This window comes from Achromobacter mucicolens (genome assembly GCF_029866465.1).
Classification (GTDB): domain Bacteria; phylum Pseudomonadota; class Gammaproteobacteria; order Burkholderiales; family Burkholderiaceae_B; genus Achromobacter; species Achromobacter mucicolens.
The window spans coordinates 796,598-1,700,804 of sequence record NZ_CP123364.1 but is presented as its reverse complement, the minus strand read 5'-3'; the positions used below and the strand labels follow the sequence as shown (position 1 = coordinate 1,700,804).

The window sequence follows — 904,207 nt, the reverse complement described above, 5'->3', positions numbered from 1 at the left end:
GGGCGGATGGACACGTGCACTTCCATGCCCAGCGGCTCGCTCACGCCGTGGTTCACGTAAAGCGGCCGGGTCAGCTCGGCGCATTCGATGGCGACGTGGTCGGGCTCGTCGACCACGATGGTGCCGGTGAACATGTTGGTCGACCCGATGAAGCTGGCGACAAAGCGCGAGTTCGGGAACGCGTAGACGTCCTGGGGCGTGCCGCACTGGACGATCTGGCCTTCGGTCATGACGGCCAGGCGGTGCGCCATGGTCATGGCTTCTTCCTGGTCGTGGGTGACCATGATGCAGGTCACGCCGACCTGCTCGAGGATCTTCACGAGTTCGATCTGCGTCTTCTGGCGGATCTGCTTGTCCAGCGCCGACATGGGCTCGTCCAGCAGCAGCAGCTTGGGACGCTTGACCAGGCTGCGCGCCAGCGCCACGCGCTGCTGCTGCCCGCCCGAGAGCTGGTTGGGCTTGCGGCGCGAATAGCCCGCCATCTGCACCAGGTCCAGGGCCTCGAACACGCGGTCATGGATTTCCGCGCGGTCCACGCCTTCCTGCTTCAGGCCAAAGGCCACGTTGGCCTCGACCGTCATGTGCGGGAAGAGCGCGTACGACTGGAACATCATGTTCACGGGCCGGCGGTACGGCGGCACGCTGGTGATGTCCTCGCCGTCCAGCAGGATCTGGCCCGAGGTGGCTTCCTCGAAGCCCGCCAGCATGCGCAGCAAGGTGGACTTGCCGCTGCCCGAGCTGCCCAGCAGCGCGAAGATTTCATTGCGTTTGACGGACAGGTTGACCGAGCGCACGGCCACCACGTCGCCAAAGATCTTTACCACGTCGGAAACCCGGACGAACTCGTCCGGGTCCGCCGCGTGCTGCGCCGAGTAACGGCTATCGTTCATGATGACTAATTTCCCAACTTCAGCTCGGACCACAACTTGTTCTGCAGACGTGAAATGTTCAAGGGCAGCGCCTTGATCACGTACAGGGTCTTGGAGACCTCGGGGGGCGGGTAGATCATGGGATTCTCAGCCACATCCTTGTTCACGTACTGCCGCGCCTCTTTGTTGGCGTTGGGATAGAACATGGTGTTGGTGATGGCCGCATGGACCTTCGGCGTTTCGATGTAGTTGATGAAGGCCAGCGCCTCTTCGGGATGCGGCGCATCCTTGGGGATGACCATCAGGTCGAACCACGCCGGCGCGCCGCCCTTGGGAATGAAGTAGTTCACTTCATAGGGCTTCTTGGCGTCCTGCGCGCGCTTGCGGGCGATCATGACGTCGCCGGAAAAGCCGTAGACCATGCACAGGTCGCCCACGGCCAGCTCGTCGATGTAGCCCGACGAACTGAACTGGCGGATATACGGGCGGATCTTCTTCAACACTTCCATCGCGGCCTGGTAGTCGGCGGCGTTGGTGCTGTTGGGGTCCTTGCCCAGGTACTTGAGCACGGCCGGGAAGACCTGCGCGGCTTCGTCCAGCATCGAGATGCCGCACTCCTTGAGCTTGGCGGCGTTCTCGGGCTTGAAGATCATGTCCCAGCTGGCCAGGTCCACGTCGTCACCCATGATCTGCTTGACCTTGGTGACGTTGTAGCCCAGGCCGTTGGTGCCGTAGCCCCACGGAATGGCGTGTTCGTTGCCGGGATCGACCGTGGCGACCAGCGCCATGATTTCCGGATCCAGGTACTTCCAGTTGGGGATCTTGGACTTGTCCAGCTTCTGGAACAGGCCGGCTTCGATCTGGCGCGAGGCGTAATGGGTGGACGGGACAACGACGTCGTAACCCGACTTGCCGGCCAGCAATTTGGCCTGCAAGGCGTCGTTGCTGTCATAGACGTCATAGCGGACCTTGATGCCGGTTTCCTTCTCGAAACCCGGGATCGTGTCCGGGGCCGTGTATTCGGCCCAGTTGTAGACATTGACGACCTTGTTCTGCGCCACCGCCGCCGATGTCGCTGCCGCAGCCAGCACCGCGCCGAGCGCCCAGCGCATTCCCGCCTTCAGTTCCATTATGTCCAGCCCCCTTGCTCTATGCCGTTTATGACAGGAGTACCAAAAGGCGAAATGATAAAGCCTTTTAGCGCTGACCTGCCCAACTTTGCGGGGTAATTGGCGCAATTGCCCCCGTGGCGGCCGCGCCCGGCGGGCCGGCGGTCAGGGCTGGATGCCGATGCCCCAGGCCGTCCAGTAACTGTCGCGCAGGCGCATCCAGAATCGGTCGCCGGCCTCGCCAGCCACCTTGCGCAGCGACCGGCGCAGCCGGTCCAGATTGGCCTGGCGCTGACGCTCGGACAACGCGCCCTGCGTGCCGCGGTCGAAGTCGATGAGCCAGACCCGGCCGTCGTTGCCGATGAGGATGTTGAAGGCGTTCAGGTCGGCGTGCCAGACGCCCGCCCGGTGCATGCGGACGATGGCGTCGGCCACCGGCTGCCATAGCGGTTCGGTCAGCGCCTGCGCCAAGGGCCGCACGCCGGGGATGCGCTCGACCACGATGGCGGCGCGGTAGATCGGGCCCTGACGCCAGTAGGCCGCCGCCAGCGGGGCGGGCACCGGCAGCCCTTGCGCGCGCAGCGCGGCCAGCAGGCGGTATTCGCGGAAGCTTCGGGTGCGCGACTCGCCGTTCCACAGATACGCGTCGCGGCTGATGCGGGCGATCATGCCGCCGCGGCGGTAGCGCCGCAGCACGCCCTGCCAGCCCTGCCCCTCCACGAACCACGCGGCCTGGCGACCGCCGGCGTCCACGGGCCGCGCCCGGTCGCCGTAGTGCGCGGGATTGAAGACTTCCGGCCCCGCGTCGGCCACGCGCCGCGTGTCGCTGAGCATGGCCCCGGCCAGCGGACCCTCCCAGGCGGTGCGCCGCGCGCCGGATCGATGGTCACCCTGCACGATTGCGCATCCAGTCGGCAACGCCGTAGAACGATTCGAGCAGGCGCTCGATCAGGACGGGCTCGATGCCCTCGTCTTCCATCGCGCGTCCGATGCAGGCCACCCACTGGTCGCGCTCGACCTCGCCGATGGAAAACGGCAGATGGCGGGCCCGCAGGCGGGGATGCCCGAAGCGCTCGATATAGTGGTCCGGCCCGCCGAAGTACCCGCACAGGAACCAGAAGAGCTTGTCGCGCGCCTCGTCCAGGCTGGGGCCGTGGGCGGCGCGCAGTTCCTTGAGGTCGGGCTCCATGTCCATCAGGTCATAGAAACGGTCGACGAGGGCGCGCACGCCAGCTTCGCCGCCAAGAAGGTCAAACATGGTGCGGGAGTTTTCCACGGGTTCTGTAATGGTGTGGACGCGGGACGTCATCAGGTTTCTCGAAGGGTGACAAGCGGCGGTGTGCGCAGCACGCCGCGCAGGGCAAGCGCGCCGCCCGCCCAGGCGCCCAGCATGCCTGCGCCGATGCCGGCCAGCCATGGCCAGAGGCTGAGGGTAATGGTGAAGTCGAACACCTGCGTTGACAAAACCCAAGCGATCGCCGTGGCGCCAGCCGCCGCCAAAAGGCCGGCCAGCCCGCCCACCGCCCACAGCTCGATGCGCTGGGAACGGGCAAGCTGACGGCGCGTGGCGCCGAGCGCGCGCAGCACCGCCGCCTCACGCATCCGCTCATCGCGCGTCGCGGTCAGCGCCGCGGACAGCACCAGCACGCCGGCGGCCAGGGTGAACAGGAACAGGAGCTGCACCGCGCGGCCCACTTCATTCAACACGGATTGCAACTGCTGCAGGATGGCGCCCACGTCGAACACCGTCAGGTTCGGAAACTCCCGCACCAGCGCGGGCAACACCGCCGCCTTGTCAGGCGGCAGGTAAAAGGACGTGATCCAGCTTTGAGGCATGTCGGCCAGTGCGGCGGGGGTCAGGATGGCGAAAAAATTGACGCGCATCGTATCCCAATCCACCCGGCGGATGCTCGACACGGCCACTTCGACCTGCTGGCCGGCCACATCGAACGTCATCTTGTCGCCTAGCCCGATGCGCAGGGACTGCGCCAGCCCCGCTTCCAGCGAGACCTCGGCCGAACCCGGCGCCAGCCAGCGGCCCTGCTCGATGCGGTTGGAAGACGGCAGCTCGTCGCCATAGGACAGGTTGAATTCGCGGTCCACCAGGCGCTTGGCGCGCGGTTCTTCGTAGTCGTCCGGTCCCACCGGCTTGCCGTTGACCGCGATCAACCGGCCACGCACCATCGGCGATAACGTGATGCGGCCCAGCCCTTCGCGCGTCAGCGCATCGGTCACGGCCTGGCGCTGGTCTGGCTGCACGTTGATCAGGAACCGGTTGGGCGCGTCCGGCGGCATGGTGCGCTGCCACCCCTGGATCAGATCGGTGCGGGTCATGGTCAGCAGCAGCAGCGCCATCAACCCGACAGCCAGCGCGCAGACCTGCGTGATCGTGGCCGCACGGCGGCGCACCACGCCCGCCAGGGCAAAGCGCAGCGCGGGAAACCCGGCCGCCAGGCGGCGCACCCGCGCCAGCCCCAGGATGCACAGCCAGGCAACCAGCGCAAACACGCCGAAGGCGCCCAGAAAGCCGCCCGCCACCACGCCGCCCAGCTTCGCGTCGCCCGCGAACCACCAGATCAGGAGCGCGAACCCCGCCGCGCCCAGCACGTAACCGAAGGCGCTACGCGCGCTGATCGTGTCCGCATCGCGCCGCAGGACGCGGGCGGGCGGCACGTGCCGAAGCTGCGCCAGCGCGGGCAGCGCAAAGCCCAGGAGCAGCAGCAGCCCGGTCAACAGGCCCTGCAGCGCCGGAATGGCCGATGGCGCCGGCAGCGTGGTGTCGATCAGCGACCCCAGCAGCATCACCAGCACCTGGTGCACGCCAAAGCCCAGCAGGCAGCCGGCCGCGGACGAGAACAGGCCAACCAGCGTGAATTCCAGCGTCAGCATCCGCGCGACCTGCGACTGCACGGCGCCCAGGCAGCGCATGACCGCGATGCCGTCGCGGTGCCGCGTCATGTAGCGCCCCGCCGCCAGCGCCACGGCCACGGCCGAGATCAGCACCGCCAGCAGCGCCACCAGCGACAGGAAACGCTGCGCGCGGTCCAGCGTGCGGCGCACTTCGGGGCGGCCAGACTCCAGCGTGGCGATCTTCTGGCCGCGCTTGAGGTTCTGGTTCAGCCAGGCGGAATACCCGGCCACGGCGTCCGGCTGACCGGCGATCAGCATGGCATACCCGATGCGGCTGCCCGGCGCGATCAGGCCGGTGGCCGGCAGGTCGCTGGCGCGCAGCAGCACGCGCGGGGCCACGTTGACAAACTGCATGCCCTTGTCCGGCTCATAGGTGATGACGCGGTCGATGCGCAGGTGGGCGTCGCCCACATTGAGCGTGTCACCCACCTTCAGGTTCAGCAGCGCCAGCAATTGCGCGTCGACCCACACCGCGCCTTCGGGCGGCACGTCGCGCGTGGGCGCGTCGGGCGCGAACGGCGCATCCGCCACCCGCAGCGCCCCGCGAAGCGGGTAGCCGGGTTCCACGGCCTTCAGGGCGGCAAGCTGAGCGCCGTCGCCGGCGCCCACCATGGAAGGAAACTGCCACGTGCTGGACACGGTGAGGCCGCGCTCGCGCGCCTGATCCTTGAAGGCGGCCGGCACGGGCTCGTCGGCGTCCAGCACCAGATCGGCGCCCAGCATCTGGCCGGCGTCGCGTTCCAGCGCGCGTCCGACACGGTCCGCCAGAAAGCCCACGCTGGTGACCGCCGCCACCGCCACGACCAGGGCCAGCACCAGGAGGCGCAGTTCGCCGGCACGCGCATCGCGCATCATCATCCGGGCGCCCAGGCGCAGGGTGGACCAGAAACCGGGGCGCTTGGCCTGTGACATATCAGGGAAATCCATCATTCAACTATGTTAGCCAACGGTAAGAAAGCGATCTGATTCCCGATATCATCCCGGGGCGGGAGGCAAAGCCGCCCCTAAAGATAACCAATTCCGGAGAAGACAATGCGTAAATCCTGGCTTGCGGCCACGATTCTGGCCGCCTGCGCGGCCGCAACATCCCTGCCCTCGGCGGCGCAGACCACCCTGAAGATGGCCTACGCCCTGTCGACCTCGTCGCACTACGGCGCCGGCGCCGACGCGATGGCCAAGTCCATCGAGGCCTCTTCCAACGGCAAGTTCAAGGTCCAGCAGTTCGCCAACAGCGCGCTGGGCGGTGAACGCGAGGTCATCGAGGGCCTGCAGATCGGCACCATCGATCTCGCGATCGTTTCGACCGGAGCAACCCTCAATTTTGTTCCCGAAACCGGCGTTTTCGATATTCCCTTCCTCTTGCGCGACCTGCCGCACGCCCGTGCCGTGCTCGACAGCAAGATCGGCCAGGACATGCTGGCCAAGTTCCCCAGCCGCGGCATCGTGGCGCTGGCCTGGGGCGAACAGGGCTTTCGCCACCTGACCAACAACGTGCGTCCGGTCAAGACCCCGGCGGATGCCAAGGGCCTGAAGATCCGCACCACGGAAAACCCGATCCACATCACCGCCTTCCGCCAGATCGGCATCCTGCCCACGCCGATGGCCTGGCCCGAAGTGGCCACCGCCCTTCAGCAGGGCACCATCGACGGTCAGGAAAACCCGCTGTCCGTGATCACGTCGGCCAAGCTGTCGCAGATGCAGAAGTACCTGTCGCTGACCGGCCACGTGTACGGCCCGGCCCTCGTGCTGATGTCGGCCAACGTCTATGAAGGCCTGTCGGCCGCCGACAAGGCCAACTTCGACAAGGCCGGCAAGGAATCGGCCCAGGCCATGCGCGCCTACGTCGACAACATCGAGAAGACGGGCGTCGAGCAGCTGAAGAAGGAAGGCATGCAAGTCACCGAAGTGGACCGCGCCGCCTTCGCCGCCGCCGTGGAACCCGCCTACCCCGAGTACTACAAGAAGTTCGACAAGAAGCTGATCGACTCGATCCGCGACACCAAGTAAGCCGGCGCGGCCCCCGTGGCGGGGCCGCTCGCCTGACGGCGGGGCCGGCTTTCGCCGCGCGCCCGCCCTATTTTTTTCGCGACTTTCGCCAACGGAATTCACCATGCGTTTGCTCTGCGCCTTCGACCGCGGCCTGTTCAAGCTGGTCTCGGCATTCGCCCAACTCCTCTTGGTCGCCGCCGCAGCGGCCGCGTTCTATCAGGTCATCGCCCGGTTCGTGCTGCATTCGCCGGCCGACTGGAGCGAGGTCCTCACCCGCGCGCTTCTCATCTGGACCGTGCTGCTGGGCGTGGCCCTGGCCTTCCGCCACGGCGCCATGATCAGCGTGGAACTGCTGCGCAACATGCTGGGCGGCAAGCGGCGCCGGGTACTGGAAGCCATCATCGGCCTCATCTGCGCCGGGTTTCTCGGCTTTCTGGCCTGGATTGGCGGCAACATGACCTACCGCGTGCGTTTCCAGAACGTGCCGAGCCTGGACATCTCGATTTCCTGGATCTACCTGGCGATCCCCGTGGGCGCCACGCTGGCGGCCATCGCCGTGCTGGCCCGCTGGTGCGCCGGCGACGAAGAAGACGTGCCCGTGCGCAACGACGCGCAAGGCTGAGCCGCCCCTTATCGAACCTGAGCAGCAGAAATCGCCATGTCCCAATTAATGATTGTCTCGATGCTGATTTTCTTCGGGCTGTCCGTGCCGGTCGCCGTGTCGATCGGGCTGGCCAGCCTGGCGGGCGTCGGCGCCGCGGGCCTGCCCTGGCTGGTCGTCGCGCAGCAGTTGTTTGCCGCGCTGGACAAGTACCCGCTCGTGGCCATTCCCTTCTTCATCCTGGCCGGCAACCTGATGGAAGCCGGCGGCATCTCCGAACGCATGGTGGAATTCGCCAAGAGCGTGGTGGGCGGCATCCAGGGCGGCCTGGCCTGCACCTGCGTGCTGACCTGCATGATCTTCGCGGCGGTCGCCGGCTCCAGCGTGGCCACCACCTTCGCGGTCGGCGCGATCCTGATTCCCGCCATGATCCGGCACGGCTATCCCGCCCCCTTTGCGGCGTCATTGCAGGCCAGCGCGGCGGAACTCGGCGTCATCATTCCGCCGTCGATCCCGATGATCCTGTTTGCCGTGTCCACCGATACGTCCACCGGCGAGCTGTTCATCGCCGGTGTCATGCCCGGCATCCTGATCGGGGTGGCGCTGATGTTCTACGTCTGGCTCTACGCCAAGCGCAATAACCTGGGCAAGCGCGACGGCGAAGGCCGCCTGCCGCTGTGGCCGTCGTTCAAGCGCGCGTGGCTGGCGCTGCTGATGCCCGTCATCATCCTGGGCGGCATCTACGGCGGCATCTTCACGCCGACCGAGGCCTCGGTCGTGGCCGTGATGTACGCCGTCTTCGTGGGCAAGGTCATCTACCGCCGCCTCACGTTCCGCCAGTTGTCCGCCACGCTGCACAAGTCGGTCGTGTCGACCGCGGTCATCATGTTCGTGATCGCCAACGCCGGCCTGTTCAGCTTCCTGCTCAACCGCGCCGGCATTCCGGACGCGCTGGGCACGTGGCTCGCCCAGATTTTCGACACAAAGTTGGGCTTCCTGATGGGCGTGAACGCAGCGCTGTTCGTGATCGGCATGTTCATCGAGACCTCGGCATCGATCGTGGTGCTGGCCCCGCTGCTGCTGCCGGTGGCGCTTCAGTTCGGGGTGGACCCGGTGCACTTCGGCATCATCATGGTGGTCAACCTGGCGCTGGGCATGATCACGCCGCCGTTCGGCGTGAACCTGTTCGCGGCCTGCGCGGTGGCCAAGCTGCCGCTCGAGCGTATCGTCAAGCCGCTGGTGCCCTTCGTCGGCGTCGTGATCCTGTGCCTGATGGTCATCACCTATTGGCCCGGGCTGTCGCTGGGACTGCGCGACCTGGTCTACGCCAAGTGATATGCCTGCCGCCGTGCGGGCCAGCGCCCGCGCGGCGGGTAGCGCCCGGCCCGCCCGATGGGCGTGCCGGGCCGCAGAATGAGAAAAGCGCCCGGTTGGGGCGCTTTTTCGTTCTGGGGGCCTAGATTTCGCGTTCTTCCGTCTTGAGGTTGTTGTCGCGGGCGAAATCCACCACGAACTTGTAGGCCAGCGGCTCCAGATCGCGCAGGCGCAGGTCGACCACGATCCCGCGCACGCCATCGATCACGACGGGCAGCACATAAGGCGAATAAGTGAGGTGGTTACCAGCACAGCCGGCCGGCCGGAACTGTGCCATTACGCCGGCGAGCCGTTCTGCCCAATCGCTGGGGCGGAAGCGGCTACCGCTTTCGGTAACGCCATGAATTACGAATTGTCTGACGCGAGTTGCCATGTGTTCTTCACTGCGGGACGCCTTTCACGAAAGCCGGATCTTCGGCGTGATCAAACATGCGTGCCGCGCCGCGAATTGTATATGATTGATCCTTTGCCCTCTTTCAAACCGCGATTCGCCCCCGATTCGCCCCTTGGAAGCGGGCACGCTGTCGATGCCATTCCCCCAGGAGGATCCGCGATGAGCTCGCCTCTGGCCAATATCTATGCCCGGCTGCCGGTATCGTTCACGCACGGCCAGGGTGTCTGGCTGTGGGACGCCGACGGCCGAAAGTACCTGGATGCCCTGGCCGGCATCGGCGTCTCGTGCCTGGGCCATGCCCATCCCAAGCTGGTCGCCGCCATCACCGAGCAGGCCGCCCGCGTCATCCATACCTCCAACATCTACGAAATCCCCCAGCAGACCGCGCTGGCCGCCCGGCTGACGGCGCTGTCCGGCATGCAGGAGGTCGCGTTCAACAACAGCGGCTCCGAAGCCAACGAAGCGGCCATCAAGCTCGCCCGCTACTACGCGTACCAGCGCGGCAACAAGCACGCCCACATCATCACGATGGATTCGTCCTGGCATGGCCGCACGCTGGCCACGCTGGCGGCCACCGGCAGCGACAAGGCGCGCAAGGGCTTCGAACCCCTGCCCAGCGGCTTCATCCAGGTGCCGTACAACAACCTGGACGCGGTGCGCGCCGCGGGCGACGCCGAGCCCCGCACCACCGCGGTGCTGCTGGAAGTCCTGCAGGGCGAAGGCGGCATCCGCCCGTCCGACATTGCCTACCTGCAAGCACTGCGCCAGTTGTGCACCGAGCGCGGCTGGCTGCTGATGATCGACGAAGTGCAGTCCGGCATCGGACGCACCGGCAAGTGGTTCGCGCACCAATGGGCCGATATCCGTCCCGACGTCATGACGCTGGCCAAGGGGCTGGCGGGTGGCGTGCCCATCGGCGCGATGCTGGCGGCAGGCCCCGCCGCGGGCGTCTTCACGCCGGGCAGCCACGGCACCACGTTCGGCGGCGGGCCGCTGGTGTGCGCCGCGGGCCTCGCAGTGCTCGATGCGCTGGAATCCGAAAACCTGCTTGAAAACGCCCATGCCGTGGGCGAATACCTGAAAGACCGCCTGGCCGGCGCGCTGGCCGGCACGCCCGGCGTGGCCGACATCCGCGGCCGCGGCCTCATGCTGGGCATCGAACTGGCCCGCCCCTGCGGCGTCCTGGCGCTACGCGCCCTGGAAGCGGGCCTGCTCATCAACGTCACGCGCGACCGCGTCATCCGCATGCTGCCGCCGCTGATCCTGACCCGGGAAGAGGCCGACCAGATCGTCTCCCTCCTGGTTCCGCTCATCCAACAGTTCCTGGCCGAAAAACCATAATCAACGTCCCTGCCGGGCCACGAGCCTGGCCGGGCCCAATGACCTGCGACATCAACATGACTCCTCCCACGACTCAAAATGGCCCGCTGCGGCACTTTCTGCAGTTCAAGGACTTCTCGTCCGCCGAGATCGCCTACGTGCTGGACCGCGCGCGCCTGATCAAGGAAAAGTTCAAACGCTATGAGCCCCACATGCCGCTGCACGACCGCACGCTGGCAATGGTGTTCGAAAAGGCCAGCACGCGCACCCGCGTGTCGTTCGAGGCCGGCATGTACCAGATGGGCGGCTCGGTCATCAACCTGACGTCCAACGATTCGCAGCTCGGCCGCTCCGAGCCCATCGAGGACACCGCGCGCGTGATCTCGCGCATGGTCGACATCGTCATGATCCGCACGTTCGAGCAGACCCGCATCGAGCGCTTCGCGTCGCATTCGCGCGTGCCCGTGATCAACGGCCTGACCAACGAATTCCACCCCTGCCAGATCCTGGCCGACATCTTCACCTACATCGAGCACCGCGGCCCCATTGCCGGCAAGACGGTCGCCTGGGTGGGCGACGCCAACAACATGGCCTACACGTGGCTGCAGGCGGCCGAAATGCTGGGCTTCACGCTGCACGTGTCCACGCCGGCCGGCTACGAACTTGAAGCCGCCCGCATCGGCACGCCGCCCGACAAGGTGCTGCGCCAGTTCAAGGATCCCATGGAAGCGTGCAAGGGCGCGCACCTGGTCACGACCGACGTCTGGACCAGCATGGGCTACGAGGCCGAAAACGAAGAGCGCCGCGCCGCGTTTGCCGACTGGTGCGTGGATGCCGAAATGATGGCCGCCGCCGACCCGCAGGCCGTCTTCATGCACTGCCTGCCCGCCCATCGGGGCGAGGAAGTGACCGGCGAAGTGATCGACGGCCCGCAGAGCGTGGTCTGGGACGAGGCCGAGAACCGCCTTCACGTGCAGAAGGCGCTGATGGAATTCCTGCTGCTGGGTCAGGTCGACTGACGCCCTCCCGCAGGTAAAAAGGGGCCCGGACATCGCGCGATGTCCGGGCCCCTTCACTTTTGTGGCGCAACGGCGCTACAGGATCTTCCTGAACATCGTGCGCCGCGTGTTGCGAAAGGACGGCCGCACGCGGCTGCTCCAGTCGGTCGCGCGCACGGCCAGCCACGGCGGGCTGCCGAAGGTTTCCTGCGTGTGCAGGTCGTAGCAGGCCAGGTACCGCGGCGACGCATCGCGGCATTCCCAGCGCTGCGCGCGCACCGTGCCGGGCACCGACGCCAGGCCGGGCAGGTGCTCCTGGTCGTACCAGGCGTTCAGGTCGGCCTCGGCCTCGGGCAGCACGTCGGTTTCGACGATGTAATGCCACGGCGCCTCCTGTCCCGCCGACGCGCCCGGCAAATCCAGCGTCAGATGCAGCACCCGCGCGTGCGCGCCGGGCGCCAGTTCATTCAGGCGGGCCTGGATCTGCGGCAATGCACGGGCCCCGCGCACGTATACGTAGGTGTCTTCGGCTCCCAGCGCGGCAAAGGCGCTGATCTTCACATCCTCCAGGCCGTCCGCGAGACGCCCGGCCAGATCCTGAATGCGCGTCTCGTCAAACCGCTCGCCCAGCGACACCAGCAATATCGTTTCCTGCACAGCGCTCTCCTTTCAATGTCCGACGCGCAAGGCGACCAGGAAGCGCGACACCATGTTGTACGCGCCCACCGTCGCAGCCAGTTCCACCAGTTGCGCGTCGTCGTAGCGCGCGCGCAGCGGCGCGAACACCGCGTCTGGCACCTCGATATCGCGCGTCATGGCGTCGGTCAGCGCCAGCACCTCGGCCTCGCCAGGTTCCAGGCCCTGTACCTGATCCGGAGCGGGATTGCCACGCAGCACGTCGATGACAGCCTGCGGCATGCCGCCCGCCAGCGCGTGCGGCACATGCGCCTCGAATTCGTACGGCGCGTTGTTCAAGGTCGCCACGCGCAGGATGATCAGCTCGCGCAGCCGCGGCGCCAGCGACGTCTTCTGCCGGATCGCGGTCAGCATGGCTTCCCAGCCTTCGACCACGGCCGGACTGTTCAGCAGCACCTGATACAGCGGCGAGATGCGGCCGCGGGCGGCGGCAATGCGCGCCTCCAGCACAGCCAGTTCCGGGCGCGTGCCCGGCACGACGGGTTCGATTCGGCTGGCGCTCATGCTTACTCCGGACGAATGTTCTTGCGCTGGATCAGCGCGGTCCACTTCTCGCGGTCGGCGGCGATCAGCGCGCCCAATTCCTGCGGCGTGCTGGGCGCGGCCTCGGCGCCGAACTTCTCCAGGCGGGCGCGCACGGTTTCGTTGCCCAGCGCGGCGCGCACGGCCTGGTTCAGCTTGTCCACGGTGGCGGCAGGCGTGCCCGCCGGCGCGACAAGGCCGTACCAGTTATTGGACTCGACGCCGGGGATGCCCTGCTCGGCCAGCGTCTTCACATCGGGCAGCAGCGGATGGCGGGTCGGCGCCGCCACGCCCAGGGGCTTGAGCTTGCCGCCCTGGATGTGGCCGATCAGGCCCGGCACGTCGCCGAAGAACCCGGACACCTGATTGCCCATCACGTCGTTGATGACGGGCGCCGCGCCCTTGTAAGGCACGTGCAGCACCTTGGCCTTGCTGGAATCGGCGAACATTTCCAGCGTGAGGTGCGGAATGCTGCCGATGCCCGACGAGCCGATGGCGACCGACTGCGACGCGGCTTGCGACTTCTTCACGAAGTCGGCCGCATCGGTGGCCGGATTGGACGGGTTCACCACGAACACCGTGGCGTTGTTCACCACGCGCGACACCGGCGCGAAATCGCGCGCCGGATCATACGGCAGGTCCTTGTACAGCGCCGGGCTGATCGCCACCGCGCCAACGCTGGTCAGGAACAGCACCGAGCCGTCGGCAGGCGCCTTGGCCACGTAAGCGGCCGCGATGTTGCCATTGGCCCCCGCCTTGTTCTCGACGATGACGTTCTGCTTGAGCTCCTTGCCCAATTGCTCGGCCAGCACGCGGCCCACCAGGTCCACCGGGCCGCCCGGCGGGAACGCGATGATGAGGCGCACGGGACCGTCGGCATGGGCCGCACCCGCGGCGGCCAGGCTCAGCACGGCGGCCGAGATGATTTTCTTGAACATGGTGTCTCCTCGTTGATGGGGGTGTGCTTGCGGCTCGGGCATCCTGGCCCTCGTTCCGCGTTCTCGGTACTACTGAAATCCGTAAAGCCGTGCGGGGTTGTCCACCAGCACGCGCTGACGCAGCCCGGCGTCCGGGCAGGCCTCGAAAAACATGTCGACCAGCTCACCGTCGTCCGGCATGTCGCCCGCCACATTCGGATGCGGCCAGTCCGTGCCCCACAGCGTGCGGTCCGGCATGGTCTGAACGAGCGCGCGCACGAACGGAATACCTTCGGCGAACGGCCGCCGGCCGGCGGCAATGCGGTCGATGCCGGACACCTTGACCCAGGCCGCGTCGACGTCGGCCAGGCTGAGCAGCGCCCGCATCGCCGGCGAATCGAGCCCGTCCGATGTCTTCAGCCGACCCATGTGATCCACGACGAACGGCACCGGCAACGCGAGCAGGCGCGGCAGCAGTTCCGGCAGCATCGCGCCGTCCACGTGCAGGCACAGGTGCCAGCCCAGCGGCGCAATCAGCGCGACCACATGGTCGAACACGGCCGGATCGGGCGCGCCGCCCAGATGCGGCACGAAATTGAAGCGCGCGGCCCGCACGCCGCCTTCATGCAGCGCCTTGACGCTGGCCGCAGTGGCGTCGGCGCCCAGCAACGCCACGCCGCGATACCGCCCGGCGCTGCGCGCCAGCGCGTCCAGCAAGGCGCGGTGATCCGACCCATGGCAATTGGCCTGTACGACGACGGCCCGCTCGATGCCCAGATGGGCATGCAGCGCCGCCATGCTGGCGAACGGCGCGTCCGGCGGCGTGTAGGAGCGGCCCTGCGCGTACGGAAACACGTCGTCCGGCCCAAAGATGTGGCAATGCGCGTCGCACGCGCCCGGCGGCAGCGCGTGGCGGGGACGGGACGGCGAGGCGAGCGGCGGACGGCAATCGGGCACGGGGGGACTTCCTCATTGCAAAACGCCATCCTCGCGGAATCTGGCCTGGCAAACAATGCTATACCTGATATTTCTGATATCGAAAAAGCTAATATCCGATGGATCTCAAGCAGATCGAATACTTCGTGCGGGTGGCCGAGCGCCGCAGCTTCTCGCGCGCCGCAGAGATGCTGGACGTCGCGCAGCCCACGCTCAGCCGCCAGGTGCGGCTGCTGGAGGTAGAGCTGGGCCAGCACCTGCTCTACCGCAACGGCCGCGGCGCCGAACCCACGGAGGCCGGCCTGCGCTTTTTGGAGCACGCCCGTGCCTTGCTGACGCTGGCGGAACGCGCCAAGGAAGATCTGCAGACGCTGCGCGAAACGCCCACGGGCAAGGTCATGATCGGCCTGCCACCGCGCATCGCGCGCGTGCTCACGCCCCCGCTCGTGCAGGCGTTCCGCCAGGACTTTCCGGATGCCTCCATCGCGGTGGCCGAAGGCTTGAGCGCGCAGGTCCGCGAATGGCTGCTCGCCGGCCGGGTGGACCTGGCCTTGCTCTATGACCCGGCCCCGTCTCCGCAGCTGGCCTACGAATCGCTGTTTCGCGAAGATCTCGTCCTGGCGGCCGCCGCGGGCCATCAACCGCCCCTGCCCGATCGCGTGCCGGTCGCGCGGCTGGGCGACTATCCCTTGGTCCTGCCCAGCCTGCCCAACGCCATCCGCACCCTCGTGGAAAGCGTCTGCCGCGCGCAGGGCGTGCGGCTCAAGGTGGCGGCCGAGGTCGACGCCGTGCAGACCATCGTCGAACTGGCGGCGCAGGGCGACCCCTACGCCATCCTGCCCCGCTCGGCCGCGCGCGGCCCGGCCGCCGAGCATGAACTGTCCCTGTGCGCCATCGGTTCGCCCACGATCACCAACAACCTGGTGCTGGCCAGCCCGCGCCATCGCCCGGCCACCCGGCTGGCCGCCGCCACGGGCCAGCTCATCCGCGAACTGCGGCTTGCCGATCTGTTCGCGCCCGAGGCCAGCCCCCCTCAAAAGAGTTAAAATGGCGGGCTACTTTTCTTGTTTGGCGGCTCGTTGCTGTCAAAGTCCTGTTGGCGTCTCACCTCAAACAATGACCACTATCCTCCCGAACCTGCCCACCGGCCAGAAAGTCGGCATCGCCTTTTCCGGCGGCCTGGACACCAGCGCGGCGCTCCTGTGGATGCGCAACAACGGCGCCATTCCCTACGCCTACACCGCCAACCTGGGCCAGCCCGACGAATCCGACTACGACGAGATTCCCCGCAAGGCCATGGCCTACGGCGCCGAAAACGCCCGTCTGATCGACTGCCGCGCGCAGCTCGTGGCCGAAGGCATCGCCGCCCTGCAATCGGGCGCCTTCCACATCTCGACCGCCGGCATCACGTACTTCAACACGACGCCCATCGGCCGCGCCGTCACGGGCACGATGCTGGTCGCCGCCATGAAGGAAGACAACGTCAACATCTGGGGCGACGGCAGCACGTTCAAGGGCAACGACATCGAGCGCTTCTACCGCTACGGTCTGCTCACCAACCCGGAACTGAAGATCTACAAGCCCTGGCTGGACCAGCGCTTCATCGACGAACTCGGCGGCCGTTCGGAAATGTCCGAATACATGCGCCAAGCCGGTTTCGACTACAAGATGTCGGCTGAAAAGGCCTACTCCACCGACTCCAACCTGCTCGGCGCCACGCACGAAGCCAAGGACCTGGAGCACCTGAACTCCGGCATCCGCATCGTCAAGCCCATCATGGGCGTGGCGTTCTGGCGCGACGACGTCGCCGTCAAGGCCGAGGAAGTCACGGTGCGCTTCGAAGAAGGCCAGCCCGTCGCCCTGAACGGCGTCGAATACGCCGATCCCGTCGAACTGATGCTCGAAGCCAACCGCATTGGCGGCCGTCACGGCCTGGGCATGAGCGACCAGATCGAAAACCGCATCATCGAGGCCAAGAGCCGCGGCATCTATGAAGCCCCGGGTCTGGCCCTGCTCTTCATCGCCTACGAGCGCCTGGTCACCGGCATCCACAACGAAGACACCATCGAGCAGTACCGCGAAAACGGCCGCAAGCTGGGCCGCCTGCTGTACCAGGGCCGCTGGTTCGATCCGCAAGCCATCATGCTGCGCGAAACCGCCCAGCGCTGGGTTGCCCGCGCCGTCACCGGCGAAGTGACCATCGAACTGCGCCGCGGCAACGACTACTCGCTGCTCAACACCGTGTCGCCCAACCTCACGTACGCGCCCGAGCGCCTGTCCATGGAGAAGGTGGAGAACGCCCCCTTCACGCCGGCGGACCGCATCGGCCAGCTCACCATGCGCAACCTCGACATCGTCGACACGCGCGAAAAGCTGTTCACGTACGTCAAGACCGGCCTGCTCGCCTCCAGCGGCACGTCGCTGCCCCAACTGAAGGACGCGACCTCGAAGAAGTAATGCTTCAAGGCCCAATAAAAAACCCTCGGTTTTCACACCGAGGGTTTTTTTTCGCCTCATCGCGGCGCGGCGCGGCGCGCCTAGAGTTCGACCTGCATGCCCATTTCCACAACCCGGTTCGCGGGGATCTTGAAGAACTTGGTGCTGCGGGTGGAGTTGCGCGCCATGAACGAGAACACCGCGCGCCGCCAGCGCGACAAGGCCGGCTTTTTGGCCGCCACCACGGTCTGGCGCGACAGGAAGTACGACGTGCGCATCGGTTCCAGATCCAGTTCGGGGTAGCCCTCTGCGATCAGGCGCAGCGCCTCCGGCACGTCCGGATCTTCCTTGAACCCGTAGTTGATCGTCGCGGCCCAGCTCGATGCGCTGAGCCGGTTCACCTCGAAGCGCTCTTCCGGCGCGATGTACGGCACGTCGGCCGACAGGATCGTCAGGAACAGCACCTGGTCGTGCAGCACCTTGTTGTGCTTCAGGTTGTGCAGCAGCGCCGACGGGACGTTGCCCGAATTCATCGTCATGAAGATCGCGGTGCCCGGCACCCGCGACGGCGGGTATTGCTCGAGCTGCTCCATGAATTCCTTGAGCGGCTGGCGGTCGCGCTGCTGCATGTCGGACAGCAGGTGCCGGCCGCGGCGCCACGTCATCATCAGCGTGAACACCACGATCGCCACCACCAGCGGCAGCCAGCCGCCCTCGTGGATCTTGAAGACGTTGGCCGAAAACAGCAGCACGTCCAGCAGCAGCAACAGACCCAGCACCAGGAACCACATCATGCGCTTGACGCCCGTGGTGCCGCGCGGCAGCACCGCGAACGCCAGCACCGACGTCGTGAACATCGTGCCCGTCACCGCGAAACCATAGGCGGCAGCCAGGTTGTCGGAGTTGCGGAACCACAGCACCAGGACAAGCACCGCGCACAGCAGCAACGCGTTGACCTGCGGCAGGTAGATCTGGCCTTTTTCGATGGCGGACGTGTGCAGGATCTGCATGCGCGGCCAGAAGCCCAGCTGCACCGCCTGGCGCGTCACCGAATAGGCGCCCGAGATGACCGCCTGCGAGGCGACGATGGTGGCGACGGTGGCCAGCGCGACCAGCGGGGCAAGCCCCCATTCCGGGGCCATCAGGAAAAAGGGATTGCGGATCGCGGTGGGATCGCGCAGCAGCAGCGCTCCCTGGCCGAAGTAGCACAGCGTCAGCGCCGGCAGCACCATGCTGAACCAGGCGCGGCGGATCGCCGGGCGCCCAAAATGGCCCATGTCGGCATACAGCGCCTCGGCGCCAGTCAGCGCCAGCACCACCGCGCCCAGCAGCACAAAGCTCACCCACGGCGCTTCCACGATGAAGCGCAGCCCCCATATCGGATTCAGCGCGGCCAGAATCTCGGGCGTCTGCCAGATCTGCCAGCCGCCCAGCGCGGCCAGCGTGGCGAACCACAGGAACATCACGGGGCCAAACAGCTTGCCCATCGTCGCCGTGCCGCGCGACTGGATCGCAAACAGCGCGATGAGGACCACCAGTGCGATCGGCACCACCCAGCGGTCCAGCGTGTGCGACACGATGCCAATGCCTTCCAGGGCCGACAAGACGGAAATTGCCGGGGTGATCATGCTGTCGCCGTAGAACAGCGCCGCACCGAAGATGCCCAGCACGATCAGGATCCAGCGCAGCTTGCCCTCGCGGGCACGCACCGCCAGCTCCAGCAGCGCCAGCGTGCCGCCCTCGCCGCGGTTGTCCGCGCGCAGCACCAGCATGACGTATTTCAGGGACACCACCACCATCAGCATCCAGAACAGGATGGACAGCACGCCCAGCAGGTGGGCCGGTTCCAGATCGGTATGCACGCTCAGGCCGGTCAGGCAGGCGCGCAGGGTGTACAGCGGGCTGGTGCCGATATCGCCGTACACCACGCCCAGGGCGCCCAGGATCAGGGCGGCGCGCGACGACGGCGCGTGCGCGCCGCCGGGGTGGCCGGGGGGCAAAGAAGCAGCGCTGACCGTGCCTTGGCTCATGATGCAGGTTCTTGGCGAGTGAGTTGAGCCCCCTTGCGGGGGCCGGGGAACACGACGGACAGCCGCGTTCCGGAAAAATCGGGCCGGCTCGTGAGCTTCCACCACGCGCCGTGCGCATGCGCGATCTCACGCACGATGGCCAGTCCCAAACCCGAGCCGCCGGCCGTGGCCGTGGGCGACCGGTAGAACGCCTCGAACACGCGGTCGCGCTCTTCGGGCGGGATGCCGGGGCCGTCGTCTTCGACGGTCAGCGAGGGGGGATTGGCGCCGACGATCAGCGTGATGCGGCCCGTGGGGTTGCCATAGCGCAGCGCATTGTCGATCAGGTTGCCCAGCAGTTCGGCCAGCAGCAAGGGATCCGCGTCGATCCAGATGGGCGTTTCGGGTGCGGCCAGGTCCAGTTCGTAGTGCGCCTCGCGCACGCGCGGAAACCATTCCGCGCCATGCACGCGCACCCATTCGCACAGGTCGATGCGCACGAAACTGTCCTGGGGCCGGGCATTCGGGTCGGCGCGCGCCAGCACCAGAAGTTGCTGGCCCAGCCGGATCATGCGGTCGCTGACGGCCTTGATGCGCTCGGCGCGGGCCCGGACATCGTCGGGCAAGGGACGCGCCAGCATGAGTTCGGATTCCAGCCGCAGCCCCGACAACGGCGTGCGCAGCTGGTGCGCGGCATGGCCGATGAAGCGGCGCTGCGCGGCCAGCGATGCATCCAGCCGCAGCAACAGGTCATTGGTGTGGGTAACCAGCGGCTCGATCTCCACCGGCACGCCGGCGACCTCGAGCGGCTGCATGTCGTCGATGGAGCGTTGCCGGATTTCTTCGGACAGGTGATTCACCGACCGCAGCCCGGAGCGCACGCCCTGCATCACCACCCAAGCGAACAGCGCAATCAGCGCCACCTGGCCCACGACCATCAGCCAGAAGAAGTCTTCCAGCATCCACAACGACATGTCGATCTTGTGGGTGATGACCCAGGTGGCCGCCAGGTCCAGCAGGACGAGGAGCAGGATGGGCGGCATCAGGCGGATGACCAGATGCCGGGCCAATGAACGGGAGGGAAGCATGGGAGGCCGCGCAGCCGGAGACGGTTGGGGGGTGCGTTCCTGCGTCATGGCGCGAAGCCCTTAATGAGGCGGATGAATGCGCGCGGCTGGCGGTCGCCGGCCGCGGCCGGCCTGTCAAGCCGCTTCCACATCCAGCATGTAGCCAAAGCCGCGTACCGTCTGGATGCTGGCGCCCGTTCCTTCCAGGCGCTTGCGCAAGCGGTACACATAGACTTCGACCGCATTCTCGCTGAAATCCGCATCCCAGGCGGACAGGGAATTGACGATCTGGCGCTTGGTCACGACGCGGCCCACGCGGGCCATCAGCATTTCGAGGACGGAAAGCTCGCGCACCGACAGCGACAGGCGCTGGCCGTTGGCGCGCACTTCGCGGCCGACGGTGTCGAACACCAGCGGACCGACTTCGATGAGCGGCTGGGCCTGGCCCGCGCGGCGGCGGCCGAAGGCGCGCACGCGCGCGGCAAGCTCGGGCAGTTCAAAAGGCTTGGTGACGTAGTCGTCCGCCCCGGCATCCAGACCGGCGACGCGGTCTTCGATGCCATCGCGGGCGGTAAGGATGAGCACGGGAACCTGATTGCCGTCCTGGCGCAGCTGGCGCAGCACGTCCAAGCCGCTCATGCCGGGAAGGTTGAGGTCGAGCAGCATCAGGTCATACGGCTGGCCTGCCAACGCGCCCAGAACCCGGTCGCCGTCGGTCAGCCAGTCGACCGCATAACCCTGGTCGGCCAGGAATTCCTGGAGCGCATGGCCCAGGGTGGTGTCGTCTTCGATTACCAGAACTCGCATGCCGCGATTCTAGCGCGATCCAAAAAAAAAGGGGCGCGAAATGCGCCCCCCTTTCCGGATTCGTTCACCGGCCGGACGGTGCCGCGGCGGGCGCCGTCGCCCCTGCCGGCGCACCGGCCGCCGGGGCGCCGCCAGAGGGCGGCGTCGTGACGAAACCGATCCGGGTCATGCCCGAACGGCGCGCCGAGGCCATGACCTTGGCCAGCGTTTCGTAACGGGTGTTCTGATCGGCGCGGATGCGGATCTCGGGCTGCGGCTTGGTGCCGGCGATCGACTTGAAGCGATTGGGCAGGTCGTCGATATTGACCGGCTTCTCGTCCCAGAACAGCGCGCCGCTGGCATCGATGGCCAGGTCCACGGTCTTGGGCTCTTCCTCGATCTGCTCGGCGGCCACCTGGGGCATGTTGATCTTGATCGAGTGCGCCAAGAGCGGCGCCGTGATGATGAAGATCACCAGCAGCACCAGCATGACGTCGATCAGGGGCACCATGTTGATCTCGGACACCGCATGGCTTCCGGACCCTTTACCCTCAAAGCTGCCAAAGGCCATCATTCGCTCCCGCGTTGGACCGCGTGGCCATTCTGGCGACGCAGCGCGCGCACCTTGCCGTCGGACAGCGCAACCTGCTGGCCGGTGGTCAGGAACGCAAACAGATCATGCGCAAAGGCATCCAGGCGCGACAGGAACACGCGGTTATTGCGCACGAACGTGTTGTACGCCAGGACGGCCGGAATTGCCACCGCCAGGCCCAGCCCCGTCATGATGAGGGCCTCGCCCACCGGACCGGCGATGCGGTTGATGGTCACGCCGTCGGACAGACCGATACCGACCAGTGCGTGATACACGCCCCACACCGTACCGAACAGGCCGACGAACGGCGCCGTCGAACCCACCGAGGCCAGCACGGTCAGGCCGTTTTCCAGCTTGGCGGTTTCTTCGTCGATGACCTTGCGCATGGTGCGCGTGACGAAATCCGAATTGCTGCCCGACTCTTCCAGCTTGGTTGCGCCGAACTTGTTGTGGTGCGCCTGCGCGTGCATGGCGTGGCTGGCCAGATGCGAGAACGGATCGCGCGCGCCGTGCGTGTTGATTTCGTGCTCGACCTGTTCCAGCGAGCTGGCGTTCCAGAACTTGTTCAGGAAGTCGGCGGAACGCTTGCGCATGCTGACATTGCTGGCGGCCTTGACCAGGATGAGATACCAGGTCACCAGCGACATGAGGATCAGGATGACGAACAGGCTCTTGCCCACGAAGTCGCTCTGCGCGACGAAGTGCAGGAAGCCCATGTCGGGGACCGGCGCCGGCGCGGGCGGAATCGCGGCGGCGGCGCTGTGCAGCGCGTCGGCCGACTGCTGGACGGCGCCAGCGGCCTGCTGAACGGCGCCGGCGGCTTGCTGGGCGACCTCGCCGCCCGTCGTGGCGGCCTGCTGGGCTGCGGGCGCGGCGGCGGCAGCCGGCGCTGCTGCCGGGCTGGTGGTCGCCTGCGCCACCAGGGTGGCGCTATGCAGTGCGTTGGACATCTCAGTTCCTCATTACGAAATCGAACGGAATTTTTGCTTTGGCGGGATAGGCCACGCCATTGCGGGTATACGGCTTGAAACGGCCTTTGCGCGCGGCTGCCAGCGCCGATTCGTCCAGGCGCGGAAACCCCGACGAAGCGTCGATGGTCGCGCGCTCGACCAGGCCCTGGGTGTTGATTTCCACCAGCACCACGACACGCCCCTCTTCCCGCATGCGGCGCGATGCCATCGGATAGTTGGGCATCGGACGCGCGCCCTGGAATTCAATGCTCGAGACCAGCACGGGCTGATCGGGCGGCGGGCCCTGCGTCGGGCCTTGCGGCGCCTGCGTGCCTTCCGGCGCGCCGCTGGGCGGCGTCTGCTGCGGCGGCGTCTCGGGCTTGGGCTCGGGCTTGACCTCCTGCTTGGGCTGAGGCTTGGGCTTGGGCTTCGGCTTGGGTTTGGGCGGAGGCGGCTTGGGCGCCGGCATGGGCGGCTTTTCGACCACCGGCTCGGGTTCGGGCTCCGGCTCGGGTTCCGGTTTCAATTCCGGTTCGGGCTCGGGTTCGGGCTCGATCTCGGGTTCCGGCTCGGGCGGCGTCTCGGTGACCGGCTGCGGCACTTCGGGCGTAGGTTCGGCTTTGGCGATCTGGGGAACGGGTGCATCCACCACGCTCACCATGATCGCCTCGGGTTCCTCCAATTCAGGACGACTCTCCGGCGCCATGAAAATGGCGCCGATCACCGCTGCATGAAGCGCAACGACCGCCAGGCCAGCGCCTGCGCGAATACCAAAAGAAGACCGCGAAGAAGAATTCCAACCGGGTTGAAGACTAGGCATGAATCAGCCAGGGTGCATTGACTTTTCCGGCCTGCCAGGAAGTTGACGCGCACAAGACCGCGGCGCCGGCTGACCGGTACAAGCCCGTCATAGTATCTTAAATGCGAATGATTCGCACGTTGTATTTCGAATGGAACAGCGTAACACTGCTGATCGGAATCAAGGCAGCATCAATAAAACGCTTATGACAAGGCGGGCAGCATGAGGCATGCCCGTGACGGCGCGTTGGCCACGCGGGTCAGCGCAATGCGGGTCAGACCCATGTTGGCCAAGCGTTCAATTCGAAGAGACGCGCCGTCGCAATCTGGCCCGGAAAACAAAAAACCCGCCACGTCGCCGGAGGCGGGATGTGTGCGGGTTCGATGTGAACTGCGAGGGCTTCTGGTGGGTGCTACAGGGGTCGAACCTGTGACCTACGCCGTGTAAAGGCGCCGCTCTACCAACTGAGCTAAGCACCCATTTCGGTGCAATCGCCCGGCGCATTTGCGCGGGGACATTGCCAATTTGGGGTACTCAAAAGCAATACGCGGGCCGGAGTATACCGGACCGCGTACTTGTGGGCAAATCGCAGCGCCGTGCGCCATGCGATCGGCTGCCGTCCTATCAGTTGACAGCGTCCTTCAGGGCCTTGCCCGGACGGAACTTCGGCACCTTGGCCTTCTTGATCTTGATGGTTTCGCCAGTGCGCGGGTTGCGGCCGGTGCGCGCGGCGCGAGCCGACACGGCAAACGTGCCGAAACCGACCAGCGTGACCGTACCGCCCTTCTTCAGCGTGGTCTTCACGGCACCGATCAGGGCGTCGAGCGAACGGCCGGCTGCAGCCTTGGAGATATCGGCCTTGCTGGCGATGTGATCGATGAGTTCGGTTTTGTTCATGCAGGTGTACCCCTCACAAGGTGTGGAGTCTGCCCGGGGCGGCAGTTCATGGCCGTCAGGAAGGAATGCCAGAAATGGACGCGAGACCAGGCAAACGACGAACAGACAGTGGATAAACTTTTTTCTTGCGCTGCAAAGCACAACTTTTAAACTGCTGCGCCGCCTAGGATTTGCTGGCTTGATGCCTGCAAACCGTCAGCGACGCAGACGTGTATTAGGCCTTGGCGTAGAGCGGCTGTCAAGCGAAAACCTCACGGCAACCCGCGTCAATACTAGCTTTTAGCCGATTCCGCAATAAACAAAAACGCTCATTTGGGGTTTGCGCGACACCCGCAAAAAAACACTTTAAGCTTCATCAAACGTCGGCCCAGCGGCGCAGCAGATTGTGATAAATGCCGGTGAGCTGAACAATTGAGGCATGTCCTGCCACATCTTGATTCAAGCGTTGGATGGCGACGTCCATGTCCAGCAGCAGCGCACGCTGGCTGTCTTCGCGCACCAGGCTCTGCATCCAGAAAAATGAACTGACGCGCGCGCCGCGCGTTACGGGATTGACTTTATGCAGGCTCGTCCCCGGATACAGCACCATGTGTCCGGCCGGCAGCTTCACGGCACGCGGGCCATAGGTGTCGTCGATGACGAGCTCGCCGCCGTCGTAGCTGTCGGGGTCCGAGAAGAACAGCGTCGCGGACAGGTCGGTGCGCACACGCTCGGCCGAGCCGGCGATGCCGCGCACGGCGTTGTCCACGTGATAGCCGAACGCCTCGCCGCCTTCGTAGCGGTTAAAGAGCGGCGGGAAGATCTTGCGCGGCAGCGCCGCCGACATGAAGAGGTTGTTTGCCGACAGGCGCTGCAGGATCAGCGTGCCGAGCTCTTGCGCCAGCGGATGCTGCTCGGACAGTTGCCGGTTGCGCTTGACCTGGGCCGACTGATGGCCTGCGGTCACCTTGCCGTCCACCCAGTCCGCGGCATCCAGCCGCTGGCGGATGTCGGCAGCCTCTTGCGGCGTAAAGACTTCTGCGATCTGAATAAGCATGGGTTCCTGCCCGATTGCGTTGCTGGCGCCCCTGCCCGGAGCGCCGCGGCTGCCGAATTATCCCTTCAGGCAACCATTGAGCGCCTGATCGAAATCAAACAGCAAATCGGCCTCGTCCTCGATGCCGACCGACACGCGGATCAGGCTGTCCGCAATGCCCATCTGCTTGCGGCGCTCCGCGCCCATCTCGTAATAGATCGTGTGCGCCGCCGGCAGCGCCAGGCTGCGCGTATCGCCCAGGTGCGTCGCCATCAGCACCACGCGCAGGCGGTTCAGGAAGTCGAAGCAATCGACGCCGTCCGCCAGTTCGACGCCCAGCAGACCGCCGAATCGCGACCCGAACAATGCCGCCGCCCGCTCATGCTGGGGGTGGCTGGCCAGGCCCGGATAATGCACCTTCGCCACGCCAGGATGCGCTTGCAGCAAACGCGCCAGCGCCAGCGCGTTGGAACAATGTTTGGCCATGCGCAGCGCCAGCGTCTCGGCGCCCACCGCGATGCGGTGCGCGGGCTCGGCGGCCAGCGTGCCGCCCATGTCGCGCAGGCCCTTCTTCTTGATCTGCGTAAGCCCCCAGCCGGTGGACGCGCCCTTGCGATAGGCTTCGTAGATGTTGTCGTTGCCGGCCCAGTCGTACAGGCCGGTGTCGGTCACGGCGCCGCCTAGCGCATTGCCGTGTCCGCCGATGTACTTGGACAGCGAATTCATCACCAGCGACGCGCCGACCGAGGCCGGCCGGAACATCCACGGCGAGGTCAGCGTGTTGTCCACGACATAGACCAGCCCCTTCTCGCGGCAGATCTCGCCGATCACGGCCAGGTCGGCCACCTGCGTGCCCGGGTTGGCGATGGTCTCGGTAAAGACCATGCGCGTATTGGGCTGGATGGCGGCGCGCACCTGCGCCGAATCCGTCGCGTCCACGAAGGTGATCTCCACGCCCAGTTCCTGCAGCGTGCCGAACAGGCTGTTGGTGTTGCCGAACACATATTGGCTGGACACCAGGTGATCGCCCCGGCGCAGCAGCGTGGTGAAAATGGCGGCCAGCGCGGCCATGCCCGTTGAAAAGCTGACCGTGCCCTTGCCGCCTTCCATCTGGCTGATCTTGGCCTCAAGCGCCGTCGTGGTCGGCGTACCCTGGCGCGCATACGTGAAGCCCGCCTTGCCCTGGAATACGGCAGCCAGCTCGCGCGCGTCGTCGTAAGCGAATTCGGACGACGGGTGCATCGGCTTGTGCACCGCTCCGTGCTCGACGGATTGATTGCGGTCGGAATGGAGAATCGTGGTGGTAAAGCCGTTCTGGTGCATGATGGGCTGACGCAATTGAAGAAGGGAATCTACAGGGTGGGACGGGTCACGATTGGCGCTGGCGCACGGTCTCGTACAGGCAGACGGCGCTGGCGACGCTGACGTTCAGGCTTTCCACCGAACCCAGCATCGGGATGTTCACGAGCTGGTCGCAGGTCTCGCGCGTGAGGCGGCGCATGCCCTCGCCTTCCGCGCCCATGACCCACGCCATCGGCTGGCGGGCATCGACCTTGTGCATGCTGTCGGTGGCCTGATCGTCCGTCCCGACGAGCCACACGCCCCGGTCCTTCAGGCTGCGCATGGTGCGCGCCAGGTTCGTCACCATCAAGTACGGCACCGTGTCCGCCGCGCCGCAGGCGACGCGCTGCACGGTAGCGTTCAGCCCCACCGCCCGGTCGCGCGGCGCGATCACCGCATGCACACCCGCCGCGTCGGCGGTGCGCAGGCAAGCGCCCAGATTGTGCGGGTCGGTCACGCCATCAAGGATCAGCAGCAGCGGCGGCCCTTCGATCACGTCGAGCACTTCGTCGACATCCACCGCCAGTTGGCGCTCGTCGGCCAGCGCCACGACGCCCTGGTGACGCGTGCCGCGCGCCAGGCCGTCCAGGCGTTCCATCGGAACCGGGTGAAGCCGGCAGCCGGCGCGCTCGGCCTGCTCGATGAATGTCTGCATGCGCTTGTCGCGGCGCGAGGCCTCGACGTAGATTTCCTTGATCGACTCGGGCGCGTGCCGCAGCCGCGCGACAACCGCGTGAAACCCGGCCAGGACTTGGGTCGACGCCATAAAACAATACCTTTAGATAAACGAATACCCGCCCCAGAGGGGGCGGGCCACCGGACAGCGCCGGCACTAACCGCAATGTTACCCCCTTAGGCCACGCCGCCAAACGACCGCATGGCCATAAGGATCCGCGCCGCCGGTCAGTGGCGCTTGCGGGTGGCCTTCTTGGCGGGCGCGGCCCGCTGGGTGGCCTTGGGCGGCTTGCCGGCCTTCTTGGCCGAGGCGCGCCGTTCCTTGGCGGTCTGGCCCTTCAGGCTGGCGGGCTTGGGAGAGGCTGCCTTCTTGACCCGGCGCACGGGTTCGTCGGGCCCGCGCGCCGACGCCTTGCGCAGCGCGTCGAAGCTCGTGCCCTGGACCAGGCGGAACTCGATGCGGCGCGCTTCCAGGTCCACGCGCGCAACCTGCACCTGCACCTTGTCGGTCAGGCGGTAACGCATGCCGGTACGCTCGCCGCGCAGTTCGTGCAGGGCGTCGTTGAACTGGAAGTATTCGCCGCCCAGTTCCGACACGTGCACCAGGCCCTCGACGTGCAACGTGTCCAGCGTGACGAAGATGCCGAAGCTTGCCACGCCGGTGACCGTGCCGCTGAAGTCTTCGCCCACGCGCTCCTTGACGAACCAGCACTTGAGCCAGGCCTCGACATCGCGCGACGCCTCGTCGGCGCGGCGCTCGCTGGCCGACAGCACCAAGCCCATCTTTTCCCAGATGGCCTGCTCGTGTTCGCGCTGGCTGCGGCCGATGACAACCGCGTGATCGTCCAGGCTGGGCACATACCGCTGCCCCGCGAGCAACGCTTTGATGACCCGGTGCGTGAGCAGGTCGGGATACCGGCGAATCGGCGAGGTGAAGTGGCTGTAGCCCGGATAGGACAGGCCGAAGTGGCCCATGTTGTCGGGGCTGTAGACCGCCTGCTGCATCGAGCGCAGGCACATGGTCTGCAGCAGCTGGTAGTCGGGACGCCCGCGCACGGAATCCAGGAAATCGCCGTAGTCCTTGGCCGTGGGCATGTCGCCCCCGCCCAGCGACAGCCCCATGGTGCGCAGGAATTCGCGCAGCGACTGCAGGCGCTCGGGCGTGGGACCCTCATGGATGCGGTACAGGCCGGGATGCTTGCTGCGCGTCATGAAGTCGGCCGCGCAGGTGTTCGCGGCCAGCATGCACTCTTCGATCAGCTTGTGCGCGTCGTTGCGCACGGACGGCACGATCTGTTCGATGCGGCCGAGCTCGTTGCAGACGATCTTGGTTTCAACCGTGTCGAAATCGATGGCGCCGCGCTTCTTGCGGCCTTGCGACAGCAATTGGAAGAGCTCGTACAGGTGCTGGACCTGCGGCATCACGCTGCGCATCGCATGCGCAGCCGGACCGCCCGGCTGCTGCAGCGCCGCCCAGATGTTGGTGTAGGTGGTGCGGGCGTGCGAGTGCATGACCGCGTTATAGAACTGGTACGCCGTGACCGTGCCGGCCTTGGCGCCGCTGGCCGGGATGACCATGTCGCACACCAGCACCAGACGGTCGACGTCAGGGTTGAGCGAGCACAGGCCGTTGGACAGCGACTCGGGCAACATGGGGATGACCCGGCGCGGGAAGTAGACGCTGGTGCCGCGCTCCATCGCATCGTCGTCCAGCGCATCGCCCGGACGCACGTAATGGCTGACGTCGGCAATGGCAACCAGCAGGCGCCAGCCCGGACGCTTGCGTTGACCCGTGCCCAGTTCGACCGGCTCGCAGTACACCGCGTCGTCGAAGTCGCGCGCGTCCTCGCCGTCGATCGTGATGAGCGGCACGTCGCGCAGATCGACGCGGTCTTTCAGGTCGGACTTGCGGACCGTGTCGGGCAGGCGCGCGGCCTGCTTCAAGGCGCCTTCGGTGAAGTCGACCGGCACGTCGAACTTGCGCACGGCAATTTCGATTTCCATGCCGGGATCGTCGATCTCGCCCAGCACCTCGGCCACGCGGCCGAGCGGCTGCGTGTGGCGCGTGGGCTGCGCCATGATTTCCACCGCGACCACCTGCCCGTGCTGGGCGCCGTTGGTGTCGCTGGGCGGAATCAGGATGTCGTGCTTGATGCGCTGGTCTTCGGGCACGACGATGGACAGGCCGTGCTCGTGCAGGAAGCGGCCCACCAGCTTGTTGGTGCGGCGCTCGATGACTTCGACGATGGTGCCTTCCGGCTTGCCCCGGTATTCGCCCGACGGCTTGACCAGCACGCGGTCGCCGTGCAGCACCTTGAGCATTTCGCGAGGCGACAGGAACAGATCCGGCCCGCCGTCATCGCGCAGCAGGAATCCGAAGCCGTCGCGATGCCCCAGCACCTTGCCCGCCACGAAATCGAGCTTGGTCGCCAGCAGCAGCACCCCCTTGCGATTGGGCAGCAACTGCCCGTCGCGCTCCATCGCACCGAGGCGGCGCTCAAAGCCCACCATCGTCGCCTCGCGCTCGACGCCCATGCGTTCGGCCAGCTCAGCCGGCGACAACGGCGAACCCGCGGCGCGCAGCGCTGTCAGGATGGCTTCACGGGACGGAACATCAGGGTCGAAGTCCGGCGGCGCTTCGGGCAAGGGTGTTGATCTGTTGTTATTCGATTCGTTATTCGATCGTTTTGCCAAAGCTAAATTTTCCGTATATAATGCGCAGCTTCTGTGGTTCGCCCAAGGCTGAACACTGAAGCAGAAATGGTCAGAAGAGTTAGAAGCCGAATTAAAAAGCTGATAACTCGGGTTGAAAAAAACCCATTGTAAAACCAACTGCATTCGGACGCATGGATTAGTTCAAGGCTCAGAACTTGAATCAAGTCACGCGACTGGAACGCAGCGTAGCACATAGTTCTGACAGTATCTTTCAGTGCCCAGGTGGCGGAATTGGTAGACGCGCATGGTTCAGGTCCATGTGCCGCAAGGTGTGGAGGTTCGAGTCCTCTCCTGGGCACCACGGAATTCTAATCAAGGCAGTTTCAAACTGGCTTGATCAAAAGGCTAAGAGCCCCGGAAATCGAAAGGTTTCCGGGGCTTTTGCTTTCCGCGGGGCTTTTGCTTTGCCGGGGGATTTACGTTGCCCCACGCGTTTTGCTTTCCCCGGTCAGCGCCAAGGCACCTTGCGATTCAGATGATGACGCGCGTAAAGGTCCGCGCCCATGCCGTCGATCTGCCCATCGATCAACGCCTCAAATGGCGCCAGCAGCGCGTCGAAGTTGCGCGGCGCCTCGATGGCATTGAGCGCGTGCGTCACGGCCTCGATGGTGGACAACGCGCCCGGCACATCGGCATGGCGCACACGGTAGCGCGTCGACAGGCCCGGCGGCAGCATGACGCGCGGCAGCGCGGCAAGCGCCGGGTTGATGTGCAGCAGCTTGCGCGCATGCCCCCACGTGCCGTCCGGCACGATCAGCCGGATGGGCGAGTCCATGTCCTGGCCATAGCCCGGCGTCAGCACGTCGGCGCCCTCTCCCGGAAACAGCAGGCGCGGCGCGTACCCGGGCGCTGCCCACTCCGCCTCGGAAAAATATTCACCGACGACACGGCGCGCGCCCGCGATTCCCAGCACTGCCAGACGCGCCGTGTTCAGCGCGTGGCGCGCTTCGCTGGGATGCTGCAGGACCACCACGCTGGTGCGGCAGGACAACGACGAGATCAGGGCGCAAAGGCAATGCGACAGCGGGCGCAGGCAGCGCGTACAGAGGGATCGAGACATGGCCGACACTATATCGAAAGCGGACCGCACAAAAAAAGTGAAAAAAATGCAGACCAAGTTGCACACTTCAAAAAAAGTGTGCATAATCTCGTTCCTCTGCTGCTGAACACGAAACGGAAGCGAAAGCGACGCAACATGTAAAGCAACAGCGCCCAGGTGGCGGAATTGGTAGACGCGCACGGTTCAGGTCCGTGTGCCGCAAGGTGTGGAGGTTCGAGTCCTCTCCTGGGCACCAATTACTACATCACGAGGTACCTGTCGTGATGCGCCAAAAGAAAAACCCCGAATGCGAAAGCGTTCGGGGTTTTTGCTTTGTGCGCGCCACACTGCGCAGGGCGAGGCGCCGCCGCGCATCGGCTGCGGCGCACGCCCACAGCGCGGCTCCCTACTTCAACGTGCGCGTCATCACCACGTGCGGGATGCCGGCCTCGACGAACTCTTCGCCTTCGGCCTTGAAGCCATGCGCCTCGTAAAAGCCCGCGGCGTGCGTCTGGGCATGCAACACCAGCATGCGGTGGCCGTCGCCGTGCCCCTGCCCGATCAGCGCATCGAGCAACTGCCCGCCCACGCCCATTCCGCGCGCGCGCTTGTGAACCGCCATGCGGCCGATGTGACCGTCGGGCAACAGGCGCCCCGTGCCCATCGGCGTGCCATCGGGTCCATACGCCACGGCATGCACCGACACCGCGTCGTCGTCATCCATCTCGATTTCCGGCGGCACGTTCTGCTCGACCACGAAAACCGCGTGGCGCACCGAATAAGCGTCGTCGCGCAAGCGATCCCAGGTTCCCAGCGCAATACGCACCGTTGCTTCTTTGTTGGCCGACATGTCCTACCCCTACATTGCAGCAAATGAATAACTGAATCCTACGCCGCATTTTCGCAAGGATGAAGAAGGCGCGAAAAGGGGTACGATCGCGGCTTGCCCTTGCCGCCCTTGGTCCGCCATGACGCCTGCCGCGCCCCCTGCCTGGTTGAAAGCCGCACCCGCGCTCTTTCTTATGCTGTGGTCCAGCGGCTTTGTCGTGCTCAAGGTGGGCCTGGCCTATGCCGATCCGCTGACGTTCCTGGCGTTGCGCTACGCGTGCGTTGTCTTGATCCTTGCGCCGCTGCTGCTGGCGCTTCGGCCGCCGCTGCCCACGCGGGCCAGCGCATGGGGGCACCTGGCGATGGTGGGCCTGCTGCTGCAGGCCGGCTACTTCTGCTTCACCTACCTCTCGCTCAAGCAGGGAATGTCGGCGGGCGGCGTGGCCCTCATCACCTCGCTTCAACCCATCCTCATCGGCCTGCTGGCGCCCGCGCTCGCGCATGAACGCGTCGACGCCCGGCGATGGGCCGGCCTGGCGCTGGGCGTGGCGGGCGCCGCGCTCGTGATCGTGGCCAAGGCCTCGATCGACGTGCTGGCGCCGCTGGGGCTGGCGTTCGCGGTCGGCGCGCTGCTCTGCCTCACGGGCGGCACGCTCTACGAAAAGCGCTTCGGCACGCAGATCCATCCCGTCGCCTCCAACTTCGTCCAGTATGGCGTGGGCCTTGCCGTGTCCGCGCCGTTGGCATTCTGGCTGGAACCCATGCGCATCGAATGGACCGGCCCCTTGCTCGGCTCGCTCGCCTATCTGGTCGTCGGCAACTCCCTGGTCGCCATCACCCTGCTGCTGGCCATGATCCGCCACGGCGAGGCCTCCCGCGTGTCCGCGCTGTTCTTCCTGGTGCCGCCCTGCACGGCGATCATTGCGCTGCTGATCCTGCGCGAACCCATTCCCCCGCTGGCCTGGCCGGGCATGGTGCTGGCCGCGCTGGGCATCCTGCTGGTGACCCGCAAGCCCGCCAGCGACGCCAAGTAGAATGACCGCCTTTCCGCCCTTGCGCCCTCGCCCATGAACGCCGTCGTCACCGCCGCCCTGCCGGTCTTTGCGCTGATACTGACCGGCTGGCTGGCCGCCCGCTGGCGCATCCTGGGCACCCACGCGACCGACGCGCTGAATCGCTACGTGGTGTACCTGTCCTTGCCCGCGCTGCTGTTCCGCGCCATGACGCAGGTGGACCTGGCGCAGATGGCGCACTGGGGCTTCGTCGGCGCGTTTGCGGGCGGCATCGCCATCACGTTCGTGGTTTCGTTCCTGGCGCGCGGGCGCCGCGCGCAGACGCTCACCGACCGCAGCATCGAAGGCCTGGCGGCGTCCTACGCCAACGCCGGATACATGGGCATTCCGCTGTGCCTGGCGCTGCTTGGCGCCGACAGCCTGGCGCCCGCCACTTTCACCACGCTGCTCACCGCAAGCGTGCTCTTCGGATTTGCCATCGCCCTCATCGAGTTCGATCGGCAGCAGACGCCCAACCTGCCCGCGACGCTGCTGAAGGTAGGCCGCGCCCTGATCCGCAATCCGCTGCTGGCGGCCCCGGTCCTCGGCCTTGCCTGGGCGGCAACCGGTGCCCGTCTGCCCGAAGGCGTCGACCGCTATGTGGCCTTGCTGGGCGCGTCCGCCAGCCCGTGCGCGCTGGTGACCATCGGCCTTTTTCTGGCGCAAACGGAAACCGCGGCCTCCGGACCGGGCGTGATGCGCCTGGTGCTGGGCAAGCTGCTCCTGCAACCGGCCGCGACTGCGGTGCTGGCGTTCTACGTGTTCTCGATGCCGCCGCTGTGGGCCTGGACGGCCGTGCTGATGAGCGCGCTGCCCATCGGCACCGGACCGTTCATGCTGGCCAAGATGTATGGACGCGACGCCCGCGTGACCTCGCGCGCCATCCTGGTCAGCACCGTGGCATCGGTGGTGACGGTCAGCCTGCTCGTCGCGTGGATCAGCGCGCACCCCGTCTCGTGAACTCACCAGCGGCACTATATAACTTGAAGTTATTGCTAAAGCACGAATCCTTGGTTTGAGATATTTACTGACAGGACTAGACTGACGTCCATTCCCACGGGTGCGCCTTTCGCACCCGTTTGCATTTACGACTTGATCCTCGGGATTTTCATGAGCGCCAACGCCTCCTCCCTGCCGCTGCCCTCGGCCCTGCCGCCCATCCACATCAATCGCAAGCCGCTCTGGATTGCGGTGCTGCTGGTCCTGGCCGGCGCCCTGTACCTCAACCAGACCGTCAGTTGGCGCCAGGGCGCGCTGTGGGTGGTCGGCGCACTGCTTGGCGTCACGCTGTACCACGCGTCGTTCGGTTTCACGCAAGCCTGGCGCGTGTTCGTATCGGACCGCCGCGGGGCCGGCCTGCGCGCGCAGATGCTGATGCTCGCCGTGGGCGTGCTGCTGTTCTTCCCCTTTCTGGCCGCCGGCACGCTGTTCGGTCAGCCGGTCAACGGCTTCGTGTCGCCCCCGGGCGTCTCGGTCCTGCTGGGCGCGTTCCTGTTCGGCGTCGGCATGCAGCTGGGCGGCGGATGCGCGTCGGGCACGCTCTTCGCGGTGGGCGGCGGCAACACCCGCATGGTGGTGACGCTGCTGTTCTTCATCGTGGGTTCGGTCATCGCCACGGCCAACTTCGGCTGGTGGTCCAGCCTGCCGGCGCTGGCGCCCACGTCGCTCATCAAGACCTGGGGCCTGGCGCCCGCGATCCTCGTCAATCTGGCCGTCTTTGCGCTGATCGCCTGGGTCGCCACCACGCTGGAAAAGCGCCGTCATGGCCACGTGATTTCCTTCGCCTCGCGCACGGCTCGCCCCGTTTCGCTGCTGCAGGGTCCGTGGCCCCTCGTGTGGGGCGGCGTGGCGCTCGTCGTGCTGAACTTCGCAACGCTGGCGTTGGCCGGACGCCCCTGGGGCATTACGTCCGCCTTCGCCTTGTGGGGCGCCAAGACGCTGGATGCCCTGGGCGGCGACGTCGCCACCTGGGCCTACTGGGCCAAGCAGCCGTCGCTGGCCGCGCCGCTGCGCCAGGATGTCACCACCGTCATGGACATCGGCCTCATGCTCGGCGCGCTGGCCGCCGCCAGCGCGGCCGGCAAGTTCGCGCCCGTCTGGAAGGTGCCGGCGCGCTCGCTCGCGAGCGCCGTGATCGGCGGCCTGCTGCTCGGCTATGGCTCGCGCCTGGCCTTCGGCTGCAACATCGGCGCCTACTTCAGCGGCATCCTGTCGGGCAGCCTGCATGCCTGGCTGTGGCTGCCTGCCGCGTTTGCCGGCAGCGCACTGGGCGTGCACCTGCGTCCGCTGTTCGGCCTGGCCGTCGAAAAGACACCGCCGGCATCCAGCTGCTGAGAATCAGTGTTCCAACAATGGCCTCCTGATGCAGGAGGCCATTTTTTTTGCCCGGCCGCCAAGCCATTGAACATGCGCCTTTCAGCCTATCCTCCGGCTGCGCAAGGCACGCGCCGGCGCACGCGCACGCGGCCCGCCATTCATCCGGCAGCCAGCGGCCCTGGTGTATGGTTGCTGCATTCCGAAAAGCGGAGACGGACATGAACTGGATTGCCGGCCGATTCACGGCCTTTCTGTTGACCCTTGCAGGCGCGGCCATCACCGCGGCCCTGGCCGCCACCGCGTCGTTGTGGTGGCTTGCGGCAGCCGTGCCGCTGGCGCTGCTGGGCGCGCTGGGCGTGTACGACCTGATCCAGCCTCGGCACGCCATCCGCCGCAATTATCCGGTCATCGGCAACCTGCGATTCCTGTTCGAATTCATCCGCCCCGAGATCCGGCAGTACTTCCTGGAGGACGACACGCAGGCCTCGCCGTTTTCCCGCGCGCAGCGTTCCATCGTCTACCAGCGCGCCAAGCGCGAGATCGACAAGCGCCCCTTCGGCACGCAGGAAGACGTCTACGGCGACCGCTACGAATGGATCAACCATTCGATGTCGCCCTCGCATATCAACGACACGGACTTTCGCGTCACCGTGGGCGGGCCCGACTGCACGCAGCCCTATTCCATGTCGGTGTTCAACGTGTCGGCCATGAGCTTTGGCGCGCTGTCGGCCAACGCGGTGCTGGCCCTGAACGAAGGCGCGCGGCAAGGCGACTTTGCGCACGACACCGGCGAAGGCGGCATCAGCCGCTACCATCGCCAGCCGGGCGGCAGCCTCGTCTGGAACATCGGCTCGGGCTATTTCGGTTGCCGCGACGAGCACGGCGCGTTTTCGGAAGAAGCGTTTGTGCGCAACGCCTGTACGCCGCAGGTCAAGATGATCGAGATCAAGCTGTCGCAAGGCGCCAAGCCGGGCCACGGCGGCATCCTGCCGGCGGGCAAGGTGACGATCGAAATCGCCGAGGCACGGGGCGTGGCGCCTTGGCAGGACTGCAATTCGCCCGCCAGCCATTCCGCGTTCGACAGTCCGATCGGCCTGATGAAATTCGTGGCGCGCCTGCGCGAGCTCTCCGGCGGCAAGCCCGTCGGCTTCAAGTTCTGTGTGGGGCATCCCTGGGAGTGGTTCGCCATCGTCAAGGCGATGCTTGAAACCGGCATCACCCCGGACTTCATCGTGGTGGACGGCGCGGAAGGCGGCACGGGCGCAGCGCCCGTGGAATTCGTGGATCACGTGGGCACGCCGCTGCGCGAGGCGCTGCGGCTCGTGCACAACACGCTGATCGGCGTGAACCTGCGCGACCGCATCAAGCTGGGCGCGTCCGGCAAGATCATCACTGCGTTCGACATGGCCCGCGTGATGGCGATGGGCGCCGACTGGTGCAACGCCGCGCGCGGCTTCATGTTTGCCATCGGCTGCATCCAGGCCCAGGCCTGCCACACCGGCAAATGCCCCACCGGCGTCACCACGCAGGATCCGCTACGGCAACGCGCGCTGGTGGTGCCCGACAAGGCGCAGCGCGTGGCCAATTTTCACAAGAACACGCTGCATGCACTTGCAGAACTGCTGGCCGCAGCCGGCCTGACCCACCCGGGCCAGTTGCGCCCGCACCATATCGCGCGACGCATCTCGCCCAGCGAAATCCGCCTCTTGTCCGCGCTGTTTCCGGAGCTGGCGCCTGGCGAGTTGCTGCGCGGCGAGTTCCGGCACCAGGTCTTCCGCGCAGGCTGGGCGATGGCGCAGGCGCAGTCGTTTCAGCCCACCCACGACATCACCACGGCCCTGGCGCGCGAGCACGCCGCACAGGCCGCCGCGGCCGGCAACTCCTGAACGGCGCTGACGGGCGGCGCGGACAGGATCCGAGCCGCCCGCGCACCCGCTACAACCAGCGCTCGAACATGCGCGAGAACGACTCCATGAAGCGGTCGTCCAGGCCGCGCTCCTTCCAGGCCTCGGGCGTCACTTGCTCGGCATCGGCCACGTCGCGCTGGAACAGCGCCTCCATCTCGGCCGCGAACTCCGGTCCCAGCACCACGGCGTTGATCTCGTAGTTCAGCGCAAAGCTGCGCCAATCCATGTTGCTGGACCCCACGGTCGACCAGACGCCATCGACCACCGCCGTCTTCGCATGCAGCAAGGCGTCACGGCGTTCGTAGATCTTCACGCCCGAGCGCAGCAGATCGGTGTAGTGCGAACGCCCGGCATGAAACACCAGCGACGAGTCGCTGAAGCCCGGCAGCACCAGCACCACGTCCACCCCGCGCCGCGCCGCGGATTGCAGCACCTCGATGAACGCCGGATCCGGCACGAAGTACGCCATCGTGATGTGGATGGATTTCTGCGCGCTTTCGAACGCCGACATCAACGTCAGATAGACCGTGTAGCCGTCGCTGCGATCGGGCTGGTTCGCAAGGATGCGGACGGCGGTGTCGCCGACCGCAGGCGCAACGTGCGAATCGCCGCCCTTGATGGGCTCCTTGGCCTGCGATGCCCAGCCGGCCTGCAACACCTGTTCCAGCTGCGCCACCGCCGGCCCTTCGATGCGCAGGTGCGTGTCGCGCCAGGGCGCGGAGTCGGCATCCTTGGCGGGCTCGCCCGCCTTGGCGCCCGAGCCGCCGCCGGATCCCGACGACCCGGAGCCGCTTCCGCCCGAGAACGAAGACGACTCGTACACGCTGCTGACGTTGATGCCGCCCAGGTAGCCCACCTTGCCGTCGACGACCAGCACCTTGCGGTGGTTGCGCTGATTGGGTGACCAGCCGGCGCGCGCGTTGACCGGATTGACGGGATTGAAGACCGCCACCTGCACGCCCGCGTCGCGCATGCGCTGGAAAAGGTCATCGGGCGTCTTGATCGTGCCGACCGCGTCCACCATCAGCGACACCTCGGCGCCGCGGTTGCGCGCCGCGATCAGCGCGTCTGCAAAGCGATTGCCCTCCGCATCGTCGTCGAAAATGTACGTTTCCATGTGCACGTAGCGGCGCGCCTGGGCGATGGATTGGAGCATCGCCTTGTACGTGCTGGGCCCGTCGGCAAGCAGGCGCACCCGATTGCCCTTGACCAGCGGCGCGCCGCTGACCGCCTGCTCCACCGCCAGGTGCCGTGCAAGAAAATCATCCTTGGGGGTTTGAGGGTCCGCAGCAATGCCTTGCCCGCGACGATAGCTGTCCTGTGCCGCATCCGCGGACAGGCCTGCTTGCGCGGCGCGCGCGTGCCGCTCCTGCGCGTCGGGGACGCTGGCGCAGGCGGCGAGCACGGATGCGACGCACGCAAACAGGACGGCGCGCGCCCAGCGGCGCGCGTCGGTCGTCAGTGCTTGCAGGGCATTGCGCGGCCCACCCCGGCTCAATGCCGGTAATGGGCTCATGATGCGTCTCTAGCGTCGATTACCCGCCACGAAAATGCAGCCGAGCACGGCGCCCACTATCGCCGCCACGCCGACCGACTTCCATGCATTCTCATGCACGTATTCGTCCGCGTAAGCGGTGGCCCGGCGGGCTCGTTCGCGGGCGACGCCTTCCCAGCCGCCAGCGGATTCACGCGCATCGGCGAGCTGGCGCTTCAAGCGCGCGCGCGCCGCTTCGATTTCGGAGCCCGTATACGAGGCGGTCGAACGCAAAAGGTCTTCCGTGCCGGCGAGCAGCTCGTGGAAGCTGTCATTCACGCGTTCACGATGCAAAGCCATTTCAGCGCGCTGGTGCTTTCGATTCATGCTAGCTCCTTCGATTTTTTCTTGGAAGTCCCATTGTCCACACCAACGGCCCAAAACTGCCCGAGCTTTCGCAACCAGCGGTAAACCGATATTTCAGCGGCCCGAAACTTGCTGATGGCGGAGTCGGAACGCCTGCGCGTGACCTCGCGGCCCCTTCCCGTATTCCGCCAAACGCGATTTCGATTTCGTAAAAGTCCATTGCATTCAGAGGCCTGGCGCTTGACACGCAAACCCCCCCAGCCGCCACAATGAGTCTTTGCAATGCGCTTCAACCGCCCCAAAAAGGAACTGAACGCATGGTTTCTCCTTCCGCACTCCTCGCCGCCGTCGCCCCCGAATTCATCGCGCAGGAGCCGCAGCACCCCAGCGCCGAGCAGATCGAATTGCACGAAGGGCTGCTCGACAGTGCCGCCCACATCGATCCCAAGTTCCTGTACGACGCGCTCGGCTCGTCGCTGTTCACGGCCATCACGCAGCTGCCCGAATACTATCCAACGCGTTGCGAAGACGAGATCTTTCAGCGCCACGGCATCGATATCGCGCGCCACGTCGGCCCCGTGCAGGCCATGATCGACCTGGGCGCCGGCGATTGCGTCAAGGCCGAGCGGCTGTTCGCCAGCCTGCGGCCCAGCCACTATGTGCCCGTCGATATCTCGGCCGACTATCTGCAGGCAGCCGTGCGGCGCCTGAAGCTTTCGTATCCGGACATGCGGATCACGGCTGTCGGCCAGGATTTCTCACATGAACTGGCGATGCCCGAAGGCGTTCCGGGACAGCAACGCCTGTTCTTCTATCCCGGCTCCAGCATCGGCAATCTGGGTCCCGAAGCCGCGTACGCCATGCTGCGGCGCATCCGGGAAGCCTGTCCCGGCGGCGGACTCGTGGTCGGCGTCGATCGGGTCAAACCGAAGAGCGTGCTGGAACCGGCGTATGACGACGCCCTGCACCTGACGGCCGCGTTCAACCTGAATCTGCTGCGCCACGTGAACACCGTGCTCGGCAGCGATTTCAATGTCGATGACTGGCGCCACGTGGCGCTCTTCAACAGCGAACGTTCGCGTGTCGAAATGCACCTGGAGGCGCAGCGCGCCGTGCAGGTTGCCTGGCCCGGCGGCCACCGCGAGTTCAAGGTCGGCGAACGGATCCACACCGAGAACTCCTACAAATTCACGCCGCAAGCCTTCAGCGATCTGCTCCACCGCGCGGGCTTTCGCGACATCGCGCACTGGTCGGACGCCCGCGACTGGTTTTCTGTTTTCAGCGCCCGCGCCTGACGCAGGGCGCCCACGATTCTGGAGATATCCCCATGGACCCCGCATGCCTGCTGACTCATCCCGCCATCGGGCCTTATGCCAGCGGACAAGCCGGACAGCACGACCGGTACGACGCCGTACGCTCCACCACCGCCGCCTTGGCCGCGCCCTTGAGCCCGGAGGATTGCCAGGTGCAATCCATGCCCGATTGCAGTCCGGTCAAATGGCATCTGGCGCACACCACCTGGTTCTTCGAGACCTTCCTGCTGGCGCGCTATGACGCGTCCAGTCCGCCCTTCCATCCGCAATACCGGATGCTTTTCAACTCCTACTACAACGCCGTCGGCGCAAAACATCCGCGCCCCCAACGCGGCCTGTTGTCGCGCCCGCCGCTGTCGGAAGTGCTGCAATACCGGCAGCATGTCGACCAAGCGATGCACGCGCTGATCTCGCGCCTGGGCGGCAACGATCCCGAATTCGACGCGCTGCTCGAGCTTGGACTCAATCATGAGCAACAGCATCAGGAACTCATCCTGACCGATCTGAAGCACATGCTGTCGGCCAACCCGCTCAGGCCTGCTTACGTCGCGCCGGGCCAGCCCGCGCAGCCGCCCGCTACCACACCGGGCTGGACCCGGTACGACGGCGGCATCACGCGCATCGGCCACGACGGACGCGGGTTCGCCTTCGACAACGAAGGGCCGGCCCACGACGTCCTGCTGACGCCCTTCTCCCTGTCCGATCGCCTCGTGACACAGGGCGAATACCTGGCCTTCATGCAGGATGGCGGGTACCAGCGGCCCGAACTGTGGCTCTCGATGGGGTGGGACATGGTGAGCGCACAAGGCTGGCGCGCTCCGCTGTATTGGGAAAGCTCGGACGATGCGTGGCGTGTCTTCACGCTGCGCGGCATGCAGGACCTGGAGCTGCACGCCCCGGTCACGCACGTCAGCTACTTCGAGGCCGACGCCTACGCCCGCTGGGCCGGCGCGCGCCTGCCGCGCGAAGCGGAATGGGAATACGCCGCGCGCCAGTTGTCGGAAGACACCTATTCGGCCCGCGCGAACATGCTTGAAAACGGTCACCTGGACACGCGCCCCGCCCCGGCGCGCCACAGCCAGGGCGGTCCCGTGCAATTGTTCGGCGACGCGTGGGAATGGACCTCAAGCTGCTATGACGCCTATCCCGGGTTTCAGCCCAGCGCGGGCGCCGTCGGCGAATACAACGGCAAGTTCATGTGCAACCAGTACGTGCTGCGGGGCGGCTCGTGCGCAACGCCGCGCGACCACATCCGGCCCAGCTACCGCAACTTCTTTCCGCCCGAGGCGCGCTGGCAGTTCTCGGGCATCCGCCTCGCGCGGGATGCCTGAAGGGCGGCGCGCGACCGCACCAACGCTGGCTGAACAAGTTGTCCAGACCGGCCGAAAAAATTTGGCTGGCGCCCACTTGCACTCCAAAAAAACTTCGTGCTAGAATTTCGTTCTTCGTTGATCGGCACTTGCAACGCAAACCGAACGGCGAAAAAAGGATGGCGCATTAGCTCAGCCGGTTAGAGCGACGGAATCATAATCCGCAGGTCCCCTGTTCGAATCAGGGATGCGCCACCAAGGAATTTAAAAGGGCCCGCACACTGTGCGGGCCCTTTTGCATTCGGGCGGATTATCTACACCCGAAGCACCACATTAAACCCGATAGACCGCATCGCGGCGGCGGCCGCCCCAGGTGGCAGCCAGGCTCGCCACGAACGCGCCGATCAGCATCGATGCAAAGCCCCACAACGCGAACGCCGCGGCAGCCTTGCGGGCTGCGTCTGCAGCTTCCTTGGCCTTCACCTTGGCTTCTTCCGCGGTCTTCTTGGCGTTCTGGATCGCCTCGTCGACGCGGCGCTGCGCGACGGCGGGTTCCACACCGGCCTGGGCGGCCACGACCTTCACCACGTAGTCGCGATCGGCCGGCGTCATGTCGCCGCGGGTGATGCTCATGGCGACGATGCGGCCAACTTCGGCACGCGCCGCTTCAGGATCGGTGTTGGCCTCGGGACGTTCCGAGCGCATCAGGGTGTCGGTGAGATAGTCGGTTGCGCGCTCCATGCCACCGCCACTGCTCGCACCGGTCGCGCCGGCCGTCGCCGCCGCGGTTGCCGCCGTGCCGGCCGTGGCCGCCACCGAAGCGCCGGCCTTGGCAACGCCGGAAGCCATCGACGCGAGCGCGGAGCCCAGCAGCGCGGCGCTGACCACGGCGCTCAGCGCCCAGACCAGAAAGCCGTGCGCGGTGTCGCGAAAGTAGACCTCATCGGAATGCACGTCGACCCATTTCGTCCGCAGGCGCCCGGCGACATAGCCGCCGATGCCGTACGAAATGATCTGCGTGAGCAGCATCCAGACAATGATGCCAATGCCGATGGCGGGCGCCGACACGCCCTCCTCACCCCAAGGCGAAACGGACAGAAAACCGAGGCCGGTGCCGCCGGCAAACAATGCAAGCGACAGCGCCGCGGCGATCACCGCGCCGGCGAATACCGCCGCCCACGACACGGCCGAAATGGCGGACTCACGTGGAGGCACGCCATCGGCATAAGGTTGGCTCAATGAAGACGTATTTTGCATGATCGATCCTTGTCCAGAGACTTACGCAGCCGCGCACACGCGGGTGCCAAAGCGGAAATGACGCACCGGCCTTCAGTGCCAGAACAGAGCCAGCAGGATGATGATGGGAATGGGCACGCCGAGCAGCCACAACAGGATTGAGCGCATGGAAACCTCCTTGCTTCGATGAAGGGATCGGAATTGAAGTAATGCTGGCCGCAATCAGGCCAGGTCGATGGTGCCGGGCGCGCGGGGATCCGGCGCGGGCGGCGTGGGGTCGATGACGTCGGGGTTGTCCGTGGGACGGCCCGGGTCCGGACGCGGATCGTCCGCAGGCGGGTTTCCCGGGAGCGCCGGATCGTCAGGCGTGAGATCGTCCGGCTGACCGGGCTCTCGATGCGGGATCTGGGACATGATTGCCTCTCCTCAAGCAGCGCAAGATGCGCCTTGCATGAGCATCAGCAAATGGCGTGCCCAAGACCGCTCAGCGGCCGGGCGCCATGGAAGGACGGCGCGCGGCGTCAGTCCTTGCGCTTGCCGCCGCTTGCGGCCGGCGCGCGTTCGGACGTGTCGTCCGCGAGAAATGCAAGGACGGCGGCCTTGCCGGCCGTCGACGCTTCATCCTGGCTGGGATATCGCCTGTCCGAATAATTGGTGCTGCGCACATTGCCGGATTCGGGATCGAGCAAGGTAATGATCCACGCAAACTCGCCGGGCGAAAGCTGGCGGACCTGCAAGGTGGCGCGCGTGCCAGGGCGTAGTTTTTGCGGCATCTGGCGGCCTCTCCGGTGTTTTGATCACGCCATCGTAGCGCAATCGCGCCGGGTTGCCGAAGCCTGTTCCGCCGTCGGAAATTGCTGCGTCCGCACACGATTTTCATGCTGCACACTGCGCGGCAAATACGCCACAAAGCCGCCCGCCGGCAAGGAAAACCCTAGGGTGCAGTCTCGCAATACAGGCGCACAATCGACACAAACATCAAGACCGCACAGCGGCGCCGCATCCCCTAAATCAGGCGAGGACGGAGACAACATGACTTACGTAGCAGTTTTCATGAGCTGTTTGATGGTTATGGGTATCGTCGCGTTGGTGGTTCAAACGATACGAAGCGCAGGGCCCGAGCCCTTGCTGAAGATATCGGCGGCGATTGTCAGTTCCACTTTTGCCTCGTTGCTGCTGGTTCCCTTGGGGTTCGCAGTCGCCCTGACGATGCTCGTCGAGTAAATCTCCCCCTCTCACGACACGGCCCGGACTATCCGTTGCGGGCCGGTCTGCCGCGCGTCGCTGCCCAGCACAACAATGAACCGGCGGTGACCATTGCCACGCCCTGCCAGAACGACAGGGTGAGCGGCGTGGATAGCCACAGCGCGGCAAAGAAGGTGGAGAAGACCGGCGTGAAGTACGACGCGGTAGCCAGCAGGGTCAGGTTGCCCCGCAGTATTCCGACGTTCCACAGTGCATAGCCGCTTGCCATGGCGCCAGCGGCCACGCACAACTCGACCGTGGCGGGCGCGGCAAACACCAATGCGGGTTCCGCGCTGAACAGGTACTTGATCCACAAGACCGCTGCCGTGAGCATGAAAAACAGCGCGACGCCATTCTTGCCGTCCGCAAAGCGCTTGGTCACGTTGCAGTAAACGGCCCAGATGATGGCGCCGCTGAAGGCCAGTCCATAACTCAGAGGATTGCTCGACACATTCGCGGCGGTGCGTTCAATTGACAGCCCGCCCGTTCCGCCCACGACCCAGACGATGCCGCAAACCGACAACAAGATGCCCGGCGCCACCCACCAGCTCGCCCGCTGCCCATTGATGAGCATGGCGAACACCACCGTCAGGCATGGCCACAGGTAATTGACGATGCCCAGCTCGATGGCTTGCGCACGATCGGCCGCGAATCCCAGCGACAGCGACAGGCATATCTCATAGGCGACGAACAGCAGGCTGCCCACGATGAGATACGACCGGGGAAACGTGCGCAGCTTGGGCAATCCCAGCAACAGCACCAGGAAGATGGACCCTCCCGTATAGATCAGCGCGGCGCCGCCAATGGGGCCGAAGTTTTCACTGACGCCCCGGATCAGGCCGACGACCGTGCCCCACAGCAGGATAGCCAGCAGACCCAGGGTAGTGGCCGCGTTCCGGCCAGGATTCAATTGCATTACCGTTTCCGATTGCGCGCCGCGCATGCCCGGCAATCAGACCGGACCGGCGCCAAGGCGGCAAGTTTAGCGAAAACCCAACGGAGAAATAGCGGCATGGCCATTTCTACACGCAGGATGAGCGACGTGCTGGCAAGCACGGATTCGGGGCGCCTTTACCGCATTGAAGTGTTCTTGCGGGCGGACGACGCGGGCGCCAGCCCCATGCCGCTTGCCGCATCGCGCTACATACTCAGAACCTCCGAAGGCGACCCTGTCGTCGCGCTGGACAACAGGCGCTATCGCTTGAAATCGGGCGAGGTCCTGACCGCACTGTCGCCGCGCCAGGATATGTGACGCGCATGGCGACCGGCGGCGGACCTACTGGTCCTGCGCCACCCGGCGCTTGCCCAGGCCCTTGGCGCGGTACAACGCCACATCGGCCCGCTCGAGCAACTGCAACATGGTGGCGCCCGATTGGGGATACACCGCGATGCCGATGCTTGCCGACACCGCGACGCGCACATTGGGGTACGGTAAGGACAGGCTCTCGACCAGGGCTTCGGCCACCAGCCGCGCGTTCTCCTGGTTGGCGCCCAGCAGCAGCACCGCGAATTCGTCGCCGCCCAGCCTTGCCGCCACGTCCGAGACCCGGATGGCGCTGGCCATGCGATCGGCCGCCTCTTTCAGGACCGTGTCGCCGGCCGCGTGCCCGTGCATGTCGTTGACCGCCTTGAAGCCGTCCAGGTCGATCGCCAGGATCGAGAACGAATCGCCGCTGCGCTGGGCGACCGCCAGTTCACGCAGCACGAGTTCGCCGAACAGCACCCGGTTGCACAGGCCGGTGAGCGGATCGTAGTGCGCCAGGTGCTGGGCGCGCGCCAGCTTGCGCGACGCCTGCAGCATGGCGGCGCCCACCTCCTGGGCTTCCTTGATGCGCGTGGCGGGCAGTTCCACGGTCCGGCCTTCGCCCAGCGCGAGCGCCGGCGCGACCAGCCCCTGCACGGCCGACGTGAGCCGGCTTGCAAGCCTGAGCGCCAGCCACAACCCCAAACCGAACGCGAACAACGTGCCCAGACCAATCCACGCAATGGATCGGTACAGGTCCGTGGTCAGCAATTGCATGGGCGCGCCGGCGGCGACTGTCCAGCCCGACAGCGTCGACCGGCTGAACGCGGTGTAGACGGGCGTGCCTTCCTTGGTGATCGTCTCCAACGAGCCTTCGCCTTCCTGCTGCACGGCGCGGGCCAGCGCCGGCACCGCCTTCTGCCCCACAAATTTGGAGGTGTCGCGGGTGCGGGCGATGATGGTTCCCGAGCCGTCCAGCACGGCGGCCACCCAGCCCTCGGGCAGGGCGCGGCGGCCCAGGACGTTGCCGATGCGCTCGGGCGACAGTCCCACGTTCAGGCTGTACACCACCTCTCCGTCCCGCAAGACTGGCACGCCGAGCGCGATGGTGGGGTCCTTGGTCAGACCGCCGGTGAACAGGCTTGTCAGCACCGGCATGCGCGTCAGGAAGACGCGACCCAGTTCATCGGGCGCCCTGCCGGTTGGCAAGGCCGAGCCGTAGGGCACCTGCGTGTTGATGATCTGCCGGCCTTCCTTGTTCGTCAGCACGTAAGTGTCGGCGATCTGAAAGCGCACGGACTCGCGCGCGCGCCGATGGAAACCGGCGAGATCGCCCTCGACCAGATCCGGCGAGGACGCCAGCATCTGCAGACCGGCTTCGACGCCGGTGAGCTCGCGATCCAGGATCGCCGTGAGATTGCGCGCCAGGAAGATCGTGTCGCGGAAGATCCGCTCTTTCTGGATGACGTAGCTTTCGTAGACGGCGACCGTCGCCACGATGAGCGCCGGGGTAATACAGGCAAAGACGAGGGCAAGCAGACCCGTCCGCATGGAATAGCGGCGCGCCCGGCGGCGGCGCACGCCAGCAACCGTTTCGCCGTCAGCCATGGCGCGGCCTGCCCCTCGGTCTGCCCATCGCCCTGCTATCTCTCTTCCAGGTCGGGCGTGCCTGAAAACTGGCTCTTGAGCAGCGTCAGCGCGCCTTTTTCAGCCAGCGCTTCGTTGGGGAACACGTGCTTGGTGTCTTCAAGAACCGGAAAGCCGAAGACGCGCACGCGCGTGTGGTATCCCTCGGGCGTTTCGGCGAACTCAATGTCGAAGTTGCGTTCCTCGATCCAGCCCGACCGATGCAGTTTCCATTCCATATCCGGCGCGCTCCTGTTTGGCGAAGTTGACACGAAAGGCCGGCCGCGGTTCGGCCGGCGCTGCTACACCTTACACCCGGCCGGGCGCACGCGGGCGCCCGGCGAGATCATTCGTCGCGGGACTGGCGATCCCTGGCAAGCGCTGCCTGCGCACGCACGCCGGCGCCCCCCGGTGCCGGCGGCGAGCCGGCCACGGGGTTGCCCGGCAGCGGCGCGCTCACTGCGTGCACACCGCCCGGGTCGCCTGCCGCGGGCGAAAACAGATCCCAGCTTGCCATGAACAATGCCGCGATGAGCGGACCGATCACGAATCCGTTCAGCCCGAACAGCGCCATGCCGCCCAACGTGGAGATCAGGATCACGTAGTCCGGCATCTTCGTGTCCTTGCCCACCAGAATGGGCCGCAGCACGTTGTCGACCATGCCGATGACCAGCACGCCGAACGCAATGAGCACCGCGCCCTTGACCACGGCCCCCGTCAGCAGGAAGTACACGGCCACCGGCGCCCAGATCAGCCCGGCCCCGATCGCGGGCAGCAGCGACAGGAAGGCCATGATGACGCCCCACAGCAGCGCACCCTGGATCGAGAGGATGGAAAAGATGATGCCGCCCAGTGCACCCTGCGCCGCCGCGACCGCGACGTTGCCCTTGACGGTGGCGCGCACCACGGTCGTGAACTTGCGGAACAGGTGCTGCTTGTGCGTGTCGCTCAGCGGCACGGCACGGCGCAGTCGCGCCGACAGCAGCGGACCGTCGCGCAGCAGGAAGAACAGCAGATACAGCATGATGCCGAAGCTGACCACGAACTGGAACGTGTCCTGCCCGATGTTCAAGGCCTGGGTGGCCAGGAACTGGCTGGCCTGCATTGCACCGGCCGTCAGCTTGTCCTGCAGGCTTGCGATATCGGCCAGGTCAAAGCGCGCCAGCAATGCGTGCACGGACGGCGGCAGTGCGTCCATCGCCTGCTGGAAGTACGCGCCAAAGTTGATTTGCCCGGACTTGATGCTTTGGTAGAAATTTGCCCCTTCGTTCACGAGCGACCCGCTGATCACGACCAGCGGAAGAATCACCAGCAGCAGCACGAGCAGCAGCGTGATGAGCGCGGCCAGATTGCGCCGCCCGCCAATGCGCGCCACCAGACGGCGCTGCAACGGCGCAAAAAGGATGGCAAGAATGGTGCCCCAGAAGACGGCGCCATAGAACGGCCACAACAGCCAGCCGAACGCGATGGTGACCACCACGAGCAGGAGCACGAAGGTCCTGTAATGCACGCCTGAAGAATCGCTCATAGTCAGTCCAAGGCACGGCATGCGCCGCAAGAGCCGCATTGTACAAAGCGCGGCCGGGCGCCGCTGGGATCGCGACGGGGCTGGCGCATGGCTAGGGCGCGGCCGAGCCCGCGCTGGCAGCCTGCAGCAGCGTTGCGCGCGCGGCTTCCAGCCCACCCGACTGCGCGTTCAATGCTTGCAACCGCTGGTTCAGCTCCTGTTGCAAGGTCGGCTTGGCCACCTTTGTTTGCCCATCTTCGAACTGGATGTCCGCGGCATTGGCCGCCACGAAGTCCGCAATGGCCAGCGCATCGCGGGCAATCGCATCCATCCGGGATGCCGCGTCGATCAATTCCCCAGCCGGCGCCGTCACCGCCTCGTCATAGACGCCGTCATAAACGGGCGCCAGGTCGGCGGGCAAGGCAAGATCCGCGCGCGCCTTGTCTGCCTTGCCGCGTGCCGCCTGGACCTGGGCGGCACTGCCGGCCAGCGTCTTGCGTGCGGCCTCCAGGCTGCCACGGCGCGCCACGATCTCTTCAACGGACTGGATCGTCTCCACCGACAGCACCTCGCGCAGAGGCGCCGCCGCCTTGGCCAAGGCCTCCTGGAAATCCGTCATGACCTCGTACGCGTCGTCGTAGCCGCCAATGGCTTCCTTTTCCGACTTGTCGAGCATGCCGATCGGCACGAGCGTCACGTTGTTCATCCGACCCTGCAGCAACTGTATGAATGCGGCGCGCTCCTGCGGTTCCTTGTTGACGCACGCCGCCAGCAATATCGAGACGACCGCCATACCTGTCACCCACGCGCGAACCCAAACCATGCGCATCCTGTTAGCACTCCGATTCCGCAGATTACGGCCGCACGGGGCGGGCCATTCCGGCAGATTATCCGGTAGCGCCGCCAATGGGGCCAGAAGGGGCGGAATTTGTTGCCATCGAAGCGAGTTGACACAGTGCGCGCCGCGCCGCGCGCCCGCGTCGCAGCCTTTACGCATCCTCTAGAATCGAACATTCGGCGGCCCGTTGCCGCCTCCTCTCATTGCCTTGGCTGACGACATGACTCAGAACGCTTCCCCCCTGCCCTGGGGCTTCACCCTGCCGGACTGCCGCGGCGCAAACGCCCTGCTTCATTTCATGAATGACCTGGCGCGCGTGGTCAATCAATACCTGGGCCACGGCAAGTTGTCGGAGGAAGCGCTGGCGGATGCGCAAAAGGCGGTCAATGCCTTGCTCGAGCGCTACGTGGAAATCCAGGCGGCCCCGGAGGCCTTTGACGACGAACGTATCGAACTCGCCCTGGAAACCCAGCAGCAGCCCGATGGCACGACCGGCGCCCAGGTGGCGCTGCGCATGTCGCCACGCCTGGAAGGCCTGATCATCGAGGCCCAGCGACAAGCCCGTCCCGCAACGCACTAATCGGCAAGGGCGCACGTCCTGCGCCCTCTTTTTAGAAAATGCTTGCATAATCGCTCAAATGTCGATAATATCGTCGGTTGGATCTGAAAGAGCAGACCTTTGAGGGTCAGCCCGGCCAAGCTAAACGACTGTGGCCACCCCCTGCCAAGATCCGCCCGACAGCGCTGGCGTCCTAGCGAAGTACAACGCAAAAAACGCAACCCCAGCGCCGCATCGGGAACGCCTTCACCCGTCCGCCAGTCCGGACCGGCATGAAGCAAACCCAACCCAAATGATGGCTTCACCCGCTACCACGCGGGCTTACGCCAATGCGCGGGCAATCTTGTCTTTCGCCGCGCAGCCCGAATCGATGCCCTCCAAGACTGGACGAAGGCATCACTTCGCCGGACCCGGCGCGCAAAAAACATGAGAATGCGCAAAAGGACGGCAGCAGCAATGCGTTAGTGTCATGTAGCGCGTGTCCAATCACATCCGGCGGACGCAGCGCATCACGCACACTCATGGCGGCAATTTTCCCGCCCGGTGCGTTCACCATGGCAAGACGCAGCTTTTCCTATAACTAGAACCTAAAGAGAACACAACATGAACACTCGTTTCACCACCACCGACCTGATCCGACGCCCGGCCCACACGCAGCTTGACGACATGCCTATCCACATCGGCGACATCGTCTATCTGCAACCGGCCGACGGCCCCGAGATTCGCGCCACGGTCATCTTCAATGCGCCGATCAACGGCACGACGACCTACACCACTGAAGTCGTGCCCTGCGGATCGGCCGTACAGAAGGCGCCGGGCCAACGCATCCGGTTCCGCCACGAGCACGTGCATCGCATCGAACCGGTGCGCCGCAACGCTCGCTGATCTGCCTCAAAACCGCCGCCTGACCAGTGCGGCGGTTTGCTTTGTGCGTGATAAAGTCCGGGCAACTCCCGTCCGCCGATCTCAACATGCAGAACAATCGTCTCGCGGTCCGTATCTGGGACCTCCCCACCCGACTCTTTCACTGGGCCCTCGTCGTCTGCATCGTCGGCGCGTTCGTCAGCGTCAAGATGGGCGGCCTGTACATGGACTGGCACGTGCGTTTCGGCTGTACGGCGCTGGGTCTGATCCTGTTTCGCCTGATCTGGGGCTTTGCCGGACCGCGCTATGCCCGCTTCGCGCATTTCGTGCGCGGCCCGGGCGCCGTGGTCCGCTACCTGAAGGGCGCCGCCGCGCCCGCCGGCCACAATCCGCTGGGCGCGCTGTCGGTCATGGCCTTGCTGCTGGTCGTGGGCTTTCAGGCAGTCAGCGGCCTGTTCACCACCGACGACATCATGACGCAGGGCCCCTTGTTCGGGTATGTCTCGGAAGCCACCGCCAGCGCGATGACGTCCTGGCACAAGCTCAACGAGTGGGTCATCATCGGCCTGGTCGCGTTGCACCTGCTGGCCGTCATCTGGTATGCGGTCGTGCGCCGCAAGCGTCTGGTGCGCGCCATCATCACCGGCAACGTCGACGCCAAGGATGTCCCGGCCGGCACGCCGCCCGCGCAGGATGGGCTGGCGGTCTGGCTGCGCGCCCTGGTGCTGGGCGCCTGCGTGACGGGACTGGTGCTGTGGATACGATCGCTCGAGATCGTGTCCGACATGTCCTTCTCCTGATCGCGCACCCATGAAAAAAGCCCCTTGACGGGGCTTTTTGCTTGGTGGGCGGCGGACCGGCACGGCCGGCCCGGCACCTTACTTCTTCTTGCGGTACGCGTCGTGGCAGGCCTTGCAGCTGGCGCCCACGTCGCCGAAAGCCGCGCGCAGCTTGTCCAGATCGCCTGCGTCGGCAGCCGCCGACAGCTTCACGATGTTGTCCTGAAACGCCTGCTGCTTCTGCTTGAAGCCCGCGGCATCGCTCCAGATTTCCGGACGGGCGTCGCCGCCTTCCGTACCCGGACCGAAACCCGCCCAAGGCAATGCCGACAGCGTCTTCAGCACATCGACGTTGGCCTTGATCTGCGCGGCGTCGTAGGGCGCCTGGCCCTTGACCACCGGCGCCATGCGGCCAAAGTGCGAGCCGATCAGCGAGAGCGCCGACTGGCGGTACTTGACCGCATCTTCGGGCTTGGCGAATTGCGCGGAGGCGGACGTCGCCAGCAGCGGACCCACCGTCATACAGGCCAGCGCTGCGAGCGTGGACAACTTCTTCATTGCGATCTCCCGTAGGTACAACGTGAAAGCCGCGCGCATGACGCGCGCGGCACGGCGACTATACCGCCCGGGCCAGCTCGGCCGCCAGGCCGATGTAGGAGCGCGGGGTCATCGCCAGCAGGCGGGCCTTGGGCTCTTCAGGCAGCGCCAGGCCCTGGATGAATTCTCGCAGGGCCTCTTCGGTAATGCCCTTGCCGCGCGTCAAGGCCTTGAGCTGTTCGTAGGGCTGCGGCAGACCGTAGCGGCGCATGACGGTCTGCACCGGTTCGGCCAGCACTTCCCAGCACGCGTCGATATCGGCGTCGATGGCGGCCGTGTTGACTTCCAGCTTGCCCAGGCCGCGCATGCAGGCATCCCATGCCACCAGGCAGTAGCCCAGGCCCACGCCCAGGTTGCGCAGGACGGTGGAATCGGTCAGGTCGCGCTGCCAACGGGAAATGGGCAGCTTGTCGGCCAGATGGCGCAGTACGGCGTTGGCCAGACCCAGGTTGCCTTCGGAGTTTTCGAAGTCGATCGGGTTGACCTTGTGCGGCATGGTCGACGAACCGACCTCGCCTTCCTTCAGGCGCTGCTTGAAGTAGCCCAGCGCCACATAACCCCAGATGTCGCGATCCAGGTCCAGGATGATGATGTTGGCGCGGGTGATCGCATCGAACAGCGCGGACATCCAGTCATGCGGCTCGATCTGGATGGTGTGGCGGTTCTGGGTCAGGCCCAGCCCGGACAGCACGCGCTTGCTGAATTCGGGCCAGTTGATTTCCGGATAGGCGGACAGGTGGGCGTTGTAGTTGCCGGTGGCGCCGTTCAGCTTGGCCAGGGGCTCGACGGCCTCGACGGCGGCGATGGCGCGGTTCAGGCGCGCGGCCACGTTGGCGAATTCCTTGCCCAGCGTGGTCGGGCTGGCCGGCTGGCCATGCGTGCGCGACAGCAGCGGCTGGTCGGCGTTGGCGATGGCCATTTCATTCAGCTTGGCGGCCACTTCGCGCAGGCGCGGCACCACGACCTGGTCGCGGGCGCGCGACAGCATCAGCGCGTGCGAGGTGTTGTTGATGTCTTCGGACGTGCACGCGAAGTGGATGAACTCGGCCGCGCGGGCCAGTTCGGCGTCATCGGCGACCTTTTCCTTCAGCCAGTATTCAACGGCCTTCACGTCGTGGTTGGTGACGCGCTCGATCTCCTTGATGCGGCCGGCGTCGGCCTCTGAGAAATTGGCGACCAGCTGAGCCAGACGCGCGCGGGCGCCCTCGGAGAAGGCCGGCAGCTCGGGCAGGCCGGCGTCCGACAGCGCGATCAGCCAGGCGACCTCGACTTCGACGCGGTGCGCCATGAAACCGGCTTCGGACAGCAGACCGCGCAGCGCGTCGCCCCGGGAAGCGTAGCGGCCATCCAGTGGCGAAAGGGCATTAAGTTGGCTCAGCTGATCGGCGATTTGCATGGTCTGGTAGAGAAAAAACGACGGATGGGAAAACCCGGCGATTTTATCATCCGGGGCGGCCCGACATTGTGGCAAACTGACGAAGATTCCGCCCTGCGGACAATTCCGGCCGTCATACAGCCTGCTATACTTCGGCCGCTTTCCGACTCCGCTTGTGACTCCATGAAACTGATCGGCTCGCTTACCAGTCCCTACGTGCGCAAAGTGCGTATCGTCATGGCCGAGAAAAAGCTGGACTACCGGCTTGAACTCGAAAACGTCTGGTCCGCCGACACGCAGATCCAAACGTACAACCCGCTGGGCAAAGTTCCTTGCCTGGTCATGGAAGATGGCGGCGCCCTGTTCGACTCGCGCGTCATCGTCGAATACCTGGACACCCTGTCTCCTGTCGCCCGGCTGATTCCGCAGCCCGGACGCGACCGCGCAGCCGTCAAGTGCTGGGAAGCCATCGCCGATGGCCTCCTGGACGCGTGCGTGACCATCGTCAAGGAAAACCAGCGCCCCGAAGCCCAGCGCAGCCCCGAATGGATCGAGCGCCAGTACGGCAAGATCCACGCCAGCCTGGACGCCATGAACAAAAGCCTGGGCGACAACGCGCATTGCATGGGCATCAACTACAGCCTTGCGGACATCGCCGTGGGCTGTGCCCTGGGGTATCTGGACCTACGCTTCCCCTCGCTGGACTGGCGCACTGGCCAGCCCAACCTGGCCCGCCTGTACGACAAGCTGTCTCAACGCCAGTCGTTCATCGACACGGTGCCCAAGACGGCCTGACGCCTCAACAAAAACGCCCGGCATGGCCGGGCGCTCGCTTTTACCGGCCGCTTTCCGCGGCCGGTTTTCATTTACGCGATCAAACCGTCCAGGTCTGCCAGGCCTTGAACAGCATGTAGGCCGCCAGCGCAAACAGCAGTGCGGCGAACACGCGCTTGAGCGTCTGAACCGGCAGGCGATGCGCCATGCGCGCCCCCAGCGGCGCGGTCAGGACACTGGTGCAGACCAGCGCCAGCAGCGCCGGCCAATAGATGAAGCCGAGCATCCCCGGATAGGTCTGGGCCTCGTTCAGGCCCGAGACGACATAGCCCACGCTGTTGGCCAGCGCAATCGGAAAGCCCAGCGCCGCCGACGTCGACACCGCGTTGTGCAGGGCCACGTTGCACCAGACCATGAACGGGACCGACAGGAACCCGCCCCCGGCGCCGACCAGGCCCGACAGAAAGCCGATGCCCGCGCCGGCCGCGCTGGTGCCGACAACGCCCGGCATCTGCCGCGTGGGCTTGGGCTTCTTGTTGCGCAACATGCTCCAGCCGGAATACCCCACGAACAGGGCGAAGAACAGCGACAGCCACAACGTGCTCAGCGCCGCAAACACCGCGCCGCCGGAAAGCAGCCCGCCGACGATGATGCCCGGCGCCATCGCGGCGACGATGCGCCACTTGATGGTGCCTCGCTGCTGGTGGGCCCGGACGCTGGAGATGGACGTAAAGAGGATCGACGTCATGGACGTGGCGATCGCCGCATGCACGACCAGATCAGCCGGCATTTTCTGCCAGGTGAACAGCATCGTCAGGAACGGCACCAGCAGCATCCCGCCGCCAATGCCAAGCAGGCCCGCCGCAAAGCCCACCACGCCGCCCAGGACCAACAGGCAGATCACCATCGTCACATCCACAACCCTCTCCTCGCTTTTATTGTCATGAACAAGGCCCCACGGATATTGCACCCGGGGGCCTTGGTTACGTGCGGCAGGGCATTCCTAAAGAATGATCCCGCCGCCCAGGCAAACCTCGCCATCGTATAGCACGGCCGACTGGCCGGGCGTCACCGCCCACTGGGGGTCGGTAAATTCCAGTGAAAAAGTCTCTTGCGCCGCGTCGGCCAGGCGGCACGCCGCATCGGCCTGCCGGTAACGCGTCTTGGCGCCGTAGACGCCGGCGGCCGGCGGGCGGCCCGCCACCCAGCTCGCGTCCTGCGCCTTCAAGTTGCCGGACAGCAGCCACGGATGGTCGTGCCCCTGCACGACGTACAGCACGTTGCGCTCCAGGTCCTTGCGGGCCACGTACCAGGCCTCGGCCGTGCCGTCCTCCCGTTGCCGGCCCTTCACGCCGCCCACGCCCAGCCCCTTGCGCTGGCCCAGCGTGTAAAACGACAAGCCTTCGTGGCGGCCCACTTTCTGCCCTTCGGGCGTCAGGATGGGGCCCGGCTCAGTCGGCAGGTAGCGGTTCAAAAATTCCCGGAACGGGCGCTCGCCGATGAAGCAGATGCCGGTGGAATCCTTTTTGGCGGCATTGTGCAGGCCGATCTCGTGCGCGATGCGGCGCACTTCGGACTTGTGAATCTCGCCCAGCGGAAACAGCGTGCGCGACAACTGCGCCTGGTTCAGCCGATGCAGGAAGTAGCTTTGGTCCTTGGAAGCGTCCAGCGCCTTGAGCAGCTGGAACTGCGTGCCGCCGCCCTCGGCTGGCACTTCGCGCACGCGCGCATAGTGGCCGGTCGCGATGTGCTCGGCGCCCAGCGCCATGGCGTGGTCCAGGAATGCCTTGAACTTGATTTCGGCATTGCACAGCACGTCGGGATTGGGCGTGCGGCCCGCGGAGTACTCGCGCAGGAACTCCGCGAACACGCGGTCCTTGTATTCGGCGGCGAAGTTGACGAATTCGAATTCCACGCCGACCAGATCGGCCACGCTGGCGGCGTCCAGCAGATCCTGGCGGGTGGAGCAGTATTCGGAATCGTCGTCGTCTTCCCAGTTCTTCATGAACAGGCCGACGACCTCGTAGCCTTGCTGCTTGAGTAGCCACGCGGTGACCGAAGAATCGACCCCGCCGGACATGCCGACGACAACGCGGCCTTTCTTGGTGGATGTTTGACTCATGATGCGGCTATTTTAGATCGGACACGGCGTCTTCCCGCGGCTGGGGCTCGGCGGCGCGCGACACTTCCATCAGCCAGGCCCGGAAAGCCTGCAAGGTGGGCAGATTGGCCTTTTGCTCGGGATAGCACAGGTAGTAGCCCATGCGCGCCCGGATCGGCAGCTGGATGGCGATAGCCAGCTTGCCGTCGCGCAGTTCGTCCTCGATCAGGCAGCGCGGGATCAGCGCCACGCCAAAGCCCGCGGCGGCTGCCTGCGACAGCAACGCGTACTGGTCGAAACGCGCGCCTTCCAGGCTGCGGCGCGTGTCGCAGCCGGCCTGCTCGAACCAGTCGCGCCAGCCCTCCAGGGCCGACGTATGGTGCAGCAGCGGATAGGCCAGGAGCGCTTCGGGCGACGTGCACCCGCCCGGGATCAGGCGGGGACTGCAGACGGGAAGAATCTCGCGGCCGACGATGTAATCGGCCCCGCTGCCGGGCCACAGGCCCTCGCCGAAGCGCACGGCGGCGTCCAGCTCCGGCGTGGAGAAGTCGTAGCCCTGGCGGTGCGGCAGGAATTCGACGTGGATATCGGGACGCAAGCGCATGAAGGCGGTCAGGCGCGGAATCAGCCAGCGCGCGCCGAACGTGGGCATGCAGGTCAGGTTCAGCGTGCCGCCCCGCCCCTGATGCGCAATCAGTTCGACGGTGGCCGCTTCGATCTGGCCGAGACCGGCCTGGATCTTGGCCAGGTAACTGCGGCCCGCTTCGGTCAACACCAGGCCTTGCCTGATTCGCAGGAATAGTTCGACTCCAACGAACTCCTCCAGATGTTTCACCTGTTTACTCACCGCGCCCTGCGTCACGCACAATTCCTGCGCGGCGCGCGTGAAACTGCTGTGTCTGGCGGCGACTTCAAAGGCCTGAAGATCGGTTAAAGAGGGACAGAAACGCCTCATTTGCAGCCCCCACCCGTCGTGGGGCTCCCTTGCCATCGCGGGCGTGATGTCGGCACAGGATGCACGGCGAATGTTACATAAAAGTAACCGCGGCGAAGCCCTGCCGAGTAAGAGGTATGAAAAAAAGTCATAGCTTACGGAGAATCTTTCGTTTGCGCAAACCCGCCCGCCAGGAAAGAATCGTCGGGTTTGCGACTGCTTTCATGCAGCTGCTTTCCATTCATTAGTAGGGGAATTCATGCAACGCCGTAATGTAGTTCTGGGCCTGTGTGTCGCTGCCGCGACCCTGGCCACGCCGCTGACCTCGGGTATCGCGCACGCTGAAGACGCGTATCCCAGCAAGCCCATCCGCCTGATCGTTCCCTTCCCGCCCGGCGGCACCACCGACATCGTCGGCCGCCTGTTCGCCGACAAGCTCGGCAAGGAACTGGGCCAGACCGTCGTCGTGGAAAACCGCGGCGGCGCCGGCGGCTCGATCGGCAGCGCGTTCGTCGCCAGCAGCGCGCCGGACGGCTATGTCCTGGGCATTGCCACCGTCAGCACGCACGGCATCAACCCGGCCATCTACCCGAACCTGCCGTTCGATGGCGAGAAGGACTTCACGCCCGTCTCGAACCTGGCCGCCGTGCCGAACATCATGACCATCAACCCGAAGGTCCAGGCCAAGAACATCGCCGAGTTCATCACGCTGGCCAAGAGCCAGCCGGGCAAGCTGACGTACGCGTCGGCCGGCAACGGTTCGGTCTCGCACATGATGGGCGAACTGTTCAAGATGGCGTCGGGCACCGACCTGATGCACGTGCCGTACCGTGGCGTTGGCCCCGCGCTGAACGACGCGCTGGCCGGCCAGGTCGACGTCATGTACGACAACCTGCCCTCCACCCTGCCGCACGTGCAGTCCGGCCGCCTGATCGCCATGGCTGTCGCCGCCCCGCAGCGCGTTGCCGCGCTGCCTGACGTGCCCACGTTCGCCGAAGCCGGCCTGCCCGCCGTGAACGACGCGTCGTGGTTCGGCCTGGTCGCCCCGGCCAAGCTGCCCGCCCCCGTGCTGGCCAAGCTGAACGCCGCTGTCCAGAAGGTCAGCGCCGAAGAGGACGTCAAGAGCCGCCTCGCTGCCCTGGGCGCTTCGCCCGCGGCCAACACCTCGGCCGAATTCGGCGCGCAGATCTCGGCTGAAATCGCCAAGAACAAGCGCATCGCCAAAGAAGCCAACGTGAAGATCGACTAACCGGTCTTCGGTCCTCGCGCGCCGCCGGCACGCGAGGACCTCCGATTCACGAACGCAGTACCCCCCCTATGCGAATTACCCAACCCCTGTCCTACCGCCTCGACCTTCCGCAGCAATACCCCGATTCGGATATTTCGGCCCCCCTCGTGCTGGATTCCCCGCACAGCGGCACCGCCTACCCCCCCGATTTCGCTGCCGCGGTGGACTTTGGCGCATTGCGCACCGCCGAGGACACCTGGGTTGACGATCTGTGGGGCGACGCCATCGAGATGGGCGTGCCGATGATTGCCGCGGCCTTCCCGCGCGCCTACATCGACGCCAACCGCGCCCGCGACGAAATCGACGAACTGCTGCTGGACCAGGCTTGGCCTGACGCGCTGAATCCTTCGCCCAAGGTCAAGCTTGGCAAGGGCCTGATCTGGCGCATGCTCGATGACGGCACGCCGCTGTACGACCGCAAGCTGACGGTCGAGGAAGTGCGCCACCGCATCGACGCCTGCTGGGCGCCCTATCACGCCGCACTTGGCCAGGTGCTGGACAACGCGCATCGCAAGTTCGGCAAGGTCTGGCACATCAACTGCCATTCCATGCCCAGCGTCGCCGGTGAATTCGCCACCGACCGCCCCGGCCTCGTCCACCCCGATTTCGTGCTGGGCGATCGCGACGGCAGCACCAGCGACCCCGCCTTCCGCGAATTCATCGCAGCCTGGCTGCGCGAGCGCGGCTACGACGTCACCGTGAACGATCCCTACAAGGGCGTGGAACTGGTGCGCGCGTTCGGCCGCCCGCAAGAAGGCCGCCACAGCCTGCAGATCGAAATCAACCGCAAGCTCTACATGGACGAAGTGTCGCTTCGCCCCACCGAAAACTATGGCCGCCTCAAGGCCGATCTGCGCGACCTCACCCGCGCGCTGATCAACTGGACGCGCGCGCAGACGGCTTGACGCCGGACGTCTGTTCGCCGGCGCCGGCCAGCGACGTGTTCATACCGGCCGGCGCATTCGGGTTGCAAGACCCCTGCCCCATGGTTCGCCATGGGGTTTTTTTTGCCCGCGCGAGATGCGGACAAACGGGGGAAGCGTCAGAGCGCACATTCCGTGTATAACTACGGCGAACCTTCTGAGGAGAGGCGTCGATGCACATCGGGATACCTAAAGAAACCCGAGACGGGGAAACCCGTGTCGCAGCAACACCGGAGACCGTCAAGAAGTACGTGGGCGGCAAGCACACCGTCGTCGTGGAGCGTGGTGCGGGCGCCGCGGCCCGCTATCCCGACGATGCCTACGTTGCCGCGGGCGCCACGCTAGGTTCCGCTCAGGATGCCCTGGGCGCCGATCTGGTCATGAAGGTTCGCGCGCCCTCCCCTGAAGAATTGCCGCACATGAAACCGGGCACGGTGGTCATCGGCATGCTCGATCCCTTCGACGCCGAAGGCCTGGCGCAACTGGCCGCCGCCGGCCTGACCGGCTTCGCGCTGGAAGCCGCGCCGCGCATCACCCGCGCCCAGAGCCTGGACGTGTTGTCCTCGCAGGCCAACCTGGCCGGCTACAAGGCCGTGCTGCTCGCCGCCCATCACTACGGACGGCTGATTCCCATGATGATGACGGCCGCCGGCACGCTGAAGGCCGCGCGCGCGGTCATCCTGGGCACTGGCGTCGCTGGCCTTCAGGCCATCGCCACGGCCAAGCGGCTGGGCGCCGTGGTCGAGGCGTCGGACGTGCGCCCCGCGGCCCGCGAACAGGTCGAATCGCTGGGCGCCAAGTTCATCGACGTGCCCTTCGAAACCGACGAAGAACGCGAGATCGCACAGGGCAAGGGCGGCTACGCGCGCCCCATGCCCCCGGCCTGGATGGCCCGCCAGGCGGCGCTGGTGTCCGAACGCTGCAAGCAGGCCGATATCGTGATCACCACGGCGCTGATTCCCGGCCGGCCCGCCCCCATGCTGGTTTCGGCGGAAACGGTGGCGGCCATGAAGCCCGGTTCCGTGCTGGTGGACCTTGCCGTCGAACGCGGCGGCAACTGCCCGCTTTCCGAGAAAGGCCGCATCGTCGAAAAGCACGATGTCACGATCATCGGGCTGACCAACCTGCCCGGCCTGGTCGCCACCGACGCCTCGGCGCTCTACGCGCGCAACATCCTGGATTTCCTGAAGCTCATCATCAATGCGGACGGCGCGCTGGCGATCCAGCGCGACGATGAAATCGTGGCGGCCTGCCTGGTGTGCGAAGGCGGCAATGTGACGCGGAGGACGTAACCATGGAAGCGATCAATCCCACCCTGATGAACCTCATCATCTTCGTGCTGGCCATCTACGTCGGCTACCACGTCGTCTGGAACGTCACCCCCGCCCTGCACACGCCGCTCATGGCAGTCACCAACGCCATTTCCGCCATCATCATCGTCGGCGCGATGCTGGCCGCCGCGCTGACCGAAGGCGGACTGGCGCGCGGCATGGGCGTCTTTGCCGTGGCGCTGGCCGCCGTGAACGTCTTTGGCGGATTTCTCGTGACGCGGCGCATGCTCGAGATGTTCAAGAAAAAGGACCGCAAGCCGGGCAAGGAGGAAGCGAAATGATCTCGCTGAACCTCGTCACGCTGCTTTACCTGATTGCCTCGGTCTGCTTCATCCAGGCGCTCAAGGGCCTGTCCCATCCCACCACCTCCCGCCTGGGCAACGCCTTCGGCATGGCCGGCATGGCGATCGCCGTGGTGACCACCGCGGCGCTCATCGTGGGCCTGGCGCGCAGCGGCACGGCCACGATCGGGCTGGGCTGGGTCGTGCTGGGGCTGCTGGTCGGCGGCTCGATCGGCACGCTGATGGCCAAGCGCGTCGAGATGACCAAGATGCCCGAACTGGTCGCCTTCATGCACAGCATGATCGGCCTGGCGGCGGTGGCGATCGCGGTGGCCGTTGTGGCCGAGCCGCACGCCTTCGGCATCGCGCCGCCCGGCATGGCCATCCCCACCGGCAACCGCTTTGAACTGTTCATCGGCACGTTCGTGGGCGCCATCACGTTTTCAGGCTCCGTCATCGCCTTCGGCAAACTGTCCGGCAAGTACAAGTTCCGGCTGTTCCAGGGCGCGCCGGTGGTGTTCGCCGGCCAGCACATGCTGAACCTGGCGCTGGCGCTGGCGATGCTGGGCTGCGGCGTCTGGTTCATGCTCACGCAGGAATGGACGCCCTTCATCATCATGACGCTCATCGCCTTCGTGCTGGGCGTGCTGATCATCATCCCGATCGGCGGCGCGGACATGCCCGTGGTGGTGTCGATGCTGAACAGCTATTCCGGCTGGGCGGCGGCGGGCATCGGCTTCTCGCTGAACAACCCCATGCTGATCATCGCCGGATCGCTGGTGGGCTCGTCGGGCGCGATCCTGTCCTACATCATGTGCAAGGCGATGAACCGCTCGTTCTTCAACGTGATCCTGGGCGGCTTCGGCGGCCAGGCGGGCGGCGCCGCGGCCGCTGGCGACACGCCGCAACGCAGCGTCAAGTCGGGCAGCCCGGATGACGCGGCGTTCCTGATGACCAACGCCGAAAGCGTGACCATCGTGCCGGGCTATGGCCTGGCCGTGGCGCGCGCGCAGCACGCGCTGAAGGAACTTGCCGAAAAGCTCACCGAGCGCGGCGTGACCGTCAAGTACGCGATCCACCCGGTTGCGGGCCGCATGCCCGGCCACATGAATGTGCTGCTGGCCGAGGCCGAAGTGCCGTACGACCAGGTCTTCGAAATGGAAGACATCAACAGCGAGTTCGGGCAGACCGACGTGGTGCTGGTGCTGGGCGCGAACGACGTGGTCAATCCCGCCGCCAAGAACGATCCAAAGTCGCCCATTGCGGGCATGCCCATCCTGGAGGCCTACAAGGCGCGCACGGTCATCGTGAACAAGCGCTCCATGGCCTCGGGCTACGCCGGCCTGGACAACGAGCTCTTCTACATGGACCGCACGATGATGGTCTTTGGCGATGCCAAGAAGGTGCTCGAGGACATGGTCAAGGCCGTCGAATAGGCGGCGCGCCAGCCGCCGCGCGGGCCTAGCCCTGCGCGGCGCGGCGCAACTGCTCGTCCACCACCTCGACCCAATGCCGCACCGGCGTGTCGGTGCCGCTTTGCAGATGGCCGATGCAGCCGATGTTGGCCGACAGGATCACATCGGGACTCGCCGCCGCAATGGCGCCCAGCTTGCGGTCGCGCAGCTCAAGCGCGATGTCCGGATTCAATACCGAGTACGCGCCGGCCGACCCGCAGCACAGGTGCTTGTCGGCAAACGGCTGCAGTTCAAAACCCAGGTCGGCCAGCAACTGCTCGGACAACGGCCGCAAGCCCTGCCAGTGCTGCAAGGTGCATGGCGGATGAAAGGCCGCCCGCATGCCCGCCGGCAGCCGCGCGCGCAGCAGCCCGGCATGCGGCGCAACGATTTCGGCCACGTCCTTGACCAGCGCCACGATGTCCGCGGCCTTTTGCGCATAGGCCGCATCGTGCCGCAGATGGTGCGCGTATTCCTTGACCATGGCGCCGCAGCCCGACGCGTTCATCACGATGGCCTCGACCTTGCCGTCCTGAACGAGCGGCCACCACGCGTCGACGTTGGCGCGCATCTGCGCCACGGCTTCGTCCTGCGCATCCAGATGGAAACTGACCGCGCCGCAGCAGCCGGCGCCCGGCGCAATGCGCGCGCCGATGCCAACGGCATCCAGCACGCGGATGGTGGCGGCGTCGATGGTGGGCATCATGGCCGGCTGCACGCAGCCGGCCAGCATCAGCACCTGCCGTGCGTGCTGCCCCACCTGGGGCAGCGGCCCCGCGTCGCGGCGTTCCGGCACCTTGCGCCGGAGCGCCTGCGGCAGCAGCCCGCGCAGGCTCTGGCCCAGCCGCATGGCGGGCGCGAACATCGGCGACAGCATCGCCTTGCGCAGCAAGGTGCGCCGGGTTCTATCGCCCCATGACCGCTCCACGCGCTCGTCCACGATCTTGCGGCCGATATCGACCAGATGGCCGTACTCGACCCCCGACGGGCAGGTGGTCTCGCAGTTGCGGCAGGTCAGGCAGCGGTCCAGATGCTGCTGCGTGGACTGCGTCGGTTCCTTGCCTTCAAGGACCTGCTTGATGAGATAGATGCGGCCGCGCGGGCTGTCCAGCTCGTCGCCCAGGACCTGGTAGGTCGGACAGGTTGCCGTGCAGAATCCGCAATGCACGCAGCGGCGCAGGATGGCGTCCGCCTCGTTGCCCAGATCGGTGCCGCTAGCCCAGGATGCCAGATTGGTTTGCATGATGTCCTACAGCTCCAGGACCAGGCGGCCGGGGTTGAACAGGCCGGCGGGATCAAGTTCCTGCTTCAGCCGGCGGGTGATCGCGCCAATGCCCGGCGCGAGCGGGTGAAACACGCCATCGGCCGGCGGCGCGGTGTCCGCAGGCCGGAACAGCGTGGCATGGCCGCCATGCTGGGCCGCCACGTCGCGCAGTTGGGCCGCATCGTGCGGGCCGCTCAGCCATCGCTGCCCCCCGCCCCACTCGATCAGCGTCGGCCCCAACTCGAGGTCGGCCGTGGTGGGCGGCAAGGCAAGACGCCACAGGGGCTGCCCGGGCGAAAAGAACGCGTGGGTCTGCTCGCGCAGCGACTGCCACCACGCCGCCGCGGCCTCGGGCGTCATCAGGTCGCCGCCGATCAGCCCTCGGGCGCTGGCGAGCGCGGGCGGCGCGCCCGACAGACGCACCATCGTCATGCCGTCGGCCCCACCGCTTTCGCTTGTCCAGCTCGATGCGGAGATCGGCAACGGCTTGCCGCGCCAGAAGGCAAAGTTCACCAGCGCCTGCGCCTGCGTGGCGGGCAGCGTCAGCGTAATCTCTTCCATCGGCTTGGGCACGACCTTGAGCGACACCTCCAGGATGGCGCCGAAGATGCCGTGCGAGCCGGCCAGGAGGCGCGACACGTCATAACCCGCCACGTTCTTCATGACCTCGCCGCCGAAGGACAGGATGCGCCCTTCGGAATCCAGCAGTTGCGCCCCCAACACAAAATCCTTCAAGGCGCCGGCGCTCATGCGGCGCGGCCCCGACAGGCCGGCAGCCACGCAGCCGCCCACGGTCGCGGTGGACGCGAAATGCGGCGGCTCGAAGGCCAGCATCTGGCCGTGCTCGGCAAGCGCGGCTTCCAGTTCGGCCAGCGGCGTGCCGGCGCGCACGGTCACCACGAGTTCGGACGGGTGATAGCTGACGATGCCGCGGTAAGGCGTCATGTCCAGCAGGCAATGGCCATCCTGCGGCCTGACCGGACGATAGTTGCCGTAGAACCGCTTGCTGCCGCCGCCCATCACGAACAGGGGTTTGTGACCGGCACGCGCCGTCATGACCTGGTCGCACAATTCCGACAGGACAAAATCCATAAGGGATACGTCCTAGAAACGGGCGAGATCGGGGAAGCGCAATTCTCCCGCATGGACGTGCATCTTGCCGTATTCGGCGCAGCGAGCCAGCGTGGGGATGACCTTTTCAGGATTGAGCAGGCACGGCGGATCGAAGGCCCGCTTGACTGCCAGGAACGCGTCGAGTTCTTCGCGAGAGAATTGCACGCACATTTGATTTATTTTCTCCATTCCCACACCGTGCTCTCCAGTCACGGTTCCTCCCACCTGCACGCACAGCTCAAGAATGGCCGCACCGAATTTTTCGGCGCGTTCCACCTCGTCCGGCTTATTCGAATCGAACAGGATCAGCGGGTGCAGATTGCCGTCCCCGGCATGAAAGACGTTGGCGCATCGCAGGCCGAATTCGTCTTCCATCTGTTCGATGGCGCCCAGCACGCGCGCCAGATGACGACGCGGAATCGTGCCGTCCATGCAGTAGTAATCGGGCGACACACGCCCCGCGGCGGGAAACGCGTTCTTGCGTCCCGCCCAAAATTTCAGCCGTTCGGCCTCGGACGCCGACACCTGGCAGCGCGTGGCGCCAGCCTGGCGGAACACCGCTTCCATCCGCGCGATCTCGTGCGCCACCTCTTCGGGCGTGCCGTCCGATTCGCATAGCAGGATGGCCTGCGCATCCATGTCGTAGCCCGCACGGACAAACGGTTCCACCATGTGCGTCGCGCGGCGGTCCATCATTTCCAGGCCAGCGGGGATCATGCCCGCCGCGATCACCTGCGTGACCGCATTGCCCGCGGCCTCGACGCTGGAAAAACTGGCCATGACCACCTGCTGGCACGCCGGCTTGGGGATGAGCTTGACGGTCACTTCGGTGACCACGCCCAGCATGCCCTCGGATCCGATGAACACCGACAGCAGGTCCAGCCCTGGCGCATCGGGCGCGTGCGATCCCAGTTCGACCACATCGCCGTCTATCGTGACCACGCGCACGCGCAGCACGTTGTGCACCGTGAGGCCGTACTTCAGGCAATGCACGCCGCCGGAGTTTTCCGCCACGTTGCCGCCGATGGAGCACGCAATCTGGCTGGACGGATCCGGCGCGTAGTACAGCCCGTAGGGCGACACCGCTTCGGAGATGGCAAGGTTGCGTACGCCGGGTTCGGAGATGGCGGTCGCGCTGGCCAGGTCGATATGCTTGATGCGGTTGAACTTGGACAACCCGAGCAGCACGCCCCGGCTGTGCGGCATGGCGCCGCCCGACAACCCGGTTCCGGCGCCCCGCGCCACGATCGGCGCATTCAGACGCTTGCACACGCGCATGATGGCCTGCACCTGCGCTTCGGTTTCGGGCAGGGCAACCACCGCGGGTATGGAGCGGTAAAGGGATAGGCCGTCGCACTCGTAAGGACGTGTGTCCTCTTCGCGATACAGCACACAGTGCGCGGGCAGCACGGCCGACAACGCCTCGATGAGCTGTTGCTGCGAATAAGGCGCCTGCACTTGTGCCAGGCCAGTTTCGACCAGTGAATTCATGAGCGCAACAATAGCGCGAGTGCCCCGGTTAATCAGGCCGGGATTTACCCGCACCTGACGTATTTACGGGGCTTGGCGGCCGATGCATACGTAACCGACCGTAAACCGGGCAGGCGCCTGTCGCTTAAATGCAGCAGGGGTGCCCAAGCGAGGCGGCGCTGCCGCCCCGCCCGCCGTTTACCAGGAAACGATCTTGCCCGGATTCAGGATGTTGTTCGGGTCGAAGGCGTGCTTGAGGCTGCGCATCAGGTCGAGCGCGTCGTCGCCATGCTCTTCGGCCATGAACTGCATCTTGTGCAGGCCGACGCCGTGTTCGCCCGTGCAAGTGCCGTCGGCAGCGATGGCCCGGCGCACGAGATTGTGGTTGATGGCTTCCGATTCCTGCCACTCCTGCGGGCTATCGGCATCCAGCAGCATCAGCACGTGGAAGTTGCCGTCGCCCACGTGGCCGACGATCGTGTACGGAAAGCTTGCGCGGTCCAGTTCCTCGACGGTGTCGCGCACGCAATCGGCCAGGCGCGAGATCGGCACGCAGACGTCGGTGGTGCTGGCGCGGCAGCCGGGACGCAATTGCAGGCCCGCGAAGTACGCGTTGTGGCGCGCGGTCCAGAGACGGCTGCGGTCTTCGGGACGCTCGGCCCATTCGAAGTCCATGCCGCCGTGCTCGGCCGTGATGGCCTGCACGGTTTCCGCTTGTTCTTGCACACCGGCCGGACTGCCGTGGAATTCAAACACCAGCAGCGGCGTCTCGCGCAGGGTCAGCTTGCTGTGCAGGTTGACGGCGCGAACGCTCGCGGCGTCCATGAACTCGACACGCGCGATCGGCACGCCCATCTGGATGATTTCGATCACGCTTTGCACCGCGGCGTCCAGCGTCGGGAAATTGCAGACCGCGGCGGACACGGCTTCGGGTTGCGGATATAGCCGCACCGTAACTTCCGTGATGATGCCCAGCGTGCCTTCGCTGCCCACGAAAATGCGCGTGAGGTCGTAGCCGGCCGACGACTTGCGGGCGCGGCCGGCCGTGCGGATGACGCGGCCGTCAGCCGTGACGACGGTCAACGACATCACGTTTTCGCGCATCGTGCCGTAGCGCACGGCGTTGGTACCCGAGGCGCGGGTGGCGGCCATGCCGCCCAGGCTGGCGTCCGCGCCCGGATCGATCGGGAAGAACAGGCCAGTACTGCGGATTTCTTCGTTGAGTTGCTTGCGCAGCACGCCGGCCTGCACCGTCGCGGTCAGGTCTTCGGCGTTGATGGCCAGGACCTTGTTCATCTGCGACAGGTCCAGGCTGATGCCGCCCTGGATGGCGAGAATGTGGCCTTCCAGCGAAGACCCCGCGCCGTACGGGATCAGGGGAACGCGATGCTCGTTGCACACCTTGGCGACGTACGCCACGTCTTCGGTGGACTGCGCGAACACCACGGCGTCAGGCAGCATGGCCGGATAAGGCGATTCGTCGCGGCCGTGATGCTCGCGAACGGCGGCCGATTCCGACAGGCGGTCGCCAAAGTGCGCGCGCAGCGCATCCAGGCAGGCGGCCGGCACCGCGCGGCGCAACGATTCGGCGTGCAGGGGAGCGTTCATGATCTCGTGGTTTCCCGGGTTCGATAATCCAAATATTCTACGCCGCCCCGCGTGCTGCGCCGCACACTCCGACAAGCGCAGGGTGCGCGGCGCGCATCCCCTTCACTTGCCGGAGGTCAGCGCGACGCGGCGGCGTTCACGCACGGCCTGCGCCAGGCGCTCCAGCACAGCGACCGAAGCGTCCCAGTCGATGCAACCGTCGGTGATGCTTTGGCCATACACCAGGGGCTGGCCCGGCACCATGTCCTGGCGGCCGCCCAAGAGGTGGCTTTCGACCATGACACCGACCAGGCGGGCATCGCCGGCTTCCATCTGGCGCGCGACGTCCTCGACGACGAGCGGCTGGTTCTCGGGGTTCTTGCTGCTGTTGGCGTGGCTGGCATCGACCATGATGCGTTGCGCGAGACCGGCCTTGGACACGTCCAGGCAGGCGGCGTCAACGCTGGCGGCGTCGTAGTTCGGGGTCTTGCCGCCACGCAGGATCACGTGGCAGTCCTCGTTGCCGGCGGTGGACACGATGGCCGAATGGCCACCCTTGGTCACCGACAGGAAATGGTGCGGCTGCGAGGCCGCCTTGATGGCGTCGACGGCGATCTTCACGTTACCGTCCGTGCCGTTCTTGAACCCCACCGGACACGACAGGCCGGACGCCAGTTCCCGATGCACCTGGCTCTCTGTCGTGCGCGCCCCGATCGCCCCCCAGGAGACCAGATCCGCGATGTACTGCGGCGTAATCATGTCCAGGAACTCGCATCCCGCCGGCAGCCCCATGCTGTTGATGTCCAGCAGCAATTGACGGGCCACGCGCACCCCCTTGTTGATGTCGAAGCTGCCATCGAGGTCGGGATCGTTGATGAGCCCCTTCCAGCCCACCGTCGTGCGCGGCTTCTCGAAATAGACGCGCATCACGATTTCCAGGTCCGCGCTCAGGCGGTCGCGCACGGGCTTCAGGCGCTTGGCGTATTCGATCGCGGCACGCGTGTCGTGAATCGAGCACGGACCAATCACGACGATCATGCGGTCGTCCATGCCGTGCAGGATGCGGTGCATGCCTTGCCGCGCGGCGAAGACGGTCTCGGACGCCTCCTTGGTGCAGGCGAACTCCCGCATCACGTGCGAGGGGGGATTCAGTTCCTTGATTTCTCGAATACGAAGGTCATCGGTGTTGTGCGACACGGTACTGCTCCTGGGTTGCCCGCCACGGCGGCATAAAAAAAGCCGCCAGATTCGCTGGCGGCTTTTTTGGGGGGATTCTTTCCAAACTTCAGATTGAGCGCGTCCCTTCCTCCGCCAGCGGCTTCAGAAAACCAAAAAAATAAAAATAAAAGGCGGGGGACGCGAATTTCATGGGGACTGACTCTAGCACAGTTTTTTGAGAGCGTCACGCCAGATTTTTTTGGCGTGCCGCCCCCATTTAACGCATCAAGCCGTGCCGCCGACCGTCAGGCCTTCCATGCGGACCGTCGGCATGCCCACCCCGACCGGCACGCTCTGGCCGTCCTTGCCGCAGGTGCCGACGCCGGAATCCAGCTGCAGATCGTTGCCGATCATGGTCACGCGGTTCATGGCGTCGGGGCCGTTGCCGATGAGGGTTGCCCCCTTGACCGGGTAGGTCACCTTGCCGTCCTCGATCATGTAGGCCTCGGACGCCGAGAACACGAACTTGCCGTTGGTGATGTCGACCTGGCCGCCGCCGAAATTGACGGCATACAGGCCCCGCTTGACCGAGGCCACGATTTCATCGGCAGGCTTGTCGCCGGCCAGCATGTACGTGTTGGTCATGCGCGGCATGGGCAGGTGCGCGAACGACTCGCGGCGGCCGTTGCCGGTTGCGGCGGTTTTCATCAGGCGGGCATTGAGCGTGTCCTGCATGTAGCCGCGCAGGATGCCGTCTTCGATCAGCACGTTGCGCTGGGTGGCATTGCCCTCGTCGTCGATGTTGAGCGATCCGCGGCGATCCGGAATGGTGCCGTCGTCGACCACGGTGACGCCCTTGGACGCCACGCGCTCGCCGATGCGTCCGGAAAACACGCTGGACCCCTTGCGGTTGAAGTCGCCTTCCAGGCCGTGACCGACGGCTTCGTGCAGCAGGATGCCCGGCCAGCCCGACCCCAGGACCACCGTCATTTCGCCGGCCGGCGCCGGACGCGCTTCCAGGTTGACCAGCGCCTCGTGCACCGCGCGCTCGACATAGCCCTGCAGCATCTCGTCGGTGAAGTAAGCCAGACCCAGGCGGCCGCCGCCGCCGGCATGGCCCATTTCACGGCGGCCATTGCGTTCGGCAATCACGGTCAGCGACAGGCGCACCAGCGGACGCACGTCCGCGGCCAGACGGCCATCGCTGCCCGCAACCAGCACCACGTCATATTCCGCGCCCAGGCCCGCCATGACCTGGATCACATGGGGATCGCGCGCCCGCGCCATGCGTTCGACGCGTTCGAGCAGCGCGACCTTTTCGGGCGCGCTGAGGCTGGCGACGGGATCGATGTCCGCATAGAGGCTGCGGCCGATCTCGGCCTCGACCTGGGCGGCGACCTTGACCTTGCCTGCGCCGCGGCGGGCAATACCGCGCACGGCATGCGCCGACGACAGCAGCGCCTCGGGCGACAGCGAATCCGAATACGCGAACGCGGTCTTTTCACCGCTGACCGCGCGCACGCCCACGCCTTGGCTGATCGAGAAACTGCCCGTCTTCACGATCCCTTCTTCCAGGCTCCAGCCTTCACTGCGCGTGTACTGGAAGTACAGGTCGGCGTAATCGACCTTGTGGGTGAAGATTTCACCCAGTGCCCGCGCCATGTCCGCTTCGGTCAGACCCCAGGGGTCGAGCAGAAGGGATTTGGCGGTGGCCAGGGAAGCAATGGCGGGATCGATGATTTTCATAGGCTCAGTTCAGGAACGGCACCGGGGCCGTGCATGCGCGTCGTGGCGCTCAAGACCGTATCGTACCGCCGACACGGGCCCGGCGTCCCGGCAAACGCCAAAAGTCGCGGCTTACCGCAGCGGCAAATGCGGGACAAAATGGTCTCGCATTATCTTGCCGCCATAGATGGAGACGGCATACCGGGTATCAAGTTAAGTACCCAATTACCTATCAAGTTAAGCAATTGTGCTCAGCCCGAATCGCAAGACTGGCACTTTTCGTGTTGTCGTATGACCTGACGGAAAAATGAAAACTCGGGGACGGAACACCGTGGCGCCCGGGTATATCACCGCAGGTGGGATGCAACGCCATAATGTATGGCACCTGCTTTCGCGACGATTTTCCGCCTGAAGAAAATTGCGAGAATTTGACGCGCATTGCACGCGCAGTCGTCCAGGATGATCGGGCATGCAATGCCGGCCAATCACACGCTAGGCCCGTCATTACAAGGTTGTCCGACAATTGCCCGCCCGCACCGCCCGCCCGTAAACCAAGCAAGCGCATGTTTCAGTTTGTCCCAAATTTAAGATTTTCCTTCCTAACTGATGGAAATTGCGGCCAACCGCAAAGCGGAGAGCCGGTGGCGCTTTTGATACAAAGTAATTAGTCCGACAATTGAGATACCACCTCGTAAATTCTGTATTATGCGAGGCACAACAATTAAACATAACTTCGCCGGCGATTAAAGCAGTTCCATAATCAGGAATAAACATGGCCCGAGAAACCTACGCAGCTCTGCAAGCAAAGATCGAAAAGGAAATCAACAAGCTCCAGAAGAAGGCGGAAATCCTTCAGACGAAGCGCCGCAAGCCGGTCATCACCTCCATCATCACGTCGATGCGCGAGTACGACATTACGCCTGACGAGATCATCGCCGCCTACGGCGCAGGCAAGCCCGCGCGCGCCGCCACGAGTGGCCGCCGCAAGGCCAGCGGCCCCGCCCGCGCAGCCGGCGCCGCCAAGCGCGCCGTGGCGCCCAAGTACCGCCATCCCCAAACCGGAGAAACCTGGAGCGGCCGCGGCAAGGCGCCGCGCTGGCTCGCCGCTGAAGAAGCCGGCGGCGCCACCCGCGAGAGTTTTCTTATCAAGGAATAAAACCTATTCTTCAGTAAGAAAAAAAGCGGCGCACCATGATGGTGCGCCGCTTTTTTATTTTAAGCAGGCGCCGCGAGGCGCCTGCTTTCGTCAACGTGCCGGGAATTGAATCTCTCGCTCAGCGCCATTATTGCCTGGGAAATTGTCGAATATGGCACGCACCAGATAGGGCATGGTGCGAATCAAATCGTCACGCTCGCTCAATATGAACGCCGTCGAGCGGTAAACTTCCGCGCCGCCGTTCTGGGTATCACGAATGAAGAGCGAGAGGGAATTGCGCTGGACGACCATGGGCACGTCCACCCAGTCAGGTCCCCAGAATCCCGCGCCCATGCCCCAGGGGCCCGGCCCATAGAAGCCGCCGTAGCCGCCGTAGAAATACGGGTCGTACGGACGGCGCACCATCACCTGCGTCTGGGTTGTGCCATAGCGGAACGACACCTCAAACCGCCCCTTCACGCCAGGGCGCGCCTCGACCAGTCCCGTGGCCCCGATCCCCGCGCGCACCATATCCTGAAATGACTGATATTCCAGATTATTGATTTGGGATGGGTCGGCAGGAACAAACTGGTAGGTCTGGCCCTCGACACCGGTTGGCCATTGCTGAAACGACGTCACACGGGCGGAGACGGTGGGCGCGGCGCAGCCTGTCAGCATCATGGCTGCAAGCACCGAAAAAATACCGGCCCATCGGCCCAGACTGTTGATCCAAGACATCCTGGACATTTGAGACTCCTGTTCGCACGACGGCGCCATCATAACGAGCTTTGACATAAGCGCTTGCCAAAAGTTTTCAGGCTAGCCCGTACGCCCAAGGTACCGCTCAACCGCCAGCCACTACAATAGCCTTCTTGTTCATACAGGACTGCAAATCCCCATGCGCACCGACACGCCCGTTACCGTATACCGCAAGGATTACCAGCCCTACCCCTACGAAATTCCTGAAGTCGCCCTCGCCTTCGATCTCGCGCCCGACGCGACCGAAGTGCGTTGCACGATGCACGTGCAGCGCAGGCAAGACGCCAGCGCTGACGCCGCCCTGATCCTGGATGGAGAAGAGCTGGAACTCGTGTCGGTAGGCGTGAATGGCGAGCCGCTGCCGGCGGCCAGCTACCAGTTGACCGAACACACGCTCACGCTGCGCGGCCTGCCCGCCGATGCCACCGTTGAAATCGTCAGCCGCTGCAAGCCTTCCGCCAATTCCACGCTGATGGGCCTGTATGTGTCTGGCGGCAATTTCTTCACGCAATGCGAGGCCGAGGGCTTCCGGCGCATTACCTGGTTTGCCGATCGTCCCGACGTGATGTCGCGCTACCGCGTGACGCTGCGCGCGCAGCCCGAGTATCCCGTGCTGCTGTCCAACGGCAACCTGATCGCCTCGCGCCAGTTGCCCGACGGCCGCAATGAAGTCGAGTGGGAAGATCCGTTCCCCAAACCCTGCTACTTGTTCGCGCTGGTCGCGGGCAACCTGACGCATCGCGAAACCACGGTCAAGACGGTCAGCGGCCGGGACGTGCTGCTGCAGGTCTACAGCGACCCCGGCTCCGAAACCAAAACCGAATGGGCATTGGATTCCCTGGTGCGTTCCTTGCGCTGGGACGAGAGCCGCTTTGGTCTCGAACTGGATCTGGACCGCTTCATGATCGTGGCCGTCCATGACTTCAATATGGGAGCCATGGAAAACAAAGGCCTGAATATCTTCAATGCGGCCTACGTGCTGGCCGACGCCGAAACCGCCACCGATGCCAACTACGAAGGCATCGAGTCGGTCATCGGGCATGAATACTTCCACAATTGGACCGGCAACCGCGTCACCTGTCGCGACTGGTTCCAACTGAGCCTGAAGGAAGGTCTCACGGTCTTTCGCGATCAGGAATTCAGCGCCGACATGATGGCCCGCGACATGGACGCGGCCGCCGCGGCCAGCGCCCGCGCCGTCAAGCGCATCGACGACGTCGTGGCGTTGCGCGCCGCGCAGTTCCCGGAAGACGCCGGCCCCATGGCGCATCCGATCCGCCCCGAGAGCTACCAGGAGATCGGCAACTTCTACACGGCCACCGTGTACGAGAAAGGCGCCGAGGTCATCCGCATGCAGCACACGCTGCTGGGCGAGGCCGGGTTCCGCGAAGGCATGGACGAATACTTCCGCCGCCACGACGGCCAGGCCGTCACGTGCGACGACTTCGTCGCCGCGATGGAATCCGTCTACGTCAAGCAGCACCCGGGACGCGACCTGTCCGTGTTCCGCCGTTGGTACCGGCAGGCCGGCACGCCGCGCGTCACGGTCAGGCTCGACCACGACGCGGCCACTCGCCTCTGCACGGTGACGCTTACCCAGGCCTGCCCGCCGGTCGGCGTTGAAAAGAAGGCCGGCCCCGACTACGTGAAGGCGCCCTTTCACATTCCGTTTGCGATCGGCTTGCTGGACCGTGAGGGCAACGCGCTGCCGCTGCGTCAGGACGGCGCGGTCGTGGACACCGCCCTGCTGGAACTGACCACGCAAAGCCAGCAATGGGTGTTCGAAGATATCGCCGACCGCCCCGTGCCCTCGCTGCTGCGCGACTTCTCGGCGCCGGTCATCGTGGACTACGACTGGTCCAACGAGGAACTGGCGCTGCTGTCCGCGCACGATGGCAATCCGTTCGCACGCTGGGAAGCCGGCCAGGAACTGGCCACCCGCCAGATTCTTGCATTGGCCGACGCCAGCCAGGCGGGCCGCCCGCTGCAGGCCGACGCCGCCTTCCTTGAAGCCTGGCGCGCGTTGCTGACCGATCCCGCCCTGGACGCCGCGTACCGTGCGCGCGCATTGGCGCTGCCTTCGGAAAAGACGCTGGCCGAGCGTATGCAGCAGGTCGATCCGCCTGCTCTGGCCGTGGCGCGCGATTTCCTTCGCGCCGAACTCGGCCGTCAGCTCCATGCCGAATTCCGCCGCGCCTTCGACGAGAACCAGACGCCGGGCGAATATAGCCCCGCGCCGATTCCCGCCGGCATGCGCGCATTGAAGAACCTGGCGCTCAGTCACCTGATGGCCGCTGGCGAACCCGAAGCCCAGCGCCTTGCCGAAGCGCAGTACGCCACCGCCGGAAACATGACCGACAGCATGGCCGCGCTGGCCGCCTTGATCAACTTCGGGCAAGGCGACTACCCGAAAGAGGCGCTGGCCGCTTTCTACACCAAATGGAGCGCCAATCCGCTGGTGGTGGACAAATGGTTCGCGCTGCAGGCCACCGCCCGCTCGACCACGGTGCAGACCGCCCGCGAGCTGATGAAGCACCCGGCATTCACGCTGCGCAACCCGAACCGCGCCCGCGCGCTGATCTTCCAGTTCTGCCTCAACAATGCCCGCGGCATGCACCAGCCGGACGGCTCGGGCTACACGTTCTGGGCGGAGCAGGTGCTGGCATTGGACGCGCTCAATCCGGAGATCGCCGCGCGGCTGGCGCGTGCGCTCGACAACTGGTCTCGCTTCGTCCCGGCGCTGCGTGTCCCCATGCAGGCCGCGCTTGAAAAGGTGCGCCAGCACGACGGCCTGTCGCGCAACGTCCAGGAAATCGTATCCAAGGCTTTAGAATTCGCTGCATAGGGAGATCCTTTTGAAACGTAAAACACTCACTCAATACCTGGTGGAGCAGCAACGCTCCGCCCAAGCCCTGGCGCCCGAAGTGCGCCTGCTCATCGAAGTCGTGGCGCGCGCGTGCAAGGCCATCAGCCACGCAGTCAGCAAGGGCGCGCTGGGCGGCGTTCTGGGCAGCCTGGAAAGCGAGAATGTCCAGGGCGAGGTCCAGAAGAAGCTCGACGTGCTCTCCAACGAGATCCTGCTGGAAGCCAATGAATGGGGCGGCCACCTGGCGGCCATGGCGTCGGAAGAGATGGAAACCATCCATCTGATCCCGAACCGCTACCCCAAGGGCGAATACCTGCTGCTGTTCGATCCGCTCGATGGCTCGTCGAACATCGACGTGAACGTCTCCATCGGCACCATCTTCTCGGTGCTGCACGCGCCGCACGACGTGTCGGGCGCGCCCGTCTGCGAAGCCGACTTCCTGCAACCGGGCAACAAGCAGGTGGTGGCCGGTTACGCGGTGTACGGTCCGCAGACGATGCTTGTGCTGACCATCGGCAACGGCGTCGTGGGTTTCACGCTGGATCGCGAAATGGGCTCGTGGGTGCTCACGCACGAGAACATCCGCGTGCCGGAAGACACCAAGGAATTCGCCATCAACATGTCGAACAAGCGCCACTGGGCTGCCCCGGTCAAGCGCTACATCGACGACTGCCTGGCCGGCTCGACCGGCCCGCTCGGCAAGGACTTCAACATGCGCTGGATCGCCTCGATGGTGGCCGACGTGCATCGCATCCTGACCCGCGGCGGCATCTTCATGTACCCGTGGGATGCGCGCGAGCCGGGCAAGGCTGGCAAGCTGCGCCTGATGTATGAAGCCAATCCCATGAGCTTCCTGATCGAACAGGCCGGCGGCGCGGCCATCAACGGCGTCCAGCGCATCATGGACATCCAGCCTGACACGCTGCACCAGCGCGTGAGCGTCATCCTGGGCTCGAAGAACGAAGTCGAACGCGTGGGCCGCTATCACGCCGAGGACGCGGGCAAGTAAGACGCCCGCCGCGCTTTCGGCGCGCCAATGCAAAAGCCCCCGGCCATCATGGCCGGGGGCTTTTTTCAAGGGTACAGGCAAGCAGGGGGTGCGTTACTTGACCTCTTCGATGGACTTCACGTCGTCCTTGTTGATCTGCATTTTCTTGCCGTTCTGTTCGTATTCATACATGCCCGACTTCTTGTCGTATTCGGGCTCGTCGGGCGCTACGGTCGAAGATCCGTCGCGTTGGTGAATAACCGAGGGCGACGAGCATCCGGCCAGCACACCAACGCCGGTCATCACCAGGGCCAACGTCATGGTCTTCAGCTTCATGGTTGTGTTCTCCGAGTGTTGAATGGGTGATTTCACTCTATCCGAATCGCTCCCCGAAATCGTGTCGGGTTGTCGGCAAAATGCATAAGAACGTAATCGTCCCCGCCCCCAATAATGAAAAACCCCTCGCAGGACGCGCCTGGGAGGGGTTGCAACCGTACACAAGCGGCAATCGTGCTTACACCTTGGCGTGTGTCTCGATGAAACGGCGTACGGCGGCCTCGCTGCAGTCCATGACTTCGACGCGTTGCGGCAGCGATTCCAGGTCTGCGAGGTTGCCCGGCGGCGTGGCCGGACGGCCAAGCGCTTCCTCGATGGTCTCGGAGAACTTGGCCGGCAGCGCGGTTTCCAGCACGAGCATGGGAACGCCCGGCTCGACGAATTCGCGCGCGACCTTCACGCCGTCGGCGGTGTGCGGGTCGACCAGCACGCCGGTGGCGTCGTAGACGGACCGGATCGTGGCCAGGCGATCCGTATGCGAGCTGGCGCCCGACACGAAGCCATAACGCGACTCGAACTGGTCCTTCATGTCGGACAGGTCGAACGCGCCGTCGCGTGCCATCGTCGCCCACAATTCCTTCACGCGGTCGGTATCGCGGCCCGTCAGGTCGAACACGAAGCGCTCGAAGTTCGACGCGCGCGAAATGTCCATCGAGGGGCTGGACGTGGCGTACGTCTGCGCAGCCGCGCGCGGACGATACACGCCAGTGCGGAAGAACTCCTCCAGCACGTTGTTCTCGTTCGTGGCAAGCACGAGGCGGCGGATGGGCAAACCCATGCTGCGGGCGATGTGGCCCGACAGGATGTTGCCGAAATTGCCCGACGGCACGGCGAACGACACTTCTTGTCCCGCGCGCTCGGTGGCGCGCAGCCAGCCATGGAAGTAGTAGACGACCTGGGCGGCGATACGGGCCCAGTTGATCGAATTGACGGCGCCCAGACGGTACTTCGTCTTGAAGGCCAGATCGCCGGCCAGCGCCTTGACGATGTCCTGGGCTTCGTCGAAGACCCCGCGCACGGCGATGTTGTGAATGTTCTCGTCTTGCAGCGAGTACATCTGCGCGCGCTGGAAGGCGCTCATGCGGCCGTGGGGCGACAGCATGAACACCGCCACGCCCTTCTTGCCGCGCAGCGCGTATTCAGCGGCCGAGCCCGTGTCGCCGGAGGTGGCGCCCACGATGTTCAGCGTGGTGCCGCGCTTGGAGAGCACGTACTCAAATACCTGGCCCAGGAACTGCATGGCCATGTCCTTGAACGCCAGCGTGGGACCTTCGGACAGGCCCAGCAGCGACAGCCCGCCATCGAGCGGACGCAGCGGAACGATGTCCTCGCTGTTGAAGATCTGCGGCGTGTAGGCGGCACGGGTCAGACGGCGCAGGTCGTCCGAGGGGATGTCCGTGGCAAACAACGACAGCACTTCGAAGGCCAGATCGGCATACGACAAGCCGCGCCACGATTCCAGCGTTTCCGCGGAAACCTGCGGCAGCGTCTGCGGCACCGCCAGCCCGCCGTCGGGCGCCAGGCCTTCGAGCAGGATGTCGGAGAATTCGAGCGGGGCCATGCCGCCGCGCGTAGAGATGTATTTCATGTCAATTGCTCCACGATGCACCGGGCGCCCCCGATCACGTCAGGTTCTCCACGCGCAGGCGCGTCACCTTGGACCGCACGAACGGCAGCGACTCAATGCGCTCGATGGCCTGATTGACGTTGCCTTCGACGGCTTCGTGCGTGAGGAAGATGATGTCGGCGCCGCCGATGTGCGACGGCTGCTGGATCATCGAACCGATGGAAATGCCGCGGTCGGCCAGGATGCGGGCGATGTCCGCCAGCACGCCGGGCTGATCGTCCACGCGCAGACGCAGGTAGTAGGACGTGCTGACCTGTTCGATCGGCAGGATCGGGGTGTCCGACATGGCATCCGGCTGGAAGGCCAGGTGCGGCACGCGGTTGCCCGGATCGGCGGTGTGCAGGCGCGTCACGTCGACCAGGTCGGCCACGACGGCCGAGGCGGTGGGCTCTTCGCCCGCGCCCTGCCCGTAGTACAGCGTCGGGCCGACGGCGTCGCCCTTGACCAGCACGGCGTTCATCGCGCCTTCGACATTGGCCAGCAGGCGCTCGGACGGCACCAGCGCCGGATGCACGCGCAGCTCGATGCCGTCGGGGCGGCGCTTGGTGATGCCCAGCAGCTTGATGCGATAGCCCAGGCGCTCGGCGTGTTCGATGTCTTCGGCGGCCAGTTGCGAAATGCCTTCGATGTGGGCGCGGTCGAATTGGACCGGCACCCCGAATGCCAGCGAGGCCAGCAGCGTCAGCTTGTGGGCCGCGTCCACGCCTTCCACGTCGAACGTGGGGTCGGCTTCGGCGTAGCCCAGGCGCTGCGCTTCCGCCAGCACGTCGGCAAACGGCAGCCCGCGCGAGCGCATTTCGGACAGGATGAAATTGGTGGTGCCGTTGATGATGCCGGCCACCCACTGGATGCGGTTGGCGGTCAGGCCTTCGCGGATCGCCTTGATGATGGGGATGCCGCCCGCGACGGCGGCCTCGAAGTTCACCATCACGCCGCGTTCGGACGCGGCGGCGAAAATCTCGTTGCCATGCTTGGCCAGCAAGGCCTTGTTGGCCGTGACCACATGCTTGCCGTTGGCGATGGCTTCGAGCACCAGCTCGCGCGCCAGCGTGTCGCCGCCGATCAGTTCCACGACGATGTCGATGTCGGGATCGCGCACCAGCGCGTGCACATCGGTGTCGACCAGGATGGAGTCGCCCACGCGGGCACGCGCCTTTTCCACGTCGCGCACGGCGGCGCGGGTGACTTCAATGCGGCGGCCAGCGCGGCGGGCGATTTCCTCGGCGTTGCGAGACAACACGGTCCACGTGCCGCCGCCAACCACGCCAAGACCAAGCAGACCCACCTTCATGGGTTTCATCGCGCCGCCCTCTGCGGGCGGGCGTTGAGGGGAATTCATTTCACTTCTCCATAATCCTGTGCATGAAGCTGTTGCCACCCGATCGCGATGCCGCGGATCCGGCTCCGCCGGTCCGCAGGCATGCCCCCTCAGAGGGGGAAGCGCGCAGCGCTGCGGGGGTGGGCACCCATCACTTCAGCAATCCGTCCTTGCGGAACATATCTTTGATGCCGCGCACCGCTTGACGCGTGCGCTGCTCGTTTTCGATAAGCGCGAAGCGGACGTATTCGTCGCCATACTCGCCGAAGCCGATCCCGGGGGACACGGCCACTTTCGCATCCGACAGGACACGCTTGGCAAATTCCAAAGAGCCCATCGCCCGGTAGGGTTCGGGGATCTGCGCCCAGATGTACATGGACGCCTTGGGAATCTCCACATTCCAACCTGCTTCATGCAGGCCGCGCACGAGCACGTCGCGGCGGCTCTGGTATTGCGCCACGATTTCGCTCACGCAGTCCTGCGGGCCGTCCAGCGCGGCGATGGACGCCACCTGGATCGGCGTGAACGTGCCGTAGTCGTGATAGCTCTTGATGCGAGCCAGCGCGTTGACCAGCTCGCGGTTGCCGACCATGTAGCCGATGCGCCAGCCGGCCATGTTGTAGCTCTTGCTCATCGTGAAGAACTCGACAGCAACGTCGCGCGCGCCGGGCACCTGCATGATGGACGGCGCCACATAACCGTCGAACGTGATGTCGGCATACGCCAGGTCATGCACGACGAGAATGTCGTGTTCCTTGGCAAGCGCCACCACGCGCTCAAAGAACGACAGGTCCACGCACTGCGCAGTCGGGTTGCTGGGAAAGCCCAGCACCATCATCTTGGGTTTCGGGATGGATTCGCGCACGGCGCGTTCCAGCTCCTCGAAGAAGTCAACGCCCGGCGTCATGCGCACGGAACGGATGTTGGCGCCCGCGATGACGGCGCCGTAGATGTGGATCGGGTAGCTGGGATTGGGCACCAGCACGGTGTCGCCGCGGTCCAGCGTGGCCAGCATCAGGTGCGCCAGGCCTTCCTTGGACCCGATGGTGACGATGGCCTCGGAGTCCGGATCGAACTCGACCGCGTAGCGGCGCTGGTACCAGTCGCAGATCGCCTTGCGCAGGCGCGGAATGCCCTTGGACACCGAATAGCCGTGGGTGGTGGGACGCGTGGTCGCCTCCACCATCTTGTCGACGATGTGCTTGGGCGTCGCCCCATCCGGATTGCCCATCGACATGTCGATGATGTCTTCGCCACGCCGACGCGCCGCCATCTTGAGCTCGCCGGTAATGTTGAAAACGTACGGGGGCAAACGCTCGATGCGAGAGAACTTCCTCATGATGGGAATCCTTAGGGGCGAAAAGGCAAAAAGACCAGGGCGCGGTCGCGCGAAGGGGAAAGGGGCTCTGAGCCGCGCCAGTTCACGATTGCAGCGCAGCAAAACCCTGTAATCTAGCGCAACGACGCCTTGGCGGCAAATGGGGCAAAAAAGCCCCTTTTTCCCCGTGGATACGTTGCAACATGCGGCGTGTCCGATGCGCTATTATCAAGCACGTAAAGCCGGAGTTTTTATTGAAGCTGCATACCGATCCTGCGACGGCCGCTCTAAACACTGTCACCGCCTACGGCGATGGCTACATCGAGGTCAACCAGGTACGTTTTTCCTCTTCGGTCGCTTTCGGCCCCGAAGGCGAAGTGACCATCTGGCCTGTTGAGTCGACGGCCGACATTACCTCCTCCCTCTTGCTCCTGGCAGCCGGATTGTCCGAGCCCGCCCGCAATCCCCTGGATTTTCTGGATGCCCCGGAAGCCGCGCCCAGCCGCCCGGCCAACGCCCCCGAAGTCCTGCTGGTGGGCACCGGCGGCAAGCAACAGTTCCTGCGTCCCGACGTGCTGCGTCCCCTTTTGGCGATCGGCATCGGCGTCGAAACCATGGACACCCACGCTGCCTCGCGCACCTACAACATCCTGATGGCTGAAGGCCGGCGCGTGGTCGTCGCCCTCATCCCTCCCCACGGAGCCACGAATTAATGACGCCGAGCATAGGCAAACCCGCCCCGTTGTTTACCGCCGAAAGCACGATCGGCCCCATCAGCCTCGAGCAATGCCAGGGGCGGGCCGTGATCCTGTATTTCTACCCCAAGGACAACACGCCCGGCTGCACCACCGAAAGCCAGGATTTCCGCGATCTGCACGCCGACTTCCTGTCGGCCAGCGCAATCGTGATCGGCATCTCGCGCGACTCGCTGAAGTCGCACGAGAATTTCAAGGCCAAGTACGAGCTTCCTTTCCCTCTCATCTCCGACGCCGACGAAACCGTCTGCAATCTGTTCGGCGTCATCAAGCAGAAGAACATGTATGGAAAGCAGGTGCGCGGCATCGAACGCAGCACCTTCTTGATCGACGCCTATGGCGTGCTGGTGCAGGAGTGGCGCGGGGTGAAGGTCCCAGGCCACGCCAAGGAAGTCCTGCAAGCCGCCAAAAGCATCGGTTAGCCGCACAGGAAACCCGTCAGGCGCTATAGCCGGCCCAAACAGGAGAGTGACGCATATGCCGCTTCCGAAGTTGCCTACCCGCCCCGCAGCCATCCTGACCTTCCCCTCGGGCGAATCCGCCCGGGCGCAGGCCCGCACCACCAAGACTGCCGCTGCGCGGTCCAACACCCAGGCAGCCCTCGCCGAAGACGAGGACGAACTGCTGGTACAGCCAGAACTTGAAGGCCTGGCGGCGCCGGCACGCAAGGCCCACACGCCGTCGCCCGCTCACCAGGCGCCGCCCCCCGCCGCGCCGGCCGCTCGCGCCCCGGCGCGCCAGCAGGCCAAGGCTGCGCCCGCCCCCGCCAAGCGCGGCAAGGCGCGCGCCCAGAATGAACCTCGCAAGCTGTTCGTGCTGGACACGAACGTGCTGCTGCATGATCCCAGTTCGCTCTTCCGCTTCGAAGAGCACGACATCTTCCTGCCGATGATGACGCTGGAAGAACTGGACCACCAGAAAAAGGGCATGTCGGAAGTCGCGCGCAACGCGCGTCAGGTCAGCCGGTCGCTCGATTCGCTGGTGCAGGACGCCACGCACCTGGACGAAGGCCTTGAGCTGGCCAAGCTGGGCAACAAGGATGCCACGGGCCGCCTGATGTTCCAGACCACGGCCATCCACAGCACCCTGCCCTCGGACTTGCCGATGGGCAAGGCCGACAACCAGATCCTGGGTGTGGTGCGCGCCCTGCAGGAAAAATACCCGCAGCGCGAGGTCGTGTTGGTGTCCAAGGACATCAACATGCGCCTGAAGGCGCGCGCGCTGGGCATGGCCGCCGAAGACTACTTCAACGACCATGTCCTCGAAGACTCCGACCTGATGTACTCGGGCGTGATGCAGTTGCCCGAAGACTTCTGGAACAAGCACGGCAAGGACGTCGAATCCTGGCAACAGGGCGGCACCACCTTCTACCGCATCCACGGCCCGCTGTGCTCGCAATTCGTGGTCAATCAGTTCGTCTACTTCGAAGGCCAGATGCCGCTGTACGCGCAAGTGCGCGAAGTCAGCGGCAAGATGGCGGTGCTGGCCACCCTGCGCGACTATACCCACGGCAAGAACAATGTCTGGGGCATCACGGCGCGCAATCGCGAGCAGAATTTCGCCATGAACCTGCTGATGAACCCGGAATGCGATTTCGTGTCGCTGCTGGGCCAGGCCGGCACGGGCAAGACGCTGCTGGCGCTGGCGGCGGGCATCACGCAGGTGCTGGAGACCAAGCGCTACACCGAGATCATCATGACGCGCGTCACGGTGCCCGTCGGTGAAGACATTGGTTTCCTGCCCGGCACCGAAGAGGAAAAGATGCTGCCCTGGATGGGCGCGCTTGAAGACAACCTCGACGTGCTGAACATGGGCGAAGGCGAAGGCAACGGGGACTGGGGCCGCGCGGCCACCATGGACCTCATCCGCTCGCGCATCAAGGTCAAATCCCTGAACTTCATGCGTGGTCGCACCTTCCTGAACAAGTACCTCATCATCGACGAGGCGCAAAACCTGACGCCCAAGCAGATGAAGACGCTGGTGACCCGTGCTGGCCCTGGCACCAAGGTGATCTGCCTGGGCAACATCGCGCAGATCGACACGCCCTACCTGACGGAAGGCAGTTCGGGCCTGACCTTTGTGGTCGACCGCTTCAAGGGCTGGCCGCACTCGGGCCACGTCACGCTGCAGCGTGGCGAGCGCTCCCGCCTGGCCGACTACGCGGGCGACGTGCTCTAGGCTTGTTCTCGCACCGACAAACAAAAAGCCCCTTGATCGCTCAAGGGGCTTTTTTTCACTACCGCGCGCCGATTATTTGTCGGCTGCGTTGGTGATGGCATTGCCTGCCCGGGACATGTCCTTGCCCATGCCGGCGACGGTATTGCAACCGGCCAGCACGAAACCGAACACGACAAAGGCAGTCAGCACAATCTTGCCGCGCATGCTGTGACTCCAAAATGAAAAAATGAAAGCGCCTGCGCTCAGGCGATCTGCACGCGCAGTTCGCCCAGGCCTTCGACGCCGCCAGTGATCACGTCACCTTGGCGCACGGCGCCCACGCCCTCGGGCGTGCCGGTGAAGATGATGTCGCCGGGCTGCAGTTCAAACAGGCCCGACAGATACGAAATGCTTTCCGGAATATTCCACAGCATCTGCGAAATGTCGCTGGATTGCTTGCGCTCGCCATTGACGTCCAGCCAGATGGCGCCCTTGTCGAGCGTGCCGACCACGCTGCGCGGGTGGATGGGGCCCAGCGGCGCCGACTGATCGAAGGCCTTGCCGATTTCCCAGGGGCGGCCCTGCTTCTTCATTTCGCCTTGCAGGTCGCGGCGGGTCATGTCCAGACCCAGCGCATAGCCCCACACGCATTCGTTGGCCTGGTCGACGGGGATGTCGCGGCCGCCCTTGCCCAGCACCACGACCAGCTCCATCTCGTAGTGCAAATTGGAAGTCTTGGGCGGATAAGGCATCTTGCCGGTTTCGCCGTCGGCCACGAACAGCACCGCGTCAGCGGGCTTGCAGAAGAAGAACGGATCTTCACGGCCCGTGAAACCCATTTCCTTGGCATGTTCGGCGTAATTGCGGCCGACGCAATAGACGCGGCGCACGGGGAACAGCGCGGCGCTGCCGGCAACGGGGACCGCGACGGGCGGCTGGGGAGGCAAAACGTAGTCCATGAGCTATCAACCTATGACAAATACGTGACCGGAATATCCGGGAAAAATGTTACCCCGACGCCGCGCGCGCTTGGCATGCCCTGTGCCCCCGCGATGGGGCGTTGTTGTTGTTGGGCGGCCGGGCGTTTGAAAAAGCACTCGCGAGTGTAGCCCTTTCTGCGGCCAATGCGAGGACCGCACGGAACGGGCGCCTGCAAGACAACGGCGCGGCGGCGACAGGCCACGGGCCGTCGCGGCCGCGCCGCCGGTAGGCGCCGGCCGGCAAGATGCCGGCTGGCGTGTAGCCCGATCAGCCCTTGGTGTAGCGCTCGGCGCTGCGCACGATTTCCTCGTGAGCGGCGTCCACGCCCTTCCAGCCCTTGACCTTGACCCACTTGCCCTTTTCCAGGTCCTTGTAGTGCTCGAAGAAATGCTGGATGCGGGAGATGTCTTCCGCGGGCAGATCCTCGTAGGACTTGATGTTGCGGTACGGGGGGTAGAGCTTTTCGATCGGCACGGCCAGCAGCTTGGCGTCGCCGCCCGACTCGTCGTCCATTTCCAGCACGCCGATGGCGCGGCAGCGCACGACGGCGCCGATCTGGATGGGGAACGGGGTCAGGACCAGCACGTCGGCGGGGTCGCCGTCTTCGGACAGGGTCTGGGGGATATAGCCGTAGTTGCACGGGTAGTGCATGGCCGTCAGCATGAAGCGGTCGACGAAGATCGCACCGGAATCCTTGTCGACCTCGTACTTCACCGGGTCGGCGTTCATGGGGATTTCGATGATGACGTTGAAGTCTTCCGGCAGCTTCTTGCCAGGGGAGACGCGATCAAGACTCATGGTTCAACCTTGTTTGTCTGAAAGGATATTCAAATCGAGCCGTCGTCCTTGAACGGCGGCTTGGTGGTCGGCACGAGCGCCGCGGGCGGCGCAGGCTTGGGAGCAGGCACGGCCGGCGCCGGCGCGTACGTGGGCACGGGCTCGTCGAACGCCGCCGCCGGAATGGGCGCGCTGTCGAAGTATTCGTCGATATCGGACGTTCCGCGAGCCAGCGGCGCGTCTTCGGGCGCCAGGGCGCGGTCTTGCTGGGCCTTGCTGGCGCGGGCATCCGGATCCAGTACGTAGTCCGAAGCCGATGCGGCAGCCGGCGGCAAGGCCGGGTAATCGCCACCGGTGTCCTCATCGCTGTCCGTGTCCGACAGGCCGACGGCATAGCCGCCTTCGGCATCCACGCGATAAGGGTCCGAGCCGGTGTCTGCGGCGGGAAGCGCCGCATCCGAGGCCAGCACCGGCAACGCCATGCTGGCGGCCGTGGCCAGGCGCCAGTGGCGCACGGCATCTACCGGCCGGTCCAGACGATCGTACAGACTGCCCAGCAGCGCGTGCGTCTGCGCATCGCTGCGCCGCGCCAGGCTACGCAAGAGGTAGCGTTCGGCCTGTCCCCAGAGCTGGCCATTCAGGCACAGCATGCCCAGGGCGGTCAGGAGGTCGGGATCGGTCGGGCGTTGATGCAGCCAGGTCTCGGCCTTGGCCAGGCGCCGCGACACCTGCTCGGCTTCGCAGCGGGCGTAGGCCGCCACCAGGGCGGGATTGAACTTGACCGCGATGGCCGATTCCAGGACGCGCGCCGCTTCGTTGGGCTCGCCGGCGGCTTCGAATGCGGCGGCGCCCGCCAGGGCAATTTCCGGGAGCAGGCGCTCTTCGGCCTTGAGGTCTTTCCAGATGGGACGCCAGGCATCGTTGGCCGCGGCGGCACGCAAGCGCGCGGCGCCCGCGGCATCGATCAGGCCGTCGGCTTCGGGGCGGCCCAGCGCATTGCGGCGCGACAGTCCGCGCGCCAGCGTGAAAACCTGTTCCTGATGATTCAGAGCCGTGTGCGCCCGCAGCAGCAGGCGCATGGTGTGCAAATGACGGGCGCCGCCGTCGGCCAGCGGGCCCAGCACGGTCAGTGCGCGTTCAGCGCGGCCCTGATCGAGCAGCATGTCGGCCGAGACGGTGGCGGTGGCTTCAATGAGGCCGGGCTCGGTGCCGGCCTGCTCTTGCGCGTTGGCCAGCAGACGATCGCGCCGGTCGAATTCGCCCAGGCCATGCGCGGCACGAGCAGCGGACAGGGCAGCCAGCACGCGCCGCGTGCGGACCTTGGTCTGGTCCAGAAGCTTGGTCAGGTCTTTTTCGGCGTGGGCGTAGCGGCCTTCAAGCAGGCCAATCCAGCCGCGTTCGAGCAATTCGTGGTCGCGAGCCTGCGCGCGCTTGCCGCGCCAGGCCCGGACGCGATCGGGAATGGCGAGCAGCCAGGCCAGAAGCCGCAGGCCCACGTACAGGATGATGAAGGTGGCGACGATGAGCAGGACGGCGAGGGTCAGCGACATCTCGATGCGCCACGGCCACACCAGAAGCAGCACGTTGCCCGCGTGCGAGCGCAGGACCACCGCCAGGGCGACGGCGACGACGGCGAGCAGCAGGGTCCAGAACCAGGTACGCATGGGTTCAGTCCTGGTCGCTGGTCTTGAAGCCGGCGGCGCGCAGGGCCGCCACGGCGTTCAGGCTGTCCGCCACATCCGGCATGCGCACGGCGATGTCGGTCTGGGCCAGTTCGCGCGCAAGCGTCTGCGCGGCGACGGTGTCAGGCGAGCGGCCATCGAAGTACTTGGAAAGCGTGGTGCCGACGTTGTCGAGTTCGCTCTTCCAGACCGAGGGCTGGCGCATCAGCATCGCGAGCTGCGCGGTCAACAGGCGCTGGCGCAGCGTGCCGCGCACCTGATCGGCCTGTTCGGGCGACAACAGCAGCGCGGCCGGTTCGTCCACGCGCTGGATGGTGATGAGACCGCCAAGCTCGTGAGCCAGCGCGGAGCCCGCGCGGCCAGGCCATGAAGCCACTTCGGCGCGCCAGCGCTGCCACCAGGGCGCGTCGGCGGGCAGGCCGGCCAGCGGATCGATCGTGGGGGCCGGCGCGGGCGGCTGGGCTTGACCGACCGGGGACACGCCCGGCGACACGGTGTCCGGCACCAGCAGCGGCGCCTTGCCGATCAGCGCGACCAGGCGTTCGATGCGGCCCGATTGCGCGGGGATGTCGACGGTGGACACGGCACGCAGGCGGTCCAGGTCGCCATTGATGGATTGCTGCAGGCTGGAGAACCGCGGGCGGTCGGCACGCGCCAGACGCGATTGCGCGGTTTCCAGGGCGACGATGGCGTTGGAGACGTTGCCGGCCAGGCGCAATTGCTGATTGGCGATGGTCAGCAGGCGTTCGACGTCATTGGCCAGCAGTTCGTCGCTGGCGCTGTCGTTGAAGTTCTGCCAAGCCTGTTGCAGGGCGTTGTATTGGCTTTGCGTTTCGCGCAACGTGTCTTCGAGTTCGGCGACGCGGCCGGTCTGCGCCTGCGCGAGGGCAAGCGCTTCGCGGGTGTCCTTGCGGGCTTGCGCCACATCGGCGCTGAGCGTATCCAGGCGCGTTGCCACTTCGCGGCCTGCGGAGACGAACTGGGTGCGTTGCTTCCACAACGCATATCCCAGGCCCACGGCCAACAGGATGACGATTATCAGTGCGGTGGCCAAAGGACCACTGCCGCGCTTGGCCGGACGGGCCTTGACGGAGTCGGCCGGGGCCGATGCGGACGCGCTTGCGTCCGGGGCGGCCGGATGAACGGCCGGATCGGTAGCGGGAGTCTTATCTGTCATGACGCGATTGTATTCGGTGTCAGTCCGAACCAACGAATCAAGCAGCAACAAAAGCCTGGAAAATCGACTCGTCGTTGGGCACGCAGATTTTTACCATCGCCGGCTCGGGCGCGCCAATGCGGGGCTGCGGCAGGCGGCCAACCAGCGAGGGGTGCGTGGCGACGAAGCGGCAGCGCTGCCACCACCCGGTCAGACCCGCGGCGCTGAGCTGACCATAAATGGCGTCGACGCCCTCTCCGCTGGTGACCAGCCAGGTGGCCGTGACGCCTGCATCGGCCCAGCGCCTGAGGGTGGCAAGCTGTTCCGCGGTCCAGCCAGCCGGTTGCCGGCGGTAGGCTGCGTGGCGCGTCACGTGCGCACCGTGTGCCTCGAGCGTATCGCCGAGCCAGTCCCGCCCCTGCGTGCCCCGCACCACCAGCACGCGCGCGGGCAACTGAGGCTGGGCGGCAAGCACGCGCCAAAGCGCCTCGGAATCATGGCTGGGGGCCGATTCGTCCGGATGCAGAACTGTTGTATTCACGCCAAAACGGCCGGTCTCGTGCAGCGCCTGGGCACTGGCGGGCCCGACCGTGGCGACCGCGACGCCCGCAGGCCAGTCCGCGGCGCCATCGGCGCGCGCGAGCTGATCCAGGTATTGGCGCGCGGCATTGCCGCTGACGAACACGACGAGGTCGTAGGCCGACGGCCGCGGCAGGTCTTCGGCAGCGACAGACAGGGGGTGGATTTCAAGTGCGGGCAGGATGCACGGTTGCCAACCGGCGCCCTGCAGGCGGCCGGCCAGCGCTTCGTTGCGCCCTGCGGGCCGCGTCAGGATGGCGATGCGCGGCCCGTCGGCGGCTGCAAACGCCGGGTCCATCAGTCGGACCCGGGGTTTTGCAGCAGTTCGCGAAGAATCGTCTCTGCACCCGCCTCCAGGAGTTCGGAGGCGGCCGCTTCGCCGATGGCTTCGGCTTCGGTCATGGGACCGCTGTGCGTGGCATGAACGACACGGGTGCCGTCGGGCGAGGCCACCAGCGCGCGCAGCGACAGCGTGTCGCCGGCGAGCTGGGCAAAGGCGGCCAGGGGCACCTGGCAGGAACCGCCCAGCTTGCGCGACACCGCGCGCTCGGCGAGCACGCAGGCGGTCGTGTCTGCACTGACCAGCGGTGCAAGCCACGCGCGCATGTCGTCGCGGTCGTCGCGGATTTCGATGCCGAGGGCGCCCTGCCCGGCCGCCGGCAGGCTGTCGGCGGGATCGAGCAGGCTGCGGATGCGCTCGCCCATGCCAAGACGGTCCAGGCCGGCGGCAGCCAGCACGATGGCGTCGTAGTCGCCCTTGTCGAGCTTGGAGAGGCGCGTATCCAGATTGCCGCGCAGGGGCTTGACCACCAGGGCGGGAAACCGGGAACGGATCTGGGACTCGCGGCGCAGGCTGGACGTGCCGACCACGGCGCCCGCGGGCAGGTCCGCCAGCGAGGCATATCGGTTGGACACGAAGGCATCGCGCGGATCCGCGCGATCGAGGACGGCGCAAAGCTCAAACGGCGCCTGCAGATCCACCGGCACGTCCTTGAGGGAGTGGACGGCGAGATCGGCACGGCCGTCGAGCAGCGCGTTTTCGAGTTCCTTGACGAACAGACCCTTGCCGCCCACCTTGGACAGCGTGCGGTCGAGGATCTGATCGCCTCGGGTTGTCAGGGTAAGAAGTTCAACTGCGCACGCTGGGTACAGCGTGCGCAGCCGATCGCGCACATGCTCGGCTTGCCACAGGGCAAGCCGGCTTGCGCGGGTCGCAATGACCAGACGTTGCGGTAGAGACACGTGACGCCATCAAACGAAGTTGGAGACGATGATCGTCGCGACTACCCCGAGGATGGCCAGCACGAACAGACCCTGAAGAAGGCTCAGGCCCGATTCGGATTGCTGGGGATCGGTGGATCTACGCAGACTCATGTGCTGATTCCTTGGAAGCGTTCTTGCGGCTTGCAAGCCACCGTCCAAGGACAACAACGAGCAAGGCGCCAATGATTTCAGCGGCGATTTTAACCGTAGTCGGCTGAACGCCAAATTGACGCTCGACAATAACGTCGGTGACCAGCATGCCGCCAGCGATCCAGCCCAGCAGGCCCGCGCCGAAGGTGACGACCAGCGGATAGCGGTCGATGAGCTTGAGCACCAGCGTGCTGCCCCAGATGATGATCGGCACACTGACGACCAGGCCAAAAATGACCAGGCCCAGCTGATGGTCGGCATGCGCATTCTGCGCGGCGCCGGCGATGGCGATCACGTTGTCCAGGCTCATCACGAAGTCAGCAATGATGATGGTCTTGATCGCGGCGACGATGGATGTGCCGCCCTTGATGTCGCCATGCGCATCTTCTTCGGGAACCAGAAGCTTGACGCCGATCCAGACGAGCAGCAGCGCGCCCACGACCTTCAGGAACGGGATGTTCAGAAGCTGCATTGCGAAGGCGATCAGCACGACGCGCAGAATGATTGCCCCTGCGGTGCCCCACAAAATGCCTTGCATCCGTTGCTTGGGCGCCAGGTTGCGACACGCCAGCGCGATCACGACAGCGTTGTCGCCGCCGAGCAGGATGTCGATAAGGATGATCTGAAATACCGCTGCCCAACTCAGCGTCTGAAAAAACTCAAGCACTTTGAACCCCCGAAGGCATTTATGAAAAGAATGGCCGGTCCCGGCCCGGCCGCCCTGCCGCGCGCCTTCGCGCGGCAGGTTTATTTAGAAAAACATATTATTGTAGTTCAGCTTTCAGTCAGCTTTCCGACGCGCAAGCAAAACTTTACCAATCAGTAGCACCAGCACTGCGCCCAGCGCGCCCGACATCAGTGCGAAGCTGTGCTGAGTAACGCCCAATGCGGCATCGATACGCGCCACCGGCTCCTGCAACGCCGGGTCGCCCACCAGCAGCTCGCCTGCGATGAAACCCAACAGCGCCGCCCCAACCCAGACAATGAGCGGGAAGCGTTCGATGACCTTCAAGAGCAGCGTGCTGCCAAAGATGACCAGCGGAATACTGATGGCCAGGCCGAGCACCAGCAACGTCGTGTCGCCCATCGCAGCGGCGGCGACGGCCACCACGTTGTCCAGGCTCATGACCAGGTCGGCGATCATGATGGTGCGGATGGCGGTCAACAGGTTGCCATGCGACTTGCCGGCACCGTCTTCTTCGCCTTCGGGCAGCAGCAAGGTGACGCCGATGTAGACCAGGAGCAGCGCGCCGATCAGCTTGAGCCACGGCAGCAACAACAGCTTGGCCGCGACGAGCGTCAGTACGATACGCATGATGATCGCAGCGGCGGAACCGACCACGATCGCTTTTTTCTGTTGTGCCGGAGGCAACGAGCGCGCTGCCAGCGCAATAACCACGGCGTTGTCGCCCGATAGCAGAATGTTGACCCAAATGATCTGGAGCAACGCGATCCAGAATGCCGCTGAACTGAGTTCCATGCCTCTCTTTCCTAGGTGTGATCCCCCTAGGACAAAACCAAATTAATGGATGAATTGAACGCAAAAACGTACTGACCGTCTTGGTGCGAGCCCGACGGCATTCTTGCTGGTACGCGCAAAATTTCTTTCATTATAGTTTCGTTCAGCTTTCCGTATGATTCACCCGGCCGCTTCCTGGACGCGGGATTTCCCTAAGAAAGCCTGAATAAACGGCGCCCAAAAAAAAAGCCCGCCGAAGCGGGCTTTTTATCGCGCGTTGCTGAAACTTATAGCACCGACTTGAGCAGCTTGCCCATTTCAGAGGGGTTGCGCGTGGTGCGGATGCCGCAGGCTTCCATGACTTCCAGCTTGGCGTCGGCCGTGTCGGCGCCGCCGGAGATCAGCGCGCCGGCGTGGCCCATGCGCTTTCCGGGAGGGGCGGTGACGCCAGCGATGAAGCCGACGACCGGCTTCTTCATGTTGTCCTTGGCCCACTGCGCGGCATTGACTTCATCCGGACCGCCGATTTCGCCGATCATGATGACGGCGTCGGTGTCGGGATCGTCATTGAACAGCTTGAGCACGTCGACGTGCTTCAGGCCGTTGATGGGGTCGCCGCCGATACCGACGGCGCTGGATTGACCCAGGCCCAGTTCGGTGACTTGCGCCACGGCTTCGTACGTCAGGGTGCCCGAACGGCTGACGATGCCGATGCGGCCCTTGCGGTGGATGTGACCGGGCATGATGCCGATCTTGATTTCGTCCGGGGTGATCAGACCGGGGCAGTTCGGGCCCAGCAGCAGCGTCTTGCTGCCCTTGGCCTTCATGCGGTTCTTGACTTCGAGCATGTCGCGGACCGGGATCCCTTCGGTAATGCAGATCACCAGATCCAGTTCGGCTTCGACGGCTTCCCAGATGGCGGCAGCGGCGCCGGCGGGCGGCACGTAGATGACCGAGACGGTGGCGCCGGTGTCGGCCTTGGCGTCCTTGACCGACGCGAAGATCGGCACGCCTTCGAAGTCCTCACCCGCCTTCTTGGGGTTCACGCCGGCCACGAAGGCGGCCTTGCCATTGGCGTACTCACGGCACATGCGGGTGTGGAACTGGCCCGTCTTGCCCGTGATGCCCTGGGTGATGACCTTGGTGTCCTTGTTGATCAGAATCGACATTGTGAATCCTTGATTTTTGCTTTACTTGACGGCGGCTACGACGCGGGTGGCAGCTTCGGCCATCGTGTCGGCGCTGATGATCGGCAGGCCGGAGTCGGCCAGCATCTTCTTGCCGAGTTCTTCGTTGGTGCCCTTCATGCGCACGACCAGCGGCACGTTCAGGTTGACGGCCTTGCAAGCGGTGATGACGCCTTCGGCGATCACGTCGCAGCGCATGATGCCGCCGAAGATGTTGACCAGGATGGCCTTGACGCTCTTGTTGGCCAGCATGATCTTGAAGGCTTCCGTGACCTTCTCGGCCGTGGCGCCGCCGCCGACGTCCAGGAAGTTGGCCGGCTCGCCGCCGAACAGCTTGATGGTGTCCATCGTGGCCATGGCCAGACCGGCGCCGTTCACCAGGCAGCCGATGTTGCCGTCGAGCTGGATGTACGCGAGGTCGAACTTGCTGGCTTCGATTTCAGCGGGATCTTCTTCGTCCAGGTCGCGGTAGGCGACGATTTCCGGATGACGGAACAGGGCGTTGGAGTCGAAGTTGAACTTGGCGTCCAGGGCGATGATGTTGCCCTTGCTGTCGCGGTTCAGGGGGTTGATTTCGACCAGGGAGGCGTCGGTGTCCATGTAGCACTTGTAGAGCTTCTGGAACACGTCAACGGCCTGGGCGGTCGAGTCGGCGGGCAGGCCGATCGCGTTGGCGATCTTGGTGGCTTGCTCGGCGGAAAGGCCAACCAGCGGGTCGATGTATTCGGTGATGATCTTTTCGGGCGTGGAGTGAGCCACTTCCTCGATGTCCATGCCGCCTTCGCTGGAAGCGATGAAAGCGACATTCTGCGTGGCGCGGTCGGTGACCAGCGACACGTAGTATTCCTTCTGGATGTCGGCGCCGTCTTCGATGTACAGGCGGCGGACCTTCTGGCCTTCGGGGCCGGTCTGATGCGTGATCAGCTGCATGCCCAGGATTTCGGATGCCAGCTTGCGGACGTCGTCCAGCGAGCGGGCCAGCTTGACGCCGCCGCCCTTGCCGCGGCCACCCGCGTGGATTTGTGCCTTGACGACCCAAACCGGTCCACCCAGCTTTTCAGCGGCAGCCACGGCCTCGTCGACGGAAAGAGCGGGGATCCCGCGCGGCACGGGGACGCCAAATTGCTTCAGCAGTTCCTTGCCTTGATACTCGTGGATTTTCATGTGTTACCTGTCAGGACGTATGAGAAAAAGAAGGTGAATCGGAGGACGACTCGGCCGATGCCTCAGCGCTACCCCCGGTGTACCACTCGGGATAATGCTCAGCCACCACAGGGCCGCCAGTGCTGAGCGCATGGCAGCCGTCCAGTTGGAATGGACGCCGGTTCGGGTTGGGTTCCTGCCGCCGGCGGTTGGCCATGGTCTGGACCGCCGCGGTGGGAAGCACCTGCGACAGTTCGGTCATGTGCGTACAGCCCTCCACATGCCCGAACCGCTCTTTGACCTGGCGGCGGAACCCCTTGAGCAGGTTCATGCCGATCAGGTCAGTGTACGCCGGCTCGATGGCCTTGCAATGCTCGCCATAAGGCGCCGCATCATAGACGGCCTGAGCCGCCACGATCGAGAATTCCTCGTCGATGGTGATGCGCAGGTGCATATGGTGGATGGGCTGCCCGGCCTTGAACATCTCGCCGTCGCGCTTCGGAAAATCGTACGCTTTCACGTCGATCAGCTCGGCTTCCAGGTCCCAGTTGCCGTCATCGCGCGCGTACGACTGCACACGTATGGAACGCGTATGCAGCGGTTGGCGAGGACAATCCGGCGGTGGCAAGGGCATGCGAGGGGGCCTGCGGGGCAAAGATGGCCTGCGCGTATGGTGCGCGGCAACAAAACCTTCAAAGTATAGCGCAGGCGGCATTCGCGCAATCGTATTAATTGGGCGGCGGATGCCCCGCTGTCCGGTCCGCTGACCGCGCCGCCGTGACTTCCCTCCTTCCACGCGGCCCCTGCCGGTTTCGCCGCGCGGCTCGGCGTGGGGCTGGTAATGGCGTCTGCAGCAGGCAAAAACCCGGCGTGCGCGTGGCGCGCGGCCGGGTTGGAAATGCAGGAGGCCCGGCGCGCGTGCGCCGGGAACGCCATCGGCCGTCAGGCCGCCTCGCGCAGCGCGCGCGCCGCCTGGACCATGCCGATCAGCGCGGCCTCCGTTTCCGGCCAGGCGCGCGTCTTCAGGCCGCAGTCGGGATTGACCCACAGGCGTTCCTTGGGCAGGCGGGCGGCGGCCTTGTTCATCAGGTCAACCATCCAGCCGACCTCGGGCACGTTGGGCGAGTGGATGTCGTACACGCCCGGGCCGATGTCGTTCGGGTACCGGAAGTCCTCGAACGCCTTGAGCAGCTCCATATTGGAACGCGACGTTTCGATCGTGATCACATCGGCGTCCATGGCGGCAATCGATTCGATGATGTCGTTGAATTCCGAATAGCACATATGCGTGTGGATCTGCGTCTCCTCGCGTACGCCGGCGGTCGACAGGCGGAAGCAGTCCACGGCCCAGTCCAGGTATGCCTGCCAATCGGCGCGGCGCAGCGGCAGGCCTTCGCGGATGGCCGGCTCATCGATCTGGATGACGTTGATCCCGGCCGCTTCCAGGTCCACGACTTCGTCGCGCAGCGCCAGCGCCAGCTGGCGGCAGGTGGCTTCGCGCGGCTGGTCGTCGCGCACGAACGACCACTGCAGGATGGTGACCGGACCGGTCAGCATGCCCTTGACCGGCTTGTCGGTCAGCGACTGGGCGTAGGACGACCAGCCTACCGTCATGGGCGCGGGACGGGCGACGTCGCCGAAAATGATCGGCGGCTTCACGCAGCGCGAACCGTAGCTCTGCACCCAGCCGTTTTTCGTGAAGGCAAAGCCGGCCAGCAGCTCCCCGAAGTACTCGACCATGTCGTTGCGCTCGGGCTCGCCGTGCACCAGAACGTCCAGGCCCACCTTTTCCTGGAAGCGGATGACTTCCTCGATCTCCTTGCGGATGGCGGCTTCGTACGCGGAATCCGTCAAGGCGCCCGCCTTCCAGTCGCGGCGCAACGCGCGGATCTCGGCCGTCTGCGGGAACGAGCCGATCGTGGTGGTGGGATAGGCGGGCAGCCCCAGCTGCTCCTGCTGGCGCGCGATGCGGCCTGCAAACGGCGCCCGGTCGCGCGACATGCCCTTTGCTGCGGCCATGCGCTCGGCCACGGCCGGGTTGTGGATGCGCACCGAGGCGCGGCGCGCGGCCAGCGCCGCGCGTTGGCTGGCCAGCCCCTGCTGCACCGTGGGGTCCGTGGCGCTGCTCAGCGCGCGGCCCAGCAGGCTCAGCTCGTCGAGCTTCTGGGCGGCAAAGGACAGCCAGCTCTTGAGTTCGGCGTCCAGTTCGGTTTCGTTTTCCAGGTCGACGGGCACGTGCAGCAGCGAGCACGACGGCGCCAACCACAGTCGGTCGCCAAGATGGCGCGCAAGCGGGGCGAGCGCGGCAATGGCGGCGTCGAGATCGGTGCGCCAGATGTTGCGGCCGTTGATGATGCCGGCGGACAAGACCTGCCCGTCGTTCAGGCCCGCCACCACGTCGGCCAATTGTTCGGGGGCACGCACCAGGTCCACGTGCAGGCCGGCCACCGGCAGGGCCTGCGCCGTCGAGAGGTTGTCCTTCAGACCGTCGAAGTAGGTGGCGACCAGCACTTTAACCGCACTGGCGGACAACGTGGCATAAGCCTGCTTGAAGGCATCGCGCCAGGCTTGCGGCAGATCGAGCGCCAGGATGGGCTCATCGATCTGCACCCACTCGACGCCCAGCTTGGCAAACCGCGCCAGCACCTCTTCATAGACCGGCAGCAGCGCTGCCAGAAGCTGGAGTTTCCCGGCATCGGCGGCGCCGCCGGCAAAGGCGTCGCCCTTGCCCAGGAACAGCCAGGTCAGCGGGCCGGGAATGACCGGCTTGACCTCAAGACCCAGCGCCTGGGCCTCCCTGACCTGGTCGAACAGGCTTTCGCGGGCAATGCGGAAGGTTTGGCCGGGCACCAGTTCCGGGACGATGTAGTGGTAGTTGGTATCGAACCACTTGGTCATTTCGCAGGCAGCGGCGGGCTTGCCCGACGGCGCGCGGCCGCGGCCCATGCGAAAGAGCGTGTCCAAGGACACCGGCTCGCTGTCCTTCTGGCCGAAGCGCGCTGGCACCGCGCCCAGCAGCGTTGTCCATTCCAGGATCTGGTCGTACCAGGCGAAGTCGCCCACCGGCACGAACTTCAGGCCGGCCGCGGCCTGAAGGCGCCAGTGGCGGGCGCGCAGTTCACGGCCCGTATCTTCCAGGGCGTCGGCGGTCTGCTTGCCGGCCCAATAGGCCTCGACCGCCCGCTTGAGTTCACGCTGGGCGCCGATGCGGGGGAAACCCAAATTATGAATCGTAGTCATGTTCTAGCCGCCATCCACAAAATTTGTTCAAGTGGCGATCATTCTGAGGCCAAATCAAAATGAATCAAAATCAATGTACGCATTCATAAGATGAGGAAACCTCATAGAATAGCTAGCCATGCCAACCCGCCGGGGTTTGGCGTCCTTATGCCGCCCCCGGATCCCGACCCGCTCAGCCGCCCTCAATGCTAGAAATCCGCCACCTCGAAACTCTGACCGCCATCCGGGATGGCGGCAGCCTTCAGGAAGCCGCAGAACGCCTGCACCTGACGCAATCCGCGCTGTCGCATCAGCTGCGAGATCTCGAAACCCGCCTGGGCACGCCTCTGCTGAACCGGCGCACACGGCCGGCCCGGCTGACCACGGCTGGGCTGCGGGTGCTGGCGCTGGCCGATGAGGTCCTGCCGCGCATTCGCGCCACGGAACGCGACCTGCAACGGCTGGCGGCCGGGCGCACAGGTCGGCTGCACCTGGCGATCGACTGTCATTCCTGTTTTCAATGGCTGATGCCGGCGCTGGACGCCTTCCGCGTGCAATGGCCCGATGTGGCGCTGGACCTGTCCGCGGCGTTCTCGTTCGCCCCCCTGCCCGCGCTGGTGCGCGGCGACCTGGACCTGGTCATCACGTCAGACCCGCAGCCGCTGGACGCGGTGGAATACCTGCCGCTATTCAAATATGAGCTGGTGCTGGCTGTGTCCGAATCCAACCCATTGGCGGGCAGCAAATTCATCCTGCCGGAGCAGTTGGCGGACCAGACCCTGATCACCTACCCCGTGGACAAGCAGCGGCTGGATGTCTTCACCGCCTTTCTGGACCCGGCCGACGTGGAGCCCGCCGCGGTCCGCAAGGCGGAACTCACGCCGATCATTGCGCAACTGGTGGCCAGCAATCGGGGCGTGGCGGCCCTGCCGAACTGGGCGCTGACGGAATACATGAATCAGGGATGGCTGCGGCTTTGCCGCCTGGGCCCGCAAGGCGTGTGGCGCACGTTGTATGCGACCGTGCGCAGCGAGGACACGGACGCCTCGTATATCGACGAGTTTCTGACCATTACCCGCGACGTCTGCTTCAAGACGCTGTCGGGCATCAAGTCGGCGAAGTGACGACCGAAGTGAAGACCGAAGTGAAAACGTAAGGAACAACGACGGCCGCAGCGGCGCCGGCTGGGTAGACGCACGTGGAAAACCACGCCGCCGGGCGTCAGTCTTCGTCGCCCTCGCCGAGGATGCGCCGGATGACGTCGTGCGCGAACCCCCGGCTGGCCAGAAAACGCGCCTGCTTTGCGTAGGCCGCGCGATCTTCGGGCTTGGCGCTGAAGCGCTTTTTCCAGACCTCAAGCGCCCGGTCGTATTCGGTGGCGCGAAGCTGTTCGCGCAGTTCCGCGACCTGGTTGTCGTCCACGCCATGCTGGCGCAATTCCTGCACGATGCGCGCCGCGCCCTGCCGCGAGGCGCGCCGATGAACCAGGCTTTGGGCAAAGCGTTCGGTGGACAGCCAGCCTTCTTTTTCAAGCGCGTCCAGTACCGATTCGACCTCGGCCGCATCTTCGGCATAAGCAGCCAGCTTGCGCGCCAGTTCTTCGCGCGCGTGCTCGCGCCGCGACAGATACCCCACTGCCCGCATCTTCAGTGACGGTCCCTTGCGCGCCTGCTTGCCGTCGGACGTTGACGCCTCGTCGGCGCTGGCGGCGGTGTCGGCACGCCGGCCGCGCGCGGCGCCGCGCTGATTGGAACTTCGCTGCTCGGAACTGCGCTGCCACAGGCCGGAAGATTCAGCGCCATCGGCCGAATCGTCAGACGCTGCGGGTTCGCGTGCCACCCGCGCATCGGACGTGCGCCGCAAGCCTTGCGGCTTGGCGACCGTTTCGAATTCGTCGTCCAACCGGGCGCGTTGGCGCTCGGCGGACGCGGGAGTCGATTTCCAGCTCATGCGCTTTCCTGCTTGCTAAACAAAACGGCAGGCCCATCTTGGCGCCTGCCGCAGTTTCCCAGCCCAGCCGGGCCGGCGATGGGACTTGCCTGAACCGCGGCGAGCCCTGCCGAATGTCCGGGATTATTCGGCGGTGTCTTCCGCCGTGGGCACGAATTCAGCGGCGCGGCTGACGATGCCCTGGTTTTCGCGGACGCGGTTTTCGATTTCGATGGCCATGTCCTTGTGCTCTTTCAGGTATTCGCGCACGTTGTCCTTGCCCTGACCGATGCGGTTGCCGTTGTAGCTGTACCAGGCGCCCGACTTGTCGACGACGTTGGCGGCCACGCCCAGGTCGATGATTTCGCCTTCGCGCGAGATGCCGGCGCCATACATGATGTCGAACTCGGCCTGCTTGAACGGCGGCGCAACCTTGTTCTTGACGACCTTGACGCGGGTTTCGTTGCCGACGACCTCGTCGCCCTTCTTGATGGAACCGATGCGGCGGATATCCAGGCGCACGGACGCGTAGAACTTGAGCGCGTTGCCGCCGGTGGTGGTTTCGGGGTTGCCGAACATGACGCCGATCTTCATCCGGATCTGGTTGATGAAGATGACCATGCAGTTGGTCTTCTTGATGGTGGCGGTCAGCTTGCGCAGCGCCTGGCTCATCAGGCGGGCCTGCAGGCCGGGCAGCGAATCGCCCATTTCGCCTTCGATTTCGGCCTTGGGCACCAGCGCGGCCACCGAGTCGACGACGATCAGGTCGACCGAACCCGAGCGCACCAGCGCGTCGGTGATTTCCAGCGCCTGCTCACCCGTGTCCGGCTGCGAGATCAAGAGGTCGGCCAGATTGACGCCCAGCTTGGACGCATATTGGACATCCAGTGCGTGTTCCGCGTCTACGAAGGCGCAGGTGCCGCCCAGCTTTTGCATTTCGGCGACGACCTGCAGCGTGAGGGTGGTCTTGCCCGACGATTCCGGACCGTAGATTTCGACGACACGGCCGCGCGGCAAGCCGCCGACGCCCAGCGCGATATCCAGACCGAGCGAACCCGTGGAAACCACCTGGATGTCGTGCGAGACCTCGTTGTCGCCGTAGCGCATGATCGAGCCCTTGCCGAACTGCTTTTCGATCTGCGAAAGCGCTGCGGCGAGCGCCTTGGCCTTTTCCGAAGCGGCGGCCTTGGTGGTTTTGTCGTCCATGAGGAGTCCTGTCTGTAACGTATCTGGAAGTCGGAAAAACTGCGGGTCTGAGCTGGCCGGGTCTGAGCTTGCCGGATTTGATGCCTGTCCTACGGCCTGACGTGGAGCCTTGAGCTACGGATCAGATTATGGCATCGGATTGTACTGTACAAAAACCCAGTGTGCCAGCTTTTTGCACGTATACCCTGAGTGGCAAGCCCGGCGCCGTATGACAGAATCCGGAGCGATTCCGGTATTTTCGCCATTCTCCGTCCCCCGGGCCGGCGTGTATCTTCCTAGCAGCAGCCCATGCGTATCCTGATCGCCGAAGACGACAGCATCCTGGCCGATGGCCTGTCCCGCTCGTTGCGCCACAACGGCTATGCAGTGGATGCCGTGCGCGACGGGCTTGCCGCCGATTCCGCGCTGGCCGCCCAGGCCTTCGACCTGCTCATCCTCGATCTCGGGCTGCCGCAACTGGCCGGCCTGGAAGTGCTGCGCCGCCTGCGTGCCCGCAACTCCGCCCTGCCCGTCCTCATCCTGACCGCCGCCGACAGCATCGAGCAGCGCGTCAAGGGCCTGGACCTGGGCGCGGACGACTATATGGCCAAGCCCTTCGCGCTGTCCGAACTCGAAGCCCGCGTGCGCGCGCTGACGCGGCGTGGCGCGGGCGGCGGCGGCACGATGATCAAGCACGGCAAGCTGCTCTTTGACCAGACCGGCCGTGTCGCCATCGTGGACGACCAGACGCTGGACCTGTCGGCCCGCGAGGTCAGCCTGCTCGAAATCCTGCTGACGCGCAGCGGACGCATGGTCAGCAAGACCCAACTGGTCGACCATCTGTGCGAATGGGGCGAGGAGGTCAGCACCAACGCCATCGAGGTCTACGTGCATCGCCTGCGCAAAAAGCTCGAGCCCAGCGGCGTGAAGATCGTCACCGTGCGCGGCCTGGGCTACTGTCTTGAGCGGGACCAGGGTGCGGCGTACCTCGCAAGCTGAGCCCTCACCAGAGCCGCTCAACCAGGAAGCCCTGGATATCATGCAAGCCGGGTCCAAGGGCCCGAGCTTTGCGCCGCCCCAACGTTCGCTGCTGGGCGAAATCCTGGACTGGATGCTGGCGCCGCTATTCCTGCTCTGGCCCATGAGCGTCGCGATCACCTATGTGGTCGCGCAGAACATCGCCAACGTGCCATACGACCGCGCACTGGCCAACAACCTGCACGTGCTGACGCGCCAGGTCCACGCGCAGGACGGCCGCGCGGTGCTGAAGATGACCGACGCCGCGCGCGACGTGCTGCGCGCCGACGAGACGGATAGCGTGTTCTGGCTGGCGCTGGGCAGCCGGGGCGAATACCTGGGCGGCGACCGCGCGCTGCCGCTGCCCACCACCGTGGGACAGCCCCGCCCCGGCGAGGTCCAATACGAGGACGACACGTTGCGCGGCTTTGGCATCCGGCTGGCGTTCACCTGGGTCGACCTGCATCTGCCGGGCACGCAGCCGGCGCTCCTCATCGTGGCCGAGACCGTCGAGAAGCGCACGCAATTGGCCAACGACATCATCAAGGGCGTCATCATCCCGCAGTTCGTGGTGCTTCCGATCGCCGTGCTGCTCGTCTGGTTCGGGCTGTCGCGCGGCGTGGCGCCGTTGAATGCGCTGCAGCAGCGCCTGCGCGCCCGCCGCCCCGACGATCTTTCGCCGATCGACGAGCGCGCCGCGCCCTCCGAGATCGCGCCGCTGGTCGCGGCCATGAACGACCTGCTGGACCGGCTGTCCGCCAACGTGCAGGCGCAGCGCCGGTTCGTGGCCGACGCCGCGCATCAATTGAAGACCCCGCTCGCGGGACTGCGCACGCAGGCGGAACTGGCGCTGCGCGACGCCAGTCCCGAGGAAATGCAGTCCAGCCTGCGGCAACTGGTCACCGGCTCGGAACGGGCGACCCGGCTCGTCAATCAGCTGCTGCTGCTGGCACGCGCCGAAAATCCCAGCGCCATCGGCATGACCCGCACCGACATCAACGCCATCGCCTACGAGCAGACCATGCACTGGGTGCCGCTGGCGTTGTCGCTGAACACGGATCTCGGTTTCGAGGGGTCGGACACGCCTGTCGAGATCAACGGCAATCCGCTGCTGCTGGCCGAACTGCTGAACAATCTGGTGGACAACGCCCTGCGCTACACCCCTCGCGGCGGGCATATCACCGTGCGCGTGCTGCAGGCGGACGGCGAGGGGCTCCTGGAGGTCGAGGACTCGGGACCGGGCATTGCGCCCGAAGAACGCGAGCGCGTGTTCGACCGCTTCTACCGCGTGCTGGGCACGTCCTCGGACGGCAGCGGCCTGGGCCTGGCCATCGTGCGCGAGATCACGCAAAAGCATCAGGCCAGCGTCGTGATCAGCGACCATCCCACCGAACACTCCGACCTGCCCGGCACCCGCATCCGCGTCGCTTTTCCCCTCTACACGCCCCCGCCCGAGCCCGCCGAAAGCTAAGGACTATCCCTAGCCTTCCCCGGAGCGCTTACCATTTGTTTCAATTTTAAGATTCAAGTAAGGGTCCCGTCAGAACCTCGTCAGCGTCGCGCCCCAATGTGACGCTTAGCTCGATGTCGGCCGCGCCGGCGGAGGGTCAAGCACGGCGGAAAACCGCCGGCCTAAAAACGAGGAGACATCATGAGCACAACTACCATGGCAGGCCGCGGTCCATCCGCGGATCCGCGTCCGATGACCAAGGAGGAGCGCAAGGTCATCTTCGCGTCTTCGCTCGGCACGGTGTTCGAGTGGTATGACTTTTACCTGTATGGCTCGCTCGCAGCCATCATTGCCCAACACTTCTTTTCCGGCGTGAACCCGACCGCGGGCTTCATCTTCGCGCTGCTGGCCTTCGCGGCGGGTTTCGCGGTGCGGCCGTTCGGCGCGCTGGTGTTCGGCCGCCTGGGCGACCTGGTCGGACGCAAATACACCTTCCTGGTCACGATCGTGATCATGGGCCTGTCGACGTTCCTGGTCGGCATCCTGCCCAGCTACGCCAGCATCGGCCTGGCCGCTCCCGCCATCCTGATCGTCCTGCGCCTCTTGCAAGGCCTGGCGCTGGGCGGTGAATACGGCGGCGCGGCGACCTACGTCGCCGAACACGCCCCGCACGGCCGCCGCGGCTTCTACACGTCCTGGATTCAAACCACCGCGACGCTGGGCCTGTTCCTGTCGCTGCTGGTCATCCTGGGCATCCGCACATTCATGGGCGAAGACGACTTCAAGGCCTGGGGCTGGCGCATTCCGTTCCTGATCTCGGTGGTGCTGCTGGGCATCTCGGTCTGGATCCGGCTGCAGCTGAATGAATCCCCCACCTTCAAGCGCATGAAGGAAGAAGGCAAGGGTTCGAAGGCGCCGATCGCCGAATCGTTCGGCCAATGGAAGAACCTGAAGGTCGTGCTGCTGGCGCTGCTGGGCCTGACCGCCGGCCAGGCCGTGGTCTGGTACACGGGCCAGTTCTACGCGCTGTTCTTCCTGACGCAGACGCTGAAGGTCGACGCCAACACCGCCAACATCCTGATCGCCATCGCCCTCTTGATCGGCACGCCCTTCTTCGTGATCTTCGGCGCGCTGTCGGACAGGATCGGCCGCAAACCCATCATCATGGCGGGCTGCCTGATCGCCGCGGCGACCTACTTCCCGATCTTCCAGGGCCTGACCCACTTTGCCAACCCGGCGCTTGAAAAGGCGCAAGCCACCGCCCCGGTCACGGTGATCGCGGATCCGAGCACCTGCTCGTTCCAGTTCAACCCCGTGGGCACGGCCTCGTTCACCAGCTCTTGCGACGTGATCAAGTCGTTCATGGCCCGCAACTCGGTGAACTACCGCAACGAAGCGGCTCCGGCCGGTTCCGTGGCCCGCGTCAAGATCGGCAATGAAGAGTTCACCTCCTTCGACGGCCGTTCGCTGGCGCCGGCCGAGTTCAAGGCCAAGGTCGCCGAACTCGACAAGACGCTGACCGCCTCGATCCGCAGCCACGGCTACCCGGCCAAGGCCGATCCGGCCCAGACCAACACCGTGATGGTCGTGGTGCTGCTGACGATCCTGGTGCTGTACGTGACCATGGTCTACGGTCCGATCGCCGCCATGCTGGTGGAGATGTTCCCGACGCGCATCCGCTACACGTCGATGAGCCTGCCCTACCACATCGGCAACGGCTGGTTCGGCGGCTTCCTGCCTCCGGTCGCATTCGCCGTGGTCGCGGCCACCGGCAACATCTACGACGGCCTGTGGTATCCGATCATCATCGCGGTCATGACCCTGGTGGTCGGCACGCTCTTCGTGCGCGAATCCAAGGACAACGACATCAACGCCTGACAAACCATCCCCCGCCGGGCGGGACTGCTGCGCCTGCCCGGCCTTTCAAAAGCTCCTCGCGGAGCTTTTTTTTTGTGCCGCACTTTCAGGACCATGTCAGACCTGCGCCAGTAGACTGAGCGCTCAGATTACGGCCTTGCGCAAGATTGCCTGACGATTGATCCCCCTGTCAGACGATTGCAGGGCTGCTGATCTGACACCAATGCCGCGTTCCCCGCGAGCCTTTTATGACGCGGCATTGCGTGCTCCCGTACCGGCCCGACTCTTTATTGAGCCGGGCCGCTTTTTTTGCGGCGGCCCGCAAAAGACTAAGGGCGGCCGCAGCGCGACCGCCCTCTTCATGCTGCACGGCCGGCCTTGCGGCCGGCTCATATCAACGACGCATGCCCACGCCGATGGCGACCACACCCGCCACGATCGCGGCAATGCCTGCCCACGTCGGGATGGGCACCGACTTCTCGGTTTCCGCCGTGGCCTTCACAGATCCGATCTGCAGAACCGTTTCTTCGGACTTGTAGCTAAAGCCCTTATAGGCCAGGGCAACCACGCCCAGGACAATGAGGATCGCGCCAATGATTTTCATCTTTTCACTCCAATCTCACGTTGGTGCGCGGGACATTACCGGATAGGCTGCCCCCTGTCAGTGACAGAACGTGTCGCCTGTTGCCAGCGTGCCTGCCCCCTTCGGCAAAGCCGCCGCGTCGTATAGAATCAACCCTTTTGGCCGACGCTCATGTGGTTCAAGAATCTCAAGATTTACCGCCTCTCCTCGCCCTGGACCCTGACCGGCGAGCAGCTTGAAGAAACGCTGGCGCGCCATGCCTACCAGACCGGCAACAACCTCGAAATGCAAAGCCTGGGCTGGGTGCCCCCGCGCGAGAACGGCGGCCTGGCCCACGAAGTGAACGGCCAGATCCTGCTCAGCCTGCGCGCTGAAAAGAAACTCTTGCCGGGCACCGTCATCAACCAGGTCGCCAAGGCGCGCGCCCAGGAAATCGAAGAGCAGCAAGGCTACAAACCTGGCCGCAAGCAGATGAAGGAAATCAAGGAGCGCGTCACGGACGAGCTCCTGCCGCGCGCCTTCAGCGTCTATCGCGACACGCGCGTGTGGATCGACCCGAAGAACAACTGGCTCGTCATTGACGCGGCCGCTTCGGCCAAGGCCGACGAAGTCATCGGCCTGCTCGCCAAGTGCGTCGATCCGTTCCCGCTCGAAAACCTGTACGTCGCCCAATCGCCCGCCTCCGCCATGACCGGCTGGCTGGCCGAGGACGAAGCGCCCACCAACTTCACCATCGACCAGGACACCGAACTGCGCTCGTCCGGTGAAAGCGGCGCCGCGATCCGCTACGTCAAGCACTCCATCGACGCTGACGACGTACGCCGTCACATCCAGTCGGGCAAGCAGTGCACCCGCCTGGCCATGACGTGGGCAGACCGCGTGTCGTTTGTCCTGACCGAAGGCCTGGACGTCAAGCGCGTGGCGCCGCTGGACGTGCTGAAGGAAGGCAACGAAGGCGTGGCCGCGAACGACGACGAAAAGTTCGATTCCGACATGATGCTGATGACCGGCGAACTGGCCAAGATGATGGCCGAACTGGTCGAAGCGCTGGGCGGCGAAAAGAAGATCTAAGCCGCCTTTGACCGGCAGCAACACCAGGGGCCGCTCTTGTCGAGCGGCCCTTTTTCATGCCTCGACGCTGCGGTCGCGGCCGGCCTGCTTGGCCTTGTACAGCGCCTTGTCGGCGCGATCGATCAGGTAGGCGTAGTCGGGATGGCCGTCGAAGGTCGCCACGCCGATGCTGGCTGTCACATGCATCGCGCCGGCCTCGGCGATCACGAAGCGATGCCGGCGAATCTCGGCGTTGAGCTTTTCGGCGGCGGCCAGCGCAGCGCCCGGCCCCGTGTCCACCAGCACGACAAGAAATTCCTCGCCGCCATAGCGGAACACGAAGTCGCTGGATCGACAGGTCTGATGCACGACTTCGGCAAACTGGCGCAGGATCTGGTCCCCGCCCGCGTGGCCGTGCGCATCGTTGATGGCCTTGAAGTGATCGATGTCCAGCAACAGCACCGAAAAGCTTGACCGCTGACGCTGCGCCAGCGAGATTTCGCGGCCGATGACGGACGGCAGGAAACGCCGGTTGAGCACGTTGGTCAGCGGATCGCTGCCGCTTTCGATCTCGGCCACCATGTCAAAGAGGCCGTTGAGCAGATGCTTGATGCGCGCCACCAGCTCCTGCAGTTCGCGCACCTGATTGGGCAGCGATTCCGGCGCCTGACTGGCGCTTTGCATCATCCCCGGCAGCACCGTGTCATCCAGCCGCGCCACGGCCTCGACGATCTGCCGCAGCGCAGGCGCGCTTTCGAACAGCACCGCGCCCTTGTGCTGCAGCCAGAGTCCGAACTCCGAGGCGGCCAACCGCGGCAGCGCCTGCTCCGGCGTGCGGTAATGCAGGCCGATCAGCACCGCCTGGCTCCATTCCAGCAAGGCGGCGCGTTGCCGCTCGCGTTCGGTCGAAATGTTCTGGCCCAACGCAAAGAGGCGATAGGCCTCGTCGTTGCGGGCGCCCCGATTGATGTCGCGCATGAACGCGCGGCTCATCTGTTCGATGGCCAGGTCGAACAGATTGCACACGTACTGCGTTGCGACGGAAGCCGCCTGGCCTTCCAGGCCGCCGGCGCGCAGGCGCTGCGCGATTTCGTTCTTCAGGATGCGGGCGCCGGCCATCACCAGATGGATCGGGATATGGACGCGCGCGTGAACCTCGCCGACCTTCTTCTGCGTGGCCATCAGCACGTCGATATCGCCTTGCTCGCGCACGCAGAGCAGGCCTTTCAGCCAATGCGTCATGCCGCGGTGCAGGCGGGTCGAGACGATTTCGTGAGAGAGCCGCGGGCCGGCTTCGGCATCGGCAAGCAAGGTGGAATAGAAGGCATCCACCAGTTGCGCGGCATGGTCGGACACCAGCGCCGCAACCTGGCCGCGCGTATTGGCGTCGACCGATTGATAGACCGCCTCCCAGGCCTGCGCATTGGAGGCGCTCAGGTAGCACGCCTGGCCGCTGGCTGCATCGGCGGTGGCCGCGGAAGGAGGAACATCGGAACTGCTCGAAGACATAAGATCATCCGCCCAAGAACGGCGTGCGCGCCTGATAGCGGCACTCGCCCGTAAAACCAGCGCGGATTATGCTTGAATTCCCCGTGACGGGACCGCTTTCGCGGCGCCGCCACGGGCGTCTGGCCTCAATCCAGGCCGTGGAAGACCGAATCGTCGGGACCGACATGCGACGGATGTTGCCACGTCACATCGCGCAGCGAATGCTGCACCAGGCCTTCGACGCCCAGCAACACCGCGAAGATCGCCATGCGGATGGGAATGCCGTTGTCGGTCTGGCGGAAGATCGCCAGACGCGGATCGTGGTTCAGATCCACGCTCAGGTCGTTGGCGCCCGGACGGCTGTCGCGCGGCAGCGGGTGCATCACGATTGTCTCGGGGCTGCAGTAGGCGTCGATGATGGCGCGGTTGACCTGGAAGTCGGGCGTATAGCCTTCGTTTTCTTCGTTGGCGAAACGCTCTTTCTGCACGCGCGTCGCGTAGATGACATCGGCGCCCGCCAGGCCCTCGGCCAGCGAGGACTTCTGCTCGATGATGTTGCCGTTGCGGCTGGCCTGCTCGACGATGTAGGTCGGCATCTCCAGGCCCTTGGGCGAGATCAGCGAGAACTTCACGTTCTTGTACAGCGCCATCAGCTTGATGAGCGAGTGCACGGTGCGGCCATACTTCAGGTCGCCGACCATGGCGATGTGCGCGCCGTCCAGCAGTTTGCCCAGGCGCGAGAACTCGGTCAGGATCGTGTACAGATCCAGCAGCGCCTGGCTGGGGTGCTCGCCGGGGCCGTCACCGCCATTGACCACGGGAATGTTCGTCGCACGCGCAAATTCCGCGACCGAACCCTGGTCGGGATGGCGAATGACCATCGCGTCCACGTAGCCGCTCATGACGCGGCTGGTGTCGTAGATGGATTCGCCCTTGGCCATCGATGAAAACGTGAAGCCGGTCGTGTCGCACACCGACCCGCCCAGGCGGCAGAACGCGGATCCAAAGCTCACGCGGGTGCGGGTGCTGGCCTCGAAGAACAGGTTGCCCAGCACGGCGCCTTCCAGCACCCGCGACACCTTCTGGCGGCGCGCAATGGGCTGCATCATGTCGGCGACGCGGAACAGGTCTTCGACGGAATCGCGGGTGAATTGGTCCACCGACAGCAGCTGATTCTTGCCTTCGACGGCAATGCGGTCACGCAAGGGGCCGTCTTGTACGCTTTGCGTATATTTTTCGAGCAGCACGCCGTTTTGCACGATTTCGCTGACGAACCGCTGCACCACTTCCGGCATGGCCCGGAACTCCTGCGAGCCTTCAGGCAACAGCCAGGTGTCCAGCGCGCGGCGTTTGACGCCGATGCGGGTGGCGAACACGTCGCGGGTGAGATTGAGGCGGCGCATGGCGTCGCGCAGAAAGGCTTGCTGGGAGATGCTCATGACGGGCCCCAAGAAGAGGAGTTATATACGCAGTGCGCATATTATTCCGTACGTCTACACAAGTCCAATATTTTTGCGCATACGGGTTTACCCGCGTTTTAACGCTGCGCGTAAGCCGCCGCCTTTGGGGCGTCCGCCACTGCCTGCGACGCCGCAAACCAGCAGGCGCCGCAGAATGCCAGCGCGCTGGCCACATAACAAAGTAGCGCCAGCAACTGCGCCGGCCAATGGCCGCGCGTCAGATGGCCGTTGTAGCCTTGCCGCAACAGGCTGACCTGCGCAAGGTAGGCAAACGCCACACCCAGGCACGCCAGCATGAGGCCGCCCAAAAAAAGGATGAGGGGAATCTGGAGATCGGGCGCGGCAATGTCCCCGCCCACGATGCCTAGCGAGAAACCCACCAGGACGAGGGCGGCCGCGCCGTTCAGCCACCCCAGGAACCGGAACGCGCCTGCCAGCAGCGCGAACGACAGGCCGTTGGCACGGATCTGCTGGGCGCGGGGATCCATGTATCAGCCGCCGCTGGCGCTACGGCAGGTCGGCGTCGCGCTCTGGATCGACTTGCGCGCCGCCGCGATTTCGGCTTCGTCCCACCGGCCTTGGCCCAGGACCGTCACGGTCACCTTGGCGTTGGCAGGGCCTGCGGGTTCCGCGGAAATCAATTCCAGCACCGTCGCGGGCTGACCGACCTTGTAGAGCTGGATCTCGTCTGGCGCCCCCTTCTGGCCCAGCGTGTGGCGCCAGGCATAGGAGACGCCGTACGGATGGCTGACCTGCGTGTGGCAGGTGCGCACGTATTCGCCGGCGCGGCGGAAGGCCGCCTGGTAATTGGTGTCGACGCTGAAGGTCTCTTTCTTTGCGGTTTCCGACTCGTAGACGCCGGTGCTGGCGCATCCGGCCAACGTAGCCGCCAACGCGACACCCACCCATACAGACTTGCGCATGATTCTTCCCGCCATTGCTATTCGGACTTCCGCGATTATGCCAGCGGCAGCAAAAAGGCCACGCTGGAAATGCCAATCTCGTGGCACTTCTGGCGTGGCCTTGCGCCGCCCGAACGGCGGCGAACCAGACGCACTACCGCTTTTCCGCGGCCCCCTCGATCTTTTCCCCGCCTCGCTGGATATCCTTACCGGCCCCGGCGACGGTGTTGCACCCGGCCGTCAACGCAGCAATCGAAAGCATCATGACGAGAAAGACTCTGTTCTTCATAAGACATCTCCTGTCTGGGCATGGAAAAAACGAAACCCAGCATACCTCAAAGGCCCCGTTTTTTGCGTGACACGAGCGCGCCACCTGTAACAACGCTGCCAAGAAACCGTCACCCCCCTTACGCGCCGGTGACATTTGCGAGGCATTCTCGGCTGTCGCGTATTTGCCGCCAATGGATTAGGATGCGCACATGACGAAGACACAAGCATCACAACCCGCTGGCGCCGGTCCGCAAGGCTGGGGCTGGCAACAGCCTCAATGCCGTGGGCAGGCCGCATTGGCGCTGTTCATCGACGATCTGCATCGCATTTTGCAGGCGCACGCCGCGGGCAAGCTGGCTGACAGCAGCACGCTGGCAGACGCGCAGGCCCAGGTCAATGAACTGCTGGCGCGGTACAACGAAATTTCCGCTGCCCCGGATATATTCCAGGGGCAGTCAGTCCAACTCAAGGAAGGCATCGACCGCAGCGGCGTATCGCACACGGTGCCGATTTTTTCGCCGCGCCTGAAGCAGTCGCTGGTGTCGATGCTGGGACAGTGACCGGGATGACTCCCCGGAAACTGGCGCCCCCGGCGATCGAACAGAGCAGCCCCCAAAGGAAGGAGACCACAAGATGAGCACGGACAACGTTGTTGAGTTTCTCCGCCTGCTTTCCCTGGACGTGACGCTGGGCACCGCCGCTCAGCATGCCGCCAGCCAGGCCGACGCGCCGCTGGCCCTGGCCCGGCTCGCCACGTCTCATGGCCTGCCCTGCAATGCTTCCGATTGGTCTTCCTTTGCGCGTAACTGCCTGGACAACCTGGACCTGACTGAAGGCGACACCGGCATGGGAAACGCCACGATCTGGCAACTGGTGCAGGATCCCGCGCACGGCACGACCATTCCCGCCAGCGCCATCACCCGCGTGATCGGCATCATCTCGCAGCCCGAGGGCGGCCCGCCCGTGGTGGGCCACGTGGTCGGCGATCTGGCGCCTCGCGCGCCGGTCGGCATGGCCCCGCACACGACGGGCTCCTGATCGCCGCTTGCCAGGCAGTCCGCAGAGGACTGCCGGTTCAGGATTGCGGATTCAGGAATTCCATGACGCCCGCCGCGCCAGCCACGCCGCTGGCCATGCAGGCCGTCAACAGGTAGCCGCCTGTCGGCGCTTCCCAATCCAGCATTTCCCCCACGCAGAAAACGCCGGGCACCGCTTTCAGCATCAACCCGGCGGTCAAGCCGTCGAATGCCACCCCGCCCGCGGTGCTGATCGCTTCGTCGATCGGACGAGTCCGCAGGAGCGTCACGGGCAAGGCCTTGATTCGCTGGCCCAGCCGCTCCGGATCCTTGAAGTCGTCGGCACTGGCGCACTCTCTGAGCAAGCCCGCCTTCACACCCGTCAACCCCAGGCGGCTTTGCAAGTGGCTCGACATCGAGCGCGCGCCGCGCGGATGCGTCACTGCGGCCATCACCTTCTCGTGAGGCCAGTCCGGCGCAAGGTCCAGCAAGGCCACGGCGCTGCCGCCGGTGTCGATCCGGTCGCGCAGGGCGGCCGACAAGGCATAGACGAGGCTGCCTTCGATCCCGGTTTCCGATACGACGAACTCGCCCTGGCGGCGAAGTCCGCCGCAGGCCATGGACACCGACTTGACCGGCTGACCGGCAAAGCGGCTGCGGAAGTTATCGGACCATGCGACGTCGAACCCGCAATTGGCGGGCCGCAATGCCGCAACCGGCACACCGTGCGACCGGAGATCCGGCACCCAGGCGCCATCGGATCCCAGCTTGGCCCAACTGCCGCCGCCCAGCGCCAGCACAACGGCATCCGCCGCATGCTGCGTCTGGCCGGCGGGCGTCTCGAAGCGCAACGCGTCCACACCGGGCTTGCCGCCGCGCCAGCCGAGCCAGCGGTGCCGCATGTGAAAGCGCACGCCCTGTCCGCGCAGCCGGGCGAGCCAGGCGCGCAAAAGCGGCGCGGCCTTCATCTCCTGGGGAAACACCCGGCCCGATGAACCTACGAAGGTCTGGATGCCCAACGCGTGCGCCCACTCGCGTAGCGCGGCGGCGCCCATCTTGTGCAGCCACGGCTGCACGAAAGGGGCACGATCGCCGTAGCGGGCAAGAAAGGGTTCGGCGGGCTCGCTGTGCGTCAAGTTCAGGCCGCCCCGTCCCGCCATCAAGAATTTGCGTCCCACCGAGGGCATGGCGTCGAACACGTCGACCTGCGCCCCCGCTTCGCTCAGCTTTTCGGCAGCCATCAGGCCGGCCGGGCCGCCCCCGATGATGGCAACGCGTTTGGCGGACAGGCTCATGGCGCCGTCGCCTTGGTGACAGGACGCGGAAGGGGAAAAGCGGAACGCATGCGGGAGAAAACCGGGACGAAGATGACGTTCGGACGTCGGGCCGTGGGGACGCAGATTGTCTCATGGCTGCGCCGGCTGGCAGCGGGATCGCCCGCTTTGACCGCCCGGAAAGCGCAACGGCGGCCACTTCTTGACCGCCGACGCCAAGCCCATGTTTTTGCTAGAGAAATTGCATATACGCAGCAGCTATCCCAAGGGTTTTCCACAATCCCTGTGGGTAACTGCCGCGGCGATTCAGACAATAATCAGGCGCGCTCGGCCGCCTGCATCGGGCCGGACCAGGGCTCGGCATCCAGCTGGAAACGCAGTTCCTGGTACTCGCCATCGACGGCGACCGTGCGCAGCAGCCCGGCATCCAGCGCCTGCCCCAACGCGCGGCGGCACAGGGTTTCGGGGTCGTCCGGCAGCGACTGGAAGACGCCGTCCGGAATGCGCAGTCTCAGCAAGGCATGGGGATCGCCGCGGTCGGCCGGACGGCCGATATGGATGTGGGCGGGATACCCGTGCGGGCACCAGATGCCCACGTGGTACTTGCCCTCAGCGCCCGTATCAGCAACGTAGCCGGGATGATCGTATTTTGCGGTTCCCATGGACACTCCTTTTGTGCGGCAATGTAGCGCGCGTGACCCATGGTAGCGCAGGGTGGCGGCCGTGTCCGGGCGCGGCTATCGGGGAAACTCCGAACGCACGCGCGGCATGACCCAGCGCAATCGGCAGACGAAAAAAAGCCGCGACGGCGTCGCGGCTTTTTTGCTGTGGACTTGCCGGGGCATGTGAAACGCGCCGCTTGCAAGACCGGGTACTGCTTGAAACTGGTTGCGGGGGCAGGATTTGAACCTACGACCTTCGGGTTATGAGCCCGACGAGCTGCCAGACTGCTCCACCCCGCGTCTGATGTGTGAATCATACATCATTTTGAAATCTTGTGCAGCGCACCCAGGCGAATGTTTCCGTTTTTCGACACGAAACGATGAAAAAAGCCCGCTGCCCGGCGCAGGGCCGAAGGCAAACGGCCTTCGGCATCCAGGCATATCACCTGTGCGCCGCCCAGCGCGCTCACGCGCACCGCGCCCCCGTTCGTCACGCCGTGAACCTCCCCTGCGTTCAGGCGAACCGGAACGATGCGATGCAGACCGTTCGCGGCTTCCAGGCCGTTTGCGCCCTCTTCGACGCGCACGCTGCCTTCAGTGCAGACGACGGCGGCGCCTGCGCGCAGCACGAACATCCGGCTGGCGCCGGCGGGAAGATCCAGGCGCTGGCCTGGGAAGTCGGGGGTGGATTGCGGGGTCATGATGGTCTCCAGAAGCACCATGACAGGCTACGCGCGCCCTGCTTTGCGCAACAGCCACACAAATCGGCTTTCTGTACCGATGCAGAGGCTCGATTTTGTCGCTGTTATGGTGTACTTTGCCCTCATCTGTGCCTACCCACGGCCCAACGCAGGGGAGCAAGATCGGCGCATGGAACCCCAACCGCTGTACCTTCGCCTGGCCAACCACTACCGGCGCGCCATCCAGACCGGCGTGCTTGCCCCCGCGCAGCGCATGCCGTCCGTCCGCACGCTGGTGCGCACGCATCATGTCAGCCTGTCCACGGCCCTGCAGGCCTGCCGCCAGCTCGAGGACGATGGCCTGATCGAGGCCCGCCCCCGCTCCGGCTACTTTGTCCTCAAACCCCGCCGCAACAGCATTCCACCCGTGTCCGAGCCGGACATCCGCCAGACGCTCGGCGCGGCGCAGTATGTCGGCATCCACGACCGCGTCTCGGACTTCATCGCCAAGTGCGAGGCCCACCCTGTCAGCGCCAACTTCGCCCTGGCTGCGGCCGTGCCGCAGGCGTATCCCATGGAGGCGCTCAAGCAGGCAATGACGCGGGCGCTGCGGCAATCGCCCGAGGTGCTGGTCAGCCCGGTGCCGCCCCAAGGGCATCCCGATCTGCGCGGGGTGCTGGCCCGCCGGGCGCTGGCCAATGGCATCAACGCGACGCCGGACGACGTCATCGTCACGCATGGCTGCATCGAAGCCCTGAATCTGGCGCTGCGCGCCGTCGCCCGGCCCGGGGACACCATCGCGGTGGAGTCGCCCGCCTACTTTGGCTTGCTGCAGATCCTGGAAAGCCTGGGAATGCGCGCGCTCGAGATCCCCACCAGCCCGCAGCATGGATTGTCGATCGAAGCCTTGGACCTGGCCTTCCAGACCCACGGCAACATCCGCGCCGTGGTTGTGGTGCCGAACTTCCAGAACCCGTTGGGCTGCGTGATGCCCGACGCGCACAAGGCGCGGCTGGTGGCCCTGTGTGAGCGCCAACAGGTGCCGCTCATCGAGGACGACACCTACGGCGCCCTGACCGACGACGACACGCCGCTGGCGGCCGCCAAATCCTGGGATGCCACCGGCAACGTCATCTATTGCTCTTCGATGCACAAGACGCTGGCGCCGGGCATGCGGCTGGGCTGGCTGCTGGGCGGCCGCTGGAAAGCCCGGATCGCCATGCTCAAGTTCGCGCAAAGCCGCCCCAACGAACCGCTGGCCCAGATCGCAGTGGCGGAGTTCATGGGGTCGCGCGCCTACGACCGCCACCTGGCCCGGCTGCGCCGCGAGTTAAAGACACAGCGCGACCTGACCGCCGAGGCCATCGCCGCGCACTTCCCGCGCGGCACGCGGCTGAGCGTGCCGCAAGGCGGCATGCTGCTCTGGGTGGAAATGCCCGCGGGCGTGTCCGGCATGGACGTCTTCGAGACCGGATTGCGGCAAGGCATACGCGTGGCGCCCGGCGCCATGTTTTCGAATGGCGCCCGTTACGACCACTTCCTGCGTATCAGTTGCGGGCAACGCATCACCCCGGAAGTCTCGCACGCACTGGTGGCGCTCGCGCGCATCGTTGAAGAAAGGACAGGATGAACGCGGCACTGCATCAATTCATCGCGGACTACGGCCTGTGGGCCGTGCTGGGCGGAACCTTCCTGGAAGGCGAAAGCGTGGTGGTGTTTGCGGGTTTCCTGGCGCACCAGGGACTGTTCCACCTGCCCTACGTCACGCTCTGCGCGTTCGCTGGCTCGTTCATGGCGGATCAGGTGCTGTTCTACGTGGGACGCCGCTACCGAGACCACCGCTACGTGCAGCGCATCCGCGCCAAGCCGGCGTTCCACAGGGCGCTGTCGGCCATCGACCGGTATCCCAACGGTTTCATCCTGGCGCTGCGCTTTCTGTATGGCTTGCGCACGGTCGGCCCCGTGGCGCTCGGCATATCCAAGGTGCCGGCCCTGCGCTACCTGGTGTTGAATGCCATCGCGGCCATGATCTGGGCGGTCTGCTTCAGTTTGCTGGGCTTCGTATTCGGACGGACGATCGAGGCGCTGCTTGGCCGCCTGCACGGCGTGGAAACCAAGCTGGCCGTCGCGGCGGCGCTAGGCGTGCTGGTGTGGCTGGCCTATCGGCTCCATGCGCGCCGCCGCGGATAGCGGCCGGCGCTCAGAAGACCAGCTTGCCGCTGGCCCGCTGCACATGGCGGCGGCGCGCCTTGCGGTACAGGGCGCCGATGACCGGCAGCCGCGCAAGGCGGCGCAGGATCGGGTGGCGCTGGTCGAAGTCGTGCCACGCCTTGAAGCCGTGGCCCATGCGCTCCCAGCTTTCCCTCGCCTCGGGGGAAAGCTTGCCGGGGTCGAACGCCGCCAGCTTTGCCGCTTCCGAAACGCGCGCCGCGAGGGCGTGGCTCCGGCCTTCCAATGAATACTGATTCCGCATGGGGCCGCATATTACCCGGGCTTGGCCCGTCGTGGCGGCCGTCCGGCTGCGCACCGCGCATGCGCCAGGGAGCCGCTTTTGACCGCTCCGCGCAAGCCGTTGTAATTAAAGGAATTTGGGCATCTATGCCCGCACTATCCCAAGGCTTGTCCACAGAACTTGTGGGTAACTGCCGCCGCGCACATCACTTCAAGGCCGTCACGACCATGTCGCGCACGCTTTCGAAACCCGCGACGTATTGCGGGTTCTCCGAGCGCGCAAGCAGGCTGGAATAGTTCTGTTCGAGCTGCGCCTCGATGGCCTCGCGCAGCCCCGGCGAACTCTTCACCAATTGCAGCACCGACAGCAGCGTGGCATTGAGCGCATCGATGCGTCCGCCCTGATGCGAGATGGTGTGCACGACGACGGCGATCTGTTCCTGGATATCCATGGTGTAAGCCTCCTGGCAATGAAATTTGGCGCAAATCCTAGCACGGCGCCCGCGCACGTCGGACGGGGGGCGCACGTGGCGTACCCCCTGCCGCGGCTAGGCAAGCACGGGGGTCGGCGCTAGCATGAAGCGTAGCCGCAAGGGCACCGCGGCGCACGCCGCCGGCGCTGCCTTCAGACGCCCGGCAAAACCGGAGCGCGCTCATGAAAACGATCCAGAATTACGTCCCGCCCAGCGCCCAGTCGCTGCAACGGCTGCAGGACAGGCTGGGCTACAGCGATGGCAAGATGGCCGAGCTGGCCGGGCTGGACGCATCGACGCCCTGGCCCAGTTATGTCGGCGGCGCCGAGCCGCGCACGCTGGGCCGGCAGCGGCTGTTCTACATGATGGCGCGCCTGACGCTGCAGGAGTCCGAATGGCAGCGCGTGCTGGCCGCCATGCGCGAGGCCGGCGCGCACTTCGATTGCCAGGATCCGCACGCTGGCGACGCGCCGCCGCCGCCCGAACCCATGGCGGACGAAGAGCGCAAGTTCGGCATGCTGCTGGTCAGCCGCAACGGCTCGTTCCACGAAATGGAGCAACTGCGTGAATTCGCGCATTTCGCCCATGAGGCGGATGTCAGCCGTTTCGTGCACAGCGCGTTCTATGACAGCGACATCGACCTGTGCCGTTTCAGCTTCGCGGACCACGACGGCCTGGACGACGCCAGCCGCGACCGCATCTTCGACGCAGCCCAGAAAACGATCACGCGCTTCGAGTTCGACGGTCGCATCTATCACGGCGGCATTCCGCCCGAGTCCGACGGCTAACCCCGCCGCATTGACGCGGGCAGGCCGGCGCCTGTACCGTCGCCACTTCGCCATCCGCCCGACGCCATCGCCCACCGCATGAACGAACGACTCGACGCCATCGACCGGCAACTGCTGAGCCTGCTGCAGGCCAATGCGCGCGAACCGGCCGCCATCCTCGCGCGCAAGCTTGGCCTGGCGCGAACCACCGTGGTGGCGCGCATTGCGCGGCTCGAGCGCGAGCGCATCGTCGCGGGCTATGGCGTGCGCCTGGGCCGGCTGCTGGAAGAGGCAGCGGTGCGGGCCTACTGCTTCATCAGCGTGCTGCCCAAGACGCCGGCGGCCGTGATCCGCGAGCTGGAAAAGATGCCCGAGGTCGAAGAGGTGTCTTCCGTCAGCGGCCCCTACGATTACCTGATCTTCCTGCGCTGCGAGACCCACGAGCAGCTGGACGCCCTGCTGGACCGCATCGGGCTCATCGACGGCGTCAAGCAGACCCAGACCTCGATCGTGCTCAGCCGCAAGGTCGACCGGCGCAGCGCGGTCGCCGCGCCCTGACCGGCGGCCTTTGCCCGGCCTGTCTTTCCGGCGGGCGCAACATGGTGGTGTAATGGGAGCCTGTCGCGAATCCTGGATTTTTCATGCTTGCTCGCCTTGCCCCTGCCGCCGCCCTCCTCGTCCTGTTGACCGCGTGTTCCAGCATGAGCGAGGTCAAGCCCCTCGAAAAAGACCAATACAGCGTCACCTACAGCTCCGGCACGCAACTGCTGAGCTGGGTCGAGATCAAGATCAAGACATTGGAGCGCGCGGACGAATACTGCCAGTCGCTTGGCCGCAAACTGGTCAAACCCAGCGTGACGTCCAACCACGCCACCGGGCTGGGCTCCAAGCGCGCCACGGTCACCTTCGAATGCGCGCCGATCGACCCGCCCAAGCCCGCCGCCCAGTAGATGCCCCCGGCGCCGTCCGGCTTCGGGTGTAGCATTTCCGCATTCCCCCTCTCTCTGCCTGCATCGTGAATACTCTTCTGCCCGTGGGCATCACCATGGGCGATGCCGCCGGCATCGGTCCCGAAATCGTCGTCAAGGCCTGCGCGCAGGGCTTGGGCGCGCCCTGTGTGGTGTATGGCGACGCGGGTGCGCTGCGCCAGGCGGCCGCGCAGCTTGGCGCCCGCCTGGACATCGTCGAGATCGCCGGCATCGGCCAGGCTCGGCCCGATGCCGGCTGCATCCAGGTGGTGGCGTGCAGCCCCGCCCTGCCGGCGGACCTGCCGTTGGGACGGGTCAGCGCGCTGGCCGGCCGCGCGGCTTACGATTACGTCTGCGCCGCCATCGACGATGCGCTCGCCGGACGCATCCGCGCCATCGTCACCGCGCCGCTGAACAAGAAGTCCATGCACGAGGCCGGCATCGATTTTCCGGGCCACACCGAAATCCTGGCCGACCGCTCCGGCACGCAGAATTTCGCGATGATGCTGGCCAATGATGAGCTGCGCGTGCTGCTGGTGACGATCCACGTCGCGCTGGCCGATGTCATGGCGCGCATCACCCCGGAATCCGAACTGACTGCGATGCGCCTGGCGCACCACGCCTGCCGCCAGATGGGAATCGCGCAGCCGCGGGTCGCCGTCGCGGGACTGAATCCGCACGCGGGCGAAGGCGGCAAGTTCGGCCGCGAAGACGTCGACATCATCGAGCCGGCCATCGCTGCCGCCCGCGCCGAAGGCATCGATGCCAGCGGCCCCTGGCCGGGCGACACCATTTTCATGCGCGCCCGCCGCGGCGAATTCGACATCGTCGTGGCGCAATACCATGACCAGGGCCTCATCCCGGTCAAGTACCTGGGCCTGGATCATGGCGTGAACGTCACCGTCGGACTGCCCTTCGTGCGCACCAGCGTTGACCACGGCACCGCGTTCGACATCGCGGGCAAGGGCCTGGCCGACCATGCTTCCCTGGTCGCGGCCTTCGACCTCGCGCTCGCGATGACGCCCTGAGCGCGTAAAAAGCCGCCGGTTGCCTCAGCGCGCGGACGATTCGCGCGGCCGCGCCACGGCCCCGCCGCGCGCCGGGTCTACAATACGCCCCGTTTCCGGCGCCCTGCGCCACCGCTTTCCGTTCTTCCCTCCCTTCCCATGTCCCGCCTCGTTCGACTCCTGCCAGACCGCTTCACCCTCTACCTGATCTGCACCGTCATCATCGCCAGTTTCCTGCCCGCGCACGGGCAAGGCGTCGTCGTGTTCGGCTGGATCACCAACGTGGCCGTGGGCCTGCTGTTCTTCCTGCACGGGGCGCGCCTTTCCCGTGAGGCCATCATCGCGGGCCTGACGCACTGGAAGCTGCACCTGACCATCTTCTCGGCGACGTTCCTGATGTTCCCGCTGCTGGGGTTGGCGCTGCAGCCGGTGCTCGAGCCGCTGGTCACGCCCGAGCTGTACCTGGGCATCCTGTTCCTGTGCTGCCTGCCGGCCACCGTGCAATCGGCCATCGCATTCACGTCCATGGCGCGCGGCAACGTCCCGGCCGCCGTGTGCAGCGCGTCGGCGTCGAGCCTGCTTGGCATCTTTCTCACGCCCCTGCTGGTTGGCACGGTCGTGGCCAACGCCGGCAGCGCGCCGATCTCGTTCGATGCGGTCGGCAAGATCATGCTGCAACTGCTGCTGCCGTTCGTGCTGGGCCAGTTCGCGCGGCGCTGGATCGGCGCCTGGGTCCACAAGCGCAAGGCCATGCTCAAATTCGTCGACCAGGGCTCGATCCTGCTGGTGGTCTACACGGCATTTTCCGAAGCCATCAACGAAGGCCTGTGGAGCAGCACTCCCATCCCCGCGCTGGTTGGCCTGGTCGTCTGCTGCGGCGTGATCCTGGCGCTGGCGCTGGGCCTGTCGGCCCTGGCCGGCAGGATTTTTGGATTCAGCATCGAAGACCGCATCACGCTGCTCTTTTGCGGCTCGAAAAAGAGCCTGGCCAGCGGCATTCCGATGGCTCAGGTGCTTTTCGCCGGCCACGCCGTGGGTGCGGTGGTGCTGCCGCTGATGCTGTTCCATCAGATCCAGTTGATGGTCTGCGGCGTGCTGGCGGCCCGCTACGGCAAGCGGCCGGATGCGCAGCACTGATCGCTGTCCAGAATGAAAAAAGCCGCGCTTACACTGCGCGGCTTTTTTATTGGGCGGCAGCTGTCGCCAGAGGATCAGTACATGTCCCGCGGCTGCGCGCCGGAGAAGTTCAGGAAGCGCGTGCTGGAGCCCTGGAACGTCAGGCGCACCGTGCCGATGGGACCGTTACGCTGCTTGCCGATGATGATCTCGGCCGTGCCCTTGTCCGGCGAATCCGGGTTGTAGACTTCGTCGCGATAGATGAACAGGATCACGTCCGCGTCCTGTTCGATAGCGCCCGATTCACGCAGGTCGCTCATCACGGGACGCTTGTTGGGGCGCTGCTCCAGGCTTCGGTTCAGCTGCGACAGCGCGATCAGCGGGCAGTTCAGTTCCTTGGCCAGACCCTTGAGCGAGCGGCTGATTTCCGACACTTCGGTGGCACGGTTTTCGCCGGAGCCGTTGCCCGACATGAGCTGCAGGTAGTCGATGATGATGAGGCCGAGCTGGCCGCACTGGCGCGCCAGACGGCGAGCGCGGGCGCGCACTTCCATCGGGCTGAGCGCGGGCGATTCGTCGATGTAGACCTGCGCGTCCTGCATGAGCTGCACGGCGTGGGTGACGCGCGGCCAGTCTTCGGCGATCAGCTTGCCGGTACGCATGCGGTGCTGGTCCAGCAGCCCCACGGAACCCAGCATACGCATGGCGAGCTGAACCGCGCCCATTTCCATGGAGAACACCGCCACAGGCAGGCCCTCTTCGATGGCGACGTGTTCGCCGATGTTCATGGAGAACGAGGTCTTGCCCATCGACGGGCGTCCCGCCACGATGATGAGGTCCCCGCCCTGCATGCCGGACGTCATCTTGTCCAGGTCGGTAAAGCCCGTGGGCACGCCCGTCACGTCGGACGTGCTCTCGCGGTGATAGAGCTCGTCGATGCGCTCGACCACCTGGGTCAAGAGCGGCTGGATCTCCTGGAAGCCCGCGGCGCCGCGCGCGCCTTCCTGGGCGATCTTGAACACCTTGGACTCGGCCTCGTCCAGCAGTTGGCGCGCTTCCTTGCCCTGCGGGTTCATGGCGGCCGAAGAGATTTCGTCGGCGATGGACACCAGCTTGCGCAGCATGGCGCGCTCGCGCACGATCTCGCCGTAGCGGCGGATGTTGGCGGCGGACGGCGTGTTGTGCGCCAGCGCGTTCAGGTACGCCAGCCCGCCGGACTCTTCGGCCTTGCCCGCGCTGACGAGGGATTCGTGCACGGTGATGACGTCGGCCGGGCGCGCCAGACCGATCAGGCGAGCGATGTGGTGCCAGATCAGCCGGTGGTCGTGCCGGTAGAAGTCTTCTTCGAGGAGCACGTCCGCGATGCGGTCCCATGCGGCGTTGTCCAGCAGCAGTCCGCCCAGGACCGACTGCTCGGCCTCGATGGAATGGGGAGGGACGCGCAGGTACTCGAGCTGGGAATCGGCGGGTGTGTTCATGGCTTCAATAGTAACGGCTGCAGGATATCCGCGACGCGGAAAAACCCTTGGATATCGCGCGAGGGAAAGCGGGCGAGGACCGGGCGCAGGGGCATGGCGATGCCGCACAGCACGCGCGCCAGCCGCTTCAAGCGGATGCGCACTTCGGGATCCGGATTGCTCTCCAGGTAGACGTCCAGCGCCAGCTTGCCCAGCGACCTGGCGTCGTCGTCTTCGAGTTTACGCAAGGAGACCAGCGAGGCCAGCATCTGGAACAGGTCATACGCTTGCGCAAGCGGCCGGGACAGCGTCGCGCCGATGTTTTCCTCGAAGTCGATGCGCCAGATCTCGCCGTCGCGCAACGTCACGTTGCGGATCTGCGCCCCGCCATGCCACATGCCGCGCACATGGAAAGCGGCCAGGTCGGCCGCGGCGGCGCGCGTGAGCCACAGGCGCGAGGTGGAGTCTTCGTTGCGGATGAGATCGGCCAGGTCTTCGCCCACGAACTCCAGCACAAGCAGGTTCTGCTCGCGCCACCAGACTTCCGGGACACGGGCCCCGGCTTGCAGCAACTGCGCCAGACGCTGCCCTTCGTGGGCCAGGCCATTGCGCAGCAGCACGCTGGGGCGCGGAAACTCGCCCAGGAACACTTTGCAGCCCACGGCGAGGAACAACGCGCGCACGTAGCGCAGGACATAGCTCACGCCCTGCAGGATGCCGGGCCGGCGCCGCTTGATGATGCAGCGCACGCCATCTATCGTCACATCGCGCACCGAAGGTTCACGCGACGCATCCACGCTGTCGAGCCAGGCTCGCAATCCGGGCGGGGCGTTGTGGTGGACAGGCGGATGAGTCAAGAGGTCCTCGGGAATGACAGCGTACAGCGAGGGTGTGGGGCCACGCACCCTTCAGCAGAAAATGGGCCCATTGCCGCGAAAAGAAAAAAAGCCGGCGCGCGGGCCGGCTTCTTTTTACCGCGACTGCCGGATCAGGACAGTTCGCCTTCGACCAGCACCGTGATGTCGACCACGACGTCGGCGTGCAGGGCGACCTGGACCGGGTACTCGCCGATGGCCTTGAGCTGACCATTGGGCAGACGGACCTGAGCCTTTTCGACGGCTTCGAACGAAGCCTTCTTCAGACCTTCGGCGATGTCGGCGTTGGTGACCGAACCGAACAGACGGCCGTCGACGCCGGCCTTCTGAACGATCTTGAGCTGGTAGCCGTTCATGCGCTCGCCCAGCGCTTGGGAAGCGGCCAGCTTTTCAGCCTGGGCCTTTTCCAGTTCGGCGCGGCGGGCTTCGAATTCCTTCAGGGCGGCGTCGGTTGCGCGACGGGCCTTCTTCTGGGGAATCAGGAAGTTGCGGGCGTAGCCATCACGCACGCGCACGACTTCACCCAGGTTGCCCAGGTTGACGACTTTTTCGAGCAGAATAACTTGCATTTCAGTGCCCCGGATTAGTTGTGGTTGTCGGTGTAAGGCAACAGAGCCAGGAAGCGCGCGCGCTTGATGGCGGTGTCCAGCTGGCGCTGGTAGATTGCCTTGGTGCCGGTCAGGCGAGCCGGGATGATCTTGCCGTTTTCTTGCACGAAGTCGCGCAGGGTGTCCAGATCCTTGTAGTCGATCTCTTCGACGCCGGCTGCGGTGAAGCGGCAGAACTTACGACGCTTGAAGAGCGGGTTCTGCTGCGTGAATTTGCGTTTTTCTTTGCGTTTTCCGAAGAAAGCCATGATATGTGCCTTTATGTTTGAGGGGACTGGGTCATTGCCCACTTCCCCATAACCTATCCGTATTCAGAAGGCGCTCTCGCACCCTGGGTCTCATTCGCTTCAAGCCACCTGCGGATCGCGTCCGGCGCTTGCCTTGATCTTGCGTGCCTGCTGCAGATGCAGCTTGATCTTCACCGAGTCCTTGCGGGTGGGAGCCAAAAACCCCTGCACCAGCAATTCGGACCCTAACGCGGTGTCCTTCAACAGCAGCGCCAGATCTCCCAGTGCCACGGCGGCGATCGTCAGTTCGACACGGCGCGGGTGGCCGGCTTCGATGACCTCCGACTCGTGCGCCAGCAGCATTTCGAGTGCTGGCAGACCGGCGGGCGTGTGGCGCAAAGGCTCGCATTCGAGAACGCGTGCGCTGAGTTCCAGCTTGTTCATCCTGCCTGGTACCGAGGGGACTTGATGCGATGAGCTCTGCGTGAGCGTGCTTACTCGGCCTGAGCCGGGGCAGCTTCCGCCGAAGCCTTGCGGGCTTCTTCGCGCTCGACCGACTTCATCATGATCGACGGGGTGGTCTGGGCCTTCTTGGTCTTGATGACCAGGTGGCGCAGCACGGCGTCGTTGTAGCGGAACGAGTGTTCCAGCTCATCCAGCGTGGCTTGGCCGCACTCGATGTTCAGGCAGACGTAGTGAGCCTTGACGAGCTTCTGGATCGGGTAGGCCAGTTGACGGCGGCCCCAGTCTTCCAGGCGATGGATCGAGCCGCCTTGGCCCGTGACCAGTGCTTGGTAACGCTCGACCATGGCGGGCACTTGCTCGCTTTGGTCGGGGTGAACGATAAACACTACTTCGTAGTGACGCATGGGTAAAACTCCTTGAGGATGTCTTGCTGGCAGTTCGTCTTGCACCCGCGCTTTCCATCATGGGTGGATCAAGGATCATCGACGATCGCCGCAAGGGGCAGCCCGCTACCCAAAAACCATGGGCGGTCGAGCAAGAAAGCTCTCGATTATCACCGATTGAGCGATCCCGTGCAAGCCGATGAAAGCTCAGGAAATAAGGGACGCGTTACCGGCAGACGCCTGCCCGTCGGCGGCGGGCAGATCGGCCTGGCCAATGGGCCGCGGCCGGTTCACGGCGCTGACCATGACGTAGCTGATGATCATCAGCAGGAACCACGAGCCCAGCTTGGCGATGGACACCACCTGCCACACGTGCGACTGGTTGGGATAGCGCCACGCATTGGCGAAGGTGCCGATATTCTCGGCGAACCAGATGAACAGCGCCACCAGCACGAAGCCCAAGAGGAGCGGCATGCGCCGGTAGACCTGCCAGATCCGGAAATACACCCACGTGCGCGCGAACAGCATGGCCGTCATCGCGAACAGCGCCCACCGGAAGTCCCAGACGTAATGGTGCGCGAAGAAATTCAGGTAGATCAGCACCGACAGCGCCACCGTCGCGGCCAGCGGCGGATGCGCCCGAAAGCGAAAGTCGAAGAGGCGCCACACACGGGCAAGATAGCTGCCCACCGCGGCATACATGAAACCCGTGAAGAGCGGCACGCCGCCAATGCGCAGCACGCTCGCCTCGGGATAGATCCACGAGCCGGCGGCGGTCTTGAAGATTTCCATGCAGGTGCCGACCACATGGAACATCAGGATCACGCGGGCCTCGCTCCAGGTTTCCATGCGCAGCGCGAGCAACGCGGCCTGGATGCCCAGCGCGGCAAGCGTCAGGAAGTCGTAGCGCGCCAGGGCGGCATCCTTGGGATACCACCAGTGCGTGCCCAGCAGCAGCGCGCACATCAGGCCGCCAAAAAGACAGGCCCACGCCTGCTTCACGCCAAAGCGGAAGAACTCGTACAGCGCCACGCCAAGGCGGCCCCGGCTGGCCAGATTGCTGGCCAGCCGCGCTTCCCATTGCTGCAGACCGGCAATGAGCGGCCAGTCGCTGGCCGCCGGATGGCGCATCGGCGCTCAGCCTTCGACGACGGCGTATGCCGAGTGGTTGTGAATGGACTCGAAGTTCTCGGCTTCGACGCGATAGCGCGCGATGCCGGGATGGGCGTTCAGGCGGGCGGCCACGTCGCGCACCAGGTCTTCGACGAACTTGGGGTTGTCGTAGGCGCGCTCGGTGACGAACTTTTCGTCGGGGCGCTTGAGCAGGCCCCACAGTTCGCAGGAGCCTTCGTCTTCGATCAGGCGGATCACGCCGTCCATCGAGATGTCTTCGTTCAGGATGGCCGAGACCGTGACGTGCGAACGCTGGTTGTGCGCGCCGTACTCGGAGATGGCCTTGGAACACGGGCACAGGCTGGTGACGGGCACCTGCACCACGAGCTCGAACTCGACCCGGTCAGCCTGTGCGCGCGCGATCCACTGGACCTCGTAGTCGAGCAGACTCTGCACGCCTGAGATCGGCGCGGACTTGTTGATGAAGTACGGGAACGAAGCCGTGATGTCGCCGCGCTCGGCATGCAAGAGAGGCAGCATGTCGGCCGCCATGGTGCGGAACAGCGCCGGCGTCATGGGCGTGCTGCGGTATTTTTCGAGCAGGGCCACGAAGCGGGACATGTGCGTGCCCTTTTCTTCGGGCGGCAGGGCCACGGTCAGCGTCCAGTTGGCGACCGTGCCTTGCGCCGAGCCGTCGCCGCTTTGAACCAGCATGGGGTGACGCACGCCGCGGATGCCGACGCGCTGGATCGGGATATGCCGCGTGTCCGTGGCGCTCTGGACGTCGGGCATCACGATGGCGGGGTCGATCGGAGAATTCATTTCGGCTTACCTGTCCGGGCCCGGTGCGCCGTGGAGCGACCCGCCCAGTTGTCTTGAAAGGGGCTAATTATCGCCCACCCGCAGGCGATCGGGAGCGGTAACCCTGTGGCCCGCATGCCCGAGGGGCCGGAACAGTGTGTTTCATCCTTGCGGCTGAGGGCGCGCGCCCTCGGCCGCAAGCATGAAGCCGGCTCAGGCCAGCAGGCTGGCGTAACGCGCGCGGATCGACTGTTCGATGCCGGCGGCATCCAGACCCAGGCCGGCCAGCAGGGCCGATTGTTCGCCGTGGTCGATGAATTCGTCCGGCAGGCCCAGTTGCAGCACCGGGATCAGCACGCCGGCCGCGCTCAGCACTTCCAGCACCGCGCTGCCCGCGCCGCCCATGATGCAGGCGTCTTCCACGGTGACGAGCGCGTCGTGGCGGCTCGCGAGATCCAGGATCAGGTCGCGGTCGATCGGCTTGACGAAACGCATGTCGGCCACGGTGGCATCCAGCTTGCCGGCGGCGCCCAGCGCTGCCTGCACCAGCGTGCCAAAACCCAGGATGGCGATCTTCTTGCCTTCGCGCCGCACGATGCCCTTGCCCAGTTCAACGGTATCCAGGGCTTCGGCTTCCGCCGCGCCGCAGCCCGCGCCGCGCGGATAGCGCACCGACGCCGGACCCGGGTACTGATAACAGGTGGACAGGAGCAGACGGGTTTCGTTTTCGTCAGAGGGCGTGGCCACCACCATGTTGGGCACGCAGCGCAGGAACGCGATGTCGTAGTTGCCCGCGTGCGTGGCGCCGTCCGCGCCCACGATGCCGGCGCGATCCAGGGCGAAGGTCACGTCCAGGTTCTGCAGGGCGACGTCATGGATGAACTGGTCGTAGCCGCGCTGCATGAAGGTGGAGTAGATGGCGACGACGGGCTTCTGCCCCTCGCACGCCACGCCGGCCGCGAACGTGACGGCATGCTGTTCGGCGATGCCCACGTCGAAATACCGCTGCGGAAAGCGTTGTTCGAATTCGACCAGGCCACTGCCTTCGCGCATGGCCGGCGTGACGGCCACCAGACGCGCGTCCTCTTGGGCCGTGTCGCACAGCCACTTGCCGAACACCTGCGTGAAGGTGCGCTTGCCCGGCGCCTTGGACTGCAGGATGCCGACGGCCGGATCGAACTTGCCGGGACCGTGATAAAGCACCGGGTCGGCTTCGGCCAGTTTGTAGCCCTGGCCCTTGCGCGTGACGACGTGCAGGAACTGCAGGCCCTCCAGGGCCTTCAGGTTCTGCAGCGTGGGGACCAGCGCGTCCAGGTCGTGGCCGTCGATGGGGCCGACGTAGTTGAAGCCGAATTCCTCGAACAGCGTGGCGGGCGTGACCATGCCCTTGGCGTGTTCCTCGAAGCGGCGCGCCAGCTCCAGCACCGGGGGCACATGCTGCAGCACTGCCCGGCCCACATTCTTGGCCGTGGCGTAAAAGCGTCCGGACATCAGGCGCGCCAGATACCGGTTCAGCGCCCCCACGGGCGGCGAGATCGACATGTCGTTGTCGTTCAGGATCACCAGCAGGTTGATGTCGGGCGTGACGCCCGCGTTGTTCATGGCCTCGAACGCCATGCCGGCCGACATGGCGCCGTCGCCGATCACCGCGATGTGCTGGCGCTGCACGCCCGCATTGCGCGAGGCGACCGCCATGCCCAGTGCCGCCGAGATCGACGTGGACGAGTGCGCGGTGCCGAAGGCGTCGTACTCGGATTCGCTGCGCTTGGGGAAACCGGAGATGCCGCCCTGCTGGCGCAGCTTGGCCATGCCGGCCCGGCGTCCCGTCAGGATCTTGTGCGGATAGGACTGATGGCCGACGTCCCAGACGATGCGGTCATGCGGCGTGTCGAACACCTGATGCAGCGCCAGCGTGAGTTCGACGGTGCCCAGGTTGGACGACAGGTGACCGCCCGTTTTGGATACCGACTCCAGCACGAAGCCACGCAGTTCGTCGGCGAGCTTTTTCAGTTCGCGACGATCCAGGCGCTTGAGGTCAGCCGGCGATTGAATGCGGTCCAGTAAATCTGTCGTCATGCTTTTATGGGGTTCGTTGGCCCGGCCTACCAGGAAGGCCGGGCTGATCTCGGATCAGCGGTCTCGAAGAACGATGAAGTCGGCAAGCTGGGCCAGTCGCCCGCCGGCGTCGCCCAGCGGCGCCAGGGCGGCCAGCGCCGTCACGCGCAGTTCCTCGGCGAAGGCCCGCGCTGCGTCAAGGCCCAGCAGGGAAACATAGGTGGGCTTGTTTTCGGCGGCGTCCTTGCCGGGCGTCTTGCCCAGGCTGGCGCTGTCCGCGGTGACGTCCAGAATGTCGTCGACCACCTGGAACGCCAGGCCCATGGCCTGCGCGTAGGCATCCAGCGCCTGGCGCGAGGCCGAGCTGGCGCCCGCCACGATGCCGCCCAACGCCACGCTGCACGCCAGCATCGCGCCGGTCTTCATGCCGTGCATCGTCTGAAGTTCGTCGCGCGACAGCGCGCGGCCGACGCTGAACAGATCGATGGCCTGCCCGCCCGCCATGCCACGGCTGCCGGCGGCGCGCGCCAGCGACTGGGTGGCCTGGACGATCAGCGCCGGCGCAATCGGCATGGAGGCGACCAGCTCGAACGCCAGCGGCTGCAACGCGTCGCCCGCCAGCATGGCGGTGGCTTCGTCGAACTGCACGTGCGTGGTGGGCCGGCCGCGGCGCAGCGTGTCGTCGTCCATGCAGGGCAGATCGTCATGGATCAGCGAGTAGGCGTGGATCAGTTCGACGGCGGCCGCCGCACGGTCCAGCGAGGCCTCGATGGCCAGCACGCTGCCACTGACGGGGCAGGCCTGGCCGGCGGCATAGACCAAAGCGGCCCGCACGCGCTTGCCGCCGCCAAGCACGGCGTAACGCATGGCTTCGTGCAAACGGGCAGGCGCCAGGTCCGCCGGCGGCAGCAGGTCGTCGAGCACGTCTTCGACATGCAGCGCACGGCCTTGCAACCACTCGGGAAAAGCGAGTTGAATTTGCTTCATCGGCTTCTTATTCGTCGTCCAGCGCCGCGGGATCCAGCGGCCGGAGCAGGCCGCCCTCGAGGACCTTGACCTGCTGCTCAGCCTGGGCCAGTCGTTCCTGGCAAACCCGTGTGAGCGCCACACCGCGCCGGTAGGCAGCCAGCGACTGCTCGAGCGGCAACGATCCGTCTTCCATGGCCGCGACCAGCGATTCCAGTTCGGCCAGCGCCGTTTCGAAATCCTGGGGCAAGGGACGATCGTCGTTCTGCGGATCAGCTTGAGTGGGTTTGGCCAAACGGGCCTCCGGGGCACTAGGGGGTGGATTAATCCGTGAATTGTACGAGATAGCCAAGCGCGGCCCGCAAGGGCCCCGCGCGCTAGGCCGGCGCCCCCGCCAGGCCTGCCACGGCATCCAGAAGCGCCGGGGCCACGCGGTCGCGAAGGAGCGAGGCCTCGAGCAGGCTGGCCGGTCCGCCGCAGCTCATGACGAAGACGCCCTCGCCCGTGATCGACGTGAACGGCACGGCGACGGCGTTGATGCCGGACTGCCATTCGCCGATTGCGAAGCAGCAGCCGGTTTGCGCGATTTCGGCGCGCGCCCGCGCAATGGTCTCGGCGGCTGGGGCGCCCTGGTCCAGACGCGCGAGGACGGCGTCGCACTCGTCGGCGGGCAGACTGGCGAGATAGGCGCGCCCCATGGCGCTGTCCAACGTGGCGCGGTAACCCACGGGCAAGCGCAAGTACAGCGCCGACGAGCCGTGGATGGCTTCGACGTAGGTCATGGCATCGCCGTCGAAGGCGCCCAGGGCCACGGCGCCACCGGTCTCGCGCGCCAGGTCGGTCATCGAAGCCTTGGCAAGCTCACGCACCTCGAGTCCCGCAAGCAGGCCGAATCCCAGCGCCAGCACACCATAGCCAGGCGAGTACTTGCCGGTGTCGGGGTGGTAGCGCAGATAACCCAGTTCAGTGAGCGTGTAGGTGATGCGGCTGATGGTGGGCTTGGGCAAGCCGGTCAGGCGCGCCAGGTCCAGGTTGCCCAGCGCGGCCACGCCGTGCCGGAAGCACCGCAGCACGTCCAGGCCCCGCGCCAGCGCCGTGATGAAGTCGGGCGAATGGGCGCCTTCTCCCGAGCCGGCGGCGCGCTTGCGGCGCGCGGGCAGGCTCAATTCAAGCTTCTGGTCCGGCTTGGACGGCGGGAGGGCGGCGCGCTTGCCGCCAGAAAATGATTGCATTTCTATACGCTTCGTTTTTATAGTTTATTTCGAATGACAAAATTAAATTCCATATGACGGAATTTAGAGCATCCAAGGAGACCTGGCAAGCGGCCCGATGTTCGCACCCGGCGTGCGTATCAAGTCAGCCAAGCCAGGCCCGTCGATCCACTCTGACCACGCGATTTCAAGGGGAAAACATGATTCGCAACAGCTTCAAACTGCTCGCCACCCTGATGCTCAGCGCTGCCGCGCTGGGCGCGCAGGCCGATACGTATCCGGCGCGGCCGATCAAGGTGATTTCGCCCTTCCCGGCCGGCGGCGCCACCGACGTGCTGACGCGCGTGCTGGCCGAGCGGATGGCCAAGAACCTGGGCCAGTCGATGATCGTGGAGAACAAGGCTGGCGCGGGCACGTCCATCGGCGCCGCCTACGTCTCGCGCGAAGCGCCGGACGGCTACACCATCCTGATGGCCACGAACTCCACGCTGGTGACCAACCGCTATCTCTATAAGGAACTGCCCTACGACCCGGACAGCTTCGCCAAGATCGGCATGGTCGGCGTCGGCCCGCTGGTCCTGCTGTCCACGCCGAAGCGCCCGTTCAACAACACCCAGGACGTGGTGGCCTACGCCAAGCAGAATCCGGGCAAGCTGACGTTCGCCACGTTCGGTCCGGGCACCTCGTCGCACCTGGCCGGTGAACTGTTCAAGGAACGCGCTGGCATCGACATCCTGCACGTGCCGTTCAAGGGCGCCACGCAGGCCCTGCCCGCCCTGATCAGCGGCGATGTGGACCTGTTCTTCGACATGGTGGCCACCGGCATGCCGCAGGCCGACGCCGGCAAGGTCAAGGTCTTCGCGATCACCAGCCCCAAACGCCTGGCGACGCAGCCCAACCTGGGCACGCTGGCTGAACAGGGCTACCCGTCGTTCGACATGACCGCCTGGTTCAGCTTCGTTGCACCCAAGGGCACGCCGGCCCCCGTGGTCGAACGCCTGCAGGCCGCACTGACCGAAACGCTGCAGGACGAAGCCGTGAAAAAGCGCCTGCTGGACATGGGCATCGACCCGCGTTCGGGCACCGCCGCCGAACTGGACAAGCAGATCAAGACCGAGCAGCCCATCGTGTCGCAGCTCATCAAGCAGGCCAACATCGTCCTGCAGTAAGCCTCGACCCGCCGGTTTCGTGACAAAACGTTCGCGGACCGCCGGCCCGCGATCGGCCTGCCCGCGGCTCAGCTGCGGGCAGGCCCCTTCCCCCCGACAGCGCCCTCCCGGCCCTGTCGGTTTTTTACGCGCGGGTTAACCCCTGGATACAGAAATCGGCGTGGCGCCGCTGATAAGGTAAGGCGAGAAGAAGCCGAACCATCCGGGAGCCCGATGCCTCACTCCGAAGACCGATACGCCCGCCTTGACTCAGCCCGATGGCTGGCTGCGCTGGCCGTCGTTCTGCTGCACAGCGCGGCACTCATCGTCAGCGATCCCGCCGCGCACGGCCGCGGCGCATGGCTGGCTGCCAACCTGTATGACTCGGCCGCGCGCTGGTGCGTGCCCGTCTTCGTGATGGTGAGTGGCGCCCTGCTGCTCGATCCCGACAAGCCGCACGATGCGCGGCGCTTCTACAGCAAACGCATGGCGCGGATCTGCGCGCCGCTGCTGTTCTGGACGCTCTTCTACCTGGCGTGGCGCACCGGCCTGGATTGGTGGGACGACGGACGCGTGGACTTTTCGTTCTGGCCGCGCAAGGTCGCGCAGGGCGAGCCCTACTACCACCTGTGGTACCTGTACATGATCGTCGGCCTGTACCTGTTCGCGCCGCTGGTGCGGGTGCTGTATGCGCGCAGCACGCCGAAGGCGCGCGCGTTGTGGGTCGTGGGCATCCTGGGGGTGGCAATCCTTGACGCCCTGTATCGCCGCGCGCTGGGCGCGCCGCATGGTTTTTTCCTGACGTGGTTCCTGCCCTATCTGGGCTACTTCGTCGCCGGCCGCCTGATCTTTGACGGCGAGATGCGCGTGCCGCGCCCGGGCCTGATGCTTGCCGCCACCGTGGCCGCGACGGCGATGGGCGTGACGATCATGTCCAACGGCCACGTGCTGGACACCTACTTTTACGACTACTTCAGCCTGACGGTCCCGTTCATGTCGCTGGCCGCGTTCCAATGGATCGTGTCCTCGCCGCGGCTGCCCAGGCTTGCCGCGCTGGCCCCGCTGACCTTTGGCGTCTATCTCATCCATCCAGTCTTCCTGGATGTCGCGCGCCGCGCGGGCGCCTTTTCCGGCGGGGACCGCGATGTGTGGGCAGTGCCCTTGCTGACGATGATGGTGTTTGCGTTGTCAGCCGCCAGCAGCTGGCTGCTGCGCCGTCATCCGGCCACGCGCCGCCTCGTCTGAAAGACCTACGGATTAAGGGGTTAATCGCGCTTTGCGCCGGGTCAACGCCACCCGCAGATTGCCTCGATAAGCCGGGGGGATTGCCCCGGGCGTCGCACAGGCCCTTGGGGTACAATTCACGGCTTACTTGATCGGCCAGACACCGATTTTTCTTCGCGCCAGAACGGATTCAACCAGGCTCGAATTCACGAACAAGACCCGCCGGAACCGCCGCCGGGATCCTGGACTTGAACAAAAGCACCTGGCAAGGCTCAAACCGTCCTGGCTTTTTTATCCGAGCGGAGGGAATCATGACCGACATCGGTCGGATGGCACATGTCGTGCCAGCTCGCACCCAGCTACCCGTCAGCGCATATTTTGACGAAGCCCTCTTTGCCCGCGAGCAAGAACTCATTTTCAAGCAATCCTCGCTTTATGTCGGCCACCAGAAATTGGTGCCCGAAATCGGGGATTGGCGTACGTTGGTCCAGGAAAACGGAGGGCGCTCGCTGGTTCGCAACCAGCACGGCGTCGAACTCATCTCAAATGTCTGCCGCCACCGTCAGGCACTGATGCTTGGCGGCCAGGCCGGCAACGTGGCCGGCAACTGCAACACGCACGGCAACCTGAAGGCCACGGGCGGCAATATTGTCTGCCCGCTGCATCGCTGGACGTACAACAACCAGGGTGAGTTGTTGGGCGCGCCGCAGTTCGAGACCACGCCCTGCATGAACCTGCAGAAGTTCCGCCTGCGCGATTGCCACGGGCTGCTCTTCGAAGGCCCGCGCGATCCGGCCGCCGACATGGCGCCGCTGTTTGCGCGTCCCGAATTCGACTTCGGCGACTACGTGCTGGACCACGTTGAAGTGCATCAGTGCAACTACAACTGGAAGACCTTCATCGAGGTCTACCTCGAGGACTACCACGTCGGCCCGTTCCATCCCGGACTGGGGCGTTTCGTCACATGCGACGACCTGACCTGGGAGTTCAACGACTGGTACAGCCTGCAGAAGGTGGGCGTGCACAATGCGCTGGCGCAACCCGGCTCGGACGTCTACAAGCAGTGGCACGACCGCCTGCTGTCGTTCCGCGAAGGCGACGCCCCCGACTTCGGCGCCGTGTGGGTCACGTACTTCCCGACGCACATGATCGAGCTCTATCCGCACGTGCTGGTGCTGTCCACGCTGTACCCGAAGGGCCCGCAGGAAACGGTGAACGTGGTCGAGTTCTACTACCCCGAGGAAATCGCCGCCTTCGAGCGCGAATTCGTCGAGGCGCAGCGTGCGGCCTACATGGAAACGGCCATCGAGGACGACGAAATCGCCGAACGCATGGACGCTGGCCGCAAGGCATTGATGCTGCGCGGCGTGAACGAGACCGGTCCCTACCAGTCACCCATGGAAGACGGCATGCAGCACTTTCATGAGTGGTACCGCCGCATCATGCAAGCGGTGTAGTTCCCCTGCCCCGGCTTGCAAGACAAAGGGCCTCGCGACATCGGTTCCGATTCGCGAGGCCCTTTTTTCGTCTGGACGCGTCAGCGTGCGTCAGCGTCCGATGACACCAGCGATCGTCCTTTCGCCGATCGCCAGCCCCACCGTCATGCCGACGCCGGAGTGCATGACGGCCACCGTGGTCGCCGGATCCACCGGCATGACCGAGAACGGCGCCGGCCCGTGCGCGCCGTAGACGCCCTGCCAGCGCTCCACCACGCGCAGCCGCGCGCCCAATGCCTGCGACGCAAGGTCCAGCATCGCGTTGTCGACGGCCTCGTCATTGAACGGCAGCGCGTCCTGCCCATAGCGATGCGAATCGCCGATGATCAGTTCGCCGTAGGGCGTGGGGCTGATCAGCAGGTGGATGCCGTTTTCCAGCAGCATGGGCGTGCGCGCCTGGATCACGCCGCGCAGCGCCTGCGCCGTGGGCAGGTCCGAGAACGCGCCGTAATGCACGCACGACAGCCCGGTCAGCAGCGGCCGGTCCAGCGCGATGGGATGCGTGTCGAACACCGCACGCAGCATCTGCAGGCGCGTGACCTCCAGATCCAGCGGCGCGAACAGTTCCGGCAGCAGGGTCAGGTAGTCGTGGCCCGGGCACACGAACACGTGCGTGCCCGTGAAGTCGCCCGCCGACGTGCTGACTTCGCCCTTTTCCACGGCGCGCGCGAGCGTTCCGGTGATGAAGTCCACGCCCAACGAAGACTGCAGGTAGTGCGTGATGGCCGGCAGCGCCTCGCGCGAATAGATCTGCAGATCGTCGTGGCCGCGCAGCGCCAGGCAGTGATGCGCGAGCCGGCCGCCATAAAGGCCGGTCACCTCACGCGCGGAAAGCAGATCCGCGCGATACCCTTCCTGCCGCAGGCGCGTGTCCGCGAACTCCTGCAGCACGTCGGCCTCGTCGCCGTTGCGGGCCAGCACCAGCGCCCCGTTGGCGCGCACATGAAAGCCCGCCTTGTCCGCCAGGTCGAGCCACAGCTCGCGCGACTGCTGCGCGTGCGACAGCATCGTGCCAGGCGCCTGCCCCGTCACGATGACCTGTCCGAAGTTGCGGATGGTGGCGCCGTGGGCCTGGCGGCTGCGCTCGATGACGGCCACGGACAGGCCGCGCTTGGCGGCCGCCCAGGCATGCGCGATGCCGAGCATGCCCGCGCCCACCACGATTACGTCGTAAGTCTTCATCGCCGGGACGCCGCCTTACTTCTTCTTGGGCTCGGACTTGCCGTCGTAGCGGCGGGTCCACTCGGCGATGATGCGGTCGCGATTCGTGGCGGCCCACGTGAAGTCGTTCTTGATCATGCGCGCGGTCAGGTCGGCGGGCAGGTTCGGGTTGGCCGTGGCGATCGACGGAATCGCCAGCACCGCGAAGTTGGCCTTGTACAGCTCATTGGCCTCGCGGCTGGCCGAGAAGTCAGCCAGCTTGCGGGCGGCTTCCAGGTTCTTGGTGCCCTTCATGATGGCGGTGGCCTCCACTTCCCAGCCCAGGCCTTCCGAGGGGAACACGGCTTCGACCGGCGCCCCATCAGCCTTCAGCTTGGCCGCGCGGTAGTCGAACGAAATGCCGATCGGGAATTCTCCGGCGGCGGCCATGTTGCACGGCTTGGAACCCGAGTGCGTGTACGAGCCGATGTTCTTGTGCAGGGCGTCCATGTAAGCCCAGCCCTTTTCTTCGCCAAACATCTGCAGCCAGGCGCTCACGTCCAGAAAGCCCGTGCCGGACGAGGCCGGGTTGGGCATGACGATCTTGCCGGCATACACCGGCTTGGTCAGGTCCTGCCACGACGTGGGCTTGGGCAGCTTCTGCTTATCGGCTTCGATCGTGTTGAAGCAGATGGCGGCGGCGTAGCCGTCCATGCCGACCCAGGCGGGTTCGGCCTTGGCGTCGCGCATGTTGGCGGCGATCTGGTCCAGGCCCTTGGGGGCGTAGGGCTGCAGCATGCCTTCCTTGTCCATCAGGCCCAGCGCCGTGCCGGCCAGGCCCCAGATCACGTCGGCCTTGGGGTTGTTCTTCTCGGCCAGCAGCTTGGCGGCGATGATGCCGGTGGAGTCGCGCACCCACTGGATCTTGATGTCGGGATTGGCCTTTTCGAAGGCGGCCTGGTAGGCCTTGATCTGGTCGGCTTCCAGCGCCGTGTAGACGGTCAGCGTGGTCTCGGCCGAGGCGGCGCCCATCACGCCCGTCAGGGCGGCGGCCAGTGCAAGCAGCTTGTAGCGATTCATGAACAACTCCGTGCGTGAGCGAAAAACAGGATGAACGAGGTCCCCGCGGCCGGCGGCTGCCGGCTGCGGATCGCGGTGAGTCAAAGGTTTAGGGGTGGCCCGGGACGCCGGGCGGAAGGGTTTAGATCAGGGGCGTTCGCCTCGCGCCAGACGGGCTTCGATGTCGTCGACCACGGCCGGCAGATCAGCCACCGTGTCGATCACGTAATGCGGGCCGGCCGGTACCAGCTCCGCGCGCGCGGCGGCGCGTGCTGCGTCACGGGCGGGGCCGGCAAGGCCAAGGTATTCGTCCAGCGTCAGGCCCGCGGCGTTGCCCGACAGCAAGAGGCCGACGGTCCACATGCCGGCGCGGCGGCCTTCTTCGATGCCCGGCGCGGTGTCGTCGACCTTGATGCACGCGGCCACGTCGGACAGGCCCAGCTCGACCACGTTCTTCAAGGCCATCGCGGGCGCCGGACGCGCGCGCGGGACCTCGTCGCTGGCGACGATGCAATCGGGCGTCAGGTTATCGGCGGCCGCGCGCTCGACGACGCGGCGCATCACACTGGCGGGATAGCCGGAGCACGACCCGATCTTCAGGCCGCGCCCGCGCAAGGCGCGCATCACGTCGGCCGCGCCGGGAATGGCGGCCGAATACTGCGCCACCTTCTCCAGCTGCATCGGCAGGAAGCGCTCGTAGATGGCGGTGACGTCGTCGTCGCTGGGCACGCGGCCGAAGCGGGCCTGATACTGGGCGGCGATGGCCGGCTGGTCGCACAGCGTACGGATGTGGTCCCACTTGCCCATGCCCATCGGGCCGCGCGCCTCCTTCAGCGACACGTCCATGCCGAACTGCGCGAACGCGTCCACGAACACCTTGGTGGGCGCAAAGGAGCCGAAGTCGACCAGCGTGCCGGCCCAGTCGAAGATCACCGCCTCGAGGCGGACGGCCAAGGGTTGAACTGTCATGGAAGTCATCCTGAAAAATTGGCCGGTCAACGGGTCGCCGGGCGCCGCCAGGCCTGCGTGCGCGCCACCAGGGCACGGCTGGCCAGGTGCAAGACCAGGGCGGCAACGGCGGAGCTGGCCATGATGACCGTGCACATGGCGGCGGCCGGACCGATGAAGCCGGCGTCGTCCATGTTAAGCACGGCCACGGCGGCCAGCACCGTCGACGGGCTGTAGAGAAACACCACGGCCGACACCGTCGTCATGGCGGATACGAAAAGGTAGCGGGCAACATCCAGCGCCGCGGGCAGGCACATCGGCAGCGTCACGCGCAGGAAGGTCGTCAGGCGCGGCACCTTCAGCGACGCGGAGGCGGCCTCGAACTCCGGGTCGAGCGCATTGAGCGCCGTGGCGGCTGTCAGGTGGGCGCTGGTGTAGAAGTGCACGACCGTGCACAGCACCAGCAGCGGCATCGTCCCGTACAGCACGTTCAGGGGGTTTGCCAGGCTATTGAAAAAGAAGATGTAGCCCAGGCCCAGCACCAGCCCCGGCACCGCCATCGGCATCAGCGCCAACATGCCGGCCATGCCGCGCAGGCCGCGCGCCATCGCGCCGCGCGCTGGCACCTTCTCCATCATCCACGCGCCCACAAAGACCACCACGGTGCCCGCGAGCGCCGTGAAGAACGCGAGCTGCAGGCTGTTGCGCCAGGCGAGCCAGCCGCCGCCGTCCATGTTGTCGAAGTCGTAAGAACGCAGCGACATCGACAGGTTGTACGGCCACATCTTCACGAACGACGCCCACACCGCCACACCGATGATGAGCAGCAGAAAGGCAGCCATCACGCCGGACAGGGCCAGGAATGCCGCGTCGCGGCGGCCGTTCACGCCGGCCGCGTAAGGCTGCGCGCGGCCGCTCATCTGGGCGCCCTGGCGGGCCCGCAGCCGGCGATCCAGCACGAAGGTCAGCAGCGCCGGCAGCAGCAACAGGATGCCGATGGCCGCGCCCTTGGGGAAATTTTGCTGCCCGACCACCGCCTTGTAGGCCTCCATGGCAAGCACGTTGTAGTCGCCGCCCACCACCTTGGGCACGCCAAAGTCCGTGACGGTCAGTGTGAACACCACGCAGCACGCCGAGAACCCCGCGTAACGCGTGCCGGGCAGCGTGACCGTCATGAAGGTGCGCCACGTGCCCGCGCCCATGGCGCGCGCCGCGTCATAGAGGCGGCCGTCGGCCAGCGCCAGGCCCGTCAGCAGGATCATGAGCGCATGCGGAAACGTGTAGAACGCCTCGCCCACCACGATGCCCCAGAAGCCATAGATCGTGGCGCCGCCAGTCAGGCCCTTGAGCAGTCCCTGGTTGCCCAGCAGATAGACCAGCGCGATGCCGGGCAGCAGCGACGGCGCAAGCAGCGGCAACAGCGCGATCGTGCGCAGGATGCCCTTGCCCGGCAGGCGGGTGCGCGTGAGGCCATAGGCAAAGCCGTAGGCGCAAGGCACGACCAGCAACGTCGTCACGATTCCCACGGCAAGGCTGCGCCCCACCATGTCCAGGAAACCATCGGCGCCGATGATGCCCGCGATGACAGACAGGCCGGCCCAGCCGCCATCGGCGTCCGTCACCGATTTGACGAGGATCGCCGCCAGGGGCAGCGCCAGGAAAACGAGCAGGCCGAGCGCCAGACCGCCCTGCCCCAGCGCCAGGCCCAGCGCGCCGATCCAGGCGGGCAGCGGGCGGCGCCCCAAGGCGGGCAGCGGGGCGAAGGCGGCGGGAGCCGGGGAATGGGGCACGGTCTGACCCACGGCGCGCGAATCGTTCATGGCCGGATCAAGCGTAGGCGCGTATCGCATGGCGCGGCAGCTCCACCCAGCAACGGCTGGCAGCGTGAGGGCCCAAGAGGGCATCTCCGGTTTCGGGGGACACGATGGAATGCACGGTGGCGCCAGGCACGCCTTCCAGGCGCAGGGCAAGGCGGTAGCTGCGCCCCAGGAACACGCCGTCCAGCACGTCGGCCAGCATGGCGTTGGGCTCTTCGGGCTTGGCCATGCTGACGCGCACGGCTTCGGGCCGCACGAAGAGTTTGCCCGAGCGGGCCTCCAGCGCCGCGTCAACCGCCAGCTCCTGCCGCCCCACCCGGGCGCGATGCGTATCGATGCGTTCGAACGGCAGCCAGTTGGCTTCGCCCACGAAGTCGGCGATGAAGGCCGATCCCGGCTGGCGGTAGAGTTCGCGCGGCGTGCCGTACTGCTCGATCACCCCGCCATTCATCACGGCGATGCGGTCGGCCATCACCATGGCCTCTTCCTGGTCATGCGTCACCATCAGCGTGGTGATGGACAGGCGCTTTTGCAGCGCGCGCAGTTCGATTCGCAGGTGTTCGCGCACCCGCGCATCCAGCGCCGACATGGGTTCGTCCAGCAACAGCAGCGACGGAGACGGGGCCAGCGCGCGCGCCAGCGCCACGCGCTGTTGCTGGCCGCCCGAAATCTGGCCGGGATACTTCTGCGCCGCGCCGGCCAGGCCGACCAGCGTCAGCATTTCCTCGACGCGGCTGGCGACGTGGTTGCGATGGGCGCGCTTGCCGCTCAGGCCATAGGCCACGTTCTGGGCCACGGTCAGGTTCGGAAACAGCGCATAGGACTGGAACAGGATGCCGTAGTCGCGCGCCTGCGGCTCGGCATGCGAAATATCACGACCGGACAGCACGATGGTTCCGCTGTCCTGGCGCTCCAGGCCGGCGATCGCGCGCAGCAGCGTCGTCTTGCCGCACCCCGACGGCCCCAACAGGCACACCAATTCTCCGGCGCGGATATCCAGCGAAACGTCGGCCAGCGCCGTGTGGCTGCCGAATCGCTTCACGAGATTCTGCACGGAGAGAAAGGCGGTATCGCGTTGGGGCATGGGGCCTCCGGTCTGGGAACGAAGGCAGTATGGGAGCCGCGTATTGAGCGTTTATGACACTTCGCGCAAATGCAGTAATAAAAACATCAAATTATTTTGGTGTACTGGCGGTCTTGCGCATTGCGTCCAACCTTCGCCCCCCGACCGTGCTCGTCGCCGAACTCAAATCCTTCTATGCCGTGGCCCGCTGCGGAACCGTCACCAAGGCCGCCGCCCAGCTGGGCGTCAGCCAGCCCACGGTGACGGGGCAATTGCGCCAGCTTGAATCGCGCTACGGCATCGAGCTGTTTCATCGGCAGGGGCGCGGCATGCGGCTGTCGGACGCCGGGCAAAACCTGATGCCGATGGTCGAGAAGCTGGTGCAGCAGGAGACCGAGATCGACTTCCGGCTGCGCGACGCGAGCGACCTGCGCGAGGGCAACCTGCGCATTGGCGCGACCGGCCCCTACTACATCATGGATACCGTGCGGCGCTACAACCAGCGCTATCCCGGCATCGACCTGACGGTCACGATCGGCAATTCGCAGTCGATGCTGCAGGCGCTGCAGGATTACCGCATCGAGATTGCCACGTCTTCCTTTCTGATGGATGACAAGCACCTGTACCGCCGCAAGATCGCCGCGGACCCGATCCGCGTGGTGGCGCATCGCGATCATCCGCTGGCCCGGCGCGGCCAGGTGCGGCTGGCCGATCTGGCCGAGCATGCGCTGCTGCTGCGCGAGCCCGGCTCCATGACGCGCCAACTGACCGAAGACGCGCTGCGAGCGGCCGGCGTCACCGTGCGCCGCACGCTGGAGATCGGCAGCCGCGAGTCGATCCGCCAGGCCATCCTGTGCGAACTGGGCATCAGCCTCATCCCGTCACGCGAAATTCCGTCCCATCCCGATCTGGCGGCCCTGGACATCCAGGACGCCGGCATCGTGATGAATGAATACCTGTACTGCTTGCGCGAGCGCCAACCGGTGCAACTCATCGCGCGCTTTCTGGAGATGGCGCCGGCAGCCGGCTGACCGTCGCGGTCACTGTCCCGCCTCTTCCCCTTGCGGCCACTCAGGAGACAACCATGGCCTTGACCCTGCAAGACATCGAACAGCTTTTCCTTGAACGCGGACACCGGTCCTATGACGGCGAATCCGTCAGCCATCTGCGCCATGCGCTGCAAACGGCCGCACTGGCCGAACAACACGGCGCCAAGGCCCATCTCATCACGGCCTGCCTGCTGCATGACCTGGGCCATCTGATCGCCGACCGGCCGGGCACGCCCACGCTGCGCGGCATCGACGACAAGCATCAGTATTTCGTGCTGCCCTTCCTGCGCGGCTTGTTCAGTTCCGCCGTGCTGGACCCCATTCGGCTGCACGTGGAAGCCAAGCGCTACCTCTGCTACGTGGAACCGCAGTACGAAGCGAAGCTGTCGGACGATTCCCGCCGAAGCCTGGCGCTGCAGGGCGGCAGTTTCGACGCGGGCCAGGCGGTCGACTTCGCCAGCATGCCCGGCGCGCCGGACGCGATCCGTCTGCGGCGCTGGGACGACATGGCCAAGGTGCCGGGGCTGGCCACCCCGCCGCTCGACCACTTCCTGGAGATCGCCGAAAGCGTGTCCGGCCGCGTCAAGCTGGCCGCCGTCTGGTAATGGCCGCGCACCGCCCATGAAAAAGCCAGGGCGCGTTGCCCTGGCTTTTTGTTCGTTTAATCGCCCTTGGCTACCGGCCGGGCGGGATCGCTGCACCATTCGCTCCACGACCCCGGATAGAGGCGCGAGCCCGTCAGGCCGGCAATCTCCATGGACAGCAGGTTGTGGCAGGCCGTGATGCCCGAGCCGCACTGGTGGACGACCGAGGCTGGGTCGCGCCCGGCCAGCAGGCTGCCGAACTCCGCGCGCAGCTGCTCGGCCGTCTTGAAACGGCCATCGGGCTGCAGGTTTTCGCCGTTCGGGCGGTTCAGCGCGCCGGGGATATGGCCGGCCACCGGGTCCATGGGTTCGACTTCGCCGCGATACCGGTTGGCGGCGCGCGCGTCGACGACCGTGAACGACGGCTGGGCGATGTTGGCCAGCACCGCCTGGGCATCGACCGTGCCCGCCAGGGACTTGCCCGGTTCGACAGGCGTGCCCGGCTGCACCGCCGGCGCCGGATCGTGGCTGACGGGCAGCCCCGCAGCCGTCCAGGCCTGCCAACCGCCATCCAGCACGGCGACCCGGTCATGGCCCAGCCAGCGCAGCATCCACCACAGATGCGCGGCGTACATGCCGCCGCTGGCGTCGTAGGCCACCACCAGCGTGCCGGGCGTCACGCCATGCGCGGCCATCAGGGCGCCGAATTGCGCCCGGTCGGGCAGCGGATGCCGTCCGTTCTTGCCGGTGCGGGCGGCGGCCAGCTCGGTTTCGTGATCTAGGAAGCGGGCCCCGGGGATGTGGCCTGCGTCGTAGGCCTGGCGGCCCGCCAAATGATTGGTCAGGTCATGGCGCACGTCGAACACGCGCACGTCGGGCGAGTCCAGGCGGGCCGAGAGATCGGCAGCGGTGATCAGGGTCGTCGTCATGCGATGGGGCTCCTGTGTGAAAAGCGGCGGGCGCCGGGATCAGCCCGGCTTGGGGTCGCGCATGGTGCGCCACACCGACAGCAGGCCCGCGAAAATGATGAGGCCCATGCCGGCCCAGGCCACGACGTCCAGATGGTCGCCCCAGAAGCCCATGCCGATCAGTGCCGCGAAGATGATGGTGCTGTATTGCAGGGCGGCGGTCAGCAGCGCCGACCCCATGCCGAACGCCCGGGTCATGGCCAACTGCCCGAACAGCCCCGCGACGCCCACGCCCAGGAGCGACAGGTAGCCGGTCCAGTCCGCGTAGCCCCAGCCCTCGAAAGCCAGGCCGCCAGCGCTGGAGGCGCACACGGCCACCGAAAAGAACAGCACGGTACGCCATTCGGGTTCGCCAATGCGGCCCAACTGGCGGATCTGCATCATCGCAATGGCGGACATGGCCCCCGCCCCCATGCCGAGCAGGGCGGCAAGCCACTGGTCGTCGTTGATGCTTGGCCGCAGCACGGCGATCACGCCCAGAAAGCCCAGCACCACGGCCAGGATCCGCACCGGGTCGCGCTGCGCCCCGCCCCATCCCAGCATCCAGCAGGCGATGAACAGCGGCGCCGTGTAGTTCAGGCTGGTGGCGGTGGCCAGCGGCAGATGGGAGATGGCAAAAAAGCCCAGCCACATCGAAGTGACGCCGGACAGGTTGCGCCAGATGTGCAGCTTCCAGCTGGTGGGAATGATGGACTGGCGGCCGGCGCGCGCCCAGAGCAGCAGCAGGATCACCGAGGGCAGGCCGCGAAAGAGCACGACCTGCGGCAGCGATGCGCCGTGTTCGGTGCCGAGCTTCACGAACGACCCCATGATGGCGAACATGGCGGACGCCACCAACATCCAAAGTGCTTGCATGCGGGTCTACGCTAAGGGAAAAGAGGGAAGGAATAAGGGAAAGCGATACTATACTCTCCGTCACCGGGCGAGGAGCCGGCGAGTCGGGGAACTGGCAAGGCTCCGCCATGTCGAAATCCGGGTATTTGCCGCTCGCAGAGGAATATAAAAAACATGAAACGCATTGTTCTGTTCGTCATCACCAACCTGGCCGTCATGCTCGTGCTGTCGGCCACGCTTCGCATCCTGGGCGTGGACCGTGTCATCACGGCCAACGGGATCAACTTCAACGCGCTCCTGATCTTCTCGGTCGTGGTCGGCTTCACCGGCGCCATCATCTCGCTCCTCATGAGCAAGCCCATGGCCAAATGGAGCACCGGCGCGCAGGTGCTGGATCCCAACTCGCCCCGCAACCAGCGCGAGGCCTGGCTGGTCGACACCGTCCACCAACTGGCCGACCGCGCCGGCATCGGCCGCCCCGAAGTCGCCATCTACGAAGGCGCCCCCAACGCATTTGCCACGGGCGCATTCAAGAACGACTCGCTGGTCGCGGTGTCCACGGGCCTGCTCGAAAGCATGACCGAAGAGGAAGTCGCGGCCGTGCTGGCGCACGAAGTCGCGCACATCGCCAACGGCGACATGGTCACCCTGACCCTGATCCAGGGCGTGGTGAACACCTTCGTCATCTTCCTGGCGCGCGTGGTCGGCTACTTCATCGACCGCGTCGTGTTCAAGAACGAACGCGGCATCGGCCCCGGGTACTTCGTCACCGTGCTGGTCTGTGAAATCATCTTCGGCGTGCTGGCCTCGATCATCGTGGCCTGGTTCTCGCGCCAGCGCGAATACCGCGCCGACGCCGGCTCGGCCCACCTGATGGGCGCCCGCGAACCGATGATCCGCGCGCTCGCCCGCCTGGGCGGCCTGGAACCGGGCGAGCTGCCCAAGTCCTTCGAAGCGTCCGGCATCACCGGCAAGGGCGGCCTGGCGGCCATGTTCGCCTCGCACCCGCCGATCCCGGCCCGCATCGCCGCGCTGCAGAATGCCCGCGTGATCTGACCGGTCACCGGCCGCAAAAAAAGCCCGCTTCGGCGGGCTTTTTTGCGTTCAAATCCGACGCCGTTGCAGGGATGGGTGTCTGACACCCGCTGAGATGTTGCGACACGCCCGAGATCATCTCCCCTGGGTGTCAGACACCTTGCCGCGGGTGCGTTGCAGCAACAACGACCTCGGCATCACATCGCTCAGCACTCGACGATATTCACCGCCAAACCGCCCCGCGCCGTTTCCTTGTACTTGGTTTTCATATCCGCGCCGGTTTCGCGCATGGTCTTGATGACCGAATCCAGCGACACGTAGTGCTGTCCGTCGCCGCGCAGCGCCATGCGGGCGGCGTTCACGGCCTTGACCGAGGCCATGGCGTTGCGTTCGATACAGGGAATCTGCACCAGCCCGCCGACGGGATCACAGGTCAGGCCAAGGTTGTGCTCCATGCCGATCTCGGCCGCGTTTTCCACCTGCTCCACCGACCCGCCCAGCGCCGCCGCCAGTCCGCCGGCCGCCATCGAACAGGCCACGCCGACTTCGCCCTGACAGCCCACTTCCGCGCCGGACAGCGACGCGTTGTACTTATAGAGCAGTCCGATCGCCGCCGCGGTCAGCAGGAATTCGCGCACGCCCTCGCGGTTGGCGCCCGGCACGAAGCGGTCGTAATAGTGCAGCACGGCCGGAATGATGCCCGCCGCGCCGTTGGTCGGCGCCGTGACCACCCGGCCGCCCGCGGCGTTCTCTTCGTTGACGGCCATCGCGTACAGGTTCACCCAATCCATGACGGAAAGCGGGTCGGACAACGTGCGCTCGGCCCGCTGGGTGAGATTGCGGTATAGCTCGGGGGCGCGCCGGCGCACGCGCAACGGGCCAGGCAACTCGCCGTCCGCCTCCGGATAGTTGATGCCGCAGCCGCGCGCCACGCAGTCCTGCATGACCTGCCAGATGCGGTCCAGGCCGGCATTGACCTCCGAGGTTTCGCGCCAGGTCAGCTCGTTCTGCATCATGACCTGCGCCACCGTCAAACCGTTGTCCTGGCACATGGCCAGCAGTTCCCGCCCCATGCGAAACGGGTACGGCAACTGGTCGTGCGCCGCGATGACCTGGCTGTTGGAGGCGCCGGCTGTGACGACGAACCCGCCGCCCACCGACAGGTAGCGGGCCTCGCGCAGAGACTGGCCGTCGGCGTCGAATGCGTGGAATTTCATGCCGTTGGGGTGTTCGGCCATGGCTTCGCGGCGGTAGAACATCATGTGTTCCTTTTCCACGAAGGGCAGCGGGTACTTGCCCAGCAATGGCAACTGCCGGCTGGCGCGCACCGAGGCAATCATGCCGGCGATGGCCGCGGGGTCGACCGTATCCGGCGCCTCGCCCATCAGGCCCAGCAGCACCCCCTTGTCGGTGCCGTGCCCCTTGCCGGTGGCGCCCAGCGATCCGTACAGTTCGGCCCGCACGCTGGCCACGCGCGGAACAAGGCCGTCGCGCTCCAGCCCTTGCGCAAACAGCAGCGCCGCCCGCATCGGGCCCACGGTATGAGAGCTCGACGGGCCAATGCCTATCTTGAACAGATCGAAAACGGAAACGGCCACGCCAAACTCCAATACATCCACCAACGATCAGGCAATGATACGCGCGAGCCCGGGCGCACGCAGCAAAGCCCCGCCCGGCGTATCCTGTATCTTCGCGCCGGGTGTCAAAGCCTGCCCCGGCATGCGATCATTACAGAATTATTACTTGTCATAAAAAGAACGGAAAAACGCCTGCATGTCTGGACTCATTACCCTGCTTGACTTCGCCGGCTACGTTGCGCTGCTGCTTTGGGGCGTGCATATGGTCCAAACCGGCGTGCAGCGCGCGTTCGGGGCGGCGCTGGGCGCGGCCTTGGGACGCGCCCTGGGCACGCGGTTGCGGGCCTTTTTTGCGGGCCTGGGCATCACGGCGGCGCTGCAAAGCAGCACCGCCACCGGCCTGATGATCACCGGTTTTGCCGCGGGCGGCGTGGTCGGCCTGGTGCCGGCGCTGGCGGCGATGCTGGGCGCCAACGTGGGCACCACGCTGATCGTCCAGCTGCTGTCCTTCGACCTGACCGAGCTCGCCCCGATCCTGATCCTGGCCGGTGTCTGGATGTTCCGGCGCTACCCGCCCGGCCGCACCCGCGACCTGGGCCGGGTCTTCATCGGCCTGGGCCTGCTCCTGCTGTCGCTGCACCAGCTCGTCGAACTCTTCGCGCCGTTTCAGACCGCCCCCATGTTGGGGATGATCCTTGCCGCCCTGTCGACCCAGCCGGTCGCCGCGGTCTTGCTGTCCGCCGCATTCACGTGGGCCGCGCACTCCAGCGTGGCCGTCGTGGTGCTGGTGATGTCGCTGGCCAGCCACAACATGGTCGCGCCGCACGTGGCGTTTGCGCTGGTGCTGGGCGCCAACCTGGGCACGGCGATCAACCCGATGATCGAAGGCGTGACGGGCGACGACCCCGCCGCCCGCCGCCTGCCGCTGGGCAACCTGCTGACGCGGGTGCTGGGCGTGCTGGCCGGGCTGCTGCTGTTGCCTTTCCTGGAGCCCTGGATGAGCGATCTGGCGAGCGACCCCGCCCGCGCGGTCGCCAACTTCCACACCCTGTTCAATGCCGTCATCGCCCTGGCCTTCCTGCCGATCCTGACGCCGTACGCCGCGCTGCTGACCCGCTGGCTGCCCAAGCGCGCCGACCCGAACGACCCGTCCCGCCCCCAATACCTGGACGAATGGGCCCACGACGTGCCCGCCGTGGCGCTGGGCAATGCCGCGCGCGAGGCGCTGCGCATGGCCGACATGCTGCAGACGCTGCTGCTCTACGCGCGGGCCGGCTTCAAGCGCGACAACCGCCACCGCATGGTGCAGGCGCGCCAGCTGGACGGCGCGCTGGACAAGCTGGAGAACGCCATCACCACCTACCTGGCGACACTGGACCAGGAGAACATGACGCGCGAGGACCTCCAGCGGCTGGACGACATCCTGGCGTTCACCAGCAACATCGGCCACGCGGGCGATATCGCGCATCACGGCTTGCTGAGCCACGTGGCCAAGCTGCGCAAGCAGGGCTGGACGTTCTCGCCCGAGCAACGCGCCAGCCTGGACGACACCCTGGGCCAGCTCATCGCCAACCAACGCACGGCGGCCGCGCTCTTCGTGAACGACGACCTGCGCCAGGCGCGCTCGCTGGCCGGCGAAAAGGCGCGCTTTCGCACGATCGAAACCCATGCGGCCGACACTCACCTGCAGAAGATCAAGTCCGGCCAGGTCGACGCCGCGGAAGTGGGCGCGCTGTACCTGGACATCCTGCGGGACATGAAGGGCATCAACTCGCACCTTGTGGGCGCGGCGGCGTACCCCTTGCTGGCCCGCCACGGCGAGCTCCTGCCCAGCCGCCTGCGCGAGGCGGGCAATTGAATGGTGAATAGGTAAGCCCCCAGCGCGGGTGTCTGACACCGTCCCAAGCACGCTGACGCACGAAAAAGCCGACCCACGGGTCGGCTTTCGTTTGCATCGGGCAAATCCGGCGGGCCAACCTGGTGGCTCACCCTCCCCGCCTTACAGATACCGCTTGAACCACTCCAGCATCCGCTTCCAGCCATCCTTCGCGGCCTCGGGGTGGTAGCTGGCCCGGTAGTCCGCCAGGAACGCGTGATCGGCTTCGGGGTAGACCACGATCTCGGACTGCTTGGCGGCGGCGTTGCCGGCGGCCAGTTTCGTCTTCATGGTTTCCACGTCCGACAGCGGGATGCTGGCGTCACGGCCGCCGTAAAGGCCCAGGACGGGGCCGTGCAGCTCGTGGGTCACGTCCAGCGCGACGCGCTTGATGAGCGGACCGTGGCCCACGCTGAGCTTGCCGTACCACGCCACGCCCGCCTTCACGTCCGGATTGTGCGCCGCGTACATCCAGGTCAGGCGGCCGCCCCAGCAGAAACCCGTCACCGCCACGCGGCGCGCGTCACCGCCATTGGCGGCGGCCCACGCCACGCTGGCGTCCAGATCGGCGTACACCTGTTCGTCAGGCACCTTGCTGACGATTTCCGAAATGAGCTTCGGGATGTCGGTGTAGACCGACGCGTCGCCCTGGCGTTGATAGAGGTTGGCGGCGACGGCCAGGTAACCGACCTTGGCCACCCGGCGGCAGATGTCCTTGATGTGTTCGTGCACGCCGAAGATTTCCTGGATCACCAGCACGACCGGCAGGTCACGCTGGCCTTCGGGCGCGGCGTAATACGCGTCGATCGAACCGTCCGTCACGGGAAGCTTGAAATCCCCGTGGACCAGGCCCTGCGTGTCCGTGTGGATCACGGTGGGGGCGACATTGCCAGCGGCGGTGGAAAAACTCATGGAGAACTCCTTGGTTGGGTCGACGAAAGCCGGCCATCCCCGCCGCGCCACCTGCGCTAGTGCCGGTGGCCGTGCTCCGCCTGGGACACGCCTTGATCCGCGTGTGCCTCATGGTCGTGCCCGTGGTGCATCAACGTCGTGACGCTGTAGATCAGCGCCACGCCCACACCGACCAGCAGCAATTGCGGAACGGCATCGGACAGGGATACCCGCTCGTGCATCTGCGGCATCAGGTCGGCCACCGAGATGTACAGGAAGCTGCTGGCGGCAATCACCAGGATGTACGGCGTCCACTCCTGCGCCTGCTGCAGCACGAAGTACCCTATTATGCCGCCGACCGCTGAACACAAGCTGGTGAACAGGATCAGCGCAAAGGCGCGGCGGCGGCGCAGGCCGGCGTTGAGCAGCACCACGAAGTCGCCCAGCTTGTGCGGCACTTCGTGGATGATGATCGACGCGGCCGTCAGTACGCCCAGCAGCGGATCGGTCAGGAACGCCGCGGCGATCAGCACGCCGTCACACAAGTTATGCAGCGAACTGCCGATCAGGATCAGCATCCCGCCGCGCCCCGCCTCGTGGCGGTCGTGGCCCTTGTGATGGTGGTGGCCGTCGCCCTCGTGGTGATGGCTGTGGCGCAGCAGCGCAATCTTCTCCAGCACGAAAAAGCCGATCAGCGACGCCAGCATCAGTCCGAAGAGCACGTGGGCGTTGCCGACCCCCGTCTCGAATGCCTCGGGCAGCAGATGCAGGAGCGCCACGGACAGCAGCACGCCGACCGACAGGCTCACCATGTGATGCAGGTATTTGGCAAAGACCTTGTACGCGAGCCAGCTCGCGATAAGGACGGCAATCAGGCCGCCAGTGATGGTGGCGAGCAGAACCCAGAGCAGCAACATGAGGGGGAGAATTAAGGCGGGGGGAAGCGCAACATTATATTGTTTCAAACCAAAAACCGGAAATGGGCCGTCAGAAGACGGCCCAGCCCCATCAAAGCCTAGTGCGCCTGCTCCCAGTTCTTGCCGACGCCCACTTCCGCCACCAGCGGCACGCGCAGCGTCGCCACGTTGCACATCAGGCGCGGCAGCGCTTCCTTGACCACTTGCAGCTCGTCGTCGGGCGCTTCCAGCACCAGTTCATCGTGCACCTGCATGATCATGCGCGTCTTCAGGTTTTCGGCGTCCAGCCAGTCCTGCACCGCCACCATCGCCATCTTGATGAGATCGGCCGCCGTGCCTTGCATGGGCGCGTTGATCGCCGCGCGCTCGGCGCCCTGCCGGCGCGGACCCGACGCCCCCCGGATTTCCGGCAACTGCAGCCGGCGTCCGAAGACGGTTTCCACGTAGCCCTGCTCGCGCGCCAGGCGCCGCGTGTTCTCCATGTACATCGCCACGCCCGGATAGCGCGCAAAGTAGCGGTCGATGTAGGCCTGCGCGGCGTCGCGCGTGATGCCCAGGTTGGATGCCAGGCCGAACACGCCCATGCCGTAGATGAGACCGAAGTTGATGGCCTTGGCGGCACGGCGCTGATCGGTCGTCACGCCTTCCAGCGGCACGCCGAACACTTCGGAGGCGGTGGCGCGGTGGATGTCCTCGCCCGCCGCGAAGGCGCTTTGCAGGTTGGCATCGTCCGAGACGTGCGCCATGATGCGCAGCTCGATCTGCGAATAGTCCGCGGACAGCAGCATGCCCTGCTCGGCAATGAACGCCTCGCGAACGCGCCGGCCGGCCTCGGTGCGCACCGGAATGTTCTGCAGGTTGGGATCGGATGACGCAAGGCGCCCGGTGATGACGGCGGCCTGGGAATAATGCGTATGCACTCTGCCCGTCGCCGGATTGATCATGCGCGGCAGCTTGTCGGTGTACGTCGACTTCAGCTTGGACAGCCCGCGGTACTCCAGCAGCACCTGCGGCAGCGGGTAGTCCAGCGCCAGCTTGCTCAGCACTTCCTCGTCCGTGGACGGCGCGCCGCTCGCGGTCTTGCGCACCACCGGAAGCTGCATGCGGCCGAACAGGATCTCGCCCAGCTGCTTGGGAGAATTCAGGTTGAACGGCTGGCCCGCCAGTTCGTAGGCCTTCTGCTCGAGCTGCAGCATCTCTTGCCCCAGCTTGTTGCTCTGGCGGCCCAGTTCCGCAGCATCGACCTTCACGCCGTTGCGCTCGATGGTGGTCAGCACCGCCGACACCTGCATTTCCAGGCGATAGATGCGCTCCAGCCCCGCGTCGGCGGCGACCATCGGGCGCAGCACCTGATGCAGTTGCAGCGTGAAGTCGGCGTCCTCGGCCGCGTAATGCCCGGCCTTGTCGACCGCCACCTCGTCAAAACCGATCTGCTTGGCGCCCTTGCCGCACAGATCCTCGTACGACACGCCGCTGCGGCCCAAAAAGCGCTGCGCCAGGTCGTTCAACCCAACGCCGCGATGCGACTCCAGCACGTAGGCCTGAAGCATGGTGTCTTCGGCGGCGCCCGCCAGGCGGATGCCTTCGTTGGCGAACACGTGCGTGTCGTACTTGGCGTGGTGCAGCAGCTTTGCGCGCGCCGGGTCTTGCAGCCACGGCTTGAGCCGTGCCAGCACCTCGTCCTTGGGCAACTGGACCGCGCCATCCGGCCCCCGATGCGCGACGGGGATGTAGCAGGCCACGCCAGGCGCCACCGACATCGACAAGCCCACCAGCCGGGCCTGCATTTCGTCCAGCGACGTCGTCTCGGTATCCAGCGCAACCAGCGCAGTCTGCTGCACCAGTTCCATCCAGGCGTCGAACGCCGCCCAGTCGGAAATGATGCGGTAGTCGGTGGTCTCCGGCGCGGCCGGCGCCTCGTGCGCGATGCGGGCGTCGCCCGCGGGCACGCGCTCGGCGTCACCGGTCAGGTCGCGCAGCCAGGTGCGGAACCCGTAGCGTTCGTACAGTTCGGTCAGCGTCGCGTCGTCGCGCGCACGCGGCGTCAGGTCATCGACGCCGTCGACGTGCCCGGTCAGATCGCAATCGCACTTGACCGTCAGAAGCTGGCGCGTCAGCGGGAAATTGGGAATGGCCTCGCGCAGGTTGTTGCCGGCCACCCCCTTGATGCCCTCGGCGCCTTCGACCAGTTTGTCGATGGAGCCAAATTCCGTAATCCATTTGGCGGCCGTCTTGGGGCCCACCTTGGTGACGCCCGGCACATTGTCGACCGTGTCACCCACCAGCATCAGGTAATCCACGATACGGTCGGGCGGCACGCCGAATTTGTTCACGACGCCGGCCTCGTCCAGGACCTCGCCGCTCATCGTATTGACCAGGGTGACGTGGCTGTTCACCAGCTGCGCCAGGTCCTTGTCGCCCGTAGAGACGATGGTGTGCACGTCGTGCTGCGCGGCACGATGTGCCAACGTGCCAATGACGTCGTCGGCCTCGACACCCTCGATGGCCAGCACCGGCCAGCCCAGCGCGCGCACCGCGCGATGGATGGGATCGATTTGTGCTGCAAGGTCTTCGGGCATGGGCGGACGGTGCGACTTGTACTCCGGATACAGGTCGTCCCGGAAAGTCTTGCCGCGAGCATCGAAAATACATGCGGCATACTCTGCCTTATAGTCCGATACAAGCTTGCGCAGCATATTGACCACGCCGTAAATCGCACCCGTAGGTTCGCCTTGCGCGTTGCGCAAATCAGGCATAGCGTGGAAAGCGCGGTACAAGTAACTTGAACCGTCGACCAGTAATAAGGTTTTTTTCATGGTTACAAAGGCAGATATGGATACACCCGCCGGCAAACAAATTCCGCTGATTATGTCAGAGATAAGGACGGCGGCAGACAAGCTCGCACACATCGGGCCCGCAGTCAGCATTTTTGGTAGCGCACGAGTCAGCCGTAATTCCCCGTACTATGAAACCACCATCGCGATTTCCGCGGCCCTGGCCGAAGCAGGCTTTGCCGTCATCGCGGGTGGCGGCCCCGGCATCATGGAAGCCGCCAACAAAGGCGCATTCGAATCAGGAGGCACGAGCGTCGGCTTGAACATCAGCCTGCCGCACGAAGCGCACAACAACGAATACCAGACCATCAGCCTGTCCTTCGAGTACTTCTTCCCTCGCAAGGCGGCATTCTTCATGCACAGCTTCGCCTACGTGGCGATGCCGGGCGGCTTTGGCACCCTGGACGAACTCTTCGAAGCGTTGACGCTCATCCAGACCGGCAAGGTCCCCCCGGCCCCCATCGTCCTGGTCGGCAGCGAGTACTGGTCGGGCCTTGCCGAATGGCTTGGCGATCAGGTGCTCGGCAATGGCATGATCGGCGCGCATGACCTGGATCTTTTCATCATCGAAGACGATCCCGTGAAGGTTGTGCGCAAGGTAGTCGAGTTCCACGAACGCGTGATGTCCGACGAGCAGTACGCCCCTTCCCTTCCCGCCTGATCCCGCACGCCCGCCCGGGGCCGCATGCCCCGCGGGCGCGGCTGGCCATCGTCAAGGCAGTGACTTAGGTCATCGCCTTGACGATGGCCTCGCGCGCCAGCCCCACGAACTCGCTTTCGCCGGGGCGGGCCGCGAGCAGCCGGAATTCCACCGACGGCAACGCCGGCAGGCCAGGCGCCTGCAGCCGCGCCATGCCGGCGCCAAGCGCCGATTCGTTCAGGCACGCCACGCCCAGTCCCGCCGCCACCGCCAGCTGCAATCCCGCCACGCCGGACGCCTCGTGCGACACGACATAAGGAAGACCGCGGCGTGACAACAGCCGCTCAACGTATTGGCGCAAGGCGCACGTCTCCGGCAGGGCCAGCAAGGGCAACGGTTCGGCCAGCGGCGGCGTCGCGCCCTCGGCTGCCATCCACAGCAGCGGTTCGCGCCGCAGTAGCGCGCCATCGGCCCGGCCGCGCGCCGCGCCCCGCTCCTGGATGACCATGGAGATGCCGACATCGATCTCGCCGCGCTCGTAAGCGGCCTCGATCGCCCCGCTCTTCATGATGGTGACGTGCAGCCGCACCTGCGGGTATTGCTCGTTCAGCCGCCGTAGCAGGCGGGCGACGTCGCCGGGGCGGAAGTAATCCGTGATGCACAGCCGCAGTTCGCCGCGTAGCGCCACGCCGCGCAGGTCGCGGTAGGCCTCGTCGCTCAGGGCCAGGATCGTGCGCGCATGCGCCAGCAGGCGCTGGCCGGCGGGCGTTGCCCGCACGCCCGTCTTGCCGCGCACCAGCAGCGGCTGGCCCGCCCTGTCCTCCAGCTTGCGCATCTGTTCACTGACCGAAGACTGCGACAGGAACACCTTGGGCGCGGCTGCCGTCAGGCTGCCCGCATCCAGCACGGCAACCAGGGTGCGCAGTTGGTCCAGGTCAAATCCGCTCATGGCCTATCCAACGGCAAATACGATGGGTGAGATCGTAAATTCCCGCTTTTCCGATGTCAATGCGCTTTCTACACTGGCGCCGTACCTACCCACCCGGAGAGCCGTCATGCCCCACATCGTCATCCATCGTTCCGGCACGCCCGACGCCGCCACCGACCACCGCATCGTCGAATCCGTCGCCGGGCTGACCCAGTCTGTCCTCGGAAAAAAGCTGCCCGTCATCGCCATCACGCTGCAGCACATTGCGCACGACCTCTGGTTCATCGGCGGGCGTCCCTTGTCGGAACTGGGCAAGAACGCATTCCATCTGGATATCAGCGTGACCGACGAGACCAACACCAAGGCCGAGAAAGCGCGCTTCATCAAGGAGATCTACGCGGCTTTCTCGGACATCCTGGGCGAGCTGCACGAATGCTCCTATGTGCACGTCATCGACGCGCGCGCGGCCGCCTACGGCTATGGCGGACGCACGCAGGAATACCGGCACCAGCACAGCGCCTCGTAAGCCGGTAGTGCCACGTCCCGCGATGTCGGGCACCCGCCCAACATGCAAAAAGCCGCGCACCGTTGGGTGCGCGGCTTTTCATTGGCCGGGCTTGTTGGCGGCAGGCTGCCGTCGGCAAGCTTAGACCGCGGATTCGCGCGCGGCGCGCTTGCGCTCGTTTTCGAGCAGGTAGCGCTTGCGCAGACGGATCGACTTCGGGGTGATTTCGACCAGTTCGTCGTCGTCGATGAATTCCACGGCGTATTCCAGCGACATCTGGATCGGCGGAACCAGGCGCACGGCTTCGTCGGTGCCCGAGGCGCGCACGTTGGTCAGCTGCTTGCCCTTGATCGGGTTCACGACCAGGTCGTTGTCGCGGCTGTGGATGCCGATGATCATGCCTTCGTACAGCGCATCGCCCGGGTTGACGAACATGCGGCCGCGATCCTGCAGCTTCCACAGTGCGTAGGCCACGGCGTCGCCGTTGTCCTGGCTGATCAGCACGCCATTGCGGCGCTCGCCGATGGAGCCTTCCTTGATGGGCGCGTATTCGTGGAAGATGTGGCTCATCAGGCCCGTGCCGCGCGTCAGCGTCAGGAACTCGTTCTGGAAGCCGATCAGGCCGCGGGCCGGGATCAGGTATTCCAGGCGCGTACGGCCACGGCCGTCCGGCTGCATGTCCTGCAGGTCGCCCTTGCGGCGGCCCAGCTCTTCCATGACGCCGCCCTGGTGGGCGTCTTCGACGTCAACGGTCAGCGATTCGAACGGCTCGCACTTCACGCCGTCGATTTCCTTGAACACCACGCGCGGACGCGACACGGCCAGCTCGTAGCCTTCACGGCGCATCGTTTCCAGCAGAATGGTCAGGTGCAATTCGCCACGGCCCGACACTTCAAACACGGTGTCGTCGCCCGTGTCGCGCACACGCAGCGCCACGTTGGACTTCAGCTCGCGGTCCAGGCGGTCGCGCACTTGGCGGCTGGTCACGAACTTGCCTTCGCGGCCGGCCAGCGGCGACGTGTTCACCATGAAGTTCATGGTCAGCGTCGGCTCGTCGATGCGCAGCATCGGCAGCGGCTCCTGGTTGGCCGGATCCATCACGGTGCAACCGATGCCCAGGTCTTCAATGCCGTTGATAAGCACGATGTCGCCGGCTTCGGCTTCGTCCACCACGATGCGCTCCAGGCCATGGAACTTCAGCACCTGGTTGATGCGGCCGCGGCCACCCTGGCCGTCGGGACCGAACTTGTAGGCCACTTCCATGCCCGGGCGCATACGGCCACGGTTGATGCGGCCCACGCCGATCTTGCCGACGTAGCTGTTGTAGTCCAGCGAGATGATCTGCATCTGCAGCGGACCGTTGGGATCGTCCTCGCGCTGCGGCACGTGCTGCAGGATGGCTTCGAACAGCGGACGCATGTCGCCTTCGCGCACATCCGGCGTGAGGCCGGCATAGCCGGACAGGCCCGACGCGTACACGACCGGAAAGTCCAGCTGCTCGTCGGTGGCGCCCAGCTTGTCGAACAGATCGAACGTGGCGTTGATGACGAAATCCGTACGGGCGCCCGGACGGTCGACCTTGTTGACCACGACGATCGGCTTCAAGCCCAGGGCCAGCGCCTTGCGGGTCACGAAAATGGTCTGGGGCATCGGGCCTTCGACCGCGTCCACCAGCAGCAGCACGCCGTCGACCATGGACAGCACGCGCTCGACTTCACCGCCGAAGTCCGCGTGTCCCGGGGTGTCGACGATGTTGATGTGGGTACCTTCGTATTCCACGGCACAGTTCTTGGCCAGAATCGTGATGCCGCGTTCCTTTTCCAGGTCGTTCGAGTCCATGACCCGTTCGGTCAGCGCCTGGTTTTCGCGGAAGGTGCCGGATTGGCGCAGCAGCTGGTCGACCAGGGTGGTTTTACCGTGGTCCACGTGGGCGATGATGGCGACGTTGCGCAAGGCGCGAGTCATAGCGAGTCCTTTAAGGTCAGGGTGGAGGGCAGCAAGCCCTCCGGCAATTCGTTCAGTGCAAGCAATGCCTGCTTCGGGTCTGGCATGGCCTGCAAGGCTTCCAGTTCAACGGCGCGTTCCAGAGAGAAGGGCCCGACGTGCGTGCGCCGCAGCGCCGTCAGGTGGGCGAAACAGCCCAGCACGCGCCCGATGTCCTGGGCCAGTGTTCGGATGTATGTGCCTTTACTGCAAGCCACATCGATCTCTGCCTGCGTCCCTGTGAGGGACAACAGCTCGATGCGGTATATCGTGATCTGGCGCGGCGGCCGCTCCAGTTCGATGCCCGCGCGGGCGTACTCGTACAGCGGCTTGCCGTCGCGCTTGAGCGCGGAGTACATCGGCGGAATCTGCTCGATGGTGCCCGAGAAACGTGACAGCGCGTCGCGCAGCGCCTGTTCCTCGACGGTAAAACCGGGTTCGGCGGTCGCCGTGACGTTGCCCGTCAGGTCGCCGGAATCGGTTTCCGATCCAAATTGCAGCGTAGCGCGATATGCCTTGTCGGCGTCAAGCATCGCGCCGGAAATTTTGGTGGCGCGACCCATGCAGCACACCAGCAAGCCGGTGGCAAAGGGGTCCAGCGTGCCGGTATGGCCGGCCTTGGCCGCATCCATGGCGCGTTTGGCGCGCTGCAAGGCGTGATTGCTCGACAAACCCACGGGTTTATCAAGCAACAGCACACCGTCGAGCGCAAGCCCGCGTCGTTTAGCCATCGTCGGAATCCGGAAAAAAATGAAGCAGTGACGACAGCCCGATCAGGACTGGTCTTCTGGCTCGTCGGGTACGCCCGAGTGCGGGCCGGGGCGGTTTGCGCGGTCGATGAGGATCGACATCTCGATGCCACGAGCGACTTGCTCGTCGTGGAAGAAGCGCAAAGTGGGGACGGTATGGATGTGCAAAAGCTTGTAGAGCTGCGAATGCAGCCAGCCGGCCTTCTCGTTCAGCAAGGTGGCGGCGGCTTCGGGCTCGGCGCCCAAAACCGTGAACCACACCTTGGCATGCGCGTAGTCGGTCGACAGTTCCACACCCGAAATCGTGATCAATCCAGCGCGCTTGGTGTCGATCTCGCGCTGGATGATCCCGGCCAGATCCTTCTGGATCTGGTCGGCCAGCCGCAGATTGCGGCCGGGAATGGCTTTGGACTTGTGACGGCTCATTAACAATGCCTGGCGCCTGCTTTACAGCGTGCGCGCAATTTCCTTGATTTCAAAGACTTCCAGCTGGTCGCCCACCTGGATGTCGTTGTTGCCGCGCAGCGTCAGGCCGCAATCGAAGCCCGACTTGACTTCCTTGACGTCGTCCTTGAAGCGGCGCAGCGATTCGAGGTGCCCCGTCCAGTGAACCACGTTGTTGCGCAGCAGGCGGACCTGGGAATCGCGGCGCACGATGCCATCGAGCACCATACAACCGGCGATGTTGCCGAGGCGGGAGATGCTGTACACCTCGCGGATCTCGACCAGGCCGATGATTTCTTCCTTCTTCTCGGGCGCCAGCATGCCCGACATGGCGGCCTTAACTTCATCCACGGCGTCGTAAATGATGTTGTAGTAGCGCACGTCGATGCCGTTGTTCTCGGCAAGCTTCTTGGCGCTGGCGTCGGCGCGCACGTTAAAGCCGATGACGACGGCGTGCGAGGCGATGGCCAGGTTGATGTCGGTTTCCGAGATGCCGCCCACGGCGGCGTGCACGACCTGAACGCGCACTTCGTCGGTGGACAGCTTGACCAGCGATTGCACCAGCGCTTCCTGCGAACCCTGCACGTCGGTCTTGACGATAAGGGTGAGGGTCTGGGTGCCTTCGCCGAGGTTGTCGAACATCGATTCCAGCTTGGCGGCCTGTTGGCGGGCCAGCTTGACGTCGCGGAACTTGCCCTGACGGAACAGCGCGATTTCGCGCGCCTTGCGCTCGTCGGACAGCGCCATCAGCTCGTCGCCGGCGGCCGGCACTTCGGTCAGGCCCTGGATCTCGACGGGGATCGACGGTCCGGCCGTCTGGATCGGCTTGCCGTTTTCGTCGAGCATGGCGCGCACGCGGCCAAAGCTTGCACCGGCCAGCACCACGTCGCCGCGCTTGAGCGTGCCGCTCTGCACCAGGATCGTCGCGACCGGGCCGCGGCCCTTGTCCAGACGGGCTTCGATGACCAGGCCCTTGGCGGGCGCGTCTTCCGGCGCCTTCAGTTCCAGCACTTCGGCTTGCAGCAGCACGTTTTCGAGCAGATCGTCGATGCCTTGGCCAGTCTTGGCGGACACGCCCACGAACGGCACGTCGCCGCCGTATTCTTCCGGCACGACCTCTTCGGCAACCAGTTCCTGCTTGACGCGGTCCGGGTTGGCGGCGGGCTTGTCGATCTTGGTGACGGCCACGACGATGGGCACACCAGCAGCCTTGGCATGGTGGATGGCTTCACGCGTCTGGGGCATCACGCCGTCGTCGGCGGCAACCACCAGAATCACGATGTCGGTCGCCTTGGCGCCGCGGGCACGCATGGCGGTGAACGCCTCGTGGCCCGGGGTGTCCAGGAAGGTCACCATGCCGCGCTCGGTGCGCACGTGATAGGCGCCGATATGCTGCGTAATGCCGCCGGCTTCGCCCGCGGCAACCTTGGCGCGGCGGATGTAGTCCAGCAGCGAGGTCTTGCCGTGGTCGACGTGGCCCATGACGGTCACGACCGGCGCGCGCGGCAGCTGTTCGGCTTCGGATTGCGTGGCGGATTCGTCCAGGAAGGCTTCCGGATCGTCCAGCTTGGCGGCGATCGCGACGTGGCCAAGTTCTTCGACCACGATCATGGCCGTTTCCTGGTCCAGCACCTGGTTGATGGTGACCATCTGGCCGAGCTTCATCAATTGCTTGATGACTTCGGCGGCCTTGACGGACATCTTGTGGGCCAGGTCGGCGACGCTGATGGTTTCCGGCACGTGGACTTCACGTGCGATGAATTCCTGCGGCGCCGGCTCGTTGCGGCGGTCGTTCTGCTGGTTGCGGCCACCACGGCCGCCCGACTTGCCACCGCCCTTGCCGCCTGCACGCCAGCCATCGCGGCTGGCCGGGGCTGCCGGCTTGTCGGCGGGCTTCTTGCGCGACGAATCGTCCGACCAGGTCGACGACACTTCGGCGGTCTTGATGGTCTTCTTGGCGCCAGGCGCGGCCGGCTTGGCGTCCTTCTTGGCCGCGGGCGCGGCGCCGGGCTTGCCGGCGGGCTTGTGCAGCGTGCCGGAGATCGGCGCGGCAGCGGGCGCTTCCGGTTCCGGCGCGCGCAGCACCTTGCGGGGACGGTTCAGCATTTCGCGCAGCGCGGCGGCCTCGGCCTCGGCGGCGCGGCGGGCTTCGTCACGGCCAGCGGTCGTGGCGGAAGCGGCCAGCGGCGGCGCAGCGCGACGATTGTCGGCGCGCGAGGCCACCTTGGGCGCAGCGGCGGGCGCGGCGGCCTCGGGCTTGGCGGCGGGCTTCACGGATTCGGATTTCGCGGCAGGCTGCGCCTGGGCAACAGGCGCGGCGGCCTGGAAGGAAGATGTTTCGGACTTATTGGCTAGCACAGCAGGTTCCGGCTTGGCTTCTTCAGCCTTGGGCTCGGTGGTTTCAGTCTTGATTTCGGGCTTGGCCTCTTCGGCCACGGGCTCGGCAGGAGCAGGCGCCGGCGTCGGTTCGGGTTCAGGCTGGGCCTGAACTTCGGGCGCTTTGGCCTCGACGGGGGCGGGCGCTTCGGCCGCGACGGATTCGGTTGCCGCGGACGCTTCAGCCGGGGCGGCAGCTTCGACAGCGGCGGGCTCCTGCTGCGGCGCTTCGGCCTGGGCGGGAGCTTCGGCCTCTACAGGCGCCGTTTCGCGAGGTTCGGCGGCGGCGGGCGCCTCGGGCACTGCGGGCGCAGCCGGAGCGGAAACCTGCGGAGCGGCTTGCTCGGCAGCTTCCTCTTCGGGACGGGCCGAGGCAGCCTGCTCCAGGGCGAGTTCGGACGGGTCGCGCTTGACGAAGACGCGCTTCTTGCGCACTTCGACCTGGATCGTGCGCGAACGGCCCGTGGCGTCGGCTTGCCGGATCTCGGAAGTCTGGCGGCGCGTCAGCGTGATCTTCTTGCCTTCGGTTGCGCCGTGTGCGCGACGCAGCGATTCGAGCAATTTCGCCTTGTCGCTGTCGGTGACGGAATCGTCAACCGATTTGAGGTCAACGCCAGCCGAACGCAGCTGATCCAGCAGCACGTTGGCAGGCATTTTCAGCTCGGTAGCGAACTGGGCGACGGTATTACTCGACATTAGGCTCTCTCTTCCCTATAGGCAGCTATTACAAACAACGTGAACTTGCGGTGGACGAAGCGGCAGCATCCTCCACCGCAGACCCGTGTCCTTATGGTTATTCTTCGTCGAACCAATGGGCACGGGCACGCATGATGAGATCGCTGGCTTCCTGTTCGGTCAGACCGGCGATTTCCGCCAGCTCGTCCGTTGCCAATTCGGCCAGATCATCACGCGTATGCACTTGACGCTCGGCCAGCTTGGCGGCCAGTTCCGGCGTCATGCCTTCGAGTTCTAGCAGATCCTGTGCGGTCTCAAGGCGCTCTTCCTGGGCAATTGCCTCGGTCAGCAGCGCATTGCGGGCACGGGCGCGCAACTCATTGATGGTGTCTTCGTCAAACGCCTCGATTTCCAGCAGTTCCTGCATGGGCACGTAGGCGATTTCCTCGATACCGGTAAATCCTTCGTCGATCAGGATGTCAGCGACTTCCTCGTCGACGTCCAGCTTGCTCATGAACGTGGTGCGCAGACCCGAACGCTCGACTTCCTGGCGGTTCAGGCTTTCTTCCGGCGTCATGATGTTGATCTGCCAGCCGGTCAGTTCGGACGCCAGGCGCACGTTCTGGCCCTTGGCGCCGATGGCCTTCGGCAGGTTTTCCTCGTCCACCACGACGTCCATCGCATGCTTGTCTTCATCGACGACGATGGATTCGACGTTGGCCGGCGCCAGCGCGCCGATGACGAACTGCGCGGGGTCTTCCGACCACAGCACGATGTCGACCTGCTCGCCGCCGAGTTCGTTGCGCACGGCGGTCACGCGCGAACCGCGCATGCCCACGCACGTCCCGATGGGATCGATACGCTTATCGTATGCCACGACGGCGATCTTCGCACGCACGCCGGCATCGCGGGCAGCAGCCTTGATCTCGAGCAGACCCTGCTCGATCTCGGGCACTTCGTTCTCGAACAGCTGGCGGATGAACTCGGGCGAGGTGCGCGACAGGATGACCTGCTGGCCACGCGCGGCGTGGTCCACACGCAACACGAAGGCGCGCACGCGATCGGCAACCCGAAGGTTTTCCTTGGGGATCATTTCGGAGCGCGGCAGGCGCGCTTCGATCTTGCCGGTTTCAACGATGGCGTCGCCCTTGTCCATGCGCTTGATCGTGCCGGAAACGATGGTTTCACCACGATCCAGGAAGTCGTTCAGCACCTGTTCGCGCTCGGCGTCGCGGATCTTTTGCAGGATCGCCTGCTTGGCGGCCTGGGCACCGATGCGGCCGAATTCGATGGGCTCCAGGGGCTCTTCGATGTACTCGCCTTCCTTGATGCCGGGGACGATTTCCTCCGCGTCCGACAGCATTTCCTGCTTGTCGGGTTCTTGCAGGCCGGCCTCATCGGGCACGACCAGCCAACGGCGGAAGCCTTCGTGGTCTCCCGTTTCCCTATCGATGGAAACACGAATGTCCGCATCATCCTTGAAGCGCTTTTTCATGGCCGAGGCCAGCGCACTTTCGAGAGCGCCGAACACGACGTCACGCGTGACGTTCTTTTCACGCGCCAAGGCATCGACCAACAGAAGAATTTCGCGACTCATCGCTTTTTGCCCTTGAAATCCAGAACGGGATCCAGTTTTGCACGCTCGATGTCTTCGACCGTGAAATTCAACACCTGGACTTCGTTCTTTTTTGCCTCAAATTCGAGACCGAACACGGTCTTGTGCATGCCAGCAGCCGCGTCGGAAGCAGCGGCGTCGTCTTCCGGCACGGTCAACGTGCCCGAGAAGACCTTGCGGCCGTCCAATGCTTCGCGCAGCTTGATTTCGATGCGCTCGCCTGCGAACCGGCGGAACTCGGCCTCGGTGCGCAGCGGGCGATCCACGCCCGGCGACCCGACCTCGAGGCGCTTATAGTCGATGTTCTCGACCTCATAGACCCGCGACAATTGGCGGGACACCTGCTCGCAGTCTTCGATGCGCACACCGCCGACCCGATCGATCGTGACGCGCAAAAGACCCAGGGCGGCACGTTCCACGTCGACGAGTTCGACGTCCATGCCGGCCAGAGCCTCTTCGGTCAATGCGAATAAATCAGCCATATACTCAAAAAAAATGGGCTGCACGCCCAGCCCACCGATATTGCACAGAGCCCAGCCGCTTCCCTACTGCACGTAAGGAGCAATGCTGGGCAGTGCCCTATATTGCGACCTAATTTTTGGCTTGCGCCGTCCTGACTGCCCGTCCCGGTCTGGCCGGGGTCGGGATCAATGCCGTGGCGCCTGTGCGCCGTCCGCAGATAGCGGCTCGCTCCAACGAGACTGCTGCAAGCAGCGCCCCTGGGCACGCCAACACGCCAGCACAAAGCCGAGCGCCCGGTCGGCACACATGCAGCCGACGTGCTTTTTGCGGTAAAGCGCACTTGATAAACCAGTGCATCCAGCAAAAAGCCATGACGCGAAGCCATGAAAACCATTGATTTTACCAGATAAACGGGAAAATCGCCTGATTCGTCACGGGCTTACGTTTATATGGGACGGATGCGGGGCGGCAGCGCGTTCAGCGGGCCGCCCTGCAGGGATCAGCGCCCCTGACGTCCCCGGCCGCCGCCCACGACACCCAAGCGGGATTCGTGCGCCGACGCACTGCGCGGCTGCCAATCGTCGCCCCGCTGACCGCCTTCGCTGCGAGCGCCGCCCGCACGCGGCGTGCGCGGCTTGCCGCCCGCGCCGGGACCCTTGTTGTTGCCGCCGGCGCGTGCGCCTTCGGCCTTGTTGCCGCCGCGGCCGCCGGCAGCCGGCTTGCCGCCGCGCGCCGCATTGCCGCCACGCGCGCCTGCCGGTTTGTTGCCGCCCGGCTTGCCGCCGCCCGGCTTGCCACCGGACTTGCCGCCAGGCCTGCGGCCCGCGCCAGCCGGCGCTTCCGCCATGCCGCCAACCGCCGGGTTCACGCCTGCGACATTGCCGCCCGCCGGGCTGCTGGCCATCGGGTTACCCGGGCCGGCGTTCGCCGCAGCGCGAGGCCCGCGAGCATTGCCGCCCGAGCGTCCACCTGCCTTGCCGCCCGGCTTGCCGCCCGCCTTGCCACCGGGCTTGCCGGCGCCAGCGGGCCGCGAACCCGGTTTGCCCTTGCGATTGCCGAAGCCGCCCTCGCCCGAGAGCGGGTGGCCGTTGGCATAGCCGCCAGCAATCATCAATCCGGTGCCGAACGGATCGGACGGACACGCCGCGGCCTGACCCGCGCTGCCCACACCGCCGCCCTGCAGCTTGCCGCGGCGCCCGATGCGGGCGCCATTCATGCCATTGCGGTCCAGCGTCCCAAACCCCGGGGGCAGCGCGCTGTCATGCGATTGCGGCTGCTTGGAGCGGCGGCGGTTGCCGGACGAATCGTCGTCGTCACGCAACAGCCCCAGTTGCACCATCAGCGCGGTCACGAGAGACGCATCCAGTTCGTCCCAGCGGCCACGGCGCAGCGTGCGCGGCAGCACGACATCGCCAAAGCGCGTACGGATCAGGCGGCTGACCGTGACGCCAACCGCTTCAAACATGCGGCGCACTTCCCGGTTGCGGCCCTCTTGCAGCGTGACGCGATACCAGCGGTTGCTGCCGTCGCCGCCCAGATAATCCAGCGCGCCGAACGCGGCCAGACCGTCTTCGAGTTCGATGCCGTCCACCAGCGACTGGCGCTGCGCTTCGTCCATTTCGCCCAGGACACGGACGGCGTACTCGCGTTCCGTGCCATAACGGGGGTGCATGATCCGGTTGGCCATGTCGCCCGACGTCGTGAAGATGAGCAGGCCTTCGGTGTTCAAGTCCAGGCGGCCCACCGAGAGCCACTTGCCGGTGCGCAGCTTGGGCAAGCGCGCAAACACGCTGGCACGGCCGCCGGGGTCGTCGTGGCTGACGATCTCGCCGGCGGGCTTGTGATACAGGATCACGCGCGGCGGCTTCTTGGTGTTGGCGCGCATGATGGGCTTGCCGTTGACGCGCACCTGGTCGTTGGGACCCACGCGCTGGCCAATATGCGCCGGCTCGCCGTTGACGGACACGCGGCCCGCCACGATCAGTTCTTCCATTTCGCGGCGCGAGCCGATGCCAGCATCCGCCAGCACCTTGTGCAGCTTGGGCATGACCGCTTCGCTGTTCAGGTACTTGCCCAGGCGCTGCTCCATGCGGTCAGCCGTGTCCAGGTAGGACAGGGCCTGTTCGGCCTCCTGCTCGCCGCCACGGTTGTCCGCGGACTCGACCGGTGCGGCCGGCGCGGCAGCCTGGCCTTCGGCGGCGGGGGCCTGTTCGGCAGCGGCATCGCCACGACGGCGGCGGAACGGCGTCCTCAGCTTGCGGCCGCGGCCGCGGGCGCCGGCATCGCCTTCGGCGGCCGGTTCGCGCGCGGCGGAGGATTCCGGCGCGCCGGCAACGGCGTCATCCGAACGGGGGGTGTCGTCCTGTATTGCTGTATTCGTTGTCACTGGGACAGCTCCGAATTTCAAACTTGGGTAGGCCTGCCGGGAGCAGGCTCGTCATCATCTGGGGACGCCGAATCCCGTCCAGACCCGGACCGTTCGGGGTCCGCCTCTTCCGGTGCCGCGTCGGCGGCTTCGGCGTCGGGCTGAACAGCCCCGCCAAGACCATGAACGGGCTCACGCCTGGCGTCGCCAGGGGCCTCGGCATCGGTCTTGTCAGTCGGGTCAGTCGGTTCCGCGTGTTTTGCGTTCTCGACTCTTTCCTTTGCAGCACCGGCCTCGGAGGCATCGGCGGCCATATCGGAAGTGTCGTTGCCAGCCCTGTCGTCGGGAAGATCGGACGAGAGCGGCGTATTGGACAAGCCTTCGGCTTGCTCCCGGACGGTGGATTCGTCGGCGGGATCCGCGCCTTCTTCTGTGCGCGAAAGCTGGGATTCTACGCTATCGATGGCCGCCATGGGGGCCTCGTCTTCCGAAACAGACAATTCCGCAACAGGGAAGTTCTCGCGGTTTTGTTCGTCGAGGCCGGCCAAGGACAGATTTTCGCCTTCGGGGGCCGCCTGGTCCGGATCAACATCCGAGCCCGGCTCTGCGACATCGGCGCCGGACGTGGCGCCTTCTTGGGCAGCCTCGCCCGCGGGCGCGGCGCCCTCGCCTTCGGCCGGTTCCGGCCCCTCGCCCAGCACCTGCTGCACTTCGCCCAGGTCCAGCCCGGCGAGTGCGGCGGCCGCGTGCGCGGTTTCCAGCGGCGGCAGCTCGTCCAGCGCGCGCAGCCCCAGATCGTCCAGGAACTGACGCGTGGTGCCGAACAGCGCGGGGCGTCCCGGCGCGTCACGATGGCCGATCACCTCGATCCAGCCACGGTCTTCGAGGGCCTTGACGATCTGCGACGACACCGTCACGCCCCGGATGTCTTCGATATCCCCGCGCGTCACGGGTTGGCGCCAAGCCACGATGGCCAGCGTTTCCATCACGGCGCGGGAATATTTAGGCGGCTTTTCCGGGCTTAGACGCTCCAGATAGCGCTGCATGCTGGGGCGGCTCTGGAAACGCCAGCCGGAGGCAAGCTGCACAAGTTCCAACCCGCCGTCGGCCCAGTTGGCCTGCAACGTCTCCAGCAGCCGGCGCACGGCACTGTTGTCGAATTGTTCATCATCCCCGAACAGCTTGCGCATATCGGAAATCTGCATCGGCTGCACCGCGCACAGCAGCGCGGTTTCCAGCACGAGTATTGCCTCGCTATCGTTCATCGACATCCAAATTCAAAAAGGGGCTAACTTGCGCTTGGTTTAAAATAAGGTTAATATTCTTTTCTCAGACGCGGGGTGGAGCAGTCTGGCAGCTCGTCGGGCTCATAACCCGAAGGTCGTAGGTTCAAATCCTGCCCCCGCAACCAATTCGATGAAGGCTCGGCATTCGCCGGGCCTTTTTCATTTGCGCGGCCAAATTGAATGCGCGAGAAACCGGCATTCGAATTGCGGACGAACCCGCGACAGCAGGCATCTTCGCGCGCAAACACCCGGGCCGCCGCATGAGCGGCGGCGCAACAGTCGATGTTGGCTTGCGAAATTGTCACTGGGTTCCTGTTTACCGCCGCGCGCCGGCGCCCATAAGGCGGAACGCCTGCCGCTGCTGCGCAGCAGCGGCAGGCGTCTAAGCAAAATCCGGTCTGAGCAAAATCTGGAAAAGCTGGCGCCAGCTATGCCGACGCCGGTCGCCAATATGGCTGCGGAACGCGCCGGAACCACCGACACCAAGCGTTATCCGCGAAATTATTGATAGCAAAGACTAGAACCAACAGGCATCGGCCACAGCCGCGCGACGCAATAGCGCCACTGCCAGACAGACACGCCCACTGGCACACCCCCATGCGCAAACCGAGCCGTGCCGCGGATTGCGCCGACCTGCCACCAGGCCGGAATGATTCTTAGGTTTTTTAAGGTCAAATGCCGGCAAATTATACCGCCATATATTGCGCTCTCAAGCTGCGGCGCACCCGGAGCCTAGGTTGCCGGCCTGTCCCACGGCGCCGATCCCAGCCGCTCGGCAAGATAATCCAGCATCGAGCGCAAAATCAGCGGCATTTGCCGGCGCGAGGCATAAACGCCATAAATGCCAAGCTCCTGAGGCTTGCACTCGCGCAGGATGACCTGCAGCTTGCCGGACGCAATGTATTCGGCCGCGTAATAGGTGGGCAACATGGCGATGCCCGCCCCCTCCACCGCCGCGGACGACAACACCGACACTTCATTGGCGCTGATGTTGCCGCCGACCGGCACATCGACCGGCTCGCCGTCGCGTTCGAAACGCCAGAGGCTTTTACCGAAATAGGAATGCGTCAGGCAGTTGCGCAATGACAGATCTTCGATGCGCGCCGGCACGCCTTCGCGCGCCAGATATTCCGGGGATGCGCAAACCACCGAGCGGCACACGGCCAGCTTGCGCGCAATCAGGTTGGGATCGAGGTCATTGGTGATCCGCACGGCAAGATCCACGCGCTCTTCCACCAGATTGACCGCCCGCTCCACCAGCATCAGGTCGACCGACGTGCCGGGGTGCCGCTTGACGTAGTCGGTGACAGCCGGCGCCAGGTGACGGGCGCCAAAGGACATGCTTGTGGTGATGCGCAGCAGGCCGCGCGGCGTGTCTTCGGGGGTGGCGACGGCGCTATGCAGGTCGCCGACCATATCCAGCATCTGGCGGCAGCGCGGCAGCGTTTCGGCGCCGGCCGGCGTCAGGCTCAGGCGCCGCGTGGTGCGATGCAAAAGACGCACGCCGACCCATTGCTCCATCTCGGCCAGGTAGCGAGACACCATGGCCCGCGACATGTCCAGATGGACGGCGGCCGCCGACAGGCTGCCCCGGTCGGCAACCTCGACGAACACCTGCATGGCTTTCAGTCGATCCATCTTCGTCTCGGCACGGGCATCAGACCGTACCGGTTATACCGTATTTCCGCGCCGCATCCGCAACGGAATATCGATCAATGAAACGGGGTCCTTCGAAAGGATCAGGCCGCGGGCTGACCCAGCGCCTCGCGCACGGCCCCGGCCACTTTCGTCTCCGCCACGCCCCGCACGATGAGCACCAGCCGCGACGCGCGCGATTCGTCCGGCCACGCGCGCAAGGCCTGCAGCGGGTACAACTCGCCATGAACGCCATGCACCTCGCAGGGCGTCGATTCGCCCTCGAAGCAGATCAGCCCCTTCATCCTGAGCAAGCCCTGCCCATAGCGCTCCTGGATCCGGGCGATGCCCGCTAGAAACGCTGCCCGCCCAACGGGCGCCTGCAACGTGATCGACACACTGCCCACGCCCGCATGCCGAGCGCCCGGCGGCGTGGAAAAGGCAGCAAGCCAATTGGCGGCAATCACGCCGTCCTGCCGCGCAAAAAGATCCGGCGCCTCGCGCAGCATGAGCGCAAGCGGCTCGTCCGGGTGCTGCACGCACCGCCGCGCGCCGGGATTGACGGCGGCAATCGCCCGCTCGACCTGCTGCACTTGCGCGTGATCGGCCAGGTCGGACTTGCTGACCACGACCGTGTCGGCGAGCGCCAGCTGCCGGGACGCCTCGGGCTGCGTCTGCAACTGCCCGGCGCCCTGCGTCGCCGACACCACCACGATCGCGCCCCGGTACACGTAGCGTTCGGCCAGAAACCGGTCATGCTTGAGCGTGAAGAGAATGGGCGCCGGATCCGCGAGGCCGCTGGTTTCGATGACGACGTGCCGAAACGGCTTGATCTTGCGCCCGAGCGCCGACATGAACAGATCGCGCAAGGTGTCGACCACCGAGCCGCTGACGACGCAGCACAGGCAGCCGCCCTCGACCAACACGACATTGTCCGGGGCGAGCCGGACCAGATGATGATCGACCCCGATATCGCCGTATTCGTTGACGATGACCACCGCGCCGGCATAGGCAGGCTCTTGCAGCAGGCGATTGAGCAGCGACGTCTTTCCGCTGCCCAGAAAGCCGGACACCACGGTCACGCCCACGCGCTTGTCGTCACTCATGCCGATTCGACCCTTTGATGGACGCGCAACGGCGCCACGCCGCAAAAACCAAAAGGGCCGCTCACTTGCGTGAGCGGCCCAACATTCTTTTGGCTCCCCGAGCTGGGCTCGAACCAGCGACCTGCGGATTAACAGTCCGTCGCTCTACCGACTGAGCTATCGGGGATCTGCCAAGACCGAAATTATGAACTAAAAATTCATCGCGTGCAAACACCATCTTTTTCCGGATTTTTTTTCACTCCTTGTTTCCCATCGCGAAAAAACTCTGATATGATTTCGGTCTTTCCAGATCGGGCCCCAAAAAAGGCATCGAACGGGAAAGAAAAAAGATGTTTTGCTTAGCGCTTTCCGGCTTGGTCCAGAAACAAAAGCAAATGGTCTTGCCGGCATAGCTCAGTTGGTAGAGCAGCGCATTCGTAATGCGAAGGTCGTAGGTTCGACTCCTATTGCCGGCACCAGATTTCCAAAAAGCAGCCCTCTCGGGCTGCTTTTTTCATTTCCGCCCCCGATCCTCGTCCCGCCCGCGCCTCCCCCAGCCGGGAACTCGGGCTGATCGCCGCGCGTCCAACCCCCTTGGACCACCCCAGCGGAAAAAACCATGCGCATTCTTCTCGTGGAAGACGACATGATGATCGGCGAAAGCGTGCTGGACTGCCTGCGCGCGGAACACTACGCCGTTGATTGGGTCCGGGACGGCAGCGCGGCGGACTCGGCGCTGCGCACCGACCCCTACGACCTTGTCCTGCTCGACCTGGGCCTGCCCAAGCGCGACGGGCTGAGCTTGCTGCGCGACATGCGCACGCGCAAGGACCGCACGCCGGTGCTCATCGCCACCGCGCGCGATGCGGTCAGCGACCGGATTGCGGGGCTGGACGCCGGCGCCGACGACTACATCGTCAAGCCCTACGACGTGGACGAACTGCTGGCTCGCATGCGGGCACTGATCCGCCGCAGCGCGGGCCGGGCCGAACCCATCTTCGAACACGAAGGCATCACCATCGACCCGCAGTCCCATGCCGCCATGGTCGATGGCTCGCCGGTCACGCTGACCGCCCGCGAATGGGCGGTGCTGGAACCCTTGATCGCCCGGCCCGGCATGATCTTCTCGCGCGCCCAGCTCGAAGAAAAGCTCTACAGCTGGAAGGAGAGCATCAGCAGCAATGCCGTTGAGGTTTATATTCATGGCCTGCGCAAGAAACTGGGTCCGAACCTGATCCAGAACGTCAGAGGCGTCGGCTATGTCATCCCCAAAACATGAGCATTCCGCTTAGCTACTCGCTGAGAGCCAGGCTGCTTTTCTTTCTGCTGGCCGCCATCGCGGTCGGCGCGCTGGTGCAAGGCGCAATCGCCTACCGCAGCACCTTGACGCAAGCCGACGACATCTTCGATTCGCTGCTGCAGCGCACCGCGCTGTCTCTGGGCACCGGCGACGGCTTGCTCAGCACGGGGCCGACGCACGCGCGCGGGGCGGGTTCGCCGGTTGCCGACGATCTCATCATCCAGATCTGGACGCCGGACGGCCTGCGGGTCTTCAATTCGCGCTCCCGCCTGCGCCTGCCCAGCCAGATCGTGCTGGGGTTTTCGGATGCCAGGCTCGAGGGCGAGACCTACCGCGTGTATTCGCTGGCCACGCCCTTCCAGGTGATCCAGGTGGCGCAGGATATGCGCGTGCGCAAGAACATGGCCAGCGCGCTTGCCCTGCGCACCGTCGCGCCGATCGCCGCGGCCGCGCCGCTGCTGATGTTGATCATCTGGTGCGTCGTGAGCTGGTCGCTGCGGCCGGTCAAGCGCGCCCGCGCGCAAGTGGCCGCGCGCCAGCCCGAAGACCTGTCGCCCGTGAGCGTGCGGGGGCTGCCCGATGAAATCCGCCCGCTGGTGCAGGAACTGAACCTGCTGCTCGAACGCATGCGCGGCGCCTTTGCCCAGCAGAAGCAATTCGTGGGCGACGCGGCGCACGAATTGCGCTCGCCATTGGCGGCATTGCGCCTGCAGATGCAGGCGCTGCAGCGCGCAACCGACCCAGAGGCCCGCCAGGTTGCCGAGCAGCGCCTGGCCGCGGGCATCGATCGCGCCACGCGGCTGGTCGAGCAGTTGCTGTCGATGGCGCGCCAGGAAGGCGCGCAGGCGCAGACGCCGCTTGCGCCCGTGGATATTGCCGACGTGCTGCGCCAGGCCATATCCGAGACCCTGCCGCAGGCGAACGCCAAATCCATCGACATTGCGCTGGACGGCGAGGCAGAGGCACAGGTGCGCGGCAATCGCGATGCGCTGGTGCTGCTTGCCCGCAATCTGCTGGACAACGCGATCAAGCACTCGCCTGCCGGCGGGCGCGTCGGCATCCGCCTTGACCGCACGCCGGACCGGGTCTCGCTGCTGATCGACGACGCGGGCCCGGGCATCCCCGTCCACGAACGCGAGCGCGTGTTCGACCGCTTCTATCGCGCCGAAGGCAACACGACGCATGGCAGCGGGCTGGGGCTGGCCATCGCGCGCACCATCGCCGACCGCCACGGCGCCACCATCACTTTGGAAGATCCGCCTGCCGGCCAGGGCCTGCGCGCGCGCGTGGATTTTCCTGCTTAAGTTTCCCCTAAGTGTCGGACCTGAAGATAGCGCCATGTCCCCAACATGATCGCAGGAGCCGACATGAAGACCACGCAAATCAAACCCTCGCGCCTCATCATGGCGCTGCTGGCCGCCGGCGCCATTGGCGGCGCAGGTGCCACTGCCTTGACCGGCAGCGTTTCGATGGCTGCCGACGCCCCCACCGCGGCTTCGCAGCCGATCAGCGCGTCCGTGCCGCCCAATTTCGCGCAGATCACGCGCGAATCCGGTCCGGCCGTCGTCAACATCAGCGTGAGTGGCACACGCAAGGTGTCCGCCGACGAGAGCGACGACCCGTTCGCCCAGTTCTTTGGCCAGATTCCCGGCTCTCGCGGCCGCGCGCCGGCCCGTGAAGTGCCGATGCGCGGCGAAGGCTCGGGCTTTATCGTCAGCTCGGACGGCATCATCCTGACCAACGCGCACGTGGTCCAGGACGCCAAGGAAGTGACCGTGAAGATGACCGACCGCCGCGAGTACAAGGCCAAGGTCCTGGGCGCCGATCCGCAGACCGACGTTGCCGTCATCAAGATCGAGGCGAAGAACCTGCCGGTGGTCAAGGTGGGCGACGTCAACAAGCTGCAGGTGGGCGAATGGGTGCTGGCCATCGGCTCGCCCTATGGCCTGGAGAACACCGCCACCGCCGGCATCGTCAGCGCCAAGGGCCGCTCGCTGCCGGACGACACGTCGGTGCCGTTCATCCAGACCGACGTGGCCGTGAACCCCGGCAACTCGGGCGGCCCGCTGTTCAACGACCGCGGCGAGGTCGTGGGCATCAACTCGCAGATCTACAGCCGCACCGGCGGCTTCCAGGGTCTGTCGTTCTCGATTCCCATCGACCTGGCTTACAAGATCAAGGACCAGATCCTCGAGCACGGCAAGGTGCAGCATGCGCGCCTGGGCGTGACGGTCCAGGAAGTGAACCAGGACCTGGCCGATTCGTTCAAGCTGGATTCGCCGTCGGGCGCGCTGGTGTCCAGCGTCGAAAAGGGCAGCGCGGCGGATAAGGCCGGCCTGCAGCCGGGCGACGTGGTGCGCAAGATCGACGGCAAGACCATCGTGTCGTCGGGCGACCTGGCTTCCACGATCACCATGGCCGCCCCCGGCGAGAAGATCAAGCTGGACGTGTGGCGCAATGGCGGGCAGAAGGAAATGGTCGCGACGCTGGGTGGCGTGCCCAAGGACAAGACGCAGGCGTCGGCCGACGGCCAGGAAGTGCAGCGCGGCCAGCTTGGGCTGGCGCTACGCCCCCTGAGCCCGCAGGAGCAACAGGAGGCCGGTGCGGAAGGCTTGCTGATCGAACGTTCGGCCGGCCCCGCCGCCAAGGCTGGCATTCAGCCCGGCGACGTGCTGCTGTCGCTCAATGGTGTGCCGGTGCACAACGTCGGCCAGGTGAAGGCCGAGTTGTCCAAGGCGGGCAAGACCGTGGCCTTGCTGGTGCAGCGGGGCGAAGACAAGATCTTCGTGCCGGTGCAGATCGGCTGACCGGCCGCTGTGTCACTCCGCGTCGGGCTGGTTGCCCGGCGCGGCCTTTTCGAAAGCCGGCAAGGCCCGGCACGCCGCATCGATGCGCAGCACATTGGGCATGGCCGACAGGTCACACTCGAAGCGCTGCGCATTTGCCACTTGCGGCACCAGGCACAGGTCCGCAATGGTGGGCGTGTCGCCGTGGCAGAACTGGCCCGTGGCGCTTGATTCGGCCAACTGGGCTTCCAGGGCTTCGAGCCCCTGATGCACCCAGTGCTTGTACCAGGCGGTCTTGGCCGCTTCGTCCACGCCCAGCGTGTGCTTCAGGTATTTCAGCACGCGCAGGTTGTTCAACGGATGCGTGTCGCAGGCAATGCCCAGCGCCAGATCGCGCACCCGGGCGCGGCCGATGGCGTCGGCCGGCAGCAGCGGCGTCTGGGGATGGGTTTCTTCCAGGTATTCGATGATGGCCAGCGATTGGCCGATGACCGCATCGCCGTCGACCAGCGCCGGAACCAGCGCGGTCGGATTCACCTTGCGGTAATCGGCCGACAGCTGCTGGCCGCCGTCCTTCAGCAGATGGACCGGCACGTATTCGTAGGGCAAGCCCTTCAGGTTCAAGGCGATGCGCACGCGGTAAGCGGCCGAGCTGCGGAAGTAGCTGTAGAGCTGCATGAAGTCTCCTCGGTGTTCTTGTGGCGCCGCCCGCACGGGCGGCGCTTGTTCATTCCAGCGATTCGGTCTGGGCCGCCTTGCGCGACAAGCCCTTGGGCAACGGGAACGCGACGTTTTCTTCAAGCCCAGGCATCTTGCGCACCGAGACGGCACCCAGTTCCTTGACCCGCGCAATCACCTGCTGCACCAGCACTTCCGGCGCCGAGGCGCCCGCGGTCACGCCAATGCGCTTGCGGCCAGCCAGCCAGGCCGGATCGATGGAATCCGCGCCGTCGATCAGATAGGACGCGACGCCCTTGCGCTCGGCCACTTCGCGCAGCCGGTTGGAGTTCGAACTGTTCGGGCTGCCCACGACCAGCACCAGGTCGCATTCGGGCGCCATGACCTTGACCGCGTCCTGCCGGTTCTGCGTCGCATAGCAGATGTCGCTCTTCTTGGGCTCGGCAATGTTGGGAAAGCGCGCCTTGAGCGCCTGCGACACGGCGGCCGCGTCGTCGACCGACAGCGTGGTCTGCGTGACGAAGGCCAGGTTTTCAGGGTTTGCGACATCAAGGCCGGCCACGTCCTCGACGGTTTCGACGAGATACATGCCGCCCTGCGCCTGCCCCAGGGTGCCCTCGACCTCGGGATGGCCCCTGTGGCCGATCATGATGATCTCGCGGCCGGCCGCGCGCATGCGTGCGACTTCGATGTGGACCTTGGTGACCAGCGGGCAGGTGGCGTCAAACACTTGCAGGCCGCGCGATTCGGCTTCGGCGCGCACGGCCTTGGAGACGCCATGCGCCGAAAACACCACGATGGCGCCCGCCGGGGCGTCCTCGAGCTCGTCAATGAAGATGGCGCCCTTGGCGCGCAGGTCTTCGACGACATAGCGGTTGTGAACGATCTCGTGGCGCACATAGATGGGCGCGCCGTGCAGCTCGATGGCCCGCTCGACGATATCGATGGCGCGATCCACGCCTGCACAGAAGCCGCGCGGCTGCGCCAGCAGGACTTCGGCGTCGGAGGCGGTGACAGCCTGGCTCATCAAAGCACTCCCAGCAGCGCGACGTCCACTTTCAGGCTGATGCCCGCCAGCGGGTGGTTGAAATCGAACAGGGCCGAGTCGTCGTTGATTTCCTTCAGGACGCCCGAGTAGCGGCCCCCGTTGGGCGCGGTGAATTCGACCAGGTCGCCGGGTTCGAAGGTGGCATCCGGACCCGCGTGTTCGGCCAGCATGGCGCGCGTGACGCGCTGGATGAGTTCGGGATTGCGGTCGCCGTAGGCATCGGCGGGCTCGATGGTGACGCTGAACTTGTCGCCTTCGGCGCGGCCGACCAATGCGGCCTCAAGGCCGGGCGCCCACTGGCCGCTGCCCATCTGCAGCGTGCCGGGCCGGCCATCGAAGGTGTCCGTGAAGATGGAGCCCGCGCCCGGGCCGGACGCCAGCGTGATGCGGTAATGCAGCGTCAGGTAGGAATCCGGACGGACCAAAACGTTCACTTCATTAGAGGCGATGCTCACGATCTGCCACCGTATGGGTATTTGAGTAAACCCTGATTTTAGAGCCTCTTATGAAATTGTCCGTCCGGCTGCCAAAACAAGACCGTCCCCGAGAGCGCATGCTGCGCCACGGGGCCGCATCCATCCAGGACGCCGAACTGCTTGCCGTCGCCCTGCGCACGGGCATTCCGGGGCTGAATGTGGTGGATCTGTGCCGCCAGTTGCTGGACCGGTTCGGCGGCCTGCGCGGCCTTTTAAGCACCTCGCCCGAGGAACTGATGGCCGTCGCCGGCCTGGGCTCGTCCAAGGCCTGCACCCTGGCGGCCTTGCTGGAACTGGCGCGCCGGGCGCTGGAAGAAGATCTGGTCAGGGACATCGCCATGAACCACCCGACCCGCGTGAAGCAATACTGCAAGGCGGCGCTCGGGCATCGCCAGGTAGAGCACTGCATCGCGCTCTACCTGGACGCCCAACTGCGTTTGATCGCCACCGGCGAACTGGCACGGGGCACGCTGTCGCAGGCGGCGGTCTACCCCCGGGAGGTCGTGCGCGAAGCCTTGCGCCACCACGCGGCGGCCCTCATCGTGGCGCACAATCATCCATCGGGCGTGGCCTCGCCAAGCGCCGCTGACCAGAGCTTCACCCGGCACCTGAAGCAAGCCCTGGCGCTGGTGGACGTCCGGCTGGTCGACCACCTGATCGTCGCGGGCGGCTCGGCGCTGTCGATGGCCGAGCTGGGCTGCCTCTGACCGCAACGCGGGCCGGAATTCCGTTAGACTACCGCCCGATATTGTTTTAGGCTTAACCTAATTTCGGCCCTCGCGACCCTTCTTGCCTGCCATGAAACGCCTGTGGGACATTTCCCCGCCCGTCTCGACGGCATCGCCCGTGTTTCCGGGCGACACGCCGTACCGCCAGCAATGGAAGTGGTCGCTCACGCCTGGCTGTCCGGTCAATGTCAGCGAAATCACGCTGTCGCCGCACATCGGTGCGCATGCCGACGCCCCGCTGCACTACGAAAACGGGGCCGCAGCCATCGGCGCGGTCTCGCTTGAACCCTTTCTGGGCCCCTGCCGCGTCATCCACGCGATCGACTGCGGCGCGCTCATCACCATCGATCACCTTGCCCATGCGGCGCACAACCTGCCGCCCCGCGTGCTGGTGCGCACCGCCAAGCATGCCGCGCAGGACTGGTGGACGGACGACTTCTCCGCCTACGCGCCCCAGACGATCGAATGGCTGGCCGAACGCGGCGTCATGCTGATCGGTCTGGACACCGCCAGCATCGACCCCGCTTCCAGCAAGACCCTGGACAGCCACCACACGATCTTGCGGCATGACATGCGGGTACTGGAGAACCTTGTGCTCGACGACGTGCCGGAAGGCGATTACGAGTTGATCGCCTTGCCGTTGGCGCTGGTCCAGGCCGATGCCAGCCCGGTCCGCGCGGTCCTGCGCGAACTGTAGGCTGATTTGCCTGCCTGGGAGCGGCTGCGCGACTGCAGCCGCCCCGCCCGGAGAATCGACCATGCAACTGCTTTTCGCGCCCCACTGGCGCGCCCTGCCCGCATCCGCCCGCCGCGCCGCCCCGCCCTGCCCCGGAGGCCGCGCATGAACCAGAACGAACGCCCCGAAGACATCGTCCACCAGGAAAAAGCGCAGCTCGATTTCGCGCGCGACATGACCTACGGCGATTACCTGCATCTGGACGAACTGCTCGGCGCCCAGCATCCGATGTCGCCCGAGCACAACGAAATGCTGTTCATCATCCAGCACCAGACCAGCGAACTGTGGATGAAGCTGATGCTGCACGAGCTGCGCGCGGCGATCGCCAGCGTGGCGGCAGACCGTCTGCAGCCCGCCTTCAAGATGCTGGCGCGTGTCAGCAAGATCATGGAGCAGCTCGTTCACGCCTGGGACGTGCTGGCCACCATGACACCCCCCGAATACTCCGCGTTGCGTCCCTATCTGGCGCGGTCGAGCGGATTCCAGAGCTACCAGTACCGCCAGGTCGAATTCCTGTTGGGCAACAAGAACGCGGCAATGCTCAAGCCGCATTCGCACCGCGCCGACCTGCTGGCCCAGGTGCAGAGCGCCTACGAGGCGCCGTCCCTGTATGACGAGGCGCTGCGGCTGCTGGCGCGAAATGGCCTGGACATTCCCGCGGACTACCTGGAGCGCGATTGGACGCAGCCCTATCAGGCGTCTGCGGCGGTTGAAGCCGCGTGGCTGACGGTCTACCGCGACACGGACCGCTACTGGGCGCTGTACCAGCTGGGCGAAAAGCTGACCGACCTGGAAGATGCCTTCCGGCTGTGGCGCTTTCGCCACGTGACGACGGTCGAACGGGTCATCGGCTTCAAGCGCGGCACGGGCGGCACGTCCGGGGTGGATTACCTGCGGCGCATGCTGGAAGTCGTGCTGTTTCCGGAAATCTGGAAGCTGCGCACGGATCTCTGACGTTCTCTCGCGTCAAGGCGCCCGGGCCGCAGGCTGGCCCAGGCGTCCACTTACGGCTGGCCGAGGGCAATATCGCGTGCTAGAATGCGGGGTTACTTTTTGGATACGTGGCTAGCGCCTGTCGCGCCATTGGGTGTAGGCAAACCCAACCCAGGCAGCTGTAGCTGGCGACCCTAACTCTTGAAAAAGACTCGACCGAGTCTAGGAAAGCACCATGAAAGAAGGCATTCACCCCGAATACCGCGAAGTCGTCTTCGCCGACCTGCAAACGGGCAACAAGTTCATCACCCGTTCCACCGTCCAGACGCGCGAAACCGTCGAACTCGACGGCAAGACGTACCCGCTCTTCAAGTGCGACGTGACCTCCGAATCGCACCCGTTCTACACTGGCGCCCAGACCCGCATCGTCGAAACCGGCCGCGTGGAAAAGTTCCGCGCCCGCTTTGCCCGCACTGCTGGCACGGTCAAGTCCGCTTCCTGATCCTGTTGCTCCTACGGGAGTCACAGCAAAAAGGCAGCCTTCGGGCTGCTTTTTTTTCCCCCCTTGACGCCGGACAATCGGTCAGGGGGTGGCGCATTCCGACCACTCGGTTACATTAACGCCCGTGTCCCCACTTTCCATTTCCACCCCGGCCCGGCTGACGTCGGTCGCCACCGCAAAACTGCCCCGCCTCATCCTGCTGGGCCTGTCCCTGGCCTACATCGTGGCCGGGCTGTTCATGCGCGACCCGTGGAAAACCGACGACGCCGTCGGACTGGCGACCATGATCACCGCGATCCGCGAAGGCGGCCTGACCTGGCTGCTGCCGCAGGTGGGGCATCTGGCGCACGCCGAGGAAGGTCCGCTGATCACGTGGGTGGGCGCGATCAGCATCTGGCTGTTTGGCCCGTTCATCGGCGACATCACCGCCGGCCGCCTACCCAACCTGCTGTGGTTCGGGATCACGGCCTCAAGCGTCTGGTACGGCACGTACCTGCTGGGCCGCCGCGCCGAGGCCCAACCGCTGGCGCTGCCCTTCGGCGGCGAACCCGAACCCCGCGACTATGGCCGCATGCTGGCCGACGCCGCCCTGCTGCTGCTGCTCGCCACCGTCGGCATCCTGCAGCGCACCCATGAAACGACGGTCATGCCCGCGATCATGGCCTGCCAGGCGCTGGCGTTCTATTCGCTGGCCCGCACCGTGGACCGCCCCGTCACCGGCTCCACCACGCTGGGCATCGCGCTGGCCGCCAGCTTTCTGACGCGCGGCTGGGTCGGCGCCCTGCCCATCATGATCGGCGCGGCGCTGGCCTTCTATCCGCGCAGCCCGCTCTGGAAATGCAAGCGCTGGCTGCTCTGGGCCGCAGTGCTGGCCGCCGGCCTGATCCTCGCCTGGTGGATCCCGGCCAGCCAGGGCAGCGAATACTGGATCCGCAACTGGAAGACCTGGAACCTGTCGTCGTTTGCCATCCCGGGCCTGCATGACGCCGCCCGCACGCTGCGCGACCTGCCGTGGTACCTGTGGCCGACCTGGCCGCTGGCGCTGCTGGCCATCTGGCGCTGGCGTGCCTGGATCCATGCCCCGCACATCTGGGTGCCCCTGATGCTGCTGGCGTGCTCAACCGTCATCCTGTTCTTCGTGGACGAGGCCGGCGACTCCGAATTCGTGTTGCTGGCCGTGCCGTGCGCGGTGCTGGGCGCGTTCTCGCTGCCCACCCTGCGCCGCGGCGTGGTGAACACGCTGGACTGGTTTGCCGTCATGTGCTTTTCGCTGACCGTGGCCACCGCCTGGCTCGGTTGGGTGGCGCTGCATTTCCATTGGCCGGCGCAGATTTCCCGCAACATCGCCCGCCAGACCACCGGCTATGAGCCCGTGATCTCGTGGGTGGCCTTTGCCCTGGCCGTCCTTTTCACGCTGGGGTGGATCGTCCTGGTCGTATGGCGGCTGCGCGTGCGCCCGCAGGCGCTCTGGCGCGGCACGGTGCTGTCGGCTGGCGGCCTGACCGTGACCTGGATCCTGCTGGTGCTGCTGTGGCAACCCGCGGTGGACTACGCGCGCAGCTATCGCACCGTGTCGGGCCAGCTGGCCGAGGCCATCGCGCAGCACAAGCGTCCCGGCGAGTGCATCCGCGGCCTGAGCCTGGGCAGCGGGCAACGCGCCTCGTTCCTCATCTTCAACAACCTGTCGTTCCCGTTCGACACGCGCTGCACGCTGGTCCTGCAACAGACCACCAATCAAAGCCTGCGCGACGGCACCGCTGCCTACAGCGAAGGCGCCGAAGTCCTCTGGCAAGGCGGCCGCCGCGCCGACCGTTCCGAAACCTTCCGCCTGCTGCGCACCGGCGCCAAGCCATGACCCCTGCCTTGACGGCGCCGATGACCTTCGGCGCCACCCTGCGCGGGATCCTCAAGCAGGCCTGGCCCGTGCTCATCAGCCAGTGGGCCAGCATTTCGTTCGGCGTGCTGGACACCGCCATGACGGGGCATTCCAGCCCCGACGACCTGGCGGCGATGGCGCTTTCCGCTTCCATCTACATCACGATCTTCGTCGGCCTGATGGGCGTCGTGCATGCCCTGATCCCGATCCTGGCGCAGCAATTCGGCGCCGGCAACAACCTGGAAGTCGGCAAAAGCTGGGGCCAGGGCGTGTGGCTGGCGCTTGGCCTGTCGGTCGTGGGCGCGGTGCTGATGCTGTTTCCGGACATGTGGCTCTTCATGTCGGGCGATGTTGCCCCCGGCGTGCGCGACCGCATCGCGTCCTACCTGCAGGCGCTGGTCCTGGCGCTGCCCGCCGCGCTGGTGTTCCGCACCATCTATGCGCTGGGCACCGCGGTGTCGCGGCCCAAGCTCGTCATGGCCATCAACCTGTCCATCATCGGCTTCAAGGCGCTGTTCAACTGGATCTTCATCTACGGCAAGCTGGGCCTGCCCGCGATGGGCGCGGCCGGCGCGGGGCTGGCCACGGCCGTGGTGTCCTGGATGAGCCTGGGCCTGGGCCTGTGGGTGATCACGCACGACCGCTACTACCGCCGTTTCCAGCTGCGCATCGGCAAGCCTGACTGGAAGGCGCTCAAGGAACTGCTGCGTCTGGGCGTCCCGATGGGCGGCTCTTACCTGGTCGAGGTGTCGGCGTTCACCTTCATGGCGCTGCTGGTGGCGCGCGAGGGCACCTTCGTGACCGGCGGGCATCAGATCATGTCGAACCTGGCCGCGCTCTGCTACATGATGCCGATGGCGCTGGGCGTGGCGACCGCCGCGCTGACGGCGCAGGCCATCGGCGCGGGCAACTACGCGCATGCGCACCGCACCGGCATGGCCGGCCTGGCGCTGGGCCTGATAGGCGCGCTGCTGACGGCCGCCGTGCTGCTGATCGGCCGACCGCTCATCCTGGCCGCGTACACGGACGACGCCGCGGTCGCTGCCGTGGCGACCACGTTGCTCGCCGTCCTGCCGCTGTTCCATCTGTTCGATTCGATGCAGTGCATCAACTCGTACCTGCTGCGCGCCTACAAGATCGCCGTCGTGCCGCTGATCCTGCAGACGGTCGCGCTGGCCGGCGTGGGACTGGTGGGCGGCTGGTGGTTCGGCTTCGGTCCCGGCCAGGGCGGCATCGACGGCCTGCGAGACCTGCTGGTGCCGGGATCGCCGCAAGGCGCCGGCAGCATGTGGCTGATGGCCATGTTCGGCCTGGCGTTGTCGGCCGCCCTGCTGCACTTCTGGTACCGGCGGATCCTGCGCACCGTGGGTCAGTAGTGACGGCGCAATAAAAAAAGCAGCCTTGCGGCTGCTTTTTTTTTACTTCGGACGCTTGTCGATCACCCGGCGCGCCTTGCCGGTCAATGTGCGTTCCACATGCCCGGCATCCGACACCTGGATGCGCGCGCTGACGCCAATGTGCGTCTTGACCGCGTGCTGCAACTGCTTGCCCAGGTTGGCGCGCTCCGCGTCGGAAAGGCCCGAGAACTCGGCGCGCACTTCGGTCAGGATCTCCAGCTCGTCCATGTTGCCCGTGCGGCTCAGCACCAGCTGGTAATGCGGCGCAAGCTGCGCGATCTTCAGGACCAGTTCTTCCACCTGCGTGGGGAACATGTTCACGCCGCGCACGATCAGCATGTCGTCGCTGCGGCCCGTGATCTTGCCGATGCGGCGCATGCTGCGCGCCGTGGGCGGCAACAGGCGGGTCAGGTCGCGCGTGCGGTAGCGCACGATGGGCATCGCTTCCTTGGTCAGCGACGTGAACACCAGTTCGCCCGGTTCGCCGTCGGCCACCGGTTCGCCCGTGTCCGGGTTGATGATCTCGGCGTAGAAATGATCTTCCCAGACGACCGGACCGTCCTTGGTCTCGACGCATTCGCTCGCCACGCCCGGGCCCATCACTTCGGACAGGCCATAGATGTCGACGGCGTCGATGCCGGCTTCGGCCTCGATGTCGGCGCGCATCTGGCCCGTCCAGGGTTCGGCCCCGAAAATGCCGATGCGCAGCGAGCTTTGACGCGGATCGATACCCTGGCGGCGTTGCTCTTCCAGGATGTTGCAGAAATAGGAAGGCGTGACCATGATGATGTCCGGACGGAAATCATTGATCAGCTGGACCTGCTTTTCAGTCTGTCCGCCCGACATCGGAATGACCGTGCATCCCAGGCGTTCGGCTCCGTAGTGCGCGCCCAGGCCGCCCGTGAACAGCCCGTAGCCGTAGGCCACGTGAACCGTATCGCCGGGCTTGCCGCCCGCCGCGCGGATCGAACGGGCCACCAGGTTGGCCCAGTTGTCCAGATCGCCCTGCGTGTAGCCCACCACGGTCGGCTTGCCGGTCGTGCCGCTGGACGCGTGGATGCGCGAGATGCGCTCGCGCGGCACGGCAAACATGCCGAACGGATAGTTCTCGCGCAGTTCTTTCTTGGTGGTGAACGGGAACTTCGAAATATCGGACAACTGCTTCAGGTCGTCCGGGTGCACGCCGGCTTCGTCGAACGCCTTTTTGTAGTGCGGCACGTTTTCGTACGCATGCTTGAGGGTCCACTTCAAGCGGTCCAGCTGCAGCGCCCGCAGCTCGTCCTGGCTGGCATGCTCGATAGGATCCAGTCCCGGCTTGCTCATGGTGTTGGGCATGATGATGTCTCTCTTCTCTTTGGTTCTGTAATGCAGTCAGGCGTCCGCGGGCGTCCCGACGATCTGGCCCTTGATGCGGTACGAACGTCCCCGGAACAAGGCCACGTTGCGGCCGTCCTGGTTGGTCACGGTGACGTCGTAGACGCCGGTGCGGCCAGCGAGCGAACGCTCCTGGGCCACGGCGGTCAGCAGGTCGCCCTCGAATCCCGGCGCCAGATAGTCGATCGTGCAACCCGACGCCACGGTGCTGACATTGCGCGAATTGCACGAGAACGCGAAGGCGCTGTCGGCCAGGGCGAAGATGAAGCCGCCGTGGCAGGTCTTGTGGCCGTTCAGCATGTCGGGCCGCACCCGCATGGTCAGCCGCGCGTAGCCCGGCGCCATTTCCTCGACCTTCATGTCCAGGCCTTGCGAGGCCGCGTCGCCGGCATACATCACCGAGCCCACGGCCTGCGCCAGTTCCTGCGGATCGGCCGGCACTTCAACTGGGGGAACGTGGACGCTCATCATTGCCCCTTGAACTGCGGTTCGCGTTTGCCCAGGAACGCGGCCACACCTTCGGCATAGTCGGCGCTGCGGCCCAGTTCGCGCATCATGTCGCGTTCCAGATCCAGCTGCGTGGACAGGTCATTGCCCAGGCTGGCCTGCAGCGCCCGCTTGGTGAACGCCAGGCCCTTGGTGGGCGCGGCCGCGAAATGCGTGGCCAGGCGCTCCAGCGCGGCGTCGAATTCCTCGTCGGCCACGCATTGCCAGATCAGGCCCCACTCTTCTGCCTGCTTGGCGCTCAGCTTGTCGCCCAGCATGGCCAGGCCCATGGCGCGGGCGCGACCCACCAGACGGGGCAGCGCGAACGTGCCGCCCGTATCCGGAATGAGCCCCAGGCGGCAGAACGACTGGATGAAGTTGGCCGACGCCTTGGCGATGACGATGTCGCCCGCAAACGCCAGATTGGCGCCCGCCCCCGCCGCCACGCCGTTCACGCCCACCACGACCGGCATGGGCAAGGCGCCCAGCCGGCGCACCAGCGGCGCGTAGAACTTGTCGACGGTCTCGCCCAGATCGGGCGGCGTGCCGTCGGGCGCGGGCTTGCGCTCGCTCAGGTCCTGGCCGGCGCAGAAACCGCGGCCGGCGCCCGTCAGCACCAGCACGCGCGCGCCTTCGGTTTCGACGCGGGTCAGCGCGTCGGCCACTTCCGCGTGCATGTTGGCCGTGAAGCTGTTGAGCTTGTCCGGGCGGTTAAGCGTCAGGCGCGCGATGCCGCCCGACAGGTCGAATTGAATATCCTGGTAGGTCATGTGCGATCGCCCGGCTTAGATGTGACGGCGGGTTTGCACCACGCGGAAGCGGTTGGAGACGAACGCCGTGTCCGACAGCGCCGCGTTGGCCGCCGGGTTGGCGCCGGTGCCATGGAAGTCGCTGAAGGCCGCGGTCTGATTGACGAACACCGCGCCGGTCAGGTTCAGCGACAGCGATACGCCCGACACTTCGGCGGCGTCCTGGATCTGCTCGGCCACGCGCTCGTCCGTGGTGTAAGCGGACAGGGACAGCGCGCCGTGCTCGATGACGCTGTCACGCGCCAGCTGGATGCTGTGCGCCGTGGAATCGGTGGCCACGACAAACGCGATGGGACCGAACCACTCCTGGCTGAGCGCCGGGTTGCCGGCCTCGGTGCGCAGCAGCAGCGGCGTGCGCACGCGCGCGTTCTCGAACTGCGGATGGACCAGCGTCTTGCTGTCGGCCACGACCGGCAGACCCAAGGCGCGCGCCTTCTCGATGCGCTCGACGATGCCTTCGTTCTGGATGGCGCCCGTCAGTTCGACGGCCTTGGCGGCGTCGGCGCCGACCTTTTCCAGCGCCACGCCCAACGCGGCGGCCACGTCGTCGAAGCTGACCCGGCCTTCGGGCGTGTTGATGCCGTCGCGCGGCACGTAGATGTTTTGCGGCGCCGTGCACATCTGGCCGGAATACAGGGCCAGCGAGAACGCCAGGTTACGGGCCACGCCCTTCAGGTCCGAGGTCGAATCGATGATGACCTGGTTCACGCCGGCCTTCTCGGTGTAGACCTGGGCCTGGCGCGCATTGTTCTCCAGCCAGTCGCCGTTGGCGGTGCTGCCGGTGAAGTCGACGATCTTGACCGCGGGGTCCAGCGCCAGCTTCTGCGCGGTGTCGTCGCCCGCTTCATGGGCGGCAAGCTGCACGACGTCGGGATCGAAGCCGGCTTCCTGCAGCACTTCGCGCGCCACCTTCACGGTGATGGCCAGCGGCAGGATTGCGCCCGGGTGCGGCTTGACGATGACGGTGTTGCCCGTCGCCAGGCTGGCAAACAGCCCGGGGTAGCCGTTCCACGTCGGGAAGGTCGAGCAGCCGATCACCAGCGCGACGCCGCGCGGCACGATCGTGAAGTGCTTTTCCATGCGGATGGGATCGTTCTTGCCCTGCGGCTTTTCCCAGACGGCGACGCCCGGAATGCGCGACATCTCCTGCCAGGCGTAGGTGACGGCTTCAAAGCCGCGGTCCTGCGCGTGGGGGCCGCCGGCCTGGAAGGCCATCATGAAGCCCTGACCGGTGGTGTGCTGGACCGCGTAGGCGATCTGGAAGCTGAGCTTGTTCAGGCGCGCCAGGATTTCCAGCGACACGCCCACCCAGGCGTGGGGACCGGCGCGGCGCCAGTCTTCGAGGGCGCGCTTGGAAGCGGCGATCAGCTTGTCGGCCGGCACGCGCGGATAGGTGATGCCCAGGTCGAAACCATAGGGCGATTTTTCGCCGCCCACGACGCCGTCGGCATCGTGCAGGTTCAGCGGAAAGGGCTTGCCCTTGAGGGCTTCAAAGGCGGCGCGGCCCTCGTCGTTGGCGGTCTCGCCATAGTTGCGCGGGCTGGGCGACTCGGCAAACGGGCTCCAGTAGCCGCGCAGCGCGGCGGCTGCCAGGGATTGTTCCAGCAGGGGCTGGTGGCGTTCGAAGAATTTCTGGGACACGCTTGTCTCTCCAATAAGATTTGAATGCTTGCCTGGCGCGCGCCGGGTCAGGTTTCCTGGTCGAAGTCGATGACCAGCCGGTCGCTGACCGGGAAGCTCTGGCAGCTCAGGATGAACCCGCGCGCGACCTCATAGTCTTCAAGGGCGAAGTTGGCGTCCATGTCCACCTCGCCTTCAATCACCTTGCAGCGGCAGGTGGAACACACCCCGCCCTTGCACGAATACGGCAGTTCGATGCCCTGCGCCAGCGCCGAATCCAGCACGCTGTCCTTGTTCTTGTCGATGACGAACATGCGGCTATGCCCGTCCTGCACCACGGTGACCTCGCACTGCCCCTTGCCGGGCGCCTGGCGGGCGTCCTGGCCGGTGCGCAGCGCGCGCGGGCCCTTCGGCGCGCCGAAGAGTTCGAACTTGATGTTCGACTTCGGGATGCCGCGCGCCTGCAACCGTTCGACCACGCTCTCCGTCATGGTCTGGGGACCGCACACAAAAGCGTAATCGATATCTTCCGGGCTCATCCAGGCCGACATGAGCTGGTCGACCTTGTCCCCGTCCAGGCGCCCGTTGAAGAGCTCGATGTCCTGCGTCTCGCGGCTCATGACGTAGACCAGCGAAAAGCGGTCCATGTACAGGTTCTTCAGGTCTTCGATTTCCTCGCGGAACAGCACCGCGGACGACGCGCGGTTGCCGAAGAACAGGGTGAACTTGCTCTTGGGTTCGGTCGACAGCGCCGTCTTGACCAGCGAAAAGACAGGCGTGATGCCGCTGCCCACCGCGAAGGCCACATAGTGGCGCTGGTTCTCGGGAGAGAAATCCACCGTGAAGTTGCCGGCCGGCGCCATGACTTCGAGCGTCTGGCCAGGCTGCAATTCGTGATTGGCCCAGCTGGAGAACACGCCCTCGTCGACCTTCTTGATCGCCACGCGCAGGAGCTTGTCGCGCGGCGCCGAACAGATCGAATACGAACGGCGCAGTTCTTCGCCGTTGAGCTGCGTGCGCAGCGTCAGGTACTGGCCGGGCTGGAAGGCAAATTCTTCCGTCAGCGCCTCGGGCAGGTCGAAGGTCACGACCACGGCGTCGCGCGTGTTGCGCGCGACGGACGCCACCTTCAAAGCATGGAATTGGTTCTGGCTCATCTCGAAACCACTCTTTAGTGAGTCTTGAAATAATCGAAGGGCTCGCGGCACGAGACGCAGCGATACAGCGCCTTGCACGACGTGGACCCGAAATTGCTGACCAGGCGCGTGTCGCGCGACCCGCAGCGCGGGCAGGCGATGGCCGGCGCGGCCTCGCGGCGGCTGATGCCCGAGATGTCGATGGCGCGTTCGGCGGGGGCCGCGATGCCGTAACCCTTGAGGGCCTCGCGGCCTTTTTCGGTCATCCAGTCGGTCGTCCAGGCGGGCGCGAGGCGCGTTTCCACCCGGACCTCGGGCACGCCGTGGCGTTCGAGCGTCTGGCGGATGTCCTGCGTGATTTCGCGCATGGCGGGGCAGCCCGAATAAGTCGGCGTGATGACGACGACACAGGCGTCGCCGTCCCACGACACATCGCGCACCACGCCCAGGTCCACCACGGACAGCACGGGGATCTCCGGATCGGGAACCTCCTGCAGCCAGGCGTAGACCTGGTCGGCGGAAATGGGCGCGAGCGCGTTCACCACGTGGCTCCCGGGTAGGCGCGGGGCAGGTATTGCATTTCAGCCAGCACGTAGCCCAGCGCCTCGGTGTGCTTGCCCTGGCGGCCGCCGCGGTGCGCCGCGTGGTTTGCGGCCGCCTCGTCGGGCACCGTCAAGGTGGCTTCTTCCAGCACTTCGCGCACGTGCGCAAGCCAGGGCTGGCGCAGCGCGGCCAGCTCACAGCCGATGCCGCGCGCCGCGAGGTCCTGGTCGATGGCGTCATCGGCGAAGAGCTCGCCGGTGAAACGCCACGCGTCGTCGATGGCGGCCTGCATCTTGGCGTGGCTTTCGGCCGTGCCGTCGCCCAGACGCACCACCATGTCGGAGGAACGCCGCACGTGATAGGTGACTTCCTTGAGCGACTTGGCCGCGATGGCCGCAACGCGCTCGTCGGCGGACGTCTCCAGGCGCTGCAGCAGGAAGTAATGCCACACGTCGAACAGGAATTGCCGCGCCATGGTGTCGGCGTAGTTGCCGTTGTCGCGCTCGACCAGCAGCGCGTTGCGGAATTCGTGCGCGTCGCGCAGATAGGCCAGCGCGTCCTCGTCGCGGCCCGCGCCCTCGACCTCGCCGGCCAGCGTCAGCCACATGCGGGCCTGGCCCAGCAGGTCCAGCGCCGTGTTGGTCAGCGCCAGGTCTTCTTCCAGGATCGGACCGTGGCCCGTCCAGGCGCCCAGCCGCTGCGACAGGATGAGCGACGTGTCGCCCAGACGCAGCAGGTATTCAAAGAGTGCTTTATCCATGTCTCCCCCACCCGCCTTACATGTGCTTGATTTCTTCAGGCATCGGGAAGAAGGTCGGATGCCGGTAGACCTTGCTGTTGGCCGGCTCGAACAGCGGATCCTTGTCGCCCGGGCTGCTGGCCGAAATATCGGAGGCGCGCACCACCCAGATGCTCAGGCCCTCGTTGCGGCGCGTATACACGTCGCGGGCATGATTGATCGCCATTTCCGCATCCGGGGCATGCAGGCTGCCCACGTGCTTGTGCGCCAGGCCGTGCTGGCTGCGGATGAAGACTTCCCACAGAGGCCAGTCTTTGCTCATGATGGATTTCCTCTAATGCCGGGGCGCATGGCGCCGACGGTCTGCAATAAATGAAATTGGGAACTGCGAATGCCAGAAATTTGACCGATCCCGAAGCGCCAGCAAGGGCCAGCGGGGCCGCGCGGATCCGGGCTCCGCCGGTCCGCTGCGGCGCCCCCCTGGGGGGGAAGCGCGCAGCGCTCCGGGGGGGGGAACCACCTCAAGCGGCTTTACGGGCGGACTGCTTTTCGGCGTGGGCGACCAGCGCGTCGCGCACCCAGGCGCCGTCCTCGTGCGCCTTGACGCGCGCGGCGAGGCGTTCGCGGTTGCAGGGGCCGTTGCCCTTGAGCACGGCGTAGAACTCGGTCCAGTCGATTTCGCCGAAGTCGTAGTGACCGCGCTCGGCGTTCCACTTCAGGTCAGGATCGGGGACGGTCAGGCCCAGGTATTCGGCCTGTGGCACGGTCTGGTCCACCATCTTCTGGCGCAGCTCGTCGTTCGAGAAGAGCTTGATCTTCCAGGCCATCGATTGGGCGCTGTTGGGCGAGTCCGCGTCCGACGGGCCGAACATCATCAGGGCCGGCCACCACCAGCGGTTCAGCGAGTCCTGCACCATCGCCTTCTGTTCGGGCGTGCCGTGCAGGCACATCTGCATGAGCAGGTCATAGCCCTGGCGCTGGTGAAAGGACTCTTCCTTACAGACACGCACCATGGCCCGCGCGTAGGGGCCGTACGAACAGCGGCACAGGGGAATCTGGTTGATGATCGCCGAGCCGTCGACCAGCCAGCCGATCATGCCGATATCGGCCCAGCTGAGCGTGGGGTAATTGAAGATGCTGGAGTACTTGGCGCGTCCGGCGTGCAGGTCGTCGATCAGGTCGTCGCGCGACACGCCCAAGGTTTCCGCGGCGCTGTACAGGTAGAGCCCGTGACCCGCTTCGTCCTGCACCTTGGCCAGGAGGATGGCCTTGCGCTTGAGGGACGGCGCGCGGGTGATCCAGTTGCCCTCCGGCAGCATGCCCACGATTTCCGAGTGTGCGTGCTGCGAGATCTGGCGAACCAGGGTCTTGCGGTAGGCCTCGGGCATCCAGTCCTTGGCCTCGATGCGGACGCCGTCGTCGATGCGCCGCTGGAACGTCTGTTCCAGGCCTTCGAGCTGGTCCGCGGTCTTGACCTGCTTCACGCCGGTTTCGACGAGTTGAGCGTACATAGTTGTCTCCTTGAGACGGTTTGCGAAAACGCAAAGCAAACGCTGCGCAGTGCCGTCATGTCATGGATCGATTATTTAATACAAAAAATTCATTGTCAAACTCAAATCTGTATCACATTGGATTTATGTATCATATCCAGCATCCCGATATCGGCCGTCCGCGGCCCTCCCTATGGCAAACCCTCAGTCGCCCCTGGAACGCGCCCTGTCCCGCTTATTGAAAAGCGATCCGCCCCGCGCGAAATCGCTCTGCGTCAGCGTGCTGGGCGATGCGCTCGCGCCCCACGGCGGCGCCATCTGGCTGGGCAGCCTGATCGAGCTGCTCGCCCCGTTGGGCATCAACGAACGCCTGCTGCGCACCAGCGTCTTTCGCCTGGTGGCGCAGAACTGGCTGCAGTCCGAACGGCACGGCCGGCGCAGCCTGTACCTGATCTCCGAGCAAGGCGCGCGATATACGTCGCACGCGTCGCAACGCATCTACGAAGGCGGCGCCAAGGAATGGAACGGGGAATGGACGCTGGTCGCGTTGCCCCGCACGGGCAACGGACTGGCTGAGCGCGGCGAGTTGCGCCGCGAATTGACCTGGGAAGGCTTCGGCATGATTGCGCCGGGGCTGTTTGCGCATCCGCACACCGAGGCGCGCGCCGCGCACGAGATTCTTGAGAAGCTGGGCATTCCAGACCGCGCCCTGGTGCTGTCGGCCCGCGATCTGGCCGGGGCCGGCGGGCTGCCCATCGCCAGCCTGGCCACCCAGTGCTGGAACCTGGACGACGTGGCCGAGCAATACCGGCAGTTCTCGCGCAATTTCGGCCCGCTGGAAAAGCTGCTGGACGACGCGCCCTCGCCCGCAGACGCCTTTACCGTCCGCGTCATGGTGCTGCACAGCTGGCGCCGGATCGTCTTGCACGACCCGCAGCTTCCCGCCCCCATGCTGCCGGACAACTGGCCCGGCCACGCCGCCCGCGACCTATGCGGCCGGCTCTACTGGAAGGTATTCGATCCGTCCGAGATCCACCTGGATGCCCTGGCCGGCCAGGACAACGAACGCTATCGCCCACTGTCGCCCGAGGTCGAAACCCGGTTTGGCGGACGGCCGGCCTGACGGCCCCCCGTGCGGCAGCTCAGCGGTCTGCGCTGTCGGCGGGCATGACGACGCCCAGCGTATCGACGTGGCACTCTCCGGCGGCCGCGCGTCCCGCGCAGGGAAGCGACAGCCCGCGGCTGACCGCAATGAAAGATAGCGTCCAGCGCGCCTGAATCGGGCGGCCCAGCGCCGCCCCGCTGTCGGCCTCGATGCCGCTGGGCACATCCAGCGCCAGCACCGGCACCTGCAAGGCATTGACCGCATCGATCAGGGATTGCCATTTGGCATCCAAGGGACGGTTCAGGCCAATGCCGAACAGGCCGTCCATCACCAGATCAGGGGACGGTCCTTCAGGCAGGTCTTCATGCGTGCGTGCTTGTCCGCCTGCGGCCAGCCAGCCGGCCCAGGCACGGGCAGCGTCGGCGGGCAGCTTGCCGGGGCCGGAAGGCAGCACCACATGGACATCGAAGCCCCGCGCCAGCAGCAGCGTGGCCGCTTCCAACGCGTCCCCGCCGTTATTGCCGGGACCGGCCAGGGCAAGCACCGAGGCCTTAGCGGGAACCCGCGCGGTAACGAAGTTGGCGGCCGCGGCGCCGGCAAGCGGCATCAGGGTGCGCCCGGATGCCAGGGCGCGCTGCTCTGCAAGACGGATCTGCGCGACGGAGTAGGACGGCATAAGCGAAGCGCGGCGGCAAGGCCGTGTGACGTTTGGAACCCGGCGGTCCGCCGCCGGTCTCAGACCTTCAGGAAATGCTCGCGGTAGTACTTGAGTTCGTCGATGGACTCGTAGATGTCGGCCAGCGCTTCGTGGCGGCTCTTTTTCTCGAATCCCTTGTAGACGGCGGGGGCCCAGCGGCGCGCCAGCTCCTTGAGCGTGCTGACGTCCAGGTTGCGGTAATGGAAGAACTGTTCCAGGCGCGGCATGTACGCAAACATGAAACGGCGGTCCTGGCTGATGGTGTTGCCGCACATCGGCGATTTTCCGGCCGGCACATGCTGCGCAAGGAACGCCAACAGCGTATCCTCTGCCTGCGCCTCGGACACCGTGGAGGCCTTGACCTTGTCGATAAGCCCGCTTTTGCCGTGGGTGGATTTGTTCCAGTTGTCCATGGCGTCGAGCAGGCTGTCGGATTGGTGCACCACGATCACCGGCCCTTCGGCCACGACCGTCAGGTCAGGCTCGGTCACCACGACGGCGACCTCGATAATCCGTTCTTTCTCGGGGTCCAGCCCCGTCATTTCCATGTCGAGCCAGATCAGGCGGTTTTCGTTCGCAGCCATATAATTTGCCTTTAAAACACGCGATTTTCGCACATCCCTTCTTGAGCAAAACGCATTGCCCATGTTCACACTGCTGTTCGTTGCCTTCCTGCTGACCGATATTGCCGTGCGCATGTGGCTGGCGTCGCGCCAGATCCGCCACGTCGCCCGCAATCGCGACCAGGTGCCTGCGGAATTCTCCCATCGCATCGGGCTGACCAGCCACCAACGGGCGGCCGATTACACCGTGGCGCGGGTCAGGCTGGGCATGCTCGAACGCACCTACGACGCACTCGTGCTGGTCGCCCTGACGCTGTTGGGCGGGCTGCAGTTCATCGACCTTGCGGTCAGCCAGCTTACCAGCAACGACTTCGCGCGGCAGATGCTGCTGCTGGTGACCGTGGCGCTGGTGCTGGGGTTGCTGGGCCTGCCCTTCACGCTCTGGCGCCAGTTCAAGCTGGAAGCACGCTTTGGCTTTAACCGCATGACGCCCGGGCTGTTCGTGGCCGATGCCCTCAAGGGCCTCCTGGTCGCCGCCGTGCTGGGCCTGCCGCTGGCCGCCGCCGTGCTGTGGCTGATGGGCAGTGCAGGCACCTACTGGTGGATCTGGGCCTGGGCGCTCTGGACAGTGTTCAACCTGGCGCTGCTGATCATCTACCCGATGTTCATTGCCCCCCTTTTCAACAAGTTCACGCCGCTTTCCGACCCCGAACTGGCCGGCCGCATCCAGCGCCTGGCCCAGCGTTGCGGCTTTGCCTTGAACGGGCTCTTCGTCATGGACGGCTCGCGCCGCTCGGCGCATGGCAACGCCTACTTCACGGGCTTCGGAAAATCCCGCCGCATCGTGTTCTTCGACACGCTGCTCGCCCGCCTGAACGCCGACGAAATCGAAGCTGTGCTGGCGCACGAGCTGGGGCATTTCGCCAAGCGTCACATCATCAAGCGCGTGGTCTTCAGCTTTGCCGCCGCGCTGGTGTTCTTTGCCATCCTGGGCTGGGTCGCCCAGCAACCGTGGTTCTATGTGGGCCTGGGCGTGCTGCCGCAACTGGGTGGCCGCAACGACGCCATGGCCCTGTTGCTGTTCTTCCTGGTCATTCCCGTATTCACCTTCATGTTGACGCCGCTTGCCAGCTGGTATTCCCGCCGCGACGAATTCGAAGCGGACCGCTATGCCGCCGAGCAAAGCTCGCCGGACCGCCTGGTTTCCGCGCTGGTCAAGCTATACGACGACAACGCCGCCACCCTGACGCCCGACCCCGTGCATTCAGCCTTCTATGACAGTCACCCGCCTGCCGCCGTGCGCATCCGCCACCTGATGGCGGCCGCCGCATGAGCGCGCCAATGGAAGGCCGCATCATCGCCGCGCATGGCCGCCACTACACCGTGGAACTGGCCGACGGCGCGCTACGCAAATGCTTCCCGCGCGGCAAGAAGACCGGCGCCGCAGTGGGCGATCGGGTCAAGATCACGCCGCAAGGCAAAGACGAAGGCGCCATCGACGCCATCCTGCCGCGCAGCAACCTGCTCTATCGTTCCGACGAAATGCGGTCCAAGCAGTTTGCGTCCAATGTGGACCAGCTGTTGATCGTCGTGGCCGTGCGGCCCACCTTTTCGGACGACCTGACGGGCCGCGCCCTGGCGGGCGCATGGAGCGCGGGCATCGCGCCGCTCATCATCCTGAACAAGACGGACTTGGCCGACGAGCTGCCGGCCGCCCGCGCGCGGCTTGCGCCCATCGCGGCGCTGGGCGTGGACGTCATCGAACTGAGTGCGCTCGAGCCCGAAAAGGTCCACACCCTGCTCGCGCCACGCCTGGCTGGCCGCACCAACCTGCTGCTCGGGCAAAGCGGCATGGGCAAGTCCACGCTGCTGAACGCCCTGGTGCCAGACGCCGCCGCTGCTACGCGCGAGCACTCCACCGCGCTGGACATGGGCAAGCACACCACCACCAGCACCCGGCTCTACCATCTGCCGGCGCCGGGCGGCGACCTGATCGATTCGCCGGGATTCCAGGCGTTCGGGCTGCATCACCTGACCCGTGACGACATCATTCGCGGTTTTCCGGAGTTCACGCAGCCCATCGAGGAATGCCGTTTCTACAACTGCACCCACCGCCACGAGCCCGGCTGCGGCGTGATGGCGGCGTTGCAGGCAGGCAGGATCGATCCTGCTCGCTACGCGCTGTACGAACGCATCCTTGAGGAAAACCTGGCGGGCCAGCAACGCTACTGACGCTTGGCGCCGCTCCATTGAAAACGGCCCCAATCGGGGCCGTCAGCGTGTGCGGGTCACGAAAAGCCCTGCCCCAGGCGCGTCAGCGCGGCGTGAATCCGTGGCGCAGCAGGTGATAAAGATTGCGCAGCATTCCCGCGGTCGCGCCCCAGATGAAATGCTTGCCATACGGCATGCCGTAATACTGGCGCACCCGCCCATCATCCAGCCGGGCTTCGTACAGGCGGTGATTGGCCGGGTCCATCAGGAACGACAGCGGCACCTCGAACACCTCGGCCACCTCGAACGCATCGGGCGCCAATTCGAACCCCGGCCGCACCAGCGACACGACGGGAATGATCGAAAAGCCGGTCGCCGTCAGGTACGGCGGCATGCTGCCCAGGACTTCCACGTGATTGGCCGGCAAGCCGGTTTCCTCTTGCGCCTCGCGCAGCGCCGCCGCCACGGGCGTGGCGTCGCTGGTCTCGATGCGGCCACCGGGAAAACTGATCTGGCCCGCGTGATCATGCAGATGCGCCGCGCGCTGCGTCAGCATGATGTTCACGCCCTCGTCACGGGTCACCAGCGGAATCAGCACGGCGGCAGGCACCGGCGCGCCCTCTCGCCCGGGATAGCGCAGGTCGTTGTCACGCGACAACTCCAGCGTCCAGGTGGACGGCTGGCTCAGCGTGCCTCGCAGCGAGTCCGGCGTGAGCAGGCGGGTCGGCACGGGCGGCAGCGCTTCGTTGGCCACCACCCACGGTTGCGTCGCGGGATCGAAGCCGGGACGCGCCAGCGGCCGTCGGGGCCGCGCGGAAGACGAGGAATCAGACATACGGCTCAGAAATAAGAAAAAAGGCACCCTCGCAGGTGCCTTTTTAACCCGGAAACCCGTGCCGGACGGAAACGCGGGTTGGCGTGTACGTCCAACACTGGCAGGGCCGTGTACCGATAAGCGATCAAGCCGCGTTGGCTTGCTTGCTGACCAGCTTTTCCTTGATGCGAGCCGACTTGCCCGAGCGCGAGCGCAGGTAGTACAGCTTGGCGCGGCGCACGTCGCCGCGGCGCTTCACTTCGATGCTGGCGATTTGCGGCGAGTACAGCTGGAACGTACGTTCCACGGCTTCACCCGACGAAATCTTGCGCACGGTGAACGCGGAGTTCAGACCGCGATTGCGCTTGGCAATCACAACGCCTTCGAAAGCCTGCACGCGCTTGCGGGTGCCTTCGACAACGTTGACGCTCACGATGACGGTGTCACCAGGAGCAAATTCAGGCTTGGCTTGACCGCCGGTCAGACGGGCAATTTCTTCCTGTTCCAGGATAGCGATGAGGTTCATGTGAACTCCTAGATCATCATGCCTTTGCGGGGTAATACTTTTGCCGTTCAGTATTGTGAGTGCTATGCCGCAAGCAGAGGATGAGATTTGGCAAACCGATGATTCTACACCAAAATTCCGCCAGGCCTCGGGTAACATCTGCGGCTTGAGCATGGTTTGCGGTACCCTTCCAACTCCCTGTAACAAACACGTCATCTGACGCTGTTCCCTCATGTCGTACTCGTCCCTGTTATTGGTCGTCCTGGCGGCGATGGCCCACGCCACGTGGAACCTCCTTGCCAAGCGCGCGGCCATGGTGGGCGCGCCCTTCGTGTTCGCGTACGGCCTGTGCGCCTCGGTGCTGTATGCGCCCTGGGTGATCTGGGTGTTGATGCACGACGGCATGAACTGGACCTGGCCCGTCGTCGGGGCAATCCTGGCGTCCAGCCTGTTGCATCTGGGCTACAGCCTGTGCCTGCAACGCGGCTATCAGGTGGCCGACCTGTCCGTGGTGTATCCGATTGCCCGGGGCACCGGCCCGCTGCTTTCCACCACGGGCGCCTTCCTGCTATTGGGCGAGCCAGCCACCCACACCGGGATTGCGGGCATGCTGTGCGTGGTCGCCGGGGTGCTGCTGATCGCCACCCAGGGACGGCTGGCCATCTTCAAGCAGCCGCAGGCGTGGATCGGCGTGCGCTGGGGTGTGGTGATCGGCCTGTTCATCGCCGCTTATACGGTGGTGGACGCGTACGGTGTGAAAGTGCTGCTGATCAGCCCGGTGCTGTTCGACTGGTTCACCTGTGTAACCCGCACCGCGATGATGACGCCCCACATGCTGCGCCGCCCCACGCATTCGTGGGAATCCATGCGCGGACATTGGCATCTGGCGCTGGCCGTGGGTTTTCTGTCGCCGCTGGGGTACATCCTGGTGCTGTATGCATTGCGCAACGGCGCGCCGCTGAGCCTGGTGGCGCCTGCCCGCGAAATGTCCATGATGCTCGGCACCCTGGCCGGCATGTTCCTGCTGCGTGAAAAAGTGGGCGTCGGCCGTCTGGCCGGTTGCGTGTCCATTCTGGCGGGCGTGATCCTGTTGGGATCGAGCTGACCGCCGCGTGGCAGCGTATTCAGAATCCGCCCGCCACGCCCAACCACATCAGGCCGGGAATCATTGCGCCCCAGGCCAACACCAGCACGACGTCCGTGATCATGGCTTTCATGGTGAGCTGGTTGGCAACGGGCTGAGCCTTGGCGTCACCGATGCTGTGATCACGCGCGCCCGAGGCGGCCGGCACGGCTGCGGGAACGGGAGCGGCGGCCGGAGCCGAAACGCTCGCCGGGGTGTCGACCGCAGGATCGCCTGCCGCAGGACTGATGGCCACTTCCTCAGGCGTGGGCGCCGGCGGGAACGGCCAGCGGGCGGGCATGCGGGTGGCACGCGTGCGCGGGCCAGAGGCCGAACCGCTCCAGGGCAGGGCCATGCCAGTCAGGCTGGCGCAGAACGCGCGGGCGCGGTTGGCGCCGCGGCGCAGCGGGTTCAGGGAAACGGCGAGCTCATCCTGCAGGACGGAAAAATCAGCGGTGTTCATGGGAACTCCTTGGATAAACGTTCCAGCGCCGAGGCGATTCGCCCTGGCATGCACCCGAGGCAACAGTAGCCTGCGGTCAGTCGAACAAAGACAATTGGCCGGCGGCCATGGCGCGCAACTGGCGCGCACCGCGCCCGTACGCGCCGCTGACCGCGGGCAAACCACCAGGAAAAGGGACCCCTGAAGACGCTTTCGCGCCAGCCGGGGATGGGAAATCGGAGTCGGCACCGCCGGCATCACCCGGCGGAACCGCGGCCGGGCCCGCGGGAGCCGCAACCGCAGCCACGGCCGCAGCGTCGAAAAGCGACGCTGAAGCGCCAGGCCCCACAGGGGGCGCAAAGCGGCTGCAATCGAGCGACAAGCGGGTGCGGTTGAGCCCCAGCTTGCGCGTGGCAACCGCAAAACGCTGGCGCAGCAGGTCGGCCCAGATGCCCGTCCCACGCATGCGTGACCCGAAGTTGGGATCGTTGCGGCGGCCGTTGCGCAGGTCTTCGATGCGATGCAGGACGCGCTGCGCGCGGTCGGGATAGTGGGCGTTGAGCCAGTCTTCGAACAGGGTCTTGACCTCCCAGGGCAGGCGCAGGACCGTGTAGCTGGCGTAGTGCGCGCCGGCGGCCTTGGCCTCCTGGAGGATGTGTTCCATGGATTCGTCGTTGATGAACGGAATGACCGGGGCCACCAGCACGCCCACCGGCACGCCGGCGTCGGTCAAGCTGCGCACCGCTTCAAGGCGGCGCCACGGCGCGGCGGCGCGGGGCTCCAGCGTGCGGGCCATGCCGGCATCCAGCGTGGTGATGCTGATGTAGACCACCACGAGGTTCTGCTGCGCCAGGGCGGCCAGCAGGTCCAGGTCGCGGGCGACCAGCGCGTTCTTGGTGACGATGGTGACCGGATGCCGGGTTTCGAGCATGAGCTCGAGCATGCCCCGCGTCAGGCGCCAGTCGCGTTCGATGGGCTGGTAGGCGTCAGTGGCCGAGCCGATGTTGATGGGCGACGGCTTATAGCCGGGCCGGGACAGTTCGGCGCGCAGCGCTTGCACGGCGTTGGCCTTGGCGACCAGGCGGGTTTCGAAGTCCAGCCCGGGCGAATAGCCCAGGTAGGAATGCGTGGGCCGGGCATAGCAATACACGCAACCGTGCTCGCAGCCGCGGTACGGATTGGCGGCGACGTCGAAGGGGATGTCCGGGGAATCGTTGCGCGACAGGATCTTGCGCGCTTCTTCCGCAGTGACCGTGGTCTTGGGTGGGGACGGCGCGCAGCGGGTGTCGGGCAGGATGGGGATAACGGGGGAGCGGACCGCCTCGCTGGCGTCCGGCGCGTTATCGGGGACGGGGTCGATGAAATCGGCCGGCAGACCGGACGCGGACCAGCCGTCGTCGACCTGCACGCGGTCATCGCGCTGAAAGCGATGCCGAACATTAGTAACCGCACCCCGACCGCGCAAGGCGGCGGGGGCGGCAGCCGGGGACCCAGAACCGGCGGGAAAAGAATGATCGGTGCGTGCCATAAAAACTACTGTACAAAAACACAGTGGTTTTGACAAGCACCAAAAGCCTTTTCGTAAGACAGCCCAACTTTACCGCAAGAAGAAGACATCGTCTGAACAATTCGATTTCATCTTGCGATATCGCCCGGGAACCCGCGCCAACATTAGGTTTGGACGAAAAACAACACGAAAATCCGGGGCGAAATTCAGCGATTTCGCCCCGGATTGCGGCTTACCGCAGCATGCCGGCGGCAGCCGTCTGATGCGTGGCCTCGTCGATCAGAATGAACGCGCCGGTTGCCGCCACATCGTCGTAGCGATCGACCGCGAGCGACTCGCGCGTGGTGAGCGTCACGCGTCCGATGTCGTTCATGCGCAGCGTGCCTTCGGTGTTCTCGACTTCCTGCAGTTCGTGGATGTCCCGATGCGACAGCACCGCACGCACCTTCGCCGACGTCAGTCGCGTGCCCGACTTGAGCAGATACTTGCGCGCCGGATTCAAGGCCTGCGCGTCCAGCCAGCACAGCTCGGCTTCGAACTCGCGCGACACCTGCGCCGGCGCGGCCGTGTGCACGATCACGTCACCGCGCGACACGTCGACATCGCGGTCCAGCACCAGCGTGATGGAGTCGCCCGCCACCGCTTCGTCAAGCGTGCGGTCGAATGCGCGCACTTCCTGCACCACCGCCGTCACGCCAGATGGCTGCACCGTCACCGCGTCTCCCGGGCGCACCACGCCACTGGCGAGCCGGCCCGCGTAGCCGCGGAAATCATCGGCGCGCTCGCCGCCATGGCGCGCCACCCACTGCACCGGAAAGCGCAGCGGCAACGCGCGGCCGTCGCCCGACAAATCCAGCGATTCCAGGAGCGCGAGCAGCGGCTGCCCGTCGTACCAGGGCGTCTTGCCGGACAGCGTGACGACGTTGTCGCCGCTCAGCGCCGACAACGGCAATGCGTCGAAATGCGCGATGCCCAGCTTGCCGGCCAGGTCCGCATAGGCGTCGCGGATGCGTTCGAATACGGCGCGGTCCCAGTTCACCAGGTCCATCTTGTTCACCGCGACGACGATGTGACGTATGCCCAAAAGGCGCGCGATGGTGCTGTGCCGCTTGGTCTGCGGCAGCAGCTTGCCGTCGGCGGCGCGGGTCGCGTCGATGAGGATGACCGCGACATCCGCGGTCGATGCGCCAGTCACCATGTTGCGCGTGTACTGCTCGTGCCCCGGCGCATCGGCGATGATGAATTTGCGCGTCGGCGTCGAGAAGTAGCGGTACGCCACGTCGATGGTGATGCCCTGCTCGCGTTCGGCTTCCAGGCCGTCCGTCAGCAGCGAGAAATCGATGCCGTCGCCCGCGACGCGCTTGTGCTTGGCGCGCGAGATCGCATCGAGCTGGTCGGCAAACACGCCCTTGCTGTCATACAGCAGGCGGCCGATCAGCGTGGACTTGCCATCGTCGACGGAGCCCGCCGTGATCAGGCGCAGCACGCCGGTGTCGGCGCCGGAAAGAAAGGAATCGTTCAGTGCGTTCATGTGGTTCCCCAGACGCCGGCGTGCGCCGGCGCGTCTTTTCGTTCAGAAATAGCCTTCCTTCTTGCGGCGCTCCATGGAGGCCTCGGAAGTCTGGTCGTCCATGCGCGTGGCGCCGCGCTCGGTGATGTCCGTCACGGCGGTCTCGGCGATGATGGCCATGGTGTCGCCGGCGTCGGAGGCGACCGGGCACGTGCACGAGATATCGCCCACCGTGCGGAACCGGACCGACAGGCGTTCGACCTGTTCGCCCTCGGCCGGCGGCGTCAGGCGGGTGACGGGCACCAGCAGACCCTTGCGGCGCACCACCTCGCGCTCGTGCGCGAAGTAGATCGACGGCAGCGCCAGCTGTTCGCGCTGGATGTACTGCCAGACGTCCAGCTCGGTCCAGTTCGAGATCGGGAAGACGCGCATGTTCTCGCCGCGATGCACGCGCGTGTTGAACAGGCTCCAGAGCTCGGGACGCTGGGCCTTGGGATCCCATTGGCCGAACTCGTCGCGGAACGAAAAGATGCGTTCCTTGGCGCGAGCCTTTTCCTCGTCGCGGCGCGCGCCGCCGATGCAGGCGTCAAAGCCGAATTCCTCGATGGCTTCCAGCAGCGTCACCGCCTGGGCCGCATTGCGCGAGTCGGTCTCGCGGCGCAGCACGACGCTGCCGCGCTTGATCGAATCCTCGACGCTGCGCACGATCAGCGTCTCGCCCAGCTCGGCCGCGCGGGCATCGCGAAAGGCGATCACCTCGTCGAAGTTGTGGGCGGTGTCGATGTGCATCAGCGGAAACGGGAAGCGGCCCGGACGGAAGGCCTTTTCGGCCAGGCGCAGGAGCACCACGGAATCCTTGCCGCCCGAAAAAAGCAGGACGGGCTTTTCGCATTCGGCCGCGACTTCACGCAGGATGAAGATCGCTTCCGATTCCAGCCAATCCAGGTGGCTGCGTTGAATAACAGCAGACATAGGTTTTCCCCTAAAACGATTTTGAATTCATGGCCGCGCTCAATCGGCGCGCGCCGCAATGGTGATGACCCGGTTGCCCGCGTGCAGGCCGCATTCCTTCGAGTCGGACGATTCCCACCACCACCGCCCTGCCCGCAGGTCCTCGCCGGGGCGGATGGCGCGCGTACAGGGTTCGCAACCGATGGACGGGTAGCCCTGGTCGTGCAGCGGGTTGTAGGGAATGCCGAGCGCGCGGATGGCGGACCAGATGTCGTCCTCGCTCCACTCGGCCAGCGGGTTGAATTTGTAAAGGCCGAAGGTCTTGTCGTCCTCTTCGAGCAGCAGCTCGCCGCGCGTCGTGGACTGCGCGCGCCGCTGTCCGGTGATCCAGGCGCCGCGGCCGGCCAGCGCGCGCTTGAGCGGCTCGACCTTGCGAATCTGGCAACAGGCCTTGCGCAGCTCGACGCTTTCGTAGAAAGCATGGGCGCCATGCGCGGCGACGTGTTCGTCGACCGCCGCCTGCACGGGCCGGAACACCGTGATCTCGCGGCCGTAGCGTTCGCGCACCGCATCCAGCACGCCCAGCGTCTCGGCATGCAGCCGCCCCGTGTCCAGCGTGAAGACCTCAAGATCCAGGTCCGAGCTGTAGATGGCATGCGTCAGCACCATGTCCTCGGCCGCCAACGACGAGGCCAGCGCGGCGTCCGGGTAACGCCGGCGGATGTCCGCCAGCCGCCCGGTCAGGTCGCGCCAGCGCGCCGCCAGGGCGGGTTCAAGTTCTGAAGTGAGTTCCGTTGTGGTCATGGTTGCACCGCGAAAATACGGGCGCGCCGGGGACGCGCCAGCAGGATCTCGCCATCCTGCAGATTGAGTTGCTGATAAAGGGATTCGGGCACCTCGGCCTCGATGATGGCGTCCGAGTCCTGGCGCGCCAGTTCCAGGTATGCGCTGGGGCCTGCCAGATAGGCGTGAGACAGCCGAACGGCAATGCCCTCGGCGCCGGCGCGGTAGCGCTCGACCTCGAACTCATGCGGCCGCACGTAGGCCGTGGCGCGCTGCGCGTCGGCCTGCGCCAGCTCCGGGGCCGGTAGCGACAGGCCGGCGCCTTCCCACACCCCGCGCGTGGCGGTGCCTTGCAGTTGATTCACGTCGCCCAGGAATCCGTAGACGAACGGCGTGGCCGGACTTTCCCAGACCTCGCGCGGCGTGCCCACCTGCTCGATGCGGCCGGCGTTCATCAGCACCACGCGGTCCGAGACTTCCAGCGCCTCTTCCTGATCGTGCGTGACGAACACGCTGGCCACGTGCAGTTCGTCGTGTAGCCGCCGCAGCCAGCGGCGCAGCTCCTTGCGCACCTTGGCGTCCAGCGCGCCGAAGGGCTCATCGAGCAGCAGCACGCGCGGCTCGACCGCCAGCGCACGCGCCAGGGCGATGCGCTGGCGCTGCCCGCCCGACAGCTGCGCCGGATAGCGGTCGGCCAGCCAGTCCAGTTGCACCAGGCTCAGCAGGTCATGCACCTTGCGCTTGATCTGATCCTCGGACGGACGCTGCGAGCGGTGCTTGACGCGCAGGCCGAAGGCCACGTTCTCGAACACCGTCATATGCTTGAACAGCGCGTAGTGCTGGAACACGAATCCGACCTGGCGCTGGCGCACGTCCACGGCCGTGGCGTCTTCGCCCGCGAACAGCACGCTGCCCGAATCGGCCGACTCCAGCCCGGCGATGATGCGCAAGAGCGTGGTCTTGCCGCAGCCCGACGGCCCCAGCAGCGCCACCAGCTCGCCGGTCTCGATGTGCAGCGACACATCGTTCAGCGCCTTGAACTGGCCGAAGCGCTTGGATAGATTGCGTACTTCGATACTCATGCCTATGTCTCCTTGCCCGGCTCGTCAGGCGGCCGCCGGGTTGATGGCAACCGCGGGGCCGGGATACTCCACCGGCTGGTCGGCGCCCTGCAGAAGGCGCGCGTTGCGCCACTCGACCACGTTCTTCGCCACCAGGGTCACCAGCGCCAGCAAGGCCAGCAGCGAGGCGACGGCGAACGCCGCGGAATACTGGTATTCGTTGTAGAGAATCTCCACATGCAGGGTCATCGTGTTGGTCAGGCCCCGGATCTGCCCGGACACCACCGACACCGCCCCGAACTCGCCCATTGCCCGCGCGTTGCACAGGATGGCGCCGTACAGCAGGCCCCACTTGATGTTCGGCAGCGTCACGCGCCAGAAGATCTGCCAGCCGCTCGCGCCCAGCGTCAGCGCGGCCTGCTCTTCCTCGCTGCCCTGCGCCTGCATCAGCGGGATCAGTTCGCGCGCCACGAACGGGAACGTCACGAACAACGTCGCGAGAATGATGCCGGGCACCGCATAGACGATCTTGATGTCGTGCGCCTGCAGCCACTCGCCAAACCAGCCCTGCGAGCCGAACAGCAGCACGAACACCAGGCCGGCCACCACGGGCGAGACCGAGAACGGCAGGTCGATCAGCGTGATGAGGAACTGCTTGCCGCGGAACTGGAACTTGGTGATGGCCCAGGCCGCCGCCACGCCGAACACCAGATTGACCGGCAAGGCGATTGCCGCGACCAGCAGCGTCAGACGGATCGCCGCCAGCGCGTCCGGTTCGACGATGGCGTCCAGGTACAGCGCCCACCCCTTCCGGAGGGCCTCGGCAAACACGGCCGCCAGCGGCACCAGCAGAAAGAGCGCCAGAAACCCCAGCGCGATGAACAGCAGAACGCCGCGCACCCAGCGCGGCTCGGTCAGATGCGCGGGACGATCCGGTGCGCTCATGACAGCCTCCCCAGGCCGCGGCGCGCCTGCCAGCCCTGCAACAGATTGATGACGAGCAGCAGCACGAACGACAGCACCAGCATCACGGTCGCGATGGCGGCCGCGCCGGCGTAGTCGAACTGCTCCAGCTTGGAAATGATCAGCAGCGGCGTGATCTCGGACACCATGGGCATGTTGCCCGCAATGAACACCACCGATCCGTACTCGCCCACCGCGCGCGCAAACGCCAGCGCAAACCCCGTCATCAGCGCGGGCGTGATGGTCGGCAGCAGCACGCGCCGGAAGGTCTGCCAGCGGTCCGCGCCCAGGCTGGCGGCGGCCTCTTCGATTTCGCGCTCGACGTCTTCAAGCACCGGCTGCACCGTGCGCACGACGAACGGCACGCCGATGAAGATGAGCGCGATGACGATGCCCAGCGGCGTGAACGCCACCTTCAGGCCAAACCATTCCGACAACGGCCCGCCCAGCCAGCCCTTCTGCGAGTACAGCGCGGTCAGGGCAATGCCCGCCACAGCCGTCGGCAGCGCGAACGGCAGGTCGACCAGCGCGTCCAGGATCTTCTTGCCGGGAAAGCGGTAGCGCACCAGCACCCACGCAACCACCGTGCCGAACACCAGATTCACTAGCGCCGCAATGAACGACGCGCCGAAGGTCAGCTTGTAGGAGGCCAGCACCCGCGGCGCGGTGACCGCGTCCCAGAAGCCTTGCCATCCCAGGCCGGCGCTCTTGATGGGCAAGGCGGCAAGCGGGATCAGCACGAGCACGCTGAGATACAGCACCGCGTAGCCCATGGAAATGCCAAATCCGGGCAGCACGCCCGGGCTGTTGCGCCGAGCGGCAAAAGGCGCTTGCGCGCCGTTTGCCACCGGGTTCGAGGCTGAAGTCATGGCCGTCGTCCGAACGTGATGCCGTTATTTCTTCTGCGGCTGGTAGATCTGATCGAAGGTGCCGCCGTCGCTGAAGTGGTCCTTCTGCGCCTTGCGCCAGCCGCCGAAGATCTTGTCGTCGATGGTGACGAGCTTGACCTTGGGGAACTTCGCCTCGTATTTGGCGGCGACCGTCTTGTCCAGCGGACGGTAGTAATTCTTGGCGATGATTTCCTGGGCGGCCGGGGTGTACAGGAATTCCAGATAGGCCTGCGCGGCGGCGCGTGTGCCCTTCTTGTCCACGACCTTGTCGACGATGGCCACCGGCGGTTCGGCCAGGATGGACAGCGACGGCACCACGATGTCGAACTTGTCCGGGCCCAGTTCCTCCAGGGCCAGGAACGCTTCGTTCTCCCAGGCCAGCAGCACGTCGCCCACGCCGCGCTCCACGAACGTCGTGGTGGCGCCGCGCGCGCCGGTATCCAGCACCGGCACGTGCTTGAGCAGGTCGCCGACGAAGGCGCGCGCCTTGTCCTCGCTGCCGCCGTTCTTTTCCAGCGCGTAGGCCCACGCGGCCAGGTAGTTCCAGCGGGCGCCGCCCGAGGTCTTGGGATTTGGGGTGATGACCTGCACGCCGTCCTTGACCAGATCGTCCCAGTCCTTGATCTGCTTCGGGTTGCCCTTGCGCACCAGGAACACGATGGTGGACGTGTACGGCGAGCTGTTCTGCGGCAGGCGGGTCTGCCAGTTCTCGGGCAGCAGGCCGCGGTCGGCAATGGCGTCGATGTCGTAGGCCAGCGCCAGCGTCACCACGTCGGCTTCCAGCCCGTCGATGACCGAACGCGCCTGGCGGCCGGAACCGCCGTGCGACTGGCGGATCGTCAGATCGACGTTGGCCTTTTCCTTGTACTGCTTGACGAAAGCGTCATCGATGGCGCGGTAGAGCTCGCGCGTCGGATCGTAGGACACGTTCAACAGCGTCTGCTTCTGCTGTGCCTGCGCGGGCGCCATCGCGGCAAACGACACCGTGACTGCGGCCAAGGCGGCCAACCAACCGGCTTTCCTGAAAGACATGCCCTGCTCCCTGTGATCTGCAATGTGGAGGCAAGTTTGCGGGCAGGCCGATCTGAACGGAACGAATCATTTTTTGATTGCTCATCGCCAAGAGGCATATAGGACGCGCGTCCCAGCAACGAAAAACCGCCGCAATCCTCTATGAAGATTGCGGCGGTCCAGGTGGTTATCGGGCGCGCTGAAGCGGCAGCGCGCACCCCCTGTTTTTCGTATTTACTTATTCGGTTGCGGCGTGATGCGCAGGTACGGACGCACGGCCTTGTAGCCCTTGGGGAACTTCTCCTTGATGACCGCTTCGTCCTGCAGGGAAGGAACAATGATCACGTCGTCGCCGTCTTCCCAATTGACCGGCGTGGCCACGCTGTGGCTGTCGGTCAGTTGCAGCGAATCGATGACGCGCAGGATCTCATTGAAATTGCGGCCCGTGCTGGCGGGATACGTGATGGTCAGGCGGATCTTCTTGTTCGGATCGATGACGAACACCGAACGCACGGTCGACGTGGCGCTGGCATTCGGGTGGATCATGTCGTACAGCTCGGAGACCTTGCGGTCCTTGTCGGCGATGATCGGAAAGTTGACCGTCGTCGATTGCGTGTCGTTGATGTCTTCGATCCACTTGGCGTGCGAATCGGCGCCATCGACCGACAGGGCCAGAACCTTCACGTTGCGCTTGGCGAACTCGTCGGCCAGCTTGGCGGTGTAGCCCAGCTCGGTCGTGCAGACGGGCGTGAAATCGGCCGGATGCGAGAAAAGCACCCCCCAGCTGTTGCCCAGGTACTCGTGGAAGCGGATCTTGCCAGCCGAGGATTCCTGCTCGAAATCAGGGGCGGTGTCGCCCAGGCGTAGTTGACTCATGATGTCTCCTGTACGGGATTCAGTTGATGGGACCGGCCGCCGGTCCGGCTTGGACCGCAGCGGGCAATCGCGTTTCGGGGCGGCGGTGACCGCGTGTGAAACGATTCTTCCATCAAACCAACAGGCGGGGAAATACGCAAGTCATATAACCTTATGCAATATTCGCAGCAGGCTTTGCGCCATCCCGCCCCCGACCGAATACCCTCAGCTCAGGTGGTACGCCAGCGACACGATGATCGGCCCCAGCACCGGCAGCAGCACGTTCGCGATGGCGTACGTCACGGTGTAACCCAAGAGGGGCACCGAACTGCCGCTGGCCGTCAGGATGGCGCTGATGGCCGGCGTGCTGACATGCTGCCCGGCAATGGCGCCCACCAGCAGCGGCCCTTCGATCTTCAACAGCTTGTGTCCCACCCATAGCGACAGGCACGCGGGCCCCAGCGACACCAACAGGCCGATCAAGGGCAGCACCGCGCCATGCTCGCGGATCAGCGACAGCGCATCCGGCCCGGCCGACAGGCCCACGCAGGCCACGAAGATCGCCAGTCCCAGGTCCTTGAGCAATTGCACGGCATGGGCCGGCATGTGTCCGATCGACGGCCGCTTCGCATTGATCCAGCCGCACACCAGGCCGCTGACCAGCGCCCCTCCCCCGCTGCCCAGCGATACCGGAATCCCCCACAGCCTTGCCCCCAGGCTGCCGATCATCAGCCCGGCAAGAATGCCGAACGCCAGAAAGACCAGGTCGGTCACGCCGCTGCGGCGCAGTTCGGATCCCAGCGCCGCGCCAGCCTCGGACAGCTCCGGCTCCGCGCCCACCAGGGTGACCAGATCGCCGTATTGCACGACCGTCGCGGGGGTCAGGGGCAGCACGTGCCCCGACCGCGTAATGGATTGCAGGAACACGCCACGCGCGCGCCGGGCGTTGGGGCGCTTAGCCAGCTCGCCCACCGTGTGACCATTGATGGTCTTCTTGCTGACGATGACTTGCAGCTCGCTCAATTGCAGGTCGTCCGCGTGCGCCTCGGGCAACTGGATTTCCGGGCCGATCACCGATCCGGCCCGCAGCGCAAAACGGCGCTGTCCCAGCACCACCACGATGTCGCCGGTCGCCAGCACATAATCGGGCGTGGCATCGACCGCCTCGCCATTGCGCAGGACGCGGCTGACCACCGTGCGCCCGCCCAACTCGGCCTCCACGTCGGCGACCCGTTTGCCGTCCACGTCCTTGACCACGTGGGCGCGTCCCACCAGCCGCGGCAGCGTCGGCAGGCTGGCTTCGTCGTTGTCGCCGGGCGTGGCGCCCAACTGGGCCTCCAGCGCCTTGGACGCCTCGCGCAGGTTGATGCGCAGCAGCGCGGGCGCCACCTGGCTGGTGAAGAACACGATGCTGATAAGCCCCACCAGGTAGGTCAGCGTGTAGGCCGTCGCGATGTTGGCCTCCATGCGCTGCACCTCGGCATCCGGCAGCCCCAGGTGCTTGAGCGCCTCGGCGGCGGTGCCAACGACAGCCGATTCCGTCGCCGCACCGGCCGCCAGGCCCGCGGCGGTGCCGGCATCCAGCCCGAACAGCGGCACGGCCGTCAGCACGATCGTCAAGACCAGCACCGCCTCGATGAGCGGCAGCGCCACAAAGCGCAGGCTGGACCGGTTGAGGTTGGCGAAGAACTGCGGGCCGCCGGAGTAGCCCATGGCAAAGATGAACAGGGCGAACGCGACCTCCTTCAGGTCGCCGCGCATCTGGCAGCCCGTCTGGCCGATCAGCAGGGCGACGATGAGCGTGCCGCACACCCCGCCTAGCTGTATCGGCCCGACCTTCAGCTTGCCGATCAGGTATCCCAAGCCCACCGTGACGAACAACACCGCGATGGGGACGCTATTGAAAAACCCGACCGAACACGTCATGAGTTCACGCCGCCCTGTTGTTGCCTGCGTTGCGGCCGCCTACTTCGCGGCGGCCTTCTTGGCCGACTTCGCAGCCGTGTCGGCCTTCTTCACCGCCTTCTTCACGGCCTTCTTGGCCGCCGTCTTGCCAGCCGGGACGCGCTTCTTGGCGGCAGAGGCCTTGACCGTCTGGCCCTTGCCCGCGGTGGGGCCGGAACGCACCAGTTCAGACGACTTCCACGCCTCGACATATTCGGTCGCGGATTCGACCATGTACTTGCCGATCTTGGCGTAGTCCCCGTCGTCCAGGTTGGCCAGCGAAATCCGGATCGACCACGGCGGGCCGCCGAAGCCGCCGCCGTCCATCAGCACGACCCCCGACTTCTCCGCCAGGCGGAACAGGAAGTCCACCGGTTCGTAGTTGTCGATCATGTATTTGCAGAAGGCGTCTCCATACATGACCTTGGCCCAGACCATGAAGTCCAGTTCGACGTAGTACCAGCCCCGCATCGGATCTTCCGGCGGCATCGGAATGCCCAGCCCCCGCCACAGCGCGTCGCGCCGGCTGCGCACGATCTGCATGGTCAGATGCTTGTAGGCGTCCTTCAGGTCCAGCAGATGCGACAGCGCGAAAAAGCCCATCTGCACCTGCTGCGGCAACGACAGCCCCGCCGTGTGATTCAAGGCGACATCCCGGCTGTCCGCGACCAGGCGGTCGATGAACTTCAGTTTCTCCGGCTCCATCGTCATGGCGCTGTAGCGCTTGTCCAGCCGCTTTTTCCAGGCTGCGGGCAGCTCGGCGATGCGCCGGTCCATCGTGTTGTTCTCGTGCGTGGCGATGACGCCCAGACGCCAGCCGGTGCAGCCGAAATTCTTTGAAAAGGAGTACACGCAGATGGTGTTCTGCGGCACCTCGGCCATCAGCGACCGGAAGTTCGGCACGAAGGTGCCATAGACGTCGTCGGTCACCAGCACCAGGTCGGGATTCTTGCGGATCAGGCGCACGATCTGCTTCATCTCGACGGGACTGAACGCGACGGAGGGCGGGTTGCTCGGGTTCACCGTGACCGCCAGCTTGATCTTGGGATCCTCCAGCTTGGCGATTTCCGAGGGCGGATAGTGCCAATCGTGCGTGCCGTCGGCGCGCATGCTGCTGGCGTTGATGCCGACGATCTTGAACTGGAAGCGCTCGAGGTGCGCGATCTCGATGTAGGGCGTGAAGGTGGGCAGGAACAGCGCGATGGTGTCGCCCTGCTTGAGCAGACCGTTGACCATCAGCGAATCGAAGATGTAGCACATGGCCGCCGTGCCGCCTTCCACCGGGAAGAGATCGAACTTGCCCTTGGGCGGGCGGCCATCGCACATTTCCTTGACGAGGTAGTCATGGATGATCTGCTCGATGTGCACCAACGCCCGGGGAGGCACGGGATAGTGGTCGCCGATGATGCTGTCGGTCAGTTCATGGATCCATTCGTCCGGATCAAACCCCTTGATCTTCACGCCGTATTCCAGCACCCCGACCAGAAAGTCGTAGCCGTCTTCACCCTTGTGCTTGGAGAGGAACTTGCGCAGCCGGTCGGCGCATCCCTTCTTGGCCGGCATGCCCGCCAGAATGCCTTCGTCGCGCACCCGGCGCGCCTCTTTCATGGCAAACCGGCCCAACAGGAAAAACGCATCCCGCGGTTCCGTGGCGATCCAGTTGGGATTGCCCCGGCCCGCATTCAGCATGGAGGCGGCGGCCGATTGCTGGCTATCCTTGGCCAGCGTGATCAGATAGTCCTTCAGTTCAAACGGAGACAACTGTTCCAGGTCGCGCTGATGGGAACGCGTGGTCTTCAAGGCCGAGGCCAGGCTGACGGTGACGGGCGCAGTGGAAGCCATTTTGTGTACTCCTGATGAGCTTGTTGGCCGACGCCGTGAAGACCGGCGCCGTTACGATTGCCGCGCTTTTCTGCTCTGTAGCACCCGCACGCCGCGGCTTTGCGGGGCTGTCCTGCTAGGCCATGAGCATGACGATGACAATGCCCCAGATGATCAGGAGGGTATTGCCGATGGCATAAGGCACCGTGTAGCCAAGCGCCGGGACCTGGCTTTTCGCCGTCTCGGTGATCTGGCCGATGGCCGCGGTCGTGGTCCGGGCGCCGGCGCAGACCCCCAACGCAATGGCCGGGTGGAACTTGAAGACATGACGGGCGATCAGCACGCCCAGGATCATCGGAATGCTGGTGGCGATGACACCGGCGATGAAAAGCTTGGCGCCCAACTGCTGAAAACCCTGTACGAACCCCGGTCCGGACACGATGCCCACGACGGCGACGAACGCGGTAAGGCCGACCGATGTCAGGAACCAGTGCACCGGCTCGGGCACACGCCCGAACGTCGGATGCACGGAGCGCAGATAGCCGAACACCAGCCCTGAAATCAGCGCGCCGCCGGAGGTCGACAGCGTGATCGGAATTCCGCCCACGGTCAGCACCAGCGTGCCGAACAACCCGCCCAGCAAAATGCCGAAACCCACGAACACCATGTCGGTCTGGTTGGTCGCGCGGTCCACGTAGCCCAGCTTGCCCACGACCCGTTCGACGTCGCGCTTGGCGCCCAACATGAAAAGGCGGTCGCCGCGGTCCAGCTTCAGGCCCCAGTTGACCGGCATCTCGTGGCCGCCACGCACGACCTTGCGCAGGAATACGCCCCGGCCCAGTTGGCGCACAGTCTCGTTATCGGCAAGCTCCTTGATCGTCTTGCCGGCCACGTTCTTGTTGGTCAGCACGACTTCGACGACTTCGGCGGGCAGGTTGATGACGTCACGGTCCTCGACCTCGGTGCCAATGAGACCCGAGGCCTGCAGCACCAGCGCGTCATGGCGTCCGGTTACGCCCAGCACGTCGCCCGCCTGCAATGCGGTGGTGGAGTCGGCATCGATGATCTGGTCGCCGCGGCGGATACGCTCGACAAACACGCGGGCGTCGACGAACTTCGCCTCCAGGTCGCCCACCGTCTTGCCCACGTATTCCGTGTTGTCCAGCCGGTATGCCCGCGCCGTGAATTTGCGGTAGCCCGACAGTTCCATCGAGTCCGCCCCCCCGGACATCTTGGCCTCGTACTCCTGGCATTCCTTGACGATGTCCACGCGCATCAGCTTCGGACCCAGGGACGCCAGCAGCCAGGCGCTTCCCACCGTGCCGTAGATGTAGCAGACCGCGTACGCGACGGGGATGCTGTCGATCCACTGCTTCTTGGTGGCGGCGTCGACGGACAGCCCGTTGATCGTATCGGTGGCCACGCCCATGACCGCCGAAATGGTCTGCGCGCCCGACAGCAATCCCGCGCCTGTGCCGGCGTCAAAGCCGAACGCAACCGCGGTCCCCCAAGTGACCAGCAGGCAGAGCACGCAGATGACGACGGCAAAAATGACCTGAGGAAGGCCATCGCTTTTCATGCCGCGGAAGAATTGCGGTCCTACGCCGTAGCCAAGACCGAAGAGGAAAAGCAGGAAAAACACCTGCTTGAGAATGGGGGCAATCGATATGTTGAGCTGGCCGACCAGCACGCCCACCAACAGAGTTCCCGTTACTGCGCCCAGATTGAAGCCGAAGATCTTCTTGGCGCCGATCCAATAGCCAAGACCCAAGGTCAGGAAAATCGCCAGCTCCGGGTACTTACGTAGTGTGTCAAAGAACCATTCCATCCCGAATCTCCTTCGTTCTGTACAGGTCAAGCACATTCGCAAACAGGGGGTAGCGCGCCGGTTACGTTAGCAGAGTCTTTGCGAAAATCAAACGTTTTTGACAGTTTTGCGGCGCGGATAAACCGAAAACAAACCGCGCAAAAAAAAACCGCGGGCGTCATGCCCGCGGTTCTGATTGACGCCTGCGCTGCGGTTTACAGCGCGTTGGTCAGTTCGGGAACGACCGTGAACAGATCGCCCACCAGGCCGTAATCGGCCACGCCAAAAATCGGCGCCTCGGCGTCCTTGTTGATCGCGACGATGACCTTCGAGTCCTTCATGCCGGCCAGATGCTGGATGGCGCCCGAGATGCCGACGGCCACGTACAGTTGGGGCGCGACGATCTTGCCGGTCTGGCCAACCTGCCAGTCGTTCGGCGCGTAGCCGGCGTCGACCGCGGCGCGCGAAGCGCCCAGCGCGGCGCCCAGCTTGTCGGCCAGCGGATCCAGGATCTTGAAGTTTTCGGCGCTGCCCAGACCGCGGCCGCCCGACACCACGACGCGGGCGCCGGCCAGTTCGGGACGATCGCTCTTGGCGACTTCGCGGCCCACAAACGTGGACAGGCCCGAGTCGGCGACAGCGGCAGCGTCTTCGACCGAGGCGGAACCGCCTTGCGCGGCAACCGCGTCAAAGCCGGTCGTACGCACGGTGATGACCTTGACGGCGTCGGCCGATTGCACGGTGGCAATGGCGTTGCCGGCGTAGATCGGGCGCTGGAACGTATCGGCGGATTCGACGCCGATGATGTCGGAGATCTGCGCCACGTCGAGCTTGGCGGCGACGCGCGGCGCCACGTTCTTGCCCGAGGCCGTGGCCGGGAACAGGATGTGGCTGTAGCTCGAGGCCACGGCCAGCACCTGCGCGGCGATGTTTTCGGCCAGGCCGTCAGCCAGATGCGGGGCATCGGCCAGCAGGACCTTCGCCACGCCGGCGGCCTGGGCGGCCTGGTCGGCCACGGCGCGCGCGTTGGCGCCGGCGACCAGCACGTGCACGTCGCCTCCGATCTTGGCGGCGGCGGCGATGGCGTTCAGGGTTGCGCCCTTGAGTTGAGCGTTATCGTGTTCGGCAATAACCAGCGTCGTCATGATCAGACCACCTTCGCTTCATTCTTGAGTTTGTCCACCAGCGCCGCGACATCGGCAACCTTGATGCCGGCCTTGCGGGCGGGCGGCTCGCTGACCTTCAGCGTCTTCAGGCGGGGTGCCGGATCAACGCCCAGGTCTTGCGGCGTGACGGTGTCCAACTGCTTTTTCTTGGCCTTCATGATGTTCGGCAGCGTGACGTAACGCGGCTCGTTCAGGCGCAGGTCGGTGGTCACGATGGCGGGCAGCTTGAGCGACAAAGTTTCCAGGCCGCCGTCGACTTCGCGCGTCACGGTGACCTTGCCGTCGGCCAGTTCGACCTTGCTGGCGAACGTGGCTTGCGGCCAGTCCAGCAGCGCGGCCAGCATCTGGCCCGTCTGGTTGGCGTCGTCGTCGATGGCTTGCTTGCCCAGAATCACGAGCTGGGGCTGTTCCTTATCGACCAGTGCCTTGAGCAGCTTGGCGACAGCCAGCGGCTGCAGTTCGGCATCGGTCTGGACCAGCACGCCGCGATCGGCGCCGATGGCCATGGCGGTACGCAGTGTCTCCTGGCATTGCGCAACGCCGCAAGAAACCGCCACGACTTCAGCGACCGCGCCCTTTTCCTTCAGGCGGGTGGCTTCTTCGACGGCGATCTCGTCAAAGGGGTTCATGGACATCTTCACGTTGGCGATATCCACGCCGGTCTGATCAGACTTGACGCGCACCTTGACGTTGTAGTCAACGACGCGCTTGACAGGTACCAACACCTTCATCCCGCTGCCTCCAATTGGAAAATAATGACCCGGCATGCGCCGGGATCGCATTGCACAATTTTTTCCTGATTCTACAGCTTCGCCAGCGCCCGTATGTGCGCGACCACGCTGCGGCCCAAGGCGGACAAGTTGTAACCGCCCTCGAGCGTGCTCACGATCCGGCCCTGACAATGGCGATCGGCCACCTCGACCAGCTGCTCGGTGATCCAGGCGTAGTCCGCCTCCACCAGGCCCATCTGCCCCATGTCGTCCTCGCGATGAGCATCGAAGCCCGCGGACACAAGGATCAATTCCGGACGGTGGGCCTCCAGCCGCGGCAGCCAGGTGTCCGTGACGATGGTCCTGACCGCGGCGCCAGCCGTGTAGGCGGGCACGGGCACATTGAGCATGTTGGCGGCCGGATGGTCCGCGCCGCTATTGGGAAAGAACGGATGCTGGAAGAAGCTGCACATCAGCACCCGATCGTCCCCGGCAAAGACATCTTCGGTGCCGTTGCCATGATGGACGTCGAAATCGACGATCGCCACGCGCGTCAGGCCGTGAAAGTCCATGGCATGCTGCGCCGCAATGGCGACGTTGTTGAAAAAGCAGAAGCCCATGGCCTGCGACCGGCACGCATGGTGCCCGGGCGGACGCACGGCGCAGAAGGCCGTTCGGGCCTCGCCGCCCAGCACGGCATCGACCGCCGCCACCCCCGCTCCCGCCGCGTGCAACGCCGCCTCGAAGGTGTGCGGGTTCATGAGCGTATCGGGATCGATAGGGTAATACCCTTGGTCCGGCGTATGTTTCTGCAAACTGTCCAGGTACTGGACAGTGTGCACGCGCAAGAGGTCATTGCGGGACGCCTGCGGCGCCTGCCGGTCATCCAGATAAGGCATCAATCCGCTTGCGAGCAACTGATCGGAGATGGCGTCCAGCCTCTGGGGGCTTTCCGGATGCCAGCTTCCCATTTCATGCAAGCGGCATGCCGGGTGGGTAAGATACATGGTCTCCATAAGGAAGATTATGTTCATCTGTCGGCGAATACTGCAACTCGGCGCGCTTTCCGCTCTGCTGGCGGGGTGCTCCACCACCACTCCCACCGCAGCAACCTCCACTCCTTCCGCTTCCCAGACCGCTCAGGCTTCAGGGACGCCTGCCATCCGCATCGGGCCCAGCACGCCGACGCTCGGCCCCGAACTCGCGGACGACGCGCCCGCCACGCTGACGCCATCCGGCGCCTTGCGGCCCGACGTCCGCACCTTCGTCGAAAACCTGTCCGCCGAGCGTCAGCTGCCGCTGGCGCCGATGGTCCAGGCGCTGGAAAGCTCACGTTACAACGCCACGGTGGCGCGGCTCATCGCGCCCTCCCCACCCGGCAAGAAGGTCTGGCGCAGCTGGCTGACCTATCGCTCCCGCTTCGTCGAACCCAAGCGCATTGCCTGGGGCGTCGAGTTCTACAACGAAAACCGCGACCTGCTGAATCAGGCGGCGCAACGCTTTGGCGTGCCGGCCCCGATCATCGCCTCCATCATCGGCGTCGAAACGCTGTATGGCCGCAACATGGGCAATTTCCGCGTGCTGGACGCGCTGGCCACGCTGGCCTTCGACTACCCGGACCCGGCCAAGCCCGAGCGCGCCACGATGTTCCGCACCCAGCTGGCCGACTTCCTGACGCTCGTCATGAACGACAAGCTGGAACTGGAAACCAAGGGGTCTTACGCCGGCGCCATCGGCATGCCGCAATTCATGCCGACCAGCGTGATGCATTACGCCGTGGACGGCGACGGCAATGGCCATATCGACCTGACCAACAACACCCAGGACGCCATCATGTCCGTGGGCAGCTTCCTGGCACAGCACGGCTGGCAGCGCGGCCTGCCGGTGTTCGCGCCGGTGGTGCTGCCCGCCGACCCGACCGCCTTGGTGGACGGCGGCCTGGAGCCCAAGCAAAGCTGGGCCACGCTGACGGCGGCGGGCTCGCGCCTGCAGCCCGGCGCATCCAGCGATGGCTGGGTCAGCCAGCCGCTGGGCGTGGTGGATCTGGTCGAGGAAATGCGCGGCACGGCGCAGTATCGCGTGGGGACGCCCAACTTCTTTGCGCTCACCAAGTACAACCGCAGCTACTTCTACGCCACGTCGGTGGCCGACCTGGCCACCGAGATCGAGGCCCGCGTGACGCGATGATCGCGCGCGCGCCGATTTTCCCCGCGCGGTGACTGCTGCCCGCGCGGATGGACAAACGCCCCGGCGGATGCAACCGCCGGGGCGTTTTTTCATTCAAGCGATGGCCGCCTCGTCCTGGGCGGCGCGCCGCGCGTCCCGCGCGGGGGCCAGCCAGCAGGTCAGTTGAAGACGCCCGTGGACAGATAGCGGTCGCCGCGGTCGCACACGATGAACACGATGGTCGCATCGTTGACGCGCTCGGCAACGCGCAGGGCCGCGACCAGTGCGCCGGCCGACGAGATCCCGCCGAAAATGCCTTCCTCGGCGGCCAGCCGCCGCGCCATCACTTCGGCTTCGGACTGCTGGATGGACTCGTAGGCGTCCACGCGGCTGCGGTCGAAGATCTTGGGCATATAGGCCTCGGGCCATTTGCGGATGCCCGGGATCTGCGATCCTTCGGCCGGCTGCGCACCCACCACCTGCACGGCGGGGTTGCGCGACTTGAGGTACGTGGATACGCCCATGATCGTGCCCGTGGTGCCCATCGCGCTGACGAAGTGCGTGATGCGTCCTTCCGTCTGATTCCAGAGTTCCGGGCCAGTGGTTTCAATGTGCGCGCGCGGATTGTCGGGATTGGCGAACTGGTCCAGCACCAGCCCCCGGCCATCGGCCTGCATCTCGGTGGCCAGGTCGCGGGCATATTCCATGCCGCCCTTGTCGGCCGGCGTCAGGATGAGCTCAGCGCCATACGCCGCCATGGCGGCACGCCGCTCGACGGACAGGTTGTCCGGCATGATCAGGATCATGCGGTAGCCCTTCATGGCGGCCGCCATGGCCAGCGCAATGCCGGTATTGCCGCTGGTGGCTTCGATGAGGGTGTCGCCCGGCTTGATGTCGCCGCGCTCTTCGGCGCGCTGGATCATCGACAAGGCCGGGCGATCCTTCACGGATCCCGCCGGGTTGTTGCCTTCCAGCTTGGCCAGGATGACATTGCCGCGCGCGTCGCCCGCCGCCCCGGGAATGCGCTGCAGGCGCACCAGGGGCGTGTTGCCGACGGTCTGCTCGATGGTGGGGTAGGTAGTAGTCATGCGGTCGATCATAACTCCGCCCGGCGCCGCGCGGCCCCAAAAGCCGCGCACGCGCCAGGGGCTCCCCGCATCGCCGGGATGCGGGGATGCGGGGATGCCGGATCGTCGGATCGCCGGATCGCTGGACCTCGGGATCGCCCGATCGCCGGATCGCCGGATCGCCGGATCGGCTGATCGGCTGATCGCCGGGCTCAGGGCTTGGCGCGGGCCGGGACCGGCGCGCCGCCCGCCGTGGACGCTCCGGCAGGCTTTGCCGCAGCCGCCTTTCCTGGTGCCGCGCGGGCCGCAGGCGCGGCACCCGCCGCAGACCTCGGCGCGACGCCCGCCGCACCGATCGTCATACCCGCCGCCTGCAGCGCCTGAGCCTTTTTCTGTCCGATGCCCCGCACACGCTCGGTCAGGTCGTCCAGCGATTCGAAACGGCCGCCGCGTTCGCGTTCGCGCACGATGATGTCGGCGGTGCGCGGGCCGATGCCCCGCAGGCCTTCAAGCTGGGCCGCGGTGGCCTGGTTGATATCCACGGCCTGAGCGGGCGGCGCGGCAACGCCAAGGCCGGCGGACAGCAGCAAGGCGCCAAGCGCCTGCCGCAGCGCACGCTGGCCCGCGCGCGGGCAGGCGGGCATGGCGGCCGGACGCGCGCGGCGCCACGGCGCCAGCGGCAGATGGCGGGCAACGGTGGAATGGACGAAGGGATTCATGGGCTCTCCTGACGGGTCGGAGCGCAGCGGTTGCCGCGCCTTGTTCCCATCATCGGGCCCCGCCCCGCGCCGCGGCCGGCGAGTGAATCAATTCATCCAGCCCGGCAACCACGCAGGCGAAAAAAAGCCACCGCATGGCGGTGGCCTTGTCGGATCGGCTGCCGGAAGGATTACTTGCGGGCGCGCCAGTAGCGCACGTATTCAGCCACGCCCGTCTGCACATCGCGCATGGGCGCCGTGAAGCCGGCGGCGCGAAGCTGCGTGACATCGGCCTGCGTGTAGCTTTGGTAGCGGCCCTTGAGGTCGTCCGGGAACGGGATGTAGCGGATCAGGCCCAGTTCGGCCAGCTGCGCCAGCGTCAGCTCGGCCTCGCCACGCTCGGCGCGCAGCGTGTTGACCACCGCGGCCGCCACGTCATTGAACGGCTGCGCCTTGCCGGTGCCGCAGTTGAAAATGCCGGATTGTTCGGGATGATCCAGGAAATGCAGGTTCACCGCGACCACGTCTTCGACCGAGATGAAATCGCGGCTCTGGCCGCCATCCACGTAGCCGTCCCAACCCGCGAAGAGGCGCACGTGCCCGTGTTCCAGGAACTGGTTCATGTTGTGGAAGGCCACCGACGCCATGCGGCCCTTGTGCTGCTCGTGCGGGCCATACACGTTGAAATACCGCAGGCCGACGACTTGCGCCGTCAGGCTGTCCATGCGCTTGCGCAGCACCTGGTCGAACAGCAGCTTGGAATAGCCGTAGACGTTCAGCGGGCCTTCGTTGTCGGGATGCTCGACGTAGGTCGTCGACCCGCCGTACACGGCCGCGGAGGACGCATACAGGAACGGCACGCGGCGCGTCTGGCAGAACTCGAAGAGCTCCAGCGTGACGCGGTAGTTGTTGTCCAGCATGTAGCGGCCGTTGCGCTCGGTGGTGTCAGAGCACGCGCCCTGATGCAGCACAGCGCGGATATCGGGCAGACTGCCGTCGGCGACGCGGCGGCGGAAGTCGTCCTTGTCCATGTAGTCGGCGATCTTGCAATCGACGAGATTGACGAACTTATCGCCTTCGGTCAGGTCATCGACGGCAATGATGTCTTCGATGCCGCGGCGGTTGAGCCCGCGAACCAGGTTGCTGCCAATGAAGCCCGCGGCTCCGGTAACGACGATCATGAGGATTCTCCTGCCAATTCCGCGGCGGTGACGACGGACGTGCCCAGCTTGCCCACGGCGATCCCGCCGGCCTTGTTGGCCCAGCCCATGGCTTCGGCCCAGGGCAGCCCGATGGCGCGCGTGACCGCCAGCGTGGCAAGCACGGTGTCGCCCGCGCCGGACACGTCGAACACTTCGTGCGCCTGCGCATCGGTGTGATCGCGTCCCGCATCGGAAAACAAAGTCATGCCCTGCTCGGACCGCGTCACAAGCAGGGCTTCAAGGTCCAGATCCGCGCGCAGGCGCTGCGCGCGATCGGTCAATTCAGCCTCGGAATTCCAGCGGCCGACCGCCTGCTGCATTTCCGAGCGGTTGGGCGTGACCAGGGTCGCGCCGCGATAACGCGAGTAGTCATCGCCCTTGGGATCCACCAGCACCGGGATGCCTGCGCTGCGCGCCAGCGCAATCAGCGACTCCACGCGGGTCAGCACGCCTTTGGCGTAATCCGACAGCACGACGATGTCGTGGCTGGCCAGATGGCGCGCCAGGGCCGCGTCCACGGCGTCCAGCGACGCCTGCGAGGGATGCTGTTCGAAATCCACGCGCAAGAGTTGCTGCTGGCGGCCCAGGACGCGCATCTTCAGGGTGGTGTGCAGCTCGTTGTCGGCGATCAGGTCGCCCTGGATGCCGGCCTCGGTGGACAGGCGCCGGACGCTGTCGCCGGCCTCATCCTGACCCAGCACGCCGACCAGCGTGACATGGCCGCCCAGCGCGGCCACGTTGCGCGCCACGTTGGCGGCGCCGCCCAGACGATCTTCGCGGCGGGCGACCCGCACGACCGGCACCGGCGCTTCGGGGGAGATGCGCTCCACTTCGCCGAACCAGTAGCGGTCCAGCATGACGTCGCCAACCACGAGCACGCGGCTACGCGAAATGGCTTCGGCGGGAAAAGAGTTCATTCAAGTTCTTCCAGACGGCGCGGCGCATAGGTTTCCCAGGCGTTGCAGCCGGGACATTGCCAGTAGAAGCGACGCGCTTGAAAACCGCAATTGCGGCATGCATAGCGATCGAGCCGTTGCGTGTGTTTGTGGATCAGGCTGCGCAGCAGGGTCAGGTCCGCGCCCGGCACCGGGCCGTGGTCGCCATCGCTGTCGCCGTTGGCCAGTTCGGCCTCCAGGAGGCGATCTAGCCCCAGCAGCGAAGGATGGCTGCGCAGCGCGCCGCGCGCGAAGGCCCATGCCGTCGCCGCGCCCTGCTGCACGCGCAGTTCCCGGAACACCACGTTGAACAGATCCAGGGACGCATGGCGGCCATACTGCTTTTGCAGGAAGTCCAGGCCTGCGGCGGCCTGGTTGGCGTTGCGATAGTTCGCCAGCAACTGCTCGGCCACCAACCCGGCGTACTCGGACGCGTCGGTCATGACCGATTCCAGGTACAGCCTTTCGCGCTTGGGATCCTGCTCGATCAGCGCCAGGCGCGCGCGCAGCATGGCGGTGCGCACCTTGGCGCCCTTGCTCGAGGCGGCCTCGGTGGTGGTCAGCGCGTGGTCTGCGGCGTCCAGCGCCTTGTGCGCGCTTTCGACGTCGGCGGGCTTGGCCGCCAGCGCGGTCTGCGCCTGCTCGCAGTAGTAGTGCACGATTTGCGGGACGGGCTCGTCGACCAGGCCCTGCAAGGTCTTGACGGCCTCGATCGCTCGCGGCCAATCGTGTTCGGATTCATAGATGCGGATCAGCGAGCGCAGCGCAGGCAACGCATAACGCGTGTCCTTGAGCTGCTCGAAACCGCTTTCGGCCCGGTCCAGCATCCCGGCCTTCAGGAAGTCCTGCGCCAGTTCGTGCTGCGCGTGTTCACGCTCGGCCTGCGGCAGGTCGGAGCGGTTCAGCAGGCTTTGATGCACGCGGATGGCGCGCTCCATTTCGCCGCGGCGGCGAAACAGGCTGCCCAGGGCAAAGTGCAGCTCCGTGGTTTCCGGGTCCAGCTTGGCGACCTCGACGAACGCGTCGATGGCGCGGTCCGGCTCTTCGTTGAGCAGGAAGTTGAGCCCGCGGAAATAGGAGTCAGGCAGGCTGCGCGTTTCCCGCAGCATCTGCCGGATATCGAAACGCGCGGCCAGCCAGCCCAGCGCGAACAGCACCGGGACGAAAATCAACCACCAAGGTTCAAAATCCACTATTCGGACTCATGCGGTAATTCGGTGCAAAAAAGCCGGCGCGATGTCACAGCGGCGACATGGGAGCGACGGCTTCGGGGGGCACGACGGGCGTGGTGCCGTTGGCGGCGGCCTGGATGCGATCCAGTTCGCGGCGCAGGCGGATGGCCTCGCGGCGGCGGCGCAGCGCTGCGGGAACGGTCAGCAGCAGCCCGAACAACGCGCCAAGCACGAATACGACCAGCATGACGACGATCAGCGGGACGTCCTGGATGACGTAGTCGGCGTAGAACTTCACGGCGACGGGGTCGGTGTTCTTCAAGGCGAACATCAACACCGCCACAAAGACGAGCAATCGCAGGGCCCAGACGAGATAGCGCATGGCGCATGCTCCAGATGATTCGAGACCGTCAATTGTAAGCGACGTCTTCACGGCGAGAGAAAAAAAAGCCCCAAGGCGGAGCCCGGACAGCGAATGCGAAGGTGGGACGAACGCGTGAACGGGCGCCACAAAAACAAAGCCCCTTGATTTCTCAAGGGGCTTCGTTCGCGGTCCGATCTGCCCGAAGGCAGCTCTGCCTGGCCGACGCGTCAATGCATGGCGTGCAAACCTGCCATGGAAGACGGCATCGACTCGCTCGATCCGGAGGATTGAGCGTCCTCGTCATTGCCGCCGACCAGGTCCACCCGTTCGCGCAATTCCTTGCCTGCCTTGAAGTGCGGCACCTGTTTGCCAGGCACCAGCACCTGCTCGCCGGATTTGGGATTGCGACCGATGCGGGGAGACCGCTGCGACAACGAAAAACTGCCAAAACCGCGGATCTCGATGCGCTGACCCGAGGCAAGCGCCTGGGTCATTGCATCAAGTACGGTCTTGACCGCGTAATCGGTGTCGCGGGCGGCCAGCTGAGGATAGCGGGCCGCCAAGGCGGCGATCAGCTCCGACTTGGTCACGAATTAACCGTCGTTGCGCTGTTGGTCCAGCTTGGCCTTCAGCAGCGCGCCGAGGTTGGTGGTGCCGGACGAAGCGCTGGCGTCGGACATGCGCTGGATCGTGTCGGCGGTTTCGGCGTTGTCGCGGGCCTTGATCGACAGCTGGATCGAACGCGTCTTGCGGTCGATGTTGACGATCATGGCTTCGATGTTCTCGCCGGCGGACAGCACGGTGGTGGCATCTTCGACGCGGCCCGAGGAGATCTCGGAAGCGCGCAGGTAGCCTTCGACGTCCACGGACAGCGTAACCACGGCGCCCTTGGCTTCGACCGACTTGATGGTGCCCGGAACCACGGCGCCCTTGTCAAACGTGGCGACGAAGTTGTTGAAGGGGTCGCCTTCCAGCTGCTTGATGCCCAGCGAGATGCGTTCCTTGTCGGTGTCGATGCCCAGAACCACGGCTTCGATTTCGTCGCCCTTCTTGAAGTTGCGCACGGCTTCTTCGCCAGCTTCCGTCCACGACAGGTCGGACAGGTGGACCAGGCCGTCGATGCCGCCGGGCAGGCCGACGAACACGCCGAAGTCGGTGATCGACTTGATGGCGCCGCGGACCTTGTCGCCACGCTTGAAGTTCGTGGCGAACTCTTCCCACGGGTTCTGGCGGCACTGCTTCATGCCCAGCGAAATGCGGCGACGGTCTTCGTCGATTTCCAGGACCATGACTTCGACTTCTTCGCCCAGGGTCACAACCTTGCGCGGGTCGACGTTCTTGTTGGTCCAGTCCATTTCGGACACGTGGACCAGGCCTTCGATGCCGGCTTCGACTTCAACGAACGCGCCGTAGTCGGTCAGGTTCGTGACCTTGCCGAACAGGCGGGTGCCTTGCGGGTAGCGGCGAGCCAGGCCCACCCACGGATCTTCGCCAAGCTGCTTGACGCCCAGGGAGACGCGGCTCTTTTCCTGGTCGAACTTGAGGACCTTGGCTTCGACTTCCTGACCCACTTGCAGGACTTCGGAGGGGTGACGCACACGGCGCCAGGCCATGTCGGTGATGTGCAGCAGGCCATCGATGCCGCCCAGGTCGACGAACGCGCCGTAGTCGGTGATGTTCTTGACCACGCCCTTGACCACGGCACCTTCGTGCAGGGTTTCGAGCAGCTTTTGACGCTCTTCGCCCATGCTGGCTTCCAGCACCTGGCGACGCGACAGCACAACGTTGTTGCGCTTGCGGTCGAGCTTGATGACCTTGAATTCGAGGGTCTTGCCTTCGTACGGGGTGGTGTCCTTGACCGGACGCAGGTCCACCAGCGAACCCGGCAGGAACGCGCGGATGCCGTTGGTCATGACGGTCAGACCGCCCTTCACCTTGCCGGTGATGGTGCCGGTAACCAGTTCGCCGTTCTCCAGGGCCTTTTCCAGTTGCAGCCAGGCCGACAGGCGCTTGGCGCGGTCACGCGACAGGATGGTGTCGCCGTAGCCGTTTTCCAGGGAATCGATGGCCACCGAGACGAAATCGCCGGGTTGCACTTCGAGCTCGCCCTGGTCGTTCAGGAACTCTTCCAGGGGGATCAGCGCTTCGGACTTCAGGCCGGCGTTGACGACGACGAAATTGTGGTCGACGCGCACGACTTCGGCGCTGATGACCTCGCCGGACTTCATGTCCTGGCTCTTGAGGCTTTGTGCGAAAAGGTCGGCGAAGCTTTCGCCGCCGGTGGCGGTAGTGGAAACGGAAGACATGGGGTTGAAATCCATTGGGCCGAAATGGCCGTTAAGAACACACCGCAGCGGATTGCCCGCCACAGTGGAGTCAAAATACCTGCCGGCTGGCTGACCCTTGCGGGGTGGCCCGTGGGGGAGTCGCCTGGCTTGAGCAGGGCCTAATCAAAAAACTGCTTTAAGTGCTGCGTCGCGGATCACTGGCTGGCTTGCTGCCAGAAATCCAGTATTGCCTGCACCGTTTCTGCGATTGTCAGGTTGGACGAATCCAGCACGTGTGCATCTGCTGCGGGAGCGAGCGGCGCGGTGGCGCGCCCGGTATCGCGCGCATCACGCTCGCGCATATCCCGCAAAAGGTCGTCTAGATTAGCAGAAATTCCCTTTTCGATCAACTGCTTACGCCGCCTCTCCGCCCGGGCAACGACGTCGGCCACCAGGAAGACCTTCAGGGACGCATCCGGGAACACGACGGTGCCCATGTCCCGGCCGTCCGCGACCAGGCCCGGCGGCAGCCGGAAGGCGCGCTGGCGCTCGAGCAGCGCCTGCCGCACGCCGGGAAAGGCAGCCACGCGGGACGCGAAATTGCCCACTTCCTCGCGGCGGATGTCATGGCCCGCATCGGCGCCCTCGAGGTACACGTGGGGCCCCTCGAAACGCACATCCAGCGTCTCGGCCACGCGCGCCACGGCCGGCTCGTCCTCGGCGGCAACGCCCCGGTTGATGGCGGCCAGCGCGGTCAGGCGGTACAGCGCGCCGCTGTCCAGCACGGCCCAGCCCAGCGTCTTGGCGACGCGATGAGCCACGGTGCCCTTGCCGGACGCGGTGGGGCCGTCGATCGTGATGACCGGGGCCGGTGAGGCGGAAGTTGAAGCTGTCGAAGTCATGGATGCCATGCAGCGCTAGGCCGACACCAGGCCGGCGTAGACGTCAAAGTAACCCGGGAACGTCTTGCTGACACAACCGGGGTCGAGAATGCGGACCGCCGCCGGGCCAAATGCCGCCAGCGAGAAGCACATGGCCATGCGATGGTCGTCCCAGGTGCCGATGTGCGCATCGCGCCAGGCGCCCTGCGCCGGCGGCGTCACCTGCAGCCAGTCGGGGCCGGATTCCACCCGTGCACCCAGCTTTTCAAGCTCGGTCTGCATGGCGTGGATGCGGTCCGTCTCCTTGACGCGCCAGCTGCCGATGTTGCGCAGCCGGCAGGGGCCGTCGGCATACAGGGCCAGCGCAGCGGCCGTCATGGCGGCGTCGGGAATCAGGTTGAAATCGGTGTCGAAAGCCTTCAGGCGCGCGCCGTCAGCGACCTGCACACCGGAGACTTCGATCCAGCCCGGGCCGTAGGTGACCTGGGCGCCCATGTCGGCCAGGGTGCTCGCGAATCCCACGTCGCCCTGGATGCTGTCGGCGCCCACGCCGGTCACCCGCACGGGGCCGCCGCCGATGGCGCCCAGCGCCAGGAAATACGACGCCGTCGATGCATCCCCTTCCACGGCGATCTCACCCGGGCTGCGGTATGCCGCGCCCGCCTCCACCACGAAGCGGCTCCAGCCGTCCCGCTGCACCAGCACGCCAAAGCGCGCCATCAGGTTCAGGGTGATTTCGATATAGGGCTTGGAGATCAGCTCGCCGACGACCTCGATGGTCACCGGCTTGCCGCTGCGCGCCGCCTGCAGCGGCGCGGCCAGCAGCAATGCGGTCAGGAATTGGCTGGACACCGAACCCTGCACGCGCGTCACGGCGTTCTCGGCGATGTCGCCGCGGCCGATGTGCAGCGGCGGATAGCCCGGCTGCCCCAGGTAGTCGATGCGCGCGCCCAGCGCGTTCAGCGCGTCGACCAAGTCGCCGATGGGGCGTTCGTGCATGCGCGGCACGCCGGACAGGCGGTAGTCGCCGCCCATCAGCGCCAACGCCGCCGTCAGCGGGCGAATCGCAGTGCCGGCATTGCCCATGAAAAGGTCGGCGCCTTCCACCGGAAAGCGGCGCACGCCCTGCACCGTCACGCGGCCGGCGTCCAGGTCGGACACCTGCACGCCCAGCTGGCGCAACGCAGCCAGCATGACGCGCGTATCGTCGGAGTCCAGCAGGCCGGTGATGACGGTCGTGCCCTCGGCAATGGCCGACAGCAGCAGCACGCGGTTGGAAATGCTCTTGGATCCCGGCAAGGCCATCATGCCCTGCGCGCGCCGCACACGCGGCAGATCGAGGTAAGGCAAAGCGCCCATTGAACTACTCCTTGCGCCAGCCGCGGCGCGCACGCGCCGCCGTCTCCAGCAACGTCAGCAAAGCCTCGCCGTCGCCATCGGCAATAGCGCGCTCGGCACGGTCCAGCACTCCGCGCACCGCAGCCAGTTCGGCCAGCATCGCGTCGCGGTTGGACAGAAAGATGTCGCGCCACATCTCGGGCGATCCGGCGGCGATACGGGTGAAGTCGCGAAAGCCGCTGCCCGCCAGGTCAAGCCGGGTCTGGGCGTCGGCGGCCGTGGCCACCTGTTCCATATACACCGCGGAAAGCAGATGCGGAAGATGGCTGACCGACGCGAGCACACGGTCATGCGCGCCCGCCTCCATGTCGATCACGTCCGCGCCGCAGGCCTGCCAGGCCCGGCGCACCAGCGTCAGGGCGGCCGCGTGGTTTTCCGGCACGGGCGTAAGGATGACGGTGCGCCCGCGATACAGGCTGGCGTCCGCCGCCTCCGGCCCGGTACGCTCGGCACCCGCGATGGGGTGGCCCGGCACGAACTGGCCTATGCGGTCGCCCAGCGCCTCGCGCGCGGCGTCGACCACCTCGGCCTTGGTGCTGCCGCCATCGGTCAGGATGGTATTTGGGGCAAGGTGCGGCCGCATCTGCGACAGCACGTTGGTCAGGCCGCCAACCGGGGTGGCCAGCATGATGAGATCCGCCTGGGCGGCCGCGGCTTCGGCCGGCACGGCCTCGTCGATCAGGCCCAGCGCGACGGCGCGTTCCAGCGACTGCGCATTGCGTCCCACGCCCAGCACCTTGCCGACCTGCCCGGCTTGGCGCAAGGCCGCCGCGAACGAACCGCCGATCAAGCCGACGCCAACCACTGCCAACACAGGAATCAGGGGGCCCGCGGCCCCCTGATCGGAAGAAGGTAACGCGTCGTTCATGCGGTCAGGATGGCGGTCAGGGCGTCGATGAATCGGGCGTTTTCATGGGGCAGTCCAATGGACACGCGCAACCACTCCGGCAGGCCGTCGCCGGCCACCGGACGCACGATGACGCCACGCTTGAGAAGTTCAAGATTGATGCGCGGCGCGTTGCCCACGTGGACCAGCACGAAGTTGCCGTAGCTGGGCACGTAACGCAGGTTGAGCTTGTCGAACGCGGCGCAGAGCTGAGCCTTGCCCGCCTTGTTGGAGGCGTAGGCTTCTTCCAGGTAGTCCGCATCGCCGAGCGCGGCGATGGCCGCGGCCTGGGCCAGCGTGTTGACGTTGAACGGCTGGCGCACGCGGTTCAGCAGATCGGTCAGGCCGGGCTGCGCGACCGAGAATCCGACACGCAGGCCCGCCAGGCCATAGGCCTTGGAGAACGTGCGCGACACGATCAGGTTCGAATAGCGGCGCACCAGCGCGGTGCTGTCAAAGCGCAATTCGGGGTCGAGGTATTCGTTGTAGGCCTCGTCCAGCACAACGGTGACGCGGTCGCCGTGGGCGGCCTCTACGCGTTCGAGGAATTCGGCGACCTTCTCGCCCGGCACGAAAGTGCCGGTCGGGTTGTTCGGGTTGGCGATGAACACCAGCCGCGTGTCGTCGGCGATCGCCTCGAACATCGCATCCAGGTCATGGCCGTGGTCGACGGCGGGCACCACGATGTGGCGCGCGCCGCGCGCCTGCGTGGCCAGGCGATAGACCGCAAACGAGTGCTGTGCGTACACCGCCGAAGTGCCCGGTTCCAGCAGCGCGAGCGCGGCGATTTCCAGGATGTCGTTGGAACCGTTGCCCAGCGTGATCCAGTTCATCGGCACGCCATAGCGTTCGGCAAGCGCCGCCTTCAGGTCGAAACCGTTGGGGTCCGGATAGCGCGCCAGCGATTCGGCGGCGGCCAGCATGGCCGCGCGCGCCGACTTGGGCATGCCAAGCGGGTTTTCATTGGAAGCCAGCTTGACGATGGTGGCCGGATCCAGCCCGAACTCGCGGGCCAGTTCTTCAATCGGCTTGCCGGCCTGGTACGGGGCAATGGCACTGACGTGCGCGGGGGCAACGAGGGGCTTGGATGCGTGGGTCATGATGTGGGATTCACTGCGCCGGGTATGAGCCCAGCACTTTGAGATAGGCAACCTGCGCCTGCAAGGCTGCCAGGGCGCGCTCGACATTCGGGTCGTTCCGGTGGCCCAGGACGTCGACGTAGAAATAGTATTCCCACTGGCCGGTACGCGCCGGGCGCGACTCGAAGCGCGTCATCGACACGCCGTTGGCGGCCATGGGCGCCAGCATTTCATAGACGGCGCCCGCGCGGTTGGGCACGGCCAGGATCAGGCTGGTCTTGTCCTTGCCGCTGACAAGCGGCTCGATGTTGCCGATCGCCAGAAAGCGGGTGCGGTTGTGCGGGTCGTCCTGGATGCCGGCGGCAATGATCTGCAGGTTCCAGGCAGGCGCCGCGACATCGCCGGCAATCGCCGCGATGGTCGGATCCCCGGCGGCAGCGCGCGCCGCTTCGGAGTTGCTGGACGCGGCCACGCGCTCGACGTCGGGATAGTTGCGCGTCAGCCAGCCCTGGCACTGGGCCAGCGCCTGCGGATGCGCGGAAATGGTCTTGATGCCGTCCATGCTGCCCGATTGCGACATCAGGCAATGACGAATCACCAGCGAACGCTCGCCCAGGATCTTGAGCGGGGTGTTCAGCAGCAGGTCCAGGCTGCGGTTGACGGCGCCTTCGGTCGAATTCTCGACAGGCACCATGCCCACGTCGGCCTGCCCGGCCTCAACGGCCCGGAAGACTTCGTCGAACGAGGCGCAAGGCAGCTTCTGCACCGCATGCCCGAAGTGTTCCAGCGCGGCCTGTTCCGAAAACGAACCCTGCGGGCCCAGGAACGCGACTGTCATGCCGCGCTCGAGGCCGCGGCATGCGGAAATGATTTCGGTCCAGACCGACGCCACGCCGGCATTCGGAAACGGACCCGGATTGATCTGCTGCAGGCGGCGGATGACTTCGGCCTCACGCTCGGGCCGCAGCACGGGGCCGTCTGCGTGCGCCGCGTGTTTGGCCTCGCCCACTTCCAGCGCGGCGCGGGCGCGCTGCGACAGGAGATCAAGGATTTGCGCATCGAGGTCGTCGATACGCTTGCGCAGGGGAAGCAGCTTGCGCTGCAGCTCTTCATCCATGGCGGCGCTCGAAGTCCTTCAGGTACTCGACCAGCGCCTTCACGCCTTCGAGCGGCAGCGCGTTGTAGATGGAGGCGCGCATGCCGCCCACGCTCTTGTGGCCCTTCAGCTGCGTGAGGCCCGCTGCCTCGGCGCCCTTCAGGAAGGCGTCGTTGAGCGACTCGTCATGCAGCACGAACGGCACGTTCATGCGCGAACGCACGGGCGCGTGAATGGGATTGCGGTAGAAACTGGTGCTGTCCAGATAACCGTACAGCAGGTCGGCCTTGGCCTTGTTGGCCGCTTCCATGCCCGCCACGCCGCCGTTGGCCTTGACCCACTTGAACACCAGGCCCGCGATGTAGATCGCGAAAGTGGGCGGGGTGTTGTAGCGCGAGTGTTCGGCGGCCACGTTGGCGTAGTCGAACGCGGACGGGCAGATCGGCAATGCCTGGCCGATCAGGTCGCGGCGCGCGATGACCATGGTGACGCCGGCCGGACCAGCGTTCTTCTGCGCGCCGGCGTACATCATGCCGCAGCGCGTCACGTCCATCGGGCGCGACAGGAAATGCGAGGAAGCGTCGATGACCAGCGGCACGTCGGGCGCGCCCAGGTCGGCGGTGTCGGGCCAATCCAGGAACTCGACGCCGCCAATAGTCTCGTTGCTGCACAGGTGCAGGTAGGCCGATTCCTTGCGCACCTGCCAGGTATCGGCAGCCGGCACCCAGGTCAAGGGCGCCTGCTCGCGGCCGTCGATCTGGGTGGCGTGGTCGGAGCTGGCCGCGATATGCGTGCTGCCGTAGCGGCCGGCTTCCTTGTACGAGCGCTTGGACCAATGGCCCGTCACGACGAAGTCCGCAGCCGGCGCGCCGCGGCGTCCCATGAGATTCATGGGAACGATGGCGTTTTCCCCGGAACCGCCGCCTTGCATGAACATGACGGCGTAGTCCGCCGGCAGGCCCAGCAGGTCGCGCAGATCGGACTCTGCTTCATCGCAGATCTGCACGAAATGCTTGCCGCGATGGCTCATTTCCATCACGGACATGCCGCTGCCGTGCCAGTCCAACATTTCTGCAGCGGCTTGCTGCAGCACCACCTCGGGCAGGACCGAGGGGCCGGCCGAGAAGTTCCAGGGGCGGGCCATTATTGCTCCGTAGGTTCCGTCGAATCTGCTGCGTCGCTGCTCTCGTCGCCACCGGCTTGCTGGCCGTCTTCGTCCAGTTCGCCGTCGTCGTCCGCATCGCTTTCCACGACACGGCGCACGCCGGACAGCGTGCTGCCGTCGTCGACGTTGATCAGCGTGACGCCCTGCGTCGCGCGGCCCATTTCGCGGATTTCCGCGACGCGGGTGCGCACCAGGACGCCGCCAGTGGTGATGAGCATGATTTCATCCGTGGGCGTGACCAGCACCGCCCCTACGACCTTGCCGTTACGCGAGGTGGTCTGGATGGCGATCATGCCCTTCGTGCCGCGGCCGTGGCGCGTGTACTCCGCGATCGGCGTACGCTTGCCGTAGCCGTTTTCGGTGGCGGTCAGCACCGTCTGCGTTTCGTCGCCGGCGACCAGCAGCGCAATCACGGTCTGCGTGTCTTCGAGCATCATGCCGCGCACGCCGCGGGCATTGCGGCCCATCGGACGCACGTCGTTCTCGTCGAAGCGCACGGCCTTGCCGGCGTCCGAGAACAGCATGACGTCATGCTTGCCGTCCGTGAGGTCAGCGCCGATCAGGTAGTCGCCATCGTCAAGGTCGACGGCGATGATGCCGGCCTTGCGCGGGTTGGAGAAGTCGGACAGCGGCGTCTTCTTGACCGTGCCGCGCGAGGTCGCCATGAAGACGAAGTGGTCTTCGCTGAATTCCTTGACCGGCAGCACCACCGTGATCTTCTCGCCGTCGGCCAGCGGGAACATGTTGACGATCGGCTTGCCGCGCGAATTACGCGTGCCCTGCGGCACTTCCCAGACCTTCAGCCAGTAGACGCGGCCGCGGTTCGAGAAGCACAGCAGGAAGTCGTGCGTATTGGCGATGAAGAGCTGGTCGATCCAGTCGTTTTCCTTCATGGCCGTGGCCTGCTTGCCGCGTCCGCCGCGCTTTTGCGAACGGTATTCGGACAACGGCTGGCTCTTGATGTAGCCGCCGTGCGACAGCGTCACGACCATGTCGGTCGGCGTGATCAGGTCTTCGGTATCCAGTTCCGTCGCGTTCAGTTCGATTTCCGAACGGCGCGAATCCTTGGCGCCGGTCGAGAACTCGGCCTTGATGGCCTGCAGTTCTTCGCTGATGATCGTCGTAATGCGCTCGGGACGGGCCAGGATGTCCAGCAGGTCGGCGATGGTGGACATGATGTCCTTATATTCGCCGACGATCTTGTCCTGCTCCAGCCCGGTCAGGCGTTGCAGGCGCATGTTCAGGATTTCCTGGGCCTGGGTGTCGCTCAGGCGGTACAGGCCGTCTCCCTGAAGGCCGAACTCGACGCCCAGGTCGTCCGGACGGAAGGCCGCGCGGCCTCCCGGCGTGTCGCCGTCGGCGCGCGACAGCATTTCGCGCACCAGCGACGAATCCCAGGACTTCGCCATCAGTTCCTGGCGGGCCACCGGCGGGGTCGGCGCTGCCTTGATGATGGCGATGAAATCGTCGATGTTGGCCAGCGCCACCGCCAGGCCTTCCAGCACGTGGCCGCGCTCGCGGGCCTTGCGCAACTGGAACACCGTGCGGCGCGTGACCACTTCGCGGCGATGCTGCAGGAAGTAGTCGATCATCTGCTTCAGGTTGAGCAGGCGGGGCTGGCCGTCGACCAGCGCCACCAGGTTCATCCCGAAGGTGTCCTGCAGCTGGGTGTTCTTGTAGAGGTTGTTCAGCACGACCTCAGGCACTTCACCGCGCTTGAGCTCGATGACAAGGCGCATGCCGTCCTTGTCGGACTCGTCGCGGATGTCGGAGATGCCTTCGATCTTCTTGTCGTTGACCAGCTCGGCAATGCGTTCCTGCAGCGTCTTCTTGTTGACCTGGTAGGGAATCGCGTCGATCACGATCGCCTGGCGATTGCCCTTCTCCATGTCTTCGAAGTGCGTCTTGGCGCGCATGATGACGCGGCCGCGACCCGTGCGATAGCCTTCGCGCACGCCGGACATGCCGTAGATGATGCCGCCCGTGGGGAAGTCCGGCGCCGGGATGAGCTCGATCAGCTCATCGACCGTGCACGCCGGATTGCGCAGGCAGTACAGGCAGCCGTCGACCACTTCCTGGAGGTTGTGCGGCGGAATATTGGTGGCCATGCCCACCGCGATGCCCGAGCTGCCGTTGACCAGCAGGTTGGGCAGGCGCGACGGCAGGAGCAGCGGTTCCTGTTCGCTACCGTCGTAGTTGGGTCCGAAATCGACGGTTTCCTGGTCGATGTCGGCCAGAAGCTCGTGCGCGATCTTGGCCAGGCGGATTTCGGTGTAACGCATCGCGGCGGCGTTGTCGCCGTCGATGGAACCGAAGTTGCCCTGCCCGTCGACCAGCATGTAGCGCATGGAGAAATCCTGCGCCATGCGGACGATGGTGTCGTAGACGGACTGGTCGCCGTGGGGGTGGTACTTACCGATGACGTCCCCGACGATACGCGCGGACTTCTTATAGGCGCGGTTCCAGTCGTTGTTCAGCTCGTGCATCGCGTAGAGCACGCGCCGGTGGACGGGCTTCAAGCCGTCCCGCACATCCGGTAGCGCCCGACCGACGATCACGCTCATCGCGTAATCGAGGTAACTGCGGCGCATCTCTTCTTCCAGCGATACCGGAAGCGTCTCCTTGGCAAAGGAATCCATATATATAACGACAGAATCGTGTAAGGAGGAACCCGGGCCGGGTAAACAGGAAATTCTATCATTCGATTGAGGGACCGGTCGGATGGGCCGTCGGAAGGCGCCGCAAGCGGACCGCGACGGATCGATTGGAAACGCCGCCCGGCCAAGCCCACCCGCGCCCCGCGGCCCTGTTGTCAAAAACCAACATGGGAAACGGCAGGAGTGCCGAAAACGTCATATCCAGCATTAATGCGCCTGTCCAGGGAAGCCAAAGCCCCCCAAATGCCTTAAGATTGTTTCCAGCACGCAGGAAACCCAGTAGCTATTCCTTTGAACCAGCTCTTGGCGTTGCTATACTGGCCCCGTTTTCCTGATATGCGGCGGGGGTTCGCTGCGAGTCACTTATCCAGCTTCAAGCTCAACGAGGAGAAACATGAACAAACCCTCCAAATTCGCTCTGGCGCTCGCCTTCGCCGCCGTCACGGCCTCTGGTGTAGCTTCCGCGCAAACCGTGGACAACTGGCGCAACCCGTTCGGTAACGTTTGGAAGAACGGTACGAACGAACTGTGCTGGCGCGATGCCTTCTGGACCCCGGCCACCGGCATCCCCGGTTGCGACGGCGTCCCGGTTGCCCAGCAGAAGGCGAAGCCGGCCCCGATGGCGGCAAAGGTCGTGTTCAATGCTGACACGTTCTTCGACTTCGACAAGTCGACCCTGAAGCCCGAAGGTCGCCAACTGCTGCAGCAAGTCGCTCAGCAAGCCAGCACCATCGATCTGGAAACGATCATCGCCGTCGGCCACACCGACTCGATCGGTACCGAACAGTACAACCAGAAGCTGTCCGAGCGCCGCGCCGCTTCGGTCAAGGCTTACCTGGTCAGCCTGGGCATCGACCCCAACCGTATCTATACGGAAGGCAAGGGCGAACTGCAGCCGATCGCTTCCAACAAGACGAAGGAAGGCCGCGCCCAGAACCGTCGCGTTGAGATCGAAATCGTGGGTAGCCGCAAGTAATTGCTGGACTAGCTACAATAAAGGGGCCTCGCATAGCGAGGCCCTTTTTTTCGCCTGCGCCGCGCCCATCGGGTGCGGTGCCGAGCCCTCTCCTCGCCTAGCGCGCTGGACCCCTCTATATATAGAGCAGCCTTACGCCGGACCGCCCATGAACACGCAAACTCACGACACCGCGCAAGCCTCCGTCAACGCCGACCAGGCCGAAATCGACAAGTTCAGCGCCCTGGCCAGCCGCTGGTGGGATCCCGAAAGCGAGTTCAAGCCGCTGCACGCCATCAATCCGCTGCGCCTGGAGTGGATCCAGGAATGCGCGGGCAGCCTGGCCGGCCGCAAGGTGCTGGACGTGGGCTGCGGCGGCGGCATCCTGTCGGAAGCCATGGCCCGCAGCGGCGCCGAGGTGACCGGCATCGACCTGGCCGACAAGTCCCTGAAGATCGCGCGCCTGCACGGTCTGGAATCGGGCGTGAAGGTGGAGTACCGCAAGGTGCCCGTCGAGGAACTGGCCGCCGAGCAACCCGGCCAGTACGACGTGGTGACCTGCATGGAAATGCTGGAACACGTGCCGGATCCCGCCTCGATCGTGCGCGCGTGCTCGACCCTGGTGAAACCGGGCGGTTGGGTGTTCTTTTCGACCCTGAACCGCAACGCCAAGTCCTTCGTGTTCGCCATCATCGGCGCGGAATATGTCCTGCGCCTTCTGCCGCGCGGCACGCATACCTACGACCAGTTCATCAAGCCGAGCGAACTGTCGGCCGCGGCGCGCGGCGCCGCGCTGGAGCCGGTGAGCATGCGCGGCATGGAATACAACCCGATCACCCAGATCTACTCGCTGTCGTCCGACACCTCGGTCAACTACCTGATGGCTACCCGTAAATGAGCGCCCTGATCCTGTTCGATTTCGACGGCACCCTGGCCGACACCGCCCCCGACCTGGCAGCCGCCGCGAACCGGCAACGCACCCGCCGCGGCCTGGAGCCAATGGCTTACGAGGCGCTGCGTCCCGTGGCGTCCCAGGGCGCGCGAGGCCTGCTGCGCGTGGCGCTGGACCTGCAACCGGGTCATCCGGACTACGAGCCCACCCGCCTGCAGTTCCTGGAAGACTACGCCGCCAGCTCGACGGTGCACAGCAAGCTGTTCCCGGGCATCGAGGAGCTGCTGGCCGATATCCGCAATCGGGGCATGTCCTGGGGCATCGTCACCAATAAGGTCACCTACCTGACCTTGCCGATCGTCGAATTCCTGGACCTGACGCGCGACAGCGCCGTGCTGGTTTGCGGCGACACCACCGCACACGCCAAGCCCCACCCCCTGCCCCTGCAGCACGCCGCGCGCGAAGCGGGCTTTGAGATCGACCGCTGCGTCTACGTCGGCGACGACCTGCGTGACATTCAGGCTGCCCACGCCGCCGGCATGCCCGCCGTGGCGGCTGCCTATGGCTACGTGGGCGAAGAAGACAACGTCATCGCCTGGCAGGCGGAAACCTGCGCCAATTCGCCCACGGAATTGTGGGCGGCCATCGAGCCCTTGCTGCCGCGCGATCTGCGCTGACCGTCGCGCACGGGCGGCCCGGCGGCTGCCCGTCCCGCCGGGGCGGCGCCCGCACCTGCCGGGTGCCCGCCACTGTTCGGCCTTATTAGCGCAACTGACCGAACAATCTATCCGGACGCCGGGGCTTTATCCGCCCCGCAATCTCCCCTAAAGTGTGAACCGTACACCGCGCTCCGGTTTTTTCGGATCGCTTCGCTACCGGCGCATGCCGGCGTCGTGGCCCGAGCAGGCCGCGGCGATTTCCCCGTGCTGACGGCCCTCAGCGTCCCGTCGCACCGTGCCCCGCCCGCCTGGCGTGGCGCACGCCAGACCTTTTAGACCTTGCCTTCAACTCCCTGCACGCGCGGCGACTTCCGGCCTCGCGCCCAAGGAATGCCTATGCTTTTGCCCATCCTGCTTCTTTCCGCCGCCGGCTTCACCATCCTGACCACCGAGTTCCTGATCGTGGGCCTCCTGCCCGGCCTTGCCCGCGACCTGAACGTGACCGTTTCCCAGGCCGGCCTGCTGGTGACCCTGTTCGCCTTCACCGTCGCGGCGACCGGCCCCCTGCTCACCGCCCTCATGGCCAACATGGAGCGCAAGCGCCTGTTCATCGGCGTGCTGGTCCTGTTTGGGCTGTCCAATGCGCTGGCGGCGGTGGCGCCCAACATCTGGATCATGGCGATCGCCCGCTTCGTGCCGGCGCTGGCGCTGCCGGTGTTCTGGTCGCTGGCCAGCGCCACCGCCGTGGAACTGGTGGGACCGGCACGCGCCGGACGCGCCATCTCGACGGTGGCCTTCGGCATTGTGGCCGCCACGGTGTTCGGCATTCCCATCGGCGTGCTGATCTCGGACGCCTTCGGATGGCGCGCCGCATTCTGGGTGCTGTCCGCGGTGGCATTCGCCAAGGCCCTGCTGCTGCTCCTGACCTTTCCCAGCACGCGCGTCAGGGCCGACAGCGTGCGCCTGGTCACGCAATTGCGCATCCTGCGCGATCCCATGGTGGTCAGTCACGTGTTGCTGTCGCTGCTGGTGTTCACGGGCATGTTCACCGCCTACACCTACCTGGCCGACATGCTCGAGCGCATGGGCGGGTTTGACGGCGAGACCGTCGGCTGGACAATGATGGCGTTCGGCGCGGTCGGACTGGCCGGCAACACGCTGGGCGGGCGCCTCGTGGACCGCAGCCCGCTGGGCGCCACGGCCCTTTTTTCGGCGCTGATGGCCGTGGGCCTGACGTTCGTTGCACCCGCCATGCAGTCGCATGGCCTGCTGGCCGTGGCGCTGGGAATCTGGGGCATCGCCCAGGCCGCGCTGTTCATCGTCTGCCACGTGCGGCTGATGAAGTCCGCCCCCGAAGCGCCCGCCTTTGCCGCGTCGCTGAACATCTCGGGCGCCAACATCGGCATCGGCCTGGGCGCCGTGGTGGGCGGGCACGTGATCGACCACTACGGCCTGACGGCGCTGGGCGGCGCAGCCGCCATCATCGTGGCGGTTTCCGTGGGCCTGGCCGCGCTGATGATGGCGGCGGCGCGCGGCCGTCGTCAGTCCAAGGCGGCGTGCGCCAACGCCGTCTGAGCCGGCGCCGGTGTCCAGGCCGCCACGCCGGTTCCGGCGGGCAATTGCGCGATGGCAGGCTATTGCGTTTGACAGTACAATAGGAAGTTCTTGGGGCCGATCCGGATTCGACGTGGGTCGCGAAACAACTCAGGGCATGCCGAGCACCAGTACGCTCGTTAAACCACTGGAACACTACAAACGCCAACGACGAGCGTTTCGCTCTCGCCGCTTAAGCGGTGAGCCGCTGCACTGATCTGTCCTTGGGTCAGGCGGAGGAAGGCAACTTCCTAGGGGGGTAACCCTCGAACCGCAGCAGCGACATTCACAAGGAATCGGTCTGCGCTGGGGTCACACGGCTCAGATTTAAATTACGTGAATCGCTTTGGTCCGGCCTGTCGGTTGGCTAAGTCCAAAGTTAAAACCAAATAAATCGACTACGCATGTAGAACTGGTTGCGGAGGGCTTGCGGACGGGGGTTCAATTCCCCCCGGCTCCACCAAATTCCGTTCAGCAACGTCAGCTGAAACCAAAAATCCTCAAGGGTGCAAATCCTTGAGGATTTTTTTCGTCTGGGCCCGGCTGGCGCGCCGGCATTGCGGCGTCACTGCCGGTTGATCCAGTCTTGCGCGCCCTCAATGAACCACGGCAGATTCAAGCGTTCGCCCTCGCCGGACTGGATGGTCAGGCGCTGACCGGACGGGTTGGATTCTGCCCCTGCGGGGGAATCCAACGGCCGGCTGCGGTAGTCCACGTTGCTGCGCGGTTGCTGCGGCGTGTCGGCGCAGGCTGCGAGGGAGGCGAGGGCTGCTCCGGCAAGGAGCAGCCGCATCGCTGCGTGATGTGTCTTCATGGTGTGCGGGTTCCTGCTGGCGGCACAGGCCGGTGTGCCGGGCAATAAGGCCTTCCCCGTACCTTACTCGCATTGGGCTGCCCGCGTCAGCCTGCCCCCATCCGGCTGCCGCATCGACGACCAGATCAAGCTGCACGGCTACCGCATCGAACTGGCGGACTGGACGCACACGCTGGGCCGCCGGTCCTCGTTTGTGCGGGCGATCAATCCGCACGTGAATCCGCTGCAGGCGCAGGTCGCCCAAGGTCCGGTGCAGGAGATCGGCCCAGACCGGCAAGCCACCACCTACGCCATCGTGCAGGGGCAACCAGCCCTTTGACGTGCGCATCGACGGCAAGCTCGCCGGCACGCTGCAGGTGGCGCCCGACACGTTCAGCACGCTGGTGCCGCGGCGCGACGGCGGCAGGCTGTCCTTCAGCGCCATCGACGACAGTGCCGGCCTTGCAACCCAGTCACGCGCTTCATTGCCAGCGAGATCGCACCCCACTATGCCGAGTAGGAAGCCGGTGGCGTGACTCCGCGCGCGCTGTGGCGGCGCTCGGGTGAAGAGGGGTTGCTCAACTGCGCGCTGCCGGACCCCTATGGGGCAGGCGGCGACTTCGGTCATGCGGCCGCGTGATCGACTACCAGAACACCCGCTTCAACAGGCGAATGCGCGCGCGCTGCGCATCTTCGGGGGCACGAGCGAGGTCATGCTGGAAATCATCGGCCACAGCTTCAATTGACGCGGCGCGCGTCAGACGCGCGCGTCCATCCAGGCCTGCATCAAGGCCTGCGCCTCGGGCGTATCGCCGATCACCCACGGGTCCAGCGCGAAAGCCACGATGCGCTTGGCGCCATAGCCGCGCGCCACTTCCCATTGCTCGTACACCCGGGGAAAGTCGGCCGAACGGGCCTTGAACGTCGAGCCGTCAGTCGACCCCGACGGCAGTTCCTCGAAGAGCTCCAGGATCAGGTCGAACGACGCACGGCGTTCCAGCAGCATGTCGTGCAGCGGCGCCAGCGCGCGCAGATTGTCCATTCCCGCCACGCCCACGCCATCCTGGATCATGGGATGGATACCCACGTGGTCAAGAATGCGGCTCCACAGTGTCGCCAGCGACCCGTTGCCCGGCAGCCGGCTGAAATAGGTGGAGATGCAGGGCACGTTGCCGCTGGTCTCCTGCGCCGCGCGCGATAGCGCGTCCAGCCACGGCAGCAAGAGCGACTGCCGCTCGTCGGACGCCCAGTTGTACTGTTCCAGCTCATACGGCAGATACCATCCGCGGAAGGCGCGGCGCTGGTTCCAGCCGGATTCGCGCATGTACGCGCTGCCGCGCTCGCGTGTCTGGTCCAGGAAGGCGGCCAGCGCGGGGGTGTCGCCCCGGGCCAGCACGTCCCACCAGCGCTGGTCGTACGGCAGGCCGACGTGGATGCCCAGGCCCTGGTGCGCGGCTTCGTCGAACAGCGTGTCCAGCAGCGCGCCGGGCGCCATCCAGTCGTCTGGCCGCCCGCCTTCCAGGCCGGTCCATTGCAGGAAGATCTCGCGGCTGCCCAGCCGGCGGAAACTGCGCAGCCGCAGCCGCCAGTCGTCAGGCGTCAGGTCCGCGTGGCTGCGCCAGAGCTGCAGGAACGTGGCATTTACGGAAACTGGCGGCGAGCATGCCGCCAAGGGCGCCAGCGCGCCGAGGGCCAGCGCCTGAAACAGGCGCCGGCGCAGGGGGGACTTGAGCCGCGGATGTTCCAGAAGACTGCCCTGCCCTTATCCGCGGTTGCCGAAAATGCCCGAAAGCGAACCCAGCAGATCGGCCGGGTTGAAGGATTGGCCGGGTTGCACCGCGCCGTCAGGCGTGGCCTTGTCGACCAGTTGCGGCAGCAGGGCCGACAGGGAATCCAGCACGGCGCTCTCGTCTTGCCCCGTCTTGGCGGCCAGTTCGTTCACGACGCCGGGATCCAGCACGGCGCCGAGCTGGCTCGGGCTGACGGGCAGGTTCTGACCCGTGCCCACCCATGACGCCACGACTTCGCCCAGTCCGCCCTTCTGGAAGCTGGCGATCAGCCCGGTCAGGCCGCCGGGGTACTTGTTCAGTTGTTCGATCAGCGCGGGCAGCAGCGAGGCCGATCCGCCTTGCTGACCGCCGCCGGCCATCGAGGCCAAAGTGTCCAATAGGCTCATTGCCGCGCTCCTGAAAAAGTCGGGAAATCAGTATAGGCCCATGAAAAGCGCGGTGTGCGTCAATGCTGTTGCCGCCGGCGACGACTTTGCAAAAGTTGTAAATCGCGCGCGTGGCCACGCGATCCGGTTCATCCTTTGGCCGGGGCCGCCGATGCCCGCAGCGCCTTCAACGCCTTCTGGCCCGCGCGCCCGTCCGGCGGCAGTCCCAATTCGCGCTGGGCGGCCTGCAAGGCCTGGCGCGTACGGGCGCCGATCATGCCGTCGGGTTCGCCCAGGTCGTAACCCCGGGCGATCAATAGGCGCTGCAGTTCGCGCCGCTCGGCGCGTGACAGGCCAGGATCGTCCGTCGGCCAGGCCTGCAACAGCGGACCGCCGCCCCGCAAACGGTCCGACAGATGCGCGATCGCCAGCGCGTAGCTTTCGGCCGCGTTGTACGAGTACAAGGCGTCGAAGTTGCGCGTGACGAGGAACGCCGGGCCGTTGCGGCCGGCCGGCAGCAGCAGTCCGGCAGGGGTGTCGCCCGCCGGCAACGCCTGCCCGTCGGCGCGCGTCACGCCCTGTCTGGCCCACGCGGACATCGGGCGTTTGTTCTTGCGGCCTGCCCCGGCTGTATCCAGCCCGGCCGGCAGCTTGACCTCATAGCCCCAGACCAGTCCCGGATTCCAGCCCGCGCGCTTGAGGAAATTGGCCGTCGACCCCAGCGCATCCGGCACGCTGTCGACCAGATCCCGGCGGCCATCGCCGTCAAAGTCCACCGCCAGCCGCAGGTAGGTGGACGGCATGAACTGCGTCTGGCCGAAGGCGCCCGCCCAGGATCCGACAAGACGCTCGGGCGCAATGTGCTCGTCCTGGATGATCTTCAGCGTGGCAAAGAACTCGCCGCGGAAATACGCCTGCCGCCGGCCGTAGCACGACAGCGTGGACAGCGAGGTCAGCAACGGCCGGCCGCCCAGCGTGCGGCCGAAATTGCTTTCCACGCCCCACACCGCGGCGATGGTGGCCGGGTCCACGCCATAGCGCACCGAGGCCCGGTCCAGCTCGGCCTGCCAGCGCGCCATGCCGGCCTGCCCGTCGGCCACGCGCTCGTCGTCCACCAGGCCCGCCATGTAGTCCCAGATGGGCGTCTTGAATTCCGGCTGCGCGTCCAGCAGATCGATCACCGCCATGTCGGGCACAAGCTGGGCGGTATGCGTGTCGAACGTCGCGCCCGAGACGCCGGCCTTCAAGGCGGGCGCCCGCAGTGTCGACAGGCAGGCGGCAAAGGAGTCGGCCGCCAGCGCCGCAGGCGCGGGCAGGATCAGCGCGGCGGTCGTCATTGCGGCGGTCGTCACCGCGGCGCGGGCGCGCGCGCCGCTCAACAGGGATTTCATGCTTGGGATTCCTTGGGAGGTGCGATCGCGGCATCGCCTTGCAGGCGCCGCGTCCAGTCTTCGACTTCACCGGCACGGGCGCGCTTTTCAAACAGGGCACGCCAGTTGGGCGACAGTTCGGGCAGCGCGGCAAGGGCGTGCAGCACGTCGGGAGCGAGCACCCGGCGGTTCAGGATGTCCTGCACGCGCGCCAGCGTCCATTGCGGATGCAGCCGCTGCGCAAGCGTGAGGGTGTCGCCAGCCGACAGCCAGCCCGTCTGCAGCACGCGGTAATACCAGCCCGTCATGCCGCTGGCCTGAACCTGCGCGGCCATGCCCTTGTGCTGGAACCGGTGGTCCAGTTTCCAGCATGGCTGGCGCGCCTGCGACACCTGGATCAGCGCCGTGCCCGCGCGATAGATGTCGCCCACGCATACGTCGCTTTCGGTCATGCCGGTCGTGGAAAGATTTTCGCCGAAGGCGCCGGGCGCACGCAGCACGGCGCGTTCGCCCAGCGCCTGGCGCCACGCGGGATAGTGGTCGCGCGCATAGTGATGCAACGCCTTTTCCGGGCCGCCATGAAAGCGCCGGTCCGCCTGTTCGTCCCCGTCCAGCCCTTCCAGGCCCAGCCAGCGCCGTTCGGCAACCGGCTGCTTGTCGATGCCGCTATCGCGTCCCGAATCGCCCAGCGGCCGCACCGCGCCCGTCAGCAGGGCCTCGATCGTGATGTTCATCTTTCCGTCTTCCAATCAGCCGGCCTGTAGCGCGGCAAGCTCGTCGTCGTCGAATCCAGCGGCGCGCCGCGCCTCCAGGTTGAAGGGGCCACGCAGGCGGGGCGCCTGATAGCGCGCCGCCAGTTCCGCGTAGCAGGCAACCGGCTCCTTGCCCGCCAGCGCGCACTGCTGCTTGTACCAGTGATTGCCGATCGCGACATGGCCGATCTCGTCGCGCAGGATGATGTCCACGATGGCGGCGCTTTGCGCATCGCCCGCGCCCGCCAGCTTGTTCCGGATCATGGGAGACGCGTCCAGACCGCGCGCTTCGAGCGTGCGCGGCACCAGCGCCAGGCGCGCCAGCAGGTCGTCCCGCGTGCGCTCGGCCATGTCCCACAAGCCGTTGTGCGCGGGAAAGTCGCCATAGGCGAATCCCAGCGCGTCCAGCCGCTGGCGCAGCAGGTCGAAATGCAGCGCCTCTTCGCGCGCCACGCGCAGCCAGTCGCGGTAGAAGGCCTGGGGCATGCCGGCAAAACGCCACATGATGTCCAGCGCCAGGTTCACGGCGTTGAACTCGATGTGGGCCAGCGCGTGCAAGAGCGCCGCGCGGCCCTCCTGCGTGGCCATGGAACGCTGGCTGACCTGGGCCGGCGGGACCAGTTCGGGCCGCGGCGGGCGGCCGGGCAATCCCGCGACCGGCGCAAAGACGCGTGCGCAATCGAGCCGCGCATCGTCGGCAATGGCGTGCACGCGCGCCAGCTTCTCGGGCCATGCCGTGGCGGCCAGCGCCGCCAGCGCCTGAGCGCGGATGCAACGCGCATCGTCCTCCTGCCCGCCGGGGGCCGTCTTGCTGCTGTCCATGTTGCCGTCGTTCCCGGGCGCCGCCTGGGCGCCTCAAATCCCTGTCATTGCCATGGCTTGCACGCCAGGCATTGCCGAAGACTTTATCATTCGCGGATGGATCCCTTGCGCCTTACCTTGGAAACCGATCTGTCCCGCATCGACGCCCGCCAATGGGACGCGCTGGCCGGGGATCAGCCTTTTCTGCGCCACGCCTTTCTGCTGGCGCTGCACGAGACCGGCTGCGCGTCGCGCCAGACGGGCTGGGCGCCGCATTTCATGGCGCTGTGGCGGGACGATGTGCTGGCCGGAGCGGTGCCGCTCTACCTGAAGTCGCATTCGCGCGGCGAGTATGTGTTCGACTACGCGTGGGCCGACGCCTTTCAGCGGCACGGCATGCGCTACTACCCGAAGCTGTTGTCGGCCATCCCGTTCACGCCGGTCACCGGCCCGCGGCTGTTGGCGGCCAACGACGAAGACCGCGCGACGCTGGTGCGCGGGCTGGTCGCGTTTGCCGAAGAGGTCAACGTGTCGTCGCTGCACCTGCTGTTCCCCATCGACGCCGACGTGCGCGCGTTGCGGGATGCTGGCTTCATGATCCGCGAGAGCGTGCAGTTTCACTGGACCAATGCGGGCTACGCCGAATTCGACGCGTTCCTGTCCGCCATGAGCCACGACAAGCGCAAGAAGATCCGCCAGGACCGCAAAAAGGTCGCGGCAGCGGGCCTCGCGTTCCGCTGGCTGCGCGGCGGCGAAATTGGCGTGGAGGAACTGGATTTCTTCTACAGCTGCTACTGCCGCACCTACTTCAACCACGGCAACCCGCCCTACCTGAGCCGCGAGTTCTTCGAGCAGGCTCATCGCGACCAGCCCGACGCCTTCGTGCTGATCCTGGCCGAACGCGACGGCGAGCCGGTGGCGTGTGCCCTCAACCTGGCGGGCGGCGACGCCCTGTACGGGCGCTACTGGGGCGCGACGGAATACGTGCCGGGACTGCATTTCGAGACGTGCTACATGCAGTCGATCGCGTATTGCATCGCGCATGGCATTGCGCGCTTCGAAGGCGGCGCGCAGGGCGAACACAAGATGGCGCGCGGGCTGCTGCCTACGCCGACGTGGTCAGCGCACTGGGTGGCGCACCCGGGTTTTGCCGAGGCGATCCAGAACTTCCTGGACGAGGAAACCGCGGCAGTGACGGACTATCTGGGCGAACTGGAATCGCATACGCCGTTCAAGGGGCCGGGTGTCTGACACCGACTTTAAAAAGCCCGCCTGAACCGTCAGAGAAACCGGTCCAGCAGCTTGCGGCTGTGCTTGTCCAGCGACTGGATGTCGCGCACCAGATAGAAAATGCCGTGATTGTCGGCGATGAGCAGCGTCTGCGCGGACAGGCGGCGGATGTCTTCTTCGCCGCGCAGCGTGAACGAGGTGGCGCCGCGGTCGGTCTCGACCTTCCAGACGCTGGGCGTGGCGTAGGTGGACACGCTGGTCAGCTTGCGGATCTCGGGCATGAACTCGCGGCTGGCGAGTTCTTCTTCGATCAGGGCGCGCGGCTCGGCGGGGACGTCGGACAGGTGTTCGATCCACAGCAGCTCATGCCCGTCGCTGGTCACCAGCGACAGGCCGCGGCCCGCCTCGCTGATCGGGAAGGCGCGCACCGGCAGGACGCCTTCATGCGATTCGCCGTCGGCGGACTGGAACTCCAGCCGGCCAAAGGCGTTGCGGCGCAATTGAAAGAACGGCAAGGTCATGGCGAGGTTATTCCGTTTCCGCGTCAGGCCACGGCGGCCATGTCTTCGCTGCCCGACGCCTGGGCGTCGGCTTCCGCCTGGCGCGCCTGCGCCTGATAGAGGCGGTAGTAGGCGCCCTCGCGGGCCATCAGTTCTTCGTGCGGGCCCTGCTCCACGATCTGGCCGCGGTCCAGGACCACCAGGCGGTCGGCCTTGCGCAGCGTGCTCAGGCGGTGCGCGATCGCAATCGTGGTGCGGCCGCGCACCAGGTTGTCCAGGGCCTTCTGAATCTCTTTCTCGGTCGTGGTGTCCACCGACGACGTCGCTTCGTCCAGGATCAGGATGCGCGGATCGATCAACAGCGCGCGCGCGATCGAGATGCGCTGGCGTTCGCCGCCCGACAAGGCCTGACCGCGTTCGCCCACCAGCGAGTCGTAGCCGTGCGGCAGGCGCAGGATGAACTCGTGCGCATGCGCGGCGCGCGCCGCGGCCACGATCTCGTCACGGGTGGCGTCAGGCCGGCCGTAGGCGATGTTCTCGGCAATGGTGCCGAAGAACAGGAACGGCTCCTGCAGCACCAGCCCGATATTGCGGCGGTAGTCGGCCACGCGGACCGAACGGATGTCGGCACCATCGACCAGCACCGCGCCTTCGGATACGTCGTAGAAGCGGCAGATCAGGTTGATCAGCGTGCTCTTGCCGGAACCGCTGTGTCCCACCAGCCCGATCATTTCGCCCGGCGCGATAGTCAGGTTCAGCCCGCGGATGACCTGGCGGTTGCCATAGCGGAAACCGACGTCGCGCAGCTCGATGCGGCCATTGATGTGCGGCAGCTTGGCGGGGTTTTGCGGCTCGGGCACGCTGGACACATGGTCCAGGATGTCAAAGATGCGCTTGGCGCCGGCAGCGGCCTTTTGCGTGACCGACACGATGCGGCTCATGGAATCCAGGCGCATGTAGAAACGCCCGATATACGCCAGGAACGCGGCCAGCACGCCCACGGTGATCTGCTTTTGCGAGACCTGCCAGATGCCGAAGATCCACACCACCAGCAAACCGACTTCGGTCAGCAGCGTGACGGTGGGCGAGAACAGCGACCACGTGGTGTTGACGCGATCGTTGACTTCCAGGTTGCGGTTGTTGGCTTCGCGAAAGCGCGCGACTTCGCGTTTTTCCTGCGCAAACGCCTTGACCACGCGAATGCCGGGAATGGTGTCGGCCAGGACGTTGGTGATCTCGGACCAGATGCGGTCGACTTTTTCGAAGCCGTGGCGCAGGCGGTCGCGCACGGCATGGATCATCCAGATGATGAACGGCAGCGGCACCAGCGTGACCAGCGCAAGCCACGGATTGATGCTGATCAGGATGACCGCCGTCATCGCGATCATGAGGATGTCGGTGGCGAAGTCCAAGAGGTGCAGCGACAGGAACACGCAGATGCGGTCGGTTTCGCTGCCGATGCGCGAGATCAGGTCGCCGGTGCGCTTTCCGCCGAAATACTCAAGCGAAAGCTGCTGCAAGTGCGCATAAGTGGTGGTGCGCAGATCGGCCCCGATACGTTCGCTGACCCAAGCCAGAATGTACGTGCGCGCCCAGCCCAGGCCCCACGCCAGGATCGCCGATCCCAGCAGACCGCCCAAATACAGGCGCACCAGGCTGTAATCGATGGGTGCGCCGTTCTGGAACGGGATCAGCACGTCGTCCATCAAGGGCATCGTCAGGTACGGCGGCACCAGCGTGGCCGCGGTGCCCAGCAATGTCAGCAGAAAGCCGGCAAACAGCGGGCCGCGATAGGGCCGCGCAAACCGCCACAGCCGCAGCAGCGCCCAGGTGGTCGACGGCGCGGCCTGTTCCTGGTTGCAGGTCGGACATTCTTCCTCGCCCGCGGGAATGACGTTATTACAGATGGTGCAGGTGCGCTCTTCCAGCGCTTCGGCCTGTTTGCCCGACAAACGGATGGACTGCTGGGTTTCAAACTGCGCCAAAAGCCGTAACGCCGCGGGATTGCACGCCAGCGTGAACCGCCAGACGGCTAGGCGCGCGCTGTCATCATGCAGTTCCAGCACGGCGGCGCCGGCATGGTCGGTGAGGGATAGCTTCAGTTGGGGGCCATATGGCCAGGATTCCCAACCGGAATCGTCGGGAAGGCGGGCGATCAGCCGTTTATCGGTGACGGCGACCAGTCCCGGCTGGAACTTCAAGCGCTGATCGAGGTCTATTTCGACCCAGGCCAGAAGGGTTTCGTCATCCGCCAGTTCGGTGCGGATTTCATCCCGCCAGCGGGCAGGAAATGCGTCGGCAAGGCCGGAAAGCAGGTTTGGTTTTTTCATTGGAACGCATACCGGGCCAGGACTCTGCCCTACTAGGCGGCAACCGGTTTGACGCCAGGGGCGGCAAACGTGTCCCTTCCTTACAACACCACGAGTTCACGCCATGAAGGCGTCGTATAGTATCAGCCGATTTTTCTAATTAGGAACATCTGGGATCCCCCACTCGTTGGCATTATTCTTAAGGCGCAACCCCAATAAAATCGCGGTCTTGCATAGGGGCGTCCGCGCGTGCCAACCTGCTTCTCGAGCGAATTAAAACATGAAAAAGAAAGACATTGAATTTATCGATGTCGTGGCTTTGCGCGGCCCGAACATTTGGACGTATCGTCCCGTCCTTGAAGCATGGGTGGATATCGGCGAACTGGAGGACTACCCCTCCAACACGATTCCCGGATTTTATGAGCGCCTGACCGAATGGTTGCCGACCCTGATCGAGCACCGGTGCAGCCCCGGCGTGCGAGGCGGTTTTCTGGCACGCCTGAAGGAAGGCACCTGGCCCGGCCACATTCTCGAGCACGTCACGCTGGAACTGCAGAACCTGGCGGGCCTGCGCGGCGGCTTTGGCAAGGCGCGCGAAACCTCCAAGCGCGGCGTCTATAAAGTGGTGGTTCGCGCCTGGCAGGAACAGGTCACCCGCACCGCGCTGAATGAAGCGCGCGACCTCGTCATGGCCGCCATCGAAGACCGCCCGTTCGACGTGTCCGCCACCGTCGCCAAGCTGCGCAGCCTGGTCGACCGCCATTGCCTCGGCCCCAGCACCGCGTGCATCGTGGATGCGGCCGACGACCGCGACATTCCGTATATCCGCCTTTTTGAGGGCAACCTCGTCCAATTCGGCTACGGCTCGGCGCAACGCCGCATCTGGACGGCCGAGACCGATCGCACCAGCGCCATCGCCGAGGGCATCTCGCGCGACAAGGACCTGACCAAGGAGCTGCTGTCGACCTGCGGCGTGCCGGTGCCCGAAGGGCGCCTGGTCGACAGCGAGGAAGACGCCTGGGACGCCGCCGAAGACATCGGCCTGCCCGTGGTGGTCAAGCCCTACGACGGCAACCATGGCCGCGGCGTCTTCACCAACCTGACGACCCGCGAGGAAGTGGTGTCGGCCTACCGCGTCGCCGTGGACGAAGGCAGCGGCGTCATCGTTGAACGCTTCGTGCTGGGCAACGAACACCGCCTGCTGGTGGTGGGCAACCGCATGGTCGCCGCTGCCGCCGGCGAACCGGCGTGGGTCACGGGCGACGGCAAGTCCACGGTCACCGAACTCATCGATAGCCAGATCAACACCGACCCGCGCCGCGGCCGCACCGAGAACCATCCGCTCAATTTTGTGCGCCTGGATTCCGCCGCCCGGCTGGAAATCGCGCGCCAGGGCTTCACCGAAGACAGCGTTCCACCCGAGGGCCAGCGCGTGCTGGTGCAGCGCAGCGGCAACGTCGCATTCGACGTGACCGACCGCGTCCACCCCAGCGTCGCGGCCACTGTGACGCTCGCGGCACGCATCGTCGGCCTGGACATTGCCGGCGTGGACCTGGTGGCCGAAGACATTACGCGCCCCCTGGACGAACAGCGCGGCGCCATCGTCGAAGTCAACGCCGGCCCGGGTCTCCTGATGCACCTGAAGCCCGCCGACGGCGCGCCGCGCCCGGTGGGCCGCGCCATCGTCGATCACCTCTTCCCGGAGGGCGAGGCTGGCCGCATTCCCATCGTCGGCGTGACCGGCACCAACGGCAAGACCGTCGTCGCCCGCCTTGTGGCGCGCCTCTTGCACCTGTCGGGCAAGCGCACGGGCCTGGCGTGCAGCGAAGGCCTGTATCTGGACCGCCGCCTGGTGCAAAAGGGCGACCGCGCCGACTACGCGTCGGGCACGCGCCTTCTGATGAACCGCAACGTGGACGCCGCCGTCATCGAGAACGACAGCGGCGTGATCCTGGGCCAAGGCCTGGCCTACGACCGCTGCCAGGTCGGCGTCGTCACCAACATCGATGACGGCGACCATCTGGGCGACTACGACATCAACGAAACCGAGCGCCTGTTCAACGTGTTCCGCACGCAGGTCGACGTCGTCCTGCCCGATGGCGTGGCCGTGCTGAATGCACGCGATCCGCGCGTGGTCGAAATGGCCGAGCTCTGCGACGGTTCCGTGATCTTCTTTGGCATCGACCCCGCCCTGCCCGCCATCGTGCAGCACCTGGCCCAGGACGGGCGCGCGGTATTCGTGCGCGACGGCAGCATCGTGCTGGCCCGAGGCAGCCATGAGGAACGCCTGGCCGACGTCGCCGCCATTCCGCTGACGCATGGCGGCCGCGTGGCCTTCCAGGTCGAAAACGTGCTGGCGGCCGTGGGTTCGGCCTGGGCGCTGGACATTCCCGTTGAATTGATCCGCGCCGGCATCGAGACCTTCGACATCGATCAGGCGGATGCCCCGTGGCAGTTCACGCTGTTCGAGCGCAATGGCGCGACCGTCGTCGTGGACGACGTGCACAACGCGTCGGCGCTGCGCCCGCTGATCGCCGCCATCGAGCAGTTTCCTTCCGCCAAGCGCGCCGCGGTCTACTCGGCCGGCGCGGACCGCCGCGACGCAGACCTGATCGAGCAAGGCAAGCTGCTGGGCGACGCCTTCGACCGCGTGGTCCTCTACGACGACGCGACGGTGCGCAGCAAGCGACCCGAGGGCGAGGCGCGCGCGCTGCTGCGCCAGGGCCTGGCGCAGGGCAGCCGCGTCAAGGACATCCAGGAAGAGCCTGACCACGGCAAGGCCATCGCCAGCGTGCTCGATGGCATCGGAAGCGGCGACTTCGCCCTGCTGCAGTCCGACGAGGCGTTCTCCGGCCCGACCATCGACCTGGTCCGCCGCTGGATCCAACAACACTGACACTATTGCGCACGCGTCCGCCCCCCCGTGGCGGACGCGCGCCAGACGACAGGAAACCCTGCCATGGAAGTCTCCCGTATCCGAGCATTGCGCGGCCCCAACCTGTGGAGCAAGAACACCGCCATCGAGGCCATCGTGTCTTGCAGCGATGCCGAATGCTCCATCGATAACCTGCCCGAGTTCGAAGCCCGCCTGCGCGCGCGCCTGCCGCAGACCGGATTGCTGCGTCCCGAAGGCCATCAGGGCGCGGTGTCGATCGCGCATGTGCTGCAGATCGTCGCGCTGACGATGCAGGCGCACGCCGGCTGCCCCGTCACGTTCGGCCGCACCGCCTCCACCATCGAGCCCGGCGTGTTCCAGGTCGTGGTCGAGTACAGCGAAGAAGAAGTCGGCAAGCTGGCCATGGAACTGGCCCAGGACCTCGTGCGCGCCGCGCTCGATGACACGCCGTTCGACATCGCCGACGCCTTGAAGCGTCTGCGCGAACTGGACGAAGACGTCCGCCTGGGACCCAGCACCGGCTCCATCGTGAACGCCGCCACGGCGCGCAACATCCCGTACCGCCGCCTGACGCAAGGCAGCATGGTGCAGTTCGGCTGGGGCAGCAAGCAACGCCGCATCCAGGCCGCGGAAACCGATCTGACCAGCGCCATCTCGGAATCCATCGCGCAAGACAAGGACCTGACCAAGATGCTGCTGGACGCCGCCGGCGTGCCGGTGCCGATGGGCCGTTCCGTAACCAGCGCCGAAGAGGCCTGGGAAGCGGCGCAGGAACTGGGCGGTCCGGTCGTGGTCAAGCCGCGCGACGGCAGCCAGGGCCGCGGCGTTGCGGTCAATATCGAGACCCGCGAGCGCGTGATCCAGGCCTTTGAAGTGGCCGAGGAAATCAGTTCCGAGGTCATCGTCGAACGCTACATTCCCGGCCACGATTTCCGCCTGCTGGTGGTCGGCGGCGCGCTGGTGGCGGCCTCGCGCCGCGATCCTCCGCAAGTCACGGGCGACGGCCAGCACACGATCCGCCAACTGGTCGATCAGGTCAACGCCGACCCCTTGCGCGGCGATGGCCACGCCACGTCGCTGACCAAGATCCGCTTTGACGACATCGCCCTGGCGACGCTGAAAAAACAAGGCTTTGACGCCGATTCCGTGCCGCCCGCCGGCACGCTGATTTTCCTGCGCAACAACGCCAACCTCAGCACGGGCGGCTCGGCCACCGATGTGACCGACGAGGTCCATCCGGAAATGGCGGCGCGCGCAGTGTCCGCGGCCCGCATGATCGGCCTGGACATTTGCGGCGTGGACGTGGTGGCCGAAAGCGTGCACTACCCGCTCGAAGAGCAGCACGGCGGCGTGGTCGAGGTCAACGCCGCGCCCGGCCTGCGCATGCACCTGAACCCCTCGTTCGGCAAGGGCCGCGCGGTGGGCGAAGCCATCATCGCCAACATGTTCGCGGACGGTGAGGACGGCCGCATCCCGGTCGTGGCCGTCGCGGGCACCAACGGCAAGACCACCACGGTGCGCCTGACCGCGCATCTGCTGGGCGTGGCCGGCAACCGCGTGGGGATGACGAACTCCGACGGCGTGTACGTGGACAACCTGCGCATCGACACCGGCGACTGCAGCGGCCCGCGCAGCGCGCGCAGCGTGCTGATGCATCCGGACGTGGACGCCGCCGTGTTCGAAACCGCGCGTGGCGGCATCCTGCGCGAAGGGCTGGCGTTCGACCGCTGCAACGTCGCCATCGTCACCAACATCGGCATGGGCGATCACCTGGGGCTGGGCTACATCAGCACGGTCGAGGACCTGGCCGTGGTCAAGCGCGTGATCGTCCAGCATGTGCATCCGAGCGGCATGGCGGTGCTGAACGCGGCCGATCCGATCGTGGCCGAAATGGCGTCGAGCTGCCCGGGCGCGATCACCTACTTTGCCGAAGACCGCAATCATCCCGTGCTGGCCACGCACCGGGCGCAGGGCCTGCGGTCGGTGTATCGCGATGGCGATGCCATCGTGGCGGCGCAGGGCGCCGACGAAGTGCGCTTCCCGCTGGCCGAGATTCCGCTCACCCGCAACGGCACGATCACCTTCCAGGTCGAGAACGCGATGGCGTCGATTGCTGCGGCATGGGCGCTGAACCTGGGCTGGGACGTGGTGCGCCGCGGGCTGGCCACGTTCGTCAACGATGCGCAGACGGCGCCAGGCCGCTTCAACGTGTTCGATTACCGCGGCGCGACCGTGATCGCCGACTACGGCCACAATCCCGACGCCATCCAGGCGCTGGTGCGTGCGGTGGACGCCATGCCGGCCAAGCGCCGCTCGGTCGTCATCAGCGGCGCGGGCGACCGCCGCGACGAAGACATCCGCATGCAGACCGAGATCCTGGGCGCCGCCTTCGACGACGTGCTGCTCTACCAGGATCAATGCCAACGCGGCCGCGAGGACGGCGAAGTGCTGGCCTTGCTGCAGCAGGGCCTGGTGGGCGCCAGCCGCACCACGCACATCGACGAGATCCACGGCGAGTTCCTGGCCATCGACACGGCGCTGTCGCGTCTGAACCCGGGCGATCTGTGCCTGATCCTGGTGGATCAGGTGGAAGAAGCGCTGGCGCACATCGCCCAGCGCATCGCGCAACCCTGACCGGGTCGCGGGATGAAGACGGGGCGCTCAGGCGCCCCGTTTTTTTGTCCTGACCGCCTTAGCCCTGCGGCGCGGCCACGGGCGCCGAAGCCTGATACCTGTCGGTCACATGGGTGCATCCCACGGCAGCCATGGCGCCCAGCGCCAGCAAGATCGCGCTGCAAAGTCGTTTCGTCATGCGGGCTTTCTCCCTTCGGATGTGTCGAACCGCCAGCCGGTTCCCCGTGGACTATACCGGCCCGCGGATCGCCCGGCCACCCGCGCCATTGCTGGCGTTCGAGCGGATCGGTTACTAGCCGCGCTCAAAAGGGGTCAAATCGTTGCTCAAATGTAACTCGGCACCCTTGCTCCGGGGACGCGATTTCTCGTCTCAAACACGGGGCTTTTTCCACATTGGCGCAGTTACATTTCTCCACAGCGTCGTTTGACAGCCCCAGGGGGCGACTCGTAGCTTAGAACCTAGCTGATCAGTACCCAACACACCGCGTCACGGCAGCTTCATAGGCCATGAACCTGCCGCCGCACGTAACCAGAGAGAGGTCACCATGAACAACGACATCATCGCCGGAAAGTGGAAGCAACTGACGGGCAAGGCCAAGGCGGCTTGGGGTGAACTCACCGACGACGAGCTGACCCGCACCGAGGGCAATGCCGAACGCCTGGCTGGTCTGATCCAGGAGCGCTACGGCAAGACCAAGGACGAGGCGCAAAAGGAAGTCCGGGATTTCTTCGACCGTAATCCCTGATCTACATAAACACCAGGAGAAGCTGTCATGTTGCATTACGCCGTAGTTTTCTTCGTCATCGCGATCATCGCGGCTGTCCTGGGTTTCGGCGGCATCGCCGCCGGCGCCGCGGGGATTGCCAAGATCCTGTTCTTCGTCTTTCTGGTTCTGGCACTGCTGTCCATTCTGGGCGGCGCCTTCCGCAAGAAATAGAACGAGCACCTGAACGTTTTTAGTTAGTCATTGCGTCTCGAACGCGCTGAACACCAATAAAAAGGAGCATTACTATGGAAATTCGCAAGCTGATCGCCGCCGCCGCACTGGGTACGGGCGCTGTCTTCACTTCCATGGCTTTTGCCGCCGACGACGGCAAGCCGAAACAGTCCGTGGGTGAATACGCGTCCGACGCCACCGTGACCACCAAGGTCAAGGCCGCCTTCGTGGCCGACAAGCAGCTGAGCGCGCTGGAAATCGCTGTTGAAACCAACAACGGCGTTGCCACGCTGACCGGTACGGTCGGTACCGCTGCCGAAGCGGATCATGCCGCGACGGTCGCCCGTGGCGTCGAGGGCGTGAAGCAGGTCAAGAACAACATCAAGGTTGATCCGGCCAAGAACCGCAAGTAATCAGGCATCGAACTTTCGACGCCGGATTTGAAAACGGCGCCTGTGAAAACACAGGCGCCGTTTTCACGTTCGCGATCCGGAAAACGCCAATGCTATAGCGTAACGGTCCCTCGCCCGATTTCCAGCGCGCGACCGCCCACCAGGATGCGGCCGTCCGCCGGAACATCGAGCAGCAGGCGGCACGGACGGCCGGTCCGGTCGCCCTGCTCGACCAGCACGCAGGCCGGCAGCGCCGCCTTGCGATGCAGCAGCCAGCCGCCCAGGTTGGCGCAGGCCGAACCGGTGCCGGGGTCTTCGTTGATGCTGCCGCCGGGCTTGGCATAGAAGTAGCGGGACACCACCACCTGCCGCCCCGCCTGAACATTGCCTTCGTCGAAGGCGAACAGATACATCGTCTTGCGCCCCAGGGCGCTGGCCTGCCAGCGGTTCAGCAGCGACACGTCCGGGACCGCGCGCCGCACTGCATCCACGCTGGCAACCGGCACGAGCAACTGGTCCGCGCCGGTGTCGACCCAGATCGGGTCGGCTGCCAGGTCTTCCTCCGACAGTCCCATCAGTTGCGCGATGCCCGCGCGGTCCAACGCCGGCGTGGCCGTGCGCACGCCGTCCGGACAAGGCGCGGTGAAGGTCCAGGCATCGCCCTGCGCCGTCATGGGCACGACGCCCGCCTGAAACTCCAGCGTCACCGCGTCTTCGGCCTGCCGCAGGTCACGCACGACCTGCGCGGTTCCGATGGCCGGATGCCCGGCAAACTTCATTTCAAAGCCCGGCGTGAAGACGCGCACGCGCGCGTCCGCCCGCTCGGACGGCAGGATGAACGTGGTTTCGGACAGATTGAATTGCGCCGCGAGATTGAGCATGGTGGCGTCGTCCATGCCGCGGGCGTCTTCAAAGACGCAGAGCTGATTGCCGCTGAATGTCGAATCGGCAAAGACGTTGAGAAGTCGGAACGCGTAAGTGGCCATGGCGAAAAGCTGAAAGGGATGACGCCGGCAACGCCGGCGCGGTTCCCAACTTTATCGCAGCGCTGGCACGCCCGCTTACCAGACCGCGAAGAACAGCACCCACGCGATGCAGAACGGCGCCAGACCTGCCGCCAGCACCAGGCCCGCGCCGAGCTTGCGCGCCATGCCAACCGGACGCGCGTTCAGCAGGCGGGCGTAGAGACGCAGCGTCCACAGCACCGCCAGCGTCAGCAGCGTGAACCGGACCGGCGTCGCCCATGCCGCCTGCACGCCTTCATGCTTTAGCAACGTGATCGTCGTGGCGGACAGGCCCAGGAACACGCCAATGCCGGCCGACGGAATCAGCGCCTGCGCCAGCTTGTGCAAGCCGGCCCGCCCCCAGCGCGATACCGGTGCATGGGCAGCATGGGAATTAAGGGGCGCCTGCGGCACGGGTGCGGCGGGCGCAATGCGGTCCGCAATCCACAGCGACAGGAATGTCGCGCCACCCACGCACACCGTGGCGCCGACGACAAAAAGCAGGATGCCGGCGCCGTCCAGCCACGAGAAGCTGTCGTTCACGTCGGGGTAATGGGTCAGGATGAACCACGGCGCGTTGTCCATCAGCGGCCACAGGATGTCGTGCTCGACCAGCCACGTCGCGGCCCACTGCTTGGACGTCACGAACCAGGGGCTGGCGCTCCAGAGGAACGCGCCGATCGCAATGCCCATCAGGCCGAAGCACAGCAACGCCGTTTGCCACGGATCGCCATCGGCGACGTGCACGATCTCTTCCTCGGGCGAACGCGGCGTCAGCGCGATGGCGCCGCGATAGCCGCTGCAGCGGCCACAGACGTGGCAGTCGCCCGCGCCCTTCATGTGGCGCAGCGGCACCAGCGGCGCACAGTTGATGGGCTCGATGCGGATGACCGGATGGCGCCACTTTTCTTCGTCGACCTTGAAGTGCCACGGCGCCAGCTTGGCCAGAAGATTGAACACGCCATTGACCGGGCACAGGTACTTGCACCACACACGCTTGCTGCGGCCGTAACGCCAGCCGACGATCATGGCCGCCACGGTGGAGCCGCCCAGCACGGCCAGCACCGCCAGCGGGTACTGGTAGACGCTGACGAGCTGCCCGTAGATGGTCGTCAACGCGAAGGCCACGAACGGCCAGCCGCCCCAGCGCATCCATTTCGGAATGGCGCGGCCCTGGCCGCGCTCGCTGGCCCATTCGGTCAGCATGCCTTCCGGACAGAGCCAGCCGCACCAGGCGCGTCCCAGGATCGGCATGGAGATCAGCACGAACGGCCACCACACGCCCCAAAACGCAAACTGCGCCACGACGGTCAGGTTGTTGAACATCGACGCCGCGTTGTCGGGCAGCGGCAGCAGCGCCGGCACGATCAGCAGGAACGCGTACAACGCGACAATGCCCCACTGCAGCTTGCGCAACAGCGGGGCATGGTCACGGAGGAAGTCGGCGATGCGGGAGGTTGCCCTCCCGAGTGCAGCAGCCATGGTCAAACCTTCAAATATTCAGTCCGGAAAAAAACCGGAATCAGGATGCTCCCCGGGCGGCGGCCACGGGTGCGGGCCGTCCGCCCGCCCAGCGCAGGAGCGCCCAGACGATGATCCAGTAAGCCACCCACAGCAGCACCGAGGTCAGCGCCGGCAGTGCGCGGTAACCCGCGAAGTCGGCCAGCACCTTGCCCACGCCCGTGCTGTCGCTGAGCAGCCAGGAACTGTCCCACACCGGGTCCACGAGGGTCGGCAGGACATCCAGGGAAATCAGGTGATCCAGCCCGCCCACCAGCAGCGAGCCGGCCAGGAGCAGCAGCAGGATTTCGGTCACGAAGAAGAAGCGGCGCCACGTGATGAGCTTGCCGCCCAGTTGCAGCAGCCAGAACGTCAGCAGCGCCACGGCGAAACCCGCGATGCCGGCGACGGCCAGCATCAGCATGTCGCTGCCGCCCTCGCCCGCCGACACCGTGCCGTACAGGAACACGACGGTCTCGCTGCCTTCGCGGGCGACGGCGATGGCAACCAGCACCAGGAGGCCCCACCAGTTGTCGTTCGCCACGGAGGCGCGCGCCCCGCTCTCGAGCTCGCCCTTGAGCGTGCGGCCGTGCTTTTTCATCCACACGACCATCTGCACCACCAGCGCGCACGCCGCCAGCGACATGATGGCCTGGAACCATTCCTGGCCTTCATCGCTGAGCCACGAGGACACGCCCAGCAGCACCAGCGCCAGCGCGACGGCCAGCGCCAGCCCGGCCGCGACGCCGCCCCACAGGTAGGGCAGCCCGCGCTTGCCTTCCGGCGTGGCGCGCAGCCAGGTGTACAGGATGCCCACCACGAGCAGGGCTTCGACGCTTTCGCGCCAGACGATGAAAAGTACCTGTTCCATGCTTTGGTGCCGCGTTATTCCTTGGGCTTGACGACCAAGGTGCCTTTCACGCTCTGGTGAAAGTCGTCAAAAAAGGGATACTCGCCCGGACGCGAGATGGTGATGACCACGAAGGATTTCACCCCCGGTCCCAGGACTTTTTCCTTGCGCAGCGGAATGCTTTCGAATTCCACCGGCTCATTGCTTTCATTGATGAGTTCGATCTTGAAGCGGCCCGCCGGGACTTCGAGCGTGGCAGGCTCGAACGTGCCGTCGGGCTTGAACCGCAAGGTGAACGTGGGCAGCTCGTCCGCCTGCGCGGGCGCCATGCCCGCCACGCCGGCCAGGCCGATCAGCATTGCGGCAAGTACGCGAAGCAGGCGGCGCACGATCAGTAACCGCCCTTCTTGCCGGTGCCGGCGTACACAAATTCATATTCCAGGTCGAACGGCTCGAACCAGTCGGCCACGCCGGTTTCCTTGTCGATGTGGCGGCCGAAGTGGCTCATCTTGTTCGCGGTCGGCGGCAGGATCGTGTACTTGAGCTTGTACTTGCCCGGGCCTTCCAGCTTGATGTTTTCGCCGTAGTGCGGGCCGTCGTTGGCGACCATCGGCATGAACGTACCCTTTTGCACGTTCTGGCTGCCGACCTTCTGGATCTCGTAGTTCACGACCAGGTAAGGCACCCATTCGCCTTCCGGAAAGCCCGTCTTGTTGCCGGCGGTGGCGTGGATGTCGGCCTCCAGGTGCACATCGGAATCCTTGGCCGGACGCATCATTCCGGGCGGATCCATTTCGATCGGCTGCAGGTACACCGCGCCGATTTCCATTCCGCCCTTCTCGACAGGCTTGCCGATGGGGTATTCGGCGGCATGGGCGGCGGACACGCTCAACGCGACAATGGCCAGCGCCAAGGCTTTCTTGATCATGTGCATAATCCTTGAGACACAAAAGAAATAGCGGCTCTCAAAACACAAACAAGAACCGTTTTCATTAATTTAGTGGATTTTGCTGACACAACCCTGAACCTGGGCCGGCTAAAAGTGCCAGATCATTGCGTTCAGTCAATTGGCAAAAAGCCGCCTGGCATTCGCCAAGGCGGCTTTTTTGCACTACGGCGGGCCACATCGGCCCGGCATCTGGCGGGATTACTTGCGGCCGGAGCCCGGGTTGCTGCCCGGCGTGAACGGGAAGGTCGAGAACATGGCGCGGGTCTGATCCTGCATCTGGTCCTGCATCTGCACGAACAGATTTTTGCTCTGGTCGATGTAGTTGTTCATCATGTTCTGCAGCATCGGCGTCTGCACATTCATGAATTGCGTCCAGGCTTCCGGCCCGAACTGGCTGCCGTACAGGCCCTTGGACTGCTCGGCCATGCGCTGCTGGATCTCCATGAAGGCCTGGATGTTCTTCTCGAGGTAAGAACCCATGATGCCTTGCATGGCGTGGCCGTAGAAACGGATGATCTGCGACAGCATGTTCGAAGAGAACATGGGCATGCCGCCGCTCTCCTCTTCAAGAATGATCTGCAAGAGAATGCTGCGCGTGAGGTCTTCGCTGCTCTTGGCGTCGACGACCTGGAATTCCTCGTTGGCCAGGACCAGTTGCTTGACATCTGCCAGGGTGATGTAGGTGCTGGTCCGGGTGTCGTATAAGCGACGGTTGGGGTATTTTTTAATCAGGCGCAGGCTGGCGCCGGGTTGTGCTTGCGTCATGGTTGTCCCCGGATCGGGCGATCTCTTTAGGCTTCGAATAATGTGAGTGTAATGCCGTACGGCCCTCTGCCCGAAGCCGTACAGCGCCAGCGGGCCGCCCGGAGGCGGCCCACGTCGCGTCAGCCCATGTGCAGGCCGCCGTTCAGCGAGAAATCCGCGCCGGTCGAAAAGCCGGATTCATCGGACGCCAGCCACGAGGTCATGGAGGCGATTTCCTCCGGCGTGCCAAGGCGGCGCACCGGAATGGTGGCAATGATCTTTTCCAGCACGTCCGGCCGGATGGCGCGAACCATGTCGGTGCCGATGTATCCCGGCGAGATCGTGTTGACGGTCACACCCTTGCTGGCCACTTCCTGCGCCAGCGCCATCGTGAATCCATGGATGCCGGCCTTTGCCGTGGAGTAGTTGGTCTGGCCGAACTGCCCCTTCTGGCCGTTGACCGAGCTGATGTTGATGATCCGCCCCCACTGGCGCTCGACCATGCCGTCGATGACCTGTTTGGTCACGTTGAACAGGCTGTTCAGATTGGTGTCGATGACCGCGCGCCAATCGTCGGCGCTCATCTTCCGGAACAACCCGTCGCGGGTGATGCCCGCGTTGTTGACCAGCACGTCCACCGGCCCGAGGTCGGCCGTCACCTTTTCAAAGGCGGCTACGGTGGAGTCCCAATCGGACACATTGCCCACCGACGCGTAGAACGTAAAACCCTGTGCGGCCTGCTCATCCAGCCATTGCTGGTAGTTGCGGCTGGGGCCGCAACCTGCCACGACGCGAAAGCCATCCTTGGCCAAGCGCTGGCAAATAGAGGTGCCGATCCCGCCCATCCCGCCTGTTACGTAAGCCAGTTTTCCGCTCATTGGACTTCCTCCTGTGTGCGACGGACGCCTCGTTGATTAAACATCTTTCTGCCGGGGACCGGACCGCGGTGCGCGGTATCAGGCCGCCCGGACCTTTACATATCTGCCAGGCGCCGGCTCGATCGGCCGATACTTGGCATTGCCTGCCTTTGCCCTCGCCTTGATCTGCTTGCCCGAATGTCCTGCCAGCCAACCGGTCCAATCGGGCCACCAGCTGCCGGGATGCTCCACCGCCTGCGAAAACCAGGTGTTGGGGTCGCCGGGCAGCGGCTGGCTTTGCTGTTCGAGCGCATCGGCCACCCAGTAACTGCGGCGCTTCTTGGCGGGCGGATTGACCACGCCCGCGATGTGGCCGGAAGCGCCCAGCACGAAACGCTGCGGACCGCGAAGCACCTGCGTGGACGCGTAGGCCGACACCCAAGGCACGATGTGGTCCTCGCGCGAGCCGAATATATAGGCGGGCATGCGCAGGCGCGTCAGGTCCAGCGGCAGGCCGGCGGCCTGCGCGCGGCCCGGCACCTTGAGATTGTTCTCGAGGTAGGTATTGCGGAAATACCAGGAAAAGAAAGGCCCCGGCAGGTTCGTGCTGTCGCCATTCCAGAACAGGAGGTCGAAGGCCGGAGGCTTTTGCCCCTTGAGGTAGTTGCCCACCACGTAGTTCCAGACCAGTTCGTTGGGCCGCAGGAACGAGAAGGTGGTGGCGAGATCGCGGCCCGGCATCAGGCCGCCGTTGCCCAGTTGATGATCGCGCATCAGCGCGTGGGCCTCGTCGACGAACACGTTCAGGATGCCGGTGTCGTGGAAATCGAGCAGCGAGGTCAGCAGCGTCAGCGACGCCACCGGGTGCTCGCCGCGCGCTTCGGCCAGCGCCAGCGCCGAGGCCAGCATCGTGCCGCCCACGCAGAAGCCCAGCGCATTGACCTGCGGCTGCTTGGTGATGTCGCTGGCCACGCGCAGCGCCTGCAGCACCGCGTCGTCCAGGTAGTCGGACCAGGTGGCGCGGTCCACGCCGTCGGTATCGGCAGCAACCGGATTGCGCCAGGAAATCAGGAAGACCGTGTAGCCCTGCCCCACCGCGTGGCGCACGAAGGAGTTCTCGGGCTGCAGGTCCAGGATGTAGAACTTGTTGATGTTCGGCGGCACGATGACCAGCGGCCGGTCGTACACGGTGGCGGTCGAGGGCGCGTACTGGATCAGCTGGAACAGCTTGTTTTCGAACACCACGTCGCCGGGCGTCGTGGCCACGTTGCGGCCGATCTCGAACTGCGACTCGTCAGTCTGGGTGATGCGGCCCTTCTGCACGTCGCCCAACAGATTGGCCAGCCCTTCGTTCAGTGCGCGGCCGGCGCTTTCGACGATGGATTGCTGGGCATCGGGATTGAGCGCCAGGAAGTTGGCCGGCGACAGCGCGTCGACCCACTGCATGATCGAGAAGCGAAGGCGGTCGCGCATGGGCTCGCTGACCTGCGCGGCATCGACCATGCGCTGCATGGCGCGCGCGGACAGCAGATACGTGTGCGCCAGGAGCAGGTGCGAAGCATTCGCCGCCCAGGCGTCGCCGGAGAAACGGCGATCGGACGGCGGCGCCAGCGCGCCACGCCGGGCATCGTCGCAAAGGCGTTGCCATTCGCGCGAGAACTCTGCCTGGATGTCAGCCAGGACTTCCGGTGCCACGCTCACCGGAATGGGACCTGCGGAGAGATTGGCATTCACTTCGACACCTTGTTATCGAAACTTCGCGATTGATGTTGCATTCCGGGTTCAGGACTGTCAATGCGGGTATACAAGGAGGCTTACTACGGTAAAACGCAAGCCCGGCGCTGGCCTTTGCGCGACGTCAAACCGGGCTTAACCAGGCCAGCAGCGCCATGCGTCCGGTCACGCCGTCACGGCGGTAGGAAAAGTACCGGTCCGCGCGGGTCACCGTGCATTCCCCACTGAGGGACACTTCTTGTACCCCGGCACGCCGCAGCCGGAAATCGGCCAATCCGGCGAGGTCGGCCAGCCATTTGCCGGCAAGGCCGGGGCGCGGCGCAAAAAAGCGTGTCGTCGCCGGATCGTCGGCGGTGAACGCGTCCAGCACGTCCTGTCCGACTTCGAAGTGCTGCGGCCCGATGCCGGGTCCGACCCAGGCGCGCCAGCCGGACGCCTGCGGCGCCTTGGCCCGCATGGCCTGCAGCGTGTTTTCAAGCACCCCGCCCGCCAGGCCGCGCCAGCCGGCGTGCGCCGCACCCAGCACGGTGCCCTCGGCATCGGCAATGACCACCGGCAGGCAATCGGCCACCATGACGGCCAGCACGCGGCCGGGTTGGGCGGTGACGCTGGCGTCGACCGCGGGCTCGGCCGGCACGTCCGGCGCGTCCGCGTCGACGACCTCGCTGCCATGAACCTGGCGCAACCAGAGGGGATCGGCGGACACTGCGGCGCAAACCCGGCGCCGGTTCTCCGCCACGGCCTCGGGGTTGTCCTCGGCACGCAGGCCCAGATTGAGGGTGTCGTGCGGAGCCACGCCCACGCCGCCGGCGCGGGTCGTGCAAAAGTAGCTCACGCCCTGCCAGTCGGGTCCCGTCACGACGGGCAGGCCTGCGATCAGGCGTTCCATGCAATGTTCTCCTGGACCTGCGCCATGTCGGCGGGCACGGGCGCGGCGAACTGGACGTCGCCCTTGCCGCCCGGGTCGTCGAAATGCAGCGCGCGGGCGTGCAGCATCTGGCGCGCTGCCCCCGCGATGTTCTTGCCGCCATAGATCGTGTCGGCCAGCAGGGGGTGTCCCAGGCTGGCCATGTGCACGCGGATCTGGTGGGTGCGCCCCGTTTCCAGCCGGCACACCACTTCGGTCACCCGCCCGCCCGGATCGACCGAGCCGCGGCGGGCCGGCGCGTAATTGGTGATGGCCGGCTTGGGCGCGACGGGGCGCTCGACGCTCATGCGCACCGGCACGCGCGCATCGCGCCCGATGGCGCGGTCGACCTTGCCCGCAGCGGCCAGCCATCCGTGCGCCAGCGCCACGTACTCGCGGCCCATGGTGCGCGCCTGAAGCTGGCGCACTAGGTGAGTCTGGGCGATTTCGTTACGGGCCACCACCATCAGGCCGGAGGTGTCCTTGTCCAGCCGGTGCACGATGCCCGCACGGGCGACCTGTGCGAGTTCCGGATAACGATGCAGCAGGCCGTTGAGCAGCGTGCCGCTCCAGTTGCCGGCGCCCGGGTGGGTAACCAGGCCCGCCGGCTTGTTGACGACGATCCAGTCGGGGCTTTCGGCCACCACGCCGAATTCCACGGGTTCAGGCATGAAGGCCTGCGCGTCGGGCGCGGGCTGGGCCCAGATGGTGAGTTCGTCGCCAGGGCCGACTGTTTGGCGGATCTTGCCCGGCGTCCCGTTGACCAGGACGTTGCCGGATTCGATCCAGCCTTGCAGGCGATTGCGGGAATGGTCGGGCAAGAGGCCCGCCAGGACCTTGTCCAGCCGGTCAGCGCGCGTGGCCGACGGCACGGTTACAAATTGCGGCTCGGGGCGGCCGGATTCGTCGAGATTTTCGTCGGCGCTCTCGTCGGAAACAAGATCTGCGCGGGCGGCTGTATCAGACATGGAGACAAATCATATAATCAGCCTGCCATGCTAACACCAAGGATACGATTCTCGTGATTCACCACCCTGCAGCTCCCTCGAACCCCGCATCCCGCAGCGGGTCGGTTTTGCGCGTGGTCATCGCGCTTTTTGCCGTCATCGTCATCGCTGGTTGCAGCGGGGCGGACAGCAAGTACGACAAGACCACCAACTGGAGCGCAGAACAACTCTACGCGGACGCCAAGGCCGAAATGTCGTCGGGCGGCTGGAAGGAAGCGCGCGAGCGCCTGACCGCCATCGAAAGCCGCTACCCCTTCGGCGTCTACGCGCAGCAGGCCCTGCTTGAACTGGCCTACGTCAACTGGAAAGACGGCGAGAACGAACAGGCGCTTGCCGCCATCGACCGCTTCCAGCAGCTGTACCCCAATCACCCCGGCACCGATTACGCGCTCTACCTGAAGGGCCTGATCAACTTCACGCCGGCCAGCGCCTTCATGAGCAACCTCACCGGCCAGGACCCGGCCGAGCGCGACCCCAAGGGCCTGCGCGCGTCCTATGACGCCTTTACCGAGCTGATCAAGCGCTACCCGGAAAGCAAATACAGCGTCGACGCCGAAAAGCGCGTGGCCTGGCTGGTCAACACCATTGCCATGAACGAAGTCCACGTGGCCCGCTATTACTACGAGCGTGGCGCCTACGTGGCCGCCGCCAACCGCGCGCAGACCGTCATCACCGACTTCGAGGGCGCCCCCGCCACCGAAGAAGCGCTCTACCTGATGGTTCAGTCGTACGACAAACTCAACATGACGGACCTGAAGAACGACGCGCAGCGCGTCTACGACAAGAACTTCCCGAACAGCGAGTTCCGCACCAAGGGCCTGAAGGCCGACAAGAGCTGGTGGAATCCCTTTAACTGATTCCGCTCGCATGGGAAGAGAAAAGCCCTTCAAGATTGAAGGGCTTTTTTTTGCCTGCGCGGCGCGGACGGCGCCGCCTGGAGCCGCGTTCCTTGCGCCGGTCTATTCGTCGTCCGGTCCGCGCTTGCGACGGTAGAACGCCAGCACCTCTTCCAGCTCGCGCGTGCGCGCAAATGGCGGCAGACCGCGCCACAGGCGCTTGCCGTAGGGCTTTTCCACCAGCCGGGCGTCACCCACCATCAGCACGCCCCAATCCGATTCCGTGCGGATCAGCCGGCCCGCGCCCTGCTTGAGCGAGATGGCGGCTTCCGGAAGCTGGTATTCCGCAAACGGGTTGCCGCCCTGCGCGCGGCAGGCGCGCAGACGGGCCTCGATGACGGGATCGTCGGGCGGCGCGAACGGCAGCTTGTCGATCGCCACCAGCGTCAGCACGTCGCCCGGCAGGTCGATGCCTTCCCAGAAGCTGGCGCTACCCACCAGCACCGGGTGCTTGAGCTTGCAGAAGCGGTCGAGCAGATCGCGGCGCGTGCCCTCGCCCTGCTTGAGCAGCGGCCAGTCATGGCCCGCATCGTCAAAGGCATCGGCCAGCAGATTGGCCACCTTGTCCACGGCGCGCAGTGTCGTACAGAGCACCAGCGTGCCGCCCGGACTGGCCTCCAGCAACGGCATGAGGGTCTGCACGAAGCGGTCCAGGAACTGCGGCGATTGGGGTTCGGGCATGCCGCGCGGCACGAACAGCAGCGCCTGCTCGGGGTAGTCGAACGGGGACTCCCACTTGCCGGTGCGCGCGGACTCCAGGCCAAGCTGGCTGGTGAAGTGCGTGAATTCACCGTTCACCGACAGCGTGGCCGAGGTCATGATCCAGGCCTGGCCAGGCTTGCGGAATTTGGAAAAAGCCTGCGCCACCGACAGCGGCGCCGAATGCAGGCGCACGTGGTGCAGTCCGTGCTCGACCCAGCGCACGGCCGGGCCGGTCCATTGCTCGGCCAGCGCCGCGCCTTCGAGCAGGGCCGCGGGGGTGGAGGGACCGTCGCCGAGCGGGCTTTGCACGGGCGCCTGGTCGTCGCGGCCCCAGCCCTCGTCGTCGTGCACGCCGGTACTGCGGCCGGGCGTTGCCCAGCGCTTGAGCTTGACCGAGATCTCGGCCCCCATGCGCGCAGCCGCGAGCAGGTCCGGGTGTTTTTCGGCCACCGCGCCCAGCGCCTTGGTGGCGCTGTCCACGGCCTCGCGCAGCGACAGCAGCGCGACGTCGAATTCCTCGGGGTTGGGAATGGCCTCGAACGTGGCCTTGCGGCCCGGCATCTTGTCCAGCGGCGCGCAGACCAGCCGCAATTCGCGCGCGGCGGTTTCCAGTTGGCGGCTGACGTCGCTCCATTTGGCGGCTTCGCGCGCGTAGGCCAGCCCCGCGACTTCCAGCGCGCGGCCAAAATCCATGAGCTGGTGCGTGGACACGCTGCTGCCCAGAAAGCGCGTGGCGGTATCGGGCAATTGATGGGCTTCGTCGAAGATGACGGTGTCGGCTTCGGGCAGCAGATCCGTGACGCCTTCTTCGCGCAGCATCAGGTCGGCCATGAAGAGCGCGTGGTTGACGACGACGACGTCGGCCTCTTGTGCCTGGCGGCGCGCCTTGACGACAAAGCAGTCGTGGATGCGCGGACATTCCTGGCCCAGGCAGTTTTCGCGGGTGGATGTGACGCGTTGCCAGATGTCGGCGTCTTCGGGCACCTGCGCCAGGTCGCCGCGGTCGCCCGTTTTGGAGATGCCCGCGAACACCTGGATCTGGCGCAGCTGCTGGATCTCGGAGCGGGATTTGAGCGCGCGTTCGTCGCCCTGCAGGCGCTCCAGGTGGTAATGACACACGTAGTTGCCGCGGCCCTTGAGCAGCGCGGCCGTCACGGGCGCGGCCAGCGCCGCGCGCACGCGCGGCAGGTCGCGCGCAAAGAGCTGATCCTGCAGGGTGCGTGTGCCGGTGGAGATGAGCACCTTGCCGCCCTGGATGAAGGCGGGTACAAGATACGCCCAGGTCTTGCCGATGCCGGTGCCGGCCTCGGCCACCAGCGTGGCGCGGTCCTGGATGGCCTGGCCGATGGCCTGCGACAGTTCCACCTGCGATGGACGTGGCTTGTAGCCGGGCAAGGCCGTGGCCAGCGGCCCGTCCTCGTCAAAGAATTCGGATATGTCCAGGTCCAGCATTACAGCAGCCTTGTGTAGGGCCCCAAATGATACCTGCTGCCGCGTCGTTTTCCGGCTTGCGGCCTGCCGCAACGCCGCTGGCAGAGGGACGGATCAGTCCCTTCTGCCACGTTCCGTAACAACGGCTTATGGCACAATCCGCCCCTTGTTTTCCCTTTTTGCCGTCGTATAGAGATGTCTGAAACTTCCACTATCACGAACGTCGCCGCCGGCGTCGACAACGCCCGCATCGTCGCGCAGCTCGCCACCGAGCTGGGCGCCCGCGCCTCTCAAATCGCTGCGGCGGTGGAACTGCTGGATGACGGCGCGACCGTGCCCTTCATCGCCCGCTACCGCAAGGAAGCGACCGGCGGTCTGGACGACACCGTGCTGCGCAACCTGGAAGTCCGCCTGGGCTACCTGCGCGAGCTCGAAGACCGCCGCGGCGCCATCCTGGAATCCATTTCGCAGCAAGGAAAGCTGACGGCCGAACTGCAGCAGGAAATCGCTTCGGCCGACACCAAGCAGCGCCTCGAAGACTTGTACGCGCCGTACAAGCCCAAGCGCCGCACGCGTGCGCAGATCGCCCGCGAAGCCGGCCTGGAACCCCTGGCCGACGCCATCCTGGCCGATCCCGCCTGCGATCCCGCAGCCCTGGCCGCGCAGTACCTGAATCCCGAAGCCTCCATCAACGACGCCAAGGCGGCGCTCGATGGGGCGCGCGACATCCTCGCTGAACGCTACGCGGAAAACGCCGACCTGCTGGCCGACATGCGCGAGCACCTGTGGTCCACCGGCCTCGTGTACTCGAAGATGATCGAAGGCAAGGAAACCGAAGGCGCCAACTTCCGCGACTGGTTCGACTTCAACGAGCCGCTGCGCACCCTGCCCTCGCACCGTATCCTGGCGCTGCTGCGCGGCCGTCAGCAAGGTGTGCTTGAACTGCGCCTCGGCCTGGAAGCCGACCTCGAAGCGCAGACGCCGCATCCGTGCGTGGCCCGCATCGCCAACTTCCTGAAGCTGGGCAACGGTCTTTTCGCGCTGGACGCCACGCCGCGCGCGCGCTGGCTGGGTGAAGTCTGCCGCTGGACCTGGCGCGTGAAGCTCCTGACCGCCTTCGAAAGCGAACTGATCGGCCGCCTGCGCGAAAGCGGCGAAGCCGAGGCAATCCGCGTGTTCGCCGCCAACCTGAAAGACCTGCTGCTGGCCGCCCCCGCCGGTCCCAAGGCCGTGCTGGGCCTGGATCCCGGTATTCGCACGGGCTGCAAGGTCGCGGTCATCGACCAGACCGGCAAGGTCGTCGACACCACCACCGTGTACCCGTTCGAACCGCGCCGCGACCGCGACGGCACGATCAACACGCTGGCCGCGCTGGTGGCGCGCCACAAGGTGGACCTGATCGCCATCGGCAACGGCACGGCTTCGCGCGAAAGCGAAAAGCTCGTGGGCGACATGATGGAGCGTTTCCCCGACCTGAAGGTCACCCGCGTCGTCGTGTCCGAGGCAGGCGCGTCGGTGTATTCGGCATCGGAAACCGCCGCCCAGGAATTCCCCGACCTGGACGTCACGCTGCGCGGCGCCGTGTCCATTGCACGCCGTCTGCAGGATCCGCTGGCCGAACTGGTCAAGATCGACCCCAAGGCCATCGGTGTCGGCCAGTACCAGCACGACGTCAACCAGCGCGAACTGGCGCGTTCGCTGGATGCCGTGGTCGAAGACTGCGTGAACGCGGTGGGCGTGGACGTGAACACGGCATCGGCCGCGTTGCTGGCCCGCGTGTCCGGCCTGAATTCGCTGCTGGCCAAGAACATCGTCGCCTTCCGCGACGAGAACGGTGCGTTCCCCACCCGCGACATCCTGCGCAAGGTGCCGCGCTTTGGCGACAAGGCGTTTGAACAGGCCGCGGGCTTTCTGCGCATCCCCAACGGCGACAACCCGCTGGACGCGTCGGCGGTGCACCCGGAAGCCTATCCCGTCGTCGAGCGCATCGTCGCCAAGATCAAGACCGAGGTCAAGCAGATCATCGGCCAGCGCGAGGCCCTGAAGGGCGTGTCGCCGTCCGACTTCACCGACGAGCGCTTCGGCCTGCCCACCGTGAAGGACATCTTTGCCGAACTCGAAAAGCCTGGCCGCGACCCGCGCCCGGAGTTCAAGACGGCGCAGTTCAAGGAAGGCGTGGAAACGCTGAACGACCTGTACCCCGGCATGGTGCTGGAGGGCGTGGTGACCAACGTGGCCAACTTCGGCGCGTTCGTGGACATCGGCGTGCACCAGGACGGCCTGGTGCATATCTCGGCGCTGGCCGAGAAGTTCGTGAAGGATCCGCGCGATGTGGTGCGCGTGGGCCAGACGGTCAGCGTCAAGGTGCTGGAAGTGGACGCCGCGCGCAAGCGCGTGGCGCTTACCATGCGCCTGAACGACACCGCCGCGCCGGCCCGCCGCAGCGCCGATGCGCCCAAGGGCGGTGACCGTCCCCGCCGTCAGGGCGATGGCGGCCGCAACGCCGGTGGCGCGGCCGGATCGATGAACAGCGCCATGGCCGACGCGTTCGCCAAGCTCAAGCGCTGATCCGCCGATCCGCTGCACTGCCCAGATCCCGGCGCCCGATGCGCCGGGATTTTTTTTGCACTGTTAATGGAGCAAGCAGCTGAACTGCATGCGCGACGGCGCGGATTGCCCGCGCCGTCTTCGGCTGCCGTTTATTCCCGCGCCAGCGACAAGAGCGCTTCGCGGGTGCGGGCGAGGCGCGCCGCGGGCTCGCCCTGCATGCCCTCGGGCGCGGTGGCGACGGTCACGCCATCGATCACCGCCGCATAGCCCTCTGTCTGCGCCTGCAGGACGCTGTCAGCGGGTTCGGACTGCAACCGGCGCATCAAGGCGCCCGCTTCCTTGGGATCGGCAAAGCGCTGCGACAACAGCAGTTCCTCGCCGTCGGCCGCCAGCAGGCGGAAGCGGAAGCCGCCGTCCTCGTCACGGAAGCTGACGAAGCGCGCGCCCTTGGATTTTTCCTTCTTGCCCTGCGCGCCCTTGCCGGCCGTGGCGGCTGCGCTCAGGTTGCGCAGGCCCACGGCCTCGCGCAGTTCCTGCATGAAGGGCACGGCAAGCTTGCGCGCCTTGGCCGCGCCGGCTTGCAGGATGTCTTCGATGCGGCCCGGATTGGCCATCAGGTCGACGTACTTTTCGCGCATCGGCGCAAGCAGCGCTTCCAGGTGCTCGAACAGCGCCTGCTTGGCGTCGCCCCAGCCCATGCCCGCTTCGAGCTGCTGGCGGAACGCCGCCGATTGCTCGGACGTGGCGAACGCGCGGTACAGCGTGTACAGGTGGGAGGATTCGGCATCCTTGGGTTCGCCGGGTTCGCGCGAATCGGTCACGATGCGCATCACCGAGGCGCGCAATGCGCTCTTGCCGCCTTCGAACAGCGGAATGGTGTTGTTGTAGCTCTTGGACATCTTGCGGCCGTCCAGCCCCGGCAGCGTCGCCACGTCTTCTTCGATGACCACTTCCGGCAGCGAGAAATAGTCGCGTCCGTACAGGTGGTTGAAGCGCTGCGCGATGTCGCGCGCCATTTCAAGATGCTGGATCTGATCCCGGCCCACCGGCACCTTGTTGGCGTTGAACATCACGATGTCGGCCGCCATCAGGATCGGGTACGAGAACAACCCCATGGTGATGCCGTCGTCCGGATCCACGTTCTTGGCCACGTTCTGGTCGACCGACGCCTTGTACGCATGCGCCCGGTTCATCAGGCCCTTGGCGGTCACGCAGGTCAGCAGCCAGCTCAGTTCGGGGATTTCGGGAATGTCCGACTGGCGGTAGAACGTCACGCGTTCGGCGTCCAGGCCGACCGCCAGCCAGGTGGCGGCGATTTCCAGGCGCGAGCGCGCCACGCGTGCCGGATCGTCGCACTTGATCAGCGCGTGGTAGTCCGCCAGAAAGAAGAATGCGTCGACGCCGGGCTGCGTGCTGGCCTGCACCGCCGGACGGATCGCGCCCGCGTAGTTGCCGAGATGGGGGGTTCCAGTCGTGGTGATGCCGGTAAGGACGCGGGTATTCATGAGGCGAGAAGGCGGTTGCTAGGGGAAGCCGTCAGTGTAACGTGCCGCAGCGCGGCCCTGCCCGCCCGCCACGCAGCCTGCGCCTACCAGACCGCCAGCACGGGCGCGGCCAGCGCGCACAGGCCGCCCGCGGTCAGCGCCGCGCGCGGACGGAAGGTCAGGAACCAGATCAGCAGCAGGCCGGCAATGCTGAGAATGCCGATCCATTCGACCGTCCCGTAGCTCCAGCCCCAGACCGCCGCGGACGCCCACAGCGACAGCGCAAGCGCCGTCCAGCCGAACAGCCGCAACGGCAACCGATGACGGCGCGGCAAGGCGCGGTCGAACAGATCTTCGTAGTGCCGGTCCATGGCCAGGCACAGAGCGGAAAACCCGGCATAGGCCAGGCAGAAGGCGGCAAGCGTCATGGCGTATCACCTCGCGGTTCGAAAGCGGTGCGGTGCACGGCGGCCGGAACGGCGGGGTCGTTCGGGGCGGGCGCAACGGCAGCGGACTTGACTGCCTGGGCGCGCGCGGCGCGCGGCTTGCCCGCGGATCTGGCGGGCGCCTTGCGGGCCCGGGCAGCCTTCCGCGCCATCCATGCAAAAAACAGGGCGCTTGCCAGGCACGTCAGGTCAAAACCCGCCATCACCCAGTCGCCCTGCGGCAACGAGACGCCCAGGTGCCGGTGCGTGGTCAGCGCATTGACCACGGGCACCAGGGCCAGCGCGGCCGCGGCCACCGCCAGCAGGTCCTGCCATTTGCGCCGCTGGAAGAGAAACGCATAGACCAGCGACAGGCCCCAGGCGATGAAGAACGCGCGCACCTCCCACACTTGGCGGCCGGGCATGTCGGCGGGCAGCAGCCGGTTGGCCAGGAACACCGCCGCCACGCCGAACACGACCCCCGTGATGGTGCCCGCGTTCAGGCCGTCCACCAGCCGCAGCGAGAACGCCTCGCGCGCGTCGCCCGGCCGGGCCTTCTGGCGGCGCTTGGCGATCCACAGCACCAGGCCCGTGGCCACCATGGCCGTGCCGGCCAGGCTGACGATGAAATACAGCCAGCGCAGCACCGGTTCGGCGAACAGGCCAAGGTGCAGGCCGGTGATCACGCCAGCGGTCAGGGCGGTCGCGCTGCGGCCGGCCTCGGACTCCTGCAGCGCGCCCGTCACCCCGTCAAAGCGCATGAACGGCGCCATCAGCCCGTACGACACGCCGTCGCCCACGTGGCGGCTGATGGTGATGGTGGCGCCCGCGTCATTGGGATTGTTGACGGTCACCCGGCCGACGCGGCCTTGCCACTGCTGCTCGGCCTGCGCCACCAACGGGGCAATCGGAACCAGCGGCGCGGGCTGGTTCAGCGGCGGCGTGACCTTGAAGGCCTTGAAGACCTCGTTGGTGTAATCGCGCGGATTGTCGTAAACGGCCTGGATGCCGGCCGGCATCAGCATCACCATGAACAGCACCAGGCCGCTGAAGGTGATCATCAGGTGAAACGGCAGGCCCAGCACGGACAGCACGTTGTGGCCATCCATCCATGCGCGCTGGCCGCCCTTTCCGGGCCGGAACGTGAAGAAATCCGTGAATATCTTCTTATGCGTGATGATGCCGCTGATGATCGCCACCAGCATGAACATGCCCGCGATGCTGGCCAGCCAGCGTCCCCACGGAAACGCGGTTTCCAGCTCGAAATGGAAGCGGTAGAAGAAGTCGCCGCCGCGGGTCTGGCGCGGCGTCACGGCCTGGCCGGTGGCCGCGTCCAGCTTGACGCGCACGAATCCGCGCTCGCCCGGCTTGGGCTTGGGGGTCTGGTACAGCAGCTGGATCAGGGGCTCGCGGTCCGAAGGCGGCGTGATGAACCAGCGCTTGGCATCGGGCGCGTTTTCCGCCAGATAGCGCTGCGCCGTGGCGACGGCCTGAACGGCGGGCGCCGGCTGCACCTGGATCTCGGGCTGCATCCAGCGCGTGATCTCGGGCCGGAAGAACGCCAGCGAGCCGGTCAGGAACATCGCGAACAGCACCCAGCCGAAAATCAGCCCGGCCCACGTATGCAGCCACGACATCGACTGGCGCAGGCCCTCTTCGCCGGGATGCCTGGTCTTGGCCGCCTTCATGCCGCCCCCACGAGCCGGTGCGCGAGAAACATGCCGCCCAGCAGCGCGGCGGGGACCAGGATGCCCGCCCAGGCGCGCCAGGCGTTGCGCGTGGCGAACACCCAGATCACGCCGCAGGCATAGACCACGAAGGACAGCAGCTGCGCCGCGGTCACGGCATCGGGCCGCCCCAAAGGCAGCCAGACCGCCAGGCAGGCGGCCGCCGCCGAGGCCAGGGCATAGCCGCCCAGGATGGCGGCCGTCGCGCGGGAGAAGACGGCCAATCGGTAGCGCATCATGCCTGCGCCGGCTGCGGGAGCTTTCACGGGAGTTCTAGGTGGTTGCGGGGACGTGGCCGGCCTGAATTATAACGATTCTCGTTAATACAGGAACGGCCAACCTGCTTACCAGCGATATCGCAGGCTCGCCTTGATGGAGCGCTGGTAGCCGAACCAGCACCAGGACTCGCCGGAGCACGACGCGATGTACTCCTTGTCGAACAGGTTCTGCACGTTCAGCGCAACCTGCATGCCCTTGAGGGCGGGCGAGGCGCGGCCCAGGTCATAGTCCAGCATCAGGTCCACCAGCGTGACTTTCGGCACCTTCAGCGTGTTGGCCTCGTTGGCGTACGACGAACCGATGTACCGCACGCCGCCGCCCACGCCAAGGCCGGCCAGCGGGCCTTCCTGAAGCTGGTAGCGCGCCCAGGCCGACGCCTGCTGCGACGGCAGCGCGGCGGGGGTCTTGCCGGTCAGGTCAAAGCCCGCCGCATTCGGATAGGCCTTGGTGTATTCGTTGTTCATGACCGAGTAGGCGGCAATCAGCGACAGGCCGCGCATCGGCTCGGTCTTGGCCTCGAGTTCGATGCCCTGCGTGCGCAGCTCGCCCGCCTGGATCGAGCAACGTCCACCCGCCGTGCCGCACAGGTGCGTCGGGTCCGGGTCGGTGGTCGTCATGTTCTCGCGGCGGATGTCGAAGGCCGCGAAGGTCAGCATCGTGGCCGAGCCCGGCGGCTGGTACTTGATGCCCACTTCGTACTGCTTGCCCTCGATCGGCTTGAACGGCGTGTTGTTCCAGCCCGTGCCCGACTGCGGCTCGAAGGATTCCGAGTAACTGAAGTACGGCGCCACGCCGTTGTCGAAGTTGTAGATGGCGCCGAACCGGCCCGAAAACGCTTCGGCGTTCAGCTTGGACGGGGTGACGCGGCCCGAGGCGATCGCCGTCGTCTCGCCCACGTTGCGCGACCAGTCGTAGCGCCCGCCCAAGAGGAACGACAGACGGTCGATCTTGATCTGGTCCTGGAAATACACGCCGGTCTGGTACTGCGTGGTGGTCGCGTCGCTGGAGAATGCCGGCACGGGAATGTTCTGGAAATTGTCCGGATTCTTCACGTAGAGCGCCGGCGCGGAACCAAATCCCGACAGCGTGTCGGTCTTGACGTGCTGGTAGTCGAATCCCACCAGGACGTCGTGGCCGATCTTGCCGGTGTTGAAGCGGGCCTGCAGGTTGTTGTCGATGGTCAGCGCCCCCACATCCACGTCGGTCGCGATCGAGGCGCGCTGATGGTACAGGTAGGTCCTGTCCGTATAGCCGTAGTAGTTGGTCATCGCGCCATAGACGCTGCGGTACTTGGCGTCCGAGTGCGTCCAGCGCAGGCTTTGCGAGGCCTTGAACGTGTCGTTGAAGCGATGGTCCAGGATGTAGCCCAGCGAGTAGCTCTTGCGGTCGCTCTTTTCGAAATTGGCGTCGCCATCGTAGTAATCGGCGGGCAGCCGGAAGCCGTCGGGCGCGCGCAGCAAGGTGCGCATGGCCGGCACCGCGCCGTACGACCCCATGTCGGGATCATGCTGGAAATTGGTCAGGATGGTCAGCGAGGTATCGGCATTGGGTTTCCAGGCGAACGCGGGTGACACGAAGTAGCGGCGTTCCTTGGTGTCCTGCACCTGGCCGTCCGACATGTAGCCCGATCCCACCAGGCGATACAGGTACTTGCCCTCTTCGTCGATGGGGCCGCCGAAGTCGAAGTTGGCGCGGCGGAAGTCATAATTGCCAACCTGCAGTTCCACCTCGCGCAGCGGCTCGTCCAGCGGCCGCTTGCTGACCTGATTCACCACGCCGCCCGGACCGCCCTGCCCGTACATGACCGACGCCGGCCCCTTGAGCACGTCCACGCGCTCAAGGCGGAAGGCATCGACCTGCGGCAGCGCATCGCGGCCGCCGAACACGCGTAGCCCATCAAGGTACGTGGACGCCGAGAATCCGCGCACGTTGAACTGGTCCAGGCGGGTCGCCGTGGCGCCGCGCGACTCGGTGGCCACGCCCGCTGTGTAGCGCAGCACCTGATTCAGCGTCTGCGCGCCCTGCTCGGTGATCTGCTCGCGCGTGACCACGGACACCGACTGCGGCGTCTCGATCAGCGGCGTGTCCGTCTTGGTGGCGCTGGCGCTGGCGGTAGCCACGTAGCCCACCGTGGGCGCATAGGCGCTGTCCGACATGCCCGTGACCGTCACGGGCGCCAGAGTATGCGTATCGCCCGCGGAGGCTGGCGCGGGCGCCAGCGTCCACGTGTTGCCCGATTGCGCGCGCGCCTGCAGGCCGCTGCCCGCCAGGATGCGCGAGAAGCCCGCGCCCACCGTATACGCGCCGTTCAACCCGTCCGAACGCCGCCCCCGCACCAGCGCCGGATCGAACGACAGCACCACGCCCGCGCTGCGCGCGAACTGCGTCAGCGCATCGGCCAGCGGCCCTGCCGGAATCTGGAAACTGCGCTGGCCATTGGCGGCTGCCGCCGCGTCTGCGGCTGGCGTGGACTGCGCCCAGGCCGCGGGCGCGCCGGCGGCCAGCGCCCCGGCGCACGACACGGCCAGCACGGCTTGACGGCCGGCGGTCAGCGGTGCGCGCAGGCGGGTGTGGATTGAAGCGGACACAAACATCTCCCTGTACGGTGGTTTCTTTCTGCTTTCCGTACGGGGATGCAAAACCTGCAATGCGCCGGCAAGAAAATTTGTAACGGTCAGGCGTCGCGCGGTCCGACCTGCAGCCAATAGTGCGTGTGGCGCGTGACGGTGATCGGCAGGGAGTGTTCCAGCGCCTTGAGCGCGCGCTCGGCGTCGTCCAGCGGAAACACCCCGGAAAGCCGCAAGGCCGCCACCGCGGGATCGACGCGGATGACGCCCACGCGCTGGCGGGCCAGGTATTCGGCAAAGTCGTCCAGCCGCCATTCGTTGGCCACCACCATGCCGTCCACCCAGGCGAGCCGGTCCGGGTCCGTCGCGCCGCGCTGAAGTTCTCCGTCTTCGGCAGGGAACAGCCGTTCACCGGCGGCAAGCTGCGTCAGGACGCCATCGCGCAGCAGCGCCACGCTGCCTTCGTACACGCCCACGCGCGCGCCTTGCGCCGTTCGCCGCAGGTCGAACCGCGCGCGCTCGGCCTGCACTTGGCCGTCGCCGGTGTCCACGCGCAGCGTCCGCGCGCCCGGATACGGCTCGGCCTGCACCAGCATCTCGCCGCGCAAGAGCGCAATATCACGTACGTTGCCGCTGACGTTGACGCGCACGGCAGAATCGCTGTTCAGGGTGACGCGCAACCCGTCCGCCAGCGCAAGGGCCTGGCGTTCGCCCACGCGGGTGCTGTAGTCGGCGACCAGCCGCTGCCAGGGCGCATGACGGTAGCCGGCCCACCCGGTGGCGGCCACGCCGGCCACGGTCAACAGGCTGCGCAGCGCGGCGCGCCGGCTGCGCGAGGCGGGCGCGTTCAGCGCCGTGTGCGCCAACGCCGCCGGCACCCGGCGCGCATCGCGGCCGATGTCCTGCAGGCGGTCCCACGCGACGCGATGCGCGGGATCCTGCGCAATCCAGGCGCGGCACGACTCGCGCGTTTGCAGGTCCGCCACGCCCGATTGCAACCGGGTCCACCAGACAATGGCCTCGCGCACGACGGCCTCCGAAGGGGCGGCATCCGAGGACCTGCCTGCGGGGGGCATGAGCTTCAGCGCGTCAGGCATGGATCGCCGCATAGCACGCGGACATCGCGCGCACCATGTATTGCTGCACGGAGCTCAATGACACATCGAGGCGTTCGGCGATCTCGGGATACGTCAGGCCGTCAAGCTGCGACAGCAGGAACGCGGCGCGGGCCTTCGGCGGCAACCCGTCCAGCAGGCGATCCAGTTGCACCAGCGCCTGCAATTGCTCGGCCTGCGCCTCGGGCGACGGCGCATAGGTTTCGGGCACGCTGGCCAGATAGGCAAGGTACGCGTGTTCCAGCGCGGCGTGGCGCTGGTGGTCGACGACCAATCCCTTTGCGATGGTGGTGAGGAGCGCCCGGGCCTCGTTGACCCGCACCTGCTTGCGGCCCTGGATCACCCTGACGAAGACGTCCTGCGCCAGATCCTCGGCGCGATGTTCGCAACCCAGCCTGCGGCGCAGCCATCCGAACAGCCACGGGCGGTGATCGCGGTACAGGCCATCGACAGGCGCGACCTGGGCGTCGACGCACGGGGCCGATGAGGAAAGCAAGGTGGAAGACACGGATGAGACTGCGGCGCGGGACCAAAAGTCTCAAAATCTTAATTGATAATGACTTGCATTAACAATGATTGACCTCACCCGGCCCCGAAATTGCGGGCCGGGTGACGCATTACTACAACGTCACAGCCAGGCGGCGTTCGGATTCCAGGTATTCGCGCGACTGCATTTCCATGATGCGCGAGACGGTCCGGTGGAACTCGTTGGCCAGCGCGCCTTCCGTGTAGATCTCTTCGGGCTCGCATTCTGCCGACATGATGAGCTTGACGCGATGGTCGTAGAACACGTCGATCAGCCAGGTGAAGCGGCGCGCCTCGGACGCCTGGCGCGGGCCCATGCGCGGCACGCCCGACAGGATCACCGCGTGGAAGCGGTTGGCCAGTTCCAGGTAGTCGTTCTGCGAGCGCGGACCGCCGCACAACGTGGCGAAGTCGAACCACACCACCGAGCCGCCCAGCGCCAACGCGCGGATCTCGCGATGCTCGATGTGCAGCACGGGCTCTTGCGGGGGGGTGTCGGCCAGCGCGTCGAAGGCCGCCTGCAGCGCCTGCTGCGCATGCTCGTCCAGCGGCGTGTGATAGCTCTGCACCTGCTCCAGCGAGCGGCGGCGGTAATCGATGCCCGCATCCACGTTCATCACGTCCATGCGCGACTGGATCAGCGCGATGGCGGGCAGCACGCGGTCCCGGTGCAGGCCGTCGGTGTACAGCGTGGAGGGTTCGTAGTTGGACGTCATCACGAACGACGTGCCGTATTCGAACAGCTTGAGCAGCAGGCGGTGCAAGATCATTGCGTCCGCCACATCGGACACATGGAATTCGTCAAAGCAGATCAGCCGGTAGCGCTTGGCCACACGCTTGGCGACCTCGTCCAGCGGATCCTGCATGCCCTTGACTTCCTCGAGCTCGCGATGCACACCGCGCATGAATTCGTGAAAGTGCAGGCGCGTCTTGCGCACCACCGGCACGGTGGCATAGAACGCATCCATCAGGAAGCTCTTGCCGCGGCCCACACCGCCCCACAGGTACACGCCGCGCGGCACGTCGGGACGGTTCAGCAGCTTTTTCAGCGCGTTCGAGCGCATCGACTTGAACTTGACCCATTCGTCGTAATAGCGCTGCAAGCGGTCGATCGCCTTCTTCTGCGCGTCGTCGGGCTTGTAGCCGCGTTCGGCCAATGCGTGTTCGTAGTAGTCGCTGACGTTCATAGGGGAACCGGATCAGGCTGAAATGGTAATGGCGGTAAAGAAAAGGGCGGGTCCTGGAACCCGCCCCCGGTCTTGCAGCAGTCAGTCGCGGCTTAGAAGTTCAGCGCGCGCTTGTCCACGGCCAGCGCGGCTTCCTTCACGGCTTCCGACAGGGTCGGGTGCGCGTGGCAGATGCGGGCGATGTCTTCGGCGGCGCCGCGGAATTCCATGATGGTCACGGCTTCCGAGATCAGTTCCGAGGCCATCGGGCCCACGATGTGCACGCCCAGGACTTCATCGGTCTTGGCATCGGCGATCACCTTGGCAAAGCCGGTGGTGTCGCCCAGCGCGCGGGCGCGGCCGTTGGCCAGGAACGGGAAGCTGCCCGCCTTGTACTCGCGGCCTTCGGCCTTGAGCTGCTGTTCGGTCTTGCCGACCCAGGCGATTTCCGGCGAGGTGTAGATGACCCACGGCACGGTGTCGAAGTTGACGTGGCCATGCTGGCCGGCGATACGCTCGGCAACCGCCACGCCTTCTTCTTCAGCCTTGTGCGCCAGCATCGGGCCGCGCACCACGTCGCCCACTGCCCAGACGTTCGGCAGGTTGGTCTTGCAGTCGCCGTCCACGGCCACGAAGCCGCGTTCGTCCAGCTTCAGGCCCACGGCGTCGGCGTTCAGGCCGCCGGTGTAGGGCACGCGGCCGATCGAGACGATCAGCTTGTCCACGACCAGCTTCTGCTCGGCGCCCTTGGCGTCGACGTAAGGCACGGTCACGGACTTGGCGGTCGCCTTGATCTCGCCGATCTTGACGCCCATCTGGATGTTCAGGCCTTGCTTGGTGAAAGCCTTCAGGGCTTCCTTGGCCACTTGCCCGTCGGCGGCAGCCAGGAATTCCGGCATCGCTTCCAGGATGGTGACTTCCGAACCCAGGCGGCGCCACACGCTGCCCATTTCCAGACCGATCACGCCAGCGCCGATGACGCCCAGCGTCTTGGGCACGGCGCCGATGTTCAGTGCGCCGTCGTTGGACAGCACGACCTTTTCGTCGAACGGCAGGCCGGGCAGTTCACGCGCCGACGAGCCGGTGGCGACCACGACGTGCTTGGCAACCAGGTCTTCCTCGGCGGTGCCGGTGACCTTGATGGCCCAGCCGCCTTCCACCTGGCCGCTGAACGCGCCCTTGCCGTGGAAGAACGTGACCTTGTTCTTCTTGAACAGGTAGAGGATGCCGTCGTTGTTCTGCTTGACCACCGTGTTCTTGCGGCCGATCAGCGTGTCGAGCTTCAGGCTGACGCCCTTGACTTCGATGCCGTGCTCGGCGAAGTGGTGGTTGGCTTGCTCGTAGTGTTCCGACGATTGCAGCAGCGCCTTGGACGGGATGCAGCCGACGTTGGTGCAGGTGCCGCCGGGAGCCGGGCCGCCCTGGCCGTTCTGCCAGGCGTCGATGCAGGCGACCGACATGCCGAGCTGCGCGGCGCGGATGGCGGCGATGTAGCCGCCGGGGCCTGCGCCGATCACGACGACGTCAAATTGTTTGGACATAGTGTTCTCGCGAATGAGGGGTGAAGAAGCGCACTTGCTGCCCAGCGGGGTCGTGCTGCGGGCCGGCGGGGAGCCGGCCCGGGCGCCGCGCGACTTGCGGGTCGCGCTCGGCGCCGGCCAGGGGCGTCGAGATTACAGGTCCAGCAACAGGCGCTGCGGATCTTCCAGGGCGTCCTTCATGGCGACCAGGCCCAGCACGGCTTCGCGGCCGTCGATGATGCGGTGGTCGTAGGACAGGGCCAGGTAGTTCATCGGGCGGATGACGATCTGGCCGTTTTCGACGACGGCGCGATCCTTCGTGGCGTGCACGCCCAGGATGGCCGATTGCGGCGGGTTGATGATCGGGGTCGACAGCATCGAGCCGAACACGCCGCCGTTGGAGATCGAGAACGTGCCGCCGGTCATCTCTTCGATACCCAGCTTGCCGTCAGCGGCGCGGCGGCCGAAGTCGGCAATGGTCTTCTCGATGTCGGCGATCGACAGCTGGTCGGCGTTGCGCAGGATCGGCACCACCAGGCCACGCGGGCTGCCGACAGCGATACCGATGTCGAAGTAGCCGTGGTAGATGATGTCCTTGCCGTCGATCGAGGCGTTGATCAGCGGGTACTTCTTCAGCGCGGCAACGGCGGCCTTGACGAAGAACGACATGAAGCCCAGCTTGATGCCGTGTTCCTTTTCGAACTTGTCCTTGTACTTGGCGCGCAGGTCGATGACGGCCTGCATGTTGACTTCGTTGAACGTGGTCAGGATCGCGTTTTCCTGCTGCGATTGCAGCAGGCGCTCGGCGATGCGGGCGCGCAGGCGGCTCATCGGCACGCGCTGTTCCGGACGGCCGTCCAGCGACAGCGTGGTCGGGGCGGGCGCGGCGGCAGCCTTGGCCGGCGCGGCCTTGGGCTGGGCGCTGGCGGCCAGGGCGTCGCCCTTGGTCACGCGGCCATCGCGGCCGGTGCCCGACACGGAAGCGGCGTCAACGCCCTTCTCGGCCAGGATCTTCGAGGCGGCGGGCGAAGCGACGCCGGCAGCGGCGGTCGAGGCTGGGGCGGCAGCGGCGGGCGCCGGCGCGGCGGCGGCTTGCTCAGCGGCCTTGGGGGCTTCGGCCGGTGCGGTGGCGGCGGCGGCAGCCTTGGCGGCGGTGTCGATGCGGGCCAGCACTTCGCCGGAGGTCACGGTGCTGCCATCGCCCTTGACGATTTCGGACAGCACGCCCGAGGCGGGGGCCGGCACTTCCAGCACGACCTTGTCGGTTTCGACTTCGATCAGGATTTCGTCGGCTTCAACGGCAGCGCCCGGCTGCTTCTTCCAGGTCAGCAGGGTGGCTTCGGAAACGGATTCGGAAAGTTGGGGAACGACGACGTCGGTAATAGCCATTTTGTTTATTCCGTAGAGAGTGTGTTCTTGTCACGCGGCGCGGCAAGGTTCGAAACGGGGTTCCGGAACGCTTGCCGCCCGCGGCGCGTGCATCAAGCAAGAGTTACTTCGTCAACATGACCTTGAACTTGGGCGCGAAGGCCGTTTCGATCAGGGCCTTCTGCTGCTCCTGGTGCTTGGCCAGGTAGCCCACGGCCGGCGATGCCGACGCGGCACGGCCTGCGTAGCCAAGCTTCTGGCCTTCGACCATGTTCTCGTACACGTGATGCTGAACGTAGAACCAGGCGCCTTGGTTCTGGGGTTCGTCCTGCACCCAGATCACTTCGGTTGCCTTGGGGTACTTGCGCAGTTCGGCTTCGAACGACTTGTGCGCAAACGGATACAGCTGCTCGACGCGGATGATGGCGACGTTGTCGGCGCCACGCTCGCGGCGGGCGTTGACCAGGTCGTAGTAAACCTTGCCCGAGCAAGCCAGCACGCGCTTGACCTTGCTGGCGTCGATGGCCTCGTCGACCTCGCCGATGACCGGGCGGAAGCTGCCGCCGGCCAGATCGGTCAGGGGCGAACCGGCGTCCTTGTTGCGCAGCAGCGACTTCGGCGTGAACAGCACCAGCGGCTTGCGGAACGGACGGATCATCTGGCGGCGCAGGACGTGGAAGATCTGCGAAGCCGAGGTCGGCTGAATCACCTGCATGTTGTTGTCGGCGCACAGCTGCAGGAAGCGCTCGATGCGGCCCGACGAGTGCTCGGGGCCCTGGCCTTCGTAGCCGTGCGGCAGCATCAGCGTCAGGCCCGACTGGCGGCCCCACTTGGCTTCGCCGGAGCTGATGAACTGGTCGATCACGACCTGGGCGCCGTTGACGAAGTCGCCGAACTGGCCTTCCCAGATGACCAGCGTGTTCGGTTCGGCGCTGGAGTAACCGTATTCAAAGCCCAGCACCGCCTCTTCGGACAGCACGGAGTCGATGACGGTGAACGGCGCCTGGCCTTCCGACACGTTCTGCAGCGGAATGTAGGTGCCGTCGTTCCAGCGTTCGCGGTTCTGGTCGTGCAGCACGGCGTGGCGGTGCGTGAACGTGCCGCGGCCCGAATCCTGGCCGGTGATGCGGATGGCGTAGCCCGAGGACACCAGGGTCGCGAAGGCGAGGTGTTCGCCCATGCCCCAGTCCAGGTTCATTTCGCCCTTGGCCATCGTGCGGCGGTCGTTCAGCAGCTTGGCGACCAGCGGGTGCACCGTGAAGCCTTCCGGCACGGTGGTGATGCGTTCGCCGATGCGCTTGAGTTCAGCCAGCGGCACGGCGGTGTCGGCCTGGTCGGTCCACTTGGCGCCCAGGAACGGCGACCAGTCGATGGCGTACTTGCTCTTGTAGTCGGTCAGCACCGGTTCGATGGTGCGTTGGCCGTCTTCCATGAGCTGGCGGTAGTCCTTGACCAGCTGATCGGCTTCGCCGTCGGCCAGCACGCCTTGCGTGGTCAGCTTGTCAGCGTACAGCTTGCGCGTGCCGGGGTGGTGGCCGATGCGCTTGTACATCAGGGGCTGCGTCAGCGACGGGGTGTCCTGCTCGTTGTGGCCCAGCTTGCGGAAGCAGACGATGTCCACGACGACGTCGTGGCGGAACTGCAGACGGTAGTCCAGCGCCAGCTTGGTGACGAACACCACGGCTTCGGGATCGTCGCCGTTGACGTGGAACACCGGGGCTTCGATCATCTTGACCACGTCGGTGCAATACAGCGTCGAACGCGAGTCACGCGGGTCGGACGTGGTGAAGCCGATCTGGTTGTTGATGACGATGTGCAGCGTGCCGCCCGTACCGTAGCCGCGCGTCTGCGCCAGGTTCAGGGTTTCCATCACGACGCCCTGGCCGGCAAAGGCCGCGTCGCCGTGCACCAGCACCGGCAGCACTTGCTTGCCTTCGGCATCGCCGCGGCGTTCCTGGCGGGCGCGTGCGCTGCCTTCGACGACGGGGTTGACGATTTCAAGGTGCGACGGGTTGAACGCCAGCGACAGGTGGACGGGGCCGCCGCGCGTGGACAGGTCGCTCGAGAAGCCGTTGTGGTACTTCACGTCGCCGTCGGTCAGGCCTTCGGCGTGCTTGCCTTCGAACTCGGCGAACAGGTCGCCGGGCATCTTGCCCATGATGTTCACGAGCAGGTTCAGGCGGCCGCGGTGGGCCATGCCGACCACGATTTCCTGGACGCCGTTTTCACCGGCGTGGTTGACTACTTCGTCCATCGAGGCGATGAAGCTTTCGCCGCCTTCCAGCGAGAAGCGCTTCTGGCCGACGTACTTGGTGTGCAGGAAGCGTTCCAGGCCTTCGGACTCGGTGAGCTGCTGAAGGATGTGGCGCTTTTCTTCCGCGGTGTACGTGGGCGCGCCCAGCGTGGTTTCCAGGCGTTCCTGGATCCAGCGCTTGGCGGCGGGGTCGGAGATGTGGGTGAATTCTGCACCGATGCTGCGGCAGTAGGTGTCGCGCAGCGCCTTCAGGATGTCGCGCAGCGTCATCGTGCTGGCGGTCGTGAAGTAGGTGTTGGTGGCCGAGTACGTCTGGTCCAGATCGGCTTCGGTCAGGCCGTAGAAGGCGGGATCGAGCTCGGGGATCGGCGGACGTTCCTGGCGCTTGAGCGGATCGAGGTCGGCCCAGCGCGAACCCAGCGAACGGTAGGCGGCAATCAGCGATTGCACCGAAACCTGCTTGCTGGCCACGCTCAGGTCGGGTTCGGCGCAGCGTTGCACGAAGGCATTGGCCTTGGCGCGCTGGGCGAACGATTCGACGATGGGAGCGTGGGCCTGGTCGCGAGTGGATTCCTGGCCGTCGGTTGCGGGAGCGTGCTGCAATTGGTCGAAATATTCGCGCCAGTTGTCAGGTACCGAACCGGGGTTATCGAGGTAGGCTTCGTAAAGCTCCTCGACATACGGGGCATTACCCCCAAAGAGGTAAGACGTGGATAGAGATTCTATTTCCGAAGACATATCGCTTCACCTTTACGAGTGCTTCACTCGAGACGATGCAGGAAAACCTTCCGCGACACGGGCTTCCCGTTAGGCGGATAGCAGGGGCAGAAGGCGCGTACAAGCCTTGAAAGCCTATGGTCGAGAAGTATAACCCTTTGAGTTTACGGGCGTCTTCCCGCATTTCCGTGACGCGAAAGCCCTTTCGGAATGCCGTCATGCAGCAACGGAATGTCCGTCCAACCCCTTCCAATGCGCCGTCTACGCGCCACCAAAATCGGTCAATGCAAAATGCCGCAGCGCGTCATTTTGAATAGCAGAAAAGGCAAGTGTTGCATTTACGCCGCGTCAAACAGGCAGCGCAGTGGTCGACATGATCTCTTTCAGTACGAAAAAGGTGCGAATTTGGCGTACGCCAGGCAGCTTGATGATCTCGCCCGCATGCAGCTTGTTGAATCTTTCCAGATCGCGGATGCGCAGCATCAGGAAGTAGTCGAATTCGCCTGCCACCAGGTGGCATTCCAGGCAGCCGCTGATGCTCTTGGCCGCTTCCTCGAAGTCGGTGAACGAGTCGGGTGTGGAACGGTCAAGCACCACGCCCACGATGACTAGCGTGGCCATGTCCACGTCGGCAGGTTCCAGCAGCGCGACCGTCTTTCGGATGATGCCTTCGCTTTTGAGCCGCTCGACGCGCCGCAGACACGCCGCCGGACTGAGATGCACGCGCGCGCTCAGGTCCAGATTGGTGATCTGCGCGTCGTCCTGAAGAATGCGCAGGATCTGGCGGTCGATGCGGTCCAGCGTGAACACGGCGGTCATGGAATGCGTCCCTGAAAATTAAATTTGGTCGCGGTTTTTAATTTAGAAATATTAATTGCATAAACACCAATAAACGAGGTTTCGATTTGGCAGATTGAAAAAATACGCAATTGACCCCTCAAGCCCATGATTTCTATGATTTTTGCGAACCCTGCCAAAAAGCGCAGGCCGCCCGAATCATCAGGAGCCACCATGGATCTGCAACGCTTTCCCCGTCATCGCCTGACCTTCGGCGATACCCCGATCGAAAAGCTGGACCGCCTTTCTCAGCATTTGGGCGGCAAGGTCGAGATCTACGCCAAGCGCGAGGACTGCAACAGCGGCCTAGCGTTTGGCGGCAACAAGCTGCGCAAGCTTGAATACCTGATCCCGCAGGCGCTGGAACAAGGTTGCGACACGCTCGTCACCATCGGCGGCATTCAGTCCAACCACACGCGCATGGTCGCGGCGGTGGCCGCCAAGCTGGGATTGGCCTGCGTGCTGGTGCAGGAAAACTGGGTGGATTATTCGGATGCGGTCTACGACCGCGTCGGCAACATCATGATGAGCCGCCTCATGGGCGCGGACGTGCGGCTGGTCGACCAGGGTTTCGACATCGGCTTTCGCCGCAGTTGGGAAGAGGCGCTTGAAGAAGTGAAACGCCGCGGCGGCAAGCCCTATGCGATTCCCGCGGGCGCATCCGACCACGAGCTGGGCGGGCTGGGCTACGTGGGCTTTGCCGAAGAGGTGCGCCACCAGGAAGCCGATCTGGGATTCAAGTTCGACTACATCGTCGTCTGCGCGGTCACGGGCAGTACGCAGGCCGGCATGGTCGTGGGCTTTGCCGCCGACGGCCGCGCCGACCGCGTCATCGGCATCGACGCATCCGCCACGCCGGAGCAGACGCGCGCCCAGGTCCTGCGCATCGCGCGGCGCACCGCCGACCTCGTCGGGCTGGACAGACCCATCGAAGACAAGGACGTGGTGCTCGACACGCGTTACGCCTATCCCGCGTATGGCCTGCCGTCAGCCGAAACCAACGATGCCATCCGTACCTGCGCCCGCCTGGAAGGCATGATGACCGACCCCGTGTACGAAGGGAAATCCATGCAGGGGATGATGGACATCATCCGCAAAGGCGAGATTCCCGCCGGTTCGAAGGTCCTGTATGCGCACCTGGGAGGGGTGCCGGCGATCAACGCCTACAGCTTTCTCTACCGCACCGGATAGCGGCGGCTTCGGCGTCATGGGGTGGCCTTGCGGGGATTTGCGGTGACGCCAAGCCCCCCGTAGGGCAACCCAGGATGGCGCGGGAGGGACAATTGATGTACATACTTTGTATACACAAATCCACACGCGAATCCTGTGTTGCCTAGCCACGGTTTCGCGTTCCCCCGCCCGCCCATGCCCGCCTACGATTCCACCAAGCCTTACCCCCGCGACCTCGTCGGCTACGGCCGCAATCCGCCGCACGCGCAATGGCCAGGCACCGCGCGGATTGCGGTGCAGTTCGTCCTGAATTACGAGGAAGGCGGCGAAAACAGCGTGCTGCATGGCGACGCCGGCTCCGAGCAGTTCCTGTCCGAGATGTTCAGCCCCGCCAGCTATCCGGACCGGCATCTCAGCATGGAAGGCATCTATGAATACGGCTCGCGGGCGGGCGTGTGGCGCATCCTGCGGGAATTCGAAAAGCGCCAGCTGCCGCTGACGGTGTTCGGCGTCGGCATGGCGCTGCAACGCCATCCGGACCTGACCGCGGCGTTCGTGGAATTGGGGCATGAAATTGCCTGCCACGGCTGGCGCTGGATCCACTACCAGAACGTGGATGAAGCCACCGAGCGCGAGCACATGCGCCTGGCTATCGACGCCATCACCACGCTGACGGGCACACGGCCGCTGGGCTGGTACACCGGCCGCGACAGCCCCCGCACCCGCACGCTGGTCGCCGACGATGGCGGATTCGAGTACGACAGCGACTATTACGGCGACGACCTGCCCTTCTGGATGCAGGTGCGCAAATCGGATGGCGCCACGGCGCCGCAGCTCATCGTGCCCTACACGCTGGACTGCAACGACATGCGCTTTGCGCTGCCGCAGGGCTTTTCCCACGCCGATCCCTTTTTCCAGTACCTGAAGGACAGCTTCGACGCGTTGTATGCCGAAGGCGACGAGGCGCCCAAGATGCTCAGCATCGGCATGCACTGCCGCCTCTTGGGCCGGCCCGGCCGCATCGTTGCCCTGCAGCGTTTCCTGGATCACATCGCGCGCCACGATCGCGTCTGGGTGTGCCGCCGGCTGGACATCGCGCGGCACTGGAAAACCACCCACCCCTACCTCTCCGACCGTTGAACAGGACGACCATGACCAACAATCTGAACGAGCCGAACGTCGAGCCGCGCCCGCACAGCCGCCACGGCGAAACCGGCATGGGCAGCGACATCTGGGACTGGCACGAGGCGCTCAGCGTCTACAGCGATCCGGGCTACGCCGAAAAAGGCCAGCTCACGGTCACCTACCTGACCGACGCGCACCGCGCCTGCGCCGCGCGCATCTCGCAATGGATGCGAGACTGCGGCTTTGACGAGGTCGGCATCGACGCCGTCGGCAATGTGGTGGGACGCTATCGCGCCGCCCAGTCCGGCGCGCCGGTCCTCATGACCGGCAGCCACTTCGACACGGTGCGCAACGCCGGCAAGTACGACGGCCGGCTTGGCATCTTCGTGCCCATGGCCTGCGTGCGCGCGCTGCATCGCGAGAACCGGCGCCTGCCGTTCGACATGGAGGTGATCGCCTTCGCCGAGGAAGAAGGCCAGCGCTACCGGGCCACGTTCCTGGGCTCGGGCGCGTTGATTGGCAGCTTCAATCCCGACTGGCTCGCGCAGAAGGATGCGGACGGCATCACCATGCGCGAGGCCATGATGCACGCGGGCCTGGACATCGACGGGATTGCCCGCCTGCGGCGCGATCCGGCCGATTACCTGGGCTTTGTCGAGGTGCACATCGAGCAGGGTCCGGTCCTGTATGAAATGGGGCTGCCGCTTGGCGTCGTCACGTCCATCAACGGCTGCGTGCGCCATCAGGTGCAGATCCTGGGCCTGGCCAGCCATGCCGGCACCACGCCCATGAACCGGCGGCGCGACGCGGCCGTCGCGGCCGCCGAGCTGGCGCTCTATGTTGAACGCCGCGCCGCCCGCGATGGCGATTCGGTCGGCACGGTAGGCATGTTCGAGGTGCCCAGCGGATCGATCAACGTCGTGCCGGGCGAGTGCCGCTTCAGCCTGGACCTGCGCGCTCCCAGCGATGTGCAGCGCGACGCGCTGGTCGATGACGTGCTGGCCGAGCTGGCCGCCATCTGCGCGCGGCGCGGTCTGCGCTATTCGATTGAAGAAACCATGCGCGCCGCCGCCGCGCCCAGCGATCCTCGCTGGCAGCAGCGCTGGGAGCGCGCGGTCGACGCGCTGGGCGTCCCCGTGCACCGCATGCCCAGCGGCGCCGGCCACGACGCCATGAAGCTGCACGAGATCATGCCGCAGGCGATGCTCTTCGTGCGCGGCCAGAACAACGGCATCAGCCACAACCCCCGCGAATCCACCACCAGCGACGATATCGAACTTGCCGCGCAAGCCATGCTGGGCTTGCTCGACGCGCTGGCCAACGAAACCTCGACATAACGCCATGACCGATTACGCCCGACTCGACGCCTGGGTGGACGCCCATTTCGACGAAGAAGTCCGCTTCCTGCAAGCACTGGTGCGCGTGCCCACCGACACGCCGCCCGGCAACAACGCGCCGCACGCCGAGCGCACCGCGCAACTGCTGCAGGATTTTGCCCTGCACGCCGAAGCGCACCCCGTGCCGGCCCAGGCCGTCGCGGACTACGGCATGCAGTCCATCACCAACCTCATCGTGCGCCGCGAATACGGCGGCGCAGGCCCGCGCATCGCGCTCAACGCGCACGGCGATGTGGTGCCTCCCGGCGACGGCTGGAAGCACGATCCCTACGGCGCCGAGATCGAGGACGGCTGCCTGTACGGCCGCGCCGCAGCCGTCAGCAAGAGCGACTTCGCCAGCTTCACGTTTGCGCTGCGGGCGCTGGGAGCCGTCGCCATGCCGTCGCGCGGTGCGGTGGAGCTGCACTTTACGTACGACGAGGAATTCGGCGGTCTGCTGGGTCCGGGCTGGCTCCTGGAGCAGGGATTGACCCGCCCCGACCTGATGATCGCGGCCGGCTTCAGCTATGAAGTCGTCACCGCGCACAACGGCTGCCTGCAGATGGAAGTGACGGTGCACGGCAAGATGGCCCACGCCGCCATCCCAAGCAGCGGCGTCGACGCCTTGCAAGGCGCCGTCGCGATTCTGAATGCGCTGTATGCGCAGAACGCGCATTACCAGGCGATCACGTCGCAGGTCCCGGGCATTTCGCATCCGTACCTGAACGTGGGGCGGATCGAAGGCGGCACAAACACGAACGTGGTCCCAGGCAAGGTCAGCTTCAAGCTGGACCGCCGCATGATTCCCGAAGAAAACGCCACAGAGGTCGAGGCCGACATCCGGCGCATCATCGAAGAAGCCGCGGCTTCATGTCCCGGTATCCGCGTCGAGATCAAGCGGCTGCTGCTGGCCAATTCGATGCGCCCGCTGCCCGGCGCGCAGCCGCTGGTGCAGGCCATCCAGCAACATGGGGAGGCCGTGTTCGGCGAACCCATCCCCGCGATGGGCACACCGCTCTACACCGACGTGCGCCTGTACGCCGAAGCCGGCATCCCCGGCGTGATCTACGGCGCGGGCCCGCGCACGGTGCTGGAATCGCACGCCAAGCGCAACGACGAGCGCATCAATCTGGAAGACCTGCGCCGCGCGACGAAGGTCATTGCACGCACGCTGGCGGATTTGCTGCACTAAGCCAGCCGCATCACCCGCCGCCAGAACAGCACGGCCACCATGACAAACACGGCCAGCCCGAGGTAGGACGCCATGCCGGCGAACGCCTCTCCCGCGATCGCCAGCGGCGCCTCGGAGCCCGTGCCGCCGATGATGGCCGCCATCAGCACGCCCACCAGGCTCTCGCCCACGATCAGGCCCGAGGCGATCAGCACGCCGCGGCGGTTGGCCGCCTCGGCGAAGCGGTCGTAGGGCTGGTTGGCGGCGGCGGCGCGGCGGCGCAGGGCGCGCTCAAGCAGCCAGGCGAGCAGCGCGCCCGCCACGATGGGCGCGGCGACGGTCGGCGGCAGGTAGATGCCGATGCCGACCGCCAGCACGGGAATGCGCGCCACCTTGCAGGTGCGCTTCATGATCTCGTCCACCACGATCAGCCCCACGCCCACCGCCATGCCGATCAGGATCATCGTCCAGTTCAGCTGATGGGTGAAGATGCCGCGCGTGATCGCCAGCATCAGCGTGGCCTGCGGCGCGGACAGCGCCTGCGAGGCGTCCATGCCCTCGCGCGGCATCGCGTCCGCAAACCCGTATGCGTTGTACAGCAGCTCCAGCACCGGCGAAATCACCGCCGCGCCCACGACGCAGCCGATCAGCAGCGCGACCTGCTGACGCCACGGGGTGGCCCCCACCAGCCAGCCGGTCTTCAGGTCCTGCAGGTTGTCGTTCGAAATCGACGCCACCGCCACCACGGCCGAGGTGCTGAAGATCGCCAGGGCAATCGCCATCTGCACGCCGTTTTCCAGCGCCATCAGCTCGCCGCCCACGCCCAGCATCAGCACGGACACCAGGACGATGGCGACGATGCCCACGCCGGAAATCGGGCTGGTCGACGACCCCACCAGGCCGGCCATGTAGCCGCAAGCCGCGGCCACCAGAAAACCGAACACAAAGGCGAAGAGGACCGCGTAGGCGACCAGCTTCCAGATGGCGCCGGCCGACAGCGGCGTGCCCGACAGGAACACCTGGAACGTGAAGACCAGGATTGCCACCAGCACCAGCGTCACGGCCGAGATCCAGCCCGCCGACAGGTCGCGTTCGGTGCGCGGCGCGGTGCCCGCTCGGGCCGCGCCCTCCTTGGTCAAGGCCGAAAACGAGGCCTTCACGCCGCGCGCCATCGGCACGAACAGCGTCGCCAGCGTCCAGATCGCGCCCACGCCGATCACGCCCGCGCCAATGAAGCGCACCTGCGAGGACCACAGCCCCGTGGCATAGGATGCCAGCGTCGCGCCCGCGGGCATGTCGCCCATGGCGGTCAGGATGGGCACCGCGATGCCCCACGCAATGACCAACCCCGTCAACATCGCCAGCCCGGCGACGATGCCGATCAGGTAGCCCGCACCCAGCAGCGCCAGCGAAAAGCCCATCGGCAGCCTGAACACGGCGCCGCCCAATGCAAACCAGCCGCTGACGCTGTCGCCCAGCACGCGCAGCCCGCTGGCGGCAAAGCTGACCACGGCCGCCGCGACGCCCCCGGCGACGATGTCGCCCATGCCGGTGGCGGCGGGTTTGGCCGACGCGTGCGCGCCGGTCTGCGGCGCGTCCTGCGCGCGCTCGGCGCTGCCCACCCGCAGAATCTCCGCCGCCGCCACGCCTTCCGGATACGGCAGGTTGCTCTGCACCACCATCACGTGGCGCAGCGGAATCGTGAACATCACGCCCAGCATGCCGCCGGCCGCGCAGATGCCCAGCGTCTGCCAGAACGGGAAGCCCTGCCAGTGGCCCATCATGACCAGCGCCGGCAGGATGAAGATGATGGCCGACAGCGTGCCGGCCGCCGAGGCCTGCGTCTGCACCATGTTGTTTTCAAGGATGTTGGCGTCCTTGAACATGCGAAGGACCGACATCGAGATCACGGCCGCCGGAATGGCCGACGAGAACGTCAGGCCCACTTTGAGCCCCAGGAACACGTTCGAGGCGGTGAAGATGACGGTGATCAGCGCGCCGAGCAGGACGCCCCGGACGGTCAGCTCGGGCAGCGTGACCTCCGGCGGAACGCGGATGGGCTGGGTCATGGGTTTCTCCCTATTGATAGCCGCGCATTCTAGCGCCAGACCGTCCACCCCGTGGTCACCAGCGGTAAACGCGATCGGGCAGTGGAACCTGCCGTGCAGCAGGATCCTGACGAAAGATTATGCTGAAAGCGCCGGATTCCCCTGGGGAATTTGATGACTCATGCCTCGGGCATGGGTCTAGCATGAGCAGTAAAAACAGGAGACGACTCACCATGCTCGACCCTCGCCAGCCCCTTTCCGGATCGGCCCTCCAGGACGACGCCGACCCCGCCGAAACCGCCGAATGGCGCGAAGCGTTGCAGTCCCTGCTGCAGGCCGACGGGGCCGAGCGCGCGAGCTACGTGCTGGACAGCGTCCTGGGCCACGCCGCCTCGCTCGGGCTGCGCGCCAACAGCCAGACCCGCACGGCCTACCTGAATACCATTCCCGCCGACCAGGAACCGCCCTTCCCCGGCAACCTGGCCGTCGAAGAGCGCATCGCCCGCATCAACCGCTGGAACGCGCTGGCGATGGTGGTGCGCGCCAATCAGGCGCATGGCGAGCTGGGCGGCCACATCGCCAGCTACGCGTCGGCCGCCGACCTGTTCGAAGTCGGCTTCAACCATTTCTTTCGCGCCCGCACGGACGGCAACCCGGGCGACATCGTCTACATGCAGCCGCATTCCGCGCCCGGCGTCTACGCGCGCGCCTTCCTCGAAGGCTTTCTGGGCGAAGACGACCTGGCGCATTTCCGCCAGGAAATCACCGCCACCACGCGCGGCTTGCGCGGCCTGTCCTCGTACCCCCATCCGTGGCTGATGCCGGATTTCTGGCAGTTCCCCACCGGCTCGATGGGCATCGGCCCCATCAACGCCATCTACCAGGCGCGCTTCATGCGCTATCTGGAACATCGCTCGCTGGTGCCCGGCGCCGATCGCAAGGTGTGGGGCATCTTTGGCGACGGCGAAATGGACGAGCCCGAATCCATTGCGGCGCTCACGCTGGCCGCGCGCGAAAAGCTCGACAACCTGATCTTCGTCGTCAACTGCAACCTGCAGCGCCTGGACGGCCCGGTGCGCGGCAACGGCCGCATCATCGACGAACTCGAAACCCTGTATGCCGGCGCGGGCTGGAACGTCATCAAGCTCGTCTGGGGCAGCGACTGGGACGCGCTGCTGCGCCGGGACACCGGCGGCGCGCTCGCCCGCGCCTTCGCCAACACCGTGGACGGCCAGTTCCAGACCTTCGCGGCCAACGATGGCGCGTTCAACCGCGCCCATTTCTTCAACCAGAATCCTGAGCTGGCGGCGCTGGTGGCCGACTGGTCCGACGACGCCATCGACCGCCTGCACCGGGGCGGCCATGACATGGTGAAGATCCACGCCGCCTACCACCGCGCCGCGAACCATCGCGGCCAGCCCACCGTCATCCTCGCGCAGACCAAGAAGGGGTTTGGCATGGGGACGGCCGGCCAGGGCAAGATGACCACCCATCAGCAAAAGAAGCTGGACGACGAAGCGCTGCTCGCGTTCCGCGACCGCTTCGCGCTGCCGATTTCCGACGCCGACTGCCTGGCGCTCAAGTTCTACCGCCCCGCCGACGACAGCGCCGAAATGCGCCATCTGCAGGCGCGCCGCGCCGCGCTGGGCGGCTATATCCCGCGCCGCAACGCCGAGGCCCCGCGGCTCGCGCCCCCGGACGCCGACCAATGGGCGCGCTTTGCGCTGGCGGCCGACGGCAAGGAGATGTCGTCCACGATGGCCATCGTGCGCATGCTGACCGCGCTGCTCAAGGACGCCACCGTGGGCCCGCGCATCGTGCCCATCGTCGCGGACGAGGCGCGCACCTTCGGCATGGCCAACCTGTTCCGGCAGATCGGCATCTATTCCGCGCAAGGCCAGCTCTATGAACCCGAGGACATCGGCTCGGTGCTGTATTACCGCGAGGCGCGCGACGGCCAGATCCTGGAAGAAGGCATCACCGAGGCCGGCGCCATCTCGTCCTGGACGGCGGCCGGCACCAGTTACTCGGTCAACGGCCTGCCGATGCTGCCGTTCTATATCTATTACTCGATGTTCGGATTCCAGCGCATCGGGGACCTGATCTGGGCAGCCGCCGACCAGCGCGCCCGGGGCTTTCTGATCGGCGCCACGTCGGGCCGCACGACACTGGGCGGCGAAGGCCTGCAGCACCAGGACGGCTCCAGCCACATCATGGCCGCCACCGTGCCCAATTGCCGCGCGTATGACCCGGCCTACGCCTTTGAGGTCGCCGTCATCGTCGAACATGGCATGCGGCGCATGCTGGACGAGCAACGCGATGAATTCTTCTACCTGACCGTCACGAACGAGAACCTGGCGCAGCCCGACATGCCCCGGGATCCCGCGACGCGCGAAGGCATCCTGCGCGGCCTGTACCGGCTGCGGCACGCGCGCGGCAAGGCGCAGGTCCGCCTGCTCGGCGCCGGCCCCATGCTGCGCGAAGCCGAGCTGGCTGCCGCCCGCCTGCAGGACGAATTCGGCGTGGATGCGGAAGTCTGGAGCGTGACCAGCTTTTCGGAGCTGGCCCGCAGCGGCCGCCAGGCCGAGCGCGCACGCGTGCTGGGCCTGGAAGCGCCGCAGGACCAGGACTGGGTGCACACCTGCCTGGCCGGCAGCGACGCCCCGGTGATCGCGGCCAGCGACTATGTGCGCGCCGTGCCCGAACAGATTCGCGCCTACGTAAAAGCGCCCTACCGCACGTTGGGCACAGACGGTTTCGGGCGCAGCGACACGCGGGCGCGCTTGCGCGATTTCTTCGAGGTCGGCGCCGACTGGATCGTGCTGCATGCGCTGGACAGCCTGGACAGGCAGGACGATGCGCGCACCTTGCGCCGCGCCTTGAACGCCGGCAGCCGCCAGGCGCCGCCGTGGGAAATCTAGGGTCTCATCCATTTCACCTCGTCCATCGGGGCGGCGCCGCACACGCGTTTGCTTGATCAAAAGCGAACGCTCGCTGCACTGCAGCAACCAAGCACCCGCGCTTTCTGGTGAAATACGGGTGTTCCCTAAGCATTTCGCGATGAATACGGCGGGCCGCGAGCCCGCTTTTTGCATCCCTGTTTTTTTCCGTTAGCCCTTTCAGGCCCCGATCCCATGGACGAAACTCTCACCAAACTGGCGTTGGACTACCACGCCTATCCCACTCCCGGCAAAATCTCGGTCACCCCGACCAAGACCCTGGCCAACCAGGACGACCTGTCCCTGGCCTACTCCCCCGGCGTGGCTGCGGCTTGCATGGCCATTTTCGACCAGGGCGACGACGCCGCCTCCAAGTACACGTCGCGCGGCAACCTCGTGGGCGTGATCACCAACGGCACCGCCGTGCTGGGCCTGGGCAACATCGGTCCGCTGGCCGCCAAGCCCGTGATGGAAGGCAAGGGTTGCCTGTTCAAGAAATTCGCCGGCATCGACGTATTCGACATCGAACTCGCTGAAAACGATCCGGACAAGCTGGTGGACATCATTGCCGCGCTCGAGCCCACGCTGGGCGGCGTCAACCTTGAAGACATCAAGGCGCCCGAGTGCTTCTACATCGAAAAGAAGCTGCGCGAGCGCATGAAGATCCCCGTCTTCCACGACGACCAGCACGGCACCGCCATCATCTCGTCGGCCGCCATCCTGAATGGCCTGAAGGTCGTGAACAAGGACATCGGCTCGGTCAAGCTGGCCTGCTCCGGCGCCGGCGCCGCGGCCATCGCCTGCCTGGACCTGCTGGTTCACCTGGGCATCAAGCGCGAAAACATCTTCGTGGTCGACTCGCGTGGCGTCATCTGGGACGGCCGCGACGAGAACATGGAAGCCAACAAGAAGCGCTACGCGCAAAAGACCGACGCGCGCACGCTGGCCGACGTGGTCAATGGCGCCGACGTGTTCCTGGGCTGCTCGACCGCTGGCGTGCTGACCGCCGACATGGTCAAGTCCATGGCCGACCGTCCGCTGATCCTGGCCCTGGCCAACCCGGAACCCGAAATCCGCCCCGAAGTCGCCAAGGCCGCGCGCCCCGACTGCATCATCGCGACGGGCCGTTCGGACTACCCGAACCAGGTCAACAACGTCCTGTGCTTCCCCTTCATCTTCCGCGGCGCCATGGATGCGGGCGCTTCGCGCATCACCGAAGAAATGAAGCTGGCGTGCGTCAAGGCCATCGCCGACCTCGCCCAGGCCGAGCAGAACGATGAAGTGGCCCGCGCCTACGCTGGCCAGGAACTGTCGTTCGGTCCCGAGTACATCATCCCCAAGCCGTTCGACCCGCGCCTGATCGTCCAGATCGCGCCGGCCGTCGCGCAAGCCGCCGCCGACTCCGGCGTTGCCGCCCGTCCCATCGAAGACATCGAGGCCTACCGCCAGAAGCTGATGGGCTTCGTGTACCACTCGGGCCAGCTGATGCGCCCGCTGTTCGCCCAGGCCAAGAAGGCGCCCAAGCGCGTCATCTACGCCGACGGCGAAGACGAGCGCGTCCTGCGCGCCGTGCAGACGGTTGCCGACGAAAAGCTGGCGTTCCCGATCCTGATCGGCCGCCCCGCCGTCATCGAGATGCGCATCCAGAAGGCCGGCCTGCGCCTCATCGCCGGCCAGCACTTCGAGATCGTGGATCCCGAAGACGACAGCCGCTTCAACGAAACCTGGAACGCGTACTACCAGCTGAAGGGCCGTGAAGGCGTGACGCCGGCCATCGCCAAGGCGATGATCCGCAAGCACAACACGCTGATCGGCGCGATGCTGCTGCGCCGTGGCGATGCCGACGCACTGCTGTGCGGCGTGGCCAGCAAGTACGACAACCAGCTCAAGTACATCGACGAAATCATCGGCAAGAAGGAAGGCCAGACCTACGCCGCCCTGAACGTGCTGATGCTGCCCGACCAGACGCTGTTCGTCACCGACACCCACGTCAACGAAAATCCGACGGCTGAGGAAGTCGCCAGCATCACGATCCAGGCCGCCGACGAAATGCTGCGTTTCGGCGTGGTGCCCAAGATCGCGCTGCTATCGCACTCGAACTTCGGCAGCCGCATCACGGAATCGTCGCGCAAGATGGCCGCCGCGCGCCAGATCGTGCAAGACCGCGCCCCTGACCTGGAAGTCGACGGCGAAATGCACGCCGACGCCGCCCTGTCCGAAAAAATCCGCGTCCTGGCCTACCCGGACAGCACGCTGAAGGGCCCGGCCAACCTTCTGGTCATGCCCAATCTGGATACGGGCAACATCACGTACAACATGCTGAAGATGACCGGCAGCAATGGCGTCGCGATGGGTCCGATCCTGCTGGGCGCCGCGCGTCCCGTGCACATCCTGACCACCAGCGCCACCGTGCGCCGCATCGTCAACATGACGGCCCTGGCCGTGGTGGATGCGCAGCAGGAAGCCGCGGAAGAAGCCAAGAAGCGCCGCCGCTGATCGCACCCTCTGGCTGCACGCTCACGGGCGCCCCTCAAACGGGGCGCCCGTTTTCTTTTTTGGATGGTAAAACCTAGCTTGACCTTTACCTGGAGACGACATGCTGGCCGATGCAATGTATGCCTGGTTCCACTACCTGGCGATCTTCGTTCTGGTGGTGGTGCTCACCGCCGAAGCCGTATTGCTGCGCCCCGACCTGACGCCCGCCGGCGTCAAGCGCCTCATCATCTACGACCGGCTCTACGGCGTGAGCGCAGTCCTCGTCCTCGTCACCGGGGTGCTGCGGCTGACCGCCGGCGCCAAGGGCGCCGCGTTCTACATGGGCAATCCCTGGTTCCACGCCAAGATTTCGCTCTTTGTCGTCATCGCGCTCTGTTCCATTCCGCCCACGTTGACTTTCCTGCGCTGGGCAAAACAACGGCGCCAGCAACCGGAGTTCGTCCCGGCCCTGCCCGAGATCAAGCGCGCGCGCCGCTGGGTGATGATCGCTTCGCACCTGTTCATCTTCCTGCCGCTCTTCGCGGTGCTGATGGCGCGCGGCATCGGCTACTGATGCCTGCGGCTATGGGCAGCGGGCGCGCGCCGGGCGCGCCGGCTCCTTGCCATCGACGACGAACGTGTCAAAGCGGAACACACCCGCCGCTTCGTTGCTGACGATCTTGATGAACTCGCCTTGCGGCGCATGCATCACGGACATGCCTTCGGGCACGTCCTCGTGGCCGGGCCGAACCGCGGCCTGCCCGTTCCAAGGACTGAAGACGAGGACGCCCGGGTACGGTTCACGATCCTCCTCCGCGCCCCGCCGCGCGGTCTTGAACTGTGTGCCAGCGGGGTACGTCAGGCCGCCGAACTGCGTGCGGCACGCCAGCTCCGCGTCCGTGACGCGCAATACGTTGCGCGACGCATCCAGATAGAGCGTGGGCCGGCTGAGAAACAGCCCGAACAGCGGCACGGCCGCCTCGCTCTCCACCTCAAGCCGCCAGCGGTCGGCGTCCCGCGAACCATCCGTGTAGACCGTGCCGCTCGATCCGCGCAACGCCGTGCCTGCCGCGATGGCCAGGCCCGCGGCCTCGTTGCCCGGCGCCAGCACGCATTGTTCGAACGCCTTCATGGCGCCGTCCGGTTTGACGGCGAACTCGATGTCGTGCGCGCCGTCGCACGCCCAACCTTGCACGGTCTGCACGCCCGCGCCCCGCAGGATGACCGTGCGCGGGTGCCGGCCAAGCGTGGCATAGGTTTGCGCTTCGTACTCGGTATCCAGGTAGCGCCGGGCCGACGTTGCCTGAACGCCCAGCATGGGCACCGCTTGCGGAAAACTGGCTTCGACGTAGGTGTCGAGCTTGCCCTCGTCCTGCAGCGTCAGGCGCGTGCCGGCGGGCATAACCACGCCCCCGACCGTTGCCGACTCCTGCAATGTGACGCGCAGCGCCGCCTGCTTGCGATCGATGTCCCGGCCCACCTGCCACATCACCGCGTGGAACCAGGCATAGAAGCTGAACGGCGCGGCCAGCGCCAGGCAAAGCACGAGGGACGTCTTCCAGTACTTGCGGACGGTGCGCCGGGCGCGGCCGCTGATGGCCAGGGCGATGCCCCAGCCCAACAACAACAGGCCGGCGAAGAAGCCGGCCGTGAGCAGAATGAAAAAACTGGCGCTGGGAAGTGCTATCGGAATCATGGCGGTGATGCTATCCGCAAAATTACTCACTAGCTAATTATCAGAATTTTATTAAAGACACCACTTCTCGGACCGACTGTAATCACACATGTCGCCGAGAAGTACGCCATAAACCTCTGAAAAGCACCGTCGGCGCATTGCATTTCAGCCAATTTGATAGACATCAACTTATGAAATCCAAAGTAATCATCGCGCTGGCCATCGGCGCCCTCGCTTCCACGTCGCAGCTGGCCTTTGCCTCGGACGGCACGATCAATTTCACGGGCGCCATATCCGCCAACACGTGCACCATCGATGGCAACGGCACCGGCAGCAAGAACTTCAACGTGCTCATGCCCACGGTCGGCGTCGATTCACTGACGGCCGCGGGCCAAACGGCCGGCACCACACCCTTCACCATCCGCCTGACCGCATGCACCCCGGGTACGGGCATGGTCCACACCCTGTTCGAACCCGGCGCCAACGGCAATGCCGCCACCGGCAACCTGACGATCGCCGCAGGGGGGGCCGCCAACGTCGAGATCCGCCTCCTGAATGGCGACGCGACGCCCATCAGCGTCACCGTCGCCGACGAGGCCCAGAACTCCAAGGCCGTCTCCCTGGCCAACGGCGAGGCCACGCTTCATTACCAGGCTCAGTACTTCGCGCTCGGCCAGGCAGGCGCGGGCAACGTGAACGCCACTGCCAAATACACCATCATTTATCAATAAGCCGCCCGGCTTGGCCTTGCGCTCGTTTGCAGCCGCCCGGATCAGTAGTCAAGCCCCCATTTACAGTCCGAGGAAACCGATGAACCCATTCAACGTAGCTCTTGCAGCCGGTGCATTGGCAGGCTGTATCTTCGCCGCCGCGCCGGCGACCGCATCCGTCGTCATTGGCAGCACCCGAATCGTCTATGAGGCCGGCCAGGCGGAAGTCAACGTCAAGCTCAAGAACGAGGGCGACCAGCCCGCGCTCACCCAGACCTGGATCGACACGGGCGACGCCAAGGCGGCGCCGGGGTCCATCCAGGTGCCCTTTATCGTGACCCCGCCCGTGTCCCGCATCGACCAGGGCAAGGGCCAGACCCTGCGCCTGATGCACACGGGCGAACCGATGCCTCAGGACAAGGAGTCCGTGTTCTGGCTCAACGTGTTGGAAATCCCGCCCAAGGACAAGGCCAATCAGAACCTCTTGCAGATGGCGTTCCGGTCGCGAATCAAGCTGTTCTACCGGCCCAAGGACCTCAAGGGCAAAGCCGAAGACGCACCCGCGCAGGTCAGCTGGCGCCTGGTCAAGTCCGGCAACCGCACCGCAATCGAAGCCACAAACCCCACGCCGTATCACATCACCTTCATCGAAATCAATGTGGCAAGCAACGGCAAGCGCGCCAAGTTCACCGACGGGGACATGCTGGCCCCGGGCGAAAAAAAGGTCCTTCCCCTTGTGGGCGACGTGGTCCAGGGCGCAGACGCCGAAGTCACGTACCGCTTCCTGAATGACCACGGCGGCGCAGTCAAAGGCACACGCGCCCTCAGCCCCGCCTAGCGCGGCATCAGCATGACCGGCCCGCACTGACCGGCCGGCGGTCCGCTTACCAAACCACCACCCGACGCCTGCAGGGGCGGCGCCATTGGCAGGCATCAGCCAGCCGATAGCGCCGCGCCTCACCACGCACCTGCCCATCATGGAACGTCTCGCCACCACGCCGCATTTCGCGCTCGCCGCGATCACGCTAAGCCTGCTCAGCGCAGCTGCCTGGGCCGCCAGCAGCACCGAGCTCGCCGCGTTGGAAGCGGACGTGGAGTTCAACGACGCCTTCCTGAGCGGCGCGGAGGTGGACGTCAGCCAGTTCTCGCGCTCGAACAGCGCCATCCCGGGCTCCTACCGTCTCGACGTGCTGGTGAACGACCGCTGGCTGGGGCGTTCCGACGTGCGCATCGGCAAACCTTCGACCTCAAACGCGCCGCTTCAAGCCTGTTTCGACCCGGCGCTGGTCGAACTGGTGGGCATCGACCTCGCCAAGATCGACGCCGCGCGAGCCGGGCAGCTGACCGCCGGCCAATGTGTCCCGGTGACCGACCTGGTGAAGGAAGCGCATGCGGAGTTCGACGCGGGCGAACAGCGGCTGAACGTGACGGTGCCCCAGGCCTCGCTGATCCGGCAGGGCCGCGGGTTCGTGGACCCCAAGCATTGGGACGAAGGCGTGCCGGCGGCGCTCTTGAATTACAACGCGAACTTCTACACCTCCCGCGCCGATGGCAAGACGTCGACGCAGAGCTTTGCGGGTCTGAACGCCGGCGCGAACGCGGGCCCCTGGCGCTTGCGCCACACCGGCAACGCAACAAAGGGCAGCAAGAGCGGCCTGCAGTATCAAAGCGTGCAGACCAATCTGCGGCGCAACATCACCGGCATGAAGAGCCAGCTGGTGATCGGCGATGCCTTCACGGACGGGTCGACTTTCGACAGCGTCGGGTTCCGCGGCGTGCAGATGTCCAGCGACGATCGCATGTATCCCGAATCGCAGCGCGGCTTTGCGCCGACCCTGCGCGGCATCGCCAACACGAACGCGCGCGTCCAGGTGCGCCAGAACGGCAACATCATCTACGAAACCACCGTCGCCCCCGGTCCGTTCATCATTGACGACCTGTATGCCACCGGCTACGGCGGCGACCTGGAGATGGTGGTCAACGAAGCCGACGGCCGCGTCCTGGTGTCACGGGTTCCTTTCTCCAGCACGGTGAATTCGTTGCGCCCGGGTGTGACCCGCTACAGCGTCACCGCGGGCCAGTACCGCACGCCGCAGACGGCCGATCGGCCCCTGATGGCGCAAGCGACCGTTCAGCATGGGATCAACAACCTGGTGACCGCCTATGGCGGCCTGACCGGGGCTCAGGGCTACGGCGCCGTGTTGGGCGGCGCTGCGCTAAACACGGATTTTGGCGCGTTTGGCCTAGACGTCACGCAGGCGGCCACGCGCCTGCCCAAGGAAAAAAACCGCAATGGGCAGAGCGTCAAACTGGGCTACTCCAAGTTCCTGGAGCCCACGCGCACCAACCTCACGCTTGCGGCCTACCGCTATTCCAGCCGCGGCTACCTGAGCATGGCCGACGCCATGGAACTGAGATCCCGGCAAGAGCTGGGGCAAGGCGCTGGCCCGTATGGAACGCAACGAGGCCGTCTGCAGGCGACGATCAATCAAAACCTGCCGGCCGGTTATGGATCCCTGCATTTCACGGGTTCGACCCAGGACTACTGGGACAAGTCCGGCCGCGACACGCAGATCCAGGCGGCCTACAGCAACAGCTACAAGCGCGTGAACTATAGCGTTTCGGCCACCCGCCAACTCAACGTGGGCACCCAGAAATGGGACAACCAGGTCATGCTCAACCTGGGCATTCCGCTGGGCCGCAACCAGAATCCGGTCTACGCATCGACCAGCCTGCAGAAGGGATCGGATGGATCTGGCAGCGTCCAGCAATCCGTGGCGGGCTCGCTCGGCGCGGACAACGCGTTCAACTATGGCGTCAGCGCCGGCCGCGGCGTGTCGTCAAACAGCCCGGCCAACACCAACATCGCAGCCAACGCCTCGTACCTCACGCCAGTGACCGCCGTGACCGCCAACGCCAGCACCAGCGCGAACTACACACAATACGGCGCGGGCATTTCCGGCGGCGTCGTGGGCTATGGCGGCGGTGTCGTGATGACGCCGGTCTCTGGCGAAACGATCGCCATCGTCGAAGCGAAAGATGCTGCCGGCGCGCGGGTGCTCAACAGCAGCGGCGTGCGCCTGGACGCCAAGGGCCGCGCGATCGTATCGACGTTGACACCCTACGCCAGAAACGGCATCGAAATCGATCCCAAGGGTCTGCCGTTCAATGTCGAGCTCAAGGCGACCGAACAACACGTGGCCCCTACCGCCGGCGCGGTGGTTCGGCTGAGCTTCGAAACCGAAAACGCCGGCAGTGCCGCGCTGCTGACCGTGGCAACGCCCGGCGGCGAACCCCTTCCGTTTGGCGCCGACGTGCGGGACGCCGACGGAAACAGCGTGGGCGTCGTGGCGCAAGGCGGCCGCGTCCTTGCGCGCGGACTGAAGGACACGCAGGGCATCCTGACCGTGAAATGGGGCGCGAACGATGGGCAAGCCTGCACGTTCGGCTACGCCCTTCCCGCGCAGCCTCCCAAGGACGCAGCGCTGCCGCGGGTAAGCGGACTGCTCTGCGAGGGGTCGGCGCTTACCCGGATAGCCATCAACTGATGATGAGAACACTGATGAAAAAAGCCATCCTGCATGCGGCGATTTTGCTGCTTGCCTTGCTCGGTTCCACGTCTTCGTGGGCCGCCTCGATCTGCACCCAGACGACAAGCTCGGTTGCCGTGAACACACCGCCCCACATCACGATTCCCCGGGATGCGACCAACGGCACCGCGCTGACCGGCTGGCTGGAAACCGACGCCACCACCAATTGGTTCAATTGCAATGTTCCCGCGGGCATCGGCACCGGCACGAGTATGCGCACACTCATTCCCAGCTCGGGTTGGACCAAGGTGGTTGATGGAATCACCTACACGGTTTACGCGACCGGCGTCGATGGTCTAGGCATCATCCTGGGTGGCAGAGGCTACATCAACGGCTGCGGGTGGGCAGCATTCCAGGCCCTGACGCCGATCTGGAGAGGCGGCGCATGCAACACGGCAGGCGCCGTCACCAACGGCGGCCAGCTACGCGCGATGTTCGTCAAAATCGGACCGGTGGCCACCGGCGTTCTCGCACCGATCACCCTTGCCGCCGCGGCGTCGTCATCGAATGAAGGGGGTGGCGGTATCGTCACGAATCCGAACCTCGAAATCCAGTTCGTCACGATGGCGATGGCGGTGACGTCACAGGCGTGCACCACGCCCGACGTTTCCGTATTCCTCGGAACCCCCAAGTCCTCGGATTTCACGGGCAAGGATTCGTCCAGTCAGGTTGTTGCATTCGATATTTCGTTGAATGGCTGCCCGGCGGGGATGAGCACCATCCACTACCGGATCGACGCCGTCACTCCCGTTGTGGACGCCGCAAATGCAGTCATCGGTCTGGACGCGAGTTCATCGGCAACGGGCGTCGGCGTCCAGTTGCTGGACGCCGATGGCAATCCGGCCGTTCTGGGAAGGAGACTGCCGTTTGCTGCATACAACAGCGCAGCCGGCGGCAGCTTCAAGATCCCCTTGCGGGCGAGATATCGTCAAACCGGCGACAAGGTCACGCCGGGCTCGGCAAACACGGCAGTCACCTTCACGATGAACTACCTGTAGCCGGAAAGAAAAACGCCAGTCGGCGCAAGGCTGACTGGCGTTTTGCCGGAAGGCGTTGCCTTCCGGATGCGCATTGCGAATTAACGCTTGTCCATCGGGGGCACGTCGCGCGTGACCGAACCGGTGAACAGCTGACGCGGACGGCCGATCTTGTAATCGGGATCCGACAGCATTTCGTTCCACTGGGCGATCCAGCCCACCGTGCGAGCCAGCGCGAAGATGGCCGTGAACAGCGAGGTCGGGATGCCGATGGCGCGCTGGACGATACCCGAGTAGAAGTCCACGTTCGGGTACAGCTTGCGCTGCACGAAGTACGGATCTTCCAGGGCGATGCGTTCCAGTTCCATGGCCAGCTTGAACAGCGGGTCGTTTTCCAGACCCAGGGCGGCCAGCACTTCCTTGCAGGTTTCCTGCATCAGCTTGGCGCGCGGGTCGTAGTTCTTGTAGACGCGGTGGCCAAAGCCCATCAGGCGCACGCCCGAGTTCTTGTCCTTGACCTTCTCCATGAACTCGCCGACCTTGTCGATGCCGCCGTTGGCTTGCAGTTCTTCGAGCATCTGCAGGCAAGCTTCGTTGGCGCCGCCGTGAGCCGGACCCCACAGGCAAGCCACGCCAGCCGAGATAGCCGCGAACGGGTTGGTGCCCGACGAGCCGCACAGGCGGACGGTCGAGGTCGACGCGTTTTGCTCGTGGTCGGCGTGCAGGATGAAGATGCGGTCCAGCGCGCGCTCGACGACTTCATTGACCTTGTAGTCTTCGCACGGCGTAGCGAACATCATACGCAGGAAGTTGCCCGTGTAGGACAGATCGTTTTGCGGGTAGATGAACGGTTGGCCTTGCGAGTACTTGTACGCCATCGCAACCAGCGTCGGCATCTTGGCGATCAGGCGGATGGCCGAGATGTGGCGATGCTGCGGGTTCGTGATGTCGGTCGAGTCGTGGTAGAACGCGGACAGCGCACCCACCAGGCCCGTCAGGACGGCCATCGGGTGGGCGTCGCGGCGGAAGCCACGCAGGAAGAAGTGCAGTTGCTCGTTGACCATCGTGTGATGGGTCACTTGCGAGTCGAAATCGGCCTTTTGTTCCTGGTTCGGCAGTTCGCCGTTCAAGATCAGGTAGCAGATGTCCATGAAGTCGCAGTTCACGGCCAGCTGTTCGATCGGGTAGCCGCGGTACAGCAGTTCGCCCTTGTCGCCGTCGATGTACGTGATGCCGGATTCGCACGCGGCCGTCGACATGAAGCCGGGGTCAAACGTGAACATGCCCGTCTGGCCGTACAGCTTGCGGATGTCGATCACATCCGGACCGACCGTGCCCTTGTAGACAGGGAACTCAATGGGTGCGCTGCCATCCGAGAAGGATAGAGTGGCTTTTTTGTCAGACAGGTTCATGTTTATTCCTCTCAATTAATCAGAGCGAGCGCATCTGGCCAATAATCGCCCGAAGCTTGGGGGTGTCCAATTCGCCTTCGAGTTCCTTTCTGGCCAGCAGCAGATCGAGAAGATCGTTGTCTCCCATCTCGAAAAGCTGGGTCAATGCGGCCACGTCATCATCGGTAAGCTCAGCTTCGTGGGCATCCAGATACCGAGTGATGATCAAGTCGTTTTCGAGCAGGCCGCGGCGCGCCCGCCAACGCAGTCGCGCCCGCTCCAGTTCAGTCAGCCTGCTCATTCGTACACCTCAAATACACAAAAACTAGACCGTGCGGCGGACCATCAGTTCCTTGATCTTGCCGATCGCCTTGGTCGGGTTCAGTCCCTTGGGACAGACGTCGACGCAATTCATGATCGTGTGGCAACGGAACAGACGGTACGGGTCTTCCAGGTTGTCCAGGCGCTCGCCGGTGGCTTCGTCGCGGCTGTCGGCGATGAAGCGGTAGGCTTGCAGCAGGCCGGCCGGGCCGACGAACTTGTCGGGATTCCACCAGAACGACGGGCAGGAAGTGGAACAGCACGCGCACAGGATGCACTCGTACAGGCCATCGAGTTCCTCGCGCGCCTCGGGCGACTGCAGGCGCTCTTTTTCGGGCGGCGGCGTGTCGTTGATGAGGTACGGGCGGATCGAGTGGTACTGGTTGAAGAAGTGCGTCATGTCCACGATCAGGTCGCGGATGACCGGCAGGCCAGGCAGCGGACGCAGGACGATCGGTTCCTTCAGTTCGCGCAGGTTCGTGGTGCAGGCCAGGCCGTTCTTGCCGTTGATGTTCATGGCGTCCGAACCGCACACGCCTTCACGGCACGAGCGGCGCAGGGCCAGGCTGTCATCGACGTCGTTCTTGATGCGCACCAGCGCATCAAGCAGCATCTTGTCGGTGGGCTGGAGTTCGACGTCCAGCTTCTGCATGTAGGGACGCTCGTCCTTGTCCGGATCGTAGCGGTAGATTTCGAACTTGACGATTCTCTTGGTGCTCATAGTAGGCTCAATCCGGACTTAGAAGGTACGCGCCTTGGGCGGGAAGGACTCGACCGTCAGCGGCTTCATCTGAACAGGCTTGTAATCCAGGCGGCTGCCTTCGGAGTACCAAAGCGTGTGCTTCAGCCAGTTCTCGTCGTCGCGGGTCGGGTGGTCGTCAAGCGCATGCGCGCCGCGGCTTTCGGTGCGGGCGGCGGCCGACTTGATGGTGGCGCGGGCCACTTCGGTCATGTTCGCCAGTTCCAGCGCCTCGACGCGGGCGGTGTTGAACACCTTGGACTTGTCCTTGAAGTAGATGCTGTCGGCTTGCTTGGCCAGATCTTCGATCTGGGTCACGCCTTCGTTCAGCAGCTCCAGCGTGCGGAACACGCCGCAGTGGCGCTGCATCGAGAAGCGGATGGCGTTGCCGATGTCCTGCGTCTTTTCGCCGGACGTGCGCGACTCCAGCTTGTTGATGCGGTCCAGCGAGAATTCGACGGCCTGCTGCGGCAGGTCCTGGTGCGCGCGCTGGCGCTCAGGATGCGAATTCACGATGTGGTTGCCGGTGGCGCGGCCGAACACGATCAGGTCCAGCAGCGAGTTCGTGCCCAGGCGGTTCGCGCCGTGGACCGACACCGCGGCGCATTCGCCGATGGCGTACAGGCCGTTGACGATCTTGTTCTCGCCGTTTTCGCGCGTCAGCACCTGGCCGTGGTAGTTGGCCGGAATGCCGCCCATCTGGTAGTGGATGGTCGGAACGACGGGGATCGGTTCCTTGATCGGGTCCACGTTGCCGAACTTGATGGCGATTTCGCGGATCGAGGGCAGGCGCTTGTTGATGACGTCGGCGCCCAGGTGGTCAAGCTTGAGCACCACGTAGCTGCCGTCCGGACCGCAACCGCGGCCTTCCTTGATTTCCTGGTCCATCGAGCGCGACACGAAGTCACGCGGCGCCAGATCCTTCAGGGTGGGCGCATAGCGCTCCATGAAGCGCTCGCCATCCTTGTTCAAGAGGATGCCGCCTTCGCCACGCACGCCTTCCGTGATCAGCACGCCCGCGCCGGCCACGCCGGTCGGGTGGAACTGCCAGAATTCCATGTCTTGCAGCGGGATGCCGGCACGGGCAGCCATGCCCAGGCCGTCGCCGGTGTTGATGAACGCGTTGGTGGAAGCGGCCCAGATGCGGCCCGCGCCGCCGGTGGCCAGCACCGTGGTCTTGGCTTCCAGGATGTAGATCTCGCCCGTTTCCATTTCGAGGGCGGTCACGCCCACGACGTCGCCGGCTTCGTTGCGCAGCAGGTCCAGCGCCATCCATTCGACGAAGAACTGGGTACGCGCGGCAACGTTGCGCTGATAGAGCGTGTGCAGCAGGGCGTGGCCGGTACGGTCGGCAGCGGCACAGGCGCGCTGGACGGGCTTTTCGCCGAAGTTCGCGGTATGGCCGCCGAACGGACGCTGATAGATCGTGCCGTCGGGGTTGCGGTCGAACGGCATGCCGAAGTGCTCGAGCTCGTACACGGCGTTCGGGGCTTCACGGCACATGAATTCGATGGCGTCCTGGTCGCCCAGCCAGTCCGAACCCTTGACGGTGTCGTACATGTGCCAGTACCAGTTGTCTTCGCTCATGTTGCCCAGGGAGGCGCTGACGCCGCCCTGCGCGGCAACGGTGTGCGAGCGCGTGGGGAACACTTTGGAGAGCACCGCAACGGACAGCCCCGCTTGGGACAGTTGCAGCGAACAACGCATGCCGGCTCCGCCGGCGCCAACGACCACCACATCAAACTGGCGGCGCGGCAGGGATTTCATGACAGAGACCACGGCTTAAATGCTCCAGAGGATTTGCGCGAAGTAAACGACCGAACCGACCAGCCAGAGGATCGTCAGCACTTGCAGCAGCAGGCGCACGCCCACCGACTTGACGTAGTCCATCCAGATGTCGCGCACGCCAATCCAGGCATGCCAGGCCAGCGCAATGAATGCAAGGGTGGCCAGGATCTGGCCAACCGGAAGAACGCCCACGTAGAAATTGAACAGCGCGGTCCAGTGCTCGTACGTGAAGGCAGGCATCATGAGGATGCCGATGAGCAGCACCAGCGTGTACACGGCCATAATGACGGCGGTGATGCGCTGGATGATGAAGTCCATGACGCCATAGTGCGCGCCGACGACCAGGCGCTTGGGTCCGTAGTTTTTAGCGGCGGCCATTTACAGCACTCCGAACAGTTTGAGAGCAAACACCAGGGTCAGCGCGAGGCTGACGCCGAACACCACGCCGGCGCTCTTCTTGGACGATTGCTTGTCGATGCCGATGTGCAGATCCAGCATCAGATAGCGGATGCCCGCACAGAAGTGGTGCAGGTAACCCCACACGAGGACGAGGAAAACGAGCTTGACGATCGGGTTGCCGGCGTACGCGGCCACGGCGGCGAACGTCTGGGGCGCGGCCACGCTGGCCGCGAACAGCGGCAGGATGACCAAGGGAAGACAGAGGAACAACAACGCGCCGCTGACGCGGTGCAGAATGGACAGCTTGCCGGCCAGGGGCAGGCGGTAACTGGCAAGTTGCGCAATACCAATATTGCGAAACTGCGGACGTGGCTTGGCAGCGGTGTCGGACATGACGGCCTCGGTGTTTCGGAACTAGGGAATCGTTACGGCAAAATTGCCGCGGCCCTTGCGGGCAAACGCGGTATTTTCGCCCAGAGACGGGTTGGTATCAAATCGTAGGTAAAAAGCTCATCAATTCAGACTATTGCGGTAGTGGTATCGATCGGTCAAGTACAACCCCCGGCGGATTTCCATGGGGCGGTCACCGTACGTGTAAGACACCCGGTCTACCTGCAACAACGGCGTTCCGGCGGCAACATTAAGCAGCGTACAGACTTCGGCCGGCGCGGCGACCGCGCGCAGCTTCTCGTCCGCGCGCACCATGCTGACGCCGAACTCGGATTCAAAAAGGCCATAGAGCGGCGCCTTGTTGGCGGTCAGCAGCTCCAGGGTGAGACCACGGAAGATCGAACCGGGCAGCCAGATGTCGTCCAGCACGGTGGGTGTCTGCCCCATGGACAGCAGGCGGCGGATCATGACGACGGTTTCGCCGGCGCGCAGATCGAGCGCGCGGGCGATCTCGGCGGGCGCGCGCGTGCGGCGGCATTCCAGGATGCGGCTTTCCGCCCGGCCGGCCTCGCCCTCTTCGTCGGGGGCCAGGCGCAGGAAACGATAGCGCACGCGGGCTTCGTGGTGGGTGGCGACAAAAGTGCCCTTGCCCTGGCGGCGCAGCAGCATGTGCTCGGCCGCCAGCTCATCGACCGCCTTGCGCACCGTGCCCTGGCTCACCTGGAAACGGGCGGCCAGATCGATTTCGCTGGGGATGAGCTCGCCGGGCTTCCATTCGCCGCGTTCGAGGCTTTGAACAAGCAGATCCTTGATCTGGCGGTAGAGCGGACTGAAAGCGGCTCCCTCGCCCGTCGGACGGGCGGCGCGATTGCGTAAGGAGGTTTCGGGCCGAGGCTCTGCCATGGATCTTCTTGAGAGTGTCATGTTTATCCGGATGAATGAGAAGACAACGCCAGGGATGCAAACTCATCCGCATGCGCTGCTGCCGCCGGTCTTCAGGCTTGATGCAGACGCACGGCCGAGCGGGGCCGCGGCGCATTCGAATAAACGCTCTATTGTGGCATATCGGGAGGCGAGCTGTCCAACGTCTTATGTCTTATATAAGATAGAAGAGCGATTGACGCTTACGTTAATTCGAACTAGGATTCAAAGCTGCCCGCGCGACGCGCGGCGGCCCTGCCGGCCGCCTGAATTTCCGCGCCCAACGATTACACTGATTGGTGAGATTTCTTTCTCGCCAAACCATTACGGAGAACGTTCATGTCCAAGCCTGCCTTGCGTGTCGCCGTCACCGGCGCCGCCGGCCAAATCGGTTACGCACTGCTCTTCCGCATCGCCTCGGGCGAAATGCTGGGTAAAGATCAACCCGTCATCCTGCAACTGCTGGAAATCCCCGACGAGAAAGCGCAAAAGGCCCTGAAGGGCGTCATCATGGAACTGGATGACTGCGCCTTCCCGCTGCTGCAGGAAGTGACCGCGCACAGCGATCCGCGCACCGCTTTCAAGGACGCCGACGTGGCCCTGCTGGTGGGCGCCCGCCCCCGCGGCCCGGGCATGGAGCGCAAGGACCTGCTGTCCGTCAACGCGCAGATCTTCACGGCGCAGGGCAAGGCCCTGAACGACGTCGCCAGCCGCAACGTCAAGGTGCTGGTCGTGGGCAACCCCGCCAACACCAACGCCTACATCGCCATGAAGTCGGCGCCGGACCTGCCCGCCAAGAACTTCACCGCCATGCTGCGCCTGGACCACAACCGCGCGCTGTCGCAACTGGCCGCCAAGTCGGGCAAGGCCGTGGCCGACATCGAAAATCTGATCGTCTGGGGCAACCACTCGCCCACGATGTACCCCGACTACCGCTTCGCCACCGTCGGCGGCGAATCGCTGTCCAAGCTCATCAACGACGACGCCTGGAACCGCGACACGTTCATCCCCACCGTGGGCAAGCGCGGCGCCGCCATCATCGAAGCCCGTGGCCTGTCCTCGGCCGCTTCGGCCGCCAACGCCGCCATCGACCACGTCCGTGACTGGGTCCTGGGCAGCAACGGCAAGTGGGTCACGATGGGCATCCCGTCGGACGGCTCCTACGGCATCCCCGAAGGCATCATCTACGGCGTGCCGGTCACGACCGAAAACGGCGAATACAAGCGCGTCGAAGGCCTGGAAATCGACGCCTTCTCGCGTGAGCGCCTGGACTTCACGCTGAAAGAGCTCCTCGAAGAGCGCGACGGCGTCAAGGACCTGCTGAAGTAAGCAGCGCGCAGTAAAGGTTTGGGCCCGTTCATGCGGGCCCATTCCTTAGGCGGGCCGCCACGCGCGGCCCGCCATGCAGGCAGCACCGGGAAATACACCTGTCTCTTTGCCAAGCCGCAAAGGTACGCGCCGCGGGATTGTCGCGCAGGGGACAGATTTATTTTTCGGACCCGCGATAACGTCGTGGGCTACCAAGAACAGGAGACAACCATGTCCAGACCCGACTCGCCCGGCGCCCTCTTTCGCCGCGCGCTCGCCGAAGAAAATCCCCTGCAGATCATCGGCGCCATCAACGCCAACCACGCCCTGTTGGCCAAGCGCGCCGGCTATCGCGCCATCTACCTGTCCGGCGGCGGCGTCGCGGCCGGTTCGCTGGGCCTGCCGGACCTGGGCATCAACACCATGGACGACGTCCTGACCGACGTGCGCCGCATCACCGACGTGTGCGATGTGCCGCTGCTGGTGGACATCGACACCGGCTTTGGCCCGTCGGCGTTCAACATCGCCCGCACGGTCAAAAGCCTGATCAAGTTCGGCGCGGCCGCCTGCCACATCGAGGACCAGGTGGGCGCCAAGCGCTGCGGTCACCGTCCCGGCAAGGAAATCGTCACGACCGAGGAAATGGCCGACCGCGTGAAGGCCGCCGCCGACGCGCGCACCGACAGCGACTTCTACCTGATCGCCCGCACCGACGCGATTGCCTCGCACGGCGTGGACGCCGCGATCGAGCGCGCGCTGGCCTGCGTGGAAGCCGGAGCCGACGCGATCTTCGCCGAAGCCGCCTACGACCTGCCCACCTACGACCGCTTCGTGAAGGCCGTCAAGGTGCCCGTGCTGGCCAACATCACCGAATTCGGCAAGACGCCGCTCTTCTCGGTCGAAGAACTGAAGAGCGTCGGCGTGGGCATGGTGCTGTACCCGCTGTCGGCCTTCCGCGCCATGAACAAGGCCGCCGAGGCCGTCTACACCGCGATCCGCCGCGACGGCCACCAGAAGAACGTGGTCGACCTGATGCAGACCCGCGAGGAACTGTACGATCGCATCGGCTATCACGAGTTCGAATCCAGACTGGATGCGCTCTTCCAGAAGGGCAAGGCGTAATCCCGCAACGTCCAGGCGCCGCCGCGGCAACCCCGCGGCGCCGTCCGCCACCCATTGCATCTTCCATCGCGTAAGGAAAGGAGTAGAGACATGAGCACGGCTCCCAAGAAGCAAGAAGCCAAATCGGACGCCAAGCCGGAAGAAAAGGCCGGTTTCAAGCCCAAGAAGTCGGTTGCGCTGTCCGGCGTGGTCGCGGGCAACACCGCCCTGTGCACGGTCGGCCGCAGCGGCAACGACCTGCACTATCGCGGCTACGACATCCTGGACATCGCCGATACCAGCGAGTTCGAGGAAATTGCTCACTTGCTGGTCCATGGCAAGCTGCCCAACAAGGCCGAGTTGAAGGCCTACAAGGAAAAGCTGCGCAGCCTGCGCGGCCTGCCCGCGCAGCTGCAGGTCGCCCTGGAAGCGCTGCCCGCCGCCAGCCATCCGATGGACGTGATGCGCACGGCCGTGTCGGTGCTGGGCTGCGTGCTGCCTGAAAAGGACGACCACAACACCCCGGGCGCGCGCGACATCGCCGACCGCCTGATGGCCAACCTGGGCTCGGCCCTGCTCTACTGGTACCACTACAGCCACAACGGCCGCGTCATCGACGTGCAGACGGACGACGACAGCATCGGCGGCCACTTCCTGCACCTGCTGCATGGCGAAAAGCCGAGCGACGAATGGGTCAAGGCGATGCACATTTCGCTGAACCTGTACGCCGAGCACGAATTCAACGCCTCCACGTTCACGGCCCGCGTCATCGCCGGCACGGGTTCGGACATGTTCTCGGCCATCTCGGGCGCCATCGGCGCGTTGCGCGGCCCCAAGCACGGCGGCGCCAACGAAGTGGCGTTCGAGGTGCAGAAGCGCTATGAAACCCCGGACGAAGCCGAGGCCGACATCCGCCGCCGCGTGGAAGCCAAGGAAGTCATCATCGGATTCGGTCACCCGGTCTACACGGTTTCCGATCCGCGCAACAAGGTTATCAAGGACGTCGCCAAGAAGCTGTCCAAGAAGGCCGGCACGACCAAGATGTTCGACATCGCCGAACGCCTGGAAACCGTCATGTGGGACGTCAAGAAGATGTTCCCCAACCTGGACTGGTTCTCGGCCGTCAGCTACCACATGATGGGCGTGCCCACCGCCATGTTCACCCCGTTGTTCGTCATCGCGCGCACCGCGGGCTGGTCGGCCCACATCATCGAGCAGCGCATCGACAACAAGATCATCCGCCCCACCGCCAACTACGTGGGCCCGGAAGACCAGAAGTTCGTGCCCATCGACAAGCGCAAGTAAGACGCGATCGAGGGCGCGGCATGGCCACCTGTATTCACTTTTCCGAAGAGGTACTGCTATGTCTGCCCCGATCTCGAACGTACGTCCCGAGCCCGACCAGGTCCTGGCCGATATCGCGGACTACGTTCTGAATTTTGAAGTCCGCAGCGACCTGGCCTACGAGACGGCACGCAACTGCCTGATCGACACCCTGGGCTGCGGCCTGGAAGCGCTGGAGTATCCGGCGTGCCGCAAACTGCTGGGCCCGGTCGTGCCGGGCACCGTGGTGCCCCAGGGCGCCAAGGTGCCCGGCACGCAATTCCAGCTCGACCCCGTCCAGGCCGCGTTCAACATCGGCGCCATGATCCGCTGGCTGGACTTCAACGACACGTGGCTCGCGGCCGAATGGGGCCATCCGTCGGACAACCTGGGCGGCATCCTCGCCACGGCCGACTGGCTGTCGCGCACGGCGGTCGCGTCGGGCAAGCCCCCGCTCACGATGCGCGACGTGCTGACCGGCATGATCAAGGCGCACGAGATCCAGGGCTGCATCGCCCTGGAGAACTCCTTCAACAAGGTGGGTCTGGACCACGTCGTGCTGGTCAAGGTGGCCTCCACGGCGGTCGTGGCACAAATGCTTGGGCTGTCCCGCGACGAAGTCATCAACGCCGTGTCGCTCGCCTGGGTCGACGGCCAGAGCCTGCGCACCTACCGCCACGCCCCCAACACCGGCAGCCGCAAAAGCTGGGCCGCCGGCGATGCCACCAGCCGCGCGGTGCGCCTGGCGCTGATCGCCCGCACCGGCGAAATGGGGTATCCCTCGGTGCTGACCGCCAAGACCTGGGGCTTTTACGACGTGCTCTTCAAGGGCCAGCCGTTCAAGTTCCAGCGGCCCTACGGCAGCTACGTGATGGAAAACGTGCTGTTCAAGATTTCGTTTCCAGCCGAATTCCATGCGCAGACAGCCGTCGAATGCGCCATGCAGATCCACGGGCAGCTCAAGTCGCTGGGCAAGACGGCCGACGACATCAAGCAGATCCGGATACGCACGCACGAGGCGTGCATCCGCATCATCGACAAGAAGGGTCCGCTGAACAATCCCGCCGACCGCGACCACTGCATCCAGTACATGGTGGCCGTGCCGCTGCTGTTCGGGCGCCTGACGGCGGGCGACTACGAAGACGAGATCGCGCAGGATCCGCGTATCGACGCGCTGCGCGCCAAGATCGTCTGCGTCGAGGATCCGGCCTTCACCAGCGACTATCACAACCCCGCCAAGCGCTCGATCGCCAATGCGCTGACCGTGCAGTTCAACGATGGCACGGCGCTCGACGAGATCGTCTGCGAATACCCGATCGGCCACAAGCGCCGCCGCGCCGACGGCATCCCGCTGCTGGAAGCCAAGTTCCGCACCAATCTGGCCCGCATATTCCCGCCGCGTCAGCAGCAGCGCATCCTGGACGCGTCGCTGGCGCAGGCAACCCTGGAGTCGATGCCGGTCCATGAGTACATGGACCTCTATGTGATCTAAGGGGCGCCAGCCCCCGACGCAGCCGCCCAATCTGACGCCGCGCGCACGCGGGTGTCAGACACCGGCGGCCACGGGTATCGGCCACCGGCGCGCATACAATGCGGCTTTCCTCAATTGGATCGCGCCATGGCCATGCTCTGGGTCAAGACCTTTCACATCGTCTTCATCGCCTCCTGGTTTGCCGGCCTGTTCTATCTGCCGCGCATCTTTGTGAACCTGGCGCAGCAGTCGGATCCCGCCGTGCAGACGACGCTGCTCGGCATGGCGCGCCGGCTGTACCGCTTCACCACCATTCTGGCGGTCGTGGCCATCATTTTCGGGATGTGGCTTTACGTGGGTTACCGTATCGGCGTGGGCCCCGGCAATGGCTGGATGCACGCCAAGCTCTTTTTCGTGCTGCTCGTCATCGGCTACCATCACGCCTGTGGCCTCATGCTGCGCAAATTCGAACAGGGCAAGAACACCCGTTCGCACAAGTTCTATCGCTGGTTCAACGAAGTTCCCGTCTTGCTGCTCTTGGTGGTGGTGGCGCTGGTCGTCGTCAAACCCTTCTGATACCCCTACCTTTGCACATTCGCCAGGATCCGTATGTCCTCTGATGAACAGGACCGCCCGCGCAAGACGCTGACGATCAAGAAAACGGCCCGCGACGCCCAAGCCGAAGGCGCGGGCAAGCGCACCCGCACGGGCGCCCGCGCGCGCCTGGTGGCGCAGATCGAGCGCACCCGCGAAAACACCGAACGCCAGAAGGACCCCGCCGGCTACCAGCGGCGTCAGGAAGAAGAGGCGCGCGGCGCCCGCAAGCCCGCCCGCGGCACGTCCTCGCGCCCCGGCCAGTCTGAACGCGGCCAGTACGACCGCGGTCCCGCCAACCGGGGTCCGTCCGACCGTCCCGCGCCGCGCCGTGGCGCTCCCGACCGCGACCGCGCGGGCGACGCCCGCCGCGATGACGCCCCCGGCCCGCGCGCCGGACGCACGCCGCAGCGCGCGCCGCGCCTGGACGACCAGTACATCGCGCCGGCCACGCCTGCCGGCCGCTTCTACGACCCATTCGAAGACGACGGTCCCGCCCCCGAATTCGCGCCCGAACCCGAACACGCGCACGACACCGAGTTTGCGGGCGAGTCCGATTTCGCTCATGAGCCGGATGTACGAAGCGAGCGCGCTGCGCCCCGCGTCGACGTGCGCAGCCGCCGCCCGCGCGAACCGCGCCAGGCGGAAACCTTCACGGTATTCGCGCCCTGCCCGCAAGGCCTGGAAGAAGCGCTGACCGCCGAAATGCAGGCGCTTGGCTACGAAGACGCCAAGGCCGGCCGGGCGGGCTGTTCGTTCACGTCCGACTGGTCGGGCATCCAGCGCGCCAACCTGTATTCGCGGCTGGCAACCCGCATTCTGGTGCAGGTGGCGCATGCCGAGATTTCGCACGAAGACGACATCCTGGATCTGGCCCGCGACACCCCCTGGGAGCGCTGGTTCGGCGCCGAACAGACGCTGCGCGTGGACACGTCGGCCATCAAGAGTCCGGTGCAAAGCCTGCAGTACTGCAATCTGCGCGCCAAGGACGGCATCTGCGACCGCCTTCGCGAGCTCGAAGGCGAGCGCCCCAGCATCGACACGGTGCGCCCGGACGCACGCGTGCACCTCTTTCTGACGGGTCACACGGCGACGCTGTATCTGGACACGTCGGGCGAATCCCTGTTCAAGCGCGGCTGGCGCCTGGACAAGGGTGAGGCCCCGCTGCGCGAAAACCTGGCGGCGGGCATGCTGGCGCTGGCGGGCTGGGATCCGGCCGCGCCGCTGCTGGACCCCTTCTGCGGGTCCGGCACCATCCTGATCGAAGCGGCCTGGATTGCCCTGGGCGTGCCCCCGGGCATTTCCCGCCCGTTCGGATTCGAGCGCCTGCGCGACCACGATGCCTACCGCTGGCGCGACCTGAAGGACGACGCCCGCGCCCGCATCCTGCCCCAGCTCGATGCGCCGCTGGTCGGATACGACCTGAACCCCCTGGCCATCGAATACGCCCGCAACAACGCCGAGCGCGCCTGGCTGACGGCCGATTCGATCCGCTTTGAAGTGGGTGATGCGCGCGAGGTGACGGCGCCCGCCGACCACGGCTGGATCGTCACCAACCCGCCCTACGGCGAGCGCATGGGCGCGGAGCAGGACGCGGACCTGTGGCGCGACTGGGCCAGTTGCCTGAAGCGTAATTTCGCGGGCTGGCAGCTGCACGTCATCACCAGCGACCTGACGCTGCCCAATCAGATGCGCCTGAAGCCCAAGCGGCGCATCCCGCTGCACAACGGGGCGCTCGACTGCCGCCTGTTCGGCTTTGAACTGGTTGCCGCCGGCTACCGCGACGCCTGAGCACGTTGTAAAAGCGCCGCAACATGGCGCGCCTATCTTTGCTTATGGTGCCCCGCCGCGCGGTTTTGGGGCATCATCAGCACCAAGGTGTTGCCAAGTTGCACCAGCCTGCATCGGCCACTTGCATAGTTTCAGGGTAAACCCCTATAATCCGGGTTATCCCTAGTAGCAAACAACTGTGCAAGCCCGTGGAGGCTATAGTGATCAACCCGAACAACACCATTCGCCTGACCGACGAACTCGAGCGTCAACTGATGCTCCAGGCTATCGAAGAACAATTCCGCCCGCATCCGATGCGGGCGTTGGCTGCAGGCCTGCGCAAGCTGGCCCACGGCATCAAGGCCCTGGCTGGCAAGACGAGCGCCAAGAACGCGCATTCCGCTGCCTAAGCAAGGCCTGGGCCGCTGGCCCAACGATTTTCCCCTTGGGGGCTGCATAGCCCCTTTTATAGACCCGCCCTCAACGGCGGGTTTTTTTTCGCGCGCACACCGAAGGTCAGCGGCGGCGCCCCGCCGCCCGGCCGCCCGAAGGCGGGGCAGCAACATTTTATGGATAATACCGGTCCATGAATGACGCCACCCTCGACCAGACTCCGAACCGGCTGCGCCGGTTTGCCTGCATGATGTACGAAGCCGTGCTGCTGTTCGGCGTCGTGTTTCTGGCGGGCTACCTGCTGGACACGCTTACCCAGAGCCGCAACGCGCTGGAATTGCGGGCCGCCCGCCAGGCGTGGCTGTTCGTGGCGATCGGTGCCTATTTCGTGTTGTGCTGGCGGCGCCGGGGCCAGACGCTGCCCATGAAGACGTGGAACATCCGGCTGGTGGATCGCCACGGCAACACTCCGTCGACCGGCCTGCTGATCCTGCGCTACATCCTTGCCTGGCCGCTGGTGCTGGCGGGCGCCGCGCTGGTCTGGGCGGCGGCGCTGGCCACGGGATGGCCATCGGTGGACATGTTCATCGTCGCCGCCCCCTTTGCCATCTTCATCTGGTCCTGGCTGGATCCCGACGGCCAGTTCCTGCACGACCGGATCCTGGGCACGCGCCTGCGCAATGCGCCGCAGGCCAAGGGCAAAAAGACCCGCTGAACCGCGCCGCCGCTGCACCGGCATGCTGGACCCGGTTTGATGGGGGCCAAGGCGCAGACCATCTAGCGCCCCCCTGTTCAGAAAGATGACAGCCGCACGCCGGGACAATGAGGCCCCAATTAATTTACGGCTTCATCATCACCATGCGCGCATTCCTTTCCCGCCTGCCGCTGGCCTTCGCCAGCGCGCTGTTGTTCCTGCACGCAGGCGCGTCCGCCCAGAACGCCTCGGCCCAGCAGGAGATCGAAGCGGCGTCCAAAGCCGCCTTTGCCGCGGCCCGGCAAGGTCCTGACGACGTAACGCTTGGCGACCAGGCAACCCTGAAGCTGCCCCACAACATGTTTTTCGTGCCCCGCCCGCAAGCCGAGCGGCTGATGCAGGCCTACGGCAATGGCAAGGATCCCTCGCTGCTGGGCGTCGTGATGCCCAAGAGCGACGATGAGGACTGGGTCGTCACCATCAACTTCGACAAGGCGGGCTATATCAAGGACGACGACGCCCGGAACTGGAACGTCGGCGAGTTGCTGGACAGCCTGCGTGAAGGCACCGAGGCGTCCAACGAGGAACGCAAGAAGCGCGGCTTTCCCGAACTGACGGTGGACGGCTGGGTGGAGACGCCCAAGTACGACAGCAACAACCAGCGCCTGGTCTGGTCGGTGGCTGCCAAGCACAAGGGCGCGGCTGCGGACGAAGACGGCACGGTCAACTACAACACCTATGCGCTGGGCCGCGACGGCTACATCACGCTGGATTTGATCACCGAAAAGAAGAAGGTGCCCACGGACAAGGCCGCGGTGCTGGCCCTGCTGGACAACCTGCATTACGTGCAAGGCAAGCGCTACGCCGATTTCGACGCCTCGAGCGACAAGGTTGCCGAGTACGGTCTGGCGGCCCTCGTGGCGGGCGTGGCCGCCAAGAAGCTCGGGCTGTTCGCGGTGATCGCGGCATTCCTGGCCAAGTTTGCCAAGGTGGGCATCCTGGCCGCGGCCGCGCTGGGCGGCGCGGCCTGGAAGCGTCTGAAGGGCAAGAAGGGCACCGAACAGTCCTGATCCGCGGGACCGGCGCGCGCGGCCCCTGCCCGCGCGCGCCGTCACAACCGTGTCACGGATCCGTCACGCACACGTCATCGCGAGATGGTCTCATGCTCAAGCATGACCACTGCCCACAGGGAAGCGACCGTGAACGAAATCCAACCCGCGCATTGGCGCGCCCTCTGGATTTCCGATATTCACCTGGGCACTGCCGGGTGCAAGGCGGAATTCCTGCTCGATTTCCTGGATCACAACGATTCGGACACCCTCTATCTGGTCGGCGACATCGTCGACGGCTGGCAGCTGCGCAAGCACTGGCATTGGCCCCGCGCGCACAACGACGTGATCCAGCGCATCCTGCGCAAGGCCCGCAACGGCACCCGCGTGGTGTTCATCCCCGGCAACCATGACGAGTTCGCCCGGGAGTTCGCGGGTTTCGCCTTCGGCGACATCGAGGTCCTGGACGAGGACGTGCATGTCACGGCCAAGGGGCTGCGGCTGCTCGTGCTGCACGGGGACCAGTTCGACGGCGTCATCCAGCACAGCCGCTGGCTGGCGCACCTGGGCGACGGGCTCTACCAGCTTGCTCTCTGGATCAACCACCACTTCAACCGCCTGCGCCACCGGCTGGGCCTGCATTACTGGTCGCTGTCCCAGTACCTGAAACACAAGGTCAAGAACGCGGTGTCGTTCATCACCGACTTCGAGGAGGCTTTGGCCGGCGAGGCGCGGCGCCGCGGCCTGGACGGCGTCGTCTGCGGCCATATCCACAAGGCCGAACTGCGCGACGTCGGCGGCATCCTGTATTGCAATGACGGCGACTGGGTGGAAAGCCTTACGGCGCTGGCCGAAACGCACGACGGGCAGCTCCAGCTCCTGGACTGGGCCGTATTGCAAGCCGAACGCCAGCGCGACCCGGCCAACCGCCCGCCCCGGTCGCTGACCTTGCCGGCCCTGCCGTCCGCCCTGCGCCGCCAAGGCAAATACCCGTGATAACCCTTATGCGTCCCCGTTACGCAACGCGGATATTGCAGTTCAAGCCCCTCTAGGTCATGCTTGCAACTGGTTAGCGGGCGTCATGGCCCGTTCACGCTGCAACATGCTCACAACATAGGGCCATGAACGACCAATATCAGGCGCTCTACCAATCATTCCGCTGGCTGGTGCCCACCCAGTTCAACATCGCGGAAGCGTGCTGCCACCGCTGGGCATCCAGTAGTCCGGATGCGCGGCGCATTGCCATCTACTACGAAGATGAGTCCGGCAACCGCGAGGTCTGGACCTTCGCCCGACTGGCGGAAGCCGCCAATCAGCTGGCCAACGGCCTGGTGAAAATGGGCGTCGGCCGGGGCGACAGGGTCGGTGTGGTATTGGGACAACGCCCTGAGACCGTAGTCGCCCACATGGCCATCTACAGCGTGGGCGCGGTGGTCCTGCCCCTGTCCGCGCTCTTCGGTCCCGAGGCGCTGCAAAGCCGCCTGTGCGATGCCGAAGCGCGCGTTGCCATCGTCGACCACGCCTCCAGCGCCAATCTGCTTGCCGTCACTGAAAACTGCCCCGCCCTGCAACAGGTCATCGGCATCGGTTTCGCCGACGAACGCGTGCTGCCGTGGCGCAGCCTGCTGGCCCGCCAGCCAAACGAATTCAAGGCCGTCCAGACCCGCTCGTCGGATCCGGCCATCCTGCTCTATACCTCCGGCACCACCGGCGCGCCCAAGGGCGCCCTGCTGCCCCACAGCGTGCTGATCGGCAACCTGCCGGGCTTCGTCGCCTCGCAGGACTGGTTCCCCAAACCCGCGGATGTGTTCTGGTCGCCCGCGGACTGGGCCTGGACCGGCGGCATGATGGACGCGCTGCTGCCCACCCTGTATTTCGGCCATCCCATCGTCGGCACGCGCGGGCGTTTCTCGGTCGAGCGTGCCTTCGAGCTCCTGGAACGCTATCAGGTCACCAACACGTTCCTGTTCCCCACCGCCCTGAAGATGATGATGAAGGCGGTGCCCGAGCCCCGCCAACGCTACCAGCTGGCCCTGCGTTCCATCATGAGCGCCGGGGAAAGCGTGGGCGATACGGTCTTCGAATGGTGCCGCACGGCCCTGGGCGTCACGCCAAACGAGATGTTCGGCCAGACCGAGATGAACTACGTGGTGGGCAACAGCAACAAGCGCTGGCCCGCCAAACCCGGTTCCATGGGCCGCCCGTATCCGGGCCACAACGTGGCGGTGCTGGACAGCGACGGTGTGCCGGTTCCCCCGGGCGGAACCGGCGAAATCGCCGTGAACCGGCTCGACATCCACGGCTTTCCCGACCCGGTGATGTTCCTTGGGTACTGGCGCAACGAAGCGGCCACGCAGGCCAAGTTCAAGGGCGACTGGTGCCTGACGGGCGACCTCGCCACCATCGACGAGGACGGCTACCTCTGGTACGCCGGCCGCGCCGATGACGTGTTCAAGTCGGCCGGATACCGGATCGGTCCGGGCGAGATCGAAAGCTGCCTGGTCGGCCATCCGGCCGTGGCCAACGCGGCGGTCGTGCCCAAGCCGGATGCCGAGCGCGGCGCGCTGGTCAAGGCCTACGTGGTGCTGACGCCGGAATTTGCCCAGCGGGACCACGGCGAAATCACCGAGAACCTGCAGGAGCACGTGCGCGAGCGCCTGGCGCCGTACGAGTACCCCAAGGAAATCGAATACGTGGACGAACTGCCCATGACCACCACGGGCAAGATTCAGCGGCGCATCCTGCGGCAGCGCGAAGAAGAACGCGCGCTGGCACACGCGCCCCAAACCGACGCTGGCGTGCCCGTTGCCGCCCCCGCGCGACAAACGGAGACATAGCATGGCCATTTACCAACTGGGCGACCTGATTCCCCGCATCGACCCGCAAGCCTACGTGGCCGACAGCGCGGATCTCATCGGCAACGTCACGCTGGAAGCCGGCGTCAGCATCTGGTCGCATGTCTCCATCCGCGCCGACAACGACGCCATCCTGATCCGCGAAGGCACCAACATTCAGGAATCCAGCGTCCTGCACGTCGACGAGGGCTGTCCCATGACCATCGGCCCGAACGTCACGGTCGGTCACCAGGCCATGCTGCACGGCTGCACCATCCATGAAGGCGCGCTGGTCGGCATGCAGGCCATCGTGCTGAACAATGCCGTCATCGGCCGCAACTGCCTGATCGGCGCCGGCGCGATCATCCCCGAAGACCGCGTCATCCCGGACAATTCGCTGGTCATCGGCATCGGCAAGATCGTGCGGGAGCTTTCCGCCGACGAAATTGCCAACATGCACAAGAACACTGCCCATTACGTGGCGCGCGGCCAACAGTACAAGACCGCCCTGAAACGGATCGGCTGACGGCTCCCCCGAGGGCCCCCTCACCGCCTTCGCAACCGTCCCAACCCCTGCTGCCAGCAGGGGGAATACCCCACCGCGATCGGCTAACATTCCGCTATGACCGATCAGCTCAAGAAATACCTCACCGAAGACCGCAGCGTCCGCGTCCAAGCGGTGCGCCTGTCTGACACGTGGAAGGCCGTCCAGGCCAACCACGACTACCCGCCCGCCATCACCGACCTGTTGGGTGAACTGGTGGCGGCATCCACCCTGCTCGCCGCCAACATCAAGTTCGATGGCTCGCTGGTGCTCCAGATCCAGGGCGATGGCCCCATCGCCCTGCTCGTGGTGGAATGCCGCTCGGACCTCAGCCTGCGCGCCACCGTCAAGATGCGCGAAGGCCACGAGGTGCCCAGCGCCGGCGACATGCAAAGTCTGTTGAACCCCGGCGGCAACGGGCGCTTCATCGTGGTGCTGGACCCGCAGCGCAAGCTGCCCGGCCAGCAGGCCTACCAGGGCATCGTGCCGCTCGAAGGCGACACGGTCGCCGAGGCGCTGCAACACTACATGAAGGCCTCCGAACAGCTCGACACGCGTCTGTGGCTGTCGGCCGATGCCGATCACGCCGCCGGCATGCTGCTGCAACGCCTGCCGCATCACGGCGGCGGAGAAACCGACCGCGCCCTGACCGAACAGGTGGCTGCCGAAACCTGGGAGCGCATCAATGCCCTGGCCGGCACGCTCAAGCGCGACGAAATCCTGGCCACGGACATCGACACGCTGATCCACCGCCTGTTCTGGGAAGAAACGCTCATCGCCTTCGACCCGCAGCCCGTCAGCTGGCACTGTCCGTGCACGCGCGAGCGCGTGGCCAACATGCTGCGTTCGCTGGGCGAAGCCGAGGTCAACAGCATCCTCGAAGAACGTGGACAGGTCGACGTGGCCTGCGACTTCTGCGGCAAGCCCTACAAGTTCGACACCGTCGACTGCGCGGCGCTTTTCTCGGCAAACCAGCCGGCAGCCGGAGACGAACCTCCCACCGTGCATTGATGCCCCCCGGCGGCAAGCCCGCCGGGACGGTTTCGTCACACCGGATTGTCCTCATCGACGGGCGGTCATGGGCGCGCCACACTGCGCAGCCATGACCGCCTTTATTTTTCCTGCCGTGTTTCGCGCCGTCCGCCGACAGCATGGCGCGTCCGCCCTTGAATTTGCCGTGGCGGGCGCCGCGGTGCTGCTGCTGGGTCTGCTGTGCATCGAAGCCGTCCAGTGGCACGGCGCGCGCCAGATGGCCCATCTGGCGCTGACAGAAGCAGCGCGCGCCGGCGCCACGGGCCACGGCGACCCGGCCCGCATGCAAGCCGCCTTTCTGCGGGCGTTGCTGCCGTTGCACGCCCACGCCGAGGGCCCGTCGGGCGCGCGGCGGCGCCTGGACACCGCGATGGCCAATCTGAAGGCGTTGACGGGCGTTGCGCCCTGGCGCATCGAAGTGCTGATGCCGGACGACCAGTCGTTCCGCGAGCACGGGCACGCGGGCTTGCAGGTGGCCGCCGCGCCCGGCTTGCGCGCCATCAACAACGGCTACCAGGACCTGCAACACGCCCGCCGCCCGCCACGCCCTGGCGGCCAGGACATCTTCCTGGCCAACACGCTCAGGCTGCGTCTGACGTATCTGCACAAACCGCTGCTGCCGCCGTTGCGGGCGCTGCTGGCGGGGCTGGGCCGGCAGGACGGCAGCTACGCCGGGCACGCGCTGGCCAAGGGCGTGTTGCCGATCGTGGTGGAGCTGGATCAGGAAATGCACACGCATCCGGTGGACTGGGCGCGCAGGCGCCCCCATCCCGAAGGCGTGGTGTATGGACCGTGCCGCCAGATGCGTTGCGGCCCGGGATAAGCCGGGCCGCCGCTGGCAAGGCTAAAAAAAACCGCCGGGCATCACTGCCGGGCGGTGGAATTGGAATGGTTGGCGCCGGTGGCGGCGGGCCTGGCTGGCGTTGCCGCCGCGGGCCGGGATGGGGTTGCTGCAGAGGCCGGCCGGGTGGCGGGGGCGTTGGCGCGTGCGGGCGTGCCGGTGGCGGCAGGCTTGGGCGGCGCCTCGGCGGAGAGCGAGGCGCCCGCGGGAGGCTGGGTGTTCTGGGGCAGGATGTGCACGAACACTTCGCCGTCGCGCATCATGCCCAGTTCACCGCGCGCCCGTTCCTCGATGGCCCCCGATCCGCCTTCCAGATCGCGCACTTCCGCCTCAAGGGCGGCATTGCGCGCGCGCAGGCCTTCGTTGGTCTCGCGCTGCTCGGCCACCTGGCGTTGCAGATCCCAGACCTTGAACCAGCCGCCCTTACCCAGCCACAGCGGGTATTGGATCAGGCCTAGCAGCACGAACAGCACCAGGAACAACAGGCGCATACGCGGGAACCTCAACTGTCGTGGCGTGGATGCGGCCCAGGCAACACGCCAGGGCCGCGCTTTTTATCAACGCAGGTTGTAGAAAGCTTCCAGGCCGGGATACGACGCGACTTCAGCCAGCTCTTCTTCGATGCGCAGCAGCTGGTTGTACTTGGCCATGCGATCCGAGCGCGACAGCGAGCCGGTCTTGATCTGCATGGCGTTGGTCGCCACGGCGATGTCGGCAATGGTCGAGTCTTCGGTTTCGCCCGAGCGGTGCGAGACGACGGCGGTGTAGCCGGCGCGCTTGGCCATTTCGATGGCGGCAAACGTTTCCGTCAGCGTGCCGATCTGGTTGATCTTGATGAGGATCGAGTTGGCCACGCCCTTCTGGATGCCTTCACGCAGGATCTTGGTGTTGGTGACGAACAGGTCGTCGCCCACCAGCTGGACCTTCTTGCCGAGCTGGTCGGTCAGGAGCTTCCAGCCTTCCCAGTCGTTTTCGGCCATGCCGTCTTCGATCGAGATGATCGGGTACTTGTCGCACCACGTGGCCAGGAGGTTCGTGAATTCTTGCGAGGACAGCGAGATGCCGCCTTCGCCGGCCAGCGTGTACTTGCCGTCGCGGTAGAACTCGGAGCTGGCGCAGTCCAGGCCCAGGGCGATCTGCGTGCCCGGCTCGTAGCCGGCTTCGGTGATGGCCTTCAGGATGAGCTGAATGGCGGCTTCATGGCTGGGCACGTTGGGCGCGAAACCGCCCTCGTCGCCCACGGCGGTCGACATGCCCTGGCTGTGGATCAGCTTCTTGAGCATGTGAAAGACTTCGGCGCCCCAACGCAGGGCTTCGCGGAAGCTGCCCGCGCCCACCGGCAGAATCATCAGTTCCTGCAGGTCCAGCGTGTTGTTGGCGTGCGCGCCGCCGTTGATGACGTTCATCATCGGGACGGGCATGCTCATGGGGCCGCTGCCGCCGAAATAGCGGTACAGGGACAGGCCAGACTCGTCGGCGGCGGCGCGGGCCACGGCCATGCTGGCGGCCAGGATGGCGTTGGCGCCCAGGCGCTCCTTGGACTCGGTGCCGTCCAGTTCGATCAGCGTGCGATCGACGAACGTCTGTTCCTGAGCATCCAGGCCCATCAGGGCTTCGGAGATTTCGGTGTTGAGGTTTTCCACGGCGCGCAGCACGCCCTTGCCCAGATAACGGCCCTTGTCGCCGTCGCGCAGCTCGATGGCTTCGCGGGCGCCGGTGGATGCGCCCGACGGCACGGCCGCACGGCCCATGGCGCCGGATTCCAGCAGCACATCGCATTCCACGGTGGGGTTGCCGCGCGAATCCAGAATCTCGCGGCCGATGATGTCGACGATTGCACTCATGACTTTACATTCCCTGAACGATAAACATATTCATGACGGCCGCGCCTTCGCGGGCATTGCGGGCACGGCGGTACTGCCAGGAATCGTAGAACGCCTGCGCCGCGGCCATGGACGGAAATTCCATGACGACGGTGCGGCCGGGTTCACGCCCCTCGAGGTGCTTCGATTCGCCGCCGCGCACCAGGATCTTGGCATCGTACGCGCGCATGGCGAGCGTGGACAGACGCTTGTAGTCCTCGTACTGCGCGGGCTTGGTCACTTTGACGTCGGCGATCAGATAGGCACTCATGGGGTTCCTTCAGAGCAGTTGCGTTGGTTTCGGTCTGACGCCGGATACGGCGCCGCCGCCAGTGTCGCGCAAGGCGCACGGGCGACGCATATCCGATGCTAATCGGTTGTATCCGAAAGAAGCGCCGCCGTATAGGGCGGCGCTGGGGAATCGGCCCGCGGCCCCGAGGATCCGCTTACGGAACTCAGGACCGCGGACACGCATCAGGCCTCCTGGCCGCGGCGAGCCTTCTGCTCGATGGCGGCGCGGATGTAGCTGGAGAACAGCGGGTGGCCGTCGCGCGGGGTGGACGTGAACTCCGGGTGGAACTGGACGCCGACGAACCACGGGTGGTTGGGCAGTTCCATCATTTCGGGCAGGTTCTCGGTCGGCGTGCGGGCGCTGATCACCATGCCGGCTTCTTCGAGGCGCGGCACGTAGACGTTGTTGACCTCGTAGCGATGGCGGTGACGTTCGTTCACCTCGTCGCCATAGATGGCCTGCGCGCGGGTGCCGGGCTTGATCGGCACGCGTTGCGCGCCCTTGCGCATGGTGCCGCCCATGTCGGACGACGTGTCGCGCTTCTCGACCTTGCCTTCGCGGTCCATCCACTCGGTGATGAGTGCGACCACCGGGTGCGGCGCGGAGGGATCGAATTCCGTGCTGTTGGCGCCGCCCAGACCCGCGACGTGACGCGCGAATTCGATGACCGCCAGCTGCATGCCCAGGCAGATGCCCAGGTACGGCACGCCGTTTTCGCGGGCGTAGCGGATCGCGGCGATCTTGCCTTCGGTGCCGCGCTTGCCGAAGCCGCCCGGAACCAGAATGGCGTCCAGGTGCTTCAACTGATCGGTGCCGCGGGTTTCGATGTCTTCCGAGTCGATGTACTCGATGTTGATCTTCGAGCGCGTGTGGATGCCGGCGTGAACCAGGGCTTCGGTCAGCGACTTGTACGACTCGGTCAGGTCGACGTACTTGCCGACCATGCCGATGGTGAGCTGGTGCTCGGGGTGTTCCAGCGCCTCGACCAGGTTGTCCCACATGGACAGATCGGCCGGCGGCGGGGTCAGGCCCAGGGCCTCGCAGACGATGTTGTCCACGCCCTGCTTGTGCAGCATGGCCGGGATCTTGTAGATGGAGTCGGCGTCCCAGACGGAAATGACCGCGTCCAGGGGCACGTTGGAGAACAACGAGATCTTGGCGCGCTCGTCGTCCGGAATGCGGCGGTCGGCGCGGCACAGCAGCGCGTTCGGGTAGATGCCGATTTCGCGCAGCTTCTGCACCGAGTGTTGCGTGGGCTTGGTCTTCAGTTCGCCGGCGGAGGCGATGAAGGGCACGAGCGTCAGATGGACGAAGGCCGCGTTGTTGCGGCCCATGCGCAGGCTCATCTGGCGGGCGGCTTCGAGGAACGGCAGCGATTCGATGTCGCCCACCGTGCCGCCGATTTCCACGATGGCGACGTCGGTGTTGCCATTCCAGCCGGCTTCGGCGCCACGGGCGATGAAGTCCTGGATTTCGTTCGTGATGTGCGGAATCACCTGGACGGTCTTGCCCAGGTAGTCGCCACGCCGTTCCTTGCGCAGCACGGATTCGTAGATCTGGCCGGTGGTGAAGTTGTTCACCTTGTGCATGCGAGCGGAAATGAAACGCTCGTAGTGGCCCAGGTCCAGGTCGGTCTCGGCGCCGTCTTCCGTGACGAACACCTCACCATGCTGGAAGGGGCTCATTGTGCCCGGATCGACGTTGATGTAGGGGTCGAGCTTCAGCATGGTGACTTGCAAACCACGCGACTCAAGGATGGCGGCAAGCGACGCGGCGGCGATGCCCTTGCCCAGGGAAGACACCACACCGCCGGTGACAAATACGTATTTGGTCATCGTAATGAGCACCCGGGACGAGCGGGCGCGTGCGGGAAATTTGGATTATAGCCGGGCGACGCGACTTGTTTGGGTTTTCCCCTAGCTCTGTGCGGGTAACAATTGGCTGCACTCGGCAAGCCCATTGCCACAAGCCCCACGGCGCCCGCATGGTATGGTCGCTCCCTAATTTTGAACCGCTGCCCGTGCGGGCGGCGCCCTCCCATCCCCGCCCCCGCGCCGATGACCGCCCTTTCCCGCCCCGTTCCCTCCCTTGCCTGGCGCATCGCCGTCGCCGCCGTCCTGCTGCGGCTGACGTATATCGCGCTGGTGCAGGCCTACACCTTGTTGAGCCCGACGCCCTATGTGGAGCAACTGCGTGAGAGCTACACGCAGCCGCCGGTGCTGGCCCCGCTGCTGGCCAACATCGTCTCGACCCTGCTCATCGTCGGGCTCGCGGCCTGGGGCGCAACGCGCCAGTGGCTTGCGCGCCGCGATGCGGCAACCGTGGACCAGCCGGGCAGGCTGCTGGGCACGTTCCTGGCTTTGCAGGCGCTCTACACGCTGTGCCTGTCCAGCGGCATGGCCTACGCGCAGCACCTGTTGATGAGCGGCCTGATCAAGGAAGGTTCCTGGCTCCAGACGGCCCTCGGCCTGGATGTGGCCGGACGTTTCATCGTCATGAACCTGGGGATCCGCGTCGTCACGGTGGCGCTGGAGATCGCCGGTATCTGCCTGGCGCTGCGCATCGCCGCCTGGACCACCACCCCGGCCGTCCCGGGCGCCGGCTCAGCGCTGACCCGCCGGCATGCGGCATGGATCAGCGGGCTGACCATCCTGATCTGGCAGTCCAGCGTGTCGCTCATGCTGGGCGGCTATCTGCAGATGCAGACGCTGGAAGCGGGCTGGGCCCAGTATGCGCTGGGATATTGGGTGCTGCCCATCGCCCTGCTGGCGCTGACCACGCTCGTTTGCCTGAAAGTGCTGCCGCGCCCGCTGGAACGTTTTGGCATCGGCCGCGCCGTGGCGCTGGGCAGCGTGGCGTTCTGGATCGCCCAGGTGCTGGGCATTGGCCTGGGTATTGCCGTGCTCAAGTCCATGACCTGGGATCAACTGGCCTGGGCCGTCCAATCGCACGCGTCCGCCGCGCTGGCGCTGCTCGCTTACGGCGCGCTGCTGGCGCTGGGTTGCCTGACGGCCACACGCCTGCTTCACCGCAAGCAGGACGCGCCGGCGCGGTAACCGGCGGCGCGCCGCGCCATGAAAAAAGGCCGTGGCGTCATTGCGCCGCGGCCTTTTTTTGCGCCGGCCCTGCCGGCAATACTGTCAGGTCAGATCGCCGCGCAGCGCAGCGTCAGCCACGCCAACGCCTCGCCCTCGACCAGCGGCGACAGGCGCTCGAACACCGTCTTGTGATAGTCGTTCAGCCAGTCGATCTCGTCCTCGCGCATCAGCGAGGGCTCGATGCAGCGCGTGTCGATGGGGCACATTGTCAGCGTCTCGAAGCACAGGAATTCACCCAGCTCCGAGGTCAGCCAGCTGCGGTTGGCGACCAGGTTCTCGATGCGCACGCCCCAGCGTCCCGGGCGGTAGATGCCCGGTTCGTTCGAGGTGATCATGCCCGGCTCCATGGCCGTGTGCGGACCCGGCATTGCGCGGTAGGAAATGACCTGCGGGCCTTCGTGCACGTTCAGGAAATAGCCCACGCCGTGGCCCGTGCCATGGCCGTATTCCGCGCCGCCTTCCCAGATGGGCGCGCGCGCGATGGCATCGAGCATGGGCGAAGGCGTGCCGCGCGGGAACGACGCGCGCGACAGCGCGATCATGCCCTTGAGGACCAGCGTGAAATCGACCTTCTGGTCCGCGCTGGGCGTGCCCACCGCCACCACGCGCGTGATGTCCGTGGTGCCGCCCAGATATTGGCCACCCGAGTCGATGAGCAGCAGGCCATCGCCTTCGATCGTGGCGTGCGATTCCGGGGTGGCGCGGTAATGCGGCATGGCGCCGTTGGCGTTAAAGCCCGCGATGGTGGCAAAGCTGGGGCAGACGTACGCCGGACGGCGCGCGCGGGCGGCCGTGATCTGCTCGTCGATGGTCAGTTCGGTGATGGTTTGCTTGCCCAGTGCGCCTTCGAACCAGGCGAAGAATTCGCACAGCGCGGCGCCGTCCTGCGCCATCGCCTGACGCACGTTCGCCAGTTCGGCGTCGGTCTTGCGCGACTTGAGCAGCGTGGACGGATTGATGGCTTCCACGCGCGGCACGGCCGGATCCATGGCGTGGAACACCCCGCAGGTGACGCGGGCCGGATCGATCAGCAGCTTCTGGTCCACTTCCAAAGAGGCCAGCGCATCCGCGGCCTGGGCGTAGTCCGCGACTTCGACGCCATCGGCGGCCAGGATGGCGCGCAGGCTGTCGTCGATCTTGCTGTCTGCCACAAAGAGCGTGGCGTGGTCCAGGCCGACCAGCGCGTGGCCAACAAAGACCGGGTTGTAGTCCACGTCGGCGCCGCGCAGGTTGAACAGCCAGGCGATGTCGTCAAGCGTGGAAATGAAATGCACGTCGGCGCCATGCTTGCGCATGGCGTCGCGAACCTGAGCCAGCTTGTCGGCGCGGGTCACGCAGGCGTCGGGCGCGACATGTTCGTAGATCTTGGCGTCCGGCAGCCCGGCGCGATCGGCCCAGACCTCGTCCAGCAGGTCTTCGCGGATCTCCAGCATGGCGCCAGAGGCGGCTGCGGCAGCGGACAAGGCGCGGAAAGCGCCCAGGCCCAGCACCTGGCCGTCCACCCCGATGACGTCGCCCGCGCCGGTGTTGGCGGCCAGCCAATCGACATGGCCCGGCGTCGTGGCCAGCGCAATCTTCATCAGTTGCACGCCCGTGCCCGCAAGCTGGGCTTCGGCCTGAACCCAGTAGCGGCTGTCCACCCACAGGCCGGCAAAGCTTGGCGTAACCACCAGCGTGCCCACCGACCCCGTGAAGCCCGACAGCCAGCGCCGCCCCTGCCAGCGGGCCGGCAGGTATTCGGACAGGTGCGGGTCCGAAGAAGGAACAACGTAGGCAGTCAGACCGCGGCGGGTCATGGCCTGCCGCAATTGGGCAATACGGGCGTCGGTGCTAGACATGGAAGATGGGATCCTTAGCGCAACATGAAAGACATGGCGGCCAGGCTGTTCAGCGTGCGGATGGCGGACTGCATGCTATCCGTGGTGAATCGCAAGGTGACGCCGTCCACGCGTTCGAGCGTGGGCCACATGCAGAACAGATCGGCGAGCGCCGAGCTCTGCGTCTGCAACCGGCATTCTATAGGCGCGGGAATGCGGAAAGGAACGGCTTTCTTGTCGCCGCCGCGCTTGAAATTGCGCACCGCGCTTTCGGCGGCCGCGGCAATCGCGCGGCGCGAGGCGGCGGGCGACAACGTGATGCCGCTGCCCTGCCCGTGCGCAACCTTGGTCTGCACCCATTCGGCGCCAGGAAAGGTGTCGCGGGTTTCCTCGATGAACACGTCGTCGCCCGTGCCCAGGATGACGGGCACGCCCAACTCGCCGGCCAGCGCGCCGTACAGGCCCGCTTCGCCCAGCTCCATGCCGTTGATGACAACGCGCGCGAACGCGAAGCTGTTGATGGTGTGGGCCAGGATGCCGCGGCCTTGCGAGCGCGAGTGGTAGCCGATCATGAAGACGGCGTCGCACGCCTCTTCCAGCCCGCCCATCATGCCCAGGTAGCGCGGCTTGCCCAGCACCAGGCGGGCGCGCTCGTCCAGGCCATCGGGCAACAGGTTGCGAAAGCCGCCGTGCGAATCGTTGACCAGGATCTCTTCGGCGCCGCCCGCGATGGCGCCTTGCACGGCCGCGTTGGCCTCGGCGGTCATCCAGGCGCGGGCCCGCTCGTACTCGCCGTTGCCGGCACGGACCTGCTCGGCATGGAAGACGCCGGCGACGCCTTCGATATCGGTGGAAATAAGGATCTTCATGAAAGGGGCCTTGAAAATGTTCAGAGTTCGGTGTCGGACAGCCACTGGCGCCAATCGGGCGCGGCCTGGCGGATGCAATCGCGGTGGTTCCCGTCGCGCCCGGTCACGCTTTCGGCGTGCCACAGCGCGGCAATGATGGCCTGTTCACAGGCTTCGGCGGCGGCTTCGAAAAGCGGATCGATGCGGGCCTCGTGCAACATGGCGATCGCGGGCATGGGCGACTCGGCCAGCTGCGGAATCGTGTATGCCGTCGAAAACGCCAGCGCAATGTCGCCGCTGCCGTGGCCGAACACCGAGCCGGTGCGAGCCAGCCCCGCGCCCGCGCGCAGCGACAGCCGACGCAACTGCCGCGAATCGAGCGGCGCGTCGGTGGCCACCAGCAGGATGATCGATCCCTTCTCGGGCGCGATCACCGCGTTTTCGCCTTGCTGCGCCAGCTTGACGTCAAGCTGGTCCGCCAGCCGGCGGCCGAACGGCCTGCCCGCCACCGTCAGGTTGGGCAACCGGCCGAAGTTGGAAAGCACCAGCGCGCCCACGGTGTACTGCGGTCCGTCCTTGATCCGCGCCACGCGCGAGGCCGAGCCGATGCCGCCCTTGAACGAAAAGCTGGACATGCCCCGGCCGGCGCCAACGGCGCCCTGCGCGAAACGCTTGCCGGCGGCGGTCAGCGCGTCGGCGTAATGCGATTCCTGAACCGCCATCGCCTGGATGTCGTTCAGGAACCCGTCGTTGCACTCGAAGACCAGCGGATTCACGGTCGCCATGCCGCGGCCGATGCCGGGGTTGGCGGCGACCGCGGCGCGGATCTGCGCATTGGCCACCGTGCCCACGCCGAACGTATTGGTCAGCGCGATCGGCGTTTCCAGCACGCCCAGTTCCTGCACCTGAACCAGACCCGTGCTCTTGCCGAAGCCGTTCAGCACGGTGGCCGCGGCCGGCGTCTTGTCCAGGAAGGGATCGCCGCCATGCGGGCGCACGACGGTCACGCCCGTCTGCAGCGGGCCATCGGCCAGCGTGCAATGACCGACGGTGATCTCGCCCACGTCGCAGATCGAGTCCAGCGGGCCCGAGGGCAGTACGCCGATCCGCGGGATGTCCAGCGCTTGTTTGTCCATGTTCGTCTACGTGTCGCCACGCTCCAGAATGCAAAACGCCGCCACCCTGGGTCCGGGACACGCGCGGGACAGCGCGTGGCGGACGGAGGCGGCGGCGGAAGAATCGCCCTCCACGCCGGCCTGGGCAAACAGGCCGGCGGCAGGTTTACTTGCGGTCGATCTTGGGATCGAGCGCGTCGCGCAGGCCGTCGCCCAGCAGGTTGAACGCCAGCACCGTCAGGAAGATGGCAAGCGCCGGGAAGATGGCGACGTGGGGTGCGATGACCATGTCGGCGCGCGCTTCGTTCAGCATCGCGCCCCACTCCGGCGTGGGAGGCGAAGCGCCCATGCCCAGGAACGACAGGCTGGCCGCGGTGATGATCGAGGTGCCGATCCGCATCGTGCCGTACACCACGATCGGCGAGATCGTGCCGGGCAGGATGTGGCGCATGATGATCGTCCAGTCGGACGCGCCCACGCTCTTGACGGCTTCGACGTACGTCATCTGCTTGATCGACAGCGTGTTGCCGCGCACCAGGCGGGCAAACGCGGGCACGCTGAACACGGCCACGGCCACGATCACGTTGACCATGCTGGAGCCCAGGATGGCGACCACGCCGATGGCCAGCAGCATGCCGGGAAATGCCAGCAGCACGTCGGAGATACGCATCGTGATGCGTTCCCACCAGCCTTCGTAGTAGCCGGCCATCAGGCCCATGAACGTGCCGACGATGGCGCCCATGGCGACCGACAGGAAGCCGGCAGCCAGCGAGATGCGCGCGCCCATGATGATGCGGCTGAAGATGTCGCGGCCCAGCGAATCCACCCCCAGCCAGTGAGCGAGGGACGGACCGGCGTTCAGCGCGTCATAGTCGAAGAAGTTCTCCGGGTCGTACGGCACGATCCACGGCGCGAAGACCGCGACGATGACCAGCAGCAGGACGAAGAGGCCCGCGCCGACGGCAAGCTTCTGCTTCTTGAATTTGCGCCAGAACTCGGTGGCGGGCGTGCGCACGTCGTTCTTGGGAACGGCGGCGATGGTTGCGGCGGGTGTCGTATTGCTCATGGCCGCCTCACTTGTAACGGATGCTGGGATTGATGACGCCATACAGCACGTCGACAATCAGGTTGATCAGGATGAATTCCAGCGAGAACAGCAGCACGAGGCCCTGGATCACCGGATAGTCGCGCTGGGTCACGGCGTCCACCAGCAGGCGGCCAAGGCCGGGCCAGTTGAACACGGTCTCGACCACGATCGAGCCGCCCAGGAGGAAGCCGAACTGCAGGCCCATCATGGTCACGACGGGAATCAGCGCGTTGCGCAGCGCATGCTTGATGATGACGCGGCGCTCGGACAGGCCCTTGGCGCGGGCCGTGCGCACGAAGTCTTCCTGCACGACTTCCACGAACGACGCCCGCGTGAAGCGCGCCATCACGGCGGCCACGGCGGCGCCCAGCGTGATGGAAGGAAGAATGTAGTGTTGCCAGGTCGAGGCGCCCACCGTAGGGAGCCAGCCCAGGTTCACCGAGAAGATCTGCATCAGCATCATGCCCAGCGCGAACGCGGGGAACGAGATGCCGGACACCGCCAGCGTCATGCCAAGACGGTCGGGCCAGCGATTGCGCCATACCGCCGACACGATGCCGATGATCATGCCAAAGCCAACGGACCACACCATGCTCGCAAGGGTGAGCCACAAGGTGGGCATGAAACGGTCGGCGATTTCGGTCGAGACGGGGCGCTTGGTGCGCAGCGAGGTCCCGAGGTCGCCCTGCAGCATGTGGCTGAAGTAGCGCACGAACTGCTGCGGCAGGGGCAGATCCAGCCCAAGTTCCTTGCGCACGAGCTCGACGGTTTGCTGGTCGGCTTCGGGCCCGGCGGCCAGTCGCGCCGGGTCGCCCGGAAGCATGTGCACAAACAGGAACACGACCACCGCTACCAGCAGCAGCGTGGGGATCATGCCCAAAAGACGTTTGACGATGTAGGTCAGCATTGAAATTCCTGCAACATCGGCGGGGACACCGCGTCCCCGCCGTATGTGGCCTTACAAGGGCCCGAAGGCCCCGAGAGTTACTGCTTGGTTTACTGCTTCAGGTCGATGTCGCCGAACCAGAACGAGGTGTCCGGTTCCACGTACACGCCCGACAGGTTCTTCGACTTGACGTACAGGTTGTTCTGGGTCACCAGGAAGGCCCACGGGGCGTCCTTCCAGATGGTTTCCTGAACATTCTTGTAGATCTCGGTCTTCTTGGCGCGATCGGTCGTGGCCAGCGCTTGCTGGACGCCGTCGTCAACCGACTTGTTCGAGTAGTACGACACGTTGTTCAGCACCGGCGGGAACGCGGCGGTGGTCAGGAGCGGACGCAGGCCCCAGTCGGCTTCACCGGTCGAGGACGACCAGCCGGCGTAGTACATGCGGACCTTGGCGTCTTCAGGCTTTTGCACCTGTTGAACGCGCTGCACGCGCTGGCCGGATTCCAGGACTTCCACGGAAACCTTGATGCCGACCTGGGCGAGCTGCTGCTGCAGGAACTGAACGACCTTCACCGAGGTGCCGTCGTTATAGGCGGACCACAGCGTGCTTTCGAAGCCGTTGGGGTAGCCGGCTTCGGCCAGCAGGGCCTTGGCCTTCTTGATGTCGTAGGGCCATGCACCGATCTTGTGCGCGTAGTCCACGCCTTGCGGCACGACGCCGTCGATGACGGTGGCGTAGCCCGAGAACGCGACCTTGGCCAGGGCGTCCTTGTTGATGGCGTAGTTGATGGCTTCGCGCACCTTGACGTTGTCGAACGGCTTTTGCTGCGTGTTCATCGACAGGTAGCGGGCCATGATCGAGTTCTTGTGATCGACCACGTCCAGCTTTTCGTTCTTCTTCAGCACGGCGGCCTGCTCGAACGGCACCGGGAAGGCGAAGTGCGCTTCACCCGTCTGCACCACGGCGGCGCGGGTGTTGTTGTCGGTCACGGTGCGGAAGGTCAGCGTGTCGACCTTCGGGTAGCCCTTCTTCCAGTAACCGTCGAACTTCTTGACCTTCAGGTATTCAGCCGGCTTCCATTCGACGAATTCGAACGGGCCCGTGCCGACCGGGTGAAAGCCGATTTCCTTGCCGTACTTGGCCAGGGCAGCGGGCGAGATCATCATGGCGGCCGGGTGCGCCAGCGCGTTGATGAAGGCCGAGAACGGCTTCTTCAGCGTGATCTTGACGGTCATCGGATCGACCACTTCGGTCTTCTCGATGACGCTGAACTGGATGTAGCGCGACAGGCGGTTGTCCGGGTTGGCCGGACGATCGAAGTTGATCTTGACCGCTTCGGCGTTGAAGTCGGTGCCGTCGTGGAACTTCACGCCGGGACGCAGCTTGAACGTGTAGACCAGGCCGTCTTCGCTGACCGTGTAGTCGGTCGCCAGGACCTTCTGCACCTTCAGGTCCTTGTCGAACTCGAACAGGCCTTCGTAGTAGGCCTTGCCAGCCGCCTGGTTCAGCGTGCTGTTGGTGTTGTAGGGATCAAGCGTTTCCAGCGCGATGGAAACGGCGAACGTCACGTCCTTGGCGGCATGGGCCATCGGCGCGGCGAGCACGCCGAAGGCCAGCGCGGCAGCGGCCATCAGCTTGGTGGGGCGCAGAACTTTCATCATTGCAACTCCTGGTTCCAAAAAAAGGTCAACTACTGAGTCAATACGCGCCGCCGACGGGATGGCGGGCTACAAAATGATCCGTACCGACCTGCACCAGCGGCTGCACCACCGGTTCGTCGTTCAGTTTGCGGATCGGGCTGGGGATTTCATCGGACAGCAAGGTGCGCTTCATGTGACGGCGCGCCGGATCGGCGATCGGCACGGCCGACATCAGCTTCTTGGTGTAGGGATGCTGGGGATTCTCGAAGATCGCGCGGCGCGGGCCGATCTCGACGATCTGGCCCAGGTACATCACCGCCACGCGGTGGCTGACGCGTTCGACCACGGCCATGTCGTGCGAGATGAACAGGAACGAGATGCCCATGTCGCGCTGCAGGTCGATCAGCAGGTTCACGATCTGCGCCTGGATCGACACGTCCAGCGCCGACACGGATTCGTCCGCGATCACGACCTTCGGATTCAGGGCCAGGGCGCGCGCAATGCAGATGCGCTGGCGCTGGCCGCCCGAGAACTCGTGCGGATAGCGCTGCGCCATTTCCGGCGGCATGCCCACGCGCTCGAGCAGTTCGGCGACGCGGCGCTCGGCATCCTTGCCCTTGGCCACGCCGTGCACCAGCAGCGGCTCCATGATCGAGAAGCCCACGGTCACGCGCGGATCCAGCGACGCGAACGGGTCCTGGAACACGAACTGGATGTCGCGGCGCAGGGACTGCAGTTCGCTGTTCTTCAGGCGCACGATGTCGCGGCCGCCGAAGCGGATTTCGCCGCCCTGGCTTTCCACCAGGCGCAGCAGCGAGCGGCCGGTCGTGGACTTGCCGCAGCCGGACTCGCCGACCAGCGACAGGGTCTCGCCCGGGTACAGATCGAAGCTGACCTTTTCCACGGCGTGCACGCGGCGCTGGACGCGGCTCATGATGCCGCCGCGCAGGTCAAAGCGCGTCACCAGGTTGCGCACGCTCAGGATGGGCTCGCGCTTGCCGGCGGGCACTTCCTGCGTGCTGACGGCGCCGGCCTCGGCCACGGGCTGGGCCTTGCCATCGACCTGCAGCAGCGGGAAGCGCGCGGGCAGGTCCGTGCCCTGCATGGCGCCCAGCTTGGGCACCGCCGACAGCAGCGCCTTGGTGTAGCTGTGCTGAGGCGCGGCGAACACGCGGTCCGACGGGCCTTCCTCGACCTTGTCGCCGCGGAACATGACCAGCACGCGGTCGGCCACTTCGGCCACCACGCCCATGTCGTGGGTGATGAACACCACGCCCATGTGCATTTCATCTTGAAGCTGGCGGATGAGCTGCAGGATCTGGGCCTGGATCGTCACGTCCAGCGCGGTGGTCGGTTCGTCGGCGATCAGCAGCGCCGGCTTGCAGGCCAGCGCCATGGCGATCATGACGCGCTGGCGCATGCCGCCCGACAGTTGATGGGGATAGCGGTCCAACACCGACTTGGCTTCGGGAATGCGGACCTGTTCCAGCATGCGCAGCGCTTCGGCGCGCGCCGAGGCGCCATCCATGCCCTGGTGCTCGCGGATCGATTCGGCGATCTGGTCGCCGGCCGTGAACACGGGATTCAAGGAGGTCATCGGCTCCTGGAAAATCATGGCCATGTCGGCGCCGCGCACATCGCGCATCACGCGCTGGCTGGCATTGGCCAGGTCGATCACGGAGCCGTTGCGCCGGCGCAAGGCCATGCTGCCCTGGGCGATGCGGCCACCGCCATGTTCCACCAGACGCATCAGCGCCAGCGACGTCACCGATTTGCCCGAACCCGATTCGCCCACGATGGCCAGGGTCTCGCCCCGGTCCACATGAAACGACAGATTGCGCACGGCTTCGACCGTGCGCTCGGAACCCACGAAGCGCACCGTCAGGTCGTCGACCTGGACCACGCGGTTATCCGGCAGCGCCAGGCTGTTTGCGCGATCAACCATCTCTTCTCATTCCCAAAATAAACCTACTGATCCAAACCGCCGCCGCTCATCGGTAGATGGCGGTTACCGGCTTCTCGCCAACGCGGGCGTAACCCCGGTACATGCCTTCCGTGTTGAACGGCAAGGCCACATTGCCCTGGGCGTCGACGGCCACCAGGCCGCCCTTGCCGCCGATGGTGGGCAGTTTTTCCATTACGACGCGGTCCGCCGCCGCTTCCAGCGAGGCGCCGCAGTATTCCATCTGGGCGGCCACGTCGTACGCGGCAACCATGCGGATGAACATTTCGCCCGTGCCCGTGGTGGACACGGCGCAGGTCTTGTTGCTGGCATACGTGCCGGCGCCGATCAGGGGCGCATCGCCCACGCGGCCGACCTGCTTGTTGGTGATGCCGCCGGTGGAGGTGGCGGCGGCCAGGTTGCCCTGGGCATCGACGGCCACGGCACCCACAGTGCCGAACTTCTTGTCGGCGTCCAGCGGATCGGCGGGCGCGGGCTGGCCGCGCGCGACCATGGCCTGGCCGTCGTGATCCAGCACGGCGGCGTCCGGCGTTTCGCGCTGCACGCGCAGCAGCTGCTCGCGGCGGGCGTCGGTCGAAAAATACGAGGGGTCCACGAGTTCCACGCCTTCCTGGGCGGCGAACGCTTCAGCGCCCTCGCCCACGAAGAACACGTGCTTGCTGTTTTCCATGACCTTGCGCGCGGCAAAGATGGGATTGCGCACGCGGTTCACATTGGCGATGGCGCCGGAACGCAGCGTGGCGCCGTCCATGATGGCGGCGTCCAGTTCATGGGTGCCGGCACTGGTGAACACGGCGCCGTGGCCGGCGTTGAACAGGGGGCAGTCTTCGAGCAGGCGCACGGCCTCGGTGACGGCGTCCAGGGCGCTGCCGCCCTTGGCCAGCACGGCCTGGCCGGCGGTCAGGATCGACTCCAGCGCCGCGAGGTATTCCTGTTCTTTCTCGGCAGACATGGCCGCGCGGGACATCGCGCCGGCGCCACCGTGAATGGCAATCACGGGTTGAATCATCGTTTACCTACTCCATGGATGAGCCACGGCATCACGGACTGGGTCACCCCAGCGGCGGCCGCAACGGAATTCTTGGCCCGATAGGCCACCGCCGCGGACAAGGCTTCGATGAGCCCCAACGCGGCGGTTTCGGAATTGGGAATGAGCTGGCGCGCCGAGAAGGCGTACAGCACGACGGACGCCGTGGGCGCCAGCGGCGAGGTGGGCTTGTCCGTCAGCACCAGCACCGGCACCCCGGCCTGCTTGGCCGCGCCGGCCAGCGTCACGGTGTCGGCCAGGTAACGCGGAAAACCGATGGCGATCACCAGGTCGTTGCTGGTCATGCGCGACATCTGACGCGCCGCGTGCGACACGCCGCCGGGACCGGCCAGCGATTCGACCGAATGCAGGTGCATGCACAGGCCGCGCTGCAAGAGGCCTGCGAGGAACCCGCTGGCGCCGAAACCGATGATGAAGACGCGATCGGCGGCCAGGATGGCGTCGACCGCCTGTTCACAGGCCGCGGAATCCAACGCCTGCAGGTTGCGCTGCGCGTTGCGGATGTCTTCTTCGAGGGTTGCCGCAAAGATCTGGACGGCGCTGGCCGAGTGGGCCAGCTCGGTGCGCAGCTTCTCGACCGGTTCCAGCGCGGCTTCGAAGCCGCGGGCCAGTTCGGCGCGGAACTGCGGATAGCCCGGCAGGTCCAGGGCGCGCGCAAACCGGTTGGCCGTGGCGACCGACACGCCCACTGCCGCCGCGAACTCATCGATGGTCATGGTGGCGACGCGGAACTGGTGCGCCAGCACGTACTCGGCCATCTTGTGCTGGGTCCGGCTCAGCGCGGGCTGGGCCCGGGCGATCCGATCAGCGATCGTAATGGCGGACTTGGTCATCGAACAGCGTGGTGGAAATCGGGCGGCGGGTTTATGTAAATCTGTTTACACACAAATTTTAGTTAAGAAAATAGATTTTCATACTAAGGGTATACCCGTGAATAGATGTAACAATCGGGCCTGAGGAATCGGGGCCGGTTTGCGTTACGCTAGTTGCCCTGTTTTTGTCCCGCTATCTGGAATGACCCGCATGACACCCGCCTGGATCTGCAAGCCCCACGCCGACCTGACCCCCGCTGAGCTCTACGCCATCCTGCGGCTGCGCTCGGAGGTGTTCGTGGTGGAACAGAACTGCGTGTTTCTCGACATGGACGGCAAGGACCTGCAAGGGCAGACCGAGCACCTGATGGCCTGGCACGACGGCGAACTGGTGGCCTATTGCCGCCTGCTGGAGCCGGCCCTGAACGACGGCCGCGCCGTCATCGGCCGCGTGATCACCGCCCCCGCCGCCCGCGGCACGGGCCTGGGCCACGAACTCATGCGCCGCGCCAAGGAAGAAGTGCAGCGTCTGTGGCCGGATCAGCCGGTGTACCTGGGCGCGCAGGCACGATTGAAGGGTTATTACGGCGGCCACGGTTTCGTGCCGGTCACCGAGGAATACATGGAAGACGGCATCCCGCATGTGGGGATGCTGTTGCAGGAGACGGCGTAGCGCGCGGCGCCCCGCCTCTGCATCAAGCAGGAACAAAAAAAAGCGCCCGTTTGAACGGGCGCTTTGATTTTGGCTGCCGGCGGCCGGCATCATCAGCCGGCCTGACCAGCCTGGCGTTCAGCAGCGTTACTGCACCGCAGACACGTCCAGCTTCGCCGCCGTCTTGGACTTGATCTCGTCCACCGTCACGCCGGGCGCCGTTTCCAGCAGCTTCAGGCCGTTTTCGGTGACTTCCATCACGCCCAGGTCGGTGATGATGAGATCGACCACACCCACGCCGGTCAGCGGCAGGTTGCACTCGGGCAGCAGCTTGATGTCCTCGGTGCCGTCCTTTTTCTTGGCCACGTGTTCCATCAGCACGACCACGCGGCCGACGCCGGCCACCAGGTCCATCGCGCCGCCCATGCCCTTGACCATCTTGCCCGGGATCATCCAGTTGGCCAGATCGCCCTTCTCGGAGACCTGCATCGCGCCCAGGATCGCCAGGTTGATCTTGCCGCCGCGGATCATCGCGAACGAGTCGGCCGACGAGAAGATCGAGGAGCCGGGCAGCGTCGTGACGGTCTGCTTGCCGGCGTTGATGAGGTCGGCGTCGACCTGATCGTCGGTGGGGAACGGGCCGATGCCCAGCAGGCCGTTTTCGGATTGGAGCCACACTTCCACGCCCGCGGGGACGTGGTTGGCAACCAGCGTGGGCAGGCCGATGCCCAGGTTCACATAAAAGCCGTCTTGCAGCTCGCGCGCGGCGCGCGCCGCCATTTCATCGCGGGACCATGCCATGTCGTCTTCTCCTTAGGCCGGGCGAGTGGTGCGTTGTTCGATGCGCTTTTCGGGCGTGGCGTTCAGCACGATCCGTTGCACATAGATGCCGGGCAGGTGGATCTGATCCGGGTCCAGGCTGCCGGTGTCGACGATTTCCTCGACTTCGACCACCGTGAACTTGCCCGCCATGGCGACGTTCGGATTGAAGTTGCGGGCCGTCTTGCGAAACACCAGATTGCCGCTGCGGTCGGCGATGTGCGCCTTGACCAGGGACACGTCCGGCACCAGCGAGCGTTCCATCACGTACTGCTGGCCGTCGAACTCACGGATTTCCTTGCCCTCGGCCACGATGGTGCCCACGCCAGTGCGGGTGAAGAACGCCGGAATGCCAGCGCCGCCGGCACGCAGCTTTTCGGCCAGCGTGCCCTGCGGCGTGAATTCAAGCTCGAGTTCGCCCGACAGGTATTGGCGTTCGAATTCCTTGTTCTCGCCCACGTAGGACGCGATCATCTTGCGCACCTGGCGCGTGTTGAGCAGCTGGCCCAGACCAAACCCATCGACGCCTGCGTTGTTGCTGATGCAGGTGAGATCCTTGACGCCCGAATCGCGCAGCGCGGCGATCAGCGCCTCGGGAATACCGCACAGGCCGAAACCGCCCACGGCGATCATCTGACCGTCCTTGACGATGCCTGCCAGCGCCTCCTGGGCGCTTGCATAAACCTTGTCCATCGCTCCAACTCCTAGTTAAGGTCTAACCAAAGTGAGCCCGCCCCGCCGCTACCCGCGCACGGGTCCCGGAAAAATCGGGGAATCGGGACAAGCCCAGTCGTTCCTTGGGGCGCGGCTGTTGGCGCCCGCTACCCGGGCATCGCGGCGAAGCCCGATTTCCGTGAAGCGGCGGCGCCGAGGGTGGCGCGCCCTCATTGCTTTTTTGATTTTGCGCTAGATTTTACCGGCATGACCGGCCAAAGCACGCGCTATTTTGGCCGGTGCGCGGCCCGTGGCCGCGCGCGCTTACTCGGCCGGCGTGAACTGCGTGGCCATCTGCGCCAGGACTTCGGGCGGCCACGGTGCGGACGTATTGGCCACGTAATCCATCCAGACCAGCACATTGCGGCCGCGCGCATAGGGGCCAGCCTCATCGCCGACCTTCTCGAGCAGCAGCTCGAATTCGGCGCTGGAGCGGCCGATGCGCGTGACCTTGTGCGTCACGCGCACGGTGGCAGGATAGGTCAGCGGACGCAGGAAATCGCACGACGCATGCGCCAGGATCGCGCCATCGTCGGCCGGCAGCTTGAAGCCCGCGTTATACAGAATCTGCATGCGGGCCTCTTCCATGAGGCGGAAATACAGCGTGTTGTTCAGATGGTTCAAGGCGTCTGAATCGCCCCAGCGCAAAGGCAATTCGAGCTGATGGGTGTCGCCCACCGATAGCAGCCGCGCAGACAGATTGTCCGGGTTCACCAATAACTCCTGAAGGCTAAAAGAAATGCGAAGGCATACAGGACCCTCGCCTGCAATACAATCGCCGATAATACTTCCAGCCATATATGGAATACATACGGGGAGCTTTGCAAATGTCTGAACGCGAGTCGATGGAATATGACGTGGTCGTGGTTGGCGGTGGTCCCGCCGGCCTGGCCACAGCAATCCGTCTGAAGCAGCTGGCTGCTGAGAAGAATCAGGAGATTGGCGTCTGCGTACTTGAGAAGGGTGCGGAACTGGGCGCGCACATCCTGTCCGGCGCCGTGATGGACCCGCTGGCGCTGACCGAGCTCATCCCCGACTGGAAGGAAAAGGGCGCGCCGCTGAACGTGGCCGTCACGCAGGACAAGTTCCTGTTCCTGTCCGAGACCGGCGCGCGCGCCACGCCCAACTGGCTGCTGCCCCCCTGCTTTCACAACGAAGGCAACTACATCGTCCGTCTGGGCGACGTCGTCAAGTGGATGGGCGAGCAGGCCGAAGCGCTGGGCGTGGACATCTTCCCCGGCTTTGCGGCCGTCGAAGTGCTGTACGACGAGAACGGCGCCGTCCGCGGCGTGGCCACGGGCGACATGGGCGTGGCCCGGGACGGCAGCCACACCGACCACTACCAGCCGGGCATGGAATTGCACGCCCGCTACACCGTGTTCAGCGAAGGCTCGCGCGGCCAGCTCGGCCGCCAGCTCATCGAGCGCTTCAAGCTGGACGACGGCCGCAATCCGCAGTCGTACGGCATCGGCATCAAGGAAATGTGGGAAGTCGATCCGGCCCAGTCCAAGCCCGGCCTGGTGATCCACACCGCCGGCTGGCCGCTGGATTCGGACACGTACGGCGGCTCGTTCCTCTATCACCTGGACAACAACCTCGTCGCCGTGGGCATGATCGTCGGCCTGGATTACGCCAATCCGTGGCTGTCGCCCTTCGATGAGTTCCAGCGCTACAAGACGCACCCCGCCATCCGCGGCACGTTCGAAGGCGGCAAGCGCATCGCTTACGGCGCCCGCGCCATCACGGCGGGCGGCCTGCTGGCGCTGCCCAAGCTCACGTTCCCGGGCGGCGTGCTGGTCGGCTGCGAAGCCGGTTTCCTGAACGCCTCGCGCATCAAGGGCAGCCACGCCGCCATCAAGTCGGGCAAGCTGGCCGCCGAAGCCGCGTTCGACGCCCTGGTTGCGGACCGCCGCCAGGACGAACTGACTGCATACCCCAAGGCCTTCGAGGCCTCGTGGCTGCACGCGGAATTGAACAAGGCCCGCAATTTCAAGCAGTGGTTCAAGAAGGGCCGCACGGTCGCAACACTGATGACCGGCATCGAGCAACTGCTGCTCAAGGGCAAGATGCCCTGGACGCTGCGCCACAACAAGCCCGACCACGCCTGTCTGCAGCCCGCGTCGCAATGCGCGCGCATCGACTATCCCAAGCCCGACGGCAAGCTCACGTTCGACAAACTGAGTTCGGTGTTCATCTCCAACACCAACCACGACGAGAACGAACCCGTCCACCTGACCCTCAAGGATCCGTCCGTGCCGGTCAAGGTGAACCTGGCCAAGTACGGCGGCCCCGAGTCGCGCTATTGTCCGGCCGGCGTGTACGAGTTCGTCAAGGACGACCACGGCGACGACCGTCTGCAGATCAACGCGCAGAACTGTGTGCATTGCAAGACCTGCGACATCAAGGACCCCACGCAGAACATCGTCTGGGTGGCGCCGCAAGGCGGCGAAGGGCCGGTCTACAGCGGCATGTGATACCCCGGGCGCATTGCGCCCGCCCGAAAGGCGCCCCGCGGGGCGCCTTTTTTCCGACTGCCTGGAGCGACACCATGCGCGAACGCGTACTTCTCATCGGCTGCGGCGACCTGGGCCAGCGCGCGGCGCAACGCTTTCTGGCGCGCGGCGACGAGGTCCATGCCCTGCGGCGCCATCCCCCCGCCGACGACACGAGCGGCATCCAGTGGCTGCAGGGCGACATCACCCGCCCCGACACGCTGAACGCGCTGCCGCAAGGCGTGACCCGGCTCATCCACCTGCCCACGCCTGGCGCGCGCGATCCGCAGGCCTACCGCGGCGTGTTCGTGGAGGGGCTGGCAAACGTGCTGCACGCGCTGGATCGATCCCAGCTCAAGCGCATCGTGTTCGTCTCGTCCAGCGCGGTGTATGGCGAGCATCATGGCGCCTGGGTCGACGAGGACACGCCGCCTGCACCGCAAGGCTTCAACGGCCGCGTGCTGCTCGAAGCCGAAGCTGCGCTGGCGGCGCAGCCGGTCTCGTCGACGGCATTGCGGCTGGCGGGCCTGTATGGGCCCGGCCGCATGCAGCTCATCGAGCGGTTGCGCAGCGGCGCGGCCGGCGCGCCGGTACAGCCCGAACACTGGGCCAACCGCATCCACATCGACGACGCGGCTGCCGCGGTGGCACATCTGGCGCTGCTGCCGCAGGTTGCGCCGGTGTATGTGGGCTGCGACGACACGCCCCTGCCGCTGCACACGCTGTATGCCGAACTGGCCGCGCTGATCGGCGCCCCCGCGCCGCGCGAGGCGCCCGCGCCGGCCAACGTGGGCAGCAAGAAACTCAGCAATGCCCGGTTGCGCGCCAGCGGCCTGTCGCTGCAATGGCCGGACTCGCGCCAAGGCTACGCCGCCCTGCTGGCTGAGGACGGCGCGTCGCAGGCATAGTTCGGCCCTCGCCGAATCGTTGCCGCCGGCGCGGGCGGATACTGGTGGCCGTCTCCATTGCCCGCCGTCACCATGCCGCCCGCCCATCCCCTGGCCGCCGTCACACACCCCGATCCGAATCCCTACTATGCCCAGCTGGCGCGCGAGCGTCCGCTGTACCGGGATACGGCACTGGGCATGTGGATCGCCTCGCATCCCGACACCATCGCGGCCATCCTGCGGCATCCCGGCGCACACGTGCGTCCCGCGGATGAGCCCGTGCCGCGCGGCTTGTGCCCCGGCCCTGCGGGAGACCTGTTCGGCCGGTTCGTGCGCATGAACGACGGCGCGGCGCATGCGCGCTTGAAGCCGCTGCTGACGGGGTTCATCGCGCACCGGGCGTCGGAACCGGTGCAAGCGCATCACGAAGGACCATTGCCGCGCCTTCCGCTGCAACCAGCCGTCCCGGCATCGCAGGATTGGCTTGCCGCCGCGCCGCACGCCCCCGCCGCCGTCGACCGCTATCTGTACACGGCGCCCGTGCACGCGCAGGCAGCATTCCTGGGACTATCCAAAGCCGTTCATGCGGATTGCGCGGCCGATATCGCCGCTTTCCTTTCCGCCCTGCCCGCCGATGCGGGCGCAGACCGGACCTCGGCGGGCCATGCCGCCGCCGCGCGCCTGCAAGCCCGCATGCAGGCGCATCTGGCGGGGCCCGAGGCCACCCCGGCACTGCGCGCATTGCATGCAGACGCACTGCAAGCAGGCATTACGCCCGAACAGCTGGCCGCCAACCTGGCGGGCCTGCTGTTCCAATCTTGCGAAGCGGGCGCGGGACTGCTGGGCAATGCGCTCATCATGGCCGGCCGGCGCGGCGCGGCGGGCGTGCAGACACGCGAGGACGCCCTACGTCTCATCGACGACACCGTGCGCCGCGATCCGCCCTTGCACAACACGCGGCGGTTCATGGCCGCGCCGATTGATGTCGGCGGACAGCGCATCGAAGCCGGCCAGACCGTCCTGCTGGTGCTCGCCGCCGCCGCCATGATCGAACCCGAGGCGGGATGGATCTTTGGCGCGCACCGCCATGCCTGCCCCGGCGCGTCGCTGGCGCGAAGCCATGCAGCCGATGCGCTGCTGCGCGTGTTGCGGCAGGGCATGGGCCCTGCCCCGCTGGCGGCGCGCTTTCGCCATCGTCCGCTGCCCAACGCCCGCGTGCCCCAATTTGATTTTCCCGAGGACCACAACCGATGATTGCCGTGATATTCGAAGTCGAGCCCGCCCATGGCGATCCTGCCCCGTACCTGGACATCGCCGCCGGCCTGATCGATGAACTGCGCACCGTGGACGGTTTCATTTCCGTCGAACGCTTTCAAAGCCTGTCCACGCCAGGCAAGCTGCTGTCGCTGTCATTCTGGCGCGACGAAGCGGCAGTCAAGCGCTGGCGTTCGCTGGAATCGCACCGCCGCGCCCAGCAGGCCGGGCGTGGCGGGGTGTTTCAGAACTACCGCCTTCGCGTTGCGCAGGTGGTGCGCGACTACGGCATGCAGGAGCGGGACGAGGCGCCCGCCGACAGCCGCCAGCGCCACGGGTGAAACCGCCGGGACGCGTTAGTCCGGGACGCGTTAGTCCGGGACGCGCTCGTCCGGGAGGCCATCCCTTTGCCCCCTGACCGCCTACCGCAGCAGACGGCCCACCGTCTCGACCACGCGCCGCACGTCCTCGGCCGACACGTCCAGGTGCGTCACCAGGCGGGTCGGACCGCCGTAGACGGCGCGCATCAGGATGCCTTCCTTGCCCAGCGCCTCGGTCAGCGCGTCGCAGCGCGACGGCTCGAACCGCGCGAACACCATGTTGGTGTCCTGGCTCAGCACGTCCACGCCCGGGATGGCGCGCAGGCCTTCGGCCAGCAGGCGCGCATTGTCGTGATCCTGGGCCAGCCGTTCAACGTTATGCTCCAGCGCGTACAGGCACGCGGCCGCCAGCACGCCCGCCTGGCGCAGCCCGCCGCCCAGCATCTTGCGCCAGCGATGCGCGCGTTCGATCAGTTCCTTGCTGCCGACCAGCACCGACCCGATCGGCGCGCCCAACCCCTTGGAAAAGCAGATGGACACCGTATCGAAGGGCGCGCAAAGCTCGGCCACGGGCTTGCCGCTTGCGACCGCCGCATTGAACACGCGCGCGCCGTCCAGGTGCGTGGAAAGCCCCTGCTCGCGCGCCCACGACGTGGCCGCCTGGATGTAGGCCGCCGGGATCAGCTTGCCGTGAAAGGTGTTCTCCAGCGCCAGCAGACGCGTGCGCGCAAAGTGCGGATCGCCTTTGGGCTTGACGGCCGCGGACAGCTTTTCCAGCGGCAGGGATCCGTCGGGCGCGTGCTCGATGGGTTGCGGCTGGATGCTGCCCAGCACCGCCGCGCCGCCGCCTTCGTATTTGTAGGTGTGCGCAAGCTGGCCGACCAGGTATTCGTCGCCCCGCTCGCAATGCGCCATGAGCGCGGCCAGGTTGCTTTGCGTGCCCGACGGAAAGAACAGGCCCGCGGCCTTGCCGGTGCGTTCGGCCAGGGTTTTTTGCAGGCGGATCACGGTGGGATCGTCGCCCATCACGTCGTCGCCCACGGGGGCAGTGGCCATCGCCTGCAACATGGCGGCGCCGGGCCGGGTGACGGTATCGCTACGCAGATCAATCATGAGGGTTCCAGGAAAACGGGAAAACGGGAAGTCGGAAGGGTCAATCGGCTTTCGCTGCCGGCGCCGCGCGGCTGACGACAAAAATGCCCGCCAGGATCAGCGCCATGCCGCCCAGCTCGACCGGCGTGGGCCGCTCGGACAGGAACGCCCAGGCCAGCAGCATGGCCACGACCGGCACACCGAGGCTGGACAGGCCGGCGATCGACGCGGGCACGCGGCGCACGACCTGCAGCCACAGCAGCCAGCCTGCCGCGGTAGCGATCAGCACAATGTATGTCATGCCGGCCCAAAGCTGCCAACCCCATTGGGCGGGCATCTGCGGCACCAGCCAGGCCACGGGCGTCATGACCAGGCCGCCGAACAGCATCTGCCAGGCCGTGAACGTCATCACATCCGGCGCGTGGCGATCGAACATGCGCTTGGACAACACCGTGCCCACGCCCCAGCACAGGCCGCTGCCCAGGCCCAGCAGCACGGGGCGGATGTCGCCCAGGCCGTTCCAGGGCTCGACGAAACAGACCAGCCCGACAGCAGCCAGCGCGATGCCCGCCGCGTGGCGCGCGGTGGGCCGCTCGCCCAGCAGCCACCAGGCAAACAGCACGACCCAGAACGGCATGGTGTACGCCATGAGCGACACCTTGCCCACCCCGCCGTCCACCAGCGCGGTCTGCACGAAGCCCTGGAATCCCGCAGTCTGCGTCAGGCCGATCAAGAGGGTCAGTTTCCAGGGCGGCATCGACAGCGGCCGGCGCGTTGCGATCGCCAGCGCGAAGAGCACCAGGCTGCCCACCACGTAGCGCAGCGCCACGAAGTCGAAGGGGCCGATGTAGGGGACGATCAGCTTCATCGCAATCCAGCTACCGGCCCAGACCAGGATGGTGCTGAACATCAGGGCAAGCCCTGCGCGATCGAAACTGCTGCTCACGGGTGTGGCTCCATGCAAGGGGATCTGGCGATCAGGAATGAAGACGCCCGTGCCGCAACATGCCGGCACGGGCGTCTTCATTATGCGCCTGTCGCGATGCAAATGGCCGGTGGGATCCGGCCCGATGCGACTACAGCGGCTTGGAGAGCTGCTCCAGGATGGCGGGATTTTCCAGCGTCGAGACGTCCTGCGTCACTTCCTCGCCCTTGGCGACCACGCGCAAGAGGCGGCGCATGATCTTGCCCGAACGCGTCTTGGGCAGATTGTCGCCAAAGCGGATGTCCTTGGGCTTGGCGATGGGGCCGATCTCGCGGGCCACCCAGTCGCGCAATTGCTTGGCGATGGCCTGGGCCTCCTCGCCCTCCGGACGCGAACGCTTGAGCACCACGAAGGCCACCACGGCCTCGCCGGTCGTGTCGTCGGGACGGCCCACGACGGCGGCCTCGGCCACCATTTCGTGCGCCACCAGCGCCGATTCGACTTCCATCGTGCCCAGGCGGTGGCCCGACACGTTCAGGACGTCGTCGATGCGCCCCATGATCCAGAAGTAGCCGTCCGCATCGCGCTGCGCGCCATCGCCCGCCAGGTAATAGCCGCGCAGTTCGGCCGGGAAGTAGCTTTTCTTGAAGCGCTCCGGGTCGCCCCAGATGTTGCGGATCATGGCCGGCCACGGACGCTTGATGACCAGGAAGCCGCCATTGCCCTTTTCGACGTCGCCGCCGGTTTCATCGACGATGGCCGCGGCAATGCCCGGCAGGGGCAGCGTGCACGAGCCCGGCTTGGTGGGCGTGGCGCCCGGCAGCGGCGTGATCATGTGGCCGCCGGTCTCGGTCTGCCACCAGGTGTCCACGATGGGGCAGCGTTCGCGACCCACGTTCTTGTGATACCAGATCCACGCTTCGGGATTGATGGGCTCGCCCACCGTGCCGATGATGCGCAGCGAGTCCAGGTCGAAATTCTTGGGGTGCGCTTCCGGCGTGGCCTCGGCAGCCTTGATCAGCGAACGGATCGCGGTGGGCGCGGTGTAGAACGTGGTGACCTTGTGGCGCGCGATCATGTCCCAGAAGCGGCCGGCGTTCGGATAGGTGGGCACGCCTTCGAAGACGATCTGCGTCAGGCCGGCGGCCAGCGGACCGTACGTGATGTACGTGTGGCCGGTGACCCAACCCACGTCCGCGGTGCACCAGTAGACGTCGTCCTTGCGCGCGTCGAAGGTCCATTTGACCGTCAGCAGCGCCCACAGCAGGTAGCCGGCGGACGAATGCTGCACGCCCTTGGGCTTGCCGGTCGAACCGGAGGTGTACAGGATGAAGAGCGGGTGCTCGGCGTTGACCGGAACCGGCTCGCAGGTGTCGGGCTGGCCGTCCTCGACCTCGTGCATCCAGAGGTCGCGGCTGTCGTTCCATTGCACCTTGCCGCCCGTGCGGCGGTACACGACGACCTTCTTGACGGCCTCGCAGCCGCCCATGGCGATGGCCTCTTCGACGGCGGGCTTGAGCGGGATGGTCTTGCCGCCGCGCACCTGTTCGTCGGCGGTGATGATGAGCGAGGCGCCCACGTCGACGATGCGCTCCTGCAGGCTCTTGGCCGAGAAGCCGCCGAACACCACCGAGTGCGTCACACCCAGGCGCGCGCAGGCCTGCATGGCCACCACGGCTTCGATGGACATGGGCATGTAGATGATGGCGCGGTCGCCCTTCTTGTAGCCCAGCGCCGCCAGCCCGTTGGCGAAGCGGCACACGCGCGCCAGCAGTTCGCGGTAGGTCACCTTGTTGACCTTGCCGTCGTCGGATTCGAAGATGATGGCGGTCTTGTCGGCGTTGCCGTTGGTCAGGTGGACGTCCAGGCAATTGGCCGAGACGTTCAGTTCGCCGTCGCCGAACCAGCGGTAGAACGGCGCGTCGGATTCGTCCAGGACCTGCGTGAACGGCTTGGTCCATTGCAGATTGTCGCGGGCCTGGCCGGCCCAGAATCCGTCGAAGTCGTTCTCGACCTGCGCGCACAGCGCGTTATAGGCGTCCATGCTGGGAATCGCGGCGCCCTGCGCGGCGCGCTCGGGCGGCGGAAACACGCGGTTTTCCACCAGGACGGACTGAATAGCGTTCGACATGATCTTGTCTCCAAACGGTGATTCTGTTGTTTATGCTGCTTTTTTATTACCCACCTGCAACCGTATCGCCGCGCTCTTACGGGCACCTTACGCAAAATGCGGGCCGGAGCCCGCAGATTGACTAGGCCCAAGGCGATGCGTCTGCGCCGGATCTGGGCAGGAAGACGCCCCAAGGCGCCAACCGGGCAGCATGCACAAGCCAACGGCGCGCCGTCACGCGGCGCGCCAACAATGCCAAGCAATCAGCATGCGCCGCCGCATCGAAACGCGCCGGCGCAAGGCAGTCCATAAGGATAGCAGCCGCATCAGGCTTGACGAATACGGCGTTCAGCCGGTCTGCCGGGCGAGGCCGCGTTTCATGTCCACCCGCGACAACAGGGCCAGTCCTCCGACGAAGAACAACCCTGTGACGAGGATGGCCAGGCGGTGATTGCCGTCCGTGCCCCACGTCACCAGCCCGTACGTCAACGGACCGATCACGGCGGCAAGCTGCACGGCAAAGGTCCACAGCGAATAGAACTCGGCCAGCCGGCCCGCGGGCGCCAAGGCGCCGGTCATGGCGCGGCCCGCGCTTTGCGTGGTGCCCATGCACAGCCCGGCCAGCGCGGCCGCCACCCAGAACACGGGCGCGGTGACGGCCGAGTAGGCCACCAGCACCATCACGATCCACCCGGCCAGCGTGATGGCCAGCGCCGGTTTGTGGCCGATGCGGTCCTGCACGTAGCCGAACGAAAACGCCCCCGCCGCCGCGCCGATGTTCACCGTGAACACCAGCAGCATGATCTGCGGCGTGGTGAAGCCCATGACTTCGGACGCATACACGGCCGCCAGCGTGATCACGACGGAGATCCCGGCCTGGTAGCAGGCAATGCACATCAAGAGGCGGCGGAATTCCGGAAAGTGCAGGCCCGTTTCACGCCAGGCGTACGCCAGCCGCTTGAGCATGTGCAGCGCGGCCGGATTGCCCGGCTGCGGCCGAGCGCGCTCGCGCAGCAGGAAGAACGACGGCATCGCAGCCAGCGCAAAGACAGACGCCGTGACCACGATGACCCACGGCACGAATTCTTCGGCGGTGGCGCCGCGGGCCTCGGCCAGCGTCACCACGACGAGCGACAGGCCCAGCGTCAGCATGCCGCCGCAATAGCCGAAGCTCCAGCCCCAGCCCGACACGCGGCCCAGCGCCTGCGGCCGGGCGAGTTCGGGCAAAAAGGCGGCGACCACGGACTCGCCGACGCAATAGCAGTAGTTGGACACGACGATGGCGGCCAGCGCGAGCCACACGTCGCCCGGACCAGCCTGCGTGAGTACCAGCGTGGCAGCCACGCAGCCGATCGTGCTGGTGTAGAGCAGCCGCCGCTTGCTGGCCCGCGCATCGGCGCGCGCGCCCAGCGTGGGCATGGTCAGCATGATGAGCAGGTACGACAGCGACAGCGCCGCCGTCCAGGCCAGCGTGGCCCACGAGGCGCGCCCGCCTACCACGCCGACGAAATAGGTGCTGAAGACCGCCGTGAGGATTACGGTGGTGTAGCCGGAGTTCGCGAAGTCGTACATGGCCCAGGCCAGGACTTCGCGCCGCGTGACGCCCGGGTTCAGCGGACCGTCGCCCGCCCCCCGGGGGTCCAGCGCGGAAACGCCGGCCGGCGTTTCCGGCGGCTGCGCCTGGCTCATAGGCCCAGCGCGGCGATGCCTGCTTGTGCAATCTGCACGTCTTCGGTCGACTTCACGCCCGAGACGCCCACCGCGCCGATGACCTGGCCGTCGGCAATGACCGGAACGCCGCCCTCGAGCATGCCTTCGATCAGGGGCGCCGACAGGAACGAGTAGCGGCCGTTGTTGATGAGTTCTTCGTAGATGCGCGATTCGCGGCGGCCCAGCGCGGCCGTCTTGGCCTTGGCCGGCGCGATGTGCGACGAGATGGGAGCCGCATCGTCCAGTCGCAGCATGCCCAGCAGATGGCCGCCATCGTCGGTCACGGCGATGGTGACGGCCCACTTGTTCTGCAAGGCGTGTGCTTCGGCCGCGGCCAGGATCTTTTTGACGTCGTCGGCGCTCAGCACGGGTTTGGTTTTCATTGCAGTGACTCCTTGATCTGTTCGAGGGCGTTAGGGTCTTCCATGGTGGTCAGGTCGCCGGGATCGCGCGACTCGCATACCGCGACGATCGCGCGGCGCAGCACCTTGCCGGAACGGGTCTTGGGCAGCGCGCCCACGAACCGGATCCTGGCCGGCCTTGCCACCGCCCCAAGCTGTTCTTCCACCAGGCGCATGATATCGCCTTCCAGCTGCTTTGCCGCTTCCGGCGTGTCGGCGCCGGCGGGATTCTTCAGCACGGCAAACGCCATGGCGACCTGCCCCTTCAACGGGTCGGACACACCCACCACCGCGCACTCGGCAATGCCGCTGTGGCTGTTGACGGATTCCTCGATTTCGCGCGTGCCCAACCGGTGTCCCGCCACGTTGATCACGTCGTCCGTGCGGCCCAGGATGAACCAGTAGCCGTCGGCGTCCACCCGCCCCCAGTCGAAGGTCGAATACACCTGCCGGCCCGGAATCGACGTGAAATAGGTCTCGACGAAGCGCGCGTCGTCACCCCAGATGGTGGACATGGCGCCGGGCGGCAGCGGCGGCACGATGGCCACCACGCCCTTCTGCTCGGGGCCCAGGTCTTCGCCGGTGGACTCGCTGACGATGCGCGCGTCAAAGCCGTAGACCGGGAACGAGGGGCTGCCGAACCGGGTGGGCACTTTTTCGATGCCGGGTTGCGCCGACAGGATTGGCCAGCCCGATTCCGTCTGCCAGTAGTTGTCGATGATGGGCTTGCCCAGCCCTTCGGAGATCCATTGCGCGGTCGGCTCGTCCAGCGGCTCCCCGGCCAGGTAGACCGCGCGCAGGGTGGACAGGTCATGCCGCTTGAGCAGTTCGGGATCCTGGCGCTTGAGCACGCGTACGGCCGTGGGCGCCGAGAAGAGCGTATTCACGCCGTACTGCTCGACCAGCTTCCAGAGGATCGCGCCATCCGGGCGCACGGGCGTCCCTTCGTACAGGATGGTCGATTGCCCGCCAATGAGCGGTCCGTAGACGATATAGGAATGCCCCACCACCCAGCCGATGTCGCTGGTGCAAAAATAGGTGTCGCCAGGTCGGCCGTCGAACAGGTATTCCATGGACGAGGCCAGCGCCACGGCGTAGCCGCCGGTGTCGCGCTGCACGCCCTTGGGACGGCCGGTGGTCCCGGAGGTGTAAAGGATGTAGCTGGGCTCGGACGATTCCAGCCATTCGACGGGCACCCGGGCGCCGCGGTGGCGTTCGCGCAGCGTCGCGTAATCCAGGTCGCGCCCGGCCACCGGCTCGAACGGCGCCAGACCGCGATCGAACACCACCACCGACGCGGGCGGCGACTTGGCCAGGCCCAACGCACGATCCAGCAGCGGCTTGTACGGCACGACCTTGCCGGCGCGCGAGCCGCCGTCCGTGCACACCACCACCTTGGGCGCGGCGTCGTCGATGCGCTGCGCGAGGTTCACGGATGCAAACCCGCCGAACACCACCGAGTGGACCGCGCCGATCCGGGCGCACGCCAGCATCGTGAATACCGCTTCGGGCACCATGGGCATGTAAAGCAGGACCCGGTCGCCGCGCCCCACCCCCAGTTCGCGCAGCATGGCGGCGGCGGCGTTCACTTCTTCAAAGACGTCCTGCCACGTATAGACCTGTTCGCGATCCACTTCCGTGGACACCCAGATGAGGGCCGGCTTGTCCGCCTGCGTGGGCAGCCAGCGGTCTACCGCGTTGTGGCACAGGTTGGTGCGCCCGCCAACGAACCACTTGGCGAAGGGCGGACGCGAGAAGTCCAGCACACTGTCAAATGGCGTTTCCCAGTGAATGCGCGTGGCCTCTTCGCGCCAGAACGCGTCGCGGTCATGAACCGAGCGATAGTGGAAATCCCGGGTTCTTTGCATGTTTGTCTCCTGGTATTGTTCATAGGCCTTAAGGCTGATTGATTTTTTGTCTAATCTTTTCAGCCATTCTGGTAGGCAAACCTTGCACGAGGCTTGCCGCAAGTCAAAAAATTCTTCCAGATGTCCACGCTGCATGGATATTTAGGGCCGTTACGTCACGAATCGGCCTTAAAAGTTTGGTAGAATCCCCGCGAAGTTGCACATAATTGTTGAATTTGCTGACATTTCGGCCCCATCCGCGGCTAAAGCGCGGGTTTTTGCTGTCATTCAGTGATTCATCCCCAGGCGAATGCATCGACACTCCAACCCCGCGCGATTCAATTCAACCACTGGCCATGCAAAGGGCGGTCTGCGCATGCTCGCGTTGGTTGCTTGCTTTGCGGGTCTGGCCGGTTGTGCAAGCACTAGTCAAAAGTCAACCGCCCATACGTCCGAGATCGATCCCTACGAGATGGAATGGGTTGCCACCGCCGATGACCCGATCGGCATGCTGGTGGTCCAGAAATTCAAGCGTGAACGCCAGCGCACCCATTCGGGTGTCGGCAGCGACAACGCCATGGTCAGCGAAGCCCTGAATCACCTGGGCATCCGCTACCGCTTCGGCGGCAGTACCCCCGAAACCGGCTTTGACTGCAGCGGCCTGGTCGCTTACTCGGCCGAACGCGGTCTGGGCCTGAAGCTGCCCCGCAACGCCGCAGAAATCGCCCAGCAAGGCGTGGCCGTCGCCAAGAACGAACTGCAGGTCGGCGACCTCGTCTTCTTCAACACCATGGGCCGCCGCTATTCCCACGTTGGCATCTACCTGGGCGACGACCGCTTCGTGCATTCGCCCAGCGCCGGTGGCGTGGTGCGCGTCGAAAGCATGACCATGGCCTACTGGTCCAAGCGCTACAACGGCGCCCGCCGCCTGGACAACACCCTGATGGCGTCGGCCCGCGCGTCCAACTGACCGCCCTGCCGGACCCTGCCCGTCTTCTGGGCAACATCTTCGCACGCAGGCCAACCTGCCGCCATCGTCCAAATGCAAAACGCCGCCCGACTTTCCGTCCGGCGGCGTTTTTGTTTTTTCTCTTCGCGGCGATCAGGCCGCAGGCCGTATCGGCCTCCCCAGTTTGTCTTGGATGCGCGGCAAGACGCGTCCCGTCAATGAACGGTGCCGGCGCGCGGGCACAGGCCGCATTGCTGCAGGGCTTGCTGCATGCTGCACACGGAACGGCGACAAGCCACGACCCGGATGCCGCCGCGCTGCGCCGCGTTGCGGAAGGTCTTCATGACATTGTGGCCAAGAAAATCGGTCAGCAGAATGACCAGTTGCGTGCCGGAAGGTAGTTGCAACGTCTTCTTTTGATGCGAGGGATCGCGCCCGCTGATGTGGTGCGTGATCGAGATGTTGTGACCTTTTAGCAGATCGGGAATATTGCCGAGGCGGTCGGCGCCCACTACCACTGCACTAAGTCCTGCCGTCATGATTTACCTCACTGGGTCGTTGAGCCTGGATGTAATGATAATGATTCCTATTTTTTCGTCAACTTAAATGAGATCAGTTCTTATTTAATTATTTTTATGAGCTTGTCGAATGGGATAGCCGTCTCACCCTCCCCGCCTGAATCGCAGGCAAAAAAAACGCGACGTCGTAAGGACGTCGCGCTTTTTCACGCATGCTGCGGCGATGCGGGCTACTTCGGCGTGCCCTGCACCGCGTCGGTGACGACGGCCCGGGTCAGCGACGGCGCCAGCATCTCCAGGAATGTGTAGACGTAGTCGCGCAGGAACACGCCGGCCTTCACGCCCACGCGCGTGGTATGCGTGCCGAACAGGTGTCCCACGGGCAGGCCGACCAGATTCGAGTCGCGGCGCGGATCATAGGCAACGCCTGCGATGATGCCGATGCCCAGGCCCACGTCCACGTAGGTCTTGATCACATCGGCGTCGATCGCTTCGAGCACGATATCCGGATGAATGCCCTGGTTGGCGAAGATCTCGTCGATCGTGCTGCGGCCGGTAAAAGCCCGGTCGTAGGTCACGATGGGGTATTCGGCCAGTTGCGCCAGCGACAGGCGCTTGGCGGCGCTGGAGGTCAGCTCGGCCAGCGGATGATCGGGCCGCACCACCACCGTGTGCTCCCACGCGTAGACCGGCAGCGTGGCCAGGCCCGGCGTCAGCGCCAGCGATTCGGTCGCCAGCGCCAGATCCGCCTGTTCATGCAGCACCATTTCGGCCAGCTGGGCGGGGCTGCCCTCGGCCAGCGACAGGTGAACCTTGGGGAACTGCTTGCGGAACGCCGGGATCACGCGGGGCAGCAGATAGCGCGCCTGCGTGTGGGTGCAGGCAATGACCAGGCCGCCTTCGTCGCGGCGTGCGAATTCGTCGCTGACTTTTTTCAGGTTGTCGACCTCGCGCATGATGCGGTCAATCACCTGCGACACGGCCAGGCCGGGCTTGGTCAGCCCCTTGATGCGCTTGCCATGACGTTCGAAGATCTTGATGCCCAGCTCGTCCTCGAACTCGATGATGGCCTTCGAAACGCCGGGCTGCGACGTGTAGAGCATCCGGGCGGCTTCAGTCAGGTTGAAGTCGCGCCGGATGGTTTCACGCACGAAACGAAATTGCTGGAGGTTCATTAATTGGCCCCTGATAGACCGGCCAATTATAAGTAATAAGAACGCCTTGCTATATGAATTATCGATATAAGCTTAGGAGCAAGGCGTCCCTCTTTCAGCGCATCGAGATCGTGGTGTTCACGGTCTTGGCGTGTGCCGACCAGCGCGCGGTCACCGTCTTGGTCTGCGTCCAGAACTGCACCGCCTGCTTGCCGTTGGGGCCCAGGTCGCCCAGCTTGGAGCCGCGCGAACCCGTGAAGCTGAACCACGCCACCGGCACGGGGATCGGCACGTTGATGCCCACCTGCCCCACGTCGATGTTGTTCTGGAAGTAGCGCGCCGCGCCCCCGTCCTGCGTGAACAGCGCGACGCCGTTGCCGTTGGGGTTGCGGTTGATGAACGCCACCGCGTCTTCCAGGGTCTCGACACCGACGCAGCACAGGACCGGCCCGAAGATCTCTTCCGTGTAGATAGTCATGTTCTCAGCGACGCCGTCGAACACGGTCGGGCCGACGAAGTTGCCTTCCTCGAAGCCGGCCACCTTCAGGTTGCGGCCGTCCAGCAGCAGCTTGGCGCCTTCGTCCACGCCCTTCTGGATCAGGCTTTCGACGCGCTTCTTGGCGTTGGGCGACACCAGCGGACCCAGGTCGGCTTCGCGATCCGTGCCGGCGTTGACCTTGAGCTTCTTGGCGCGCTCGACGAAGTCGGGCAGCCAGTTGCGGGCTTCGCCCACCAGCACCGCCACGGACGAGGCCATGCAGCGCTGGCCGGCCGCACCAAAGGCGGCGCCCAGCAGCTGGTTCAGCGCCACTTCGGGATCGGCATCCGGCAGGACCACGCAGTGGTTCTTCGCGCCCATCATGGACTGGCAGCGCTTGCCGGCGGCCGACGCGCGGTTGTAGATCTCGGTGCCCACGCGGGTCGAGCCGATGAACGACACCGCCTTGATGTCGGGGTGCTCGCACAGGCCGTTGGCCGTTTCAGGACCGCCGTGCACCACGTTCAGCACGCCCGGGGGCAGGCCGGCTTCCAGCGCCAATTCCGCCAGGAACAGCGACGACGTCGGATCCTGCTCAGAAGGCTTCAACACGAACGTGTTGCCGCACGCCACGGCGATGGGAAACATGAAGCACGGCAGCATGACCGGGAAGTTGAACGCGGTGATGCCCGCGCACACGCCCAGCGGCTGGATCAGGGTGTAGACATCGATGCCGGACGCCGCGTTCTCCGCGTACTCGCCCAGTTGCAGGTTGGCGATCGAGCAGGCGTGCTCGACCACTTCCAGGCCACGGCCGACTTCACCCTCGGCGTCCGGCAGCGTCTTGCCGTGTTCGCGGGTGATCATCTCGGCCAGCTTGCCGGTATTGGCGCGCAGCAGTTCCTGGAACTTGAGCATGACGCGCATGCGCGTGCCCTGCCCGGCGTTGCGCCAGGTCTTGAAGGCCTCCTTGGCGTTGGAGACGGCCAGGTCCAGTTCTTCGCGCGTGGCGAAGGGCACCTTGGCAACGACCTCCTGGGTGGCGGGGTTGATCACGTCTCGCCATTCGGTGGTTTTGGACTGCACAAGCTTGCCGCCGATCAGTAGCGGAACGCGCGGGACTTCACTCATTTTGTTGCTCCTCACACTGCGTAGTCGATGCGGATGAAAATCCGCGTTCTTGGATCGAGCCGCGCCCGCGGGACAGCGCCCGCGGGCTTGGCGCTATTTCTTCACCAGCGGGCAGGTCGAATCGGCCAGGGGCTGGAAGGCTTCGGCCGCCGGAATGGTGGCCACCAGCTTCGAATAGTCCCAGCCGCCCTTGGAGTCCGCGGGCTTCTTGACTTCGTACAGGTACATATCGTGGATCACGCGGCCGTCCGGGCGGATCGACGCATTGCGCATGATGGGATCCTTGATGGGGATCTCGCGCATCTTGTCGGCGACAACCTTGCCGTCGGTGCTGTTGGCGGCGGCCACCGCGCGCAGGTAATGCAGCACGCTGGAATACACGCCCGCCTGCGTCATCGTGGGCTTCAGGCCGCGGAACGCCTTCTCGAAGCGCCCCGACCACTCACGCGTGGCGTCGTCGTAATCCCAGTAAAAGCCATCCACGTAAGACAGCCCCTGCGCGTTCTCCAGGCCGAGCGCACGCAGATCGGACAGGAAGATCAGCAGGGAAACCAGCCGCTGCCCGCCTGCCACGATGCCGAACTCGCGCGCCTGCTTGACCGCATTGACGGTGTCCTGGCCGCCATTGGCCAGCGCCACCACCTGCGCCTTTGAGCTCTGCGCCTGCAGCAGATAGGACGCGAAGTCGGGCGCGTTCAGCGGGTGGCGGACATTGCCGGCCACCGTGCCGCCCAGTGCCTTCACCGCCTTGGCCGTGTCGGCTTCCAGCGAGTGGCCGAACGCGTAGTCGACGGTGATGAAGAACCAGGACTTGCCGCCCTCGCGCACGGTGGCCTTGGCGCCGCCCGCGGACTGCGAGTAGGTATCGAACATCCAGTGAAAGCCGACCGGCGAGCAGTCCTTGTTGGTCAACGCCGTGGTGGCCGGGCCGGAGAACATCACGACCTTGTTTTTTTCGCGGGCAATCCCCTGAACGGCGAGTGCGACTGCGGAATTGGTGAGGTCGGCAATGGCGGTGACGCCGTCGCGGTCGAACCATTCGCGCGCCCGGGCGGCGCCCACGTCGGCCTTGTTCTGGTTGTCCGCGGACACCAGATCGATCTTCATGCCCTTGCACTGCGCGGCAAGGCAGTCGTCGATGGCCAATTGCGCCGCCGCGACCGAGCCTGCGCCCCCCATGCCGGCGTAGGTGCCGGACATATCCGTCAGAATGCCGATCTTCACTGGCGGCTTGTCCGCCGCATGGGCCTGCCCAATCAAACCGGCGCCCAGACACAAGCCTGCGGCGAGCCCGCGTGCGTGCAATTTCATGGATTTGTCTCCTGAGTTTTTATGCGCTGAGTAGTAGCGTTGTGGCGCCGTCTTCGCGGCTTGCGGTCCCAGGGCATAGCCCAAGGCCAGCCGAACCAGTGTAGATGTGTGAAAATCAACAAGCAACACCAGAAATGCACATTCCTTGTGCATTCATGCACATACAAAAATGTCGCCGGCGCAACGTGCTGCCGGGGGCCTGGAGCGACGGATCTTGCTTGATTGGGACAGCCTGCGGTATTTCCTGGAAGTGGCCCGCACCCAGCGCGTCAGCGCCGCGGCGCGCAAGCTGGGCGTGGAGCACACCACCGTGTCGCGCCGGATTCGGGCGCTGGAAACCGAGCTGGATACGCTGCTATTCGAGAAGTCGCGCAGCGCGGGGTTCGTACTGACGGACGACGGCCAGCGCCTCTTCGTCCACGCCGAGCAAATGGAAAGCGTGGTGCACACGGCGCGCGAAAACCTGTCCGGCATCGGACAGGCGCTGTCGGGTCACCTGCGCATCGGCGCCACCGAAGGCTTCGGCAGCTACGTGTTGACGCCGCTCGCGGCCGACTTCCAGCGGCGCTATCCGCACATCACGCTGGACATCCTGCCCGTGCCGCGCTTTGTCAGCCTGTCCAAGCGCGAAGCCGACCTGGCCATCACCATCGAACGGCCGCAGCGCGGCCCGTACGTGTGCAGCAAGCTGTGCGACTACACGTTGCGGCTGTACGGCACGCCGGGTTATCTGGCCAACCATGCGCCCATCACTCGCCGCGAAGACCTGGCGGATCACACGTTCATCGGCTATGTGGACGAGCTGTTGTTCAGCGAGCGCCTGCGCTATCTGGAAGACCTGCTGCCGGCAAGCAAGGTGGTGTTGCGCAGCACGAGCGTCGTGGCCCAATACCACGCGGCGCTGCAGGGGCAGTCGCTTGCCATCCTGCCGTGCTTCATCGCGGCACAGGATCCGCGGCTAAAGCCAGTGCTGGAAGACGAGATCGCCATCACTCGCTCGTTCTGGATGTATTGCCATGAAGACCTGCGCAAGCTCAAGCGCGTGACCGCGCTGTGGGAGTTCATCCGCAAATCGGTCTTGAGAAACGCCGACCTGCTGGCAGGCCGGCGCGGGACGATGAAATATCTGCCCTAACAGGCGCGCCCTGACACCGCCTGTCTTGCTAGGTGTTGTTCTTGGGCGCCTTGACGCGCAGGCGGCGCATCAGCAGGAAGACGGTCAACAGCGCGACGGCGCCGTGGATGGCCCATACCCCCAGACCGAAACTGAGCTTGCCGTTGGAGATCCAGGCGCGCGACAGGTTGATCAGGTTCATGTAGAGCAGACCGACCAGACCGGCGATGAGCAGGTCGCCCGAACGCCCCAGCCGCGGATTCACCGCGCCAAGCGGAATGGCCAGCAGCGCAAGATTCAGCGCCGCAAGCGGCAGCGAAATCCGCCACATCACCTGCGACCAGCTGCTGTTGGTGTTGTCCTCGATCAGTTGCGGCGTGCTGCGCGCCTTCGAGGATCGCTCTGCCGCCGCGCGGGCCTCGGCCACCGGGTCGCCGCCCCCCTTGCTTTCCAGGCGCAGACCGTATTTTTCGAAGTGCACAAGGCGCAGCTCGGGCGTGCCAGGCTTCAGGTCGTAGCGATGCCCTTCGCCCAGCACCAGAAAGCGGTCGCCGTTGGGCAGGGTTTCGATATGCGCGCTGCTCGCGGTCAGCACGCTCAGCCATTCGGGACCGATCTCGCGCGCGAACACATTGCCAAGTTCGTCGGTGGGATTGACCGGGTCTTCGGCAAAGAACACGCGGTTGCCGCCCGAGGACTCGGCGAATTGGCCAGCCGTGACCTTGGACAGGTCCGAGCGCTGCTCGAAGCGTTCGTGGTATTCGCCGATCTGGCGGTAGGCCCAGGGCGAGGCCACCAGCGTCAGCCCCGCCACGGCGATCGCGACGGGCACCGCCACGCGCAGCACCGGCTTGAGCCAGTCGGCCAGCGACAGGCCGCTGGCAAACCACACCACCATTTCGGATTCGCGGTAGTTGCGCGTGACCGTGGTCAGCACGGCAATGAAGATCGAGACCGCCAGAATGGTCGGCAGCGCAGTGATGGTAGAGAGCGCGGCAAGCACCACCACCACGTCCGCTCCGATGTTGCCTCCCGCGGCCTCGCCGAGCAGGCGCACGAGAAGCACGCTGAGCCACACGACGAGCAACGTGGAAAAGACAACGCCAGCGTGACTGGTGATCTCGCTGACGACAGAGCGTTTGAATAGAGACATGGGAGAATATGCGGGATAATCGACCGCATCATACACAGACGCACACGGGAAACCCTCATGGAATTTAGCACACAGACCACTGCTTCCCTGCACCAGGTCAAAACCGCCGCCCTCGCCGTCGGCGTGTACGCGGACGGCGTGTTGAGCCCCGCCGCCGACATCATCGACCGCGCTTCCAATGGCGCCGTCCGTGCGGTGGTCAAAAGTGAATTCCGCGGCCGCGCCGGCTCGACCCTGACGCTGCGCACGCTGCCGGGCGTCTCCGCGCAGCGCGTCGTCCTGGTTGGCCTGGGCAAGCAGGATGAATATTCGGCCCGCACTCACGCGTCGGCCGAACAGGCATTTGCCTCGGCCTGCGTCTCGGCCCAACTCACCGAAGGCGTGTCCACGCTGGTCGCCAATCCCATCGCCGGCGTCGACGTCATTACGCGCGCCCGCAGCGCCGCGATCGCGGCCGGCGGCGCGGCCTACTACTACGACGCAAGCTTCGGCAAGCCCGACCGCGACGCGCGCCCCAAGCTCAAGAAGATCGTGCAGGTCGTCGAGCGCGCCGATGCCACGCAAGCCCAGAAAGGCCTGCGCGAAGGCAGCGCCATCGCCAACGGCATGGAGCTGACCCGCACGCTGGGCAACCTGCCGGGCAACATCTGCACCCCCACCTACCTCGGCGACACCGCCAAACGCCTGGCGCGAGAATTCAAGTCGCTGAAGGTCGAGGTCATGGACCGCAAGCAGGTCGAAGCGCTGGGCATGGGCTCGTTCCTGTCCGTCGCCCGCGGCTCCGAGGAAGCGCTGCGCTTCATCGTCCTGCGCCACGCCGGCGCCAAGACCGCCAAGAAGGGCGCCAAGTCCGCGCAAGGCCCGATCGTGCTGGTCGGCAAGGGCATCACGTTCGACGCCGGCGGCATCTCGCTCAAGCCCGCGGCCACCATGGACGAAATGAAGTACGACATGTGCGGCGCCGCCAGCGTGCTGGGCTCGTTCCGCGCCCTGGCCGAACTGGAACTGCCGCTGGACGTCGTCGGCCTGATTCCCGCTTGCGAGAACCTGCCCAGCGGCAAGGCCAACAAGCCGGGCGACGTCGTCACCAGCATGGCTGGCCTCACCATCGAGATCCTGAACACCGACGCCGAGGGCCGCCTGGTCCTGTGCGACGCCCTCACCTACGCCGAACGCTTCAAGCCGTCTGCCGTGATCGACATCGCCACGCTGACCGGCGCCTGCGTCGTCGCGCTGGGCAACGTCAATACCGGCCTGTTCTCCAAGGACGACGCGCTGGCTGACGCCCTGGCGTCGGCGGGCCGCCGTGCGCTGGACACCGCCTGGCGCATGCCCATGGACGACGCCTACCAGGAACAGCTCAAGTCCAATTTCGCCGACCTGGCCAACATCGGCGGTCCGCCGGCCGGCGCCGTCACCGCGGCCTGCTTCCTGTCCCGCTTTGCCAAGGCTTACCCCTGGGCGCACCTGGACATCGCCGGCACGGCCTGGCGCGGCGGCAAGGACAAGGGCGCGACCGGCCGTCCGGTGCCGCTCCTGATGCAATACCTGCTGGACCAGGTTTGAAGCGACTGACGCCAAAAGCCCCATGACGCGCATCGATTTCGCATTCGGCGCGCCCGACCGCCTGCGCATGGCCTGCCAGGTCGTGCGCAAGCGCGTCCTGGCAGGCCAGCGGCTGGTGGTGTACTGTAAAGACGGTTCGCGCCTGGCGGCGTTCGACCGGATGCTGTGGGCGTTCGACGACACGGCGTTCGTGCCGCACGTGTTGGCAAACGATCCCCTGGCCCCTGAAACGCCGGTGGTGCTTACCGCAGGAGAGCCGCTGCAGGCCTTGCAGGCGGCAGGGCAGCCCGATCAGCCGCAGCCCTGGCTGCTGAATCTGGACGACGATTGCCCGCCCGGCTTCGACGCTTTCGAACGCCTCCTTGAAATCGTCTCGGACGATCCGGACGACAAGCAGGCGGCAAGGCAGCGCTGGCGCACCTACCAGACGGCCGGTCATGTACCGCAAAGCCACGACCTGAGCCGCAAGGCCCAAGGCGGCTGAACCGTCCCCCACGCGCGCCCGCGCGCCGCGTCCACCAGAATCTCGGGAGTTTCCATGCCCGCTCGCACACCCGACCCCGGCATCCCCACCCTGACTCATCGCGCCGAGCCCTCGTTCCACGACCCGGCGGACGACGACGCCGATGCGCCGCTCTTGACCGAACTGGCCGACGAGGCCGGCCCGGTTTACGAGCACGACCCGTTTCCCGTGCTGACGGATGTGGCCGACGACGACGGGCCTGCTGCGCCAGCCGCCAGCCCGGCGCCGACCGCGTGCCAGCCGCCGCCCGCCGCCCCCGCACTACGCGCCCTGCCGGACGCCACCGTGCTCGCCGCCCGCTTGCAGGCCGAGGTGGAACAGGTCATGCGACAGGCGCTTGCCGACGCCGTGGCGCAATTACAGGCACGCATGGATGCGGAATTGCCTGCTATCGTTTCCCGTGTGCTCAATGAGGTCAGGCAAGGCTGACTGGATTCTTCAGGGAACTGTAAGGTATCCTTCGCATCTAAGCCTTCTAGGCAATCACCATACTTGCCGTATACAGGAGTTCTCCATGAACGAATATCGTCCGTCCCCTTTTAACCGTTCCGGCGCGGTCGCCGGCGCGCCGGGCGAGGTCGCTCGCAACCAGGTCCTGCGCAATACGTACTGGCTCCTTGCCCTGTCGCTGATCCCGACGGTCCTGGGCGCGGCCGTCGGCCTCTACACCGGCATCAACCGCGTCATGGGCGCCAGCCCCGGCCTGTCGGCCATCGTCTTCCTGGTCGGCGCCTTCGGCCTGATGTTCGCCATCGAGAAGAACAAGAACAGCTCGCTGGGCGTGGTCCTGCTTCTGGCGTTCACGTTCTTCATGGGCGTCATGCTTTCGCGCCTGCTTGGCTTCGTGATGGGCATGAGCAACGGTTCGCAGCTCGTCATGACGGCGTTCGGCGGCACCGCGATCGTGTTCGGCACCATGGCCACCCTGGCCACGACCATCAAGCGCGATCTGTCGGGACTGCAGAAATTCCTGTTCATCGGCGCGGTCGTGATCCTGGTGGCGGCACTGGCCAACATCTTCCTGCAACTGCCGGCCCTGATGCTGACCATCTCGGTGCTCGCCATCGTGATCTTCTCGGCGTTCATGCTGGTGGACCTGCAGCGCGTGGTCAACGGCGGCGAGACCAACTACGTCTCGGCCACCCTGGCCATCTACCTGGACGTCTACAACGTCTTCTCGAACCTGCTGATGCTGCTGGGCATCTTCGGCGGCAACCGCGAGTAACGCGCCGTCGTCAGACCAGCACCGAAAGGGCCTGCATGCACATGTAGGCCCTTTTTCATTGGGCCGCCCCCTTTCCTCTTGAATAGCCGGAGCCTTGCCATGCCTGACCGCCGCCGCTTCCTGCAGACCACCGCCAGCGCAGCCCTAATGGGGGCCGCGTGGCCGGCATGGGCAGCCACGCCGGGGCAGGCCATGCTAAAGCGCCCGATTCCGTCGTCGGGCGAGACCCTGCCCGTGGTGGGACTGGGCACCGCGGACACGTTCAACGTGTCGCCCGGCGACGCCGCGGCCATGGCGCCGCTGGCCCAGGTGCTTGAAACGCTCATGAAGGCGGGCGGCAACCTGATCGACACGGCGCCCAGCTATGGCCAGGCCGAAGCCGTCACCGGCGCCCTCCTGGCCCGCGAAGGCGGCCTGCGCAAGCGCGTGTTCCTGGCGACCAAAATCAGCACGCGCGGCCACGAATCCGCGATGCGCCAGGTGCGGGAGTCGCAACAGGCGCTGCGCAGCGACAAGCTGGACCTGATCCAGGTCCATAACCTGATCGACACCCGCAACCAGCTCGCCTTGCTGCGCGATCTGAAACAGCAGGGCGTGACGCGCTATATCGGCATCACGCATTACACGGACCATGCGCACGACGACCTGACCGAGCTGGTCGAAAAGGAAAAGCCCGATTTCCTGCAGGTGAACCTGTCGATCGCCTCGCGCAGCGCCGAAAAACGCCTGCTGCCCGCGTGCCAGGCCAACGGCGTCGCGGTATTGATCAACCGGCCGTTCGAAGACGGCGCGCTGTTCCGCCAGGTCAAGGGCGTGGCGCTGCCCAAGCTGGCCGCCGAGATCGATTGCACCTCCTGGGCGCAGATCTTCCTGAAGTTCATCATTGGCCATCCCGCCGTCACGGCCGTCATCCCCGCCACGTCCAAGCCCGCCAACATGGCGGACAACGCGCGCGCCGGCTTTGGCCGCCAGCCCGACGCCGCCCTGCGCGACCGCATCGCCGCACTGCTCGCCTGACGCGATGGCGGCCGCCCCTCTGTCCTGGCGTGCCCGTGCCGCACGGGCGCTGGGCATCCAGGAAACCGAGCTCGCGCCTGCCGCGTGCGGCTTCGCGTTCTTCTTTTTCCTTTTCTGCGGTTATTTCATGCTGCGCCCCATCCGGGAAACGATGGGGATCCAGGCGGGCGTGAACCAGTTGCAATGGCTGTTCACCGCCACCTTCCTTGCCACGCTGGCCGTCGTGCCGCTGTTTGGCTGGATATCCAACCGCGTGCCGCGTGCCACGCTGGTGACCTGGGTCTACGCCATCTTCGCGCTGACGATGGTGGGCTTTGCCGCCCTGCTCCACCTGCAACCCGGCAGCGTCTGGGCCGCGCGCGCGTTCTACGTCTGGCTATCGGTGTTCAACCTGTTCGTCGTCTCCATCGCCTGGAGCCTCATGGCCGACGTGTTCCGCATGGAATCGGCCAAGCGGCTGTTCGCGCTGATCGCCGCGGGCGCCAGCGCGGGCGGTCTTTGCGGCCCGCTGCTTGGCGCCCTGCTGGCGGGCGTGCTGGGCCCGGCGGGCTTGCTGGTGCTGTCGGCCCTGCTGCTGACCGCCACGCTGCCGCTCAAGCAATGGCTGCTGGCCTGGCGCGCCGCATCCCGGCCCGACGTCGGCCTTGCAGACATGCAGCGTCCCATCGAAGGCGGCATCCTGGCCGGGCTGTCGCGCATCTTCCAGTCCCGTTACCTCTTGGGCATTTCCCTGCTGGTCGTGCTGCTGGCCACCTTGAACACCTTTCTCTACATGGAACAGGCGCGGCTGGTCGCCGACGCGTTCCCCGACACCGCTCAGCGCATCCGGGTCTTCAGCGCGCTGGATTTCACCGTGCAGACGCTCGCACTGCTGTCGCAGATCTTCATCACCGGGCGCGTGGCCGCCCGCCTGGGATTGCGGTTCCTGCTGACTGCCGTCCCGCTGGCGGTGGCGGTCGCCTTTCTGGCGCTGGCCGCCTTGCCCGTGTTCGCCGTGCTGGCAGCCGCCATGATCCTGCGCCGCGCCGGCGAGTATGCGCTGATCCGGCCAGGGCGCGAGATGCTGTTCACGGCAGTCACGCCCGAGGACAAGTACAAGACGAAGAACGTCATCGACACCGTGGTCTATCGCGGCGGCGACGCTGCCAGCGGCTGGGTGAAGGCCGGCATCGACACGCTGGGTTACGGCGCGGCACTGATCGCCCTGTTGGGCGCGGTCGTGGCGCTGTGCGCGGCTGCGGTGGGCCATGGATTGGGCAAACAGGCCGATCGGCGAAACGGCGACAGTAATTAGATTTAGGCAAACAACCATGTGATTCAACCAAACGGCAGCTGCGTCGTGCAGTCGCACAATGGCGCAGCCCTCAACGCCTCGGGAATCGTCATGAAACGCTCTGCCTGCCTTGCCGCCCTGTTGCTTTGCCTCGCCGCGCCTCACGCGCACGCCGACTACCCCGAACGCGCCATCACGCTGATCGTGCCAGCTGCCGCGGGCGGCAATGCCGACATCACGGCCCGTCTCATCGGCCAGGAAATGAGCCGCCTGCTTGGCCAGCCGGTCGTCGTTGAAAACCGCGTGGGCGCCGGCGGCCGCATCGGCACGCAAGCCGTGGTCCGGGCCCCCGCGGACGGCTACACCATCGGCTATGCCCACGTCGGCACGCTGGTGCTGCACCGTTATCTCTTCAAGCAGCAGATGTACGACCTGGACCGTGACCTGAAACCCATCGGCCTGGTTGCCGAGACGCCCAACGTGATCGTCGTGAACGCCGCCTCGCCGTATCGGGACCTGAAAGGCTTCATCGAGGCCAGCCGCGCGCAGCCAGACCGCCTGACCATGACCTCGGCGGACCCGGGCACGACCAGCGAAGTGGGCGTCAAGCTCTTCATTGCCCAGACCGGCGCCGCCGTGCGCCAGATTCCGTACAAGGCCACCGCCGCGCAGCTCTCGGACCTGCTTGGCGGCCATGTGGATTCCATGATGGAAAACCTGCCGCCGTTGATCGGCAATCTGAAGGACGGGCGCCTGCGCGCGCTGGCCGTCACAACCCGCAAGCGCGCCGCGTCCAATCCCGACGTGCCAACGGTGGCCGAACAGGGCTATCCGGATTACGAGCAGTCCGCGTGGAGCGCGCTGGTGGCCCCGGCAGGCACGCCGCCCGCCGCGATCTCGCGGCTGAACGCCGCGCTGAATCAGGCGCTGCGCTCCGACGCCGTGAGCCGGGAGTTGCGCAGCCGCTCTCAGGAGCCCCTGGGCGGCACGCCGCAGGATGTTCAGGCCCAGATCAAAAAGGAGCTGCCCAAGTGGGAAAGCATCATCAAGGCCGCCACGCTGGACTGACCCGCGCCCCCGCGCGTCCGACACCTTTCCCCGGAGCCCCCGCATGGCCAGCGTAACTCGCGAGGATTTTTCCGTGGCCGCCGCCACCAACGCGTCGGCATACCGTCGCATCACGATCCCCGTCCTGCGGATCGAGGCAGGCCCGGGACCCGCCGTCGCGCTGATCGCCGGCGTGCACGGCGACGAATGGGAAGGCCAGGCCGCCATCCTGGATTTGTGGCATCAGTTGCCGGACATCCTGCAGCGCGGCACCGTCTATCTGCTGCCCGCGGTCAACGCGGAAGCATCGCTTGCCGGCACCCGGCTGTCCCCGTCTGACGGCGGCAACCTGAACCGCGCCTTCCTCGGCGAACCAGCGCGCGGCTATACCGAAAGCGTGGCAGCCGCCCTGGAAGCGCGGCTGCTGCCCCGCGTACAGGCCCTGGTGGACGTGCACAGCGGCGGCGCGTCGCTGCGCTACCTGCCGTCGTCGGTCATCACCCGCTACGGCAACGATCCCTACGACGAACGCCTGCCCGCGCTCGCGCGCGCGTTCGGGCTGCCCGACTGCGTGTTCTTTCGCGGCGGCGAAGCCGGTTCCATGCCCGCCGCAGCCAGCCGGCACGGCGTGCTGCGCCTGTCTGCCGAGATCGGCGGCGGCCGAGAGACCAGCCAGTTACTGGCGGACCGTTGCCGGGACGGATTGCTGGGCTGCCTGGCCGAATTGGGGCTCCTGCATGGCCGGGCGCCCGCCTCCGCCGCGCAAGTCCGCCTCTACGACCTCGACACGCCCGCCGCGACGCTGCGGTCACGTGAATCCGGCGTCTTCGTCCCCGCCGTGGAACTGGGACAATCCGTGGACGCGCACCAGCGCATCGGCCGCCTGATCGAACCGGCACGGCCCGACGCCCCGCCGCGCGCCCTGCTCAGCCCGCAGGCCGGCACGGTGGTGTGCCTTCGACCCATCGCGCGCAGCGACGACGGCGATTGCCTGCTGCAGGTCGCCCCCGCCCTCCCCTTGGACGCTCTTGCAACAAGATACTGACTCATGCAGATGAACCCCAGATTGACCGGCCTGCGCTGCATCCGCTGCGCAACCCTTTGGCCCGCAGGCGACTACCCCGAAGGCTGTCCCGCTTGCCTGGCGGCCGGCCACCCCGCCACGCTGGAGTGCCAGTATGACGCGCACGCGGTGGACGAGGTCATGCCCCTGCCCGTGCTGTCGCCCGTGACGTTGGGCGAAGGCGGCACGCCTTGCCTTGCCGCGCCCGACCTGGCGCGTGAAGAAGGCGTGGGCGCGTTGTGGCTCAAGTGCGAAAGCGCCAATCCCACAGGCAGCCACAAGGACCGCATGTCGGCGCAGCTGGTCTCGCGCGCGCGGCTGGCTGGCGCCACCCGCGTGGCGGCGGCTTCCAGCGGCAACGCGGGCGTGTCGCTGGCCGCCTACTGCGCCGCGGCAGGCCTGGAGGCCGACATCGCCATCACCCGCAACTGCCCGCCACTGCAACGCGAAGCCATGGAGCGCTTCGGCGCCCGGCTGCGGGCGTTCGAAGACAGCCTGGGCCGGTGGCCCTACGTGGCCGACCTGTGCCGCAACCACGGCGCGTTCGCGGGCACGAACTACCTGAATCCGCCGGTGGGCACGCACCCCTATGGCGTTGAAGGCTACAAGCCCATCGCCCAGGAGATCCTGGACGACTGCGGCGTGCCCACGGACATCATCGTGCCGACGGCGCGCGGCGACCTGCTGTGGGGCATCTACCTGGGCTGGCAGCACCTCTTGGCGGCTGGCCGCATTACGCGCCTGCCGCGGCTACACGCCGTGGAACCCTACGCCCGTCTGTCACGCGCACTCACGACCGGCGATGCCCGGGGCCAGTGGGAAAGCGCGACACAGCAATACTCCATTGCGGGCGGCACGTGCACGCTGCAGGCCCTGGAGGCGCTGTCGCGCTCGGGCGGCATGCCGGTGGAGACATCCGATGCGCAAGCCGGCGACGCGCGCCTGCGCCTTGAACGCATGGGCCTGGGTGCGGAATTATCGTCGGCCGCCGCCCTGGCGGCCGTGGCGCGGCTCAGGCGCGCCGGCAAGCTCGACGCGGAGTCGGCGGTGGTGTTGATGCTGACCTCGGACGGGCGCCGGGGCTGACCGCCACCGCTACACGCCGAATCGATCGATCAGCGGGGCCAGGGCGGCGCGCAGGCACGTCGCCCAGAACTTGCCGGCTTCGGACAAGGGGCGGCTGCCATGCACGATCATGTGGCATTCGAAATGCACGGGGGCTTGAAGCGGCCGGAAGCTGAGTCCCGCAGCCTCCATGCCTAGCGCCGTTGCCGGATTGGCGATGCCCACGCCATGCCCCGCCAGCGCAAGCTGACAGACCGTGCTGGAATACGGCGTCTCGATCGCGACGCGCAAGCTTTGGCCGGCCTGGCGCAACAGCGCATCCAGCCGCTTGCGCGAGCCGTCCTCGGCGTTCAGCGCAATCACATCGACTTCGGCCAACTGCGAAAAATTCACCGACTCCAGCCGCGCCAGCGCGTGTCCGGCCGGAAACACCGCCACCGCCCGCAAGCTTGCCAGACGATGCCCGCGCAGCCCTTCCAGTTCGGACTCGTCGGCCACTGCCGCCAGATCCAGCTCACCGGACACCACCATGTCGCGCAAGGTGTTGGAATCGCGTATCTGCAAGTAAAGCGGCGTATCGGGGTAGCGCACGCGAAAGCGCGAGATGGCATCGGTGACGATGGCGCCGCTGTAGGCGTGGATGCAGCCGATCCGCAGCCGCGGCTGCGCGGCGCCGCGGATCGCCCGGATCTTGCGTCCCAGGCTTTCCAGTCCGACATTCAGGCGGCGGATCTCTTCGTACAGGAGGGTAGCCTCGGGCGTGCGTTGCATCCGCTGGCGCACGCGCTCGAAAAGGCGCAGCTCGATGCTGGCTTCCAGCGCGGCCAGCGTCGCGCTGACGGTTGCGGGCGACACGTCCAGACGCCGCGCGGCAGCGGTAACGCTTTCGGTTTCGTAGACCGTGCGGAAGGTTTCGACCTGCTTGAGCGTGAACGTCATGAGGCCGGGCCGCAATCAGATGCGCTGGAGGTCCAGCAGCACGCGCCGCGTGGAAAGCGGACGGCCCGCCAGAATTTCGGCCAGGCGCGCGCGCAGATCGCTGCGCAGCGCGGGCTCGATCACCGGATCATCGAAATCGGGCGGCGCTTCGTCCACGCCGTAGCCCGTCTCGCGCAGCAGGGTCCACTCAAAGCGGCGCAGCGCACCGGCCGCGCGGGTGCCAGCGGACAATTGCTGCAGCGCCATGTCATACGCATCGAACAGCAGCGGGTGGGCGTCCTCGCGGGGCAGAAGGCGCAGCAGCAGTTCGTTCATGTACCACGCCGACATCAGCGCGGCGCCGGCCAGCGGCCGGATGCCGGCGATCTCGGCGCGGGTCAGCGTCTTGACCTCGCCGTTGCCGGTCCATGACAGCAGCAGCGGCTGAAAGGCTGACAGGACGGGGCGCAAAACGGAATAAGGGCGCTTGGCGCCCTTCGCGACCATGGCCACGCAGCCGTGATCGCGAGAGAAGGTCTGAACAATCAGAGAGGTTTCGCGCCACGCCGTGGCGTGGAGCATGAACCCCGGGCGATCCTGGACGCGTGGCGCCCGTCTACTCATAACCCAGATCGCGCAGCGCACCCTCGCGGTCAGACCAGCCCTTGCGCACCTTGATGTAGACCTCCAGATGCACGGGCTTGTCCAGCAGCTTGGCGATGTCCTGCCGCGCCTCCGTGGCGATCCGCTTCATGTGCATGCCGCCGGTGCCCAGCAGGATCGGCTTGTGGCTGTCGCGTTCAACGACGACACAGGCATTGATGGTGGCGCCCTTGGCGGTCTCTTCCCATTGCTCGATGACGACCGTGCAGCCATACGGCAGTTCGTCGCCCACCAGGCGGAAGATCTTCTCGCGCACGAGTTCGGCCGCGATGAAGCGCATGGGACGATCGGTGAGCGTATCTTCCTCGAACATCGGCTCGCCTTCCGGCAGGCGCGACGCGATTTCGTCGAGCAGTTGATCCAGTTGCTGGTTCTTGGTGGCGCTGACAGGCACCACCGCGCCGAACGGATGCTGCGCCATGATCTTGGAGACGAACGCGAACAGGTCGTCGCGGTTCTTCAGGGCGTCGATCTTGGACACCACGAGAATCGTGCGCTCGGGATTGGGCAGGAGCGGCAGCAGCTTGGCGTCGCCCTCCGACCACTTGCCGGCTTCCACCACATGCACCACCACGTCGACGTCGGCCAGCGCCTGCGTCACGACGCGGTTCATCATGCGGTTCATGGCCCCGCCGTGGCGCGTCTGGAAACCCGGGGTATCGACGAACACGAACTGTTCGTGCTCGCGCGTGAGCACACCGTGGATGCGGTGGCGGGTGGTCTGCGCCTTGCGCGAGACGATGGAGATCTTGGAACCGATCAGGGCGTTCGTCAGCGTGGATTTGCCCACATTGGGGCGGCCAACGATGGCAACGAAGCCAGTACGAAAAGGGGTATCGCTCATTTAGTCTCTTGAGCCACTGCCACGGGCAGCGACAATTGCGCGGTTTTGCGCGCCTTGCCCGATTTGCGGGCAGCCTTGGCGGCCGGGCTGACGGCCAGCGCGGCCTCGAGCGCCAGCTTGGCCGCGGATTGCTCGGCGGCGCGACGGCTGGCGCCAGGCGCCATCACCTTGATATCGAGCGCCGGAATGGCGCATTCGACTTCGAACTGCTGGCTGTGGGCCGCGCCGTGCGTGGCCACCACCGTATACAGCGGCAGGGCCATCTTGCGGCCCTGCAGAAATTCCTGGAGCAAGGTCTTGGCATCCTTGCCAAGCGTCTTGGGGTCCACCGACGCCAGCACCGGCTGGTATTGGCGCACGATCACGCGTCGCGCCGCGTCAAAGCCCGCGTCCAGGAAGACGGCGCCGAAGATGGCCTCGACCGTGTCGGCCAGGATGGAAGGCCGGCGGAATCCGCCGCTCTTGAGCTCGCCCTCGCCCAGGCGCAGGTACTGGGACAGCTCCAGCCGCTGGGCGATGTCGGCCAGCGATGCCTGTTTGACCAGGTTGGCGCGCAGGCGCGACAGATCGCCCTCGTCGATCTTCGAGTAGCGTTCGAACAGCATCGCCGCCACGACGAAGTTCAGCACGGAATCCCCAAGGAATTCCAATCGCTCGTTATGGCGCGCCCCGTGGCTGCGGTGCGTCAGCGCCTGTTCAAGCAAGGCTGGATCACCGAAGTGGTGATCCAGGCGGTTTTCTAGCGTGGCTAGCGACATAATCAGTTGAATCGGCCGATGCGGCTCAGATCGCTGAAGTTCATCCAGATGAAGAAAGCGCGGCCGACGATGTTGGCTTCCGGGACAAACCCCCAATACCGGCTGTCCGCGCTGTTGTCCCGATTATCGCCCATGGCGAAATAATTCCCTTCGGGTACTTTGCAGCGTACCCCATTGTGGCTGTATTGGCAGTTTTCGCGGTAGGGAAAACGCCACTCCTGCGGGGTATAGCGCTGCGGAACGTTCTCATCTAGCAGAATCTTGTGCTCAACGTCGCCCAACTTCTCTTTATATTGCGCGATATAAGACACACGATCCGGCTCGAAATAGTCGCCATCGCGCACATGCGGCACCAGTTCGCCATTGACATACAGCTTCTTGTCGATGTATGCGACCTCGTCGCCCGGCAAGCCCACCACGCGCTTGATGTAATCGACGTCCGGATCCACCGGATACCGGAACACGAACACGTCGCCGCGCTGCGGCGAGCCGATGGGGATGACCTTCTTGTCGATCACCGGCAGGCGAAGGCCATAGCTGAATTTGTTCACCAGAATCAGATCGCCCGATTGCAGCGTGGGCAGCATCGATCCGGACGGAATGCGAAACGGCTCGACGACAAACGAGCGCAGCATGAACACGAACAGAATGACGGGGAAAAAGCTGACCGCGTACTCGACCCACCAGGGCACGCGCCGGGCAGCGTCGCCAGCTTCGCGCCGCAGACGCTCGGCCTCTTGCGCGTCGCCCACCAACGCCGTGTCGTACTGCGCCATCGCGGCCTGCGCCCGGCGCTCTCGCCCCTTGCGCAGCACGGCCAGATCGAGCGCCCAGATGACGCCGGTAACCACCAGCAGAATAAAAAGGATCAGGGCAAAGTTCCAACTCATCAGCTAATCGCCTTCTGGGGTTCTATTTGTCTTCCACTTGCAGGATGGCAAGGAACGCCTCCTGCGGAATTTCCACGCTGCCCACCTGCTTCATGCGCTTCTTGCCCGCCTTCTGCTTTTCAAGCAGCTTCTTCTTGCGCGAGATATCGCCGCCGTAGCACTTGGCCAGCACATTCTTGCGCAGCGCCTTCACGTTCTCGCGCGCAATGATTTCCGCGCCGATGGCCGCCTGGATGACCACGTCGAACATCTGGCGCGGGATCAGGCCGCGCATGCGCGTCACCACATCGCGCGCGCGGTGGCGCGCATTGCTGCGGTGGACGATGACGGCCAGCGCATCGACGCGGTCGTTGTTGATCAGCAGGTCGACACGCACCACGTCCGCGGAGCGGTACTCCAGGAATTCGTAGTCCATCGACGCATAACCGCGCGACACCGACTTCAGCTTGTCGAAGAAGTCGAGCACGATTTCGGCCAGCGGGATCTCATAGACCAGATGGACCTGGCGGCCGTGGTAGCTCATGTTGACCTGCACGCCGCGCTTGTTGTTGCACAGCGTCATGACGGGGCCCACATAGTCCTGCGGCATGAACAGCGTGACCTTCACGATGGGTTCGCGAATGTCCTGGATCTTGCCGATCTCGGGCATGCGCGAGGGGCTTTCCACGGTGATCACGGACCCGTCGCGCTGCTCGACCTCGTACACCACCGACGGCGCGGTGGTGATGATGTCCATGTCGAATTCGCGCTCCAGGCGCTCCTGCACGATTTCCATGTGCAAGAGGCCCAGGAAGCCGCAGCGGAACCCGAAGCCCAGCGCTTGCGACACCTCGGGCTCGAACATCAGCGCGGCGTCGTTGAGCTTGAGCTTTTCGAGCGAATCGCGCAGCTGGTCGTATTCGGAGCTCTCCACCGGATACAGGCCGGCGAACACCTGCGGCTTGACTTCCTTGAAGCCCGGCAGCGGGTTGGCGGCCGGCTTGTTGGCCAGCGTCACCGTATCGCCGACCTTGGCGTCTTCCAGTTGCTTGATGCCGGCGATGATGAAGCCCACCTCGCCCGCCGACAGATGCGGACGCTGCTGCGACTTGGGCGTGAACACGCCCGTCTGCTCGCACAGGTGGGTGGCGCCGGACGCCATCAGCAGGATCTTGTCCTTGGGCTTGAGCACGCCGTTGATGATGCGCACCAGCATGACCACGCCGACGTAGTTGTCGAACCACGAATCGATGATCAGCGCCTGCAGCGGCGCGTCGGGATCGCCTTTGGGCGCGGGAACGCGGGCAACGATGGTTTCCAGGATCTCGTCGATGCCCATGCCGGTCTTGGCGCTGGCCAGCACCGCGTCCGAGGCGTCAATGCCGATCACGTCCTCGACTTCCTGGCGCGCGCCTTCGGGATCGGCCTGCGGCAGGTCCATCTTGTTCAGAACCGGCACGACTTCCACGCCCAACTCGATCGCGGTGTAGCAGTTGGCCACGGTCTGCGCTTCCACGCCCTGCGACGCGTCCACCACCAGCAGCGCGCCTTCGCAGGCGGACAGGGAACGGCTGACTTCGTACGAGAAGTCCACGTGCCCCGGGGTGTCGATCAGGTTCAGGTTGTAGATCTTGCCGTCCTGCGCCTTGTAATGCAGGGCAGCCGTCTGGGCCTTGATGGTGATGCCGCGCTCGCGCTCGATTTCCATGGAATCGAGAACCTGCGCCGACATCTCGCGATCCGCCAGTCCGCCGCAGCGCTGGATCAGGCGATCAGCCAGGGTCGACTTGCCATGATCGATGTGGGCAATGATGGAAAAGTTGCGGATATGCTGCATGCTTGAATTTATAAGGGACGGAACAGACGGCATATTGCCGGGAGACACCGCCGCCGGAGTGTGCACGGCCGAGGTGTGAGGCGCTGACGGGCTGGGCCCGGACAAAACTGAGGGGGCGCCTGGCGCCCCCTCTTGCGGCAACCAGCCATTTTAGCCGGTCTTGAGCCATTTTATTTGTCACGGCTGCGCCCCGGGACAAAAAGCGCCCTGAGATGCCAGCGCCCGCCGGTGTCCGGCCGAGCCGCCGGCCGGACCTGGCGCCCGAGGGCACCGGCCGGCAGGGCCGTCACATCACTTGCCAGCAGGTACCGCCACCCACTGCGTCTGGTCGCCGCGGCGCACCAGCAGACCCGTCGCGCGGCTCTTGTCCAGCTTGGCGACCAGCTCGCCGAACTGCTTGGCGCCGGTCACGTCGGTGTCGTTCAGGGCCAACACGATGTCGCCTTCCTGCAGGCCCGCCTTCCCGGCCGCGCCATCGGCAACCTTCACCTGGACGCCGCCCTTGATGCGCAGCTTCTTCTGGACATCGGCCGGCACGTCGATGACGCTAAGGCCCAGCGCGTTCGTCACTTCGGGCTCGGGCGCGGGCTTCTTGCCGGCGCCTGCCGCCTTCTCGGCCGGGATCTCACCGACCTTGACCGACAGCGTCATGCTCTTGCCCTTGCGCCAGATTTCCATGTCGGCGCGCGTGCCCGGCTTGGTCTCACCGACGATGCGCGGCAGATCGGACCAACGCTTGATGGGTTCCTTGTTGAACTTCAGGATCACGTCGCCCGGCTGCACGCCCGCCTGTTCGGCAGGACCCTCGGCTTCGACGCTGCTGACCAGCGCGCCTTCCGCCTTGGGCAGGCCGATGGCCTCGGCCACATCCTTGCCGACTTCGCCGATCTGCACGCCAACGCGGCCGCGCGTGACCTTGCCCGTCGTGCGAAGTTGCTCCACGACGCGCATGGCTTCGTCGATCGGAATGGCCAGCGAAATGCCCATGAAGCCGCCGCTGCGCGAGATGATCTGGGAGTTGATGCCCACGACCTCGCCGTCCAGGTTGATGAGCGGCCCGCCCGAATTGCCGGGATTGACCGCAACGTCGGTCTGGATGAACGGCAGGTATTCGCCGGTATCGCGGCCGATGGCGCTGACGATGCCGGAGGTCACGGTGGAGTCCAGGCCGAACGGCGAGCCGATGGCCAGCACCCACTGACCCTTCTTCAGCGTCTTCGGGTTGCCGATGACCAGCGGCGTCATGTCCTTGGCTTCGATCTTGATGAGCGCCACGTCCGTGCGCTCGTCCGTACCGATGACCTTGGCCTTGAACTCGCGTCCGTCGGTCAGCGTGACATAGATGTCCGTCGCGTCGACCACGACGTGGTTGTTGGTCAGGATATAGCCGTCGGCTGAGATGAAGAAGCCCGACCCCACGCCGCGCGGCACGGTGCGCTCTTCAGGCGGCGTCGGCTGCGGACGCTGGCGCGGATTGGGCGATTGGCCGGGCGGCTGGAATTCGGGGCCGAAGAACCAGCGGAACAGTTCGTAGGGATCGCTGCCGCCGGGACCATTGCCCCCGCGCACGGGCACGGTGGCCGTGGTGCGGATGTTGACGACGGCCGGATCGGCCTTTTCAACGATAGCCGTGAAATCGGGCAAACCGACCGCGGCGGGCGCCGTCGTCTGCGCCACCGTCACGGGCACATAGGCGGTGGACAGCAACGTCCCCGCCGCGACAGCCGCCAGAAAGCGCCGGAAAAAAGCGTTCGAGACCGTCATTGCTTTCATATGTCACTCCGAAATTGCTGCTTGCGGAACGGCGGGAATCATTTGGCCCCGCCCTCCGCGGGTGCGGCTGCCGCGGGTGCGGGCGGCACGTACTCAGTGGCTTGCGCAAGTTGTTCCAGCGTGGCGGCGGGCACTTCGCCAACCGCCGTCAACCAGAAGTCCGCGATGCGCGCGCCATAGACGTTGATCGCGCCGCGCTGCGACGCGCCATGCAACGGCTGGTGATTGCGCTGGCTGTCGTAGGGCTCGATGAAGACCGAAATCGCCGCCAGGCCGTCGGACAGTACCATCTGGCTGACGGGCGATCCGCGCTTCATGGCGCGCGACACCTGCATGATCGTCTTGAAGCCATCGGGCGCCGGAATGCGCCACCCCTGGGCCGCAAGGTCCACGGGCTTCATGTTGGCCTCGAGCACCTTCCAGTCACGCGTGTTCCAGCGCGAGGACAGCGACTGCGGATCCACTTCGGAACCCAATCGCAGCGAAGTGAACGACACCTGCTCGACCACGCCGCGCGCGGCGTTCAGCGTCTGGGCCTTCAGCAGCAGATTGGTTTCGACGTCCGCGCACAGGCGATAGCCATAGCGCAGCTTGTCCAGGGGTTCGATCGTGATGAGCCGGCATTCGCGGCCCGCGACGCGATGCGGCGTGGGTTCGGTGCGGATCATGTAGTGTTCGGACAGATTGGCGGCGTCGCCCAGCAGCAGGCCGGGAAAGCGATCACCGCGGCGACGCTCGATCAGCACCGTCTTGCGCTCGGGGATCAGGCACTGCACATCGTCGTTGTGACGCAGGTATTCGCGCGGCTGGCCGTCAAGAATCTCGAGGCGTTCGCGCTCACCAGTGCCGTCAAGGACATGCACCAGGCGCGAGGACTGGATCACATCGCCCTGCTGATACATGAAGACGCCGGCGTAATCCTGCTTGCGGGCCGCCTGCTGGATGCGCGTGAGCAGTTGCACCACGTCCTCGGTCTGGCCGGCCGGCGTGGCGCCGGCGGCGGCCGCGGGACCGTGCGCGGCAAGGAAAGCAGTCAGGAGCGTGGCGGCGAACCAGCCGGCGCGGTGAGCGTGCCACGAGGCAGCGCGTCCCAATACGGGCCAGCGTGATGCAAGCACAAGCGCCATCAGCGTCCCGCTCCGCCATCGAACGACACCTGGCGGACCGCGCTGGGGCCGGCCATCTGGCGATGGGCCTCCAGGTAATCACGCAGGCCCGAGTCGTCGGACGCCGAGGCCGAACCCGACGAACTGGCGTCGGCCAGCACGCGGACGTCCGTCGAAGGCGAGCCGGTGACGTACGGCTGCGCCACCCATGCGACCGTGGCCACGGCGGCGGCGACGGCCAGGCCCGACAGGCCCATGCGCAAAGGAGAGCGGCGCCGAGGCGCCGCTACGATGGGCAATTCCGCATCCAACGCGCGCGCCAGCCGGGCCGAAAAGGCCGCGCTGGGCGTCAGCGCCAGATCGGCGTTGCGCAGGGAATCACCAATCAGATGATAGGTGTCCCAAGTCTGACGTCCCTCTTTGGACAACAGACTGGGAAGAATATCGTCGGAATCCTCTCCGTCCATCCAGGCGGAAACCGATTCTTCCCAGGAAGACTCGGTGATTTCAACGGATTTGGCTGCTATTTGCATGACTGCCACTCCTTACCAGCGACGCTCGACATCGGTGTCGAGCAGTGGACGCAACTTGGTGGCAATGGCTTCACGCGCACGAAAAATGCGGGAGCGCACCGTACCGATCGGGCAGTCCATGCTCTGGGCGATGTCTTCGTAACTCATACCTTCGATTTCACGCAGGACAATTGCGGTGCGCAATTCTTCAGGCAATTCCTCAATGGCCGCGTTCACCGTCTCGGCGATTTCGCGGCTGGCAACCATGGATTCCGGCGTGCTTATATCCGTTAGGTTGTCGGTTTCGTTAAAAGTTTCACCGTCTTCCGTTTCAATCGCATTGGGTGCGCTGGGGCGGCGTCCCTGCGAGGCAAGCCAGTTGCGCGCGGTGTTGATGGCGATGCGGTAAAGCCAGGTGTAGAAGGCGCTTTCGCCACGGAATTGGGGCAAGGCGCGGTAGGCCTTGATGAAGGCTTCCTGCGCCACATCCTCGATTTCGGCCGGATCGCGGATCATGCGGGCGAGCAGGCGGAGGATCTTGCGCTGGTATTTCAGCACCAGGAGATCGAAGGCCTTCTTGTCGCCCCGCTGCACGCGCGCTACGAGCTCTGCGTCGACTTCGCGTTCGCTCATGAGGCCTCCCGCAAACGACGCGCAGGTTGTGCCTGCCGCGCCGTGGCCGCGACGAGGCGCAGACGGCGCCAGGATTCGGGTCGCAACGTGTGCTTCCAGACGGTGAGGGTGATTTTGCTGGTGGTAAAGGCCGTACTCCCGGTGGGCAAGGGCTGCAAGACAAGCGTCAGCCACGCTGGCCCCCTTTGCTGATCCAGCAGCAGCGCATCCTGCCAGCCTTGCGGCCAGCGTAGCTGCCAATGGTCAGCCCCGGTCGCGGTGCGTAGCGCCGTTACCGGGGACGGGGTGCTCCGTGCCGAGTGTAACAGCCCGGCCAACAGAAACAGAAACGCGAGCAACGCGGCGGCCATCCAGGCATGACCGTGCCAGGACGCCGCCGTCAACACGCAGGCCACGGCCGCGGCCAGGGCCAGCCCGAAGAGCGCGACGGCGCTCCTGGGCGGCGAGACTGGCACGCGGAATGACCAGCGCCCCCCGACCGAGCCTTCCAAATCAGACCCGGCGAACGGCCATCGAGCCGTTGGTGCCGCCAAAGCCGAACGAATTGGACAGGCCCACGTCGATCTTCATCGGCCGCGCCTCGTTGGCGCAGTAATCCAGATCGCATTCCGGATCCTGATTGAAGATGTTGATCGTCGGAGGCGAGACCTGGTTGTAGACGGCCAAGGTCGTGAACACGGCTTCGATGCCGCCGGCCGCGCCCAGCAGGTGGCCCGTCATGGACTTGGTCGAGTTGACCACCAGCTTCTTGGCGTGATCGCCGAACGCCAGCTTCAGCGCATCGGTTTCGTTCTTGTCGCCCAGCGGCGTGGACGTGCCGTGCGCGTTGACGTACTGGACGTCTTCGGGATTCAGGCCGCCGTTGCGCAGCGCGTTGATCACGCCGCGGCGCGGGCCGTCCTTGTCCGGCGCGGTGATGTGGTGAGCGTCGGAGCTCATGCCGTAGCCAGCCAGTTCACCGTAGATGCGCGCGCCGCGCTTCTTGGCGTGCTCGTACTCTTCCAGAACCAGGACGCCTGCGCCCTCGCCCAGCACAAAGCCGTCGCGATCGCGGTCCCAGGGACGCGAAGCGGTCTGAGGGTCATCGTTGCGGGTCGACAGCGCGCGCATGGCGGCAAAGCCGCCGATGCCCAGCGGCGACACGGTCGACTCGGCGCCGCCGGCCACCATGACGTCGGCATCGCCGTATTCGATCAGGCGGGCAGCATCGCCGATGCAGTGCAGGCCGGTCGTGCAGGCCGACACCACGGCGTAGCTGGGGCCCTTCATGCCATAGGCGATCGACAGATGCCCGGAAATCAGGTTGATCAGCGAACCCGGCACGAAGAACGGCGAAATGCGCCGCGGGCCCTTGGCAAGGTACTCGACCTGGGTTTCTTCGATGCGCGGCAGACCGCCGATGCCGGACCCCACGATCACGCCGATACGCTCGGCGTTTTCTTCGGTGACTTCCAGGCCGCAATCGCGCCAGGCCTGCATTCCGGCAGCCAGGCCGTAATGGATGAACGTATCCATCTGGCGGGCTTCCTTGGCCGAAATATAGGTACTGATGTCGAAGTCTTTGACTTCGCCAGCAATGTGGGTGGTGATGGCCGAGGGATCGAAACGGGTGATGCGGCTGATGCCAGAACGTCCGTTGACGATATTGTCCCAAGCGGTGGTCAGATCATTTCCTACGGGGGAAACGATACCCAGGCCGGTGATGACGACACGTCGCTTCACGGATGACTCCTCAAACAGACAAAAGAAAGGCGGTTTTCGGGATGCGCTGCGCGTGTGGACCACATGAAGGCAGGCGAGGCGTTATAACGCCTTGCCTGCCGGTGGACCACACGGCACTCCTGAAACCGCCCTGATTCCAGGTTGGCCGACGATATCGGGCAACCAGGACGATATAGGCTGAGCTTACTGCTTACCGTGCGAATTGATGTAGTCAATCGCTTGTTGCACGGTCGTGATCTTTTCGGCCTCTTCGTCGGGGATCTCGGTCTCGAATTCGTCTTCGAGGGCCATGACCAGTTCGACCATGTCGAGCGAATCGGCACCGAGGTCGTCAAGGAAGGAGGACTCGTTCTTGATCTCGGCTTCGTTGACGCCAAGTTGTTCAGCGACGATCTTCTTGACGCGCTGTTCGATGCTTTCCATGCAGATCTCCAATTGGGAAAAATCCCGCGAATTATAGCCAAGCGCGGAGTGATGCAACGCCTGACCGTGACAAAAATAACACCGCGCATTTGTTCTGTCGCCGAGAGCGGCGCGGGAAGACCATGTGCGGCGTTTCCGGAGAATCGCGCCCCGCCTTGCCGGTTGCCCGGCGGCGACGCGCGATTCGTGATTTATTGCATGTACATCCCGCCGTTGACGTGCAGGGTGGTGCCGGTAATGTAACCCGCCTGAGGCCCGGACAAAAAGGCCACGGCATGCGCAATGTCAGTCGGAGAGCCCAGACGGCCCAGCGGAATCTGCTGCAGCAGCGCCGCGGTCTGGTTTTCGCCCAGCGCACGCGTCATGTCGGTATCGATGAAGCCAGGGGCCACGCAGTTCACGGTGATGTTGCGGCTGCCCAGTTCACGCGCCAGCGCACGGGACATGCCTGCCACGCCGGCCTTCGCGGCGGCGTAGTTGGCTTGGCCCGCGTTGCCGCTGGAACCCACCACGGAAGTCACATTGATGATGCGTCCCCAACGAGCCTTCATCATGCTGCGCAGCACGGCGCGCGACAGGCGGAAGACCGACGCGAGGTTGGTGTCGATGACCGCCGACCAGTCGTCGTCCTTCATGCGCATCGCCAGCGTATCACGGGTGATGCCGGCGTTATTGACGAGGATGTGCGGACCGCCGCCTTCCTTACCCAACGCGTCGATCAACGCGTCGCAAGCGGCAGCGTCGGTCACGTCGAGCACCACGCCGCGGCCGCCAAACGGCGCCAGCGCTTCGGTGATGCCCGCCGCGCCCGATTCGGACGTGGCAGTGCCGACGACGGTTGCGCCGCGTGCGGCCAGTTCCAGGGCGATCGCCCGGCCAATGCCGCGCGTGGCGCCCGTGACGAGCGCGATCTTGCCCTGCAGTTCGGTCGAGGTGTTGTCCATTGATCAGTTTCCGTTGACGGCAGCCAAAGCCGCTTCCAGCGAAGCGGGATCGGTGATGGCCAGGCCGGTGAGTTCGGGGTCGATGCGTTTGGTCAGGCCGGCGAGCACCTTGCCGGGACCACACTCGATGACGTGCGTGACGCCTTGCGCCTTCATGGCGCGCAGGGTTTCGACCCAGCGCACAGGATGCCACGCCTGGCGCACCAGCGCATCGCGGATTGCCCCGGGTTCCGTGGGCGAGGCCACATCGACGTTGTTGATGACCTGCACCTGCGGCGCGGACACGGCGGCGCTGGCAAGCGCGCCAGCCAGCACGTCGGCGGCCGGCTTGAGCAGGCTGGAATGGAACGGCGCGGAAACGGGCAGCAGCAAGGCGCGCTTGGCGCCGGCGGCCTTGGCCAGTTCGCAGGCGCGTTCGACGGCGGCCTTGTGGCCGGCGATCACGACTTGCGCCGGCGCATTGAAGTTGACGGCTTCGACGACTTCGCCTTGCGCGGCTTGCGCACACGCGGCGCGCACGGCATCGTCGTCCAGGCCGAGGATGGCGGCCATGGCGCCGGTGCCGACCGGCACGGCGGCCTGCATGGCATCGGCGCGCACGCGCACCAGGCGCACGGCGTCTTCCAGCGTCAGCGAGCCCGCGGCAGTCAGCGCGGCGTATTCGCCCAGGCTGTGGCCGGCCACGACATCAGGCTTGCGGCCGCCCGCGGCCACCCATGCGTTGTAGAACGCCACGCCAGCGGTCAGCATGGCCGGCTGGGTGTTGGTGGTCAGGTTCAGTTGTTCCGCGGGCCCCTGCGCGATCAGCGCGCCCAGGTCCTGCCCCAGGGCCTCGGAGGCACGCGCCACGGTGTCGGTGACCGCCGCCACGCCGGACCAGGCGTCCAGCATGCCGACAGCTTGCGAACCCTGGCCAGGAAAGACAAAAGCGATTTTCATGATTGAGCGTGTGGATTGATTCAGTGTCTGAGTGGGATGCCAGGCGCGCTCTCAGGCCGCCGGCGGCACACGTGCCGCCGCAGCCCGGGCACGCCCTTACATGCGGGCCAGTACCGAGCCCCAGGTGAATCCGCCGCCGACGCCTTGCATCAGGATGAGCTGGCCCGGCTTGACGCGGCCGTCGCGGCGCGCGGCATCGAGCGCGAGCGGCACGCTGGCCGCGGACGTGTTGGCGTGACTGTCGACGGTGATGACGACCTTCTCGACCGGCACGTCCAGCTTGCGGGCAAGGAAATTCAGGATGCGCACGTTGGCCTGATGCGGGATCAGCCAATCGACGTCGGCAACGGTGACGCCGGCCTCGGCGCAGGTGTCGCGTGCGGAGCGGTCCAGGACGGTGACGGCTTGCTTGAAGACGGCCTGGCCGTCCATGCGCAGGAAAGGATCGCCCGTGACGTCGCCATAGGCCACGTTGCCGGCCGCGCTCAGGATCTTCATCTGGCTGCCGTCGGCATGCAGTTGCGCGGCCATGATGCCGGGCTTGTCGGACGCCTTGAGCACCACGGCGCCTGCGCCGTCGCCGAACAGCACGCAGGTGCTGCGGTCGTTCCAGTCGAGGATGCGCGAGAACACTTCGGCGCCGATCACCAGCGCGCAGCGCGCGCGGCCCGCGCGGATGAAGCTGTCGGCGGTGGTGAGCGCGTAGACGAAGCCGCTGCACACGGCCTGTACGTCGAACGCGGCCGAGCCCTTGGCGCCGAGGTTGGCCTGCACCAGGCAAGCCGTGCTGGGGAACACGAAATCGGGGGTGGACGTGGCCACGATGACGAGGTCGATTTCGGAAGCGTCGACGCCCGCATCGGCCAGCGCGCGGCGCGAGGCCTCGGTGGCCAGCTGGCTGGTGGTCACCCCACGCTCAGCCAGATGGCGCTGACGGATGCCCGTGCGCTCGACAATCCATTCGTCCGAGGTGGCGATGTCGCGCGTCGCCAGTTCCGCAGCCAGTTCGTCATTCGAAACCACGCGTTCCGGCAGGAAGCTGCCGGTGCCCGCGATCACGGAGTATTTCATTGCGGTATCCATCAAGCGGTATCCCCAGCCACGTTGGGCGACGCCGCCGAGGGGCGATCGCCGGATTGAACGCGCTTGGTAATTTGAGCGACCGTCTGCGCGGTGCGCTCCAGCAGTTTACTCACTACGGCTTCGCGGGCGCGTTGCAAGGCAAAACCGAAGGCGTAAACGTCCGCGGAACCGTGGCTCTTGATGACCACGCCGCGCAAGCCCAGCAAGGCTGCGCCGTTGTAGCGGCGGTTGTCCACGCGGTTGCGCAGGCGGTTCAGCACAGGCTTGGCCACCGCGCCGGCGATCAGCGTGATCAGATTGCGCTTGAACTCTTCGCGAATGATGCTGGACAGCATCTTCGCCAGTCCTTCGACGGACTTGAGCACGACGTTGCCGACAAAGCCGTCGCAGACGACGACGTCGACCGTGCCCTTGAAGATGTCATTGCCTTCGACGTTGCCGTAGAAGTTCAGCGGGCTGCCGCGCAGAAGCTCGGCGGCTTCCTTGACGACTTCGTTGCCCTTGATGACTTCTTCGCCAATGTTCAGCAAACCCACGGTGGGGTTGTCGCGATGGTCCACCGCCTGCGACAGCGCGGCGCCCATGATGGCGAATTGCAGCAGGTGCTCGGCCGTGCAGTCCACGTTCGCGCCAAGGTCCAGCACCGTGGTGGCGCGGCCCGTCTGGTTCGGAATGGACGTGGCGATCGCCGGGCGGTCAATGCCGTCCAGCGTCTTGAGCACATAACGGGAAATGGCCATCCAGGCGCCGGTGTTGCCCGCGGAAACGCAGGCGTCCGCCCGCCCATCCTTGACGGACTGGGCAGCGAGGCGCATGGAGGAGTCTTTTTTGCGGCGCAGGGCGACCTCGACCGGGTCGTCCATGGTGACGACTTCGGAAGCCGCCACGATCTCAATGCGATCGCGCGCCACGTTGCGGTGCTCGGCGAGCGCCGCTTCGATGGCGTCGGGAAGCCCGACCAACAATAGCCGGGTGTCCGGAAATTGCCGGGCGAACTCGATCGCAGCCGGAATCGTGACGGGCAGACCGAAGTCTCCGCCCATACAGTCTATGGCGATGCGTATCACGGGTGCCAGGTATCAGCGCTCAGCCGAAATGGTCCGAGTACGAGTTCGGCCCGGGGGCCTTATTCGTCGGCCTTGGTCTTCAGGACCTTGCGGCCACGATAGAAGCCGTTGGGGCTGATGTGGTGACGCAGGTGCGTTTCACCGGTGTTGGGTTCGATGGCGGTCGACGGGGCCACCAGAAAATCGTGCGAACGGTGCATACCGCGCTTGGAGGGGGACTTCTTGTTTTGTTGAACGGCCATGATGACTCCTAGAAACGGGGCGCATTGTACGCGATGCGGCCCGATGTTGATCTCAATCTTTGTGCTTCAGTTGTTCCAGCACCGCAAACGGCGACGGACGCTTGACAGCGGGCTCCTCTTCAGGAGCTTCGCTGGCCTTGGCCTGCGCGCCCGGGCATACATCATGCTTGGGCACATACGGAATGCTCAGAATGAGCTCATCTTCGATCTGGGCCAACAGATCAAAATGATGCGAACCCACCACCTTTTCAGGCAGGTGGGCCACAGAATCCCTTCCTACGCCTTCGTCGCCCTCGTCGTCGTCATCGTCGCCGTGATCGGCAAAGGAATGATCGTCGTCGAGGTCGTCTTCGGATTTGACCAGTTGCAGCACGACTTCGCTGTCCACCGGATAGGCAAACGGCACATTGCACCGCTGGCACATCACCACCGGATTGGCCCGCACATGCAGGCGCAAAATCGGCTGGCCCAACAGCAAGCCGGTCTTGCCTTCTTCGCCTTGCACGGACCAGGTCACAAGCCCGGCTTCGCCCAGCGGTTGCTCGGGCAAGCCGTCAACCACGCGGCCAAGCCGCACCAAGGCGATGGCGCCCTGCGCGCTCTTGCCCAGTCGAGCAAAGGCAAAGGCGTCGATGCGCTTTACACCGGTATCCACGGGCGCGGCTTCCAGTGCTTTGTCGGCTAAGGCTTTGTCGGCCAGAGCTTTGTCCGCCGGTGCTGCATTCACACGAGCACCGGCCGATCCGTCCGCGCGGCGACTCAAGTCGCCAGGCTTTCCCTTCGGTGTCATGTTGATGTTCCTGCAAAAATGCCGCAAAACGTTAGATAATACTGTGACTTACGTATTACCGTCAAATGCCGCATGCCCTCAAAGCCTAGCCTGATCCTCGCGTCCAGCTCGCGATACCGCAAAGAACTGTTGTCGCGCCTGCGCCTGCCCTTCACCGCGATTTCCCCCGATGTAGACGAAACGCCACAATCCGGCGAAACCCCCGAGGCACTGGCGCTGCGCCTGTCCGTTGCCAAGGCAATGGCGGTGGCCACCAGCCACCCGGGCAGCATCGTGATCGGCTCTGACCAGGTGGCGACCGTGGATGGAACCCCAATCGGCAAACCGGGCGACTTCGCGCGGGCACAGGCGCAGTTGCGCGCCCTGTCGGGCCGGATGGTGGAATTTCACAGTGCGCTTGCCGTGACCGATGGCGACCGGGTGGCAAAGGCCGACGTCATTACCCGCTGCCGCTTCCGCCAGTTGTCCGACCATGCCATCGACGCCTATCTGCGGGCCGAGGAACCTTACGATACCGCAGGCAGCGCCAAGGCGGAAAGCCTGGGCATTGCCCTGATGGAAAGCATCCAGAGCGACGATCCCACCGCCATCATAGGCCTGCCGCTGATCGAACTGACGCGCATGCTGGCCACTTTCGGACTGGATCCGCTGGACGCCCCCGGAGCGCCCGCATGACCGGCGCCCTGCACCTGATTCCCGTCAGCCTGGGCGAAGCCCCGCCCGAGCGCTGGCTGCCCGCCGACGTGCGCGCGCTGGCCGGCCGGCTGGACACGTATATCGCCGAGAACGCCAAAACGGCGCGGGCCTTTCTGAAGCTTGTCGGAACCACCCGGCCGCTGCAGGAAATCACCATCCACACCCTGACCGACATGGCTGATGCCGCGCAGATCAAGGCATGGCTCGAGCCGGCCAGGCGGGGCGCGGAAATCGGGCTGGTTTCCGAGGCGGGCTGCCCGGCCGTCGCCGACCCCGGCGCCAAGGTCGTGGACGCGGCCCATCGCCTGGGGATCCCCGTCAAGCCTTGGGTGGGACCCTCTTCCATCCTGCTGGGCCTCATGGCAAGCGGCCTGGACGGGCAGCGCTTCGCCTTTCATGGCTACGCGCCCGTGGACCCCGGCGAACGCGCCAAGCAATTGCGCGCCTGGGAGCAGCACTCTGCCCGCCACAACCAGACGCAGCTCCTGATCGAAACGCCCTACCGCAATGCCGCGATGTTCGCCACGCTGATCGCCACCCTGAAGGGCGACACCAAGCTCTGCGTGGCACGCTCGATGACGACGGCGGACGAATGGGTGGTCACGCACACGGTGGCCGACTGGAAAAAGCTGCCCGCGCCCCAGCTGGACAAGCTGCCCACGCTGTTCCTGTACCTGGCCCGCTGACCATGATCCGCCTTTCCTGCACGCTGCTTGCCGCGGCGCTCCTGGCGGGCTGCGCCGCGCGCGGCCCCGCCGGCCTCGATCTGGACACTTCCATCACCGCCGCCAGCCAGAGCAGCCGGGTGCGGTCCGTGGTCGTGCACTACACCACGGTCGACGATGCCGAGTCGCTGCGCCTGCTGTCCAAAGGCAAAGTCAGCGCCCACTACCTGATCGACCTGGACGGTCGCGCGTACCGGCTGGTCGACGAAAACCGCGCCGCGTGGCACGCCGGGGCCAGCTCCTGGTACGGCAACATCGCGATGAACAGCACGTCCATTGGCATCGAGATCGTCAATCCCGGCTGGACCGAGGGCAGCAACGGCGAGCGCGTCTGGCATCCCTATGACAGCCGCCAGGTCCGGGCGCTGACCATCCTGTTGCGCGACATCGTCCAACGGCACAACATCGCCCCGGAAAACGTGGTGGGCCACAGCGACATCGCGCCGCAACGCAAGGTGGACCCCGGCCCCCTCTTTCCCTGGAAGTCGCTGGCGGATGCGGGGATAGGACGCTGGTACAACGAGGCCGGCGCGGCCGAGCACCTGGCGCGCCTGCAGACTCAAGGCGTTCCGGATATCGCGTGGTTTCAGAAGCAGCTTCAGCGGCTAGGCTACGCCTGCCCCCAGGACGGCGTGCTGGACCGCGCAACGATCAACACGTTGGCCGCCTTCCAGATGCACTATCGCCCTGCCCTGCACGACGGCCAGCCCGACGCAGAAACCGCGGCCATCATGCTGGCCATCCTGTAGCCTCGCTGCCGCCCTATGCCCGCCGCCGCCACCAGGTGGCGAGGCGCCACCCCAGCAGCACCGCCAACACGGCGGCGTAGATTGCCGGCTCTGTCAGGTCATTCTTGCCGGCCTTATGCCACCAGTAGTGCAAGATGGCTAGCAGGCCAATCGCGTAGATGGCCCGATGCAGCGTCTGCCAGTGTTTTCCCAGCCGGCGCATCGCCCACTGCGTCGACGTTGCAGCCAGGGCCGCCATCAACACGAAGGCCGAAAATCCCACCATGATGAAGGGACGTTCGGCGATGTCACGCACCATTGCGGCCGGATCGAAACCACGATCCCACCACACCCAGGCCATGAAATGGAGCGCGGCGTAGAAGAATGCAAACAGCCCGCACATGCGCCGCACGCGCACCAGCGCGGGCTGGCCCGTCAATCGCCGCAGCGGCGTGATCGCCAGCGTGACCAGCAGGCAGACCAGCGCCCAGGTCCCCGAGGATCGGGTCAGAAATTCCACGGGATTGGCAGTGAGCCCATTGTTCACGCCCAGCCATATCCAGCGCGCGAAGGGCGCGATGCCCAGCAGAAACAGCAGCGGCTTGAAGCGCCCGACGGTGCGGGCCGATAGCTGCGCCTTCGGGTAAGCCGCAGCCGAGGCCGCGCGGGGCGTCACAGACATGGAGGCGCCCTCAGTAATTGGCCTTCAGGTCCATGCCCTGATAGAGCGATGCCACCTGGTCGCCATAGCCGTTGAACATCAAGGTCTTGCGCTTGGGACTGAACAGGCCGTCCTCGCCGATGCGCCGCTCGGTGGCCTGGCTCCAGCGAGGATGCGCGACGTTGGGGTTCACATTGGCGTAGAAGCCGTATTCCTGGGGCGCGGACTTCACCCACGAGGTCACCGGCGGCTTTTCCACCAGCCGGATCTTCACGAGCGACTTGCCGGACTTGAAACCGTATTTCCAGGGCACGGCCAACCGCAGCGGCGCACCATTCTGGTTGGGCAGCACGCGCCCATAGACCCCGAAGACCAGCATCGCCAGCGGGTGCATGGCCTCATCGAGGCGCAGTCCCTCCACGTAGGGCCAGTCCAGGATGGCCGTACGCACGCCGGGCATGTTTTCCCGCTGCACGGCAGTGACGAACTCGACATACTTGGCGTTGCCGGTCGGCTCCACCTGCTTGAGCACTTCGGACAGGGAATAACCCACCCACGGAATGACCATCGACCAGCCTTCGACGCAGCGCAGGCGATACACGCGATCTTCCATTGGCGCGAGCTTGAGCAGATCTTCGATGGTGAAGGTGCGGGGCTTGCTGACCTCGCCCTCGACGCTGACGGTCCACGGCTGCGTCTGCAACTTGCCGGCATTTTTGGCCGGATCACCCTTATCTACGCCGAACTCGTAGTAATTGTTGTAGGACGTGACATCCGACAGCGACGTCTGCTTGTCCATGACGCTGAACGCGGGACTGGGCTTGCCGGGCAGCGCACCGGCCTCCTGGGCACGCGCGGCGCGCGTTGCCCAGCCGGATAACCCTACAGCCGCTGCGGCGGCGCCGGCCCGCAGCATCAGGTCGCGGCGGGATCGCCACACCGCCTCGGAGGTGATCTCGGAAGGGAGAACGTCGTCGGGTTTGCGTATCAGCATCGTAATCTCCGGTATGGCAGCGCGCCTTGCGCGCGCCCCGCATCAATCATGGACGATGGACGGGACCAAGTTATTCCACGGCGCCGGCCTGCAACATGAAACACCCACGCAATGCACGCGGCGAACCTTCCAGATAGACTTGCCTGCCGGGCGGACGTTCCTGCCGCCCCTTGCCTGCAACCGGCTAGCCGCGTGCGACAACTCGCGGCATCAGCCACTCACGCATCAGCGGAACCGAGTCGAGCACGGCTTGGGGGGCACACCCCTGAAGCTCTTTCAAGGTATGCGCGCCATAGGTAACGCCCAGCCCGTGCACGCCGGCATTGCAGGCCATCTGCAAATCGTGCGAGGTATCGCCAACCATGATGACCCCCGACGGATCCACGTCCAGCTCCTGCATCAATTCGTGCAACATGGCCGGATGCGGCTTGCTGAAGGTCTCGTCGGCGGTGCGGGTGGCGTCAAAAAGGGGGCCCAGGCCGGTGGCGGCCAGCGCGCGCGTGAGACCGACGCGGCTTTTGCCCGTCGCGACCGCCAGCCGCACGTTCTGGTTGGCCAGGTCGGTCAGCAACTCGTTGATGCCCTCGAACAGGCGCAATTCGGGATCGCGCAGCAGGTAGTGGGTGCGATAACGCTCAAGAAAGCGCGGCAACATGGCCTGCGTCAATTCGGGGACAGCACGTCGCAATGCGCTTTCGAGGGAAAGGCCGATGACCCAGCTGGCCTCGGAGGCGGACGGCACCGCCAGCTCAAGGTCGCGGCACGCGCCCTGGATGGCGGCCACGATGCTGTGCGTGGAATCCATCAGGGTGCCATCCCAGTCAAAAACGACCAGCGAATACGACATATCAGGCAGACTCCAGTGATTTCAGTATGTTCCGGCAAGCAGGCGGCAGCTCGGCGGTCAGTGTCATGACCTCGCCCGTCAGGGGGTGAGGAAGGGTGAGGCTGTGGGCGTGCAGGAACATGCGGTTGAAGCCTTGGCGCGCAAATTGCGCCCGCACGTCGTCACTGCCGTATTTGTCGTCGCCGACGATGGGAAAGCCGCTTGCGGCCAGATGCACGCGGATCTGGTGCGTGCGCCCGGTGCGCAGCTCGGCGTCGACCAGACTGTAACCGCCAAAACGTTGCTTGAGCGTGACGATGGTGTGCGCCGCCTGCCCGTCCGGGTCCACCTTGACGCGGCGCTCGCCCGACTGCGTGGTCCATTTGGACAAGGACAGCTTGATGTGCTGGCGATCGTTCACCCAGTCGCCCTCGACCAGCGCGAAGTAATGCTTGTCGCTCCGGCCCTCGCGCAGCATGGCGTGCAGGGCCAACAGCGCGCTGCGCTTCTTGGCGACCATCAGCAGCCCGGAGGTCTCGCGGTCCAGCCGGTGCACCAATTCCAGGAACTTTGCCTGGGGACGGGCCGCGCGCAATTGCTCGATCACGCCGAACGACACGCCGCTGCCCCCGTGGACCGCCACGCCGGCGGGCTTGTCCACCACCAGCATCGCATCGTCTTCAAACACGATGGGGAATTCGGCCGCGGGCACGGGCCGGGGCTTGCCGGGGTCGGGCAGGCGCAAGGGCGGAATGCGGACCACATCGCCCTCTTGCACCCGGTAATCGACCTGGATGCGTCCCTTGTTGACGCGCACTTCGCCGCCCCGGATGGCCTTGTAGATATGCGTCTTGGGCACCCCCTTGCACAGCCGCATGAGGAAGTTGTCCAGGCGCTGGCCGGCGTGCTCGGCGCCCACTTCGACCATGCGGACGACGGGGGCTGCTTTAGAGGCGGATACAGGGGAGGAAGTTTCTTTGCGCATTGCGGAAAGCGACATATAATCGGGACAGCCTAAAGGGGCTGAACAAGCCGCCTGGCGTAGAGATGCAACCAACACGCAACTCCGTCGAGCGCGCGGGCCGCCATTGTACTGCCTGCTCATTCAACCCCTGGGTCTCTTGGTCGCCGGCGCAACCGAGCCCTGTGGAATAGTGGTGTGGCATTCATCTTGCCCGCTTTTCCGGCAGGTCCGTTGCATGCCGCAAGCGGCTCTGAAGCACTGCAAGAATCGTCGCATATTTAAAGCACCAGCTGCGTGTAGGCAACCAATCCGACCGCAGCTGCCGTTCCCCAGCACAACTCCGTCAAACCACATTCAGTGAAGCTGACCCTCCTGCTGAAAGAACCCCGTGCCCCACGGCACGACGTGCCCGCCTGACCCGCGGCGGATACGCCTGGGCGCCGCCCAGGTACGGTCCGCATCTTCTTGCCCGCTTCAGCCGCAGCCCGAGTGGCCCGAGGTCACGCGCCGATATCGGCGCGTCATGACAACGGAGAAACCCTCTCATGAAGCGCATGCTGTTTAATGCGACGCATCAGGAAGAATTACGCGTCGCTATCGTCGATGGGCAAAAACTCATCGACCTTGACATCGAGACTGCCGGCCGCGAACAGCGCAAAGGCAACATCTACAAAGGTGTCATTACCCGGATCGAACCCGGCCTCGAAGCTTGCTTCGTCAACTACGGCGAGGATCGCCACGGCTTTCTGCCCTTCAAGGAAGTCGCCCGCAGCTTCTTCAAGGAAGGCGTCGATGTCCGCACCGCCCGTATCCAGGACGCCCTGCGCGAAGGCCAGGAACTGATCGTCCAGGTCGAAAAGGAAGAACGCGGCAACAAGGGCGCTGCCCTGACCACGTTCATCTCGCTGGCCGGCCGCTACCTGGTCCTGATGCCCAACAACCCCCGCGGCGGTGGTGTTTCGCGCCGCGTCGAGGGCGAGGACCGCCAGGAACTGCGCGACACGATGGAGCAGCTTGACCTGCCCCAGGGCATGAGCATCATCGCCCGCACCGCAGGCATCGGCCGCAACGTCGAAGAGCTGCAATGGGACCTGTCCTATCTGCTGCAACTCTGGACCGCCATCGACGGCGCCGCGCGCGACAACTCCGCGCCCATCCTGATCTACCTCGAATCCAGCCTGGTCATCCGCGCGATCCGCGATTACTTCTCGCCGGAAATCGGCGAGATCCTGATCGATACCGACGAGATCGCCGACCAGGCCACCGCCTTCATGAGCGTGGTGATGCCGGACAACGTCCAGCGCGTCAAACGCTACCGTGACGACATCCCCCTCTTCTCGCGCTTCCAGATCGAACACCAGATCGAGACGGCCTACTCGCGCACCGTGCAACTGCCCTCGGGCGGCGCCATCGTCATTGACCACACCGAAGCGCTGGTGTCCGTCGACGTGAACTCGGCCCGCTCGACCCGCGGCGCCGACATCGAGGAAACCGCGCTGCGCACCAACTCGGAAGCGGCAGACGAAGTGGCCCGCCAGTTGCGCCTGCGCGACCTGGGCGGACTGATCGTCATCGACTTCATCGACATGGAAGACAGCAAGAACCAGCGCGCCGTCGAACAGCGCCTGCGTGATGCCCTCCATTTCGACCGTGCCCGCGTCCAGATGGGCAAGATCTCGCGCTTTGGCCTGATGGAACTGTCTCGCCAGCGCCTGCGCCCCGCCCTGAACGAAGGCTCGCACATCACCTGCCCGCGCTGCAACGGCACCGGCGTGATCCGCGACGCCGAGTCCAGCGCCCTGCACGTGCTGCGCCTGCTGCAGGAAGAAGCCATGAAGGAGAACACCGCGGCGGTCCACGCCCAGGTGCCCGTCGACGTGGCCACCTACCTGCTGAACGAAAAGCGCGCCGACATCACCAAGATGGAAGCCCGCCTGAAGGTCAACCTGATGCTGATCCCCAACAAGCATCTGGAAACGCCGCACCACCACATCGAGCGCCTGCGCCACGACGACCCCCGCCTGGAAGAAGTGAAGACCAGCTTCGAACTGGTGGAAGCGCCGGCCACGGATGCGCCCTGGCAGCCCCGCGAAAGCGAAATCAAGTCGCGCCCGGAAGCCCTGGTCAAGGGCATCACGCCCTCGCAGCCCGCTCCCGTCTCCACGCCCGCAGCGCCGGCCGCGGCACCTGCCGCGCCCGCAGCAGGCGCCGGTCTGGGCGGTCTGTTCAAGCGGTTGGTCGGCTGGCTGACCGGCGGCTCCGAGCCCGCCAAGCCCGCGCCTGCCGCCGCCGAGGAAACCGCCAAGCGCGCCGCCCCGGCCCGTGGCAAGGGCCGTAACGGCCATGACGGCCAGGACCGCCGCGGTGAACGCCACGGCTCCGACCGCAACCGCAATCGCCGTGGCGAAGGCCGTGGGGAAGGCGCCGAGGCCACCGAAGGCGGCCGTCACCACGTGCGTGGCAATCGCCGCTCGGACGCCGAGCGCGGCGAACGCAACAACCGTGGCGAAGGCCGCGGCGAGCGCGACGCGCCGGCCGCCACCCAGGCAGCCCTGGCGTCCGCCCGTCCTGAACAAACCCCTGAGCTCAATGGCGAGGACACCGGCGCAGGCCGCAACCGCCGTCGTGGCCGTGGCCGCAACCGCCGCGAGGAAGGCCAGGCCGACGCGCCGATGAGCGAACAGGAAAGCATGGTCGCCGCGCTGGCCCAGACGGTCGCCACCGCGCTGCCCGACACCAAGTCGGATGCCAAGCCTGCCGCCGAAGCTGCCATGGACACGGCTGACGCCGACGATCTGTCCGCCGAAGCGATCCCGGGCGTTGAAGGCGCCGAAGGCGCGGCCGATCCGGAGCGCAAGCGCCGCCGCCGCCGCAGCCGCCGCGGCCGCCGCAGCCAGGACGAAGCTGGCGTGGCCGGCAGCGACGAGCAGCAGGAAGACGGCGCCGAAGACGCTGGCGAGCAGCAGGCCGAAGGCATCGACGCCCAAGCCGCCGAGCCGGTTCAAACCGCAGCCGCCGAGGCAGCGCCCGCCGCAGCCCAGCAGGTTCAAGCGCCGGCCCAGCCCGTGCAGACCGCCGCGCAGCCCGAGCAAGCCCCGGCCGAGCCGGTTCAAGCGCCCAAGGCTGAGCCCGTCCAGGCCGCAGCAGAGCCCGCCGTTGAGCGCGCGGCTGAGCCCGCGATCGAGCCCCTGACCCAAGCCGCGGCTGAACCCGTCGCGCAACCGGTCCAGACGGCGCCCGAAGCGACCCCGCCCGTCACCGTGCAACCCGCAAGCGAGGCTTCGGTCCCCGCCGCGCCGGTGCAGGCGCCGGTGGAAGCGCCCGCCGTCGAACCGGTCGTCCCGGCCCCGGCAGCTGCGCCCGCCCCCGCGCCCGTCGCGCCGGCCCCCGCGCCGGTGGCTCCGGCCAGCGCGCAGCAGCCCATCGTGGTGCCCGCCGCTGCCCCCGCCGCCAAGGCGCAGGCCTTGCACGACGTGGTCAACGCCGCTGGCCTGAAGTGGGTGGAAACCGATCCGGAACGCCACGAACAGACGCAGCAACGCATTGCCGCCTCGTATGCGCCGGTCCGCCTGGGCCGCGAGCGCAAGCCCGTGACGCCCGTCTCGAACGAGCCGCTGGTTCAGGTCGAAACGCGCCACTAAGCCGCTAGGCCGCCAGGCCCCCAGGGCCTGGCCCTGAGATGCACAACACCCCGCACACCGGAAACGGTCTGCGGGGTGTTTTTTTACCTTGAGCGGCGTCAGTCGCTTGCCGAATGGCGCGCCTGCGGATCGAGGGCGCGGCCCGCTTCCTCCACAAAGGCTTCCGCCAGGGCCGAATGCGGCATGTGACGGGCCCACAGAATGCCCATCCGGCGCAGTGGCGCTCGGCCGGGCAGCAGCACACGCTTGACGCGGCGGCTGTCGAGCCAATCCGGCGCCCAATCCGGCACCAGCGACACGCCCAGCCCCTCCGAGACCATGCAGGCAATGCCCATCAGGCCGTCGACCTCCAGCCGCTCGCGCGGCGCAATGCCATGCTGGCGCAGGTACTGGTCGGCCAGCCGCCCGCCCCAGACATTGCGGTCGTAGCGGATGAAGGGTTGCGTGCGCATCAACTCGTGCGCGTCGTTGCCCGGCGTGTCGGGCGGGGCAAGCACGACCAGCGGCTCCTCGGTCACCTGCTTCCAGGCGTAGCCCTTGGACAGGTTGAATTGCGGCTTGACGATGAACGCCGCATCCAGGTCTGCATTGATGACGCGGTGGTACAGATGATTGGAAGTGCCGGGTTCCATGAAGACCGCCAGCTTGGGCATGCGCCGGTACAGCCGGGCCAGCACGATGGGCATGATGCCGGTCAAGGCCGACGCCGAGACGCCCAGGCGCAGCTCGCCGAGCGGCGCGTCGTCCGCGGCGCTGGCCCGCAGGTCGCGCACCTCGCGCAGCACGCTGCGGGCGCGCTCGAGCACCTTCAGGCCGGCTTCGGTCGCCTTGACGCTGCGGCCGACACGCTTGATCAGCGTGGCGCCCAGCTCTTCTTCCAGCGTGCGCACGCGCGCCGCGATGGCGGCGGGAGTCAGGTCCAGCCGCCGCGCGGCCTCGGCGAGCGAGCCGCTCTCGATGACCGACACAAAGCTCTGCACATAGCGCGTATCCACGGTCTCCCCCTTTTCTTGACGTGTGGCAAACCACAACAATTTTATGGATTGAAGCCATTAAACAGCAGATGTTCGCAGGACAGATCAATGCCAGAATCGGAAATCGCAGCCGCGCGACCGCGGCGCGCTTTTTCCATCCTTCCAATAACGAGTAGAGACATGACGACCCCTGCCCGCATTCCCGGCGTTTTTTCTCCTGTCCTGACGCCGTTCGACGAGCGCTACCGCCCGGCACTGGGGCGTTACGTGAAGCACTGCCGCTGGCTGCGCGAACAGTCCGTCGGACTGGCCATCTTCGGCACCAACTCCGAGGCCAACTCGCTGTCGCTGGAAGAGAAGCACACGCTGCTGGACGCGCTGCTCGAAGCGGGGGTGGAACCGTCGGCGCTGATGCCGGGCACGGGCGCCTGCGCGCTGCCCGATGCCATTTCGCTGACGCAGCATGCCGTGCGCAGCGGCAGCATGGGTGTGCTGGTCCTGCCGCCCTTTTATTACAAAGGGGTCAGCGACGAAGGCCTTTTCCGCTACTACGCCGAGCTGATCGAGGGAGTGGGCGACGACAAGCTGCGCATGTATCTCTATCACATCCCGCCCGTGAGCCAGGTGCCGCTGAGCCTGGCCCTCATCGAGCGTCTGCTCGATCGCTATCCCGGCATCGTCGCCGGCGTGAAGGACAGCGGCGGCGATTGGGCCAACACTGCCGCGATGATCGAGCGATTTTCGCCCCGCGGATTCCAGGTCTATGCGGGCAGCGAGGCATTCCTGCTGCAGACCCTGCGCGCGGGCGGCGTGGGCTGCATCACGGCCACGGGCAACGTCAACCCGGGTCCGATCGTGGCGCTCCAGCAGCGCTGGCAAGAGGCGGATGCCGACGAGCGTCAGGCGGGCCTGAACGCCACGCGCAACGTGTTCCAGCAGTTTCCGATGATTCCCGCCATGAAGGCGGCCATCGCCTGGAAGTCCGGCGATGCGGCGTGGGCCACGGTAAGGCCGCCGCTGGTGGAACTGAATGCCTCGCAGACAGAGGGGCTGAAGGCTGCGTTGCAGGCCAATGGGTTTGAGATGCCGGGCGCCGCCACGCTGTCCGACGCCTGAGCGTTTCTGCACCACACGCGCAGGGTCAACACGCGGACAATCCCAAACGCGGACGGTCGAATACGCTGACCGTCCGCGGTGCCGCCGTCTTGCGAGGCGGTCAGCTCACCACGCCGATATTCCAGGGCACGAATTCGTGGTCCCCCAGGCCCAGCAACTCGCTCTTGCTGCGGTCGCCGGAGGCCACCCGCAGGATTTCCTCGAAGATCCGCTGCGCCACCTCTTGCAGCGTTGCCGTGCCGTCCAGGATGTCGCCGCAGTTGACGTCCATGTCTTCAGTCAGCCGGTCGAACATCGGCGTATTGGTGGCCAGCTTGATCGAGGGCACCGGTTTGGCGCCGAACATCGAGCCGCGGCCGGTCGTAAAGCAGATGATGTTGGCGCCGCCCGCGATCTGCCCCGTCGCCGACACGGGATCGAACCCCGGCGTGTCCATGAACACCATGCCCGGCTGCCGGACAGGTTCCGCGTAGCGGTAGACCTCCATCAGCGCCGTGGTGCCGCCCTTCATCGACGAGCCCAACGATTTTTCAAAGATGTTGGCCAGGCCGCCCATCTGGTTGCCCGGACTGACCTTGCCGTTGATCTGCACGTCGCGCCCCGGCGAATACTCTTCCTTCCACCAGCGGATGCGCTGGACCAGCTTCTCGCCGACTTCGCGATTGCGCGCCCGTGACGTCAGCGTATGCTCGACGCCATAGATTTCCGGCGTCTCCGAGAGGATGGCAGTGCCGCCATGCCGCACCAGGATATCCATGGCCGCGCCCAGCGCCGGATTGGCGGTGATCGACGAAAAGCCATCCGATCCGCCGCATTGCAGGCCGATCTTCAGGTGCCGCGCCGGCACCGGCTCGCGTCGCACGTCGTTCGCGGCCGGGAGCATCGCCTTCACCGCGGCGACGCCGGCCTCGATCGTTTTTCGGGTGCCGCCCGTCTCCTGCATGATGAAGGTCTGCAGCCGCGCGCCCGCCTCCAGGCCCTGGTCCTTGAGCAACGCATCGAGCTGATTGCGTTCGCACCCCAGGCCCACGATCAGCACGCCCGCAAAATTTGCATGACAGGCGTATCCGCCCATCGTACGCCGCAAGAGATCCATCGGCTCGCCGGACATCTCCATGCCGCAGCCCATGCCGTGACTCAACGCCACCACGCCGTCCACGTTGGGATAGGCGTCCATGACATCCTGTGTGAACGCGGCCGCAATCCGATGCACCACCGTCGCCGAACAGTTCACCGTGGCAAGAATCCCGATGTAGTTGCGTGTGCCCACCTGCCCGTTGGCGCGCACGATGCCCTGGAATTGCGCCTGCTCCGATTCGGGCAGGATTTGCGTCGGGACGTAGTCCCGCGCGTGGGCATAGTCGCGGTCGAATTCCTGGAAATCCATGTTGTGCGAATGCACGTACGTGCCCGCCGGGATGTCGGTGGCGGCAAAGCCGATGCAGACGTTGTATTTCAGGATGGGTTCGCCCGCGCGCAGATCGCGCGCCGCGATCTTGTGGCCGGCGGGCACCTGGCTGCGGCTGACAAGGTTTTCGGAGGGCACGGCAGTGCCGATGCCGATGGGCACGCGCGCCACCACGACGTTGTCTGCGGAATGCAGCCGGATGACGGGGCCGGCGGCGCGTTTTTCGGTGAAGTCGATCATGTCATTGTCTCGGGTGAATGAAAGGGAGCCGCCGGTGAACGGCTCCCGCTGACGCCCGCCCAGGGGCGCCAGCACGTGGTGACCGCGTTATTCCGGCTTGATGCCGATGTCGCGGATCAGCACCGACCAGCGCGGCAGTTCGGCGCCCACGAATTGGCTGAAGGCCGCCGAATCGCTGCCCACCACCGTGAACCCCTGCTCGCTCAGCTTGGCCTGCATGTCCTGTTGCGCCAGCGCGGTGCGGATGGAATTGGACAGCTTCTCGATCACCGGCTTGGGCGTCTTGGCCGGCGCGAACACGCCATACCAGGTCGACACCTCGAAGTCCTTGAAGCCCGATTCGGCCAGCGTGGGAATCTGCGGCGCCTTGGGATCGCGCTTCAGGCTGGTGATCGCCAGCGGACGCACCTTGCCCGAGGCGATGTGCGGCAGCGCCACCGGCAGGTTCGCAAACATGTAGGGCACGTGTCCGCCCAGCACGTCGGCGATCGCCGCCGATTCGCCCTTGTAGGGCACGTGCGTGACCTTGGTGCCGACCCGGTGTGCATACAACTCACCCGCGATGTGTTGCGGGCCGCCCTGGCCGGAGGACGCATAACTGACCGCGCCGTTGCCCGCCTTGCGGATGTGCTCGGTCAGCTCACCGACGCTTTTCACATCGATCATCGCGGGGTTGACCACGAGGATGAGGGGCATCGTCACGATCTGCGATACCGGTTCGAAATCGGTCTCGGGTTTGAACGGCAGCGTGGGGAACAGGGATGGCGCCACGACCATGGTGGATTGCGATCCCAGGAACAGCGAGTAGCCATCGGCGGGCGAGCGGGCCACGTTGTCGGCCGCGATCGTGCCCGTGGCGCCGGCGCGGTTTTCCACCACCACCTGCTGACCCAGGCTGTCGGCCATCTTGGCGCCCACCAGCCGCGCCACGATATCCGCGCCGCCGCCCGGCGCGAAGCCCACGACCATGCGCAGGGGCTTGGCGGGAAATTCGTCGGCCAGCACGGCGCCCGGGGCGGCGGCCAGCGACAGGACAAGACCGGCGGCGCCGGCAATGCGCGCCAAGCGGCGCGCCTTCGTACAGGGGTATTTCATCTGCGTCTCCGTGTGCCGCCTGCCGGGCCCTGCCCCGATCACGCATGCGGCGGCGGATCGAAGCCTCCCACGACGGCTCGTTGTGGTTTTGGGTGTTGCCAGGGCATTCTGGCCATTGCACTCAACACCAACAAGTACGTGAACACACAGTCAAACGATAATTTTTTTGTGGTTTTAGCGGTGGCCCCGGGATGACCGGCGGCCCAGGCGACGCACAAAAAAAACCACCCGTGAACGGGTGGTCTTCAAGATCTGCGCCCGGAACGTTCCGGCAGGCGGGAACGCTCAGGACGTCACGATTCGATCAGAACTGGTACGTGTAGGTGAGTTGCACCACGTCCAGGCCCGGGTTCGGGCGCTTGATGCTGGCATTCGAGAAGTGCGAATAGCGCACGCCGATGCGGTTATTCGGCGTGAGCAGGAAGCCAACGCCGACGTGGTCGCCGAACTGGAAGGCCGTGCTGATATTTTCGTCGGCAAAGCGCGTGCTGGAGAACAGCGTGGCGCCGATACCCGCTTCGATGTAGAAGCGTTCGCCGGTCCACCAGCGGAACATCGGGATGGCGCTGAACTGCCACACATGGCCGGGCGAACGCGAACCGTCAGCCTGCCAGTACGAGGCGCCGAATTCCGGCGTCAGGTCCAGCCGGCCCCAGTTGCCGCCGAATTGATAGGTCCAGAGCGAGGCAGTTTCGTAGTTCAGGGTCAGGCGCTTGTAGTGATCGCCGATGCCGTAGTGCAGGCTGACGCCGCCCTGCGTGCCCTCGGACGACTGGGCGCTGGCAAAGGTGGCAACGCCTGCCAGGGCCAGGCCGGCAAGGCGCGTCAGCATTTTCTTCTTCGTCGACTGCATGGGATTAACTCCATCTATTTCTGGACTAACGGGGAACATTAGCAAAATCCGGACCAACCCGCCTTACGCATGTCGCAATATGGCAACAAACGGACATGAAAAAGACTGTTCCGGACCACGCGTAATTCAAGCTTGCGATTTTGCGCTAGGCCGCCTTAGCAAGTGGCGTGCCCGGGCTTTGACGCTGAGCGCAAAAACAAAAATGCCGCCCGAAGCACGAAGCTGCTGGCGGCATTTTCCGAAGCCGGCGGCCGTCATGCGGCAGCCCGGCGCCGGCAGCATTGTCAGGCAGTCACCACGTCGGCCGGCTGATTGGTCAGCAGCGCCAGCAGGCGGGCGATTTCTTCGCGAAGCTGGCGGCGATCCACGACCATGTCGATGGCGCCCTTTTGCAGCAGGAATTCCGCGCGCTGGAAGCCTTCCGGCAGCTTTTCCCGCACGGTCTGTTCGATCACGCGCGGGCCGGCAAAGCCGATCAGGGCCTTGGGTTCGGCAATGACGACGTCACCCATGAACGCAAAGCTGGCCGACACACCGCCCATCGTGGGATCGGTCAGGACGCTGATGAACGGCAGGCCGGCGGCCGACAGACGGGTCAGCATGGCGTTCGTCTTGGCCATCTGCATGAGCGACAGCAGGCTTTCCTGCATGCGCGCGCCACCCGAAGCGGCCACGCAGATGAACGGCGTCTTGTTGTCCAGGGCTGCCTGCGCGCCGCGCGCAAAGCGCTCGCCCACCACCGAGCCCATCGAGCCGCCCATGAATTCGAATTCAAAGCAGGCCAGCGTGGCAGGCACGCCGCGGATCGAGCCGCTCATGACCACCAGCGCGTCGGATTCGCCCGTGGCCTTGACGGCCTCTTGCAGGCGCTCGGGATACTTGCGCGTGTCCTTGAACTTCAGGGTGTCGACCGAACGCGTGGTCTGGCCGATTTCGACGCGGCCTTCCATGTCGAGCAGCGAATCGATCCGGGCGCGAGCCCCGATCCGCATGTGGTGGTCGCACTTGGGGCAGACGTGAAGGTTGGCTGCCAGGTCTTCGCTATACAGCACCGATTCGCACGACGGGCATTTCACCCAAAGGCCTTCGGGAACGCGGCGGGCGCCGCTGTCGCTGGTTTTGTTGATGCGAGGCGGCAGGAGTTTATCGATCCAGCTCATTGAGTATTCATCCCGTTTGAGATCGCGACCCGGCCGCTCAGGCCGACGCGTTCTCTCGTTTTACTTGATCCAGCGCCTGCCGGATGGTGCGCAGCCAGCCGCTGGCGGCGGCGACTGCGGCGTCGGTTTGCTGGGCAGCCGGCGCGTTGGCGACCGCCTGCTCCATGGTTTCAATCAGTTTGCTGCCAATGACCACGGCATCGGCCGACCGGGCCACGCGCTGGGCGCTTTCGGCATCGCGGATGCCGAATCCCACGCCGACCGGAATGTCGCGCACGTGGCGGCGAATCAGGGCCACGCGGTCGGCGACGTCGTCGGTGTTCAGCGAACCCGCGCCCGTCACACCCTTGAGCGACACGTAATACACGTAGCCGCGCGCCACCGTGGCGACGGCCTTGATGCGTTCTTCGGTGGACGTGGGTGCCAAAAGGAAGATGGGCGCAATGCCGTGCTCACCCAGGGTGGCGGCGAACTCGATGACTTCCTCGGGCGGATAGTCCACGACCAGCACGCCGTCCACGCCGGCCTGCGCGGCGCGGCTGGCGAATTCTGCCTGCCCCATGCGTTCGATGGGATTGGCGTAGCCCATCAGCACCACCGGCGTCGCGGTGTCGCGCTGGCGGAAATCTGCCACCAGTTCGAGCACGCGGGCCAGGCCCACGCCCTGCGCGATGGCGCGGTCGGCGGCGCGTTGGATGACGGGGCCATCGGCCATGGGATCCGAGAACGGCACGCCCAGTTCGATGACGTCGGCGCCGGCATCCACCAGCGCGTGCATCAGCGGCACGGTGGCGCCGGGGGAAGGATCGCCGGCGGCGATGTAGGGAATCAGGGCCGCGGCGCGGCCGGACTCTGCGGTGCGCGCGAAAGCCGCGGCAATGCGATCAGTGCGGGTTGTCATGTTCAGAGCTCGATGCCGGCGCGTTCGGCGACGGTGTGCATGTCCTTGTCGCCGCGGCCCGACAGATTGACCAGGATCACGGCGTCGCGCGGCAGCGTGGCGGCCATCTTGACGGCTTGCGCGATGGCGTGCGAGGACTCCAGCGCGGGCATGATGCCTTCGATGCGGCAGCAGTCGTGAAAAGCCTTCAGGGCTTCCTCGTCGGTGATGCCGACGTATTCGGCGCGGCCCGAATCCTTGAGCCACGCGTGTTCCGGGCCGACGCCCGGGTAGTCCAGGCCGGCGGAGACGGAATGCGTTTCCTGAACCTGGCCATCCGCGTTCTGCATGACGTAGGTGCGGTTGCCGTGCAGCACGCCCACCTGGCCCGCGGCCAGCGATGCGGCGTGCTTGCCGCTGTCCATGCCCTCGCCCGCCGCTTCGACGCCGATCAGGCGCACTTCTTCGTGGGGGATGTAGGGATGGAAGATGCCCATGGCGTTGGAGCCGCCGCCCACCGACGCCACGACGTAGTCGGGCTGGCGGCCGATGGCCTCGGGCATCTGCGTCAGGCATTCGTTGCCGATGACGGTCTGGAAATCGCGCACCATGCGGGGATAGGGGTCGGGACCCGCCACCGTGCCGATGATGTAGAACGTGTTTTCGATGTTGGTGACCCAGTCGCGCATGGCTTCGTTCAGCGCGTCCTTCAGGGTGCGCGAACCGGAAGTCACGGGCACCACGGTCGCGCCCAAGAGCTTCATGCGGTAGACGTTGGAGGCCTGGCGGCGCACGTCTTCGCTGCCCATGTACACCACGCATTCCATGCCGTAGCGGGCCGCGACGGTGGCCGTGGCCACGCCGTGCTGGCCCGCGCCGGTTTCGGCGATGACGCGCGGCTTGCCCATGCGCTTGGCCAGCAGGGCCTGGCCGATGCAGTTGTTGATCTTGTGCGCGCCGGTGTGGTTCAGGTCTTCGCGCTTGAACCAGATCTGGGCGCCGCCGACCAGCTCGGACCATCGCCGGGCGTGGTAGACGGGGCTGGGCCGGCCCACGAAATGCTTGAGTTCGTAGTTGAACTCTTCCAGGAAGGCGGGATCGACCCGATAACGGTCATAGGACGCGCGCAGTTCATCGAGCGCGTGCATCAGCGTTTCCGCCACGAAAACACCGCCATAAGGCCCGAAATGGCCCTTGGCATCCGGAAAGTCGTAAGGTTTCACCAAAGCATCTCCCCCGGCATCGCGGCAGGCCACTGCCGGCCGCAAATCCGGTTTGCAACCCGTCATTTTACCTGACGCGGACGGCACCGGCGTGCCGCCCGCCCCCAGGAGGTCCGCTCGTCAGAGCGACTGCCCCATGCGGCGCAGGAAGGTTTCGCAGGCGGCAAGCTGGTCCAGCGCCACGTATTCGTTGGGCTTGTGGGCCTGTTCGATGTGGCCGGGGCCGCAGACCACCGTGGGAATGCCGATCCCCTGGAAAAGCCCCGCCTCGGTGCCGTAGGCCACCTTGCGCGTGGCGCGGTCTTCGGTCAGGGCGCGCACGAGCTGGGTGATGGCGGCTTCTTCCGAGGCTTCCAGGGCGGGCGCGGCGGCGCCGGTCTCGATTTCGATGCTGGCGCCGTCGAATTCGGCCTTCATCTTCGGCAGCAGCTCTTCGCGCACGTATTTTTCGACTTCGGCCTGGATGTCGTCGGGACGCATGCCCGGCAGATTGCGGAATTCGTAGGTGAATTCGCACAGTTCGGGAATGGTGTTGACCGCGATGCCGCCCCGGATCTGGTTGGTGGTCATCGTGGAGAACGGCACGTCGTAGAACTGATCGTAGGGGCCGTTGGCCTTGAAGCTGTCCGCGAGGTCGCGGATGCGGCAGATCAGGCGGGCGGCGTATTCGATGGCGTTGCAGCCGCGCGGCGTGAGCGAGGAATGCGCCGCCTTGCCGTGGACCTTGCAACGGAAGAGATTGATCCCCTTGTGGGCCACCACGACCTGCATGCCGGTGGGTTCGCCCACGACGCAGCCCTCGGGGCGGATGCCGCGTTCGTGCAGGTCGGCCAGCATGTACGGCGCGCCCGCGCAGCCGACTTCCTCGTCGTAGGAGAACGCCAGGTGGATGGGCTTCTTGCGCGGCATGGCCATGAATTCCGGCACGAGGGCCAGGGATCCGGCAATGAAGCCCTTCATGTCGCAGCTGCCGCGGCCATAGAGCAGACCGTCTTTTTCGACGAGTTTGAACGGGTCCGTGCTCCAGTCCTGGCCATCCACGGGCACCACGTCGGTGTGGCCCGACAGGACGATACCGCCCTGCTGGTTGCCGTCTTGCGCCGGCAGCGTGGCAAAGAGGTTGGCCTTGGTGCGCTCGGGGTTGTGCGCCAGCCATGCCTCGACGCCCTGGCCCTTGAGCCAGTCACGGACGGTTTCGATCAGGGCAAGATTGGAATTGCGGCTGGTGGTGTCAAAGCCAACCAGCGTTTCCAGCCAGGTGCGCGCGTTCATGTCACTACTCTCGTGGGGAAAAGACGCAGTGTAAAGCCAGGCAGCGGCCGCGTCTCGGCCCCCATCCGGACGATTGCCGGGACGGCCGGGGCGGCACCGCCTAGAATGTCGGCCGGATTTTAAAAAGCCCCCAAGGAGATCCCGTGCAGCACAAAGCAGTTCCCACACGCAACATCGTGGCAGCGGTAATCGGCAACGCCCTCGAATGGTATGACTTCCTGGTGTTCGCGTTCATGACGCCGATCATCGCCAAATTGTTCTTTCCCACGGACCCCAGCGTCCCCGGCAGCGAACTGAACGCCATCCTCATGACCACCGCCATCTTCGGCGTCGGGTTCTTCATGCGCCCGGTGGGCGGCATCATCCTGGGCCTGTATGGCGACCGCAAGGGCCGCAAGGCCGCCATGGTGCTGGTGACCTCGCTGATGGCCGTGTCCATCGCGCTGATCACGGTGGCGCCCACCTACCACGCGGCCGGCATCCTGGCGCCGATCTTCATCCTCATCGCTCGCCTGCTGCAAGGCTTCTCGGCCGGCGGCGAGTTCGGCACGTCGACGGCGCTGCTGATCGAAATGGCGCCCAACGGCAAGCGCGGCTTCTATGGCTCGTGGCAGATGGCGGGCCAGATGCTGGCGCTGCTGATTGGCGCGGCCTGCGGCACGCTGATCACCGAGTTCTTCACCGAGCAGCAGATCGCCGACTGGGCGTGGCGCCTGCCGTTCGCCTTCGGCCTGGTGATCGTGCCGATCGCCATCTATATCCGCCGCAACGTCGACGAAACGGACGCCTTCAAGCAGATGAAGGAAGCCGACCGCCAGGCCGCCGAGCGCGGCGAGGTCAAGCGTCTGTCGCTGGGTCAGATGCTGCGCACCCACACGCGCGAGACGCTGATCGGCGTGGGCCTGGTGGTGACGGCCACGGTGTCCATCTACATCACCTTCACGTATCTGGTCACCTATTCGACCAAGGTGCTGATGCTGCCGCTGAACCAGACCTTCCTGGTGCAGATGGCGGGCGCGGCGCTGATGGTGGTGCTGACCCCGTTCATGGGCGCCTGGTCCGACCGCATCGGCCGCCGTCCGCTCGTGATCGGCTCGCTGATCGGCTACCTGATCGTGCTGTACCCGCTGTACTTCTGGCTGTCGGACGCGCCGTCGATCGGCCGCCTGCTGACCGTGCAGGTCGTGGTCTGCATTTTCGTGTCGGCGTTCTTTGGCGTGTTCAGCACGGTGATGGCCGAGCTGTTCCCGGCGCGCGTGCGTTCGGTGGGCCTGTCGCTGGCCTATAACGTGGCCGTGATGATCTTTGGCGGGTTCGCGCAGTTCATCGTGACCTGGCTCATCAAGACCACCGGCTCGCCCATGGCGCCCGCCTACTACGTGATGTTTGGCGTGGCCCTGGGTCTGGTTGCCGCGTTCTACATGCGTGATCGCGCGCATGAAGACCTGGAGCACTGAGGCCTGAACCGCCCCCGCCCCGCGTTGTTCAGCGCGCGGGGCGATCTCCGGCAGCGGCGCCGCTGCCGGACACCCCGCTAGCGGCGCGTCGCCGACGACACGCCTGGCACTTCGGCCAGCGCATCGAGCGCGCGCGACAGCGATTCGCCGCCGCGCACTTCCACCGTGAACACCATGTGAGCCAGCGACTGCTTGCTCTGCGTGTTCACGCCCACCACGTTCAGACGCAGGCGCGCAAACACTTCCGACAGGTCGCGCAAGAGGCCCGACCGGTCGTGCGCGCGCACGCTGATGTCGACCGGATAGAAGGTATCGGCGGTTTCGCCCCACGCCACCTCGATGACGCGTTCGGGCTCGCGCGCCGAAAGCGCCAGGTAGCTGTGGCAGTCGCGGCGGTGGATGGACACGCCACGGCCGCGCGTCACGAACCCGGAGATCGCATCCGGCGGCGCGGGACGGCAGCAGCGGGCAAGCTGCGTCAATAGCGACCCCACCCCGACCACCAGCACACCGCTCTTGCCGCTTTTCTCGGCGCTGCCCGCGCTGGCGTGGCGCAGCGCGGCCGGCGTGGGCTCGGCCGCGGGCGCCGGCTGCTGGAACACCGCATCGATCTGGCGCAGGCTGAATTCTTCCTTGGCCGCGGCAACATACAGGTCGTCGGCGCGGGCAAAACCCAGGTTTTGGGCCAGCTGTTCCAGGTTGATGGCCGTCTTGCCCAGGCGCTGCAATTCCTTCTCGACGAGCGCCTGGCCCTGCGTGATGCGCTGCTGCAGTTCAATGGCGTTGAACCACATGCGCACCTTGGCGCGTGCGCGGGGGCTGGCTAGAAAGCCCAGCTGCGGATTGAGCCAGTCGCGCGACGGGCCGCCGGACTTGGCGGAGATGATCTCCACGGTCTGTCCGGTGGACAGATGCGTCTGCAGCGGCACCATCTGTCCATCGACGCGCGCGCCCCGGCAGCGGTGACCCAGGTCGGTATGCAGGTGGTAGGCAAAATCCACCGGCGTGGCGCCGGCGGGCAGCTCGATCACGCGCGCCTGGGGCGTCAGCACATAGATGCGCTCGTCGGTGTGCGCGGGCGCCGCCACCGCACCGCGGCTCTTGCCCGCGGCGGCCCTGCCCGAGGCAGGCTTGGCCGGTTCGGGCGGCGTGTCCGCGCCGCCCTCGACTTCGCTGTTCCAGGCCAGCAACTGGCGCATCCAGGCAAGCTGCCGGTCGTATTCGCTGGAGGCGGCCACCTGGCCGCCCTTGGCGCCCGCTTCCTTGTAGCGCCAGTGCGCGGCCATCCCGTATTCGGCGAACTGATGCATCTCGCGCGTGCGGATCTGCACTTCGAAGGGGCGGCCATCGTCATCGGTGACCACCGTGTGCAGGGACCGGTAGCCGTTGGGCTTGGGCCGCGAGATGTAGTCGTCGAATTCCTCGGACAGCGGCGTCCACATCTCATGCACCATGCCCAGCGCCGTGTAGCACGCGCGCACGTCGTCGACGATGACGCGCAGCGCCCGCAGGTCGTACATCTGCGAGAAGTCCAGACGCTTGACGCGCATCTTGTTCCAGATGCTGTAGATGTGCTTGGGCCGGCCGCTGACCTCGGCCTGGATGCCGCTTTTGGCCAGGGCTTGTTGCAGGCGAGCGATGGCGCCGGCGATGAAGGCCTCGCGCTCGACCCGCTTTTCTTCCAGCAGGCGGGCGATGTGCTTGTACTTTTCGGGCTCAAGAAACCGGAAGGACAGGTCTTCCATTTCCCATTTGATCTGCCAGATGCCCAGCCGGTTGGCCAGCGGCGCGTACAGGTCCAGGGTCTCGCGGGCAAAGTCGGGCGAGCACGGGGCCTTGGTTTCGGCGTGCCAGCGCAGCGTGCGCAGCCGCGAGGCCAGCCGCATCAGCACGATGCGCAGGTCGGCGGCCATGGCCAGCAGCATCTTGCGCTGCATTTCCTTTTGCGAGCCGCTTACCGCGGCGGCGTCGCTGGCCTGGCGGGCGACCACGCCCAGGCGCAGCAGGGCGTAGGCGCCCTGCACCAGCCGCGCGACCTCCGTGCCAAAGGCAGCGGCGATGGGGTCGTTTCGCAGGGACGGCGCGGGGGCCATCAGGTCGGTGGGCAGCGCGGCCAGGAGCGCGGCGGTGCGCGTGGCCGCGTCGGTGTGCATGGCGGCCAGGATACGGACCACGCCGGCGCCGTGGCCGGCCAGGGGCTCGCCCGTCAGGGCGTTCTGGCCGTGGAAACGCGGCTCGGCCCAGGCGACGGCCCGGTCCAGCAACGTCAGGCCATCGGCATCCAGGCCCGCCCCGGCTTCCTGCCGCCAGGAAGCGTCGAATGGCGAAGGCGCATCGGGAACAGGCGGGGCGGACATGACGGGCGTAGCACAGGTGTCTGGTTGAATATCCCGACACTCTACACTAGGGTTCAATCACCCTGAACACCCTGCCGCATCCCGGCATATGGAAGGAACCAAAGCTTATGTTGCGCTGGCTGAAGGGGCGCGGCGCCCGCCCGTCCGAGGTCGCCGAAATGCAGGCCCGCATCCCGCCCGAACTGTGGCGGCAGGTGCTGGACACCTATCCGTTTCTGGCCGTGCTGACGCAGGGCGAAGCCGCCCAGCTGCAGTCGCGCGCCGCGTGGCTGCTCGCCAGCAAGACCATCAACGGCGCGCAGGGACTGGAGGTCTCGGACTTCATGCGGCTGTCCATCGCCGCGCAGGCCTGCATGCCCATCCTGAACCTCACGCCCGAGCTGTACGAAGGCTGGGACGAGATCATCGTGTATCCCGCCAGCTTCCGCATTCCGCGTTCGCGTCAGGACGAGGACGGCGTGGTCCACGAGTACATCGAGGACGCCGCGGGCGAAGCCTGGGAAGGCGGGCCGCTGGTCCTGTCCTGGGAGGACACGCAGTTGTCCGAAGGCGGCTTTAACGTGGTCATCCACGAATTTGCCCACAAGCTGGACCTGCGCTCGGGCTTTGCGGACGGCATGCCGTCCCTGTCGGCGCATCCCGAGATCCAGCCGCGCGCGTGGCGCCAGGTGCTGGACGACAGCCTGGACCGCTTCATTGCGGCGGTCGACGCCGTGGAGGCGGCGATCCCGCGCGACGTGGATCCCGAGAGCGAGGAAGCGGACGCCTGGTACGGGCAGCTGCCGATGGATCCCTACGCGGCCACGGACGAAGGCGAGTTCTTTGCCGTCAGTTCGGAGCACTTCTTCGTGGATCCCCATCCCATGCAGCAGGCCCTGCCCGAGTGGTATGCGATGCTGCGGGCGTATTACCGGCAGGACCCGGCGGAGCGCTACGCATGAAGGAATTGCTGATCGTCTGGCATTCGCGCACGGGCGCGGCACAGCAGATGGCGCGCGCCGCCGCGCGCGGGGCCACTGAAGCCGCGGCCGCGCTGGAGCAACCGGACGATCTGCGCGTTACGTTGATGCGCGCGCAGGATGCCGGCGACGACGCTTTGCTGGCCAGCCACGGGTTCCTTTTCTGCGCTCCCGAAAACCTCGCCAGCCTGAGCGGCGAGATGAAGGAGTTCTTTGATCGCAACTACTACGCGGTGCTGGACCGCCTGCAGGGACTGCCCTACGCGGCCATGATCAGCGCGGGCAGCGACGGCGCGGGCGCCGCCCGGCAGGTCGAACGCATCTGCACCGGCTGGCGGCTGACCCCGGTCGCGCCCGCCGTCATCGTGAACCTGGGCGCCCAGACCGCCGCGCAGATCCTGGCGCCCAAGACCGTGCCGGCGGCGGATCTGGCGCGTTGCGAGGAACTGGGCGGTCTGCTGACGGGCATCATGCTGATGGGCGCGTAACGCGGCGTGGGTAGCTGACATCCGCGCAAAGAAAAAGCCCTCGGCGTAAGCCAGAGGGCTTTTCAGGTTGCCGGACGAGGCCGGCATTCAGCGTGCGTGCATCACAGTGCAGCCGTCACCACGATCTCGACCTTGTAGTCGGGGTTGGCGAGGCGGGCCTCGACGGTGGCGCGGGGGGGCGAGTTGCCGTCGGCAACCCATGCGTCCCAGGCCTTGTTCATGCCGTCGAATTCCTTCATGTTGGCCACGTAGATCTGGGCCATCAGGATCTTGGTCTTGTCGGTGCCGGCTTCGGCCAGCAGACGGTCGATCGTGGCGAGCACTTGCTCGGTCTGGCCCGTGATGTCCAGCGTGGCATCGTCCGGCACCTGGCCCGCCAGGTAGGCAACGCCGTTGTACACGGCCATGTCCGACAGGCGCTTGGTCACGTGAAAGCGCTTGATGCTGCTCATGAGAATTCCCCTAGAGTCGAGTGGTTTGGTTGGAACTGGGTAACGCTGCCCGCGCGCGACGCCCGGGCGTCGTCAGGCAGGCGGCAACTGGAAAACCTGGCGCAGATAGGCCAGGTAGGCGGGATCGTCGCACATCGTCTTTTCGGGCGCATCCGATACCTTGGCCACCGGCTGGCCATTGCAGCGGACCATCTTCATGACGATCTGCAGCGGCTCGTGGCCCAGGTCGTTGGTGAGATTGGTGCCGATGCCGAACGACACCTTGCAGCGGCCCGAGAACTGGCGCGCCAGCTCGATGGCGCGCGGGAAGGTCAGCGCATCCGAGAACACCAGCGTCTTGGCGCGCGGATCGACGCGGTTCTTGCGGTAGTGCTCGAGCAGACGCTCGCCCCAGATGAAGGGATCGCCGGAATCGTGGCGCGCGCCGTCAAAAAGCTTGCAGAAATACATGTCGAAGTCGCGCAGGAACGCATCCATGCCGTAGACGTCCGACAGCGCGATGCCGAGGTCGCCGCGGTATTCCTTGGCCCACACTTCCAGCGCGAACACCTGTGAATCGCGCAGCCGCGGACCGAGCGCCTGGCAGGCCTGCAGATACTCGTGGCCCATGGTGCCCAGCGGCAGCACGTCGTGTTCCTTGGCCAGCAGCACGTTGCTGGTGCCCGCGAAATGCGGGCCCATCTCGGCTTTCATGGTGGAGACGATTTCTTCGTGCCAGGCCTTGGAGAAGCGGCGCCGCGTGCCGTATTCGGCCACGCGGAAATCCGCCAGCGCGGGATCGTCCAGCACCAGGTGCATCTTGGACTGCAGGCGCTTGCGGCCCTCTTCCCAGTCCGGATGCTTGCGGGTGTTTCGGAAATAGACCTCGTTGACGATGGCCAGCACGGGGATCTCGAACAGGATCGTGTGCAGCCACGGCCCCTTGACCTCGATGCTGATTTCGCCGGGGCCTTCGCCTTCGCTGATGTGAATGCAGCGCTCCGGCATGTGGAACAAACCCAGGAAATCAACGAAGTCGCTTTTGATAAAGCGCAAGCTGCCGAGATATTTAAGCTCGTCTTCCGTGAAGCGCAACTGGCATAGCTGATGCACTTCGTCGCGGATTTCGTCCAGATAGGGGCGCAAATCCACGCCTTGCGTCCGGCATTTGTACCGGTACTCGACCTGGGCAGCCGGGAAGTGATGCAGCACCACTTGCATCATGCTGAATTTATACAGGTCGGTGTCGAGCAGCGAAGTAATAATCATGATTGCGCGTTTCGTTTCGCGACACCATAGCATGAAGCAGCGGGCCTTCGACACGATGGGCCACGCTGTCAATACGGGTATTGCCGGCACATCGGCGCGGCATTGGGTAAAATCCGCCCATTAAGACACATCTGCCGCCGATCCCCGGAGTTCCTGAATGACCCACGTAGTCACCGAAAACTGTATCAAGTGCAAGTACACCGATTGCGTCGACGTGTGCCCGGTGGACTGTTTTCGTGAGGGTCCGAACTTCCTCGTGATCGACCCGGACGAATGCATCGATTGCGCGGTCTGCATCCCCGAATGCCCGGCCAACGCGATCTACGCCGAAGAAGACGTGCCGCAGGACCAACTCAATTTCATCGCGCTGAACGCCGAACTCTCCCCGGAATTCGCCAGCATCAGCCGCGCCAAGAAGCCCCTGCCCGACGCCGACGAATGGAACGGCAAGCAGGACAAGCTGCAATACCTGGAAAAGTAATCCACGGGCGCCGGCCGCACGCCGGACCGGCGCTTTCCGTGCGATGTCCCGATGACCGACGACTCCAAATACACGCGCCAGACCATCACCAGCGTCCACACCTGGGTGCCGGACAAACTGTTCTCCGTGCGCGTGACGCGGGACGAGGCCTTCACGTTCGTGCCAGGCCAGTTCGCCCGGGTGGGTCTGCCCGGCGCTGAAGACCCTGATGGCGCGCCCACGATCTGGCGCGCCTATTCCATGGTCTCGGCCCCGCATGAGCCCTGGCTGGAGTTCTATTCCATCGTTGTCCCGGACGGTCTGTTCAGTCCGCGCATGGCGCGTCTGCAGCCTGGCGATGCGCTTTACGTCGAAAAGGCCCCCTACGGCTTTCTCACGCTGGAGCGCTTTGCGCCCGGCGGCGACCTGTGGCTGCTGGCCTCGGGCACCGGTCTGTCGGCCTACCTGTCCATCCTGCGCGACCCGGCCGTCTGGCGCGCTTACCGCCGCATCGTCCTGGTGCACGGCGTGCGCACCGCAGCCGAACTGGCCTATCGCGACGAAATCGAGTCCTGGCGCCGCGATCCGGCCCTGGCCGAGATGTTTGCCGCCGACCCCGGCAAGCTCGTCTACCTGCCCATCGCCACGCGCGAAGCCATGCCCGGCATGCCGCAAGCGCGCATCACCACGCTGATCGCCGATGGCCGCCTGGAGCAGCTGGCCGGCCAGCCGCTGGATCCCGAGACCGCCAAGGTCATGCTGTGCGGCAACCCCGCCATGCTGGCGGAGGCACGAAAATTGCTGGGTGATCGGGGATTCAAGCCGGGACGCCGCGGCATTCCGGGCAACCTGGCAGTCGAAAACTACTGGTGATCCCGCACTGCATGGCGTAGTGCATAAATCCACCTTTTGGCGTCACCGCAAGGCATGAACGCGGCCCTAAACTGGTGCGAAACACATGACGGGTCGCTTTTTAGCAACAAAATCAGGCACTTTGCCTGACATTCTTCAGTCTGATTGGAAATATCGTTACGCCTCGGAGCAATAATCGGGGCACACGCTCGACCCAGAAGGACTTCCCCGAAATGCTGTACCAATTGCACGAAATGCAGCGCGCCTTCCTGACTCCGTTCGCTGCATTCACGGACGCCGGTTCTCAGCTGTTCTCCAGCCCCTACAGCCCGCTCGCCTATACCCCGATTTCGCGCCAGATGGCCGCCGGGTATGAGCTGATGACCCGTATCGGCAAGGAATACCAGAAGCCCGCCTGGAATCTTCCCACCACCCAGATCGGCGGCAAGTCCGTGCGCGTGATCGAAGCCGTGGCCATGGACAAGCCGTTCTGCCGACTGGTGCACTTCCAGCGCGACGTGCGCCTGGCAGGCAAGAACGATCCCAAGGTGCTGCTGGTGGCACCACTTTCCGGGCACCACGCCACCCTGCTGCGCGACACCGTGCGCGCCCTGCTGCCCAACCACGACCTCTATGTGACCGACTGGGTCGACGCGCGCATGGTGCCGCTGTCGGCCGGGCCGTTCCATCTGAACGACTACGTGCGCTACGTGCAGGACTTCATCCGCCACCTGGGCCCCGACGTGCACGTCATTTCCGTGTGCCAGCCCACGGTGCCGGTGCTGGCCGCCGTGTCCCTGATGGCCTCTGCCAACGATCCCTGCCAGCCGCGCAGCATGGTGATGATGGGCGGTCCCATCGACCCGCGCCAGTCGCCGACGCAGGTCAACCGCCTGGCCACGACCAAGCCCTACGCCTGGTTCGAGAACCAGGTGATCCACCCCGTTCCGCCCCGTTATCCGGGGGCCGGCCGCCGGGTTTATCCGGGCTTCCTGCAACATGCGGGATTCATGGCCATGAATCCGGACCGCCACATGAAGTCGCATTACGACTTCTACCTGGACCTGCTGCGTGGCGACGACAGCGATGCCGAAGCGCACCGCCGTTTCTACGACGAATACAACGCCGTGCTGGACATGCCGGCCGAGTTCTACCTGGACACGATCCGCATGGTGTTCCAGGAGTTCGCGCTGCCCGGCGGCACCTGGGAAGTGGACGGCAAGCTGGTGCGCCCGGCCGACATCAAGGACGTGGCCCTGTTCACCATCGAAGGCGAACTGGACGACATTTCCGGCCAGGGCCAGACGCGCGCGGCCATCACGCTGTGCAAGAACATTCCGGCCGACCGCAAGGCGCACTACACCGCGCCGAACTGCGGCCACTACGGCATTTTCTCGGGCCGCCGGTGGCGCGAAATGATCTGTCCTAAAATTGCCGAGTTCATCCGGCAATCGGCTTGAGGACGGCGCCGCGCCGTCCATCCGGCGGGGCACGGGCGCAAGCCCGGCGCCGCCAGCAGCCTGATCCGTATCCCCGGGGCCCAAGCGGCCCCTTTTCATTACTGGCTTTACATGTCCTGTCGCTCATTAGCCGACCGCGTTGATGCCTTGCTGCCTCAGACGCAATGCACCAAATGCGGTTACGACGGCTGCCGGCCCTATGCCGAGGCCATCGCCCAGGGCGCCGCCCCGATCAACCGCTGTCCGCCCGGCGGCGAGGACGGCGTCGCCGCCTTGTCCGCGCTGCTCGGCACGCCCCTGCTGCCGCTCGATCTGTCGCGCGGGGAACCCGGCCCGCTGCTCGTCGCGCGCATCGACGAATCGCATTGCATCGGCTGTACGCTGTGCATCCAGGCCTGTCCGGTCGACGCCATCGTCGGGGCCAACAAGCACATGCACACCGTGCTGGACGACTGGTGCACCGGCTGCGACCTGTGCGTGGCGCCCTGTCCCGTCGACTGCATCGAGATGGTGCCGGCCGGGCGCGCATGGACCAGCGAGGACGCCGCCGTCAGCCGCGAGCGTCATCGCCGTCATCAAGCGCGCGCCGAGCGCCTGGCTGCCGACAACGCGCGCCTGATGGCACCAGAGATGCCCGAAGCGCCCGCGCCCGTGGCGCCCGCCGCCGAGGATGCGCAAAAGGAAGACCGCAAGCGCTCCGCCATCGAATCCGCGCTGGCCCGCGCCCGGGCCCGCCGCAATCCCACGCAGTCATGAACGCCGCCAAACGTCGAGAGATCTTCGCCCGCCTGAAGGCGGCCAACCCTACCCCCACCACCGAACTGGAATACGCCACGCCGTTCCAGCTGCTGATTGCCGTGCTGCTGTCGGCACAGGCGACGGACAAGTCGGTCAACATCGCCACGCGCAAGTTCTTCCCGCAATACGGCACGCCCGAGGCCCTCTTGGCGCTGGGCGAGGAAGGGCTTGCCGACTACATCAAGACCATCGGCCTGTTTCGCACCAAGGCCAAGAACGCGATCGCCACCTGCAAGATCCTGATCGAGCAGCACGGCGGCCAGGTGCCGCAAACACGCGAGGCCCTGGAGGCCCTGCCCGGCGTCGGCCGCAAGACGGCCAACGTGGTGCTCAACACCGCGTTCGGACAAGCGGCCATGGCGGTGGACACGCATATATTCCGCGTCTCGAATCGCACCGGCATCGCGCCGGGAAAAAATGTGCTGGAAGTCGAGCAAAAGCTCATGAAGTTCGTGCCCAGCGAATATCTGCTGGATGCGCATCACTGGCTTATCCTGCACGGCCGCTACGTTTGCGTGGCGCGCAAGCCGAAGTGCCCGCAATGCGGCATTTCCGACCTCTGCGAATTCAAGCAGAAAACGCCTGCCTGAAACCCGCGCGCGGGTATTCACCTGCGATTATGCGAGCGGAAAACCGGGTTTTCCCTCGCCTATTGCCGCGTGACATCTTGATGACGATCAACGCGTAATTGCTGCAACGCATTTGCATATCGGGCGCCCTTTCTCCCCATATGCGCACTGCATTGTCGGCATGCCGACAATTGGCCTTTCCGCAGTGCAAAACCTATGACAAACCCTCATGGAATTTTGATTGCGACGTCCGCATACTCGCCGGCAACTCATAAGAAAACTGCGCACGCAAACAGTTTTCCAACCCTGCGGGGGCCCGACGCAATAACGTCAGGCAGAGACCATATAAATACAACGCTGGTGCAGCGAACATGGATGACACAATCCTGGAGACAAAAGGCCTCACCAAGGAGTTCCGCGGCTTTGTCGCGGTCAACGGGGTCGATTTGCGTATCAAGCGGGGCGAGATTCATGCCTTGATCGGGCCTAACGGCGCGGGCAAGACCACATGCTTCAACCTGCTTACGAAATTCCTCGCTCCCACGTCGGGCAGCATCAGGTTCAATGGCATCGACATCACCGGCGAGCGGCCCGCGCAGATCGCGCGGCGCGGCATCATCCGGTCGTTCCAGATCTCGGCGGTGTTCCCGCACCTGACCGTGCTCGAGAACGTGCGGATCGGCCTGCAGCGCAAGACCGGCCTGTCCTATCACTTCTGGCAAAGCGACAAGCGGCTCGCCTCCTTGAACGAGCCGGCGCGCGCGCTGCTTGAACAGGTGGACCTGGGCGACTTTGCCGATGAAACCACCGTCAACCTGCCGTACGGCCGCAAGCGCGCGCTCGAGATTGCCACCACGCTGGCGATGGAGCCCGAGCTGATGCTGCTGGACGAACCCACCCAGGGCATGGGCCACGAAGACGTGGACCGCGTCACGCAATTGATCAAGCGCGTGAGCGCCGGGCGCACCATCCTCATGGTGGAACACAACATGAACGTCGTGTCCTCCATCGCCAACACCATCACCGTGCTGGCGCGCGGATCGGTGCTGGCCGAAGGGTCCTACGCCGAAGTCTCCCGCCATCCGGCCGTGATGCAGGCTTACATGGGCACGACCGACGGCGAACTTCAAGGAGCGCACGCATGAGCACCCCCGCACTCGAAATCTCGGGCTTGAACGCCTGGTACGGGGAATCGCATATCCTGCACGGCGTGGACATGCGCGTTGGACAAGGCGAGGTCGTCACGCTGCTGGGCCGCAATGGCGCCGGCCGCACCACGACGTTGCGCGCCATCCTGGGCCTGACCGGTTCGCGCAAGGGCTCGGTCCGCATCCATGGCACCGAGGCCATCGACCTGCCCACTTACAAGATTGCCCACCTGGGCGTGGGCTATTGCCCCGAGGAACGCGGCATCTTCGCCAGCCTGTCTTGCGAAGAGAACCTGCTGCTTCCGCCGGTCGTGGGTTCGCTTGGCGGCGGCATGTCGCTGGCCGAGATCTACGACATGTTCCCCAATCTGCAGGAACGCCGCAATTCGCCGGGCACGCGCCTGTCGGGCGGCGAACAGCAGATGCTGGCCGTGGCGCGCATCCTGCGCACCGGCGCAAACCTGCTGCTGCTCGACGAGATCTCCGAAGGCCTCGCGCCCGTCATCGTGCAGGCGCTGGCCCGCATGATCACGGCGCTCAAGCAGCGGGGCTACACCATCGTCATGGTGGAACAGAATTTCCGCTTCGCCGCACCGCTGGCCGACCGCTTCTACGTCATGGAGCACGGCCAGATCGTCGAGCACTTCGAAGCTGCCGAACTTTCAGAAAAACAGGACACGCTCAACGAACTGTTGGGCGTCTAAAGCAACCTGTGTCATCCGCCGGAACCCCGGCAAACACCACACCGTAGGGAAGAGGAGTCATCCCATGAAGCTGCACACCATCACTGCTGCACTGGCCATGGCGGGCCTGGGATTCGCGGGGGCAACCGCCCACGCTCAAGGTATCTCCGACGATGTCATCCGCATCGGATTCATCACCGACATGTCGGGCGTTTACTCCGACATCGACGGCAAGGCGGGCCTGGAAGCCGTGCGCATGGCGGTCGAGGACTTCGGCGGCACGGTCAACGGCAAGAAGATCGAAATCGTCTCCGCCGACCACCAGAACAAGGCCGACGTCGCTTCGGCCCGCGCCCGCGAATGGTTCGACCAGCAGAAGGTCGACGTCATCATCGCCGGCACCAACTCGGCCACCAGCCTGGCCATGGCGGCGGTGGCCGCTGAAAAGAAGAAGCCCTTCATCGCAGTGGGCGCCGGCTCGTCCGACCTGACCAACGCCCAATGTTCGCCTTACACCGTGCACTACGCCTACGACACCGTGGCGCTGGCGCGCGGCACCGGCTCGGCAGTCGTGAAGGACGGCGGCAAGAGCTGGTTCTTCCTGACCGCGGACTACGCGTTCGGCCACGCGCTGGAACGTGACACGATGGCGGTCGTCAAGGCCGCGGGCGGCGAAGTGAAGGGCCAGGTGCGCGCACCGCTGGGCGCTTCGGACTTCTCGTCGTTCCTGCTGCAGGCGCAAGCCTCCAAGGCGCAGATCCTGGGCATGGCCAACGCCGGCGGCGACACCATCAACACGGTCAAGGCCGCCAACGAATTCGGCGTCACCAAGAGCATGAAGCTGGCCGGCCTGCTGGTGTTCATCAACGACGTGCACTCGCTCGGCCTGGACGCAACCAAGGGCATGTACCTGACCGACGGCTGGTACTGGGATCAATCCGACGCCTCGCGCGCCTGGTCCAAGAAGTTCGAGTCCAAGGTCGGCCGCAAGCCGTCCATGCTGCAGGCGGGCGATTACTCGTCGGCGATGTTCTACCTGAACGCCGTCAAGGCCACCGGCTCGGATAACGGCGACGACGTGATGAAGTGGATGAAGTCGAACAAGGTGAACGACTTCTTCGCCCAGGGCGGCGTCGTGCGCGAGGACGGCCGCATGGTCCACGATATGTACCTGATGCAAGTGAAGACCCCGGCCGAATCCAAGGGCCCGTGGGACTACTACAAGGTGGTGGCGACGCTGCCTGGCGACGAGGTCTACACCAAGTTGTCCGAGTCCACCTGCAAGCTGGTCAAGAAATAAACCGGCGCATGTGATCCCGGATGCGGTCCGGGCCGACAGCCCGGCCGCATCCTTCCTGACTAGCTCGCTTCCTTCCGTACCGCGCAGGACTTTCACACGATGACTGACATTTTCGGCATCCCCATACAGGCCTTGTTCGGCCAGCTGTTATTGGGCCTGGTCAACGGTTCCTTCTATGCAATGCTGTCGCTCGGACTCGCCGTCATCTTCGGGCTGCTCAACGTCATCAACTTCGCCCACGGCGCTCTCTACATGCTGGGCGCCTTCGTCGCATGGATGGGGCTGTCGTACTTTGGCCTGAATTACTGGATCATGCTGATCCTGGCGCCGCTGATCGTGGGCCTGTTCGGCATCATCATCGAAAAGCTGCTGCTCAAGCACCTTTACAAGCTCGACCACCTGTACGGGCTGCTGCTCACCTTCGGGCTGACGCTGCTGATCGAAGGGCTGTTCCGCAGCTTCTACGGCGTATCGGGCCAGCCCTATCCCACGCCCGAGGCCCTGCGCGGCGCGACCAACCTGGGTTTCATGATCCTGCCGAACTACCGTGGCTGGGTCGTGGCGGCATCGATCATCGTCTGCTTTGCCACGTGGTACGTCATTGAACGCACCCGCCTGGGCGCCCTGCTGCGCGCCGGCACCGAGAATCCTCGCCTTGTCGAATCCTTCGGCGTGAACGTGCCCCGCATGATCACGCTGACCTATGGGTTCGGCGTGGCGCTGGCGGGCTTTGCCGGGGTGCTGGCCGCGCCGGTGCTGCAGATCTCGCCGCTGATGGGATCGAACCTCATCATCGTCGTGTTCGCGGTGGTCGTGATCGGCGGCATGGGCTCCATTCTTGGCGCCATCGTCACCGGGTTGGGCCTGGGCGTGATCGAAGGCCTGACCAAGGTGTTCTGGCCCGAAGCGTCCAGCACGGTCGTCTTCATCATCATGGCCATTGTTCTGTTGATCCGCCCGGCCGGGCTGTTCGGAAAAGAAAAATGAATCGTCAATTCCTGGGCTATGCGGTCTTGGCCATCGTGGTGGCCTTGCTTCCCTTCGCAGGCGTGTATCCGATCTTCGCCATGAAGGTCATGTGCTACGCCCTCTTCGCGTGCGCCTTCAACCTGCTGCTGGGCTTCACGGGGCTCTTGTCCTTCGGCCACGCCGCCTTTTTGGGCAGCGCGGCCTATGCGGCCGGGCACAGCATGAAGGTCTGGGGCCTGCCCACCGAGCTGGGCCTGCTGTTCGGCGTGGCCGTGGCGGCGCTGCTGGGCCTGGCCATGGGCGCGCTGGCCATCCGCCGCAGCGGCATCTACTTCGCCATGATCACGCTGGCGCTGTCGCAGATGGTGTTCTTCTTCTTCCTGCAGGCCAAGTTCACGGGTGGCGAGGACGGCCTGCAAAGCGTGCCGCGCGGCACGCTGTTCGGGCTGGTCGACCTGTCCAAGGACATCAACCTGTACTACCTGGTGATGGCCATCTTCATCATCGGCTACTTCATCATCTGGCGCACGGTGAACTCGCCCTTCGGGCAGGTGCTGCAGGCGCTGCGCGAAAACGAGCCGCGCGCCATCTCGCTGGGTTACGACGTCGACCGCTTCAAGCTGGTGGCCTTCGTGCTGTCGGCCGCCCTGGCGGGCCTGGCCGGCGCCACCAAGACGCTGGTGTTCGTGTCGGCCACGCTGTCGGACGCCACCTGGCAGATGTCCGGGCTGGTGATCCTGATGACGCTGATCGGCGGCCTGGGCACATTGACCGGTCCGGTGCTGGGCGCGTTCATCGTGGTGCTGCTGGAGAACAAGGTGGGCGACTTCGGCCAGATGATGGCCAACCTGACCGGCGTCGAATGGTTCCTGCGCCTGGGCGAGTCCGTCACCATCGTGAGCGGCATGATCTTCGTGGTCTGCGTGCTGGCGTTCCGGCGCGGCATCGTGGGCGAACTGGGCGCGCTCTTCAACCGCCGGCGCGCTGCCCGCGCTTGATCCGATTTATCGGTTGATTGACCCCGGGGCCGCGCAAAGCGGCCCCGTTGCATTGGGGCGCGCGGCAGCGCCCCGTACAATGGCAGGCACCCTACTACACAGGTGCCGACCATGCGCATCACGCATCTCGTTCCCGGCCTCGGCGCGCTCGCGCTGGCCGCCGCCCTGCTGTCCCCCGCCGCGGCCCAGGCCGCGCCCGCCGCCCCCGTTTGCGAAGTCGACCGGCCCGTCCGTTTCAGCGGACTGAACTGGGAATCCAATCTTGTCCTGGCCGGCATCGAGCGCTTCGTGCTGGAACACGGCTACGGCTGCAAGACGTCTGTTGAAATCGGCGAAACCCTGCCCATGCTGGCCGCGCTGCAACGCGGCGACGTCGATGTCACGCCCGAGGTCTGGCCCGGCCAGATCGAAGGCGCCTGGAAGAAGGCGCTGGCCAGCGGCAAGGTGCTGGGCGTGGGCCACGTCTATGACGCCGGTGAAGGCTGGTACGTGCCGCGCTACACCGTCGAGCGGCACCCGGAGCTCAAGTCCGCCGCCGACCTGGCGCGCTTCAAGGAGGTGTTCGCCGACCCCGAAGACCCGGGCCGCGGCCGCATCTACGGATGCCCGGCCGGCTGGGCCTGCGGCACGCTGAACGACAACCTGCTGCGCGCGCTGAAACTGGACAAGGACTATTCGCTGTTCGCGCCCGGCTCCGGCGCCGCGCAGAAGGCCGCCATCGTGTCGGCCTACAAGCGCAAACGCGACATCGTCTTCTACTACTGGACGCCCACGTCGCTGGTTGGCGCGCTGGACCTGGTCAAGCTGGAACTGCCCGCGTTCGACCAGGCGGCCTATACCTGCATGACCGATCCCAAGTGCGCGGACCCCGTGCCCACGCAGTTCAAGCCCAATCCGGTCGTCACCGGCGTGAACGCCGATTTTGCCAAGCAGGCGCCGCGCGTGACCGAGTTCCTGTCCAAGCTGACGGTGCCCGACGAAGCTATCGACGCGACGCTGGGATGGCTGGAAAACGAGGGCAAGGAACCGGAGGACGCCGCGCGCTATTTCCTCAAGCAGTACGCGCCCGTCTGGCGGCAATGGATGCCCGCGGACGTCGCCGATCGCGTGCAGGCGGCGCTGGCCAAGGAATAGCAGTCCGGCTCATGTATTCTGGCGATTCGGCGTTCTGGACCCGCTTCGCGCCCGATCGCCAACCCGATTCAAGCTAAGGATGACAATCATGGATGCCTTGTTCTGGCACAACGGTCACTGGACCACTGAAAACCCCAAACTGCTCGGCCCGGCCGACCACGCCTTCTGGATGGCCAGCATGGTCTTTGACGGCGCGCGCGCCTTCCGCGGCCTGACGCCCGACCTGGACCTGCACTGCCAGCGCGTCGTGCGCTCGGCCGAAAAGATGCTGATGAAGCCGCAGATGGCCTGGGAAGAAATCCAGGACCTGTGCCTGCAGGCCGTGGCGCGTTTCCCCGAAGGCGCCGAGCTCTACATCAAGCCCATGTTCTTCTGCGCCGACGGCTTCCTGCTGCCCGACGCCGACAAGACCCAGTTCGTGCTGCATGTCTTCAAGGTGCCGATGCCGGGCGACCAGGGCTTTTCCGCCTGCTTCTCCAGCTTCGCGCGCTCGTGGCCCAACATGGCGCCCACCGACGCCAAGGCCTCGTGCCTGTACCCCAACGGCCAGCGCGCCATCCGCGAAGCCGCCGAGAAGGGGTTCGACAACGCCATCATGCTGGACGGCGCGGGCAATCTGGCCGAGTTCGCCACCAGCAACCTGTGGCTGGCCAAGGACGGCGTCGTATCCACCCCGGTGGACAACGGCACGTTCCTGAACGGCATCACGCGCCGCCGCGTGCTGGCGCTGCTGAAGGCCGATGGCATCGAGGTCCAGGAACGCAGCCTGACGCGCGCCGACGTCGAAGCCGCCGACGAAGTGTTTTCGTCGGGCAACTACGGCAAGGTGGTGCACGTAAACCGCGTCGAGGACCGTGCGCTGGAATACGGCCCGATCGCACGCCGTGCGCACCAGCTATACATGGAATACGCGGAAAGCACGCGCCGCTGACAACGCAGCCGCAAGCCCGCGCGCACCCCGCGCGGGCCGTCAGGCAAATAACAGCAAGGCGGCGTACGCTGTGGGCTTCCGACCGTGAGGCCCGATCATGCAAAGCAGACGCGAATTCCTGCGCCACAGCGCCACCCTGACCGGCGCCGCCGCCGCCCTGTCGCTGTTTCCCCCCGCGATCCGCCGCGCGCTGGCCATTCCGGCCGACCGCCGCACCGGCACGATCCGCGATGTCGAGCACATCGTGGTCTTCATGCAGGAAAACCGCTCGTTCGATCACTACTTCGGCGGTCTGGCGGGCGTGCGCGGCTTTGGCGACCGCTTTCCCATCCCGGTGCCGGACAGTCCCGATGCGCGGCATCGCACCGTCTGGGCCCAGTACAACGACAAGCCGGATGAAGGCGCGCCGCGCACCGTCCTGCCGTACCGGCTAGATACGCGCGAAGCCTACGAGGCCATGCGCGTGGCGAGCACGCCGCACACCTGGTCCAACGCGCAGGACGCCTGGGACGCCGGCCGCATGGGCAACTGGCCCGCCGCCAAGAAGAATCATTCGATGGCCTACTACACGGAAGGCGACCTGCCCTTCCAGTACGCCATGGCCCGCGCCTTCACCGTCTGCGACGCCTACCATTGCTCGTTCACCGGCGGCACCAACACCAACCGCCTGTTCCTGTGGACCGGCACCAATGACGGCCTGGCGCGCGGCAATGGCCCGGCGATGGGCAATGTCTACAACAAGCTCACCGGCGGCGACCCGGCCGGCGCCTACACCTGGACGACCTATCCCGAACGGCTGGAGCGGGCCGGCGTGAGCTGGCGCATCTACCAGAACATGGCGGACAACTATTCCCTCAATCCCACGGCGGGCTTCAAGGCCTATCGCGATGCGTACCAGGAACTGCCGGGCGCGCTGGCGGCGCTCAAGCACAAGGCGCTGGCCACGCGCGACCTGGACCTGCTGCGCCAGGACGTGCTGGACGGCACGCTGCCGCAGGTGTCCTGGATTTGCGCGACCAAGGCGGGCTCGGAACATCCCAGCCCGTCCAGCCCCGCGCAGGGCGCCGACTACACGGCGCGTGTGCTCGACGCACTGACCGCGAATCCCGCCGTGTGGAGCAAGACGGTGCTGCTGCTGATGTTCGACGAGAACGACGGCTTTTTCGACCACATGCCGCCCCCGGCGCCGCCATCGCGTCTTCCCTCCGGCGAGCTGGCCGGCGCCTCCACGGCCGACACCGCGGGCGAGTATCACGAACATCTATCCGGCGTTGAAAAGGACGACACGCCGGCGCATCTGCATGGCGCCTACGGGCTGGGGCCGCGCGTGCCCATGTATGTGTTGTCGCCGTGGACCAAGGGCGGCTGGGTCAATTCGCAGGTGTTCGATCACACGTCGGTGTTGCGCTTCATCGAGCGGCGCTTCGGCGTGGCCGAGCCAAACATCTCGCCATGGCGGCTGGCGGTCTGCGGCGATCTGACCAGCGTGTTCGATTTCGCGGCGCCCGACGACGGCGACCTGTTGCGCGGCCTTCCCGCCACGGCCGAACGCGCGGCCCGCGCCGCCGCGTTGGACGGCACGGTCAAGCCGCCCGCCCCGCTCGACCCCGCGCCCGCCCGCCAACACGCCGGCACACGTCCGTCGCGCACCCTTCCCTATGCGCTGCAGGTACACGCCCGCGTCCAGGACGATGGCGTCACCCTGCGGTTCGAAAACGTGGGCACGGCGGGCGCGGTGTTTCACGTCTACGACCGGCTGGACCTGGAGCGCGGGCCGCGCCGGTACACCGTGGAGGCCGGCAAGACGCTCGACGGCACGTGGCCCGCCGCGCCAGACGGGCGCTATGACCTGTGGGTGCTGGGCCCCAACGGCTTTCACCGGCACTGCGCCGGGCGTATCGGGCAGCCGTCGCTGGCGGTCGTGGCGGCTTGCGACGGCGCGGGCGCGCGGCTGCGCGTGTCATTGCATAATCCGGGCACCCAGCCGCGCGTCTACCGCATCGACGCCAATGCCTATGGATACCCCGGCGACACCGAAGCCGAGCTGGCTGCCGGCGAATCCCGCGAACTTGCCTGGGAAATGTCACGCAGCGGCGGCTGGTACGACATCAGCGTGCGCGACAGGCAGGATCCGTCCTTTCTGCGCCGCTTTGCGGGGCGCATCGAAACCGGCGCCGACTCGACATCGGATCCCGCAATGGGAGAGGAATTGATCGTGCGATGGACGCCTGTGCCTTGACGCCGCCCTCTGAAAAAACGGCGCCGCCGCGCCATTCGTCGGCAAGCCGCGCCGTAAAAGAAAACGCCGGCCCCTCGCGGCAGCCGGCGTTCTGGTCTGGCGCGTGGCGTCAGGCCGCTTCGGCGCCCTTGCCCAGCCCCAGGTAGCTTTCGATGACCTTGGGGTCACCAGCCAGCTCGCGCGCCGGGCCGTGCAGGATGACCTCGCCGGTTTCCAGCACGTAGCCGTAGTCGGCCACCTGGAGCGCCGCGCGGGCGTTCTGCTCGACGAGCAGGATCGCCACGCCGGTCTCGCGCAGGCGCGCAATGATGTGGAAGATCTCGCGCACGATGCGCGGCGCGAGGCCCAGGCTGGGTTCGTCCAGCATCAGGAGTGTGGGCTTGGCCATGAGCGCGCGGCCCACGGCCAGCATCTGGCGTTCGCCGCCCGACAAGGTGCCGGCCTGCTGGGCGCGGCGCTCGCGCAACCGCGGAAACAGGTCGAAGACTTCGTTCAGCGTGTCGCGCCAGCCGCTTTCGCGGGCGCGATACCGGCGAAAGCCGCCGAGCAGCAGGTTGTCTTCCACGGACATGGTGCCGAAGAGTTCGCGGCGCTCGGGCACCAGCGACATGCCGGCCGCCACGCGGCGCTCGACCATCCAGCCCGACACGTCCGCGCCGGCGTAATGCACGGCGCCGGCGGCGTGGCCGGTCTGCGGCAGCGAGCCCATGATGGCGTTGAGCATCGTGGACTTGCCGGCGCCGTTGGCGCCGATCACCGTGACGATGCTGCCGGCCGGCACGCTGAGCGAGGCGCCAGCCAGCGCGCCAACCTTGCCGTAGCGGGCCGACAGGTTGCTGACTTCCAGGACGGGGGAATTGGTTGCGCTCATCACACCCCTCCCGCGGGCACGGCCTTGGCCTGGTCGGCTTCGGGCAGGTCGTCGTCGATGCCGCCCAGGTAGGCCTCCAGCACCGCCGGGTTCTTTTGCACGTCGGCCGGCACGCCTTCGGCCAGCTTCGTGCCGAAATCCATCACCACGAGGTGGTTGGTCAGGCGCATCACAAAATCCATGTCATGTTCGACGAGCAGAATGCTCATGCCTTCCGCGCGCAGCTGTTCCAGCACGCGCGCCAGGTCCTGCTTTTCCTTGTAGCGCAGGCCGGCGGCCGGCTCATCGAGCAGCAGCAGCAAGGGATCGCAGGCCAGCGCTCGGGCGATTTCCAGGATGCGCTGTTGGCCCAGGGCCAGGTTGCCGGCCTGTTCGTACAGATATTCACCCAGGCCCACGCGCTTGAGCTGCTCGGCGGCCTCGTGCAGCAGCTGCGCTTCGCGTGCACGGTCCGAATGCAACGCGCCCGACAGCACGCCCACGTCCGAACGCAGGTGCGCGCCCAGCGCCACGTTTTCCAGCACGGTCATGCCCGGCAGCAGCTGCACGTGCTGGAACGTGCGCCCCACGCCCATCTTGGCGATTTCACGCGCCGAACGGCTGTCGATGCGCTGGTCCATGAACGTGACCTGGCCACGCGTCACCGGCAGCACGCCGCTGATGAGGTTGAAGGTGGTGCTCTTGCCGGCGCCGTTCGGGCCGATGAGACCCATGATCTCGCCCGAACGCACCTTGAAGGTGATGTCGTTCACGGCCACCAGCCCGCCGAATTCCTTGCGGATGGCATCGACTTCCAGCACGACCTGGCCGGGCTGCGGGCGCTCGCGCGTCGGCAGGGCCGGGGCCGCCGCGGGCGGCGCCAGGTTGCGGCGCGAGCCATCGGCGCCGGTGATGCTGCCCCACCAGCCCGACAGGATCGGCCACAGGCCGTTGCGCGCGTACTGCAGCATCAGGATCAGCAACACGCCGAAGACGATCATCTCGAAGTTGGCGTTGGTGTCCAGCAGCTTGGGCAGGAGGTTCTGCAACTGGTCCTTCAGCACCAGGATGACGCTGGAACCCAAGAGGGCGCCCCAGACGTAGCCCGCGCCCCCGACCACCGCCATGAACAGGTATTCGATGCCGTAGTTCAGGCCGAAGGGGCTGGGGCTGACCGCGCGCTGCATGTGCGCATAGAGCCAGCCCGACAGGCAAGCCAGCAGCGCCGCCCAGACGAAGATCACGATCTTGTACGCGGCGGTGTTCACGCCCATGGACTCGGCCATGCCCGCCCCGCTCTTCAACGCGCGGATGGCGCGGCCCGGACGCGAGTTAAGCAGGTTGCGCGTGGCCCACAGCGCCAAGAGGACGCAGACCCAGATCAGGTAGTAGATGTGGCGGCCGCTGGCCAGCGACATGCCGAAGATGCTGATGGGCTCGATGCCGGCAATGCCGTCATGCTTGCCCAGCCAGTCGATGTTGCCGAACAGGTAATACAGCGACAGGCCCCAGGCGATGGTGCCCAGCGGCAGGTAGTGACCCGACAGGCGCAGCGTGATCGCGCCCAGCAAGTAGGCCACGACGGCGGTCAGGATGAGGCCCGCGGGCAGCGCCAGCCAGGGCGACACGTCGTATTGCGTCGTCAGGTAGGCGGTCGTGTAGGCGCCCAGCCCCACGAACGCGGCCTGGCCGAACGACGTCAGACCGCCGACGCCGGTCAGCAGCACCAGGCCCAGCACGACCAGGCTGGCCAGACCGATATAGTTCAGTTGCGTCACCCAGAATTCGGGCGTGGCCGACACCATCGGCAGGCCCGCCAGGACGACGAGAAAAACGGCAAGCAGAATGCGGTTCATGGCTTATTCCTCTTCGTCCGCGTGATGGGTGCTGAACGAACGCCAGACCAGAACCGGGATGATCAGGGTGAAGACGATCACTTCCTTGTATGCGCTGGCCCAGAACGACGAGAAGGATTCAAGCACGCCGACGAGCAGCGAGCCGGCCGCCGCGATGGGATAGCTGGCCAGACCGCCAATGATGGCGCCGACGAAGCCCTTCAGGCCGATCAAAAAGCCCGTGTCGTAGTAGACCGTGGTGATGGGCGCGATCAGCATGCCGGACATGGCGCCGATGCCCACGGCCAGCGTGAACGTCAGCGAACCCGACATGTTGGTGCTGATGCCGACCAGGCGCGCGCCGCGGCGGTTGACGGCGGTGGCGCGCAGCGCGCGGCCGTACAGCGTCTTGCCGAAGAAGATCCACAAGGCCAGGATGAGCAGCGCGCACGTGGCGACCACGAACAGGCTCTGCGCGGACCACGTCATGAAGCCCAGGTCGACCTGCCCGCTCACGAATGCGGGCGTGCGCCAGCCTTCGGCGCCAAAGAACACGAGCGCCAGGCCCATCAGCGCGAAGTGCACGGCGACGGAAACGATCAGCAGCACCAGCACGGTGGCTTCGGCGAGCGGCTGGTAGACAATGCGGTAGACCATCGGGCCCATCGGAATCACCAGCAACAGCGTCAGCAGCATGTTGAGCCACAGCGAGTTCTCCGGACCGGTATAGCTACGGGTCAGCCAGAACAGCGCCAGCGGCAGCACGACGCAGGTCGCAATGGTCTTGGGCAGGTCGGCGGCGCTACGGGTGCGCACGGCGCGCATCAACTCGAGCGCCAGGCACACCAGGCCCAGCAACGGCAGCAGGTAGGCAGTGCCCGGCACCTTGCCGTCGACCAGCATGGCCAGGGTCAGGGCGCCAAACGCCACGAACTCGCCCTGGGGAATGAAAATGACGCGCGTGACGGCGAAAACCAGTACCAGAGCCATGCCCAGGAGGGCATAGATGGCGCCGTTGACGACACCGTCTTGCAGCAGGATCAGCGCAATTGATGAATCCATCTAACAACTACCTTGTGGTTTCTTGGTGTTCCGGCCCCACCCGGAACACTGATACGACACACCGGCCGGAAAGGCCGGTGCGAAGTCCTGCCGGGCGCGGCGCGGCGGGCGGTGTGCCGCCCCCGCGCCTCGGGCGCCCGCTATGGGCAGCCCGCGCTCGGGCGATCCTGGGGGATTACAGGCCGGGCTGGTAGACCCACTTGCCGTTTTCCACCTTGACCATGACGCGCGAGCGCTCGTCAAAGCCGGCGTGGTCCGTGGGCGACATGTTGAACACGCCTTGCGACACGGCCAGGTCCTTCACGCCTTCCAGCGCGTCGCGCATCGCGGCACGGAATTCGGGCGTGCCGGGCTTGGCGCCCGTCTTGAGCGCCACGGGCAGCGCGGCGACGACCAGTTGGCCGGCATCCCACATGTGGCCGCCGAACGTGTTGGTCGAACCGGCGCCATTGGCCTTTTCGTAGGTTTCCACGTAGGCCAGGGCCGACTTCTTGACCGGGTTGCTGTCAGGCAGTTGCGCGGCGACCAGCAGCGGGCCGGCCGGCAGGTACATGCCGTCGCAGTCCTTGCCGCAGACGCGCAGCACGTCGTTGTTGGCGGCGCCGTGGGTCTGGTAGATGGTGCCGCCGTAGTTGCGGGCCTTCAATTCCTTTTGCGGCAGCGCCGACGGGGTGCCGGCGCCGGCGATCAGGATGGCGTCGGGCTTGGCGCCGACCAGCTTGAGCACCTGGCCCGTCACGCTGGTGTCGGTGCGGCCGTATTTTTCGATGGCGACGATCTCGATGCCCTTGGCCTTGGCGGCCTTCTGCATCACGTCCAGCCAGCCGTCGCCGTAGGCGTCGGCAAAACCGATGAAGCCCAGCGTCTTGACCTTGGACTTGGCCATGGCGTCAGCCAGGGCGCCGGCCATCAGCGCGTCGTTCTGCGGGGTCTTGAAGACCCAGCGGCGCTTGTCGTCCACGGGTTCGACGATCTTGGCGCTGGCGGCCACGCTGATCATCGGCACCTTGGCTTCGGCGGCCACATCGACCATCGCGAGCGAGCCCGGGGTGATGGACGTGCCGATCAGCACGTCGACCTTGTCGTCGGAAGCCAGCTTGCGCGAGTTCTTGACGGCCTGCGTGGTGTCGGTGGCATCGTCCAGCACGATCCATTCGATCTTCTGGCCGGCGACTTCCTTGGGCAGCAGGGCCACGGTGTTGCGCTCGGGGATGCCCAGCGAGGCGGCGGGGCCGGTGCTGGCAACCGTGACGCCAACCTTGACCTGTGCGCTCGCCAGAAGCGGCAGAGTCAGGGCTACAGCGGCGGCGGCCGCGGACAAGCCGAAGTGCTTGCGCATGTTTTTGTCTCCTGTGGTTGGCTCTTATGTGCCTCGAACGAGGCGAAGCGAGCCTGTTTAAAGTTATACAGAAAAAAATATTATATGGTTAAAACAGTATCAGATGACGTAGCGCAACTACGGTAATTCCCTGATGTGCTATGGAAATCGTGATTTGGCAAACGCATTTGTTAATGGCGAACTTGTACTTGAAAGGGCCGCAGGCGTCATGTTGGGGGATTCCCTTGGGGCGACTGGGGTTTTCAAGGGGGGCTCAACGGCCCAGCATCGGCCACACCCGTTCGACGCGCGACGCAACCCAGGCGGCCACCACGGCCTTGACCAGATCGCCCGGCAGGAACACCGCGACCGCACCGGCGGCCTTGGCCATGTCCATCTTCGCCACCGCCGCCAGCCACGGCACGCCAAACGCGTACACCACCGCAATGCCGCCGACGACGCAGGCGGCCACGTAGCCCGCCAGCCCCATCCACGTGCCGGATGCGCGCGCGGCCAGGCGGCGCGTCAGCCAGCCCGTCACGAATGCGCCGGCCACCATGCCGACCAGGAACCCGCCCGTCGGACCGAAGAACGCGCCCAGTCCGCCGCGGCCGCCGGGCAGCACGGGCAGGCCGACCGCCGCCAGCGCCAGATACAGCAGGCACGCCAGCGCGCCACGCACGGGGCCGAGCATGGCGCCGGCCAGCATCGCGCCAAGCGTCTGCAAGGTGATGGGCACGGGAATGCCGGGCATGGGAATGGGCGGCATCAGGCTCAGGACGACGATCAGCGCCGCAAACAACGCGACCAGCACCGTATTGTTCGATTTCATGGGGTTCCCCTCGGATATGAATGTTGGGCGCGTGCGGTCAGAAGCTGCGCGCGTCGATCGCTTCGGACACTTCCTGGGCCCGCTTCAAGGTCAACACGATCAGCGGCACGATCAGCGCGACCGGGTTTGCGCCCAGACCGCGCGCGGCCTGCGCCTCGCGGATCTCCTGGAAATTGCGCCAGATCTCCGGCACGAAGCGCAGCGCCAGCGCAAGGGCCAGCGCCACCTTCTCGGCATCGACCAGCCCCGTGCGCTCCAGCGGCCGCAAGGTCCGCTCGCAGACGGCAATCAGGTCGGACGTGCGGGTGGACAGGGTCACGGCAAGGGCCAGTCCGACCATTGCCGCCACACGCAGCACGACGGCCAGGGCCTCGATCGGCCCCTGGAACCAGCCGGTGAACAGCGCCACGGCCAGCAGCACCCAGAGCAGCCCGCGCACCTGGCGCCACACGACCGCTGCCGCGACGCCCGTGGACCAGACCATCGCCACCGAGACGCCGAAGGCAAACGCCAGCCAGAGCGGATCGCGAAGCAGGAACAGGCCCGCGCCCGCCGCCATCAGCGCCAGCAGCTTCACCCATGCCGGCAGCCGGTGCAGCGGTGTGTTGCCCGTGACGTACAGCGGCTCCATCATGCGCAGTGCTCCCGGTACCAGCGCAGCGCGGCGGCAGGCGTGTCGTCGGCGGCGATCGCGCCGTCACGCACGACCAGCACGCGGTCAAAATCCTCGAGCAGTTCCAGGTCATGGGTCACGACGATGGCGTCGTGGGGCAGCCCGTCGATGGCGGCGCGCACCCGGTTGCGGTTGCGCAGGTCGAGCTGCGTGGTGGGTTCGTCAAAGACGATGAGCGCGGGCTCCATGACCAATACGGCGGCCAGCGCCACCAATTGGCGTTCGCCGCCGGACAGCGTGTGGCTGCTGCGGTCGGCCAGATGGCCCACGCCCAGCCGGTTCAACTGGCTGTCGATGCGGGCCTCGCGCTCGTGGCGGTCGGGCGCCAGGCGCTTCAGGCCGAACGCCAGGTCTTCGCGCACGATGGGAAAGACGATCTGGTTTTCCGGGTTCTGAAAGACGAAGCCGACGCGCGCACGCACGGCCTTCAGCTCTTGCCGCGTATCCAACCCATCCACGCGCACGCTGCCCGACGTGGGCGCCACCAGGCCATTGACCAGCCGCGCCAGCGTGCTCTTGCCGGCGCCGTTGGGACCGACGATGCCGACGCGGCGTTCGGCCAGGGTGACGCTCACCCCGCGCAACACTTCCGCCTGGGGCGTCGACACTACCGCCTGGTCAAACTCGATTAACATGGGGCGGGATTATGCCCGAACCATTTCGGGCATCGCGACTCCAAGAGCTCATATGGAAAAAGTACGCAAAACCGACGCCGAATGGCGCGCCCAGCTTTCCCCCGAAGAATACGTGGTCACCCGCCAAAAGGGTACCGAACGCGCATTCACCGGGCGCTACTGGGATACTTTCACCCCTGGCATCTACCGTTGCGTCGGCTGTGGCACCGCGCTGTTCGCATCCGACACCAAATTCGACGCCGGCTGCGGCTGGCCCAGCTATTTTCAGGCGCTGGACCCCGAACTGGTGCGCGAAGAGCGCGACATCAGCCACGGCATGGTTCGCACCGAAGTGCTGTGCAACGTCTGCGACGCCCACCTCGGCCACGTCTTTCCCGACGGTCCCGAACCCACCGGCCTGCGCTACTGCATCAATTCCCTGTCGATGACGTTTGAGCCCCTAGAAGACTGATGAAGAAGTTCCTGTTCGACCTCTTTCCGCTGCTCCTGTTCTTCATCGCCTACAGGTATACGGACATCTTCACCGCCACGGGCGTCGCCATGGCGGCCGCGGTGGCGCAGATCGTCTGGCTCAAAGCCACCGGACGCCCCACCGAGGCCATGCACTGGATCAACCTGACGGTCATCCTGGTGTTCGGCGGCGCCACCATCTGGCTGCACAGCGACGTCTTCATCAAATGGAAGCCCACGGTGCTGTACTGGATGTTCGGCGGCGCGCTGGTCTTTGCCCGCCTGTTGTTCAAGCGCAACCTGATCCGCCGCCTGATGGAAAAGCAGATCCAGCTGCCGGACGCCGCGTGGGACAAGCTGAACATGATCTGGGCCGCCTTCTTCCTGATTGCCGGCGCGCTCAATCTGTATGTCGCGTTCTCGGGTCACTTCACCGAATCCCAATGGGTCAGTTTCAAGGCCTTCGGCCTCATGGGACTGATGATCGTCTTCGTGATTGGCCAGTCCCTGTGGCTGGGCAAGCACATCCAGACCGAGGAAAACACGCCGGCCAACCCGGGCGCCACGCCGCCCGGCAAGCCCTGAGCTTCCCATGCCAGAAACCACCGACCGTATCGCCCTGATCCGGGAGCGCCTTGCCGCCCTGGAACCCGTCAGCCTGGACATCCTGGACGACTCCCATTTGCATGCCGGCCACGAAGGCAGTAAAAACGGCGCCGGCCATTACCGCGTCATCATCGTAGCGCCTTGCTTTACGGGGCTCTCCGCCGTTGCGCGGCACCGGCTGGTGTATCATCATTTGCAAGATTTGATCCCCTATCCGATTCATGCGCTTGCGCTTGACGCCCAGGCTCCCAAATAGAAAGTAAAAGGATATTCATGAAACGCATCGTCATGCTGGCTGCGGCCTGCGTCATCGCCGTGCCGGCTTTTGCGCAAAACGTGGCAACCGTCAACGGCAAGGCCATCCCGCAAAAGAGCCTGGATCAATTCGTCAAGCTCCTGGTCGGCCAAGGCGCCACCGATTCGCCCCAACTGCGCGAACAGGTCAAGCAGGAAATGATCAACCGCCAGATCTTCGTGCAAGCCGCCGAATCCAGCGGCATCGCCAAGCAGGCCGACGTCCAGACCGAAATCGAACTGGCCCGCCAAGGCATCCTGGTCCGCGCGCTGATGGCCGACTACCTGGCCAAGCACCCGGTCACCGACGCCCAGGTCACCGCCGAATACGAGAAGATCAAGAAGGAACAGGCCGGCAAGATGGAATACAAGGTCCGCCACATCCTCGTCGAAGACGAGAAGAAGGCGAACGACCTGCTGGCCCAGTTGCAGAAAAACAAGGGCAAGTTCGACGACCTGGCCAAGAAGAACTCGAAGGACCCGGGCAGCGCCGAAAAGGGTGGCGATCTGGGTTGGGCGCCCCCGACCAACTACGTGCAGCCGTTCGCGCAAGCCGTGACGCAGCTCAAGAAGGGCCAACTGGTCGACAAGCCGGTCCAGACCCAGTTCGGCTGGCACATCATCATGGTTGACGACACCCGTCCGGTCGAATTCCCGCCGATGGATCAGGTCCGCCCGCAGCTGGAAGAAATGCTGCGCCAGCAAACCCTGGCCGACTACCAAAAGCAACTGCGCGAAAAGGCCAAGATCCAGTAAGGTCTGCGCTGCTCAAAAAACTGCCCGCCGATCGCGGGCAGTTTTTTTTGCGCTCGGCTCAGGTGTCAGACACCCCTTGAAACGCTACCTCAAGCTGAAGACCATCTCTGCAGGGTGTCTGACACCGCCCCCCCCCCAGCAAACAACAAGAAGGGCTGCACGCCGGTGGCGTGCAGCCCTACTTCGTTAGCGCGCGGCAGCGTCCAGGCTAGGAAACGCCCAGCAGCGCCTTCAGTCCGTCCTCATCCAGCACCGGCACGCCCAGTTCCTGGGCCTTGGTCAGCTTGCTGCCGGAATCTTCGCCCGCGACCAGATAGGCCGTCTTCTTGGACACCGAGCCGCTGACCTTGCCGCCTGCGGCCTGGATGTGCATCGAGGCCTCTTCGCGCGTCCAGTTGGGCAGCGTGCCGGTCAGCACGAAGGTCTTGCCGGCCAGCGTGGTGTCTTGCGGCGCGGCTTCGGCCACCGGGTTCACGCCCTGCGACTTCAGTTGCTCGATGACGTCGCGGTTGTGCTGCTCGGCAAAGAAATGCCGGATCGACGCGGCCACCACGGGCCCCACGTCCGGCACCGACGACAACGCGTCTTCATCCGCGTCCATGATGGCGTCGATGCTGCCGAAATGCCGCGCGACGTCCCGCGCCGTGGTTTCGCCCACGTGGCGGATGCCCAGCGCGAAGAGCAGCCGGGACAGGTTGGGCGAGCGCGCCTTCTCGATGGCGGCCACCAGGTTGTCCGCGGACTTCTGGCCCATGCGGTCCAGGCCCACGAGTTCCAGCGGACGCAGGCTGTACAGGTCTGCCAGTGTCTTGACGCGGCCGCTGTCCACCAACTGGTCCACCAGCTTTTCGCCCAGGCCTTCGATGTCCAACGCCTTGCGGCTGGCCGCGTGCCACAGCGTCTGCTTGCGCTGGGCGCCACAGAAAAGGCCCCCGGTGCAGCGCGCGATGGTCTCGCCTTCCAGGCGCTCGATGGCCGATTCGCAGACCGGGCATTGCGTCGGCATGACGAATTCCCGCGCATCGTCGGGCCGCTTTTCCAGCACCGGGCCCAGCACTTCGGGAATCACGTCGCCCGCACGCCGCACGATGACGGTGTCGCCAATGCGCACGTCCTTGCGGCGGATCTCGTCTTCGTTGTGCAGCGTGGCGTTGGTGACGGTAACGCCGCCCACGAACACGGGCTTGAGCCGCGCGACCGGGGTGATGGCGCCGGTGCGGCCCACCTGCACCTCGATGTCCACCAGCGTCGTGGTGGCTTCTTCGGCCGCGAACTTGTGCGCCAGCGCAAAGCGCGGCGCGCGCGCCACGAAGCCCAGCACCTTCTGCGCGGGCAGCGAATCAACCTTGTAGACCACGCCGTCGATGTCGTACGGCAGGGTGGCGCGCAAGGCGCCCACCTTGGCGTAGAAGTCCATCAGGCCTTGCGCGCCGGTTGCGCGATGGTTGTGCACCACATTGACCGGCAGTCCCAGCGAGGACAGCCACGCCAGCATGGCGCCGTGAGATTTCTCGGGCAGTTGCGACGCCTGCGCCGCGCCCGCGGAGGCTTCGTCAAACAAGCCGCTCTGCGAGCCGGGCAAGCCCTGGACCTCGCCCCAGCCGTAGGCAAAGAAACGCAGCGGCCGCTTGGCCGTGATGCGCGGATCGAGCTGGCGCAGGCTGCCTGCCGCCGCATTGCGCGGGTTGACGAAGACCTTTTCGTCGCGCTTGGCCTGCGCGGCGTTCAGCTTTTCGAAGTCGGCGCGGTTCATCAGCACCTCACCGCGCACCTCCAGCACCTTTGGGGCCGCGCCCTTCAACTGCAGGGGAATCGCCTTGATCGTGCGGATGTTGGACGTGACGTCCTCGCCGGTCTGGCCGTCGCCGCGGGTGGCGGCCTGCACCAGGCGGCCGTCCTCGTAGCGCAGGCTGATCGCCAGGCCGTCGAGCTTCAGTTCACAGAAGTAGTCCGGCTGCTGCGCGGGTCCCAGCATGCCGGCGCCGCGCAGCGTCTCGGTGACGCGGCGGTCGAAGGCGGCCACCTCTTCCTCGGAAAACGCATTGTTCAGCGACAGCATCGGCACCACGTGGTGCACGCTGCCAAACGCGGAGACTGGCGCCGCGCCCACGCGCTGCGTGGGCGATTCCGGCGTCACCAGTTCCGGGTGCTCGGCCTCCAGGGCCTGCAATTCGCGCATCAGCCCGTCGTACTCGGCGTCCGAGACGGAAGGCTCGTCGTAGACGTAGTAGCGGACGTTGTGCTGTTCGATTTCGGCGCGCAGGCGCGCCGCGGCTTGCGCCGGGTTCTCGCCGGACCTGCTTGCCATCAGGCAAACACCCGCTGGGCGCGCTCGCTGCCGGCGGGCAGACCCGCTTGTTCGAGTTGGCCGAAGAGAACCTGCAGGCGCTCGTCGATGACGGCTTCAGAGCCATCGGCCAGGGGCTTGCCCTGATCGTCGACCAGCTCGGCGCGCAGGCGCGACGCCAGGTCGCGGCCCACGTCGACCATGCGGCCAAAGGCTCGGGTGTCGGCCGGGCTGCACGGCACGTCCAGCAGCAGGTACAGGCGTTCGATGCCGCCCATGCCCGCGTCGAACGCCGCGCCGTCTGCGCGGGCCAGCGTGAAGCGGGCCACGCCGTTTTCGTTGGGCCACGCAAGGCGGTTGCCGTCGGCGACGAAACCGACGTCGCGCGCCACGGCCAGGACTTCGGCTGCCGGTTGGGCCGAGCCCAACAGCAGCGTCAGGCCAACCTGGGTGTCCAGTGCGGCGCAGGTGTCGTCCAGTCGGGCGCCCTGCTCCAGCACGGCCTGCTGGTCGGGGCCTTCGATCGTGGCGTCGAAGCGCTCGGCCATGTCCTGGGCACGCGCCCAGGCTTGCGACCATTCGATGGCGGTCAACGGGCCGCTGCGGTTGGCCAGCAGCACGGCCAGCTGCATGGAGGCATAGGATTCGCCGGGATGGACGCGCGCGCGGTGGCGGCGCTGGTCGGTTTCAGCGAACACGCGCATGGGCTTGCGGCCCACGTTGCGCAGGCTCTGCATGTAAGGCAGCAGATCCGCGCCGCGCACCGCGTCGGCAAAGTTGATCTCGATGACCACTTCGCACGCGGGATCGGGTTCTTCCGCGTCGTCGGCATCGCTGCCGGGATCGACGGGGGCCGGTTGGCCGGGCTGCGCGCGCGCGGGCTCACCGCCCATGCCGGGCTCGCGCCGGGCCACATTGGCCGTGGCGGCGCCCGCCGCCCCCGCGCCCAGCAACGGATCCTGTTCGGACGTGGGGAAGTGGCTCTGCATCTTGCGGCGCACGCGCCGGTCCTGCCACCAGTTGAATCCCAACACCAGCAGTATCAGCAAGACGCCCAGGGCTATCAGCCCGATCTGCAAATCACTCATGTATAAATCCCGCGCCTGGAAGGCGGCGCCTTTCTCAATATTGGGTTTATGCCGCTTCGGAGGCCATCATCTGGACGGCCGAATCTATGTCTACCGCAACGATACGCGAAACCCCTTGCTCTTGCATGGTTACACCGATCAATTGCTTTGCCATTTGCATCGCGATCTTGTTGTGCGAGATGAAGAGGAACTGTGTCTGCTCGCTCATGTTGGCGACCAGATTCGCATAGCGTTCGGTGTTGGCGTCGTCCAGCGGCGCGTCCACCTCGTCGAGCAGGCAGAACGGCGCGGGGTTCAGCTTGAACAACGCGAACACCAGCGCCGTCGCGGTCAGCGCCTTTTCGCCGCCCGACAGCAGATGGATCGTGCTGTTGCGCTTGCCCGGCGGCTGCGCCATCACCTGCACGCCGGCGTCGAGAATTTCTTCGCCGGTCATGCTGAGCTTGGCCTCGCCCCCGCCGAAGAGCTTGGGGAAGAGATCGCCGAAGTGGCCGTTGACGATGTTGAAGGTCTCTTGCAGCAGTTCGCGCGTCTCGCGGTCGATCTTGCGGATGGCGTCTTCGAGGGTCTCGATGGCGGTCATCAGGTCCTGGTGCTGGGAATCCAGGAAGCCCTTGCGTTCGCGCGAGGTGTTCAGCTCGTCGAGCGCGGCCAGGTTGACCGAGCCCAGCGCTTCGATCTGGCGCGAGATGCGGCCGACTTCCTGTTGCAGCCAGCTGGCGCGGCGCCATTCGTCGGGTTGGTTGGCCAGGAACTGGGCCAGCTCCTCGCGGTCGACTTCGCGCGCGTTGAGCTGCTCCGTGAACTGTTCTTCAGCCAGTCGCGCGGCCTGCTCCTGCAGTTGCAATTCCATGATGCGCGCGCGGCGCGGTTCCAGCGTCTGCTCCTGTTGCTGGCGGTCCTCGTCGGCGCCGCGCAGCAGGGCTGCCAGGTTTTCGAGTTCCTGGCGGGCGCGCGACAGCGCTTCCTCGCGCTCGGCGCGCATTTCCAGGGCATCCTGCAAGCCGGCCTGCGACGCGGACGCGTCAAGCTCCGCCAGGTCGCCCATCAACTGTTCCAGCTCGACCGCGCCGCGCTGGCTCTGGTCTGCGGCCAGCTGCTGGTTGCGCTGCAGGTCGGTGATGCGGACCTGGATGCCGCGTTCGGCGAATTCGGCTTCCTGGGCAGCGCGCTCCAGTTCGCGCAGACGGGTGCGGGCCGCCTCGGCTTGCGCCGCCAGCGTCTCGCCGTCCATCTCGGCATCGGCGAACTTGGACTGGTGCTCGGCGAGTTCTTCGTCCAACGCTTCGAAGCGGGCCTCGGCCTCTTCGCGCGTGGCGCGCAGGTCTTCTTCGTGCGCCTTGATTTCTTCCAGGTCCTGACGCAGGCGCGAGGCGCGTTCGCCGGACTGTTCGGCCTGCTGCTGCAGCCGCGAATGTTCCAGCTGAATGTCGTGCACGCGGCGCGTGACTTCGGCCACACGCGTGCGCGCCGGCGAGATGGCCTGGGACACCTGCTGCCAGGCGGCTTCGGCGCGGGCAACCGCGGCGCGGGCCTGGTCGGCGATCAGTTGCTGGGCCTTGATCTCGCGCTGCAGGTTTTCGATTTCCTGCTGGCGCGCCAGGAGGCCAGCCTGTTCCGAGTCGGGCGCATAGAAACGCACGCTGTGCGCGTCGATCAGGTGACCGGCCTTCACCACGCAGGCAGCGCCGGCGGGCAAGGTGGCGCGCAGGGCCAGGGCCTGGGTCAGGTCATTGGCCGTGTAGACGCCCGCCAGCCATTCGTTCAGCAGCGTGCGCAGGTCGGGATCGGTGATGCGCAGCAGGCTGGCCAGCGGCGTGAAACCTGCCGGCGCCGGCGGCGTGGGCGCGGCGGCGGGCAGTTGATAGAACGCCAGCCGGGCGGGCGGCGCATCGTCGGCAAAGGCGCGCGCCCAATCCAGATTGCGCACTTCCATGGAAGCCATGCGTTCGCGCAGCGCCGATTCCAGGGCGGTTTCCCAGCCCGGTTCAACGTGCAGCTTCTGCCACAGGCGCGACAATCCGGCGAGTTCGTGCTTGGCCAGCCAGGGTTCGAGCGCGCCCTGCTTCTGCACGTCGTCCTGCAGCTTGACCAGCGCGGACAGGCGGGCTTCCAGGCGGGCCAGGTTCTGGGCTTCGGTCTGGGCGGCGGCCTGGGCGCGGCTGCGCTCGGCGTCGGCCTCGGGCACGCGGCCCTCCAGGACGGCCAGTTCTTCCTGGGCGGCTTCGAGCTGGTCTTCGCCCGCGGCGCGGTCGCCGGCCAGTTGTTCCAGGCGCTCGGGGTCGGGGCTGTGCAGTTCGCGCAGTTCCTGTTGCAGGCGCTCGCGCCGCTGGTCCAGGGTCTGCATCTGGCGGTCGGCGTCGCGCTGGGTCTGCGCGACCAGCGCAAGGTTCTGCTCGACACGGGCCAGAGCCGCGCGCATCTCGTCGCGGCCGGCGGCGGCTTCGCGCACGCGCTGCTCGACCGAGGGCAGGCCCGCCTGCGCGTCTTCCGCGGTGGCGCGCGCCTCTTCGGTGCGCGCGGCGGCCGCGGCCAGGTCGTCTTCGGCCTGGGCGATCTGTTCGGTGCAGTGCTCGCGCTGGCTGGTCCATTCGGCGATCTGCTGCTGAAGCTGATCACGACGGGCCTGCAGGCGGTTGCGGGAATCGACGACGTGGCGGATCTCGGCTTCCAGGCGGCTGACCTGGGCGTTGGCCTCGTACAGGGCGCCCTGCGCGGTATGGACGGCGTCGCTGGCGGCGTAGTGGGCCTGGCGCCGGGATTCCAGCGCGGCCTCGCCCGCACGCAGCCCGGCAATGGCCGCTTCCAGTTCGTTCTGGGCCTGCGCCATTTCCTGCGCCTTCTTGGCGCGTTCCTCGCGGGCCCCGGTTTCCTTCAGCAGCCACAGCGAATGCTGCTTCTTTTCGCCGTCGGCCTGGAGCTCGCGGTAGCGGGTGGCCACTTCGGCCTGGGCTTCCAGCTTTTCGAGCTGGCTGTTCAATTCACGCAGGATGTCTTCGACGCGGGTCAGGTTCTCGCGCGTGTCGGACAGGCGGTTTTCGGTCTCGCGGCGGCGTTCCTTGTAGCGCGACACGCCGGCCGCTTCTTCCAGGAAGACCCGCAGTTCTTCGGGGCGGGCTTCGATCAGGCGGTTGATCATGCCCTGCCCGATGATGGCGTAGCCACGGGCGCCCAGGCCCGTGCCCAGGAAGATGTCGTGGATGTCGCGGCGGCGGACCTGCTGGTTGTTGACGAAATAGCTGCTGGTGCCGTCCCGGGTCAACACCCGGCGCACCGCAATTTCGGCGTAGCTGCTCCATTGGCCGGCAGCGCGCCCCTCGCTGTTGTCGAACACCATTTCGACCGAAGCCCGGGCGGCGGGCTTGCGGTTGCCCGAGCCATTGAAGATGACGTCCTGCATGGACTCGCCACGCAGTTCCGATGCCTTGGCTTCGCCCAGCACCCAGCGCACGGCGTCGATGATGTTCGACTTGCCGCAGCCATTGGGTCCCACCACGCCGACCAGCTGGCTGGGCACGGGGATGACGGTGGGGTCGACGAAGGACTTGAAGCCGGCGAGTTTGAGCTGAGTAAGGCGCACAGTACGATGACGACGGGGTGGGTTGAACGAAAGGCGTTAACGGACCTGCCGCACAGATTGCAAACCGGCCCAAGAAGGGCCGGCTCTCATATGGGTCGTATGATACCGCAGGCGGTCTCCACCCTGACCTTGGCGCCGGGCAACCCGCGGGCAAACGCGCAATGGCTCGGGGCAAGGGTCCGGCTATACTCCCTGACACTTTTTGGCACGACACATAATTTTCACGCGGACTGGCCAGCCTCTGGCCAAAGATCGGGGACATTCTTGAAACGTGGTTTCTATCTGGTCATGGCGGCGCAGGCCTTCTCGTCATTGGCGGACAACGCGCTGTTCATCGCAGCGATCGCGCTGATACAGGAGCTGCACGGTCCTGACTGGCTGGCCCCGATGATGAAATGGTCGTTCGCGCTGGCCTATGTCGTGCTGGCCGCGTTCGTCGGCGCCATCGCGGACTCCTACCCCAAGGGCCGCGTGATGTTCTCCACCAATGCCCTGAAGGTGGCCGGCTGTCTGCTGATGTTCTCGTACGCCAGCATCGGCGTCGCCCCCCAGTACCAGACCTGGCTGGTCTGCGCCGCCTACGGCGTGGTGGGCATCGGCGCGGCGGCCTATTCCCCCGCCAAGTACGGCATCGTGACGGAAATGCTGCCGCCCACCATGCTGGTCAAGGGCAACAGCTGGATCGAGGGCCTGACGGTCTTCTCCATCATCCTGGGCACCGTGCTGGGCGGCCTGCTGATCTCCTCGTCCGTTTCCACCGCCCTGCTCAGCCACTCCTTCATCGGCAAGCTGGTCCACACGCCGGCCGAGGCCGCCATCCTCGTCATCGCCTTCGTGTACCTGCTGGCGGCGCTGTGCAACCTGATGATTCCCCGCACCCACGTGCGTTATCCGCCGCAGCAGAAGAACCCCGTGCGCCTCGTGCGCACGTTCTGGGGCTATGTCTGCGTGCTGTGGAAGGACAAGCTGGGGCAGATCTCGCTGGCCGTCACCACCCTGTTCTGGGGCGCCGGCGCCACGCTGCAGCTCATCGTCATCGAATGGGGCCGCAGCCACCTGGGCTACCAGCTCGACAAGGCCTCGATGCTGATGGGCGTGGCCGCGCTGGGCACGGTGGTCGGGTCGATCCTGGCCGGCCGCATCCCGCTGCGCCGCGCGCTCGCCGTGCTGCCGGTCGGCGCCATGATGGGCCTGGTCGTGCTGCTGATGCCGCTGGTCTACCAGCCCTGGAGCGTCTATCTGCTGCTGTTGCTGACGGGCGGCCTGGCCGGTTTCTTCGTGGTGCCCATGAACGCCCTGCTCCAGCACCGCGGCCACGTGCTGCTGTCGGCGGGCCATTCGATCGCCGTGCAGAACTTCAACGAACAGCTCAACATCCTGCTCATGGTGGCCATGTACACGCTGCTGCTGTGGCTGGAACTGCCGATCAACGTGATCATCGTGATCTTCGGCTCTGTCGTGGCCGTGCTGATGGTGGTCTTCATGCGCTGGAGCAAGCGCAACATGCAGGCCAACCCCGACCTGCACGACCAGATCGGACAGGAAGGCCACGGCCGCGCACTGGATACCACCCACTAGGCCGCGCGCGCCAACCACTTGATCTTCCAGCAAAAAACCGGGCTCTCGCCCGGTTTTTTCATTTGCCGCCGGTCCGCTACAGTTCGCGGGCGGCCAGCTTCAGGTCCTGCCAGGCACGCGCCTTTTCTGACGGGCTGCGCAGCAGGTAGGCCGGGTGGTAGCTCACGACGACCGGAATCTGCGCGCCCTCGTCCGTCTTCAAGTGATGGACGCGGCCCCGCAGGCTGCCGATGGTGGCGTCCGTGCCCAACAGCGTCTGCGCGGCAAACCGCCCCAGCACCAGGATGCGCTCGGGTTTGAGCAACGCGATCTGCCGCATCAGATACGGGCTGCAGGCGGCGATTTCCTCGGGCTTGGGATTGCGGTTGCCCGGGGGACGGCACTTGATGACATTGGTGATGAAGACGTCCCGCTCGCGGCTCATGCCCACCGCCGCCAGCATGGCGTCCAGCAACTGGCCCGACCGGCCCACGAAGGGCTGGCCCTGGCGGTCTTCCTGTTCGCCGGGCGCTTCGCCCACCACCAGCCAACGGGTCGGCTGAGCGCCCTGGCCGACCACCGCATGACGGCGGCCCTGGCACAGGCCGCAGGCCGAACACGCCACGACCTGCGCGGCCAGCTGTTCAAGATTGGCGTCCTTGACGGCCTCGGCCACCGGAATGGGCGGTGGCGCTTCCTCCTGGACTTCGACCTTCGGCGCCGGCCGCGGCGGCGGGCCGGTGCGGTTCAGGATCGAGGCCGGAATGGCCGATGATGCGCGCCCGGATGGCGGCTCTGCCGGCGTGGCGGCGGGCTCGGAAACCTGGGCAGCCTGCGCGGGCGGCGCAATCGTTGGAACCGCAGAGGGCGATTCGGCCGGGGCCGGCGCGACGACGGCGGATTGGGGTGCCGCAGCGGGCGCGCCGCCGGACAGGGCCGAGGGCGCCGCCACGGGGGCCGGCGCCGATGCGCCGACAGCGGGCGCAACGGGCGTCTTGATGGCCGGCGCGGCAGGCGGCGTACGCAGCCACAGCCGCTCCATGCCGAGCTCGCGCAGCCAGATGCGCTGCAACGGGTTGATGCGGGGCGGCGCAGGGCGCGCCGCGGCGTCCACCGGGTTCATGCTTGGGCTCCGTCGGCGTGGCCAAAGCGCTTTTGCATGACGATGGCATCCTCGCGGCCGCCCTTGTCAGCCGGGTAATAACCACGGCGCACACCGATCTGCAGGTAGCCGTGGCCCTTATAGAAACTGATGGCCGAGGCGTTGGACGGCCGCACTTCCAGCAACAGCCCTTCCAGCCCCCGTTCGCGCGCCTGCTGTTCACACCAATCGAGCAGCACGCCGCCGAGCCCCTGGCGGTGCAGGTCCCGCGCCACCGCAATCACCAGCAGGTGCGCCACGTCGGGCGCATACATCAGCACGCAGAATCCGGCCAGTTTGCCCTCGCGCCGCAACGTCCAGGCGCCGTAGCCCGACGCCAGGGCGTCAGCGAAATTGCCGCGCGTCCAGGGAAACGCCTGAACTTGCGCCTCCAGCGCCACGACTTCCTCCAGGTCCGCCTGCGTCATGGGCTGCGGCACCGGCGTGGCGAGCGATGGCTGGGCTTTGGGATTGCCGCCCTCGCCACGCAGGCGCTCGGCGGTGGTGAACGCCACCTTGTCCCGCACATACAGGGGCGCGGCCAGCTCGGGCGCCAGGGTTTCGCCCCGCAGCCAGCCCTGGCGGGCAAGGCGCGCCACGCTGGCTGCCTGCGGCCGCTGGGCATCGACGGCACGGCGCCATTCGGCGGGCGCCGCCATATCGGCGGCGTACGCGTCCCAGGCATCGCCTGCCAGCAGCGGCGCGATCGGCTGCCCGGCCCGCGCCGACCAGATCGGCAAATGGTGCGCCGTCCAGGGCACGACCTCGGCGGCGGCGATCAGCATCGGCGCCTGCAGGGTTTCCCAGACGGATTCATCACCCGCCGCAGCGCTGCGGCGGTAGACTGCGAGATAGACCTCGTTCATGCGGGCGTCCAGCGCCACGACCAGGGCCTCACCAGGGGTGCCATCGACGTCCGCGGCCACGGCCTGGTGCGAAACAATAGGCAACACCGGGATGCCCAGCCCCAACGCCATTCCCTGGGCGACGCCGCAGGCCACGCGCAGGCCGGTGAAGCCGCCGGGCCCCTGCCCGAACGCCACGGCGTGCAGCCCCGATGCGGCGATGCCGGCCTCGGCAAGCAGCGCATCGGCCATAGGCAGTAGGCGCTCGGCGTGTTCCTGGGAACCTTCGTGTTCGCGGACGCTGATCTCCAGGCGGCCGTCGACCGCCCGCAAAAGGGCCACGCCACATCGTGACGACGAAGTTTCCAGTGCCAGCAGGTTTAGTTCCATAGATGCAGATTGTACGAAATAAGGCGCTGTTACCCCCGGGTGTAAGGGGGATTTCAACCAGGGATCGCAATGTGTAATATCTTGTGAACGCCCTCTAGCCCCCGGTTCTTGTCACTGTTACATTTCCGGCCATGAATACGCAAAACACCACCCCCACCCGAAAAATCCTCGTCGTTGACGACGATCCGCGCTTGCGCGATCTGCTGCGCCGGTACTTGTCCGAACAGGGATTCAACGTTTTCGTCGCCGAAGACGCCAAAGAGATGGGCAAACTCTGGCAACGTGAGCACTTCGACCTGCTCGTGCTGGACCTGATGCTGCCCGGGGAGGATGGCCTGTCCATCTGTCGCCGGCTGCGCGGTGGTCACGACAACACCCCCATCATCATGCTGACGGCCAAGGCGGAAGAAATCGACCGCATCGTCGGCCTGGAGATGGGCGCGGACGACTACCTGTCCAAACCCTTCAACCCCCGCGAACTGCTGGCCCGGATCAATGCGATTCTGCGCCGCCGCGGCACCGAAGAACATCCCGGCGCCCCCAGCCAGGAAAACGAATCCATCGCCTTCGGCCCCTACGTGCTGAATCTGTCCACCCGCACGCTCACGCGCAACGGCGAACAGGTGCCCATCACCACGGGTGAATTCTCGGTGCTCAAGGTCTTTGCGCGCCATCCGAAGATTCCCCTGTCGCGCGACAAGCTCATGGAACTGGCTCGCGGCCGCGAATACGAAGCCTTCGATCGCAGCCTGGACGTCCAGATCTCGCGTCTGCGCAAACTGATCGAGCCAAACCCGTCCAAGCCCGTATTCATCCAGACCGTTTGGGGTCTAGGATACGTGTTCGTCCCGGACGGTGGTAGCTGATCGGCTGGCCCGCCCCGGGCAGGAGCGCAGCGTCGTGCCGCGCCTGCGCAGAACATTCAGGAACCTGACATCACGTTTGCGGCTGGGCTTGTTCGGCCGCACGTTCCTTTTGCTCGCCGCGCTGATGCTCGTCAGCCTGGGCGCGTGGCTTCAAGTATTTTTCAGCATGGAGCTGGGACCGCGCGCCAATCAAATGGCGCAGCGGGTGATCACGGCCGTCAATATCACGCGCACCGCGCTGATCTATTCCCATAACGGCGAACGCAGCAAGCTCCTGCTCGACCTGGCCACCAACGAAGGCATTCAGGTCTATCCGCGCGAGGTCACCGACTTCGCCGAAGCCCTCCCCGACGACGACTACTGGCAGCGCGTGGCCCAGCACATCCGCACGCGCTTCGGCCCGGAAACGCAGATTGCCTGGGGCGTGAACCAGGTACCCGGCTTCTGGGTCAGTTTCCAGATCGAAAAGGACCTGTACTGGCTGGTATTCGAGCGCGAGCAGATTGGCCTGACAGGCGGCATTGAATGGCTGGGATGGGGCGCCACCGCGCTATTGCTGTCTCTGGTCGGCGCCGCGGTCAGTGTGGGATTCGTCAACCGGCCGCTCTCCCGTCTGGCGCGTGCGGCCCAGGTGCTGTCGCGTGGTGAAACACCCGCGCCGCTGCCCGAGCAGGGCCCGCTCGAGATCCGCGACCTGAATGCGTCGTTCAATCGCATGGCCAAGGATTTGCGGCAGGCCGAGGCCGATCGCGAACTCATGCTGGCCGGGATCTCGCACGATCTGCGCACCCCGCTTGCGCGCATGCGGCTGGAAATCGAACTGAGCGGCGTGTCCGAGGACGCGCGGCAGGCCATCGACGAAGACCTCGGCCAGATCGACCACAGCATCGGCCAGCTCATGGAATACGCGCGCCCGGCGGGCACGCTGCCGCAACTGGCCACCGACATTTCCGCCGTGCTTGCCGAACTGTATGAACGCGAGCGCAGCCATACCGCCTCGCTCGGCGGCGAACTGGAAGCCTCGCTCGAACCTGGCCTGCGCGCCCGCATCACCGCGCTGGACTTGAAGCGCATCGTCAGCAACCTGATCGAAAATGCGCGCCGCTATGGCCGCTCGCCCGACGATGGGATGGCGCACCTGAACATGACGCTGCAGGCCGAAGGCAGCATGATCGTCATCGAAGTGTCCGACCGCGGCCCCGGCATCGCGCCCGAAGACGTGGACCGCCTGCTGCGCCCGTTCTCGCGCGGCGAGGCCGCCCGCACCGGCGTCAGCGGCGCAGGCCTGGGTCTGGCCATCGTCGAGCGCCTGCTCAAGCACGTCGGCGGGTCGCTGCGCATGCTGCCGCGCGAGGGCGGCGGACTCACCGCACGGATAGAGCTGCCCAAAGCCAAGTTTAGGAATTATCAATTAGACAACGATAATCCATAGCGTAAAATTTGGGGTTTGAGGCGCTGCCTTATCTCCACCCAACAACTACGGGAGTAAACATGAAAACTGTTGGCGACAAACTCGAACCCTTCAAGGTCACCGGCGTCAAGCCCGGCTTCAACCAACACGAAGAAAACGGCGTGTCGGCGTTCGAAGACATCACCGAAAGCTCGTTCCCCGGCAAGTGGAAGGTGATCTACTTCTACCCGAAAGACTTCACGTTTGTGTGCCCGACCGAAATCGTCGGCTTCAACAAGCTGGCCAAGGATTTCGAAGACCGCGACGCCGTCCTGCTGGGCGGTTCGACCGACAACGAATTCGTCAAGCTGGCCTGGCGCCGTGAGCACCCGGACCTGAACAAGCTGGGTCACTACCAATTCGGCGACACCACCGGCGCCCTGATCGACCAACTGGGCGTGCGTGAAAAGGGTGCTGGCGTTGCCCTGCGCGCCACGTTCATCGTCGACCCGGACAACACGATCCAGCACGTTTCGGTGAACAACCTGAACGTCGGCCGTAACCCGGAAGAAGTGCTGCGTCTGCTCGACGGTCTGCAAACCGACGAACTGTGCCCGTGCAACCGTACGGTTGGCGGCGCCACGCTGTAATTTCCAGCCCGGTCCGGGGCCTGTCCGCAGGCCCTGCGCCGGGCATTAATTGCGCTAGATTATAGGTAAAAACTATGGAATTTCTTACGACCATTAAGGAACAGCTGCCGGATTGGGCCAAGGACATCCGCCTGAATCTGGACGCCGTGATTGCCCGCTCGACGCTGGCTCCCGAAGACGCCGTGGGCGCCGCCCTGTCCGCCGCGTACGCCGCGCGCAGCCCGGTGCTGGTCGAGGCCTTCAAGAGCGGCCTGTCGGAAGGCGACGCCAATGCCGCGCTGACCGCCTCCGCCCTCATGGGCATGAACAACACCTGGTATCCCTACGTGGAGATGACCGGCGACGCCCAGTTGAAGAGCCTGCCGGCCCAGTTGCGCATGAACGCCTACGCCACCCACGGCGGCGTGGAAAAGAAGCGCTTCGAGCTCTTCGCCCTGGTGGCTTCCATCATCGGCAAGTGCCATTTCTGCGTGGCTTCGCACTATGAGAACCTGAAGAACGACGGCCTGTCGACCGAACAGCTGCGCGACGCCGGCCGGATTGCCGCCGTCGTCAACGCCGCCGCGCTGGCGCTGGCCGCCCAAGGCAAGTAAGCGCCCCTCGCTGGCAAAAAAAAGCCCGCCTGCATGATGCAGGCGGGCTTTTCCTTTTGGCTGTCGTGTAGCGCGCTATTTGCCGGCGGCGGGCTTGACCGGCGCGGTCGGCAGGCCGTTGGCGGTCCACGCCTCCATGCCGCCCCGATACCAGTAGGCGCGCCAACCCAGGGTCCCCGCGCGCAGCGCCGCGTTGTAGGAGGATCGGTCGTTCATGCCCGCGCCCATGAACACGATGGGCGTGTCGCGCCGGTCTCCGGTGTTCTTCTTCAGCCAGGCGTCCAGCGCGCCTTGCAGGTGGTCCGCGACGCTGCCGTCCGACCCGGCGTCGGACAGCGGATAGGCGATGGGCAGCGTCTCCCGTAGCCCGCTGGTGTCGATGATGAGAATGTTCTTATCGTTGTTGATCAACCGCACCAGCTCCGGCGTCGTGATGATGTCGGCGCGCGTGTGCTTGTTGGGCGTTGGCCCCCGATACGGCGACGAGAACAGCAGGTTCGTCGGCGGCACGCCGTAGTCCTTCAGCTCGTCGAAGGCGCCGGCGGGCAGCGCCGGCATGCCCTGCCCCGCCGCGGGCGGTTGCCGCGGCGCAGTCGGCGCGCCGCCATCCTTGGCGACGACCTCGCCGCCCACCGTGCCCATCTCAATGTCCGAAACCATCACCGCGATGTTCTCGATGAGGTCATAGCACATCGTGATCGACCCCTCGCGCGGGTTGTACCAGGCGTTCAACTGGCCGCAATCCTTGAACACCACGTTCACCGGCCTCGGCAGCACGTAGGTCTGGCCGAGCAGCTTGATGTTGTTGGTGATGGCCTCGGACAGGTTGTTCGCGAACAGGTTGCCGATCTTGCGCTTGGATGGCTCGAACACCACGTTGACCGGCGCGCCGGGCGCGTTGGCCGGCTGCAGGCCGTCGGGCGTCCAGGCGCCGACCCGCGTGTGCGGTGCCAGCAGCCGGCGCCACGCGCGGTTCTGCTTGTTGAATTCGTCCGTGCACCGCGCTTTGGTCCGGTCCTCGAAGCCAACGTGCTTGGCCACCGGTTCGAACACCGCGGGATTGCCGCCGTACATGATGCACAGCATGTTGCGAAAGCGCTTCAAGTCGCCCGTGTGCTCGTCCTGCCAGGCCGAATTTGCCGAGGCGCCGCGCTTTTCCGCCAGCTTGCCGCTGTAGTACCACTGCAGCGCGGCATAGGTCGCGGCCTCGCGGGCCATGGTGTTCAGGTCCTCGTCCTTGGTCGGATACATGGTGGGCTCGACGATCTGCAACGCCGAGTACATGTCGACCGCGTCTTCCTCGGCGCCCGTCGCCGGCAACTCCAGCTCGCCGATCAGCGCGTGGCCAAACTCGTGCAGGAAGATGCTGCGCATGATCCCGACGTAGACCCCGACGATGCGCAACGTATCGCCGCCAAATCGCGGATAGGGGCCCGCGCCCGGCAAGCCGGGGGCGTTGTTGGCGGGCGTGCGGGTGGCGGGCGTGTTGTTGGCTGTCGTGTTATTGGCGGGCGCGGGAGGCGGCGCCGCCGACGGCACGCGCGGCGCACCCGCCCCCGCGCCGCCTTGCGCGCCGGACCCGGCGGGCTTGGCAGCCACGTCCGACACGATCATGAAATCGGCAATGCCGAACGTGCCTTCGTCGTACGCCATGATGCCGATCTCGCTGCCCAGCGCGGGCTCGTTCTCGATATCGGCAATTTTCTGGCCATTGACCAGGAAACGCGCGGCGCCGGGCACTTCCACCACTCTGATGCGGTCGGTGCCGTCCAGCTTGGCCACGTTGGGCACGGAGGCGATGTCGCGGCGCGTCTGGCCCTCCAGACAGAACAGCATCGTGTTGCGGTCCGCCCGGATCTCCAGGAGGCACAGGCTCTTGCGCGCGTTGTTGTTCAGCGCAATGCCGATGGACGCCTTGGGACTCTTCGAGTTGACCATCACGTTGACATCGGTGATGCGGCCCGTCTCGGGCGCGGGCCCCGGATTGATGTAGAACGTCTGCTCGCCGCCGGGCACATCGCTATTGCGCAACGTGAACCAGCCGTCCTGCTCTCCGACGTGCCAGCCCTGCAAAAGCTGCTGTTTGACGGTGCCTGCCAGTGGGCCGAGCTGCTTCTCATACGCCGCGTGCGCGGTGGTAGCAAAAGCGGCCAGCACGAAAAATAGCCCCGCGCCACGGAATCGCATCTGAATGTCCCTGATTAGTCAGATTTCAAGTCGCGCAGCGTATGTCAGATCAAACCGGTCCGCTTATTCATTTGTTAAAGATGTATTCCAACGTAAAAGCCGCCCGGGCTGGCGGCACGGACGGCTTTCGATTTGGGGGCAGGCGTGGCGTTCGCGCCACGGAACCGGTGGCGCGTCAGGAATCCGCGCGCGCCAGCAGCGCGACCACCGTCGCCGCGATGCCTTCCTTGCGGCCCAGAAAGCCCAGCCCTTCGTTGGTCTTGGCCTTGATGTTGACTTCGGTCTCTGCCAGCCCCGTATCGGCGGCAATGTTCCTCACCATGGCCGGCGCGTGCGGGCCGATCTTGGGCGCCTGCGCATGCAGCGTGGCGTCGATATTGACCGGCGCCCAGCCCGCCTGGCGCACGCGCGCCATGGCTTCGCGCAGCAGGACGCGGCTGTCGGCCCCCTTGAAGGCCGGATCGGTGTCGGGAAAGTGCCGGCCGATGTCGCCCAGCCCCGCCGCGCCCAGCAGCGCGTCGGTGATCGCGTGCAGCAGCACGTCCGCATCGGAATGCCCCAAAAGGCCGTGCGTATGCGGAATCGTGACCCCGCCGATGATCAGCGGCCGGCCTTCGACCAGCGCGTGCACGTCAAAGCCCTGCCCGACGCGAAAAGGAATGCTCATAGCCATTTTTCCATCAGTTCAAAATCGTCCGGCCAAGTCACCTTGAAATTGCGCATCGACCCCGTGACCAGCAGCGGCGCATAGCCGGCGGCCTCGATGGCCGAGGCCTCGTCGGTGACGATGACGCCATTCACGGATGCCGCGGTCAGCGCATCGCGCAGCACGCCTGCCCGGAACATCTGCGGGGTCTGCGCCAGCCACAGGCCATTGCGGTCCAGTGTGCGCTCGACCCGCTGGTGCCCGCCCTTGACCGTGTCGGCCACCGGCAGGGCCAGCAAACCGCCCACCGGATCGGCCAGGCAGGCATCGATCAGCCGCGACAGCGCCTCGGCAGGCAAGCCGGGGCGAGCCGCGTCGTGTACCAGCACCCAGGTGTCGTCAGCGACCTCGCTGTCGGCAAGCGCGCCGGCGACCGTATCGGCGCGCGTCGCGCCGCCGCAGGCACGCCAGACAGTGCGCGGCAGGCCAGCAAGCGCGGCATTGACCCAGCCGTCGCCCGGGCTGACCGCCACCCGAACCTCGGACACGCGCGCGTCGGCCAGCAACGCGCTGACCGCATGCCGCAGCATGGGCTGTCCGGCCAATGGACGGTATTGCTTCGGAACGGCCTCGTGTCCGGGCCGGCTGGCGCGGGCGCCGACACCGGCGGCGGGCACGATTGCGATGATTGCGTCAGACATGGTGCGGAGATTTTATAATCGTTCGCTTGATGTCCGCTTCCAGCCTGATGCCCGCCCCTTCCTCCTCCGCCACGGCCGCCCCTCCCGTCCCCGCCACGGTTCCCACCCTGTCCGCGCTGAAGCCCGGCACGCGCTACGCGCAGCCCAGGCCGCCGGGTTCCGGCGACGCCTGGCTGCTGGCGGATCTGGCCCGCCAGGCCGGCGGCCCGCTGGTCATCCTGACGGCCGAGCCCCTGGAAGCGCAGCGCCTGGCCGAGGAAATCCAGCTGTTCGCGCCCGGTCTGCGCGTGCGGCAGCTGCCCGACTGGGAAACGCTGCCCTACGACGCGTTCTCGCCGCACCAGGACCTGATTTCGGAGCGCCTGCACACGCTGCATTCGCTGATGATGAAGACGGTGGACGTGCTGACCGTGCCCATCACCACGGCGCTGTACCGGCTGGCGCCGCCCTCGTTCCTGGCCGCTTACACGTTCTCGTTCAAGCAGAAGGACCGCCTGAACGAAGCGGCGCTGCGCGCGCAGCTCACGCTGGCCAATTACAACCACGTCACCCAGGTGACCGCGCCCGGCGAATTCTGCCTGCGCGGCGGCCTGATCGACCTGTTCCCGATGGGCTCGGTGGTGCCGTACCGCCTGGACCTGTTCGACGACGAAATCGAGACCATCCGCAGTTTCGACGTGGACACCCAGCGCAGCCTGTACCCCGTGCGCGAGGTCCAGCTGCTGCCAGGCCGCGAATTCCCGATGGACGAGGACGCGCGCAACCGGTTCCGCGCGCGCTTTCGGGAAATTTTCGAAGGCGATCCCTCGCGCGCCCTGCCCTACAAGGACATCGGCAACGGCATCCCCTTTGCCGGCGTCGAGTACTACCTGCCGCTGTTCTTCGAAGAGACCGCCACGCTGTTCGACTACGTGGCCGAAGGCACGGTCATGGTCACGGTCGGCGACATCGACGACGCGATCCAGCGCTTCAACCAGGACACGGCCAGCCGCTACGGCTTCTTGAAGAGCGATCGCGAGCGTCCCGTGCTGCCGCCCTCGGCTTTGTTCCTGGATAACGAATCGCTGTATGGCCGGCTGAAGGCCTTTCGCCGCCTGTCGCTGACTGCCGGCCAGCCGCACCCCGACTTCCGGGCCGCGCCCGATGTCAGCGTGGCGCGCCGCGCCGAGGATCCGATCGCCAAGCTGCGCACGCTGGTGCAGACGGGCCAGACCCGCGTGCTGCTGTGCGCCGATTCCGCGGGGCGCCGCGAAACCTTGGTGCAGATGCTGCACGAGTTCGGCGTCACGCCTGACGCGCAGCCCGAGACCATCGAGGCCTTCCTGGCGTCGGACGCGCATTTCGGCATCGTCGCCTCGCCGCTGGGCGTGGGCTTCCAGCTGCCGGACGCGAACCTCGCCTTCCTGACCGAAAACGACCTCTACCCCGGATTGGCAACGCCGGGACGTCGCGGCAAGCGCGACCAGGAGCGCGCCAGCAACGTCGAAGCCATGGTGCGCGACCTGTCCGAGCTGCGCGAGGGCGATCCCGTCGTCCACGCCCAGCACGGCATCGGGCGCTACCACGGCCTGGTCAACATGGACATGGGCGAAGGCGAGATGGAGTTTCTTCATCTTGAGTACGCCAACGGCAGCACGCTGTACGTGCCGGTGTCGCAGCTGCACGTGATCGCCCGCTACAGCGGCGCGGATCCGGAAGCCGCGCCGCTGCACCAGCTGGGCTCGGGGCAATGGGACAAGGCCCGCCGCAAGGCAGCCAAGCAGGTGCGCGACACCGCCGCGGAACTGCTGGCGCTGTATGCGCAGCGCGCCGCGCGCGAAGGCTTTGCGTTCAACCTGCCGCTGAACGACTACGAGGCCTTTGCCGAGGGCTTCGGCTTCGAAGAGACGGCAGACCAGGCCGCCGCGATCCAGGCCGTCATCAGCGACATGACCTCGGGCCGCCCGATGGACCGCCTGGTCTGTGGCGACGTCGGCTTCGGCAAGACGGAAGTCGCGCTGCGCGCCGCCTTCCTGGCCGTCGCCAATGGCAAGCAGGTGGCGCTCTTGTGCCCCACCACCCTGCTCGCCGAGCAACACGCCCAGACCTTCACCGACCGATTCGCCGACTGGCCCGTACGCGTGGTGGAACTGTCGCGCTTCCGCTCGGCCAAGGAAGTGTCGGCCGCCATCGAAGGCATCAACGACGGCCGGGTCGACATCGTCATCGGCACGCACAAGATTCTGTCGAAAGATGTGAAGTTCAAGCGGCTGGGTCTGGTCATCATCGACGAGGAGCACCGTTTCGGCGTGCGCCAGAAGGAAGCGCTCAAGTCGCTGCGGGCCGAGGTCGACGTCCTGACGCTCACCGCCACGCCCATTCCCCGCACGCTCGGCATGTCGCTGGAAGGCATCCGCGACTTCTCCGTCATTGCGACGGCGCCGCAGAAGCGCCTGGCCATCAAGACCTTCGTGCGGCGCGAAGATGGCAGCACGCTGCGCGAGGCCCTGCTGCGCGAACTCAAGCGCGGCGGCCAGTGCTACTTCCTGCACAACGAGGTCGAGACCATCCACAACCGCCGGGCGCGCCTGGAAGAACTGGTGCCCGAAGCCCGGATCGCCGTCGCACACGGCCAGATGCCCGAGCGCGAACTCGAACAGGTGATGAAGGGCTTCTACCAGCAGCGCTACAACGTGCTGCTGTGCACCACCATCATCGAAACCGGCATCGACGTGCCCAGCGCCAACACCATCGTGATCCATCGCGCCGACCGCTTCGGCCTGGCGCAGCTTCACCAGTTGCGCGGACGCGTCGGGCGCTCGCACCATCAGGCCTACGCCTACCTGCTGACGCCGGGCGAGGACGCCATCACCAGCAACGCCAAGAAGCGGCTGGAAGCCATCCAGGCCATGGAAGAGCTCGGCTCGGGCTTTTACCTGGCGATGCACGACCTCGAAATCCGGGGCACCGGCGAAGTGCTGGGCGACTCGCAGTCGGGCAACATCCAGGAAGTGGGCTTCTCGATGTACAACGAGATGCTCAACGAGGCCGTGCGCGCACTGCGCGCTGGCGAAGAGCCCGACCTGGACGCGCCCTTCAACCTGGCGTGCGAGGTCAACCTGCACGCCCCGGCGCTGCTGCCTTCCGATTATTGCGCCGACGTGCATGCGCGCCTGGCCATCTACAAGCGGCTGGCGCACGCCGCCGACGAAGACGACCTGATCCACATCCAGGAAGAACTGATCGACCGCTTCGGCAAGCTGCCGGAAGCGGCCCAGACCCTGCTGGCCACGCACCGCCTGCGCCTTGCGGCCCAGCCGCTGGGCATCGTCAAGATCGACGCCAGCGAAGCGCAGGCCCTGATCCAGTTCGGCCCCAAGACCTCGGTCGATCCGGCCCGCATCATTGACCTCGTCCAGCGGCAGCGGCACATCAAGCTGGCCGGACAGGACAAATTGCGCGCCGAGATCAAGGCCCCCCTCATTCCCGCCAGGGCCGACGCCGTGCGCGCCGTCCTGCGTGCGCTCAAGTAACCCCGACTCTCCTTCCCATCCGCCATGACTACCCACAATCTCGTCGTTCAATCCCCCGGCCTCGCCATCGAACATGCGGAGCAGCTTGCCGCGCTGGCCCAGGCCCAGGGCGTGGCGCGCATCAGCAACACCGCGGCGCGCCTGCTCGACGTACAGCACGACGACGAGACGCGCGCGGTGGTTTGCGCCTTCGCCGAGGCGCGCGGCGTGGACGCCGCCTTCGTGCCTGCCGGACTAAAGCTTGCCCACTGCAAGGTCCTGGCCATGGACATGGACTCGACCCTGATCAACATCGAATGCATCGACGAGATCGCGGGCGTGGTCGGCGTGAAAGACAAGGTGTCGGAGATCACCGAGGCCGCCATGCGCGGCGAGATCAAGGATTTCGCCGAAAGCCTGCGCCGGCGGGTCGCGCTGCTGAAAGGCGCGCCGGCTGGCGCGCTGGACCAGGTCTACGAGGAAAAGCTGCGCTTGAACCCGGGCGCCGAACGCCTGATCTCCACGGCCCAGGCCGCCGGCATCAAGGTGCTGCTGGTGTCGGGCGGTTTCACCTTCTTCACGGAGCGCCTGCGCGCGCGCCTGAACCTGGACAGCGCCCACGCCAACACGCTGGAAATCGAAGACGGCGTGCTCACCGGCCGCGTGCTGGGCGACATCCTGGACGCCGACGCCAAGGCCACCCACCTGCGCGACTTCGCGCGCACGCACGGCGCCTCGACGGATCAGATCATCGCAATGGGCGACGGCGCCAACGACCTGAAGATGCTGGCCAACGCCGGCTTTCCGGTGGCCTACCACGCCAAACCGCTGGTGCGTCAGCAGACGCGCTACGCGCTGAACGTCTCGGGATTGGACGGCGTGTTGAACTGGTTCGAGAGCTGATCCTGCCTCAAAGGTCTCCCCAAAGGTGTCTGACACCCTGGGGAGATGGCCGTCAGCTTGCGGCAGCGTCCCAACGGGTGTCAGACACCGTGCTCACACCGCGCTGCAACGCGAGCAGCCACCGCCCAAAAGCAAAAGCCACCTCACAACGAGGTGGCTTTTTTCATGCAAGCAGGCGCCGCTGACGCGGCGCCCCGCCATCAGTACCGCACGCGCAGGGACAGCAGCGCCGCCCGGCCCGTGCCCAGCGCCGCGTAGTGCGCGGCGTAGGCCTTGGTGTAGTACGTTTCGTCGAAGATGTTCAGCACGTTCAACTGCGCCGAGAAGTGCTCGTTGAACTCATAGCCGGCCATCGCGTCGAAGCGCCAGTACGACGGCACCCAGCGCGCCTTGGGCGTGCCGTCGGCGTTCTTCGTGGCGTCCGAGTTGCCGTACACCTTGTCGACGTAGTACGCGCCGCCGCCGACCGTCAGCTTGGGCAGGACCTTGTAGGTCGTCCACAGGCTGAAGGCGTTGCGCGGCGTGTTGGGCAGGTCCTGGCCGACGGCGCCGCTGTTGTAGGCGCCCTTGGTCATTTCGCTGTCCATGAAGGTGTAGCCGCCGAACACATTCCACTTCGGCGTGATGGCGCCCGAGAATCCCAGCTCGATGCCGCGCACCTTGGCTTCGCCCACTTGCGCCACTTCGGTCGCCGACACCGCCACGCTGGTGTTCTTGCGGATGTCCTGGAACGCCGCGGCCGACAGCGTCAGCTTGTCATCGAACACCTGCCACTTCGTGCCCAGCTCCACCGTGCGGCTCTTTTCCGGTTCCAGCGAAGACGTCGACAGCGAGGTCGCATCGCTGATCGCTCCGCCAGCAATGGCGGACGGCGTCGACGAGGTGCCGTAGGTCGCGTAGATCGTGCCGTTGGGCACGGGCTTGTACGCCAGGCCGACCTGGTAGTTAAAGAGATTGTCCTCACGGCTCGTGCTGTAGAACGCGGGGGTGCTGGACGGATCGTTGCGGCCGCGCGCGATGTTGCTGCCGCTGGTGCGGTAGTTGTCCCACCGTGCGCCCACGCTGGCTTGCCACTGTTCGTTGAACTTGATGGTGTCAAAGCCGTAGAGGGCCAGCGTGTCCGTGTTGTAGACGGCAGGATTGTTGTTGCGGGTCAGCCTGCCGGTGTAGTCGTCGTGGGGATTCGGATCCCACAGCGACGTGCACAGCGCCGGGTTCGACAGGTCCGTGGCGCTGACCTTGCAGTTCATCGGGCCTCGCGCGATCGTCTGGGTGTAGCTGTCCTTGTCCTGCTTGATGTTGCTGTACTCGAAGCCCAGGTCGAACGAGTGCTTCAGGCTGCCGGTCTCGAATTCGCCCGTCAGGTCCGTCTGGTTGGCGAACGTCTTGGTGACGTAATAGCCGGACTTGAGCGCGCGATACACCAGCCCGTTCGGGATGTTGCCCTTGCTGTCGTCGGGATTGGTCGCCGCGAAATCCGTCGTGCCGCGGCCATAGCGCGTTACGTTGCGCAGTTGCAGCTTGTCCGAGAAGTCATGCTGGAAGTCCACGGTGGCGACATCATCGCGGGTCTTCATGAAGTCGCGGCCGGTCAGGCCGTAGAACGACTTGCGGCTCACGCCCATGGTCTCCGTCACCGGCTGACCCGACTTCGGGTCATACGGAATGGAGTAATCGGGCATGCTGTCGTCCTGATAGTGGTAGTAGCTCAGCGTGATGCGCGTCGGCGTGCCCACGCCCAGCATCAGCGACGGCGCCACGCCCCAGCGCTCGAAGTCCACTGCGTCATCGCGGCCCGGCGTGTCGCCCTTGTTGCCCATCACGTTCAGACGGAAAGCCGCCTTCTCGCCCAATCGCCAGTTGCTGTCGATCGTGGCGCGGTAGTTGTTGTCCGTGCCGATCTGCGCCGTGGCTTCGGTGAAGTCCGTGGCCTTTGGCGTCTTGCTGACCATGTTGATGCTGCCGCCCGCGCCGCCGCGGCCGGAGTACACCGAATCCGGTCCCTTGATGATCTCGACCTGCTCCAGATTGAAGGTATCGCGCACCTGCGTGCTGCTGTCGCGGATGCCGTCCAGGAAGATGCTGCCGGCCGAATTCTGGCCGCGAATGATGGGCAGGTCACCGCCTGGACGGCCGCCCTCACCCGCGCCGAAGGTGATCCCCGGCGAGTTGCGCAGCACGTCCTGCAGCGTGGATGCCGCCTGATCCTGGATCACCTGCTGCGGCACAACCTGCACCGTGCGCGGCGTGTCCAGCAACGGCGCCGTCATCTTGGGAGACTGCGCGGTCGACGTCTGGTACGACGAGCTTTCGCCCTCCACGCGGACGGGCGACAACTGCGTCACGCCGCTGTCAGCGGACTGCGCTGCGGCATAGGGACTGACGAACAACGCTGGGGCGGCAATCGCAGCAGCCAGCGACGTGGCGAGCGTATTCAGCGAATACGAATCTTGGGGCTTCAATCCAGCTTCTCCAGAATGTAAATAGCAACGATTCTTGTTTTTTTGTCGTTTGCGATTCTGAACCCTGACGCTGAATGAAACCTGAATGACAGGCTGTTGATGATCTAAAAGATGAAAAAACAACAGAGTTGATCTGCCGCAAATGCGAAACGGTCGGAGATTCGAATCGGGGGCAGATCAACGGTGGGATCCGGAAGCGTCACAAGCCCCTGCCGGCATGCGCAGGACAAAAAAACGCCCCGAAATCGGGGCGCTATTTTGTGCTGGGCAGAACTCAGACCCGAAGGCGAGGATGCCGCTTGAAGAGGTACCGGTACACGAATCCAGGATAGGCCAGCACCAGATACAGGCTGAGCGTGATGGCGTAGAACTCCCAGGTCTGGGCGAAGCGGTTGCCCAGCGTGGACTCGAACGCAAAGCCCAGTGCGCCAACGATGGCGTAGAACACCAGCACCTCGACCAGCCGCAACCAGAACGGCTTGACCGCCACCGCCCCACCCTGCTTCCAGGGCAGCACGGCGAAGACGCGCTCGGTCAGGAAGGGAAGATTCGCGCTGACAAGCGCCAGCGCGATCAACAGCCACACCGCCAGCGTCTGGTTCATGGCTGTTATCCGTTCCTTAGAGGCTCAGCGACGAGCGGATGGCCTGCACGCACAGGGCCATCAGGCCACCCGGCAACAGACCCAGCACCAGGATCAAGGCGCCGTTGATCGACAGCACGCCGCGCTGGCCGACCGTGGCCACCATCGGGGCGGCGTCGGCCGCCGGTTCGTCGAAGTAGACGACCTTGACCACGCGCAGGTAATAAAACGCGCCAATCAGCGAGAACAGCACCGCGACCACCGCCAGCGTCACGTGACCGGCGGAAACCAGCGCCTGCAGCACGGCCAGCTTGGCGTAGAAGCCCACCAGCGGCGGGATGCCGGCCAGCGAGAACATCAGGAGCAGCACGATGGCGGCATGCCAGGGGCTGCGGCGGTTCAGGCCCTTCAGGTCGTCGATGTGCTCGCACTCGAAGCCCTGGCGCGACAGCAGCAGCACGATGCCGAAGCTGGCGAGCGTGGTCAGCACGTAGGTCAGCATGTAGAACAGCGAGGCGCCGTAGGCGGCCGACGACAGTTCCGGCTTGCCGGCCACCGATCCCGACATCAGGCCCAGGAGCACGAAGCCCATATGCGAGATGGTCGAGTAAGCCAGCATGCGCTTGAAGTTGGTCTGGGCAATGGCGGTCAGGTTGCCGATGGCCAGCGAGAGCACCGCCAAGATCATCAGCATCGGCTGCCAGTCGGTAGCCAGGCCGTGCAGGCCGTCGACCAGCAGGCGCAGCGTGATCGCAAAAGCGGCCAGCTTAGGCGCGCCGCCCAGAATCAGCGTGACGGCGGTGGGCGAACCCTGGTAGACGTCCGGCACCCACATGTGGAACGGAACGGCGCCCAGCTTGAACGCAAGGCCCGACACCAGGAACACGATGCCGAACACCAGCGCCATCTTCTCGGCCTTGCCGGCGGCGATGACGTTGGACACTTCGGTCAGGTCAAGGTGACCCGTCGCGCCGTAGATCATGGACATGCCGTACAGCAGGAAGCCCGAGGCCAGCGCGCCCAGCACGAAGTACTTCATGGCGGCTTCGGTGGCCACGACGTTGTCGCGGCGCAGGGCGATCAGCGCGTACAGCGCCAGCGACATCAGCTCCAGACCCAGATAGATGGAGATCAGGTTCCCGGAGGAGATCATGACCATCTGGCCCAGCAGGGCAAACAGCGTCAGCACGTAGAGTTCGCCGCCGCGCACCATGTCGCGAACCTGCGCATACACGCGGCCGTAGATCAGCGTGACGCCGACGGCAAGGTACGAAGCGATCTTCAGCAGGTGCGACAGCTCGTCCGTGACGTACAGGCCGTTGAACGTCGAGCCAGCCACGCCGTTCTTCCACTGCACGGCCGACACGACGGTCAGCACGCCCAGGGCAAGCATGGTCAGCAGAAACGTCGGCTTGCGCTCGGGGTGATTGCTGACCGCGTCGATGAGCAGGATAGCCAGGCCGAAAATCAGCAGAAGGATTTCCGGTGTCGCCAAGGCGAAATCGATTTGGGATTGCATCATTGTCTTGTCTTACAGTTTCGAGACGGCAACGTGTTGCAGCAGGGCCTCGACCGACACGTGCATGACGTCGGTAAAGGGCTTGGGATAGATCCCCATGTACAACACGGCGATCGCCATCACGCCAAGAATCACGAATTCGCGGCGGTTGATATCGGTCAGCTCGCGCACGTGGTCGTTGGCGACATCGCCCAGGACGACGCGCTTGACCATCCACAGCGAATACGCCGCGCCCAGGATCAGGGCAGTGGCTGCCAGCAGGCCGATCCAGAAGTTGTGCTCGACCGCGCCCATGATCACCATGAATTCGCCGACGAAGCCGCTGGTGGCCGGCAGGCCGCTGTTGGCCATCGAGAACAGGATGAAGAACGTGGCAAAGCGCGGCATCACGTTGACCACGCCGCCGTAGTCGGCGATGCGGCGCGAGTGCATGCGGTCATAGAGCACGCCAATACACATGAACATGGCGCCCGACACGAAGCCGTGCGAGATCATCTGCACGATGGCGCCTTCGACGCCGGCCGTGTTGAAGATGAAAAAGCCCAGCGTGACAAAGCCCATGTGAGCGACCGACGAATAGGCCACCAGCTTCTTCATGTCGTCCTGCACGATCGCGACCAGACCGATGTAGATCACGGCAATCAGCGACAGCGTGATCATCAGGCCGGCCAGGCTGTGCGAGGCGTCAGGCGCGATCGGCAGCGAGAAGCGCAGGAAACCGTAGGCGCCCAGCTTCAGCATGATCGCGGCCAGCACGATGGAGCCACCCGTGGGCGCTTCCACGTGGGCGTCCGGCAACCACGTGTGGACTGGCCACATCGGCACCTTGACCGCGAAAGCCGCGAGCAGCGCCACGAAGATCAGGATCTGCGGGGTGTAGCCCAGCTTGGTCTGCTGCCAGGTCAGGATGTCGAACGAACCGCCCGAGACATTCCAGAGGTAGACAAACGCGACCAGCGTCAGCAGCGAACCCATCAGGGTGTACAGGAAGAACTTGAACGCCGCATACACGCGGTTCGGTCCGCCCCAGACACCGATGATGATGTACATCGGGATCAGCGTGGCTTCGAAGAACACGTAGAACAGCATGCCGTCCAGCGCGCAGAACACGCCCACCATCAGACCCGACAGGATCAGGAAGGCGGCCATGTATTGCGCGACGCGGCTCGTGATGACTTCCCAGCCGGCGAGCACCACGATGATGGTGATGAACGCGGTCAGGAGCACGAACCACATCGAGATGCCGTCGATGCCCAGGTGGTAATTGACGTTGAAGGCCTCGATCCAGGAGGTCTTCTCCACGAACTGCATGGCGGCCGTGGAGGAATCGAAACCGGTGTAGAGCGGAATCGTGACCAGGAAGCCGGCGATCGCGCCGACGAGCGACAGGCCGCGCGTCAGGCCGGGACGGTCGTCACGGCCCACCGCCAGCACCAGCAGGCCGAATACGATCGGGACAAAGATCGCAAGCGTGAGCCAGGGAAAAGTGTTGGATGCCATCTCGCTTGCCATCATTGGGGAATCAGCACAAAGAAAGTCACCAGCGCCATGACGCCGATGATCATTGCGAACGCGTAGTGATAGATGAAGCCGGACTGCAGGTGGCGGCTGATGGCTGCCACCCAGCCCACGACACGGGCGCTGCCGTTGATCAGGATGCCATCGATGATGCCGCGATCACCGGTCTGCCACAGGCCGCGGCCCAGGCAGCGCAGACCGCGCGCGATGACCTGCTCGTTGAACCAGTCGACGTAGTACTTGTTCTCGAGGATCTTGTTCACGCCCGACAGGTTGGCCTTGATGGCGGCCGGCACCTTGGGGTTGATCAGGTAGCAGTACCACGAGATGACGAAGCCAGCGACGACCAGCCAGAACGGCAGGGTCTGGAAGGCATGCAGGCCGTAGGCGACCCAGCCGTGCCATTCCTCGCTCAGCACGTGCATGGCGGGATGCTGCTGCGGCAGCACCTTGATGACGCCGTCGAAGAACTTGCCGAACACCATCGGGTCGACCGCCCAGGCGCCGACGAACACCGACGGAATGGCCAGCAGGATCAGCGGCAGCGTGACGACCCAGGGCGACTCGTGCGGCTTGCCGCCGTGGTGGCCGTGGCCGTGGTCGTCATGGCCGTGAGCATCGTGGCTGTGATCGTCATGAGAGTGCGCGTCATGGCCGTGGCCGTGATCGCTGGTGTCGAAGCGTTCCTTGCCATGGAAGACCAGGAAGTACACGCGGAACGAGTACAGCGACGTGACGAACACGCCGATCAGCACGGCATAGTAGGCAAAGCTCGCGCCCCAGACGTTGGCCTGGCCGGCGGCTTCGATGATGTTTTCCTTCGAGTAGAAACCCGAGAAGAACGGCGTGCCGACGAGCGCCAGCGTGCCAAGCAGGAAGGTGATCCAGGTGATGGGCATGTACTTGCGCAGGCCGCCCATGTTGCGGATGTCCTGGTCGTGGTGCATGCCGATGATGACCGAACCCGCACCCAGGAACAGCAGCGCCTTGAAGAACGCGTGCGTCATCAGGTGGAAGATCGCGACCGAGTAGGCCGACGCACCGAGCGCGACAGTCATGTAGCCCAGCTGCGACAGCGTGGAATACGCAATGACCCGCTTGATGTCGTTCTGGATGATGCCCAGGATGCCCAGGAACAGCGCACCGATGGCGCCGATCACGATGATGAACGACAGCGCGGTATCCGACAGTTCGAACAGCGGCGAGAAACGCGCGACCATGAAGATGCCGGCCGTCACCATGGTGGCGGCGTGGATCAGCGCGGAAATCGGGGTCGGGCCTTCCATCGAGTCGGGCAGCCAGGCGTGCAGCGGAACCTGGGCCGATTTACCCATGGCGCCGATGAACAGGCAAATACATGCCACCGTCAGCAGCATCCAGTCGGAACCGGGCAGCGTCATGCCGGCCAGCTTGTCGGCCTGCGCGAAGACTTCACCGTAGTGCATGGTGCCGGCGTAGGCGAACAGAAGGCCAATGCCCAGCACGAAACCGAAGTCGCCGACGCGGTTGATCAGGAACGCCTTCATGTTGGCGAAGATCGCCGTGGGGCGCGTGTACCAGAAACCGATCAGCAGGTAGGACACCAGGCCCACCGCTTCCCAGCCGAAGAACAGCTGCACCATGTTGTTCGACATCACCAGCATCAGCATGGAGAACGTGAACAGCGAGATGTACGAGAAGAAGCGCTGGTAGCCGGGATCGTCAGCCATGTAGCCGATGGTGTAGATGTGCACCATCAACGACACGGAGGTCACCACGACCATCATCATGGCCGACAGCGGATCGATCAGGAAGCCGATTTCCAGCTTGGTCTGGCCGATCAGGCTCCAGGTGTAGACCGCGCCGTCAAAGCGCAGGCCGTTCAGCACGTCGCCCAGCACCACCACCGAACCGATGGCGGAGATGAGCACGCCCAGGATGGTGATGACGTGCGAGGCGCGGCGGCCGATGGGACGGCCAAGGAACCCGGTGCCGAAAAGGCCCGCGAGAATTGCTCCGGCCAGCGGCGCCAGCGCGATGAGCAGGTAGAGATTGGGTGAGCTAGACATTTTCTTCCAATACCCCGTCAGCCCTTCAGGCGATCGAGTTCGTCAACGTTGATCGTGTTCAGGTTGCGGAACAGCAGCACCAGGATGGCCAGGCCGATCGCCGCTTCGGCGGCGGCCACGGTCAGGATGAAGAACACGAACACCTGGCCGGCGGTGTCGCCGAACCAGCTGGAGAACGCCACGAAGTTCATGTTGACGGCCAGGAGCACGAGCTCGATGGACATCAGGAGAATGATCAGGTTGCGGCGGTTCAGGAAGATGCCGAAGATCCCGATGGCGAACAGGATTGCGCCAAGGATCAGATAGTGGGCCAGCGTCAGCGTCATTGTTTTTCTCCTTGGGGCGCGGCACCGTTCGACGCGTCACGCTTGGCCTGGGCGCGCTCGCTCTGGGCGGGCATGCTCACCATGCGGAAGCGGTCCTTCGCACGCACGCGGACAGCGGCGACCGGGTCGTTGTACTTCACGTCGCGGCGGCGGCGCAGGGTCAGCGCGATTGCGGCAACCATGCCGACCAGCAGCAGCGCGGCGCCCACTTCAACGGCGTAGACGTACTGCGTGTACATCGCCTCGCCCAGCGCGCGGGCGTTGTTGTAGTCGCTGGGCAGTTGCGCCTGCGGACCGGAGCCGTACCAGATGGTGCCCAGCACGAAGGACACTTCCAGCACCAGCACGAGACCGATGACCAGGCCGAGCGGCAGGTAGGTCTTCATGCCCTGGCGCAGGGTGTCCATGCGGATGTCGAGCATCATCACGACAAAGAGGAAGAGCACCATCACGGCGCCCACGTACACCAGCACCAGCAGCAGCGCGAGGAACTCGGCGCCCAGCAGCATCCAGAGCATGGCCGCGTTGGCAAACGCCAGGATCAGGTGCAGAACGGCGGTGACCGCGCTGCGCGCGGTGATCACGCGGAAGGCCGCGATCACCAGCACGGCGGCCAGTATGTAGAAAAGGACAGTGGTAAAAGTCATGGATCAGACCCTGGGCTTCAGCGGTAAGGCGCGTCTTCGGCCCGGCGGCGGGCGATGTCGGCTTCGTAGCGGTCGCCCACGGCGAGCAGCATGTCTTTGGTGAAATACAGGTCGCCGCGCTTTTCGCCGTGGTATTCGTGGATATGCGTTTCCACGATGGAGTCCACGGGGCAGCTTTCCTCACAGAAGCCGCAGAAGATGCACTTGGTCAGGTCGATGTCGTAGCGCGTCGTGCGGCGGGTGCCGTCGTCGCGCTGATCCGACTCGATCGTGATCGCCAGCGCCGGGCACACGGCTTCGCACAGCTTGCACGCGATGCAGCGCTCTTCCCCGTTGGGGTAGCGGCGCAGCGCGTGCAGGCCGCGGAAACGCGGCGACGCAGGGGTCTTTTCCTGGGGGTAGCGCAAGGTGACCTTGCGCTTGAAGAAATACTTGCCCGTCAGGCGCATGCCCTTGAGCAACTCGGTCAGCATCAGGCTGCCGAAGAAATCCTTGATCGCTTCCATATCCTGCCTCTGCTTGGCGCTTAGCGCCAAATGTTCCAGGGCGTCTGCATCCAGATCGCCACCACGACCAGCCAGACGCCGGTCAGCGGGATGAAGATTTTCCAACCCAAACGCATGATCTGGTCGTAGCGGTAGCGCGGGAACGAGGCCCGGAACCACACGAACAACGAGACCACGACGAACGTCTTGAGACCCAGCCAGATCCAACCCGGAATCCAGGTCAGCGGCGCGATATCGATCGGGGAAGCCCAGCCGCCCAGGAACATGATCGACGCCATGCACGACAGCAGGATCATGTTGGCGTATTCGCCCAGGAAGAACAGCGCGAAGGCCATGCCCGAGTACTCGACCATGTGGCCGGCCACGATTTCGGATTCGCCTTCCACCACGTCGAACGGGTGACGGTTGGTTTCTGCGACGGCCGAGATCACGTAGATCACGAACAGCGGCAACAGCGGCAGCCAGTTCCAGGACATGAACGTCAGGCCCTTGTCGGCAAACCAGCCGCGGTTCTGCACGTTGACGATCTCGGACATGTTCAGGCTGCCCGACACCAGCAGCACCGTCACAAGCACGAAGCCGATGGCCAGTTCATACGACAGCATCTGGGCCGAGGCGCGCAACGCGCCCAGGAACGCGTACTTGGAGTTGGACGCCCAGCCAGCGACGATCACGCCGTACACGCCGATGGACGTGATGGCCATGATGTACAGCAGGCCGGCATTGACGTTGGCCAGCACGACGTCGGGACCGAAGGGCACGACCGCCCAGGCAGCCAGCGCGGGCATCAGCGTGACCACGGGGGCCACGACGAACAGCACCTTGTTGGCCTGGCTGGGAACGACGACTTCCTTGGTGAGCAGCTTGAAGACGTCTGCGAAAGGCTGCAGCAGCCCCTTGAAGCCGACGCGGTTCGGACCCATGCGCACGTGCATGGCGCCGATCATCTTGCGCTCCCAGTACGTCAGGTACGCCACGCACAGGATGATGGGCACGGCGATGACCACGATCTTGATGAGGGTCCAGAGGACCATCCAGACCGTCGGGCCCAGCAATGCCTGACCGTGGCTTTCAAGAACATTGAGCCATTCCATCAGGCACGCTCCACGCTGATTTGACCAAATGCGCCACCCAGGGCAGCGGTAGTTTCGAAGGCGGCGGAAATGCGTACGGCACGATCGGCCACGGCATCATCCTGCACGGTTTCCAGTTCGACGGCGCCCTGCCCGGCCGAGACGCGCACCTTGACGCCGGCCGTCAGGCCGAGGCTGGTGAGGGTACGGCCGTTCATGGCGGCGGCGGGCTTCTTCGAAGCCGGCGAGGCCTGCAGCGGTTCCGAGCGGCGCACCATGGCGTCGGTGCGGTAGATCGGCACATCGGCGACGCGTTCCAGACCGGTGAGGACCTGGCCCAGACCCAGCGGCGCCTTGACGTCGTTGGACAGGCGGCCTTCGACACCGCTAGCCAGCACGGCGTCGCGCACGGACTCGGAGGTCTCGTCGTCGAAGCCGGCCAGATGCAGGACGTTGCCCAGCACGCGCAGCACCTTCCAGCCCGGACGGGTCTGGCCGAACGGCGTGACCGTGCCCTTGAAGCTCTGGGCCAGACCTTGGGCGTTGACGAACGTGCCCGAGGTTTCCGTGAACGGCGACACCGGCAGCATCACGTCCGCCCATTCGGCAGCGGCCGAACGGTAAGGCGTGAGCGCGACGGCGAACTGCGCGCCGCGCAGCGCGGCGATGGCTTGCTGGCCGTTGTCGGCGTCGAGCAGCGGTTCGGCGTGCAGGACGATGTAGGCCTTGAGCGGTTCGGCGAGCATGGCCGCGGCGGTCTTGCCGCCCTTGCCCGGGATGGCGCCGGCGAGGTAGCCGCCGACGGTGTTGCCGCCCGAGGTCAGGAAGCCGAACTTACCGCCCGACAGGTCAGCCACGGCGCGGCCGTTGGCGGCCAGGGTGGTGGCCTGAGCGCTGGCGACGGCCAGGTTGCCCATCAGGACGGCCGTGTTGGCGCCCGAGGCAAGGCTGGCGGCGATGAGCTTGGCGTTTTCGCCCGGCGTGACCGAGGCGAATTCGGCCGGCACGGCCTGTTCCTTGGCCTGGGCCAGCGCGACGGCCACTTCGGCCAGCGCGCGCGCCAGTTCCGAGGGGGCCACGGTGATGCGCGCGGTCACGGGCATCAGGGGATCGTCGGCGGCGCTGTCGACCATCAGGATCTGCGTGCCGCGCTTGGCGGCCTGGCGCAGACGCTGGGCCATCAGCGGGTGGTCCTTGCGCAGGAACGAGCCGACGACCAGGACGCGGTCCAGGTTGTCGAGTTCGGCGATGGGCATGCCCAGCCACGGCGCGCCGGTCAGCGCGGCGTCGAAGGCCGGGTCGGTCTGACGCAGGCGGAAGTCGATGTTCTCGGAACCCAGCGCGCGGACCAGGCGGCCCAGCAGCGCGTATTCCTCGGTCGTGGCGTATTCGGACGCCAGGGCGCCGATCTGGCCGGCGCCGAAGCTGTCACGCACGCGCGACAGGCCTTGGGCCACGGCCTGCAGGGCATCGGCCCAGGAGGCTTCCTGCCACTTGCCGTCGGTGCCCTTGATCATCGGGGCGGACAGGCGGTCTTCGCTGTTCAGGCCTTCGTACGAGAAGCGGTCGCGATCGCTGATCCAGCATTCGTTGACGGCTTCGTCCTCGAACGGCACCACGCGCATCACGCGGTCGCCCTTGACCTGGACGACCAGGTTGGCGCCCAGGCTGTCGTGCGGGCTGACCGAACGGCGGCGAGCCAGTTCCCAGGTGCGGGCGCTGTAGCGGAAGGGCTTGGAGGTCAGCGCGCCCACCGGACAGATGTCGATCATGTTGCCCGACAGTTCGGACTCGATCGAACGGCCGACGAAGGTCGTGATCTCGGAGTGTTCGCCACGGCCCAGCATGCCCAGTTCCATGACGCCGGCGATTTCCTGGCCGAAGCGCACGCAGCGGGTGCAGTGGATGCAACGGGACATTTCCTCGGCCGACACCAGCGGGCCCAGGTCCTTGTGGAACACGACGCGCTTTTCTTCCTGGTAACGCGAGGAAGAACCGCCGTAGCCCACGGCCAGATCCTGCAGCTGGCATTCGCCGCCCTGATCGCAGATCGGGCAGTCGAGGGGGTGATTGATGAGCAAGAATTCCATCACCGACTTCTGAGCGGCGCGAGCCTTCTCCGAGCAGGTGTGGACGACCATGCCGTTGGTCACGGGCGTGGCGCAGGCGGGCAGCGCCTTGGGCGCTTTTTCCACTTCAACCAGGCACATCCGGCAGTTGGCCGCGATGGACAGTTTCTTGTGGTAGCAGAAATGCGGCACGTAAAGCCCGACTTTCTGGGCGGCATGCATGACCATGCTGCCTTCGGGCACTTCGACCTTGTTGCCGTCGACGGTTAGTTCAACCATTGCTGTTCCTGAGACCTACAGATATTGCGGGACCACACAAGACTTGTGCTCGATGTGGTGCGCGAATTCGTCGCGAAAATGCTTGAGGAAGCCACGTACGGGCATGGCGGCGGCGTCACCGAGGGCGCAGATGGTGCGGCCCATGATGTTGGCGGCCACGTTGTCCAGCAGCTCCAGATCTTCCGGACGGCCTTGACCGTTCTCGATGCGGTGCACCATGCGGTACAGCCAGCCGGTGCCTTCGCGGCACGGCGTGCACTGGCCGCAGCTTTCTTCGAAATAGAAGTACGACAGACGCAGCAGCGACTTGACCATGCAACGCGTCTCGTCCATGACGATGACCGCGCCGGAGCCGAGCATCGAGCCGGCCTTGGCGATGGAGTCATAGTCCATCGTGCATTCCATCATGATGTCGGCGGGCAGGACCGGGGCGCTCGAGCCGCCGGGAATGACCGCCTTCAGCTTCTTGCCGCCGCGCATGCCGCCTGCCAGTTCCAGCAGGGTCGAGAACGGGGTGCCCAGCGGAATCTCGTAGTTGCCGGGACGTTCGACGTCGCCGGTGATCGAGAACAGCTTGGTGCCGCCGTTGTTCGGCTTGCCGACTTCCAGGTAGGCTTGGCCGCCATTGCGGATGATCCACGGCACCGCCGCGAACGTTTCCGTGTTGTTGATCGTGGTGGGCTTGCCGTACAGGCCGAAGCTGGCCGGGAACGGCGGCTTGAAGCGCGGCTGGCCCTTCTTGCCTTCCAGCGACTCCAGCAGCGCGGTTTCTTCGCCGCAGATGTAGGCGCCGTAACCGTGGAACGCGTGCAGCTGGAAGCTGAAGTCGGAACCGAACAGGCGGTCGCCCAGGAAACCGGCGGCGCGCGCTTCTTCCAGGGCTTCTTCGAAGCGCTCGTAGACTTCGAAGATTTCGCCGTGGATGTAGTTGTAGCCGACGCTGATGCCCATGGCGTAGGCCGCGATCGCCATGCCTTCAATCACGATGTGCGGATTGAAACGCAGGATGTCGCGGTCCTTGAACGTGCCCGGTTCGCCTTCGTCGGAGTTGCAGACGAGGTACTTCTGGCCGGGGAAGGCGCGCGGCATGAAGCTCCACTTCAGGCCGGTGGGGAAGCCCGCGCCGCCACGGCCGCGCAGACCCGACGCCTTGACCTCGGCGATCACGTCTTCCGGCTTCATGCCGGTGGTGAGGATCTTTTTCAGGGCTTCGTAGCCGCCGCGCTTGACGTAGTCGGCCAGGCGCCAGTTGGCGCCGTCGACGTCGGCCATGATCTGCGGCTGCATGTGCCGGCCGTGCAGGCACATCGAGTTGGACAGGTCGTTCAGGGGGTTGGGGTCCAGCCCCTGCGCGAACTGCTTGTACAGGTCAGGCGCATTCATGCCGACTCTCCTTGCTGCTTGAGGGCCGCGACCAGCGCGTCCAGCTTCTCGTCGGTCATGCGCACGCACATATGCTTGTTGTTCACGATCAGCACGGGGGAGTCGCCGCAGGCGCCCATGCACTCGCCTTCGACAAGGGTGAACTGGCCGTCTTCGGTGGTCTGGCGGTAGTCGACGCCCAGCTTGCGCTTGAGGTATTCGCCGGCACGGTCGCCATCGCGCAAGGCACAGGGCAAGTTGGTGCAGACGGCGATCTTGTTCTTGCCGACGGGCTTGACGTCGAACATGTTGTAGAACGTGGCGACTTCCTGGACCGCGATGGGCGGAACGCCAATGTAGTTGGCCACGTCTTCGATGACTTCGGTAGCCAACCAGCCCTTCTCTTCTTGCGCGATGGCAAGCGAGGCCATGATGGCGGACTGCCGCTGGTCGGCCGGGAACTTGGCCAGTTCACGGTCGATTTTCTGGTAGGCCTGTTCGGAAAGCAGCATAGTTTGAATCCGGGTTATGCGGGCGTGCTCGTGACTGTCTGGGGCGGATGATCAGCGATCGATCTCGCCGAAAACGATGTCCTGCGTGCCAATGATGGTGACGGCGTCGGCGATCATGTGGCCGCGCGACATTTCATCCAGCGATTGCAGGTGGACAAAGCCGGGCGCCCGAATCTTCAGGCGGTAGGGCTTGTTGGCGCCGTCGGACACCAGATAGATGCCGAATTCGCCCTTCGGATGCTCGACCGAGGCGTATGCCTCGCCCGGGGGCACGTGGAAACCTTCGGTGAAGAGCTTGAAGTGATGGATCAGCTCTTCCATGTTGGTCTTCATGGCGGTGCGCGACGGCGGGGCGATCTTGTGATTCTCGATCATGACCGGGCCGGGATTGTTGCGCAGCCATTCCACGCACTGGCGGATGATGCGGTTGCTCTGGCGCATCTCGGCGACGCGGACCAGATAGCGGTCGTAGCAATCGCCGTTGACACCCACGGGGATGTCGAAATCAAGCAGGTCGTAGACTTCGTAGGGCTGCATCTTGCGCAGGTCCCATGCGACGCCCGAACCACGCAGCATCGGGCCGGTGAAGCCCAGTGCCTTGGCGCGATCGGGATCGACCACGCCGATGCCGACCAGACGCTGCTTCCAGATGCGGTTGTCGGTGAGCAGGGTTTCGTACTCGTCGACGCAGGCCGGGAAACGGTTGGTGAAGTCTTCGATGAAATCCAGCAGCGAGCCCGAACGCGCATCGTTCATGGCGCGGATTTCCTTGTCGCCACGGTACTTGCTGGAGTCGCCGTACTGCGGCATGGAATCCGGCAGGTCGCGGTAAACGCCGCCCGGACGGTAGTAGGCCGCGTGCATGCGCGCGCCCGACACCGCTTCGTAGCAGTCCATCAGGTCTTCGCGTTCCCGGAAGGCATACAGGAACACCGCCATGGCGCCCACGTCGAGCGCGTGCGAACCCAGCGACATCAGGTGGTTCAAGAGGCGGGTGATTTCATCGAACATCACGCGGATGTACTGCGCGCGCAGCGGGGCTTCGACGCCCAGCAGCTTTTCGATGGCCATGACGTAGGCGTGCTCGTTGCACATCATGGACACGTAGTCCAGGCGGTCCATGTAGGGCAGCGCCTGGATGTAGGTCTTGTGTTCGGCCAGCTTTTCGGTGGCGCGATGCAGCAGGCCGATATGCGGGTCGGCGCGCTGGATGACTTCGCCGTCAAGCTCGAGCACCAGGCGCAGCACACCGTGCGCGGCCGGGTGTTGAGGACCGAAGTTCAGGGTGTAGTTCTTGATGTCTGCCATGATTCAACGCCCCATGCCGTAGGTGTCTTCGCGCACCACGCGCGGGGTGATCTCGCGCGGATCGATCGTGACCGGCTGGTAAATGACGCGCCGTTGTTCGGGGTCGTAGCGCATTTCGACGGTGCCCGACAGCGGGAAGTCCTTGCGGAAGGGATGGCCGATGAAGCCGTAGTCGGTCAGGATGCGGCGCAGGTCCGGGTGGCCTTCGAAGACGATGCCGTACAGGTCGAAGGCTTCGCGCTCGAACCAGCCGACCGCGGGCCAGCACTCTATCAGAGAGGCGACCATGGGAAACTCGTCGTCGGGCGCCCAGGTGCGCACACGCAGCCGCCAGTTGTTCTCGATGGAGAGCAGGTGCGCCACGACAGCGTAGCGCGAGCGGTGGATGCGGACGTTCGTTTCCTCGGGCAGCTGGCGCGTGCCGTTGCCCCAGGTCAGGTAGTCGACGCCGCAGAGGTCGATACAGGTTTCAAAGCGCAGGCCGGCTTCGGTGCGCAGCTTGTTGCAGACGGAGAACCACTGCTCCGCGGGCACTTCGAGCGTCAGCTCGCCCAGCGCCTCGGTCAGCGCGATGTCCGCGCCGAGGGTGGTCTGCAAATTGTTTTTCAGGGATTCGAGCCTGGTCATCATCTTGTACGCTTAGGTGAACCGATACGCTGGTTTCGCAAGGTTCGCGGCGGCTAAAGGCCTGCCGGCGAACCGGACGAAGCATCAGCGCGCAATCGTGTTGGTCAGACGGATCTTGTTCTGCATTTGCAGCAAGCCGTAGACCAGCGCCTCGGCCGTGGGCGGGCAGCCCGGCACGTAGACGTCTACCGGTACGATGCGATCGCAGCCACGGACCACCGAATACGAGTAGTGGTAGTAGCCGCCGCCATTGGCACAGGAGCCCATGGAAACCACCCAGCGCGGCTCGGGCATCTGGTCGTAGACCTTGCGCAGCGCCGGCGCCATCTTGTTGCACAAGGTGCCGGCCACGATCATGAGATCGGACTGGCGGGGACTGGGCCGGAAGATGATGCCGAACTGGTCCAGGTCGTAGCGGGCCGCGCCCGCATGCATCATCTCAACCGCGCAACAGGCCAGACCGAAGGTCATGGGCCACATCGAACCGGTCTTCGCCCAGTTCAGGAACTTGTCGGCGCTGGTGGTGATGAACCCTTGCTTGAGAATGCCGTCTATAGCCATATTCGTCTCTGATAGCGTGCTGTGAAATGAACCCGGAGGTCACTCCCAATCCAGCGCGCCCTTTTTCCATTCGTAGATGAAGCCGACGGTCAACACGGCGAGGAAAACCATGACCGTCCAGAAACCGACGAGTCCGACGGTGCCCTGGGCGATGGCCCACGGAAACAGGAACGCGATTTCCAGGTCGAAAAGAATGAACAGGATCGCCACGAGGTAGTAGCGCACGTCAAACTTCATGCGTGCATCTTCAAACGCTTCGAAGCCGCACTCGTAAGGCGAGAGCTTCTCAGCGTAAGGACGCCGCGGACCAAGGAGGGAGCCGGCCGTTAGAAGCGCGAACCCGATAAGGGTGGCCACTACGATAAACAGCAGGACGGGAAAATACTGTTGCAGGTTCATTCAGGCGTCCGTCAAATGCGCAAACCTTAGGATTGTAGCATTCGCGCGGTTACTTCCGGCTGAACTCTGTAGCTTGAATAGCAGGCGAAAGACTGCATTCCTCAAATGGAACAATCGCAGCTTTCGTCGGCGCACTTCGAAGGATACACGGCTTGATGAGCACGAAGCCGTAGTATGCACGAATTCAGTCAGCAGACGAAAAAAAACCACCCCCAAAAGGGTGGTTTATGCGAACGGGCCGAGGCCCGTTCGACTTTGCTTTAAATCCAGACAGGGCTTGCACCCTGCGTTGGATTAGAAGCGGTGACGGACACCGACGCCGACAGCGGTCGACTTCAGGTCGTTCAGGAACGCGTAGTTCGTGGCGTACGAACCGTAAGCGTACAGGTTGGTACGCTTGGACAGGTCGTAGGTGTAACCCAGCGAGTAGATGTTCATGTTGGCGTCGTCACCCGTCAGGTTGGCGTTCGACGGATCAACGCGCTGCCACGAACCGAACAGGTTCGAAGCGCCGCCGATCGGGGCCGACAGACCGACCATGTACGAATTGGCCTTGAAGCCGTCAGCAAACAGGTTGCTGCCGAAGTTCACGGAGCCAGTGCCACCACCGATGGTGCTGGTGGCGGTGCCTTGGCCGGCGAACCAACCGTCGGTCGTGCGAGCGTAGGCCAGGGCCAGCTTCACGACTTCAAAGTCGTACGAACCGCCGATGGCGTACATACGCGGGGTGGCGTCGGTCGACTCGGTCGGCAGACGGTTCGAGGCGTTCAGCTGGTCGTACGACAGAGCGACGTTCAGCGGGCCGTTGACGTAGCGCAGACCGGTCGTGATGGCGCGGGTGTTGTCGGCGGTCTTGAAGCCGGTTTCGGCACCCTTGGTGTCGTCAGCGCTGAACGAGTAGCCAACGCCGAACTGGAAGCCGCTGAACGACGGGGTCTGATACATGACCATGTTGTCGTAGCGTTGCGTGTTGGCAGCGCTCATGCCGACGCCGATGTTGGCTTGACCGAAGCCAGCGCCGAACGGGTCGATCGAGCCGAAGTACTTCGACGCGATGTTGGTTTGACGACCGAAGTCCAGTTGACCCCAGCTGTCGCTGGCCAGACCGACGGTGGCTTGACGGCCGAACAGACGACCACCTTGGGCGGAGTTGCCGTTACCCGAGTTGAAGCCCGATTCCAGTTGGAAAACAGCGCGCAGGCCGTCACCCAGATCTTCCGAACCACGCAGACCCCAGCGCGAACCGTTCTGGACGCCGTTGATCATGCCAAAACGGCTGCCGTTTTGGGCATCAGTACCGCCGCTGATCTTGTTGTAGCCGAGGCCCGTGTCGATGATGCCGTACAGGGTGACAGACGTTTCTGCCTGGGCGACACCGGCGAAACCGGCGAGCAGGGCGGCAGCGAGCAGAGTCTTTTTCATTTAAGAAATCTCCGTTGATTTGAGTGACAAGAGCAGCAATCCAGCAAACCAGCCTGCCGCCCCCCTAACTCCGCGAAGGGAAGTTGACGCTATTGCATCAAAAATCGGGGGGGCTGGCTATGGTCGGCATCAGAAAAGTGCAGGTTTGCGACAGGCTTGTTGGGAAGTTGCAACATCCCGCTGATGCTTGCCCGGCAACGCTAGGGCTTTCCCTTACCGAAAAGCCCGAGCGCGCAACCATGCGACTTTCGGCCCTGCCCCCAATTTTCCGGGCAATTGCAAAACTCATTTGTCGCGCAACTTTCTTCACGGATCCGGCGGCCATCCGGCGAAAAACGGAGGCGGCCGCGATGACGCCGGCCCTGCTGATCATCGTAGTCAAGTCCCGGCTGGATAACATTGTTATTAATAAAAATCGTCGATATGATCGGTGGCATCGAACAGACGCCCAGCCCCATGTCCACCCCCTCCCCGCGCGCCGACCGAAACGAACGACTCAGCGCCCTGCGCCGGCAGATCATCCTGGACGCCGCGCAGCGCGTCTTCGAGCGCGACGGTCTTGAAAAAACGACGATCCGGGCGATTGCGAAGGAAGCCGGCTGCACGACGGGGGCCATCTATCCGTGGTTTGCGGGCAAGGAAGCGCTTTATGGCGAACTGCTGGACGAATCGCTGCAGCGGCTGCACGCGCATCTGGAGCGAGCCGAACAGGCCGAAGCGCCGGAATCGGCCGCGCGCGGCGTGATCCGCGCGTTCTTCGGTTATTACGCCGAGCGGCGCACGGATTTTTCCCTGGGGCTGTATCTGTTCCAGGGACTGGGGCCGCGCGGATTGGGCCGCGACATGGACGAGAAGCTCAATTCACGGTTGAGGCAATCCATCGATCTCATCGGCCAGGCGTTGTCGCGCACGAAAGGCTGGCGCGGCGAGGCCGTGCAGGCCGAGCAGATGAACGTGTTCACCTACCTGATGGGGCTGTTGCTGCTGCTGCACACGCGCCGTCTCAAATCCCTGGGCCAGCAGGCCGACGCGCTGCTGGACAACTATTGCCTTGCCCTGGAGCAACGATGACTGCAACCGCCCTAGCCGCCAACGGCCACGCGCCGCTGATCAGCCTTGCCGACTTTCACGTGCTGCTGGCCGACCAGCACCCGTTCTCGATGCTGCTGGGAATCGACGTGCTGCACATCGGCCACGGCACGGCGCACGCCGTGCTGCCCGCCCGGGACACGCACCAGCGGCTGGGCGGCATCGTGGCCGGACCGATGTTGATGGGGCTTGCCGACCTGGCCATGTATGCGGCGGTCGTGGGCGCTACCGGCCAGGCGCATGCGGTCACGGCCAGCCTGACCATCAATTTCCTGCGCAAGAGCCCGGCGGGCGCCATCCATGCTCATGCCCGCCTGCTGAAGGTGGGCCGGCTTAGCGCGGGAGAGGTCGTGCTGACGGGAGAAGGCTCGGACGAGCCGGTTGCCCATATCGTGAGCACGTGGTCGGTGCCCAAGCCATGAGTCCGCGCGTCAGCATCGTCGGCATGGGCAGGATCGGCACGCTGGCTGCGCGGCGGCTGCTGGCTGCCGATCCCGACATTGCGCTGACGCTTTATGACATCGAGGCGGACCGCTGCGAGGCATTCCGCGGCAACGCGACGCTGGCGACGTCGGCGCGCGAAGCCTTGGCGGAATCCGACACCATCGTGCTGGCCCTGCCCCGCGAGCGCGAGATCGATCGCACGCTGGAACGCTTCAGCGACGGGCAGGTCACGGCGCCCATCGCCGGCAAGCTGATCATCGACCTGGATCCGCCGCCGGCCGACCGAATGCGGCAGCTGGACCGGGCCATTGCCAGCGCGGGGGGACGTTATGCCAGCGCGCCGCTGAAGGCGTGCGATTCGGCCAGCGTGGAGTCTTGCTTACTGGACGCGCTGAGCCCACCGGCCTGACACGTGCAGCCGCTCGACGGCCGCCACGCACAGGACCAGCCAACCGAGGCTGACGGCAAATCCGGCCACGACGTCGCTCGCGAAATGCACCTGCAAGAGGATGCGGCTAAGGCCGATGGCCATGATGAGCGCGGCCATGAACGCCACGCACGGCAGGCGCCACGCGGGCGGGGAAAACCGCCACATCAGGTAGCACGCCGTGCCGTAGACGGCCATGGCGGCAGAGGCGTGACCGCTGGGAAAACTCCAGCCGGTCGCCATGGCATAGCCGTGGTCGTGATCGGGGCGCACGCGTTCGAAGGTGTGCTTGAACAGCCAGTTGAGCGCGCCGTTCAGGCCGGTCGCGATGGCGCAAAAGAGCGCAAGCTGCCACAGCCCGCGCCATAACAGCGCAATCGTCATCAGCACGGCGACGACGGTGAGCAGGTTGCGGTCGCCCAGATACGTGATCCAGGACAGCAGCCACAGCATCGACGTGCACATGGACATGCTGAGCGCATCGGCCAGCGCGCCGTCGAACTGCACCACGGCGCCGCGGCTTTCGACAGCCAGGGCCAACGTGAGAAACAGAACGAAGGACACGCCGGCCACGCCGGCAAACAGCGCGGCGCGGCCATTGCGGGACAACCGCCCATGGCACCGCATGAACAGCAGCGCCGCGCCGCCGGCCAGCAGCGGCAGCGCGATAAACAACGAGAGGGCATGGGCCGCGGCCCATGCGGCGTAGACATCGGTCATGTGTGCGCCATCAAAAAAATTTCGCGCGGACGAGCGCGCGCACTACTACAGCGAGACCAGCGTCTTGTCGACGGGTGCGAACGCGTGCGCGCCGGCCGCGTAGTCCCAGCGCTCGACGTGGCAGACCTGCTGGCCGTCCTCTTCGGTGCGGGTGATCACGCCCAGCGAATTGGGCACGGTGCCCCGGACGCGGTGCGAACAGGTCGTTCCGGCCTGGACGATCCAGCCGGCCGGCCCCGTCGACGCGGTCAGCGGCAGCACGTAGGGCAAGTGTATGTGACCTCCCAGCACCAGGTCGACGCCCGCCTGCGCCCACGCCGCGAGCGCGCGCTCGCGGCCGATCAGCAGGTTGGACAGGTCGGATTCGACCTTGGCGCGCACCGGATGGTGCGCCACGACGATCCGCAACTGCCCCGGCCGCGCCTGGCGCAGCCGCTGGGCGACCCGGGTGATCTGGGCATCGGAGATCTCGCCGTCCTTGTGGCGCCTTGGCCGCGTGGTGTTCACGCCGATTGCCAGCACGCCGTCGTTCTCGAACACGGGTTCGAGGATTGGTCCGAGCGCGCGCTTGTAGTTGCCGTACGGATTGAGCACCCGCAGAAACACGTTGAACAGCGGGATATCGTGATTGCCGGGCACCGCCAGCACGGGCAGCGCCAGGCGCTCGATGAAACGGCGTGCGGCGGCGAACTGGCTGCGGCGCGCGCGCTGGGTGATGTCGCCGCTGAGGACCACGAGATCGGGCGACAGTTGCCGTGCCAAATCCAGCACAGCTTCAATGACCGCCTTGCGCTCGGTGCCGAAATGGGTATCGGACAGATGCAGGATCCGCGTCATGAGCGGTCCAGGAACTCGGGATCCGCCGGCACCACGAGAGGTAGACGATCAGTCGCCACCTTGAATTCGAGCGGCGTGTCCATCCAGGAGATTTCGCCGTCCATCGCCACCTTGACCCGGCGGCGCCCTCGCACCCCCACCGTGAGCTTGTCGAAGGCGAAATTGATCACGTTCTCAGCGTCGCCCAGCCGGCTTAGCAGGCCGCGCACCAGCAGGCCATAGAGCGCCAGCGTGCCGACGGGCCGCGCCGCCATGGCGACCAGTTGGTTCCGATCGAGCCCGTCGTTTTCGATGCCGATATGTTCAAGCTGCAGTTTGTTGTTGCCCACTACCAGCGTGGGCGACGTCAAGCTGCGCGACTTGCCTTCGAATTCAAGTTGCAGGCCGAGCTGGCGCGGTTGGCGCCACAGCGTGACCAGGCCCGACCACAGCGCGACCCAGCGCCGGCGGCCGTAGCGCTGCTTGTAGGCTTCGCGGTCTTCCAGCAGTTGCGGATACAAACCAAGGCTGGCGTTCACGAGGAACAGGCGGCCGTTCAGCAGGCCGACCTGCACCGGCCGGATGGTGCCTTGCAGGAAGCCGCGCAGCGCAACGTCTGTCTCTTGCGAAATGCCGTAGGTGCGGCCGAAGTAGTTGAAGGTGCCTTGCGGCAGGATGCCGAAGGGCACGCCTTGTCCCAGCACCGCGCCCGCGACGGCATTGAGCGTGCCGTCGCCGCCCGCGGCAATGACGACGCCCTGCTCGTCCTGCGCGCGCTTGACCGCCTGGCGCGCCACGTCCGTCAGCCGCGACGGATCGTCGACCGGCATGAGTTCGTAGCGCCGCCCGGCCTCGTCGAGGATCTGCCGGATGGTGTCCTGCAGGACCTGCGCGTCGCCGCGCCCCGATCCTTTATTGAGGACGATGAATAAGGGTTCTGTTCCCGTGAGGGGTCGAGCCGCTGTTGCCGGGCTCTGCTCGGATGGCGTCATGCGACAAACATACCCTAAGCGGGCAAAGCGCCGCAAGACGCGGTGAAGCGCGGGCACGCACGCTTTGTAAGCAAGCGTGCGTGCGACCGGTCAACGCCCGATGGCGTAGGCCTGCATCAGGCGCGGCGTCGCGGCCGCATGCAGCAGTCCGTCGGGATCGCGCGATGCCGCGGTCAGCCGGCCGACCGACCATTCGGGCACTTCCTCGATCTGGTGCCCGCGCTGGCGCAGGGCCTCGATGACCTCGGCGCCAAAGCTGGCCTCCAGCGCGAGATGGCCCGGCTTGCGGTCACGGGGATAGAACGAGGTGGGAAAGTGCATGGTGTGCGACATGGGCAGGTCGATGGCTTCCTGCAGGTTCAGGCCGTGATGCACGCGACGCAGGAAGAACAGGAGCTGCCATTGCTCCTGCTGGTCGCCGCCCGGCGTGCCGAACGCCAGATAGGGCTTGCCGTCGCGCAGCGCCAGCGACGGGGTCAGCGTGGTGCGCGGGCGCTTGCCCGGCGCCAGCGTGCCGGGCAGGCCTTCTTCCAGCCAGAACATCTGGGCGCGGGTGTTCAGGCCGAAGCCCAGTTCAGGGATGACCGGCGAGGACTGGAACCAGCCGCCCGACGGCGTGGCCGAGATCATGTTGCCCCAGCGGTCGATCACGTCCACGTGCGTGGTGTCGCCGCGCTTGGCCGAGGCGCGCATGTCGGCAAGCGTCGGTTCGTTCGTGGCGCTGCCGGGCGCGGTGACCGGCGACAGCCGTTCCAGGGTGTCCATGACCCGCGCCACCTGCGCCTCGAAGCCGGGCACCTGGCCGGGCAGCAGGTCGCGCGACGCGCCCTCCCCGATCAGCTGGCGGCGTTCGGCGTTGTACGCGTCGGACAGCAGATGGGCCAGCGGCACGTCGATGAACGCGGGGTCGCCGTAATACGCTTCGCGGTCGGCGAAGGCGAGCTTCATGGCCTCGGTGACGCGATGGATGAACTCGGCGCTGGTGGGACCGACGCCTGCCAGGTCCATGTCCTTCAGGATGGCGAGGGTCTGCAGAAAGACCGGTCCCTGGCTCCAGGCGCCCGCCTTGGCGACCGTGTAGCCGTGATAGTCGTAAGTCAGCGGCTTGTCATAGCTGGCGGACCAGCCGGCCAGGTCGTGCGCGGTGATGACGCCGCGGTGGGTCGTGCCGCTTTCGTCCATGACGTCGGTGTTGCGGGCGAAGCGGTCGATCTCTTCAGCGATGAAGCCGCGGTAGAACGCGTCGCGCGCGGCCTCGATCTGGCGGTCGCGGTCGGCGCCAGCGCCTTCGGCGGCTTTGAGGACGCGGGTCCAGGTGCGGGCCAGCGCCGGATTGCGAAACAGCTTGCGGGACTGCGGCACCTGCCCGCCCGGCACGTAGACCTGGGCGGTCGTCGGCCAGTGCGTCTCGAAGAAGTCTTTCAGGCCAGCGATGGTGTTGGAGATGCGCGGCATCAGCGCATGGCCATGCTCGGCGTAATAGATGGCGGGTTCAAGCACGTCGCGCACCCGCATCGTGCCGTGGTCGCGCAGCAGCAGCATCCAGGCGTCGAACGCGCCCGGGATCACCGTCGCGAGCAGGCCGTTGCCGGGGATGAGCTTCAGCCCTTCGGCGCGGTAGCGTTCGAGCGTGGCGGCGGCGGGCGTGGTGCCCTGCCCGCACAGCACCTCGACCTTGCCGGTGCGGGCGGAATAGAACACGGCGGGCACTTCGCCGGCCGGGCCGACCAGATGGGGCTCGACCACCTGCAGCACGAACGCCGAGGCAACGCAGGCATCGAACGCATTGCCGCCGCGCTCCAGCAGCGACATGCCAGCCGCGCTGGCCAGCCAATGAGTGGACGTCACGACACCGAAGGTGCCGAGAATTTCCGGGCGAGTCGTAAACATGGTGGGTCCTGGTGTGGGAGGGGTGTCTGACGCCAAAGTGCGGCTATCGGCCGGTGTCAGACACCCGTGGGGCATCGAGATGTACAGCGGTCATTGCGTACGGGTGTCAGACACCTGGGAAGGAGAGACCCGCCGCCAGCAACTGACGCCATCCGGGACACCGCGGATCCGGCTCCGCCGGTCCGCTGGAGTCGCCCCCTTGAGGGGGGGCCCGCGTCAGCGGGCTGGGGGTGGGCCTTACCTTCCGGTCCGCTGGTGTCGCCCCCTTGAGGGGGCCCGCGTCAGCGGGTAGGGGGTGGGCCTACCTCTAGGGGTGGGCCTACTTCTTCTCTACCCCTTTCAACCGGATCAAGCCGTCCGGATACGGAACGAAGCCTTGCAGCTTGGCCTGCACGCCGAACGTCCACGGCAGGTAGAACAGGTAGATGATGGGACGCTGGTCCTGCATCGCGGCCAGCACCTGGTCGTACAGGGCGCGGCGCTTGGCGGTGTCGGCCTCGGCGCGGGCGTCGTTGAGCAGTTTGTCGACGGCGGCGTCGCAGAACTTGCCGTCGTTCAGGTTGCCCTTGCAGCTCAGGTATTGGTGGATGTTGCCGCTGGGATCGACCCGGCCCGACCAGCCGCTCTGGCCTACCTGGAAGTCGCCGCGCGCGAGCGAGGACTGCAGCGAGGCGAATTCGACAGGGCGCAGGGTGATGTCAAAGCCCGCTTCGGCCCCCATGGCCTGCACCAGTTCGAAGACCTGCTGCATGGTGGTGTTGTTGCCGAAGGTGATCTCGACCTTCACGCGGTCGTAGCCGGCTTCCTTGAGCAGGGCCTGCGCCTTCTTGGGATCGCGGCCCGGGCGGTCGAAGGACTTGTTGTAGGCAAAGCTGGCGGGCGGGAACGGCTGGTGGGCAGGCTGGAACATGCCTTCGCCGATCACCTGGTTCAGCACGTCGCGGTCGATGGCCAGATCCAGCGCCTGGCGCACGCGCTTGTCCTTGGCCAGCGGATGATCGGCGCGCGCGCCGTTGGCAAGGTTGACGGAGATGGACTGGAAACCCAGGCCGGTAACCGGGGCCAGACGCAGGCTGGGGTCGTCCTTGACGGCCTTGGCGTCGCTCGGCGCCACGCGCTCGATGATGTCCAGGTCGCCGGCGCGCAGGTTGTTCAGGCGCACGGTGTTGTCCGGAATCGGCGTGAAGACGAGGCGGTCGAAATGGTAGTTGGCCGCGTCCCAGTACTTGGGGAATTTCTCGAGCACGATGCGGTCGTTCTGCACGCGCTCCTTGAACTGGTAGGGGCCCGAGCACACGGGCTTGCCGCCGGGATCCTTGTCGAAACTGGCGGGCGAAATCATCATGCCGGCGCGGTCGGACAGCTGCGACAGCAGCGAGGCGTCCGGTTCCGACAGGTTCAGCACCACGGTCCGGTCGTCCGGGGCATCCACGCTGGCCACCGTGGCCAGTTCGCTCTTGCGGTTGCTGTCGGGCAGCGTGCGGGCGCGGTCGAGGTTGGCCTTGACCGCGGCGGCATTGATGGGAGTGCCGTCATGGAAGACGGCATCCGTGCGCAGCTTGAAGGTCAGCGTCTTGTTGTCGGGGCCGACGGACCACGATTGCGCAAGCTGGGGCACGAACTTCAGGTCGGGCGTGATGTCGACCAGCCGGTCGCACAACGAGGCGAACACGATGCGGCCGACAAAGGTGCGGGCGCGCGCCGGATCCAGCACGTCCGGGTCATCCTGCAGCCCGATACGCAAGGTGGACTGGGCTTGCGCCAATCCGGTGGCGAGCATTCCCGCCATGGCCATGGCGAGGCAAAGTTTACGCATGAAAGATCTCCGTCGATTCCGCGGGGGACCGTGCCTCGTGCGGGGGCGCACCGCCTGGCAGGGAGGAACAGACCCCGGGTCGTGCCGCATCGCCGGGCCCATCCCCCTCGTGCGCACGTTGTTGCTGGATTCTGCGCCAGGCGCGCGGCGATTGTATAGACCGGCGCGGGGCGCGCCGCCCACTATACGCCCGTGGCGGCCGCCTTGCGGACGAAAGCCTCAGGGCAGACGGCACGGCGCCGAGAAATCGGCCGAGGCGGCAACCGTGTCGCGCAGCAGGGCGACCAGCGGCCGGGCGTCGTCGCGCCGGTACTGGAACGCGTAAGGCAACGCGGCCAGCTCGGGATCGCCGTGCAGGACACGCAGGCTGCCTTCGGCCTGGAGCTTTTCGGCCCAATGCCTGGGCAGCAGCCCCACCCCGGTGCCTTCGATCAGCAATCCCACGATGGCGCCCCAGTTGTTGCAGCACAGGCGCTCGCCCGCGGCCTGGCGCCCGCCCAGCCAGTCGTCGATGATGCGCGTGGTGCCCGCGCCCTCGGGCAAGGTCACGAGCGGCAGCCGGGCCAAGAGGGCCATGGTCATGCCGGTTTCGCCGGGCTGCAGCACCGCGGGCGCGGCAACCCAGGAAAAGCGCGCCTCGCCGATGGGCAAGGACGCAATGCCGGCGCGGGACGACCGGCCGGCGATCACGGCGAAATCCAGTTCCCCGTCCGCGACGCGTTGCTCCAGCACCTGGCCGATGTCGACGTAGGGTTCCAGCACCAGCTCAGGGTAGGCGGCGCGCACGGCGCGTATCAGCTGCGGCAGCCAGGTCAGCGCCGTGAGTTCGCCCACGCCGAAACGGCAGCGGCCGCGCAGGCCGGGCGTCTCGGTCATGGAAGCGCGGATCTGGTCCGCGGCGGCGAGCAAGCCGCGCGCCTGCGGAACCAGGCGCTGGCCGGCGTCGGTCAACACGGCCTTGTGGCCGCTGCGGTCAAAGAGCGGCTGGCCCAGCGCTTCTTCCAGTTCCGTGATGCGCTTGGAAAGCGAGGACACCGACAGGTGAAGCCGCTCGGCCGCCACGGCGAAACTGGCGCAGGTGGCGGCCCAATAGAAGGCTTCGAGCTGCTTGAGCGTCATGGCTGCTTGCTGACGCGATAGGCGCAGCGCCGCGCGCCGGCCAGGATATGTTCTTCGCGGTCGACCTGCACGCCCTCGCCCAGCACCTTGCGAAACAGTTCCAGCTCGCTGCGGCAAAAGCCCATACAGGCCTTGGCGGCCGAACAGATGGGGCAATGGTTCTCGATGAAGACGAATCCGGCTTCGTCCTCGCGCAGTTCCGCCATGTAGCCCTCTGCGCTGCGCACGTCGACCAGCCGTTCGAGCCGCGCCTTCAGGTCCGGCGCGTCCTGCATGGCCTGCTGGTAGACGTTGAGCATGGCGTTCTCGCGCACCTGCACCAGCTTGTCGATGCCCTCGTCGCCAAACACCTGGCGCACCGCCGCGATCATCTGCACCGTCATCTCGGCGTGCGTGTCCGGAAAGCGCCCGTGGCCGGCGGCGGTCAGGAACCAGATCTGGGTGGGCCGGCCGCGGCCCGCGCTGCGGCTCTCGGCGTCGACCAGCCCGTCGGCGTGCAGCCGCGTCATCTGCTGGCGCACCGCCTCGGCCGTCACGTCCATGGCCCGCGCGATGACCGCGATGGATTGCGGCCCGCGGGTCTTCAGGGTCATGAGGACGCGGTCCGCAGGCTGGTGCGGCAGCGCGGCGGCCGGTTGGGACAGGCTGTCAGACATGAGGGGTATCGATGCTCCGGATGAAGGTTCCTATGGTGCCACGGCCAGCCGCGTCTGGCCGGCCTCGTCAGCCTGCCAGCCGCCGCCCAGCGCCTTATAGAGCGCCACGAGGCGCGTATAGGACTCGGCTTCCGCCACGGCCACGGCGTCCTGGGCGCGCAAAAGCGTACGCTGCGCATCCAGCACGGTCAAATAAGGCGTGCTGCCCTCGCGGTAGCGCAGCCGGGCCAGTTCGGCGGCCCGCCCGCTGTGGGCTGCGGCCTGCGCCAAGCTGCCCAGGCGCTGCTGCGTCTGCCCGTATTCGGCCAACGCCGACTCCACTTCCTCGACCGCGCGCAGGACCGCCTGCTCGTAGCGCGCCGCCTCGCCATCCAGGCGCGCCTCGGCCCCGCGCTTGCGGGCAAGAGCCGACGGCAGATGGAACGCGGGCCAGTTGGCGTTTGCCGCGACGCCGAACCCGCGGCTGGCGGCCGAGCCGAAGTCCGCGCCGCGCAGCGCGACGAATCCCAGGAAGCCGCCCAGATCGATGCGCGGGTACAGCTCGGCCGTGGCCACGCCCACGTCTGCGTTGGCGGCAGCCAGGTTGCGTTCGGCGGCCAGCACGTCCGGGCGCCGCGACAGCAACGCGCCCACGTCGCCGATGGGCAGGCGCGCGGTCAGCGGCGCAAGCGGCTGGGCGGCGTCCAGCGCACCCAGCTCCGCCGGACGCAGCGCCGCCAGCACCGCGATCCGGTAGCGCGCCAGCCGGCGCGCGGTCTCCTGGACCGGGACGCTGGCCCGCACGGTGTCGAGTTCGGCCCGCGCGCTGGCGAGGTCTCCTTCGTCGCCACGGCCGGCCGAGACCAGCGCCTGGGTCACGCGCAGGCTGTCCTCCTGGCTGGCCAGGTTGGCGCGCGCCACAACCAGCCGCTGCTCGGCGCCGCGCAGTTCGAAATAATTGCGCGCCACTTCGGCCGCGACCACGATGCGCGCCTGCGCCAGGTCGGCAGCCTGCGCCTCGCTACGGGCCGCGGCGCTCTCGGCCGCGCGGCGCAGTCTGCCAAAAAGGTCCAATTCCCAGGCCGCGTCAAAGCCCGCCCGGTAGCTTTCGGCCAGATTGCGCTGGCCTGCGACGCCGGGATTGGCCTGCGACAGGCTGCGCTCGTAGCCGCCGCCCAGCGTTACGGCCGGCAGCTTGTCCAGTTCCTTTTCGTCGAGCACCGCGCGCGATTCGGCAAGGCGGGCCTGGGCGATGCGGATGTCCAGGTTGCGGGCGAGCGCCATGTCGATCAGGCGGTCCAGTTGCGGGTCCTGCAGTTGCTTCCACCAGTCGCGCTGGACCTGATCGGTGGAAAACAGCGCCTGCTCGGGGCTGGTCAGCACCACGGGCGCCGGGCTGGGCCGGCGGTAGTCGGGTCCGACGGCGCAGCCCGCGGCGGCCAAAGCGGCCAGCAGCACGGCGGCGCCGCGGAAAAGGCGGGGAAAGAAATGCGGTTTATCCATGATCGATTCCTCAGTGCTGGACGGCGGCGCGCGCGTCCTCGGCGTCGGCCTGCGCCAGTTCGCGGGCGCGCGGCGTATCGTTGGCGGCGCGGTGGTCCCGGGCAAACACGGTGTAGACCGTGGGCAGCACGAACAGCGTGAAGAGCGTGCCGACCAGCAGCCCGACCACGATGACCAGTCCCAGGCTGTAGCGGCTGTGCGCGCCGGCGCCGGTGGCGAACAGCAGCGGAATCAGCCCCATGACCATCGCCGCCGTGGTCATCAGGATGGGACGCAGGCGGATGCGCGCGGCCGCTTCCATCGCCGCGCGACGGTCCAGCCCGTGGCTGACCTGCATCTCGTTGGCGAACTCCACCATGAGGATCCCGTGCTTGCTGATCAGGCCGATCAGCGTCACCAGGCCGATCTGCGTATAGATGTTGACCGTGGCCATGCCCAGCGCCAGCGGGATCAGGGCGCCGCAGATCGACATGGGCACGCTTACCAGGATGATGAAGGGATCGCGCAGGCTTTCGTACTGGGCGGCCAGCACCAGGTAGATGACGATGATGGCGAAGATGAAGGTGATCATCAGCGCCGAGCCTTCCTGCGTGAACTGCCGCGCGTCGGACTGCCAGTCGTAGCTGAAGCCCGCCGGCAGCGATTGCGCCTCGCGCGTGAGGAACTGCACCGCATCGCCCATCGTGACGCCCGGCATGGGAATCGCCTGGAACGTGGCGGCGTTCAGCTGGTTGAACTGCGTGAGCTTGTTGGGCTCCACGCCCATCGACACCGATACCAGGTTGGACAGCGGCACCTGCGCCCCCGAGGCGCTCTTGACGTGGTACTGCGCCAGCGCCTGCGGCGAGATGCGCTGTTCGCGCAGGCTTTGCGGAATGACGTCATAGGAACGCCCGTCCATGCCGAAGCGATTCACGTAGTTCTCGCCCACCAGCACCGCCAGCGTGTCGCCGATGGCCTTCATGGTGACGCCCAGGCTGTTGGCCTTGCTGCGATCCACCTTCAGCTGCACGACGGGGTTGTTGTAGTCCAGGTCGCTGTCCACCACCATGAACAGGCCGCTTTCCCTCGCCGCCTGCTTCAGGCTTTCCATGGCGTCAAAAACCACGGCATAGTCCGACGCGCTCATCAGCACCATCTGCACCGGCAGCCCGCCCGTGGAGCCGGGCAGCGACGGCAGCTGGAACGCAAAGATGTTGCTGCCTTCGACCTGGTTCGCCATCGACTGCATGTCGGCCTGGATCTCGTCGGCCGAGCGCGTGCGGTCCTGCCAGTCCACGAAGTCCACGCCCCCGATGCTGTTGGAGACGCCGTCGGACCCGTTGATCAGCCAGCGCCCCTTTTGCTCGGGCAGCGTCTTCATGACGTCGTCCCACTTCTTGCCGAACTTTTCCACGTAATCGATGTTGGCCTGCTGCGGCGACTTGATGGCGGTGAGCACCGTGGACTGGTCCTCGACGGGGGCCAGCTCCTGCTGCGCGGCGTTGTACAGGAAAGGCAGGCTGGCCAACACGGCCACCGCCAGCACGCCGGTGACCCAGCGGTGATGCAGCGACACGTCGAGCACGCGGCCGTAGGCCTCGCCCAGGCGGCCGAAGAAGTGCTCGGCCTTGCGCGCCATCCAGCCATCGGCGACCCGGCCATTCAAGAGAAACGAGCTCATCACCGGCGACAGCGTCAGCGCGATCACGCCGGACACCACCACCGCCCCGGCCAGCGTGAAGGCGAATTCCTTGAAGAGCGAGCCGGTCAGGCCGCCCATCAGCCCGATCGGCGCATAGACGGCCGCGAGCGTGATGGTCATGGCGATCACCGGACCGGCGACCTCCCGCGCGCCGATCAGCGCCGCCCGCACGGGCGACTTGCCCTCCTCGATGTGGCGGTGCACGTTCTCGACCACGACGATGGCGTCGTCCACCACCAGGCCGATGGCCAGCACCATCGCCAGCAAGGTCAGCAGGTTCACGCTGAAGCCAAAGAGGGCCATGATGGCCGCGCCGCCCAGCATGGACAGCGGAATGGTGACCACGGGAATCAGCACCGCCCGCAGCGAGCCCAGGCACAGGAAGATCACCGCCACCACGATGACGATGGCTTCGAGCAGCGTCTGCGTCACGCCGTCGATCGAAGCGCTGATGAAGCGGGCCAGTTCGAACGGCACCTGCACGCTGGTGCCGGGCGGCAGGTTCTGCTTGATGTTGGGCAGCAGCTCGTTCAGGCGCTTGACGATGACCAGCGGATTGCCGACCGGCGTGGCGTTCAGGCCGAAGTACACGGCCGGCTCGCCGTCCATCAGGCCGCTCGAATCGGTGGACGCCGCGCCCAGTTCCACGGTCGCCACGTCGCCCAGCCGAACGACGGCGCCGCCTTCGTGCTTGACCACCAGGTCCCGGAACTCGGCCACGTTGACGAGGTCGGTGTTGACCTGGATGTTGGACACCACGTACAGCCCCTTGGCCTGGCCGGGCGCCGCCTGCACGTTGTTCTGGCGCAGCGCGTCGGCCAGCTCGCCGGCGGAGATGCCGCGAGCCGCCATGCGGTCCGGGTCCAGCCATACCCGCATCGCCAGCTTCTGCCCGCCGTACAGCTCGACGCTTGCCACGCCATCGATGGACGAGAGCTGCGGCTGCACCACCCGCGACAGGTAATCCGTCAGCGCGGCCAGCGACAGGTTCGTGCTGGAAAAGCCCACATAGGCGACGGCCGTCGCCTCGCCCGCGGACTTGACCAGGACCGGGTCGTAGACGTCCTGCGGCAGGCGGTACTTGACCTCGTTGACCTTGGCCATCACCTCGGTCATGGCCTTGTTGGAATCGGCGTTCAGCTTCATCCGCACGGTGATCACGCTGCGGCCCTGGGTCGACGACGACGACAGGTAGTCGATGCCCTCGACGGTGGCCACGGACTGCGCGATGGGCTGCGTGACGAAACCCTGCATCAGATCGGGCGAGGCGCCCGGATATTGCGTCGTGATGGTGATGGTGGTGCTTTCGGTCAGCGGGTATTGCCTGACCGGCAACCCGCTCAAGGCCTTGATGCCCAGCAGCAGGATGAGGGTGCTGACCACCAGCGCCAGCACGGGGCGGCGCACGAACAGATCGGTGAACTTCATGTTGGCCTCCGCACCTTACCGGGCCTGCGCCACGGCGTGTCCCGGCGCGGCCAGCGCCACGGTGTCGTCCGGCAGGATCTCGACGGCGGCGCCGTTATGCAGGCGCAACTGGCCCGACGTCACGACCCGGTCGCCCGCCTTCAGCCCCTCGGTCACCACCACCCGGCCGCGCAGGCGCTCGCCGGTTTTCACATAGGCCTGCCTGACAGTCGGCGCCGCCGCAGCAGCTTCTGGCGGCGTCACGACGTAGACCGAATCGCCATAGGCGCTGTAGCTGACGGCCGTCTCCGGCACGGTGATGACATCCGGGCGGTCGGGCAGTCCGATCCGCCCCTGCGCGTACATCCCCGCCGACAACGCGCCGTCAGGATTGGCCAACAGGGCCTGCACGCGGACCGTGCGGGTGCCCGGGTCGACCTGCGGCTCCACGGTGGTGACCTTGCCCGGGAACTCGCGGCCCGCGTGCGCGTCCACCGTCACCGCCACCGGCTGGCCCACCCGCAGCGCACCCAGCGCCTGCTCGGGCAGCGTCAGGTTGGCGTACAACGAGGACGCATCCGTCAGCGACACCAGCGGATCGCCCGCGCGGGCAAATTGGCCCAGGTTCACGCGGCGCACGCCAAGCACCCCGTCGAACGGCGCCTTGATGCGCTTCTGGTCGATCAGCGCCTGCACGCGCCGCACGTCGGCGGCCGCCTGTTCATGGTCGGCCACGGCCTGGTCGAGCTGTTCACGCGTGGCGGCCTGCAGCGGCACCAGCCGGCGCGTGCGATCCAGCAGGGCCCGCGCATTACGCGCCTGGGCTTGCAGCCGTGCCAGTTCGCCCTGCTCGGGCGCGTCGTTCAACTGCACCAGCAACTGCCCCGCCTTGACCGCCTCGCCCGGCGTGAAGAGGATCTGCGCCACACGTCCGTCGACTTCCGCCGCCACCATCACCTGGCGCGTGGCTTCCAGCGACCCGATGCCGGCAAGCATCACCGGAAAATCCGCCTGCACGGCGGGCGCCACCGCGACCTTGGCCGGCGGCATCGACCACCCGCCGCCAGGCGCGGCCGCCTTCGATTTCCAGTACATCGCCCCGCCGGCCAACGCCGCCGCCACTGCCAGGGCGACGACCGCCCCTGCCCTGCTTCTCGCCTTCATGATTCGCTCGCTTTTTTATTTAAACAAGAATTTGCTTGGATAATCCACGAATCGCGGGATTTCGTCAAAGCAGCGAAAGCAATGAAGGGGATAGCGCCGGCCTATGGGCCAAAAAAAAGCCGCGCGGACAGCGTGGCTTGGGAATATGAGCAGGCGCCCGCCGGCGCGCCGACTAACCGCGAACCATGTGCAGGTAGTGGCGGTGCCGCTCGTATTGGTCGAGGATGTCGCCAATGACGGCGTCGCGGCTCCAACCCATGATGTCGTAGTCCTGCCCGCCCTCGCGCAGATGGACTTCGGCGCGGAAGTACTTGCGCTCGTCTTCGTCGGCGGCCTCGTCGGGCGTCAGGCTGGGGCGCACGAAGGCCTGGGGCTGCACGGCGTAGGAAAAGTCCAGGTGTTCGCCATGCGAGACCTCGAGGATTGCGCCGCCCTCGTTTTCGTCTTCGCGCACCTGCACGGCGTAGCCTTGCTTGCGCAATTCGTCGGCCACGTCTTCCAGCGCGGGCCGCACCACATCCGCGATGAAGCGCAGCACATGGGCGCGGCGCGGCATCATGACCATGTTGCGCAGACGCCGCTCCCAGGATTGGCCGCCGCGCGCCGGCCGCGACAGCGTCAGGGATTGATAGCGGATGCCGCGTTTGGTGGCGTCCAGCTTGAGCGCCTTGAACAAACCCCAGAGCGACAGCAGCAGGATGATCGAGAACGGCAGCGCGCTGGCGATGGTGGCCGTCTGCAACGCGGTCAGGCCATCGGCCAGCAGCAGCGCGATGGCCACCGCGCCCATGGACAGCGACCAGAAGATCCGCTGCCATACCGGCGTGCGGTCCGCGCCGCCCGAGGCCAGCAGATCCACCACCAGCGCCCCCGAGTCGGCGGAGGTGACGAAGAACACGGCCACCATCGCAATGGCGAACACAGAGATCACGCTGCTCCAGGGCAATAACTCAAGGAATGCGAACAGGGCCAGCGAACTGTCCGCATCCACGGCCTTCGCCAACCCCTGGTCGCCGCCGACCAGGATGTAGTAGATGGCCGTGTCGCCGAACACCGTCATCCAGAACAGCGTGAACCCGGCGGGCACCAGCAGCACGCCGCAGACGAATTCACGAATGGTGCGGCCCCGCGAAATGCGGGCAATGAACAAGCCCACGAACGGCGACCAGGCGATCCACCACCCCCAGTAGAACAACGTCCAGCCGCCCAGCCAGTCGGTCGGCTCGTAGGCGTACAGGTTGAAGGTCTTGTTGACGATGTCGGACAGATAGGCGCCGGTGTTCTGCACGAACGTCTGGAAAAGGAACACGGTGGGGCCAACAGTCAGCACGAACAACAGCAGGACCACCGCCAGCACCATGTTGGCTTCCGACAGGAAGCGGATGCCCTTGTCCAGCCCGCTGGCCACCGACAGCGTGGCCAGTCCGCAGGTGATGACGATCAGCACGATCTGGGGCACGACGCCAACCGGAATGCCGAACAGATGGTTCAAGCCGCTGTTCATCTGCGCCACGCCCAGGCCCAGCGATGTGGCCACCCCCAGCACGGTGCCGATGATGGCGAAGATGTCGACCGCATGGCCGATCGGGCCATGGATGCGATTGCCGATCAGCGGATACAGCGCCGAGCGCAGGGTCAGCGGCAGGCCGTGGCGGAAGCTGAAGAACGCCAGCGTGAGCGCCACCGCCGCGTAGATCGCCCAGGCGTGCAGTCCCCAATGAAAGAAGGTGATCTTCATGGACTCGCGCGCGGCTTCGACGGTGCCGCCCTCGCCCACAGGCGGCGACACGAAGTGCATGACGGGTTCGGCCACGCCGAAGAACATCAGCCCGATGCCCATGCCGGCGGAAAACAGCATGGCGAACCAGGTGAAATTGCGGTAATCGGGCTCGCTATGATCCGGGCCGAGCTTGATGTCGCCATACCGGCTGATCGCCAGGAACGCGACCGAGATCAGGATGATGGCGACGACCAGGATGTAGAACCAGCTTGCATTGCCGATGATCCAGGCCTGCATCGATTCGAAGAGGGTCTGCGCGGCCTTGGGCGCAATGATGGCGAAGGCCACCAGCAGCAACGTAAAGACGGCCGCGGAATAGAAGACGGGCCGATGGATGGTCGTGCTTGGTCGGGGTTCCGAAGTCATGGATGCACTCCTTGTGCCCGAGGGTGATGGAACGTGGCGTTGGCCCCCTCAGCACGACCGGTGCGCCGCCGGTATTACTATCACGGGCGCACCCAAGCTGACAATCACCTGAGTTTGAAATCGGACCGTTCAGCGACGGTCCCGCGGCCTCAGTTCGGCTTCGCGTCGCCGAACACCACGCGGCGAAAGAACCCGGCCAGCACGGCCTCGGTCATCTCGGCCGTGACGGCCTGGGGGTCGAAGGCAACGCTGAACTGCATGCCGTCGGACAGGGCCAGGAGGCCCACCGCAAGCTGCTCGGCCGGCAGCGGCAGCGGCGTGCCGACCTGGGCCGAGAACTGGCGGATGTATTCGGTGGTGGCCGCGCGCAATTCGCGCAGACAGGCGACAAAGCCCACGCGGAAGTCCGGATCGCGCGCCGCCTGCAGCTTGCCTTCCATCCACAGCAGGAAGCAGTCGTTTTCGCGAAAGTGCTTGCTGTAGTAGTCGAGCACGCGCGCTTCCATCTGCGACCGGCTCTCGCCGCCTTCGAAAATGGCGCGCATGTCGGCCATGACGTTTTCGTGGTCGCGCTTGAGCAGTTGCAGGAACAGCTCGGACTTGCTGCTGAAATTGGAATAGAACGCGCCGCGCGTGTAGCCCGCCTGCTCGGCAATGTCTTCGACGCTGGCGGCCACGAAACCCTTCGCCAGAAAAATCGCCTGCGCGGCGTCAAGCAGGCGCTGGCGCGTCTGATCTCGGCTTTGCTCTCGGGTCAGGCGGACTTTGGACATGGCGCGAGTTTAGCACCGGCGCGCATTTCAGATTCAATTTTGTATTCAGATACAAGACTGTATTAGAATTCAGTCCGTATCGAGTCTGACTCGTCCCTTTCCTGTCCCATTTCCGCGCAGCGAGGTGTTTCGTGAATTGTTTTGGCCCGGGCGCGCATCCCATCGCGCGCCATGCCGTTGCTGCTGCAGCACGGATCGTTCCCGCCGTTTCGCCCCGCCGCGGCACGCGCCTGTTGGCCCTGTCCGCTGTCATCGCAATGGCCGCCGCCATGGCCGGCTGCGGCCGTGACGAAGCGCCCGCCCCCGCGCCGCGCCCCGTCGTCGCCATGCCCGCGCAGGCGGACGAAGCCCTGCCGGCCTGGACGCTTCCCGGTGAGGTGCAGGCGCGCTACAGCACGCCGCTGTCGTTCCGCGTGGGCGGCAAGATCGTGGAACGCAAGGTACGGCTGGGCGACACCGTGTCCCCCGGCCAGGTCCTGGCCAAGCTGGACCCGGCCGACGCCACCAAGAACGCCGCCGCCGCGCGCGCGGCGCTGTCGGCGGCCCAACACCAGCTGGACTACGCCCGCAAGCAACTGGATCGCGATCGCGCCCAGGCGCGCGAGAACCTGATCGCCGCCACCCAGCTCGAGCAGACCCGAAATGCCTATGCCTCGGCCCTTGCGCAGCGGGACCAGGCCGCGCAGGAGGCGGCGCTGGCGGCCGACCAACTCAACTACACGACGCTGCACGCCGATCACGCGGGCGTCATCACCGCCGAACAGGCCGACACGGGACAGAACGTCGCCGCCGGCACCCCCGTCTATCAGTTGGCCTGGGCGGGCGACATCGACGCGCTGTGCGACGTGCCCGAAAGCGTGCTGGCGGGCCTGGAAATCGGCCAGCGCGCCACCGTCACGCTGGGGCCCTTGCCCGGCCAGACGTTCACGGCCGTGCTGCGCGAGATCGCGCCGGCCGCCGATCCGCAAAGCCGCACCTACCGCGCCAAGCTCACATTGGAATCGCCCTCGCCCGAGGTCCGGCTGGGCATGACGGCCAACATCAGTTTCGATAACCGCCAGGCCAACGGACGGACCACCTATACCGTGCCGGCCACGGCCCTGTTCCATGACGGCCGCGAGCCGGCGGTGTGGATCGTCAAGCCCGAGGCCGACACGCTGGAACTTCGCCGCGTGCAGGTGCTGCGCTACGACGCGCGCACCGTCACGCTGTCTCAAGGGTTGGCGGCGGGCGAGCGCGTGGTGTGGCAAGGCGTGCACACCGTGTCGGCCGGCGAAAAGGTGCGCCCGGTGCCGCCGCTGCATCCCGAGGATTTCGCGTCATGAGCGCCCCCGGCCAGGACCCCGGCCAGCAGGCTGACCAAGACGCCCATCGCCACGAGGAAGGCCGGTTCAACCTGTCGGCCTGGGCGCTGCGGCATCAGCCGCTGGTGATCTTCATCATCACGCTCGTCACGCTGTTCGGCGTGCTGTCGTATTCGCGGCTGGCGCAGTCCGAAGACCCACCCTTCACCTTCCGCGTCATGGTCATCCAGACCCTGTGGCCGGGCGCCACGGCGCAGCAGGTCCAGGAGCAGGTCACCGACCGCATCGCCAAGAAGCTCCAGGAGACCGCCAACACCGACTTCCTGCGCAGCTACTCGCGGCCCGGCGAATCCCTGATCTTCTACACAATGAAGGATTCGGCGCCGGCCAGCACCGTGGCCGACCAGTGGTATCAGGTGCGCAAGAAGGTGGGCGACATGCGGGCCACGCTGCCGCAAGGCGTGCAGGGTCCGTTCTTCAATGACGAGTTCGGCGACGTCTACACCAACATCTACACGCTGCAAGGCGACGGCTTCTCGCCCGCGCAGCTGCGCGACTATGCCGACAAGCTGCGCACCGTGCTTTTGCGCGTGCCGGGCGTGGCCAAGGTGGACTACTTCGGGGATCAGCCCGAACACATCTACCTCGAGATCCCGAACACGCAGCTCACCCGGCTGGGCGTGTCGCCGCAGGAGATCGCCGAGGCAATCAACAGCCAGAACGCCGTGCAGGGCGCGGGCACGCTGACCACGGCGGACGACCGCATCTTCGTGCGGCCCACCGGCCAGTTCCCGAACAGCCGCGCCCTGGCGGACACCCTGATCCGCGTGAACGGCAAGTCCGTCCGGCTGGGCGACATCGCCACCCTGCACCGCGGCTATGACGATCCCCCGGCGCAGCAGGTGCGGTTCCAGGGCGAAACCGTGCTGGGCATCGGAATCACCATGCAGCCGGGCCACGACGTGGTGCGCCTGGGCAAATCGCTGGACGCCAAATTCAAGGAACTGCAGGCGGAACTGCCCGCGGGGCTCGCGCTGACGGAAGTGTCCAGCATGCCGACGGCGGTGTCGGAGTCCGTCGACGAATTCCTGCGTTCCGTGGCCGAAGCCGTGGCGATCGTGCTGGCGGTAAGCCTGGTGTCCCTGGGGTTGCGCACGGGCATGGTGGTGGTGATCTCCATCCCTGTGGTGCTGGCCATCACGGCGCTGTTCATGGAGATGTTCGGCATCGGCCTGCACAAGGTGTCGCTGGGCACGCTGGTGCTGGCGCTGGGCCTTTTGGTGGACGACGCCATCATCGCGGTCGAGATGATGGCGGTGAAGCTTGAACAGGGCTGGAACCGGACACGCGCCGCCGCGTTCGCCTACACCAGCACCGCTTTTCCCATGCTGACCGGCACCCTGGTCACCGTGGCGGGATTTCTGCCCATCGCGCTGGCCAAGTCCAGCACCGGCGAATACACGCGCTCGATCTTCCAGGTGTCGGCCATTGCGCTCATCACCTCGTGGTTCGCGGCCGTGGTGCTGATTCCGCTGCTGGGCTACCGCCTCCTGCCCGAGCGCAAGCGCGAAGCGCATCTGCCGCACGACCACGAGCACGACATCTACAACACCCGCTTCTACCAGCGCCTGCGCGGCTGGGTGGCGTGGTGCGTGGACCGGCGCTACCTGGTGCTGGCCGGCACGGTGCTGGTGTTTGCCGTGGCGATGGCGGGTTTCAGGTTCGTGCCGCAGCAGTTCTTTCCCAGCTCCGACCGCAGCGAACTGCTGGTGGACGTGCGTCTGCAGGAAGGCGCGTCCTTTGCCGCGACGCTGCGCCAGGTCGAGCGTCTGGAAAAAGCGCTGGAGGGCCGGCCCGAGATCGCGCATTCGGTCAGCTTCGTGGGCACCGGCGCGCCGCGCTTCTACCTGCCGCTGGACCAGCAGCTTGCCACGCCCAACTTCGCCCAGCTCGTCATCACCACGCATTCGGTGGAAGACCGCGAAAAGCTCGCGCAGTGGATGGCGCCGATGCTGCGCAGCGACTTCCCCGCCATCCGCAGCCGCCTGTCGCGCCTTGAGAACGGGCCGCCGGTCGGCTACCAGGTGCAGTTCCGCGTCAGTGGCGACAAGATCCCCGAGGTGCGGGCGGTGGCCGAAAAGGTGGCGGCCGAGGTGCGGGCCGACAAGCGCTCGGCCAACGTGCAGTTCGACTGGGACGAGCCTTCGGAAAGATCGGTGCGCTTCGAGGTCAACCAGCAGAAGGCCCGTGAACTGGGCATCACTTCCAGCGACATCTCCAGCTTCCTGGCGATGACGCTCTCGGGCTACACCGTGACGCAGTACCGCGAGCGCGACAAGCTCATCAACGTCACCCTGCGCGCCCCGCGCGAAGAACGGGTCGACCCGGCCCGCCTTGCCACGCTGTCCATGCCCACGGCAAACGGCCCCGTGCCGCTGGGCACTATCGGCCAGGTCCGCTACGACCTCGAGTACGGCGTCATCTGGGAGCGCGACCGCCAGCCCACGATCACTGTCCAGGCCGACGTGACGGGCGATGCGCAAGGCATTGACGTCACGCACGCCATCGACAGGAAGCTGGACGCCCTGCGTGCCGAGCTGCCCGTGGGCTTTCGCATCGAAGTCGGCGGGCCCGTGGAGGAAAGCGCGAAGGGCCAGACGTCCATCAACGCGCAGATGCCCCTGATGGCGGTGGCCGTGCTGACGCTGCTGATGGTGCAGTTGCAAAGCTTTTCCCGGGTGCTGATGGTGGTGCTGACCGCGCCGCTGGGACTGATCGGCGTCGTGGCCGCCCTGCTGCTGTTTGGCAAGCCTTTCGGCTTTGTCGCGATGCTGGGCGTGATCGCCATGTTCGGCATCATCATGCGCAACTCGGTCATCCTGGTGGACCAGATCGAGCAGGACATCCGCGCGGGCCACAAGCGCGTGGACGCCATTGTCGGCGCCACGGTGCGGCGTTTCCGGCCGATTACGCTGACCGCTGCCGCCGCCGTGCTGGCGCTGATCCCGCTGCTGCGCAGCAACTTCTTCGGCCCGATGGCGACAGCCCTGATGGGCGGCATCACCATCGCCACGGTGCTGACGCTGTTCTTCCTGCCCGCCCTGTATGCGGCGTGGTTCCGCGTGAAGCACGACGAACGCGACGAGCCGGAAGGCGTGCCGCCCGGCGCCAACGCGGGCGACACGGTGGAACGAGGAGCCTGACCATGCGCATCCCCTTCACTTTTCAACGCGTTCGGTTTGCGGCGCTGCCGCTGATGCTGGCACTGGGCGGCTGCGCCTTCGCGCCGGACAGCAAGCCGCCTGCCATGGCGCAACCCGCGCAATATGGCGTCGAGGCCGCGCCCCCCGCGGGCGCCACCGCGCAGGGCGTGGCGCAACGCTTCGAGCGCGGCGCGCACCCCGTGCCGCAGTGGTGGAAGCGCTACGGCTCCGAGGCGCTGAATGCACTCGTCGAGGAAGGCCTGGCCAACAGCCCGGACCTGGCCGCCGCCGAACGCAACCTGGCCGGCGCGCGCGAGCAATTGCGCGGGCAGGTCAATTCCTCGTTGCTGCCTTCGGTGGACGCGGGCGCCAGCGCCACGCGCAACCGCGCGCTGACGATGCCCGAACTGCCCGAACCCACGGCGCTCTTTAACGTCTTCACGGGACAGGTGCAGGCCAGCTACAACCTGGACCTCTTTGGCGCGGCGCGCTTTGCCAACACCTCGCTGGCGGCGCAGGTCGCGCAGCAGGCCTATCAGCTTGAAGCCGCCCGGCGCTCGCTCGCGGCCAACATCGTCACTGGCGCGATCACCTCGGCCGCGCTGGCAGAACGCGTGGCGCTGACGGAAAAGCAGGCGGTGCTGCTGCGGCAGGTGGCGCATGACACGCAACGCCGCTATGAATACGGCTCTGCCTCGCAGAACGACGCGCTGGCCGCCGACCAGGACGCCGCCACGCTGGAGGCGTCCTTGCCCGGACTGCGCGCGCAGTGGCACGCCACGCGTCACGCGCTGGCCGTGCTGCTGGGCCGCAGTCCGGACCAGGCGCCCCCCGACCTGGCCTTCGACACCCTGGCCGTGCCCGAGGCGGTGCCCGTGGTGGTGCCGTCGGAACTGCTGGCCTCGCGGCCGGACATCCGGGTCGCCGAAGCGGCGCTTGAGGCCGCCGCTGCGGACGTGGGCCTGGCCACCGCGCAGATGTTTCCCAGCCTGTCGCTATCGGCCTCCATGGGCAAGGGCGGGTTCTCTTGGGCCGACGCCTTGTCAGGTGGCGGTTCGATCTGGGCCATTGGCGCGTCGCTGACGCAGCCGATCTTCCATGGCGGGCAATTGCTGGCCGAACGCAACGCCGCGAAAGAACGGTACGAGGCCGCCGTTTTGCAATACAAGCAGACCGTGCTGACCGCGTTTCGTGATGTGGCCGATACGCTCTCGCGCCTGGATGCGGGCGGACAGGCGCTGGCGTCGGCGGAAGCCTCGCGGCGCGCGGCCGAACAGTCCTATCGGAACACGGCCAGCCGGGTCAAGTTGGGTGCGCTGGCGCCCTACACCGAATACGCCGCCGAACAGCATTACGTCGCTGCGCGCCTGCGCGAACTGGAATACGCCAACAGCCGCATGACGGAAACGGCGGCGCTGTTCCAGGCAATGGGGTCGCCGGTTGCCGCCGCACCGCAAAGGTAGCGATCCCGCGCGCCGGTCTTCGTGGCGCGCCGGGACCGGCTGGCGCATCAGCCTTTCTTGAAAAGGCGCTTGACCAGACTCACCGCGCCCAGCACGACCGCGCCGGCGACGATGCCGAACAGGGCATTGAGCAACGTGGACACCAGCGCGTGCACGACGCCGCCCCCGCCCACCGCGGCGGCGGCGTGTTCGATGGCCGCATGCACGGGGGGAATGCCGTGGGTCAGGATGGCGCCGCCGACCATGAACATGGCGGCCGTGCCGACCACGGACAGGGTCTTCATCAGGTAAGGCGCCGCGCGCACGATCCGCTCGCCCAGCCAGGCCACCGCGCGCGACGATTTCTGGCTCAGGTGCAAGCCCAGGTCATCGAGCTTGACGATGCCCGCGACCAGGCCGTAGACGCCCACCGTCATCGCAATGGCAATGATGGACAGCACCGCGACCTGCCGTGTGAAGTCGGCGCCCGCCACCGCGCCCAGGCTGATGACGATGATTTCCGCCGACAGGATGAAGTCGGTGCGCACCGCGCCTTTGATCTTGGTCTTCTCGAACGCGACCATGTCGACCGACCGGTTCTGCAGCGCCTCGGAGAGCGCGGCGTGATGCCCTTCCGGGGATTCGCCGTGCGACAGGAACTTGTGCGCCAGCTTCTCGACGCCTTCGTAGCAAAGAAAGGCGCCGCCCAACATCAGGAGCGGCGTGATCGCCCAGGGTGCGAAGGCGCTGATGAGCAGCGCCGCAGGCACCAGGATCAGCTTGTTGATGAAGGAACCCTTGGCCACCGCCCAGACGACGGGAAGCTCGCGGTTGACGGGCACGCCGCTGACCTGCTGGGCGTTGAGCGCCAGGTCGTCGCCCAGCACGCCCGCCGTCTTCTTGGCGGCCACCTTCGTCATGACGGAAACGTCATCCAGGATGGTGGCGATATCGTCGAACAACGCGAAAAAGCTGCTTCCGGCCATCAAGATCCCCAGGCGCCTAATAAGGTGCTCCGAGTGTACAGGCGGCGGCCGGCGGATTCATGCAACCGAGCTGTCGGTTTTCATTCCGTTTGTGTCCGGATCGGGGCGGGTTGCGCGCCGTGCGCGCCGCCGCGTCTGAAGCGTCTGGCGGGTCTGGCGCTACATCGCCTCGATGCGGGGATAGAGATCGCGGTTTTCGCGCTGCATGCGCTCGTGCACCCGGCGCAGCACGGTGTTGGCGTCGTCGCGAAAACCCCGCTCGTCCAGTTCCAGGCTGCGCGCATTGTTCCAGCGCTTGGCGAAGCCTTCGTAGGCGGCGGCGATGGCGTCCATCTCTTCCTGGAATTCGCGTCCCTTTCGCGCCAGGTCGGCGTCCGCGCTGCGCGCCACTGCGGGATACAGCGCGCGGTCCTCGACCGCCAGATGCAGTTTGATGGTGGCGCTCATGGCGACGATGCCCTGGGCGATCTCGGCCGCGTTGCGCGCCACGCCGGCAAGGGCCAGCTTGCGCAGCGACGCGATGCCTTCAAGGATATCCACGTGCTGCTGCTTGAATTTGTCGATGTTCATACGGACCTTCCCTGCTGATGCCGCGGGGCCGGCAGGCCCCGCCCTTCCTTGCCGCGCGCCGTCAGGCCGGCGCGCGCGCTCCTGCGTTCTCGAAGAGGATGTTGTTTTCCAGGTGGATGTGCGCCATCAGATCTTCCTTGAACTGGCGAATGCCCAGGTAAAGCGCGCGCCAGGTATTGCAGGCCGCACGCGGCAGGGTCACGTTGTTGGTCAGCGCCATCAGGCGTTCGAGCGCCACGCCGTGGTCGTCGTGTTCCGTGCGCATGACCATGATCGGCATGGTGGCCATGGCGCCGTGGCCGCGCGCCAGCATCGGGAACAGCACCTGTTCCTCTTTCTGCATGTGGCTTTCCAGTTCCTGCTGCATGGCGCGCAGGTGATCGGCCAGGCCCGCCGGGCAGTCCGGGCTGTCGGCGTGCACCTGTTCCACCTTCAAGGCCAGGCGAATGAGTTCCGGCAATTGCTGACGGTGGACCTCGTGGTAACGCGCCAGGATGTGATCGACCAGCTCGGCCGGCGAAGCGAGCCCCCAGTCCGTTTCCTGCGAGGGGTTCTGCGCCAGGGCGATCAGGCGCGCCTCGATCTGCGCGGGATCCAGCGAACGCTGGGCTGCCGCCTCGGCCAGGCTTTTCTTGCCGCCACAGCAGAAGTCCAGTTCGAATTCGTGAAACACCTGCGTGGCGCCGGGAATGCTGCGGGCCAACTGGCCCAGGGATTGCTCAACCATGCTCATCGCGTCTCTCCATAGATCATGACGGTGCTCCTCTACTTGCGAAATCCGTGCCAGGAAAAACTTGCGATTTATCAACCACCTGCGTTTTAAAGGGTAGATATCACCCTTCGGCGGTAGGGTTCTATTCACCTTGCAACGGTAGAATTCACCCATGCAAAATCTCCTGCTTGCCGACCTGGTCGCCGACCTGCCGCCCGCCATTCGTCTACAGCGCCTGGTCTCCAGCCTTCGAACGCATTTCCGCTGCGGCGCCGTCGCGCTGCTGCAGCTCGAAGAAGATCATTTGCGCCCCATCGCGGTGGACGGTCTGACGCAGGACGCCCTGGGCCGCCGCTTCGCCGTGCAGCAGCATCCGCGGCTGGCGGCCATCCTGGCGCGGCGCGGCGTCACCTGTTTTCACCACGACAGCACCCTGCCCGATCCCTACGACGGACTCATCAACGGCATGGCCGGCGAACCGCTGCCCGTGCACGACTGCATGGGCACCAGCCTGCACATCGAAGGCAAGACCTGGGGTGTGCTGACGCTGGACGCGCTGGAGGTCGGCACGTTCGACATGGAGGCGCAGGCCGATCTGCGCGACTACATCGTGCTGCTCGAAGCCGCGCTGCGCACCACCCGCCTGGAAGCCGAGATCCGCGCCCTGCGCGTGGCGCGCGGGCAGGCGCCGGCGGACAGCGCCGCGCCCGCCGCCAGCGAGATCCTGGGCCAGAGCGAGTCCATTGCTCGCCTGCTGCACGAGATCGAAGTCGTGGCCGATTCGGAATTGCCGATTCTGCTGCTCGGCGAGACGGGCGTGGGCAAGGAATTGTTTGCGCGCCGGGTGCACGGGCTGTCGCGCCGCCGCGACCGGCCGCTGGTGCACGTGAACTGCGCCGCGCTGCCCGAGTCCCTGGCCGAAAGCGAATTGTTCGGCCACGCAAAGGGCGCGTTTTCCGGCGCGGTGGCCGACCGGCCCGGCCGCTTTGAAGCCGCCAACGGCGGCACGCTGTTCCTGGATGAAGTCGGCGAACTGCCGCTGCTGGTGCAGGCCAAGCTGCTGCGCACCCTGCAGAACGGCGAGATCCAGCGCCTGGGCGACGACCGTCCGCGGACGGTGGACGTGCGCATCGTGGCGGCCACCAACCGCAGCCTGCGCGACCTGGTGCGTGCGGGCGATTTCCGCGCCGACCTCTACCACCGGCTGTCGGTCTATCCGATTCCCATCCCACCCCTGCGCGATCGCGGCAATGACATCCTGCTGCTGGCCGGCCGCTACCTGGAACTGAACCGCGCGCGCCTCGGGCTGCGCAGCCTGCGGCTGTCGCCGGAGGCCGAGGAAATGATGCGCCGCTACCGCTGGCCCGGCAACGTGCGCGAACTTGAACACGTCATCAGCCGGGCGGCCATCAAGGCGGTCAGCCACGGCGCGAGCCGCAACGAAATCGTCACGCTGGGCGCCAAGCTGCTGGACCTGTCCGACGGCGACATGCCCGGCGCGCTGGAAGACGATGCGGATGAAGCGCCCGCCCGCCAAGCGCCGGCGCAGTCGCTACGCGACGCGGTGGACGCCTGTCAGCGGCAGGTCATCCGCCGGGCGCTGGACACCCACGACGGCAATTGGGCCGTCGCCGCGCGCGCGCTGGATGTTGACCCCAGCAACCTGCACAAGCTGGCGCGGCGGCTGGGGTTAAAGGGCTGAAGCGTGACGCCGCGTTGGGCGCAAATCAAGCAATCCGGGCGTGCGAATCGACCACCAGACGACCGTGGGTGATTGCGGCGTCGACCGCCATTCCGGGCGTGGCAACAAACCCGCCGGCAACGAAAAGCGGCACGGCATGGGGCTCGCCAAGCCGGTCCTGATCACCCGCCAGTTCCACTGCCACGGTGGCGGTGAACGCTGGCCGATGCGCGTTCCCGACGGAAACCCGGGAGACGCTGGCGGTAAGCCGATAGCCCTTGTAGACCATATTGTTCTGATACATGGGACCTCCAATGTTCGGCGGCAGGCCTTGCGGCCCGCCACTCACAGCGCGCGGATCTGCGTCGCGTGAGGGCCCTTGGCGCCTTGCGCGGTCACATAGCTGACCCGCTGGTTTTCCAGGAGCACTTTGTGTCCGTCGCTGACGATCTGCGAGAAGTGCGCAAACAAATCCTTGCCGCCGTTCTCGGGCATGATGAAGCCAAATCCCTTGGCATCGTTGAACCACTTCACAATTCCGGTTTCCATTGACGCTTTCCTTTAAATGCGGACAGGCCGCGTAGGGAGGCCTGTCAAGGAAAGGATCGCGAACAATGAGGCGCCCCGCAAAGGGTGCAAGACCGGACGAAAATCACGATGCTCGAAAAGCTTCGGGACCACTATGGGTGCCGGGCCGGGGGAAGTCAACGCGCTTTGTGCTTATTGCGTAACCAATCAACTCAATCCTCGGGACGGCCGCGAAAAGCGCGTATGCTGGCCGCGTGGTGCTTGAAACGCGCGTTGCCTCGCCGTATCGCCATGAGGAGCAAGCCGTGATCAACCATCGCCAGAACGTCCCGCCCATCCCCCGCCCAGGCCAAGTCACCGCGTTGACCGCTGACGCCACGTGAGCCTGATCGGCAGGTCCATCGCCCGATTCGCCAAAGCGTGCGTTAAGCGCCTTCCCCCAGCGCCGGCCCCGTCCCGTGGCCCTGTCGAATCGGGACGCGATCGGCATCCGCGCCACGCCGCGATTTCATCGCCCTGGCGGATCTACCGCATCTACGCCCGCCCTGGCCATCTGCTGTTGCGCAACGAACAAGGCCAAATCCTGGATCTGGGCGTGATGAAAGGCGCCGAACCCAATCTCCGGTACCGGCTCTTTGCCCGGGACCTGCAAGGCAGGGGGTTCGCCACGCGCACGCAATTGCTTGACGACATTGCGCGGCGCATCGAGGCCGGGGAAGTCAGCCAGGAACTGCAGGTCCTGCCCGCCTGGGACAGGCCGCTGGGCGCCGATCTGGACCGGGGCACGCACACGGATGTGTCGATGAAATTCGCACGCTAGCCGGATATGCTCGCCAGTCCGCTGATGCAGGCCGACGTGACGGGGTTCGACGCACCCTCGCGCTGACGCGTGAAAGGCAATTGCATTCGGTAACAGGGCCGTGCTACAAGACGGCCCTTCCCTGTCATCCCTCGCCCGAATCATGTACACAGCCTCGACCGCCAGCCTGTTTATCGCCGGCGTCGCAGTCATTCTCGCCATGCCGGGCCCGACCAATACGCTGCTTGCCGCCGCCGGCCTGCGCCAGGGCTTTCGCCAGTCCGCGCCGCTGACGCTGGCCGAGCTTGCGGGCTATCTGATTTCAATCACGGTGTGGGGCCGCTTTCTCGGTGAAGCGGCGCAGGTGCTGCCCTGGTTGCCGGGCGTAGTCCGGGCCACCAGCAGCCTGTACATCGCCTGGCTCGCGTGGCGCATGTGGCGCGCGGCCAGCGCCGTGCCTTGCGCGGCCAAGCAAGTGATCGGCATGCGCACGCTGTTCGTTGCCACGTTGCTCAACCCGAAGGGCATTCTGTTCGCCAGCGCCATCTTTCCCGCACTGGCTTTCCAGAACTTGCCCGCGTATCTGACGGCGATGGGCGTCTTTGCGCTGCTGCTGGTGCCCATCGGCCTGGCCTGGGTGCTGTTTGGCGCGACGCTGGGCGGCGAACGGATGAAGTGGATCGATCCGGCAAAAATGCAGCGCGGCGCGTCGATCGTGCTGGGCGTGTTTTCCGCGACACTGGCCTGGTCGGTGTTTCGCTGAGCACATGTCGCACCGGCTTGAAAACCCATAGGATCCCTCGGGCGCGGCGGACCGAGCCCGCCCGCCGCCGCGGCCATCAGCCCTTGGGCATCTCGCGCTTCAAGCAGGCATTGACCACCTCGGTCACGCTCTTGCTCAGCCTTTCGCTGTCCGGCGTGGCGCTTTTGGTCGCCAGCAGTTGGTCCAGCTGCTTGAATTCTTCGTACGGCACGGATTTCTGCAAACCGTCGACCATGCAATTGCAATAACTGGCGGCCTTCGCGTCCACTTCCGGCGAGGCCTGGACCCGGGACTTGAAGCCCGCGACGCACGAACTATAGGTTTCGCGCTGGACCTCGGGCGGATAGGCCTCTTTCTTGCCGCACGCGGCAAGCGCCGCCAACGACATCAGCCCCACGCCCGCCGCGACCCGCAATGACGTTCCAGCCATGAGCCCCGCTCCTGATGAATTGAAAGCGGACCATTGTGGCATAGGCGAAACCCGCCATTGCGCCCCAGCCGCCGTGCTCAGCCCATGCCCGCTGCGCAATCCAGGATGGCGCGCCGGAATTCATGCATCAACGGCGACCAGGCGGTCCCCTGCCGCGAAATCAGCGCAATGGCGCGCGGCAGCGGCCGGCCCAGCGCCACCGGCAGCGCGACGACGTCCGCCTCAGCCTCCAGCGCGCTTTGCGGCAGCAGCGCCAGCAGGTCCGTCTGCGCCAGCAACGCCAGCGTACCCTTGGAAAAGTGTTCGACTTCCAGCGCCGCGGCGGGCAATGGCAGGTTGCTTTCCGCGTACCGCGAATCCAAGGCCTTGCGGGCAATCGAGGAAGGCTTGGGAAGAATCCACCGCAGGTCCGCCAGATCGCGCAACGCCAACTTGCGGCGCGCGGCCAGCGGATGATGACGGCTGGCCGCCACGCACAGCCGGTCTTCCATGATCGGTTCATGGTGCAGGGTCGAAGGCACGTCCGCATAGATGGGCGTCACCGCCAGGTCCAGCTTGCCGCTGGCGACCTGCTCGTTCAGGTCATCGGATAGCCCCTGCGTCAATTGCACCCGCAGCGCCGGTCGGCGCGGCAGCAGGTGCCGCATCGCGGGCATCGCCACGCTGTCGATGGTGGCGCCCGTCACCCCGACGCGCAGCAATCCCGCCTGCCCCACGCGCAATTCCGCCGCGTGACGCATTGCGTCCAGGTATTCGGCCCAGAGACGCTTGGCATGGTCCAGAAACACCAGTCCAGCCGACGTCAGGCGCAGCCCACGGCCGCTGCGGTCCAGCAACGCAAGACCCGTATCGGCTTCCAGCCGCTGCAGCGACTTCGACAGCGCCGGCTGGCTGACGCCAAACGACGCCGCGGCGCGTTCCAGGTTGCCGTACTCGACGGCGGCCAGGAAATACTCGATATCACGCAGCGACAGATTCATAACCAAAGTTCATTCATTTACGTACTTTCAGGAATATAACGGCCACCCTGCCCTCCTAGAATCCTGGGATCAACCCGAGCATTCACCGAGGCGAGAGCACAATGGAACACAAGCCGAACATCGTCTTGATCGTGGCCGACAACCTGGGATGGGGCGAACTTGGCTGCTACGGCGGCGGCGCCCTGCGCGGCGCACCCACCCCGAACATCGACCGCCTGGCCGCCGAGGGCCTGCTGCTGCAGAACTTCAACGTCGAAAGCGACTGCGTGCCCACGCGCTCGGCGCTGATGAGCGGCCGTCACCCCATCCGCACGGGCTGCCTGCAATCCGTGCCGCCCGGCCTGCCGCAAGGGCTTACGCGCGACGAGATCACGCTGGCGCAACAACTATCGGGCCAGGGCTACGCCACCGCGCATTTCGGCAAATGGCATCTGGGCGACATCCCCGGCCGCTATCCCAGCGACCGCGGCTTTGACGAGTGGTACGGCATTCCGCGCACCACCGACGAAAGCCAGTTCACGTCGTCGATCGGCTTCGATCCCTCGGTGGCGGACATTCCGCACATCATGCAAGGCGAAGCCGGCGAGCCGTCGGAGAACGTCAAGGTCTACGATCTGGATACGCGGCGCGGCATCGACGCCGAACTGGTGGACCGGTCGATCGGATTCATGCGCAAGCACGCCGAGGCGGCGCGCCCGTTTTTCTTGTATCTGCCGCTGGTGCATCTGCACTTTCCCACCCTGCCGCACCCCGACTTTGCCGGGCGCACGGGCGCGGGCGACTTTGCGGACTCGATGGTCGAAATGGACCACCGCGTCGGCCAGATCGTGCAGGCCGTGGACGCGCTGAACCTGCGCGATGACACCGTGTTCATCTTCTGCAGCGACAACGGCCCTGAATACCGCAAGCCTTATCGCGGCACTGCAGGGCCCTGGAGCGGCACCTACCATACCGCCATGGAAGGCAGCCTGCGCGTGCCCTTCATCATCCGCTGGCCCGGCCGCGTGCAGCCGGGCCAGGTGTCCAACGAGATGGTCCACGTGACCGATCTGTACACCACGCTGTCCCGCATCGGAGGCGCCGGCATTCCGCAGGACCGGCCCATCGACGGCATCGACCAGACCGACTTCTTTACCGGCGCCAGCCCGAAATCGCTGCGCGAGGGATTCCTGTTCTACATCAAGGGCGACCTGCGCGCCGTGAAATGGCGCGACTGGAAGCTGCACTTCTACTGGGAGCCCGAGGTCAACGAGGGCAAGGGAAAACTGGAATCCCCGTATCTGTTCAATCTGATTCAGGACCCGAAGGAGGAAAGCGACATTCTCATCTTCAATACCTGGGTGCTCGGCCCCATCCTGAAAATGGTGCAGGCGTTCAACCAGTCGTGCGCTGAACATCCGAACACGCCGCCCGGCAAGCGGGATCCCGGCTGAGCGCAAGACGAATCACCGATAGCAGAAATCAAGGGGAAAACATGAAATTCGCTATCCAATGCTGCGCGATGCTCCTGAGCATCGCCCTGCCCGCCGCGGCCGCCACGGCGGCCGACAGCAATTCTCAATGGCCTGCCAAACAGATCACGTGGGTGGTGGGCTTCGTGCCCGGCGGCACGGCGGACGTGCTGACCCGGATCGCGGCGCAGGAACTGGCGCGCCAGACCGGCCTGAATGTCATCGTGGAAAACCGTCCCGGCGCCTCGGGGGCGATCGCGCTTCAGCTGGTTGCGCGCAGCAAGGCCGCCGACGGCTATCTGATCACCGTGCCGGGCCCGCTCATCTACCCCACGCCGCAACCCGACATCGGCCACGAGCTGGCCCCCGTGATGCTGATGGCGCAAGGCCCCATGGTCATCGTCGGCCCCGCCCGCAACGCCAAGAACAGCCTGCAGGACGTGCTGGCCGACGCCCGCCGTCAGCCCGATGCCTGGAGCTATGGCAGCTCGGGCAACGGCACCTCGCAGAACCTCGCGGGCGAATTGCTGAACCAATACGCCGGCACCCGCATCGTGCATGTGCCATACAAGGGCGGCGGTCAGGCGGTGGCGGACGTTGCCGGTGGACAGATCCCGCTGGCCATCCTGGGATCCGCGCCGGTCATGCCGCAGATCAAGTCCGGCGCGCTGAAGGCTTACGCCGTGACGACGCCCTACCGCCTGGACAGCCTGCCCGACGTGCCCACGGTGGAGGAATCGGGCTTCAAGGGCTACGCCGCGACGCAATGGTTTTCAGTGGCGGCCAGCAATGCCATCACGAGCGAACAGCTAGAACCCATCAACGCCGCGCTGCGCGCCGCGGTCGCCACGCCCGCGTTCAAGGCGGCGGTCGACAACGCCGGCATGCTGGCCGGCGGCGGCTCGCGGGAAGACCTGCTGAAGTTCATCCAGGCGGACAACGCCAAGTGGAAGGCCCTGATCGACAGCGGCGCGGTGAAACTGGCGAACTAAGGGGCTGGCGAACTAAGGGGCTGGCGCACTGCGGGGCCGGGCATCAGCTCATGTACACGCCGCCATTGATGGCGTAGTTGGCGCCGGTGACGAACGCCGCCTCGTCCGAGGCCAGCCACGCGCTCAGCCCGGCCAGATCCTGCGCGGTGCCCAACCTGCCGACCGGCACGCTTTCGACGATGCGGTCCAGCAGCGCGGGCGGGAAGGCGCGGACGGTGTCGTCGGCGATGAAACCCGGCGACACCAGGTTCACCGTCACGCCGCGCGCCGCGACTTCCTGCGCGAGCGAACGGGTGAAGCCGATGACGGCGCCCTTGGCGGTCGCGTAGTTGATCTGGCCGATCTGGCCTTTTTCGGCCGCCACCGATCCGATGTTGATGATCCGCCCCCAGCCTCGGTCCGCCATGCTGTCGACGACCTGCTTGGTGCTGTTAAAGAGCGTGTCCAGATTGCTGCGCAGGACGGCCGACCAGTCGGCGTGGCCCATCTGCCGAAAGCGCATGTCCAGCATGGACCCGGCGTTGTTGACCAGCACATCGATCTCGCCGACCTCGCGGCGGACCTTGGCGAACGCGGCCTCGGTCGAGGCCCAGTCGGTGGCGTCGCCTTCCGAGGCGATGAAGTCGTAACCCAGCGACTTCTGTTCCTTCAGCCAGTGGTCCTTGCGGGATGAGCGCGGACCGCAGCCGGCCACCACGCGATGGCCGGCGCGGTGCAGCGCCTGGCAGATCGCGGTGCCGGTATGGCCCATGCCGCTGGTGACGTACGCAATGCGCAAAGCCATGGTGCTTCCTTTGAATGTCGTGCGGCAGGCGCCGCGGGAATCAGGCGGCGGCGCCGACCAGCGGAAACAGGCCGAACGCCAGCGCGGCCGCCAGCATCACCAGGCAGACCATCGTGGCCCACTTCAGCGAATAGCGCTGGTGATCGCCGAATTCCACCCCGGCCAGGCCGACGAGCAGGTAGGTCGACGGCACGAGCGGGCTGAGCAGATGGACGGGCTGGCCGATCAGGGAGGCGCGCGCCATTTCCACGGGCGAGATGCCGTAGCCCTGCGCCGCTTCGCTCAGGATGGGCAGCACGCCGAAGTAGAAGGCATCGTTGGACATGAAGAACGTGAACGGCAGGCTGACCAGCGCGGTGATGCCCGCCAGGTACGGTCCCAGCGCGTCGGGAATCACGGCGAGCAGGCTGCGCGACATGGCTTCGACCATGCCGGTGCCCGACAGGATGCCGGTGAAGATGCCCGCCGCGAAGATCAGCGACACCACCGACAGCACGTTGCCGGCATGCTGCGCCACGCGGCGGCGCTGCTCGGCCAGGTTCGGGTAGTTGATGATGAGCGCAACCGCGAACGCAATCATGAACAGCACGGGTAGCGGCAGCACGCCCAGCACCAGGCTCACCATCAGCGCCAGCGTCAGGCCCGCGTTCACCCACAGCAGCTTCGGACGGCGCAGGTCGTGATCCACTTCGATCTCGGGCAGGTTCTTGGGGCCGTCCTCGTCGTACCCGGCGTGCAGGGACGCGCCATCGGGCAGCGACAGCACACCGAGGCGGCGGCGCTCGCGCAGGCCCAGGAAGAACGCCAGGATCAGGATAGCCACGATCGCCACGCCCATCACCGGCACCAGCGGCACGAAGATGTCGCCCGCGTCCACATGCAGGGCGCTGGCCGCCCGCGCGGTCGGGCCGCCCCACGGCGTCAGGTTCATGACGCCGCTGGCCAGCATCGCCAGGCAGGTCATGGACAGCGCGTTCATCTTCAGGCGCCGGTACAGCGGCAACATCGACGCCACCACGATCATGTAGGTGGTCGACCCGTCCCCGTCCAGCGAGATCACCAGCGCCAGCACGGTCGTGCCCACCACGATCTTGAGCGGATCGCCCTTCACCGCGCGCAGGATGCGGCCGACGATGGGGTCGAACAGGCCCGCGTCGATCATCACGCCGAAGTACAGGATGGCGAACATCAGCATCACGCCGGTCGGCGCGATTTTGCGGATGCCGTCCAGCATCATCTTGTCGATGCCGCCGCCAAAGCCGCCCAGCAGCGCAAAGATAATGGGGACAAGGATGAGGGCGACCAGCGGCGAAAGGCGCTTGGTCATGATCAGCGTCATGAACGTGATCACCATGCCGAAGCCAAGCAGGGTCAGAAGCATGAGGGTTATCTCCAGCTAGTTGTTGTTATGTGCTGCCTCCGGCGGGGGGAAGCAGGATCGCAAGACTAGGAAGAAAAGCTGTCTGGAACCTGTCGTTTTTTGCTATGCGACAATCGCGCCATGCGCATTCTGGTAATCGAAGACGACGAGGATCTTTCCGACGCACTCGTGCGCCGGCTGCGCCGTCTTGGCCACGCGGTCGACAGCCAGAATGACGGCCTGAGCGCCGATGGCGTCCTGCAGTACGAGACCTTCGATCTGGTCATCCTGGACATCGGCCTGCCTCGCATGTCGGGCTTTGACATCCTGCACCGGCTGCGCGACCGCGGCAGCAAGACGCCCGTGCTTGCGCTGACCGCGCGCATCGACATCGAGGACCGCGTTCATGCGCTGGATACCGGCGCGGACGACTACCTTGCCAAGCCTTTCGATTTCCGCGAACTGGAAGCCCGCTGCCGCGCGCTGCTGCGCCGCCCCAGTCCGCAGGCCACGGGCGTCGTGCGATTCGGCGACCTGGTCATCGACAGCGCCGCGCGGCAGGTGACGCTGGCGGGCCGGCGCATCGAGCTGCCCAAGCGCGAATTCAGCCTGCTGGAAATCCTGCTGGCCGGCATGAACCGCGCCGTCAGCAAATCGGAAATCGCGAACAAGCTGTTCGCCTTCGATGACGACGCCGCGCCCAACGCCATCGAGGTCTACATCGCGCGGCTGCGCCGCAAGCTGGAAGGCTCGCCGCTGCGCATCGAAACGCAACGCGGCACCGGCTACCTGCTGACGGCCGCCGGCGGCGCGCAGGACGAGCCCCCTACCCCGCCGTCACCGTAGCGGTCCCGCGCCACCATGATCTGGCCGCGCCCCGAGCAGCCTCGCCGCATTTCCGTCCGCCGCCGGCTGCTGACCGTGCTGGGGATGCTGTTCGCGGCCGGGCTGGCTGCGATCTACCTGCTGCTGCGCGGCTACGCGCACCAGACCGCCGACACCACCTACGATCAATTGCTGCGCGCGTCCGTGCTGTCCATGTCCGACAGCCTGCAGCTCGTGCAGGGCGAGTGGCAGATGGACATGCCCTACGCGGCGCTTGCCCTACTGGAGCAGGCGCCGCGCGATCGCGTGTTCTACCGGGTGGCCTCGGCGCGCGGCGCGCTGATTTCCGGTTACGGCGACCTGCCCGCGCCGCCCGCGCGCGGCAACGCCGACGCCAGCACGCCGCAGCTTTACGCGGCCGAATACCAAGGCGAACCGGTGCGCGTCGCGTGGATGGAACGCAAGGTGGCGGGCCCGCAAGAGACCGAAACCGCGATCATCCAGGTCGCCCAGACACGCGAGGCGCGCAACGCGCTGGCCGAACGCATTCTGTGGCAAGGCACGCTGGCGCTGATCGGCTTTACCGCCGCCGCGCTGGCGCTGGCCTATTGGGGATTGCAGCGGTCGCTCTCGCCGATCCAGCGGGTCGAGCGCGAGCTGGCTGGCCGCTCGGCGTCGGACCTGCATCCCATTGCGGCGCCGGTGCCTGAAGAGCTGGACATGCTGGTCCAGTCGCTGGACGGCTTCATGGCGCGGCTGTCGGAAAACCTGGACACGCTGCGCCTGTTCATTGCCGAGGCCGCGCACCAGCTGCGCACGCCGCTGGCCGCGCTGCATGCGCAGATGGAAGTCGCGCTGGACGAGGACGACCCGATGGAGCAGCGGCGCAGCCTCGCGGCCGTGCTGCGCAACGCCGAAAAACTGTCGCGGCTGGTCAACCAGCTGCTCAGCGACGCCAGCGTCATCCATCGCAGCAACGTCAGGCAGTTCCAGCCGGTCGACGTGGCCGAGCTGCTGAGCCAGGCCGTCTACGACACGGTTCCGCAGGCCGATCCCCAGCCCGACGTCCGGCTGCACCTGCCGTCCCCTGGCGACGAAACGCCCCGCGTGCAGGGCGACAGCCTGATGCTGCGCGAAGCGTTCAAGAATCTGATCGACAACGCCTTGCGCCACGGCGCCAACGAGGACGGCTACATCGACGTTCGCCTGGAACGGCATGACGGCGGCTGGCGCATCACGGTGTCCGATCAGGGGCCGGGCATCCCGCCGGCGCTGGCCAACACCGCCTTCGAACGCTTTGCGCGCGGTCCCAATCCGCGCGCGCCCGGCGCGGGCCTGGGCCTGTCGATCATCAAGCGCGTCGTCGACATCCACGGCGGCACGCTCAGCCTGAGCAACCGCGTGGGCGGCGGGCTGGACGCCGTCATCACATTGCCTGGAGGCCCCGGTCATGCGTGACGCCCTGACCTTCCTGCGCGGCCTGGCCGCAAGCGCCGCGCTGACGCTGGCCGCGATCGGCCACGCCGCCGAAGTCAGCAGCAGCGGCCTGACCCTGGGCCCCGCCGACAGCAGCAACGTGCTGGTCGTGCATGCGTCCAACAGCGTGCAGGTGTTTCGCGGCGTGCTGGAAGACTTCAGCCGGCTCAACCCCTCCGTGCGGCTGGAGTACACCGAGCTGTCCACGCAGGAGCTCTACCGCGAGACCGTGGACCGCGCGGCGAGGTCGCCCGGCGTTCCGTCCGGGCCCGACATCGTCATCAGCAGCGCGATGGACCTGCAGACCAAGCTGGTCAACGACGGCTACGCCCGCGTGCACCTATCGCCGCAGACGCGCGCCCTGCCCGGCTGGGCCAACTGGCGCGACGAGGTCTTCAGCATCGGCACCGACCCCATCGTCATGGTCTACAACACGCAAAAGCTTGACGCCGCGCGCGTGCCGCACACCCGCCGCGAACTGCTGTCGCTGCTGCAGGCGCCCGACCAGCCGCTGGCCGGCCGCATCTCCACCTACGACGTGCAGGGCAGCGGCATCGGCTATCTGGCGGCCACGCAGGACACGCGGCTCGACAGCATGGCCGGCGCCCTGCTCGCCGCCTTTGGCCGTAATGGCGTGTCCATCCACGAGTCCACCGAACATGCGCTGGACAAGCTGGAAAGCGGCGAGGTCACGCTGGCCTACAACCTGCTGGAATCCTATACGCGGCACCGCATCGACAACGGCGCGCCGCTTGCGATCATCTACCCGCAGGACTACACGCTGATGCTGTCGCGTTCGGCCATCATTCCGCGCCAGGCGCCGCGCGGCGACCTGGGCGCGCTATTCCTGGACTACCTGCTGTCGGCGCGCGGCCAGGACGCGCTGGCCCGGGAATCCGGCATGCGCCCGGTCAGCGCCTCGGTCGTGCCCTCGGCCGGCGTCCGGCCGGTGGCGTTGGGCGTCGGCCTGCTGGTGTACCTGGACCCGCTCAAGAAACGCCACTTCCTGGACCTGTGGCGCGCGGCGATCTTCCCGCCGCGCTGATACCGCGCCGGCAGCCGGTCTAGCGCAGGGCGACGCTCATGCCGCCGTCGGCCATCACCACCGCGCCCACGATGTAGCTCGCCTTCTCCGAGGCCAGGAACGCAATCACCTCCGCGATCTCGCGCGGCTCGGCGGCGCGCCGGATTGGCGCGTTGCGGCCATGCTCGGCCAGGAACCTCGGCCCGTCGGCGTGGATATGGTTGGTGATGTTGGTGACCACGTCGCCCGATCCCACGGCGTTCACGCGGATGCCATGGTCGATGGCTTCCAGCGACAGCGCGCGGGTCAACTGCGCCAGCGCCCCCTTGGACGCCGCGTAGGCCGCGATCGTCGGAAACGCCTGATAGCACGCGTAGGATCCGACGTTGACGATGGCGCCGCGTCCGGCCGGCGCCATCACGCGCATGGCCTCGCGGGAAAACAGGAAGGCGCCCGTGGCGTTCACGGCCAGGATGCCGTTCCAGTCGTCCAGCGTCATGTCGATCACCGGCTTGTTGATGATGATGCCGGCGTTGTTCACCAGAATGTCCAGCCGGCCGAAGCGGTCGATGGCGGCCGCCACCGCCTGCACGGCGCTGTCTTCCTTCGCAATGTCGGCCACCAGCGGTTCGACGCCGGGCCGGGCCAGCGCGCGCACGGCCTCGTCCCGGTCCACCGCCACGACGCGCGCGCCCTGCGCATGCAGGAGTTCCAGCGTGGCCAGGCCGATGCCGCTGGCGGCTCCGGTCACGATGGCCGTCTGGCCGGCAAAGGGTTGCGACGCGGAAATCGTTGTCGTCATGATGGGATTCCTTATGGTTGGGTTCAATGCGGGCTGGCCGTCGGGCGCACCACCACTTCGCTGACGTCCACGTCATCCGGTTGTTCGATGGCGTAGGCAATGGCGCGGGCGATGGCGTCCGGGTGCAGGGCGACGCGGCGGAACGACTGCATCGCCACGCGCGCGGTGTCGTCGGTGATGGTGTCGGCCAGTTCGGATTCGACGACGCCGGGGCAGACCACCGTCACGCGGATCTTGCTGGTCTCCTGGCGCAGGCCGTCCGAAATCGCGCGCACCGCGAATTTGGTCGCGCAGTACACCGCAGCCGTGGGCGACACGCTCAAGCCGCCAATGGAAGACACGTTGATCACCTGCCCGTGCCCCTGGCGTTCCATGCCCGGGAGCACCGCGGCGATGCCATGCAGCACGCCGCGGATGTTCACGTCGATCATGCGGTCCCACTCGTCCACCTTCAGCGAGGACAAGGGCGACAGCGGCATGACGCCCGCGTTGTTGACGATCACGTCCACTTGCCCGAAAGCTGCCTCTGCACCGCGCACGAAGGCCTGCATGTCTTCGGCGGATGTGACGTCCAGCGCGCGGAACGCCGCCGTGCCGCCCTTTGCCCGAATCTCTTGCACCAGCGTTTCCAGGCGGTCCGTGCGCCTCGCGCCTACATACACGCGGTGGCCTTGGGCGGCCAGCAACCGCGCTGCCGCCTCGCCGATCCCGCTGCTGGCGCCGGTGATCAGCACTACTTTGGATTGCCGTTCTTGCATCGAAGTCATGGTCGTTCTCCAGGTTGTTTTCCGTGACTGAAATGCTACGGACCCGGCTGCCGCGCGCGAATACCCGCGTCTATCGCACCTTTGCCTATTTCTATCGCCCGCCATGTTCCCGCCGGGAAGACGCCGGTAGAATGTGCCGCACCGGAACCGAAACACGGGATGCCCCCCCATGACGCTGCCGTCCAGTCCGCAGTCGCGCGAAATGATTGCCCTCATCGAACGCCTGGCGCCCAACGAGGGCTACAGCCTGTCCGCGCTGGACGGGGTGCGCTTCATGCGCTCGGACCGTCCGCTCGGCCGCACGCCGGTCCTGTACGAACCCGGCATCGTCATCGTCTGCCAGGGCCGCAAGCTCGGCTTCCTGGGCGATGAGGTCTACGTGTACGACGCGCAGCACTATCTGGTGCTGTCCGTTCCCCTGCCCTTTTCCACCGAAACGCAGGCCAGCCGCGAAGAACCCTTGCTGGCCGTGTCCATCCGGATGGACCTGACCACCGTGGCGGACCTGGTGGTGGCGATCGACGCGCTTGCCGGTGGGCGCTCGGGCGACGGCCAATCCGGCGACGCGCCGCTGGGCATTGCTTCCACCCCGTTGTCGATGGAACTGGCGGACGCCACCGTGCGCCTGCTGCGCGCGCTGAGCAACCCGCTGGATGCCGAGATCCTGGGCCCGGCGCTCGTGCGCGAGATCTGCTTTCGCGTCCTCACCGGCGCGCAAGGCGACGCCCTGCGCGCCGCGCTGGCGCACCCGGGCCGCTTCGGCCGCGTCGCCCGGGCGCTGCGGCGCATCCATACGGACTTTTCACAACCGCTGGACGTGACGCACCTGGCGCAGGAAGCCGGCATGAGCGTGCCGGCCTTCCATGTCAATTTCAAGGCGGTCACGCAGACCTCGCCGATCCAGTACATCAAGTCCACGCGCCTGCATCACGCGCGGCTCATGATGATCCGCGACGGCCTGACGGCGGCGTCGGCCTCGGCGCGCGTGGGTTACGAGAGCGCCTCGCAGTTCAGCCGCGAATTCAAGCGCTTTTTCGGCCGCACGCCCATCGAGGAAGTGCGCGACATGAAGGCCTCGTTCGCGCTGTCGCCCGCGGCCGCCATCGGAGATTTCGCGTCCCGGCATTGAGACGGGCGCGGCGCCGCATCGTGTAGCATTCGGCGCAATTGCCGCAATGTTCACGCCTCAGGATGTCCGACGTATCCCGCCCCATTGGCCTGCATCACAAGACCGCCCAAGCGATCCAGGACGAAACGCTGGCCGCCATCCACCGCTGGTTCGACACGCTGCAAGCGCGCGACGACATCGATGCCATCGTGGCCCGCACGCCGCTGCAGGTCGGCATCCACAGCGAGATCCTGCTGGAATACGAGCCCTCGCGCATCGTGTTCGACGTCATGCCCAGTTGGGAGCCCGACGACCAGGACGGCCTGCTCGCCGAAGGGCGCAACGGGCCGCTCAGCCCCGACGCAGTGCACACGTCGCTGGCGCCCGTGCTGCGCGAGGCCGTGCGCGAACGCATCGCCCGGCTGGCCGGCACGCCCTATCTTGACCACCACTTCCGTTTTCGCGCGCAGTTTCCGACCACCGAGGGCCGGCTGCGCCTGACGCTGGTGGATCACACCGACGAGGTCAAGCAACAGACGCTGCGCGATCGCGTGACGCACTACGTGGACCAGGCGGTGCTGAACGGCAGCCATCCCACCGACCGCCTGCACGTCAGCCTGCTGTGCCGCCACCTGCTGGATGAGCGCCTTTTCCCGCACCCGGACCATTCCTGGCTGATCGCCGTCTTCACGCGCATGCTGGCGCTGAACGCAGGCCAGGAATCGCTGGCAGAACAACGCGGCTCGATCATTCACGCGCTGCGCGGCTGGGCCGAGGCGCAGTATCTGCCGCGCTACTTCGACATCTCGCAAGACGTCTTCCGTCAGAACACCTACTCGCCCAAACCAGGCGCCTCGCTGGATCCCGACGACCGCAGCATCGACCTGCTGCTCTACGCCGCCACGCTGATCCTGCGTCACGAACCGGGCTATGCGCGTCCCACGGGCCTGACGTTTCTGGAACTTGCCCGCGGCCTGGGCAGCGCGCGCGCCGGCGCGATGCTGGCCAGCGGCAGCGGCGCATTGGCGCCCGAGCTCACGCGCCTGTCGACCGACCTGGCGGACGGCGCCGCCAACGACGTGCTGGCCACGGTGACCATCACCATCCGGCAGGAATCGCCGGCCGCCTATGTGCAGGCGCTGGACTTCCTGGCGGCCCTGCTGCGCGCGGGTTTCCCGGCCGGCTACCGTGTCGCGTTAAAGAGTCAAGCGCGTCACTATCTGCCCGTCAAGGGGCTGGCCAAGTCAGAGACGCATCGCTTCTTTGCCAACGCCGCGCAGCACCCCGCGGCGCACGACGCGTTGGCGGCCTATGCGCACGCCGCCATCCAACCCTACGAGTGGTACGCCGACGCGGAGGCCGAAAAGGCGTGTCTGTCCGGCACGTATGCCGCCTTTGCCCTGGGCCTGGCCGGCCGCCGCCATTTTGCGCTGCTGCGTCACTACATGGACCTGGTGGATGACGAGCACCAGTCCGTGCAGGACCGCTACACCACCGTGTTTCTCGAGCAGCATGGCCTGACGCCGGACACCCTGGCCACCGCCATCGCCTGCCTGCGCGTCTGCACCGATGCCTTCAAGTTGCCCGCGAAATTTGCGCTGGAAGACGCGGCGACGCTGGACCAGCTGGCCGCTGCGCTTGCCGGGCTGCCCGAGCACGACAGGGCCCCGGTGCGCGAGCGGCTCTTCGGGTCGGACAAGAAACTTGCCGCGTTGGCGCGCAAGGCCGACGGCCCGCACAAGGCGCGGCTGATGCGGCTGCTGGAATGCTAGACGGCGGCATGGGCGCGTTTGCGCAAGACGGTTGAATTAGCCCGGTATCGCCGCATCAACGCCGCATTTGCCGCGTGAAAATGCGCGGCAAAATGCGCCTTGCGCGCAAGTTTGCGACGATAATCGGCGCTGGGCCCACCGCCGTTGCCAACCTGAAATGCGCGGCGCGCCCGCCGCTTTGATCCGCAGCAGCGGTGCGCCGCCCACTTGCCAGCCGGCGCCACCTACAACCATCTGTGACACGTAGCAGCGTTTACGTCTGAACCAGAGTTGGAGGCACGCCATGCCCGATCATCGAATCGCCTTGCGCCGCGCCGTCGAGGCCGTGGACCATCTGACCGATCCCGAGCCGCCGTGGCGGGACATCCTGGGCACGGCCCGCGATCTGATCGGGGCCGACAGCGGAACGCTCATCGTGTTCGACGCCAGGAACAAGCTGTTGACGCTGTCCGCCATCGGTTTCTCCGACGCGTGCGCGTCGGACTACCAAGCGCATTTCTACAGCTGCGACATCCTTGAGCAGGACGGGCGCCATGCCCCGGCCGGCACGTGGCTGGACACCGCGCGGATGTACGACGCCGCCCAGTTGCACCGCACCGAGTTCTATGCGGACTTCATGGTCCGGCATCGCATGGCGCAACTGCTGTCGCTCATCATCGAATCGAACACCGTCCTGCACGCGGCGATCGGCTTTCAGCGTTCGTCCGTGGATGCAAAGGCCGGCGACCGGCTGCAATCCGGCGACTTTGGCCGGTACTTTCGCGTGCTGCGTCATCAACTGTCGCAGCGCGAGCGCAATCGCGCCATCGGCTGGAAGTCGCTGGAAAGCGCATTTTCAGAAGTCCACGAAGCGGTGCTGCTCATCAGCGTGGATTGCATCGTCGACAAGCTGTCGCCGTTGGCGGTGGGGTTCCTGGACGACGTCAATGGCTGGACCCTGCATGGCCGCAGGCTGCGCCACGCCGACGCCAAGGTGCAGCGGCTGTTCGACGCGCACTGCGCGGCGGTGGCGCGCGACGGCCAGATGCGGTCGATGGCCACCGCGTCGGGGTGGGGGGAACTCTTCTGGGTCGATATCAGCGCGGCGCCGCCTGCGCTCAGCCTCATCGGCGGCCGGATGCTGCTGATGCGCATGCGCAAGAAGAGCGCCTTTGCAATGCCGGACGTCACCAAGCTGCAATCGGTGTTCTCCATCACGCATGCCGAGGCCGCGGTACTGGCGGGATTGGCGGCAGGCCATAGCGTCGAGGAGGTTGCCACCCTGCGTCATGCCTCCGTCCTGACAGTGCGCAAACAGGTGGCGTCGCTGCTGACCAAGATGGAATGCAGCCGGCAATCGGAACTGGTCCGTCTGGCCTCGCTGCTGTAGCGCAAGGACGACGCGGCGTACTCAATCTTGAGTATGTGGTCTGCACCCATGCGGTCCTACGATGAGCACGAAGGCATGAGCACCGGGCGGCCACGTGTCCGCCGGATGCCTTCCCCCGGCCTGCGCCGGCCTCATCCAAAAGCCTTTGCGCGAGAGAGCCCGAGCCGCGGTCCGGCGCCCCTGTTCGTCACCAGGAGTTCCCACATGAAGCCCCTACTTCCCTTACGCGCCCTCGTTCCGGCCGCGCTGGCGGCTTTTGCCCTGCTGTCCGGCCCTGCCGGTGCGCAACCTGCGGCCTCCGCCCCCGCCACGGCCGCGCCGCCGTCCAACTACACCCCTACCCGCGCTGAGGTCGAACGCGATCTGGCGGCGTGGAAGGAGTCAGGCGTCGAAGCCCAATGGGCCGGCGAAGAAACCCCCAACATCAACAGCCCGACCTATATCACCGACTACCAGAAATACGTCAGCTCGGTGCGCGGCGACGACATGGCCCAACCGCCCGCCAGCCAGACGGGTTCGCAGCGACGGTGGTGATTGCCGCGGCGCGTGGCCCGACTCTGCGGGTTGGGCCACCCCCGATGTCGTGACGAAAAATGTCATCACATCGCGCACGTCCAGGCCGGGCGGCCGGCCGGCAGCGCGTCCCCGGCGAACGGCTTGCACCAAGGCGTTACAAGTCCTGCCAGAATTAATCAAATAAAACACTTCTCCCCGCGCTTCTGCTTTAGTTCTAGCCGTTGCATGGTGTTGCGTTTGGCGCGGCTGCCTGCGTCTTGCGTACCGCCGGCATAGAAAAGATCAATAACCCGGAGGAGAAGTCTATGCGTACGTTCAAGCGCAGGGCCGCCGCATTGCTGGCAAGCGGCCTGATCGCAGTGCTGGCGGGCTGCGCCTCGCCAGGCGGCAAGAAGGAAACGATCGCCATGGCGGGGCTGTCGCAGCCCGTGGAAATCGTCAGGGACAAGCACGGCGTGTCCCACATCTACGCCAAGAATCAGGCCGACCTGTTCTTTGCCCAGGGCTTTTCCGCGGCGCGCGACCGCCTCTGGCAGCTGGACCTGTGGCGCCGCCAGGGCGAAGGCAAGATGGCCGAACAGTTCGGCCCGCGCTTCATCGAGCAGGACCGCGCGGCGCGGCTTTTCCGCTACCGGGGCGACATGCAGGCGGAATTCGCCAGCTACCACCCCGACGGCCAGGCCATCCTGACGGCGTTCGCCAATGGCATCAACGCCTACGTGAACTGGGTCAAGGCCAATCCCGACCAGATGCCGCCGGAGTTCAAGCTGACCGGCACCGAGCCCGGCTACTGGAGCCCGGAGACTTCGCTGATCCGCATCTACGGGCTGACGCGCAACGTCAGCGAGGAAGTGCGGATGTCCGAGCAGATCGCCGCACTGGGGCTGAATGCCGTGCAGGGGCTGACCACCTTCGAGCCGCCCCTGGCGTTGCAGGTGCCCGCCGGTCTGGACGTGCGCCAGATCAACAAGTCCGTGCTCGCCACCTACCGGCTGGCGCGCGACGGTCAGAAGTTCGAGGCGGGCGACTTCCCGCGCAGCCCGCTCGCCGCCGACGAACGGGCCAAGCTGGCCAGCGCCTTGTCCGAGGGCCGGCTTGCCTCGCTGGATCCGGCCTTCGACCCGCTGGCGCCGCGCTATGAAAGCAACAACTGGACGCTGAGCGGCGAGCGCACCGCGACCGGCAAGCCCATTCTGGCGGGCGACCCGCACCGGTCCATCACCATGCCGTCGCTGCGCTACATGGTTCACCTGAATGCCCCGGGCTGGAACGTGATCGGCGCGGGCGAACCGGCGTTGCCCGGCGTCTCGATGGGACACAACGACCGCATCGCATTCGGCCTGACCATCTTCGCCTTCGGCGACGAGGAAGACCTCTACGTCTACGACACCAACCCCGCCAACCCCAGCGAATACCGCTACCAGGGCGGCTGGGAAAAGATGCGCCAGATCGACGAGACCATTGCCGTGCGCGGCGCCTCGCCTGCAACGCGCAGCCTGAAATTCACGCGCCACGGGCCGGTCATCCATGAAGACCCGGTGCGGCGCAAGGCCTACGCCCTGCGCGCCGCCTACCTGGAATTTCCGGGGACGGCGGCCTACCTGGCCAGCCTTCGCCTGAACCAGGCGCAGAACTGGAACGAGTTCGTGGCGGGCATGGAAAAGCACTACACGCCCAGCGAGAACATGGTGTACGCCGACGTGGACGGCAACATCGGCTGGTTCGGCGGCAGCATCGCGCCGATCCGTCCGCGCAATGACTGGTCCGGCATGCTGCCTGTGCCCGGCAACGGCGACTTCGAATGGCGGGGCGTGCTGCCCGGCAGTTCCCTGCCGCGCGTCTTCAATCCGCCCGAAGGCTATGTCGCCACGGCCAATGAGTACAACCTGCCCGCCAACTACCCGTACAAGGACATGTCGGCGCGCACGTGGGCCGAACCCTTCCGCGTGCAGCGCATCCGGGAGGTGGTGGCCGACGGCCGGGGCCTGACCGTGCAGCAATCCCAGGACTTGCAGTTCGACAACCTGTCGATCCCGGCCCGCACGCTGGGCGGTTACGCCAAGTCGTTGAACTCGGCGGACCCGAACGTCGGCGCGGCGCTGAGCCTCTTGAAGGACTGGGATTACCGCATGGAGACCGACTCCCGGGCGGCGACCGTGTACGCGTTCTGGCTGCCCGAAGTCGTCAAGCGCGTGACCGACCTGTACGTGCCGGCTAACGGACGCGCGGCGTTCGGCGACCTTTCCACCCGGCGGACACTGGAAAAGCTGGCCACGCCCGACACCGCTTTCGGCCCCCGGCCTGAACAGGGCCGCGACGCCCTGCTGCTGCAGGCGCTGGCCGACGGCCTGACGAAGCTCACCGCCAAGATGGGGCCGGATTCGACACAGTGGCAGTGGGGCAAGCTGCACCACATCCAGTTCGATCACAGCCTGGCCAGCCTCTTGCCGCCCGACACGGCCAAGGCTTGGGCCACGCCGCGCTATCCGGTCGGCGGCGACAACGACACCGTGCACCGCGCGACGTTCCGCAAGAGCGACTTCCGCCAGACCAGCGGCGCATCGTACCGCCAGGTGATCGACGTGGCCGACTGGGACAACTCGCGCGTGCAGAACGTGCCGGGCCAATCGGCAGATCCGCGCAGCCCGCACTACCAGGATCTGCTCAAGGGCTGGGCGACGGGCGAGTATTTCCCCATGGCGTTCAGCCGCGCCAAGGTGGACAGCCAGCGCTCGGATACGTTGACGCTGCAGCCTGCGGGCAAGTGAGCTGACATCCCGGCTTTTTGATCGGGCTGCTTGCCTGGTACGGTGTCAGACGGGGCCCCGCCCCCTTGATGTTTGTCATTTCCCGCCGCCATCCGGCGGCGGAGAATACCGCCATGACCCTCTATCCCGTGCTGCTCATCCTGCACCTGCTTGCCGCCTTCCTGTTCGTCGGCACCGTCGCTTTCGAGGTGCTGTTCCTGGAACCGGTGCACCGGCGCCTGCCGCCGGACGTGCGCAAGGCGCTGGGCAGCCAGCTTGGGCCCCGGGTGCGTTCGGTGGTGCCCTGGTCGGTGCTGGTGCTGTACCTGGCGGGATTGGGGCTGGCATGGCAGCATCGCGGCGCGCTTGCCGCGCCGCTGGCCTCATCGTTCGGGCTGCTGCTGACAGTGAAGATCCTGCTGGCCGTCAGCGTGCTGGTTCACGTCGTGACGGCGTTGGTACTGGCACGCCGGCGCAAGCTCACCGGCGCGCTGCAAAGCCGGCTGCACACCAGCGTGTTCTGTCACATGGTCGCCATCGTCGTGCTGGCCAAGGCGATGTTCTACATCACCTGGTGACCCGGCGCTGGCAGCTATCGCTTCGCTGCCTTGCCCGACGCATCCTGCTCGACCACCATGTCCAGCACGTAGACCTTGGACGGCGCATCGGCGGGCGGATTCTTCCAGTCATAGCGCTTGACGCGCAGCACGGTGCGCACGCCATCCTGGTGCTCGAATCCCTCGATCGACTGATACAGCGGCTGCCATTTGTCCGGCGCGGGCAAGGCGATGCCCGCCTCGTTGAATTTACGCTCGCGCACCATCAGGCACTGGTAGTGCGGAATCATCGGATGGCTGCACTCGGCACGCTTGGCCGCCACTTCCAGAAACATGATCTGGCCCGTGCTGCCATACAGGGTTTCGGGCGTCGGTTCGCCGATGAACGTCAGGACGCTGCCGTCCTGCGCGGCCAGTTCCAACGCGGGCTCGGCCTTGTCGCCCGACAGCGTCACGCGCAATTGCCCTTTGAGGCGCTGGGCGATTTCCGCATCGAGCTGCATCAGGCTTTGTTCGCACGCCTTCATCGTGGAGGCCAGGTTCGCGATGGTCAGCACGCCATTCTTGTACGTGTACCCGCCGAACTGCGCGTTGCAGCCGCCGCGGACATTGACGCCATCGTCCTTGAAGGTCAGCCGCACCTGATGTTCGACCCCCTTCTGCAGCGCCGCGATGGCCTTGCCCGCGGGGTCGGTGGCGGCGGTCAGGCGCCAGTGGTAGGCGGTGAGGCCTGCTTGGGTGGCGGCTGACGTGGCGGCGGAATCAGGCATGGCGGACGATCCTTCACGGGGAGAGGTCGCGGGCGCGCAGGCAGACAGCAGCGCGGCGCAAACGGATGCAAGAAGGAGGGTTTTTTTCATGATTGGTTCCTGTCAGCCGCTGGCCGGAAAGAAAAGCGGCATTCTACGTCCGTGGTGTGGACGAAATGGCCAGCGCGCCGGCCATACCGTTTCCAAATCTTGCGAGCGCGGCGCGCGAATTACAGTCTGACACTTTCGTCTGCCGTCCGCGCCGCCGCAGGCGTCTGCGCGCGCTACTTTCCGTCGGGATAGGCCGGACTGGCCAGGCAGGCCTGCGCCCATTCGTAGTCGTCGGTATCGAAGATCTCGCCGTCGATCTTTGGCAGCGGCTTGTCGGCATACGCGAAATCGGGCTTTGCCGGCGACCGGTTCCAATGGGTCTTGCCATTGCCGTCGCTGCACGCCTCGTCGGCGCTGCTGAACGAGCACGACGCGATGACCTTGGGCCTGCCGTTCTCGACGTTGGCCACGTAGCGCTTCGTGTAGACGCCGCCGGACGCCCAGTACTCGTCGATCGTGCAGACGCGGTCGTTGTTCTGGTAATGGCGGGTGGCAAAGCAGGCGTAGTTGTTGTAGTCGGGCGGCAGCACGTCGCACGACGACGCGAAGCCGGCAAACGGGCCACCGGTGAACTGCGCCCGGAACTTGCGCTGTTCCAGCGCCCGCGCGATCAGGGCCGGGGTGTCGGACCCCTTGGCCTTTTCCTTGAGCTGGGCGCTACGCGCAAGAATCAGGCTGCGCGCCGCCTGTGCGGGGGTCTTGCCGTCGGGCAGCAGGTCGGGCGACTCGATCAATCTTTCCAGTGCGTTGTCGCGCGCCGCCAGCCAACGCTTCTGGCCCTCGACCAGCATCGTGCGGATCTCGGCATCGGGCGCGGATTTCAACAGGGCGCTGTAGCTGCGGTTCAATTCCGCGTCGGCGGATACCGCGCCGCGGTCGGCGCAGATCAGCTTCTCGACGCCGGTGGCGGCCTTCTTGCAATCGATGGCCAGCGCAGGCGCGGACAACGCGAACAAGCCAGCCAGGGACAGCAACCGTAGTGCGGGAATTCCAGGTCTCATCGGATTCTTCTCGGGTTCGATGGCGGGTGAACAGCGTGCCATTCTGGCATGAATCCGGGGACGCCCTAAAAACGGCAAACCCGCCGTCCGCCCTGGTCTTGGGCGAGCGGCGGGCCGGGCGATGCGCGCTACAACGCCGAGGCCATCGCCAGGCGCTCTGCGTAATGCGGTATCGACAGGCGCTCGATGACGGCCTGCTGCTGCGCCCCGAACACGTCGCGCTCGTCGGGCGAGGCCGAAATGTTCGGGCGGTCGATCGTCAGCTTGATGGCATTGCAGCTGTCCACGAAGAACGTGCCCACCACGCGCTCAGGCGCCACGCCCAGCACACGCGCCACGTTGGCCGCGCAGAACACGTTCGAGCGCAGCGCGGCCTCGTAGTCGGCGGCGGAATTGAACACGATGTCGAACGTCAGCCGGTTGATGCCGGCGTCCTTGCTGCGCACCACCACGGCCATGTCCAGCAGCGGCTGCTCGCGCTGCGGCGTTCCTGCAGGCGGCACGTCGGCGATCAGGGACAGCGTGCGATCGTCCAGGTTGCCCTCGTAGCCCGTGATGCCGATGTCCGCGTACCGCGGCCGGTCGGATCCGCTTTCCGTCCACGCCGCGCCGTTGATGCGGAAGTACGTGATCGGGAACATGCGGTTCTTGATGATGTCCTCGTTCTGCAACAGGTGATAGAGCGTCCATTCGTAGGCGTCGCCCGCGTCCATGTTCAGGCGCGAGCCGTCACGGGCGGGGGCCAGCGACAACAGGCGTTTCAGGTCGGCCTGATGCCGCTGGGCAAGCTGCGCGGGATCGCGGTCAATGGTGCGAACCAGCGCCACCGGCCGGCTGGCGTCGGCTTCGTGGATCTTCCACGTTGCGGCGCGCAATGCGTCCGCAAACTCTGCCTGCACCAGCTTGAGCACGGCGTCCTTGATCATCGGGTAGTTGGCCTGGAACACCGGATCGCGCGTGCCGCTGGGAACCACCGCGCCATACTGGCCGTCCTCGCGCTGAAAGCTCACCAGGTTGGGCGACAGCGGATAGGCGATGTTGCCCGCGGTGGCCTTGCGGCCGGCATAGCCGTAGTGGATCAGGTAGTGGGTCAGGAGGCTGGCCAGCGTTTCGGCCGCCTGCGGCGTGGCCGCGCAGGTTTCCACGATCAGGCCCAGCTCCGCTTCGCCCTCGCGCAGCGGCACGGTCTGCACCCCGTTGCGGCCGTAGACCAGCACGTCGGCGGGCACGCGCGGCAGATCCGCGGGATCCAGGTGGACCAGCGACACCTTGCGCTTGCCCAGCCGGCGCGCGCCTTCCAGCTTGATGCTCCACGGCCAGGGTTTGCCTGCCCGCACGAACTGGCTGTTGCGGATGCCGGCGGTGCGCGCATCGCGCGCGAAGAATTCGGTGTGCTCCATCGCCAGGATCCCCTCGGGATAGAACTGGAGCTGCGGATGGCTTTCCTCGTAGAGCGAATGCGCGGCAATCGAATACGGCGTGCAGCGCCGTCCCGGATCCGGCGCCACGAAAAGCGCGGTGCCGTCGTCGTAGATTTCCGCGACCAGGCAATCCGACGGCGAGCCCGGGTCGCAGGCCAGCGCGCCGCATTCCAGCACGTGGCCGACGTGATAGGCCAGCCCCGGGTCGATGCCGCGGCGGATCATGTCGGACGCGAACAGCGCAATGTCGCACGACCGGCCGGCCAGCACATACTTCGCGCCGCTGTCCAATGCCGTGATGAGGGGATGCACGCCCATCTGTCCCACGATGGTGCTCTCTTCCAGCGCCGCGGCGTCCAGCTCGGGGCCCGCGCCCGTGGGCCGCAGTGTGCCCGACCGGAATTCCCGGATCACGCTGGCCGGGTCCAGCTCGGACCGGATGACGGCCACGGTGCGGTCCTTCACGCCCAGCTCGTCAAAGACTTCCTTGGCGACGTCGATCATCCAGTCCAGGTTGCGGTTGCCGCCGGCCATGCCGCAGCTGCCCAGGATGACCGGTCCGTCGATGCGCTCGCCCGCCTCGACCATGTGGCGAAAGTCCGCCTTCACGGCCTCGCGTTCGAAGTATTCGGTGCCCGTGCCCAGGTAATACGGGCCGGCGTCCATCGACCCCGCATCCGAGATCACGGCATCGATACGCCCTTCCAGCGCCTTTTGCAGCGATTCACGGGGAAATCCATATCCCAGCGCGCCGCACGCGGACACCACGCGATAAACCAGCTTTGCCATCGTCACTCTCCTGTTTGCAGGCCGCGGACATTGCGGTTGCTGCCTGGGAGTGCACTTTGCGCCGGCGTCGGCGGCAGGAAAAATACTATGTCGATATGCGGGTATCGGCCGCCGATATGGCTGCCTGGCCTGTTGGCGGCGCGTCAGGACGCCAGCGGTTCCGCGCCGGCCAGTCCGTTATCCGCGACGTGGCGCATGACGAATTCGCTGAGCAGCGTGCGCACCGCCTCGGCCGGCGGCGCCAGCGGCACGTCGCTGGAGGCGATGACCGCCGCGGTCAGATAGACGGGCGGCTCGATCATCGCCGCCGACACCTGGGCATGCCCGGGCGCGCGCGAGAAGTCGCCCAGCGGCAGGATGGTGTGGCCGATGCCCGCCTGCACTGCCGACAGCATGCCCGAGAAGACCTCGGTTTCCGCGACCACCTGCGGCACGATGCCGGCTTCGGAAAACAGCCGGTCCAGCAGGTTGCGCGTCATGTTGGGATGGGCGGGCAGGATGAGCGGCATGCCGGCCAGCTGCTCAAAGCGCATGGCGCAAGGCCGGCGCCCCGGCTTGCGCGGGCTGACCACGAACAGCCGTTGCCGGAAGAGCGGCTGGCGCGCAAAGCCGGTGGTGGGCTCGTCCTCGAACACCAGCGCCAGGTCGAGCGAGCTGTCGCGGATGCGGGCGCCCAGCTGGCCGCTTGCGTCGCTGCTGAAGCGCAGGCTGATCTTGGGCAGCGATGCCCGGCACTTTTCCATCAGTTCGCCCGCCAAAAACGACGCCAGCGTGGACGACATGCCGATCCGCACGACGCCCTGGATGTCGCCGCCCAGCGAGCGCACGATCTGCGGGATGCGCTCCATGCGGCTCAGGATGGACGCGGCTTCCGTGTACAGCGCGGCGCCGGCGGCCGTGGGACGCGCGCCCCGCGCACTGCGGTGCAATAGCGTCACGCCCAGCTCTTCTTCGAGCGCCGCGATCTGCTGGCTGAGCGCCGGCTGCGCCACCGGAATGAGCGCCGCCGCACGGGAGAAACTGCCCGCTTCGACGATCTTCACGAAATACCGGAGATGGCGCAGTTGCACGGACGCGCTCCGTTCAGAACGTCACCGTGACGGACGGCGCGCTGCGCCGGGCTTCGCCGTGGAACACGGCTTCGATGTTGTTGCCGTCCGGATCCAGCACGAATGCGCCGTAGTAGCCGGGGTGGTAATCGCGAAATCCCGGCGCGCCGTTGTCCTGGCCGCCGTGGGCCAGCGCCGCCTTGTAGAACGCGTCGACCATCGCCTGGTCGCGCGCCTGGAACGCAAGATGGTGGCGACCCGTCAACTGGCCCAGCGCGGCCTGGCTGTCGGCCGTCGACACGAACAGTTCGTCCGCCCAGAAGTAGTCGGCGGCCGTGCCGCCCATGGGCACCTCCAGGGCGTCGAACACTGCCTGGTAAAAGCGCTGGCTGGCGGGCAGGTCCCGCACGACAAGCTGGATGTGATCGATCAGGCGGCCGCGATGGATCTCATTGGTCTGCATGACGTCTCCTTTCGGGTTGACAGGGCTCAGTCGACTATAGCGCCATAAGCCGCCCGAAAATGACAAAGCCCGCATGGCTCTGTCGAGCAATGCGGGCCTGAAGACCGCGGTCCTGCCGGGCGCGCGCGGCGCGCCCGAGGCGATCAGCCAAACACGCGGAAGCGTTCGGCGTCGTCCATGAACGGCTTGTCGCCGAAACCGGCTTCGTTCGAGCCGAACGGCATCTGCGCGCGCAGCTTCCAGTAGGCGGGGACGTTCCACTCACGCGCCACGGCGGCGTCGATCAGCGGGTTGTAGTGCTGCAGGCTGGCGCCGACGCCGGCGTTGGCCAGCGCGGTCCAGACGGAAAGCTGGGCCATGCCGCCCGACTGCTCGGACCACACGGGGAAGTTGTCGGCGTACAGCGCAAACTTTTCCTGCAGGCTGCGCACCACGTCCTGGTCTTCGAAGAACAGGATCGTGCCCACGCCGGCGGCAAAGCTCTTGAGCTTGGCTTCGGTCTTGTCGAAACCTTCGGCCGGCGCAACCTTGCGCACTTCTTCCGTGGTCAGGTTCCAGAGCTTTTCGCTTTCGGCGCCAAACAGGATCACGGCGCGCGAGCTTTGCGAGTTGAAGGACGACGGGCTGTGCTTGATCGCTTCCTGGATCAGCGTGGTCAGTTCTTCCTTGGAGGCCGACAGGTTGCGGCCCAGCGAATACTGCGTGCGGCGCTGCTTGAGCGCTTCGAGATATGCGTTGTTCATGTTTTGACCTTTCGACCAGTAGATAGAGATGACGATGGGAGGCATTCTACCGGCTGGACCATGACGCGAATACCCGTTCAACCGCACTTCGGCTGGAACAAACTGTTCCACCGGTGAGATCAAACGGGTGAAATCGGTGCGCTGGGGCGGTCAATTCAGTCGGCGCGGAACCCGGTCGCCTTCACCACCTCGGTCCAGCGCTTGGATTCGGCGGTCAGCAGCGCCTGCAGGGCCTGGCGGTCCGAACCCACGACGACGAAGCCGGCCTCGCCCAGCGTCTTCACGGCGGCGGGCTGGCGCAGCGCGGCCGCGCTGTCGGCCTGCAGGCGGGTCAGCACGGCGTCGGGCGTGCCGGCCGGGGCGAATAGCGCGAACCAGGCGCCGAAGTTGACCGCTGGCAAGCCGCGCTCGGCAAAAGTCGGCACATCGGCCAGGGCCTGGGTGCGTTGCGCGCCCGTGGTGGCCAGCGCGCGCAGCTTGCCGCCCTGCACCTGGGGCGCGGCCAGCGCGGTCGTCACGAACGCCGCCTGCACGCCGCCGGACACCAGCCCGGAGACGGCGTCACCGGTCGAACGGTAGTGGATGGCTTCGATCTTCAGGCCGGCCTCGCGCGCAAAGAGCTCGGCGCCGAAATGGCCCGGCGTGCCCGCGCCGAAGGTGGCGAAGTTCAGGCGGTCCGGCGCCTTTTTCGCGGCGTCGATGAATGCCGCCAGGTCCTTGTAGGGCGACGTGGCCGGCACGACCAGCACGAAGTCGGCGCGCACCACCTCGGAAATCGGGGCGAAATCGCGCGGCGGATCGTAATTCAGGTTGCGGTACGTGGCGGGCGAAATGCTGATCGACCCGACCTCGCCCAGCAGCAGCGTCTGGCCGTCGGCCGGACTGCGCGCGACGGTCTGCGCGGCGATCTGCCCGCCCGCGCCCACCTTGTTTTCCACCACCACGCTTTCGCCCAGCAGCGGCCCCATGTGCTGGGACAGGGTGCGCGCCACGATATCGGGCCCGGTGCCGGGCGGAAAGCCCACGTTCAGGCGCACCGGCCCATTGGGAAATTGCGCGGCGGCCGCAAGCGGCACGCACAGCAGTAAGCCGCCCAGCAGGCGGCGCAGCATCGTTTGCATGGTTGTCTCCTGGTTTTTTTAATGCCGCGGCGGCTGCCGCGGGGTCAGCAAATGCGATAGAAGCGCAGCTCGACGCGATCGGGATAGCGCGCGCCGGTGCCGATGAAAAGGCTTTCGTTCATCCAGCCCAGCGTGGGCGAGGACGTCTCGAAACGGGGATAGCTGCGAAAGTAGATGCGCGCCGGATCGACGGCTTCGCCGCGCGCCAGCCGCGCAATGTCCTCGGCGCTGCCCGTGCGGATGCCGGTGTTTTCGACATACACGCGTTCGCCCGAGGGCGTTTCGATGACGTAGCGCGCGTGGATGTCCGTGAAGGTGGCCGACCGGATGATCTGGAAGTCCGCGCCGCCGGGCAGCACCTTGCCCGACAGACGCGGTCCCTGGACCGTGCCGCCGGTGATGGGGATCACGCGGCGGCGCCCCTGCGGCGTATCGCCCACTTCCTGCGGCGCGCCCACGTCGACCACGACGGTGGCCACGTGTTCAAGCCGGGGGGCCTGCGTGTCGTTCATGGCATCGGCGCCGCTCATGGTTTCTCTCCGCGGGCAAGGCGCAGCGCCGCCGGGTCAAAGCCCGCTAGCTGCTTGTAGCGCAGCGACACCGCCGCCAGCTCCTCGCCCGAAATCACGTCGTTGATGTTCGCGAACCCCGCGGGCGCGCGTTCTTCGGCCATCTGCATCACCTGCTCGGGGCCGTTCAGGCGGTTGCGCAGCACGATGCCCGCGGTGCGCGGCAGGCGTTCGGCTTCGTACTCCAGCAGCGCGACCTCGGCCGAGCGCGCCTTGCCGCGCACGGCCTGATCCAGCCAGTCGGCCAGGCAGCGCGCGTCCAGGATGGCCTGCGCCGATCCGTTGGAGCCGATCGGGTACATCGGATGCGCGGCGTCGCCCAGCAGCGTGAAGCGCCCGCGCGTCCAGCGCGGCAAGGGGTCGCGATCGACCAGCGGAAATTCGTAGATCGCCTCGGCGCCGTCGATGATGGCCGGGATGTCGATCCAGTCCCAGCGCCAGTCGGCAAAGCGGTCCGCGAAGACGGACTTGTCGACCTTGCGATTCCAGTCGGTGGCGGGCAGTTCCGCGCCCGGAATGGACAGCTCGGCGATCCAGTTGATGAGCGAGCGGCCTTGCCGGCGCAGCGGTTCCGAAATCGGGTAGCAGACGAACTTCTGATCCTGGTGCCCCGCCATGAACATGCTGCGCCCGTCCAGATACGGCGGCGCCTCGGTCACCGCGCGCCACAGCATGCGGCCGGAGAACCGGGGTTCGTCTCCCACGGGATGCAGCTGGCGCCGCAGCGCGGAATGAATGCCGTCGGCGCCCACCAGGATGTCGCCCTGCACGGAATGCAGCGTGTTGTCCGCGCGGCTGCGGAACTGCGCCTGCACGCCGTCCGCGTCCTGGGTGGCGGACTCCAGCACCATGCCGGGGACGATGGCATCCGGGCCCAGGCGCTCGCGCACGGCCTGCGCAAGCAGCATCTGGAACTCGCCGCGATGCACCGAGAACTGCGGCAGCGGATAGCCGGCCTCGCGGCCGCGCGGCTCGCGCCAGATCGGCTGGCCCAGCTTGTTGTAGTAGTGCAGCTGCGAGGTCTCGATGGCGCGTTCGGCCAGCGCGGGCATCAGGCCCAGCCGTTCGATCTCGCTGACGGCGTGGGGCAGCAGGTTGATGCCGACGCCGAGCGGGCGCAGTTCCTGCGCGCTTTCATAGATGCGGCAGCCGATGCCGCGGCGGTGCAGCATCAGCGCGAGAGTCAGCCCGCCGATACCCGCGCCGGCAATGACGATTTGCATGTCCACTCCTGGTCTTATTTGTTATGCAACATAACAAAATCGCCCCGCCTTCCGCACGAGGGATTTCCCGCAATCCGGTGGCGCGGCGACAATGCCTGCATTAGTGTTGAGGCCCCGTCCGCGATCCGCCCCCATGTCCAGAGCATCCGTCCAACGCCCTCGCCGCCCCGCGGCCCGTGGCGAACACTTCGATCCGCACGTGCCGGGCGTTCAGTACGGCGCGCTGGACGACCTGGTCGGCTACGCGATCCGGCGCGCGCAGATCCTGATCTACGAGGACTTCCTGGCCGCGCTGGCGCCGTGGGACATCACGCCGCAGCGGTACTCGGCGCTGACGCTGATCGCCGCGAACGAAAACCTCAAGCTCACCGACCTGGCCCGCATCCTGGGCATTGCGCGGTCGGGCGCGGTGCAGATCGTGAACCAGCTGCAGGACCTGGGCTACGTGGAACGCCAGGAGGCCGAGCACGACCGGCGCGCGTACGCGCTGGCCATGACGCAGACCGGCCACGATGCGCTGGCCGCCATCACCGAAGCCGTGCAGGCGCACGACGCGCGCATCAGCGCCAAGCTGGGCGCGGCAGAGCGTCGCAAGCTGATTGGCTTGCTGGGCAAGCTGGGCTGAAGCAACCGCCCGCATCGCGCGGCGTCCCCGATTCGCGCGTCCGCGCCCCATTGCGTGCTTTTTGCCCCGATGCGGGCTTTCCCCTATTACCCCCGCCGCGTCAAAAAACTATCGTATTCGAGAATTATCAAATAAGAGAATTCTCGCTTCCGACAAAATGATTGCTGAAACCCTATACGATTTTGCCGTGATCGGCGCGGGCATCGCCGGCGCCTCCGTGGCCTACCGCCTGAGCGCCTCGGCGTCCGTGGTGGTGCTGGAACGAGAGTCCCAACCCGGTTATCACTCCACCGGCCGTTCGGCGGCCATGTTCATGGAGACCTACGGCACCACGCAGATCAAGGCGCTTACGCGCGCCAGCCGCGCGTTCTACGAGCATCCGCCGGAAGGCTTCTGCGAACATCCGCTGCTCAGCCCTCGCGGCGTGCTGTACATCGGGACGCCGGATCAGAAGGATCTGCTGCAGGACGCCTTCGAAGACTTCCACCGCCAGTCGCCAAACGTCACCCTCATCGACGCCAGCCAGGCCGTCAAGCGCGTGCCCTGCCTGCGCGAAGACCAGCTGTGCGGCGCGATCGAGGAACCGGATGCGCGCGACATCGACGTGCATGCGCTGCACCAGGGTTTCCTGCGCGGGATGAGCCGCCAGGGCGCCGTGCTGCACAACAACGCCGAACTGGCGGGCGCCGCTTTCGAGAACGATGTCTGGACGCTGACCCTGGCCGATGGCCGGCAGATCCGCGCGCGGGCCGTCGTCAACGCCGCGGGCGCCTGGGCCGACCACACGGCCGGCTTGTGCGGCGCCGCCCCCGTTGGCCTGCAGCCGTGCCGCCGCACCGCGTTCACCTTCAGTGGCCCGGAAGACGTCGATTTCTCGCACTGGCCCGCGGTAGTGGGCGTGGACGAAAGCTACTACTTCAAGCCCGACGCGGGGCAGTTGCTGGGCTCGCCCGCCAATGCCGATCCGGTCGATGCGCACGACGTGGTGCCCGAGGAACTGGATGTCGCCACCGGCATCTACCGCATCGAAACCGCCACGTCGCTGACCATCCGCCGCCCGAAACACACCTGGGCCGGCCTGCGCTCGTTCGTGCGCGACGGTGACTTCGTGGTGGGCTGGGACGCGGCCACGCCGGCGTTCTTCTGGCTGGCGGCGCAAGGCGGCTACGGCATCCAGACCGCGGCGGCCACGTCCGAGCTGGCGGCCGCATTGCTGACGCACCAGCCCATTCCCGATCACCTGCAGGCGCACGGCGTCAATGCCGACGCCGTGCGGCCCGAGCGCCTGCGCTGACCTTATTGCCTACGACACCGAGATTGCCCAAATGACCGCCATTACCCGCTACCCCAGCACCCTGCCCCTGCCTTTCTCGCGCGCCACCCAGGCGGGCGGCTTCCTGTTCCTGTCCGGCCAGATCCCGATGGATGCCGCCGGCCAGGTGGTGCGCGGCGACGTCGCCACCCAGACGCATGCCGCCATCGACCGCATCAAGGAAACCCTGGCCCTGGCCGGCGCAAGCCTGAAGGACGTCGTGCGCGTGACCGTGTGGCTGACCGACCTGGCGCATTTCGCGCAGTTCAACGAGGCCTATCGCAGCCATTTCTCTTCCGATTTCCCCTCGCGCTCCACCGTCGAGGCCAAGCTGGCCATGGACGTGGACGTCGAGATCGAAGTGCAGGCGTGGCTGGGCGATGCCCAGTCCACGACGCCTGCCGCCTGAACGCTGTCCCGTTCGATTGCATGACACCGCCAGGCGCAGCGCCTGGCGGGGCGACACCCCCAAGCGCGCGCCCCGATGCCCGCGCCCTAAAGCCCCACTTTTTGCGCGGAGCGTCATTCATGAAGATCTTTTCCGGGTCCCTGGCGACCGAGACCAACACCTTTTCTCCCATTCCGACGGGCCTGGCCTCCTACCGGGCGCGCGGCTACTTTCCGGCCGGCCAGCATCCGGACCGCATGCAGATGTTCTCGGGACCGCTGTGGGCGGCGCGCCAGCGCGCCGCGGGCAAGGACTGGACGCTCATCGAAGGGCTGACGGCCGGCGCGACGCCGGCCGGCATCACGACCCGACAAGCCTACGAGACGCTGCGCGACGAGCTGCTGGACGATCTGCGCCGCGCGGGCAAGGTCGATATCGCCCTCTTTGGCCTGCACGGCGCGATGGTCGCCGACGGCTATGACGACTGCGAAGGCGACCTGCTGCGCCGCGCGCGCGAGATCGTGGGCCCCGATACCGTGATCGGCGCGGAGCTCGACCCGCACTGCCACCTGACGGACACGATGGTCCAGAGCGCCGACTTCCTGGTCTGTTTCAAGGAATACCCCCACACCGACATCCTGGAGCGCGCCTTCGACCTGGTCGACCTGTGCGTGGCGCGCGCCGAGGGCCGCATCAAGCCCGCGCGTGCGGTCTTCGACTGCGAGATGATTTCCATCATGCACACCAGCCGCGAGCCGATGCGCAGCTTCGTGGACCGCCTGCTGGCCATGGAGGGCAAGGAAGGCGTGCTGTCCGTGTCCATCGCCCACGGCTTTCCGTGGGGCGACACGCCGGACATGGGCTCGAAGGTGCTGGTCTATACCGCCGGCAACCCCGCGCAGGCCGAGGCGCTGGCGCGCACGCTGGGCGAAGAGATCATCGGGTTCCGAGACCAGCTTGCGCCGCCCTACCCCGGCGCCGACGAAGCGCTGGACCAGGCGCTGGCGCACACCGAATTTCCCGTGGTGCTGGCCGATTCGGCCGACAACGCGGGCGGCGGCGCGCCCAGCGATGCCACGTTCATTCTGGAACGCGTGCTGGCGCGCGGCATCACCGATGTCGCCACGGGCCCGTTCTGGGACCCGGTTGCCGTGCAGCTGTGCTTTGAGGCCGGTGAAGGCGCGCAGATCAAGCTGCGCGTGGGCGGCAAGGTGGCGCCGGTGTCCGGCCAGCCGCTGGACCTGGACTGCGAGATCCTGGCGCTCAAGCGCGACGCCGTCATGACCGGCCTGGCCGGCACGCCCGCGCTGCTGGGCGACGTTGCCGTCGTGCGCACCCGCGGCGTGACGCTTGTGATGACCACCTCGCGCACCCAGGCGATGGGCACCGACCTCTTTACCCAATTCGGCGTGGACCTGGCCGCGATGAAACTCATCATCGTGAAGTCCTCGCAGCATTTCTACGCCTCGTACTCCAAGGTGGGCCGCCACGTCATCTACGTCGAGACGCCCGGCGCCATCACGAATGACCTCAACACGCTGCCGTTCGTCAAGCGCCAGCTGCCCAAGTGGCCGTTCAAGCAGTAAGACCCGAGGCCCAGGACCAACCACCCAAGCCGCCCGTGATGGGCAGACCAGAATCAACAAGGGGAAATCCATGATCAGACGTTTCAGCCTGCTGGGAGCCGCCGCGCTCCTGGCCATGAGCGCCGCAACCGGCGCGCTCGCCCAGACCAAAACCCTGCGCCTCGTGCCGCATGCGGACTTGAAGACGCTGGATCCGCTCTTTAACACCGCCTACATCACGCGCAACCACGGCTACATGGTGTTCGATACCCTGTTCGCCCAGGACAGCCAAGGCCAGGTCAAGCCGCAGATGGTGGACACCTGGACCAAGTCCGAGGACGGCAAGACCTGGACGTTCACGCTGCGCCCCGGCCTGAAGTTCAACGACGGCACGCCGGTGACGGCCGAGGACTGCATTGCCTCGATCCAGCGCTGGGCCAAGAAGGACACGTTGGGCCAGGCCATGATGGCGGCGGGCGCGGAACTGGCGGCCACCAACGAGAACACGTTCACGCTGACCCTGAAAGAGCCCTTCGGCCTGGTGCTGGATGCGCTGTCCAAACCCTCCGGCATGCCGCCCTTCATCATGCCCAAGCGGCTGGCCGCCACCGATCCGAACACCCAGGTGACCGAGATGGTCGGGTCGGGTCCGTTCCTGTTCAAGCGGGATGAATGGGTACCCGGCAACAAGGTGGTCTACGTGAAGAACCCGGCCTACGTGCCGCGGTCCGAAGCGCCGGACGGCCTGGCGGGCGGCAAGAACGTGAAGGTGGACCGCGTGGAGTGGGTCTACATCCCCGACGGCAACACGTCCACGGCCGCACTGATGAACGGCGAGGTCGACATGATCGAACAGGTCACGCCCGACTTCCTGCCGGTGCTCGAAACCAATCCCGACATCACGCTGAGCACGTCGGTTGCCTCGCAAGGCATGGTGATCCTGAACTCGCTGCATCCGCCGTTCAACAACCCGCTGGCGCGCCAGGCGCTGTATCACCTGGTCAGCCAGAAGGAAATGCTGACCGCGATGGGCTACCCGGACAAGTACCGCGTCGACTACTGCCCCACCATGTACATCTGCGGTTCGCCCCTGGCCACGGACGCGGGCGCCGCGCCCTACGCCAAACCGGACGTGGCCCGCGCCAAGCAACTGCTGCAGGAATCGGGCTACAAGGGCGAGAAGGTCGTGCTGCTGTACCCCACCGATCACCTGAGCGCCCCCGCCGTGATGGTGCTGGCGCAGAACATGAAGAAGGCGGGCGTGAACGTGGACCTGCAGTCCATGGACTGGGCCTCGCTGGCCGGACGCCGCCTGAAGAAGGATCCGCCCGCGCAAGGCGGCTGGAACATCTTCCTGACCTGGGGCGGTTACTTCGACGCCAGCACGCCGGTGACCAACCCGTGGCTGTCCGCCGCCTGCGGCAACAGCCTGCCGGGCTGGCCCTGCGACAAGGAACTGGACACCCTGCGCACCAGCTGGATCCGCGAAACGGACGCCGCCAAGCGCAAGGACATCGCCGCGCAGATCCAGGCGCGCGCCTACCAGACGGTGCCTTACGTGATGTGGGGCGAGTTCAAGCCCGTCTTTGCCGTGCGCGGCCTCAAGCACACCGAGCTGGTCAAGTCCGGCATCCCGGTGATGTGGAACATCGAAAAACCGTAAGGCCGACGCCGGGCGCCGCGCGCGCCCGGCCGCAAGCCGGGGGGAATCCAGCGTGAAATTCATCCTGCGCCGCATCGCGGCCGTCATACCCGTCATGGCCGTCGTGGCGGTTGTGGTGTTCCTGCTGATACACCTGTCGCCGGGCGATCCCGCGGCGGTGATCGCGGGCGACAACGCAACCGCCGACGACGTCGAGAAAATCCGCCAGAACCTGGGCCTGGACAAGCCGCTGTTGCAGCAGTTCGTCATCTGGGTCAGCCACATCGCCACGGGCGACCTGGGCACGTCGATCTCCACGCAGATGCCCGTCTCGCAGCTCATCGCCCAGCGCATGGGCCCGACGATCTCGATCGCGCTCTTCACGATGCTGTTCGCCGTGCTGGCGGCAATTCCCCTGGGCGTGCTGGCTGCATGGAACGCCGGCAAGTGGCTGGACAGGCTGGTGATGGTGGGCGCGGTGTGCGCGTTCTCAGTGCCCGTGTTCCTGATCGGCTACAGCCTGGTATACGGCTTTTCCATCAAGCTGGGCTGGCTGCCGGTGCAGGGCTACAAACCCCTGGCCGATGGCCTCGTGCCTTACTTGCGCCACCTGGTGCTGCCCTGTCTGTCGCTGGGCCTGGTGTACATGGCGCTGCTGACCCGCATGACGCGCGCCACCATGCTGGAGGCCCTGTCCGAAGACTACATCCGCACCGCGCGCGCCAAGGGCCTGTCGTCCGGTCCCATCGTCTGGCATGCGCTCAAGAACGCCGCCAATCCCATTGTCACGACCATCGGCGTCGGCGTGGCGCTGCTGATCGGCGGCGTCGTCGTGACCGAGACGGTGTTTGCGATCCCCGGCCTGGGCCGCCTGACCATCGACGCCGTGCTGCGCCACGACTATCCGGTCATCCAGGGCGTGCTGCTGGTGGCCTCGGGCATCTACGTGCTGATCAACCTGCTGGTCGACCTGAGCTACCGGCTCTTCGATCCCCGCATCCGCTATTGAGAAGAGGCCACGCATGAACACGACCACCCTGCCCCTTCCCGCCACGCGGCCGCGCCTGCGGCGCGCGTTCCGGTCGGTGCGCCGCCATCCCATGCTGTACGCCGGCGGCGCGATCCTCATCATCCTCGCGGCCATCGCGCTGGCCGCGCCGTGGCTGGCCACCGTCGACCCGCAGGAAATCAATCCGCTGGCGCGCATGAAGCCGCCCTCGGCCGAGCACTTGTTCGGCACCGACGCGCTGGGCCGCGACGTCTATTCGCGCACCGTCTGGGGCGCCCGCATCTCGCTGCTGGTCGGCATCGTGGTCGCCATCGTCTCCACCGCCGCCGGCGTGGTGCTGGGCATGATGGCCGGCTACTTCCGCCGCATCGACGCCGTCATCATGCGCATCATGGACGGCCTGATGGCCATCCCCGGCGTGCTGCTGGCGATTGCGCTGATGGCCACGCTGAAGGGCGGGCTGGGCACCGTCATCATCGCCATCGTCATTCCCGAGGTGCCGCGCGTCGTGCGCCTGGTGCGCGCGCTGGTCCTGACCATCCGCGAGCAGCCCTACATCGAGGCCGCCGTCTCGGTCGGCACGCGGGTGCCGTCGATCCTGGTGCGCCACATCCTGCCCAACCTGTTTGCGCCGCTGATGGTGCAGGCCACGTTCATCGCGGCCTCCGCCATCCTGACCGAAGCCGTGCTGAGCTTCCTGGGCGTGGGCATTCCGCCGCACATCCCGAGCTGGGGCAACATCATGGCCGAAGGCCGCAACTTCGTGGCCGTGGCGTTCCACATCATCCTGTATCCGGGCCTCTTCCTGGGCGTGGCCGTCCTGGCCGTCAATCTGGTCGGCGACGGGCTGCGCGACATGCTCGATCCCCGCCTGGCCAAGAAGCTGTAGGAGCGCACATGCAACCCCATCCCGTCCTGCGCGTGCAAGACCTCACCACGTGTTTCGACGGCGACGACACGACCGTGCTGGCCGTCGACAAGCTCTCGTTCGACCTTCTGCCCGGTGAAACCCTGGGGCTGGTTGGCGAATCGGGCTGCGGCAAGAGCGTCACGTCGCTGTCCATCATGCGGCTGCTGCGCGCCCCCGGCCGCGTCGCCAGCGGCAGCATCGAGTTCGACGGCAGCGATCTCCTGGCCCTGCCCGAGAAATCGATGCGCGCCATTCGCGGCAACAAGATCTCGATGATCTTCCAGGAGCCCATGACCTCCTTGAATCCCGTGATCACGGTGGGCAAGCAGATCAGCGAATCGCTCATGCTGCACCAGGGCCTGTCACGGCGCGAGGCGCTGACGCAGGCCGAGGCGCTGCTGGACCTGGTGCAGATCTCCGACCCGGCGCGCCGCGTGCGCGAGTACCCCTATCAGCTCTCGGGCGGCATGCGCCAGCGCGCCATGATCGCCATGGCGCTGGCCTGTCAGCCCAAGGTCCTGATCGCCGACGAGCCGACCACGGCGCTGGACGTCACCATCCAGGCGCAGATCCTGCACCTGTTGCGCGATATCCAGGCGCGCCTGGGCACGGCCATCGTGCTGATCACGCACGACCTGGGCGTGGTCGCGCAGATGTGCCAGCGCGTGATCGTCATGTACGCCGGCCGCAAGGTCGAGGAAGGCAGCGTGGACGACGTGCTGGACCGTCCGCAGCACCCGTACACGCAGGCGCTGATCCGTTCGCTGCCCGACTTCGTCGACGGGCAGGACCACACCGCGCGGCTGGCCGAGCTGCCCGGCATCGTTCCGGTGCGCACACCCGCCTCGCGCGGCTGCGCCTTTGCGGCGCGCTGCCCCGAGGCCCTGCCGCGCTGCACCGAGGAAGCGCCCGGCGCCACCGACGCGGGCGCCCGCCACCGCGTCTGGTGCTGGGCCCGCCAGGACGCACCGGCACCCGCCGCCCTGACCGCCTGAGACGCATGAGACCCGCCATGAACCTGCACGACATTCCCCTCGCGTCTTCCGTGCCCGCCGCCACCGCGGTGCCCATGCTGGAAGTCATCGGCCTGAAGAAGCACTTTCCCGTGGATAGCGGGCGCGGCGCCAAGGTGCTGCGCGCGGTCGACGGCATCTCGCTGTCGGTGCCCCGCGGCCAGACGCTCAGCCTGGTCGGCGAGTCCGGCTGCGGTAAGTCCACCACCGGCAAGTGCCTGATCCGCCTGACCGATCCCACCGAAGGCCGCATCCTGCTGGAGGGCGAAGACCTCGCCAAGATGAACAGCAGCCAGCTGCGCGCCATGCGCCGCCGCATGCAGTTCATCTTCCAGGACCCGTTTTCGTCGATGAATCCGCGCATGCGCGTGCGCGACATCATCGGCGAGCCGCTGCGCAACTTCGGCCACGACCGCGAGGCCATCCGCGAACGCGTGTCGCAGTTGCTGGCGCGCGTCAGCCTGCGGCCCGACGCCGCCGACAAGTATCCGCACGAATTCTCGGGCGGCCAGCGCCAGCGCATCGTGATCGCGCGCGCCCTGGCGCTGGACCCGGGGCTCATCGTCTGCGACGAGCCCGTGTCGGCGCTTGACGTGTCGGTGCAGGCGCAAGTCATCAACCTGCTGATGGACCTGCAGCGCGACCTGGGGCTGACCTACGTGTTCATCTCGCACGACCTGAGCGTCGTGCGCCACATCAGCCACCGCGTGGCCGTGATGTATTTGGGCAAGATCGTGGAGATCGGCACCCGCGATGCGATCTTCGACCGTCCGGCCCACCCTTACACCCGGGCCCTGCTAGCGGCCGTGCCGTCCGCGCGCCACGGGGAGCGCAACCCCGTCGAGGTGCTGAAGGGCGAAATCCCCAGCCCGCTGTCGCCCCCGTCCGGATGCGCGTTCCGTACCCGCTGTCCCATGGCGCAGCCGCGCTGCGCCGAAGAAACGCCCCAGCCGCGCCAGGTCGCCGCCGAACAGCAGGTCGCCTGCCACTTTGCCTGATCCCCCATTGCCCGATCCCACCTTGCCGGAGAACCGCATGTCCCAGCCCGACGCCACCCCGTTTGACTACATCCTCGCCGGCGGTACCGTCATCGACGGCACCAACGCCCCGGGCCAGCGCGCCGACGTGGGCGTGCGCGGCGACCGCATCGCCGCCGTGGGCGACCTCAGTGGCAGCGCCGCGCGCCGCCGCATCGACGTATCGGGCAAGGTGGTGGCCCCCGGGTTCATCGACTCGCACACGCACGACGACAACTACCTGCTCAAGCGCCGCGACATGACGCCCAAGATCTCGCAGGGTGTCACCACCGTCGTCACCGGCAACTGCGGCATCAGCCTGGCGCCGCTGGCCCACGCCCACGCCAGCCCGCCGGCGCCGCTGGACCTGCTGGACGAAGGCGGCTCCTACCGCTTCGAACGTTTCTCCGACTACCTGGATGCGCTGCGCGCCACGCCCGCCGCCGTCAATGCCGCCTGCATGGTCGGCCATTCGACGCTGCGCGCGGCCGTCATGTCCGACCTGCAGCGCGCCGCCACGCCCGACGAAGTGCAGGCTATGCAATCGCTGGCCGACGACGCGCTGTCCAGCGGCGCCATCGGCATCTCCACCGGCACGTTCTACCCGCCCGCGGCCCAGGCCACCACCGAGGAAATCATCGAGGTCTGCCGTCCGCTCAACACGCACGGCGGCATCTACGCCACGCACATGCGCGACGAAGGCGAACACATCGTGCAAGCGCTGGAAGAGACCTTCCGCATCGGCCGCGAACTGGACGTGCCCGTCGTGATCTCGCATCACAAGGTCATGGGCCAGCCCAACTTCGGGCGGTCCGCCGAAACCCTGCCGCTGATCGAAGCCGCGATGGCCAAGCAGGATGTCTCGCTGGACGCCTACCCCTACGTGGCCGGATCCACGATGCTCAAGCAGGACCGCGTCCTGCTGGCCGGCCGCACCATCATCACCTGGTGCAAGCCGTATCCGGAGCTGAGCGGCCGCGACCTGGACGAAGTGGCCGCCGAGCGCGGCAAGTCCAAGTACGACGTCGTCCCGGACCTGCAACCGGCCGGCGCCATCTATTTCATGATGGACGAGCCCGACGTGCAGCGCATCCTCAAGTTCGGCCCGACCATGATCGGCTCGGACGGCCTGCCCCACGACGAGCGCCCGCATCCCCGGCTGTGGGGCACCTTCCCGCGCGTGCTGGGCCATTATTCGCGAGACCTGGGGCTGTTCCCGCTGGAAACCGCCGTCTGGAAGATGACGGGCCTGACCGCCGCCAAGTTCGGGCTGGCCGAGCGCGGGCAGGTGCAGCCCGGCTACTTTGCCGACCTCGTCGTCTTCGACCCGGCCACCGTGGCGGACGCCGCCACCTTCGAACGCCCCACCGAACGCGCGGCCGGCATCCATTCGGTCTACGTCAACGGCGCGCCCGTCTGGGAGGAGCAGGCCTTCACCGGCCAGCACGCCGGCCGCGTTCTGGCCCGTACCGCCGCCGGGAGCGGCGCATGAGCGCCCGCAAGCTCCACCTTGCCGTCGCGCAGCTGGGCCCTGTGCAGCGCAGCGACACCCGCGTTCAGGTCGTGCGCCGTCTGATCGACCTGCTGGAAGACGCGCACAGCCGCGGCGCCGCCTGGGTGACGTTTCCGGAACTGGCCCTGACCACCTTCTTTCCGCGCTGGTCCCTGGACGAACCCCGCGAAGTGCAGGAATTTTTCGAGACCGAGATGCCGGGCCCGCTGACCCGCCCCCTGTTCGACGCGGCGCGCGACAAGGGCATCGGTTTTTACCTGGGTTACGCCGAGCTCGCGGACGGCGCGCAGTACAACACCAGCATCCTGGTGGGCCGCGACGGGCAGATCGTGGGCAAGTACCGCAAGATCCACATCCCCGGCGACGCGCAGACTGTCGACGGCGCGCCCTTGCAGCACCTGGAAAAGAAGTACTTCGCCGTCGGCGACCTGGGATTTCCCGTGTGGCAGACCCCGGACGCCGCCATCGGCATGTGCATCTGCAACGACCGCCGCTGGCCCGAGACGTTTCGCGTCATGGGCCTGCAGGGCGTGGAGGTCGTCATGGCCGGCTACAACACGCCGTCGGGCTACGTGCAATGGAACGAGCCGATCCACCTGCGCATGCACCATCACCTGCTGTCGCTGCAGGCCGGCGCCTACCAGAACGCCTGCTGGGTGGCGGCGGCAGCCAAGGCCGGCGTCGAGGAAGGCAACCCCATGATCGGCGGGTCCTGCATCGTCGCGCCCACCGGCGAAATCATGGTGCGCACCTTTTCCGAGGACGACGAGGTCATCAATTTCGTCTGCGACCTGTCGGTGTCGGATCACTACCGCGCCAACATCTTCAATTTCGCCGCCCACCGCCGGCCCGAGCATTACCGGATGATCGTCGAACGCACCGGCGCCCAACCACCCGCCTGATCCGGCCCACCCCTTACAATCCGGCTACACGCGGCGGGGCTTGCGGGCCCTGCCCCTGCCTTCAACCCTATCAGCCAGACCGCTACATGGCCCCAACCGGCAACACATCCCCGCCAGAGATCGTGGGCAAGGAAGAAATGGGCGCCCGCCTGCGCGCCGAGCGCAAGGCCAGGAAAATGACCTTGCAGGCGCTGTCCAAGGCCAGCGGCATCGCGGTATCGACCCTATCGAAGGCTGAACTCGGCCAGATCGCCCTCAGCTACGAGAAATTCGCCGCCCTGGCCCGCGCGCTCGACATCGACATGACCCGCATGTTCATGCTGCGCGACGCCGCGCAGGCCGCGGTTGCCCCCACCTTCGTCAAGAACCGGCTCAGCGACGCCCGCGACTACATCACCGAGAACTATCACTACCGCCTGCTGATGGGCGAATACCCCGGCAAGAAGATGCTGCCGATGGTCGCCATGATCGACTCGCGCAAAGTGGTGGAATTTGAGGACTACATTCGCCATCCCGGCCAGGAATTCGTCGTGGTCCTGTCGGGCAAGGTCCGCATCCAGTTTGAAAATGGCGACAGCGTCGTGCTGAACCGCCTGGAATCGGCATACTTCGACAGCAGTATCGGGCATGTGTATCTGTCGCTGAGCAGAAAGCCGGCCGAGGTGCTGGCGGTGTGCAGCGACATGGACGACGTGCCGGACAGACTGAAGGGCTGAGCGCCTAAAGGCGCCGCGCGCTCGCGGCCAGCAGCTTTTTCGTCATCGTGTCGTAGCGGCGCAGGATGCGCCGGCCATTGAGCGCCTTGCTCCACGAATACACGGGAATCAGCTGCTTGGAGCCGTAGCCGTCCACCAGATAAAGGCCTTCCCGGCCTTCGGCATTGAAGCCTACGACGATATTGCTGGCGCTGACGTCGTTGAAGATGACGTGCGCATCGATCAGCGCCATGATGAAGTCATGCACGCGATGCCGCAGTTCTGGGGAAAACCCGTGCCGCGCCACCACCTCTTTCAGGGTGGGCGCCAGGTTACCGTGGGCGTCGACGATGCGCTCGACCACCAGCCCCAACCCCTTCGAGGTCAGCACCAAACCAAAGATGCGCGCCATGAGCACATTGCTCACATGCGCTCCTTGGCGAGCGGACGTGGCGATGTACTCGACGGTCTCCATGATGAACACCCGGTGCGCGTCATCCCGCTGAAAGCGCTTGTACCAGGCCCGCTTGCGGTCCGGCTGGCTGCGGCGCGCGCCATTGATGATCTTGATGAGCAGCGAGCTGTCGGCCGGGTGCAGATACACGTCCCGTTCGCTGCCTGCCGCGGCGATCGAGAGCGGTCTCATGTCCAGGACGTCGAAGGGACTGGCCGCCCACGCGGCATGAAACGTCATCCGCGGCAGGACGCTCAGATCATTCGATAGCGGGGTCAGTTCGGCAATATCGCGCCGGACGGACGCATTTAGCATGGCAATCTCTGGAGACGACTGCTGCACTGTGTCGTTGAAAACTTGCGGGGTAGCGCGGCGAACCGTTCTATCCAAACGAACGGATGCAGGATGGCGCAGGCGCGTGGTGGCCATATGGTATGCGGGCATCTGCCCGCGCACAAGCGCGCGTTTGGCACGGCCGACCCGCGGATTTCGCCGGAATGGGCCCGGTTTCCTAGACGATCCCGGGCGGCGGCCGATTGTTTCCCAACATGGAAATCTGTTTTCCAGGCCAATCCGGAAACATTTTCCGGATTGGCTGGCCGATACGCCTCAATTATTGAGAAACACGTTCGCGCGATCCGGGGCCTGGGATTTCTCGGCAGCGGCCGATGCGCGCTTCGGGGCGGGCCTGGCAGCCGCCGGCGCCTGCACCTTCTTGTCGGTCTTGCGCACGATGTAACTGCCGCCTTCGCTCAGGGTGCCCGACGCCATCTTCAGGAAAGAGAACTTGGGCTTGACCTCCGTGACGCGCCCCACCCCGACTTCGGATTCCATCGCCCCCAGCGATTCCCCGCTCTGCGGATCGCGCAGTTCTTCGCCCACCAGGAAGACCGCATAGGTGTCGCCCGCTGCGATGCCGCCTTCTCCGCGATTGATGATGGCCGTATCGCCCATCACCTTGATGACCTGCATCGGATAGATCGCATCCACCATGCGGGCAACCAGCTTGTCGGCGGCGCCGCCGATCAGCTTGTTCAGGGTATCGGCGCCCACACTGGTGGCGCCCGCATAGTTGCCGCCGAACTTCTGCGACCCCGACCATTTGATCTTGCGGGAAGAGAACTCGATCACTTGCAATTGCAGCGTGCCGCTGGCGCTGCTGTTGACCAGGACTTCGCCCGTCATGGCAATGGTTTCGCGCTGGTTGTTGCTGACGCCAAGACTCTGCAACTGGGCCACCACGAGATAATCGGCGCCACTGGCCTGCGACAGGCGGGCGACCTCGGGATTGGCCGCCGCGTCGCCCAGGATGAACTCCTTCTCATCCTGGAAGAGCCTGTCGTTTTCCCGATTCAGCACATCGAAGCGCCGCGTGCCCACCAGCGATTCGCCGACGGTCTGGATCAACTGAGGACGAAACTGCCTGCTGTTGCTGACCACGACCACGCTACGGCGGTTGCTGTCCGCGCCCAGACGTTCGTACTTGGCGTAGCGCAGCGTGACGGTGGCTTCCCAGCCGCGGCCCGGAAACTCAGCCACGTTGTTGACGTCGTAACCGAGTATCGGCGCATTTTGCGGCGTATTGAGCGTCTGGCGAATGTTCTTGTTCATGGCGCTGACGACCGTGGAATGATCCTGATTGTCCACGGACGCATCGACAGACACGTTCTGCGTCACGAACTGCGCCGACAGGCGCACGCCAAACGCCTGCCCGGCCGCGCTGACCAGCGCGGCCTGAATGGCCTCTTCGCGGCTCATGCCCTGGCCATCGGCCGTCACGGTAGCCTCCGTGACTTGCGCCTGGGCGCTCGGCATCAGGCCAAGACAAATTGCCAACGAAACCAGCAGGGTCGAAAGAACGGCTTTCATGCAGTGATCCTGTAGGGGCGGTCAACCGCCGTTAAAAGTCATGCTTGCTGTTGATGGACTTCGACGAGCGGTTCTGGTCGGTAGCCGTGGCGGCCGCGCCGTTCGGCTGCGCGCCGTTGCCGCGCCCGCGCATCTGCGCGTCGATGGCGTTGGCGTTCTCCAATTGCCCGTACGTCCACCCCACCACGGTTCCCACGTGTTCGACGCCGTTGCCGTCCTGGGTGGACCAGCGCTTGACGATGCTGGTGCCACGCAACTCGCCGCTTGCCGACGCCGTGCCGGTGCGCGACCGCTTCTGGATCGTTTCGGCGATCTGTTCCTTGATCTGCTGGCTCTGGCCAACCTTGCCGTTCTCGATCTCGGTCACCTGGCGGGCCAGGTCTTCGTTGACGTCGCCCGTCTCCGTGTTCTCGGAGATCCGGATGTTGTTGTTCATGAAGGCAACGATGTTCGCCTCGGCCATCGCCTGCGCGATACCCTGGGCCGTCTGCTTGGCGCGAATCGCGCGCGACGCGCTCCAGCTCGGGTCCATCGGCACCGATGCGCGGCCATAGGACAGCAGCATCGGACGACCGGCCTCGTCGTAGGTAAATCGCAGGCCGACCTCGTTCAGATAGCCCTTTTCATTGGCGGGCAGCAGATCCTTGAGCACCTTGGGGTCGCCCTTGACCAGCGTCGGCCGCTTGCGCGCGATGTCCTGCGCAAATTGCCGGGTCTTTTCGGACTGCACCGCAATGACCGCCACCAGCATGGCCTTCTTGCCATTTGCCGTCTGCGAGAAGATGCGCGTCTGCACCGGCACGAGGCCTTGCATGTTCTGGTAGGCCGACTTGGTCACGCTCTTGCTCAGATTGTCCTTGAACAGCGTTTTCTTCTGTTCCACGGTCATCTTCTTGACGTCCTCCGCCGGGACGCCCTCCTCGACCAATGCGTTATCGAGTTTCTTGTCGAGCAGCGTCAGCGCCTTGTCGATCAAGGCTTCCAAGCGTCCGCCACCGGCTTTCAGCGCGGCTTCAAGCTCCACCGGATCGAAGACGTCCTTGTTGCTGGACTGGTCCTCAAAACGCGTCAGGATCGTCTGGGTGGTCAGGCGGCCATAGGTCGACAGGATGTAATCGGCCTGCATGTCGAACACGGCGCGCTCGTAGGCCAGGGCCAACTGCGTGCCGTAATGCGGATTGGCCGCACTGTCGACCGACAGCGGCGCAAAGCCGGCGTAGAAGACTCGCCCATCCTGGGCCTTGCCCATCGCCTGGCCGAACTGCTCTTCGAATTCGGCCACCCAGTCTTCGTAGCTCTGGACGGGCTCATCGCCCATGGCATTGGCGCCGGTGGCCTTGTCAAGCAACGCCTCCGGCGCCTGGCCGGGAACGGGGGTCACGGCGTGCGCGCCCGCTGCGGGTTGTGCTGCGGGCTGTGCTGCGGGCTGGGCCGGGGTTTGCGCCCGCGCGGTTTGCATCGGCGTGCCGGCTGCGGCAAGCAGGGACAACGCCAGGACGATCGGGGTGAATTTGAACATGACGCGGCCTCTTACCAAGCGAAATTCTGATTCGGCCCCAGCTTCTCGATGGGGATCAGGGATTGGAAAATTTCCAGGCCGGTATCACGCTCAACCACGCGGAAATCAAATTCGTACTCCAGCTGCTGCTGCTTCTGCGCCCCGTCGACAACCGTGCGCTGACGGATCGCGCCCCCCATTTCCAGATCGGACGCGACCACGGTGCCATTACGGGCGACCGTCTTCTGGTTGAACATCTTGGACTTGCTGAGTTGACGCGAGTCCTTCACGAAGTCCGTGCGTTCGGCGCCCGTCGCGCCGGTAAAGATGAACTGACCGGTCTTCGTCAGCGCGATCTTCATGCGCGAGGTCATGCTGGCGGTGTCGATGCGGAACGTCGTGTCGTTGACCACTTCGCCCATCTGCACGACCCAGCGGCCGCCGCCCGGCTTCTTGGCGTAGGGAGATTCCAGAAACTCCTGCACGGCCTTCTTCGACGCGTATTCAAAATCCGTGTTCTGCAGACCGAAGGACACCATGCCCGGCTGGCCGGTGCGGCTGAGATCGCCATTCGGGTTGCTGGAAACCACTGCCATGTTCTGGCAGCCCGCCAGCGACAGCGCCAGGAGGGCGATGAGAGATGCTTTTTTCATGGATGTTTGATGCTCAGTTTTCAACGTATATGCGCACGATGGCGCGCGTGGCCAGGGGATCCATGGCCGTGGACTGGATGATTTCCTGACGCCGAGGGTCCAACGCCAGGCCATCGACGACCTGGGCGCCGTTGACGACGCGGCGCCCGCAATCGTCAAACCACTGGACCGCGTATCGGACGCGCAGAATGACGCCGAAGGGCTGGGGGTCGCGCGCGTTGCGGACAGAGAACTGCACCGCCTTCATGCCGTTGCGCAGGTCTATCAACGCCGCGCCCTCCACCGCCGCCCCTTGCGGGCTGGCCTCATCCACGACCTGAAGGGCCGTTTCGGGGGCCAGTGTCATGTCGCAGGTGATGACCCGCGGCGCCGCGAGCGGCACCCGTGTTTCCCCCTGCACACCGCCAGCAATCCCCGCCAGCAGGACGATGGCCAATCCTCGAACAAGCGGCTGCATGTCAGAGACCACCGGCAACTTTGACCGGCGCGGCAGCTTGGGTGACCGGCGCCTGGGCCGGCAGCGGCTGCACGTACACAGCCGGCTTGCCCGCCGTGCCGGACGCTTTCACCAGCACCAGCGTATTGACGTCTTCCTGCAGCGGAATCTGTGCAAGGGATTCGCCCTGGGCAGCGGCCAGCGTCAGCAAACCGTCTTTCGGGCGGTCGACCACCACCATTTGCAGCGTGTCAGGCAGATTGGCCCAGGCGCGAACGTCCGCCTTGGTCAGGGCGTACTGCACGGCGCCGGTTCCCAGCTTCAGCAGCCCGGCCACCAGCGGATCCGCCTTCTGCTTGTCGATCTGGTTGTTCACAGCGGCCTGGGCGGTGGTCTTCAAGACCGTGGAAATCACGGCTTTGGCCACCACGCCCTTGTAGCCGGCATCGAACTCCAGCCCGGCCACTTCGTTCAGGTCGGTCAGGACGGCGGTTTCCTGCTGCGTCTTGCCCGAACCCACCTTCAGGCTGCCGTAGGCGGCCTGTCCGCGAACAAACTGGGGCAGCGCGATGCCGCTATAGGTGACCTTGTCGCTGACGATGAACAGGGGCAGGTCAATGCGAAACTCCTTGAACCCGGGTCCGACGCCGTCTTCGTACAGCACGATGACCTTGTTCTTCAAGACGCCCTTGCCCTGCTGCAGCTCCCGGCTCAGGTAGGCAAGGACCGCATTGCCGCCGCGCGTGGCGCTGGCGGCGTTGGCGCTTTTCAACATGTCCCGGGACACGTTCGAGCGTTTGTCGGACGTGGACGAGGACGTCGCACGGAAGACGGCGCTCATTGCGTCACCGGCCGACAGGCGGATCTTCGACGACTTCAATCCACTAGGCAGATCTTTCACGCCGTCGGCGATCTTGGGGCCCACCTCGCCCAGGCTTTTCTTGGCGCCTTCGCTCTTCTCGTCGGCCAGACCGGTCTTCACCGACGCGTTGACGGTATCGGAATAGGCCTTGAGCTGGGTCTGCGCGTTGCCCTGCCGGACCTGCAAGCGGTTGAAGTCCACCCGGGCATTGCTCTCGTCGCCCAGCATCAGATGGTTGATGGCCTGGTAGTAGTCGACGAGCGAGCCTTGGTAGATCTTGCCCTGATAGGCGCCGAACGCGCTGCTGGTCAGGGTCGTGCCGATCAGGTTGGCGACTTCGGCCGGCGTTTCGACCGTGTCTTCCTTCCAGTTCAACTGGGTGGCCGCGGCGTTGAAGGCGTCGCGGCTCAGCGCCCACATGCCGGCGTCGTTGAACGCCTTGCCCGCTTCCAGCGCGTCCAGCAGGCTGGCCGGGTCATACGTCGGTTGGCCCTTCGCGTCCAGGTAGCGCGCGGCATAAGCCTGGTAATCCGACGCGGCGAGATGGATGGAAGCGTCTTTCTCGCTTACGGTCCGCGTCCCCGCGCAACCTGACAGCACGGCAACAGCCGCAACCAGCACCCCCTTTCCCACCCACCCCATGCAGCGCATCCTGCTCTCCTTGTAGTTAATTCAAATACTTGGTTACATAGATCGGCTGCGATGGTAACACATGGTTATTTTTCAGCACATTTCAAGCGTAGTTTGTATCCCGCTTGTGACAGGTCGGGGGCCTTCAGCGCGCACGCTCAGGGCGTGAGCGGTTTGCGGAGATCGGGAAACGGACGGGGAGTCACGAGGGAATCGCGCCATCAGGACGAGCAGGCGGATAGCGGATCGAAGGGGATGTCGCCGGGGAGATCGGCGAAGATGACGACGGGATGCAACCGAGCCAGGCGGAGCCCGGCCGATGGGGTGCCGAGCCCGACGGAGCTTGATGCCGAGCCCGGCGCCATCTGAACAACAAAAAACCCGCATCCTCAAAGAGAGATGCGGGTTCATTGCGAGGAATTTCTTGGTGCCGACGGCGAGACTCGAACTCGCACAGCTTTCGCCACTACCCCCTCAAGATAGCGTGTCTACCAATTTCACCACGTCGGCTTGACCACTCCAACAAGGCGAACCTTGCTGGAAAGTCGAGCATTCTATCACGTAATTTTGAAAGCGGGAAAGCCGTCCCGCTTTATCCGTGAAGCGGCTGACGCGAGGGTCATCGCTGCCCTCGCCCCCTGCCCCGCCGATCAGTTGATCTGCAGATTCGTCGCCTTGACCACGTCGCCCCACTTGCGGGTTTCGCTTTCCATGAACGCCTTGAACGCCTGCGGGGTGTTGGGCGGCGGGGGAAGCAAAAAGCCGTTGGTCTGGTAGCTGGCGGCCAGCGCCGAATCGGAGGTCAGGGCCTTGTTGATGGCAGCGTTGACCTTCTGCACGATCTCCGGCGGGGTGCCGGCGGGCGCGAAGAGGCCAAACCAGGCCGCCACGTCAAAGCCCGGCACACCGGACTCGGCGATGGTCGGGATCTCGGGCGCGAACGGCACGCGGCTGGCGGTGGTGACGGCCAGGCCCGTCAGTTTGCCGGCGCGCACGTGTGGCAGGAGCGGCGGCAGGTTGTCGAAGATGGAGTCCACCTGGCCGCCCAGCAGGTCGGCCACGGCCGGACCGCTGCCGCGGTACGGAACGTGCAGGATGTCGATGCCGGTCTTCATCTTGAAGAGCTCGCAGCCCAGGTGGGCGGACGAACCGTTGCCGGGCGAGGCGCAGGTCAGCTTGCCGGGATTCTTCTTGGCGTACTCGATGTATTCCTGCACGGTCTTGACCGGCACGTTCGCGTTGACCGCGAGGATGTTGGGCACCACGTTCAGCAGCGCGACCGCGTCCAGGTCCTTGAGCGCGTCATAGGACATCTTGGAATACAGCGACTGGTTGATCGCCGTGGAGATAGATCCCACGAAGAACGTATAGCCGTCCGGCTGCGCGCGGACGACGGTCTCGGCGCCGATGTTGCTGTTGGCGCCCGGCTTGTTCTCGACCACGAAGGTCTGGCCGAATTCCTTGCCCAGCACGTCCGCGATCATGCGGGCGCTGATGTCGGTCGTGCCTCCCGGCGCGTAGCCCACGACCAGCCGCACGGGCTTGGTGGGATAGCCGTTTGCCTGGGCCAGGGCGGGGCCGCCCACGACACACGCGAGCGCCGCGGCAACGCCAGCCAGCTTGGAATAGATTTTTTTCATGTTTCCTCCTGTTGAAAGCGGTGGGGCGCGACGTTACGCCGCGCCATTTCTTGTTGTTGTCCGGGCCGGGCGGCCCGGTGGGAATCAGACGGCCGGCCGGGAACTCCAGGGTCCGGCCGGTTGCACCGGCGCGATCAGGTCCGGCGTGACGTCGGCAAGCGTGCCGCAGCCCAGCAGCGCCATGTTCGTGGAAATCTCGCTGTGAAAGATCCGCGCCACCTTGCGGATGCCGGCGGCGCCCGCCACCGCCGCGCCAAAGAGCTGCGGGCGGCCGGTGAACACCATGCGCGCGCCCAGGGCCACGGCCTTGAGCACGTCGGCGCCGCGCCGGAAGCCCCCGTCGACCATCACGGGATAGCCTTCGGGCACCGCGGCCACGACATCGTGCAATGCCTGCAGCGGCGAAATGCAGCCGTCGAGCTGGCGGCCGCCGTGGTTCGACACGATCACGCCGTCCGCGCCCGCCGCATGCGCCATCCGCGCATCGTCGGGGTGCATGACGCCCTTGAGCACCAGCTTGCCCGGCCAGTTCTCGCGGATCCAGCGGATGTGTTCCCACGACAGCTTGTCGCGCTCGCCGCGAAAGCCGTTGGGCGGGTCCTGCGTGATGGGCGGGCCGATCTCTTCGTACAGGTTCGAAAACCGGGGCACCCCGCTGCCCAGCAGCGTGCGCATGAAGACGTTCAGCGTCCAGCGCGGATGCAGCATGCCGTCCAGCACGACGCGGCCGCTCATCTTGAACGGGACGGTGAAGGCCAGCCGTTGCAGGTTCTCGCGGTTGGCGCCCACGCAGGTGTCGATGGTGACCACCAGCACGGGGATGCTGGCCGCACGCAGCCGCGCCAGCAGCTTGCCGATGCGATCGATGTTGCCCGGCAGATAGGCCTGGTACCAGCAGCGGTTGCCGGTCGCCGCCTGCAGGCGTTCGAGCGGCACGCTGGAGGCGCCGCTGATGATGAACGGAATCCGTGCCTCCTGGGCCTCGCGCGCCAGCGCCAGATCGCATTCGTGCATAACGATGGCCGAGAAGCCGGTCGGCGCGAAGCCCACCGGCATGGCGTAATCCTGGCCAAACAGGCTGACCTGGCTGCTGCGCTGGTCCACCACGCGCAGCCCGCGCGGCCGAAAGCCGATGTCGCGCGGGGCACGCACGCTCTCGGCCAGCGACGCGCCGTCTTCCGTGCCGCCGCAGATGTAGCCTTCGACGCAGCGCGGCATGATGCGCCGCGCCTCGCGTTCGAAGTCACCCACCGACAGGCAGCGATCCAGCCGGCTCATGCGTCCACGGGCGCGGCGAGCGCCTGCAGGCAGGCCTCGAGCGAGCGCGCCTGCGTGTCGTCGTAAAGCGCCAGCTCATCCAGCACGCGGGCGCCCAGCGCGGCTTCAAATGCCGTCTGGCTCGCATTCTGCGCGTACTCGGCCTGCGCCTTGTCGCCCAGGTTCGACTGGAAGATGCCGGCCGCGCTGACCGGCAGGAAGTCTTCGTACACCAGCGGTTCGTATTGGATGAACCCCGCGTCGATCAAGGCGGACAGTTCGGACGTCTCCGGCGTGCCGGCCTTGCCCGTCAGGAAGTATCGGAAGTACGCCAGCCCCTGGTCATGCAACGCCGCGTAGTTGTCGGGAAATGCCGCAAAGCAATCCTGCAGGTTCTGCATGTAGGCGGCCGCGTTGCCTTCGTTGGGTGCGCCGCTGATGCGGCTGCGGGCCAGATCCAGCAGCTGGTCGTACAGCGCACGGCCCTTGCGGGTCAACGCCACGCCACGCTGCTCGATCTCGCCAAAGCGGGCCGTGTGGCTGCCCACCGCACTGGCGCCGTCGGCGCCCGCAAAACGCACGGGCTCTTCCAGCGCCTTGAAGCTGGTCTGACGCAGCAGGATCGGGCACTTGCGCGGCGGCGGGCCTTCGATGACGGCCTTGGCCGACACGCCGCGCCGCGGCATCTCGGCCTGCGCTTCGTCGATGTCCAGCGTGCGCGGAGTCAGGTGATTGATGTGCGGGCCCTTGAACGCCACCACGTCGGCGATCAGGCGATGCTGGCCGTGCAGCTCGCGGTAGTCGTCCAGGCTGACCGTGGACTCGCTGTGCCAGCGGAACGTATGCAGCGCCTCGGCGACAAACTCGCGGGCGTCGGCCTCGGTGAGGCCGCCTTCCGCCTCGAAGCGGGCGGTCAGCGCCAGCGCGCGGTCCGTGAAGATCTGGCGCGCCGCCAGGATGCGGGCGGCCTTCTCGCGCAGCGCCACGTCATCGATCAGTTCCAGGCGCAGCAGCGACGTGAAAACGCGGAACGGGCTGGCCTGCAGCGCTGCCTCGTGCGTGGCGCGAAAGGCCGTCGAATGCACGGGCACGCCCGCAGGCGACAGATCGTAGTAGCCGACCGGCTGCATGCCCATCACGGCAAACACGCGGCGCATGTTCGCCAGTTCCTCGGGCGTACCGACGCGGATCGCGCCGTGGCGTTCGATGTCCAGGCGTTCGATCTCGCCGGTGCGCGCCAGTTGCGCGGCCAGTTCCGGCTGCTCGGACATCGTCCGCGCATTGACCTGCGCTACAAGATCCAGCAGGGTGTCGTACAGCGGGACTTCCTGCTTGTACATGTCGGACATGGCGCGCGAAAACCAGGCGCGGATCTGATCGGGATTGACGAAATTCTGACTCATGGCGGGCTCGGCACATCGGTAAACAAGGATGGCCCGCATGAGATCACGCCCGCCGGGGCTCGATCAAATGAAAAAAATCGGCTTAATCAGTCCGTTTTTTCATGGACTGCCCGCGCGTGCCGCCCCGCGCCTCCTGCTGGCGCGCCTCGTCGCGCACCCACGCGACGAACTGCTTGATCTTGGGCACCTCGGCGGAGTGTTCGGAATACGCCACAAAGTACGCGCCGTCACTGGGCTGCACATAGCCCCATGGGATGACCAGCTTGCCGGCTTGCAGCTCTTCCTCGGCCAGCAGACGCGGCGTCAGCGCGATGCCGCAGCCGCCCTCGGCCGCCCGCACGCACATGTAGAACGTGTCGAACCGCGGACCGTGATAGCTGCTGTCCGACTGATACTGCTGATGCGAGAAGTAGTCGTGCCACGCCTCGGGACGCGACGCGCACTGGATCAACGTCTGTTGGCTCAGTTCGTCCAGGTTGGCAATCCGGCCGCCGCGCAGGAAACCGGGCGCGCACACCGGCACGACGTCGGCCTCGAAGAGTTCCAGGCACTGCGCGCCGGGCAACGTGCCGTGGCCAAAGAAGAACGAGATGTCGATCTTGGCCTGCATCAGGTCGAACGGGCGGGTTTCGCTGCGCACCTTGACCTGGATGTCCGGATGCGCGGCCATGAAGCGCTGCAGCCGCGGGATGAGCCAGCGCGAGCCGAAGGTGGGCTGGGTGCCGATCGTCAGCACCTGCGTTTCACTGCCGTAGGTCAGGATGTACCGCGAGGACATGTCCACCTGGTTCAGGATGGTCCTGACCTCGGATTGGTACAGCGCGCCGGCCGGCGTCAGTTGCAGCCGGCGGCGCACGCGCAGGAACAGCGGATTGCGCAGCAACGCCTCAAGCTGCGCAATCTGTTTGCTGATCGCGCTTTGCGTCATGTGCAGCTCTTCGGCGGCACGCGTGACGCTCATGTGCCGCGCCACCGCCTCGAAACACTGGAGCGCCATCATCGACGGCATCAATCGCTTTTCCATGGTTTCCCCACGCGGATCGCTTCAATATCGCAAGCATAAAAAAAGCCGGCTTGCGCCGGCCTTTCTGCTGCAGTCCCTTACTTTGCCGGAGCGGCGGGGGCTTGCGCCGGCTTTTCAGCGGCAGGCGCAGCCGGCGTGGCCGGGGCCGCGGGCACGGAGGCGTCGGGCGTGGCGGGAGCCGGGGTGGCAGGCACCGACGACGCGCCCGGCACGGACGATGCGCCCGGCGTGGCGGGCACCGAGGAGCCCGGGGCCTGCGGGACCGAACGGTCGGCCGGGAAGCTTTGCATCACGCCGGAATCCACGGCGGGACCGCTGGTGCCCTTGTGGCTGAAGTAAGCCAGGCCAGCGGTGGAGGCAAAGAACACGACCGCGGACCACTTGGTGGCGCGCGACAGGAAGTTCGCCGCGCCAGTGGCGCCGAACAGGCTGCCCGACGAGCCGCTACCGAAAGCGGAGCCCATGTCGGCGCCTTTGCCCTGCTGAAGCAGGACCAGGACGATGATAGCCAGCGCCGAGATCACTTGGACGGCCAGCAGAATTTTGAGCATCAGGGGCATTACAGACTCCGGAACGGAAACTTAGATGGCGGCAATTCGCAAAAACTCTTCGGCCACGAGCGACGCGCCGCCGACCAGGGCTCCGTCGATATCAGTCATGGCGAACAAACTGGAGGCGTTGGCGGCCTTGACGCTGCCGCCGTACAACACCTGAACCTGCGCAGCGCCGAGCGCGCGCAGGGCGGCGCGGATGGCGCCATGGACTTCCTGGGCCTGCTCCGGCGAGGCCGTGCGGCCGGTGCCGATGGCCCAGACGGGTTCGTAGGCGAGAACCATGCGCGAGACGGCGTCGGCGCCCAGCGCCAGCACGGGCTTGAGCTGCCGTTCGATCACGGCCAGCGTGTTGCCGGCTTCGCGGTCAGCCAGGGATTCGCCCACGCAGACCACGGGCGTCAGGCCGGCGGCCAGCGCCGCCTTCGCCTTGGCGGCCACGATCTCGTCGGTTTCGCCGTGCAGGACGCGGCGCTCAGAATGGCCGGCCAGCGCCCAGCGGCAGCCGAACTCTTTCAGCATCGAACCGGAGACTTCACCCGTGTACGCACCCTTGTCGTGCGCGCTGACGTCTTGCGCGCCCCAGGACACGCTGCTGCCGGTGAGGGCCGACGCGGCCTGCGCCAGGTAGGGAAACGGAACGCAGATGCCGATTTCGCAGTGGCCCGCCGCATCCGCGGCACGAAGCTCGGTCAGCAACGCGGCGTTCTCGGCGAGATTGCCGTGCATCTTCCAGTTGCCCAGCACGAGGCGGGCGCGATTTTCGACTGAAGTCATGGCGAATTTGTCTGACGATTGGGTCTGAGGTGGGAGGACCTGTTACAGGGGCTTTGTGCAGCAACCGCCCACGGGCCTGCCTGGAAAAAATTCCAGGCGAAACCCGAGATTGTATCCTGTTGCGCGGCGATACGCCGAACGCCGCGCGTTTCTTACATGGTCAGGATGATTTTGCCGATGTTTTCCCCGCCTTCCATCATGGCGTGCGCCTTGGAGGCCTCGGCCAGCGGGAAGGTGGCATGGACGATGGGCTTGATGGCCCCTTTTTCCAACAACGGCCAGGCGTGCTCGCGCAGGGCACGCGCGATGGCGCCCTTGAAGGCCACCGGACGGGGACGCAAGGTCGAGCCGGTAATGGTCAGGCGGCGGCGCATGACCTGGGCGGCATCCACATTGGCGTGCGAGCCGCCAAGCTGCGCAATGATGACGATGCGGCCGTCATCGGCCAGGCACTGCATGTCGCGGGCGATATAGTCGCCGGCCACCATGTCCAGGATCACGTCCACGCCGCGTCCGCCGGTGGCGTCCAGCACTTCCTTCACGAAATCCTGCGTCTTGTAGTTGATGCCCTTGTCGGCGCCCAACGCCTCGACGGCGCGTGCGCGATCATCGCTGCCGACGGTCGCGTACACCTTATGCCCCATCGCACGCGCCAGCTGGATGGCCGTGGTGCCGATGCCGCTGGCGCCGCCGTGAACCAGCAGCGCCTCGCCCTCGGACAGGCGGCCGCGATCGAACACGTTGCTCCACACCGTGAAATACGTCTCGGGCAGGCCCGCGGCCTCGATGTCGGACAAGCCCTTGGGAATCGGCAGGCACTGCGCCACGGGCGCAACGCAGTATTCGGCATAGCCGCCGCCGGCCACCAGGGCGCAGACCTTGTCGCCCACGGCAAAACCGCTGCCAGCCACGTCGCCGCCGACGATCTCGCCGGCGACTTCCAGGCCCGGCAGATCGGACGCGCCACGCGGCGGGGCATAGTTGCCCTTGCGCTGGAACACGTCGGGGCGGTTGATGCCCGCAGCGGTCACTTTGATGAGAACTTCGCCGGCGCCGGCCTCGGGCGTGGGACGTTCCACGGGGACGAGAACCTCGGGGCCGCCGGGGCGGGTGATTTCAACAGCGTGCATCGCGTGCCTCCTTTGCAGCAAATGGATTATTATTGCGCCCTTTGCGGCATATCGTGGCTTCGATCGGGCAGAATGTTTGCCTGGCGGCCGCGATACCTGGGTGACCACCCAGGCAAGCCCCCCCGGAAGCGTGGCAGAGTGGTCGATTGCACCGGTCTTGAAAACCGGCAACGGGCAACCGTTCGTGAGTTCGAATCTCACCGCTTCCGCCAGAATCAACGGCAACCGTCCCCTTCGGGCGTACCATGGACGGGAGATTCCCCCTGGAGGTTGCCATGTACAAGCACATACTCATCCCCATCGACGGATCCAGCCTGGCCAATTCCGGCCTGGAGCAAGCGCTTGCGCTTGCCCGCGAGTTGGGCGCCAGCGTCACGGTCCTGACCGTGTACAGCCCTTTCCAGATGCCTTCCATGGAAACCGTGCAGTTCGAAGGCATGCGCGGCGTCTACGAGAACCAGGCGCGCGAACTGGCCAGTTCCTATTTGTCCGAAGCCGCCGGCAAGGCCAGCACCGCGGGGGTGGCCTGCGTCACGGAACTGCGCGAAAGCGAGTCGCCGTACCAGGTGATCGTGGACGTGGCCATGACGCGCAATTGCGACCTGATCGCCATGTCCTCCCACGGCCGCGGCGGCATGGCCGCGCTGCTGCTGGGCAGCCAGACCCAGAAGGTGCTGGCGCACAGCACGCTTCCAGTTCTGGTGTATCGCTGAGCTACGCGGCCGCGTAGGTCTTGGGAATGCCGGCGGCGGCCACGCCGCTGCGCAGTCTTTCCTGCGGCAGTGAATCGGCCAGGAGCGGGCGCGCCGCCAGCAGGCGGGACAGGTCGACACCGGTCCGAAAGCCCATGCTTTCCAGCATGAACACCAGATCTTCCGTGACGATGTTGCCCGAAGCCCCCGGCGCGAACGGGCATCCGCCCAGCCCGCCCAGGCAGGAATCGAAGGCGCGGATGCCCTCGTCCAACCCCGCCAGCGCGTTGGCCAGGCCCAACCCCATCGTGTCGTGCAGATGCAGCTTGGTCAGCCGTGCCCCCACCGCGTCCTGCGCGGCCCGCACCGCCTCGCGCACCCGTCCGGGGTGGGCATAGCCCACGGTATCGGCCAGGGCGATTTCGTCGGCGCCGGCGCTCGCCACCGCTTGCGCGACGTCGGCCACGCGCCGCACGGGCACCTCTCCTTCCATCGAACAACCGAACGCCGTGGCAACGGCCGCATCGATGCGCATGGGCCGCGCCTGTGCGCGAACCCAGTCGACGATGGCGGCCAGCATGTCGACCTGCGCGTCGGTGCCTTTGCCGACGTTGGCGCGGCTATGCGTGTCGCTGACCGACACCGGAAACGCCAGCACATGCGCGCCCGCCTCATATGCCGCGATCGCGCCCTTCAGGTTGCAGGCCAGCGCGCACACGGTCAGCCCGTCGATCTTCAGGACCTCGGGCAGGATGTCGCCGGTGTCCGCCATCTGCGGCACGAGGCGCGGCGACACGAAGCTGCCCACCTCGATCTCTCGCAGGCCGGCGTCGGCCAACTGCCGGATCCAGCGCAGCTTGTCGGCGCCCGCCATCATGCCGTTGGCCATCTGCAGTCCGTCGCGCGGCCCGACCTCGCAAAGCCTGACTTCCTGGTTCATATGGGTTCCCGTGATCCTATTGCTGAATGACGATGCCGGCGCTCTTGATGGTTTGCCGCGCCTTGCCGATGTCCGACTGGATCAGCGCCGCAAACTGCGCGCTGGACACCGGATCGGTCTCCAGTCCCTGTGCCGCCAGCGCGTCCTTCACGTCCTGCCGGGCAAGCAGCTTGTTGAAGTCGGTGTTCAAGCGAGCCACGATGGCGTCCGGCGTCTTGGCTGGGGCAAGCACGCCGTAGTAGGTCACCACGCTGAAGTCCTTGTATCCCAGCTCGGCCACGGTCGGCACGTCGGGCAAGGCGGGATTGCGCTTGGGTGAAGTCACCGCCAGCGCGCGCACCTTGCCGGACTTGATCAGCGTGGCCGCCGAGGAAATCGACGAACCCGCGAACTGCAAATGGCCGCCCATCAGGTCGGCCAACGCCGGGGCGGACCCTTTGTAGGGCACGTGCTGCATCTTGAAGCCGGCTTCGTGCTGCAGCATCTCCATGGCGATGTGCACGCCGCCGCCCGTGCCCGACGTGCCATACGAGATCTTGTTGGGTTCCTTCCTGGCCGCCTCGATCACCTCGGGCAACGTCTTGTAGGGCGATCCCTCGGCCACCAGCAGCACCATCGGCGTGGTGGCCACCAGCGCCACGGGCGTCAGGTCCTTGACGGGGTCGTAGGCCACTTTCATCAGCAGCGGAATCAGCGTGACGTTGTCGGACTGACCGATCACCAGGTCATAGCCCTGCGCGGGCGACCGCGCGGCTTCCGCCAGGCCCAGCGCGGTGCCAGCACCAGGTTTGTTCTCGGGCACCACCGCCCAGCCGTTCAGCTCGTGCAGCTTGGTGCTCATCAGGCGGCCGATGTAGTCGGTGCCGCCGCCTGGCGTGGACGGGATGATGATGCGGATGGGCTTGCTGGGATAGTCCTGCGCGTTTGCAGCACATGCCACGGCCAATGCGGCCAGCGCAACGAGTTTGCGGATCATGGTTGTCTCCTCTTTGATGGATGTCTTGGCGGTCTGGCGCCGCCTCGACAGGGATCGGGCGCTACTGCCCGTCGTTCATGCAATCACTCCCGAAGCGCGCAACGCGTCGATGCGCGCGGCATCCAGCCCCAGGCCCTGCAGAATCGCGTGAGTCTGCGCGCCCTGCGTGGGTGGATCGAACCGCTTGCCCGCCTTGCGGCCGTCGAACTCGATGGGCAGCGCGGCGGCCGAGATTTCGCCGCCGTCCGGCAGCCGCGTTTTCAAGAGCGCCCCGCCAGCGTTCAAGTGCGCATCGTCGAGCAGGTCGTGCGGCTGGCGGATCGGGCCATACGACAGGTTGGCCTCTTCCAGCGCGGCGCACAGGTCGTCGGTCTTCCAGGCCTTCAGGATCTCGCCCACGCCCGGCACCAGCCACGACCGCGCGGCTTCGCGATCGACGGCGGTCGCCAGGCGCGGGTCCGCGGCCCACTCGGGCGGCAGGAATTTCTGCGCGAAGTTGCGCCATTGCGCATCGCCCACCACCGCGACGAACACGCGGCCATCCGCCGTTTCGAAGACGTCGTACACGCCCCATGGCGGCTTGCGCTCCGCGCCCATGGGTTTGGGCGCCGTGCCCGTCAGCTGGAACTGCGCGATGAACTGCGCAACGAGCAGAAGATTGTTTTCAAAGAGCCCGGACCGGACATGGCGTCCGCGGCCCGTCGCGTGGCGGTCGTGCAGCGCGGCCAGCGCGCCCACCACCCCGAACGTGCCGCCCAGGATGTCGTTGACCGACGCCGCCACCCGTTGCGGCGTGTCCGCGCCGCCGTTGATGTAGGCCAGCCCGCCCATCATCTGCACCACCTCGTCCAGCGCCGTGCGGTGCTTGTAGGGCCCGGACAGAAAGCCCTTGAGCGACACATAGATGAGCCCCGGATTCTCGGCTGACAGCGATTCATAATCCAGGCCGTATTGCGCCAGGCTGCCGTCGCGGAAGTTTTCCACGATCATGTCGGTCTGAAGCGCCAGCTTGCGCACGACCTCCTGCCCCTCCGGCGACTTCAAGTCGATCGCCAGGCTCTGCTTGTTGCGGTTGAAGACAGGAAAGTAGCCGCTGCCGGATCCCTTCAAGCGGCGCGTGCGGTCGCCATCGATGGGTTCCACCTTGATGACGTCGGCGCCCAGGTCCGCCAGCGACAGGCCGGCGGCCGGCCCCATGATCATGTGGGACAGTTCCAGGACCTTGATGCCGCGCAGGGGCAGTTCGGTGCTGTCCATGAAGGGTGAAGCCGGTGCTGCTGTCATCTCGGGTTCCTCTTGCCAGCCTGTTCGATGGAAGCGCGGCGGCGGCCAGGGAAACGCGCCCGCCGCCGCCCGCATGCCTGCATGATCGCGGGCGGGCGAGAAGGACGGGTAGCGGTCTTTCAGCACGGGGGCATTCTCGATTGGGAACGTCCGGGTTACCCCTGAGACGCCCGTCAGCTGCCCAGCACGCCCAGATGCGCCAGCAGCGCACGGGCGGCCGGCGACAAGGCGTCTGGATCCCGCACCGCGACACACAGCGGCGTGCTGGACCAGGGCCCCTCCAGCGGAATGAATCGGATGTCCAGGTGCGCCAGCCGCGCCTTCAGGTAATGCGGCACCACGGCCACGCCCATGCCGCGCGCCACCAGCAGGCAGATGGTCTCGTGCGAACTGACCCGCGCGCTGATGCGGCGCGACACGCCCGCGTCGCGCGCTGCCTGGTCGAACACGCTGCTGATGCCGTTGTCCCGGTTCAGCTCGATCAATTCGAACGGCAGCAATTGCGCGTACCCCAGCGTTTCGCGGTCGGCCAGCAGGTGCCGGCCGGGCACCACCGCCGCCAGTTCGCAATGGCCAAAGGGAAATACCTGAAGACCGTCGTGGCCGAAGTCCGATCCCGCCGCCACGTCCGCCTGCCCTTCCAGCACGGCACGAAAGGCCGTCTGCGTGGTGTCCTCTTCCAACGAAATGTCGATCTGCGGGTTCGCGCGGCGAAAAGACTGGATTTGCGCCGGCAGGTCACCCGACAGTGCCGCGAAACTGACCGCCAGCCGGATATGCCCGCGCACCCCGGTCGCGAATCCCGCCATGTCGCGGTGCATGCGGTCCATGTCTTCCAGCACGCGGCGCACGTGCGCGGCCAGCGCATCGCCCGCCGGCGTCGGCTGCACGCCCTTCACGCCGCGCTCGAGCAGCGGCACGCCAAACGCGTCCTCCATCTCCGACATGCGCTTGCTGACTGCGGACGGCACGATGTTTTCACGGGCGGCGGCGCGCGCCAGGCTGCCCTCTTCCAAGGCCGCCAGGAACAGGCGCAGGGAAACGGGGTCGATGTCGCGGGACGGCGGGGCGGGCGGACTGGGTTTCATGGCGCAAAGTGTCGTCCGGAGTCCGGGCCCGCAGGGATCGGGGTTTACCCGCGCGTGGCCGCGGCAACAATTCGCCGCCGCGCGCGCGGCCATGCGGTCTAGATGGTATAGTCTCGCCCGCTGCCGGCTCCACGCGGACCGCGCATCGCCCGAGTGGTGAAATTGGTAGACACAAGGGACTTGAACAAATTTGAGCCCTTTGGAGGAAACTCCAAAGGTGTAGCCCGTCAAACTCGGTGAAGGCCCTGGACCCCGTCCGCGCTAATGCCGAGCCAAGCCCCGGTGGCCAACCGGGGAAGGTGTAGAGAGCAGACGGCGGGCACCTAAGGCCGGCAAGGCTATGGTGAAGGCGTGCTCCAGACCACGAACAGCAAGCCTGTGCTGGCGGCGAAAGCCGAAGTGGTAAGAAAATCCCTCGGCCTCGCGGCCGTACCGGTTCGATTCCGGTCTCGGGCACCACCCCTCGCATCACCCCCGCACTGGACAAACCGCGCACCGGCGCGGCAAGCTTGGACTTCGAGACGCGCTCCCAGCGCGCCGCCCGTTACACCGGGAGCCGTCCATGTGTTCGCACTATCAGACGCTGAAAGACGCCGAACTGCTGCTGCAGAAGTTCGGCGTGCGCCGCAAACCTACCGCCATCGGCAAGTACGACATGTGGCCTCGTTACGAAGGGCTGTTCGTGCGCCGCCCACCCGAACACGACGCGGGCGACGATGCCGTCCCGGAACGCGAGGCGGTCACCGGCCGCTGGGGCTTGATCAGCGCCATGACCCGCACGGGCGGCCTGGACCGCGCCAGCAAGCTGTCCACCTTCAACGCCCGCGCCGAGACGGCCGCCGCGTCCTATACCTTCGGCAACGCCTGGCGCCGCGCGCAGCGCTGCATCATCCCCGCCGACGCGATCTTCGAACCCGACTGGACCTCCGGCAAGGCGGTGGCCACCCGCTTCACCCGCGCCGACGGCAAGCCGATGGGCATCGCAGGGCTGTGGGACCGGTATCGCGATGCGGCGGGGCAATGGCACGAGACCTACACCATGCTCACCATCAACGCCGACCTCGATCCCCTGTTCAGCCGCTACCACCAACCCGGCACGGAAAAGCGCATGGTCGTGATCCTGCCTGAAGGCGCATACGGCGACTGGCTGACCGCCGCAGCGGAGCGAAGTCGCGAAATGCTGGTCCCGTTTCCGGCGGAACAGCTGACGGCCACTCCGCTGGGTTGAACGCGCACCTTGCCCCGCCCGGCAGCGCGTCCAAAAAAACACTATCCTTCTGCCTCGCCTTCCATTTTTCCGCCCGCCCGGGCGTCCGCGGCGCGCAGCGTGTGCGCGTTTTCCGGACCCGCGGCCGTACCGATCTTGAGCCTGCCCCCTCCTTCTCCCCCGTTCATCGTCCTGGACGCCTGCGTCCTCATGTCTGGCATCCTGCGCCGGCTATTGCTGCGGCTGGCCGAGGCCGGTGTGTTTCAGCCCGTGTGGACCGAGCGCATTGGCGAGGAATGGCGCCGCAACGCCTGCCGGATCTGGGATATTCCGCCCGAGGTGATGGCCGATTTCTGGGCGGACATGAACGCGCGGTTTCCGGCGGCCCTGGAATCCGACACGCAGGTCTATGAGGCGTCGTTGCGCTATAGCGACCCCAAGGATTTCCATGTGATCGCGGCCGGACTGGCGCGGCGCGCGCGCTGCGGGCTGCCGCAGACGCCGACAGTCCAGGTGCTGACGTGGAATCTGAAGGACTTCAACCGTTCCGAGCTGCGCCGCCAGGGCCTGGACGTCTACAACCCGGACCGGATGCTGGTGCAGTGGTGGCATGCGGGGTCCGAAAACATGCAGGATGCGATCGCGCAGATTCCGGCCGACTATGTCGCGCTGGGCCGCGACCCGGAGCCGTTGACGGCAACCCTGCATCGGGAACGCCTGTACGGCCTGAAGAACCTGGTGGCCAGGCAATAAAAAAAAGGGTCTGGCCGGCTTGTGCCGAACCAGACCCGGAGCCAACCGGATCCAAAAAAAGTCAGTCGACCTCGACGAAGGCTTCTTCGCGCTTCTTGCGCAGCGCGGGCAATGCCACCAGCACCAGCAGGATCGCGGCAAGCGCGAGCAGCGTGGCCGACAGCGGGCGCGTGACAAAGGTGGAGAACTCGCCACGCGACAGGAGCAGTGCCCGGCGGAAGTTTTCTTCCATCATGGGCCCCAGCACCAGGCCAAGCAGCAGCGGCGCGCCTTCACACCCCAGCTTGCTCCACACGTAGCCGATGATGCCGAAGATGGCGAACATGAAGATGTCGAAGGCGTTGTAATTCAGTGAATACACCCCGATCGTGCAGAAGACCAGGATCGCGGGAAACAGCATGCGATACGGCACGCGCAGCAGCTTGACCCAAATGCCGATCAGCGGCAGGTTCAGCACCACGAGCATCAGGTTGCCGATCCACATCGAGGCGATCAGCCCCCAGAACAGCTCGGGGTGGCTGGACATGACCTGCGGACCGGGCTGGATGTTGTGGATGGTCATCGCGCCGACCATCAGCGCCATCACCGCGTTGCCCGGGATGCCCAGGGTCAGCAGCGGGATGAACGAGGTCTGCGCGCCGGCGTTATTGGCCGATTCGGGACCGGCTAGACCAGCCGGGTGGCCCTTGCCGAAGCGCTCCGGCTCTTTCGAGAGCTTCTTTTCCAGCGTGTAGGACGCGAACGCCGACAGCACCGAACCGCCGCCCGGCAAGATGCCCAGGGCCGAGCCCAGCGCCGTGCCGCGCACGATGGCGGGCGCGGCCTCGCGGAATTCCTGGCGGTTGGGATACAGCGAACCCACCTTGTCGGTGATCTCGACCCGGTTTTCCTTCAGTTCCAGGTTGCTCATGATTTCCGACAGGCCGAACACGCCCATGGCCACGATGGCAAAGTCGATGCCGTCCTGCAGTTCAGGAATGCTGAAGTCGTAGCGCGCAACGCCCGAGTTCACGTCGGTGCCGACCATGCCCAGCAGCAACCCGAGCAGGATCATGCAGATGGCCTTGGGCAGCGAGCCCGACGCCAGCACCACGGCGCCGATCAGGCCCAGTGCCATCAGCGAGAAGTACTCGGCCGGCCCGAACGCAAAGGCCACTTCGGCCAGCGGCGGCGCAAAGGCCGCAATCAGCACGGTGGCGACGCTGCCCGCAAAGAACGAGCCGATGGCTGCCAGCGATAGCGCGGCCCCAGCCCGCCCGTTTCGGGCCATCTGGTGCCCGTCCAGCACGGTCACCACCGCCGAGGTCTCGCCCGGCAAGTTCACCAGAATGGCCGTGGTCGAGCCGCCATACTGCGTGCCGTAGTAGATGCCGGCCAGCATGATGAGGCCCGCGGTGGGCGGCAGCACGTAGGTGATGGGCAGCAGCATGGCGATGGTCGGCACCGGTCCGAGTCCCGGCAGCACCCCCACCAGCGTGCCCAGCAGGCAGCCGATGAATGCGTAGGTCAGGTTTTCGGGGGTGAATGCCACCGAAAAGCCCAGCATCAGGTTTTGAAGCAGTTCCATGTCCGGTACCTCAGTTGGTCAGCACGCTGGGCCACAGCGGAAAGATGAGACCCAGCCCGCGAATGAACGCGAGGTAGGAGAACGCCACGAGGAACAGGCCGTTGGCGACGGCGACCTTCCAGTTGAATTCGTGGCTGGCAACGCTGCTGATCAGGACGAGCAGGAATACCGAGAGATACAGCCCGAGATAGCGCAGGGAAAAGCCGTACAGGAACACGGACCCGACGACGAGAAAGAGGATGCGAAAGTCATAGCGGCCGATGGTCGTGGTTTCGGCGCGGGGGGACAAGGCGCTCATCAGCACCGTCGCGCCCATCAGCGCCAGCACGATGCCGAGCCAGAACGGAAAGTAGCCGGGGCCCATGCGCGCCGCGGTTCCCATGGAATACGTGGTCGCCTGCAAGGCGAAGCCTCCTCCCACCACGATGAACATCACGCCAGACCAGAAATCCTGTCTGTTTCTTATCAATCTGCTTTCTCCCTAATTCGTCGCAGCCAGCAAAAGACAGCCTCAACTGCGAACGTTTCTCTTTCGACGAAGCCGCTTCAATGGGCGGCAACGACATGAACGCGGGATGGTAAATCGTGGAACGACATAATCCATATCGGTATCAACCATGACTTCCCGGGGGATATCCCTAGAACACGGAATGGACGCCGGGCGGTCGAGGGCCGGTATGAATATGGTGATGCAATCCAGGAACATCGCCCGAAAAGACCGTTTTTCGGGGAAGTTAGCCGGACGCCAAAAAGTTCCATGAAAAATTCAACGCCCGAAGTCCTGAAATATGCAGATGCATTTTTTCGGGGTCAGAGGTGCGCGTGGGACCAAGTCAGTCGTACCGACGCCGCAAACGATTCGGCCCTTGAACCGCTCAATGCGTGGGCCTCGCCCATGAAAAAATCGCTCCCGCCAAAGCTCGGCGGGAGCGACAGTTTTATGACAGGAACTTGAAAGCAACGGCGGCGTGTCGACGCCGCACGGTGGATCAGTGGTCGTGGTTGCTGGCGGCGAATCCCGCCGCGTTCAGGACGTCGATCACTTCCTGGATATGCTCGGGGCCCCGTGTCTGGAGGACAAAATCCACCTCGACATTGCGCACCGGCAGCGACGTGAACGCGCGCTGGTGATGCACTTCCGTGATGTTGGCTTGCGCGTCCGCAATGAGCTTGGTGGCGTGGGCCAGCGCGCCCGGCAGGTCGCGCAGGTCGACGCGGATGCGCGCCAGGCGTCCGGCGCGGACCATGCCGCGCTCGATCAATTCGCCCAGCATCAGCGGATCGATATTGCCGCCGGTAAGCACCAGCCCGATGCGTTTGCCCTTGTAGCGGTCGCTGCCCTCTTCCTGCGCGCGCAGCAAGGCGGCCAGGCCAGCGGCGCCGGCGCCTTCGACGACGGTCTTTTCAATTTCCAGCAGCACGACGATGGCATGCTCGATGTCCGCCTCGCTGACCAGCTCGATCCGGTCGACCAGCCGGCGCACGACGGGCAGCGTCAGATCGCCGGGTGATTTGACGGCGATGCCTTCGGCAATGGTGTACTGTCCCGGCGGCATGGTGGCGCCCTGGACGGCGGCGTACATGGCCGGAAAGCGCTCGGTCTGCACGCCCACGATCTCGATGGCGGGGTTCACGGCCTTGGCGGCCGTGGAAATCCCGGAGATCAGCCCGCCGCCGCCGATGGCGATGACCAGGGTATCGAGCTGGGGCTGGTCTTCCAGCATTTCCAGCGCGACGGTGCCCTGCCCGGCCATGACGGCTTCGTCGTCATAGGGGTGGATCATGATGAGGCCACGCTGCTGGGCCAGTTCGTAGCCGCGCGCCTTGGCGTCATCGAAGGTGTCGCCCGCCAGGACGACTTCGGCACCGAAGCGGCGGGTATTGGCGACCTTCACCGTCGGCGTGAACCGCGGCATCACGATCACCGCCGGCACCCCCATGCGCTGCGCATGGTAGGCCACGCCCTGGGCGTGATTGCCCGCCGAGACCGCGATCACGCCCTTGGCGCGCTCGGCATCCGACAGCGTGAGCATGCGGTTCAGCGCGCCGCGCTCCTTGAAGGACGCGGTGAACTGCAGGTTCTCGAACTTCAGCCAGATCTCTGCGCCGAAGATGTCGGACAGCGTGCGGGACAGGGTGAACGGGGTCTTGAGCACCTGCCCGCGCAGGTTCTCGCGGGCGGCCTGGATGGATGCGATATCGATCACGATGGAAATCCTGTTAACGCACAGGCAGGAAGTTGAAGAGCAACAGGCCCTGGGCGTAGTTGATGCCGATGCGCCGGGAGTTTTCGCCGAGCAGGTTGGCGATCAGGTCCAGCCGGCCGATGATGGCGCCGAACTCGCGCTCGAAGCTGAGATTCGTGGCGTTCGGGGAAATCTCATTGGCCAGCAGCAGCAGTTCGCCCTGGTTGTTGCGGCGCGTGGCCAGCAGCCAGGCCGCGGCCTCGACGTTCCGAGCGGCATTGTAGACCCGCTGGCCATCCAGGGCGTCGGTGGCGTACAGGCGTGTCTTGCCGTTGTGCGCGGCGATGATGGTGTCGGCCAGGCCGTAGATGAAGGCGCCGACCCGGTCGCCCGGATAGTTGGGATCCAGCGCAACCGCCAGGATCTGGATGTCGCGCAGACCGGCCAGGTCGCCAGGAGGCACGCGCACTTCGATGGAATGCTTGACGCGGTTGACCGCCGTGGCCAGGTCCGGCACGCCGGTTTTGCGCCATTCCCGGGGATTGCGGCGGTACAGCTTGTCGAGCAGCGAGTACAGGCTGGTCAGGTTGTCTCGCACCTCCAGCGTGACGGTGCGGTTGAAGTCCGTCTGCGCGAACTGGTCCGCCGTCATGTCCTCGCCCTTGGGGCCGCGCTGACCCGGCCCGGGGGGAGTCATGCAGCCCGTCAACAGCGCAGCCAGCAGCGCCGTGGTGACTGCGGTTATCGGCCACGCCGTCATGCCTTGCTCATCCGTCTGCCCCCTTAGATCAAGCGTGAAGCGCGCCGCATCGGGGCGGCGCGTCTCTCGCGCAAGACTTTACAGGAAGGCGGGCGAACTGGGGAGCCGCGGGCCTTCCCGCATGGCTGCCAGGGCGCAGGCAAAAAAAACGACGCCTTGCGGCGCCGTCTTTCAATCAGGAGGCTGCAGGCTTATTCAGCTTGCGGTTCCGATTGGGGAGCGGCTTCGGGTGCGGAAGCGGCTTGCTGCTGCTCGATGCCGCCGATCGCCTTGATGGACAGGCGCAGGCGGCCCTTGTCGTCGGCCTCGATGACCTTGACGCGGACTTGCTGGCCGACCTTCAGCACATCGTTGATGTTCGCGATGCGGTAGTTGGCGATTTCGGAGATGTGCAGCAGGCCGTCGCGGCCCGGCAGCACTTGCACGATGGCGCCGAAGTCCAGCAGACGCAGGACCGAGCCTTCGTAGATCTGGCCCACTTCGACGTCGGCGGTCAGCTCGACGATGCGGCGCTGGGCTTCCTTGGCCTGCGCTTCGTCGACGCTGGCGATCACGATCGTGCCGTCGTCGGAGATGTCGATCTGCGTGCCGGTTTCTTCGGTCAGCGCGCGGATGGTGGCGCCGCCCTTGCCGATCACGTCGCGGATCTTCTCGGGGTTGATCTTGATGGTCAGCATGCGCGGCGCGAAAGCCGACAGCTCGCCGCGCGAACCGTCCAGGGCTTCCTTCATCTTGCCGAGGATGTGCAGACGGCCTTCACGGGCCTGGTCCAGCGCAACCTGCATGATTTCCTTGGTGATGCCCTGGATCTTGATGTCCATCTGCAGTGCGGTAACGCCGTTTTCGGTGCCCGCAACCTTGAAATCCATGTCGCCCAGGTGATCTTCGTCGCCCAGGATGTCCGTCAGCACGGCGAACTTGCCGCCGTCCAGGATCAGGCCCATGGCCACGCCGGCCACGTGATCCTTGATGGGCACACCGGCGTCCATCATGGCGAGCGAGCCGCCGCAGACCGAAGCCATCGACGAAGAGCCGTTGGATTCGGTGATTTCCGACACGAGGCGGATCGTGTACTGGAAGTCTTCGGGGGCCGGCAGAAGCGGCACCAGCGAGCGCTTGGCCAGACGGCCGTGGCCGATTTCGCGGCGCTTGGGCACACCGATGCGGCCGGTTTCGCCGGTGGCGAACGGAGGCATGTTGTAGTGCATCATGAAGCGGTCACGGTACTCGCCCATGAGCGCGTCGATGATCTGTTCGTCTTGCTTGGTGCCCAGCGTGGCCACGACCAGCGCCTGGGTTTCGCCACGGGTGAACAGCGCGCTGCCGTGCGCGCGGGGCAGCACGCCCAGACGCACGCTGATCGGACGCACGGTGCGGGTGTCGCGGCCGTCGATACGCGGTTCGCCGTTCAGGATCTGGCCACGGACGATGGCCGATTCCAGCGAGAACATGATGTTGTCGACCGTGACGGCGTCGGGAGCCGATTCGCCCTTTTCGGCGGCGGCGGCGGCCAGCTTGGCCGACACTTCGGCCGACACTTCACGCAGCTTGGCCGAGCGGGCCTGCTTTTCGCGGATCTGGTAGGCGGCGTTCAGGCCTTCCTGGGCGGCGGCGGTGACCGCGGCGATCAGGGCCTCGTCCTTGGCGGGAGCCTGCCAATCCCAATCGGGCTTGCCGGCGTCCTTCACGAGGTCGTGAATGGCGTTGATGACGGTCTGCATTTGCTGGTGGCCATAGACCACGCCGCCCAACATGACTTCTTCGGACAGCTGGTCAGCTTCCGATTCGACCATCAGCACGGCGTTTTCCGTACCGGCGACAACCAGGTTCAGCTTGGAGGACTTCAGTTCCGATGCGGTCGGGTTGATGGTGTATTGACCATCGATGTAACCCACGCGCGCGGCGCCGATCGGGCCATTGAACGGGATGCCCGAGATGGCCAGCGCGGCCGAGGCGCCGATCATGGCGGCGATGTCGGGATCGATTTCAGGATTGACCGACAGCGTGTGCAGGACCACCTGGACTTCGTTGTAGAAGTCTTCGGGGAACAGCGGACGCAGCGGACGGTCGATCAGGCGCGACGTCAGCGTTTCCTTTTCGGAGGGCTTGCCCTCGCGCTTGAAGAACCCGCCCGGGATGCGGCCGGCGGCGTAGGTCTTTTCGATGTAGTCGACGGTCAGCGGGAAGAACGTCTGACCCGGCTTGGCCTTCTTGGCAGCCACGACGGTGGCCAGGACGACGGTGTCCTCGATCGACACCACAACGGCGCCGGAGGCCTGGCGAGCGATCTCGCCAGTTTCCAGGACGACCGTATGCTGGCCGTACTGGAACGATTTAGTCACTTTGTTGAACATGACGATTATTCCTTACAAATGAAAAACCGTGGCCGCTGCGACATGCGTCGCACCGACCACGGTTGCGTCATGGGGAGCCAGCCCCGTCGATCACTTGCGCAGACCGAGTTTTTCGATCAGTGCGCGGTACGAATCGGGATTGCGGCCCTTGAGATAGTCGAGCAGCTTGCGGCGACGGCTGACCATACGCAGCAGACCGCGGCGCGAGTGATGATCCTTCATGTGTTCTTTGAAGTGACCGGTCAGCTCGTTGATACGGGCGGTGAGCAGAGCCACCTGAACTTCGGGGGAGCCGGTATCGCCCTGAGCGCGTTGGAATTGCGCAACGATATCGGATTTCTTGATGTCAGCTACAGACATTGATGACCTCTTCGGACATGCGACAGGGCCGAGGCGCCCTGACGTGGTTTGGAAAAAATTTGCGCGAGCCAGGCTTGAATTCGCTTTCTCACTGCTGCCATTGGCGGGATCGGGCAGGACCTGCAAATAAGGCGTGACGCCGTGTTGCGGGCACTGCGACAAGCCACCAGCGGCTGGCGCAAAGGATCTTGCAGAATCAATACATTTGATAAAGCTCGGCGATTATAGCTGATTCGCTAGAATTACCCCAGCAAGGAGACTGGACCCGGCCAATGGCCGGTCGAGGCGGCAACGCCCACCCCACAGGAGCAAGGACATGATCAGCCCAAACCGAATGGTCCGCTTGGCCGCCGCATCGATCGCACTGGCCGGTCTGGCCGCCTGCGCCAACATGACCGAGGTGCCGCCCGGCACCCCGCTGTCGCAAGTCCAGGCGCAATTTGGCGCGCCCAACTTCGAATGTCCCCAGGCCAACGGAGGCCGGCGCGTCATCTGGACGCAGCAGCCGATGGGCCAGTATGCGTGGGGCGCCAACGTCGGTCCCGATGAACGGGTCGACCGGGTGATGCCGCTTCTGACCGACGCGCATTTCAAGGTGCTGGAGACGGGAGATTGGGGGCCGGATCGCGTGCGCTGCGAATTCGGACCGCCCGCGCGCATCGACCAGGCCGGGCTGGGCGAAAAGCGCGAAGTCGTCTGGTCGTACCGCTACAAGGAAAACGGCGTGTGGAACTCGCTGATGTACGTCTACATGAGCCGCGACGGCAGCAAGGTAACGCACTTTCATCCCGGGCCGGACCCCATGTACGACGACGACCGGTTCAACTGGTGGTAGATGGCCCGCCCGGGCTGTCTGCGCCCCGGACCTGAAGGCCCGCCAGAATGAAAAAACCCGCCGGTTTTGCATCGGCGGGTTTGTTTTTGGGCGTCCTCAGGAGGAATGGCCCCGGCGCTCCTGCTGCAGGCGGCGCACCTTGTTCCAGCGCCAGACCCACGTGACCCAGCCCGACAGGCCGTACAGCACGAACAGGCCGAACAGCACCACCGGAGGATCGCTGGACACGAACACGAACACCGCGACGACGAGCAGGATGCCCCAGAACGGCACGCTGCGGCCCAGGGCGAAGCTCTTGCCGCTGAAGAACGGCGCGTTCGACACCATGGTGATGCCGGCGTACATGGTTAGCGTGAACGCCACCCAGGCCATCAGGCTGTCATGGATGGGCAGCTTGTTGTCCACGGCCAGCCACACAAAACCGGCCACCAGCGCGGCCGCGGCCGGGCTGGGCAGGCCCTGGAAGTAGCGTTTGTCGACCACGGCGATGTTGGTGTTGAAGCGCGCCAGACGCAGCGCCGCGCCCGACACATACACGAAGGCCGCCAGCCAGCCCCAGCGGCCAAGGTCGTTCAGGATCCATTCGTACATGACCAGCGCCGGCGCCACGCCGAACGACGTCATGTCGGACAGCGAGTCGTATTGCTCGCCGAATGCGGACTGGGTGTTGGTCAGGCGGGCCACCCGGCCGTCCATGCCGTCCAGCACCATGGCGACAAAAATGGCGATGGCGGCGACTTCGAAGCGGTCGTTCATGGCCTGCACAACGGCATAGAACCCGGCAAACAAAGCGGCGGTGGTGAACGCGTTGGGGAGCAGGTAAATGCTCCGGTGGCGGTTCTCGGAATCGCGCATGGAAAAATTGGGCATGGTCTCAATAACTTACGACGGACTTTGAAAGGTTAACCTATCTGGCCCTGCTTGCGGGCTACAGCAAGGATCGTGCCCGGCCCAATTGGCGCCAGGGGCCGTAAATAAGCAGGAAAAGGCCAAAAAAAGCGGCATGCCCTTGCGAGGCATGCCGCTTCGATCCTGACCGGCGGGGCCCAAAGCCCCGCCTGCCCGGGGATCAGTTCTTGGACTTGTCCACCAGCTTGTTGGCGGCGATCCAGGGCATCATGGCGCGCAGCTTGCCGCCCACTTGCTCGATCTGCGATTCCGCGTTGATGCGGCGGCGCGAGGTCAGCGTCGGGGCGCCGGCGGCGTTTTCCAGGATGAACTTCTTGGCGTATTCGCCGGTCTGGATGTCCGTCAGGCACTGGCGCATGGCCTTGCGGGTTTCGTCCGTGACGATCTTCGGACCCGTTTCGTATTCGCCGAATTCGGCGTTGTTCGAAATCGAGTAGTTCATGTTGGCGATGCCGCCTTCGTAGATCAGGTCGACGATCAGCTTGAGCTCGTGCAGGCACTCGAAGTAGGCCATTTCGGGCGCGTAGCCGGCTTCCACCAGCGTGTCGAAACCGGCCTTGATCAGTTCGACGGTACCGCCGCACAGCACGGCCTGTTCGCCGAACAGGTCGGTTTCGGTTTCTTCGCGGAAATTGGTTTCGATGATGCCGGCACGGCCGCCGCCGTTGGCGCTGGCGTACGACAGGGCCACGTCACGCGCGGCGCCCGACTTGTCCTGGTACACGGCCACCAGGTGGGGCACGCCGCCACCTTGCTTGTACGTGTTGCGCACCGTGTGGCCGGGGGCCTTCGGGGCGATCATGATGACGTCGATGTCTTCGCGCGGCACGACCTGGCCGTAGTGCACGTTGAAACCGTGGGCAAACGCCAGGGCGGCGCCCGCCTTGATGTTGGCGTGGACTTCGTTGTTGTAGACCGAAGCGATATTCTCGTCGGGCAGCAACATCATGACGATGTCGGCCGACTTGACGGCGTCGGCGACTTCCTTGACTTCCAGGCCGGCGTTGGCGGCCTTGTTCCACGAGGCGCCGCCCTTGCGCAGGCCGACGATGACCTTCACGCCCGACTCATGCAGGTTCAGCGCGTGCGCGTGGCCTTGCGAGCCGTAACCGATGATGGCGACGGTCTTGCCTTTGATGAGGGACAGATCGCAGTCTTTGTCGTAGAAAACTTTCATGTTGTGCTCCAGATTCCAGTATTTGGATATTCGTTTGATTCAGATGTAGGGTGAGGCAGGCCTGGAAGGCCGGTCAAATCTTCAAAATCCGTTCACCGCGTCCGATGCCGGACACGCCGGTGCGCACGGTTTCAAGGATGGCACTGCGGTCCAGGGCCTCGAGGAAGGCCTGTACTTTTTCCTGCACCCCGGTCAGTTCGATGGTGTAGGACTTGTCGGTGACGTCGATGATGCGGCCGCGGAAGATGTCCGCCATGCGCTTCATTTCCTCGCGTTCCTTGCCGACGGCGCGCACCTTCACGAGCATCAGCTCGCGCTCGATGTGGGCGCCTTCGGTCAGGTCCACCACCTTCACGACATCGACCAGGCGGTTCAAATGCTTGGTGATCTGTTCGATGACCTCGTCCGAGCCGGTCGTGACGATGGTCATGCGCGACAGCGTGGAATCCTCGGTGGGCGCCACGGTCAGGGTTTCGATGTTGTAGCCCCGCGCGGAAAACAGGCCGACCACGCGCGACAGCGCGCCGGGTTCGTTTTCGAGGAGGACGGAAATCACGTGTTTCATTGCGGGGCCTCCTTACAGGTCTTCAGAGCCGAGCAGCATTTCGGTCAGCCCGCGGCCGGCCTTGACCATCGGCCACACGTTTTCGGTGCGGTCGGTGATGAAGTCCAGGAAGACCAGGCGCTCCTTGTGCTTGCCAAACGCCTCGCGCAGCGCCGGTTCGACGTCGGCCGGGCGCTCGATGCGCAGGCCCACGTGGCCATAGGCCTCGGCAACCTTGACGAAATCGGGCAGCGAATCCATGTACGACTCGGAATAGCGCGAGCCGTAGTCGATCTGCTGCCACTGGCGCACCATGCCCAGGAAACGGTTGTTCAGGCAGACGATCTTGGGCGTCAGGCGGTACTGGTGGCAGGTCGACAATTCCTGGATGTTCATCTGGATCGAGGCTTCGCCGGTGATGACGGCGACGTCCTTGCCCGGATTGGCCATCTGCACGCCCATGGCGTACGGCAGGCCCACCCCCATGGTGCCCAGGCCGCCAGAGTTGATCCAGCGGCGCGGCTTGTCGAACTTGTAGTACTGCGCTGCCCACATCTGGTGCTGGCCGACGTCCGAGGTGACGAAAGCGTCGCCGCCCGTCACTTCCCAGAGCTTTTCCACCACGTACTGCGGCTTGATGACTTCGGTCGAGTTGGCGAACTTCAGGCATTCCTTGCCGCGCCACGTCTCGACCTGGTCCCACCATTTGGCGAGCGAGGCCGGCTTGTGCTCGGCGGCGGCGATCTCGAACTGCGCGCTGAGGTCGGCCAGGACGTCCTTGACGTTGCCCACGATCGGGACATCCACGCGCACGCGCTTGGAGATCGACGAGGGATCGATGTCGATATGGATGATCTTGCGGGCGTTCTGCGCGAAGTGCTTGGGGTTGCCGATCACGCGGTCATCGAAACGGGCGCCGATGGCAAGCAGCACGTCGCAGTGCTGCATGGCCATGTTGGCCTCGTACGTGCCGTGCATGCCGGGCATGCCCACGAACTGGCCGCTGCTGGCCGGGAAGCCGCCCAGACCCATGAGGGTGCTGGTGCAGGGCGCGCCCAGCTGCGTCACGAGCTTGTTGAGCTCGGGCGCGGCGTTCGACAGGATGACGCCGCCGCCCGTGTAGATCATGGGGCGTTCGGCGGCCAGCAGCATCTGCACGGCCTTCTTGATCTGTCCTTGATGGCCCTTGTTGACGGGCGCGTAGGAACGCATCGAGATCTCGCCCTTGGGCGGCACGTACTTGCACTGCGCGACGGTGATGTCCTTGGGGATATCCACCAGCACCGGGCCCGGACGCCCCGTGCGCGCAATGTAGAACGCGCGGCGCATGGTTTCGGCCAGGTCCTTGACGTCACGCACCAGGAAGTTGTGCTTGACGCAGGGACGCGTGATGCCGACGGTGTCGCACTCCTGGAAGGCGTCTTCGCCAATGGCCGCAGTGGGCACCTGCCCGCTGATGATGACCATCGGGATGGAGTCCATATAGGCGGTGGCAATGCCGGTAACGGCATTGGTCACGCCCGGACCGCTGGTCACGATGCAGACGCCGACCTTTTGCGACGAGCGCGAATAGGCATCGGCCGCGTGCACGGCAGCTTGCTCGTGACGAACCAGGATATGCTGGAATTTGTCTTGCTTGAAGATTGCGTCGTAGATATAGAGCACCGCGCCGCCAGGGTAGCCGAAAACGTGTTCCACGCCTTCATCGGCCAGGCAGCGCACGACGATGTCGGCGCCATTCATTTCCATGTTGTAGTTCCTTTCAGTACCGGCCCTGCAACCCTGACTGCTGCGCGCCCGGATACGGCGGCAACTGAACCCATACCGGTTACGACAACATGATCCGGCGCTTAGCGGCTCACGGAGCCACGCCACCCGGACACCTTGCCGACCCGGCACACGCTCGACAGAACGCAGTGCAAACGCCCCTTGGGGACGCTGGAGGTCGAAATGGAAGCCTTGGCAACACACGCTTGTGGCGCGGCCAACGGCAGGTGTGACTTGCTGCAGGACGGCTGGGATGTGACCCTGGCCGTTCGCATCAACGCTCCGGTTTCGGATAGGCAGACCGAAGCAAGTGTGGCAATTTACCGCGTTGCGTCAAAGGTGGCAAATCGGCTTTTGCCGACCGTTGCAAGGAGGGTTCGGTAACTATCCGGCCCCAAAACCCGCGATGGCCTCTCTATACTTGTTGCGTCGTCCAGAACCGAGCCGCCGCCCATGGATTTACGCATTGCCAGCATCCGCCGCTTTCTCTATAGCCACTACTTCTTCGGAGGGGTGCGCCAGGGGGTTGGCATGCTCTTGCCCGTGCTGGTGCTGGGCGGCATCTTCGGCAATTACACGACCGGCCTGGTGGCGACCTTCGGCGCCCAGTGCCTGGCCATCATCGACCAGCCGGGCGGTCCGCAGCGGCACCGCACCAACGAAATGCTGGGCGGCGCGGCGCTGGGCACGATCACGGTCATCATCACGGGGCTGGCGTCCACGAATCCGGTGCTGATCTGGCTGGTGGTCATCGCGCAGTGCTTCGTCTATTCCATGTTCACCGTGTTCGGCAAGCGCGGCGGCCTGATCGGCTTTGCGGGCCTCTTGCTGATGACGCTGACCATGCATTCGCCGCTGGCGCCGCACGAAGTCCTGTCCCATGCCGCCGCCACGCTGGGCGGCGCGCTGTTCTATGTGGTGTTCAGCTTGGGGTTTTCGCGGCTGTTCTGGCTGCGCGAAGAGCAGCAGGCCATGTCGGTGGCGCTGTTTGCCACCGCCGACTACGTGGCCGCGCGCGCCAACTTCTACGACGAAACGTCCGATCTGGACGAGGCCTACCGCAACCTGATCCAGCGCCAATCGGTCATGACCGAGAAGCACCAGGCCGCGCGCGACATGGTGTTGCGCGCCCTGCCCCGCGGCAAGGGACTGGGCGACCGCCAGCGCGTGATGATCTGGAACATGTTCGTGGACATGCTGCAGCTGCTGGACACGCTGGTTGCCACGCATACCGACTACGCCGCGCTGCGCCGCACGCTGGCCGGCAACGACTGCCTGATCTTCATGCGCGACGCGCTGTTGAAGATGTCGCTGGAGCTGAACCGCATCGCGCTGGACGTCTCGCGCGGGCGCGAGGTGCAGTACCGCAGCAGCGCCAAGGCCGAACTGCGCGCCATCGAATACGAGATCGAACAATTGAAGCAGCAAGGGCTGGGCGAGCGCGATCCGGAGATGCTGGCGCTCATCGTCCAGGTGCTGCGGCGCCTGCGCAATTCGGCGCGCATCGTGGACCGGCTGGCCGATCACACCGCGGCCTCGCCCGACGCCAAGCCGACCGATGTGCTGCGCATCAACAAGTCGCTGACGCGGTTCATTTCGCGCCAGGAGTTCCGGTTTGGCCTGTTGACCAGCAACCTGCGGCTGGATTCTCCGCATTTCCGCTACGCGCTGCGCGTGACGGCCGCCGCGGCCATCGCGATGACGCTGGCCAGCCGCTGGCTGTCGCCCGAGTTCTCGGCGCACAACTACTGGATCATGCTGACCATCGTCATCATCATGAAGCCGGGCTTCGCGCTGACGCGCCAGCGCAATGGCTGGCGCTTGATGGGCACCCTGATCGGCTGCATCGCCGCGCTGCTGCTCTTTAACGTGACCGACGAGCCCAGCATCCTGTTCGCCGTGCTGCTGGGCGCATGCATCATGGGCAACAGCCTGGTGCAGCTGAACTACATGGCCAGCGCAATCTTCAACACCTTGTTCGTGGTGCTGGTGTTTCACTTCGTGTCGCCAGGCACCGTGTCCATGTCGGTGATCGGCGAACGCGCCATCGACACGCTGCTGGGCTGCGCGCTGGCGCTGGTCTGCAGCTACATCCTGCCGTGGTGGGAGGCGCGTTACCTGAAGCCGCTGGCCTCGGCCGCGACCCGCGCCAACCGCGAGTATCTGCTGGCCGGCCTGCGCTACGTCGAAGCCATGCAGGCGCACGGCGCGCCGGTGGGCGAAGCCGCTGCCGAGACGCCGGCCGTCACCGACGCCGACCTGGCCTGGCGATTGGCGCGCAAGAACGTGCACATCGCCTTCAGCAATTTCGCCGAGGCGTTCTACCGGATGATGAGCGAACCCAAGTCGCATCAGGTGGACGTGCCGGAACTGAACAACCTGCTGATTCAGAACCACGTGCTGGCCTCGCAGATCACCGCCGCGATTCCCATTCTGGCGGCGCTGCCCGCCACGCCCGAGCCTATCAAGCAGGCCCTGGACGGCATGACCGTCCTGCTGGACGAAAGCAGCCCGCGCGTGCCGCTGGACCTGCCCACGCAGTTCGACACCGCCGGCGACCAGGCCGCGCTGGTCTATCCCGTGAAGCAGATGCTCAAGGCCACTCACATGATCCGCCAGGAACTGCTGGCGCTGGCCGACCCGCTGCATGCGCCGCCCGTGGCGGCCGCGGCTTCGTAAGCTGGCGTTCGCCGGTTCCGCGGGCAAAAAAATGCCGGCCTGGCGCAGATGCCAGGCCGGCATTTTTTTGTGAAAAGGCGAAGCCCGAGCAGCTCCAACCAGGTGTCTGACACCCCAACGAGACAGTCTTCAAGCGACCGCACCGCTTCCGGGGTGTCTGACACCCTCCCCGCTCGACAACTCCGTCAGTCCAGCTTGCGGCGGAACACCAGCTTGTCTGCCGACGACGCCGATGCGTCGTACGCGTAGCCTTCCAGATCAAAGCCCTGCAGCCCTTCCGGCTTGGCGACCTTGTGCTGGATCGCGTAACGCGCCATCAGCCCGCGTGCGCGTTTGGCATGGAAGCTGATGATCTTCCAGGCGCCGTTCTTCCAGTCCTGGAACACGCATTGCACCACCCGCGCCTTCAGCACCTTCTGGTCCACCGACTTGAAATACTCCTCGGAGGCCAGGTTGATGATGACCGGCGACTTCTGGCCGGCCTGGCGCTCGTTCAGGTAGTCCGCGATGGTGCTGCCCCAGTATTCATACAGGTTCTTGCCCTTGGGGGTCTCCAGCCGCGTGCCCATTTCCAGCCGGTAGGGCTGCATCAGGTCGAGCGGGCGCAGCACGCCGTACAGACCGCTCAGGATGGCGACGTGCTCCTGAGCCCAGTCGAGCTGCTTGGCCGACAGGGTGGCGGCGTCCAGGCCTTCGTAGACGTCGCCATTGAAGGCCAGCACGGCCTGGCGCGAGTTGGCCTGCGTGAAGCTGCGCTTCCAGTGCGCGTAGCGCTGGACGTTCAGCTCGGACAGGGCCGGGCTCAGGTTCATGAGTGCCGAGATGTCCTCGGCGGTCTTGGTCTTCAGAACCTTGATCAGGCCCGCGGCCTGATCCACGAACATCGGCTGGGTGTGCGTCTCGATGTGCAGCGGCGAGTCGTAGTCCAGCTTCTTGGCGGGGGAAAGCAACAACAGCATTCAGGATTTCCTTGATTTAGCGCGCCGTCCAGCCGCCATCGACGGAGACGGTCGTGCCGGTGATTTGCGCGGCGGCATCCGAGGCCAGGAACACGGCGGTGCCGCCCAGTTGTTCCGGCGTCACGAATTGCAGGGACGGCTGCTTTTCGCTGAGCAATTCGCGGGCAGCGGCTTCCTGGTCGACGCCATTCTTTTCGGCCAGCGCGGTGATCTGCTTTTCGACGAGCGGGGTGCGCACCCAGCCCGGGCAGATCGCGTTGGCGGTGATGCCCTGCCCGGCCGTTTCCAGCGCCGTGACCTTGGTGAATCCCACCACGCCGTGCTTGGCCGCGACATAGGCCGACTTGCTGGCCGAGGCCACCAGACCGTGCGCCGACGCGATATTGATGATGCGGCCCGAGCCTTGCTTCTTCATGTGCGGCAAGGCGGCGGCGGTGCCGTGGAAGACGGCGGACAGATTCAGCGCCAGAATGGCGTCCCACTTTTCGGTCGGGAAATCTTCGATCAGCGCCGTGTGCTGGATGCCGGCGTTATTGACCAGGATGTCGATGCGGCCCAACTGGCGCACGGTGTTCTCGACCAGCTCGCGCACGGCCGCTCCCTTGGACAGATCCGCGCCGTCGTAGATGACCTTCACGCCATGCTTGCTGGCCAGTTCCGAACGCAGCTTTTCAATGTCGGCCGCGTCGCCGAAGCCGTTCAGGACGATGTCCGCACCCTGCTGGGCGAAGGCCGTGGCGATACCCAGGCCGATGCCGCTGGTGGAACCGGTGACAAGCGCTACTTTTCCTTTGAGCATGAGCTTTCTCCTGTGAGCGGGCGCATAAGTGAGGAAAACGAAAAGGGGGCAAACGAACAGGGCTACAAGTGTAGCTGCCCGGCAAGGCACAAATCATGCCATGCCCTCACCCGCCGCAGGGTCAAGCGGCCGGCGGCTTGTCCGCCGGCGCGGACCGCGACGCCTCGACGGGCTGCGCGGTGTCCGAGACCGGCGGGGTTTCCATCACGGGCAGGTCCGCCATGCCGCCATATTTCTCCGGCACGCGCTCCAGCACCTTGATCAGCACCGGCACCACGCCCATCGACACGGCGACGATCACCGACAACACGTCGCGCTGCTCCAGGTTCACAAGATGGTTGTCCCACGCTTCGTTGAAGATGGCGAAGCTGAACTCGCCGCCCTGGGCCAGCACCAGCGCAAACAGCAGGCGGTGATAACGAGGCAACCCCAGAAAGCGGGCAAAGCCGTAAAGGATGACGGCCTTGACCGCCAGCAGGGCCAGCACGCCGGCGCAGATGAACATCCAGTGATGGGCCACCACCTTCAAGTTGATGGACATGCCGATGGCCACGAAGAACAGGCCCAGCAGCAATCCCTTGAACGGGTCGATCGCCTTTTCGAGTTCGTGCCGGTAGCGCGATTCGGCCATCAGCACGCCCACCAGGAATCCGCCCAGGCCGGCCGACAGGCCCGCATAGTCGAACAACTGGGCGGCGCCCACCACCATCAGCAGCGCGGCGGCGGTAAACAGTTCGTTCAATTCCGCCTTGGCTGCCCAGCCCAGGAGACGCAGCCGGTAGGCCAGCGCCACCACCGCCACGGCGACCAGGGCTTCCTTGAAGGAGGGAGCCGACGTGCCATCCGAACCCAAGAGGCCGGCAGCCACCAGCATCGGAATTGCGGCCATGTCCTGAAACAGCAGCACCCCCAGCGCCGAGCGCCCCAGCGGCGCGCGGGTCAACTGGCGCTCGTCGAGCAGCCGCAGCGCCACCGCCGTGGACGACAGCGCCAGCGACAGGCCGCACAGCACAGCTGCCTGCCATTCCATGCCGGCCAGATGCCGCAGGGCCGCGCCGAACACCACGCCCAGCAGCAGGCCGCACACCAGCATCTGCAGCGAACCCAGGACAAAGACTTCGTTGCGCATCGCCCACAGGCGCTTGGGCGACAGCTCCAGCCCGATGATGAACAGCATCATCACGACGCCCCACTGCGAGACGCCGATCATCGTGTCCACATTGGTGACCAGCTTGAAGCACGATGGGCCGACCAGGATGCCTGCGATCAGATAGCCGGGAATGGCGCCCAGACCCAGCATTTGTGTGACGGGCACGCACAGCACCGCGGCGAGCAGCAGGATGAGGATGAGGTCCATGGGATGGCCAGAGGGCGGAATGGGAAGAATTCTGGCCAAAGATTGCCCCGGCTGAAAGCCGGATGAAACCCGTTGTGGTCCTTTTACCCTTCCTTTTATCCGCCCCTTTACACAAAAGAAAAAAATCCTGTAGAATTGCGGGCTTCGCTGCTCCGACAACGAAGATCCTTCCGACCAGGGATCTTTAGTGAAGTCTTGTTAAACCGAAACTTCACCGCTGCGGAACCCAGCCACGGAGAGGTGGCAGAGTGGTCGAATGTACCTGACTCGAAATCAGGCGTACGGTATCCCCGTACCGTGGGTTCGAATCCCACCCTCTCCGCCAAGTATTAAAGAATGAAGCCCCTGAGAAATCAGGGGCTTTTTTCTTTGTGCTGTCTTTGGTGTGGGCTTATCGGTGTGGGCTTTTCAATAAGCAGCCAGCCGCCGCGGCGCCGGCGTTTCGCCAGCGTGGACGGACGACACCGCCTCAACCGCCAACACCCGCTCCGCCCCGCCCGGCAACCTGAACGCGCTCACCGCCCGCGTCAAATCTGCCGACTGATCCTGCATCGATCCCGCCGCCGCGGCGGCCTCTTCGACCAGGGCGGCATTCTGCTGGGTCACCTCGTCCATCTGCGCCACGGCGCGGTTGACCTGCTCGATGCCGTCAGCCTGTTCGGCCGAGGCCGCGGCGATTTCGCCCATGATGTCGGTCACGCGTTGCACGGAACTGACGATCTCCTGCATGGTCGCCCCGGCGCGTTCGGCGCTGCCCGAGCCCTGGCCGATCTTCTGGACGGTGTCTTCGATCAGCACCTTGATCTCCTTGGCGGCCTGGGCGCTGCGCTGCGCCAGCGTCCGCACCTCGGCGGCCACGACCGCGAAGCCCTTGCCCTGCTCGCCAGCCCGCGCGGCTTCCACGGCGGCGTTCAGGGCCAGGATGTTGGTCTGGAATGCAATGCCGTCGATCACCGACACGATGTCCGAGATCTTCACCGAGCTGGCGGAGATCGCGTTCATGGTGCTGACGACTTCGGACACGGTGGCGCCGCCGCGCGATGCGGTTTCCGAGGCCGCCGCGGCAAGCTGGTTGGCCTGCTTGGCGCTATCGGCGTTCTGCTTGACCGTGGAGGACAGCTGTTCCATAGACGCGGCCGTTTCTTCCAGCGAAGCGGCCTGCTGTTCGGTGCGGGAAGACAGATCGGTATTGCCTGCCGCGATTTCGCCGGACGCGGACGCGATGCTGTCCACACCGGTCCGGATGCGGGCGACCGTGGCGGCCAGGTTGGCGTTCATGGACTCCAGCGCCATCATCAACTGGCCGATCTCGTCACGGGATCGCACGACGATCGCGCTGGTCAGGTCGTTGGCGGCGACGGTGCGCGCCACGCGCACGGCGTCGGACAGCGGACGGGTGATGCTGCGCGTGAGCAGCACGGACATCAAGAGACCGCACACCACCGCGATGGAGCCGATCACGATCATCCACAGGTTCGCGTTGCCGTAGGACGCTTCGATCTCCACGGCCCGCGCATCGATGTCGGCGCGTTGCAGCGCGGACAGGCGATTGATGTTGTCGATGAACTGACGCGTCGCGGGCAGGAACTCCTGCGTGAAGATCTTGTTGGCGGCCTCCACGTTGCCTTCCTGCTTGGCCTTGAAGATGCCGTCGCGGGTGCGCAGGTAGTCCGCCCGCGCCTTGCCGATTCCCTGCCACAGCGCCTTTTCCTCGTCGGTCTCGATCAGCGGCTCGATCTTCTGCTGCAAGGCCGACGAGTTGCGGGTCGAGGCCGCCGCTTCCTCGGTGAAAAAGCCCGCCAGACTGGCGTCGGCGCTCTTGGCGATCGCGGTGGTCCGGGTGACCCCGGTCTGGATGTTGCGCGCCCAGTCGTTGATCAGGCGCTCCTTGGTCAGTGAACGTTGCGTCAGCGTGTCGACCGAATCGTTGATGTTGGCCAGGCTGACCAGCCCGACGACGCACATGACCATGATCATGGCCAGCAAGATGGCGAAACCACCCGCCAGGCGGGTTCCAAGCTTCATGTTTTTCATACTGCCTCCGGCGGCTTCCAGGGCAAGTGTGAATGCGGGCTCGGGCGGATGCCTCGGCGGCGGAATTGCGCCGCCTCCAAAACAGGCCAGATGCTCGCAAGCCCCTGGTTATCCGCCCCCAATAATGGTGTCCGTTGTGTCTGAGAATTGCCGGCGGAGAGGTCGAATTGTCGAGGGTTCTCGCGACGGTCGAACGGATGCTAGCAGTCCGGATTTGGGGGGCATCGGGGGAAATGAAGGCGTTATTGACGCAACCTCGACGCATTGCGCCAAATCGCCGGCGGCGTTGTAAAAAAGCCGCTTTCCGGCCGCAAACGCACGGGAGAGGACCAGGCGGGTTTTGCTGCAGGCTTCGTAAGTCGCCCGCCGCGGCGGCAATCGGCATTCGGGCAGAGGGGCGTCGTCGCGGTGTGCGCTGCGCGCTGGCGGGGTGTTGTGATTCGGTGTGCTGTTGGCGTCCGGTTGGATGTCTTACTTTTGCGCAAAAAAAACGGCCCGAAGGCCGTGGTCAGATCAATCCGGCGTTGTCGGCCGCGCAAGCTGGAAGGTGTCCGTGCTGCGCGCGTACCAGCCGCCGCCGTGCATGCGGGCAATCAGCCCGAGCGCCGGCGTGTCCACGTGGCCGCGCTCGGCGTCGCGCACATAGGCGTCCTCGACGTGCGCGCCCAGGACGCGGCCGATGACGACGATCTGGCGCGGGCCGGTCACGACCGTTGCCTGGCTGACGCATTCCAGCGCCACCGGGCTGCCCTGGATGCGGGGCGGCCGGACATGCGTGGACGCGAGCGCCGTCAGGCCGGCCGCGGCCATCTCGTCCACGTCGGCCGGGTAATCGGCGCAGGTCTGGTTCATTTCGCGGACCAGCGACTCCGGCACCAGATTCACCACGAACTCGCCGTTCTCGATGATGTTGGCGCCCGTGTCCTTGAAATCGCCATCGGGATGGCGCATCAGGCCGATCGCGACCGTCGGCGGCTGATGCCCCATCACGTTGAAGAAACTGAAGGGCGCCGCGTTGACCACGCCTTTGCCCGACACGGTGGTGACCCAGGCGATCGGACGCGGCGTGACGGTCGAGGTGAGGATGTTGTAGACCGTCTGCGCCGGCAAGGCGCTGAAATCGAACTCCATCGATCAAGCCTCCTGCTGCGGCGCGGCGGGGCCGGTCGCCGACACCGCGCGCTTCTCGCGGGTGTCCACCTGCAGCTGGAAGACGTCGGGGCGGGCGTAGTGTCCGGACACGTCGAAGTCGTATTTGCCGCGCAGGATCTGGTTGGGCTCGATGTCGGCGTACAGGATGGTCTCTTCCGAGAAATCCGGGCCGGCCAGCACCTCGCCGAGCGGGCCGATGATGGCGCTACCGCCGCGCATCAGCACCGTGTCCGGCGCATCACCCAGGGCGCATTCGAAGTCTTCGGGATACGCGCTGCGGCGCAGGTGCTGGCACGCCGTCAGCACGTAACAGCGGCCTTCCAGCGCAATGTGGCGCATGCTGGGCACCCAGGTGTCGCGGTCGTCCGCGGTGGGCGCGCAGTACAGCGCCACGCCCTGGCTGTACATGTACATGCGCAGCATGGGCATGTAGTTCTCCCAGCAGATCACCGCGCCGATCTTGCCGTAGGGCGTGTCGATGACGGGTAGGGTGGACCCGTCGCCAAAGCCCCAGATCAGCCGCTCGCCCGCGGTGGGCATCAGTTTGCGGTGCTTGCCCGCCAGGCCGGCCTGGCCATTGAAGTACAGCACGGTGCAATACAGCGTGCCGCCGTCGGCCTCGATGCAGCCCATGACCACGAAGCTGTCGGTATCGGCCGCGGCCTGCGCCACCAGCGCGACCTCTTCGCCGTCCAGGCGGATGGCCTGCCGATGGTATTGGGCGAACGCGTCGCGGCCCTCCGGTTTGCGTATGCCGATGGGCGCGCCGAAGGAGTTGCCCTTGGGATATCCGCCCAGGAAGGCCTCGGGAAACACCTGCACGCGGGCGCCCTGCTCGGCTGCCTGCCGGACGAGCCCGGCCGCCTTCTGGGCGCAGGCCATGCTGTCGGTCGGAATGGACGCCGCCTGGATGACGGCGGCCTTGAAGGTGGTTTGCACGGACATGTCTCTGCTCGCTTCCTTGTCGCGTTGTTGTTAGTGGGCCGGGTCTTCGTCGATGGCCTTCGCACGCGTGTTGGGCAGCAGCAAGCTGCCGATCACGCCCACGATCACCATCACCGTCACCGGGTACATCAGGCCGCCGAAGATATTGCCGCTGGCCTGCGCCAGGTAGGTGGCGGTAAAGGGCACGATACCGCCAAATATGCCGGCGCCGATGTGATACGGAAAGGACAGCGCCGTGTACCGGATGCGCGCGGGGAACAATTCCACCAGATAGGACGCGACCGGACCATAGACCATGGCGACGACGGCGGTCATGAGCACCAGGATCAGGATGATGGTGGCGCGGTCGATCCGCGCCGGATCGGCCTTTTCCGGATAGCCGGCTGCGGTCAGCGCCTTGGCGTACGCCGCGCGGTCAAAGCCGTTGACGGTGGCGCCGCCCACGCTCATCGCGATCTCCTGTCCCGGAATCGGCGCAGCGTATTCGAAGTTGATGCCCTTGCCGACCAGGAATTTCTTGGCCTGCACGCATACCTTCTTGTGGTCGGCGTGGCTGCCGATCATGGCGGCCTGCAGCCCAAAATCGCAGGCGCCGCCGGTGGTGTCGGCATGCACGCGGACGGGCGTCGTCTGCATCGCCTGCGCCAGCGCCGGATTGCCGGCGTTGAGCAGGACGTTGAACATGGCGTGGTAGCCCACCGCGCCGATGAACAGGCCCGCCATCATGATCCACTTGCGGCCCACCTTGTCCGACAGCCAGCCGAACAGCACGAAGGTCGGCGCGCCGATGATGAAGCCGATCAGGATCAGCGTGTAGACGGTGGTCTGATCAAGCTGCACGGCCTGCTGCAGGAAGATCATGACGTAGAACTGGCCGGTGAAGTACGTGGCGCCCTGGCCCGCCGTGACGCCGATCAGCGCCAGCAGCACGAGCCGCAGGCTGGGCCATTGGCCGAACGTTTCCTTGACCGGGTTCTTGGACAGGCGGTTCTGCTGCTTCATGCGCGTGAAGACCGGCGATTCGTGCAGCTTGGCGCGGACGTAGATCGAGATGGCCAGCATCACGATCGACAGGATGAACGGCAAACGCCATCCCCACTGGCGAAAGTCCTCGGCGCTCATCGAGGCCTGGACGCACAGGATCACGACCAGCGACAGGATCAGCCCCGCCGACGAGGTGATCTGGATCCAGCCGGTCAAGAGGCCCCGGCGCCGCGGCTCGCAATGTTCCGCGACGTAGATCACCGCGCCGCCGTATTCTCCGCCCACGGCCAGCCCCTGCACCACCCGCAGCGTCAGCAGCAGGATCCAGGACAGGTGCCCCGCGGTTTCGTAGGTGGGCAGGCAGCCGATCAGCACGGTTGCGCCGCCCATCATGACGACGGTGATCAGGAAGGTGTACTTGCGGCCCAGCTTGTCGCCCAGGTAGCCGAACATCACCGCGCCCAGCGGCCGGATGATGAAGCCCACGGCCAGCGCGCCCAGGGCGGCCAGCAGCGCGACAGTCGGGTTGTCCTGCGGGAACAGGACCTGGCTCATGAAGACGGCCAGCGTCCCGTAGATGAAAAAGTCGTACCACTCGAACAACGTTCCCAGTGTGGAGGCCACCACGACCTGGCGTTCTTCCTTGCGGCTCAGCGTCGGCCCGGCGTCGATCCCGGGCATTGCGACATTCGCTTCCATGCTTGCTTTCCCCTGATGTTTTAGATTGATACTGCTGTATGCATTAACTATTATCAAAGCTAAGACGTCGCCGGCAAAAGCTAGGGGAAACCCGGCGCGGCGGTCCAAGCGGCAAAAAAGGCCGCTGCTACACTGCCGCCACGCACACAGTGGAGGCAGCAATGGCAAGGCCCGCCGGCAAGGCTGAGAAGAATTCGGAACAGGCGCCTGCCACGGCGCGCAGGGGCATCCAGTCGATCGAAGTGGGATTCCGGATCCTGGACGTCATCCGCAAGACCGGCCGCCCGATGCCGCTCAAGGAAATCGCGGATGCCTGTGCGCTGACCGTTCCCAATGTCCACTATTACCTGGTGAGCTTCCAGAAGGTGGGCGTGGTGCAGCAGCACGCCGACACCGGCCATTACGGGCTCGGTCCGTACGCGCTACGGCTGGGGCTGGCCGCCCTGGAACAGTTCGACGTGTTCACCACGGCGCGCCCGATCATGGCGGAGGTGGCCGCGGCCACCGGCCATACCGTGTTCTTGGGGGTGTGGGGCAACAAGGGGCCCACGATCGTGTACCGCGTCGAGGGCAGCCGCAGCCGGCCCCTCCTGGAATTGCGCGTCGGCACGGTGATGCCGCTGCTGTCATCCGCGCTGGGCCGCAATTTCCTGGCGCACCTGCCGGATGCGCTGACCCGCGAGCTGCTGGAACAGGAGATGGCCTCGTCCGTGCCGGAAAGCCACGGCGGTACCGCCGGCAACGCCTACACGATGGCGGATGTGCAGGCCATTCGCGACGAGGTCCGCAAGCACCACATCAGCCGTTGCCGCCACGCGCTGCTTCCGCACTTCACGTCGCTGTCGGCGCCCATCTTCGACATGCTGGGCGAAATGAAGGCGGCCATCACGCTGATGGGGCCGGTGGGCGCCGTGGATGACGACCTGGAATCGGCCACCGCGCGCCTGCTCAGCGAAAAAGCCCGCTCGATCTCGGCGACGGCGGGCTGGGTGGATCCGGAGGCGGCAGCCATCTGAGTTACGTGGTGTCTGGCTTTATCCCTCAGCCACGATCTTCGCGTCCTGGATCGTCTTCGCGTACTTCTGCTGCTCGCTCTTCATGAATTCGGCAAAGCGCTGCACGCCCCCGCCGCCGTCTTCCGCGCCCACCTGCGCCAGCTTTTCCTGCACGTCGGGCATCGCCAGCACCTGGTCGATGTCGCGGCTCATGCGCTGGACCATGGCGGCGGGCATGCCGCCCGGCCCGACCATGCCGAACCAGATGCTGGCCTCGAAGCCCGGGTAGCCCTGCTCCGCGACCGTCGGCACATTGGGTTGGCTCTTGGAGCGCTTTTGCAGCGTCTGCGCCAGCGCGATGACCTTGCCGGACTGAATCAACGGCGTGGCCGTCGTCATGCCTTCGAAGCAATACTGCACGTGGCCACCCAGCAGATCGTTCATCAGCGGCGCCGATCCCTTGTAGGGCACGTGCAGCACGTCAATGCCGGCGCGTGCCTTGAAGATTTCCAGGGCCAGGTGCTGGGCCGATCCGCTGCCTGCTGAGCCGAACACGATCTTGCCCGGCTGCGCGCGGCACAGCGCGACGAGGTCGGGCAACGTCTTGGCCGGTTGCCCGGCGCCCCCGATCAGGATGGTGGGCGTCTTGCCGACCAGAGCGATCGGCGTGAAGTCCTTGTCCACCGAATACGCAAGCTTGGGCTGCAGGCCCGGCGCAATGCCGTGACTGTTCACATGCGCCATCAAAAGCGTGTTGCCGTCGCCCGGCTGGCGCGCAACCTGTTCGGCCGCGATGATGCCGGCCGCGCCCGCGCGGTTCTCGATGATGACGGGCATGTTCCACAGCACGCCCAGCTTCTGCCCCAGCAGACGGGCCAGCACATCCGTGCCGCCGCCCGCGGGAAACCCGACCACGATCTTCACCGGACCGGACGGCATCTCCTGCGCCCGCGCTACCGCGGGCAGCACCAGCGCCGCTCCCAGCGCCGCGGCGCCGGTCATGAATTGCCTACGTTGCATTGTTGTCTCCTCGCGCGCCGGTCCAAAGGCCGGCAACTGGTTATGTGGACACTGCCTGCCTCTGTGGCATCCGGCCATCTGGCGCGGCCTGGATGCGGACCTTCGGAACGACACCTGCGTGAACCGGCGCCGCTGCCGCATGCGCACTGCATGTGACGTTTTGCGCGGCGCCTCGCGAAAGGCCTAGCGGCCGACGCGCGTCCACTTGCCGAAGCGTTCGACCATGCGCTCGTCAAAGCCGAATCCCAGCCCCGGCTCCTGATGCAGGATCACGCGGCCCTGCTTGTGGGTCAGTTGGCGGTCGACCAGCTTGCGGAAGTTCAGCACCTGGTCGTCCCAGAAGAATTCGACATAGCGCGCGTTGGGCGTGGCCGCGACCAGCGGCGCATGCACGTCGTGGAACCAGTGCGGGCACACCACCACGCCGTAGCTGGCCGCCGTGGCCGCGATGCGCTTCCACTCGGTGATGCCGCCGCAGACCGCCGCGTCCGTCTGCAGGATGCCGGCCGCGCCCTTGTCCAGCAGTTCCTTGTGATACCAGCGGCCGTAGCCGATTTCGGCCGTGGCGATCGGCAGATGCGTCAGCCGCGCCAGCTTGGCATGGCTGTCGATGTCGTCCGGGCCGAACGGTTCCTCGATGAAGTACGGTTCGTATTGCTCGAAACGGCGGATGTACTGCATGGCCTGCGTCACGTCCTGCCAGGCGTTATTGCAGTCCATCATCAACTCGACATCCGGCCCCACGGCTTCGCGCGCGGCCTTCAGACGCGCTTCTTCCTCGCGGGGCGAGAGGCGGCCAGTCTTCATCTTGACGGCGCCAAAGCCCTTGGCAACATAGCTGGCCATCTCCTCGCCCAGGTGCTGCGGGGTCTTGCCATCCAGGTAATAACCGCCGCTGGCATACGCCGGCACCGATTCCAATTCCATCGCGCCCAGGAATTTGTGCAGCGGCAGGCCCGCGGTCTTGGCATTCAGGTCCCACAACGCGATGTCCAGCGCGCTCAATGCGCGCATCACCGTGCCCTGCCGGCCCTGCAACAGCGCTTCCTGATACATCGCCTGCCACAGGCCTTCGACCGCATGCGAATCCTTGCCCAGCAGCACAGGTCCCAGCAGGCTCTGGACGGCGGCCTCGAAAATGGCGCCGCCGGCGCTGCCCACGTAGCAAAAGCCGATGCCTTCGACGCCATCGGTAGAGCGCACCTTGACCAGGCCATAGTGGCGGGTGGACACGGTGCGGTTGGAGAACGAGGTGACTTTATCCAGAGGCACCGCCGCGGCGCATACGTCTATGGATTCAATGATGGGCACGGGCAAGCTCCTTGATGACAGTGAAATCGGCTGGACCGATCGGCGCGCCGCGCGCTGCCTGATCGCCTGGACGTATTCTTCCCCTGCCCAAAGAAAACAACAATTATCTTCACGCATCTTTAGAATACGGAAAAACCATCTTCCCGATAGGCAGGCCGGTGTGGACTCACGCTTTTTGCAGACGTATGTGCATGTGGTGGAACTGGGTTCCATCGCCCAAGCCGCCCGCCACCAGGGGCTGACGCCAGCGACGGTGCAGCAACGGCTGCGCGCGCTGGAAGCCGACGTGGGCAGCGCGTTGATCGCACGCTCGGGCCGTACGGTCAAACCCACGCCTGCCGGCGTGCGCATCCTGGAGCGGGCGCGCGCCATCCTGCGCGACGTGCGCGACCTGCGCTCGGCCGCGTCGGACACGGATCTGCCTGCAGGGCCCTTGCGGCTGGGCGCCACGCCCACCGCCCTGACCGGCATCATGCCGCCCGTGCTGCGCACCTGGGTGGCGCGGCATCCAGGCATCGAGATCTATATCGAGCCGGCGCCGACCACGCTGCTCTACAGCAAGGTGCTGTCGGGCGAACTGGACGGCGCGCTGCTGGTGCATCCCCTGTTTCCCATTCCCAAGACCTGCGCGTGGCGCGACCTGCGCCGCGAACCGCTGGTGCTTGTCACGCCTGCGCAGATGAAGGTCGACGACCCGCTGGCCGTCATCGCCCGGGAACCGTACATCTGCTATGACCGCAGCGTGGTGGGCGGCAAGATGGCGGACGACTACCTGCGCGCGCGCAGCCTGCGCCCCCGGGTCCGCTTTGAACTGGATGGGATCGAATCGATTGCCAAGCTGGTTTCCGAGGGGCTGGGCGTGGCGCTGCTGCCAGACTGGGCCAGCACAGGCGCGCCGCTGGCGCACGTCAAACGCTGGCCGCTGCCCGAGCCCTGTCCGGTACGAACGGTGGGCGCCATCTGGCTGCGGTCAGGCGTGCGATCGGAATTGATGCGGGCCTTCGTGGAACTGGCCGAATCGCAGCTGGGGCTGGGCGGCACGGCCGCCCAGCGCACCCGCTAGGCGATGGCGTCTTCGCCGTTGCGCGCCACGACCACGCCGCTGGACACCACCAGGCGCCGCGGCGAACGCTGCACCACGGCTTGGGCGATACAGCCCGCATCGGCCAGCACCAGATCGGCACGCGCGCCGGGCGCCAGGCCGTAGTCCGCAAATCCGCAGGCGCGGGCGGCGGCGCGGGTCACGCAGTCGAATGCCCACTCGATCTCGTCGTCGCGGCGCAGATCGTTGCGCAGCCCGATCAGCGCGGCGCGCTCCAGCATGTCGGGGCTGCCGTAAGGCGTCCAGGTGTCCCGGATGCCGTCATTGCCGCCAAAAAGCGTCACGGCCGCCTCGCGGCAGGCGCGTAGCGAGGGCACCGGACGAGACGCCGGCGCGGTGGTCAGCAGCGCGACGTCCAGCAGCGCCAACCGCCGCAGCAAGCCCTCCAGACGGCGGGCGTCGAGCGCGCCCAGGCAGAAGGCGTGGCTGATGACGACCTTGCCTTTCATGTCCAGTGCCTGGACGCGGTCCAGAATCAGCTCCAGCGTAAAGGCGCCCAGTTCGCCGGGCTCATGCAGATGGATATCCACCGGCTTGCCGTGCTTGTCGGCCAGGCCAAACAGCACATCAAGGGATTTCACGGGATCACGGTCGATGGCGGACGGGTCCAGCCCGCCGAGCACGTCGGCGCCATCGGCAAGCGCCTGGTCCAGCAGGTCGGCTGTACCGGCGCGCGCCAGGAGGCCAGACTGCGGAAACGCCACCGTCTGGATCTCGACGCGCCCGGCCAGCGCTTGCCGCGTGTCATGCACGCCTTCCAGGTGTTTCAGTCCCGCGTCGGTGTCGATATCGACGTGGGTGCGGATGCGGGTGGTGCCCGCGCGCAGGAACGCCAGCGCCAGCGCATGCGAATGGCTGGCGGCGTCGTGCCCGGTGGCGGCGCGCCAGTTGCGTTCGTTGTCGATGCGATCGGTCAGGGACGGGCCGACCTTGTTCACATACCAGGCCGAACCCCAGGTCGTCTTGTCCAGATGGGTGTGGCCTTCGACGAAGGCGGGCAGCAGCAAGGCGCCGCCGCCCTCTTCGACGTTCACGGCGGGATCGGCCTCAAGGCCGGGGCCGATTTGCAGGATGCGGCCGCCGCGCACCAGAACGTCCACGCCCTCGCCTTGCGGCGTGCGGACGTTCGTGAGGAGCAGATCCGCCATGTCAGACTTGGGGCGGTTCGATCCAGAAAAAGCGCTCGCCCTGGCGGACCATGTCGGCAACGCCTTCGGCGCCGATGCGATAGTCCGTGCCCATCAGCGTGGCCCCGCCGTCTTCATGGATATGGATGACGGCCAGCGGGTCGTTGGCCATGGTGTACCAGTAGTAACCGGGCTTGAGATTATGGAGGTCGGTAGTCATGCGTCGAGTATACAAACAACGCCTCGGCATTTTCAAAAAGACAACACATATGCAGCGCCCACCTGACAGGTAAGTCGTGACACGTCATACTCCCCGAAGCAGAGATTGAGTCCGTCTCAAGCAGGTGGCACGTGCAGGCCCCGGCCATAACAGCAATAAGCGCGCAAGCGTTAATCGCGAGGGATACAGCTAGCACATGAAACGGCAGTTACTTCAGTTCAGCGAACCGCTCAAGCAGGCCATTCTGGATGGGGCAAAGGTGCAAAGCCGGCGCATTCTCAAGCCGCAGCCGTCCAAGTTCACCACGATCTGGTACGCGGACGCCGCCGATTCGGGCAGATGGGTGGCCATGGGCCCGTCGCCCGATAACCCGTCCGAGATGCGCAAGACTTCAAGCTGGGTCAGGTGCCCCTACGGAAAATCGGGCGAGACCATCATCCTGGCCGACGAAGCCGGCGCGCCGTTCGCCAGCGCCGTCGTCGTGGGCATACGTATCCAGCGGCTGCAGAACCTGACCGAGGCCGATGCGCGTGCGGAGGGCACGCACGCGCTTTATCAAAGCTCGGCGCTACTGCCCGGCGTGCCGCTGCAAACGGCGTTCGCGCTGATGTGGTGCGAACGCTATGGCGCGCACGCGTGGGCGGCCAATCCCTGGGTGTGGGTGGTCGAATATCGCCAGACCACACCCTTCGACAAGTCGGATTACTGATGCGCTGGCGCGCGGGCGCAACACCGCGCGAGCCGGTTGACCGGAGTTGGTGTCAAGGTGTAACACCAACCCTCGGCTTCAGTTAATTCCATCCTATTTCAATCGACTTCAAGCGACGTTTCGCCAGAGCGGACCCGCGCTGCCGCAGTGCAGCACCCGTCGCCCACTGAAAACGGGGGCGGTTGCGGATTGTCGCGATTGCGGCCGGGATGCTTACGTATAGCTGGCGCAAACCGCCGAAAATAGCGCCAACGAATACTCAACTTTGCTGCGTCTCGCAGCGGGCAGGTGCAAGATGAAAAAATGGCTTATTGCAGGTGTTGGCGCCGCGGGGCTGATGATCTCCAGTGTCGCCTTGGCACGCGTGGACGTTGGCATCTCGATCGGCGTTCCTGGAATCGTCTACCCGGCACCAGTCTATGTGGCTCCGCAGCCGGTCTACGTGGCGCCGCCGCCGCCGGTGTATTACCGCCCGGCGCCGGTGTACGTCGCGCCCCCGCCGCCGGTGGTATACCCGGCGCCCGTGTATTACCGTGGCGGTCGCTACTACGATCGCGGCCACTATCACGGCCCGAAACACGGTCACGGGTATTACCGGGGCCGCGGCCACGACCGCGATTGATAATCGCTCGCGCCAAAAGCAAAGGCCACTCCTGCGAGTGGCCTTTCTTTTGTCGAGGCAATATCCGATGCCCCGTGACAACCTGTCAGGCGGCAGGCGCCTGCACGGGCTTTGCAACCACCGAGGCCGGTTGTTGCGCAACCGGTTTGGCCTTGTCATCGGCCCAACGCGGCGATTCCTGGACCAGATCGATCCAGCGGCGCGGCGCACTGGACGCCCGCCACCAACCATTATGCGGACGCATGAGCAAACTCCGGTTCACCGTTAAAACGCACACCATTAATGCCCTGGAACAGATGACGGCTTTCCTGTTCTGCTTCGTGCAAATCAGTGAACGGCGCCTGACCCGGCACCGTCCAGCATTTTTCGGGTGCGGTTCCGCCGATTCGGCGAGTCCATATTTGCACCCGATAACCCTGCTCGTCTTCCTTTGCCACAGAGCATCTCACACGAAAATCTCCAATCATTCTTGAAGTCATGGACAACTCCTTGTTATATAAGTGAATGAAGCGTGTAGAACGCCGGTGTATTGTGCCGTAACTATCCGGCCCTTTTATGCCAAATACACATTTGCTCACATCAAAAATCAAGCACTCACGTGAGCACGATAACGTTCCAAAAAGACAGCAATATGTCGGCAATGATAAAAAAAAACGGAGCCCGCAGGCTCCGTCTTTTTATCAGCCAAATGGCCGATGGACGCCGCGCGAATATCAGGGTTTTAGTACCGTAATACCGCCCATGTAGGGCTGCAGCGCTTCCGGAATCAACACGCTGCCGTCTTCCTGCTGGTGGTTTTCCAGCACGGCGACCAGTGCGCGGCCCACCGCCAGGCCGGAGCCGTTCAGGGTGTGGACATATTCCGGCTTGCCCTGGGCATTGCGGAAACGCGCCTGCATGCGGCGGGCCTGGAAGGTTTCGCAGTTGGACACCGACGAAATCTCGCGCCAGGTATTTTGTGCCGGCAGCCAGACTTCCAGGTCATAGGTCTTGGACGACCCGAAACCCATGTCGCCCGTGCATAGCAGCACGACGCGGTACGGCAGATTCAGCAATTGCAGCACGCGCTCGGCGTGCCCGACCATTTCTTCCAGGGCCTCGTACGAGTGGTCCGGCTGCGTGATCTGCACCATTTCGACCTTGTCGAACTGGTGCTGGCGGATCATGCCGCGCGTGTCGCGGCCGCCGCTGCCGGCTTCCGAGCGGAAGCACGGCGTGTGGGCGGTGAGCTTGAGCGGCAGGTCGGCGGCGGCCTGGATCGTGCCGCTGGCCACGCTGGTCAGCGTGATTTCCGAGGTGGAAATCAGGTACTGGTCTTCGCGCACATACGGCTTGCCCTGGTCGTCGACCTTGGGATCGTCGTCGCCGCCACCCTTGGAGACCGCAAACATGTCGTCCTTGAACTTGGGCAACTGGCCGGTGCCGTACAGCGTCGAGGCGTTGACGATGTACGGGGTGTAGCACTCGGTATAGCCGTGCGTGCCGGTCTGCAGGTCGAGCATGAACTGGGCCAGCGCACGGTGCAGGCGGGCGATGGGGCCGCGCATGAACGAAAAGCGCGCGCCCGACAGCTTGGCGGCCATGTCGAAGTCCAGGCCCAGCGGTTCGCCCAGCGCGACGTGGTCGCGCGGCTCAAAGCCCAGCGCGGGCGGGTTGCCGTCGGCGCCGGCCTGGCCGGGCAGCCAGCGGCGCACTTCGACGTTGTCCTCGGCGGACTCGCCCAGCGGCACGCTGGCGTGCGGCAGGTTCGGCACCGACATGAGCAGGTCATTGAGCGGCTGCTGCAGGGCGGCCAGCTCTTCCTCGAGCTGCTTCAGGCGCACGGGCACGGCCTGCGATTCCGCCATGACGGCGCTGGCGTCCTCGCCCTTGGCCTTCAATTGGCCGATCTGCTTGGCCAGCGCGTTGCGGCGGGCTTGCAGGGACTCGGTTTCGGTCTGGACGGCCTTGCGGCGAGACTCCAGGTCGTTGAACCGTTCCGTGTCGAAGGCGACGCCGCGGGTCTTCAGGCGGTCTACGACGGTTTGCAGGTCTTTGCGCAGCAGTATCGGGTCTAGCATGGTGAGGTCGGTGAGGTTGCAAAAAAGGCGGCGGGGGATTGCCCGTCACCGGTTCTTGGCGCGTTCCTGTGCGTCCAGCTCGCGCAGGAATGCCAGCTTCTGCTGGATTTTAGCCTCCAGGCCGCGATCGGTCGGCCGGTAGAAGGAAGGCTTGAGTCCGTCAGGGAAATATTGCTCGCCCGCGGCGTAGCCGTGCGGCTCGTCGTGCGCGTAGCGGTAGGCCTTGCCATGACCCAGCTGTTTCATCAGCTTGGTCGGCGCATTGCGCAAGTGGATGGGCACCGGCGCGCTGCCGTGTTCCGCCGCGAACTTGCGCGCCTGGTTGTAGGCGTTGTAGACGGCGTTGGACTTGGCGGCGCACGCCATGTACACCACCGCCTGCGCCAGCGCCAGCTCGCCCTCGGGGGAACCGAGTCGCTCGTAGATGTCGGCGCCGTTCACGGCGAGGTCGGTCGCGCGGGGGTCGGCCAGGCCGATGTCTTCCACCGCCATGCGCACCAGGCGCCGCGACAGGTACTTGGGATCGGCACCGCCGTCGATCATGCGGCAGAACCAGTAGAGCGCCGCGTCCGGGTTCGAGCCGCGCACCGACTTGTGCAGCGCGCTGATCTGGTCGTAGAAGGCGTCGCCGCCCTTGTCGAAGCGCCGCAGGTTCTGCGACAGCGAGATTTCCAGCCAGGCGGCATCCACCGTGTCGCGTCCGGCGGACTGCGCCGACTCGGCCACGACTTCCACCGCGCTGATCAGGCGGCGCGCGTCGCCGTCGGCCCACGCGGCCAGCTGCTCGCGCGCGTCGGGCTCGATGCGGATGGTGTCGCCCGGTTCCTGTCCTTCATTGAGCGCCGCGACCGCACGGTCAACGAGCTGTTGCAGTTCTTCTGCCGTCAACGATTGCAGCACATACACACGCGCCCGCGACAGCAAGGCCGAGTTGACCTCGAACGACGGGTTTTCGGTGGTCGCGCCGATGAACGTGAACAGACCGCTTTCGACATACGGCAGGAAGGCGTCCTGCTGCGCCTTGTTGAAGCGGTGGACTTCGTCGACGAAGAGGATGGTTCGCCGGCCCTGACCTTGCGCGACCTGCGCCACCGTCACGGCGTCGCGGATGTCCTTCACACCACCCAGCACGGCCGAGATCGCGATGAACTGCGCGTCGAAGCCGTCGGCCATCAGGCGTGCCAGCGTGGTCTTGCCCACGCCGGGCGGCCCCCAGAAGATCATGGAGTGCGGACGGCCGGAGTCGAAGGCGACGCGCAGCGGCTTGTCGGGTCCCAGCAGATGCGACTGGCCAACCACGTCGGACAGGGTGCGGGGACGCAGGCGTTCGGCCAGGGGAACGTAGGGCCGATGCGCGGGATCGGCCGCGAAGAGATCGTTGCTCATTGGCAGCAGATGAAGGGGTGCAGCAAGGATTTCAAGTCTGCATTACACCATGCCCGCGCCCTGGCGCCCGCCGGCCGTTGCACCAGCCGGCGGCGTGGCCGCCTTACGCCAGTTCGGGCGGTGCAAAGCGGCGGTTGGCCAGCACGGGCAACACCTTGCGCGCATGGGCGAGGCGCTCCGGGTCGATGTCGGCGAAGACCAGCGCGGGCGCTTCGCCCGCGCGCGCCGTGACGACGCCCAGCGGATCCACCACCATGCTGCAACCGATGTTGCGCTCGCCGCATTCGCCCGTGGCCGCGACGTAGCAGGTGTTTTCCAGCGCCCGCGCCGTGACCAGAACCTCCCAGTGCATTTCCTTGAGCGGGCCCCGCACCCACGCGGCCGGCAGCACCAGCAGGTCGGCGCCGTCCAGCGCCAGCCGGCGAGCCAATTCGGGAAAGCGCACGTCGTAGCAGGTCATGAGGCCCACGCGCAGGCCGGCGATGTCCAGCAGCGGCGGGATGTCCGTGCCCGGGGTGACATTGGTCGATTCCTTCATGGTGAAGGCGTCGTACAGATGCAGCTTGCGGTACTGCGACAGGATCTTGCCGTCGCGGATCGTGACCAACGTGTTCCACACCCGGCCCTCGCCCGTCGGCACATGCACGCACATCATGGTCGCCAGGTCCGACCCGCGGCTGGCATCCAGCAGGCGCGTGATGAACGGGCCGTCCAGCGGCTGCGCGGCCTTGAGCACGATCTGCGGATCGGTGATGTCGCGCGCCAGGATGCCTTCGGGCAGAACCAGGAGGCCGGCCCCGCCGGCGCGGGCGCGTTCCATGAGATCGATGCAGACCTGCGCGTTTTCTTCCCAGACGCGGCTGACGGCGAACTGGCCCAGGGCGACTTTCAGCATGGCATTTCCTTTGTCAAAGCACAGGCGCGCCTCAAGGGGCGCGCGGCATGGACCTATTTTCCCATCGTCCGGGCGCCATGGCGTACGGGAAACTCCTAGCTCCCGCTTGTAAATTTCTTTCACGATAATGAAAAAAACTGGATTTGACGTAAATATTTTCCATACCGGGCCGCCACCATGACCAACTCCTCCTCTCCTGCAGCTCCCCTGGACGTCAACGGCAAGGGCCTGGGCGCGTTTCCCGAATCCTGTACCACCGCCGACGTGGCGGCGCTGAACTGGAACCTGCTGAACGAAGACGTGAGCCTGCCGGTGGCCGTGCTGTACGAAGCCCGCATGCGCCACAACCTGCAGTGGATGCAGCAGTTCATGGAGGCCTATCACGTCAAGCTTGCGCCCCACGGCAAGACGACGATGAGTCCGGCCCTGTTCAAGCGCCAGATCGACAACGGCGCCTGGGGCATCACCCTGGCGACCGCACCGCAGGTCCTGGCGTCGTACCAGCACGGCGTGCGCCGGGTGCTGATGGCCAATCAGCTCGTGGGCCGCGCCAACATGGCCATCATCGCCCGTCTGCTGGAGGATCCGGCCTTCACCTTCTTCTGCATCGTGGATTCTGCCGCCAACGCCGCGCAGCTGGGCAAGTTCTTCGGCGACGAGGGCAAGGTGCTGCCCGTGCTGATCGAACTGGGTCCGGCGGGCGGGCGCACCGGCGTGCGCGACGACGCGCAGTTGCAGGCCGTGGCCGATGAGATCGCCCGCTGGCCTGGTCTGGCGCTGGCCGGCATCGAAGTCTATGAAGGCGTGCTGCAGGAAGAAGGCGCCATCCGCGCCTTCCTGCGCCGCGCCACCGACGCCTTGCGGGGCCTGGCCGCCGCGGGCCGGCTGCGCAAGAGCGGGCCCGCCCTCATCTCCGGCGCCGGGTCGGCCTGGTTCGACGTCGTGGCCGAGGAATTCTCGCAACTGGACATCGGCAGCCCGCTGGAAGTGGTGTTGCGCCCGGGTTGCTACCTGTCGCACGACGTGGGCATCTACCGCAGCGCCGCCGAGCGCATCAACGCGCAGAACCCCGTGGCCCGCCAGATGGAGCCCGGCCTGCAACCTGCCCTGCAGGTCTGGGCCTACGTGCAGTCGCTGCCCGAACCCGGGCGCGCCATCATCGCGATGGGCAAGCGCGACGCGGCCTTTGACGCGGGCCTGCCCACCCCTGCTCGGCTGTACCGGCCCGGTTCGGTGCAGCCCGGCGCCGCGCCGGCCCACTGGAAGCTGTCGGCCATGATGGACCAGCACGCCTTCATGCAGGTGGGCGACGGCGACGACATCCAGGTGGGCGACATGATCGCCTTCGACATTTCGCATCCCTGCCTGACGTTCGACAAATGGCGTCAGGTGCTGCTGGTGAACGAGCACTACGGCGTCACCGGCGTGGCCGAAACCTTCTTCTAGTCCCCCTGCCCGCGGCACCGCGCCAGGCCCACAGGGGACCGCAGGATCCGGGCACCCGGCGCTCATCCGAACTTACGCGACAACCTGTTTCTGACCCTCTGGAGAGAGAATCATGAACTTCCGTACCTCCCGGCGAGGCGGTGGGCTGAAGAGCCTGCTCGCGGCCGGCGCAATTGGCTTGACCGCTTTGTCGACCCCCGCCCTCTGTGCCACGCCGGTCAAGGGAGGCACGATCTCTGTCGCCACCATCGGCGAGCCGCCGACGCTGGACCCGATGACCAGCACCGCCGACCTGGTGGGCATCCTGACCCAGCACTTCTTCGAGACGCTGTACACCTTTGACGCGAAGTGGAACCTGACGCCGCTCCTGGCCGACAAGATGCCGGAAGTGTCGGCGGACGGGCTGGTCTACACGATTGCGCTGCGCCAGGGCATCACGTTCCATGACGGCTCGAAGATGGATTCGTCGGACGTGCTGGCGTCCCTGAAGCGCTGGACCGAGACCGCCACGCGCGGCAAGATGGCCGCCAAGATCATCAGCGGGATCGAGGCCCCGGACGCCAACACGATCCGCATCACGCTCAAGCAGCCGTACGCACCGCTGACCGCCCTGCTGGCCATGAACAACAGCGCCGCGGTCATCATGCCCAAGGGCAAGATCGCGCCGTCCCTGACCGAATTTGTCGGCACCGGCCCGTATCAGTTGAAGGCCCGCGTGCCCGACCAGTATGTGCAGCTCGTCCGCTTCGAGGGCTACAAGCAGCGCGAAGGCGAGCCCAACGGCTATGGCGGCGCACGCAAGCAATACCTGGACGAAATCCGCTTCGTGCCGGTCAGCAATGCCAACACCCGCGTCGAAAGCGCCGTGGCCGGCCAGTTCGACTACGTGGACTCGCTGCCCGTGGAATCGCTGCCCAAGCTGAAGAACGGCCGCTCCGATCCGGTCATGCTCAAGCCCTTCGGCTGGCCGCGCCTGGTGCTCAACACCAAGCAGGGCATCATGTCGAACCAGGCCGTGCGCCAGGCGGTGCAGCTTGCCCTGAACGAAGAGGACATGCTGTTCGCGGCGTTCGGCGACAAGAACTTCTACAAGCTCAATGGCGACCTGTACCCGGAAGGCTATCCGTGGGCCACGTCGCTGGGCGGCAAGGTCTACAACAAGGGCGACGCCGCGGCGGCCAAGAAGCTGGTGGACGGGGCCAACGTGCAGGACCGCAAGATCCGCATCCTGACCAGCCAGCAGTACGAGTTCCATTACAAGATGGCGCTGGTGGCCGCCGAATACCTGAAGGCCGCGGGCTTCACGGTGGACATGCAGGTGGTCGACTGGGCCACCCTGACGCAGCGCCGCCAGGATCCGGCCGTCTGGGACATCTTCATCACGCACAGCCCCTTCCTGCCTGAACCGGCGCTAATCGACTTCCCGTCCAAGGACGCGCCTGGCTGGTGGGACACGCCGCGCCGCAACCAGGTGCTGGACGCTTTCAACCAGGCCGGCTCGCAGGAAGAACGTGTGAAGCGCTGGGCCGACGTGCAGCAGGCCGTGTACGACGAAGTGCCTTTCATCAAGGTCGGCGACTTCAACGCCCAGGCCGCGCGCTCGCCCGCGCTGCAAGGCACGCAGGCCGTGCCGTGGCCGTACTTCTGGAACGCCTGGAAGGCGTCCAAGTAAGCGCACGTCCGTCGGGCGGCCGCTGCCGCCCGACGCCGCAGGCACCCGCGCGCGACCCGTTCGCGCCCGCGCAATGACCTCTAGGATTTCACCGTGTTGCGTTATCTCTTGAATCGGCTGGTCGGGCTGGTGGCCGTGATGTTCATCGTCGCGACGATCGTGTTCGTGATCATCCGCCTGACGCCCGGCGACCCGGCCGCCGTGATGCTCGGTCCCCAGGCCAGCCAGCAGGACATCGCCGCCCTGCGCGCGCAACTCGGGCTGGACCAGCCCGTGGCGGTGCAGTACGTGTCGTGGCTGGGCAAGCTGCTGCAGGGCGACCTGGGCCAGTCCATCTTCATGAACAAGCCGGTGCTGGCGGCGCTGGCCGACCGCGCCGAGCCGACGATCCTGCTGACGCTGATGTCGCTCTTGATCGCCAGCGCCATCGCACTGCCGGTCGGCATTCTTTCCGCGGTCAAACGGGGCACCACGCTGGACCAGTCGGTGCTGTCGTTCTCGATGTTCACGTCCAGCGTGCCCAGCTTCTGGTTGGGGCTGCTGCTGATGCAGGTGTTCTCCGTGAAGCTGGGCTGGCTGCCGGTGGCCGGTTATGGCGGCCCGGACGCCTCGCTGGCCACGCGCCTGTCGCACCTGATCCTGCCTGCGGTCGTGCTGGGCCTGGTGAATTCGGCCCTGATTACCCGCTTCATCCGCGCCAGCATGCTGGACGTGCTGCGCGACGACTATGTGCGCACGGCGCGGGCCAAGGGCCTGCCGGAACGCAAGGTCATCCTGAAGCACGCGGTGCGCAACGCGTTGATCCCGATTCTGACGGTGCTGGGCTTGACCACGGCGTTGCTCATCAGCGGCGCGGTTGTGACCGAGACCGTGTTCGGTCTGCCTGGTGTCGGCAGCCTGGTGGTGTCGGCGGTGCTGCGCCGCGACTATCCGGTCATCCAGGGCGCGCTGCTGATCATCGCGGCGATCTACGTGCTGATCAATCTGCTGATCGACCTGCTGTACCTCGTGGTCGACCCCCGCGTGCGTTACTGAGCCATCGACATGACGACTGCAACTTCCATGAATCCCGGCGCGGACCGCTGGCAGGTCCTGCGCCTGCTGGTGGCGCGCAAGACGGTGCTGATCAGCCTTATCGTGATCGTGGTGCTGGCGGCCGCCGCGCTGCTGGCGCCGTGGATCAGCCCCTACGATCCCTTCAAGCTGTCCATCATGAACCGCCTGAAGGCGCCCGGCGCCGCGCACTGGTTTGGCACCGACGACTTCGGCCGCGATGTTTTCAGCCGCGTCATCCACGGCGGACGGCTGTCGCTGATGGTCGGCTTTTCCGTCGTCATCCTGTCCAGCGTGCTGGGCATTGCGCTGGGGCTGATCGCGGGGTTCTTCCGCACGGCCGACAGGTTCGTGTCGCGGCTGATCGACGCGATGATGGCGTTCCCCGATATTTTGCTGGCCATTTCGCTGGTGGCCGCGCTGGGCCCGTCGCTGGTCAACGTGGTGATCGCGCTGGGCATCGTGTACACGCCGCGGCTGGCGCGCATCGTGCGGGCCTCGACGCTGGTGATCCGCGAACTGCCCTTCGTGGAAGCCGCCCGCGCGCTGGGCGTGCCCACCTGGCGCATCGTCACCGTGCACGTGCTGCGCAACCTGGTGTCGCCCATCCTGGTGCAGGGCACCTTCATCTTCGCGTACGCCATTCTGGCCGAGGCCGGCCTGTCGTTCCTGGGCGTGGGCGTGTCGCCCGACATTCCGACCTGGGGCACCATGATCAACGCGGGCCAGCAGTACATGGGGTCGGCCGATTGGATCATGATCTTTCCCGGCATCGCCATCGTGCTGTCCGTGCTGTCGCTGCAACTGGTGGGCGACGGCCTGCGCGACGTCCTCGATCCGCGCCTGCGCAAGGAGCTGTAAACATGACCGCAAGCACCCGAGACATCGTGCTGTCGGTGCAAGGCCTGAAGACCTGGTTCCACAGCCGCGACGGCATCGCCAAGTCGGTGGACGGCGTCACCTTCGACCTGGCCCGCGGCGAGACGCTGGCCATCGTCGGTGAATCCGGCTCCGGCAAGTCCGTGACCAGCCTGTCCATCATGGGCCTGTTGCCCAAGCCGGCTGGCCGCATCGAGGCCGGCAAGATCCTGTTCCGCGACCGCCAGGGCGTGCAGCACGACCTGGCGCACGCCACGCCCGCCACGCTCCAACGCATCCGCGGCGCCGAGATCGCGATGATATTCCAGGAGCCCATGACCAGCCTGAACCCGCTGTACACCGTGGGCGACCAGATCGCCGAGGCGGTGCTGCAGCATGAGGGCGGCTCGCGCGCCGCGGCGCTCAAGCGCGCCCGCGAGATGCTGGAGCGCGTGGAGATCCCGGCGGCCGACCGGCGCGTGAACGAGTATCCGCACCAGATGTCGGGCGGCATGCGCCAGCGCGTGATGATCGCGCTGGCCCTGGCCTGCAACCCCGCCGTGCTGATCGCCGACGAGCCCACCACGGCGCTGGACGTGACCGTGCAGGCGCAGATCCTGGACCTGCTGCGCCGCCTGCAGGCCGAGATGAACATGAGCATCCTGTTCATCACGCACAACCTGGGCGTGGTCGCCGAGATCGCGCATCGCGTGGCCGTCATGTATGCCGGGCGCGTGGTCGAGGACGCCGGCGTGTACGACCTGTTCGAAAAGCCCACGCATCCCTACACGCGCGGCCTGCTGTCCTGCCTGCCGACCGCCGCGCTGCTCGCGTCCGGCGAGCGCCTTCGCGCCATTCCCGGCAACGTGCCCAGCGTGCTGGCGCTGCCGCCCGGCTGCACCTTCGCGCCGCGCTGTCCGCTTGCGGCGGACGACTGCCGCGCCGGTGTCCCCGACCTGGTGACGGTGCAGGCCGAACACCGCGCGCGCTGCATCAAGGTAAATCCGCTATGACGAGCCCATCCACTCCCCGCGCCGCCGCGCCGCTGGTGCGCATCGACGACCTGAAGGTCCACTTTCCGACCTCGCAGGCGCGCAACGCCCCTGTCGTGCGCGCCGTGGACGGCGTGAGCTTCGACGTGCCGCGCAACACCATCGTGGGGCTGGTCGGCGAATCCGGCTCGGGCAAGACCACGACTGGCCGCGCCCTGCTGCGCCTGTTCGCCCCCACCGCCGGACGCATCGTGTTCGACGGGCAGGACATCACGACGCTCAATGAAAAGCAGATGCTGCCGTGGCGACGCCGCATGCAGATCGTGTTCCAGGACCCGTACGCCAGTCTCAACCCGCGCATGACGGTGGCCGAGATCCTGGGGGAAGCCCTGGACACCCACAAGCTGGCGCAGCATCGCCGCGCCGAGCGGATCGGCGAATTGCTCGAACGTGTCGGCCTGAACGCGGACCACAGCCGCCGCTATCCGCACGAGTTCTCCGGCGGACAGCGCCAGCGCATCGGCATTGCCCGCGCGCTGGCAGTGGAGCCGGATTTCATCGTGGCCGACGAGCCCGTATCCGCGCTGGACGTCTCGGTGCAGGCACAGGTGCTGAACCTGCTGCAGGACCTGCAGCGCGACCTGGGCCTGACCATGCTGTTTGTCGCGCACGACCTGGCGGTGGTGGATTACCTGTGCGACGACGTCGTGGTGATGTATCTGGGCCGCGTCATGGAGCGCGGGCCGACCAGCGAAGTCTATGCGCGCCCGCGCCATCCCTACACCCGCGCGCTGCTGTCCGCCGCCCCCGTGCCGGATCCGCGTGCCCCGCGTTCGCGTATCCTCCTGAAGGGCGACATCCCGAGCCCGGTCAACCCGCCTTCCGGCTGCGTGTTCCGCACACGCTGCCCCCATGCCATCGACGCCTGTGCGGCGGCGGTGCCGCCGGCCGTCGGCGTGAGCGCGGACCACTACGTGTCCTGCATCCGCCTCGACGATCCCGCGCTCGCGGCATGAGTCCGCCCGAATTGATCCAGGAACCACACATGAACATCATCCGCGACATCGTCTTCCAGATACGCAGTCGGCGGGACGCATTGAGCGTGACAGAACGCAAGGTTGCCGACGCCATCCTGGACGACATCATCTGGAGCGCCAGCGCCACGGTGGACCAGCTTGCCGCCAAGGCCGGCGTCAGCATCGCCACCATCTCGCGGTTTGCGCGCACCGTCGGCTGCGACGACACGCGCGACCTGAAGATGAAGCTGGCGCAGGCCAGCACGGTGGGCAGCCGGTTCCTGGACCCCAGCGCGCCGGCCGAGGAAAGCACGTTCTATGCGCGCATCTATGCCGACATCGAGAGCACCCTGCGCGCGCATCTGCCGACGTTCACCGAGCCGCTATTCGAAGCCGCCGCGTCCATCGTGGACGGCGCGCGCATGATCTACGTCTTCGGCATGGGCGGCGCGTCGGCGGTGCTGGCGCAGGAAGTCCAGTCACGCCTGGTGCGGCTGGGCTATCCCATCGCGGTCTACAGCGACGCGGTGCTGCTGCGCATGGTGGCGGCGACGCTCGACGAGCGCGACGCCGTGCTGGTGCTGTCGGCTTCGGGCCTGACGCCCGAGATCGTCGGCGCCGCGCGCATCGTGAAGCAATACCGCGCGCGCATTGTCGCCATCACCGACGCGTCGTCCGAACTGGCGAAACTGGCCGACGTGGTGCTGCCCATCCGCACCGACGAGACCGACTTCATCTACAAGCCGTCGGCCTCGCGCTACGCGATGATGCTGGCCATCGACCTGCTGTCGACCGAACTGGCCATGCTGAACCAGGAAGAAAACCGCGAACGCCTGCGCCGGATCAAGCTGGCGCTGGACGAACACCGCGGCGGGCCGAACCGCCTGCCGCTGGGCGATTGATCGGGAAACCACGATGTACGACACCCTTATTGGCAACGTCCGGATCCTGGACGGTTCGGGCGGCCCCGAATACCGCGCCAGCGTCGCGCTGGACGGCGGCCGCATCGCCGCGATCGGCGAGCTGCCGGGCGCGCCGGCGCGCCAGCTCATCGACGGCACCGATCTCGCGCTGGCCCCGGGCTTCATCGACGTCCACACCCACGACGACACCAACGTCATCCGCACGCCGGACATGCTGCCCAAGCTGTCGCAGGGCGTGACGACCGTGGTGGTGGGCAATTGCGGCATCAGCGCCTCGCCGGTCACGCTGCGCGGCGAGCCGCCCGATCCGATGAACCTGCTGGGCAAGCGCGAGGACTTCCGCTACGCCACCTTTGCCGACTACACCCGCGCAATCGAAGCTGCGCGGCCTGCCGTGAACGTGGCCGCCCTGGTGGGGCATACGGCCTTGCGCAGCAACCACATGGACCGGCTGGACCGGGCCGCGACGCGCGACGAGGTGCTGGCAATGCGCGCCCAACTGCGCGACGCCCTGGCGCAGGGCGCGATCGGCCTGAGCACCGGCCTGGCCTATGCCTCGGCGTTCGACGCGGACACGGCCGAGGTCAAGCTGCTGGCCGAGGCGCTGGACGAATTCGGCGCGCTGTACACGACGCACCTGCGCTCGGAGTTCGCCGCCATCCTGGAGGCCATGCAGGAAGCCTTCGACATCGGCCTGCACGCGCGCGTGCCGGTGGTGGTGTCGCACCTGAAGTGCGCAGGCGCCGGTAACTGGGGCCGCACGAAAGAGGTGCTGTTCGCGCTGGAAAACGCGGGGCGCCTGCAGCATGTGGGCTGCGACTGCTATCCGTATTCCGCCAGTTCGTCGACGCTGGACTTAAAGCAGGTCACGGACGAATTCGATATCGACATCACCTGGTCCGAGCCGCATCCGGAGCAGGCGCGCCGCAAGCTGGCCGCCATCGCGGCGGACTGGGGCGTCACGCTGCTGGAGGCCGCCAAGCGGCTGCAACCGGCCGGCGCGGTGTATCACAACATGCACGAGGACGACGTGCGCCGCGTGCTGTCGCACCGGCTCACGATGGTGGGGTCTGACGGACTGCCCAACGATCCCATGCCGCATCCGCGGCTGTGGGGCGCCTTTCCGCGCGTGCTGGGCCATTACAGCCGGGACGTGGGCCTGTTTCCGCTGGCGCAGGCCGTGCACAAGATGACGGGGCTGTCCGCCGCGCGCTTCGGCTTGGCCGAGCGCGGCTTCGTGCGCGAGGGGCACCACGCGGATCTGGTGCTGTTCAACCCCGATACCGTCATCGACCGCGCGACCTTTGCCGCGCCCGTGCAGACCGCGGCGGGCATCGAGGCCGTTTGGGTCAATGGTGTCCTGTCGTACCGCAAGGGCCAGGCCACTGGCGAGCGCGCCGGCCGCTGGCTGCCGCGCAGCGGCGACCTGCGCGCCTCCTACCCCGCCATTCCGGCCGCGTCGTAGCGGCCGCCCCCGGACCACTTCAAGGAGAATCCTTCATGAGCGCTACCCCCACTCCCGACAACAACGGCATCACCCGATACGGCGTGGCCGGCGGCACCGGCCAGGGCGGCTCGCACATGCCCTTCGCCCGCGCGGTCGCCGCGGACGGCTGGCTGTACGTTTCCGGCCAGGTGCCGATGGAAAACGGCGAAGTCATCGAAGGCGGCATCGTGACGCAAAGCCACAAGGCCATCCAGCAGGTGCTGGCCATCTTGCAAGAAGCCGGCTACGGCCCCGAACACGTCGTGCGCTGCGGCGTCTGGCTGGACGACGCGCGTGACTTTGCGTCGTTCAACAAGGTGTTCAAGGAATACTTCGGCGCGAATCCGCCGGCGCGTGCCTGCGTGCAGTCGAGTTTGGTCGTCGATGCGAAAGTGGAAGTCGACTGCGTGGCGTATAAGCGCCCCTGACACGCAGGCAGGTCGCGGTAGGTGTCTGACACCCCTGCGGCGCCGGCTCAAGCTGACGACCGTCTCACACGGGTGTCAGACACCGGGTTCAGTGCACGGCTACCGCCAGACATGGCATGCCAAATAAAAAATGCCCGGTTTCCCGGGCATTCTGCATTGGGCCAGCGCCGTCCCTACATCTTCACCACATCCACGCCCTTGGGCGCGGTGAACTGGAATTCCTTGGCGGGCAGTTGCGGGTTGGGCTGGATGGCCGACAGGTCGACGCGGGTGGTCTGGCCGAACGAGTCGAGCAGCTCCACGCGCACGGGCAGGTTGTTCTTCATGCCGATGTCCACGCGCGAGAAACCGGCGTCGGCCGTGCGCGGCTTGGCTCGCAGCCAGTCGACGCCATCTTTGGCCGGCAACGCGCTGACGTCAAAGGACTGTTCCAGCGAGCCCGAGCCGAAAAGAATGGCCGCGGGCGACGTGCCGATGGCGGCGTCGACCTTGCGCTCGGTGACCTGGGCCAGATCGGGGTCGAACTGGAAGACCTGGCGGCCGTCGGAAATGACCAGTTGCTCGTAGGGCTTTTGCACGGCCCACTTGAATTTACCGGGGCGCTGGAACGAGAACACGCCGGTCTGCGCGGGCTGGGTGCGGCCCTGGTCGTTGACGGTGTACTGCGAAAACGACCCGGTGGCCGCCGTGACCGTGGACACGAAGTTGCGCAATTGCTCTTGCGCACTGGCGGCCAGCGCCAGGGCGGGGACCAGGGCCGGAGTCAGGCCCAGCACCGCAACGGCGGCCAGGCGTTGAAACGTCTTCATCATGCTTCCTCTCGTGCGGCGGCTGCGGGAACCAGGATCTCGCGGTTTCCGTTGGATTGCATCGCCGACACCATACCCGATTGCTCCATCTGCTCGAGTAACCGTGCCGCACGGTTGTAACCAATCCGAAGATGACGCTGCACCAGCGAAATGGACGCGCGGCGGTGCTTGAGCACGACTTCGCAGGCCTGGTCGTACATCGGGTCGGATTCCGCGTCCCCGCCGATGCCCGTGACGCTGCTGGCGCCCTCGGCGCCGTCGCCGTCCAGGCCGCCTTCCAAGAGGCCCTCGACGTAATTGGGTTCGCCCTGCGACTTCAGGCTTTCGACCACGCGATGGACTTCGTCGTCGCTGCAGAACGCCCCGTGCACACGCACCGGCAGGCCGGTGCCGGGCGGCATGTAGAGCATGTCGCCCTGGCCGAGCAGGGTTTCCGCGCCCATCTGGTCAAGAATGGTGCGCGAGTCGATCTTGGACGACACCTGGAACGCGATGCGCGTCGGGATGTTGGCCTTGATGAGGCCGGTGATCACGTCCACGCTGGGACGCTGCGTGGCCAGGATGAGGTGGATGCCCGCCGCCCGTGCCTTCTGCGCCAGACGGGCGATGAGTTCTTCGATCTTCTTGCCCACGACCATCATCAGGTCGGCCAGCTCGTCGATGACGACCACGATGGTGGGCAGCGGCGACAGGGGCTCGGGCTGGTCCGGCGTGAGCGAGAACGGATTGGGGATCGGTTCCTCGCGCTTGATCGCGTCACGGATCTTGGTGTTGTAGCCGGCCAGGTTGCGCACGCCCATCTTGCTCATGAGGCGATAGCGCTTTTCCATTTCGCCCACGCACCAGTTCAGCGCGTTGGACGCCTGGCGCATGTCGGTGACCACCGGCGCCAGCAGGTGCGGGATGCCTTCGTAGACGCTCATTTCGAGCATCTTGGGATCGATCAGGATCAGGCGGGTGTGCGAGGCGTCGGCCTTGTAGAGCAGCGACAGGATCATGGCGTTGATCCCGACCGACTTGCCCGAACCGGTGGTGCCCGCCACCAGCAAGTGGGGCATCTTGGCCAGGTCGGCCACCACCGGGTTGCCGGCGATGTCCTTGCCCAGCGCCATGGTCACGACCGAATGGCTGGCGTGGTAGGTCTGCGAACCCAGGATTTCGGACAGGCGCACCATCTGGCGGCGCGGGTTGGGCAGCTCCAGCCCCATCAGGTTCTTGCCGGGTATGGTTTCGACCACCCGGATGCTGACCAGGCTGAGCGCGCGCGCCAGGTCCTTGGCCAGGTTGACGATCTGGCTGCCCTTCACGCCGGTGGCCGGCTCGATTTCGTAGCGGGTGATGACAGGGCCGGCCTGCGCCGCAACCACGGTGACCGACACGCCAAAGTCGGCCAGCTTCTTTTCGATCAGGCGCGAGGTGAATTCGATGGTCTCGGCCGACACGGTTTCCTGGTTGTTCAGGGGCGGGTCGAGCAGGCCAAGGGTGGGCAGATCGCCTTCGGCGCCGCCGGTGGGCGGGAAGAACAGGGATTGCTGCTTTTCCTTTTCGACGCGCTCGGACTTGGGCACCACGGTGATGGCCGGTTCGATGCGGACCGGCTGCTCGTGCACCAGTTTTTCCTGCTTGGCCACCACCTGCTCGGTGCGCACGGCCTTGGCGACTTCGCCGACCTTGCGGTCCTGGCGCGCGGTGTAGGAGTTGCGCATCTTGCGGACCAGGCCTTCCAGCCAGGAACCGACGCGCTCGGCGACCGCCAGCCACGAAAACGAGAAGAACAGACTGAGTCCGATGGCCAGCATGACCAGGAAGGCCAGCGTGGCGCCGGTAAAGCCGATGCTGCTGCCGATGAGGTCCGCCAGCATCTGGCCGATGACGCCGCCCGCGCCGCTTGCCGTTTCCGACGCGCCGGGCAGATGCGTGCCGCGGCTGGCCAGGCGCAGGGCTTCCATGCCCAGCGAGCCCATCATCAGCAGGAAAAAGCCGATGCCCTCTTCCCAGTGGACGCGCGGCAGCACTTCGGGTTGCTTGCTGTTGGCCACGCGCAACTGCGCGGCCAGGCGCCGGTAGCCAGCCCGCACGCGATGCAGCAGCAGGACGACCCACCACCAGGCGGAGAAACCAAAGAGATAGAGGAGGATGTCCGCCAGGTAGGCGCCCAGGCGTCCGCCCTGATTGCGCACGACATCGCCCGGAACCGAGTGCGACCAGCCAGGGTCGGACGCGCTCCAGGTGGCGAGCACCAGGGTAAGCCAGGCCGCCAGGGCGGCAAAGAGGATCCAGCGGGCTTCACGCAACAACGCGGAAATGCGCGTTTGCAGCGGCGAGGGTCCGTTGCGGGTGTTGCGCGAGGCGCGCGGAGAAGCAGTCGAGATACGCGGCATGCGGCTCATTATAATTGGGCGTTACCCTAAAGATACCTGCCCATGTCCACGCCTACGCACGCTAAAGTTTTGATACTCGGTTCCGGCCCCGCCGGTTACACGGCGGCCGTCTATGCGGCACGCGCCAATCTTAACCCTGTTCTTGTTACAGGTTTGGCCCAAGGCGGCCAGCTCATGACCACCACGGACGTCGACAATTGGCCGGCCGACGCGGATGGCGTGCAGGGCCCGGACCTGATGCAGCGCTTCCAGAAGCACGCCGAACGCTTCAACACGGAAATGCTGTTCGACCACATCGCCAAGGTCGACCTCTCCAAGCGCCCCTTCACCCTGACCGGCGACACCGGCAAGGTCTACACCTGCGACGCCCTCATCATCGCCACCGGCGCCTCGGCCAAGTACCTGGGCCTGCCGTCCGAGCAGTCCTTCATGGGCCGCGGCGTGTCCGGCTGCGCCACCTGCGACGGTTTCTTCTACCGCAACCAGGATGTGGTGGTGGTCGGCGGCGGCAATACCGCTGTCGAGGAAGCCCTGTACCTGTCCAACATCTGCCGCAAGGTCACGCTGATCCACCGCCGCGACAAGTTCCGCGCCGAGCCGATCCTGGTCGACAAGCTGATGAGCAAGGTCGAAAACGGCAACATGGAACTCAAGCTGTTCCACACGCTGGAAGAAGTCCTGGGCGACGACAGCGGCGTGACCGGCGTGCGTGTTCGCCACGTGGACACCGGCGCCACCGAAGACATGGCGGTCACGGGCGCCTTCATCGCCATCGGTCACCAGCCCAACACGGAAATTTTCCAGGGCCAGCTCGAGATGAAGGACGGCTACATCGTTACCAAGAGCGGCCTGTCCGGCATGGCCACCATGACCTCGGTGCCCGGCGTGTTTGCCGCCGGCGACGTGCAGGACCACGTCTACCGCCAGGCCATCACCAGCGCCGGCACGGGCTGCATGGCCGCTCTGGACGCACAACGGTGGCTGGAGAATGCGGGGCAGTAAGGTCGGCGTGGCCGACCTGAAACGCCTGAAGAAGGACCTGCAGGAAGAACGCGAGCGCGCCGCCCTTGCCCCGCAGCGCGCGGCGGCGGCTGCGGCCGCGCGCCCCGCGTCGCCCCCCGAGGACGACCTGGCGGCGTTCAAGCGCTCGATGAAGTCCGTCACCCCGATCCGGCACGCGCCACGCGTCGAGCACAAGCCCGCCCCCGAACCCGCGCCCGCGCTGCGCCGCGCCAACGCGCTGGGCGAAACGCCCAACCGCGCCGACGCGGGCGTCTCGGACGGCGGCGAGATCACGCACCTGCTGTCCGAAGGCGGCACCGCCTTCGTGCGCGGCGACGTGGCGCCCGACACCGCGCGCAATTTGCGCCGCGGCCAATGGCGCGCCGGCGCGGAACTCGATCTGCACGGGCTACGCGTCGAGCAGGCGCGCCATGCCCTGCTGTCGTTCCTGGACGAGTGCCAGGAACACGGCATCCGCTGCGTGCGCATCGTGCACGGCAAGGGCTACAACTCGGAAGGCCTGGAGCCGGTGCTGAAAGACAAGGCCCGGACGTGGCTGGTCCAGAAGGCCGACGTCATGGCGTTCTCCGAGGCCCCCGAGCGCGAAGGCGGCGCGGGCGCCCTGTTGGTGCTGCTGCGCCAGTCCGAGGGGCCGCGCAAATGAAGTGGCTTTACCTGGCGGTGGCGATCGTCGCAGAGATCTTCGCCACCAGCGCCCTCAAGGGCTCCGAAGGTTTTACGCGGCTGGTGCCGTCGGTCATCACCGTCTTCGGCTACCTGATTTCGTTCTACTTCCTGTCGCTGACGCTGCGCGAGATTCCCGTGGGCATCGCCTACGCGATCTGGTCCGGCGTCGGCATCGTGCTGATCTCCATCGTGGGCGCGGTGCTGTTCAAGCAGCATCTGGACACACCCGCGCTCATCGGCATCGGCCTCATCATCGCCGGCGTGGTGGTGATGAACGTCTTCTCCAAATCCGTCTCGCATTGACGACGTTCGGTCCGCCGGGCGGCCCGTCGCGCACCTAGCTGTTGTCCGGCTGCGGATGCCGCGCGTCCGGATTACGCAGGTAATCGACCAGCGCCAGCGTGGCCCGGTCGGGCGGCGGGGTCAGCAGCGACACCACGAAGATCGTCAGGAACGCCACCGGCGCGCCGAACACGCCCGCCGCGATGGGCTGGATGCCCCACCAGAGGTCCACGGGCTGCGTGCGCGCGATGCCCAGCACCGATTCCCGCAGCCACGGGTGCGTGTGCGTCATGTAGGCAAACGTCACGGCAAGGCCTGCGGCCATCCCCAGCGTGGCGCCCCATTTGTTGGCGCGCCGCCAGAACACCCCCATGACGAGCGCCGGGAAGAACGACGAGGCCGCGAACGAAAACGCGGCCGACACCATGAACAGGATGTCAGCGGGCTTGCGGGCCGCGACCCACGCCGCGCCAAACGCGACCACCAGCAGCAGGATCTTGGACACCATCACCCGGCGCGCGGCCGACATGCGCGGCGAGACGACCCGGTACCACATGTCGTGAGAAAGCGAGTTGGACAGCGTCAGCAGCAACCCGTCGGCCGTGGACAGCGCCGCCGCCAGACCGCCGGCCGCGACCAGCCCGGAGATCACGTAGGGCAAGCCGCCGATTTCGGGCATGGCCAGCACCACCACATCCGCGCCCATGCTGATTTCGCTCAGCTGCACCACGCCATCGCGGTTGATGTCGGTGACGTCGAGCAGGTTGGTGTCGACCGCGCTCCAGGCGTGCACCCAGTTGGGCAGACTGAGGAAGTTCGAGCCCACGACCTGGGTATAGATCTCGAACTTGACCAGCAGCGCCAGCGCGGGCGCCATGAAGTACAGCAGCAGGATGAACAGCAGCGACCAGCACACCGACTTGCGCGCCTCGATGACGGACGGCGTGGTGTATGAACGCATCAGGATGTGCGGCATGCCGGCGGTGCCCAGCATCAGGCACAGCACCATCGCCAGGAAGTTGATGCGCATGTTGCTGCGTTCCTCGGGGTCCTTGGCCGGGAACGGTTCGGCGTGCGGCGTGGGCGGCGCGGCGCGGGCCTCGAAGGTCGCCTTGGCCTGCGACCACGTGGTGCGCGCGTCGTCGACAGTCGGCGGGTAGGCGGCCAGTTCGCGTTCGGCCGACCGGATCTCGACCATGGGCGCGTCGCCCGCGTTCAATTGGGCCAGCCGGCTGCGCAGCTTGTCTTTTTCCAGCGTCCACGATTCGGGCAGCGTCTGCAGGCGGCGCGCCATCTCGTCGGCGCGCTGCTGCCAGATCGTGCGCACCTCGATCTCGGACGGATCGTTCTGCAGGTAGACCTCTTTTTCGGTCACCTGCTGCAGCACGGCCCCGCCCGACAGTTGCGGCAACGGCATGTTGGTGTGCTTGACCGACAGCCAGATCACCGGCACGAGGTACGCAATGACCAGGATGATGTACTGCCCGACCTGCGTCCACGTGACCGCGCGCATGCCCCCCAGAAACGAACACACCAGCATGCCGCCCAGCGCAACGAAGATGCCCAGCTCGAATGAAATGCCCGTCATCCGCGTGGTGATGATGCCCACGCCGTAGATCTGGGCGACCAGATATGTGAACGAGCAGAGAACGGCGCAGAAGACCCCGGCCAGGCGCGGCAGGTTGCCGCCGTAACGGGCGCCCATGAAATCGGGAATGGTGTATTGGCCAAAGCGGCGCAGGTACGGCGCCAGCAGCATCGCCACCAGCACGTACCCGCCCGTCCAGCCCATGATGTAGGCCAGGCCGCCATAGCCGGTCAGATACAGCGTGCCCGCCACGCCGATGAAGGACGCCACCGACATCCAGTCGGCCGCGGTCGCCATGCCGTTGTAGATGGCCGGCACGCGCCGGCCGGCGACGTAGTACTCCACCTGGTCGGAGGTGCGGCAGACAATGCCGATGCCGGCGTACAGGCTGACGGTGACCAGCAGGAACACATAGCCGATCCAGTTGCGCGGCATGCCCAGGATCTCGGCCAGCGCCATCAGCAGGATCATCAGCGCAAAGCCTGCCGTGTACAGCACATAGATGCGCCGCAGGCGGATGCGGAACTCCTGGGGGGTGTCTCCCGTGAAAAACGGCATCAGCGCGGCTCCCCGGTTTCGTCGGCGCGCTCATCGGCGCGATTCATGACCCGGGCGTAGACGGCGATGATGATCAGATAGGCCAGCGGGGCGCCATAGGCGGCCATCCAGAAGGCGAAGGGCCAGCCGATGAAGTCGAACGAGAGCCGGCTGGCGAAAAACGAGGGAATGAAGGTCAGCGCCGCCCAGATGGCGAGCAGCAGCAGGATCAGCCGCAGATTGCGGCGCCAGTAAGGCGTGACGGATGTCCGGGAGGGAGTAAGGCGCGTTTGCGGCATAGCGTGGATGAGCAGGTCCCATCTAAATATCGCCAAACGCAGCGCTTGAAAAGCCCTGAAGCTTGATTTGCCGGCTTTTTATGCGACAACGGCTGGCACTTCCTGGTGCCAGCCGTTGTGCGTTTGCTTTTTTTGAGTACTGCTTTACTTTTTTTATTTACCGGTGCCGCCGGTATTTGCCCATGCAGGGCTTTGTCTCCTCACCTGCATGGGAAGAGATTCTGCACCAGATGCGGGATTGCCACACTAGGGGAATGCCCTAAGACGGAGCATTCATTTACATATTCCCTGCACCATATAAGTGCATTTTGGCCCTGCCGTTCTAAATATTGGGATTTTTTGGCCCAAACCGCCCCGCACACGGCCTAATTCTTGAGCACTGCTCAGTTCATGAGCATGGCCGATGGCGCCCGGCGTCCGAACCCGTGCACGCCAGGATGCCCGATTCCGGGCACGACAGCCAGAAGCTTGCCAGCCGCTCTTTACACGGCGTTTACACCCCGCCCGCCAAGCTATACCCCGTTTTTACCCCCCGCTCCGTAACCTGCCGGTGTCTTCAATGGTCACCTCGCCTGCCCGGCGCACATCCGCCTTTTGCCGCGCAGGCCTGTTCGAAGGGAGCAAGCCTCCCGGGGAGAAAAAACGTGGATCTCGTCTATATCGGGCTCTTTGCCGCGATGGCCGGGCTGACCTGGGCGCTCGTCCGGTTCTGCGACGCCTTGTCGGCCGGAGGGCAGTCATGAGCTGGCTCTACTGGCTAAGCGGCCTGACGGCCGCATTCCTGTTCGTGTACCTGCTGGTCGCGCTGTTCAAACCGGAGAAATTCTGATGACCCCCGAATTCGTCGGGCTGCTGGTCGTGTACCTGGCAGTCCTCTTTGCGATTGCGCCCGTCCTGGGCCGCTACATCCGCGTCGCGATGGAAGACGGCCGTTCGCGGCTGACAGCCTGGGGACGGCCGCTCGAGCGCGGCATCTACCGCCTGGCGGGCATCGACCCCCAGGCAGAAATGGGCTGGAAACGCTATGCCGCCGCCGTGCTGGTCTTCAACCTGGTCGGCATCGCCGCCGTCTATGCCCTGCAGCGCGTGCAGGGGCTGCTGCCGCTGAACCCCGCCGGCCTGGGCGCCGTGTCGCCCGATTCCGCCCTGAATACGGCCACCAGCTTCGTCTCGAACACCAACTGGCAGGGCTACGCGGGCGAATCCACGATGAGCTACCTGACGCAGATGCTGGCGCTGACGGTGCAGAATTTCGTATCGGCGGCGACCGGCATCGCCGTGGTGTTCGCGCTGATCCGCGGGCTCGCCCGGCACTGCTCGGCCACCGTGGGCAACTTCTGGGCCGACATGGTCCGCTGCACGCTGTATGTGCTGTTGCCGCTGTCGCTCGTGCTGGCGATGGCGCTGGTCAGCCAGGGCGTGATCCAGAACTTCAGCCCCTACCAGGCCGTGCAGACGGTCGAGACCGTGCATTACGAACAGCCCCGCGTGGACGCGCAAGGCCAGCCCGTGCTGGACGCGGCCGGCGCGCCGGTCACCGACCCGGCCACCACGCGCATGCAGACCCTCGCCATGGGGCCGGTCGCCTCCCAGGAAGCGATCAAGCTGCTGGGCACCAACGGCGGCGGTTTCTTCAACGCCAATTCGGCGCACCCCTTCGAAAACGCCACGCCGCTGTCGAACTTCCTGCAGATGCTGGCCATCCTGGCGATACCCGCCGCGCTGTGCTTTACCTTCGGCGAGATGGTGGGCAGCCGGCGCCAGGGCATCGCCATCCTGGCCGCGATGACGGCGCTATTCGCCGTCTTTGCGCTGTCCACCGCCTATTTCGAGCAGCAGCCCAATCCGATGGCCGAGCAAGCTGGCGCCGCAACGTTCGGCGGCAACATGGAAGGCAAGGAGACGCGCTTCGGCATCGCGGCCACGTCGCTATTTGCCACGGTCACCACGGCGGCGTCGTGCGGCGCGGTGAACGGCATGCACGATTCGTTCTCCGCGATGGGCGGCCTGTCGCCGATGCTGCTCATGCAGCTGGGCGAAGTGGTATTTGGCGGCGTGGGCTCGGGCCTGTACGGCATGCTGGCCTTTGCCATCCTGGGCGTCTTCATCGCCGGACTGATGATCGGGCGCACGCCCGAGTACCTGGGCAAGAAGATCGAGGCCTTTGACATGAAGATGGTTTCCATCGTCATCCTGGCCACGCCGTTGCTGGTGCTGGGCGGCACGGCGCTGGCCGTGTCCGTGGCGGCGGGCCAGGCCGGCGTGCTCAATCCCGGCATCCACGGGTTCTCGGAGATCCTGTACGCCCTCTCGTCGGCCGGCAACAACAATGGCAGCGCCTTCGCGGGGCTGTCAGCCAACACGCCCTTCTACAACGTCCTGTTGGGCATCGCGATGTGGTTCGGCCGGTTCGCCGTGATCGTCGCGGTGCTGGCCATGGCCGGCTCGCTGGCGGCCAAGCGCCGGCTCCCCGCCGGCCCCGGCAGCATGCCGACCACCGGCCCGCTTTTCGTGACGCTCCTGATCGGCGCCGTGCTGCTGGTCGGCGCCCTCACCTATGTGCCCGCGCTGGCTCTCGGCCCGGTCGCGGAACACCTGCAACCCTGATGCAAGAAGGCTAGGAAAGAACATGGCCAAGATTGAAATGCAAACCATCGGATCTGACGGCAGTACAGCCGCCCGCGCGTCCGTGCCCGGCGAACCGGGTCAACCGAACGCGGGCAAGCAGAGCGCGGCGCGGACTGACGCGGCGCGACCGAGCGCGGCCCGACCAGACGCGGCCCGACCCTTTGGCCTCTGGTCGCGGGCGCTGGTGGGTCCCGCGCTTGTGGACAGCCTGCGCAAGCTGTCGCCCGCCGCGCAGGTCAAGAACCCCGTGATGTTCGTGGTCTATGTGTGCAGCCTGCTCACCACGGTCCTGTGGATCATGGCCCTCGGCGGCCAGGCCGAGGCGCCGGCGGGATTCATTCTGGGCATCGCCGTGTGGCTGTGGTTCACCGTGCTGTTCGCCAACTTCGCCGAGGCGCTGGCCGAAGGCCGGGGCAAGCAGCAGGCGGCCACGCTGCGCGGCCTGCGCACCACCATCGACGCGCACCTGCTCAAGGGCTTTCGCGACGGGGACGCGTTGGATGCGGACCCGGCGCACTGGCGCGCCCAGGCCGTCAACCAGCCATCGGGCCTGCTGCGCCGCGGCGATGTCGTGCTGGTCGAAGCCGGCGACACGGTGCCCGGCGACGGCCTGGTCATCGCCGGCGTGGCCTCCGTCGACGAAAGCGCCATCACGGGCGAGTCCGCGCCCGTCATCCGCGAGTCGGGCGGGGATTTCTCGTCCGTCACCGGCGGCACGCGCGTGCTGTCGGACTGGATCTTCGTGCGCATCGCCGCCGATCCCGGCGAGAGCTTCCTGGATCGCATGATCTCGATGGTCGAAGGGGCCCGGCGCCTGAAGACGCCCAACGAGCTGGCGCTGACCATCCTGCTGGTGGGACTGACCGTGGTGTTCCTGCTGGTCGTCGTCACGCTGATGCCCTTCTCGCTCTACGCCGTCGCGGCGGCGGGCGGCGGCGCGGCGGTCACGGTGACCGTGCTGGTGGCGCTGCTGGTCTGCCTGATACCCACCACCATCGGCGGCCTGCTGTCGGCCATCGGCGTGGCGGGCATGAGCCGCATGATGAGCGCCAACGTGATCGCCACGTCCGGCCGCGCGGTCGAAGCCGCGGGCGACGTCGACGTGCTGCTCCTGGACAAGACCGGCACCATCACCTTCGGCAACCGTCAGGCGTCCACCTTCCTGCCGGCGCCCGGCGTGTCCGCACGCGAACTCGCGGATGCCGCGCGCCTGGCCTCGCTGGCCGACGAGACGCCGGAAGGCCGCAGCATCGTGGCCTTGGCGGACAAGGCCATCCATGCGCCCGCACCGCGCATCGCGGGCATCGAGTTCGTGCCGTTCACCGCGCAATCGCGCATGAGCGGCGCGGACCTCGGCGAGCGCAGGATCCGCAAGGGCGCGGTCGACGCGATCCAGGCCTGGCTGGCCGCGCAGGACGCAACGGTGCCCGCCGAGGCGCTGCGCCTGGCCGAGGACGTGGCGCGGCGCGGCAGCACGCCGCTGATGGTCAGTGACGGCAATCGCGCATTGGGGGTGGTCGAGCTCAAGGACATCGTCAAGCCCGGCATCCAGTCGCGCTTTGCCGAACTGCGCCGCATGGGCATCAAGACCGTGATGATCACCGGCGACAACAAGCTGACCGCCGCCTCCATCGCGGCGGAAGCCGGCGTCGACGACTTTCTGGCCGAAGCCACGCCCGAGGCCAAGCTCAAGCTCATCCGCGACTACCAGTCGCAAGGCCGCCTGGTCGCCATGACGGGCGACGGCACCAACGACGCGCCCGCGCTCGCGCAGGCCGATGTGGCGGTGGCGATGAATTCGGGGACCCAGGCCGCCAAGGAAGCCGGCAACATGGTGGACCTGGATTCCAACCCGACCAAGCTCATCGAGATCGTCGAGATCGGCAAGCAGATGCTGATGACGCGCGGCGCGCTCACCACGTTCAGCGTGGCCAACGACGTGGCCAAGTACTTCGCCATCATCCCGGCCGCCTTCGCCACCGTCTATCCGCAGCTTGGCGTGCTGAACATCATGGGCCTGGCGACGCCGTCCTCGGCCATCCTGTCGGCCGTGATCTTCAACGCGCTGATCATCGTGGTGCTGATCCCGCTGGCCTTGAAGGGCGTGCGCTACCGCCCGCTGGGCGCCTCGGTGCTCCTGCGCCGCAACCTTCTCATCTATGGCCTGGGCGGGCTCATCGTGCCGTTTGCCGGCATCAAGCTCATCGACATGGTGCTGGCCGCGCTGGGCTGGGCGTGACGGCCGCCGTCATCCCCGCCACTGCCTTGCAAGCCTCCACGCAAAGGAATTCCTCATGACCACCGCAACTTCCGCGCCGCGCCAAGGCGGCATCCTGCGCCCCGCACTGACCGTCTTTGCCGCGCTGTCGCTCATCACCGGCCTGGCCTATCCGTTTCTGACCACCGGCATCGCGTCGGCCGTGTTCCCCCACCAGGCCGCCGGCTCGCTGATCGAGCAGGACGGCAAGGTGGTCGGATCCGCGTTGATCGGCCAATCGTTCACCTCGCCGCAATACTTCTGGGGCCGCCCATCGGCCACGGCGCCCATGCCCTACAACGCGGCGGCCTCCGGCGGCTCCAATCTTGGCCCGCGCAACCCGGCGCTGGCCGAGGCCATCCAGGCGCGCATCGCCGCCTTGAAGGCGGCCGATCCGGACAACGCCGCGCCGGTCCCGGCCGACCTGGTCACCGCCTCGGGCAGCGGGCTGGACCCGCACATCAGTCCGGCCGCCGCGGCCTATCAGGCGGACCGGGTGGCGCGGGCCCGCAATCTGCCGCGCAGCGAGGTCGATGCGCTGATTCAGGCCCACACCGCCACGCCCTGGCTGGGCGTGCTGGGCAGCCCCGCGGTCAACGTGCTGACGCTGAACCTGGCGCTGGACAAGCTGCGCGGGCCGCGCTGATGAGGCGGCGTATAGTATTGCCAGCCGTTTCCTCCCCTTCCTTGCGCGTTCATGGCTGACATCGCTGGCGAGCGTCCCGATCCGGACGCGCTCTTGAAAACCCTGGACGCCGCCGAGCGGCAGGCGGTGCGCGGCAAGCTGCGCGTGTATTTCGGATCGTCGGCCGGCGTGGGCAAGACCTACGCCATGCTGGCGGCGGCGCGCGCGCAGGCTGCGCAGGGCACGGACGTGCTTGCGGGCATCGTCGAAACCCACGGCCGCCGCGAGACCGCGACGCTGCTCGATGGCCTGCCGGTCCTGCCGCTTCGGGACGTTGTCTACCGCGGCCACGTGCTCAAGGAATTCGACCTGGACGGCGCGTTGCGCCGCCGTCCGGCGCTGGTGCTGGTCGACGAACTGGCCCACTCCAACGCCCCCGGCTCGCGCCACGCCAAGCGGTGGCAGGACATCCAGGAGCTGCTCGCGGCCGGCATCGACGTCTGGACCACGCTGAACGTGCAGCACCTGGACAGCCTGAACGAGGCCGTGGGCAGCATCACCGGCGTGCGCGTCTGGGAAACGGTGCCCGACGACGTGTTCGACGCGGCCGACGAGGTCATGCTGGTCGACCTGTCGGCCGACGAACTGCTGCGCCGCTTGAAGGAAGGCAAGGTCTACCTGCCCGAACAGGCCCGGCACGCCTCCCGCAATTTCTTTCGCAAGGGCAATCTGATCGCGCTGCGCGAGCTGGCGCTGCGGCGCACGGCCGAGCACGTGGACGACGACGTGCAGGCGTACCGCCGCGACCGCGCCATCGATTCCGTGTGGCGCACGCGCGAAGCCATCGTGGCCTGCATCGGGTCCGACGCCGACGCCGAGTACGTCGTCCGCAACGCCCATCGCATGAGCCAGCAGCTCGATTGCGATCTGCATGTCGTCACCATCGACACGCCGCGCGCCGCGCCGCCCGCCGCCGCCGAAACCGAGCGCCTGCAGCACGGCCTGGCGCTCGCCGACGCGCTGGGCGCTCGTACCGAGACGCTGGCCGGCGGCGACATGGTCGACGCCGTCGTGCGTTATGTCCGCCGCCACAACATCACCAAGGTGATCGTGGGCCGCACCCGCGCCGGCGGATGGCAGCGCCTGCGCCTGTCGCTGACGGCGTTGCTGACCGCCGGCATGTCGCACGGTTGGCTGTGGCGGCGCCACAGCTTCGCCGACCAGCTCGCCGCCGGGTGCCCGGAGATCGACATCATCCGGCTGGGCGCGCCGCCCGTGCCCCAGCACGCGCCCGCCAAACGCGACCCGCTCACGCTGGGCCGCCGCGCGCGCGCAGCCGACGACGAACGCGCCGCCCGGCCACTGGCGGGGTACGTGTGGGCGCTGTGCTATTGTGCCGTGGCCACGGCGCTCTCCTCCCTCGTCTTCCCCGCGCTGCACCAGACCAACATCGTCATGCTGTTCCTGCTGGCGGTGGCCGCCGTGGCGCTGCGCCACGGACGCGGGCCGGCCGCGCTCGCGTCGGTCGTCAGCGTCGGGCTGTTCGACTTCTTCTTCGTGCAGCCCTTGTCTTCGTTCGCCGTGTCGGACGTGCAGTACCTGCTGACCTTCGGCGTGCTGCTTGGCGTGGGCTTGCTGATCGGCCAGCTTACCGCCGGCCTGCGCTTGCAGGCGCAGGCGTCGGTCAAGCGCGAGGCCGACGCGCGCAGCCTCTACGAATTCGCGCGCGAACTGTCGTCCGCCCTGCTGCCCGAACAGATCGTCGCGCTGGCCGGCTCGTTCGTGCACGCCACCTTTGGTGCGCGTTGCGCGCTTTACATCCTGGGCCTGGACGACCGCCTGAAACTGGCCATGCCCGCCGACGGCGACATGTCCGCGCCCGAATCGGCGCTGGCGCAGTGGGTGTACGACCACGGCCAGCCTGCGGGCGCGGGCACCGCCACCCTGTCCAACAGCGCGTTGCTGTACCTGCCGCTGAAGGCACCCATGCGAACGCGCGGCGTGCTGGTGCTGGACGCGCCCCGCCGCAGCCTCTACGCCAATCCCGACACGCGCCGCCAGGTCGAGGCCTACGCCACCCTGATCGCCATTGCGCTAGAACGCCTGCACTATGTCGAGGTTGCGCAGCAGGCCGTGGTCAGCATGGAATCCGAAAAACTGCGCAACTCGCTGCTGGCTGCGGTTTCGCACGACCTGCGAACGCCGCTTACCAGCCTGGTGGGCATGACCGACACGCTGATGCGCGAGCGGCAGGCGCTGCCCGCTGGCGTGCAGGACACGGTGCGCGCCATGCGCGATCAGGCGCAGCGCATGCACGCGCTGGTGGTCAACCTGCTGGACATGGCGCGGCTGCAAAGCCGCGACACGCCGTTGCGCCTGGAGTGGCAATCCGTCGAAGAACTGGTCGGCGCCGCGCTGGCGGCCATGCGCGAACCGCTGGCCGGCCGCGAGGTCCTGGTCGCGCCGCTGTCCGCGCTGCCGCTGGTGGAGTGCGATGGCGTGCTGATCGAACGCGTGCTGTGCAATCTGCTGGAGAACGCGGCCAAGTACACGCCTGCCGGCAGCACGCTGCGCATTCACGCCTTCGTGCATGAGGTCGAAACCCCGGGAGCCCAAACGCAAGGGCGCGAAATGCGCGTGGCCATTGCCGACAACGGCCCCGGCGTGGCGCCCGGCGCCGAACGCCGCATCTTCGAAAAATTCACGCGCGGCGAACGCGAATCCGCCACGCCTGGCGTCGGCCTGGGACTGGCAGTGTGCGAAGCCATCGTCGCCGCCCACCACGGCCGCATCTGGGTCGAACACGCGCCCGGCCAGGCCAGCGGCGCGCAGTTCGTATTCAGCTTGCCGCTGGGCGCTCCGCCCGAGATCCAACCCGAAACCGCCTGAGTACCCCCAATGTTCGATTTCCAGCCCATAGTCCTCATCATCGAAGACGACGCCAACATCCGGCGATTCGTGCGCCAGGCCTTGGAAAGCGAAGGCTGCGTGGTGCACGAGGCCGACAGCGTCAAACGCGGGCTGATCGAGGCGGGCACCCGCCAGCCCGACGCGATCGTGCTGGACCTGGGCCTGCCTGACGATGACGGCATGACGCTCATCCGCGAGCTGCGCGGCTGGACCGAAGTGCCCGTGCTGGTGCTGTCCGCGCGCAGCGCAGAAGCCGACAAGGTCGCGGCGCTGGACGCGGGCGCCGACGACTACCTTGCCAAGCCTTTCGGCGTCAGTGAACTGCTGGCGCGTTTGCGCGTGCTGCTGCGCAGGCATGGGCGGGGCGGCGCGGGCAATGCAGCCGAGATCGCGTTTGGCGACGTGCGCGTGGACTTCTCGCGGCGCGTCGTCGAACGCGCCGGCCAGCACGTGCACCTGACCGCGATGGAATACCGCCTGCTGGCGGCGCTGCTGGCCCACCGGGGCAAGGTCATGACCCACCGCGAACTGCTGCGGCAGGTATGGGGGCCGTCTCATGTCGAGAGCAATCACTACCTGCGGATCTACATGGGCCACCTGCGCCAGAAGCTCGAGGCCGACCCGGCGCAACCGGTGTTCCTGCTGACCGAGATCGGCGTGGGCTACCGCTTCGCGGGCTGATCTTTCGCGCGCACCGCCGTTTTGATGCGCGCTTTACGCGCAGGGCGCGAGTCTTGTCCCGCGCTTTATGCCGGTCCTCCTATTGTTGCGGTCCGCACAACACCAGGAGGCTTTCCATGCCCCGCAACACCCTTGCCGCAGTGGCGCTGTTTTCCCTCGTTCCCCTGGCGCAAGCCGCCGACGCCCCCGTCGCCACCGATGCCGTGTCGCCGTATTCCCTGACGGCCAACGTCACGCTCGCCAGCCAGTACCGCTATCGCGGTCTCATGCAGACCAACAACCAGCCCGCCATCCAAGGCGGCTTCGACCTCGCGCACGCCAGCGGCTTTTACCTGGGCAACTGGAACTCCAGCATCAGCTGGCTGAACGACAGCAACAGCGACGTCTCCGCGCCGGTGGAAATGGACTTCTACGGCGGCTACAAGGGAAATCTGACGAACAGCGTGCCCGTGGACCTGGGCGTGCTGCAGTATTACTACCCGGGCGACTATCCGTCCGGCTTCACCAGCCCCGACACCACCGAACTCTACGCCGGCATCGGCTACGGCCCGGTGATGTTCAAGTACTCCCTCGCGCTGACCAACCTGTTCGGCTTTGCCGACAGCAAGTACAGCCAATACTTCGACCTGTCGGGCAACTTCGACACCGGCATCTGGGGCCTCGTCCTCAACGCCCATGCCGGCCGCCAGATCGTGCGCAACGTCGACAACGGGTCCTACACCGACTGGAAGCTGGGCCTGACCAAGGACTTCGGCCAGGGCCTGTCCGTCTCGCTGGCCTATCTGGACACCAACGCCGACCGCGCCGTCTACACCAATACCCGGGGTCGCGACATGGGACGCGCCAACGGTCTCCTATCGGTGACCAAGACGTTCTGACCGGCGCCTGCCGTTGACGCGGTTTTTACGCGGCACACGCGCATTTATCGGCAGGTTTTACGGCGCGATTCCTATAGTGGAATCGTCATCAACCCACCGGATACGCGGGACGCCCTCAACGCCCCCCGCCCTCAAACCGCCATGATTCCCCGACCGCGCCTTCGCCAGGTTCCGATAGCCGCCCCCGTTGCCGCCTCGCCTTCGCCGCAGCCGCAATGCCGCCTGATCTCGCTGACCGTGCGCATCAATACGCTGGACGCGCTGAACGTGCGGCTGGCCCTGCACCGCGCATTGGGCGACCGCATTGGCGTCTACCTGCTGTCGGTGGACCACGCGCACGCCCAAAGCACGCTGGAACTGCAATGCGAACGCGGCGAACTGGACGCCATGATGTCCGCGGTCATGCGCGGTCTGCCCCGCGCGGAATTCGGGCCGGCGCGCCCGGCGACTGCCGTCACGGAGCGCTGAGCCATGCACCCGAGTCCCAAACCCATGTTCGAGGGCCTGTGGCTGCCGATGGTGACGCCCATGCGGGGCGGCCACGTGGATCTGGACGGCGCGCAGGCGTTGGCCCGCTACTATCGCAACGCCGGCATCGCCGGCCTGGTGCTCTTTGGCTCCACCGGCGAGGGCAACCTCTTGAGCATGCCGGAGAAGATCGAGATGATCGAGGCCATCAACAGCGACTCGCACGCGCTGCCGCTGGTCCTGGGCGTGGGCGGCGTCGACACCCGGGGCGTGGCCACGGCGGTGCGCCGGCTGGACCGCTACGCGCCGGCCGGCTACCTGGTCCCGCCGCCGTATTACCTGGGTCCGTCGCAGGCCGGAATTCTGTGGCACTACCGGCAGATCGCGTGGGCGACAGAGCGCCCCATCATCCTGTACAACATCCCCAAGCGCGCGGGCGTCGCCATGACGGTCGAAACCATGGAGGCGCTGGCGGTGCTGCCCAACTTCGGCGCGGTGAAGGAATGCAATCCGGCCGTGCTGGCCGCCTTGAATGCGCGGGGCCGGCTGAATGCGCTGTGCGGCGAGGATCTGGCCTTGCTGGATCACTTCCTGGCGGGTGGACGCGGCGCCATTCCCGCGGCCGCGCATCTCTTTCCGGAACGCTTTGTCGCGCTGATGGCGCTGGCACAGGCAGGCGATGCGCAGGCCGCGCGCGACTGCTTCGACCCCTTGCGCCCCCTGATCCGGCTGCTGTTCAGCGAGCCCAATCCCGCGCCGGTCAAGCGCGCGCTGGCCATGCAGGGCCTCATCGCCGACGAGCTGCGCCTGCCCATGATGCCCGCCAGCCGCGAGCTGAGCGCGCGGCTGCGGCGCGCCCTGGACCTCATCCCGGCATCGGCTGACCGGTTGCAGACAGCCTGAAGATCGACACGGCGCGCGCCAGGTCGCCCGCCTGTCCATGCAGCGTGGCGGCCGAGGCCGCGAACTCCTGCACCAGCGCCGCATTCTGCTGCGTGGCGCCGTCCAGATGCGTCACGGTCACGTTGATCTGCTCGATACCCGCGCTTTGCTCGCCGGACGCCGTGGCGATTTCGCTCATCAGCGGCGCGCTGGTGGCCGCCGATTCCAGCACGCTGCCCATCGTGGCGCTGGCCTGCTCCACGCGTTGGCTACCGCGCGCCACGGAGGCGGACGACGCCTCGATCAGCGTCTTGATCTCTTTGGCGGCCGTGGCCGAGCGCTGGGCCAGCGCCCGGACTTCGCCCGCCACCACGGCAAAGCCGCGACCCTGCTCGCCCGCCCGCGCGGCTTCGACGGCGGCGTTCAGCGCCAGGATATTGGTCTGGAACGCGATCTCGTCGATCAGCCGGATGATCTCGTCGATGCGCTGCGAACTGTGCGAGATCTCGCGCATGGCGTCGATGGCGTGCTGCGTCTCGTCGCTGCCCTGCCGGGCCAGACGCGCGGCCTCGGCGGCCAACGCGCTGACCTCGCGCACGTGCTCGGCGCTTTGCCGGGCGGTGGCGGTGATCTCTTCCACGCTGGCCGCGGTCTGTTCCAAGGCCGCCGCCTGCTGTTCCGTGCGGTCCGACAGGTCCACGCTGCCTGCGGCGATCTGGCGCGAGGCGGCCGCAATGGACGCGGTGGAATGCACGATGGTGCGCACCGCCGCGTCCAGCCGCTGCTGCATCCGCGCCATTGCGCCGAACAGCCGGCCGATTTCGCCGCGATGATGGTGCGAGATGGCGCTGGACAGATCGCCATTGGCCACCCGCTCGCACACGGCCACCGCCTCATCGAGCGGCCGCAGGATGTGCGTGCTGAAAAAGCGCAGCGCCGCCGCCAGCACCAGGGCCAGCAAGGCCAGCGTCACGCTGCCCTGCCGCCATAGCGTGCCGTAGAACGCCGCGTCGACGTCGTCGACATACAGGCCCGTGAACATCAGCCAGCCCCATTCCGGGTCGTAGGCTGCGTAGGTCAGCTTGGGCAGCGGATCCTCGGCGCCCGGCCGCGGGAACAGGTAGCGCACGTAGCCGCCGCCCGCCTTGCCTTGCGCGTAAAGGTTCTCAAAGAGCGGCTGCCCGTCGCTGTCGCGCGTGGCGCGCACGTTCGTGCCCACCCGCTTCGCGTCGGGATGCACCAATAGATCGTAGTCGTCGCCAAACGCGCCCACATAACCATCTGCGCCGTACCGCATTGCCGACAGCTGGCGCGCCACGTCGCGCTTGGCTTCGGCCAGCGGCACGCCTTCCTGCACGCGCCGCTTACCCCCGCTGACGACGCCCGCAGCCATGTCGATCACGTGGCGAAGCTCCGTCTTGCGGTCCTCCATCATCTCGGCGCGCCGCTGCCAGGCGTCCCACACGCCCAGCGCCAGGACGGCGGCGCCAATGGCAAACACGAACCACAACAGTTCCCTGCGCAAGCTGGAATGACTCATCGACTCTCTTCTGCATGACCGCGACTCGAAACAAAAATCGGCGGATTGTGACTTTTTATGTAGATTGGCCGACGAGGATACTATTTCAAACTTCGTTTGAATTCGATTTGACTAGTCACTTTGATCTAGCTCAATTTCCATAAAAAAAAACGCAAGGCGACTCGCGCCTTGCGTTCTGCTTCAAACCGGACGGCGGGACGACGCCCGCCCGTGCCCTATGCCCCGGGCGGGGCGACGCGTTGCGGCCGCGCCGTCGTCAGGGCAATCAGCGCCACCATGATGAGCGCATAGGTGGGCACGCTGCGCATATTGCGGAACATCATCTCGGTCATGCTGAACGCGCAGTAGCTCAGGCAGAACAAGAGCCCCATCTGCGCACCCACCCGGATCACCCGGTCGTCGCTGGCCAGGCGCCGGAAGAACACGCCCGCCGGCACCAGATACAGCGCCAGCATGCTCAACAGACCCAGCAGGCCGTATCCCGCCATGGCGGCCAGCAGGTCGTTGTGCGGCTCGCCAAAACCATCCACCACTTCCTGCGTCACGATGCCCTGCTTCTGCAGCTCGCGCAGTTCCTCGCGGAACCGGCTGGGGCCGATGCCCACGATCGGGCTCTTTTCGAACATCAGGAACGAGGCATGCCACAGCTGCAGCCGGATGCCGAACGACGTATCGCGGTTGGCCGACGTGGAAAAACCCTGAACGTCGTGGGTGATCTGCTGCATGCGGCTGCTGAAGGTCCAGATGGCCGCCGCGCTGGCGACCAGCGCCACGCAGACAGCCAGCGCGCAATACACCTTGTGGCGCCGGCGCCAGTTGCGCAGCCCAAGCAGAAAGACCAGGCCCAGAATGGGCAACAGCATCCAGCTGCTGCGGGTCTCGGACAGCCAGGTCGCGACCACGGCCAGCGCCACGGCCACCAGCTTGACCGCCGTTTCCAGGCGCGGCCAGCGCGAGCCCGGCCCCCAGCCCAGCGACAGCAAGGTCATGCCGCCCAACAGCAGCACCATGTTGGCAAAGGCCACGGCGTTGTAGCGTCCGCCCACCTCGACCACCGCGCCGCGGCCGCCCGAGAGCATCGTCACGATCAAGAGGATGGACCCGGCCAGCGCGCCGGCCAGGATGGTCCATTCGATATGGCGAAGCAGGCGTTGCGGCGCGCGCAGCAGCAACCACAGGACGGGGAGCGCCAAGGCAAAGCGAAGCAGTTTCTCAAGCTCGGAACTGCTCCACATGCCTTTCACGGCCGAGGTGATCAGCAGACAGGCCAGCGGCGACAGCAGCGCCAGGGAAAGGGGCCAGAGCGCGCGGAAATCCATGGGCTCGTAGCGCTTGAGGGCGTTCATGGTGATCGCGGTCAGGGCGATCAAGGCGCTCAGATACAGAACGGCGGGGCCGCCCACGGGGCTGGTCAGCGCCAGGGCGGGCATCAGCAGCACCAGCCAGGCGGCCAGGGTTACATACAGTCGGGGCACAACAATCAACCTGAAAAGAACAAAGCACGCACGATGCGCGTCATGCCGGTGGTTAGAGAAAACCCGCCGGCCATGAAGGCGGGCGGGTTTGGCGAAAGAGCGGGAGCCGGGCCTTGCACGGCAGACAGCCTTGCGGGGGGCCCTTTTCGCGGCTTACATGTTTTCGATCATCACCTGGCCAAAGCCGGAGCACGACACCTGCGTCGCGCCTTCGAGCAGACGGGCAAAGTCGTACGTGACCTTCTTGGACTGGATCGACTTTTCCATGCTGGAGATGATCAGGTCCGCCGCTTCGGTCCAGCCCATGTGGCGCAGCATCATTTCGGCGGACAGGATTTCGGAACCGGGGTTCACGTAGTCCTTGCCGGCATACTTGGGCGCCGTGCCGTGGGTGGCCTCGAACATGGCGACGGAATCGGACATGTTGGCGCCCGGGGCGATGCCGATGCCGCCCACTTGCGCGGCCAGCGCGTCCGAAATGTAGTCACCGTTCAGGTTCAGGGTGGCGATGACGTCGTATTCCGCGGGACGCAGCAGGATCTGCTGCAGGAACGCGTCGGCGATCACGTCCTTGACGATGATCTCGCGGCCGGTCTTGGGATTCTTGAACTTGCACCACGGGCCGCCGTCGATCAGCTGCGCGCCGAACTCCTTCTGCAGGAGTTCGTAGCCCCAATCGCGGAAGCCGCCTTCGGTGAACTTCATGATGTTGCCCTTGTGCACCAGCGTCAGCGACGTGCGGTCGTTGTCGATGACGTACTGGGCGGCCTTGCGCACCAGGCGCTCGGTGCCTTCGCGCGACACCGGCTTGATGCCGATGGACGAGGTGTTCGGGAAACGGATCTTCTTGACGCCGAGCTTGGTCTGCAGGAACTGGATCAGTTCCTTGGCCTGCTCGCTTTCGGCCATGTATTCGATGCCGGCGTAGATGTCTTCCGAGTTCTCGCGGAAGATCACCATGTTGGTCTTTTCGGGCTCGCGCACCGGGGACGGCACGCCCTTGAAGTACGCCACGGGGCGCAGGCACACGTACAGGTCCAGCTGCTGGCGCAGGGCCACGTTCAGCGACCGGATGCCGCCGCCGACCGGGGTGGTCAGCGGGCCCTTGATGGAAACCACGTAGTCTTTGACGACTTCCAGGGTTTCGTCGGGCAGCCACACGTCCGGGCCGTAGACCTTGGTGGCCTTTTCGCCGGCGTAGACCTCCATCCAATGGATCTTGCGCTTGCCGCCATACGCCTTCTCCACTGCCGCGTCGACGACCTTGATCATGACGGGGGTGATGTCGGCGCCCGTGCCGTCGCCTTCGATGAAGGGGATGACGGGCTGGTCAGGCACATTCAGCGAGAAATCGGCGTTGACCGTGATTTTCTGGCCGCCGGCGGGAACCTTGATATGTTGGTAGGACATGAATGCTCCATTTGCTCCGGGTGGTTTTTCTGCACGCGCCAGGATCGGACCACGTCCGATTCCGCGGGTCATACCGCCTCCTGCGAACCGCACACCGGATGGCGGATAGCAGCCCATTCTATATCGCAAAGCGCCGGGCGAAACCTGAGCTGCGTCGTGGGGCGGTAAAATAAAGCGACTCCATCCTGCTTTTGGCTCCCTCCCGATGTTCAATCCCTCCCGCGACCAAGTTCGCGAATTCTTTATCGAAACCTGGCGCAAGCACCGCGCCAACGAGGTCCTGACCCCGCTGGAGGCGATCGCGCTGGACTGGATCATCGAGCACCCGGAATACCACGCAGACCTCGAAAGCCCCGAGGCCATGACGGCCGAATACGCGGTGGAAAAAGGCCGGACCAATCCGTTCCTGCACCTGTCCATGCACCTGGCGATTGCAGAGCAATTGTCCATCGACCATCCGCCCGGCATCCGCCAGGCCTACCAGCAGCTGACGGCGCGCTCGGACGCGCACCACGCCGCCCATGAAATCATGGAATGCCTGGGCCAGGTCGTCTGGGAAGCGCAGCGCCTGGGCACGCCGCTGGACAGCGACACCTACATCGACCTGATCCGCCGCCGCGCCAGCCTCTGACCCAAACAAAAAAACCCTCGCACGCGAGAGTTTTTTGCTTGCACACCCGCTGCAGCGGGCGCGTCTTAGCGCCGGACGCCCAGGTCGCTGGGCAGCGACGCCAGCCACGCCGACACGTTGGAGATGTCCTGGTCGGACAGCTGCGTGGCAAAGGCGCCCATGATCGGGTTCTTGCGCACATTGGCCGTGGCCGCGCTGCCGGAGGCGCCACGCTTGTAGGCCTTCAGGGCATGCACCAGGTAATCGGCATGCTGGCCGGCCAGCGTCGGATAGGCGGGGTCCACCGCCGTCTTGGCGTCGGCGCCGTGGCACGAGGCGCAGTTGAATTTGTCGAAGACGGCCTTGCCGGCCGCCAGGTCCTGCGCCTGGGCGGCTGCGCCCGAAATGGCCAGGGTCGCGCCCGCAAGGGCAAGCATGGTGCGGTTCATGGTGTTGCCCCCTTACTTGAGATTCGAGTAGTACGCGGCCAGGTCGGCGATATCCTGGTCGGTCAAGCTGCCGGCAATCGCATCCATCGTGGGATGGCTGCGCGCGCCTTTCTTGTACTCGTTGAGGGCCGTTTCGATGTATTTGGCGTTTTGGCCAGCAATCATCGGAACATGGTAAAGCTCGGGAAACGATGCCTTGTAGCCTGGGATGCCATGGCAACCGATGCACATCGAAACCTTGTCTCGGGCATTCTGGACATTACCGACCGGCGCTGCGTCTGCAGCAACAGCCTGGCCGGCGATCGCACAGGACGCCATCGTGGCCAACACGGAAACCGTGTACTTCAGAGAGGTTCGCAACTTCATTGGAATGACTCTTCTTGGTATGGCTAAGGACTAGGGCCTGCTCACACGAAAAGGCCCTCTGCAAACACGTTGCGGGTGGAACCCAAAGCAAAACCGCCTGATTGTACGATAATTGCTCAGGATTAATACCTTGCGTTAGTGTTGATCCCAATCAAACCACAGAAGCCATCAGATCATGCCCGCAGCCCAGACCGCCTCCTCCGCCAAGCCAGTCCGCTTCGATGGCACCGACAGCTACGTCGCCACCGACGATCTCAAGCTCGCCGTGAACGCCGCCCTCACCTTGCAGCGCCCGCTTCTCATCAAGGGCGAACCCGGCACCGGCAAGACGATGCTGGCCGAGGAAGTGGCCCGCGCGCTGGGACGGCCGCTGCTGCAATGGCACATCAAGTCCACCACCAAGGCGCACCAGGGCCTGTATGAATACGACGCCGTCTCGCGGCTGCGCGATTCGCAGCTGGGCGACGAGAAAGTCCGCGATATCCGCAACTACATCGTGCAGGGCACGCTGTGGCAAGCGTTCCAGTCGCACGAGCCCGTGGTGCTGCTGATCGACGAGATCGACAAGGCCGACATCGAATTCCCCAATGACCTGCTGCGCGAACTGGACCGCATGGAGTTCCATGTGTACGAGACGCGCGAGACCATCTCCGCACGCCACCGTCCGCTCGTCATCATCACGTCCAACAACGAAAAGGACCTGCCCGACGCGTTCCTGCGCCGCTGCTTCTTTCACTACATCCGCTTTCCCGATCGCGACACGATGCGCGACATCGTGGCCGTCCACTATCCGGATCTGAAGCAGGACGTGCTGCGCGCCGCGCTGGACACGTTCTTCGCGCTGCGCGATGCGCCCGGCCTGAAGAAAAAGCCGTCCACGTCCGAACTGCTGGATTGGCTGCGCCTCTTGCTGGCCGAGGACGTCTCGGCCGCGCAGATCGACGCGCACACCGCCACCGCCGTGCCGCTGATGGCCGGCGCGCTGCTCAAGAACGAGCAGGACGTGCATCTTCTTGAACGCCTGGCGGCCATGACGCGCGGCGGCCAGCGCCGCTGATCCCGCATCCAAGGGCGGCACGCACATGCTGATCGACTTCTTCTATCACCTCCGGGCGCACAAGCTGCCGGTCTCGGTCAAGGAATACCTGACGCTGGTGGACGCCTTGCGCCAGGACCTGATGTCGCCCACGCTGGACGAGTTCTACTTCCTGGCGCGCGCCACGCTGGTCAAGGACGAATCGCTCTACGACCGCTACGACAAGGCGTTTGGCGCGTACTACCACGGCATCGAGGCCGCGTTGCCCGCAGGCAAGGAGATCCCGCTCGACTGGCTCATCAAGCAGTTCGAAAAAAGCCTGTCGCCCGAAGAAAAGGCCGCCATCGAAAAGCACGGCTGGGACAAGCTCATGGAGCTCTTCAAGGAGCGCATGGATGAGCAGAAGGAGCGCCACGCGGGCGGCAGCAAATGGATCGGCACGGGTGGCACGTCGCCCTTTGGCAACGGCGGCTATCACCCCGAAGGCATCCGCGTGGGCGGCGCATCGGCCGGCAACCGCACGGCGGTCAAGGTCTGGGACATGCGCCAGTTCAAGGACTACGACGACCAGGTCGAACTGGGCACGCGCAACTTCAAGGTGGCATTGCGCCGCCTGCGCCGCTTCGCGCGCCAAGGCGCCGATCTGGAACTGGACCTGGACGACACCATCGCCAGCACCGCGCGCAACGCCGGCCATCTGGACCTGCGCATGGTCCCGGAACGCCACAACACGGTGAAAGTGCTGATGCTGCTGGACGTGGGCGGCAGCATGGACGACCACATCGGCCGCGTCGAGGAACTGTTTTCGGCGGCCCGCAGCGAGTTCCGCAACCTCGAGGTCTATTACTTCCACAACTGCCCGTACGAAAGCCTGTGGCAAAGCAACCGCCGGCGCCAGAACGAGCGCTTCGACACCTGGGACGTGCTGCGCAAGTACAACCCGGACTGGCGCCTGATCATCGTGGGCGACGCCACCATGAGTCCCTACGAGATCCTGCAGCCCGGGGGCTCGGTCGAACACTACAACAAGGAACCCGGCGCCGAATGGATGCGCCGGTTGCTGGACGCCTGGCCCAAGTCGGTGTGGCTGAACCCCGAGCCCACGGCCTCCTGGCAGTACCGCCAGTCCATTGCCTTGATGCGCGACATCATGCAGGACCGCATGTATCCCGTGACCGTCGCCGGGCTGGAGCAGGCGATGCGGGTGCTGTCGAAGTAGAGGCCGAGGGCGCCAGCCGCCGATCTCAGCCGTCGACCGGGTTTGCCGGCGTGTTAAGCGTCAGTTGGTAAAAGGCCAGGTCGAGCCAGCGGCCGAATTTGAAGCCGGCCTCGCGGATGGTGCCGGCATGCACGAACCCCAGCTTTTCATGCAGCCGGATGCTGCCCTGATTGGACGCATCGATGCCGCCGACCATGACATGCACGCCATCGGCGCGCGCCCGTTCGATCAGGAGGCCCATCATCGCCTCACCCAGGCCGCGCCCGCGAAAGCGCCCGTCCACGTAGACGGAATGCTCGACCGAATACTTGAACGCCGGAAACGCGCGGAACGTGCCGTAGCTCGCGAACGCCATCAATTCGCCGTCTTCGTTTTCCAGTCCCAAGACCGGAAAACCGCCCTGCTCCTTGGCCTGGAACCAGCCCTGCATGGCCTCGCGCGGCCGCGGCTTGTAGTCGTACAGCGCGGTGGAGTTCGCGATGGCGTCATTGAAAATGGCCAGGATCTGGTCGGCGTGGCGCGCGTGCGTGCACGGGACCAGGGTGGTGCCTTGCGGGGCGCGGAGTTCGGCGGGCGTCGTCATGGCCGGGATTTTAGCGACCGGGCCGCGCGCCGCCTACAGGCGTGGACCGGGCACAGGGCGAAAAAAAACCGGCGATGACGCCGGTTCAGTGAAACGTTGCCGCTTCTGGCCACTCTCAGGCGGCGCGGCTCTCCACAGATCGATGCGCGCCGTTTCCCGCATGGCGCAAACCGGGGCACTGCCGCCATGCCAATTCGTCGGCGTCCATGTCCAGGTCGAACAAATCTTGCGCGGCGGGCCACGGATGGGAGCGCGCGGTGGCGCCCTCCATTTCAAGCACATGGCCGGCAAATCCGCGAGGCGATCCGCCGCACTCCGCGAAATACCGCTGGGAACTCAGGTCCACCACGTAGGTGGTCATGTCATGGGTCAATATGGCCACGTATTGGCCGTCATCACTGGCATAAGCGTACTGAAACTGTCCTTTGATGCCGTCGCCGTTCAGGGCATTGCCGGTCAGTTGGGACAAGGCACGCGTGACGATCTCGGTCAGCATGGGTCGTTCCTCCGTAGAATGCGCCAGCAGGATGCCGGCGGCGAAGGCGCGAACGACAAGCACCGGCGCCGCGCTGCGGCGGCGTCTGGCGTTGGACGGGAAGCCTGTAAAACGGCTGTCGCGCATCCCGTCAGCAACAGCGAATGCGTGCTTAAAAGCTTACACCCGCGACCGGAACCGATTCAAATCCCCTGGGAAATCAGCGTTGCTGCGCCGCAGCATCAAGCGGGATGCGGCTTCGCGCCGCGCTCATGCCGCCGCAAACACCGCACCGTCTGTAGCGCCCGCCGCGTCGCGCCGGCGGCGCCAGGCGTCCCGTCCGATGCGGTACAGCACATGGGCGCGCAAAGGATGGCCTGGCGGCACGGCGGGATGGTCGAAGGGCTGCGGGTCGGCCGCCATGCCCAAGCGGTCCATGACGGCGCGGGACCGCAGGTTGTCCGTGGCGGTGAAGGCGACGATCTCATCCAGCGCGACCTGCTCGAAGCCCACGCCAAGGGCCGCGCCGGCCGCCTCGCTGGCGTAGCCCCGTCCCCAGAATGACTGCGCGAGACGCCAGCCGATTTCCACCCCCGGCGCAAAGGGCAACGCAGGCGCCAGCGGCTTGATACCCACAAAGCCGATGAAGGGCGCCACGCCGGGCGCTTCCACCGCCCAGAAGCCCCAGCCGTGCTCGTCGATGCCCGCGGCCAGCCTGTCGGCCAGGGCATCGCTTTCCTGGGGCGTGAGCGGCAGCAGGAACTGCGTCACGGTCGGGTCCGCGTTCAGGGCCGCAAAGGGCTTGCGATCGGAAGCCCGCCATTGCCGCAGCACCAGGCGGGGCGTTTGGACTTCGACGGTCAGGGACATAGGCATTTCCTCGGCATTGCGGATGGCGCTGAAGCGATGCGGCGGCTTTGGCGGGAGGCCCGCCGCAGCGCCTGAACCATTGCCAACGTATACACTCCAACGGATTCTGCCATGCCAAAGGAATGATCCGCCATGCGCTTGTCCCTGTCGAAGCTGCCGCGCCCCCTGGGCATGCTGCTGTTTTCCTCCTTCCTGGCCTTTCAGGCCGGAGCCGCCAGCCTGCCGGCCGGCGTCACGGAGGCCGCCTCGATCGAAGGCATCACCGAATACCGCCTGGCCAATGGCCTGCGGGTGCTCCTGGTACCCGACGAATCCAAGCCGTCCACCACGGTCAACATGACCTACCTGGTGGGCTCGCGCAACGAAAACTACGGCCAGACCGGCATGGCGCACCTCTTGGAACACATGCTGTTCAAGGGCACGTCCACCACGCGTAACGCGATGGGCGAGTTCTCGCGCCGCGGCCTGCAGGCCAACGGGTCGACTTCCAGCGACCGCACCAACTATTTCGCCAGCTTCGCGGCCAACCCCGAGACGCTGAAGTGGTATCTCGGCTGGCAGGCCGATGCGATGGTCAATTCGCTGATCGCCAAGGAAGACCTGGACTCGGAAATGACCGTGGTCCGCAATGAAATGGAAAGCGGCGAGAACAATCCTTTCCGCATCCTGATGCAGAAGATGCAGTCGGCGGCCTACCAATGGCACAGCTACGGCAAAAACACGATCGGCGCCCGCTCGGACGTTGAAAACGTGGACATCGCGCAGCTGCGCGCCTTCTACCACGAGTACTACCAGCCCGATAACGCCGTGCTGATCGTGGCGGGCAAGTTCGACCCGCAGACGACGCTGGCGGACATCGAGGCCACACTGGGCAAGCTGCCCAAGCCCGACCGCAAGCTGCCGCCGGAATACACGGTAGAGCCGGCGCAGGACGGCGAGCGGTCGGTGACGCTGCGCCGCACGGGCGGCACGCCGCTGGTCGCGGCGATGTATCACATCCCCGCCGGCGCCAGCGCGGACTTCGTGCCGTTCGACCTGGCCACCACGATCCTGGCCGACACGCCGTCGGGCCGTCTATACCATGCGCTGGTTCCGACCAAGCTGGCCTCGGGCGTGTTCGGTTTCACGATGGAAAATCTGGATCCGGGACTGGCGATGTTCGCCGCGCAACTGACGCCGGGCAAGGACCTGGACGCGGCCATGACGGCGCTGACGGGCACGCTGGAGTCGCTCGACAAAAAGCCGTTCACGCAGCAGGAGCTGGACCGCGCGCGCAGCAAATGGCTGACCTCGTGGGAACAGACCTACAGCGACCCCGAACAAGTCGGCGTGGCGCTATCTGAAGCGATTGCCGCGGGCGACTGGCGTCTCTTTTTCCTGCAGCGCGACCGCGCGCGCCAGGCCACGCTAGCCGAAGTGCAAAAGGCCGCGACGACCTATCTGGTGCAGAGCAACCGCATCGAAGGCCGCTACATCCCGACCGAAAAGCCGGTGCGCGCGCCGCAGACGCAGCGCGTGGACCTCACGGCGGTGTTCAAGGACTACAAGGGCGATCCGGACTTCAAGGCCGCCTCGGCGTTCGATCCCTCGCCGGCCAACATCGACAAGCTGACCAAGCGCACGACGCTTGACCTGCCCAATGGCCCGGTGAAACTGGCGCTGTTGCCCAAGGCCACGCGCGGCAGCCGCGTGCAGGCGCAGATGCTGATTCAATTCGGCAACGAAAAGGACCTGCTGGGCCAACGCGTGAATTCCAGCGCGGCCGCCGACCTGCTGCTGCGCGGCACGGACAAGCTGACGCGCCAGGACATTCAGGACCGTCTGGACAAGCTGCAGGCCGAGCTGGGCTTTAGCGGCGGCGGCACGACGCTGAAGGTAGCGATGTCGACCAAGGGCGAAAATCTGCCCGAGCTGACGGCGCTGGCGCTGGAGATCATCCGCAACGCCAGCTTCCCGAAGGAACAGGTCGAGGAATATCAGCGTCAGCTCGAGACCTCGATCCAGAACGCGATGACGGAGCCGTCGGCCCTGGCCGGCCGTACGCTGGCCCGCCACGACAATCCGTGGCCTGCCGACGACCTGCGTTACGTGCCGACGTTCGAGGAGTCGCTGGCCAGCGTGCGCGCGCTGAATCGCGAGGCACTGGCCAAGTTCCACGCGAAGTTCTACGGCGCGGGCGACATCGAGTTCTCGGCGGTGGGCGATTTCGAGCCGGAAGCGGTGGAAAAATCGCTGCGCGCGGGACTTGCCGGATGGAAGAAGGCGCCGGCCTATACCCGCGTGCCGAACCCGTATCGCGACGTGCCGGCCAAGCAGTTCGACATCAATACGCCGGACAAGGCCAACGCGTTCTATCTGTCGCGCATGCCGCTGAAGCTGCAGGATACCGACGCGGATTATGCGGCGCTGTATCTGGCCAACTATCTGTTCGGCGCGTCGGAAACGTCGCGGCTGTGGAACCGGGTGCGCGAGACCGAGGGCCTGTCGTACAACGTGCGCAGCTCGCTGTCGGTATCGTCGTTCGAACCTGCCGCAAGCTGGAGCATCTATGCGATCTACGCGCCGCAGAATCGCGAGCGCCTCGAGAAGGCAATCAATGAAGAACTGGCGCGGGTCCTGAAGGATGGCTTCTCGGACAAGGAAATCTCGGAGGGCATCACGGCGCTGCTGAACTACCGCAATCTGGCGCGCGCGCAGGACGATGTATTGGCCAGCACCTGGCTGGACTATCTGGAGCGTGGCCGCACGTTTGCGTGGTCGGCCGAGATGGACAAGAAGATCTCGGCCTTGACGCCTGACGCGGTGAACGCCGCGCTGCGCAAGTACGTGCGTCCGGACGGATTCAGCACGGCGCTGGCGGGTGACTTCAAGAAGCCCTGACGCACAGCCGATTGCAAAACCCCTGCTTCGGCAGGGGTTTTTTTTGCATAGTGGATCTGCTCCCGTGAAGCGGGAAGGTGGGAAATGGATTCAACCATTCCATTGATGGGGGCAATTCGCCGCCTTGAATCGATTACTCGGTTATTTGGAAAGATGTTTTCAAGGAATAAGGGTTTATCCCAGGTGCGATGACGAGGACAATTCAGTTCATCGGGAACAGCAAACGAACACGACGGAGCGCCGCCGGATTCGGTCCCCATTTACGACGAATTGGAGGTCTCATCATGAAAACCCTAGCCACTACCCTTTTCCTATCCCTGGCCCTGGCCGGTGTCGGCGCACAAGCCGCCGGCGTCGAGCAAGCGAAGAGCAGCGCCCAGGTGGCGACTGAACTGCACGAAGCGAAAGTCAGCGGCCAGTACACCTTCGGCGAGCTGGACTATCCGCCCGCCCTGCCCCAAAAGACCAGCCTGAGCTCGCAAGAAGTGCAAGCCCAGCTGCAACAAGCCAAGGTCAGCGGCCAATACACGTTCGGCGAATTGCAGTACCCGCCGGTCGCTGCCGCCACGGGCGCCGCGAAGTCGCGCGCCGATGTCCAGCAGGAACTGGCGCAAGCGAAGGCCAGCGGTCAATACACGTTCGGCGAGCTCGAATACCCGCCGATCAGCCGGTGAGCTGCTTGCTGTAGCCCGGCCGGCCTCGGGCGGCATCATGGCCTGAGGCCGGTATTTTCGGCATACAGCGGCGGTTGAAGTAGCAGTAGTTGAAGTTGAAGTAGCAATCGAAGTTGCTGTGATGTAGTTGCAGTCAGCAGTTGAAGTTCGCAGTTGAAGTTCGCAGTTGAAGTTGAAGTTGCTGTACTAGTAGTTGCAGTTGCAGTAGTGAAGAGGCCGTGGCGATGCGTCGCGGTCTCTTTTTTTTGTCGGTTCAGGACTGGCGGGGATCTGGGTTCTTTTGGCGCCCGGCGCGGCCACGGCGCGCGGGGCCACGATTGCGGTCCGGAGCCTTCGCTCCGGACTTCCCCTGCCTCATCCTCGTCATCGCCTACGGCGATTCCTTCGGATTCCGTTGGGCTTATCGACGCCCCACGCACCGGGCGCCGCAGCCACACCGGGCTCGCGCCGTGGAGCACACGACGGGCGTCGGGGCGGGTGGTTTGCTTGGCGTTTTTTTCGCGGTTTTGGTGGTTCGGAAGATCTTGCCGGCCCGCGCTGCGTCGGCCGCGCGGGCGGCCTCGCAGCGCTTACGCGATGTGGTTCGGTTTCGGGTGCTCGCTGCGCGCGGAGGGCAAGCCGCGGGAAGCCGGATCTGATTGCGGGGTGGCGGTATCTGGCGGCAGTGGCAGGTGAATGCAGCGGGTTGGCAGCGGGTGGCTCCGGCATCCGCATTCCGCATATCCGTAATTTTTAGAAACCCTTCGATTTCTTGGCTATTTGGAAGGTGGTTTCATGCGTGCGGGTTTATTCGAGTTTCTTACGGTACGCCGCATCGGCCCTCTTGATATGTACTGGGTCGTGAGGCAGCGACGCGGGACTCGATCACTCTTAAAACAAACTGGAGCTCTCACACATGAAAATCCTGGCCACCACGCTGTTCTTTTCCCTGGCCCTGGCCAGCACCGGCGCGCATGCGGCGGGCGCTGAACACGGGAAGTCCGGCTCTCAGGTCGCGGCCGAGTTGCAGGAAGCCAAGCTGACCGGCCAGTACACGTTTGGCGAAATGGACTATCCCGCCGCTTTGCCCCGCACCTCCGGCCTGACCGAACAGGAAGTGCGAGCCGAGCTTCAACAAGCCAAGGCCAATGGCGAATACACCTTTGGCGAACTGGATTACCCGCCGGTCGCTCGATAAGCAGCCGGATGTGGGCGGGCCGATATCGAAAGGTCCGAAAAAAAGCCGCGACTCTCGTCGCGGCTTTTTTGCTGAAGATCGGCGTGATCAGCTGAAGAATTCCTTGACGCGGTCCGTCCAGGATTTGCTTTGCGGCGAGTGGCGGTCGCCGCCGTCGTTCAACGACGCTTCGAACTGGCGCAGGATGTTCTTCTGGTCTTCGCTCAGGCGCACCGGCGTTTCCACCACGACGTGGCAGTAGAGGTCGCCGGGGTAGCTGCCGCGCACGCCGCGGATGCCCTTGCCGCGTAGGCGGAAGGTCTTGCCGGATTGGGTGCCTTCGGGGATGGAGATCTCGGCCTTGCCGCCCAGCGTGGGTACCTGAAGTTCGCCGCCCAATGCCGCGGTGGTGAACGGGATGGTCAGCTCGCAGTGCAGGTCGTCGCCGTCGCGCTGGAAGATCTTGTGCTGCTTGATGTGGATTTCCACATACAAGTCGCCCGGAGGCCCGCCATTGATGCCGGGTTCGCCATTGCCGCTGGAGCGGATGCGCATGCCGTCGTCGATGCCGGCCGGGATCTTGACCTGGAGGGTCTTGTTGCGGCGGATGCGGCCGACGCCGTCGCAGGACGGGCACGGGTCGGTGATTTCCTTGCCGTTGCCGTGGCAGGTCGGGCAGGTTTGCTGGACGCTGAAGAAACCTTGCTGCATGCGCACGGCGCCCGAGCCGCCGCAGGTGCGGCAGGTCTTGGGCGAGGTGCCGGGCTTGGCGCCGGAGCCGTGGCAGGTGTCGCAGTTTTCCCAGCTGGGGACGCGGATTTCCGTGTCGAAACCGGCGGCTGCCTGTTCGAGGGTGATTTCCAGCGCGTATTTGAGGTCGGCGCCGCGATACACCTGGGGACCGCCGCCACGACGGCCACCGCCGCCGCCGCCGAAGATTTCGCCAAAGATGTCGCCGAACGCGTCGGCGAAACCGCCACCCATGCCCGCGCCGCCCATGCCGGCGGCATTGGGGTCGACGCCAGCGTGACCGTAGCGGTCGTACGCGGCGCGCTTTTGCTCATCGCCCAGGACCTCGTAGGCTTCCTTGGCTTCCTTGAACTTCTCTTCGGCTTCTTTGCTGTCCGGATTGCGGTCCGGATGGTATTTCATGGCCAGCTTTCGATAGGCCTTCTTGAGATCGTCGTCCGAGGCGTTTTTTGCCACGCCCAAGACGTCGTAATAGTCGCGTTTTGCCATGATCCGTGGGCTCGAAACCGAGCCTTCTTTTCAGTGCTACAGAATGAGTTCGCCCGGTAGGCGGATTTCTCCGGCTACCGGGCGGCAGAGGCAGGTCAGCGCCCGGCCATTATTGGTCGCGCTTGACTTCCTTGAAGTCGGCGTCGACGACGTTGTCGTCCACCGGCTTCGCGTTGTCGGCCGCTTGCTGCTGGCCGGCGGCTTGCTGCGCCTGCATGTCGGCGTACATCTTTTCGCCGAGCTTTTGCGATGCGGTCGACAGGGCTTCCACCTTGGCGTCGATCGCGGCCTTGTCGCCTTCCTTCAGCGTGTCTTCCAGGTCCTTGATGGCGGCTTCGATGCTTTCCTTTTCGGAAGCTTCGAGCTTGTCGCCGTACTCGGTCAACGACTTGCGGGTGGCATGCACCAGCGCATCGGCCTGGTTACGCGATTGGGCCAGTTCGGCAACGCGGTGATCTTCCTCGGCGTTGGCCTCGGCATCCTTGACCATGCGCTGGATCTCGTCTTCCGACAGACCCGAGTTGGCCTTGATGGTGATCTTGTTTTCCTTGCCGGTGCCCTTGTCCTTGGCGGACACGTGCAGAATGCCGTTGGCGTCGATGTCGAACGTGACTTCGATCTGCGGCATGCCGCGCGGCGACGGCGGAATACCTTCGAGGTTGAACTCGCCCAGGGCCTTGTTGCCCGCAGCGATTTCGCGCTCGCCCTGGAACACCTTGATCGTCACGGCCGGCTGGTTGTCGTCGGCGGTCGAGAACGTCTGCGAGAACCGGGTCGGGATCGTGGTGTTCTTCTGGATCATCTTGGTCATGACGCCACCCAGGGTTTCGATACCCAGGGACAACGGCGTGACGTCCAGCAGCAGCACGTCCTTGCGGTCGCCCGACAGCACGGAGCCCTGAATGGCGGCGCCCGCGGCGACGGCTTCATCGGGGTTCACGTCCTTGCGCGGATCCTTGCCGAAGAATTCCTTCACCTTTTCCTGAACCTTGGGCATGCGGGTCATGCCGCCGACCAGGATCACGTCGTCGATGTCGGAGACCTTCACGCCGGCGTCCTTGATGGCGACGCGGCAGGGCTCGATCGTGCGTTCGATCAGTTCTTCGACCAGCGCTTCCAGCTTGGCGCGCGTGATCTTCAGGTTCAAGTGCTTGGGACCGGAGGCATCGGCCGTGATGTACGGCAGGTTGATTTCGGTCTGCTGCGCGGACGACAGTTCGATCTTGGCCTTTTCGGCGGCTTCCTTCAGGCGTTGCAGCGCCAGCACGTCCTTGGACAGGTCAACGCCTTGTTCCTTTTTGAACTCGGCAATGATGTAGTCGATGATGCGCTGGTCGAAGTCTTCGCCGCCCAGGAAGGTGTCGCCGTTGGTCGACAGCACTTCGAACTGCTTTTCGCCGTCCACGTCGGCGATTTCGATGATGGACACGTCGAACGTGCCGCCGCCCAGGTCATAGACAGCGATCTTGCGGTCGCCCTTTTCGGTCTTGTCCAGGCCGAACGCCAGCGCCGCGGCGGTGGGTTCGTTGATGATGCGCTTGACTTCCAGGCCCGCGATGCGGCCGGCGTCCTTGGTGGCCTGGCGCTGGCTGTCGTTGAAGTAGGCGGGCACGGTGATGACGGCCTCGGTCACTTCTTCGCCCAGGTAGTCCTCGGCGGTCTTCTTCATCTTGCGCAGCACGTCGGCCGACACTTGGGGAGGCGCCATCTTCTTGCCGCGCACTTCAACCCAGGCGTCGCCGTTGTCGGCCTTGACGATGGCGTAGGGCATCAGGTTGATGTCCTTCTGCACTGCCTTTTCTTCGAACTTGCGGCCAATCAGGCGCTTCACGGCGTAGAGCGTGTTGCGCGGGTTGGTCACGGCCTGGCGCTTGGCAGGTGCGCCGACCAGAGTCTCGCCGTCATCCATGTAGGCAACGATGGAGGGGGTGGTGCGAGCACCTTCGGCGTTTTCGATGATCTTGACCTGCCCGCCGTCCATGACAGCCACGCAGCTGTTGGTCGTTCCCAGGTCAATGCCAATAATCTTGCTCATGGTGGGTTACCTTGATTATTAAATCTATGAAAAATTGGGGAAAACTGCTTGTCCCCCCATAACTGGGGCTGCCCAAAGGGTTTTTCAAGACGCCGGGCTGGAATTTTCGGCGCCCGATTCCTGCAGGCGGTGGATCGCCGCCGTGAACTGGGGCAATCCGGGCCAGCCGGTGATGCGCCCCAGGCGCTTGCCGGACCGGTACAGCACAAAAGTGGGGACGCCATGCAACGAAAAGCGGCGTCCCAGCGGTTCATCCGCGTAAACATCGGCTTCGAACCACGTCAGGCCAAGCCCTACCAGCGTTTCCTGGTGAAGCAGCGCCGCCTGTTTGAACAGATTGCAGTTGTAGCAATCCTGGCCCCACAGGAAGACACAGCGCAGGTCCGCCCCGGGCGCTTGCACCACGGCCGCATCGAATCCCGCGGTGTCGACATGGCGCATGCCGAACACCTGGAATACCTGGGCCGGGTCAAAGCGCGGGTCGGTCATGGTGGGACGCGGTTCAGCCCTGGCCGGCCGACACGACCACCAGCGCCGGGCGCAGGGTACGGTCGGCAATCACATAGCCCTTCTGCAGCAGTTGCACCACCGTGTTGGCGGGCTGCTCGTTGGGAATGGACGAAATGGCTTGGTGCTGGTGCGGATCGAACTTGTCGCCCTGGGCCGGCGCGATTTCCTTGAGCAGATTGCGCTCGAACGCGGCGGCAAGCTGCTTGAGGGTGACTTCGACGCCTTCGCGCAGGGTTTCGACCGTCTGATCGGGCTGGGCCAGGGCAGCTTCCAGGCTGTCCTTGACCGGAACCAGGCTTTCGGCGAACGACTCGATGCCGAACTTGCGCGCCTTGGACACTTCTTCCTGGGCGCGGCGGCGCACGTTTTCGGCTTCCGCGTGCACACGCAGAAGCTGGTCGTGCTGCTCGTTGACGGTAGCCTGGGCGGCGTCCAATTGGGCGCGCAACTCGTTCAGCTCGGCCTGCGCGGCGTCCTGGGCGGCGGGAGCCGCATCGGCGCTCTGGCCGACTTCGGGCGCCTGGTCAGCAGGCTCGTGGGGTGCCGTCATGGGGAATCCTCCAAAAAGAATGGCTTTCGCAGACATGAATGGGGGCCAATACCCCTAATTCAAGCCCGGTTAAGCGAAATATTCCCCGGGGCACGGCCCGAAGGCCGGGCGCCCGCTGACCGAACGGCTACTTCTTGCTGGGTTGGGCGGGGGCCACGGGGTCGCTGGCCGGAAAACTTTCCTTCAGCGCGCGGTCCACGCGCTTGTCATCGGCGTCCGGGTCCGAGGGAATCGCGACCGGGTCGCTGGCCGGGAACGTATCGGCCAGGGCCTCGTCCAGGTCATGTTCGACGCGGTCCTCGTCGACGGGAGTGGTGACTTTGCCCTTCTTGACCGTCTTTCCAGTCTTGGGATCATGGTGCATGCGCCTTCTCCTTCAAGTCCGTGGCTGCTGGTATCCACCCCTGCAAGTTTCGTTCCACCAGACCGGACAGCCCCGCGATCCAGGCCGGGTCGTCATTGATGGCAGGAATGTAACGGAACTGTTTGCCCCCCGCCTCGAGAAAGGCGTCGCGGCATTCCAGGCTGATTTCTTCCAGGGTTTCCAGACAGTCTGCCACAAATCCCGGGCACACCACATCGACCTCCGTGACGCCGGAGGCCGCCAGGGCCTTCAGGGTCGGCTCGGTATAGGGCTCCAGCCAGCGGGCCGAGCCGAACCGGCTCTGGAAGGTCACTTCGATCTGGTCGCGGGGCAGGGACAGCCGCTGCGCCAGGAGCCGGGCGGTTTCCATGCAGTCGCGGTAGTAGGGATCGCCCAGTTCGATGGAGTAGCGCGGCAGGCCGTGAAAGCTCATGACGAGTTTCTGCGGCTTGCCATGTTCGGCCCAGTAGCGCTCGATGCGCGCGGCAAGCGGGTCCAGGTAGGCGGGCTCGTCGTGAAAGCGCTTGATGAAGCGCATCTCCGGCTGATCGCGCAGCTTGCCCATGTAGCGGGTGACCGCGTCGACCACGGTGGCGGTGGTGCTGGCGGCGTACTGGGGATACAGCGGCACCGTCAGGATGCGCTCGCAGCCCTGCTTGCGCATGTTTGCGATCACCTGGGGGATGGAGGGGTTGCCATAGCGCATGCCCAGCTCGACCACGGCATCCACGCCGGCCGCCTGCAGGGCGGCGCGAACGCCGTCGGTCTGGCGTTGGCTGTAGACCATCAGGGGCGAGCCGCCCTCCATCCAGATGCCGGCGTAGCGCGGCTCCAGCCGCTTGGGCCGGCGCACGAGCACAATGCCGTGCAGGATGGGCTTCCAGAGGTAGCGCGGGATTTCGATGACGCGCGGGTCGGACAGGAATTCGCCGAGATACTTGCGGATGTCCTTGGGCGACGTCGTGTCGGGCGTGCCCAGGTTGACGAGCAGCACGCCGACCTTGCCGGGCACGCGCGGCGGCGGATCCTCGTTGAAGGGATCTTCTTGGTGGGGCTCAGGAAGGTAGCGCTCAGGCCAGAGATACTTGAACAGGCGAAGAAACACAAAAACTCCCCTTCCTCCGCAAGGAGGATGTAGCTTTGAATGGGACTACTGGTTGTGGCTGAGGGCGTTGGACAGCAGGCGCGCCGTGATGTCCACGATGGGTATGACCCGCTCGTAGGCCATGCGGGTCGGACCGATGACACCCAGGGTGCCGACCACCTTGCCGTCGACGCCGTAAGGCGCCGTGATGACGGAGACGTCTTCCAGGGGCACCAGTTGCGAATCGCCGCCGATGTAGATCTGCACGCCCTGCGCGCGGCTCGAGACGTCCAGCAATTGCAGCAGATCGGTCTTTTTCTCGAACAGCGAAAACATCTTGCGCAGCCGATCCATGTCGGACGCGATGTCGGTGACGTCCAGCAGCTTGCGTTCGCCCGAGATGACCACGGCGTCGCCGTCCTCGGCCGCTTCGGCGCTGGCCTCGACGGCGGCCTGCATCAGGCGCGAGATGTCTTCGCGCAACTGGGCCAGCTCGGTCGACAACGTCTGGCGCACGGCATTGAACGACTTGCCGGCGAAGTGCATGTTGAAGAAGTTGCCGGCTTCCAGGAGCTCGGATTCGGCGTAATCCCGCTGGACGAAAAGGATGCGGTTCTGCACGTCGCCATCGGGCGTCACGATGATGAGCAGGACGCGTTTGTCGGACAGGCGGATGAATTCGATCTGCCGGAACACCTGCGCCCGCTTGGGCGTGAGGACCACGCCGGCGAACTGCGTCAGGTTGGACAGCAGCGCCGCGGCCGCATTGACCGCGCGGGTGGGTTCGGCAGCCGAGAGCATTTCGCCCATGTTGTGCGGCTGCAGCTGGTACGACTGCACCGACAGCAGCGAATCGACGAACATGCGGTATCCGCGCGGCGTGGGAACACGGCCGGCGGAGGTATGCGGACTGTGGATCAGTCCCAGCTCTTCCAGGTCCGCCATGACGTTGCGGATGGTGGCCGGAGACAAGTCAAAGACTTTAGATAGCGTCCGCGAGCCGACTGGCTGCCCATCGGCGATGTAGCGTTCTATCAACGCTTTCAGTAAAGCGCGTGCGCGGTCATCCATAGCGGCTATTTTAGGGAATCTTTTCAGGTTGAGGCGATTTTTGTCCCGCAACACAATATACGGCCCCATATAATCGGCTAATTGGCCCATTCTGGGCATGTTCAGCTTTGCGGTTTCGCCCTTTTCATTCCTACGCAGCCATGCATTTTCCTATAGTCGCCCTGATCGGCAGATACCAGGACACCGGCCTGGACACACCGCTGAGAGCACTTGCGCACGCGCTGACGCAGGCGGGCCGCCATGTGCTGATCGATGCGGACACGGCGCGCAATACCGGGCTGACCGAATACCCCATCGCCACGCTCGAGGAAATCGGCAAGACCGCCTCGCTCACCGTGGTCATGGGCGGCGACGGCACCGTGCTGGGCGCCAGCCGCCATCTCGCGCCCTACGGCATGCCGCTGATCGGCATCAACCACGGGCGCCTGGGCTTCATCACCGACATCGCCCTGCAGGACGCGCACGCCGCGCTCGCCCGCGTGCTCGAAGGCAGCTTCCAGATCGAAGACCGCATGCTGCTCGAAGGCAGCGTGTGGCGCGGCGACCAGAAGATGTATTCCGCGTCGGCCCTGAACGACGTGGTCCTGAACCGCGCGGGCCGCGGCGGCATGATCGAGGTCCGGGTCGAACTTGACGGCGCCTTCATGTATACGCAGCGCGCCGACGGCCTGATCATCGCCACGCCCACCGGCTCCACGGCCTATGCGTTGTCGGCCAATGGCCCCATCCTGCACCCGGGCATGAACGCCATGGTGCTGGTGCCGGTGGCGCCGCAAACGCTGTCGAACCGGCCCATCGTCATCCCGGACACCGGCGTGCTCAACATGACGCTCACGGCCATGGGCCGCGTCGAAGTCGGCGCCAGCGTGCACTTCGACATGCAGACCTGGTCCGACCTGCAACCGGGCGACCGCATCGTCGTGCAGCGCGCGCCCTACACCATCCGATTCGTGCATCCCGAAGGCTACAGCTTCTTTTCCACCCTGCGCCGCAAACTGCACTGGAACCTGATGCCCGAAGCCTCCGACAACGTAGAGTAATTAGCGCCCCTTATGCTGCGCACCCTGCACATCCGCGACTTCGTCATCGTCGAACAGACCGAGATCCACTTTGGCCCCGGCTTCACCGTCTTTTCGGGAGAAACGGGCGCCGGCAAATCCATCCTGGTCGATGCGCTGGCGCTCACCCTCGGCGAACGCGGCGACGCCAGCATGTTGCGCGAAGGCGCGGCCCGCGCCGACATCACCGCCGTGTTCGACACCCCGGCGGCGCTGCATGCGTGGCTGGCCGAACGCGAAATCGACGCCGACGACGAACTCTCGCTGCGCCGCGTCATCGATGCGCAAGGCCGCAGCCGCGCCTACATCAACGGCACCCCCGCCACCGTGGCGCAACTGCGCGAACTGGGCAACAGCCTGGTCGACATCCATGGCCAGCACGCGCACCAGAGCCTGATGCGTCCCGACGCCCAGCGCGACCTGCTGGACGCGCACGGCGGCCACGGCGACCTTCGCCACGCGGTTGGCCAGGCGTGGAAGCAGTGGCGCGCCTTGGCACGCCAGCTGGAATCGGCCGAAAAAGACGCCGAAAGCCTGGCCTCTGAACGTGAACGCCTGCAATGGCAGGTCGACGAACTGGACCGGCTGAACCTCGGACTGGACGAATGGGACGCCCTGCAATCCGAGCACACGCGCCTCTCGCATGCGCAATCGCTGCTGGATGGCGCCTCGCAAATCCTAGAAATGCTGGACGGCGAAGGCGATTCGGCGCATCACCGCCTGACGGCCGCGAACCAGCGCCTGCAGCAGATGCTGCGGCACGATCCGGGCCTCAAGGGTGTCCATGACGAACTGGAATCGGCACGCATCGCCATCAGCGAAGCGGTGTCCGACCTGAACAACTACGTCAGCCGGGTCGACCTGGACCCCAAGCGGCTCGCCGACGTGGAAGCGCGGCTTGGACTGGTATTCGAGACCGCCCGCAAATTCCGCACCGATCCTGATGCCCTGTGCGAGCTGCGCGAATCGCTACATGCGGAGCTTGCCGCCTTGCAGGCCGCCGGCGACATCGACGCGCTGCGCGCCCAGGCGGCCGCGGCGCAGGCGCAATACGACGCGGCCGCCGCCAAGCTGACCACCGCCCGGCGCAAGGTCGCCAAGGATCTGGGCAAGCAGGTCACCCAGGCCATGCAGACGCTCGCGATGCAGGGTGGCCGCTTTGAACCGACGCTCGCGCCGTCGGCGCCGTCCGCGCACGGCAACGAACAGGTCGAATTCCTGGTGGCCGGTCACGCCGGCACCACGCCGCGTCCGCTGGCCAAGGTCGCCTCGGGCGGCGAACTGTCGCGTATCTCGCTTGCGCTGTCGGTCATCGCCAGCCGCGCGGCGCGCGTGCCCACGCTGATCTTCGACGAAGTGGACAGCGGTGTGGGCGGCGCGGTGGCCGAATCCGTCGGCAAGCTGCTGCGCGAACTGGGCGAACGCCATCAGGTGCTGTGCGTCACCCACTTGCCCCAGGTGGCCGCGTGCGCCAACAACCAGTTCCTGGTCAGCAAGGCCGAGTCCCGCGGCACCACCCGGTCCAGCATCGAACCGCTGGACGCCCCGGCCCGCGTCGAGGAAATCGCGCGGATGCTGGGCGGCATGAAGCTCACGGCCACCACCCGCGAACACGCGCGCGAAATGCTGGAAGGGTTCGGCCAGACAACGCCTTGAGTCTGCGGCCTGCCGGCGTCACTGGCCCCAACGCAAAAAGCCCCTTCACTCAGAAGGGGCTTTTGTTTTTGGCTACGCAGCCGGATGTACCGGCCTCACGGCTGCCCGCCCAGGCTTAGCGGCCTTTGAGGCAGCTGCCGCAGATGCCGTACAGCACCATCGCGTGGCTTTCCAGCGCGAAGGCGTTGTCTTTGGCGATCTTTTGCTGGCGCTTTTCGATCTCGGGATCCGAGAACTCGACGACCTTTCCGCAGTTGGTGCAGATCAGGTGGTCATGGTGGTCGCCGTCGTTGAGCTCGAAAACGGCCTTGCCGCTGTCGAATTGGCTGCGCGCCAGGATGCCGGCCTGCTCGAACTGCGTCAGCACGCGGTAGACGGTAGCCAGGCCGATTTCGACGTTTTCGCCGATCAGGGCGCGGTAGACGTCTTCGGCGCTCAGGTGCCGTTCACCCGATTTGCGGAAAATATCAAGAATCTTCAGGCGCGGGAAAGTCGCCTTCAAACCCATGTTTTTCAGTTCGCTTTGGTCGCTCATGGTGTAATCGCTCTCCGTCCGCGTTGGCATGGGCAAGGACTGGGGTCACCGCAAGCCGGCTCGCCGAATTCATGCCGCCTCGCGGAACTATCCTTATGAAACCTTTATGATAACGGTTTTGCTTGCTTCCAAATAATAGGGGCGCGTAGTGTCCATGTTTGCACGTATTCCCTCCCGCTCTCTGAAGACCGGTTTGGCCGTTGCCGCCCTGGCCGTCGCCTTGGCGGGCTGCACCTCGAACAAATGGGGCTTCCCGTACAAGGCGCCGGTCCAGCAGGGTAACTGGATCACGCAGGAACAGGTTGCGCTGCTCCAGCCCGGCATGACCCGTGAACAAGTCCGCTTCGCGCTCGGCAGCCCCACGCTCACCAGCGTGCTGCACGCCAATCGCTGGGACTACCCGTACTACTTCAAGCCGGGCTACGGCAACCCGCAAGAGCGCAAGTTCACCGTCTGGTTCGAAAACGACCGTCTCACGCGCTGGGAAGGCGACAAGCAGCCCGATCTGCAGCCCTACCAGATCAACACGCCGGACGCCGTTGCCGACGAAAAGACCGACAAGCGCCTGGCCCGGGACGAAGCCCGCGTCGAGCAAGAGCAGGACGAACAGAAGCGCGACGCCGATGCACCCGCCAGCCCGCTCAACCAGTATCCGGGCCAGCCCGGCATCTCACCCGAGCCGCTGCGTTAAATCCAAGGACTTTTTTTATGCGTATTGCTATCGCCGGCGCAAACGGCCGCATGGGCCAGATGTTGATCGAGGCCATCCTGAAGGCCGACGACCTGGAACTGGCCGTTGCGCTGGACGTGCCGGGCTCGGCCGCGCTGGGCCGCGATGCCGGCGCCACGCTGGGCAAGCAGACCGGGGTTGCCATCACCGACGACCTGGACGCGCTTGCAAGCGCTGACTGCCTCATCGATTTCACCCGCCCGGAAGGCACGCTCAAGCATCTGCAGGCTTGCGTGAAGCACGGCGTGAAGGCCGTCATCGGCACCACCGGCTTTGACGACAACGGCCGCGCCGCAATCGAGGTTGCCGCGCAAAAGACCGCCATCGTGTTCGCCCCCAACATGAGCGTGGGCGTCAACGCGACGCTCAAGCTGCTGGACATGGCCGCCCGCATCCTGAACGCCGGCTACGACGTCGAAGTGTTCGAAGCCCATCACCGCAACAAGGTCGATGCGCCTTCCGGCACGGCGCTGAAGATGGGCGAGACCATCGCGTCGGCCTGGGACGTCGCGCTGCCCGACGTTGCCACCTGGAGCCGCCACGGCGACACCGGCGTGCGCAAGCCCGGCACCATCGGTTTTTCGGTGCTGCGCGGCGGCGATATCGTTGGCGATCACACGGTGTCGTTCTGCGGCATCGGCGAGCGCATCGAGATCACGCACCGCTCGTCCAGCCGGGCCACTTACGCCGAAGGCGCGCTGCGCGCTGCGCGCTTCCTCGAGGGCAAGACCAACGGTCTCTACGACATGCAGTCCGTGCTGGGGCTGTAATTTCTGGCGCCAAAAGCAAAGGACCCCGCGGGGTCCTAATGAGATGGTCAGCCCGATCCCCACGAAGCGGTACGCTGAGTGGGGATTGTTCTTTCTGGGAGACCTCTCATGAGCACCGTCACGCTGATTGGCATCGATCTGGGTAAGCATAGCTTCCATCTGCACGGGCAGGATTCTGCCGGCAGGATGGTGTTTCGCAAGAAGTGCTCTCGCCAGCAAGTGTTCACGTTGCTGGGTAATAGCCCGTGCAGCACGGTGGTGATGGAGGCCTGCGCAGGAGCCCATTGGATGGCGCGCCGCATCCAGGCGCTAGGCCACCAACCCAAGCTGATCTCCCCACAGTTCGTGCGCCCTTTCGTGCAGGGCAACAAGAACGACTTTGCCGATGCGCAGGCGATCTGCGAAGCCGCCTCGCGCCCGAGCATGCGGTTCGTGTGCGTGCGCAACGAGGCTCAGCAGACCGTCTCGGCGCTGCACCGCGTCCGAGAGTCGCTGGTGCGCGAGCGCACCGGCGTGATCAACCAAGTCCACGCCTTTTTGCTGGAGTTCGGCATCAGCCTGCCGCGCGGCCAGGCGATCCTGCGGCGCCTGCCAGCGGTGTTGGCCGAGCATGAGCTGCCGCCCCGACTGGCGGCATTGCTTGAACGGCTGCAGGCGCACTTCAAGTATTTGGACGAGCAGATCGGCGAAATCGAACGCGATTTGTGCCAGCAACTGCGCGAGGATGAACGCAGCCAGCGGCTTCTGGAGATCCCCGGCATCGGGCCGATCACCGCGAGCGTGCTGATGACAGAATTGGGCGATGCGCAGCAATTCGGTTCGGCCCGCCAGTTCGCCGCCTCTGTGGGTCTGGTGCCACGCCAATACAGCACTGGCGGTACGCCTAAGCTGCTGGGAATCAGCAAGCGTGGCGACAAGAATCTCAGGCGGCTGTTGGTGCAGGGCGCACGAGCGATCATGCAACGCGTAGAGCGGCGCACGGATCGGCTGGGCGTCTGGGTACGCGAGCTGCTGGCACGACGCCACTCGAACGTGGTGGCCTGCGCGCTGGCCAATAAATTGGCGAGGATAGCCTGGGCCATCCTCGCCAATGGAACGAACTACCGAAGTGAGCAGGCTGTTAGCGCAACCTGACATTCATCACCGTTTTACGCAGTCACTTCCTGGTTTTGCGACGCGAGTACGTGAAGACATAAACGGCTCAACGGCCTGGCAAGAAACCTGGTAAAAAATTCAGCACCTGGATGCTGAGGCCCTTTTGAGGTTTGCCGGGCGCGACTCTCATCATGGAGCGGGGGACCTGTCCCCAAACGACTCCGAATAGATTTGAGCAAAGCCCAATTTACGCCAACACAAACCCGCTTGCAAAAATCGGGCTGACCATAGATTTTTTCATGCCGAAAAGCCTGCCCGGTCACACCACGACCGGCTCGGGCTCCAGGCGCACGCCATAGCGATCGGCCACCGCATCCTGCACCGCGCGCGCCAATCCCATGATGTCTGCGGCGGTGGCACCCCCGCGATTGACGAGCACGAGCGCCTGGCGGTCATGCACGCCCGCCGCCCCCAGCGCCCTTCCCTTCCAGCCGCACTGATCGATCAGCCAGCCTGCGGCCAGCTTGAAGCGGCCATCAGCCTGCGCGTACGACACCAGGCCAGGAAAGCGCTCCGCCAACGCGTCACGCTGCGCGGCCGGCACGATGGGATTCTTGAAGAAGCTGCCGGCATTACCTGTGACCGCGGGATCGGGCAGCTTGGCGCGCCGGATCTCGCACACCGCATCGAAGACATCGCGCGCGCAGGGCGATGCACCCGACAGCCGCGGATGGCGTTGCAGATCGGGATACGCCAGCACCGGCCGCCACGGCCGCGGCAAGGCAAAGCGCACGCTCACGATGATCCAGCGCCCGGGCGCATCATGCTTGAACACGCTGTCGCGGTACGAGAACCGGCAATCGGCCGCCTGCATTTCCACAAAGCGCGCCTCGCGCACATCCCAGGCCGTCAGGCTGTGAAGGCGTTCCTGCAGCTCGACGCCATAGGCGCCGATGTTCTGCACGGGCGCCGCGCCCACGGTGCCGGGGATCAACGCCAGATTTTCCAGGCCATCCCATCCCTGCGCGACGCAGGCCGACACGAATCCATGCCAGCTCTCGCCGCCTGCCGCTTCGACGATCCACGCGTCCGGCCGCGATTCCAGCAGCCGCACACCTTGGAAGGCCACGCGCGCAACCAGGCCGGGCACGCGCTCGGGCAGCACCACGTTGCTGCCGCCGCCCAGCACGAGCAACGACGGCGCCGTTTGCGCCAGGGCGGACAACGCGGGCAATTGCGCGGGCTCGCGCAGCGCGACGAACGCATCGGCCCGGGATGCCAGTCCCAACGTATTCAGACCAGTGAGGTCCTGCACGGACGGAGACAAGGAATCGGGCGCGGATCCCGCGAAGGAATTTGACATGAGTGCTACGAGGTATGCTATAGTTTCTGTCTTCGCTCAGTTTACTTGATTGAGTGCTTGACCCGATTTACAGCGTAAATCGCAGCCAGCCAGACCGGCTCAGGACAAGCTCAAAAAATCGTGCTAGACTGCGCGCCTTCTGATCGATAACCAAGTTGGTCAGAGTGAATAAGAAAAGCGGTTCTGGGCAGTTTACGGAACCAATGCGGGAGTAGCTCAGTTGGTAGAGCGCAACCTTGCCAAGGTTGAGGTCGCGAGTTCGAGACTCGTCTCCCGCTCCAGATTTTGATCTGCAGCGCTTTTTCAAATCGCTGCAAATCGTTGAAAGCAAGGGCCGAAAGGCCCTTTTTTCATGCCTGAAACACCGGGTTCGCCAACGCAGGCGCATCGGCTTGATGGATGAAAAAATTAATGTATACTCTCGCCTCGCTGATCGGCCAGCCGCCAGAATTCTCAAGATTCAAACGGACCCTCAGCGATGCGGTCAGTGTGCAAATGCGGGAGTAGCTCAGTTGGTAGAGCGCAACCTTGCCAAGGTTGAGGTCGCGAGTTCGAGACTCGTCTCCCGCTCCAGATTTCGATCTGCAGTGCAAAGACCCTAAAAAGCATGTACAATCGCTTTCTTTGCTGAACAGCCCTGATACCAATGCAGGCTTTCACTAAAAGCAAATAAAGCAGTGGGAAAGCAGTACGGCAAAGCAGTACCCCAAGCGGGAGTAGCTCAGTTGGTAGAGCGCAACCTTGCCAAGGTTGAGGTCGCGAGTTCGAGACTCGTCTCCCGCTCCAAATACAAAGAGGAAGCAACGGCACACACCGCGCTTCCTTTTTTCTTGCAAGTGCTGGCGCAATGGCAGAGTGGTTATGCAGCGGATTGCAAATCCGTGTACGTCGGTTCGATTCCGGCTTGCGCCTCCAGCATCTTTCTCCTTTCCCCCTGCATCTCGTTACCCATCCCTACGCCCGGTTAGCCGGATGATTGTTATGGTGACCCCGTTTTCATTTGAACGATGAGTCCATGCACAACATCCCGGAATCGCACCCGCGCCGCTTTGCTACCCGCCCCGCTTTCCTGAGCCTGTCCGCCGCCGCGTTGATCGCACTTGCGCCCCTTGCCGCGGAGGCTGGCGACAAGCACCATCACCACCGCCACAAGGGTGGCGAGTACAAGGAAAAGTACTGGGATGGCGCCTGTAAGGTCGAGCGCAAGTGGAAGCGCAATGGCGATTACAGCGAAAAGCGCAAATGCCGCGACGACTATGCGTATGGCTACGCGCCGCAGCCCGTGGCCGTGCCTGTGATGCCCGTTCAGCCTGGCATCGTCATCTCGCCCACCATCGTCATCCGCCCGTAACACCATGGATCAATCGGTGAAGGACGCCCTCGCCCGATGGCCCAATGTGCCGGCAGTGTACGGCTGGCTGTCGCTCGATGCGCGCGGGCGTTGGCGCCTTCATCCGCAAGGTCAGGCCAATGAAGGCGGGCCGGGCGAGCCGATCACCAACACGCAAATCCTGGAATTCATCGGCCGCAATTACGACCATGACGATGTGGGCCGCTGGTTTTTCCAGAACGGGCCGCAGCGCGTCTTCGTGCGGCTGGACGCGGCGCCTTATGTATTGCGCCTGGCCGATGACAATCGCGCCCTCGTCACGCATACCGATGCGGCCGTCGGCTCGGTCACCGGGTGGTGGCTGGATGATGCAGGCCGGCTCTTCGCATCCACGCCTCTGGGCGCCGGCATTGTGATGGACCGCGATCTGCAGCCGCTGCTCGAAACCCTGCAGACGGCTGCGGGCGCGTCGCTGATGGACGCGCTGGCCGGCTTGACGCCCGGCCAGTCGATCAGCGTGGCGTGGCCAGACGTTTATGTGGACGCGCCGCTGCATTCGATTGCGCAGGCGGACGTTGCCGATCGCCTGGCATTCGACCCCGCGCCGCACGCCGACGCGGGCTGAAAAAGGGCGTTCAGCGACGGCCGCTCTTGACCAGCGCGAACTTGCCGTCGCCCAGCAGCGCCAGCACGGCGGCCGCGACGGTCAGGAAGATGGGATATTCCCAGCCGCCGCCCGGGTTGCCGAATCCCCAGCCATTGCCGAAGTGAACCGTCGACGCCGCGAAGAGCTGCACCACGGCAATGGCGGCCACCCAGCGCGGCACCACGCCCAGGATCAGCAGAATGCCGCCCGCCACCTCAAAGAACGTCACGGGATAGGCCAGCCAGCCGGCAAAGCCGATCTTCGTGAAAAACTGCGCCGTGCCGGGCAGCGTGAAGACCAGCAGCTTGGTCAGGCCGTGGGCCAGGAACATCACGCCCAGCGCCACGCGCAGGAGCAGTGCCGCATACGGCGCGGTACGGGAATCAATCATTGCAGTCATCCTTGTGCAGAAACGGATCGCTCAAAACGGGGCGAACCTTCATGGAGCCGTATTCTTGCGATTCCAAAAACAAAGATAAACATGCAGAATTGCAAATTATTGTTCCTCGATAGGAAACAATCTTGGACACCCACACCGCCATGCAGACCTACGCCAAGGTCGTTGAACTGGGTTCATTCGCGGCGGCCGCCGACAAGATGGGCCAGGCGCGCTCCGTGGTCACGCGGCAGATTGCCTATCTGGAGCAGAAGTACGGCGTTCGCCTGCTCAACCGCACCACCCGCAAGCTGAGCATGACCGATGCCGGGCGCGCCTTCTACGAGCGAGTCCGGCCCATCCTGGCCGAGGTCGCCGACCTGGAACTGTCGCTGCAGGCAGAAGGCCAGCGGCCCAGCGGCCGGTTGCGGGTCAGCGCCCCCGTGTCCTTCGGCATCCTGCATCTGGGACCGGCGATTGCCGAGTACCTGCAGCGCTATCCTGACGTGGTGATCGACCTGGACCTGAACGATCGCGTGGTGGATCTGGTCGAGGACGGCTACGACGTCGCGGTGCGCATCGGCCCGCTGGTGGATTCATCACTGGTGGCCAGGCCGCTGGCGCCGCAGCAACTGCTGGTCTGCGCAGCGCCCTCGTACCTGCAACGCCACGGCGCCCCTGCCGTGCCTGAAGACCTGAAGCAGCATCGCTGCCTGCACTACGCCTACGCAAGCACGGGCAACGAATGGCATTTCGAAAAGGACGGCGTGACGCACCTGGTGCGCGTGAATGCGGCGCTGCGGGCCAATAATGGCGACGTGCTGCGCACCGCCGCGCTGGCCGGCCACGGGATCATCCTGCAACCGGAATTCCTGGTGGGCGACGACATTCGCGCCGGCCGCCTTACCGCCTTGCTGACCGGCTACGCCCACACCCCCATCTCCATGGTCGCCGTCTACCCGCACCGCCGCTTCCTGTCGCCCAAGGTGCGGTCGTTCGTGGAACACCTGGAAGCCCGATTCGGCAGCCCCGCGCCCACGCCGCCGGGACGGCGCGCCACGACCCGCCGCAGCCGTTAGAATCGTACCCATGACCGCCAAATCGCCCCTCGTATACTTTCCCGCCCCGCGCCGTTCCCTCTTTTGCAGCCAATGCGGCACGCCGGTAAACCGCCGCGTGCCGGAAGGCGACAACCGCGAGCGCGACATCTGCGATCACTGCGGGGCGATCCATTACCAGAATCCTCGGCTGGTGGTCGGCACCGTGCCCGTCTGGGAAAACCGCGTGCTGCTCTGCCTGCGCGCGATCGAGCCGCGCTACAACACGTGGACGCTGCCCGCAGGCTTCATGGAACTGGGCGAGAGCACCGCGCAGGGCGCCGCGCGCGAAACGCTGGAAGAATCCGGCGCCAAGATCCAGCTGGGCGACATCTACACCATCATTGACGTGCCGCAGATCGAGCAGGTGCACGTGTTCTATCTGGCGCAGGCGGTGGGTCCCGAACTGGACCCCGGCCCGGAGAGCCTGGAAGCGCGCTGGTACGACGAAACCGAGATTCCCTGGGACGACCTGGCGTTTCGCACCGTGGCAAGCACCCTGCGCCTGTTTTTCGAGGACCGCAAACGCGGCACCTTCGGTCCTCATCACTACACCCTCGAATCTCACCGTTGAAACTGCCCTGGCTGGCCGCCGACACCCCGTTCCCCCCTGCGGAATTCGCGCTGACGGATCCGGATGGCCTGCTGGCCGCAGGCGCGGATCTGTCCCCGGAACGGCTTACCCAGGCGTACTCCAACGGTATCTTTCCGTGGTACTCGGAAGGCGAACCCGTCCTGTGGTGGAGCCCGGATCCGCGGATGGTGCTGCGCGTGAAGGATTTCGCGCCGTCGCACTCGCTGCGCAAGCTGCTGCGGCAGATCGCCGCGCGCGAGCACGACGCGGCGCCCAGGGTGCAGGTGCGGGTCGACACCGTGTTCCCGCAGGTCATGGCGGCCTGCGCCGCGCCGCGAGACGGACAGCCAGGCACGTGGATCACGGCGGCCATGCAAGAGGCTTACCGCCAGTGGCATGAGGCCGGGGTTGTGCACAGTATCGAGACCTGGATCGACGGCGAGTTGGCGGGCGGCCTGTACGGCATCAGCCTGGGGCGCATGTTCTTTGGCGAATCCATGTTCACCCGTGTCCCGAACGCCTCCAAGATCGCGCTGGCGCATCTGGTTCGCTACCTGGAGGCGCAGGGCGTCGAGTGGATCGACTGCCAGCAGCAGACGCGCCACCTGGCCAGCATGGGCGCACGCCCCCTGCCGCGCGAACGCTTTCTGCGGCATGTCCGCCAGGCCACGATCCAACCCGGCATCGCGTGGTCCCGCGGCAGGTTGGATGCGCAGGGAACGCTGCATCCGGACACACCCGAGGGGACGGATTGCCGCCCGAGTTAAGCGTTAATATGGAGCGATTCCTGTCCCGGGCCCGCCGCCGTCAAGGGATATTCCATGCGACAGCGCCAATGAGCCAGCTCCCATGAGCCAGCTGAAAGAACTTCCCTTCTCCACGCTGCAGTTCTATGCAACCGCTCCCTACCCGTGCAGTTATCTGCCGGGTCGCCAGGCCCGGTCGCAGGTTGCCGCGCCCGGCCATCTGATCAACGCGGGCACGTATTCGCAACTGGTGGAACAGGGCTTTCGCCGCAGCGGACTCTTTACCTATCGTCCCCATTGCGACAACTGCCAGGCCTGTATCCCCGTGCGCGTGGACGCGGCCGCCTTCGCCCCCAATCGCAGCCAGCGCCGCGCGTGGCGCAATCATCCGCATCTGCAGTCGTTCGTGGCCGAACTTGCATGGTCGCCCGAGCACTACCGGCTCTACACGCGCTACCAGCAGGGCCGGCATCCGGGCGGCGGCATGGACGAAGACAGCCGCACCCAGTACGCGCAGTTCCTGCTCACCAGCCGCGTCAACACTCGGCTGGTCGAGTTCCGGAGCGCCGAAGGGGTGCTGGTGATGGTGTCCATCATCGACGTGCTGGACGATGGCCTGTCCTCGGTCTACACGTTTTATGACCCGGACATTGCTGACGGCCTGGGCACCTACAGCATCCTCTGGCAGGTCGAACAGTGCCGCGCACTGAACCTGCCCTGGCTCTATCTGGGATACTGGATCGCGGACAGCCGGAAAATGTCCTATAAATCGGCCTTCCGTCCGGCGCAGTTCCTGGTCGATGGGCAATGGCGCGACACGCCCGAGCGACCGCCCGCCTGAATCAGCCTTGCGGTGGGTCCATGAGCGGCGGGGACACATCAAATCGCTCTACAATTCCGCCCCATGTCTATCCTCTTTCACGCCTACCCCCTGGCCCGCCCGGCGCTGTTCGCCATGGACGCGGAAACCGCCCACGAAGTCACCTTGTCGGGCCTGCAGCGCGCCTATGAATGCGGCGCCACGCGCAAGCTCATGCACGCGCAACCCAAGGCGCCCTGCACGCTGATGGGGATGCAGATGGCCAACCCGATCGGGCTGGCCGCCGGCCTGGACAAGAACGGCGCCTATATCGACGCGCTGGGCAATCTGGGCTTCGGCTTCATCGAGGTCGGCACGGTCACGCCGCGCGCGCAGCCGGGCAACCCCAAGCCCCGCATGTTCCGCCTGCCGCGCGCCAATGCGCTGGTCAACCGGCTGGGCTTCAACAACCAGGGACTGGAAGCGTTCCTGGCCAATGTGCAACGCAGCACGTGGCGCAAGCAGGGCGGGATCCTGGGCCTGAACATCGGCAAGAACGCGGATACCCCCATCGAACGCGCGGCCGACGACTACCTGATCGGTCTGGACGGGGTGTACCCGCATGCCGACTACGTCACCGTGAACATCTCGTCGCCCAACACCAAGAATCTACGCGCGCTGCAAAGCGGCGACGAGCTCTCTGCCTTGCTCGGGCAGTTGGCCGACAAGCGCCGCGCATTGGAAGACCAGCACCAGCGCCGGGTGCCGATGGCCGTGAAGATTGCGCCGGACCTGACGCAGGAGCAGATCGACGCCATCGCCGAGATCCTGCCGCGCCACGGCATCGACGGCGTCATCGCCACCAACACCACGCTGTCGCGCGACGCGGTGCAAGGCCAGGCCCACGCGCAAGAAGCAGGCGGCCTGTCCGGCGCGCCCGTGCATGAATTGTCGCTGGCGGTGATCCGCCGCCTGAAGGAGCGGCTGGGCAATAGCCTTGCCATCATCGGCGTGGGCGGCGTCCTATCTGGCCAGCAAGCCCGCGAAAAGATGGACGCCGGCGCCGACGCGGTGCAGCTCTACACGGGCCTGATCTACCGCGGCCCGGGGCTGGTCGGCGAATGCGTGCGCGCCGTGGCGCGCCGCTGACCGCGGAACCTGCCCGGCAAACCTGCCCCACAAAACACAGGCAAAAAAAAGGGGCCACCCTGTGGGTGGCCCTAATTCCAGCTCTGCTCTGTCACTCAACAGTACTACATTACTGCGATTCGCGCAGCACCGCGCGCCAAATACTTAGGCGCTGCGGCGGCTGCGGCTGGCGACCTTGGTGGCGGCATCGGCAGCGTCCGTGGCAGCCTTGAAGGTCGCGTTGGCGGCGGCATTCAGGTTCGACTCGGCGACTTCGGCGGCCTGCTTGGCGGCCTTGGTCATCGAATCGTAGGCGCTGGTCGCGGTGGCCAGCGAGGACTTGATCAGGGCGACGGCGCTTTCGGAACCGGTCGGGGCGTTCTTGGAGAACTGGTCGACGGCTTCGCTCAGCTGCTGCTGGCTTTCGGCGATCTGTTCTTCGGTCAGCTTGACCAGGCTGCCTTGCACGCCGGCAACGATGTCATACACGTGCTTGGTGTAGGCCAGGGCCTTTTCGGCGCCCGGTTGCAGCAGGCCGGTGGCAAACGCGGCGGCTTCCTGGGGATCCTTCACTTCGGAAGCTTGCTGCGACTTCTGGGCGACTTCGTCCAGGGTGGCCTTCACGACCTTCAGGTTCAGTTCGACCAGCTTTTCAAAGCCGGCGAAAACGGCGGACTGGGCAGCCACGATGGTGTTGATGCTGGCCTTTTGGCGGTCCAGGACTTGTTGCGGGATTGCGCTCATAGAATGCTCCTCTCAGGGTAGCCGGAGGCTGTCCGGCAATAAGGATGGTTGTCTGCGACGAAATAAGAAACGTGCGCGGAAACTGGTACTACAAGCTACCGCCGGCCCGTTTGATGCACTGCACAATTGCCATTCTAGACTCGGTAAAAAACTTGTCAAGCGCTTTTTGTGCGGCGCAACAAGTGTTTGCACTTTATCGGTGCGGCGCCTGGCGCGGCTTGATTGCGCTCAATGATTTCCCAGAACTCGGGAAATACCGGACATGACGCGGTATCAATTCTTTTCTACACTGCTTTCACGCTGATGACAGACAAATACCAAATACATGTCAGCGGTTGATAACTAAATCGCAGCAAGCAAAACCCTGCAATCGGAGACCTCATGACCCTGATCCCCCGCACGCTTTCGGCCCTGCTCGCGGCCGGTGCCCTGTTCGCGGCCGGCGCCGCGCACGCGGAATACCCGGAACGCCCCATCAACATGGTGGTGCCGTTCGCTGCAGGCGGCCCGACCGACAACGTCGCCCGCTCTCTCGCGGAAGCCATGCGCACCAGCCTGGGCCAAACGGTCGTGGTCGAAAACAAGGGCGGCGCCGGCGGCACCATCGGCACGACCCAGGTCGCCCGCGCGCAGCCGGACGGCTATTCCATCCTGTTGATGCACGCCGGCTTCTCGACCGCGCCTTCGCTCTACAAGAATCCGGGGTACGACCCCTTCACCAGCTTCGAACCGATCGGCCTGGTGGTCGACGTGCCGATGACGATCGTCGCGCGCTCGGACTTCCCGCCCAACAACATCGCCGAGCTGGCGGACTACGTCAAAAAGAACAAGGACAAGGTGTCGCTGGCCAACGCGGGCATCGGCGCGGCCAGCCACCTGTGCGGCACCATGCTGGTGGAAGCGCTTGGCGTTCAACTGCTGACGATCCCGTACAAGGGCACCGCCCCCGCCATGAACGACCTGCTGGGCAAGCAGGTCGACCTGATGTGCGACCAGACCACCAACACGACGCAACAGATCGAAGGCGGCAAGGTGAAGGCCTACGCCGTGACCAGCCTGCAGCGCGTTCCCACCCTGCCCAAGCTGCCGACCATGGACGAATCCGGCTACAAGGGCTTCGAAGTGGGCATCTGGCATGGCATGTGGGTGCCGAAGGGCACGCCCAAGCCCGTCGTGGACAAGCTGGTCAAGAGCCTGCAGGCAGGCCTGGCCGATCCCAAGTTCCAGGAGCGCATGAAGCAGCTGGGCGCCACCGTGCTGACTTCGGAAGCCAATCCCGACGCGCTGACCGCCAAGGTCAAGCAGCAAGTCCCGCAATGGGCCGAGCTGTTCAAGAAGGCCGGCATCGAAAAGCAATAAGCGCAGCCCATGGGGCCGTCCACGACCGTGGCGGCCTCGGGCGGCAATGCCGGAAAAACGAAAGCCCCCTTGCGGGGGCTTTTGTATTTGGGGCCAGGCACCGCGCTACGGGCGCATCGCTTCGGCCGCCATGCCCAGTCCGTTGAAGCCGGTGGAAACCGAGGGCTCGTAGCCCAGGGCCTCTGAAATGCTGGCAGCCGTATCGACCAGCGCCTTGATCCAGTCGTCCTGCAAGCGTTCGGCCGGCGCGGAAATCGACAGCCCCGCCACCAGTTTGCCGGTGTCATCGAAGATGCCTGCGGCGATGCAGCGCACCCCGAGTTCGAGTTCTTCGTTGTCGCGCGCATAGCCATGGCGGCGCACCAGGGCGAGTTCGCGTTCGAGCTTGTCCAGATCGGTCAGGCTGTTGCGCGTGTGGCCGGCAAGCCCCGTGCGCAGCGCATAGGCCCGCACCTGGCGCGTGTCGCCCGTGGACAGGAACAGCTTGCCGGTGGAGGTCAGGTGCAGCGGCGCGCGGCCGCCGATGGCCCGCACGACCTGCATGCCGGAGCGTTCACTCCAGGCGCGGTCGATATAGACGATCTCGTCGCCCTGCTGGACGGAAAGATTGATGGTCTGCCCCGTCAGCTTGTGAAGCGACCGCATGGCGGGAATGGCGGCCTCGCGCACGTTCAGGCGTCCCTTCACCAGCGAGCCCAGCTCCAGGAGGCGCATGCCGAGCTGATACAGGCCGTTGTCGACCCGCTCGACGTAGCGGCCCACCACGAGATCGTTCAGGATGCGGTGCGCGGTGGACGCGTGCAGGCCGGTGGTTGCCGACAGCTCTTTGAGCGTGACCGGATCGGGCTGCGCGGCCAGGGCGTCGAGCAGCCGCATGGCGCGTTCGATGACCTGGATGGCGATCGGATGGGCGGACGCGCCTTCGGTTTCGGCGTCCAGGGGATTGCGGGGCGTTGGAAGACGGGCCATGGAAGATTGGGCTGGCGCCGCCGCGCACGGGGGTGCGTTGCGGCACTGCAGCAAGCGGTTCTTTCCCGTATTGTGAAATTTACGAGCCGGTTTTGCAATCAGAATTTGAGCGGGCCTTGCAACCGGCGGTGTCCCGCCGGCCCCCCGGTCAGGCGGCCGCCGGGGGCGCCAGCTTGCCGCCCAGGCGCAGCACTTCCGCCCGCAAAAACTCCAGCGCCTCGGCCGCTGCCTCGGGATCGCCCTTCACGCCGAGCTCGATGTGGGGCATTCCGCCCGCCTCGCCGACGCTGGGCAGGCTGAACGCGCGCACGCCGGGCCAGCGGGATTCCACGCTGACCATCGACGGCGTGATGCGGGATTCAGGCATGCTGAAAACCAGGAACGAGTGTTCGGCGTGAACGCGCACATGCTGCAGCGCACGATAGCGTGTGTCCAGGGTCCATTCCAGCATCGGCCACGCCATGACGGGAAAGCCCGGCACGAAGGTGTGGTCCTTGATGAAGAAGCCGGGGATCCGGTTGTAAGGGTTGGGAACGATCTCGCAGCCCTCGGGGAACATGCCCATCTGCAGGCGCTGCTGATTTTCGGGTGCGCTCATATCGGCGGTGCCTTGGCCTTTCTCGGCCATTTCCCGGGTGCGCAGCGCGATGGCGGCTTCGGCTTCCGGGTGCAGCGCCAGCGGCAGGCCCAGCGCGGCGGCCGCGGCCTGGCGGGTATGGTCGTCCGGCGTGCCGCCGATGCCGCCGCACGAAAACACGACGTCGCCGGTGGCGAAGCTGCGCTTGTAGGCGTCCACCAGGCGGTCGCGCTCGTCAGGCAGGAATTCGGCCCAGCTCAGGTGCATGCCGCGCGCGCCCAGCATCTCGACGATCTTGGAAAAATGCTTGTCCTGACGTCGTCCCGACAGGATTTCATCGCCGACGATGATGAGACCGATACGGCGGGCGGTGGATTCTGCAGCCATGTCCAATTCCAAAGGTGAGAAATGACGCCGGTCAGACGTCGATGACGCGGTCCTGCCGCAGGCGCTTCAGAGCTTCCAGGCCGTAATGCGCATAGACCAGGGCGGAAAACACCGGCAGGATAATCCACGCGGGCGGCAGCAGGTTCAAGAGCGAGCAAATCAGGCCGATGCTCCAGAAGCCGCCGTTGTTCCGTTCCAGGATCAGCTTGCGTTCCTCCGGGCTGGCGTGTTCGACGATGGCGTCCACGCGCATCATGCGCGAGAACGCAAAGGCCCACCAGAAGATCGACAGCACCACGGCCATGGGCGGCACCAGCCAGAGGGGCAGCGTCAACACCCAGCCGGCGGCAAAGGCGGCGGACACCCACACCGCGTTCCACACACTGACCGCCGTCGAATACTTGCCGCGGCGGGCGACGGAGGAATATTCACGCTGGCCGACGTGGCGCAACACCAGCGGCATGACGAACACGGCGGCGATGGCCAACCCCAGGATGCCGGACACCGGCAGCAGGATGGCTGCGGCGATGACGGGAATCAGCCAGATCTTGAGCGAGAACAGGCCTACCGCGACCAGCCATTCGTCAACGCGATTGACGACATCCCAGTGCGAGACCTCGGCGCGCAGCCAGTCAGTCAGGGGCGTCCAGAAAAACCAGAGCAGCAGGATCGCGCCAACCAGCGCGATCAGAAAGGGTAGCAACACCGCGAACAGCATGGTCGGGTGGCACTGCGACACGAGCGCGCGCTTGAACGCCTGGCCCACGCTTACCGCGCCCGCGCCGGCGCCGGACAGGCGGCCGTTCCCGGGGGTGGCAGGATCAGTACGCAGAGCGGTCATGGCAGTCGAAGTGAGGGGTGAACAACCCGGGTATCATAGTCAAACCCGCCCCGATCCGCTCACATGTCACTGCTCACCCCCGGTACCGATCTCGCCCCGCTGCGCGCACGGCTGGACGCCACGCCCGGCGCCTGGCTCATTGCCTGCTTCTGCGCCGCCTGGTGCGACACCTGCGAAGAATACAAGCCCAAGCTGCAAGCCTTGGCCGACGCAATGCCGCAGCATGTCTTTGCGTGGATCGACATCGAGGACCACGCCGAACTGCTGGGCGACGTGGACGTCGAAAACTTCCCGACCCTGATGGTGCAGATCGGCGATCGCGTCGTGTTCTACGGCCCCATGCTGCCGCATATCGGCCATCTAGAGCGTCTTCTGGCAAGCCTGAACGCAGAGAGCGCGGCGGTGAACACCGCCCTGCCCGATCTGCCCCGGATGCTGGCCGCCTGACGCGCGTCGCCCCCAACAAAAAACCCGCAACGCCGGCTGGCCTTGCGGGTTTTTTCATGGGCCGGAACCCGATTGCGATCAGGGCTTGCGGCTGCCGCCAAGCAGAACGGCCAATTGGCGCTTGGGCGCGGACGACGGCGTGGCGTTGCCGCGCGATTCCTGTTCTTCGGCCGGCGCGACGGGCGCCGAGGGCTCGTAGGGCTTGAAGAAGAAGTCGTCCACGGGCTGGCGCGAGCCGCCGGAATGGTGACTGGAACGGCGCTCGGAAGAACGGCCCCGGTCGCCGCGGCTTTCGCGGCCGCCTTCGCGCCCTTCGCGCGAATGCGAGCTGCTGTCGCTGCGGCGATGGCTGCGCGCGATCAGGTCGGCCGGCACGTCGAGCGTGCCGCGCGGCACTTCGCGCTTGATGAGCTTCTCGATGTCGAGCAGGAAGCGCTCTTCGTCGGCGGTAAACAGCGCAATGGCTTCGCCCGATGCGCCCGCGCGGCCGGTACGGCCGATGCGGTGCACGTAGTCTTCGGCGTTGTACGGCAGGTCGTAGTTGATGACGCAGGGCACGCCGGCCACGTCCAGGCCGCGCGCGGCCACGTCGGTGGCGACCAGCACTTCGAGTTCGCCGGCCTTGAAGGCCTCGAGGGCCTTCATGCGGTCGGCCTGGGTCTTGTCGCCGTGGATCGATTCGGCCTTGACGCCATCACGTTCCAGGTCGCGCGCCAGGCGTGCGGTGCCGATCTTGGTGTTCGAGAAGACGATGACCTGATTGAGGCCGCGCGACTTCACCAGATGCACGACGGCGGCGCGCTTGGCGTCGCTAGTCATCTTGTAGGCGATCTGCGTGATGGTCGTGGCGGTGGCGTTGCGCGCCGCCACTTCGATTTCGACGGGGTGGTTCAGGTACGACCGGCCCAGCTTGCGGATTTCGTTGCTGAACGTGGCCGAGAACAAGAGGCCCTGACGCTGCGCGGGCAGCAGGCGGATGATGCGTTCCAGATCGGGCAGGAAGCCCATGTCGAGCATGCGGTCCGCTTCGTCCAGCACCAGGATGCCGACCTGGCTGAGGTTCACGTTCTTCTGTTCAACGTGATCGAGCAGACGGCCCGGCGTGGCGACCAGCACTTCGCAGCCGCGGCGCAGCGCTTCCTTTTGCGGACCGATATCCACGCCGCCGAACACCACGGCCGAGCGCAACGGCGTCTTCTTGCTGTAGCGCTTGACGCTCTCGAAGACCTGGTCCGCGAGTTCGCGCGTGGGCGCCAGGATCAGCGCGCGCACCGGATGCCGGGCGGGCGAAGCGCTGGTGTTGGCCAGCGGCATGAGGCGATGCAGGATCGGGACCGTGAACGCCGCCGTCTTGCCGGTGCCGGTCTGGGCGGCGCCCATGACGTCGCGGCCCGACACCACCACGGGAATCGCTTGCGCCTGGATGGGCGTCGGGGTGGTATAGCCGGTTTCGGCGATGGACTGCAACAACAGGGGGTGCAACCCGAAATCGTCGAACGTCGGCGCGGGCGCGTCAGCGGTGGGTGCTACGGTTTGAGTGGATTCAGTCATCAGGGTTAGGCAAGTACCGGGACCAGTGAAAAAGAACAAAACGAGAGTGCTGCATGCACTGCACTACATAAGCATCGGGGCAACCATGCTGGAGTCGATACTTATGTGGGCAGTACCAGGCCCGGATTGCTGTGGATTGATGAATTTTAGCGCAGCCGCCTTACCACACGGTCAAACGGCCCGTTCAAGTGCCGGTTAGCCGCGCGTTCAAAGCGCCCGCCGAGGCGAAAAAGACACTGCGAGCGTCCATCAGGTGGACATATCGGCGGGAAAATCGTGGCCGTCAGCCGGCCAGCCAGCGCAAACCCCAGAGCACCAGCATGCCAACCACGATGACCAATACAGCGCTGCGCGTGCGCAGAAAGACCAGAATGGCGACCAGACCGGCGACCAGCTTGTAATCGAACACGGGGCCAAGTCCGGCTTTCCAGGGCAGCAGATCCGGGACCACGATGGCGGTGAGCGCGGCGGCGGGCGCATAGCGCAAGGCACGCCGCACATTGTCGGACAACGGAATGTAGTCGCCAAACAGCATGAAGCCGGCCCGCGTCAGGACGCTGCACAGCGCGAGCAGCAGAATGGCGGAATAGACGTAGAGTTCCCAGGACCAATTCGTCATGGACGCGCCTTGAAGAAGCGTTCGGCCCACATGCCGGCGATGACGCCGGAGATGACCGCCGCGGCCAGTCCCAGGCGCAAGGGCATGGCTTGCCCCACCCAGGCGACGACGCCGGCCGCCAGCATGGACACCAGCATGGGCTTGGAGCTGGCCAGCGGCACCGTGATGGCCAGCAGCGCCAGCACGGCGGCGAAATCCAGAGACCAATTGGTCGGCACCTGGGCGCCCAGATAAATCCCGATGATCGACGAGGACTGCCAGACCAGCCAGCCCGGCACGATGGAGCCCAGGAAGAACCAGAGCTGCTCGCGCGTGCCGCGCTCGACCGAGTCGCCAAAGCGCGGCATGAAGAGCACGAAGCCCATGTCGGTCGTGAAATAGCCGAGTCCCAGGCGCTTGGGCCAGGACAGATGGCGGAAGTACGGTTGCAAGGCCGCGCCGAAGATGATGAAACGCAGGTTGACCACGCAGCCGGCGGCGAAGATCAGCCACAGCGGCGCGCCCGCCGCGATCAGGGGCAACGAAGTGAGCTGGGCCGAGCCGGCGTACAGCAGCAGCGTCATGGCGAGCGCCATGGATTCGGTCAGTCCGGATTTGACCATGGCCACGCCGGTCACCAGACCCCAGGTCGCGGTGGCGATGAGGGCGGGCACGATGGCGTGGACGCCGGCGCGAAAGGCGGTCAGGCGTTCCTGGCGAACCAGGCCTGGGTCTTCGGATTCAGGAAGCGCGGATTCAGAGGACAACGGCTGGCCCCTGGCGATGCAGACAGGACGACATGGAAACTCTATGGAATGAACACGCGACGGCCCGTTCGCCCGCCGGCATCATGCTGCAAGGCCGTTGGCCCCAGACCGGTGCGCGAATAGGCGCGTATTGTAACCTCGCTGCTTGATACAATAGCGCCCTCAAGATTCTTGACCCCTTGGGGCCTGGCGCGCGGCGGCAGGTCTGGCGCGCACTGTGTGGAGAAGACCATGTCGATGGCTGACCGCGACGGTTTCATCTGGTATGACGGCAAGCTCGTTCCATGGCGAGACGCGACCACGCATGTCCTGACGCATTCGCTGCACTACGGGCTGTCCGTGTTCGAAGGCGTGCGCGCCTATCGCTCCACGCTCGGCACCGCCATCTTCCGCCTCGAAGACCACACCAACCGGCTCTTCAATTCGGCGCACATCTACCAGATCCCCATGCCGTTCGATCGCGACACGATCAACGAAGCCCAACGGATGGTCGTGCGCGAAAACCAGCTGGAATCCGGCTACCTGCGTCCCCTCGTGTTCTACGGTCCCGAAAAAATGGGCGTGTCGCCCAAGGGCGCGCGGGTGCACGTGGCCATCGCGGCCTGGCCGTGGGGCGCGTACCTGGGCGAAGAGGCGCTGTCCAACGGCATCCGCGTGAAGGTGTCGTCATTCGCGCGCCAGCATGTGAATGTCACCATGCCGCGCGCCAAGGTCGCCACCACGTACGCCAATTCCATCCTCGCCAACACCGAAGCCCTGCAGGACGGCTACGACGAGGCCCTGCTGCTGGACACCGACGGATTTGTCGCCGAAGGCTCCGGCGAGAACCTGTTCATCGTCAAGGACGGGGTGCTCTGCGAGCCCGAGATCGCCTCGGCGTTGACGGGCATCACCCGCTCCACGATTCACGCCTTGGCGGCCGACCTGGGCCTGCGCGTGTTGACCAAGCGCCTGACGCGCGACGACGTCTACATCGCGGACGAGGCCTTCTTCACCGGCACGGCCGCCGAAGTCACGCCCATCCGCGAAGTCGACAACCGCCGGATCGGCTCAGGCCGGCGCGGTCCAGTCACCGAACAATTGCAGAACGCGTTTTTTGACGTGGTGAATGGCCGCAACCCGAAGTACCATCACTGGCTAAGTAAAGTCTGATTTTCAATTCTGATTGGCGCGCTTTTGCCCCGCAAGACCGCATCATTGTTTCAACCTGCCGTTCATCGGTTCTTTTTTCAGGAATATTCATGACCGCTGCTGCCCCGGCCGCCGTCTCCCGCGCTCACGAAGTCATCGAGGTCGGCGCTGAAGACCTGCCCGTGTTCTGTCCCGGCCCCAAGGCCCCGCTCTGGAGCATGCACCCCCGCGTCTTCCTGGATGTGGCCCGCACGGGTTCCGCAAGCTGCGCCTACTGTGGCGCCGAGTACCGCCTGAAGGCGGGCACGGTGCTGCACGGCCACCACTGACCTCGCCGCCCCACAACACGCTTAACCGTTTCAGCAGCCATGTTCGCCACGCCCGAAGAAGCAGAACACGCGTTCTACGAAGCCCTTGAGCAGGCGGACGCCGTCCGCCTGATGCAGGTCTGGGCCGACGACGAGGAAGTCGTATGCATCCATCCGGGAGGCCTGCGCGTCGTCGGTCATTCCGCGGTGCACGAGTCCTGGCAACAGGTGCTGTCCAACGGTCCGCTGCATGTGCGTCCGCTGCGCCCGCTCGTCATGCTCAGCATGATGTGCGCGGTGCACGTCCTGGTCGAACAAGTAGCGGTGCGCACGCGTGAGGGCACGCAGTTCGCCAACTGCTACGCCACCAACATCTACCACAAGGGCCCCACCGGCTGGCGCATGGTCATGCACCATGCCTCGCAGGCGCCCTCGGAAGCCGGGGTGCTCGACCTGCACGACGTGCCCGACATGCTTCATTGACCCGGGTGGATTCCCAGTTGGCCCCTGCTCGTCTTGATACAACGCCCTGCCCCGTCCCGCCCTGGCTTCCCGGGGGCGACAGCCAGACGGTCTACGCCGCCCTGTTCGCGCAGTATCACCGCATCGCGTTCGTGCGCGACCGCGTCGACACGCCGGACACGGACTTCGTCGATTTCGACTGGACCGGCCCTGGGCTGTTTCCGCACAAGGCCGCCGACGGCGCGCCGGTAAGCGGGCAACGCCCGGTCGGCAACGGCAAGACTGCCGCGGCACGCTGGATGACGGACGCCGACTGGAAGTCGCTGCCGCAAACCCCCGACACCCCTGCCCTGATCCTGTTCCACGGCCTGGAAGGCGGCAGCAACAGCCGCTATGCGCAGTCCATCGCGCATTACTTCCGGGCACGCGGCTGGATCGTGGTGATCGCGCACTTCCGAGGTTGTTCGGGCGTGCCCAACCGCCTGGCCCGCGCGTATTACTCTGGCGACTCGGCCGAGGTCGGCTTCCTGCTGAACACCGTGCGCCAGCGCATTCCGCACGCGCGCTGGCACGCCGTCGGCGTGTCATTGGGCGGCAACGCGCTGCTGAAGTATCTGGGAGAACACCAGGAAGACACCACTTGGCTGACCGCCTGCGCCGGCGTGTCGGCGCCGCTGGATCTGGTCGCCTGCGGCAAGACGCTGTCGACCGGCATCTTCAACCGGCGCGTTTACACGGCGCACTTCCTGAAGACGCTCAAGCACAAGGTGCTGGAAAAAGCGCATCGTTTTCCCGGCTCCATCGACGTCATGCGGATCGCGCACGCACACGACCTGCGCGAGTTCGACGACACCTACACCGCGCCGATGCACGGCTTTCGCAATGCGCTGGATTACTGGACGCGCGCGTCCAGCAAGCCGTGGCTGCCGAAGATCGCCGTGCCGACGCTGGTGCTCAATGCGCGCAACGACCCGTTCATCCCGGCCGCCTCGCTTCCCAAGCCGGAAGACTGCGCGCCGGGCATCCTGCTGCATCAACCTTCCGATGGCGGGCACGCGGGCTTTCCCACGGGCAGCTTTCCGGGGCACCTGAACTGGCTGCCCCAGCGCCTGGGACGGTTCTTCGAAACCGGGCTGTAAAAGCTGCGGCCAGCTCAGCAGGTGTCTGACACCCGCGAGCGTCAACCGCGGCTTGCGACACTGCCTCAGGGGCGTCAGACACCTTGTGTCAACCTGACTTGAAGCGCTCGAGCAGCCGGCGCTCTTCGGCCAGCTTGTCCTTGACTTCCTTGATCTGCACGTCGATCTGCGACTGCTCGTAGAAGTCGTTGGACAGGCCGCGCGCCTGTTGCAGCTGCGACTCCGCGGCGGCGTACGCACCCGTCATGACGTAGTAGCGGGCCAGGTCGCGGCGCGCCTGCACCGGCTTGCCGTTGCGCTCTTCGCTTTGCGCCAGCATCTGATACAGGCTCGGTTCGTCGCTGCCCCACTGCTTGATCTTCTCGCGCAGGTAATCCTGCGCCTCGGCATGCCGGCCATTAGCCTGCAGCGCCTGGGCGTAGGCAATGCCCAGCGCGCGATGATCGGGATAGCGCTTGGTGCCCGCCTGGGCAAGCGACATCGCCTGCGGATAATCCTTGCGTGCCAGCGCGATATCCACGGCAAGCTTTGCCAGCTGCGGTGAACTGCGGCCATTGGCGGAAGCCAGGTTCCAGTAGCGCTCCGCTTCCGGCAGGTTGTTGCGCTGGAAGTTCTGCAGGGCCAGCCCGTAATACGCGGCGGACTGCCGCACGCCCGAAAGGGCCTGGGCCTCGTCCTGCAACTGCTGGCCGGCCGTGCGCAGGCCAACCGTGTCGCGGCCCTGCACCACGCGCATCTTGGCACGGATGTACCAGAAGTCGTCGCTGTCCAGATGCCGTGAGGCCGGCAGCGCGCGGGCGCGGTTCTGCACGTCCGACATACGCTCGATCGACAGCGGGTGGGTGCTGGCCCACGAGCCGCCGCCCGCGCCTTCGTTCAGGCGCGATGCGTTCATCAGGCGCGCAAACATCTGAGACATGCCGTCGGCGTCGTAGCCAGCCTTCGTCAGCATCTGCAAGCCAGCGCGGTCGGCCTCGCGTTCCGCGTCGCGCGAGAATCCCAGTTGGCGGTTGATGGCCGCCGCCTGCCCGAAGGCGGCCACGCCCATCGACAGGTTGCCGCCGCCGCCCGCCAACGCCGCCAGCAGCGCGCCCGCCAGGCTGGCCAGCATCAGCATGCCGTTCTGGTTCTGCTGGGTCATGCCGCGCGCAATGTGGCGCTGCACGACGTGTCCGATTTCGTGGGCCACCACGGCGGCCAGCTCGGATTCGCTGGCCGACGACACGATCAGGCCCGTATTGATCCCGATGAAGCCGCCCGGCATGGCGAACGCGTTGATCTCGGGATCCCGCACGCCGAACATCTCGACCTCGGGCACGCCGCCCGGCGCGAACGCCGCAAGCTTGCGCCCCATCGTCGTGAGGTACTGGCTGAGTTCGGAATCATCGATATAGGAAGGGTCGCGGCGGCCCTGCGACATGATCGCTTCACCCAGCGTGCGCTCCAGCATGGGCGACAGGTCGGACGACGAGGCGGCGCCCATGGAAGGCAGCCCGACCGGCTGCGCCCACGCCGTGACGGGGGCAACGGGCATGGCGAGCGCCGCGCAAAGGCTCGCGATCGCGCCCCGTTTCGCAATCGAGCAAATGGATGGCATTTTCCTGCGGTTCATAAGCCTATGATAGCGATGAGCTTAAAATGTTTCATCGAATCCTCAACGAGGTCTCAATGCGTCCCGTCCGTAAAGCCGTTTTCCCTGTCGCCGGCATGGGCACCCGCTTCCTGCCCGCCACCAAGGCGATGCCCAAGGAAATGCTGCCCGTGGTCGACAAGCCCCTCATTCAGTACGCGGTGGAAGAAGCCGTCGCTGCGGGGATTACCGATCTCATATTCGTGACTGGCCGAAACAAGCGCGCCATCGAAGATCATTTCGACTCCGCGCCCGAGCTGGAATCCGACCTGGAAAGCAAGGGCAAGCATGAACTGCTGGCGATGGTGCGGGGCATTCTACCCGCGCACGTCAATTGCCTCTATATTCGCCAATCGGCCCCGCTGGGCCTGGGCCATGCCGTGCTGTCGGCCGCCCCCGCCGTGGGCGACGAGCCCTTTGCGGTCCTGCTGGCCGACGACCTGATCGACGCCGATACGCCCGCGATGAAGCAGCTGGTGGACGTCGCCGTGGCGCGCAACGCCAGCGTGCTGGGTGTGCAGGACGTGCCGCGCGCCGACACCCGCAAGTACGGCATCGTGGCCACGCACACGGGCGACACGCAGGCGGATGGCCGCACCGAACGCGTCACGCACATCGTTGAAAAGCCGGATCCCGAAGCCGCGCCGTCGACGCTGGCCGTGGTGGGCCGCTATGTGCTGGAAGCGGCGATCTTCGACCATCTGCGCTCGACCAAGATGGGCGCGGGCAACGAAATCCAGTTGACCGACGGCATCGCCTCGCTGATGCGCGAGCGCGAGGTCTATGCGCACCGCTTCGATGGCGTGCGCTACGACTGCGGCAACAAGGCGGGGATGTTCCAGGCCACCGTGGCGCTGGGCAAGAAGTATCACGGCCTGCTGCCGGAGTGACCGGCGCGGCCTGGCGGGAATGGGCACATCAGTGCCGCGTTCACCGCCGGGTTCAGGAAGACAGCGCCGCGCCCGACTTGGCGCGCGCGCGCGCATCGCGGTCCGCCTTGCGCAGCCGCCCCTTGGCCGACAGGCGCATCAGCGTGCCCAACGCCACCATCAGCCCGATCACCTCAACGAGCGCAGCGGGAATCCACATCGTCAGTCCGCCAATGGTCTGATCCGTCTGCGCCGACATGGCAATCGCACGCCCGCATAGCTCAAAGAGCGGATAGATGTCGCTCTCCGTGAAGGCGATGACGGCGCCCGCCACCATTTGCGGCAGCATGGTCGCCACCGGCGAAATGACGCGTCCGCCGGGCGACATGGCCGCGGGGGGCGCGGGACGGCGGTCCAGGATCAGGTTCCAGTACATGAACCCGCTGATCACGACCGACCAGTTCATGAGGCGGTAAAGACGCCAGTCGAGCATCGAGTAGAACTGCACCGACGGAATCAGCCAGATCAGCACCAGGAACACGAAAAGCGCCGGCACGAAGATCTTGTGGGTCAGCACCGCCACCGTGGCCCGGCCCGTGCCGGTGCGCAGGAAATCGCGCAGCCGCAACCGCCACCGCATCGGCAATCCCGCCCGCATCACCTGCCCCGGGAAGGCCGCCATGACGAGCAGCGGCCCAAGATGGTGCAGCACCAGATGCTGGATGCGATGGATGAAGAACATGCGCTCGGCGTAATAGTCGAGCCGGGTGTGCAGGGACAGGTACAGGAGGACCATCCCCGTCCAGAAAAGGATCTGACGCGCGCGCGTGACGTGATGAACCCGTTGGCCGCGTACGAACAGCACGATGGCCACCAGGAAGGAAGCCACCAGCGTGGGAGAGAACTCCCAGGGTACGAGCCATTCGAGACTATCCATGCGTGCCATCCGAGAAACGACGCGAAGACAAGGGCCGGCGCCCGGCGCCGTCTTTCGGCGATTGTAGTAGACCCCGCCATCGCGCGCTGCCGGGCGCCTGCCCGGGCTGGAACGTGTCAGAAACGGTGTGTCACGCCCGTGCCGATGCGCGTGGTGTGGGCGTTGCCGGGGTCGAACTGGTTATCCAGCGTGTAGTTCGACGCGTAGCCCGCGAAGGCATAGAGCGTCGTGCGCGGGGACAGGTCGTAGGTATAGCCCAGCGTCGCAACCTGCGCATTGCGCGCCGTCATGCCATTGTCCCAACGCCAATCGGGCCGGGCCAGCGACCATTGCACCAGGACGGCGCCCGGCCCGGCCGGAACACTGACCCCGACCAGCCAGGCGTCGACCGTGCCGCCCTGCACGAAGGCCGCGGGTCCCAACCCGAGGCCCAGTCCGTCGGGGTCGCCGCCGTCCAGTCCCACGTAACCGTTGCGCTGGCGCGACCAGGCAAGAGACACCTTGACCACCTCGAAGTCGTACGAGGCGCCCACCTGGAATGCCTGCGGACGCCCGCCCGCCTGCGCGGGCGGGGTGGCCAGGCGCAATTGTTCCCAGGTGGCCACGGCCAGGAGCGGCCCGTCCTCATACTTCAGGCCGAGACTGATTGCACGAGTGTTCTGGTTGGTGCGAAATTGGTCCTGTCCATCCGCGTCGAAGGCGTAGCCGACCCCGGCCTGGAACCCCTGCCATTGCGGGGAATACCAGTTCACCATGTTGCTGAATTGGTAATTGTCGGACGCCTTGAAGGTCGCCCCCATGCCCATGTCTTTCCACGAGGCGATCTCAAGCGCGTTGCCATAGGTCTGGCCGACTGTGTACTGGCGGCCAAGGCGCAGGTCGCCGTAGCTGGCATGGGCCAAGCCGATCCAGGCGCCATAGTTGAAGAGCCGGCTGCTGTCGGCCGCGGTGCCGCTGGAAGGGTCAAAGCCGCTTTCAAGCTGGAAGCTGGCGGCCCACCCGGAGCCCAGGTCTTCCGTCCCCTGCAGGCCCCACAGCGAGTCCGTCAGGCCGCCGTTCAGCAGGCCGCTTTGGCTGCCCTGCCCCGACACCCGGGTCACGGCAACGCCGGCGTCCACAATGCCGTACAGCTGCACGCTGGTGCCGCCATCCGCGGCCACCGCCACGCAGGAGGGCATCAGGCCGGCCGCCGCCAAGGCGGCGAAAAATGCAATTCTCATGATCTTTCCTTGCGTTGGCGGCGGGCGCGGAGCCCGCCGCCGGTTGCATCAGCCTACTGCCAGCCGTAGCGGCGGACCCAGAAGTGCTTGAGCGTCTGCGTCAGCACGCAATATCCCAGGAGGATGCCGACCAGCCAGGGGAAGTAGCTCCAGGGCAGCGCCTGCAACTGGAAGTACTCCGCCAGCGGCGAGAACGGCAGCACCAGTCCCAACGTGATCACCATCAGCGTCATCCCCATCAGGGGCCAGGACGCGCGGCTTTGCAGGAAAGGAATCCGGCGAGTGCGGATCATATGCACGATCAGCGTCTGCGACAACAGGCCCTCGACAAACCAGCCGGACTGGAACAGCGTCTGATGCTCGGGCGAATTGGCCTGGAACACGAACCACATGACGGCGTACATCGCGATATCGAAGATCGAGCTGATCGGACCGAAGAACACCATGAATCGGCCCAGGCCTTCCGGATCCCAGCGCTGCGGCTGCTTCAGCAATTCTTCGTCGACATTGTCAAACGGAATCGCCGTCTGCGAGATGTCGTACATCAGGTTCTGCAGCAGCAGATGGATGGGCAGCATCGGCAGAAAGGGCAGGAAGGCGCTGGCGACCAGCACCGAAAACACGTTGCCGAAATTCGAGCTGGCCGTCATCTTCAGGTACTTGAGCATGTTGCAGAAGGTCTTGCGGCCTTCGATCACGCCGTCCTCCAGCACCATCAGGCTCTTTTCCAGCAGGATGATGTCGGCGGCCTCCTTCGAGATATCCACCGCGGAATCCACCGAGATGCCCACGTCCGCCGCGCGCAGCGCCGGGGCGTCGTTGATGCCGTCTCCCATGAAGCCCACCGTGTCGCCCTGCGCGCGCAGGCTGCGAACGATGCGTTCCTTGTGAATCGGCGCCAGCCGGGCAAACACGTTGGCCTCGCGCACGGCGACCGCCAGCTCGGCGTCGTCCATCGCCTCGATCTCGGCGCCCAGGTACACCTTGCGCACATCCAGTCCCACCTCGCGGCAGACCTTGCGCGTGATGAGTTCGACGTCGCCGGTCAGCACCTTGACCTCGATGCCCGAGTCCTTCAACGCGGCCAGCGCGGGCCCGGTCGACTCCTTGGGCGGATCCAGGAATGCGATGTATCCCACCAGCACCAGGTCGGATTCGTCCGCCACGCCGTAGGCCTGCTGCGTGGGCGGCAGTTCCTTCACGGCGACGGCAATGACGCGCAGGCCCTCCCGGTTCAGACCCGCCGTCACGTGACGGATGTCGGCGCGGCGCGCGTCGGTCAGCGGATGCACTTCGCTGCCCACGCGCAGACGCGTGCAGGCTTCCAGCATTTCCTCGAGCGCTCCCTTGCAGATCAGTTCGTGGTGGTCGCGGCCGTTTTCGGTCTCGTTCACCACGACGGACATGCGGCGGCGCGAGAAGTCGAACGGAATCTCGTCGATCTTGCGGTAGCGGCCCGCCAGGTCCAGGCTGCGCGCCACTTCCGCATGCTCCAGCACGGCCACGTCCAGCAGGTTCTTCAGGCCCGTCTGGTAGTAGCTGTTCAGGTAGGCATAGGCCAGCACGTCGTCGCTGGCCGCGCCATAGACGTCGGTGTGACGCTCGAGCACGATGCGGTCCTGCGTCAGCGTGCCGGTCTTGTCGGTGCACAGCACGTTCATGGCGCCCAGGTTCTGGATCGCGTCCAGACGTTTGACGACGACCTTGCGGCGGGACATGCGCACGGCTCCCTTGGCCAGCGTGGCCGTGACGATCATGGGCAGCATTTCGGGCGTCAGGCCCACGGCGATGGCCAGCGCGAACAGCAGCGCCTCCAGCCAGTCGCCCTTGGTAAAGCCGTTGATGAGCATCACCACCGGCGCCATCACCAGCATGAAGCGGATCAGGATCCAGCTCACGCGGTTGATGCCTTGCTGGAATTGCGTGGGCGCGCGCGAGGTCTGCGTGACCCGGCCAGCCAACTGGCCGAAGTACGTGTCCGAGCCGGTCGCCACCACCAGCGCGCTGCCCGCGCCGCTGACCACGTTGGTGCCCATGAAGGCCATGTTCTCCAGTTCGAGCGGGTTGGCCGACTGCACGCGCGGGGACATGTGCTTTTCAACAGGCAGCGATTCGCCCGTCAGCGCGGCCTGCGCCACGAAGAGGTCCTTGGCATTCAGAATGCGGCAGTCGGCGGGGACCATGTCGCCGGCGGAGAGCAGCACGACGTCGCCGGGCACCAGATCGGCCAGCGGCACTTCACGCTGTTGCGACCCGGTGGCGTGCAAGGCCGCGCCAAAGAAGCGCCGGCCATTGCCCGCGTCAGGCGATCCGGCATCGCTGCGCAGAACCGTCGCGGTGTTGCGCACCATCGCCTTCAGGGCTTCGGCGGCGCGGTTCGAACGCTGCTCTTGCACAAAGCGCAGCACGGTCGAGATCAGCACCATCGAGCCGATGATCGCAACGGCCGTCCAGGACTGGTCCTCGGGCGCCGCCATGCGCACGTCGGTCAGCCAGGACAGGACCGCCAGCGCGGTCAGCAGCAGGTTGAACGGATTGCGATAGGACAGCCACAGGTGATGCGGCCAGGAAAGCGGCTTCTCGTGGTCGACTTCATTGGCGCCATGCCGTTCGCGGGCGGCCTGCGCCTGGGCGTCGGACAGTCCGCCCCAGCTGCTGCCGAACCGCTCGAACAGGGAATCGAAGCCCAGCCGGGACGTCTCGACCATGCGCAGGCTGGCGCGGCGGGCGGCCTCGGAGGAAGCCGCGGCGTTGTCCGCGCCTTGTTCAAGGATGGGGGCGCGGCGAAAGTGCCGGCCGGTGCGGCGCAGACGCGCGGCGGAAGAAAAAAAGGATTTCAGGAAAGCAAACATGGGAGTGCTCCGCATTTATTGGTGTTGTTGCGGGAGACACGGACGACCCTGCCGGTGGCGGCCGCGCGCAGGCAGCAGCGGACCGCGGCGTTTCCTGGGAAATGCCGTGAGGCCGCCGCTGACGGGCGTGCGAAGGCGCCGGAGCAATGTTGCCGGTGTCCGGATCGCGTCTATGGCGCGCCGGGTGCGGAAAACGGAAGGGAAGCGGGCGGTGGAACCGGGACCGGACGCCGATGCTCGCAGGACGCAAGCGGGGCCGGGGATTCCAGGCTGCGGGTTCCGTACGGACCGGGATGTCTATCCGGCCAGTCGGCTCGCAGTGAGTGACGGGTCAGATAGGCATGCCGGAGCCGCGCACAGGGCGCAATCGAGGCTCTGGGTCTAAGGCGCTAGGCATGATTTCTCCGGGGGAAGGAAATGTTTGGGGGGTTCAGGCCATCGCGGCCTGCGCGCCGAAATGCACGTGGCGCACAGCGGGATTGGCGCTCAAACGGCGCGCTTGCGTCATCAATTCAGCCCGCAGTTCGGGCGGGCAATTGATCGTGATACAAGCCGACGCGAGATCGGGATCCTGACCTTGGTCGACCTGCACTTGGGCGACGTCCAGGCCAGCGGCGCTGAAGTCCAGGCAGATCTGCTTGCGCAGTGCGCCGAGCTCGCCGCGCGGACAGATCACCGTCAGCCGGGAAGTGCCGCGGCGGCGGCCCAGGGCGGTGGCGCGGTCCACGCCGGCACGGCGCAGGAACAAGTCGAAGAAACGCATAACGACCTCCATGACAAGAAGGCGGAGCGTGATCGCGAACACGTGCGCAGCCGGACAGCGCCCCGGCGGCGGACACGACGAACGTGCACGAACGCTGGCGCTGCGACTAGCGGCGGTTCTGGCGGTTTACGTTGGGGAGAGTCCCGGCAGGCCGAGAGCCTGCGCTACTGGCCGGGCTGAAGCCTGGCGCCTGGGATACACCGCAACCTGCTGAATGACAGGATGCGGCAGACGGAGTTCTGCGTGGATCCTGTCAGACAGCGACGTCGATGCAAGATCGACAACTTTCGCCGGAATCGGTATTCACGAAGACTGCTCCTGGGATGGAAAACAGCGAAAGTTTACGCGGGTTTGTACTGATGGACAAGGGTTGGGTGCATTTTTGACGCAGAAAAGCGCCAAGACCGGACAGACGCGCGCGCCTGCCCGGCCTGCCCGTCTTTACCCGTAAAAGTGCCAGCCCAGGTAGCCCGCGAAAATCGCGTACAGCCCGCCCACCGCCGACAGCGCCGGCACGCTCATGGCAGACCGGCGGAAACGCAGCCACAGCAGTCCGATCGACAGCATCGTGAAAAAGCCCGCCGCGAGCAGCGGGGCGTCCAGCAGCCACGGCGTCATGAAGATGCCAAGCGCGCTGGGGATCGTCGCCTGGATCATCATGGCGCCCGAAATGTTGGCCAGCGCCAGGCGTTCCTTGCCCTGGCGCACCCAGATCAGCGCATTCATGATCTCCGGCAGCTCGGTGGCCACCGGGGCCAGCAGCAGCGCGGCCACGTGGGGCGAGGCGCCCATGGCGATGCCCAGCAATTCGATCTGGTTCACGAACACGTGCGAGGCGCCGGCGATCACGACCAGCGCCATGACCGTCTGCGTGACGGCCCAGAACATGGAGGGGTCTTCGTCGCGCGGCCGCAGTTTCAGGGGTTCGAGGTCATCGCTGTCCAGGGATGCCTCGTCGTTGCTGAGCTCACGCTTGATGTATAGCGCATAGGTGACCAGGAACACGAAGCCCAGCCAGGGCTTCCAGGCAAAGGCCAGCAGGCCCAGGCCCACCTTGAAGATGAAGATGCCCATGAACCAGGCCTGGTCGCGGGCCAGCCGGCGCTGGTCCGCGTTGATACAGTTCGCCTGCGTGGGCTTGCCGCGGCGGGCGCGCCACAGGGCCAGGCCGACGACCGCATAGGCCAGCGTGGCAAGCACCAGGGGACCGCCCATCGCGGCGCCGACGCCGATGTCCTTTTGTTCGGGGGTATCGCCGAAGACCACGGCCATGAAGGTGACGGCGCTTTCCGGCAGCGCGGTGCCGAAGGCGGCGAGCACAGTGCCGGTGGCGGTCGCGCCCAGCTGGAAGCGGTGACCGACCCATTCGACGCCATTGACGAAGAACTCGCACGCGACGTAGATCACTGCCGCGGACAGGAAGAACAGAAAAAGGGTGAGCAACATGGGAATGCGGCCGGACGAGCGGATACCGATGGCGCGACGCAGCGGCTCGCCCGGCCAAGGGTGAACGCTACGCGGCCAAAGGTCTCGCCTGGCTGATCCACGCGGCTGCAAGCCGGACGTGGGTGCCGTCAGCGCCATGGGGTTCTAGCGGCTGCTCCGCAGCACTGAACCACCAAGTCTGTTGACGCTGACTCCTTTGGGGACAAAGGATGGCTACTCCCCAATGACAGAGCGGCGATTGTAGCAGCGGCCGGCACGTTGTCCAGTCATCACCGCACGGCCAACGCGGATACGCCACGGGGTGTTGCATTCGCGGGATGGCAGGTAAAGTAGTCCCATCTTCCGCCCTTGCCGGGGCTGCACGCCCGGCCCGCCCGACATGAGCCTGCCTCCCGACGACCTCGCCCCTTTCGCCGCGCGGCGCCAGCGCCTGATGGATCGCATGCGCGCGGAAGGCGGCGGCATCGCCATCCTGGCGACCGCGACGGAAGCCATCCGCAACCGCGACGCGGAATTTCCTTACCGGCACGACAGCGATTTCTTCTACCTGACGGGCTTTACCGAACCCGATGCCTGGGTGGTGCTGGTGGCGGGCGCGACAGACCGCGCCGTGCTGTTCTGCCGGCCGCGTCACGTGGAGCATGAATTGTGGGAGGGCAAGCGCTTTGGCCCCGAGGCCGCGGCCGCCCACTTCGGTTTCGACGACGCCCACCCCATCGACGCGCTGGACGAACTGGTGCCCGCGCTGATGCTGGACCATCCGACCCTGTACGCCCCGCTGGCCGGGGACAAGCGCACGGACGGCCGCCTGCACCGCTGGCTGGCGGCGGCGCGCGAGAAAAGCCGCGGCGGGCGCCTGCCGCCCAGCCGGCAGCAGGACGTGCGGCCGCTGCTGGCCGACATGCGGCTCATCAAGGACGCCTCGGAAATCGCCGCCATGCGGCGCGCGGCCAAGATTTCGGCCGGCGCGCACGCGCGCGCCATGCGCGTGGCGCGGCCCGGCATGCGCGAGTACGAGATCGAGGCCGAGCTGCTTTATGAATTCCGCCGCCACGGCGCGCAGTCCGTGGCGTACAACAGCATCGTCGCGGCCGGGGCCAACGCCTGTGTTCTGCACTATCCGGCTGGCGAGGCCGTGCTGCGCGACGGCGATCTGGTGCTGGTCGATGCGGGCTGCGAAGTGGACAGCTACGCCAGCGACATCACGCGCACCTTTCCGGCGAACGGCCGCTACAGCGGCCCGCAGCGCGCGCTTTATGACCTGACCGTCGCGGCGCAGGACGCGGCCGCCCAGGCCACCGCGCCCGGCCGCAGCTTCAACGATGCGCACGAGGCCGCGCTGCGCGTCCTGGCGCAGGGCATGCTGGATCTGAAACTGCTGAAGGGATCGCTGGACGGCGTGCTGGATTCGGGCGACTACAGCCGCTTCTACATGCACCGCACCGGCCACTGGCTGGGCCTGGACGTGCATGACGTCGGCGACTACCGCCAGCCCGGTGCGCCCGGCACCGATCGGCCGTGGCGCACGCTGCAAACCGGGATGATGCTGACCATCGAACCGGGCATCTACGTGCGCCCCGCCGACGACGTGCCAGAGGCCTACTGGAACATCGGCATCCGCACGGAAGACGATGCGCTGGTCACGGACGAAGGATGTGAACTGATCACCCGCGGCGTGCCGGTGCAGGCCAGCGAGATCGAGGCGCTGATGCGCGAATGATGCAGCGGGCGGCCTACAGCACGTAGCCGTCCAGCCAGCCCATGGCCACCCAGACATAGACCACCACCATCGCGATGGCGAACATGGTGGCGATGGCGCCGACCAGGCACGCCAGAATGGCGACCAGCACCGGCCCCCAGCCTGTCGAAGTCACCTTGCCCAGGCCCGGATTGCAGATCCGGTCGAACTTCTCGTCCGGCATCAGGGAATAGACCGCGCTTTCGATGAACCCGTCGATCATGGGAATGAACAGCAGGAAGAACGCGGGGTTGTCGTACCAGACCGGGTAAAAGCGCACGGCGCAGAACAGGCACACGGCGGCGAAGACGGTCACCAGCCAGGCGTGGCGCCGGCCCAGATACCACCAGTGCGCGCCAAACGCGCCGAACAGGCAGGCCAGGAGTCCCACCGCGACCTTGCTGCGGGGGCGGCGCGCGGAGACGGCGGAAAGCGAAGAGGAAGCCTGAGCCTGCGTCATGTCAATCAACCGGAAAAGGGGCGTAGGCGCCAAGCGGCGGCGGCTGCCGCGATTGTAGTGGACGGTTAAAATCCGGGCATGACTTCCTCCGCCTTCGACATTGCGATTCTTGGCGCCGGCCCCGTGGGCCGCGTATTGGCCCTGATGCTGGCGCGCGTGGCGCCGGACCCGGCGCGCATCGCCCTGCTCGCGGGCAGCGCACCGGCACCCGTCACCCCGGCCGCGGCCGTGCCCGCCGCCGATCCGCGCGTGCTGGCCATGAACCACGGCAGCCGGGTGCTGCTGGAGTCGATGCATGCCTGGCCCGAACGCTCGGCCGACATTCGCAACATCCACGTGTCGCAGCGCGGCCGGCTGGGCCGAACGCTCATCCAGAACACCGATTTTGGCGTGCCCCAGCTGGGCAGCGTGGTGGCCTATTCCGGCCTGTACGCCAAGCTGGACGACTGCGTGGCCGCGTGCGGCGTCTCCGTGCTGGCCGGCCCCCCGGCGCAGATCGGCATGCAGGACGCCGACGGCGTGCGCATCCAGCAGGGCGACACGGAAATCCTCTGCGGCGTCGCCGTGCAGTCCGACGGCGCCGGCGCCACGGATGTGCGGCGCGATTACGACCAGCACGCCGTGCTGACCACCGCCCACGCCACCCTGCCGCGGCGCGGCTGGGCCTGGGAGCGCTTCACCTCCGAAGGTCCGCTGGCGCTGCTGCCGCACCCGCAGACCCCGGATGCCTTCTCCGTCGTCTGGTGCAGCGCGCCGGACCGCGCGGCCGAACTCGCGGCCCTGGACAACGTCGCTTTCTCGCATGCGCTGACGCAGGCCTTTGGCGACCGCCTGGGCCGCCTGACCAGCCATGCGCCGCGCCATGTCTTTCCGCTGGCGCTGTCCGCCCGGCGCGCCCAGGTGCACGGCCGGGTCGCGGCCATCGGCAACGCCGCGCAGACCCTGCACCCGGTGGCGGGCCAGGGATTGAACCTCGGCCTGCGCGATGCGGCGCGCCTTGCCCAGACGCTGACCGGCTGGCTGGCCCGTCCCGGCGCCAATCCCGGACCGGCCCTCGCCGAGTTCGCCAGCGCGCGCCATCTGGATCGCTTCATCACGGCCGGACTCACCGATTTCATGCCGCGCATCTTCGCCACGGGGCTGGCGCCCGTGGAACACGCCTGCGGCGCCGCCTTGCTGGGGATGGATCTGGCCTCCCCCTTGCGCGCCCCGCTCGCCCAGCACCTGCTCCAAGGATTCCGCGCGTAAATCCCCGTCGGATCCGGCCCGGTTCAGGGGCCGGCTTCCCCTAGTTCCCCCCCATCTGTTACCAGGCCATCGCCCCTCCAAAAATGGGGGTTCGATCGAGCCGGTTAAAATGTGAGCATGCGCATAGGCCAGTGGACCCTTCCCAACAACGTTCTTGTCGCGCCCATGGCGGGCGTGACGGACCGTCCTTTCCGCCAGCTTTGCAAGAAGCTGGGGGCGGGTTACGCGGTGTCCGAGATGGCCGCCAGCAACCCCAAACTGTGGGATAGCGTCAAGACATCGCGCCGCCTGAACCACGACGGCGAGATCGCCCCCATTTCCGTGCAGATTGCGGGGGCGGATCCGGCCATGATGGCCGAGGCCGCGGCGTTCAACGCCAACAAGGGCGCCCGGATCATCGACATCAACATGGGCTGTCCGGTCAAGAAAGTGTGCAACGTGGCGTCCGGGTCGGCGCTGTTGCGCCACGAAGACCTGATCGTCCGCATCCTGGACGCCGTGGTGGCCGCCTGCGCGCCGCTTGGCGTGCCCGTCACCCTGAAGACCCGGACCGGCTGGGACCGCAGCAGCCGCAATGCGCTGCGCGTGGCCAAGCTGGCCGAAAACGCGGGCATCGCCGCCCTCACCCTGCACGGGCGCACGCGGGCCGACCTCTATACGGGCGAGGCGGAATATGACACCATCCGCGCCGTCAAGGCTGAAATCGGCATCCCCGTGATCGCGAACGGCGATATCGACTCGCCCGCCAAGGCCAGGCACGTCCTGGATTACACTGGCGCCGATGCGGTCATGATTGGCCGGGCGGCCCAGGGCCGCCCGTGGATCTTCCGCGAAATCGACCACTACCTGCGCACGGGCGAAACACTGGCCCCTCCCTCTTATGGGGAAATGCGCGAGCTGCTGCTCGAACATCTCGACGACCACTACCGTTTCTATGGCGAGCACACCGGCGTACGTACCGCGCGCAAGCACATAGGCTGGTATGTGGACGGCCTGCCGGGCGCGGATTCGTTTTGCGCCCGCATGAACCTGATCGACAACACCCGCGACCAATGGCGGGCGGTGGCGGACTGGTTCGACACCCTCTCAAGCGACGGCAGCTGTACCCCGGCGCCGGCCGCAGAAGCCCTGCTGGCGGCATGACCGCCTCAACACCAACATAAAAATATCTGTACTCAAATGAGCAAGAAAGATGTCCTGGAAGAATGCGTGCGCGCCAGCCTGGAGCGCTATTTCGAAGACTTGGGCGAGTCCGAGCCCCACGATATGTGGGACATGGTCATGCGCTGCGTGGAGCGCCCGGTGCTTGAAGTAGCGTTGGAGCGGTCGGGCGGCAACCAGTCCCGGGCGTCCGAGATGCTGGGCATCACCCGCAACACCCTGCGCAAGAAGTTGCTGGCGCACAATATCCAGGTATAGATTTCCCTCGCGCGGGCGGCGCACGCGTCGCGCCGCCGCCGCTTCCAGATTTCCCATCCGACCAGAACGAGAAAGGCGCTCCCGCCCCGCTCCGTCCCATCATGAAAATCGAAACCGCCCTGCTTTCGGTGTCCGACAAGACCGGCATCGTTGAATTTGCCCGCGCCCTGGCCGCGCGTGGCGTGCGCCTGCTCTCGACCGGCGGCACCGCCAAGCTGCTCGCCGACTCCGGCCTGACCGTCACCGAAGTGGCCGCTCACACCGGTTCGCCCGAGATCCTGGACGGCCGCGTGAAGACGCTGCACCCCAAGATCCACGGCGGCCTGCTGGCCCGCCGCGACAGCGCCGAGCACATGGACACCATCAAGGCGGCTGGCATCGATCGCATCGACATGCTGGTGGTCAACCTGTATCCGTTCCGTGAAACCGTGGCCAAGCCCGATTGCACGTTTGCCGACGCCGTAGAGAACATCGACATTGGCGGGCCCGCCATGCTGCGCGCCGCCGCCAAGAACCACGGCACCGAAGCCGGCGGCGTCACGGTCGTGATCGACCCGGTCGACTATTCGCGCGTCCTGGCCGAAATGGACAAGGGCGGCGCCACCTCCTACGGCCTGCGCCTCGCCCTGGCCGCCAAGGTCTACGCCCACACGGCCGCCTACGACGGCGCCATCGCCGCCTACCTGACCAGCCTGACCGCGGCCGAGCCCGAGCAGGACGCCGTGCCCGCCCGTAACGAATGGCCCGGCACGCTGACCCTGCAGGTCAAGCAGGAGCAGGCGCTGCGCTACGGCGAGAACCCCCATCAAAGCGCCGCCTTCTACGTGGACGCGCAGCGTCCGGCCGGCCTGCTGGGAAACTACCGCCAGTTGCAGGGCAAGGAACTGTCCTACAACAACATCGCCGACGCCGACGCGGCGTGGGAATGCGCGCGCAGCTTCGAAGCGCCCGCCTGCGTCATCGTCAAGCATGCCAACCCTTGCGGCGTGGCCGTTGCGGCCGACACGCTGGGCGCGTACCAGCAAGCCTTCAAGACCGACCCGACGTCGGCCTTCGGCGGCATCATCGCCTTCAACCGTCCGGTTGACGCCGCGACGGCCGAGGCCGTGAGCGCGCAGTTCCTGGAGGTGCTGCTCGCCCCCGCCTACGACGGCGCCGCGCTGGCCATCCTGGCCGCCAAGAAGAACGTGCGCGTGCTGGAAGTGCCGATGGGCACAGGCCAGAACGCCTTCGACATCAAGCGCGTGGGCGGCGGCTGGCTGGTGCAGACGCCGGACGCCTACAACGTGCCGCGCGACGCCCTCAAGGTCGTCACCAAGCGCCAACCCACCGAGCAGGAAATGAACGACCTGTCGTTCGCCTGGAAGGTCGCCAAGTACGTCAAGTCCAACGCCATCGTGTTCGTGGGCGGCGGCATGACCCTGGGCGTGGGCGCGGGCCAGATGAGCCGCATCGACTCGGCGCGCATCGCGTCCATCAAGGCGGAAAACGCCGGCCTGACCCTGAAGGGCTCGGCCGTGGCATCCGACGCGTTCTTCCCGTTCCGTGACGGCCTGGACGTGGTGGTGGCGGCGGGCGCAACCTGCGTGATCCAGCCGGGCGGCAGCGTGCGCGATGACGAAGTCATCGCCGCCGCCGACGAGCACGGCATCGCCATGGTGCTGACCGGCACCCGCCACTTCCGCCACTGATGCGCGTCCTCGGCATCGATCCCGGCCTGCGCCGCACCGGCTTCGGTGTGATCGATGCCGAAGGCTCGCGGCTGCGTTACGTGGCCAGCGGGACCATCGTGGTCCCGCCGGCGCTGACGCTGTCCGAACGCCTGAAGGTCATCCTGGACAACCTGCGCCAGGTGGCCCGCGACACGCAACCTGACGTGGCCGCGCTGGAAATCGTCTTTCTGAACACCAATCCCGCATCCACCCTGCTGCTGGGCCAGGCCCGCGGCGCGGCGCTTTGCGCGCTGGCCGACAGTTCGCTCGACGTGCACGAGTACACCGCGCTGCAGATCAAGAAGGCCGTGGTCGGCACCGGCCGCGCCGCGAAAGAGCAGGTGCAGATGATGGTGCAGCACCTGCTGGCGCTGGATGGCATGCCGGCCCCCGACTCGGCCGACGCGCTGGCCTGCGCCATCTGCCACGCGCACGTGGGACCGCTGCAGGACAAGCTGGAACGCCTGGGCAGCGCGCTGCGGATGGGCGGCAAGACCCGCATCCGCAATGGCCGGCTGATCGGCTGAGCGCCCTCCCGTATAGAATCCCCGCATTCGCCGCGCGTTCCGCGGCCGCCACCATTGCAGGCCTCTCACCATGATCGGAAGAATCACCGGAACCCTGATCGAAAAACTGCCCCCCACGATCTGCGTGGATGTGGGCGGAATCGGGTATGACATCGACGTGCCCATGAGCACGCTGTATTCGCTGCCCGAGACGGGCGCGCGCGTCACGCTCTACACGCACCTGACCGTGCGCGAAGACGCGCACATCCTGTATGGATTTGCCTCGGCCGGCGAGCGCAGCGCGTTCCGTGAACTCATCAAGGTCAGCGGCATCGGCGCGCGCACGGCGCTGTCCGTGCTGTCCGGCCTGTCGGTCGCGGATCTGGCGCAGGCCATCACGCTGCAGGAGTCCGGCCGCCTGACCCGCGTGCCCGGCATCGGCAAGAAGACCGCGGAACGGCTGCTGCTGGAGATGCGCGGCAAGCTGGGCGCGGACATCGGCGCAGCGGCGCACGTCACGCACGACAACCAGTCCGACATCCTGAATGCCCTGCTGGCGCTGGGCTACTCCGAGAAGGAATCGCTGTCGGCGCTGAAGACGCTGCCCGAAGGCGTAGGCGTGTCCGACGGCATCAAACAGGCGCTCAAGGCGCTGGTGCGCTGACTGGCGCTAGGCCGCCTTGCCGTGCTGCAGGTAGCGCGGTGCCACGGCCTCCAGGCCCGTGGGCACCACGTGCAACTCGGGGGCGATGGGCCCGCCGCAGACGTTGTCGCGGCGCAGGGAATCCAGGTTGTCGCGCGACATCAATGGCGTGCCCGGCATGCATTCGAACAGCCGGGCCTGCATGCGCCCCACCCCCATCGGCATGCTGATGACGGGGCGCGGATGCCCGCTCCAGGCGGCGCACAGCCTCGCGATCTCGCCCAGCGTGTAGACCTGCGGCCCGCCCAGTTCGTAGGTCTTGCCGCAGGTGTGAGTGTCGGCCAGCGCGTTGACCATGGCGGTCACCACATCGCCCACATAGATGGGCTGCATGCGCGCATTGGCGCCCGCCAGCGGCAGCACCGGCAGCCAACGCGCCAGCGACGCGAACATATTGGTGAAGTTGTCGTCGGGTCCGAAAAGCACCGACGGGCGGAAGATGGTCCAGCAGATGTCGGGCCGGCCTTGGCAGGCCGCTTTGATGGCGGCTTCTCCGTCGCCCTTGGAGCGCTGGTACATGCTGTCGCCGCTGGAGTCGGCGCCCAGCGCGCTGACGTGAAGCAAGCGCCGCACGCCATGGCGCACACAGGCCTGCGTAATGCGCTGCGGCAGATGCACGTGAGCGCGCGCGAAATCGGACCCATACGGCCGGCCCACGTTGCCGTGCAGGATGCCCACCAGGTTCACGACGGCATCGCACCCTTGCACCATGCCATCGAGCGCGGCGTCGTCGTGGATGTCAGCCTGAAGCAGCGTGACGGTGGGAAGTAATTGCAGGTCGCGTCCGCGGGCAAGAAGCCGCGTGGGCACGACGATCTGATGCGGGTCCGCGCAAAGCCGTGCTACCAAGTGGCGGCCGATGAAGCCCGTGCCGCCAATGACAAGGATACGCATGGCGTAGCCTCCGGTTCGTCAGGATCGAGGTTCGATTCTGCCCTGCAAGGTCGGCATGCGCAAGCGCGCGCGAGCGAGGCGCCGCGCGCGCCGCTTGATGCGCGTCAGCCCGCCAGCAGCTTTGCGTAGGCCGGAAGATCGACGTTGCCGCCGCTGATGATGACGCCAACCCGGGCCCCGCGCACCGGCACCACGTTCTGCATGACGGCCGCCGCCGCCAGGCAGCCCGTGGGTTCCACGACCATCTTCATGCGTTCGGCAAAGAACTTCATGGTCGTCACCAGCTGTTCATCCGTCACCGTGACGATGTCGCGCACGTATTTCTGGATGAGGGGGAAGGTGAGATTGCCCAGATGCGTGGTGGCGGCGCCGTCCGCCAGCGTCTTGGGCGCGGGGATTCGGACGATTTCACCCTTGCGCAAGGACTGCTGCCCGTCATTGCCGGCTTCGGGTTCCACGCCGTAGACCAGGCAGCGCGGGCTGAGCGCGAAGGCGGACAGGGCCGAGCCCGACAGCAGGCCGCCGCCGCCCAGGCACACGAAAAGGTAATCGAGCTCGCCGACTTCCTCGAACAATTCCTTGGCGGCCGTGCCCTGCCCCGCGATCACGTCCTCGTGGTCGTACGGCGGGATCAGCGTGGCGCCGGTTTCGGCCTGGATGCGGCGGGCGATGGTCTCGCGGTCTTCGGTGTAGCGGTCGTACGTGACGATCTTGCCGCCGTAGCCTTCCGTGGCGGCGCGTTTGGCCGCGGGCGCGTCCAGCGGCATGATGATGGTGGCCTGGACCCCTTGCAGCCGGGAGGCCAGCGCGATGGCCTGCGCGTGATTGCCCGACGAGAACGTCACGACGCCCGCGGCCCGTTGCTCGGGCGTGAGGCGCGCGATCGCGTTGTAGCCGCCCCGGAACTTGAAGGCGCCCATGCGCTGGAAGTTCTCGCACTTGAAGAACAGCGACGCGCCGGCGATGGCATCGGCGGTGGCCGAGGTCAGGACGGGCGTGCGGTGTGCGTTGCCGGCCAGGCGCTCGCTGGCGCGCGCGACATCATCATAGGAGGGCAATTCGGGCTGCATGGAATAAGGTCCTTAGATCGCGAGGGGGAAACGAAACCCTCGGATCATAAACCCGCCGGCGCGATTTGCGCGCCGCCCGAAGGCATGACGGCGCGAGGGCAGCCTATTTGCCGAAGAGGTCGCCGCTGCCGACCGTGGTGCCTGCGGGCGGCGCGAGGCCCAGGTGGCGCCACGTGGTCAGCGTGGCCGTGCGGCCGCGCGGCGTGCGTTGCAGATAACCGTGCTGGATCAGGTACGGCTCGATGACGTCCTCGATCGTGTCGCGCTCTTCGCCGATGGCCGCGGCCAGGCTGTCCACGCCGACCGGACCGCCATCGAACTTGTGGACGATGGCTTCGAGCAGCTTGCGGTCCATCAGGTCCAGGCCCTGCGGATCGACTTCCAGCATGGCGAGCGCGCGGCCCGCCACGTCGGCATCGATGGTGCCGCCCGCCTTCACTTCGGCGTAGTCGCGCACCCGGCGCAGCAGGCGGTTGGCGATACGCGGCGTGCCGCGGGCGCGGCGCGCCACCTCGGCCGCGCCGTCCGGCGTGATGACGGCATTGAGCAGGCCCGCGCTGCGCGTCACGATGCGGCCCAGATCCGCGGCGTTGTAGAACTCGAGCCGCGACACGATGCCGAAGCGGTCGCGCAGCGGATTGGTCAGCATGCCCGCGCGGGTCGTGGCGCCAACCAGCGTGAAGGGCTGCAGGTCCAGCTTCACGCTGCGCGCGGCCGGCCCTTCGCCGATCAGGATGTCGATCTGGAAGTCTTCGAGCGCGGGGTAAAGGATTTCCTCGACCACGGGCGACAGGCGGTGGATCTCGTCGATGAAGAGGACGTCGTTCTTTTCCAGGTTGGTCAGCAGCGCGGCCAGGTCGCCCGGGCGTTCGAGAACGGGGCCGGACGTCTGACGCAATTGCACGCCCATTTCGTGCGCAATGATGTGCGCCAGCGTGGTCTTGCCCAAGCCCGGGGGGCCGAACAGCAGGACGTGGTCCAGCGCCTCGCCCCGCTTTCTGGCCGCGGCGATGAAGATTTCGAGCTGTTCGCGGGCGCGCTGCTGCCCGACATATTCTTCCAGCGCCTTGGGCCGCAACGCGCGTTCGATCGACTCCTCGTTGGGCGACACCGGCTGCGGCGTCACGATGCGGGGGGCGTCGGGACGGGAGGAAAGCGAATCGGACTGGATGGCCATGGTGCGGGGAACGGGCAAAGGACGAAGCAGGATGAATCGTACCGTAGCGCGGGCTGCCCCGGGGCCGTCCCCGGAGCCGGCTCGGTCAGGCGGCCTGGGAAAGCGGCAGCCGCACGCGCACGCACAACCCGCCGGACGGAGCCTCCCGCAATTCGAGCGATCCGCCATGCGCCCGCGCAATGGCCTCGGCCAGCGCCAGGCCCAGGCCCACGCTGCCGGTGCGGGTACGCGCGTCGTCAAGCCGGCTGAAAGGCCGCAAGGCCTCCTGACGGCGTTCCGGCACGATGCCCGGCCCGTGATCGGCCACGTCCAGCACCGCGTATTCTTCTTCGCGCCGCAGCGCGACGTCCACCGGCGGCGCGCCGTGGTTCAGCGCGTTGCCGATCAGGTTGTCCAGCAGGCGCCCCAACGCCACCGCGTCGGCCTGCACCACGGCGCCGCTGGCCTGGGCATCGGTGTTCAGGCCGATCGCGGTGCCGGCGCCCTGCCAGGCGCCCACGCGCTCGGTCAGCCATTCGGACAGCACGATGGGCGCATAGCGGTAGGCCGCCGGATCGGTGCCGCGCACGAAACCGATGAACTGGTCCACCATGTGCTGCATGTCGCGCAGGTCGGTGCGCAGCCCTTCCTTCAGCGTCGAGTCGTCGGCCATCTCGACGCGCAGCCACATGCGCGACAGCGGCCCTTTCAGGTCGTGCGGCAGCCCGGAAAGCAGCGTGCGCCGCACGGAATCGGACTCGGACAAGGCGTCCAGCATGGCATTGAAGCGTTCGCCCAGCACACGGGTTTCGTGCGGACCCGAGGGTTCCACGCGCTGGGGCTGGCCCGCGGCAAGCTGGTCCGCGGCGTCGGCCAGCCGCGTGATCGGGCGCGTGATGTGCCACGAAAAACCCACGGCCAGCAGCAGCAGCAATCCCAGCCCGCCCAGCCAGGCGGCGATGAAGGGCGTGGCAACGGGCGGATCCAGCCGGTCCAGCGGAATGACCAGCCACTCGCGCAGCCGCGGCGCGTCTTCGGTGGCCGGGTTGGGCGCCAGCGAAATGAAGATCTCCGGCGTGGGGCCGCGCGACAGCGCCACGCGCGTGCCGTCGTTCAGGCGTTCGTTGAGCTGCTGAACCAGCACGCGCAGGTCGCGGCGAATATCGTCGGGCTCGGGCTCTGACTTGTGGCGGCGCGCATGTTCCTCGCGGGCACGGTCGCCCTCGCGCTGGGCATCGCTGCGAGCATCTGCTTGCGCCGCATCGGTTTCGCGTTCGTCGCCGTGCACCTCGGGCGGGGGCGGCGGCGGCGGACCGTGCAATTGCGAATCCTGGGCGGGCGGGGGTGCGGGAGGCGGCGGGCGCGGCGCGGCACGCGGCGGCGGACGGCGGCCATTGAAGCGCTGCAGCTTGGCTTCGGCGGGCAACACGCGTGACCACAACCGCCACTGGTTCTGCGATGCGGCGCGCACGAAGTCGGCGCGGTCTTCGGCCGGCACCTGGGACACGGCGGCGCGCAGCGTGCGGATGGTGGTGACGATATAGCCGATGGCCACGTCTTCCATGAACTTGTGCCGGAAGTACGACACCGTCACCAGCGTGGCGGCCTGCGTCAGCAGGACCGATCCGAGGATCAGCAGGATCAGCCGCGCCCGCAGCGAGCGGGGCACGAGAATGCCGGGGGAAAAGCGCATCAGGGAGAGAACCGGTAACCGATGCCCCAGACGGTCTGGATCCAGCGCGGCTGCTTGGGATCGTCCTCGATCACGCGGCGCAGGCGCAGGATCGCGATGTCGATGGCGCGGTCGTTGCGCTCGCCGGCGTCGTCGTCGCGGGCCAGCGCCAGCAGGCGTTCGCGCGACAGCGGCTTGCCCGCATTGCGCACCAGGGCTTCAAGCAGGTTGATTTCGCCGCCGGTCAGCTTGACCACGGTGCCTTCGCGGGACAGCTGACGCGTGGAGGGGTCAAAGACAAACGGGCCGAAAGCGACCGGCGCGTCCTTGGTGAGCGCGGACGGGCCGCGCTTGCGGCGCAGCACGGCCTCGATGCGGGCCAGCAGTTCGCGGGGGTCGAAGGGCTTGCCGACGTAATCGTCGGCGCCGGCCTCCAGGCCGATGATGCGATCCACGGCTTCGTCGCGCGCGGTCAGCAGGATGACGGGGATGTCCTCGCCCTGCTCGCGCAGGCGGCGGCACGCATCGGCGCCGTCGCCGCCGGGCAGCATGCGGTCCAGCACCAGCAGATCGGGCGCGTAACGGGTGATGCGCGAGGAGAGGTCGGTCGCGTCCGGGGCGAGCAACGTGTCGTAGCCATGCCGGTTCAGGTAGTCGGCCAGCAGCTGGCGCAGCGCCGGGTCATCGTCAACGACCAGCAGCTTGGTGTGGGAATTGTCCATGGGCGTGATAGTGCGGCGCGGCGCGCTCGCCTGCAAGGGGCAGGAAATCATCTGAAATATACCCGTTGCACGATGTTGGCCGGATGTTTCGGGCTTTTCGCGATCGGACGTGCCCCAGACACGCGACTGCCCTAGAATGGCGCTTCGCCTGCCGCCCCTCGTGGACTTTTCTAAAGATCGTTTACAGATGCGCGGCAGCGCGCTCTCTACACTGTCCCCATGGTCGCCACAGCTAACATCTGGCGCAGAGGGCTGTTGCACGCGGCATTGACGGCGGGCCTTGCCTGGCCGATGGCGCCTGCGTTTGGCGACGAGCCCGACGTGTCCCCGTTTACCTTGACGCCGCCCCCGGCGGGCGAGCTCACGCGCGTGGCGCGCGGCATTGGCGTGCTCTCGCCGGTTCAATCCCTGCCGGTGCGCCCCGCCCCGTCGTTCGACGACCGGGCCGTGCCGCTGGACCCCACGCCCTGCGACCTGCACGCGACCGAACCCGGCATGGACACCTCGGTGCGCGACGGCGGCCCGGATGCGGCCGACGTGTTCATCCCCGGCACGGGCCTGGGCCTGACCGGCAGCGCGCCGCCCGTTCCGCTGACGTGCGATCCGCTGGCGGCGCCCGCGTCGGCGGCGGACATCCCGCCGGATTATTCCTTTGCGCTTGAAGACGGCGACCTGCCGAGCGTGCCGGTCGTGGTGATTTCCGGCGTCTCCCGCCCCTCGCGACCCTGGTTTTCGTCCGTGAGCGGACAGGACGGCCTGCGCTATGGCGGCAGCCGCAACTGGGTGTACCGCAATACCTCGGGCCCGTCCCTCACGGTGGGCAACGTCAGCCCCAATGCGCCCGCCTGGGGCAGCGGCGCGCCGGTGGGCGGGCTGCAGATCGCCAACTGGGGCGGCAGCGGCGCCACATTGCCGGAAGGCAGCTTCGGTTATTCGTCCTCGCTGGGCAAGCTCAACCTCATGGACCCGGCCGCCCAGTCCGGGGCCGTGGACTACGGCGCGTCCGTCGGCAGCGGCAGCGTGCGCTACGGGCTCACGCCGGTGCTGACGGTGGAAGGCCAGATGCAGAGCGCGCCGTCGCTCACCACGCGCGGCGTGGGCACCACGTACAACGCCGGCGAATTCGGCACCTTCCGGGCAGGCGCCACGCAAAGTTCGTTCGATGCGGCCAGCGGCTACCGCTACCGCTTCGGCTACAGCGTCGATGTGGCCGACACCGTGACGCTGGGCTACACCAACGAACAGATCGGCGCGGGCTACGGCGACCTGTCGACCTATTCCGACGGCGTCGCGTCCGCCCCGCAGACCCGCAATACGGTCTCTGCGGGCGTGCCGCTGTCGGGCTGGGGCACGTTGAGCGGCACGTATTCCGGCCTGCGTGAAGGGTCGGTGCTGGCCGAGCAGCGCGTGGGCCTGTCCCACAGCATGTTCGTCGCCCCCAAGGTCAAGCTGGCCGTGGGCGCGGACCGCGACATCGTGACGGGCGACTATGGCTGGCGCGCCAACCTGAGCATGCCCGTGGACACCTTCATGCGCGGCACCTGGCTCAGCTGGTAAGCGCCGGGAACGCGGACCAAAAAATCCCCCTGGGATGGGACCGGCCGGAATTGGGGCTTAAAATCCCTGCCATGATGCTTCCGGCCTACCCCCATGTCTGACGCGCGCGCCCTCGGCGTGTTGCAGCGCGTTTTCGGTTACGAATCCTTCCGCGGCGACCAGCAAGCCATTGTCGATCAGGTGATCGGCGGCGGCGACGCCCTCGTCCTCATGCCCACCGGCGGCGGCAAGTCGCTGTGCTACCAGATTCCCTCGCTGGTGCGCGAAGGCACGGGCATTGTCGTGTCGCCCCTGATCGCGCTGATGCAGGACCAGGTCGACGCCCTGACGGAACTGGGCGTGCGCGCGGCGTTCCTGAATTCGACGCAGGAATGGCGCGTGGCCCGCGACGTGGAGCAGGCGTTCCTGGATGGCGAGCTCGACCTGCTGTATGTCGCGCCCGAACGCCTCCTGACCGACCGCTGCCTGCAGTTGCTGGACCGCGGCCGCATCGCGCTGTTCGCCATCGACGAAGCACATTGCGTGTCCCAATGGGGTCACGATTTCCGTCCCGAATACCTGGGCCTGTCCATGCTGCACGAGCGCTGGCCGGACGTGCCGCGCATCGCGCTGACGGCCACCGCCACCGCCGTCACGCGTACCGAGATCGCGCAGCGTCTGTCGCTGGACGAAGCGCGCCATTTCGTCTCGAGCTTCGACCGCCCCAACATCCGCTACCGCATCGTCGAAAAGAACGAGGTGCGCAAGCAGCTGCTGGACATGATCCGCACCGAGCACGAAGGCGAATCCGGCGTGGTGTACTGCCTGTCGCGCGCCCGGGTGGAAGAAACGGCCGAATTCCTGTGCAACCAGGGCATCGATGCGATGCCGTACCACGCGGGGCTGAGCGCCCAGGTGCGGGCGGCCAACCAGTCGCGCTTCCTGCGCGAGGACGGCGTGGTGATGGTCGCCACCATTGCGTTCGGCATGGGCATCGACAAGCCGGACGTGCGCTTCGTGGCGCACATCGACCTGCCCAAGTCGGTCGAAGGCTACTACCAGGAAACCGGCCGCGCTGGCCGCGACGGCCTGCCCGCCACCGCATGGCTGGCCTACGGCTTGCAGGACGTGGTGCAGCAGCGCCGCATGATCGACGAATCGCCTGGCGACGAGTCCTATCGGCGGCGCCTGGGCCAGCAGCTCGACGCCATGCTGGGCCTGTGCGAAACCGTGGAATGCCGGCGCGTGCGCCTGCTGGCGTACTTTGGCCAGCAGATCACCGCGTGCGGCAACTGCGACGTCTGCCTGGATCCGCCCCAGGCGTGGGACGGCACCGTCGCGGCGCAGAAGGTGCTGTCGGCGGTGTACCGGCTCTGGAAGGAACGCGGCCAGCGCTATGGCGCCGGCCACATCATCGACATCCTGCGTGGCAAGGTCACCGACCGCACCCAGCAGCATGGCCACGACACGCTCAGCGTATTCGGCGTGGGCGCCGACCTGTCCGACACCGCCTGGCGCGGCGTGCTGCGCCAGCTATTGGCGCAGGGCCTCCTGACGGTGGACAACGAAGGCTTCGGCACGCTGGCCCTGACCGAAGGCAGCCGCGCCGTGCTCAAGGGCGAACGCCAGCTCATGCTGCGGCGCGAATCCGAAAAGAAACCGCGGTCCGGCAAGACGGGCAGCGGACGGCCCAAGGCGGCGGCGATCGACCTGCCGGCCGAATTGCAGCCCGTGTTCGAAGCCCTGCGCGCCTGGCGCGGCGAAGTCGCCAAGAGCCACGGCGTGCCCGCCTACGTGATCTTTCACGACGCCACGCTGCGCGAGATCGCGCTGGCGCAGCCCGAGTCCATGGACGACCTGAGCCACATCAACGGCGTGGGGGCCCGCAAGCTGGAAGCCTACGGCGAAGAAATCCTGCAGCGGGTGGCGCGGCCGGTGCTGTAGCGCCGGCCCGGGCGCCCCGCCTTTGCGGCATGGCGCCCGGCCCGCAAGACCCTTAGTAAGACGGCGGCGGCAGCAGCGGCACGCGGCGGCGTTCCTTGCCGAACACGGACCGGTACGCCAGGATGTTGAACACCAGCACCACGGGAATCCCCACCACGGCGCCGGCCATCACGAGCCGCATCGAGCCCAGCGCGCCCGCGCCGTCCCACAGCGTCATGTCGTCCAGGATCAGGTACGGGAACAGGCTGTAGGCCAGCCCGCTCAGCATCAGCAGGAACAGCGCGACCGTCAGCACGAACGGCAGCCAGCTGAAGCGGTCGGCGCGGCCGGGCAGCCGCGCCAGCAGCATTTCCGCGGCCACGAAACCGGCCAGCATCAGCACCCACACCGACGCCGCGAGGCTCAGGTGCGCGATGTTGCTCCATTTGTAGAAGATGCCGGCATTGGCCAGGCCCAGGGTGACCGCGATCGACACCATGCCCACGGCGGTCCAGCGGATCGCGTGGCGCGCCCAGTTGGCCGCGCGGCGCTGCAGGTCGCCATCGACGCGCATGACCAGCCACGCGGCGCCCAGCAGCACGTAGGCCGCCACCGCGCACAGGCCCACGAACATCGCGAACCAGCCATAGCCCGCATCGGACTGGTAGCCCGTGGCAATGCGGCCAAGCAGCACGCCCTGGCCGAAGGCGGTGATGAGCGAGCCCGCCCAGAAAGCGAAGATCCAGCGCGGCTTCAATTCGTTGCGGGCGCGGATGCGGAATTCGAACGCAACGCTGCGCAGCACCACCCCCAGCACCATGAGCGTCAGCGGCCCGTAGAGTTTGCCCAGCACGGCGCCCCAGGCAAACGGAAACGCCGCCGCGAACAACCCCATGCCCAGCAGCAGCCAGAATTCATTGGCGTCGCGCCACGGGCTGAGCAGGCTCATCATGCGGCCGCGCTCGTGCTCCGGCGCGATCTGCAGCAGGATGCCCACGCCGAGGTCGAAGCCGTCCAGGACCATGCCCGCGGCAATCACGACGAACAGCAGCGCCATGAAGGCGAGCGGCATCCAGAAAGAAGGATCGTCGGGGCTCAGGCCTTGAGAGGCGGCCAGCATGGCGATCATGGCGCACCTCCGCTCAGCTTGCGCACGGGCACGACGCCGTAGCGCGCGGCATGGAACAGCATGCCGGCGAACGCGGCGAGCAGCAGCGCGTACAGCACCCCGTAGCCGGCCAGGCCATACAGCACGGTGCTCGACGGCATGGAACCCAGGACCTCGGATTGCGTGACCGTGCCGTTCACGACGAAGGGCTGCAGTCCGATGATGGACACCCACCAGCCCGCCACGACGGCGATACCGCCGGAAAACATCATGCCGCACAGGACCCGCTGCCACCACGGCGGCAGGGCCGACGGGTCCAGGCCGCGGCGGAAGGTCCACAGGAAGGTCACGCAGGCCACGGCCAGCATCAGCACGCCGAGCCCCACGGCCACGCGCACCGACCAGAAGGTCACGGCCACCGGGGGAAGCATGCCCGAATACTTGTCCAGGCCCTGGTAGGTGCCGTCAGCATTCCGGTGCAGCCACATGCCGCCCGCATTGTTGAAGGTAAGGTCGCCGACATTGACGTGAGCCCGGGCGTCCGGCCAGCCGAACAGCACCAGCTGCGGCACGGGGCCGCTTTGCCAGAAGCCCGCCGCGGCGGCGGCCTTGGCAGGTTGCAGCTTGGCCATCATCTGGCCCGCGCCGGTTGCGACCGGCACTTGCAGGAAGGCGGCCACCACGGCCACCACCAGCGCCGTCTTGAACGCGCTGCGCTCACCCTCGCCCAGCGGCCGGCGCAACGCCTGCAGCGCGGTCACGCCCATCATCAGGAACGAGGCGGCCAGCGCCGCCCCGACCATCACCACGGCCAGGCGCCAGCCGACCGAGGGATTGAGCACCACTTTCATCCAGTCATAGACCTGATAGCGGCCGTCGACCAGCAGCGCGCCATCGGGCGTCTGCATCCAGGATTGCAGGGCCAGCACCCAGAACACGGCCACGACCTGCCCCACCGCCACCATCAGGACGGCCAGCGTGTGCGCGCCATCGGACACGCGGCGCTGGCCGAACAGCATGACGCCCAGGAAACAGGATTTGAGAATGAAGACCGACAGGATGCCGTAGCCCAGCAGCGGACCGGCCACGTTGCCGATCTTGTCCATCAGCCCCGCCCACAGGCTGCCGATCTGGATCAGGACGGGCACGCTGGCGGCCAGCGTCAGCACGAAGGACAGGGCGAAGATGCGGACCCAGAAGCGGTAGGCCCCCGTCCAGCCGCCATGGCTGGACCACCGCGCGCGGATCTTGAAGAACAGCAGCACCCAGGCCAGGGCCAGGGAGACGGCGAGAAACAGCGCCAGGAAGCTAAGACTGGCCACGAACTGTGCCCGGGCCAGGGATAGGGTCGAGATATCCATAATGGCCCGTAGTGTAGAGCCAGTTACACGACTACGGGGGCGGATTGAAACCGGTTGCAGGCGTGACGAAAAGGGGCGCGGTGCGGAACGTGGCAAAATTGACGCTTTGTCGCTGCTTTTTCCTATTCTTTCAAGAATGACCTCCGCCACGACGCCGACCCCCGCCGCATCAAACTTCCTGCTCAACATCGTCCAAGACGACCTCGAAGCCAACCGCTTCCAGGGCAAGCGCTGGGCGGGCAAGCCTGGCCCGGCGGCCTTGCAGCAGCAGGGGGAAGCGGACCCGGCCCGCATCCGCACGCGCTTTCCGCCGGAGCCCAACGGCTACCTGCACATCGGCCACGCCAAGAGCATCTGCGTGAACTTCGGCCTGGCGCGCGACTTCGGCGGTGTCTGCCACCTGCGCTTTGACGACACCAACCCCGAGAAGGAAGACCAGGAATACGTCGACGCCATCATCGAGGCCGTCCACTGGCTGGGCTTCGACTGGAAGGCCGACGGCCGCGAGAACCTGTATTTCGCCAGCGACTACTTCGGCTATATGTATGAGTTCGCCGAAGCCCTGGTCGAAGCCGGCCATGCCTACGTCGACGAGCAAAGCGCCGACGAGATTCGCGCCAATCGCGGCACCCTGACCGAACCCGGCACGGACTCGCCCTGGCGCAACCGCCCGGCCGCCGAGTCCATCGCGCTGTTGCGCGAGATGCGCGACGGCAAGCATCCGGACGGCAGCCTGGTGCTGCGCGCGAAGATCAACATGGCTTCGCCCAACATCAACCTGCGCGACCCGGTCATGTATCGCGTGCGCCACGCCACGCACCACCGCACCGGCGACCAGTGGTGCATCTACCCGATGTACAGCTGGGCGCACCCGGTGGAAGACGCGCTGGAAGGCATCACGCACAGCGTCTGCACGCTGGAATTCGAAGACCAGCGTCCGTTCTACGACTGGATCCTGGCGCGCCTGGCCGAACTGGGCAAGCTGGCCCAGCCGCTGCCGCATCAATACGAATTCGCCCGCCTGAACCTGAGCTACGTGGTCACCAGCAAGCGCAAACTGCTGCAACTGGTGAAGGAAGGCCACGTGGACGGCTGGGACGATCCGCGCATGCCCACCATCTTCGGCCTGCGCCGCCGCGGCTACACGCCCGCGTCGATCCGCCTGTTCTGCGACCGCACCGCGGTGTCCAAGTCCGACTCGCGCATCGACTACAGCCTGCTGGAGCAGGCCGTGCGCGACGATCTGGACCCCATCGCCCCGCGTTCGGTCGCCGTGCTGGACCCGATCAAGCTGGTCATCACCAACTACCCCGAAGGCCAGACCGAAACCTGCACCGCGCCGCGCAATCCGCATGACCCCGAGGCCGGCGTGCGTGAATTCCCGCTGTCGCGCGAACTGTGGATCGAGCGCGACGACTTCCGCGAGGAGGCGCCCAAGAAGTATTTCCGCCTGTTCCCGGGCAACACCGTGCGCCTGAAGTACGGCTACGTCGTGCGCTGCACCGGCTTTACCAAGAACGAAGCCGGCGAAGTCGTCGAAGTGCAGGCCGAATACCTGCCCGACACCAAGAGCGGCACGCCCGGCGCGGACAGCGTCAAGGTCAAGGGCAACATCACGTGGGTGAGCGCGGCGCACGCGGTGCCTGCCCAGATTCACCTGTACGACCGCCTCTTTGCCGATCCGCGCCCGGACGGCGGCGACAAGGACTTCCTGGCCTGCCTGAACCCCAACTCCAAGCAGACCGTCACGGCCTGGCTGGAGCCCGGCACCGTGGCCACGCCCGGCGCCACCTGGCAATTCGAGCGCCTGGGCTACTTCACGGCCGACCTGAAGGACTCGACGCCTGACGCGCCGGTGCTCAACCGCATTGTGACCCTGCGCGATTCCTGGGCTCAGGGTTGACGCGCCCACGCGCGCAATACCGGGAAAAGGCGCCTTGCGGCGCCTTTTTCTTTCGCCGTGAGCCCGGCGCAGGCCGTCCCGGGCGGGTTATCATCCCCGACATCCCGCAGCCGGTCGAGGACGCCGTTTTCCGGCGTCCAGACCGCCAGCCAAAATCAAGATGAACACTGAATCGCTAGCCCTGGACTTCAAGAGCGCCACCCTTTATGCCATCCGGGTGGTTTTGCATAGTGCCGATCCCGAACGCCTGAACGCTGCGCTCGCCAAACGCATGGCCGATGCCGGCAGCTTCTTTGAAAACGAGCCCGTCGTCATCGACGCCAGCCGCGTCGAGGAAAAGATCGATTGGACGGCATTGGTGGCGGCGCTGCGCGGCCACAACCTGCCCCCGATCGGCGTGGTGGCCGAAGGCGCCAACCTGCAAGCCGCGCGCGAAGCCGGCCTGACGCCCGTCGAACTGTCCACGCCGGCAGCGCGCCCCGCCCCCGTGGTGGACACCGCGCCGCCCAACGACGTCGCCACGCCGGTGCCGTCCGTGCCCGCGGCCGCGGTCGAAATCGCGCCCGCGCCCACCGACACCTCGGCCCAGGCCGCGCCGGCGCCTGCGTCCGATGCGGCCGCGCAAGACAAGCCTGCGGCTGATGAAGCCGCCGATGCGCAGGCTGCCGCCCCGGCGCCCGATGCGGATCCCCTGCCCGCCCGCGCGGCCAGCAGCACCACGTCCGCGTCCAGTCCGACGGCCGCGGCGCCGCACTCGTCTTCGGCGCTGGTGATCACGCGCCCGCTGCGTTCGGGGCAACGCGTCTATGCCCGCCACACGGACCTGGTGGTGATCGGCATGGTCAGCCAGGGCGCCGAGGTCATCGCCGACGGCAACGTGCACGTCTACGGTCCGCTGCGCGGCAAGGCCATGGCCGGCGCGCGCGGCGATACGTCGGCGCGCATCTTCACGACGCATCTGGATGCGGAACTGCTGGCAGTGGCGGGCGTGTATCGCGTGGTCGAGGACAAGCTCGACCGCACGCTGCAGAATCAGCCCGCGCTGGTCCGGCTGGATGGCGACACGCTGCGCATCGAAGCGCTGAAGGCCTGATGCCGCGCGCTGTGTGCGGCATCCTGCGAGACGGCGGCCCGGCAGCGGCCCGCTCAAATCTCAACACATCCTGTAAGAAGCCTTACACGGGCTTTTTGCTTTACGATAACGCGATTTATTCGAACATAAGGGTTTGATCGTCATGACACGCATTGTTGTGGTGACTTCCGGCAAAGGCGGCGTGGGCAAAACCACGACGAGCGCCAGTTTTTCCGCGGGCCTCGCGATGCGGGGCCACAAGACCGCTGTCATCGACTTCGACGTCGGCCTGCGCAACCTCGACCTCATCATGGGTTGCGAGCGTCGCGTGGTGTATGACTTCGTCAATGTGATCCAGGGCGAGGCGACCCTCAAGCAAGCGCTCATCAAGGACAAGCAGCTCGAAAACCTTTTCATCCTGCCGGCTTCGCAAACGCGCGACAAGGATGCGCTGACGCAGGAAGGCGTGGAAAAGGTCATCAACGACCTGAAGGAAATGGGTTTCGACTACATCGTCTGCGACTCCCCCGCGGGCATCGAGACCGGCGCCCTGATGGCGGCCTACTTCGCGGATGACGCGCTGGTGGTCACCAACCCCGAAGTCTCGTCGGTGCGCGACTCCGACCGTATCCTGGGCATCCTGGCCGCCAAGTCCAAGCGCGCGGTCGAGGGTGACGAGCCGGTCAAGGAATACCTGCTGCTCACGCGCTACAACCCCAAGCGCGTGTCCGACGGCGAAATGCTGTCGCTGACCGACATCGAAGACATCCTGCGCATCAAGCTCATCGGTGTGATTCCCGAATCGGAAGCCGTGCTGCAGGCCTCGAACCAGGGCTTGCCTGCCATCCACCTGAAAGACACCGACGTCTCGGAAGCCTACAAGGACGTGGTCAGCCGTTACCTTGGCGAAGACAAGGCCCTGCGCTTTACCGACTACGAAAAGCCGGGTTTCCTGAAACGCCTGTTCGGAGGCAAGTAAGCGATGTCCTTCCTGTCGTTTCTGCTCGGTCAAAAGAAGACCTCCGCGTCCGTCGCCAAAGAACGGTTGCAGATCATCCTTGCCCACGAGCGTGGCCGCGGGGATTCCCCCGATTACCTGCCGCAACTCCAGCAGGAACTGATCGCGGTCATTTCCAAGTACGTGAAGATCAATCCTGAAGACATCAAGGTGCACCTGGAACGCCAGGACACGCTCGAGGTGTTGGAAGTGAAGATCGAAATGCCGCAGAACGAGACCTGATGTCTCTGCTGTGCGCCGGCCCTGCCGGCGCGCGTTGCGCATAAAAAAACGCCCGGCATTGCCGGGCGTTGCTTTTGGGGCGACGAAGGCTTAGCGCTTGCCCACCTGGTCGCCGATCACACCGCCGATCGCCGCGCCGCCGACTGTGCCGAGCACGCCGCCGTTGGTGATGACGGCGCCCGCCACGCCGCCCAGTGCGGCGCCGCCCACGGTACTCTTCTGGCGATGGCTCATGCCATCCCACGATGAACAACCCGCCATGGTGGCAGCCAGCGCCACGGCGGCACAGATCTTGGAAAGCGATGCGATTTTCATGATGAAGCTCCTGTTCTTTTACCCGGGGCCGCACCGGTGAAACTAAACGCGAGCGCGCGGACCTTTTTGGGGTTAGGAGCCTTCAGGATCGCAAAATATCCGGGGACATGGTGTTAGGTTTGCCCAGGAATTGTGTCAAAGGGAGAGCAAATCGTTGCGCTCTCCTGGGGACGATGTTGCAGGCGCGGGCCGCTATTTGACCAGACGTAACACGTCGCGAAAGCGCGGGTGCTCGCAGGTCTCCATCCACTCGAAAATCGCCATTTCCGACGTGACGATTTCCGCGCCGTGCGCGCGGGCCCGGCGCAACGCGGCATGATGGTCTGAGGACTTGCGCGAACCTGCCGCGTCCGCGACCAGCACGGCCTTGTAGCCCAGTTCCAACAGGCCGATGACGGTTTGCAGCACGCAGATGTGCGCCTCGCAGCCCGCCACCAGCACCGTGCGGCGCGAGGCCGGCAGCCAGCCGTCGAAGCCCGGTTCCCGGGCCGAGGAAAAGTGCATCTTCTGGAAGGTGGCCTGGATTAGTTCGCGCAACGGGTCCACGGTCACGCCCAGCATCTTGCTGTGGTGCTCGGTGGCCACGACCGGCACATCAAGCAGCCGCGCCGCCTGCGCCAGCTTGTGCGCGGCGTTGAGCACGGCATCGCCGTCGTGAATGACAGGCATCAGGCGGCCCTGCATGTCGACGATCAGCAGGGTGGAATCGGTGGCGGACAGCAGCATGGTGAAAGACTCCCAGGACAAGCTGTCAGCATAACGCCTGGCCGAAAAAAATCCCGGCGCTTGGCCGGGATGCTTGGCGTGTGTTCCTACTGGCTGGTGTCTGACACCCTTGCGGCGGCGTCCTGAATCGACCGCTGTGCCACCTGGGTGTCAGACACCAGAGGAATCGGCTTTCGGCTTTTTACTTCAGCGCCTTGTAGCGCAGGCGCTTGGGCTTGGCGCCCTCTTCGCCCAGGCGGCGCTTTTTGTCGGCTTCGTATTCCTGGTAGTTGCCGTCAAAGAACACGACTTGCGAATCGCCTTCGAACGCGAGGATGTGCGTGGCGATACGGTCCAGGAACCAGCGATCGTGGCTGATGACCATGACGCTGCCGGGGAACTCGAGCAGCGCGTCTTCCAGGGCGCGCAGCGTTTCGACGTCGAGGTCGTTGGACGGTTCGTCAAGCAAGAGGACGTTGCCGCCGGCGATCAGCGTCTTGGCCATGTGCAGGCGGCCGCGTTCGCCGCCCGAGAGCTGGCCCACGACCTTGTTCTGGTCGCCGCCCTTGAAGTTGAAGCGGCCCAGATAGGCGCGCGACGACATTTCGAACTTGCCCACGGTCAAGAGGTCGGCGCCGTCAGCCACCGCGTCGAATACCGTCTTCTTGTCTTCCAGCGCGTCGCGCGACTGGTCGACGTACGCCAGCTTGACGGTCTGGCCGATCTTCACTTCGCCCGAATCCGGTTGCTCGCGGCCGGCGATCATGCGGAACAGCGTGGACTTACCGGCGCCGTTCGCGCCGATGATGCCGACGATGGCGCCCGGCGGCACCTTGAAGCTGAGGTTGTCGATCAGCAGGCGGTCGCCGTAGGCCTTGCTGACATTGTTGAACTCGATGACCTCGTTGCCCAGGCGCTCGCCCACGGGAATGAAGATTTCCTGGGTTTCGTTGCGCTTCTGGTATTCGTAGGAAGACAATTCCTCGAAACGCGCCAGACGCGCCTTGGCCTTGGCCTGGCGGCCCTTCGGGTTCTGGCGCACCCACTCCAGTTCCTTCTTGATGGTCTTCTGGCGCGCGGATTCGGAGGACTCTTCCTGCTTGAGGCGGTCTTCCTTCTGTTCGAGCCACGAGCTGTAGTTGCCCTTCCAGGGGATGCCGTAGCCGCGGTCCAGTTCCAGGATCCATTCGGCCGCGTTGTCCAGGAAGTAGCGATCGTGGGTCACGCCGACGACGGTGCCGGGGAACTTGTGCAGGAATTGCTCCAGCCACTCCACGCTCTCGGCGTCCAAGTGGTTGGTGGGCTCGTCCAGCAGCAGCATGTCGGGCTTGGACAGCAGCAGGCGGCACAGGGCCACGCGGCGTTTTTCACCGCCGGACAGCTTGCCGACGATGGCGTCCCAGGGCGGCAGGCGCAGCGCGTCGGCGGCGATTTCCATCTGGTGTTCGATGTCGTCCGCGCCGCTGGAAGCGGCGGCGGCGATGATGGCTTCGAGTTCGGCCTGTTCAGCGGCCAGCGCATCGAAATCGGCGTCGGGTTCCGCGTACGCGGCGTAGACCTCGTCCAGGCGCTTCTTGGCGGTGACGACGGCGCCCAGGCCTTCCTCGACCGCCTGGCGGACGGTGTGCTCGGGATTGAGCTGCGGTTCCTGCGGCAGGTAACCGATGTTCAGGCCGGGCATGGGCACGGCTTCGCCTTCGATCTCGCGGTCGACGCCCGCCATGATCTTCAGCAGCGTCGACTTGCCCGAGCCGTTCAGGCCCAGCACGCCGATCTTGGCGCCAGGAAAAAACGAAAGCGAGATATCGCGCAGGATCTGCCGCTTGGGCGGCACGATCTTGCCGACGCGGTTCATGGTGTAGACGTATTGGGCCATGGGCTCGTAGGTGAGATATAGCTGAGAAACCGTTGATTGTAGGCCGGAACCCTGACCGGCGTGCGGCAGGCGTGATCCGGCCCCTTGCCGCGTCAGCGGGTTTTTGCCGCGCGCCCCGGCATGCCCGGCGTGCGCATCTGCGCCAGCATCACGCCGGCCAGCGCCAGCGCGCCGCCGGCAATGTGAAAGAGATGCGGCTTTTCATCGAGGAACAGCGCCGCGATGGCCACCGTGAACACGGGCATGACGTTCAGGAAGATGCTGGCGCGGTTGGGCCCCAGGTGGCGCACGCCCTGCATCCACAGATACGGCGCGAACAGCGACGGGAACACCGCGGCATACAGCACCAGCGGCACGTTGGCGGCATTGAGCGGCGACGGCGCGGCCATCAGGAAGGCGGGAAGCTGGAACAGGATGCCGAACGCGACCTGCACGTACAGCGACTGCCACGGCCCCACCGGCAGCGCCCAGCGCCGCAGCAGCACGCCGTACAGCGCATAGGCCAGCGCGCCCAGCCCCATCAGCACGTCGCCATGGTTGGCGCCCACCGACAGCAGCCGGGCCGGATCGCCCTCGCCGATCAGCAACGCCAGCCCGGCCAGCGAGACCAGGCTGCCCAGCACCGCCATCGCCGAGGGCCGCTCACGCATGATGAGCGCCATGACGGCGATGGTCATGAGCGGAATCATCGCGGTGATGAAACCCATGTTGGTGGCCGTGGTCGAGGCGGCCGCCACGTACGCGAGGCCCTGGTACAGCGCCATGCCCAGTCCGCCCAGCACCGCGAACTTCGGCAGATGCGCCAGCACCTGGCGTCGCTGCGCCCAGACGCCAGGCAACGCAAAGGGGGTCAGCACGATGCCCGCCAGCGCCCAGCGGTAAAAGCCGATGGCGGCGGGCGCGATCACGCCGGCGGCCATCTTGGTCACGATCATGTTGACCGACCAGATCAGGGCGGCCAGCAGGGGGAACAGGAAAAAGCGGAGGGGAAGCTGCGGAGCGTCGGCGCGCATGTTTGAAACGGAAAGGCAGGAAGACGAAAGCCGGCCAGTGTAGGCCTCGTCCGGCTCGATGTATACGTCACCGATATGCCGCCGCCCCGGCACGCCATCCGGATACCGCACACGTTTCTTCGTAATCCAAGCGCCCGATGCAACGCAGCGCCGTTCGCGCGACAATAGCGCCTGACGTATCTGCCGTGCCGTCGCGGCTTCATCGCGCCCAGGAACCAACATGTCCGCCTCTGCCACTCCACCCGCTTCCTTGACCCATTTCAGCGCCCCCGAACTGGACATGCTGGCCAAGACCGCGGACGCCCTCAGCGCCTATCTGGGCAAGCCGGTGCTGGCGGAAGTGGTGCTGGGCGACGAAGGCACCGAATGGGTGACCTACGGCGTCCCAATGGACGAGAAAGCCGAGGCGGACGAGGAACAGACGCACGTGCAGATGGGCGGGCCGGGCGCGCGCCTGCTCGGCAACCGCGGCGGCCTGCCGCAGTCCGATGACGACACCTACGACTGCCTGTACCTGTGGGCGATCCAGATCTCGCTGAACGACGGCGAGCGCTTCATCAAGCTGGACCACGACGGCGAAGAGTCCGCCTGGTCCGACAACCTTGAGGAAGTGCTGCCTTTCGCCCTGACCGAGGAACCGCAGCCCGATCCGGACGAAGCAGACGAGGAAGAGGACGACGACACGGACGACGAGGACGACGACACGCCCTACGACGACGTCCACAACCACCGCCATTGAGCTCGGCCCGCCGCAGCCCGGGCAGGCGCCCGGTCCGCGGCGGCGGCAGGATTACACGGTGATCCGGCCTTCCTCGACGGCGTGGCAGGCCACGATCGACACCCCCGCCAGCTTCGCGGCCGGCGCCTCGGCCTTGCATCGGTCGTTGGCGTGCGGGCAGCGCGGATGGAAGGTGCAGCCGGACGGCGGATTCAGGGGATTGGGCACCTCGCCCGCCACCGCCGTGCGCGGCTTGCCCGCGCCGTTGATGTCCGGAATCGCCTCGAGCAGCATCCGCGTGTAGGGATGCCGCGGCCGTGCAAAGAGTTCGTCGCGCGGCGCCACTTCCACCATGCGCCCCAGGTACATCACCCCCACGCGGTCGGCCACGTGGTGCACGACGGCCAGGTTGTGGGAAATGAACAGGTACGTCAGCCCCAGCTTGCGTTGCAGGTCCTTCATCAGGTTCAGCACCTGCGCCTGCACCGACACGTCCAGCGCCGAGGTGGGCTCGTCGCACACCAGGAACTCCGGATTCACCGCCAGCGCCCGCGCAATCGAGATGCGCTGGCGCTGGCCGCCCGAGAACTGGTGCGGATAGCGGCCCTGGTCCGCCGGGTCCAGCCCCACCTGCCGGAGCAGATCGCCCACGCGCGCGACGCGCTCGTCTTGTGTCATCTGCGTGTGGGTCAGCATCGGCTCGGCGATGATGCGGCCCACGCGCCAGCGCGGATTCAGGCTGGCATACGGATCCTGGAAGATCATCTGCAGGCGCTTTCGCAAGGCGCGGCCGCCCGACTCGGACATGCGCGACAGCGGCTGGCCATCGAACTGGATGTCGCCGCGGGTCAGGCCGTACAGCCCCACCAGCATGCGGGCGACCGTCGATTTTCCACAGCCGGATTCGCCCACCAAGGCGAGCGTCTCGCCGCGGGCGATGTCGAACGACACCCCGTCCACCGCGCGCAGCATCACTTTGGGCTTGCGCGCCAGCGTGCGCTCCAGCCAGGGCGGCGACACGTCGAACCAGCGCGCCGCGTCCTTTACTTGAACCAAGGGCGTGCTCATGCGGCCACCTCCAACGTATTGCCTTTGTCATGCAGCCAACAGGCCGCGCGCGACGTGCCCGCGGGCATCAGCTCGGGGCGGTCGTGCGCGCAGCGCGGCAGGCGCTGGCCGCAGCGCGGGTTGAACGCACAGCCCGGCGGAATGGCGTTCAGCCGCGGCATGCTGCCGTCGATCTGCACCAGCCGCTCGATGTGGCCTTCGAGCGTGGGAATGGACCCCATCAGCCCCGCCGTGTAGGGGTGGCGCGGCTTGTGGATCACGTCGGCCACCGGCCCGATCTCGGCCACGCGGCCGGCGTACATCACCGCCACGCGGTCGGCGGTCTCGGCGATCACGCCCATGTCGTGCGTGATCAGCATGACGGCCGTGCCGTGCTCGCGGCACAGGCGCTTGAGCAGTTCGATGATCTGCGCCTGGATCGACACGTCCAGCGCGGTGGTGGGTTCGTCGGCCACCACCAGCTTCGGCTCGGCGGCCAGGGCCAGCGCGATCACCACGCGCTGGCGCATGCCGCCGGAAAACTGGTGCGGGTAGTGATCGATGCGCTCGCGCGCGGCGGGGATGCCAGTGGACGCCAGCAGTTCCACCGCGCGGTTGCGCGCCTGCGCCCACGTCATGTCCAGATGCGTGACGATGGTTTCGGCCAGTTGCCTGCCCACCGTGTACAGCGGGTTCAGCGAGGTCAGCGGGTCCTGGAACACCGCGCCGATCTCGCGGCCGCGCACGCGGCGCATCTGTTCGTCGGGCAGGTTGTCGATGCGCCGGCCCGCCAGCAGGATCTCGCCGGCGGCAATGCGGCCGGGGGGTTCAAGCAGGCCGATGATGGAAGCGCCGGTCAGCGATTTGCCGGCGCCGGATTCGCCCACCACGCCCAGGACTTCGCCAGCCTGGATGGAAAAGGACACATCGTCCAGGGCGCGTAGCGTGCCGCGGCGCGTGGGAAATTCCACGCGCAGGTTGCGGACTTCGAGTAATGCGCTCATGGTTACCTCAGTTCAGTCGCGGATTGAGCGCATCGCGCAGCCAGTCACCCAGCAGGTTGACCGACAGCACCAGCAGCACCAGCGCCGCGCCCGGGAAAATGGTGATCCACCACTCTCCGGAAAACAGGAAATCGTTGCCGATCCGGATCAGCGTGCCCAGCGACGGCGCGGTCGGCGGCACCCCCACCCCCAGGAACGACAGCGTCGCCTCGGTGATGATGGCGGTGGCCAGGTGCACGGTGGCCAGCACCAGCACCGGACCCAGCACGTTGGGCAGCACGTGGCGGAACATGATGACGGGCGAGGCCACGCCGATCACGCGCGCGGCCTGCACGTACTCGCGGTTCTTTTCGACCAGCGTCGAACCGCGCACCGTGCGGGCGTACTGCGGCCAGCCGGCCAGCGCGATGGCGCCGATCAGCACCGGAAAGGCGATGATCTCGTGCATCTCGCGCGGCACCGCCGCCCGCGCCACGCCGTCGATCAGGAGCGCGATCAGGATGGCGGGGAACGAGAGCTGCACGTCGGCGACCCGCATGATGAAGGCGTCGATGCGGCCGCCGGCATAACCCGACACCAGCCCGAGCACGATGCCGATCAGCATGGACAGCAGCACCGAGGCCAGGCCGATCAGCAACGACACGCGCGTGCCGTACAGGATGGCCGAGTACAGGTCGCGGCCCTGGCTGTCGGTGCCCAGCAGGTACGTGGCCTGCCCGTTGGGTTCCCAGGCCGGCGGCAGCAACGCGTCCAGCAGCTCGACCTTGGTCAGGTCGAACGGATTGTGCGGCGCGACCCAGCCGGCCCCGAAGGAACCGATTAAGAGCGCCGCGAGCAACAGGGTGGCCACGATGGCCACGGGCGCCCGGCGCCAGGCCCAGGCAATGTCGCTGTCCCACCAGCGTTTGAGTACGGCGCGCATCAGTGAGCCCCCCCGCCGCGAGTCAGCCCGGAACGCAGCCGCGGGTCCACGACGAAATACAGAAGATCGACGATCAGGTTGATGACCACGAACACCAGCGCGATCAGGCACAGGTACGCGGCCATCACCGGCACGTCGGCGAATTGGACGGCCTGGATGAAAAGCAGGCCCATGCCCGGCCACTGGAACACGGTCTCGGTCACGATGGCGAAGGCGATGATGCCGCCCAGTTGCAGGCCGGTGATGGTGATGACGGGCACCATCGTGTTCTTGAGCGCGTGGCCGAAGTGGATGGCGCGGCGCTTCAGGCCCCGGGCGCGCGCGAACTTGATGTAGTCCGAGCGCAGGACCTCCAGCATTTCGGAGCGCACCAGCCGCAGCACCAGCGTCATCTGGAAGAGCGACAACGTGATGGACGGCAGGATGAGATGCTTCCAGCCCGTGGCGGTGAACAGGCCCGAGGTCCACCAGCCCAGGCTGACGGTATCGCCGCGCCCGTAGCTGGGCAGCCAGCCCAGTTGCACCGAGAACACCAGGATCAGCAGGATGCCGATCAGGAAGGTCGGCAGCGACACGCCCAGCAGCGACCCGGCCAGCAGCATCTGCGAGACCAGGCTGTTGCGCTTGAGCGCGGTGTACACGCCCAGCGGCACACCCACGACCAGCGCCAGCAAGGCAGCCACCATCGACAGCTCAAGCGTGGCGGGCAGGCGGGATTTCAGCAGGGTGGAAACGGGTTCGCTCTGGCGCAGGGAGATGCCGAAATTGCCCTGCACGGCATTGGCCACGAAATGGCCGAATTGAACGATGGCGGGCTCGTTCAGGCCCAGGCGTTCACGCAGTTCGATGCGCTCGGCATCGGTGGCGTCCTGTCCCAGCATGATGGTGACAGGGTCGCCGACGTATTGAAAAAGCACGAAGGCCAGTAGCGCGACGGTGAGCATCACCGCTACGGCCTGCAACAGGCGACGCAGTATGAAAGCGAACATAGGCGGAAAAAAGCAAGACGGCGGAACCGGGTAGGTCCCGCCGTCTGGTTAGCCTGGATCAGTCAACCTTGACCCAATCGGCAACGAGGCGGTTGTCGGCACGGTGGATGACCGTGACGTTCTTGCGCATGGCCCAGGGGATGACCTGGTCGTGCAGCGGGATGTGCCCGAAGTCCTTGGCGTGCCCTTCCAGCACGGTGATGATGTCGGCGTCGCGCTTCTTGGGATCGGTCTCGGTCTTGATCCGGTCGATGATGACGTCCAGTTCCTTGTTGCTGTAGTTGCCCAGGTTGTACATGCCGTCCGCGCCCTCGCCCTTGGTGCGGATCAGGTTCTGCAGCGTGTACATGGCGTCGAACGTGGGCACGCCCCAGCCGAACAGGTAGGCGCTGGTGTCGAACGACTGCACCTTCGGGAAGTAGGTGGAACGCGGCATGGCGTTCATGGTGGCCTTGACGCCGACCTTGGCCCACATGCCGACGACGGCCTGACAGATGGCTTCGTCGTTGATGTAGCGGTTGTTCGGGCAGTCCAGCGTGAAGTTCAGCGTGCCGTCGTAGCCGGCTTCCTTCAGCAGGGCGCGGGCCTTTTCGGGGTCATAGGGCACGCGCTTGTGCAGCGATTCGGCCCAGCCATGCACCTGCGGCGCGATCATCGTGCCGGTGGGCGCCGACAGGCCGCGCATCACGGCGCGCTTGATGGCGTCGACGTCGATGGCGCGGTACAGCGCTTCGCGCACGCGCACGTCCTGGAACGGGTTCTTGCCCTTGATGTTGGAGTACTGCAGCTCCGGACGCTTCTGGTCCAGGCCCAGGTAGATGGTGCGGTATTCGTTGCCCTCGACGACCTTCTGGGACTGGCGCAGGCGGTCCAGGTCTTGCGCGGCCGGATCCAGCACGAAGTCGATCTCGCCGGACAACAGCGCGGCGGTGCGCGTGGCGTTCTGCTTGATCGGGGTGAACACGACTTCGGTCACGTTGCCGACCTTGCCGGCCTTGTTCCACCAGTCCTTGTTTTCCTCGAAGACCGTGCGCACGTCGACTTCGCGGCTCTTGAGCTTGTAGGGACCGGTGCCGTTGGTGTTGCGCGCGCCGTAGGTTTCTTCCTTGTTGACGAAGTCCTGCGGCTTGGCGATGTTGTTCTTTTCGGACCAGGCCTTGTTCATGATGAACACGTTGGTCAGCTGGCGCAGCAGCACGGGGTTGGGCGCCGAGGTTTCGATCTCGACCGTCAGGTCGTCGATCTTGCGCGCTTCCTTGATGCCGGTGGTGTAGGCCTTGTAGTTGGACGTGGGCGCCATGGCGCGGTGGATCGAGAACACCACGTCGTCGGCGGTGAACGCGGCGCCGTCATGGAACTTGACGTTGGGGCGCAGCTTGAAGCGATACAGCGTGGGCGACACCTGCTCCCATTCCGTGGCCAGTCGCGGCGACACCTTGAAGGACTTGTCGTAGTCGACGAGCGGCTCGTAGATGTAGCTGTTGGCGGCGATCGTCATGCCCTCGTTTTGCGAGTGCGGGTCGAACGTGAGGATGTCGCCCTGGGCGGCCCAGCGGAAGGTCTTGGCTTGCCCGATCGAGGGCACTGCCACGGCGGCGGCGATCGCGATAGCAATCAAAGTGCGGCGCATAGGTGTCAACTCCTGACAGTAGTCTGAATACCGGCGCGAGTGTGCCTAGCGGCGAGACCCGCGTCAATTCAGGGTTTGTGCGTACCGGAGGGGGTTTTCAGAGAGAGCGGGCAATCAGGGACGCATAAGCATGTAACGAAATAATCGGACCGAACGATGTTCGAGTGCGTGCTTGCAACGGAAGGCGTCATTCGTCGGTGTCGATGGGCAGCTCCAGCGGCACGTGCTCGGTCATCAGGACATCGAGCATTTCGATGAGCATCGCGGCCTTGGCTTCGCCGAAGGGCGCGAGCACCGCCTTTTGATGCTGCAAGGCCTGCTCGCACAGCCCGCCGATGAGGTTTGAGCCCTTGGCCGTGATGCAGACCCGCGTCTGACGGCGGTCTGCGCGTACGCCGGTGCGGGCCACCAGCCCGTCGGCTTCCATGCGCTGCACGACCTTGCTGAGCGTGGGCTGCTTGGTGATGGCCAGCACCGCCAGGCTGCCGATGGTTTCGCCGGCGCTGCCCTGAAGACTGGCCAGCACGCGCCATTCGGTCACGGACAACCCGGCGGCCTTGACCTGTTGATGGAATTCCGCCGAGATGCGCTGGCTGGCCTGCGCGAGCAGGTAGGCCAGGTAGCCGTCGACGAACCGCGGGCCCGCCGCTGCCGCGCGCGTGCCGCGTGGCTTATCCGCCTGCATGTTGGTTTGCTCCCACGCACCCATTTCGAAGGCCCGCCCCGTTGCCGAAAAGCGAATTGCACCACGACGGCGCAGCCGCGCGCCATGCTGTACCGCAATGCTGTTGCGCAGCACAGGGTATACCCCAAATCGCAACCCGTTTTTGCACCATTGCAGCGCTCCGAAACCGTCAAAAAGCTAAAGGACAACCAGTATATACACCCTTGTTTTAGCGTGATATTTTTTGATTTCCATGAAATTTCATCTTTTTTATTGACAGCTAAAACGTTGACTCCTAAAGTATTTTTCAGGCGATGTTTTCGTGGCAGGACGATGCTGCACGGCAGCACGGATTAAGGACCCGCCCGGGTCCGCTCAAGGGATCCAGATGGCGGAAAGATCTTTCAAGAAAGAAGTCCAGCAGCTGCGCATCGGCGCGGGCGAGGAATTTCGCGGCGAAGGGATTCTTGCCGTCACGAAGGCGCTGCTTCAATCGGGCGTGGGCTACGTCGCCGGCTATCAGGGTTCGCCGATCTCGCATCTGATGGACGTGCTGGCCGACGCCAGCGACATCCTGCAGGAACTGGGCGTGCACTTCGAGGCCAGCGCCTCGGAAGCCACGGCCGCGGCCACGCTGGCGGCCTCCGTCATGTACCCCATCCGCGGCGCCGTCACCTGGAAATCCACGGTGGGCACCAACGTCGCGTCCGACGCGCTGGCCAACCTGGCCTCGGGCGGCGTCACGGGCGGCGCGCTGGTCATCGTGGGCGAAGACTACGGCGAAGGTTCGTCGATCATGCAGGAACGCTCGCACGCGTTCGCCATGAAGTCGCAGATCTGGCTGCTGGACCCGCGCCCTAACCTGGAAAGCATGGTCAAGGCGGTGGAGGACGGCTTTGCGCTGTCCGAAGCCAGCAAGACGCCCGTGATGCTGCAACTGCGCATCCGCGGCTGCCACGTGCACGGGCGTTTCATCGCCAAGGAAAACAAGCGCCCGGCATTCAGCCTGGCCGAGGCGCTGGAAAGCCCGGCGCGCGACACCAGCCGCATCGTGCTGCCGCCGGCGTCGTTCCTGCACGAACAGGAAAAGATCAAGGAGCGCTGGCCCGCCGCCATTCGCTACATCAAGGAACACCAGCTCAACGAACACTTCGACGGCGAGCAGGGCGATATCGGACTGATCCTGCAGGGCGGCCTGTACAACGGCGTGATTCGCGCGCTGCAGCTTCTGGGCCTGGCGGACAACTTCGGCAACAGCCGCATCCCGCTGTACGTCATGAACGTGACCTACCCCGTCATCGAGGACGAGGTCATCGACTTCTGCCGGAGCAAGCGCGCCGTGCTGCTGCTGGAGGAAGGGCAACCGGACTACATCGAGCAGAACCTGCACGCGGTCCTGCGCCGCGCGGGTGTGAGCACGCAGTTGTCCGGCAAGGACGTGCTGCCGATGGCAGGCGAATACACCACCCAGGTCATGCGCGACGGCCTGCGCGAGTTCCTCAAGCGCAACCGGCCGGAATCGCTGCAGACGCATCCGGCCGTGGCGGCGGATGGCCAGGCGCAAGCGCCGGCTGAACCGCAGCTCACGATCACCGAAATCTCGCGGCCCAAACCCGCGCGCCCCGCCGAGCAGCCCATCACCTTCCACAAGCACGTCGAAGGCCTGGCGGCCGTTGTGCCGCCGCGGCCCGCCGGCTTCTGTACGGGCTGTCCGGAGCGGCCGATCTTTTCGGCGCTGACGCTGGCGCAGGAAACGCTGGGCCAGCACCATATCTCGTGCGACATCGGCTGCCACCTGTTTTCCATCCTGCCGCCGTTCAACCTGGGCGCCACGACGATGGGCTACGGCCTGGGCGCCTCCAGCGCGGCCGCGTTCAACGTGCCGGCCGCCAAGCGGCCCATCTCCATCATGGGCGACGGCGGCTTCTGGCATAACGGGCTGGCGTCCGGCATCGGCAACGCGGTGTTCAACAAGTACGACGGCGTCATCGTCATCGTCGACAACTTCTACGCCTCGGCCACCGGCGGGCAGGACATCCTGTCCTCGCGCGCCGACAACCCCGACCGCTCGACCAACAACCCGATCGACCAGGCCGTGCGCGGCGTGGGCGTGAAGTGGGTGCGCACGCTGGACAGGACCTACGACGTCGCCAAGGTGCGCGCCACCATCGAAGAGGCGCTGACCACCGACATCAAGGGTCCCAAGGTCATCATCGCGCAGTCCGAATGCATGCTGAACAAGCAGCGGCGCGTGAAGCCGCTCTTCAACAAGGCGGTCAAGGAAGGCAAGCGCGTCGTGAAGGAACGCTTTGGCGTGGATCCGGATGTCTGCACGGGCGACCACGCCTGTATCCGGCTGTCCGGCTGCCCGTCGCTGACGGTCAAGGACAGCGGCGATCCCCTCAAGGAAGACCCGGTCGCGCACGTGGAAAGCAGCTGCGTGGGCTGCGGCAACTGTGGCGAGGTCGCGCATGCGGCCGTGCTGTGCCCGTCGTTCTACCGCGCCGACATCATCCACAACCCGACCGGCGCCGACCGCTTCGTGGCGCGCCTGCGCGGCGCGGTGATCGGCTTTCTGCAACGGCGCCGCGCGGCGCGCCTGGCGCACGACGCCCTTTGAGGAACCCAGCACCATGAACGCGGCGGCGATGCAACAAGGCAACCCCATCAAGATCGCCATCCTGGCCATGGGCGGCCAGGGCGGCGGCGTGCTGGCCGACTGGATCGTCGACATGGCCGAGCACGCGGGCTGGTGGGCGCAGACCACCTCGGTGCCGGGCGTGGCGCAGCGCACCGGCGCCACGATCTACTACCTGGAGCTGCTGCCCGAGGCCGACGTGCAGCGCGCCGGCCGCCAGCCGGCCCTGGCGCTGATGCCCACGCCGGGCGACGTGGACCTGGTGGTGGCCGCCGAACTGATGGAAGGCGGCCGCGCCATCCAGCGCGGTCTCGTGACGCCCGAACGCACGGTCCTGATCGCGTCGTCGCACCGCAGCTTTGCAGTCAGCGAAAAGTCCGCGCCCGGCAACGGGATCGCGGACCCGAACAAGGTGCTGGAAGCGGGACGCGCCGCCGCGCGCCGCTTCCTGTGCTTCGACCTGCAGGATCTGGCCGACCGCGCCGGCAGCGTCATCAGCGCCAGCCTCTTTGGCGCGGTGGCCGGCAGCGGCGCCCTGCCCTTTACCCGCGACGACTTCGAGGCCACCGTGCGGCGCGCGGGCCTGGGCGTGGACGCGAGCCTGCGGGCGTTTGCGCTGGGCTTCGAGTCGGCCGACAAGGCGCCGGACGCGCCCGCCGCCATCGACCTCGCGCGTCCCGTTCCGCCCGTGCCCGAGCGCGCCGCCAGCCCGCGCGCGCAGGCCTTGCTGGACGCCATCCGGCGCGACTTTCCGGCCTGTGCGCAGCCCATGCTGACCGCGGGCGTGCGCCGACAGATCGAATTCCAGGACCTGGCCTACGCCGAAGACTACCTGCGCCGGATGAAGGCGATCCGCGACCTGGACGCGCAGCACGGCGGCGACGCCAGCCAATGGGCGCTGACCTGTGCCGCCGCGCGCTACGTGGCCACGGCCATGGCGTACGACGACGTGATCCGCGTGGCGGACCTGAAGACGCGCGGCACGCGCTTTGACCGCGTGCGTTCGGAAGTCGGCGCGCGCCCCGGCCAGCTCGTGGACACGACCGAATTCATGCACCCCCGGCTGGAAGAGATCTGCGGCACGCTGCCGGCGCGGCTGGGCCGCTGGCTGGAGGGCTCCAAGGCCTTCGGCGGCTTCGTGGAGCGCAGGCTCGGCAAGGGCCGCCGCCTGCGCAGCGGCACGCTGGGCGGCTTCCTGATGCTGTACACGCTGGCCGGCATGCGGCGCTTCCGGCGCGGCACGCTGCGCCACCAGATCGAGGCCGAATCGCTGGAAACGTGGCTGGCGCTGGTGGCCCGGCTGGCGCCGCGCGACTACGCGCTGGCGGTCGAGACCGTCAACTGCCGCCGCCTGGTCAAGGGCTACAGCGATACCCATGTGCGCGGCGGCGGCAAGTACCGGCAGCTCATCGCGGCGGCGGACCAGCTGGCCGGCCGTCCCGATGCCGCCGACGCGCTGCGCGCGCTGCGCGACACGGCGCTTGCCAACGTGAAGTGCGAGCCCATGGAACGCCAGATTGCGGAAAAACTGGCCGCCTGAGGCCGCCATCAGACAGAGACAGACATCGTGCAGACACTCAAACTGATCGTCCGGGAAGTCCGGCAGGAATCGCCGCTGATCCGCTCGTTCCGGCTGGCGCGCGAAGACGGCGGCGCGCTGCCCGCCTTCGGCCCCGGCGCGCACCTGAAGGTGACGATCCCCAGCCTGCGCGACCCGCGCTGCTATTCGCTGGTGCAGATGGCGCCCGAGGCGGGACGCTTTGCCGAACCCGCCGAGTACCGCCTGGGCGTGCGGCTGGAAGAAACCAGCCAGGGCGGATCGCGCCACATGCACGCGCTGTCGGAGGGCGACGTGCTGACCGTGGAAGGCCCGAAGAACGACTTTCCGCTGCACGAATCGCCTGCCGGCGACGAGCCGGTCATTCTGATTGCGGGCGGCATCGGCATCACGCCGATTGCGTCCATGGCCGCCGCGCTCAAGTCCGCCGGCCGCGCGTTCCATCTGCATTACTGCGGCCGCAGCAAGGACCAGCTTGCCTTCCTGCCCGAGCTGCAGGCGCTGGCGGGCGGCGACCTGACGCTGCACGCCGACGACGATCCCGCGAGCCGGTTCGACCTGCAGGCGCTGCTGGCGTCGGCCACCCCGCGCCAGCACCTGTACGTCTGTGGTCCCAAGGGGCTGATCGACGCCGTCATCCAGGGCGCGCACGCACGCCACTGGCCCGACGCCCATATCCATTTCGAGCTTTTCGCGACGGCCGCGCCGCAGGCCGGCGACCAGGCCTTCGAGGTCGAACTGCGCCAGTCCGGCCGCGTGCTGACGATTCCCGCCGACAAGACCATCGTCGAGGTGATGGAAGAAGAAGGCTGCGACCCGATGGTCGACTGCAAGCGCGGCGAATGCGGCGTGTGCCAGGCCACCGTGCTGGAAGGCGAACCCGACCACCGCGATTACTACCTTTCCGACACCGAGAAGGCGAGCGGCAAGATCATCCAGATCTGCATCTCGCGCGCCAAGTCCGCGCGCCTGGTGCTGGACCTGTAGTCCCCGACAAGGAAGCGACCATGGGCAAATACCGCGACAATCCCGACGCCATCCGCGCGCTGCTCCGCGACACCGAGGTGCACAAGGACCTTTTCATCGACCAGGAACTGTTCGACCTGGAGATGGAACGCCTGTACGCCAACACCTGGGTCTATGTCGGCCATGACAGCCAGGTGCCCAACCCGGGCGACTACATCACCACCACCGTCGGCAACCAGCCCGTGGTGATGGTCCGCCACAGCGACAAAAGCGTGCGCGTGCTGCACAACCGCTGCCCGCACAAGGGCACCATGGTCGCGGGCGACGCCTGCGGCAACACGGGCAAGTTCTTTCGCTGCCCTTATCACGCCTGGACGTTCAAGACGGACGGCAGCCTGCTGTCGATCCCGCTGAAAAAAGGCTACGAGAAAACCGGCCTGGAAAACTGCGAAGCCAGCCAGGGCATGGCGGCCGTGAAAGACGTGCGCAACCATCGCGGCTTCGTCTTCTGCCGCCTGAACCCCGAGGGCCAGTCGTTCGAGGAATTCTTCGGCGATTCGCTTTCGACGCTGGACAACATGGTCGACCGCTCGCCCGAAGGCCGCCTTGAGGTCGCCGGCGGCGTGCTGCGCTACATGCACCGCTGCAACTGGAAGATGCTGGTCGACAACCAGACCGACACCTGCCATCCGATGGTCGCGCACGAATCCTCGGCGGGCACGGCGGTGAAGGTCTGGGAACAGGCGCCCGAAGGCACGCCCAAGCCGATGGCGGTCGAGCTGTTCGCGCCGTTCATCTCGCCCTACGAGTTCTTCGAGAACATGGGCATCCGCGTCTGGGAAAACGGGCACGGGCACACCGGGGTTTCCGACTCCATCCACGCCTCGTATTCGGGCGTCCCGGGCTATTGGGACTCGATGGTGCAGGCCTACGGCGAAGACCGCGCCAAGGCGATCCTGGGCGACGTGCGCCACAACACGGTGTACTTCCCCAACATCATGGTCAAGGGGCCGATCCAGACGCTGCGGATCTTCAAGCCGATCGCCGCCGACCGCACGCTGGTGGAGTCCTGGACATTCCGCCTGGTAGGCGCGCCGGACCTGCTGCTTGAACGCACGCTCATGTACAACCGGCTCATCAACGCGCCGACGTCCGTGGTGGGCCACGACGACCTGGAAATGTACGAACGCGCCCAGGACGGCCTGCACTCGCGCGCACGCGACTGGGTCAACGTGGGACGGCTTTACGCGCCGGGCGAAGCGGACCAGAAGAACGTCGTCACCAATGGCACCAACGAATGGCAGATGCGCAACCAGTACCGCGCATGGGGCCGCTACATGACCGGATCGGAGTCGGTATGAGCGCAAGCGACCGCGAGTTGATCGATTTTGTCTACGCCGAGGCGCGCATGCTGGACGAGCTGCGCTTCGAGGAATGGCTGAACCTGTACACGGACGACGGCTATTACTGGATGCCGCTGGCGCATGGACAGACCGATGCCAAGCTGCACGCCTCGCTGATGTACGAGGACAAGCTGCTGCTGCGCGTGCGCGTCGAGCGGCTGGCGGGCCAGCGCACGTTCTCGCAGCAGCCCAAGAGCCGCTGCCATCACCTGCTGCAGGCGCCCACGGTCGAGCATGACCATCCCGAATCGGCGCCTGCCGAAGGGCGGCACGTAGTGCGCACCGCCTTCCATTACGTCGAAACGCGGCAGGACACGCAGACCCTCTTTGCGGGCTGGGCCACGCATCACCTGGTGGAACAGGACGGCGCGCTGCGCATCCGCCTGAAACGCGTGGACCTCGTCAACTGCGACGCGGCCTTCGGCAACATCCAACTGTTCATGTAGGAGCGGACCGTGACCGCCACCGTCCACCAGGCCTTTGCCGACACCGCATCCCGCCACGGCGGCCAGCCGTTCCTGTGCATCCTGCCCGAAACGGCGCACGCCTATGGCATCGAGGCCGGCGAACTGACCTACGGCAAGGCGGCCGACGCCATCGAGACGCTGCGCGCTGCCTATGAACAGGCGGGCTATGGCCACGGCCACCGCGCCGGCCTGCTGCTGGAAAACCGGCCCGCGTTCTTCCTGCACTGGTTTGCGCTGAATGCGCTGGGCGTGTCCGTCGTGCCGATCAATCCGGACCTGCGCGCCGCCGAACTGGAGTATCTGGCCGGCCATTCCGAGATCGCGCTGGCGGTCGCGCTGCCGGGACGCCACGCGGACCTGCAGGCGGCAGCGGACCGGGCGGGCCGGGAACTGCGCGTGATGGGTCCGGACGACGCGCCGCCCACCGCGCCCTTCGCCGCGCCCCTGCAAGGCACGCCGCCTTCGGAACTGACCGAGTGCGCGCTGCTCTACACGTCCGGCACCACCGGCCGGCCCAAGGGCTGCATCCTGCCCAACCGCTATTTCCTGCATGCGGGCGGCTGGTACGCCCGCATCGGCGGCCTGGCCGCGCTGCGGCCCGGCCAGGAACGCATGCTGACGCCGCTGCCGCTGGTGCACATGAACGCCATGGCCTACTCCGCGATGGCGATGGTGCTGACGGGCGGCTGCCTGATCCCGCTGGACCGCTTTCACCCGCGCTCGTGGTGGGACAGCGTGCGCGAGTCGCGCGCCACCGTGCTGCACTACCTGGGCGTCATGCCCGCCATCCTGATGAAGGCCGAGCCTTCCCCGCAGGATCTGCAGCCGGCCATCCGCTTCGGCTTCGGCGCGGGCGTGGACCGCAAGCTGCATGCGCCCTTCGAGGCGCGCTTCGGCTTTCCGCTGCTGGAGGCCTGGGCCATGACCGAGACCGGCGCGGGCGCCGTCATCATCGCCAACCAGGAACCGCGCCACGTCGGCACCAGCAGCTTCGGCAGCGAGGAAGCTGACGTCGAGGTGCGCATCGTGACCGACGCGGGCGAACCGGCCGCCATCGGCGAACCGGGCGAACTGCTGGTGCGCCATGCTGGAGAGGATCCGCGCTATGGCTTTTTTGCCGGCTACCTGAAAGACGAGGCCGCCACCAACGAAGCCTGGGAAGGCGGCTGGTTCCACACGGGCGACATCGTGCGCCGCGAGGCCGACGGCGCCCTGCGCTTTGTCGACCGCAAGAAGAACGTCATCCGCCGCAGCGGCGAGAACATCTCGGCCGTGGAAGTGGAAAGCGTGCTGATGCAGCATCCGCTGGTGAAGGCCGTGGCGGTGGCCGCCGTGCCGGACGCCGTGCGCGGCGACGAGGTGCTGGCGTGCGTCGTGCCGGAAACGCTGCCCGCCGGCGCGGACGCCATGGCCGAAGCCGCGCGCAGCATCGTGCAATGGTCGCTGTCGCAGTTGGCGTACTACAAGGCGCCCGGGTATGTCGCGTTCGTGGACAGCCTGCCGCTCACCACCACCAACAAGATCCAGCGCGGCGAAATGAAGGCGCTGGCGCCCACCCTGCCGGGCACGGCGCGGTGCGTGGACACGTGCCACATGAAGAAGCGCCCGGCCGAGGGGACTCGCCCATGAGTCGCCTGGGCTACGACGGCGTCGTGGCGGCCCTGCCCGTCACCATTCCCTATGAACGCTATTCCACGCACGCCGCGCACTGGTGGCTGGGACGCGCGCTGGGCGCGCTGATCCGGCAATTCGGGCTGGCCAAGACCGACGTCGACGGCCTGTGCGTGTCCAGCTTCACGCTGGCGCCCGACACGGCGGTCGGCCTGGTCCAGCACCTGGGCATGACGCCGCGCTGGCTCGATCACATTCCGATGGGCGGGGCGAGCGGCGTGGCCGCGCTGCGCCGCGCCGCGCGCGCCGTGCAGGCGGGCGATACCAACATCGTGGCCTGCCTGGCCGGCGACACCAACCACGTGGACTCGTTTCGCAACACGGTCAGCCAGTTCTCGCGCTTTGCGCAGGACGCCGTCTATCCGTATGGCGCCGGCGGCCCGAATGCGAGCTTTGCGCTGCTGACCGCCAACTACATGCGCCAGACCGGCGCCACGCGCGAGGACTTCGGCAAGCTCTGCGTGGCGCAACGCGACAACGCCCTGCGCTATCCGCACGCGCTGATGAAAAAGCCGCTGACGCTCGCCCAGTACCTGGACGCGCGCGTCATCACCGAGCCGATCCACCTGTTCGACTGCGTCATGCCGTGCGCGGGCGCCGACGCGTTCCTCGTCATGCGCGAGGAACGGGCGCGCGCGCTGAACCTGCCTTATGCGCGCATCCTGTCCACCATCGAGCGCCACAACGCGTGGATCGACGATCCCATCCAGACCCGGGGAGGCTGGACGATGGACGTCGACGACCTGTACGGGCAGGCCAATGCCGCCCCCGCGGACATGGACTTCCTGCAGGCCTATGACGACTATCCCGTCATCAACCTGATGCAGATGGAAGACCTGGGGTTCTGCGAGAAAGGCGCCGCGCCGCAGTTCGTGCGCGACAACACGTTCACCGTGGACGGCAGCTTTCCGTTCAACACCAACGGCGGCCAGTTGTCAGTGGGCCAGGCCGGCGCGGCCGGCGGCTACCTGGGCATGGTCGAGGCGCTGCGCCAGTTGACGGGCACGGCCGGCGGCACGCAGGTGCGCGAGGCGCGCATGGGGCTGGTCAGCGGCTTTGGCATGATCAATTACGACCGCGGGCTGTGCACGGCCGCGGCCATCCTGGCAAGGAGCGACGCATGACCGAGCCGCTGGCCAAGCCGCCGCGCAAGAACCCCGTCGCCCGGACCCGGCAGCCCACGCTGCCGCCCGGCTCGCGCAGCCGCGCCGCGCTGGGCCTGACGGCCGCCGCCGCCGAGGGACGGTTCGATCTGCAGACCTGCGCCGACTGCGGCACGGTGCAGTACCCGCCGCGCGAAGTCTGCGGCCATTGCTTGTCCGAGCACCTGCCCTGGCGGCCCGCCGACCCGAACGGCGTGCTGCTCGTCAGCACGACGCTCCATCACAGCAACGACCTGTACTTCCGCGAACGCCTGCCGTGGCGCGTGGGCACGGTGCGGATGGACGCCGGTCCCTCCGTCGTGGCGCACGTCCACCAGGACTGCGCCGACGGCGCGCGCGTGCGCCTGGCCCTGAAACTGGACCGCAGCGGCCAGGCCGTGATGATCGCCTTGCCCGAAAGGAATACGCCGAACATGGAAGACGACAAGACACTGCGCGAGACCTCGTGCGATCCGAAATTCCGCCGCGCGCTGGTCACCGACGGCAAGTCGGCCGTGGGCCAGGCCGTGGCGCGCGCGCTGCTCGATGCGGGCAGCCCGCTGGTCTTCCTGGGCGACCCGCAGGCGTGGCGGCGCGACGCCGCGTTCGACACCATGGCGGCCGATCCGCGCGTGCAGGCCGTGACGCTAGACGTGACCGACACCGATTCCGTGGAGCGCGTGGCCGCGTCCATCGGCGGCAAGGTCGAGATCCTGGTCAACACGGCCGACCTGGAGCGCGAGGGCGGGCTGCTGAGCCGCAAGGACGTGAACACCGCGCGCGATGCCATGGACGTCAATGTGCTGGGGCTGATGCGGCTGGCGCAGAGCTTCGGCCCGGCGCTGTGTGGCCGCGCCGCCGACGGCGTAAACAGCGCCGCCGCGTGGGTCAACGTGCTGTCGATCTACGCGCACATGAACCTGCCGGCGCGCGGCATGTGGTCGGCATCCAAGGCCGCCGCGCTGTCGCTGGCGCAATGCCTGCGCGCAGAAATGCGCGGCGCGGGCGTGCGGGTGGTGAACGTGTTTCCCGGCCCGGTCGACCACGAATGGGAACAACGCACCCCGCCCCCGCGTGTTGCGCCAGCGGCCATCGCCGCCGCCATCGTGCGCGCGCTGAAGGATGGCATCGAAGACGTGTACGTGGGCGACGTGGCGCAGGAATTCCGGGCGCGGCTGGCTGAGAACCCGAAGGGACTGGAACGGGAGCTGGGCGCGGGCGGCTGACCGCTGGATAACGCGGTGTCAGACACCTACGCAGCAGCAACGGGTGTCAGACACCTACGAAGCAATGGGTGTCCGACACCCGCAGGAACCAACAGGAGAGCGCATCGTGAGTCAACCTATCCTTGCCCAGTTCATGACCGAGCTGGTCTCCGGGCGCATCCGCCTGGTGGACCTGACCGAAACGCTGACGCCGGAGTTTCCCACCATCGTGCTGCCGCCGGAATTCGGGCAGGCCTGGCCGTTCCGGATCGAGGAAATCTCGCGCTACGACGAGCGCGGTCCGGCCTGGTACTGGAACAACTTCTCGTGCTCGGAACACACCGGCACGCACTTCGATGCGCCCGCGCACTGGGTCACGGGCAAGGACCAGCCGGACAACACGGTGGACACGATTCCCATCGACGCCTTCATCGCCAGCGCCTGCGTGATCGACTGTTCCGCCGAGGCGGCCGGCAACCCGGACTTCCTCTTGACGATCGACTTCGTCAAGAAATGGGAAGAACAGCACGGCCGTATCCCCGCGCGGTCCTGGGTGCTGATGCGCACCGACTGGTCCAAGCGCGCCAAGCCCGCCGACTACCTGAACATGCAGGCCGACGGCGCGCATTCGCCCGGCCCCGACGCCGAGGTCGTGCCGTGGCTCATCAAGGAACGCGACGTGCACGGGTTCGGCACCGAATCGGTGGGCACGGACGCCGGGCAAGCCCAGCATCTGGATCCGCCCTATCCCTGCCACTACTACATGCACGGCAACAACCGCTACGGCTTGCAGTGCCTGACCAACCTGGACCAGCTGCCGGCCACCGGCGCGGTGATCTTCTCGGCGCCGCTCAAGATCCGCAGCGGCTCGGGCAGCCCGCTGCGCGTGCTGGCGCTGGCGCCCACGGCCTGACGCCGTCCCGCCCACACCAATAATCAAAGGGGGAAACCATGACGCAAACCCATGTGGCCATCGTGACCGGCGGCAGCGCCGGCATCGGCGCGGAAATCTGCCGCAGCATGCTCGACGCGGGCTACGAGGTGATCTCGATGGCGCGCCGCGCGGCGGATTTCTCGCATCCGCGGCTGCACAACGTGCAGGTGGACCTGCTGGATGCCGCCGCCACCGCGCAGGCGGGCGCCGAGGTCGCCGCGAAGTTTCCGGTCAGCCACGTTATCCACAACGCCGGCGTGATCTGGCCGAACCTGTTGCCGCAGGTCACGCAGGAAGAACTGCATGGGTTGACGCAGATCCACCTGGGCGCGGCGGTCAGCCTGGTCCAGGCGGCCCTGCCCGGCATGCAGGAACGCAAGTTCGGCCGCATCGTGATGATGTCCTCGCGCGGCGCGCTGGGCCTGCCCACGCGCACCGCCTACTCGGCCACCAAGGCCGGCATGATCGGCATGGCGCGCACCTGGTCGCTGGAACTGGCGCCTTTCGGCATCACGGTCAACGTGGTGGCGCCCGGCCCCATCCAGACCGACATGTTCTACGAGGTGATCGAAGCCGGCAGCGAGCGCGAACGGCAGCTTGCCGAGGGCATCCCGGTCAAGCGGCTGGGCCGTTCGGACGACGTGGCGCGCGCCGTCATGTTCTTTGCCGATCCCGCCAACAGCTTCGTGACCGGCCAGACGCTGTTCGTCTGCGGCGGTGCGAGCGTCAGCTCGATCACCATCTGACCGTCGCTTCGGGTTTTGACGGATAGGTAAGCACCGGGACCCGGGTCTACAGTGCTGATCCTTGAAGGTAAGAAACTTTAAGCAACAAGTATTCCCGCAGTTCCCGTTTTCTCCGCTTTCCAGCCGCACTCCCACTCTGCTCCCTACCCCGGAGGTTTTGCCATGCTGTCGAAGAAACTCCCCCTGGCCGCCGTCGCTGCCGTCGCCGCCTTGTTCGCCCTGCCCGCCCTGGCCCAAGTCAAGGTCGGCGTGGTCACCTCGTCCACCGGCCCCACCGCGCTGGTCGGGATTCCGCAAAAGAACACGGTGCCGCTGCTGCCCAAGAAGATCGGCGACCTGACCGTGGAATACATCTCGCTGGATGACGCCAGCGACTCGACCAACTCGGTCACGGCCTTCAAGAAACTGATCACGGAGCAGAACGTGGACGCGCTGATCGGCCCGTCGGGTTCGCCCAACGCCATGGGCGTGATCCAATTCGCCGCCGAGGCCGGCGTGCCGATGCTGGCGCCGGTGGGCACCGCCGCGGTGGTGCTGCCGATGAACGATCAGAAGAAGTGGGTGTTCAAGACCACGCAGAACGACGACATCATCGCGCGCGCGCTGGTGGACCACATGGCCAAGACCGGCATCAAGACTGTCGGCTTCATCGGCCTGAACGACCCGTACGGCGAGAACTGGTACAAGGTTTTCTCGGGACTGGCCGCGGAAAAGGGCATCAAGATCACAGCCAACGAACGCTACCTGCGCTTTGACAGCTCGGTCACGGGCCAGGCGCTGAAAATCCTGGCCGCCAAGCCGGACGCCGTGCTGGTGGCCGCGCCGGGCGCCGCCAGCGTCCTGCCGCAGACGACGCTGTTCGACCAGGGCTACAAGGGCAAGTTCTACCAGACCCACGGCGCCGCGCTGCCCGACTTCCTGAAGCTGGGCGGCAAGAAGGTCGAAGGCACCGTGCTAGCCGCCAGCCTGATGCTGGTGCTGCCGGAAATGCCGGACAGCAATCCGTCCAAGAAGGTCGCGGCCGACTACATCGCCGCCTACGAAAAGCTCAACGGTTCCAAGCCCGCCACCTTCGGCGCCAACGTCTACGACGCCGGCCTGCTGCTGGAAAAGGCCGTGCCGATCGCCGAGAAGGCTGGCAAGCCGGGCACCAAGGAGTTCCGCAGCGCGCTGCGCGATGCGCTGGAGCAGACCAAGGAGCTGGTCGGCACGCAAGGCGTCTACAACATGAGCGCCGCCGACCACAGCGGCTTTGACGAACGCGGCCGCGAGCTCATCACCGTCAAAGACGGCAACTGGACCCTGGTCAAGTAAAAGGATTTCCCCCCACGCTCACATGCACTGCGGGGCATCGCCAGGAAGCAGTCTCTGTGCGTCCCATCGGGATGCCGCGGATCCGGCTCCGCCGGTCCGCAGGCATGCCCCTGGGGGAAAGCGCGCAGCGCTTCGGGGGGGAAATCAGCTTTTCGGAATTTCGCATGAATGCTCAGATTGCCTTGATACTCGGGCAGGACGGCATCACCAATGGCGCCATCTACGCGCTCCTGGCGTTGTCCATCCTGCTCGTCTTCACCGTCACCCGCGTCCTGTTCATCCCGCAGGGCGAGTTCGTCGCCTTTGGCGCGCTCACCATGGCCGCCATGCAGGCCGGCAAGCCCATCCTGCTGGTGTGGCTGCTGCTCGCGTTCGCGCTGGCCGAGACCGCCGCCGACCTGATGGCGCGCCGCAAACGGCCCGCCCGGCGCGGCGCCCATTGGCGCATGGCGGCCAAGGTGATCTATCCGCTGGCGCTTGCGCTGCTGCTGTACCGCCTGCCGCTGGCGCAGTTGCCGATGGCCGTGCAGGCGCTTCTGACCTTGCTGCTGCTGGTGCCGATGGGACCGCAGCTCTATCGCCTGTTCTATCAGCCGATCGCGTCGGCCTCGACGCTGGTGCTGCTGATCGTATCCATCGCGGTCCACCTGGCGCTCGTCGGCCTGGGGCTGCTGGCCTTCGGCGCGGAAGGCGCGCGCACGGCGCCCTTCAGCGACGCCAGCCTGACGCTGGGCCCGGTCAACGTGAACAGCCAGGCGCTGTGGGTCGTGGCGGTGTCGGTGGTGCTGATCGTCGTGCTGTACCAGTTCTTTGAACGCTCGATGTACGGCAAGGCGCTGCGCGCCGCGGCGTTCAACCGGATCGGCGCGCGCCTGATGGGCATCTCGCCCGTGTTCGCGGGCAAGGCCACGTTCTTTCTGGCGGCGCTGATCGGCACCGTGTCCGGCATTCTCATCGCGCCGATCACGACCATGTATTTCGATTCAGGCTTCATGGTCAGCCTGAAGGGCTTCGTCGGCGCCATCATCGGCGGGCTGGTGAGCTACCCGCTCGCCGCGGCGGGCGCCGTGCTGGTGGGCCTGATCGAAGCGTTCTCGTCGTTCTGGGCCAGCGCCTACAAGGAGATCATCGTGTTCACGCTGATCATCCCCGTGCTGCTCTGGCGTTCACTCAACAGCCATCACGTCGAGGAAGAAGACGAATGACCCCGCGCCACATCCTCCTCGCCTTCCTGGCTCTGCTGGCGCTCGGCCCCCTGGTGCTGCCGCCTTTCTACGTGACGCTGCTGAACTACATCGGCCTGTATGCGCTGGTGGCGCTGGGCCTGGTGCTGCTGACCGGCGTGGGCGGCCTGACCAGCTTCGGGCAGGCCGCCTTCGTGGGCGTGGGCGCCTACACGACAGCGCTCCTGACCACCCGCGCGGACACGCTGCCCGCGTGGCTGGGCTGGCTGGGCGCATCGCCCTGGCTCACGCTGCTGGCCGGCCTGGCCCTGACGCTGGCGCTTGCGTACCTGCTGGGCGCCATCACGCTGAAACTGTCCGGCCACTTCCTGCCGCTGGGCACCATCGCCTGGGGCCTGTCGCTGTATTTCGTGTTCGGCTCCGTCGAAGGTCTGGGCGGTCACACCGGCATTCCCGACATTCCGGCCATCAGCCTGTTCGGCTGGACGCTCAACCAGGGCGGCAACATCTACTACCTGATCTGGGCCTTCCTGCTGGTCGCCATCTGGTCCACGCAGAACCTCCTGGACTCGCGCGAAGGCCGCGCGATCCGCGCGCTCAAGGGCGGACGCGTGATGGCCGAATCGATGGGCGTGGACACGGCGCGCTCGCGCATGGTGATCTTCGTCATCGCGGCCTTGCAGGCCTGCGCGTCGGGCTGGCTGTACGCGCACATGCAGCGCTTCGTGAACCCCAATCCCTTCGGCCTGCAGATGGGCATCGAATACCTGTTCATGACCGTCATCGGCGGCGCCGGGCAGGTGTGGGGCGCACTGGTGGGCGCGGGCGTCTTCACGGTGCTCAAGCAATGGCTGCAGGACCTCTTGCCCAATGTGCTGGGCCAGACCGGCAACTTCGAAGTGATCGTCTTCGGCTTCGGCATGGTGCTGCTGCTGCACCGCGCCCGCAGCGGCCTGTGGCCCGTGCTGACGCGCTGGGTGCCGGTCAAGCGCAAGCCGCGCACGGTCGACATGACCGCCGATCCGCTGCCCCGCCGCACCATGCCGCCGCGCGGCGAGGTGGTGCTCAAAGCCGTGGACGTGACGCGCAAGTTCGGCGGCCTGGTCGCCAACAACGCCATGAACCTGGAGATCCGCGCGGGCGAAGTGCTGGCGCTGATCGGCCCGAACGGCGCCGGCAAGAGCACGATGTTCAACCAGATATCCGGCGTGGACACGCCGACCTCGGGACAGGTCACGCTGCTGGGCCAGCCGGTCGCCGGCGTGGGCGCGCGCAAGATCGCGCGCCTGGGACTGTCGCGCACCTTCCAGCACGTGCGGCTGCTGGGCCGCATGAGCGTGCTGGAAAACGTGGCCATCGGCGCGCACCTGCGCGGGCATCGCGGCGTGTTGCCGGCTGCCTGGCGGCTGGACCGTCCGGAAGAAGCCCGTCTGCTGGCCGAAGCCGCGCGCCAGGTCGAGCGCGTGGGACTGGGCAAGCATCTGCACGACGAGGCCGGCTCGCTGGCGTTGGGTCAGCAGCGCATCCTGGAAATCGCGCGCGCCCTGGCCTCGGACCCGTGCATCCTGCTGCTGGACGAACCCGCGGCGGGCCTGCGCTACCAGGAAAAATGCGAGCTGGCCGAATTGCTGAAACGCCTGCGCGCCGAAGGCATGGCCATCCTGCTCGTCGAACATGACATGGATTTCGTGATGGGCCTGGTGGATCGCGTGGTGGTCATGGACTTCGGCGAGAAGATCGCCGAAGGCCTGCCGGCCGAGATCCAGCAGAATCCCGCAGTGCTTGAAGCCTATCTGGGCGGAGTGGAAGAATGAGCGCGAAACTGCTGCAAGTGCGCGACCTGCGCGTGGCCTACGACAAGGTGGAAGCGGTCTCGGGCGTCAGCCTGGAAGTGGGCGAAGGCCAGATCGTCACCGTCATCGGTCCCAACGGCGCGGGCAAGACCACGCTGCTGTCGGCCATCATGGGCGTGCTGCCGTCGCAGGGCGGCATCGTCTTTGGCGGCAAGACGCAAGCGCACGCCGAGATCGAGGAAATGGTCGCCGCCGGCATGAACCTGGTGCCGGAAAAGCGCGAGCTCTTTGCCGAGATGACGGTCGAGGACAACCTGATGCTGGGCGCTTTCGACCGCTACCGCCGCGGCCTGCGCGACCAGGACCAGACGCTGGCCGAGGTCTATGACCTGTTTCCCCGGCTGCGCGAACGGCGGGTCCAACTGGCCGGCACGCTGTCCGGCGGCGAGCGCCAGATGCTGGCGGTGGGACGCGCGCTGATGGCCAAGCCCCGCCTGTTGATGCTGGACGAACCCAGCCTGGGGCTTGCGCCGCGCATCGTGCGCGAGGTCTTTCGCATCGTGGCGCGGCTGCGCGAGATGGGCGTGTCCATCCTGCTGATCGAACAGAACGCGCGCGCCGCGCTGCAGGTGGCCGATTACGCCTACGTGCTGGAAACCGGCGCCGTCACGCTGGAAGGCCCCGCGGCCGACGTGGCGCAGGATCCGCGCGTGGTGGAGGTCTATCTGGGATTAGGCCACGCCGCGCCGCCGGTCGCGGCGGTATAGCGCGTAGCCCAGCGGGTACATGACGGCCACGAGGAACGTCGCGACCGGATGGGTCAGGCGGTAAGCCTGGACGGCCGTGGGCACGCCTGAATGTTTCAGGTGCAGCCTGAAGCGCGTGTAGCGCGCCGCGGCCATCATGAATTCGCGCGGACGGTAGCGGAAGAATTCCAGGTGATGCTGCAGCATGTCCCAGGCCAGCAGATACAGGCCCTGGGCGTTGTTCGCCACCGATACCGCCCCCTGGCTCAGCCCGCCGGGCGTGTCGTGATACGTGCGCACGACGCGGTTGATGAAGCGGCTTAGATAGCCGGCGCGGGCGACGGCCCACCACACCAGGCTTTCGGGCACGAAGCCCGCCACGTCCTCGGGAAACGGATATTTGCGCAGGATGTCGGTGCGCATACAGCCGAACTTCTCGCCCTTGATGCGATAGCGGAAATACACGTCCACCGCCGTGCTGTCGAAGACATCCTGCGGATAGCGGTCGCCCACGATGCTGCCGTCGGGCCGCGCGCACAGGCCGGTTATGGCGAAGTACGAGTCGCGGCGCGCGGGCGGAATGGCGTTCCAGGCTTCATGGAAGATGGCCAGCGCGTCGGGGGGCATTTCGTCGTCGCTGTCCAGGCCAACGATCATCTGGCCGCGCGCCTCGCGCACGCCACGGTTGAAGGCGGTCTTCTTGTGCTGGTTGTTCTGCCAGACATAGCGGATCGGAAAATCCGCCAGCGACTGCCAGTGCAGGATGGACTCGTGCGTGTTGTCGGTGGAGCCATCGTCCACGACGACCCATTCGAAATCCCGGAAGGTCTGCCGGCAGAGCGATTCGTAGACGCGGTGCAGGGTCCCTGCCCGGTTGTAGGTCGGCGTCAGAACAGTGAAAAAAATCGGTGTATCGGTCATGCCTGCTGTGCCCCTTGCGATCTTCCAGAAACCGCTGCGGTCTTGGTTCTTATGATTTCGCCTGAAGTGTAGGGGATATGCCTGCGCCAACCGATGGCACGTCTTTGGAATTTGCAATCAAATCTGACAAACCGTGCGGGTTTTTTTGAGACCGCGCCCGGCCGCGGCCGTTGGGGCGCGCAGCGGACTGGCGTAAACTCGGGCGGCCCAATTCGGAACGCCTATGGAAGCCTCGCCCGTCCAGCTCAATGACATCGCCTTGTTCGTCGAGGTGGCCAAGCGCAAGAGCTTCAGCCAGGCGGCGCGCGCGCTGGACATGCCCACCTCCACGCTTTCGCGCCGGATCAACGAACTGGAGCGCGCCATCGGCCTGCGGCTCATCAACCGCAACACGCGCCGGCTCGATCTGACGGATGCGGGCGCGGCCTACATGCGCCGTTGCCAAGGCCTCATCGACGAAGCCCGCCTGGCGCACGAGCAGCTGCTCTCGCTGTCGGGCGGCCCGTCGGGCAATCTGCGCGTGTCCATGCCCTATAGCCTGGCCATGTGGCTGCTGCCCGAGACCATCAGCGATTTCACCGATCGCTATCCCGACGTGGAGTGCGAGTTCGACCTGAGCATGATGACGGCATCGGACGCGCAGGGCACGCCATTCGACGTGGTGCTGCGGTTTGGCCGCGAGGCCGACTACCCGGGCGCCTCCGCCGGGAACGGCAATGGCAACGGCACGCCGCATCGCGCCATCGAAGGCGCCGTGGTGCAGGAGCTGGTTTCGCTGGAAACGCACCTGTATGCGTCCGACCGCTATATAGAACGTCATGGCACGCCGCAGACGCCGGCCGACCTGTCGCAGCATCAATGCCTGCGCACGACGATCGACGAGGAGCACTCGTACTGGACGTTGAACAACGGCGCGATCTCGCAGCGCGTCGCGGTCACGGGTCACCTGGCCGCCAACAACATGAGCATCGCCGGCACGCTGGCCGGCCTGGACCTGGCCATCACGCGGATGCCGCACTGCCATGCCCTGGAGCCCATCATCCAGCGCAATTCCCTGCGGCGGGTGCTGCCCGGCTGGTCGGTGGATCCGATCTCGATCTACGTGGTGTACCCGTCCAGCATTCAGCCGGCCAAGACCCGCGCATTCATGGATTTCATCCGCCCCAAGCTCGGCCCCCCTCAGGGCTGACGCGCCGCGCAGACGAAAAAAAACCGCAAGGCTCGCGCCCTGCGGTTCTTTGATCGGGCCCGGCAGGTTTTGACGACCGCCGAGCCAGACGCGTCATTTAGACGCGCTTGATCTTTTCCAGCATCTTGAACACACCCTTGGGCGACTTGACGAACAAGCGCTTGAAAGCCTTGCCCAGGCAACGGCGTTCCAGGGTGTTACGACGCACGCGTTTGCGTTCAGCCATGTTGATTTCTCCTGTTGAATTCGCGGAAATTGGCCCGCACAACCGGAAATCGGGCTGGCGGAAAAAATTCGGATAACTTGGCATTTTAGCCTGAAATCCGGAAAGGACGCCAACCGGCCGGTTTTTGGCTAGGTTGAGGCGGCTTTCAGCCGTTCCCAGACCTGCTCGGCCCGCGGCAGCGGATCGACCGCGCCATAGCCCAGCGTGGACAGCGCCGCCGCCGCATTGGCGTAGCGCACGGCGTCTTCCCAGGCGTCGCCCTGGCAACGGCGCGCCAGCAGGCTGCCGGCAAAGCAATCCCCCGCGCCCGTCGCGTCGACGGCCTGCACGCGCAGCGCCGGCATCGGGGTGCGGGTGTGGCCGTCGTCGATGATGGAGCCGTCCTTGCCCAGCTTGAGCACCACCACGCCCGGCGCACCGCCATCGCGGATCCAGTCCAGCGTGCGCTCCGGGTCGTCGTTGCCGGTGAGATGCTGCATGTCGTCCATGCTGGGCAGAAACACGTCTGCGGCGCGCATCGCCTCGCGCAAAATGGCGCGGGCCCGGTCCACGGGCCACAGGCGCAGCCGCAGGTTGGAATCCAGGCTGACCTGCACGCCGGCGGCATGCGCCCGCGCGATGGCGGCAAACGCCGTGTCGCAGGCCGTGATGCTGATGGCCATGCTGATGCCCGAGACGTGCAGGAACCGGGCGCGCTCGATCAGGCCGGCATCCAGGCTGGCCGGCGTCATCAGGCTGGCGGCCGAACCGCGCCGCAGATAGCTGAAGGCGTGGCCGTCCGGCCCGTGCTGCACGAAATACAGGCCGGTGTGGGCATCGTCGTCGACCTCGACGCCGGTGGTGTCCACGCCCTCGGCCTGCCACAGGTCCAGGAACTGCTTGCCGAAGGCGTCATTGCCGACCCGGGTCAGATACGCGCAGCGCGCACCCTGCCGGGCCGCTGCGATGACCGCGTTGGAGGTGTCGCCCCCGAACCCCTGCAGGTATTGCCGCTGGCCCTTGTGCGTCTGGTTCAGTTCGACCAGCGGCTCGCCCAGCGCCACGATATCGAAATCAGCCATGGGCGGCCTCGCGTGTCTGGGTGATCTGCGCCACCAGCGCGGCGGTGTCGCGCGACACGAAGGCGGCCTTGTCGTAGAGATTGCTGCCGATGCCCACGAGCCCCGCGCCCGCGGCGAAGTACGTGCCCATGTTTTCCTGCGTGATGCCGCCCGTGGGGCAGAAGATCGTGTCCGGAAACACCGACTTGAGCGCGGCCAGGTGCTTGGGGCCGCCCGTGTCGGCCGGAAACACCTTCACCACGTCCACGCCCGCGCGTCGCGCCGCCAGGACTTCGGTCGGGGTGAAGGCGCCCAGCATGCACAGCGCGTCGGCGGCGTGGGCCATGTCCACGATCTCGTGCGCCAGGGCGGGCGAGACCAGGAAGTCCGCGCCCGCCACCAGCGCCTCGCGCGCCTGGGATTCGTCCAGCACCGTCCCCACGCCCAGCAGCAGGCTGGCCCCGTGCTTGTCGCGCAGGGCGCGCACCAGGTCGGTGACGTTGGGGATCGTCCAGGTCAGTTCCAGCGTGGTGCAGCCGGCCGAGACCGCGACTTCCGCGGCATAGGCGGCGGCGGCCGCGTCGGTGTAGCGCAGCACGGGCACGACGCGGGCAGCCAGCAGGGCGGCGAGCTTGGAGGCGATGGGAGCAGCGGTTGCGGTCATGGATTTCCTCTGGAGCGAACGGTCAGATGCCGCCGGACGATACCGGCAGGACGGCGAGTTTGGCCGCGGCGGCGTCGCGCAGCCGCAGCAAGGGGTCGATATAGGCGGACTGCGGGTCGGCGGCCCGTCGGAACAGCAGCGTGCTGACGCTGACGCCCGCGACCGGCCGACCCGCCCCGTCGCACAGCGCGACGCCGTAGCAGACGATGCCGGGTTCGTTTTCCTCGTTGTCGATAGCGTAGCCCTGCTCGGCCGTCGCGCCCAGCGCCTCGCGCAACGCGGGCAGGCTGGTCAGCGTGGCGGGCAGCCGGGAAGGCAGGGGCAGATCCTGCAGCAGGCGTTCCCGCGAGGCCTCATCCAGCGCGGCCAGGTAGGCCTTGCCGACGGCGCTGGAATGCAGCGCCACCGACGCGCCCACGCGCGACACCATGCGCACGGGGCCAGGACTTTCCAGCTTGTCGATGTAGATCATTTCGTGGCCGGCGGGAACCGCCAGATGGACCGTTTCGCCGGTCTGGTCGCGTAGCGCCTGGAGTTCCGGCGCCAGCGCGGCGCGCAGGTCGAACTGGGACCAGGCCTTGCTGGCCAGCGACATCAGGCGCGTGCCCAGGCGATAGGCGCCCCCGCTTTCCGCGACCATCCCCTGCTCGGCAAGCGCCGCCAGGATGCGGTAGACGGTGGGGCGGGGATAGCCGCAGGTGCGGGCCAGCACGGGGGCCGTGGGCGGCTGCGGCGCATCGGCCACCGCTTGCAGCACCGCCATGAATTTTCCGAACGCCGCCGCGCCGGCCACCTTGGATTCCTGCACACACGTCCCCAAATAAAGGCGATAGCCCAGGCAGATGCGCAACGCGACCAGCGCGATTTTCAGACGAATCTGCGATACTGTTTATTTGTACAGCTACTGAGGCGGCGTTTGTCCATATTATGGACTGTCGCCTCACAATATAGTCAATTATTCCATATCGACGCGCCCGGAACCAGCGATGGGTCGCCGCGCCGGCATGCTCCCCTCGTCAGGCTACGATACCGTCCATGAGCTCCCATATCCGCATCGTTGGCGCCCGCCAGAACAATCTCAAGAACCTGGATCTGACCATCGCCACCGGCGAACTGGTCGTCGTCACCGGAGTGTCGGGGTCCGGCAAAAGTTCGCTGGCTTTCGACACCCTGTACGCCGAGGGGCAGCGGCGTTACGTGGAAACCTTCTCGCCCTATGCGCGCCAGTTCCTGGACCGCATGGACAAGCCGCAGGTGGACCGCATCGAGGGCATCCTGCCGGCCATCGCCATCGACCAGACCAATCCGGTGCGCAGCTCGCGCAGCACGGTCGGCACGATGACCGAACTGAACGATCACCTGAAGCTCTTGTTCGCGCGCGGCGCCAAGCTCTACTGCCGCGGTTGCGGCAAGCTGGTGCGGCGCGACACGCCCGAATCCGTCTATCACTCGCTGGCCGAGCGCGCCGCGCAAGCGGGCGACCCGCGTCTGGTCGTGACCTTCCCGATCGCCGTGCCGGCCAACTTCACCGAAGACGAAGTGCGCGGCTTCCTTGAGCAGCAGGGTTACACCCGCGTGCACGCCGAGGAAACCGCCATGCCGCGCGCCGCCGCCCCCGCCAAGGGCGCCAAGAAGGCCAAGACCACGAAGACCGCCAAGGCCGTCACCGAGGAACGCCGCATCCTGCACGTCATCCAGGATCGCTTCCGCTTCGCGGGCACCGAGCGCGAACGCATCATGGAAGCGCTGGACACGGCGCTGCGCATGGGCGCCGGCCACATCGCTGTCTACGTCATGGATGCCGACGGCGGCAACGCGCATATCTGGAAGTACAGCGACCGGCTGCACTGCGCCGACTGCGACATCGAATACACCGACCCGCTGCCCAGCAGCTTCTCGTTCAACTCGCCGCTGGGCGCCTGCGAGGCCTGCCGCGGCTTTGGCCGCGTCATCGGCATCGACTTCGGCCTGGTCATCCCCGACGAGAAAAAAACCCTGCTCGAAGGCGCCATCAAGCCTTGGACCACGCCGTCCTACAAGGAATGCCAGGACGACCTGCAAAAGTACGCGCCGCGCGCGGGCGTGCCGCTGGGCGTGCCCTGGAAGGACATGAGCGACGAGCACAAGCGCTGGGTCCTGTACGGCACGCCCGACTGGAAGGGCGGCAACGACGCCTGGAAGCACCAGTGGTACGGCGTGCAGCGCTTCTTCGACTGGCTGGAGACCAAGGCCTACAAGATGCACGTGCGCGTGCTGCTGTCCAAGTACCGCAGCTACACGCCCTGCCCCACCTGCAACGGCGCGCGCCTGAAGCCCGACGCCCTGCTCTGGCGCCTGGGCAACAAGGAGGAAGCCGACGCCGTGCTGCCGCCGGAAGACGGCCGCTACAAGCGCTTCATGCCCGTCGGCACCACCTGGAGCCGCGAACAGCTCAACGGCCTGGACGGGCTGTGCCTGCACGACGTGATGCTGCTGCCGATCGAACGCGTTCGTAAATTCTTCGACACGCTGTCGTTCTCGGGCGCGCTGGACGCGGCCACCGACCTGCTCATGACCGAGGTGCGCGCGCGCCTGAAGTTCCTGTGCGACGTGGGGCTGGGCTATCTGACGCTGGACCGTCAGAGCCGCACGCTGTCCGGCGGCGAGGTCCAGCGGATCAACCTGACCACGGCGCTGGGCACCTCGCTGGTGAACACGCTGTTCGTGCTGGACGAGCCCTCCATCGGCCTGCACCCGCGCGACATGCACCGCGTGGTGGAAGTCATGCACCGCCTGCGCAACGCCGGCAACACGCTGGTCGTCGTGGAGCACGATCCGCAGGTCATGGTGGCCGCGGACCGCATCATCGACATCGGCCCCGGCCCCGGCGAACGCGGCGGGCGCATCGTCTTCGACGGCACGCCCGCGCAACTGCGCGCCGCGCCCTCGCTGACGGGCGACTACCTGGGCGGCCGCCTGCGCGTGGAAGCGCCGCGTCCGATGCCGGTGGCGGCCAACACACCGCGCCTGCTGCTCGAAGGCGTCAATGCGCACAACCTGAAGAATGTGTCGGTCGAACTGCCGCTCGGTCGCCTGGTCTGCGTGACCGGTGTGTCCGGCTCGGGCAAGTCCACGCTGGTGCAGGATGTGCTCTACCCCGCCCTGCTCAAGCAGAAGGGCAAGCCGTCGGAAGCGCCGGGCGCGTTCGACCGCCTGCTGGGCGCCGAGCAGATTGCCGACGTCGTGATGGTGGACCAGACGCCCATCGGCAAGACCGCGCGCTCCAATCCGGCCAGCTACGTCGGCGCGTTCGACGCCATCCGCAAGCTGTTTGCCCAGGCCCCGCTGGCGCGCGAGCGCGCCTACACGGCCGGCACGTTCAGCTTCAACGGCGGCGACGGCCGCTGCCCGACCTGCGGCGGCACCGGGTTCGAACACGTCGAAATGCAGTTCCTGTCCGACGTCTACCTGCGCTGCCCGGATTGCGACGGCAAGCGCTTCCGCCCCGAAGTCCTGGAAGTGCGGGTCGAACACCTCGGCAAGAGCGCGTCCATCGACGAAGTGCTGGAAATGACCGTCAGCGAGGCGCTGGACTTCTTCAAGGGCCTGCGCGACGTGCAGACGGGCCTTGCGCCGTTGGCGGACGTGGGCCTGGAATACGTGCGGCTGGGCCAGCCCGTGCCGACCCTGTCGGGCGGCGAGGCGCAGCGCCTGAAGCTGGCCGGCCACCTGGCCGAGGCGGCGCGCAGCGGCATCTCCACCGCGAAGGTCGCCAAGAAGGGCAGCCTGTTCCTGTTCGACGAGCCCACCACCGGCCTGCACTTTGACGACGTGGCGCGCCTGATGCGCGCGTTCCGCAAGCTGCTGGCCGCGGGCCACACGCTGCTCGTCATCGAACACAACCTGGACGTGATCCGCGCGGCCGACTGGCTGATCGACCTGGGACCGGAAGGCGGCGACGCCGGCGGCCTGGTCATGGGCACCGGCACGCCGCAGGACCTGATGGACAACCCCAAGTCGCACACGGGCGCCGCCCTGCGCGACTACGAGGTCAGCATCCTGCCGGCCGACGCCGTCGCCGGCGGCGCGGCCGACGTGGTGGTCAGCAGCGACGCCGACGCGCAGATAGCCGAGCAGGCGGGCCTGACCGCGCGCATCGCCGAGCCGCAAGCCGAATACGGCGCGGGCGTGGGCACGCCGCTGCAATCCTTGGTGCGCGAACGCCGCCAGGGCAGCATGGCCATCGAGATCCGCAACGCGCGCGAACACAACCTGAAGAACATCAGCGTCGAGATCCCGCACGACAAGTTCACGGTCATCACGGGCGTGTCCGGATCGGGCAAGTCCACGCTGGCATTCGACATCCTGTTCAACGAAGGCCAGCGGCGCTATCTGGAATCCCTGAACGCCTACGCGCGCGCCATCGTGCAGCCGGCCGGCAAGCCGGACGTGGACGCCATCTTCGGCATCCCGCCCACCGTGGCGATCGAACAGCGCACCAGCCGCGGCGGCCGCAAGTCCACCGTGGCCACGATGACGGAAATCCACCACTTCCTGCGCCTTCTGTACGTGAAGCTGGGCACGCAGTACTGCCCGGACTGCAACGTGGCGGTCGAGCCGCAGAACACCGACCAGATCGTGGCGCGCCTCTTGCGCGAGCACAAGGGCGTGCACATCGGCCTCCTGGCGCCGCTGGTCACCGCGCGCAAGGGTTACTACACGGATCTTGCCAAGTGGGCCGGCTCAAAGGGCCATTCCCACCTGCGCGTGGACGGCGAGTTCATTCCCGTGGCCCCGTGGCCGCGCCTGGACCGCTACAAGGAACACACGATCGAACTGCCGGTGGCGGACGTGGTCGTGGACCCGGCCAACGAGGCCGAGCTGCGCGCGGCCGTCAAGAGCGCGCTGGAAAACGGCCAGGGCGTGATGTCGGTGGTGTGGCCGGTCAACAAGCTGCACGAGGCGCTGAACAGCGAACTGCAGCAGCAGCACTTCTCGGTCAAGCGCGCGTGCCCGTCCTGCGGCACCAGCTTCCCCGAACCCGATCCGCGCCTTTTCTCGTACAACTCCAAGCACGGCTGGTGCACGGGCTGCTACGGAACGGGCCTGCAATTGCAGGGCTTTGACGAAGAACAGACCGGCGAGGAAACCGCCTGGAACGCGTGGTACGAAGGCGAGGCCAAGACCTGCACACAGTGCGACGGCCAGCGGCTGAACCGCGTGGCGCGCGCCGTGCGCTGGCGCGACAAGTCGATTGCCGAACTGGCGTCGCTGCCGGTGTCGGACGCGCATACCTTTTTCACCGGCCTGGTGGCGCGTGGCCGCGAAGGCGAGATCGCCCGCGACATCCTGGCCGAGATCCGGGGCCGCCTGAACTTCATGCAGGAAGTCGGCCTGAACTACCTGGCGCTGGACCGCGCCGCGCCCACGCTGTCCGGCGGCGAGGCGCAGCGCATCCGGCTGGCCGCGCAGCTGGGCTCCAACCTGCAGGGCGTCTGCTACGTGCTGGACGAACCCACCATCGGCCTGCATCCGCGCGACAACCGCATCCTGCTGGACGCGCTGGCGCGCCTGGAAGGCAACGGCAACACGCTGGTGGTGGTCGAGCACGATGACGACACCATCCGCCGCGCCTCGCACGTCATCGACATCGGGCCGGGCGCGGGCATCCGCGGCGGCCGCGTGGTGGCGCAAGGCACCGTGCAGGACGTGATCGACGCGCCCGAATCCGTGACCGGCCGCTACCTGAAGACGCCGTTGGCGCATCCGCTGCAGGGCCGCCGTCCGGTCGAGGCCGACACGCCCATGATCGAGATCCGCGGCGCGCGCCTGCACAACCTGCGCAGCGTGGACGCGCGCATTCCGGTGGGCCGCCTGAGCGTGGTGACCGGCGTGTCCGGCTCGGGCAAGTCCACGCTGGCGCGCGAGGTCCTGCTGGACAACCTGACCCAGGCCGTCTCGCAGGGCAAGGCCCCCGGCTGGGCGGGCTGCGAAAGCATCAAGGGCTGGGAAGCCATCGACCGCGTGCTGGAAGTGGACCAGACGCCCATCGGCAAGACGCCGCGTTCGTGCCCGGCCACCTACGTGGGCTTCTGGGACGACGTGCGCAAGCAGTTCGCCGACACCCGCGAGGCCCGCATGCGCGGCTGGACGGCGGCGCGCTTCTCGTTCAATACCGGCGATGGCCGCTGCCCGATCTGCGAAGGCCAGGGCATGCGCACCATCGAAATGAACTTCCTGCCCGACGTGAAGGTACCGTGTGACGCCTGCAACGGCGCGCGCTTCAACAACGACACGCTCAGCGTGCAGATGCGCGGCAAGAACGCCGGCGATCTGCTGTCCATGGAAGTGGACGACGCCATCGGCTACTTCGCGGCGCATCCCAAAATCCATCGTCCGTTGCAGCTGATGCAGGACGTGGGGCTGGGCTACCTGACGCTGGGCCAGCCGTCGCCGACGCTATCGGGCGGCGAGGCGCAGCGCATCAAGCTGGTGACCGAGCTGTCCAAGGCCCGCCTGACCGATGGGCTGATCAAGACCGGCCGCGCCTCGCGCATCCCGCACACGCTGTACGTGCTGGACGAGCCGACGGTCGGCCTGTCGATGGCGGACGTCGAAAAGCTGATCCACGTGCTGCACCGCCTGGTCGAGGCGGGCAACACGGTGGTGGTGATCGAACACAACCTGGACGTGATCGCCGAGGCCGACTGGCTGCTGGACCTGGGTCCCGAGGGCGGCACGGGCGGCGGCCAGCTGGTGGGCGAAGGCTCGCCCGAGCACGTGATGACGCTGGCCGACCATTCCCATACGGGCCGCGTCCTGACGGAGTTCCTTGCGCAACAACAGCCGTAAGCCATCATGGATTGTCGTTTTGAAGACCGGCTGGCCGGGCGCGCCCTGCGCCTGGACGGCTTTCGCGCCCGGATCGAAGCGCGCTCGGCCGCCGAGGTCGCGCCCGCGCTGGCCGCCATCGAGGCCGCGCGGCGCGAAGGCCGCTGGATCGCGCTGTTGCTGGATTACGAGCTGGGCGAATGGCTGCTGCCCGAGGCCACTCGTCCCGCGCCGGCCGGCCCGTGGACGCCGCCGTGCGACGACGGGCCGCCTCGCCTGACCGCGCTGGTGTTCGACCGCAAGATCGACGAGACGCCGTGGGAAGCGCCGGCCCCCGACGCGCCGTCCGCCTCCATCAGCCTGCCCGCGCCGCGCATGACCGAGGCCGCCTACGTGCGCCAGATCGACGCCATCCGCGGCCTGATCCAGGACGGCGAGCTGTATCAGGTCAATTTCACGCAGCCGCTCGACGTCGGCTTTCAGGGCGACCCGGCCACGCTGTACCGCCGCATCGCGGCGCGCAATCCGGTCGCCCATGGCGCCTACATCCAGGACGGTGCTCGCACGGTGCTGTCGTTTTCGCCCGAGCTTTTCGTCCGGCGCGACGGCGCCCGGCTGACAACCCGGCCCATGAAAGGCACCGCGCCGCGTCATCCCGACCCGGCCGAAGACGAACGCCTGGGCCAGGAACTGCTGGCCAGCGACAAGAACCGCGCCGAAAACCTGATGATCGTGGACCTGCTGCGCAACGACCTGGGCCGCCTGGCCGAGCCCGGTTCGGTCAAGGTCGACGCGCTCTTTTCGCTGGAGCGCTACCCCACGGTCTGGACCATGACGTCCACCGTATCGGCCACCGCGCCGCACGCCACGCTGTCGGACGTGCTGCACGCCCTGTTTCCGTGCGGGTCGATCACGGGCGCCCCGAAAGTCGCGGCCATGCGCCGCATCCGCCAGATGGAAACCGCCCCGCGCGGCCTGTATTGCGGCAGCGTCGGATGGCTGGCCCCGGATGGCGATTTTTCTTTGAACGTCGCAATCCGCACCCTGGTCCTGGACCAGCACGGCCACGGCGTCTACAGCGTCGGCGGCGGCATCGTTTACGATTCGGACCCCGCCGGCGAATGGCAGGAATGCCACTGGAAAGCCCGCATCCTGCGCGCCTGACAGCGCAAACCTCACGGCCGGTAGTAGCATAGAGCGCGGCTTGGCCCGGCCATGACCGGCTTATTCCAGGAGAGTCCCATGCAACCCGAATTGATCGAGACCATCCTGGTGGAATCGTCCGGCAACGTGCCCCTGCTGGCGCGCCACCTCCACCGTCTGGAAGCGTCCTGCAAGGCGCTGGGTTACGTCTGGGGCGGCCGCGACGTCGAAGGCGACATCCTTCTCGCCGTCATGGCCCTGTCCTCCGCCGGACCGCATCGCCTGCGCCTCTTGGTCGCGCGCGACGGCAGCCGCCACATCCAGACCGCCGTCCTGCCGCCCCTGCCCGCGCACCAGGAAGTGATGCTCGCGCCCGAGGCGCTGCGGTCCTCGGAACCCCTGCTGCGCTACAAGACCACGCACCGCCCCTGGTACACCAAGACGATCGAATGGCTGCCTTCGCATCCGCACATCTTCGACCTGGTCTACCTGAACGAGCGCGGCGAACTCTGCGAAGGTAGCCGCAGCAACGTCTATCTGCGCATGGACGACAACTGGTACACCCCGCCCGTCGACAGCGGCTGCCTGCCCGGCGTGCAGCGCGCGCAACTGCTCGATGCCGGCGAGGCGAAAGAACGCGTGCTGACCCTGGCCGACCTGCATGCCGCCGACGAGATCCGGTTGTCGAACGCGCTGCGCGGGTGGTTCACCGTGACGTTCCGCGAGGCGTAGCGCAGCCTCCCGCCCGCCGCGGCATCAATCCGCAAACACGTCCACCACCACCTGCCGCAGCCACTGGTTGGCAGCCCCGCGGTGGTTGCGGGCGTGCCAGAACACGTTGATGACGGATTCCGGGATCTTCACCGGACAGGGCGCGGATGCCAGGCCAAAGGGGCCGCACGCGCAGTCGGCAAAGCGCTGCGGCACCACCGCGATCATGTCGGTGGCCTGCAGCACCGGCCCCACCGCCATGAAGTGCGGCACCGTCAGCCGCAGCCGCCGGCGGATGCCAGCGCGCGCGATCACTTCGTCCACCACGCCGTGGCCGGTGCCCTCGGACACAATGGCCACGTGCTCGGCCGCGCGGAACTGCCGCGCCGACACGCCCGAGCGCGCCAGCGGATGGTCCTGCCGGAAGATGCAGACATACGGCTGACGGAACAGCCGGCGCTGGAAGAATCCGCCTTTCAGCCCGGGCAGAAAGCCCATCGCCAGATCCATGCGGCCCCGCTCCATCTCGTCCCGCACGTCGATCGACGTCGTGCGCACCGTGCGGATGGTCACGCCCGGCGCGACCTGATCCAGCGCCCGCATCAGGCGCGGCAGGAAGTAGGTCTCGCCCACATCGTTCACCCCGATCACAAACGCCCGCTCGCTGCGCGCGGGATCGAACGCCACCCGTGCATTCAACGTGCCGTGCAGTGCGGCAAGCGCATCGGCAATCGGCTGGGCCAGGCTCTCGGCATAGGGCGTCGGCACCATCCCGCGCGAGGTCCGTAGAAACAGCTCGTCGCCCAGCAGCTTGCGCAAGCGGGCGAGCGCGTTGCTGACGCCCGGCTGTGAAATCCCCAGGCTTTCCGCGGCCGCCGACACCCGGCCATGCTTGTGCAATTCATTGAAGACGACGAGCAGATTCAGATCCACGTCTTTCAGGTTCATGCGCTTGTCTCCACCAATATTTATTTTGGTGATTTATGTAATAAGCCAGATTCTATTTATTAATCTCTGGGCGTGCCCGATGATGCAGAAAAATGCCTGCGCCCATGCCGCGCAAGGCACTGCCCGGCCGCCACGCGGCCAGCTGAAAAAGGAGACAAATCATGCGCATCCGCACGCATCGCCGCCTCACGTCCTGTCGCAGGGGCCGTCCATGAACGCCCCCGAACATCCCATCCATATCGTCCCGCCCTGGCAAGGCGACGGCTCGCATCGCATCCCGTTCGGCGTCTACACCGATGCGGCGCTGCACCAGCGGGAACTGGAACGCTTCTTCTACCGCGGGCACTGGATCTACGTGGGCCTTGAAGCCGAAATCCCGAATCCCGGCGACTTCAAGCGCACGGTCGTGGGCGAGCGCTCCGTCATCCTGCTGCGCGACAACGACGGCGAAGTGCGCGTCGTGGAAAACGTCTGCGCCCATCGCGGCGTGCAGTTCTGCCGCGAACGCGCCGGCAACCGCAGCGAGTTCGTCTGCCCGTACCACCAATGGAATTACGACCTGCAAGGCAACCTGATCGGCGTGCCCTTCCGCCGCGGCGTCAAGCAGGACGGCAAGATCAACGGCGGCATGCCGCCCGACTTCAAGCCCGAGGAACACGGCCTGACCAAGCTGGCGGTGGCCGCGCGCAACGGCGTCGTCTTCGCGTCGTTCGACCACGACGTCGAACCGCTGGAAGACTACCTGGGGCCCGACATCGCGCATTACTTCGACCGCGTCTTCGACGGCCGCGAGCTGGTGATCCACGGCTACAGCCGCCAGCGCATTCCCGGCAACTGGAAGCTGATGCAGGAGAACATCAAAGACCCCTACCACCCCGGCCTCCTGCACACCTGGTTTGTCACCTTCGGGCTATGGCGCGCGGACAACCGGTCCGAATTGAAGATGGACCGCCATTTCCGCCACGCCGCCATGATTTCCACGCGCGGCCAGGGCGGCAAAAGCACCGTCACCAGCGGCGTGTCCAGCTTCAAGGAGCAGATGTCGCTGAACGACGACCGCTTCCTGGACATCGTGCAGGAACCCTGGTGGAACGGCCCCACGGCCGTGCTCATGACGCTGTTTCCCAGCGTCATCATCCAGCAGCAGGTCAATTCGCTATCCACTCGCCACATCCAGCCCGTCGGCCATGACGCCTTCGACTTCGTCTGGACCCATTTCGGATTTGCCGACGACACCCCCGACATGACCCAACGCCGCCTGCGCCAGGCCAACCTGTTCGGGCCCGCCGGCTTCGTGTCCGCTGACGACGGCGAGGTCATCGAATTCTCGCAATCCGGCTTCGAACAGAAGCCGTGGCACCGCAGCGTCGCCGAACTGGGCGGCAAGACCGCCGAAAACACCGACCACATGGTCACCGAAACGCTCATACGCGGCATGTACGCGTACTGGCGCCGCGTCATGGAGGCGTGACATGCTGGACTTTCCGCTTTATTACCAGCTCACCCGCCTCTACACCGACTACGCGGCCGCGCTGGACGCCGGCGAATGGGAGAGATGGCCCGACTTCTTCGTGGAGGATTGCGTCTACAAGGTGCTGCCGCGCGAGAACCACGAACGCGGATTTCCGCTCGCGACCATGGCCTTCGAGAGCCGCGGAATGCTGCGCGACCGCATCTACGGCGCCACCGAAACCATCTTTCACGATCCCTACTACCAGCGCCATGTCGTCGGCGCCCCACGCGTGCTGCTGGTGCAGGAAGGCCGCATCGAATCCGAGGCCAACTACGCCATCTTCCGCACCAAACCCAGCCAGCTCACCACCGTCTTCAACGTCGGCCGGTATCTGGACGTCATCCGCCAGACGCCCGACGGCCTGAAATTCGAATCGCGGCTATGCATCTTCGACAGCGAGCTGATCCCGAACTCGCTGATCTACCCCATCTGACCAGGAGACGAATCATGAGTGTGCAATGGATCAAGGCCATCGGACGCGATGACGTGCCCGACGAAGACGTCATCGCCGTCGAGGCGGGCGGCAAGGAGATCGCGCTATACGGCGTCGACGGCGAGGTCTACGCCACCGACAACCTCTGTACGCACGGCAAGGCCAGACTGTGCGACGGCTTCCTGACTGGCCACGAAATCGAATGCCCCCTGCACCAGGGCCGCTTCGACATCCGCGACGGCCGCGCCCTGTGCTCGCCACTGCGCGAGAACATTGCGACGTATCCCGTACGGATCGAGGATGGCGTGGTGTTCGTGGCGTTATGAGTCATTTGCGCGCCGGACGCAGCGACGTGGCCTCTGACCGTTGATGCACCTCCACGCTCAGGCATTGAGGCGCCCCCACTCCGGCGCCCCTCAGACCGCCAGCCGCAAAGCCTCGTTCGCCGCCGCCATGCCCATGGCGGCGGTCACGGTCACCACCGACCCATAACCCGCGCACGACAGGCCCTGCGGCGCCAGGCTCAGACCCGACGCGCCCATATCATCTTCACCTTCACGAGGGCGGGTCCACGCATCCGGCAAAATCGCCGGCTGGTCGAACCACAACGCATGCACGCCCATCTTCGGCACCCGCTTGAGCGCCTTGCCGTTCTTGTCCGACGCCCGCGGAAACCCATGCTCGCGCCGCAACTTGTTGCGCAGCTTCGAGAGCAGCGCATCATTGACCGCCCCCGACAGATCCCCCGCCCGCAACGCCAACGGATCCGTCTTCCCGCCCGCACCGCCGCACAGCAGCATCGGCACCCCAAGCGCCCGCGCATGCAAAATCATCGCAATCTTCGCGGCCGCCTGATCCGTGCAATCGATGATGACCGTATAAGGCCCCGGCAACACCTCGCCCACGTTCTCCGGCGACACAAAGTCGTCCACCCGTGTGATGCGGCATTCGGGATTGATCGCCAACACCCGCTCGGCCATCGCGTCGACCTTGGATTGCCCAAGCGTCGAACTCAACGCATGGATCTGCCGATTGACGTTGGATTCGGCAATGTGATCCAGATCGATCAGCGTCAACGCCCCCACCCCGCAACGAGCAAGCGCCTCCACCGTCCACGACCCCACGCCGCCCAGCCCGGCAACGGCAACATGGGCATTTCGGATACGCGAAGGCGCCTCAGGACCATAGAGGCGCGACAGCGCGCCAAAACGACGGTCGAGATCGGCAGGTTCAGGAATGAGTTCGGGCGAGTTCATGGACCGCATTTTATGGCAGCCGGCCGCCAACCCAGCCGCCCATTCAAGCAGACAAGGTGTAGACAAGGTGTCTGACACCCTGCAGAGACTGCCGTCATGCCAAGGATGTGCCCCAAGGGTGTCAGACACCGGAGGCAGCGGCGTCCGCCCCCCACCGCAAGCGCGAAGCGTCATCCCCGGACGCAAGACACCGCGTAAGCGCCCCGAGGCCGCCCGCGCGGCCAACCGGGCGCGAGCCCCGCAAAATGTTTCAAAGCCGCGCAAGCCCAGGCAAGAACCTTAAGAACCCCACCCGCCCCAGCGCCCGCCAAGCTGAACTCACCCGAGCCCGGCGTGGCGGTGGCCTGGGGTGCGCGGGGCGTGTAGATGCGCCCGAGGGAATCTGAAGGAAGCGCCGAAGGCGCTGACGAAGATGACGAAGGGGAAGTCCGGAGCGAAGGCTCCGGACCGCAATCGTAGCCCCGCGCGCCCCAGGCCGCCGACGCGCCGGGCGTCAAAAGAACCAAGATCGATGCCTGCCACCGCCTTCCGACGCAAACCGCCGCGCCGGACGACTTAAGAACGCCCCCCCAACGAAGCAGAAAGCCCCCGTCCGAAGGCCGCATCAGCGCATCTCGCCCCGAGCACAAGCAAGAAATCACCCCCGCAGCCCATCCCCGTCAACAGCCACCACATCATCCCCCCCCAACGCCTGATAAACCGTCACCTGATTCACCAACCGGTTCAGCATATTCTCGTCCCGCGCCACCTCAGCCACCCGGCGCTTTTCCTGCGCATCCAGCCAATCCCGCAGCGGCACCGCCCCCGCCCGGTACCGTACTTCGTACAGCCGCTCAGCCTCCCGAGCCGCCCGCAAAGACAGATCCAGCTGCTGCGCCCGCACCGACAACTGCGTGCGATTCGACAACGCGTTTTCCACATCCGCCATCGCCTGATACAGCGCCTGCCGGAACGTCACCACCCGTTCCTCGTAATCCGTCTTCGAGATCTTGATGTTCAGCTGCATCTGATTCCACTGCAAGAATGGCAGCGTCAACCCCGCGCCCAGCGTCCCGATCGGATTCTTCAGCACATCCGACAACGTCGGGCTCGAAGTGCCCAGCGCCCCCGTCAACGTCACCGGCGGATAAAAGCTTGCCCGTGTCGCATCCACGTTCGCCAGCGACTCCCGCAGCCGCAACTCCGCCGCGCGCAAGTCCGGACGGCGCCCCAGCAACTCCGCCGGCACACCCGCCCGCGCCTCGGGCAATGCGCTGGACGGCAGCCGCGCCGGATCCGCCGTGATGCGATCCGGCGGGCCATCGAAAAGAATCGTCAGCGCATTGATGTATTCCACCCGCTGCTGCACCAGCAGCGCATGCGCCGCCTGCTGGCTTGCCACTGTCTGCTCCGCCTCGGCAAGCTCCAGGGCCGACGCCCCGCCCGCCGCGTACTGCGCCCGCACCAGATCCTGCGTGCGGCGCGCGTAGGCGATGCTCTCCTCGCTGCTCGCGATGCGCTGATTGATGAATGCCGTCTGCCAATACAGCGTCGCCGTCGTGCCCACCAGCGACAGGGCCGCGCTCTGGCGGTCCTGTTCCGTCGCCAGCGCCTCCCACTGCGCCGCGTCGCGCTGGCGCGCCAGCTTGCCCCACAGATCGACCTGATAGCTCACCGTCAGCTCGGCCGAATTGGCTCGCGTGATCGTGCGGTCGCCATACAGATTGCGCACCCGCGACACGTTTGCGTCGCCACCGAACTGCGGCATCAGCTGGTCGTCCGCCAATCCCGCCTGATACTGCGCCCGGCGCACGCGAATCGCCGCCGCCGCCAGATCGTTGTTGCGCGCAAGCGCCGCCTCCACCAGCCCATTGAGCACCGGATCGTCGAAATTGCGCCACCAGGCCCCGCCCTCCGCCAGCCACGCCGCTGCGCCGGCATCGGAAGCCGGGCGCGCGTGGGTCCAGGACGCCGGCACGCTGGCGGCCGGCGGCTCGTAATCAGTGCGCAGCAGGCTGCCGCAGCCACCCAGCGCCAGCAGCAGCGCCACGCCCAGCGGTTTGCCCAAAAAAGAAACTGCTCTCATCTTCCTCATTCCCGGGCCAACGCCTCGACGGGATCCAGGCGCGCCGCATTGCGCGCCGGCAGATAGCCAAAAATCACACCGATCAGCGTCGAGCACGTGAATGCCGCCACCATCGATGCCGTGGAATAGATCATCTGGAACGAGCCGCCCGTGGCCTTGCTGACCAGCACGCCCAATCCCAGCGACAACAGGATGCCGACCGCGCCGCCGATCAGGCACACCAGCACCGCCTCGATCAGGAACTGCTGCATGACGTCGCTGCGCCGCGCGCCCACCGCCATGCGCACCCCGATCTCGCGCGTGCGCTCGGTGACCGACACCAGCATGATGTTCATCACCCCGATACCGCCCACCATCAGCGAAATCAGCGCAATCAGCGAAACCAGCAGCGTCATCGTCGCCGTCGTGCGTTCGATCGTCTTGCGCACCGCGTCCGTGTTGAACACGAAAAAATCCTTCACCACGTGCCGGCGCGTCAACACCCGCACGATGGCCTGCTCGGCCGCCGCCGGCGGCGTCGCGTCGTTCACGCGCACCGTGATGCTCTTCAGGTGCTGCTGCCCCAGCACCCGCGACAGCGCCGTCGTGTACGGGATCCACACGTTCAGCGAATCATTGTTCCCGAACACCGTGTCCTTCTTTTGCGTCACCCCGATCACCCGCGCCGGCATCGATCCCAAAAAGATCACCTGCCCGATCGGCTCGGTGTGCGACCCGAACAGCGCGCGCCGCGTGCCCTCGTCGATCACCACTTCCTGCGCCCGGCGCGCCACGCTGGTCTCGTCGAAAAACTTTCCTTCAGCCAGCTTGATCGCGCGCACGCGGAAGTACTGTTCACCCACGCCCTGGATCGAACCGTTCACCGACACATTGCGGTAGCGCAGCGTATTGCTCGTGCCCACTTCCGGCGTCACGCTGTCCACATACGACTCGCGCGCCAGCGCATCCGCATCGGCCGGCACCAGCGTGCGGATGTTCACCGCCTTTTCATCGCCGAAGTCCTTGCCCGGAAAGACCTCGACCGTGTTCGTGCCGATCGCGCTGATGTCTTCCAGGATCTTGCGCCGCGAGCCCTCGCCCAGCGCCACCACCGACACCACGGCGGCGATGCCGATGATGATGCCCAGCATCGTCAGCGACGTGCGCAGGCGGTGCGCGTTCATGGCCAGCAAGGCCATGCGCAACGCCTCGCCGCAGCGGTCCAGATAGGCCTGCCACGCCGGGCGCTGGGCCATGTCCGGGGTCTCGTCCCGCGCCATCTGATGGCGCGGCGCGTCGGGGTTGCGCTTGTCCGCAACGATCTCGCCGTCGCTGATCTCGATGATGCGCTGGGCGTGGCGCGCCACATTCATATCGTGCGTGACGATGATGATCGTGTGCCCCGCCGCGTTCAGTTCCTCCAGGATGCGCAGCACTTCCTGGCCGGTATGCGTGTCCAGCGCGCCAGTGGGCTCGTCGGCCAGGATGATGTCGCCGCCGTTCATCAGCGCCCGCGCGATACTCACGCGCTGCTGCTGGCCGCCCGACAGCTGGCCTGGCCGATGGCCAGTGCGATCGGCCAGCCCCAGCCGCGCCAGCAGCGCCGAGGCGCGTTCCAGCCGCGCCTCGCGGCGCTTGCCCGCGTAGACGGCCGGCACCTCCACGTTGCCCTGCGCGCTCAGGTCCGCCAGCAGGTGGTAACGCTGGAAAATGAATCCGAAGTGCTCACGGCGCAGTTCGGCCAGTTCGTCGGGGTCCAGTTCGCCGGTGCTGCGGCCGTCGACCTTGTAGTCGCCGCGCGTAGGCCGGTCCAGGCAGCCCAGAATGTTCATCAGCGTGGACTTGCCCGAGCCGGACGCCCCCACGATGGCGACCATCTCGCCCGCCTCGATCGACAGGTTGACGTCCTTCAGGACCGCAATCGTCTGGTCGCCCGCGGGAAACTCGCGGCGCACGCCAGACAGGGAAATGAGCGGGCCGCCCATGTCAGGCTCCCGGCTTGGCGACGGTCGGCGAGGAATCCGCCGACACGACGCGTTCGCCCACCTCCAGGCCTTCCAGCACCTGCGCCTGCACGTTGTTGTTCATGCCGATGCGCACTTGCCGCGTCTCGGTCTTGTTGCCGTCCAGCACCACGCGCACCTCATAGCGCCCGTCCTTGCCGCGCTTGCCCAGCGCCGAGGCGGGCACCACCACGGCGTCCTTCGCCTCACCCAGCACAATGAAGACCTGCGCCGTCATCGAGATGCGCAGCTTCTCGTCGGGATTGGGCACGTCGAACAGGCCGTTGTAATAGACCGCGGCGCTGGTGGAGGTGCTGGAGGAGGAGGTCAACGAAGACGCCGCATCTTCCTTCTGGATGGAATCCGGGGCCGGTTCCACCGCGCGCAGCGTGGCGCGGTAGCGCTCGTCGGGTTCGCCGAGAATGGTGAAGTAGACCGGCAGGCCCGGCTTGACCCGCGTCACGTCCGCCTCGGAGATCTGCGCCTTGATGGTCATGGTGTCCACCTGCGCCACCTTGATGATGGTGGGCGCGCTCTGGATCGAGTTGACGGTCTGGCCTTCCTTGGTGACCACCGCCACCACCATGCCGTCGATCGGCGAGACGATCCGCGTGTAGCCCAGGTTGACCTGGGCGGTGTCGACCTGGATCTCGGCCTGGGCGATCTGCGCGTCCAGCGAGGCGATCTCGGCGCGGGTCACGGCCAGCGTGGCCTCGGCCGTTTCGTAGGCCTCGCGCGAACTGGCGTCGGCCGCCAGCATCTGGCGCTGTCGCTTGAACGCCAGCTCCGCCTGTTTCAGCGTGGCCACCTTGGCGGCCCGTTCGGCGCGCCGGGTCTGCAGCGCAGCTTCGGCGTTGCGCAGCTCGTTCTGCTGGGTCAGGTCGTCGATCTCGGCCACCAGTTGGCCCTTCTTGACCCGGTCGCCCAGTTCCACCTTCAGGGACTTCAACTGGCCGGTTGCCTGCGCGCCCACGCTGACCCGCTCGATGGCATCGATGGTGCCGCTGGCCAGCACGCTGTCCTCCAGGTCCGCGCGCGACACTTCCGCCACGGCGAACGTGGGCGGCGGCGGGGCCGAGAAGAACGCTGCGCGCGCGCCAATAACGAGAAGCAGGAGGATGGCGGCTATCAGGGCGTAGCGCGTGAACTTGCTGCGGGACTTTTTCATTGAACCTGGACGATGGGAACGGCGGGCGCCATCTGCGGCGCCGTAATGCGGCAAAAAAGCGGTGAAAACCAGAGACGGACTGCACCGCGCGGAGGGTTCCGTTGCGTGAACGATACAACGATCCCCGGGAGGTTGCGGAACCGTTTTACCGCACCTGCCGTGAACGTGCCGTCATCTTGCCGAATAAGCGGGGGACTTGTCCGCTAGAGCCTGTTAACTCCGCAGAGTGACTAGTCACCCGATGACGCAGCGCAAAAAAGCGTCGCCTCGACATAGACGGATGTTACGAACAGAATGAATGCAGTTAAGCCGTGTCTACCTCCAACAGATCCCCCTCCTCGCCATCCAGTTCCCCGGAATTTTCCGGGGCGGTGCTTTTGTGCCTGCTGGCAATGATGAATCATGTGGCGCTGACCGGGGGACGGATCACCGTTTCCCTGACGGCGCTGCAGATGGGGCTGTCCACGTTCACGGTCGGCACGCTGGTCGCCGTGTTTGCCGTGCTGCCGATGCTGTTCTCGGTGCGCGCGGGACGCTGGGTGGACCGCGTCGGCATCGTGCGTCCCCTCGTCATCGGCACCACTTTGGTCGCCTTCGGCACGCTACTGCCCTCTATCTCGCAAACCCAGTCCGCGCTGCTGGTGGCGTCCTGCGCCATCGGGATCGGCTTCATGCTGCACCAGGTGGCCACACAGGATCTGCTGGGGCACGCCGAACCCGAGCAGCGGCTGCGCAACTTCTCCTTCATGTCACTGGCGCTGGCCGGGTCGGGCTTCTCCGGTCCGCTGATTGCCGGGCTGGCGATCGACCACCTGGGCACGCGGACGGCATTCGGCCTTCTGGCGGTCGGCCCGCTGCTGTCGGCGGTCGGCCTGTACAGCCTGCGTCATCAATTGAAGGCCGTGGATGCGGCCATCACCGGCGTGCGCGAGGCCCAGCGCCGCCGCGTGACCGAATTGCTGGCCGTGCCCGCGCTGCGCCGCATTCTCATGGTCAACACGATCTTGTCCGGCGCATGGGACACCCACCTGTTCGTCGTGCCGATTTTTGGCGTGGCGATCGGGCTGTCCGCCACCACCATCGGCCTCATTCTTGCCTCCTTCGCGGCGGCAACGTTCGTCATCCGCCTGATTCTGCCCCTCATCCAGCGCCGCGTCCGGTCCTGGACGCTGGTGCGCGTAGCGATGGCGACCGCGGCCATCGACTTCATGCTTTACCCGCTGTTCACCGACGTTACCGTCCTGATCGTGTTGTCTTTCATCCTGGGCCTGGCCCTGGGCTGCTGTCAGCCCAGCATGCTGGCCCTGCTGCACCAGCACTCGCCCCCCGGCCGCGCGGCCGAGGCGGTGGGCCTGCGCATGGCGCTCATCAACGGTTCGCAGGTCTCCCTGCCGTTGACCTTCGGGGCGCTGGGTGCGGTAATTGGCGTTGCCCCGCTTTTCTGGGCCTACTCCGTGGCGCTGATGGCCGGGGGCTGGGCCAACCGCAACCCTCCGCACGAGTCTGAACGGAATACGTAGTCGTGAACAAGCAGTCATCCCACTCTGACCACTCCGGCGCCACGCTGCCCTTCCGGCTCTGGACGCCCGAGGAACGGCAAGCCTCGCTCGACGACGCGCTGCGGCACTGGCCGGCTGGGGAAGATGTATGGGTATTCGGGTACGGATCGCTTATCTGGCGGCCGGATTTCGATTTCATGGAACGCCGCCTGGCCACGCTGCGCGGCCACCACCGGGCGCTTTGCCTGTGGTCGCGGGTGAACCGGGGCACGCCCGAGTGCCCGGGACTGGTTTTCGGCCTGGATCGCGGCGGTTCCTGCCGGGGCGTGGTATACCGCCTGGCCGGCGAACAGGTCCCCCATTACTTTCCCGCCCTCTGGGAGCGCGAGATGTCCACCGGCGCCTATCTGCCCCGCTGGATCAACTGCGCCACGGACGAAGGCGTCGTCCGGGCGCTGGTCTTCATCATGAACCGCGACAACCCCGCCTATATCCGGGCCCTGCCCGAGGCGGAACTGCTGGCCATCGTACGCCGCGCGGCAGGACGCTACGGTCCCTGCACGGATTACGTGGTGCAGACGGCCCAGGCCTTGCGGTCCGCCGGCATCCACGACGCCCGGCTCGACGCCATTGCCCGCCGGCTGGAGCTGGACGGCCACCAGCTGCCCGAGGGCCCCTGACGCGCCCCCGCGGCTGGAGGCGGCAAACTTGTCCGGGGCCTGCGCGGGGTCAATTAGGGGCCGGTCTCCCAGGCGGTATAAACTCCGTGTTATCAACGCTGAACCCCCAAGACCATGTCCGTCTCTGATCTGCGTCAAAGCTACGAAAAGAATGTGCTGCTGGAAAGCCAGGCAGCCTCCTCGCCGTTCGAGCAATTCACCCGTTGGTTCGACGAGGCCCTGGCCGCCAAGGTGCCCGAACCCAACGCCATGACCCTGGCCACGGTGGACGCCCGCGGCCAGCCCAGCGCCCGCATCGTCCTCATCAAGGGGTTTGACGAGCAGGGCTTCACGTTCTTCACCAATTACGAATCGCGCAAGGGCCTGGACCTGCAGGCCGAGCCGCGCGCCAGCCTGCTGTTCTTCTGGCAGCCGCTGGAACGCCAGGTCCGCATCGAGGGCGTGGTCGAAAAGGTGGCGGCCGAAGAGTCGGACGCCTACTATCACAGCCGCCCGGCCGGCTCGCGCATCGGCGCCTGGGCTTCGCGCCAGAGCCAGCCCATCACCCGTGAAGAGCTGGAAGCCCGCGAAAAGGAATTCCGCGAGCGTTTCGGCGAACAGCCGCCGCGTCCGCCCCACTGGGGCGGCTACCGCCTCAAGCCGACGGCCTTTGAATTCTGGCAGGGCCGCCCGTCCCGCCTGCACGACCGCCTGCGCTACGTGGCGGACGGGGCGGGCTGGAAGATCGAACGCCTGTCTCCCTGATACGGGACGCCCCGACGCGGGGCGTCCATCCGCCGGGCGCCTCCTGCGCCCGACCGAACTGTCTATTGCATGTCCGCCTCCTCCCCTGATTTCGACTCCGTCTTCTTTCGCACCGCCTTGGGCCGATACGCCACCGGCGTGACGGTCGTGACGACCACCGGCCTGGACGGCGCCCCCATCGGCCTGACCGTCAGCTCGTTCAACTCGGTCTCGCTGAATCCGCCGCTGGTGTTGTGGAGCCTGTCGCTGGGTTCGTCGTCGCTGGACGCCTTCGAACAGTGCGAGCGCTACGTCGTGAACGTATTGAGCGCCGACCAGATCGCGCTGGCGCGCCGCTTCGCGACGGGCAAGACGCGGGACCGTTATGCCGGGCTGCAGGTGCACCATGCCCCGGGCGGCACGCCGATGCTGGACGGCCACTGCGCCGCCTGGTTCGAATGCCGCAACCGCAGCCGCTACGTCGAGGGAGATCACGTCATCATGGTCGGAGAAGTCGAACGTTGCGGACATAGCGGCGAACCGCCGCTGGTCTTTCACGCCGGCGGGTTCGATCTGACGCCGGCCGGCACCCGCGCAGAAAAGGTCAAGCCATGAGCGCCGACGTCGATTGCGTCGTCATCGGCGCCGGCGTCGTCGGCCTGGCCATCGCCCGGGCACTGGCCCAATCGGGCCGCGAAGTCCTGGTCGCCGAAGCCACCGAGGCCATCGGCACCGGCACCAGCTCGCGCAACTCCGAGGTCATCCACGCAGGCATCTACTACCCCGCCGGCAGCCTGAAGGCGCGCCTGTGCGTGCGCGGCAAGCATCTGCTGTACGCGTACTGCGCCGAACGCGGCGTGCCGCACAGCCGGCTGGGCAAACTCATCGTGGCCACCAGCCCCGAGCAGGCCACCCAGCTTGAAGGCATTGCCCAGCGCGCCCGCGCCAACGGCGTGGACGACCTGCAATTCATTTCGGGCGAAGAAGCCATGCGCCTGGAGCCCGCGCTGCAGTGCACCGCCGCGCTGGTGTCGCCGTCGACCGGCATCGTCGACAGCCACGCATTGATGCTGTCGTTCCAGGGCGACGCCGAGAACGCGGGCGCCCAGTGCGTCTTCCATACGCCGCTCGCGTCGGGCCGCGTCCGGCCGGAAGGCGGCTTCGAGCTGCAATTCGGCGGCGACGACGCCATGAGCCTGACCTGCAACGTCCTGATCAATTCGGCCGGCCTGCAGGCGCCCGCGCTGGCGCGCCGCATCGAGGGCGTGCCGGCGGACAGCATTCCCGCCGATTACCTGTGCAAGGGCAGCTATTTCACGCTGTCAGGCCGCGCGCCGTTCTCGCGCCTGATCTACCCGGTGCCGCAGCATGCCGGGTTGGGCGTGCACCTGACGCTGGACATGGGCGGCCAGGCCAAGTTCGGCCCCGACACCGAATGGGTGGACACCGAGGACTACACCCTCGATCCCTCCCGCGCCGATGTGTTCTACGAAGCCGTGCGCAGCTATTGGCCCGCCCTGCCCGACGGCGCGCTGGCGCCCGGCTACACGGGCATCCGCCCCAAGATCTCCGGTCCGCATGAGCCCGCCGCGGACTTCGTCATCGCGGGGCCCGCCGTTCACGGCGTGCCCGGCCTGGTGAACCTGTTCGGCATCGAATCCCCCGGGCTGACCTCCAGCCTGGCCCTGGCGGAAGAAACCCTGGCGCGCCTGTCCGCCTGACCCCGCCCGCTTCCCTTTTTTCTCATTCAGCCATTCCTGCCATGCAGCACAACGACTACATCCTGACCCTGTCCTGCCCCGACCGCACCGGCATCGTCTACCGCGTCAGCGGCCTGTTGTTCGAACTGGGTTGCAACATCCTGGATTCGCAGCAGTTCGGCGACGAAGAGACGGGCCGCTTCTTCCTGCGCGTGCACTTCGACTTGCCGGTCAGCGCGTCCGCCGACGACCTGCGCGCCCGCCTGGACGCGATGTCCGCCGACTACGGCATGGAGCTCAAGCTGCACGACGCGCGCCGCAAGGAGCGCCTGCTCATCATGGTCAGCAAGCAGGGCCACTGCCTGAACGACCTGCTGTTCCGCGTACACAGCGGCCACCTGCATGCCGAAGTGGCGGCCATCGTCTCGAACCACAACGACTACGCCAGCCTGGCGGCAACCTACAACATTCCGTTCCACTACCTGCCGGTCACGCCCGACACCAAGCTGGAACAGGAAAAGCAGGTGCTCAAGATCGTCGACGAGGCAAACATCGACCTGGTCGTGCTGGCCCGCTACATGCAGATCCTGTCGGCCGACATGTGCCGCGCCCTGACCGGCCGCGCGATCAACATTCACCACAGCTTCCTGCCCAGCTTCAAGGGCGCGCGCCCTTACCACCAGGCGCATGCGCGCGGCGTGAAGATCATCGGCGCCACGGCGCACTACGTGACGTCGGACCTGGACGAAGGCCCGATCATCGACCAGGACATCGAACGCGTCGACCACACCATGACGGCGCAGGACCTGACCCAGGTGGGCAGCGACATCGAATCCCTGGTGCTCTCGCGCGCGGTGCGCAGCCACGTCGAACACCGCATCCTCCTGAACCGCAACAAGACCGTCGTGTTCCGCTGATCCTCAGGCCCTTGCAGGGGCGGGTTGCAACGGCGCAAACGCCTGCCCCACCAGCGCCACCGCGCGCTCCTGCAAGGGCGAGCGCGCCGCATCCGGCCAGATCACCTGGCTGATCGAGCGCGCCTCGTGCTCGAACGCGATGAACCGCGTGCCCGCCAGCCCGCTGCGCGACAGGCAGGCCGGCACGATCGACACCCCCAGGCCCTGCGACACCAGCGAGGCCACGCTCAGCCAGTGGCGCACCTCGTGCCGGATCGCCGGCATGAAGCCGGCCGACACGCACATGGCCAATACCGTCTCGTAATAGCTGGGCGACGCCGCGCGCGCGAAGAAAACGAAGTCGTCCCGCGCCAGTTCCGTCAGCCGCAGGGTCTGGCGATCTGCCAGCGGATGCGCATCGGGCAGGCACACCACGAAGGGCTCGGCCATCAGGTCGCGCGCCTGCACGCCTTCCGGCACCGGGTTGGCGTGGATGAAGCCCAGGTCCTGCTCGCCCCGACGCACCGCCTCGATCTGGTCGTTCGAGTTCAGTTCGGTCAGCACGTGTTCCACGTCGGGCAGTTCCTTGCGCATGACGTTCAAGAGCGCGGGCAGTCCGCGATACAGCATGGACCCCACGAAGCCGATGCGCAGCCGGCCGCGCAGGCCCGCGTCCACCTGGCGCACCAGCGTGCGGACCTCCTCGGCCTGGCGCAGCAGGATCACCGCTTCGTGGTACAGCGCCTGGCCGGCGTCGGTCAGCTCGACGTGCCGGCTGGTGCGGGCCAGCAGGCGCGCGCCGATGTTCTCTTCCAGTTGGCGGATCGCGTAGCTGAGCGGCGGCTGCGAAATATGCAGGCGCGCCGCCGCCCGGCTGAAATGGCGCTCTTCGGCCACGGCGATGAAGTAGCGCAGCAGACGCGGTTCAAGATCCATGCGTCCCTCCTTTGGGCATATCTATATTTATTTTGGATTGATCTACATCAAAACAGTATTTGAGTAGATGAATCAACCCCCGCAACATAGGGCATCTCCCGTCCCGACCCGGATGCCGCCATGGATACCCCTGTCTTGCCTGTTGCCGCCACCGTCACGCCCGTACCGGACTCCCGGGGGCTGAATCTGTTCGATGCCGACCCCTACGCCGAGGCGCTGAGCCGCCGCTACTTGCCCGCCGAGCTGCATGCGCACCTGCTGCCGCATCTGGGCCGGCTGGGCGAACTGGCCGGCGGCGTCATGGACGAACTGGCGTCGGTCGCCGACAAGCACCCGCCCACGCTATCGGTGCGCAGCCGCGCCGGCACGGACGAATCCCGCATCGACAAGCATCCCGCGTACGTCGAACTTGAACGCCTGGCCTACAGCGAATTCGGCCTGGCGGCGCTGTCCCACCGGGGCGGCGTGCTGGGCTGGCCCGAGCCCATGCCCGCCGCGGCCAAGTACGCGCTCAGCCATCTTTTCGTGCAGGCCGAATTCGGCTTGTGCTGCCCCGTCAGCATGACCGACTCGCTGGCGCGCACCCTGCGCAAGTTCGGCGATCCCGCGCTGGTCGAGCGCGTGTTGCCGCAGGTGACTTCGCAGGATTTCGACACGCTGCGCCAAGGCGCCATGTTCATGACCGAACAGGGCGCGGGCTCGGACGTCAGCGCCACCGAGGTCACGGCCCAGCCGCAGGATGACGGCACCTGGCGCATCCACGGCGACAAGTGGTTCTGCTCGAACCCTGACGCGGGTTTTGCGATGGTGCTGGCGCGCAGCGAACCGGACGCGGGCCTGAAGGGCGTGTCGCTCTTTCTACTGCCGCGCGACCTGGCCGACGGCACGCACAACCACTACCGCATCCTGCGCCTGAAGGACAAGCTGGGCACGCGTTCGATGGCCAGCGGCGAAATCCGCCTGGAGGGCGCCGTCGCGTGGCTGGTCGGTGAACGCGGCCGCGGCTTCAAGCACATGGCCGACATGATCAACAACTCGCGCCTGTCCAACGGCATGCGCGCCGCGGGCCTGATGCGCCGCGCGGTCACCGAGGCCATCTACGTGTCGCAGCACCGCCGCGCGTTCGGCAAGCGCCTCATCGACATGCCGCTCATGCAGCGCCAGCTCGTCAAAATGATCGTGTGGGCGGAACAGGCGCGCAGCGTCATGTTCCAGACGGCGCGTGCGCTGGCCGACGCCGACCAGGGCGCGGCCGACCCCGCGCTGGCCCGGATCCTGACGCCGCTGATCAAGTTCCGCGCGTGCCGCGACGCGCGCAAGGTCACGGGCGACGCCATGGAAGTGCGCGGCGGCTGCGGCTACATCGAGGAATGGACCGAGCCGCGCCTCGTGCGCGACGCGCATCTGGGCTCGATCTGGGAAGGCACCAGCAACATCGTCGCGCTGGACGTGCTGCGCGCCATCAAGAAAGAAAACTCCCTGCCGGCGCTGCGCAGCCACATCGACCGCCTGCTGGCGGACGGCGCGCCCTGCCCGCCCGAACTGGCCGGCATGCAGGCCAGCGCCCTGGAAAACACCTATGCGCTGGCGGAACACGCCGCGCAGGGCGAACATGCGCAGCTGGCCCGCCAGGCCGCGTCGCTGCTTTATCACGCCGTATCCATGGCCGCGCTGCGGTGGGAAGCCACCGGCGCGGGATTGGAAACTCGCGCACGGCTGGCCGACCAGGTGCTGCTGCACCGCCTGGCGCCGCGCGACCCCTACGCCATCCCGCCTGACGAAAGCGCGGCCTGCCAGGCCATCCTGCACTACGCGCTGTAGCCCCTGTCAGGGCTTTCGCGGTAACCCGACGCCGGCGGCACAGCCGGCGCGTCATCCACTGGAGACACCCATGAAACGCTATCTTGCCCCCCTGTTCCTGGCGGCCGCCGCCATCGCCGCCACGCCCGTCGTGGCAGCCGACGCCTTCCCCACGGCCCGGCCGGTCACGCTGGTGGTGCCCTTTCCGCCGGGCGGCCCCACCGACGCGCTGGCGCGCCGCCTGGCCGAAAAGCTGCGCGAGCCGCTCAAGCAGAACGTCATCGTCGAGAACCGCAGCGGCGCGGGCGGCAACATCGGCTCCGAATATGTCGCCTCGGCCAAGCCCGACGGCTACACCATCCTGTTCGGCACGTCCGGCCCGCTGGCCATCAACGTCAGCCTGTACAAAAAGCAGAACTACAACCCCGAGACCAGCTTCGCGCCCATCATCCGCATCGGCCACCTGCCCAACATCCTGGTGGTGAACCCGTCGGTGCCCGCCAACAACCTGCAGGAACTGATCGCGTACGCCCAGAAGAACCCGGACAAGCTGAGCTACGCCTCGTCCGGCAATGGCGCGTCGTCGCACCTGGCCGGCATCCTGTTCAACCGCATGGCCGGCACCAAGATCATGCACATCCCGTACAAGGGCACCGGCCCCGCGCTGAACGACCTGCTGGGCGGACAGGTGTCGATGTCGTTCACCGACATCCTGACCGCGCTGCCCTATATCAAGGCGGGCAAGCTGCGCCCCATCGGGCTGGCCAGCGCCCAGCGTTCGGATGCGCTGCCCGACCTGCCCACGCTGTCAGAGCAAGGCCTGAAAGGCTATGACGTCAGCGTCTTCTTCGGCATCGTCGCCCCCAAGGACACGCCCGCCGATGTGGTGAACACGCTGAACCAGGCTTTCAAGACCGCCCTCGCCGATCCCACGATCGCGCAGACGCTACGCACGCAGGGCATCGTCGAGGCGCAGGACAAGACGCCGCAGGGCCTGTCCAGCTTCATCACCACCGAAGTCCCCAAGTGGCGCGAACTGATCCAGAGCGCCAACGTTTCCATCGACTGACGCGACGCATAGCCATGGCCCAAACCCTACCCAATGCCGGCGCCCTCGCGGGCTGCAAGGTGATCGATCTGTCGCGCGTGCTGGGCGGCCCGTACTGCACCCAGATCCTGGCCGACCACGGCGCCGACGTGCTGAAGATCGAGCCGCCCGGCGGCGACGAGACGCGCGGCTGGGGCCCGCCCTTCCTGGGCGAGACCGCCTCGTATTTCGTCGGCGTGAACCGCAACAAGGACGGCATGACGCTGGACCTGTCGCAGCCCGCCGGGCAGGAACTGCTGCGCCACCTGCTGGCCGACGCCGACGTGCTGGTCGAGAACTTCAAGCCTGGCACGCTGGAAAAGTGGGGCCTGGGCTACGACGACCTGAAGCAGGCCTTCCCCGCGCTCATCCATTGCCGCGTCAGCGGCTTCGGCTCGGATGGCCCGCTGGGCGGCCTGCCGGGTTACGACGCCTGCGCGCAGGCCATGTGCGGCCTGATGAGCGTGAACGGCGAGGCGGACGGCGAGGCGACCCGGGTGGGGCTGCCGGTCGTGGACATGGTGACGGGCCTGAACGCGGCGGTGGCCATCCTGCTGGCGCTCAACGAGCGCACGCGCAGCGGGCTGGGACAATTCCTGGACATCACGCTGTACGACTGCGCGCTGTCGCTGCTGCACCCGCATGCGCCGAATTACTTCTACAGCGGCAAGGTGCCGCAGCGCAGCGGCAACGCGCACCCCAACATTGCCCCCTACGAAACGCTGCCCACCGCAAGCGGCCCGATCTTCCTGGCCGTCGGCAACAACCGCCAATTTGCAATGCTGGCCCGAACGCTGGACGCCCCCGCGCTGGCCGAGGACCCGCGCTACGCCACCAACGCGGACCGCCTGCGCAACCGCCAGGCACTGCGCGATGACCTTGCCGCCCTGCTGACCCGCCATGAGGCGGCCACGCTAGCGGACCAGCTGCTGCGCGCGGGCGTGCCCGCCGCCGCCGTGCAGACGGTGGACCAGGCGTTGGCTCATCCGCACACCCGTCATCGCGGCATGGTGCTGGAACAGGGCGACTACAAGGGCGTGGGATCGCCCATCAAGCTGTCGCGCACGCCCGCCACGCTGCGCAAGCTGCCGCCAGACCTGGCGCCGCCATCTGGGCAGGACTGATCCCGCATCGATGACCCGCCCGGCGCCCGCCGGGCTTTTTTTTCCCCGAGAGAGCCGCCGCCCCGCGCGCAACAACTTAGACATTTGGTTTCAGCACGCCGCCCGATTGCCGCCTTAGACTTTTTTCCGCATCTCGCGTTGCTCCCCGCACGCTTTTCCCGAGCCACATAAGAGGAAATAAAAGACTATGGCCACGAACGACTCACAAGACCACGGCCAGCTGAAACGGGTGATGGGCCCGAAACTGCTGCTGCTATTCATTGTTGGCGACATCCTGGGCACTGGCGTGTATGCGCTGACCGGGCAGGTGGCCGCCGAAGTCGGCGGCGCGGCCTGGCTGCCGTTCCTGGTGGCCTTCGGGGTGGCCCTGCTGACCGCGCTTTCCTACCTTGAACTGGTCACCAAGTACCCGCGCGCCGCCGGCGCCGCGCTCTACGTCCACAAGGCGTTCGGCGTGCATTTCCTGACGTTCATCGTCTGCTTTACCGTCATGTGTTCCGGCCTGACGTCGGCCGCCACCGCCTCGCAGGCCTTCGCCGCCAACCTGTTCGCGGCGATGGGCATCGAGGCCGAAAAGCACTGGATCACCCTTGGCGCACTGGGCTTCATGACGCTGGTCATGCTGGTCAATTTTCGTGGCGCGACTGAAAGCGTGCGCGCCAACGTCGTGCTCACGCTGATCGAGCTGTCGGGCCTGCTGATGGTCATCCTGCTGGGCTTTTACGCCATCTCCGGCGGCCAGGCGGATTTCTCGCGCGTCGTCGCGTTCGACACGCCCGAGGACAAGAGCGTGTTCCTGGCGGTGACCTCGGCCACCGCGCTCGCGTTCTTCGCCATGGTCGGCTTCGAGGACTCGGTCAACATGGCCGAGGAAACGCACGATCCCAGCCGCATCTTCCCGAAGGTCATGCTGACCGGCCTGGGCATCACGGCGCTCATCTATGTGCTGGTGTCCATCTGCGCCGTTGCGCTGGTGCCGGTGGGCGAACTGGCCAAGAGCAGCACGCCGCTGGTGCTGGTGGTCAAGCGCGCCGCGCCGGATCTGCCCGTGGAATACATCATGCCGATCATCTCGATGTTCGCCGTGGCGAACTCGGCGCTCATCAACATGATGATGGCCAGCCGCCTGCTGTACGGCATGTCGCGCCAGGGTGTGCTGCCGTCCTTCCTGGCGCACGTGCACCGCAAGAACCAGACGCCGTGGACGGCCATCCTGTTCACGACGGCGCTGGCCTTCGGCCTCATCATCCTGGTCTCGCTGACCGACTCGCAGGCCATCCGCGCGCTGGGCGGCACCACCGCGTTGCTGCTGCTGGGCGTGTTCGCCTTCGTGAACGTCGCGGTGCTGGTCCTGCGGCGCGACAAGGTCGCACATCGTCACTTCTCCATCAACCGCCTCGTCCCGTGGGTGGGCGCCGCGGCCTGCCTGTTCCTGGTCACCCCGCTGACCGGCCGTGACGTGATCCAGTACCAGGTCGCCGGCTGGCTGCTGCTGCTGGGCGTGGTGATGTGGTTCGTGACCTGGCTGGCGCGACGCCGCGAGTCCAGGATGGAACTGGACCCGTCGTCGCTGGAGTGATACCGCAAGGGCCGCAGGCTCCCGGACCGCTGGCGCGCGGCTGCGCGGCGCGGGTCCGGGCGCGCTTCAGCCGCCCACCGCAAGCCCTTCGCGGCGCGGATCCGCGCCGCCTTCCAGTCCCTTGGCGTCAATGACGATGCCGTGGATGCCGCTGGGAAACTCGGTGATCCGCACCGGGTGTCCCATGCGCTCCAGCGCCGGCGCCAGCGCTTCCAGCGCCGTGCCCTTCTCCAGTTCGGTTTCCTTGTTGCGGCTGCCCATGTTGGGCAGATCGATCGCCGACTGGATGTCCAGATTCCAATCCAGCACGCCCACCAGCGTCTTGGCGACGTAGTTGATGATGGCGCTGCCGCCCGGCGAGCCCACCAGCAGGTACGGCTTGCCCTCCTTGAGCACCATCATCGGCGCCATCGAGCTGCGCGGCCGCTTGCCCGGTTCGATGCGATTGGCCACAAGCCGGCCTTCGGGGTCCTTGAACGACGACGAAAAATCGGTCATCTCGTTGTTGAGCAGAAAGCCACGCACGAAGATCTTGCTGCCGAATTCGCTTTCGATCGTGGTCGTCATGGTCAGGGCATTGCCCTGCGCGTCGACCGCCACCAGGTGACTGGTGGACGGCAGCTCCAGCGCGTTGTCCTTGCCCAGCGACAGCAGCTTGCCTTCGGGATCGCCGGGCAGCGCCACCTTCATGCTGCGATCCGGCTGGATCAAAGCGCCGCGCGCGCGCAAGTAAGCCGGGTCCAGCAAGGCGCGCACCGGCACGCGCACGAAGTCGGGGTCCGCCACGTAGAAATCGCGGTCGGCAAAGGCCAGCCGGCCAGCTTCCGAGAAATAGTGCACGGCCTGCACCGTGCCGGGCGCATACCGGCTTAGCGGGAATTGCTCCAGCTCGCCCAGCATCTGCAACACGGCGATGGGCCCGCTGCTGGGCGGCCCCATGCCGCAGAGCTGATAGCCGCGGTACGCGCCGCACACCGGATCGCGCGTCTTGGCGCGATAGTCCGCCAGATCCTTCAAGGCCAGGTCGCCGGGCTTCTCGTGGCCCTGCACCGCCGCCACGATGTCGCGCGCAATGTCGCCCTGGTAGAAGGCGTCGGCGCCCTGCGAGGCCACGGCGCGCAGGGTGCGCGCGAACGCCGGATTCTTCAGCACGTGGCCCACGGGCCACGGCGTGCCGTCCGGCGCGTAGAAGTACGCGGCGGCGGCGGCCTGTTGCGGCAGCGCCTTGTTGCCGGCCAGCAGCGCGTGCAGGCGCGGCGACACCGCAAAGCCCGATTCCGCAAGTTCGATGGCCGGCTGGAACAGATCGGCCCAGGGCAGCTTGCCCTGCGCCTTGTGCGCCAGTTCCAGCCCGCGCAAGAGGCCGGGCACGGCGACCGACATGCCGTTGTTGACGGCCTGTGCAAAGGGCAGCGGTTTGCCCTCGGCATCCAGGAAGCGGTCGGGCCGCGCCGCCGCGGGCGCGGTCTCGCGGCTGTCGTACGTGCGGATCTGTCCGTCTGCCGCCGAATACACCACCATGAAGGCGCCGCCGCCGATGCCCGACGATTGCGGCTCGACCAGATTCAGCACCAGTTGCGTGGCGATGGCTGCGTCGACCACACTGCCCCCGCGCTGCAGCACGGCTTCGCCCGCGCGGCTGGCAAGGGGGTTGGCGGACACCATCATGAAATGCGGCGCGCGCACGAGCTCGCGCTTCTGGACGCCGCTGGCGGCTTCGGGATTCAGGTCTTCCGCCGCGGGCGTTCGCGCCCAGCTGGCGGATGCGAATGGCAGGCCGGCGATGGCGGCGGCGAGCAGCAGGGCGGCGTGGCGGCGTAGGCGCATGGAAAGCTCCGGTGATCGCCGGACGTCCGGCAGGCGTCCATGATAGTCAAAGGTCTGCGCCGCTGCCCATGCGCGCCTTCCGGCTTAGAATCGCGGTTTACGGATCACCAGAGCCCCCGTTTGCGCCATGCGCCTGCGCCACATCGAGATATTCGAAGCGATCCGCCGCACCGGATCCCTGACCGAAGCCGCCGCCGCGCTGCACATTTCACAGCCCGCCGCCAGCAAGCTGCTGGCGCATGCCGAAAGCCAGCTTGGCTTCAAGCTGTTTGACCGGGTGAAGGGCCGGCTGGTCGCCACGCGCGAGGCAGAAATCCTGACGCCCGAGATCGCGCGGCTGAGCCAGGACCTGAGCAGTGTGCGCCGGCTGGCGTCCAACCTGCGCGACCGGCCCAACGGCCACCTGCGCCTGGGCTGCGCGCCCGCGCTGGGACTTGGCCTGCTGCCCGGCGTCGTGCGCGACAGCCGCGACGCGCAGCCCGGCATCACGTTCGATATCCACACGCATCACAGCGCCGAGCTGGTGCAGGGGCTGCTGACGCGCGAACTGGATCTGGCCATCACGTTCGACACCAACGATTACCCCGGCCTCACGCGCATGGGGCTGGGCCATACCGAGCTCGTGCACCTGAGCCGCCGCGCCGCGCAGGGTCCGCTGCGATTGTCGGAGCTGTCGGAAGCGAGAGGCGTAGAAGCGTCGGGCGCCGCTGCGTCGGGCGCCGATGCGTCGGGCGCCGCTGCGTCGGGCGCCGCTGCGTCGGGCGCCGCTGCGTCGGGCGCTGCGGCGTCGGGCGCACCCACGGCAGCCGATACGCTGATCGTGCTGGACGCCAGCGACGCATCCGGCGCATTGCTGCAATTGGCGCTGGACGCCCAGGGCCTGGCGCCGCAGGTCGCCATCCAGGTGCAGACGCATTACGTGGCGTGCGCGCTGGTGGACGCGGGTTGCGGCGACGCCATCGTCGACGCCATTACCGCGCAAGCCATGCTGCGTCCCGGCATGACCCTGCGCCGCCTGGAACCCGCGCTGCGGGTGCCGATCAGCATCATGACGCGCAACCAGGATCCGCTTTCCGCCCTGCACCGGGACCTGATCGAGCGCCTGCGCGCCGCCTGCGCCGCACTGCTGGAAGGATTGGACGCGCGGGTCTGATAGCCGCAAAGCACAACGGGCGCCCGAAGGCGCCCGCTGCAATGTCGATCGAGGCAGACCCGCCTGCCCCGCGAAACATCAGTCCAGCTTGATGTTCTGCTTCTTGACGACGTCCTGGGCCCAGTCGAACTGTTCCTGGATTTCCTTGGCGAACTCTTCCGGCGTGTTGCCCGACGGCGCCGAGCCTTGCTCGTCCAGCGCCTTGATGACCTTCGGGTCCTTCAGGGCCACGACGGAGGCATCACGCAGCTTGTTCACGACTTCCATCGGCGTGCCCTTGGGCGCCAAGAGGCCATACCAGACGGGCTGGTTCAGCACCGGGTAGCCGGCTTCCTTGAAGGTCGGAACGCCCTTGACCGCGGCGATCTGCTCGGGCCACGCGATGGCCATGGCGTTCAGCTTGCCGGCCTGGATCTGCGGCATCGACGACGGCAGGTTGTCGAACAGGATTTCGATCTGGCCGCCAACGGCATCGGCCAGCGCCGGGCCCGACCCCTTGTAGGGCACGTGCACGATGTCGGTGCCGGTGGCCATCTTGAAGGATTCGCCCATCAGGTGCAGCACGCCGCACGTGCCCGAGCTGCCGTACGAGTACTTGCCCGGATTCTTCTTCAGTTCTTCGATGAAGCCCTTGAAGTCCTTGGCGGGGAACTTGGGGTTCACGGCCACGACGTTGGCGGTGTTGGCGAAGTTGGTGACCGGCTGGAAGTCCTTGATCGGATCGTACGGCAGGTCCTTCGGACGGCAAGCGGGGTTCACGGCCATCGTGGAGACGGTGGCAATGGACAGCGTGTAGCCGTCGGCCGGCGCGCGCGCGGCTTCGGCCGCACCGATGGCGCCGCCCGCGCCGCCCTTGTTCTCAACGACCATGGGCTGGCCGAGTTCCTGGCTCATGCGCTGCGTCACGAGACGCGCAATGATGTCGGTGGAACCGCCAGGCGCAAACGGAACGATCACGCGGATGGCCTTGCTGGGGTACTTGTCTGCGGCGTGGGCGACCGAAGCGCCCAACGTGCCGGCTGCGCCGGTAGCAAGGGCGATGGCCACGGCCAGAGAGCGGACCTTATTCATAGATGTGTTTCCTCCAAGAGTGCGAGCCCGTTTGTAGACGGCCCGTTGTGTGTTGTGTCCGCCTGTAGACGGACCAGCAGATAACGGTGCGGGCGCATTGCTTGTGCGCAGCGTGTCGGCGCTGCATTTATGAGTTGCTTGTGGCACAAGCGCCCGCCAGAATGTCGGAGAATAGCAGCAAACGCTTACACCCGCATAGCGCGCCGGTCACCGTTCGGCGCTCGGCAAAAACCTCTTCTCCCATGTCTGTTGCCCTCCTGGTTTTCCCCGATTTCATGCTGGTCGCGCTGGGTTGGGCGCTACGTCACAAGCTGGGTTTCTCGCGAGAATTCTTCGCCGGAACGGAACGCCTCGTCTACTTCGTGCTGTTCCCCGCCTTGCTGTTCCAGGCAATCGTGCGCACGCCCATCACGGCGGGCAACGCGGCGCTGCTGCTGCAGGCTTCTGCCGCGGTCGTGGCCGTGGGCGTGGCGATGGCGTGGCTGGCGGGCCCGGTGCTGCGGCCCTCGTCCCTCGGGCTGGCCTCGTCGGCGCAATGCGGCTACCGCTTCAACACCTACATCGGCCTGGCCTTGTCGGCCAGTCTGGCGGGCACCCAGGGCCAGACCGTCATGGCGCTGATCGTCGGGTTTGCGGTGCCCATGGCCAACGTCGCGGCCGTATACGGCCTGGCGCGGCACAACGGCGGCAACCTGCTGCGCGAGCTGGCGCGCAATCCGCTCGTGGTCTCCACGCTGCTGGGCCTGGCCTGCAATCTCGCGGGACTGCAACTGCCCGGCCCCGTCGACACCGTGCTGGCGCGGCTGGGCGCGGCGGCGATCGCACTGGGCATCCTCTGCGTGGGGGCCAGCCTGGCATGGGAAGGCGGCAAGGGCTACGGATCGCTGATTGCCTGGATGCTGGGGGTCAAGCTCGTCGCGTTGCCCGCGGTCGCGCTGCTGGTGGCGCATCTGCTCGGCCTGCCGCCGCTGGAAGCACGCATGCTGCTGCTCTTCGCGGCGCTGCCCACCGCCTCGGCGGCCTACGTGCTGGCGATGCGCATGGGCGGCGATGGCCGCATGGTGGCCGTGCTGATCTCGCTGGGCACCTTGTTCTCGGCCGTCACGATCCCGATGTGGCTGCTGCTAGCCGGCGGCTGACCTTCCCCCCCCAAAAAAATGGCCGCCCCGGCAAGGGCGGCCATCTCATGCGGGTGGCGCAAGCCCGTTCAAGAAGCCTTGTGCGCGTTCGTCATCGAGCCCGGCACGACCCATTCGGCGAACTGCGCTTCGGTCACATAACCCAGCGCCAGCGCCGATTCCTTCAGCGACAGGCCTTCCTTGTGCGCCTTCTTGGCGATCTGCGCGGCCTTGTCGTAGCCAATGTGCGGATTCAGCGCGGTCACCAGCATCAGCGACCGGTCCACGAGTTCGGCAATGCGCTCGTGGTTGGGCTCGATGCCCGCGGCGCAATGCTTGTCGAAGCTGGCCATGCCGTCCGTCAAAAGGCGCACCGACTGCAGGAAATTGTGGATCACCAGCGGCTTGTAGACGTTCAGCTCGAAGTTGCCGCTGGCGCCGCCGATGTTGATCGCCACGTCGTTACCCAGGACCTGCGCGGCCAGCATCGTGATGGCTTCGCACTGCGTCGGGTTGACCTTGCCCGGCATGATCGAGCTGCCCGGCTCGTTCTCGGGGATGCTGATCTCGCCCAGGCCCGACCGCGGACCGCTCGACAGCCAGCGCACGTCGTTGGCGATCTTCATGAGGCCGGCCGCCAGCGACTTCAGCGCGCCGTGCGCAAACAGCAGCGCTTCGTGCGAGGCGAGCGCCTGGAATTTGTTGGGCGCCGAGACGAACGCCGTGCCCGTGGCGTGGGCCAGATCGGCCGACACCTTCGCGCTGAATTGCGGATGCGCGTTCAGGCCCGTGCCCACCGCCGTGCCGCCGATGGCCAGCTGGTGCAGGCCCGGCAGCGTGGCGCGGATCTGCTGTTCGGCCAGATCAAGCTGGGCCACGTAGCCCGAAAGTTCCTGGCCCAGCGTCAACGGCGTGGCGTCCTGCAGGTGGGTACGGCCGATCTTGACGATGTCGTAGAACGCGGCGCTCTTTTCCGCCAGCGTGGCGCGCAGCGCCTTCAGCGACGGCAGCAGGCGATGCTCGACCTCGACGGCCGCCGCCACGTGCATGGCAGTCGGGAACGTGTCGTTGGACGACTGCCCGCGGTTGACGTGATCGTTCGGATGCACCTTGCGCGCTTCACCGCGCTCGCCGCCCAGGAGTTCCGAGGCGCGATTGGCCAGCACCTCGTTCATGTTCATGTTGCTCTGCGTGCCCGACCCGGTCTGCCAGACGGACAGCGGGAATTCGTTGGGCCACTTGCCAGCGATGACTTCGTCGGCGGCGCGCATGATCGCGTCCGCGATCTGCGCGTCCAGCTCACCAAGGTCGGCATTGACCTTGGCCGCCGAACGCTTTAGCCGCGCCATCGCATTGACCAGCGGCTCCGGCATCTTTTCGGTGGAGATCGCGAAGAAATGCAGCGAGCGCTGCGTCTGGGCTCCCCACAGATGGTCTTGCGGCACCTCGATGGGGCCAAAGGTGTCTTTTTCGATGCGGGTCTTCATGGCGCGTACAACTCCGTGGCGGCGTCAGTCGCGGGCGGCGGGACGCCGTCGGTCACGACATATTGAGAATAAATATCAGTTATAGGTTAGCAGAAACACGCATTCCTATAATTGCTCCAAACTGTGCTCCGATCCTCGTTTTTTACCACTCGCCCCGCGCCATGTCCGCCCCCCTTGCCACCCTGACTTTGCACCTGCCCGACGAAGCCGCCACCGAGGCGCTGGCGCGCCAGCTGGCGCCGATGGTCACGGGCGCCAAAACCGGCCTGCCAGGCGCGTGTATTCATCTCCAAGGTGACCTCGGCGCAGGAAAAACGGCCTTCTCCAGGGCATTGTTGCGTGAAAGCGGCATCACAGGCCGAATCAAGAGTCCAAGCTACGCCCTGCTTGAATCCTATAAACTTTCTAACTTATACTTCTATCACCTTGATTTTTATAGATTTAGTGATTCGCGCGAATGGTTGGACGCAGGATTTCGGGATTTACTGCGTGACGATGCGGTCGTTTTGATCGAATGGCCGGAGCGGGCAGAAGGCCTTTTGCCCCCACCGGACCTGCTGATCTGCCTTGCCTATGCAGGCGACGGACGTGACGCCACCCTGACCGCGTACACCGCCCGAGGACAAACATGGTTGAACGCGATTGTCCCCCCGCCCCTGACGGCGCCCTCCCCTCGGCAGGCGCCACCCGCCGACGCCTGATCAGCGTCGCCGCCACGCTGCTCGTCCTGCCGGTCGTGCCGCGGCTGGCGCAGGCCGCCACGATCCTGGCCGTACGGACTTGGCCTGCCGACGAATACACCCGCGTCACGCTGGAACTGGACAGCGAACTCAAGGCTGAACAGTTCACGCTGGAAAATCCCCACCGCCTGGTGGTCGACATCGAGGGACTGACCCTCAGCGCGGCCTTGAACGACCTGGTCTCCAAGGTCCGGCCCGACGATCCCTACATCCAGAGCCTGCGCGTGGCGCAGAACCGCCCGAACGTCGTGCGGCTGGTGTTCGATCTGAAGCAGCCCGTGGCGCCGCAGGTGTTCACGCTCAAGCCCGTTGCCGACTACCAGTACCGCCTGGTGCTGGACCTGTACCCCAAGATTGCCCAGGATCCGCTGATCGCGATCCTGAACAAGTCCAGCGGTCCTGATGTGGACGATCCGCTGGCGCGCATCCTGGAAGACATCCAGCGCAACCCGGTGACCCGCGCGGATCCGCCCGAGCCGCCCCGCGTGCGCGGCCAGCAGCCGGCGCCCGCGCTGCCGACCCCGCCCAAGCCCCCTGCCACCGCCAGCCGCGGCAAGCCGCGCATGCTGACCATCGCGCTGGACCCCGGCCACGGCGGCGAAGACCCGGGCGCCATCGGCAAATCCGGCCTGCGCGAGAAAGACGTGGTGCTGCGCATTGCGCGGCGCCTGAAGTCGCTGATCGACAGCCAGCCGTACATGCGTGCTTACCTGACGCGGGACGACGATTACTTCGTGCCGCTGCACGTGCGCGTGCAGAAGGCGCGCCGTGTGCATGCGGACCTGTTCATCTCCATCCATGCGGACGCCTGGGTCAAGCCCTCCGCCAACGGCTCGTCGGTCTTCGCGCTGTCCCAGCGCGGCGCCACCAGCGCGCAGGCCCGGTGGATGGCCGACAAGGAAAACGCGGCCGACCTGATCGGCGGCGTCAACCTGGGCAGCCACGACCGCCAGGTCGCCAAGGTGCTGCTGGACCTGTCCACCACGGCCCAGATCAACGACTCGCTCAAGGTGGGCAACGCCTTCCTGGACGAAATCAAGAAGATCAACCGCCTGCACAAGAACAGCGTCGAACAGGCCGGCTTTGCCGTGCTGAAGGCGCCGGACATTCCGTCGGTGCTGGTCGAGACCGCCTTCATCAGCAATCCCCAGGAAGAAGCCCTGCTGCGCAGCGCAGGGCACCAGGACAAGCTGGCGCAGGCCATGATGACCGGCATCCAGCGCTACTTCACGGCCAACCCGCCGCTCGCGCGCCTGGGCGACGTGAGCTAGGTTTTACGCGCGATCCCGGCCCTTTGGCCGGGCCCATGAAAAAAAGGCTATGCACCCGTTGGCGCATAGCCTTTTTGTTTGGGCGCCGCGCGCCGCCCTAGTGCGCCCGGCGTGCGCGCACCAGCTTGACCAGGCCGGCCCCCACGACCGGCACGACGGCCGCCGCCAGGCCCACCAGGACGATGGTGTTCAGGTGATCGCGAATGATCGGGATATTGCCGAAGAAGTAACCCGCCGCGACCAGGCTGATCACCCACAGCAGCGCGCCCATGATGTTGAACATCTGGAAGCGCGCCATCGACATCTCGGCCACGCCCGCCACGAAGGGCGCAAAGGTGCGCACCACCGGGATGAAGCGCGACATGACGATCGTCTTGCCGCCGTGCTTTTCATAGAAGGCATGCGTGCGCATCAGCGCGCCGCGGTCCAGGAAGCGCAGGTTCATCGAGAACACCCGCGGCCCGATGTAGCGGCCGATCGCGTAGTTCAGCGAGTTGCCGGTCACGGCCGCCACGATGAGCAGCACCGACATCAGGATGGGGTCGATATGGCCCGTGGCGCCAAAGGCGCCGGCGATGAACAAGAGCGAGTCGCCCGGCAGGAAAGGCAGCACGACCAGTCCCGTCTCGGCAAAGACGATGAGAAACAGCACCAGGTACACCCACACGCCGTATTGCTCGACCCAGAGACCCAGCGTCTGGTCGATGTGGAGCACCATATTGAAAAACTCGAGCATTGAAGCGGCCCTGATATCGGATGTGAATTTGTCAGCGACTATAGCCCACTGGAGCATGACGCTAAAATCGTCCGCACTGCTACATAAGATCTGGGCCACATGACCGAACGTCGTTCCATCCTTGCGCTTCCTGACCTGCTGATCAGCCAGATCGCCGCTGGCGAGGTCATCGAGCGCCCCGCGTCCGTGCTCAAGGAAATCCTTGAAAACGCGATCGACGCAGGCGGGCGCGCCATCGAGGTCCGTCTCGAAGGCGGCGGCATCCGGCGTATTGCGGTGACGGATGACGGCGGCGGCATCCCGCCCGAGGAACTGCCACTGGCGCTGGCCCGCCACGCCACCAGCAAGATCCGCTCGCTGAACGAACTGGAGTCCGTGGCATCCATGGGGTTTCGCGGCGAGGCCCTGGCCTCGATTGCGTCCGTGGCCCAGGTGTCCATCATTTCGCGCACCCGCGACGGCGACCATGCCTGGCAGATCGACGCGGGCAGCATGCAGGTCAGCCCCGCCTCCGGCCCGCCCGGCACCACCGTCGACGTGCGTCAGCTGTTCGACGCGGTGCCCGCGCGCCGCAAGTTCCTGCGCTCCGAAGCCACCGAATTCGGCCATTGCGTCGACGCCATGGAGCGCATCGCGCTGGCGCATCCGCAGATTGCCTTCCGCCTGTTCCACCACGACCGCGCACAACGCCAGTGGCTGCCGGCCGAACCGCCGCAGCGCATCCGCGACGTGCTGGGCGCCGAATTCGCCGAGCACGGCCTGCTGCTGTCGCATTCGGTCGGCACGGTCAGCCTGGCCGGCATGATTACCCGGCCGACCGCCGCCCGCGCCCGCGCCGACCGTCAGTACCTCTACGTGAACGGCCGCTACGTGCGGGACCGCACCGTCAGCCACGCGCTGCGCGCGGCCTACGCCGACGTGCTGCACGGCGACCGCCAGCCTGCGTATGTGCTGTTCCTGGACATCGATCCGGCCGCCGTGGACGTGAACGTCCACCCGGCCAAGCACGAAGTGCGTTTCCGCGACAGCGGCGCCGTGCACCGCTTCGTCTCGCACGCGGTCAGCCAGACGCTGGCGCAGACCGGCGGCTCGTCGGCCGTGGCGCCCGCGGCACAGGCCGATGACGGCGGATTCGAAACCGTCGCGCGACCGGCGGGCGACGCCGCCTCGTCCGACGCCGCCGCCCCCGCCTACCGCCCTGCGATGCCGGCCCCGGCCGAATCGCCGCGCCCGGGCTATGGGGGCATGAATGGCGGCAACGCAGGCAGCACCACAGGCAGCACAGCGGGCGGCGCGCATGCAGGTGCGCATCCCGGCTCGGGCAACGGCTCTGGCAACGGCGCCGCCTATGGCCTGCGCCCGTCGCCTGCCCCGCAGCGTCCGCATACCCAGGTGCCCTTCCGCCTGCACGCCGAACCGGCCGGCATTCCCGCCGCCGACTGGCAATCCCTCTACCGCCCCCTGACCGACGACACCGCCGCCCGGGCCGCGCCCCTGCGTGAACCGGCGCCCGCGCCCGCCGCGCTGCCCGCCGACGAAGAACACCCGCTGGGCATGGCGGTGGCGCAGTTGCACGGCGTGTACATCCTGGCGCAGAACCGTCGCGGCATGGTGCTGGTCGACATGCACGCCGCCCACGAGCGCGTGGTCTACGAACAGCTCAAGCAGGCCCTGGACGCGCGCAGCCTGCCGCGCCAGGACCTGCTGGTGCCCGTGGTGTTCCACGCCCAGGAAAAGGACGTGGCGCTGGTCGAGGAATTCGAGGAACAGTTGAACGACCTGGGCTTTGAGATGCGTCCTTCCGGCCCCACCTCGATCGCGGTCCGATCAGTGCCTGCCATCCTGGCCCGCGGGGACATCGAAACCCTGGCCCGCGCCGTGTTGCGCGATCTGGGCGCGGTGGGCGTCTCGCGCCTGTTGACCGAACAGCGCAACGAACTGCTCTCGACCATGGCCTGCCACGGCTCCGTGCGCGCCAACCGCAAGCTCACCCTCGAAGAGATGAACGGCCTGCTGCGCCAGATGGAATCCACGGAACGGGCCGACCAGTGCAACCACGGCCGTCCCACCTGGGTGCAATGGTCCATGTCCGACCTGGACAAGCTCTTCCTGCGTGGGCAATAGCTTGCCTGCATCCCTCTCCCCCGTTTTGCCCCCGGTCATCTGCCTGGCGGGCCCCACCGCGGCCGGCAAGAGCGCCTCGACGCTGGCCCTGGCCGAACGCTGGCCGCTCGAGATCGTCAACGTGGACTCGGCCACGATCTACCGCGGCATGGATATCGGCACCGCCAAGCCCTCTCTTGAAGAACAGGCCCGCGTTCCGCAGCACCTGCTCGACATCCTGGACCCGGCGCAGTCGTATTCGGCCGCGGAATTCCGCGCCGACGCGCTGCGCCTGATCGCCGACATTCGCGCGCGCGGCCGCATCCCGCTGCTGGCGGGCGGCACGATGATGTACTACAAGGCGCTGCGCGACGGCCTGGACGATCTGCCGCAGGCCGATCCCGCGCTGCGCGCCGAACTGGAAGCGCGCGCCGCCCGGCTGGGCTGGCCCGCGCTGCACGCCGAGCTGGCGAAGCTGGACCCCGTCACGGCCGCGCGCCTGGCGCCCAACGACAGCCAGCGCATCCAGCGCGCACTCGAAATCTGCCAGCTTTCCGGCCAACCGATGTCGGCCCTGCTGCAACGCGCCCAGCGCAAGCCGGACGAAGACGCCAACCGTTACCTGACGATCAGCCTGGAGCCCTCGGACCGCGCCGCGCTGCACGCCCGCATCGAGCAGCGCTTTGACGCCATGCTGCGCCAGGGACTGCTGGAAGAGGTGCGCGGCCTGCACGCCCGCGCCGACCTGCACCCGGGCCTGCCCTCCGTGCGCTGTGTGGGCTACCGCCAGATGTGGGCGCACCTGGACGGCCAGATCGACCTGGACACCGCCCGCGAACAGGGCATCGCGGCGACGCGGCAACTGGCCAAGCGCCAGATCACCTGGCTGCGCGCGCAGCCCGATCGCGTCATCGTCGACTGCCTGGCCGCCGACGCGGTCGCGCAGACGATCGACGCCGTGGCGCTGGCGCTGGCGGACTGACGGGCGGCATTCAAAGGTGTCTGACACCCCCTGAGACGGCATCGCAGGATGAAGTTGGTCTCGTCGGGCGTCGGGGTGTCAGACACCTTTGAATGCCGCCCAGGCGCCCTCACGCGGCGCCAAAAAAAAATGACCGCCATCACGGCGGTCATCTTCATTGCAGCGCGATCGCCGCGGCGTCACACCACGAAGGTCTGCGCCATGCCGGCTTCCTGGGGCACGATCTCGCCCAGCTTGCTGACGGTCTCGCCCTGCTCGCGCAGCGTGGCGGCAATGGCGTCGGCCTGAGCCGGATCCACCACCAGCACCATGCCGATGCCGCAGTTGAAGACGCGGTACATCTCGGTGTCCTCGACGCCGCCCTGCGCTTGCAGCCACTGGAACAGCTTGGGCATTTCCCAGGCGTCGCGGTGCAGCTTGGCGGCCAGGCCGTCCTGCAGGATGCGCGGCACGTTGTCCAGCAGGCCGCCGCCGGTGATGTGGGCCAGGCCCTTGATGTCGGTGCCGTGCTTGGCCAAGGCGGCCAGCACCTGCTTCACGTAGATGCGGGTCGGGGCCATGACCACGTCGACCATCTTCTGGCCGTGGAAATCGTCATCGGGCTTGGCGCCGGCGCGTTCCAGGATCTTGCGCAGCAGCGAGTAGCCATTCGAGTGCGCGCCGCTGGAAGCCAGGCCCAGCACCACGTCGCCCGCCCTGATGGACTTGCCGTCGATGATCTTGGACTTTTCCACCGCGCCCACCGCGAAACCGGCCAGGTCGTATTCGCCGTCCGGGTACATGCCCGGCATTTCGGCGGTCTCGCCGCCGATCAGCGCGCAACCCGACAATTCGCAGCCCTTGGCAATGCCGCCCACCACTGCCGCCGCCGTGTCCACCGACAACTTGCCGCAACCGAAGTAATCCAGGAAGAACAGGGGTTCGGCGCCCTGCACCAGGATGTCGTTGACGCTCATGGCGACCAGGTCGATGCCCACCGTGTCGTGGCGGTTCCAGTCGAACGCCAGGCGCAGCTTGGTGCCCACGCCGTCCGTGCCGGACACCAGCACGGGCTCCTTGTAGGTCTTGGGCACTTCGAACAGGCCGCCAAAGCCGCCGATACCGGCCAGCACCCCGGGGCGCATCGTGCGCGCGGCAAGGGGTTTGATTCGGTCGACCAGGGCGTCGCCTGCGTCGATGTCGACACCGGCGTCGCGGTAGGTCAGGGGGGCTTTAGGTTGGTTCGTCATGAGAAATGCCGTGGGGTATGTAACAATTGCTGGGATTTTGGTGGAACGCCCTGCATTTTACGATGACCCGGCCGCGGACAGGCGCTAAAGGGCGCAAACCCCCGCCAGGCCAAGCGTTCGGACGCGACACCATCGCCTCAGGTGGTTTAAAGTGTAGGGTTGGCCGGTATTGATTTTGCCAGTTTCTACATGGCCCTTGTATCACCGATTTTTCTTGGCTTTTTGCGGCGGCCCGGCCTGGACCTTCCGGCGCCGCCGAAAACGCCTGATTGCTAACTCTCATGAACCGCCAGCTGCTGCTCGACGTTCTCCCCGCGCCAGCGCCATCGCTGAACAACTACATCGCCGGCCCCAACGGAGAAGCGGTGGCAGCCGTGCGTGCGCTCAAGCCCGGCCGTGCCCTGTACATCTGGGGCGCCGCCGGCTGCGGCCGCACCCATCTGCTGCGCGCCCTGACCGCGCGCCCGGATGCCGTCTACATCGACCCGGCCAACGGCGAAAACATGCTGCGCCGCCTGGCCGAAGCCGATTCCAAATCGCCGATGCCCCACTTCGTGGCCGTCGACGACGTGCACCGCATGGACGACAGCCGCCAGGCCGCGCTGTTTGCGCTGTACAACCGCTGGCGCGAATCGGCCGCCACGCAGCGGGCCTTTGCGCTGGCGCTGGCCGGCGACCGCGCGCCGCTGTCGATGCCGCTGCGCGAAGATCTGCGCACGCGCCTGGGCTGGGATTTGGTGTTCCGGCTGGATCCGCTGTCCGACGCCGACAAGCTGGCCGCGCTGTCCGCACAGGCCGCCGAACGCGGGCTGCACCTGGCGCCCGAAATCATCAACTGGATGCTCACGCACCACGAGCGCGACATCCGCAAGCTTGCGGCGTTGCTCGACGCGCTGGATCGTTATTCCCTGGCCACCGGCCGTCCCATCACCCTCCCCCTGCTGCGCGCCATGCTCGCAGATCCTGATTCACAACGCACATGACCACCCGACGTCTTGCCCTGTTCGACCTTGATCACACCTTGCTGCCGCTCGACAGCGACTATCAATGGGCCGACTATCTGGCGCGCACGGGCCGCGCGGGCGATCCCGTCGAGGCCCGCCGCCTGAATGACGATCTGATGGAGCGCTACAACCGCGGCGAACTCACGGCCGAACAGGCCGCCGAATTCATGCTCGGCCTGCTGGCCGCGCACGCGCCTCACGATCTGGCCGTCTGGCACGAAACCTTCATGGGCGAAGTCATCCGCCCGTCCATCACCCCCGCCGCGCGCGACCTGGTGGACGGCCACCTGGAAGCCGGGGACCTCTGCGCCATCGTCACGGCCACCAACAGTTTCGTCACCGCCCCGATCGCCCGCGCGTTCGGTGTGCCCCATCTGGTCGCGACCGATGCCGAGTACCTGCGCGGCCGCTACACGGGCCGCATCCTGGGCACGCCAAGCTTCAAGGAAGGCAAGGTGGTGCGCGTGAACGACTGGCTGGGCAGCATGGGCTTGGGGCTTGCGGATTTCTCCGAATCGTTTTTCTATAGCGATTCGGTCAATGATGTGCCGCTCCTCGAAAAAGTGACCCGTCCGATTGCCGCCAACCCCAGCCCCGCCCTGCGCGCCATTGCGCAGGAACGCGGCTGGCAAGTGATCGACCTGTTCGACCACATGGAAGATTCGAAGTCCTAAATGATCACTGAAACCATAAAAAAATTCGTCGGCCGGCTATTCGCGCCGACACCCAGGGGGCCGTTGCGCATCGGGCGCGACAAACACGGCATCGACCGCCGCAACGTGTCGCGCCACGCCATCAAGGTGTGCGAGGTGCTGCGCCAACATGGCTACGAAGCCTATATCGTCGGCGGCGCGGTGCGCGACCTGATCGTCGGGCTCGAGCCCAAGGACTTCGACGTGGCCACCAATGCCACGCCCGAACAGATCCGCCCGCTGTTCCGACGCGCGCGCATCATCGGCCGGCGCTTTCAGCTGGTGCACGTGGTGTTTGGCCAGGAAATCATCGAGACCTCCACCTTCCGCGCGCCCGCCTCGGAAGACCAGGAAACCGACGAGCACGGCCGCATCCTGCGCGACAACGTGTTCGGATCCCAGGAAGAAGACGCCAAACGCCGCGACTTCACCATGAATGCGCTGTACTACGACCCGCACAACGAGGAAGTCATCGACTACCACAATGGCGTGGCCGACCTGAAGAAGCGCCAGATCCGCATCATCGGCGATCCCGTCAAGCGCTACCGCGAAGATCCGGTCCGCATGCTGCGCGCGGTGCGCTTTGCCGCCAAGCTGAACGGCACGATCGATCCGGCCACGCGCGAGCCCATCAGCACCATGGCCGACCTCATCGAGAACGTTCCGGCCTCGCGCCTGTTCGACGAGATGCTCAAGCTGCTGACCTGCGGCCATGCAATGGACTGCCTGCGCCAGCTGCGCGCCGATGGCCTGCACAACGGCCTGCTGCCGCTGCTGGACGTGGTGCTTGAACAACCCGGCGGCGAACACTTCGTGGAACTGGCGCTGGAACGCACCGATGCGCGCGTACGCGCCGGCAAGACCATCAGCCCCAGCTTCCTGTTTGCCGCGCTGCTGTGGCAGCAGGTCGAAGTGCGCTGGAAGCAGTTGCGCGCGCAGGGCGAGCACACCATTCCGGCCCTGTCGTCGGCCGCGGACTCCGTGCTGGACGAACAGACCGAGAAGCTCGCCATCCAGCGCCGCTTCTCGTCCGACATGCGCGAGATCTGGTTCATGCAGCCGCGTTTCGAACGGCGCATGGGCAAGACCATCTACCGCATGATCGAGCAGCCGCGTTTCCGCGCCGCCTGCGACTTCCTGCAGTTGCGCGCCGCCGCCGGCGAGTTCGACAGCGTGCTGGCGCAGTGGTGGATGGATCTGGCCAATGCCGACGACGCCACCCGTGCCGACATGATCGAAGAAGTGTCGCGCCAGCCGCGCGAAGCCAGCGACGCCGCCGCGCCCGCGCGCCGGCGCCGCCGCCCGCGCCGCAGCGGGCCGCGCAGCGCGCCCGCCGGCGAGTAACCGCTGTGCCGCAGCCGCCTGTCCGCGCCTACGTGGGCCTGGGCGCCAATCTGGGCGACAGCGCGGCCACCCTGCGCCAGGTCCTGGCGCAGCTCGAGGCCACGCCCGGCATCGCCGGGGTGACGGCCTCGCCGTTCTACCGCAGCGCGCCGGTCGATGCCACCGGCCCCGACTTCATCAATGCGGTGGCCGCCCTGGATACCGTCCTTGCGCCGCTGGCGCTATTGGATGTCCTGCAGGCGCTGGAGCACGAACACGGCCGCCTGCGTCCCTACCGCAATGCCCCTCGCACGCTCGATCTGGATCTGCTGCTGCACGGCGATGCACAGCTTGATCACGAACGGCTGATCCTGCCCCATCCCCGTCTGCATCTGCGCGCCTTCGTCCTGCTGCCGCTGCGCGACCTGGCGCCTGACCTGTCGGTGCACGGCAAACCGATGGATGCGTGGATCGGCGCGATCCACGACCAGCCCATCGAACGGCTCGCGGGCTGATCACGCCCATCGGGGCGCGCCGCCTGCCGCGCGTCAGCCCTTGGGCGTGAAGGCCATCATGGCGCGCTCGACGTCTTCCACGTCCGGCAGCCCCGCCTCATTGCCCAGATGCTGGATCTTGTGCGCCGAGGCCGCGCGCGCGAACGTGAAATGCTCAATCCAGGGCTGCTCCGGCCGCGTCAGGTAGGACCACACGTAGGCGCCGTGAAACACGTCGCCAGCCCCCGAAGTGTCGATGATCCGCGAGGCGGGCACATCCAGCGAAGGCAGCGTGTCGACGCGACCCGTTTCGTCGTACCAGAGCATCCCGCGCTCGCCCATCGTCACCGCGCCGATGCGGCAGCCGCGCGCCTTGAGCAGGTCCAGCAGGCCCTCGGGCGGCAGGTTCAGTTGTTCGCACATGCGCTCGGCGCACACGGCCACATCGATGTAACGCAGCAGTTCGTCGGTGTTCTCGCGCACGCCGCCTCCGTCCAGTGACGTCAGCACGCCGGCCTGGCGGCACGCCCTTGCGTAATGCAGCGCGGCATCGGGCTGATGGCCGTCCAGATGCAGCGCGCGATAGCCGGCGATGTCCAGGCGGGGAAAGTCGTTCAGGTAGTCGGCATCGCGGGCGCGCAGGATGGCGCGCTTGCCGTTGTTGGGCATGATGAACGACAGCGACGACCGCCGCACATGCCGCGCGTGCAACGTGACGCCATGCGCGGCGGCCATGTCCGTGTACATGTGACCCAGCCAGTCGGGCGCCAGGGAACAGATCAGATCGGGCGGCAATCCCAGCCGCGCGCAGGCAAAGGCCGCCGTGACCGCGTTGCCGCCGAAAGACACCGCGTAATCGCGCGCCACGCTTTTCTGGTCGCCCGTGGGCCACTCGTCGGCCAGCACGGTTACGTCGATGTAGGTATGTCCGATAAAAAGCGCCTCGCCCATGGGCCCGCCCTGTCAGTTGCGCGCGGGGCGCCTCGGTATGGTCTGGACGAGGCGCCGGCGCGAGAATCAGCCGCGCGCGGACTCGCCCGCCTGCGCCAGCACCAGACGCGCCCGTGCGATGACGGGCGCGTCGACCATCTTGCCATCCAGCATGAACGTGCCCGCGGCCGTGTCGCGGTGCGCGGCGACAACGCGCCGCGCCCAGTCCAGTTCCTGCTGCGCCGGCACGAACGCGGCGTGAATGACCGGAACCTGCGTGGGATGGATGCACAGCATCCCGCCGAACCCCATCTGCTGCGCGCGACCCGCGGCGGCCGCCAGGCCCGCCTGATCCTGCACGCCCGGAAAAACGCCGTCCAGCGCAGGCGCCAGACCCGCCGCGCGCGTGTGCAACAGCACCTGCACCCGCGCGTGGTCCAGCACCGTTTCGGCGCCCGGCGTGTCGGGCGTCAGGCCCATATCCAGGCCGTAGTCCAGGCTGCCGAACGCCAGCCGCGCGACGCCAGGGGTCGCGGCGATCTCGGCGGCATTGAGAATGCCCTGCGCGGTTTCAAGGATGGGGATCACCGGACAGCCGGCCTGCGCCGCGTGCCGCACCTGCATCATGCTTTCGGCCTTGGGCAGCAGGATGCCCGCCACGCCGGCCTTGCCGCGGCAGGCCTTCAGATCGTCGTCGTGCCAGGAGGTGGAGGCGTCGTTGATGCGAACCCAGAGCCGGGCCTCGCGATGCATGCCCAGGAAATCGCACAGGGCTTCGCGGGCCGTCGCCTTGGCCAGGTGTTCCACGGCGTCTTCCAGGTCCACGATGACGGCGTCCGCACCGGCGGCCAGCGCTTTGGGGATGCGCTCGGGCCGCGAGGCCGGCACAAACAGGGCGCTACGAACGACGGGATGTGTCACACGACCTCCGAGGCATGGAACTGCGCCACCTGATCCGGCGCGTATCCCAGTGATGCTAGCACCGCATCGGTGTTTTGGCCCACCGCAGGCACCGCGCCCATGCGCGGCGCGAACGCGTTGCTGCTGGCGGGCGGCAGCAGCGCCGGCAGCACGCCGGCCGGGCTGTCGACCTCGCTCCAGCGCTGGCGCGCCTGCAATTGCGGATGCGCCCACACGCCCGCCATGTCGTTGACCCGGGCATTGGCGATCTGCGCGTCTTCCAGGCGCTGCGTCACCTGCTCGATGGACAGGTCCGCAAACGCCGCCACGATGAGCGCGCGCAGGGCGTCGCGGTTGGCGGTGCGCAGCGAGTTGGAAATGAAGCGCGGGTCTTCGGCCAGATCGGCCTGGCGCAACACCTGAGCGCAGAAGACGCGCCATTCGCGTTCGTTTTGCAGGCCCAGCATGATGGTCGACCCGCCGCCCACCGGGAACGGCCCGTACGGATAGATGGACGCGTGGGCCGCGCCCGCGCGAACGGGCGGCGCCGCGCCGTCGAAGGCGTAGTACATGGGAAAGCCCATCCACTCGACCATGCTTTCGAGCATGGAGACGTCCAGGCGGCTGCCCACGCCGGTGCGCTGGCGCAGCAGCAGCGCGTTCAGGATGGCCGAATACGCGTACATGCCAGCAGCGATGTCCGCGATGGAACACCCCGCCTTGACCGGATCGTCCTTCGTGCCGGTGACCGACAGGAAGCCGCTTTCGCTCTGGATCAGCAGGTCGTAGGCCTTCTTGTCCTGGTAGGGACCGCCCTCGCCGTAGCCCGAGATGTCGCAGACGATCAGGCGCGGATGCTTCGCGTGCAGCGCCTCGAAGGACAGTCCCAGACGCGCGGCGGCGCCGGGCGCCAGGTTCTGCACCAGCACATCCGCCGATTCCAGCAGGCGGTCCATGATCCCGGCCGCTTCGTCGCGCTTCAGGTCCAGCGTCAGGCTCTCTTTGGAGCGGTTGGTCCAGACGAAGTGCGAGGACAGCCCGCGCACGCGCTCGTCGTAGCCGCGGGCGAAGTCGCCCGTGCCCGGACGTTCGATCTTGATGACGCGCGCGCCCATGTCCGCCAACTGGCGGGTGCAGAAAGGCGCCGCGATGGCGTGTTCCAGGCTGACGACGGTGATGCCGTCCAGCGGGCGGGAGGCCTGCATGTTCATTCGGTGAACCTCAATTCGGCTTGGTGGGCGAGCGTGCCGTCCTGCTCGGCCCAGAGCTGGGCGACGCCCGGCTCGGACAGGCGGCCGGCAACCTGGAAAGGCGCGGGGGAAATCAGCGGGCGCAAGCCGCGGTAGGCCAGGTGCGTGAGACGGGCCTTGGTATGGGCGCGGACAAACGCGGCAACCATCTCGGTGGCGATGAGCGGACCGTGCACGACGAGGCCGGGATAGCCTTCGACGCCGGTGACGTAGGGGTGGTCGTAATGGATGCGGTGGCCATTGAACGTGACCGCCGAATAGCGAAACAGCAGTACGGAAGTGGGATTGACCGTGTCGCGCCATTCGGCCTGTGGCGCGGGTTCGCTGCCCGTCAGCTTGGGCGGCGAGGGCTGGCGGTACACGATGTCCTGCTCTTCCAGGATGGCCACCTCGCCAGACTGCCGGTATTCGTGGCGCACGGTCACGAACAGCAAGGCCCCGGTGCGGCCCGCCTTCTCCTTGACCTCGGCCACGGTGGAGACGCGCTCGGCGGGCACGCCGACCTTGAGCGGCTGGCGGAATTCCACCCGGCCGCCGGCCCACATGCGGTTGCGGTCCTGCGCGGGCGGCAGGAACCCGCCGCGCGAGGGATGCCCATCCGTCCCCAATCCATCCATGCCGACCGTGGCAATGAAGAACGCCCATTGCCACAGCGGCGGCAGGTCGTCTCCCTGGGCCGGCACCGGTCCGCCCAAGGTGGCGGCGATACGCGCGGCGTGGCCGGGATCCATGGCGTCCGCCTTGCGCTCGCCGCTGCCGATCCATGCGGCCGGATCTGTAGATGTCATGCCGAGTTCCTCTGGTGGTGTTTTTACAGACTGAAGCATGCCCGCAAGCCCTCTGCGCTGTGAATTCGTTTTTCCTCAAGGCGGGGTTTGCTGCGCCTGAATCGGCCATCCGCGCCCCGGCCGGCCGTCGCAAATCGATCCCTATCCCGAATGGCCGCCCCCCGGCGCCACGCCGTAATATATGGACCATGCACTTCGACCTTGCCGACCTCCGACTGTTCATCCACATCGCCGAATCCCCCAGCCTGACGCAGGCGGCCAAGCGGGCGCATCTGTCCCTGGCCGCGGTCAGCGTGCGAATCAAGGCGCTGGAGAACCAGCTCAATTCCCGCCTGCTCTACCGCGACAGCCGCGGTGTCGAGATCACGCCTGCCGGGCAGAAACTCTTGCAGCATGCGCGCGTCATCATGCGGCAGGTGGACCACCTGAAGCACGATTTCCAGGAACAGTCCGACGGCGACGCGGGCCACATCCGCATCTTCGCCAACACCACCGCCGTCACCGAATTCATGCCGGACATCCTGGCGCAATTCCTGTCGGGCCACCCCGGCGTCACGGTGGACCTGCAGGAACGCCTGACCCGCGACATCGTGCGCGGCGTGCTGGACGGCACCACCGACCTGGGCATCGTCGCGGGCCCGGTGGATGCGCCGGAATTGCAGACCATCCACTTCAGCACCGACCGCCTCGTGCTGGTCGTGCCCAACGGCCATCCGCTGCAGGATCAGGACAAGGTCAAACTGGCGGACGCCGTGCGCTACCCGTTCATCACCATGCACGAAGGCTCCACGCTGGTGGCCTTTCTGCGCGACCAGCTCGAACGCGTCGGCCAGCGCCTGCCGCAGCGCATCCAGCTCTACAGCTTCGACTCGATCTGCCGCATGGTGCAGGCGGGTGTGGGCATCGGCGTCATTCCCGACTCGGCCGCGCGCCGTTACGGGTCGGAGACCAAGCTGCAAGTCGTCGAGCTGGACGAACCCTGGGTGGTGCGCGAGCGCAAGCTGCTGGTGCGCGACATCGACGCCCTGCCCGGCTGCGCGCGCGAACTCATCGATCAGATCCAGACGCCGCGACAAGCCTGAATCCAGCGCGACTGCTTTTCCGGGGCGCCTTTTTTCCGAGGCGACATTTTTCGCCGCGCCTCATTTGCCCGTGAACGCCGGCGGCCGCTTTTCCGCGAACGCGCGCATGCCTTCGAGGTAATCGTCGGTGTACCCCAGTTCGCGCTGCAGCCCGCATTCCAGATCGAACTGCTGCGCCAGCGTGTTGCCGCTGGACGCCTGCAGCGCCGCCTTCGTGGCCGCGTAGGCGCGCGTGGGGCCGGCGGCCAGCGTGTCCGTCACCTGCCCGATCGTGTCCGCCAGCGCCGCGTCCGGCACGACGCGCCAGATCAGTCCCCAGGATTCCGCCTGCGCCGCCGACACCGGTTCGCCGAAGAGCGCGGCCCCCATCGCGCGCGCCGATCCCACAAGGCGCGGCAGGAACCACGTTCCACCCGCGTCGGGCAAGAGGCCGATCTTGCTGAACGCCTGCACAAAGCGCGCCGATTCCACCGCGAACACCACGTCGCAGGCCAGCACCAGGCTTGCGCCCGCGCCGGCCGCCACGCCGTTCATGACGCACACCACCGGCACGGGCAAGGCGCGCAGGCGGTTGATGAGCGGCCGGTAGCACTTGTCCAGCATGACGCTCAGGTCCCGGCGCGAGCCGTCCTCGGCGGGCTTGCGTTCACCCAGATCCTGCCCGGCGCAGAATCCGCGGCCGGCCCCGGTGATCACGAGCCCGCGCAGGCCCGCGTGCCCTTCCAGCAGGTCCAGCGCGCGCGACAGCTCGCCGTGCATCACCTCGGTGAAGCTGTTCATGCGCTCGGGCCGGTTCAGCGTGATGACGCCTACGCCGCGATCCAGCGTGAACAGGATCTGCGTGAAGGCCGGTGCGTGCGCGCTCATGCCAATTCCTCCAGAACGGCCAGTTGCTCGGCGGTATCGCCCATCAGTTGATCGGCCGCGGTCAGCCGCTTGAAGTAGTCGCCCACCTCCAGTTCGTCCGTCATGCCCATGCCACCGTGCAACTGCACGGCCAGCTGCGCGACCAGGCGCCCGGCGCGGGCGGCCTCGAGCTTGGCCGATGCGATCATGCGGCGCCGCTGCGCCGCGTCGGATTCCGTCAGCGCCGCGACGGCCACATAGGCCATCGACAGCGCAAGCTCCTTGGCCACCAGCATTTCGGCCAGCCGGTGCTGCAAGGCCTGAAACGACGCCAGCGGCTGGCCGAACTGCTTGCGGGTCTTCAGGTAATCGACCGTGATTTCCAGCAGGCGCTCCATCGCCCCTGCCGCGTGCGCGCACAGCGCGGCGGTGCCCCACTGCAAGGCCTGCGCCAGCGCGTGGTCGGCCGCCTCGCCTTCTGCCAGCAATGCCTGCGCGGGAACCGGCACCGCGTCCAGGTCCAGCCGCGCGCAGCGCGCGCCGTCCAACGTGGGCGTATCCGTCACACGCACGCCGGCGGCATCGGCGGGCACCGCCAGCAGGGCCGTCTGGCCGTCCTCGCCCTTTGCACTGACGAACCACGCATCGGCGGCCGCGCCGTGCCACACCAGATGCTTGGCCCCGTCCACCCGCCAGCCTTCAGGGGTGCGGGCAACGCGGCAGTCCTGCGGGCCGGCGGCGTAACGGCGGCCGGGCTCCTGCCACGCCACGCTGACGATGGCCTCGCCCGACGCAATGGCCGGCAGCCAGCGCCCGCGCGCCGTCTCGCCGCAGGCGTCGGCCAGCGCCGCGCCCATCACCGCGCTCGGAATGACCGGCTCGGACACGAGCCCCCGCCCCAGCTCGACGTGCACCGGCAGCAGGCTGGCGGGCACTTCGCCGAAGCCGCCGTGATCTTGCGAGATGTTCAGGCCCAGCACGCCCAGTTCGGCCAGCGCCTGCCACGCCTGCCGGTCCAGCTTGCCCGCGGCCTGCCGGGCCCGCCGCTGCGGAAAGGTCCATGCCTGGTCCACCAGGCGGCGCAGGCTGTCGGCCAGCATGCGCTGTTCTTCGGTGTAGATGAAATCCATGCGTCGTGTTCCTGTCGAGGTTGCGCGGCGGGCCTACACGCCCAGCACCAGGCGGGCGATGATGCCCTTCTGCACTTCGGTCGTGCCGCCGTAGATCGAGGTCTTGCGCATATCCGCGTAACCGGCGCCCGCGGCCGCGGCCATCTCCGGACCCGGGCCATGAAACGCATTGCCGGCCTCCATCCAGTCCGGGTCGTACGGCCACGCGTCCGGCCCCGCGACCTCCATCTGCAGCATGGCCAGGTCCTGCTGGATCTCCGAGCCGCGGATCTTCAGCACCGACGCCTCCGGGCCCGGCGTGCCGTCGTTGCTGGCGGCCACGCGCAGCAGCAGCATCTCCAGCGCCATGATGTCGACTTCGATGCGGGAGATGCGATCTCGCATGCGGCTGTCCTGCAAGAGCGGCTTGCCGCGCGTTTGCGCGCGCGCCGCCATGTCCTTCAGGATGCCCAGTTCGCGGTGGCAGTGGCCCAGGCCCGCGATGCCCGTGCGCTCGTGGCCCAGCAGGTACTTGGCGTAGGTCCAGCCCTGGTTTTCCTCGCCGACCAGATTGGCGGCCGGCACGCGCACGTTTTCCAGCCAGACCTCATTGACGTCGTGACCGCCGTCCAGCGTGCGAATCGGCCGCACCGTGACGCCCGGCGAACGCATGTCGATAAGCAGCATGGAGATGCCGCGTTGCGCGCGCGCCTCGGGGTCGGTGCGCACCAGGCAGAACATCCAGTCGGCGTATTGGGCAAGCGTGGTCCAGGTCTTCTGGCCATTGACGACGTATTCGTCGCCATCGCGCACGGCGCGCGTCTTGAGCGACGCCAGGTCCGACCCCGAACCGGGCTCGGAATAGCCCTGACACCACCAGTCCTCTACGCGGATCATGCGGGGCAAGAAGCGGGCCTGCTGCTGCGCGCTGCCGTATTTCATCAGCACGGGGCCGATCATCGACAGGCCGAAAGGCAGCAGCCGTGGCGCGCCCGCCTTGAAGCATTCCACTTCGAAGATCAGGCGCTGCAAGGCGTTCCAGCCCGTGCCGCCGTGTTCGACCGGCCAGTTCGGCGCGCCCCAGCCCTCATCGGCCAGGACGTTGTGCCAGCGCACGTAGTCGTCGCGCTCCAGCCGCTGGTGCCGCAGCACCTTGGCGCGGATGTCCTCGGGCAGTTTGTCGGCGGCGAAGGCGCGCACGCGCTCGCGGAATTGGCGCTCTTGCGGCGTCCAGGTCAGGTTCATGGTCCACCTCCTTTACCCGGTATCTAGCCACGGCGCGCACGGCCGGACAATCTGCCTCTTCCGAAGACGGGCTTCGCGCTGCGTGTAGGGCGCGCCGCCCACTACGGATTGGCAAAAGTCCTGCTTCAGCAATGAAGAATGGCCGAAGCGGGTGGCAGTGCGGACACTAGGGCCTGTTCCGTTTCACCCGATCCACTGGAATCCCATCGCACCATGACTGCTCCCGATCAGACGGATGGCGTGTCGCAAGGCGTCGAGGCGCAGTACCGCCAGGCGCTCGACGACGGCCGCTTCCTCATCCAGCATTGCGCCGGCTGCGACCGCGCCGTGTTCTATCCCCGCATGATCTGCCCGCACTGCGGCGCGGACAAACTTGACTGGGTCACGCCCGACGGACGCGGCACCGTCTATTCCACCACCGTCGTGCGGCGCAAGCCCGACGCGGGCGGCGACTACAACGTGGCGCTGATCGACCTGCAGGAAGGCGTCAGGCTCATGAGCCGCGTCGACGGCGTGGCGCCGGACGCGGTCCGCATCGGCATGGGCGTGCGCGCGCAAGTGATACAGCAAGACGGGCGCGGACTGGTGGTTTTCGTGCCCAACAAGGAGGCGCCATGACGCTGAACGAATTGCGCGGCGCCGTCGCGGTGGCCGGGGTAGGCCACGCGGGGCTGGGACAGGCCGCAGGCTTTACCGAAATGGAAATCCTGGTCCAGGCGGCGCAGCGCGCCGTCGCGGACGCGGGCCTGACGATGCGCGACATCGATGGCCTGTGCACCGCCAGCGTCGCGGCCCCGATGTGGGCCATGCCGGTGATCGAACACCTGGGCATCCGCCCCACCTTCATTGACAGCACCATGCTGGGCGGGTCCAGCTTCGTGGCGCACCTGATGCCGGCGCTGCATGCGCTGGCCTCGGGCCAATGCAACGCGGTGCTGGTCTGCTACGGCAGCACGCAGCGCACGTCCACGCTGAGCCGCGCCGAGATCGGACGCGTGCGCAAGCAGTTCGACCCGCAACCGTATGAAACGCCCTACGATCCGCTCAGTCCGCTGTCCTCGTATGCGCTGGCGGCGGCGCGGCACATGCATCAGTACGGCACCCGGCGCGAGGACCTGGCGCGCGTGGCGCTGGCGGCCAACCAGTGGGCGCAGCTGAACCCCGAAGCGCAATTGCGCGAACCGGCGACGCTGGATCAGATCCTGTCCGCGCGCATGGTGTCCGATCCGCTGAGCGTGCGCGACTGCTGCCTGGTCACTGACGGGGCCGGCGCCTACGTGCTGGTGCGCGCCGACCGTGCGCGCGACCTGCCGCGCCCGCCCGTGTACGTGCTGGGCAACGCGACGGCGGTGTGGAACCGGCAGATTTCTTCCATGGAAGACCTGACCGTCACGGCCGCCGCCGAATCCGGACGCCGCGCCTACGCGATGGCGGGCGTCGCGCCGCGCGACATCGACGTCGTGGAACTCTACGACGCCTTCACCATCAACACGCTGCTGTTCCTGGAAGACCTGGGCTTTTGCGCCAAGGGGGAAAGCCGCGACTTCATCGCGGACGGGGCCATTGCGCCCGGCGGCAGGCTGCCCGTCAACACCAATGGCGGCGGCCTGTGCTGCGTGCATCCGGGCATGTACGGCGTCTTCATCATGATCGAGGCGGTGCGCCAGCTTCGCGGGGAATGCGGCGAACGGCAGGTCGCGGATGCGCAGCTTGCGCTGGTGCATGGCAATGGCGGTACGCTGTCCAGCCAATCGACCGCCATCCTGGGCACCCAGGCAACCCTTTGATCCCCACGTATCAACCCATGTCTCACGCTGAATCGATCACCCGCATCCACGACGTCCTGGCGCTGCAGGCGCGCCGGCAGCCCGACGCCATCTGTCTGTACGAGGAAGGCGGCGGCACGCTGACCTATGGCCAGTTGTGGCAGCGGGTGCAGGATACGGCCGACTGGCTGCGCGGCCAAGGCGTGCAGCCCGGCCACCGCGTGATGATGGTGGGCGAGAACTGCACGGCGATGATCGCCACGCTGTTTGGCTGCGGCGTGGCAGGCGCATGGCCGGTGGGCGTGAATGCGCGACTGTCGGCGCGCGAGGTCGAGAACATCCGCCACCATGCGCAGCCCGAATTGGTGCTGTACACCAGCGGCGTGTCGACGGCGGCTGCCGCGCACGCCGCGGCGGCGGGCGCTTCCGATGCCGACGCTGCTGTCTGGGGGCCGGGCATCGCAGCCGCACGCGCGCCCTCTCCCACGCAGGCCGAGACCGGCGATCTGGCCGCCGAGGTGGCCACGGTGATCTACACGTCCGGCACCACGGGCGCGCCCAAAGGCGTGATGGTGCCGCACCGGGGCCTCGTGCATTTCGCGCGGGTGTCGGCGGCTTCGCGCCGCCTGACGCCGCACGATATCGGCTATGCCGCGCTGCCCATGTCACACATCTTCGGCATCGCAACCGTGCTGATGGCCACGCTGCATGCGGGCGCCAGCCTGGTGCTGCGCAGCCGCTTCGATCCGCAAGACGTGTTCAAGGCGCTGACGCATCCTGGCGTCAGCATCCTGCAGGGCGTGCCGACGATGTTCAGCCGCCTGATGGCCGCGGCGCCGCCCCGCGCGGAACTGCGTGCGCCGGCCCTGCGCTACCTCTACACCGGCGGCGCCGCGCTCGACCCGACGCAAAAGCGCGACGCGGAACGCTACTTCGGCGTGCCGATGCACCACGGCTACGGCATCACCGAATATGCGGGTTCGATGTTCATCACCGACATCGACGCGCCGCGCGACGACTGCTCGGCGGGTCATGCGGTGGAAGGCGTCGAGCTGCGCATCGGCAGCCCGGATGTGTTCCCGGACCCCGGCACGCGCGGCGACCTGCTGATCCGCGGCCCGGGCGTGATGCTGGGCTATTACCGCAACCCGGACCAGACCGCGCAGGCGCTGCTGCCGGGCGGCTGGCTCAATACGGGCGACATCGGCTACCTGGACGCAAGCGGCGCGCTGTTCATCGCGGGCCGGTCAAAGGACCTCATCATCCGCTCGGGGTTCAACGTCTACCCGATCGAGGTCGAGTCGGTGATCAATGCGTTTCCCGGCGTGCGCCTGTCCGCCGTAGTAGGCCGCGACACCGCCGATCACAACGAAGAAGTCATCGCGTTTGTCGAGCCCCTGCCCGGCGCGACGATCGACACGAATCTGCTGATGCTGCACCTGCGCGCCCAGCTTGCGCCGTACAAGCGGCCGGCACAGATCATTCCCATCGAGACGATTCCCACCACCGTCAGCGGCAAGATCCTGAAGCAGCCGCTGAAAGAAAGGCTGGCGTAGGCGCGGGCTGACGTTCCGCTCCACGACCGGCCACCCATGCACAAGGAGACAAGAGCGTGAACATCAAGACCCTTATTGCCGCGGCCGCCGCCGTGGCTGCGCTGGCCGGCGCCCAGACCGCGACGGCACAAACGTATCCGGACCGTCCCATCCGCCTGCTCGTGGGCTACGCGCCGGGCGGTCCGGTCGACACGACGGCCCGCGTCTTCGCCAAGTATCTGGGAGACAAGCTGGGGCAGGCGGTGGTGGTGGAGAACCGCGCGGGCGCCAGCGGCATGATCGCGTCCGACGCCACCGCCAAGGCGACGCCGGACGGCTACATGCTGGGCTTTGCCGCCAGCCCCACGCTGACGATGTCGCCGCTGGTCCAGCGCAGCACGCTGTTCGATCCGCGCAAGGATTTCTCGCTGATCGGCCTGGTGGTTGATTACGCCAACGTGCTGCTGATCGGCCCGCAGATTCCAGCCAAGAACGTGGGCGAACTGGTGACCTACGCGCGCGAGCATCCGGACGCGGTGTCGTTCGGGTCGGCGGGAATCGGCGCCTCGAATCACCTGTCGGCCGAGCTGCTCAAGAAGCAGGCGCAGGCGTCTATGCTGCACGTGCCGTATCGCGGCAATTCGCCGGCGATGATGGACGTGGTGAGCGGCAAGGTGACGTTCATGTTCGACATCACGAGCACGGCCATTCCGTTCATCAAGAGCGGCAAGGCGCGGGCGCTGGCGGTGACGTCCAAGACGCGCAATCCCGAATTGCCCGACGTGCCGACGATGAGGGAGGCGGGCATGAAGGACTACGAGGTGGTGGGCTGGTATGCGCTGGTCGGTCCCAAGAAGCTGCCCGATGCCGTCACCGCGCGTCTGACCCGCGCCCTGGCCGAGGTGTCGAAAGATCCCGCCTTCCGCCAGGCGATGACCGAAGGCGGCTATTCGATCAACACAGGCGATTCCCAAGCCCTGCAGGAACGCATCGACCGCGAGTACGCGTTGTGGTCGGACGTGATCCAGACCGCCAACATCCAGGCCAACTGACCTCCCCCGGAGCAACACGATGAATCCCCCGTCCGCCCTGCGCGACCAGATCCGCCTGCCTGTGATCGGCGCCCCGATGTTTCTGGTCTCGGGGCCGCAACTGGTGGTCGCGCAGTGCGCGGCGGGAATCATCGGGACGTTCCCGTCGCTGAACGCGCGACCGCAAGAGCAGTTGCACGCGTGGATCACGCGGATCGAGGACGGGCTGGCGGCGCGGCGGCTTGCCGCGCCGTCCGAGAAGGTGGCGCCGTATGGGGTGAATCTGATTGTGCATCCGAGCAATCCGCGCTGGCAGGGAGACCTTGCGATCTGCGCGGAACGCCGGGTGCCGCTGCTGATCACGTCGCTGCACGCGCCGGAGGCGGTGGTGAAGGTGGCGCATGCCTATGGCGGCCTCGTCTTTCACGACGTGACGAACGTGCGGCATGCAAAGCGGGCGCTGGATGCGGGGGCCGATGGGCTGATCCTGGTTGCCGCGGGCGCGGGCGGACACGCGGGGCAAATCAATCCGATCGCGCTGGTGAACGAGATCCGGGCGTTCTACGACGGGCCGTTGGCGCTGTCGGGGTGCATCAGCCACGGGAAGGACATTCTGGCTGCGCAGGTGCTGGGGTGCGATTTTGCGTACATGGGGACGCGGTTCATTGCGACGCAGGAGTCGTTGGCGGGAGATGCTTACCGGGAAATGGTGATGGCGGCGCAGGCGGCTGATGTGACTTACACGCCGTACTTCTCGGGGGTGCCGGCTAATTATTTGTCTGAGAGCATTCTGGCGGCGGGGTTGGATCCTGTTGTGTTGGCCAGCAATGGCGTGGCCCCGCCGGCGAACATGGACAAGAGCTCGCGGCCGAAGGCTTGGAAGGATGTCTGGAGTGCTGGGCAGGGCGTGGGGGCTGTGCAGGAGGTGTTGGCTGTGGCGGAGTTGGTGGCGCAGTTGGAGGGGGAGTATCTGGGGGCTATTGCTGCTGTGCCGGGGAAGGGTTGAGTTCTTTTGACGCCCGGCGCGGCGTCGGCCTGGGGCGCGCGGGGCTACGATTGCGGTCCGGAGCCTTCGCTCCGGACTGCCCCTTCGTCAACCTTGTATGGTGTGGATGCGTCTTTCGAAGAAGAAAGGCGCTGGGGTAAGGGACGTTGTCAACCATCAGCCGGTTGCACCCGGACTGCCAGGACGAGAGCATCCCACCCCGCCTCACGCGTCGATAAGGAATCTAGCGGCCGAGACCGCCGATTGATCGCAAGGTAACGCCCGAGGCGTGGCTACCCCAGCGGACTTAACGTATCGCAGGGAGAGCTGTCATGCAAACTTCAGTCGTTTTTATTGGGGTCGATGTCGGCAAGTTTGAGCTTCAAGTAGCCGCGTCTGACGGAGAGATCGTGACGGGCGTCTTGCCTAACAATCGCTCCAGCATCGTGGGCTGGTTAAAGCGTCTGCCGGCCCCTAGTGTGATCGCCATGGAAGCCTCAGGAGGCTATCAAGAGCTCCTGGCTCGTACGGCGCATGAGCGTGGATTTGAGGTTTATGTCCTTAATCCGACCCACGTCCATCATTACGCCATCTCTTTGGGGAACCGCGGCAAGACAGATCGACTGGATGCCGCCGTCATCGCGCAATACATCGCGCAGCATCACAAAAAACTGCATCGTTACGAACCGATATCTCCAGAATTGCAGGAAGTCAGAGCACTTCAGGCGTTGAGATCGACGGTGGTCCGAGTGGGCACATCCTTGCGATTGTCGGCTCAGCGACATGGTTGCGTAAGCAGCCATCAGAAGAAGGCTCTCGCAAGTTTGACGGCGTGGTCAGATCAGCTCGAACGGGAAATGATTGCCAAGATTAAGGCCCAGAGTGACTGGGCCAAGACATACGGTCTGCTCACCGGCATATGCGGCATAGGACCGATAACCGGCGTTGCCCTGACGAGCTTGTTCAGCCGGATCGACTTTGCCAGCAGCGATGCGGCGGTCGCCTTCTGTGGCCTGGATCCGAGGCCGCACGAATCCGGAAGAAAAGTCGGTCGCCGCCGACTAAGCAAGCAGGGCGATAAGGCGGCGAGGACATTGCTCTACAACGCGGCTAGCTCAGCGGCGCGCACGGCACAATTCAAGGATTACTACGCCATGCTCAGGGCTCGAGGGCTGGCCTCGACTGCCGCCTTGGTCATAATTGCCCGCAAACTCTTGCGGATCGCATACGGGGTATGGCGAACAGGCCAACCCTTTGATCCAGAGAAATTGCGACCGTCAATTACTTGACCGAGACCATAGAATCTCGTCCGCCTTCGGCTCCCTTCGGTTTCCCTCGGGCGCATCTACACGCCCCGCGCACCCCAGGCCGACGCCACGCCGGGCTCCGGTGGTTTGAACTTGGCGGTCGCTGGGGTGGGTGGGGTTCTTTAGGTTCTTGCCTGCGTTTGCGCGGGTTTGGAGCTTCTTGCGGGGCCCGCGCCCGGTTGGCCGCGCGGGCGGCCTCCGGGCGCTTACGCGGTGTCTTGCGTTCGCGGATGACGCTTCGCGCTCGCGGGGGCCGGTTCGAGATCGGGTATCTGCTCGCGGATATCTGCTCGGGTGTCTGACACCCTTGGGGCACAACGTATGCCCGACGGCAGTCTTCGCAGGGTGTCTGACACCTACTTCGCACCTACTCCCAGATGACACCGGTAAACTGCGCGGTCATGCGGCGCCGGTCGGCGGTCCGACTTGTACATCCTCTGGAGAGCTTCACACCATGATCCGTCTTCTGGTCCTTTCCGCTTCGCTGGCGATGGCTGGCAGCGCTGTTGCCGCACCCTCATTCAATTGCGCCAAGGCTTCCACGCCGGTTGAGAAATCCCTTTGCGGCAATTCCAGGCTTGGGGAACAGGATGCTGCGATTGCGCAGCAATACAAGGCTGTGCGCGATCAAATGGATCCAGAGTCGGCCAAGGCGTTGATGGCCGATCAGAAGTACTTTCTGAGCGTGCGTGACGCGGCCTACGCGGAACCGTACGTGCAAAGCACACCGTTCGAGGCGCTTACCGACACCATGCGTTACCGGCTGGCGTTCCTGAAGGCGATCAATCCCAAGCCGGCAGCGGGCTTTGTGGGCAAGTGGAAGAACATCGAAGGCGAGATCGAGATCACGCAGAATGCCCACGGCGAGCTGCTGGTGGCGGCCAATTCCGCGCGGCCCTATGACGGGCGCTGGGTGTGCGATCTGAGCGGCAAGGCGGTGGTGTCGGGCGACACGCTGACGGTGACCTATCAGGATGGGCCGCCTTGGGTGCTGACGCTCAAGCGCCGCGGCGCGGTGCTGGTGGCACGGGTGGCGCCGCCGCCGGGGGGCAAGGATGACGGTTTCGGGCCGCCGTTCTGCGGCATGAATGGCAACTTCCACGGCGACTGGTTCGCGGTGCGCTGATCGGCCTTTCTTGGGATGCTCGGGTGAGCCCCGCTGTGCTCACCCGCCGCGCACGGGTCATTCCAGTTTGATGTTTGCGGTCTTGATGAGGTCGCGCCACTTTGCGATTTCGTCGCGCACGAATTTGCCGAAGGCTTCCGGCGATCCGGGCTTGGGCTCGGCGCCGGCCGCGATCATCGCCTTTGCCGTGCTGTCGTCGGACAGCACTTTCACCATGTCCGCATTGATGCGCTTGACGATGTCGGGTGGCGTGCCTTTGGGCGCCATCACGCCGCTCCACGAGTAGGCCTCGTAGCCCGGCAGGCCAGATTCGGCGATGGTGGGGATGTCGGGCACCATGCTGGATCGCGTGGGGTTGCCGACACCCAGCGCGCGGATCTTGCCGCCCTTCAGGTGGGGCACGGCAGAGGGCCCGTCGGCGAACATGACCTGGACCTGGCCGCCGAGCAGGTCCTGCATGGCGGGCGCGCTGCCGCGGTACGGGACGTGCTGGATGCGCACGCCGGCCATGGCGTTGAAGAGTTCGCCGGCCAGGTGCGTGCCGCCGCCGGTGCCGGACGAGCTGAAGGACAGCTTGCCGGGATTCTGCTTGGCATAGGCGATGAGTTCGCCGACCGTGTTTACCGGCAGCGACGCGTTGACGACGAGAACGATGGGGAATACGGCGGCCATGCCGACCGGCACGAAGTCGGTGGTGATGTCGTAGCTGAGGTTGTTGCGCAGGCTGGGCAGCACGGCGTGGTGGATGGACGCGAAAAAGAAGTTGTAGCCATCGGGCTCGGCCTTGGCGGCAAATTGCGCGCCGACGATGCCGCCGGCGCCGGATTTGTTGTCGACCACGGTGGGCACGGACCATAGCTGGCCGAGCGGCTGCGTCGTGAATCGTGCGGTGGTATCCACCGGCCCCCCAGCGGGAAAGGGAACGATGAAGGTGACGGCGTGGCCCGGCCAGGTGGCGGCGCGGGCCCAGGAAGGAAGCATGGCGGCGGCGCATGCAGCGCCCAGCCCCGCGAGGACGCGGCGGCGGTCTTGATGGATCACGGCAGTCTCCTGAGTCTTGTTCTGGTCACGGTCAGGCCTTCAGCACTGCCACCCGCCGCGTTTTTTTATTATTTGCCGAATGCCGGGATACGCCGCTACGTATTTGCAAAAGCCCCTCTTTCGCGCGGGCTGAAGCAGGCATCGGATGTGCGCGTGCGCCCCTGTGGCGCGGCGCTACGGCGCATGGGCTACGGCATAGGGGTCAGGGCAAACCCCGATCTGAACAGGGCCTGCCGGCGCCGCGCTACTGGCCGCGCGCGGCCCGCTGCACGTGGCCGATGAAGCACTCGGCGAAGCTGGGCAGGTCGCGGCCGCGTTGGCGGCACAAGAGGCGATCGCGCATCGCCCACGCGTCATCCAGCTTGAGCACATGCAGCCCGTCGGGGCGGCTGTAGCGCGCCGCGCAGGCGCGCGGGACGACGGCGATGCCCGCGCCGGCCTCGACCATGCGGCAGACGGCTTCGAAACTGCCCACGTGCACGCGCTGGCAGATGCGCTTGCCCAGGCCGCTTGCAATGTCTTCAAGAAACGTCTGGATGGCGCTGTCCGGGTGGATGCCGACGAACTGGTAGGCATCGACCAGGTCGGCGAAGTGCGCGGTCTTCTGCGCGGCAAGCGGGTGGTCCAGCGACGTGACCACGGTGAGCTCGTCGCGAAAGAGCGGCGTGACGTCCAGGCCTTCGACGTCGATGTTGCCCGCCACGAGGCCCAGGTCCGCCGCGCCGGCGCGGATGGCGATGACGATGTCGCCGGAGATCTTTTCCTCGAGCTCGACGTCGACGTCGGGGTTCTCGGACAGGAACGTGGACAGCGCATCGGCCAGGAAGGAGTTGGTGGCGGTGGTGTTGGCCAAGAGGCGCAGGCGTCCCTTCAGGCCGCTGGCGTAAGGCTGCAGATCCGCGTTCAGGCATTCAAGCTGGCGAAAGACGGCGTTGGCGTGCTTGAGCAGCACCTCGCCTGCCGGCGTCAGCGCCACGCCCGTGGCCATGCGCACCAGCAGCCGGGCCTTGAATGCCTCTTCCATGTGCTTGACCCGCGCGCTTGCCGCCGGCAAGGACAGGAAAGTGCGTTCCGCAGCACGGGTCAGATTGAGTGTTTCGCCCACGTTCAGAAACAAACGCAGGTCCGTCAGATCATGTCTCATGTTCCACCACGCAGAAGGGGGGCATTTCTAATTTTGAATTCTTCGAATGCCGGGTCGAATCTACCATGAGGCCATGCCCATCAACCAGACGGGTTGATGCGGAACTGTTTTCCACAGACGGCGTGCGCGCCGCAGCACAGGAGTCAGAGGCAATGAGCGGCTTGGTATCCGGAAAGGTGGTGATCGTGACAGGCGCGGGCGGAGGGATCGGCCGCGGCGTTGCACTGGCGATGGCCGAGGCGGGCGCGAAGGTCGTGGTCAACGACATCGGCGTCTCGCTCACGGGCGAAGGCGGAGCGGACGGTCCCGCGCAGGCGGTCGTCAAGGAAATCGTGGACGCGGGCGGCGCGGCCGTCGCCAACACCGACAGCGTGGCGGCGTACGACAGCGCAAGCCGCATCGTGCAGACGGCCATCGATGCATTCGGCCGCGTCGATGCCGTGATCAACAACGCGGGCAATCTGCGCGACCGGGTTTTCCACAAGATGAGCGAAGAGGAATGGCGCCAGGTGATCGATGTGCACCTGAACGGCTCGTTCTACATGAGCCGCGCGGCAGCGCCCTACTTTCGCGAACAGGAATCCGGCGCCTTCGTGCACATGACTTCCACGTCGGGATTGATCGGCAATTTCGGCCAGGCCAACTACGCGGCGGCCAAGCTGGGCATCGTGGCGTTGTCCAAGTCGATTGCGCTGGACATGGCGCGCTACAACGTGCGCTCGAACTGCATCGCGCCCTTTGCCTGGAGCCGCATGACCAGTTCGATCCCCGCGGAAACGGACGAAGAGAAGGCGCGCGTCGAAAAACTGAAGAAAATGGAAGCCGGCAAGGTGGCGCCCATGGCGGTGTTCCTGGCCAGCGACGCGGCCAGCGAGATCACGGCGCAGATCTTTGCCGTGCGCGCCAACGAGATCATGCTGATGAGCCAGCCGCGCCCTTTGCGCACCGTGCACCACGGCGAAGGCTGGACACCGGAGCGCATTGCCGAAATCGCGGCGCCCGCCATGCGCAAGCACTTCTACGCGTTGGAGCGTTCGCCCGACGTGATCGATTGGGATCCCATCTGAGGCCGCCACATGCCGTTGGACTATGCAACCGTGAAGGACTGGCGCTTTGACGACGTGCGCCAGCGCTACGATCAGAAGGACACGATGCTGTATGCGCTGGGCATCGGCCTGGGGCAGGACCCCGAAGACACCGGCCAGCTTCGGTATGTGTACGAGAAGGACCTGCGCACGTTTCCGACGATGAGCGTGATCCTGGGCTACCCGGGGTTCTGGGTCAGCGACCCGCGCTCGACGGTGGACTGGGTGAAGGTCGTGCATGGCGAGCAGCGGCTGACGCTGCACGCGCCGCTGCCGGTGGCGGGCGTCGTCACGGGCAGGACGCGCAACACGCATGTCATCGACAAGGGCGCGGACAAGGGCGCCATCATCGTCAGCGAACGCACGCTGCACGACGAAAATGGCGAGTGCCTGGCAACCCTCCAATCCAGCACGTTCTGCCGCGGCGACGGCGGCTTTGGCGAGGGCGACGCCAGCCCGCAGGCCCTGCCCGCCGCGCCCGATGGCGCCCCCGATTCGCGGTGCGAGCTGCGCATTCCGCCCAGCGCGGCGCTGCTGTACCGGCTGAACGCGGACCGCAATCCGCTGCACGCGGATCCCGACGTGGCGCGTCAGGCGGGTTATCCCCGGCCCATCCTGCATGGCCTGTGCTCGTATGGCGTTGCCGCGCACGCCCTGGTCAAGACGTATTGCGACTACGACGCCGCGCGGCTCTCCAGCCTGAACACGCGCTTTTCGGCGCCCGTCTATCCGGGCGAGACGCTGCAATGCGATATGTGGCGCATGCCGGGCGGCCAGATCCGCTTCATCGCCCGCGCCAAAGAGCGCGGCATCGTGGTGATGAGCCACGGCACCGCGACGGTGCAATCATGACGCGCCCGCCTCCGCTTGACGGCATCCGCGTGCTGGACCTGTCGCGCATCCTGGCCGGCCCGTGGTGCACGCAGAACCTGGCCGACCTGGGCGCCGACGTCATCAAGATCGAACGCCCCCGCGTGGGCGACGACACCCGCGCGTGGGGGCCGCCCTACCTGAAGGACGGCAACGGCCAGGACACCAACGAATCGGCCTATTACCTCAGCGCCAACCGCAACAAGCGCTCGGTCGAAGCCGACATGGCCACGCCCGAGGGCGCGGCGCTGATCCGGGAGCTGGCCGCTATCAGCGACATCCTGGTCGAGAACTTCAAGGTGGGCGGTCTGGCCAAGTACGGGCTGGACTACGAAAGCCTAAAGCAGGTCAACCCGCGCCTCATCTATTGCTCGGTCACGGGCTTTGGGCAGGATGGGCCGTTTGCGCAGCGCCCCGGCTACGACTTCATGATCCAGGGCATGGGCGGGCTGATGAGCATCACGGGCGAACGCGACGACCTGCCCGGCGGCGGACCGCAGAAGGCGGGCGTGGCCGTCACCGACATCGTCACCGGCATGTACGCCACCGTGGCGGTGCTGGCTGCCCTGCAAGAGCGCCATCGCAGCGGCCAGGGCCAGCACCTGGACATTGCGCTGCTGGACAGCCACGTGGCCCTGCTGGCCAACCAGAACTCCAACTACTTCAACTCGGGCGTGGCGCCCACGCGCGCCGGCAACGCGCATCAGAACGTGGTGCCCTACCAGGTGTTTGCCGCCAGCGACGGCCACCTGATCGTGGCCACGGGCAACGAATCGCAGTACCGCGCCTATTGCCGCGCCATCGGCGTGCCCGAACTGGGCGACGATCCGCGCTTTGCCACCAACCGGCTGCGCGTCACGAACCGCGTGGAACTGATCGGGATCCTGACGGACATCATGCGAGAAGGCCGGCGCGACGACTGGATCGCCAAGCTGGAAGCGGTGGGTGTGCCGTGCGGGCCGATCAACGACATTGCGCAGGCCTTCGCCCATCCGCAGGCGCAGGCGCGGCAACTGCGGCGCGACATGCCGCATCCAGCCGGCGGCGTGGCGCCCGTGACGGCCAGCCCGCTGCGGTTTTCGGATTCGCCGGTCGTCTACCGGCGCGCGCCGCCGATGCTGGGCGAACACACCGAGGAAGTGCTGCGCGACGTGCTGGGTAAGTCGGCGCAGGCAATTGCGGCGTTCAGGGGTAAAGCGCAGGCGTGACGGCGCGTTGGAATCGCATCACGCCTTGGCGGCGACGGGCAGCCGAAACGGCGCGCCCAGCCGATTGAACGCATTCATTGCGGCAATCGTGATCGTGAGGTCGACCAGGTCCTTGGGCTCGAACGCGGCCGAGGCGGCGGCGTACGCTTCGTCCGAGGCGTGGGTTTCGCTCACCCGCGTGACCTCCTCCGCCCAGGCAAGCGCGGCACGTTCCTGGTCGGAGAACAGATGTGGCACCTCGTCCCATACCGGCAATAGCGTGATCTTGTCTACCGACATGGTTTTGCGCAGGTCGCGGCTGTGCAGGTCGATGCAGTGCGCGCAGCCATTGATCTGCGAGACGCGCAGAAAAACGAGATGAATGAGCTCTGCCGGCAGGTTCGTGCGTGTGGTGACGTAGTGGTGGACGCCAAAGAGCGCCTTCGCGCCGTCCGGTGCAATCTCTTGCCAGTTCATGCGGGTCATGTCAGTCCTTTGCTGTCGAAAAGTGAACCCCGCCACCTTACACGCCGGCGTATCGGTGAAACAGGTCCAAGAATCGGCAAATCGACTGATCCAAGATCGGCCCGGACTCCATAAAAAATTGGCCGCTGTTTCCAGCGGCCAATTCGTCTTCACTTAGGCAACGGCAACCGGGATCTTGCCGATCTTGGCCTGCCACTCCTTGGGTCCGGTCGTGTGGACCGAGGTGCCCTGGGCGTCCACCGCCACGGTCACCGGCATGTCCTTCACGTCGAACTCATAGATGGCTTCCATGCCCAGGTCGGCAAAGCCCAGCACCTTGGCGCCGCGGATCGCCTTGGACACCAGGTAAGCCGCGCCGCCAACGGCCATCAGGTAGGCCGAGCCGTGCTTCTTGATGGCTTCGATGGCGACCGGACCACGCTCGGACTTGCCGATCATCGAGATCAGGCCGGTCTTCTCCAGCATCATGTCCGTGAACTTGTCCATGCGCGTGGCGGTGGTGGGGCCGGCGGGGCCGACCACTTCGTCGCCCACCGGATCCACCGGACCCACGTAGTAGATGACGCGGTTGGTGAAGTCCACGGGCAGCGGTTCGCCCTTGGCCAGCATATCTTGGATGCGCTTGTGCGCGGCATCGCGGCCGGTGAGCATCTTGCCGGACAGCAGCAGCGTCTGGCCCGGCTTCCAGCTGGCGACTTCTTCCTTGGTCAGCGTGTTCAGGTCGACCTGCTTGGACTTGTTGTAGTCCGGCGCCCAGTGCACTTCGGGCCATTCGGACAGCGACGGCGGATCCAGGCGCGCGGGGCCCGAACCGTCCAGTTCGAAGTGCGCGTGGCGCGTGGCCGCGCAGTTCGGGATCATGGCGACGGGCTTGGAAGCCGCGTGCGTCGGGAACGTGTTGATCTTGACGTCCAGCACGGTCGTCAGGCCGCCCAGGCCCTGCGCGCCGATGCCCAGCGCATTGACCTTTTCGTAGAGCTCGATGCGCAACTCTTCCAGCTTGTTCTGCGGGCCGCGGGCCAGCAGCTCGTACATGTCGATGTCTTCCATCAGCGACTGCTTGGCCATCAGCATCGCCTTTTCAGCGGTGCCGCCAACGCCGATGCCCAGCATGCCCGGCGGGCACCAGCCGGCGCCCATCGACGGAACGGTCTTGAGCACCCAATCCACCAGCGAATCGCTGGGATTGAGCATCGCGAACTTGGTCTTGTTCTCGGAACCGCCACCCTTCGAGGCGATCTGCACGTCGACCTTGTCGCCCTGGACAAGCTCGACGTGCAGGATACAGGGCGTGTTGTCGCGCGTGTTCTTGCGCGCGAACAGCGGATCGTCCAGCACGGAAGCGCGCAGGGGATTGTCCGGGTTCAGGTAGCCGCGGCGCACGCCTTCGTCACAGAGTTCCTGCAGGGTGCGCTTGGTGTCAAAGCGCACGCTCATGCCGATCTTCAGGAAGACGTTGACGATGCCGGTGTCCTGGCACAGCGGACGCTTGCCTTCGGCGCACATGCGCGAGTTGGTCAGGATCTGCGCCATCGCATCGCGCGCGGCGGGGCTTTCCTCGCGCTCGTAGGCGCGCGCCAGGTGGCGGATGTAATCGACGGGATGGTAGTAGCTGATGAACTGGATGCCATCGGCTATCGACTGGATCAAGTCTTCTTCTTTAATGATGACGGACATGGCGGTTTGCAGGTCTGGATGGAAAACGTGAAAACGCGGCGGACGTTGCTGCCCGCCGCGCGAGGTAAAGCGTTATTTTTGCCGTGCGCCCGCCTGAAGGCAAATGGGCTTGACGGGGACAGGCCCCGTCAACACGGCGTGCTGGCGCAACATCACTTGCTATTTGCCTTGCCACACGGGCTTGCGCTTCTCGGCAAAAGCCGTCGCGCCTTCCTTGGCGTCGGCGGACGTGAAGATGTGCGCGATCAGCGGACGTTGGCGGTCGAACATGTCTGCCTGATCCCAGTCGCCGCCCTGCGCCACGATGCTCTTGGCGGTCTGCACGGCCAGCGGGCCGTTCTCGACGATGGCGCGGGCCAGTTCCAGCGCGCCGGCCAGGGCGCCGCCCGGCTCGGTCAGGCGGTTGACCAGGCCAAAGGCGTGGGCGCGCTCGGCGGTCAGCATCTCGCCGGTCAGGATCACTTCCATCGCGATGTGGTACGGCAGGCGGCGCGGCAGGCGCAACAGGCCGCCGGCGCCGGCCACCAGACCGCGCTTGACCTCGGGCAGCCCGAACTTGGCGTTGCTGGCGGCCACGATCAGGTCGGAAGCCAGCGCCATTTCGCAACCGCCAGCCAGGGCATAACCCTCGACCGCGGCGATCAGCGGCTTCTTGGGCGGACGCTCGTTCAGGCCGGCGAAACCGCGGCCGTCCACGTAGGGGCGCTGACCCGACGCGGCGAACGCCTTCAGGTCCATGCCCGACGAAAACGTGCCGCCGCCACCCGTCAGGATGCCAATGCGAACGTCGTCACGGCTGTCCAGCTGGTCCAGCGCGGCGGCCATGGCCACGGCGGTTTCCAGGTTGATGGCGTTCTTGGCCTCGGGACGGTTGATCGTGATGATCTGGATGCCGTCAGTGACTTCCACCGTGATCAGGTCGGACATGGGACTGCTCCTTTTTCGCGAATTCTCGGAATCGGGTTCCGGGTTTTATATAAGACTCAAGACTCAACCTGGAATCATACGACCATTGGTTTGCGGCCGCAGGCCAGGCCGGCCGGGTGTCCACCAGGGGCACATTCGGGGACGCTTTCGGCGGCCCTTTCGGCCCCCATATGTAACCGCCGCGCCGACGCCCGGGACCGCTGCGGCCGCAGGCCAGTTAAAATGCCGGGTTTCCCACGCGCAGGGCAGCCCTTGCCCGGCGGCCGAATTCCAAGAATCCTATGCTCACCTTTCAGCAAATCATCCTTACGCTCCAGGAATACTGGGACAAACAGGGTTGCGCCCTGCTGCAGCCCTACGACATGGAAGTCGGCGCCGGCACCTCGCACACGGCCACGTTCCTGCGCGCCATCGGGCCGGAGCCCTGGCGCGCCGCCTACGTCCAGCCTTCGCGCCGCCCCAAGGATGGCCGCTACGGCGAAAACCCCAACCGCCTGCAGCACTACTACCAGTACCAGGTCGTGCTCAAGCCCGCGCCCCCTGAAATCCTGGATCTGTACATCGGTTCGCTGAAGGCGCTGGGCATCGATCCCACGCAGCACGACATCCGCTTCGTCGAGGACGACTGGGAAAACCCCACGCTCGGCGCCTGGGGCCTGGGCTGGGAAGTCTGGCTGAACGGCATGGAAGTGACCCAGTTCACGTATTTCCAGCAGGTCGGCGGCCTGGATTGCACGCCCACCACCGGTGAAATCACCTACGGCCTGGAACGCCTGGCCATGTACCTGCAGGACGTGCAGAGCGTCTACGACCTGGTCTGGACGGAAGGCGCCAACGGCAAGCGCGTGCTGTACCGCGACGTGTTCCACCAGAACGAAGTCGAGCAATCCACGTACAACTTCGAGCACTCGTCGGCCGACATGCTGTTTGCGCATTTCAACGACTACGAAGCCGAGGCCAAGCGCCTGATGGACGTGCCGCTGGCGCTGCCGGCCTACGAGGCCGCGCTGAAAGCCGCGCACACCTTCAACATGCTGGACGCGCGCGGCGCGATCAGCGTGACCGAACGCGCCGCCTACATCGGCCGCATCCGCAACCTGTCGCGCGCCGTCGCGCAGGCCTATTACGATTCCCGCGAACGACTGGGCTTTCCCATGCTGGGCCGCGACAAGGCCGCCGGGGAGGCTGCATAAATGACGACGAACATCCGCCCGCTGCTGGTCGAACTGCTGACCGAAGAACTCCCGCCCAAGGCCCTGCAGAAACTGGGCCAGGCCTTTGCCGAAGGCGTGCGCGCCACGTTGGACCGCCATGGCCTGCTGGCCGAAGGCTGCGCCGTGACGCCGTATTCGACGCCGCGCCGCCTGGCCGTCCACCTGTCCGCCGTGCTGGCGCAGGCGCCCGACCAGGCCTATGCCGAAAAGCTGATGCCCGTGAAGATCGGCCTGACCGAAGACGGCAAGGCCACGCCGGCGCTGCAAAAGAAACTGGCCGCCAAGGGCCTTGAAAACATCGACCTCGCCACGCTGGACCGCGAATCCGACGGCAAGCAGGACTACCTGGTGGCGCGTGGCACGGCCGCCGGTGCGCAACTGGCCGCCGGCCTGCAGGAAGGCATCGAAGCCGCCATCGACGGCCTGCCCATCCCCAAGGTCATGCGCTACCAATTGGCCGACGGCGTCACCACCGTCAAGTTCGTGCGCCCGGCGCACGGCCTGATCGCGCTGTTTGGCGCCGACGTGGTGCCGGTGCAGGCACTGGGCCTGTCCGCTGGCCGCGAGACGCTGGGCCACCGCTTCATGAGCCAGGGCGCCGTCGCCATTGCCGACGCCGACGCCTATGTCGCCACGCTGGCCGAAAAGGGCCACGTCGTGGCGTCGTTCGAAGCGCGCCGCGCCGAGATCCAGCGCCAGCTGCAAGAAGCAGCGACCCGCCTGTCCGCCACGCTGGGCGACGACCCCGAAGTGACCGCGCTGCTGGACGAAGTGACCGCGCTGGTCGAACACCCCACCGTCTACGTGGGCCAGTTCGAGGAACAGTTCCTGCAGGTTCCGCAGGAATGCCTGATCCTGACCATGCGGCTGAACCAGAAGTACTTCCCGCTGTTCGATCCGGCCACCGGCCGCCTCACGCACCGTTTCCTGATCGTGAGCAACATGCGCACGGACAACCCGGTAAACATCGTCGAGGGCAACCAGCGCGTGGTGCGTCCGCGCCTGGCCGATGCGCAATTCTTCTTTGAAACCGACCGCAAGACGCCACTGGCCGCGCGCGTTGAGCAACTGGGTTCGATCGTCTATCACAACAAGCTGGGCACCCAGCTCGAACGCGTGGAGCGCGTGCGCGCAATCGCCCGCGGCATTGCCGGCGAACTGGGCGGCGACGTGTCCGCCGCCGACCGCGCCGCCATGCTGGCCAAGGCCGACCTCGGCTCCAACATGGTGGGCGAATTCCCCGAGCTGCAAGGCATCATGGGCGCGTACTACGCCGCCGGCGACGGCGAACCCGCCAGCGTCGTCGAGGCCCTGCGCACGCAATACCGCAACCGCTACGACACGCCAGTGACCCAGGGCACCCTGACCGCCGCGACGCTGTTCATCGCCGAACGCGTCGAAACGCTGGTCGGCATCTGGGCGATCGGTCTTGCCCCCACCGGCGAGCGCGACCCCTTCGGCCTGCGCCGCGCCGCGCTGGGCCTGATCAGCGCCTTCGAACAACTGGCCGCGGGCGGCTGGCTGAAAATCAGCCAGAACGGTCCGCTGACCCTGGACGGCCTGCTGCAACTGGCCGCCAGCACGTTCGCGGACGGCAAGATCCCGTCCGGCACGCTGGCCGAGGTCCGCACCTTCATCTACGAGCGCTACCGCAACCAGCTCATCAACGACTTCGACCGCAATGCCGTCGAGGCCGTGATCGCGCTGACCCCGCCCCTGCATCAGGTCGCCGAGCGCGTGCGCGCCGCCGCGGCATTCGCGCAATTGCCCGAAGCCGCCAGCCTGGCTGCCGCCAACAAGCGCATCGGCAACCTGCTCAAGAAGGCCGAAGGCGAGATCGGCACGGTGAACGACGCGGCGCTGGTGGAACCCGCTGAAAAGGCCCTGGCCGCCGCCGTGGCTGCCCTGCGTCCGAAGGCCGAGGCGCAATTGGCCGCCGGCGACTTCACCGGCAGCCTGTCCACGCTGGCCCAGGCCCGCGAACCCGTGGACGCGTTCTTTGCCGACGTCATGGTCATGGCCGAAGACCCGGCCGTGCGCGCCAACCGGCTGGCCCTCCTGGCCCAACTGCATGGCCTGATGAACCAGGTCGCTGACATCTCCAGGCTCGCCCAGTGAAGCTCATCATCCTCGACCGCGACGGCGTCATCAATCAGGACAGCGACGCCTTCGTCAAGACGCCCGACGAATGGATCGCGCTGCCGGGCAGCCTGCAGGCCATCGCGCGCCTCACGCAGGCCGGCTGGAAGGTGGTGGTTGCCACCAATCAGTCGGGTCTGGCGCGCGGCCTGTTCGACATGGACACGCTGACCGCCATCCACACCAAGATGCGGCGCGAGCTCGCCGCGGTGGGCGGCAGCGTCGACGCCATTTTCATGTGCCCGCACGGCCCCGACGACGACTGCTCCTGCCGCAAGCCGCGTCCGGGCATGTTCGAGCAGATCGGGCACCGCTACGACGTCGACCTGGCCGGCGTGCCGGCCGTGGGCGATTCGCTGCGCGATCTGCAGGCCTCTTCGGCAGCGGGATGCTCGCCGTGGCTGGTCCTGACGGGCAATGGCGCCAAGACGCTGGCCAAGGGCGGCCTGCCCGACAACACGCGCGTCTGCGACGACCTGTCGGCCCTGGCCGACGCCCTGCTGCAGGACGCGTGACCCGATGGCCTGGCTTCGTTCGTTCCTGTACTTCGTGTTCCTGGCCGTCACGGTCATTCCGTATGCTTTCGCCTGTGTCCTGTGGGCGCCGCTGCCGCTGCACTGGCGCTACAAGCTGACGGTCGGCTGGCCCCGGCTGGCCATCTGGGGCGCCAAGGTGTTCTGCGGCATCCGCTGGCAGGTCAAGGGCTGGGAAAACCTGCCCGACGGCCCCGCGGTGCTGCTGTCCAAGCACCAATCGGCCTGGGAAACCCTGTTCTTCCCGGCCTACATGCCGCGCGAGGTCTGCTTCGTCTACAAGAAAGAACTGCACATGGTGCCGTTCTTCGGCTGGGGCCTGGCGCTCTTGCGCATGATCGCCATCGACCGCGCCAAGGGCCGCGACGCTTTTGAACAAGTGGTCAAGCAAGGCCAGACCCGCCTGAACGAAGGCCGCTGGCCGCTGCTGTTTCCCGAAGGCACGCGCGTGGCGCCCGGCCAGACCGCACGCTTCAAGATGGGCGGCGCGCTGCTGGCCTCGCGCACCGGCGCCGTGGTCATCCCCGTGGCGCACAACGCCGGCGAATGCTGGCGCCGCAACGCCTTCGTCAAGTATCCCGGCATGGTCACCCTGTCGATCGGTCCCGCGATAGAATCCAAGGGACTCACCCCCGAGGAACTGAACCAGAAGGTTCAGGACTGGATCGAAGGGGAAATGCGGCGTCTCAACCCCGAAAGGTATGCCCAGCACTGATCAGCTAGAACTCCTGTTCAACACGCAGGAAGACGACGCGCCCGCGGGCGCGCCGCCGCTGATCGCCGTGCCGGCGGCGCCGGCCGCCCCGCGCGCGCCGTCCGCCGCGCCGGACACCCCGCGCCCCGTCACACCCCCCAACCTGTTTCCCGACGCCGCCAAGGCCCCCGCCCCCGCGGGCGAGCCGCTGCTGACGCTGTCGCCCAATGCGGCGTCGCGCGTGCCCACGCCCTGCCCCGACCCGCTGCCGCCCGGCGCGCGCTGGCGCGAGGTGCCCACCGATCAGCAGACCATCGGCTTCGTGCTGCTGCGTTCGCGGCGGCGCAGCATCGGCTTCGTCATCACCGACGACGGCCTGCGCGTGACCGCCCCCAATTGGGTGACGCTGACGCAGATCGACGACGCGGTGCGCGAAAAATCGCGCTGGATCCTGACCAAGCTGCGCGAATGGCACGCCCGCAAGCAGCAGCTGGCCATGGCGCACACGCGCTGGCAGGCGGGCGGAGAACTCCCCTATCTGGGCCGGCGCATCGTCATCGGCGTGGGCGGCGACAGCCGCCAGGCCAATCTGTCCGGCGACGCCGACGCGCCGCAAGATGGCGACACCCTGTGGCTGGCGCTGCCGTCCCACGCCGACCAGGGCCGCATCCGCGATGCGGCCCAAGCGTGGCTGCAACAGCGCGCGGGCGCGTGGTTCGGTGCGCGGCTGGCGCACTTTTTGCAGGTTAGCGGCCTGAAGATCCGCCGCTGGCGCCTGTCGTCGGCCGCCACGCGCTGGGGGTCGTGCACCAGCGACGGCAACATCATGCTGAACTGGCGCCTGATCCACTTCGCCCCGGCCATCATCGATTACGTCATCGCGCACGAACTTGCCCATTTGCGCGAGATGAACCACAGTCAGGACTTCTGGCGCGAAGTCGGCCAGATCCTGCCCGACTTCGAAGACGCCAAGAACATCCTGCGGCGTCACGATCCCGCTTCGCTGCCTCAGTTCTGAAGCGCGCGGCACCCAGCGCCTGTTGCGATCCCAAGGAGAATCGAAATGTTGCTGCTGATTCCGGGCCCGGTCACCACCGACGCGCGGGTGAAGGCCGCCATGGCGCAGGACTACGCGCCGTGGGACAACGATTTCCGCACGCTGTACCGGCAGGTGTGCGACGGCGTGCTGGCGATTGCGCAGGCGGGCGCGGACGAGCACGTGGCGCTGGCCTTGCCGGGCTGCGGCCACTTTGCCGTCGAGGCCGCGATCCGCACCTTCGTGCCGCCCGGCGGCCGCATGCTGGCCCCGTCCACCGGCGCGTACGCGGCCCGGCTGCAAAAGCTGGCCGCCGAGGCAGGCCGCATCGCCGTGCCGCTATCGGTGGGCGCCGCCGAGCGCGTGGATCCGCAGGCGGTGGCCGACGCGCTGGAACGCGACCCCACGCTCACGCACCTGGCGCTGGTCTACAGCGAAACCGGCAGCGGCATCTGCCACGACGTCCCCCATCTTGCCCGCATCGCCCACGCGCTGGGACGCCGCGTGATCATCGACGCCGTGTCGGCGTTCGGCGCGTTGCCGCTTGAATTGCGCGCCCTGCCCGCGGTCGACGCCGTGGTGCTGACCGCCAACAAATGCCTGGAAGGCCTGCCGGGCGCGGCCTTCGTTGTCGCGCGCCGCGACAGCCTGGATGCCGCGCGCGGCAATGCGGGCAGCTGGTCGCTCGACCTGGCGGACATCTACCAGCACACGCTGGCGCCCAACGCCGGCCCCCGCTTCACGCCCGCCGCGCCCACGCTGGCCGCGCTGGCCGTGGCGCTGGAACTGTTCCGCCTGGAAGGCCGCGAGGCTCGTCTGGCGCGTTACACGGCCAACATGCGCACGCTCTATGATGGCGTGATCGATCTTGGCCTGACCCCATACCTGCCGCCCGAGCTGCAAGGCCCCATCGTCGTCAACGTCCGCGCGCCGGATGCCCCGACCTGGCACCTGCAGCTCTTCGTGGACGCGCTCAAGCAGCGCGGCTATGTGATCAGCAACTTCACCAACACCGAAGAACCCACGTTCCGGGTCGGCTGCATCGGCGCCTTTGGCGCCGGCCAGATGCGGCAGGCGGTCGACGCCATGGGCGGCGCGCTGCGCGACATCGGAATCTCCCGGGAACACGCCGGAACCCCCCAGCGCTTCCCCCAACCTCTCATCGCTTAAGGAAATTTCCCATGCGTCTGCTCCACACCATGCTGCGCGTCGGCAACCTCGACAAGTCCATCGACTTCTACACCAACGTGCTGGGCATGCGCCTTCTGCGCCGCAACGACTATCCGGACGGCAAGTTCACGCTGGCCTTCGTCGGCTACCAGGACGAAGCCGACGGCGCCGTCATCGAACTGACCCACAACTGGGACACCGACAAGTACGACCTGGGCAACGGCTACGGCCACATCGCCCTGGAAGTCGACAACGCCTACGAAGCCTGTGACAAGGTCAAGGAGCGCGGCGGCAAGGTCACCCGCGAGGCCGGCCCGATGAAGCACGGCAAGACCGTCATCGCCTTCGTGGAAGACCCCGACGGCTACAAGATCGAATTCATCCAGAAGAAAGACCGCCAGGACTGAGCGGAACGCCAGCCATGATCCATCCCATCCTGAAAATGGGCGACCCGCGGCTGCTGCGCGTGGCGCCCCCGGTCGACCGTTTCGACACGCCTGAGCTGCACGCCCTGATCGACGACATGTTCGAAACCATGGCGGCCGCGCAGGGCGTGGGCCTGGCCGCGCCGCAGATCGGCGTGGACCTGCAACTGGTGATCTTCGGGTTCGACCGCAATGACCGCTATCCCGACGCGCCGCCGGTGCCGCAGACGATTCTGTGCAATCCGGTCATCACGCCGCTTTCGGACGAGATGGAAGACGGCTGGGAAGGCTGCCTGTCGGTGCCGGGTCTGCGCGGCCTGGTGCCGCGCTACCGCCATATCCGGTACAGCGGCCGCGATCCGTACGGCCAGCTGATCGAGCGCGAGGCCGAAGGCTTTCACGCACGCGTCGTCCAGCACGAATGCGACCACCTGATCGGCCGCCTGTATCCGTCCCGGATCCAGGATTTCTCGAAGTTCGGCTTCACGGAAATCCTGTTCCCGGGCATGGACCCGAATCAGGACGACTAGGCGTTACCGCCGGGTCTTGCAGCAGCGGGGGGCTCGTCCTCCTGCTGTTGCGGCGGCTGCGGTTGCTGCGGCGGCTCCGGCTGTTGCGGCGGCGGCGACTCCGGCTGCTGCGGCTCCGGCTTCTGTTCCTGCACCTGAACCGGCGCCCCTTCGCCCGGCGGCGTCAGCGCCTGGGGCGCAAAATCATCCACCTGCAATACCTTCAGCACCGTCGCTTCCGCGGCTTCGAGCTGCGCCGCCTGCGCGTCCGTGATGGCGCCGCGCTGATGCGCCTCGCGCCAGTTGCGCACGTTGGACTGGCGCAACCGGTCGCGGATCGGCTGCACCGCATCGGCCAGCGCAAAGGCGCGGGTCAACAGGCCCAGCGGATCCTCCCCGGGTTCGCGCTGCAGGTCGGCCGCCAGACGCACATGCGTGGGCGACGGCTTGAGCAGCAATTCGGCGCATTCCCGCGTGAGCGCGTCGTCCGGCCCCTTGGCCAGCCGCAGCGGCAGGATGGCCGCCCGCAACGCCCAGGACAGCGCCTTGACCGGCAGGTTGCGCAGCACCTGATCCATGCTCTTCTCGATGCTGGCGAAGCCCTGCGCCATGCACCAGCGCACCAGCGGCAGGTCGTCGTGCTTGCGCCCCTCGTCTTCCCAACGCTTTAGCACCGCGGACAGCAGATAGAGTTCGGACAGGATGTCGCCCAGGCGCGCGGAGATCATTTCGCGGCGCTTCAGGCCCCCACCCAGTTGCGCCAGCGTGGCGTCGGCCAGCAGCGCGAAGCCTGACGCATAACGGCCCAGCCGGCGGTAATGACCCGCCACCGGTCCCGAGGCCGGCGCGGGCGCCAGCATGCCGCCCGTCCACGCGCGGCCGATCGCGCGCAGCGTGTTCATGCCCGCGTGGCGCAGATGGCGCCAGAAGACATCGTGGAAGACCTCGATGCCGCGTTCCTCGTCGGGGTTGCCCAGCGCCAGGATCTCCGGCATCAGATAGGGATGCGCGCGAATGGCGCCTTGCCCGAAGATGATCAGATTGCGCGTCAGGATGTTGGCGCCCTCGACCGTGATCGCAATGGGCACGGCGCGGTACAGGGAGCCCAGGTAATTGCTGGGGCCGTCCATGACGGCGCGGCCCGCGTGCACGTCCATGGCGTCGTTCACCGACACGCGCATGCGCTCGGTGGCGTGGTATTTCATGATGCCGGACACCACCGCAGGCTTGACGCCCTGATTGAGCGCGGCGCAGGTCAGGCGGCGCGCGGCCTCGACCAGATAGGCGTTGCCGGCCAGGCTGGCCAGCCGCTCCTGAACGCCCTCGAACTTGCCGATCGGGATGCCGAATTGCTCGCGCACCCGCGCATACATGCCGGTGGTGTGCGCGCACATCGCCGCGGCGGCGGCCGACAGCGACGGCAGCGAAATGCCGCGCCCGGCGGCCAGTGCGCTCATCAGCATCTGCCAGCCCTGCCCGGCGCGCTCGATGCCGCCGATCAGCGCATCCAGCGGCACAAAAACGTCGCGGCCCGAGTTGGGCCCGTTCTGGAACACCTGCATGGCGGGAAGGTGGCGCCGGCCGATCTCGACGCCGGGCGCGTCGGTGGGAACGAGCGCCACCGAGATGCCGATATCCTTGGGCCCGCCCAGGATGCCGTCGGGGTCCGACATCTTGAACGCCAGCCCCAGCACGGTGGCCACCGGCCCCAGCGTGATGTAGCGCTTGTGCCAATTGAGCCGGATGCCGATGAGCTCACGCCCATCCACGACCTGGCGGCACACGACGCCGGTATCGACCATCGAGGCCGCATCCGAGCCGGCTTCGGGACTGGTCAGGCCAAAGCACGGGACTTCCCGGCCGTCGGCAAGCCGTGGCAGCCAGTAATCGCGCTGCGCCTGCGTGCCGAACTGCATGAGCAGTTCGCCCGGCCCCAGCGAGTTCGGCACCATGACCGTGACGCCCGCCGTGATGGAATAGGCGGAAATGCGCCGCACCACTTCGGAGTGCGCATAGGGCGAGAACCCCAGGCCGCCGTGGCGGCGCGGAATGATCATGCCGAAGAAACGCTGCGTCTTGAGGTATTCCCAGACGTGCGGCGGCAGATCGCGCCGGTTCCAGGAGATATCCCATTCGTCCAGCATGCCGCACAGTTCGCGCACGGGACCGTCGATGAAGCGCTGTTCATCCGGCGTCAGCGTGGCCGGCGGCACGCTGAGCAGCTTGCGCCAGTCGGGATTGCCCGTGAACAGGTCGGCGTCCCACCAGCTGTCGCCGGCTTCGATGGCTTCGCGTTCGGTGGCCGACATGGCCGGCATGGCATTGCGGGCCCAGCGGTAAGCGGGTTCCGAAATGCGGCGCCGGCGCCAGGCGTTGAAATCCATGGGTCCCCCTGTTGTTCGCTACAAGACGTATCGGGCCAAAGTACCAGAATTGGCGCGGCCCGGCCAAGCTGCGGCTTACCGACTCTGCGACAATGGGCGTCGCCGCGCAGATGCGCAATCAACCGCTGTCCGGGCTCGTCCGCATGCTGAACAAACTCTGGCTTGGCTTCTTCCTTACCGCTGCCGCGGCCGCGCTGTACCGCTGGCTCGTCATCGGGGACCCGGAAGTCTTTCGCCAGATGGTCGCCAGCCTGTTCGACATGGCGCGCGTGTCCGTGGACGTGATGGTGCTGCTCTTTGGCACGCTGACGCTGTGGCTGGGTTTCCTGCGCATCGCCGAGGGCGCGGGGCTGGTCGAAAAGCTTGCGCGGCTCCTGGGCCCCCTGTTCGCGCGCCTGATGCCCGAGGTGCCGCGCAATCACCCAGCCATCGGCCTGATCACGCTGAACTTCGCGGCCAATGGCCTGGGGCTGGACAACGCCGCCACCCCCATCGGCCTGCGCGCCATGCGCGAGCTGCAAGCGCTCAACCCCAAGCCGGACACCGCCACCAACGCGCAGATCCTGTTCCTGGTGCTCAATGCATCGTCGCTGACGCTGCTGCCCGTCACGCTGTTCATGTTCCGCGCGCAGCAGGGCGCGCCCGATCCCACGCTGGTCTTTTTGCCCATTCTGCTGGCCACCAGCGCGTCCACGCTGGCCGGCTTTCTGGCGGTCGCGCTGTGCCAGCGGCTGCGCCTGGCCGATCCGGTCATCCTGCTGTGGCTGGGCGGCGCGGCGCTGGTGCTGGGCGGATTCATGGCGCTTCTGGCCAGCATGTCGGCAGCCGCCATCGCGTCGCTGTCTTCGCTGCTGGGCAACCTGACGCTGTTTGGCATCCTGCTGGCGTTTCTGGTCGTCGGCGCGTGGAAAAAAGTGCCTGTGTACGAGGCCTTCATTGAAGGCGCCAAGGAAGGGTTCGATATCGCCAAGAGCCTGTTGCCGTATCTGGTGGCGATGCTGTGCGCCGTGGGCGTACTGCGCGCGTCGGGCGCGCTGGACTTCCTGTTGGATGGCATCCGCTGGCTGGCGCAGCAGGCAAACTGGGACACGCGCTTCGTGGACGCGCTGCCCACGGCGCTGGTCAAGCCGTTCTCGGGCAGCGCAGCGCGCGCGATGATGCTGGAGACCATGACGCACTTCGGCGTGGACAGCTTCCCGGCGCTGCTGTCCGCGGTGGTGCAAGGCAGCACCGAGACCACCTTCTATGTGCTGGCGGTGTACTTCGGGTCGGTGGGGATTTTGCGCGCCCGGCATGCGGTCGGCTGCGCGCTGATCGCCGACCTGGCCGGGGTACTGGCCGCGATCGGCGTCTGCTACTGGTTCTTCGGCTAGGCGCCCTGCTTCAGTCCACCAGCAGGATCTTCATCCCGTTGGTGCCGCCGCTGTCGCGATAGAAATCGCCCTTGGTCAGGATCACCCAATCGCCGGTCTGCACCAGATTGCGCTTGCGCAGCTCGTCGATGGCGGCGTTGGAAAGATCGGCCGGATCGTAGTCCGACGGCGCGAACGGAATCGTGTACACGCCACGGAACATCGTCACGCGGTTTTGCGTCACGCTGTGCGGGCTGTAGCAGTAGATGGGCACGCCCGAGCGGATGCGCGACATGATGAGCGGCGTGTGGCCGCTTTCGGTCAGCGCGATGATGGCCTTGACGCCGGGAAAATGGTTGGCGGCATACATGGCCGCCAGCGCGATGGTTTCGTCGCAGCGCGTGAAGGTCTCGCCCATGCGGTGATGCGACTTCGTGGACGTGGGATGCTTTTCCGCGCCCAGGCACACACGCGCCATGGCTTGCACGGTTTCGACCGGATACTGGCCCGACGCGCTTTCAGCCGACAGCATGACGGCGTCGGTGTAGTCCAGCACCGCGTTGGCCACGTCGGAGACTTCGGCGCGGGTGGGCATCGGGCTGGAGATCATCGATTCCATCATCTGCGTGGCGGTGATGACCACCTTGTTCAGCGTACGCGCGTGCTGGATGATGCGCTTCTGGATGCCCACCAGCTCGGCGTCGCCCACTTCCACGCCCAGGTCGCCACGCGCCACCATCACGCCGTCGCTTGCGCGGATCAGCGCATCCAGGGCCTCGTCGTCGGCTACTGCCTCGGCGCGTTCGATCTTTGCGATGATCCATGCCTGGCTGCCGGCCTCGGCAAGCAAGGTGCGGGCCTCGTCGATGTCGCTGCCATAGCGCGGGAACGACACCGCCACGTAGTCCAGCTCCATTTCGGCGGCCAGCTTGATATCGACGCGATCCTTGTCGGTCAGGCTGGGCGCGGACAGGCCGCCGCCGCGGCGGTTGATGCCCTTGTTGTTGGACAGCGGACCGCCCACCGTGACGGTGGTGTGGACTTCGTCGCCTTCGACGCGATCCACGACCAGCACGACGCGGCCGTCATCGAGCAGCAGCTCGTCGCCCACGCGGCAATCGGTCACGAGTTCCGGATAGTCGATGCCCACGATGCTGGACGTGCCCGCATCCTTGGGATGCACGCGCGACAGCGTGAACGGCTGGCCCACGTGCAGCTCCACCAGCTTGTCGACAAAGCGGGCGATGCGGATCTTGGGCCCTTGCAGGTCGCCCATGATCGCGACGAAGCGGCCCTGCTTGGCCGCGATCTCGCGCACCAGCCGCGCGCGCTCGCGGTGGTCGTCCGCGCTGCCATGCGAGAAGTTCAGCCGTGCGACGTCCAGCCCCGCGCGGATGAGCGCGTCGATGCGTTCGGGCGACGAGGTCGAGGGTCCCAGGGTGGCGACAATTTTTGTGCGGCGCAATACAGGCATGGCGGTCCACTCTCGCAAAAGCAACGAAAGCGCTATGGTACGCCGGCCGCGTTGTCACGGGTATCATGGGTGACACATCGATCACTAACGCGCCCCCCTTCCGACCGTGAAAATCGTCATCGCTCCCGATTCGTTCAAAGAAAGCGTTTCCGCGCCCGATGCGGCGGCGGCCATTGCGCGCGGCGTCAAGGCTGCCTTTCCCGGCGCGCACACCTTGTGCATCCCGATGGCCGACGGCGGCGAAGGCACTGTCGAAGCCGTGCTCGCGGCCACCGGCGGCAAGGAACATCAGATCACCGTGAACGACGCGCTCGGCCACAAGGTCGACGCCGTGTGGGGTTTGCTGGACGACGGCACCGCCGTCATCGAGATGGCCGCCGCGGCGGGCCTTGAATTGATCTCTCCTTCCAAGCGCGACCCGATGCGCGCCAGCAGCCACGGCGTGGGCGAGCTGATGCGCGCGGCGCTGGACGCGGGCGCCAAGCGCATCATCCTGGGGTTGGGCGGCTCGGCCACCAACGACGCGGGCGCCGGCATGCTGACGGCGCTGGGCGTGCGACTGCTGGACGCCGGCGGCAACAGCCTGCCGCCGGGCGGCGGGGCGCTGGGCCAACTTGCCTCCATCGACACGCATGGCCTGGACCCGCGGCTCGCCCAGGTGCGCGTCGACATCGCCTCCGACGTCGACAATCCCTTGTGCGGCCCGCATGGCGCGTCGCACGTGTTCGGGCCGCAAAAGGGCGCGACGCCGGAACAGGTGCAGACCCTGGACACCCTGCTGAGTCACTTCGCCGACGTGTGCGCAAAGCACCTCGGCGCCGACCACCGCGACGCGCCCGGCGCGGGCGCCGCCGGAGGCCTGGGTTTTGCCGCCAAGGCGTTCCTGAACGCGCATTTCCGGCCGGGCGTGGAGATCGTCGCAGAGCTGGGCGGTCTGGCCGACGCCGTGGAAGGCGCAACGCTGGTGTTCACCGGCGAAGGCCGGATGGACGCACAGACGCTGCGCGGCAAGACGCCCGCAGGCGTCGCCCGGGTTGCGCAACGCGCGGGCGTTCCCGTCGTGGCGCTGGCCGGCTCGCTGGGCGAAGGCTACGAGGCCCTGCACACCTGCGGCATCAGCGCCGCATTCAGCCTGGCCCCCGGCCCCATCACGTTGCAGCAGGCCTTGGCCGACGCCGAGCGCCTGCTTGCCGACCGGGCACGCGACGTGATGCAGCTGTGGATGGCGGCGCAGAAGCGCATGCTGTGATCGGGCGCCAGGGGCAACCCGCTGAACCGCCGTCACAGGCTGACGCCCATGTCCCCTCGGTGTCTGACACCGTCTCACTCTCCGAGCACCCAAATGCAAAAAGGCCCCGCGGGGCCTTTTTGCATTGCCTTGCCATACCGAAAAGACGTCATTCCCGCGCCAGCACCCCGGCTTCGACCAGCGCATCCGACAGGCGGATGTAGCGGTCCACCGAAATGTCCTCGGCGCGCGCGGTGGGCGCGATATCCAGCGCTTCCCAAGGCACTTGCGCGGCCCAGTCGGCCAGCACCCGCCGCAGCATCTTGCGGCGCTGCGAAAAGGCGCGTGCCACCACGGTTTCGAAAGCGCGCTCGCTGAGGGGCCGCTGGCGGTCCGCCGGCAACGGCACCATGCGCACGATCGCCGACACGACCTTAGGAGGCGGATCGAAGGCCTCGGGTGGCACGTCGAACAGCTTGTGCATCCGGTAGCGCGATTGCAGCATCACGGACAAGCGGCTGAAGTCGCCCGAGCCGGGCTTGGCCACCATGCGATCGATCACTTCGCGCTGCAGCATGAAATGCTGATCGCGGATGTGGTCGGCCCACGTCATCAGGTGGAACAGCAACGGGCTGGAAATGTTGTAGGGCAGATTGCCCACGACGCGCAGCGCGCCGCCAAACTGCGAGAAATCCACCGTCAGCGCATCGGCCTCGACCACCGTCAAGCGTGATGCGTCGAACTGCTTGCGCAGCCGGGCGGCCAGGTCGCGATCGATTTCGACCGCAGTGAGATGGTCCAGCCGTTCGAGCAGCGGCCGCGTCAGCGCGGACAAGCCAGGGCCGATCTCGACCACGGCATCGTCGCGGGCGGGCGCAACCGCCCGGACGATGGACTCGACGACGCTGTCGTCGGTCAGGAAGTTCTGGCCAAAGCGCTTGCGCGCCTGGTGTTGAGACATGAAAAGCCCGTAATGCGTTTAGCGGTTGTTCTGCTGGATTTTCTGCTGCTTCTCGAAGCGGTTATCGACGTACGCTTGTGCGCGCAGCTGCTCGAGCCAGTCTTCGAAGGCCGGCTGGGCGCGACGCTCGAACAGCGTCTGGCGGGCGCGCATGCGCGCCAGGTCGTCGGTCGCGTCGTGCTCGCGGCGCTCTTCCACCTGGATCAGGTGCCAGCCGAACGGCGACTGCACGGGCTGGCTGATTTCGCCAGGTTGCAGCGCGTTCATTGCGGCCTCGAACGGCGGCACGGTTTCACCCGGGTTCAGCCATCCCAGCTCGCCGCCTTGCGGCGCGCTGCCGTCCTGCGAATACTGGCGCGCCATTTCCTCGAACGTGGCGGCGCCATTGACCAGGCGCTGGCGAACCTGCTCCAGGCGCTGGCGGGCCAGATCATCGCTCATGACGGTCGAGGTCTTGATGAGGATGTGGCGGGCGCGCGTCTGCACAACCTGCGTCGGACCCTGGGGCGCCTGCTCGCGTGCGGCCGGTTGAGGCGCCGGTTGCGGCGCGGCTTGCGGTGCCGGGGCGCGGGCCGTGCGGCCGGGCGCGGGCTGGGCGGTGCCGCGGTCCATCACCTTGATGATGTGAAAGCCATTGCCGCTTTGGATCAGCTGGCTGACCTGGCCCTTTTGCAGATTGCTGATGGCCTTGACGAAAAGGTCAGGCCAGCCGTCCAGCGGGCGCACGCCCATGACGCCGCCCTGCAGCGCCTCGGGGCCGTCGGACGATGCCGCGGCCAGGCTGGCGAAATCGTCGCCGCGCTTGGCTCGCGCCAGCAGGCCTTCGGCCTTCTTGCGCAGCAGCGCCAGTTGGTCGGGCGACGATCCTTCCGGCACGCGCACCAGAATCTGCGCCAGCGCGTAAAGCATGGGGCCGGCAGGCGCGGCGGCCTGCTCGGGCGCGGGCTGCGGCTGCACCTGGGGCTGCGCTTGCGCCGCCTGCGCAGGCGCCGCGCCAAAAGCCGGGTTGCGGCGCTGGTCTTTCAGGAAGGCGTCGACTTCCGCGTCGGAAATGACGATGGTCGAGTCGACCGCGCGCTGGCGCAGGCGATCCGAACGGATCTCGTCGCGCAGCGATTTGCGGTAGTTTTCCCAGGTCGTGCCGGACTTTTCCAGTTCCTGGCGCAGTTGCTGCACCGTGATCTTGTTGCGCGAGGCGATCGCCTGGATGGCGGTGTCGATCTGTTTGTCGTCAACCCGGATGCCGAGGCGGTCGGCTTCATGGCGCTGCACGCGTTCCATGATGAGACGCTGGAGCACCTGGTGCTGCAGCGTCTGGTCATCGGGCACCTGGATGCCGCGCGACTTCAGTTCGCCGGCAATGCGCTGGGAAGCGTCGCGCAGTTCGCGCAGCGTGATCACGTCCTTGTCGACGATCGCGGCGATGCCGTCCACGAACTGCTCGCCCTTGGGCGCCGGCGCGTCCTGTTTCTGCGCGGCGGGAGCGGCCTTGGCGCTGTTGGCGCCGCGGCTGGTCTGCTCGGCCGCATGGGCGGCGGGCAAGCCGGCGCACAGGGCCAGCAGCAGCGCGTTGCCGGAGAGGCGGCGCAAAGAGTGCAACCTACGCATCATTCATACCTTTCAAATGTGGTCCCGGCCTGCGCGGGCGGCGTGACGCGCGTGTAACCGGGGATACTTCTGTTCAGCAGGCTCATGGGGTCGGTTCCGAGGGAACCCAGGCCCGTGAGCTCAAGCTGGAAGAACAGCGCGGAATTGGTGTCCGCCGCCGATACGGCGTAGCGCTGGTAGACCATGCGGCCCACCCAGCAGCAGTCGCCCTTGTACTCCAGGCCGGCGATGGCCTGCGTCACGCGCGGGGATTCCGTCGTATTGGCAATCGTACTGGACGGTCCGGAACGCAAAGAATAGTCGACCCGGCCCACACCGTACCAGCGCTTGCTGAATGGCCATTGAACGGCCAGGCTGACCTGGTTCTGACCCTGCGGCTGATAGAACACGCCCGGCTGCGGATCGCGCTGGTAGCGGTAGGCCACCGCCACCGTGGTCAGGCGCTGGGGCGACCAGCGCGCGCTGATGAGCCCGCGCGACCAATTGTTGTCGTAGGGGTTGTACTGCGCGGCGAGGTCCGTGTTGAGCGTATCGGTCAACGCGGCGCTGACGCCCACCAGGAAGTCGGAACGCACGTCCGTGCGCGGGGTTTCCAGCGGCAGCGTGACTTTCTGGTCTTCGAAGTACAGACGCTGCGCCACGCCCACCGACAGGCGCTCGAATCCGCTGTCGGCATCGAGCCAGCGCGTCGTCAGGGCCGCGGTCAGCTGGTTGGCGTTGGCGATACGGTCCCAGCCGCCCGAGTAGATGTTTTCCTCAAACGCCTGGGTGAAGCTGAAATCGGCCAGCGACGTGTCGAAGACAGGAATCTTGGACTGGTCGCGGTACGGCACGTACAGGTAATACAGCCGCGGTTCGAGCGTCTGCGTGGACGATTTGCCGAACAGCGTGGTGTCGCGCTCGAAGATCAGGCCCGAGTCCAGCGACAGGATGGGCACCGTGCGGGACTGCGAGCGCGGCAGGCCATTGGCCGTGCCGCCATTGAGCCCCTGCGCATCCACTCCATACCATTTGGTCTGATACGACGTGTAGTTCACGCCCGCCTTCGGGGTGATGAACCAGCCGGGGCGGACGATCGGATACGAGATCGTCGGGTAGGTCTGGAAGCGGTCGCCATCGGGGGCTCGCAACGCCGCGCCATACTCCGGCATGCTGAAGCGCACCGCGGTCGAGGTCCAGTCCAGGTCGAAGCCGCCGACGTCGTACCGCGAACCGCGCAGGTAGATCTCGGGTTCCTTGTTGTACGGCGGAACCAGCGGCGCATCGGGATCCTGCAGCGTCTGGAACTTGTAAACCTGCGCGTAGGCGCTCCAGTAGTTGGAGACCCAGCCCACGCGGCCGCGTTGCGGCAGGTAAGTCGTGGAGGCCTGGTTCAGGCCCAGCTGCGAAATGTCGCGGAAGTAATTGTCGTCCGAGACCTTGGCGATATCCCAGTCGGCGTAGAAACCGTGCGAGAACTGCTGCTGATGGCGCCACCAGTACATCCAGCGGTCGTTGCCCGTCACGTCGTCATTGGGCAGGTAGGTGCCGTCCATAATGCCGCTGTACCCGTAACCCAGATAGCGGAACTCGCCGCCCAGCTGGGTGCCGCGCTTGGAGAAGTAACGCGGCTGCACCGTCAGGTCGTAATTGGGCGCCAGGTTGAAGTAGTACGGAATCGAAATGTCGAAACCGCCCTGGCTGGTCGTGCCGTAGGTCGGGATCAGGAAACCCGACTTGCGTTCGCGCTTGACCGGGAAGGTCATGTAGGGCGACGCCAGGATCGGCACATCCTTGAAGTACAGGACGCCGCCGCGGGCGACGCCTTCGTTTTCGTCGAAATCGATATCGACCGAATTGGCCTTGATGTACCAGGACGGGTTTTCGCACGGGCAGCCGCTGTACGTCACCGTGTGCAGCCGCATCTGCGACTTGCTGAAAATGTCCGCGTGGTCGGCGACGGCAAAGCCGCCGGTGGCGCCCAGCCAGAAGTTGGGCTTTTCGACCTCGCCGGAATACCGGTCCACGTTGAACGTGGCGGACGGGCCCGTGACCAGGGTGCCATCGCGCATCATGCGGGCATTGCCGCGGACGTCGACCTTGCCGGTGTCCTTGCGGTAATTGATCGCGTCGCCCTTGATCACGCCGTCGATGCGGCGCACCTGCGCGTTGCCGGTCAGGTTGAGCTCGTAGTCGGGATCGCCCGAAATCGTGTCCGCTTCCATGAAAGCGGGAATGCTCTCGTCGGGCAACCGGTGCATGCGCAGGCCCGGCGAGGTGCGCAATTGCGGGGTTGACGTGACCGACGGCGCGGAAGCAGCGGCGCCCGGGCTACTTTGAGCCTGGGCGGCTCCGGCGGCGACGCTGACTACGGAGAGGATCAACCACGGAACCTTGCGCACGAATGAAAACAGCCCTTTATGACCATGGGAGAGCCGCACAAAGACGCCCACGCGGCGCCAATGCTGACGGAAACGAGCCGGTATTATAGAGAAGCCGCGAACAACGCCCAGCCTTATGTTCGCCAAATCGAAATTTCCCCAATTTTGCCCTTCTGACACGGATCTTCCTTGAAAAACGATCACGACCCCCGCTTGGCGCAGGTGCGCAACTGGCTGCAAGGCCTGCCCCCTGCCCTGAACCTGGCCGTGGAGACGCTGCGCCCCGCGTCGGCTGACGCAAGCTTTCGCCGGTACTTCCGGCTGGACGCGGGATCGCGGACCCTTATTGTCATGGACGCCCCGCCCCAGCACGAGGACTGCCGCCCGTTCCTGCATGTGGACAAGCTGCTGGCGGACGCCGGGCTGAACGTGCCGGCCGTGCTGGCGCAGGACCTGGACCAGGGCCTGCTGCTGCTGTCCGATCTGGGCGAACAAACCTATTACCAGCGCATCCAGGACGGCCTGGACGACGCCCAGCTGCAGACGCTGTACCGCGAGGCGCTGGCCGCCCTGGTCAAGCTGCAACAGGCCTCGACCGCCGGGCTGGGTGTCTACGACGGCACGCGGCTGGCCGACGAGCTCAAGCTGTTCCCCGAGTGGTACGTGCAAAAGCACCACGGCGTGACGATGGACGACAAGACCGCCAATGCGATGGAAAAGATCTTCGCCCTGCTGTCGGCCAGCAACGCCGGGCAGCCGCAGGTACTGGTGCACCGCGATTTCCATTCGCCCAACCTCATGGTCTGCGACCAGCCGCAATACGGCCCCAACCCGGGCGTCATCGACTTCCAGGATGCGCTGGCCGGTCCCATCACCTACGACCTGGCGTCGCTGGTGACGGACGCCCGCACCACCTGGGAAGAACCGCAACAGCTCGACTGGGCGATCCGCTACTGGGAAATGGCGCGTGCGGCCGGCCTGCCGGTCGACGCCGATTTCGCCGAATTCCACCGCGCGTATGAATGGATGGGCCTGCAGCGCAACCTGCGGATCCTGGGCGTCTTTGCCCGCCTGAACCATCGCGATGGCAAGGCCCACTACCTGGCGCACATTCCCCGCGTGAACGGCTACGTCCGCCAGGTGGCGCAGCGCTATGGCGTCTTCACGCCGCTGCTGCGCCTGCTGGACCGCCTGGACGACCGCCAGGTCAGCGTCGGATACACGTTCTGATGCGCGCCATGATTCTTGCCGCGGGCCGCGGCGAACGCATGCGCCCGCTGACCGACCGCCTGCCCAAGCCCATGCTGCCGGTCGGCGGCAAGCCGCTGATCGTCTGGCATCTGGCGCGCCTGGCCGCGGCCGGCATCCGCGACGTCGTCATCAATCACGCCTGGCTCGGCCACGAAATCGAACGCGCGTTGGGCGACGGCGCCGCGCACGGCGTGCGCATCAGCTATTCGGCCGAAGCCACCGCGCTGGAGACCGCGGGCGGCATCGCCCAGGCGCTCCCCCTTCTGGGCGACGACCCGTTCCTTGTCGTCAACGGCGACATCTGGTGCGACTGGAACCCGGCCGACGCGCACGACGCCGCCGGCCTCGTGACGCAGGGCGGCGCATGGCTGCTTCTGGTGGACAATCCCGCGCACCATCCTGCCGGCGACTTCGTCCTGACGGCCGAGGGGCGCGTGCTGGCGCAGGGCGAGCCCCGTTTGACCTTTGCAGGCGTCGGCGTCTACCATCCTTCGTTGTTCGCGGACGTCCCGCGCGGCCAGGCCGCGCCGCTGGCGCCGCTGCTGCGGCAGGCGATGGGCCAGGATCAGGTGCGCGGCGCGCGGCATGCCGGCCGCTGGACCGACGTCGGCACCCCGCAACGGCTCGCCGACCTGGACGCGGAACTGGCCAGCACGGCCGCGTGACGCTCACATATTTCACAATATCAAGGTGCGCAACGAGGCTTGTCCGCGCACGCAACGCCCCCGGCTAACGGGGTATTCTCTGACGCTTTGGCATGCGCGCGCGCCTGCCCACGAGCACATACACAGGAAGTTTTCTAGGAATGGGGATGTTTGGAAGATCGCAACGGGCCACGTTCAAGCCCTCCGTATACCAACCGGGACAACGCACGCGCCGCATGCCGCGCTGGCTCGTTCTGCTGCTGGTTGGCATTGCGCTTGGCGCGGGCGGCGTGCTCTTCCTGCAAACCAACTACGGTCCGCAACGCCTGACCGTCGAACAATCCGAACAGCTGCACAGCGAGCTCAGCGCCTCCAACATGGAGCGCCAGCGCCTGCAAACCCAGCTTGAAGAAGCTACCCAGCAGCGCGACGCCAACAAGGCCGGTCACGAAAAGCTGACCACCGACCTGGCGGAAAGCCGCGCCAAGATCGAAACCCTGAACAAGGAACTGGTGCTGTTCCAGGACGCCATGCCGCCCGACCCCCGCGGCGGCAACCTCGGCATCCGCTCGGCCACCTTCAAGCGCGCCCCCGGCCTGCTCGACTACCAAGTGCTGGTGATGCGCGAAGAACGCACGGGCGCGCCCTTCAAGGGCACGCTGACCTTCGCCATCGAAGGCTCCTACCCCAACGGCCGCTCCGCCACCGTGACGCCGGAAGGCCCCGCGCTGACGGTCGACCGCTACGACTACGCGCTGGGCCAGCTCAAGCTGCCCGACGGTTTCACCGCCAAGGTCGTGGTGCTGCGCGTGCTGGACGCCAACCAGAAGCAGCAGGCGATGCGGATCTACAACGTACGCAACTGACACACGCCACTGATGGCCGCCAATCGGCCTGAACCGGCCCCCAAACCCGCCCCTCGGCGGGTTTTTTATCGCCTTCAAAAATTGGTTGCGCGCGCAACATGCCGGGCATATAGTTGCGCAAACAACCAAATTCTGGAGACAGCATGACGCTCCCCTCGCACGTTCCCGTCCTGATCGCCGGCGGCGGTCCGGTCGGTCTGACCCTGGCCGCCCTGCTCGCCGAGTACGGCATCGCCTCCCTCACCGTCGAGGCCGATGAAGGCTATTGCAGCGGCAGCCGCGCCATCTGCATGTCGCGCCGGTCGCAGGAGATCCTGGGCTGGATCGGCGCCGACCGGCCGCTGATCGACACGGGTCTGGCCTGGACGGGCGGGCGAAGCTACTACCGCGACCGCGAAGTCCTGCACTTCCAGATGCCGCACGATCCCCTGCAGCGGTACGCCCCGATGGTGAACATCCAGCAGTACTACGTGGAGGAATTCGCGCACCAGGCCATGCGGCGCCATCCCGGCCTCGCCACGCTTGCCTGGTCGGCACGCGTCACGGCCGTGCAGCCCGGTCCGGACGGCGTATCGGTCGAGGTGGAGGCGAACGGCGCCCGCCAGACGGTGCGCGCCGATTGGCTCGTCGCCTGCGACGGCGGCCGCAGCACCGTGCGCGACGCGATGGGCTTGAAGCTGGAAGGCATGCAGTACGACGGGCGCTACGTCATCGTCGACATCGAACAGGCATCGCAACGGCCCGTCGAGCGCCTTGCGTGGTTCGATCCGCCCTCCAATCCGGGATCTACGCTGCTGATGCATCGCCAGCCCGGCAACGTGTGGCGCGTCGACTACCAGATCCGCGACGACGAAGACCCCGACGAAGCCGTCAAGCCGGAAAACGTGCTGCCGCGTGTGCAGAGCCACCTGGACATGATCGGCGAGACCGCGCCCTGGAAGCCGCTCTGGATCTCGATCTACAACGCCAAGTGCCTGACGCTGGATCGCTACCGCCACGGCCGCGTGCTGTTCGCGGGCGACGCGGGCCACCTCGTGCCGATCTTCGGCGTGCGCGGCCTGAATTCCGGGTTGGACGACGCCGGCAACCTGGCCTGGAAACTTGCCTGGGTGCTGAAGGGCCAGTCGCCCGACGCCCTGCTGGACAGCTACAGCATCGAGCGCGTCCATGCCACGCGCCAGAACCTGGCCTACGGCGCCAAGAGCACGGAATTCATGGCGCCGCCGGACTTCGGCTTCCGGCTCATGCGCGAGGCCGCGCTGCGCCTCGCGCTGGTGGACGACGGCGTGCGCTCGCTCATCAATCCCCGCCAGTCCGCGCCCATCTCGTACGACACCTCGCCCTTGAACCGCGAGGACCGCGCCCCCGAGGCCGGCCCGGCCGCCGCGCCGGGCCAACCGGCGCCCGACGTGCTGCTGCAGGATGGCGACGCGCCGCGATACCTGACCGCCCATTTCGGCGCGGGCTTCGTGGCGCTGGCCATTTCGCCCGACCCGGCCGTGTCGGCCGCGCTGGATGCGCTGGCCGCGGCCACGCAGGACTCGCCGCGACCACTACAGGTGTTGCGTGCCGGCCCCGGCGGCCTGGCCGACCCGCACGGCCAGCTCGCCTTGCGTTACGGCAATCAGGCCGGCGCCGTCTACCTGCTGCGCCCCGACGGCTACGTGCTGGGACGCTGGATTGCGCCTGCCGCCGCCGACCTGCGCGCCGCGCTTGCGCCCTACTACCCTTCGCTCACTTCCACTGCCACCTCGAAAGGCCACGCATGAATCCCGAAGCCCTGGACCAGGTCTACACCAGCATGGCGCAGACGCTCACGCGCGTCGGCGAAGCGCGCGCGCCGCTTTTTCTGTCGATACTCGGCTTGTCGCTGCTCAGCCGCCTGCCGTCGGCCGAAGAAGCCCTGTCGCTGCTGGCGCAGGCCGAAGCCGCCAGCCTGGATGACGGCGGTGTGGCAAACTATCCGGCCTCATCCTGCGCGGGCGCCGATCCCGCCCGTCCGACGTGAAAACGCCCGCCCTGGAACGATTCCTCACCTATCGCCTTCACGTGCTCAACAAGATCACGGACCGCGACACGAATCGGGCCTATCTCAAGGACTGCGACATTCCGCTGGGCGAGGCGCGGTGCCTCGCCGCCATTGGCCGGTTTGCACCGCTGTCGGTCAACGACCTGGCGCGCGCCGCCAACCTGAACAAGGGCCAGGCCAGCCGCTCGGCGCAGGCGCTGGTGGATCGCGGGCTTGTCGAAAAGACGGTCTCCGCGTCCGACGGACGCGGCGTGGTGCTGGCGCCGACCGCCGACGGCCTGACGCAGTACCGCCGCATCGTCGACCTCATTGCGCGCCGCAACGACGAAATCTTCGGCTGCCTGACCGCCGATGAACAGCAGCAATTCGGCGACATGCTCGACCGCCTGATCGGCCACCTGCAAACCGAGGCCGGCGACACGGCGGACTGAGCAGCGGGCCGCTCAGCCCGACCACTCCGCCAGCCGCCAAGGTCAGGGTTGCGCTTTGGGCGCCGTCGCGCCCGCGTGTTCGGCCGCCTCATCCATGAACTGCGCCATCCGCACATCCAGCTCGGTCACACCGCCCGCGTCATGCGTGGTCAGCGTCACGTCCACGCGGTTGTAGACGTTGGTCCACTCGGGATGATGGTTCAGCTTTTCCGCGAACATCGCCACCCGCGCCATGAAGCCGAACGCGGCGTTGAAGTTGGGAAAGCGATAGCGCTTTTCGATGGCATCGCGCATGGCCACGGCCTGCCAGCCGGTGAGCGCGGCAACCGCGGTATCGGTACCGATGCAGGCGGGAGGAAAATCGCTCATGACAGACTCCGGAAAGAAAAGGCGGCCGCGCATCGCGCCAGCCGCCTGACAGCAAGGAACGCGCCCGTGCTTACTGCCGGACCGCGTACAGGTAGATCTCCACGCGCCGGTTCAGCGCGCGCCCTTCGGCCGTCGCATTGTCGCCGATCGGATCGTTCGGACCCCGGCCTTCCACGGACAGACGCGTGCCCGCCACACCCTGCTTGGCCAGGTAATCGGTCACGCTCTTGGCGCGGTTCACCGACAGCGTCTGGTTGTGCGCAAGCGAACCCGTGCTGTCGGTATGGCCGACCACCTTGGCCCGCAGCTCGGGATGCTGGTTCAGCGACCGCGCCACGCTATCGAGCACCGGCAGCAACGCCGGCTTGAGCTGCGTCTTGTCCGTATCGAACGACACGCCGCTGGGAATATTGACCTTCAGGCTGCCGTCGGGCATTTCCACGACGTCGATGCCCAGCGACGAGGCGCCGGAACTCTGCACGTCCTCCTTGACCACCTTCCAGTTGTAGCCCACCAGGCCGCCCGCCACCGCACCGATGCCCGCGCCGATCGCCGCGCCCTTGCCGTGCCCGATCAGCGCGCCAATGCCAGCGCCCAACGCCGCGCCCGCGCCCGTACCGACAGCGGTATTCGTTTGCTGTTGCGTCGCGCAACCGGCCAGCAGCACGCCCGCGGTCGCAAGCATGGCGATCCGGTTGATTGTTCTTGAGTTCATGGCAACCTCCACTGTCCATCCAGATACCGGTTCATTCCGGCGAGGATCATGCTAGCAAGGGGCTGCGGGGCGCCGGGCAACATTTTGTACGCCCTGACGGCCCGCCCATGATCACGGCTGCCAGTTATGCGTGCTGTAGCGGTCGTTGTCGATGCGGTTCAGGATCGGCAGTCCGGTGCCCGCGTCCTTGGTCTGCATGTCGATGTAGGCCTGGAACACGTCGGCGTCCAGCACACCGATGTCGGAACGGCGCTCGGACGGCACGTTGGCCAGGGTGGCGTAGCCGTCACCGCCCGTCGCATTGAAGCTCAGCACGAAGAGGCGATAGGTGCGCGCATTGTCCAGCGGCAGCCACGTGCGGGTGGCCTGATCCAGGTACTGAAAGTTGCTGGCGCGGCTGCCCTTCGCGTTGGAGGCCGTCACGTCCCAGCGCAGGCCTGCCGCGTAGGGATAAGGACCGTCCTTGCCGCCCGGCTTGTACGTCGCGTCCAGACCGTCCTCGACCATGGACCGGACCTCATTGGCGGTCAGGTCCAGACGCCACAGCATGTTGCCGAACGGCACGACGGCGATCACGTCGGCCGCCGTCACGGAGCCATTCAGGGCGCGCCGCACACCGCCGCCGCTTTGCAGGGTCATGTCGGCGCCGCCGTATTCGGCGTTGGCCACATCAAGATACGCTTGCGCCACCAGTTGCTGGATGTCGCCGCCGCGCAGGGCGACGTTGCCTTCGCTTTCGCAAGCCGGACTGGCTGCATTGCTGGCGGGCGTGGGGCCCGGAATGCGGCGAAAGCACAGCTCCAGCGGCACCTGCGCAACGTTGGTCTTGCTGAAGACGTCGATCTTGTCCTTGAAGGGCTTCAGCACTGACAACGCCGCAGCGTCCGGCGTCTGCTCACGCAGGAAACCGCTGGCCGCAACCTCGGCCTTGAAGGCGGCGCGGTCGGCGTCGGAGGCCGCAACCAGGGCGCTGCCCGACTTGACGCGGTAGTCGGTGTCGATCAGCACGTGGGGCGTGCCGGCGCAGTTCGTCACGTCGCCGTTGGCGTCGAAGCTGACCTTCAGTTCGCCCACGACTTGCGAGTATTCCCATGCCTGCACCAGGCAGACGGGTTTGCCGTCCTTGTCGGCCAGACGGGTCGGATAGGCGCCGCCCGGCGTGCCCACGGCCATCGTCTTCATCGAGTCGGGACCCAGCAGCGTGTGCGAATCGCCGCCCACCACCACGTCCACACCACTCAGCTTGGCAATCACTTCCTTGTCATAGCCGTAGCCGATGTGGCTGAGCAGGATGATCTTGTTGACGCCATCGGCGCGCAGCGCGTCGATCTGCCCCTGCGCGGCCACGGCTTCGTCGGTGAACGTCGTGTCCGCATTGGGGCTCGACGATTCTTTGGTCTTGCTGGCGATGGTCAGGCCGACGATGCCGATCTTCTGGGCGTCGCGCTCGACGACGATGGCAGGCTTGATCAGATCGGTGCCGTGCAGCGGCGAACTTGCGCCAAACGCGACGTTCGCACTCAGGACGGGCGTCTGGCACGCACCGGCATGCAGGAAGTCCACAAAGCGCTTCAGCCCGTCGTCGCCCTTGTCGAATTCATGGTTGCCCACCGCCATGGCATCGAAGCAGACCGTGTTCATCAGCGCGGCATCGGCCTCGCCCGGCGCGCCGGCGCGGTTGAAATACAGCGTCCCGGTCTGCGCATCGCCCGCATGCAGCTTCAGCACGTTCGGCAAATTCGCGGCCAGCTGGTCGATGGCGGCTTTCACGCGCGGCATGCCCGCGGCCGACACGGTCACGTCGGTATCGACCCCGGCCGCATTCTTCAAGGTCAGCGTCTTGTCCTTGCCGTCCAGCGTGGAATGGTGGTCGTTGATATGAAGGATCGTCAGTTCCAGCGGCCGGGCCTGCGCGGGCGGCTCCTCGATGACCGGCGGCGTTTCGTCATCGCTGCCATTGTCGCCACCGCAGCCCGCGATCAGCGTCATCGCACTCATGACGGCGCAGGCGAGCACATTCCGATTCCAGAACTTCATTTCCTTTTTCCCGTGGAAGCTGTTCGAGGCCCGCATTCTGTGTGCCGCGCATGACGCAACGATGAATGCAAGCTGAAAACCTTCCACGCAAAAAAATGATTGTTTTCGGCCGGCGGGTAATGGTTTTGACTCGTTTTTTGCGTACCGCGCGGGCTCGCGCGCGCGACCTTGGCGCCCCGAGTGATCGCGCAATCGCGTCCCGCCGCGCGCTGGCAAACGGAAGAAAGCTGCGCTAAATTCGAAAATGGAATATTCAGTTACAGGTGTGTCGGTCAATCTTTGATGATCGCGTCACACTTCGATACTGGTTCTTCGGCGCCTCCCGCGCGCCCAAACAGGCCAACGGCCAGGACGGTGATACGTTGCGCGGCTCGGCCAAACAACGCCGGGAAACCCAGAACGGCGCAGGACAAGGAGAAATAAAAAGGAGGCTGTAGATGAAATGCCCCCCACCTTTGCCAAGCGAGACCGAAAGACTGCGCGCCCTGTCGGAATATGGGCTGGATGCGCGGCGCGCGCTCCCCAGTCTTGATCCGGTCGTTCGCATTGCGTCGCGCATGTTCAACATGCCGGTGTCGGCCATCAACATGATCGGCAGCGATCACGTCTTCTTTGCGGCCAGCACAGGCTTCGAAGAGACCGACATGCGCCGCGACCTCTCCTTTTGTGCCCATGCAGTCTTGCAGGACGACGTCATGGTCGTGCCGGATGCCCGGCTGGACGATCGCTTTCACGACAACCCCCTCGTCTGCGGGGCGGCAAGAATCCGGTTCTATGCCGGCGTGCCATTGAATTCCCCCGAAGGCCATCCGCTGGGCGCGCTGTGCGTCATCGACACGGAACCGCACTCCGACTTCAGCGAGGAAGACTAGGACCGGCTGCGCGAACTGGCCCGAATGGCCTCCGACCGCCTGGAGCTTCGGCGTGTCGAGGTCAACGCCGAACGCGCCCGAAAAATGAGCGATCTGGCCTCGGTCGAGCGGCAGACGCATCTGGCCGCGCCGCGTGCCGGTGCGGACCCCGCGCCCATGCGGCATGACGAGGACGCACGCAAGTTCACCGGCTTCGATCCGCTGACCGGCCTGGCCAACCGCGGCGTCTTCTATCGGCGCGTGGAAGAAGTCCTGACGCGCCCGTCTCCTGCCGCCATCCTGATGCTGGACCTGGATGGGTTCAAGGACATCAACGACACCCTGGGCCACGCGATCGGCGACGCGATCCTGCGCGAACTAGCGGCGCGCCTGGAGGCGACGGCGGATCCCTGCGACACCGTCGCCCGCCTGGGCAGCGACGAATTCGCCATCCTGCAGCAAGACGCCGGCGACCTGACGCAAGCGACGGAGTTGGCGCAACTGGCCCTCGCGCGGATTGCCGAACCCTCCACATCGGCGGGCAGGAGCTTCGGCTTACCGCAAGCTGCGGCGTGGCCATTGCACCGCTGCACGCCCACGAAGCGCTCGAGCTCGTCGGCAACGCCGATCTCGCCCTGGTCAAGGCCAAGGCGGGCGGCCGCGGCCGCGTCTCCGTCTTCGCCCCCAACCTGCGCCTGGAAGCCGTCGCACGCCGCCTGTATGGCATGGAGCTTCACCGCGCGGTCGCCAAAGGCGAATTCCTGCTCTTCTATCAACCGCAGATCAACCTGGCCACCGGTGCGCTGACCGGCGCCGAAGCGCTGTTGCGATGGCGTCATCCCCAACTGGGCCTGCTGGCGCCGGCAGTCTTTCTTCCCTCCTTGGAGAGCGGACCGCTGGCGGCCACCGTCGGCTCATGGGTGTTGAACGAAGCGTGCAGCCAAGCCGCATTCTGGCGCCGCAGCGGCTTGCACGACTTTCGCATCGCCGTGAACCTTTTCGGCGCGCAGTTCCGCGAAGGCGACCTGGCGGCCGAGGTTGCGCAGACGCTCGACCGGCACGGCCTGCCCCCCGAGGCGCTGGAACTGGAGATCACCGAGAACATCGTGCTGAACCATGACGCCGCGGTGCTGGAAATGCTGCAGCGCCTGCGCGCGCAAGGCGTGAGCATCTCGTTCGACGACTTCGGCACGGGCTATGCGTCGCTGAGCCTGTTGAAGACCCACCCCATCACGCGCATCAAGATCGACCGCTCGTTTGTCAGCGGCATGCTGGACTCGAACCGCGACGCCACCGTGATCCGCGCCATCGTGGACGTGGCGCGCAGTTTTGACCTGAACACCATCGCCGAAGGCATCGAAACGGATGCGCAACGCGAACGGCTGCTGGCCGAGCATTGCGAAGAGGGTCAGGGGTATCTGTTCGGCAGGCCGCTACCGGCGCAGCAGTTTGCGCAGGCGTTTGGGATCGAGACGGCGTTGCGGATATTGGCGTGAGGGTTGCGCGCGCCAAGCCAATAATTGCGACGCAATGCAAAAAGCCCACCGAAACCGGTGGGCTTTTTGATGTACTGCCAAAGAATTCTGGTGGGCTGTGAGTGGCTCGAACACTCGACCTACGGATTAAGAGTCCGTTTTAGGGGTGTTTTTCCAGGGGCAGACCAACATGAATATCTAGAAAAATCATGAGCTTAGCTTACCGGAACTTACCGCAACATAACGCACTTTACTGCGGTCAGTGCGTTAAAAGTGCGGTCAATTTCGATAGCGCCGGCGTGGATTGTACGGCCTACCGGACGGTACTGCCAGGCGGCCATGGCTACCCTTGCCTGTCTATACTTTTTGCTGGCATGTGCCAGTGCCTTCACGAAAGTAAAGATGGAAAAGCTTCTTACCTCCGATCAGCTGGCCGCCGTCCTGGGCTTGTCTGTGCAGACCTTGTACAACCGACGCACTCGCGGAGAGCCGCTCCCTCCTTGTGTGAAAGTAGGCCGACTGTTGCGTTATGAACAAGGGGAGGTCCATGCTTGGCTGGTATCACAGCGTGAAGCGCAGCATGTCCCACAAGTAGCGCTTGCCACATCTGAGCGAACAGCAGCTCCACAGGTTGCACGCCGACGTGGGCGACCAACTAAGGCTGAGCAGCTCCAACGACGGCAGGTAGCGAAGCAAGATTAGACGTTAAGGCGAAACCCGGCCAAAAAAGCCCCGCCATTTGCCGTGTTCCTTCGCAGCGAGTCCGCCACATACGCGGTTCTGCATCCGGTTTCGGAAAAACACGTCAAGGACCGACTGCATTGTCAGCCGATCACAGCCCAGCAAGCTTAGGGAGAGCTCGGCTCTACCTTACTGAATGTCGAAGCGTAGGTAATGCCACAGTGTGCTACTTTCCCTCGTTGCCAGTACTACAAAATTAGTTACATACCAATGATCGACGACATCAAGCGGACGTTATGGTCCGCGGCAGACAAACTGCGCGCCAATATGGATGCGGCCGAGTACAAGCACTTGGTGCTAGGCCTGATCTTTCTGAAGTACATCTCGGATGCTTTCGCGGCACGGCAGGCTGAACTGCGTGCACGTTTCGCCAACGAGAACGATGAGTTCCACTTTCCCGGTGCTAGCGAAGATGAGCTGACCGCCGAGCTGGAAGACCGCGACTACTACACCGCGGCCAATACTTTCTGGGTACCTGAAGCCGCTCGTTGGGAAAGTCTGCGTGCCGCCGCCAAGCAGCCCGACATCGGCAAGCGCATTGATGATGCCCTGACTGCCATCGAGGCGGAGAACCCCAAACTCAAAGGCATTTTGGACAAACGCTATGGCCGTGCCCAGCTACCGGACGGCAAGTTGGGCGAACTCGTGGACTTGGTGTCCACCATCGGTTTCGGCAGCGATGCCAACGCAGCCCGAGACATTTTGGGTCAGGTGTACGAATACTTCCTGGGCCAGTTTGCCAGCGCCGAAGGCAAAAAAGGCGGTCAGTTCTACACGCCTGCCAGCATCGTCAAGACCTTGGTGGCTGTCCTCGCCCCGCACAAGGGCCAAGTGTATGACCCATGCTGCGGCTCGGGCGGCATGTTCGTGCAGTCAGAGAAATTTATCGAGGCACACGGCGGCAAGATTGGAGACGTGTCCATTTATGGGCAAGAGTCCAACCCCACCACTTGGCGCTTGGCGGCCATGAACCTGGCAATTCGGGGCATCGACTTCAATCTCGGCAAGGAGCCGGCTGATACCTTCACCCGCAATCAGCATCCTGACCTGCGCGCCGACTTTGTCTTGGCGAACCCACCGTTCAATATCAGCGACTGGTGGCACGGCAGTCTGGAAGGCGATGCACGCTGGCAGTATGGCGACCCACCCCACGGTAACGCCAACTACGCCTGGCTACAGCACATGCTGTATCACCTGAAACCCACCGGTCGCGCGGGCATTGTGCTGGCCAACGGCTCGATGAGCTCGAGCCAAAACAACGAGGGCGTCATTCGCGCCGCCATGGTCGATGCTGACGTGGTCGAAGTGATGGTCGCGTTGCCGGGGCAGCTATTCTTCAACACCCAGATACCGGCCTGCCTGTGGTTCTTGGCCAAGCAGAAAAAACGCAAGGGCGAAGTGCTGTTCATTGACGCGCGCAAGATGGGGAGAATGATTTCCCGCGTGCAGGCTGAGCTGGATGACGCAGCTATTGCCCGGATCGCAGAAAACGTCGCCGCATGGCGTGGGGAAGTCGAGGATGGCTCCAGCATTACGGAGTATGCAGACGTGGCAGGGTTCTGCCGCAGCGTGTCGTTGGCTGAAATCGCTCAGCACGGGCATGTACTGACGGCCGGACGCTATGTGGGTGCAGCAGAGGTCGAGGACGACGATGAAGCCTTTGCCGAAAAGATGCAGAAGCTGACTGAAAAGCTGGGCGAACAAATGGCAAAGGGCGCAGAGCTTGATGCACTGATCCGGCAGAAGCTGGGGAGGCTGGGTTATGAGTTCTGAATGGCCAACAGTGCGCCTCGGTGACCATATCGAATCTTGCCTCGGCAAGATGCTGGACGCCAAGAAGAATAAAGGAGCGTATCAGCCGTACCTAGGCAATAGCAATGTACGCTGGGGAGCCTTTGACCTTACCAACTTGGCAGAAATGAAGTTCGAAGCCAATGAGGAGGCCCGATACAGTTTAGAACCTGGAGACCTTGTTGTCTGTGAAGGTGGGGAGCCAGGGCGGTGCGCTATTTGGACTGGCAAAAAAGGGATGAAGATTCAAAAAGCTCTTCATCGCATTAGGCCGAAAAAAACTCTCAACAACTACTATCTATTTTACTGGTTCGTTTACTCAAGCAAGTTAGGACTTTTGGAGCCATACTTTACGGGCACGACCATCAAGCACTTAACAGGAAAAGCCATATCTGCACTAGAGCTTCGTTTGCCGCCAATATCGACGCAAGTTGCGGTGGTTGCAGTCTTGAAGCTCCTGGATGACCGCATTACCCTTCTGCACGAAACCAACAAGGTCCTCGAATCCATCGCCCAAACCATCTTTAAGTCCTGGTTTGTGGACTTTGACCCGGTGCGCGCCAAAATGGAAGGCCGCCAGCCAGAAGGGATGGATGAAGAGACAGCAGCATCATTTCCGGATTCATTCGAGGAGTCGGAGTTGGGGTTAATTCCAAAGGGGTGGAAAGTCACTGAACTTAAGAATATATGCCAAACGACCATTGGAGGCGCTTGGGGTAAAGACACCAAGGAAGATGAGCAATTAGTGCCCGTAGTTAGCTTACGAGGCGTAGACCTAGAGAATTTACGAAACTTTGGATATGCCCAAGCAGCTCCTATTAGGTGGTTCAAGCCAAACGCATTAGAGAAAAGGCGGCTTTCAGAAAATGAAGTGTTGATAGCATCTTCTGGCGCAGGTCCGTGTGGGCGCCCATTATGGGCCAGTTTGGCTTTTGAAGAAATTTATAAAGCTCCTGTTGTTTTTTCCAATTTCGTTAAACGTTTGGATTGTGGTTCCCCATGGAGGGCGATTTTTATTGACCGGGTGCTTCATAACATGCGAAACACGGGTGAAATATGGAACTACATCAACGGAACCTCAATACCGAATCTTGATGATGGCTTACTGCTATCAACAAAGAAAATTTGCTTGCCTAACGAACAGTCTTTGCGTGCCTACGAATCAGTTAGTAGAGCAATCTATGAAAAGCTTTACTCGCCCTACGCACAGCAGCTCGCCATCGCTCGAAACTCATTGCTACCCCGACTTCTGTCAGGTCAATTACGCCTCCCCGAGGCCCAAGAACAAGTAGAGAGCGCGTTGCCATGACCGAAGACCAACTCGAACAGGAAACCTTGGGCTGGCTTGCAGAGGTAGGCTACTCCGTGCGTAGTGGCCCGGACATCGCCCATGATGGCTCAGACCCGCAGCGCACCAGCTACACGCAAGTCATTCTGCCCCAGCGTTTGCGAGACTCCATCGACCGCCTGAATCCGCACATCCCCGCATCCGCGCGTGACGATGCGTTCAAGCAAGTCGAAAACCTCGATACCCCTGTCCAGTTGGTCGCCAACCGCACGTTTCACAAGCTGCTGACCAACGGCGTGAACGTCCAATATCAAACGGATGGCGAAACCCGAGGGGATTTCGTGCGCTTGGTGGATTGGGCCAATCCGCAAAACAACGAGTTTTGGGCAGTCAGTCAATTCACCATAAAAGGCCCGCACCATACCCGGCGACCAGACATCATTCTGTTCATCAACGGTTTGCCACTGGCGCTGATTGAGCTGAAGAACGCTGTCAACGAAGATGCAGACATCTGGAAGGCCTACGACCAGATTCAGACATACAAGGCACAGATTCCAGACGTCTTCGAGTACAACGAAATTCTGGTCGTGTCCGACGGTAGCGAAGCACGGTATGGTTCACTGTCCGCCAATGCCGAGCGCTTCATGCAATGGCGAACGATTGATGGCATAGAGCTTGACCCATTGGGGCAGTTCAACGAGCTCGAGACGCTGGTGCACGGTCTGCTCGCGCCTGCATACCTGCTCGACTATCTGCGCTACTTCGTGCTGTTTGAAGACGACGGCGCCCTCATCAAAAAGATTGCCGGCTACCACCAGTACCACGCCGTGCGGCTGGCCATCCAGCACGTGGTTGAGGCGTCGCAACTACAAGGCAGCGCGAGCCAGCGCGGTAAAGGCGGCGTGGTATGGCACACCCAGGGCAGCGGCAAAAGCATCACCATGACCTGCTTTGCCGCCCGCGTGATGCAGGAACCGGCCATGCAGAACCCCACGGTTGTGGTCATCACCGACCGCAATGACTTGGACGGCCAATTGTTTGGGGTATTCAGCCTGTCGCAAGACCTCCTGCGCGAACAGCCCGTAAAGGCCGATACCCGTCAGGACCTGCGTAGGTTGCTGACCAATCGTCCTTCAGGCGGCATCGTCTTCGCTACCATTCAGAAGTTCATGCCTGGAGAAGATGAGGACACCTTCCCGGTCCTGTCGGACCGCGGCAATATCGTTGTGATTGCGGACGAAGCCCACCGCACGCAGTACGGTTTCGAAGCCAAGCTCAAGACTCGCAAAAGCAAATCCTTCAGTACCACCGAATACGGTCAGTTGGCTGCGAACGATGACCTGGGTGTTGGCGAGACCACAGCGTTGGCGGTTGCAGAACCCACGGTCACCTATCAGGCGGGTTACGCGCAACATCTGCGGGATGCGCTGCCCAACGCCACCTTTGTGGCGTTCACGGGCACCCCCGTCAGCAGCACCGATCGCGACACGCGCGCCGTATTCGGCGATTACATCCATGTCTACGACATGCAGCAGGCCAAAGAGGATGGCGCCACCGTGGCCATCTACTACGAGTCGCGCCTGGCCAAGCTCAAGCTCAAGGAAGCCGATCTGGCGTCTCTGGATGAAGAGGTCGACGAACTCGCCGAAGACGAAGAAGAGCAGACTCAGGCTCGCCTGAAATCGAGATGGGCAGCCCTGGAAAAAGTCGTGGGTGCCGAGCCGCGCATTGCTAGCGTGGCTGCCGACCTCGTCGAGCACTTCGAAGAGCGCAACAAGGCGCAGGATGGCAAAGCCATGGTGGTCGCGATGAGCCGCGACATCTGCGTGCACCTCTATAACGAAATCATCAAGCTGCGTCCCGACTGGCACGACGAAGACCCCGAAAAAGGCGCTATCAAGGTCATCATGACGGGCAGCGCGAGCGACAAAGCATTGCTGCGCCCGCACATCTACAGCGGTCAGGTCAAGAAACGGCTAGAGAAGCGGTTTAAAGACCCTAAGGACCCACTGCGGCTGGTCATCGTGCGCGACATGTGGCTGACCGGCTTTGACGCGCCGTGCGTGCACACCATTTACATCGACAAGCCCATGAAGGGCCACAACCTCATGCAGGCCATCGCCCGCGTGAACCGTGTCTTCCGAGACAAGCAAGGCGGCCTGGTGGTCGACTACATCGGCATTGGCAATGAGCTCAAGGCCGCGATGAAGGAGTACACCGCCAGCAAGGGCCGCGGTAAACCCACGGTCGATGCCCACGAAGCCTTCGCCGTATTGCTCGAGAAGCTCGACGTCCTGCGCGGCATGATGCACGGCTTCGACTACTCGGGCTTCAAGACTGGCGGCCACAAGATTCTGGCGGGTGCCGCAAACCACATCCTGTCGCTACGCCCGCCCGCGGGCGACAAGGACGCCAAGCTAGACGGCAAGAAGCGATTCGCCGACAACACGCTGGCCCTGAGCAAAGCTTTCTCCCTGTGCTGCACGCTTGATGAGGCCAAGGCGCTGCGCGACGAAGTAGCGTTCATGCAGGCCGTCAAGGTCATACTGACCAAGCGTGACATCAGCACGCAAAAGAAAGCCGACGAGCAGCGGGAAGCCGCCATCCGTCAGATCATCAATCAGGCCGTGGTCAGTGAAAGCGTGGTCGACATCTTCGACGCCGTGGGTCTGGAGAAGCCTAACATCGGCCTCTTAGATGACGAGTTTCTTGCTCAAGTTCGCAACCTGCCTGAGCGCAACCTGGCTGTCGAGCTGCTGGAGCGCCTGCTGGAAGGAGAAATCAAAAGCAAATTCGCCAGCAACCTGGTGCAGCAAAACAAGTTCTCCGACATGCTCGCCAATGTCATCAAGCGCTACCAGAATCGCAGCATCGAGACGGCCCAAGTCATGGAAGAACTGGTGGACATGGCCAAGAAGTTCCGTGAAGCGGCGAAGCGCGGCGAAGAGCTAGGGCTAACTGAGGACGAGATCCGTTTCTATGACGCTCTGGCCAACAACGAATCTGCTGTGCGCGAATTAACCGACGAAACGTTAAAGAAAATCGCGCATGAACTGACAGAGAACCTGCGCAAGAACATTACGGTTGACTGGTCAAAACGCGAAAGCGTGCGGGCAAGTCTGCGGCTCATGGTCAAGCGCATATTGCGCAAGTATAAGTACCCGCCCGACATGGCGGATTCTGCCGTTGAACTGATTCTAATGCAGGCTGAAAGGTTGGGAGAAGAATGGGTTGCTTGAGTTGTCGCGCCGATCGCAATGGACCGAGCCGATTCGCGCTGCCAAGGCGGGGCGACAGGGAGGCATTAAGAAGTTAGACAGCGGAAGTACGTAAGAGGGCGTTCCCGACTGTGAGCGGCCGACCGCCGACGGCGGCTATTCAGCGAGTCAACTACTATCTGATGAGGATGCCCATCTCCACGGCCGCGGTGCATGCCTCACCTCTTGCCGACCCGCCACCATCTCCGCGAGCTTACAGGCCCGCAGGATGGCAACGCGACGCTTGCACAGCGAAGCTCGCAGTGTTCTGTTCCAGCACCTAGATCCATTCGCGGTCGCCGTTGGCGTGACCTTCACGCTGCCCGGTATCGACTTCATGGGGCTTGATCCTGGTCAGCAGCGTCTGCGCCGAACATCCAATCTTAGTTGGGATTGACTTGAGAGCGTCCCACAACGATGGCTACTGGTTTCGATGATCCTGCCCCAGGTGCAACGCCCGCCCGCGCGTTTCAGGGAGAACTTGTGCGGTGGTAAGTTCAGGCTCTTGCCATTCGCTATAGAGCATGCGTTCGACCTCTAGCATGGTTACTGGATAACGTTCCAGCAGATGAGCCAAGTGAGTCTGGTCTAAAAGCTCCACCGAGTTGAGGGCCGCGTTCTCCTTTGCTTGCCGGTTGAAGAACTGGTTGGTAAGGCAAACTTTCTCGAATTCAACGCCGGGATGCCGACGGCGATAGAAAGCTTCCCCTGTCACTACCTCTTTGACAGCATCCCAGTTAAGTGCCGCACCATGGGTGCCGCTGGTCTTAACCTGAAGCAGTTGTCCTTTTCGGCCTGCCTGCACGACCACGTCAACGCCGTTGTCGCCTGTGGCCGGCGTGCGATAGCAGCTATAACCGCGTTTCGTCCACAAAACGGCCGCCAAACACTCGAAGTGCTGCCATTCCATGCATAGCGCCATGTCCAGCGTGACCCGCTCGTCAATATTGGCGGCTTCTGCGGCAGGAACAACGTCGGCGAGATTGAAGTCCCCGGGACTGACGTCGCCTGAGCCGTTAAGCATGTCCTCGGCCAGACCTCGCTTGTATGTCAACAGAAGGTCGAGCTTGACGTCGAACGTCATGAAATCGTTCGCCTGGACTACGGGGTAGTAGACGTAAACATCCTTCTTCTGGCCAATGCGATAGGCGCGGTCGGTTGCCTGGTCTTCTTTGGCAGGATTCCAGGTGCGTGTGTAGTGGACAACATGGTTCGCCGCCTGAATGTTCACCCCGAAGCCGACGGCCACGGGCGAAAGAATAAGAACGCCAAATCCGTCCATAGCCTGGAAGGCCTTGATGCGCTTCTGTCGACTCGATGAGTGGCTTGCAGAAGCGCTGGTGTCCCCATTGATGATATCTGGCTTGAAGGCCAGCTCCTCTTCGATGTAGTGCTGCAACAATCGCTGGATTTCGCGAAATTCGCAGAAGACAATAACCTTTTCCCCCGCCTTCTTGATGACTTTCAGTTGACCCAAAAGCCAGTCCAGTTTTGGCGCCTTTTCGCGATACAGCTTGATAGACTCCGCTTTAAACACATTCAGTCCATGCGGGCGAGGGTCTGTACATACAAGGCGAAGATAGTGCAGCAGGCCTAGATGGTTCTTAAACGGTGTTATCTCATTAAGGTCGCCGCGCTTCTTGAAACTCTCAATGGCCTTAGCGTACAAGTTCCGCTGCACGTTCGACAACGGGAGCCGCCTACAATCGTCCACAATGACTTTCCTCTTCAGGTCAGTCGCCACGTCAGCTTTCATTCGGCGCAGGATTTGCGGGGCGATGCGCCCCCGGAGTTCCTCCACCCTCGCCTTTTCCTCGTCCGTCTTCGCCTCGATTGGCTTTCTGTATCGCTGTCCGAAGTCATTCAGAGCACCAAGAAGCCCCGGCTGCACGTAGTCGAAAAGGCACCACATATCTGCCAGCGTGTTTTCCACTGGAGTTCCGGTGCATGCAATCTTGAAGGCAACATTCTGCTTTTTTGCTGCGCGCGTGACCATCGCTGCGGGGTTCTTGATACGCTGAGCTTCGTCGCACACCATCAGCGACCACCGCTGAGCTGCGAACGAAAACTCCAAATCGCGCAGGGTCTCGTACGTGGTTAGCACGACCTTTGCACTACCAATCCAGTCTGGTCTAAGGAATTTGACAAGGCCGTCGTCCGTTTGCAGCCGCTCGTCAATCTGAGCTCGCGGAACTCGCAGCGACTTCAACGCATCGCCATACGCCGTGAGCAATGGTAGCGTGCCCTCCTCGAAGAACTTCCGCGCCTCTTCGGCCCAGTTCTCGAGCAATGACACAGGCGCGACGACCAGCATTGGCTCAATATTCGGGTCTCGCTCGAGCAAATATGCCATCATCGCCAATAGCTGGAAGGTTTTCCCCAATCCCATGTCATCAGCAAGCACCGCCCCTCTGACCTGGTAGTCCGTCTGCAGGCTGTAAAGATGCTGCATCCATGCCAATCCTTCCCGCTGATGGTTCATCATCGAGTACTGGGAGCGGATGGAGCGTGGCATCCTGGGTTCAACCGGGAATGAAGCCAGAGCATCCTTTCGAAGCTCTTCGTACTCCAGCCCCTCGATGTTCGCGCGCAGTATCAATTGCGTTTTCGACTGGTGGGCGGTATTCCTGGCTGAGCTGTATCGCTTCTCCGGGTCGAAGCCCCCTGATTCAAGGTCTTTGAAGACGCTTTGAAACGTGTCGACGATGACTGCCGCCTCTTCAAGAGTCACGTCATCGGGCAACCACGACACCTTCACAGTGGGCTCACCTGCCGCCTGCGCCGCCTTCATCGACTTCTCCAGCACTTCGACTGCCGCTTTGCTGGTTGGAATGGCGACTGGTTCCGTTGCACCAGATGGCTGGTAGACAATCACCGGCAGCACGTTCTCGGGAAACCAGCCGTCGCTCTCATCCTTCTTCGCGATATAGGGAGAGTGGTAAGGCTTCTCGACTCCGATACCCTCAATGCGAAAGCTATATCCGCTCAAGTCGTGGACTTGCGCGTAAGACACGAGCGTAGGCGGCGCTCGCCGGCGCTCTAGCGCCGACCTAAGCGCTTCAAGATGCCTTTGAGAATCGCCCTGCACCTCGAAGTCGTAGCCCTGCCACGCAATCAACTGGTATCCAAGGGTCAAGGCCTTCTGAAGGACACGCACGAATGACTCCAGCGCGCCATCGTCCAGCCAATGCGTCTCGGACGAAGCAAGCCCGCTCAGGTTCGCGATTTCGACGAGCAAGCCAACCTTTAGCGGATAGCCAGCAGCATCAAACTCGAAGACCGGCGTAAAGCGTTCGTACATCAGACCGGCCGCCTCGCGAGCCTCCTCAAACTGTGATTCGACAATGACATCAACGGCGTCGTCACCCAGGGTTGCGTACGGGTTGAGGAGGAATGCCTGAGCTCGGGTTCCCGCCACCCGTCTTCCAATCAACCGCTTTATTTCGCGCAGTACCGTTTGCACCTTCGGTGTCACAAGCACCTGCACAATGCCGTCTTCGGTAACGATGTCGTAGCGGTCCTTCACCTCGTGATGGCGGTCGAATGCCCGAAGCCAATCCGCCGGAGCTCCCTCGAACCCCGGTTCGATTTCTACGACATGGTCATCACCCACATCGTTAGACCGTCGTAGCCCAATTTCCAGCTTCTCGGGAGTGAGAACAACCGAACGATGAAGGAAGTCATCAAGCAGGGCTCCTGCCTGTACAGCCAGTTTCCGGATTCGCCCCCAAGCTTGCCGGTGGGCCAGGTCGTTATGTTCCTCTGGCGGTCGACGGGCGAAGGCAACAACCTCTTTGAAGAGCGACCATTGCAGCGGACGCATGAGTTCGGTACGTTCGTCGTTGGTCATAAGCGGACCCCCGAGCTCGCAGTCGAACGCTGCCCCCCCCTCCTGACGCCAGGACGCGACAGCAATAGAGAAGGTCTCATCCGTCAAAGAACCCGTACTGCGCAGCGCGGGTGTGGCCCGAGTTAGCGGTGGAAGTGACAGCACTTCCGGCAGCGATACGTATGCCGATTGGCTCATTGCCGTGTAAAGAGCATCCCACCCCAGCAGGTACCCATCCTCGGTCTCAACGGAAAAGCCATCATCCGCCAGCTGGGTCAGGTAACCTTCGACCTCTGGAGACTGAAGGTGAACTCCATCGACGCCTCTCCCTCGCAAGAGTACGACGCCGGATGAGGACCAGCGTCGCACCCAACTCGCCGCATTCGGACTACTCGCCCTCCTGAACAACTGAAACATGTCTCTCCCCTATTTCCACCATCCCTTTCCGGGTTTGTGATGAAAGCCCCACCGGGTCAGCAGATTTGCAACATGGTGATCGCTCGCATCAGTCCGAACCCACAGGCTTCCACCTTGCGATGTCTTGTCATCTACCCGCAGGCCCTCGCGGACGGCGAGCTTATTCAACTCGGAGCGGGAGTACGACGGCAACGGTTTTGAATCGGCACGCCAAGCGCTGTCGGACGATGAGCGCTCATAACTTTGCCTGGAGAAAGCGTCCGCTCGCCGCCGGATTGCCTGGCGCGTCTGGGACATCGCCGCTCCAGGCTCAAGGTGAAATTCCTGACGCAGCTTCGCTTCAAACTTGTGCTCCCACTTGCTCCAGCCGTTCGTGCCGTCGTGGTGGGTAAGCCAAAGAATGCTCCGTTCCTTCTGCTTCAGCGAGTTGTGGTCGTATTTGGACAATCGCAGTGGCTCAATAGTGTCAAACGGTATAGTCGTTCGCGCGTCGTAGCCGTACAGGGCGTTGCCCAAACCACTGAATTCGACAGCGACCAGGTCTCCCATCGTCATGATGAAGGCGTTATTGGTTCCTGAGGCATCCAGATGGCGAATGAGTCCAGTCATCTTCTTGCGAAGCGCGACGAAATCTCGGTCGCTGGCGCTCCGTGCCGTAGAACCGAGCGCGAACTCGATGTGGTCGATGGCCTTAACGTACCGTTTCCAAAATTCCATGCGCCGCCGGTCACCCATGCCATCCTCGGCAAGCTTCGTGAAGAATGTTTCAATGAACTCCAGCTTTAGCCAGTCACCGACCATCGTGCGTGCCTCTGGCACTACTCCGCCCCAACGAGTTTCGTTGGATGGGAGCCATGGGTTTCCCCACCAAAGCACGGAAAAATCTCGAAGCTGCTGATGTAGGTGCAGTCCAGGCACCTTTGCGTACCTGTCGAGCAGCATGACAAGGCCGCGGTCTCGCAGCACGTCGTTGCTGCCAAGCAACTCCAGCATCCGAGGCAACAGTACCTTGAACTGACCATCACCGAGTTGCGTAGCACCGCGAATTTGCGCAAGGACGAGGTCGCGCAGGAACCAGGATGCCTTCGCTATGCCTAATTCTTCGCAAAGGTTGTCAATGGCACCGGCGTCGCCCTGCAGCAGCGCATCTACATATGGGTCGCATGGACTTTCGCCGAATAGCTGCTTGTTACCAGTCGCGGTAGCGACCCAATCAGGATTGAAGTTGTTATCTCGAATGCGGCCGTTATGGTCGCCGAGGTATTCGCGCAGATGCTTCCAGTTTTGCCGCCCCACAGCTGGCGTCGAATCTCCATGGGCGTCATAGGTAAAGTAGCTCTTCATCAATCCCTGGTAACAGCGTCGAAATGCACTCGGTCGCGCGGACCATCCATCAACGCCATCAAGAACTGCCTGAAAGCGAGGGCGGTCTTCCAGCACGCAGGGACCGTTAGGCATATGAGGAATGGACAGCCCCGCAGACAGCAAATATGCGTCGCGAAAAGAAGTCACTTCCATGTTCTGCCAGAACCGTCGGACCGTTTCGAGCAGCACGTCGTCGCTGGGCTTGCGCCCCGCACCACCGCGCAGATTTCGGCGCATGCTCTCAAGCACCGCGTCGATTTCCGTTGAAGCGGCCATGGGCCGCAGCCCTTCTTCAGTCCCCGTGCGCAGCAGCGATGCGAGATGCTCCAATGGGTTCATCGCAATGCGCACTCACCAAAATTGCCGGATTGTGGCGCGGCGTCCGGCCGACGCTCATCTATTCCGAGAAACTCCATTCGCATCTCTACGCGACGACTCTCCTCATCGGTGTCCTTGGCCGCGTTAAATGAGTAGCCCCCAACTAGGAACAGGCTCCGCACGTCTTCCTTTTGCGCCTCGGACAGTATGTTCGCCCCGATGGTGGCGAACATCGTGCAAAGTACTCGCTGACTGCGTTGGAGACTGAGATTTAGATTACTCAGGTACGAACCGGTCTTATCTGTATAGCCCTCGACAACGACGCGCTTAAGAACGCGCTTACCGAGGTCATCGTTCGCCAAGGCAAGGATTTCTGGCACGAACTGCCGCAGCACGCTATCTTGGTCTGCCGTGAGGTTGGACCTACCAAAAGCGAACCGAGCTCGTTCTCCGAAGTCAATCACCCGCCTCTCTTTGTCGACCTTAATGCCATCGTATCGCTTGGCCGCATCGGCAAATCGTTCGAGAATGACCTCAATGTCTTTGCGGTGTTGCGCTTCCCTCTTTTCTCGCTCGGTCACATTCTTAGTCACTGCAAGCAATGCAACTCCCATCACGACTAAGAACAAGACCATTAACGCCGTCATGAGGTCCGCGAAGGAAATCCAAAACGGCTTCTCCGCCTCGTCCTTCCCCCCTCGCTTGACAACCAACTTTGCGCCAATCACTGACTACACCCGCGCCGGCTTCAAGTTACCCATAGAGGCGAGCGTCACCTCCAGTTCCTGGACGCCAGACGAAAGCAGTCCGACTGCCGTACTAAGCTTGTTGTGAAACTCGGTGTTTGCCTTGTCCAATGTTCTGCGAACTTCGGTGGCAAAAGTAGTGTGCGATTCACCCAGCACATTGCTGACGCCCGCAAGATACTCATCAGCCTGCTTTTGAGCCACTCCGAGACGTGCTGCGGAACTTTCGATGCGCGTGAGCACATCTCCCGTCACGGATGCCTCTCTCCGTGCCAGTTCGACCGTCGCACGCAACTCGGTCATTAGTTCACTCACAGCATCGCGCTGGTTCCGATAGTCTCGAAGCACGTCCTGCAGAGCGGTAGCCCCAGTCGTAAGTGCGCCCGATGTCTCCGAGAGCCGAGTTGCAACATTGGCAGCTTGGTCCATCACGTTGGTTACCCGCTCACCCGCGGCGGCAAAATTGCGAGAGGCCGCGCCAAGCTGCTCTGTTCCTGCATTCAGCTTCTCGACCGATGAACTAGTTGATTGCGTCAGAAGGTTCACGCTTTGAGCCATCTGGGCGGATGACGCGCTCATTTCCTTGATGGCCACCTCTACGGACTCAGACATGCCGCTGACGACTTCCTGCGCCCGGTCTGTCATTGATTGCTCGCGCGCTTGATTGTTCTCAAAGACCTTAGCTTGTGACTCGCTCAGCGTGGACAGCATGCCGGCCACCTCAGAACCAATGCTCTCCAGCGTCGCCTGAAGTTTGGAGTTTGTCTCCGACTGTGACGAAGCCACCAGTTGTCGAATTTGCTCGATGAATGCGGCGGACTGAGAATTCATTGCCTCTTGTCGAGCTTCCATCTTCTCGATAGATTGAGCCATCCGTTCCGCCATAGCATCGGTCGAACGGCGGCTCGACTCCTCAATATTTGCTACCAATGTCTGTAAGGTGCTAACTGCCTCTTGAATACTCCTAGCGGTCTGCTGATTGAGATCACTAAGCCCAGAAATCTGGCCACCAAACAGGTCATTTAACCGTTGGCTGAAGCTTGCCATGACGTCCTGCAGCATACGAGCGGCTGTAGCGCTCTGGTCGCCGCTGGCTGCTTTGACCGTACCGGCGATTTCCTGCAAAGGCCCCTGCAAGCTCTGCTGGATACTCTCTGCGATCGTCGCTCCGAGCGCCTTGTTGTCCTCGCGACTAGCCTCGAGTTGCTCTCTGGCCGTCCGCGAAAACTGCTCCGCAAGGCTCATTTGCGACTCCTTTGATGCATTGATTTGCGCGGTGGTGAGTTCACCAAGGAGTTCGGCCAAATCTTTAACAAGTGCGTCCTTCAGAATCTTGGATTGACTTGCGGAATCCTCCGAGGCTCGAACGAGACGCGACAGGTACTCCTCTCCTGCCCCGGCTTCAAATCGGGCGTCGATGGCATGGGCAATTTCTTCGGTCCGCCGATACAGCGACGCGAGCAACAGTTTTTCGATGAATGTGACCAGCATCGCGGCGCCGATTGCGGTGGCAGATACCAAGAACGCCTCGCCGACCAAATGCATCAGTGACTGAAGGCTGCTCCGCACCGTGGATGCGTCGTCGCTCACTTGAAATACGCGAAGGCCTTCGATCAGGCCGCTAAATGTTCCGATGATGCCGATGCCGGTGAATAGTCCTGGCAGGTGCTTGAAGAACTCCGTTCGTAGACGACTGTCCACCACGAATTGACTGTTGAAATACAACTCGGCTGGTACCGTGGCGCGCACGGCCAATACTATCGACTGTCCATCGCGGTCCTCAAATTGGGTGTGAAGCGAGTCCTGATACTCTTTCCACAAATGCGCTAGACGCTTATCTCGCGAGAACGCAGCCCTGAATTCTGATTCGAAGCTCTTGCCCTCAAACTTCTTGATTCGCTGTTGAATGGCCCTCAGGCGACACCAGTGTAAAAAACCTGGGCCCAAGAAGAGCACGAGGAAAATCAGGACGAGGCCGGCAAGGACCGCCCCGGTCGCGAGAAGCGGTGTCGGCGCCGAGGCAAGAATAGATTGAACGTTCACTTGGTGCAGCCCTCCGCCGGCAAAGTCGTTCTGGTCTTTTGATGCGCGGCTTCAATACTGTGCTTTTCACAGTAGGCGAAGAGGAGCATTTCCAGCATGTTTGTCTGGGAACGTCGCTCCCGCGCCGCCGCCGCTTCGAGCAAAACCTTGAAGCGGGACGACACGCGGAAACTAATGGATACGTTCTTGCTTTCGAACATGGGCGGCTCTTTTGCGCTGTATAGTGACTTACCATACATATTTCTACAGGTTTCCAAAAGTTCTAATTACTAACCGTTGCGCATTAGCGACGATCGGCGCGCGGCCGCCTATCCGCTGCACCCGCGGTGGGCGACGGGCATCGGTAGTGCTCCTAAGACTGTTTCTGCACCCAGGAGAGAGGCAATTTCGCTTGCAACCGCTAGCTGACTATTGACCTGACATTTTTCAGCTTACGAACTTCACAACGCCGTTACCAAATCAACCTGAACCCATCGAAGCGTCAATAGCTCGCAAGCAAGCAAAATTCGAGCGCGATGCGAACGCACGCCCAGGCCAGAGGGATTTACACTCGCTGTCCCTACGCGGAGCCTCGAGCAATCGCGGCTCTTCATTAGCCACCACCCGACGTTCACGCGCCTCTTGCGGCGACGGCCGCTTGACACCCCTGCAGCAGGGGCCTGCTCCATTCTTTGATCTGTAGGTACAGGCAGACTGGACGGCAAGTACCAGGCGCACCGTGTTTGGGCCATCCTCCTCGCGAAGGTGTTCATCGCGATACGCCACAAAATCGATCGCCAACAAACTCACCAGTAAGCTTGGCGCCTGCGGGAGTTTTTTCAGCTGCCGGATTTGATTGCGCTCATTATTCAGACCGCCCGGCGCCTTCGCCTACACCGACCGCTCCATGTAGGGTCCTTAGCATCGCCCAAGGCGATTTGAGCCATGGGTCGCAGATCACAGAACCGCCCCCTGTGCATCTTGTGTACTAGCCCTCGCGTGCACGCCTCTACTCGCGCCTCAGACTCCCAGTCAGCTGCAGATAGGCTTTTGTGCCGAATTTCGACGTTGTGCCGCTACTAAACTCACTTCTAAATGGTCGCAATTCAACTTCTCCGAACTCGTTGGATTTTGGGTATGAAGGCCCAAATTGCGAAAGGAGCGTTCCGATTAGGCCCCGGGAAATAACGGGCAGACTTTTGACCGCACGAGAAACCCACAGGCGTCGACTACGGCGTCGCCCGCCACTTAGCACGGAAGAAGTTTGGTCAAAGTTCCCAGAATGCAAAAAGCCCACCGAAACCGGTGGGCTTTTTGATGTACTGCCAAAGAATTCTGGTGGGCTGTGAGTGGCTCGAACACTCGACCTACGGATTAAGAGTCCGCTGCTCTACCAACTGAGCTAACAGCCCTGCGAGTCACTCACTTTGATCTGCTGCCGCGCTATGCGCCGTAGCGTTTCGTTATGTGTGTGCTGCGAAGAAGAAAGATTATATGGGGCTTTTTTTATTTGTGCAAGTCGGGTGGCGAAAAAGTATCGACGAACAGGATCAAGCCGCGTAGCCGCCGTCCACCGCGAGGCTCGCGCCCGTGACGTAGCGGCCTTCGGGTCCTGCCAAGAATGCGACCATCCCGGCGATATCGCGCGCTTGGCCGTAGTGGGGCAAGGACAGCACCGCCACCATGTCGGCGGCGCGGTCGCCGTCGGCCGGGTTCATGTCGGTGTCGATGGGACCGGGGTGCACGACGTTTGCGGTGATGCCGCGCGGACCCAGGTCGCGGGCCAGGCCTTGCGTCAGGCCCACCAGCGCGGATTTGCTGGCCGCGTACAGCGCGACGCCTGCCCGGCCGGCGCGGGCTGCCAGGCAACTTCCGATGTTGATGATGCGTCCGCCATCGGGCATGGCGGACTCAACCGCCTGGATGGCGACGAAGGGCGCGCGCACGTTGATGTCCATCGTCCGCTCGTAGTCGTCCAACGTGTTGTCCGCGATTTGCCCGGCCAGGAAGACGCCGGCGTTGTTGACCAGCACATCCACCGGTCCGAGTTCGCGGATGGCGCTTTCCACGGCGCGCCTGACCGCGGCGGCGTCGGCGGAATCGGCCTGGATCGCTGCGGCACGGCGGCCCTGCGCCTTCAGTTCCTGGACAAGCGCCTCTGCGGGCGCGGCCGACGACGCGCTGACATACGTGAAAGCCACGTCCGCGCCGTCGGCCGCAAGCCGGCGCACGATGGCGGCGCCGATGCCGCGGCTGCCGCCGGTGACGAACGCCACTTTGCCGTTCAAGTTCTGCATGGTCAAACCTTGTTTTGTAGTGATCGGTACAAATATATTCGCCGGGCGCGTCATGGATGGTCAATGAATTTTTTATCGATCAACACAAAATAGTCGGCGCGGGTAAAATCCCCGGCATGGCTGAACGAGGGCGCCCGCGCAACTTCGACCGGGACCAAGCCTTGCAAAAGGCCATGGAAGTCTTCTGGTCGAAGGGATATGAAGGGGCATCGCTGTCCGATCTGACGGAGGCGATGGGCATCAACTCGCCCAGTCTCTACGGCGCCTTCGGTTCCAAGGAAGGCCTTTTTCGGGAAGCCGTCCAGCTGTACCGCGACACGGAAGGCGGTTCGGCGCGGCGCGCGCTGCTGGCGGCGCCAACCGCGCGCGACGCCATCGAGGCGATGCTGCTTGCCTCGGCCGAGCGCTTCACGGCGCCGGGCTTGCCTCCCGGCTGCATGATCGTGCTGGGCGCACCGGCCGGTTGCGACAACCAGGCCAGCGTGGGGCATTTTCTGGGGGACAACCGGCGCGAGATGCAAAGCCGCATCCTTGCCCGCCTGACCGCGGGCGCAGCGCAGGGTGAATTGCCCGCCGGGACTGACTTGAAGGGATTGGCCGCGTTCTACACGACGGTGCTGCATGGCATGTCGATCCAGGCCCGCGACGGCGCCAGCCGCAAGACATTGCAGGCGGTGGCCCGGCAGGCGATGCGCGCCTGGGACGCGCTTGCCTGCAACGCCTCGCCGCCTTCCGGCGAGCCCCCGGGCCGCGCCCGCAGCTGACGGATGCCGTCATGTTTCGTGTCGACCTGCGGCGTCTCATCCTGTGGATCAGCCTGCTGTCGGTCCTTGTGGTGCTTGCGGGCGGCCTGCATGCCAGCTATCTGGTGCAGCGCGATCTGCTCTTGCGCAATGCGATGGACACGAATCGCATCTATGCGTCCAAGCTGGCGCTGACCACCAATGCGCTGCTGAACGACATCCATCGCTACCTTTCCTACAGCGCCGACGAATTGGCCGACATGGAAAGCCACCCCGAGCGCATGGCGGCGGAGACGCGGCGGCTGGAACAGCAGATGGGCCACTTCAACTCAAGTTTCGTGGCGTCGCCGCAAGGCAAGGTGCTGGCCGTGTCGCCGTCCTATCCGCAATTGCTGGGACACCAGCTGGTCAGCGATGCGGTCAAGCAGGCGCTCGCCGTCCGCCAGCCCACGATCAGCGAGCCTTTCAAGGCCAGCAACGGGCGTTGGCAGATCCTCTATACCCATCCGATCTTTTCGCGCGACTACCGCTACCTCGGATTCATTGCGGGGTCGCTCTACCTGCACGAAGACAACGTGCTGGACCGCTTGCTGGACGAGCATTTCTACCGCGATGGTTCATTTCTCTATGTCATCGACCGCAACGGCACGCTGATCTACCACCCGGACCGCGCGCGGCTGGGCAAGCCCGCCCCCGACAACGACACCTTTGCCGCGGCACGGCGCGGCGAAACGGGGGAACAGCGCTTCATCGACAGCGATGGCCGCGACATGCTGGCCGGTTTTGCGCCGGTTCCCAGCACCGGCTGGAGCATCATCGCGCAGCGGCCGGTGGACAGCACGCTGCGCCCGCTGGCCGACCTGCTGATGGCCACGGTCCGCAACACCCTGCCGCTGCTGATGCTATCGGTCGTTCTGATATGGCTGCTGTCGCGTTGGATCGCACGCCCGTTGGGGCAGATGGCAAGTATTGCCAAGCGCATGCAGGACCCGGATTCCGCGGACCGGATCCGCGCCGTGCGTTCATGGTATTTCGAGGCCGCGCAGTTGCGGCGCGCGCTGCTGACGGGTCTGGCGTCGATGCACCACAAGCTCAGCGACCTGCGCCAAGAGAGCACGACCGACACGCTGACGGGCCTTCTGAACCGCCGCGGCATGGACGAGGCGCTGGCGCTGTTGGGCGCCGAGGGGACGCCGGTGGCCATCGTGGCGATCGATGTCGACCACTTCAAGCGCATCAATGATCGCTACGGCCACGCGGCGGGCGATCAGGCCTTGCAGGCATTGGCCGGCGTCATGCGCGAAGGTTCGCGCAGCGGCGACGTGCTGACGCGGCCGGGCGGCGAGGAGTTCGTCATGCTGCTGCCGGGCGCCAGCATGGCGGCGGCCATCGCGATCGCGCAGCGCCTGCGCGCGCGGCTGGCCATCGCGGAAGGCTCGCCCCTGCCCGCTTCCATCACGATTTCTGTCGGCGTGGCGCATTACCCGGACCAGGGCGCGACACTGGAAGCCGTGTTCGAGCGCGCGGACCAGGCGCTCTATTACGCCAAGAATCACGGCCGCGACAGGGTCTGTGCGGCCGACGACACCGCGCCGGAGGGATTCCGGACGATGCCCTGAGTCTTAGCGTCGCACGCCGATGACAGCGAGAAGGCCGGCAATGTGCCGGCCTTCTTGCCTATTTACTTCTTGGCCGGCGCAGGCGCCTTGGGCGGCTTGCGCATCTGCTCCAGCAACGGCCCGCAAGCATTGTCGTCATTCGCGCTGGGCGCGATCAGCGCCAGCAGCCCGGCCGCCGGCGTCAGCAGCACGCCCAACGCCACCATGCCCGCCCCGCGCGCCGCCAGCGGCGCGACGTGCACGCCCACGTCAGGCGAACCGAACGTCCCGCGCACGTACAACGGCGAGCGCAAGGAGAAGATGCGAAAGCCCTTGCTGTCCGGGTCGATATCCAGATCCAGGGTCTCATCCTTGAAGCTGGCCGAGCCGGTGATGGTGATCAACGCGTTGTCGGTGTCGAACACAAAGACGCGCGGCGTCATCACGCCCCGTTTCAGCTCAAGGTCGGCCGCGCCGCAATTGATCTTCACTTCATCGTCGCCGAACAGCTTGGAGACCACATAGTTGGCGACGTTCAGACCCGCCAGCTCCATCAGGCTGCGGCTGATGACGCCGTCGTTGACCAGCATCTTGACGTCGCCCGTCGCCGTGCCCAGCAGGGCCGCCACGGAGTTGCCAGTACCGCTGATCGCCAGGTCGCCGTTGAGCTCGCCCAGCGTTTTCTGCATGGCTTCGGCAGACGGAAACAGCTGCTTGAGCTGCAACCGGCGCGCGTGCATGTCGATGCGGCCGGTGAGCGGCGCTTTCGAGCCGTCCAGTCGCGCCGTCGCGTTCATCGTGCCGCCGGCCATGCCGAAGCGCAGCGGATCAAGCGTGAGCTTGCCGTCCTGCAGGATGATGTGGACCGAGAGATCGGACAGCGGCAGTTTGCTGTCGTGGACGATGCGCGCGGCGTCCAGCGACACATCCGCATCCATGTCGCGCCAGCGGTCGGTGCGGAACTCCTGCGTGGGCAGTACCTTGCCGCCCTTGGGCTTGGCGGGCGCGTCCTTGGATTTGTCCGTGTCGGCCTTCGGACCGCCGCCGGACGGCACGCCGATCAACGGACCCAGGTCGGCCATTTGCAGCAGCTTGGACGAGAGCTTGCCCGTCAGCTTGGGACGGGGCGCGCCCAGTGCGAACCTGATGTCGCCATGCAGATCGCTGTCGCCGACCTTGCCGTTGAAATTCTTGTAGTCGAACACCGCACCGCCGGGGTTCTGCAGTTTGGCCACCAAGTGGCCGTCGGTGCTGTAGGGCGGCGTGTCCGGCAGCGTGACACCCGTCAACGGATACAGCTGCGCCATGGACGAGCCGGACAGTTTCAGGTGCAGGTCCAGCGCGCCCAGATGCGCGGGATCGGTCAGCGTGCCCGCGACCGAGGCGCGCGTGCCGCCGATGGCCACGTCGGCCTGCAAGGGGAACGGCTGCTTGGGATCCTGCAGGGCCAGCATGCCGCCGACCTTGCCCTCGCCCTTGGTGGACAGCCCCTTGTATTTGCCGTCGACCTTCCATCCGAACACGTAGTCGCGCGGCGCGACGGCCGAGCCGTCTTCGGGCACGAAGGATTTACCGGCCACGTCCGCGAATGGCACGGGTTTGCCCAGCGGATCGACCAGCACGGTCAGGTCGGCCTTCAGCATTTCGTCGGCATAGCCGACGCGCCCCTTGTCAAAGCCGATCTCATTGATGTCCAGCACCCACGGGGACGGCTCGCCGGACTCCGGCAGCGTGAAGACCCAATTGGCGCGGCCGTCTTCCAGCCTTTCCAGGTCAGCCGCGGGCTCGGTCAACTGGATATGACGGATGACGACGTGCTGGGCCAGCAGCGGCAAGGGGGACAGGCTGAACTCCGCGCGCTTGAGTGTGGCGAAGTGCGGCGCCTTGCCCCATTCGGTATTGGCAATGGTGATGTCGTTGGCGACCACACGCGGCCACGGCACCCAGCTGCGCCAGCCGCCCTCTCCCGCCTCCCTTTGCCATCGCACGCTCAGGTCGCCGTTGATGGCAAAGGGGCGGCCCATGGCGGCCGTGGCCCGTTCGTTGATCATGGGCTTGGCGCGGTTCCAGTCGAACGTGGCGATCACGATCACCATTACCGCCACCAGCAGGGCAATGCCCCCTACAATCCCGATCGCTATTTTTCTTGTTCGCGTCATGGTTACTATCCTTGGCTTTGCTGCCCGGCCGAACTGCGCTGGCCGGATCACTACCCCAGGGTATCGCGGCCGGCAGCGACGGTCGGGCGGAACGACGCCATAATGTGTGCGGATTTTTCCGGGCGAACTCGCCATGCAGGCATGCCGACGGCGCGAACGTCCGCACCGCTGCGCAGCAAGCGGCGTGCCCGTGCAATGGGCGCGCCGTTACAAAGAGAGACGACTGCGGCTGGGCGGTAGTAACCGTATCCGGCCCTGTTGCCGAATTTTTGACGCCGGCGCGGTTCCAATGCCAAATGACCAAATCCGCCCTGACCGGGCGCAAGTGCAGGACAACCTGGAGGCCCGATGCGGCACTCGACTTTGATATTCGTGTTGGCGGCCTTCGCGCTGCTGACGCTCAGCCGCTTGGCGCTGGCGCTTTGGCAGTGGCAGCGCGTGCGCAATGCCGGCGGCCTGGCGCCTTTGCTGCTGCGGGGACTGCGCATCGATGCGCATCAGATCGCGGTGCTGGCGGCGCTGCCGGCCGTGCTGTCGCCGCTGTTCGGCCACATCCCGGTGGCGGCGGACATCACCGCTGTCTGGTACATCGTGGCGTTCGTCCTGCTGGCGTTCCTGGAAGTGGCGACGCCGCCCTTCATCATCGAATACGACTCCCGCCCCAACCGCCTGTTCGTCGAATACCTGAAGCACCCGCGCGAAGTCTCGGGGATGCTGTGGCGCGGCTACAAGGGCGCCCTGCTGGGCGGACTGGGCGCGCTGGCGCTGATTGGCTGGGGCGCTTGGACGCTGCTGGGCCAAGCGCGTCCGGATGCGCCGCTGACCTGGTGGCAGATGCCGCTGGCCAGCGTGGCGATCCTGGCGGTGGTGATCCTTGCCATCCGCGGCACGCTGGGCCACCGTCCCATCAACCCGTCCTCGGTGGCCTACAGCTCCGACGGCATGCTCAACACCCTGGCGTTGAACTCGCTGTACAACGTGTTCTATGCGGTCTACAGCATGAAGAACGAGAAGTCGGCTTCCGCCGTATATGGCGGCATGGACGACGACGAGATGCACGCCCTGGTGCTGGCGAAGTCCGGGCTGCCGTTTCCCCCGCCGAATCCCGACTACCCCAGCCTGCATCGCCAGCCGGCCACGCGCAAGACGCATCGCCCGCTCAATCTGGTCATCATCCTTGAAGAAAGCCTGGGCGCGCAGTACAGCGCGGCCTTGGGCGGCGCCAACCTGACGCCGGAGCTGGACGCGCTGGCGCGCGAGGCTTGGACTTTCACGCGCGCCTACGCCACCGGCACGCGCTCGGTGCGCGGACTGGAAGCCGTCACCACCGGGTTCCTGCCCACCCCCGCGCAAGCAGTGCTGAAACTGCCGCGCTCGCAGCGCGGGTTCTTTTCGCTGGCCGACCTGCTGGGGCGCCACGGTTATCACTCGCGCTTCATCTATGGCGGCGAGTCGCACTTCGACAACATGAAAGGCTTCTTCCTGGGCAACGGCTTCAAGCAGATCGTCGACCGGCCCGATTTCGTGGACCCCGCGTTCGTCGGCACGTGGGGCGCGTCGGACGAGGACATGTTCAACCAGCTTGACCGCCTGCTGCGCGAAGATGGCGACCAGCCGACCTTCACGCTGGCGTTCAGCGTGTCCAACCATACGCCGTGGGAGTACCCGGCGGGCCGCATCGAAACCGACGGCAATCCCGCCACCGTCGAGAACACGGTGCGCTACGCCGACTGGGCGCTGGGCCGGTTCTTCGAACGCGCCAAGGCGTCTCCGTATTGGGAAAACACGGTCTTCCTGGTGGCGGCGGACCATGACTCGCGCGTGTTTGGCGCCAGCCTGGTACCGGTACGCCACTTCCACATTCCTGCTGTGATCCTGGGCGCCGGCATCGAGGCGCGGCGCGACGACCGCATCATCAGCCAGATCGACCTGCCGCCCACCCTGCTGTCGCTGATTGGCGTGGATACCGAGCACCCGATGATCGGCCACGACCTGACGCGCAGCACGCCCGGACGCGCCATCATGCAGTACGACAGCACCTATGGGTATCTGAAGGGAGACGACCTGCTGGTGCTGGCGCCCAACAAGCCCCCGGTGCAGTACCGCTACACGGCGCCCGAGGACTACGCGCCCGCGCCGCTGAATGCCGAACTGGCAACCGAGGCGCTGGCCCACGCGTTGTGGCCAAGCTGGGCTTACCGCGAGGGGCGCTACAGCTTGCCCACGCAGGCGCCGGTGCAGACCGCGCCCTAGGCTGACCGGCCACCCGGCCGAACAAACGCCTTGCGCTTTTTCTCGACGAGCGCATGGCAATGGCAGCCGGGACTGTGGTCGTTGACCATGCCCACGGACTGCATGAAGGCGTACACCGTGGTCGGCCCCACGAACTTCCAGCCCAGCTTCTTGAGCGACTTGGACAGGGCTTCGGACTGTTCGGAAGTCGAGGCGCCGTAGGTAGACACCTTGGAGGGCGGCGCTTCGAAGCGCCAGAAATACGCGGCCAGGGACCCTTCGCGGTCGATCATTTCCAGCGCGCGCGCCGCGTTGTTGATCATGGCTTCGATCTTGCCGCGATGGCGCACGATGCCCGGATCGGCCAAGAGCGCCTGGACTTCGTGTTCGCCAAAGGCGGCGAGCCTGGCCGGGTCGAAGTTGGCGAAGCCGCGGCGGAAGGCCTCGCGCTTGTTCAGGATGGTGCGCCAGCTGAGCCCGGACTGGAAACCTTCAAGGCAAAGCTGTTCGAACAGCGCGCGATCGTCGCCTTCGGGGTGGCCCCATTCGGTGTCGTGATAGGCCATGTATTCGGCGGACGTGTCCACCCAGCCGCAACGGGCAAGGCCATCTGGGAAATCGGTTTTGGCGGACAAGGGATCGCTCCTTACGGCTGACGGGCTACCGATGCTACTCCAGCAACGTCCCTGAAAAAAGTCGTAGCGGCCGCAACGCAAATCCAGATAATATTTCCGGCCTTGATTCGGCGCCGGCCTGTGCCGCGCGCACCGTCGGATCAGCGCGGCGGGCCGGCGCATCGCAGGCCCGGCATGCGCCAAGACGGGGAGCCGGACAGGCCATTTCGGACCTTGCCCCATGTCCCTGCCACTGACTTCGCTCGTTACCTTCGTGTCGCCTGCCGTGCTGGCCGGCGACGACCCGTCCGCCAATCCCTGCCTGGACTGCGGCGCATGTTGCGCGCACTTTCGCGTGTCCTTTTACGTCGGTGAACTGGCCGGCGAAAACGGCGGCCAGGTGCCACTGGAACTGGTCACCCAGATGAGCCCCCTGCGCGCCTGCATGAAGGGCACTGAGATGGGCGGCGGGCGCTGCATCTCGCTGCGCGGAGAACTCGGCAAGCCCGGCATTCACTGCGACATCTACGACAACCGGCCCACGCCGTGCCGCGACTTCGACATCTGGATGCCGGACGGATCGCCCAATCCGGATTGCCAGCGCCTGCGACTGGGATTGGGTCTGGCACCCGTGCCGCCCCGTCCCGACGCCGAGAACGACCCGCAGGGCCCGCTGCATCCGGACCAGCCCGCGGCCGCCTGACGCGCGCCGCGGCGAACCCTTCGCGGTCATTTCCTAGGCGCGGGTCGGCCGGCATCGGCAGCGGCACGGTCGCCTCGGCGCTGCGCTGCCTCAGCTCTTCCAGCAGCACGACAAAGAGTTGCGCCTGATAGGCCACCGGGGTCTCCCGCGACGTGCCTTCGATGAAGCGCTCGACCAGCGCCTCGATCAGCCGCGAGGACGGCCACGCCCGGCAATGCGGCGGCAAGCGAGCGCACCCGTCGGGGTGCACGTGCAGGAACGAGCCGCGCGCCTCGCCAAACCAGCGCGCGCCATGACGCACGCCGGGCGGAATCCAGCCCAGGCTGCCCGGCAGCACCGTCAACACGCGGTCGCCCGACTGCACCATGACAAGTCCTTCGTGCACCAGCACCAGCATGCCCTCGGCGTGGACGTGCGCGGGCACCGAAATGCCCTTGGATTCCCGGCGCCGGCGCAGGCTGTACGGCGTCAGCAGGACGTCGGGCAGAGGGGGAGAGGCAGCCGCTTCACGCATGGTTGGCAGGTTTGAGGTACAGGTTGACGGGTTCCCGTTAGCGGGTCCATTTGAAAATGTACATCATTCTCATCATTGGGATATCCGCCCACTGAATTGGAGACATTTCATGGACCACACACGGCTGCGCGACGCCGGCATCAAAGCCACCTTTCCGCGTCTGAAGATCCTGGACATCTTCTACCGCCATGCCGACGCGCACATGAGCGCCGCGGACATCTACCGCCGCCTCATCTCGGACCACAGCAATATCGGCTTGGCCACGGTGTACCGGGTGATCACGCAACTGGAGCACGCCGGCCTGCTCAAACGCACCCAGCTCGATTCGCACACCAACGTGTTCGAACTGAACGACAAGGGGCATCACGACCACCTGGTCTGCACGCGCTGCGGCCAGATCCGGGAGTCCAGCGATCCCGCCACGGCGCAGCGGGTCAGGAAGATCGCGCGGCGCTGCGGCTTTGAACTGGATTCCTACAGTCTCGTGCTTTACGGCAGCTGCGGCTGCGCCAAGGACGAGCCTGTCCTGCCCCACGGAGCCTTCGAATGAACCACGACCAATTCTTCTTTCACGACCTGTCGCAGTTTCCCATCGTGACGGCCCGGCACGGCGGCGCGCCGCTCGGTTATTCCGCCACGTGGATCCGGGAAATGGAGCTGCTGGTGGAGAACCCGCGCACCTTTGTCATGGTGGTGCCCGACACGCGCCATGAGGCCGCGCACGAAGACCGCAGGGCCATGATCGAATGGCAGACCGCCAACATGCCGCGCCTGCGGGCGCGATGCCGCGCGTTTATCGCCGTCGAACGCGATGCCCAGGCGCTGGACAAGCTGCGCAAGCGCGGCGAAAAGATGGCTCGCGCCTTCGGCCTGCCGTTCCTGGCGGTCGCGACACCGGGAGAAGCGGTCCAGTGCGCCCGGGAACTGCTTGGGCACGCAGGGCCGAGCGGCTTCAATGTCGATTAAGACGGCAAGCCCCGCGATTTAAGACTGGGCGTGCGCGGCCGTTGTTCAATGACAGGCCCCGTCGTTTCGGTGGCCGTTTTTACCAACTCTCGTCCCGGCCGCCCGACGCATGAACCACGCCCTCGCCTGTCAGTTTTGCCAATCGACGCTCGCGCAGGGCGCGCCGCTGCTCGAGCAGAACGGCGCGGCCATATGCAAATCGTGCGTGGACCAGTTTGCCGTGCGCTTTGCGGACCGGGCATGGGCGATGGCCGCCACGCCGCAAGAGCAGCTGGACGTGCTGCTGGAGGAAAGCAGCCGCGCGCTGGCGCAGAGCGAAACGCTGGCCGAGCGGGCGCGGTGTTGCGGCCTGAGCCTGAACGACCTGTCGGCGGCGCTGCCCGCGCGCACGCTGTCCTGACGGGCATCGCGTCAGAACGATCCCACCGCGCTGCCCAGCGCGATGACCGCCGCCAGCCCGATGATGGGTCCCACGATGCCCACCACGACGATATTCATGTAACCATCCCGGTGGTTCGACCCGCACACTGCCAGCAAGGTCACCACGGCGCCGTTGTGCGGCAAGCTGTCCAGCGTGCCCGCGCCAATCACCGACACGCGGTGCATCAGCGCCGGATCGATGCCCAGGGTCTGCGCCAGCTCCATGTAGGTGCCGGCCAGCGATTGCAGGGCGATGGTCAGGCCGCCCGACGCCGACCCGGTCAACGCCGCCAGCACGTTGGTGGCCACGGCCAGCGACACCAGCGGCCCGCCCTCGATCGACAGCACCCAGTCGCGCACCGCCGCAAACGAGGGCAGCGAGGCGACCACCGCGCCGAATCCCACCAGGCTCGCGACGCTCAGGAGCGGCAGCGCGGACGCGTTCACGCCGGCGTCCATCGTGTCGCGCAGCGACGGCAGGCGCCGGAAGTTCAACCCCACCAGCACCACGATCGCGGCCAGCAACGCGGTGATCACCGACCAGACGCCGCCCACCGCGGCCAGGCTGGTGCCGCCCCAGCGCGCCTCGGCAAGCCACGCGGTGTCCATGCGCGGCAGGACGATCAGCGTCATCAGCAGATTGACCAGGATCACCACGACCAGCGGCGTCGCCGCCACCAGCGCAGAGGGCGCGTCCGGGCTGCGCTGGCCATGTTGCATTTCGGCCGGGTCGAACTCGCGCGCGACGGTGGCGCGCTCGCGCACCAGCACGTCGTCGGCCACGTCGCTGGCCATGCCCGCGGGCGCGACGTAGCCTTCACCCGCCCGCCGCGCGGCGGCTTCCGCGCGGCTCAGCCACCACAGCCCAAAGCCCAGCATGATTGCGCTGGCCACGATGCCCAGCCCCGGCGCGGCGAACGGCGTGGTCGCAAAAAACGGCATGGGAATGGCGTTCTGCACGGCTGGCGTGCCCGGCAACGCGGACATCGTGAAGGTTGACGTGCCAAGCAGGATGGCCGCCGGCATCAGGCGCACCGGAATGCCGGCCGACCGGAACAGCGCATGCGCCATGGGCGCCAGCACGAAAAACGCCACAAACAGGCTGACGCCGCCGTACGTCACGATGGCGCCGGCCAGCACCACGGCCAGGATGGCGCGCCGCGCGCCCAGCTTGCGCGTCATGGCGTCGGCAATCGCCGTGACCGAGCCGCTGTCGGCCATGAGCTTGCCGAACAGCGCCCCCAGAAGGAACAAGGGAAAGAACTGGGCGACGAACCCGGCCGCGCCGCCCATGAAGGTCTGCGTCCAGTGCGCCAGCAGCGGTTCCCCCGCCGCGGCAGCCGTCACCATGGCCGCGGCCGGCGCCAGCAGCAGGATGCTCCAGCCGCGATAGGCCAGCCCGATCAGCAGGACCAGCGCCAGCAGAATACCGAACAGTCCCATGATCAGACCTCGCCCAGCAATTCGTCGATATCCAATGACGACCGTTTGCCCAGGTCGTCGCCGTGTTCGGCCAGGAAACGCTCGGCCGCCTTTCTGCCCTCGTCGCGCAGCATGCACAGGAACGGCCATTCGGCGTTGAGCTTGGACGAATACCCCAGCTCCACCATGAGCTCGGACGAGATTCGGTGTATCCGCATCTGCGCCCACATTCTGCCCTCGCCATTGCCGGGGTCGGCCACCTGACGCAGCAGCGCGATCATGCGCAGCTCCTTCAGGAGCGATGCGTTGAAGGTGACTTCGTTCAGGCGGTTCATGATCTCGCGGGCGCTGCTGGGCAACCCGGCCCGCTCCACCGGATTGATCTGCACCAGGATGGTGTCGTGCGACTGGCAGTCCCGCACCAGCGGCGTGATGGTCGGATTGCCGCTGTAGCCGCCGTCCCAATACGGATCGCCGTCGATCATCACGGCGCGGAACAGCGTGGGCAGGCAGGCCGACGCCAGCAGCACGTCGGCATTGACCTCGGCATTCTTGAACACCCGGCCCCGGCCCGTGCGCGCGTTCGTCGCGGTGATGAACAGATGGATGGGCGCGCGCGCCAGTTCGTCGAAATCAATGACCTCCCACAGGATGGCGGCCAGGGGATTGGCCCCGGACGCGCTGAGGTCATAGGGAGAGAACACCCGCGACGCCATGTCGAAGGCGATGAACATGGGGGAATTGTCCAGCGACCACGAGCCCATCAGGATGTCGAGAGGGCTGCGGCGAAAGGGACTGAAACGGGCCGCGTCGGACACGCGGCGCCAGAAGTCCTCGAGCGCGGCGCGGGCGCCCTGCGCGCCCCCGCGCGCATGTCCCAGCACCAGCACGGCGGCGTTCATGGCGCCGGCCGAGGTGCCGGAGATGCCGTCGATGCCGAGCCAGGGTTCTTCAAGCAGCCGGTCCAGCACACCCCAGGTGAAGGCGCCGTGCGCGCCTCCCCCCTGCAGCGCAAGATCGATCAAGACGGGATCGCGGGCAGTCGCTGACGCTTTGGATCGGGCCACGGCGGAACTCCTTGCGGGAGGCTGGGGGTGAGCTTGCGATCGGTGTGACTGCGACATGCGCCATGTTGCGCTGCACATATCGTTCGGAAGTTATACGCGATGCGCCTGGAAAACGGAAGACTACGCCCTCCTGATAGAAATTGGGGTCGCATCATAATAAGAAAAAATAGCCATCAACACCGGTGTTTTTTGGGGCTTTGGCTTTTTCAGCAAATCGTAAGATCGATTACGCGCGCCCCAACGCGCAGGCTTCCCAAGCATCGACACCGCAGCATCCCTCGCATCCCCGCTTTCCCTTCACGTGCGCCATGGCTTTTTCAGGATTTGCGCCATTCCGCCTCAGCTAAATTCACTTCTGAAACGCGAAATGCCTCAACAAAAACTGAAAAAAAGGGCGATTGTCATTGCCTTGCAAGCGCTTGGCCTGTCCGGGTCCGGCATGCTGACCTTGGGCGCCGCGCCTGCGATTGCGCAAAGCATCACCTGGAACGGCACGCAGAGCGCAGACTGGCAAGACGTGCAAAACTGGTCGTCGGCATCGCTTCCGGGCTCGACCGGCTATCTGTTCATCAATAGCGTCACGCCGTACGCGCCGGTTATCTCCAGCGGCAGCAACCAGGCGGGCGTCATCTTTCTTGGCGCGATTGGTGGCCCCTCGCTCAACGTGGAACATGGCAGCCGTTTGACCAGCGGTTCGGCCATCATCGGCAACTCCACGAATGGTTTCACGCCCGGCACGTCCGAACTTCAGTCCGGCACGGCCACCATCAACGGCGCGGGCTCTCAGTGGACCGCAGAGGCCTTCAGCGTCGGCTTCTATGGCACGGGCACGCTGAACGTGACCCGCGGCGCCAAAGCCATCGCATCGACGGCCGTCACGCTGGGTTCGCACACCGGCTCTCTCGGCACCCTGAATATTTCTGGCCTGGGCAGCTCCCTGAACGCCGGGCAAATCACCGCAGGTGACAATGGCACCGGCGTCGTCACGATCTCCGACAAGGGCACGGTTCAACTTACCGGCCTGCTGGTGGCCAACTCGGCGGGTTCGACGGGCACGATCGAAATCACGGGCGCTGGCTCGTCGATGCAGACAGTCAGAAGCATGTCGATCGGCGCGCGCAGCACTGGCACGCTGGACATCAAGGGCGGGGCCACGGCCACTTCCGGCGCCCAGACCTATGTGGGCATGTACGCGGGCGGCGACGGCAAACTGCTGGTTTCCGGCGCCGGCAGCCAGCTCTCCTCGCTGACCAGCTACATTGCGCTGGGCATGTATGCGGGTTCGAAGGGCCACCTGGCCGCGACGGACGGTGCGATGATCGATGCCTACCAGGTGGTCGCCGGCTTCAGCGCAGGCAGCGAAGGCACCCTCGTCGCGGACGGCCCGCAGACCCGGCTCAAGACCTCCAGCGCCTTCCTCGTCGGCTATCAAGGCACGGGCGCCGCCACGTTGTCCAACGGCGCCACCCTTGAAACCGCCAACCGCGTCCGAATCGCCGATGCGGCGGGATCGGTGGGCACCTTGAATATCGGCGCCGCCGCCAGCGATGCCGCTGCCGCGCCGGGCGTCGTGCAGGCCGCGCTTGGCGTGCGCTTTGGCGACGGGACCGGCAAGCTGGTCTTCAACCACTCCAGTTCGAACTACGTCTTCGCCCCCGGCATCAGTTCTCTGTCGCCGGGCAAGGGCACCATCGACATGCTGGCCGGATCGACCACCTTGACCGGCGATTCCAGTGCCTTCAGCGGCCAAACCAATCTGCTGGGCGGCGCCCTGACGGTCAACGGCGCCCTGGGCGGCACCCTGAATGTCGCCAGCGGCGCATCCCTGCGCGGCTCGGGAACGGTCGGCACGACCACGCTGCAAAACGGCGCCACGCTGGCCCCTGGCGCGGCCGGCACCACCCTGAACGTCGCGGGCGACCTGACGTTCTCGCCAGGTTCGGTCTATCAGGTGACGGCCGATTCCCAATCGTCGGCAAGCAGCCGTGTCGTTGTCAGCGGCACGGCAAACCTGGCGGGTTCGGCGGTGCATGTCGGGCCGGACGGCGGGTTCCAGACCCGGCGCGAATACGCCATCCTCAGCGCGGGCACGGTCAACGGGCAGTTCAGCAGCGTCTCGTCCAACTACGCCTTTCTGGATCCGGCCCTGCGTTATGACGGCCAGAACGTCGTGATGCAGCTTGGCCGCAAGCAGGTGCCCGTCACCCCGGAAACCCCGGTCACCCCGGAAACCCCGGTCACCCCGGTCACCCCGGAGACCCCGGTGACTCCGGTTACCCCGGTCACGCCGGTCACCCCCAGCGTTCCTGAAACGCCGACTCGCCCGATCGCCTTCGCCGACGCGGCGCAAACCGGCAACCAGCGCGCCGTGGCCAACGCCCTGGACAGCCTGCCCGCCGGCAACCCGCTGCACGAATACATCCTGACGCTGCCCGAAGGCGCCACGGCCGCGGCCTTCAACAGCCTGTCCGGAGAAGCGCACGCCAGCGTCACCTCCACCCTGACGGGTCTCAACAACTCGGTACGCGCGGTGCCCCTCGCTTACCTGCGCGCGAACCTGGGCGCGGGCATGCGCGCAGGCGCGCCGACCGCACAACTTGGCGGCACCCCGTCCGCGTCCGCCCTGCCTTCCTCCAATGCGCAGCCCGCCTGGGCCGAAGTCATCGGCAACTGGCAGACCTGGAAGGGCAACGGCGATTCCGCGCAAGTGCGCCAAAACACCGGCGGCGTCTTCGCCGGCGTCGACCACGCCTTGGGCGGCGGCTGGCGCCTGGGCGGCGCCCTGGGCTTCACCGACAGCAAGATTCGCGTGGACGACCGTTCGTCGCAGGCCGACATTGCCGGCTACAGCGCGGCGGTGTTTGGCGGCAAGGTGTTCGAGGTCGGGCCCGGCAAGCTGAACGTGATGGCCGGCACGGCCTACACCTGGCACGACATCTCCACCGAACGCCGCGCCAGCGTCTCCGGCGTGTCCCAGACGCTGACTGCCGACTATGGCGCAAGCACCACCCAGTTGTTCGCCGAACTCGGCTACGCCCTGCCCATGTCCGAGCGCGTCAGCATCGAGCCCTTCGCCGGGCTGTCCTGGAGCGATACGCGCAACCGCAGCTTCTCGGAGTCCGGCGGATCGGCCGCCTTGAGCGGGCAGAGCGACAGCAACAAGCAAACCACCTCCACGCTTGGCTTGCGCGGGCTGATGAACTTCACGGTTGGCCAGACCGAAGGACGCGTGCAGGCCACCTTGGGCTGGCGCCACGCCTTTGGCGACGTGCAGCCCGAAAGCACCATGTCCTTCGATGGCGGCCAGGCCTTCACCGTGGCCGGCGCTCCCATCGCGCGCGATGCCGCGCTGGCCGAGCTCGGCGTCGAAACCGCGCTCACGCGCAATGCCACCATCGGCCTGAACTACACCGGCCAGTTCGGCGGCGGCAACCGGGAAAACGCCGGTTCGGTCCATATGACCTGGCGGTACTAAGACGTACACGAACGCCAGGCAAAGCAAAACGCCGCTATGTCGATAGCGGCGTTTTGTATTTGGCACAAAGATGTGGCACCAACGAAAAACGCCGCTAACGAAATAGCGGCGTTCGACTCGATGCTTGCGCGAATTGGGGTGGTGGGTTGTGCGAGACTCGAACTCGCGACCAACGGATTAAAAGTCCGCTGCTCTACCGACTGAGCTAACAACCCGACCGAAGCCCGAAATTATGGCGGATTTCGAAGGGCTTGTCAAAAAATGACAGCGTGCCATCCTGCCAGCAAAGCCAGGCAAGCAAACGGCCGCTCGCGGCGGCCGTTTGCGGGTGGTGCGGCGTGCTGGATTACCAGGCAGCCACCACCGCGCCCTTGAACTTGGTTTCGATGAACTGCTTCACTGCCGGGCTGTGATAGATGGAGACCAGCTTGGCGAACTCGGGACGGTCCTTGTCCTTTTCACGCACGACCAGCACGTTGGCGTACGGCGAGTCGGGCGATTCCTGGGCGATGGCGTCCTTGGTCGGATTCAGTCCGGCTTCCAGCGCGAAGTTGGTGTTCACGGCCGAAGCGTCGGTGTCATCCAGCGAGCGCGGCAGTTGGGCGGCGTCCAGTTCGATGAAGCGCAGCTTCTTGGGGTTCTCGACCACGTCGATCGGCGTGGCCTTCAGGCCCGCTTCCGGACGCAGCTTGATCAGGCCATTGGCCTGCAGCAGCAGCAGCGCGCGGCCGCCGTTGGTCGGGTCGTTCGGCAGCGCGATGCGGGCGCCTTCCTTCAGTTCGGACAGCGACTTGATCTTCTTGCTGTAGATGCCGATCGGGAAGATCACGGTCTTGGCGATGCTGACCAGCTTGTAGCCGCGGTCCGCGTTGGCGTTGTCCAGGTAGGGCTGGTGCTGGTAGCTGTTCAGGTCCAGGTCGCCGGCGGCCAGCGCCACGTTCGGCTGCACGTAGTCCGAGAACTCGATGACTTGCAGGTTCAGGCCCTGCTTGGCGGCTTCGGCCTTGACCACATCAAAGATCTGGGCGTGCGGGCCGGCGGTGACACCGACCTTCAGCGGCTTGTCCTGAGCCAGCGCGGGCTGGGCGAATACGGCGGCGCCCAAAGCGAACGCGGCCAGCGACTTCAAAACCTTGATGCTCATGTTGCGATATCCCGATATGACGGAAGTAGGAAAAAACGAAGAAGATCAGCGATGCGACATGCGGCGCACGAAGCGGTCGCCCAGGCTCTGGATGGCTTGGACCAGAACGATCAGCACGATCACGACCGCGGCCATGACGTCGGACTGGAAGCGCTGGTAGCCATAGCGGATCGCCAGGTCGCCCAGCCCGCCGCCGCCGATGGCGCCGGCCATTGCCGAATAACCGATCAGGCTGACCACGGTGACGATGGTGGCGGCGATCAGGCCCGGCAGGGCTTCGGGCAGCAGCACCTTCATGATGATCTGCATCGGCGATGCGCCCATGGCGCGCGCCGCGGTGATGAGGCCCGGATCGACCTCGCGCATGGCGTTTTCCGCGATGCGCGCCATGAAGGGAATGGCGGCCACCGACAAAGGCACGATGGCGGCGGTGGTGCCGATGGACGTCTGCGCCACCAATCGCGTGAACGGGATGATCGCGACCATCAGGATCACGAACGGCACCGAACGGGTCGCGTTGATGATGGCCCCCAGCACGTGGTTCACGGGCTGGTTTTCAAGCATGTTGCCGCGCGCGGTCACCGTCAGCGTGACGCCAAGCGGAATGCCGATGATCACCGCGATGGCGCTGGCCACGCCCACCATCAGCAGGGTGTCAAGCAGCGACGTAATAAGCAGGTCGATCAGTTGCGGACTCATGAGCTATTTCTTCAACGGTAATGTCACGGGCGTTCAAGGCGGCAATCCCGTCCTTGAGCGCAGCGGGCGTGCCTTGGGCCAGCACAAACATCGTGCCCACGGCCACGCCCTGGATGTCTTCGACGCGCGCCTGCACCAGGCCGACGTCCAGGCCGAATTGCCGGGTCAGGTCGGACAGGAAGGCGCCCGATGCGTCGGTGCCGGTCAGCGACAGGCGCAACAGGCGCACGGTCTGGCCGGGTTTGGCGGCGGCCAGCGCCTGGATGCGTTCCTTGACGGCGGCCAGCGTGGCGTCGGTCAGTTCCGAAGCGGTGGCGGCCGACACCATGTTGCGGGTCACTTCATGGCGGGGTTGGGCAAAGACCTCGCGGGTGCTGCCGATTTCAACGACCTCGCCCTGCGACAGCACGGCCACGCGATCGCAGACCTCGCGCACGACTTCCATCTGGTGCGTGATCATGACCACAGTCACGCCGGTCTTGCGGTTGATGTCGCGCAGCAGCGCCAGGATGTTGTGCGTGGTTTCGGGGTCTAGCGCGGACGTGGCTTCGTCGCTCAGCAGCACGTCCGGATTGTTGGCCAGCGCGCGGGCGATGCCGACGCGCTGCTTCTGGCCGCCGCTGATCTGGCTGGGATACCGGTCGCGCAGATGTTCCAGCCCGACCAGCGCCAGCAGACGCTCCACGCGCGCCGGAATTTCAGCTTTGGACACGCCCGCGATTTCCAGCGGCAGGGCGACGTTGCCGTACACCGTGCGCCGCGACAGCAGGTTGAATCCCTGGAACACCATGCCGATGCGGCGGCGCTGTTCACGCAGTTGCGCTTCGGTCAGGCCGGTCAGCGCCTGACCGCCGATGGAGATGTTGCCCTGGTTGGGACGTTCCAGCAGGTTGATGCACTGGACCAGCGTGCTTTTACCGGCCCCGCTGGGACCGATGATGCCAAAGACCTCGCCCTGCTCGATGTGCAGGTTGATGCCTCGCAGCGCCTGGAATTCCCCATGCGGCGTGGCGTAGGTCTTGGATAGGTTCTCGATGTGAATCATGGCAAGCGATTTTGTATCTTTTCTCTTCTAAAGAGAACGACCGTTTTTTCCATTTTTAATAACTACAAGTAATATCAACTGCCGGCCCGGCGCCGCGAGGCTTCTGGAAAGCCGCGCAAACGCCTCGACAATGGCGATCCGGCAAAGACACAAAGGGCAGCCGGGAAGGAAAGCCTTCCTGACTGCCCTTTCTTTTCGGCGGCCGGCTTGCGGCCGACCCGGGTTCAGCGTGCGCGCGAGATGCGGACTTCCGCGCCGCGGCGCTTCACTTCCAGGCCTTCGGACGGCGAGATCCGCAGCCCTTCCAGCCCCTTGATGTAGCTCGAACCCTGCATCTGCATCACGCGGATCTTGTTGCGCATGACGACCGGGTTATGCACCGGCATGCCGAACATCCAGACCTCGTCCAGGATGCGGGCCGAGTTGAACTCGCCCGTATGCTGCGCGGCGGGACCGAGACAGAGCATGTGACCTTCGCGGCCAAACACCGGGAACTGGCCAAGCTCGCAATCGATGGTCCAGGTAGTGCCGCCCTCGTAGCGATGGCCGGTGTTCAGATCCCACCACGCCTCGCCCTTGGGCAGGTACACGCGCACCTGATTGCCCGGTTCGGTGACCGGCGCCACCAGCAGGGCCGGACCCAGCAGGTATTGCAGATCCCATTCGTGGGCGTGCGGATCGTTCGGGAACGACAGCGCCATGGAGCGTTGCACCGGCAGACCGGTGCGGGCCGAGTCCTCGATGGCACCCAGCACATAGGGCACCAGGCGGTAGCGCCACTGCATCCAGGTCTTGGCGTGGGACAGGGTTTCGTCGCCGAAATCCCAGGGCATCAGCCCTTCCACGCCCTGGAAGGAGAAATTGGCCGAGAACACGCCGGCGGTCAGCCAGCGCAGGTAAAGCTCGGGCGTCATGCCGGCGCGGTCGCGCGCGGCCGAACCAATGTTGTGCACCTGGACGGGCACGCCGCTGGAACCGATCGACAGGGACGTGCGCAGCGTGTGCCGCAGGCCTTCCCAGGTGTTGTCGACCTGGGGGCCCACCTGCCACGGCAGGCGCTGGGCCGCCGGGAAGAGGTCCGCGCTGGGCACGACGCCTTCGGGCGGCACCTTCAATCCGGCCACCGCGTCGAACAGCGCGCGGCGCACCAGCAGGGGATACATCGTGCGCAGGGCCGGGCCGGTCTCGCCGTTGCGGGCGGTCACGCCATCGGGGATGGCGATCTGCGCGTCGCAGGCGGGCGCATCCAGACCGTCTTCCACCAATTGGCGGTGGCGCTCGACCCACAGGTTGTAGATGTCGCGATAGGTCAGGTCGAGCAGGCCGTAGGGCTGACCGGATGTCGCCGCGTTGCCGTCGAACACCTGGGCAGCGCCGTCGTCCTTGGTCAGCAGCCAGCCGCGATCTTCCAGCTCTTCAAAGAGCGGACTGGTCTTGATGACGCCCGGAAAGCCGGAGGCCGCCACATGCACGTTGTGTTTGTGAAAGAGCGCCAGCATCTGCTTGGCGTCGGGAAAGCGTTGGGCATCCCATTCAAAAACCGTCTTGTCCGCCTGGAAGCCCCACGCGATTGGCTGGGCCAGCGTCACGGCATCCACCGGAATCTGGTTTTCGCGCATGCGCGCCACCAGGGCAACCGTCTGCGTGGGCATTTCGCCCGCGGCCTGCTGCAGCCACGCGCCCATGGCCCACAGGACGGGCTGGCCGGCGCGGCCGGTCAGCGCGGTGTATTGATTCAGGATTTCGGCGGGTTCGCCGGCGAACAGGAACAAGTCCAGCACCGCGTCATCGACCGTCAGCACATAGGCCGAGTCCGCCGGCGCGACGCCCACTGAATGTTCCACGCGGCGCATCGTATTGGCATAGACGCCCCAGCCTCGGGGACTCCAGGCCAGCGGCAGCGCGCGGTGCTCCGGATCGTCGGAAACCACCGATTCCTCGCGGCGGTTCAGGTCCCCCGGGGTTTCGCCCAGACCGTAGACCCGCTCGTCGGCGGCCAACGTGAAACCGGCCGTCCACACGGCGTCGTCGGCCTGGTCCAGCGCGTTGTGCCCGAATGCGGGCGTATGCGCGGAAACCTCGGATTCGAAGACGCGGTCTTCGTTGCGGTACAGGGCGATGCGAACGGGATTGGCCTGGATCTCCAGGGCGACGTCGCCCTGGGTGATACGCCAGCCGTCCCCGCCATCGCGAGGCGCGATGGTCGCTTCGCCCACCGCCTCCTGGCGCGCGAGCAGCATTTCGGCCACGGCGCGCGCACGCGCGCCCGGCTTGTCATCATTGAAGTGGTTCGCCTCGCCGCAGCGCAGGCGAAAAACTCCAGGCGCATGCGCCTCGACTACCAGATGCAACCCATCGCCCGCGTCGAAATCGATGCGACTGGGGCGGGACGTCAGCAGCTCGGCATTATCGAGCTGGGTAGTATGGGCAAAGTCGAACTTGGGCGGCACAGAGCATCCCCCGGCTTAAGCCAAAAACCATCAAAAGACGCTATTTTGACGGATTTGAGCTTTGAAATAAACTCGATCCCTCTTTTGGACGGTTATTTCATCCAAAAAAGGGGCATAAAGCCCTTGGCCTGCGCCAGGCGCGCAGATGCCGCCGAGTCGCCGAATTGCCGGCCCGAAAGGTCAATTGCGGCCTATTGGCGCCAAATTCCGGCAATTCTTACAATTCTACGCCAGCCGGGCGTGCCGCCCCGGGCGCATTAAATATTTTTCATCGTGGTGAAACAAGCTGGACCAGATCGGTCTCCAGCGGCAGCGGTTCGCCCATCAGACGCGCCGCAATCAGGTCCCCCATCAGCGCCGACCACGACAATCCGCGCGACGCGTAGCCGGCGGCCAGCCACAGACCCGGTGCGTGGGGCAGCTCGCCGACGGCCGGCAGACGGCCCGGCAGGACGGCGCGCCACCCGGCCCAGCCGGGAAGATCGCCCGGAACCAGCGCGTCGAATGCCGGGAAGTGGCCGGCAAGCAGCCCCGCCGCCTTGCCCAATGTGACACGCTGCCCTTCGGCGCCCACCGAGGCCTCGGCGGCGCCATGGACATAGGTGCTGCCGACCACGCAGCCCACGCCAATATCCGGCAGAAGATAGCCTTCGCCGCCGACGATGCACCGCGGGCCGCCGTCCAGGGCCGCTGCGGGGATCAGCGTCACCTCGCCGGCCAGCGCGTGCATCTGGGCGACGCGTGGCAGCGAGTCCAGCAGGCCGCTGGCCGCCAGGACCTCGCGTGAACCGGCGGCATTGGCCAGGATCACGGTGTCCGCCCGGGCCAGCTCCGTCCCCGAGGCATCCTGCACCCGCCAGCTTTGACCTGCGGGCGACACCCGGTCGGCCCGTCCCGCAATCACCGCAGCCCCGGCCGCGGCCAGCAGCGCGTCGATCAGCAGCCCGGGCTGCACCAGCATGCCTTGTGAAAAGAACACGCCGCCCCGCGCCACGGGCAATCCGGACAATGCGCCAGCCTCTTCCCGCGTCACCTGGCGCACCCAGTCCGCCGGAAAGGCCAGCGCTTCCAGGGTGCCCGCCAGCGCCGCCGACCGGCCGGCGTCGCGCTCGACCTGGACGGTGCCGCAGACCCGGGGCGCCGCGCCCCCCGGCAGCCCCTGCCAGCGCGCCAGCGCCCTTTCGCTGCCCGCCCGCGACAGCCGCGCCCGCGCATTGTCGTCGCGCGCCACCACCGGCGTGAGCGCAGCGGCCAGGTGGCCGGCATGGGCCGGCGCGCCCAGCGCGCGCCCCGCGTCCAACACGGTGACGCGCCACCCGCGCAGCGCCAGCGCGTGGGCGATCCCCGCGCCAGCCAGGCCGGCGCCCACGATCACGGCATGCTGTCCGGACGAGACCGCCGCGGGCTGCGCGGCAGTTCCCGCCTGGCGGACCTGCCCCACTGTCATATGCCATTTGCCCCCGTAACCGGGCGCGCGCCGCACGTCAAAGCCGGCGTCGGCCAGATTGCGGCGCAGTTCGCCGGTACACGCCCAGGTGGCGACCGTGGCGTCTGGCGCCGCCAGATCGGCCAGGGCGCGCAGCAGCGGCGTCGCCCACATCTGCGGATTGCGATCGGGTGCAAAGCCATCCAGGAAAAATGCGTCCACCCGCGCGCCCAGCCGGGGGGCCAGCGCCTGCGCGTCGCCAAAGCCCAGTGTCAGCGTGACGGCGCCGTTCTCGAATTCCAGCCGGTGCAACCCCGGCAGCAGCGCCGGCCATTGCGCGGTCAGCGCGCGCGCCATACCGGCCAGCGGCTCGGGCGCATGGCGCGCCAGCAAGGCGGCCATGTCGACCCCCGAAAAGGGGTGAGCTTCCATCGAGACGACATGCAGCGCCGCCGGCCGATGCGGGTCGTCGCGCCAGGCCTTCCACAACGCCAGGAAGTTCAGCCCCAGCCCGAATCCCGTCTCGCAGACGGTGAACGCCGCGCGCCCCCGCCAGCGCTCCGGCAGTCCGTTGCCCCGCAGGAAAACGTGCTCGGCCTGGCCCATCGCCCCGGATGGGGAGTGGTAGACGTCCCCATAAACGGCGCTGACCAGCCTGCCGTCGGCGTCGACATCCCCCGTTGCGGGGACCAGCGGAACATAAGTCACAGACATTCAGCCCAAAGATACAAACATGATGAAGCGCGAATTATCCGGCCACATGGCCGTTCGCGTTGGATGCGCACCACGCGGCGAAAGGATTAGTCCGTTTGCTACAGGTTTGCCGCATGGGTGGGCTTACACTGGGCCAATGGATACCTACGATCAGCCCCAATCGCTGGCATCGCCCATCGACCTGTGCGCCGCGATCGACGCGGCCGTCACGGCAGCTCATGCTGGCGCAGCCATCCTGCAATCCTACGCGCACCACCGCGCCGATCTCGTGATCGATCGCAAGGCCCGCAACGACCTCGTGTCCCAGGCGGACCGCGAGGCGGAGGCCGCGATCATCCAGGAATTGAAGGCCCGCACCCCCAAGTTCGGCATCGTCGCCGAGGAAACGGGCGGCAAGGCCCAAGGTGTGGCCACCTGGTACATCGACCCGCTCGACGGCACCACCAACTTCCTGCACGACATCCCGCATTACGCCGTCTCGATCGCCCTGATCGCGCATGCCGGCACCTCGATGTCCGCCAACGAAACGCTGGCCGAAGACACGCCGGTCATCGGCGTGGTCTACGACCCCAGCCGCGAAGAGCTCTTCACGGGCGTGTACGGCGTGGGCGCGTGGCTCAACGGCCGCCGCATCTCGTGCTCGCGCACGCAGACGATCGAAGACGCCGTGCTGGCCACGGGCTTTCCGTTCCGCGATTTTTCGTTCGCCGCGCAATACATGCCGATGCTGCACGACGCCATCAACCGCGCGCGCGGCGTGCGCCGCATGGGCGCCGCCGCGCTCGATTTGGCCTGGACTGCCTGCGGCCGGTACGACGGCTATTGGGAAATGGGCCTGGCGCCCTGGGACGTGGCCGCGGGCACGCTGATCCTGCGCGAGGCGGGCGGCGTGTGCACCGACATGCACAAGCAGGATCCCTGGCCGATCGGCGGGCGCGTCGTGGCGGGCAATCCCGCCATCGAACGCGCGCTGCACGAAATGATTGCGCCTCACCTGAACAAGCAAGGCTGAGGCGCCCCGCTAGGCGGACGTCTTCGCGGGCGCCGCGGCCTGCGCGTCAGGCCGCAGTTCGCGGCGCAGGATCTTGCCCACGTTGCTCTTGGGCAGCTCGTCGCGGAATTCAACGAAGCGCGGCCGCTTGTAGCCTGTCAGCTTGTCCTTGCACCATTGCTGCACCTGGGCTTCGGTCAGCGACGGGTCTTTCTTCACGACAAACACCTTGACCGCCTCGCCGGAGTGCTCGTCCGGCACGCCGATCGCCGCGCATTCCAGCACGCCCGGATGCTGCGCGACCGCGGCCTCGACCTCGTTCGGATAGACCTTGAAGCCGGACACCGCGATCATGTCCTTCTTGCGGTCCACGATGCGGGTGTAGCCCTGCTCGTCCATGATGCCGATGTCGCCGGTCCGAAAGAACCCATCGGCCGTCATCGAATTACGCGTCTCGTCGGGCTTGCGCCAGTACCCCAGCATGACCTGCGGCCCGCGAATCCCGACCTCGCCACGTTCTCCGAGCGGCACCTCGTTGCCGGCATCGTCCAGGATCGCGACGTCCGTCGACGGCAGCGGCAGCCCGATGGAGCCGGAATACGCGGTGGCGTTGGTGGGATTGACCGTCGCCACCGGCGACGTCTCGGACAGGCCGTAGCCCTCGATCAGCGGCCGGCCCGTGATCTTCAGCCAGCGTTCGGCCACCTGCTGCTGCACGGCCATCCCGCCGCCCAGCGTCAGCCGCAGGCCCGAGAAATCCAGGCGCGCAAAGTCCTCGTTGTGCGCCAGCGCGTTGAACAGCGTATTGACGCCGGGAAACACATTCACCGGCGTCTTGCGCCACGCATTGATGAGCGAAGGCTGGTCGCGCGGATTGATGATGAGCACGTTGCGCATGCCCGCGTGCAGGGCATAAAGACCGCACACCGTCATGGCGAACACGTGATAGAGCGGCAGCGCGCTGATGATGGTGAGCTGCTGGTCCGCCATGTCGTGCACGACCGGCTGCGCGACCGCCTCGGTCTGCAGCACGTTGGCCACCAGGTTGCGGTGCGACAGCATGGCGCCCTTGGGCACGCCGGTGGTGCCGCCCGTGTACTGCAGCACCGCCACGTCGTCCATCGAGATGGCCGGCGGATTGAAAGGCAGGTGCGCACCCTCGTGCAGCAGCTTGGGCAGCGCCAGCGCGCCGTCGATTTGCCACGGCGGCACGATCTTCTTGATGTAGCGCGCGGCCAGGTTGACCAGCGGCGCCTTCAGGCCGCCAAGCAGATCGCCGGGCCCCGTCACGACGATGTGCTTGAGTTCGCCGCGATCGGCGACCTGCTGCAGGGTATGCGCAAAGTTTTCCAGGATGACGATGACGGACGCGCCGCTGTCCAGCAACTGGCGCTGCAATTCATCGGCGGTGTAGAGCGGATTGACGTTCACCAGCGTCATGCCCGCGCGCAGCGATCCCAGCATGCACACCAGATAGGCCGGCACGTTGGGCATCATCAGCGCGACCCGGGCGCCCTTTTCAAGATTCAACCCTTGCAGCCAGGCCGCGAACGCGCGCGCGTGCCCGTCCAGCTGCGCATAGGTGATGTCGCTGCCCATCGCCGTGCAGGCGATGCGCGTCGCGTACCGCTTGCAGGCCCGGTCCAGCAAGTCGGTCAGCGAGGAATATTCCTCGGTGGAGATCTCCGCAGGAACGCCTTGGGGATACTGAGCAAGCCACGGACGCGTCATGGTATTTGTCTCCATTAAATTGATTTTTGAATGATGATACCCTTTGTCCGTTCCCCCTATTTCCCCCGAGTTCGCTCATGAAACTCCTTGAACCCATCGTTGCCTGGCACCAGGATATTTCCAAGATCCGACGCGACATCCACGCGCATCCCGAACTGGCCTTCGAAGAGTTCCGCACCGCCGATGTGGTGGCGGCCAAGCTCGAGGAATGGGGCATCGAAATCCATCGCGGGTTGGGCGGCACCGGCGTCGTGGGCATCATCCGCGGCAACCAGCCCGGCGATCGCGCGGTGGGCCTGCGCGCCGACATGGACGCGCTGCCCATGCAGGAAGCCAACACGTTTGCGCACGCCAGCAAGAACGACGGCAAGATGCACGCGTGCGGCCACGACGGCCACACCGCCATGCTGCTGGCCGCGTCGCAATACCTGGCCGAGCACCGCGATTTCGCGGGCACGGTCTATGTGATTTTCCAGCCCGCCGAAGAAGGCGGCGGCGGCGCCAAGCGCATGATCGACGATGGCCTGTTCACGCGTTTCCCGATGGAAGCGGTGTTCGGCATGCACAACTGGCCCGGCATGAAGCCCGGCCAGTTCGGCCTGACGCCCGGCCCCATCATGGCCTCCAGCAACGAATTCTCGATCGTCATCAAGGGCAAGGGCACGCACGCCGGCATGCCGCACCTGGGCATCGACCCGGTCATGGCGGCGGTGCAGATGGCGCAATCGCTGCAGACCATCGTCACGCGCAACCGCAATCCGCTGGACGCAGCCGTGCTCAGCATCACGCAGATCCATGCGGGCAGCGCCGACAACGTGGTGCCCAACCATGCCGAATTGCGCGGCACGGTGCGCACCTTCACGCTGGACGTGCTGGACCTGATCGAACGCCGTATGGAAGAAATCGCGCGCCACACCAGCGCGGCGATGGACTGCGAGGTCGAGTTCACCTTCCAGCGCAACTATCCGCCCACCATCAACCACCCCGAGGAAGCGGCGTTCTGCGCCGACGTGCTCCGCGACATCGTCGGCGACGCCAACGTCAACGCGAACGTGCAGCCGACCATGGGCGCCGAAGACTTCGCCTTCATGCTGCAGGAACTGCCGGGCTGCTACGTCTGGATCGGCAACGGCACCGGCGAGCACCGCGACAGCGGCCACGGCCTGGGCCCCTGCATGTTGCACAACGGCAGCTACGACTTCAACGACGATCTGCTGCCGCTGGGCGGCACGTACTGGGTGCAGCTCGCGCTCAAGCGGCTGGCCAAGGCCTGAGACCGGCCTAGCCCTCCTGCCCGCCGACCGCCAGGCACATCGCCAGGAAGCGCTCGGCGGCGCGCGCGGCGGCATCGGCGTGCGGCACCAGGATGCTCAGGGTCCGCGTGAGCGGTTTGGGCAACAGCCGCAGGGCCGCCAGTGCGCCGTCTTCGTGCCGCATCGACATCACCGACACGAAACCCACGCCCAACCCTGCCCGCACGGCCTGCTTCACGCCTTCCACCCCGGCCAGCTCAAGGCCGACAGACGGGGCCAACCCGCCATCGCTGAAGGCCCGTTCCACCAGCCGGCGCACGCCGGAACCCGGTTCACGCATCACCAGCGGCGAGGCCGCCAGATCCCGTAGCGTCACGGCGCCCTTGTGCGCCAGGGCATGATCGGCCCGCACGATCGCCACGACCTCGTCCTGGCGCCACGCGTGCACCGCGGTATCGGCGGGCAATCCGGCGGGCACATCCCCTTCAATGAACGCCAGATCCAGCGCGGGCAGGCGCTCGACGATCTCGCGCGTGTTGCCATCGGACAGGTGCAGGCTCACGGCGGGGAAGTCGTGGCGAAAGTCCGCAACCAGACGGGGCAGCAGATAGCTGGCCGGCGTGGTGCTGGCGCCCAGCCGCAGCGCGCCGGTTTCCAGCCCGCGCCACGATTCCCGCACGGCCTGCGCCTGCCGGTACACCTGCCTCAACTGGCGCGCCTGCTCGGCAAGGCGCTCGCCGGCTTCGGTCAGCGCGATGCCGTGGCCGCTGCGGCGGTACAGGGGCTCGCCAAACCACTCCTGCAAGGCGCGCAGCTGGCCCGAGACCGCCGGCTGCGACAAATGCAGCGCCTGGGCGGTGCGGCTGATATTTCCGGTATCGGCGACCGCGGCGAACGTGAGCAATTGATCCGGCGTCATAAGCGAACTGATATCAGATTTTCTGATATTCAATATTTAGATTGAAGATTTTTCAAATAATACGGCCGGATCTAATATTTCGTCTAGTTATGTAGTTATGCCCAAAGGGCCAGTAATGAATACCTCCACCACCACCGCCGTTCCGCTTCCCTCCACCCCCGCCGCCGCCCCGGCAGCGCCCGCTGCCGCGGCCACGCCCTGGCGCGACAAGCTCAATGGCGTGTTGTTCGTAGGCTTGATGGCCGGCGCAGTGATGCAACTGGCCGATCTTCCCTTCATCCGCCAACTAGGCTTCTCGCCGCTGGTCGTGGGCATCGTCGTCGGCATGCTGTACGGCAACTTCCTGCGTGGCACCATGCCCGCCGACTGGGGCGTGGGCGTGAACTTCACGGCGCGCCGTCTGCTGCGCATTGCGGTTGCCTTCTATGGCCTGAACATCAGCATCCAGCAGATTGCCGCCGTCGGCATGCCGGGGCTGGCCGTCTCGGTGGCCGTGGTGGTGGGCACGCTGCTGATCGGCACCGTGGTCGGCCAACGGCTCCTGGGCCTGGATCGCGACACGGCCATGCTGACCGCTGCCGGCAGCGCCATCTGCGGCGCGGCCGCGGTGCTGGCCTTCGAACCGACGCTGCGCGCCGCCCCCCACAAGAGCGCGGTGGCCGTGGCGACCGTGGTGCTGTTTGGCACGCTGTCGATGTTCCTCTACCCGGTCTTCTATCACGCGGGCTGGCTGAACTTCGACACCCAGGCGCTCGGCATCTATATTGGCGGCACCGTCCACGAGGTGGCGCAGGTGGTTGGCGCGGCCAGCAACATCGACCCCGCCACGACCGAAGTCGCCACCATCGTCAAGATGACCCGCGTGGCGCTGCTCGTGCCCGTGCTGCTGATCCTGGGCATGTACCTGCGCAGCGCCGCCTCGCACGCGGGCGGCGGCCAGGGCAAGGGTCAAAAGCTGCCCATCCCCTGGTTCGCCGTGGGCTTCCTGGCGCTGGCCATCGTCAATTCCCTGAACATCATTCCCGCCGATATCGTCGCCGCCATCCGCCGGCTCGACGTCTTCGCGCTGACCATGGCCATGACCGCGCTGGGCATCGAAACCCGCTTCGCCCAGATCCGCAAGGCCGGCCCGCGTGTCATGGCCCTGGGCTTCATCCTTTACGTCTGGTTGTTGGTTGGCGGCTACGGGATCGTCAAGCTGGCGACCTGATGACCACGCAAGGCGACGGCGGCGGGCGTCAACGCGCACGCCGCCGTCGCGTTTTTCCTGCATAATCGGCTGGTTCTCTAGCATTGGAGTCGGCCGCATGACCTCCAGCACCAAAACCCCGTTTACGACTCTGCCAGCCCATCGCGACGCGGTGTTGCGCGTCATGCCGATGCCGGCCGACGCGAACATCCACGGGGACGTTTTTGGCGGCTGGATCATGTCCCAGGTAGACATCGCAGGGTCCATCCCTGCCGCCCGCCGTGCCGCCGGCCGCGTGGCCACCGTGGCGGTCAATGCCTTCCAGTTCAAAGAGCCCGTGTTCGTGGGCGACCTGCTCAGCTTCTACGCCGCCATCGTCAAGACCGGCACCACGTCCATCACGGTATCCGTCGAGGTCTACGCGGAACGCCAGCGCCTGGACGCCGAAGTCGTCAAGGTCACCGAGGCCACGCTGACCTACGTCGCCACCGACGAAGCGCGGCGCAGCCGCCCTCTCCCCACACTTTGAGCCGTAACGCATGACGCAGTCCGCCGCCGCGCAGAAACCGCCCGCGACGCCCCGCCGCCTCGACCCGGAAGACGCCCAGACCGCCCTCGCGGAAGTCCAGGAGCGCTTGCGGCGCCAGCACCTCGTCGAAGAACTGGTTCACCGCCAGGAAGAAGGCGACGCCAAGGCGCCCCTGGTCGAAGACCTGGTGCACCGCCAGCACGAAGCCGAGTTGAAAACGCTTGTCGACGGCCTGCACCCCGCCGACATCGCCTTCATCCTCGAATCGCTGCCCAAGGACGAGCGCCAGGCGATCTGGAAGCTGGTCAGCCCTGAGCACGACGCGGACGTCCTGCTCGAAGTCGAAGACTGGGTCCGCGAATCGCTGATCGAGGCGATGGACCGCCAGGACCTCGTCGCCGCTACCGAAAGCATGGACGCGGACGAGCTCGCCGACCTGGCGCCCGACCTGCCGCCCGACGTGGTGGCGGAAGTGCAAAAGGGCCTGACCGAGGAAGAACGCGCGCAGCTTCTGGAAGCCATGGGCTATCCGGAAGACAGCGTCGGCGCCATCATGGATTTCGAGATGGTGCGCGTGCGCGAGGACGTCACGCTCGAGGTCGTGCTGCGCTACCTGCGCCGGCTGCACGAACTGCCCGACCACACCGACCAGATCTTCGTCGTTGACCGCCAGGACAAGCTGCAGGGCATCCTGCCGCTGTCGCGCCTGTTGGTCAGCGAGCCCGAAACCGAAGTGCGGGCAGTCATGAATTCCGACTTCCTGACGCTGAACCCGCTGGATTCCGACGCCGACGCTGCCGGCGCCTTCGAACGTTATGACCTGGTGTCCGCCCCCGTGATGGACGACCAGGGCCGGCTGATCGGCCGCGTCACCATCGCCGACGTGGTGGACGTGATGCGCGAAGACTCGCAAGAGCAGGCGCTGTCGCGCGCCGGTCTGCAGGAAGAAGACATCTTCGCCCCCGTCACCACCGCGCTGCGCAACCGTGCGCCGTGGCTGCTCTTCAATCTCTGTACCGCCGCCACGGCGTCGTTCGTGGCATCGCAGTTCGAAGGCACGGTCAGCCAGATCGTCATCCTGGCCTTCCTGATGTCGATCGTGGCGGGCATCGGCGGCAACTCCGGCAACCAGACCATGACGCTCATCATCCGGGCGCTGGCCATGGGCCGCATCACGGGCCGCAACCTGTGGCAGCTCGTCAAGCGCGAGCTCTTCGTGACGCTGCTGGTGGGACTGTGCGGCAGCGTGGTGGCCGCCCTGTTCGCGTGGGTGATCTCGCACTCCGTGTCCATCGCGCTGGTGATGATGGCCGCCATGATCTGCAACATGCTGGTCGGCGCGTCGGTCGGCGTGCTGGTGCCCATGGTGCGCGCACGATTCGGCAAGGACCCGGCGATGGGCTCGTCGGTGCTGCTCACCTTCGCCACCGATTCGCTGGGTTTCTTCATTTTCCTGGGCCTGGCCACCATCTTTCTGTTGTAGCGCCCTCGCCACGACACGCCGCCGGATCGGCGGCAATACCCCCGAATGCGCGGGGATGACAGCCCCCTGACAGGGAAGACGACATGCACTCCGTTACAGTAACGGAACTGTCATCTTTTCCCTGGGGCCGCCATGACCACCAGACTCCGAGCCGCGCTGTTCTGCCTGCTGTTGTCCGTCTTCACCGTTACCGCCCACGCTTGCGAAGACATGCCCTCATGGGCCAAGTCCGCGTGCAACCGCATCGACCAGATCTGGACCGAAGGCGGTAATGACCTGTATGTCAGCGGCTACGCCTGGCACAACCGCGCCAAGTACAGCGCCGAAAAGATCGACAGCTTCCGTGAATTGGCCTGGGGCGGCGGCTACGGGCGCAGCATCTACGATGAGGACGGGGATTGGCAGGGACTGTACGCGATGGCGTTTCTGGACTCGCACTCGAAGGTGCAGCCCATTGCCGGCTACGGCTTTCTGAAAATCGGCCAGGTCAGCGACAACTTCCGGCTTGGCGCGGGCTACACGGTGTTCCTCACCGCGCGCCACGACATCATGAGCTACGTGCCGTTTCCCGGCATCCTGCCGCTGGTCAGCGCCGGCTACAAGGACGCCATGCTGTACGCCACGTATATCCCGGGCTCAAGCGGCGCCGGCAATGTGCTGTTCGTGTTTGGCCGCTGGCAATTCTGATCGCGTCAGAACGCATGGCCCAACTTGCGCACCAGGTCTCCCAGGCG

General features: G+C 65.8%; 816 protein-coding genes, 17 tRNA genes, 1 other RNA gene, 4 pseudogenes and 1 riboswitch (2 of these 839 cut by a window edge). Of the genes and pseudogenes, 358 read left to right on the top strand and 480 right to left on the bottom strand.

The features are described from left to right. From QEP15_RS07785 to QEP15_RS07765, 5 genes are all read right to left on the bottom strand, one after another. A protein-coding gene (locus QEP15_RS07785) for an ABC transporter ATP-binding protein (protein ID WP_056320123.1) crosses the window boundary here: on the bottom strand, window positions 1-890 show its 5' portion. Its footprint begins 238 nt before the window's first position; 890 of the gene's 1,128 nt are visible here — the first part of the coding sequence; the start codon lies at window positions 888-890; its stop codon lies off the left edge, out of view. Window positions 891-895: 5 nt separating this feature from the next. After that, entirely contained in the window at window positions 896-1,999 is a 1,104-nt protein-coding gene (locus QEP15_RS07780) for a polyamine ABC transporter substrate-binding protein (protein ID WP_152383869.1), read from the bottom strand. A 144-nt stretch (window positions 2,000-2,143) separates the two neighbouring features. Next, a complete protein-coding gene (locus QEP15_RS07775; protein ID WP_425285979.1) occupies window positions 2,144-2,875 on the bottom strand; it encodes a 3-deoxy-D-manno-octulosonic acid kinase in 732 nt (243 codons plus the stop codon). After that, window positions 2,865-3,287 (bottom strand): group II truncated hemoglobin, encoded by a 423-nt coding sequence (locus QEP15_RS07770; RefSeq protein WP_081100832.1) that lies wholly within the window; start codon window positions 3,285-3,287, stop codon window positions 2,865-2,867. The genes QEP15_RS07775 and QEP15_RS07770 overlap by 11 nt, the downstream gene beginning before the upstream one ends. Then, the gene (locus QEP15_RS07765) at window positions 3,287-5,818 is read right to left on the bottom strand and encodes an ABC transporter permease (protein WP_280148616.1); all 2,532 of its coding nucleotides are present in this window, start codon (window positions 5,816-5,818) and stop codon (window positions 3,287-3,289) included. The genes QEP15_RS07770 and QEP15_RS07765 overlap by 1 nt, the downstream gene beginning before the upstream one ends. A 102-nt stretch (window positions 5,819-5,920) precedes the next feature. On the opposite strand from QEP15_RS07765, the gene QEP15_RS07760 reads away from it, so the two are divergent. From QEP15_RS07760 to QEP15_RS07750, 3 genes are all read left to right on the top strand, one after another. After that, a complete protein-coding gene (locus tag QEP15_RS07760) occupies window positions 5,921-6,895 on the top strand; it encodes a TRAP transporter substrate-binding protein (protein ID WP_056320112.1) in 975 nt (324 codons plus the stop codon). A 103-nt stretch (window positions 6,896-6,998) separates the two neighbouring features. Next, window positions 6,999-7,499: a TRAP transporter small permease gene (locus QEP15_RS07755; RefSeq protein WP_056320109.1), complete on the top strand. Its 501-nt coding sequence runs from the start codon at window positions 6,999-7,001 to the stop codon at window positions 7,497-7,499. 36 nt (window positions 7,500-7,535) lie between these two features. Further along, window positions 7,536-8,813 carry a TRAP transporter large permease gene (locus QEP15_RS07750; RefSeq protein ID WP_279991592.1) on the top strand — a complete coding sequence of 426 codons (1,278 nt, stop codon included), beginning with the start codon at window positions 7,536-7,538 and terminating at the stop codon, window positions 8,811-8,813. Between the two features lie 121 nt (window positions 8,814-8,934). Here QEP15_RS07750 and QEP15_RS07745 read toward each other — a convergent pair whose 3' ends face one another. Continuing rightward, window positions 8,935-9,225, bottom strand: coding sequence for a DUF3579 domain-containing protein (locus QEP15_RS07745; protein ID WP_013392635.1), 291 nt, complete (start codon window positions 9,223-9,225; stop codon window positions 8,935-8,937). 180 nt (window positions 9,226-9,405) lie between these two features. On the opposite strand from QEP15_RS07745, the gene QEP15_RS07740 reads away from it, so the two are divergent. Together QEP15_RS07740 and argF are read left to right on the top strand one after the other, a co-directional pair. Beyond that, complete coding sequence (locus tag QEP15_RS07740; RefSeq protein ID WP_280148615.1) at window positions 9,406-10,587, top strand: aspartate aminotransferase family protein; 1,182 nt, start codon at window positions 9,406-9,408, stop codon at window positions 10,585-10,587. Between the two features lie 56 nt (window positions 10,588-10,643). Then, a complete protein-coding gene (argF, locus tag QEP15_RS07735; protein WP_056320238.1) occupies window positions 10,644-11,585 on the top strand; it encodes an ornithine carbamoyltransferase in 942 nt (313 codons plus the stop codon). Between the two features lie 75 nt (window positions 11,586-11,660). On the opposite strand, the gene QEP15_RS07730 is transcribed toward argF, so the two are convergent. The 4 genes from QEP15_RS07730 to QEP15_RS07715 form a co-directional block, all read right to left on the bottom strand. Beyond that, complete coding sequence (locus QEP15_RS07730) at window positions 11,661-12,221, bottom strand: DUF4286 family protein (RefSeq protein WP_175156860.1); 561 nt, start codon at window positions 12,219-12,221, stop codon at window positions 11,661-11,663. Window positions 12,222-12,233: 12 nt separating this feature from the next. After that, window positions 12,234-12,764, bottom strand: a complete 531-nt coding sequence (locus tag QEP15_RS07725; protein WP_280148614.1) for a carboxymuconolactone decarboxylase family protein — start codon at window positions 12,762-12,764, stop codon at window positions 12,234-12,236. Window positions 12,765-12,766: 2 nt separating this feature from the next. Continuing rightward, on the bottom strand, window positions 12,767-13,720 hold the full coding sequence (locus QEP15_RS07720) for a Bug family tripartite tricarboxylate transporter substrate binding protein (protein WP_056320100.1): 954 nt from the start codon (window positions 13,718-13,720) through the stop codon (window positions 12,767-12,769). A gap of 69 nt (window positions 13,721-13,789) precedes the next feature. Then, a complete protein-coding gene (locus QEP15_RS07715) occupies window positions 13,790-14,656 on the bottom strand; it encodes an amidohydrolase family protein (protein ID WP_152383861.1) in 867 nt (288 codons plus the stop codon). 98 nt (window positions 14,657-14,754) lie between these two features. Between QEP15_RS07715 and QEP15_RS07710 the strand changes: the two genes are divergently transcribed. Continuing rightward, on the top strand, window positions 14,755-15,681 hold the full coding sequence (locus tag QEP15_RS07710) for a LysR family transcriptional regulator (RefSeq protein ID WP_280148613.1): 927 nt from the start codon (window positions 14,755-14,757) through the stop codon (window positions 15,679-15,681). Between the two features lie 70 nt (window positions 15,682-15,751). After that, window positions 15,752-17,092: an argininosuccinate synthase gene (argG, locus tag QEP15_RS07705; protein WP_063952908.1), complete on the top strand. Its 1,341-nt coding sequence runs from the start codon at window positions 15,752-15,754 to the stop codon at window positions 17,090-17,092. Window positions 17,093-17,172: 80 nt separating this feature from the next. Here the strand turns inward: argG and QEP15_RS07700 are convergent, their stop codons facing one another. From QEP15_RS07700 to rnr, 12 genes are all read right to left on the bottom strand, one after another. Further along, on the bottom strand, window positions 17,173-19,101 hold the full coding sequence (locus QEP15_RS07700) for a potassium transporter Kup (protein WP_056320091.1): 1,929 nt from the start codon (window positions 19,099-19,101) through the stop codon (window positions 17,173-17,175). Beyond that, on the bottom strand, window positions 19,098-20,168 hold the full coding sequence (locus tag QEP15_RS07695; RefSeq protein WP_063952906.1) for a sensor histidine kinase: 1,071 nt from the start codon (window positions 20,166-20,168) through the stop codon (window positions 19,098-19,100). Before QEP15_RS07695 ends, QEP15_RS07700 begins: the two co-directional genes overlap by 4 nt. 114 nt (window positions 20,169-20,282) lie before the next feature. Then, window positions 20,283-20,954, bottom strand: coding sequence for a response regulator transcription factor (locus tag QEP15_RS07690; protein WP_008164454.1), 672 nt, complete (start codon window positions 20,952-20,954; stop codon window positions 20,283-20,285). Between the two features lie 64 nt (window positions 20,955-21,018). Then, window positions 21,019-21,504 carry an ExbD/TolR family protein gene (locus tag QEP15_RS07685; RefSeq protein WP_152385441.1) on the bottom strand — a complete coding sequence of 162 codons (486 nt, stop codon included), beginning with the start codon at window positions 21,502-21,504 and terminating at the stop codon, window positions 21,019-21,021. Further along, on the bottom strand, window positions 21,504-22,475 hold the full coding sequence (locus QEP15_RS07680; protein WP_056320084.1) for a MotA/TolQ/ExbB proton channel family protein: 972 nt from the start codon (window positions 22,473-22,475) through the stop codon (window positions 21,504-21,506). The genes QEP15_RS07685 and QEP15_RS07680 overlap by 1 nt, the downstream gene beginning before the upstream one ends. A 1-nt stretch (window position 22,476) precedes the next feature. After that, entirely contained in the window at window positions 22,477-23,295 is an 819-nt protein-coding gene (locus QEP15_RS07675) for an energy transducer TonB (RefSeq protein WP_062838440.1), read from the bottom strand. Window positions 23,296-23,677: 382 nt separating this feature from the next. Beyond that, window positions 23,678-23,753 (bottom strand) — tRNA-Val (locus QEP15_RS07670). 145 nt (window positions 23,754-23,898) lie between these two features. Further along, entirely contained in the window at window positions 23,899-24,171 is a 273-nt protein-coding gene (locus QEP15_RS07665; protein WP_003812968.1) for an HU family DNA-binding protein, read from the bottom strand. A 355-nt stretch (window positions 24,172-24,526) separates the two neighbouring features. Then, a complete protein-coding gene (locus QEP15_RS07660) occupies window positions 24,527-25,207 on the bottom strand; it encodes a Fe2+-dependent dioxygenase (protein WP_062838441.1) in 681 nt (226 codons plus the stop codon). Between the two features lie 57 nt (window positions 25,208-25,264). Then, complete coding sequence (locus tag QEP15_RS07655) at window positions 25,265-26,509, bottom strand: cystathionine gamma-synthase family protein (RefSeq protein ID WP_128828378.1); 1,245 nt, start codon at window positions 26,507-26,509, stop codon at window positions 25,265-25,267. Window positions 26,510-26,555: 46 nt separating this feature from the next. Beyond that, window positions 26,556-27,293: a 23S rRNA (guanosine(2251)-2'-O)-methyltransferase RlmB gene (gene rlmB, locus QEP15_RS07650; protein WP_056320073.1), complete on the bottom strand. Its 738-nt coding sequence runs from the start codon at window positions 27,291-27,293 to the stop codon at window positions 26,556-26,558. Window positions 27,294-27,430: 137 nt separating this feature from the next. Then, a complete protein-coding gene (rnr, locus tag QEP15_RS07645) occupies window positions 27,431-29,896 on the bottom strand; it encodes a ribonuclease R (RefSeq protein ID WP_280148612.1) in 2,466 nt (821 codons plus the stop codon). Window positions 29,897-30,133: 237 nt separating this feature from the next. Here rnr and QEP15_RS07640 point away from each other — a divergent pair. Then, window positions 30,134-30,218: transfer RNA gene (locus QEP15_RS07640), tRNA-Leu, on the top strand. A 147-nt stretch (window positions 30,219-30,365) separates the two neighbouring features. On the opposite strand, the gene QEP15_RS07635 is transcribed toward QEP15_RS07640, so the two are convergent. Next, window positions 30,366-30,977, bottom strand: coding sequence for a tRNA-uridine aminocarboxypropyltransferase (locus tag QEP15_RS07635; protein ID WP_175156854.1), 612 nt, complete (start codon window positions 30,975-30,977; stop codon window positions 30,366-30,368). 150 nt (window positions 30,978-31,127) lie between these two features. Between QEP15_RS07635 and QEP15_RS07630 the strand changes: the two genes are divergently transcribed. Then, window positions 31,128-31,212 (top strand) — tRNA-Leu (locus QEP15_RS07630). A 150-nt stretch (window positions 31,213-31,362) separates the two neighbouring features. On the opposite strand, the gene QEP15_RS07625 is transcribed toward QEP15_RS07630, so the two are convergent. Beyond that, complete coding sequence (locus QEP15_RS07625) at window positions 31,363-31,806, bottom strand: GNAT family N-acetyltransferase (protein ID WP_056320068.1); 444 nt, start codon at window positions 31,804-31,806, stop codon at window positions 31,363-31,365. Between the two features lie 118 nt (window positions 31,807-31,924). Here QEP15_RS07625 and QEP15_RS07620 point away from each other — a divergent pair, with 118 nt between their 5' ends. From QEP15_RS07620 to QEP15_RS07605, 4 genes are all read left to right on the top strand, one after another. Further along, entirely contained in the window at window positions 31,925-32,818 is an 894-nt protein-coding gene (locus QEP15_RS07620; protein ID WP_152383856.1) for a DMT family transporter, read from the top strand. 33 nt (window positions 32,819-32,851) lie between these two features. Next, window positions 32,852-33,796: an AEC family transporter gene (locus tag QEP15_RS07615; protein ID WP_142049863.1), complete on the top strand. Its 945-nt coding sequence runs from the start codon at window positions 32,852-32,854 to the stop codon at window positions 33,794-33,796. A 150-nt stretch (window positions 33,797-33,946) separates the two neighbouring features. Further along, entirely contained in the window at window positions 33,947-35,170 is a 1,224-nt protein-coding gene (locus QEP15_RS07610; RefSeq protein ID WP_217618545.1) for a YeeE/YedE family protein, read from the top strand. 200 nt (window positions 35,171-35,370) lie between these two features. Continuing rightward, window positions 35,371-37,038, top strand: coding sequence for an FMN-binding glutamate synthase family protein (locus tag QEP15_RS07605; protein ID WP_062838448.1), 1,668 nt, complete (start codon window positions 35,371-35,373; stop codon window positions 37,036-37,038). A gap of 49 nt (window positions 37,039-37,087) precedes the next feature. Here the strand turns inward: QEP15_RS07605 and QEP15_RS07600 are convergent, their stop codons facing one another. After that, entirely contained in the window at window positions 37,088-38,575 is a 1,488-nt protein-coding gene (locus tag QEP15_RS07600) for a phospholipase D-like domain-containing protein (RefSeq protein ID WP_082586243.1), read from the bottom strand. Window positions 38,576-38,584: 9 nt separating this feature from the next. Further along, window positions 38,585-38,920, bottom strand: a complete 336-nt coding sequence (locus tag QEP15_RS07595) for an ElaB/YgaM/YqjD family protein (protein WP_056320053.1) — start codon at window positions 38,918-38,920, stop codon at window positions 38,585-38,587. A gap of 296 nt (window positions 38,921-39,216) precedes the next feature. Between QEP15_RS07595 and egtD the strand changes: the two genes are divergently transcribed. The 3 genes from egtD (at window position 39,217) to QEP15_RS07580 (ending at window position 41,780) form a co-directional block, all read left to right on the top strand. Beyond that, window positions 39,217-40,194: an L-histidine N(alpha)-methyltransferase gene (gene egtD / locus QEP15_RS07590; protein WP_217618547.1), complete on the top strand. Its 978-nt coding sequence runs from the start codon at window positions 39,217-39,219 to the stop codon at window positions 40,192-40,194. Between the two features lie 32 nt (window positions 40,195-40,226). After that, entirely contained in the window at window positions 40,227-41,543 is a 1,317-nt protein-coding gene (gene egtB, locus QEP15_RS07585) for an ergothioneine biosynthesis protein EgtB (RefSeq protein ID WP_280148611.1), read from the top strand. 160 nt (window positions 41,544-41,703) lie between these two features. Next, window positions 41,704-41,780: transfer RNA gene (locus tag QEP15_RS07580), tRNA-Met, on the top strand. A 75-nt stretch (window positions 41,781-41,855) separates the two neighbouring features. On the opposite strand, the gene QEP15_RS07575 is transcribed toward QEP15_RS07580, so the two are convergent. The 3 genes from QEP15_RS07575 to QEP15_RS07565 form a co-directional block, all read right to left on the bottom strand. Then, entirely contained in the window at window positions 41,856-42,779 is a 924-nt protein-coding gene (locus tag QEP15_RS07575; protein ID WP_217618548.1) for a hypothetical protein, read from the bottom strand. A 201-nt stretch (window positions 42,780-42,980) separates the two neighbouring features. Beyond that, entirely contained in the window at window positions 42,981-43,172 is a 192-nt protein-coding gene (locus QEP15_RS07570; RefSeq protein WP_056320045.1) for a hypothetical protein, read from the bottom strand. Window positions 43,173-43,279: 107 nt separating this feature from the next. Then, entirely contained in the window at window positions 43,280-43,531 is a 252-nt protein-coding gene (locus QEP15_RS07565; RefSeq protein WP_056320044.1) for a hypothetical protein, read from the bottom strand. Window positions 43,532-43,790: 259 nt separating this feature from the next. Between QEP15_RS07565 and QEP15_RS07560 the strand changes: the two genes are divergently transcribed. After that, window positions 43,791-43,982, top strand: coding sequence for a hypothetical protein (locus QEP15_RS07560; RefSeq protein WP_062838453.1), 192 nt, complete (start codon window positions 43,791-43,793; stop codon window positions 43,980-43,982). Between the two features lie 28 nt (window positions 43,983-44,010). On the opposite strand, the gene yddG is transcribed toward QEP15_RS07560, so the two are convergent. Then, the gene (yddG, locus tag QEP15_RS07555) at window positions 44,011-44,919 is read right to left on the bottom strand and encodes an aromatic amino acid DMT transporter YddG (protein WP_142049887.1); all 909 of its coding nucleotides are present in this window, start codon (window positions 44,917-44,919) and stop codon (window positions 44,011-44,013) included. A gap of 96 nt (window positions 44,920-45,015) precedes the next feature. On the opposite strand from yddG, the gene QEP15_RS07550 reads away from it, so the two are divergent. Beyond that, window positions 45,016-45,255 (top strand): 6-phosphofructokinase, encoded by a 240-nt coding sequence (locus tag QEP15_RS07550; protein ID WP_217618562.1) that lies wholly within the window; start codon window positions 45,016-45,018, stop codon window positions 45,253-45,255. A gap of 24 nt (window positions 45,256-45,279) precedes the next feature. Here QEP15_RS07550 and QEP15_RS07545 read toward each other — a convergent pair whose 3' ends face one another. From QEP15_RS07545 to QEP15_RS07530, 4 genes are all read right to left on the bottom strand, one after another. After that, window positions 45,280-46,854: a diguanylate cyclase gene (locus QEP15_RS07545; protein WP_280148610.1), complete on the bottom strand. Its 1,575-nt coding sequence runs from the start codon at window positions 46,852-46,854 to the stop codon at window positions 45,280-45,282. Between the two features lie 35 nt (window positions 46,855-46,889). After that, the gene (locus QEP15_RS07540; RefSeq protein WP_152383847.1) at window positions 46,890-47,111 is read right to left on the bottom strand and encodes a hypothetical protein; all 222 of its coding nucleotides are present in this window, start codon (window positions 47,109-47,111) and stop codon (window positions 46,890-46,892) included. Window positions 47,112-47,218: 107 nt separating this feature from the next. Further along, window positions 47,219-48,400, bottom strand: a complete 1,182-nt coding sequence (locus tag QEP15_RS07535; protein ID WP_280148609.1) for an AI-2E family transporter — start codon at window positions 48,398-48,400, stop codon at window positions 47,219-47,221. A gap of 91 nt (window positions 48,401-48,491) precedes the next feature. Next, complete coding sequence (locus QEP15_RS07530; RefSeq protein WP_280148608.1) at window positions 48,492-49,376, bottom strand: DUF3053 family protein; 885 nt, start codon at window positions 49,374-49,376, stop codon at window positions 48,492-48,494. Window positions 49,377-49,437: 61 nt separating this feature from the next. On the opposite strand from QEP15_RS07530, the gene QEP15_RS07525 reads away from it, so the two are divergent. The 3 genes from QEP15_RS07525 to QEP15_RS07515 all read left to right on the top strand — a co-directional run bounded on the left by QEP15_RS07525 (window position 49,438) and on the right by QEP15_RS07515 (window position 51,440). Then, the gene (locus QEP15_RS07525; RefSeq protein ID WP_152383845.1) at window positions 49,438-49,797 is read left to right on the top strand and encodes a hypothetical protein; all 360 of its coding nucleotides are present in this window, start codon (window positions 49,438-49,440) and stop codon (window positions 49,795-49,797) included. A 582-nt stretch (window positions 49,798-50,379) separates the two neighbouring features. After that, window positions 50,380-50,661: a hypothetical protein gene (locus QEP15_RS07520; protein WP_056320023.1), complete on the top strand. Its 282-nt coding sequence runs from the start codon at window positions 50,380-50,382 to the stop codon at window positions 50,659-50,661. 86 nt (window positions 50,662-50,747) lie between these two features. After that, window positions 50,748-51,440, top strand: coding sequence for a cytochrome b/b6 domain-containing protein (locus tag QEP15_RS07515; protein ID WP_056320020.1), 693 nt, complete (start codon window positions 50,748-50,750; stop codon window positions 51,438-51,440). A 78-nt stretch (window positions 51,441-51,518) separates the two neighbouring features. On the opposite strand, the gene QEP15_RS07510 is transcribed toward QEP15_RS07515, so the two are convergent. Both QEP15_RS07510 and purB read right to left on the bottom strand, forming a co-directional pair. Next, window positions 51,519-51,977 carry a c-type cytochrome gene (locus tag QEP15_RS07510; RefSeq protein WP_056322645.1) on the bottom strand — a complete coding sequence of 153 codons (459 nt, stop codon included), beginning with the start codon at window positions 51,975-51,977 and terminating at the stop codon, window positions 51,519-51,521. 58 nt (window positions 51,978-52,035) lie between these two features. Then, complete coding sequence (gene purB, locus QEP15_RS07505; protein ID WP_062838459.1) at window positions 52,036-53,412, bottom strand: adenylosuccinate lyase; 1,377 nt, start codon at window positions 53,410-53,412, stop codon at window positions 52,036-52,038. A 162-nt stretch (window positions 53,413-53,574) separates the two neighbouring features. Between purB and QEP15_RS07500 the strand changes: the two genes are divergently transcribed. Next, on the top strand, window positions 53,575-54,186 hold the full coding sequence (locus tag QEP15_RS07500) for a glutathione S-transferase (protein WP_056322638.1): 612 nt from the start codon (window positions 53,575-53,577) through the stop codon (window positions 54,184-54,186). A gap of 79 nt (window positions 54,187-54,265) precedes the next feature. Here QEP15_RS07500 and QEP15_RS07495 read toward each other — a convergent pair whose 3' ends face one another. The 3 genes from QEP15_RS07495 to QEP15_RS07485 form a co-directional block, all read right to left on the bottom strand. Further along, window positions 54,266-55,084, bottom strand: a complete 819-nt coding sequence (locus QEP15_RS07495) for a sulfite exporter TauE/SafE family protein (protein WP_056322636.1) — start codon at window positions 55,082-55,084, stop codon at window positions 54,266-54,268. Window positions 55,085-55,168: 84 nt separating this feature from the next. Next, window positions 55,169-56,287 (bottom strand): tRNA 2-thiouridine(34) synthase MnmA, encoded by a 1,119-nt coding sequence (gene mnmA / locus QEP15_RS07490; protein WP_279990864.1) that lies wholly within the window; start codon window positions 56,285-56,287, stop codon window positions 55,169-55,171. 7 nt (window positions 56,288-56,294) lie between these two features. Then, window positions 56,295-57,221, bottom strand: a complete 927-nt coding sequence (locus tag QEP15_RS07485; protein ID WP_056322630.1) for a LysR substrate-binding domain-containing protein — start codon at window positions 57,219-57,221, stop codon at window positions 56,295-56,297. Between the two features lie 238 nt (window positions 57,222-57,459). Here QEP15_RS07485 and QEP15_RS07480 point away from each other — a divergent pair, with 238 nt between their 5' ends. The 5 genes from QEP15_RS07480 to QEP15_RS07460 all read left to right on the top strand — a co-directional run bounded on the left by QEP15_RS07480 (window position 57,460) and on the right by QEP15_RS07460 (window position 62,459). Continuing rightward, window positions 57,460-58,449 carry a Bug family tripartite tricarboxylate transporter substrate binding protein gene (locus QEP15_RS07480; RefSeq protein WP_056322627.1) on the top strand — a complete coding sequence of 330 codons (990 nt, stop codon included), beginning with the start codon at window positions 57,460-57,462 and terminating at the stop codon, window positions 58,447-58,449. Between the two features lie 68 nt (window positions 58,450-58,517). Further along, window positions 58,518-59,393: an N-formylglutamate amidohydrolase gene (locus QEP15_RS07475; RefSeq protein WP_152383842.1), complete on the top strand. Its 876-nt coding sequence runs from the start codon at window positions 58,518-58,520 to the stop codon at window positions 59,391-59,393. 191 nt (window positions 59,394-59,584) lie between these two features. Next, complete coding sequence (locus tag QEP15_RS07470) at window positions 59,585-60,703, top strand: Re/Si-specific NAD(P)(+) transhydrogenase subunit alpha (protein ID WP_056322621.1); 1,119 nt, start codon at window positions 59,585-59,587, stop codon at window positions 60,701-60,703. A 2-nt stretch (window positions 60,704-60,705) separates the two neighbouring features. After that, window positions 60,706-61,023 (top strand): NAD(P) transhydrogenase subunit alpha part 2, encoded by a 318-nt coding sequence (locus QEP15_RS07465; RefSeq protein ID WP_006224972.1) that lies wholly within the window; start codon window positions 60,706-60,708, stop codon window positions 61,021-61,023. After that, window positions 61,020-62,459 carry an NAD(P)(+) transhydrogenase (Re/Si-specific) subunit beta gene (locus QEP15_RS07460; RefSeq protein WP_056322618.1) on the top strand — a complete coding sequence of 480 codons (1,440 nt, stop codon included), beginning with the start codon at window positions 61,020-61,022 and terminating at the stop codon, window positions 62,457-62,459. The genes QEP15_RS07465 and QEP15_RS07460 overlap by 4 nt, the downstream gene beginning before the upstream one ends. 25 nt (window positions 62,460-62,484) lie before the next feature. Here the strand turns inward: QEP15_RS07460 and glcF are convergent, their stop codons facing one another. The 6 genes from glcF to tldD all read right to left on the bottom strand — a co-directional run bounded on the left by glcF (window position 62,485) and on the right by tldD (window position 70,815). Beyond that, window positions 62,485-63,720 (bottom strand): glycolate oxidase subunit GlcF, encoded by a 1,236-nt coding sequence (gene glcF / locus QEP15_RS07455; RefSeq protein WP_142049902.1) that lies wholly within the window; start codon window positions 63,718-63,720, stop codon window positions 62,485-62,487. A gap of 6 nt (window positions 63,721-63,726) precedes the next feature. Continuing rightward, a complete protein-coding gene (gene glcE / locus QEP15_RS07450; RefSeq protein WP_280148607.1) occupies window positions 63,727-64,833 on the bottom strand; it encodes a glycolate oxidase subunit GlcE in 1,107 nt (368 codons plus the stop codon). A 12-nt stretch (window positions 64,834-64,845) separates the two neighbouring features. Further along, window positions 64,846-66,345, bottom strand: a complete 1,500-nt coding sequence (locus QEP15_RS07445) for an FAD-linked oxidase C-terminal domain-containing protein (RefSeq protein WP_280148606.1) — start codon at window positions 66,343-66,345, stop codon at window positions 64,846-64,848. 177 nt (window positions 66,346-66,522) lie between these two features. Further along, window positions 66,523-67,932 carry an FAD-binding oxidoreductase gene (locus tag QEP15_RS07440; protein ID WP_175156846.1) on the bottom strand — a complete coding sequence of 470 codons (1,410 nt, stop codon included), beginning with the start codon at window positions 67,930-67,932 and terminating at the stop codon, window positions 66,523-66,525. 102 nt (window positions 67,933-68,034) lie between these two features. Then, a complete protein-coding gene (gene aroG / locus QEP15_RS07435) occupies window positions 68,035-69,108 on the bottom strand; it encodes a 3-deoxy-7-phosphoheptulonate synthase AroG (RefSeq protein WP_152383839.1) in 1,074 nt (357 codons plus the stop codon). Window positions 69,109-69,354: 246 nt separating this feature from the next. After that, window positions 69,355-70,815 (bottom strand): metalloprotease TldD, encoded by a 1,461-nt coding sequence (gene tldD / locus QEP15_RS07430; RefSeq protein WP_056322600.1) that lies wholly within the window; start codon window positions 70,813-70,815, stop codon window positions 69,355-69,357. A gap of 751 nt (window positions 70,816-71,566) precedes the next feature. Between tldD and QEP15_RS07425 the strand changes: the two genes are divergently transcribed. Next, complete coding sequence (locus tag QEP15_RS07425) at window positions 71,567-71,950, top strand: H-NS histone family protein (protein ID WP_056322597.1); 384 nt, start codon at window positions 71,567-71,569, stop codon at window positions 71,948-71,950. Window positions 71,951-72,040: 90 nt separating this feature from the next. On the opposite strand, the gene QEP15_RS07420 is transcribed toward QEP15_RS07425, so the two are convergent. Further along, window positions 72,041-72,676, bottom strand: coding sequence for a DUF4136 domain-containing protein (locus tag QEP15_RS07420; protein WP_152383837.1), 636 nt, complete (start codon window positions 72,674-72,676; stop codon window positions 72,041-72,043). 151 nt (window positions 72,677-72,827) lie between these two features. Here QEP15_RS07420 and pepN point away from each other — a divergent pair, with 151 nt between their 5' ends. Next, the gene (gene pepN / locus QEP15_RS07415) at window positions 72,828-75,533 is read left to right on the top strand and encodes an aminopeptidase N (RefSeq protein ID WP_152383836.1); all 2,706 of its coding nucleotides are present in this window, start codon (window positions 72,828-72,830) and stop codon (window positions 75,531-75,533) included. Between the two features lie 10 nt (window positions 75,534-75,543). Next, complete coding sequence (locus tag QEP15_RS07410) at window positions 75,544-76,563, top strand: class 1 fructose-bisphosphatase (protein WP_062838471.1); 1,020 nt, start codon at window positions 75,544-75,546, stop codon at window positions 76,561-76,563. Between the two features lie 93 nt (window positions 76,564-76,656). Here QEP15_RS07410 and QEP15_RS07405 read toward each other — a convergent pair whose 3' ends face one another. The 4 genes from QEP15_RS07405 to alaC all read right to left on the bottom strand — a co-directional run bounded on the left by QEP15_RS07405 (window position 76,657) and on the right by alaC (window position 81,162). Continuing rightward, window positions 76,657-76,878 (bottom strand): YgdI/YgdR family lipoprotein, encoded by a 222-nt coding sequence (locus tag QEP15_RS07405; RefSeq protein WP_062838472.1) that lies wholly within the window; start codon window positions 76,876-76,878, stop codon window positions 76,657-76,659. A 178-nt stretch (window positions 76,879-77,056) separates the two neighbouring features. After that, window positions 77,057-78,466 (bottom strand): threonine synthase, encoded by a 1,410-nt coding sequence (gene thrC / locus QEP15_RS07400; RefSeq protein ID WP_152383835.1) that lies wholly within the window; start codon window positions 78,464-78,466, stop codon window positions 77,057-77,059. 34 nt (window positions 78,467-78,500) lie between these two features. Next, window positions 78,501-79,805, bottom strand: coding sequence for a homoserine dehydrogenase (locus QEP15_RS07395; protein ID WP_056322581.1), 1,305 nt, complete (start codon window positions 79,803-79,805; stop codon window positions 78,501-78,503). A 169-nt stretch (window positions 79,806-79,974) separates the two neighbouring features. Beyond that, entirely contained in the window at window positions 79,975-81,162 is a 1,188-nt protein-coding gene (gene alaC, locus QEP15_RS07390; protein ID WP_056322579.1) for an alanine transaminase, read from the bottom strand. A gap of 233 nt (window positions 81,163-81,395) precedes the next feature. Between alaC and QEP15_RS07385 the strand changes: the two genes are divergently transcribed. The 3 genes from QEP15_RS07385 to QEP15_RS07375 are packed head-to-tail and all read left to right on the top strand — an operon-like array spanning window position 81,396 to window position 84,074. Continuing rightward, window positions 81,396-81,854, top strand: coding sequence for an Mth938-like domain-containing protein (locus QEP15_RS07385; RefSeq protein WP_142055794.1), 459 nt, complete (start codon window positions 81,396-81,398; stop codon window positions 81,852-81,854). Then, the gene (locus QEP15_RS07380) at window positions 81,854-82,318 is read left to right on the top strand and encodes a peroxiredoxin (RefSeq protein ID WP_062838474.1); all 465 of its coding nucleotides are present in this window, start codon (window positions 81,854-81,856) and stop codon (window positions 82,316-82,318) included. The genes QEP15_RS07385 and QEP15_RS07380 overlap by 1 nt, the downstream gene beginning before the upstream one ends. Before the next feature lie 55 nt (window positions 82,319-82,373). Then, complete coding sequence (locus QEP15_RS07375; protein ID WP_056322570.1) at window positions 82,374-84,074, top strand: PhoH family protein; 1,701 nt, start codon at window positions 82,374-82,376, stop codon at window positions 84,072-84,074. 72 nt (window positions 84,075-84,146) lie between these two features. Here QEP15_RS07375 and QEP15_RS07370 read toward each other — a convergent pair whose 3' ends face one another. The 14 genes from QEP15_RS07370 to metE all read right to left on the bottom strand — a co-directional run bounded on the left by QEP15_RS07370 (window position 84,147) and on the right by metE (window position 97,670). Continuing rightward, a complete protein-coding gene (locus tag QEP15_RS07370) occupies window positions 84,147-84,278 on the bottom strand; it encodes an entericidin A/B family lipoprotein (protein ID WP_008164311.1) in 132 nt (43 codons plus the stop codon). Between the two features lie 38 nt (window positions 84,279-84,316). Beyond that, a complete protein-coding gene (locus tag QEP15_RS07365) occupies window positions 84,317-85,012 on the bottom strand; it encodes a fumarylacetoacetate hydrolase family protein (protein WP_128827800.1) in 696 nt (231 codons plus the stop codon). 289 nt (window positions 85,013-85,301) lie between these two features. Then, on the bottom strand, window positions 85,302-85,832 hold the full coding sequence (ppa, locus tag QEP15_RS07360) for an inorganic diphosphatase (RefSeq protein ID WP_056322566.1): 531 nt from the start codon (window positions 85,830-85,832) through the stop codon (window positions 85,302-85,304). Window positions 85,833-85,861: 29 nt separating this feature from the next. Beyond that, complete coding sequence (locus tag QEP15_RS07355) at window positions 85,862-87,475, bottom strand: heme biosynthesis HemY N-terminal domain-containing protein (protein ID WP_175156840.1); 1,614 nt, start codon at window positions 87,473-87,475, stop codon at window positions 85,862-85,864. 4 nt (window positions 87,476-87,479) lie between these two features. Next, a complete protein-coding gene (locus QEP15_RS07350; protein WP_152383833.1) occupies window positions 87,480-88,670 on the bottom strand; it encodes a uroporphyrinogen-III C-methyltransferase in 1,191 nt (396 codons plus the stop codon). A 37-nt stretch (window positions 88,671-88,707) separates the two neighbouring features. After that, window positions 88,708-89,526 (bottom strand): uroporphyrinogen-III synthase, encoded by an 819-nt coding sequence (locus QEP15_RS07345; protein ID WP_152383832.1) that lies wholly within the window; start codon window positions 89,524-89,526, stop codon window positions 88,708-88,710. Further along, window positions 89,526-90,470: a hydroxymethylbilane synthase gene (hemC, locus tag QEP15_RS07340; RefSeq protein ID WP_056322558.1), complete on the bottom strand. Its 945-nt coding sequence runs from the start codon at window positions 90,468-90,470 to the stop codon at window positions 89,526-89,528. Before hemC ends, QEP15_RS07345 begins: the two co-directional genes overlap by 1 nt. Before the next feature lie 9 nt (window positions 90,471-90,479). After that, entirely contained in the window at window positions 90,480-90,602 is a 123-nt protein-coding gene (locus QEP15_RS07335) for a hypothetical protein (RefSeq protein ID WP_255357201.1), read from the bottom strand. Further along, on the bottom strand, window positions 90,589-91,308 hold the full coding sequence (locus QEP15_RS07330) for a TerC family protein (protein WP_175156839.1): 720 nt from the start codon (window positions 91,306-91,308) through the stop codon (window positions 90,589-90,591). The genes QEP15_RS07335 and QEP15_RS07330 overlap by 14 nt, the downstream gene beginning before the upstream one ends. A gap of 114 nt (window positions 91,309-91,422) precedes the next feature. Then, window positions 91,423-92,121, bottom strand: a complete 699-nt coding sequence (locus QEP15_RS07325; RefSeq protein WP_056322553.1) for a TerC family protein — start codon at window positions 92,119-92,121, stop codon at window positions 91,423-91,425. Window positions 92,122-92,387: 266 nt separating this feature from the next. Beyond that, on the bottom strand, window positions 92,388-93,269 hold the full coding sequence (sucD, locus tag QEP15_RS07320; protein WP_056322550.1) for a succinate--CoA ligase subunit alpha: 882 nt from the start codon (window positions 93,267-93,269) through the stop codon (window positions 92,388-92,390). 21 nt (window positions 93,270-93,290) lie between these two features. Beyond that, entirely contained in the window at window positions 93,291-94,451 is a 1,161-nt protein-coding gene (gene sucC, locus QEP15_RS07315; protein WP_056322547.1) for an ADP-forming succinate--CoA ligase subunit beta, read from the bottom strand. A gap of 10 nt (window positions 94,452-94,461) precedes the next feature. Further along, on the bottom strand, window positions 94,462-95,064 hold the full coding sequence (locus QEP15_RS07310; protein ID WP_056322544.1) for a DUF2889 domain-containing protein: 603 nt from the start codon (window positions 95,062-95,064) through the stop codon (window positions 94,462-94,464). A gap of 308 nt (window positions 95,065-95,372) precedes the next feature. Continuing rightward, window positions 95,373-97,670 (bottom strand): 5-methyltetrahydropteroyltriglutamate--homocysteine S-methyltransferase, encoded by a 2,298-nt coding sequence (metE, locus tag QEP15_RS07305; RefSeq protein WP_175156838.1) that lies wholly within the window; start codon window positions 97,668-97,670, stop codon window positions 95,373-95,375. Between the two features lie 185 nt (window positions 97,671-97,855). On the opposite strand from metE, the gene QEP15_RS07300 reads away from it, so the two are divergent. Continuing rightward, entirely contained in the window at window positions 97,856-98,773 is a 918-nt protein-coding gene (locus tag QEP15_RS07300; RefSeq protein WP_056322542.1) for a LysR family transcriptional regulator, read from the top strand. Window positions 98,774-98,870: 97 nt separating this feature from the next. On the opposite strand, the gene recX is transcribed toward QEP15_RS07300, so the two are convergent. Both recX and recA read right to left on the bottom strand, forming a co-directional pair. Continuing rightward, window positions 98,871-99,599: a recombination regulator RecX gene (recX, locus tag QEP15_RS07295; protein ID WP_175156837.1), complete on the bottom strand. Its 729-nt coding sequence runs from the start codon at window positions 99,597-99,599 to the stop codon at window positions 98,871-98,873. A 123-nt stretch (window positions 99,600-99,722) separates the two neighbouring features. After that, window positions 99,723-100,784 (bottom strand): recombinase RecA, encoded by a 1,062-nt coding sequence (gene recA, locus QEP15_RS07290; RefSeq protein ID WP_056322539.1) that lies wholly within the window; start codon window positions 100,782-100,784, stop codon window positions 99,723-99,725. Window positions 100,785-101,072: 288 nt separating this feature from the next. On the opposite strand from recA, the gene QEP15_RS07285 reads away from it, so the two are divergent. The 3 genes from QEP15_RS07285 to QEP15_RS07275 all read left to right on the top strand — a co-directional run bounded on the left by QEP15_RS07285 (window position 101,073) and on the right by QEP15_RS07275 (window position 105,108). Continuing rightward, window positions 101,073-101,762: a response regulator transcription factor gene (locus QEP15_RS07285; protein ID WP_056322537.1), complete on the top strand. Its 690-nt coding sequence runs from the start codon at window positions 101,073-101,075 to the stop codon at window positions 101,760-101,762. A gap of 112 nt (window positions 101,763-101,874) precedes the next feature. Further along, entirely contained in the window at window positions 101,875-103,251 is a 1,377-nt protein-coding gene (locus QEP15_RS07280; RefSeq protein WP_152385439.1) for a sensor histidine kinase, read from the top strand. A gap of 195 nt (window positions 103,252-103,446) precedes the next feature. Continuing rightward, complete coding sequence (locus QEP15_RS07275) at window positions 103,447-105,108, top strand: MFS transporter (protein WP_062838486.1); 1,662 nt, start codon at window positions 103,447-103,449, stop codon at window positions 105,106-105,108. 373 nt (window positions 105,109-105,481) lie between these two features. Here QEP15_RS07275 and QEP15_RS07270 read toward each other — a convergent pair whose 3' ends face one another. Beyond that, on the bottom strand, window positions 105,482-105,691 hold the full coding sequence (locus QEP15_RS07270) for a hypothetical protein (protein ID WP_056322527.1): 210 nt from the start codon (window positions 105,689-105,691) through the stop codon (window positions 105,482-105,484). Window positions 105,692-105,841: 150 nt separating this feature from the next. On the opposite strand from QEP15_RS07270, the gene QEP15_RS07265 reads away from it, so the two are divergent. Then, window positions 105,842-106,741, top strand: a complete 900-nt coding sequence (locus QEP15_RS07265) for a recombination-associated protein RdgC (RefSeq protein ID WP_062838487.1) — start codon at window positions 105,842-105,844, stop codon at window positions 106,739-106,741. A 54-nt stretch (window positions 106,742-106,795) separates the two neighbouring features. On the opposite strand, the gene QEP15_RS07260 is transcribed toward QEP15_RS07265, so the two are convergent. The 5 genes from QEP15_RS07260 to QEP15_RS07240 all read right to left on the bottom strand — a co-directional run bounded on the left by QEP15_RS07260 (window position 106,796) and on the right by QEP15_RS07240 (window position 110,859). Beyond that, window positions 106,796-108,229: a diguanylate cyclase gene (locus QEP15_RS07260; RefSeq protein ID WP_175156836.1), complete on the bottom strand. Its 1,434-nt coding sequence runs from the start codon at window positions 108,227-108,229 to the stop codon at window positions 106,796-106,798. 125 nt (window positions 108,230-108,354) lie between these two features. Continuing rightward, a complete protein-coding gene (locus QEP15_RS07255) occupies window positions 108,355-109,647 on the bottom strand; it encodes an aspartate carbamoyltransferase (protein ID WP_056322519.1) in 1,293 nt (430 codons plus the stop codon). Between the two features lie 98 nt (window positions 109,648-109,745). Then, window positions 109,746-110,156, bottom strand: a complete 411-nt coding sequence (locus QEP15_RS07250) for a hypothetical protein (protein ID WP_152383826.1) — start codon at window positions 110,154-110,156, stop codon at window positions 109,746-109,748. Between the two features lie 3 nt (window positions 110,157-110,159). After that, the gene (locus QEP15_RS07245) at window positions 110,160-110,591 is read right to left on the bottom strand and encodes a BPTD_2524 family lipoprotein (RefSeq protein WP_280148605.1); all 432 of its coding nucleotides are present in this window, start codon (window positions 110,589-110,591) and stop codon (window positions 110,160-110,162) included. Window positions 110,592-110,724: 133 nt separating this feature from the next. Further along, the gene (locus QEP15_RS07240) at window positions 110,725-110,859 is read right to left on the bottom strand and encodes an entericidin A/B family lipoprotein (RefSeq protein ID WP_056322511.1); all 135 of its coding nucleotides are present in this window, start codon (window positions 110,857-110,859) and stop codon (window positions 110,725-110,727) included. A 190-nt stretch (window positions 110,860-111,049) separates the two neighbouring features. On the opposite strand from QEP15_RS07240, the gene QEP15_RS07235 reads away from it, so the two are divergent. After that, the gene (locus tag QEP15_RS07235; protein ID WP_056322508.1) at window positions 111,050-111,400 is read left to right on the top strand and encodes a hypothetical protein; all 351 of its coding nucleotides are present in this window, start codon (window positions 111,050-111,052) and stop codon (window positions 111,398-111,400) included. Between the two features lie 73 nt (window positions 111,401-111,473). Further along, entirely contained in the window at window positions 111,474-111,878 is a 405-nt protein-coding gene (locus QEP15_RS07230) for a hypothetical protein (RefSeq protein ID WP_056322507.1), read from the top strand. Window positions 111,879-111,915: 37 nt separating this feature from the next. Here QEP15_RS07230 and QEP15_RS07225 read toward each other — a convergent pair whose 3' ends face one another. From QEP15_RS07225 to QEP15_RS07210, 4 genes are all read right to left on the bottom strand, one after another. After that, window positions 111,916-113,151 (bottom strand): TIGR03862 family flavoprotein, encoded by a 1,236-nt coding sequence (locus QEP15_RS07225; protein WP_280148604.1) that lies wholly within the window; start codon window positions 113,149-113,151, stop codon window positions 111,916-111,918. Window positions 113,152-113,447: 296 nt separating this feature from the next. Beyond that, the gene (locus QEP15_RS07220; RefSeq protein ID WP_056322501.1) at window positions 113,448-113,792 is read right to left on the bottom strand and encodes a hypothetical protein; all 345 of its coding nucleotides are present in this window, start codon (window positions 113,790-113,792) and stop codon (window positions 113,448-113,450) included. A gap of 223 nt (window positions 113,793-114,015) precedes the next feature. Continuing rightward, a tRNA-Met gene (locus QEP15_RS07215) sits at window positions 114,016-114,092 on the bottom strand. 20 nt (window positions 114,093-114,112) lie between these two features. Continuing rightward, window positions 114,113-114,493 carry a hypothetical protein gene (locus tag QEP15_RS07210; RefSeq protein WP_280148603.1) on the bottom strand — a complete coding sequence of 127 codons (381 nt, stop codon included), beginning with the start codon at window positions 114,491-114,493 and terminating at the stop codon, window positions 114,113-114,115. Between the two features lie 169 nt (window positions 114,494-114,662). Here QEP15_RS07210 and QEP15_RS07205 point away from each other — a divergent pair, with 169 nt between their 5' ends. Together QEP15_RS07205 and QEP15_RS07200 are read left to right on the top strand one after the other, a co-directional pair. After that, window positions 114,663-116,102: an aminotransferase-like domain-containing protein gene (locus tag QEP15_RS07205; protein WP_062838669.1), complete on the top strand. Its 1,440-nt coding sequence runs from the start codon at window positions 114,663-114,665 to the stop codon at window positions 116,100-116,102. Then, on the top strand, window positions 116,099-116,662 hold the full coding sequence (locus QEP15_RS07200; protein WP_142049974.1) for a DedA family protein: 564 nt from the start codon (window positions 116,099-116,101) through the stop codon (window positions 116,660-116,662). Before QEP15_RS07205 ends, QEP15_RS07200 begins: the two co-directional genes overlap by 4 nt. Before the next feature lie 10 nt (window positions 116,663-116,672). Here QEP15_RS07200 and QEP15_RS07195 read toward each other — a convergent pair whose 3' ends face one another. Continuing rightward, on the bottom strand, window positions 116,673-116,945 hold the full coding sequence (locus QEP15_RS07195; protein WP_152383820.1) for a hypothetical protein: 273 nt from the start codon (window positions 116,943-116,945) through the stop codon (window positions 116,673-116,675). Between the two features lie 184 nt (window positions 116,946-117,129). Then, entirely contained in the window at window positions 117,130-117,375 is a 246-nt protein-coding gene (locus QEP15_RS07190) for a hypothetical protein (protein ID WP_056322490.1), read from the bottom strand. Window positions 117,376-117,578: 203 nt separating this feature from the next. Between QEP15_RS07190 and QEP15_RS07185 the strand changes: the two genes are divergently transcribed. The 5 genes from QEP15_RS07185 to QEP15_RS07165 all read left to right on the top strand — a co-directional run bounded on the left by QEP15_RS07185 (window position 117,579) and on the right by QEP15_RS07165 (window position 121,275). After that, window positions 117,579-118,184, top strand: coding sequence for a hypothetical protein (locus tag QEP15_RS07185; protein WP_056322487.1), 606 nt, complete (start codon window positions 117,579-117,581; stop codon window positions 118,182-118,184). 78 nt (window positions 118,185-118,262) lie between these two features. Beyond that, window positions 118,263-118,721 carry an Lrp/AsnC family transcriptional regulator gene (locus QEP15_RS07180; RefSeq protein ID WP_056322485.1) on the top strand — a complete coding sequence of 153 codons (459 nt, stop codon included), beginning with the start codon at window positions 118,263-118,265 and terminating at the stop codon, window positions 118,719-118,721. 83 nt (window positions 118,722-118,804) lie between these two features. Beyond that, a complete protein-coding gene (locus QEP15_RS07175) occupies window positions 118,805-119,113 on the top strand; it encodes a hypothetical protein (protein WP_056322482.1) in 309 nt (102 codons plus the stop codon). 65 nt (window positions 119,114-119,178) lie between these two features. Beyond that, window positions 119,179-120,159, top strand: a complete 981-nt coding sequence (gene pdxA, locus QEP15_RS07170; RefSeq protein ID WP_280148602.1) for a 4-hydroxythreonine-4-phosphate dehydrogenase PdxA — start codon at window positions 119,179-119,181, stop codon at window positions 120,157-120,159. Between the two features lie 138 nt (window positions 120,160-120,297). Next, a complete protein-coding gene (locus QEP15_RS07165; RefSeq protein ID WP_152383818.1) occupies window positions 120,298-121,275 on the top strand; it encodes a bile acid:sodium symporter family protein in 978 nt (325 codons plus the stop codon). 74 nt (window positions 121,276-121,349) lie between these two features. Here QEP15_RS07165 and QEP15_RS07160 read toward each other — a convergent pair whose 3' ends face one another. From QEP15_RS07160 to QEP15_RS07105, 12 genes are all read right to left on the bottom strand, one after another. After that, window positions 121,350-122,732 carry a replicative DNA helicase gene (locus QEP15_RS07160; RefSeq protein ID WP_056322477.1) on the bottom strand — a complete coding sequence of 461 codons (1,383 nt, stop codon included), beginning with the start codon at window positions 122,730-122,732 and terminating at the stop codon, window positions 121,350-121,352. After that, window positions 122,729-123,568 carry an RIO1 family regulatory kinase/ATPase domain-containing protein gene (locus QEP15_RS07155; protein ID WP_062838664.1) on the bottom strand — a complete coding sequence of 280 codons (840 nt, stop codon included), beginning with the start codon at window positions 123,566-123,568 and terminating at the stop codon, window positions 122,729-122,731. The genes QEP15_RS07160 and QEP15_RS07155 overlap by 4 nt, the downstream gene beginning before the upstream one ends. Before the next feature lie 131 nt (window positions 123,569-123,699). Next, window positions 123,700-124,155: a 50S ribosomal protein L9 gene (gene rplI / locus QEP15_RS07150; protein ID WP_056322471.1), complete on the bottom strand. Its 456-nt coding sequence runs from the start codon at window positions 124,153-124,155 to the stop codon at window positions 123,700-123,702. Window positions 124,156-124,169: 14 nt separating this feature from the next. Further along, entirely contained in the window at window positions 124,170-124,442 is a 273-nt protein-coding gene (gene rpsR, locus QEP15_RS07145; protein WP_006218308.1) for a 30S ribosomal protein S18, read from the bottom strand. Window positions 124,443-124,541: 99 nt separating this feature from the next. After that, window positions 124,542-124,865, bottom strand: coding sequence for a primosomal replication protein N (gene priB, locus QEP15_RS07140; RefSeq protein ID WP_056322469.1), 324 nt, complete (start codon window positions 124,863-124,865; stop codon window positions 124,542-124,544). Between the two features lie 50 nt (window positions 124,866-124,915). Beyond that, window positions 124,916-125,290, bottom strand: coding sequence for a 30S ribosomal protein S6 (rpsF, locus tag QEP15_RS07135; protein WP_056322467.1), 375 nt, complete (start codon window positions 125,288-125,290; stop codon window positions 124,916-124,918). Between the two features lie 186 nt (window positions 125,291-125,476). Further along, on the bottom strand, window positions 125,477-126,400 hold the full coding sequence (locus QEP15_RS07130) for a DUF817 domain-containing protein (RefSeq protein ID WP_175156235.1): 924 nt from the start codon (window positions 126,398-126,400) through the stop codon (window positions 125,477-125,479). A gap of 6 nt (window positions 126,401-126,406) precedes the next feature. After that, window positions 126,407-127,204: a GTP cyclohydrolase FolE2 gene (folE2, locus tag QEP15_RS07125; protein WP_142049988.1), complete on the bottom strand. Its 798-nt coding sequence runs from the start codon at window positions 127,202-127,204 to the stop codon at window positions 126,407-126,409. 192 nt (window positions 127,205-127,396) lie between these two features. Continuing rightward, window positions 127,397-129,259, bottom strand: coding sequence for a 1-deoxy-D-xylulose-5-phosphate synthase (gene dxs, locus QEP15_RS07120; RefSeq protein ID WP_175156236.1), 1,863 nt, complete (start codon window positions 129,257-129,259; stop codon window positions 127,397-127,399). Between the two features lie 54 nt (window positions 129,260-129,313). After that, entirely contained in the window at window positions 129,314-130,225 is a 912-nt protein-coding gene (locus QEP15_RS07115) for a polyprenyl synthetase family protein (protein ID WP_056322454.1), read from the bottom strand. Between the two features lie 7 nt (window positions 130,226-130,232). Further along, entirely contained in the window at window positions 130,233-130,499 is a 267-nt protein-coding gene (locus QEP15_RS07110) for an exodeoxyribonuclease VII small subunit (protein WP_056322452.1), read from the bottom strand. Window positions 130,500-130,581: 82 nt separating this feature from the next. Next, window positions 130,582-131,436: an IclR family transcriptional regulator gene (locus tag QEP15_RS07105; RefSeq protein WP_280148601.1), complete on the bottom strand. Its 855-nt coding sequence runs from the start codon at window positions 131,434-131,436 to the stop codon at window positions 130,582-130,584. A 179-nt stretch (window positions 131,437-131,615) separates the two neighbouring features. Here QEP15_RS07105 and QEP15_RS07100 point away from each other — a divergent pair, with 179 nt between their 5' ends. The 3 genes from QEP15_RS07100 (at window position 131,616) to QEP15_RS07090 (ending at window position 135,244) form a co-directional block, all read left to right on the top strand. Further along, a complete protein-coding gene (locus tag QEP15_RS07100; protein ID WP_056322447.1) occupies window positions 131,616-132,584 on the top strand; it encodes a Bug family tripartite tricarboxylate transporter substrate binding protein in 969 nt (322 codons plus the stop codon). 213 nt (window positions 132,585-132,797) lie between these two features. Continuing rightward, window positions 132,798-133,808: an acyltransferase gene (locus QEP15_RS07095; RefSeq protein ID WP_056322444.1), complete on the top strand. Its 1,011-nt coding sequence runs from the start codon at window positions 132,798-132,800 to the stop codon at window positions 133,806-133,808. A gap of 290 nt (window positions 133,809-134,098) precedes the next feature. Then, entirely contained in the window at window positions 134,099-135,244 is a 1,146-nt protein-coding gene (locus QEP15_RS07090; RefSeq protein ID WP_056322441.1) for an aromatic ring-hydroxylating oxygenase subunit alpha, read from the top strand. Window positions 135,245-135,334: 90 nt separating this feature from the next. On the opposite strand, the gene QEP15_RS07085 is transcribed toward QEP15_RS07090, so the two are convergent. The 5 genes from QEP15_RS07085 to QEP15_RS07065 form a co-directional block, all read right to left on the bottom strand. Beyond that, the gene (locus QEP15_RS07085) at window positions 135,335-136,465 is read right to left on the bottom strand and encodes a TIGR03364 family FAD-dependent oxidoreductase (protein ID WP_280148600.1); all 1,131 of its coding nucleotides are present in this window, start codon (window positions 136,463-136,465) and stop codon (window positions 135,335-135,337) included. Between the two features lie 15 nt (window positions 136,466-136,480). Beyond that, a complete protein-coding gene (locus QEP15_RS07080; RefSeq protein WP_152383812.1) occupies window positions 136,481-137,503 on the bottom strand; it encodes a putative 2-aminoethylphosphonate ABC transporter substrate-binding protein in 1,023 nt (340 codons plus the stop codon). A 126-nt stretch (window positions 137,504-137,629) separates the two neighbouring features. Further along, window positions 137,630-138,460: a phosphonoacetaldehyde hydrolase gene (gene phnX, locus QEP15_RS07075; protein WP_280148599.1), complete on the bottom strand. Its 831-nt coding sequence runs from the start codon at window positions 138,458-138,460 to the stop codon at window positions 137,630-137,632. Between the two features lie 17 nt (window positions 138,461-138,477). After that, on the bottom strand, window positions 138,478-140,280 hold the full coding sequence (locus QEP15_RS07070) for a putative 2-aminoethylphosphonate ABC transporter permease subunit (RefSeq protein WP_280148598.1): 1,803 nt from the start codon (window positions 140,278-140,280) through the stop codon (window positions 138,478-138,480). After that, window positions 140,258-141,331: a putative 2-aminoethylphosphonate ABC transporter ATP-binding protein gene (locus QEP15_RS07065; protein ID WP_217617690.1), complete on the bottom strand. Its 1,074-nt coding sequence runs from the start codon at window positions 141,329-141,331 to the stop codon at window positions 140,258-140,260. The genes QEP15_RS07070 and QEP15_RS07065 overlap by 23 nt, the downstream gene beginning before the upstream one ends. Window positions 141,332-141,477: 146 nt before the next feature. On the opposite strand from QEP15_RS07065, the gene QEP15_RS07060 reads away from it, so the two are divergent. Together QEP15_RS07060 and QEP15_RS07055 are read left to right on the top strand one after the other, a co-directional pair. Next, complete coding sequence (locus QEP15_RS07060; RefSeq protein ID WP_056322757.1) at window positions 141,478-142,341, top strand: LysR family transcriptional regulator; 864 nt, start codon at window positions 141,478-141,480, stop codon at window positions 142,339-142,341. 53 nt (window positions 142,342-142,394) lie between these two features. Continuing rightward, window positions 142,395-142,964 carry a phosphonate degradation HD-domain oxygenase gene (locus tag QEP15_RS07055; protein ID WP_056322428.1) on the top strand — a complete coding sequence of 190 codons (570 nt, stop codon included), beginning with the start codon at window positions 142,395-142,397 and terminating at the stop codon, window positions 142,962-142,964. A gap of 56 nt (window positions 142,965-143,020) precedes the next feature. Here the strand turns inward: QEP15_RS07055 and QEP15_RS07050 are convergent, their stop codons facing one another. Both QEP15_RS07050 and QEP15_RS07045 read right to left on the bottom strand, forming a co-directional pair. Then, window positions 143,021-143,872 carry a sulfurtransferase gene (locus QEP15_RS07050; RefSeq protein WP_280148597.1) on the bottom strand — a complete coding sequence of 284 codons (852 nt, stop codon included), beginning with the start codon at window positions 143,870-143,872 and terminating at the stop codon, window positions 143,021-143,023. Window positions 143,873-143,911: 39 nt separating this feature from the next. After that, window positions 143,912-144,766: a DMT family transporter gene (locus QEP15_RS07045; protein WP_217617692.1), complete on the bottom strand. Its 855-nt coding sequence runs from the start codon at window positions 144,764-144,766 to the stop codon at window positions 143,912-143,914. A 153-nt stretch (window positions 144,767-144,919) separates the two neighbouring features. Between QEP15_RS07045 and htpX the strand changes: the two genes are divergently transcribed. After that, entirely contained in the window at window positions 144,920-145,801 is an 882-nt protein-coding gene (gene htpX, locus QEP15_RS07040; protein ID WP_056322419.1) for a protease HtpX, read from the top strand. Between the two features lie 185 nt (window positions 145,802-145,986). Here htpX and QEP15_RS07035 read toward each other — a convergent pair whose 3' ends face one another. After that, window positions 145,987-147,378 (bottom strand): L-serine ammonia-lyase, encoded by a 1,392-nt coding sequence (locus QEP15_RS07035; RefSeq protein WP_056322416.1) that lies wholly within the window; start codon window positions 147,376-147,378, stop codon window positions 145,987-145,989. Between the two features lie 175 nt (window positions 147,379-147,553). On the opposite strand from QEP15_RS07035, the gene QEP15_RS07030 reads away from it, so the two are divergent. After that, window positions 147,554-149,215 (top strand): Na/Pi cotransporter family protein, encoded by a 1,662-nt coding sequence (locus QEP15_RS07030; RefSeq protein WP_280148596.1) that lies wholly within the window; start codon window positions 147,554-147,556, stop codon window positions 149,213-149,215. A 141-nt stretch (window positions 149,216-149,356) separates the two neighbouring features. Here the strand turns inward: QEP15_RS07030 and QEP15_RS07025 are convergent, their stop codons facing one another. The 3 genes from QEP15_RS07025 to polA all read right to left on the bottom strand — a co-directional run bounded on the left by QEP15_RS07025 (window position 149,357) and on the right by polA (window position 153,857). Next, window positions 149,357-150,145 carry a dienelactone hydrolase family protein gene (locus QEP15_RS07025; protein ID WP_217617694.1) on the bottom strand — a complete coding sequence of 263 codons (789 nt, stop codon included), beginning with the start codon at window positions 150,143-150,145 and terminating at the stop codon, window positions 149,357-149,359. 56 nt (window positions 150,146-150,201) lie between these two features. Then, on the bottom strand, window positions 150,202-151,041 hold the full coding sequence (locus QEP15_RS07020; RefSeq protein WP_152383806.1) for a ZIP family metal transporter: 840 nt from the start codon (window positions 151,039-151,041) through the stop codon (window positions 150,202-150,204). Window positions 151,042-151,139: 98 nt separating this feature from the next. Further along, the gene (gene polA, locus QEP15_RS07015) at window positions 151,140-153,857 is read right to left on the bottom strand and encodes a DNA polymerase I (protein WP_152383805.1); all 2,718 of its coding nucleotides are present in this window, start codon (window positions 153,855-153,857) and stop codon (window positions 151,140-151,142) included. Between the two features lie 16 nt (window positions 153,858-153,873). Between polA and QEP15_RS07010 the strand changes: the two genes are divergently transcribed. Further along, a complete protein-coding gene (locus QEP15_RS07010; protein ID WP_446650465.1) occupies window positions 153,874-154,536 on the top strand; it encodes an LOG family protein in 663 nt (220 codons plus the stop codon). 64 nt (window positions 154,537-154,600) lie between these two features. On the opposite strand, the gene QEP15_RS07005 is transcribed toward QEP15_RS07010, so the two are convergent. Then, window positions 154,601-155,464 carry a LysR family transcriptional regulator gene (locus QEP15_RS07005; protein ID WP_152383804.1) on the bottom strand — a complete coding sequence of 288 codons (864 nt, stop codon included), beginning with the start codon at window positions 155,462-155,464 and terminating at the stop codon, window positions 154,601-154,603. Between the two features lie 106 nt (window positions 155,465-155,570). Between QEP15_RS07005 and QEP15_RS07000 the strand changes: the two genes are divergently transcribed. Then, window positions 155,571-155,969: a tautomerase family protein gene (locus QEP15_RS07000; protein ID WP_175156241.1), complete on the top strand. Its 399-nt coding sequence runs from the start codon at window positions 155,571-155,573 to the stop codon at window positions 155,967-155,969. A gap of 120 nt (window positions 155,970-156,089) precedes the next feature. Here the strand turns inward: QEP15_RS07000 and typA are convergent, their stop codons facing one another. From typA to scpB, 8 genes are all read right to left on the bottom strand, one after another. After that, window positions 156,090-157,913, bottom strand: a complete 1,824-nt coding sequence (gene typA / locus QEP15_RS06995) for a translational GTPase TypA (protein WP_056322397.1) — start codon at window positions 157,911-157,913, stop codon at window positions 156,090-156,092. Next, window positions 157,910-158,662 (bottom strand): tRNA pseudouridine(55) synthase TruB, encoded by a 753-nt coding sequence (truB, locus tag QEP15_RS06990; RefSeq protein ID WP_128827766.1) that lies wholly within the window; start codon window positions 158,660-158,662, stop codon window positions 157,910-157,912. The genes typA and truB overlap by 4 nt, the downstream gene beginning before the upstream one ends. A gap of 42 nt (window positions 158,663-158,704) precedes the next feature. Further along, complete coding sequence (gene rbfA / locus QEP15_RS06985; RefSeq protein ID WP_056322392.1) at window positions 158,705-159,106, bottom strand: 30S ribosome-binding factor RbfA; 402 nt, start codon at window positions 159,104-159,106, stop codon at window positions 158,705-158,707. A gap of 21 nt (window positions 159,107-159,127) precedes the next feature. After that, complete coding sequence (gene infB, locus QEP15_RS06980) at window positions 159,128-162,196, bottom strand: translation initiation factor IF-2 (protein WP_175156242.1); 3,069 nt, start codon at window positions 162,194-162,196, stop codon at window positions 159,128-159,130. Window positions 162,197-162,293: 97 nt separating this feature from the next. Next, on the bottom strand, window positions 162,294-163,772 hold the full coding sequence (nusA, locus tag QEP15_RS06975) for a transcription termination factor NusA (RefSeq protein ID WP_056322387.1): 1,479 nt from the start codon (window positions 163,770-163,772) through the stop codon (window positions 162,294-162,296). After that, the gene (gene rimP, locus QEP15_RS06970) at window positions 163,769-164,272 is read right to left on the bottom strand and encodes a ribosome maturation factor RimP (protein ID WP_056322384.1); all 504 of its coding nucleotides are present in this window, start codon (window positions 164,270-164,272) and stop codon (window positions 163,769-163,771) included. The genes nusA and rimP overlap by 4 nt, the downstream gene beginning before the upstream one ends. Before the next feature lie 479 nt (window positions 164,273-164,751). Next, window positions 164,752-166,638, bottom strand: a complete 1,887-nt coding sequence (gene rluB / locus QEP15_RS06965; protein WP_254607173.1) for a 23S rRNA pseudouridine(2605) synthase RluB — start codon at window positions 166,636-166,638, stop codon at window positions 164,752-164,754. Between the two features lie 17 nt (window positions 166,639-166,655). Then, entirely contained in the window at window positions 166,656-167,888 is a 1,233-nt protein-coding gene (scpB, locus tag QEP15_RS06960) for an SMC-Scp complex subunit ScpB (RefSeq protein ID WP_425285978.1), read from the bottom strand. 63 nt (window positions 167,889-167,951) lie between these two features. Here scpB and QEP15_RS06955 point away from each other — a divergent pair. Beyond that, window positions 167,952-168,028, top strand: a tRNA-Met gene (locus QEP15_RS06955). A gap of 173 nt (window positions 168,029-168,201) precedes the next feature. Continuing rightward, on the top strand, window positions 168,202-168,411 hold the full coding sequence (locus tag QEP15_RS06950) for a hypothetical protein (RefSeq protein ID WP_280148595.1): 210 nt from the start codon (window positions 168,202-168,204) through the stop codon (window positions 168,409-168,411). 224 nt (window positions 168,412-168,635) lie between these two features. Here the strand turns inward: QEP15_RS06950 and QEP15_RS06945 are convergent, their stop codons facing one another. From QEP15_RS06945 to QEP15_RS06935, 3 genes are all read right to left on the bottom strand, one after another. Beyond that, window positions 168,636-169,541 carry a LysR family transcriptional regulator gene (locus tag QEP15_RS06945; protein WP_152383799.1) on the bottom strand — a complete coding sequence of 302 codons (906 nt, stop codon included), beginning with the start codon at window positions 169,539-169,541 and terminating at the stop codon, window positions 168,636-168,638. Window positions 169,542-169,642: 101 nt separating this feature from the next. After that, a complete protein-coding gene (locus QEP15_RS06940; protein WP_280148594.1) occupies window positions 169,643-170,644 on the bottom strand; it encodes a CobW family GTP-binding protein in 1,002 nt (333 codons plus the stop codon). 90 nt (window positions 170,645-170,734) lie between these two features. Next, a tRNA-Asn gene (locus QEP15_RS06935) sits at window positions 170,735-170,810 on the bottom strand. 216 nt (window positions 170,811-171,026) lie between these two features. On the opposite strand from QEP15_RS06935, the gene QEP15_RS06930 reads away from it, so the two are divergent. The 4 genes from QEP15_RS06930 (at window position 171,027) to QEP15_RS06915 (ending at window position 174,730) form a co-directional block, all read left to right on the top strand. Continuing rightward, window positions 171,027-171,102 (top strand) — tRNA-Thr (locus QEP15_RS06930). A 140-nt stretch (window positions 171,103-171,242) separates the two neighbouring features. Next, window positions 171,243-171,902 carry a response regulator gene (locus QEP15_RS06925; protein WP_056322372.1) on the top strand — a complete coding sequence of 220 codons (660 nt, stop codon included), beginning with the start codon at window positions 171,243-171,245 and terminating at the stop codon, window positions 171,900-171,902. Continuing rightward, window positions 171,899-173,227: an ATP-binding protein gene (locus tag QEP15_RS06920; RefSeq protein WP_280148593.1), complete on the top strand. Its 1,329-nt coding sequence runs from the start codon at window positions 171,899-171,901 to the stop codon at window positions 173,225-173,227. The genes QEP15_RS06925 and QEP15_RS06920 overlap by 4 nt, the downstream gene beginning before the upstream one ends. 63 nt (window positions 173,228-173,290) lie before the next feature. Then, window positions 173,291-174,730 carry a DegQ family serine endoprotease gene (locus QEP15_RS06915; protein WP_062838635.1) on the top strand — a complete coding sequence of 480 codons (1,440 nt, stop codon included), beginning with the start codon at window positions 173,291-173,293 and terminating at the stop codon, window positions 174,728-174,730. A 12-nt stretch (window positions 174,731-174,742) separates the two neighbouring features. Here the strand turns inward: QEP15_RS06915 and maiA are convergent, their stop codons facing one another. From maiA to QEP15_RS06900, 3 genes are read right to left on the bottom strand one after another with little or no spacing between them, the layout of a single operon-like run. After that, on the bottom strand, window positions 174,743-175,387 hold the full coding sequence (gene maiA, locus QEP15_RS06910; protein ID WP_152383796.1) for a maleylacetoacetate isomerase: 645 nt from the start codon (window positions 175,385-175,387) through the stop codon (window positions 174,743-174,745). 49 nt (window positions 175,388-175,436) lie between these two features. Continuing rightward, window positions 175,437-176,414, bottom strand: coding sequence for a 4-hydroxy-3-methylbut-2-enyl diphosphate reductase (gene ispH / locus QEP15_RS06905; RefSeq protein WP_280148592.1), 978 nt, complete (start codon window positions 176,412-176,414; stop codon window positions 175,437-175,439). Continuing rightward, window positions 176,414-176,890 (bottom strand): FKBP-type peptidyl-prolyl cis-trans isomerase, encoded by a 477-nt coding sequence (locus tag QEP15_RS06900; RefSeq protein ID WP_081100848.1) that lies wholly within the window; start codon window positions 176,888-176,890, stop codon window positions 176,414-176,416. Before QEP15_RS06900 ends, ispH begins: the two co-directional genes overlap by 1 nt. A gap of 50 nt (window positions 176,891-176,940) precedes the next feature. Here QEP15_RS06900 and radC point away from each other — a divergent pair, with 50 nt between their 5' ends. From radC to QEP15_RS06870, 6 genes are all read left to right on the top strand, one after another. Next, the gene (gene radC, locus QEP15_RS06895) at window positions 176,941-177,618 is read left to right on the top strand and encodes a RadC family protein (RefSeq protein WP_152383795.1); all 678 of its coding nucleotides are present in this window, start codon (window positions 176,941-176,943) and stop codon (window positions 177,616-177,618) included. 91 nt (window positions 177,619-177,709) lie between these two features. Further along, a complete protein-coding gene (gene kynB / locus QEP15_RS06890) occupies window positions 177,710-178,336 on the top strand; it encodes an arylformamidase (RefSeq protein WP_062838632.1) in 627 nt (208 codons plus the stop codon). Between the two features lie 144 nt (window positions 178,337-178,480). Continuing rightward, window positions 178,481-179,329 carry a tryptophan 2,3-dioxygenase gene (gene kynA, locus QEP15_RS06885; protein ID WP_152383794.1) on the top strand — a complete coding sequence of 283 codons (849 nt, stop codon included), beginning with the start codon at window positions 178,481-178,483 and terminating at the stop codon, window positions 179,327-179,329. Between the two features lie 214 nt (window positions 179,330-179,543). Next, window positions 179,544-179,810 carry a type B 50S ribosomal protein L31 gene (locus tag QEP15_RS06880; RefSeq protein WP_008164119.1) on the top strand — a complete coding sequence of 89 codons (267 nt, stop codon included), beginning with the start codon at window positions 179,544-179,546 and terminating at the stop codon, window positions 179,808-179,810. Between the two features lie 124 nt (window positions 179,811-179,934). Further along, complete coding sequence (locus QEP15_RS06875) at window positions 179,935-181,665, top strand: ArnT family glycosyltransferase (RefSeq protein WP_152383793.1); 1,731 nt, start codon at window positions 179,935-179,937, stop codon at window positions 181,663-181,665. Next, on the top strand, window positions 181,662-183,062 hold the full coding sequence (locus tag QEP15_RS06870; protein WP_152383792.1) for an MATE family efflux transporter: 1,401 nt from the start codon (window positions 181,662-181,664) through the stop codon (window positions 183,060-183,062). The genes QEP15_RS06875 and QEP15_RS06870 overlap by 4 nt, the downstream gene beginning before the upstream one ends. A 42-nt stretch (window positions 183,063-183,104) precedes the next feature. On the opposite strand, the gene paaK is transcribed toward QEP15_RS06870, so the two are convergent. The 9 genes from paaK to paaA all read right to left on the bottom strand — a co-directional run bounded on the left by paaK (window position 183,105) and on the right by paaA (window position 191,301). Then, complete coding sequence (gene paaK / locus QEP15_RS06865; protein ID WP_062838629.1) at window positions 183,105-184,418, bottom strand: phenylacetate--CoA ligase PaaK; 1,314 nt, start codon at window positions 184,416-184,418, stop codon at window positions 183,105-183,107. A gap of 36 nt (window positions 184,419-184,454) precedes the next feature. Next, complete coding sequence (paaI, locus tag QEP15_RS06860) at window positions 184,455-184,925, bottom strand: hydroxyphenylacetyl-CoA thioesterase PaaI (RefSeq protein ID WP_180099141.1); 471 nt, start codon at window positions 184,923-184,925, stop codon at window positions 184,455-184,457. After that, window positions 184,925-185,713 carry a 2-(1,2-epoxy-1,2-dihydrophenyl)acetyl-CoA isomerase PaaG gene (gene paaG / locus QEP15_RS06855; protein ID WP_056322341.1) on the bottom strand — a complete coding sequence of 263 codons (789 nt, stop codon included), beginning with the start codon at window positions 185,711-185,713 and terminating at the stop codon, window positions 184,925-184,927. Before paaG (QEP15_RS06855) ends, paaI begins: the two co-directional genes overlap by 1 nt. Window positions 185,714-185,728: 15 nt before the next feature. Next, window positions 185,729-187,393, bottom strand: coding sequence for a phenylacetic acid degradation protein PaaN (gene paaN / locus QEP15_RS06850; protein WP_062838628.1), 1,665 nt, complete (start codon window positions 187,391-187,393; stop codon window positions 185,729-185,731). Between the two features lie 47 nt (window positions 187,394-187,440). Beyond that, a complete protein-coding gene (gene paaE / locus QEP15_RS06845; RefSeq protein ID WP_056322336.1) occupies window positions 187,441-188,529 on the bottom strand; it encodes a 1,2-phenylacetyl-CoA epoxidase subunit PaaE in 1,089 nt (362 codons plus the stop codon). 14 nt (window positions 188,530-188,543) lie between these two features. Continuing rightward, entirely contained in the window at window positions 188,544-189,050 is a 507-nt protein-coding gene (gene paaD / locus QEP15_RS06840; RefSeq protein ID WP_152383789.1) for a 1,2-phenylacetyl-CoA epoxidase subunit PaaD, read from the bottom strand. Next, window positions 189,047-189,811 (bottom strand): 1,2-phenylacetyl-CoA epoxidase subunit PaaC, encoded by a 765-nt coding sequence (gene paaC / locus QEP15_RS06835; protein WP_062838627.1) that lies wholly within the window; start codon window positions 189,809-189,811, stop codon window positions 189,047-189,049. Before paaC ends, paaD begins: the two co-directional genes overlap by 4 nt. A gap of 16 nt (window positions 189,812-189,827) precedes the next feature. Further along, window positions 189,828-190,112: a 1,2-phenylacetyl-CoA epoxidase subunit PaaB gene (gene paaB / locus QEP15_RS06830; protein WP_006388300.1), complete on the bottom strand. Its 285-nt coding sequence runs from the start codon at window positions 190,110-190,112 to the stop codon at window positions 189,828-189,830. A gap of 199 nt (window positions 190,113-190,311) precedes the next feature. Next, window positions 190,312-191,301, bottom strand: coding sequence for a 1,2-phenylacetyl-CoA epoxidase subunit PaaA (paaA, locus tag QEP15_RS06825; RefSeq protein WP_062838626.1), 990 nt, complete (start codon window positions 191,299-191,301; stop codon window positions 190,312-190,314). 172 nt (window positions 191,302-191,473) lie between these two features. Between paaA and paaX the strand changes: the two genes are divergently transcribed. Then, window positions 191,474-192,403, top strand: coding sequence for a phenylacetic acid degradation operon negative regulatory protein PaaX (gene paaX, locus QEP15_RS06820; protein WP_175156251.1), 930 nt, complete (start codon window positions 191,474-191,476; stop codon window positions 192,401-192,403). 19 nt (window positions 192,404-192,422) lie between these two features. Here paaX and QEP15_RS06815 read toward each other — a convergent pair whose 3' ends face one another. Together QEP15_RS06815 and orn are read right to left on the bottom strand one after the other, a co-directional pair. Next, the gene (locus QEP15_RS06815) at window positions 192,423-193,061 is read right to left on the bottom strand and encodes an NAD(P)H-hydrate epimerase (protein ID WP_280148591.1); all 639 of its coding nucleotides are present in this window, start codon (window positions 193,059-193,061) and stop codon (window positions 192,423-192,425) included. A 59-nt stretch (window positions 193,062-193,120) separates the two neighbouring features. After that, window positions 193,121-193,666: an oligoribonuclease gene (gene orn / locus QEP15_RS06810; protein WP_062838623.1), complete on the bottom strand. Its 546-nt coding sequence runs from the start codon at window positions 193,664-193,666 to the stop codon at window positions 193,121-193,123. A 61-nt stretch (window positions 193,667-193,727) separates the two neighbouring features. Between orn and QEP15_RS06805 the strand changes: the two genes are divergently transcribed. Continuing rightward, complete coding sequence (locus tag QEP15_RS06805; RefSeq protein WP_280148590.1) at window positions 193,728-194,978, top strand: M48 family metallopeptidase; 1,251 nt, start codon at window positions 193,728-193,730, stop codon at window positions 194,976-194,978. Next, window positions 194,975-195,877 carry a ribosome small subunit-dependent GTPase A gene (rsgA, locus tag QEP15_RS06800; RefSeq protein WP_152383785.1) on the top strand — a complete coding sequence of 301 codons (903 nt, stop codon included), beginning with the start codon at window positions 194,975-194,977 and terminating at the stop codon, window positions 195,875-195,877. The genes QEP15_RS06805 and rsgA overlap by 4 nt, the downstream gene beginning before the upstream one ends. Before the next feature lie 82 nt (window positions 195,878-195,959). Here rsgA and QEP15_RS06795 read toward each other — a convergent pair whose 3' ends face one another. Beyond that, on the bottom strand, window positions 195,960-196,691 hold the full coding sequence (locus tag QEP15_RS06795) for a CoA pyrophosphatase (RefSeq protein WP_128827751.1): 732 nt from the start codon (window positions 196,689-196,691) through the stop codon (window positions 195,960-195,962). Between the two features lie 124 nt (window positions 196,692-196,815). Beyond that, a complete protein-coding gene (gene rplS, locus QEP15_RS06790; RefSeq protein WP_056322312.1) occupies window positions 196,816-197,196 on the bottom strand; it encodes a 50S ribosomal protein L19 in 381 nt (126 codons plus the stop codon). Window positions 197,197-197,407: 211 nt separating this feature from the next. Here rplS and QEP15_RS06785 point away from each other — a divergent pair, with 211 nt between their 5' ends. Continuing rightward, window positions 197,408-198,280 (top strand): DMT family transporter, encoded by an 873-nt coding sequence (locus tag QEP15_RS06785; RefSeq protein WP_056322309.1) that lies wholly within the window; start codon window positions 197,408-197,410, stop codon window positions 198,278-198,280. Window positions 198,281-198,299: 19 nt separating this feature from the next. Here QEP15_RS06785 and QEP15_RS06780 read toward each other — a convergent pair whose 3' ends face one another. The 16 genes from QEP15_RS06780 to QEP15_RS06705 all read right to left on the bottom strand — a co-directional run bounded on the left by QEP15_RS06780 (window position 198,300) and on the right by QEP15_RS06705 (window position 216,735). Continuing rightward, window positions 198,300-198,761, bottom strand: coding sequence for a hypothetical protein (locus tag QEP15_RS06780; RefSeq protein WP_280148589.1), 462 nt, complete (start codon window positions 198,759-198,761; stop codon window positions 198,300-198,302). Between the two features lie 76 nt (window positions 198,762-198,837). Next, window positions 198,838-200,268 carry a PA0069 family radical SAM protein gene (locus QEP15_RS06775; RefSeq protein ID WP_280148588.1) on the bottom strand — a complete coding sequence of 477 codons (1,431 nt, stop codon included), beginning with the start codon at window positions 200,266-200,268 and terminating at the stop codon, window positions 198,838-198,840. A 211-nt stretch (window positions 200,269-200,479) separates the two neighbouring features. Next, entirely contained in the window at window positions 200,480-201,778 is a 1,299-nt protein-coding gene (locus QEP15_RS06770; protein WP_062838618.1) for a sulfate adenylyltransferase subunit 1, read from the bottom strand. Between the two features lie 42 nt (window positions 201,779-201,820). Next, window positions 201,821-202,729, bottom strand: coding sequence for a sulfate adenylyltransferase subunit CysD (gene cysD, locus QEP15_RS06765; RefSeq protein WP_152383782.1), 909 nt, complete (start codon window positions 202,727-202,729; stop codon window positions 201,821-201,823). A 39-nt stretch (window positions 202,730-202,768) separates the two neighbouring features. Then, window positions 202,769-203,512: a phosphoadenylyl-sulfate reductase gene (locus QEP15_RS06760; RefSeq protein ID WP_280148587.1), complete on the bottom strand. Its 744-nt coding sequence runs from the start codon at window positions 203,510-203,512 to the stop codon at window positions 202,769-202,771. After that, window positions 203,509-204,573, bottom strand: coding sequence for a sulfate/molybdate ABC transporter ATP-binding protein (locus tag QEP15_RS06755; RefSeq protein WP_223574717.1), 1,065 nt, complete (start codon window positions 204,571-204,573; stop codon window positions 203,509-203,511). Before QEP15_RS06755 ends, QEP15_RS06760 begins: the two co-directional genes overlap by 4 nt. A gap of 24 nt (window positions 204,574-204,597) precedes the next feature. Next, the gene (cysW, locus tag QEP15_RS06750) at window positions 204,598-205,497 is read right to left on the bottom strand and encodes a sulfate ABC transporter permease subunit CysW (protein WP_280148586.1); all 900 of its coding nucleotides are present in this window, start codon (window positions 205,495-205,497) and stop codon (window positions 204,598-204,600) included. After that, window positions 205,494-206,384, bottom strand: coding sequence for a sulfate ABC transporter permease subunit CysT (gene cysT, locus QEP15_RS06745; RefSeq protein WP_056322290.1), 891 nt, complete (start codon window positions 206,382-206,384; stop codon window positions 205,494-205,496). Before cysT ends, cysW begins: the two co-directional genes overlap by 4 nt. A 24-nt stretch (window positions 206,385-206,408) precedes the next feature. Further along, on the bottom strand, window positions 206,409-207,374 hold the full coding sequence (locus QEP15_RS06740; RefSeq protein WP_240622239.1) for a sulfate ABC transporter substrate-binding protein: 966 nt from the start codon (window positions 207,372-207,374) through the stop codon (window positions 206,409-206,411). A 276-nt stretch (window positions 207,375-207,650) separates the two neighbouring features. Continuing rightward, entirely contained in the window at window positions 207,651-208,292 is a 642-nt protein-coding gene (locus QEP15_RS06735) for a peroxiredoxin (RefSeq protein WP_280148585.1), read from the bottom strand. 204 nt (window positions 208,293-208,496) lie between these two features. Beyond that, on the bottom strand, window positions 208,497-210,197 hold the full coding sequence (gene aspT / locus QEP15_RS06730) for an aspartate-alanine antiporter (protein ID WP_152383777.1): 1,701 nt from the start codon (window positions 210,195-210,197) through the stop codon (window positions 208,497-208,499). A gap of 39 nt (window positions 210,198-210,236) precedes the next feature. After that, a complete protein-coding gene (locus tag QEP15_RS06725; RefSeq protein WP_062838611.1) occupies window positions 210,237-212,057 on the bottom strand; it encodes a bifunctional aspartate transaminase/aspartate 4-decarboxylase in 1,821 nt (606 codons plus the stop codon). Window positions 212,058-212,172: 115 nt separating this feature from the next. Beyond that, on the bottom strand, window positions 212,173-213,864 hold the full coding sequence (aspT, locus tag QEP15_RS06720) for an aspartate-alanine antiporter (RefSeq protein ID WP_056322278.1): 1,692 nt from the start codon (window positions 213,862-213,864) through the stop codon (window positions 212,173-212,175). Between the two features lie 194 nt (window positions 213,865-214,058). Beyond that, window positions 214,059-214,988: an electron transfer flavoprotein subunit alpha/FixB family protein gene (locus QEP15_RS06715; RefSeq protein WP_056322276.1), complete on the bottom strand. Its 930-nt coding sequence runs from the start codon at window positions 214,986-214,988 to the stop codon at window positions 214,059-214,061. 2 nt (window positions 214,989-214,990) lie between these two features. Beyond that, window positions 214,991-215,740 carry an electron transfer flavoprotein subunit beta/FixA family protein gene (locus QEP15_RS06710; protein ID WP_056322273.1) on the bottom strand — a complete coding sequence of 250 codons (750 nt, stop codon included), beginning with the start codon at window positions 215,738-215,740 and terminating at the stop codon, window positions 214,991-214,993. A 71-nt stretch (window positions 215,741-215,811) separates the two neighbouring features. After that, a complete protein-coding gene (locus QEP15_RS06705; RefSeq protein WP_081100847.1) occupies window positions 215,812-216,735 on the bottom strand; it encodes a histone deacetylase family protein in 924 nt (307 codons plus the stop codon). Window positions 216,736-216,745: 10 nt separating this feature from the next. Here QEP15_RS06705 and mltB point away from each other — a divergent pair, with 10 nt between their 5' ends. After that, entirely contained in the window at window positions 216,746-217,906 is a 1,161-nt protein-coding gene (gene mltB / locus QEP15_RS06700; RefSeq protein WP_280148584.1) for a lytic murein transglycosylase B, read from the top strand. 158 nt (window positions 217,907-218,064) lie between these two features. Here the strand turns inward: mltB and cysM are convergent, their stop codons facing one another. The 15 genes from cysM to gyrA all read right to left on the bottom strand — a co-directional run bounded on the left by cysM (window position 218,065) and on the right by gyrA (window position 234,734). Continuing rightward, window positions 218,065-218,973, bottom strand: coding sequence for a cysteine synthase CysM (gene cysM / locus QEP15_RS06695; RefSeq protein WP_056322744.1), 909 nt, complete (start codon window positions 218,971-218,973; stop codon window positions 218,065-218,067). A gap of 191 nt (window positions 218,974-219,164) precedes the next feature. Next, window positions 219,165-219,671, bottom strand: coding sequence for a ComEA family DNA-binding protein (locus QEP15_RS06690; protein ID WP_280148583.1), 507 nt, complete (start codon window positions 219,669-219,671; stop codon window positions 219,165-219,167). Between the two features lie 170 nt (window positions 219,672-219,841). Then, window positions 219,842-220,831: an ADP-glyceromanno-heptose 6-epimerase gene (gene rfaD, locus QEP15_RS06685; RefSeq protein ID WP_063952768.1), complete on the bottom strand. Its 990-nt coding sequence runs from the start codon at window positions 220,829-220,831 to the stop codon at window positions 219,842-219,844. Continuing rightward, window positions 220,828-221,769 (bottom strand): D-glycero-beta-D-manno-heptose-7-phosphate kinase, encoded by a 942-nt coding sequence (gene rfaE1, locus QEP15_RS06680; protein ID WP_280148582.1) that lies wholly within the window; start codon window positions 221,767-221,769, stop codon window positions 220,828-220,830. Before rfaE1 ends, rfaD begins: the two co-directional genes overlap by 4 nt. Continuing rightward, window positions 221,766-222,980, bottom strand: a complete 1,215-nt coding sequence (lapB, locus tag QEP15_RS06675) for a lipopolysaccharide assembly protein LapB (protein WP_056322260.1) — start codon at window positions 222,978-222,980, stop codon at window positions 221,766-221,768. The genes rfaE1 and lapB overlap by 4 nt, the downstream gene beginning before the upstream one ends. 46 nt (window positions 222,981-223,026) lie before the next feature. Continuing rightward, window positions 223,027-223,341, bottom strand: a complete 315-nt coding sequence (locus tag QEP15_RS06670; RefSeq protein ID WP_062838607.1) for a LapA family protein — start codon at window positions 223,339-223,341, stop codon at window positions 223,027-223,029. 209 nt (window positions 223,342-223,550) lie between these two features. Further along, complete coding sequence (locus QEP15_RS06665; RefSeq protein WP_056322254.1) at window positions 223,551-223,913, bottom strand: integration host factor subunit beta; 363 nt, start codon at window positions 223,911-223,913, stop codon at window positions 223,551-223,553. Between the two features lie 3 nt (window positions 223,914-223,916). Beyond that, window positions 223,917-225,629, bottom strand: coding sequence for a 30S ribosomal protein S1 (gene rpsA, locus QEP15_RS06660; protein WP_056322251.1), 1,713 nt, complete (start codon window positions 225,627-225,629; stop codon window positions 223,917-223,919). A gap of 176 nt (window positions 225,630-225,805) precedes the next feature. Further along, window positions 225,806-226,492 (bottom strand): (d)CMP kinase, encoded by a 687-nt coding sequence (gene cmk / locus QEP15_RS06655; protein WP_152383772.1) that lies wholly within the window; start codon window positions 226,490-226,492, stop codon window positions 225,806-225,808. A 15-nt stretch (window positions 226,493-226,507) separates the two neighbouring features. Then, the gene (aroA, locus tag QEP15_RS06650; protein ID WP_280148581.1) at window positions 226,508-227,830 is read right to left on the bottom strand and encodes a 3-phosphoshikimate 1-carboxyvinyltransferase; all 1,323 of its coding nucleotides are present in this window, start codon (window positions 227,828-227,830) and stop codon (window positions 226,508-226,510) included. 4 nt (window positions 227,831-227,834) lie between these two features. Then, a complete protein-coding gene (locus QEP15_RS06645; protein ID WP_152383770.1) occupies window positions 227,835-228,737 on the bottom strand; it encodes a prephenate dehydrogenase in 903 nt (300 codons plus the stop codon). Next, window positions 228,734-229,855 (bottom strand): histidinol-phosphate transaminase, encoded by a 1,122-nt coding sequence (hisC, locus tag QEP15_RS06640; RefSeq protein WP_152383769.1) that lies wholly within the window; start codon window positions 229,853-229,855, stop codon window positions 228,734-228,736. Before hisC ends, QEP15_RS06645 begins: the two co-directional genes overlap by 4 nt. 10 nt (window positions 229,856-229,865) lie before the next feature. Then, complete coding sequence (gene pheA, locus QEP15_RS06635) at window positions 229,866-230,951, bottom strand: prephenate dehydratase (RefSeq protein ID WP_056322239.1); 1,086 nt, start codon at window positions 230,949-230,951, stop codon at window positions 229,866-229,868. Then, a complete protein-coding gene (gene serC / locus QEP15_RS06630) occupies window positions 230,944-232,074 on the bottom strand; it encodes a 3-phosphoserine/phosphohydroxythreonine transaminase (protein WP_056322236.1) in 1,131 nt (376 codons plus the stop codon). The genes pheA and serC overlap by 8 nt, the downstream gene beginning before the upstream one ends. Beyond that, complete coding sequence (gene gyrA, locus QEP15_RS06625; RefSeq protein WP_152383767.1) at window positions 232,074-234,734, bottom strand: DNA gyrase subunit A; 2,661 nt, start codon at window positions 234,732-234,734, stop codon at window positions 232,074-232,076. The genes serC and gyrA overlap by 1 nt, the downstream gene beginning before the upstream one ends. Window positions 234,735-235,146: 412 nt before the next feature. Between gyrA and ompA the strand changes: the two genes are divergently transcribed. The 5 genes from ompA to ssrA all read left to right on the top strand — a co-directional run bounded on the left by ompA (window position 235,147) and on the right by ssrA (window position 239,314). Continuing rightward, on the top strand, window positions 235,147-235,728 hold the full coding sequence (ompA, locus tag QEP15_RS06620; RefSeq protein ID WP_056322232.1) for an outer membrane protein OmpA: 582 nt from the start codon (window positions 235,147-235,149) through the stop codon (window positions 235,726-235,728). A gap of 148 nt (window positions 235,729-235,876) precedes the next feature. Beyond that, a complete protein-coding gene (ubiG, locus tag QEP15_RS06615; protein WP_056322229.1) occupies window positions 235,877-236,605 on the top strand; it encodes a bifunctional 2-polyprenyl-6-hydroxyphenol methylase/3-demethylubiquinol 3-O-methyltransferase UbiG in 729 nt (242 codons plus the stop codon). Then, the gene (locus QEP15_RS06610; RefSeq protein WP_062838600.1) at window positions 236,602-237,276 is read left to right on the top strand and encodes an HAD-IA family hydrolase; all 675 of its coding nucleotides are present in this window, start codon (window positions 236,602-236,604) and stop codon (window positions 237,274-237,276) included. The genes ubiG and QEP15_RS06610 overlap by 4 nt, the downstream gene beginning before the upstream one ends. Window positions 237,277-237,654: 378 nt before the next feature. Continuing rightward, complete coding sequence (locus tag QEP15_RS06605; protein ID WP_217617711.1) at window positions 237,655-238,833, top strand: MFS transporter; 1,179 nt, start codon at window positions 237,655-237,657, stop codon at window positions 238,831-238,833. A gap of 92 nt (window positions 238,834-238,925) precedes the next feature. Beyond that, window positions 238,926-239,314, top strand: a transfer-messenger RNA (tmRNA) gene (gene ssrA / locus QEP15_RS06600). Between the two features lie 102 nt (window positions 239,315-239,416). Here the strand turns inward: ssrA and QEP15_RS06595 are convergent. After that, a complete protein-coding gene (locus tag QEP15_RS06595; protein ID WP_152383764.1) occupies window positions 239,417-239,665 on the bottom strand; it encodes a hypothetical protein in 249 nt (82 codons plus the stop codon). Here QEP15_RS06595 and QEP15_RS06590 point away from each other — a divergent pair. Next, on the top strand, window positions 239,664-239,984 hold the full coding sequence (locus QEP15_RS06590) for a hypothetical protein (RefSeq protein ID WP_175156259.1): 321 nt from the start codon (window positions 239,664-239,666) through the stop codon (window positions 239,982-239,984). The two genes, QEP15_RS06595 and QEP15_RS06590, sit on opposite strands and share 2 nt — an antisense overlap. Window positions 239,985-240,401: 417 nt before the next feature. Here QEP15_RS06590 and QEP15_RS06580 read toward each other — a convergent pair whose 3' ends face one another. The 5 genes from QEP15_RS06580 to QEP15_RS06560 form a co-directional block, all read right to left on the bottom strand. Continuing rightward, the gene (locus QEP15_RS06580; protein ID WP_227741187.1) at window positions 240,402-241,316 is read right to left on the bottom strand and encodes a DUF4434 domain-containing protein; all 915 of its coding nucleotides are present in this window, start codon (window positions 241,314-241,316) and stop codon (window positions 240,402-240,404) included. A 90-nt stretch (window positions 241,317-241,406) separates the two neighbouring features. Then, entirely contained in the window at window positions 241,407-241,820 is a 414-nt protein-coding gene (locus tag QEP15_RS06575) for a YidB family protein (RefSeq protein ID WP_056322216.1), read from the bottom strand. A 128-nt stretch (window positions 241,821-241,948) separates the two neighbouring features. Next, complete coding sequence (locus QEP15_RS06570; RefSeq protein ID WP_152383761.1) at window positions 241,949-243,190, bottom strand: lytic murein transglycosylase; 1,242 nt, start codon at window positions 243,188-243,190, stop codon at window positions 241,949-241,951. Next, entirely contained in the window at window positions 243,187-243,903 is a 717-nt protein-coding gene (locus QEP15_RS06565; protein ID WP_152383760.1) for an MOSC domain-containing protein, read from the bottom strand. The genes QEP15_RS06570 and QEP15_RS06565 overlap by 4 nt, the downstream gene beginning before the upstream one ends. A gap of 15 nt (window positions 243,904-243,918) precedes the next feature. Next, window positions 243,919-244,743 carry a ferritin-like domain-containing protein gene (locus QEP15_RS06560; RefSeq protein ID WP_280148580.1) on the bottom strand — a complete coding sequence of 275 codons (825 nt, stop codon included), beginning with the start codon at window positions 244,741-244,743 and terminating at the stop codon, window positions 243,919-243,921. Window positions 244,744-244,839: 96 nt separating this feature from the next. Between QEP15_RS06560 and QEP15_RS06555 the strand changes: the two genes are divergently transcribed. Next, on the top strand, window positions 244,840-245,973 hold the full coding sequence (locus tag QEP15_RS06555; RefSeq protein ID WP_152383758.1) for a GNAT family N-acetyltransferase: 1,134 nt from the start codon (window positions 244,840-244,842) through the stop codon (window positions 245,971-245,973). Window positions 245,974-246,002: 29 nt separating this feature from the next. On the opposite strand, the gene QEP15_RS06550 is transcribed toward QEP15_RS06555, so the two are convergent. Further along, complete coding sequence (locus QEP15_RS06550; RefSeq protein ID WP_056322203.1) at window positions 246,003-246,473, bottom strand: cyanophycin metabolism-associated DUF1854 family protein; 471 nt, start codon at window positions 246,471-246,473, stop codon at window positions 246,003-246,005. A gap of 23 nt (window positions 246,474-246,496) precedes the next feature. Beyond that, window positions 246,497-248,782 carry a cyanophycin metabolism-associated ABC transporter gene (locus QEP15_RS06545; RefSeq protein WP_152383757.1) on the bottom strand — a complete coding sequence of 762 codons (2,286 nt, stop codon included), beginning with the start codon at window positions 248,780-248,782 and terminating at the stop codon, window positions 246,497-246,499. Between the two features lie 259 nt (window positions 248,783-249,041). On the opposite strand from QEP15_RS06545, the gene cphA (QEP15_RS06540) reads away from it, so the two are divergent. From cphA (QEP15_RS06540) to QEP15_RS06520, 5 genes are all read left to right on the top strand, one after another. Beyond that, window positions 249,042-251,657, top strand: coding sequence for a cyanophycin synthetase (cphA, locus tag QEP15_RS06540; protein WP_152383756.1), 2,616 nt, complete (start codon window positions 249,042-249,044; stop codon window positions 251,655-251,657). Between the two features lie 63 nt (window positions 251,658-251,720). After that, the gene (gene cphA, locus QEP15_RS06535; protein WP_152383755.1) at window positions 251,721-254,291 is read left to right on the top strand and encodes a cyanophycin synthetase; all 2,571 of its coding nucleotides are present in this window, start codon (window positions 251,721-251,723) and stop codon (window positions 254,289-254,291) included. Window positions 254,292-254,836: 545 nt separating this feature from the next. Beyond that, entirely contained in the window at window positions 254,837-255,037 is a 201-nt protein-coding gene (locus QEP15_RS06530; protein WP_006218180.1) for a CsbD family protein, read from the top strand. A gap of 27 nt (window positions 255,038-255,064) precedes the next feature. Then, on the top strand, window positions 255,065-255,229 hold the full coding sequence (locus QEP15_RS06525) for a DUF1328 domain-containing protein (RefSeq protein ID WP_006389411.1): 165 nt from the start codon (window positions 255,065-255,067) through the stop codon (window positions 255,227-255,229). 74 nt (window positions 255,230-255,303) lie between these two features. Next, complete coding sequence (locus tag QEP15_RS06520) at window positions 255,304-255,642, top strand: BON domain-containing protein (RefSeq protein WP_056322192.1); 339 nt, start codon at window positions 255,304-255,306, stop codon at window positions 255,640-255,642. Between the two features lie 92 nt (window positions 255,643-255,734). On the opposite strand, the gene QEP15_RS06515 is transcribed toward QEP15_RS06520, so the two are convergent. The 10 genes from QEP15_RS06515 to QEP15_RS06470 all read right to left on the bottom strand — a co-directional run bounded on the left by QEP15_RS06515 (window position 255,735) and on the right by QEP15_RS06470 (window position 265,134). Next, window positions 255,735-256,607: a PhzF family phenazine biosynthesis protein gene (locus QEP15_RS06515; RefSeq protein WP_152383754.1), complete on the bottom strand. Its 873-nt coding sequence runs from the start codon at window positions 256,605-256,607 to the stop codon at window positions 255,735-255,737. Between the two features lie 75 nt (window positions 256,608-256,682). Further along, window positions 256,683-258,107, bottom strand: coding sequence for a 4Fe-4S binding protein (locus QEP15_RS06510; protein WP_280148579.1), 1,425 nt, complete (start codon window positions 258,105-258,107; stop codon window positions 256,683-256,685). A gap of 40 nt (window positions 258,108-258,147) precedes the next feature. Further along, window positions 258,148-258,996 carry an FTR1 family iron permease gene (locus tag QEP15_RS06505; protein ID WP_062838576.1) on the bottom strand — a complete coding sequence of 283 codons (849 nt, stop codon included), beginning with the start codon at window positions 258,994-258,996 and terminating at the stop codon, window positions 258,148-258,150. A 14-nt stretch (window positions 258,997-259,010) separates the two neighbouring features. Continuing rightward, window positions 259,011-259,334 carry a cupredoxin domain-containing protein gene (locus QEP15_RS06500; RefSeq protein ID WP_056322182.1) on the bottom strand — a complete coding sequence of 108 codons (324 nt, stop codon included), beginning with the start codon at window positions 259,332-259,334 and terminating at the stop codon, window positions 259,011-259,013. Between the two features lie 32 nt (window positions 259,335-259,366). Then, on the bottom strand, window positions 259,367-259,903 hold the full coding sequence (locus QEP15_RS06495) for an iron transporter (RefSeq protein ID WP_152383752.1): 537 nt from the start codon (window positions 259,901-259,903) through the stop codon (window positions 259,367-259,369). A gap of 219 nt (window positions 259,904-260,122) precedes the next feature. Then, window positions 260,123-260,689, bottom strand: coding sequence for a polyhydroxyalkanoate synthesis repressor PhaR (gene phaR / locus QEP15_RS06490; protein ID WP_056322176.1), 567 nt, complete (start codon window positions 260,687-260,689; stop codon window positions 260,123-260,125). A gap of 119 nt (window positions 260,690-260,808) precedes the next feature. After that, window positions 260,809-261,546, bottom strand: coding sequence for a 3-ketoacyl-ACP reductase (locus QEP15_RS06485; protein WP_056322174.1), 738 nt, complete (start codon window positions 261,544-261,546; stop codon window positions 260,809-260,811). Between the two features lie 78 nt (window positions 261,547-261,624). Beyond that, on the bottom strand, window positions 261,625-263,259 hold the full coding sequence (gene phaC / locus QEP15_RS06480; RefSeq protein WP_152383751.1) for a class I poly(R)-hydroxyalkanoic acid synthase: 1,635 nt from the start codon (window positions 263,257-263,259) through the stop codon (window positions 261,625-261,627). Window positions 263,260-263,383: 124 nt separating this feature from the next. Further along, a complete protein-coding gene (gene pgeF, locus QEP15_RS06475; RefSeq protein ID WP_152383750.1) occupies window positions 263,384-264,148 on the bottom strand; it encodes a peptidoglycan editing factor PgeF in 765 nt (254 codons plus the stop codon). Next, window positions 264,136-265,134, bottom strand: a complete 999-nt coding sequence (locus tag QEP15_RS06470) for an RluA family pseudouridine synthase (protein WP_280148578.1) — start codon at window positions 265,132-265,134, stop codon at window positions 264,136-264,138. The genes pgeF and QEP15_RS06470 overlap by 13 nt, the downstream gene beginning before the upstream one ends. A 107-nt stretch (window positions 265,135-265,241) precedes the next feature. Here QEP15_RS06470 and QEP15_RS06465 point away from each other — a divergent pair, with 107 nt between their 5' ends. Then, complete coding sequence (locus QEP15_RS06465; protein ID WP_056322165.1) at window positions 265,242-266,030, top strand: outer membrane protein assembly factor BamD; 789 nt, start codon at window positions 265,242-265,244, stop codon at window positions 266,028-266,030. Between the two features lie 102 nt (window positions 266,031-266,132). Here the strand turns inward: QEP15_RS06465 and yoaA are convergent, their stop codons facing one another. Next, window positions 266,133-268,223, bottom strand: a complete 2,091-nt coding sequence (yoaA, locus tag QEP15_RS06460) for a DNA repair helicase YoaA (protein WP_280148577.1) — start codon at window positions 268,221-268,223, stop codon at window positions 266,133-266,135. Between the two features lie 174 nt (window positions 268,224-268,397). Between yoaA and tex the strand changes: the two genes are divergently transcribed. After that, window positions 268,398-270,770, top strand: coding sequence for an RNA-binding transcriptional accessory protein Tex (gene tex / locus QEP15_RS06455; RefSeq protein WP_062838569.1), 2,373 nt, complete (start codon window positions 268,398-268,400; stop codon window positions 270,768-270,770). Between the two features lie 131 nt (window positions 270,771-270,901). Here the strand turns inward: tex and QEP15_RS06450 are convergent, their stop codons facing one another. The 13 genes from QEP15_RS06450 to QEP15_RS06390 form a co-directional block, all read right to left on the bottom strand. Next, window positions 270,902-272,257, bottom strand: a complete 1,356-nt coding sequence (locus QEP15_RS06450; protein ID WP_152383747.1) for a tryptophan--tRNA ligase — start codon at window positions 272,255-272,257, stop codon at window positions 270,902-270,904. A gap of 83 nt (window positions 272,258-272,340) precedes the next feature. Beyond that, window positions 272,341-272,664 carry a DUF3325 domain-containing protein gene (locus QEP15_RS06445; RefSeq protein ID WP_056322155.1) on the bottom strand — a complete coding sequence of 108 codons (324 nt, stop codon included), beginning with the start codon at window positions 272,662-272,664 and terminating at the stop codon, window positions 272,341-272,343. Further along, window positions 272,661-274,349, bottom strand: a complete 1,689-nt coding sequence (locus QEP15_RS06440; protein ID WP_280148576.1) for a PepSY-associated TM helix domain-containing protein — start codon at window positions 274,347-274,349, stop codon at window positions 272,661-272,663. The genes QEP15_RS06445 and QEP15_RS06440 overlap by 4 nt, the downstream gene beginning before the upstream one ends. Further along, the gene (locus QEP15_RS06435) at window positions 274,346-274,627 is read right to left on the bottom strand and encodes a DUF3649 domain-containing protein (protein ID WP_175156310.1); all 282 of its coding nucleotides are present in this window, start codon (window positions 274,625-274,627) and stop codon (window positions 274,346-274,348) included. The genes QEP15_RS06440 and QEP15_RS06435 overlap by 4 nt, the downstream gene beginning before the upstream one ends. Before the next feature lie 105 nt (window positions 274,628-274,732). Beyond that, window positions 274,733-277,261 carry a TonB-dependent siderophore receptor gene (locus QEP15_RS06430; RefSeq protein ID WP_280148575.1) on the bottom strand — a complete coding sequence of 843 codons (2,529 nt, stop codon included), beginning with the start codon at window positions 277,259-277,261 and terminating at the stop codon, window positions 274,733-274,735. An 80-nt stretch (window positions 277,262-277,341) separates the two neighbouring features. Continuing rightward, window positions 277,342-278,331, bottom strand: coding sequence for a FecR domain-containing protein (locus tag QEP15_RS06425; protein WP_280148574.1), 990 nt, complete (start codon window positions 278,329-278,331; stop codon window positions 277,342-277,344). Continuing rightward, the gene (locus tag QEP15_RS06420; RefSeq protein ID WP_280148573.1) at window positions 278,324-278,857 is read right to left on the bottom strand and encodes a sigma-70 family RNA polymerase sigma factor; all 534 of its coding nucleotides are present in this window, start codon (window positions 278,855-278,857) and stop codon (window positions 278,324-278,326) included. Before QEP15_RS06420 ends, QEP15_RS06425 begins: the two co-directional genes overlap by 8 nt. 112 nt (window positions 278,858-278,969) lie before the next feature. Next, entirely contained in the window at window positions 278,970-280,061 is a 1,092-nt protein-coding gene (gene zapE / locus QEP15_RS06415) for a cell division protein ZapE (protein WP_280148572.1), read from the bottom strand. Window positions 280,062-280,153: 92 nt separating this feature from the next. After that, the gene (gene lpdA / locus QEP15_RS06410; protein WP_056322141.1) at window positions 280,154-281,581 is read right to left on the bottom strand and encodes a dihydrolipoyl dehydrogenase; all 1,428 of its coding nucleotides are present in this window, start codon (window positions 281,579-281,581) and stop codon (window positions 280,154-280,156) included. 132 nt (window positions 281,582-281,713) lie between these two features. After that, the gene (odhB, locus tag QEP15_RS06405; RefSeq protein ID WP_056322139.1) at window positions 281,714-282,949 is read right to left on the bottom strand and encodes a 2-oxoglutarate dehydrogenase complex dihydrolipoyllysine-residue succinyltransferase; all 1,236 of its coding nucleotides are present in this window, start codon (window positions 282,947-282,949) and stop codon (window positions 281,714-281,716) included. A gap of 103 nt (window positions 282,950-283,052) precedes the next feature. Beyond that, complete coding sequence (locus tag QEP15_RS06400; RefSeq protein WP_152383740.1) at window positions 283,053-285,920, bottom strand: 2-oxoglutarate dehydrogenase E1 component; 2,868 nt, start codon at window positions 285,918-285,920, stop codon at window positions 283,053-283,055. 327 nt (window positions 285,921-286,247) lie between these two features. Continuing rightward, window positions 286,248-286,718 (bottom strand): Lrp/AsnC family transcriptional regulator, encoded by a 471-nt coding sequence (locus tag QEP15_RS06395; RefSeq protein ID WP_056322133.1) that lies wholly within the window; start codon window positions 286,716-286,718, stop codon window positions 286,248-286,250. Next, the gene (locus tag QEP15_RS06390; protein WP_152383739.1) at window positions 286,715-286,912 is read right to left on the bottom strand and encodes a hypothetical protein; all 198 of its coding nucleotides are present in this window, start codon (window positions 286,910-286,912) and stop codon (window positions 286,715-286,717) included. Before QEP15_RS06390 ends, QEP15_RS06395 begins: the two co-directional genes overlap by 4 nt. On the opposite strand from QEP15_RS06390, the gene QEP15_RS06385 reads away from it, so the two are divergent. The 4 genes and pseudogenes from QEP15_RS06385 to QEP15_RS06370 all read left to right on the top strand — a co-directional run bounded on the left by QEP15_RS06385 (window position 286,911) and on the right by QEP15_RS06370 (window position 291,599). After that, entirely contained in the window at window positions 286,911-287,927 is a 1,017-nt protein-coding gene (locus tag QEP15_RS06385; protein ID WP_280148571.1) for a 1-aminocyclopropane-1-carboxylate deaminase, read from the top strand. The two genes, QEP15_RS06390 and QEP15_RS06385, sit on opposite strands and share 2 nt — an antisense overlap. Before the next feature lie 174 nt (window positions 287,928-288,101). After that, on the top strand, window positions 288,102-289,046 hold the full coding sequence (puuE, locus tag QEP15_RS06380; RefSeq protein WP_280148570.1) for an allantoinase PuuE: 945 nt from the start codon (window positions 288,102-288,104) through the stop codon (window positions 289,044-289,046). Continuing rightward, window positions 289,010-290,368, top strand: a pseudogene (locus QEP15_RS06375) (hydantoinase/carbamoylase family amidase); the annotation flags it as partial. The gene puuE and the pseudogene QEP15_RS06375, both read left to right, overlap by 37 nt. A gap of 4 nt (window positions 290,369-290,372) precedes the next feature. Next, window positions 290,373-291,599, top strand: a complete 1,227-nt coding sequence (locus tag QEP15_RS06370) for a M20 family metallopeptidase (RefSeq protein ID WP_280148569.1) — start codon at window positions 290,373-290,375, stop codon at window positions 291,597-291,599. Here the strand turns inward: QEP15_RS06370 and QEP15_RS06365 are convergent. Next, complete coding sequence (locus QEP15_RS06365; protein ID WP_152383736.1) at window positions 291,596-293,647, bottom strand: OPT family oligopeptide transporter; 2,052 nt, start codon at window positions 293,645-293,647, stop codon at window positions 291,596-291,598. The genes QEP15_RS06370 and QEP15_RS06365 overlap by 4 nt on opposite strands. Before the next feature lie 212 nt (window positions 293,648-293,859). Between QEP15_RS06365 and mdeB the strand changes: the two genes are divergently transcribed. From mdeB to QEP15_RS06350, 3 genes are all read left to right on the top strand, one after another. Next, window positions 293,860-296,547, top strand: a complete 2,688-nt coding sequence (mdeB, locus tag QEP15_RS06360) for an alpha-ketoglutarate dehydrogenase (protein WP_280148568.1) — start codon at window positions 293,860-293,862, stop codon at window positions 296,545-296,547. 213 nt (window positions 296,548-296,760) lie between these two features. Next, window positions 296,761-299,061, top strand: a complete 2,301-nt coding sequence (locus tag QEP15_RS06355) for an NADP-dependent malic enzyme (RefSeq protein ID WP_152383734.1) — start codon at window positions 296,761-296,763, stop codon at window positions 299,059-299,061. A 100-nt stretch (window positions 299,062-299,161) separates the two neighbouring features. Next, window positions 299,162-299,614 (top strand): DUF2214 family protein, encoded by a 453-nt coding sequence (locus QEP15_RS06350; RefSeq protein ID WP_062838553.1) that lies wholly within the window; start codon window positions 299,162-299,164, stop codon window positions 299,612-299,614. Between the two features lie 9 nt (window positions 299,615-299,623). On the opposite strand, the gene QEP15_RS06345 is transcribed toward QEP15_RS06350, so the two are convergent. Beyond that, on the bottom strand, window positions 299,624-300,736 hold the full coding sequence (locus QEP15_RS06345; protein WP_152383733.1) for a hypothetical protein: 1,113 nt from the start codon (window positions 300,734-300,736) through the stop codon (window positions 299,624-299,626). A 170-nt stretch (window positions 300,737-300,906) separates the two neighbouring features. Here QEP15_RS06345 and QEP15_RS06340 point away from each other — a divergent pair, with 170 nt between their 5' ends. The 4 genes from QEP15_RS06340 (at window position 300,907) to QEP15_RS06325 (ending at window position 306,013) form a co-directional block, all read left to right on the top strand. Beyond that, on the top strand, window positions 300,907-301,446 hold the full coding sequence (locus QEP15_RS06340) for a fimbrial protein (protein WP_063952709.1): 540 nt from the start codon (window positions 300,907-300,909) through the stop codon (window positions 301,444-301,446). 79 nt (window positions 301,447-301,525) lie between these two features. After that, the gene (locus tag QEP15_RS06335; RefSeq protein WP_152383732.1) at window positions 301,526-302,263 is read left to right on the top strand and encodes a fimbria/pilus periplasmic chaperone; all 738 of its coding nucleotides are present in this window, start codon (window positions 301,526-301,528) and stop codon (window positions 302,261-302,263) included. Window positions 302,264-302,348: 85 nt separating this feature from the next. Next, a complete protein-coding gene (locus QEP15_RS06330) occupies window positions 302,349-304,973 on the top strand; it encodes a fimbria/pilus outer membrane usher protein (protein ID WP_227741186.1) in 2,625 nt (874 codons plus the stop codon). A gap of 14 nt (window positions 304,974-304,987) precedes the next feature. Next, window positions 304,988-306,013 (top strand): fimbrial protein, encoded by a 1,026-nt coding sequence (locus tag QEP15_RS06325; protein WP_175156269.1) that lies wholly within the window; start codon window positions 304,988-304,990, stop codon window positions 306,011-306,013. Between the two features lie 80 nt (window positions 306,014-306,093). Here QEP15_RS06325 and QEP15_RS06320 read toward each other — a convergent pair whose 3' ends face one another. The 7 genes from QEP15_RS06320 to QEP15_RS06290 all read right to left on the bottom strand — a co-directional run bounded on the left by QEP15_RS06320 (window position 306,094) and on the right by QEP15_RS06290 (window position 311,923). Further along, window positions 306,094-307,404 carry a citrate synthase gene (locus tag QEP15_RS06320; protein WP_056322100.1) on the bottom strand — a complete coding sequence of 437 codons (1,311 nt, stop codon included), beginning with the start codon at window positions 307,402-307,404 and terminating at the stop codon, window positions 306,094-306,096. A 19-nt stretch (window positions 307,405-307,423) separates the two neighbouring features. Beyond that, a complete protein-coding gene (locus QEP15_RS06315; RefSeq protein WP_056322097.1) occupies window positions 307,424-307,684 on the bottom strand; it encodes a succinate dehydrogenase assembly factor 2 in 261 nt (86 codons plus the stop codon). Window positions 307,685-307,708: 24 nt separating this feature from the next. Then, window positions 307,709-308,425: a succinate dehydrogenase iron-sulfur subunit gene (locus tag QEP15_RS06310; protein WP_056322095.1), complete on the bottom strand. Its 717-nt coding sequence runs from the start codon at window positions 308,423-308,425 to the stop codon at window positions 307,709-307,711. 18 nt (window positions 308,426-308,443) lie between these two features. Continuing rightward, window positions 308,444-310,222 (bottom strand): succinate dehydrogenase flavoprotein subunit, encoded by a 1,779-nt coding sequence (sdhA, locus tag QEP15_RS06305; protein ID WP_056322092.1) that lies wholly within the window; start codon window positions 310,220-310,222, stop codon window positions 308,444-308,446. A gap of 3 nt (window positions 310,223-310,225) precedes the next feature. Next, window positions 310,226-310,609 carry a succinate dehydrogenase, hydrophobic membrane anchor protein gene (sdhD, locus tag QEP15_RS06300; protein WP_056567857.1) on the bottom strand — a complete coding sequence of 128 codons (384 nt, stop codon included), beginning with the start codon at window positions 310,607-310,609 and terminating at the stop codon, window positions 310,226-310,228. Further along, window positions 310,610-311,023 carry a succinate dehydrogenase, cytochrome b556 subunit gene (gene sdhC / locus QEP15_RS06295; protein WP_056322086.1) on the bottom strand — a complete coding sequence of 138 codons (414 nt, stop codon included), beginning with the start codon at window positions 311,021-311,023 and terminating at the stop codon, window positions 310,610-310,612. Window positions 311,024-311,143: 120 nt separating this feature from the next. Continuing rightward, window positions 311,144-311,923: a GntR family transcriptional regulator gene (locus tag QEP15_RS06290; RefSeq protein WP_056322083.1), complete on the bottom strand. Its 780-nt coding sequence runs from the start codon at window positions 311,921-311,923 to the stop codon at window positions 311,144-311,146. 357 nt (window positions 311,924-312,280) lie between these two features. Here QEP15_RS06290 and QEP15_RS06285 point away from each other — a divergent pair, with 357 nt between their 5' ends. The 14 genes from QEP15_RS06285 to QEP15_RS06220 all read left to right on the top strand — a co-directional run bounded on the left by QEP15_RS06285 (window position 312,281) and on the right by QEP15_RS06220 (window position 326,877). Then, window positions 312,281-313,270: a malate dehydrogenase gene (locus QEP15_RS06285; RefSeq protein WP_056322080.1), complete on the top strand. Its 990-nt coding sequence runs from the start codon at window positions 312,281-312,283 to the stop codon at window positions 313,268-313,270. Between the two features lie 210 nt (window positions 313,271-313,480). After that, the gene (gene prpB / locus QEP15_RS06280; RefSeq protein WP_056322077.1) at window positions 313,481-314,371 is read left to right on the top strand and encodes a methylisocitrate lyase; all 891 of its coding nucleotides are present in this window, start codon (window positions 313,481-313,483) and stop codon (window positions 314,369-314,371) included. Window positions 314,372-314,461: 90 nt separating this feature from the next. After that, entirely contained in the window at window positions 314,462-315,655 is a 1,194-nt protein-coding gene (gene prpC, locus QEP15_RS06275) for a bifunctional 2-methylcitrate synthase/citrate synthase (RefSeq protein WP_056322074.1), read from the top strand. A 58-nt stretch (window positions 315,656-315,713) separates the two neighbouring features. Next, a complete protein-coding gene (locus tag QEP15_RS06270) occupies window positions 315,714-317,165 on the top strand; it encodes a bifunctional 2-methylcitrate dehydratase/aconitate hydratase (protein WP_152383729.1) in 1,452 nt (483 codons plus the stop codon). A 126-nt stretch (window positions 317,166-317,291) separates the two neighbouring features. Continuing rightward, the gene (locus QEP15_RS06265) at window positions 317,292-317,720 is read left to right on the top strand and encodes a CopD family protein (RefSeq protein ID WP_172802131.1); all 429 of its coding nucleotides are present in this window, start codon (window positions 317,292-317,294) and stop codon (window positions 317,718-317,720) included. Window positions 317,721-317,753: 33 nt separating this feature from the next. Continuing rightward, window positions 317,754-319,529, top strand: coding sequence for a THUMP domain-containing class I SAM-dependent RNA methyltransferase (locus QEP15_RS06260; RefSeq protein ID WP_175156271.1), 1,776 nt, complete (start codon window positions 317,754-317,756; stop codon window positions 319,527-319,529). A 200-nt stretch (window positions 319,530-319,729) separates the two neighbouring features. After that, window positions 319,730-319,918 (top strand): hypothetical protein, encoded by a 189-nt coding sequence (locus tag QEP15_RS06255; RefSeq protein ID WP_008161862.1) that lies wholly within the window; start codon window positions 319,730-319,732, stop codon window positions 319,916-319,918. A gap of 176 nt (window positions 319,919-320,094) precedes the next feature. After that, window positions 320,095-320,616, top strand: a complete 522-nt coding sequence (locus tag QEP15_RS06250; RefSeq protein WP_152383727.1) for an RDD family protein — start codon at window positions 320,095-320,097, stop codon at window positions 320,614-320,616. A gap of 143 nt (window positions 320,617-320,759) precedes the next feature. Further along, the gene (locus QEP15_RS06245) at window positions 320,760-321,665 is read left to right on the top strand and encodes a DUF2167 domain-containing protein (protein ID WP_175156272.1); all 906 of its coding nucleotides are present in this window, start codon (window positions 320,760-320,762) and stop codon (window positions 321,663-321,665) included. Between the two features lie 102 nt (window positions 321,666-321,767). Next, window positions 321,768-322,640, top strand: coding sequence for a UDP-2,3-diacylglucosamine diphosphatase (locus QEP15_RS06240; RefSeq protein ID WP_128827694.1), 873 nt, complete (start codon window positions 321,768-321,770; stop codon window positions 322,638-322,640). 125 nt (window positions 322,641-322,765) lie between these two features. Next, on the top strand, window positions 322,766-324,481 hold the full coding sequence (locus tag QEP15_RS06235) for an acetate--CoA ligase (RefSeq protein WP_152383725.1): 1,716 nt from the start codon (window positions 322,766-322,768) through the stop codon (window positions 324,479-324,481). A 1-nt stretch (window position 324,482) separates the two neighbouring features. Further along, entirely contained in the window at window positions 324,483-325,004 is a 522-nt protein-coding gene (locus tag QEP15_RS06230; RefSeq protein ID WP_063952693.1) for a gamma carbonic anhydrase family protein, read from the top strand. 96 nt (window positions 325,005-325,100) lie between these two features. After that, window positions 325,101-326,033, top strand: a complete 933-nt coding sequence (hslO, locus tag QEP15_RS06225) for an Hsp33 family molecular chaperone HslO (RefSeq protein ID WP_056322057.1) — start codon at window positions 325,101-325,103, stop codon at window positions 326,031-326,033. Between the two features lie 91 nt (window positions 326,034-326,124). After that, window positions 326,125-326,877 carry a pilus assembly protein gene (locus QEP15_RS06220; RefSeq protein ID WP_280148567.1) on the top strand — a complete coding sequence of 251 codons (753 nt, stop codon included), beginning with the start codon at window positions 326,125-326,127 and terminating at the stop codon, window positions 326,875-326,877. Between the two features lie 41 nt (window positions 326,878-326,918). Here the strand turns inward: QEP15_RS06220 and ftsB are convergent, their stop codons facing one another. The 4 genes from ftsB to QEP15_RS06200 all read right to left on the bottom strand — a co-directional run bounded on the left by ftsB (window position 326,919) and on the right by QEP15_RS06200 (window position 330,884). Next, the gene (ftsB, locus tag QEP15_RS06215; RefSeq protein WP_062838542.1) at window positions 326,919-327,386 is read right to left on the bottom strand and encodes a cell division protein FtsB; all 468 of its coding nucleotides are present in this window, start codon (window positions 327,384-327,386) and stop codon (window positions 326,919-326,921) included. Window positions 327,387-327,452: 66 nt separating this feature from the next. Further along, complete coding sequence (eno, locus tag QEP15_RS06210) at window positions 327,453-328,739, bottom strand: phosphopyruvate hydratase (RefSeq protein WP_062838541.1); 1,287 nt, start codon at window positions 328,737-328,739, stop codon at window positions 327,453-327,455. A gap of 4 nt (window positions 328,740-328,743) precedes the next feature. Beyond that, complete coding sequence (locus QEP15_RS06205; RefSeq protein WP_056322046.1) at window positions 328,744-329,028, bottom strand: DUF1330 domain-containing protein; 285 nt, start codon at window positions 329,026-329,028, stop codon at window positions 328,744-328,746. Window positions 329,029-329,231: 203 nt separating this feature from the next. Continuing rightward, entirely contained in the window at window positions 329,232-330,884 is a 1,653-nt protein-coding gene (locus QEP15_RS06200) for a CTP synthase (protein ID WP_056322044.1), read from the bottom strand. A 222-nt stretch (window positions 330,885-331,106) separates the two neighbouring features. On the opposite strand from QEP15_RS06200, the gene QEP15_RS06195 reads away from it, so the two are divergent. After that, complete coding sequence (locus tag QEP15_RS06195; protein WP_175156273.1) at window positions 331,107-332,105, top strand: hypothetical protein; 999 nt, start codon at window positions 331,107-331,109, stop codon at window positions 332,103-332,105. An 89-nt stretch (window positions 332,106-332,194) separates the two neighbouring features. Here the strand turns inward: QEP15_RS06195 and QEP15_RS06190 are convergent, their stop codons facing one another. The 9 genes from QEP15_RS06190 to QEP15_RS06150 form a co-directional block, all read right to left on the bottom strand. Then, window positions 332,195-333,985 (bottom strand): aminopeptidase P family protein, encoded by a 1,791-nt coding sequence (locus QEP15_RS06190; protein WP_152383721.1) that lies wholly within the window; start codon window positions 333,983-333,985, stop codon window positions 332,195-332,197. Window positions 333,986-333,999: 14 nt separating this feature from the next. Then, the gene (locus tag QEP15_RS06185) at window positions 334,000-334,833 is read right to left on the bottom strand and encodes a M55 family metallopeptidase (RefSeq protein ID WP_056322036.1); all 834 of its coding nucleotides are present in this window, start codon (window positions 334,831-334,833) and stop codon (window positions 334,000-334,002) included. A gap of 20 nt (window positions 334,834-334,853) precedes the next feature. Beyond that, entirely contained in the window at window positions 334,854-335,948 is a 1,095-nt protein-coding gene (locus tag QEP15_RS06180; RefSeq protein ID WP_280148566.1) for a DmpA family aminopeptidase, read from the bottom strand. Between the two features lie 145 nt (window positions 335,949-336,093). Beyond that, entirely contained in the window at window positions 336,094-336,993 is a 900-nt protein-coding gene (gsiD, locus tag QEP15_RS06175; RefSeq protein WP_056322031.1) for a glutathione ABC transporter permease GsiD, read from the bottom strand. 7 nt (window positions 336,994-337,000) lie between these two features. Further along, window positions 337,001-337,921, bottom strand: coding sequence for a glutathione ABC transporter permease GsiC (gene gsiC / locus QEP15_RS06170; RefSeq protein WP_056322028.1), 921 nt, complete (start codon window positions 337,919-337,921; stop codon window positions 337,001-337,003). A gap of 89 nt (window positions 337,922-338,010) precedes the next feature. Then, window positions 338,011-339,564, bottom strand: a complete 1,554-nt coding sequence (gene gsiB / locus QEP15_RS06165) for a glutathione ABC transporter substrate-binding protein GsiB (protein ID WP_062840581.1) — start codon at window positions 339,562-339,564, stop codon at window positions 338,011-338,013. A 37-nt stretch (window positions 339,565-339,601) separates the two neighbouring features. Beyond that, window positions 339,602-341,488 (bottom strand): dipeptide ABC transporter ATP-binding protein, encoded by a 1,887-nt coding sequence (locus QEP15_RS06160; RefSeq protein ID WP_152383719.1) that lies wholly within the window; start codon window positions 341,486-341,488, stop codon window positions 339,602-339,604. Window positions 341,489-341,534: 46 nt separating this feature from the next. Next, window positions 341,535-342,515, bottom strand: a complete 981-nt coding sequence (locus QEP15_RS06155; protein WP_152383718.1) for an isoaspartyl peptidase/L-asparaginase family protein — start codon at window positions 342,513-342,515, stop codon at window positions 341,535-341,537. Then, window positions 342,512-343,387 carry a MurR/RpiR family transcriptional regulator gene (locus tag QEP15_RS06150; protein ID WP_056322019.1) on the bottom strand — a complete coding sequence of 292 codons (876 nt, stop codon included), beginning with the start codon at window positions 343,385-343,387 and terminating at the stop codon, window positions 342,512-342,514. The genes QEP15_RS06155 and QEP15_RS06150 overlap by 4 nt, the downstream gene beginning before the upstream one ends. A 190-nt stretch (window positions 343,388-343,577) precedes the next feature. On the opposite strand from QEP15_RS06150, the gene QEP15_RS06145 reads away from it, so the two are divergent. Then, complete coding sequence (locus QEP15_RS06145) at window positions 343,578-344,039, top strand: GNAT family N-acetyltransferase (RefSeq protein WP_056322017.1); 462 nt, start codon at window positions 343,578-343,580, stop codon at window positions 344,037-344,039. 126 nt (window positions 344,040-344,165) lie between these two features. Here QEP15_RS06145 and QEP15_RS06140 read toward each other — a convergent pair whose 3' ends face one another. The 3 genes from QEP15_RS06140 to QEP15_RS06130 form a co-directional block, all read right to left on the bottom strand. Beyond that, entirely contained in the window at window positions 344,166-344,819 is a 654-nt protein-coding gene (locus tag QEP15_RS06140) for a CoA transferase subunit B (protein WP_056322014.1), read from the bottom strand. Between the two features lie 12 nt (window positions 344,820-344,831). After that, the gene (locus tag QEP15_RS06135) at window positions 344,832-345,530 is read right to left on the bottom strand and encodes a CoA transferase subunit A (RefSeq protein ID WP_056322011.1); all 699 of its coding nucleotides are present in this window, start codon (window positions 345,528-345,530) and stop codon (window positions 344,832-344,834) included. Window positions 345,531-345,815: 285 nt separating this feature from the next. After that, window positions 345,816-346,268 (bottom strand): acyl-CoA thioesterase, encoded by a 453-nt coding sequence (locus QEP15_RS06130; RefSeq protein ID WP_254636752.1) that lies wholly within the window; start codon window positions 346,266-346,268, stop codon window positions 345,816-345,818. A gap of 110 nt (window positions 346,269-346,378) precedes the next feature. Here QEP15_RS06130 and QEP15_RS06125 point away from each other — a divergent pair, with 110 nt between their 5' ends. The 4 genes from QEP15_RS06125 (at window position 346,379) to QEP15_RS06110 (ending at window position 350,525) form a co-directional block, all read left to right on the top strand. After that, on the top strand, window positions 346,379-348,025 hold the full coding sequence (locus QEP15_RS06125) for an electron transfer flavoprotein-ubiquinone oxidoreductase (RefSeq protein WP_056322006.1): 1,647 nt from the start codon (window positions 346,379-346,381) through the stop codon (window positions 348,023-348,025). A gap of 74 nt (window positions 348,026-348,099) precedes the next feature. Next, window positions 348,100-348,951: an NAD-dependent epimerase/dehydratase family protein gene (locus QEP15_RS06120; protein ID WP_152383716.1), complete on the top strand. Its 852-nt coding sequence runs from the start codon at window positions 348,100-348,102 to the stop codon at window positions 348,949-348,951. Between the two features lie 72 nt (window positions 348,952-349,023). Then, window positions 349,024-350,184 (top strand): cytochrome P450 family protein, encoded by a 1,161-nt coding sequence (locus tag QEP15_RS06115; RefSeq protein WP_280148565.1) that lies wholly within the window; start codon window positions 349,024-349,026, stop codon window positions 350,182-350,184. Further along, window positions 350,181-350,525 (top strand): antibiotic biosynthesis monooxygenase family protein, encoded by a 345-nt coding sequence (locus QEP15_RS06110; RefSeq protein WP_152383714.1) that lies wholly within the window; start codon window positions 350,181-350,183, stop codon window positions 350,523-350,525. The genes QEP15_RS06115 and QEP15_RS06110 overlap by 4 nt, the downstream gene beginning before the upstream one ends. An 81-nt stretch (window positions 350,526-350,606) precedes the next feature. On the opposite strand, the gene ltaE is transcribed toward QEP15_RS06110, so the two are convergent. The 6 genes from ltaE to QEP15_RS06080 all read right to left on the bottom strand — a co-directional run bounded on the left by ltaE (window position 350,607) and on the right by QEP15_RS06080 (window position 358,610). Beyond that, complete coding sequence (gene ltaE, locus QEP15_RS06105) at window positions 350,607-351,617, bottom strand: low-specificity L-threonine aldolase (RefSeq protein ID WP_280148564.1); 1,011 nt, start codon at window positions 351,615-351,617, stop codon at window positions 350,607-350,609. A 40-nt stretch (window positions 351,618-351,657) separates the two neighbouring features. Further along, complete coding sequence (locus tag QEP15_RS06100) at window positions 351,658-352,506, bottom strand: DMT family transporter (RefSeq protein WP_152385433.1); 849 nt, start codon at window positions 352,504-352,506, stop codon at window positions 351,658-351,660. Between the two features lie 166 nt (window positions 352,507-352,672). Further along, window positions 352,673-354,652 (bottom strand): acetate--CoA ligase, encoded by a 1,980-nt coding sequence (acs, locus tag QEP15_RS06095; RefSeq protein WP_056321994.1) that lies wholly within the window; start codon window positions 354,650-354,652, stop codon window positions 352,673-352,675. A gap of 327 nt (window positions 354,653-354,979) precedes the next feature. Beyond that, window positions 354,980-356,320, bottom strand: coding sequence for an MFS transporter (locus QEP15_RS06090; RefSeq protein WP_280148563.1), 1,341 nt, complete (start codon window positions 356,318-356,320; stop codon window positions 354,980-354,982). Then, window positions 356,317-356,724 (bottom strand): GlcG/HbpS family heme-binding protein, encoded by a 408-nt coding sequence (locus QEP15_RS06085; RefSeq protein ID WP_056321988.1) that lies wholly within the window; start codon window positions 356,722-356,724, stop codon window positions 356,317-356,319. The genes QEP15_RS06090 and QEP15_RS06085 overlap by 4 nt, the downstream gene beginning before the upstream one ends. After that, window positions 356,721-358,610 (bottom strand): propionate--CoA ligase, encoded by a 1,890-nt coding sequence (locus QEP15_RS06080; protein WP_280148562.1) that lies wholly within the window; start codon window positions 358,608-358,610, stop codon window positions 356,721-356,723. Before QEP15_RS06080 ends, QEP15_RS06085 begins: the two co-directional genes overlap by 4 nt. Before the next feature lie 289 nt (window positions 358,611-358,899). Here QEP15_RS06080 and QEP15_RS06075 point away from each other — a divergent pair, with 289 nt between their 5' ends. Continuing rightward, window positions 358,900-359,559 carry a C40 family peptidase gene (locus QEP15_RS06075; protein ID WP_280148561.1) on the top strand — a complete coding sequence of 220 codons (660 nt, stop codon included), beginning with the start codon at window positions 358,900-358,902 and terminating at the stop codon, window positions 359,557-359,559. A gap of 194 nt (window positions 359,560-359,753) precedes the next feature. Here the strand turns inward: QEP15_RS06075 and QEP15_RS06070 are convergent, their stop codons facing one another. From QEP15_RS06070 to QEP15_RS06055, 4 genes are all read right to left on the bottom strand, one after another. Continuing rightward, window positions 359,754-360,077 carry a DUF2325 domain-containing protein gene (locus QEP15_RS06070; RefSeq protein ID WP_035212827.1) on the bottom strand — a complete coding sequence of 108 codons (324 nt, stop codon included), beginning with the start codon at window positions 360,075-360,077 and terminating at the stop codon, window positions 359,754-359,756. 209 nt (window positions 360,078-360,286) lie between these two features. Continuing rightward, a complete protein-coding gene (locus QEP15_RS06065; RefSeq protein WP_056321979.1) occupies window positions 360,287-361,231 on the bottom strand; it encodes a CysB family HTH-type transcriptional regulator in 945 nt (314 codons plus the stop codon). Window positions 361,232-361,325: 94 nt separating this feature from the next. Further along, window positions 361,326-362,819, bottom strand: coding sequence for a CoA-acylating methylmalonate-semialdehyde dehydrogenase (locus tag QEP15_RS06060; protein WP_056321975.1), 1,494 nt, complete (start codon window positions 362,817-362,819; stop codon window positions 361,326-361,328). Window positions 362,820-362,912: 93 nt separating this feature from the next. Continuing rightward, the gene (locus QEP15_RS06055) at window positions 362,913-364,130 is read right to left on the bottom strand and encodes an ABC transporter substrate-binding protein (protein ID WP_152383710.1); all 1,218 of its coding nucleotides are present in this window, start codon (window positions 364,128-364,130) and stop codon (window positions 362,913-362,915) included. 214 nt (window positions 364,131-364,344) lie between these two features. Between QEP15_RS06055 and QEP15_RS06050 the strand changes: the two genes are divergently transcribed. Continuing rightward, window positions 364,345-365,265, top strand: a complete 921-nt coding sequence (locus QEP15_RS06050; protein WP_062840568.1) for a LysR family transcriptional regulator — start codon at window positions 364,345-364,347, stop codon at window positions 365,263-365,265. A gap of 28 nt (window positions 365,266-365,293) precedes the next feature. On the opposite strand, the gene lptF is transcribed toward QEP15_RS06050, so the two are convergent. Beyond that, window positions 365,294-366,397: an LPS export ABC transporter permease LptF gene (gene lptF / locus QEP15_RS06045; RefSeq protein WP_056321967.1), complete on the bottom strand. Its 1,104-nt coding sequence runs from the start codon at window positions 366,395-366,397 to the stop codon at window positions 365,294-365,296. A gap of 57 nt (window positions 366,398-366,454) precedes the next feature. Here lptF and QEP15_RS06040 point away from each other — a divergent pair, with 57 nt between their 5' ends. The 9 genes from QEP15_RS06040 (at window position 366,455) to QEP15_RS06000 (ending at window position 375,197) form a co-directional block, all read left to right on the top strand. Then, window positions 366,455-367,963: a leucyl aminopeptidase gene (locus QEP15_RS06040; RefSeq protein WP_280148560.1), complete on the top strand. Its 1,509-nt coding sequence runs from the start codon at window positions 366,455-366,457 to the stop codon at window positions 367,961-367,963. A 22-nt stretch (window positions 367,964-367,985) separates the two neighbouring features. Further along, the gene (locus tag QEP15_RS06035; protein ID WP_056321960.1) at window positions 367,986-368,447 is read left to right on the top strand and encodes a DNA polymerase III subunit chi; all 462 of its coding nucleotides are present in this window, start codon (window positions 367,986-367,988) and stop codon (window positions 368,445-368,447) included. Between the two features lie 54 nt (window positions 368,448-368,501). Beyond that, window positions 368,502-368,915 (top strand): hypothetical protein, encoded by a 414-nt coding sequence (locus QEP15_RS06030; protein ID WP_152383707.1) that lies wholly within the window; start codon window positions 368,502-368,504, stop codon window positions 368,913-368,915. 85 nt (window positions 368,916-369,000) lie between these two features. Further along, complete coding sequence (locus QEP15_RS06025; protein ID WP_056321955.1) at window positions 369,001-369,711, top strand: Bax inhibitor-1/YccA family protein; 711 nt, start codon at window positions 369,001-369,003, stop codon at window positions 369,709-369,711. A gap of 99 nt (window positions 369,712-369,810) precedes the next feature. After that, window positions 369,811-370,728, top strand: a complete 918-nt coding sequence (locus QEP15_RS06020) for an aldo/keto reductase (protein WP_280148559.1) — start codon at window positions 369,811-369,813, stop codon at window positions 370,726-370,728. Window positions 370,729-370,732: 4 nt separating this feature from the next. Next, the gene (locus QEP15_RS06015) at window positions 370,733-372,022 is read left to right on the top strand and encodes an NTP/NDP exchange transporter (RefSeq protein WP_280148558.1); all 1,290 of its coding nucleotides are present in this window, start codon (window positions 370,733-370,735) and stop codon (window positions 372,020-372,022) included. Between the two features lie 90 nt (window positions 372,023-372,112). Next, window positions 372,113-373,069 carry a Bug family tripartite tricarboxylate transporter substrate binding protein gene (locus QEP15_RS06010; RefSeq protein ID WP_152383704.1) on the top strand — a complete coding sequence of 319 codons (957 nt, stop codon included), beginning with the start codon at window positions 372,113-372,115 and terminating at the stop codon, window positions 373,067-373,069. 43 nt (window positions 373,070-373,112) lie between these two features. Beyond that, on the top strand, window positions 373,113-374,093 hold the full coding sequence (locus QEP15_RS06005) for a M14 family metallopeptidase (RefSeq protein ID WP_152383703.1): 981 nt from the start codon (window positions 373,113-373,115) through the stop codon (window positions 374,091-374,093). A 3-nt stretch (window positions 374,094-374,096) separates the two neighbouring features. After that, window positions 374,097-375,197: a pyridoxal-phosphate dependent enzyme gene (locus QEP15_RS06000; RefSeq protein ID WP_152383702.1), complete on the top strand. Its 1,101-nt coding sequence runs from the start codon at window positions 374,097-374,099 to the stop codon at window positions 375,195-375,197. Window positions 375,198-375,206: 9 nt separating this feature from the next. On the opposite strand, the gene QEP15_RS05995 is transcribed toward QEP15_RS06000, so the two are convergent. The 18 genes from QEP15_RS05995 to QEP15_RS05910 form a co-directional block, all read right to left on the bottom strand. Continuing rightward, window positions 375,207-376,115, bottom strand: coding sequence for a LysR family transcriptional regulator (locus QEP15_RS05995; RefSeq protein ID WP_062840562.1), 909 nt, complete (start codon window positions 376,113-376,115; stop codon window positions 375,207-375,209). A gap of 15 nt (window positions 376,116-376,130) precedes the next feature. Further along, the gene (recO, locus tag QEP15_RS05990) at window positions 376,131-376,718 is read right to left on the bottom strand and encodes a DNA repair protein RecO (protein WP_056321935.1); all 588 of its coding nucleotides are present in this window, start codon (window positions 376,716-376,718) and stop codon (window positions 376,131-376,133) included. Beyond that, window positions 376,711-377,601, bottom strand: coding sequence for a GTPase Era (gene era, locus QEP15_RS05985; RefSeq protein WP_056321933.1), 891 nt, complete (start codon window positions 377,599-377,601; stop codon window positions 376,711-376,713). The genes recO and era overlap by 8 nt, the downstream gene beginning before the upstream one ends. Continuing rightward, window positions 377,598-378,359, bottom strand: coding sequence for a ribonuclease III (gene rnc / locus QEP15_RS05980; protein ID WP_056321930.1), 762 nt, complete (start codon window positions 378,357-378,359; stop codon window positions 377,598-377,600). The genes era and rnc overlap by 4 nt, the downstream gene beginning before the upstream one ends. 2 nt (window positions 378,360-378,361) lie before the next feature. Next, window positions 378,362-379,249 carry a signal peptidase I gene (lepB, locus tag QEP15_RS05975; RefSeq protein ID WP_056321926.1) on the bottom strand — a complete coding sequence of 296 codons (888 nt, stop codon included), beginning with the start codon at window positions 379,247-379,249 and terminating at the stop codon, window positions 378,362-378,364. A gap of 22 nt (window positions 379,250-379,271) precedes the next feature. Next, a complete protein-coding gene (lepA, locus tag QEP15_RS05970) occupies window positions 379,272-381,065 on the bottom strand; it encodes a translation elongation factor 4 (protein ID WP_062840561.1) in 1,794 nt (597 codons plus the stop codon). A 291-nt stretch (window positions 381,066-381,356) separates the two neighbouring features. Next, entirely contained in the window at window positions 381,357-382,838 is a 1,482-nt protein-coding gene (locus QEP15_RS05965; protein WP_175156285.1) for a DegQ family serine endoprotease, read from the bottom strand. 38 nt (window positions 382,839-382,876) lie between these two features. Then, window positions 382,877-383,965 carry a MucB/RseB C-terminal domain-containing protein gene (locus tag QEP15_RS05960; protein ID WP_280148557.1) on the bottom strand — a complete coding sequence of 363 codons (1,089 nt, stop codon included), beginning with the start codon at window positions 383,963-383,965 and terminating at the stop codon, window positions 382,877-382,879. Then, complete coding sequence (locus QEP15_RS05955) at window positions 383,965-384,477, bottom strand: sigma-E factor negative regulatory protein (protein WP_056321916.1); 513 nt, start codon at window positions 384,475-384,477, stop codon at window positions 383,965-383,967. Before QEP15_RS05955 ends, QEP15_RS05960 begins: the two co-directional genes overlap by 1 nt. 12 nt (window positions 384,478-384,489) lie before the next feature. Further along, window positions 384,490-385,089, bottom strand: a complete 600-nt coding sequence (gene rpoE / locus QEP15_RS05950; RefSeq protein WP_008161984.1) for an RNA polymerase sigma factor RpoE — start codon at window positions 385,087-385,089, stop codon at window positions 384,490-384,492. A 492-nt stretch (window positions 385,090-385,581) separates the two neighbouring features. After that, complete coding sequence (gene fabF, locus QEP15_RS05945) at window positions 385,582-386,811, bottom strand: beta-ketoacyl-ACP synthase II (protein WP_056321908.1); 1,230 nt, start codon at window positions 386,809-386,811, stop codon at window positions 385,582-385,584. A gap of 183 nt (window positions 386,812-386,994) precedes the next feature. Beyond that, window positions 386,995-387,234 (bottom strand): acyl carrier protein, encoded by a 240-nt coding sequence (acpP, locus tag QEP15_RS05940; RefSeq protein WP_003813816.1) that lies wholly within the window; start codon window positions 387,232-387,234, stop codon window positions 386,995-386,997. A 191-nt stretch (window positions 387,235-387,425) separates the two neighbouring features. Next, window positions 387,426-388,178: a 3-oxoacyl-ACP reductase FabG gene (gene fabG / locus QEP15_RS05935; protein ID WP_056321905.1), complete on the bottom strand. Its 753-nt coding sequence runs from the start codon at window positions 388,176-388,178 to the stop codon at window positions 387,426-387,428. 3 nt (window positions 388,179-388,181) lie between these two features. Beyond that, window positions 388,182-389,117, bottom strand: a complete 936-nt coding sequence (fabD, locus tag QEP15_RS05930; RefSeq protein ID WP_056321901.1) for an ACP S-malonyltransferase — start codon at window positions 389,115-389,117, stop codon at window positions 388,182-388,184. A gap of 96 nt (window positions 389,118-389,213) precedes the next feature. Next, window positions 389,214-390,200 carry a beta-ketoacyl-ACP synthase III gene (locus tag QEP15_RS05925; RefSeq protein ID WP_056321898.1) on the bottom strand — a complete coding sequence of 329 codons (987 nt, stop codon included), beginning with the start codon at window positions 390,198-390,200 and terminating at the stop codon, window positions 389,214-389,216. Further along, window positions 390,200-391,267 carry a phosphate acyltransferase PlsX gene (plsX, locus tag QEP15_RS05920; RefSeq protein WP_056321895.1) on the bottom strand — a complete coding sequence of 356 codons (1,068 nt, stop codon included), beginning with the start codon at window positions 391,265-391,267 and terminating at the stop codon, window positions 390,200-390,202. Before plsX ends, QEP15_RS05925 begins: the two co-directional genes overlap by 1 nt. A gap of 59 nt (window positions 391,268-391,326) precedes the next feature. Then, window positions 391,327-391,509 (bottom strand): 50S ribosomal protein L32, encoded by a 183-nt coding sequence (gene rpmF, locus QEP15_RS05915; protein ID WP_006218037.1) that lies wholly within the window; start codon window positions 391,507-391,509, stop codon window positions 391,327-391,329. 52 nt (window positions 391,510-391,561) lie between these two features. Next, on the bottom strand, window positions 391,562-392,299 hold the full coding sequence (locus tag QEP15_RS05910) for a YceD family protein (RefSeq protein WP_217617728.1): 738 nt from the start codon (window positions 392,297-392,299) through the stop codon (window positions 391,562-391,564). 72 nt (window positions 392,300-392,371) lie between these two features. Here QEP15_RS05910 and QEP15_RS05905 point away from each other — a divergent pair, with 72 nt between their 5' ends. From QEP15_RS05905 to QEP15_RS05895, 3 genes are read left to right on the top strand one after another with little or no spacing between them, the layout of a single operon-like run. After that, window positions 392,372-392,974: a Maf-like protein gene (locus QEP15_RS05905; protein WP_152383698.1), complete on the top strand. Its 603-nt coding sequence runs from the start codon at window positions 392,372-392,374 to the stop codon at window positions 392,972-392,974. Next, on the top strand, window positions 392,971-393,681 hold the full coding sequence (locus tag QEP15_RS05900) for an SAM-dependent methyltransferase (protein WP_152383697.1): 711 nt from the start codon (window positions 392,971-392,973) through the stop codon (window positions 393,679-393,681). Before QEP15_RS05905 ends, QEP15_RS05900 begins: the two co-directional genes overlap by 4 nt. Before the next feature lie 2 nt (window positions 393,682-393,683). Next, complete coding sequence (locus QEP15_RS05895; protein WP_152383696.1) at window positions 393,684-394,469, top strand: N-acetylmuramoyl-L-alanine amidase; 786 nt, start codon at window positions 393,684-393,686, stop codon at window positions 394,467-394,469. Window positions 394,470-394,482: 13 nt separating this feature from the next. Here QEP15_RS05895 and msrQ read toward each other — a convergent pair whose 3' ends face one another. From msrQ to QEP15_RS05875, 4 genes are all read right to left on the bottom strand, one after another. Next, the gene (gene msrQ / locus QEP15_RS05890; RefSeq protein ID WP_217617729.1) at window positions 394,483-395,130 is read right to left on the bottom strand and encodes a protein-methionine-sulfoxide reductase heme-binding subunit MsrQ; all 648 of its coding nucleotides are present in this window, start codon (window positions 395,128-395,130) and stop codon (window positions 394,483-394,485) included. Between the two features lie 10 nt (window positions 395,131-395,140). Further along, window positions 395,141-396,103, bottom strand: a complete 963-nt coding sequence (msrP, locus tag QEP15_RS05885) for a protein-methionine-sulfoxide reductase catalytic subunit MsrP (RefSeq protein ID WP_217617730.1) — start codon at window positions 396,101-396,103, stop codon at window positions 395,141-395,143. Between the two features lie 184 nt (window positions 396,104-396,287). Then, entirely contained in the window at window positions 396,288-396,950 is a 663-nt protein-coding gene (locus tag QEP15_RS05880) for an HAD family hydrolase (protein WP_142050309.1), read from the bottom strand. A gap of 1 nt (window position 396,951) precedes the next feature. Next, window positions 396,952-397,914 (bottom strand): RluA family pseudouridine synthase, encoded by a 963-nt coding sequence (locus tag QEP15_RS05875; RefSeq protein ID WP_371825564.1) that lies wholly within the window; start codon window positions 397,912-397,914, stop codon window positions 396,952-396,954. A 524-nt stretch (window positions 397,915-398,438) separates the two neighbouring features. Between QEP15_RS05875 and QEP15_RS05870 the strand changes: the two genes are divergently transcribed. After that, window positions 398,439-401,534 (top strand): Rne/Rng family ribonuclease, encoded by a 3,096-nt coding sequence (locus QEP15_RS05870; RefSeq protein WP_280148556.1) that lies wholly within the window; start codon window positions 398,439-398,441, stop codon window positions 401,532-401,534. Between the two features lie 98 nt (window positions 401,535-401,632). Here the strand turns inward: QEP15_RS05870 and QEP15_RS05865 are convergent, their stop codons facing one another. Continuing rightward, on the bottom strand, window positions 401,633-402,529 hold the full coding sequence (locus QEP15_RS05865; RefSeq protein WP_056322728.1) for a LysR family transcriptional regulator: 897 nt from the start codon (window positions 402,527-402,529) through the stop codon (window positions 401,633-401,635). 159 nt (window positions 402,530-402,688) lie between these two features. On the opposite strand from QEP15_RS05865, the gene QEP15_RS05860 reads away from it, so the two are divergent. After that, window positions 402,689-403,624 (top strand): dihydrodipicolinate synthase family protein, encoded by a 936-nt coding sequence (locus QEP15_RS05860; protein WP_152383692.1) that lies wholly within the window; start codon window positions 402,689-402,691, stop codon window positions 403,622-403,624. 100 nt (window positions 403,625-403,724) lie between these two features. Here the strand turns inward: QEP15_RS05860 and QEP15_RS05855 are convergent, their stop codons facing one another. From QEP15_RS05855 to argE, 7 genes are all read right to left on the bottom strand, one after another. Beyond that, window positions 403,725-405,272, bottom strand: coding sequence for a UxaA family hydrolase (locus tag QEP15_RS05855; protein WP_056321871.1), 1,548 nt, complete (start codon window positions 405,270-405,272; stop codon window positions 403,725-403,727). A gap of 87 nt (window positions 405,273-405,359) precedes the next feature. Next, window positions 405,360-406,367, bottom strand: coding sequence for a Bug family tripartite tricarboxylate transporter substrate binding protein (locus QEP15_RS05850; RefSeq protein WP_280148555.1), 1,008 nt, complete (start codon window positions 406,365-406,367; stop codon window positions 405,360-405,362). A gap of 304 nt (window positions 406,368-406,671) precedes the next feature. After that, complete coding sequence (locus tag QEP15_RS05845) at window positions 406,672-407,220, bottom strand: acyloxyacyl hydrolase (RefSeq protein ID WP_056321866.1); 549 nt, start codon at window positions 407,218-407,220, stop codon at window positions 406,672-406,674. A gap of 284 nt (window positions 407,221-407,504) precedes the next feature. Further along, the gene (gene accD / locus QEP15_RS05840; protein ID WP_056321862.1) at window positions 407,505-408,380 is read right to left on the bottom strand and encodes an acetyl-CoA carboxylase, carboxyltransferase subunit beta; all 876 of its coding nucleotides are present in this window, start codon (window positions 408,378-408,380) and stop codon (window positions 407,505-407,507) included. 37 nt (window positions 408,381-408,417) lie between these two features. Continuing rightward, window positions 408,418-409,281, bottom strand: coding sequence for a tryptophan synthase subunit alpha (trpA, locus tag QEP15_RS05835; RefSeq protein ID WP_056321859.1), 864 nt, complete (start codon window positions 409,279-409,281; stop codon window positions 408,418-408,420). A gap of 2 nt (window positions 409,282-409,283) precedes the next feature. Then, window positions 409,284-410,483, bottom strand: coding sequence for a tryptophan synthase subunit beta (gene trpB, locus QEP15_RS05830; RefSeq protein WP_056322725.1), 1,200 nt, complete (start codon window positions 410,481-410,483; stop codon window positions 409,284-409,286). A gap of 120 nt (window positions 410,484-410,603) precedes the next feature. After that, window positions 410,604-411,755: an acetylornithine deacetylase gene (gene argE / locus QEP15_RS05825; RefSeq protein ID WP_062840548.1), complete on the bottom strand. Its 1,152-nt coding sequence runs from the start codon at window positions 411,753-411,755 to the stop codon at window positions 410,604-410,606. A gap of 143 nt (window positions 411,756-411,898) precedes the next feature. On the opposite strand from argE, the gene QEP15_RS05820 reads away from it, so the two are divergent. Next, a complete protein-coding gene (locus QEP15_RS05820; RefSeq protein ID WP_056321854.1) occupies window positions 411,899-413,212 on the top strand; it encodes an MFS transporter in 1,314 nt (437 codons plus the stop codon). A gap of 77 nt (window positions 413,213-413,289) precedes the next feature. On the opposite strand, the gene QEP15_RS05815 is transcribed toward QEP15_RS05820, so the two are convergent. Further along, window positions 413,290-415,569, bottom strand: a complete 2,280-nt coding sequence (locus QEP15_RS05815) for a RelA/SpoT family protein (RefSeq protein WP_280148554.1) — start codon at window positions 415,567-415,569, stop codon at window positions 413,290-413,292. Between the two features lie 107 nt (window positions 415,570-415,676). Between QEP15_RS05815 and QEP15_RS05810 the strand changes: the two genes are divergently transcribed. Both QEP15_RS05810 and QEP15_RS05805 read left to right on the top strand, forming a co-directional pair. Continuing rightward, window positions 415,677-416,510 (top strand): M90 family metallopeptidase, encoded by an 834-nt coding sequence (locus tag QEP15_RS05810; RefSeq protein WP_175156293.1) that lies wholly within the window; start codon window positions 415,677-415,679, stop codon window positions 416,508-416,510. Next, window positions 416,507-417,016: a flavodoxin family protein gene (locus QEP15_RS05805; protein WP_152383687.1), complete on the top strand. Its 510-nt coding sequence runs from the start codon at window positions 416,507-416,509 to the stop codon at window positions 417,014-417,016. The genes QEP15_RS05810 and QEP15_RS05805 overlap by 4 nt, the downstream gene beginning before the upstream one ends. A gap of 101 nt (window positions 417,017-417,117) precedes the next feature. Here the strand turns inward: QEP15_RS05805 and QEP15_RS05800 are convergent, their stop codons facing one another. Both QEP15_RS05800 and pncB read right to left on the bottom strand, forming a co-directional pair. Beyond that, a complete protein-coding gene (locus tag QEP15_RS05800; protein WP_056321843.1) occupies window positions 417,118-417,468 on the bottom strand; it encodes a RidA family protein in 351 nt (116 codons plus the stop codon). A gap of 72 nt (window positions 417,469-417,540) precedes the next feature. After that, window positions 417,541-418,716, bottom strand: a complete 1,176-nt coding sequence (gene pncB / locus QEP15_RS05795) for a nicotinate phosphoribosyltransferase (protein ID WP_056321839.1) — start codon at window positions 418,714-418,716, stop codon at window positions 417,541-417,543. A gap of 157 nt (window positions 418,717-418,873) precedes the next feature. Here pncB and fdxA point away from each other — a divergent pair, with 157 nt between their 5' ends. The 13 genes from fdxA (at window position 418,874) to QEP15_RS05730 (ending at window position 432,257) form a co-directional block, all read left to right on the top strand. Next, window positions 418,874-419,197, top strand: coding sequence for a ferredoxin FdxA (fdxA, locus tag QEP15_RS05790; RefSeq protein ID WP_006389264.1), 324 nt, complete (start codon window positions 418,874-418,876; stop codon window positions 419,195-419,197). 51 nt (window positions 419,198-419,248) lie between these two features. Continuing rightward, window positions 419,249-420,049 (top strand): ferredoxin--NADP reductase, encoded by an 801-nt coding sequence (locus tag QEP15_RS05785; protein ID WP_142050327.1) that lies wholly within the window; start codon window positions 419,249-419,251, stop codon window positions 420,047-420,049. 212 nt (window positions 420,050-420,261) lie between these two features. Beyond that, entirely contained in the window at window positions 420,262-421,488 is a 1,227-nt protein-coding gene (locus QEP15_RS05780) for a polyhydroxyalkanoate depolymerase (protein ID WP_062840542.1), read from the top strand. 111 nt (window positions 421,489-421,599) lie between these two features. Further along, entirely contained in the window at window positions 421,600-422,244 is a 645-nt protein-coding gene (gene rsxB / locus QEP15_RS05775; RefSeq protein WP_142050329.1) for an electron transport complex subunit RsxB, read from the top strand. Next, window positions 422,241-422,876 carry an endonuclease III gene (nth, locus tag QEP15_RS05770; protein WP_062840540.1) on the top strand — a complete coding sequence of 212 codons (636 nt, stop codon included), beginning with the start codon at window positions 422,241-422,243 and terminating at the stop codon, window positions 422,874-422,876. Before rsxB ends, nth begins: the two co-directional genes overlap by 4 nt. A 350-nt stretch (window positions 422,877-423,226) precedes the next feature. Further along, window positions 423,227-424,000 carry an ABC transporter ATP-binding protein gene (locus tag QEP15_RS05765; RefSeq protein WP_062840539.1) on the top strand — a complete coding sequence of 258 codons (774 nt, stop codon included), beginning with the start codon at window positions 423,227-423,229 and terminating at the stop codon, window positions 423,998-424,000. Next, entirely contained in the window at window positions 423,997-424,707 is a 711-nt protein-coding gene (locus QEP15_RS05760; RefSeq protein ID WP_062840538.1) for an ABC transporter ATP-binding protein, read from the top strand. The genes QEP15_RS05765 and QEP15_RS05760 overlap by 4 nt, the downstream gene beginning before the upstream one ends. Window positions 424,708-424,771: 64 nt before the next feature. Then, window positions 424,772-425,986: an ABC transporter substrate-binding protein gene (locus QEP15_RS05755; protein ID WP_062840537.1), complete on the top strand. Its 1,215-nt coding sequence runs from the start codon at window positions 424,772-424,774 to the stop codon at window positions 425,984-425,986. A 99-nt stretch (window positions 425,987-426,085) separates the two neighbouring features. Beyond that, a complete protein-coding gene (locus tag QEP15_RS05750) occupies window positions 426,086-426,973 on the top strand; it encodes a branched-chain amino acid ABC transporter permease (protein ID WP_056321820.1) in 888 nt (295 codons plus the stop codon). Further along, on the top strand, window positions 426,970-427,953 hold the full coding sequence (locus QEP15_RS05745; RefSeq protein WP_280148553.1) for a branched-chain amino acid ABC transporter permease: 984 nt from the start codon (window positions 426,970-426,972) through the stop codon (window positions 427,951-427,953). The genes QEP15_RS05750 and QEP15_RS05745 overlap by 4 nt, the downstream gene beginning before the upstream one ends. A gap of 111 nt (window positions 427,954-428,064) precedes the next feature. Continuing rightward, a complete protein-coding gene (locus tag QEP15_RS05740) occupies window positions 428,065-429,087 on the top strand; it encodes an ABC transporter substrate-binding protein (RefSeq protein ID WP_175156296.1) in 1,023 nt (340 codons plus the stop codon). Window positions 429,088-429,175: 88 nt separating this feature from the next. Continuing rightward, window positions 429,176-430,018 (top strand): branched-chain amino acid aminotransferase, encoded by an 843-nt coding sequence (locus QEP15_RS05735; RefSeq protein ID WP_152383682.1) that lies wholly within the window; start codon window positions 429,176-429,178, stop codon window positions 430,016-430,018. A 97-nt stretch (window positions 430,019-430,115) separates the two neighbouring features. After that, window positions 430,116-432,257 carry a phosphocholine-specific phospholipase C gene (locus QEP15_RS05730; protein WP_175156297.1) on the top strand — a complete coding sequence of 714 codons (2,142 nt, stop codon included), beginning with the start codon at window positions 430,116-430,118 and terminating at the stop codon, window positions 432,255-432,257. Window positions 432,258-432,366: 109 nt separating this feature from the next. Here the strand turns inward: QEP15_RS05730 and QEP15_RS05725 are convergent, their stop codons facing one another. The 7 genes from QEP15_RS05725 to QEP15_RS05695 all read right to left on the bottom strand — a co-directional run bounded on the left by QEP15_RS05725 (window position 432,367) and on the right by QEP15_RS05695 (window position 439,462). Next, on the bottom strand, window positions 432,367-433,128 hold the full coding sequence (locus QEP15_RS05725; protein WP_056321805.1) for an ABC transporter ATP-binding protein: 762 nt from the start codon (window positions 433,126-433,128) through the stop codon (window positions 432,367-432,369). Next, window positions 433,128-434,963 (bottom strand): branched-chain amino acid ABC transporter ATP-binding protein/permease, encoded by a 1,836-nt coding sequence (locus QEP15_RS05720; RefSeq protein ID WP_056321803.1) that lies wholly within the window; start codon window positions 434,961-434,963, stop codon window positions 433,128-433,130. Before QEP15_RS05720 ends, QEP15_RS05725 begins: the two co-directional genes overlap by 1 nt. A 3-nt stretch (window positions 434,964-434,966) precedes the next feature. Next, a complete protein-coding gene (locus QEP15_RS05715) occupies window positions 434,967-436,004 on the bottom strand; it encodes a branched-chain amino acid ABC transporter permease (protein WP_280148552.1) in 1,038 nt (345 codons plus the stop codon). Between the two features lie 175 nt (window positions 436,005-436,179). Beyond that, the gene (locus QEP15_RS05710; RefSeq protein WP_056321798.1) at window positions 436,180-437,343 is read right to left on the bottom strand and encodes an ABC transporter substrate-binding protein; all 1,164 of its coding nucleotides are present in this window, start codon (window positions 437,341-437,343) and stop codon (window positions 436,180-436,182) included. A 253-nt stretch (window positions 437,344-437,596) separates the two neighbouring features. After that, complete coding sequence (locus QEP15_RS05705; RefSeq protein WP_142050341.1) at window positions 437,597-438,154, bottom strand: biotin transporter BioY; 558 nt, start codon at window positions 438,152-438,154, stop codon at window positions 437,597-437,599. A 37-nt stretch (window positions 438,155-438,191) separates the two neighbouring features. Then, window positions 438,192-438,788, bottom strand: coding sequence for an energy-coupling factor transporter transmembrane component T family protein (locus tag QEP15_RS05700; RefSeq protein WP_152383680.1), 597 nt, complete (start codon window positions 438,786-438,788; stop codon window positions 438,192-438,194). Then, window positions 438,785-439,462, bottom strand: a complete 678-nt coding sequence (locus QEP15_RS05695; RefSeq protein ID WP_152383679.1) for an energy-coupling factor ABC transporter ATP-binding protein — start codon at window positions 439,460-439,462, stop codon at window positions 438,785-438,787. Before QEP15_RS05695 ends, QEP15_RS05700 begins: the two co-directional genes overlap by 4 nt. A gap of 52 nt (window positions 439,463-439,514) precedes the next feature. Between QEP15_RS05695 and msrB the strand changes: the two genes are divergently transcribed. From msrB to QEP15_RS05675, 4 genes are read left to right on the top strand one after another with little or no spacing between them, the layout of a single operon-like run. Further along, the gene (msrB, locus tag QEP15_RS05690) at window positions 439,515-439,913 is read left to right on the top strand and encodes a peptide-methionine (R)-S-oxide reductase MsrB (RefSeq protein ID WP_056321785.1); all 399 of its coding nucleotides are present in this window, start codon (window positions 439,515-439,517) and stop codon (window positions 439,911-439,913) included. Further along, window positions 439,913-440,497 carry a septation protein A gene (locus QEP15_RS05685; RefSeq protein ID WP_056321782.1) on the top strand — a complete coding sequence of 195 codons (585 nt, stop codon included), beginning with the start codon at window positions 439,913-439,915 and terminating at the stop codon, window positions 440,495-440,497. Before msrB ends, QEP15_RS05685 begins: the two co-directional genes overlap by 1 nt. A gap of 7 nt (window positions 440,498-440,504) precedes the next feature. After that, window positions 440,505-440,774: a BolA family protein gene (locus tag QEP15_RS05680; RefSeq protein WP_062840527.1), complete on the top strand. Its 270-nt coding sequence runs from the start codon at window positions 440,505-440,507 to the stop codon at window positions 440,772-440,774. A gap of 17 nt (window positions 440,775-440,791) precedes the next feature. Beyond that, window positions 440,792-441,568, top strand: a complete 777-nt coding sequence (locus tag QEP15_RS05675) for a peptidylprolyl isomerase (protein WP_056321777.1) — start codon at window positions 440,792-440,794, stop codon at window positions 441,566-441,568. A gap of 208 nt (window positions 441,569-441,776) precedes the next feature. On the opposite strand, the gene ligA is transcribed toward QEP15_RS05675, so the two are convergent. From ligA to smc, 3 genes are read right to left on the bottom strand one after another with little or no spacing between them, the layout of a single operon-like run. After that, entirely contained in the window at window positions 441,777-443,876 is a 2,100-nt protein-coding gene (ligA, locus tag QEP15_RS05670; RefSeq protein WP_280148551.1) for an NAD-dependent DNA ligase LigA, read from the bottom strand. Then, complete coding sequence (locus QEP15_RS05665; protein WP_217617741.1) at window positions 443,876-444,943, bottom strand: cell division protein ZipA C-terminal FtsZ-binding domain-containing protein; 1,068 nt, start codon at window positions 444,941-444,943, stop codon at window positions 443,876-443,878. Before QEP15_RS05665 ends, ligA begins: the two co-directional genes overlap by 1 nt. A gap of 46 nt (window positions 444,944-444,989) precedes the next feature. After that, complete coding sequence (smc, locus tag QEP15_RS05660) at window positions 444,990-448,523, bottom strand: chromosome segregation protein SMC (RefSeq protein WP_056321768.1); 3,534 nt, start codon at window positions 448,521-448,523, stop codon at window positions 444,990-444,992. A gap of 264 nt (window positions 448,524-448,787) precedes the next feature. On the opposite strand from smc, the gene lplT reads away from it, so the two are divergent. Then, entirely contained in the window at window positions 448,788-450,101 is a 1,314-nt protein-coding gene (lplT, locus tag QEP15_RS05655; protein ID WP_056321765.1) for a lysophospholipid transporter LplT, read from the top strand. 76 nt (window positions 450,102-450,177) lie between these two features. On the opposite strand, the gene QEP15_RS05650 is transcribed toward lplT, so the two are convergent. Both QEP15_RS05650 and tsaB read right to left on the bottom strand, forming a co-directional pair. Beyond that, window positions 450,178-451,203, bottom strand: a complete 1,026-nt coding sequence (locus QEP15_RS05650) for a uracil-DNA glycosylase (RefSeq protein WP_152383676.1) — start codon at window positions 451,201-451,203, stop codon at window positions 450,178-450,180. Next, on the bottom strand, window positions 451,200-452,456 hold the full coding sequence (tsaB, locus tag QEP15_RS05645) for a tRNA (adenosine(37)-N6)-threonylcarbamoyltransferase complex dimerization subunit type 1 TsaB (RefSeq protein ID WP_280148550.1): 1,257 nt from the start codon (window positions 452,454-452,456) through the stop codon (window positions 451,200-451,202). Before tsaB ends, QEP15_RS05650 begins: the two co-directional genes overlap by 4 nt. A gap of 131 nt (window positions 452,457-452,587) precedes the next feature. On the opposite strand from tsaB, the gene risA reads away from it, so the two are divergent. From risA to QEP15_RS05625, 4 genes are all read left to right on the top strand, one after another. Continuing rightward, window positions 452,588-453,322 carry a response regulator transcription factor RisA gene (gene risA, locus QEP15_RS05640; RefSeq protein WP_003813882.1) on the top strand — a complete coding sequence of 245 codons (735 nt, stop codon included), beginning with the start codon at window positions 452,588-452,590 and terminating at the stop codon, window positions 453,320-453,322. Window positions 453,323-453,356: 34 nt separating this feature from the next. Next, complete coding sequence (risS, locus tag QEP15_RS05635) at window positions 453,357-454,754, top strand: sensor histidine kinase RisS (protein ID WP_056321757.1); 1,398 nt, start codon at window positions 453,357-453,359, stop codon at window positions 454,752-454,754. 59 nt (window positions 454,755-454,813) lie between these two features. Then, window positions 454,814-455,362: a peroxiredoxin gene (locus tag QEP15_RS05630; RefSeq protein ID WP_006217982.1), complete on the top strand. Its 549-nt coding sequence runs from the start codon at window positions 454,814-454,816 to the stop codon at window positions 455,360-455,362. A gap of 74 nt (window positions 455,363-455,436) precedes the next feature. Next, complete coding sequence (locus tag QEP15_RS05625) at window positions 455,437-455,955, top strand: carboxymuconolactone decarboxylase family protein (protein WP_042796792.1); 519 nt, start codon at window positions 455,437-455,439, stop codon at window positions 455,953-455,955. Window positions 455,956-456,030: 75 nt separating this feature from the next. Here the strand turns inward: QEP15_RS05625 and QEP15_RS05620 are convergent, their stop codons facing one another. The 3 genes from QEP15_RS05620 to ispD all read right to left on the bottom strand — a co-directional run bounded on the left by QEP15_RS05620 (window position 456,031) and on the right by ispD (window position 459,489). Beyond that, on the bottom strand, window positions 456,031-458,142 hold the full coding sequence (locus QEP15_RS05620) for a DUF4344 domain-containing metallopeptidase (protein ID WP_217617742.1): 2,112 nt from the start codon (window positions 458,140-458,142) through the stop codon (window positions 456,031-456,033). A 175-nt stretch (window positions 458,143-458,317) separates the two neighbouring features. Continuing rightward, window positions 458,318-458,809, bottom strand: a complete 492-nt coding sequence (gene ispF, locus QEP15_RS05615) for a 2-C-methyl-D-erythritol 2,4-cyclodiphosphate synthase (protein ID WP_152383672.1) — start codon at window positions 458,807-458,809, stop codon at window positions 458,318-458,320. Continuing rightward, the gene (gene ispD, locus QEP15_RS05610; protein WP_217617743.1) at window positions 458,806-459,489 is read right to left on the bottom strand and encodes a 2-C-methyl-D-erythritol 4-phosphate cytidylyltransferase; all 684 of its coding nucleotides are present in this window, start codon (window positions 459,487-459,489) and stop codon (window positions 458,806-458,808) included. The genes ispF and ispD overlap by 4 nt, the downstream gene beginning before the upstream one ends. A gap of 29 nt (window positions 459,490-459,518) precedes the next feature. Here ispD and mfd point away from each other — a divergent pair, with 29 nt between their 5' ends. Both mfd and serB read left to right on the top strand, forming a co-directional pair. After that, window positions 459,519-463,001: a transcription-repair coupling factor gene (gene mfd, locus QEP15_RS05605; RefSeq protein WP_217617744.1), complete on the top strand. Its 3,483-nt coding sequence runs from the start codon at window positions 459,519-459,521 to the stop codon at window positions 462,999-463,001. 24 nt (window positions 463,002-463,025) lie between these two features. Then, window positions 463,026-463,883, top strand: coding sequence for a phosphoserine phosphatase SerB (serB, locus tag QEP15_RS05600; RefSeq protein WP_280148549.1), 858 nt, complete (start codon window positions 463,026-463,028; stop codon window positions 463,881-463,883). A gap of 200 nt (window positions 463,884-464,083) precedes the next feature. On the opposite strand, the gene QEP15_RS05595 is transcribed toward serB, so the two are convergent. The 17 genes from QEP15_RS05595 to QEP15_RS05515 form a co-directional block, all read right to left on the bottom strand. Next, on the bottom strand, window positions 464,084-466,345 hold the full coding sequence (locus QEP15_RS05595; RefSeq protein WP_226848390.1) for a TonB-dependent receptor: 2,262 nt from the start codon (window positions 466,343-466,345) through the stop codon (window positions 464,084-464,086). A gap of 274 nt (window positions 466,346-466,619) precedes the next feature. After that, on the bottom strand, window positions 466,620-466,949 hold the full coding sequence (locus tag QEP15_RS05590) for a DUF2818 family protein (RefSeq protein ID WP_056321739.1): 330 nt from the start codon (window positions 466,947-466,949) through the stop codon (window positions 466,620-466,622). Window positions 466,950-466,965: 16 nt separating this feature from the next. Beyond that, window positions 466,966-468,450 (bottom strand): NADH-quinone oxidoreductase subunit NuoN, encoded by a 1,485-nt coding sequence (nuoN, locus tag QEP15_RS05585; RefSeq protein WP_226848389.1) that lies wholly within the window; start codon window positions 468,448-468,450, stop codon window positions 466,966-466,968. 9 nt (window positions 468,451-468,459) lie between these two features. Then, on the bottom strand, window positions 468,460-469,962 hold the full coding sequence (locus QEP15_RS05580; protein WP_056321733.1) for an NADH-quinone oxidoreductase subunit M: 1,503 nt from the start codon (window positions 469,960-469,962) through the stop codon (window positions 468,460-468,462). Beyond that, window positions 469,959-472,013, bottom strand: coding sequence for an NADH-quinone oxidoreductase subunit L (gene nuoL, locus QEP15_RS05575; protein ID WP_280148548.1), 2,055 nt, complete (start codon window positions 472,011-472,013; stop codon window positions 469,959-469,961). The genes QEP15_RS05580 and nuoL overlap by 4 nt, the downstream gene beginning before the upstream one ends. Before the next feature lie 17 nt (window positions 472,014-472,030). Then, window positions 472,031-472,339 carry an NADH-quinone oxidoreductase subunit NuoK gene (nuoK, locus tag QEP15_RS05570; RefSeq protein WP_006217969.1) on the bottom strand — a complete coding sequence of 103 codons (309 nt, stop codon included), beginning with the start codon at window positions 472,337-472,339 and terminating at the stop codon, window positions 472,031-472,033. Further along, window positions 472,336-472,986, bottom strand: coding sequence for an NADH-quinone oxidoreductase subunit J (locus QEP15_RS05565; RefSeq protein ID WP_062840512.1), 651 nt, complete (start codon window positions 472,984-472,986; stop codon window positions 472,336-472,338). Before QEP15_RS05565 ends, nuoK begins: the two co-directional genes overlap by 4 nt. Window positions 472,987-473,003: 17 nt before the next feature. After that, on the bottom strand, window positions 473,004-473,492 hold the full coding sequence (gene nuoI, locus QEP15_RS05560; protein WP_008161196.1) for an NADH-quinone oxidoreductase subunit NuoI: 489 nt from the start codon (window positions 473,490-473,492) through the stop codon (window positions 473,004-473,006). A 20-nt stretch (window positions 473,493-473,512) separates the two neighbouring features. Further along, window positions 473,513-474,586, bottom strand: coding sequence for an NADH-quinone oxidoreductase subunit NuoH (gene nuoH / locus QEP15_RS05555; protein ID WP_056321725.1), 1,074 nt, complete (start codon window positions 474,584-474,586; stop codon window positions 473,513-473,515). Continuing rightward, window positions 474,586-476,913, bottom strand: a complete 2,328-nt coding sequence (gene nuoG, locus QEP15_RS05550; protein WP_280148547.1) for an NADH-quinone oxidoreductase subunit NuoG — start codon at window positions 476,911-476,913, stop codon at window positions 474,586-474,588. The genes nuoH and nuoG overlap by 1 nt, the downstream gene beginning before the upstream one ends. 15 nt (window positions 476,914-476,928) lie before the next feature. After that, window positions 476,929-478,296 (bottom strand): NADH-quinone oxidoreductase subunit NuoF, encoded by a 1,368-nt coding sequence (gene nuoF / locus QEP15_RS05545; protein ID WP_056321720.1) that lies wholly within the window; start codon window positions 478,294-478,296, stop codon window positions 476,929-476,931. Then, on the bottom strand, window positions 478,293-478,787 hold the full coding sequence (gene nuoE / locus QEP15_RS05540) for an NADH-quinone oxidoreductase subunit NuoE (protein WP_056321718.1): 495 nt from the start codon (window positions 478,785-478,787) through the stop codon (window positions 478,293-478,295). Before nuoE ends, nuoF begins: the two co-directional genes overlap by 4 nt. 51 nt (window positions 478,788-478,838) lie before the next feature. Next, window positions 478,839-480,095 carry an NADH-quinone oxidoreductase subunit D gene (locus QEP15_RS05535; RefSeq protein ID WP_128827634.1) on the bottom strand — a complete coding sequence of 419 codons (1,257 nt, stop codon included), beginning with the start codon at window positions 480,093-480,095 and terminating at the stop codon, window positions 478,839-478,841. A 3-nt stretch (window positions 480,096-480,098) separates the two neighbouring features. After that, a complete protein-coding gene (locus tag QEP15_RS05530) occupies window positions 480,099-480,725 on the bottom strand; it encodes an NADH-quinone oxidoreductase subunit C (protein ID WP_217617750.1) in 627 nt (208 codons plus the stop codon). An 81-nt stretch (window positions 480,726-480,806) separates the two neighbouring features. Beyond that, complete coding sequence (locus tag QEP15_RS05525; RefSeq protein WP_006217960.1) at window positions 480,807-481,283, bottom strand: NuoB/complex I 20 kDa subunit family protein; 477 nt, start codon at window positions 481,281-481,283, stop codon at window positions 480,807-480,809. A gap of 39 nt (window positions 481,284-481,322) precedes the next feature. Beyond that, window positions 481,323-481,682, bottom strand: a complete 360-nt coding sequence (locus tag QEP15_RS05520; protein ID WP_006217959.1) for an NADH-quinone oxidoreductase subunit A — start codon at window positions 481,680-481,682, stop codon at window positions 481,323-481,325. Window positions 481,683-481,976: 294 nt separating this feature from the next. Next, window positions 481,977-483,104 carry a porin gene (locus QEP15_RS05515; RefSeq protein ID WP_152383666.1) on the bottom strand — a complete coding sequence of 376 codons (1,128 nt, stop codon included), beginning with the start codon at window positions 483,102-483,104 and terminating at the stop codon, window positions 481,977-481,979. Window positions 483,105-483,560: 456 nt separating this feature from the next. Here QEP15_RS05515 and QEP15_RS05510 point away from each other — a divergent pair, with 456 nt between their 5' ends. Genes QEP15_RS05510 through QEP15_RS05500 form a run of 3 tightly spaced genes read left to right on the top strand, consistent with a single transcriptional unit; the run spans window position 483,561 to window position 485,046 of the window. Next, window positions 483,561-484,175, top strand: a complete 615-nt coding sequence (locus tag QEP15_RS05510) for a TetR/AcrR family transcriptional regulator (RefSeq protein WP_056321707.1) — start codon at window positions 483,561-483,563, stop codon at window positions 484,173-484,175. Then, window positions 484,172-484,615 carry a PaaI family thioesterase gene (locus QEP15_RS05505; protein WP_056321704.1) on the top strand — a complete coding sequence of 148 codons (444 nt, stop codon included), beginning with the start codon at window positions 484,172-484,174 and terminating at the stop codon, window positions 484,613-484,615. The genes QEP15_RS05510 and QEP15_RS05505 overlap by 4 nt, the downstream gene beginning before the upstream one ends. After that, a complete protein-coding gene (locus QEP15_RS05500) occupies window positions 484,612-485,046 on the top strand; it encodes an NAD(P)-binding domain-containing protein (RefSeq protein WP_152383665.1) in 435 nt (144 codons plus the stop codon). Before QEP15_RS05505 ends, QEP15_RS05500 begins: the two co-directional genes overlap by 4 nt. On the opposite strand, the gene QEP15_RS05495 is transcribed toward QEP15_RS05500, so the two are convergent. From QEP15_RS05495 to QEP15_RS05440, 12 genes are all read right to left on the bottom strand, one after another. Beyond that, window positions 485,017-485,784, bottom strand: coding sequence for a phosphatase PAP2 family protein (locus QEP15_RS05495; RefSeq protein ID WP_152383664.1), 768 nt, complete (start codon window positions 485,782-485,784; stop codon window positions 485,017-485,019). The two genes, QEP15_RS05500 and QEP15_RS05495, sit on opposite strands and share 30 nt — an antisense overlap. 45 nt (window positions 485,785-485,829) lie before the next feature. Next, window positions 485,830-486,621: a metallophosphoesterase family protein gene (locus QEP15_RS05490; protein WP_152383663.1), complete on the bottom strand. Its 792-nt coding sequence runs from the start codon at window positions 486,619-486,621 to the stop codon at window positions 485,830-485,832. Further along, window positions 486,618-487,592, bottom strand: a complete 975-nt coding sequence (locus QEP15_RS05485; protein ID WP_152383662.1) for a diacylglycerol/lipid kinase family protein — start codon at window positions 487,590-487,592, stop codon at window positions 486,618-486,620. Before QEP15_RS05485 ends, QEP15_RS05490 begins: the two co-directional genes overlap by 4 nt. A 90-nt stretch (window positions 487,593-487,682) precedes the next feature. Next, window positions 487,683-489,482, bottom strand: coding sequence for a gamma-glutamyltransferase family protein (locus QEP15_RS05480; protein WP_152383661.1), 1,800 nt, complete (start codon window positions 489,480-489,482; stop codon window positions 487,683-487,685). Between the two features lie 319 nt (window positions 489,483-489,801). After that, entirely contained in the window at window positions 489,802-491,298 is a 1,497-nt protein-coding gene (locus tag QEP15_RS05475; RefSeq protein ID WP_152383660.1) for an ABC transporter substrate-binding protein, read from the bottom strand. Between the two features lie 219 nt (window positions 491,299-491,517). Then, window positions 491,518-492,417: a LysR family transcriptional regulator gene (locus QEP15_RS05470; RefSeq protein ID WP_056321685.1), complete on the bottom strand. Its 900-nt coding sequence runs from the start codon at window positions 492,415-492,417 to the stop codon at window positions 491,518-491,520. After that, window positions 492,414-493,073, bottom strand: coding sequence for a helix-turn-helix transcriptional regulator (locus tag QEP15_RS05465; RefSeq protein WP_152383659.1), 660 nt, complete (start codon window positions 493,071-493,073; stop codon window positions 492,414-492,416). Before QEP15_RS05465 ends, QEP15_RS05470 begins: the two co-directional genes overlap by 4 nt. A 30-nt stretch (window positions 493,074-493,103) precedes the next feature. Continuing rightward, complete coding sequence (locus QEP15_RS05460) at window positions 493,104-494,555, bottom strand: efflux transporter outer membrane subunit (RefSeq protein ID WP_152383658.1); 1,452 nt, start codon at window positions 494,553-494,555, stop codon at window positions 493,104-493,106. 10 nt (window positions 494,556-494,565) lie between these two features. After that, the gene (locus QEP15_RS05455) at window positions 494,566-497,667 is read right to left on the bottom strand and encodes a MexW/MexI family multidrug efflux RND transporter permease subunit (RefSeq protein ID WP_152383657.1); all 3,102 of its coding nucleotides are present in this window, start codon (window positions 497,665-497,667) and stop codon (window positions 494,566-494,568) included. Between the two features lie 15 nt (window positions 497,668-497,682). Then, the gene (locus tag QEP15_RS05450; protein ID WP_152383656.1) at window positions 497,683-498,810 is read right to left on the bottom strand and encodes an efflux RND transporter periplasmic adaptor subunit; all 1,128 of its coding nucleotides are present in this window, start codon (window positions 498,808-498,810) and stop codon (window positions 497,683-497,685) included. 172 nt (window positions 498,811-498,982) lie between these two features. Then, window positions 498,983-500,956 carry a BCCT family transporter gene (locus tag QEP15_RS05445; RefSeq protein WP_056321672.1) on the bottom strand — a complete coding sequence of 658 codons (1,974 nt, stop codon included), beginning with the start codon at window positions 500,954-500,956 and terminating at the stop codon, window positions 498,983-498,985. Window positions 500,957-501,105: 149 nt separating this feature from the next. Further along, window positions 501,106-501,729 carry a TetR/AcrR family transcriptional regulator gene (locus tag QEP15_RS05440; protein ID WP_280148546.1) on the bottom strand — a complete coding sequence of 208 codons (624 nt, stop codon included), beginning with the start codon at window positions 501,727-501,729 and terminating at the stop codon, window positions 501,106-501,108. Between the two features lie 131 nt (window positions 501,730-501,860). Here QEP15_RS05440 and QEP15_RS05435 point away from each other — a divergent pair, with 131 nt between their 5' ends. From QEP15_RS05435 to QEP15_RS05425, 3 genes are read left to right on the top strand one after another with little or no spacing between them, the layout of a single operon-like run. Continuing rightward, window positions 501,861-503,054 (top strand): efflux RND transporter periplasmic adaptor subunit, encoded by a 1,194-nt coding sequence (locus QEP15_RS05435; RefSeq protein ID WP_425285977.1) that lies wholly within the window; start codon window positions 501,861-501,863, stop codon window positions 503,052-503,054. Further along, on the top strand, window positions 503,051-506,236 hold the full coding sequence (locus QEP15_RS05430) for an efflux RND transporter permease subunit (RefSeq protein ID WP_280148545.1): 3,186 nt from the start codon (window positions 503,051-503,053) through the stop codon (window positions 506,234-506,236). The genes QEP15_RS05435 and QEP15_RS05430 overlap by 4 nt, the downstream gene beginning before the upstream one ends. A 2-nt stretch (window positions 506,237-506,238) precedes the next feature. Next, complete coding sequence (locus tag QEP15_RS05425; RefSeq protein ID WP_152383653.1) at window positions 506,239-507,699, top strand: efflux transporter outer membrane subunit; 1,461 nt, start codon at window positions 506,239-506,241, stop codon at window positions 507,697-507,699. Window positions 507,700-507,746: 47 nt separating this feature from the next. Here the strand turns inward: QEP15_RS05425 and QEP15_RS05420 are convergent, their stop codons facing one another. The 3 genes from QEP15_RS05420 to ytfE all read right to left on the bottom strand — a co-directional run bounded on the left by QEP15_RS05420 (window position 507,747) and on the right by ytfE (window position 509,967). Beyond that, on the bottom strand, window positions 507,747-508,664 hold the full coding sequence (locus QEP15_RS05420) for a DUF808 domain-containing protein (protein WP_280148544.1): 918 nt from the start codon (window positions 508,662-508,664) through the stop codon (window positions 507,747-507,749). A 159-nt stretch (window positions 508,665-508,823) separates the two neighbouring features. Further along, window positions 508,824-509,234, bottom strand: coding sequence for a hemerythrin domain-containing protein (locus QEP15_RS05415; protein WP_128827625.1), 411 nt, complete (start codon window positions 509,232-509,234; stop codon window positions 508,824-508,826). Window positions 509,235-509,295: 61 nt separating this feature from the next. Beyond that, window positions 509,296-509,967, bottom strand: a complete 672-nt coding sequence (ytfE, locus tag QEP15_RS05410; protein ID WP_152383651.1) for an iron-sulfur cluster repair protein YtfE — start codon at window positions 509,965-509,967, stop codon at window positions 509,296-509,298. 151 nt (window positions 509,968-510,118) lie between these two features. Here ytfE and norR point away from each other — a divergent pair, with 151 nt between their 5' ends. Continuing rightward, window positions 510,119-511,648 carry a nitric oxide reductase transcriptional regulator NorR gene (gene norR, locus QEP15_RS05405; RefSeq protein ID WP_152383650.1) on the top strand — a complete coding sequence of 510 codons (1,530 nt, stop codon included), beginning with the start codon at window positions 510,119-510,121 and terminating at the stop codon, window positions 511,646-511,648. Window positions 511,649-511,673: 25 nt separating this feature from the next. Here norR and QEP15_RS05400 read toward each other — a convergent pair whose 3' ends face one another. Together QEP15_RS05400 and QEP15_RS05395 are read right to left on the bottom strand one after the other, a co-directional pair. Then, window positions 511,674-511,931, bottom strand: coding sequence for a hypothetical protein (locus QEP15_RS05400; protein WP_056321647.1), 258 nt, complete (start codon window positions 511,929-511,931; stop codon window positions 511,674-511,676). Window positions 511,932-511,972: 41 nt separating this feature from the next. Beyond that, window positions 511,973-512,176, bottom strand: coding sequence for a cold-shock protein (locus QEP15_RS05395; protein ID WP_108005367.1), 204 nt, complete (start codon window positions 512,174-512,176; stop codon window positions 511,973-511,975). Between the two features lie 358 nt (window positions 512,177-512,534). Here QEP15_RS05395 and QEP15_RS05390 point away from each other — a divergent pair, with 358 nt between their 5' ends. Both QEP15_RS05390 and QEP15_RS05385 read left to right on the top strand, forming a co-directional pair. Continuing rightward, entirely contained in the window at window positions 512,535-512,975 is a 441-nt protein-coding gene (locus tag QEP15_RS05390) for a hypothetical protein (protein ID WP_152383649.1), read from the top strand. 142 nt (window positions 512,976-513,117) lie between these two features. Beyond that, window positions 513,118-513,717 carry a LysE family translocator gene (locus tag QEP15_RS05385; protein ID WP_152383648.1) on the top strand — a complete coding sequence of 200 codons (600 nt, stop codon included), beginning with the start codon at window positions 513,118-513,120 and terminating at the stop codon, window positions 513,715-513,717. Between the two features lie 76 nt (window positions 513,718-513,793). On the opposite strand, the gene QEP15_RS05380 is transcribed toward QEP15_RS05385, so the two are convergent. Together QEP15_RS05380 and QEP15_RS05375 are read right to left on the bottom strand one after the other, a co-directional pair. After that, complete coding sequence (locus tag QEP15_RS05380; protein ID WP_226848373.1) at window positions 513,794-514,147, bottom strand: hypothetical protein; 354 nt, start codon at window positions 514,145-514,147, stop codon at window positions 513,794-513,796. 77 nt (window positions 514,148-514,224) lie between these two features. Then, window positions 514,225-515,127, bottom strand: coding sequence for a LysR family transcriptional regulator (locus tag QEP15_RS05375; RefSeq protein ID WP_142050423.1), 903 nt, complete (start codon window positions 515,125-515,127; stop codon window positions 514,225-514,227). A 101-nt stretch (window positions 515,128-515,228) separates the two neighbouring features. On the opposite strand from QEP15_RS05375, the gene QEP15_RS05370 reads away from it, so the two are divergent. Both QEP15_RS05370 and QEP15_RS05365 read left to right on the top strand, forming a co-directional pair. Beyond that, window positions 515,229-516,560: an arylsulfatase gene (locus QEP15_RS05370; protein WP_175156768.1), complete on the top strand. Its 1,332-nt coding sequence runs from the start codon at window positions 515,229-515,231 to the stop codon at window positions 516,558-516,560. A gap of 41 nt (window positions 516,561-516,601) precedes the next feature. Continuing rightward, the gene (locus QEP15_RS05365; RefSeq protein ID WP_175156769.1) at window positions 516,602-517,570 is read left to right on the top strand and encodes a tripartite tricarboxylate transporter substrate binding protein; all 969 of its coding nucleotides are present in this window, start codon (window positions 516,602-516,604) and stop codon (window positions 517,568-517,570) included. 43 nt (window positions 517,571-517,613) lie between these two features. Here QEP15_RS05365 and QEP15_RS05360 read toward each other — a convergent pair whose 3' ends face one another. Together QEP15_RS05360 and QEP15_RS05355 are read right to left on the bottom strand one after the other, a co-directional pair. Next, window positions 517,614-518,354, bottom strand: coding sequence for an SDR family oxidoreductase (locus QEP15_RS05360; protein WP_280148543.1), 741 nt, complete (start codon window positions 518,352-518,354; stop codon window positions 517,614-517,616). Between the two features lie 40 nt (window positions 518,355-518,394). Continuing rightward, complete coding sequence (locus QEP15_RS05355; RefSeq protein WP_056321627.1) at window positions 518,395-519,735, bottom strand: CitMHS family transporter; 1,341 nt, start codon at window positions 519,733-519,735, stop codon at window positions 518,395-518,397. A gap of 120 nt (window positions 519,736-519,855) precedes the next feature. On the opposite strand from QEP15_RS05355, the gene QEP15_RS05350 reads away from it, so the two are divergent. Genes QEP15_RS05350 through QEP15_RS05340 form a run of 3 tightly spaced genes read left to right on the top strand, consistent with a single transcriptional unit; the run spans window position 519,856 to window position 523,060 of the window. Then, the gene (locus tag QEP15_RS05350) at window positions 519,856-520,560 is read left to right on the top strand and encodes a response regulator transcription factor (RefSeq protein WP_152383646.1); all 705 of its coding nucleotides are present in this window, start codon (window positions 519,856-519,858) and stop codon (window positions 520,558-520,560) included. Window positions 520,561-520,575: 15 nt separating this feature from the next. After that, the gene (locus QEP15_RS05345) at window positions 520,576-521,997 is read left to right on the top strand and encodes a sensor histidine kinase (protein ID WP_217617752.1); all 1,422 of its coding nucleotides are present in this window, start codon (window positions 520,576-520,578) and stop codon (window positions 521,995-521,997) included. After that, complete coding sequence (locus QEP15_RS05340) at window positions 521,990-523,060, top strand: ABC transporter substrate-binding protein (protein ID WP_280148542.1); 1,071 nt, start codon at window positions 521,990-521,992, stop codon at window positions 523,058-523,060. The genes QEP15_RS05345 and QEP15_RS05340 overlap by 8 nt, the downstream gene beginning before the upstream one ends. A 19-nt stretch (window positions 523,061-523,079) precedes the next feature. On the opposite strand, the gene QEP15_RS05335 is transcribed toward QEP15_RS05340, so the two are convergent. Both QEP15_RS05335 and QEP15_RS05330 read right to left on the bottom strand, forming a co-directional pair. Continuing rightward, window positions 523,080-523,841, bottom strand: coding sequence for an SDR family NAD(P)-dependent oxidoreductase (locus QEP15_RS05335; protein WP_280148541.1), 762 nt, complete (start codon window positions 523,839-523,841; stop codon window positions 523,080-523,082). A gap of 23 nt (window positions 523,842-523,864) precedes the next feature. Continuing rightward, entirely contained in the window at window positions 523,865-524,599 is a 735-nt protein-coding gene (locus QEP15_RS05330; protein ID WP_062840600.1) for an SDR family oxidoreductase, read from the bottom strand. A 178-nt stretch (window positions 524,600-524,777) separates the two neighbouring features. Here QEP15_RS05330 and QEP15_RS05325 point away from each other — a divergent pair, with 178 nt between their 5' ends. The 6 genes from QEP15_RS05325 (at window position 524,778) to QEP15_RS05300 (ending at window position 532,698) form a co-directional block, all read left to right on the top strand. Next, on the top strand, window positions 524,778-525,737 hold the full coding sequence (locus QEP15_RS05325; RefSeq protein ID WP_217617754.1) for an AraC family transcriptional regulator: 960 nt from the start codon (window positions 524,778-524,780) through the stop codon (window positions 525,735-525,737). A gap of 62 nt (window positions 525,738-525,799) precedes the next feature. Further along, window positions 525,800-527,488 (top strand): DUF6138 family protein, encoded by a 1,689-nt coding sequence (locus QEP15_RS05320; RefSeq protein ID WP_280148540.1) that lies wholly within the window; start codon window positions 525,800-525,802, stop codon window positions 527,486-527,488. A 283-nt stretch (window positions 527,489-527,771) separates the two neighbouring features. Continuing rightward, a complete protein-coding gene (locus tag QEP15_RS05315) occupies window positions 527,772-528,857 on the top strand; it encodes a LuxR C-terminal-related transcriptional regulator (RefSeq protein ID WP_152383640.1) in 1,086 nt (361 codons plus the stop codon). A 204-nt stretch (window positions 528,858-529,061) separates the two neighbouring features. Further along, window positions 529,062-529,391, top strand: a complete 330-nt coding sequence (locus QEP15_RS05310) for a DUF4148 domain-containing protein (protein ID WP_152383639.1) — start codon at window positions 529,062-529,064, stop codon at window positions 529,389-529,391. Window positions 529,392-529,678: 287 nt separating this feature from the next. Further along, window positions 529,679-532,141, top strand: coding sequence for a penicillin acylase family protein (locus QEP15_RS05305; RefSeq protein ID WP_152383638.1), 2,463 nt, complete (start codon window positions 529,679-529,681; stop codon window positions 532,139-532,141). A gap of 113 nt (window positions 532,142-532,254) precedes the next feature. Next, window positions 532,255-532,698, top strand: a complete 444-nt coding sequence (locus QEP15_RS05300; RefSeq protein ID WP_142050449.1) for a CopD family copper resistance protein — start codon at window positions 532,255-532,257, stop codon at window positions 532,696-532,698. A 14-nt stretch (window positions 532,699-532,712) separates the two neighbouring features. Here the strand turns inward: QEP15_RS05300 and QEP15_RS05295 are convergent, their stop codons facing one another. Continuing rightward, window positions 532,713-533,447, bottom strand: coding sequence for an META and DUF4377 domain-containing protein (locus QEP15_RS05295; protein WP_062840471.1), 735 nt, complete (start codon window positions 533,445-533,447; stop codon window positions 532,713-532,715). Here QEP15_RS05295 and QEP15_RS05290 point away from each other — a divergent pair. Beyond that, window positions 533,446-533,667, top strand: a complete 222-nt coding sequence (locus QEP15_RS05290) for a hypothetical protein (RefSeq protein ID WP_175156759.1) — start codon at window positions 533,446-533,448, stop codon at window positions 533,665-533,667. The genes QEP15_RS05295 and QEP15_RS05290 overlap by 2 nt on opposite strands. A gap of 43 nt (window positions 533,668-533,710) precedes the next feature. On the opposite strand, the gene QEP15_RS05285 is transcribed toward QEP15_RS05290, so the two are convergent. The 8 genes from QEP15_RS05285 to QEP15_RS05250 all read right to left on the bottom strand — a co-directional run bounded on the left by QEP15_RS05285 (window position 533,711) and on the right by QEP15_RS05250 (window position 541,916). Then, window positions 533,711-534,538, bottom strand: a complete 828-nt coding sequence (locus QEP15_RS05285) for a lysozyme inhibitor LprI family protein (protein ID WP_280148539.1) — start codon at window positions 534,536-534,538, stop codon at window positions 533,711-533,713. 128 nt (window positions 534,539-534,666) lie between these two features. Continuing rightward, window positions 534,667-536,748 (bottom strand): DUF4387 family protein, encoded by a 2,082-nt coding sequence (locus QEP15_RS05280; protein WP_152383637.1) that lies wholly within the window; start codon window positions 536,746-536,748, stop codon window positions 534,667-534,669. Window positions 536,749-536,891: 143 nt separating this feature from the next. Next, window positions 536,892-537,818, bottom strand: coding sequence for a LysR substrate-binding domain-containing protein (locus tag QEP15_RS05275; RefSeq protein WP_217617759.1), 927 nt, complete (start codon window positions 537,816-537,818; stop codon window positions 536,892-536,894). 13 nt (window positions 537,819-537,831) lie between these two features. Continuing rightward, entirely contained in the window at window positions 537,832-538,260 is a 429-nt protein-coding gene (locus QEP15_RS05270) for a VOC family protein (RefSeq protein WP_152383634.1), read from the bottom strand. A 143-nt stretch (window positions 538,261-538,403) separates the two neighbouring features. After that, window positions 538,404-539,003, bottom strand: coding sequence for a nitroreductase family protein (locus tag QEP15_RS05265; RefSeq protein ID WP_280148538.1), 600 nt, complete (start codon window positions 539,001-539,003; stop codon window positions 538,404-538,406). Between the two features lie 155 nt (window positions 539,004-539,158). Next, on the bottom strand, window positions 539,159-540,124 hold the full coding sequence (locus QEP15_RS05260) for a Bug family tripartite tricarboxylate transporter substrate binding protein (protein ID WP_152383633.1): 966 nt from the start codon (window positions 540,122-540,124) through the stop codon (window positions 539,159-539,161). A 44-nt stretch (window positions 540,125-540,168) separates the two neighbouring features. Continuing rightward, window positions 540,169-540,654, bottom strand: a complete 486-nt coding sequence (locus QEP15_RS05255; protein ID WP_142050473.1) for a DUF3237 domain-containing protein — start codon at window positions 540,652-540,654, stop codon at window positions 540,169-540,171. Continuing rightward, window positions 540,651-541,916 (bottom strand): flavin-dependent oxidoreductase, encoded by a 1,266-nt coding sequence (locus tag QEP15_RS05250; RefSeq protein WP_152383632.1) that lies wholly within the window; start codon window positions 541,914-541,916, stop codon window positions 540,651-540,653. Before QEP15_RS05250 ends, QEP15_RS05255 begins: the two co-directional genes overlap by 4 nt. 133 nt (window positions 541,917-542,049) lie before the next feature. Between QEP15_RS05250 and QEP15_RS05245 the strand changes: the two genes are divergently transcribed. From QEP15_RS05245 to QEP15_RS05190, 12 genes are all read left to right on the top strand, one after another. Beyond that, window positions 542,050-542,541 carry a MarR family winged helix-turn-helix transcriptional regulator gene (locus QEP15_RS05245; RefSeq protein ID WP_056321583.1) on the top strand — a complete coding sequence of 164 codons (492 nt, stop codon included), beginning with the start codon at window positions 542,050-542,052 and terminating at the stop codon, window positions 542,539-542,541. A 157-nt stretch (window positions 542,542-542,698) separates the two neighbouring features. Continuing rightward, window positions 542,699-543,835: an NAD(P)/FAD-dependent oxidoreductase gene (locus QEP15_RS05240; RefSeq protein WP_152383631.1), complete on the top strand. Its 1,137-nt coding sequence runs from the start codon at window positions 542,699-542,701 to the stop codon at window positions 543,833-543,835. Window positions 543,836-543,866: 31 nt separating this feature from the next. Beyond that, window positions 543,867-544,262: a RidA family protein gene (locus QEP15_RS05235; protein ID WP_152383630.1), complete on the top strand. Its 396-nt coding sequence runs from the start codon at window positions 543,867-543,869 to the stop codon at window positions 544,260-544,262. Window positions 544,263-544,381: 119 nt separating this feature from the next. Further along, window positions 544,382-545,827, top strand: a complete 1,446-nt coding sequence (locus QEP15_RS05230) for a M81 family metallopeptidase (RefSeq protein ID WP_280148537.1) — start codon at window positions 544,382-544,384, stop codon at window positions 545,825-545,827. A 70-nt stretch (window positions 545,828-545,897) separates the two neighbouring features. After that, window positions 545,898-547,469 (top strand): ABC transporter substrate-binding protein, encoded by a 1,572-nt coding sequence (locus QEP15_RS05225; protein ID WP_152383628.1) that lies wholly within the window; start codon window positions 545,898-545,900, stop codon window positions 547,467-547,469. 52 nt (window positions 547,470-547,521) lie between these two features. Then, window positions 547,522-548,457, top strand: a complete 936-nt coding sequence (locus tag QEP15_RS05220; RefSeq protein ID WP_175156782.1) for an ABC transporter permease — start codon at window positions 547,522-547,524, stop codon at window positions 548,455-548,457. Window positions 548,458-548,470: 13 nt separating this feature from the next. Further along, the gene (locus QEP15_RS05215; RefSeq protein WP_152383626.1) at window positions 548,471-549,346 is read left to right on the top strand and encodes an ABC transporter permease; all 876 of its coding nucleotides are present in this window, start codon (window positions 548,471-548,473) and stop codon (window positions 549,344-549,346) included. Between the two features lie 8 nt (window positions 549,347-549,354). After that, a complete protein-coding gene (locus tag QEP15_RS05210; RefSeq protein WP_152383625.1) occupies window positions 549,355-550,362 on the top strand; it encodes an ABC transporter ATP-binding protein in 1,008 nt (335 codons plus the stop codon). A 17-nt stretch (window positions 550,363-550,379) separates the two neighbouring features. Next, the gene (locus tag QEP15_RS05205; RefSeq protein WP_056321564.1) at window positions 550,380-551,378 is read left to right on the top strand and encodes an ABC transporter ATP-binding protein; all 999 of its coding nucleotides are present in this window, start codon (window positions 550,380-550,382) and stop codon (window positions 551,376-551,378) included. Window positions 551,379-551,415: 37 nt separating this feature from the next. Beyond that, window positions 551,416-552,888, top strand: coding sequence for an N-acyl-D-amino-acid deacylase family protein (locus tag QEP15_RS05200; protein ID WP_280148536.1), 1,473 nt, complete (start codon window positions 551,416-551,418; stop codon window positions 552,886-552,888). Beyond that, window positions 552,885-553,811, top strand: coding sequence for an N-carbamoyl-D-amino-acid hydrolase (locus QEP15_RS05195; RefSeq protein ID WP_152383623.1), 927 nt, complete (start codon window positions 552,885-552,887; stop codon window positions 553,809-553,811). Before QEP15_RS05200 ends, QEP15_RS05195 begins: the two co-directional genes overlap by 4 nt. Window positions 553,812-553,897: 86 nt before the next feature. Beyond that, window positions 553,898-554,527: a helix-turn-helix domain-containing protein gene (locus QEP15_RS05190; protein ID WP_056321556.1), complete on the top strand. Its 630-nt coding sequence runs from the start codon at window positions 553,898-553,900 to the stop codon at window positions 554,525-554,527. A gap of 4 nt (window positions 554,528-554,531) precedes the next feature. Here QEP15_RS05190 and QEP15_RS05185 read toward each other — a convergent pair whose 3' ends face one another. From QEP15_RS05185 to QEP15_RS05120, 14 genes are all read right to left on the bottom strand, one after another. Then, the gene (locus QEP15_RS05185) at window positions 554,532-555,275 is read right to left on the bottom strand and encodes a YrbL family protein (protein ID WP_227741363.1); all 744 of its coding nucleotides are present in this window, start codon (window positions 555,273-555,275) and stop codon (window positions 554,532-554,534) included. 294 nt (window positions 555,276-555,569) lie between these two features. Next, entirely contained in the window at window positions 555,570-556,829 is a 1,260-nt protein-coding gene (locus QEP15_RS05180; RefSeq protein ID WP_280148535.1) for a hypothetical protein, read from the bottom strand. Between the two features lie 31 nt (window positions 556,830-556,860). Beyond that, a complete protein-coding gene (locus QEP15_RS05175; RefSeq protein WP_280148534.1) occupies window positions 556,861-558,348 on the bottom strand; it encodes a DUF6844 domain-containing protein in 1,488 nt (495 codons plus the stop codon). An 11-nt stretch (window positions 558,349-558,359) separates the two neighbouring features. After that, window positions 558,360-558,980: a penicillin-binding protein activator LpoB gene (locus tag QEP15_RS05170; protein ID WP_056321546.1), complete on the bottom strand. Its 621-nt coding sequence runs from the start codon at window positions 558,978-558,980 to the stop codon at window positions 558,360-558,362. 13 nt (window positions 558,981-558,993) lie between these two features. After that, complete coding sequence (locus QEP15_RS05165) at window positions 558,994-559,437, bottom strand: putative periplasmic lipoprotein (protein ID WP_280148533.1); 444 nt, start codon at window positions 559,435-559,437, stop codon at window positions 558,994-558,996. A 1-nt stretch (window position 559,438) separates the two neighbouring features. After that, window positions 559,439-560,920 carry a COG3014 family protein gene (locus QEP15_RS05160; RefSeq protein ID WP_152383618.1) on the bottom strand — a complete coding sequence of 494 codons (1,482 nt, stop codon included), beginning with the start codon at window positions 560,918-560,920 and terminating at the stop codon, window positions 559,439-559,441. 413 nt (window positions 560,921-561,333) lie between these two features. Further along, window positions 561,334-561,418: transfer RNA gene (locus tag QEP15_RS05155), tRNA-Leu, on the bottom strand. A 140-nt stretch (window positions 561,419-561,558) separates the two neighbouring features. After that, on the bottom strand, window positions 561,559-562,548 hold the full coding sequence (locus QEP15_RS05150) for a Bug family tripartite tricarboxylate transporter substrate binding protein (RefSeq protein ID WP_175156788.1): 990 nt from the start codon (window positions 562,546-562,548) through the stop codon (window positions 561,559-561,561). Between the two features lie 84 nt (window positions 562,549-562,632). Then, window positions 562,633-563,826, bottom strand: coding sequence for an alpha-hydroxy acid oxidase (locus QEP15_RS05145; protein WP_152383616.1), 1,194 nt, complete (start codon window positions 563,824-563,826; stop codon window positions 562,633-562,635). Next, window positions 563,823-565,208 (bottom strand): 2-oxoadipate dioxygenase/decarboxylase HglS, encoded by a 1,386-nt coding sequence (hglS, locus tag QEP15_RS05140; protein WP_152383615.1) that lies wholly within the window; start codon window positions 565,206-565,208, stop codon window positions 563,823-563,825. The genes QEP15_RS05145 and hglS overlap by 4 nt, the downstream gene beginning before the upstream one ends. An 82-nt stretch (window positions 565,209-565,290) precedes the next feature. Next, a complete protein-coding gene (locus QEP15_RS05135; RefSeq protein WP_152383614.1) occupies window positions 565,291-566,232 on the bottom strand; it encodes a LysR substrate-binding domain-containing protein in 942 nt (313 codons plus the stop codon). Window positions 566,233-566,309: 77 nt separating this feature from the next. After that, entirely contained in the window at window positions 566,310-566,792 is a 483-nt protein-coding gene (gene secG / locus QEP15_RS05130; RefSeq protein WP_108006533.1) for a preprotein translocase subunit SecG, read from the bottom strand. A gap of 21 nt (window positions 566,793-566,813) precedes the next feature. Continuing rightward, window positions 566,814-567,560 (bottom strand): triose-phosphate isomerase, encoded by a 747-nt coding sequence (tpiA, locus tag QEP15_RS05125; protein WP_175156789.1) that lies wholly within the window; start codon window positions 567,558-567,560, stop codon window positions 566,814-566,816. 152 nt (window positions 567,561-567,712) lie between these two features. Then, window positions 567,713-568,690 carry an NAD(P)H-quinone oxidoreductase gene (locus QEP15_RS05120; RefSeq protein WP_152383613.1) on the bottom strand — a complete coding sequence of 326 codons (978 nt, stop codon included), beginning with the start codon at window positions 568,688-568,690 and terminating at the stop codon, window positions 567,713-567,715. A gap of 124 nt (window positions 568,691-568,814) precedes the next feature. Here QEP15_RS05120 and QEP15_RS05115 point away from each other — a divergent pair. Together QEP15_RS05115 and QEP15_RS05110 are read left to right on the top strand one after the other, a co-directional pair. After that, window positions 568,815-568,902 (top strand) — tRNA-Ser (locus QEP15_RS05115). 63 nt (window positions 568,903-568,965) lie between these two features. After that, the gene (locus QEP15_RS05110) at window positions 568,966-569,403 is read left to right on the top strand and encodes a universal stress protein (protein ID WP_280148532.1); all 438 of its coding nucleotides are present in this window, start codon (window positions 568,966-568,968) and stop codon (window positions 569,401-569,403) included. Between the two features lies 1 nt (window position 569,404). Here the strand turns inward: QEP15_RS05110 and QEP15_RS05105 are convergent, their stop codons facing one another. From QEP15_RS05105 to QEP15_RS05090, 4 genes are all read right to left on the bottom strand, one after another. Further along, entirely contained in the window at window positions 569,405-570,322 is a 918-nt protein-coding gene (locus tag QEP15_RS05105; RefSeq protein WP_175156791.1) for a hydroxymethylglutaryl-CoA lyase, read from the bottom strand. Between the two features lie 16 nt (window positions 570,323-570,338). Continuing rightward, window positions 570,339-571,298 carry a Bug family tripartite tricarboxylate transporter substrate binding protein gene (locus tag QEP15_RS05100; RefSeq protein ID WP_056321498.1) on the bottom strand — a complete coding sequence of 320 codons (960 nt, stop codon included), beginning with the start codon at window positions 571,296-571,298 and terminating at the stop codon, window positions 570,339-570,341. A gap of 75 nt (window positions 571,299-571,373) precedes the next feature. Then, on the bottom strand, window positions 571,374-572,582 hold the full coding sequence (locus QEP15_RS05095) for a CaiB/BaiF CoA transferase family protein (protein WP_152383611.1): 1,209 nt from the start codon (window positions 572,580-572,582) through the stop codon (window positions 571,374-571,376). Window positions 572,583-572,755: 173 nt separating this feature from the next. Further along, window positions 572,756-573,670, bottom strand: a complete 915-nt coding sequence (locus QEP15_RS05090) for a LysR family transcriptional regulator (protein WP_056321494.1) — start codon at window positions 573,668-573,670, stop codon at window positions 572,756-572,758. A gap of 562 nt (window positions 573,671-574,232) precedes the next feature. On the opposite strand from QEP15_RS05090, the gene QEP15_RS05085 reads away from it, so the two are divergent. Then, window positions 574,233-574,898 carry an SOS response-associated peptidase gene (locus QEP15_RS05085; protein ID WP_280148531.1) on the top strand — a complete coding sequence of 222 codons (666 nt, stop codon included), beginning with the start codon at window positions 574,233-574,235 and terminating at the stop codon, window positions 574,896-574,898. A 189-nt stretch (window positions 574,899-575,087) separates the two neighbouring features. Then, entirely contained in the window at window positions 575,088-575,630 is a 543-nt protein-coding gene (locus tag QEP15_RS05080) for a PIN domain-containing protein (protein WP_056321457.1), read from the top strand. Between the two features lie 61 nt (window positions 575,631-575,691). On the opposite strand, the gene QEP15_RS05075 is transcribed toward QEP15_RS05080, so the two are convergent. From QEP15_RS05075 to rpsO, 6 genes are all read right to left on the bottom strand, one after another. Further along, the gene (locus QEP15_RS05075) at window positions 575,692-577,197 is read right to left on the bottom strand and encodes a tripartite tricarboxylate transporter permease (RefSeq protein WP_056321454.1); all 1,506 of its coding nucleotides are present in this window, start codon (window positions 577,195-577,197) and stop codon (window positions 575,692-575,694) included. 10 nt (window positions 577,198-577,207) lie between these two features. Further along, window positions 577,208-577,630, bottom strand: a complete 423-nt coding sequence (locus QEP15_RS05070; protein ID WP_056321452.1) for a tripartite tricarboxylate transporter TctB family protein — start codon at window positions 577,628-577,630, stop codon at window positions 577,208-577,210. A 556-nt stretch (window positions 577,631-578,186) separates the two neighbouring features. After that, window positions 578,187-579,404, bottom strand: a complete 1,218-nt coding sequence (locus tag QEP15_RS05065; protein ID WP_152383608.1) for a threonine ammonia-lyase — start codon at window positions 579,402-579,404, stop codon at window positions 578,187-578,189. A gap of 13 nt (window positions 579,405-579,417) precedes the next feature. Further along, window positions 579,418-580,143, bottom strand: a complete 726-nt coding sequence (locus tag QEP15_RS05060) for a hypothetical protein (RefSeq protein ID WP_056321446.1) — start codon at window positions 580,141-580,143, stop codon at window positions 579,418-579,420. A 191-nt stretch (window positions 580,144-580,334) separates the two neighbouring features. Continuing rightward, window positions 580,335-582,497, bottom strand: coding sequence for a polyribonucleotide nucleotidyltransferase (gene pnp / locus QEP15_RS05055; protein ID WP_280148530.1), 2,163 nt, complete (start codon window positions 582,495-582,497; stop codon window positions 580,335-580,337). A 90-nt stretch (window positions 582,498-582,587) separates the two neighbouring features. Next, on the bottom strand, window positions 582,588-582,857 hold the full coding sequence (rpsO, locus tag QEP15_RS05050) for a 30S ribosomal protein S15 (protein WP_006223612.1): 270 nt from the start codon (window positions 582,855-582,857) through the stop codon (window positions 582,588-582,590). A 316-nt stretch (window positions 582,858-583,173) separates the two neighbouring features. Between rpsO and QEP15_RS05045 the strand changes: the two genes are divergently transcribed. Continuing rightward, window positions 583,174-583,692, top strand: a complete 519-nt coding sequence (locus QEP15_RS05045) for a hypothetical protein (RefSeq protein ID WP_152383606.1) — start codon at window positions 583,174-583,176, stop codon at window positions 583,690-583,692. Window positions 583,693-583,788: 96 nt separating this feature from the next. Here QEP15_RS05045 and pssA read toward each other — a convergent pair whose 3' ends face one another. From pssA to QEP15_RS05025, 4 genes are all read right to left on the bottom strand, one after another. Continuing rightward, window positions 583,789-584,562, bottom strand: coding sequence for a CDP-diacylglycerol--serine O-phosphatidyltransferase (pssA, locus tag QEP15_RS05040; RefSeq protein WP_062840424.1), 774 nt, complete (start codon window positions 584,560-584,562; stop codon window positions 583,789-583,791). A 199-nt stretch (window positions 584,563-584,761) separates the two neighbouring features. Then, window positions 584,762-585,778: a ketol-acid reductoisomerase gene (gene ilvC / locus QEP15_RS05035; protein ID WP_062840423.1), complete on the bottom strand. Its 1,017-nt coding sequence runs from the start codon at window positions 585,776-585,778 to the stop codon at window positions 584,762-584,764. A 73-nt stretch (window positions 585,779-585,851) separates the two neighbouring features. Next, entirely contained in the window at window positions 585,852-586,343 is a 492-nt protein-coding gene (gene ilvN / locus QEP15_RS05030; RefSeq protein ID WP_006223608.1) for an acetolactate synthase small subunit, read from the bottom strand. Between the two features lie 12 nt (window positions 586,344-586,355). Continuing rightward, window positions 586,356-588,071 carry an acetolactate synthase 3 catalytic subunit gene (locus QEP15_RS05025; protein WP_056321431.1) on the bottom strand — a complete coding sequence of 572 codons (1,716 nt, stop codon included), beginning with the start codon at window positions 588,069-588,071 and terminating at the stop codon, window positions 586,356-586,358. 471 nt (window positions 588,072-588,542) lie between these two features. Between QEP15_RS05025 and QEP15_RS05020 the strand changes: the two genes are divergently transcribed. Next, complete coding sequence (locus tag QEP15_RS05020) at window positions 588,543-590,768, top strand: FUSC family protein (protein ID WP_280148529.1); 2,226 nt, start codon at window positions 588,543-588,545, stop codon at window positions 590,766-590,768. A gap of 185 nt (window positions 590,769-590,953) precedes the next feature. On the opposite strand, the gene yaaA is transcribed toward QEP15_RS05020, so the two are convergent. The 3 genes from yaaA to QEP15_RS05005 all read right to left on the bottom strand — a co-directional run bounded on the left by yaaA (window position 590,954) and on the right by QEP15_RS05005 (window position 593,883). Further along, a complete protein-coding gene (gene yaaA, locus QEP15_RS05015) occupies window positions 590,954-591,727 on the bottom strand; it encodes a peroxide stress protein YaaA (protein WP_152383604.1) in 774 nt (257 codons plus the stop codon). Window positions 591,728-591,743: 16 nt separating this feature from the next. Then, complete coding sequence (locus tag QEP15_RS05010) at window positions 591,744-592,526, bottom strand: 3-hydroxybutyrate dehydrogenase (protein ID WP_152383603.1); 783 nt, start codon at window positions 592,524-592,526, stop codon at window positions 591,744-591,746. A 121-nt stretch (window positions 592,527-592,647) separates the two neighbouring features. Next, the gene (locus QEP15_RS05005; RefSeq protein ID WP_280148528.1) at window positions 592,648-593,883 is read right to left on the bottom strand and encodes a cation:proton antiporter domain-containing protein; all 1,236 of its coding nucleotides are present in this window, start codon (window positions 593,881-593,883) and stop codon (window positions 592,648-592,650) included. A gap of 234 nt (window positions 593,884-594,117) precedes the next feature. On the opposite strand from QEP15_RS05005, the gene QEP15_RS05000 reads away from it, so the two are divergent. After that, window positions 594,118-594,208, top strand: a tRNA-Ser gene (locus tag QEP15_RS05000). An 83-nt stretch (window positions 594,209-594,291) separates the two neighbouring features. Here the strand turns inward: QEP15_RS05000 and QEP15_RS04995 are convergent. From QEP15_RS04995 to QEP15_RS04980, 4 genes are all read right to left on the bottom strand, one after another. Further along, window positions 594,292-595,908 (bottom strand): methyl-accepting chemotaxis protein, encoded by a 1,617-nt coding sequence (locus tag QEP15_RS04995; protein WP_280148527.1) that lies wholly within the window; start codon window positions 595,906-595,908, stop codon window positions 594,292-594,294. A gap of 522 nt (window positions 595,909-596,430) precedes the next feature. After that, entirely contained in the window at window positions 596,431-597,048 is a 618-nt protein-coding gene (locus QEP15_RS04990) for a flavin reductase family protein (RefSeq protein WP_056321417.1), read from the bottom strand. Window positions 597,049-597,051: 3 nt separating this feature from the next. Next, window positions 597,052-598,014, bottom strand: a complete 963-nt coding sequence (locus tag QEP15_RS04985) for a carbon-nitrogen hydrolase family protein (protein ID WP_280148526.1) — start codon at window positions 598,012-598,014, stop codon at window positions 597,052-597,054. Window positions 598,015-598,044: 30 nt separating this feature from the next. Next, window positions 598,045-599,697: an MFS transporter gene (locus QEP15_RS04980; protein ID WP_280148525.1), complete on the bottom strand. Its 1,653-nt coding sequence runs from the start codon at window positions 599,695-599,697 to the stop codon at window positions 598,045-598,047. Between the two features lie 161 nt (window positions 599,698-599,858). Here QEP15_RS04980 and QEP15_RS04975 point away from each other — a divergent pair, with 161 nt between their 5' ends. After that, window positions 599,859-600,713 carry an IclR family transcriptional regulator gene (locus QEP15_RS04975; RefSeq protein WP_062840415.1) on the top strand — a complete coding sequence of 285 codons (855 nt, stop codon included), beginning with the start codon at window positions 599,859-599,861 and terminating at the stop codon, window positions 600,711-600,713. 18 nt (window positions 600,714-600,731) lie between these two features. Here the strand turns inward: QEP15_RS04975 and QEP15_RS04970 are convergent, their stop codons facing one another. Together QEP15_RS04970 and QEP15_RS04965 are read right to left on the bottom strand one after the other, a co-directional pair. Continuing rightward, on the bottom strand, window positions 600,732-601,712 hold the full coding sequence (locus QEP15_RS04970; RefSeq protein ID WP_056321409.1) for a Bug family tripartite tricarboxylate transporter substrate binding protein: 981 nt from the start codon (window positions 601,710-601,712) through the stop codon (window positions 600,732-600,734). A 183-nt stretch (window positions 601,713-601,895) separates the two neighbouring features. After that, window positions 601,896-603,023, bottom strand: coding sequence for a mandelate racemase/muconate lactonizing enzyme family protein (locus QEP15_RS04965; RefSeq protein ID WP_062840413.1), 1,128 nt, complete (start codon window positions 603,021-603,023; stop codon window positions 601,896-601,898). Window positions 603,024-603,183: 160 nt separating this feature from the next. Between QEP15_RS04965 and QEP15_RS04960 the strand changes: the two genes are divergently transcribed. Beyond that, window positions 603,184-604,086, top strand: a complete 903-nt coding sequence (locus tag QEP15_RS04960) for a LysR family transcriptional regulator (protein WP_056321404.1) — start codon at window positions 603,184-603,186, stop codon at window positions 604,084-604,086. Here QEP15_RS04960 and QEP15_RS04955 read toward each other — a convergent pair. Both QEP15_RS04955 and QEP15_RS04950 read right to left on the bottom strand, forming a co-directional pair. After that, window positions 604,083-605,273 carry an amidohydrolase family protein gene (locus tag QEP15_RS04955; RefSeq protein ID WP_152383598.1) on the bottom strand — a complete coding sequence of 397 codons (1,191 nt, stop codon included), beginning with the start codon at window positions 605,271-605,273 and terminating at the stop codon, window positions 604,083-604,085. The two genes, QEP15_RS04960 and QEP15_RS04955, sit on opposite strands and share 4 nt — an antisense overlap. 1 nt (window position 605,274) lies before the next feature. Continuing rightward, window positions 605,275-605,472: a hypothetical protein gene (locus QEP15_RS04950; RefSeq protein WP_056568607.1), complete on the bottom strand. Its 198-nt coding sequence runs from the start codon at window positions 605,470-605,472 to the stop codon at window positions 605,275-605,277. Window positions 605,473-605,668: 196 nt separating this feature from the next. On the opposite strand from QEP15_RS04950, the gene QEP15_RS04945 reads away from it, so the two are divergent. After that, window positions 605,669-606,181 (top strand): ASCH domain-containing protein, encoded by a 513-nt coding sequence (locus tag QEP15_RS04945; protein WP_152383597.1) that lies wholly within the window; start codon window positions 605,669-605,671, stop codon window positions 606,179-606,181. 295 nt (window positions 606,182-606,476) lie between these two features. Next, window positions 606,477-606,803: a virulence factor gene (locus QEP15_RS04940; RefSeq protein ID WP_056321394.1), complete on the top strand. Its 327-nt coding sequence runs from the start codon at window positions 606,477-606,479 to the stop codon at window positions 606,801-606,803. Window positions 606,804-606,888: 85 nt separating this feature from the next. On the opposite strand, the gene QEP15_RS04935 is transcribed toward QEP15_RS04940, so the two are convergent. The 5 genes from QEP15_RS04935 to QEP15_RS04915 form a co-directional block, all read right to left on the bottom strand. Beyond that, a complete protein-coding gene (locus QEP15_RS04935) occupies window positions 606,889-607,047 on the bottom strand; it encodes a hypothetical protein (protein WP_155721871.1) in 159 nt (52 codons plus the stop codon). Further along, window positions 607,034-607,282 (bottom strand): hypothetical protein, encoded by a 249-nt coding sequence (locus QEP15_RS04930; protein WP_081100999.1) that lies wholly within the window; start codon window positions 607,280-607,282, stop codon window positions 607,034-607,036. The genes QEP15_RS04935 and QEP15_RS04930 overlap by 14 nt, the downstream gene beginning before the upstream one ends. Window positions 607,283-607,516: 234 nt before the next feature. Then, window positions 607,517-608,863: a serine--tRNA ligase gene (gene serS, locus QEP15_RS04925; RefSeq protein WP_280148524.1), complete on the bottom strand. Its 1,347-nt coding sequence runs from the start codon at window positions 608,861-608,863 to the stop codon at window positions 607,517-607,519. 45 nt (window positions 608,864-608,908) lie between these two features. Further along, on the bottom strand, window positions 608,909-610,249 hold the full coding sequence (locus tag QEP15_RS04920) for a replication-associated recombination protein A (RefSeq protein ID WP_152383596.1): 1,341 nt from the start codon (window positions 610,247-610,249) through the stop codon (window positions 608,909-608,911). Between the two features lie 103 nt (window positions 610,250-610,352). Next, the gene (locus tag QEP15_RS04915; protein WP_108006575.1) at window positions 610,353-611,144 is read right to left on the bottom strand and encodes a deaminated glutathione amidase; all 792 of its coding nucleotides are present in this window, start codon (window positions 611,142-611,144) and stop codon (window positions 610,353-610,355) included. Window positions 611,145-611,321: 177 nt separating this feature from the next. Here QEP15_RS04915 and QEP15_RS04910 point away from each other — a divergent pair, with 177 nt between their 5' ends. From QEP15_RS04910 to QEP15_RS04870, 9 genes are all read left to right on the top strand, one after another. Continuing rightward, a complete protein-coding gene (locus QEP15_RS04910) occupies window positions 611,322-612,590 on the top strand; it encodes an amino acid deaminase (protein ID WP_152383594.1) in 1,269 nt (422 codons plus the stop codon). A 112-nt stretch (window positions 612,591-612,702) separates the two neighbouring features. Next, window positions 612,703-614,262 carry an ABC transporter substrate-binding protein gene (locus QEP15_RS04905; RefSeq protein WP_082586259.1) on the top strand — a complete coding sequence of 520 codons (1,560 nt, stop codon included), beginning with the start codon at window positions 612,703-612,705 and terminating at the stop codon, window positions 614,260-614,262. Between the two features lie 93 nt (window positions 614,263-614,355). Then, window positions 614,356-615,297 (top strand): ABC transporter permease, encoded by a 942-nt coding sequence (locus tag QEP15_RS04900; RefSeq protein WP_056321384.1) that lies wholly within the window; start codon window positions 614,356-614,358, stop codon window positions 615,295-615,297. Window positions 615,298-615,306: 9 nt separating this feature from the next. Next, window positions 615,307-616,176, top strand: a complete 870-nt coding sequence (locus QEP15_RS04895) for an ABC transporter permease (RefSeq protein WP_280148523.1) — start codon at window positions 615,307-615,309, stop codon at window positions 616,174-616,176. A gap of 2 nt (window positions 616,177-616,178) precedes the next feature. Further along, window positions 616,179-617,186, top strand: a complete 1,008-nt coding sequence (locus QEP15_RS04890; protein WP_063954866.1) for an ABC transporter ATP-binding protein — start codon at window positions 616,179-616,181, stop codon at window positions 617,184-617,186. After that, entirely contained in the window at window positions 617,183-618,181 is a 999-nt protein-coding gene (locus QEP15_RS04885) for an ABC transporter ATP-binding protein (protein WP_253856334.1), read from the top strand. Before QEP15_RS04890 ends, QEP15_RS04885 begins: the two co-directional genes overlap by 4 nt. 29 nt (window positions 618,182-618,210) lie before the next feature. After that, the gene (locus QEP15_RS04880; protein WP_056321370.1) at window positions 618,211-619,083 is read left to right on the top strand and encodes a MurR/RpiR family transcriptional regulator; all 873 of its coding nucleotides are present in this window, start codon (window positions 618,211-618,213) and stop codon (window positions 619,081-619,083) included. Between the two features lie 13 nt (window positions 619,084-619,096). Further along, the gene (locus QEP15_RS04875) at window positions 619,097-620,569 is read left to right on the top strand and encodes an N-acyl-D-amino-acid deacylase family protein (RefSeq protein WP_280148522.1); all 1,473 of its coding nucleotides are present in this window, start codon (window positions 619,097-619,099) and stop codon (window positions 620,567-620,569) included. Between the two features lie 35 nt (window positions 620,570-620,604). Then, on the top strand, window positions 620,605-621,018 hold the full coding sequence (locus QEP15_RS04870) for a RidA family protein (RefSeq protein ID WP_056321365.1): 414 nt from the start codon (window positions 620,605-620,607) through the stop codon (window positions 621,016-621,018). Window positions 621,019-621,191: 173 nt separating this feature from the next. On the opposite strand, the gene lolA is transcribed toward QEP15_RS04870, so the two are convergent. Further along, window positions 621,192-621,827 (bottom strand): outer membrane lipoprotein chaperone LolA, encoded by a 636-nt coding sequence (lolA, locus tag QEP15_RS04865; protein WP_056321362.1) that lies wholly within the window; start codon window positions 621,825-621,827, stop codon window positions 621,192-621,194. Further along, on the bottom strand, window positions 621,827-624,208 hold the full coding sequence (locus QEP15_RS04860; RefSeq protein WP_128827581.1) for a DNA translocase FtsK: 2,382 nt from the start codon (window positions 624,206-624,208) through the stop codon (window positions 621,827-621,829). The genes lolA and QEP15_RS04860 overlap by 1 nt, the downstream gene beginning before the upstream one ends. A 42-nt stretch (window positions 624,209-624,250) precedes the next feature. Here QEP15_RS04860 and trxB point away from each other — a divergent pair, with 42 nt between their 5' ends. The 3 genes from trxB to QEP15_RS04845 are packed head-to-tail and all read left to right on the top strand — an operon-like array spanning window position 624,251 to window position 626,200. Further along, window positions 624,251-625,210 carry a thioredoxin-disulfide reductase gene (trxB, locus tag QEP15_RS04855; RefSeq protein ID WP_056321357.1) on the top strand — a complete coding sequence of 320 codons (960 nt, stop codon included), beginning with the start codon at window positions 624,251-624,253 and terminating at the stop codon, window positions 625,208-625,210. Beyond that, entirely contained in the window at window positions 625,197-625,874 is a 678-nt protein-coding gene (locus QEP15_RS04850) for a Smr/MutS family protein (protein ID WP_152383588.1), read from the top strand. The genes trxB and QEP15_RS04850 overlap by 14 nt, the downstream gene beginning before the upstream one ends. Next, entirely contained in the window at window positions 625,871-626,200 is a 330-nt protein-coding gene (locus QEP15_RS04845; protein WP_056321352.1) for a DMT family transporter, read from the top strand. Before QEP15_RS04850 ends, QEP15_RS04845 begins: the two co-directional genes overlap by 4 nt. Window positions 626,201-626,234: 34 nt before the next feature. On the opposite strand, the gene QEP15_RS04840 is transcribed toward QEP15_RS04845, so the two are convergent. Then, complete coding sequence (locus tag QEP15_RS04840; protein ID WP_217617777.1) at window positions 626,235-628,325, bottom strand: sodium:solute symporter family protein; 2,091 nt, start codon at window positions 628,323-628,325, stop codon at window positions 626,235-626,237. Beyond that, complete coding sequence (locus QEP15_RS04835) at window positions 628,325-628,603, bottom strand: DUF4212 domain-containing protein (RefSeq protein ID WP_152383586.1); 279 nt, start codon at window positions 628,601-628,603, stop codon at window positions 628,325-628,327. Before QEP15_RS04835 ends, QEP15_RS04840 begins: the two co-directional genes overlap by 1 nt. A gap of 739 nt (window positions 628,604-629,342) precedes the next feature. Here QEP15_RS04835 and kdpF point away from each other — a divergent pair. The 9 genes from kdpF (at window position 629,343) to QEP15_RS04790 (ending at window position 639,953) form a co-directional block, all read left to right on the top strand. Continuing rightward, complete coding sequence (gene kdpF / locus QEP15_RS04830) at window positions 629,343-629,432, top strand: K(+)-transporting ATPase subunit F (protein ID WP_056321339.1); 90 nt, start codon at window positions 629,343-629,345, stop codon at window positions 629,430-629,432. Beyond that, a complete protein-coding gene (gene kdpA / locus QEP15_RS04825) occupies window positions 629,432-631,210 on the top strand; it encodes a potassium-transporting ATPase subunit KdpA (protein WP_280148521.1) in 1,779 nt (592 codons plus the stop codon). Before kdpF ends, kdpA begins: the two co-directional genes overlap by 1 nt. Before the next feature lie 22 nt (window positions 631,211-631,232). Continuing rightward, window positions 631,233-633,470 (top strand): potassium-transporting ATPase subunit KdpB, encoded by a 2,238-nt coding sequence (gene kdpB / locus QEP15_RS04820; RefSeq protein ID WP_280148520.1) that lies wholly within the window; start codon window positions 631,233-631,235, stop codon window positions 633,468-633,470. Window positions 633,471-633,525: 55 nt separating this feature from the next. Next, on the top strand, window positions 633,526-634,134 hold the full coding sequence (gene kdpC, locus QEP15_RS04815) for a potassium-transporting ATPase subunit KdpC (protein ID WP_152383584.1): 609 nt from the start codon (window positions 633,526-633,528) through the stop codon (window positions 634,132-634,134). 51 nt (window positions 634,135-634,185) lie between these two features. Then, a complete protein-coding gene (locus tag QEP15_RS04810; RefSeq protein WP_280148519.1) occupies window positions 634,186-637,002 on the top strand; it encodes a DUF4118 domain-containing protein in 2,817 nt (938 codons plus the stop codon). A gap of 9 nt (window positions 637,003-637,011) precedes the next feature. Further along, a complete protein-coding gene (kdpE, locus tag QEP15_RS04805) occupies window positions 637,012-637,704 on the top strand; it encodes a two-component system response regulator KdpE (protein WP_152383582.1) in 693 nt (230 codons plus the stop codon). Between the two features lie 116 nt (window positions 637,705-637,820). After that, window positions 637,821-638,582, top strand: a complete 762-nt coding sequence (locus QEP15_RS04800; protein WP_280148518.1) for a TorF family putative porin — start codon at window positions 637,821-637,823, stop codon at window positions 638,580-638,582. 141 nt (window positions 638,583-638,723) lie between these two features. Then, window positions 638,724-639,050 (top strand): hypothetical protein, encoded by a 327-nt coding sequence (locus tag QEP15_RS04795; protein WP_227741361.1) that lies wholly within the window; start codon window positions 638,724-638,726, stop codon window positions 639,048-639,050. Between the two features lie 3 nt (window positions 639,051-639,053). Continuing rightward, on the top strand, window positions 639,054-639,953 hold the full coding sequence (locus QEP15_RS04790) for a 4-hydroxy-tetrahydrodipicolinate synthase family protein (protein ID WP_280148517.1): 900 nt from the start codon (window positions 639,054-639,056) through the stop codon (window positions 639,951-639,953). Here the strand turns inward: QEP15_RS04790 and QEP15_RS04785 are convergent. The 3 genes from QEP15_RS04785 to icd form a co-directional block, all read right to left on the bottom strand. After that, window positions 639,916-641,472 carry a methyl-accepting chemotaxis protein gene (locus tag QEP15_RS04785; protein WP_175156821.1) on the bottom strand — a complete coding sequence of 519 codons (1,557 nt, stop codon included), beginning with the start codon at window positions 641,470-641,472 and terminating at the stop codon, window positions 639,916-639,918. The two genes, QEP15_RS04790 and QEP15_RS04785, sit on opposite strands and share 38 nt — an antisense overlap. Window positions 641,473-641,687: 215 nt before the next feature. Then, window positions 641,688-642,947 carry an O-antigen ligase family protein gene (locus tag QEP15_RS04780; RefSeq protein ID WP_280148516.1) on the bottom strand — a complete coding sequence of 420 codons (1,260 nt, stop codon included), beginning with the start codon at window positions 642,945-642,947 and terminating at the stop codon, window positions 641,688-641,690. 153 nt (window positions 642,948-643,100) lie between these two features. Then, window positions 643,101-644,357 (bottom strand): NADP-dependent isocitrate dehydrogenase, encoded by a 1,257-nt coding sequence (gene icd / locus QEP15_RS04775; protein WP_175156822.1) that lies wholly within the window; start codon window positions 644,355-644,357, stop codon window positions 643,101-643,103. Window positions 644,358-644,562: 205 nt separating this feature from the next. Between icd and QEP15_RS04770 the strand changes: the two genes are divergently transcribed. Continuing rightward, window positions 644,563-644,988 carry a DUF1841 family protein gene (locus QEP15_RS04770; protein WP_062840390.1) on the top strand — a complete coding sequence of 142 codons (426 nt, stop codon included), beginning with the start codon at window positions 644,563-644,565 and terminating at the stop codon, window positions 644,986-644,988. A gap of 65 nt (window positions 644,989-645,053) precedes the next feature. On the opposite strand, the gene QEP15_RS04765 is transcribed toward QEP15_RS04770, so the two are convergent. Continuing rightward, window positions 645,054-645,416, bottom strand: a complete 363-nt coding sequence (locus QEP15_RS04765; protein WP_062840389.1) for a c-type cytochrome — start codon at window positions 645,414-645,416, stop codon at window positions 645,054-645,056. A gap of 12 nt (window positions 645,417-645,428) precedes the next feature. After that, complete coding sequence (locus tag QEP15_RS04760) at window positions 645,429-645,782, bottom strand: c-type cytochrome (protein WP_056321309.1); 354 nt, start codon at window positions 645,780-645,782, stop codon at window positions 645,429-645,431. 175 nt (window positions 645,783-645,957) lie between these two features. Between QEP15_RS04760 and QEP15_RS04755 the strand changes: the two genes are divergently transcribed. Continuing rightward, complete coding sequence (locus tag QEP15_RS04755; RefSeq protein ID WP_062840388.1) at window positions 645,958-646,839, top strand: AAA family ATPase; 882 nt, start codon at window positions 645,958-645,960, stop codon at window positions 646,837-646,839. Window positions 646,840-646,864: 25 nt separating this feature from the next. Further along, window positions 646,865-648,037, top strand: coding sequence for a vWA domain-containing protein (locus QEP15_RS04750; RefSeq protein ID WP_280148515.1), 1,173 nt, complete (start codon window positions 646,865-646,867; stop codon window positions 648,035-648,037). Between the two features lie 25 nt (window positions 648,038-648,062). Here the strand turns inward: QEP15_RS04750 and QEP15_RS04745 are convergent, their stop codons facing one another. The 3 genes from QEP15_RS04745 to QEP15_RS04735 all read right to left on the bottom strand — a co-directional run bounded on the left by QEP15_RS04745 (window position 648,063) and on the right by QEP15_RS04735 (window position 649,965). Beyond that, the gene (locus QEP15_RS04745; protein WP_175156825.1) at window positions 648,063-648,620 is read right to left on the bottom strand and encodes a GNAT family N-acetyltransferase; all 558 of its coding nucleotides are present in this window, start codon (window positions 648,618-648,620) and stop codon (window positions 648,063-648,065) included. Window positions 648,621-648,735: 115 nt separating this feature from the next. Further along, window positions 648,736-649,116: a hypothetical protein gene (locus QEP15_RS04740; protein WP_056322693.1), complete on the bottom strand. Its 381-nt coding sequence runs from the start codon at window positions 649,114-649,116 to the stop codon at window positions 648,736-648,738. A gap of 249 nt (window positions 649,117-649,365) precedes the next feature. Then, window positions 649,366-649,965, bottom strand: a complete 600-nt coding sequence (locus QEP15_RS04735; protein ID WP_217617784.1) for a GNAT family N-acetyltransferase — start codon at window positions 649,963-649,965, stop codon at window positions 649,366-649,368. Between the two features lie 132 nt (window positions 649,966-650,097). Here QEP15_RS04735 and QEP15_RS04730 point away from each other — a divergent pair, with 132 nt between their 5' ends. The 3 genes from QEP15_RS04730 to QEP15_RS04720 all read left to right on the top strand — a co-directional run bounded on the left by QEP15_RS04730 (window position 650,098) and on the right by QEP15_RS04720 (window position 654,696). Then, window positions 650,098-652,845, top strand: a complete 2,748-nt coding sequence (locus QEP15_RS04730; RefSeq protein WP_280148514.1) for a M16 family metallopeptidase — start codon at window positions 650,098-650,100, stop codon at window positions 652,843-652,845. 284 nt (window positions 652,846-653,129) lie between these two features. Then, window positions 653,130-653,519 (top strand): DUF4148 domain-containing protein, encoded by a 390-nt coding sequence (locus QEP15_RS04725; RefSeq protein ID WP_062840384.1) that lies wholly within the window; start codon window positions 653,130-653,132, stop codon window positions 653,517-653,519. An 895-nt stretch (window positions 653,520-654,414) separates the two neighbouring features. Then, on the top strand, window positions 654,415-654,696 hold the full coding sequence (locus tag QEP15_RS04720) for a DUF4148 domain-containing protein (RefSeq protein ID WP_056321290.1): 282 nt from the start codon (window positions 654,415-654,417) through the stop codon (window positions 654,694-654,696). A gap of 87 nt (window positions 654,697-654,783) precedes the next feature. On the opposite strand, the gene dnaJ is transcribed toward QEP15_RS04720, so the two are convergent. The 7 genes from dnaJ to hrcA all read right to left on the bottom strand — a co-directional run bounded on the left by dnaJ (window position 654,784) and on the right by hrcA (window position 661,528). Further along, entirely contained in the window at window positions 654,784-655,914 is a 1,131-nt protein-coding gene (gene dnaJ, locus QEP15_RS04715; RefSeq protein WP_056321287.1) for a molecular chaperone DnaJ, read from the bottom strand. A 109-nt stretch (window positions 655,915-656,023) separates the two neighbouring features. Continuing rightward, complete coding sequence (dnaK, locus tag QEP15_RS04710; RefSeq protein ID WP_056321286.1) at window positions 656,024-657,949, bottom strand: molecular chaperone DnaK; 1,926 nt, start codon at window positions 657,947-657,949, stop codon at window positions 656,024-656,026. A gap of 84 nt (window positions 657,950-658,033) precedes the next feature. Beyond that, entirely contained in the window at window positions 658,034-658,438 is a 405-nt protein-coding gene (locus QEP15_RS04705) for a thioredoxin family protein (protein ID WP_062840379.1), read from the bottom strand. A gap of 13 nt (window positions 658,439-658,451) precedes the next feature. Beyond that, window positions 658,452-659,009, bottom strand: a complete 558-nt coding sequence (grpE, locus tag QEP15_RS04700; protein ID WP_175156611.1) for a nucleotide exchange factor GrpE — start codon at window positions 659,007-659,009, stop codon at window positions 658,452-658,454. Between the two features lie 127 nt (window positions 659,010-659,136). Beyond that, window positions 659,137-659,373 carry a hypothetical protein gene (locus QEP15_RS04695; protein WP_056321277.1) on the bottom strand — a complete coding sequence of 79 codons (237 nt, stop codon included), beginning with the start codon at window positions 659,371-659,373 and terminating at the stop codon, window positions 659,137-659,139. Further along, complete coding sequence (gene hemH / locus QEP15_RS04690) at window positions 659,363-660,478, bottom strand: ferrochelatase (protein WP_152383573.1); 1,116 nt, start codon at window positions 660,476-660,478, stop codon at window positions 659,363-659,365. Before hemH ends, QEP15_RS04695 begins: the two co-directional genes overlap by 11 nt. 45 nt (window positions 660,479-660,523) lie before the next feature. Then, a complete protein-coding gene (gene hrcA / locus QEP15_RS04685) occupies window positions 660,524-661,528 on the bottom strand; it encodes a heat-inducible transcriptional repressor HrcA (RefSeq protein ID WP_062840377.1) in 1,005 nt (334 codons plus the stop codon). A gap of 140 nt (window positions 661,529-661,668) precedes the next feature. Here hrcA and QEP15_RS04680 point away from each other — a divergent pair, with 140 nt between their 5' ends. Both QEP15_RS04680 and recN read left to right on the top strand, forming a co-directional pair. Continuing rightward, the gene (locus QEP15_RS04680) at window positions 661,669-662,568 is read left to right on the top strand and encodes an NAD kinase (protein WP_056321271.1); all 900 of its coding nucleotides are present in this window, start codon (window positions 661,669-661,671) and stop codon (window positions 662,566-662,568) included. A 12-nt stretch (window positions 662,569-662,580) separates the two neighbouring features. After that, a complete protein-coding gene (gene recN, locus QEP15_RS04675) occupies window positions 662,581-664,242 on the top strand; it encodes a DNA repair protein RecN (protein ID WP_280148513.1) in 1,662 nt (553 codons plus the stop codon). A 115-nt stretch (window positions 664,243-664,357) separates the two neighbouring features. Here the strand turns inward: recN and fur are convergent, their stop codons facing one another. Next, on the bottom strand, window positions 664,358-664,777 hold the full coding sequence (fur, locus tag QEP15_RS04670) for a ferric iron uptake transcriptional regulator (RefSeq protein ID WP_056321269.1): 420 nt from the start codon (window positions 664,775-664,777) through the stop codon (window positions 664,358-664,360). Between the two features lie 154 nt (window positions 664,778-664,931). Here fur and QEP15_RS04665 point away from each other — a divergent pair, with 154 nt between their 5' ends. From QEP15_RS04665 to QEP15_RS04655, 3 genes are all read left to right on the top strand, one after another. Next, complete coding sequence (locus QEP15_RS04665) at window positions 664,932-665,468, top strand: outer membrane protein assembly factor BamE (protein WP_152383571.1); 537 nt, start codon at window positions 664,932-664,934, stop codon at window positions 665,466-665,468. Between the two features lie 17 nt (window positions 665,469-665,485). After that, window positions 665,486-666,277, top strand: coding sequence for a 4-hydroxy-tetrahydrodipicolinate reductase (dapB, locus tag QEP15_RS04660; protein ID WP_280148512.1), 792 nt, complete (start codon window positions 665,486-665,488; stop codon window positions 666,275-666,277). A gap of 108 nt (window positions 666,278-666,385) precedes the next feature. Next, on the top strand, window positions 666,386-667,411 hold the full coding sequence (locus tag QEP15_RS04655) for an IS110 family RNA-guided transposase (protein WP_142049788.1): 1,026 nt from the start codon (window positions 666,386-666,388) through the stop codon (window positions 667,409-667,411). Window positions 667,412-667,691: 280 nt separating this feature from the next. Here the strand turns inward: QEP15_RS04655 and murB are convergent, their stop codons facing one another. After that, window positions 667,692-668,735: a UDP-N-acetylmuramate dehydrogenase gene (murB, locus tag QEP15_RS04650; protein WP_280148511.1), complete on the bottom strand. Its 1,044-nt coding sequence runs from the start codon at window positions 668,733-668,735 to the stop codon at window positions 667,692-667,694. A gap of 205 nt (window positions 668,736-668,940) precedes the next feature. Here murB and QEP15_RS04645 point away from each other — a divergent pair. From QEP15_RS04645 to QEP15_RS04620, 6 genes are all read left to right on the top strand, one after another. Further along, a tRNA-Gly gene (locus QEP15_RS04645) sits at window positions 668,941-669,016 on the top strand. A gap of 216 nt (window positions 669,017-669,232) precedes the next feature. Continuing rightward, a tRNA-Gly gene (locus QEP15_RS04640) sits at window positions 669,233-669,308 on the top strand. 137 nt (window positions 669,309-669,445) lie between these two features. Next, window positions 669,446-669,521 (top strand) — tRNA-Gly (locus QEP15_RS04635). Between the two features lie 55 nt (window positions 669,522-669,576). After that, window positions 669,577-669,650 (top strand) — tRNA-Cys (locus QEP15_RS04630). A 100-nt stretch (window positions 669,651-669,750) separates the two neighbouring features. Next, window positions 669,751-670,086 carry a hypothetical protein gene (locus QEP15_RS04625; RefSeq protein ID WP_175156616.1) on the top strand — a complete coding sequence of 112 codons (336 nt, stop codon included), beginning with the start codon at window positions 669,751-669,753 and terminating at the stop codon, window positions 670,084-670,086. A 4-nt stretch (window positions 670,087-670,090) separates the two neighbouring features. Then, window positions 670,091-670,690, top strand: coding sequence for a DUF2946 family protein (locus QEP15_RS04620; protein WP_280148510.1), 600 nt, complete (start codon window positions 670,091-670,093; stop codon window positions 670,688-670,690). Window positions 670,691-670,700: 10 nt separating this feature from the next. Here the strand turns inward: QEP15_RS04620 and QEP15_RS04615 are convergent, their stop codons facing one another. After that, window positions 670,701-671,102 (bottom strand): DoxX family protein, encoded by a 402-nt coding sequence (locus QEP15_RS04615; RefSeq protein ID WP_062840371.1) that lies wholly within the window; start codon window positions 671,100-671,102, stop codon window positions 670,701-670,703. Between the two features lie 131 nt (window positions 671,103-671,233). On the opposite strand from QEP15_RS04615, the gene QEP15_RS04610 reads away from it, so the two are divergent. From QEP15_RS04610 to QEP15_RS04590, 5 genes are all read left to right on the top strand, one after another. After that, window positions 671,234-672,166, top strand: a complete 933-nt coding sequence (locus QEP15_RS04610; RefSeq protein ID WP_056321249.1) for a LysR family transcriptional regulator — start codon at window positions 671,234-671,236, stop codon at window positions 672,164-672,166. Window positions 672,167-672,176: 10 nt separating this feature from the next. Further along, the gene (locus QEP15_RS04605; protein ID WP_152383565.1) at window positions 672,177-672,758 is read left to right on the top strand and encodes an NUDIX hydrolase; all 582 of its coding nucleotides are present in this window, start codon (window positions 672,177-672,179) and stop codon (window positions 672,756-672,758) included. Next, window positions 672,755-673,525, top strand: coding sequence for a leucyl/phenylalanyl-tRNA--protein transferase (gene aat / locus QEP15_RS04600; RefSeq protein ID WP_280148509.1), 771 nt, complete (start codon window positions 672,755-672,757; stop codon window positions 673,523-673,525). Before QEP15_RS04605 ends, aat begins: the two co-directional genes overlap by 4 nt. An 82-nt stretch (window positions 673,526-673,607) precedes the next feature. Next, window positions 673,608-674,345: an arginyltransferase gene (locus QEP15_RS04595; protein WP_217618743.1), complete on the top strand. Its 738-nt coding sequence runs from the start codon at window positions 673,608-673,610 to the stop codon at window positions 674,343-674,345. A 63-nt stretch (window positions 674,346-674,408) separates the two neighbouring features. Beyond that, window positions 674,409-675,452: a quinone-dependent dihydroorotate dehydrogenase gene (locus QEP15_RS04590; protein ID WP_152383563.1), complete on the top strand. Its 1,044-nt coding sequence runs from the start codon at window positions 674,409-674,411 to the stop codon at window positions 675,450-675,452. 144 nt (window positions 675,453-675,596) lie between these two features. Here the strand turns inward: QEP15_RS04590 and phaP are convergent, their stop codons facing one another. After that, window positions 675,597-676,175, bottom strand: coding sequence for a TIGR01841 family phasin (phaP, locus tag QEP15_RS04585; protein ID WP_056321236.1), 579 nt, complete (start codon window positions 676,173-676,175; stop codon window positions 675,597-675,599). A 381-nt stretch (window positions 676,176-676,556) separates the two neighbouring features. Between phaP and QEP15_RS04580 the strand changes: the two genes are divergently transcribed. Further along, window positions 676,557-677,534, top strand: a complete 978-nt coding sequence (locus QEP15_RS04580) for a tripartite tricarboxylate transporter substrate binding protein BugD (protein ID WP_152383562.1) — start codon at window positions 676,557-676,559, stop codon at window positions 677,532-677,534. 105 nt (window positions 677,535-677,639) lie between these two features. On the opposite strand, the gene QEP15_RS04575 is transcribed toward QEP15_RS04580, so the two are convergent. From QEP15_RS04575 to QEP15_RS04565, 3 genes are all read right to left on the bottom strand, one after another. Then, window positions 677,640-678,503, bottom strand: coding sequence for an IclR family transcriptional regulator (locus tag QEP15_RS04575; RefSeq protein ID WP_056321230.1), 864 nt, complete (start codon window positions 678,501-678,503; stop codon window positions 677,640-677,642). 148 nt (window positions 678,504-678,651) lie between these two features. Beyond that, window positions 678,652-679,467: a competence/damage-inducible protein A gene (locus tag QEP15_RS04570; protein ID WP_142050690.1), complete on the bottom strand. Its 816-nt coding sequence runs from the start codon at window positions 679,465-679,467 to the stop codon at window positions 678,652-678,654. Between the two features lie 31 nt (window positions 679,468-679,498). Further along, on the bottom strand, window positions 679,499-680,308 hold the full coding sequence (locus tag QEP15_RS04565; RefSeq protein WP_217618745.1) for an EI24 domain-containing protein: 810 nt from the start codon (window positions 680,306-680,308) through the stop codon (window positions 679,499-679,501). Between the two features lie 63 nt (window positions 680,309-680,371). On the opposite strand from QEP15_RS04565, the gene QEP15_RS04560 reads away from it, so the two are divergent. After that, window positions 680,372-680,755 carry a thioredoxin family protein gene (locus QEP15_RS04560; RefSeq protein ID WP_062840363.1) on the top strand — a complete coding sequence of 128 codons (384 nt, stop codon included), beginning with the start codon at window positions 680,372-680,374 and terminating at the stop codon, window positions 680,753-680,755. A gap of 78 nt (window positions 680,756-680,833) precedes the next feature. Here QEP15_RS04560 and QEP15_RS04555 read toward each other — a convergent pair whose 3' ends face one another. The 3 genes from QEP15_RS04555 to QEP15_RS04545 form a co-directional block, all read right to left on the bottom strand. Continuing rightward, window positions 680,834-682,306 (bottom strand): DEAD/DEAH box helicase, encoded by a 1,473-nt coding sequence (locus QEP15_RS04555; RefSeq protein ID WP_152383560.1) that lies wholly within the window; start codon window positions 682,304-682,306, stop codon window positions 680,834-680,836. Between the two features lie 283 nt (window positions 682,307-682,589). Continuing rightward, complete coding sequence (locus QEP15_RS04550; protein ID WP_056321218.1) at window positions 682,590-682,925, bottom strand: AzlD domain-containing protein; 336 nt, start codon at window positions 682,923-682,925, stop codon at window positions 682,590-682,592. Next, complete coding sequence (locus QEP15_RS04545) at window positions 682,922-683,671, bottom strand: AzlC family ABC transporter permease (RefSeq protein WP_062840361.1); 750 nt, start codon at window positions 683,669-683,671, stop codon at window positions 682,922-682,924. The genes QEP15_RS04550 and QEP15_RS04545 overlap by 4 nt, the downstream gene beginning before the upstream one ends. A gap of 231 nt (window positions 683,672-683,902) precedes the next feature. On the opposite strand from QEP15_RS04545, the gene QEP15_RS04540 reads away from it, so the two are divergent. The 4 genes from QEP15_RS04540 to QEP15_RS04525 all read left to right on the top strand — a co-directional run bounded on the left by QEP15_RS04540 (window position 683,903) and on the right by QEP15_RS04525 (window position 686,711). Next, window positions 683,903-684,823: a branched-chain amino acid transaminase gene (locus QEP15_RS04540; RefSeq protein ID WP_056321213.1), complete on the top strand. Its 921-nt coding sequence runs from the start codon at window positions 683,903-683,905 to the stop codon at window positions 684,821-684,823. Between the two features lie 89 nt (window positions 684,824-684,912). Further along, a complete protein-coding gene (locus tag QEP15_RS04535) occupies window positions 684,913-685,131 on the top strand; it encodes a zinc-finger domain-containing protein (protein WP_056321210.1) in 219 nt (72 codons plus the stop codon). Between the two features lie 39 nt (window positions 685,132-685,170). After that, window positions 685,171-685,593, top strand: coding sequence for a YybH family protein (locus tag QEP15_RS04530; RefSeq protein WP_056321209.1), 423 nt, complete (start codon window positions 685,171-685,173; stop codon window positions 685,591-685,593). Between the two features lie 17 nt (window positions 685,594-685,610). Then, complete coding sequence (locus tag QEP15_RS04525; protein ID WP_142050696.1) at window positions 685,611-686,711, top strand: YheT family hydrolase; 1,101 nt, start codon at window positions 685,611-685,613, stop codon at window positions 686,709-686,711. Window positions 686,712-686,799: 88 nt separating this feature from the next. Here QEP15_RS04525 and QEP15_RS04520 read toward each other — a convergent pair whose 3' ends face one another. After that, complete coding sequence (locus QEP15_RS04520; protein WP_280148508.1) at window positions 686,800-688,323, bottom strand: M48 family metalloprotease; 1,524 nt, start codon at window positions 688,321-688,323, stop codon at window positions 686,800-686,802. Between the two features lie 56 nt (window positions 688,324-688,379). Between QEP15_RS04520 and galU the strand changes: the two genes are divergently transcribed. Beyond that, window positions 688,380-689,231, top strand: a complete 852-nt coding sequence (galU, locus tag QEP15_RS04515) for a UTP--glucose-1-phosphate uridylyltransferase GalU (RefSeq protein ID WP_056322690.1) — start codon at window positions 688,380-688,382, stop codon at window positions 689,229-689,231. Window positions 689,232-689,283: 52 nt separating this feature from the next. On the opposite strand, the gene QEP15_RS04510 is transcribed toward galU, so the two are convergent. The 5 genes from QEP15_RS04510 to QEP15_RS04490 all read right to left on the bottom strand — a co-directional run bounded on the left by QEP15_RS04510 (window position 689,284) and on the right by QEP15_RS04490 (window position 696,428). Further along, entirely contained in the window at window positions 689,284-690,156 is an 873-nt protein-coding gene (locus QEP15_RS04510; protein ID WP_142050699.1) for a cytochrome c oxidase assembly protein, read from the bottom strand. Window positions 690,157-690,263: 107 nt separating this feature from the next. Further along, window positions 690,264-691,367, bottom strand: coding sequence for a porin (locus QEP15_RS04505; RefSeq protein ID WP_280148507.1), 1,104 nt, complete (start codon window positions 691,365-691,367; stop codon window positions 690,264-690,266). A gap of 53 nt (window positions 691,368-691,420) precedes the next feature. Continuing rightward, window positions 691,421-694,219 (bottom strand): magnesium-translocating P-type ATPase, encoded by a 2,799-nt coding sequence (mgtA, locus tag QEP15_RS04500; RefSeq protein ID WP_280148506.1) that lies wholly within the window; start codon window positions 694,217-694,219, stop codon window positions 691,421-691,423. A 430-nt stretch (window positions 694,220-694,649) separates the two neighbouring features. Further along, complete coding sequence (locus QEP15_RS04495) at window positions 694,650-694,982, bottom strand: hypothetical protein (RefSeq protein WP_062840354.1); 333 nt, start codon at window positions 694,980-694,982, stop codon at window positions 694,650-694,652. A gap of 441 nt (window positions 694,983-695,423) precedes the next feature. Next, the gene (locus QEP15_RS04490; RefSeq protein ID WP_056321193.1) at window positions 695,424-696,428 is read right to left on the bottom strand and encodes a sodium:calcium antiporter; all 1,005 of its coding nucleotides are present in this window, start codon (window positions 696,426-696,428) and stop codon (window positions 695,424-695,426) included. A gap of 43 nt (window positions 696,429-696,471) precedes the next feature. Next, a riboswitch (yybP-ykoY riboswitch) is annotated at window positions 696,472-696,663 on the bottom strand. Window positions 696,664-696,807: 144 nt separating this feature from the next. On the opposite strand from QEP15_RS04490, the gene QEP15_RS04485 reads away from it, so the two are divergent. Then, on the top strand, window positions 696,808-698,148 hold the full coding sequence (locus QEP15_RS04485; RefSeq protein WP_152383556.1) for an aminopeptidase P N-terminal domain-containing protein: 1,341 nt from the start codon (window positions 696,808-696,810) through the stop codon (window positions 698,146-698,148). 13 nt (window positions 698,149-698,161) lie between these two features. On the opposite strand, the gene QEP15_RS04480 is transcribed toward QEP15_RS04485, so the two are convergent. Beyond that, complete coding sequence (locus QEP15_RS04480; RefSeq protein WP_175156627.1) at window positions 698,162-698,626, bottom strand: NINE protein; 465 nt, start codon at window positions 698,624-698,626, stop codon at window positions 698,162-698,164. A 78-nt stretch (window positions 698,627-698,704) separates the two neighbouring features. On the opposite strand from QEP15_RS04480, the gene QEP15_RS04475 reads away from it, so the two are divergent. The 6 genes from QEP15_RS04475 (at window position 698,705) to ruvA (ending at window position 704,175) form a co-directional block, all read left to right on the top strand. After that, entirely contained in the window at window positions 698,705-699,874 is a 1,170-nt protein-coding gene (locus QEP15_RS04475) for a UbiH/UbiF/VisC/COQ6 family ubiquinone biosynthesis hydroxylase (protein WP_217618748.1), read from the top strand. 117 nt (window positions 699,875-699,991) lie between these two features. Continuing rightward, window positions 699,992-701,017, top strand: a complete 1,026-nt coding sequence (gene dusB / locus QEP15_RS04470) for a tRNA dihydrouridine synthase DusB (protein WP_056321185.1) — start codon at window positions 699,992-699,994, stop codon at window positions 701,015-701,017. A 36-nt stretch (window positions 701,018-701,053) separates the two neighbouring features. Continuing rightward, window positions 701,054-701,293, top strand: a complete 240-nt coding sequence (locus QEP15_RS04465; protein WP_006217670.1) for a helix-turn-helix domain-containing protein — start codon at window positions 701,054-701,056, stop codon at window positions 701,291-701,293. Window positions 701,294-701,394: 101 nt separating this feature from the next. Then, window positions 701,395-702,984 (top strand): bifunctional phosphoribosylaminoimidazolecarboxamide formyltransferase/IMP cyclohydrolase, encoded by a 1,590-nt coding sequence (gene purH, locus QEP15_RS04460; protein ID WP_063953103.1) that lies wholly within the window; start codon window positions 701,395-701,397, stop codon window positions 702,982-702,984. Continuing rightward, window positions 702,984-703,532 (top strand): crossover junction endodeoxyribonuclease RuvC, encoded by a 549-nt coding sequence (gene ruvC / locus QEP15_RS04455; protein WP_056321180.1) that lies wholly within the window; start codon window positions 702,984-702,986, stop codon window positions 703,530-703,532. Before purH ends, ruvC begins: the two co-directional genes overlap by 1 nt. Before the next feature lie 70 nt (window positions 703,533-703,602). Next, entirely contained in the window at window positions 703,603-704,175 is a 573-nt protein-coding gene (gene ruvA / locus QEP15_RS04450) for a Holliday junction branch migration protein RuvA (protein WP_128830056.1), read from the top strand. A 6-nt stretch (window positions 704,176-704,181) separates the two neighbouring features. Here the strand turns inward: ruvA and QEP15_RS04445 are convergent, their stop codons facing one another. The 5 genes from QEP15_RS04445 to QEP15_RS04425 all read right to left on the bottom strand — a co-directional run bounded on the left by QEP15_RS04445 (window position 704,182) and on the right by QEP15_RS04425 (window position 709,728). Beyond that, entirely contained in the window at window positions 704,182-705,108 is a 927-nt protein-coding gene (locus tag QEP15_RS04445; RefSeq protein ID WP_217618749.1) for a complex I NDUFA9 subunit family protein, read from the bottom strand. A gap of 104 nt (window positions 705,109-705,212) precedes the next feature. Beyond that, window positions 705,213-706,178 (bottom strand): threo-3-hydroxy-L-aspartate ammonia-lyase, encoded by a 966-nt coding sequence (locus tag QEP15_RS04440; protein WP_056321169.1) that lies wholly within the window; start codon window positions 706,176-706,178, stop codon window positions 705,213-705,215. 103 nt (window positions 706,179-706,281) lie between these two features. Then, the gene (gene ruvB / locus QEP15_RS04435) at window positions 706,282-707,355 is read right to left on the bottom strand and encodes a Holliday junction branch migration DNA helicase RuvB (protein WP_217618750.1); all 1,074 of its coding nucleotides are present in this window, start codon (window positions 707,353-707,355) and stop codon (window positions 706,282-706,284) included. 85 nt (window positions 707,356-707,440) lie between these two features. Beyond that, entirely contained in the window at window positions 707,441-709,027 is a 1,587-nt protein-coding gene (locus QEP15_RS04430) for a sensor histidine kinase (RefSeq protein ID WP_175156630.1), read from the bottom strand. Beyond that, on the bottom strand, window positions 709,027-709,728 hold the full coding sequence (locus QEP15_RS04425) for a response regulator (RefSeq protein ID WP_056321163.1): 702 nt from the start codon (window positions 709,726-709,728) through the stop codon (window positions 709,027-709,029). The genes QEP15_RS04430 and QEP15_RS04425 overlap by 1 nt, the downstream gene beginning before the upstream one ends. Before the next feature lie 219 nt (window positions 709,729-709,947). On the opposite strand from QEP15_RS04425, the gene QEP15_RS04420 reads away from it, so the two are divergent. Both QEP15_RS04420 and recQ read left to right on the top strand, forming a co-directional pair. Further along, complete coding sequence (locus QEP15_RS04420; RefSeq protein ID WP_254607206.1) at window positions 709,948-711,285, top strand: fimbria/pilus outer membrane usher protein; 1,338 nt, start codon at window positions 709,948-709,950, stop codon at window positions 711,283-711,285. A gap of 93 nt (window positions 711,286-711,378) precedes the next feature. Further along, entirely contained in the window at window positions 711,379-713,208 is a 1,830-nt protein-coding gene (recQ, locus tag QEP15_RS04415; RefSeq protein ID WP_280148505.1) for a DNA helicase RecQ, read from the top strand. Between the two features lie 52 nt (window positions 713,209-713,260). Here the strand turns inward: recQ and QEP15_RS04410 are convergent, their stop codons facing one another. Further along, window positions 713,261-714,316, bottom strand: coding sequence for a cytochrome d ubiquinol oxidase subunit II (locus QEP15_RS04410; protein WP_142050730.1), 1,056 nt, complete (start codon window positions 714,314-714,316; stop codon window positions 713,261-713,263). Then, window positions 714,313-715,656: a cytochrome ubiquinol oxidase subunit I gene (locus tag QEP15_RS04405; protein WP_280148504.1), complete on the bottom strand. Its 1,344-nt coding sequence runs from the start codon at window positions 715,654-715,656 to the stop codon at window positions 714,313-714,315. Before QEP15_RS04405 ends, QEP15_RS04410 begins: the two co-directional genes overlap by 4 nt. Before the next feature lie 136 nt (window positions 715,657-715,792). Between QEP15_RS04405 and QEP15_RS04400 the strand changes: the two genes are divergently transcribed. The 4 genes from QEP15_RS04400 (at window position 715,793) to minE (ending at window position 719,871) form a co-directional block, all read left to right on the top strand. After that, on the top strand, window positions 715,793-717,559 hold the full coding sequence (locus tag QEP15_RS04400) for a glutamine--tRNA ligase/YqeY domain fusion protein (RefSeq protein ID WP_128830049.1): 1,767 nt from the start codon (window positions 715,793-715,795) through the stop codon (window positions 717,557-717,559). A 160-nt stretch (window positions 717,560-717,719) separates the two neighbouring features. Continuing rightward, entirely contained in the window at window positions 717,720-718,652 is a 933-nt protein-coding gene (gene minC, locus QEP15_RS04395; protein WP_056321149.1) for a septum site-determining protein MinC, read from the top strand. A gap of 142 nt (window positions 718,653-718,794) precedes the next feature. Then, on the top strand, window positions 718,795-719,610 hold the full coding sequence (minD, locus tag QEP15_RS04390; protein ID WP_008158705.1) for a septum site-determining protein MinD: 816 nt from the start codon (window positions 718,795-718,797) through the stop codon (window positions 719,608-719,610). Window positions 719,611-719,613: 3 nt separating this feature from the next. Further along, window positions 719,614-719,871, top strand: coding sequence for a cell division topological specificity factor MinE (gene minE, locus QEP15_RS04385; protein ID WP_006217654.1), 258 nt, complete (start codon window positions 719,614-719,616; stop codon window positions 719,869-719,871). Window positions 719,872-719,961: 90 nt separating this feature from the next. Here the strand turns inward: minE and QEP15_RS04380 are convergent, their stop codons facing one another. The 4 genes from QEP15_RS04380 to QEP15_RS04365 form a co-directional block, all read right to left on the bottom strand. Further along, the gene (locus tag QEP15_RS04380; RefSeq protein WP_056321146.1) at window positions 719,962-720,186 is read right to left on the bottom strand and encodes a glycine zipper 2TM domain-containing protein; all 225 of its coding nucleotides are present in this window, start codon (window positions 720,184-720,186) and stop codon (window positions 719,962-719,964) included. A gap of 192 nt (window positions 720,187-720,378) precedes the next feature. Continuing rightward, on the bottom strand, window positions 720,379-720,912 hold the full coding sequence (locus tag QEP15_RS04375) for an isochorismatase family protein (protein WP_280148503.1): 534 nt from the start codon (window positions 720,910-720,912) through the stop codon (window positions 720,379-720,381). A 181-nt stretch (window positions 720,913-721,093) separates the two neighbouring features. Beyond that, on the bottom strand, window positions 721,094-722,767 hold the full coding sequence (gene ettA / locus QEP15_RS04370) for an energy-dependent translational throttle protein EttA (RefSeq protein WP_056321139.1): 1,674 nt from the start codon (window positions 722,765-722,767) through the stop codon (window positions 721,094-721,096). Between the two features lie 92 nt (window positions 722,768-722,859). Continuing rightward, window positions 722,860-723,780: a DMT family transporter gene (locus tag QEP15_RS04365; protein WP_280148502.1), complete on the bottom strand. Its 921-nt coding sequence runs from the start codon at window positions 723,778-723,780 to the stop codon at window positions 722,860-722,862. Window positions 723,781-724,000: 220 nt separating this feature from the next. Between QEP15_RS04365 and QEP15_RS04360 the strand changes: the two genes are divergently transcribed. Next, on the top strand, window positions 724,001-724,519 hold the full coding sequence (locus QEP15_RS04360) for a hypothetical protein (protein WP_175156632.1): 519 nt from the start codon (window positions 724,001-724,003) through the stop codon (window positions 724,517-724,519). Window positions 724,520-724,570: 51 nt separating this feature from the next. Here QEP15_RS04360 and QEP15_RS04355 read toward each other — a convergent pair whose 3' ends face one another. The 6 genes from QEP15_RS04355 to QEP15_RS04330 all read right to left on the bottom strand — a co-directional run bounded on the left by QEP15_RS04355 (window position 724,571) and on the right by QEP15_RS04330 (window position 730,775). Then, window positions 724,571-725,566 carry an ABC transporter ATP-binding protein gene (locus QEP15_RS04355; RefSeq protein WP_062840340.1) on the bottom strand — a complete coding sequence of 332 codons (996 nt, stop codon included), beginning with the start codon at window positions 725,564-725,566 and terminating at the stop codon, window positions 724,571-724,573. Further along, on the bottom strand, window positions 725,563-726,549 hold the full coding sequence (locus QEP15_RS04350; RefSeq protein ID WP_217618751.1) for an ABC transporter ATP-binding protein: 987 nt from the start codon (window positions 726,547-726,549) through the stop codon (window positions 725,563-725,565). Before QEP15_RS04350 ends, QEP15_RS04355 begins: the two co-directional genes overlap by 4 nt. Before the next feature lie 7 nt (window positions 726,550-726,556). Beyond that, window positions 726,557-727,471, bottom strand: coding sequence for an ABC transporter permease (locus QEP15_RS04345; RefSeq protein ID WP_056321125.1), 915 nt, complete (start codon window positions 727,469-727,471; stop codon window positions 726,557-726,559). After that, on the bottom strand, window positions 727,471-728,460 hold the full coding sequence (locus tag QEP15_RS04340) for an ABC transporter permease (RefSeq protein WP_008158681.1): 990 nt from the start codon (window positions 728,458-728,460) through the stop codon (window positions 727,471-727,473). The genes QEP15_RS04345 and QEP15_RS04340 overlap by 1 nt, the downstream gene beginning before the upstream one ends. Before the next feature lie 58 nt (window positions 728,461-728,518). After that, window positions 728,519-730,090: an ABC transporter substrate-binding protein gene (locus tag QEP15_RS04335; protein WP_062840337.1), complete on the bottom strand. Its 1,572-nt coding sequence runs from the start codon at window positions 730,088-730,090 to the stop codon at window positions 728,519-728,521. Window positions 730,091-730,277: 187 nt separating this feature from the next. Then, a complete protein-coding gene (locus tag QEP15_RS04330) occupies window positions 730,278-730,775 on the bottom strand; it encodes a MarR family winged helix-turn-helix transcriptional regulator (protein WP_217618752.1) in 498 nt (165 codons plus the stop codon). 367 nt (window positions 730,776-731,142) lie between these two features. On the opposite strand from QEP15_RS04330, the gene QEP15_RS04325 reads away from it, so the two are divergent. From QEP15_RS04325 to QEP15_RS04260, 14 genes are all read left to right on the top strand, one after another. Continuing rightward, a complete protein-coding gene (locus QEP15_RS04325) occupies window positions 731,143-733,374 on the top strand; it encodes a thiamine pyrophosphate-dependent enzyme (protein ID WP_280148501.1) in 2,232 nt (743 codons plus the stop codon). A 13-nt stretch (window positions 733,375-733,387) separates the two neighbouring features. Next, the gene (locus tag QEP15_RS04320) at window positions 733,388-734,932 is read left to right on the top strand and encodes an indolepyruvate oxidoreductase subunit beta family protein (protein ID WP_280148500.1); all 1,545 of its coding nucleotides are present in this window, start codon (window positions 733,388-733,390) and stop codon (window positions 734,930-734,932) included. 27 nt (window positions 734,933-734,959) lie between these two features. Continuing rightward, window positions 734,960-735,937, top strand: coding sequence for a PDR/VanB family oxidoreductase (locus tag QEP15_RS04315; RefSeq protein WP_280148499.1), 978 nt, complete (start codon window positions 734,960-734,962; stop codon window positions 735,935-735,937). Window positions 735,938-735,957: 20 nt separating this feature from the next. Continuing rightward, window positions 735,958-737,277, top strand: a complete 1,320-nt coding sequence (locus QEP15_RS04310) for an aromatic ring-hydroxylating dioxygenase subunit alpha (RefSeq protein WP_280148498.1) — start codon at window positions 735,958-735,960, stop codon at window positions 737,275-737,277. Further along, window positions 737,274-737,765 carry an aromatic-ring-hydroxylating dioxygenase subunit beta gene (locus QEP15_RS04305; RefSeq protein WP_056321109.1) on the top strand — a complete coding sequence of 164 codons (492 nt, stop codon included), beginning with the start codon at window positions 737,274-737,276 and terminating at the stop codon, window positions 737,763-737,765. Before QEP15_RS04310 ends, QEP15_RS04305 begins: the two co-directional genes overlap by 4 nt. A 9-nt stretch (window positions 737,766-737,774) precedes the next feature. Further along, the gene (locus QEP15_RS04300; RefSeq protein ID WP_280148497.1) at window positions 737,775-739,415 is read left to right on the top strand and encodes an AMP-binding protein; all 1,641 of its coding nucleotides are present in this window, start codon (window positions 737,775-737,777) and stop codon (window positions 739,413-739,415) included. Further along, a complete protein-coding gene (locus QEP15_RS04295; RefSeq protein ID WP_280148496.1) occupies window positions 739,412-740,581 on the top strand; it encodes a thiolase family protein in 1,170 nt (389 codons plus the stop codon). Before QEP15_RS04300 ends, QEP15_RS04295 begins: the two co-directional genes overlap by 4 nt. Further along, complete coding sequence (locus tag QEP15_RS04290; protein ID WP_152383540.1) at window positions 740,578-741,825, top strand: SDR family NAD(P)-dependent oxidoreductase; 1,248 nt, start codon at window positions 740,578-740,580, stop codon at window positions 741,823-741,825. Before QEP15_RS04295 ends, QEP15_RS04290 begins: the two co-directional genes overlap by 4 nt. A gap of 106 nt (window positions 741,826-741,931) precedes the next feature. Then, window positions 741,932-742,717, top strand: a complete 786-nt coding sequence (locus tag QEP15_RS04285) for a cyclase family protein (RefSeq protein WP_152383539.1) — start codon at window positions 741,932-741,934, stop codon at window positions 742,715-742,717. Between the two features lie 38 nt (window positions 742,718-742,755). Beyond that, window positions 742,756-743,484, top strand: coding sequence for an SDR family NAD(P)-dependent oxidoreductase (locus QEP15_RS04280; RefSeq protein ID WP_217618759.1), 729 nt, complete (start codon window positions 742,756-742,758; stop codon window positions 743,482-743,484). A gap of 162 nt (window positions 743,485-743,646) precedes the next feature. Then, window positions 743,647-744,798, top strand: coding sequence for an ABC transporter substrate-binding protein (locus QEP15_RS04275; RefSeq protein WP_108005030.1), 1,152 nt, complete (start codon window positions 743,647-743,649; stop codon window positions 744,796-744,798). A gap of 164 nt (window positions 744,799-744,962) precedes the next feature. Further along, window positions 744,963-746,003: a branched-chain amino acid ABC transporter permease gene (locus QEP15_RS04270; RefSeq protein WP_056321092.1), complete on the top strand. Its 1,041-nt coding sequence runs from the start codon at window positions 744,963-744,965 to the stop codon at window positions 746,001-746,003. Next, entirely contained in the window at window positions 746,000-747,796 is a 1,797-nt protein-coding gene (locus QEP15_RS04265; protein WP_175156636.1) for a branched-chain amino acid ABC transporter ATP-binding protein/permease, read from the top strand. Before QEP15_RS04270 ends, QEP15_RS04265 begins: the two co-directional genes overlap by 4 nt. Continuing rightward, entirely contained in the window at window positions 747,793-748,542 is a 750-nt protein-coding gene (locus QEP15_RS04260; protein ID WP_062840326.1) for an ABC transporter ATP-binding protein, read from the top strand. The genes QEP15_RS04265 and QEP15_RS04260 overlap by 4 nt, the downstream gene beginning before the upstream one ends. On the opposite strand, the gene QEP15_RS04255 is transcribed toward QEP15_RS04260, so the two are convergent. Then, window positions 748,507-749,442, bottom strand: a complete 936-nt coding sequence (locus QEP15_RS04255) for a glycosyltransferase family 2 protein (protein ID WP_056321085.1) — start codon at window positions 749,440-749,442, stop codon at window positions 748,507-748,509. The two genes, QEP15_RS04260 and QEP15_RS04255, sit on opposite strands and share 36 nt — an antisense overlap. A gap of 223 nt (window positions 749,443-749,665) precedes the next feature. On the opposite strand from QEP15_RS04255, the gene QEP15_RS04250 reads away from it, so the two are divergent. Then, window positions 749,666-750,631 carry a LysR family transcriptional regulator gene (locus QEP15_RS04250; RefSeq protein ID WP_152383535.1) on the top strand — a complete coding sequence of 322 codons (966 nt, stop codon included), beginning with the start codon at window positions 749,666-749,668 and terminating at the stop codon, window positions 750,629-750,631. Window positions 750,632-750,728: 97 nt separating this feature from the next. Here the strand turns inward: QEP15_RS04250 and QEP15_RS04245 are convergent, their stop codons facing one another. The 4 genes from QEP15_RS04245 to QEP15_RS04230 form a co-directional block, all read right to left on the bottom strand. Then, a complete protein-coding gene (locus tag QEP15_RS04245; protein WP_006226408.1) occupies window positions 750,729-750,857 on the bottom strand; it encodes a hypothetical protein in 129 nt (42 codons plus the stop codon). 128 nt (window positions 750,858-750,985) lie between these two features. After that, on the bottom strand, window positions 750,986-751,918 hold the full coding sequence (locus tag QEP15_RS04240; protein WP_280148495.1) for a sugar kinase: 933 nt from the start codon (window positions 751,916-751,918) through the stop codon (window positions 750,986-750,988). Then, on the bottom strand, window positions 751,911-752,561 hold the full coding sequence (locus QEP15_RS04235; protein WP_152383533.1) for a bifunctional 4-hydroxy-2-oxoglutarate aldolase/2-dehydro-3-deoxy-phosphogluconate aldolase: 651 nt from the start codon (window positions 752,559-752,561) through the stop codon (window positions 751,911-751,913). Before QEP15_RS04235 ends, QEP15_RS04240 begins: the two co-directional genes overlap by 8 nt. A gap of 22 nt (window positions 752,562-752,583) precedes the next feature. Continuing rightward, complete coding sequence (locus tag QEP15_RS04230; protein WP_280148494.1) at window positions 752,584-753,369, bottom strand: IclR family transcriptional regulator; 786 nt, start codon at window positions 753,367-753,369, stop codon at window positions 752,584-752,586. 227 nt (window positions 753,370-753,596) lie between these two features. On the opposite strand from QEP15_RS04230, the gene uvrA reads away from it, so the two are divergent. From uvrA to QEP15_RS04215, 3 genes are all read left to right on the top strand, one after another. Next, complete coding sequence (gene uvrA, locus QEP15_RS04225) at window positions 753,597-759,392, top strand: excinuclease ABC subunit UvrA (protein WP_152383531.1); 5,796 nt, start codon at window positions 753,597-753,599, stop codon at window positions 759,390-759,392. Window positions 759,393-759,398: 6 nt separating this feature from the next. After that, entirely contained in the window at window positions 759,399-760,535 is a 1,137-nt protein-coding gene (locus tag QEP15_RS04220) for an aminodeoxychorismate synthase component I (RefSeq protein WP_175156642.1), read from the top strand. Between the two features lie 78 nt (window positions 760,536-760,613). Continuing rightward, the gene (locus tag QEP15_RS04215; protein ID WP_175156643.1) at window positions 760,614-761,246 is read left to right on the top strand and encodes an aminotransferase class IV family protein; all 633 of its coding nucleotides are present in this window, start codon (window positions 760,614-760,616) and stop codon (window positions 761,244-761,246) included. Between the two features lie 24 nt (window positions 761,247-761,270). Here QEP15_RS04215 and QEP15_RS04210 read toward each other — a convergent pair whose 3' ends face one another. Continuing rightward, window positions 761,271-762,173: a LysR family transcriptional regulator gene (locus QEP15_RS04210; RefSeq protein ID WP_280148493.1), complete on the bottom strand. Its 903-nt coding sequence runs from the start codon at window positions 762,171-762,173 to the stop codon at window positions 761,271-761,273. Window positions 762,174-762,384: 211 nt separating this feature from the next. Here QEP15_RS04210 and QEP15_RS04205 point away from each other — a divergent pair, with 211 nt between their 5' ends. From QEP15_RS04205 to QEP15_RS04195, 3 genes are read left to right on the top strand one after another with little or no spacing between them, the layout of a single operon-like run. Next, window positions 762,385-763,644, top strand: a complete 1,260-nt coding sequence (locus QEP15_RS04205; protein ID WP_280148492.1) for an aromatic ring-hydroxylating dioxygenase subunit alpha — start codon at window positions 762,385-762,387, stop codon at window positions 763,642-763,644. A 1-nt stretch (window position 763,645) separates the two neighbouring features. After that, on the top strand, window positions 763,646-764,119 hold the full coding sequence (locus QEP15_RS04200) for an aromatic-ring-hydroxylating dioxygenase subunit beta (RefSeq protein ID WP_280148491.1): 474 nt from the start codon (window positions 763,646-763,648) through the stop codon (window positions 764,117-764,119). A gap of 14 nt (window positions 764,120-764,133) precedes the next feature. Further along, on the top strand, window positions 764,134-764,445 hold the full coding sequence (locus tag QEP15_RS04195) for a non-heme iron oxygenase ferredoxin subunit (RefSeq protein WP_175156646.1): 312 nt from the start codon (window positions 764,134-764,136) through the stop codon (window positions 764,443-764,445). 90 nt (window positions 764,446-764,535) lie between these two features. Here QEP15_RS04195 and QEP15_RS04190 read toward each other — a convergent pair whose 3' ends face one another. From QEP15_RS04190 to QEP15_RS04175, 4 genes are all read right to left on the bottom strand, one after another. Beyond that, a complete protein-coding gene (locus QEP15_RS04190) occupies window positions 764,536-765,384 on the bottom strand; it encodes a tRNA threonylcarbamoyladenosine dehydratase (protein WP_420913628.1) in 849 nt (282 codons plus the stop codon). Between the two features lie 628 nt (window positions 765,385-766,012). Further along, the gene (locus tag QEP15_RS04185; RefSeq protein WP_280148890.1) at window positions 766,013-767,440 is read right to left on the bottom strand and encodes an efflux transporter outer membrane subunit; all 1,428 of its coding nucleotides are present in this window, start codon (window positions 767,438-767,440) and stop codon (window positions 766,013-766,015) included. Between the two features lie 5 nt (window positions 767,441-767,445). Next, on the bottom strand, window positions 767,446-769,404 hold the full coding sequence (locus QEP15_RS04180) for a MacB family efflux pump subunit (protein ID WP_280148490.1): 1,959 nt from the start codon (window positions 769,402-769,404) through the stop codon (window positions 767,446-767,448). A gap of 1 nt (window position 769,405) precedes the next feature. Continuing rightward, on the bottom strand, window positions 769,406-770,590 hold the full coding sequence (locus QEP15_RS04175; RefSeq protein WP_217618766.1) for an efflux RND transporter periplasmic adaptor subunit: 1,185 nt from the start codon (window positions 770,588-770,590) through the stop codon (window positions 769,406-769,408). Between the two features lie 311 nt (window positions 770,591-770,901). Between QEP15_RS04175 and QEP15_RS04170 the strand changes: the two genes are divergently transcribed. The 6 genes from QEP15_RS04170 to purU all read left to right on the top strand — a co-directional run bounded on the left by QEP15_RS04170 (window position 770,902) and on the right by purU (window position 776,109). Continuing rightward, window positions 770,902-772,110, top strand: coding sequence for an MFS transporter (locus QEP15_RS04170; RefSeq protein ID WP_128830020.1), 1,209 nt, complete (start codon window positions 770,902-770,904; stop codon window positions 772,108-772,110). Window positions 772,111-772,112: 2 nt separating this feature from the next. Then, the gene (locus QEP15_RS04165) at window positions 772,113-772,769 is read left to right on the top strand and encodes a gamma-glutamylcyclotransferase (RefSeq protein ID WP_280148489.1); all 657 of its coding nucleotides are present in this window, start codon (window positions 772,113-772,115) and stop codon (window positions 772,767-772,769) included. A gap of 114 nt (window positions 772,770-772,883) precedes the next feature. After that, complete coding sequence (gene pdxH / locus QEP15_RS04160) at window positions 772,884-773,513, top strand: pyridoxamine 5'-phosphate oxidase (RefSeq protein WP_280148488.1); 630 nt, start codon at window positions 772,884-772,886, stop codon at window positions 773,511-773,513. Between the two features lie 69 nt (window positions 773,514-773,582). Next, window positions 773,583-774,107, top strand: a complete 525-nt coding sequence (locus tag QEP15_RS04155) for a flavin reductase family protein (protein ID WP_280148487.1) — start codon at window positions 773,583-773,585, stop codon at window positions 774,105-774,107. After that, the gene (locus tag QEP15_RS04150; protein ID WP_062840307.1) at window positions 774,104-775,213 is read left to right on the top strand and encodes an NAD(P)/FAD-dependent oxidoreductase; all 1,110 of its coding nucleotides are present in this window, start codon (window positions 774,104-774,106) and stop codon (window positions 775,211-775,213) included. The genes QEP15_RS04155 and QEP15_RS04150 overlap by 4 nt, the downstream gene beginning before the upstream one ends. 41 nt (window positions 775,214-775,254) lie before the next feature. After that, window positions 775,255-776,109, top strand: coding sequence for a formyltetrahydrofolate deformylase (gene purU, locus QEP15_RS04145; protein WP_056321032.1), 855 nt, complete (start codon window positions 775,255-775,257; stop codon window positions 776,107-776,109). A gap of 3 nt (window positions 776,110-776,112) precedes the next feature. On the opposite strand, the gene QEP15_RS04140 is transcribed toward purU, so the two are convergent. Further along, window positions 776,113-777,024, bottom strand: a complete 912-nt coding sequence (locus tag QEP15_RS04140) for a LysR family transcriptional regulator (RefSeq protein ID WP_175156651.1) — start codon at window positions 777,022-777,024, stop codon at window positions 776,113-776,115. Between the two features lie 120 nt (window positions 777,025-777,144). On the opposite strand from QEP15_RS04140, the gene QEP15_RS04135 reads away from it, so the two are divergent. From QEP15_RS04135 to QEP15_RS04120, 4 genes are all read left to right on the top strand, one after another. Then, window positions 777,145-778,845: an acyl-CoA dehydrogenase family protein gene (locus QEP15_RS04135; protein ID WP_280148486.1), complete on the top strand. Its 1,701-nt coding sequence runs from the start codon at window positions 777,145-777,147 to the stop codon at window positions 778,843-778,845. Window positions 778,846-778,915: 70 nt separating this feature from the next. Continuing rightward, window positions 778,916-779,893 carry a Bug family tripartite tricarboxylate transporter substrate binding protein gene (locus QEP15_RS04130; RefSeq protein ID WP_280148485.1) on the top strand — a complete coding sequence of 326 codons (978 nt, stop codon included), beginning with the start codon at window positions 778,916-778,918 and terminating at the stop codon, window positions 779,891-779,893. Window positions 779,894-779,907: 14 nt separating this feature from the next. Next, on the top strand, window positions 779,908-781,035 hold the full coding sequence (locus QEP15_RS04125; RefSeq protein WP_280148484.1) for a CaiB/BaiF CoA transferase family protein: 1,128 nt from the start codon (window positions 779,908-779,910) through the stop codon (window positions 781,033-781,035). Between the two features lie 187 nt (window positions 781,036-781,222). Continuing rightward, window positions 781,223-782,614, top strand: a complete 1,392-nt coding sequence (locus QEP15_RS04120) for an APC family permease (RefSeq protein ID WP_152383518.1) — start codon at window positions 781,223-781,225, stop codon at window positions 782,612-782,614. A gap of 66 nt (window positions 782,615-782,680) precedes the next feature. On the opposite strand, the gene ggt is transcribed toward QEP15_RS04120, so the two are convergent. Further along, window positions 782,681-784,441: a gamma-glutamyltransferase gene (gene ggt / locus QEP15_RS04115; protein ID WP_280148483.1), complete on the bottom strand. Its 1,761-nt coding sequence runs from the start codon at window positions 784,439-784,441 to the stop codon at window positions 782,681-782,683. A gap of 127 nt (window positions 784,442-784,568) precedes the next feature. Here ggt and QEP15_RS04110 point away from each other — a divergent pair, with 127 nt between their 5' ends. Beyond that, window positions 784,569-785,594 (top strand): LysR family transcriptional regulator, encoded by a 1,026-nt coding sequence (locus QEP15_RS04110; protein WP_280148482.1) that lies wholly within the window; start codon window positions 784,569-784,571, stop codon window positions 785,592-785,594. Window positions 785,595-785,672: 78 nt separating this feature from the next. Here QEP15_RS04110 and QEP15_RS04105 read toward each other — a convergent pair whose 3' ends face one another. Then, window positions 785,673-786,665, bottom strand: a complete 993-nt coding sequence (locus QEP15_RS04105; RefSeq protein WP_280148481.1) for a tripartite tricarboxylate transporter substrate binding protein BugE — start codon at window positions 786,663-786,665, stop codon at window positions 785,673-785,675. A 161-nt stretch (window positions 786,666-786,826) separates the two neighbouring features. Here QEP15_RS04105 and QEP15_RS04100 point away from each other — a divergent pair, with 161 nt between their 5' ends. After that, on the top strand, window positions 786,827-787,804 hold the full coding sequence (locus QEP15_RS04100) for an AEC family transporter (RefSeq protein WP_425285976.1): 978 nt from the start codon (window positions 786,827-786,829) through the stop codon (window positions 787,802-787,804). 68 nt (window positions 787,805-787,872) lie between these two features. Here the strand turns inward: QEP15_RS04100 and fumC are convergent, their stop codons facing one another. Then, window positions 787,873-789,270, bottom strand: coding sequence for a class II fumarate hydratase (gene fumC, locus QEP15_RS04095; protein WP_128830010.1), 1,398 nt, complete (start codon window positions 789,268-789,270; stop codon window positions 787,873-787,875). A gap of 161 nt (window positions 789,271-789,431) precedes the next feature. Between fumC and tsaE the strand changes: the two genes are divergently transcribed. Further along, entirely contained in the window at window positions 789,432-789,971 is a 540-nt protein-coding gene (gene tsaE / locus QEP15_RS04090) for a tRNA (adenosine(37)-N6)-threonylcarbamoyltransferase complex ATPase subunit type 1 TsaE (protein WP_081100995.1), read from the top strand. Next, the gene (locus QEP15_RS04085; protein WP_056320999.1) at window positions 789,899-791,281 is read left to right on the top strand and encodes an N-acetylmuramoyl-L-alanine amidase; all 1,383 of its coding nucleotides are present in this window, start codon (window positions 789,899-789,901) and stop codon (window positions 791,279-791,281) included. The genes tsaE and QEP15_RS04085 overlap by 73 nt, the downstream gene beginning before the upstream one ends. Window positions 791,282-791,378: 97 nt before the next feature. Here the strand turns inward: QEP15_RS04085 and QEP15_RS04080 are convergent, their stop codons facing one another. Next, window positions 791,379-792,017, bottom strand: coding sequence for a VTT domain-containing protein (locus tag QEP15_RS04080; protein WP_128830008.1), 639 nt, complete (start codon window positions 792,015-792,017; stop codon window positions 791,379-791,381). Window positions 792,018-792,116: 99 nt separating this feature from the next. On the opposite strand from QEP15_RS04080, the gene mutL reads away from it, so the two are divergent. Continuing rightward, window positions 792,117-794,141 carry a DNA mismatch repair endonuclease MutL gene (gene mutL / locus QEP15_RS04075; protein WP_280148479.1) on the top strand — a complete coding sequence of 675 codons (2,025 nt, stop codon included), beginning with the start codon at window positions 792,117-792,119 and terminating at the stop codon, window positions 794,139-794,141. 1 nt (window position 794,142) lies between these two features. Continuing rightward, window positions 794,143-795,102 (top strand): tRNA (adenosine(37)-N6)-dimethylallyltransferase MiaA, encoded by a 960-nt coding sequence (miaA, locus tag QEP15_RS04070; RefSeq protein WP_180098872.1) that lies wholly within the window; start codon window positions 794,143-794,145, stop codon window positions 795,100-795,102. A gap of 179 nt (window positions 795,103-795,281) precedes the next feature. Here the strand turns inward: miaA and purM are convergent, their stop codons facing one another. Beyond that, window positions 795,282-796,331 (bottom strand): phosphoribosylformylglycinamidine cyclo-ligase, encoded by a 1,050-nt coding sequence (purM, locus tag QEP15_RS04065; RefSeq protein ID WP_280148478.1) that lies wholly within the window; start codon window positions 796,329-796,331, stop codon window positions 795,282-795,284. Window positions 796,332-796,612: 281 nt separating this feature from the next. Between purM and hda the strand changes: the two genes are divergently transcribed. From hda to QEP15_RS04045, 4 genes are read left to right on the top strand one after another with little or no spacing between them, the layout of a single operon-like run. Then, on the top strand, window positions 796,613-797,314 hold the full coding sequence (gene hda, locus QEP15_RS04060; protein WP_056320988.1) for a DnaA regulatory inactivator Hda: 702 nt from the start codon (window positions 796,613-796,615) through the stop codon (window positions 797,312-797,314). Beyond that, window positions 797,311-798,009 (top strand): HAD family hydrolase, encoded by a 699-nt coding sequence (locus QEP15_RS04055; protein ID WP_128830006.1) that lies wholly within the window; start codon window positions 797,311-797,313, stop codon window positions 798,007-798,009. The genes hda and QEP15_RS04055 overlap by 4 nt, the downstream gene beginning before the upstream one ends. After that, window positions 798,010-799,371, top strand: a complete 1,362-nt coding sequence (gene pcnB, locus QEP15_RS04050; RefSeq protein ID WP_062840293.1) for a polynucleotide adenylyltransferase PcnB — start codon at window positions 798,010-798,012, stop codon at window positions 799,369-799,371. It begins immediately after the preceding gene. A gap of 5 nt (window positions 799,372-799,376) precedes the next feature. After that, a complete protein-coding gene (locus QEP15_RS04045) occupies window positions 799,377-799,865 on the top strand; it encodes a 2-amino-4-hydroxy-6-hydroxymethyldihydropteridine diphosphokinase (RefSeq protein WP_180098871.1) in 489 nt (162 codons plus the stop codon). Window positions 799,866-799,898: 33 nt separating this feature from the next. On the opposite strand, the gene QEP15_RS04040 is transcribed toward QEP15_RS04045, so the two are convergent. The 4 genes from QEP15_RS04040 to QEP15_RS04025 form a co-directional block, all read right to left on the bottom strand. Continuing rightward, the gene (locus tag QEP15_RS04040) at window positions 799,899-800,795 is read right to left on the bottom strand and encodes a sugar kinase (RefSeq protein ID WP_180098870.1); all 897 of its coding nucleotides are present in this window, start codon (window positions 800,793-800,795) and stop codon (window positions 799,899-799,901) included. Window positions 800,796-800,861: 66 nt separating this feature from the next. Then, window positions 800,862-801,695 (bottom strand): HpcH/HpaI aldolase/citrate lyase family protein, encoded by an 834-nt coding sequence (locus QEP15_RS04035; RefSeq protein WP_280148477.1) that lies wholly within the window; start codon window positions 801,693-801,695, stop codon window positions 800,862-800,864. Continuing rightward, window positions 801,692-802,885 carry a CaiB/BaiF CoA transferase family protein gene (locus tag QEP15_RS04030; protein ID WP_082586256.1) on the bottom strand — a complete coding sequence of 398 codons (1,194 nt, stop codon included), beginning with the start codon at window positions 802,883-802,885 and terminating at the stop codon, window positions 801,692-801,694. Before QEP15_RS04030 ends, QEP15_RS04035 begins: the two co-directional genes overlap by 4 nt. Beyond that, a complete protein-coding gene (locus tag QEP15_RS04025; protein ID WP_280148476.1) occupies window positions 802,882-803,712 on the bottom strand; it encodes an HTD2 family dehydratase in 831 nt (276 codons plus the stop codon). The genes QEP15_RS04030 and QEP15_RS04025 overlap by 4 nt, the downstream gene beginning before the upstream one ends. A 188-nt stretch (window positions 803,713-803,900) precedes the next feature. Here QEP15_RS04025 and QEP15_RS04020 point away from each other — a divergent pair, with 188 nt between their 5' ends. Next, window positions 803,901-804,794 (top strand): LysR family transcriptional regulator, encoded by an 894-nt coding sequence (locus tag QEP15_RS04020; protein WP_142050828.1) that lies wholly within the window; start codon window positions 803,901-803,903, stop codon window positions 804,792-804,794. A gap of 60 nt (window positions 804,795-804,854) precedes the next feature. On the opposite strand, the gene paaG (QEP15_RS04015) is transcribed toward QEP15_RS04020, so the two are convergent. From paaG (QEP15_RS04015) to QEP15_RS04005, 3 genes are read right to left on the bottom strand one after another with little or no spacing between them, the layout of a single operon-like run. Then, the gene (paaG, locus tag QEP15_RS04015; protein ID WP_062840288.1) at window positions 804,855-805,661 is read right to left on the bottom strand and encodes a 2-(1,2-epoxy-1,2-dihydrophenyl)acetyl-CoA isomerase PaaG; all 807 of its coding nucleotides are present in this window, start codon (window positions 805,659-805,661) and stop codon (window positions 804,855-804,857) included. Then, window positions 805,658-806,770, bottom strand: a complete 1,113-nt coding sequence (locus tag QEP15_RS04010) for an acyl-CoA dehydrogenase family protein (protein WP_280148475.1) — start codon at window positions 806,768-806,770, stop codon at window positions 805,658-805,660. Before QEP15_RS04010 ends, paaG (QEP15_RS04015) begins: the two co-directional genes overlap by 4 nt. Before the next feature lie 33 nt (window positions 806,771-806,803). Continuing rightward, window positions 806,804-807,994: an acyl-CoA dehydrogenase family protein gene (locus tag QEP15_RS04005; protein WP_175236742.1), complete on the bottom strand. Its 1,191-nt coding sequence runs from the start codon at window positions 807,992-807,994 to the stop codon at window positions 806,804-806,806. Window positions 807,995-808,207: 213 nt separating this feature from the next. Between QEP15_RS04005 and QEP15_RS04000 the strand changes: the two genes are divergently transcribed. From QEP15_RS04000 to QEP15_RS03970, 7 genes are all read left to right on the top strand, one after another. Beyond that, on the top strand, window positions 808,208-808,612 hold the full coding sequence (locus tag QEP15_RS04000) for a Zn-ribbon domain-containing OB-fold protein (protein WP_062840285.1): 405 nt from the start codon (window positions 808,208-808,210) through the stop codon (window positions 808,610-808,612). Next, complete coding sequence (locus QEP15_RS03995; protein ID WP_152383504.1) at window positions 808,609-809,781, top strand: thiolase; 1,173 nt, start codon at window positions 808,609-808,611, stop codon at window positions 809,779-809,781. The genes QEP15_RS04000 and QEP15_RS03995 overlap by 4 nt, the downstream gene beginning before the upstream one ends. A 17-nt stretch (window positions 809,782-809,798) precedes the next feature. After that, window positions 809,799-811,316 carry a class I adenylate-forming enzyme family protein gene (locus QEP15_RS03990; RefSeq protein ID WP_280148474.1) on the top strand — a complete coding sequence of 506 codons (1,518 nt, stop codon included), beginning with the start codon at window positions 809,799-809,801 and terminating at the stop codon, window positions 811,314-811,316. A gap of 56 nt (window positions 811,317-811,372) precedes the next feature. After that, window positions 811,373-812,347, top strand: a complete 975-nt coding sequence (locus tag QEP15_RS03985; RefSeq protein WP_152383502.1) for a Bug family tripartite tricarboxylate transporter substrate binding protein — start codon at window positions 811,373-811,375, stop codon at window positions 812,345-812,347. A 19-nt stretch (window positions 812,348-812,366) separates the two neighbouring features. Then, the gene (locus QEP15_RS03980) at window positions 812,367-813,332 is read left to right on the top strand and encodes an NAD(P)H-dependent flavin oxidoreductase (RefSeq protein WP_056320953.1); all 966 of its coding nucleotides are present in this window, start codon (window positions 812,367-812,369) and stop codon (window positions 813,330-813,332) included. 311 nt (window positions 813,333-813,643) lie between these two features. Then, on the top strand, window positions 813,644-814,600 hold the full coding sequence (locus QEP15_RS03975; RefSeq protein WP_280148205.1) for an IS110 family RNA-guided transposase: 957 nt from the start codon (window positions 813,644-813,646) through the stop codon (window positions 814,598-814,600). Between the two features lie 472 nt (window positions 814,601-815,072). Then, window positions 815,073-815,744, top strand: a complete 672-nt coding sequence (locus QEP15_RS03970; RefSeq protein WP_280148473.1) for a lysozyme inhibitor LprI family protein — start codon at window positions 815,073-815,075, stop codon at window positions 815,742-815,744. Between the two features lie 57 nt (window positions 815,745-815,801). On the opposite strand, the gene QEP15_RS03965 is transcribed toward QEP15_RS03970, so the two are convergent. Together QEP15_RS03965 and QEP15_RS03960 are read right to left on the bottom strand one after the other, a co-directional pair. Next, entirely contained in the window at window positions 815,802-816,785 is a 984-nt protein-coding gene (locus QEP15_RS03965; RefSeq protein WP_056320948.1) for a Bug family tripartite tricarboxylate transporter substrate binding protein, read from the bottom strand. Window positions 816,786-817,029: 244 nt separating this feature from the next. Continuing rightward, entirely contained in the window at window positions 817,030-817,929 is a 900-nt protein-coding gene (locus QEP15_RS03960) for a LysR substrate-binding domain-containing protein (protein ID WP_056320945.1), read from the bottom strand. A 152-nt stretch (window positions 817,930-818,081) separates the two neighbouring features. On the opposite strand from QEP15_RS03960, the gene QEP15_RS03955 reads away from it, so the two are divergent. From QEP15_RS03955 to QEP15_RS03945, 3 genes are read left to right on the top strand one after another with little or no spacing between them, the layout of a single operon-like run. Next, window positions 818,082-818,996 carry an SDR family NAD(P)-dependent oxidoreductase gene (locus QEP15_RS03955; RefSeq protein ID WP_056320944.1) on the top strand — a complete coding sequence of 305 codons (915 nt, stop codon included), beginning with the start codon at window positions 818,082-818,084 and terminating at the stop codon, window positions 818,994-818,996. A gap of 9 nt (window positions 818,997-819,005) precedes the next feature. Then, window positions 819,006-819,866, top strand: coding sequence for a MaoC/PaaZ C-terminal domain-containing protein (locus QEP15_RS03950; protein ID WP_280148472.1), 861 nt, complete (start codon window positions 819,006-819,008; stop codon window positions 819,864-819,866). Further along, complete coding sequence (locus tag QEP15_RS03945; protein ID WP_280148471.1) at window positions 819,863-821,092, top strand: CaiB/BaiF CoA transferase family protein; 1,230 nt, start codon at window positions 819,863-819,865, stop codon at window positions 821,090-821,092. The genes QEP15_RS03950 and QEP15_RS03945 overlap by 4 nt, the downstream gene beginning before the upstream one ends. An 18-nt stretch (window positions 821,093-821,110) precedes the next feature. On the opposite strand, the gene QEP15_RS03940 is transcribed toward QEP15_RS03945, so the two are convergent. The 3 genes from QEP15_RS03940 to QEP15_RS03930 all read right to left on the bottom strand — a co-directional run bounded on the left by QEP15_RS03940 (window position 821,111) and on the right by QEP15_RS03930 (window position 824,161). Beyond that, a complete protein-coding gene (locus tag QEP15_RS03940; RefSeq protein ID WP_262761198.1) occupies window positions 821,111-821,557 on the bottom strand; it encodes a carboxymuconolactone decarboxylase family protein in 447 nt (148 codons plus the stop codon). A 153-nt stretch (window positions 821,558-821,710) separates the two neighbouring features. Then, window positions 821,711-823,234 carry a fumarate hydratase gene (locus QEP15_RS03935; RefSeq protein ID WP_056320934.1) on the bottom strand — a complete coding sequence of 508 codons (1,524 nt, stop codon included), beginning with the start codon at window positions 823,232-823,234 and terminating at the stop codon, window positions 821,711-821,713. Window positions 823,235-823,393: 159 nt separating this feature from the next. After that, window positions 823,394-824,161 carry a crotonase/enoyl-CoA hydratase family protein gene (locus tag QEP15_RS03930; protein ID WP_152383495.1) on the bottom strand — a complete coding sequence of 256 codons (768 nt, stop codon included), beginning with the start codon at window positions 824,159-824,161 and terminating at the stop codon, window positions 823,394-823,396. 281 nt (window positions 824,162-824,442) lie between these two features. Here QEP15_RS03930 and glyQ point away from each other — a divergent pair, with 281 nt between their 5' ends. From glyQ to def, 8 genes are read left to right on the top strand one after another with little or no spacing between them, the layout of a single operon-like run. Continuing rightward, a complete protein-coding gene (gene glyQ, locus QEP15_RS03925) occupies window positions 824,443-825,354 on the top strand; it encodes a glycine--tRNA ligase subunit alpha (protein ID WP_056320918.1) in 912 nt (303 codons plus the stop codon). Then, window positions 825,355-827,493 (top strand): glycine--tRNA ligase subunit beta, encoded by a 2,139-nt coding sequence (gene glyS, locus QEP15_RS03920; protein ID WP_280148470.1) that lies wholly within the window; start codon window positions 825,355-825,357, stop codon window positions 827,491-827,493. Beyond that, the gene (gmhB, locus tag QEP15_RS03915; protein WP_062840274.1) at window positions 827,490-828,029 is read left to right on the top strand and encodes a D-glycero-beta-D-manno-heptose 1,7-bisphosphate 7-phosphatase; all 540 of its coding nucleotides are present in this window, start codon (window positions 827,490-827,492) and stop codon (window positions 828,027-828,029) included. Before glyS ends, gmhB begins: the two co-directional genes overlap by 4 nt. Before the next feature lie 4 nt (window positions 828,030-828,033). Continuing rightward, entirely contained in the window at window positions 828,034-828,762 is a 729-nt protein-coding gene (locus QEP15_RS03910; protein WP_280148469.1) for a lysophospholipid acyltransferase family protein, read from the top strand. Then, complete coding sequence (locus QEP15_RS03905) at window positions 828,749-829,759, top strand: M48 family metallopeptidase (RefSeq protein ID WP_280148468.1); 1,011 nt, start codon at window positions 828,749-828,751, stop codon at window positions 829,757-829,759. Before QEP15_RS03910 ends, QEP15_RS03905 begins: the two co-directional genes overlap by 14 nt. Before the next feature lie 45 nt (window positions 829,760-829,804). Further along, entirely contained in the window at window positions 829,805-830,947 is a 1,143-nt protein-coding gene (locus tag QEP15_RS03900) for a 2-aminoethylphosphonate--pyruvate transaminase (protein WP_056320908.1), read from the top strand. A gap of 11 nt (window positions 830,948-830,958) precedes the next feature. Further along, complete coding sequence (gene gloA / locus QEP15_RS03895) at window positions 830,959-831,354, top strand: lactoylglutathione lyase (RefSeq protein ID WP_056320907.1); 396 nt, start codon at window positions 830,959-830,961, stop codon at window positions 831,352-831,354. A gap of 14 nt (window positions 831,355-831,368) precedes the next feature. Further along, window positions 831,369-831,902 carry a peptide deformylase gene (def, locus tag QEP15_RS03890; protein ID WP_056320904.1) on the top strand — a complete coding sequence of 178 codons (534 nt, stop codon included), beginning with the start codon at window positions 831,369-831,371 and terminating at the stop codon, window positions 831,900-831,902. Here def and QEP15_RS03885 read toward each other — a convergent pair. After that, a complete protein-coding gene (locus tag QEP15_RS03885; protein WP_280148467.1) occupies window positions 831,899-834,265 on the bottom strand; it encodes an acyl-CoA dehydrogenase in 2,367 nt (788 codons plus the stop codon). The genes def and QEP15_RS03885 overlap by 4 nt on opposite strands. Before the next feature lie 143 nt (window positions 834,266-834,408). On the opposite strand from QEP15_RS03885, the gene QEP15_RS03880 reads away from it, so the two are divergent. Next, window positions 834,409-835,638 (top strand): nucleoside recognition domain-containing protein, encoded by a 1,230-nt coding sequence (locus QEP15_RS03880; RefSeq protein WP_280148466.1) that lies wholly within the window; start codon window positions 834,409-834,411, stop codon window positions 835,636-835,638. Window positions 835,639-835,648: 10 nt separating this feature from the next. On the opposite strand, the gene pyk is transcribed toward QEP15_RS03880, so the two are convergent. Next, on the bottom strand, window positions 835,649-837,091 hold the full coding sequence (pyk, locus tag QEP15_RS03875; RefSeq protein ID WP_280148465.1) for a pyruvate kinase: 1,443 nt from the start codon (window positions 837,089-837,091) through the stop codon (window positions 835,649-835,651). A 106-nt stretch (window positions 837,092-837,197) separates the two neighbouring features. On the opposite strand from pyk, the gene QEP15_RS03870 reads away from it, so the two are divergent. Next, window positions 837,198-838,340 carry a glycerate kinase gene (locus QEP15_RS03870; protein ID WP_280148464.1) on the top strand — a complete coding sequence of 381 codons (1,143 nt, stop codon included), beginning with the start codon at window positions 837,198-837,200 and terminating at the stop codon, window positions 838,338-838,340. A gap of 148 nt (window positions 838,341-838,488) precedes the next feature. On the opposite strand, the gene rsmA is transcribed toward QEP15_RS03870, so the two are convergent. From rsmA to QEP15_RS03855, 3 genes are read right to left on the bottom strand one after another with little or no spacing between them, the layout of a single operon-like run. After that, complete coding sequence (rsmA, locus tag QEP15_RS03865) at window positions 838,489-839,280, bottom strand: 16S rRNA (adenine(1518)-N(6)/adenine(1519)-N(6))-dimethyltransferase RsmA (RefSeq protein WP_280148463.1); 792 nt, start codon at window positions 839,278-839,280, stop codon at window positions 838,489-838,491. A gap of 18 nt (window positions 839,281-839,298) precedes the next feature. Continuing rightward, window positions 839,299-840,891, bottom strand: a complete 1,593-nt coding sequence (locus QEP15_RS03860) for a peptidylprolyl isomerase (protein ID WP_280148462.1) — start codon at window positions 840,889-840,891, stop codon at window positions 839,299-839,301. Further along, complete coding sequence (locus tag QEP15_RS03855; protein WP_056322662.1) at window positions 840,888-843,269, bottom strand: LPS-assembly protein LptD; 2,382 nt, start codon at window positions 843,267-843,269, stop codon at window positions 840,888-840,890. The genes QEP15_RS03860 and QEP15_RS03855 overlap by 4 nt, the downstream gene beginning before the upstream one ends. A gap of 168 nt (window positions 843,270-843,437) precedes the next feature. On the opposite strand from QEP15_RS03855, the gene QEP15_RS03850 reads away from it, so the two are divergent. The 6 genes from QEP15_RS03850 (at window position 843,438) to QEP15_RS03825 (ending at window position 848,469) form a co-directional block, all read left to right on the top strand. Further along, window positions 843,438-844,478: an aminoglycoside phosphotransferase family protein gene (locus tag QEP15_RS03850; RefSeq protein WP_152383487.1), complete on the top strand. Its 1,041-nt coding sequence runs from the start codon at window positions 843,438-843,440 to the stop codon at window positions 844,476-844,478. After that, the gene (gene murU / locus QEP15_RS03845; RefSeq protein ID WP_142050881.1) at window positions 844,478-845,164 is read left to right on the top strand and encodes an N-acetylmuramate alpha-1-phosphate uridylyltransferase MurU; all 687 of its coding nucleotides are present in this window, start codon (window positions 844,478-844,480) and stop codon (window positions 845,162-845,164) included. Before QEP15_RS03850 ends, murU begins: the two co-directional genes overlap by 1 nt. A gap of 146 nt (window positions 845,165-845,310) precedes the next feature. Then, window positions 845,311-846,009 (top strand): DUF6776 family protein, encoded by a 699-nt coding sequence (locus QEP15_RS03840; RefSeq protein WP_056320887.1) that lies wholly within the window; start codon window positions 845,311-845,313, stop codon window positions 846,007-846,009. Window positions 846,010-846,152: 143 nt separating this feature from the next. Next, the gene (locus QEP15_RS03835) at window positions 846,153-847,778 is read left to right on the top strand and encodes an FAD-dependent monooxygenase (protein ID WP_280148461.1); all 1,626 of its coding nucleotides are present in this window, start codon (window positions 846,153-846,155) and stop codon (window positions 847,776-847,778) included. After that, a complete protein-coding gene (locus QEP15_RS03830) occupies window positions 847,775-848,017 on the top strand; it encodes a hypothetical protein (protein WP_280148460.1) in 243 nt (80 codons plus the stop codon). Before QEP15_RS03835 ends, QEP15_RS03830 begins: the two co-directional genes overlap by 4 nt. Further along, window positions 848,014-848,469: a MarR family winged helix-turn-helix transcriptional regulator gene (locus QEP15_RS03825; RefSeq protein ID WP_142050890.1), complete on the top strand. Its 456-nt coding sequence runs from the start codon at window positions 848,014-848,016 to the stop codon at window positions 848,467-848,469. Before QEP15_RS03830 ends, QEP15_RS03825 begins: the two co-directional genes overlap by 4 nt. Before the next feature lie 42 nt (window positions 848,470-848,511). Here the strand turns inward: QEP15_RS03825 and QEP15_RS03820 are convergent, their stop codons facing one another. The 3 genes from QEP15_RS03820 to QEP15_RS03810 all read right to left on the bottom strand — a co-directional run bounded on the left by QEP15_RS03820 (window position 848,512) and on the right by QEP15_RS03810 (window position 851,590). Next, window positions 848,512-848,838, bottom strand: a complete 327-nt coding sequence (locus tag QEP15_RS03820) for a 4a-hydroxytetrahydrobiopterin dehydratase (protein ID WP_062841672.1) — start codon at window positions 848,836-848,838, stop codon at window positions 848,512-848,514. A 70-nt stretch (window positions 848,839-848,908) separates the two neighbouring features. Continuing rightward, window positions 848,909-849,553: a YiaD family glycine zipper/OmpA-like lipoprotein gene (locus QEP15_RS03815; RefSeq protein ID WP_280148459.1), complete on the bottom strand. Its 645-nt coding sequence runs from the start codon at window positions 849,551-849,553 to the stop codon at window positions 848,909-848,911. A 111-nt stretch (window positions 849,554-849,664) separates the two neighbouring features. Next, on the bottom strand, window positions 849,665-851,590 hold the full coding sequence (locus tag QEP15_RS03810; protein ID WP_280148458.1) for a bifunctional metallophosphatase/5'-nucleotidase: 1,926 nt from the start codon (window positions 851,588-851,590) through the stop codon (window positions 849,665-849,667). Between the two features lie 437 nt (window positions 851,591-852,027). On the opposite strand from QEP15_RS03810, the gene QEP15_RS03805 reads away from it, so the two are divergent. The 7 genes from QEP15_RS03805 to QEP15_RS03775 all read left to right on the top strand — a co-directional run bounded on the left by QEP15_RS03805 (window position 852,028) and on the right by QEP15_RS03775 (window position 860,975). Continuing rightward, on the top strand, window positions 852,028-852,462 hold the full coding sequence (locus tag QEP15_RS03805) for a GAF domain-containing protein (RefSeq protein ID WP_280148457.1): 435 nt from the start codon (window positions 852,028-852,030) through the stop codon (window positions 852,460-852,462). Between the two features lie 24 nt (window positions 852,463-852,486). Continuing rightward, window positions 852,487-853,248 (top strand): diguanylate cyclase domain-containing protein, encoded by a 762-nt coding sequence (locus tag QEP15_RS03800; RefSeq protein ID WP_280148456.1) that lies wholly within the window; start codon window positions 852,487-852,489, stop codon window positions 853,246-853,248. Beyond that, entirely contained in the window at window positions 853,167-853,937 is a 771-nt protein-coding gene (locus QEP15_RS03795; protein ID WP_280148889.1) for a putative bifunctional diguanylate cyclase/phosphodiesterase, read from the top strand. The genes QEP15_RS03800 and QEP15_RS03795 overlap by 82 nt, the downstream gene beginning before the upstream one ends. A 318-nt stretch (window positions 853,938-854,255) precedes the next feature. Continuing rightward, complete coding sequence (locus QEP15_RS03790; RefSeq protein WP_342032962.1) at window positions 854,256-854,618, top strand: helix-turn-helix transcriptional regulator; 363 nt, start codon at window positions 854,256-854,258, stop codon at window positions 854,616-854,618. 249 nt (window positions 854,619-854,867) lie between these two features. After that, window positions 854,868-856,430, top strand: coding sequence for a class I SAM-dependent DNA methyltransferase (locus QEP15_RS03785; protein WP_280148455.1), 1,563 nt, complete (start codon window positions 854,868-854,870; stop codon window positions 856,428-856,430). Then, window positions 856,420-857,757, top strand: coding sequence for a restriction endonuclease subunit S (locus QEP15_RS03780; protein ID WP_280148454.1), 1,338 nt, complete (start codon window positions 856,420-856,422; stop codon window positions 857,755-857,757). The genes QEP15_RS03785 and QEP15_RS03780 overlap by 11 nt, the downstream gene beginning before the upstream one ends. Further along, the gene (locus QEP15_RS03775; RefSeq protein WP_280148453.1) at window positions 857,754-860,975 is read left to right on the top strand and encodes a type I restriction endonuclease subunit R; all 3,222 of its coding nucleotides are present in this window, start codon (window positions 857,754-857,756) and stop codon (window positions 860,973-860,975) included. The genes QEP15_RS03780 and QEP15_RS03775 overlap by 4 nt, the downstream gene beginning before the upstream one ends. A gap of 301 nt (window positions 860,976-861,276) precedes the next feature. Here the strand turns inward: QEP15_RS03775 and QEP15_RS25980 are convergent. The 8 genes and pseudogenes from QEP15_RS25980 to QEP15_RS03740 all read right to left on the bottom strand — a co-directional run. Next, window positions 861,277-861,519: pseudogene (locus QEP15_RS25980) on the bottom strand (hypothetical protein); the annotation flags it as partial. 96 nt (window positions 861,520-861,615) lie between these two features. Continuing rightward, window positions 861,616-863,445, bottom strand: a pseudogene (locus tag QEP15_RS25975) (SNF2-related protein); the annotation flags it as partial. 1,803 nt (window positions 863,446-865,248) lie between these two features. Next, window positions 865,249-866,943, bottom strand: a complete 1,695-nt coding sequence (locus QEP15_RS03765; protein ID WP_280148451.1) for an EH signature domain-containing protein — start codon at window positions 866,941-866,943, stop codon at window positions 865,249-865,251. Then, complete coding sequence (locus QEP15_RS03760) at window positions 866,940-867,650, bottom strand: OmpA/MotB family protein (protein ID WP_280148450.1); 711 nt, start codon at window positions 867,648-867,650, stop codon at window positions 866,940-866,942. The genes QEP15_RS03765 and QEP15_RS03760 overlap by 4 nt, the downstream gene beginning before the upstream one ends. Window positions 867,651-867,653: 3 nt before the next feature. After that, window positions 867,654-869,711 (bottom strand): anti-phage ZorAB system protein ZorA, encoded by a 2,058-nt coding sequence (gene zorA, locus QEP15_RS03755; RefSeq protein ID WP_280148449.1) that lies wholly within the window; start codon window positions 869,709-869,711, stop codon window positions 867,654-867,656. After that, window positions 869,708-869,911: a hypothetical protein gene (locus QEP15_RS03750; protein ID WP_280148448.1), complete on the bottom strand. Its 204-nt coding sequence runs from the start codon at window positions 869,909-869,911 to the stop codon at window positions 869,708-869,710. The genes zorA and QEP15_RS03750 overlap by 4 nt, the downstream gene beginning before the upstream one ends. Before the next feature lie 1,115 nt (window positions 869,912-871,026). Next, window positions 871,027-871,102, bottom strand: a tRNA-Lys gene (locus tag QEP15_RS03745). A 138-nt stretch (window positions 871,103-871,240) separates the two neighbouring features. Then, entirely contained in the window at window positions 871,241-871,987 is a 747-nt protein-coding gene (locus QEP15_RS03740; RefSeq protein ID WP_280148447.1) for an SDR family oxidoreductase, read from the bottom strand. Window positions 871,988-872,103: 116 nt separating this feature from the next. On the opposite strand from QEP15_RS03740, the gene QEP15_RS03735 reads away from it, so the two are divergent. Both QEP15_RS03735 and QEP15_RS03730 read left to right on the top strand, forming a co-directional pair. Continuing rightward, window positions 872,104-872,751: a TetR/AcrR family transcriptional regulator gene (locus tag QEP15_RS03735; protein ID WP_280148446.1), complete on the top strand. Its 648-nt coding sequence runs from the start codon at window positions 872,104-872,106 to the stop codon at window positions 872,749-872,751. A gap of 11 nt (window positions 872,752-872,762) precedes the next feature. Next, on the top strand, window positions 872,763-874,349 hold the full coding sequence (locus tag QEP15_RS03730; RefSeq protein ID WP_280148445.1) for a sensor domain-containing diguanylate cyclase: 1,587 nt from the start codon (window positions 872,763-872,765) through the stop codon (window positions 874,347-874,349). Window positions 874,350-874,411: 62 nt separating this feature from the next. Here the strand turns inward: QEP15_RS03730 and QEP15_RS03725 are convergent, their stop codons facing one another. Beyond that, a complete protein-coding gene (locus QEP15_RS03725) occupies window positions 874,412-876,487 on the bottom strand; it encodes an AsmA family protein (protein ID WP_280148444.1) in 2,076 nt (691 codons plus the stop codon). Between the two features lie 348 nt (window positions 876,488-876,835). Here QEP15_RS03725 and QEP15_RS03720 point away from each other — a divergent pair, with 348 nt between their 5' ends. After that, the gene (locus QEP15_RS03720; RefSeq protein ID WP_280148443.1) at window positions 876,836-878,740 is read left to right on the top strand and encodes an LTA synthase family protein; all 1,905 of its coding nucleotides are present in this window, start codon (window positions 876,836-876,838) and stop codon (window positions 878,738-878,740) included. Here the strand turns inward: QEP15_RS03720 and QEP15_RS03715 are convergent. Beyond that, window positions 878,737-879,354, bottom strand: a complete 618-nt coding sequence (locus tag QEP15_RS03715) for a DNA-3-methyladenine glycosylase I (protein WP_152383476.1) — start codon at window positions 879,352-879,354, stop codon at window positions 878,737-878,739. The genes QEP15_RS03720 and QEP15_RS03715 overlap by 4 nt on opposite strands. 220 nt (window positions 879,355-879,574) lie before the next feature. On the opposite strand from QEP15_RS03715, the gene QEP15_RS03710 reads away from it, so the two are divergent. After that, entirely contained in the window at window positions 879,575-880,036 is a 462-nt protein-coding gene (locus QEP15_RS03710) for a YkgJ family cysteine cluster protein (RefSeq protein ID WP_056320849.1), read from the top strand. Between the two features lie 334 nt (window positions 880,037-880,370). On the opposite strand, the pseudogene QEP15_RS03705 reads toward QEP15_RS03710, so the two are convergent. Continuing rightward, window positions 880,371-880,550 (bottom strand): annotated as a pseudogene (locus QEP15_RS03705) (AraC family transcriptional regulator); the annotation flags it as partial. A gap of 109 nt (window positions 880,551-880,659) precedes the next feature. On the opposite strand from QEP15_RS03705, the gene QEP15_RS03700 reads away from it, so the two are divergent. The 3 genes from QEP15_RS03700 to QEP15_RS03690 all read left to right on the top strand — a co-directional run bounded on the left by QEP15_RS03700 (window position 880,660) and on the right by QEP15_RS03690 (window position 881,916). Further along, complete coding sequence (locus tag QEP15_RS03700; RefSeq protein ID WP_152383474.1) at window positions 880,660-881,100, top strand: ferric uptake regulation protein; 441 nt, start codon at window positions 880,660-880,662, stop codon at window positions 881,098-881,100. Beyond that, window positions 881,097-881,516: a hypothetical protein gene (locus QEP15_RS03695; RefSeq protein WP_152383473.1), complete on the top strand. Its 420-nt coding sequence runs from the start codon at window positions 881,097-881,099 to the stop codon at window positions 881,514-881,516. The genes QEP15_RS03700 and QEP15_RS03695 overlap by 4 nt, the downstream gene beginning before the upstream one ends. A gap of 109 nt (window positions 881,517-881,625) precedes the next feature. Continuing rightward, on the top strand, window positions 881,626-881,916 hold the full coding sequence (locus tag QEP15_RS03690; protein ID WP_056320842.1) for a ClpX C4-type zinc finger protein: 291 nt from the start codon (window positions 881,626-881,628) through the stop codon (window positions 881,914-881,916). A gap of 11 nt (window positions 881,917-881,927) precedes the next feature. Here the strand turns inward: QEP15_RS03690 and QEP15_RS03685 are convergent, their stop codons facing one another. Next, window positions 881,928-883,379 carry a GntP family permease gene (locus QEP15_RS03685; RefSeq protein WP_152383472.1) on the bottom strand — a complete coding sequence of 484 codons (1,452 nt, stop codon included), beginning with the start codon at window positions 883,377-883,379 and terminating at the stop codon, window positions 881,928-881,930. 2 nt (window positions 883,380-883,381) lie between these two features. Beyond that, on the bottom strand, window positions 883,382-884,425 hold the full coding sequence (locus QEP15_RS03680; RefSeq protein WP_280148442.1) for a patatin-like phospholipase family protein: 1,044 nt from the start codon (window positions 884,423-884,425) through the stop codon (window positions 883,382-883,384). A gap of 367 nt (window positions 884,426-884,792) precedes the next feature. Here QEP15_RS03680 and QEP15_RS03675 point away from each other — a divergent pair, with 367 nt between their 5' ends. Then, on the top strand, window positions 884,793-887,900 hold the full coding sequence (locus QEP15_RS03675) for an autotransporter family protein (RefSeq protein WP_280148441.1): 3,108 nt from the start codon (window positions 884,793-884,795) through the stop codon (window positions 887,898-887,900). A gap of 139 nt (window positions 887,901-888,039) precedes the next feature. On the opposite strand, the gene QEP15_RS03670 is transcribed toward QEP15_RS03675, so the two are convergent. The 6 genes from QEP15_RS03670 to mnmC form a co-directional block, all read right to left on the bottom strand. Then, window positions 888,040-888,115 (bottom strand) — tRNA-Lys (locus tag QEP15_RS03670). Window positions 888,116-888,246: 131 nt separating this feature from the next. Continuing rightward, on the bottom strand, window positions 888,247-889,044 hold the full coding sequence (locus tag QEP15_RS03665; RefSeq protein ID WP_056320831.1) for a MetQ/NlpA family ABC transporter substrate-binding protein: 798 nt from the start codon (window positions 889,042-889,044) through the stop codon (window positions 888,247-888,249). Window positions 889,045-889,089: 45 nt separating this feature from the next. After that, the gene (locus QEP15_RS03660; RefSeq protein ID WP_062841659.1) at window positions 889,090-889,743 is read right to left on the bottom strand and encodes a methionine ABC transporter permease; all 654 of its coding nucleotides are present in this window, start codon (window positions 889,741-889,743) and stop codon (window positions 889,090-889,092) included. Beyond that, the gene (locus tag QEP15_RS03655; RefSeq protein ID WP_062841658.1) at window positions 889,700-890,788 is read right to left on the bottom strand and encodes a methionine ABC transporter ATP-binding protein; all 1,089 of its coding nucleotides are present in this window, start codon (window positions 890,786-890,788) and stop codon (window positions 889,700-889,702) included. Before QEP15_RS03655 ends, QEP15_RS03660 begins: the two co-directional genes overlap by 44 nt. Before the next feature lie 224 nt (window positions 890,789-891,012). Then, complete coding sequence (locus tag QEP15_RS03650) at window positions 891,013-893,238, bottom strand: glycoside hydrolase family 31 protein (protein WP_217618982.1); 2,226 nt, start codon at window positions 893,236-893,238, stop codon at window positions 891,013-891,015. A gap of 268 nt (window positions 893,239-893,506) precedes the next feature. Beyond that, window positions 893,507-895,378: a bifunctional tRNA (5-methylaminomethyl-2-thiouridine)(34)-methyltransferase MnmC2/FAD-dependent 5-carboxymethylaminomethyl-2-thiouridine(34) oxidoreductase MnmC1 gene (gene mnmC, locus QEP15_RS03645; RefSeq protein ID WP_280148440.1), complete on the bottom strand. Its 1,872-nt coding sequence runs from the start codon at window positions 895,376-895,378 to the stop codon at window positions 893,507-893,509. A gap of 136 nt (window positions 895,379-895,514) precedes the next feature. On the opposite strand from mnmC, the gene QEP15_RS03640 reads away from it, so the two are divergent. Beyond that, complete coding sequence (locus QEP15_RS03640; RefSeq protein ID WP_142051180.1) at window positions 895,515-896,390, top strand: inositol monophosphatase family protein; 876 nt, start codon at window positions 895,515-895,517, stop codon at window positions 896,388-896,390. Window positions 896,391-896,399: 9 nt separating this feature from the next. On the opposite strand, the gene QEP15_RS03635 is transcribed toward QEP15_RS03640, so the two are convergent. Further along, window positions 896,400-898,100 (bottom strand): AMP-binding protein, encoded by a 1,701-nt coding sequence (locus tag QEP15_RS03635; protein ID WP_262761212.1) that lies wholly within the window; start codon window positions 898,098-898,100, stop codon window positions 896,400-896,402. A gap of 77 nt (window positions 898,101-898,177) precedes the next feature. On the opposite strand from QEP15_RS03635, the gene QEP15_RS03630 reads away from it, so the two are divergent. Then, on the top strand, window positions 898,178-899,374 hold the full coding sequence (locus QEP15_RS03630) for a M20 aminoacylase family protein (RefSeq protein WP_056320815.1): 1,197 nt from the start codon (window positions 898,178-898,180) through the stop codon (window positions 899,372-899,374). 7 nt (window positions 899,375-899,381) lie between these two features. Here QEP15_RS03630 and QEP15_RS03625 read toward each other — a convergent pair whose 3' ends face one another. Next, the gene (locus tag QEP15_RS03625) at window positions 899,382-900,272 is read right to left on the bottom strand and encodes a LysR family transcriptional regulator (RefSeq protein ID WP_056320812.1); all 891 of its coding nucleotides are present in this window, start codon (window positions 900,270-900,272) and stop codon (window positions 899,382-899,384) included. A 115-nt stretch (window positions 900,273-900,387) separates the two neighbouring features. Between QEP15_RS03625 and QEP15_RS03620 the strand changes: the two genes are divergently transcribed. From QEP15_RS03620 to pagP, 4 genes are all read left to right on the top strand, one after another. Further along, window positions 900,388-901,482 carry a YeiH family protein gene (locus QEP15_RS03620; RefSeq protein WP_230965007.1) on the top strand — a complete coding sequence of 365 codons (1,095 nt, stop codon included), beginning with the start codon at window positions 900,388-900,390 and terminating at the stop codon, window positions 901,480-901,482. 97 nt (window positions 901,483-901,579) lie between these two features. After that, entirely contained in the window at window positions 901,580-901,990 is a 411-nt protein-coding gene (locus tag QEP15_RS03615; protein WP_056320808.1) for an acyl-CoA thioesterase, read from the top strand. Between the two features lie 10 nt (window positions 901,991-902,000). Next, a complete protein-coding gene (mgtE, locus tag QEP15_RS03610; protein WP_062841653.1) occupies window positions 902,001-903,473 on the top strand; it encodes a magnesium transporter in 1,473 nt (490 codons plus the stop codon). A 132-nt stretch (window positions 903,474-903,605) separates the two neighbouring features. Further along, a complete protein-coding gene (gene pagP / locus QEP15_RS03605) occupies window positions 903,606-904,160 on the top strand; it encodes a lipid IV(A) palmitoyltransferase PagP (protein ID WP_152383395.1) in 555 nt (184 codons plus the stop codon). Window positions 904,161-904,165: 5 nt separating this feature from the next. Here the strand turns inward: pagP and QEP15_RS03600 are convergent, their stop codons facing one another. Then, window positions 904,166-904,207, bottom strand: the 3' end of a protein-coding gene (locus QEP15_RS03600; RefSeq protein ID WP_280148439.1) for a gamma-glutamylcyclotransferase. It continues 570 nt past the right edge of the window; the window shows 42 of its 612 coding nt (coding positions 571-612); its start codon lies beyond the right edge, outside the window; its stop codon occupies window positions 904,166-904,168.

What these genes read in the sequence shown, in the direction of transcription:
- QEP15_RS07780 (WP_152383869.1), bottom strand. Translation starts at nt 1,999, where the DNA reads ATGGAACTGAAGGCGGGAATGCGCTGGGCGCTCGGCGCGGTGCTGGCT.
- QEP15_RS07770 (WP_081100832.1), bottom strand. Translation starts at nt 3,287, where the DNA reads ATGACGTCCCGCGTCCACACCATTACAGAACCCGTGGAAAACTCCCGC.
- QEP15_RS07765 (WP_280148616.1), bottom strand. Translation starts at nt 5,818, where the DNA reads ATGATGGATTTCCCTGATATGTCACAGGCCAAGCGCCCCGGTTTCTGG.
- QEP15_RS07760 (WP_056320112.1), top strand. Translation starts at nt 5,921, where the DNA reads ATGCGTAAATCCTGGCTTGCGGCCACGATTCTGGCCGCCTGCGCGGCC.
- QEP15_RS07755 (WP_056320109.1), top strand. Translation starts at nt 6,999, where the DNA reads ATGCGTTTGCTCTGCGCCTTCGACCGCGGCCTGTTCAAGCTGGTCTCG.
- QEP15_RS07750 (WP_279991592.1), top strand. Translation starts at nt 7,536, where the DNA reads ATGTCCCAATTAATGATTGTCTCGATGCTGATTTTCTTCGGGCTGTCC.
- QEP15_RS07745 (WP_013392635.1), bottom strand. Translation starts at nt 9,225, where the DNA reads ATGGCAACTCGCGTCAGACAATTCGTAATTCATGGCGTTACCGAAAGC.
- QEP15_RS07740 (WP_280148615.1), top strand. Translation starts at nt 9,406, where the DNA reads ATGAGCTCGCCTCTGGCCAATATCTATGCCCGGCTGCCGGTATCGTTC.
- argF (WP_056320238.1), top strand. Translation starts at nt 10,644, where the DNA reads ATGACTCCTCCCACGACTCAAAATGGCCCGCTGCGGCACTTTCTGCAG.
- QEP15_RS07725 (WP_280148614.1), bottom strand. Translation starts at nt 12,764, where the DNA reads ATGAGCGCCAGCCGAATCGAACCCGTCGTGCCGGGCACGCGCCCGGAA.
- QEP15_RS07720 (WP_056320100.1), bottom strand. Translation starts at nt 13,720, where the DNA reads ATGTTCAAGAAAATCATCTCGGCCGCCGTGCTGAGCCTGGCCGCCGCG.
- QEP15_RS07710 (WP_280148613.1), top strand. Translation starts at nt 14,755, where the DNA reads ATGGATCTCAAGCAGATCGAATACTTCGTGCGGGTGGCCGAGCGCCGC.
- argG (WP_063952908.1), top strand. Translation starts at nt 15,752, where the DNA reads ATGACCACTATCCTCCCGAACCTGCCCACCGGCCAGAAAGTCGGCATC.
- QEP15_RS07700 (WP_056320091.1), bottom strand. Translation starts at nt 19,101, where the DNA reads ATGAGCCAAGGCACGGTCAGCGCTGCTTCTTTGCCCCCCGGCCACCCC.
- QEP15_RS07695 (WP_063952906.1), bottom strand. Translation starts at nt 20,168, where the DNA reads ATGCTTCCCTCCCGTTCATTGGCCCGGCATCTGGTCATCCGCCTGATG.
- QEP15_RS07690 (WP_008164454.1), bottom strand. Translation starts at nt 20,954, where the DNA reads ATGCGAGTTCTGGTAATCGAAGACGACACCACCCTGGGCCATGCGCTC.
- QEP15_RS07685 (WP_152385441.1), bottom strand. Translation starts at nt 21,504, where the DNA reads ATGGCCTTTGGCAGCTTTGAGGGTAAAGGGTCCGGAAGCCATGCGGTG.
- QEP15_RS07680 (WP_056320084.1), bottom strand. Translation starts at nt 22,475, where the DNA reads ATGTCCAACGCACTGCATAGCGCCACCCTGGTGGCGCAGGCGACCACC.
- QEP15_RS07675 (WP_062838440.1), bottom strand. Translation starts at nt 23,295, where the DNA reads ATGCCTAGTCTTCAACCCGGTTGGAATTCTTCTTCGCGGTCTTCTTTT.
- QEP15_RS07665 (WP_003812968.1), bottom strand. Translation starts at nt 24,171, where the DNA reads ATGAACAAAACCGAACTCATCGATCACATCGCCAGCAAGGCCGATATC.
- QEP15_RS07660 (WP_062838441.1), bottom strand. Translation starts at nt 25,207, where the DNA reads ATGCTTATTCAGATCGCAGAAGTCTTTACGCCGCAAGAGGCTGCCGAC.
- QEP15_RS07655 (WP_128828378.1), bottom strand. Translation starts at nt 26,509, where the DNA reads ATGCACCAGAACGGCTTTACCACCACGATTCTCCATTCCGACCGCAAT.
- rlmB (WP_056320073.1), bottom strand. Translation starts at nt 27,293, where the DNA reads ATGGCGTCGACCCAAGTCCTGGCCGGGTTTCACGCGGTTGTCGCGCGG.
- QEP15_RS07635 (WP_175156854.1), bottom strand. Translation starts at nt 30,977, where the DNA reads ATGTCTCGATCCCTCTGTACGCGCTGCCTGCGCCCGCTGTCGCATTGC.
- QEP15_RS07625 (WP_056320068.1), bottom strand. Translation starts at nt 31,806, where the DNA reads ATGTCGGCCAACAAAGAAGCAACGGTGCGTATTGCGCTGGGAACCTGG.
- QEP15_RS07620 (WP_152383856.1), top strand. Translation starts at nt 31,925, where the DNA reads ATGACGCCTGCCGCGCCCCCTGCCTGGTTGAAAGCCGCACCCGCGCTC.
- QEP15_RS07615 (WP_142049863.1), top strand. Translation starts at nt 32,852, where the DNA reads ATGAACGCCGTCGTCACCGCCGCCCTGCCGGTCTTTGCGCTGATACTG.
- QEP15_RS07610 (WP_217618545.1), top strand. Translation starts at nt 33,947, where the DNA reads ATGAGCGCCAACGCCTCCTCCCTGCCGCTGCCCTCGGCCCTGCCGCCC.
- QEP15_RS07605 (WP_062838448.1), top strand. Translation starts at nt 35,371, where the DNA reads ATGAACTGGATTGCCGGCCGATTCACGGCCTTTCTGTTGACCCTTGCA.
- QEP15_RS07600 (WP_082586243.1), bottom strand. Translation starts at nt 38,575, where the DNA reads ATGAGCCCATTACCGGCATTGAGCCGGGGTGGGCCGCGCAATGCCCTG.
- QEP15_RS07595 (WP_056320053.1), bottom strand. Translation starts at nt 38,920, where the DNA reads ATGAATCGAAAGCACCAGCGCGCTGAAATGGCTTTGCATCGTGAACGC.
- egtD (WP_217618547.1), top strand. Translation starts at nt 39,217, where the DNA reads ATGGTTTCTCCTTCCGCACTCCTCGCCGCCGTCGCCCCCGAATTCATC.
- egtB (WP_280148611.1), top strand. Translation starts at nt 40,227, where the DNA reads ATGGACCCCGCATGCCTGCTGACTCATCCCGCCATCGGGCCTTATGCC.
- QEP15_RS07575 (WP_217618548.1), bottom strand. Translation starts at nt 42,779, where the DNA reads ATGCAAAATACGTCTTCATTGAGCCAACCTTATGCCGATGGCGTGCCT.
- QEP15_RS07570 (WP_056320045.1), bottom strand. Translation starts at nt 43,172, where the DNA reads ATGTCCCAGATCCCGCATCGAGAGCCCGGTCAGCCGGACGATCTCACG.
- QEP15_RS07565 (WP_056320044.1), bottom strand. Translation starts at nt 43,531, where the DNA reads ATGCCGCAAAAACTACGCCCTGGCACGCGCGCCACCTTGCAGGTCCGC.
- QEP15_RS07560 (WP_062838453.1), top strand. Translation starts at nt 43,791, where the DNA reads ATGACTTACGTAGCAGTTTTCATGAGCTGTTTGATGGTTATGGGTATC.
- yddG (WP_142049887.1), bottom strand. Translation starts at nt 44,919, where the DNA reads ATGCAATTGAATCCTGGCCGGAACGCGGCCACTACCCTGGGTCTGCTG.
- QEP15_RS07550 (WP_217618562.1), top strand. Translation starts at nt 45,016, where the DNA reads ATGGCCATTTCTACACGCAGGATGAGCGACGTGCTGGCAAGCACGGAT.
- QEP15_RS07545 (WP_280148610.1), bottom strand. Translation starts at nt 46,854, where the DNA reads ATGGCTGACGGCGAAACGGTTGCTGGCGTGCGCCGCCGCCGGGCGCGC.
- QEP15_RS07540 (WP_152383847.1), bottom strand. Translation starts at nt 47,111, where the DNA reads ATGGAATGGAAACTGCATCGGTCGGGCTGGATCGAGGAACGCAACTTC.
- QEP15_RS07535 (WP_280148609.1), bottom strand. Translation starts at nt 48,400, where the DNA reads ATGAGCGATTCTTCAGGCGTGCATTACAGGACCTTCGTGCTCCTGCTC.
- QEP15_RS07530 (WP_280148608.1), bottom strand. Translation starts at nt 49,376, where the DNA reads ATGCGTAAAGGCTGCGACGCGGGCGCGCGGCGCGGCGCGCACTGTGTC.
- QEP15_RS07525 (WP_152383845.1), top strand. Translation starts at nt 49,438, where the DNA reads ATGACTCAGAACGCTTCCCCCCTGCCCTGGGGCTTCACCCTGCCGGAC.
- QEP15_RS07520 (WP_056320023.1), top strand. Translation starts at nt 50,380, where the DNA reads ATGAACACTCGTTTCACCACCACCGACCTGATCCGACGCCCGGCCCAC.
- QEP15_RS07515 (WP_056320020.1), top strand. Translation starts at nt 50,748, where the DNA reads ATGCAGAACAATCGTCTCGCGGTCCGTATCTGGGACCTCCCCACCCGA.
- QEP15_RS07510 (WP_056322645.1), bottom strand. Translation starts at nt 51,977, where the DNA reads ATGAAGAAGTTGTCCACGCTCGCAGCGCTGGCCTGTATGACGGTGGGT.
- purB (WP_062838459.1), bottom strand. Translation starts at nt 53,412, where the DNA reads ATGCAAATCGCCGATCAGCTGAGCCAACTTAATGCCCTTTCGCCACTG.
- QEP15_RS07500 (WP_056322638.1), top strand. Translation starts at nt 53,575, where the DNA reads ATGAAACTGATCGGCTCGCTTACCAGTCCCTACGTGCGCAAAGTGCGT.
- mnmA (WP_279990864.1), bottom strand. Translation starts at nt 56,287, where the DNA reads ATGAGTCAAACATCCACCAAGAAAGGCCGCGTTGTCGTCGGCATGTCC.
- QEP15_RS07485 (WP_056322630.1), bottom strand. Translation starts at nt 57,221, where the DNA reads ATGAGGCGTTTCTGTCCCTCTTTAACCGATCTTCAGGCCTTTGAAGTC.
- QEP15_RS07480 (WP_056322627.1), top strand. Translation starts at nt 57,460, where the DNA reads ATGCAACGCCGTAATGTAGTTCTGGGCCTGTGTGTCGCTGCCGCGACC.
- QEP15_RS07475 (WP_152383842.1), top strand. Translation starts at nt 58,518, where the DNA reads ATGCGAATTACCCAACCCCTGTCCTACCGCCTCGACCTTCCGCAGCAA.
- QEP15_RS07470 (WP_056322621.1), top strand. Translation starts at nt 59,585, where the DNA reads ATGCACATCGGGATACCTAAAGAAACCCGAGACGGGGAAACCCGTGTC.
- QEP15_RS07465 (WP_006224972.1), top strand. Translation starts at nt 60,706, where the DNA reads ATGGAAGCGATCAATCCCACCCTGATGAACCTCATCATCTTCGTGCTG.
- QEP15_RS07460 (WP_056322618.1), top strand. Translation starts at nt 61,020, where the DNA reads ATGATCTCGCTGAACCTCGTCACGCTGCTTTACCTGATTGCCTCGGTC.
- glcF (WP_142049902.1), bottom strand. Translation starts at nt 63,720, where the DNA reads ATGCAAACCAATCTGGCATCCTGGGCTAGCGGCACCGATCTGGGCAAC.
- glcE (WP_280148607.1), bottom strand. Translation starts at nt 64,833, where the DNA reads ATGGATTTTGTCCTGTCGGAATTGTGCGACCAGGTCATGACGGCGCGT.
- QEP15_RS07445 (WP_280148606.1), bottom strand. Translation starts at nt 66,345, where the DNA reads ATGAATTCACTGGTCGAAACTGGCCTGGCACAAGTGCAGGCGCCTTAT.
- QEP15_RS07440 (WP_175156846.1), bottom strand. Translation starts at nt 67,932, where the DNA reads ATGAACGCTCCCCTGCACGCCGAATCGTTGCGCCGCGCGGTGCCGGCC.
- tldD (WP_056322600.1), bottom strand. Translation starts at nt 70,815, where the DNA reads ATGAAAATCATCGATCCCGCCATTGCTTCCCTGGCCACCGCCAAATCC.
- QEP15_RS07425 (WP_056322597.1), top strand. Translation starts at nt 71,567, where the DNA reads ATGGCCCGAGAAACCTACGCAGCTCTGCAAGCAAAGATCGAAAAGGAA.
- QEP15_RS07420 (WP_152383837.1), bottom strand. Translation starts at nt 72,676, where the DNA reads ATGTCCAGGATGTCTTGGATCAACAGTCTGGGCCGATGGGCCGGTATT.
- pepN (WP_152383836.1), top strand. Translation starts at nt 72,828, where the DNA reads ATGCGCACCGACACGCCCGTTACCGTATACCGCAAGGATTACCAGCCC.
- QEP15_RS07405 (WP_062838472.1), bottom strand. Translation starts at nt 76,878, where the DNA reads ATGAAGCTGAAGACCATGACGTTGGCCCTGGTGATGACCGGCGTTGGT.
- thrC (WP_152383835.1), bottom strand. Translation starts at nt 78,466, where the DNA reads ATGAAATACATCTCTACGCGCGGCGGCATGGCCCCGCTCGAATTCTCC.
- QEP15_RS07395 (WP_056322581.1), bottom strand. Translation starts at nt 79,805, where the DNA reads ATGAAACCCATGAAGGTGGGTCTGCTTGGTCTTGGCGTGGTTGGCGGC.
- alaC (WP_056322579.1), bottom strand. Translation starts at nt 81,162, where the DNA reads ATGAGGAAGTTCTCTCGCATCGAGCGTTTGCCCCCGTACGTTTTCAAC.
- QEP15_RS07380 (WP_062838474.1), top strand. Translation starts at nt 81,854, where the DNA reads ATGACGCCGAGCATAGGCAAACCCGCCCCGTTGTTTACCGCCGAAAGC.
- QEP15_RS07375 (WP_056322570.1), top strand. Translation starts at nt 82,374, where the DNA reads ATGCCGCTTCCGAAGTTGCCTACCCGCCCCGCAGCCATCCTGACCTTC.
- QEP15_RS07370 (WP_008164311.1), bottom strand. Translation starts at nt 84,278, where the DNA reads ATGCGCGGCAAGATTGTGCTGACTGCCTTTGTCGTGTTCGGTTTCGTG.
- QEP15_RS07365 (WP_128827800.1), bottom strand. Translation starts at nt 85,012, where the DNA reads ATGGACTACGTTTTGCCTCCCCAGCCGCCCGTCGCGGTCCCCGTTGCC.
- ppa (WP_056322566.1), bottom strand. Translation starts at nt 85,832, where the DNA reads ATGAGTCTTGATCGCGTCTCCCCTGGCAAGAAGCTGCCGGAAGACTTC.
- QEP15_RS07355 (WP_175156840.1), bottom strand. Translation starts at nt 87,475, where the DNA reads ATGCGTACCTGGTTCTGGACCCTGCTGCTCGCCGTCGTCGCCGTCGCC.
- QEP15_RS07350 (WP_152383833.1), bottom strand. Translation starts at nt 88,670, where the DNA reads ATGACAGATAAGACTCCCGCTACCGATCCGGCCGTTCATCCGGCCGCC.
- QEP15_RS07345 (WP_152383832.1), bottom strand. Translation starts at nt 89,526, where the DNA reads ATGGACCCGGCGTTTGCAGCCGCCGACGGGCCGCGCATCGCCATCCTG.
- QEP15_RS07335 (WP_255357201.1), bottom strand. Translation starts at nt 90,602, where the DNA reads ATGAGTCTGCGTAGATCCACCGATCCCCAGCAATCCGAATCGGGCCTG.
- QEP15_RS07325 (WP_056322553.1), bottom strand. Translation starts at nt 92,121, where the DNA reads ATGGAACTCAGTTCAGCGGCATTCTGGATCGCGTTGCTCCAGATCATT.
- sucD (WP_056322550.1), bottom strand. Translation starts at nt 93,269, where the DNA reads ATGTCGATTCTGATCAACAAGGACACCAAGGTCATCACCCAGGGCATC.
- sucC (WP_056322547.1), bottom strand. Translation starts at nt 94,451, where the DNA reads ATGAAAATCCACGAGTATCAAGGCAAGGAACTGCTGAAGCAATTTGGC.
- QEP15_RS07310 (WP_056322544.1), bottom strand. Translation starts at nt 95,064, where the DNA reads ATGCCCTTGCCACCGCCGGATTGTCCTCGCCAACCGCTGCATACGCGT.
- metE (WP_175156838.1), bottom strand. Translation starts at nt 97,670, where the DNA reads ATGACTACGATTCATAATTTGGGTTTCCCCCGCATCGGCGCCCAGCGT.
- QEP15_RS07300 (WP_056322542.1), top strand. Translation starts at nt 97,856, where the DNA reads ATGCTAGAAATCCGCCACCTCGAAACTCTGACCGCCATCCGGGATGGC.
- recX (WP_175156837.1), bottom strand. Translation starts at nt 99,599, where the DNA reads ATGAGCTGGAAATCGACTCCCGCGTCCGCCGAGCGCCAACGCGCCCGG.
- recA (WP_056322539.1), bottom strand. Translation starts at nt 100,784, where the DNA reads ATGGACGACAAAACCACCAAGGCCGCCGCTTCGGAAAAGGCCAAGGCG.
- QEP15_RS07285 (WP_056322537.1), top strand. Translation starts at nt 101,073, where the DNA reads ATGCGTATCCTGATCGCCGAAGACGACAGCATCCTGGCCGATGGCCTG.
- QEP15_RS07280 (WP_152385439.1), top strand. Translation starts at nt 101,875, where the DNA reads ATGCTGGCGCCGCTATTCCTGCTCTGGCCCATGAGCGTCGCGATCACC.
- QEP15_RS07275 (WP_062838486.1), top strand. Translation starts at nt 103,447, where the DNA reads ATGGCAGGCCGCGGTCCATCCGCGGATCCGCGTCCGATGACCAAGGAG.
- QEP15_RS07270 (WP_056322527.1), bottom strand. Translation starts at nt 105,691, where the DNA reads ATGAAAATCATTGGCGCGATCCTCATTGTCCTGGGCGTGGTTGCCCTG.
- QEP15_RS07265 (WP_062838487.1), top strand. Translation starts at nt 105,842, where the DNA reads ATGTGGTTCAAGAATCTCAAGATTTACCGCCTCTCCTCGCCCTGGACC.
- QEP15_RS07260 (WP_175156836.1), bottom strand. Translation starts at nt 108,229, where the DNA reads ATGTCTTCGAGCAGTTCCGATGTTCCTCCTTCCGCGGCCACCGCCGAT.
- QEP15_RS07255 (WP_056322519.1), bottom strand. Translation starts at nt 109,647, where the DNA reads ATGAGCATCTCCCAGCAAGCCTTTCTGCGCGACGCCATGCGCCGCCTC.
- QEP15_RS07250 (WP_152383826.1), bottom strand. Translation starts at nt 110,156, where the DNA reads ATGGATCCCCGCGCCCAGCAGATCCGTGCCAACGGCCTGTCGTTCGCG.
- QEP15_RS07245 (WP_280148605.1), bottom strand. Translation starts at nt 110,591, where the DNA reads ATGCGCAAGTCTGTATGGGTGGGTGTCGCGTTGGCGGCTACGTTGGCC.
- QEP15_RS07240 (WP_056322511.1), bottom strand. Translation starts at nt 110,859, where the DNA reads ATGAAGAACAGAGTCTTTCTCGTCATGATGCTTTCGATTGCTGCGTTG.
- QEP15_RS07235 (WP_056322508.1), top strand. Translation starts at nt 111,050, where the DNA reads ATGACGAAGACACAAGCATCACAACCCGCTGGCGCCGGTCCGCAAGGC.
- QEP15_RS07230 (WP_056322507.1), top strand. Translation starts at nt 111,474, where the DNA reads ATGAGCACGGACAACGTTGTTGAGTTTCTCCGCCTGCTTTCCCTGGAC.
- QEP15_RS07225 (WP_280148604.1), bottom strand. Translation starts at nt 113,151, where the DNA reads ATGAGCCTGTCCGCCAAACGCGTTGCCATCATCGGGGGCGGCCCGGCC.
- QEP15_RS07220 (WP_056322501.1), bottom strand. Translation starts at nt 113,792, where the DNA reads ATGGGAACCGCAAAATACGATCATCCCGGCTACGTTGCTGATACGGGC.
- QEP15_RS07210 (WP_280148603.1), bottom strand. Translation starts at nt 114,493, where the DNA reads ATGACCCCGCAATCCACCCCCGACTTCCCAGGCCAGCGCCTGGATCTT.
- QEP15_RS07205 (WP_062838669.1), top strand. Translation starts at nt 114,663, where the DNA reads ATGGAACCCCAACCGCTGTACCTTCGCCTGGCCAACCACTACCGGCGC.
- QEP15_RS07200 (WP_142049974.1), top strand. Translation starts at nt 116,099, where the DNA reads ATGAACGCGGCACTGCATCAATTCATCGCGGACTACGGCCTGTGGGCC.
- QEP15_RS07195 (WP_152383820.1), bottom strand. Translation starts at nt 116,945, where the DNA reads ATGCGGAATCAGTATTCATTGGAAGGCCGGAGCCACGCCCTCGCGGCG.
- QEP15_RS07190 (WP_056322490.1), bottom strand. Translation starts at nt 117,375, where the DNA reads ATGGATATCCAGGAACAGATCGCCGTCGTCGTGCACACCATCTCGCAT.
- QEP15_RS07185 (WP_056322487.1), top strand. Translation starts at nt 117,579, where the DNA reads ATGAAAACGATCCAGAATTACGTCCCGCCCAGCGCCCAGTCGCTGCAA.
- QEP15_RS07180 (WP_056322485.1), top strand. Translation starts at nt 118,263, where the DNA reads ATGAACGAACGACTCGACGCCATCGACCGGCAACTGCTGAGCCTGCTG.
- QEP15_RS07175 (WP_056322482.1), top strand. Translation starts at nt 118,805, where the DNA reads ATGCTTGCTCGCCTTGCCCCTGCCGCCGCCCTCCTCGTCCTGTTGACC.
- QEP15_RS07165 (WP_152383818.1), top strand. Translation starts at nt 120,298, where the DNA reads ATGTCCCGCCTCGTTCGACTCCTGCCAGACCGCTTCACCCTCTACCTG.
- QEP15_RS07160 (WP_056322477.1), bottom strand. Translation starts at nt 122,732, where the DNA reads ATGAACACACCCGCCGATTCCCAGCTCGAGTACCTGCGCGTCCCTCCC.
- rplI (WP_056322471.1), bottom strand. Translation starts at nt 124,155, where the DNA reads ATGCAAGTTATTCTGCTCGAAAAAGTCGTCAACCTGGGCAACCTGGGT.
- rpsR (WP_006218308.1), bottom strand. Translation starts at nt 124,442, where the DNA reads ATGGCTTTCTTCGGAAAACGCAAAGAAAAACGCAAATTCACGCAGCAG.
- priB (WP_056322469.1), bottom strand. Translation starts at nt 124,865, where the DNA reads ATGAACAAGCTGGAACTCAGCGCACGCGTTCTCGAATGCGAGCCTTTG.
- rpsF (WP_056322467.1), bottom strand. Translation starts at nt 125,290, where the DNA reads ATGCGTCACTACGAAGTAGTGTTTATCGTTCACCCCGACCAAAGCGAG.
- QEP15_RS07130 (WP_175156235.1), bottom strand. Translation starts at nt 126,400, where the DNA reads ATGCGCCATCCGGCGGCCAGCGACTGGCCGCTCATTGCCGGTCTGCAG.
- folE2 (WP_142049988.1), bottom strand. Translation starts at nt 127,204, where the DNA reads ATGAATTCTCCGATCGACCCCGCCATCGTGATGCCCGACGTCCAGAGC.
- dxs (WP_175156236.1), bottom strand. Translation starts at nt 129,259, where the DNA reads ATGACGACAGATTTACTGGACCGCATTCAATCGCCGGCTGACCTCAAG.
- QEP15_RS07115 (WP_056322454.1), bottom strand. Translation starts at nt 130,225, where the DNA reads ATGAAGCAAATTCAACTCGCTTTTCCCGAGTGGTTGCAAGGCCGTGCG.
- QEP15_RS07105 (WP_280148601.1), bottom strand. Translation starts at nt 131,436, where the DNA reads ATGCAATCATTTTCTGGCGGCAAGCGCGCCGCCCTCCCGCCGTCCAAG.
- QEP15_RS07100 (WP_056322447.1), top strand. Translation starts at nt 131,616, where the DNA reads ATGATTCGCAACAGCTTCAAACTGCTCGCCACCCTGATGCTCAGCGCT.
- QEP15_RS07095 (WP_056322444.1), top strand. Translation starts at nt 132,798, where the DNA reads ATGCCTCACTCCGAAGACCGATACGCCCGCCTTGACTCAGCCCGATGG.
- QEP15_RS07090 (WP_056322441.1), top strand. Translation starts at nt 134,099, where the DNA reads ATGACCGACATCGGTCGGATGGCACATGTCGTGCCAGCTCGCACCCAG.
- QEP15_RS07085 (WP_280148600.1), bottom strand. Translation starts at nt 136,465, where the DNA reads ATGAAGACTTACGACGTAATCGTGGTGGGCGCGGGCATGCTCGGCATC.
- QEP15_RS07080 (WP_152383812.1), bottom strand. Translation starts at nt 137,503, where the DNA reads ATGAATCGCTACAAGCTGCTTGCACTGGCCGCCGCCCTGACGGGCGTG.
- phnX (WP_280148599.1), bottom strand. Translation starts at nt 138,460, where the DNA reads ATGACTTCCATGACAGTTCAACCCTTGGCCGTCCGCCTCGAGGCGGTG.
- QEP15_RS07070 (WP_280148598.1), bottom strand. Translation starts at nt 140,280, where the DNA reads ATGCGATACGCGCCTACGCTTGATCCGGCCATGAACGATTCGCGCGCC.
- QEP15_RS07065 (WP_217617690.1), bottom strand. Translation starts at nt 141,331, where the DNA reads ATGCCCCAACGCGATACCGCCTTTCTCTCCGTGCAGAATCTCGTGAAG.
- QEP15_RS07055 (WP_056322428.1), top strand. Translation starts at nt 142,395, where the DNA reads ATGGCCTTGACCCTGCAAGACATCGAACAGCTTTTCCTTGAACGCGGA.
- QEP15_RS07050 (WP_280148597.1), bottom strand. Translation starts at nt 143,872, where the DNA reads ATGACGACGACCCTGATCACCGCTGCCGATCTCTCGGCCCGCCTGGAC.
- QEP15_RS07045 (WP_217617692.1), bottom strand. Translation starts at nt 144,766, where the DNA reads ATGCAAGCACTTTGGATGTTGGTGGCGTCCGCCATGTTCGCCATCATG.
- htpX (WP_056322419.1), top strand. Translation starts at nt 144,920, where the DNA reads ATGAAACGCATTGTTCTGTTCGTCATCACCAACCTGGCCGTCATGCTC.
- QEP15_RS07030 (WP_280148596.1), top strand. Translation starts at nt 147,554, where the DNA reads ATGTCTGGACTCATTACCCTGCTTGACTTCGCCGGCTACGTTGCGCTG.
- QEP15_RS07025 (WP_217617694.1), bottom strand. Translation starts at nt 150,145, where the DNA reads ATGAGTTTTTCCACCGCCGCTGGCAATGTCGCCCCCACCGTGATCCAC.
- QEP15_RS07020 (WP_152383806.1), bottom strand. Translation starts at nt 151,041, where the DNA reads ATGTTGCTGCTCTGGGTTCTGCTCGCCACCATCACTGGCGGCCTGATT.
- polA (WP_152383805.1), bottom strand. Translation starts at nt 153,857, where the DNA reads ATGAAAAAAACCTTATTACTGGTCGACGGTTCAAGTTACTTGTACCGC.
- QEP15_RS07010 (WP_446650465.1), top strand. Translation starts at nt 153,874, where the DNA reads ATGGATACACCCGCCGGCAAACAAATTCCGCTGATTATGTCAGAGATA.
- QEP15_RS07005 (WP_152383804.1), bottom strand. Translation starts at nt 155,464, where the DNA reads ATGAGCGGATTTGACCTGGACCAACTGCGCACCCTGGTTGCCGTGCTG.
- QEP15_RS07000 (WP_175156241.1), top strand. Translation starts at nt 155,571, where the DNA reads ATGCCCCACATCGTCATCCATCGTTCCGGCACGCCCGACGCCGCCACC.
- typA (WP_056322397.1), bottom strand. Translation starts at nt 157,913, where the DNA reads ATGACTCGCGCCTTGCGCAACGTCGCCATCATCGCCCACGTGGACCAC.
- truB (WP_128827766.1), bottom strand. Translation starts at nt 158,662, where the DNA reads ATGGCTAAACGACGCGGGCTTGCGCTCGACGGTGTGCTGTTGCTTGAT.
- rbfA (WP_056322392.1), bottom strand. Translation starts at nt 159,106, where the DNA reads ATGAGCCGTCACAAGTCCAAAGCCATTCCCGGCCGCAATCTGCGGCTG.
- infB (WP_175156242.1), bottom strand. Translation starts at nt 162,196, where the DNA reads ATGTCGAGTAATACCGTCGCCCAGTTCGCTACCGAGCTGAAAATGCCT.
- nusA (WP_056322387.1), bottom strand. Translation starts at nt 163,772, where the DNA reads ATGAGTCGCGAAATTCTTCTGTTGGTCGATGCCTTGGCGCGTGAAAAG.
- rimP (WP_056322384.1), bottom strand. Translation starts at nt 164,272, where the DNA reads ATGGCTGATTTATTCGCATTGACCGAAGAGGCTCTGGCCGGCATGGAC.
- scpB (WP_425285978.1), bottom strand. Translation starts at nt 167,888, where the DNA reads ATGTCGATGAACGATAGCGAGGCAATACTCGTGCTGGAAACCGCGCTG.
- QEP15_RS06945 (WP_152383799.1), bottom strand. Translation starts at nt 169,541, where the DNA reads ATGGATCGACTGAAAGCCATGCAGGTGTTCGTCGAGGTTGCCGACCGG.
- QEP15_RS06940 (WP_280148594.1), bottom strand. Translation starts at nt 170,644, where the DNA reads ATGAGTGACGACAAGCGCGTGGGCGTGACCGTGGTGTCCGGCTTTCTG.
- QEP15_RS06925 (WP_056322372.1), top strand. Translation starts at nt 171,243, where the DNA reads ATGCGCATTCTTCTCGTGGAAGACGACATGATGATCGGCGAAAGCGTG.
- QEP15_RS06920 (WP_280148593.1), top strand. Translation starts at nt 171,899, where the DNA reads ATGAGCATTCCGCTTAGCTACTCGCTGAGAGCCAGGCTGCTTTTCTTT.
- QEP15_RS06915 (WP_062838635.1), top strand. Translation starts at nt 173,291, where the DNA reads ATGAAGACCACGCAAATCAAACCCTCGCGCCTCATCATGGCGCTGCTG.
- maiA (WP_152383796.1), bottom strand. Translation starts at nt 175,387, where the DNA reads ATGCAGCTCTACAGCTACTTCCGCAGCTCGGCCGCTTACCGCGTGCGC.
- ispH (WP_280148592.1), bottom strand. Translation starts at nt 176,414, where the DNA reads ATGAGCCAGGCTGTCACCGCCTCCGACGCCGAAGTCCTGCTGGCGCAG.
- radC (WP_152383795.1), top strand. Translation starts at nt 176,941, where the DNA reads ATGAAATTGTCCGTCCGGCTGCCAAAACAAGACCGTCCCCGAGAGCGC.
- kynB (WP_062838632.1), top strand. Translation starts at nt 177,710, where the DNA reads ATGAAACGCCTGTGGGACATTTCCCCGCCCGTCTCGACGGCATCGCCC.
- kynA (WP_152383794.1), top strand. Translation starts at nt 178,481, where the DNA reads ATGAACCAGAACGAACGCCCCGAAGACATCGTCCACCAGGAAAAAGCG.
- QEP15_RS06880 (WP_008164119.1), top strand. Translation starts at nt 179,544, where the DNA reads ATGAAAGAAGGCATTCACCCCGAATACCGCGAAGTCGTCTTCGCCGAC.
- QEP15_RS06870 (WP_152383792.1), top strand. Translation starts at nt 181,662, where the DNA reads ATGACCCCTGCCTTGACGGCGCCGATGACCTTCGGCGCCACCCTGCGC.
- paaK (WP_062838629.1), bottom strand. Translation starts at nt 184,418, where the DNA reads ATGCCCAACACCATGAGCAAGCCGGGACTGGATCCTATCGAGCATGCC.
- paaI (WP_180099141.1), bottom strand. Translation starts at nt 184,925, where the DNA reads ATGAGCGTCCACGTTCCCCCAGTTGAAGTGCCGGCCGATCCGCAGGAA.
- paaG (WP_056322341.1), bottom strand. Translation starts at nt 185,713, where the DNA reads ATGACCTACCAGGATATTCAATTCGACCTGTCGGGCGGCATCGCGCGC.
- paaE (WP_056322336.1), bottom strand. Translation starts at nt 188,529, where the DNA reads ATGAGCCAGAACCAATTCCATGCTTTGAAGGTGGCGTCCGTCGCGCGC.
- paaC (WP_062838627.1), bottom strand. Translation starts at nt 189,811, where the DNA reads ATGGATAAAGCACTCTTTGAATACCTGCTGCGTCTGGGCGACACGTCG.
- paaB (WP_006388300.1), bottom strand. Translation starts at nt 190,112, where the DNA reads ATGAGCAAAGACTGGCCTCTGTGGGAAGTCTTCATCCGCAGCCAGCAC.
- paaA (WP_062838626.1), bottom strand. Translation starts at nt 191,301, where the DNA reads ATGTACGCTCAACTCGTCGAAACCGGCGTGAAGCAGGTCAAGACCGCG.
- paaX (WP_175156251.1), top strand. Translation starts at nt 191,474, where the DNA reads ATGGCAAACCCTCAGTCGCCCCTGGAACGCGCCCTGTCCCGCTTATTG.
- QEP15_RS06815 (WP_280148591.1), bottom strand. Translation starts at nt 193,061, where the DNA reads ATGCCGTCCTACTCCGTCGCGCAGATCCGTCTTGCAGAGCAGCGCGCC.
- orn (WP_062838623.1), bottom strand. Translation starts at nt 193,666, where the DNA reads ATGGCTGCGAACGAAAACCGCCTGATCTGGCTCGACATGGAAATGACG.
- QEP15_RS06805 (WP_280148590.1), top strand. Translation starts at nt 193,728, where the DNA reads ATGTTCACACTGCTGTTCGTTGCCTTCCTGCTGACCGATATTGCCGTG.
- rsgA (WP_152383785.1), top strand. Translation starts at nt 194,975, where the DNA reads ATGAGCGCGCCAATGGAAGGCCGCATCATCGCCGCGCATGGCCGCCAC.
- QEP15_RS06795 (WP_128827751.1), bottom strand. Translation starts at nt 196,691, where the DNA reads ATGTCTGATTCCTCGTCTTCCGCGCGGCCCCGACGGCCGCTGGCGCGT.
- rplS (WP_056322312.1), bottom strand. Translation starts at nt 197,196, where the DNA reads ATGAACCTCATCGCTATCCTGGAACAGGAAGAAATTGCCCGTCTGACC.
- QEP15_RS06785 (WP_056322309.1), top strand. Translation starts at nt 197,408, where the DNA reads ATGTCGTACTCGTCCCTGTTATTGGTCGTCCTGGCGGCGATGGCCCAC.
- QEP15_RS06780 (WP_280148589.1), bottom strand. Translation starts at nt 198,761, where the DNA reads ATGAACACCGCTGATTTTTCCGTCCTGCAGGATGAGCTCGCCGTTTCC.
- QEP15_RS06775 (WP_280148588.1), bottom strand. Translation starts at nt 200,268, where the DNA reads ATGGCACGCACCGATCATTCTTTTCCCGCCGGTTCTGGGTCCCCGGCT.
- QEP15_RS06770 (WP_062838618.1), bottom strand. Translation starts at nt 201,778, where the DNA reads ATGAACGCACTGAACGATTCCTTTCTTTCCGGCGCCGACACCGGCGTG.
- cysD (WP_152383782.1), bottom strand. Translation starts at nt 202,729, where the DNA reads ATGTCTGCTGTTATTCAACGCAGCCACCTGGATTGGCTGGAATCGGAA.
- QEP15_RS06760 (WP_280148587.1), bottom strand. Translation starts at nt 203,512, where the DNA reads ATGACCACAACGGAACTCACTTCAGAACTTGAACCCGCCCTGGCGGCG.
- QEP15_RS06755 (WP_223574717.1), bottom strand. Translation starts at nt 204,573, where the DNA reads ATGAGTATCGAAGTACGCAATCTATCCAAGCGCTTCGGCCAGTTCAAG.
- cysW (WP_280148586.1), bottom strand. Translation starts at nt 205,497, where the DNA reads ATGAGCGCACCGGATCGTCCCGCGCATCTGACCGAGCCGCGCTGGGTG.
- cysT (WP_056322290.1), bottom strand. Translation starts at nt 206,384, where the DNA reads ATGACTTCAGCCTCGAACCCGGTGGCAAACGGCGCGCAAGCGCCTTTT.
- QEP15_RS06740 (WP_240622239.1), bottom strand. Translation starts at nt 207,374, where the DNA reads ATGGCGCCCGCGCAGGCACAGCAGAAGCAGACGCTGTTGAACGTGTCC.
- QEP15_RS06735 (WP_280148585.1), bottom strand. Translation starts at nt 208,292, where the DNA reads ATGAGTCAACTACGCCTGGGCGACACCGCCCCTGATTTCGAGCAGGAA.
- aspT (WP_152383777.1), bottom strand. Translation starts at nt 210,197, where the DNA reads ATGACGTGTTCGGTCGGGTTTTTCAATAGCGTCCCCATCGCGGTGTTG.
- QEP15_RS06725 (WP_062838611.1), bottom strand. Translation starts at nt 212,057, where the DNA reads ATGGCTTCCACTGCGCCCGTCACCGTCAGCCTGGCCTCGGCCTTGAAG.
- aspT (WP_056322278.1), bottom strand. Translation starts at nt 213,864, where the DNA reads ATGGAATGGTTCTTTGACACACTACGTAAGTACCCGGAGCTGGCGATT.
- QEP15_RS06715 (WP_056322276.1), bottom strand. Translation starts at nt 214,988, where the DNA reads ATGACGACGCTGGTTATTGCCGAACACGATAACGCTCAACTCAAGGGC.
- QEP15_RS06710 (WP_056322273.1), bottom strand. Translation starts at nt 215,740, where the DNA reads ATGAAGGTGTTGGTACCTGTCAAGCGCGTCGTTGACTACAACGTCAAG.
- QEP15_RS06705 (WP_081100847.1), bottom strand. Translation starts at nt 216,735, where the DNA reads ATGGAGACCATGTATCTTACCCACCCGGCATGCCGCTTGCATGAAATG.
- mltB (WP_280148584.1), top strand. Translation starts at nt 216,746, where the DNA reads ATGTTCATCTGTCGGCGAATACTGCAACTCGGCGCGCTTTCCGCTCTG.
- cysM (WP_056322744.1), bottom strand. Translation starts at nt 218,973, where the DNA reads ATGACTACTACCTACCCCACCATCGAGCAGACCGTCGGCAACACGCCC.
- QEP15_RS06690 (WP_280148583.1), bottom strand. Translation starts at nt 219,671, where the DNA reads ATGAATCCCTTCGTCCATTCCACCGTTGCCCGCCATCTGCCGCTGGCG.
- rfaD (WP_063952768.1), bottom strand. Translation starts at nt 220,831, where the DNA reads ATGATCGTCGTTACCGGAGCCGCGGGCTTCATTGGCAGCAACCTGGTT.
- rfaE1 (WP_280148582.1), bottom strand. Translation starts at nt 221,769, where the DNA reads ATGAACTCTTTTCCCGCCGAAGCCATTTCGCGTAGCCGCGTGCTCGTG.
- QEP15_RS06670 (WP_062838607.1), bottom strand. Translation starts at nt 223,341, where the DNA reads ATGCGCTATCTCGTCTGGGCCCTGCGATTGCTCGTCTTTGTGGCGGTG.
- rpsA (WP_056322251.1), bottom strand. Translation starts at nt 225,629, where the DNA reads ATGTCTTCCGTTTCCACTACCGCCACCGGCGGCGAAAGCTTCGCCGAC.
- cmk (WP_152383772.1), bottom strand. Translation starts at nt 226,492, where the DNA reads ATGACTTCGACAGCTTCAACTTCCGCCTCACCGGCCCCGGTCATCACG.
- aroA (WP_280148581.1), bottom strand. Translation starts at nt 227,830, where the DNA reads ATGGGCGCTTTGCCTTACCTCGATCTGCCGCGTGTGCGGCGCGCGCAG.
- QEP15_RS06645 (WP_152383770.1), bottom strand. Translation starts at nt 228,737, where the DNA reads ATGAACGACGCGTTACCTTCTTCCGATCAGGGGGCCGCGGGCCCCCTG.
- hisC (WP_152383769.1), bottom strand. Translation starts at nt 229,855, where the DNA reads ATGACCCACGCATCCAAGCCCCTCGTTGCCCCCGCGCACGTCAGTGCC.
- pheA (WP_056322239.1), bottom strand. Translation starts at nt 230,951, where the DNA reads ATGGATGAAGAGCTGCAGCGCAAGCTGCTTCCCCTGCGCAAGCGTATC.
- serC (WP_056322236.1), bottom strand. Translation starts at nt 232,074, where the DNA reads ATGGCCCGCCCCTGGAACTTCTCGGCCGGCCCCTCGGTCCTGCCCGAG.
- gyrA (WP_152383767.1), bottom strand. Translation starts at nt 234,734, where the DNA reads ATGGATTCCTTTGCCAAGGAGACGCTTCCGGTATCGCTGGAAGAAGAG.
- ompA (WP_056322232.1), top strand. Translation starts at nt 235,147, where the DNA reads ATGAACAAACCCTCCAAATTCGCTCTGGCGCTCGCCTTCGCCGCCGTC.
- ubiG (WP_056322229.1), top strand. Translation starts at nt 235,877, where the DNA reads ATGAACACGCAAACTCACGACACCGCGCAAGCCTCCGTCAACGCCGAC.
- QEP15_RS06610 (WP_062838600.1), top strand. Translation starts at nt 236,602, where the DNA reads ATGAGCGCCCTGATCCTGTTCGATTTCGACGGCACCCTGGCCGACACC.
- QEP15_RS06605 (WP_217617711.1), top strand. Translation starts at nt 237,655, where the DNA reads ATGCTTTTGCCCATCCTGCTTCTTTCCGCCGCCGGCTTCACCATCCTG.
- QEP15_RS06590 (WP_175156259.1), top strand. Translation starts at nt 239,664, where the DNA reads ATGGTGTGCGGGTTCCTGCTGGCGGCACAGGCCGGTGTGCCGGGCAAT.
- QEP15_RS06595 (WP_152383764.1), bottom strand. Translation starts at nt 239,665, where the DNA reads ATGAAGACACATCACGCAGCGATGCGGCTGCTCCTTGCCGGAGCAGCC.
- QEP15_RS06575 (WP_056322216.1), bottom strand. Translation starts at nt 241,820, where the DNA reads ATGAGCCTATTGGACACTTTGGCCTCGATGGCCGGCGGCGGTCAGCAA.
- QEP15_RS06570 (WP_152383761.1), bottom strand. Translation starts at nt 243,190, where the DNA reads ATGAAATCCCTGTTGAGCGGCGCGCGCGCCCGCGCCGCGGTGACGACC.
- QEP15_RS06565 (WP_152383760.1), bottom strand. Translation starts at nt 243,903, where the DNA reads ATGAACATCACGATCGAGGCCCTGCTGACGGGCGCGGTGCGGCCGCTG.
- QEP15_RS06560 (WP_280148580.1), bottom strand. Translation starts at nt 244,743, where the DNA reads ATGGACAGCAGCAAGACGGCCCCCGGCGGGCAGGAGGACGATGCGCGT.
- QEP15_RS06555 (WP_152383758.1), top strand. Translation starts at nt 244,840, where the DNA reads ATGGATCCCTTGCGCCTTACCTTGGAAACCGATCTGTCCCGCATCGAC.
- QEP15_RS06550 (WP_056322203.1), bottom strand. Translation starts at nt 246,473, where the DNA reads ATGACCTTGCCGTTCTTTCAATTGCGCCGCAACGCCTTTGGCCGGCTG.
- QEP15_RS06545 (WP_152383757.1), bottom strand. Translation starts at nt 248,782, where the DNA reads ATGAAAAAACCAAACCTGCTTTCCGGCCTTGCCGACGCATTTCCTGCC.
- cphA (WP_152383756.1), top strand. Translation starts at nt 249,042, where the DNA reads ATGAAAAAGAAAGACATTGAATTTATCGATGTCGTGGCTTTGCGCGGC.
- cphA (WP_152383755.1), top strand. Translation starts at nt 251,721, where the DNA reads ATGGAAGTCTCCCGTATCCGAGCATTGCGCGGCCCCAACCTGTGGAGC.
- QEP15_RS06530 (WP_006218180.1), top strand. Translation starts at nt 254,837, where the DNA reads ATGAACAACGACATCATCGCCGGAAAGTGGAAGCAACTGACGGGCAAG.
- QEP15_RS06525 (WP_006389411.1), top strand. Translation starts at nt 255,065, where the DNA reads ATGTTGCATTACGCCGTAGTTTTCTTCGTCATCGCGATCATCGCGGCT.
- QEP15_RS06520 (WP_056322192.1), top strand. Translation starts at nt 255,304, where the DNA reads ATGGAAATTCGCAAGCTGATCGCCGCCGCCGCACTGGGTACGGGCGCT.
- QEP15_RS06515 (WP_152383754.1), bottom strand. Translation starts at nt 256,607, where the DNA reads ATGGCCACTTACGCGTTCCGACTTCTCAACGTCTTTGCCGATTCGACA.
- QEP15_RS06510 (WP_280148579.1), bottom strand. Translation starts at nt 258,107, where the DNA reads ATGGCTGCTGCACTCGGGAGGGCAACCTCCCGCATCGCCGACTTCCTC.
- QEP15_RS06505 (WP_062838576.1), bottom strand. Translation starts at nt 258,996, where the DNA reads ATGGAACAGGTACTTTTCATCGTCTGGCGCGAAAGCGTCGAAGCCCTG.
- QEP15_RS06500 (WP_056322182.1), bottom strand. Translation starts at nt 259,334, where the DNA reads ATGCTGATCGGCCTGGCCGGCGTGGCGGGCATGGCGCCCGCGCAGGCG.
- QEP15_RS06495 (WP_152383752.1), bottom strand. Translation starts at nt 259,903, where the DNA reads ATGATCAAGAAAGCCTTGGCGCTGGCCATTGTCGCGTTGAGCGTGTCC.
- phaR (WP_056322176.1), bottom strand. Translation starts at nt 260,689, where the DNA reads ATGACGCAAGCACAACCCGGCGCCAGCCTGCGCCTGATTAAAAAATAC.
- QEP15_RS06485 (WP_056322174.1), bottom strand. Translation starts at nt 261,546, where the DNA reads ATGAGCGGAAAACTGGCTTACGTAACAGGCGGGATGGGCGGGATCGGC.
- pgeF (WP_152383750.1), bottom strand. Translation starts at nt 264,148, where the DNA reads ATGGAACGCCTGATCGCAGGCCTGCCCGTCGTGACGGGACCCGACTGG.
- QEP15_RS06470 (WP_280148578.1), bottom strand. Translation starts at nt 265,134, where the DNA reads ATGTCTGATACAGCCGCCCGCGCAGATCTTGTTTCCGACGAGAGCGCC.
- yoaA (WP_280148577.1), bottom strand. Translation starts at nt 268,223, where the DNA reads ATGCTGGACCTGGACATATCCGAATTCTTTGACGAGGACGGGCCGCTG.
- tex (WP_062838569.1), top strand. Translation starts at nt 268,398, where the DNA reads ATGTCTGAAACTTCCACTATCACGAACGTCGCCGCCGGCGTCGACAAC.
- QEP15_RS06450 (WP_152383747.1), bottom strand. Translation starts at nt 272,257, where the DNA reads ATGAATACCCGCGTCCTTACCGGCATCACCACGACTGGAACCCCCCAT.
- QEP15_RS06445 (WP_056322155.1), bottom strand. Translation starts at nt 272,664, where the DNA reads ATGACGCTTGCCGCCTTCTGCCTGGCCTATGCCGGGTTTTCCGCTCTG.
- QEP15_RS06440 (WP_280148576.1), bottom strand. Translation starts at nt 274,349, where the DNA reads ATGAAGGCGGCCAAGACCAGGCATCCCGGCGAAGAGGGCCTGCGCCAG.
- QEP15_RS06435 (WP_175156310.1), bottom strand. Translation starts at nt 274,627, where the DNA reads ATGATGCGCTACCGATTGGCCGTCTTCTCCCGCGCGACGGCCGCCATC.
- QEP15_RS06430 (WP_280148575.1), bottom strand. Translation starts at nt 277,261, where the DNA reads ATGTTTGTGTCCGCTTCAATCCACACCCGCCTGCGCGCACCGCTGACC.
- QEP15_RS06425 (WP_280148574.1), bottom strand. Translation starts at nt 278,331, where the DNA reads ATGCCTGACGCGCTGAAGCTCATGCCCCCCGCAGGCAGGTCCTCGGAT.
- zapE (WP_280148572.1), bottom strand. Translation starts at nt 280,061, where the DNA reads ATGAACGTCAGCGACTACTACGAACACGCATTGGCCGAACGCGGCTAC.
- lpdA (WP_056322141.1), bottom strand. Translation starts at nt 281,581, where the DNA reads ATGTCCAAACAATTTGACGTCGTCGTGATCGGCGCAGGCCCCGGCGGC.
- odhB (WP_056322139.1), bottom strand. Translation starts at nt 282,949, where the DNA reads ATGGCTATTACCGACGTCGTCGTTCCCCAACTTTCCGAATCCGTTTCC.
- QEP15_RS06400 (WP_152383740.1), bottom strand. Translation starts at nt 285,920, where the DNA reads ATGTCTTCGGAAATAGAATCTCTATCCACGTCTTACCTCTTTGGGGGT.
- QEP15_RS06395 (WP_056322133.1), bottom strand. Translation starts at nt 286,718, where the DNA reads ATGACCGCCGTGTTCACGCTGGACCGCATCGACCGCCAGATCCTGCGC.
- QEP15_RS06385 (WP_280148571.1), top strand. Translation starts at nt 286,911, where the DNA reads ATGGATCTGCAACGCTTTCCCCGTCATCGCCTGACCTTCGGCGATACC.
- QEP15_RS06390 (WP_152383739.1), bottom strand. Translation starts at nt 286,912, where the DNA reads ATGGTGGCTCCTGATGATTCGGGCGGCCTGCGCTTTTTGGCAGGGTTC.
- puuE (WP_280148570.1), top strand. Translation starts at nt 288,102, where the DNA reads ATGCCCGCCTACGATTCCACCAAGCCTTACCCCCGCGACCTCGTCGGC.
- QEP15_RS06370 (WP_280148569.1), top strand. Translation starts at nt 290,373, where the DNA reads ATGACCGATTACGCCCGACTCGACGCCTGGGTGGACGCCCATTTCGAC.
- QEP15_RS06365 (WP_152383736.1), bottom strand. Translation starts at nt 293,647, where the DNA reads ATGACCCAGCCCATCCGCGTTCCGCCGGAGGTCACGCTGCCCGAGCTG.
- mdeB (WP_280148568.1), top strand. Translation starts at nt 293,860, where the DNA reads ATGCTCGACCCTCGCCAGCCCCTTTCCGGATCGGCCCTCCAGGACGAC.
- QEP15_RS06355 (WP_152383734.1), top strand. Translation starts at nt 296,761, where the DNA reads ATGGACGAAACTCTCACCAAACTGGCGTTGGACTACCACGCCTATCCC.
- QEP15_RS06350 (WP_062838553.1), top strand. Translation starts at nt 299,162, where the DNA reads ATGCTGGCCGATGCAATGTATGCCTGGTTCCACTACCTGGCGATCTTC.
- QEP15_RS06345 (WP_152383733.1), bottom strand. Translation starts at nt 300,736, where the DNA reads ATGATTCCGATAGCACTTCCCAGCGCCAGTTTTTTCATTCTGCTCACG.
- QEP15_RS06340 (WP_063952709.1), top strand. Translation starts at nt 300,907, where the DNA reads ATGAAATCCAAAGTAATCATCGCGCTGGCCATCGGCGCCCTCGCTTCC.
- QEP15_RS06335 (WP_152383732.1), top strand. Translation starts at nt 301,526, where the DNA reads ATGAACCCATTCAACGTAGCTCTTGCAGCCGGTGCATTGGCAGGCTGT.
- QEP15_RS06325 (WP_175156269.1), top strand. Translation starts at nt 304,988, where the DNA reads ATGAAAAAAGCCATCCTGCATGCGGCGATTTTGCTGCTTGCCTTGCTC.
- QEP15_RS06320 (WP_056322100.1), bottom strand. Translation starts at nt 307,404, where the DNA reads ATGAACCTGTCTGACAAAAAAGCCACTCTATCCTTCTCGGATGGCAGC.
- QEP15_RS06315 (WP_056322097.1), bottom strand. Translation starts at nt 307,684, where the DNA reads ATGAGCAGGCTGACTGAACTGGAGCGGGCGCGACTGCGTTGGCGGGCG.
- QEP15_RS06310 (WP_056322095.1), bottom strand. Translation starts at nt 308,425, where the DNA reads ATGAGCACCAAGAGAATCGTCAAGTTCGAAATCTACCGCTACGATCCG.
- sdhD (WP_056567857.1), bottom strand. Translation starts at nt 310,609, where the DNA reads ATGGCCGCCGCTAAAAACTACGGACCCAAGCGCCTGGTCGTCGGCGCG.
- sdhC (WP_056322086.1), bottom strand. Translation starts at nt 311,023, where the DNA reads ATGTCCGACACCGCTGCCAAGCCACGTCCGCAGTTTCGCAATATTGGT.
- QEP15_RS06290 (WP_056322083.1), bottom strand. Translation starts at nt 311,923, where the DNA reads ATGGCAGAGCCTCGGCCCGAAACCTCCTTACGCAATCGCGCCGCCCGT.
- QEP15_RS06285 (WP_056322080.1), top strand. Translation starts at nt 312,281, where the DNA reads ATGTCCAAGCCTGCCTTGCGTGTCGCCGTCACCGGCGCCGCCGGCCAA.
- prpB (WP_056322077.1), top strand. Translation starts at nt 313,481, where the DNA reads ATGTCCAGACCCGACTCGCCCGGCGCCCTCTTTCGCCGCGCGCTCGCC.
- prpC (WP_056322074.1), top strand. Translation starts at nt 314,462, where the DNA reads ATGAGCACGGCTCCCAAGAAGCAAGAAGCCAAATCGGACGCCAAGCCG.
- QEP15_RS06270 (WP_152383729.1), top strand. Translation starts at nt 315,714, where the DNA reads ATGTCTGCCCCGATCTCGAACGTACGTCCCGAGCCCGACCAGGTCCTG.
- QEP15_RS06265 (WP_172802131.1), top strand. Translation starts at nt 317,292, where the DNA reads ATGGCCATGCTCTGGGTCAAGACCTTTCACATCGTCTTCATCGCCTCC.
- QEP15_RS06260 (WP_175156271.1), top strand. Translation starts at nt 317,754, where the DNA reads ATGTCCTCTGATGAACAGGACCGCCCGCGCAAGACGCTGACGATCAAG.
- QEP15_RS06250 (WP_152383727.1), top strand. Translation starts at nt 320,095, where the DNA reads ATGAATGACGCCACCCTCGACCAGACTCCGAACCGGCTGCGCCGGTTT.
- QEP15_RS06245 (WP_175156272.1), top strand. Translation starts at nt 320,760, where the DNA reads ATGCGCGCATTCCTTTCCCGCCTGCCGCTGGCCTTCGCCAGCGCGCTG.
- QEP15_RS06240 (WP_128827694.1), top strand. Translation starts at nt 321,768, where the DNA reads ATGACCACTGCCCACAGGGAAGCGACCGTGAACGAAATCCAACCCGCG.
- QEP15_RS06235 (WP_152383725.1), top strand. Translation starts at nt 322,766, where the DNA reads ATGAACGACCAATATCAGGCGCTCTACCAATCATTCCGCTGGCTGGTG.
- QEP15_RS06230 (WP_063952693.1), top strand. Translation starts at nt 324,483, where the DNA reads ATGGCCATTTACCAACTGGGCGACCTGATTCCCCGCATCGACCCGCAA.
- hslO (WP_056322057.1), top strand. Translation starts at nt 325,101, where the DNA reads ATGACCGATCAGCTCAAGAAATACCTCACCGAAGACCGCAGCGTCCGC.
- QEP15_RS06220 (WP_280148567.1), top strand. Translation starts at nt 326,125, where the DNA reads ATGACCGCCTTTATTTTTCCTGCCGTGTTTCGCGCCGTCCGCCGACAG.
- ftsB (WP_062838542.1), bottom strand. Translation starts at nt 327,386, where the DNA reads ATGCGCCTGTTGTTCCTGGTGCTGTTCGTGCTGCTAGGCCTGATCCAA.
- eno (WP_062838541.1), bottom strand. Translation starts at nt 328,739, where the DNA reads ATGAGTGCAATCGTCGACATCATCGGCCGCGAGATTCTGGATTCGCGC.
- QEP15_RS06205 (WP_056322046.1), bottom strand. Translation starts at nt 329,028, where the DNA reads ATGAGTGCCTATCTGATCGCCGACGTCAAAGTGACCAAGCCCGCGCAG.
- QEP15_RS06200 (WP_056322044.1), bottom strand. Translation starts at nt 330,884, where the DNA reads ATGACCAAATACGTATTTGTCACCGGCGGTGTGGTGTCTTCCCTGGGC.
- QEP15_RS06195 (WP_175156273.1), top strand. Translation starts at nt 331,107, where the DNA reads ATGACCGCCCTTTCCCGCCCCGTTCCCTCCCTTGCCTGGCGCATCGCC.
- QEP15_RS06190 (WP_152383721.1), bottom strand. Translation starts at nt 333,985, where the DNA reads ATGTCTAGCACCGACGCCCGTATTGCCCAATTGCGGCAGGCCATGACC.
- QEP15_RS06185 (WP_056322036.1), bottom strand. Translation starts at nt 334,833, where the DNA reads ATGAAGATCCTTATTTCCACCGATATCGAAGGCGTCGCCGGCGTCTTC.
- QEP15_RS06180 (WP_280148566.1), bottom strand. Translation starts at nt 335,948, where the DNA reads ATGGACAAACAAGCGCTGGACATCCCGCGGATCGGCGTACTGCCCTCG.
- gsiD (WP_056322031.1), bottom strand. Translation starts at nt 336,993, where the DNA reads ATGAGCAATACGACACCCGCCGCAACCATCGCCGCCGTTCCCAAGAAC.
- gsiC (WP_056322028.1), bottom strand. Translation starts at nt 337,921, where the DNA reads ATGCTGACCTACATCGTCAAACGTCTTTTGGGCATGATCCCCACGCTG.
- gsiB (WP_062840581.1), bottom strand. Translation starts at nt 339,564, where the DNA reads ATGATGAAAGTTCTGCGCCCCACCAAGCTGATGGCCGCTGCCGCGCTG.
- QEP15_RS06160 (WP_152383719.1), bottom strand. Translation starts at nt 341,488, where the DNA reads ATGGTTGATCGCGCAAACAGCCTGGCGCTGCCGGATAACCGCGTGGTC.
- QEP15_RS06155 (WP_152383718.1), bottom strand. Translation starts at nt 342,515, where the DNA reads ATGATTCAACCCGTGATTGCCATTCACGGTGGCGCCGGCGCGATGTCC.
- QEP15_RS06150 (WP_056322019.1), bottom strand. Translation starts at nt 343,387, where the DNA reads ATGACCAAGTCCGCCATTACGATCGCTGATCGGATCGCCCGGGCCCAG.
- QEP15_RS06145 (WP_056322017.1), top strand. Translation starts at nt 343,578, where the DNA reads ATGACACCCGCCTGGATCTGCAAGCCCCACGCCGACCTGACCCCCGCT.
- QEP15_RS06140 (WP_056322014.1), bottom strand. Translation starts at nt 344,819, where the DNA reads ATGGCATGGTCCCGCGATGAAATGGCGGCGCGCGCCGCGCGCGAGCTG.
- QEP15_RS06135 (WP_056322011.1), bottom strand. Translation starts at nt 345,530, where the DNA reads ATGGACAAGGTTTATGCAAGCGCCCAGGAGGCGCTGGCAGGCATCGTC.
- QEP15_RS06125 (WP_056322006.1), top strand. Translation starts at nt 346,379, where the DNA reads ATGTCTGAACGCGAGTCGATGGAATATGACGTGGTCGTGGTTGGCGGT.
- QEP15_RS06120 (WP_152383716.1), top strand. Translation starts at nt 348,100, where the DNA reads ATGCGCGAACGCGTACTTCTCATCGGCTGCGGCGACCTGGGCCAGCGC.
- QEP15_RS06115 (WP_280148565.1), top strand. Translation starts at nt 349,024, where the DNA reads ATGCCGCCCGCCCATCCCCTGGCCGCCGTCACACACCCCGATCCGAAT.
- QEP15_RS06110 (WP_152383714.1), top strand. Translation starts at nt 350,181, where the DNA reads ATGATTGCCGTGATATTCGAAGTCGAGCCCGCCCATGGCGATCCTGCC.
- ltaE (WP_280148564.1), bottom strand. Translation starts at nt 351,617, where the DNA reads ATGATTGATCTGCGTAGCGATACCGTCACCCGGCCCGGCGCCGCCATG.
- QEP15_RS06100 (WP_152385433.1), bottom strand. Translation starts at nt 352,506, where the DNA reads ATGTTCAGCACCATCCTGGTCTGGGCCGGTAGCTGGATTGCGATGAAG.
- acs (WP_056321994.1), bottom strand. Translation starts at nt 354,652, where the DNA reads ATGTCGAACGCTATTCAGTCCGTCCTGGTGGAAAACCGCGTGTTTCCG.
- QEP15_RS06090 (WP_280148563.1), bottom strand. Translation starts at nt 356,320, where the DNA reads ATGAGCCAGGCGCAGCCGCCGGAAACGCCGGCCGGCGTTTCCGCGCTG.
- QEP15_RS06085 (WP_056321988.1), bottom strand. Translation starts at nt 356,724, where the DNA reads ATGAAAACCAAACCCGTGCTGAGCGCCGACGACGTCAAAAAGATCCTG.
- QEP15_RS06080 (WP_280148562.1), bottom strand. Translation starts at nt 358,610, where the DNA reads ATGCAAAGAACCCGGGATTTCCACTATCGCTCGGTTCATGACCGCGAC.
- QEP15_RS06075 (WP_280148561.1), top strand. Translation starts at nt 358,900, where the DNA reads ATGCATCGACACTCCAACCCCGCGCGATTCAATTCAACCACTGGCCAT.
- QEP15_RS06070 (WP_035212827.1), bottom strand. Translation starts at nt 360,077, where the DNA reads ATGACGGCAGGACTTAGTGCAGTGGTAGTGGGCGCCGACCGCCTCGGC.
- QEP15_RS06065 (WP_056321979.1), bottom strand. Translation starts at nt 361,231, where the DNA reads ATGAACCTCCAGCAATTTCGTTTCGTGCGTGAAACCATCCGGCGCGAC.
- QEP15_RS06060 (WP_056321975.1), bottom strand. Translation starts at nt 362,819, where the DNA reads ATGAGTGAAGTCCCGCGCGTTCCGCTACTGATCGGCGGCAAGCTTGTG.
- QEP15_RS06055 (WP_152383710.1), bottom strand. Translation starts at nt 364,130, where the DNA reads ATGAAATTGCACGCACGCGGGCTCGCCGCAGGCTTGTGTCTGGGCGCC.
- lptF (WP_056321967.1), bottom strand. Translation starts at nt 366,397, where the DNA reads ATGTCTCTATTCAAACGCTCTGTCGTCAGCGAGATCACCAGTCACGCT.
- QEP15_RS06040 (WP_280148560.1), top strand. Translation starts at nt 366,455, where the DNA reads ATGGAATTTAGCACACAGACCACTGCTTCCCTGCACCAGGTCAAAACC.
- QEP15_RS06035 (WP_056321960.1), top strand. Translation starts at nt 367,986, where the DNA reads ATGACGCGCATCGATTTCGCATTCGGCGCGCCCGACCGCCTGCGCATG.
- QEP15_RS06030 (WP_152383707.1), top strand. Translation starts at nt 368,502, where the DNA reads ATGCCCGCTCGCACACCCGACCCCGGCATCCCCACCCTGACTCATCGC.
- QEP15_RS06025 (WP_056321955.1), top strand. Translation starts at nt 369,001, where the DNA reads ATGAACGAATATCGTCCGTCCCCTTTTAACCGTTCCGGCGCGGTCGCC.
- QEP15_RS06020 (WP_280148559.1), top strand. Translation starts at nt 369,811, where the DNA reads ATGCCTGACCGCCGCCGCTTCCTGCAGACCACCGCCAGCGCAGCCCTA.
- QEP15_RS06015 (WP_280148558.1), top strand. Translation starts at nt 370,733, where the DNA reads ATGGCGGCCGCCCCTCTGTCCTGGCGTGCCCGTGCCGCACGGGCGCTG.
- QEP15_RS06010 (WP_152383704.1), top strand. Translation starts at nt 372,113, where the DNA reads ATGAAACGCTCTGCCTGCCTTGCCGCCCTGTTGCTTTGCCTCGCCGCG.
- QEP15_RS06005 (WP_152383703.1), top strand. Translation starts at nt 373,113, where the DNA reads ATGGCCAGCGTAACTCGCGAGGATTTTTCCGTGGCCGCCGCCACCAAC.
- QEP15_RS06000 (WP_152383702.1), top strand. Translation starts at nt 374,097, where the DNA reads ATGCAGATGAACCCCAGATTGACCGGCCTGCGCTGCATCCGCTGCGCA.
- QEP15_RS05995 (WP_062840562.1), bottom strand. Translation starts at nt 376,115, where the DNA reads ATGACGTTCACGCTCAAGCAGGTCGAAACCTTCCGCACGGTCTACGAA.
- recO (WP_056321935.1), bottom strand. Translation starts at nt 376,718, where the DNA reads ATGAGTAGACGGGCGCCACGCGTCCAGGATCGCCCGGGGTTCATGCTC.
- era (WP_056321933.1), bottom strand. Translation starts at nt 377,601, where the DNA reads ATGAGCGATACCCCTTTTCGTACTGGCTTCGTTGCCATCGTTGGCCGC.
- rnc (WP_056321930.1), bottom strand. Translation starts at nt 378,359, where the DNA reads ATGTCGCTAGCCACGCTAGAAAACCGCCTGGATCACCACTTCGGTGAT.
- lepB (WP_056321926.1), bottom strand. Translation starts at nt 379,249, where the DNA reads ATGAGTTGGAACTTTGCCCTGATCCTTTTTATTCTGCTGGTGGTTACC.
- lepA (WP_062840561.1), bottom strand. Translation starts at nt 381,065, where the DNA reads ATGCAGCATATCCGCAACTTTTCCATCATTGCCCACATCGATCATGGC.
- QEP15_RS05965 (WP_175156285.1), bottom strand. Translation starts at nt 382,838, where the DNA reads ATGAAAGCAATGACGGTCTCGAACGCTTTTTTCCGGCGCTTTCTGGCG.
- QEP15_RS05960 (WP_280148557.1), bottom strand. Translation starts at nt 383,965, where the DNA reads ATGGCGCTTGTGCTTGCATCACGCTGGCCCGTATTGGGACGCGCTGCC.
- QEP15_RS05955 (WP_056321916.1), bottom strand. Translation starts at nt 384,477, where the DNA reads ATGCAAATAGCAGCCAAATCCGTTGAAATCACCGAGTCTTCCTGGGAA.
- rpoE (WP_008161984.1), bottom strand. Translation starts at nt 385,089, where the DNA reads ATGAGCGAACGCGAAGTCGACGCAGAGCTCGTAGCGCGCGTGCAGCGG.
- acpP (WP_003813816.1), bottom strand. Translation starts at nt 387,234, where the DNA reads ATGGAAAGCATCGAACAGCGCGTCAAGAAGATCGTCGCTGAACAACTT.
- fabG (WP_056321905.1), bottom strand. Translation starts at nt 388,178, where the DNA reads ATGGACAACACCTCGACCGAACTGCAGGGCAAGATCGCGCTCGTCACG.
- fabD (WP_056321901.1), bottom strand. Translation starts at nt 389,117, where the DNA reads ATGAAAATCGCTTTTGTCTTTCCTGGCCAGGGTTCGCAAGCTGTCGGC.
- QEP15_RS05925 (WP_056321898.1), bottom strand. Translation starts at nt 390,200, where the DNA reads ATGGATACCGCAATGAAATACTCCGTGATCGCGGGCACCGGCAGCTTC.
- rpmF (WP_006218037.1), bottom strand. Translation starts at nt 391,509, where the DNA reads ATGGCCGTTCAACAAAACAAGAAGTCCCCCTCCAAGCGCGGTATGCAC.
- QEP15_RS05910 (WP_217617728.1), bottom strand. Translation starts at nt 392,299, where the DNA reads ATGACACCGAAGGGAAAGCCTGGCGACTTGAGTCGCCGCGCGGACGGA.
- QEP15_RS05905 (WP_152383698.1), top strand. Translation starts at nt 392,372, where the DNA reads ATGCCCTCAAAGCCTAGCCTGATCCTCGCGTCCAGCTCGCGATACCGC.
- QEP15_RS05900 (WP_152383697.1), top strand. Translation starts at nt 392,971, where the DNA reads ATGACCGGCGCCCTGCACCTGATTCCCGTCAGCCTGGGCGAAGCCCCG.
- QEP15_RS05895 (WP_152383696.1), top strand. Translation starts at nt 393,684, where the DNA reads ATGATCCGCCTTTCCTGCACGCTGCTTGCCGCGGCGCTCCTGGCGGGC.
- msrQ (WP_217617729.1), bottom strand. Translation starts at nt 395,130, where the DNA reads ATGTCTGTGACGCCCCGCGCGGCCTCGGCTGCGGCTTACCCGAAGGCG.
- msrP (WP_217617730.1), bottom strand. Translation starts at nt 396,103, where the DNA reads ATGCTGATACGCAAACCCGACGACGTTCTCCCTTCCGAGATCACCTCC.
- QEP15_RS05880 (WP_142050309.1), bottom strand. Translation starts at nt 396,950, where the DNA reads ATGTCGTATTCGCTGGTCGTTTTTGACTGGGATGGCACCCTGATGGAT.
- QEP15_RS05875 (WP_371825564.1), bottom strand. Translation starts at nt 397,914, where the DNA reads ATGCGCAAAGAAACTTCCTCCCCTGTATCCGCCTCTAAAGCAGCCCCC.
- QEP15_RS05870 (WP_280148556.1), top strand. Translation starts at nt 398,439, where the DNA reads ATGAAGCGCATGCTGTTTAATGCGACGCATCAGGAAGAATTACGCGTC.
- QEP15_RS05860 (WP_152383692.1), top strand. Translation starts at nt 402,689, where the DNA reads ATGACGACCCCTGCCCGCATTCCCGGCGTTTTTTCTCCTGTCCTGACG.
- QEP15_RS05855 (WP_056321871.1), bottom strand. Translation starts at nt 405,272, where the DNA reads ATGATCGACTTCACCGAAAAACGCGCCGCCGGCCCCGTCATCCGGCTG.
- QEP15_RS05850 (WP_280148555.1), bottom strand. Translation starts at nt 406,367, where the DNA reads ATGAAATACCCCTGTACGAAGGCGCGCCGCTTGGCGCGCATTGCCGGC.
- QEP15_RS05845 (WP_056321866.1), bottom strand. Translation starts at nt 407,220, where the DNA reads ATGCAGTCGACGAAGAAGAAAATGCTGACGCGCCTTGCCGGCCTGGCC.
- accD (WP_056321862.1), bottom strand. Translation starts at nt 408,380, where the DNA reads ATGAGCTGGATCGATAAACTCCTGCCGCCTCGCATCAACAAAACCAGC.
- trpA (WP_056321859.1), bottom strand. Translation starts at nt 409,281, where the DNA reads ATGACAACCCGCACTGATCGCATTGCCGCGGCTTTCGCGCGCACCGCA.
- argE (WP_062840548.1), bottom strand. Translation starts at nt 411,755, where the DNA reads ATGAACGCGCGCACCTGGCTGGAAACGCTGGTTGGCTTTGACACCACC.
- QEP15_RS05815 (WP_280148554.1), bottom strand. Translation starts at nt 415,569, where the DNA reads ATGTCCGCCCCGCCTGTTCCCGATGCGCCTTCGCCATTCGACGCTTCC.
- QEP15_RS05810 (WP_175156293.1), top strand. Translation starts at nt 415,677, where the DNA reads ATGTTGCGCTGGCTGAAGGGGCGCGGCGCCCGCCCGTCCGAGGTCGCC.
- QEP15_RS05805 (WP_152383687.1), top strand. Translation starts at nt 416,507, where the DNA reads ATGAAGGAATTGCTGATCGTCTGGCATTCGCGCACGGGCGCGGCACAG.
- QEP15_RS05800 (WP_056321843.1), bottom strand. Translation starts at nt 417,468, where the DNA reads ATGAGCAGCATCAAGCGCTTTCACGTGACCAAGCGCCTGTCGGACATG.
- pncB (WP_056321839.1), bottom strand. Translation starts at nt 418,716, where the DNA reads ATGATTATTACTTCGCTGCTCGACACCGACCTGTATAAATTCAGCATG.
- fdxA (WP_006389264.1), top strand. Translation starts at nt 418,874, where the DNA reads ATGACCCACGTAGTCACCGAAAACTGTATCAAGTGCAAGTACACCGAT.
- QEP15_RS05785 (WP_142050327.1), top strand. Translation starts at nt 419,249, where the DNA reads ATGACCGACGACTCCAAATACACGCGCCAGACCATCACCAGCGTCCAC.
- QEP15_RS05780 (WP_062840542.1), top strand. Translation starts at nt 420,262, where the DNA reads ATGCTGTACCAATTGCACGAAATGCAGCGCGCCTTCCTGACTCCGTTC.
- rsxB (WP_142050329.1), top strand. Translation starts at nt 421,600, where the DNA reads ATGTCCTGTCGCTCATTAGCCGACCGCGTTGATGCCTTGCTGCCTCAG.
- nth (WP_062840540.1), top strand. Translation starts at nt 422,241, where the DNA reads ATGAACGCCGCCAAACGTCGAGAGATCTTCGCCCGCCTGAAGGCGGCC.
- QEP15_RS05765 (WP_062840539.1), top strand. Translation starts at nt 423,227, where the DNA reads ATGGATGACACAATCCTGGAGACAAAAGGCCTCACCAAGGAGTTCCGC.
- QEP15_RS05760 (WP_062840538.1), top strand. Translation starts at nt 423,997, where the DNA reads ATGAGCACCCCCGCACTCGAAATCTCGGGCTTGAACGCCTGGTACGGG.
- QEP15_RS05755 (WP_062840537.1), top strand. Translation starts at nt 424,772, where the DNA reads ATGAAGCTGCACACCATCACTGCTGCACTGGCCATGGCGGGCCTGGGA.
- QEP15_RS05750 (WP_056321820.1), top strand. Translation starts at nt 426,086, where the DNA reads ATGACTGACATTTTCGGCATCCCCATACAGGCCTTGTTCGGCCAGCTG.
- QEP15_RS05745 (WP_280148553.1), top strand. Translation starts at nt 426,970, where the DNA reads ATGAATCGTCAATTCCTGGGCTATGCGGTCTTGGCCATCGTGGTGGCC.
- QEP15_RS05740 (WP_175156296.1), top strand. Translation starts at nt 428,065, where the DNA reads ATGCGCATCACGCATCTCGTTCCCGGCCTCGGCGCGCTCGCGCTGGCC.
- QEP15_RS05735 (WP_152383682.1), top strand. Translation starts at nt 429,176, where the DNA reads ATGGATGCCTTGTTCTGGCACAACGGTCACTGGACCACTGAAAACCCC.
- QEP15_RS05730 (WP_175156297.1), top strand. Translation starts at nt 430,116, where the DNA reads ATGCAAAGCAGACGCGAATTCCTGCGCCACAGCGCCACCCTGACCGGC.
- QEP15_RS05725 (WP_056321805.1), bottom strand. Translation starts at nt 433,128, where the DNA reads ATGAGCGCAACCAATTCCCCCGTCCTGGAAGTCAGCAACCTGTCGGCC.
- QEP15_RS05720 (WP_056321803.1), bottom strand. Translation starts at nt 434,963, where the DNA reads ATGAACCGCATTCTGCTTGCCGTTTTTCTCGTCGTCCTGGCGGGCCTG.
- QEP15_RS05715 (WP_280148552.1), bottom strand. Translation starts at nt 436,004, where the DNA reads ATGGATTCATCAATTGCGCTGATCCTGCTGCAAGACGGTGTCGTCAAC.
- QEP15_RS05710 (WP_056321798.1), bottom strand. Translation starts at nt 437,343, where the DNA reads ATGCGCAAGCACTTCGGCTTGTCCGCGGCCGCCGCCGCTGTAGCCCTG.
- QEP15_RS05705 (WP_142050341.1), bottom strand. Translation starts at nt 438,154, where the DNA reads ATGAAATCGAACAATACGGTGCTGGTCGCGTTGTTTGCGGCGCTGATC.
- QEP15_RS05700 (WP_152383680.1), bottom strand. Translation starts at nt 438,788, where the DNA reads ATGATGGAGCCGCTGTACGTCACGGGCAACACACCGCTGCACCGGCTG.
- QEP15_RS05695 (WP_152383679.1), bottom strand. Translation starts at nt 439,462, where the DNA reads ATGTTAATCGAGTTTGACCAGGCGGTAGTGTCGACGCCCCAGGCGGAA.
- msrB (WP_056321785.1), top strand. Translation starts at nt 439,515, where the DNA reads ATGGAAAAAGTACGCAAAACCGACGCCGAATGGCGCGCCCAGCTTTCC.
- QEP15_RS05685 (WP_056321782.1), top strand. Translation starts at nt 439,913, where the DNA reads ATGAAGAAGTTCCTGTTCGACCTCTTTCCGCTGCTCCTGTTCTTCATC.
- QEP15_RS05680 (WP_062840527.1), top strand. Translation starts at nt 440,505, where the DNA reads ATGCCAGAAACCACCGACCGTATCGCCCTGATCCGGGAGCGCCTTGCC.
- QEP15_RS05675 (WP_056321777.1), top strand. Translation starts at nt 440,792, where the DNA reads ATGAAACGCATCGTCATGCTGGCTGCGGCCTGCGTCATCGCCGTGCCG.
- ligA (WP_280148551.1), bottom strand. Translation starts at nt 443,876, where the DNA reads ATGGCAAGCAGGTCCGGCGAGAACCCGGCGCAAGCCGCGGCGCGCCTG.
- QEP15_RS05665 (WP_217617741.1), bottom strand. Translation starts at nt 444,943, where the DNA reads ATGAGTGATTTGCAGATCGGGCTGATAGCCCTGGGCGTCTTGCTGATA.
- QEP15_RS05650 (WP_152383676.1), bottom strand. Translation starts at nt 451,203, where the DNA reads ATGAACCCGGTGGACGCCGCGGCGCGCCCTGCGCCGCCCCGCATCAAC.
- tsaB (WP_280148550.1), bottom strand. Translation starts at nt 452,456, where the DNA reads ATGGAACTAAACCTGCTGGCACTGGAAACTTCGTCGTCACGATGTGGC.
- risA (WP_003813882.1), top strand. Translation starts at nt 452,588, where the DNA reads ATGAATACGCAAAACACCACCCCCACCCGAAAAATCCTCGTCGTTGAC.
- QEP15_RS05630 (WP_006217982.1), top strand. Translation starts at nt 454,814, where the DNA reads ATGAAAACTGTTGGCGACAAACTCGAACCCTTCAAGGTCACCGGCGTC.
- QEP15_RS05625 (WP_042796792.1), top strand. Translation starts at nt 455,437, where the DNA reads ATGGAATTTCTTACGACCATTAAGGAACAGCTGCCGGATTGGGCCAAG.
- QEP15_RS05620 (WP_217617742.1), bottom strand. Translation starts at nt 458,142, where the DNA reads ATGCGATTCCGTGGCGCGGGGCTATTTTTCGTGCTGGCCGCTTTTGCT.
- ispF (WP_152383672.1), bottom strand. Translation starts at nt 458,809, where the DNA reads ATGAGCATTCCTTTTCGCGTCGGGCAGGGCTTTGACGTGCACGCGCTG.
- ispD (WP_217617743.1), bottom strand. Translation starts at nt 459,489, where the DNA reads ATGTCTGACGCAATCATCGCAATCGTGCCCGCCGCCGGTGTCGGCGCC.
- mfd (WP_217617744.1), top strand. Translation starts at nt 459,519, where the DNA reads ATGTCCGCTTCCAGCCTGATGCCCGCCCCTTCCTCCTCCGCCACGGCC.
- serB (WP_280148549.1), top strand. Translation starts at nt 463,026, where the DNA reads ATGACTACCCACAATCTCGTCGTTCAATCCCCCGGCCTCGCCATCGAA.
- QEP15_RS05590 (WP_056321739.1), bottom strand. Translation starts at nt 466,949, where the DNA reads ATGAACCAGACGCTGGCGGTGTGGCTGTTGATCGCGCTGGCGCTTGTC.
- nuoN (WP_226848389.1), bottom strand. Translation starts at nt 468,450, where the DNA reads ATGATGCAATCCCAAATCGATTTCGCCTTGGCGACACCGGAAATCCTT.
- QEP15_RS05580 (WP_056321733.1), bottom strand. Translation starts at nt 469,962, where the DNA reads ATGATGGCAAGCGAGATGGCATCCAACACTTTTCCCTGGCTCACGCTT.
- nuoL (WP_280148548.1), bottom strand. Translation starts at nt 472,013, where the DNA reads ATGTCTAGCTCACCCAATCTCTACCTGCTCATCGCGCTGGCGCCGCTG.
- nuoK (WP_006217969.1), bottom strand. Translation starts at nt 472,339, where the DNA reads ATGACGCTGACGCTGGCCCACTATCTGATCCTTGGCGCAATCCTGTTC.
- QEP15_RS05565 (WP_062840512.1), bottom strand. Translation starts at nt 472,986, where the DNA reads ATGACTTTTACCACTGTCCTTTTCTACATACTGGCCGCCGTGCTGGTG.
- nuoI (WP_008161196.1), bottom strand. Translation starts at nt 473,492, where the DNA reads ATGGAAGCGATCAAGGATTTCTTCGGCAGCCTGATGCTGACCGAGTTG.
- nuoH (WP_056321725.1), bottom strand. Translation starts at nt 474,586, where the DNA reads ATGGAATGGCTCAATGTTCTTGAAAGCCACGGTCAGGCATTGCTGGGC.
- nuoG (WP_280148547.1), bottom strand. Translation starts at nt 476,913, where the DNA reads ATGGTTGAACTAACCGTCGACGGCAACAAGGTCGAAGTGCCCGAAGGC.
- nuoF (WP_056321720.1), bottom strand. Translation starts at nt 478,296, where the DNA reads ATGAATGCGCCTGACCTGTACAAGCAGTTCGCGCAGGGGCTGGACCCC.
- nuoE (WP_056321718.1), bottom strand. Translation starts at nt 478,787, where the DNA reads ATGCTGCTTTCCGAACAGGCCTACCAGAAAATCGACCGTGAACTGGCC.
- QEP15_RS05535 (WP_128827634.1), bottom strand. Translation starts at nt 480,095, where the DNA reads ATGGCAGACATCAAGAACTACACCCTGAACTTCGGTCCTCAACACCCG.
- QEP15_RS05530 (WP_217617750.1), bottom strand. Translation starts at nt 480,725, where the DNA reads ATGATGACCAGGCTCGAATCCCTGAAAAACAATTTGCAGACCACCCTC.
- QEP15_RS05525 (WP_006217960.1), bottom strand. Translation starts at nt 481,283, where the DNA reads ATGGCTATAGACGGCATTCTCAAGCAAGGGTTCATCACCACCAGCGCC.
- QEP15_RS05520 (WP_006217959.1), bottom strand. Translation starts at nt 481,682, where the DNA reads ATGAACCTGCAACAGTATTTTCCCGTCCTGCTGTTTATCGTAGTGGCC.
- QEP15_RS05515 (WP_152383666.1), bottom strand. Translation starts at nt 483,104, where the DNA reads ATGAAAAAGACTCTGCTCGCTGCCGCCCTGCTCGCCGGTTTCGCCGGT.
- QEP15_RS05510 (WP_056321707.1), top strand. Translation starts at nt 483,561, where the DNA reads ATGTCCACCCCCTCCCCGCGCGCCGACCGAAACGAACGACTCAGCGCC.
- QEP15_RS05505 (WP_056321704.1), top strand. Translation starts at nt 484,172, where the DNA reads ATGACTGCAACCGCCCTAGCCGCCAACGGCCACGCGCCGCTGATCAGC.
- QEP15_RS05500 (WP_152383665.1), top strand. Translation starts at nt 484,612, where the DNA reads ATGAGTCCGCGCGTCAGCATCGTCGGCATGGGCAGGATCGGCACGCTG.
- QEP15_RS05495 (WP_152383664.1), bottom strand. Translation starts at nt 485,784, where the DNA reads ATGACCGATGTCTACGCCGCATGGGCCGCGGCCCATGCCCTCTCGTTG.
- QEP15_RS05490 (WP_152383663.1), bottom strand. Translation starts at nt 486,621, where the DNA reads ATGACGCGGATCCTGCATCTGTCCGATACCCATTTCGGCACCGAGCGC.
- QEP15_RS05485 (WP_152383662.1), bottom strand. Translation starts at nt 487,592, where the DNA reads ATGACGCCATCCGAGCAGAGCCCGGCAACAGCGGCTCGACCCCTCACG.
- QEP15_RS05480 (WP_152383661.1), bottom strand. Translation starts at nt 489,482, where the DNA reads ATGTTTACGACTCGCCCGGAAATTCTCGGCACCTTCGGTGTCGTGACG.
- QEP15_RS05475 (WP_152383660.1), bottom strand. Translation starts at nt 491,298, where the DNA reads ATGCGTAAACTTTGCCTCGCCATGGCCATGGCGGGAATGCTCGCCACC.
- QEP15_RS05470 (WP_056321685.1), bottom strand. Translation starts at nt 492,417, where the DNA reads ATGACGCTCAAGCAGCTCGAAGCCTTCTATTGGGCCGCCACCTGCGCC.
- QEP15_RS05465 (WP_152383659.1), bottom strand. Translation starts at nt 493,073, where the DNA reads ATGTCTGACAGCCTGTCCCAACCGGCCGCCGCGCTGCCGCACCAGCCT.
- QEP15_RS05460 (WP_152383658.1), bottom strand. Translation starts at nt 494,555, where the DNA reads ATGGATAAACCGCATTTCTTTCCCCGCCTTTTCCGCGGCGCCGCCGTG.
- QEP15_RS05455 (WP_152383657.1), bottom strand. Translation starts at nt 497,667, where the DNA reads ATGAAGTTCACCGATCTGTTCGTGCGCCGCCCCGTGCTGGCGCTGGTG.
- QEP15_RS05450 (WP_152383656.1), bottom strand. Translation starts at nt 498,810, where the DNA reads ATGAAGGCGAGAAGCAGGGCAGGGGCGGTCGTCGCCCTGGCAGTGGCG.
- QEP15_RS05445 (WP_056321672.1), bottom strand. Translation starts at nt 500,956, where the DNA reads ATGACTTCGGAACCCCGACCAAGCACGACCATCCATCGGCCCGTCTTC.
- QEP15_RS05440 (WP_280148546.1), bottom strand. Translation starts at nt 501,729, where the DNA reads ATGTCCAAAGTCCGCCTGACCCGAGAGCAAAGCCGAGATCAGACGCGC.
- QEP15_RS05430 (WP_280148545.1), top strand. Translation starts at nt 503,051, where the DNA reads ATGAGCGCCCCCGGCCAGGACCCCGGCCAGCAGGCTGACCAAGACGCC.
- QEP15_RS05425 (WP_152383653.1), top strand. Translation starts at nt 506,239, where the DNA reads ATGCGCATCCCCTTCACTTTTCAACGCGTTCGGTTTGCGGCGCTGCCG.
- QEP15_RS05420 (WP_280148544.1), bottom strand. Translation starts at nt 508,664, where the DNA reads ATGGCCGGAAGCAGCTTTTTCGCGTTGTTCGACGATATCGCCACCATC.
- QEP15_RS05415 (WP_128827625.1), bottom strand. Translation starts at nt 509,234, where the DNA reads ATGAACATCGACAAATTCAAGCAGCAGCACGTGGATATCCTTGAAGGC.
- ytfE (WP_152383651.1), bottom strand. Translation starts at nt 509,967, where the DNA reads ATGAGCATGGTTGAGCAATCCCTGGGCCAGTTGGCCCGCAGCATTCCC.
- norR (WP_152383650.1), top strand. Translation starts at nt 510,119, where the DNA reads ATGCAAAATCTCCTGCTTGCCGACCTGGTCGCCGACCTGCCGCCCGCC.
- QEP15_RS05400 (WP_056321647.1), bottom strand. Translation starts at nt 511,931, where the DNA reads ATGTATCAGAACAATATGGTCTACAAGGGCTATCGGCTTACCGCCAGC.
- QEP15_RS05395 (WP_108005367.1), bottom strand. Translation starts at nt 512,176, where the DNA reads ATGGAAACCGGAATTGTGAAGTGGTTCAACGATGCCAAGGGATTTGGC.
- QEP15_RS05385 (WP_152383648.1), top strand. Translation starts at nt 513,118, where the DNA reads ATGTACACAGCCTCGACCGCCAGCCTGTTTATCGCCGGCGTCGCAGTC.
- QEP15_RS05380 (WP_226848373.1), bottom strand. Translation starts at nt 514,147, where the DNA reads ATGGCTGGAACGTCATTGCGGGTCGCGGCGGGCGTGGGGCTGATGTCG.
- QEP15_RS05375 (WP_142050423.1), bottom strand. Translation starts at nt 515,127, where the DNA reads ATGAATCTGTCGCTGCGTGATATCGAGTATTTCCTGGCCGCCGTCGAG.
- QEP15_RS05370 (WP_175156768.1), top strand. Translation starts at nt 515,229, where the DNA reads ATGGAACACAAGCCGAACATCGTCTTGATCGTGGCCGACAACCTGGGA.
- QEP15_RS05365 (WP_175156769.1), top strand. Translation starts at nt 516,602, where the DNA reads ATGAAATTCGCTATCCAATGCTGCGCGATGCTCCTGAGCATCGCCCTG.
- QEP15_RS05360 (WP_280148543.1), bottom strand. Translation starts at nt 518,354, where the DNA reads ATGGCTTTGCGCATTGCGTACGTCACCAGCGGCATGGGCCATACCGGC.
- QEP15_RS05355 (WP_056321627.1), bottom strand. Translation starts at nt 519,735, where the DNA reads ATGCTTCTGACCCTGCTTGGCTTCGGCATGGTGATCACGTTCATGACG.
- QEP15_RS05350 (WP_152383646.1), top strand. Translation starts at nt 519,856, where the DNA reads ATGCGCATTCTGGTAATCGAAGACGACGAGGATCTTTCCGACGCACTC.
- QEP15_RS05345 (WP_217617752.1), top strand. Translation starts at nt 520,576, where the DNA reads ATGATCTGGCCGCGCCCCGAGCAGCCTCGCCGCATTTCCGTCCGCCGC.
- QEP15_RS05340 (WP_280148542.1), top strand. Translation starts at nt 521,990, where the DNA reads ATGCGTGACGCCCTGACCTTCCTGCGCGGCCTGGCCGCAAGCGCCGCG.
- QEP15_RS05335 (WP_280148541.1), bottom strand. Translation starts at nt 523,841, where the DNA reads ATGACGACAACGATTTCCGCGTCGCAACCCTTTGCCGGCCAGACGGCC.
- QEP15_RS05330 (WP_062840600.1), bottom strand. Translation starts at nt 524,599, where the DNA reads ATGCAAGAACGGCAATCCAAAGTAGTGCTGATCACCGGCGCCAGCAGC.
- QEP15_RS05325 (WP_217617754.1), top strand. Translation starts at nt 524,778, where the DNA reads ATGACGCTGCCGTCCAGTCCGCAGTCGCGCGAAATGATTGCCCTCATC.
- QEP15_RS05320 (WP_280148540.1), top strand. Translation starts at nt 525,800, where the DNA reads ATGTCCGACGTATCCCGCCCCATTGGCCTGCATCACAAGACCGCCCAA.
- QEP15_RS05315 (WP_152383640.1), top strand. Translation starts at nt 527,772, where the DNA reads ATGCCCGATCATCGAATCGCCTTGCGCCGCGCCGTCGAGGCCGTGGAC.
- QEP15_RS05310 (WP_152383639.1), top strand. Translation starts at nt 529,062, where the DNA reads ATGAAGCCCCTACTTCCCTTACGCGCCCTCGTTCCGGCCGCGCTGGCG.
- QEP15_RS05305 (WP_152383638.1), top strand. Translation starts at nt 529,679, where the DNA reads ATGCGTACGTTCAAGCGCAGGGCCGCCGCATTGCTGGCAAGCGGCCTG.
- QEP15_RS05300 (WP_142050449.1), top strand. Translation starts at nt 532,255, where the DNA reads ATGACCCTCTATCCCGTGCTGCTCATCCTGCACCTGCTTGCCGCCTTC.
- QEP15_RS05290 (WP_175156759.1), top strand. Translation starts at nt 533,446, where the DNA reads ATGGCGGACGATCCTTCACGGGGAGAGGTCGCGGGCGCGCAGGCAGAC.
- QEP15_RS05295 (WP_062840471.1), bottom strand. Translation starts at nt 533,447, where the DNA reads ATGCCTGATTCCGCCGCCACGTCAGCCGCCACCCAAGCAGGCCTCACC.
- QEP15_RS05285 (WP_280148539.1), bottom strand. Translation starts at nt 534,538, where the DNA reads ATGAGACCTGGAATTCCCGCACTACGGTTGCTGTCCCTGGCTGGCTTG.
- QEP15_RS05280 (WP_152383637.1), bottom strand. Translation starts at nt 536,748, where the DNA reads ATGGCAAAGCTGGTTTATCGCGTGGTGTCCGCGTGCGGCGCGCTGGGA.
- QEP15_RS05270 (WP_152383634.1), bottom strand. Translation starts at nt 538,260, where the DNA reads ATGCAGACCAATGAGATCCATCGCGGCCGCCTGATCGATCACATCCAG.
- QEP15_RS05265 (WP_280148538.1), bottom strand. Translation starts at nt 539,003, where the DNA reads ATGAACAACGCATATCTCGAAGCGCTCAAGCAGCGCCGCACGCAGTAT.
- QEP15_RS05260 (WP_152383633.1), bottom strand. Translation starts at nt 540,124, where the DNA reads ATGCAAACGATGCTGCGCCGCCTGCTGGGCGGCTTACTGCTGTGCGTG.
- QEP15_RS05255 (WP_142050473.1), bottom strand. Translation starts at nt 540,654, where the DNA reads ATGAGCGGCGCCGATGCCATGAACGACACGCAGGCCCCCCGGCTTGAA.
- QEP15_RS05250 (WP_152383632.1), bottom strand. Translation starts at nt 541,916, where the DNA reads ATGCAAATCGTCATTGCCGGCGCGGGTATCGGCGGGCTGACTCTCGCG.
- QEP15_RS05245 (WP_056321583.1), top strand. Translation starts at nt 542,050, where the DNA reads ATGTCCAGAGCATCCGTCCAACGCCCTCGCCGCCCCGCGGCCCGTGGC.
- QEP15_RS05240 (WP_152383631.1), top strand. Translation starts at nt 542,699, where the DNA reads ATGATTGCTGAAACCCTATACGATTTTGCCGTGATCGGCGCGGGCATC.
- QEP15_RS05235 (WP_152383630.1), top strand. Translation starts at nt 543,867, where the DNA reads ATGACCGCCATTACCCGCTACCCCAGCACCCTGCCCCTGCCTTTCTCG.
- QEP15_RS05230 (WP_280148537.1), top strand. Translation starts at nt 544,382, where the DNA reads ATGAAGATCTTTTCCGGGTCCCTGGCGACCGAGACCAACACCTTTTCT.
- QEP15_RS05225 (WP_152383628.1), top strand. Translation starts at nt 545,898, where the DNA reads ATGATCAGACGTTTCAGCCTGCTGGGAGCCGCCGCGCTCCTGGCCATG.
- QEP15_RS05215 (WP_152383626.1), top strand. Translation starts at nt 548,471, where the DNA reads ATGAACACGACCACCCTGCCCCTTCCCGCCACGCGGCCGCGCCTGCGG.
- QEP15_RS05210 (WP_152383625.1), top strand. Translation starts at nt 549,355, where the DNA reads ATGCAACCCCATCCCGTCCTGCGCGTGCAAGACCTCACCACGTGTTTC.
- QEP15_RS05205 (WP_056321564.1), top strand. Translation starts at nt 550,380, where the DNA reads ATGAACCTGCACGACATTCCCCTCGCGTCTTCCGTGCCCGCCGCCACC.
- QEP15_RS05200 (WP_280148536.1), top strand. Translation starts at nt 551,416, where the DNA reads ATGTCCCAGCCCGACGCCACCCCGTTTGACTACATCCTCGCCGGCGGT.
- QEP15_RS05195 (WP_152383623.1), top strand. Translation starts at nt 552,885, where the DNA reads ATGAGCGCCCGCAAGCTCCACCTTGCCGTCGCGCAGCTGGGCCCTGTG.
- QEP15_RS05190 (WP_056321556.1), top strand. Translation starts at nt 553,898, where the DNA reads ATGGCCCCAACCGGCAACACATCCCCGCCAGAGATCGTGGGCAAGGAA.
- QEP15_RS05185 (WP_227741363.1), bottom strand. Translation starts at nt 555,275, where the DNA reads ATGCTAAATGCGTCCGTCCGGCGCGATATTGCCGAACTGACCCCGCTA.
- QEP15_RS05180 (WP_280148535.1), bottom strand. Translation starts at nt 556,829, where the DNA reads ATGAAAGCCGTTCTTTCGACCCTGCTGGTTTCGTTGGCAATTTGTCTT.
- QEP15_RS05175 (WP_280148534.1), bottom strand. Translation starts at nt 558,348, where the DNA reads ATGTTCAAATTCACCCCGATCGTCCTGGCGTTGTCCCTGCTTGCCGCA.
- QEP15_RS05170 (WP_056321546.1), bottom strand. Translation starts at nt 558,980, where the DNA reads ATGAAAAAAGCATCTCTCATCGCCCTCCTGGCGCTGTCGCTGGCGGGC.
- QEP15_RS05165 (WP_280148533.1), bottom strand. Translation starts at nt 559,437, where the DNA reads ATGCAGCCGCTTGTTCGAGGATTGGCCATCGTCCTGCTGGCGGGGATT.
- QEP15_RS05160 (WP_152383618.1), bottom strand. Translation starts at nt 560,920, where the DNA reads ATGGGGTGGGTGGGAAAGGGGGTGCTGGTTGCGGCTGTTGCCGTGCTG.
- QEP15_RS05150 (WP_175156788.1), bottom strand. Translation starts at nt 562,548, where the DNA reads ATGAAAAAAATCTATTCCAAGCTGGCTGGCGTTGCCGCGGCGCTCGCG.
- QEP15_RS05145 (WP_152383616.1), bottom strand. Translation starts at nt 563,826, where the DNA reads ATGAGCCGGCTGGATCGCTGCCTGTCGGTGGGTGACTTCGAACGCGAG.
- hglS (WP_152383615.1), bottom strand. Translation starts at nt 565,208, where the DNA reads ATGAGTCAGAATTTCGTCAATCCCGATCAGATCCGCGCCTGGTTTTCG.
- QEP15_RS05135 (WP_152383614.1), bottom strand. Translation starts at nt 566,232, where the DNA reads ATGGAAAAGCGATTGATGCCGTCGATGATGGCGCTCCAGTGTTTCGAG.
- secG (WP_108006533.1), bottom strand. Translation starts at nt 566,792, where the DNA reads ATGCCCCTGATGCTCAAAATTCTGCTGGCCGTCCAAGTGATCTCGGCG.
- tpiA (WP_175156789.1), bottom strand. Translation starts at nt 567,560, where the DNA reads ATGACTTCAGTCGAAAATCGCGCCCGCCTCGTGCTGGGCAACTGGAAG.
- QEP15_RS05120 (WP_152383613.1), bottom strand. Translation starts at nt 568,690, where the DNA reads ATGCACGCTGTTGAAATCACCCGCCCCGGCGGCCCCGAGGTTCTCGTC.
- QEP15_RS05110 (WP_280148532.1), top strand. Translation starts at nt 568,966, where the DNA reads ATGTACAAGCACATACTCATCCCCATCGACGGATCCAGCCTGGCCAAT.
- QEP15_RS05105 (WP_175156791.1), bottom strand. Translation starts at nt 570,322, where the DNA reads ATGAACCAGGAAGTCAGGCTTTGCGAGGTCGGGCCGCGCGACGGACTG.
- QEP15_RS05100 (WP_056321498.1), bottom strand. Translation starts at nt 571,298, where the DNA reads ATGATCCGCAAACTCGTTGCGCTGGCCGCATTGGCCGTGGCATGTGCT.
- QEP15_RS05095 (WP_152383611.1), bottom strand. Translation starts at nt 572,582, where the DNA reads ATGACAGCAGCACCGGCTTCACCCTTCATGGACAGCACCGAACTGCCC.
- QEP15_RS05090 (WP_056321494.1), bottom strand. Translation starts at nt 573,670, where the DNA reads ATGAAACCCAGTCCGCCCGCCCCGCCGTCCCGCGACATCGACCCCGTT.
- QEP15_RS05085 (WP_280148531.1), top strand. Translation starts at nt 574,233, where the DNA reads ATGTGTTCGCACTATCAGACGCTGAAAGACGCCGAACTGCTGCTGCAG.
- QEP15_RS05080 (WP_056321457.1), top strand. Translation starts at nt 575,088, where the DNA reads ATGTCTGGCATCCTGCGCCGGCTATTGCTGCGGCTGGCCGAGGCCGGT.
- QEP15_RS05075 (WP_056321454.1), bottom strand. Translation starts at nt 577,197, where the DNA reads ATGGAACTGCTTCAAAACCTGATGCTGGGCTTTTCGGTGGCATTCACC.
- QEP15_RS05070 (WP_056321452.1), bottom strand. Translation starts at nt 577,630, where the DNA reads ATGTTCATCGTGGTGGGAGGAGGCTTCGCCTTGCAGGCGACCACGTAT.
- QEP15_RS05060 (WP_056321446.1), bottom strand. Translation starts at nt 580,143, where the DNA reads ATGACGGCGTGGCCGATAACCGCAGTCACCACGGCGCTGCTGGCTGCG.
- pnp (WP_280148530.1), bottom strand. Translation starts at nt 582,497, where the DNA reads ATGTTCAACAAAGTGACTAAATCGTTCCAGTACGGCCAGCATACGGTC.
- rpsO (WP_006223612.1), bottom strand. Translation starts at nt 582,857, where the DNA reads ATGTCTGTAGCTGACATCAAGAAATCCGATATCGTTGCGCAATTCCAA.
- QEP15_RS05045 (WP_152383606.1), top strand. Translation starts at nt 583,174, where the DNA reads ATGATCAGCCCAAACCGAATGGTCCGCTTGGCCGCCGCATCGATCGCA.
- pssA (WP_062840424.1), bottom strand. Translation starts at nt 584,562, where the DNA reads ATGCCCAATTTTTCCATGCGCGATTCCGAGAACCGCCACCGGAGCATT.
- ilvC (WP_062840423.1), bottom strand. Translation starts at nt 585,778, where the DNA reads ATGAAAGTTTTCTACGACAAAGACTGCGATCTGTCCCTCATCAAAGGC.
- ilvN (WP_006223608.1), bottom strand. Translation starts at nt 586,343, where the DNA reads ATGAAACACGTGATTTCCGTCCTCCTCGAAAACGAACCCGGCGCGCTG.
- QEP15_RS05025 (WP_056321431.1), bottom strand. Translation starts at nt 588,071, where the DNA reads ATGGAAATGAATGGCGCCGACATCGTCGTGCGCTGCCTGGCCGATGAA.
- QEP15_RS05020 (WP_280148529.1), top strand. Translation starts at nt 588,543, where the DNA reads ATGGATTTACGCATTGCCAGCATCCGCCGCTTTCTCTATAGCCACTAC.
- yaaA (WP_152383604.1), bottom strand. Translation starts at nt 591,727, where the DNA reads ATGCTGTTGTTGCTTTCCCCCGCCAAGAAGCTGGACTACGACTCGCCG.
- QEP15_RS05010 (WP_152383603.1), bottom strand. Translation starts at nt 592,526, where the DNA reads ATGCTCAAAGGAAAAGTAGCGCTTGTCACCGGTTCCACCAGCGGCATC.
- QEP15_RS05005 (WP_280148528.1), bottom strand. Translation starts at nt 593,883, where the DNA reads ATGGACCTCATCCTCATCCTGCTGCTCGCCGCGGTGCTGTGCGTGCCC.
- QEP15_RS04995 (WP_280148527.1), bottom strand. Translation starts at nt 595,908, where the DNA reads ATGAAGCTTGGAACCCGCCTGGCGGGTGGTTTCGCCATCTTGCTGGCC.
- QEP15_RS04990 (WP_056321417.1), bottom strand. Translation starts at nt 597,048, where the DNA reads ATGGAGTTCGATTTCAGCGCCTTGCCGGCGCAGACGGTCTACAACATC.
- QEP15_RS04985 (WP_280148526.1), bottom strand. Translation starts at nt 598,014, where the DNA reads ATGTCCGTGCAAACCACCTTCAAGGCCGCCGTCATCCAGGCGGCGTCC.
- QEP15_RS04980 (WP_280148525.1), bottom strand. Translation starts at nt 599,697, where the DNA reads ATGGAAGCGAATGTCGCAATGCCCGGGATCGACGCCGGGCCGACGCTG.
- QEP15_RS04975 (WP_062840415.1), top strand. Translation starts at nt 599,859, where the DNA reads ATGGCAAGGCCCGCCGGCAAGGCTGAGAAGAATTCGGAACAGGCGCCT.
- QEP15_RS04970 (WP_056321409.1), bottom strand. Translation starts at nt 601,712, where the DNA reads ATGCAACGTAGGCAATTCATGACCGGCGCCGCGGCGCTGGGAGCGGCG.
- QEP15_RS04955 (WP_152383598.1), bottom strand. Translation starts at nt 605,273, where the DNA reads ATGGCGGATCTGCTCCTCACGAACGTCCGCACGCCGCAAGGCGAGGGC.
- QEP15_RS04950 (WP_056568607.1), bottom strand. Translation starts at nt 605,472, where the DNA reads ATGACTACCGACCTCCATAATCTCAAGCCCGGTTACTACTGGTACACC.
- QEP15_RS04945 (WP_152383597.1), top strand. Translation starts at nt 605,669, where the DNA reads ATGAAACGGCAGTTACTTCAGTTCAGCGAACCGCTCAAGCAGGCCATT.
- QEP15_RS04940 (WP_056321394.1), top strand. Translation starts at nt 606,477, where the DNA reads ATGAAAAAATGGCTTATTGCAGGTGTTGGCGCCGCGGGGCTGATGATC.
- QEP15_RS04935 (WP_155721871.1), bottom strand. Translation starts at nt 607,047, where the DNA reads ATGCGTCCGCATAATGGTTGGTGGCGGGCGTCCAGTGCGCCGCGCCGC.
- QEP15_RS04930 (WP_081100999.1), bottom strand. Translation starts at nt 607,282, where the DNA reads ATGACTTCAAGAATGATTGGAGATTTTCGTGTGAGATGCTCTGTGGCA.
- serS (WP_280148524.1), bottom strand. Translation starts at nt 608,863, where the DNA reads ATGCTAGACCCGATACTGCTGCGCAAAGACCTGCAAACCGTCGTAGAC.
- QEP15_RS04920 (WP_152383596.1), bottom strand. Translation starts at nt 610,249, where the DNA reads ATGAGCAACGATCTCTTCGCGGCCGATCCCGCGCATCGGCCCTACGTT.
- QEP15_RS04915 (WP_108006575.1), bottom strand. Translation starts at nt 611,144, where the DNA reads ATGCTGAAAGTCGCCCTGGGCCAGTTCGCCGTCAGCCGCGTCTGGGAA.
- QEP15_RS04910 (WP_152383594.1), top strand. Translation starts at nt 611,322, where the DNA reads ATGACCAACTCCTCCTCTCCTGCAGCTCCCCTGGACGTCAACGGCAAG.
- QEP15_RS04905 (WP_082586259.1), top strand. Translation starts at nt 612,703, where the DNA reads ATGAACTTCCGTACCTCCCGGCGAGGCGGTGGGCTGAAGAGCCTGCTC.
- QEP15_RS04895 (WP_280148523.1), top strand. Translation starts at nt 615,307, where the DNA reads ATGACGACTGCAACTTCCATGAATCCCGGCGCGGACCGCTGGCAGGTC.
- QEP15_RS04890 (WP_063954866.1), top strand. Translation starts at nt 616,179, where the DNA reads ATGACCGCAAGCACCCGAGACATCGTGCTGTCGGTGCAAGGCCTGAAG.
- QEP15_RS04885 (WP_253856334.1), top strand. Translation starts at nt 617,183, where the DNA reads ATGACGAGCCCATCCACTCCCCGCGCCGCCGCGCCGCTGGTGCGCATC.
- QEP15_RS04880 (WP_056321370.1), top strand. Translation starts at nt 618,211, where the DNA reads ATGAACATCATCCGCGACATCGTCTTCCAGATACGCAGTCGGCGGGAC.
- QEP15_RS04875 (WP_280148522.1), top strand. Translation starts at nt 619,097, where the DNA reads ATGTACGACACCCTTATTGGCAACGTCCGGATCCTGGACGGTTCGGGC.
- QEP15_RS04870 (WP_056321365.1), top strand. Translation starts at nt 620,605, where the DNA reads ATGAGCGCTACCCCCACTCCCGACAACAACGGCATCACCCGATACGGC.
- lolA (WP_056321362.1), bottom strand. Translation starts at nt 621,827, where the DNA reads ATGAAGACGTTTCAACGCCTGGCCGCCGTTGCGGTGCTGGGCCTGACT.
- QEP15_RS04860 (WP_128827581.1), bottom strand. Translation starts at nt 624,208, where the DNA reads ATGCCGCGTATCTCGACTGCTTCTCCGCGCGCCTCGCGCAACACCCGC.
- trxB (WP_056321357.1), top strand. Translation starts at nt 624,251, where the DNA reads ATGTCCACGCCTACGCACGCTAAAGTTTTGATACTCGGTTCCGGCCCC.
- QEP15_RS04850 (WP_152383588.1), top strand. Translation starts at nt 625,197, where the DNA reads ATGCGGGGCAGTAAGGTCGGCGTGGCCGACCTGAAACGCCTGAAGAAG.
- QEP15_RS04845 (WP_056321352.1), top strand. Translation starts at nt 625,871, where the DNA reads ATGAAGTGGCTTTACCTGGCGGTGGCGATCGTCGCAGAGATCTTCGCC.
- QEP15_RS04840 (WP_217617777.1), bottom strand. Translation starts at nt 628,325, where the DNA reads ATGCCGTTTTTCACGGGAGACACCCCCCAGGAGTTCCGCATCCGCCTG.
- QEP15_RS04835 (WP_152383586.1), bottom strand. Translation starts at nt 628,603, where the DNA reads ATGCCGCAAACGCGCCTTACTCCCTCCCGGACATCCGTCACGCCTTAC.
- kdpF (WP_056321339.1), top strand. Translation starts at nt 629,343, where the DNA reads ATGAGCTGGCTCTACTGGCTAAGCGGCCTGACGGCCGCATTCCTGTTC.
- kdpA (WP_280148521.1), top strand. Translation starts at nt 629,432, where the DNA reads ATGACCCCCGAATTCGTCGGGCTGCTGGTCGTGTACCTGGCAGTCCTC.
- kdpB (WP_280148520.1), top strand. Translation starts at nt 631,233, where the DNA reads ATGGCCAAGATTGAAATGCAAACCATCGGATCTGACGGCAGTACAGCC.
- kdpC (WP_152383584.1), top strand. Translation starts at nt 633,526, where the DNA reads ATGACCACCGCAACTTCCGCGCCGCGCCAAGGCGGCATCCTGCGCCCC.
- QEP15_RS04810 (WP_280148519.1), top strand. Translation starts at nt 634,186, where the DNA reads ATGGCTGACATCGCTGGCGAGCGTCCCGATCCGGACGCGCTCTTGAAA.
- kdpE (WP_152383582.1), top strand. Translation starts at nt 637,012, where the DNA reads ATGTTCGATTTCCAGCCCATAGTCCTCATCATCGAAGACGACGCCAAC.
- QEP15_RS04800 (WP_280148518.1), top strand. Translation starts at nt 637,821, where the DNA reads ATGCCCCGCAACACCCTTGCCGCAGTGGCGCTGTTTTCCCTCGTTCCC.
- QEP15_RS04795 (WP_227741361.1), top strand. Translation starts at nt 638,724, where the DNA reads ATGATTCCCCGACCGCGCCTTCGCCAGGTTCCGATAGCCGCCCCCGTT.
- QEP15_RS04790 (WP_280148517.1), top strand. Translation starts at nt 639,054, where the DNA reads ATGCACCCGAGTCCCAAACCCATGTTCGAGGGCCTGTGGCTGCCGATG.
- QEP15_RS04785 (WP_175156821.1), bottom strand. Translation starts at nt 641,472, where the DNA reads ATGAGTCATTCCAGCTTGCGCAGGGAACTGTTGTGGTTCGTGTTTGCC.
- icd (WP_175156822.1), bottom strand. Translation starts at nt 644,357, where the DNA reads ATGTCCTACCAACATATCAAGGTTCCCGCCGGCGGCCAGAAAATCACG.
- QEP15_RS04770 (WP_062840390.1), top strand. Translation starts at nt 644,563, where the DNA reads ATGTTCAATCCCTCCCGCGACCAAGTTCGCGAATTCTTTATCGAAACC.
- QEP15_RS04765 (WP_062840389.1), bottom strand. Translation starts at nt 645,416, where the DNA reads ATGAACCGCACCATGCTTGCCCTTGCGGGCGCGACCCTGGCCATTTCG.
- QEP15_RS04760 (WP_056321309.1), bottom strand. Translation starts at nt 645,782, where the DNA reads ATGAAGTTGCGAACCTCTCTGAAGTACACGGTTTCCGTGTTGGCCACG.
- QEP15_RS04755 (WP_062840388.1), top strand. Translation starts at nt 645,958, where the DNA reads ATGCCCGCAGCCCAGACCGCCTCCTCCGCCAAGCCAGTCCGCTTCGAT.
- QEP15_RS04750 (WP_280148515.1), top strand. Translation starts at nt 646,865, where the DNA reads ATGCTGATCGACTTCTTCTATCACCTCCGGGCGCACAAGCTGCCGGTC.
- QEP15_RS04745 (WP_175156825.1), bottom strand. Translation starts at nt 648,620, where the DNA reads ATGACGACGCCCGCCGAACTCCGCGCCCCGCAAGGCACCACCCTGGTC.
- QEP15_RS04740 (WP_056322693.1), bottom strand. Translation starts at nt 649,116, where the DNA reads ATGCTGACCGAGATCGTCACGCGTGCCTTGTCCCAACTGACCGGCAAT.
- QEP15_RS04735 (WP_217617784.1), bottom strand. Translation starts at nt 649,965, where the DNA reads ATGTCCCTGACCGTCGAAGTCCAAACGCCCCGCCTGGTGCTGCGGCAA.
- QEP15_RS04730 (WP_280148514.1), top strand. Translation starts at nt 650,098, where the DNA reads ATGCGCTTGTCCCTGTCGAAGCTGCCGCGCCCCCTGGGCATGCTGCTG.
- QEP15_RS04725 (WP_062840384.1), top strand. Translation starts at nt 653,130, where the DNA reads ATGAAAACCCTAGCCACTACCCTTTTCCTATCCCTGGCCCTGGCCGGT.
- QEP15_RS04720 (WP_056321290.1), top strand. Translation starts at nt 654,415, where the DNA reads ATGAAAATCCTGGCCACCACGCTGTTCTTTTCCCTGGCCCTGGCCAGC.
- dnaJ (WP_056321287.1), bottom strand. Translation starts at nt 655,914, where the DNA reads ATGGCAAAACGCGACTATTACGACGTCTTGGGCGTGGCAAAAAACGCC.
- dnaK (WP_056321286.1), bottom strand. Translation starts at nt 657,949, where the DNA reads ATGAGCAAGATTATTGGCATTGACCTGGGAACGACCAACAGCTGCGTG.
- QEP15_RS04705 (WP_062840379.1), bottom strand. Translation starts at nt 658,438, where the DNA reads ATGACCGACCCGCGCTTTGACCCGGCCCAGGTATTCCAGGTGTTCGGC.
- grpE (WP_175156611.1), bottom strand. Translation starts at nt 659,009, where the DNA reads ATGACGGCACCCCACGAGCCTGCTGACCAGGCGCCCGAAGTCGGCCAG.
- QEP15_RS04695 (WP_056321277.1), bottom strand. Translation starts at nt 659,373, where the DNA reads ATGCACCATGATCCCAAGACTGGAAAGACGGTCAAGAAGGGCAAAGTC.
- hrcA (WP_062840377.1), bottom strand. Translation starts at nt 661,528, where the DNA reads ATGGATGACCGCGCACGCGCTTTACTGAAAGCGTTGATAGAACGCTAC.
- QEP15_RS04680 (WP_056321271.1), top strand. Translation starts at nt 661,669, where the DNA reads ATGCATTTTCCTATAGTCGCCCTGATCGGCAGATACCAGGACACCGGC.
- recN (WP_280148513.1), top strand. Translation starts at nt 662,581, where the DNA reads ATGCTGCGCACCCTGCACATCCGCGACTTCGTCATCGTCGAACAGACC.
- fur (WP_056321269.1), bottom strand. Translation starts at nt 664,777, where the DNA reads ATGAGCGACCAAAGCGAACTGAAAAACATGGGTTTGAAGGCGACTTTC.
- QEP15_RS04665 (WP_152383571.1), top strand. Translation starts at nt 664,932, where the DNA reads ATGTTTGCACGTATTCCCTCCCGCTCTCTGAAGACCGGTTTGGCCGTT.
- dapB (WP_280148512.1), top strand. Translation starts at nt 665,486, where the DNA reads ATGCGTATTGCTATCGCCGGCGCAAACGGCCGCATGGGCCAGATGTTG.
- QEP15_RS04655 (WP_142049788.1), top strand. Translation starts at nt 666,386, where the DNA reads ATGAGCACCGTCACGCTGATTGGCATCGATCTGGGTAAGCATAGCTTC.
- murB (WP_280148511.1), bottom strand. Translation starts at nt 668,735, where the DNA reads ATGTCAAATTCCTTCGCGGGATCCGCGCCCGATTCCTTGTCTCCGTCC.
- QEP15_RS04625 (WP_175156616.1), top strand. Translation starts at nt 669,751, where the DNA reads ATGCACAACATCCCGGAATCGCACCCGCGCCGCTTTGCTACCCGCCCC.
- QEP15_RS04620 (WP_280148510.1), top strand. Translation starts at nt 670,091, where the DNA reads ATGGATCAATCGGTGAAGGACGCCCTCGCCCGATGGCCCAATGTGCCG.
- QEP15_RS04615 (WP_062840371.1), bottom strand. Translation starts at nt 671,102, where the DNA reads ATGATTGATTCCCGTACCGCGCCGTATGCGGCACTGCTCCTGCGCGTG.
- QEP15_RS04605 (WP_152383565.1), top strand. Translation starts at nt 672,177, where the DNA reads ATGACCGCCAAATCGCCCCTCGTATACTTTCCCGCCCCGCGCCGTTCC.
- QEP15_RS04595 (WP_217618743.1), top strand. Translation starts at nt 673,608, where the DNA reads ATGAGCCAGCTGAAAGAACTTCCCTTCTCCACGCTGCAGTTCTATGCA.
- QEP15_RS04590 (WP_152383563.1), top strand. Translation starts at nt 674,409, where the DNA reads ATGTCTATCCTCTTTCACGCCTACCCCCTGGCCCGCCCGGCGCTGTTC.
- phaP (WP_056321236.1), bottom strand. Translation starts at nt 676,175, where the DNA reads ATGAGCGCAATCCCGCAACAAGTCCTGGACCGCCAAAAGGCCAGCATC.
- QEP15_RS04580 (WP_152383562.1), top strand. Translation starts at nt 676,557, where the DNA reads ATGACCCTGATCCCCCGCACGCTTTCGGCCCTGCTCGCGGCCGGTGCC.
- QEP15_RS04575 (WP_056321230.1), bottom strand. Translation starts at nt 678,503, where the DNA reads ATGGCCCGTCTTCCAACGCCCCGCAATCCCCTGGACGCCGAAACCGAA.
- QEP15_RS04570 (WP_142050690.1), bottom strand. Translation starts at nt 679,467, where the DNA reads ATGGCTGCAGAATCCACCGCCCGCCGTATCGGTCTCATCATCGTCGGC.
- QEP15_RS04565 (WP_217618745.1), bottom strand. Translation starts at nt 680,308, where the DNA reads ATGACCGCTCTGCGTACTGATCCTGCCACCCCCGGGAACGGCCGCCTG.
- QEP15_RS04560 (WP_062840363.1), top strand. Translation starts at nt 680,372, where the DNA reads ATGTCACTGCTCACCCCCGGTACCGATCTCGCCCCGCTGCGCGCACGG.
- QEP15_RS04555 (WP_152383560.1), bottom strand. Translation starts at nt 682,306, where the DNA reads ATGACTGAATCCACTCAAACCGTAGCACCCACCGCTGACGCGCCCGCG.
- QEP15_RS04550 (WP_056321218.1), bottom strand. Translation starts at nt 682,925, where the DNA reads ATGACGAATTGGTCCTGGGAACTCTACGTCTATTCCGCCATTCTGCTG.
- QEP15_RS04540 (WP_056321213.1), top strand. Translation starts at nt 683,903, where the DNA reads ATGTCGATGGCTGACCGCGACGGTTTCATCTGGTATGACGGCAAGCTC.
- QEP15_RS04535 (WP_056321210.1), top strand. Translation starts at nt 684,913, where the DNA reads ATGACCGCTGCTGCCCCGGCCGCCGTCTCCCGCGCTCACGAAGTCATC.
- QEP15_RS04530 (WP_056321209.1), top strand. Translation starts at nt 685,171, where the DNA reads ATGTTCGCCACGCCCGAAGAAGCAGAACACGCGTTCTACGAAGCCCTT.
- QEP15_RS04520 (WP_280148508.1), bottom strand. Translation starts at nt 688,323, where the DNA reads ATGAACCGCAGGAAAATGCCATCCATTTGCTCGATTGCGAAACGGGGC.
- galU (WP_056322690.1), top strand. Translation starts at nt 688,380, where the DNA reads ATGCGTCCCGTCCGTAAAGCCGTTTTCCCTGTCGCCGGCATGGGCACC.
- QEP15_RS04510 (WP_142050699.1), bottom strand. Translation starts at nt 690,156, where the DNA reads ATGGCACGCATGGATAGTCTCGAATGGCTCGTACCCTGGGAGTTCTCT.
- QEP15_RS04505 (WP_280148507.1), bottom strand. Translation starts at nt 691,367, where the DNA reads ATGAGAATTGCATTTTTCGCCGCCTTGGCGGCGGCCGGCCTGATGCCC.
- mgtA (WP_280148506.1), bottom strand. Translation starts at nt 694,219, where the DNA reads ATGTTTGCTTTCCTGAAATCCTTTTTTTCTTCCGCCGCGCGTCTGCGC.
- QEP15_RS04495 (WP_062840354.1), bottom strand. Translation starts at nt 694,982, where the DNA reads ATGCGTTTCTTCGACTTGTTCCTGCGCCGTGCCGGCGTGGACCGCGCC.
- QEP15_RS04490 (WP_056321193.1), bottom strand. Translation starts at nt 696,428, where the DNA reads ATGTTGCTCACCCTTTTTCTGTTCTTCCTGTCCGCGGCAGTGATCTAC.
- QEP15_RS04485 (WP_152383556.1), top strand. Translation starts at nt 696,808, where the DNA reads ATGAGCCTGCCTCCCGACGACCTCGCCCCTTTCGCCGCGCGGCGCCAG.
- QEP15_RS04480 (WP_175156627.1), bottom strand. Translation starts at nt 698,626, where the DNA reads ATGACGCAGGCTCAGGCTTCCTCTTCGCTTTCCGCCGTCTCCGCGCGC.
- QEP15_RS04475 (WP_217618748.1), top strand. Translation starts at nt 698,705, where the DNA reads ATGACTTCCTCCGCCTTCGACATTGCGATTCTTGGCGCCGGCCCCGTG.
- dusB (WP_056321185.1), top strand. Translation starts at nt 699,992, where the DNA reads ATGCGCATAGGCCAGTGGACCCTTCCCAACAACGTTCTTGTCGCGCCC.
- QEP15_RS04465 (WP_006217670.1), top strand. Translation starts at nt 701,054, where the DNA reads ATGAGCAAGAAAGATGTCCTGGAAGAATGCGTGCGCGCCAGCCTGGAG.
- purH (WP_063953103.1), top strand. Translation starts at nt 701,395, where the DNA reads ATGAAAATCGAAACCGCCCTGCTTTCGGTGTCCGACAAGACCGGCATC.
- ruvC (WP_056321180.1), top strand. Translation starts at nt 702,984, where the DNA reads ATGCGCGTCCTCGGCATCGATCCCGGCCTGCGCCGCACCGGCTTCGGT.
- ruvA (WP_128830056.1), top strand. Translation starts at nt 703,603, where the DNA reads ATGATCGGAAGAATCACCGGAACCCTGATCGAAAAACTGCCCCCCACG.
- QEP15_RS04445 (WP_217618749.1), bottom strand. Translation starts at nt 705,108, where the DNA reads ATGCGTATCCTTGTCATTGGCGGCACGGGCTTCATCGGCCGCCACTTG.
- QEP15_RS04440 (WP_056321169.1), bottom strand. Translation starts at nt 706,178, where the DNA reads ATGCAGCCCGAATTGCCCTCCTATGATGATGTCGCGCGCGCCAGCGAG.
- ruvB (WP_217618750.1), bottom strand. Translation starts at nt 707,355, where the DNA reads ATGGCCATCCAGTCCGATTCGCTTTCCTCCCGTCCCGACGCCCCCCGC.
- QEP15_RS04430 (WP_175156630.1), bottom strand. Translation starts at nt 709,027, where the DNA reads ATGCGCTTTTCCCCCGGCATTCTCGTGCCCCGCTCGCTGCGGGCGCGG.
- QEP15_RS04425 (WP_056321163.1), bottom strand. Translation starts at nt 709,728, where the DNA reads ATGGACAATTCCCACACCAAGCTGCTGGTCGTTGACGATGACCCGGCG.
- QEP15_RS04420 (WP_254607206.1), top strand. Translation starts at nt 709,948, where the DNA reads ATGGTCGCCACAGCTAACATCTGGCGCAGAGGGCTGTTGCACGCGGCA.
- recQ (WP_280148505.1), top strand. Translation starts at nt 711,379, where the DNA reads ATGTCTGACGCGCGCGCCCTCGGCGTGTTGCAGCGCGTTTTCGGTTAC.
- QEP15_RS04410 (WP_142050730.1), bottom strand. Translation starts at nt 714,316, where the DNA reads ATGATCGCCATGCTGGCCGCCTCTCAAGGCCTGAGCCCCGACGATCCT.
- QEP15_RS04405 (WP_280148504.1), bottom strand. Translation starts at nt 715,656, where the DNA reads ATGGATATCTCGACCCTATCCCTGGCCCGGGCACAGTTCGTGGCCAGT.
- QEP15_RS04400 (WP_128830049.1), top strand. Translation starts at nt 715,793, where the DNA reads ATGACCTCCGCCACGACGCCGACCCCCGCCGCATCAAACTTCCTGCTC.
- minC (WP_056321149.1), top strand. Translation starts at nt 717,720, where the DNA reads ATGAACACTGAATCGCTAGCCCTGGACTTCAAGAGCGCCACCCTTTAT.
- minD (WP_008158705.1), top strand. Translation starts at nt 718,795, where the DNA reads ATGACACGCATTGTTGTGGTGACTTCCGGCAAAGGCGGCGTGGGCAAA.
- minE (WP_006217654.1), top strand. Translation starts at nt 719,614, where the DNA reads ATGTCCTTCCTGTCGTTTCTGCTCGGTCAAAAGAAGACCTCCGCGTCC.
- QEP15_RS04380 (WP_056321146.1), bottom strand. Translation starts at nt 720,186, where the DNA reads ATGAAAATCGCATCGCTTTCCAAGATCTGTGCCGCCGTGGCGCTGGCT.
- QEP15_RS04375 (WP_280148503.1), bottom strand. Translation starts at nt 720,912, where the DNA reads ATGCTGCTGTCCGCCACCGATTCCACCCTGCTGATCGTCGACATGCAG.
- ettA (WP_056321139.1), bottom strand. Translation starts at nt 722,767, where the DNA reads ATGGCCCAATACGTCTACACCATGAACCGCGTCGGCAAGATCGTGCCG.
- QEP15_RS04365 (WP_280148502.1), bottom strand. Translation starts at nt 723,780, where the DNA reads ATGCGCGCCGACGCTCCGCAGCTTCCCCTCCGCTTTTTCCTGTTCCCC.
- QEP15_RS04360 (WP_175156632.1), top strand. Translation starts at nt 724,001, where the DNA reads ATGTCCGCCTCTGCCACTCCACCCGCTTCCTTGACCCATTTCAGCGCC.
- QEP15_RS04355 (WP_062840340.1), bottom strand. Translation starts at nt 725,566, where the DNA reads ATGAGCACGCCCTTGGTTCAAGTAAAGGACGCGGCGCGCTGGTTCGAC.
- QEP15_RS04350 (WP_217618751.1), bottom strand. Translation starts at nt 726,549, where the DNA reads ATGAGCGCATTACTCGAAGTCCGCAACCTGCGCGTGGAATTTCCCACG.
- QEP15_RS04345 (WP_056321125.1), bottom strand. Translation starts at nt 727,471, where the DNA reads ATGCGCGCCGTACTCAAACGCTGGTGGGACAGCGACATTGCCTGGGCC.
- QEP15_RS04340 (WP_008158681.1), bottom strand. Translation starts at nt 728,460, where the DNA reads ATGTTCGCTTTCATACTGCGTCGCCTGTTGCAGGCCGTAGCGGTGATG.
- QEP15_RS04335 (WP_062840337.1), bottom strand. Translation starts at nt 730,090, where the DNA reads ATGCGCCGCACTTTGATTGCTATCGCGATCGCCGCCGCCGTGGCAGTG.
- QEP15_RS04330 (WP_217618752.1), bottom strand. Translation starts at nt 730,775, where the DNA reads ATGCAGGCGGATAAGCCACGCGGCACGCGCGCGGCAGCGGCGGGCCCG.
- QEP15_RS04325 (WP_280148501.1), top strand. Translation starts at nt 731,143, where the DNA reads ATGGCGGAAAGATCTTTCAAGAAAGAAGTCCAGCAGCTGCGCATCGGC.
- QEP15_RS04320 (WP_280148500.1), top strand. Translation starts at nt 733,388, where the DNA reads ATGAACGCGGCGGCGATGCAACAAGGCAACCCCATCAAGATCGCCATC.
- QEP15_RS04310 (WP_280148498.1), top strand. Translation starts at nt 735,958, where the DNA reads ATGGGCAAATACCGCGACAATCCCGACGCCATCCGCGCGCTGCTCCGC.
- QEP15_RS04305 (WP_056321109.1), top strand. Translation starts at nt 737,274, where the DNA reads ATGAGCGCAAGCGACCGCGAGTTGATCGATTTTGTCTACGCCGAGGCG.
- QEP15_RS04295 (WP_280148496.1), top strand. Translation starts at nt 739,412, where the DNA reads ATGAGTCGCCTGGGCTACGACGGCGTCGTGGCGGCCCTGCCCGTCACC.
- QEP15_RS04290 (WP_152383540.1), top strand. Translation starts at nt 740,578, where the DNA reads ATGACCGAGCCGCTGGCCAAGCCGCCGCGCAAGAACCCCGTCGCCCGG.
- QEP15_RS04280 (WP_217618759.1), top strand. Translation starts at nt 742,756, where the DNA reads ATGACGCAAACCCATGTGGCCATCGTGACCGGCGGCAGCGCCGGCATC.
- QEP15_RS04275 (WP_108005030.1), top strand. Translation starts at nt 743,647, where the DNA reads ATGCTGTCGAAGAAACTCCCCCTGGCCGCCGTCGCTGCCGTCGCCGCC.
- QEP15_RS04270 (WP_056321092.1), top strand. Translation starts at nt 744,963, where the DNA reads ATGAATGCTCAGATTGCCTTGATACTCGGGCAGGACGGCATCACCAAT.
- QEP15_RS04265 (WP_175156636.1), top strand. Translation starts at nt 746,000, where the DNA reads ATGACCCCGCGCCACATCCTCCTCGCCTTCCTGGCTCTGCTGGCGCTC.
- QEP15_RS04260 (WP_062840326.1), top strand. Translation starts at nt 747,793, where the DNA reads ATGAGCGCGAAACTGCTGCAAGTGCGCGACCTGCGCGTGGCCTACGAC.
- QEP15_RS04255 (WP_056321085.1), bottom strand. Translation starts at nt 749,442, where the DNA reads ATGACCGATACACCGATTTTTTTCACTGTTCTGACGCCGACCTACAAC.
- QEP15_RS04250 (WP_152383535.1), top strand. Translation starts at nt 749,666, where the DNA reads ATGGAAGCCTCGCCCGTCCAGCTCAATGACATCGCCTTGTTCGTCGAG.
- QEP15_RS04245 (WP_006226408.1), bottom strand. Translation starts at nt 750,857, where the DNA reads ATGGCTGAACGCAAACGCGTGCGTCGTAACACCCTGGAACGCCGTTGC.
- QEP15_RS04240 (WP_280148495.1), bottom strand. Translation starts at nt 751,918, where the DNA reads ATGGCTGATTTCGATATCGTGGCGCTGGGCGAGCCGCTGGTCGAACTG.
- QEP15_RS04235 (WP_152383533.1), bottom strand. Translation starts at nt 752,561, where the DNA reads ATGACCGCAACCGCTGCTCCCATCGCCTCCAAGCTCGCCGCCCTGCTG.
- uvrA (WP_152383531.1), top strand. Translation starts at nt 753,597, where the DNA reads ATGAGCTCCCATATCCGCATCGTTGGCGCCCGCCAGAACAATCTCAAG.
- QEP15_RS04220 (WP_175156642.1), top strand. Translation starts at nt 759,399, where the DNA reads ATGGATTGTCGTTTTGAAGACCGGCTGGCCGGGCGCGCCCTGCGCCTG.
- QEP15_RS04215 (WP_175156643.1), top strand. Translation starts at nt 760,614, where the DNA reads ATGCAACCCGAATTGATCGAGACCATCCTGGTGGAATCGTCCGGCAAC.
- QEP15_RS04210 (WP_280148493.1), bottom strand. Translation starts at nt 762,173, where the DNA reads ATGAACCTGAAAGACGTGGATCTGAATCTGCTCGTCGTCTTCAATGAA.
- QEP15_RS04205 (WP_280148492.1), top strand. Translation starts at nt 762,385, where the DNA reads ATGAACGCCCCCGAACATCCCATCCATATCGTCCCGCCCTGGCAAGGC.
- QEP15_RS04200 (WP_280148491.1), top strand. Translation starts at nt 763,646, where the DNA reads ATGCTGGACTTTCCGCTTTATTACCAGCTCACCCGCCTCTACACCGAC.
- QEP15_RS04195 (WP_175156646.1), top strand. Translation starts at nt 764,134, where the DNA reads ATGAGTGTGCAATGGATCAAGGCCATCGGACGCGATGACGTGCCCGAC.
- QEP15_RS04190 (WP_420913628.1), bottom strand. Translation starts at nt 765,384, where the DNA reads ATGCGGTCCATGAACTCGCCCGAACTCATTCCTGAACCTGCCGATCTC.
- QEP15_RS04185 (WP_280148890.1), bottom strand. Translation starts at nt 767,440, where the DNA reads ATGAGAGCAGTTTCTTTTTTGGGCAAACCGCTGGGCGTGGCGCTGCTG.
- QEP15_RS04180 (WP_280148490.1), bottom strand. Translation starts at nt 769,404, where the DNA reads ATGGGCGGCCCGCTCATTTCCCTGTCTGGCGTGCGCCGCGAGTTTCCC.
- QEP15_RS04175 (WP_217618766.1), bottom strand. Translation starts at nt 770,590, where the DNA reads ATGAAAAAGTCCCGCAGCAAGTTCACGCGCTACGCCCTGATAGCCGCC.
- pdxH (WP_280148488.1), top strand. Translation starts at nt 772,884, where the DNA reads ATGTCCGTCTCTGATCTGCGTCAAAGCTACGAAAAGAATGTGCTGCTG.
- QEP15_RS04155 (WP_280148487.1), top strand. Translation starts at nt 773,583, where the DNA reads ATGTCCGCCTCCTCCCCTGATTTCGACTCCGTCTTCTTTCGCACCGCC.
- QEP15_RS04150 (WP_062840307.1), top strand. Translation starts at nt 774,104, where the DNA reads ATGAGCGCCGACGTCGATTGCGTCGTCATCGGCGCCGGCGTCGTCGGC.
- purU (WP_056321032.1), top strand. Translation starts at nt 775,255, where the DNA reads ATGCAGCACAACGACTACATCCTGACCCTGTCCTGCCCCGACCGCACC.
- QEP15_RS04140 (WP_175156651.1), bottom strand. Translation starts at nt 777,024, where the DNA reads ATGGATCTTGAACCGCGTCTGCTGCGCTACTTCATCGCCGTGGCCGAA.
- QEP15_RS04135 (WP_280148486.1), top strand. Translation starts at nt 777,145, where the DNA reads ATGGATACCCCTGTCTTGCCTGTTGCCGCCACCGTCACGCCCGTACCG.
- QEP15_RS04130 (WP_280148485.1), top strand. Translation starts at nt 778,916, where the DNA reads ATGAAACGCTATCTTGCCCCCCTGTTCCTGGCGGCCGCCGCCATCGCC.
- QEP15_RS04125 (WP_280148484.1), top strand. Translation starts at nt 779,908, where the DNA reads ATGGCCCAAACCCTACCCAATGCCGGCGCCCTCGCGGGCTGCAAGGTG.
- QEP15_RS04120 (WP_152383518.1), top strand. Translation starts at nt 781,223, where the DNA reads ATGGCCACGAACGACTCACAAGACCACGGCCAGCTGAAACGGGTGATG.
- ggt (WP_280148483.1), bottom strand. Translation starts at nt 784,441, where the DNA reads ATGCGCCTACGCCGCCACGCCGCCCTGCTGCTCGCCGCCGCCATCGCC.
- QEP15_RS04110 (WP_280148482.1), top strand. Translation starts at nt 784,569, where the DNA reads ATGCGCCTGCGCCACATCGAGATATTCGAAGCGATCCGCCGCACCGGA.
- QEP15_RS04105 (WP_280148481.1), bottom strand. Translation starts at nt 786,665, where the DNA reads ATGAATAAGGTCCGCTCTCTGGCCGTGGCCATCGCCCTTGCTACCGGC.
- QEP15_RS04100 (WP_425285976.1), top strand. Translation starts at nt 786,827, where the DNA reads ATGTCGGAGAATAGCAGCAAACGCTTACACCCGCATAGCGCGCCGGTC.
- fumC (WP_128830010.1), bottom strand. Translation starts at nt 789,270, where the DNA reads ATGAAGACCCGCATCGAAAAAGACACCTTTGGCCCCATCGAGGTGCCG.
- tsaE (WP_081100995.1), top strand. Translation starts at nt 789,432, where the DNA reads ATGTCCGCCCCCCTTGCCACCCTGACTTTGCACCTGCCCGACGAAGCC.
- QEP15_RS04085 (WP_056320999.1), top strand. Translation starts at nt 789,899, where the DNA reads ATGGTTGAACGCGATTGTCCCCCCGCCCCTGACGGCGCCCTCCCCTCG.
- QEP15_RS04080 (WP_128830008.1), bottom strand. Translation starts at nt 792,017, where the DNA reads ATGCTCGAGTTTTTCAATATGGTGCTCCACATCGACCAGACGCTGGGT.
- mutL (WP_280148479.1), top strand. Translation starts at nt 792,117, where the DNA reads ATGACCGAACGTCGTTCCATCCTTGCGCTTCCTGACCTGCTGATCAGC.
- purM (WP_280148478.1), bottom strand. Translation starts at nt 796,331, where the DNA reads ATGACGAACCAACCTAAAGCCCCCCTGACCTACCGCGACGCCGGTGTC.
- hda (WP_056320988.1), top strand. Translation starts at nt 796,613, where the DNA reads ATGAACCGCCAGCTGCTGCTCGACGTTCTCCCCGCGCCAGCGCCATCG.
- QEP15_RS04055 (WP_128830006.1), top strand. Translation starts at nt 797,311, where the DNA reads ATGACCACCCGACGTCTTGCCCTGTTCGACCTTGATCACACCTTGCTG.
- pcnB (WP_062840293.1), top strand. Translation starts at nt 798,010, where the DNA reads ATGATCACTGAAACCATAAAAAAATTCGTCGGCCGGCTATTCGCGCCG.
- QEP15_RS04040 (WP_180098870.1), bottom strand. Translation starts at nt 800,795, where the DNA reads ATGGGCGAGGCGCTTTTTATCGGACATACCTACATCGACGTAACCGTG.
- QEP15_RS04030 (WP_082586256.1), bottom strand. Translation starts at nt 802,885, where the DNA reads ATGAACATGCAGGCCTCCCGCCCGCTGGACGGCATCACCGTCGTCAGC.
- QEP15_RS04025 (WP_280148476.1), bottom strand. Translation starts at nt 803,712, where the DNA reads ATGACATCTACAGATCCGGCCGCATGGATCGGCAGCGGCGAGCGCAAG.
- QEP15_RS04020 (WP_142050828.1), top strand. Translation starts at nt 803,901, where the DNA reads ATGCACTTCGACCTTGCCGACCTCCGACTGTTCATCCACATCGCCGAA.
- paaG (WP_062840288.1), bottom strand. Translation starts at nt 805,661, where the DNA reads ATGAGCGCGCACGCACCGGCCTTCACGCAGATCCTGTTCACGCTGGAT.
- QEP15_RS04010 (WP_280148475.1), bottom strand. Translation starts at nt 806,770, where the DNA reads ATGGATTTCATCTACACCGAAGAACAGCGCATGCTGGCCGACAGCCTG.
- QEP15_RS04005 (WP_175236742.1), bottom strand. Translation starts at nt 807,994, where the DNA reads ATGAACCTGACCTGGACGCCGCAAGAGCGCCAATTCCGCGAGCGCGTG.
- QEP15_RS04000 (WP_062840285.1), top strand. Translation starts at nt 808,208, where the DNA reads ATGACTGCTCCCGATCAGACGGATGGCGTGTCGCAAGGCGTCGAGGCG.
- QEP15_RS03995 (WP_152383504.1), top strand. Translation starts at nt 808,609, where the DNA reads ATGACGCTGAACGAATTGCGCGGCGCCGTCGCGGTGGCCGGGGTAGGC.
- QEP15_RS03990 (WP_280148474.1), top strand. Translation starts at nt 809,799, where the DNA reads ATGTCTCACGCTGAATCGATCACCCGCATCCACGACGTCCTGGCGCTG.
- QEP15_RS03980 (WP_056320953.1), top strand. Translation starts at nt 812,367, where the DNA reads ATGAATCCCCCGTCCGCCCTGCGCGACCAGATCCGCCTGCCTGTGATC.
- QEP15_RS03975 (WP_280148205.1), top strand. Translation starts at nt 813,644, where the DNA reads ATGCAAACTTCAGTCGTTTTTATTGGGGTCGATGTCGGCAAGTTTGAG.
- QEP15_RS03970 (WP_280148473.1), top strand. Translation starts at nt 815,073, where the DNA reads ATGATCCGTCTTCTGGTCCTTTCCGCTTCGCTGGCGATGGCTGGCAGC.
- QEP15_RS03960 (WP_056320945.1), bottom strand. Translation starts at nt 817,929, where the DNA reads ATGAGACATGATCTGACGGACCTGCGTTTGTTTCTGAACGTGGGCGAA.
- QEP15_RS03955 (WP_056320944.1), top strand. Translation starts at nt 818,082, where the DNA reads ATGAGCGGCTTGGTATCCGGAAAGGTGGTGATCGTGACAGGCGCGGGC.
- QEP15_RS03950 (WP_280148472.1), top strand. Translation starts at nt 819,006, where the DNA reads ATGCCGTTGGACTATGCAACCGTGAAGGACTGGCGCTTTGACGACGTG.
- QEP15_RS03945 (WP_280148471.1), top strand. Translation starts at nt 819,863, where the DNA reads ATGACGCGCCCGCCTCCGCTTGACGGCATCCGCGTGCTGGACCTGTCG.
- QEP15_RS03940 (WP_262761198.1), bottom strand. Translation starts at nt 821,557, where the DNA reads ATGACCCGCATGAACTGGCAAGAGATTGCACCGGACGGCGCGAAGGCG.
- QEP15_RS03935 (WP_056320934.1), bottom strand. Translation starts at nt 823,234, where the DNA reads ATGTCCGTCATCATTAAAGAAGAAGACTTGATCCAGTCGATAGCCGAT.
- QEP15_RS03930 (WP_152383495.1), bottom strand. Translation starts at nt 824,161, where the DNA reads ATGTCCGACCTGATCACGGTGGAAGTCACTGACGGCATCCAGATCATC.
- glyQ (WP_056320918.1), top strand. Translation starts at nt 824,443, where the DNA reads ATGCTCACCTTTCAGCAAATCATCCTTACGCTCCAGGAATACTGGGAC.
- glyS (WP_280148470.1), top strand. Translation starts at nt 825,355, where the DNA reads ATGACGACGAACATCCGCCCGCTGCTGGTCGAACTGCTGACCGAAGAA.
- QEP15_RS03910 (WP_280148469.1), top strand. Translation starts at nt 828,034, where the DNA reads ATGGCCTGGCTTCGTTCGTTCCTGTACTTCGTGTTCCTGGCCGTCACG.
- QEP15_RS03905 (WP_280148468.1), top strand. Translation starts at nt 828,749, where the DNA reads ATGCCCAGCACTGATCAGCTAGAACTCCTGTTCAACACGCAGGAAGAC.
- QEP15_RS03900 (WP_056320908.1), top strand. Translation starts at nt 829,805, where the DNA reads ATGTTGCTGCTGATTCCGGGCCCGGTCACCACCGACGCGCGGGTGAAG.
- gloA (WP_056320907.1), top strand. Translation starts at nt 830,959, where the DNA reads ATGCGTCTGCTCCACACCATGCTGCGCGTCGGCAACCTCGACAAGTCC.
- def (WP_056320904.1), top strand. Translation starts at nt 831,369, where the DNA reads ATGATCCATCCCATCCTGAAAATGGGCGACCCGCGGCTGCTGCGCGTG.
- QEP15_RS03885 (WP_280148467.1), bottom strand. Translation starts at nt 834,265, where the DNA reads ATGGATTTCAACGCCTGGCGCCGGCGCCGCATTTCGGAACCCGCTTAC.
- QEP15_RS03880 (WP_280148466.1), top strand. Translation starts at nt 834,409, where the DNA reads ATGCTGAACAAACTCTGGCTTGGCTTCTTCCTTACCGCTGCCGCGGCC.
- pyk (WP_280148465.1), bottom strand. Translation starts at nt 837,091, where the DNA reads ATGCCTGTATTGCGCCGCACAAAAATTGTCGCCACCCTGGGACCCTCG.
- rsmA (WP_280148463.1), bottom strand. Translation starts at nt 839,280, where the DNA reads ATGTCTCAACACCAGGCGCGCAAGCGCTTTGGCCAGAACTTCCTGACC.
- QEP15_RS03860 (WP_280148462.1), bottom strand. Translation starts at nt 840,891, where the DNA reads ATGATGCGTAGGTTGCACTCTTTGCGCCGCCTCTCCGGCAACGCGCTG.
- murU (WP_142050881.1), top strand. Translation starts at nt 844,478, where the DNA reads ATGCGCGCCATGATTCTTGCCGCGGGCCGCGGCGAACGCATGCGCCCG.
- QEP15_RS03840 (WP_056320887.1), top strand. Translation starts at nt 845,311, where the DNA reads ATGTTTGGAAGATCGCAACGGGCCACGTTCAAGCCCTCCGTATACCAA.
- QEP15_RS03835 (WP_280148461.1), top strand. Translation starts at nt 846,153, where the DNA reads ATGACGCTCCCCTCGCACGTTCCCGTCCTGATCGCCGGCGGCGGTCCG.
- QEP15_RS03830 (WP_280148460.1), top strand. Translation starts at nt 847,775, where the DNA reads ATGAATCCCGAAGCCCTGGACCAGGTCTACACCAGCATGGCGCAGACG.
- QEP15_RS03820 (WP_062841672.1), bottom strand. Translation starts at nt 848,838, where the DNA reads ATGAGCGATTTTCCTCCCGCCTGCATCGGTACCGATACCGCGGTTGCC.
- QEP15_RS03815 (WP_280148459.1), bottom strand. Translation starts at nt 849,553, where the DNA reads ATGAACTCAAGAACAATCAACCGGATCGCCATGCTTGCGACCGCGGGC.
- QEP15_RS03810 (WP_280148458.1), bottom strand. Translation starts at nt 851,590, where the DNA reads ATGAAGTTCTGGAATCGGAATGTGCTCGCCTGCGCCGTCATGAGTGCG.
- QEP15_RS03805 (WP_280148457.1), top strand. Translation starts at nt 852,028, where the DNA reads ATGAAATGCCCCCCACCTTTGCCAAGCGAGACCGAAAGACTGCGCGCC.
- QEP15_RS03800 (WP_280148456.1), top strand. Translation starts at nt 852,487, where the DNA reads ATGGCCTCCGACCGCCTGGAGCTTCGGCGTGTCGAGGTCAACGCCGAA.
- QEP15_RS03795 (WP_280148889.1), top strand. Translation starts at nt 853,167, where the DNA reads ATGGAGCTTCACCGCGCGGTCGCCAAAGGCGAATTCCTGCTCTTCTAT.
- QEP15_RS03790 (WP_342032962.1), top strand. Translation starts at nt 854,256, where the DNA reads ATGGCTACCCTTGCCTGTCTATACTTTTTGCTGGCATGTGCCAGTGCC.
- QEP15_RS03785 (WP_280148455.1), top strand. Translation starts at nt 854,868, where the DNA reads ATGATCGACGACATCAAGCGGACGTTATGGTCCGCGGCAGACAAACTG.
- QEP15_RS03780 (WP_280148454.1), top strand. Translation starts at nt 856,420, where the DNA reads ATGAGTTCTGAATGGCCAACAGTGCGCCTCGGTGACCATATCGAATCT.
- QEP15_RS03775 (WP_280148453.1), top strand. Translation starts at nt 857,754, where the DNA reads ATGACCGAAGACCAACTCGAACAGGAAACCTTGGGCTGGCTTGCAGAG.
- QEP15_RS03765 (WP_280148451.1), bottom strand. Translation starts at nt 866,943, where the DNA reads ATGAACCCATTGGAGCATCTCGCATCGCTGCTGCGCACGGGGACTGAA.
- QEP15_RS03750 (WP_280148448.1), bottom strand. Translation starts at nt 869,911, where the DNA reads ATGTTCGAAAGCAAGAACGTATCCATTAGTTTCCGCGTGTCGTCCCGC.
- QEP15_RS03740 (WP_280148447.1), bottom strand. Translation starts at nt 871,987, where the DNA reads ATGCAGAACTTGAACGGCAAAGTGGCGTTCGTCACCGGCGGCAGCCGC.
- QEP15_RS03735 (WP_280148446.1), top strand. Translation starts at nt 872,104, where the DNA reads ATGGCTGAACGAGGGCGCCCGCGCAACTTCGACCGGGACCAAGCCTTG.
- QEP15_RS03730 (WP_280148445.1), top strand. Translation starts at nt 872,763, where the DNA reads ATGTTTCGTGTCGACCTGCGGCGTCTCATCCTGTGGATCAGCCTGCTG.
- QEP15_RS03725 (WP_280148444.1), bottom strand. Translation starts at nt 876,487, where the DNA reads ATGACGCGAACAAGAAAAATAGCGATCGGGATTGTAGGGGGCATTGCC.
- QEP15_RS03720 (WP_280148443.1), top strand. Translation starts at nt 876,836, where the DNA reads ATGCGGCACTCGACTTTGATATTCGTGTTGGCGGCCTTCGCGCTGCTG.
- QEP15_RS03710 (WP_056320849.1), top strand. Translation starts at nt 879,575, where the DNA reads ATGTCCCTGCCACTGACTTCGCTCGTTACCTTCGTGTCGCCTGCCGTG.
- QEP15_RS03700 (WP_152383474.1), top strand. Translation starts at nt 880,660, where the DNA reads ATGGACCACACACGGCTGCGCGACGCCGGCATCAAAGCCACCTTTCCG.
- QEP15_RS03695 (WP_152383473.1), top strand. Translation starts at nt 881,097, where the DNA reads ATGAACCACGACCAATTCTTCTTTCACGACCTGTCGCAGTTTCCCATC.
- QEP15_RS03690 (WP_056320842.1), top strand. Translation starts at nt 881,626, where the DNA reads ATGAACCACGCCCTCGCCTGTCAGTTTTGCCAATCGACGCTCGCGCAG.
- QEP15_RS03685 (WP_152383472.1), bottom strand. Translation starts at nt 883,379, where the DNA reads ATGGGACTGTTCGGTATTCTGCTGGCGCTGGTCCTGCTGATCGGGCTG.
- QEP15_RS03675 (WP_280148441.1), top strand. Translation starts at nt 884,793, where the DNA reads ATGCCTCAACAAAAACTGAAAAAAAGGGCGATTGTCATTGCCTTGCAA.
- QEP15_RS03665 (WP_056320831.1), bottom strand. Translation starts at nt 889,044, where the DNA reads ATGAGCATCAAGGTTTTGAAGTCGCTGGCCGCGTTCGCTTTGGGCGCC.
- QEP15_RS03660 (WP_062841659.1), bottom strand. Translation starts at nt 889,743, where the DNA reads ATGAGTCCGCAACTGATCGACCTGCTTATTACGTCGCTGCTTGACACC.
- QEP15_RS03655 (WP_062841658.1), bottom strand. Translation starts at nt 890,788, where the DNA reads ATGATTCACATCGAGAACCTATCCAAGACCTACGCCACGCCGCATGGG.
- mnmC (WP_280148440.1), bottom strand. Translation starts at nt 895,378, where the DNA reads ATGTCTGTGACTTATGTTCCGCTGGTCCCCGCAACGGGGGATGTCGAC.
- QEP15_RS03640 (WP_142051180.1), top strand. Translation starts at nt 895,515, where the DNA reads ATGGATACCTACGATCAGCCCCAATCGCTGGCATCGCCCATCGACCTG.
- QEP15_RS03635 (WP_262761212.1), bottom strand. Translation starts at nt 898,100, where the DNA reads ATGACGCGTCCGTGGCTTGCTCAGTATCCCCAAGGCGTTCCTGCGGAG.
- QEP15_RS03630 (WP_056320815.1), top strand. Translation starts at nt 898,178, where the DNA reads ATGAAACTCCTTGAACCCATCGTTGCCTGGCACCAGGATATTTCCAAG.
- QEP15_RS03625 (WP_056320812.1), bottom strand. Translation starts at nt 900,272, where the DNA reads ATGACGCCGGATCAATTGCTCACGTTCGCCGCGGTCGCCGATACCGGA.
- QEP15_RS03620 (WP_230965007.1), top strand. Translation starts at nt 900,388, where the DNA reads ATGAATACCTCCACCACCACCGCCGTTCCGCTTCCCTCCACCCCCGCC.
- QEP15_RS03615 (WP_056320808.1), top strand. Translation starts at nt 901,580, where the DNA reads ATGACCTCCAGCACCAAAACCCCGTTTACGACTCTGCCAGCCCATCGC.
- mgtE (WP_062841653.1), top strand. Translation starts at nt 902,001, where the DNA reads ATGACGCAGTCCGCCGCCGCGCAGAAACCGCCCGCGACGCCCCGCCGC.
- pagP (WP_152383395.1), top strand. Translation starts at nt 903,606, where the DNA reads ATGACCACCAGACTCCGAGCCGCGCTGTTCTGCCTGCTGTTGTCCGTC.